This is a genomic window from Pedobacter sp. KACC 23697, from assembly GCF_045348445.1.
GTDB lineage: Bacteria > Bacteroidota > Bacteroidia > Sphingobacteriales > Sphingobacteriaceae > Pedobacter.
On the sequence record NZ_CP157485.1, the window covers coordinates 749728 to 1672473 of the forward strand.

Genomic DNA, 922746 nt, shown 5'->3' on the forward strand with positions numbered 1-922746 from the left:
TAAGGATTTTATCCAATCTTCGTGCACTTTTAACGATCGGCCGGTAAAGCCTGATTCCTTTGGGTCAATGTCATATTTTGATGCCCATTCCATAAACTCCTGATAGGCTTTGTTCCGATCCGGATTTTCGTAAATGGCTGATCCATATCTTTCAAATTCTCTCTCTTTTAATCTTTTTAGTCTTATTTCAGGTGGAAGCCATAGAAATACAATTAAATCAAACTTGGGAAACACATCGTCGCCCCAGCTTACGCTTGAACCGCCAAAAATCCAATTCTCCGTTGCTGTTAGCTCAGTTTTAATAAGTTGATTTCTTTCTTCCGGATTTCGTTTGGAAGTAAAAGGCGGATTAGTAGGCAACCAGAAATACTGGTCGCTATCAAAATAGGATATATTTAGTTTTTTTGCGAGCGCATGGCCAAGTGTCGTAACACCGGAAGAAGAAGCCCCAAATAAATGAATTTTCATTTTGTTTAATGATAAAAACGAGTCTCAAAAATCGCATTTATTTGGGATATTCGAAAAGCTATATAACTAATACTTAGTATAGGAATGTTATCTTAAAACAGATTCGATATTATCGCTTTGGTTAAAGGGGGGATCTCAGTCATTTAGCATCCTGATAAATTAATGCCTTAAACTGATTGGGCAGCTGTCCGTGAGATAATGGTGATTGCTGAACGTAAATTTGCGCTACCATTTTCTTTTTCGGGTCTACCCAATACGTTGAACCAAAAAATCCGCCCCACCCATATGAACCAGCTGTTTGTCCCAGTTTTTTACTTCCCTTATCAGAAACTACTTCAAAACCCAATCCGAAATAATTGTCTCCAAATGGAATACTGCCAATTTGATTTTTGGTCATTAAGGTTACGCTGTTTTGAGATAGAATTCTTTTGCCATTGTATTCACCGCCATTTAAAAGCATTTGTAAAAAAGCTCCATAATCTTTAGCGGTTGATACCAAACCGGCACCACCTGCAAAATACCCATTCTCATTGATGGGGTAATTAATGGATGATCCCTTAACTGTACCATCTACCCAGGGTATAACTGCTTTTGTTTTTGGATCTTCTGTATAAACGGATGATAATCTTGGCTGTTTATTTTTGGGCAAAGCAAAATAAGTGTCATTCATGCCCAGCGGAATGAAGATTCTTTCCCTGAAAAACTGGTCGAGATTTAAACCCGATGCTATCTCCACTAATCTGCCCAATACATCCATGCCCAAACTATATTGCCATTTCTGGCCCGGTTCAAAAGAGAGTGGAAGCTGACCCAGTTTATCCATATCAGTTTTTAACAGTTTTTTATGGTCTACAAAACCCGCTGAAATATCTGCCTTGGCATAAATGGCCTGCATTTCGGGCGAGCCGATTTGTGCATAGCCAAGGCCGGAAGTATGGGTAAGCAATTCGCGGATGGTGATTTCATGCCTGGCAGCTTTGGTGGTGTAGGTAGTGTCCTTTGGATTAAATTGATCTAAAATCCGAGGATTTTTAAAGGTGGGGAGGTATTTTGAAATGGGATCATCCAATGAAATTTTTCCTTCATCAACCAACATCATTACGGCAACGCTGGTGATTGCTTTGGTTTGTGAGGCAATCCGTAAAATATCATCGGTTTTGAATGGCCTTCCCACCTGATGGCCAAATGCTTTGTTGTACACTGTTTTTCCGTCAATGGCGATATTAGCTGTAATGCCTTTTATCCAGCCGCTATCCAGGTATTGTTTAAAAAGCTGGTCAATTAGACGGATTTTTTTTTCAGAAACGGTAAAGGTATTGCTGCTGGTTTGTGCGGTTGTGATCCGGCAGGTAAATAACAGGAACAGCAAGGGGAAGAAAAATAATTTTTTCATTGAGTTATTCATTTATTCGGCTGAAGCCTCCCATTTATTGGGGATAATTAATACCGGACAGGCAGATTTTCTAGCCACATGTTCAGCAACGCTTCCCATTAAGAAGTGGTATAAACCAGTTCGTCCATAAGTGCCAATCACAATTAAATCCGAACCCCATTCATCTGATTGCTGGATGATGCCATGTGCTGCGGTATCAACAATGCTCAGGTAAGTGGTGGTTATGCCTTTTCCATACCTAGTCTCGATTTCTTTTAGTAAAATGTGGCTGTTTTCTTCGCTGTTATCATAAGTTTCCAGGAAAACCGGGGCCAGCGTTAAGTCAGGATTTACATTAGCCGGAATAGGTTCAATAATGTTGACCAAGGCTACCTCGGCACCAACCTTTTCAGCCATATCATAACCGGCTTTTGCCGCTTTTTCCGAGCAGGTACTATTATCAACGGCAATCAATATTTTTTTAAAATTCATGGCAGGATTATTTAAAAATGAATAGCATAAAAATAACAAATTTGTATTCAAAATGTTAGGCAATGGATGTATTTTATTAGTTTTACAAGAGTTTAACGAGCAAGTTTAAATGGAAAATCAATACGGTATTTGTAGAGTCGCGGTAGCCCCTTTAAGAGCAGATGCATCAGATAAAGCAGAAATTGTTTCGCAACTGTTATTTGGCGATCATGTTGAAGTTATTCAGAAAGAAGAGCGTTGGTGGCTCATCCAGAATGGTTATGATGGTTATGAAGGCTGGATGGATTTCAGGCAGCTGGCACCCATTAGCCAGCATCAGTTTGCGGAAATGCACGATTGCCATTTACTGGCTCCTTTGAGCTTCAATAATGTATTAACGGCTAACGATGGCAGTTTGTATCATTTAAGTCCGGCAAGTAATCTTCCTTTTTTAAAAGATGGGTATTGTTATGCCGGAGAAGAAAAGTTTAAACTAAACTTTGAAGCGCATGACAATCGTACTGTAAATTTTACTGATAAAGTTACCGAAACAGCAAAATTTTTTCAAAATATACCTTATTTATGGGGAGGGAGGCATTTATATGGTTTAGATTGCTCGGGTTTTACGCAAACGGTATTTAAAATGCTGGGGATTAAATTAAACCGGGATGCTGCTCAGCAGGCCGAGCAAGGTGAACTGGTTGGTTTTCTGGCTGAATGCAGACCTGGCGATGTCGCTTTTTTTGATAACGATGAAGGCAGAATTACACATGTAGGTATCATGCTAAGCCCAAATGAAATCATTCATTCCTCAGCTAAAGTAAAAATCGATCCAATTGATGATCAGGGGATTTTTAATAAAGAATTGGGTAAATATTCGCATAAATTGAGAATTATTAAGCGATTTGTTTGATAATTGTCTGAAATGGACCTTAATCAAAAAAGATGAGGTTTTGCTTTAATTGCGCTGAAATCGTCATGCTGAACTTGTTTCAGCATCTCTAATTAAAGACCCTGAAATGAATTCAGGGTGACGCCTGATACTAATTAAACTAAATTATTCCATCTCCCAAACCATGACCTGTCGGTCATCACCCGTAGAGATCAAATACTTACCATCACGGCTCCAAATCATTTTATTGATGGAGTGGGTATGGCCAATGCCTGCTTTCTCTAAACTTAATATTTTATACAATTTAAAGTTTTCGGCATCCCAGAGTTTAATGCTTTTATCCTGACTGCTGGTGGCAAAATACGGAAGGGTAGGGTGGAAGATGATATTATACACGGTAAATAGGTGTGCCGGAACCGTTTCCCTAAGCTCATAATTTGGCAGATCCCATATTTTTAACTGTGCATCTCGGCTCCCCGAAATCAGGTATTTGCCTGCAGGATGATAAGCCAATGAGGTTACAGGTAATGAATGACCTTCGAGGGATTGTTTTAAACTATAATCGGCAAGGTTATAAATCCTGATCACGTGATCTTTACAGCCGAAAGCCACTTCATTTTCCTCAGGTGAAATCGCAATGGCCCTAACAGTGTCGTAAGCTACCTGAAAACGGTAAATTTCTTTAAAATCAGTTAACGACCAAACCGCAACGGTGCCATCTTCACCAGTGGTTAAAAGTTCATTTTTACCTTTTACCGTTTGTATATCGAAAATAGGTTTGGTATGCGCATTAATCCTTAATATTACCTTTTGTTCTTTTAGGTCATAAACACGGAAAGCGCCACTTCGTTCTCCAGCAAATAATCGATCATTATGGTAATGAAGGCAATAAACAGAGCTTTGTACCGGCATTTTAACCTTCACAAAAGCCATGTTAAGCAGCGACCATTCTACCACGCCCTTGTCATTTCCGGCGCTAAAAAATATGCCGTTTTCATCAGCGTTGGCTAAAGCGTAAACAGGATTTTGATGTCCGGGTAAGGTGTGTAGGTGTTTGAGCATGTGGGGAAGGTTGGAAGGAGGGAAGGATGGAAGGTTGAAGGATTTATGCAGTTGCCTTAGACCTTCACCCTCTCTACCCTCTACCTTTATTTATGTCTTTTCTCTAAATTTTTCGCTATATCCTGGATAGATAAACCTTTTTCTTTCAGTAAAAACAATAAGTGGAAAACAAGATCTGAAGCTTCTCCGATAAGTTCTTCTTCCGATTCTGCCAATGCGGCAATTACGGTTTCTACACCTTCTTCGCCAACTTTTTGGGCAATTTTATTTAAACCTTTATTGCGCATTTTGTTGATGTAAGAACCCTCAACCGGGTTTTCATATCTATCGGTGATGATATTTTCGAGTTCGAAGATGAAATTCTGGTTAAAATCGGTCTTAAAACAACTCCGGCTACCGGTATGGCAGGTAGGGCCAACCGCATCTGCTTTAATCAGGATGGTATCATGATCACAGTCAACAAAAAGTTCTTTTACGTACAAAAAGTTATTGCTGGTTTCCCCTTTAGTCCAAAGACGGTTTTTAGAGCGCGAAAAGAAAGTTACTTTGCCCTCTGCCTGCGTTTTCTCCAGTGCTTCAGCATTCATATAACCCAGCATTAAAACCTCTAAAGTTTTATAATCCTGAATAATTACTGGAAGTAAGCCAGCCGTTTTATCCCAATCAAGGGTTGATGTATCAATGTTCATTTTATTTTTTTATTTCGGAAAGACAGGCTCATGACTATGAACTGCCGACTCCGTACTTATTTATATTCTTACTGGAATATGATTTCTTTTTAATTCTTGTTTCAAATCAGGAATCAGGATTTCGCCATAATGAAACACCGAAGCTGCAAGTGCGGCATCAACGTTAGCTTTCTGGAAAACCTCCGTAAAATGCTCCATACTTCCCGCTCCACCCGATGCAATAATCGGGATATTGATCATCTGGTTTATTTTTCCCAATAATCCGCAGTCAAAACCCGCTTTGGTGCCATCATGATCCATAGAAGTTAACAAAATTTCTCCTGCACCTAAATCTTCCGCCTGTTTAATCCAGTTTTCGGTTTCCAGTTCTGTAATTAACCTTCCTCCATTTAAATGAACCATGTTTTTGCCGTCCACATGTTTGGTATCAACAGCTAGAACCACAAATTGTACACCGAAGGCTTTGGCCAAGTCTCCAATCAGTTGAGGATTGCGCACGGCCGCAGAATTGATACTGATTTTGTCTGCACCGGCATTTAAAAGTGCTTCAGCATCGGCAATTTCTGTTATTCCACCACCAATGGTAAAAGGGATATTCAATTGGCGGGCAACTGATTTAACCATTTCAATCATCGTTTTACGACGCTCGTGCGTTGCTGTGATATCCAGGAAAACCAATTCGTCGGCACCTTGTTGTGCATATTGGGCAGCCAGTTCAACCGGGTCGCCTGCATCGCGTAAATCAACAAAGTTTACACCTTTTACCGTGCGACCATCTTTAACGTCGAGACAAGGAATTATTCTTTTACTTAACATTTGTTTTATTTAGTTGTCATGCTGAGGAACGAAGCATCTTTTTCACAGGGTGCAGATCCTTCATTCTTCAGGATGACATCAATATTTATGAAATTAGATCGAACTCAATGCCTTCAAATTCCAATCTTTTATTTCTTCAATGGTGATCCGGTTTTCGTAAATGGCTTTGCCTACTACCACACTTCTGATCGGATATTTAGCCAGCTCATAAATATCCTCCATCGAACTCACACCACCGGAAGCAATTAATTTGATCATTGGTGAGTGTTCGAGCAGTTTTTGGTATAATTCAATCGCTGCGCCACCTAATTTTCCATCTTTACTGATATCGGTGCATAAGAAACGGAAAAAGCCCAGCGAAAGGCATTTATCAACGTAATCCATCAGTTTAATCGGCGAGCTTTCCATCCAGCCCGAATATTTAATTACTTCATCCAAAACGTCGATTGCGATGACAATACGGTTAGCATAATCATCTTTTTTAGCAAAGGCTTCGCTTAGTTGAGGTAAAAAATCGGGATTGGTAATGGCCTGTGTACCTACAATTACGCGGTGGATGCCAGCATCAAGCAAATTGGTCACCTGCTCAATGGTTCTGATGCCCCCGCCATACTGTACTTTCATCTCGGTTTTTTTGATGATCTCAAAAAGTGCTTTTTGATTGCTAAAATCGCCTTTAGCTCCGTTTAAGTCGATAATATGGATAAAATCTGTACCATTTGAACGGTATTTTTCTATCATTTCGGGAATGGAAACATCATATTCCGTTTTTTGGTTGTAATCGCCTTCACGGAGACGGACTACTTTTCCATCCAAAATATCAATAGCTGGTATTATGTACATTTTATAAGCTTAAGTTTGAAAAATTTTTTAATACTAGTTCGCCGGCTTTTCCCGATTTTTCGGGGTGAAATTGAACGCCGTAAAAATTATCTTTTTGTACCGCTGCCGAAAACTTTAAACCATAATCAGCAGATGCGATATCAAAAGTAGGGTTATATTCAATAAAGTACGAATGCACGAAGTAAAATTGTGTATTATCTTCAACACCTTCAAACAGTGAATTGTTTTTTGGCTTAACAGCATTCCAACCCATATGTGGGATCTTGATATTCAGTGACTTGTCGAATTTTTTGGTTTTCACCGGAACGATATTTAACAATGCGGCATCACCCTCTTCAGAATGTTCCGTAATGAGCTGCATGCCCACACAGATACCAAGTACGGGTCTGGTCAGTTTTTTAATGGCTTCAACAAGGCCTGTTCCCTTTAGTTTTTCCATGGCAGCGCCCGCATGGCCAACACCTGGGATGATGATGTGGCTATATTTTTCGAGGTCATTTTCTGTATTTACCATGCCGTAGGTCACGTTTAGGCGGTCTAGTGCTGCGGTAAGGGAGAAAATGTTGCCTGCTCCGTAATTTATAATTCCAACCATAGTTAATAGTTCAGATTTCTTTTTTTGGGTTTGAAAATGAATGTCAGTTTTTTATGGGTACTGTATTCCCGCTATTCGTTTCAAGTCCCGATGAAGAATCGGGAGCCTTCCACTGCTATCGGGTTTATTTAACAGCAGATGAGCTTTAAAACCCACCGCCTTAAGCCCTTTTACCTTACGCCTTTTTTACAACATTCCCTTTGTGCTCGGCAATACCATTTTCTCAGCATCGCGTTTTATGGCCATTTTAATGGCTTTGGCAAATGCTTTAAAAACAGCTTCAATTTTATGGTGTTCGTTATCACCCTCTGCTTTTACATTTAAATTGCATTTTGCAGCATCGCTGAACGATTTAAAAAAGTGGTAAAACATTTCCGTTGGCATATCGCCCACTTTTTCGCGTTTAAATTCAGCATCCCAAACGATCCAGTTTCTTCCCCCAAAATCAATGGCTACCTGTGCCAGGCAATCATCCATCGGTAAGCAAAAACCATACCTTTCAATGCCTAACTTATTGCCTAATCCTTTAGCAAAGGCTTCTCCAAGTGCTATACCGGTATCTTCTATGGTGTGGTGCTCGTCGATGTGTAAGTCGCCTTTTGCAATTACCTCTAAATCTACACTTCCATGTCTGGCAATCTGATCAAGCATGTGATCGAAAAAATTTAAACCGGTTTCTATTTTCGCTTTCCCTGTTCCATCCAGGTCGAGGTTAATGGTAATATCAGTTTCGTTGGTTTTGCGCTCATGGTGGATTTTTCTGCTTCCCGCTTTGAGCAAATTGTAGATATCTTCCCATTTCCTGGTCTCTAAAATGATAATGTCCAAAAGCGTTTCATGCTTATCCAACGCCTCTGTAGAACCCAATGCATCATTCTGACGAAGAAAAATTGCTTTTGCGCCCAAATTTTTGGCCAATACCACATCATTCAAACGGTCGCCAATCACAAAAGAGTTTTTCAGATCATAATCTTCGCTGAAATATTTGGTTAATAAAGCTGTACCAGGTTTACGGGTAGGGGCATTATCTTTGGCAAAAGTTCTGTCAATTACAATCTCACTAAAATGTACACCTTCTCCTGCAAAAGTATCCAGCATGAAATTATGAATCGGCCAGAAATTTTCTTCAGGATTTGACAATGTACCCAATCCATCCTGATTGGTCACCATCACCAGTTCGTAATCCAGCTCGGCTGCAATTTTCGATAAATAATACAAAGCGCGCGGATAAAATTTAAGCTTTGCGAAACTATCTACCTGCTCATCATCAGGCTCGATATTTAAGGTTCCATCCCGGTCTATAAATAATACTTTTTTCATCTTAGAAATTTTCTAGAACAGTTAATAGTTTGTCGTTTTCTTCTTTTGTACCTACCGTAATCCTTAAACAACCTTCGCATAAGGTGACCTTAGAACGGTCGCGAACGATGATCTCCTGATTAACCAGAGTGTCATAAATTTTTCCTGCATCGGTCACTTCCACGAGTATAAAATTTGCGTCGGATGGATATACTCTTTTAACTGCATTTACATTATTTAAAGCGATGGATAAACGCTGTCTTTCTGCAACAGATGCTTTGATCCAATCGTTCACCTGAGCGATATTTTTTAAGGCTTCAAATGCTAAATCCTGAGTAGCCTGATTGATGTTATAAGGTGGCTTAATTTTGTTCAAAACATCGATCACTTTTGTTGAAGAAAAAGCCATGCCTAAACGTAAAGCAGCGAGCCCCCAGGCTTTCGAAAAAGTTTGTAAAACCACCAGGTTTCCGTACTCTGTTAACTCCTGGATAAAGGTCTTCTGACGGGCATAATTTATGTATGCTTCATCCACTACGACGATGCCATTAAAGTTGGCTAAAATGGTTTCAATATCTTCACGGTTTATCGAATTTCCGGTCGGATTATTTGGCGAACAAATGAAGATTAATTTGGTGTTTTTATCAATCGTTTCTGCAATCTTTTCCATGTCTAACTGGAAGTCCGGAAGCAGGCTCACTTTACGTATTTCTACATCATTTATGTTGGCCGAAACTTCGTACATTCCATAAGTTGGAGGCAGCACAATTACATTGTCTTTTCCTGGATTACAGAAAGCGCGAAACAGTAAATCTATAGCTTCATCACTACCGTTTCCTAAAAAAGTATTTTCAATTGGTACGCCTTTTATTTTACTGATGGCATCTTTCAAATCCAGTTGTAAAGGATCTGGGTAGCGGTTGTAATTTGCCGGTAATGGAGAACCATAACTGTTCTCATTGGCATCTAAAAATACGGATGCCTGACCTTTAAATTCGTCCCTTGCGGTAGAGTAGGGGCGAAGGTTTTTTATATTTTCTCTTACTAAATCGTTAATGTCCATTGTTGTGTTTTATTCGTCACCCTGATCCGATAACCATCGGATTTATTTCAGGGTCTTTTACTGTTATAGATGCTGAAATAAATTCAGCATGACGTACAGCAAAGATGTTTATCTAATTAAATTTTTAAGTCTTATGCTCACTGCATTTTTATGCGCTTCTAAGCCCTCTGCAGCTGCAAGTATTTCAACTGTAGTGCCAATATTGTCCAAACCTTCCTGAGATAAATGCTGAAAAGTGATTTTTTTCAAAAAAGCATCTGTTGATACGCCAGAATAAGCTTTTGCAAAGCCACTGGTGGGTAAAGTATGGTTGGTTCCCGAGGCATAATCGCCAACACTTTCTGGTGTAAGGTTGCCTAAAAATACCGATCCTGCATTGATAATCAATGGAATAAGGCACTGGAACTGCGCTGTAGCCAATATTAAATGCTCAGGTGCATATTCATTAGAGAATTGCATCGCTTGCTCCAGATTTTCTGCTAAAATTGCGTAAGAATTGGCGATTGCTTTGGCTGCAATGTCTTTACGTGGAAGAATAGAAAGCTGATTTTCAACTTCTTTTAAGGTTTCAGCGATGATCTGACTAGAATTAGATACTAAAATAGCCTGACTATCAATCCCATGTTCTGCCTGTGCAAGTAGGTCGGCGGCAATAAATGACGGATTGGCAGTCTCATCAGCAATAACCAATACTTCCGATGGTCCGGCAGGCATATCTATAGCTACTTTATTTTGAACCATCGTTTTTGCCGTGGTTACATAGCGGTTGCCAGGGCCGAAGATCTTATACACCTGTGGTACGCTTTCCGTTCCGAAAGCCATCGCCGCTACAGCCTGTGCACCGCCGATCAGGAATACCTTTTCAATACCCAGCAGCACCGCACAATAAGCCAGATAACAATTGGTTTTGCCATTGCTTTGTGGGGGAGAGCATACTACAATTTCTTTACAGCCTGCTATGATTGCAGGGGTAGCCAACATTAAAAAAGTGCTTGGTAAAACGGCTGTTCCGCCTGGGATATAAAGCCCAACTTTTTCAATTGCTCTTGATTCACGCCAGCACAAAACCCCCGGCATCGTTTCTATTTTATCTTCAGTTTTTAACTGTGACTGGTGAAAAGTTTTGATGTTCTGGTAAGCTGTATCAATGGCTTTTTTTGCTTCAGCAGGAATGGTGGATGCAATTGCTTTTAATTCTTCAACATCCAAAAACAACTTCTGCAAATCAACTTTATCAAATGCTTTTGCGAAGTTGAAAAGTGCCTGGTCGCCATCTTTTTTCACCGTGCTGATGATGTCGATTACCCGTTCTTCAACCAGTTTATCGTCTTCAATCTGCCTTGAACAAATTTCTTCAATTTTTGATTTAGATAAATCTTTATAATTGTAGATTTTCAATGTTTTATAATTTAAAATTAACTAATAGTTAATGTGAATTTAAACGATTTTACCTGATTATTTTCTCGATTGGCATTACTAAAATACCTTCGGCTCCGGCAGCTTTTAAGCTGTTAATTTTATCCCAGAAATCCTCTTCAGCAATTACAGAATGAACGGCTACCCAGTTCGGTTCGAAGAGCGGAACTACCGTTGGACTTTTAACACCTGGAAGAAGATCCACAACTTTTTGAAGGTTATCTTTGGATACATTTAGCACCACGTATTTGTTAGATTTTGCGCTGAGTACAGAGCGGATGCGTTGAAGTAATTCTGCGACTTCCGGATTGTCGGCTATCGATTTATTTCCGATTAAAACTGCTTCAGATTGCATCACATCGGCGAAAGGTTTCAGGCCATTGCTCTTTAATGTTCCACCTGTTGAAACGATATCGAAAATGGCATCGCTTAAACCTAAACCCGGACCAATTTCTACCGATCCTGAAATGGTTCTGATATCAGATTTGATGCCTTTTTCCTGTAAAAATTTTTCGAGGATTACCGGATAAGAAGTTGCAATTGCCTTGCCGTTTAACTCTTCTAGTTTTTGGATATTACTGGTGGCCTGAACAGCAATTTTTAAGGTGCATTTTCCAAAGCCTAATTTTTGAAGATAGTTTACTTCAGCTTTGGTTTCTACGATTACATTTTCACCAACAATACCTAAGTCGGCAATGCCATCCTGCACGTACTCCGGAATATCATCGTCGCGAAGGAAAAGAATTTCTAAAGGAAAATTAGTAACGGTTGAGATCAGGGAACTTTTGTAGTTTTCGAAAGATAAACCACAGTTTTTGAGTATTTCTACAGATTTTTCGTTTAATCTACCCGACTTTTGGATAGCGATTTTAAGTGTTTTCAAAGTATTGAATATAGAGTGAACAAGAAATTATTTTACGGAAAAAAGTTTTGAAGTACAAAACAAACATATCATATCGCCTATCGGCGATGGTGTAAATGTAAGTGATGGTTCAAAGTTAAATTCATAAATTATTTCTGCCAGTATCAATACTTTAGCTGATAAGCGCTGGCAAATATAGTGTTTGATTTGGGAAAACAAAAAATAATGGCACTTAATTTGCCATTATGCTGTTTTTATTGTCATTAACCAGTATTTATATTAAAATTCTACGCTTTTGAAAAAGTTTCATTTTCTTATTCTTCCATTTATTTTATTTATATCTGCCTGTGGATGGTTTAAAAGCCCACCCGAAATTGGCAAAGTGCTCTCTGAGCATTTCAAAAATAAAATCTATAAAGATTTTGATACTGTAGCCTATGATAGTGTTTTTGTGAAAACAATGGACAGTCTTTCCGGTAAATTTGTTAATCCTAAAACCATAAAAGCGTTTTATAAGAATAATAATACCCAACCTAAATTGGTTACGCAATTCTTTATCAATGGCCAATTGGATACGCTAGTGAGTTATTTAGATCAAAGCCAGGCGCATGGTTTTAATCCAAAGATTTTTAAGGGCGATGAAATTAAAAGCTTGTTGGCCATGTTAAGGTCCAACAAATTTAAGAAAGTGGCGGAAAGTTATCCTGTAATAGCCAAATTAGAGCTGTTATCTGCAAATGCTTACCTAAATTACAATAATTACCTCAGGTATGGGGTGGTAAATCCACGTGCAGTCTTTTCGCGTTATTACATTAAAGTTAAACGTCCGGATAGTTTGGGGATGATTAATCTTTTAAATGGCAAAAGTCTTTCAGATACCCTAAGATCCGTTCAGCCAAAGTCTGTTCAATACAAGGCTTTACAAGCTGCTTATTTAAATACAGATTCGGAAAGTGAAAAGCGGATTTTACTATTGAATATGGAGCGTCTTCGTTGGAAAATGCCAGAGACCGGAGACAATTATGTACAGGTAAATATTCCTGATTTCAGGTTGACCTGGTTCGATAAAAAAGATACCGTGATTACCATGAAAGTTTGCGTTGGCGGGAGGCGTGAAAATGGTTACGAAGAGAAGCTTAAGGCCTTTGCAAAATCGGGTAATTTGGATGATAAACCAAAGAACCATGAAACACCTTTATTGTTCAGTAAAATCAACTCTATTCAGGCCAATCCGGTATGGAATATTCCGGTAAGTATTGCCCAGAGCGAGATCTATTGGATGGCCAGAAAAGACCCCTTTTATTTATCGAACAGTAACATCAAAGTATACTATAAAGATAAGCTGATCGGTGAGCCTGATACCATCAATTGGAATAAGTATTCGAGGGATAAATTACCATTCAAATTTAAGCAGGGATCTGGTGGTGGAAATGCCTTAGGAAAGTTCAAATTTATCTTCGATAATAGCTCGAGTATTTACCTGCACGATACCAATAACAAGAATGGATTTAACCTAACCAACCGGGCCATTAGTCATGGTTGTGTGCGGATTGAAAAACCGCTTGAATTTGCCAGACTTTTGGTAAAAGATTCTTACACTTATGACAAATTAAGAGCGGAAGTTGATTTGCCTCCGATAGATAGTACACATGTAAAATGGTATAAAAAACGCATGGCCCAAAAGGCAGATACTACGAAAGCTTTCCAGTTAAAACCAACCTGGTTCGGACCGAAAAAAGCTGTTCCGTTAATTATCACATACCTTACAGCCTGGTCGCAAAATGATCAGATTGAATATCGACCGGATGTGTACGGCATGGATGAGAAACTTTGGGCTGCGATGAAGAAGTTTAGATAAGAAATTAAGTTGTGGCATTCGGTCTTTCTTGTTAAAAGAATTAACTTTGTGTTGTTTTTACACAAATCGGGGAATGATCGATCAAAATATTAAAATTGCCGTTGATGCCATTGTTTTTGGCTACGAAAAAGGAACACTTTATGTACTGGCCGTTCAGCAGCGTTTTGGTAAACTGGCTGATCGTTGGGTGTTGCCCGGTGGTTTTATTTTGGATGATGAACCTTTAATCACCGCAGTAGAACGTGAGCTTAAAGAAGAAGCTGGCATAACCGTGAATTACCTGGAGCAATTGGCAACTTTTGGGGATGACATTGAACGCGATGAACGTTTCAGGGTAATTTCTGTGGCCTATTTTGCCCTGGTAAATCCTAAAAATTTTGTTTTAAAAGCCGACACCGATGCAAAAGATGCCAAATGGTTTCCTGTTGATGAAATTCCACGATTAGGCTACGATCACAATGAAATGGTTAGCCTCGCACATCAGCGTTTAAAAAGCAAACTTACTTACCAGCCGATCGGTTTTGATCTTCTCGGCCAGGAATTTCTCTTTTCTGATCTGGAAAATTTATATTGTTCCATTTTGGAGCGTGATATTGACAGGAGAAATTTTAGAAAAAAGATATTAAGTTTTGGAATTGTTACTGAAACGGATAAAGTTATTAAAATAGGCTCCAGTGGGCGTCCAGGCAAACTTTTTACCTTTGACAAAGCTAAATACAACCAGCTTTTAAAGGAAAATTTTCAGTTTGACATTAGGTTTGCGTAAAATAAACACAAATTATCTTTTGTGTTTTAAAATCGATTTCTATATTTGTGTAAATAATACGCAAATATATGTTGAATCTACATCCAAGTTTTACTCCGCTAGGCGAAAATAACTTAATCGAATACAAATCTTTCTTATTTGCAGGTGGCGAACCACACATTAAAATTTCAGATCATTTTGATGTCGGCCTTCCGGTTACCATTACACACCGGATAAATTCATTTAATGATTTAGGCATGATCTGCATGGCCGTTGATGCTTTGAAAAGAATGGGCGTGAAGGAAATCAATCTTTTTATTCCATATTTTCCGGCAGCAAGGCAAGATCGGGTGATGATTCCGGGCGAGCCCTTATCGGCAAAAGTCTATGCTGATATGATTAATGCAATGGCTTTGGCAAGTGTTACCATTTTCGATCCGCATAGTGAAGTAACCCCGGCATTGCTCAATAACTGTGTGACCATTTCTAATCATGAATTTATAAAACAGGTGATCGCAAAAATAGGAAATGAGGTGAAGCTCATTTCTCCTGATGGTGGGGCTTTGAAGAAAATTTATAAGGTTTCTGAGTTTTTAGGAGGTACTGAAGTAGTAGAGTGCTCCAAAAGCCGTGATGTAAAAACAGGGAAACTTTCAGGATTTAAAGTGTATAGCGATGATCTGGCTGGTGCTGATTGTTTAATTGTAGATGATATCTGCGATGGTGGTGGAACCTTTATCGGTTTGGCCGAAGCATTAAAGGATAAAAATGCAGGAAAATTATATCTGGCGATCAGTCATGGCATATTCAGCAAAGGTTTTGAGGTGTTCGATCAATATTTTGAGCAGATTTTTACTACAGATTCGATCAAAGAAGTTGATCATGCCGGTGTAACGCAGATAAAATTGATGAACATATTATAAAATAATATGAGAACGGTACTTCCTCCAGAGATTATTTTACCAAATGATGTATCGGTATTTTTGGCCGGAACCATCGATATGGGTCATTCGGTTGATTGGCAACAAAAATTTATCGATCAGGCAAATGAAGAAGAAGTGTTAGATGATGTAGTCGTTTTCAATCCACGAAGAAAAGTCTGGGATCATAACCGGACACAGTCGATTAAAAATATGTGGTTCAGCGAGCAGGTAAACTGGGAACTGGATGCGATGGAAAGTGCTGATGTGATTTTGTTATTCCTGGAAGCAAATTCCAAATCACCCATTTCGATGATGGAGTTGGGCTTATTTGCCGATTCAGGAAAGCTGATGGTTTGCTGTGAGGAAGGGTTTTGGAGAAAGGGTAATATTGATATTGTTTGTAAGCGGAAAGGAATCGATCAGTACGATACCTTCGATAAACTTAGTACTGCTGTAGTGGCAAAGCTTAAAGATTTGGTAGAAAGTAAATAAAATCGAAAGAGATGAAAAACAGGATTATCCATAGCGCAATGTTCGGACTGGTAGTTGGAGATGCTTTAGGTGTGCCGGTGGAATTTAAACCTAGGGCATATTTAAAACTAAACCCAGTTATAGGTATGATGGGCTACGGTACGCATCATCAGCCAGCAGGCACATGGAGTGATGATAGCTCGCTTGCGCTTTGCCTTGCTCAAAGTCTGTGCGGTGGTTATAACCTGGACGATATCTCACAAAAATTTCTCCAATGGTTTAATGCTGAAATTTGGACACCTCACGGAGAAGTTTTCGATATCGGAATTGCTACAAGTGAGGCTATCAAGATGATAAAACATGGACCAGATCCCGTTTTATGTGGCGGGGCATCAGAAATGGACAACGGAAATGGATCATTAATGAGGATTTTGCCTTTGTTGTTTTACCTGCGGGATGAAAAGGACCTGAAGGTCATTTTTAAATGCGTAAAAGAAGTTTCATCTATCACTCATGCACATTTCCGTTCAATTTTCGCCTGCTTGATTTACATCGTTTACGGTTTAGAGCTGTTAAAAGGGACTGATAAAAAAGAAGCTTATGTTAATATGCAGTTGAAGCTTAAAGATTTTATCACAGATCAAGATTTTGAACAAAAGGAAATTGATTTATTCAAAAGGGTTTTGGTAGGTGATATTTCAACTGTCAGGGAAAATGATATTTATTCTTCCGGTTATGTGCTGCATAGCCTGGAAGCGAGCTTATGGTGCATTCTCACTACCGGAACTTACGAGGATGCTGTGCTGAAAGCGGTTAACCTAGGTGACGATACAGATACAACAGCCGCAATTACCGGTGGTTTGGCCGGTTTAATCTACGGCTTCGAATCTATTCCTGAAAATTGGGTCAATTCAATTGTAAAGAAAACAGAAATTGATGATCTCTGTGAAGAAATGAATTCCGCATTGATGGATTAAGGGATGAGATATCAAAAAAGATCTTTAAATATCTAGAGTCGTCGGGGCTGTATCATAAATACGGAATTGTCATCCTGAACTTGTCGAAGGACCTTTGTTTAAGTGCTTTAAAGGCGTTTCTACAGGCTCAACTTGACAAATTTAAAGCAAATTATGATTTATGATACAACCCGCTATTTACAGAAAAGATGCTGACCACGTAGTAGCTACAAGGCAATTGAAAATACTAGTGCTACTTGTAAAATAAATTCAGCATGACGTTTGCATTGAAATAATCTATAAATAAAATTCAAAAAAATGATTTTAGAACTAATCAAAGCCGATATAACAACCATTAAAGCAGATGCCATCGTTAATGCGGCGAATAGTTCGTTATTAGGTGGTGGTGGAGTTGATGGTGCCATCCACAGAAAGGGTGGAAAAGCAATTTTAGATGCTTGTGTAGCCATCAGGAATAAACAGGGACAATGCAAAACCGGAAATGCGGTAATTACTACAGCTGGTAATTTACCTGCAAAATATGTGATTCATACCGTTGGGCCGGTTTGGAATGGTGAAAGTGAGAAAAATGAGAACCTGCTTGCGGCATGTTATCACAATAGTTTGATGCTTGCAGTAGAAAATGAGGTAAAGGTTATTGCTTTCCCAAACATCAGCACCGGGATTTATCATTTTCCTAAACACAAAGCAGCGGATATTGCCATTACAACGGTAAATCATTTCGCAGATAAAGAAAAGATAGAAAAAGTAATCTTCGTTTGTTTCGACGACGAGAATTACAACTTATACCTGCAAAAATTAGGTATCTAGTAAAATTAACATTATGGACAGTAAAATAACAAAAGGCATCAGTAAGTTGCTCAGTTATATTTTGAGGCATTCGCCGGAAACCATAAAGCTAAGGCTTGACGAAAATGGTTGGGCAGATGTGAACGAGCTGATTGCCAAATTCGATCTTTATGAGCTAAAATTAGATTTGGAACTGCTAGAATATGTGGTTGAAAATAATGACAAAAAAAGATTTGCATTTAACGCAGATAAAACCAAAATAAGGGCGAGTCAAGGACATTCCATTTCAATAGAACTAAACCTTGATGAGGCAGAACCGCCAGCATACCTGTATCATGGCACAATTGAGAAATTCCTGCCTGATATTAAAGCGCAGGGATTGCAAAAAATGAGCAGACAGCACGTGCATTTAAGTACCGATAAAGAAACTGCTAATAAAGTGGGCGGTAGAAGAGGGAAACCGGTTATCCTCGTCATTAATAGCGAAGCGATGCACAAAGCTGGATTTAAATTTTATTTATCGGCCAACAATGTATGGCTTACAGCTGTTGTGCCTGCTGAGTTTATAACATTTTAATATGAGCAGAACATTGGTAATAGGCGATATTCATGGCGGATTAAAAGGCCTGATCCAGTTATTCGAACGTGCAGACGTTTCTACTGAAGATAAGCTCATCTTTCTTGGAGATTATGTTGATGGCTGGAGTGAATCGGCACAGGTAATTGATTACCTCATGCGCCTGGATGAAAGTCATCAATGCGTCTTTATTAAAGGCAATCATGATGCCTGGTGTATAGATTGGCTCGAAAAAGGTATTGTAAATGACGTTTGGTTTGTACATGGAGGTAAATCAACCATGGAGAGTTATCAAAATTTATCTGATGAGGCAAAGAAAGAACACTTAAATTTCTTTAAACGAATGAAAGATTATGATGTGGACGGGCAGAACAATCTTTTTATACACGCCGGTTTTTCTTCCATGCACGGACCAGAAAAAGAACGTTATTCTTCCAATTATTCATGGGACCGCACGCTTTGGGAAATGGCCCTGACCATGGATAACCGGATTAAAAAAGATGCTGCAATTTATCCGAAACGTTTATTGTTATATCATGAAATCTATATTGGCCATACGCCAACGCTTTATTATAACACAGATTTGCCCATGCAGGGCTGTAATGTCTGGAATATCGATACAGGTGCTGCATTTACCGGGAAATTAAGCTGTTTGGATGTTGAAACTAAACAATTTTGGCAAAGTGATACCTTACAAAGCTTGTATCCAAACGAAAAAGGAAGAAATTAAATATGATAGAAATTGAATATAAAAATGGTGACGCCACTAATCCGACGAATAAAGGAAATAAAATAATCGTTCACATATGTAATGATATTGGCAGATGGGGAAAAGGTTTTGTATTGGCTATTTCTAAGAGATGGAAAGTTCCCGAAAGTAAATACAGAAGCTGGTATCAATCAAAAGACAATTTTAACCTTGGCGAGGTACAATTCGTACAGGTAGAACAAGATATATGGATAGCTAATTTAATTGGGCAGCATAAAATCAATAAAGATGAAAACGGTAATGCTCCGATAAGATATGATGCCATTGAAGAAGGCTTAAAAAAGGTTGCAGATTTTGCAATCGATATTAGTGCCTCCATACACATGCCGAGAATAGGCTGCGGTTTGGCTGGCGGAAAATGGGAAGTAATTGAACCACTTATAATAGAAACGATTTCAAAAAAAGATATTACGACAACAGTTTACGATTTTTAATAGATAGAACCTATGAATCCATTATTATTAACAGACGGTTATAAAGTTGACCACCGCAGACAGTACCCCGAAAATACCACATTGGTTTATTCGAATTGGACACCTAGAAAAAGCAGACTCGAAAATGTAAATCATGTCGTGCTTTTTGGTTTACAATATTTTATCAAAAAATACATCATTGAAGATTTTAACCAGAATTTTTTCAAACAGCCAAAAGAGGAGATTTTAAGGAAATATGCCCGAAGGATCAATAATTACCTGGGCGAAAACCTGGTAGGCACACAACACATTGCCGATTTGCACGATCTGGGTTATATCCCCATGGTTTTTAAATCACTTCCAGAAGGCGCCGAAGTGCCTTTGCGGGTACCCATGTTTACCATGTACAATACCAAACCCGAATTTTTCTGGCTGACCAACTATTTTGAAACTTTACTGTCGGCTGTGGTTTGGTTGCCATGCAATTCTGCCACTATTGCCAAACAATACCGTAGCATTTTAGATCAATATGCAGCAGAAACTTCATCTGTTCCAGAATTTGTAGATTGGCAGGGTCACGATTTTTCCATGCGTGGTATGGGTGGAATAGAAGCTGCGGTAACTTCAGCAGCTGGCCACTTATTGAGTTTTACGGGAACGGATACCATTCCGGCGATCGACTTTTTGGAAGAATATTATCGTGCTGATTCAGATAAAGAACTGGTTGGTGGCTCTGTAGCGGCTACAGAACATTCGGTAATGTGTATGGGAACCAATACCGGAGAACTCGAAACTTTTAAACGTCTCATCCTTGAGGTTTATCCAAAAGGAATAGTTTCGATCGTTTCTGATACCTGGGATTTATGGAAAGTGTTAACAGAATATCTGCCTGTTTTGAAAGATGATATTATTGTACGACCTGGCAAGGTGGTCATCAGGCCTGATTCTGGTGATCCTGTTGATATCATCTGCGGAAATCCGAACGGCAAAAATGAAAAGGAACAAAAAGGAGTGATCGAACTGCTTTGGGATGTTTTTGGCGGAAAAACTAATGATAAGGGTTTTAAAGAACTGGTGCCGCAGATTGGTGCCATTTACGGCGATAGTATTACCACTGAGCGGGCTACGCAAATCTGTGAGCGTTTAAAAGCCAAAGGTTTCGCTTCAACCAATGTCGTTTTCGGTATCGGGTCTTTCACCTACCAGTATAATACACGCGATACCTTCGGTTTTGCAATGAAAGCCACTTACGGCGAAGTGGACGGTGTTGGTCGTGAAATATTTAAGGATCCCATTACCGATGATGGTACCAAAAAATCGGCAAAAGGTTTACTGCAGATTTTTAAAAATGCGGAAGGAGAATATGAATTGAAAGATCAATGCACCTGGGAAGAAGAAGCCAGTGGCGAATTGAAGGAAGTTTTCAGAGATGGAAGCTTATTGATCGATTATTCTCTTGCCGACATTAGAGAAAGACTAAAGAATAGTTAACTTCGCCAAGTTTTTGAGACGGTATCATGATATAAAACTGTCATCCTGAGCCTGTCGAAGGACATACTTAAGCATTTCGACAGGCTCAATGTGACAGATTTAGATTTATTTATGACACACCTCATTTAATGTAAGATACCATGCAAAATAATTCCACATTTAACCATCAAGCCGATATTGTAAATAGTGCCATCAGATTTATAAATGCATGGTTTAAACAATCGAAGGCCATTACCGAAGAACTGAATGATTTTTTTATGCTTCCAGGTAATAAAATTATCCGCAAAGATGTGATCATTGGCCGGTTAAAAGGTATTTTCGGACAATCTGATGAGTATGTTGGCGGACGTTACGATATTATTGATGTCAACTTCGAATTGTTCGATGGTGGCAAAGGCATGGGCTTTGTAGAAGGCGTTGCCGGTTACCGGGATGTGATTCGAAAACAATCTAAAATTATAAGCGGACCTTTTAAATTGTATTTTGCACTAAACAATGGCAGCTGGAAAATTGTGAATATTGAATTTCCGGGGTTTAGTTATTAGGTGTCCGTTCCGCTGTGCTCCAGTCGAGATGACGCAGCTTAACATTGATAATAATTATGAAGGAATATTATCCCCAATTCCATAATTTTTCTATCTTTGGTTTTTAATGAATTTCCTTTATCCGGGCTTTCTTTTTGCACTGTTATCGGTCGCCATCCCGGTTATCATTCATTTATTTAATTTCAGAAAATTTAAAAAGGTTTATTTTTCCAATGTTCAGCTTTTAAAAGAGGTAGAACAACAAAATTCGTCAAAAGAAAAACTTAAAAACCTGCTTATTCTTGCATCGCGGATTTTGGCAATCATCTTTTTGGTGCTGGCATTTGCCCAGCCCTATATTCCGGCCCAAAACCAAAAAACTACTGCTTTAAATAATATTGTAAGCATTTATATCGATAATTCTTACAGTATGGAGGCCGTAAATAAAGATGGCAGTCTGCTTGATGAAGCCAAACGTAGGGCCAAAGAACTGGTTAAAGGTTTCGGGATGAACGACCGTTTTCAACTGTTAACGAACGATTTCGAAGGGAAACATCAGCGTTTATTAAATGAAGAAGCATTTTTAAAGGCACTTGATGAGGTAAAAATCTCGGCGGCAAACCGCAATCTCCAGCAGGTCTTAAACCGGCAGGACAATGTTTTAACCGGGACTGAAAATAAATACAGCTTTTTGATCTCTGATTTTCAAAAAAATAGCTCATCCGTCAAAAAACTCGGAACCAAAGCCGATATTCAATATTCATTTTTGAAATTAAATGCCAATACCTTGCCCAATGTTGCGGTAGATAGCGTTTGGACGCTTTCACCAAACCATCAGCCTGGTGCAAATGAACGTTTGGTGGTACAGCTAAAAAATTATTCAGGAGAGGAAGCAAAAAATATTCCCTTAAAACTCAGCATTAACAACCAGCAAAAAGGATTGGGTTCCGTAAATATTCCTGCAGGTAGAACAGTTAAGGATACGCTGAATTTCTCAGGACTTCATGCCGGTTGGCAGAAAGGGGTGGTGAGCATTAAAGATTTTCCGGTAACTTTTGATGATACCCTTTCATTCAGCTTTAAAGTTGATCATAATTTTCCGGTTTTAAGCATTAACGGGCCTAACGCTGGTCATTACATAAAGGCTTTATTTGCGGCCGACTCCTACTATCAATTAGCTGAAAATGCCGAAAGTAATGTAAATTATAGCAATTTTACCAATTATGGCTTAATTGTATTGAACGGATTGAAAAATCCTTCTACCGGATTGGCGCAACAGCTAAAAACTTATTTGAACGCAGGTGGTACGGTACTAATTTTTCCCGATTTAGACGCCGATATTCAAACTTATAATTCATTTTTAAGCGGATTATCGCTTCCAGCTATTCAGGGTTTAATCACTACCCCGGGCAAGGTTGACCAGATTGACCTGCAAAACCCGATTTTCAAAACTGTTTTTGAAGAAATTCCCAAAAATCTGGATCTACCAACGGTTTCGCGCTATTATTCTTTTGTGGAGAAAAACAGATCCAATAAAGAGGATATCATGTTGTTACCGGGCAGAAAAGCTTTTTTCGCTAAACATGGGGTAGGGAACGGTCAGGTTTATTTGTCGGCCACTGGCTTGGATGCCAATGATGGAAATCTGGCACGTCATCCGGTTTTTGTGCCATTAATTTATCGCTTAGCGCTAAGTGGTGGTAACGAAGTACCGCTATACTACTATGTTGGCAATGATCATACACTGGCCAGTAAAAAAATCTCTGTAGGTAAGAACCAGAGTTTAAAAATTACGGCCGATCATTTCGAAGCCATCCCTGAAATACGACAGGTTAATGGCAAAACATTGATATATATTGCCGATCAGATTAAAAATACTGGTTTTTATAATCTAAAACTTGCCGATTCGTTGCTTGCTATTTATAGTTTTAATAATGGCCGTACCGAATCTGACCTGCACTACTTAAGCAAAACAGAATTAGCGCAATTAGCCGATAAAAATAAACTGAAAATATTCGATACCGATAAAGATGCCGTTAAATTAATTGCCGGTGGCCATAAAATCGGGCAAACTTTATGGAAACTTTGTCTAATTTTGTCGCTGATTTTTATTGCAGCAGAAATTTTGCTCATCCGATTTTTTAACAATACAAAGAAAACAATATGAATCTCCTAGTTAAAAATGTAACCATTGCCGATCCGCAAAGTAAATTTAACAGTCAACAATGCGATGTCAGGGTAGAAAATGGTACAATTAAAAACATAGGTAAATTAACTGCCGATAAAAACGAAGCTATTTTTGATGCCCAGGGCGCTTTCTTAATGCCTGGTTTTTTCGATTTAAACTGCGTAGCCGGCGATCCGGGTTTTGAAACGAAGGAAGATATCCAAACGCTCACCCAAACCGCAAGAGCAGGTGGTTTTACAGGTTTGGCCTTATTACCGCAAACCAGTCCGGTTGTACAGTCGAAATCCCAGGTAGAGTATATTATAAATAAATCCAGAAATAATCTGGTTGATGTTTTTCCGGTTGGGGCCATTAGCCAGAACCGGGAGGCAAAAGAACTGGCTGAACTGTTCGATATGCAGCAGGCAGGTGCTGTAGCCTTCTCTGATGGCGATAAAGCCTTACAGGATGATGGTTTTATGAGCCGCGCTTTGCAGTATGCAAAAGGTTTTAATGCACTCTTAATGGTTTATCCCGAAAATAAATCAATCGCAGGTAAATCGCAGATTAATGAAAGTAAAAATTCAGTACTTCTGGGCATGAAAGGTTTGCCGGCACTGGCCGAAGAAATGCACATTGCCCGCGATATTTTTTTGGCTTCATATAACGAAACCAAAATCCACATCAGCAATATTTCAACTGCAGGGGCGGTGGCTTTGATCCGTAAGGCAAAGAAAGATGGTGTTCAGGTTTCATGCGATGTAACGGCGCATCACCTCGTGTTTACAGAAGAACTTTTAAGCGATTTTGATAGCAATTATAAGGTTAAGCCACCCTTGCGCGGAAAAACAGATGTAAAAGCATTAATCGCTGGTTTAAAAGATGGAACCATTGATGCGATTACTTCTCAGCACCGTCCAGAGGAAATCGAATTTAAAAATGTAGAGTTCGAAATTGCCCACTATGGTATTATTGCTTTGCAAACCGTATTGCCTTTGTTGTTAAAAGCCGGATTGGATATGGCTTTAATTGCTGAGAAATTAGCCCTTAATCCACGGAAATTGTTAAATTTAGCTGTTCCGGTAATTGAAGAAGGGGCAGAGGCTAATTTCACGGTAGTAAATACAGGCGAAAAATGGTTGTATCATTCGGCCAGCAATTATTCTAAATCAGCAAACAGTCCGTTATTGGGTACCGAACTTACTGGTAAAGTGAAGCTGGTGTATAATAATAATCAGTACTGGGAAAATTAAGGTTGAAGGTTAGCAGGTTGAGGGCAGAAGTTTTTAACCATCTTTCAAAAGATATAGTAAAAAAAAATATTAATAAATGAACAGGTTATAAGGACTTAAAGACTAAAGCAGAAATTATAATTTTGTTGTTCAGGTCATACAATCTTATCATCCTAAAAATCTTAATCATGGATAATAGAGTAAAACAAGCGCTTAGCGCTTCCATTAATAAATATGCCGAGGTTTCAGCGGTGAATGTTGAAGGTTTTGAAACAGCATTACTGGCTGCTTTTGAGCTTGATGTTAACTTTTTAGATAAGGCTGCTGCTTTTGATGCGGTTTTCGATTCGCATCCTAAATTTGAAGAATTGAGAGAGGTATTTTTCGATTTACTAATGGTCAATTTCTTCAGTAGCGACGTGCAAAAACTCGAAGATGATTATTTGGAGAGTGATGAATGGGCAAACATTGAAGAGGAAACCATTGATAGGGGAACCGAACTTTTAAATCTCTTACTGTATATTAAAGAGTGCAAGGATGAAGATTTAGATCCTGAATTGGGCGATTTTCTGAAGGAATTTTTGTTGGTGGAAGATGATGAGTTTCAGGATGAGTTTGAAATTTACGAAGAACTGATCAGCAACCAGCAACTGGCCGAAAGTAGTGTAGAAGAGATTTGTAAAACAGCTGCAAAATTAAATATCAGCGAAGAAATGCAGGAATTGTTCGTGCCATTTATGGTTTTCTTCCTGGATGTAGAAGGTAGTAAGGAAACCGAAAAGGAATTAATTCAGTTTAGCCGTAACAAAGCTTTCGATGCCGCATCTTATACATTGATCACAACAATCAATAACTAAAAAACAAAAAAAAATGGACAAGAGTGCTCTTATTACCAAGCTAGCTTTAAAAAATGGGTTAATGCTGGCTGCGGTTTCAGTCATTTTATCTTTAACCCTTCATTTTATCGATCCCGTATTAATTTACACCAGCTTTATGGCGCAAATATTAATATTTGTTTTATTTATCGCCTTATTGGTAGTAGTTGGGATTAACATTCGTAAAGAAATTGGTGGTTTTTGGACCTTTGGAGAAGCTTTCAAAGCTTTTTTAATTGTTTCCTTAATTTTGGCATTAACGGCTACACTTTACAACGTTGTATTAATGAAATTTATTGATCCTGATCTTCCGGCGAAGGCTGCAGATGCTATTGAAACTGCGCAAAGGGCGATGATGGAGAAATTTGGAATGGCCAGCGAACAAATTGATGAAGCGATGGCTAAAGCAGGTAATATGCAGGAGAAACTGGAGCCGACTTTTAAAAATATATTTACAAGTTTTGGTGTTTCACTTGCATTGTATGGTGTGCTATCTTTGATCCTTTCAGCAATCTTAAAGAAAAAGGAACCGGTGAGATTCGATTCGTTTCCCAAAGAAGCTTAAATTCTTTTATAAAATTTTGAACGTGCAGGTTTTATCATTTAATTTGATGAAATTTGCACGTTTTAATTTAAACAAACCTCGCAGGTTTTTAAAACCTGCGAGGTTTATGCTTAAAAAATGGATATATCAGTTGTAGTACCCTTATATAATGAAGATGAATCGCTGCCGGAATTAACGGCCTGGATTAATAAAGTGATGATCGAAAATAATTTCAGTTATGAGATTATTTTGGTTGATGATGGCAGCACCGATAGATCCTGGGTAGTAATTGAAGAATTAAGGCTTCAGAACCCAGCTATAAAAGGCATTAAATTTAGGCGAAATTATGGTAAATCTGCCGCTTTGAATGTAGGTTTCGAAGCTACGCAGGGCGATGTGGTGATTACCATGGATGCCGATCTGCAGGATAGCCCGGATGAAATTCCGGAGTTATACCGCCGTATTAAAGAAGAAAAATTAGATCTGATTTCAGGCTGGAAAAAGAAACGTTACGATCCGATTACGAAAACCATCCCTACCAAACTCTTTAACGCGGCTACCCGCAAAATGAGCGGTATCGAACTGAACGATTTTAACTGCGGCCTAAAAGCCTACCGGAGCGATGTAATCAAAACCATCGAAGTATATGGCGAAATGCACCGTTACATTCCGGTAATTGCCAAATGGGCCGGATTTAGTAAAATAGCCGAGCAAGTGGTTGAGCACCGGGCACGTAAATATGGCACCACAAAATTTGGTTTCAGCAGGTTTATAAACGGCTTTCTAGATTTACTTTCTATTTTCTTTGTCGGCAAATTTGGTAAACGCCCAATGCACTTTTTTGGCTCGTTGGGCGTTTTAAGTTTTCTTATTGGTACTTTTATGGCACTATGGATGATCGGTGAAAAACTCTATCACCTTGCTGCACATATTCCTTACAAGAGAGAAATTACTGACCAACCGTTATTTTATATTGCATTGGTGGCTATTATAGTAGGCTCGCAAATGTTCTTAACAGGTTTTGTGGCCGAATTGGTAACCCGCAATGCACCAGAAAGAAACCAGTATTTGATAGAAAAGAGGGTGTAAGGCAAAAGGTTTATGGCATAAGGTTTATACGCCTAAACCTCATTCCCTAGCATAACTATTAACGTTTTGAACGTATAAGGTTAAAGTTAAGGCGTAATGTAATTGTACGCCAAAGCCCTAAACCTTAAACCTTCTACCTTTAACCTTAAAAAAAATGTTTTTCTCCATCATCATCCCCCTCTACAATCGTCCGCAAGAAATAGACGAATTATTAAACACCCTGACTAAACAGACTTATTTACAGTTTGAGGTTTTGGTCATTGAAGATGGCTCTAAAAATGATGCGAAGGCTATTGTGGCTTCTTATGCAGATCAACTGGATATTAAATATTACTTCAAAGAAAATGCGGGACAGGGTTTTGCCCGTAATTTTGGTTTTGAAAGGGCTAAGGGAGATTATTTTGTTATTTTTGATTCAGATATTCTGGTTCCGGCCAATTACTTAGAGATTGTTAAAAATTATCTGTACGAGCATCATTTAGATACTTATGGTGGTCCGGATGCAGCCCATGATAGTTTTACGCCTGTACAAAAAGCAATCAGTTATGCCATGACTTCGCCTTTCACCACCGGTGGTATCCGTGGAAACAAAAAGCACGTAGGGCAGTTCCATCCCCGCAGCTTTAACATGGGTGTTTCACGCCAGGCCTGGGAAAAGGTAGGTGGCTTTATTTTGACCCGTTTAGGCGAAGATATCGAATATAGTATCCGCATCCATGAAAACGGTTTTAAAATTGGACTAATTCCCGATGCAAAGGTTTACCATAAACGCCGCACCAGCTTTAGCCAGTTTTATAAACAACTGCATTTTTTCGGCAGGGCGAGGATCAATATTTATAAACATTTTCCAAAAGAATTAAAGCCTGTTCATTTTTTTCCTGCCTTGTTTACCTTGGGTTTTGGTTTCACTATTTTATGTAACTTTATCTATCCTCCATTGGCATATGTTTGTAACTTCTTCTTATTGATTTACTTTATGTTGATATTTTTTCATTCATGGTCTGTAAATAAATCGTTAAAAGTTGCATTTTTGAGCATGATATCTTCATTTATCCAATTAACTGCTTATGGTTTAGGATTTATACAGGATTTATTTAAACGTGTGGTATTCAAACAACAATGATCAATTATTTAAAAGAAAGTACTTTTGCCGTTAACGATGTGATGCAAAAAGCATGGGGCATTACCAGAAAACACTATTTTTCGATTGCTACCTTATGTTTTTTAATGTTTATCACCGCAAGTGCTTCGAGCCTAATGGCCTTTTTTATTAAAGATGTGAGCAAAGCGTTAAGCGTAATCATGGTGATTATTTTTGTTTTGCTCTATTTTACCATTAATCTTTCGCTGTTTAAGTATATTTTCCATTTAATGGACGATGAAGAAAACGATGTGAAGATTGTAGATACGCTTCCAACCAGGCAACAGATTATCAGGTTCCTGGTTGCTACCCTTTATTTTGTGGGCTGTATTCTGGGTGTTTATCTGGTTGTCATTCTGGTCGCTTTTCCATTTATTTATACGGGTATTAATTTATCGATCGTTAAAAATGTAGCCATCTCGGTAGGGATTATTGCCATTTTCATCACCTGGTTAAGGATTTCATTTTTTCCGTTTTTTATTATCGATAAAGGTGCAACACCGTTTGATTCGATTAAATTGAGTTTGGCCACTACCAAGGGAAATTTCACCAAGATATTACTGTTATTGGTTGTTTTAGGTGGCGGATATTTAATTTATTTATTGCTAAACTACCTGCAATGGCCTCTAATTGCCTTTATTGTTAATATTTTAAGTTCTTTTATTATCGTTCCACTATCGAGTGTGGCATTAACCGTTGCATACCGCAAAATTTCAGGCGAGTATAAAGGCGATGAGCATCCTGATATTTTACATAATATTGTTTAGGGAGGATTTTCTCCATTCAATCATTTAATCATTCCAAATTCAATCATTAAAATGGGATTAAAAGCAGCGTTAAGTAAACCTTTTGCGGCATTTGCAGTCTGGCAGATCAACAAATGGAAATATAATGCCGTTAATGCTCAAAATAAAATATTAAAGCGGCTGGTTAAAGCAGCTGAAAATACGGCATTTGGAAAAGATCATCATTTTGTTGACATCAAAACCTATGCTGATTTTAAAAAACATGTTCCAGTTCAGGATTATGAAGGGTTAAAGCCTTATGTAGACCGTGTTGTGGCCGGAGAGGCTGATGTGCTATGGAAAGGTAAACCACTTTATTTTGCTAAAACATCAGGTACTACATCAGGTGTTAAATATATTCCGCTTTCTAAAGAATCGATGCCAGAGCATATTAAAGCTGCCCGGAATGCCATTTTAACCTATATCAATGAAACGGGAAAGGCTGATTTTGTAAATGGTAAGATGATTTTTTTACAAGGAAGTCCGGTGTTGAGTGTGAAGAATGGAATCAATGTGGGGCGTTTATCAGGTATTGTAGCGCATCATGTACCCGCATATCTGCAAAAGAACCGGTTGCCTTCTTATCAAACCAATATTATAGAAGATTGGGAGCAAAAAGTAGAGGCTATCGTGGAGGAAACCATCAATGAAAATATGACTTTGATTTCTGGTATTCCACCCTGGGTACAGATGTATTTCGATAAACTTTCAGAAAAATCAGGCGGAAAGAAAATTGCTGAAATATTCAGGAATTTCAGTCTCTTTATCTACGGTGGTGTAAATTTTGAGCCTTACCGGGCAAAAATTGAGCAGAGTATTGGCAGAAAGGTTGACGCCATTGAAACCTATCCTGCTTCAGAAGGGTTTATTGCCTATCAGGATTCGCAAAAAGATAAAGGCTTGCTATTACTGGCTGATGCAGGTATTTTTTACGAATTTGTACCAGCAGACGAATATTATAATGATCATCCAACACGGTTATCACTTGGCGAGGTAGAACTGGATACCAACTATGCACTGATTTTAAATACCAATGCAGGCTTATGGGGCTACAGTATTGGTGATACTGTTAAGTTTGTTTCGAAAAATCCTTATAAAATTGTGGTAACAGGGCGGATTAAACATTTTATTTCCGCTTTTGGCGAACATGTAATAGGTGAGGAGGTGGAGCAGGCCATTTTAAGTGTGGCGAATGAAGAGCAGGTAGAAATTACAGAATTTACGGTGGCACCGCAGGTTAATCCGGAAGCAGGTCAATTGCCTTATCACGAATGGTTTGTAGAGTTTTCATCTGCACCGAAAGATCTGGCTGCTTTCAGTAAAAAGGTGGATAAGGCCTTGCAAAAGAAAAATATTTATTACTTTGACCTGATTGAAGGAAATATCTTGCAACCGTTGGTTATACGTACTTTGCAAAAAGATGCCTTTGTAAATTATATGAAAAGTGAAGGGAAATTAGGCGGGCAGAATAAAGTGCCAAGATTGAGTAATGACCGGAAATTGGCAGATGGGTTGGAGAAATATATTGGTTAATTTATCTTCCACGGTTCGTTATATATTTTTAACGACGAGTCTTCATTTCGAGCGAAGTGTAACGCAGTCGAGAAATCTGTCTAGATAGATCTCTCCATTCCGCTGCGCTACAGTCGAGATGACGATTGCTCAACAGATGCTTTTCAGAATGACAAAAATGGTCGTGTGATGGCATGAATAAATAAAGCTTAATTGATTTGAGCAAACTGTATTAAAGAATAGTTAGCGCTTCAGTTCATGCTTTAATGAAACTAAATGCGAGAATGGTTCGTGAGGACACGTACCAGGGCGGTTATAACAATGTAAAAACGATTTGAAAAGAATAACCATATTAGGTTCTACAGGAAGTATAGGTACACAAGCACTAGAAGTGGTCAGGGATCATCCTGGGATTTTTAAAGTAGCGGTGTTATCGGCGTTAAGGAATTCAAAATTGCTTATCGAACAGGCAAAGGAATTTAAACCGGAAATTGTTGTCATCTGTGATGAAAGCAAGTATAACGAAGTGAAAGAGGCTTTGTTTGGACTTGATATCAAAGTTTTGGCTGGAGAACCCGCTTTATCAGAAGTTGCAGCCTTTAAGGACAGCGATGTGGTGCTTACCGCATTAATGGGCTCGGTAGGATTGAAACCAACCATTGCAGCCATAAAAGCAGGAAAAAATATTGCGTTGGCCAACAAAGAAACCTTGGTGGTTGCAGGCGAGCTGATTACGCAGCTGGCCACCGAACACCAGGTTAAAATTTTACCTGTTGATTCAGAACATTCGGCCATATTCCAATGTCTGGTTGGCGAAGCGCATAATGAAATTGAGAAAATTTATTTAACAGCATCCGGCGGACCATTTTTAGGCAAAACAAAAGATTTCCTATCAATCGTAAAAAAAGAGCAGGCTTTAAAACATCCCAACTGGGTAATGGGCGCCAAAATTACCATTGATTCGGCATCGTTAATGAATAAAGGTTTGGAGGTAATCGAGGCAAAATGGTTGTTTAATCTGGAGGTAGATCAGATTGATGTGATTGTTCACCCTCAATCGATCATTCATTCCATCGTTCAGTTTACCGATGGTTCTATGAAAGCACAGATGGGCGTTCCTGATATGAAACTGCCTATCCAGTATGCATTAAATTATCCCGACAGGCTAAAAAACAATTTTAAGCGTTTTAACTTCTTAGATTATCCGGCTTTCAGCTTTGAAAAGGCAGATCAGAGCACATTCAGGAATCTAGAGCTGGCATTCACCTCCTTAAGAAAGGGTGGGAATATGCCATGTATTTTAAATGCGGCGAACGAAATTGTGGTAGCGGCATTTTTGGAAGATAAAATTGGTTTCCTGCAAATGAGCGAGGTGATTGAACAGTGTATGGAAGAAATCGGTTTTATTGAAAAACCACAATTGAACGATTTTTTAGAAACTGACAAACATAGCCGTATCTTAGCCGGCAGATTAGTAACAAAAAGTAAAGTTTAACATCTAACATAAAAATTTTATAAGCGAATATGAACGGATTGATTATGGCGGGGCAACTGCTGCTCGGATTGTCTTTATTGGTAATATTACACGAATTAGGACATTTCCTGGCAGCCAGAGCATTTGGTATTAAAGTAGAAAAGTTTTATTTATTTTTTGATGCATGGGGTTTTAAACTGTTCAGTTTCAAAAAAGGCGATGTTGAATATGGGGTGGGATGGTTGCCACTTGGTGGTTATGTTAAAATTGCCGGGATGATTGATGAAAGCATGGATACGGAGCAAATGGCACAACCTGCACAACCTTGGGAATTCCGTTCTAAACCAGCCTGGCAACGTTTAATCGTTATGCTTGGGGGGATTATCGTAAACGTAATTGTAGGTATTTTCATCTTCTGGATGTTAACCTTCAACATCGGGCAAAATTATACTGTTAACAGTAAACTGAATGATGGTATTTCTGTAGGCACAATAGGTAAGGAAATTGGTTTGAAAAACGGAGATAAGATTTTAGCCATTAATGGCAATAAGTTGATCCGTTTTGAAGATGCCATATCAAGCAAAGTATTGTTCGATGGGGCGCAATTAACTATTTTAAGAGATAATAAAACCCTTTATATTTCAGTACCGGATACTATTCTTAACAAAATATCAAAAAACGACAAAGAGAATTTTATCGCTCCACGATACATCATGGAGCGTGTGGGAAAGGTAAGTGCACCCGATGAAAAAGCTGATAAACCATCATTTTTTGATAATCTGTTTGGTAGAAAGTTTGAGAAACCGGTATACCCGGCTTATTCAGCTGGGATTAAACCAGGTGATAGTATTTTATCGGTTAATGGAAAACAGATCACCTTTTTCGATCAGTTTAAGGAAGAGGTTTCTGCAAATAAGCTGAAACCCATTACCGTTAAAGCACTGCGTAAAGGAAAAGAGATTACATTTGATCTTAAAGTGAGTAAAGAGGGTACGATTGGAATTGTTCCCAACCTGAAAATGCCTGAAACTGCACATGTGGATTTTGGCTTTATAGAATCGCTTCCTGTAGGCGCTAATATGGCCTGGAGTACTTTTGTAGATAATGCCAAAGGTATCGGAAAAATGATTACCGGTAAATTGAGTGCCCGTAACATCAGCAGTCCGATTGGTATTGCAAAGGTGTATGGCAGCACTTTCGACTGGGTTAAATTCTGGACGCTGACAGGATTGATCTCCATGGCTTTGGCGTTTATGAATTTATTGCCTATCCCGGGCTTAGATGGCGGCCATGTGGTATTTCTTTTAATCGAGATGATACAACGCAAACCTGTAAGCGAAAAGGTACTGGAAAGAGCGCAGATTGTAGGTTTTGTTATCCTGATCTGTTTAATGGTGTTTGCTTTTGGTAATGATATTTTAAAATCTTTCGGTAAGTAAAACCAAATTGATATTATTGCCGCAGATGTGCAGATCGACTAATCAGATTTGTACATTTGCGGCTTTTTAATTTAATACACATCATGAGCGAAGCGACCCAACAGACAAATTATTTCGAGTTTTACGATCTTCCGATACAGTTCAATCCCGATCAAAATGTGGTGAAAGCAAAGTTTTATGCGTTAAGCAAACAGTTTCACCCCGATTTTTATGCCAACGAAAGCGAAGAGAAGCAACAAGAGGTGCTCGATCTGTCAACTTTGAACAATAAGGCCTACCAAACCCTGAGCAATGCTAAAAAACGCTTAAAATACGTGCTCGAATTAAAGGGGATTGTGGAGACAGATGAAGGATACCAGTTATCACAAAACTTTTTGTTGGAAATGATGGATATCAATGAAGCTTTGATGGACTTAGAATTTGAGCCGGATGTAGAAAAGCTAGCGCAGGTAAAACGAGATGTTGAAGTGATAGAGAAGGAATTAGCCAATGAATTAAGTGATCTGCTGAAACAGTTCGACAGTAATCCAAAAGAATCTGATGCTTTATTACCTTTTATAAAGGATAATTTTTACCGACAGAAATATATTGATAGGATTAGGGAACGGCTTTAGATGGAAAATGTGAGATGGAAAATGTGAGATGGAATGAGTCCGAACTCGGAGGTCTGAAGCCTTAAGATAATGAGGTAAAGGAGTATGCTCTCAATTTTGCATCTTCTGCACTTAGCCCTAAACCTTACACCCTCTACCTTCAACCTCTGTAAGACACTCTATTGTAAAATCATTTTTTAGTTTTTGATACACAGTTGCTTTGTTTTACTTTCGGGCAAACAATCAGATCAATGAATAGTTCCCTATCTATTTTTCGCAAAGTAGCAGTAGCAGAAGGCATATCCTACCTGCTTTTATTATTTGTAGCCATGCCGATCAAATATCTTCTTCATTATAAAGAGGTCGTTAAATATACCGGTTGGCTGCACGGTATTTTATTTATAGCCTACATTGCCTGCCTGATTATGGCCTGGCAAGAGCAAAAATGGAAATTCGGTAAAGCTGTTTTGATCTTTTTAGCATCACTCTTACCATTTATGCCCTTTGTGGTTGATCGCAAATTAAAAGACGAAAGACCAAAATAATTGCTGTTCAGTAAGTTAAAATTAAATGAAAATAATTTTGTGAATTAAGGTTTCATTATCTACATTTGCAACCCCGTCCAATACGAATGCCCAGCTGGCGGAATTGGTAGACGCGCTGGTCTCAAACACCTGTGGGAAACCGTGCCGGTTCGACTCCGGCGCTGGGTACAAAGAAGCCTCCGAGAAATCGGAGGCTTTTGTTTTTAAATCTGATTTCTGGTTTTATTTGCAAAAAAAAAGATCTATGCCAAAATTTGGGCAATTTTTCATACAATTGAGCTCATTTGTGCCAGAAAACTTTATAAATTTTACCAATCTAAACTAGAATCTAAAAGTTTTAACATTTGCATTTAATGATTAGGAAGATATTGTCGACCCGTTATCAAGATAGTTAAGAATAATCGGATGGAGAGCCTGATTTGACCTGGCAATGTAGCGCTTCTATCCATAAGCTTTGCAAAAACTTATTTTTCTGCTGATAAAAATGCCCCCAATAAAGTGTCTACTTTTTGGGGGCATTGTAATTAAGAGGTTACTTTCTTGATTTACTATGATTTGGCTTTCGCCATATCGATCATCATGCTCAGTTCATCAACAGCGGCCTCGTTGCTACCATCAAAGCCGGTTAATTTAAACCTGATGTTTCCAGCCGCATCAATTACAAATTTAGCTGGGATCCCATTAACCTTGTAGCTGCTTACCACTTTATTAACCTTTGTTTGTGCATCTTTAATATCCATCAACACTTCGAATGAATATTTCATACCTTTTATGTAATCAGCCGCATCTTTAACCGGATCAGCTACTTTTTCCCAGGTATGGATAAAAAGGAATTTCACGTTTTCATCGTCTTTATATTTATTCACTGCCATTTGCATAGCCGGAAATGAAGCCTTACATGGACCGCACCAGGTTGCCCAAAAGTCGAGAATTACAATTTTGCCTTTATAGTCGGCCAACGACACCTGTCTCCCGTTTAAATCAGTCAATGAGAAAGGTGCAGCCGGTTCGTTAACCATAGCTTTGGTGAGTTGTTTGTTCAGGTTCTCCAGATAAGCTTTTCTAATGGCAGCAGCATACGCATCAAAGCCCCCCTCATTGCCTTTTAATTTTACGTACAGCTTTTTAAAATCCGCAGCTATTTCCGGGGTCGCTTTACCGGCCTTAACCACTTCTTCGAGCTTATCGTAAGCTTCCTGGTTTCTGTTCAGGCCCATTAAAATTTTTGCATAACGATAGTTTAATCGAGGATTTAAGCTTGTAGATTTTTTATAGGCGAGTTCTGAATATTTTAGGGCCTCTGTATACTTTTTTCTGTCAAATAAAATATTAGCATAAGTAGTGGTTAAACCCGCGTAACCTGATGCTGAAAACTTGGCCCAGTTCTCATTTCCTTTTTTACCATCGGTATAGGAAAAGGCATTATCCATTGCTTTTTTTGCGAAAATCTCGGCATTGGCTAAATCACCGTTTTTATAAAACGCATCGGTCAAACCTGAATAGGCATTGCCTTTCCAAAAATCAACTTCGAGCATATTGGCATATTCGTTAGCTTTTGCTACGTTCTTTTCGGCTGCAAATTTTCCCGCAACCACTGCCCTGATATAATCATATGGTAAACGGTCATCAACCTTCGTGTTATCATACATCGTTGGCGGAAACTTTTTAACCCAGGCTTTGTAAGCGGTTTCAGCTTCTGCAGCGGTTTTAAGCAGGTAAATATTTTTCGAAGCTTCATTCCTGGCCTGTGTACCCAAGGGGAAACGGGTGGTGATCTCTCCGTAAATGGCTTCGGATTTTTTTGCATCCCCAATGCGGTAATAATAATTGGCAGCGGTTAATACTTCTTTTTCGGTTTTAGCAGCAGATAAATCAGCTAATCTGGACCTTAATACGTTTTTATCGGTCGAATCTTTAGAGTTTACCAATTTATTCAGGTATTGAACAAGCGTATCTGCTGGTTTGGTATTTTGTGCCTGTGATGCACTAATAGCAACTACCGATAATAGTAATGAGCAGGCTGTTTTAAATAATTTCATATGGCTTCTTTTTTTTGTAAATCAGAGTTTTTGTTTCTTTACCCATAAGTTGTCATCTTTGGCTTTTAAAGGTTGTTTAATTCTTTTAGTTATAACCAGGATTTTGGGTTAGTTTGTTATTTAGCAAAATCTGGTCTGCACCAATCGGCAACAACTGTGCAGTTGTTTTCCAGGTTGGTTTTAGTGCGCCTAAAACTGCGTCGGCAGTTCCGGTACGTTTTAAATCAAACCAGCGGTTGGCATATTCTCCAAACAGTTCTAATTTCCGTTCTTTGGCGATAGCCGTTAACAATGCACTTTGTGTGGCCGCAGTGGTATTGCCCAAGCCCGCTCGGGTGCGGATGACGTTGATATCACTTTGTGACCCACTAATATTCGATTGCTGTGCCCTTGCCTCTGCCCTGATCAGGTATTGTTCGCCTAAGCGCAAAAACACCGTGTACTCATTACCCAAAGTAGCCGCAGTAGCAGTTTGTACCTTGTACTTATTAATCCGGTAGTATTTAACTGCATTAAAAGTGGTCGAATCAACCCACGAAGTTTTACGGTTGTCGTTTAGTTCAAAATCTTTGGTAAAATTGTTATACAACACATAAGCGGGTGGAGCCACGTTAGCTGCCGAACTCGTTGTACGATACGTGCTAAAAGCCGATGCACCAAATAGGGTAGATAACTGTAAAATGGTTTCGCTGCTGGTATTGATAAAGGCATTTGATAAGGTAGCCATGTTGTAAGTACCCGAGCCAATTACTTTGGTTGCTTCGGCCTCAGCATTAACATAATCTTTATTGTACAGGTAAACCTTGGCCAGCAATGCGGTTGCTGCCCATTTGTTTACCCGAACTTTTAATGCGGCACTACTGCCCACATAAGTGGTAGGCAACAGGTTTTGTGCATCTTTTAAATCGTTAAGCACCTGCGCGTAAACTTCGGCAACGGTAGCCCTTGGTTTAAATGCATTATCCAATTCGTTTACTTCAGAGGTAATGGGTACACCTCCATAAAAGTTTACCAGGTTAAAGTACATTAAAGCCCTGAAAAATTTCGCTTCACCGCTTAACTGGTTTTTTACCGGTGTGGTCATTCCAGTCGAGCGACTAATACCATCCAGAATCAGGTTGCAATAGCGGATGGTTTGATAAGGATAGCTCCAGATATAACTGGTAGGATTGGTATTGGTTGGTGCCACCACATTTTGAGAGAACTGAATTAAATCAGCATTCGAGGTGGTATTTTGCAATTCATCCGCCATTAAACCGCCAAACCAGGTACTATACCTTAAGTGATCTACTGTTGAATAATAAGAATAAAGTGATAATGTGGCGCTGGTAGCAGAATTATCGCTGTTAAAAGCATCTTCTTTAGCGATAAGGTTGCTAGCCAAATCGACTTCGACAAATTTTTTGCATGATGACATTGCGATTAAAACCAGGCCCAATGCCATTATTTTTTTGAAAAATATATAGTTAATTTTCATGATTTCCTTGATTAAAATGAACAGTTTAAACCGAATACAATGGTACGCACCTGAGGGAAAGCAATGTACTGACCTGTGCCCAATCCTGGTCCTGTACCAGGTAATGTAGTTTCAGGATCGTAAGTGAATTTCTGTTTGGCCCAGGTATAAATGTTTTGTCCCTGTACGTAAACACCCAGATTAGAAAGTTTTAACTTACTGGCGATAGCTTTCGGAAAATTATAGTTTAAGCTTACTGTTTTCAGTTTTAAGTAAGAAGCATCCCCCCAGTTCACGTCTGATGAAGTTAAGTTTCCATAAGATGGATCATTAACGGTAGATGCCGCAGGAAAAAGTGCCGTATCGCCCACAGCTCCCCAGCGATCTAATAAGGCAGTACTCATGTTGGTATAATTAATACCAGCAGGACTCGAACTTAAAGTTGAATTTAATACGCCATAGCGGTGATTATACTGGAACATAAAATCTAGTGAAAAACCTTTATAGCTCAAACTGTTGTTCATGCCCGCAAAGTAAGGGTGGCCGTAATAGCCCACATACCTGTCGCCGGCAAAGCTAATGCTTCCATCGCCGTTTAAATCCTGGTAGGTTGCCAAGCCTGTAGCCGGGTTAACGCCAGTGTATTTGTAAAGTTTCCTGATATCAGTTGGCTGTCCGATAATGTAAGAATTAGCATAAAAAGTATTTTCAAGGTTATCAAACGACAATAATTTGTTGCGGCTAATGGTTAAGTTCAGGTTGGTGTTCCATTTAAAATCGCCGGCAATGACATTAATGGTATTCAGCTCAAATTCAAAACCTTTGGTTTGTACCGTTGCATTTAAATTGGCGGTATAACCGGTTGAACCTGTTTGAGCCGGAATGGTAATAAAGTTTAACGGGTTAGAAACACGATTGCGGTAATAATCTGCTTTTAGTAAAATCCTGTCATTTAAGAAACCCAATTCTACTGCCACATCCAGTTTCTTATTGGTTTCCCATTTCAAATCCGGATTTTGAATATTAGAAGGAACAAAAGTACTCATACCATCGTAGTTGTTACTTGAACCAGCTGACGAATAAAGTGAAAGGTAACCGTAATTCGGGATTTGATCATTACCCGTAATACCATAACTGGCCCTTAATTTACCAAAGCTTAAAAAGCTAAGGTTTTTCATGAAATCTTCCTGGGTAAAAATCCACGAAGCTCCTACTGCACCAAAATTGCCAAATTTGTTGTTATCGCCAAAACGTGATGAACCATCACGTCTGAAAGTTCCATCAACAATGTACTTGCCCTTCCAGTTATAGTTTAAACGGCTAAAAAAAGCAGTATAACTGTAAGTGGCATCGGCATTGTAGCTGGTTACTACAGCTGAGGCACCCGCCAATGAGTTAATTAGGTTTTCGTTGTTATAACCTGTACCAGTTAAAAAGATCCCGGTTGCTTTGGTTTGCTGAAAAGTGGTACCGATTAAAGCTTCAAGACTACCTTCACCAATTTTAGTAGTGTACACCGCCTGTGGCTCAATAATGTAATTGTTGTTATCGTTATCGGTATACCTTAGCGAGCTTACTTGTGCTGTGTTCGGATTTTGGGAACTTGCCGGATTAATCTGTTGTTGTTTTAACCGGGTTGAGGTATAACCCAAATTGGCCTTAACCACCAAACCATCGATGATTCGGTATGATAAGTTTACATTACTAAACAAATTGGTGGTTTGTGCATTGGTTGTTTTGGGGTTGTAAGAAAGCGGACTGGTAGCTGTCCAGTTTACACTACCGTTGGCATTATACAAGGGATAGTTAGGGGCCAGGTTGTAAATGGTACTCAAATCGGTAGATGGTAAAAGGTTTTTCATATAGCTATAGTTTACTGAACCATCTATATTAAAACGGCCATCGCTACTTTTGTGACCAGCGTTTAACCTGCTTGAAAAGGTGGTGGATCCAAAATCACCTCCGAAAACAGTGCTTTGCTTACGGTAAGTTGAAGAAAACAAGAAGGAATTTTGTGCATTACCTCCCGAAACTGCTCCGGTAGCGTTCGTGGTATGACCGGTGTTACCAATAAAGTATTTCTGCCAATCAGTATACGCATTTTGATCCCAAACGGTTAAGTCTAGGGCGTTGGATGCGGTTGGGGTAACACCAGAACGTGCAAAGGCAGCCTTACGGGTAGCCAGGTATTCCTGCGTATTCATCATCGGGATGTAATTGGCCACGTTGCTTACACCAGAGTTTACATTGAAATTAAACGCTGTTTTACCTTTACTTCCTTTTTTAGTGGTAATCAACACTACGCCATTCGATCCTCGCGAGCCGTAAATGGCAGTTGCATCGGCATCCTTCAAGATATCAATACGTTCAATATCTTCAGGCGCAATCATACTAAACGGACTTACACCACCGTTTGCAGCGCTTACTCCGTTCGCATTCAGGTTATCGGTAGCTGGCTGGGCACCATTAAATAAGGTAAAAGGAACTCCATCAATAACGTACAATGGAATATAACCTGCTCCAGACACGCCCGTGTATGCACCACGGATATTCATCCGGGCAGCAGCACCTGGTAAACCATTATCCTGCGTAATCTGTACACCGGCAATTCGGCCTTGCAACGCAAGCAAAGGGTTTTCTACCGTTTGTTTACCAATTTCTTCAGCAGTGATCGAACTCACGGCACCGGTATTGTTGCGTTTAGTAGTGCTGCCATAACCAATTACCTGCACCTGATCTAAAGACGACGCTGAAGGACTTAATTTAATATCAAGCAAACTAGCCACGCCACTCTGTAATAAACCGCGTGTTATTTTCAGTTCTTTGGTTTCGTAGCCGATGTAAGAAATAACCAATATATCATTTTCTTCCAGATCGAGTACGAATGCACCGGTTGATCCGCTTACCGCATACCTTTTACTGCCCTTAACTGTAATGGTTGCACCTACAAGCGGTGCATTGCTTTCGTCTACAATCCGACCGTTAAAACGCGAAGACGTAAAAACTGAAGCTATTTTATCAATAAATGAACGCTCTTCCTTCTTAATCAATACGGTATTTTGTTCGATGTTGTAGGTGAGCTGTTTATCTTTTAACAGATACTCAATTACCTCTTTAAGTGGAGTATTTTTAAAGTTAACGCTCACCTTTGCCGCATCATTAAGCGTGCTGGTGGCATATAATACCCTATGATTGGTTTGCTTTTCTATTTCTTTAAAAACCTGATCTACGGTTATGTTTTTAGCCGTATAAGTAAGTTTTTGAGAGAAACTACTGGCACTAACATGCATGAGTAAGGTGGTCATGATGATGATGGTGAGTTTCATAATTAACAGGATTTTTTTAGGAAGGCACGCCAAATGCCTTCCTTGATAAAAAGGATAAATATTCATATTTTCGTTTGTTTGGGTTAATGCGTAAATGGACCTTAGAATTCGTTTTTAAAGGATTAACTCAGATTATGGCCATGGTTGTGCTTCCAACACTTCCATGGTTTTTTCTTCTAAACCTATCGTGTTAGTAACGCTGTTCCAGTAGTGGTTTCTTCATTTTTTTTGGTTTTTAGTTGATATTGTTTGAATTTAAAACAGCATGGTTAGGGCTGTTGGTAGTGTTACTTTACGGTTACTACCTTACCGTTGATATAAAATTTTATATTTCCTGTTTCTTCCAGCATTTTAAGCACTTCCGAAATGTTATCAAAACGCGGTACCGAGCCCGAAAAAGAAGGCATTAATTCATAACGGCTTTCCACTACAAAACGAACACCGTACCATCTAGATAGCTTCTGGATGATGCTGGGTAAACTCTCGTTTTTGAACCTGAACTCACCATTTTTCCAATCGATGGCCAATGCGGGATCGACTTCAGTTATTTCAATGGTATTGCCATATATTATTGACTGCTCGCCAGGGGCAATTACTTTTTCGCCATTGGCCCCTTTTACTTTCACCGAGCCCTCTAAAAGCGTTGTTTTGGTGCCCAGGCTACTTTCGTAACTGTTAATATTGAAATGGGTACCCAAAACTTCTACCTGTTGTTTACTACTTTTAACAATAAAAGGGTGATTTTTATCTTTGCTCACTTCAAAATAAGCTTCTCCATCCAGTTCTACACATCTGTTTTTTGCATTAAAATGGTTAGGAAAACTGAATTTTGTTTCTGCGTTCAACCAGACCTGTGTGCCATCGGGCAGGTTTACCTGGTATTGCCCTCCTGACGGGGTAGTTATCGTATTGTTTTTTTGATCTTCATTCGCACTTCCATTATTGGTAATTGAAAATACGAGCAGACCGTCTGTAGCCTTTTTAACACTGAGTCCGTTTGTATTGGCCAGTTCTCCGGTTTTACTATCGGTTAAATCTATCACTCGGCCATCAGCAAGGGTTAAAATAGCGCGATTGCCACCGGGTGATACATCGTTCGCATAACGTTCAGAACGGTCATCAGCCCTATATTTTATTGCAAAAAAGCCGCCTATTATACATAAGGCCAGTAATGCTGCCGAAGCCGCGATAATCAACAGTCGCCGTGTAATGATTTTAGGTTTCACCTCCATATTTAGCCTGTTTTCATCCCCTTTTAACCTTTCTGCATCGATGCGTGCTTTTAACTTTTTACCGAAAGCTGCTTTTTGTGCCTCATCGGTGGTCCAGGTATTTTCCAATAACTGCTGCTCCACAAAAGAATCAACCAGATGCACTTCTTTCGCTGAAGCTACTCCATCTAAATAATGCTGTATTAATCGTTTTGCCTGTTCGGTTTTCATAGGATGTTGAAATGCAGTGAGCGTGCCTTACAAATAGATATTCCGAAAAAGCAGGTTTGGTGGTAGATTTATTTAAAAAAAAATAAAAAAAAAGTTTCATTACTTTAAGAGATGTAAAAATATAGCCATCATGGTAGCCGAAAGCTTGCCATTTAAGGAGTCTGCTATTATTTTTAATGCATTACTTACCTGTTTTTTAACTGTCCCTTCAGCAATGTTGAGTTTTTTTGCTATTTCGTGGTATGACAGTTGCTCATCGCGACTCAAAAGATAAACTTCGCGCATTTTTTTAGGCAATTTGGCAATCCCCAAATCAATATTTTCCTGCAATTCTTTTAACGAGATGCTTTCTTCAATGCTCAGACTATTATCAACCGCTTGTTCGGTTATTTTATCTAAAAAATCACAGGTATTAATATTTCTTTCGATATATCGTAAGCACAAATTGCGTGTGCTGCGAATGAGATAAGCTCCTAATGTACTTTTGATAACTAAGATGTTCCTTCTGTTCCAGAGTGATACAAAAATTTCCTGCACAATATCTGCAGCTTCTTCCTCTGATTTGGTTAATCTTACGGCATAAGATACCATCTTTTCCCAATAGCGGCTATAAATTTCGGTAAAAGCCTGTTCTTCTTCCTGTTTTATTAGCAAGATAAGTTCAGAATCCGGTAAGTGGTTTAGAGATGGCATTTTTATAAAACGAATATAGAAGAAAATATAAAATAATTTGCTGTAAAGATGCAATAACGTTATACCTCATATTATCCCTCTTTATTAAGCAGTACTTAGAGAAATTGGCAAAGTAAAAACCTACAAGTAAACAATGATGTGGAGGACTTCAGTCATAGCGGATTAAGGTGAATCTCCCTAACCGGAGGTATATTTTAGAACCCATAGTCCGTGAATGTAAAAAAGAAAGACACCCACCCATAGGCCATAGGACAGCTGAAGTAGAACGCAGGTGAAAACATCCAGGCATCGGACAATTAATTAAGAAACACTTTTAATGATTCTTAATATAAAAGTTATGAAAACTCAAACAATTGCATGGTAACAACGAAAAGCAAATACAACAGCAGTAACAGCAAAGCCAAAAAGAGAAAGTAATAAGACGTTGCTTTTTTTTCCAACGATATATTCATTTTTTAAATTCATAACTTTTGACTAACTATGTCATTCATTAAATCATTGATGGAAGGAGCGGAAAGTAAAGCTCATTCAGCGTACTAAAAGAAACGAACTTATTTTAGGGATTACGCCTTTTGCTGATACGCGCCGCCTGAATAAAGATGATAATTATGCTGTTACACTAAGCAAAACAGAAGCTGGACAGGCTTTAACGCTTGCCCCGAACTCCCATCTATGGACGATGCCATTTCCAATTGGTGCCTCAAAAAATCCGGGTAATGGAAGTATCAAACAGAATGTAGATAAGTAGCGTAATCAACAAGTTAAAATCAATATAACATGAACATTTTATTTAAGCGCATATTAACCCTTTTACCTGCGGCACTGATGTGTTGTGGAGGCCCGCTATTTGCCCAGAACGGGAAATATGTATTAACCGGTAAGTTGCCTGCTGTTAATGACAAGGTTTATCTTGGTCACGAAGTTGGGGATAAATATGTAGTTACAGATTCAGCAAAGGTTGTTAATGGCACTTTTATGTTTAAAGGAGCGGTAAAACAACCGGGCTTTTATAAATTAAAAAGTAAGCGCCTAAAAAATCCAATACAGTTTATATTAGAAAATGCTGCGATCAAAATTTCTAAACCTGACAGTATATCTCCGATAGTTATCAGTGGTTCTACTGCGCAGGATGTATACATGGGGTTTTACAACGGCCCATGGAAAACAATCACAGCTAAAGCCGGAAATATTTACAAAAGACTTGATGAGGCGCAGAAAGCTGGTAAAATGGATACGATTACCCGTGCAGGCTTTGACCGGGAATTCAGGGCGCTGGATACCCTGAACATTGCAGCTGTAAAGCAATATATCATCAAGAATCCAGCATCAGCCGGATCGGCAGCAATCATTTATGACCGTTTTATCAGTTATCCGAATTTTCCGGTAGCCGAAGAATTATTTGGGATGCTCACTAAAGAAGCACGGCAATCAGATATTGGTGAACAAATTAACACCGCATTAAAAACCAATGCTAAAACCGCTAAGGGGAAAGTTGCTCCGGCAATTGCAATGCCTGATAAGGATGGTAAAATCGTAAAACTATCTGACTTTAAAGGTAAATATGTACTGGTTGATTTCTGGGCAAGTTGGTGTGGCCCCTGCAGGAGGGAAAATCCAAACGTAGTTGCCGCCTACAAAAAATACCATGATAAAGGCTTTGAAATTTTGGGGGTATCCCTTGACTCCAAAAAGGACGCCTGGTTAAAAGCGATTGCAGCCGACGGCTTAACCTGGACACATGTTTCGGATTTGCAGGCCTGGTCGAACTCAGCAGTTAAAGATTATGGCGTAAAATCTGTGCCTGCAAGCTTTCTTCTTGATCCTGAAGGCAAAGTAGTAGGTAAAGATTTAAGGGGAGAGGAACTGAACAAAACCCTGGCAGGCATCTTCAAATAGTAATTATACCAATTTGATGAATAGCTGCGGCCTTTGGCTTGCAGCTATTTTTGTTTTACATAACCGTTGTGAATAGTGATAAGCAAAATCTTATAGCTTAAACATAATAGGTTAGTTCTTTGGTCAGAACCAAATATTTTGTCCTTATAAGGCAGAAGTATTTGCCTGAATTTTAAAACAATAACAATGGCTACCAAGCCTGGAATGCCTGATGTGCCGGTAATTTTAGGTGTTCATTTTTCTGTTAACAGGATTGTTGTTATCCAAATCTTCCCTGATATTGATGCTGCTTTTGCCATCCAGCTTCACCGAAGTTGTTCACAAAACATATTTTCACCTGTGCCATGCCGATAGCAGTAAAGAAAACCCAGCAGGTAGCATCCTGTTTTTCACGAGTAATGTACCAACGGGCGTCTCCATTTGCAAGGCCCCGCGAGGAAGTCCGATGTACCAGCAGGTCAGCTTGTCCACGCTCTGAAACAATCGCTACCCTGATATGTGCTTCTCCCATTGATGGGGTCTGGAATATTATTGCCATTTGTTAAGTGCTGTTTTATGATTCAACATTAATCCTTTTTGGTGATTTTAACATCAGTAAAATGACCTAATGTTCCCGGGCCGATCCATAATCCTACACTTCCGCGAATATCTTTGCCCTGCTTCAGGTCATTTACGATCAAAGTAGGTTGAACAGCACCATTTACATAGAGTTTGGCAGTTTCATCTTGTACTACAATTTTTATTTTGATCCATTCAGCGGGTAATATATCTACATAGGCCTCATACTTTCCAGGAGTTTCTTTTCTTAATTTTTCCCAGGGATATCCCGGAATAGAAATGTACTGGCTGGAATGATTTCTGCGTAACTGATCATTCGCCCGGCCGTTGGTGGGGCGTAGATAAAAAACCTCCATTTTTGAAGCGTCCGGAGCCGCCCTAAAGGCTATCCCAACAAATCCACGGGCTGTTTCGCCGGCATTCGCCAGCGTTTGGCCAGAAATTGTAGCTTCGATTATCCCATTGTGAAATTCAGTAGCCTTGAAGATCGCAAGCGTATTGTCTCCTTGGGCTTCATCTTTTATTTCGAGGGCCAAGGCCTTTTTACCTTTAAAGGTAGATTCTTTAACCGTTACCTGGAATGGAACTACATCTGACGGTTTTTTTGCGCTGCTCTGTGCCTTTAATTTCAGGCTGAATATGCAACTTAAAACCAGGATAAATAGCAGTTTTTTAATCACGAGAGTAGTTTTTTGTACTTTGATTCATCTAAAATAGGAAAAAAGTATTTTTTATTTATAATCTTTTCCCTATCGAATAATTTTATTTTGGAAGACGAAAAGTACTCAGTTGGTTATTTGGATTTCTATTGGTGAGATTTCGTTATTGATTTGCAGAATGGCGTAAAAAGGGCAAAAAAATGGAACTACCAGCAACAACCATTAATATTATACTAAAAAAGAGTGTAAATTTTAAAAGCGATTCGTCATATCGGTTTGGTTAATAACTTGCGTAAGGCGGCTTTTCTTTGAGCAAATTTTAAATCTGCACGGTGTCTTTTTCGGAAAAATATTTATAGTAATTGTACGATCTTATTTAACCAGCAATGTCAATTCTCTTAAACTTTAAATATTTGCCATCAATAACCTTAAAGCTATAAATAATATTGTATTCGCCTTCGCTTACCTCATTGCCCTCTTCATCTTTGGCGTTGTTGGTGTAGGCTAAATTTAAACTCAATACTGCGCCAGTGGCATTGTATTCGGCAATCAGTTTATATTTGGTATCCACTGTGACGATTGCCGGTGTTTCATTATAGTAGGTTTCGTATAGCTTATCAGATTTAATTTTCTGCAGCGTTTTAACAAAATCAGCATTAAAAATTCTGCTGTAGTATTGTTCCAGATCTTGCTCGTAAAACAGATCTGGATTTTTGAATTTGTTTTTTCTTGCCTTTATTTCCGATTCGGTCAAATGGCATAAGCTCCAAATAGAAGCACCATCGTCAGCAACTGGGAAATCAAAATACGTTTTCAATTTTTTGAGATTTTTTGAATAAACGGCATCTCTAAAATTTTTAAAGTCATCTGACCAGGTTTTTACTTCAACGTCATTTTTCGCCTGAGGTACAACAGTGGTATCTTTGATGGTAGTTTGCGAAGCTGATTTGTTTTCGGTTTTTTTTGGAGTGTTGTTGCAGGCTGATAATAAAATCAATGCGAGCATTAGATGTGGAGGCTTCATGGCAGCGTTTTAAATGTTGTTTTTTGATCTGGAAACTTATGTATAATTTAACGTTGAAAACCTATAATGGTTTTGATATAAATCTTTTGCGGTAGAAAAAATTGATGCCAGAACCCGGATTGAGCAGAATAGTGCCAACAATTAGAAAAATTGAGTACATTTAATGCCGAATTAGCTATGCAGGAACTTAAAAATTTGATACGTTCCAGCGTTAGGTTGGAAGAAGACGATCTTCAGAAGATTTTAGGGTATTTCACCTTTAAAACATTACAAAAGGGGCATTTGTTGCTAAAACGTGGACAGATTGCTTCACATTATTATTTTCTAAACAAAGGTGCACTTCGCTTTTTCTATAACGATGACCAGGAACTTACTGCCTGGATTGTACAGCCGGGAGAGTTTTTCGCGGAAATTTCCAGCCTGAATCCGGGATTGCCTTCACGGTTTAATATTGAGGCGATTGTAGATAGTGAACTATACTGCATCCACAAAAATGATATGGATTTGCTTTACAAACAAATTCCGGCCTGGCAGGAGTTTGGCCGAAAACTCTGGGAGGGTATGTCTGTGCGCATGATCAGTGAGATTATCAGTTTCCAGACCATGACAGTAGAGGAACGTTACCTGGCATTTCTACAAAAGCCCGGCTTCATGCAATTTATTTCCGTAAAGCAACTGGCTTCTTACCTTGGCATAACACCAAACGCCCTCAGCCGCATTCGTAAAAATCTTCGCAAATAGCATTATCTACCAAATGGTAGTTCGATTGACTTTACAGGAGCATAGCTTTGTGAACTCAATAAAAAAGAACAATGGACAATATTATTTTAGTTGCAGGTGCTACCGGCGACTTGGGAAGCAGATTATGCAGACACCTGATTAAAAATGGCGCCAGGGTACGGGCCTTGGTCAGAGCTGAAAGTAATCAGAAGAAAGTAAATGATCTGCGCGAATTAGGAGTAGAGGTGATAGGGCTTCGCTTTACAGATGAAGAGGCTTTGGTGTTGGCATGTAAAGGCGTTTCTTGTGTGGTTTCTGTACTTGCAGGCTTGCGGGAGGTGATTGTAACGGCACAAAGCCAATTGCTTAAGGCTGCGGTACAAGCGGGCGTTCCACGCTTTATTCCATCCGATTTTTGTACAGATTTTACTCAACTACAGCAGGGCAAAAACAGAAATTTTGACCTGCGTATGGAATTCCGGTCTGTCCTGGAGACCAGTAATATCCGGGCAACTTCTATATTCAACGGTGCTTTTGCCTACGTTTTGCAGTATAATATTCCGCTCTTAGATACAAAGGCAAAGACCATTACCTACTATTCAGGGAAAGCTGATTGGCGGATCGACTTCACCACGGTAGAAGATACGGCCGCTTTCACTGCCTGCGCTGCATTGGATGATACCGCGCCGCGATTTCTCCGCATTGCAGGCTTTCAGGTTAGCCCGAACGAATTGGAAGCGCTCACCGGACGTGTTTTTGGTGAACATTTCCAACTAAAAGAACAAGGTACCCTGGAGCAATTCTCGGCTTACATTCAAAAGTTACGGACAGAAAATCCTGATGGAGAACATCAGCTATACCCGCAATGGCAGCAGATGCAATATCTCTACAGCATGTTTGCGGCACATCATCATACGCTTGACAACGACCGGTATACCGGCTTAAGCTGGCAAGTGGCAGAAACAATACTTAATGAAATAAACAATAACAAAATAGCGTAATATGGAACAGGTATATAGTGATGAGCAGCTCATAAAACATTGGCCGGGTTTTACCAGTCATGTAATGGAAGTGAACGGAACACAACTGCACTTTGTAGATAGCGGTGGCGAAGGTCAGGTATTGATCTGCCTGCCTGGTTGGCCTCAAACATGGTATTCATATCGTTCTGTCGCACTGCCATTGGCTGATCACTTCAGGGTTATCGTAGTAGATATTCGTGGCATGGGCAGCTCGGCAACACCAACATCAGGTTATGACAAAAAAACAATGGCTACTGATGTGTATAAGTTGATGGCGTTATTAGGTATCAGTAAAGCGAACGTGTTAGGCCATGATATAGGCGGGATGGTGGCAGCCAGCCTGGCGCATAATTATCCGGATGTGGTAGAAAGCCTGATCCTGGCGGACGGTTTACATCCTAACGAAGGAATGATGCAAATGAAACTGATGCCGCCTCCGGAAACTTTTGGTGAAAAAATAGATCACCAACAGCCCTATACCTGGTGGATGAGTTTTAATCAGGTCAAAGAACTGCCTGAAAAATTACTTGAGGGACGTTTTCGCTATCTGCTCGACTGGCTTTTCGATTACGTGATGGTGGACAGTTCGAAGATGTCTGACTTTGAAAGGGAGGTATATGCATCTGTTTACAATCAGCCGGAGCGTATACGTGCTTCCAATGGCTGGTACCAGACTTTTAACCAGGATATCGCCGATGCCAAAAATTATTCGAAGCTAAGTATGCCTGTTTTAGGTATAGCCAGTAACGTATCTTCCGGTTTTTATCAGTATACTTTACCAACGATAGCCGAAAATTATCAACTGATTAATCTGGACAATACCGGTCACTTTATGTTTGAAGAGAATTTGGCAGGCGTTTATGAAGCAATTTTAAAGTATTTAAAAAACAGCAACCAGGGTAATGACTGAATCGTTCCGATTGTAAGTAATTAACTAATTATAAATCAGTGTTTTATAAAAAAATAAAGAGGCTGTATCATCTTTGTAATTTCATGTCTAACTTGTCACGTTGAGCCTGTCGAAACGCCTTCAGTATATTTGATGGAGATTCTTCGACAAGCTCAGAATGACAACTTTATATCTATACAGCCTCTTTTTACTCCTTCATAAATCAAACCTAAGACATTCTGAGGATTGCTTTTGATGTAATTGCCTCCTTAAATCTTAAACAGACTGGTTGGTTTCGTCCTGGTTAATTTCAGTCATTAACCAGTTACTTTCAGTGATTTAATATATCCGTCAGAAAATTGAAAATGATATTTCAAAATAACCGGACTGCCTGGAAAGTTTCCCGAAGTTTTCGCTAACAGGATGTTTGCTTCTTCGTCATATTCAACTGGTTCAATAGTAGCGTGATATTCTTTGTTCGCTTTATCAATCCAGCTTTCAATTTCTGCTTTTCCGCTATGGGTTTTGCCTTCATCAAAAACTTCTGCATTTTCAGTAAAACAATTGGCGTACGTAGCACTGTCAAATTCGTTTTGTGCTTTGACTAATTCAGAGATCATTCGTGGTAAATTCATCGTATTATATTTTTAAGAGTTTTAAATTGTTGGCACTGTACCGCCGTCTATTACAAATTCGGTTCCTGTTAAATAGCTGGCTCTTGGCGAAACTAGAAAGCCGACTAATTCAGCTACTTCTTCAGGTTCGGCAGGTCTGCCGAAAGGTATGCCACCCAAGGCATCCATTACACTTTGCTGCGCTTCTGCTATGGTACTATTTGCGTTTCTTGCAATTTCACCCAGCCATGACTCCGATGCTGCCGTATTGATCCAGCCTGGCGAAACCGTTAGCACCCGGACACCCTTAGGGGCGACTTCGTTTGATAAACTTTTACTGTAGTTTCTCAATGCTGCTTTTGCGGCGGCATAGGGCAAAGTAGAATCGTACAGAGGCAATTTACCCTGAATGGATGCAATGTGAATAATGACACCGCTTTTTCTATCGATCATTTGTGGCAAAAATCCCCTGTCGAGCCGTACTGGTGCAAGCAAATTAGCTTGTAAATTTGATTCCCAATCTTCATCAGTTAATACAGAAAACCCACCTGCCGGCGTTGATGAACTGCCAAGGTTATTTACCAAAATATCCAGTCTTCCATACTTTGAGCGTACTTCGCTGACTACTTTTTGTGTTCCTTCCGCAGTACTCAGATCGGAAGTAATAAAATGCAGATTACTGTTTTCTTTTTCAGGCGCATTTCTGGCGCTAATGATAACTGTTGCACCAGCTTGCAGCAGCCTTTCTGCAATTGCTTTTCCTGCTCCTTTTGTTCCGCCGGTTACCAAAGCCGTTTTACCCTGAAGTTCATTGTTGTAGTTAAATTGATTTTCCATTTGTAAAATTCTTTGATACAAATTTGAGAAGTATCACTCTTTCAGGCAATAACGGAAAACCGAATTGCATAGGGATAATTTTTTCCCCTATTGCACGATTTGGTACATTGGATTAAATTTGTGTATGCACGAAAGAAAAATACCTTTGAATTTAAACTGTGGCCTCGACCTGATCGGCGAAGTACTTTACGGCAAATGGAAAATCCGTTTGTTATGGTTTATCCATCAGGGACATTTGCGTCCAAGTGAATTACAGCGTAAAATTCCAGATGCTTCAAGACGTGTTTTAAACATCCAGTTGAAAGAACTGGAAGATCACGAACTTGTGAGGAAGAAAATCTATCCTCAGGTTCCACCAAAAGTTGAGTATTCCCTAACTGATTTTGGCAATACCCTAATTCCTGTAATTTCTACATTAGGATTGTGGGGCGATGAACATGAAAGCAGGCTAAGAAGAGTAATTTTAAAAAGAATGGAAACTTCACAGGACCTTGCAAGGTATACAAACGATGTGTCCACATTATAGATTTTTAAACTATATTTTCTCTAACTCAAAAGGTACATTTCCACCTTGCTTATTTACCTTCAGAATGTAGCCCAGGCCATATACATTTTCAATACTCACCTGGTCGGAAGCCCTGAAAAGCCGTCGAAGTCTTGAAATGAATACTTCCAGACTTTTTCCATTGAAATAGTCGTCGTTTCCCCATAAGGATAAGAGGAGATCCTTTTTTTTGACCACCTGATTAATATGGCCTGCCAGCTGATCTAATACTTCCGATTCTCTTACCGTGAGGGAAATTTCTTTACCATCGGGCATTAAAACAAACAGCTGATCCTTTTGGTACCTGATATCGCCCATGTTGATATAGTCAGCTTTTGCCGGAGCGGGTGTTTTTGGATCAGGTGAAAACTTATTGATGACGTTTGCGATTCTCAGTACCAGTTCTTCAATTTCAAACGGTTTGGATATATAGTCTAAGGCGCCGGTTTTAAGTCCCCTGAGCCGGTCTTGTTTTTCGTTGTGTGCCGTCAGGAAGAAAAAGGGTTGGCTGGCATTAATTTTCACCAGCTCAGCAGCAAGCTCAAAACCGTTAAGGTCGGGTAACTGCACATCAACAATTACCAGCTTATTGTTAAGCGGGTTTGCATAATAATAAGCTAACGCTTCTGTGGCCGTTTTGAACCATAGCACGCTAAAACCACGTAACTTTAGGTATGCTGTGATGACATTGCCCAAATCTGTTTCATCCTCAATTATGATGATATCATATGGCATAGGGTTGCAATTTAATTAATCAATTGTACTAATGTTAATCTGACCTATAGGTAGGTGTACCAGAAATTCGGTTCCTTGTAAAGGCGTTGTTTTTATACTGATTGCCCAACCATGAATATCGAGGCATTGTTTAACATAATACAAGCCAAGCCCCAGGCCTGAAACTGTACTGTCTTGACCTCCACGGAAAAACTTATCGAATATTTTTTCTTTCATATCCTCTTCCATTCCCTTTCCATTATCTTTAATATGCAGGGTATAGCCATCCTTGCTTTTAGTGATAAAGAGCATGGTTATTTTAACTTCGCTTCGGTTATGTTTAAAGGCATTGTCAATGATATTCTGCAGCATGGTGGTAAATACAAAAGGATCCATCATTACCAGTATTTCCGAATCGTAAGGATCAAAGGTCAGACTGTTTGGTGCCTGTATTTTTATTTTATAATCGTTTACCAGTGTCAGCACAATGTAGTTAAGATCCGTTTCTGCTAAATTGATACTGTTGTTTATTTCCGAAACCTCCAGCATTTGGTTAATGTGAGCGTGAAGCCTTCTGGCCTGTCTCTCAACAATATTTACCAGTGTGTTTACACGGTTCCGGTCGATGAGTACCTCATTTTCGTGCAGGCTTTTACTGGCCACCAGAATGGTGGTTATAGGGGTGTTAAATTCGTGTTTAATACTGTTCAGGAAATCGGATTTTACAGCTGTTTCTTTTTTCTGCCTCATCCAGCTCATGTAGGTGTAATAATTGATCCCTACGATGATTAAGATGCAAAGCGCAACCAGCAAAAACGTAGGTAACATCTGATAGGCCACTTTAAGCGTACGCCCAGGGGCATCAACAAAAAGATTAAAGGTTACCCGGTAATTATAAACCAGATTACCGCTCACTGATAGATTGGTAATTCTGTTCTGCACGGTTGGTAGATTTAATGTACCATCGATTATAATTCCAAATGGCGTTTTTTGACTGTTATGAAAAGCAGTAGGGGTATGGTTGTCAAATAGGGTAATGTCACCGATTTTAGTATCGAAGTTGATGTCTATCTGCTGGAAAGTAAGCAGGTATTGTAAGTTGCTGTCCAGTCCATTTCTTTTTACTATCGATTGGAAAACACTGTCCATAGTACTTTCCCTCCGAAGTTTCTTTAGGAGTGTGTTGCTAATGTTTTGCGAAAGTTTAATAAATTCATGCCGGTTGCTGAAGTAAGCTTTTTTAAGTGCAGGCATATTTGTGGCAAGGATCGAATCGATAATCTTACCTCCGCCCTTGTAAACTTTATCTTCAGATATACTGCGGCCGTATTCATCGTTTATCAGCGTTTTTTCTTTTAAACTATAATCCCTGTCCCTCAGTACATAAGAGTTATAGGTTAACCTGAATTGCACGAGAAGCAATATCAGAAAGCTGACCAATACGACTGATTTATATATCCGATCTTTCATTTTATCCTTTAAAAATAGACGTATTATTCCATAAATGGCATACCGTTAAGCTTTTGTTAGGCTTCTGTTACGTTTTTGTTCGGCAAATTGTTGCGGTGTGGGCTGTAGTTTTGAATAATGAACATAGATCTGCTTGCAAACGGGTTTTTATTGAATAATTTAAACTTCAGGTAAATAACTGCAGGTAAGTGTATTGTTCAGGCAATTCACGCCAATATTTTAAAAAAAGAAAGAAAAATGACCTTTAAAAGGATTTTATTAGTATTATTTATTGTTTCGGCTGTAACATTCATTTACCCGGTTCGGGCACAGCAAAAATCTGCGAATAAGCCCTTAAACGAGCTACAACAGGATTTTGTTGACCTTGGATTGGGTATGTTTATTCATTACGGTATGCCCACTTTTATGGATCAGGACTGGTCTGATCCGGATGCAGATCTTTCCCTGTTTCAGTCGCCAAAACTAGATGCCAACCAATGGGCTAAAGCCGCAAAATCGGCCAATATGACTTACGGTTGTTTAACGACCAAACACCACAGCGGTTTTCCGGTCTGGAATACCAAAACAACTGCGTATAATGTAATGAATACGCCGTTAAAGCGGGATGTGGTAAAGGAGTATGCAGATGCTTTTCGCAAAAATGGCCTAAAGGTAATGCTTTATTATTCTATACTGGATACCCACCATGGCATCCGTCCAAACCAGATTACAGCTGAAAATGTGAAAATGATAAAAGATCAGCTAACCGAACTGCTTACAAATTATGGAGAGATCACGGCCCTGATTATTGATGGCTGGGATGCACCATGGTCGAGGATTTCTTATGATCAGGTACCTTTTGAAGATATCTATTATCTGATTAAGTCTTTACAGCCAAACTGCCTGGTTATGGATCTTAATGCTGCTAAGTATCCTACACAAGCACTTTTTTATACCGATATCAAATCTTATGAGCAGGGGGCAGGTCAGTTTATTTCAAAAGAAAACAATAAACTACCGGCACTGGCCTGTCTTCCGCTGCAAGCTAACTGGTTCTGGAAAACTTCTTTTCCTGCCACCGCGGTAAAAAACGTGCCAGAACTGGTTAACAAATTTATTATTCCTTACAATGGTGCGTATTGCAATTTCATTCTGAATGTAGCACCTGGTAAAAATGGTTTGATAGACGATAATGCCTTAACGGCACTCAAAGAAATGGGACAGCTTTATAAAAAACCTGAAGGTCTCCCTCGTATTCCGCAACATGCTGCGCCGATCATCTCTGGTAACATGGCCAAACATGTGAAAAGTAATAGTAGCTGGAGTGATGATATGAATATTATGGATTTTGCCAACGATGATAATTTTGGCTCAAGCTGGTCATCCAATCACACCGTAAAATCGCCATGGTATGAGTTGAATTTTGAAAAGGCCGTGCCCTGTAATATGGTTGTACTTACCGCAGGCAATAATCAAAAGGCAACTTACCATTTACAATACTATGCAAATGGTCGGTGGAATGTATTGCCGGCAAATAATGAAGGAGAAAAGAGGGTAAATATTTTCAGGTTCGAACGGATCTGGTGTGAAAAAATAAAAGTCACCATTACGGAATTTGATAGTCCGCCAGCCATTGCTGAGCTAGGCGTATTTAACGAAAGGAAATAGGATTGTTTAGCCGGACTGATTGTGGTCCGGCACCTATTATTAATGCTTATAAACAAAATTTGGGCACTATGCGGTCCTATACTGCTTCAGATACGCTTTCAAAATCTGCCTCGCTTGATGAATATGGGTTTTGACTGTTCCTAAAGGAATGCCCCGCTCTTCAGCAATTTCTTCATATTTATATCCCTCAAAATACCGCTGAAACGGAACCCGGTATTGTTCAGGCAAACTCTGCAGGGCTTTTTGGATGTCATCCATCAAAAACTTTCCTTCAGAAGAAATTTTTGTTGAACTTTTGAGCAGATTAGGACTTGATAAATCTTCATCTCTACTGATCACGGAGTGCCTTTTCTGAGCCTTACGATAGTCATTGATAAAGGTGTTTCGCATAATTACATAAAGCCAGCCACGCAAATTGGTGCCTTTATCAAACTTTGCACAAAATCTAATTCCTTTAATCAATGTATCCTGCACAAGGTCTTTTGCATCATCTTCATCGTGGGTAAAACGCATCGCATGGGTGAGGAGGGCAATAGCATGCCCATCAGCAGCCCTGCTGAATTCATGTTGATTCATAGTTTTTCAATTAGGTAGATAGGTTTTTAAATAACAGGTTGGATTAATTTATGTTTCAGTTAATCTCACAACAGGAAATAAACACATGCTGAATCAGCGGGATGTTGAAGGCAGAAAAGTAAGCGGTTTTTGTACAGAAAAATGGCTTAACAGCGTCTGACTGTGCCATGGAATCGTTAGAAATACGAAATTAAGCAATTTTAATTTCATTTAAAGTATGTATGATTGTTACATTTAACGGTGAATTTGAAGAAAATCAATTTCCTTATATGAGAAGCAATGACCCATGTAATTTGGCTTTTTTCTTCATTACAGCCCCCAAACACCTAAAAAAAACATTTAAAATGAATTGTTGTTTAAAATATCTTCAATAGATTTGACGGGTCTTTCCAATGGATTTAATTCCTCAATCATTATGATAAAATCAGCTCATCTGCCTGATCTCTTCACGCTTCAATCCATTTTTGAAGGCATTCAGGATGCCATATATTGTCATGATCTTGAATTTAGGATAACCAATTGGAGCCCCGCTGCAGAACGTATGTTTGGCTATACCGCAACAGAGATATTGGGGCAATCTATTTTTCTGCTGATTCCGGATGATAAATATGCAGAGAAGAAAAAGCTGATGCAGGAGGTTTTGGATGATAAGCGTATCAGCCAGTTCAGAACCTTACGACTGAACCGTTCGGGCAAGACGATACCGGTTTCCTTAAGCTTTTTGCCGATCAAAGATCAGGATGGAAAAATTATTGGCACATCGCAAATTGCCCATGATATTTCTTTTGAGCACCAGGCAGAAGAAAAACAATCTATGCTTGCTGCTATTATAGAAAGCTCTGAAGATGCCATTATCAGTAAAACGCTTGATGGGATCATTACGACCTGGAATAAAGGAGCAGAGCATATTTTTGGCTATACTGAAGAAGAGGTTGTTGGCCAGCCGATCAGCATACTTCTCCCTGCTGACCGTTTTAGCGAAGAAGAAGCCATTATATCGAGCCTGCGGCGGGGTGAACGGATTGGCCACATACAGACGATCAGAAAAACAAAAGATGGGCGTTTGTTAAATATTTCACTCGCGGTATCTCCTATTAAAAATCGCGATGGAGCGGTTATTGGCGCATCTAAAGTTGCCCGTAATATTACTTCCCAAAAGGAGTCTGAAAAATTAATTGCCAAGCATATAGAGCGCCTTGAACTGTTAAATGTGGTGGGCAGAAGCATTAACGGATCGCTGGATCTTCAGCAAATCCTACAACAGGTAACTGATTCCACTACAAAACTTACCGGTGCAGCCTTTGGGGCATTTTTTTATAATCAGGTCAATCATGAAGGCGAATCTTACCGGTTGTATACCCTATCTGGCGTTCCGCGGGAGGCTTTTGCTCATTTTCCCATGCCACGTAATACCGCTTTATTTCATCCAACCTTTAGCGGAGCAAGCGTAGTGCGCTCAGATGATATCACCCAGGATTCCCGCTATGGTGAAAATGCGCCTTTTTATGGAAAACCTTCAGGACATTTGCCGGTGGTTAGTTATCTGGCTGTTCCGGTTAAAGCCAAATCAGGTGAAGTAATTGGCGGGTTATTTTTTGGTCATCAAGATAAGGCCGTTTTTAAAGAAGAACATGAGGAACTTGTGCTTACAGTAGCTTCCCAGGCGGCTATTGCCATAGAAAATTCAAGGCTTTTTAAGGAGGTACAGGAGCTAAGTGCTAAAAAAGACGAATTTATCGCCATGGCTTCGCATGAACTCAAAACACCAATGACCTCTCTTTTCGGCTTTTTGCAGTTGGCCAACCGAAGTATAGTTGAAGGTGTTTCAAAAAACCTGGTCGAGAAATCGATCAAACAATTGCAAAAAATGATCGTGCTGGTTAGTGATCTTTTTGATGTTTCTAAAATCCAGTCCGGAAAACTACAACTGAATATAGAATATTTTAACCTGGCTGTACTTGTTCAGGAAATGAAAGAATCTTTTTTACAAGCGCACCCGGAGCATATTTTAACTGTTGAGATGCCTGGTGAAAGTTTTGTTAACGCCGACCGTATGCGCCTTGAACAGGTACTTACAAATTTACTCAACAATGCCGTTAAATATGCCCCTCTACAAAAAATTATAGAACTAAAGGTGCTACATATGGATAAAGTGATATATACCTCGGTTAAAGATTTTGGTCCGGGCATTAGCGAACAAAACCAGCGTCACATATTCGGCCAGTTTTATCAGGTGAAGGGAAATAGAGATGGTTCGTCAGGATTGGGCCTGGGCCTTTTTATATCAAAAGATATCATTGAACGCCACGGTGGCCAGATTTGGGTAGAAAGCAAACCCGGTAATGGCGCTACCTTTAATTTTTCTTTGCCATTGGCGTAAAGTATTTGGACTTAAAATAATGGCCTGCCAAAGATGTCTTGTTCATTAGATATGCATTTATAAAGTAAAACCTACCGTATAAATCTGTTTCTTATAGGCACTTGGCGACATGCCCGTAAGTTTTTTAAAAGATTTTGAAAAGTAGGAGAGGTTGTCAAATCCGGTTTGTATGGCAATATCCGAATAGGCAAGCCTGCTGGTAGCAAGTAAATACTGTGCCCGCTCAATCCGTTTTTCAACAATATAATTAACAGGGCGCTGGCCGGTAAAAGTTTTGAATAAACGGGAGAAATAATCGGGATGCTGATTAACACGGGAGGCTAAACTGCCTACAGATAATTCCTGGTGTAAATTGACAAGGATATATCCAACTGTTTCTACAATTTTGGCTGGAGCATGCCCTTCTTCAGGTTTACGCTGTAACTGTGGTTGTAGCAAGCGGCCCATCAGTTGAAGCAGTATACCCTGGGTTTCCAGGTAACTGGCCAAACCCTGCATGTTGTTTAGCTCCTGATATTCTTTATAGTAAATATTTTTCTCATAAATTTTAGGGTCATCAGACCGGTTTATGCCACGGCCCGGATTTATTTCTAGCAATCGCTTAAAAAGATCAATGTCCATCTGCTTCGCTTTAACTTTTGAAACATTTCGGCTTCTGGCAAACAGAGAGTTCCCATCTACAGATTCTTCAAAAAACTGTACAAAATACTGGCTTAAATATCCATTGCAATGTAAATTACAGAGGGTAAAACTGGGTATGATATATAGGTACCCGGGCTCGAGTTTTAAAGAGCCTGATTGGTCAGATACCTCACCGCTACCTTCATCTATATAATAAATACGGTAATAAGGACTGATTACATTTAGGTAATTCCATCTTTCCGATAATTTCACATAGTCTACATTGAGTAGTGAAAAGGTATTCTGCAGTACTCTCTTAATCATTTTTAAATGTCGGATTTTTACAATAAATAGTCTAATTTATTTAAAAATAGATCGGATAACATGTTTATTTTTGAACGTAGTAACCAAATATTAAACCCTTATTACACAAATGAAAAAAAGAATATCTCTGGGCGTGATTGCAATTTCCATGTTGTTAAATGCGTATGCTCAGCAAAACACTAACCCAGAGCAGGGTAAATTCAATACTACAGATGAATCCTTAGAGCAGTATAAATATCCTGAGTGGTTCCGTGATGCCAAGTTTGGTATCTGGTCGCACTGGGGGCCCCAGGCAGTTCCCCGTCAGGGCGATTGGTATGCCCGAGGTATGTACCTGCAGGGCAATGATCAGAACAAATATCATGTGGAACATTATGGAACACCGTCCAAATTTGGTTATAAAGACATTATCCCACTTTGGAAAGCAGAGAAATGGAACCCTGAACAATTAATGGCCCTTTATAAAAAAGCGGGAGCCAAATATTTTGTGAGCATGGGCTCACACCATGACATGTTCTTTTTGTGGAACTCGAAAATTCACAGATGGAATTCGGTAAAAATGGGTCCACATAAAGACGTAGTTGGCCTTTGGCAAAAAGCTGCTAAAAAAGAAGGGCTCCGTTTCGGGATTTCTGAGCATTTGGCTGCAAGTTTCAATTGGTTCCAGCCGAGTCATGGATCAGATAAAACCGGTCAGTTTGCCGGAGTTCCGTATGATGGACACGACCCGCAGTATGCAGACCTGTATCATTTACCTGCTGATTCGAGTAATATAAAAGAATGGTTGACCAATAATCCGGCTTGGCATAAAAAATGGCTGGCATATGTAACCGAATTGATTGATAACTATCATCCTGATCTGCTTTATTCGGATAGCAAGGTTCCTTTTGAAGAATATGGGCGTAAAATGGTTGCACATTATTACAATCAGGATCTGGCTAAAAATAAAGGTAAACTTGAAGCTGTTTACACGCCCAAAGAACCTTCCGGAGGTAAATGGGCGCAGGATGTAGAGCGTGGTGTGCTTGATTCGATCAGTCCTTTTCCATGGCAGACTGATACTTCAATCGGTGATTGGTATTACAGAACAGGGCAACGTTACAAGAATGCAAATGAAATTGCCCAGCTTTTAATTGATGTAGTGAGTAAAAACGGAAACCTGCTGATCAATGTTGTGCAGACTCCTGAGGGTGATTTAGAGCCTGATGTAATTAAGATCGTAACGGAGTTAGGCGAATGGACCAATACATATGGAGAAGGAATTTATGCCACAAGACCCTGGAAAGTATATGGAGAAGGACCATCTACCATTAAATCTAACCAGAAAAAGGGCGATTTTGGCGGATTGACAGATACACGAGGATATGAGGCAACAGATATCCGTTATACCAAAAAGGGAAGTAATCTTTATGCATTTTGTATGAGTATACCCCAAACAGAGATAAAAATGGAATTATTGGGGAAAAATTCCGAATACCTGGAAAAACCGATCAGCTCGGTTACCCTTTTGGGCAGTAAAGAAAAACTGGAATGGACACAAACAGATGGTTCGCTGGTGATCAAAAAACCTAAAAATTATCCTGCCTGGGCGGTAACAGGATTTAAAATAGAATTTAAAAAATAACAAAATACTTAATCTTCTTTGATGGAAACCAAGCGCTCCACACTGGCGGTAATATTGATTACCTCACTGTTCTTTTTATGGGGATTTGCCCATAATCTCGACCCGATATTGATTCCGCATTTAAAACGGTCATTCACGCTCACCACCGTACAGGCCACGTTGGTAGATTCAGCTGTTTTTATCGCCTATTTTGTAATGGCGCTGCCGGCAGGTATCATCATGAAGAAATATGGCTATAAAAGCGGAATTATAATTGGCCTGCTGATATTTTCGGTAGGATGTTATCTGTTTTTACCTGCAGCACAGGTACAGTCTTACCATTTTTTCCTGGCTGCACTTTTTATTATTGCATGTGGACTCACGATTCTGGAAACAGCGGCTAACCCTTATATTACATTGGTAGGGAAACCGGAAACCTCTACTTTCAGGCTAAATCTTGCACAGTCTTTTAACGGACTTGCAGCTTCACTTGCCCCGATCATTGGAGGTAAACTGATCTTGGTAGAGGGCGTGTCAGACAGCGCACTTGCAAAAATGGATCTGGCTATCAGAAAAACGGTACTGGCATCAGAAGCAAGCTCTGTACAGGGACCCTATTTTGTATTGGGAACCGTATTGGTCACACTGGCTGCTGTATTTTATTTTATCAAATTACCCGATATAAGAACAAGTAATGAAGGGCGTGCTAAACAAAGTTTTTGGCAAGTTTTTAAACATAAACATTTATCTTGGGCAATCGCTGCACAGTTTTTTTATGTTGGTGCACAGGTATCAGTATTTAGCTTGTTTATTCTTTATGCAACCAAATCAGCAGGTATTACCGATAAAGAGGCTACTTATTATTTAGGTGTATGTGGTTTTGCGTTTCTGATAGGGCGCTTTTTTACCACATTCCTGATGCGCTTTTTTAAGGCCAGATATTTATTGGTTACCTATGCCTTTATCAGCGCACTGCTCTGCTTTGTTGCTATAATGGCCGCTGGCATGACAACGGTGTATGCCGTTATCGGCATCTGCTTTTTTATGTCGGTCATGTTTCCTACTATTTTCTCTCTGGGCATTAAAGACCTTAAAGAAGATACTGAACTGGGCAGTAGTTTAATTATCATGTCAATTGTGGGTGGTGCCATACTTCCACGTTTTTTTGGATATTTGAGTGATGGAACGGGCAATATCCAAAATGGATATTATGTGCCGTTGGTTTGTTTTGCTGTGATTATACTTTTTGGCTTAATGGGGCAAAAAACGACCAGAAAAGACATCATGAATCAACCTAATGAAATTTTATAATTAAAAATGAATAGATACTGTTTGGCTCTCGATCTTATTGATGATGAGAAACTTATTGCAGAATATGAAGCTTACCATGTTAATGGATGGCCTGAAATTAAACGTAGCATAATCGACTCGGGCATATTGAATATGGAAATCTATCGTATTGCTAACCGCTTGTTTATGGTGATGGAAACAGAAGACGATTTCAGTTTCGAAAAAAAGGCACTGATGGATGCTTCCAATCCAAAGGTAGAGGAATGGGAAACTTTGATGTGGAAATATCAGCAGGCACTACCCTTTGCAAAACCAGGAGAAAAGTGGGTATTAATGAAAAACATATTCCAGTTAAATGGTTAGTGACAATCAACAGCAAGGGCCGGCCCAAAGCCTGCCCCCGGTTATTTTTGGAACCAGTAGTTTGGGAAATCTCTATCAGGCGGTAGATTATGGTGTTAAAGTGGAAATTGTAAAAGCATGTGTAGCTTCATCAAAGCCGGTTGCGTTTTTTGATTCTGCCGGCAAATACGGGGCAGGCCTCGCGTTAGAATCGCTGGGGAAATGTTTGGCAGATTTAAAGGTAGATCCGCAGCAGATAGTCATCAGTAATAAACTGGGCTGGTACAGAACACCGCTTTTAACTCCCGAGCCCACATTCGAGGCAGGTATCTGGAAGGATATTGAACATGATGCGGTGCAGATGATCAGTTACGATGGGATATTAAAGTGTTTTGAACAAGGTAACGAGCTGCTGGGCAATTACCAGGCGCAGATGGTATCGGTACATGATCCTGATGAATATCTTTTTGCAAGCCATAGTGAAGAAGATTATCAGGAACGTTACCAGCAAATCCTTGATGCCTACATGGCATTGGCTGAACTAAAAGCTGCTGGTTTGGTTTCTTCTATAGGTGTTGGTGCAAAAGATTGGAAAATTATCCAGGCTATTGTAGCAGATGTAAAGCTTGATTGGGTGATGATTGCGAACAGTTTAACGATCAAATCGCATCCTCCTGATCTGATTGCATTTATAAAAGCGCTTAACCAAAAAAATATTAAAGTAATTAACTCGGCCATATTTAACGGCGGCTTTTTAACGGGTGGAGATTTTTATAATTACCAGCCGGTGGAAGCCGATAGTTTGACGGGAAAAGCACTTTTGGATTGGAGGGATAAATTTTACCAGGTTTGTAAAAGGTTTGAGATACTTCCTGCCGAGGCCTGTTTCAGTTTTTCTGCAGGTTTTCCAGGCGTAAAAAGTATTGCCTTAAATACCACCCGGCCAGAAAAAGTGGCTATTAATGCCGCACTGGCCCAAAAAGAAATTCCTGCCGGGTTTTGGCAGGAAATGAAAACACAGGGATTGATTGAATTTTTAAAATAACGATGAAAGCATTAATTTGTAATACACCAGGAGAATTTAGTTATATCAGTAAAGAAATGCCATGTGTTGAAGATGGTATGGTATTGCTCAGGATGAGAAGATTGGGGATTTGCGGTACCGATTACCACGCATTTGAAGGCACGCAGCCATTTTTCGAATATCCGAGAATCCTCGGCCACGAAATTGCTGCTGAAGTGGTAGAGGCTGGAGCTGGAGCAAACTTTAAAACTGGAGATCTGGTTACCATTAGTCCATATTTTTATTGTGGGGCCTGCATGGCATGCCGAAGCGGCAGAACGAATTGTTGTGTAAGCCTAAAAGTTTTCGGTGTTCATATTGATGGTGCCATGCAAGAGTATATCACGGTTCCTGCGTCTTCAATTGTTAGCGGTAAAGGATTAACGGTAGATGAACTGGCACTGGTAGAGCCATTGGCTATTGGTGCGCATGGCGTCGGACTGGCACAGTTGAACAAAGGAGATCATGTGGTAATACTCGGTGCCGGCCCCATTGGTTTGGGCACAATTGCTTTTGCCAAAATAAGTGGCGCTGAAGTGATTGTTATTGATGTAAATGATAACAGACTGTCTTTTTGCAGCGGGCGTTTCGGTATTAAGCACACCATAAATCCATTAAAAACAGATGCTTTAACGCAGTTATCAAAAATTACCAATGGAGAAATGGCAAAGGTGGTGATTGACTGTACCGGAAACTTAAACGCCATTAACAATGCCTTCAAATTTTTGGCACATACCGGTAAATTTATCATGATAGGCCTTCAAAAAGGCACGATTGAGGTGGTACATCCTGAGTTTCATAAGCGAGAGGCCGTACTGATGAGCAGTAGGAATGCCTTACCGAATGATTTTGCCTATGTAATTGACTGCATTAGAAAAGGACTGATTAAACCAACGGATTTTATTACCCATACTGTCCCATTTAAGGAGGTTAAAGAAAAATTTAATCATTTGCTTCAAGCTAATGAGTCGCTGATTAAAGCATTGATCGTTTTTGATGAATAATAGTTCCAGGTAATTTGGAAAACAAATTATAATAAATCAAAAAGCAGGGCTAATTTTGATTACCCTGCTTTTTTTAGGGGCACACTCTCGCCTTTGTCAGGCTATATTGCATTCTCAAATTTGATTTATTCAAGGCACTCTTCCGAATTTGATAATTCAGTGTTGTTTTGGCAATTTAAGCTTGCTTTCCGGTAAGCTGCCTTTAACCCGAACATAGCCTTGGCGGGCTCATCCAAATAAATTTATTTGGGGGGCTGTAGAAAAGATGAGTCTCGATCAGAATTAAAATTCAAAAGTTTAAAAGGAATTAAATTGGGTGGTTCCGTTATGCTCAGCTTGACTGGGCAGCTTAATGCTTTTAATCGGAGATAATAATTAATGTCATGATGAATGAAGCTAGGCAGGGGATAGGGAGTTGGAGGATTATTTTAACCCTTAATTTCAAGCCGATATCCCTTAGCGCGGATCACAACAATATTGATGTTGGGATCAAGAACTAGTTTTTTTCTGAGTTTTGATATAAACATATCCAGGCTACGCCCTACAATAACACCTTCATCTTCCCATATCTCTTTTTGCAGCCGACTTCTTTCTATGGTTTCGTTGGGAGACTTTGCGAAGATGAGCAGCAACCTGGTTTCAGTACCGGTTAATTCAATTACCTTTTGATTTATAGTGAGCTTGCGGTTTTTTGCATCAAACACAATTGCACCTAAAGTAATCAGATCTTTATGCTGATCATTATCGGGTAAAGTTCTTCGCGGTTTAACTGATCTGAAAAATATGAAACCAACAAATGCCAGAAATGGCAGGCTGCCCAGAAGATATTCGTTCTTTTTGGTGATGATGCCTGTCGGTTTCAATTTAATGTTGATCATGTAATGCGCTTGTGACTGTTTTCTGCCAACGCAAGCGATAATTTCATCCTTTTGATGTTGAGATATCGCATATCCGTAGGCAACGCTGGAATCCTTTAAATTCAATACTTTAACCACATAATCATTTGCCATAGGGTCTTTGACCAACAAACGTTTAGTTGTATTTACCAGGGAGGCTGGGTCAAAAGTAAACTCACGCGCAAAGCCAATTTGGTACTCATTTTCTGCAACCTTTTTTATCGGGAGCACTCTGGATGTACTGTCGCCCGATTGCAAAAGTAATTCATGTCCGATTTTGCGGAACAAAATTTCCCTTCTGGCCAAATCAAACTCCTCCTCGCCAGTCATACTGAAAGCTGCACAAATGAGGGCTACAAACAGGACCAGCATGAATCCAAAAAGGTATTTACCGTTTCTGGAGAAGCGATTTAGGATATCAAACATATTGTCAATGGTTTATTTACAAAGTTTACATTTTTATTTACAATTCTGCTTCTTCTGACGGAAAAATATCAAGGTAGTTTTGTTGCACCAACTTTAAAAAGATATGAGAAATAAACAAAATTCCTTAAACGAATCTGCTTTATCAGCAGATAGATCGATGTTAATCAAACCTGTAAAAAAGATGAATAAAATTATTTATGCGTTGATCTTACTGATGGTAGTGGTAAGCGGATTAGTATTTGCTAGCCAGAAGATTCAAAATGCTAAGAGGCTAAACCCAAAACTTCTTTCTGCTGAACAGAGAGATGCCATAAAGAAGAAATGGGAGGCTAGCCCTGATGGCGTGAAATTTAAAGAATGGGAAACATCTCCCGCAGGAAAAAATGTACAGGCCAGTGCTGTTAAAATAAGGGGAGATATAAGTGCTTTTACTGATATGGAAGCTGTAGTAACGGGATTATCTTTACCGCCAGGATCAAGATTAGGTTTCGGTGTAATGGCCAGGATTAACGGTGCTGATTACATTGTAAATTTTGAGGCGGAAAAATCGCAACTCGCACAATTGCATAGCATAAACGTTAACGATAAAATAGTGGTCAGAAGCCGTAACCTGTCATACGCACCTAAGTATGCCTATCCAATCATATCGGCCGAATATGTAGAACGGGATGGCAAAGTAATTTTTAAACGTTTACCCCGAAAAGAGGGGTGCTAATCAGATATTAGTGTAATCATTATTTTGTAATTGTATACAGCCTATTATATATGGAAAAATAAGATTTAGCTGTGAGAAAAAATGGAAGACAGTTTCTAAAAACTTTCTTCCATTTTTATTACTCATAAGTTTTATCGATCAGAAAACTCAGGGCATTTTCAATTTCAGATCGTCCATCGGCACTTTTAAGGTCTAATCCACAGAATGTACAATCATTCGTGGTGGCGTAAATGTCCAGGTAATAAATCCCGGAAATCAGTAGTGCAATGATGGCACGGTATCGTTTCGCATTTTCTTTAAAATGTGGATCAGTCAAACCTTCAAATAAGCGTGCGCCGTTCTCTTCACGGTCGTTTGCGAGTTTTTTTAGCGATTTTCGGTTCTCTATTAATCCCCAAAGCAGAATTTTTTGGATATTTTTATTCCTGAAAACATAATCGAACTGAGAGAGGAGCATGGTTTTAGAAAATGTTTTCCCGCCATCGTTTACCACAGTTTCAGTTGATTCGTCTTTTACATTGCTCCAGAAATCCTGCGAGCGGATATATTCATCAATGAGGCCGTCTTTTCCACCAAAATAATTATAGATTAGTTTCTTGTCCAAACCTGCAGTATGTGCAATGTCGTTAACCTTTAGTCCTACGAAACCTTTTGTATGAAGTATTTTTTCTACAGCATCTAAAAACTTCTGCTTACTTTTTTCTTTGTTCCTTAACGATTTAACCCCTGTTTCCTGTTCCATATGATCGAAAATAATCGGCACTTGAAAGTTACACAATCAAATTTAAATATTTTTATCACCAATTGGTGATATATTGTATATTTGTATTGTCGTAGAGATACATAAACAATAATTTATCTCTTCACCAGAACCAAAATATCTTAAACTAAGCAAACAATATGAGAAAGGAAGCTTCCATTACCGCAATATCTGTACAGGAATTACATAAAAAGAAAAAAGGCTTACTGGGTGCATTAATCGGACTTGGCGTGGTTTTACTCATTGCAGGTGTTATTATATTTTACCTCGCTTTTTCATCTAAAATGCCGAAAGTACTTATTATAGTTCCGATTTGCAGTTCACTAACACTTTTGCCAGCTTTCATCAGCTTGTCTCAGATTAATACTGAACTCAAAAACAGAAAGGCCAAACCATAGTTAACCATGTCAACAGTTTGTCTAAATTGTACTGCTCCGGTTACAACTAATTACTGCGCTAACTGCGTACAAAAATCTTTTACACATCGTATTCTATTAAACATTTCATCACCCACGATTTTGTTCATGTTATATGGCGTATGGATAAAGGCATATTATACCTAAAGGACTTTTTTATCCCAACGGGCCACAATTGTGCGCGGATATATCCAGTGTAAAAGGATTCCAAATTTTAATTTTATAACGCTCATCCTGCTCATTCTGACGGTATCAGGTCTCGTAGCGCCATATTCAACATGGCAATATGTCCGATCTGATGCCTAAGGATGGCAAACAATGATGAACGATTTCGCAGATTTTAAAGATCCTTCACTGCGTTCAGAATGACAGCTGCGTATATTCTTTATGGAAGGGACGCGTATGGAAATTACAGGTTATTAAACTTGGAATCCAATTATTTCTAAATTGTCATCCTGAGTGCAACGAAGAATCTTACCCTTTAAAAGATTCTTCACTGCTTTCAGAATGACAGCTGGGGTTATTCTTTATGGAAGGGATGCGTATGGAAATTACCGGTTATTAAACTTGGAATCCAATTACTTCTGAATTGTCATCCTGAGTGCAACGAAGGATCTTACCTTATAAAGATTTTTCACTGCGTTCAGATTGCAGTTGGGGTTATTCTTTATGGAAGGGACGCGTATGGAAATTACCGGTTATTAAACTTGGAATCCAATTACTTCTTAATTGTCATCCTGAGTGCAACGAAGGATCTTACCCTATAAAAGATTCTTCACTGCGTTCAGAATGACAGCTGGGGTTATTCTTTATGGAAGGGACGCGTATGGAAATTACCGGTTATTAAACTTGAAATCCAATTACTTCTGAATTGTCATCCTGAGTGCAACGAAGGATCTTACCCTATAAAAGATTTTTCACTGCGTTCAGAATGACAGCTGGGGTTATTCTTTATGGAAGGGACGCGTATGGAAATTACCGGTTATTAAACTTGAAATCCAATTACTTCTGAATTGTCATCCTGAATGCAACGAAGGATCTTACCCTATAAAAGATTCTTCACTGCGTTCAGAATGACAGCTGGGGTTATTCTTTATGGAAGGGACGCGTATGGAAATTACCGGTTATTAAACTTTAAATCCAATTACTTCTTAATTGTCATCCTGAGTGCAACGAAAGGATCTTAGCCTATAAAAGATTCTTCACTGCTTTAAGAATGACAGCTGGGGTTATTCTTTATGGAAGGGATGCGTATGGAAATTACCGGTTATTAAACTTGAAATCCAATTATTTCTGAATTGTCATCCTGAGTGCAACGAAGGATCTTACCCTATAAAAGATTTTTCACTGCTTTCAGAATGACAGCAAGGGATTTTGAATTGGTTTATAATTGAAATCTTATTTACATCTTATAAGATTTGGATTATATTTTGCTAAATTAAATTTATGATTAATGTTAGCCCGGAAGCAAAACAACAAGCGTTGTTTTTCCTCTCAAAGAACCAGAAAATAGCAGCTGTTAAAGTAATTAAAGACAATAGTAGCTGCGGTTTAAAAGAAGCCAAAGATTATGTAGATGCTTTAGAAGGAGGCGTACAGCCACCTGTAAACAATGTGGCAAATCTGGATGCAGAGCTATTGGTTATTTTGAATCAGGGCAATAAGTTAAATGCCATTAAACATTATAAGGATGCCACAGGTTTGGGGTTGGCAGAAAGTAAAGACTATATTGAAAAGTTGATGCAGTTTAAGGTTAATGGCAATATGGCACAACAAAGCAGGGATACCGATATCAAAAATATCATTTATGATTATGCCGGAAATGACCAGAATCCAATCAAAAATTTTTTGATAAAGCTGTTGATCATTATTTTGGTTGCAGCAGCTTTAACCTATGTTATGTTTAACATTTAGAAAAAATGATGCAATATTTCTGATAGAATTAAAAGGCGTGGATTGAAATTCTTAATTTTATTTCACACACAAATAAATCTTAAGAATATGAAAATTACATTGGATGCTAAATCTCTTCTATTGGGGTTTTTGGGCGCTGGCTTAATGTTTACCGCCATCAGTTTTAAAAATAGTCAGGATCAGACCGGAGGAAGGTACCACACCGAAGTAAATGCGGGAAGTATGGTTGTTATCGTTGATAGTGAAACCGGGAATTACATCATCGCGCCAGAGATAAAGGATTTTGGTAAAGTGCAATGGGTAAAGGGTGAGTTTTATAAGACTTTTAATACCGCGATAGATAATAGCAAGGAATCGAAATAAAATATCGTTGGTATTTTACACTTTATGTATCCTTTCTAAATAGTCATACTGAGTGCAATGAAGGATCTTTAACTGTAAGCAATTGCGTGATAAAAGATTCTTCACTGCGTTCAGAATGACAGCAGGGGTGCGTTTTGTAGAAAGAATGCGCAGTAGAGAAATTCTATCCCAACCTCCTGCCGGTATTAATTACATTAATGCCGTTAAAACGGGTGGTAGGGCTACCATGCGAAACGGCGCTTACCTGCCCTGGCTGACCTTTACCATCCGAAAATGTTCCGCCCAGGCGATAATCGTTTTTATCGCAGCGCTGTACGCATGAATTCCAGAATTCCTGGGTATTGGCCTGATAAGCCGCATCTTTTAACATGCCAACAATCTTGCCTTCTTTAATTTCATAAGCCAACTGTGCGCTAAATTGAAAATTGTAGCGCTGTTGATCAATAGAATAAGAATTCCGCCCGAACATATAGATGCCTTTTTCTACATTTTTAACCATATCGGCAGCACTTAAGGCATTATTTCCGGGCGCTAATGAAACATTCGGCATTCGCTGAAACTGGATACTGTCCCAGCTATCGGCATAACAACAGCCTTGCGATGCTGCCAAACCTAAAATATGGGCCTGATCACGGATGGTTTGGTAATTAACCAAAATACCATCTTTAATAATGTCCCATTTGCCACATTTTACACCTTCGTCATCATAACCCACAGCACCTAATGAACCTTTTTCCAGTTTATCGGCAATAATGTTCACTTCTTTGCTGCCGAAGTTGAATTTTTTTGATTCCCATTTATCCAGTGTCAGGAAACTGGTGCCGGCATAATTGGCTTCGTAACCTAAAACGCGGTCGAGTTCTGTTGGGTGGCCTACTGATTCGTGTATGGTTAGAAAAAGGTGTGAAGGGTCCAGTACAAGGTCGTATTTACCCGGGGCAACAGGTTTGGCTTTTAACTTTTCGTCAACATGTACCGCGGCTTCACGCACATCTTCCAGGATATCGTAGCGTTTTTTGTACATTGTAACCGGCCCGCCTTTTATTTTTTCTTCCTCTTTGGGATTCAGGTATTCAAAACCCATTCCCATTGGTGTGCTTAAAGCATTTCTGGTTTCGAATTTGCCGCTTGCAGAATCGGTTTTAGTCAGGGTAAAGGTTGGCCATATCCTGTGGATATCCTGATCGATGTAAGAACCATCGGTAGAGGCAAAATATTTTTGTTCATTGATCATAAACAAATTGGAACTGATGTATTTTGCACCGCCTTTCATGGCCTCACTATTTACCTTTAAAAGCAGGTCAACTTTGTCGGCAATGGGCACCTCAAAGGCATTGATTTCGATCGGTGTTTTCCAGTTGACCTCTCCAAAACCCTTTTGCGGAGCTAAGCGGACAGGCTCTTCCATCAACTTGGCATTTCCTTTTGCTATGGCCACGGCAGCTTCTGCAGCTTTGGCAATACTGGTATCATCCATATTATTGGTTGCAGCAAAACCCCAGCTTCCGTTGGCAATTACGCGCACACCCAACCCATAGGATTCGGAATTGGAGATGTTTTCTACCCGCGTTTCCCTGGTGGCAACAACCTGATTTAAATATCTTCCAATACGAACATCAGCATAGGTAGCACCCTTGCTTTTTGCTGCATTGAGCGCAACGTCAGCCATTTTTTTCTTTAAGGCAACATCAACAGGCGTTAAAGATTCTTCAACAGAAATTATTTTGCCAACAGCAGGGATGTTGGGCAGCATACTGGCGCCAAGGCCAACACCTGTCATATACAGGAAATCTCTTCTTCTCAATTTTTAGTGGTTTTAAATTCTTAAGTTGGTCGTCATTCCCAACTTGATTGGGAATCGTAATGCAATAGCTTTAGGATTCCCGCCTGCGCGGGAATGACGAATCGCCTATGTCTGTACTTCAGTCTAGATGAGGATATGTAGGCTGGAGCTAGTTAAACTGCATCTGATAACGAAGTGAACGTAAAATCCCTGATTTTCATTGGCGGGATCAATCCGCTTCCCGTTCTTACCGGTTTACCCAATGCTTCCACATTATTGAGCATGATTACCGGGCTTTCGTTGAACCTGAAATTTTTGATCGGGAATTTAATTTCTCCGTTTTCGATGTAAAAAGTACCATCGCGGGTTAATCCGGTAAGTAACAAGGTTTGCGGATCTACTGAACGGATATACCAGAAACGGGTAACCAAAATCCCTTTTTCGGTGCTTTTGATCAGATCTTCCAAAGACTGTGTTCCACCTTCGATGATCATGCTACGGCTAAATGGAAGTGGTTTCACATTTTTTTGTGCAGCCCAATACCTTGAGTAAGATAGATTTTTTACTACGCCTTTTTCTACCCATTGTGTTCTGGTTACCGGCAAACCTTCTCCGGTAAAGGTAGAAGATGGGATTTCAGCATTCATCGGGTCGGAATAAATGTTTACATTTTCAGAGAATAGCTGCTCTCCTAAACGTGTGCCGCCACCCTTTTTGCTCATAAAACTCCGGCCTTCATCGGCACTGCGCGCATCAAAACCCCTGAACATATTGCCAATAATATCGCTGGCCGCAAGTGGCTCTAAAATAACCGTATACTTACCCGGCTCAATGGCTTTTGCACCTGCAGAACCATTGGCTTTGCTTGCTGCAATTTTGCTAAGAGCCAGCGTATCCATTTTGTCAAGGTCATTAAAACCTTGCTCAACATAACCAGATCCTGTTCCTTGTTTGTTCCTTACCGTTACCGAAAAAGAAACATCGGTACCCTTATTGTAGGCGAATAAACCTTTAGAATTCATGATCGCGTTAAAACGGGTCGCATTTTCGAGAAAACCAGCGGCGTCTAAACCTGCAGCTTTAGACACACTTAAACTTTTACCTACCATTTCGGCCCGGGTATCGGGTGTAATGGCAGCCGTTTTGGCATTGTATGTATTCGATTCTGGAAAGGTTTGCGGACCCAGGGGCGGCATAAACTCAGGGTTTTCTGGTGCCAGCATGGCCAGTTCTTCTGCTCTTTTTACCACTTTTTGCAAAGAGGCATCATCAAATTCGTTTATTGTTGCAGAACCGGTTTTTTTACCAAAAGTGGAGCTTACCCCTAAACTCATGGTACTGATCTGTCCTGCGGTAGAAACGGCGTTACGTGCATAACGGATATTTCCGCCGTCAGACCCATTTAAGCCTACTTCACAAAAATCAGCTTTCGAATAACTGATTACTTTTTTTAATATCGCCTGGGCTTCTTCTTTACTTAATATCGCCATAATTATATTTTTCTTGCTGTATTGATAACATTAACTCCATTAAACCTGGTGGTGGCACTGCCATGCGAAACGGCACTGCTTTGAGAAGGCTGACCTTTTCCATCATTAAACGAGCCCCCTAAACGATAATCGCTTTCATCACAAATGGCATGGCAAGAGTTCCAAAACTCTTGTGTATTGGCCTGATAAGCCACATCATTAAGCATACCTGCAATTTTACCTTGCTTAATTTCGTAGAAAATCTGTCCACCAAACTGGAAATTGTAACGTTGCTGGTCAATCGAGAAACTTCCATCGCCAATGATGTAAATTCCTTTTTCAACGTTTTTGATCATATCATCCACACTTAGTTTCTCTTTGCCTGGCTGTAACGAAACATTTGGCATGCGCTGAAACTGAACATCATCCCAGCCTTGCGAGTAGCAGCAGCCATTCGATTCCGTTAAACCGATGATATGTGCCTGATCGCGTATGGCCTGGTAACTTGTCAGAATCCCGTTTTTGATCAGATCCCATTTTTTACATTTTACACCTTCATCATCGTAGCCAACAGCCCCTAAAGAGCCTACCTGGGTTTTATCGGCCACAATATTTACTTTGTCACTGCCAAATTTGAATTTTTTCGATTCCCATTTATCTAATGTAAGAAAACTGGTACCTGCATAATTCGCTTCATAGCCTAAAACACGGTCTAATTCTGTTGGGTGGCCAACCGATTCGTGAATGGTTAACCACAGGTGCGAAGGATCTAAAACCAGGTCGTATTTGCCTGGTTCAACAGATTTGGCCTTAACCTTTTCTGTAGCTACACGGGCCGCCTCCTTCACATCTTCGAGCATATCGTAACGGCCTTTGTAGCGCGTAACAATGCCGGCAACTTTATCTTCAGGTCGGGCGTGCATGTATTCATAGCCTTTGCCAGAAGGTGCACTTAATGCGTTGCGTGTTTTAAATTTGCCCGATTCGCGGTCTACCTTGGTTACGCTGAAAGTTGGGTAAATTCGGTGAACGTCCTGGTCGATGTAAGAACCGTCAGTTGAGGCAAAGTATTTCTGTTCGTTGACCGCGAAAATAACAGAATTTACAAAATTGGCCCCATTTTGCATGGCCACATCGTTTACATTCAAAAGCAGGTCTACTTTTTCTTTTACCGGAACTTCAAAGGCATTAATTTCTATGGGTGTTTTCCAGCTTACCTCGCCATAACCTTTTTGAGGTGCCAGTTGAACCGGTTCGCCCTGGATTTTGGCATTGGCTCTTGCTACCGCAACTGCCTGTTCAGCTGCTTTGGCAATGGCATCTTTCGTGACATTGTTCGTAGCGGCAAAACCCCAGCAGCCATTAACCAACACGCGGATTCCCACACCGTAAGATTCGGTATTGGCTACACCCTGGACCCGTTTTTCACGCGTGGCCACAAATTGGTTTAAATACCGCCCGATACGGATATCAGCATAACTTGCACCTTTTGATTTTGCTGCATTTAGCGCAACATCTGCCAGTTCTTTTTTAATTTTTACATCTACTCCTTCTAAGGCCTGTAAAGGGTCTATTGGAGCTCCGAATGCAGTAAGGTCGGGCAGGAGCAGCGCACCCATACCCATTCCGGACAAGTAGAGGAAGTCTTTTCTTTTCAATTGGTCTGGTTTAGTTAGTTTTCGATTTCAATATAGCCAATTATGCGGCTAAAAAGCCAAATTGATTATAACATTTTAGTTTCAAAGCTGAAAAAGGAGTTGTTTTTTCCTGTTGGGTTATTTTAACCACAGATGAGCACGGATAAACATAGGTTTTTGTGTTTTTTCTTCGTTGTCATCCTCAACGAAGCCGAAGAATAACTCAACAACATAGGGCATTTAAGTTACATGTAAGTCCAAACGATAATTCTTTAGAAACGAATGTTAGTGTGATTTCTAACACACCTCACTTCGTCATTTTGACTGAAGCTGCTGATTTTTCATCAGTTGGGGGGAATGTAGCAATCTGTTTTAGCAGGTTTTATTGTTAGATCTCTCCATTTTGTTTTGCTTCAGAAGATGACAAATCGATTTTAAAAAGCTAAAATCCTCGCTTCATACCATAAGAAGGCAGCAGCGATTAAAAATCCGGCAAAGAACCACCAGCGTGATACTTCTTCTGTTAATACGGTATCCGCTAACTGTGTTTTAGTGTCGTTCTGGCTTAAATTCTGGATAAATTGATGTGTATCGTTTAAAGTTTGTTGGTATTTCAGCGCTTGCCAGTCGTTTTTTCGATAAATATAGATCGGCTCGGTCGTTTGGTTTACTTCTAGGTTAGTCCAACCCGGTTTTTGCGGCCAATAAAGCGCATCCCATTGAAATGGAAGTGCCATATTTTGTCTCGGGCTAAGTTGAACGTTATCGACCTTCAAGACCGGTAATTTGTCCGCTGTTGATAAAGCTGTAATAATCCTCGTTTTTTGATTCACTACAGGGAATTGAGGAATGGTGTTTACAGTCAGCATATCGTTTCTTTTTCTGCCTGCATTAGCGATAAGTTTAGACCAATAGGTTGCATAATCATTTTTTTGCCCGGAGAGTAGCCAATGGTATGTGGAAGAAAGTGTAGAAATTAATACTTTGCCATAACCGTTGATGGTGCTATTGACCATCGCATTTCCATTCGAATCAAAAATAAGAGGCTGATCAGTTGGGTCAGGCTTTAAAAATAATCCTTGTTCGGTTGGTAGTGCATTAAATTTAAATTGATCTTCAGTAAGTCTCAAAATTAGCGGTTTCCCTTTCAGCGCTGGTGATTCAAATCTGCTAAACCTACCGCCAAGCGTTGTTGAAGCTTTTAAATTTGCCACCCTGATCAATAAACCCAGTCCGTTTTTAACTGCGAGATCTATCGATGACCTTTCATCAGGGCTGATGGCTGCTAATTCTTCTTCATCAATAATCAGCACGTCGAATTTTTTTAAGGATGATGTGCTGATCCTGTTAAGGCTCAGGCTATCCAGATTAAGAAAATCAAAAGCATACTTGTTTTTACTGATCTGACTTCTGAAAGCCAGTGGATATTGATTTTCGTAGAGCCAGTTTTTTAAAAATTTATATTCAAAATCTGGAAAAGAGGCCATTATCAATACTTTCATTGGTGCCTGGTCGGCAACTTGTATAGGCACTGGTTCTTTGGCCAGAGTATCGTTTTTCTGTAAACTGATTAATTCATAAACCGCTTTTCCGTTCTGTTTTGGCGTTGTTTTAAACGAAAAGGCTTTGCTCGATTTTGATCCGATTTCGATTGAATCTACTGTTTTGCCCAACCCTTTGAGCAAAAGTTTAACGGCTCTGCTTCCTGAGTTCTGGTAAGTGCCCTGAACTTGCCATGATTCGGTGGTTTTTAATCTGCCCGGCCAATCGGCAGCGATTATTCCGGTGGGATTGGCAGCAGGGTGGAAGATTACCTGGTACCCTTTGAGTTGTGCCAATTCTGCTTTATTTAATCCGTATCCGTAAACGCTCAGTTTGTGGATATTTGGATTGGATTTTAAGAAATAGGAGAGATCTTGGATATTTATAGCCTTTACATTTTTTAAATCTGCAGAAGAGTGTACGTATTTTTTTCCTTTTAGGCGGCTAATTGAATCCGGATGAGTGCCGGCAGTGAATAGAATTAATTCACCAGTATTTTGTGGAACGCGGGTTTTGTAACTGATTGGTACCATTAAAAGTACAAAGCAGCTTACCGCAATAATATTGGCCAGAATCCGCCAGATTAACCTTGCTTTATTTCCCCTACATACCTCTTTATAAAGTAGAAAAGCCAGTAAAACCAAGCCAGCCAGCATAGCGACATATTTAAATTCCATAGCTATCTTTCGGTTTTATTGAGGTTTTTAAAATAATTTTGATATAAAGCCGAGGCCTGACCGGCATTTTGTGTTTGCGGTTTTGGGACTTCGGTATTGATCATTTTTTGCATGGCCTGCTCAACCAGATCGATATCGCTGATCACCAGTTTATTGCCTGTGCTCAACTTCCTTAAACTGCTCAGGGCATTTAAATAAGTAGCAGGATGATCGGCTGCGGCACCAATCATGTATTTTTCTGTTTCGTTAAGTAAGAACAGATCCTGCTCAGTAAATTTTTGACCTGTTTTTCTGTTTTCTAACCGTGCTAGTGCTGTTTTCAGGGTGATGGTTCTCTTTTCTTTTTGCTCGGATGACATTTTTCGCACGGGCTGGGTAATTTTATCCAGCTCACCACTTAAACGTTTTTCAGGTTTTAAAGCTGCCGTTTTTATGGTTGTTTTAGCAACATAAGCGCGCGATTTCTGTTGCAGATCTTTAAGTAACCTGAGCGCCTTATATTCATAAGGCAAAGCTTCCTGCGGTTTATAAGTTCGCAAACGCAGTTCAGCATTCCACATTTCAGTTAAAACAGCTTTTAATTGTGCCTTTATTTCAGGCTCAAAAAAGGTGGCATCTTCCGCAATATCATGTTTATGGGCGTATTTGTCCATAATGTTGCTCACATCACCAAATTTTTCACCTTGAGCCTTGTGTTCCGCATGTTCATCGTGGTCTTCATGGTCACCACCAATTTCAGTTTCGTTTTCTTCTCCCAAAAACTGCCCGTAACGCAAGCGCAACAGCTTCTGGTCAATACCGATATCATTACTTCTGTTTTTAAAAGTTTGTATGGGTATGGATGATTGTTCTTTCAATAGTTTCTCTGTATCGATAATGATCTGCCTTTCGCTTCTGAAATATTCCGGAACCAGGTTAACACCACTGGTCATTCCGGCTAAACTCATCAATTCGGCAGTATCTACAATGGAAACAAAATAAACATCAGAGCGGCTTGATTGACCATGATTGTCCATCGCTTTGATGAAAAAGTAAAGTTCATCGCCAGGTTTCATGCCAAGGTTTTTTAAATCAATCAATTTTCCCAATGAAATGTTCTTCCTGTTGCCAAAATTGGCATCAAATGATAGTTTTTTTTCAGTAAAACTCACCCCCTCACCTTTGCCACTGGCCATGGTAGCCGATATAAAAGCATCGTTAATGCCATAATCATCACTAAGCGATACCTTCAGATCGAATTTTTGCGGCTGACCGATATCAATCGTGGTATGCTGTTTTGGCTGTGTAATTTTAATGGTAACCGGCAGGTCGGGAACCACTTCAATCTGGTAGAGATCTGATTTTTTGCCATCAAGATCCAGCTGGTAAAAACCAGAATTATTGATGGTTTTGCTGAAAGTCCATTGTGTATGTGCCGTGTTAAGAGATTTTAAAGGCACTATTTCGCGATTGTTAAAAATAAGGCTTAACTTTTTAATGCCAATATTCGTTTCTATTTTCCAGTTTATCCGGGCACCTGTTTCTGCAGCAATGGTAAATTGTTTTTGTTTCCGTTCTCCTTTTCCGGTATAGGCTGGCGGAATAATGGTCGCATTGAAATCGGAAATTTCTGCCGGGATATTTTCTTTGATTGTTAGGATTTGATTAGCCTTTTCGCGATCTCTTAAAGACTCACTTTTGGGAAAAGGGATCTGGGTAATGCCAAAACTGATCAGTAAGCCTGCAAACAGTATCAGTAAGCCTGAATATAATTTTCTTAAAGGCTCTTTTGGCTCCGGTAGTTTAGGAATGATGTTTTCGATCTTGCTGCGCTGCAATTGTTGTAGTAAAGTCAGGTTAGCATGATTTTCCAGCACAAGATCAGCACTTTCTTCCAGTTCGGGGTAGCGGTTATTGACAAAACGCGAGATATCCTGATCGGTCGTTTTCCAAATCGGTTTGATGTAGAATGAAATACCCAGTATAACAGGAAAAACAATAGCAAAAAACCATGGGGAATAATGCAACAGGTAAACGCCCATAACCGATAACACCAAAGCGGTGGCCAGGGCAACTGAAACAATGGCAAACAGATAAAAGCTCACCCACCTTATCCTTAAATTACGGATCCAGTTTTTACCTTCAGCTTTTAACATCATTTGGTTTTTTTATGAATGATAAAATACGCTCGGTAACAAAAATTAATAAAGCAGCGATCCAAAATAAGGGTTCAAGTGGCTTATTTAGGATGATTTTTGTTTTGGAAGCGGTTTTTTTAACCTGAAATACATCATTTTGCCTGGCGGATACACGCCGCTGATCGGCTGGGTTATTTTCAAAGCCAAAGTTTGCCATATTTTCAGCGCTGATCACTACAGGCATTAATGCTTTTACAAACAAACCATCCCAAACCAGCTCATTCCATTGTGGGTTAAACCGGCTGTAAAAGTGGAAAATATGTAAAGTGCTAGTTTTTTCATCTGTTAAAATGGCATTTCCAAAACCATCAGACCATACTTTTTCGGCACTATTTGTTGAGGCAATCCTTTTACTCAATTTAATATGGCGGTTATCCAGTTTGATAAATGAGGGTTCGGTAATTACTTTCCCATTTTCATATTGGAATAGGGTTCCGTTTGTGGTAATGGAAGATTTAAAATTTGCAGTAACTGCATCACCTGATAACCAAAAACCAATGTCAGCTTTTTCTGCGGGCGGATTGATGATGATTTTCCGGTTTGTAAAACTGCCGATTGCTTTTAAGGCCGCAATAAGATATTTGCCATCTGCAGTTCCCGGAGCCTGGTGTATGGTTATATTTATCGGTCTTTCATCTCCGGAATTTAAATACTGGTAGGTGGTATTGGACGGATTCGATTTTGCCTCATATTTCTTTCCTGCATAGTTGGCAATCCAACTGCTTAAGGTATCGGTTTGATTTAACAGGATCCAATTTAACCTGTAATGAAGGGTAGGCAGTTCATCACCAAAATGGATTAAGCGCCGATTGGCAAAAAGATAAACATTTGCACTTGGCGGGATAAAATGATTAGCTGCATTTAGTAAAGCGGTATAATTTAGGTTATTGGCTTGTTTTGTTTGGTCATCAGCTGTGTCTTTTAAAGTTAATGCTTTAAAGCCCACATTAAAATCATGGATTTCGTAACTCTTTTTTAGTAGTGAGTCAATCGTTTTTCTGTTTGAATTGAAAACCTGTCGAAAAGTGGCTTTATCCAGCAAAATCCAGCCAGTTTGCCTTCCGGCCAGTGTTACCTTTTTAAGGTAAGGGCGTGCCAGAATAAATACCAGTAGTGCCAAAAGCAAACAGCGAAGTAACAGTAATAACCAATCGTTAATTTTAAAGCTTTTAGCGCTTGCCCTCGAACTTTCACCAAGTAGTGCAATGCTGCCGATTTTAATGGTTTTACCCTGTTTAACACTCCACAGGTGGATAATAACCGGAATAATTAATCCGGCCAGTGCCAATAAACCTATGGGATATAAAAAATGCACCGTTTAAATTCTAAGTTTACTTCTTTGTTTTAAAAAATCCCTTAAAGCCTCCTCTAAAGGTTCGTCAGTACAAATGGTCCGGTAAGAAATTCTTCTGTCGAGCATGTTAACTCTTGTTTCCGCTAAATAAGCCGCGAATTTATTTTTATAATCCTTTCTCGCTTTTTCCTGGTCAATCTGGATCATTTCTCCTGTTTCTAAGTCTTCGAAGGTACTGTAACCCTTAAAATCCAATTCGAGTTCATTTCTGGCCACCACGTGGAAGACTACAATTTCGTGCCGAAGCGTATTCAAGGTATCCATCAATTTAATAATCTCCTCATCAGCTTGATAAAGATCGGTGACCAAAATGAGCAATTCACGTTTTTGGGTACCGGCAAATAATTCTTTATAATGAATGGGCTTGGTAAACCGGCCTTCAGGATTAATCTGCTCTAACTGATAAAACAACCTGGCCAAATGCTGATAATCCTGCCTGGCTGCCATAGAAAAAATACCCGCATTTTTTAGTACATATAAACCAACAGCGTCGCCCTGTAAATTGGCCAGGTAGGCTAAAGATGCTCCCAGATAGCGGGCATAATCTATTTTGGTAAAATTGCCATCGCTATGGTTCATCGAGGCGCTGGCATCTATTAATATGCGCAGGGCAATATTGGTTTCTACTTCCGATTCACGGATGTAATAGCGATCTGAACGGGCAAACATTTTCCAATCAAGTGAGCGTAGGTCATCACCAGGCTGGTAACTTCTGTATTGGCTAAATTCCAAACCCATACCTTTTACCGTACTTTTATTAATGCCACTCATAAACCCGTCTATCGTCATTTTAGCAGATAAGGAGAGGTCTTTAATGGCCATCAATATTTTCGGATCGAGCAGTTTCTGCATTAAATGTTCGCTTTTGGTTTCGAAATGGCTTTGATCAATTCGTCGGTTACTCTGTCTGATGATACGTTTTCGGCTTCTGCTTTAAAGTTCATTAATACCCTATGGCGCAACACCGGATAAGCCATGGCCTGTAGATCTTCTAAAATTACAGCGTATCTGCCTTTAAATAAAGCTCTTGCTTTGGCTGTCAAAATCAGTGCCTGTCCTGCCCGCGGGCCTGCGCCCCAACGTACCCATTCCTTTACGAAATTTACCAAAGTGGTATCGGGGCGGGTTGCGCGGATCATTTCGCTCACATAGGTAACCAGGTCATTACTAATACTTACCTCACGGCTAATGGCTTGAAGTTCCTTAATTTCTTCAGCACCGATAACCGGATTGATGACAGCCTTTTTACTGCCTGTGGTACTGCTTAAAATCTGTGTTTCTTCTGCTGCGGTAGGGTAACCGATTTTGATGTATAACAGGAAACGGTCTAACTGCGCCTCAGGAAGTGGATATGTGCCTGCCTGTTCAATAGGATTTTGGGTAGCCAGGATAAAAAACGGACGGTCTAAAGGATAGGTTTGTCCGCCATAGGTTACTTCAAATTCCTGCATGGCCTCTAACAGAGCCGATTGCGTTTTTGGAGGTGTTCTGTTTACCTCATCGGCCAGGATAATGTTGGCAAACAAAGGTCCTTTATTAAATTTAAAGAAACGTTTTCCGGTGATATGGTCTTCTTCCAGTATTTCAGTGCCCACAATATCGGTAGGCATTAAATCGGGCGTAAACTGGATTCTTCTAAAAGAAAGATCTAAAGCCTGCGACATGGTTTTTACCATCAAAGTTTTCGCTAAGCCCGGTACACCTTCCAGCAGGCAGTGTCCGCCGGCCAATAATGCAATCAGCATTTCTTCAATAATTACATCCTGACCAACAATTACCTTCTGTATTTCGCTTTTTAACAGGGAGATCTTATCGATCAATATTTTTAAGTGGCTTTCTGAACGCTCCAAAACGGTTGATTTTTTAGTATAATGATATGGTGCTTCAATATAGTGCATATTGGCAGATAGTTTTAATCCCCGGAAAAGAATATCAAAAAATTTACAAGATAATTTGGATAAAAAGTTCGAATAATAAAAAATGAAGGTAATTTTAGGCTGTGCGAAGAGCTAAATTTACATTTGCGAGGTTAAAATATAATTCGGGCGACTGGGATACCGATCAGCGCATGCCTTCTAATCTGTTAAATTCTCTGCTGGAGTATACCACCATCCCGTTAGATGAAGAAGAGAAAATTGTAGAATTGAGCAGTCGCGATTTATTTAAATATCCTTTTTGTTATTTAAGTGGACATAAACTGGTTCAGTTTACGCAGCAAGAGGCCGTGAATTTTAAAACCTATGTGCATAACGGGGGATTCGTTTTTGTTGATGATTGTAACCACGATATTGATGGCTTGTTTGCCCGCTCGTTCGAAACGCAGATGAGCAGCCTTTTTGGCCCTCAGGCGTTAAAGAAAATCCCCAATAACCACGGCATTTATAATTCTTTTTTCAAGTTCGAAAAAGGGCCGCCAACAACATCTTTCGAGCTGAACGGCTGGGGCGATGATCTGGTGCACGATTACCTGAAAGCCATTACCATTAATAATAGGATAGGGGTGCTCTACAGCAATAAAGATTATGGATGTGAGTGGGATTACGATTTCAGGAACAAACGCTTCCTGGCAGAGGATAATACCAAGTTTGGGGTAAATATTATCCTTTACGCCATGGGAATTAACAGTTAGCGGTTGACAGTTAGCAGTTGGCTGTTTTTGTGCTGTCAGATGTTCCCATCTGACAGGTTTGAAGCATTTGTTTGATGAAATTAGATCGCAGTGAGTTAAACGATCGTAAATAGCGATCAATGGAACCTATAATGCATATGCGGTTTCGGCCTTTGATTGGTTCAGCACCAAAAAGCTCTGGATATTTCCTACATAGGCCAGTGCACCTATATTGTCTCTGAGGAAATGATTATAAGAAACCATATCGGGCATGGCTACTTTAAGCATAAAATCGAAATGCCCGGTAAGATGATAACATTCCATCACCTCCGGATATTTCTCCATTTCCATTTTAAAGGCTTTTACGATATCTTCCGAATGCATGGTTAGTTGGATGTGTGGAAAAGCAATAAAATGCGACCGCAGTTTATCAATATCGACCAGGGCAACTGTTGATTTGATATAGCCATTTGTACGTAATTTTTTAATACGTTCTACAATGTGGGTCATGCTTTTTCTAAGCTTTCCCGAAACTTCTTTATAGGTTAATAATCCATCACGTTGTAAAAGGTTGAGGATATCGATATCAGTCTGGTCAACTTTTGGAGGTTGCATGTTAATGCTTAGTGTATAATTGTTTCTGTTTTGTTTGCTTTTGTAAAGCTTAAAAATAGTTAAAATAAGCTATATTAATTTAAATTGTTGCATTTTTTTAAAAACTACTTAGTGTATAATTTACAATAATGAAGAAGATTTCGGAGTGCCAATAAAAATTATATTCTGTTATCATATTCTTCTGATTGGCTAAACCAAATTTTACGATGTTAAGGGTCTGATAAAAAATAATTTTTACCAAAAAAACAGGTTGTTTCGTTATAATATGCTTAACTGCTGATCTTTACAAGATAATTGATCTAACTGAATATTATTCTTTCATGCACAAAAAACACAATTTTGGTGCCGGCCCATGTATATTGCCGCCATCTGTAATGGAACAAGCTGCCCAGGCCGTAATCAATTGGAGAGGGATGGGTTTATCTATTCTGGAAGTTTCTCACCGATCGCCGGAATTTGAAGATGTGGTGCTTAAAACCCAACTGTTGGTTCGCGAGTTATTGGCAGTCCCTGATGACTACTCCGTACTTTTTTTACAGGGTGGGGCCAGTACACAATTTGCTATGGTTCCAATGAATTTTTTGAGTGCAGGAAAAAAAGCGGCTTATCTTGATACAGGATATTTTGCAAAGAAAGCCATTAAAGAGGCCCGGTTATTTGGTGAAGTAGAGGTGGTCGCTTCATCGAAAGATAGGCATTACGCTTATATCCCGGTTTGGTTTAATCATGATAAGCAAGTGGCATATCTGCACTGTACTTCAAATAATACCATTGAGGGAACTGAAATATTTGATTTCCGTATAGCAGGTGCGCCGTTGATCTGCGATATGTCATCAGATATTTTTTCGAGGAAAATTAATGTAGCTGATTTTGATCTCATTTATGCCGGGGCGCAAAAGAATATGGGACCTGCAGGAATGACACTGGTTATAGCTAAAAATGAGTTTATTAACCAGGCAAAAAAAGAAATCCCTTCAATGATGGATTATCGCGTATTCCGGGATAACATGAGCATGTACAATACGCCACCGGTTTTTTCGATATATGTAGCCATGCTTAACTTACTGTGGCTTAAAGATCAGGGCGGTGTAAGTGGAATTGAACAGAAAAATATAGCAAAGGCAAAATTGTTATATGCCGAAATAGACCGGAATCCGCTTTTTCATGGAACTGCCGATGTTGAATATCGATCGCGGATGAACGTTACTTTTCTGGCCGTTAATAAAGAAGTAGAAATTGGGTTCTTAAAATTTGCTGCAGACCAGGGGATTGTGGGTATAAAAGGTTATAGAACCGTTGGCGGATTCAGGGCTTCGCTTTATAATGCACTTCCACTATCAAGTGTTGAAGTATTAGTGGATGCCATGGCCAGTTTTGAAAAAAAATACAGCGATAAAACAGTACCTGAACTCAAATAATCTGTTAAAGATGATAAAAATTGTTCCGTTAAAGGCCTTGCAGCCAGACAAAGATCTATTTGAACTGATGATTTCTGATCAGGTAAACGGTAAGGTACATAAAAATGAGCAACTCTCATTTGAAGACTTGATCAACCTGTTTGGATGTGCTTTAGACGATCGGCCGGCTATTTATATTTATGAGTTCGGTAGCGGGTCTGGTATAATGAGGGGAATTTGGGCGGCTATCGATCTTGCTCAAACAGCAGAAAGTGCCATTAAAAAACATGAAGAAACGGTATCATCTAAGGTAGAATCGCTTAGGGTAGAGCGGAAAAGTAAGGCCATCCAGAAATCGCCAATCTTATTGGTCTATAAAAAAGATAAAATTTTAGATAAGCTGATTGATTTTGTAGTGCGCTCGCGAAAACCTTTGGAAAATGAATGGTCGCAAATGGATCATTTTCTTTACCAGGTGCTGGAAGAGGATTTGATTGAAAAATTTGCAAAAGAATTTATGAAGGTTGATGCAGTTTACCTGGCCGATGGCCATCACCGTTTGGAAGCTGCGTATTCCCTACAAAAAAGCAAGCATCAGCAGATCAGTTCGCTATTGGTTTCTGCTGATGTAATTTCCATTGGCGCTTTTCATAGATTGGTTTGTGGTGTAACTATTTCTTACCCTTTGTTGATGGAAAAACTGAAAGTTTATTATAATATCTCCAAAATACCGAATAACAAAGCTTATAAACCTGATCGGAAGAACAGGTTAGGCCTTTGCTTTAAAGGTGAATGGTATCAATTGGATTTAAATAGCGCTTCTGCTACATTGTCTGCATTGCCAGATACGGTGCTTTTACAAAATTACATCCTTTCTGCGGTGCTGGGTATCCATAAACCTAAGGAAGATGAAAGGCTGACCTGCTTTCCGGATTGCAAATGGACCCAATTTCTTACTGAACTGGAGCATAATGAAACCTCCATTGGTTTTTCACTTTTTCCGATGACAGCCGATGCATTTATAAAAGTTGCAGAAAAGGGTGAATTTTTGCCTCCCAAATCTACCTGGATAGCGCCGAAGATTCCCCATGGATTGATGGCCAGTAACTCGGAAGCCATTTTGGTGAAAGGAGAACAAGTAAGAATAAATTAATGGTTTAAACCTATAAAATAAACGATATGTTTGATCTCGACTTAGAAAATATAGCGCAGATAGGCACCACCTTCCTGATCGTTGCGTTCTTTTTAGTGGCTTTATACAAAAAGCGGCTTAAGATAAACAAGAGAAAAAATGATGCCGAGCAGGATTATATGCATTGGCTGTAATGCTGATATATTGATTTTAACCGTAGCGGTATTTTTTGTTCTGCTCAATCTATTTAGCTTGATATACAGTAAATTTAGCCTTGATGACTTTATGGGTTGATTATAGTAATCTGGTTATAGTTAAATTTTATACTTTTGGGTGATTAACCCATTACGATATAACCCGATATGTTTATGAAAATACTTTTTAAGGCTTGTATACTTTCTGTTTTAATCTGTTCTTCAATCCTTGCAAGTGCACAAACGGTTACTTTAGATTATTTTTTTAATCGCGAAACCCGAAAAAATAAAGCAGGTGAGGTAGCGCGTTTTCATTACCTTTGGAATGAGCAGGCAATGACTGGTTTTTCTATTTTGGGTAATGTATTTAAAAAAGAAGGATTTAAATTGGATTCGCTTGAAACAGCACCAACCGTGTCCAATTTAAAAGGAAGTGCTGTTTACTTAATTGTAGATCCCGATCGTCCGAAAGAAAACCCCAGGCCGAATTACATAGAGGCAGACCACATTGCCGCAATTTCTACCTGGGTAAAGCAGGGTGGTGTATTGGTCATGTTTGCCAACGATAGCGCGAATGTAGAATTACCACATTTTAATAAACTTGCCGATGTATTCGGTATGCATTTTACCAACGAAATGCAGAACCATGTAATTGATGATGCACATTTTGAAGATGGTGGCATCTTGATCAGAAACAATCCGGTGTTTAAAACGGCTAAAAAAATATTCATGAAAGATGTATGCTCAATCGATACCAAAAACGGGGCAAAACCGGTATTGAAAAATGCATCTGGTGCAACGGTTATTGCCACTAGCAGATTTGGTAAAGGAAATGTAATTGCCATTGCCGATCCCTGGTTGTACGATGAATATGTAAATGGCCGTTTGCCAAAAGAAATGGGCTTTGAAAACGATAAAGCTGCTGTAGATCTGGTGAAGTGGTTAAAAACCCTTGCACGATAATAATTATAACTTATCCAGCTTGAAATAACCTAAATGGATCTCATCTTCAGGTAATCCCACGGATGGTTTGATCTCGATATGGTATTTCTGTTTCGATTCATCGCTTAAAATATCTTCAATCTTGTAAATATCGTCTACATCAATGCCATACTTTTCGTCGATATGCGAATTGGCACCTTTAATCGAGTTGGTTTTAAAGAATACTGTTTTCTTTGCATCCTGTATGGCTTTGGCCCTTTCATCATGTACCGATAGTACAATATGGTGCTGTTCATATAATTGATTGGTTAAATAGCCACCAAGGTTAATAAAGAACAATTTATGTAGCGAGGGTAATGTATGTTGGTCACGTAACTTAATGTTGATTTCATAATCATCAACCTTGTTTACTTCCCGCCAGCCATCAATATGCAGGCTGGTGCCTGTTCCCGGCCAGAATGCTTTAATCTCGGGAACAAGATCTTTTAGCGAATGGGCAATGCCGAAGAAATAATCGTGCTGCTCTACATTTCGTTTTGGGGCTTTTGAGCCCAGTAAAATCATATATAGTTTTAAATCGTTCATAAGTTTAATTGTTCACTGGTACATTAGTTCATTAGTCATTCGTTCATTTAACATTGGTTGATTGACTCCAAACGCTCAACTCCTAACTCACTCATCTTTTAACAGCATTAATCAAAATAGGTTCTTGGAGTTTTGAGATTTTCTTTGTTTTTTAACCAGAAGAGAGGCAGCGCGCGATATGCAGCGCGCAAAGAGTTGAAGCGTGTCTTGTTTAATATTATCCCGGAATTTTAATCTAAAAAAGATTCTTCGACTCCCCTATCATTGACAGACTCCAATAGAATGATCGTCATCTCCTTTGATTAACCAAAGGAAATGACGGTAATACGAGTGAATTTTTGCATGAAGATTAATTACTGTCATTCATATCGGTTTTTATCAAATAAATTATTCCTCAGGATGACGACCGTAAAATAGTATTCCCTAGTTCCATGCCTCCGTGATAATCAATTCCATCATCCCTCTTACATTTTCCATCATCATCGTACTTCTTCCGATTTTCTACTTTATTAAGAAACAAACAAAACAATTTCCTTTTTTAAAGATTGTATGAATTACAAATGGATACGAAAACAGCAAAAAAGAAAATTGCCATCATTGGTGGCGGCCCGAGTGGTCTGTTCATGTATAAAAGATTAGTTGAATCTAAAGCACCCAACTTCGAAATAGAGATATTCGAACGTAAAGATTATTTAGGGGCGGGCATGCCTTATAGTGCTGAAGGGGCAAATGTAGAGCACATTACCAATGTCTCTGACAATGAAATTCCAATCATATATAACTCCATTGAAGAGTGGGTGAAAATTGCACCAAAAGAGATTTTAAAAAAATTCGATATTGATGCGGATAAATTTAATGAATACAAAGTACTACCCAGATTATTTTTTGGCGAATATCTTTCTGCCCAGTTTAATTTATTAAAAGAAGTTGCAGAAAATAAAGGCATTAAAACCCATATACACTTAAATTGTGTAGTGGAGGATATTACCGATTTGCCTGCCGATAATCAGGTAGCGGTAAGTGTTAAAGGACAAGATAAAGCCCGTTTCGACCAGGTAATCATCTGTACCGGTCATAATTGGCCAAAAAAATATGAAGGCAAAATTCCCCATTATTTCGATTCGCCCTATCCACCCAAAAAAATAGCATTAGAAGTAAACCACACCGTTGGTATCATGGGTTCTTCGTTAACGGCTATTGATGCATTAAGAACCCTGGCAAGACAAAATGGAAAGTTTGCCGACAATGAAGATGGCACCTATTCTTACCAGTTAGTGAATAAAGGGTTTAAAATGGTGATGCACTCCCGAAGTGGTTTATTGCCGGCCGTCAGGTTTCATTTGGAAGATTCACACCTTGGTAAAGATGAAACATTAAGCAAAGCCGAAATTCATAAAAGTATAGCCCAAAATGGAGGTTTTTTACCCTTAGATTTCGTATTTGAAAAGAATTTTAAAGAGATGTTCATGGAAAAAGATCCTGTTTTTTATGAAGAGATCAAATACATGAATCTTGAGGAGTTTGTAGGTGCCATGATGGATTATCGCGAAAAAATGGAACCATTCGATCTTTTCAGGAAAGAATATGATGAAGCAGAAAAATCGATTGAGAAGAGGAAATCAATCTATTGGAAAGAGGCACTTGCCATTTTAAGTTTTGCCATGAATTACCCGGCAAAATACCTTTCAGCAGAGGATATGGAACGTTTGCAAAAAGTATTAATGCCACTCATTTCCATTGTAATTGCATTTGTACCCCAAAGTTCGTGCAGAGAATTGTTGGCCCTGCATGATGCTGGTGTATTAAGTATTGTAGCTGTTGGCGATGATGCCGAAGTAGAACCCTTAAAAACCGGAGGTGCAGATTACCATTACAAGGTGGATGATAAAAAGGTTACTGTGCATTTCGATACCTTTATTGATTGCATTGGCCAACCGCATCTTTCTTTTGATGATTTTCCTTTTAAAAGCTTAATTACAGATCAGACCATAAGTCCGGCAAGATTAAAATTCAAATCCGCTGAAATAGGGGAGGAAGAAATGAAGCACAATGATTTAGTAATCAAAAATGGTGATGATTATCTCCTGACTGTTCCTGGTATTACGATCAACGATCATTTTCAGGTGGTCGATGAAGCTGGCCAGGCGAATGAAAGAATTTATATCATGGCTGTTCCGTACATAGGTGGTTATAATCCCGATTATTCCGGAATCGATTTTTCTGAAGCTGCATCAGGAGCAGTGATGGACCGTATTTTGAGCTAAAAATTCCAGTTATTTTCACTTAAAGAGTATAGATAGGATCTAATTTTATGGACTATCTATGCCGGTTCCTCAATACCTTTGGTAAAGGCCGTGTTTTTTAATTTACAACTATTTGATGTGTTCCTTTATAAATACCTGAGGATTATAAAACCGTTCATTCAATTGCGTATTATTAAAAGTTAACCAGCTTGCACAGCCATAATCATCAAATTTTTTCCTGATTTCCAAATGAAGATGGTGGTAATCGCCACCATACTTTTTACTTTCCTGCGGTGTAAATAACCTGGCTAATTTCGTATTTTGATCTACCGCCTGACCGTTGCTTACATAAACTTCTTTCAGGTGTTTGTAAGAGGTAAACATCATTTGGCCGTTAGGGAGTTTATGTTTAACCACCACAGTACGTTGATTTTCACCCAAATGTACAGAGCAAACTATTCCGTTCGCCATGGCATAAACGCCAACGAGTTTGGTTTTGGGTTGAGTAGGATTGATATCTATGGCCGTATGGATATGGCCTTTAACATAACTGTCGCGGTGATCGCCAAAAATGCTGATGATCCTGATGTTATTTACTTTGTTTCGGTTAACCACATCAAAGGGTAGGAACCACTGATCGGCTGTTTTTGCCGGAGATGCATCCGTGTAATAAGGTTTCCAGCGATCGCGGTCTTTTTCAATGGTTGGCGTTTCGAATAATAAAATAGATAAAAAGAGAAATAATAATGTTTTCATGCCAGGGATTAATTTAGAGCAAGATAATGATTTTTTATAGTAAACTATTTTTATAGTTTAAAAAAAATAGGATCTTCATCTCGATTGCGTTTTACTACGCTCGAAATGAAGATCCTTATTAGATTTTCGTGGAGGCAGATGGTAACATCTGCCACTGATTCAAATAGCTTAGGCAGATCCAGTCAGATGGTAACTAACTGCACGGTAAAATAATTACACCAAAATATCCTCTTTCAAAGCTTCCGCAGCCGGATTAAGCAAAGTGCCAATTAATTCCGGAACCGGAACATCGGTACTTTCGCTGTAACCATGTGTCAACAATCTTACCCTATTAATGCAAACCCTGATAAACTCAGGTACAAAAAGGTCGAATTTTTCAAATTTTGAGGCTAATTCCGGGTTTTCCTGTTGAAATGCTAGAATTACATCTGCCACCTGTCGCCAGAATTGTTTTTCATCCATTCCAACATAACTGTGGAAAATGTTGCTGAGATATCTGAAAACGGCATCGAATACACCCGAAAGGATAAATAAAGGTGCCAATTCATCATTAATCTCCCTTAAAACATCAACAAGGTCATTTGGTAATTTCGCTTTCGATTCTTCCGTTAATACAATTTCTTCTACAAAATCTTTAATGATAATGCGCTCCGGAATGCCATTTTTCATTACCAGAATCGTGTTTTCACCATGTGGACTGAAGAAAAAGGCATGTTTATAAAAAATTCTTAATACCGGTTTCAAATAAGCCGATAAATAAGCATTTAGCCAGGTTGTAGCCTCTAATCCCGATTTTTCGATCAGGGCCTGTACCATGCTTTTACCATTGTCATCTACATAAAGCAGGCTTGCCATGGTCATGATGTTTTCATCTTCCAGCAGGTAATTTTCAGCACTTTCTCTCCAGATTGCACCTAAAAATTCCTGGTATTGATAAGGTGAACCCGGTATTTCACTGTATTGTGGATGTGTGTAAGCTACAGTAGCCACTTCGCCCAAAAGCACAACACGGGTCTGTTTTAAATACTCATCGCCTTGCAGCATGTCTTTTGCCCATTGAGTTACTTTTGGTGCAATAGCCAGTTTTTTAGGAGATAATCCCCTGAAAATTGAAGTATTTAAGATTGAAATAGCTGTTTTTACATAATGCTTTCTAGGTTCACTCACATTAAAAAAGGTACGGATACTGTTTTGACACATATATTCATCGCTCCCAATGCCTACCGGGATAATCAGCTGATGGGCAATATCGTGTGCAAGCTGCAATACAATTTTATTGTTCCACTGCCATTCGTGAACGGGGATGAAGAAATAATCTTCAGGGTTTAATTCCTGCCGGATCAGTATCTGGTTAAAATCGTAGACCTGTTTTAAACCCAGTTCTTCATTGTAAAAAGAAAACGGAGAAATGCTTTCGATGCTTTTAAACTGTGCCCTTGATTTGTGGACGGCCAGCCAGGCCAATTGCGTTTTCTGTGCAGCTTCGGGTGCATATTTGCCCTGATCGCTATGGTTAAAACCGATGCGTCCTTTGTTAATCGTTGCCCAGGGATGTCCATCCATCTGGTGTTCAATAGTCTGGTAGTCAGCATTAGCCAGTTCATCAGCCGTTAACCGGCCTTTTTCGTGGATATAGGCGTCGGCATATAAGGTATTTAGCGTTTCTTCGATGAAATGGGCAAGTGTAAAAGGTTTAATGCCAAAAGTTTGCTGTAATTCAGTATAAAAGGCTGGCGCATTGTTTACCGGCACACTTTCTCCGTTTACAAATTTTTTGATACTCTGTTTATCGATATGCAGGTAATCTAAAGCGCGCTGTTGACCAGAGAAAGTATAATAGATAGCCTCAGTATCCGTATCTAAACGGAAATTCAAAATGCCCTTCCCATTGGTATCAATAAGCGTAGGTTCTGCCAATTTCTCATGCATCAATTCTACTATCGATTTTGCAATATAATTCAGGTTTACCTTATCCCAAACTTCTTTTTTTAAAGTTTTTATATGATTGAAATTGTTGTAACTCATGGTATTAATTTTTTATTATTGAGGAGTGTTATAAATATAGATTTGTCATCCTGAGCTTGAGGACCAACCTAATGTTTAAGGCGTTTCGACAGGCTCAACGTGACAGTCCCGGATGAAACCCTGAGACTGTTCAGGAACCTCTTGTTCACCATTTACGCTAAACTGCTGGAAAGCGATCCGTTTTTCTACCGGATAGATTTCGAAACCTAAAATGGCATTGATAATGCATGCATTGCGATAAGCACCCATGCCCAGATCAGGTGTTACAAACCCATGCGTATGCAGTTCGGCATTTTGAACAAAGATTTCGTTGCCGTTTACATCAGTGGCATAATTACGGTGAACCTGAAAAAGCCCATCGGCATTGCGTGCAATGCGGTCATTAATGGCTGATAGAAAGTCCGGTTCATTATATTTATAGCCTGTAGCCAATACCACAGCATCTGTATCAACCGTAAAATCCTTTTCGCTTTCGGTGTGATAAAAATCAAGCTGATAGCTGCCATCATTATTTACCGTTAGGTTGTTCAACTGGCAGTTCGGCATCAGGTCGGCATTGATTTTCTCGCCATCAACACTCAATTCGTAAAGTTTATCGAAAATCTGGTTGATCAGTTCGAAATTGATCCCTTTAAACAACGAATTCTGTTTGCTTAAAAGTTGTTTCCGTTTGGCATCGCTTAAATTGTAAAAATGATCTACATATTCAGGCGAGGTCAGCTCTAAAGTTAATTTCGAATATTCCATGGGGAAAAATCGGTCCGGACGTGTAAACCACTTCAGGTTTAGGCCATTTTCTGTTTCAGGTAAAAGATCGTAGAAAATTTCTGCGGCACTTTGTCCTGATCCGATAATAGCTACCGTTTTTTGCGCTAATAAAGTCTGTTTAAACTTTAGATATTCTGAAGAGTGGATCGCATATTGATGAACGGTAGGATTAACAAAATCCGGTACTTTGGGGGCGGTTCCCGTTCCGAGTACGATTTTTTTAGCCAAAATGGTTTCAGTAGTGCCATTTACCTGGTCTACATTTTCGATATGATAAATGCCGTCAACGTAATTGATATGGCTTACTTTCTGCCCAAAATGACAATTTTGGAGGTGGGCGATTGCCCATCTGCAATAAGCATTATATTCTTTGCGGAGGACAAAAAAATCTTCTCTGATATAGAATTTATACAGGCGATCGGTTTGTTTAAGATAATTTAAAAAACTGTATGGACTGGTTGGATCAGCCATGGTAACCAGATCGGCCATAAAAGGGACCTGCAGAGTAGCATCGCTCAGCATCATGCCGGGATGCCAGTTAAACTCATTGGCCTGATCTAAAAACAAGGTGGATAGACTGTTGATCGGGGCACATAAAGCCGCCAGACCTAAATTGAAGGGGCCGATCCCGATCCCAACAATATCATATATTTTCTGTTCCTGCATTATATTTCCTCCGTTTCAAATTGTGCTGTTTTCAGCATGGCATAAGCTTTGGCTTCCGGGAATTTTTCCCAGTACCATTCACGGTAACAGAAAGTTAAGGTGGCCATTTTGTGTGGCATTTCAATTACTTTTTGGTACCTGTAGCCTAAACGTGTGCCAAACATGTGCATGGCTCTGCTTTCTACCGCTGCTTCGCCTATACATTTACCAACAATACTTTGGTCAAAAACAAAATCCAGCATGGCCTGTCCGGTTGGGAAACTGAATTTTTTATCTTTTTCGGTAGGCGCAATCAAAAGGTGAGAGCCATAATCAGTGCTCAGCGCTTCGTAACAAGCGCCAACACCATCCCGCATAGGCCAGTAAGGTTCGATAGTGAAATTAGGTACCCCGTTAATTTCGCCTATAAAACTATGCGAAGCGTCGCCAGGGATTAAGGTGCGGTAAAAAAGTTCCAGTGCTTTAATCGGTCCGTCCATTTTCCAGATCGGTTTCGCATGTTCCTGGTTAAACCAGTCGTGTACCAGTTCCAGATCGCGGTCTATATCGAAAGAACGGATGGTAATAGTAATGTCTTCTTTAGGAAAATACCTGCTGTACATGGCCTCCATGGTTTGCGGTTTAATCAGGTTTTCACAGAAGAAATATTTGGTTAAAGGATTCGGAAATGCACGGTAAATGGCAGGATTTTCGATTGGTGCGCTTGCTTCGTCTATATTGCATAAATTGGTAAGCAGGTTGCCCTTCACCTCCCAGTCCCGGCGATTGATGATATAATCTACCAGGCCAGTGGTATCGCTGTTTTCGAATTGTTTAAACTCCAGATAAACGAGATCAATCAAAGTTTTCTCGTCGGCAAGGTTGTTGCTGGCAATGGCATTTACCACACCCAAAATATTGTTGATGAGCAGATAATAGGTGAGTTTAGGCAGGATGTATGCGTTTGGAACAATAGAACCGCTTTCTGCAGCAATGCCCGGAGATGCCTTTTCCAATGCTTCAGCTTTGGCATCACTAAAGAAAAATCCCTGATTATCCCTGAAATAAAGCTTCGCAGGATAGTAATTTTTATCGAGTTCAACCATCACATTTTGCTGATGGAACTCAAAAGCCATCCCAAAATGGTTGTAAAGGCCAACAATTGGTGCCACACAAACATGTAGGTACTGCTTAAACCAGTTTACAGCGGTATGTGCAACCGTTCTGTTTTTGCTGATAGCGGCTTCTTCGATCAGATTTACAATTCTTGGCTTTTGGCCTAATAGTGCATCCTGACAAAGTGCTGCCAATAATGTCACATTTTTTTCGGCTCCTTCTTCTTTAAAGGGATTATGCCTGATGCTGATATTGAAGCCATCAATCGTTTCACCTTTATAATTTACAGTAATAAAAGCAGGGTCGGTAATGAATTCGATTTCCGGAAATGCTGTTTTAGCAGCCTTACCATAGGTAGTTTTTAATAATTTGCTGATGTCGTAACCGCGGTGAAGCTCCCGCACCAGGTTAACCCTTTCTGAATTGGTTATTTTTACGTGTAACGAAAATTTAAACATCCAATCACTTGAAGCATTGTAAACCGTTCTAACGGAAGATGTTGGGGTGTACAGTTCTCCGAAATGCCCCAGAAAGATCAGCACTTTTTCTTGCTGCATCGCCTTTACCTGAGGAAGGGTAAGCAGGTATTGGGCTTCCCAGGGATGCATGGGCACCACCTTGTAATTTGGATGCTGATCGAGTAAAACTATAATTTCTTTATGATTGCTTTCTAACAGGTCGATTCTGAAAAGATCGGTCATGTCGAAACCTTCAGCATTTTTCTCCACGATGTTTTCTGCTGAGATCAGGAAATAGGCTAGCTGGAAATGGCCCTGTGTTTCCGGCGAATATTTAAAAAGTTCTTCTTTACAGTTAAAACCCGATCTCCCTTTAGGGAAGGGATGCGCATTATGGCCTAAAAACAAAGATTGCTCTGCTTCGATAAAGCTCATTTTAGCGAAATTTACAGGTTTGCCATTCTGTTTAAAAAACGATAAGAATGTTTCGAGGTTTTCGATGCTGTTGGCCAGGCGTTTTTTAACCAGATCAGCATCAACAGCACCAAACTCTTGATTGCTGACTTGGATGGCCAATTCCATAAACCTGTAAATCGTGATCGGATTAATGGCATCTGTATCAACATTCCTTTCGATAATAGGGAAATTAAATACGTGGCGTCCACTATCTGCGTAAAATTTTAACGGTGCATATACTTCGAAACCAATAGCCGTAAAATCAAACCGGATATGCAGACGATCGGTAGTGGTAATTAAATAGTTTGCTAAAGGCTCATCATATTTAGGGATACCTATATAACGGCTCCAATTGCTGAATTCCCTGCAGTAACTGTTTAGAAGCGCATTAAAATTAGTTTCTTCTGAAATCTGCTGAAGCTTGGTTGAGTCTAACGTATTCGTTTCCATGTTTTTTAATGATTTTAATAATGTTTTCAATATCGCTGATGGTAGTTAGCGGGTTAAGTAGAGTAAATTTGAGGTAGAATTGCTGGTTAATTTTAGTGCCGGCAACTAAAGCTTTTCCCTGATTGAACATGGCTTTTTTGATGTATTGGTTCATCACGCATACATCTGATTGCAGGTTTTTAGGCCGGTAACGGAATACCAACGCACTGATGTCTGATTCGTTCATCAGCTCGAAATCACTGTCGGAATTTAAACGGTCGGCAATTTGGGCCGCCGTTTCAATAATGGTATCAAAATAGCCTCCCAGTTTATTTCTGCCCATCATCCTGAGTGTAAACCAAAGTTTCAAAGCATCAAATCTTCTGGTCGTTTGTATCGATTTGTTTACCTGGTTGGGCAAACCATCCTCATCATGGTCTTTAGGATTTAAATAATCAGCATGGTGTGTAATCAGGTTGAAATATTTTTTATCGTTCACCAAAAAACCACTGCTGCTTACCGGCTGGAAGAACGATTTATGATAATCAACCGTAACCGAGTGGGCCAGTTCGATCCCGTTCAGCAGGCCCCTGTATTTGTCTGTCAGCAATAACCCACAGCCATAAGCCGCATCGATGTGGAACCAGGTATTGTATTTTTTACTGATATATGCAATTTCTTTTAGCGGATCAATATTTCCAAAGTCGGTGGTGCCTGCAGTACCTACAATGGCTATGGGAATATTTCCCTGGTCGATTTCGCGTTTAATCGCATCTTCCAGTAAAACGGTATTCATCCTGAAACTGCGGTCAGTTTTAATTTTGATCACCGATTTTTCTCCAAGACCCAATAGCGATGCATTTTTCTGGATACTAAAATGCGCTTTTTCAGAAACAAATATCCGGAAACGGGAAGCTTCCAGGGGTAACCCCTCAACTTTAATATTGTGGTTTAATGCGGTAATGGAATAGTGATCGCGGGCCAGTAAAAGCCCCATTAAATTACTCTGGGTGCCACCACTGGTGAAAATACCGTCGGCTTTTTTGCTATAACCAATCTGATCGCAGGTCCATTCGATTAGCTTTTGCTCAATTAACGTACCACCCGCACTTTGGTCCCAGGTATCGATAGAGGAATTAATGGCCGAAATCATTACTTCTGCCGCTACTGCCGGAATTACGATCGGGCAGTTTAAATGGGCAATATAAGCAGGGTGGTGAAAAGCAACTGCATGGCTGGTATAAAGCTGTTCAACTTCTTTAAGTAAAGCATCATAGTTGCTGTGCGTTTTTTCAAATTCGATCGAATCAAACAGTGGCCTTAATTTCGACGGTGATACCCCGCTAAAGGGCTGCTGGTTATTGTTGAGGAACTTTTTTACCGCCTGGGTAACTTTTCCTACAGCATGCAGGTATTCTGCTTCGTTTTCGTGGTGAAAGATTTCCTTTGTCGGACTTTCCGTGAGGAAATCAATGAGTTCATGTTTTTCTAGGTCTGATGTAAACATTAGGTTTTCAATTTTTCAAAAAGTCAAGTTTAAGAGGCAATAAAATTATAGGACATAAAAAAAGCCCTGTTTTTAAAAATAAAATTTGGTTGGATCGGCTAAAACAAAGAGCGGTTTCCAATTATAATTCTAACTGCTAAGTTATATTTTTATTTAGATTGATTAAAAATAATATTCAAAATATTTTCAATTTATTTTTATAAAGGCTTTACAGATGCGCAGTTAACCATTTTACGGCAATGAAAGAGAAAAATTAAATTTTATTTGGATTTAATCTAAATAAATTATTGCTTTGCGCAAAAAAAATACCAATACACACTAAATAAATAAAAATGAAAAATCTATACTTAATTGCAATCCTGATTGGTGGATTTATCTTTACTGGTAAAGCGCAAACAGTTACCGGAAAGGTAATGGGCGAAACAGCTCCGCTTGCGGGGGCAAATATTAAAGTTGAAGGTAAAAATACTTCGGCAACAACGGCTGCTGATGGTAGCTTCGAACTAAAGTTAAGCGAAGGTGCTTATCAATTACAGGTAAGTTATGTAGGCTATACCACCGTACTGCAGAAAGTGAGTTTGGTTAAAGATCAGACCGTTAATCTGACCCTTAATTTAAGCCCTACTGCTAATATGCAGGAGGTTGTGGTGGTTTCATCTCGTAAACCAACCAAAATCAGCGAGATACCAGGTACCGTTTGGGTAGTAGATGGTGCAAAAATACAGGAGCAGGCAAGGGCAGGCATTCCTTTAAAACAAACATTGGCGCAATTGATTCCGAGTTTGGATGCCGGGCCCGAAGGACGTACCAACTATGGACAAAACCAACGCGGCAGGGATGCATTGGTGATGATTGATGGGGTATCCCTAAACAGTACGCGTGGTGTTAGCCGTCAATTCGAATCAATTGATCCATTTAATATCGAAAGAATTGAAGTTTTATCTGGTGCAAGCGCCGTTTACGGTGGTGGTGCAACAGGAGGGATCATCAACATCATCACTAAAAAAGGTCAGGACAGTCAGCCGAGTTTTACTACTCAGGTTGGTGTACGCAGTGGATTAAAGGAAAAAAGCGATCACGATGTACGCGTAGCACAGGCTATTTCTGGCGGCAGCAAAGATTGGAACGGGCGTATCGGCATGGCTTTTCAAAAAAACAATGCAGCTTATGGTGCAGATGGAAAGCAGATTTTTACTGATATTACCCAAACTGATTTACAGTATAACCAATCGTTCGATTTTTTCGGAAGCACCGAATTTAAATTAACGGATTATCAAAAATTATCGGTGAATGCCCAATATTACAATTCGGGTTACCGTGGTGATAAAGATCTTTTCCTGGGTGCAAATTATGGAGGATTATTATCCAATCCGGCGCTCTTAGAAATGAGAAATGGTTATTCATCAGATGTTGACCCAAAAACAAGCAGAGCCAATATCAATGCAAATTATCAGGCAAGCGAAATTTTAGGCGGACAAACCTTGTATGTGCAGGCAGCTGCCAGGAATGAGCAGTTCAGCTTTCACCCATTCCCTGGGCAGGCAGCTATACCACAACGACTTTACAGTGGCTCATCCATCCAAAATACCAGTTATAGTGCTTTAAAACTGGTATTGAACAAAGACTGGAACAGACTGAATCTTACCTACGGTGTAGATGCAGATCACGAGAATTTTAACGCGCAGCAAGCTTTGTTCGATAGGGCAAAAGCCTTTGCATCTGGTGGTTTAAATAATACCACTATAGCCAGTATTGCACGTTACCCAAACTTTAGGGTAAATGGTTTATCTGGTTTTTTACAGGCGCAGGTTAAAGTAACCGACTTCTTAAGCCTGTCGGGAGGTGTGCGCCAGCAACGTATGTTTGTTAAAGTTGGCGATTTTGTAGGTACCACTGCTGCTGTACCTTTGGCTTATGGCGTTGGCAGAACGGCTACGGCCATTGCTGGTGGTGAAAACCATTACGATGTAAACTTGTTAAATGGAGGTTTAGTATTTAAAATTAACACAGCGCAACAGGCATGGGTTAATTTCTCGCAAGGTTTTAACCTGGCAGATCCTGCTAAATATTACGGACAGGGTAGTTATACCTTGGTAGGTACCAACTATAATTTAGGTAACTCGATTAATGTTGGAAGTTCTCCTTTAACCGGTATCAAAACAGAACAGTATGAAGCAGGTTACCGTTACCGAACAGGTATATTTAATGCACAGGTAGCTGGTTTTTATGCCTTATCTGATAAAAACGTTAAAACCAACAGCACATTCAACATTGAAGTTTTCGATGAAAAGGTAAGAAATTTAGGTGTTGAAGGTTCATTATCATTAAACCTGAAAAATGGTTTTGAAGCTGGCGTAAACGGTTTGTATATCAAAACACAAAAACAAAATGCCGATGGTACATGGTCCTTACAGGATGTAACTGTTGCAAGTCCGTCAAAAATTGCAGGTTATCTGGGTTATAACGGAAAAGTTTTTGGTATAAAAGCTCAGGCTTTCCACTCATTTGATTCGAAAGGTTATGCTACCGTTGGAAATGTTGTGGTACAAAATGAGTTGAAAGGCTTTACCACGGTTGATTTACTGGGATCGGTGAGGTTATTTACCGGAAGTTTATCATTCGGTGTACAAAACCTGCTAAATAAAAATTATCAGACCATCTGGAGCCAGCGCTCACAGTTCTTATATCAATCGTTAGCCAAGAAAGAAACTTTTTATTATGCTGGCCGCGGCCGTACGTATAATCTAACGTATACGCTTAATTATTAAAACTACTGGTCGTCATCTCGATCCGATGACTATCGGATGTAGCGCAACGGAATGAAGAGATCTCTCTAAGCAGATTTTGCTTCGCAGAGCCTTCGGGTTCTTGGCTTCGTTGCACTTCGCTCGAAATGACGACCTTTTTTAAGGAAATGGTTAGCCATGAAGATTATCTTATTTCCTCTTCAGCTCAATTACCGTAATTTCCGGCCAGATCCCAATCCGGCCCGAAAAGCCCAGAAAACCAAAACCCCTGTTCACATTTAAATACCTGCCATTTTCGGTTTTAATGCCTGCCCAGTGTTTGTAACGGTATTTTACCGGGCTCCATTTAATCCCAAAAGCTTCGATACCGAATTGCATGCCATGAGTATGGCCGGCCAACGACAATTGGATTTTGGAAGGATAATTTTTTACCTGTGCATCCCAATGAGAAGGATCGTGTGATAACAGGATTTTAAAATCGTTCACCCCCGTATTTTGAAGTGCTTTATTAAGATCACCACGTTCCCCAAAACCGACACCCCAGTTTTCTATTCCGGCTAAAATAATCTTCTCCCCGTTTTTGTGCAGTTCTACATGTTCATCCAACAAAAGTTTAAAGCCCAATTCTTTGTGGTACGCTTTCAATTGGTTTAAATTCCGGATTTTATCTGCTTCGGCAGGCCATTTGATGTAGTCGCCATAATCGTGATTCCCCAGAACCGAAAACTGTCCGAAAGGGGCCTTGATCTGAGAGAAATGGCCGATGTAAGGCACAATTTCTGCAGCGGCATTGTTGACCAAATCACCGGTAAAAACAAATAAATCGCTTTTCTGGGCATTGATCATATCGATGCCTTTTTGAACGGCTTTTGGGTTGGTAAAACTGCCGGCATGTACATCCGAAATCTGGGTCAGCGTAAAACCATCAAAGCTTTCAGGCAGATCATCAAAATACAAAGTGTGTTTAATTACGCGGTAGGCATATTTTCCCTGGGTAATACCATAAGCAAACAGGGCAATGGTTAAGCAGAACATCACAAAGGCAAAATCGACCCAATAGTTGTTTCGGCCGGGAATATGGAATCCACCAGGCTCAAAACTAGTAGATAAGCCGGTTAATAAGCGGTAAACATCGCCAAGCAACAGAAAAAAAGCGAAGACAATTTCTGCGGCAAAAACAATCAGAAAAGCGTGACTCACGATCTGGAAAAACTTATTAATACCTTGAATCCGCATCTGCTGAATGGCGAAAAACAAGGCAAAAGTTAAACCGATCATAAATACCCAAAAAATTGGACTCAGTAAACTGGATTGATTGATGGTGCCCAGGCCCGATAATACGTAGGCGTTTAAGGCAAAAAATATAATTGCCACTATTAGGAGCGGCAATAGCTTGAGTTTTCTTTTCATTTATTAAAAATCTGTAAATCAGAATAGCGCGTAAAAATAGAATTTAAACGTCCATAATTACCTGCTGTTACGCTTAGCGGTTATTTTTACGTTCGTTTGATTAAAGTAATTATGATTATTATGCCTTATATTTATGAATATGATCGCATGATCAATTAAAATCAACTTCCTGTTGCATATTTTATAATTTACATTCTTTTATTAGCTTTGTACAAATATGCTATCCAAAAAAACAAAATATGCCATAAAAGCGCTTGTTGCGCTTGGTAAAAATTTAGATAAACCACCCATGCAGATTTCGAAAATTGCAGAGGAGGAGCATATTCCTAAAAAATTCCTGGAGCAAATTCTGCTCGATCTTCGTAATGCAGGTTTCCTGTACAGTAAAAAAGGTGCGGGAGGTGGTTATAGCCTCAACAAAAAACCGGAAGAAATTTTATTGGTACATGTAATGCGTGTAACCGATGGGCCGATTGCAATGGTTCCATGCGCAAGTTTAAATTTTTACCATAAATGTGATGAGTGTGTAGATGAGAAAACCTGCGGCATCAGAAGTGCCTTTATTGATGTAAGGGATGCTACACTTAAGGTTTTAACCGAAACCAGCATTGCCGATGTAATTGGCCGTGAAGATAACCTGAAAATCGGGATTATTAATTTATAATGTTTATTTCCTAAGGAAACCCATCAGGTTTTTAAAACCTGATAGGTTTAAGCATATTTCCGCATTAGGGATTGGAAGGGTTCAGTGCCGATTTTTCATCGGTAACGGAGCGAAGCGCAGCCCTGCAAAGCCCGACACTTGCGCAGCTTGGGGAATGCCCACATCAGTTATCAATTAGCAGTTTTCAGTTACTCTTATTTAGGAATTTAATACCCAGATTTCTCTCGCGATTAACTTCGGGACTGCGTTTCAGTTGAAATGGCGTTTCCTTGATGTAATTTTTTTCATAATAAATTACGACTATTCCTATATACTTTATATATTTGGCGTATGAACTTCAGTTTTATACCTGATCAGTTAACTGCTAAGCAAATGATGTGCTGTTGTTGTATAACGCAGTAACAGGAGCCTACAGCTAATTTTATGTATAAAATATGGAATGCTTCTCGGTAACAGGGAGGCATTTTTTGAATAAAGCTAACAACACATATGCAAAGTTTCAGAACAGAACTCGAAAACCCGATTGTCGAGCAGGACATTATCGATTTAGAGAATAAGATTAAAGCTTTTAGAGATGGAACCATCCACGACGAAAAGTTTAGAAGCCTGCGTTTGGCACGCGGTGTTTACGGACAGCGGCAGCCAGGTGTGCAGATGGTGCGTATTAAACTGCCATTTGGAAAGGTAACTTTTAAACAGTTATTGCGCATTGCCGATATTGCCGATGAATACGGAAGCGGAAACCTGCACTTAACTACCCGTCAGGATATACAGATCCACTATGTGAGTTTAGACCGCACACCAGAGCTTTGGGCCAAACTGGAGCAGGATGATATTACCCTTCGCGAGGCCTGTGGAAATACGGTACGTAATGTAACCGCTTCTCCAAATTCGGGTATTGATGCGGAAGAGCCTTTTGATGTTTCGCCTTATGCACAAGCGGTATTTGCGTACTTTTTACGTAACCCGATCTGTCAGGAAATGGGCCGTAAGATTAAAATTTCTTTTTCTTCCAGCGATAGGGATACCGCTTTCAGTTACATTCACGATTTAGGTTTTATTCCAAAAATTAACGAAAATGGCGAACGCGGATTTAAAGTATTATTTGCCGGTGGTTTAGGCGCGCAGCCATTTTTGGCGAATGCCGTTCACGAATTTTTGCATGAAGATCAGCTGATTCCATTTACTGAATCTGTTCTTCGGGTATTCGACCGTTATGGCGAACGTACCAACCGTAATAAAGCACGTTTAAAATACCTGGTTCAGAAATTAGGTTTAGAAGAGGTATTACGTTTGGTTGCCGAAGAGCGTATTGCCAATAAAGTAAAAACTTTTAAAATAGATCTGAATACTGTACCTCAACCTATTTTACCTTTAGCGCAGGAATATGAGGCGGTAGAAATATTAAACGAAGCCCATTACAAACACTGGTTAGCCACTAACGTAGTGGAGCAAAAACAAGCCGGGTTTTATGGTGTGTATGTGAAAGTTCAGGTGGGCGATATCAAAACCGATCAGGCAAGGGCTTTTGTTGATGCCATCAGGTTGTTTGTGGCTGATGAAATCAGGATTACACAAAACCAGGGACTATTATTGAAGTTTGTACGTAAGGAAGCACTACCTTCATTATATACTGCCTTAAATAAAATTGGTTTTACAACGGCGGGCTTTGATAGTTTGGCCGATATTACCACCTGTCCGGGTACCGATACCTGTAACCTGGGTATTTCGAACTCGATGACTTTAGCTGAAGTTTTGGAAGAAGTAATTTATACCGATTTCCCTGAGTTTATCTACGAGAAAAACATCAAGATCAAAATCAGTGGTTGTATGAATTCTTGCGGTCAGCACGGCTTGGCCGAAATTGGTTTCCACGGAAGCTCGGTAAAAGCAGAAGGAAAAGTGGTACCTGCTGTTCAGGTGATGTTAGGTGGCGGTACTGTTGGTAACGGCGTTGGACGGGTGGCAGAACGTGTAATTAAAGTGCCATCAAAAAGGGCTACAAGTGTTTTGCATTTCCTTTTAAATGATTTTAAAGCGAATAACCTTGCAGATGAAAACTTCCACCAATATTACGATAGAAAAGGAAAAGACCATTTTTATCAGTTGTTGAAACCATTGGCCGATTTAACCAACCTGCAAACAGAAGAATTTGTAGACTGGGGGCATGTTGAAGAATTTGTAACCGCCATTGGTGTAGGAGAATGTGCCGGTGTGGTGATTGATTTAGTGGCTACTTTATTATTAGAGGCCGACGAAAAATTTGGTTGGGCAAAGCAAAACTTAGATAAAGGTGCCTATGCAGATGCCATATACCATACCTACAGCACTTTTGTAAGTGCAGCAAAGTCTTTATTGTTGGATAAAGGCGTAAACAGCAGTACGCAGGTTGGCGTGATCCGCGAATTTGATAACCACTACGTAGAAACTGGCGAATTTAACTTGCCGACCAATTTCTCAGACCTGGTTTTACAGATCAATAAAAACGAACCAACGGCAGCATTTGCCCAAAAATATTTCGACGAAGCCCATCAATTTTTAAATCAGATTAAGGAGAAAAGGGCGGTATTAGCGAAATAGAAGGCGTGAACAATTGAGTGATAGCATTAATGAATGATTGAGTGATAGTATTAATGAATGATTATAAACACTCGCTGGTAAAACATTCTCTCATTCAAACTTCAATCATTCAAAATTAAAATACAAAGATGAGCGATCAGAAATTAAATATAGAATCAAAGATTACCCTTTTAGGTGCAGGTCCTGGAGATCCGGATTTATTAACCTTAAAAGGGGTGAAGGCTTTGCAAACTGCAGATGTGGTATTGTACGATGCTTTAACCAACGAAGCTTTATTGGAGCATGCTCCGGCAGAAGCCATTAAAGTTTATGTAGGAAAACGTTCAGGTGAACATTCTTATCCGCAGGATACCATCAATAAACTGATGATCGATTATGCTTTAAATTACGGACATGTGGTACGTTTAAAGGGCGGCGATCCGTTTGTTTTTGGCAGGGGATATGAGGAGCTGGATTATGCCGCATCTTACAGCATTCCGGTAAGTGTTATTCCGGGTATTTCGAGTTCTATCGGTGTGCCGGGTTTACAACAGATTCCGGTTACACACCGTGGCATGAGCGAAAGTTTTTGGGTAATTACCGGAACTACCACTTCGGGAGAAGTTTCTGCTGATATTTATCAGGCAGCGCAATCAAAAGCTACGGTATTGGTACTGATGGGGCTTAAAAAATTAGCTAAAATTATAGAGATTTTTAAAGCTGCAGGCAAGCACAATTTACCAGCTGCAGTGGTGCAGAACGGATCGGCAGAAGATGAAAGATTGGTTGTTGGCTTGGTTGAAACCATAGAAAGTTTGGTTCAGCAAGAAAATATTAAGGCCCCTGCTTTATTAATTTTTGGAGAAGTTGTATCATTACATCCATCATTTAAGAAATTAATTAAACAATATGCAAGTATTGCCTAACCAACCTGATAATGCGACATCTTTTTCGGAAGAAGAAAAAGGTAACCAGCTCTTTCCGGTTTTTGTAAAGCTGAACAAGCTGCGTACATTATTAATTGGTGCAGGTAATATTGGACTGGAAAAGTTAACGGCAATTGTAAATAACAGCCAGCGTGCTACCATTACCATTGTGGCAGAAACGGTATCGCCGGAGGTTGATGCACTTGTTGCAAATTATCCGCTCATAAAGGTTAAGCAAAAAACTTTTGATATAGATGATTTAAATGATATTGATATTGTTTTCGCGGCAACCAATAACAACATTTTAAATGAAGAGATCAGAAAGGTAACGCATGAGCGAGGCCTGCTGATCAATGTGGCCGATAAGCCGGAACTATGTGATTTCTACCTTGGGTCTATTGTACAGAAAGGCGATCTAAAAATTGCCATTTCTACCAATGGTAAGTCGCCAACCATTGCCAAACGTTTAAAGCAGATTTTAAATGAAGGTTTACCGGCTGAACTGGATCAAACCTTACAGAACATGAGTGCCTTGCGCCAGACCTTAAACGGCGATTTTTCGGCAAAGGTCAAAAAACTGAATAAGGTTACCCAAAGCTTGATCAATCCTAAAAAAAGCTTCGCAGAGCGGAATATTAAATGGTTGATCTGGGTGGCATCAGTTTTATTGATAGGCGCAATCGGACTTTCGCTTTGGAATACCGAACCCGAATTTCAGACGTTTTTGATCAACATCGATCCATTGTTCTATTGGTTTTTAGGTGCTGGATTTTTATTCGCCTTAATTGATGGGGCAATCGGCATGTCGTACGGCGTTACTACAGCATCATTCTCACTTGCTATGGGTTTACCGCCTGCATCGGCAAGTATGGCTATCCATATTTCTGAGGTAATGAGCAATGGTATTGCCGGTTGGATGCATTACAGGATGGGGAATGTAAACTGGAAACTATTCAGAATTTTAATTCTTCCTGCCATAATCGGTGCAGTATTAGGTGCCTACATCCTTTCTTCATTAGAACATTATAGTGCTTATGTTAAGCCTATTGTGGCGGTTTACACTTTGTTTCTAGGTGGAGTTATTTTAATGAAAGCCTTTAATATCAAGCGTAAAAAAGCAGATCAAAAAATAAAAAAAATTGGTTTATTAGGCTTTTTTGGCGGTTTTATCGACGCCGCTTTTGGTGGTGGCTGGGGATCGATCGTTTTATCGAGTTTAATTGCCGGTGGACGTCACCCTTTATTTTCACTGGGTACGGTAAAAATCAGCCGTTTTTTCATTGCTACCCTAAGTTCGCTTACCTTTTTTACCATGCTAGGCGGAAAACACTGGGAAGCTGTGTTAGGCTTGATTATCGGTAGTGCCATCGCATCACCAATTGCTGCAAAAGTATCGAACAAAATTTCGGCAAAAACCATTATGGTAGCAGTGGGGATTATTGTGATGATTGTGAGTTTGCGCAGTGTAATTATGTTTATTTTAAAATTGATTTAGTGATGGAGAACCTGGAAGAGATAAAAGCAGCACTGGAAGGTTTGAGTACAGTTGATAAACTGAAATTTTTAGCAGATCAATATGCCGGCCGTATTATATTTTCGACCAGTTTTGGTTGGGAAGATCAGGCGATTACCCATTTAATTTTTGCCAATAATATTCCGATTAAGGTTTTTACCTTAGAAACCGGACGCCTGTTTCCGGAAACATATTATGTATGGAACCGTACTTTAGAAATTTATAACAAACCGATTCATGCCTATTATCCGCAAAATGAGCTGTTGCAGAATATGGTAAATACCAAAGGCCCGAGCAGCTTTTACGAGTCGGTAGAAAATAGAAAAGAGTGCTGTTATATCCGTAAAATTGAACCCCTAAAAAGAGCATTAAAAGGGAACGAAATCTGGATAACCGGCATCAGGGCCGATCAAAGTGCCAACCGTGAGGATATGCACGATTTAGAGTGGGATGAAGGTAACCAATTGGTTAAATTTCACCCGATATTTGATTGGACTTTAGAGGATGTAAAAACTTACATTAAAGAAAATAACATTGTATACAATACCCTGCATGACAAAGGTTTCCCGAGCATAGGATGCGCTCCATGTACAAGAGCAGTACAGCCAGGTGAAGATTTTAGGGCCGGAAGGTGGTGGTGGGAAGACCAGAGCAAAAAAGAATGTGGTTTACATGCCACTTCTTAAGGGAAGAAGTAAGATGGGAGATGGAAAATAGGGTTCAAACCTCCCGCAATTTAACAACAAAGACAACACTTAATAATGAGTACATATAATTTTGATTATTTAGATGAACTGGAGGCCGAGGCCATTCATATTTTGCGTGAAGTAGCAGGTCAGTTTGAAAAACCCGCCCTGTTATTTTCGGGTGGAAAGGATTCAATCACTTTAGTTCGTTTGGCAGAAAAAGCTTTTCGTCCGGGGAAATTTCCTTTTCCTTTGGTACATATAGATACCGGCCATAATTTCGAAGAAACCATCACTTACCGTGACCAAATGGTAGAAAGAATTGGCGAAAAATTAATTATTGGTTCGGTGCAGGAATCTATCGATCAGGGTAAAGTAGTGGAGCAGACCGGTAAAAACGCCAGTAGAAATGCTTTACAAACCGTAACCTTGCTCGATACTATTGCGAAATACCAGTTTGATGCCTGCATTGGTGGTGCCCGTAGAGATGAAGAAAAAGCAAGAGCAAAAGAACGTATTTTTTCTGTCCGCGATGAATTCGGTCAGTGGGACCCAAAACGCCAGCGCCCTGAACTTTGGAATATCTACAACGGTAAAATTCATAAAGGAGAAAATATCCGCGTATTCCCAATCAGTAACTGGACAGAATTAGATGTCTGGAATTATATCCGCAGAGAAAAAATAGCGCTTCCGAGCATTTATTTTTCGCACGAACGCGATGTAATCACCAGAAATGGACAGCTAATGGCTGCGTCACCGTTTTTAAATATGGATGAGGAAGATGTGGTAGAACGTAAACAGGTTCGTTTTCGTACGGTAGGCGATATGTCGTGCACTGCTGCGGTAGAATCGGATGCATTTTTAATCGACGATATTATTTCAGAAATCAGTGCCTCAAAAATTTCAGAACGTGGTGCACGTATGGACGATAAAGTTTCGGAAGCCGCAATGGAAGACAGGAAAAAGGGAGGATATTTTTAAGAGAGACGTGTGATTTTAGATGTGAGATTTGAGAACCTTGCATCTGTCTAATCTCATATCTATTATTTTAAGGGAGACGTGAGATTTAAGAATCTTGCATCCGTCTCATATCTATTATCTCATATCTCAAATCTAAAAAAAATGAACATATTAAAATTTTTTACAGCAGGCAGCGTTGATGATGGTAAAAGTACCTTAATTGGCCGTTTGTTATACGATACCGATTCTATTTTGGCCGATCAGTTAGAAGCCTTGCAGCGTTCGAACCGCAAAAATGACGATGGAACAATAGATTTAGCCATTCTTACTGATGGTTTAAGGGCAGAGCGCGAGCAGGGTATTACCATTGATGTCGCCTACAAATACTTTCAGACAGAGAAACGTAAATTCATTATAGCCGATACCCCTGGACATATTCAGTATACCAGAAATATGGTTACAGGTGCGTCTACCGCTAACTTGGCCATTATTTTAATTGATGCCCGTAACGGTGTAGTGGAGCAGACCATCCGCCACTCCTATATTGTTTCTTTACTGGGTATTAAACATGTGGTGGTTTGTATCAATAAAATGGACATGGTTGATTATAGTGAAACCGTTTACTCTTCAATCATCGAGAAATACAAAATCCTGGCACAACAATTAAAACTGTCTGATGTAACCTATATTCCGGTGAGTGCGTTAAAAGGAGATAATGTGGTGCAGACATCTGAAAACATGGATTGGTATGGAGGCGAAAGTTTGCTGCATTTCTTAGAGAAAGTAGATACCGATAGCTTAGATAAATCACAATTGGCGCGTATGCCGGTACAATGGGTGGTTCGTCCACAAACAGCAGAACTGCACGATTACCGTGGTTATGCGGGGCGTGTATTGAGCGGAACGTTTAATTTAAATGATAAAGTTACTGTTCTTCCTTCAGGAGCAAGCTCAGTGGTGGAGAAGATTGAGTTTTTTGATGAAGTACTTGAAGCAGCACATGCTGGTCAATCGGTTATTATCCACTTAAAAGATGATGTAGACATCAGCCGTGGCGATACCATTGTAAATGCGTCGGCACTGCCACAGGAAACAAAACTGATTGAGGCAGACCTCTGCTGGATGGATACACGTGCATTGGATACCACAATGATGTACAACATTCAACATAATAGCAAAATTACTAAATGTAAAATCAGCGAAATTCTGCATAAAGTAGATATCAATACATTAGAGAAACATGCTGCTGAAGAATTTAAGCTGAATGATATTGGCCGTGTGATTGTGAAAACCGCTGATGCTTTAGCTTTTGATTTATATGATGATAACCGTGCAAATGGTTCTGCTATTTTGATCGATACCCGTACCAATTTAACTGTTGGGGCGCTAATGTTCAGGGCAGCAGTGGAATAAAATGTAAAATGTAAAATGGAATAATGTAAGATGGATGATGAAGGAATAACCAAATTTCAATGATCAATTAGCGAGTGTTTTAAGAGTTGGCTACGGGGCCTGGTAACATGGACAATCTAAAGTGGTTGGTCATCCTGAGGGTTAATTTATTGGATAAAATTCGATGTGATTGACACTAATTAATCTTCATGTAAAAATTCCCTCATGTTACCGTCATTTAGAGCTGATCCGATAGCAATCGGGTGCAACGCAGTCGAGAACCCGAAGGCTCTGCGAAGCAAAATCTAACTAAATAGATCTCTCCACTTTGCGTTCCTCCGGTCCAGATGACGACCATTCTATTGGACTCTGTCAATGTTAGCGGAGGCGAAAGATCTTGAGTATGGAAAATGGAGGATGGAATTAATCAGATTTTTATTTAACTCATTAATCCTAAAATCATACAATCCTAAAAATCTTAAATTGGAGAACCACAACCAAATATAATAATGAAAGCTTTAGTTTGTTCTAAAGTGAAAGCAATTTCAGTGGGGTGCCAAATGGTATCCCATTTTTCGTTGTAGGTTTTTTTGTATATTTAAGTTATGGAAATGGTCAAAAGTTTTCATCTCCTTATTACATTATAAAACTCAAACCCAAATTGCAAGCCACATGAAAAGAAATCTCTTGTACTTCATTTTTGCAGCTATTCCCTCTGTTTTTGCCTGTAACCAATCAGGTAAAAAGGCTGATACTGCAAAAAAAGACTCGGTGATCAATCAAACCTGTTATGCCGCTTTCTTCGAAAAAGACAGTGCTGCTATGATTGTAAAAACCATGGCATCCGGTAAAGTAACTGGTTCACTCCTGGTAAAATACGCTGACAAGCCTCAAAATAACGGGAAGATTAATGGTAAGTTTAATGGCGACACTTTGCTGGTTGATTATCGGTTCAACACGGGTAATGATACGACAAAGGCATTTACCAATCCATTGGCCTTTCTAAAGAAAGATGGTAAACTCATCATGGGCGTTGCGCAGATTGAAACCACTTTGGGCAGATCGTATTTTGTTAAAGGGAAACCCATTAATTACGAAGCCGGTAAATTTACTTTTGCGGAAGTAAATTGTAGATAAGTACTCATATATTTTTTTGCCACAGAGACACAGAAAACAAAGATTTTTTCTTCTTTGCTGTCATTCTGAGGGATAATTTATGATATAAAAATCAATATGAATGACAGTAATTAATCTTCATGTAAAAATCCCTCATGTTACCGTCATTTCGAGCGGACCCTCTGCGAAGCAAAATCTAACTAAATAGATCTCTCCACTTCGCGTTGCTCCGGTCGAGATGATGACCATTCTATTGGAGTCTGTCAATGGTAGCGCAGCGAAGAATCTTTAAAATCAGATTTTCATATCGCATTAAGAAAACCGGTCATTTCTGGCGGATCGAGGACTACGCTTAGATTGAGCTTTTTTCCTGATAAAACGCTATAGCGAGGCAAGAAAATTATTTTAAAATAAATTACTACAATTCCCATAGACTTTATATATTTGTATTGTTAACAAACGTACAACAAGCTTAAATTATCTGTTATGATTTTGAATAAAGTAGAAAAAGCGAACATTGAACCAAAAATTACTTTAATAGGTGCTGGTCCTGGCGATCCGGATTTATTTAGTTTAAAAGGGGTTAAAGCATTAAAAACAGCTGATGTTGTTTTGTATGATGCAAATGTAAACGAAGCTTTATTGTGTCATGCACCAGATGGTATACCAAAAGTTTACGTGGGTAAGCGTAGTGATGATGAATCATTCTCCCAGGATGCAGTGAACAAGCTTATTGTTGATTATGCCTTAAACTATGGCCATGTTGTACGTTTAAAAAGTGGCGATCCGTTTTTCTTTGCAAAAGGATATGAAGAAATAGATGCCGCAGAATCTTATAGTATTCCCACTGAAATCATTCCTGGTATTTCGAGTGCTACCGGTGCGCCGAGTTTGCAAAAAATTCCGATGATTTATAAAGATATGAGCGAAAGTTTCTGGGCAGTAACGGGAACAAACAGCAGGGGCGAAATCTCTGAAGATCTATACATTGCTGCAAAAACCAAAGCTACCATTGTAGTTTTGAACGGAATTGAAAAAGTAAAAGAAATTGCGGCTATTTTTCAGGCAGAGCATAAAAACCTGTTGCCGGTTGCAGTCATTCAAAATGGTTCTACACCAGAAGAAAAAATTGCAGTGGGTATAGTAGATACCATTGCCGAAATTGTTGAAGATAAAAAAATAACGGCTCCGGCTTTACTGGTTTTTGGCGATGTGGTATCATTACATCCTCAATTTCAGCCTATCCGCGATTTTTACGAAATCATTGCCGAAGAGTATTAGATATTTTTAAACCAAAGAATATATTTGTTTTGTTGTTAAAAACCGCTTATGGATTTAAGCGGTTTTTTCGTTTTTTATGCATTAAATATAATTGCTTAGCCGCAATCATTACCACAATCCGTCACCCTGAACTTGTTTCAGGGTTTTATAGTAGAATAGATGGGGCTGTCTCAGAAATGATTTTGGAGATTTTTGGCAGAATAATATTTTGAAAGGTCGTCATTCCCTTGAAAACGGTAATCTTAATACGATAGAACGGCAACTAAATAAGGCCCATCAAAGCATTTAAATGCCCAGTCAAGGGATAATTTATTGGATAAAAATCGATATGAATGATAGTAATTAATCTTCATGTAAAAATTCCCTCATGTTACCGTCATGTCGGGCAGATCCGATATCAATCGGGTGCAACGCAGTTTAGAACCCGAAGGCTCTGTGAAGCAAAATCTAACCAAATAGATCTCTCCACTTCGCGTTGCTCCGGTCGAGATGACGACCATTCTATTGGACTCTGTCAATGGTAGCTGAGCAGCAGAACTGGGAGCCGCTACGGAGAAACTAACGCTCACTTTCTAATAAAAAAACAGTTAAATTAAAAAAATCAGGTCTCTCCATTCGCTTTTCAACAGTCGATACAGCGATTTTTTTCCGGGCCTTATCAGTATAGACTGATGTTAACTTCCACTGATAAAAAGCTTTAGTTTAAACCTAAAATAATGAACTAATAATATAATTTACATTATTTGTAAAGCTCAAAACAATTAGTAACTTACTTGGGTTATCTACACCAAATAGTTGATGGAAATTATACATATAAGCGCCGAGTGTTACCCTGTTGCAAAAGTTGGCGGTTTGGCCGATGTGGTAGGGGCTTTACCAAAATACCAGAATAAACTGGGGCATATTGCCAAAGTGGTTGTGCCGGCTTACGATACCAAATTTATCCGCGAAAGCGAATTTGAAGTAACGTACGATGCCTGGGCAAACTATGGAAATAACCACTTTCAGTACCGTATTTTAAAAGAAAAATCCAATAAACTTGGCTTCGATTTATATATTGTTCATATCCAGGGTTTAACGGATCGTTCAAATGTATATGGCTATCAGGACGATACGGAAAGATTTATTGCTTTCCAGATTGCTACACTAGACTGGATTGTACAATGGGAGCATCGCCCTGATGTAATTCATTGTCACGATCACCATACCGGTTTAATTCCTTTTATGGTTTCAAATAGTGTAAAATATAAACCAATTAGTGGCGTGCCGACGGTTTTAACCATTCATAATGCGCAATATCAAGGTCAGTTCGGCTGGGATAAACTGTACTATTTACCGGCATTCGATTTATGGAAGGGTGGGTTACTAGGCTGGGATGATGCCATCAATCCTTTGGCTTCGGCTATTAAATGTGCCTGGAAAGTAACCACGGTATCGCCAACTTACCTTGAAGAGATGATGGGTAATGCGCGCGGTCTGGAAAGTTTGTTAAGGCAGGAGCGGTGGAAGTCAGTTGGCATATTAAATGGAATTGATAGCGAAGTATGGAATCCTGAAACAGACCCTATGCTAAATAAAGGTTTTACTATAAAAACAGTTGAAGCTGGGAAATTGGCAAACAAAAAAGCACTCTGTGATGTTTTTCAATTAGATTCATCTAAGCCCCTGTTTACCTTTATCGGAAGATTGGTTGATGAAAAAGGTGCCGATATTTTGCCCGACATCTTTTATACTGCTTTGCAACAGCACGGCGATAACATCAATATTTTGGTTTTAGGCTCCGGAGATAGTTGGGTGGAAGGAAGGTTAAATCAATTGAAGGATTTCTTTGGCGGCAGATACAATGCTTATATCGGTTATAACGAACAGGTTTCGCATCAGATCTATGCCGGTGCAGACTTCCTGATCATGCCATCAAGAGTTGAGCCCTGTGGCTTAAACCAGCTTTATGCCTTACGTTATGGCACAGTTCCGATTGTGCGAAGGGTAGGCGGGCTGAAAGATACCGTAATCGATATTGGCGACAATGGTTTTGGGATCTGCCACGATCAAACGAGTATTTGGGATGTTATGCATTCTATTAACCGTGCAGTTGCATTTTACAATGATAAAAAGGCATTTAAAGCTGTAAGAAAAACCATGATGAAAATCGATCATTCATGGGATAGGGCAGCCTTGAATTATATAGAATTATACCAAAATTTAAAATAAGCTTAAGCATGACTGACAAAGTTTTAGGCGTTATCCTTGGCGGTGGCCAGGGCTCTAGATTATCGCCACTAACACAAACACGTTCTAAACCGGCAGTTCCGATAGCTGGTAAATACCGTTTGGTAGATATTCCAATTTCGAACTGTCTCAATTCGGGTATCCACCGTATGTTTGTGTTAACCCAGTTTAATTCGGCATCACTTAACAAACACATCAAAAATACGTATCATTTTAGTCACTTCAGTACGGCTTTTGTTGATATTTTGGCTGCTGAACAAACGGTGCAAAACGCTGGCTGGTTCCAGGGTACGGCAGATGCGGTACGTCAGTGCATGCATCACATTGTTTCACATGAGTTTGATTATATCTTAATCCTTTCCGGAGATCAGCTCTACCAGATGGATTTTAAAGATATGATCGAGAAACATATCGAGGCCAATGCAGAAATTACCATTGCTACCATCCCGGTAACGGCTAAAGATGCAACTGATTTTGGTATTTTAAAGGCTGATGAGGAAAACATGATCACTTCTTTTATCGAAAAACCAAAAACCGGCTTGGAGGATTGGGTTTCTGATACCGGTGAAGAAATGAAAGGGGAGGGACGTAACTTTCTGGCATCAATGGGGATTTATGTTTTTAACCGCGATTACCTGATCAATATCTTAAACGATAACGAAGAGGAGAAAGATTTTGGTAAGGAAATTTTGCCAAGGGCTATTACCCAGAGTAGGGTTTTAAGCTTTCAATACGAGGGATACTGGACCGATATCGGTAACATTTCATCTTTCTTCGAAGCCAATTTAGGCTTAACAGACGAAATACCTAAATTTAATATGTTTGATAGTAACCATGCTATTTTTACAAGGGCAAGAATGTTACCGCCATCAAAAATTTCAGGTACTACTTTAGATAAAACCATTATTGCAGAAGGCTGTATTATTCAGGCCAGTAAGGTAGAACATGCTGTTTTAGGCATCAGGTCGAGAATTGGAAAAGATACGGTAATTACCAATGCCTATATTATGGGCAGCGACAGGTACCAGACATTGGAAGAGATACAGGAAGAAAACAATAAGGGCAATTCTTTGATCGGTATCGGCGACCGTTGTTTCATTAATAATGCCATCATCGATAAAAATTGTCGGATCGGAAACGATGTGAAAATTAATGGTGGCGACCATTTGGAAGATGGTGATTTTGAACTCTATGCTGTAAAAGATGGTATAGTGGTTATTAAAAAGGGAGCAGTGGTACCAAGCGGTACAGTAATTTAGATAAACTGTTATTCTAAGCGCAGCGAAAAATCTTTCCAGACCTCGCAGGATTTTAAAACCTGCGAGGTCTTTTTGTTTGTTATCAAATCTTCTTTTGTTTGTCATTCTGAACGATGTGAAGAATCTTTGAAAGCAAAATGTTTAAATAATTTTGTAAAGTCAATTGTGTGGTTCCTGGCTTGCAGATTCTTCGTTGCACTCAGAATGACAGCCTTAGTTAAAACCTGCGGGGTCTTTTCCTTAAATCTTATTTTGTTTGTCATTCTGAACGGAGTGAAGAATCTTTGAAAGCAAAATGTCTAAATAATATTGTGAGGTTAATTGTGTGGTTCCTGGCTTGCAGATTCCTCGTTGCACTCAGAATGACAGCCTTAGTTAAAACCTCGTAGGTCTTTTCCTTAAATCTTCTTTTGTTTGTCATTCTGAACGGAGTGAAGAATCTTTGAAAGCAAAATGTCTAAATAATTTTGTGAAGTCAATTGTGTGGTTCCTGGCTTGCAGATTCTTTGTTGCACTCAGAATGACAGCCTTAGTTAAAACCTGCGACGTCTTTTTATTTTTCTACCCAACATTTTCCCCATAAGCTTGTTAGTAAAATAAACAAAAATTAGCTTATGGCCGAACAGCACCTTTATCAAACTGGAATTATAGGAAATTGCGCTTTCATTGCACACGTAAATAAAAATACTGATATCTCATGGCTTTGCTGGCCACGTTTCGATAGTCCGTTTGTTTTTGGGAGTTTATTGGACAAGAAAAAAGGAGGTGAATTTTCGATTTTACCACAGGGTGAATTTACCTCTAACCAATATTATATCGAAAATACCAACGTTTTAAGGACAGAAATTACTGCTGAAGATGGAAAATACCGCATTACCGATTTTGCGCCTCGTTTTCACCTCTACGAACGCTATTTTAAGCCCTTAATGTTCATCCGAAAAATCGAACCTTTAGAGGGAAATCCACGCATTACCATCAAATGTGAGCCGGTTTGCGATTATGGGAAAGGTAAAATGAAATCGAGCAGGGGTAGTAATCACATCGATTATTTAGGCTGTGATGAAAATATCCGCTTAAGCACCAATGTATCGCTCACTTATATTATTGATGAAAAGGCTTTTGTATTAAATGAGGCGAAATACCTGATCATGACTTATGGGCAGAATCTGGAAGCGCCTGTAGTGAGTACAGCCGAAAATTTTCTTCGTGAAACGATTTCATACTGGCGGTTATGGATCAAACACTCCTCTATAGCAGGATTCTATCAACCATTTGTAATCCGGTCAGCCCTGGTTTTGAAAATCCACCAATACGAAGATACCGGAGCAATTATTGCCGCCAGTACAACAAGTTTGCCGGAATCGCCAGGTAGCACGCGAAACTGGGATTACCGCTATTGCTGGTTACGCGATTCGCATTATGTGTTAACTTCGTTAAACCATATCGGGCATTTTGAAGAAATGGAGAAATATTTCAATTACCTCTCTGACATTTCTCACGCAGAAGATAAGCGGTATCAACCGCTATATGGCATTGCCGGTGAGCGGGAAATTACGGAACGTACTTTAGACCATCTGGATGGTTATAAGGGCGAACAACCGATCAGGATTGGAAATCAGGCTTATGAGCACATCCAGAATGATATTTACGGTCAGGTTTTAATTTCGATGCTGCCTCTTTACACCGATCACCGTTTCGTGTTCTCAGAACGTAGCGATTCGGTAAAATGGATTGAAAGTGTGCTTTCTAAAATTGAACGCACTATCGATGAAAAAGATGCTGGAATCTGGGAATTCAGAAATATTGCCAATATGCACTGCTATAGTAACCTTTTTCAGTGGGCTGGCGCTCAGGCTGCTTTAAAAATGGCTAAAACAATTGGTAATGAGGATTTCGAAAAACGTGCAATGATATTAATCGATAAAGCAGCTGCACATATTGAAGCCTGCTATGACCCTGAAAGAAAAGTGTATACCAATGCCGTGGGAAGCCCACATTTAGATGCCAGCACCTTACAATTGATTATGATGAACTACCTGGATCCGGCTTCTGATCGGGCAAAGGACCATTTAATTGCATTGGAAAAAGAACTGAAAACAGAGGATGGGCTTTTCTATCGCTACTTACATGCTGATGATTTTGGTAAACCAAAAACAACATTTTTAATCTGTGCTTTTTGGTATGTGGAGGCTTTAGCCTGTGTGGGCCGTACTGACGAAGCCATTAAAGAATTCGAAAACATCATTAAATATTGTAATCACCTGTTGTTATTTAGCGAGGATGTTGATGCTAAAACTGGTAGCCAATGGGGTAATTTTCCGCAAGCTTACAGCCATGTAGGTTTAATGAATGCGGCTTACCGCATTGCAATTAAACTGGATAGGCCAATATTTTTGTAGTGATAGTGGATTACAAATCCACAGCTTAGTGGTCGAGATTACAAGTCTCGACCAGCTAAAAACACCAAAGCTTTGACAACTTTAAACACGCACTATGCCTGTTAAGCTGTCAAAGCTTTTATAATAAAAGGTCTGTGGAGGCTTTAGTGTTGGATTTCCAATTAAAAAATCGTCATCTCGACTGAAATGCAGTGGAATGGAGAGATCTTTAGTATAAATAAAGATCCTGAGACAATTTCAGGTTGACGATCTCAGATACCGACCGCATTGCACTCCGTTCGAAATGACAATTTATTGATCAACCCCGCTCTACAAATTCCTCCTTTACCAAACTCCAAAGTAGCTTTCTAACCTCTCTAAAATCATTCAGGTAATACTTTGCTTCCGAGATGTTGTTGCCAACTTTTATGGTAAAAGCATCAGCTGGCAATACTTTGAAAATGTCTTCGTCGGTATGGTCGTCGCCTAATGCCAGAATAAAATCAGGGTTTTTATCATACAACCAGTTTAGCGCAGCTTTTCCTTTATTCACTTCTATATTTTTAAACTCGATTACCTTATTGCCTGGCATTAATTGCAGGCCTTTATCGGCAGCCAGGATTTTCATATGGCTAACAATTTCATTGGCCCTCAAATCTCCTAATCCCTCTTCTGCTTTTCGGTAATGCCACACCAATGAATAACTTTTTTCTTCAATAAACGATCCTGGAGTGCGATCTGTATAGGTTTCTAATAAAATCTTTATTTCCTGTTTCCATTGGTCTGTTAACAGGGGCAGACTGTTCCATTTATCACCATACGATTTTTGCCATGCACCATGCTCAGCAATGAGGTCAACCTTTAAATGGCCAAACCATTCTTCCAGTGTTTCATGTCTCCTTCCGCTAATAATCACTACTTTGTTGGCATGATCAATGGTCAGGTTTTCTATCAAATCATAAAGTTCGTCATCAGGTGAGGCATCATCAATGTTCCCGGTAAAGTCTACCAGTGTGCCGTCATAATCTAAAAATAAAACCCTATCGGTTGTTGTTGCATATTTAGCAGCTATTACTTCATTAATCGAGTTTACTGCATGTTTGGTTAATAATGATTTTTGAGAATCTTTCACTTCGTTTAATCTTAAAATAAAATTGTTAACCCAATGTTTAACGTTAAATTTTTCTACTATCGCCCGCATGGCTGTCATGCGTTGCTGTTGCTCTTCCAAAGGCATTTTTAGTGCAGTTACAATCGCTTCCATAATGTCGCCCATATTATTGGGGTTAACAATAACGGCATCAGTTAATTCCTTCGAGGCGCCGGCCATTTCGCTTAAAATTAATACACCATCCTGGTGGTTACGGCTGGCCACATATTCTTTACTGACCAGATTCATTCCATCGCGCATAGGCGTTACCAGGCAGATATCGGCCGTAGCGTACAATGCAGAAAGTACTTCAATGGGGAATGAGCGGTAAAAATAATTTACCGGGATCCAGCTTATGGAGCGGTATCTTGCGTTTAAATTCCCAACAAACTGATCAATCTGGTCTCTCAGCTCACTATATTGTGGCACGGTATCCCTAGAGGGAACCACAATCATGAATAGTTCGATTTTGCCAATATACTCGGGATGGTGCTGCAATAGTAATTCCATTGCTTTTAACCTCTCGAGTATGCCCTTACTATAATCTAACCGATCGATAGAGAGGATTACTTTCATTTCTTCTTTCCCGGTCCTGAAATAATCAATTTCTTTTTTGACTTCTTCGGTTTCGGTTAGATTTGAAAATTTATCATAATCTATTCCCATAGGGAAAGCTTCAACTACGATTTGCCTTTCATGGCTGTTGAGTACATTTGATGAGGAATTTACAGGCAGCAAACGTGTGGCTGTGCTGATAAAATGCCTTACATCGTCGTAGGTGTGGAAACCAATCAAATCAGCACCTATTAAACCATTTAATAATTCTTCCCGCCAGGGGATTAGCCTGAAAATTTCATATGATGGAAAAGGGATATGCTGGAAAAAACCAATAGTCGCATTTGGAAGTTTTTCTCTTAAAATACCTGGTAAAAGGAGCAGTTGATAGTCTTGAATCCAGATTTTATCTCTTATGCCCAGTACCTGCATGGCACTTTTTGCGAATTTCTCATTTACGGATTGGTAGCAATCCCAATAGCTTTGATCGTAATGTGCATAGGTAACCAGATAATGAAATACAGGCCATAATACCTCATTTGAGAAGCCTTCGTAATATAAGTTAATTTCATTTTGGGTGAGGAAAACCGGATAGAGGTTTAATTCGGCGAGTTTGTGTGTAACTTCTTCTTGACGTTCTGGCGGAACCTCAATTCCCGGCCATCCGATCCAGATGGAATTGCCAGACTTATACACATCGCCAAGGCCGGTGGCAAGGCCGCCCTCGCTGGGAATAAACGTGTATTCATCGTTCTCTTCAATGATTTTAACGGGGAGTCTGTTCGATATTATAACTGTCTTCATGCTCGTATTTGATGTATCTACATCTTTAAAAGCATATCAAACTGGTTTTGTTTGCATTTTTAGGTCAAAAAAACATTCAGATGATTAAACGTAGTTAAATACCAGCGAAAAAGTTGTACCACTTTGGGGAGTAGAAATGACTTCGATATTCCCCCTGTGCATCTTCATAATGTTACGGCTGATGGTTAGTCCGATGCCCGATCCATTTTTCCTGGTGGTGTAGAACGGAACGAATATTTTTTCCAGATCTCCGGCATCGATACCTTTTCCATTATCGGTAACATCTAGATACAATTTGGTGTTTTCTAAACGGTAATTTACATTAATATAAGGCATTTCCTTATTTTCGACTGCATAAATGCTGTTGGTAATGAGGTTGATCAATACTTGTTCTATTAATTTCAGATCTAACTGGATGGTAATTTTTGATGAGGTCTGTTCTACATCCAGCACCACATTTTTAACTTTTGCAAATGGCTGCATCAGCACCTTAATGTGCTTTAATATTTCGCCAATGGTGTGCGGCTCGAGGTTTGGCGTAGGGAGTTCAGCAATTAAGCGGTAATCTTTTACGAAATCCAGTAAACCAGACGAGCGTCTTTGTATAGTGTGCAGCGCAGTTCTGAGATCGTCCATTTCATCTGCTGTTAAATTCTTTTTATCGGTTACCATTTTATTAATCGTATCCGATAATGAGCTGATGGGGGTAATGGAATTTAAAATTTCGTGCGAAATAACGCCGACTAACCTGTTCCAGGCTTCTGTTTCTTTCTGCTCGATTTCATCCTTAATATTCTGAAAACTGATGATGAAATAGTTTTTTCCGTAAAGGTTTAAGGGAATGACCTCTGTAGACAACTGGATCAGCTTATCCTGAATTTTTAGTTCCAGAAACCGCTTTCCTCCTGTTAAAATCTGTTCTATTTCTGTTCCAAATATTGGGAGATGCTGTTTTAACCGGTGCCAATACTTATAGGCGGGTACACCCAAAAGGTTAGAAGCTGCCTGGTTGAAAAAGGCAATTTCGTCATCTTTTTCTGCTGTTGTATTGCTCACTACAATTACACCGACCGGAACCTGTTCTAAAATGGTTTTGATCAGCTGAAACATGGCCTCCTGTTCCAACCTGATCTGTTTATGTACCAGTAAAATATCACTAAATGATTCATATAATTCCGGGAAACTGCCTTTAGTTACCTTATTTTTGAAGTTTAAGGTATGATCTCTTGTTTTTACGGCCAAAATGAAACGGTTAATATCCGACCGGATCTGATTGATATAGTAATAAAGTGAAATAATGGAGCCCAATAAAATCAAGGCAACTCCTATGATGGTAAACCAGAGCTCAGTGTTTTTGATGAGGTAGAATAAAAGGTAGCCCAGCAGATTAATGATCAGCAGGCGGAATATTAAACGGAAGGTAAAGCGTTGGTAGAACATGTTTATAAGGTTGAAGGTAGAGGATTAGAAGGTGGAGGGTTCAAGATTGAGAATGAAATAAAACCTTCCGCCTCCAACCTTCCTGCCTTTTACCGCTCTCAGATTCCAAATTTCTCAATTCTTCTGTAAAGTGCTGCGCGGGTTAAACCCAGTTCTGCCGCGGCTTTTGATATATTGCCTTTGTGTTTATCAATAGCTTTCTGTACCATCATTTTCTCCATATCTTCCAGTGCCATTTCATCTGGTAAGGTATTGTTCTGTGCATAGCGTTGTGGACTCAGTTGCAGATCATCTTCGGTAATATCAGCGCCATCGCTCATAATAACGGCTCTTTCTAAAACGTGTTGCAATTCGCGTACATTGCCGGGCCATTTATATTGCAACAATGCTTCCTGGGCCTTATTACTTAGTTTTTGTATGTTTTTATGGTATTTTAAACTAAAAGCCTGCATAAAGTGGTTGGCTAACAGTAAAATATCTGTTCCACGTTTGCGTAACGCTGGCAATAAAAGCTCTACGGTATTGATGCGGAACAATAAATCCTGCCTGAATGTGTTTTTTGCCACCATTTCATTCAAAGGCATATTGGTTGCCGTGATGAGGCGTACATTTACCTTACGCGCTTTACTTTCACCCAGGCGGGTAACCGTACGGTTTTGTAAAACGCTTAGTAATTTAGCCTGAAGCGGTAGTGTTAAATTTCCAATTTCATCTAAAAAAATTGTTCCGCCATCGGCTAATTCGAAGCGGCCAGGTTTATCTTCTTTGGCATCTGTAAAAGCGCCTTTGGCATAACCAAATAATTCACTTTCAAATAAATTTTCATTTAAAGCGCCTAAATCAACATGCATAAATACCTGGTTTTTCCTTTGTGAGTTTCCATGGATCTCGTAAGCGAAAACCTGTTTACCAGTTCCGTTTTCGCCAAGGATAAGTACATTGGCATCCGTAGGGGCTACTTTTAAGAGCGTATGCTGTATTTGCTTTATTTCATCTGCCTGGCCAACAATATTTTCGAAACCTCTTGTCAGATCTTTTTGGAGCGATGAATGTATTTTCTCCAGCTTTTTTACCTTTTTGGTCGATTCGCGAAGTTTAGATGCGGATGAAAGGGTAGCAAACAGTTTTTCGTTTTCCCAGGGTTTAAGAATAAAATCGGTAGCTCCTTTTTTTATGGCTTTTACTGCCAGTTCAACATTACCAAAAGCAGTCATTAATATCACCACGTAATCTTTATCGATTGATAAAATATGCTCTAACCAATAAAGGCCTTCTCTGCCATCGCTGGCACCTTTCTGGTAGTTCATATCCAGCAGGATGATATCAATTTCATTTTTGCTCAATAAAACGTTGATCTCTTTAGGCGATTTGCACGTAATGACCTGTTTTACCTGTTGTTTTAAAAACAAACGGGCACTCAGTAAGATATCGTCATCATCATCAATAATTAAAACTGTGGCGTCTAACATAAACTCTCCCTATTAATTTAATCTTTAACTTGTATCTTTTGCAAACCCCATCTTCTGAAGAGTGGATGATGGGTTGAGGCAAATTTAATAAAACTGTCCGCTCCCGCACAGGGAGTGTCCGAAAATGAACATATAAAAAATAATTACGATGTTAAAATTCTGATTTACAGTTTTTTAAATGTGTTTGGGGCTTTTGGCATAACCTTGGTTATTAGTGAAGCCAAATAGTACGAACCGAACACATGGATAAGAAAATAGAGAAAAAAAGATTTAGCACTAAAACCCTGTTAATAATAGGTGGCGCAATTGCTTTTGTAGCAGTTGTAATTTATGGCTATACTTTGTCCCTCAAAAAGGTTTATAATGCCGATGCCGATAAATTAACCATTAGTAAAGTAGAATATGGCGATTTTGAAGATGTTGTACTGTTAAATGCCAGTGTAGTTCCCTTAACCTCGGTTATTGTAAGCTCATCAGAAGGTGGAACGGTTGCTGAGATTTTTACTGAAAATGGTGCATCTGTAGTCAAAGGGACTCCACTGCTGCGGATCGCAAATTCAAATGCCATGTTGGGTTACACCTCGCAACAAACGGCTGCCACCGAACAAATTAACCAGTTGCGTAAATCGAGGTTAGATTTAGAACAGAATCAAAGAATCCTGAATCAGGATGTATTGGACGTAGAGAATAATTTGCGTACGGCAACCCGTCAGTACCGGTTAGATAGCGCGCTTTTTGCCAAAAAGGTGATTACGCTACAGGAATTTAACAAGTCTAACCAGGATTATGAATATTACCAGGGCAAATTGAAAATTGTACGTCAGGCCATAAAACAAGAGAATCAAAGCCGTAAAATGCAACTGGCACAGATCGATCAATCGATGGGGCAGATGAACGAAAGTTTGGAGATGATCCGTAAGAACATCGAAAATATGACCATCAAAGCTCCCGTTTCTGGTAAACTCTCCTCTTACGATCCGGTAATCGGTAAATCTTATAATTCCAATGAAATGATCGGAAAGATCGACGTATTGCAAGGTTATAAACTTCAGGCCGGTGTTGATGAATATTATATTAACCGGGTAAAAGAAGGACAAACGGCAAACTGTGAATTTAATGGGAAAACTTATAACTTAACCGTAAGTAAAGTAATACCTGAGGTTACAGCAGGGCAATTTCAGGTAGAAATGGTTTTTAAAGGTGCAGCACCTGAAGGTTTACGCCGAGGATTATCATTGCAAACAAAATTAACTTTGTCTGATAACAGCAAATCATTGCTTCTTGCTCAGGGACAGTTTTTCCAGAGTACAGGTGGCTCCTGGGTATTTTTGGTCAACCATGGAAAAGCAACCAAAAAAAATGTCAAAATCGGTCGGAAAAACTATCTGTATTATGAAATATTAGATGGTTTGCAGAAAGGCGACGAGGTAATTACTTCATCTTATGATCAGTTTAACCAATATGATCAGGTGGAGATTAACAAATAGGGTTGGCGTTTGGAGTTTGGCGTTTGGCGTTTGGCGTTTGGCGTTTGGAGTTTGGAGTTTGGAGTTTGGAGTTTGTTAAAAAATGGGGTTAAAGTTAACCAATAATATAATCAGGTCTCGATACTTGATACTAAATACTAAAAATACTTGATACGATGATTAAAATAGAAAATCTGGAAAAAGTTTATAAAACGGAAGAAGTAGAGACCACTGCACTTAATGGCATCAATCTCCATGTGGCAGCAGGCGAATTTGTTTCCATCATGGGCCCATCAGGCTGCGGAAAATCTACCTTGTTAAATGTGATGGGGTTATTGGATAAGCCGGAAAGTGGAAGCTACAAATTTACTGATACCGAGCTTTTAACACTGAATGACAGGGAACGTTCAAATTTCCGCAAAAGAAATATGGGATTCGTTTTTCAGAATTTCAATTTGATCGATGAATTGACCGTTTTTGAAAATATTGAACTGCCTTTAATTTACAATAAGATTCCTGCTACAGAACGTAAAAAACTGGTAAACGAAATTATTGAGAGAATGAATATTGTAAACCGAAGCGGACATTTTCCGCAACAGTTATCGGGAGGACAGCAGCAGCGGGTAGCAGTAGCCAGGGCTTTAGTTACCAAACCGAAACTGGTTTTGGCCGATGAGCCCACCGGAAACCTGGATAGCTCGCATGGGAACGAAGTAATGGAGTTATTGTGCGAGCTGAATGAAACCGGAACGACCATTGTAATGGTAACCCACTCCAGTCACGATGCCAGTTTTTCTAACCGGATCATTAACCTGAAAGACGGCCATGTGATCTCAGAAAAAATAAATAAAAGCAGAAACGAAGAGCTGATATAGAGGTTTAAGGTAAAAGGTTTAGGGTGTAAGGTTAATCTTCCTTAAACCCTCAGCCCTAAACCTTACACCTTATAAAAGAGATTTTAGTTTAGTTAATAATAGCCGCCCAATCATCTTCCCGGATGGGAAGATGGGGAAGGCAAAATAGTAATAAACACCCGGTAGGTATTTTTGAACGCCACATGCTAATCACCTATCGCCAAGCAATAAAAATATGTTCAAATTAAACCTGAAAATAGCTTTACGTAACCTTTGGAAAAACAAGGGTTTCTCTCTGATTAATATCGGTGGCTTAGCCATTGGCTTAGCCAGTTGTATGGTTTTGTTACTTTATGTGGCTTACGAGTGGAGTTATGATAAGCAATTCTCCAATCATGATAAAACTTATGTAGTTTATCAAAACATGGAGGCAAGTGGTAAAACCTTTAGCTGGGCATGGACACCAAATGTGATGGCTAAAGAAGTGCAGGAAAAAATCCCCGGCGTTAAATATGCCGCTCACACTACCTACCCTAGAAAACAACTCATTACCGTTGGCGATAATAAGATCAATAGCAGTGCGATATTTGCCGATCAGAATTTTACTAAAATACTGGATTATAAGTTTCTTAAAGGTAATGCGGCCACAGTTCTAAAAAATGTAAATACCATTATTCTGACCAAGTCTTTCGCAACAAAATTATTTGGAAATGAAGATCCGATTAATAAAATGGTAAAGCTGGAAAATCAGGACGTATTAAAGGTTGAAGCCGTAATAGAAGATGCACCAGCAAACAGCAGCTTAATTTTTGAATGTATTATGCCATGGGCTTTGTTCGAAAAACGGGAAACCTGGGCAAAAGAGGGCAATTGGGGGAATAATATGTGTTTAACCCTTGTTCAATTACAGGATAATAACTTTTTCTCTGCTGCAAATAACCTGATGCATGATATTTATAAGCGCAATCAGAAAGATAATTTGTCGGTAGCACTATTGCATCCATTAAACAAATGGCATCTGTACGACGATTTTGTAAATGGTAAATCCGTAGGTGGTAAAATAGATCAACTTAGAATATTCTTGTTGCTGGCCTTTTGCATCTTGCTGATTGCCTGTGTGAATTTTATGAACTTATCTACGGCACGGTCAGAGCGCAGGGCAAAAGAAGTTGGCGTTCGTAAAGCAATCGGCTCAACACGCAAATCTTTAATCAATCAGTTCTTTTTAGAATCCCTGCTCATCACATTCATCGCTACAGTTTTAGCTTTTATTTTAATTGAGGTGAGTTTACCCTATTTTAACAGTTTGTTAGATATTAAATTAACGATAGATTATCATAACAGCGCATTTTGGTTAACCTTATTTGGATTGATGGTTTTAACCGGCTTAATTGCCGGCAGTTATCCGGCGCTTTATCTATCTTCTTTCGAACCGATTAAAGTTTTAAAAGGTTTCACCCTGAAAACAGATTCATCCACTTCGGTGAGGAAAGTATTGGTAGTTGGCCAATTCGTTTTTGCTGCAGCCTTAATTGTTTGTACAGCAGTGATTTATCAGCAGCTCAATTACGTAAAAAATAAGCCTATTGGTTATGATAAGTCTAATTTGATTCAAATAGCCGTAGTAGGTAAAATAAATGATGCCGTTAAACTGGAATTGCTAAAAACCCAACTTTTAGCATCAGGTGCTGTAAGCAATGCTACTTCGTTTAGTACAGATTTTACGGAGGGTGGAAATAATACTACAAATGTAGAATGGGAAGGTAAAAACCCAAATGAGAATATTTCTTTCAACCATAGGTCGATAGGATATGATTTTGTTGAAACCATTGGTACAAAAATGATTAGTGGTCGGGAATTTTCATCGAAATTTCCCAATGATACAAATAGCGTGTTGTTAAATGAAGCTGCGGTGAAAATGATGGGGTTAAAAAAACCGATCGGTAAGGTGATTACCTTCTGGGGTAAAAAACTAACCACAGTTGGGGTGGTAAAAGATTTTGTAGTAGAAAGTGCTTATCAAAGAGTAGCTCCGATGATTTTCAGGACAAGTACAAATGGCGATGCCAGCGTGATGATAGCAAGGTTAAGTCCAAATCAGAACATCAGTTCATCACTGGCTAAAATTGATGAGCTGGTCAAGCAGATGGAACCAAATTATCCCGTAAACCGAAAATTTGTAAACGAATCTTTTGAAGGGAAATTTAAAAATGAAAAATTGCTAGGGGCACTTTCGAACTGGTTTGGCGGTTTTGCCATTTTCATTTCCTGTTTAGGATTGTTAGGCCTGGCGCTTTTTATGGCCGAGCAACGCAAAAAGGAAATCAGTATCCGTAAGGTTTTGGGTGCCAGCACCGGCAATATCCTCGTATTGCTGAATAAAGATTTTATAAAGCTGGTGGCCATTGCCAATATAATCGCATTTCCTCTTGCTTATATCATTATCAATAAGTGGCTCTCTGCTTTTGAGTACCGCGTGGCGATCTCATTTTTACCCTTTTTACTGGCCATTGTGGTCTCTGTTTTAATTGCAGTTTTAACGGTCAGTTTGCAATCGGTAAAAGTGGCCAAAGCTAACCCTATTGATGCTTTAAAATATGAATAAAGGAGGGAAGGCAGAAGGTTTTAAGGTAGAGGGCTAAAGTGCCCAAAACCTTCCATCCTTTAACCTTTCAACCCTCAACCTTATAATTATGTTCAAACTCAACTTAAAAATCGCGTTGCGGAACCTATGGAGAAATAAGGGGATTACTGCCATTAATATTGGCGGGTTGGCCATTGCTTTGGCTGCTTTTATTATGGTAACACTCTATTTTACTTACGAAACCAGTTTTGATAAGGAAAATCCGAATTATAAAAATATCTATGTTGTTGGAATAACATACCCGGAATTTAAGACCAATTATATTGCTGCTCCTTTTGCAGAGGCCATTAAGCGAAATTTCCCGGAAGTTGAGTTGGCAGGGGTGATAAAAGATAGCGCTTTTGAACTGACGATTAAAAACGGTAAGAATACGCTGTTTACTAAAAAAATTCTACAGGTAAGTTATAATGCCGCCAAAATTCTAAATATCAAACCCAATAATGGCCTGGTAAAGCCAGCCGGAGAAGCGGAAAGGCTAACTTATTTGAGCACTGAAAGCATGAAAACGCTTTTTCCCGATAAAAAGGATAATAAACCAGAAATGGTTGGTTTTGGGGCAAGTACTTCCGGAATAACCGGAATCGTCAATGGCACTATAAAAAATAATTTACATTCTAACTTTACTTTCGACGGTGTGAGTGTTGGTTATGAACCTGGCAAGAACGATCATTATAATATGAACGATTACACCATTTATTTACAGGTAAAACCTGAAACTGATGTAGAAAATCTTGAACAAAAAATTACCAGTTTATACCGGACAGAATTATTGAAAGATAACAGCGATACTAAATCAATAAAAGAAACAAAAGGCATCTCTACCTTTTTAGATCCATTGTCTAACCAACATTTAAAGCCAAAGGCAGGTAATGATGCTCCTTATAAAATATTAATAGCACTTTCTGTTTTAGGTGTTTTAATTTTGGTAATTGCCTGTATTAACTTTACTAATTTAAGTATAGCACAAGCGGCTAAGCGCGCTAAAGAAGTTGGTATTAAAAAAGTTATGGGAGCATATCGTTTCCAGTTAACTAAACAGTTTTTAGTGGAGATCTTGATGCAATGCCTGGTAGCCATCATTTTGGCATTGATTATAGCAGAATTAGCTTTACCTAAATTTAACAGCCTCTTTCAGGTTCACTTATCGATCTGGCATACCGGAAATGGTTTATTCTGGAAAATGCCAATTATTTTAGGATTAATTACCTTCTGTGCAGGTATTTATCCGGCAATAGTTTTATCTGGTTTTAGGCCTTCACTTGTACTTAAAGGTAATTTCTCTACCAGTAAACAAAGTTACTGGCTACGGAATGGCCTGCTGGTTTTTCAATTTAGCATAGCAGTTATTTTCATTATAGGCTTATTCATTATCAATTCGCAATTGAAATACATGCGAAGCGAAGATTTAGGCTTTAATGCCAATCAGGTTGTTTATGTAAAAAATCTGACATTGTTTAACAATCCTTCAAAATTTGGCTCCATTCATTTCGAACCTGTCAGGCAAAGATTGTTAAAGGTTCCGGGGGTTAAATCGGCAACTGTATCTACTTTTATTCCTGGTGGCCCAAATGGAATAAATAGCTATAAGGCTAACGGTATAAAAGCAAATATCGATTTTGTTAATGTAGAGTTTGACTATTTTGAAACTTTGGATATTAAGTTGAAAGAAGGACGTTTTTTCTCAGGCAAATTTAAAACCGACACGATAAATTCGGCAATAATAAATGAAAGTGCGGTTGCCAGGTATGGTATTCAACACCCTGTCGGACAAATCATCAGAGGCTGCGATATAGATTACAAAATAGTTGGGGTAATAAAGGATTTTAAAACCCAGGGTTTTGAAAATGTAATTCAACCTACAATTTATACGATTAAAGATCCCTGCGGCAGTTTTAAAACGGAAATCCTGCTTAAGATCGAACAAAATAAAATGGCAGATGCATTGGCTACCTTAAAAAAACAATGGCCTGAAATTAATAAACTTGACGGGGAAGATTTTCGCTATTCCTTTTTGGATGAACTTTATGGCAAACTCTTTAAAAAACAAGAACAGTTGCAGGCTGTATTTTTCGGTGCTGCAATACTCACCATCTTTATTGCTTTGCTGGGATTATATGCATTTGCCAAATACATTACCAATGGCCGCCTGAAAGAAATTGCCGTACGTAAAATTTTGGGTGCAACGGATGTGCAGCTGCTAAAATTAATCAACAGTTCATTTTTTTACCTGGTCATTATTGCTAATGTCATTTCCTGGCCAATTGCCTATGTGATGACCAATATGTGGCTTAAAACCTTTGCCTACCGGATCGGTTTTCCTGTGTTGCCTTTTATAACCACAACAATGATTACCATTTTATTAACCATGATAACTGTAAGCATACAAGCCAGAAAAGCAGTAAATGCCAATCCCGTTGATGCTTTGAAATACGAATAAGGCAGAAGGTTGAAAGGTCGAAGGCGTAAGGTACGCCAGACCCTAAACCCTACGCCCTAAACCCTAAACCTTATGTTCAAATTAAACCTAAAGATCGCTTTACGCAACCTCTGGAAACACAAAGGCTTTACATTAATCAATATTGGTGGCCTGGCCATTGGTATGGCCTGTTGTTTAATGTTGTTACTGTATGTAAATTACGAATGGAGTTTCGATAAGCACTATAAAAATGTAGATAAGATATATTTTGCGACATTAAACCTGAAATTTAATGGCAAACTGGCCACAACCATGGCGGTGCCGAATAAGTTGGCCAATGCTGCCGTTACAGAACTGCCTGGTATTAAAAATGCTGCACGCATCACCATGCCCGGCAACTCCAGGCTTTACAGTCATGATCAGCATCATTTTAAACTGGAAGCATTGAGCGCAGATCCCGGTTTTTTGAAAATCCTTAGTCAGAAATTTATTTATGGTAATGCAGAAACAGCATTGGCCGAACCGAATAATATATTGATCAATGCCTCTACAGCCAAAAAATTGTTTGGTAATCAAAATCCATTGGGCCAGCGCATTACTTATGATAATAAAATTGCCTTGAAAGTAAGTGCAGTAATTGAAGACTTGCCTAAAAACCAGACCATCAGGTTTGATGTGCTGCAGCCCTGGGCATTTTATGAACAGGAGAACCCGGCCGAGAAAGGATATGGATGGGGCGCTATTACCTGCTTAACTTTATTACAGCTGAAAGATCATGCTGATTTAACTGCAACTAATACAGCTATTAAAGACTTTATTGTAAATAAAGAACCTAACCTAAAAGAAATGACTTATCAGCTTTTTCTTTTTCCTTTGGCTAAATTCCATTTATATGATCATTTTGAGAATGGAAAATCGGCTGGAGGTAAAATAGATCAATTACGGTTATTTGTTTTTCTGGCTGTTTGCGTATTGCTTATTGCCTGCATCAATTACATGAACCTTTCTACGGCTAAGTCAGAAAAGCGGGCCAGGGAGGTTGGTGTGCGTAAAGCTTTGGGCGCTACACGCAATACCATTATGGGACAATTTATGATCGAATCGCTATTATTGTCAGTTACAGCTATGGCCATTGCTTTCATTACGCTCGAACTTTCCTTGCCTTATTTCAATAACCTGCTTGATATTTCCATTAAGATTGATTACGGTTCTTACCCATTTTGGGTGCTGTTGCTTTCGATGATAATGGTTACAGGCTTACTTGCCGGAAGCTACCCCGCATTTTATCTTTCGTCTTTTATTCCGGTAAAAGTGCTTAAAGGTTTTAAAGGTTCAACGGGTTCCTTATCTATCCGTAAAACATTGGTGGTATTACAATTTAGTCTTTCCATCTGCATGATTATCTCTGCCATTGTGATTTACAGCCAGATCCAGTACCTCAAAAATAAACCGCTGGGTTTCGATCAAACGGCACTCGCTCAGATCGATCTGGAAGGAGAGTGGACTAAGCCAGGGAAACTGGCACTGTTTAAAAATGAATTATTAAGAACGGATGCCATCATGGCTGCCACAGAATATGCAGGTTCTTTTACGAGTGGAGGTTCCATTACCAGTGATATTTCATGGCCAGATAAGCCAAAAAACGATGTTTCCATTATTAATTACAGAAGTACCGGTTTCGATTTTACCAAAACTACAGGAGTGAAAATTGTAGCGGGCAGAGATTTCGATCCTAAATTTTCTGCAGATACCGTTACCTCACTTTTACTCAATCAAGCTGCTGTTAAAACCATGGGACTGAAGAATCCGGTGGGTACCGTGATTCATTGGGGCGATAATCCACCGCTTAAAGTAGTAGGCGTAGTGCAGGATTATTCAAATGAGTCGCTCGCTTCGAAAATACAACCAACTGTCTACTATTACAATATCAAAACCAGCAGGGCATTATTGCTGAAGTTAAATCCGAAACAATCATTAAGTACTTCAATAGAAGCGATCAAATCAGTAAGCAGCCGCTTAAACCCTGCCTATCCGGTTGAGGTAAAAATGGTTAGTCAGGGCATGACCGAAAAGCTACGCAGCGAAAAATTACTAAGCATACTTTCTAATCTGTTTGGCGGTTTTGCGATTTTTATATCGTGCCTGGGTTTGCTTGGCCTGGCTTTATATACTGCCGAACAGCGCAGTAAAGAAATCAGCATCCGCAAAGTATTGGGCGCCAATCTTGCTGATATTTTAATTCTACTGAACAAAGATTTTATGAAGCTGGTGGTTATTGCCAACCTGATTGCCATTCCGGTGGCTTACATTCTCGTGTCTAAATGGCTCGAAAAGTATGATTATAAAATTTCGGTTAACTCATGGCCTTTTTTATTGGCACTTTTCACGTCAATACTAATTGCACTGGTTACGGTAAGTATGCAAACTTTTAAAGTTGCCAAGGCCAACGCCGTTAATGCACTTAAATATGAATAATGGCATAAAGGACGAAGGCATTAGGGTAGAAGGTTCAACCGCCTGAACCCTCAGCCTTCCAGCCTTTAGCCTTTCAATCCTCAACCTCAAAAATATGTTCAAACTTAACCTCAAAATCGCCTGGCGAAACCTCTGGAAAAACAAAGGTTATACACTGATTAATATCCTTGGCCTGTCAATAGGGATGGCAAGTTGTATTCTGATCTTTATTTTTATCCGCTTTCAAGTCAGTTTTGATGAAGGTTATAAAAATGAAGATCGGATTTACAGGGTGGTTACCGACTGGCAATACAGCGCCTACAAAGATTTTTCCTCAGGAGTACCTGTACCTTTCGCTGCGGCTGCCAGAAATGAAATTGCAGGATTTGAAAAGGTTGGTGCCATTGTTAAAAGAAGTGCATTTTTACAGATAACCGATCCTAATGGAAAAGAGAAATTGAAAAGTCAGGAAGCTGTATATTATGCACAACCCGATTTTTTTGATGTCTTAAGCGATATTAAATGGATATACAGCGCCCCAGAGCTTGCCCTGACAGAGCCCAATACCGTTGTGTTATCAGAGAAATATGCTGAAAAGTTTTTTGGTAGTGTAAAAGATGCGATTGGAAAAAACATCAGGATTGGCGAAAAAACTAATCTGAAAGTGGCTGGAATCATTCAGGATATGCCACAGAACAGCAGTTTTCCTTTAGAAATTGTAATCAGTTATGAAACCTACAAAGGTCGATTCAATAGCAATTGGGATTCAGTAAATTCTGCCTTTTGCACTTACGTGCTATTAAAAGAAGGCCTTAAAGCTAAGGATCTCAACCAATCAATAGCCAATTTTAATCAGAAATATTATCCGGCAGAAAAAATAGCGGGTAATCAGAAAAACAGCTTACAGGCATTAAGAGATATTCATTTTAGCGATAAATACGATAATTTTGCAAATACATCTATTAACCGTAGTCAGATTTACGGCCTGGCTATAATTGGTTTATTCCTCATGGTTACGGCTTGTATTAATTTCGTTAATTTAAGTACGGCACAATCGGTAACCCGATCAAAAGAAGTTGGCGTTCGTAAAGTGATGGGAAGCCAACGCAGCCAGTTGATCTGCCAGTTTTTAACCGAAACTTTTGTGGTCAGTTTAGCGGCTTTACTTATTGCATGTGTAATTACGGAACTGGCCATACCGCCCATGCAACATCTTTTTAAGGGTAAGGTCGAATTCAGTCTGTTTAGTCATCCATCGATTTTTGCATTTATGGCCATACTGGTCATGTTTATCGCATTTCTTGCCGGCTTTTATCCTGCACTAATTATTTCCGGTTTTAAACCTGTCCTGGCAATAAAAAATAAGATAGCCTTGAACAAGGGAGGGTTGAGCCTTCGTAAAATATTAGTGGTTGCGCAGTTTTCCATCACGGTGGTGCTTATTATCGGAACTTTGGTGGTGATCAGACAAATGCAGTATGTGCAGCAAAAATCGCTCGGATTTAATCCCGATGCAGTGGCTATGGTTGGTATTCCTAATGACAGTTTAAGTAAAATCAAATACAACACTTTTAAAGAAAGGATCACCAATATTCCTGGTGTTACAGAAATTAGTTTTTGCCAGTCGCCACCATTATCTGGTAACATCAATTCGAGCGATTTTACCTACAATGGCATTAGAAACGAGGATTTTGAATTAAGGAACATTCGGGCAGATGAAAATTTCTTTAAAGTTTTTGATTTGAAATTAATTGCCGGAAAACGCTATCAAAAGAGTGATACAGCAAATGCCTGTGTAGTTAACGAAACTTTTTTAAAGAAAATGTCCATTACCAACCCTCAGGATGCCATTGGAAAAGTAATTTATGCAAGTGGAAATACCGTGCCCATTACAGGTGTGGTAAAAGATTTCAACGACCAATCCTTACGTGAGCATATTTCGGCGCTGGCGATTTTCCCCGGAAAAAATGATTATTGGAATGTGGCAGTGAAAATAGACAGCAGACAAATTGCTGCTACAATGAAGAAAATTGATAAAATATGGAGCAGTACTTTTCCTAACGGGGTTTTTGATTCCGCTTTTGTAGATGAAACCATTAACAGCTATTATGAAGGTGAACAGATTATGGGGATGTTGTTTAAAATATTTGCCGGCGTGATTATTTTTATTTCATTTATTGGCCTATTCGGATTAATATCTTTTGTAGCCACCCAGAGGACAAAAGAAATTGCCATCAGGAAGGTTCTCGGTGCCTCAACACTTGAGCTGGTAAAAATGCTGAATGGTTCGTTTCTCGTTATGGTCTTTATTGCCAACCTGTTAGCATGGCCTTTAGCATATCTTTTTGTTTCGAAATGGTTAGCAGGCTTTGCCTATCGCATTGATATTAGCATCTGGCCGTTTGCCCTTGCTATGGCCCTATCAATGGCAATTACGCTGGTTACGGTTAGTATCCGCTCATATAAAGCAGCCTCAGCCAATACTATTGATGCACTTAAATACGAATAAAGACTTGCGGTAAGCGCTTGGCGTTCAGCGTAACTTTCCCGCTTACCGCTAAACACTTCCCCATAACCTTAAAAAATATGTTCAAACTCAATCTAAAAATCGCCTGGCGCAACCTCTGGAAAAACAAACTGTATGCCGCCATTAATATTGTCGGACTAGCACTTGGCTTAACTGCTTTTGTGCTCCTGATTTTATATATTAATCATGAAGAAAGTTACGATAAATGGTCGCCAGAATTAAAAAATGTTTACCAAATAAGAGAGAAGCATGATCTTTTTACGCCTGATAATAAAGAGCACTGGAATGAGGTTTCTAATAGTCGCATCGCAGATTTGATCAGGACAAAATTGCCACAGGCAGTTGCAGTAACCAAAGTAGATAACGACTGGAATTTTGGCAGTGGTTATTCGGTTAAAACGGACAATGCCGATCCGGTTATGGTTAATAAAATAAAAGATTCAGATAGCAGCTTTTTTAAGGTTTTCGACTATCAGTTTGTTCAGGGTAGTGCCGATAAAGCGCTGGAAAGTAAGAATACCATTGTTTTGAAAGAAGAACTAGCCTTAAAGCTTTTTGGCACAACAAAAGCTTTGGGTAAAACGATAAAAATGATACGCTGGCGGGATGATAAAGGCAATTTATTAACCGTTACCGGCATAGTAAGTGAACCTAAATCGCCGCAAAGTGTCGGTTTCAGTGCCATTATGCGAACCGGAAATAAAGATAAAGACCCTGATGAGCCAACGAATAACAATTACTGCCTGATATTTGCAAAACTTAATAAGGCCAGCGACACGTTGGTGTTAAGCCAGACCTTACAGAAGTTATATGTTGATTTCAGGAAAAACTTATTAAAAGGACAAGAGAAAGATTATGAAGATATCCAAAAACCTGAAAAATTGCCCGGCTTAAAAGTCATCCCGTTACAAACTGTGCATTCCAATCCGCCTTATACCCTAAGCTGGTTCGAAAAATTGAAACCCGTAATGGCCATATCGGCATTTTTACTCCTGGTTTCCATCATTAACTTCATCAACCTGGCTACAGCACAATCTGTTCAGCGGGCGAAGGAAGTAGGCGTAAAAAAAGTACTTGGTTCTTACAAAAGGCAGTTAACCGCTCAGTTTCTAATCGAATCCGGTTTGCAGAGCCTGATATCACTTTTTCTTTGTATCATTTTAATTGAAATGGTATTACCGGCTTTCAACCAACAGTTTAATTTGGCGTTAAGTTTTTGGCACAATGCCAGATTATTTGTCTTGATTGCTCAGCTGTTAGGCCTGTTTGTTTTTGTAACATTACTCGCTGGTTTATACCCGGCCTGGATTTTATCCAACTATAATCCTATAGCTGTTTTAAAAGGGAATTATGAAAACGGTTTGCGTGGTACAGCCCTTCGGAATGTATTGGTTGTCTTTCAGTTCGTCATTTCCGTCACTTTCATCATATCCATCGGCGTAATGGAAATGCAGTCGCAGTTTATGAGCAACAAGGATTTAGGCTTTGAAAAAGGAAATCTAATCAATATAAAGACCAATTATGAAGATAATTTTGCTGAACGGCTAAAGCAAATACCCGGCGTTCAATATGTTGCAACCACTACCCAGGTATTGGGAAATAGTTTTAATGTGCCTGAAGAAATTAAATACAAGGGTAAGCCCATAAAATTAAATACGGTTACCGTTACGATGGATGCATTGCCAGCGCTTGGTGTGAAAGTATTGCAGGGCAGGATTTTTTCAAGGGAATTTAAACGCGATACCGTTAATACTGTAGTCTTAAACGAAGCAGCGGCAAATTTATTTGGAAAAAATATAATCGGACAGACGTACCAAAAAACCGATTGGGAAGGCAAAAACAATGTTTTTCAGGTAGTGGGTATTATTAAAAACTATCATAATGAAGGTTTTGACAAAGCGGTCTTGCCAACGGTTTATAAGGTGACCAGACTTGGTGGAACTTCCAATACAAACAATTTACTGGTGCGTTTCAATACGGCTCAACATAAAGAAATCATCAGCAGAATCGAAAAAGAATGGAAAATTATGTATCCTAACTTCCCAATGGAGTACAATTCCCTGGACGATGCATTTTCAAAAAGCCTGGAAGAGAACAGGCGGTTTATGAACATGATTATCCTGTTCAGCCTGGTTTCTGTTTCCCTTTCATTACTTGGTTTATTTGCACTTTCTACATTTGTGGCTAAGCGGAGGAATAAGGAAATTGCGGTAAGAAAAGTGCTTGGCGCATCAAATATCCAGATTGTAAGCCTGCTAAACAAATCATTTTTGATTCTGGTTATCCTCGCAAACTTAGTGAGCTGGCCTATCGCTTACATTATTATAAAAAAATGGTTACAAGGCTTTGCTTATCGCATAGAAGTGCCTTTGATGCCTTTTGCCGCTGCAACGTTAATTTCTGTCATTATAGCCTTACTTACGGTTAGTATTCAGGCCCGAAAAGCGGCTGTAACTGACCCTGTAAATGCACTTAAATATGAATAAAACTCGCGTATAGCGTTTGGCTTTAAGGTCGATTTTTCGCTAACCGCCAAACGCATTGCGCTCAACAATAAAATATGATACAACTTACCAATATCGAAAAGTATTACGCTAATAAAGGCGTTAAAAATTATGTGTTACGCTTGGTCACCACGACCATTAACCAGGGCGAATTTGTTTCTATTATGGGGCCATCGGGTGCCGGAAAATCTACATTACTTAACATTATTGGCATGTTAGAAGAACCCACTTATGGTAATTATTATTTTATGGGCGAAGATGTAACCGGTTTAAATGAGCGTAAACGAATTGAACTGTACCGCAACCATATCGGTTTTGTGTTTCAGGCTTACCATTTAATTGATGAGATGACGGTTTACGAAAACATTGAAGCACCGCTTTTATATAAGAAAGTGGCTGGTGCCGAACGGGCCAGTAGGATAGCCGATCTGCTCGACCGGTTTAACATCGTGGCTAAAAAAGATTTATTTCCTAATCAGTTGTCAGGCGGTCAGCAGCAGTTGGTTGGCATAGCAAGAGCTTTGGCAGCACAGCCTTCCATTATTCTGGCTGATGAGCCTACGGGAAATTTGCAGTCGGCCCAGGCCGAAGAAATTATGGGTCTCTTTAAAAAGCTCAATGAAGAGGAGGGGATTACCATCATACAGGTTACCCATTCAGAAAAAAATGCACAATATGGAAAACGGATATTACATATTGCCGATGGCCTTATAAAAGAAGATGTGGCGGTTTGAGCTTAACATCATTTCCGGGAGAATTAATCCTTTTTATCTATGGTTAATTACCTTTGCGCTATGCAAAAAACATTTACAGACCAAATGGGAAGGGAGATTGTGATTAATTTCCCACCCAAGCGCATCATTTCTGTTGTTCCTTCACAAACAGAGCTGCTGTTTGATCTGGGGCTTGATGCAGAAATTATCGGTTTAACTAAGTTTTGCATTCATCCGATAGAAAAGTTTGCTGCACGCACCAAAGTAGGTGGAACAAAAAAACTGAATATTGATTTAATTAAAGATTTAAAGCCTGATCTCATTATCGGCAACAAAGAAGAAAATACGCAAAGCGATATTGAAGAATTAGCCGGATATTTTCCCGTATGGATGAGTGATATCTTTGCTTTGGATGATGCGATGAAAACCATTGGGCAGATAGGGGAGCTGGTAAACCGGCAGCCAGAAGCCAGTTATCTCAATCATCTGATATCAGCCGGATTCAATGACCTCAAAACACTTGCGCTTCAAAACAAAATAGATAAAAGGGTCGCCTATCTCATCTGGCGGAAGCCTTATATGGCCGCTGGAAAAAATACATTTATTGATGATGTTTTACTAACCAACGGTATGACTAATGTCATCAATCAGGAACGCTATCCGGAAGTAAAACTCGAGGAACTGAAAACTTTAAACTGCGAACTGATTCTGCTTTCATCAGAACCTTATCCTTTCAGCGAAAAACATATAGAAGAAATCCGGGCAGCCGTTCCAAATGCTAAAATTGTATTGGTTGACGGCGAAATGTTTAGCTGGTATGGAAGTCGTTTAGTTAAAGCTGTTCAATATTTCTTTGAGTTTCAGAAGCAAATTGTGAGCCTTTAAGGTCAAATTTTTATAATCTAATCTGTAGCATATCTTTAATTTAATTCGTTATCATACAGTAATATCATTGTTAAAAGAATCATAATGCCTCATTAATACTAAAACATAATCCGATGAAAAAAATATTAATATTAGCCTTATTCGTAACGGCAATTTCTGGTTGCAGTTCAATTAAAAATGCAGAAAAATCCGGTACGGTTACCGCAAACGGAACTATTGAAAAACTTGGAATAACCACTTTTCAATACGGTACGCATGTATTAAAAGCCGACAATAAAACATATGCCTTAAAAAGTGAAACCCTAAATCTTGATTCGTATTTAGATAAAAAGGTTACGATTAAAGGAAAAAAAGTTATCGGTTATCCTGTTGATGGTGGGCCGGAACTGGTTGAGGTAACACTTGTGAAGTTTTAAATAAAATAGAAAGCAGGCATTAAGTTGGGTTTACCAGGTACTATCTTTGGTCGGCGTTTTGATTAACTCCATGACCTGTGTCTCAAAGATCATCACTAATTAAATTTTTATCATTCAGAAAAATTTGATTTTTCGATTTAGTTTCTATCTTTGCAGTCCTTAAAACATCCTATCTGCGGAAGTGGCGTAATTGGTAGCCGCACCAGACTTAGGATCTGGCGCTTCACGGCGTGGGGGTTCGAGTCCCTTCTTCCGCACCTTATGGGACAAATCGTCAAATGAATGATTTGTCCCTTTTTTTTGCCATTTAAATTGTTAGAGAGCGAGGATAGGATGAGCAATGCTTTGTTCACTTTAGTGGTTCGATAACTCAAGCCGTGGTAAAACTAATTTTTAGGGAAAATCGAACCAACAATCTTTCTTTTTTGATTTACAGTGTCTTGCAGGTAAGCGCGTCCAATCGAGAAACATTTGCTCTTGCATTATCTAATAGATTTTCGACGTTGAGGTTAGGTTTGATATACGAAGTTTGTTTGGCTTCAAGTCGGTAAATCTTAACCCCCATATTACTTTGTACAGTATGATAATCACTTGCATCTATATCTCAGGACAATAATAAATCTCTTGCTTTTTGAAAGTTTTTGATTCAAGTGGTCAAATTGCTGTCTTGCATGCTGTATTTCTGACTCTTGGTTATTGGTTTTATGACTAAGCTTTTAACTGCAGATCAACTTTAATTAAACATTATCTTGTGAAATATACTAAAAAGTTTTTTTAATTAAACTTTTTAGTATATTTTTGTGGGGTAAAATTTATTGATATGATTACCAAAGCCGAAAGAACAAAACAATTCATTTTGGAAACAGCGGCCCCTATTTTTAATCAGAAAGGGATATCCGGGGCTAATATTGACGATGTGCTTGCTGCTACGAAACTGACTAAAGGGTGTCTTTACGGTCATTTTGAAGGTAAGGAAGATTTGGCCCGGCAGGTTGTTGATCACATGCTGAATAGTAACAGAGAAAAAATGTCGTTCACCATCAGTAAGGGTAAAACAGCAAAGGCTAAGGTATTTGCTTTTCTCGATTTTTATAAGGACCCTTTAAATACTTACCTCAAAGGCGGATGTCCTATATTTAATCTAGCAGTAGAATCAGATGATAACTTTCCGGCGATAAAGGAAAAGATTGCGGGTGTCATACGCCATGGCCAGGAATTGTTTGTCAGCATTTTGAATCAGGGTATTGAAAACGGTGAATTTTCTAGCAAACTTGATCCTGCTGTTTACGCTTTTAAGGCAGTATCTGCCGTTGAGGGTGCTGTTGTGATGTGCAGAGCCATGAATACAGCAAAACCCATGGCAAGTTTACTCAAGAGTCTTAAGTCGGAATTAGAGGGCTATGCGCTCTAATTTTTTTTAATATAAAATATACTAAAAAGTCTAAAATAAAAGATTATGAAATTAAAGAAACAAACGGTATTAGTCACCGGTGCCTCATCGGGCATCGGGCTGCTTGTCGCCGCCAAGCTCCATGAAAATGGCTACCAGGTAATCGGCACAAGCCGTAACCCGGAAAAGCACAAGTCGACAGTGCCATTTAAGTTACTGCCATTGGATCTGAATGATGACCATTCTATAGTATCCTTTAGTAAGAAACTGTTCAGCGAGATTGAAACATTGGATGTGCTGATCAATAACGCGGGCTACCTGATTAACGGACTTGCCGAAGAAACCTCTATTGAGTTAGGCAAACAGCAGTTTGAGACTAACTTTTGGGGAACCATCAAACTAACCAACGAGTTGCTGCCCTATTTCAGGAAGCAAAAACATGGAAAAATTATTACCGTCGGTTCCCTACTCGGTTTAGTGAGCCTTCCATATGTATCCTATTACGCGGCTTCCAAACATGCTCTCGAAGGCTATTTCAAGTCGCTTCGGTTTGAATTGAACCAGTTCAACATCAAAGTGGTCATGGTTGAGCCAATGAGTTTTAAAACTAATATAGGCGAAAGCGGAATGGTGGCAACAGGGAAAAATATCGCAGATTATGACCTGTTCAGAAAAAAAGTTGTTGCGTACACCCAGCAGACATTTGATCAGGCACCCGAACCTGCACCGGTTATCGATGCTTTGCTGCGGGCAGTAAGGGAAAAAAATCCAACGTTTGGCTTCCCTGTCGGAAAAGGGGCATCGATGATACTTCTGCTGCAACATTTCGCCTATAAGCTGTTCGAAAAATCCATTCTGAAGTCGGTTAACGCATCAAAATAACATTTATATTAAAAAGTATATTATGCAATTAAAAGGAAAACGGTATTGATCACGGGTGGCGCATCTGGTATCGGGCTGGAAGCAGCAAGACAATTTTTAACCAATGGTGCCAGTGTGATCATTACCGGCAGGAACCAGGAAAAATTAGATGGAGCAAAGAAGCTGTACCCGGCAATTACGGCCATTAAAAGTGATGTCTCAGATACCGGTGACACGCAAAAACTTTTTAACCAGGTACAGCAACTCGGCGGCATAGATATCTTATATAACAACGCAGGGGTGTTAACCGACCCGATCAACCTGGGAATAGCAAACGACCGGCATTTTGAGGACTCTGCTTACGAAATGAACGTAAACTACTTCGGGGTGATCCGGCTTAATAACCTGTTCATGGATATGCTGAAGTCAAGGAAGGAAAGTGCTATTATCAATACCACGTCTATACTCAGCTATGTACCCTCATTACTGGAAGCTACTTATTCAGCATCCAAAGTTGCTTTGCGGTTTTATACCGAAACGTTGAGAAAGCACCTGCAAATTTTGAATAGCTGCGTGAAAGTGTTCGAACTTTTACCACCTGTTGTAGCTACCGAAATGACGGCTGAGCGGAACGGTAAAAAAATGACTTCGGAAGATTTGGTGAAAGCACTTATTCGAGGTTTGAAGAAAGATCATTTTACGATCAGGGTTGGCGACACGAAAGCGCTTTATATCGTTAACCGGCTTTTTCCAAAGTTGGCTTTTGGCTTGGTTAACCCCAAGCAAAGTCGTGCGGTGATAGCATCATAAAATCATTACAATACTAAAAATAATTAAAAAACTAAAAATCATGCGGGCATTCATCGTAAAAAGCTACGGCAAAAAAGAAAAATTACGGCTTACCGAATTACCGGAACCAGCTTTAAAGGAAAATGAGGTATTGGTGCAAGTATACTCAGCAGGTGTAAATTTATTGGATTCGCTTATCAGAAACGGTGATTTCAAATTGTTTTTACCCTACAAGCCACCATTCATAAACGGCCATGACCTGGCAGGTGTGATAACTAAAGTTGGTTCAAAAGTCAGCCGGTTCAAAATCGGTGATGAAGTGTATTCAAGAGTGGGCGATCACCGGATCGGTACTTTTGCTGAACATATTGCGGTTCGTGAAGGCGATTTAGCCTTAAAACCTAAAAATTTGACCATGGATGAAGCCGCCTCCATTCCATTGATCGGCTTAACCGCCTGGCAGGCGCTTGTTGAGATCGGGAATGTTAAAAAAGGTCAGAAAGTTTTCATTCAGGCAGGTTCCGGTGGTGTGGGTACATTCGCCATCCAGTTGGCCAAACATTTAGGTGCATATGTTGCTACCACGACGAGTGCCGTCAATGCTGATTGGGTTAAAAAACTCGGTGCCGACCTCGTCATCGACTACAAATCACAGGATTTTGAAACCTTATTGAAAGATTATGATTTAGTTATACATAGTAATCGTGACACCAAAATCCTCGACAAATCATTCCGTATCCTGAAAGCAGGCGGGCAGCTGATATCATTGGTTGGCCCCCCAACACCCGAATTTGCAGCGGAGATTGGCTTGCCATGGTATCTGAAATTCGTGACAACGCTTCTAAGTTCTGGCGCTAAGAAAAAAGCAAAAAAAGCTAATGTAACCTTTCGCTTTCTATTGATGAGGGCAGAAGGCAGTCAACTTTCAAAAATCACATCACTAATAGAGGCGAGGGTTATTAAACCTGTGATTGATAAGTTATTTACATTTGAGAAAACTAACGATGCGTTGGCCTATGTGGAATCTGGCCGAGCGAAAGGGAAAGTGGTTATTAAAGTTAAATAATGAGTATGAGCGTGACTGTCTATGCCATCACAGTTGCAAAACAAAGTATAGGAGGTTATAAAGTAAAGGATAAATATTTGTAACGCTTTATGTTTAAACTGTCGCATTAACCGGCTTCATATTAAACTTACTGCTTTAGGTTGGTCAGAGCGCTTTGGTGGAAGCGGTTTGAACGATTGAGATAGTATTGTCAGACCGTATTGCAGCCTCACCTGCATTTTTAACTTAAAATCAAGCTATGGTAACAGTAACGAATTATGATTTATTTCAAGCTGGTTATATATCCGCCCAAAAATCCTTCTCGTTGTGCATTAACCCATTTAGGATTTTGAAAGGAATGCAATCACATCCGGCAAAAGTCTGATAAGGTTCGCTACGGGTTATTTAAATAGCTGTGAGATCATCAAATAAAAGTAAATCCTTTAGAAAATTGTTCAAATTCTTTACCGTTAGATGCACAATAGTTTAAAACCGTTCTAATGATCCAGAACGGTTTTTTTCAAAAAAATTAAATTCTGTTCCTACAAAATAAATCATCGATGAGAAATTAACATTTTCGTCTGCGTAATAATGTTTGGCATCCTAAATATTTTAAGGGCGATCGTTGCAGACACCAATGGTTAGGAAATTTCCAGACCGTCCCATCTGGACGACCCCTGGGTAGCCAATTGCAAAATTGGCGTTTTCGTTTCTTAAGGAACGTTTTGTATTCTATGCATGTGAAGGAAGATCAGTTGGAAACCAACCTTTAGGTTAATCTGCTTTCCAAAAGAGCTTTTATTTTTCGTTTTGGCTGTTGTCTTCACCTGCTGAAATATAATTAAGCAGTGGGTAAAGCCTTTTGAAGAGGATGTAAACTTTTAGAAAATGCTTCTACTTGTAAAATTTTCTCCTTAAATATTAATGAGTTAGCGTTTGTTTTGATGAATAACCTCTAAAATATCTTCAATGCCTTTTGATTATCCAATCTTGTTTCTATCTTTGCAGTCCTTACAACATCCTAACTGCGGAAGTGGCGTAATTGGTAGCCGCACCAGACTTAGGATCTGGCGCTTCACGGCGTGGGGGTTCGAGTCCCTTCTTCCGCACAACAAGATAAAGGCCGTTCCGATGTTAACATCGGAACGGTTTTGTTTTTAAAAAACATTGATTAATAAAAATTGATGTACTGTTTCGGTTCTGTCGACATATGTTTTTATCATATTTCAATGCGCCGATCTAAAGCACATCTTAATATATCTCAGAAAAAATGAATATTACACAGGAAAAAACCGGCAACTTAAATGCTGTTGTAAAAATCAAGATCGCACCTGCTGATTACACTGGAAAGGTAGAGAAAGCCATTAAAGATCAAGCTAAAAAAGCACAATTACCTGGTTTCCGTAAAGGAATGGTTCCTGCTGCCCACATTAAAAAAATGTATGGCAAAAGTATCTTAGTAGAAGAGGTGAACAATTTGTTAAACGATACCTTATCTAACTATATTGCTGAGCAAAAATTAGAAATTTTAGGTCAACCCCTTCCTAAAACGGACGATGAGCGTGAATTTAAATGGGATAATACAGATGATTTCGAGTTTGATTACGAGTTAGGTTTAGCACCGGCATTTGAAGTAAATCTTTCATCTAAAGATAAATTTACAGAATACGTGATCAAAGCTGATCAGGAAACTTTAGAAAGCCGTATCAAAAATATCCGTCGTAGCTACGGTAAAATGACCAATCCTGAAGTTTCGGCTGATGGTGATGTGCTTTATGCCGAGTTAACCCAGGTAGCTGAAGATGGTACTGCTGTTGAAGGCGGTATTACCAGTACTGCAAGTGTTCGTTTAGATCAAATTAAAGATAAAAAGATTCTTAAATCGCTCATTGGTTTAAAGAAAGATGATGAAGTAACTGTCGACATTCAAAAAGCATTTGAAGATGCCGCTGTAACTGCTAAAGCTTTAAACATTCCGGAAGAAGTAGCAGCTGAATTGAAAGCAAATTTCAAACTTCATGTTAAAAATGTTAACCGTTTAGAAGAATCAGACTTAAACCAGGAGTTTTTTGATAAATTATTTGGTGAGGGTACGGTAACTGACGAAGCAGGTTTCAGAGCTAAAATTACCGAAGAGGTAGAAAGTATGTTTAAACAAGATGCTGAGCGTAAATTATCTAACGATATTTATGAAGCACTTTTAGCTAAGCACACGTTTGAATTGCCTGATGAATTTTTACGTCGTTGGTTAAAAGCTACAAACGAGAAATTAACAGACGAAGAATTAGCTGAAGGTTATGATGATTTCGCTAAAAACCTTAAATGGACTTTAATCGAAAATAAAATCATTAAAGATAACAGTATCGAAATCAAATATGAGGATGTAGTTCAGGCGGCTAAAGTTAAATTAGATGCACAATTCAGAATGTACAGCCCAAGTCCGCTTCCTGAAGATCAATTGGCGCAGTATGCTGTTCAGTTTTTACAGGAAAAAGAAAATGCAAACCGTGTTTTCGAAGAGGTAAAAGCATTAAAAACTTTCGAACAAATCAAATCTGTCGTTACTTTAGAGCAAAAAGATATTGATTACGATAAGTTTGTGGCGCTAGTGGAGAAAAAGTAAAAGCGGCTAGCGTGTGGCGCTAAGCGTTTAGCAAAGTGCCTAAGCTGTTTTGTAAATGATTGTGCTATTGCTATATTTAGTTATGGCACAATTTAAATTTCAATCGCTCGAAGTTTGGCAGTTATCAATCGAGTTAACTGATAAATTACTAGATATAGCTGACCGATTGTCAGTTGATAAAAAATACAGATTTGCAGAGCAGCTCAATGGGGCTGCTCTTAGCATATCCAATAATATCGCCGAGGGGTCAGGTTCGGTTTCCAATAAGGAATTCGCTCATTATCTGAATATTGCACATCGTTCTACGTTTGAGAATGCAAATATTTTAGTAGTTTTAGAACGGAGAAAATATATTTCTGACACAGAGTTGAATGATTATCTGGAAGAATTAGATAAATTGGCACGGAAATTAACCAACTTCAGGAAATATTTATTAAAATAACCCGCGTATTTGGTTTAGGCTAATAAAACGCTTATCGCAAAACGCCAAACTCTATAACTCATGAACATAGACTCACAAGAATTCAGGAAATTTGCCGTTAAACATCAGGGAATTGGCGGTTTACACGTAGATAAATTTATTGCACAGGCTAATTTGAATCCTAAGAGCATGACGCCATATATTATTGAAGAACGCCAGCTGAACGTAGCACAGATGGATGTTTTTTCAAGATTGATGATGGACCGTATTATCTTTTTAGGTGATGCGATTTATGATCAGAATGCCAATATTATCCAGGCGCAGTTGTTGTTTTTACAATCAACAGATGCAGATAGAGATATTCAGATCTACATTAACTCGCCAGGTGGTTCAGTTTACGCAGGTTTAGGTATTTATGATACCATGCAATATATCCAGCCAGATGTAGCAACCATTTGTACAGGTATGGCCGCATCAATGGGGGCTGTTTTATTGGTAGCCGGTGCCAAAGGTAAACGAGCTGCTTTACCGCACTCAAGAGTAATGATCCACCAACCATCAGGAGGTGCACAGGGTGTGGCATCTGATATGGAGATCAACTTAAGAGAGATGTTGAAATTGAAAAAAGAATTATACGATATTATTTCAGAACACTCTGGTCAAACTTATGATTGGGTAGAGAAAGCTTCAGATCGCGATTACTGGATGACTGCCGATGAGGCAAAAGGTTTTGGTATGGTTGATGAAGTATTATCGAGAAACGCAAAAAAAGATGGCGAAACAAAATAAAGAATCCCGTTGCTCATTCTGCCATTCTGGCAAGCATGAAACTTTAATGCTGATTGAAGGCATGGATGCATTTATCTGTGATAAATGTGTTACCCAGGCCAATCAGTTGCTTGCCCAGGAATTAGGAACCAAAGGGACAAAAAATATTCAGGAGGCGATAAATTTATTAAAGCCTCTTGAAATTAAACAACACCTCGATCAATATGTAATTGGTCAGGATGATGCTAAAAAGGTGCTTTCTGTTGCTGTTTACAATCACTACAAACGTTTAAATCAAAAAATTGATAAAGACGAGATTGAGATCGAAAAATCGAATATCATGCTGGTGGGCGAAACCGGAACAGGTAAAACGCTTTTGGCTAAAACCATTGCGAAAATTCTGCATGTGCCATTTTGTATCTGCGATGCTACTGTTTTAACAGAAGCAGGTTATGTTGGTGAAGACGTGGAGAGTATTTTAACGAGATTGCTACAGGCTGCGGATTATGATGTAACTGCTGCAGAACGTGGTATTGTTTACATTGATGAGGTAGATAAGGTAGCGCGTAAAAGTGACAATCCTTCTATTACACGCGATGTATCGGGTGAAGGCGTTCAGCAAGCTTTATTGAAAATATTAGAAGGTACGGTGGTAAACGTTCCACCGCAGGGCGGACGTAAACACCCGGATCAGAAAATGATTCCGGTAAACACCAATAATATTCTATTCATTTGTGGTGGTGCATTTGATGGTATTGAACGTAAAATTGCCAATCGTTTACGCACACAGGCTGTAGGATATAAAGTAAAGAAAGATGAGACCGTATTGGATCTTAAAAACCTTTATAAGTATATTACACCTCAGGATTTGAAATCGTTTGGGTTAATTCCAGAATTAATTGGCCGTATACCGGTTCTTTCTCATTTAAACCCTCTCGATAAAGAATCTTTAAGAAACATTTTAACCGCACCTAAAAACTCATTGATCAAACAGTATGTGAAGCTTTTTGCTTACGAAGATGTGAAGCTGGTTTTTGAGGATGAAGTTTTAGATTTTATTGTGGATAAAGCAATGGAATACAAACTGGGTGCCCGTGGTTTAAGATCAATCTGCGAAGCGATTATGTTGGATGCGATGTTTGATACCCCAACACAGACTGATGTGAAGGAGTTGCACATCAATCTCGATTATGCGATAGAAAAATTTGAAAAGGCCGACTTTAAAAAGTTGCAGGCCGCATAAAAATTCAAATCCTCCCGCAAAAAGCGGGAGGATTTTTTGTAATATAGTATTGCTAACGCTATGCGCCGGGCGCAAGGCTCTAAACTAAAAAGTATGAACGAAGAAAAAGATATTAAAAAAGACGAAGAAATTGTAGCGAAATCGAAAAAAGTAAAAGAAGTAGAAAGTCCTGTTAAATCAGGATTAAAATCGAAAGACGAAATTGTTAAAAACTGGTTGCCACGTTATACTGGCAGACCATTAGATCAATTCGGCGATTATATCCTGTTGACCAATTTCAGTAAATATGTGAGCATGTTTTCGGAGTGGAATGATAACGCGCCGATTATGGGTTTAGATAAGCCTATGCAAAGTGTTACCGCGAACGGTATCACCATTATCAACTTTGGTATGGGAAGTCCGCTGGCAGCAACCATGATGGACTTATTAACAGCGATTAAACCTAAAGCTGTACTGTTTTTGGGTAAGTGTGGTGGTTTAAAGAAGAAAAACCAGTTGGGTGATTTAATCCTGCCAATTGCGGCAATCAGGGGCGAAGGTACCTCAAATGATTATCTGCCTGCAGAAGTGCCTGCCTTGCCGGCCTTCGCCTTGCAGAAAGCCATTTCGACTACTATCCGCGATCACGGAAGAGATTACTGGACCGGAACCTGTTATACCACCAACCGCAGGGTTTGGGAACACGACAAAGAATTTAAAAAGTACTTGAAAACTTTGAGGGCGATGGCGGTAGATATGGAAACAGCAACAATTTTTACCACTGCATTTGCGAATAAAATCCCAGCTGGTGCATTACTTTTGGTATCCGATCAACCGATGATCCCTGAAGGTGTTAAAACGGCAGAGAGTGACAGCACTGTAACCGAAAAATATGTAGAAACGCATTTGCGTATTGGTATCGATTCATTGAAACAATTAATTAATAATGGATTAACGGTTAAACACTTGTTGTTTTAAACATTAAAAAAATCGTTATCCAAAATGATTGTCACCCTGAACTTGTTTCAGGGTCTTTATTCTATTTTTAAGGATGGAAGAAACTATCTGAACAGATTGCATTGAATGGATTTTTTTATCATCCCGAACTTGTTTCAGGATCTTTTTGAGTTATTGAAAGAGAGAAACAGAAGCTGAAATCATTCAGCACGACAGAGTCTTTAAATTTAAACGGTAAAGCCTGTGAGATAACCATAAGTTACCAGGTCTTCTTCATTATTGATAGTGTAATTACATTGATTATGCAGCAGTACAATGCGATCAGAAACATCCAGGATAGATTTGTAGTAATGATCGGTAATAATAAAGCCTTTATCAGCTTTTAATTTATTAATATGCTTTTTTAACTCTTCTATCCATAATGGCGATAATTGCGAGAATGGCTCATCAAGAAGTACATATTGCACATCGCTGTAAATCAATAATAAACATTCTATAAACCTGCGTTCTCCACCGGATAGATCATAGAATTTAGCATTTAAATGATTGTCTACAAATTCAATTTGCTTTAAATCAGCTTGTTTTATTTTGCAAAAGGTATGAATGGCCTGCATAACAGTGATCTGTTTTGGAATAAAATTATCCTGGGGCAGATAGGACAGGTTCTTAGATAGATAACCTTTTTCATATACAATATTATTTATATTAAGGTACTTGAAGTTCGCTTTTAAGCTCCCGAAAATAATTTTTAATAAGGTTGATTTACCCGATCCATTTCTGCCCAATAAACCAACTACTTCGCCAATTTTACAGTTTAAGTAAACACTGCTCAGTACTTCGCGGTCTGCAAAAGATTGGTTAACACTGTCGATAGAAAGTTCCTGCATGTTGATGATACAATTAAAATTCCGATAAAAACCATTAAGTCATATAAAACCAGGTTGATCATGATTTTTCTAAATCCTATGCCCTGATTTTTGAAATAATATGCAGTAGACTGATAAAACAGGAAGTATATGGCTACAGAAAATAACCAGCCGATAAATTTGATGAGTAGGGCAGAAATGTAAATCCCTGGCTCCTTAAAACCATTTAAAATGAAAAATACCGATGTGAGTAAGCTAACCGATATATTCCATAAATATATGGATTTGTATATCGTTAAGGATTTTTTGAGTAAACCAATCGGCATGATTTAAAGATATAAAATCATAACGATAAATTTAGTTGTACGTGAACAAAAAATGATCGCACCTGAGTTCGATTAATCATTTTTTCTGAAGATATTTTATAAAGTTTTTTATGATCTGGTCGTCACCCTGAATTTATTTCAGGGTCTATTTTTTAGAAAAGATACTGAAACGATTACTCTTTATAAATGCCTGAAAATTAATTATTTATATTAGTGAGTAATGGCAATTAAGTTGGTAGGGTGTGATCATTATTTCGACCGTAGCGGAGAAATCTACTAATAAACAAAAAAAGATCGGCCATTAGCCGATCTTTTTTTGTTTATTAGTATAAATCTAATCTCTTATCCTAAATAAGATTTTAAGATTTTGCTTCTTGAAGTATGACGTAAGCGTTGTAGCGCTTTATCTTTAATCTGGCGAACGCGCTCGCGTGTTAAATTAAATTTCTCACCAATCTCCTCTAAAGAAAGAGGGTGGTTAGACCCCAGGCCAAAGAATAAAACAATAATTTCTCTTTCTCTTTCCGTTAAAGTAGATAATGAACGTTTAATCTCTTCTGATAAAGATTCGTTGATTAATGAACTGTCTGTATTTGGTTCATGGTTTTCCAATACATCCAATAATGTGTTTTCTTCACCCTGAACGAAAGGAGCATCCATGGATACGTGACGGCCAGAGTTGCTTAAAGTATCTGAGATTTTGTCTACAGTTGTTTCTAAAATATCTGCTAATTCTTCCGGAGAAGGCTCACGCTCATATTCTTGCTCTAGCTTAGAAAAAGCTTTACTGATTTTACTTAAGGAACCAACTTGATTTAAAGGCAAACGTACAATACGGCTTTGCTCGGCAATAGCCTGCAAGATAGATTGACGGATCCACCAAACAGCGTAAGAAATGAATTTGAAACCTTTAGTCTCATCAAAACGTTTAGCCGCTTTAATCAAACCTAAGTTACCCTCATTAATTAAGTCGCCTAGCGTTAAACCTTGATTCTGATATTGTTTTGCAACAGACACAACAAAACGCAGGTTGGTTTTTGTTAAGCGCTCTAATGCAGCCTGATCGCCCTCACGAATCTTCCTTGCTAAAATTACTTCCTCTTCTGCTGTTATTAAATCTACTTTACCAATTTCGTGCAGGTATTTATCTAACGACTGACTTTCACGGTTGGTAATGGATTGCGTTATCTTGAGTTGTCTCATTTATACGTTTTGTGTGCTCTTTAATTATTGAAGTGTGCAAAGTTACGAAATTGTATGGCAATCCGAAAGGATAAAATGCTGAAAATGTTACCGTTTGCACATGTTTTTTATATTTTTACTTACAACAAAAATCATTCCAATAAAGTTTTCGATCTATTTTGTTTGAAATATCCTGATATAACTGCTTTATAATATTTATTTATTGTAATTCAATAAATTTATTTTGATTTGTAATAAATATTTTTTTATGTTTGTTGAGTAATTAATTGAATAAATATGACGTTTCTTAAATTTCTTTTTTTAAAGCTAAAACTGCATCTGCCATTGACAAGCTGATTTTGAGCTTAAGAACTTTTGTCAGATGGTTAGGTATCAATGCAGTTTTCTACTTCTTGAATTTTTTTAGATGCTATGGGATTTAATATTGGAAAGACATTTCACCTCAACTATTTTATGCGCCCTCTTTGTTGTCTATGGCGGTTTTCTATGTTTTGGCAATCCTGATAAGAAATAAAAAATAAAGGAAAAACGACTCGACCATTTACAGGTCAAATCTTAACACAAACCTTTTAAAATGAAATATAACTATGGAAATTAAAATAAAAAGTAAGCTGATTTTCAAGGTGTTACAGGTGCTTTCCTGGGTAATTTTTACTGCACTATGTATTGAAGCAGGCGGAATGCTGGTAAACATGGTTACTATATTGTGTATACATGCGCATGGAGTACGCAATTTTTGGGATGGCGCAGATTATTTAGCTCGTGTCTACAAACTCGATCAGGGATATTTTCTTGTTATCTCTACAGTAGTTATTATTGTAGCTGTATTAAAAGCCATAATATTCTATTTGATTATAAAAGTTTTTACCCAGAAAAAAATCAGTATTACTCAGCCTTTCGGTATAGAATTAAGGCATTTTATTTCAAAAGAAGCTTTTCTAGCGCTAGGGATAGGGTTGTTCACCTATTCAGGCAATAAGTATATCATTTCGTTAGGGGCACACGGAATTGAGACACCCAATCTTCAATCATTAAATCTTGGCGGCGCTGATGTATGGTTTTTTATGTCCATTATACTTTTCGTTATTGTACAGCTGGTAAACAGTGGCATAGAAATTCAGGCAGAAAACGATTTAACGATTTAACCATGAGCAACACAATAAAAATTCTGAGAAACTCGGCTTACAGCCTGATTTTTTATGCCTTGGTTTCTGTCTTTGCACATTTTATTTATGCTGTTATAGATTTCAACAAAGGTAGTTTAACTATTAATGTGGTCAGGAATGCACCGGTAAGCAAACTAAATATTAAGGGGTTTAATTTTACCAATAGCGGAGTAGGAAAGATACAGTTAAGGCCCAGCCTGAAGCAATCGCTTGCCCTTGAAAATCAAATTTTTGATGATGGTGGTGCAGGAGTTGTTTTTTTTCTCATTTTAGGTAGCGCCATTTTATTGGCCATCAGGTATAGGCTGATTAATATTGATAGGCTTGAAGAACAGAATATTTATCAGTTATTGGTGATCGTGATGTTTTTATTTTTGGCTATAAGCATCGGAGGCATAACGGTGATGGATGAATATGTTGGTAATTTAACTGGTGGATCATTTAAACATGACCATACACACGGCTTTTCCAGTCTTTATTCAATGGGCTTGATTATACTGGCAAATGCAACTTACCAGTTCATTGTGTACACGAGAAAACTTAAACAAGAAAACGATTTAACCATTTAGGTTAGTTGAAAACATTTCTAACTTTACCGATTCAAAATGCCCATAATTATAAATTTAGATGTGATGCTTGCCCGGCGTAAAATGTCGCTTACCGAATTGAGTGAGCGGGTAGGGATTACGATGTCTAATTTATCTATCCTGAAAACAGGCAAGGCGAAGGCGATCCGTTTGGAGACATTAGAAGCCATCTGTGCAGTTTTGGATTGTCAGCCTGGTGATATTCTTGAATTCCGAGCCGAATGACTTCCGGAATATAATATGGCATTCATTCGTCAATATTTCGGAAGTTGATAGAATTTGCAGGTTGAATGCTGAATTTGCTTTAATCTTTTAGCGTGGATTGCAAATTCACAACTCGTTCAGACGGGATTGCAAATCCCGACTACCCATTAGCACTACTGTTTTTTGTTAAATAAACCTGATAGAACGGAAAGCCCGAAGCGAAGTATGAGTGAGGACTTGGAGGGATAGCAGGACAGGAGGCCGCCATAGCAGCAGAACCGTACATTTTCAAAAAAAACTGTTCAATTAGATCTCTCCGTTTAGTTGTGCGACGGGCGATGATGATTTTTTTTGATAAAAGATGAGAATAAAAAAACCTTCCAGCGTGCACTGAAAGGTTTTGAAATATGATATTGCTTTAAGTTTTGGCCTTTAACCTTTAATCTTAAAAATTACGCTTGCCCAGCCAACACTTTGGTTACTAAATCAGCTGCTTCTTTTAATGCGATTGCCGAGTAAACCTGTAGACCAGACTCGTCGATTAATTTTTTAGCTTCTTCAGCATTTGTACCCTGTAAACGGCAGATAATTGGCACAGGGATGTTTCCGATTTCTTTGTATGCATCGATAACACCCTGAGCAACACGGTCACAACGTACAATACCACCAAAAATGTTGATCAGGATGGCTTTAACGTTAGGATCTTTCAAAATGATATTAAACGCCGCTTTAACGGTTTGTGCATTTGCAGTTCCACCTACGTCAAGGAAGTTGGCAGGCTCACCGCCAGCTAATTTGATAATATCCATGGTAGCCATTGCTAAACCGGCTCCGTTAACCATACAACCTACGTTACCATCAAGGTTAACGAAGTTCAGGTTGCTTGCGCTTGCTTCAACTTCCATCGGATCTTCTTCCGTAACATCGCGCATGGCAGCATAATCAGGGTGGCGGAATAAACCGTTTTCATCCAGATTTACTTTAGCATCTACCGCAATTACTTTATCATCAGAAGTTTTTAATACCGGGTTAATTTCGAACATGGAAGAATCGGTTGCTTCGTAAGCTTTGTATAAGGCAGTAACGAATTTTACCATTTCTTTGAAAGCGTTGCCGCTAACACCTAAGTTGAAAGCGATTTTGCGCGCCTGGAAGCCTTGCAGACCAACTTTAGGATCGATTTCTTCTTTGAAGATTAAATGTGGGGTATGCTCAGCAACTTCTTCGATGTCCATACCGCCTTCGGTACTGTACATGATGATATTGCGGCCTTTCGCACGGTCTAACAATACAGAGATATAGAATTCTTTAGTTTCAGAAGCACCTGGATAATAAACATCCTGAGCCACTAAAACTTTGTTCACTTTTTTACCTTCTGGTCCGGTTTGAGGGGTTACCAATTGCATGCCGATAATGTCGGTAGCACGTTGTTTAACTTCTTCAAGGTTTTTGGCCAATTTAACACCACCACCTTTACCGCGACCACCAGCGTGGATTTGCGCCTTAATTACAACCCAATCAGAGTTATAATCGGTTTTCAGTTGCTTAGCGGCCTCAACAGCTTGTTCAGGAGTATCGGCAACTATTCCTTCTTGAACGTTAACACCGAAACTTTTTAATATTTGTTTACCCTGGTATTCGTGAATATTCATCTGTTTATATTTTTTCTTTATCTGTCAGATGGAGCCTCTACTATCAAAATAACTGTTTTAACAGCATCGGGTTCATTTGCTATAAAATTTGCCCAAAGCTACAATTTCAAAGCCTTTAAACAAATAGAAATTACCGATTTTTTAAGAAAATGAACGTTTTATGTTAAACGGGAAATTAGTGTTTGTTAGGTACGCTGGTTTATGGTATCCGGCTGATTGAGCAGATCTTCTTTATTTGAAAGTGATGGGGCAGTTTCTGGTGGCGGCTGGTAGCCCTGCTTTCCGCTATAAGTCCTCACTACGCTCCGGGCTTACCGCTGCAATCAGGCTTAAAAACAAAGTTGGTTCCTGCAAATGCAAAAAAAAAAACATTTCCGCTGCGTTAACCATCTTAAATCTGCGGGAACGAAATAGTTAATGGCATCGGTTTACTTCCTGCAAATGGTGTCCCGAAAATACCTACGGCCAGCTCTGCCCAAAGCAGGAATAGAGCCAATAGAATAATCAATAAAATGATTGTTCTTAAAGTCCCGGTTTTTAGGTTTCTGATCACCAGTTCTATGGCGAGGCCTGTACTTAACAATAAAGCGCCGGCTACCATAAAATCGGTTAAATCCCATTTTACCTCATTGGTAAATTGCATGGCAACAAGTGGAATGCTTAAAACTAAGGCTACAACACCGAGTATAGTGGCAATCCGTGTTCCTGGTGAGTTAAATGTCGACTGTAGATTTTTCATGATTTTAATGTTTTAATATACAACTAATTAATTTTTAATTCCCCCGATGCCATTTGCATCAGGGGTAAATTCCAACTGAGGCTGGAAGAGTGGAGCGGTTAATTATAAGTGGATTTTGGAAAAAATGTTTAGTGGTTTACGTAATAGATAATGACCATTTTTTGCTGATCTAAAAACCCTATGAAATGGTGTTGCCAGTCTTTTTTAGCATTTTTTCTTTCTTTCCAAGTAATTTGCTTGATGCCATTATCTGAATTTAGAACATCGTTAAGTGTTTCAGTATAAATAAGATCAGCCTCTCCAAAATTTTTGCTTTTGTTTATTTCGTTTCTGAGAAAAGTAAAATCTAAATCCGAAAGCTTTATTAAAGAAACTGAATTGTAGCTGCCATGAAAATCCGGATAGCTTGCCGATTTTTTAACCACATTTGCTGATGGTGGAGCAGGAGTGCCGATTACAGTTTTGTACTCTTCAATATAAAAAGAATCGGGTGGATATAAAGCAATAAAGACAGAATAAAAAATTGACACTTGTAAGCTAGTTAAAAGAATAATTAAAGCATACTTTAATTTCTTCCTCCATTTTCTTCTTATAATGATTGTAATGAGTATTAACGGAAGTAAGGAAACTGAAAAAAGTAATAAAAAAGCAACGATTAGTTTAAATGTTAAAAAGTCCATTATCTGTTTATTTTTTATTCAAATAACCTTCGAAGCATTGTTGGCCAATTGCACCACCACCAAATTCTAAAGCCACTTTTTCGTTATATAGAATATGCATGCAACCATCATTATATGCTTTTTTTAAGCTATCGGTTAGCGGTTTATCAAATAAGTTATAGAAATACATTCCCATGCCGCTTCTTTGGTAACCAATGGTAAATGGTTCACCGCTTTCAACAGATATACAATTGGCATTATCCATTTTTTCTTTTAGCTGCATTAAGGTTTGTTTCGTCCACCCAAGTTCAGTTAGTAGGGAGTCTGTTTTTTTAGCACTTATTTTAATATTCCAATTGCTTGACCTCCCTTTTTTGTCTGAAAGATGGAAAATGGCTAGCTTTTCATCATTCTCAAACTCTATCGTTAACGACTTATCATTTGGGATGATTTGTTCTGCATATTTTTTTAATTGATAAATCTCTCTTGTTTTGGAACGGTAATTTTCAATTAGATCTTTTTTTGAATAATAAGTATCCGTTGCGCCCATAAATGCCCATATTGCCCACATTACATAGGCTACATAAAGAAATATCCCTGTTCCTAAAATTGATAAGCCCCAGATTAATACCTTTTTCATCTGTTACTATTTATTCAACCCAAAATATTCTGCCGTATTCCAATCCTGTAAATTCCATGATAACCAGCTTTCCTGGTTATAACGTTCTTTAAAATAATCAATCCGTTGATCCAATTTTCTCATTAAAGCTTCTTCTGGCTGGTATACTTTGGCGATTTCCGAATTGTTATTGGTTGAAGGGTGTATTTTTGACCGGTTTTTATCTAAAATAGGTAGTGTCTTTTCTGATAGAGAAGTGAGGTAGTAAGGGTCAATAGAAACAGCATCAACGTGATTGAGGTTGTATTTTACAATCAAAACATCCCAATTCACAAGGGTAAAAGCTAATAATAGTATAAACCAGATATTTCCGTTCACTTTGAAAAGATAGAATATGGTTTTCTGTTTGGCTACTTTAAGATAAACCGTTGCCAAACCAATAATGCAAAGGATAGCAAATACCAACACGCCAATCCTTTTATGGGTTAAACCATGAAATTCGATGTAATAACCATCACGGATGAATACTGATATGATCAGGATGAAATTCTGAATCATCCAGAAATAGGCCAATGTCCTTAACGTTTTACTTTTTTGGTAAAAGTTCAAACTCCCCCTAAAATAATAAAGGATTACGGCCATCGCCATTACAATGCTGAAAATCAATGAATTTGTACCTTGGTGCAGTTCTCCCGAATAATTGCCTGAAGGTTCATACCCAAACCAAAGTGTAGTAATATCAATCGCATTTAACATCAGCAATAACAGGTTAAGTGCGGCGAAGGAGATGAGACCCACAATGTACTCGGTTTTCAACGCCATTTTCCGTGTTAGCAGGTTGCCGGTAAACGTTTGTACGATATTATACCATATTGTTTTCTGCCCGATACTTCTTCTGATCCTTTCCAGTTGTTCTTTACATTTTAGTTCTGCTTTTTCGAGGCTTTTATCAAAAAAGGCCAGCAGTAAACCTCCTGTTATGGCCAATCCAAGGCATAAATGCATGATGCGCTCAAAACTCAGGTCTTTAAAAAAGAAGTGCAGTACGTAATCTAAAAAATCGCCAATGTTGGTTAAGATGGTTCCTGCATAATGTGCAAAAACATTACTTGCAGCTGCATACAGGCATGAAAACAAGATTACAATGATGATGGGTATGAAAATGTATTTAATCAAAGTAAAAATGGGCTTAAGGCTCACATTGCCGATACTGATTTGACTTAAGTGTTTCATCGCATTAAACGGCACCGTTACCAGCTGTAGAATGGCTGCTAAAAAAGCAGTAAAAATGGTCCTGATTTGTTGTTGATGACCAAAACCGATAAATAACAGTAAGCTGATGTAATAAGTTACCAACGATAAATCGGAATTGTTAATCACCACTAGTAATGCTGCCAGCAGGTGTGCCGAACCGTAAATTTTAAGTTTGGTACTCTTAACTACCTCCGGATTAATAAAAGTGATTACCAGCAGGTATATGCTATAAATAAGCAGATTGAGTGCAAGTCTTTCTTCCCAAAAAAGGAAAGTAAACAGCAGGCCGCCCAGTAGGACAGATAGTAGCAAAAGGTTCGATTTATTTTTCATTTTGTTTAAGGTTTATAAATTGAAATAGCTTAAGATGAAAATGTAGAGCATTACCAAAGGAATATTTAAGAGCATACAGCTGATTGTTAATAAGGAGTTTCTCCAATAGGCCTTATTAGAAATAAGTTCTACTATAATTAGCGCTAACACCAGGATGTGTAAAATTGCAGCTCCAAGTATGAAAACTGCTCCTGCTATCATTAAAAAGAAAAGGTTTGAGATTAAGTAGGTGAAAAATATCAAGGTGCCAACGATGGCAGAATAGTAAGCGATTCTTTTGCCTAAGTAATTCATTTGAGGCTCAGGTATGTCTTCAGTTCCCATTTTTTAAAAGTGCTTTGAATTTCAAAGTGATTGGTAAAAAAAAATGTTTATAGTTTCCTGATCATTTTTTCTAGCGCATCTAAATGCGCCTTAAAAGCTTGCCTGCCCAATTCGGTAATGGAGTAGGTGGTGCTGGTTTTGCGACCAATAAAACCTTTGTGTACTTTAATAAATTCGGCCTGTTCCAAAGTATTCAGGTGGGAGGCCAGGTTGCCATCAGTTAATTCCAGCATTTGCTTTAAGTCGTTAAAGCCAATTTCATTATTTACCACCAGCATAGACATGACACCTAACCTGATCCGGCTATCGAATATTTTATTTAAATCTGCTATCGGGTTTTTCATTCTTACTGACCTCTCTCATATTTAAAATACATTAAAAGACCATAAACTATGTGTAGCAAGCCAAAGCCCAAAGCCCAGAAAATTAACCCATAACCCGTATAAAACATACAGATTAAGCCTAATATTACTTCGCAAAAGCCTAAATAGCGGATATCACTGTAAGTAAATTTACTGGCATTAATCAATGCTAAGCCATAAAAAATCAGGCAGCTGGGTGCGATGATACTAGAGGTATTAGGGTGGTTAGTTAATAAAGCGATAATAAATAATCCTCCGGCAAACAAAGGAATAAATAAGTTAATCAAAAGTGATTTAGAAGTTTTATCCCAGATGGGAAGATTGTTTTTCTGACTTTTTCTATAGGTAAATAAAACACCGCCAGCTAGGGCAATTACTAAAACAAAGATACCCAGTTTGATCAGGTTAAATTCCAGGTCCATTTCTCCATCTACGCCATAGCCATAACCCCTTTTACTGATGAATTTATTAATTTCATCGTTTGCAAAATAAGCACCGATTAGGGCAATTACACCAGCAAAAACACCCGATAAACCACTCAAAGAAATAAATCTTGATGACCTATCCATCATATTTCTGATATCTTTTAAGGTATTTAATTGTTCTTCCGGAGTATTCATTTTAAAAGTACTTTGTTTTTCAAAGTTAAATAGAAAATTGATATCTCCAAATCTTTTTTGTTTTTTATTGGTTAATGGTAGTTAGTAGTTGGTTAATGGACACATATTTCATGTTTGATAGTTTGAATTGAAGGAGACGAATTGGTTTATTCATTAGCCAATAATCAATTTTTATAGCTATTGAGCCATTGTCGGTTTGAGCTAATCAAAAATTAGGCAATTATTCATGAATCGATAAACGATATAACTATTAGACCAGTAATCATGAACCCATAAACCATTGGGCAATAAACTATTGAACTAACAAACCATTTTGCTAAATTTGAACCATGCTAAAAGCCACTGGAATAAGAAAATCGTACGGAAATCTGCAAATTTTAAAAGGGGTAAATTTTGAAGTACAAAAAGGGGAGATCGTAAGTATTATTGGGCCATCTGGTGCAGGTAAAAGTACTTTGTTACATATTCTAGGTACACTGGATAAGCCTGATGAAGGATCTGTAGAATTAAAAGGTACAGTTATAAATCAATTAAATGGCGACTTGTTGAGTACTTTCAGAAATCAGAATATAGGTTTTGTATTCCAGTTCCATCATTTATTGCCAGAATTTAGTGCTATAGAAAATATCTGTATCCCTGCATTTATAGCTAAAACCAGTAAAAAGCAGGCTGAAAATAGGGCGCTTGAACTGTTAGATCTGTTTGGACTTAAAGATAGGGCGCAGCATAAGCCCAATCAATTGTCTGGCGGGGAACAACAAAGGGTGGCCATTGCCAGAGCGCTGATCAATAATCCGTCAATTATATTGGCTGATGAACCTTCAGGTAATTTAGACTCTGAAAATGCAGCAGGATTGCACCAGCTGTTTGTGACTTTGCGCGATAATTTCCAGCAAACGTTTGTCATTGTTACGCACAACGAACACCTGGCGAAAACCAGCGACCGTGTAGTGAGCATGAAAGACGGTTTGATTGTATAAAGTCATGACCATTCTCTAATTCAATCACTTAAACATTCATTAATCAATAAATTATTTATTCAATTATTATATCTTGAAAATACTGATCACAGGGGGGAACAATGCCAGGGCTTTGAAGCTGATAAAAGCGTTCCCTAACCATTTTGTGCTACTGGCCGATTATGGTGATGTACCGGCGATAGTTACTGAAAACTATGCCTTTTCATCATTAGGGCTGCTCAATAAAGATAGCATTGCTCATATTCTACTAAATTTTTGCATTACAGAAGCCATAGATTGTATTATTCCTCTGCACGAGTATGAAGTTGTGCCGCTGGCTAAATCTGCTGTGCTTTTTGGGGAGTATGGAATCCAGGTGCTTTTGCCCAATGCTGATGTAATTGCCGACTACTTAACTGCAGAAAAGGTTATTCATCAAAATTTCGCGGTGTTTATTCATGGTGACCGGATTTTTTCAACCGAAGAGCATCTTTTTCCTCAAAATGGATCTTCAAATCTGAATGGCGTTTTTGGCTATAGCCATACTAATGATCTAAAACTTTTTACAATTTAATATGGATGCGTATCAATATGTTACAGACAAACAAGCTGTCATTTTTGAGTTAGACAATGTGCTTTTTCCTGAAAAAGACTATCTGTTACAGGTTTATTATCTTTTTGCACAGTTTATAGAATATACGGAACAAAAAAATGCGCAGCCCATAATCAATTTTATGCAGGCTGAATATGAAAATAACGGAGCGGATATGCTTTTTGAAAAAACAGCTAAGCAATTTGGGATTGATGAAAAATATAAATACAATTTCGATCTCCTGCATTTAAACGCCCGTTTGCCGCTTAAGCTGCTGCTTTTTAAAAATATGCTTGAGTTTATGCAGGAGCTGGTTGTAAACCGTAAACAGATCTTTATTGTAACAGCTGGTAATCCGGAGCAACAACTTAATAAAATTAAGCAAACAGAGTGGAATGGGCTGGAGCAATATCTTACCGTATATTTTGTTGATGAACTTGACCAACCTAAAGCAGAAATTTTTCAGAACATACTAAACAGCAACAATTTATCGCCTAAGCAGACGTTAGTTGTTGGTGCGAATAATTTTGATGAGCAACAATCTAAATTAATTAATTTGCCGTATATTGTGTCACTAGAAATTTACAAATAAATATGCTTAGAAAATTTATTGTGCAAAACACATTTTGGTTTGTTTTGATCATTGTAATTGGGCTTACAACATCGTGTAAAAAATCGACGAACGATACCGATGCCAATACTGTTCCGCAAGGTGCTTCAGGAACCAGGGAAGAGTTGACCAAAGATTCGATTTACCTGTATGCACAGCAAACTTACTTTTGGAATGTAGGGATGCCAAGTTACGCTTCTTTTAATCCGAGGCAATATACTTCGAATAATGCGGTTTTAAATGCCATTAAAGCTTTGCCTAGTACGGGAGGAAAGGATAAATATTCTTTCATTGATGATGGGAGCGTTGCCAGTCAACTTGGCGGGGTAGGTGGTGATTATGGTTTCTCTGCCAATTTTGAAGGCAATACGGATACACTTCGTGTTAAATATGTATATGCTGGCTCTCCGGCAGCTGCAGCAGGTTTAGCCAGAGGGAATAAAATAAAAAAGGTAAATGGAAGGGCCGTTTCGAGAGCTTCATCAGCAGAATTAGACTATTTGAACAATGCCATTTTTGGAGATAATGCCTCTGTTACCTTAACGATAGAAAAAAATAAAATTTCAAGCGATATTACTGTTACCCGTGGTACCTACAACATAAATCCAATATTATATGCCAATACTTATACGGTAAATGCGAAAAAAGTAGGGTATATTGTTTTTAACAGCTTTACCACCAATTCGGTACCTGATTTGGATGCCGCGTTTTCAAAATTCTCCACAGATGGCGTAACTGAACTTATTGTAGATTTAAGGTATAATGGCGGCGGCTCGGTAGCTACGTCCGAAACATTTACAAACCTGATTGCACCACCTTCACAAAATGGGAAAGTAATGTATACCACCTACTGGACCAAGACCATGCAGGATGGAGCCGCAACTATTTTACAGAACCAGAAGTTTTATGCCAAAGGAAGTGATGGCGTAACCAGGCTTTATTCTTACGCTGATTATTCATATAAGCCAACTCCGGCAGCGGGTAACCAGGAAAATTTTGCTAAAAGAGGTAGTTTAAATGGTTTAACGAGGGTTTACTTTTTAGTTACAGGTGGTACCGCTTCAGCCAGCGAGTTATTGATCAATAATTTAAAACCTGTTATTGATGTTAAACTAATTGGTAAAACCACCTATGGCAAACCCGTTGGCTTTTTCTCTATCAGGATTGATAAAAACGACCTGTATATTCCACAGTTCCAGACTAAGAATCAATTAGATCAGGGTGATTATTTTTCGGGTATGACTGTTGACAAAGAAGTAGCAGATGATTTATCTAAAGATTTCGGGGATCCATCTGAAAAAATGTTAGCACAGGCTTTATACTATTCTGCAAATAATAATTTTACAGCACTTGTTAACGATAATAAGCTAAGCAGCACTTCCGGAGCTGCAAGAGCCCGGTTTGATGCTGCAAATGAAAAACTCGACCACGAATTTAAAGGTATGGTTGAAACCAGAAAACTGAGATTTAAATAATGAATTGATAATTTACCAAAAGGGCCGGTTTTGTATTTCAAATCTGGCCTTTTTTATCTGCTTATGACAATATTTGAGTAAATAAGTATTGCTTTTTTTGTAAAAAATTGATAAGCTTGTTTAACATTAATCGTTAAAGAGACCCATGCCAATAGAAATTGTAGAAAAGGAACATATCAGTTATTTAAATATCATTAATGCAAAGGAAGATCACTCCCATGAGCTGCAAACCAAACTTGATGAAGCGCAAAGGTTAGGTAATGAGTTTAAATCAAAAGCCGTTATTACTTTTAATACCACCATCGGCCCAAAGCGTGTTGATACAACTGTTTGGGCAGTAACAGAGAAATACATACAGCTAAAAAACAATATTCATATTCCGTTAAAAAGTTTAATAGATATCGATTTTTAAGCTTGCTTTAAGGAAATAAATCATCCCGAATTTATTTAACCTTATTAAATTATGAGCACGCTACACAAAATTGCCTTAACTTTTATTAAGTCTATTGGTCCGGTAACGGCCAAAAACCTGCTTGCCTACTGTGGAAGTGCCGAAAATATATTTTCGGCAAATAAAAAGCAACTCTTGCAGGTTCCGGGTATCGGAGAAAAAACAATCGAAGCTATTCGTGGTACCGATGCGCTGATAAGAGCCAGGCAAGAATTGGATTTTATTGAAAAACATGGGATAGAAGTATTGTTTTTTTCAGACGAGAAATATCCTAAAAGGTTAAAGAACTGCATCGATTCGCCTATACTGCTTTATGCTAAAGGTACGGTTGATTTTAACCAGCAACGTATCATCAGCATTGTTGGAACCCGTAATGCAACAAACTATGGAAAAAACCTTTGTAAAGAATTGTGCAAAGTTTTAGCACCATACCATGTTTTGATTGTGAGCGGCCTGGCCTATGGTATTGATGTAACCACCCATAAAGAGTGTCTGGAGAATCATATCCCTACTGTTGGGGTGCTGGGGCATGGTTTAGACCGGATGTATCCAAAAATTCATAAAACGGTTGCGCAGAAAATGGTTTTAAATGGAGGCCTGCTCACCGAGTTTCCAATCCTGACTAATCCCGACCGGTCTAATTTTCCACAAAGAAACCGCATTATTGCTGGTATTGCAGATGCTACGGTAGTAGTTGAAGCCTCAATAAAAGGAGGGGCACTCATTACTGCAGAAATAGCAAATTCTTACAATAAAGATGTATATGCTTTTCCTGGTAGAACAAATGATGTTTTTTCTGAAGGCTGTAACTTCCTGATCAAGACCAATAGGGCCGGATTAATTACTAATGCCAACGACTTGATTTATTACCTGGGTTGGGATGAAGAAGTAAAGGTTAAACAAAATAGCCAGCAAACCACTTTGCAGTTAAGTCTTACCCCCAACGAGCAAAGGGTTATAGATGCCCTGCAAAACGGTCAGCTTTCTATAGATGAACTCTCACTTCAGTTGAATATGCCGCAAAGTAAACTGGCCATTGTAATCCTGACCTTAGAGATGCAGGGTTTTATTGTTTCGCTGCCAGGGAAGATTTACAGGTTGGGATGATGAGGAATGGATATTAGATTTCGCTATTCCGTTTCACCGCAGTCGAAAGGACGAATCTACTGTCGAAATTGCATTTTGCCTAATAATCAATCTATAATACCTATCATAATTATAGATTATGAAATTAAATTTTTTTAAATTTTTATTTTCGAAATTATGTTTCAAATAAAATATAGTTCGTAAAATACTTAATGCCTTTTATTAATTTTGTAGCATGTGGTACAATAATATTTTAGAAACTATCGGCAATACACCTTTGGTTAAATTAAATACGATAACAAAAGGAGTTCCGGGAACAATCCTGGCAAAAATAGAGACAACCAATCCGGGTAATTCAATTAAAGACCGTATGGCGGTTAAAATGATTGAAGACGCCGAGAAAAGCGGTAAGCTAAAACCAGGCGGAACCATTATTGAAGGAACATCAGGAAATACCGGAATGGGCCTGGCCATGGCTGCCATTATTAAAGGTTACAAATGTATTTTTACCACCACTGATAAACAATCTAAAGAGAAGGTAGATGCTTTACGTGCTTTTGGCGCCGAGGTAATCGTTTGTCCCACAAACGTTGAACCGGAAGATCCACGTTCGTATTATTCGGTTTCTTCGCGTTTAGAACGCGAGGTTCCAAATTCATGGAAACCCAATCAATATGATAATTTAGCTAACTCACAGGCGCATTATGAGCAAACTGGTCCGGAGATATGGGCACAAACAGAAGGTAAAATTACACATTTGGTGGTTGGGGTAGGTACAGGTGGAACCATTTCCGGAACGGGGAAATACCTGAAAGAAAAGAACCCGGATATTAAAATCTGGGGAATTGATACCTATGGCTCGGTTTTCAAAAAATATAAAGAGACCGGCATTTTTGATAAGGATGAGATTTATCCTTACATCACCGAAGGCATTGGCGAAGATTTTCTTCCGGCAAATGTAAATTTTGATGTGATCGATTTATTCGAAAAGGTTACCGATAAAGATGCAGCATTGATGACACGCGATATTGCCCGTAAAGAGGGTATTTTTGTGGGCAACTCTGCCGGTGCTGCCATTGGAGGTTTAATTCAGTTAAAAGATAAACTAAAGCCAGAAGATGTAGTCGTGGTTATTTTCCATGACCATGGCAGCCGTTACATGGGCAAAATGTACAATGAAGATTGGTTACGTGAACGTGGATTTTTACAAGACGAAAAACTAACCGCAAAATCAATTTTGTCTAAAAAAGAAAGCACAGAGATTGTAACCCTTGATGCACAAAAATCGGTGCTTGAAGCCATTAACACCATTAAATCGATGAATATTTCTCAGATTCCGGTAACGCAGCAAGGAATGATTGTAGGTAAAATTGCCGAAAGTGATATTTTAAGTGCTTTATTGGAAAATCCGGGATTGAAATCAGCGCCGATTTCAGAAATCATGACAGCTACTTTCCCATTTGTGGACCTGAATACTTCTATTGATAAAATTTCTTCACTGATCAATAAAGAAAATTCAGCAGTATTGGTTGAGGATGAAACCGGTAAGATTGAAATTATCACACAATACGATATTATAAACGCGATATCAGGGTAATAATGTAAGATGGATGATGTGAGATGGATGAGGTGAGGTGTCTGATGTGAGACGGAAAGTGGATTAATTCGAGCGATCGTGTCTTCCTGAACTTGTTTCAGGATCTTTATAGCAGGGAAATGCTGATCCAGATGCAGTCCCTATGGTCGTTGAAGCTGTCTTATAAATTGTAATCCACTTAAATTTGTCACATTGAGCCCGTCGAAATGCCTTGTAAGACATTTAAAAGAGTTCCTTCGACAAGCTCAGGATGACAATTCTATATTTATGAGAAAGCCTTCTTAATGTTAATAACTGATAGATGCTGAAATAAATTCAGCATGACGATTCCCCTTAAAAAGTGATCAAAATAAAAAACGCCAGTATAATTTCTATGCTGGCGTTTTTTGTATTATGCTATTTTCGCTTTAAGCTTTGGTCTTTCTGCTTATACCTTAATGACTCGGAGCATCAGCATTTACACGTTTAATCTGCGCCCCTAAGGCACGTAAACGGGTGTCGATATCCTGGTAACCACGCTCAATCTGTTCGATGTTATAGATGGTCGATTTACCTTCTGCTGATAAAGCTGCAATTAATAAGGAAACGCCGGCCCTGATGTCAGGAGAAGTCATACTAATGCCGCGAAGTTTATATTTTTTATCAATACCGTTAACCGTAGCGCGGTGCGGATCGCAAAGGATAATCTGTGCGCCCATATCAATCAGTTTATCCACGAAGAATAAGCGGCTCTCGAACATTTTCTGGTGAATGAGCACGTTTCCTTTTGCCTGTGTGGCTACAACCAACACGATACTCAACAAATCAGGCGTAAAACCTGGCCAAGGCGAATCGGCAATGGTTAAAATCGAACCATCAATAAAGGTGTCGATTTCGTAGTGTTTTTGAGAGGGTACATAAATATCGTCGCCACGGCGCTCCAGTTTAATACCCAGTTTTTTGAAAACCTCCGGTATTACGCCAAGCTCATCGTAACAAACATCTTTAATGGTAATTTCCGATTCAGTCATCGCGGCCATACCGATGAAAGAGCCAATTTCGATCATATCAGGTAGCATTCTGTGCTCCGTTCCACCCAATACTTTAACGCCTTCAATGGTAAGCAGGTTTGAGCCAATACCCGAAATTTTGGCGCCCATACGGTTAAGCATCTTACAAAGTTGTTGTAAATATGGTTCGCAGGCGGCATTGTAAATGGTAGTGGTACCTTTAGCCAAAACAGCGGCCATTACAATATTTGCTGTTCCCGTTACCGATGCTTCATCCAATAGAATATAAGCACCTTGTAAATTGGTGGCATCAACATTAAAGAAAGCCTTTTTGCTATCGTAAACGAATTTTGCACCCAATTTTTCGAAACCGATAAAGTGGGTATCCAATCTTCTACGGCCAATTTTATCGCCACCCGGTTTCGGGATAGCCGCTTTACCAAAACGTGCCAATAATGGTCCTACAATCATAATCGAACCACGTAAACCACCACCTTTGGCTTTAAAAGTATCAGATTCAAAGAAATTTAAATCGATGTTTTTGGCTTCGAAGGTATAGGTGTCTTTATTAATGCGTTCAACAATAACGCCCAAATCGCCCAATAACTCAATCAGTTTATTTACATCTTTAATATCTGGAATATTACTGATGGTTACTTTTTCTTCGGTAAGCAATACTGCAGATAAAATCTGTAATGCTTCGTTTTTGGCACCTTGGGGAGTGATTTCGCCTTTTAATTTAATTCCGCCTGTTATTTCAAATGCGTTCATATATGTTCTAGTAATTAGTATCAGTAAGCAAGTATAAAGATGAGGCAGATATTTAGCTTCACACCTTTTTACTTTCACCCTTTTACCTTTTCTTTAATATTTAGGTTTATTGTTGTTGTTGCGTTGACGGTTATTATTGTTGTTGTTGTTTTGACGGTTTTTTCCGTTGTTGTTGTTATTGTTGTTTCTTCCCCGGTTATTGTTGTTATTGCTCTGACGAGGATTTTGCGCTCTAAATTCAACTTTAGCCAGGTTAACACCTTCATCAAGTGATAACAATCCGCCGGAAAGGTATTTCAGATCTTTAATAATAGTATCATCGCTCACATTATCTTTATTCCAGGTTACATAAGCCATTTTCATAAAATTAGCAATGCTCTGCACCATTGCCTTTTTAATTTCGGCATTTTCTTCGAGCATGGCTTTTTCGATCAGATTTTCAACCGTTTTACCGTAGTGTTTGTAAGTAATTCTTTGTTGAGGATAGGCCAGGGGCGCTGGTTTAATGTAAGCATTTTCGATTAATGGCTTTGGATATGGGCTATCAACATCAATCTGGTAACCAGAAATAATATGTAGGTGATCCCAAAGTTTATGTTTAAAATCGGCAACATCACGCAAATGTGGTTGCAAAAATCCCATCAGGTCAATTACCGCCTGGGCATATTTATTACGTTCTTCAATGGTGGGTAATTCGCAGATATACTTCACCATGTTTTGTACGTTGCGGCCATATTCAGATAAAATTAAATGGCTACGCGTAGTATTATAGTCAAAATTCATGTTCAGATAATTAATTGGTAATTTTCTGGCGATACGAATTATGAAATAACCAGAGGAGTTTAGGTTATGAATTCACCGAAATGTCTATTGCCAGATTTTCGTTTTATATAGTCAAAGGTAATGAAATTATTTGATTTGTGATCTGCTTATCGAAATTGTGATAATTTAATTCAGTGATTTACTGGAAATGTTTGTTCTGTAATTCTTGGTCTTTTCATTCCCGTTATCAGCTCTAATCCCGATGAACCTTTAAAACAAGCAAGCACTTCATAAAAAAAACAAAAAATAGTGCTTAAATCGGGCGATGCCGCTATTACCGGGTATATTTAATTGTATGTTGTGTTCGTTTGAGAAACTTTGCCAGCACCAGAATATAAGTTAACCTTAATCAATAATGATAAAAGCCTTAAACTTCATCACTATTTTTCGGATAATCAAAAAATACCAGTTCTCCGGTTCCTTTACTCACCATTTGCCAGGAATCAAAAGGGAATGAAATTAATACCATGCCTGCAGTTGGAATGTTGTAAATGTCGGCATCGCATAACTGATTCGCGAAATCTGTAAAACCGGGGTTATGACCAAACATGACAACATGATCTGCACCATTATTCAGACCATTAACGACTTTAAGTAAATGGGTTGTATTCGCCTCGTAAATAGATTCTTCGAACTGAATGTGGTCTGTATTATAGGCTTCTGCAAAGTATTTGGCTGTAGATTTAGCTCTTTTTGCCGGACTGCTCACCATCAGGTCGATTTTAAAACCGCGGTTAATCAATCTTTCAGCCATTTTAGGTGCGTTTTCCTTGCCGCGTTTATTTAACGGTCGATCGAAATCTTTTAAATCTAAATTTCCCCAGTCCGATTTGCCATGGCGGACCAGAAGTAATTGCTTAGCCATTTAGTTTCTCTTTAATTTTATCTACAATTGTTTCAGGCTTAATTAAGTCTATACAGTTTTCAACACCGCAAAGGCAGGGTTTGTTTCCATAAATAGAATTTGGTCTTGCCGGATGATCGATCTGAATACAGTCGTTTTCCAATTGTCCGTATCCTAAAAAGCCGGCATAAGGATGTGTTGGCCCCCAAACAGATACCACAGGTATACCAACAAGTGATGCCATATGCATGCCAGATGAGTCCATGCTCAACATTAAATCCAAGTTCGAAATAATGGCAAGCTCTTCCGTTAAATTAAAGTTTCCGATTAAATTATGGGTGTTTTTATTCGCATTAGCCCATTTTTCGGCTATTTCCTGTTCCTTTTTGCCACCACCAAATATAAAAATTTCATAACCCAATCTGCCTAGTGAGGCCACTACTTCTTCCATTTTTTCTAAAGCATATACTTTATAAACATGCTGAGCAAAGGGGGAAATGCCTATTTTTTTTGTGGCTTTATCAGCAAATAAATCCTGAGCATTTGCTGGAATTTCCTGCTGTGATGTATTGATTTTATGACTTAGCTTAACGTTAAAGCCCAATTGGCGGAAAACATCAGCATAACGCTCTACAGTTTTTCTGAGTGGTTTAAAAATCTTATTGTGAGCACGGGTTAATGCCTTTTTCTCAGCCCTTCCCTTGTTAATCCGCCTTATTTTCGTTCCGGCTAAACGAAAAAAGGTAGAAATTGCCCTGCTCCTTAAATTATCATGTAAATCGGCTATTGCACTTGGCTTATAGCTGCGGAGTTCCTGATAAAGTTTATATAATCCATTAATGCCTTTATGAATGGTTTTTGGCTGGATAGGATGGAAGATCAGATGGGGAATATGATCGAAAAAGGGTTTAAAAGCTGGCCGGCTGACCACGATGAGTTCGGTCGATGGGTGCTGCTTAGAAAATTCTTGTAAAACAGAGGCTACCATGGCCACATCGCCCATAGCCGAAAAACGTAAAACGATGATTTTTTGAGTATATGTCATGCTTTTTTACCACAAAGACACAAAATCACCAGGTTTTTCTTCGTGTCTTTAAGCGTAATTATTCTTTACTTTTCGCTTTAGTCTTTAACCTTTTTTATACAAAACCGGATTTAAACTCGGATCGTTGTACATTTTCATCTGTTTATATACCTTCATGTATTTCTTACCAGCCTCAATATCGGCCAATAATTCATCAATGCTGGCTGAAAGATCATCGCGTTGCGATAACAATATATGGAGTTTAGTCTGGCATTGTTCACGGTGCTCGGCCGATGCACTTTCGCGTTCAGCCTCTTCCTGCATATGGTAAATTTTAAGGGCTAGTATAGAAAGCCTGTCAATTGCCCATGCCGGACTTTCTGTATTGATTTTTGCATCAGGCAGCGCCGTAATTCCCTGGTAAAGATTTAAAAAATAGCCATCTATAAACTCAACCATATCGGTACGCACCTGGTTTTGTGCGTCGATACGTCTTTTCCAGCTCAACCCTTCAACAGGATCAATCTGCGGATTGCGGACCACATCTTCCATGTGCCATTGAGCGGTATCAATCCAGTTTTTGATGTAAAAAAGATGCTCTAAACTTTCGGCATCGTAAGGGTTTTCAACCGGATGGTCAATATCATCAAACTTGTGGTAGTCTGTAATAACCTGATTAAATATGCGGTTGGCAATTTCACTGATCATGGGGCAAAGATATTAAAAGATTCCTTATGGTTATTGTCTTGCCGGGCGTAGTTGAAGCATACTTGCGGTTTGATTACACAGATTTCTTTTGTAAAACTTAAAACAAGCTAATTTAAGCGCTGTTTTACCGCTAACCGCTAACCGCTAACCGCTAACCGCTAACCGCTAACCGCTAACCGCTAACCGCTAACCGCTAACCGCTAACCGCTAACCGCTAACCGCTAACCGCTAACCGCTAACCGCTAACCGCTAACCGCTAACCGCTAACCGCTAACCGCTAACCGCTAACCGCTAACCTTTCTTATTCTCAAAGTACGCAGTAATCTCCTCTAAGGTGAAAGCATTCAAACATTTCTCAGCGCTTAAACCACCTTTGCGGGCTACTAAAATACCATAATGCATATCGTTGAAGCCTTCAGTACGGTGTGCATCAGGATTTACCGACAATAATACGCCTTTTTCAAGTGCATAACGGTGCCAGCGCCAGTCTAAATCCAAACGTAAAGGGTTTGCATTAATTTCAATCACCACTTTATTGGCCGCACAGGCATCAATAATTTTTTTATAATCGATAGGGTAGCCAGCCCTGCTCAATAATAAACGGCCTGTTGGATGGCCTAAAATAGTGGTGTAAGGGTTTTCAATTGCTTTTAATAAACGGGCGGTTGCCTTGGTTTCGTCCATGCGGAGGTTACTGTGAACAGAAGCAACCACAAAATCAAATGTTTTAAGGATCTCGTCCGGATAATCGAGTGATCCATCGCTTAAAATATCACTTTCAATTCCCTTGAAAATTTTAAATGGGCCCAGTTTTTTATTTAATTCATCAATCTCCTGATGTTGCGCAAAAACGCGTTGTTCGTTTAATCCTTTAGCATAAACTGCGGTTTTAGAGTGATCGCAAATGCCTAAATACTGAAGATTTAAGTTCTCCTTGCAATATATAGCCATCTGTTCCAGGGTATGTACGCCATCGCTCCAGGTAGAGTGGTTGTGCAAACTGCCTTTTAAATCTTCGTATTGGATCAGCGTTGGGAGTTTATTTGCTTTGGCCAGTTCAATTTCATCAAAATCTTCGCGTAGTTCAGGTTCGATAAAAGCTAATCCGGCCTTGCTGTAAATTTCTTCTTCATTTACGAAAGGCCCATCGCCAGCTAAAGCTAACACTTTTTCAACATGTTCGGTATTTCCTGTTAATTTAAACCACTGTAAATAAAAGGCTGATTTTTCTACTATATAGATTTTAATCCTAAGTCCGGCTTCAGTGGTACAAATGTAAGATTGCTCTGCTTCAATAAGCGAAAGTGGTTCGAAAGCAGGTAAATTTTGTTTAATGGCATCACTATTTTCTGTGCCGATTACAATTTCCAGTTCATCAATAATCTCACATGCGCGCCGATACTGACCTGCAAAACCTGAAATTGCAGCTTGATCAATTTTTCCGACCCAATCAGCAAGTTGTATAAATAATGTTTTGGCAAAACCCTCTACCTGTGCATATAAAAACCTTCCGTTAGCTGCCAGTTTAAACTCAATGGCATTTTTAATCTCTTCCTGCGTTTTTAAACCAAAACCTTTGGCCTCAATTAAGCGGTTTTCGTTGCAGGCGTAATATAATTCACCTATACTTTCTATTCCTAAGGTACGCCAAATAATGAAAATCTTTTTCGGTCCGATGCCTTTTATAGCCAGCATTTCCACCACGCCTTCGGGTGTTTTTTCGAGAATTTCGTTAAGTTCTTTTAATGCTCCCGTTTTTAGAAGTTCTATGATTTTGGATGCCAGTCCTTTACCTATGCCATCAATTTTATCCAGTTCATCCAGGGGTTTGTCTTTTAACGCAAAAGGCAGTTTATCCACCTTAAAATAGGCATTTGCAACTGATTTAATTTTAAAGGGGTTCTCTTCGTGCAGTTCCATAAGCTGCGATAAGAGGCGCAAGGTGCGGGCGATGGTCTTATTTTCCATAAGGGGTAAAATTAGGAAATAATGCCTCAAATATTTACCTGGCAAATAAATTAAAACACAATTTTATTAAAGGTTGTTTTACACTCATGAAAAATGTAAAATTTGCCCTTTTGGGATTAAGCATAAGTTTGGCAGCATGCCAATCTGCCAATAAAAATGGTGAGCACAAAACGGATTCGGTAAGTAACCGGAAGTCGGTCAAAACACAAGCTATAGATGAACGTTTCCTGATTGTAGCCGGTAAATCCATTGGCGAAATTTTTTTAGGAGAAAACATGGAACAGGTAGGTGAAAAACTTGGAAGACCTGATGCCGGCGATGCCGCAATGGGAAAAGCCTGGGGAATTTGGTACAGTAATGATTCGACAGGAAAGCATCCCAATGAAATTGCGGTATATTCGTCTTATCGGGATACGAGTATGCTGGTAAAGGATGTGAAACAGATCAGGATTACCTCTGATCAGTTTAAAACCCAGGATGGTTTGGCAACGGGCACTACGATGGAGGAAACAAAAAATAAATTTCCAGCTATTGAGAAACTTTCTGCCTATTTGAATGAAGATAAAGATACTATCACTGTTTATGATGCGAAAAAAGAGGGGATTGGCTTTGAGTTTTTAAAAGGGAAAAGTATTTCCATAACGGTCCATCCGGTAAATACTCCGGTTAATGCTACCTATCTTACTTTGCATCCGGAGTGGAAATTGATTAATTAGGAGGGGAGAAGTGAGAGGTAAGATGGAAGAGGTAAGATGGAGAATGTTTTTTTTAAGCTCATTGTTTAATGGTTCATGGTTAATTGTTTATGGAGAAAACCACAGGACCATTAACTATTTCACTATGAACTATTAACCCTCTTGGATGAATTTCTATCCTTCCATTATCCATTTTCCATCTTACATCATTCCCTATTTAATTACTGCTTCAAACGGCATCCTGGCCTGAATTCCGGAGCTTGCAATAACCTTTTTCATTTGCTGGTAAAGTATATAATGATCACCAAGCTCTTGTTTGGTGTAGTAGGTTTTAATCCTGTCTGTACCTTCATCCAGTAATGATTTCCATGGGTCTATTACATCCGGATATTCTACTACCTTATAATTCTTTAATTTAGCTTTTTTAGCAGCAGCCTTTATGGCGTCATTAAAGCCACCGATTCTATCCGCTAAACCAATCTGAACGGCATCTGTTCCGATCCAAACGTGGCCACCGCCAATACTATCGATATAGGCTTTGGTTTTCTTCCTGCCGTCGGCTACACGACTCACAAAACCGCTGTAAATTCTGTTTAATTCATTCTGTATGATGAATCTTTCACCAGCAGTCATAGGGCGGTTCGTAGCCATAATATCGGCATATTTACCGGTTTTAACACCGTCAAATGTAATGCCCAGTTTGTTGGTCATTAAGTTCTGGAAGTTCGGGATAATACCAAATACACCGATAGAACCCGTAATGGTATTTGGTTGTACAAAAATGCTATCGGCAGCACAACCAATATAGTAACCGCCTGATGCAGCCACATCACCAAAAGATGCAATAACCGGCTTTTCTTTCCTGGTCAGTACAACCTCTCTCCAGATCACGTCTGAAGCTAATGCGCTACCTCCGGGAGAATTTACACGAAGTACAACCGCTTTAATATCGTCATCTAAACGGGCCTTTCTGATTGCCCTGGAAATACGTTCTGATCCGATCTGGCTGTCAGAACCTTCTCCACCATTAATTTCACCATTGGCATAAATTACCGCAACTTTGTCTTTTCCTTCACCTGTATCGCTATTATTTTTGGCATAATCGTTAATCGAAACAGATCGGATATTTTCTCCCCTGGTTCTGCCAGATAGTCCTTTTAATTCCTCTAAAATCTGATCTTTGTATTTTAAAGCATCGATCATTTTAAAGTTTACAGCATCTTGTGGCTGTTGTATTTTATAGTTGTCGGCTATGTTGTAAAGGCTATCTTTTTGGATATTTCTACTCTGTGCAATATCGGTTAAAAAAGTATTGTACAATCCACCAACATAAGCGGTAACCTGTTTGCGGTTATAATCGCTCATTTTATCCAGGATAAAGGGCTCGACTGCACTTTTGTAGTTCCCTACACGGATAACCTGCATTTCTACACCAACTTTTTCTAATGTTCCTTTAAAGAAAGTTAATTCAGAGCTAAATCCTTTGAATTCTAAAGCGCCTTCTGGATTTAAATATAGTTTATCAGCTACGGAAGCTAAATAATAAGCCCCTTGAGTATACACTTCGCTATAGGCGATAATTTTTTTATGCGATTTTTTAAAATCGATCAGCGCATTCCTCACCTCGCGTAACGTGGCAAAACCCGCATTGGGGCTGCTCACATTGAGGTAGATACATTTAATATTATCATCTGTTTTGGCTTTTTGCAGCGCTTTTAAGAAGTCGTTTAAACCTATGGCTTCTTTTTCTTCTCCTCCAACAATCGGTAGGTTCCCGAATGGATTTTTAGGTGTACGCTCGGTAATGGCCTGATCTAAATTTAGGAATAGTACCGAATTGTTAGACACAGTAATGGTTTTGTCGCTATCAATCGAAGATATTAAACCCACCACCACTACGAAGCAGATAATAAATACGATGATGATCGATAAGAAAAAGCCCAACATGGAGGCAAATAAATACTTAAAGAATTCTCTCATTTAAATGTTTTAATTTTGTGCTGTAAAGATATAAAAATACATGATGCTTAATCAAGCTTTAGAGTACAGTACGGCTTATTTGTTACTGGGTGGAAATTTAGGTAACAGGGAGGCAAATTTGAAAAAAGCCATCGAACTATTGAACGATAAAATTGGCGAGGTAATAGTCGCCTCATCTCTTTACGAAACGGCAGCGTGGGGCAAAACCGATCAGCCTGCATTTTTAAATCAGGCGGTGGCTGTGCAAACCAGTTTAAGTGCTTTGGAAGTTTTAGATCTGGCATTAATTATAGAGCTAGAGCTGGGCAGGGTAAGAAAAGATAAATGGGGGGAGCGCTTAATTGATATTGATCTTGTCCTTTTTGGAGATCAGATCATCGATATTCCCGATAAACTTCAGGTGCCTCATCCGCATATGCAACACCGGAAATTTGTAATGGAACCCCTGGCCGAGATTGCCCCTGAAGTTTTACATCCCGTGCTGGGAGAAACGATTTTGTCGATCTGTCGGAATATAAACGATCCGCTTGAGGTTAAAAGACTTTAATTAGTCAATGTATGACTAAAGCATTCTGCCGGTCCTTTAGGGCAGTGAAAGGCTAAACTTGCTGACTTGGGCTTGCGCCCTTAAAATGAAGAAAAGATAACACTATATACAATACCAGAACAAAAGGTATTGCCGCAAATTGTAGAAAGGCAATTAATATGGCCGATAGGATGAGGAAAATAAACTTAATTTTGTTTTTCGCCCAGCTTAAGTTGCTGAATTTTAAGGAGAATATTTTTATTTCACTTACCAGTAAAAAGCTGGTGATTGCCGTAATGGCAATCAATAAGATACTGGATGAAATAATTTGCGGATAATCTTGCGCAATAAAAGGTAGCGAACATATAAACAAAGTATTCATGGGCGTATTCAAGCCAATAAAATCTTCCGTTTGCCTGCTGTCGTTGTTGAATTTGGCCAATCTAAGTGCCGAAAAAATGGTAATGATAAAGCCCAGATAGGGAAGATATTCAGATGAATAATCGCTTTCCTTTAGTAAGTGAAACATAATTACCCCGGGTAAAAATCCAAAACTTACCATATCTGCCAAAGAATCGAGATCTTTTCCAATGGCCGATTTCACATTTAATAAACGGGCAACCATGCCATCAAAAAAATCGAATATTCCGGATAAAATAACGAAATAAGCTGCAGTTTCTAAATGGCCTTTAAATGCAAAAACGACTCCGATACAGCCAGAAAAAAGGTTTGCACAGGTAATCGCATTAGGGAGATTTTTTTTTAGCATGGGGTTAGGCGCTAAGCGCATGGGGTTTGAAACGCATTACTCCAAACCCCAAACGCTAAACTTATTTAGCTGTTCATCGAAATTAAGAACTCTTCGTTACTTTTTGTTCCTTTTATTTGAGATTGAACAAATTCCATTGCCTCCTGGCTGTTCATATCAGCAAGGTGGTTACGTAAAATCCAAACGCGCTGTAAGGTATCTCTGTCGTGCAATAAATCGTCGCGACGGGTACTTGATGCCGTAATATCGATAGCAGGGAAAATACGTTTGTTAGATAATTTACGGTCTAACTGAAGCTCCATGTTACCTGTTCCTTTAAATTCTTCGAAAATCACCTCATCCATTTTAGAACCTGTATCGGTTAATGCAGTAGCTAAAATGGTTAATGAACCGCCGTTTTCGATGTTACGTGCCGCACCAAAGAAACGTTTTGGTTTGTGCAGTGCATTGGCATCAACACCACCTGATAATATTTTACCCGATGCAGGTGCTGTAGTATTATATGCCCTGGCTAAACGGGTAATCGAATCTAAAAGGATCACTACATCGTGTCCGCTTTCAACTAAACGTTTCGATTTCTCTAAAACAATGTTGGCAATTTTAACGTGACGTTCAGCCGGCTCATCAAAGGTTGAGGCAATTACTTCAGCTCTTACACTACGTGCCATATCGGTAACCTCTTCAGGCCGCTCATCAATTAATAAGATAATTAAATAAACTTCAGGGTGGTTTTTGGCAATGGCGTTGGCCACTTCTTTCAATAAATTGGTTTTACCTGTTTTAGGCTGCGCCACAATTAAACCACGCTGCCCTTTACCAATTGGCGTAAATAAATCCATAATACGGGTAGAATAGTTATTTGTATCCGTAAACAGGTTTAATCTTTCGGTAGGGAAAAGCGGTGTTAGATAATCAAAAGGAACGCGGTCGCGAACCTCAGCAGGGATTCGGCCGTTAATGGTTTCTACACGGACCAAAGGGAAATATTTTTCGCCTTCTTTTGGCGGACGGATGCTACCTTTTACGGTATCACCTGTTTTTAATCCAAAAAGTTTGATCTGAGACTGAGATACATAAATATCATCAGGAGAAGTCAGGTAGTTGTAATCTGCCGAGCGCAAGAAACCATAACCGTCAGGCATAATTTCCAGAACGCCTTCATTTGTAATGACATTATCGAAATCCAGGTTAGAGTAACTGTTTTCGTTTTTGTGGTGATTGCCACCACCCGGTTGCTTTTGCTGGCGGTTTTCATCACGTTGTGGTTTTTCCTGTTTTTCTTTAGTCTCTTGTTTTTGTTTTGGAGCCACGGGAAGTACTTCTGCACTTTCTTCTATTAAAGCTGAAATTGGTTTTACACTTTCTTTAGCTTCAACAGTTCTGTCGGGTTGCTTTTCGTGCTGAGGCTCGTCAAATAACGTAACCGCATCTCTTCTTTTTTCAACTGGTGCTGCAGATTCAGTTTTTGTTAACCTGGCTCGTTTTTTAACGGGCTTTTCATCTGTAGCAAGAGGCTTTTCTTCTGTAGCAACAGGTTTTTCAGCGGTTATTGCAGAAGCTGCTGCAGCTGCTGCCGCAACTTTTGGTGCTTTTGCAGCTTTGGTTTTTGGTGCACGCGTGGCTGCAACGGGTTCGGTTTCGCTATAAGGATCTGCACCGGATTTAGCGGCATTTATAATTTCTTGCTGGTGTAAGAGTACTTCAACAAGGTCGATTTTTCTTAGGGAGTCGGCACCTTCAATGCCATAGCTTTTTGCCAGCTCACGTAATTCTGTTGTGAGCTTATCATTTAATTCTGTTTTACTAAACATTCTAAATATATATGTTTCAAGAAATTTTTCATTTGTTTATAACGGATGTTTTCTGTTATAAATTTGCACGGGCTTAAAAAATATTTGTGTTAACGTAAGCCCGGCTTTTTATTGTGCATAAGTTCTTAAGGCTATAAAACTTTAAATGAGTTCATTAGGGATAATGCTCAAATTGTTTCATAATTGTTTACAAGCTGAATAAAAAGCAATATTTGCTTTTAAAAAATGGTAACAAAAAACAAGTCTTGATAAATTTTTCTGGGATATTCAGATAAACGGTTGAGAAATTATGGTGCAATTGTATGTATTTGAAACGTAATCTGCAAGCAAAAGTTTAAAATGTTTAAAAAAATAATTAATGTGAGCATTATTTTGTCGCTCAGAAAACTTAAAAATCTTCATATTTGCAGCAAATAAGCGCATATATGACCAAGCAACAACTTTTTGAGCAGATACAAAAAAAACGTTCTTTTTTATGTGTAGGATTAGATTCTTCGCTGGATAAGATCCCACAGCACCTATTGAAGCACGAAAATCCGATTCTGGAATTTAATAAACAGATTATTGATGCCACCAAAGATTTATGTGTAGCTTATAAACCCAATACTGCTTTTTATGAATGTTATGGCAAAAAAGGCTGGGAAACCTTAACTGAAACCTGGAAATATATTCCACAGGATATTTTTTCTATTGCAGATGCTAAACGCGGCGACATTGGCAATACTTCTGCCATGTATGCCGAAACATTTTTTAACGCGGCATCGTCTGAGATGAGTTTCGATTCGGTTACGGTTGCGCCATATATGGGGAGCGATTCGGTAACACCCTTTTTAAGCTTTAAAGATAAATGGGTGATTTTATTGGCTTTAACCTCGAATGCAGGTCATGCCGATTTTCAATTGCAGGAAATCGGAGCAGACAGGCTCTTTGAAAAAGTGATCAAAACCTCGCAAACCTGGGCAACAAATGAGCAGATGATGTATGTAGTCGGGGCTACACGTGGTGCAGCATTTGGCGATGTGCGTAAACTGGCGCCAGATCATTTTCTTTTGGTACCTGGAGTTGGTGCGCAGGGTGGCGATTTAAGCGAGGTGTGTAAATATGGGTTAAATTCGCAATGTGGGTTATTGATCAATTCATCAAGAGGAATTATCTATGCCAGCCAAGGCGAAGATTTTGCCGAAAAAGCGAGAGAAGAGGCTTTAAAACTGCAACAGGAAATGGAGCAGATTTTGGTTAAGGCAGGACTAATTTAATTAAACGAAACTTCGCTTCAAAACGTCATGCTGAACTTGTTCAGCATCTTTTTTGCGTGTAAGACCCTGAAATAAATTCAGGGTGACGTCGCGCGTAATTAAAAGCTAAGAATTTAAACTTATAAGTTAGTTATAGCTAAATAAATTTCTTATCTTCAAGGATGAATTTTCCGGAAGATTTTCTTCATTATGTATGGCAGTTCAGGTCGTTTGATTATAACGGACTGCAGACCTGCGATGGTGAAAACCTGGAAATCATCAATACCGGATTGCTTAACCGAAATGCAGGGCCGGATTTTAACCATGCGAAGATTAAAATAGGCGAAACTACCTGGGCAGGCAATGTAGAAATCCATTTAAAATCTTCTGACTGGCTGAAACATAACCACCAGGTTAATCCTGTATACGAGAATGTAATTTTGCATGTTGTTTACCAGCATGATGCTCAAATAACCAGAATGGATGGAACCATTTTACCGGTTTTAGAACTGAAAGACCGCATTTCTGCTGAACTGATCAAAAAGTATGAAAACCTTTTTCTCACCCTAACCGATTTTCCTTGTATGGCCCAAATTGGAAGCGTGGATGAGTTGATTATAGATTCTTTTTTATCCAGAACATTGGTTGAGCGTTTTGAACAGAAAACAACTGCGGTTACCGAAACTTTAAATAAATTAAATGGGAATTGGGATGAAACTTTCTACCGTTTTATGGCGCGTAATTTCGGCTTCAAAATAAATGCTTTGCCTTTCGATTTATTTGCTAAATCGGTTCCTCAACAAATTTATGCCCGGCATAAAAACAACCCACATCAAATAGAAGCATTGGTTTTTGGTGCGGCAGGATTTTTAAACGATCATTTTGAAGAAGAATACCCGCGAAAGTTAAAAGCAGAATTTCAGTTTCTCCAAAAGAAATACAATATTAAAGCCATTGATGTTTCGATGTGGAAGTTTATGCGCATGCGCCCTCAAAATTTTCCAACTATCCGTTTGGCACAATTTGCTGCATTAATAACCAAATCCAATCATCTTTTTTCTAAAATTATGGAAATAAAGAATGTGGCTGAACTGCGCAGCTTATTTGAAAACCTGCCTGTAAATGATTACTGGAAAACACATTATCATTTTAAGAAGGAAGCCTCTTCGGTAAATACCCAGATCGGGAAAACATCAGTAGATAATATCCTGTTAAATACTGTTGCCTTGTTTTTATTTGCTTATGGAAAACATACCGCAACACCCTATTTTATCAGTAGGGCGATAAAGTTATTAGAAAGTTTGCCTGCTGAGCAAAATGCCATTACCGGTAAATATACCGGGGCGGGAGTGAAGATAGCGAATGCCTTTGCATCACAAGGGATTTTGCAACTAAAAAAGCAATATTGTGATGAGAAAAAATGCCTGTCTTGTGGTATCGGAATCAAGATTTTGAAGCAGGCCTGAGCTGTTTATATTTGGGTAAAACTTTATACTTTATAATCTGTTTATCTATTATGGAATTTCCGCACGAACTAAAAGAACTATATCCAAATCAGATTATTGAGGTAAGGGGTAATGCCGATGCCTTAACGATTATTTTAAATAGCGATGTAGATATCCGGCAATTTAAGGCAGAACTGATCAAAAAATTTTCGGGACTGGAAGAACAACAAACGCTTTTTATTAAACACGAAGATAAACAAGATTTCGAAAAACTGATTTTGGAATAACGATGTTAAAGTATATCATTGCATTTAACCAATTAAATTTCTTAAATTAGAATCTCTAAGCAAATAATGATTCCCGTTTTGGAGCGTTCTTATTTTTGCAGAGCAGTAAGATTTTAAAATAAGCTTAAAATGTTCCAGAGAATTGTAACTTATTTTGAACAGCAGAGTTTTGGAGTGTCTACCTACTTGGCCAACAAGCTGAATATGAGTACGGCTAAAGTTCGTCTGTTTTTTATTTATTCGTCATTTTTGGCGGTGGGTTTCCCTATACTATTTTATTTTTTGGCTGCTGTTGTGCTCGATATCAGGACGTATATGAAAAAAATGCGGCTGCGGATTTGGGAATGATTTCAGTTGGCAGTTTTCAGGTGGCAATATCCAATTTGCAGTTGGCAGTTTTCAGTTGGCAGTTTTCAGTTTAAATCGACTGGAAATTGTGAACTACAAACTGTGAAATGGACTAATCATCATCTCTTAAAATCTCTGCAATTTCATTAAATCCTTTTTCTGCTGCTAAATCTGCAGGTAATTTTCCGCCTTCCATGCGTAAAGATACTTCTGCGCCATGTTCCAGCAGTAAAATAATCAGTTCAATATTTCCCAGTTGCGCGGCAGTATGTAAAGGGGCTAAGCCTGCTTTCTGACAAACATTTGGATAGGCTCCCGCATCTAACAGCATTTTAGTGATATTAAAATTATTGGCTGCAACTGCCGAATGAATGGGAAATACGTTAAAGCCATTTTTTGAAGCCAGGTTAACTTCAGCCCCTTTTAGCACTAAAAAGCGGGCTAATTCTTCGTGTCCGAAATAGCAGGCTAAGCCAAGCGGTGTAAAGCCATCATTAGAAAATTCATTGATACGTTCGGGTTTTTGGAAAATCAATAAGGTAGCGGCATCGAATTTACCTACTGCACAGGCTTCAAATAAAGTTATGTTATCTGCAAACTCAGCGATTAAATTGGCTATTTCGTGTTTTTTGTAATAACAGGCCAACAATAGTGGCGAAATTTGATGAGAGGTATCAACATTTGCCAATTTTGGGTTTTCAACCAAAATTTCTTTTACGGCTTGTAAATTTCCGGCTTCAATCTGTTCTTCGAGTTGCGCTATACCCATCATACTTTTTTAAAAATCGCTTTAAATTAACGAAAATTAAGGAATTGTAAACTTTAATGCCTAAATATATACAGTGTAAGGTAATCTATCAAGCGCTTAGTGGTTAAAAAAACTGTGATGTCTCCAAAAAGAGTCATTTGTCTAGAATTACCAACTGAAAGCTGCCAACAGATTGGGCGTTCTATAATGGCGTAAAATACGGGAAAGGGGCCGGGCTTTTACAGGGCTGTGCTGCACTCCGGTACCGATGAAGGATCGGTACTGAACCCTTACAATCCCTGGCGGTATTAATGGAAGAAGACACTGAAGTGGCTGGTCGTTTTCAGCAATCTGTTAAATCTGGTGGTAATATTATATTAACCTTTAAGAAGAGATTCTTCACTGCGTATAGAATGACATAGTTTGAGCACTAAAGGCCCAGGTTAAATAAACCTGATAGAACGGAAAGCCCGGAGTACAGCGAGGACTTGAAGGGATAGCAGGACTACCGTAAGCGAAAAGCACCGAAGCCTGCTTTACAAATGATATTGAAGAAATAAGTTAACAAGGTTCTTCGACAGGCTCAGGACGACAAAAAAAATCCCGCTTAACCCCTCCAGGATAAACGGGATAAAACCTAAAACAAAATCCGTTTCATTTAACAAAACGTTACAACTTGTGCGTTGTTAAAATAATAGACCAGAATTTCTGTTTAAGGTTTAAGGCCTGATGAATATTTTTATTTAATTTAAGGCATTATAAATAGTGTAAGCAGATATTTACTCGGGGCTTATCCGGTTTAAAAAAGAGGAGGCTTGGCAATAAGTACCTAAGAGCAATGGTTACAGCATGTGATTATTTTTTTTGCAAGGCTTTCGTTAATGCTGCGCAGTTTTATCTAAGTTTGTTCAATATTAAATTATTTAGGATAGAAAATGTCGGTAAGGGGTAACCAGTTTAAAGCCAATACATTCAGAGATAAAGGTGCAGAAAATGCGCCCGGCAGATCATTATCAGGCAGGCAGCCGAAGGGAAAAATGGATTTTTTGCCCAGTTTCGATCTGGCAGATGGCCGTGCAGTTAAAATTGTAGGGTTGTTTTTTGTGATCTTATCATTATATTTTTTAATTGCTTTCACCTCTTATCTGTTTACCTGGCAGGATGACCAGAGTTATGTAATTGATGCGAATGGCGGCTGGAGCAATCTTTTTAAAACAACGGAAGAACTAAAAGAAGCCGGCGTTTCCATCCCGGTGGTTCAAAACTGGTTGGGCAAGTTTGGTGCATTGTTATCGCACCAGTTTATTTACGAATGGTTTGGTATCGCATCCTTCCTGTTCGTTTTAGCTTTTTTTATTATCGGTTACCGTTTATTATTCAAGGTTAAAATTCTTTCTATCTCCAAAACATTAGGTTACAGTTTTTTCTTTTTACTGTTTATTTCATTAACCTTAGGTTTTGCACATGGTTTCTGGTCAGAATCACCCCATTACCTGGAAGGTGAATTTGGCTATTGGAGCAACAGATTATTAAGTGCCCAAATTGGCGCAGCTGGTGTTGCCGGATTAATTGCTTTTGCGGGATTAACTATTTTAATTATTGCCTATAACATCGATTTTAAATTTCCGGAACGTAAGGCAAAAGAAGTTTACCTGGATAATGAAACGCCTGATTATGTAAACGATATCAGGGAGCAGGCTGTAAAAAACAAAACTTTCGAAGAGCCGTCTGCGCCCATTGAATTTCCGGTGCGCGATAAACCTGTAAATAACGAACGTAAGCAGCAAAATGTAGTATTACAGCCAAATCGTTTCGAGGAAAAAGAGGAGGAAGAAATTGTAAAGCCTGTGGTATTATCTCCATTGGCGGCTAATTTGCCATTGGCCACTGCTGCAGCCTCTGCTATGCCATTGGTTGTAGAACCACCTGTTGAGGAAGAAAAGGAACCTACTTTTACCATCGAAAAAACCGAGGAAGAAAAAAAATCGGATGACCTGGTTGAACAGTTCGGCAATTATGATGAAAAACTGGATTTATCGGGTTATAAGTATCCAACTATCGATTTATTGGAAAACTATGGAACCAATAAAATTTCGGTAAATGCGGAAGAACTGGAAGCCAATAAAAATAAAATTGTAGAAACGCTTAATCATTATAATATCGAGATTGATAAGATTAAGGCCACCATTGGTCCGACGGTTACGCTATACGAAATTATTCCGGCACCGGGTGTGAGGATTTCGAAAATTAAAAACCTGGAGGATGATATTGCACTTTCATTAGCGGCTTTAGGTATCCGTATTATCGCGCCAATGCCGGGTAAAGGTACTATTGGTATCGAGGTGCCGAATCAGCACCCGGAAATGGTACCCATGCGCAGCATTTTGAATACCGAAAAATGGACTCAAAACACGATGGATCTGCCTATTGCTTTAGGTAAGACGATCAGTAACGAGGTGTTTATCGCCGACCTGGCCAAAATGCCGCACTTATTGGTGGCGGGGGCAACCGGTCAGGGTAAATCGGTAGGGATCAACTCCATTCTGGTTTCGCTGCTCTTTAAAAAACATCCTGCACAATTGAAATTTGTACTGGTAGATCCTAAAAAAGTAGAATTAACCCTGTTTAACAGGATAGAGCGCCACTTTTTGGCTAAATTGCCCGGAGAGGCCGATGCCATTATTACCGATACCAAAAAAGTGGTAAATACGCTAAACTCACTTTGTATCGAAATGGATCAGCGTTATGATTTATTGAAAGATGCGCAGGTTAGAAATTTAAAGGAATACAACGATAAGTTTATTAAACGTAAGCTTAATCCGAATAACGGTCACCGCTTTTTACCTTTCATTGTTTTAGTGGTAGATGAGTTTGCCGATTTAATGATGACGGCTGGTAAAGAGGTGGAGGCACCAATTGCCCGTTTGGCCCAACTGGCCCGTGCCATCGGGATCCACCTGGTGCTGGCCACCCAAAGGCCTTCGGTAAATATTATTACGGGAACCATTAAAGCCAACTTCCCGGCCAGGCTGGCTTTCAGGGTATTATCGAAAATCGATTCGCGGACCATTTTAGATAGTGGTGGTGCCGATCAGTTAATTGGCCGTGGTGATATGCTCTTATCTACCGGCAGCGACTTAATCAGGCTACAGTGTGCTTTCGTTGATACACCGGAGGTAGACCGTATTTCGGAATATATCGGTAACCAGCGCGGTTATGCTGATGCTTATCAACTACCAGAGTATATAGATGAAGCAGGAGAGGGAAGCAAAGCTGATTTTGATCCTAACGAGCGTGATAAATTCTTTGAAGATGCAGCAAGGCTGATTGTGATGCATCAGCAGGGCTCAACCTCCTTAATTCAGCGCAAACTGAAACTGGGTTACAACCGTGCCGGCCGGATTATTGACCAGCTGGAGGCTGCCGGAATTGTTGGGCCTTTCGAAGGGAGTAAGGCACGTGAAGTTTTATATCCTGACGAATACTCTTTGGAACAGTTCTTGAATAGTATGGATGACAAAGACTAGATTAAACCAATTGGCATTAATCTACTCTAACGTTTCAAAGGAAAAATTTAAAAAAGAAAAGATGAAGAAATTAATTTCAGCATTAATGGTTGTAGTTGCTTTTACGACTTCAACTTATGCGCAGACTGATGCGAAAGCTAAAGCCATTTTAGCTGAGGTAAGTAAAAAATACAAATCTTATAACGTAGTTAAAACAGATTTTACCTTTACCTTGGATAATCCGAAAGCTAAAGTAAAGGAAACCCAGCAAGGTACTTTGTATGTTAAAGCCAATTCTAACAAGTACAAAGTAGCGATGACCAACCAGGAATTGTTTAGCGATGGTAAAAGCCAGTGGACTTATCTGAAAAAAGACAAAGAAGTGCAGGTGAGCAATGTAGATAACAGTGGTGATGCCATTAATCCGGCGAAGATTTTCACCGTTTACGAAAAAGGATTTAAATACGTTTATACCGGTGAAGAAAAAGCTGGTGCTAAAACCTATCAAATGATCGATTTAACACCGGTTGATGCTAAAAAATCGATTTTTAAAGTACGTTTAAGTATCGATAAGGCTGCTAAACAAATTGCAAACGTGGTGTTGTTTGATAAAAACGGAAACAAATACACCTACAATGTGAAAACTTTTTCGCCTAATGTAAACATACCGGAAACTACTTTTGCTTTCGATGCCAAAAAATATCCTGGTGTTGAAGTGGTAGATTTAAGATAACAGATATAGCAGGCAGCGCAAATTTTAGCGCTATGCATAAAAAAAGCGGTTAATCAGGTAATCTGGTTAATCGCTTTTTCTTTTATATACCTCTTTGTTTACTTTTTTCGATTTACAAACTTGAGTTCAATTAATAATGTGGCTTTTAGCGCTATTCTTTAGGTATTTTAGTATTAGTATCGTCACCCTGAATTCATTTCAGGGTCTTAATTGCAGGAAAGATGCTGAAATGAATTCAGCATTACGATCGCGCGCGGTAAAGCGGCTGTACACTTTTTTAGTCACGGGAACGATTGCACAGATATATATGATTTATCATACATAATTGTATTTTAGTTGTTAATTTCATGCTTAGTATTAACCAAATATAATTCTACAAACATGAAAAAAAAATCAGGTATTCTCGTACTCGGGATGGCTATTGCATTGTTCGGATGCAAGAAAGACAACACAACAGCGGCTGATCTTGCAGATGGTCAGTCTACCGTACGGCCAAACAAAATTGAACTTGCTACAGCGGCAGTAAGTGCTACAGTAAGCACAGAAGCTGCTTTAAAAACGGCCATAGCAAATGCACAACCAGGCGATGTGATTACCGTAAGCGGTACCATTTACCTCACCAGCACCCTTCAGTTACTTAAAAGTGGTACATCCGGTTCTAAAATTAATTTTACCGGTGGTATACTGGATTGTTCGGGTATTTCTGGTGCCAACTGGGGGGTAAAAGTAAATGGAAGTTACTGGAATATTACCAATATGACCATCAGAAATGCTCCTGACTGCGGGATTGTTTTCCAGACAGGTGGCTACAATTATGTCAATAAAGTAACTACTCATGGAAATAAGGACTCCGGACTTCAGATTTATAACGGCGGTCACCACAACAGCATCAATAATTCTACTTCTTATGATAATTACGACGTGGCCAACGGTGGTGAAAATGCAGATGGTTATGCCTGCAAATTATCTGCCGGTGCAGGTAATCAGTTTAACTCCTGTAATGCCTACCACAATTCTGATGATGGCTGGGATTTATACGGACAGCCTTATACTGTTGTCATCAATAATTGTACTGCCACTAATAATGGTTATGGTACCAACGGTGATGGAAATGGCTTTAAGCTGGGTAGTGCCGGACAAAACGTGCCCCATACGGTGACCAATTGCACTGCCAGCAATAACAAAGGAAGCGGTTACGACGGAAATGGAAACGCCGGCCACATCACTACCACAGGCAGCGGTGGCTCTGGTAATGTAAAAGGGCTTTTTAACCGGATTAATTAAGGTTGCTCTCCCCGTAAAATGGTTCAGCTGGAAACAGCTGAACCTTTTTTGTTTTATTGAAGTCAAATTTCTAGGTATAGCATAGGGTATATGTTGCCTTATTTTGAAAAGCAATTGCAGCAATTCTTAGGTTGTTGCAGTCCCACCATTCGCTATAGGCCCGATGAAGAATCGGGCGCTGCCGCTGCTGTCGGGTTTAAGTGGCTTGGTCGTGTTAAGAAACAATGGTTTTTAGCCAACACTTAAAATCGAAATTCTTCGGGATGTGTTAGCGTATTTCAATAAAAATAGGTAGGAGAGAAAATGGTTCCCGATATTTATCTTTCGTATGGAAATATTTATACTAGTGATTATTTTTTTAGCACAGATTCTTATAGGGATCGTCATTCCCAACTTGATCCGATTGCTATCGGATGGGAATCGTAATGCAAGTGCTTTAAGATTCCCGCATTCGCGAGAATGACGACCCGCACTAATGGATCCTGTCAACAATGGTATATCTATGAAAAAAAACCACTACGCTTAGGTTTGGCAGTACTATTTGTTCTTTCCTACAACTGTTTTTTTGATTTCTCTGGCTCTTGGGATCGACGGCGTTCTTTGGTGAAACTCGTGGTTTATTAACGTGAGCTAGCAGAGCTGCTAACCCAGGTGCAACATGTTTTAGAAAAGAACATCGTAGTTGATAAATTTTTTCACCGCTGTATTTATGAATGCTGCGCAGATTTATCTAAGTTTGTTTCCAATGTCATTGCCGCTAACAAACCATACTTTAGAGAAATTAGAAGCCCTGCTTTTGGCGATGGGTTATAAGGTGCGTTATGAGAAAGGGAACTTTAAAACAGGTTCCTGTCTGCTCGAACACAATAAGGTTGTTGTGGTCAATAAGTTTTCCAATCTGGAAGGAAAAATTGCCGCGTTAGTTACGCTGGTAAAACAGACCAACGCCGAGGAAAATCTATTGGATGAAAAGCAACGCCAGTTTTATCAATCTTTACAACAAACCGAATTATTTTAATGAAGATACCAGGCAGGGATTACTTATTTAGAAAGGAAAGTTTAAGCAGATGAAAGTTACTTTTTTAGGTACCGGTACATCACAAGGCGTTCCTGTAATTGCTTGCACTTGTGAGGTTTGCAGATCTGCTGATAAAAGAGATAACCGTTTAAGGACTTCTATCCTAGTGGAAACGGCTGATAAAACCCTAGTGGTAGATAGCGGGCCTGATTTCCGTTACCAGCTTCTGCGCGAAAAGGTAAAAGACCTCGATGCAGTGCTGTTTACACACGAACATAAGGACCATATTGCAGGTTTAGATGATATCAGGCCTTTTAATTATTTATTACATAAGGTAATAGATGTATACGCTACCGAAAGGGTGCAAACTTCGTTAAAAAGGGAATTTTATTACATTTTTGCCGAAACCAAATACCATGGTTTACCACAGATTAACCTCCACACGGTAACCAATGGCGAAGATTTTAAGATTGGCGAAACAACCATCATTCCATTTGAAGTGATGCACCATTTACTGCCCATTACCGGCTACCGGATGGGCGATTTTACCTACATCACCGATGCCAAAACCATATCAGCCCAGAGTTTTGAGAAAATCAAGGGAACAAAAATATTGGTGCTCAATGCTTTGCAGAAAGAACCACATATTTCTCATTTTACCCTGGGCGAAGCCATTGCTTTTGCAGAACGGGTAGGGGCAGAAACCACTTACCTGACGCACATCAGCCATAATCTGGGTAAACATGCCGACGTGGAAAAAGACTTGCCTTCGAACATCAGGCTGGCTTATGATGGGCTTAGTATTGAGTGTTAATTAGATAGAGCCTGTTTAAAATTAAGTAAAATTATTTCGTATGTCAGTCTGAGCGTAGTCGAAGACAATTTTTTACAGTTAAGAGAAGTACTTCGAGTTCGCTACCATTGACGTTATTTTATAATTACTTATGAATGAGTGGATTGATGCATCATGCATTTCCGTATAGCTTGGCCATAGCACCTTATCTCCGTTCTACTTAAAACCGGCCTAATAAATTTTTCGGTCTGCACTGTTCTAGCCATAACAGTGGCTTTAAAAGAAAACGGCGAAGCCCTCATGAATGCAGCTGAAAAATATAATAACAAATGAATAAATTTTCAGCCGGCATTTTATTAATGGTTTTCTATTGTTTTCATTTGTATTAATGAGCTCGGCAGAGCCTCGGTTTTGTTAATTTTGATGCCAAAAAGTAAGAGCCCTTCGGCGGCGGAGGACCTGTACCGATTTTTCATCGGTAGCCGAGGCAAGACTGAGCTGTATGGCATGAGAAATCAGTTACGTCATCTATATTGGTTTTTATAAAATAAATTATTTCTCAGTGTGACAAACTATTAGAAGTAATGTAATTTAATAAAATTTTAACAGGCTCTAAATTATTACCATTATTAAAAAATGAAACTGCCGCAATACGTACTTGCAGATATTCCCATTCTGTCGTCTGCAATGAAAGCCATCCAGGTATGAAATGTTCTGCCTTTATAAGCGGCAGGAATCTCCAGACTTTCCCTTTCTTTAAACCGCCTGGCACCACTGGTTTCATAGAAAGCCAATTTGTTGTCCACATCATAGGCCATCAGCATGACCTGATCATATTTCCTGGCATTATCGCCTTTAGAATTATCCCTCCAGCTGAAATGTACACCCGAATCGTCATGTTCCAGCTTAACCCCTTCCGCACCGGTGAGGTTTCCAAAGCTTAAACGCACAGCAGCATAGTCGATTTCGCCGGAGGCATTTTGGGCATTCAGCATGTTATAGGATTTCGCCACATTATGGGCAGTCATCATCCGTTTTTTCGACTCCAGGTTAAAACCAATCCTGATAAAAGCAACAATAGGACTTAAGAAGGTCTGCATGATGGTAAAACGCGATCTGCAGGCTTTTTGATCAGCACTACCGGTTTTGTTTTTAATCGATTTTCTGCGTTTGCTCCTGATCACCCATTTTCCATTGAGATAATAACCCGTTACGGCGCCCACCGAGCCGGTGAAGCCACCGTTAATTCCGTTTTCGATTTTTCCCATGATTGCATTAGTTAATGTAATACAATATAGCAAATTGCTGATTAATAAACAAATAACTGATATTTACTCTTGATTTTCGTCGGACTTTGATCGGGTAGAATTGTCATAAGTCCGACGAAAGTCCGGCTTAAGTACGATAAAAGTCCGTTGAAAAAGTTAGCTATTATGTATGTTTAATGCATTGTTCCATACTGGGATAAGTTTACCATTTGCCGATACGGGAATAAGTTTCAGATGTCAAAAATTTGATCTCTTTAATTTAGTTCAAAAAATATTTTATGAATGTTGCAGCGCACTATGGTTAATTTATATATTTGCAAACTTCAAACCCAGGTGGGCGATCCCGATAGCAATCGGGATGTTAGACGAGCCATCAAATTGGGAGTGACAGTATGATAAAATAAACCCAGGTGGCGAAATTGGTAGACGCACCATCTTGAGGGGGTGGCGCTGGCAACGGCGTGGCAGTTCGAATCTGCTTCTGGGTACAAAGAGTTTGGTTTTTACCAAACTCTTTTTCGTTGTATGTCATCAGTTTATATTCTTTTTCTCCAAAAAATTGAACTGTTATTATACTGGTAGTTGTCTGGATTTATCCAAACGATTAGACGAGCATTTACAAGGCATTTATACAGGTAGTTTTACCAGTAAAGCTACCGACCGGGAACTTTTTCTTCATATCAATGATTTGCATACCAACAATCTCGATCGATCGAATCACATATCAAAAAAATGAAAGTGTCATTTATATCAAAAACTTAAAGCAATATCCTGAAATGGTAGCTAAACTTATTGATCGATATCGTTAGAGGCGACCCCGATTGCTATCGGGGTGGTAGACGCACCAGCTTGAGGGGCTGGCGCCTGTATGGGTGTGGGAGTTCGATCCGATAGCTATCGGATCTCCTATTAGGTGCCGAAAATATAAATAACCTATTGGAAATGAGTGTTTTGAAATAGGTTATTTTTTGTTATAGACATTAGGATATATACTGACTCTTCAAGTATCTTTTGAATTTATTGGGGTTTCCATTTACATATGGCTTGTGTATTATTAAAAAGAATTTCGGTAAAAGAACATAGATAATCATCTATAATACCCATAATCTGAATCTATTAAAATTTTTCTATCGAGATATAAATTCGATAATTCACAAGTTGTTTCAGGTGTCAATGTACAAGAATGACAAGCTGCTAAGTTAAGTTGTCCAACACCTTGTCCTCCAGATTCAATACAGATAGGGTCAGAAGAACAATCAGTCGCTCTTGAAATGGCACTATTAATAATGTTATTTAGGTTTTCCAAATCATTACACAAGTTGGAAAGTCCTCCTAAATAGCCGTCTGTTCCGTCAAATGCAGAAATTAAAAAGCCGTTCATTGTTTCGCTTACATAAAGTCTCTCGGACAAAGAAGATGCTGGATAGCCACAAACATATTCTAATTCTCGTATCAACAAATGAGATAGGGTATGTATTAATACCTTTCTTGGTGTTAGTGTTTTTGCTATTATTTGGTGCGATTTCCAATCAGCGTTTTGGGCATTCGTTTTTATTTTCTCTATTCGTTCAATTATTACTTGTTGTTGTTCCCATCGTTCTAATTCTTTCCTATTTAATACAAACAAAATCCCTTCTCCATAACTTTCTAATGAAGGTAAAGTTTTCGTTTCAAAATTGTTTCTAGATACCGATTGTCTTTGTACAGTATACTCATATTCCTTTTGATCTTGTAAAATTGAATCTATGTCTATGGGTTCATTTCGTGTAAATGATGTTTGGACAGTTGTACGTTTTAGCTTATCAATTTTTACCAATTTTGCAAACCCGTTTATCTGTTCAACGCAATCAATTACTTGAAATTTAATTTGATTGTTTTCAGGTTGATCTTTTTCTAAAAAATAATTATATTCTGCTTGACGGTAAACGTTGTCGGGGATGTATTTAATATCTCCATTTTCCAAATATTGTTCAACGAGTTCTCTTTGTACGCCTTTTAAATCACAAATCAATTCCACAATTTGTTCCGTAGAATACTTTTGCTTTAAGACCATATTGTCAATATCAATCCTTATTTCAGAAGAAAGTGGGTTTTGCATTTCTGGAATATACAAACTGCTTAACGTATTGGCGTAATAAACGCTATTACTCGTTTTTAGCTTTACACTTGTGATTTCTCTACAATCCTCATCGTGAAACTTACCATTAGTTTGACCTAACCAATATTTTTTACCAGGACAAATCTGTTCATAATTGAATATACCTTTTAGATTGGCTTTCTTTTTACAATTTTTACATTCAACCCAAATTCCTGAAAGCTCTGTATTTTCCCTACTGATTTTATAAATTAAATCCTGCTGTTCACAACATTTTTTTGAAAAATCAATTTGTGGACCTGTAGGCTTCTCATTTTTATTATCGTCTTCTTTTTCTTCCTCATTGGTTCGGTCTGTTGCCAAACGATTGTTCCAAAATTCCCATGGCAAATCGTGAACATGTCCATTTTTGCATGTCATAACAAAGCGTATTTGCTCTAAATGATTTTCTTTACAGTCTTTATTACTACATTTTGGTGGACTGAAAAAATCAAGACTTTTCCCTATGCTTCTCCAACGGCTTTTCCATTCAAAATAAGTAGCAAAACGATTACAGTGAGTGCAATAAAGCCATTTTGGGAAGTAGCTTGCTTTTGGTCTGACCTGATGTAAAAAAGAATCTCTATCCGTTGGAATAGCGACCAAGTGCTTTAGATTTTTAAATCTGTTTTTCAGACGTTGTAAGAGACGGTCGTCCTTAATGATATAATGGGCTAATTTTTCATTCAAATCAGCATAACCCCAATTGTCAAATGTTTCTATAATTATAGAACTGTCTGTGGTTTCAATTAAGGAACCAACACCTCCATAATTAGAAATATGCTTGCTTCTCCCGTGTTTTATTTTATCAAATGCCATATTTCTAATATTTGTTGATTAATATTTCCGCAGTAGGTTCTACGCTTCTCATTGATTGCATAGCGGTTAATGTTTGATCGTCATTTTTTTTCTCTTGTAAAGGCACAATTAACGATTGATGATCTTTCCAATAGTAATGCTTTAAACCTTTATTGTCTTCAATTTTTGTTCTCCAGTCTCTTAAAATATCGTCGATCTTTTCTGTGATGAGTTGCAAGTCATTTTGAGCAAACTGATGATTTTGGAAGAGAGTAACTAAATTATTTCGTAACTCATTTTTTACTTTATTATCAATCACAGCATTTGCCGTATCATTAGCTGTATATGGTGTTGTATGTCTGAAATATGCAAGGATGAGTGTAAACAGCATTTTATCTAAAGCGTTTTCAGCAAAAGGCGTAACGCTTAATGGTTCAACTTGCTTATAAAATGTTTTGTGGAACTGAATAAAATCTTCGTAATAGGATAAATCCCGACTATTGAAAGGGTCATAAAGCGTAATTACTAAGCCCTCATTTTTCCTTGCTACACGGCTGCTTGACTGAATATACTCGGCTGTGTTAGGCGGCATTCCATTAATTACCATTACACCTAAGCGTCCAACATCAAGCCCAACGCTAATCATATTAGTTGCCAAGACTAAATCATAAGCCTTATGTTCTTTTATATTGCCTTCAAATTGAACATCTAATTTGTCTAAATTCTTTTTAATTTTTTCATTGGGAATACGACTTGTTAATTCAATATTTCGGTATGAAAGCTTGTTGTAATTGTTTGCTGTAATGAAATCATCATTTAAGTAGCGAACTTGTAATTGTTTGATAATTGGTTTTAATTCTGAATTTATTTTATTGGAAAACCTACCAATTTCTTTTAAACTTTTGAAATAAGAAAGAATTGTCCAAAAATTGTCGGCATCTGTTTTGTCTGTCGAGTTTTTCCATATCTCCAATCTTGCATAAAGTAAGGAAGCCAATAGTTGTAGATTGGTAACAACCGTTGTTTTTCCTGTTGGCAAAATCCCAATATATTTTCTTTTACTTTCTTCAATAACCTTTGAGAAAAAAGTATCGTCTGCATTGGTAGCGTATTGCGGAAATATTCTTGCTTCCCTACCATATAAACCTTGAATTTGCTTATCTACATTTTTTACGGTTGCTGTTGACGCGATAATTTTTGGATTATCACATAGTTGTAAAAGCGCGTTTTCAAATAGACCTACTAAACTACCCAAAGTGCCATTTAGCAAATGTAATTCGTCTTGAATAATCAATTCAGGCTTTCTGTTTGAGCCGTTATTGAAAAATGTTGTTGCTTCGCCTTTCCAAGCTAATGTTGCAAATTTATCAACTGTAGCAAAAAGAATAGTTGGTGGTTTTGAGTAAATGTCATCATCAATTAAAACAATTGGCAAACCCCCATTTTGTTCAGAAAAATGGCAGGCATCATTTAAGCAATAGCTATGTAACTGTTTATTGGTTCTATGTCCAATTTGATAGGTTGTGTCTTGTTCTGATAATCGGGAAATAATTTTCGTGTTGCACCATTGGCAATTCGACAACTGAAATGGATTTACTACATAAGCATCGCCTTTATTGAGCTTTTTTTGTACAGCTTCCAATTTCTTCTTTGCATCATCCAAATAGTTAGGAATAGTTTGCTTTCCAACCCAAAAACCGATAGAAATACAATTACTTCCTAAATCTTTATAGTGCTTTCTTATAAAATCACAAGCCAAAATCATTTTTGAGGCACGTTCAAACTGCTGTGCAGAAAGTAAACGTAAGGTGTAACGAATAATAATATTCACTCCGTCATAAGCATCAGGATATTGTATTCTTCTCCAAAATATCAGAAATGCCGAAACGGCTAAGTAAGCCTCTGTTTTACCACCACCCGTCGGGAAATAAAGCAAATCTATCAATTCTTTTTCTGTAGTCTTTTCATCTACAAACGATGCTAGACATTGTAATATAAATGCTAATTGAAATGGTCTCCATTGGGGTATTCTGTCTGATGGAAAAATTAAAGTTGCATAATCTTCAAATTCGTGCTGTAAAACTTCGTTTCTTTCCCAAACTTCGAAACCTTCTTTCTTTGCACTGAAATGTTGTGCCGTTTGAAGCATTTGCAAATAGATTGCTGTGTTCGCTAACTGAAACGCTCGAAGTACTTTTTCGTTTTCTAAAAGTAAGTTTATTCCGTTACTAATACGGTTGCAAATCTGCTCACACTTTACAATGTTTTTTAAGCCCAATTCATCTCCATTGACAGATTTTCGTTCATCTTCAATCCAAAGTTTGTAAGCATCGGCAACTTCTCGAAGGTTTGAAATGATGCTTTTTTTATCTATATTGTAAACGGACAAGTTTTTAATATTCAGAATATCTACTTTTATTTTATCAGTTTCTGAACTTTGGCTTTTTACATCATAATCAGGAAGAAATGTTGATTTTATCCATTTTGGTGTGTTTGGCGATTGTGCATTTTCCCAAGTGCATGCTGTGTTGTGCCCAATTCCAAATGCCAATTTTCCCCGATAAAGATAATCCAACATTTTATCTTCATCGGTTTTGTACAAATGGTTTTTATAATCTCTAAAAGGCAATAACTTTTCACTCTCGATTTCTATTTGTGTTTGAAAGCAACTTACTTGATTTACTTTTTCTTTAGAAAGAGAAAACTTATCTTTAGGTATTTGAACTTTATTTTCAATTACTGCTTTTATGTAATATTTATTAGAATAATTAGTGTATACCTTCAAGTGAAAATGCAAATTTTCAATCAATTCTTTGTTCCAATTTTCAGTATCTACATTTGGTTGTTCCGATAACTTTAATTCAAGATGTTCATCATTAGCATTTAGAATATCCGCAATACTTATTTCAAGTTCTATACGATTATTGTTTCGCTTGTATTTGTCTTTGAAAAATAGTTTTGAAATGACTTTATATATAGGAAAATCATTTGAAGTATTTTGTCTTAGTGATTTAAGACTGTCTTGAAAACTAAGATATTCTAGTGTCAGACTTCCGTTTTTAGTACGTTGGATTTTATGTGTTTGTACGAGATATTTATTTTGCGCTTCGTAATTGACATATTGGCTTAGACCGTGCTCTGCTAAAAGATGTACGTCTTCTCCGTTGTACGGAATTTTTATTTCTGTATGATTTGCCTTTTTATAGTTCCCAAAATTGATGACGGCTTTAAATTTCTTGCAAGACTTATCTACAGAAAATGTTATTCCAAAGTGTGAAGGAAAGAAAGTATTAGCTGTATATTTTGGTTGAGTTCCTATTTTGTCGGCTTCGTCCTCCTCCTCCTCAAAGATTTCTTTTTCTTTATTTTCAGGTTCGACAAAATCCGAAGATAAATCAATAGTATCTTCTGCATCTTCATCTTTCATTTCTTGCTCCCCATTATCACTTGCATTTGGTTGCAATTGTTTTGGAAACAAAATGCCTGATAAATAGCGTTGCAAGGGCTTTCCTTCAATGATTTCATTACTAAAATCATCTTTACATTGAAAAATATCTGAACCTGGACCGATTATTTCTTTTCGGACACGTTCGATAACTATATTCCTGTTTTCTGCTACACTCATAATTCAATTAATTCTAATGCCAAATACTCTAAATGTTCTATTTCCATTTGTAGAGCTTCTTTGTTTGTGATGGTATGTATGGGCATATTTTCCTGAATGAAGGTTTGCAAAGTTGTTGCGTTCAGATTTCTCTTTTGAAGAATTTTACCAACTTTGTTTTCTTTCAAAAACAATCTTAATTCTTCTTTCAAGCCACGACCAAGTACAATCATTGTACTGTTATAAGTGGCTTTTGATTTTAGAATAGGTTTTAAAATTGTATCAATTTCGGTTTCGTTTTTGTCATTATAACACAATCGGAAAATTGCCCTTATGTCATTGTTGAACATTGGGAATTTACGTAAGCTTCTTTCTCCATCATAAGTATCAAGTGTGTTTTGTAAAACCCTTAATCCTTTTTCTTTCAATTTCTTATAAAGCAAATCATTACCGAATTTCCTTCTCAATTCTCTAATAATTTGTTTCCAAAACTTTGAGTGCTCTTCTACCTTTCCGAAAATTTCGGGTTCAGTTTCAACTGCGACTTGATATAAATTTTCTGCTAATTCCTCTTTTGGATAAATCCTGATTTTATCTCCTGCTTTCATTTTATAGCATTTTATCAATTCTCCTGTGTCTGTAAAAAGTGTATCGTTACTTTCTAGAATGAAAGTTGTTCTATCGGATGTGATTTTGTATAGTAATTTTTCTTCAATCTCACTCAGTAGCAAATCGCATTCGTTTTTGTAGCCTTCATAAGCCTTGTTGTTCATTTCGTCCAAACGGGAAACAATTCCATTAATAGTGGTACTTATATCTGTAACATTATCCCTCACTTCTCTGTACTCAATGCCAGAAATTGAAAATCTATCTGTTGATTTAATTTCTTGTTCTATAAGTTTTTTTCTTTGGTCAAGGTACTTATGGTATAAGTTTTTCTCTTGCTTGTAAACTACAAGCCGTATTTCATTATCCAAATTGTACAGATAATCAAAATCTTTTTGTCCATTAAACGTATGCAGAACCAAAGTTTTATTTTGAAGGTCGGTTCGCTTCAAATCCGAATATGAGACAATCTCAATTTTTCGGTTTATAATTTTCGGTTTTACGAAGTCAAAATCATTGTTGTCAAATACCGCAACTACACGTTTTTCCGTTTCATTGAGATATTTTAAAATTGTTTTTTGTTTTGGAGAATTTTCTTTCAAATAATTAAGAATGCTTATCAAATTTTCTTTTGGGTTATTACCTTCAAGAAAATCAACAGTATAACCTCCGGCATTATCAAGCCCTCTTTCTAATTCTCTATTTATAGATACTCTTTCAATAAGATTTTCTATAGTTTCATTTTGAATGGCATTAATGGCAATCCTTAAAATGTTTCCATACGACTTGAGTTCGATTCCAAATTCAGATTTGACATAGGTAATTTTTTCATCAAGTTTTCTGATTAGTTCGTCCAATTCATTGCTCGGTATGTTTCTGAAATTAATCATAAAGTTTTTAGAATTTCTGTTTCTTCCCTAAACCAATTCCAACAAGAAATTCCTTCATTTTTCAAAGGTGTAACACTGTTTGAAAGTACAATAAGATTAAAACCAAACTTTACTTTATCCTGTAGAATTTGTTGTATTTTATCTGCTTCTGTATCGAAAACAATTATTGTTTTTATTTTTTCTCCTTTCAGAAGTATGTTTTGATAGCAAACTTCATATTTAGGCGTAAAATATGTTAGACAGTCAGATAACGCTGGAATTGATTTTATTTCAGATATTCCATTTTCTTCTCTTGGATTAGGTAAATATATTGAAGGTATTTTCGATTTTTCTGGTAGTTCATCCCATAATGTTTTTTTTGTGATAAAAACAGATTTTTTCTCAAAATGAGTTCTGGGAAACTCGCTTTTTTCATTATTGAGTTTTTCAAAAAAATCGAAGTAGTTCTTAATAGTTTTTTCACTAACACCCGCACTTACTTTCAGATATTTCAATGCTAATTTATCGTATCTAATTTCAGGAATATTAGCTGGGAAACTATCTTTTTTTGTTTTTCTTGGGATATGGTTTAACCTGAAAGTAATACTTTCTGTTTTTATAACTTTGTAATATTCTCCATCAGACCTTCTCTTTACTAAATCTCCATCTTTGATAGCCGGCAAATCATAGTGATTTAAATAAATATCATTTGAAAATTCTATAAATAAACTTCTAGCGAGGTCGCTAAGTTCAGATTTTAAACCTTGAAAATTCCAATGTATTGGTGTTGAATTTCTCTGACAGTGCAATAGTACTTTTAACGAAAATTCTGTCAATTTCGATTTTAGATGATGGTTTAAAATTGGAACATCATCAAATTTATCCAATAGAGACTTATAGTAATTTTTATTTATGATCATGATCAAATAAACCTACTCAGATATCTCCTCAGTCGAATCAAAATCTATAAGACCTGTTTTGTTAATGAAGTTAAAAGAATGAGGACGTTAATAATTAAAATTAAAATTAAAGTTAATAAATTGTTGCTAGAATTATACATAGAAATATAAACTTTTAATATCAAATTAAATCATAACTAAAATTATCACGGTAATATTCAAAATCTCCTTAAAAAAAATATGTGGATGTGTTTTTTTGTATCATTTTTAGTGTGCCAGTAGAACTATTATACTAAAATCAAATACAATCCTAAGTTTTTCTATCCTATACACAGTAATATTCAATTTAAACACATTCAAGCCCTCACCATCTGCAAGGGCTCAAATTTATTTAACTAACCCATTCATCACTCAAAACTTCCTTTCCCAACAACATAACTATAAATCACCAGATATTCCATTCCATCCTTCTCAAAATATCCGATAGGAATATCGCCTTTTTCAAAGTAAGCCGATTGACTTTCTATTGGAATGCCGCAAAGAATAGTATTAGGCTCTTCTTGATGATAAACCACGTCATTTCTAATGCCTGCAATAGCCATCAATGCGGATAAACTTTTGCCTGATCCTTTTTGGTTGTACTTTGGGTGCTGCGGGTGCTGATCGGCTCTTACCCAGGCACCGGATACCATCGGTTTATAAAATTTCCCTAATGGAATATCAAACCGGCGGGGTAAAAAACAAGAAGCTATGGTACCGTTGGGGTTGAGGGTTCCGGTTTCGATAAAGAAATGGCTAATCTGTATCCAATGCCGGGTGAGCTGGTATACATATTCCCTAACGGCGTTTTGCCCATCTTCTAAAAATTCTGCCCAACCGCTGTAACGTGGCAAAGTCATCGTGATTTCTGAAACATGCCCATCAATGTGATGTAGGGTTCCTTTTACCGCGCAAATGGCAGGCAATACATTCATTTTGTTGGCTACAGCTGCAACCTGAGCAGGGAGCTGTGTGTTTGGGTTTTTACTTTTGGCAGTTTGCATAACCTAAAAATTAAAAAGTATCCTGGTCGCTGCAAACTGCCAAATAACTCTTTTCAGAGATATAGGAAATGTGGGGCTACCACTCGACCAGGAATATTGTTAAAAATTAATTGTTGTTTTTGGATCTCTGAGATTAAGTGAAAAAATATATTATTTAACAGTTTGCATTACTAATTTAGAAATAATATCTCAATCTCAAAGAAAAATCTTCATTATTAATTAAATCCCCCTTACTGCAAACGGAAAGTTAAATGATTAAAAATTAACTGGTGCACAAGCAGGATTACCAATAGGATAAATTGCTCCCATTTCAACAACATATCTTCACGAATAAAATAATTGTCGTTATGACGTTTATTTCTTATTTTTGGTTAAACCAAACCTTCAATCAGCTATGCTCAGGCTCACCAAACTGCTATCTCTTTATACTTTATTTTTATTTGGCATTTCCTTAAATATTCAGGCACAGGAGCGTCAGCAGCTTTTTGATTTTGACTGGAAATTTAAATTGGGTGATGCTCCGGAAGCCAGTGCAAAAGATTTTAATGATCGGGATTGGAGAACATTAGATCTTCCGCACGATTGGAGTATTGAAGGCAAGATCGATCCTAAAAACCCAATGGGGGGAGATGGGGGATTTTTCCCTTCCGGAATGGCCTGGTACCGCAAAACATTTACTGTACCAGCTAAGTGGAAAGGTAAATTGGTCTCCATCCATTTTGAAGGGGTATATATGAATTCGGAGGTTTTTATTAATGGCAAGTCTTTAGGTGTATATCCTTACGGATACTCTGCATTTACATACGATCTTACGCCTTATCTTCACTTTGGTCAGGAAAACGTAGTTGCTGTCCGCGTAGATAATGCCAAACAGAAAAATAGCAGGTGGTACAGCGGTTCGGGTATTTACAGGCATGTTTGGATCAAAATTACAAATCCCATTCATGTTCCGGATTATGGTGTAGGCATTACTACCCCACAAGTTTCTCCTGCTAAAGCATTGGTTCAGGTAAAAACAAAGGTAAAGAACGATGCTTCGGTGATGCAGACAGTGGTTGTTCGTACCCATATTATGGGGCCAGATAGCAAAGAAGCTGCTGCTCATCAGGTTTCCGTTAAATTAGCGCCGCATAGCGAACAGGAACTCCTTCAGCAAATAGCGGTGCTGAAACCTAAATTATGGTCGATAGCGCAACCACATTTGTATCAGGCTAAAACAGAAATATGGTCTGATCAGAAGCGCATGGATTCGAACAGCGAAAATTTTGGAATTCGCGATATCAAATTTTCTACCACAAATGGTTTCCAGCTGAATGGCAAAACCATAAAATTAAATGGCGGTTGCGTACATCATGATAATGGCTGTTTAGGGGCAGCTGCATTCGACAGGGCAGAAGTGCGACGCGTAGAACTGTTAAAGGCAGCCGGTTTTAATGCGGTAAGAACAGCTCATAATCCGCCATCAGCAGCATTTTTGTCCGCATGCGACCGTTTAGGTATGCTGGTGATTGATGAGGCTTTTGATGGCTGGAAAACAGCCAAAAACAAATATGATTATGCCATGTATTTCGATAAATGGTGGGAAAAAGATGTAGCGGCCATGGTACTGAGAGACAGAAATCATCCTTCGGTTATCATGTGGAGCATCGGAAATGAAATTATTGAGCGAAAAGAAGCGCAGGCCGTGCAAACGGCAAAAATGCTGGCTGGCAAGGTACGTCAGCTCGACCCTACACGTCCGGTTACTTCAGCCATGACCACCTGGGATAAAGATTGGGAGATTTTTGATCCTTTAATGGCCGAGCATGATATCGCGGGTTATAATTATCAATTGCACAGGGCGATAGATGATCATAAAAGGGTACCATCGAGGATTATTGTTCAAACAGAATCCTATCCCAGAGATGCTTTTGCAAACTGGAAACTGGTTAATGATAACAATTATATTCTTGGTGATTTTGTGTGGACGGCAATGGATTACTTAGGCGAATCTGGTATTGGCAGGTGGTATTATGCTGGCGAAGCAGCAAATTTTCATTCGTCTGCAGAATTATTTCCCTGGCATGGCGCTTATTGCGGCGATATTGATTTGCTTGGGCACCGCAAACCGATTTCTCATTACCGGAGTATGTTATATAACGATACCGAAAAGCTTTATATAGCGGTTAAAGAGCCGAACCTGGCGCCCCTGGAAATTAAAGAAACGGATTGGTCTGTATGGCCAACATGGGAGAGCTGGACCTGGCCAGGTTACGAAGGGAAGAATATACAGGTTGAGGTGTACTCGAAATACCCTAAAGTGAGGTTGTATCTTAATAAAAAACTGATTGGTGAGAAAGAAACCTCAGAAAGACAGGAGTTTAAAGCCATTTTTACCCTGCCTTACGCTACCGGAGAATTAAGCGTTGCGGGTGTACAGGATGGTAAAGAAGTTGAGCATAAAATTTTAAAAACGGCTGGAAAAGCCAGTACTGTCAAAGTATTTTCAGATCGGAATAGGGTTACAGCCAATGGGCAGGACCTTGCTTTTGTAACGGTTGAGGTTACCGATAGCAACGGGGTGTTACAACCCCATGCGGAAAATAGATTGCACTTTGTAGTAGAAGGCCCCGGAACAATTGTGGGGGTAGATAATGCCAACCTAAAGGATACAGATCCGTATACAGGCAATTCCCGCAAGGCCTGGAAAGGCCGGGCCTTAGTCGTAATCAGAACAACAAATAAAGCGGGTAATATCAAACTTAAGGTAAGTTCAGCAGATTTAGCGGGTGGGGAAATCATTTTGAAATCAGGGAAATAGTTTAGCTTTATCCGGATCCGTTGGGCAGGTGCTCTTAAATGACCTTGATTTTATGTTCTTAAATGATTTTTAGCTCTCCAAAACCACCATTACGGGCTTGTTGAATGGAAAAAAAGCATTTAAAATGTTCAATATATCCCTGCGTAATCGGTGCTAACAAGGTTTTGGTTCAAATTTTTTAAGGGTTGCCCTTATCAGTAGCCCTTTCTTGTTGATTTGGTCAGCTTAAACAGCAAAAAGATCGGAAAGGGTTATTTCAGTGTTCATAACAAATCAGGTATTTCCATTTGAGCAGGCTGGTAGGGCATTGCAATATGGTGGAAAAGGGGCATACGAAAGGACGATTGGTTTTTAAAAATAAGGTAAATGAACTGTATATTTAATTGATGGAAAATTTAAACCAGTTCGAAGCCCTTAGTTCTTCACCTCACCTGGTGGCCAAACTCTACGAGCACAGTATCCTGAAAAAATATAGCGCTGGTAGCGTTATTCTGAACGAGCATGCACATATCAGGTCTATACCCATCGTCATCAGGGGAAGTATGAAGGTAATGCGTACCGAAGATGATGGCCGCGAAATCTTATTGTACTACATTAAAGCTGGTGAAAGTTGTATCATGTCGTTTCTGGGCGGGATGCATAACGAAACAAGTAAGGTAAAGGCAGAAGTAGAGGAAGATGCCGAAATTTTGTTTCTTCCGGTCGATAAAGTTTCGCTTTTTATTAAGGAATATCCACAGTGGCTTGATTATATTTTCCGTTTATATCACAAACGTTTCGAAGAACTACTGGAAATTGTTAACGCTATTGCTTTTAAAAAAGTAGATGAACGTTTGCTGAGCCTACTCCATAAAAAGGTAGGGCTCACCGATAATAAAACCATTGTGATTACCCACGAACAACTGGCTAATGAATTGGGCACTGCTCGTGTAGTTGTTTCGCGGCTGCTTAAACAACTGGAAGAGCAACGAATGGTAAAGCTGGGCAGAAACAAAATTATCCTTATGTAACTAAAGTAACGGTAAGCCATTTTCATTTGTAATAGCTTTGAACTTCAAAGGTAAATAAATGGAAATTGCAGGATATATAGCTTCAGTTCTGATTGGAATATCATTGGGTTTAATTGGCGGGGGCGGTAGTGTTTTAACGTTGCCGGTACTGGTTTACCTCTTTGGTATAGATACCATAACGGCTACAACCTACTCTCTTTTTGTGGTGGGCGCTTCCAGTTTGGTGGGTTCCGTTTCATATTTCAAAAAAGGATTGATCAATGTAAACACTGCAACATCTTTTGGCATACCATCTATCATGGCTGTATTGTTGGCCCGCCATTATCTGCTTCCGGCCATTCCTGAACAGCTGATAAATGTGGGCAGCTTTATACTGACCAAATCTATTGTATTGATGCTTCTTTTTGCCGTTTTGATGGTGTTTGCGGCTTACAGCATGATTACAAAAGAAACAGAAGAGCAGCCTGCAAATCAACAGTCTGCCAGCAAAGCCTGGGTAATGGTACAAGGCTTTATGGTAGGCATCATAACCGGCTTAATTGGTGCCGGTGGAGGATTTTTAATTATTCCAGCCTTGGTTAACCTGTTAAAATTGCCCGTCAAAACAGCCATTGGCACTTCATTGATCATTATTGCGCTCAATTCATTAACAGGCTTTGGATTTTCTTTAGGCAAAAACCATATCAACTGGTCGTTTTTGCTTACGGTTACCCTCATTGCCATGACGGGTATTTTTATAGGCAGTTATCTCTCAACTAAAATAGATAGCAGGAGACTAAAACCTGCTTTTGGCTGGTTTGTGCTGGTAATGGGCATGTACATTTTGCTTAGAGAAACCTTATTAAAATAAATTCAGTTCTGTAACCAAAGTAACTTTAAGGCAAAATTAATAGTTGCAATTTTGCCTTTACATTTAAAACAAACAGCTTATGTTTTTTCAACACATCTATGAAAAAAGTTTAGCCCAATCGAGCTATCTGATTGGCTGCCAGTCCAGAGGCGAAGCGATCGTAATTGATGCACAACGTGATATTGATGTGTATTTAGCAATTGCTGCACAGCACAACCTGAAAATTAAACACCTTGCAGAAACGCACATACATGCCGATTTTTTAGCCGGATCAAGAGAACTCGAAGCAGTAACCGGAGCTAAATTGTACCTGTCAGACGAAGGTGGCGCAGATTGGCAATACGAATTCGACCACATTGGTTTAAAACATGGAGACGTAATTAGCGTTGGAAATCTCACTTTAAAAGTGTTGCATACACCTGGTCATACGCCAGAGAGCATCAGCTTTTTGCTTACCGATCATCCTGCAACCCATCAACCTGTAATGGTTTTTACCGGAGACTTTGTTTTTGTAGGCGATGTTGGCCGACCGGATTTATTGGAAAAAACAATTGGTTTAGCCGGTAGTCAGGAAAAAGGTGCCAGGCAGATGTACCACTCTGTTCAATGTTTTGCTGAGCTTGATTCTTTTATACAGGTTTGGCCGGGCCATGGTGCAGGTTCGGCATGCGGTAAAGCGCTCGGAGCCGTGCCAAGCTCAACGGTAGGCTACGAGAAAATCAGAAATTGGGCCTTCCAATACGGAAATGATGAAAAAGGTTTTGTTGATTATTTGCTGGCCGGGCAACCGGAACCACCAAAATATTTTGCCATGATGAAGCACCTGAACAAGGTGGACAGGCCATTGCTCATTGAAGTGCCTCAACATACAGAATTAGCACCTGAAACATTTAAAAAAGCCCTGGATGACGGTATTAAAGTGATAGATACCCGCAATAAGGCAGATTTTGCCAGGGGCTTTATTCCGGGCAGCATCAATATCCAGCACAATAACAGTTTATCTACCTGGGCAGGCTGGTTTTTAAACTACCGGGAACAGTTTATTCTCGTTGCCCGATCCAATGAGATGGAAGAAATTACCCGTAAACTCATGCGGATAGGCTTAGACAATATTTTTGGTTTTATCAGCAATGTGAATGACTTAGGTATTGCGCTGCAAGCTGCCGATATAATTGATCTTGATACATTTAAAACTTATGTAGGAAAGGACGGTGTGCAGATTATAGATGTTCGTGCTTTAACCGAATATAACGATGGGCATATAGATGGTGCAGCACATATTTTTGCTGGTAGTTTGCCCGATAAGCTGAACATGGTTAGCAATGATAAACAGGTGGTGATCTATTGTCAGAGTGGCGATCGTGCTGCCATTGCTTATTCTATTCTGAGAAAAAATGGTTTCGATCATGTGAAAAGCTTTGCCGGAGGCATAAAACAGTGGTTGGAAAGCGGAGGAATAACAGTCTAGTTGTATTTTTGTAGTGGCCTTGCGCAACAGGCAATACAAAATTGATTGGAAGCAATTAAATAATTAAATTAATATGTTAGCATTTTTAAAGCAACCCTGGCCCTGGTACATAGCCGGCCCCCTGATTGGATTAACCGTACCGGCATTGTTGATACTTGGCAACAAGTCGTTTGGAATCAGCTCATCCTTAAGGCATATTTGTGCGGCCTGTTTGCCTGCAAACATCCCGTTTTTTAAGTACGATTGGAAAAAAGAAGCATGGAATCTGTTCTTTGTATTTGGAATCTTTATAGGAGGTGCCATTGCCACCGGCCTTTTTGCTAATCCCGATCCTATTGCAGTAAACCCAAAACTTGCCACAGAACTTGCCCGTTATGGCATTACCGATTACCATAGCCTCATACCACAGGACATCATGAACTGGCAAACGCTAGGCACTTTAAAAGGCTTTTTGCTCCTGGTGGTTGGCGGATTTTTAGTGGGTTTTGGTACCCGGTATGCTGGCGGCTGTACCAGCGGACATGCCATTATGGGACTGTCTAACTTGCAGTGGCCATCGCTAATCGCTACCATCTGTTTTATGGTTGGCGGTTTCATTATGGCCAATTTAATTTTACCTTATATTTTATCTCTTTAAAAAAAAACATGTTAAAACATACAGATACAGAATTTGAAATCCGCTCCTTAGATGCAGTTTGCGTAAACGAAAGTAGCCTGACACACAAATGGTATCACAATTTCAAGTACCTGATTGTTGGGGTACTGTTCGGTATCGTTTTCGTTAAATCGGAAGTGGTGAGCTGGTTTCGTATCCAGGAGATGTTTCGGTTACAATCGTTTCACATGTATGGTATTATTGGTAGTGCGGTGGTGGTAGGAATGATCTCGGTTTGGTTAATCAAGAAATTCAATATTAAAACCATTTACGGCGAAACCATTAAATTTCATCCTAAAACTTTCAATAAGGGTCAAATATATGGCGGCCTGCTTTTTGGCTTTGGCTGGGCCATTACAGGTGCTTGTCCGGGGCCGCTTTTTGCACAAATTGGTGCAGGTGCCACCATAACTGCCGTTACGCTTTTCAGTGCTATTGCCGGAACTTGGGTATACGGCTTATTAAGAAATAAAATTCCACATTGATTAACTGCCCTGTTTTGCACCAGGATACTTTGGTTGGAGGAACTGAAAAGCATGTGATAAAACTGCCATATCAGGCCAAAAACTGACAAAATTTTATATCTTATGGAATTGTGAAACAATAGCTATAACTATGTGTTGCAAATGCATAAGGTATGAAGGGGGACATGCCTGTTTATCATGCAGAAGATGTAAAATGAGCGATCAATACGTTAATAGCCAAGCTGACCTCGAATATTATTTTGAACAATATCCAAACCTGCTTTGCATTGTGGGCGAAGACGGGTTTCTGAAGAAAATCAATCCGGCAGTTCAAAATCTGTTGGGTTACTCGGATGAAGAACTGTTTAATTCCAATATAGATGATTTTATTCATCCTGATGACCGGGAGGTAACTTATGACAGGAGAATTGCTCAGGTAAAAGGCGATCATTTTGCGGAGTACGATAACCGCTTGCTCACCAAAGATGGTAAAATTGTATGGCTTTCCTGGGCCTCTGTTTTTATAGAAAGGGACCAGGTTTTTTTTTCCATTGCGAAAGATATTACAAGCAAAAAAAGGGAAGAAGATCAAAGTCACATCATTTCTATTCTAAACCGTCTTGGCGACGAGCAGAAGGCCAGGTTTTCTCAGGAAATTGCCTTCATCAATCCCGAAATTCATAGTGAAGTTTCTGACTTCAAATGGTTGGGCCTTAATAAGGCATTGGCGGTTGCAGACCAGAAGTGGATGGAAAAATTCGAATTACTGGTTCGTAAGCATGCAGGCAAAGCAAGCCTGAACCTGAAACTTTTAAGCGCAGAGATGGCAATGAGCGAGCGTCAGGTTTACCGCTACATTAACAGGATTGTTCTGATGACGCCGAAAAAACTAATTAATATGGTACAGTTGCATATGGTGTGGGAGATGATTGCGAAAGGAAAAGAACACAGTCCGGCTGCTTTAGCCCGGCAGGCAGGCTTTTCCTCAACCAGCCGGTTCAAAAAATTGTTCTATAAGGTATATGGAATTGATGTTGCAACATTGTTGTAATTAAATGTTTAATCCGGTGATATGAATAAGAAAGTATTAGTTATTGATGACGATAAAGAATTGTTGTGGCTTTTTGAAACGATCCTGAACCAGGAGCAAATTCAGACCGTTACTTATCATTCCGGAATTCCATTAGCAGAAATTATTGCTGAAGAACCCGATCTGGTATTACTGGATGTTAACATTATCGGTTATGAAAAAAATGGCGTTGATATCTGCACAGAAATCAAAGCCAGTGAGAATCATTCCAGTCTTCCGGTTTTACTGGTATCTGGAGAGTCGGATTTACATGCGCTTGCCCGCTGCTGCGGTGCAGATGATTTTATTGCAAAACCTTTTAATATTGATTACCTGATGGATAAAGTAAAGAAACTGCTAACTTAGGGCAATTTAAAATACTATGTCCGAACAAACCAATCCACCAAATGCCTGGGAAAGGATCAACCTTGGTTCTGAAAGATTAATGCTTTTCTTTATTAAGCACCTCGATCGTATTTATACAGCTAAATTACACCTTATACATAAATTACCTTTACTGGCTGATGAGGCCCGTTTCAAAGACCTGAGAAATGCCATTTTGGATACGGTTGGAAATGTTGAAAAACAACTTGCCCGGATGCAGCTGATTTATACCCTGCTGGATAGTGCCCCTTCAATGGGCAGTATTTATGGCCTGTCTGGATTAATTGATGATGCCTTTGAAGCTATAGACGAACAAAAGGGAGAAGCTGAACTTCAAGACCTCTCGATTATATTCTATCTTCAGAATATAGAAAGTGTGGAAATGGCTTCTTTTCAGATTTTACAGATGGCCGCAATCAGACTCCATAATCCGCATATCAATCAACTACTGAAAGAAAACTACGAAGAAGCAAAGTCTGACAGGACATTGCTCTTGTTAATTTCTTCTAAATACATTGTGAGCTAAGCCAAAGTTTACGCTTGGATATACGTTGCCTTGGGTAGATTAATACAATATTTTGGAGATGATAACAAGCATTATAGCAATAGCTTTACCCGAAAGTAGACGACTGGAATTGAAGGGTGCATTTTTTTTAAATTTTCAAAAACCAAATGCTTAAGATTTCGTTTCTTCGACATGGAAACTTTTAAGAGGCTACTTTCAATCATTTTACATGCATTTTTCATCTGTTTATTCATCAGCGCGATTCTTGGGATGACCTTGGCCAAGCTGTCTTAGCCAGTTGCCTGATCTTTACAAAATCATTAAGTTCATCCTTCGTTTATTTTTCAATGGAAAGTTTAGATTCATTTGAAAGGTTGCTGGCCATATTTCTTGCCACCATCTTATTGCTTGGTTTCCTTACCGGTGCAGCCATTTACTTATTTGTATAATTCAATAACTTTCGGGGATATTTTTACCTGATGCGTAAGATTGGGCGATTTAACGATCAGTCTGTTCTTAATGATGATACTTGTAGTTAAGGGAAAGGTTTAATGGGAAAAAACGCATCTGTTCTGCTTCGCAGCAAGAAAAACCCGCTCAGTTTTGGATTTTGCTGGTCAAACAGCAGGGCAATACCATTCATATAACAGCATTTCGGGAAAATAATCCGGTAAAAACCAAAACGAAAATCAGTGTTCTTAATCCTGAAAATTTGGAAAAAGGGCTTTTACCGGGTGAAAATGGTGAGGTGGTTTTTTAGGCGAGCACTAAAGGCATGTATAATCGCAGGTTCGATTGGTCTGAGCATAAACCTGTAGTTATAATGGAGTGGGTTACACGGGGCATCCGTCACAGATGCCATTATTGCCGCTTTATGTGGTTGTAAATGGTATGTTTTAATGTTTATAATTTATTTAGACTGGTTATAAATAATAGTTTTATATTTGCCGCCATTTAAAACATTATAAACCAACATTTGATGAGATATTTATACGTACTGCTGACCGCTTGCTTACTCCTGGCGGGCATTACTACTTTTGCACAGGGACCAGGAAAAATATCCGGAAGAGTTACCCTGATAGATGGACAACCCTATGCTTCAGCTTCGGTTTCTCTGTTAGAAACAGGAAAATCTACCCTTACCGATGAGGAGGGGAACTATATTTTCAGTAATGTTGCACCAGGGAATTATACGGTGCGTTTTCAATTGCTCGGTAACCCGCAGAAAGATCTTCGTGTAAGTGTGGTACAAGGTGAAACAGCCAAATTGGACTATCAGCTTGAACGGGAGAATGTACAGGCACTTCAGGAAGTAACTGTTGCCGGAGCTACCAATAAGTTTACGCAGAAAGAAAGTATTTACATTGCCAGGCTGCCACTTAAAAACCTGGAAAATCCCCAGGTTTACAATTCGGTTCCAAAGGCTTTATTTCAGGAGCAGATGGCCGTTGATCTTGGCAGTATTGCCAAGAATGTACCGGGCGCGGGGATCCCGATGATTGCAAATCAAGGTCGCGTCACCTTTCGTTCCCGTGGATTTGATACGGAGCCAAATGCAAGGAATGGTGTTGCAGGTGCTGCGTTCTCATTTATCGATCCGGCAAACCTGAATAGAATTGAAGCCATTAAAGGGCCATCGGCTACGCTTTTCGGAAATAGTATTGCCAGCAGTTATGGCGGATTATATAACCGGGTAACCAAAAAACCATATAATGGCTTTGGTGGAGAAGTGGGCTATACAACCGGAAGCTGGAACTTTAACCGCCTTACTGTTGATGTTAATACACCAATTAATGAAGATAGAACAGCATTGTTCCGCTTAAATGGAGCAACAACCTGGGAGCATAGTTTTCAGGATCTTGGCTATACCAATAGCGTAAGTGTTGCGCCGAGTTTTTCTTACCAGATTACAGATCGGTTATCGATCTTGCTGGACGTAGAATTCGGGCAGGCGAAGGGTACCTCGGTTGTCAGACTTAATCCATATGTGGCTGTACCAGCAGGACAAACCAGTATAGAACGCTCTATTGCAGATATTGGTTTTCCGTACAACAAAACATTTTTAAGTAATGATCTGACCTATAAGACACAGATGATGAACATTTTTGGACAGATTAACTATAAAATCTCAGATGAGTGGACTTCCCAGACCATACTTTCCAGAGCCAGATCTTCCATCAGCGGCGATATTACCGCCTTAAATGGAAGAACGGAAACAACCATCCGCCCTAACGTAATTGTGGGTTATACTCAATTTATTGCAACTGATCTTCAGCAGAACTTTATCGGCGACTTTAAGATCGCCGGACATCGAAACAGACTGGTTGTTGGTTTGGATTATTATAACAATTTCAATGACTTCGACAGGGTAACGGTAAACCTCCCGGATGTAGATTTTATCAATACCCCGGCAAGTTATAGGGTAAGCCAGTTTAAAGTAGATTCACTCACCTCCAGAGGAAGCTTACGTAAGGAAACCAACAGGGACAATACGTATGCAGCCTATGCATCAAATGTATTTAACATCACCGATCAGCTAACTGCGATGGCAAGCCTTAGGGTAAACAGATACCAATATAAAGGGGTTTACAACATTTCAACCGGATTAACATCAGGAGGCTTGGGTGCTGGCGGCGTTCAGGCCGGTCCTTATAACCAGACCAGTCTTTCTCCAAAATTTGGTTTGGTTTATGAAGTTTTGAAAGATCGTGTTTCGCTTTTTGGAAATTACATGAATGGTTTTTTCAATAAGAGTGGCATTGCCCGAGACGGAAGTGGATTCAAGGCAGAATATGCCGATCAGCTGGAGTTTGGTGTAAAGGCCGATATCTTCGATCATAAGCTGGTTGGTACGGTAAGTTATTATGATATTAAGGTCAAAAATATATTGCGTCCGGATCCGATTGATGTAAACTATAGTGTTCAGGACGGATCGCAGCTAAGCCGTGGTTTGGAAGTGGAATTAACAGCCAACCCAGTTGCTGGTTTAAATATTGTAGCAGGGTATGCTTATAACGACAGTAAAGTTACCGATGCAAGCGACATTAGGAACAATGGTCTTCGCCCGGGGCAGTCTGGGCCACCAAATACCATTAACTTTTGGGTAAGTTACCGTTTTCCTCAAGGGATATTACGCGGACTGGGAGCTGGTTTTGGAGGTAATATTGGAGACAAATCTTACCATACCAATACCTATAATTCGAAATTCATTATACCATCTTATCAGCTCTTTGATGCCAGCGTTTTCTATGACCATGCCAAGTTTAGGGTGGGTTTCAAAGTTGATAACTTAACCAGCGAAAAGGCCTGGTCGGTGCGTTTAACACCACAGGCACCAGCAAGATTTACCGGAAACTTGATCTTAAAGTTCTAAAATTTCTAATCATAAAAAAGGGTGAACCGTTCGTTTTTTGCGGGATGCCCTTTTTTATTGATAATCAGCTGAACACATATTACAACATTTTTTTACGCTGCCAAAATAAATCAATTGACCTGTTACAGGCATCGAAGCACCAGCAATTGTTATGATAAACAAGTTAGGTGGTTCACTCGTCAGTAATGCTTATCAAACTGAAGTCCTGTAATGTTGTTGATTAGCGTTTTCTGAGTTTCTTTAGAAAAATTCTTTCCTGATCATGCTCAGCAGCTCATTGTTGTTTGATTTTTTAAAAATCACATCATTACACTTATTAAATAAGATAAACTCCTGTAAATTATGGACAAACTTGGTAATGGTTTTTTCATCGATTTGAATGGGTTCAAAATGGAGATTGTGTACGATCAGGGTTTTCTTTTTCCGGTCGGCTTTAGCATCCATTCTGGCAATAAATCTTTCGCCCGATATAATCGGTAAGGAGAAATAGCCAAATTTTCGTTTAGGAGCTGGTACAAAACATTCAATTTGGTAATCGAAGTCGAAAAAATCTTTCAAACGGGAGCGAAATACATTCAAGATATCAAAAGGCGACAGAATGAAAACTTCTTCTTGTATATTTACATTAACATCGGTTTCCGGAAGCATGTATAGCGGTCCTTTTACGCCATCTATCATCACCTTTTTAACTTCTTCTACCTGAAGCATCTTTTCCAGTTCTCTTTTTACCAGGTTGCCCTTTACGCGGCGGGCACGCCAGGCCATTTCTTTTACCGATGAAATGCCCAATGCGCCCAGGGTACGTTTGATTACATAACGGGCATAATCTTCATCGGTAGGCATGGTTTGGTCGGTATCTGGTGGCACCACTTCCAGTGGCAGGTGGTAAACTTTTTGGAAAGCACTATTTCGGCTGATCATCAGTTTCCCTTCCAGGTAAAGTTTTTCCAGCGCAACCTTCGCCGGTCGCCAATCCCACCAGCCCGAACTCGCTTCTAAGCGGTCGTTCTCAAAATCGCCCACCATCACTGCTCCATCCCGTTCAACCTGATCTAAAATCTGCTTCATTAAATCCGATTCGCTTTTTGTAAATGTGCTACCTTGCGTTGCAAATGCCTGTTTTACAGGAAGTGAAAAGCGGAAATCGTGCATGGGCAGAAATCCGGCATCGGAGGTAAAATATTCGAAAACATCACCATCATCACACAGTGCGGCAAGCCATTCTGTTTGATAATCATGAACTCTTGCAAACAGGACATGATGGTGGGCACGTTCTACAACATAGTTGGTATCTAACTGTATGTAGCCTAAATGATCAATCACCCGGTAAACGGCCTCTATTCCGGTTCCAAACTGTGCTTTTTGTGAGAGTCCTGCCGCATGTAAAATGATTTTTCTTGCCTGTGATCTGTTAAGTACAATAGCTTCCATCGTACTAATATATCGATCATTTATCGGGTGTTAAGAATTGAACTTAACACTTTTTTTGTTTTGATATGCTTGGCATGGCCATTTGGCCAGGCATTCGCCATTTCAGTTCCGAAATCAGCGTGGCGGCAAAAATAAGTCCTCCACCTATTAAAAGCCGCGAGGTAATGGCTTCACCCAGTATGAAATGCGCTGCAAAGGCGCCAAAAACCGGTTCGAAAAGATAAATGATCGATACCCTTTCGGCGCTAATGTACCTTTGAGCGATATTTGATATTGTATACATGTAAGCAGTTGAAAATAAGGCACAGAAAATGATGCCTAACCAAAAGGTTGTTGCTTGAGGAATCCAGACCGTATCGTTTTGAAACGAGGCCAGTAAAAAAGTGAATACCGCGCAGGTGGCAAACATGGGTACGATGGTTGGTATAATATCACGTACTTTCGATACTTTCTCCACCTGTATTAAATATATGGCGAAACAAAAGGCACCGATTATGGTATATAAATCGCCTAGTCCAATACTCAGTTTGTTGGTAACCGATATGACAAAAAGACCAGTAAGCGCTGTAACTGCGGCAATCCATATTTTCAGGGCTGCAGCTTTTCGATAAATAATCAGTTTAATTACGGGAATCATCACCACGGTTATCCCGGCTACAAATGAGCATTGTGATGCTGAAGTATGTGTAATGCCCAGTGTTTGCAGGTAAATGCCCAGTACAAGTGATACTGCCAGGCTAGCACCGGTTTTTATTGTGGTTGCATTAAGTTTTTTTACATGTTTCCAGAAAATAACCGATAAAACCATGGTGGCTAAGAGGAAGCGATAGCATAAAAATAAAAGTGGCTGACCCTGGCCTATGGCAAGTTTGGTAACCGAAAAAGAAATGCCCCAGAAAGCGGTACCTAAAATCAGTAAGAGTAGAAAAAGTGTTCTTTTTTCCATTACGATGCTTTTAGTTTGATGGTATCAGCCAATTCTTTTTTCATCAACAGATCCGTTTGCTCATCATTACCGAGCCGGAATGCATGTTTTCCAAATGTTTTGAAACCATTTTTTTCGTAAAATCGTAAAGCTCTGTAATTTTCTTCCCATACCCCAAGCCACACCCATTTTGCCCCTTGTTCGTAGGCAATATCAATGGCTTTTTGATAAAGTGTTTGCGCTACTTTTTTACCATGGAATGCCTGTAGTACGTAAATACGTTCAATTTCTATGGCATCGTCTATTTTCTCGTTTTGCGCTTCACCAAAATTGATTTTCAAATAGGCCACAACATTCCCATCTACCAGCGCAAAATAAAATTGCGCATTCTGATTATTTAATTCTGTTTTCAATTTCTCTTCCGAAAAGCTGTCTTTTAAATAATCCATCATGTTTTCGGCTGTATTTACATGGGCAAAAGTTTCAAAAAATGTGCTTTTTCCAATTTCCTGTAATTTTTGGATATCGTTTGTGGTTACCCTTTCAATGATGATCTGCTTCATGGCACGAATGTAATCAGTTATTAAATGATTAAAAATGTTATTATTTCATTTATTAATGCATATTTTGCATTAATGGATCTTCAACGAATCAAATATTTTTTGGCGCTGTCAGAGCAGCTTCATTATTGGAAAACCGCAGAGAAGGTGAACATCACACAATCGGCACTAAGCCGTCAGATCCAATCGCTGGAAAATGAACTGGGTTTACAGCTTTTCGAACGTAATAAACGGAATGTGAAGCTTACCCCGGCAGGCAAATTCTTAAAAGATAAGTGGGAAGTCGAGCTAAATGAACTCGGATATATCCATCAGTTTGCTAAACAGATTCATTTAGGTGAGCGTGGAACCATTACCATTGCGCATCCCGATTCAATCTCAGCCTCCATCATGCCCGATATGCTGGCTAAAATTACGGAGGCATTTCCTCAGCTTCAAATCAAGTTAGTGCAGGTTTTATATGAAAATCAACTGGATTTTCTGAAAAATTATAAGATTGACCTGGTCATTACCAGAGATATGAACAGCGTACCGGGGATCAGGGCAAAAAAAATCTATTCCGATCACCTTGCATTGGTGGTTCCAATAGAACATCCTTTTAAAGTGTTTGAAGACCTATCGACCGAAAGCCTAAAAAAACAGAAATTTATACTGCCCACAAAAGAGGAGGGAAGTAGTTATAGTGAAATCATCCAGGCACTATTCAAATCTTATGATCTTGTGCCAGATGTATTTCTACACTCCGAATTTGGTTCTACAATTATTGCATTGGTGAGGAAAGGTTTGGGAATAGCCATTTTGCCCGACTCTTATATGCACCATCAAAGCCCTGGTTTGCGGTTTATACCACTGCCTTTTAAAACTGATTTATTGATCAATTGGCGAACCGATGATCACAACCCTGTACTGGCAAATATTTTAAAACTTGTATTTGAGGAATAAAAAATTAATCAAAAAAATATTTTATTGCAGTATATAATTTACATTTTATAAGCAAAAAAAGCATTCAGTTTAAATAACTTTGTTTTTTAATGAAAAATCGGAGAATCGATTAATTTATTTTAAACCAAACAACTAAAATGCCTTTACTTATTCTCAACATTATTTTCTGTATTTCTTTTTTGGGCTTTGCTTATGTAAACCTTAATGATAACGATGCTTTCTTATGGGTGTCTATTTATTTAAGTGCTGCAATATGCTGTGGATTAGCTGCGGCCGGTAAATATTATCCTTTTGCTTATCTGTTTTTAACTGCCTTTTATTTAATTTATGCTGTTATCCTGTTCTTTGCAAAAGATGGTGTTCGCGATTGGATTACCAAATACAGGCGCGAGAGCCTGGTGCAGAGTATGCAGGCTACCAAACCCTATATAGAACAAACACGGGAATTTTTTGGTCTTCTGATTATCGCAGGAGCACTGTTGATCAATTATTTTGTTTCTGCGGGTATTACTGCATAAGTACCTTTCGGTTTTTATTTATGAGAGATGATTACATGAATGCGGTGAAAGAAATAATAGGTGCTGTTGTTAAAAAGAATATCAGTTTAGAAGCCGAAAAGTGGCTCGAAGATTTTACCCTGGCTGCAGACCAATCGGCGCAGTTAGCCAAAGTATTTGTAATGCTGCCCCGTAAAACAGGCAAATTACAGCTTGCAATTACCGATAACGAGCAAGAGGCGCTCCATGCAGCAGGGTTTGGCTACATCCAAAACTGGACCATTGATAGGCTGAGTCGCGTCTGGTTACTGGCAGGTTTGGATCTGAAAGATCAGGAACTTTTATTTTCAGCTATTGACCGGTTGTTTCTGGCGGCAGAGGTGAACGAAGCTGTAGCTTTATATTCGGCGCTTCCATTTTTACCATATCCCGAAATTTGGGTAAAGCGCTGTTCCGAAGGGATCAGAAGCAATATTGGTTCTGTACTCGAAGCCATTATGGAAAACAATCCTTATCCGGCAGCAAACCTGGACGAAGCCGCGTGGAACCAGCTGGTGCTAAAAGCTTTTTTTACAGAGAAAAATATCAGCCTGATTGTAGGTTTAGATGAACGTGCCAATCTGCAGCTTGCCTTAACCCTGGTAGATTATGCTAAAGAACGCTGGGCTGCGGGCAGGGAAGTGCATCCACAGCTATGGCGCCTGGTGGGCAGATTTATTAATGCCGAAATTTTTGAAACCCTTACAACCGGTTTACAGCATTATAACCAGATGGAACAACGCGCCATTGCACTGGCCATTTCGCAGTCTGGTTACCAGCCGGCAAAAGATTATGTTAATACTTATCCGGAACTGAAATTGGCCCTGGCCGATGGAAGCTTAAACTGGAATTCATTTTAACCAAATAAAAAATTAAGATAAAGAGATGTGTTGTAGCAGTTCAATAGAAAGAGATAAAGCCATGATGGGAGCGCCTGAGGCTTTCGATATTAATGTGGTAAAAGGAATGAAGTTCTTTGATCCGCATGTGCACATGACTTCGAGAACAACCGACGATTACCAGGCAATGGCTGATGCAGGCGTTGTTGCTTTGATAGAACCCGCATTCTGGCTGGGGCAGCCACGTACCGGATTAGATAGTTTTAATGATTACTACAGTAGCCTGATTGGTTGGGAGCGTTTCCGTTCATCTCAATTTGGCATTAAACATTATTGCACCATTGGCCTTAACTCCAGAGAAGCCAATAACGAAAGTCTGGCCGAACAGGTAATGGAAATTTTACCTTCTTTTATTTACAAAGAAGGGGTGGTTGGTGTTGGTGAGATCGGTTTCGACGACCAGACCGCTGCAGAAGAAAAATACTACCGGTTACAGCTGGAACTGGCTAAGGAAGCAGGTTTGCCGGTACAGGTGCATACACCACACCGGGATAAGAAAAAAGGTACCCAGCGCAGTATGGATATTGCTTTGGAACATGGCCTTGATCCTTACAGTATCATCATTGATCACAATAATGAGGAAACGGTAAAAGAGGTATTAGACAGAGGCTTTTGGGCGGCTTTTACCATTTATCCGTTTACCAAAATGGGCAATGAGCGTATGGTAGAAATTGTAAAACAATACGGCCCGGAGCGTATTATGGTAAATTCTGCTGCCGATTGGGGCATTAGCGATCCGTTAGCGGTACCAAAAACTGCGGCGCTGATGAAAATGCGTGGTTTAAGTGATCAGGATATCGAGTTGGTTACTTATCGAAATGCAATTACAGCCTTTGCGCAGAGCGGACAGCTGGATGAAGCCGATTTTAACGCTCAGATAGACCTTACCGAGAAATTTGAAGGAAATACGATCTTGCGGGGCGGACAACAACCAAGAACGGATAAATCATCCATCATCATTAGTTAAAGTATTGAAAAAGATAATCATCTATCTGCGCATGATGCGCCCTGCTAACATTGTTACTTCGGTAGCCGATATTCTGGCAGGGATTGCCATTTCTGGGGTTTTAAGCAGCGGCTCTTCCATTCCATGGTTGTCTATGCTGTTATTGGCCACATCAACAGCCTGCTTATATGGCGGAGGAATCGTTTTTAACGATGTTTTTGATGCTGACCTGGATAAAATCGAACGTCCGGAACGGGCTATCCCCAGCGGGATAATCAGTTTACAACATGCAACCATATTGGGAAGTATATTGCTCTTTGCCGGAATTGCTTTGGCTGCTTTTAATAGTTTAACTTCCGGATTATTGGCCCTGCTGGTGGCTGTTTTTGCTTTGCTTTATAATAAAATTGGCAAACATCATTCTTTTTTCGGACCCTTGAATATGGGCCTGTGCCGCGGGTTTAACCTGTTGCTGGGTTTGAGTATTTTGCCTGAAATGCTATCCAATCATTATCTGGCTGTTGTTCCGGTTATTTATATTTTCTCCATCACCATGACCAGCCGTGGTGAAGTTCACGGAGGCCGCACTAAAAACTTATATCTGGCCGCCTTTCTGTATGCTGTAGTGATCTGTGCCATTGCTTATTTTGCTTTTGTAAATGAAAGGTTGCTGTTGTCAATGCTGTTTTTGGTTCCTTTTATTATTATGATTTTTAGGCCTCTTTTAAAAGCCATTAAAGAGCCCGTTGGTAAAAATATTGGCGGGGCAGTAAAAGCCGGCGTAATTTCACTTATTTTGATGGATGCCGCCTGGGCGGTAACGTTCGATGCCTTGATTCTGGCTTTTATTATTGCCGCTTTATTACCATTATCCATGTGGCTCTCTAAATTATTCGCGGTGACTTAACCGCCAAACACACCTTACCAATTGTTATGGAACATTTACATCAATCCTTTACTGTACAATATCATTATAACGTTTTCTTTACCTCTTCCCTTTTTTTACCTGAAAACGAATTGTTGAACAGTTTTCTGGTTAATCTAAATCCTGCTGTTGCGGTAAAGAAAATTTTATTTGTGATTGATGAAGGCGTGGCTGATGCACACAAGGGGCTTATTGATCAGATTAAAGCCTATTTTTCAAAACACAATAAAACGCAGCTGGTTCATGATCTTCTCGTTATCCCGGGAGGTGAACAGGTAAAAAACGATACGAAATATTTTGATCAGGTATTAGAAGCCATTCATATTTATGGTATAGACAGGCATTCTTTTGTGGCTGCGATTGGTGGTGGTGCAGTACTCGATATGGTGGGTTATGCGGCAACCGTTGCACACCGCGGCATTAAACACATCAGGATTCCAAGTACGGTGCTTTCGCAGAACGACTCGGGCGTTGGGGTTAAAAACGGGATTAATTATTTTAATAAAAAAAATTTTTTGGGCACTTTTTCGCCACCTGTTGCTGTTTTTAACGATGAAATATTTTTAAGCACCTTATCTGATCGCGATTGGCGTTCAGGTATTGCTGAAGCAATTAAAGTGGCGCTGATTAAGGATGCTGAATTTTTTGAATGGCTGGAAGAGCATGCTATTGCACTTGCCAATCGGGATACCATAGCCATGAACTACCAGATCTGGAAATGTGCCAAGCTCCATATGGAGCATATCCGCAGTGCCGACCCTTTTGAGAACGGTTCTGCCCGGCCATTGGATTTTGGCCATTGGAGCGCGCATAAATTAGAATACCTCACCAATTTCGAGGTGAGGCATGGGGAAGCGGTTGCCATGGGCATTGCCTTAGATACGGTATATTCCAGTTTATCAGGCAGGATCAGTACCGAAGATGCCCGGAGGGTAATTACCCTGATCCAACAGCTTGGTTTCGAACTTACGCACCCTTTGTTGAAGGTTACCGAAGGCAATAGTCCGATTTTGGATGGACTGGAAGAATTCCGCGAGCATCTTGGTGGCCAACTCACAATTACCTTGCTTACCGGCCTGGGGAGTGGTGAGGAAGTTCATGAAATTGATGCTGACATCTTAAAACAGGCTGCAGAAATTTTAAATAAGCAAGCGGCTATTATTCAACATTAAGCTATGAAATCAACTTCGGGACATTTAACCTTCTGTACCAATATTTATGCGGGTGAAAACTGGATGGCACATTTTGGGGTGTTAAAGTCAAGTTTTCCAATATTAAAGGCACATTTATCGCCAGATGCACCAATGGGGATTGGCCTACGTCTTTCCAATCTGGCCAGCATCGAACTGTTGCAGGATAATCATCTTGAAACATTTAAACAGTGGCTTAAACAGGAAGGTGGCTATGTTTTTACCATGAACGGATTTCCATATGGCGGTTTTCACCATACCCACGTAAAAGATCAGGTACATGCACCCGACTGGACAACGGTTGAACGCGTTGAATATACCTTGCGTTTGGCCGAAATCCTTTCACAATTATTGCCTGATGATCTGGATGGTGGCATTTCAACCTCGCCACTGAGTTATAAGCCGTGGTTTAAAGACGCTGAAGCCAGAATAGATGCTACAACTAATGCAACGATCAATATTATAAAAGTAGCCGAAGGCTTACGTCAGATACAGATTCGAAGTGGTAAGTTGATCCATTTGGATATTGAACCAGAACCGGATGGTTTTCTTGAATCTGGCCCTGAATTTATAGATTGGTACGAAAATGTACTTTTACCTGCCGGAAATGATGAAGATCTGATCAAAAACCACATTTGTTTATGTTATGATGTTTGTCATTTCGCCATTGGTTATGAGCCACATACAGCCATCATCCAGGCATTGCTGCAGAAAGGTATCCAAATCGGGAAAATCCAGATCAGTGCAGCGCTAAAAGCTAAATTGCCGGCAGCTGTTTCCGAAAGAAGCGTAGTTTTGAAGCAGCTGGGGAGTTTTGATGAACCGACTTATCTTCATCAGGTCATCGCCAGGAAAAATGATGGCAGTTTAATCCGTTATCCTGATCTTAAAGAAGCACTGGCAGAAGGTGAAAATCCGGCGGTAGAAGAATGGAGGGCACATTTTCATGTGCCTATTTTTGTAGAAGATATGGGTTTGATCCAGTCTACTCAATCGGATATTATGGAAGTGTTAAAACTGCAAAAAAATAATCCTTTTACCGCTCATTTAGAAGTAGAAACCTATACGTGGGAGGTTTTACCAACTGCTTTAAAAGCACCCCTGAATGATTCTATTATCAGAGAATTAGCCTGGGTTAAAAACTTATTATAAAAAGAATATGCACAAAACTGTTGTTATCGATATCGTAGCCCTATCTGCTTCCGTAATTGGGGTGCATACGCCTTTTCTTCAGAAATATATTGCCGAGCATCATCTCACCGGCATCGAACCATTGTTACCTGCAGTTACTACGGCTGTACAATCTAGCTATCTGACCGGTAAATATCCTTCAGAAAACGGCATTGTGGGAAATGGCTGGTACGATCATGAAGACGCGGAAATCAAATTCTGGAAACAGTCTAACCAACTGGTCAATGCTGAAAAAATCTGGGATCGGGCTAAAAAGGAAGATCCTGATTTTACCTGTGCCAATATGTTCTGGTGGTATAATATGTATTCTACAGCCGATTTTTCGGTAACGCCACGCCCAAACTACCTTGCAGATGGCCGCAAACTGCCGGATTGTTATTCGCAGCCAGCTGAACTGCGCGACCATTTGCAGGCTAAACTGGGACAATTTCCCTTATTTCAGTTTTGGGGACCTGGTGCAAATATCAAATCAACAAGATGGATTGCAGATGCTTCGATGGAAACCGAGAAGCTCCACAATCCAACGCTTACCTTAATTTATTTGCCCCATTTAGATTATTGTTTACAGAAGTTTGGTCCTGATCTGGATAAAATCAGCACAGAATTAAAGGAAATTGACCAGGTGGTTGAAGAGTTGGTGCGTTTTTACGAAAAGAGGGGCGCGCGTATCATTTTGCTTTCTGAATATGGCATTGCACCGGTAAATAACCCCATCCACCTGAATCGCTTGTTCAGAAAGAATGGCTTGATTCAGATCCGTGAAGAAAGAGGGTTAGAGTTGCTTGATGCAGGTGCTTCTAAAGCATTTGTAGTGGCCGATCATCAGGTTGCACATGTATATATTAACGATAAAAGAGTCACTGAACAGGTAAAAGCGCTGTTGAAAAATGTACCAGGAATTGATTTGATACTTGATAAAGCAGAACAGGAGCAATACCACATTAACCATAAACGTTCAGGCGATTTGGTACTGGTTGCCAAAGAAAACAGCTGGTTTACTTATTATTTTTGGTTGGATGATGTAAAAGCTCCGGATTACGCCAGGGTAGTTGATATCCACAAAAAACCTGGTTACGATCCTGTAGAAATGTTCATGACCTCTAAATGGAGGGCTGGATATAAACTTTTAAGAAAAAAGGCAGGTTTCCGTTATGTGATGGATGTAATTCCACTTGATGCTACGCTGGTTAAAGGATCACATGGTGGCATCAATGTAGCTGATCAATATAAACCTGTTCTCATTACTTCAAAAAAAATGGATAAAACCTTGCAGGCACCAGATGTTTATCAGGTGATCTGGGACAGTTTGACTGTTTAAGTATTTTGATTCTTAATTCCGTTATAGCGAACCGAAGAGGGATACCTGCGTAAAGGGTGAAGCACCTGCGAAGCAAGCTTGAATGCAGTTAAAACATTAAACTACAAATGAAAAATCTTTTAGTCATAATTACAGTATAGATTGCTTCGGCTCGTTCAGATCAGTTTTATAATGAGATTTTTGTAAAAAGCTGACATCCAATGTTTTTTTACCATATAAGACATTTAAGTGCCATATAGGTTTAAAGGTCTTTTATTTTTTAAATGTAGGATATCATTGCTGTTTTTTTCAGATCACATGTCTGATGTGCTTTCGCGATGACGAGATATTCCATCCTATTCTTCTAATTTTCCTCACTAAATAGGTTAAAATAGCAGGAACTATTTCTACTGTTCCCTTACGAAACGGTATCCACAGCCCTCAATACAAGGTGGATTAATCTCCAGTGAGTTTGCAGAAACCTGGTATCGGAAAACTACTGGCATTTGATAGGTTTTGGCATAAACCTCCATTCTTACACTGTCCAAAATTTTAAATGAAATTAAATTTGGAATAGCATCTCCTTTAAATTTCCCGGCTTGGTTTCCTGATTTTTCTACCTGAAGATATTTGGCTTCGCCCGTAACTTTTGTGTACTTACCCTGTCCATTACCGATATCAAACAACGTTTCGGTCAATTTCCATTTGCCGTAAACTTCGCCGGGTCTGTCGTTATTGTTATCCGATTTTTTGCAGCATACATCGATAATGCCTCCAACTGCTAAAAGCAGTATCAATATTTTTTTCATCAAGCTTTAATTTACAGCTTAAACGTTACTGAGTATTAAAACGCTACTGAAACCTCCGTTTAATTTTATTTTTATGGATAATTGACTATTGTAAGCATATAAATGCCCGATCGCTCTCGGATAACTTACAAATAAACATGGGTTTTTCCAATTGCCTGCTATCGGATTGGTAAAGCAGGTCTGGTCATGTTTATAAAAGGGCACAAAATAAGGGCATTTGACTGTATCAATGATGTATCGCACTTTCCTTTAGTTTACCATCATCCCATCTAAATACAGTTTTAAATCTTACTTCCAAATGAGGATATAATGGTCAGCGTATCAAAGCTGCTTGCCTCCGGTTTTAATGGCGTATAGGGTGTAAATGGGCGATATGATCATCGCTGGAAGATATTATTCCAGTCCGGCACTAAAGTCTATTCCATAGTCAAAATCAAGAAGCGCTGTTGGATGGATTTTTAAACCAATGGCTAATCTCATTATGGTAATAAAATTCGGACTGGTTTCTCCATTTTCATATTTAATGATATCTCCTGTATTAACACCACTTCTTTTATAAAATTCACGATAAGAAAGTTCCTGTTCCTCTTTTAAGGATTTTAAGTGCTCACCAAAGCTTTTCAGAATTATTTTTTCTTTCTCACTGATCATTTCATTGCTAATAAAAATACAATTGGCAATGTCTTTTATATTTTATTTAAAAACGTCATGTAATTACTTGACATTTGTATTTTTTCTGTTTACATTTACGTAATAAAAAAATAAAACCAGTAAAAGGTAAAATTAAGAGTCTTGCAACCTCAAATCTCACGCCGTTGGAGCAAGACAGCAGATTTTATCCCATTTCTTATAGCGGAATTGCTATCTTTAGCTTTCCAAAATAAGAGTGGGCTTCTGCTGTAATTCCATTTCAACGTAAGGCGTGAGCAATAGCTATTTTACTGTTTTAGAAAACCGCAAAACTTCAAAAGACACAGGAAAAAATAGATGGTTGCCTACGCTATGCGTGGGTGCCTGTTTATCTTGTGTCTGGGCATTTTGCGGTGCCTCTAAAGCGGATATCAGGTCAACCCACGCTTTTTATGGACAGCCCTTCCCAGTCAAATTATTTTCTTCTCAACCTGCCAATCGCAGAACTTCCACTATCCGAAAATTTTAAACTTAGAAGTAAATTAATGGGTTTTTTCACTCTTCAGGATATTATTGGAGTCAAACAAAAAAAGTTATCTATGCTTGAGGATTATTCAGAACACTGGTATCTTGAATTTGTAGATTTCTTATATAGAAAAGAATTATTGAATCTGCTTGGTTAGCATTTTTCCTGGGCAATGGCTAACATGGTGACGATTTTGTCAATCACTTTTTGAACATCTTTTTCCACATTTCCGTAGTACGCATTTTTAAAGCTTTTTGCTGATATGATAGCTTTCTCTGCAGTACTATAATGTTTAGTAACATATTGGTGTAACGCTTTGGGACTATTTGTTGAGATAATGCCAGCTTCAACCTGTAGGTTAATAAATATGGCAAGCTGTCTAACTGTAAAGGTTACTTTAAAATTACTCTCTAAAATACCACCACGACTGAGGTCTTCGGCTATGGTATCTATTGATTTGAGATAGCTGATTTCACTTTCAATATATCTTAATATAGATTCATCAATGTTGGGCAAATTTCTATTGTATGGTATGTTTATGGTTTTAAAAACCTGCCCAATGAGTTTTTTAAAGAAATGAATTAATCTATATTGCTCGCTAATGTTCTCGCATTTCTGAAGTTCATGGTTAAGATGGCTGCAGCAGAAATGATAAAAACAGGGATGATTAAAATTTAAAGAAACGAGCAACAGCATAATTTCAGATAGCTCTAAAGGAGACCCGGATTTGTTTAATGCAAGTTTAATTGACTCCAAGAAATCTTTCAGATACCCAGCCTGTTCAAAAGTGAAACGGCTTGAGCTGCTATTTATATGTTCGAAGATATGCTTAAATAGGGTTATGGTTTCATGATCTGCATGTAGCTCCTCGATATTTTTTAGCATCTGGCTGGCATTTTCTGTAATGTTTGATAAGAGTTGTTTCTGGCTGACTGCCGGAATAGGACAATCATAGTCAAAATAATAAGGAAACAACTGCTGGAGATCCAAAACCATCTGGTTGATCAGGTTTGCTATGTTACTAATCTCGTCATTTCCGTTTTTTCGATTGTTGTTTGGGGCATCCTCATTCATCGAAGCTCCTAACTCATCCATTAATTGCAGCAATCCTCTTTGATGTTGCCTGGTGTAAGCCTTAGCTCTATCAGGCTCCGCCTGTGCAACATGATGTAGAATGGAACTGATTACCCGTTTACTTTCCTTTAAAATTGCGTCTTGTAGTTTTTTATAAGGGCACTGAAGTGTGGCTCCAACTTTAATGGTATCCAAAATTAATTCCCTGAAACCGATAAGTTCGTATATCATTTGCTTGATAGCCAATTGCCTAATTCTAGGATTTTTATTTTAATTTCTCGAACTAACGTGGTAAAACGCAGCATTAACGCGGTAAAACTAAATTTTAACAATTGTTGGCTGGTATAAGCAGGTTATTGGTGCTAAAAGGCTAGATATGGATTATACATCATGATGGGAATGGAAAAATAGATGGTATACCAGGTTTATGGTGGACATTTACGCTGATGTGATATAATTTATTCTTCTAGATGGCTCTCTATTGGGCGAGAGATCTGGTTGATCTCGTCCACGGCCAATGAAAGATGATTATTGTTTCCGGTCAATTTTATCATCAGCCGCCAGTTCCTCAAGATTGATCTTTTCAGCTTTTAATGAGATCCGGTCAGCTTACTGTTTTTGATTACGCCCAATATATCACCTAAATAAACAATCTTAAAATAACCATCTTTTGGAGTAATGGTCAGTATTACTGTCTAATCGTTCTGGTTACTATCAATATTAAATGCAGGAATGATCTCAAAACCACTGCATGCTGCTTATTTTTTTTGGTAAAAATGGAATAGGTTGTCAGATTAGCCAAACCACGATCTTCGATATGTTGGAAGGAATGTATTAAGACCGGCTTTCCGGGGGGGTAGATGTTGTCATACATATTTAGACACTTTCTCAAATGTTTAAACCGATTAATTGTTTAACTCTACTGCTGAACAACTAATCGGCCTAAACAACAATGGCATTAATCCACTCTTCCCGGATATTGCTTTAATGCAATTTCCAGACAGTCCATAGCTGCATTTAAATCGTCGGTGTTTAATACATATGCCATACGGACCTCATTTTTACCAGAACCAGGGGTAGAGTAGAAGCCAGTGGCAGGTGCCATCATTACCGTTTGGTTATTATGATTAAAATCCTCTAAAATCCACTGACAGAATTTATCGGCATCATCGATCGGAAATTTAGCTACTACATAAAATGCACCACCTGGATTAGGACAAAAAACGCCATCTATGTTATTTAACCGATTGACCAAGGTATCTCTGCGTAATGTATATTCGGTATTTACTTTTTCAAAATAACTGTCTGGTGTATCTACAGCCGCTGCACCAGCAATCTGTTCTACCATGCCAGGGCTTAATCTTGCCTGTGCAAATTTTAATCCTGATGCAATAACTTCTTTATTTTTGGTAATTAAACAGCCTAAGCGCGCACCGCAAGCACTATAACGTTTAGAAACCGTATCCATAACCACCACATTTTCATCTAAACCATCTAAATGCATCGGCGAAATAAATTCCCTTCCATCGTAGCAAAATTCGCGATAAGCTTCATCAGAGAATAAAAACAGATCGTATTTAATGCAAAGTGTTTTTAATGCTTCTAATTCTTCTTTAGAATATAAATAACCCGTAGGGTTATTCGGGTTACAGATGATAATCGCTTTGGTTTTTTCCGTAATCAATTTTTCGAATTCAGCAATCGGTGGTAAGGCAAAACCATTTTCAATATAAGAAAGGATCGGTTTTACGACAACATTGCTCATGCAGGCAAAGCCGTTGTAATTGGCATAAAAAGGCTCTGGAATGATGATTTCATCACCTTCGTTTACACAGGCTTGCATGGCAATGGTAATGGCCTCAGAGCCACCAACGGTGACCAGGATATTTTCTGGTGTAATATTGTAACCCAGTTTATTATAGTATTCGGTCAGTTTTAAACGGTAGGCAAGTGTACCTTCAGACGGTGTATAGGCCCAAACATTAAAATCAATGTTTTTGATGGCGTTTAACATTCCTTCCGGTGTTTCTATATCTGGTTGACCAATATTTAAGTGGAAAACTTTTTTACCATCTTTTTTAGCTTGATCCGCAAATGGGGTTAACTTTCTGATTGGTGATGCAGGCATCTGCACACCTTTTTGTGAAATTTTTGGCATGGCACAAAAATAAAAAAGTCCGGATGAAAATCCGGACTTTTTAAATATTATCGTTTAAAAAATTATTTTGAAGATGCGGCAACTGTTTCACCTTTAATGTAAAGCACTTTAATTGGTGTTTTAGCATTTGAGGTAATGGTTACAGCTTTAGAAAAAGTTGATGGACCGGCAGCAGCATTAAATGTTACTGAAATTACACCTGTTTCACCTTTCTTTAGTGGAGTAGAAGTATATTTAGGTACTGTACATCCACAGCTAGCCTCCGCTTTGGTGATAATTAAAGGCGCTTCACCAACGTTAGTATATTTAAAGTCGAAAGTTACTGGTTTGTTTAAAACGATTTTACCAAAATCGTGTGTTTCTGATTCAAATTTAAATTCTGCAGGCTTGGTTTGTGCATTTACTGCAAGTCCCAAACCTAAAACAAAAGCGAATAATACTAAGATCTTTTTCATATTATGTGATTGTAATTTATTTTTTAAAATTCTAAAACAAATTTAATGTTTTATTGATAAAACAAAAACTATTCCAAATATATTTTGCAATTCCATATATAATTTTACAATGTAGGATAAAGGCAAACTTTTAATTTTGCATATATTTGCCGCAACCAATCTTTGATTACTATGCCGAATGAAAAATTGATGACCAAAACTAATGATGCTTCCGAACTCAGTTTTAACGATTTTAAATCTATCGTTATAAACGACTATAAAATAGCCTTCGAAAGTAGGCAGGCCAGCATTTTAGGCCGTAGGGAAGTATTAACGGGTAAGGCTAAATTTGGTATTTTCGGTGATGGTAAAGAAGTTCCGCAATTGGCCATGGCGAAAGCGTTTAAAAATGGCGATTGGCGTTCCGGTTATTATCGCGATCAGACTTTTGCTTTTGCAACAGGGATTTCTACCATTAAAGAGTTTTTTGCACAGCTTTATGCCAATCCAGCTGATGGGGCTGATCCATTTTCGGGGGGAAGACAGATGAACTGTCATTTTGCCACCAAATCTGTAAATGAGGATGGCAGCTGGAACGATTTAACACAGATTAAGAACTGCTCATCAGATATTTCGCCAACAGGTGGCCAGATGGCCCGTTTGGTAGGTTTAGCTTATGCCTCTAAATTATTCAGGCAAAATAAAGAACTCGATTACTTAAAACACTTTTCTGTAAACGGTAATGAAGTTGCGTTTGGTACCATCGGTAACGCATCAACTTCTGAAGGGGTGTTTTTTGAAGCCATTAATGCTGCAGGTGTTTTACAGGTACCCATGGCCATTTCTGTTTGGGATGATAACTATGGCATTTCGGTTCCGGCAAAATATCAAACTACTAAAGAAGATATTTCAGAGGTTTTAAAGGGCTTTCAGCGTAATGCTGATCAACCAGGTTACGAAATTTATAAGGTAAAAGGCTGGGATTATCCGGCTTTATGTGAGGTTTATGAAAAAGCAATACATGTTTGCAGAGATGAACATGTACCTGTTTTAATTCATGTTACCGAACTTACTCAGCCTCAGGGGCATTCTACCTCTGGTTCGCACGAACGGTACAAATCAAAAGACCGTTTATCTTGGGAAACTGAATACGATTGTATCCAAAAAATGCGCGCCTGGATGCTCGATTCTGCAGTTGCAACTGAAGAGGAAATTGCGGAGGTAGAGAAAAATGCAAAGGTTTTGGTGCGCAATGCACAGAAAGAGGCCTGGAATGAGTTTTTAGATAGCATTAAACCTGAACAAAAACAAGTAGTTGATTTAATCGGAGGTATAGCTAAACATCAACCCGAACTGGCCAAAATTGCGGCAAATTTAGCTTCAACAGCCGATGCACAGCGCAGGGAGGTTTTTGCTGCTGCGCGCAAAGCCATACGTTTATCTGCTGGTTTCAACACCCCTGAACGTCATGAACTGCTGGTATGGTATAAACAACAGGCTCATTTAAATTACGACCGTTACAATTCCAAACTGCATACAAACGGCAAAGAAAGTCCGGATACGATTGCAGTGGTTGAACCGATATACGATGATCAACCGAAAATGGTTGATGGCAGGGAAGTGCTCAATGCCTGCTTTAATGAAAATTTTGCACGCGATCCACGATTAGTTGCTTTTGGGGAAGATTTGGGGAATATTGGAGATGTAAATCAAGGTTTTGCAGGATTACAGGCCAAATATGGTGAATTAAGGATTACCGATACCGGAATCAGGGAAATGACCATAATGGGGCAGGGTATTGGATTGGCCATGAGAGGCTTAAAGCCAATTGCCGAAATACAGTACCTTGATTATCTAATTTTTGCATTAAATGTACTTAGCGACGATTTGGCATCGCTCTCTTACCGTACGAAAGGGATTCAAAAAGCGCCGGTTATTGTGCGTACGCGCGGTCATCGGTTGGAAGGAATCTGGCATTCGGGTTCGCCAATCAGCATGATTTTAGGCAGTTTAAGAGGGATGCATTTATGTGTACCAAGAAATATGACACAAGCCGCCGGCATGTACAACACGCTTTTCAGGGCTGATGAACCAGCAATTGTAATTGAATGTTTAAATGGTTACCGGCTTAAAGAAAAACTACCGGGTAATCCGGGCAATTTTACGGTACCATTGGGCAGGGCAGAGGTTTTAGAAGAAGGAACTGATATTACAGTTATCTCTTACGGTTCTTCCTTAAGAATTGTTCAGGAAGCAGCAGAAGAGCTGAGTTTATTAGGGATTTCTGTTGAAATTATAGATCCGCAAACGCTCTTACCTTTCGATACCACGCAGGTTTGTGTAAACTCGCTTACCAAAACCAATAAATTGCTGATCGTAGATGAGGATGTTCCGGGAGGTGCATCAGCATATATCCTGCAAAAGGTTCTGGAAGAACAAAAAGGCTATTTCCATTTAGATGGCCAGCCGAAAACATTATCGGCTAAAGCACACCGCCCACCTTTTGGATCAGACGGTGATTATTTCAGCAAGCCATCTGTTGATGATGTAATTGAAACCGTTTACCAGATGATGCACGATGCAAATCCAACTAAATATCCCTCACTATTTTAATCAATAGTTGTTTATCCTGGATTATTTGTGGTTTATAATCGGCTTCCTGGCTGATTTATCTGATAAGTGATTGAAATTTCGATGAAACGGTGAAAAAACTTGTGACCTCTGGATCATTTGTTTATTTTTAAACCAACCTTATTATTGTTGTCTCATCATGTTTTGTCTCATCCCGAATATAAATGCTGTGATTTTCAAGATTTTTCGTGGAATTTTCCAATCAGGTTATTAATGATTTTGATTCGAAAATGAAGCCCAATCTTATAGATATCCAGTTAGTTAATAAAGCATGTTTTTTAAAAAAGGGCATGCTGTTTCTTCTTTTTTTATTGCTATGCACAGCTGGCTTTAGTCAGGTAGGCGCACCACAGAAAAAACTCGATAGCCTTTTAAATTTAAATCAAAAGAATCTAAAATCAGATTCTACCAAAATCAAAATATTGACGGAGGTTTACCGCCAATACATGAGGATGAAAAACGTAGAAAAGGCGGAGGAATATATAGATAAAACCATTCGGCTTTCCCATGAAAAAAATCTGAAAAAATTTTCTGCAATTGCTTATTACCGAAGGGGCTTAATGTATCATGGAAGATCTGAATATCAAAAAGCAGAAGAAAACTATCAAAATGCCGTAAATGAGTATGCTTCGGTAGGGAATTTGGATATGGTAGCTGGTACTTACCTTAATCTGGGTGCCTTGTATGGCAGTATTCCTGATTATGTTAAATCGTTAGAAGTAAACCAGAAGGCGATAGCCATTTATGAAAAAATGGGCAATGAAGTTGACATGGCAAGTTGTTATACCAATATTTCTACTATTTATCAGCGTTTAGGCAATCAAAGTCAGGCCTTGGTTTACATGAACATGGCGTTAAAAATATTTACTAAAGATGGTGAAAATTCGAGAGGGGCGGCAGTTGTTTATGGCTTAATCGGAAGCAATTATTTCGAGGCTTCTGATCGTGAATTGGTGGAGATGAATGTAATGCCCAGCCAAAAAATAAAACTGGCATTAACCTATTACAACAAATCATTAAAGGTATCAGAGAGTATTGGAGATTTAGGATTAATCGCTACGGTTAAAAGAGATCTTGGCGACTTATACAGTTCAACAGGCCAAAAGGATGTGGCATTAAAATCATATCAAAAATCGGTCGAGTTAAATAAATCAGGAGAAGATAAAGAAGCCTATGCTGCAAGTTTATATGCTTTGGGTAATTTTTACCAAAAAGAAAATGATTTAGAAAATGCCATCACGTTACTCAATAGTAGTTTGAAAATTGCAGAAGACAATAAACTGCTGGATATCGAAAAACAATCTGCCTTAGGCCTGAGTGCTGTATATGAAAAACTAAAAGATTATAACAAATCGTTAGCTTACTACAGGCAGTATATTGCCGTTAGAGATAAAATTTTTGATGAGGAGAAGGAAAAGGAAATAACCAGAAGGCAACTGCAACTCGATTTTGGTATTAAAGAGCGCGATTATTTATTGAAACAAAAACTTACAGAAGGCGAGTTAAAAAGACAGCAGCAGGAACTTGAGCTTAAAAGACAACAGTTAGTTTTGAGTGATAAGGAAAAAGCTTTGGATCTGTTAACTTTTCAAAAAGCAAAAGCTGACCTCGATATCCAGCGCCTGGCCCAGGATAATAAATTTGCAAAAGCCAGGTTTGAGGCCCAGTTAGCCAGCGGTGTAAAGGATAAGCAGATTAGTAAGCAGGTACAACAGATTAAATTTGATAGTCGCATTAAATTATTCCTTACCATAGCGACCATACTGATTCTGATTATTGCCCTTGTTATATTTTACAATCAGCGGAAAACGAAGCGGCTGAATATTATTATCAATAACCAAAAACGAGAGTTAGAGCAGTTAAGTAAAGTTAAAGATCGAATCTTCAGCGTAGTCAGTCATGATATGCGTACCCCTGTAAATTCGTTAATTTCCTTTATGCAGCTGCTGGAAGGTGGTAATATTGAGCAAGAAAAGTTAAAGAGGTATGCGGTTTCGTTAAAAAATAACCTTACCTATACCTCCACAATGATGGAAAACCTCCTGAATTGGGCAGCCAGTCAGATGCAGGGTTTTAACCCATATTTACAATCGTTGGATATTTGTGAACTGATTAATGAAGTTATTCTTTCTCTGCAACATCATGCCAATGAAAAAAGTCTGGCTATTGAAAATTTAGTGCCAGCCAAAACATTTTGCAAGGTAGATTCGAATATGTTTATGCTGGTTATTCGAAATATCGTGAGCAATGCCATTAAATTTACACCAAATGGTGGTGTCATTACCATTGGAGCGATTCCTACTGAAAACACGCTTGAAATTAAAATCTCTGATACGGGCATCGGTTTAAAATCTGCACAAATCGAGCATTTTAATCAGCATGGTTATTCAGGCGTAGGGATGAGCACTTTGGGCACCAATAAAGAAAAAGGCACTGGCTTAGGCTTATTGCTCTCCAGAACCTTTATTAGCTTAATGGATGGTGAAATCAGTGCAGGCATTAATCTCACAGGTGGGAGTTATTTTAAAATAACCCTGAAAAAATAACTTATTTTAAAAATCTCGACAGAATTTTCTTATCGATTGATTTTTCCAGTAATTCCTGTCGGTTAGAAGCACTTATAGGAACTAAAAAGTTATGTTCTAAATGGACCTCATGATTAGTTAAGGTTACAATATGGTTCACATTAATGATATATTGTTTATGTACCCTGGAGAAAATTTTAGCAGGCAATTGTTTTTCTAAATTTTTTAAGCTTACTAAAATAATATGTTTATCCGTACGGGTAAACAGTTTTGAAAAATCGCCCATACTTTCGATATAAATCACATCATTGTATTTAAGCTTCGTTATGCCCTTAGTCTCTCTAAAAAAGAAATAGTCGTCATCCGTTTTATCATCAATGTTTAAGTTTTCTACAGGAAGTTTATTTACCTGTTTCCTTAATTCAATATATTCTATTGCTTTGTTGGTGGCCTTTAAGATACGTTCGAAAGTTGCGGGCTTAACAATAAAATCCAGGGCATCCAGGTTAAAACCTTCTGCTGCGTACTCGCTAAATGAAGTAATAAAAATAAATAAGGGCTGCTTTTTTAAACTTTTTAATAAATCCATACCAGAAAGTTCTGGCATATCAATATCAGAATAAACAATATCTATGGATGTAGTTGATAAAATTTGTGAGGCCGCTATGCCATTACTACAAACAGCAATAATATTTAATGATGGAATTTTTTTTAGATGCATTTCTACGGCATCTCTTTCAATTTCGTTATCATCAACAATTAAACAGTTGTACGTCATTTAGATATAAGGATATAATTAGTTAGAAAACAAGTATTTTATTTGAATCTTTAATTTGCAATAAATGTAGATTACAAGTCAATTTAGATGTTAAAAACTACGATATACAAAGGTAAACTTTATTTTTGGTGTTTTTTTTCTCCGGTATATAATTTCTCGCCAGCTTTTATGTCCAATGGTAAGTCGTTTTCTGCTGGTGGTACAGGGCAGCGGTAGCCTTCACTGTAGGCGCAGTAAGGGTTATAAGCTTTATTAAAGTCGATTTCGATATGATTATTCACAATTTCTTTAGCATCCAGATCAATGTACCTGCCACCGCCATAAGTTTCCTTATTGTTGGTTTCATCTGTAAAGGGTAAAAAGAGGTGATCTTTATAAATGGGGTTATTAGATAAAGAAACACTTCTATACAAGGTCATTTGGATTTTCTCTTTATGGAGAACGAAGTTTACATGGGCATATTTATAGTAATCACCGCCAGAACCATTAAAAGTAGGCATTTTAAAAACTTTTTCGTTCTTTAACAATTCTACATCTGCCACAATTTTGTAAGTACCATCTGCATCATAAAAGTGCAGGTTTTGCAGATCGTTTTGATTAAGCGGCGATCGCTCGTCTTTAATGAAATCCTGTTTATAAGCTTCACGGTGTTTTGCGATCTGTTCAGCGTAACTTTGCGCAAGGCTATTCATGCTGATCAATAGGAATAAGAAGGTGATGATTCTCATGGGTAGAAACTAGATCATACTGGCTTTGTTCCTTAAAAACTGATCGGCTAAAACCAGTGCAGCCATGGCTTCAACGATAACTACTGCTCTGGGGACCACACAGGGGTCGTGCCGGCCTTTGCCTTTAATCTCCGAAGCTTCCCCAGCTGCATTGATGGTTTGTTGGTTATGCATAATGGTTGCTACGGGTTTAAATGCTACTTTAAAGGTAATGTCCATTCCATTAGAAATTCCCCCTAAAATACCCCCGGCATAATTGGTTGTCGTTTTAAATACTTTCGAATCTGCAGCTTTTGGTTGAGGGATATCATTGTGTTGCGATCCGCGTAATTCGCTTCCCGCAAAACCAGAGCCATATTCGAAACCATGAACGGCATTAATACTCAGCATGGCTTTGCCTAAATCTGCATGCAATTTATCGAAAACAGGTTCGCCTAAACCCGCAGGACAGCCTTTTATTATGCAGCCTATTTTTCCGCCAACGGTATCGCCATCTTTTCTAACCGAATCTATAAATTCGATCATTTCATGTGCGGTAGCGGGATCGGCACAGCGTACAATATTTTCCTCTCTGATTTGCAATAAAGCAGCTAAATCATTGCTTTCTAAATTAGGGGCTTCTATTGTACCTACTGACGTTACATGGGCAAAAATTTCAATGCCCTGTTGTTTTAGGAATAGTTTTGCAATGGCACCTGCTGCTACACGGGCTGCAGTCTCGCGTGCAGAAGAACGCCCCCCGCCCCGGTGATCGCGAATCCCATACTTCGCATCATAAACATAATCGGCGTGGCTGGGACGGTAAACATCAACATTATGCCCGTAATCTTTTGAACGCTGATCTTCATTCGGGATTAAAAGCGCAATTGGTGTGCCGGTACTTTTTCCTTCAAATACACCCGATAAAATCTGAACGGTATCGCTTTCTTTTCTTTGCGTGGTGATTTTAGATTGACCTGGTTTACGTTTGTCCAGTTCTGACTGGATAAAATCCAGATCAATATCCAATTGTGCCGGACAGCCATCGATAATTACACCAATGGCCACACCATGAGATTCGCCAAAGGTTGTGATGCGAAAAAGTTGTCCGAATGAGTTGCCTGCCATATTTGATTTTAGATGTGAGAAGCCAGATATGAGATTTGAGCAGTACCCATTCTATCTAAACTTCAGATTTTAATTTTAATTATTTTACGTTAAGAGGTTATCATTGAGCTACGTGATTTGAGAATTTCAGCTGTCTCACATCTAGTGTCTCAAATCTCACTCACCTCAAACCCCGCTTTTTTCAAATCTTCCCAGTAGTATGGATAAGATTTTTCTACTACCTGCATTTCTTCAATTTCAACTTCTTTGATCAACAATGCAAGTGGTGCAAAAGCCATGGCCATACGGTGGTCCTCGTAGGTTGCAATGGTAATTTTATCCGGGAAATGAAGATTATCGGTGTTAAGCGTATAAACCAGGTTGTTTTCAGTTAGTGTAACGCCTATTTTTGCCAATTCATTCTGAAGGGCCGCGATACGGTCTGTTTCTTTGATTTTTAAGGTTTCTAAACCTGTAAAAGCCATATTTTTACCCAAAGCTGCGGCAATAACTATGATGGTTTGTGCTAAATCCGGGCAGGTTTTTAGGTCTAAAACTTGCTTGGTATCTAAAGAAAGGCCTAAGTTGCTAATCGCAATTCCGTTATCGGTTTTACTGGTAGCAATGCCAAAAATCTTCATGATATTTTTGATCTGGCTATCGCCCTGTAAGCTTTTTTCTTTTAAAGCAGGTAAACTAATTTCAGCTTCATCTGCCAGAGCTGCAATGCTGTACCAGTATGATGCTGCACTCCAGTCGGGCTCTACAACTAAAGTCCCTGGTTTAAAAGCCTGTGGTTTAATGGAAATTGAATTTGCATCCCAGTGATGTTCTATACCAACTTCAGCAAGCATATCTAAAGTCATGTCTACATAAGGTTTAGAAGTAAGCTCACCTTCAATTTCTAAAGTTAAGCCCTGAGGTAGGATAGGAGCAATCATCAGCAAAGCCGAAATATATTGACTGCTGATATCGCCTTTAATCTTTACCTGGGCAGTTTTTTGATCCAATGGACCAACAATACTCAATGGCGGAAAACCTTCAGCTTCTGCATAAGAAATATCAGCTCCGATAGTTTTTAAGGCTTCAGCCAAAATGCCAATCGGACGTTGTTTCATTCGCTCAGTTCCTGTTAAAAGGAAATTACCATTTTTGGCAGAAAGATACGCCGATAAGAAACGCATAGCAGTACCTGCAGGTCCAACATCAACCAGTTCTGAGTTTGCCGTTTTCAGTTTGGAGTCTGCTCCCAACTCACTGCCCTCAACTCCCAACTTATTTAGGATGCCATTTAAGGTTACCGTATCGGCAGCATTGGAAAGATTTTCAACTTTAACCAGTTTTTTGCTTAGTGCGCTAATAATCAGGGCTCTGTTGCATTCGCTTTTTGAGCCTGTTAATTGGATTTCCGTATTAATATTCCTGGTTCCTTTAAAAGAAACTAAGGCATTTTTAGACATTTTTATTCTGTTTTATGCTTAAATGTAGTGTCAGGGGTTACCATCTGACACTACATCTTAAATCGTTTCGTGAATGGCAATGAAGTATTGCTACTTGAGGCTTTTATTTTTAAGATTTAGACTTTAAACCCTCCACCTTAAACCTTTCAACCCTTTACCTTATTTACTAACTTCAGTATGTTGTTCTGCAGCAATGCCTTTTTCAGCTTTACCAGCATTCATAATTTCAGTTTGCTTACGGATAGATTCACCGTGCATTAATTCTAAGAATTTCTCTGTAAAGTTTAAGTCTAATTTTAAAGCTTTTGCAAAAGCATGCCCTTTTTTAATGATGGCATCCCAACGGTTAACCTGTAAAATTGTTACCTGGTTATCACGCTTAAATTCACCGATTTTCTCTACAATAGCCATACGCTCACCCAATTTCTGTAATAAGATATCATCAATTTTATCAATTGATTTACGCAGTTCAGCTAATTTGTCAGCAGATGCTTCGTTTGGTGCTTCAGGCTCACGTACGGTTAAACGATCTACTAATTCTGCTAAAGCAGCCGGTGTAACTTGTTGTTTGGCATCTGTCCAGGCAACTGAAGGATCTACGTGAGATTCGATCATTAAACCCTGCATATCTAAATCCAAAGCTTTTTGAGAAATATAAGGGATGAGCTCACGGTTACCACAGATATGGCTTGGATCGTTGATGATCGGAAGTTCAGGACATAAAGTTTTTAACTGGATAGCCATTTCCCACATTGGTTCGTTACGGAAAGAACTTTTTTCGAACGAGGAGAAACCGCGGTGAATAGCACCGATTTTAGTAATTCCTGCACCATTGATACGCTCAATCGCACCGATCCATAACTGTAAATCTGGGTTAACCGGGTTTTTGATCAATACCGGAACATCATGGCCTTTTAAAGCATCAGCAATTTCCTGAACCGTGAAAGGATTTACCGTAGAACGTGCACCGATCCAAAGGATATCTACACCAGCAGCCAAAGCCTCTTCAACGTGTTTTGCGTTTGCAACTTCTACAGCTGTTGGCAGGCCGGTTTCTGCTTTGGCACGTTTTAACCATTCTAATCCAATACTTCCGATTCCTTCAAATTCTCCCGGGCGGGTACGTGGTTTCCAGATACCTGCTCTCAATACAGATACTTTACCGGTAGCGGCTAATAAATGTGCTGTAGTTAATAATTGTTCTTCAGTTTCTGCACTGCAGGGACCAGAAATGATTAATGGTTCGTTGTTTACGTTTAACCAGGTGTTTAAAGGCTGAATGTTTAAATTAAGTTTCATGATGACGGGTTTGTTTAATGTCCAGAGTCCGAAGTCGGATGTCCGGTTTATATTTTAATTATTTTATTATTATAAGTATTAATCTGCTATTTTGTCTATGGGCTTCTAACTCTCTTACACTTTATCGTTCTTTTGGTATTCGCCCAGGATATTAAAGTTTGATGTATATTTTAATGCCTTTCTAATGGCCTTATCATACTTTTCGGTACTAGGCCATTCTAAATCGACGTAAAAGTAATATTCGTTTCTTTTACCTAAAACCGGCATAGATTGTATTTTTGTTAAGCTTACCTCTTGTTCGGCAAAAATATTTAACACAGTGGCCAATGAGCCGGCCTTGTGTCCAACCTGAAAACAGATGGAGGCTTTGTTTATTTTTTTCCCTTCGTCTGTTTTGTCTTTTTTCAGGATCAGGAAACGGGTATAGTTTTTCTTATTTGATTCTACACGGCGTTCTAAAATGTTTAAGCCGTAAAGTTCAGCAGCCAAGCTGTTTGCAATGGCCATGGTATCTGTTAATTGCTCTTCCTGGATCCGTTTTGCACAGGCAGCGGTATCGTTGCTCTCTACAATTTTAATCTGTGGATAATCGTAAAAGAAATCAATACACTGTCGGATAGCGATAGGGTGTGAGGTAACCACTTTAATATCCTCAAACTTTACGCCCGGTAGCGCCATTAAGTGCAACTGAATAGGTAAGTAAACCTCGCCAACAACTGAAAAACCAAAATCTCTGATCAGTGTATAGTTTGGCAATAAACTGCCGGCGATAGAGTTTTCGATCGCCATTACTACGAAATCAGCCTCGTTTTTCTCTAGCTTGTCGCAAGTCTCTTTAAAAGAATTACACTCAACAGTTTCAATGTCTTTACCGAAGAATTTGTAAGCGGCTTCTTCGTGGAAAGATGCTTTAATACCCTGAATTGCTACACGTTTTGTCGTTTCCATTTTTGTGTTAAAACAAAAAAGTCCCGGCTGTTTGCCGGGACTTTTTTATACATTTTAATATTGTGATATATCTTTTTGCATATTAGCCCCGGCTCTTACTAAAATAGTAAAAGTAACCAAAGTAATATGTGTTTGTATTTTGCATTTCTTTTTTTGTTGAGCCAAATGTAACAACAAAATTTAATTTGTCAATACGAAATTGAAAATATTTTTAATAAAATTTAATTTTGTTAAAAACTGGCTAGTATGTCTATTGGTCTTCTTGTGGCTTAAAATGCTATAAAAGCAGATTTTTATTTGGTTAGAGGCAGGCGTTATTATCGAAAGCGTTCAATAAAGTCGTTGTCATCTCGACTGAAGCGTAGCGAAAAGAAGAGATCTGCTTGGATAGATCTCTCAACTACGTTGCACTTCGCTCGAGATGGCGGTAGCTAGTAAATAAATGTCTTATTTGAATTATTTTTATGAAATCATTGATCCACTGGATATCCGTCTTTTCGAATGCGAAAACATCATATGTGTTTATCTGTGAGCATCTGTGACTAAAAAGATAGCTAAGTTGTATAGTAAAAAAGGTCTGAGGAAACACAGACTTTCAGTGCATAACTATTTTTTTACCCTGTAGAACTTAACTCTCCCCGATCGTTAAGACCTTTTACTTTTTGGTATTGCAGTTCTTCGTATTTTCTTTTTTCCTCGTCACGTAACTCCTGCTGCATAATTTTTGCAATCTTAGTGCTTCCATCATGGCTCCATCCCGGCGGATTGAAAATGTATTTTACTTTATCCATGAATGTTGGTGCCTTTTTAACGTCGGCTGTTAAAGCAATAAACTCATGGAAAATGATATTTACAGGGCCGGTATCCTTCGGTTGTGTGGTTAAGCCGTATTTCACTACATCCTCAGGCAATTCGGCCTGGAAGGTTCCGAACCACCTGTCCCAAAGAATTAATACCATACCCATATTTTTATCAAGATAGCGCACATTGCTGGCATGGTGTACCCGGTGATGAGATGGGGTTACAAATATATACTCGTACCATTTCGGGAATTTGATGTTGTATTGGGTGTGAACCAGGTTGCCATAAATTTGGGTAACCAGGTAAGCAAAAAGAATATCAACCGCCGTAAAGCCCATAAAAGCCAGTGGCAGGTAAAAGAAAACCCTGTACAAAGGCTCAAAAACCGTTGAACGGAAACCAGTGGTTAAGTTAAAGTGTTCAGATGAATGATGCGTAACATGCATGGCCCAGAAAAAGCGGACGTAATGGCCCACGGTATGCAAAAACCAGTATAAAAAATCCTGTGCTAAAATCAGCACAATCCAATAGGCCCAAACATTATTAATCTGGAATAAGCGGAACTGGTAACAATAGGCCAGTAAGAAAAAAGTAAATGTTTTGGTACCTAAATTAATGAAAACGGCTGCCGTCATCAAATAAATGTTCGTCCAGGTATCGCGTTTCGTATATAATTTTCTGTCGTGCTGGTAGCTAAAATACATTTCAACCAGGGTTAAAACGATTACGAAGCTAAACAGCCCGATCACAGAAATATCACTTCCGGTATATTTCATTTTATAAACTGTTATAATAATCTAAACTGCTTAAAATATCGGTTGTACTTACACGGCAGTTAAACGTGCATTTACCTATGTTTTCCAAAAGTGAAAAGAGGATGTTTCCATCTTCGTTCTTTTTATCACTTTTCATTAAATCCAAAAGTGTATGATAACTTTCTTTTTTAATGTGATATTTAGGGTATAACGATAAAATATACCTGCTGATATCCTCCAATTCTTCAGTGCTTAGTGTACTGTTGTTGATTGAAAGTGCTGCCTCGCACACAAAACCAATGGCAATGGCTTCACCATGTGTTAACGGATTTTCGTCGTTTGCCAAAGAATAACCTTCAATGGCATGACCGATGGTATGTCCGAAGTTTAAAATCTTACGCAGGTTTTTCTCATGCGGATCAATGGTGACCACCTCATTTTTAATTTCTACCGAACGGTAAATGTCTTCTGCCGCCGGCGTTAAATAGTGGCTTGCCTTTAATTTCTCGTAATAAGGTTTGTCATAAATTAAACCATGTTTAATCATTTCGGCAAAACCCGACAAAAGTTCGCGCGCTGGCAGTGTTTTTAAAAAAGCAGTTTCAATAAAAACCATTTGTGGCAGGGTAAAGGTACCCACCATGTTTTTGACGTTGTCGATATCAATTCCCGTTTTACCGCCAACTGAAGCATCAACCTGCGAAAGAAGGGTGGTAGGGATATTAATGAAATCGATTCCGCGCTTATAGGTTGAGGCGATAAAACCACCCATATCGGTAATTACACCTCCGCCGAGGTTAATCATCACGCTTTTACGGTCGGCTTCAAAATCCAGTAAGGTCTTCCAGATGCCAATGCAGAAATCTATATTTTTATTTTCTTCGCCTGCCGAAGTTTCGATCAGGTCAAATTCAGAAAAATCTAAGATGGATTGAAAAAGGGGTAAGCATATTTCACTCGTATGTTCATCAGCCAGTACAAAAACCTTGCTGTATTTGTTGCTTGCTAAAAGTGTTTTTAAAGCAGCTAAATTGCTTTCGAAATAAAGTGTGTGACCTGCGCTGGTAAGTGGTTCCATTAAATAATTTCTATTTTATTTTCGCCAAAAGTAATAATATCGCCAACTCTAACCTTATAACGTTTGCGGAATTCGACCTCGCCGTTGGTTTTTACCAAACCATCTTCAACAACGGTCTGGGCGTCACCGCCACTGCCAACCAACCCGCTTGCTTTTAACAGCTGGATCAACGGAATAAATTCTCCCTCTAATTTGAATTGTATCATTTTCTGCAAAAATACGATTATTTGGAGGTTTTTAGTTTTAACAACCAATGCTTTTTATAATTTTGCACCAATCTGACTTATTATATTGTAAAAAATGGATTTATCCAATAAGAAACTGCCCAATTTCGATAATACCGAAATTGCTTTCCGTCAAAAATCTAACCATGAACTAAAAAAGGCATACTGGCTTTTTAAAATGATTGGAAATAATTTCCTCACCAAAGTTGGTCCGGCCATTACAAACTTCTTTTTAAATATCGGTTTACCAATTCAAGGGGCCATTAAAGCAACTATTTTTCAGCAGTTTTGCGGTGGCGAAACCATTGCTGAGTGTAACAAAGCCATTGAGCAATTGGCTAAAGGCGGGGTTGGAACGATTTTAGATTATTCGGTGGAGGGAGAAGAAGAAGAAGAGGTTTTTGACGAAACCTGTGCCGAAATTATCCGTACCATTGTGCGTGCCGATGGCGATACCAACATTCCGATTACGGTTTTTAAAATTACAGGTATCGGCCGTTTTGCGCTATTGCAGAAACTGGATGCCAAAGAAACTTTAACTGCTGCAGAACAGTCGGAATATGAAAAAGTGAAACTGCGTTGCGAAATGATCTGTAAAACCGCTTATGACAGAGGTGTGCCAATCATGATTGATGCAGAAGAAACCTGGATACAAGATACTATTGATGAATTGGCGCTGGATATGATGCGTAGATTTAACCGTGAACGGATTATTGTGTATAATACTTACCAGATGTACCGTCATGATAAGCTGGCCGACATGAAAGCCGACCACTTAATTGCCAAAGCGGATGGTTTTATTCTGGGCGTGAAAATGGTGCGTGGCGCTTACATGGAAAAGGAGCGTAAACGTGCTGCAGAAATGGGATATCCGTCACCGATACAGCCTGATAAAGCAGCATCCGACCGCGATTATAATGAATCTTTGCGTTATTGCGTTGATCATATTGAAGACATTGCCATTGTTGCAGGAACGCATAATGAAGATAGCAGCCGTTTGTTGACTTACCTTTTGGAGGAAAAAAATATCACGCACAACCATCCACATGTATATTTTGCCCAATTATTGGGCATGAGTGATAACTTAAGTTTTAATCTTGCTGATTCGAATTATAATGTGGCAAAATATGTCCCTTATGGACCGATTAAAGCGGTAATGCCTTATTTGTTCAGAAGAGCACAGGAAAATACGTCAGTAGCGGGGCAAACTGGCCGTGAACTTGGTTTGATTGAAAGAGAATTAAAAAGGAGAAAACTGTAGTTCAGTTTTCAGTTGACAATTAGCAGTTTTCAGTTAAGCAAGATCGTCATTTCGAGCGGAGTGCAACGCAGTCGAGAACCCGAAGGCTCAGCGAAGCTAAATCTATCTCGAGATAGGATCTCTCCATTCCGCGGTGCTTCAGTCGAGAAGACGATTTTTCTTTTTGATATGTTGACAGAAATCAATTCAGCATCTCTCATGCCTTATAATTGACCCATTATTTTTTTGAAAACAACATGCAGTAATGCTTGGGGTCATGCAGCTTCGCTTTGCGCTGTATCTTTTTGGCTGCCCTTCGACTTCGCTCAGGGTGACAGCCAAAAAGGATGCCGCTTCAATCGAGTTTAAGTTGAAAGGCTTTCTAGAACCAAATTACTTCCTTACTACAAAAGATTGTTTGCCCGTTAGCAAGTCATAAAAAAGGATAAAATCGCTGGCCAAACTATAAAGCGGGTATTGAAAAGTAGCAGGTTTATTTTTCTCAAAAAAGAAATGTCCAACCCATGCAAATCCATAACCCAGTACAGGTATAGCCAAAAAGAAATGCCAGTTATGAAAAAGAAATCCGGTAAAGAAAGCCAGGCAAACTAATCCGGTACCAATAAAATGTAAAATACGCGATGTGGTATTGCGATGTTCCGATAAATAAAATGGGTAGAACTCTTTAAGCGACTTAAACTTTTTTTCTGACATCTGTTAATTTACAAAATTCCGTTCGCTTTTAAAAAGGCACCCAATTGTGCCGGCTTTTCGGTCATTAATAATGCGTTTAGTCCTACCTTTTTAGCACCTTCTATATGCTGTGGACTATCGTCGATAAACAGGGTTTCGGCAGGGTCGAGGTTATTTTCCCTTAACACCTGCTCAAAAATATTGGTATCGGGTTTACGCAGTTTCATGTGTTGCGAAAAATAAGCTTTCTCGAAATAAGCATCGTAATTATTGATCTGGAAAGTTGTTTTCAGGTAGTTAATAATCCAATCGTAGTGGATTTCGTTGTTGTTGCTCAACAAAAAAGTACGGTATTTTTCTTTTACTTCCAGTAGTAAATCGTGGTTTTCTTGTATGGTTCCGATTAACAGGCTGTTCCATGCCTCATCAATCTGCTGGTCGGTTAATTCCGGATGATCTGCGGCATTTCTTATTCCTGCCCTAAATTCTGCCGGAGAAATAGCTCCAGTTTCAAAATCATCAAATAATTGGTTGTGCGCTTTGTGCGCAAAGAAATTTTCGATATCGGTAATACCTAATTTTTGAAAGGAGGCCTGGGCAATTCTGAAATCGATATCAAATATTACGTTTCCGTAATCAAAAATAATGTTTTTAATGTTTTGCATAGCAATCATCGGGATTTTCTGCAAAGATATTATTGCCGGATTAATGAAAGGTATTAAATCAGCAATTTTTATAATAAAAAACCCGCAGTGCCTAATTGGTGGTTAATACGTTGTAGATGCGTCATTCCAGCCTTTGCAAGAATGACGCAACATCAAAATAAATTTATCTTAGATTTATTTAGGCGCTACCGTAATCGATTGGATAATAGTTCGTTTCTTTTTATCGACTGTTTTTACCGCTTTAAATACGAAATAAATATCATGAGTTTTTCCGTCCGGAATCATTTGGATCGGCACACTTTTTCTAAAGTTAGATTTCCCGATCATCATGCCTTTACTATCATCCAATCTGATTTCGATTTCTCCATCCGATGCAGGATCAAGGTTCAGGAAAGAAAATCCGAATCCAGAAATACCGGTTAAATCAACATTTTTAATGGTTATCCAGCCATTATCGCCGGTAAGAACAAGTTTTTCGCCACCATAAATATCTCTAAGCTCAAAGCCTTCAAAATCCTTAATGTCTTCTGCATCAATTACATTACTTCTCAGGTTGATCACTTGTGTGGTGGTTAACGGTTTTTTTAGTGCTGTACCTCCTGCATCTGTATAAGTTGCCTTTAAAGTTAAAACTGATTTCTTCTTATCAGTTGCCGCTGTTGGAATGATTTTGCCTGCAGTTGGCAGTGAAGCTTTAACCGCCTCTTTGTTACCTAAAGTCATAATCCATTCGGTAATTTTTTTTACCTCTGCCTCTTTCATCGCAGGATGTGCCGGCATTGGTACTTCTCCCCACACGCCATGGCTACCGCCAATTACTTTTGAAGCCAGGTAATCAACCGCTTTAGGGTCGTTTTTATATTTTGCCGCAATTTTATCAAAAGCCGGGCCAATAGAAACAGCCGATTCTTTGTGGCAGGTACTACAATCTGATTTTAACATCAATGCTTTACCCATCATGGTTTGTGCTGCCTGCTGGTGCCCCAATTGAGCGCCGGCTAAATCGGTGCCTTCTGTATATGTATTTGAAATATATAAGCGGTTATTGTTCACTTTAGCACCTTTATCGCTTACTAAAACTTTATAATCCACTGGTTTATCGGGAAAGTAAAAACTCTTGTTTCCAGCTAGGTCTATAGTTACAGTTGGGTGTTCGTTACCTGCATATGCCGGTATCACCTGACTTTTTGCAGAAGCTTTACTGTTGTCTGTTACGGTAACACTTACCTGATATTCGCCTGCTTTAGCGAAAGTATACTGTAGCGTTGGCCTGGTGGTGGTTTTGGTAATGCCTTTTCCCAGGTTCCATACATAAGTTAAAGGATCTCCGTCAGGATCTTTAGCGGTAACTGTTGCCGTCATTTTATAAGGCAATAAACCACTGGTTTTTGTAATGTTCAGGCTTTCAATAGCTGGTGGACGGTTGCCTTTCAGGTAATCAATTCTGGTAATTGCCGCATCAGGATTTTTGGTGAACCAGCCTTTACCGTACTCCAGGATATACAATTTTCCATCGGGCCCCAATTCCATGTCAATAGGTGCAGCTAAAGAAACATTAGACATAAAGGGTTCCATGCTTACATAATCACCTTGTGCATTCATGGTTACCGCTTTAACCCATCCCCGTACCCATTCATAAATGATTAGCTTCCCGTTGTAATAAGCGGGGTAAGGTGAGTTTGCTGTGGCATAATATACCGGACCGGCCATCGCTGTACGGCCACCAGCGCCCACTTGTGGAAACTCTTTGGATTCGCCGTAAGGATACCAGATATAAGCCGGCTGTGCGGGTGGCAATTTTTCCAAGCCGGTATTATTTGGGGAGTTATTTATCGGCGATTCAGGATCAAATGCATTTCCGTTTTCGCCATTGGTATAATCATAAGCCTTGTATGGATAGTTATTGCCTATAAATAGGGGCCAGCCAAAATTACCCGCTTTACGCGCCTGGTTTACCTCATCGTAACCTCGGGGGCCCCGCAGTGGATCATCGTTGGTGGCATCGGGGCCAACTTCGCCCCAGTATAAAAAGTTGGTTTTCTGATCAACAGAAATGCGATAAGGATTTCTGTTGCCCATTACATAAATTTCAGGTCTGGTTTTCGGATTTTCTTTTGGGAAGAGGTTGCCATCAGGTATGCTGTAGGTGCCATCTTCATTTACTTTGATCCTAAGTATCTTTCCCCTCAAATCGTTGGTGTTACCAGCTGATCTTCTGGAGTCATATTGTTCAAATCCCTTCCTGTTATCAAGCGGGGCATAGCCTTTGTTCACATATTGTTGTTTTGGTGCATCAAATGGGGTAGAGTTATCGCCTGTTGATACATAAAGCAGGTTATCTGATCCGAAAGCAATAGAGCCACCGGTATGGCAGCATATTTCGCGTTGAGAATAGAATTCGAGCACAATTTTTTCTGATTCCTTAACAATCTGATCGTTAACCAACTTAAATCTCGAAAGTCGGTTTACAGATTTGTCAAATGGGCTATAAAAAAGATAGATGTATTTATTTACAGCAAATTTTGGGTCTGCGGCCATGCCCAATAAACCTTCTTCTGCATTTACATTCGGGGTATTGGTTTTGAAATAAACATCCAGTTTACCCGCTTCTTTAATTTTTTTAGTCTGGTTTTTATAAATTAATACCTCACCCCGGCGCTGGGCAACCAGAATATCCAGGTTTGGGAGTATCGTCATTTCTGTAGGTTCTGTAAATTCTCCCTGCGCAAGGGTAACTTTAACAAAGCGGTCCTGGTCTGGCGTATCTATTTTATGTTTGGGAAAGAAATCGAAAGCTTTGCCTTCGTAAACTTTTTTGTTTTGTGTAGTTGCCGATATCAATATAAGTGCAATGACAGATAGCAATAGGGTAAATGTTGTTTTCATTTATTTGGTCGAAAGATTTTCAATAAATATAGGCTATACTTTTGTAGCCTGTGGTATTGTATCAAAATTTATGCGAAGAACATTAGATCAAATATGAATGAAATGTTGGGAAGGTGCATGATGTTATTACTGTTTAAATTTATAATCAATTAATATTCAGTTGTTTATTTTAATTATTTATTTGTCATCTTCAGAAAGATATAATTACGTTTAACAATCGCACACCAGGAAGTTGTTTTTTAAGATTATTTTATGTCAGCTTATTGTCATCGTGATTTTAATCTGTATATTACGACATGAACGATAAAGTAAATTTGATTCTTGGAATAGTTTTCCTTTTAGGTGGTTTTAGTGTTTTTTTTGTGATTTTTAGCGGGAAAAAGGGTTAGTCAGTTTTGAAAAACATCATTCTCCTTTTATAAGTCGTCAAATCTGGTTCCCCAATAAAATTGGATTCATTTTCTGGCAGTACAGTATTCTATAAAATGTAGGATTACTGAATTATGCCTTATGAATGCCCACAGTCTTCCATATGCCAATTATTGGCGCTGGCTTTGTAAAGCTTGCCGCTAAATCATCATCATTTATCGCTTTGATCTATTGATCTGGTGCGAAAATCTATTTAATGGCTAAACCTTTTTTGCTTTTTGTATGTTTATGGATTAAATTCTAAATAAAAATGCAGGGAACAGTAAAATTTTATAATGAATCTAAGGGATTTGGTTTCATCATAACAGAAAACGGAGAAGAAATTTTTGTTCACGTTACTGGCTTGGCTGGTAAAATAAATCAGAATGATCGGGTAGAATTTGAGGTGGCACAAGGGAAAAAGGGACCTAATGCGGTTAATGTTAAAAAGATTCAGTAATTCTATGAGATTAGGTACAGTAAAGTTTTACAATCAGGAAGAAGGTATTGGAAGTATCATACCATCAAATGGAGGGAGAGAAGTAAGTGTTTTTGCCCATGGTGTGGTTGACCCTATAAAAACCAGTAACATTGTTCAGTTTGATATTGAATTCACACCACAGGGAATTGAAGCCACTAAGGTGATCGTGCTCTCGGCTTAGATCGTATTTGAGGAATATCTTCGCTATATTTTATTGGTAAGATATCATTATATAGAGATAAGCAGCTTCAACGGCCCGCAAGTGATGATGACTTAAAAGTGGTTTTAAGAACTAAGGAGTGACCTTGATAAAGAAGTTCTGTCTGTATAAACCGCTTAATTAATCGGACATGATTTAAACGTCACGGCTAAAGATTGATGGCTTGTTGTAATAATTTATTTTAGCAACATGTAACCAAATCGCATAAATTTGGTCTTACGGTTGTTTACCCTTAAATTTTTATGATACAGCTAGAGCCAATTAAAGGTTTTTTTTACAAAGAGCGTGCTTTACAGGCAATGTACCCCATGTGCATGCTGATTGTATGTGAGGGAAGTGGCTTTTTGTGTATGAATTCCGGCGATTATGCCCTGCTTAAAGGTCGGATTTTTTTTATTCCGGAAGAAGGTTTGGTTAGGTTGGATGGCGAAATCACTTCAGGTTATTGGCTGAGTTTTAGTAGTTTGTTGTATGCTGAATTTTTATTGCAGCATCTGGATCCGCAAGCTAAAAATCTCTTTTTAAATTTATCTTTCAGGGATCTCGATCCGCAAAAATCAACTAAAACTTATAGTTTACTCGAGCAGCTAAAAAAAGAAATTGATCATAAAAGAGATATGCCCTTTTTAGCACAATATTTATCATTGTTTTTGGGTTTTACAGCTGGCTTAGATGGCTATCTTGCTGCATTAACTTTGGATGATTTACAACAGGTAATGAGATTTCGGGCAATTTTAGAACAATTTTATAAGCAGGAGAGATCCATTCAGTTTTATGCCGAAGGTATGGGCATGAGTCCGGGCAAATTAAATAAATTTTTAGATCGGGTGCTTGGAAAAAGTTTCGCGGTGCTCATCAAAGATCGCATCATGCGCGAAGCAGAAGAATTGTTGCTTCATAGCGATTACACGATTGATGAAATAGCTGCACTTTTGGGTTTTGAACAAACCACCAATTTTAGCACCAGCTTTAAGCGGCATAAAGGCATTTCAGTATTGCAATTTAGCCGTCTAAGCTAAAATTGGAAGAAAAAATTGGTGCGTCTGCCAAAGAAATGTTCATCAGCTTGATTTCATCCCTTCTAGAAAACAGGTATTCCAGACCTCACCACATTAATTGTTTCTCGCCTAACGCGTAAAGCTTTGCTTACTGTTTCTATTTTCTCAGCCGCACCAATTTTATGTGTGCTAAATTATAAAATCTTCTCCTAAAGAAAAAGAAATATTCCTATATATATTACGTATTTGTATTTTAGTATTTACAATTGAGGGTATAGCTATTTTACAAGGGTAAAACAGTGCAATTAGTTAATTGCAAGCTGTTAAAAAGGTAGCGTTTGCTTTGAGCCGGTAGAATATTCAGGAGAGTTGCAACAATTGCTATTCTGAGAGATTTAAAATAACCATTCCATTTCAGGTACGAATAAGAGTGAAATTTGTTTTATTAAATAGTATAAATAATTGTAAATTAAATATATATGGATTTATTCTCCTGCTATACTAATTCAGATTACAGGACAGCGATGTAAAGATAAAAAGAACGGAATGCTTTGTGTTCTCTTTAATAAATATTTTTCAGTAAATGAGCATTCAGTTGTTCCCGGTTGCTTATTAACTGCAGCAATGATGTGCAAGGCAACGAAGCGCATAACCGAAAAACGAAAAAAAACCTGATATTTTGTACAGACTTTGCGCTCTAAATCAGTATGTCTACTCACCAGTCTCCTAAAGAATAAATGGTAATGCTGTAGAGCAGATTTTCCGCAAAAACTTAGCACGAAAGTTAGCTGATTAATTTTCAAACAGATAGCCGCTGTAAGCCAGTCCTTTAGCAACGCTTTTAAAATTATCGCCAGAGTTTAAAGGAATATGCGGAAATTTCGATTTAAACAAATGTTGCACCGCCGATACCATTGATGTTCCTCCGGTTAAAAACAAACAGTCAATATCTGAAGGGTTGATTTTGTATGTTTCCATAAACTGATCCAGATAGGCATCTATTCTATTGATGTCTTTTTCGATGATGGAATTGTACTGCTGAAGCGAAACGTGTTCATCAATCTCAATTTCCATATTGCTGTAGGCAAAGGTAGCATCAGGTTTTTCAGAAAGTTCAATCTTGGTTTTCTCTATCGATCTAAACAGGGAATAACCCAGGTTATTTTCGATCAGGGTAATCAGGTTTTTAAATTTAGGATCGTTTCCTGAGTAATAGTAATACTCCTCAATTTCTTTCTGGATTTTTAAACCGTTAAAGAAATTCATTTTATCCCAGGTACAGATATTTGCAAAAAGCGATTTGGGCACATTTAAAACTTTGCCGGGTGTGGCCTCATATAAGGTGTTTTTTCCAAAATATGGTGTTCCTCTGTCCCACATAAAAGCCGAATCCAGACTATCGCCGCCAATATAGATGCCGCCAGAGGCAATCATATCGTTTTTACGGTCTTTGCTGCCAACCTTATCCGGATCGAGAATGAGGTAAGTAAAATCTGTTGTTCCTCCACCCAGATCGGCTACCAAAACACGTTCTTTTTGGGTAATAGTTTTTTCGTAAGCAAAAGCAGCCCCAATAGGTTCAAACTGAAAGCGTACATCGGTAAAACCTGCACTTTCTGCTGCCTTTTTTAACCTGGTTTGTGCCAGGGTATCTTTCATGGTATTATCATCATCAAAAAAAACCGGGCGACCTATAATGGCCTTGTGGCAGTCTTCTCCAATAATCTGATCCGCCTTAGCTTTTAAATCTTTAAGAATTAAAGTAACCAGATCAGAAGCGGTATACCTTTTATTATGAATTCTTGTTTCGGTAAAAGTAGTTCTGGAAAGGATCTGTTTGATGGATTTGATAAACCGGCCTTTCATCCCGTCGCTTAAATAAGCAGCTATTGCTTTTTCGCCAACGATATGGCTTTCGCCATCAACAAGACTTTTTACTTCTGTAAAATAAATTAATGAAGGAATAGAAATGGTATCTACAATTTCTTTCTTTTCTTCATCATAAATAGACAGGGCCGAATTGGTTGTTCCAAAATCGATTCCATATAAAAACTTACTCATGGTTTGTTATGATGTGGTTGGCGGGCTAAAATGGGGTTGCGAAAGTATTAAAAAAATTGATAAGAACTAAATTTTTTTAAAATAACTCACTGGTGCCCAAATGGGCATTTACTATGCGTGTAATCTGCTGGCCAAGCTCTTTGGCATTGCCAATGCCTACGCTTTTTAGTGCTGCCAGCTGATCGGTCGTTCTGGGTAATTTTTCGGCAATGGAAAGTAAGGCTAAATCAGAAAGCACAGCATAATCCTGTGTTCCACGTTGCTGCGCAATGGTTTTGCGCCATTCGACCAGGTTTTTATATACCTGTGGATTGGAAATTTCTTTTGGTTTAATACTCGGTTTAACTGGTTTTTTCTCTGCCTGTTTATTGCCTGCGGCGTGTAAGGTGTTGATATAATCTTTAATGGAAAATGGATTCCACGAAATTTTAAATAAGGCCAGCTTGATCTGGAGTGCATCTTTGCAGTCAGTTAATACCGTAAGCAGCTTATCAGAGTGCATGTCATTATAAAAGTTGATGGCCACAATTTTTGCTGTTAAGGCAATGAGCTGTTGCAGTTTTGGAACAAAATAGGCTGATGCTTTTTGCAAACGTTCCATAAAAGCACTTTCATCTGCCGGATTTTTAGCCGTATCCATTTTTGAAAATTCCTTTGTAATGAAATTTCTGGCTACTTTAAAAACCTCGTGCTGAAAAATCTGGTTTCCCTGTTCGTAAATAGATAAAAAGGCATTTTGCTCGTCTTTGTCGATTAGTCTGGAGCGGCCGAGTTTATCCCAGTCTTTGGCTATCAGCGAAAAATCCAACAGCTCATGGATCAATCCCCAGGTGTATTGCTGTGTATAACGGGCTAACAGTTCGGGGGTAGGTTTATCCTGGTGAGCAGCCTTTGTAAAACTGATCACCTTTGCATCGGTAATGATATTTTCTGCAACCACGGGCGATTTTAAGATCAGTCCTTCCAAGCTTCTGCAACGGCTTAGTGCCACGTAGGCCTGTCCGTGGGTAAATGCTGTGCTCACATCCACTATTGCCTGATCAAAAGTTAAGCCCTGGCTTTTGTGTACGGTGATGGCCCAGGCCAGTTTAAAGGGATATTGTGAAAAGGATCCGGTACTGGTTTCGTCTATTTTATTTTCCTCATCGCTAAGGCTATATTTAACATTCTGCCAGATTTCTTTTTCTACTTCGATTTCACGGTCACCATTGGTGAAGGTTACCTTTACCGAATCTTGACTGATTGCGGTAATTTTTGCCGCTTTTCCGTTGTAGAATTGTTTTTTACCTGAAGAATCATTTTTAATAAAGATAACCTGCGCACCCAATTTTAACTGAAGTTTTTCGTCTGTAGGATAGGCGTCTTTAGGAAAATCGCCATTTACTTCGGCATTGAATTCGAAAATTTCACCGGGCAATTTTGCTAAACAGCCATCGTTAATTTCGTTAACCAATTGGTTGTGCGTGGTCAGGGTGATATAATCCTCTTTCCATTCCTGATCTAAAGATGGGTCGTAACGTTCATTCAGTTTGGCAAGAAGGCCAGCATCAAGACTATTTTCGCGCATCCCGTTCAAAATATCAAGAAATACAGGGTCTGATTGACGGTAAACCTTATCTAAAGTAAATGTAAGCATTGGTGTAGACCTGAAAATCAGGCTATCGAAAAAGTATGGGCTGGAATAATAACTGCCCAGGATATGCCAGGCATCGTGAAAAATAGGGGAGAGCTGGTACAGATCGCCGATCATCAACACCTGAACGCCGCCAAAGGGGCGATTAGAACCTTTAACACGTTTCAAGGTACGGTCTATAAAATCGATCAGATCAACCCTAACCATACTAATTTCATCAATAATCAATAAATCAAGGCAACGTAATAACCTTGTTTTTTCATCTGAATATTTAAAATTAGTTTCTGCATTTTCATCAACAACCGGAACCAAAGGACCAAATGGAATCTGAAAAAAGGAGTGGAGTGTTACACCACCAGCATTGATGGCTGCAACAGCGGTAGGTGCAACAATGGCGAAATTCTTTTTTGTGGTATCCCTGATCTTGCGTAGCAGGGTAGTTTTGCCCGTTCCAGCTTTACCGGTTAAAAAAACAGGCTGATTGGTGGTGGCTAAAAAATCTAAAAGAAGTTGGTTGTCCGGGTCGGGCGTATTCATATCAATTACAAAATTAACCTATTCGAAATTGATTTGAGGGTAGGTGGGCGGGTGTTTTATCCACATTTTTTAATGGGAAACGAGGCACGACAAAATGAAAATTAAAATTAAGCGATTGAAAATGAGTTTATATCTGTTCTTTTTCTGAAAAAATGCCGAAAACATTTTCCTAATTTCAATTCAAATTTGTAACATTGCACTCGCAAAAAAGGAATAACCTTTTTTCCGGGCCTATAGCTCAGCTGGTTAGAGTAGAAGACTCATAATCTTTTGGTCCCTGGTTCGAGCCCAGGTGGGCCCACTGCTTTAAACCCCTTTAAGGATAACTTGAAGGGGTTTTTTGTTGGGTTGATCACAATGTTATAGATGGTTTAGGATCAAGCGGAAAAGTTGGGTGAGAATTAAATTTCCGATTGATCCCCCATTTAGCCCCATTAGTTTTTCAGTTATTAAATAGACCCCAACAGCTGTTAGATGAGAATTTCCTTGAGGTCCCGATACAGTAGTGTTAAGCGTCGCTTTTTCGCCAGACAATAAGTTTCCCTCGATATGAATATATAAATCATGGGAAGCAGTCATGCCGCTCTTACTGCCTAAGCATTATCCTGTCACAAAATCAAACCGGATATTTTTAGTGTTGGTAAAGGCAGCTATACTCGGTACATCCAGCGTACTAATTGGATAACCTATCGTTGAAGATCCTTCGCGCAAATTAATCGTCCTTGGATTTTCTTTGGCTGGAACATAAAGCCAATTTCCGTGTTGGCGAATGAGCGCCTCACGGACAAAACTCTTGACCTTGTTTGCAACCAGGGGGCCTACGGTATCTTTGGGGTCATATAATCCCGCAAGTTCGATGGTTTCTATGTGGCTAAATCTATTTGCAAAATGTTTCACCACCAAGCTTAATAAGCCAGCTTGCCAATGACCCGCAAAAACTATCGGTGCGGCAATCGTTTTATGTAAACCTAAAAAAGCGGTTGGAGAAATCTGGTGAGCCAATTCACTTACCGCTATACAGGGAATGCCCTTTGAGATAGCAGTCTCCCTTAATACGTTACTATGATCGTCTACGGCAGATATAATCAGGTCGATTTGTTTAAAAGAACTCAGGTCAAAGCCCGCTTCGAGATCAATAAATGCCGCCTCAGAACATTTTAGTTCCTTTGCCAGCGATATGCCCTTTTCTGGATTTCTACCTGCAGAATCGCCGCTGAGAATGATGTTATTTGATATGACATGGTTTCAGGCTGTTTTTTATAGTCCCAAATCCCTCGAATTAACCTATCCTTTGCTTTAAGCTAATAAGAACGGTCAATATGTGATAAGTTTAGATGGTATTTTCATACAATTCTGTAAGCTGGGATTGCCAGGATACTGACCAGTTTAATAAGGCCATTAATGGGTCTGCAGTGCTCATGCCAAATTCTGTCAATCGGTATTCTACCCTGGGTGGGATTTCAGGAAATGCTTCCCGAACGACCATATCATAACTTATTAAAATTTCGAGGGTCTGAGTGAGCATTTTCGGAGATATACCGTTGATTTGACGTAATAATTCGCTGCTGCGTTTATTGCCTTGCATCAGGGCTACGAGGATCAGTAAAGTCCACTTATTGGCGATGAGCGTTAACGATTGATTAAGGATGCAGCTTTCATCTAAATTCGATTTTAAAAGCAAGGATTCTTTTAATTTCAAATAATTTTCGTTCATAATGCTTATGCTTTCGTTAATCGGTCTAATTGTTACTGCAAAGTGCCCATGCCACTTCTTGGTGCGTTATTGCAAATATATGATGTGCATTTTACTTTTGTGCTTAAACTTATGAATTATGTCAGCAGAAAATAAGAATGGACACCAAGTTTTGAGCCTTTTGCTAGAGGCTTTTAACAAGGATTCGAACAGCGTTTTATCCGTGTTTACGCCAGAGGCTATTGTAGAATACCCTTATGCAAAATCAATAGGCGCAGCTCCGCGCTTAACAATGGATGAGTATCGGGTATATTTGGATAATATTCTTGGAAGTATGCCAAATATTGTATTTACCGGCTTATCCGTTTATCCATTGCAGGAAAAAGATTCTTATTGGGCTGAATTTCATGGAGAAACTGTTATTCCTGCAACTGGTGCCTTAAATCAGCAGGATTATGTGGTCAACTTCAGCGTGGAGAATGGAAAGATCAGCTACTATAAAGAATATTGGAACGTGCTGCCTGCCTTGCAGTTATTAATGGATAGAGAAGAAGCTTATCGATTGATCGACAAACGTTAATTGGATATGAAAAGAATTGCAATTGCGGCAGCTACCGGCAATATTGGTAGCCAGGTGGCAAAACAAATTGGTTCACGTGGAGTGATGCCATTGTTGTTGGGACAAAATTTAAACAGACTGAATGACCTGAATATCCCTGGCGGTTTTCCGGTAGTGGCCGACATCGGGAATATGGAACAGGTGATTGATGCTACAAAAGGTGCGGAAGCGCTGCTTTGGCTAGTACCGCCAGCGCTTAATAAGCCTAGTTTGAAAGAGTGGTATCAAAATGTAATTGATGCGGGTATCGCCGCTGTACAACAAAATAAAATTAGCAGGGTTGTACTGGTTTCTGCGCTAGGGGCTAGTGAGACCAAAAATCTCGGTACGGTAAGTTACTGTGGTGAGATGGAAGCGGCTTTTGATAAATTGGATACCAACGTATTGGCCTTGAGACCAGGTTATTTTATGGAAAATTTCATTTTACAGGTGAAGGAGATTCAAGACGAAGGAACTTTTAGCTTTCCTTTCGATAAAGAACATAACATCCCATTCATCAGTACGGATGATATTGCAGATGTAGCTGCACGCTATTTGCTCAGTGAAAACTGGTCTGGATATCTAAAACTAAATTTGATGGGGCCAGAAAATATGACCTTAACTGAAGCAGCTAAGCGGTTGTCATCTTTTCTTGGTAAGCCAATCACTTACGTGCAGCAATCTATGGAAGAGGCAAAATTACAGTTAAATAGCTACGGACTGACTCAAACTGTTCAACGCGAATTAATGGATTTATTTCGGGCGTTGGGTGACCCAAATGGTGTATATGCAATTCCCAGAACGGAAGAGGCAAATACAGCTACAACCTTCAGGCAGTTTTTAGAGAGGAAGATAAGACCTTTGTTGTAGGCTACGTGGCAAAACCAGTGTACTGTCAATCAGAACACAATTTTATTTTGAACATCTATTTTGATCATCAAAATTAAAATAGATTTCTTAAAGCACAGAGTACCTGTTTTAGTCCATTGATAAAAAAACACGGCGCCTGATAAGCAACTATGAGACGGTTTTTATGTCTGGTTTCAGGCGCTCAATTCTATTTTATTTGGCATCTGGCCGCATAGGACTTAAGTCAGAAATTTTTTCCAAGTTATGCCAGTTTTGAAAGAAAAGCTTTTACATATCTTTTTCTTAATTGGTGTAAAGTTATGATATTCGATATGCTGAAGTAATTTGTAAAAGGAGGAAGATAGTGCTTATTTTGCTATGAATAGCTGCCGGTCCATGGTATATTGATGTTTAAATGCCTTGCTGAGGTTGGATAGGCGATAAATATATAGTCTGTTAATGTGTGAATTGTTTGAATGTATGGTATCAATAAGCGTCACTATACCGGCAACATCTTGAATGGCCGCTTTGGTTGATTTAGTGAGGTAGATGATCGTGTGCTGATCCAGACCTTTTGGCGATTGGTTGAGAAAGCTGTTTTTTACCGATATTACAAAGGGCAGTTCTGCACTGCCATAGTGTTTTAAGGCTCCGGCGATGGCGTAATCGTCTGTTAAAATCACCTTGGCTTTACCCAATCTGCCTGGTTGCCTGCTGGCGTGTTCTACTTTCGCAGTAAAATATTCCCAGTCTGTCATGTCCGCGAAAAACTGTGGCATTTTACCATAAGAGCCATCCTCATAGCGAAGCGGTCGGGAAAAACCGGTTAGCCTTACCATTTCAGAAAGATAAAATTTGTTATTGGTAATGGAAAATATAGGAATCACCACAGGAAGACTGAGGAGTGCAAAAGCATAGAGCATACCGATGAAAATGACTCTGTAAGCAGTTTTAAAGTGATTTAACATAAGCTCCCAGCAATATCCACCGTTAGCAAATAGCAGGGGAAAGAGGCCTAGTCCGTAATACAGCTTACCTTTTAACACGGATAATACCGCAAGCACCATTAAAGATGCTATGCTCAAAAAAAAGAATTCTTTACTTTGCCGGTTCGTCATCAGGAAAATCAGTCCTGCGGACCAAACAGCTACCGATGCTCCATGAAAGAAAAATAGTTGCAAGAAGTAATCGCCTGGATCAATATCCAAATTCGTTTTTACCACCTGGGTAGTGAATTTATAAATGGGAAAGCCTTGTTCGATTTGCCACGCGAGATGTGGTGCCAAAATGAGCAGGAAAACCAGGGTAGGAAGTAATAGCTTCTTCCAGTGGGGTGCAGTTGTTCTCCATCCAAAGATTAGCCAGGCGGCGAATACGGTAAGGAAGAATAACAGTATGCTGTATTTGTTCAGTATGCCAAATGCCAGGGCTACTGCCATGAGCCATAAGAAAGCGGTTTTACGGCTTTTATGGTAGGCTATTAAGGCTAAGGAAAGTAGGGTCCAGAAGAATTCATCAAACACGGCAGGTTGCAACAGGTAGGAAGTTGCTAAAAATGCAGGCGAACAAATCATGGCTGAGCAGGCGATCGTAATGGCTAAACGTCTTCCGCCTAAAAAGTGAGTGATATAACCGGTCATCACGACTGATGCCGCAGAGAAAAGGCAGGGCAGGATTCGGTACCCGATTAAAGAGGAACCAAAAATCAGCTTTGAAATATGTGCCATCCAGGTTACAAATGGTGAGATATCGGCGAAACCCCAGTGCCATTCCTTTCCAAGTTCAACGTAATAAATCTCATCAGCATGATAGCCATAGTCATTTAATGCAATTAAATGGATCAAAAATTTTAAGATTCCGAAGCATATAATGAAGAGATGGGGTCGCCGAATGCTGCCTGATAAATCTTGCTTACAGGGAATATTATCCATTGATAAAGGAAAATTGGGTAGCGTGGTGATTTCGGTGCTGCAGGTTCATAGTTATTATAACATCGAAGTAATCAATTAGTTTACTTTCTAAGCTATCCTTGGCCTGTCATCTGCTTTTACCCATTCATCGCGTTTACAATTGGTGCAGCCGGTTTTTTGTCCTTTACTGACGTGTTGAACTTTTCCGCAGAAGCTACAGGCATAAAGTCCGTCATGATCTACTATTTTTGCGGCGAGGGCGAATTCTTTGGGCATAATCGGCAGGCCTGGCTGCACCTCTTCATCTGAAAAAAAGAAGATGCTCACACAGCCTGATGTTTCCAGTATGGCCGTTTTAACCTGGCCCAGATGAGACACACCCTGTTGCCGAAGTTCTGAAAAGAATTCATCCTGGGCAAGGGCTTCCTTCCGGAATTCCTGAACAGAGAACATGCCTTCTTCAATGATGTAGGTAGCTTTGCCTTCAACGAGGTCATCAAATCGTTTGCTTTTAGCCATTAAGTAGGTAGTTAGCCTGTAGGCTCCTACAATGATCGCGAAAATAGCTAACGGTACCATGAGCCCGATTTCTTTATAGAACATCGGATCTCCGGCTGCAGAGCCCAGGCTGATGATGACTACCATCTCAAATACCGATAACTGTCCTACACCGCGCTTGCCAAGAAGCCTTAGCCCAATCAGTATGATAAAGTACATCAATATGGTACGTATGGCAATCTCGATCAGAAATCCCCACTCTTCTTCACCTACCATTATTTTGGTCCAGTCTATATCCTGCATATCGAGATTTAATTTTTGTTATGAGTCAGTTCAACGAAACACCTGGAGCCCGCTTTCAGCTGAAGTAATTAACGATTGGCAACGTTGGGGGAATACTAGGAGATACGGCTATTTTCTCCTAACAGCTATACTCCGTGGCCTTTAGATCTGGTCATTGAAATATTTGATTGGGACAGAAATACCGCTACTCTTCTTTTTCATTGTTAGAAGTTTCGCTGCTACCTTCTTCATACTTTTTTTCTCCGTTTTCATCTTCGTGTACAATGAGCGAATGCGGTGCCGCAGACGATGGATTGCTTCCGGTGCCGGAGATCTCGGGTATGCTCAGTATATCGGTGTTGTTGTCTGTAGAGGACTGAATGGCTTCGGTGTTTCCCAAGGCGGCCTGGGCAAGTTGCTCCTGATCAGTTAGGCTTTCTTCTTGCTGCTCTTTTTTATTTTTGTCGTTTTCCATAATTTCTCTATTGTAGGTTAACATCAAAACCAGTTCGATAGTTTGTTTTTTTAAGAAAAGTTAAGTTAGCAGATGTTGGTGGGTTAAGAAATTCAGTTTACTTAAAACGCTGTCCTGGCAATCGTACTTTAAATAACACTTTTGGCAATTATATAAATAAGAAAGCAGTCAGCTGATTGTTTTAGCACCTGGCTATCCATAAACAATGATGAAAGGTTCTTTAAAAACTATCGTATCTCATGAAAAAATTAGGGCAAGAAACAATTTTTCATACATTCCTTAAAACTATATATTTGCTGTTATATTAATTGTATCCTTGCAAAACCTCAACTCTCTTTTCAGCCGTTATTATCGTACTGCATTTGCTATTATTTGCCTGATGCTGGTTTTTGTTTATAGCAAAAGGTACGGTTACATACTTTTCCATACTTTGGTTGAACTTTTTTCCATTGTAATCGCTTTCGCAGTGTTTATTGTGGCCTGGAATTCCAGGAAAATGCAGGATAACAAATACCTGCATGTTGTTGGTATTTCCTATTTGTTCATCGGTGCGCTGGATTTGTTACATACATTGAGCTTTAAAGGGATGAATATCATTCCGTTACCCGGATATCCGGCCAACCAGTTCTGGGTGGCAACACGTGGTATGGAAGCGGTGATCTTTCTTGGTGGTTTTCTAATGATCGGGCGCAAACGAAAAATTAATACCGAGTTGCTTTTTCTCTTATATCTCGGGGTGTCTTCACTCATTGCTGCAAGCATTTTGTTATGGAAAGTATTCCCGGTTTGTTTTGTACCTGGAGCTGGTCAAACCCTTTTCAAGATTGTAACCGAGTACATCATTATTTTACTACTCTTAATCAGCTTATTCTTGCTTTACAGCAGAAGGGCTAATTTCGATCGGAAAACCTACCAGCTTCTTTCAGGTTCACTTATAGTTGCTGTCCTAAGTGAGTGCTGCTTTGCTACTTACACATCAAATTACGGCCAGTTAAATGAATGGGGTCACTATGGCAAACTGATTTCTTTTTTTCTTATTTACAAGGCCAATGTGAAAATGGCTTTTGAGAAACCCATGGCCAGTATTTTTCGTGAGCTTAAAGCCAGCGAAACAGAATACAAGACTTTGGCCGAGAATCTTCCAGATGTGATCATGCGTTTTGATGAAAACCTGGATTGCATTTATATCAATCAGGATATCAGTAAGCTTCCGCAGTTCGCTGATTCTAATGTTCAATCGTTGAGCAAAAGAATATGGGGCGAATTGAAACAGGCACTCCTGATCAGAAAAAATATCGCTGGAGAATTGGAAGTGGGCATGCAGGATAGCCGCCATTATTACTCATTTCAGGTCATTCCCGAAATCTTCGATAATGTTGCTGAGGTCAGGCTTTTGGTTATTTTTAGGGATATTACGATCGTCAGGAAGGAGAAACTCCATCTATCAAAGCTTCTTGATACCCTTCCACAACAGGTATGGACAGCCAGGGCTGACGGTAAAATTGATTATATCAACGGCGTAATCATACGGGATTTTGCACTTGATCCGGATTCCCCTTTTGGTATTGGCTGGCAACACTACGTCCATCCTGATGACTTGCAGGAATGTAACCGGGTGTGGACGCTTTCGCTCAGGAATGGTACAGAATACCAGGTTCAGTTTAGATTGAAAATGGCAGATGGTCAGTATCTCTGGCATTTGGGACGGGCTGTGCCTATTCTTGAAAATGGTGAGGTCATGTTGTGGATTGGCTCGAATACCAACATAGACCTGCAAAAGAAGGGACAGGAGCAGCGTGATGAATTTATTTCCATCGCTTCGCATGAATTAAAAACCCCGTTAACCAGTATTAAGGCATTTAATCAACTGCTTGCCAGGACCAACGATCTCGATAGAGTAAAATCTTATCTGCAAAAAGTAGATATGAGTACCACGAAACTGGAAAGGCTGATTAATGATTTGCTGGATGTGAGCAAGATCAATGCAGGTAAACTCCAGTTTAACAAATCCGTTTTCAACCTTAATGAGCTGTTGCAGGAATGCTGCGAAAACCTTCAGCTAAGCGTTACTACCCACCAGATCATCTTCAATGAAACTGAACATATTAATATTTATGCGGATCGTTTCAGGATGGAACAGGTAATCGATAATTTACTCAGTAACGCGGTTAAATACTCCCCTAATGCGAATGTGGTGGATGTTACGTTCAAAATTGAACAGGAATCGATTATTATTGCTGTCGAAGATCATGGTATAGGTATTGATAGCCGGGAGCTTGAAAAACTTTTCGACCGTTATTACCGATCAGATAATGCTGCGGAGCGCTTTGGCGGACTTGGCTTAGGGCTTTTTATTTCCTCCGAAATTATTAAAGCGCATCAGGGTACATTCTGGATTGAAAGTGCGCTGGGAGTAGGAACCACAGTTTATATTCGAATTCCATTGAGTGAAACATCGGTTATAAAAGGTTCAATTGTTAAAGGACTGAACTATAGCAATGAATACCTCACTATTAATTGTAATGACCAGCAAAAATGGATGGAAGCGAACTGGACCGGACATCAGAATTTTAGAAGTGTGCAAAACGGGGGGCTTCAGATGATCGCTTTGCTGAAGTCATCGGGACTTAAAAAGGTACTCAATGATAACCGGGAAGTACTTGGTAACTGGTCGGAGGCATCAGACTGGGCAGGAAAGGTTTGGTTTCCGATGATGATTGAAGCCGGTCTTCAGGATTTTGCCTGGATCTTTTCTCCAAGTATTTTTTCCCAACTTGCTGCGCAGAAAAGTTTCGACGTATCAGACGGTAAAGCCAACGTTCGCTTTTTTTATGATATGGAGGAGGCCAAACGTTGGTTGCAGGAAACCAATAATGATTAAGCCTGTAATCAATACTTCAACTGACTAATTTTTTTACCAGGCTTAGCTTACATCAGTTTTCGGTTCGCTGATGTGAAAAACAAGCTATGCATATATTTTTCTATCACACAGTTTAAAGGAATAATCAAAAAGTTAAAACAGCCGTTTTGCCGAAAACTGCCTGGAAAAGTTATCGAATGCCTCCCGGAAGCTTCTACCCACCGGAATGGATGTTTTACCGACTAGTACTTCATGATTGCTAATGGCCTTTACCCGGTTCTGATTGATCATAAATGAGCGGTGAATCCTTAAAAATCCTTTGTGCTGAAGATGAGTTGCAAGTTCGGAAACCGACATTTTAGGAACCATAATAAGTTCATCCTGAAGTACGACCTGGATATCGTTTCCGATGCTTTCAAAATACATAATATCTTTCAGCAAAAGCTTCCGGCTGAATCCGGCTGACTTAAAAATTACAAAATCATCTTCGCTTTCCTTTTTTACATTTCTCAGTATCCTGTCTACAGATTTAAAAAAGCGTTCGAAAGTGATGGGTTTAAGCAGGTAGTCTACTGCTTCAAGTTCAAAGCCTTCAATGGCAAATTCGCGGTAAGCGGTGGTGAAAATCGTAGCTGGTTTTTTATTCAGCGACCTCAAAAATTCTATGCCGTTCAGATCCGGCATCTGGATGTCCAGAAACAGCAGATCCACTTCCTGTGTTTGTAAAATTCGATGAGCTTCCAAAGCATTTGTTGCTGTAGCCACCAGCTTTATTTCCGCTATCTTTGCGATATGATTTTCCAAAAGCCTGATGGCCAAGGGTTCATCGTCTATCACTATACAGTTAATTGTCATGTTATCGGGGTTATTAATGCTACCTTAAACCAGTTATTTTCCTGTCTTATTTCCAATGAATATTGATTCGGGTAATAGAGATCAAGTTGCCTACTGATGTTTTCTAATCCTATTCCGTGCCCTGCTTCCTGGCATTTCCCGGAAAACTGATTTTCTACCTTAAAATGCACATTATTTGCATCGGTTTCAATCGAAATTCTGATGGTGACGGTGCCGCTTGTTTTTTCGGCACCATGTTTAAAAGCATTTTCCACAAAAGAAAGATATAGCAAAGGCGGAATGAGACCTGGAAATTCTACTTTTTCCTTCATTTCAAGTGTAAGGCGTTCGTCATAGCGCAGCATTTCAAGGGCGATGTAATCCTTAACAATTTTGAGTTCTGTTGAAACGGAGACCATTTCTTTTTGTCCGTGGTAAAGAATGTAATCCAGGATATCAGAAAGCCGGCTGATGGATTGGGATACGGCAGCCGAACCGGTGATGGATAAAGCATATATATTGTTCAGCGTGTTAAACAGGAAATGTGGATTCAGCTGTGCCTTCAGGGCCTTCAATTCAAGCTCCGATTTCTCTTTCTGAAGCTGCAGGGCATACTGCTTTTCATCTCTGTACCGAAGCATAAACATCATCGAAACAAAAATGAAAGATCCGGAAATGATAGGTAGAATATAGTAAAATATAAGGTGTTTAACATCAGTTAGGATATCGAAAATGCTTTCCTGAGGATAGTTTGCAAATAAAGGTTCGGTAGCATACACAATGAAAATACGGTTTAGGGTGCCTAAAATGTACATGCCGGCAATAAAATACAGGGTAAAATGAAAATACTTTTTAGCTTCAAAAAATCTGCGGATCAGAAAGAAGTAAATCCAGTTGGCACCGATAATCTGGAAGATCCAGTGGCATATATCATAGTAAAATATTTCCCGGAAATCAGGCTGTTCAAGCTCACCGTAATTACGGAATATTCCAAACACAAATAAGGCGACCCAGAGTCCGGTTTGGTAGCTGATTTCCCTTCTTAGTTTTTGTTTTGATATTTTACGCACAGTATGTAAAGGTATTACTAAAAAGCTTTGCGTGCGCAGGTTGGATTCAGAAGTAACTATTTTGGTGATGAATCGCAGCAACCGGCATTCGAACAGCAAGTTGTGTGATAGGCAGGCTAAATTAATCTTTCTGCATTCTTGGGTTTATATTCCTGATAAATAGATTGATTATTGCAGAAAAAAGAATGGAAAAAGAAAAATTCGTAGGCTTAGATCATTTGCGGGCGGTTGCAATCCTGCTGGTATTCCTGTATCATTACCGTATGTTTGAACATCCGGAGTGGGTAGATGCTATCGGGTGGATCGGATGGACCGGGGTTGATTTGTTTTTTGTACTGAGTGGTTTTTTAATTTCTAATCAGCTCTTCCGCGAAATCAGTTTACACGGAGACATCAGGTTGAAAACCTTCTTTACCAAACGGTTTCTCAGGATCATTCCCCCGTATTTGTTCACACTGTTACTATATTTTTGTTTTCCAATATTTAGAGAGCGGGAGGCTTTACCACCCCTGTGGAAATTTCTTTCCTTTACGCAGAATTTTGGTTTGGATGTGATTAACCAGGGCACCTTTTCTCACGCCTGGTCATTATGCATCGAAGAACAATTTTACCTGGCGTTGCCGGTTTTGCTGCTATTTTTAATCAGGATAAAGCAAATAAAACACCTGAAAATCATTTTCGTTCTGGTGATGATTTTTACCTTTTTATTGCGTGTTTTTTCCTGGAATATGTACGTTCTTCCCAACCTGGCCATGCCTGATTTCTGGAAAGAATGGTATAGGAATATCTATTACCCCACATACACCAGGTTAGATGGTCTGGCGATAGGGGCGCTGATTGGTGTGCTGTTTCAGTCATCAACATTCAAAACGATGATCAGTCGAAATGGAAACCTGTTGGTTTTTACCGGTATAGCAGCCATTGCATTTTCACTGTGGTTCTGCAAAGACCCTTATTCGCAGCAGGCTTCTCTATTCGGGTTTAGCATGGTAGCCTTAAGCTACGGAATATTGGTTGCAGGAGCCATTTCGGGTACCGCTTTCCTGAGCAGGAAAGCCAACTTGATTACCACTCAATTGGCGGCCCTTTCTTATTCCATTTATTTATCGCATAAAGGAGTTATCCATCTCGTACAGTTGTTTCTCGGAAAAATTAAAATTCCCGTATCCAATACGCCTGGATTGCTGATCTGTTTTTCCTTTTGTGTCCTGGCTGGCCTGTTTTACCGTTACTGTATAGAAAAACCAGCTGTAACCTTCAAAAATAAAATCCTTAATAAATTAAATCGCGACTCATGAAACCATACCTATTTAACTTATGAAAACACTTAGTTTAAGTATCTTTATCCTAATGTCTCATGTTGCTGTTGCCCAGCACTTCACTAAGGAGAAAACAGAAGTCAAACGCGTGATCCGGCAATTTAAAGAAAGCATCATCCAAAAAGACTCGGCCAGTTTTAAGAGCCTCTTCCATGAAAATCCTGTGGTCTGGATCGGAGTTGTTAAAAACAGATCACAGCAAAAACGTCTGGAAATTAATCCGGCGAACCGTAAAAATTATTTCAAAGACACGTATGAAAACTTTTTCCGCTACATTATGGAGAAGGGCGATAAGGAAGAAAAATTCGAGAAGATCAGGATCATCAATGATGATGTGATTGCCAGTGTGAGTTTTAACTATTCATTTCTGGAAGAAAATGCCGTAACAAATTGGGGAAGCGAATACTGGCAACTCATCAAAGCGGAGGGGAAATGGAAAATTGTAAGCATTATTTATTCTTACGAAAATACAAAATTTTTTCCTCAGTAATAGCGTTAGGAAGTATAATATTCTGAGGAGATAAACTCAGTCATACATTTTTTATACTTTGGTTTATCGGATGGCATATCATCCCGCTTATCATATAAATAGCCATTTTGTAAACATAAAACAATCATCAATAAAATACCAAATGAAGAATTTCTGCAAGCTTAGCATTTTTCTGCTATTTACCACCTGCTCCCAGGTTTTTGCGCAAACCCATATCCTTAATACCAGGATAAAAGAAATCATCTCTTCAAAGCATGCGAAAGTAGGGCTTGCCATAAAAGGGCCAGGTATAAAGGATACTTTATTCGTAAACGGAGACCAGCAATTTCCTTTACAAAGCGTATTTAAATTCCATATTGCATTGGCAGTACTATCTCAGGTTGATCAAGGAAAATTCAGTTTGAATCAAGAAATTAAAATTACTAAGAAAGATTTATTACCAGATTTATACAGCCCCATCCGCGATAGATATCCAAACGGTGTAACCCTACCATTATCCGAAATTTTAGCATATACTGTCTCACAAAGTGATAATGTAGGCTGTGACGTCTTACTTAGAATGATTGGAGGTCCGGGAGCTGTTGAAAGGTATTACAATCGCATTGGCATCCAGGATATATCCATTAAAATAAATGAAGAGGAACAACAAAGCAACTGGAATTTACAGTTTAAAAACTGGACCACACCTAAAGCAGCTAATGAAATCCTGGAACTATTTCACGTGAATAAAAATAATCTGCTTTCAAAGAAAAGCTATCACTTCATTTGGAAAGTGATGCGTGAAACTAAAACAGGAGAACATAGATTGAGAGGATTGCTCCCTAAAAATACCTTTATAGAACATAAAACAGGATCATCGGGCACAAATAAGCAAGGTATAACTGCAGCAGTAAATGATATCGGGATCGTATTTCTGCCAAATGGATCACATTATTTTATAAGTGTCTTTGTTACCGAATCAACAGAAAATGAAGTAACAAATGAAAAAATAATTGCCGATATTAACAAAGCAGCCTGGGATTATTTTACCGGAAAATAGATCTTTGCAGGCTGTGTTTTATTTAATTTAGTATCTCAAAGGTGAATGAGAATATTGTGCTGACTGCAGCTTAAAACACGCTACAATAACATGATCATGAAGAAAAATATCAATGAACACTTAAACAAATTTGTAAATATTCCGGTCTGATTATGGCGGTAGCTATAAATCATATTCACAACACTTAATAAAAAGAAATATATCATATAGCCGAATTGCGTAAATAAATTAAGCCTCACTATACTGTAATATAAATCGATCCATAGATCATGTCCGTTATAAGCGAAATATAAAATTTTGTTGTTCGTTTTTATCGCTGCAAGATCCTCTTTCCTGATCTTAAAAGTTACAGGCTGTTTGGTATCAGTAATCCTTGTTTTAAATAGCGACAGCGAACCATTGCCTGGGTTAGAAAAAGTACAGGGTTCTTCATCAATTTGAAAAGAGAAGTATGGTATTCTGGTTTTCGAAGCACTAACCTGGGTTATTCTTCCATTGAGCGTTACCAGCTGTTGCGATCGAACAAACATACGTAAGGGGATATAACAGAATCCTATTAAAGATAATAAAATAGTTATTTTTTGTAAATTGGTTTTCATCGGCATCCAATAATTAAATTTTGTTTTTACTCATACTAAATGATGGCTATTATCGCTTCATTAACCAACTACTGCACACTAAAAAGTTTAGCAGTTGCTAAAGTGGTAAATAATTCAATATTTTAATTGCAAATTATGCGTCTTTATTTTTATGTGAGAGATCAGGTTTAGCTTGATCGGCTTTGATGCGATACTTTTTGCAGGCTTGCCGGATATTTTTAATTTAGCATTGCTCAACAGCATTTTTTCTATTTACATGAGTACAATTGATACCTTACAAAAATTGTTGTTTGATTTAGCGGGCGTATTGCCTGCCGATACGGGACCCTTATTTGCAATGACAACTCCGGTATCGCTGGAGACCAATGAAGCGTACATCCGCGAAGGCGAAAGCAGCCGTCGACTGGCTTTTATTGAACACGGCATCATTCGCGCATATACCATTAAGGAAAATGGAGATGAAGCTACACTGCTGCTGCGCTGGGAGGGGCAGTTTATTGCATCACATGATACCATTATCAATCGCCAGCCTTCACGGTTTATTTACCGTGCACTTGAACCTGTGAAATTGTTGCAGATCGATTATGGTGTTTTAGAGGAGATTCTGAAAACCCATCCGGAATATGAACCGCTGCGTAACTTTTTTCTGATGAAAATGCTGGCAGAATCCCTGAAAATGCTGGAATCTTTTGTTACGCAATCGCCGGAAGAGCGTTACCGGGAACTCCTGTCTGAGCGTTTTGATCTCGTAAACCGTGTGCCGGATAAATATATCGCGTCCATGCTCGGCATCACCCCTGTGTCTTTAAGCAGGATTCGAAAAAGGATGTATATAAAAGGAAAAAAATAACCTAAATTATCCTTTGTTAATTCCCGAAATTATCTTTTGTTAACGTTGCAACCTGCCTGTGCATCATACTTTTGGAGTATCAATAATAAAAGATATGGAAAAGATAATAGAAGCTATCATCAGTGTTTTTAGTATTTCAGTTGTCCGGTATTTTACACTCGCCGGAATTCCTTTTGCGCTGTTTTACCTGCTGATGCCTGATAAGCTGGGGAAGTTTAAAATTCAGCAAAAACTGGCCACAAAAAAAGACTTTATCCGTGAGGTATGGCACTCCCTGCAGAGCACTCTGGTATTTTCAATGATTGCAGTTGGCCTGGTTTTTACGCCTCTTCAGCAATATACGCGAATTTATACACATATTAACGATTTTCCCCTATGGTATGTGGCTGTTGCGCTGTTATTGAGCCTGATTATACACGATACCTATTTTTATTGGATGCACCGGTTGTTGCATCACAAAAAATTGTTTAAGCTTGCCCATTTGGTCCATCACAAGAGCACCAATCCTTCACCATGGACATCCTATAGTTTTCATATACTGGAAGCCATTACCGAGGGGCTTGTTTTGGTGCCAATCGTGATCCTGATACCAATGCATCCCCTAACGATATTACTATTTACCATAACTGGCTTCATCATTAACGTATATGGCCATTTGGGTTATGAAATTATGCCTCAATCGTTCCGCTCCACCTGGGCATTCGAAATCCTGAATAGTTCGGTACATCATAACATGCATCATAGCAAATTTAAGGGAAATTATGGCTTGTATTTCCGGATCTGGGATAGGGTGATGGGCACGGAACATCCTGATTATGTGAAGGAGTATGATCGCTTGCAGGCGCAGCGCTTTAATCAGATCCCTCATGAAGGTATAAAAGCTTAATCTACAGGAGTATAAGCGCGACGATTGCGCCAGAAGACAAATTACGACTGTACAAATTTTTGAAGTAATTTCATAATTCTCAGATGGCAGCGGGAATGAAGGAAAGATGTACTATCGTTGGCAAAGCGGAAAGTTATTATTAGAAAAGGCTGAACGTGTTTATGAAGACGACCCTTATGTTTATTATGAAGAATATAAAATTGAAAATGGAAGGGCAGTGAAAGTTAGAAGTTATAAGAAAAAGGGATAGGTATGGAGCGTCAGGCAAAATATATAGCCGAATGGTTATATGGATAAAAACGTAGCTTAAAGTTATCGATAGGCCCATTCTTTTTATTGATTATAAACGGTTTGTGCAGAATAAAATAAACCTGGTAATAAATGCGGAAGTTTAAACTTTTTAGCTTAGCTGATGGTTATAAACAAATGGAAAAGGTATCAAAAATCGTAGTAACTGGTTTTGCAGGCACAACTTTCATGACTGCCGCCAGTGAGCTAATGTCGCTACTGGGAAAAGAAGAATTCAGGGAACCCAGGTTGCTCCGGAAAATCACCGGTCGTCTGGCTCCGTTTTTATCCAAAAACTGGCAGTTGCTAATGGGGTGGGGCGCCCATTACTGTATGGGTTTTATTTTTGCCGCAATTTATGTACAGCTATGGGAAAGCGGGAAGATCAAACATAACCTTAGAAATGGATTTATTCTTGGCATCGCGAGCGGTATTTTAGGGCTTTTGATCTGGCGGGCAACGTTTAGTTGGCATCCCTTGCCGCCGTCGGTAAACCGTTTGAATTTCTATTTACAGCGTATCCCGGCGCATGTGGTGTTTGCAGTCTTTGGCACTGTCGCATACCAAATTATCACAGATCGGCAGGATGTAAGGCATCACGAAAAATAAGGTTACTCAACACAAAAAAGCCTCTTAAGGCAATTACATGTAAAGATGAACTTTTGGTCAGGCCATTTCCAGGCCGTTGAAGCGTGGGTAAACCAGTAGGATAACATTATGATTTAATAACCCGGCTCAACATCTCTTTTCCGATAGTGCTGGATAATGAGTTAAAGGGTTTTTTCGGATGTTTCCAAGACGTTTCTATACTTAGTCAAGCTGAGTACAGGCTGTACCCAACTTGACAAATTAGAAGTGAAATTGCAAATATGATACCGCCTGCTTGCGTGAAGCGGGAATCGCTTTGAGTTTAGCTCACCACTGGCAGTGATCCGCCATCTATGGCGTAGATCGTTCCGGTAAGGTAAGCTGCGGATGGTGACACCAAAAAGTGCACAAGCTGGGCAACTTCTTCAGGTTCTGCCATACGGCCCATCGGAATGCCACCGGTTTGTGCCATCAATTGTTTCATGCCTTCTTCCGGGCTGATGCCTGCAGCGGCAGCATAGTCTTCCAGAAATTTCACCATGGGTGCAGTTTTGGTAGCGCCAGGAGCGACTGTTAATACCCGTACGCCCTGACCGGCAAGTTCAGTAGCCAACGCTTTACTGTAACTATTCAGTGCCGCTTTGGATACAGCGTAGGCCAAATTTAGACTCCATAGTGCTTGTTTTCCGGCTACTGAAGAAATGTGTATAATTACACCATTTTGCTTTTCGATCATTTTTGGCAGTAAAACCCTGTCCAAACGGATAGCCGAAATGAGGTTCAGGTCTAGCTCCTGTTGCCAGTGCGCATCAGTCAATGTACTGTGTCCACCGCCTGGCGTAGTCAGTCCGCCTACATTATTAATCAGGATATCAATACCTCCAAAGGTATCTTCAACTTCTTTAGCAAGCTGGCTAACATCATCGGCATTGGTGAGATCAGCTGCAATAAAATGATGTGGTGTTTTTTCCGGTTTGGTTCTTGCGCTAACGATAACCTGTGCACCTGCTTTGGCCAGTTCATCAGCTATAGCTTGTCCAATTCCTTTTGTTCCGCCGGTTACTAATGCCTTTTTGCCTTTTAAATCTGATATTTCCATGTTTTAAAATAATTATTCTGAAATGATTGTTTCAGAAAAGTTGAAAAAAATTTATTTTGATAATTGTTTAATAAAAAATGCTGCCATGCGCTTGATTTTCAAAGGGTCTTTATGAAGGATATAACTCTCGTACCAGCCGGTCCAGGTGCTATTAAAATAATCAGCTAATAAAGAGGGGTCTTCATCTGCCCGTATCTCGCCCTGTTCCATTGCCTTACTGATGAGGTCATTAAGAAATTGGTATGAACGTTGATCATCAGCCGCCAATATCTGTTTTATACGTTGGTCGTTCGTAGCCACCTCAAATGCGCTTTTCACCGCCATACAGCTGTCTTCGCCATTTATAATAATATTTACCGCTTCGTGGATATAATCTACCAAGGTGGCAAAGGGTGATTTTTCACTATTTAGGCGTTTTTCCCAATCAAGCTTTCGCAGGTCGGTATAATGCCGTACGCAACGTACAAACAGTTCCTGTTTATCACCGATGGTATTGTACAGGCTGCTGCTGTTGATTTGCATGGCATCGGTTAAATCACGGAGCGAAGTACCATTATAGCCTTTTTTCCAAAAAACTTCCATCGCTTTTTGAATAGCAAGTGCTTCATTAAATTCTACATTTCTGGCCATGATGGAACAAAGGTATATAAATCTGAAACAATTGTTTCAGATTTAGTAAAAAAATATTTTATATATGCAGTGCGTCGCTTTTCGTGAGCAAAGACCGAATCAATTTATTCTTGATGTTTCAAGGACATTGTTTATCTGCTATCCTAGTTTTTATCTGGTAGAGCAAAGGTATATTCTTCATCAACGGACTGAAAATTTTTAATCAAACGCTCTTACAGGATAACAAACGATCAGTAAATGATCTCATTGGTCCGTTGTTCCAATTGCGGATCTTCCGGAAACTGCCGCAAATAAAATTCTTCATAATATGCTTTGATAATGGCTGCCAGTGGTGTAGATAACAGTGCTCCCGTTAAACCAAATGCTGTTCCCATGGCCAATAACAGAAACAATGACGACATCGGGTGGATGTTCATGGTAGAGGACCGAAGTTTGGGCATCAAAAAATCAGAAATCAGCTCATTTAATAATAAAAAGAATACCAGGCACCAAAGCGCTGTTGCAGGGCTTACTGAGAGTGCAACCAAAGTAGGGGGGATCGCCATAATGTAGAACCCGATTTTGGGAATAAGCTCGGAAAAGAAGGCCAATGCCGCCCAGACCAACGCCCCGGGAACATTCATCAGGGTAAGAAAACCATATACCAATACTGCTTCGATAGCGCCGCCAATAAGATTGGATTTCATCCAGCCAACAAGCATAACCGATGTATGTTTCATCGCATTTTCTGCTTTTTCCCGTTGTTTTAAGGGGAATACGGTGAGATAAAGCTCAATAATCGGTTTTGGGTTTCCTACGAAAAATACAACCATGCAAATAAATACGATGAACACGAAAATACCGCCTAAAATTGAAAACGAAAAATTTCCAATCCCCATCACTGTATTGCCTATAGAAGGAATGGCAGACGAAATAGACGATCCTCCCTCACTCATTTCTTTCCTTAGTTCTGGAAATTTCCGCAATAACGAATCCAGATAACCCGATACGCTGGCATAATACTTTGGCAGGTTTCCGATCAATACATCCAGCTGGTTGCTCATGTGTGGAACCACCATCCAGCCAAGCAGTGCCGTAATCCCAAAAATAATAAAAAATACAATCAGGCAGGCCAGCCAGCGCTTCATTCCTTTCCTTTCAAGACGGCTTACCGGAGCGTTAATAATTAGTCCTAAAACGATAGCAAAAATACCTAAGAGCACAATGCTTAGAATTTTCAATAGAAACCAGAGCAGAATAATAAGTCCGGCTGTATAAAGGATAATCGAGGTAACCGTCCTAAAGATCCCGTTATTTGATTTAATGTTCATGTATTAAACTAACCATGTTTATTCCAAAAATGTTTGACTATAATACTAAAGTATTACACAGTGCAACGAAATGTTCCTTTGGCAAATCAATTGCTATCCTGCATTCGCGTATGCGCTGGTAATTCCTTGTATTATTGTGTAGATTTAACATTATTGTAGGTTAACCATACAAGTGTACCCTGCTGTTATACCTTGACCGGCTAAATTTGTTGCAGAGATATTTAGGTTTTACTAACTGTATTTTAACTAACGGTTAAACCAACTATCGATTAGACAAAAAAACAGACGTATTCCGAAAAATATGAAATTAATAAAGTATCTAATACCAAGTATCAGCCTGGTAATGTTAAGTTTTTGGGCAATGGCTCAATCTGCACAAACTGTTTGGTTGGATGAACTAGATTTAAGCAGTGCTACCCAGGGGTATGGAACCCCCAGGAAAAACAAAACAGTTGATGGAAAAACGATGACGATAGCCGGCAAAACTTTCGAAAGAGGTTTCGGCAGTCACGCAACCAGCCTCTTAACCGTTATTTTAGACGGAAAAGCAAAATCTTTTTCTGCTATGGTAGGCATTGACGATGAAGTGAAAGGACAAAAACCAGCAGCCGAATTTGTGGTTATGGGCGATGGCAAGCAACTTTGGAGCAGTGGCGTAATGCAATTGGGAGAGGAAGCCAAATCTTGCAAAGTTAACCTGGATGGGGTAAACAGATTAGAACTTATGGTTACAGATGGCGGTAATGGCGATTACTACGATCATGTAAACTGGGCAAATGCCAGATTTGAAGCGATAGGCGTAAATACCTTTAAAACATATAACCCAATTTCTTCTACTCCTTATATATTAACGCCAAAACCAGCAGCTTTTCCAAAATTTACAGGTGCGAAAGTATTTGGTGTCAGACCGGGGTCTCCGTTTCAGCATCTGGTTACCGCAACAGGTGAAAGACCTCTTGTTTTTACCGCTTTGAATTTGCCCAAAGGCCTAAAAATGGACGTTAAAACCGGTTTGATTACCGGGAAAATTACACAAAAGGGAGCTTATCTGGTTACCTTAAAGGCCAAAAATGCACAGGGTGCTGCCGAAAGAAAGTTTAAAATAGTATGTGGCGATCGCATTGCGCTTACACCTCCAATGGGTTGGAACAGCTGGAACTGCTTTGCGCATGAGGTATCTGCAGACAAAATAAAACGTGCTGCTGATGCCATGGTGAGGAGCGGGTTGATTAATCATGGTTGGACTTACATCAATATCGACGACTTTTGGGAAAACCACCGTGATTCAAAAGATCCTGACTTACAAGGTAAATTCCGCGATGATGCTGGAAATATTATTGCCAACAAAAGATTTCCTGACATGAAAGGTCTTGCTGATGATGTGCACAAGCTGGGGTTGAAAATTGGTTTGTATTCTAGTCCCGGGCCATGGACCTGTGGAGGCAGTGCAGGTAGTTATGGTTACGAAAAAAACGACGCCGAAAGTTACGCCAGATGGGGCTTTGATTACTTAAAATACGATTGGTGCAGTTATGGTAATGTTATTGATGGTTTGCCGGATAATGATCCTTATAAAGTTTCATCACTATCTTACAAAGGTGGCGAAAAACTAAATACGGCTATTAAACCATTTCAGATCATGGGAGACTATTTGCATGCACAGCCACGGGATATTGTTTTCAGTTTATGCCAGTACGGAATGTCTGATGTTTGGAAATGGGGTGACACTGTGCATGGAAGCGCCTGGAGAACAACTAATGATATTACCGACACCTGGTCTAGCGTGAAAAGTATTGCACTGGCACAAGATAAAGCTGCGTCTTACGCCAAACCAGGCAACTGGAACGATCCCGACATGCTGGTAGTTGGGCAGGTTGGATGGGGAAATCCTCATCCGAGTAAGCTAAAACCAGATGAGCAATATTTGCACATTAGCTTATGGAGCATGTTTGCAGCTCCATTATTGATAGGATGTGATATGGAAAAGCTGGATGATTTTACCTTAAACCTGCTTACTAATGATGAAGTGATCGACATTAATCAAGACCCTCTAGGGAAGCAGGGCGTCTGTTTACAAACCGTTGGCGATTTAAGGATTTACGTTAAAGAACTTGAAGATGGAGGAAAGGCCATCGGTTTCTGCAATTTCGGGACCGAGCCTGTAGATATGAATTATGCAGACTTCGGAAAATTGGGATTAAAAGGCCATTTTACCGTAAGAGATCTGTGGAGACAGAAACAAGTGGCTACAGTAGAGGCTAAAACTTCAAAATTAAAAGTAAAAGTGCCGGCACATGGCGTATTATTGTATAAATTCTCGAACATAAAATAAGCAAAAGATAAAGCTCAAATGCCTGGCAAAAATTAGGAATCGGTTCTAATATGCCGGCATTTTTATATTACAGGCAATGGAAAATCACCATTATAAAATATAGAAAGATATTTTCTATCTCTTTACACTCAACTTTTTAAAGATCCGGTTTATGCAAGGGTTTTTTGACAGTTATTGGTTTAAGACATTGGGCATACGTAAACCGAACTACATTACCTGTTATCGTTAAAGCAATCTGATTAATAGTCATAATGGCCGGGGAAAGGGAGTTGATTAAATGAGTTTTTTTATCTCAATATCTATCGTATCCGATCAATCAAGGAAGTGGGGAAACCATTTGGCTGGCAGCCCCTCTTCAGACTTAGATTTTACATCAAAATCAGGATTTCAAACTTAATAATCAAGGAGAGTTATTGGTATATCTATCCAAAATGATACCTTTACCGATAAACCAGATAGCTGTCCTTCATGCATTTAAAATTTGAAAATTTCTTTTTAATTTTTCTGATTTGTTGTCTCTTCCAAAGCAAATTACCTGCCACCACAATTCCACCTAAGGTTAGGACATTAGGCATAGAAAATGGACTCTCTAATAATTCGGTAAGAACAATTATAAAAGATTCTAAAGGGTTAATGTGGTTTGGTACCAGAGATGGGTTAAACAGGTACGATGGTTACGAATTTAAGGTATACCGAAATAATCTCCTGGATTCCTTTTCCCTCCCTCATAATTTTATCTATGCTTTGGAGGAAGATGGAAAACATAACATATGGGTAGGAACCGGACAAGGTATTGGTGTATTTAATGTTTTGTCTTCGAAATTTCTTCCGGTCTGTTATTTTAATACAAAAACCGGAAAAAAACAAAAAATTAAAGCGCAAATAAATGTGATCCGAAAGGTGGGCAATGGCGATATGCTTATTGGGACCAACTCTTTGGGGTTATTTGTGAAAGGTGCCGGCGAAAATTTTGCAAGGCAGATTAAATTAGATTCAAAAAATAATAAGGTCAGCCATTTTACCGTCACAACCATAAAAAACCTAAATAACAGGCAGGTTTTATTATTTATAGAGCCTGTAGGATTATGCTTATATGATGTTAAAACCCGAAGGGTTAAAATACTGAATTCGCAGCTGGACAATGCCTATTGTATGGAAACCGACAAAATAAACAATGTTTGGTTGGGTAATAAAACTGGCTTATACCATTATCAACTAGATAATAGTGTGCTTAAGGCGATTAATACCCATCGTCCATCAAATTCTCCTTATCTACTGGATCTGTTCTATAATAACCACAACAAACAATTATGGACGGGTACTAAAGCAGATGGAATTCAGGTAATTGATGCCTTTAATGGTACAAGGCTTAATGTTCTTGCGAAAGGTCAGTCCGTATATGATATTTTTGAGGATGAAGCGGGAAGAAAATGGATTGCTACATCCAGAAATGGAATCTATATCATAGAACCTAAATCATCAATATTCTTCACTGTTTCTCAGGATCTTACTGCAAAATCTACTTTAAGCAATAATTATGTATCAACTTTTTTAGAACTGCCGCAGGGGAGGTTGATGATTGGTACAGATGATGGTGGAATTAGTGTGTGGGACAGAAAGAACAATAGCTTCTTCAATATAAAAGCAAATGTTTCAGACCCGGCCTCGTTAGGTGGTAATTCGGTAACCGATATCAAACGAGATTTCAATGGCGATATCTGGGTGGGGACTTTCGGCGGGGGGTTAAATAAACTCATACCCGGCACCTGGAATTTTGACCACTATAAGCTTTTTAATTATAATAATAGTGAAAGTGACAACATTTGGCAAATTTTAGAAAGTAAAGATAAAACCTTATGGGTAACCACTTTTGCTCAGGGATCACTTTACTTTTTCGACAGGAAGAACAACAAGTTTGAAATTTTTGATCGAAAATTTCATGAAAACTTATTCGCCATTGCCGAAGACAGGAATGCGGTGCTTTGGGCTGGAAATGCCAATTCTTTGATAAAAATTGATAGAAAGAACTTTAAATATCTTTATACTGAAATTGGTAAACCTGTACGGGTAATTTATGAGGATGCACGTGGTAATTTTTGGGTCGGGACCGAAGGAGGAGGTCTGATCTTATTTGACAGGAAGAAAAATAAAATTGTTAAACGTTTTTCAACTGATAACGGACTTCCAAGCAATTCAATACTAAGCATCAGGGAAAACAAAAGAAACGGAGACTTATGGATTTCTACCCCTAACGGTTTATCAAAATTTGACGTTAACAAGCGGGTGTTTTATAACTTTTACGCCGATGATGGACTGCAAAGCAATCAATTTTTAGATAATTCATCATTAACCCTTCACTCCGGCGAATTTGTTTTTGGTGGTGTAAAAGGGTTTAGTCTCTTTCATCCTGACAGCGTTTCGGCAGTTGGAGTTGTACCACCAATTGTTGTAAATGACATCAGAATAAATAATAGTTCTGTATCTGACGATGATCGATACGTTGTTCAGAAAAATCTTGATCAAATTACAAAACTGGAAGTTCCTTATACTGATGCAGCTATTGAGATTGATTTTGCTGCACTTGAATACAGTTTGCCTGGAAAAATTTTATTTTCCTACTATATGGAGGGCTGGGATAAATCATGGAATGCATTAACAAAGCATAGAACCGCAACTTATACCAAATTAGACGAGGGCCATTACAAACTCAGGATAAGGTCGACCGATACGCAGGGTGCAATAGCCAATAATGAGAAAATAATTTACATAAATGTACTACCGCCCTGGTACAGGACATGGTGGGCTTATGGATTTTACCTGCTTTTTGGATTCTGTTTAATATATTTTTTTCAAAACTATCGTAACAAACAGCGCCAGCTAAAGCATGAGGTTGAAATTGCGAATCTCAAGATGGAGCGAGAAAAAGATTTAAATGAAAAGAAACTAAATTTCTTTACCAATATTTCTCACGAACTGCGCACTCCTCTAACCATGATTGTAAATCCAATTAAGGATATTATCAGTAAAACAAATGAGGGTAGTGAGCGAACTGATTTAAATGTGGTATATCGAAATGCCAAAAGGTTGCTTAGCCTGGTCGATCAGCTTTTACTATTCAGAAAAACGGAGAGTGAAAATGACCGGTTAAACATAAAAAAAATTGATTTAAATACTTTCTCGAAAGAAATTTTCTTGTGTTTTAACTATCTGGCCAACAAAAATCAAATTGATTTTCATTTTGAATGTGAAGAAGGCCCCTTGTTTATTGATGCTGATCCTGGTAAGATTGAAATTATTCTTTTCAATTTAATTTCGAATGCGCTCAAATTTACACCTTTTGGCGGGGCTGTGAAATTAAGCATCAGCGCAGCACAGGATCAGGTAATCATTCAAGTGAGTGACAGTGGTCCTGGAATTCCTGTGGAGGTTGGGGACAGAATATTTGATAAATTTTTTAATGGTGCAAGCAGGGAGTCGTTGAAAATGGGCTTTGGAATAGGACTCTATTTGGCCAAAAACTTTGTAGAGTTGCATCAGGGAACCTTAACATTTAACTCTATCCCGGGGCAGGGTACAATTTTCTCGATTAATTTGCCCGCAAATATTATCCATAATGAGCAAGAAGATCACAACAGTAAAAATGAATTAATGTTCATTAATGAACTTATGGTACAGGAGCCTGAAGCAGCGCTTGAAGATAGTGAGGGCTCGGGTAATCTGGAGTTGCTTATTTCTGACCTGAATTCTATACTGGTTGTTGATGATAACCCTGAGATTACAGACTATATCAACCAGATTCTTAAGGAACGGTTTAAAATATATGTGTCATCAGACGGCGCAACTGGCCTAAAGTTGTGTAAAGAGTTTTTACCCGATATCGTGATTTCAGATGTGCATATGCAGGGCTTGAATGGGCTGGAACTTTGTAGCGCCATCAAGGAAGACCCTTTAATCAGTCATATACCAGTGATCCTGCTTACAGGAGACCCAAGTTCAGATCTTAAACTTAAGGGTATCGAAACAGGTGCTTATGATTTTATCAGCAAACCTTTCGATAAAGATATTTTTGTTGCTAAAATCAATGGTATTATTAAGAACAGATCAAATCTCCAATCCTACTTTTTTAACGAAATTACATTAAAGTCTGATCCACAAAAGGTTAATGAGGAAGATAAACAATTTATACAGGACTGTATTTCAATAATTGAAGATAACCTGTTAGAAGACAATTTTAACGTGAAAGTATTATCGGTATATATGTCTATGAGTCACTCTAAGCTTTATAAAAAGATAAAATCAATATCCGGCCAGTCTGCAAACGCTTTTATTCGGTTTGTCAGGCTTCGCAAGGCGGCCGAGTTGCTGATCAACTCAAATCACAATGTAAATCAAACTGCTTTAAGGGTCGGGATAAATGATACCAAATATTTCAGGGAGCATTTCCTTGAGCTTTTCAAACTTACCCCAACCGCTTTCAGGAAAAAACATCAAAAGAATTTTTACAATCGCTATAGAATTGACAATTAACTGTTATGGAATTATTATCTAACCGGTAAGCATTTATCTAACCAATTCTTCTACTCATCTTATAAAAACAATTAATATTTTCAGAAAAATAAAGGATTCTTTTTCTCCTGTCTATTCTAATTGAATAGTTGTAAGAAAATTTAAGTCTGTAGGATATTTTTGTGGATAAACAAATTCCATTCCAAACGGCCATTGGCATTTCTGGATGATTATTGAAACTTAATTAACGCATCATAAAGTAAACGTTATGATAACTTTAAAATTATCCAAAATCTCTTCAAAGCGCTAAGAAATGTTTAAAATCACGTTTTAACCCCCATAAAATACCGTATTACCCGTCATTTTAATCGTGGTATTAACATTTATTTGTCCAAACCAAACTGAGGGCTAGTTCTCCATATGCAATTTCGCTGCTGATCCAATTTGGAAGGGCAGTATTGCGGGCGGAATTTTAGCTATTACAAAACACAAACCAAAATTATGAACAAACGAATTACAGTCTTTTGGAAAGATTAATCTTTCTAGCCAATCAAGTGATTTCTGATCACAACAGTTAAAAATTCACAACAATAACAACAACTAACCGAATAACGATGAAAGAAATTTTACGAATACTTTTGTGGGTCTGTATTTTTAGTCTTGGACTTGTTTACAAGGCAAGCGCTGCGAAAACCAAATTCGCGTTTCAGCAGGATACGACCAAATTTACCGCTACACTTTTTGACGAAAATCAGGTGCCTTTGAGGGGGGTGACCGTTAAAGTCAAACGTACCGGATCAACTTCAGTTTCTGATAGAGATGGCATTTTTTCCATTTCTGCCCAAAAAGACGATTTATTATTGCTTAGCCTAAATGCTAAGGAATTTTTCCAGTATGAAATTTTAAACTTGGCAGAGAACACCATTGTCATTAATTCTAAAAATGTAGTTTTAAAACAGGAACGGGAAACCAGGTTGCTTTTTGGCGTGGTTACCAATCCGCTTCATACCGCAACATCAACAGATGCGGTGTATACATCTGATCTCAATAAGATGCCTGTTACCTCGCTCAGTACTGCGCTAACGGGTAGGTTATCAGGTTTATATGCATTGCAAAGTTCTGGTCAACCTGGGGCAGACGGGTCATCGCTATCGTTAAGAGGTCGGGGACCTTTGTTGATTATTGATGGAATCCCAAGAGGTTTTTCAATTATCAACTTAGATGAAATAGAATCTGTAACCGTTTTAAAAGATGCCCTTTCTACTGCAATGTTGGGCGTTAAGGGATTTAACGGGGCTTTACTGATCACCACCAAGAGAGGTTCTAAGGGAAAACAGACCATTTCATTCAAAGCGCAGACTGCATTTCAAAATCCATTGAAACAGCCTGTGGCATTAAATTCCTTTAATTATGCCACACTTTACAACGAGGCAGCCAAAAATGATGGCCTAACGCAGCCTTATACACCAAGTGATTTAACTGCTTATGCTACAGGATCTGATCCTTTTGGTCATCCTGATGTAGATTGGAGAAGCCAGATACTGAAAAAAAATACACGCTTTGATCAGTATTCGCTGGATATTTCAGGGGGCAATAATTGGGGTAGATATTTTGTTGCTTTAGAACACATCAACCAGAGCGGATTTTTTCAAACCTCTGCCGATAACAAATATGATACGAATAATAAATTTTTAAGTTATGTTATCCGTTCTAACATTGATCTGCAGATCAATTCAAAACTGTCAGCCGGCGTAAATCTATTAGGGCGGATACTAAACGGAAATGGTCCGGGTTTTAGTATATCCAACCTTGGTAGCAGTACACAGGCCATTATAAATAGCCTGTTGCTTACTCCGAATAATGCTTATCCGGTTTACAATCCTAATGGTAGTTATGGTACGTCGGCCAATTTCCAGACCAACATTTACGGACAAACCGTAAATTCTGGTTATACTGCAAACTATAAGCGCGATGTTCTTGCTGATTTTTTTATCAAAAGAACACTGGATGAGATCACCAAAGGTTTGTGGATCAGGGCTTCGGTTTCCTTATATTCAACATTGTCCGAAGATATTCTTCGTGGCAAATCATTTGCTTCATTTGCATACAATCCAACCACCAATGTTTACACCCAATACGGAAACAATGGAACACAGGCTAACGGTAACGCCCTTAATTACCAGGCCAGAGCAGATTACCTGGAGTTTAAGATGGGATATGACCGCACATTCGGGAAAAATGAGATCAGTGCAGTAGCCTTTGCCAATCGTGATAATTCTGTAACTGATTCTGATCTGCCTTATACCATAAAAGGAATTGCAGGTAGGGCAGCTTATACTTATGACAACAGGTATACCTTTGAAATGGCCTTTGCTTACAACGGTTCTAATTATTATCCTCCGGCAGGTGATTTTAAATATGGTTTCTTTCCGGCCGTAGGGCTGTCATGGAATATTACCAGTGAAAAATTTCTTGCCAATAAAAAATGGCTGAATGGTTTGAAATTATATGCATCTTATGGTAAGAACGGTAATGATAATCCAGGTTATTTCAGCTATATACAACGTTATTTTGACGGCCCTGCAGCTTATTTCGGATCCAGCCCTGGTTCACAAACCAGTATTTTCGAACAGCCTCTGGCTAATCCTTTCATCACATTTGAACAGGCAAAAAAATTAAATCTCGGTATTCAAGGTACCCTGTTAAGTAATAAACTTGGTTTCAGAGCCGAATATTATGATAACAGGTATTCCGATTTGTTGATGCAGCGTGGAAAGAATTCAGCCATTTTAGGACAAACATTTCCTAATGAGAATATTGGCAGGTACCAGTACAATGGCTGGGACTTTAACCTGAACTGGCAACAGCAGGTAGGTAAAGATTTTAGCTATTTTCTAGCCGGTAACTTTAATATTCAAGACTCGAAAGTGGTGGATATAGATGAAGTAAATCAACCTTTTCCATGGATGAGAAGAACAGGGCAAATGGTTGGTCAGAATTTCGGTTATATTGCTGACGGTTTATTTCAATCCCAAGCAGAAATTAACGCAAGTGCAAAATTGGAAGGGTATAATGCGCAGCCCGGCGACATCAAGTACAGGGACCTCAACGGAGACGGGTTAATCAATCAGTTTGATCAAACCCCGATTGGCCAGTTAAAACCCCTTATGTTTTTTGGTACCACCCTTGGCTTTCAGTTTAAATCACTTGACTTCAGTGCTTTGGTTCAAGGCGCATTTAACAGAACAATTTACGTGGCAGGGAACAGTGAATGGGCATTCCAGAATAATGGGCTGGGGCAAGCCTGGGATAATAATCTCGACAGGTGGACGCCTTCTAATCCAAATGCAACCTACCCACGCTTAAGTATTGGAGCCAATATCAATAACCAGGCATTTTCAAGCTATTGGATGCGATCAGGAAATTATATTCGGTTGAAAAATATTGAGTTAGGATACACTTTACCCAATAAGTTGATTCAAAGAATTGGTTTGCAATCCACAAGGATATTTGCAAGTGCCACCAATTTATTAACCTTATCTGCTTATGATCGTGTTGATCCGGAAGTGTATAACGGCGCCTATCCAATTCAGCGATTAATAAACCTAGGTATTAACATTAAGCTTTAAAAACATGAAAATAACTTATTATAACAGATTTATCCTTTTGTTTTCTTTATTTGGGCTACTTGTTCTGGGTGCTTGCAAGAAAGTTGAAACTGAGCCCCGTGATTGGATCAGAGAAGACCTGGTATGGGATGATCAGGATAAAAATGCTACAGTAGCTGGTTTTTTCCTCAATAGCGTTTATACTTACATTCCTACAGGATTTAACCGCATAGACGGTGATTATCTTGATGCTGCTTCAGGCGATGCGATCCCTTCAAGAAACAATACCCAGGTAGAATTTTATACAAATGGAAGAATCAGTGTAGTCAATAATCCTGATCCATACTGGGGAAACAGTTACGCAGGAATCAGAGCGGCCAATATCTTTCTCAGCAATATTGATAAAGTACCGATGGCAGCGATCACCAAGCAATACTGGAAAGCTGAAGCCAGATTTATCAGGGCACTGATGTATTTCGAACTGGTGAAAAGGTACGGAGGGGTACCACTCGTTGGAAATAAAATTTTTACGGTAGAAGATGACCTTGAAATACCCAGGAATAACTATGCTGACTGTGTGAATTATATTGTTTCTGAATGTGATGCCATAAAAGATAGCTTAAGATTGGAAAAGGGGGCGAATTACGGTACATCCGATTGGGGAAGAATATCGAAGGGCGCAGCTATTGCCTTAAAATGCCGTACTTATCTTTATGCAGCAAGTCCGCTTTTTAATGGCGGCGGTTTTGAATCTAATTCGAATACAAAGGCATTAACAGGTTATCCGAGCTACGATGCATCCCGCTGGCAAAAAGTAATTGATGCCTCAGAAGAATTGATTGGTATCGGTTATTATGCACTTCAGTCGTCTTTTAACAATGTGTTTGTGGTAAACAGAAATACAGAAGTGATATTGAGTAAACAGGGTGCAACCAATGCTAACATAGAATCCATCAATGCACCATCCGGATATGCAACACCCGCCTTAAGTTTAGGAAGAACAAGTGCCACTTCAGAACTGGTCAATGCGTTTCCTATGAATAATGGCCTAGCCATAAACAGTACTTCGCCCGCGTCAGGATATAATCCGGCTAATCCTTATCTTAATAGAGATCCCAGGTTTTACTCAACCATATTTTATAATGGTGCAACCTGGCTAAGAAGAGGGGTGCAGACTTTCGAAGGTGGATTAGATAAACCTGGTGGTACCACCATTCAGACAAAAACTGGCTTTTATGTCCGTAAGTTTATGGCTGATTTTTCCAATAATACAACCTACACCAATCAATCGCATAATTTTATACTTTTCAGGTATGCTGAAATCCTTCTCAATTATGCTGAGGCCTTAAATGAAATGGGAAGGACTGAAGATGCAGTTACCCAATTAAAGTTAATCAGGGCTAGAGCAGGTATAACTGCAAGCACGAACGCCAGATACGGTATTCCTTCAGGCGTTTCTCAAAGTGATTTGCGCACGCTGATATTTAACGAACGGCGAATTGAACTTGCATTTGAAGAACATCGTTTTTGGGATGTGAGAAGATGGAAAATTGCCCCTGCTGTGTTGAACACAAATGTTAACGGTGTTAAAATTACTAAAAATGCCGATAACACTTTCACCTATCAGACACAACCGGCGGCTAACCTGCTGTTTACCAATAAACTTTATCATATGCCGCTACCGTATTCAGAGATTGTGAAAAATAGTAAACTGATTCAAAATGAAGGCTGGTAAAAAACAACAAAATATGAAGATTTACATACATAAAATATTGCTGTTTTTGTTTTTAACAGCAAGCATAAATTTCGCTAAAGCACAAACAATAACCGTAGAAGGTACGGTAAGAGATAATGTGGGCGTTTTAGTCGGTGTATCTGTTAAAGAGAAAGATGTTGCCAATGCTGTTCTCACTAATAGTGATGGAAAATATAGAATAACACTTAAAGGAAAAAGTGGTGTTTTACAGTTCAGCTATATTGGTTTCGTTACACAAACGGTTAATATTGATCGGCGCAGTACTTTAAATGTACGGTTGGAAATTGATAATAATAATCTTGAAGACGTAGTTGTACTGGGATATGGAAAGCAAAAAAAAATTACCACTACAGGGTCTATCAGTACAATTTCTGGTGAAACAATCAGGCAAAACCCATCAGCAAGTTTACAGAATACGCTGGTTGGCCGTTTGCCGGGATATTTCTCTCAGCAACGTTCGGGCAGACCGGGTGCCGACGGAGCAGAATTTTTTATCAGGGGTGTCAGCTCTTATAATTCGGGCTCAAACCAGGCATTGATCATGGTAGATGACATTGAATATTCAGCTGCCCAGTTTTCATTGCTTGATCCAAATGAGATCGAAGATGTAAGTATTTTAAAAGATGCGGCTACAACAGCGATATATGGGGTGAAAGGGGCAAATGGGGTTGTGGTGGTTACCACAAGAAGAGGAAAAATCGGTAAGCCTAAAATTTCATTGAGAAATGAGTTCAGCGTCATGCAGCCAACCATAATGCCTGATTTTTTAGGTTCTTATGAAACTGCCCTATTGTATAACCAGGCCAGGGCAAACGACGGTTTGGCACCCAGATGGACAGCAGATGACCTTCAAAAATTTAAAGATGGGTCTGACCCCTATGGCCATCCGGATAACGACTGGAAAAAGATACTTTTTAAAGACTTCAGCACACAAGCAAAAGGGAACTTTGATATTAACGGCGGAACAGAAAAAGTAAAATACTTTGTTTCAGGTGGCTACCTGGTTCAGGATGGTTTGTTGAAGAATTACAGTGCTGATAATGGCGTAAATTCAAATTTTTATTACAACCGGTATAATTATAGGTCAAACCTGGATATTAAAGCAACCAAAACGCTCGATCTCAGGTTGGATCTTTATGGCAACATTTCCATCACCAATAACAACAACATTGCCAGTGCGTTTGGTTATAACGATTTATTTTATGATTATGTAAGTTTCGCCTCACTGGCACCCTGGGCCTATCCGATATACAATCCGGATGGCAGTTATGGCTACAGCACCTGGCAAAGAGATGAAAATCCAAATTATAACCAGAACAATATTGTAGGCCGGATTGCACATTATGGCTATAGCAGGAGTTTTGAAAATAACATGAACCTGGTAGCCAATGCAGTTCAAAAACTGGATTTTATCACCAAAGGCTTATCCATTAAGGGTGTGCTTTCTTATGCAAGTACGCATAATTATACCCGCAGTATGACCAGGGATCAGTTTCCTTCCTTTATTTACGACCCGGTAAATAATACTTATGCACCAAGAGATCCTAATATTTACAGAGTTAGAAGGTACTTTATTGGTTACAGTCCGGGGAGTACGGTTAGAAATTTAACTACTCAGATCCACCTGAATTATGACCGCAGTTTTGGCAAGCACCATGTTTATGCATTGGCATTAATGAACACCAACTCGGTTATCAAATATAATCCAAATCCGGTTTATAACTTTGTCCCCAACAATTTTAAAGGCTATTCAGGCCGGGTGGGTTATGATTATGATGATAAATATTTGTTCCAGTTCAACAATGCGTATAATGGATCTGACCTTTTTGTGGGATCTAAAAAATATGGTTTTTTCCCGGCAGCATCAGTAGGATGGAATATCTCGTCAGAAAACTTCTTTAAAGACAATATTAAATTTATCAACTTCTTAAAACTTAAAGGTTCATATGGTCTGGTTGGTAACGACCGGATAGGCGACAATTTTGCTTATTATTATCAACAAAATTATTATCGTGGCGGGGATGCTAACTTCGGAACGGGAAGCAACAACTATGCTGGCTTTTATGAAGGTAGCCTTGGCAACGATAATGTGACCTGGGAAAAAGAAAAGAAACTCAACCTGGCTTTGGAGTTCTCTTTATTCAAAAGCAAGTTAGCAGGCTCTGTAGAGTTTTTCAAAAACGAGCGTTATGATATTTTAACCAGCAGGGGAACCGTTTCCTCCGTTTTTGGTGTGGGGCTGCCACCTGTAAACTTAGGCAGGGTTCAGAACCAGGGCGGTGAGATTGAATTATCTTACCGTGATAATATCGGAGAATTTGGTTACTCTGTAAGAGCAAACTATTCTTATGCTAAAAACAAAATTTTATTCAGAGATGAGCCTAAACAGGCATTTGCTTACCAGCAGGCTACCGGAAATAGTATTGGCGCGGGTTTCCTTTATCAGTGGATAGGATTTTATACTTCTGCAGCAGATATTGCTGCCAGCCCGGTACCAATTGTTACACCAAGGGTAGGCGATTTAAAATATGCAGATTTGAATGGTGATGGCAAGATAGATTCTTATGACCAGGCTTATATTGGCCAGCCAAACCTTCCCAATACCAATTATGGATTAGATCTTGGTTTTAATTATAAAAACTTTGGACTAACCCTGCTTTTCCAGGCGGCGACAAATTTCCAGGTAAGGGGTGTTGCCGAGGCCATACAGGCTTTCTCTTCTAAGCTAACATCTGTACACCAAAACAGCTGGACGCCCGAACTCGGTGATAATGCACAATATCCGTTGCTAAGTTTAAATCCCGGGATCAGCAGCCCTTCTACCTTTCCTTCTACTTTCTGGGCGGTATCAGGTAATTACCTTCGTTTAAAAAATGCAGAATTTAGTTACACCTTGCCGCAAAGTTTTCTGGATAAAATCAAGGTTCAATCGATACGCACATACGTAAATGGTTATAACCTGTTAACTTTTTCCAACCTGGGAAAAAGATATCAGTTTGACCCCGAATCAAATTCCGGTCAGGACAGGATTAAATATCCGCCTCAGCGTATGCTAAATTTTGGTTTAAGTGTTACATTTTAGTGAAAACAGATATGAAAAAGATTTTTATAATACTGGCATTTGTAATCGTATACACATCTTGTAAAAAATCAACTGATTTTTTAGATGGTCAGGCCAGTACAGGCGAAACTGAAGAATCAATTTTTACCGATAGCGTAAAAACAATAGGCTTTTTAACGAACATCTATAGTGGAATAGGATACAGTTTTAACAAAGGCAGGTTCAGCTCGCACGGAAATACGGAAATGGCTACAGATGATGCAGAATATGCCTATTCAGGAGTTGGCCAATCGGCAGTAATTATGTATAATGGTACCATTTCACCTAACAATTTTTTTAGCCAGGGTGCTGTTCCCGATTTCTGGTCTACGCCGTATGCCAATATCCGGAAAGTTAACCTGTTTTTAGCTAAGCTTCCGGGTACGCCCTTAAGTGCTCCTTTAAAAACAAGGATGGCTGCTGAAGCCCGCTACCTAAGGGCATGGTACTACCATTTTCTGCTCATTAATTTTGGTGGTGTGCCATTGATTGGAAACAACGTTTATGGCATTAATGATGTGATCGATCTCCCGAGATCAAGTTTTCAGGCATCTGTAGATTATGTTGTAGGGGAACTGGATGCTGTAGCAGCCGTACTTCCTGCACCAACTGAATATGCAGAACAGGATTTTGGCAGAGCAACCCGCGGTGCCTGCCTGGCTTTAAAATCAAGAGTATTGTTATACGCCGCAAGCCCGTTATTTAACGGAGGATCTATCGCTACGGGAGCCCTGGCTGCCACAGTAAGTTACCCGTCCTATAATGTTTCCTACTGGCAAAAAGCTGCTGCGGCAGCAGAAGCTGTAATTAATACCAATTATTATTCCCTGATGGAAGATAATGTAACGGCACCCGGATATGGATTCTATAATACATTTTTGAAAAGGTACCCCAATACCGAACAGATTTTCGCCATGCAAAGGCCAACCAACAGAGATTTTGAAGGGTACTATAATCCGCCATCAAGAGGAGGTGCCAAAAATTCTCAGCCGACAGAGCAACTGGCCAGGTCGTTTCCAATGAAAAATGGAAAATCAACTTACGATCCGACATCAGGCTTTGTTGCCAGTAATCCTTATGTTAACCGTGATCCGCGTTTTGGATATTCCATTATCTATAACGGCTCACTGTATTATAGCACAACTACAGGTACAAAGATCGCTGTAAATACCTTCGATGGTGCCGCTTCTGATGGATACGTTTCATCTACCAAGACCGGTCCTACCACTACAGGATATTACAGCCGCAAAATGTGCGATGAAAATATTTCAGCCAACAGTTCATTCGTAACCGAAAGGGCCTGGCCATTGATGAGATATGCTGAAATTTTACTCAACTATGCAGAGGCCATCAATGAAACCGGCCAAACTGCTCTGGCTTATCCTAAACTCATTGCAATTCGAAAAAGAGCCGGGATTGATGCCGGGGCCGATGGTATGTATGGTATCAAAGCCAATATGAGCGTTGAGGAGATGAGGGCGTTTATCCAAAATGAAAGAAGGATAGAACTGATGAATGAAGATCATCGCTGGAATGACATCAGGAGATGGAAAATAGCTGAAGCTGTAAACAATGGTTACAATAGCGCGATGATTATTACCAAAACAGGCAATAATTTCACTTATAAAGTTGATAACACCATTCGCTTACATGTTTTTAAGCCACAAAATTACTTGATGCCTATTCCTCAGGTAGAGATATCGAAAATGCCTTCTATGGTACAGAACCCGGGATATTAATTAAATAAATCGTACCGGATTGATCAGGAGTTTTTCCGGCACCTGCTTGCAGAAGCAGGTGCCACTCTTTTTTAATATGAGATTATGTTGAACATGCATACAAATGCACCTATCACAGGTGTTATGCTGATTTTAAAGAAAAAATGAAAAACCTGGCTAAAAAGCATCAAGGCTAAATTAATCAGTATCCTGAAATAACTTTTATATACGGCCGTGATTTCTTAAAAGATGAATTTGATGGGTTAACAAGATCAGACAAAAATTACAAGGCTGATCAGCTTAATCGTAGTATCTGCTATTGCAAATTATTTTGCCCGATCTTATACCCCAGGAAGCTACCTGAAGTACCCTGAAACTTCAGAAAGACTCTACAATATTTTACGCACAGTGATCAGGTATTGAATGCCATGCAAAAGGCATGACGATTGGATAATTGGAGTAACCGCATGAATAATGGAGATGAATTTCCCTCTGCAATATGTAGAAAATGGAATAAAAGCCACTTGAACATTTTGTAAGGAAAGCGGAATGGGATTGGCCAGTTTAACTTCAAATGGACAATAATTAACAGAACTTTTCAATTTACTAATGACATTCTAAATCAGTTTTTTAAAAATCGCTTCGGTTTAGATGAAAATAACAATGTGCTTAATAATTTAATCGAAAGCAATGGTTCCATCGCCGGGCGCAACCAGATAAAATTTATAATGACTTGGCTTAATATTCGAAAACAAATGCTAAAGCCCGTTTTTCATAGAAACAACAAGATTAAAAGGTAATTCAGGTGCAGTAAATCCGGCAGAAAGATATACCTTTAGGTATTGATCAGCTCAGGTTTTAAAATAATTAATGCTTCTCTCAGATGAACTATACCCTTGATGCCAGTACTTTATTATTAATTCCATCAGGTTGACAACCGCAGGGGTTCACTATTGAAAAATTTATCTCCCATAATTTTGTAATTACTTTTATCACCAATGCATACTGATATATAAATCGATCATTAAAAATAAAGTTTATGAATTTATCTAATATTCACACTCCCGGAGTTTACATAAATGAGCTTAATGCTTTTCCTAATTCTGTAGTACCTGTTGCAACTGCTGTACCGGCTTTTATTGGTTACACGCCACAAGCCATGTACCAAGGAAAATCCTATGCCAATGTAGCGCAGAAAATTACCTCCTTTTCCGATTTTCAGGCGATTTATTGCTATCCAAATCCGCCGGCACCTGCCAGTCCGGCAAAACAGTACAGCCCCGAATATTACCTGGTGCAACAGCAATCGAAACCAAATGAACCTGATTACCTGATCATTGATGGCAATTATTATTCTGTACTTCCTGATCCTAATACTGTTTACTACCTCTATAACAGTGTAAAGATGTTCTACGATAATGGCGGTGGCGATGCCTATATTGTTTCTGTAGGTACCTATGGTGCTCCATCTAAAAGTCCTATGGCATTGGGAACACAACTAATTAACCCCAATGTGAAACTGGACGATTTAACAGCAGGCCTGGCTTTGCTGTTGAATGAAGAGGAACCTACCATGTATATCTGTCCCGAAGCAACCTTGCTTTCAGTAGCGGATAACGGTGCATTAATGCAAGCCATGTTATTGCAATGCACGGAAACACAAACAGCCATTTCTATATTTGATGTGATTGGTGGCAGAAACCCTGATCCCATTTTGTATACGCAGGATATCAAGACGTTTAGGGATAATACGGGGGCGGCAGGTCTCGATTACGGCGCAGCATATTATCCGTTTATTGGCACAACCACGATGCAAACTTCAGATATCGATTATACCAATCTGTTTGGTGGTGATACCGAAAAGCTGGCTCCACTTTTAAATCCGGCCGATGATCCAAATCCTGCTGCGGCTCAGATTTTAACCAATATTGCGAACCTTTCTGTTTCCCAATTAACAGTAGCACAGTACCACAATGCTTTACAAAATGCCAGCAAAACCTACACTAACATCATTAACCAGGTATTGGCTGTTGCCAATGTTTTGCCTCCAAGTGGTGCTATGGCAGGCATAATTACCAATACCGATAACCAGTTTGGGCCTTGGCAGGCACCAGCTAATGTGAGTATTGTTGGTGCATCATCGCTTCCGATCAGTTTATCAGAAAGTCAGCAAAGCAACTTAAATATAGATGCCGTTTCGGGGAAATCAATCAATGCCATCCGCTTTTTTAATGGCATAGGTATTTTAGTTTGGGGCGCACGTACCTTAGATGGCAACAGTCAGGACTGGAAGTATATCCAAGTGCGCAGAACCATGATTTTTTTAGAGCAATCGTGTAAACTGGCTTCTCATCCTTATGTTTTCCAACCTAACGATAAAAATACATGGGAAGCGGTAAAGTCAATGATCAGTAGTTTTTTAACATCAGTTTGGAAAGCAGGCGGGTTAATGGGGGCTAGTCCTGCCGATGCTTTTTCGGTTGACTGTGGTTTAGGTACCACTATGACGGGTGATGATGTATTGAATGGTATCATGACGGTGGTGGTAAAAGTGGCACTAATCCGCCCTGCAGAATTTATTGAATTAACCTTCCAGCAGCAGATGCAGGCACAGGGTTAATCATGATCCAATAACAATATTTAATAAGGCAAATATAAGATAATGATAGATGACGGCATCAAAACAGGCTCAACTTGGCCAATGCCCAAGTTTAGGTTCGAAGTAGATCTGGGAACAGAACTAAAAGGTGTGGCTTTCCAGGAAGTTTCCGGACTGGATGTAGAAGCACAGGTGATAGAATACCGTAAAAGTAATAGTCCGCTTTTTTCGACAGAAAAAATGCCTGGCATTATTAAATATGGTAACATTACCATGAAAAGGGGTATTTTTATAAATGATAATACCTTTTGGAACTGGCATGCAGAAATTGGTATGAATACCATCAAAAGAAAAACTATCTTAATTAAACTCTTGGATGAATCGGGCAAAGTAACCATGCAGTGGTCTTTACATAATGCCTGGCCAACTAAAATTACGAGTACTGATCTAAAATCAGATGGTAACGAGGTAGCGGTTGATACGATTGAAATTGTATATGAACAACTAACCATTACGAGTGGCAGATAAAGCGTAAATGATATCTTTTCTTTCGAATTTCTTTTAAAGGAGAAGATCTCACTTCTAAGAAACCAACAGGCATTTATATAAAAAGCAGCAAGTAAAGGCTATAAAAAAGGATCATTTATCACTCATTTTCTAGTTAAAATCTCCAAAATAAAGTAAACAATACCCTGGTTTTCGATGAGTAACGTAGCAGAAATAGTAAAAGAAGGCATTTATGTTCAAAATGGGGGATTGGTTTTAATTAACAATTTCATCCCAATGCTTTTTGAGCGCTTAGGCCTGTTAGATGGCCATAAAGCATACCTGCCAAACAAACAACAAGATGCCATTCATTACCTTCAATATGTAGCCACAGGCTTAGCGGAGACTGATGAACATTACCTGGCATTGAATAAGATTTTATGTGGAATTCCACTACAAGAGTCTGTTAAAAACAACATAGTGATCAGCTCTGCAGAGATTGAACTGCTTGAAGAACTTTTACAGGCCATGATTGGGCATTGGAAAGCAATAGGATCTTCATCCATAGCAGGGTTAAGGGGCAATTGGATAATCAGAGACGGACTGCTGATCGAACATGATGATCACTGGGAACTAATCATAGCAGAAAGAGCTTATGATTTACTCATCCATCAGTTACCCTTTACCTTCTCCGTAATCAACTATCCATGGATGGGTAAACCACTATATGTTCAATGGCAGACTTCTTAAAAAGAAATTCCCTCTTGAATTCCTTTTTTGCAAAGGAGTTGTATCTTTGGTTATCAACAGTCAAACTTGAACCCTGAACTTTCGGATACTGCCCTTTGGTCCCGCTTGCTTAATGGCGAGGAAGATGCACTGGATCAAATCTATAAGGTGCATTTTCAGTCATTATACCAATATGGAATGCGCATGCTTCACCAGGAAGATGAGGTAAAAGATTGCCTGCAAAATCTTTTCGTCAAACTTTGGGAAAACCGCAAAAACCTCAGTCCAACAAAACAGATTCGTTATTATCTGCTTGCTGCCCTGCGCAATACCATCGTGAACTATCGTACAAAGGAATTGAAGTACGAGAAAGTGGAAGCAAACGACGATCACCTGTTCGATTTAAGTTTCACGCTCGAATCTGCCTACATCCGCAAAGAAGAAGTACATGAAAAGGCTGCACAACTGGCCGAGGCCATGAATCAGCTAACACCCAGACAAAAGGAAATCATCTACCTCAAATATTTTGAAGAACTGGATTATAGCCAGATTGCAGAAATTATGGACCTGACCACTAAAGGTACCTATAAGCTTAGCGCCAGGGCACTGGATGCCTTAAGGGAGATTATGAAAGTGGATAAAACCTTATTGGTATTACTTTTACTGGAATTAAACAAACTCAATAAATGGTATACCTGAATGAGGTAAACCAAACCGATGTTCATTGTATGTAGATTAAAGTATAACTACTCCTTATTTTGCTATTCTTTATTTAACAAAAATATTTTTTAAAATAATTTAAGTTCCCTGGGGTAATTTCCTTTTTTTTCTTGTTTGTATAATCGGATGGCCACCATCGGCCGCACCGCTTCATGACCAAACACGACTATACTACCTTTACGATAACCGATTTTTTAGAAGATCCCGGGTTTGTGCGCTATGTGAAATATCAGCTGCCGGAAGACAGGCTTTTCTGGCTAAACTGGCAGGAGGCAAAACCAGGGAATCTGGATGCATTTTTATCCGCGGAATTACAACTTCAGTTGATGCTTAGTCCGAAACCTTTTAAAACTTCGCCCCATTTAGAAGAAAACCTGTTGAATGCCATTCATCAATCTATAGCCAATGGCCGTCAACAATTAAAAATCAACAGGCAAAAATACTTTTGGGCAGGTGGTATCGCGGCCAGTTTGCTGATCGCACTATGCATCAGCTGGTTTTTCCATTCTACAGTGCGCATTCATACAGCCTATGGCGAACAGAAAAAAATTGTGCTGCCAGATGGTTCGGAGGTGATTTTAAATGCCAACTCAACTTTAAGTTATCCAAGAGCTTATGCCTGGAAAGAAAACAGGGCAGTTAAGTTGGATGGCGAAGCTTATTTCAAAGTCAAACACCTCAATCATGATGCCGCTCAGATTAAACCAGGCGAATTGTTTAAGGCACAAACCGGAACGATAGAGGTGCAGGTGCTGGGCACCACTTTTAATATCAGAGAAAGACGTGGCATGGCGCATGTTGCCCTGGTAGAAGGAAGTGTACAGGTCCGGTCAGTTAAAAGCGGGCAGCATTACCAGATGAAACCGGGTAATGTGGTACAGGTAAATAGCCGCAATGGTTTACTAACAGTTGAAAAACAAGGCTCGCTACAACAATCAGCCTGGACAGACGGCCGCTTGATCGTTAACCAAACCACGGTGAATGAAATCTTAAGTAATTTCGAAGATGTTTACGGCTATCAGGTGATCCTGGATGATCCTTCACTTGGGGAGAAAAAGATTGATGGCAGCATTTCGATCAAAAGTGAAGAAGGCTTGCTCTTTACCCTGAGCAATATTTTAAATGTAAATATCAAAAAACAAGGCAAGGTTATCTACTTGAAACGCAGATAAATGCATTATCCTATATTATCAACAAACAACCAAACAAACTAATCAACATGAACAAAAACTTTACCAGACCCCTTTATTTTCTGCTGGTGGTATTGCTGGCTTTTGGTGCTGTATTTCAGGCCGCTGCACAGAATAAGCAAATCAGCCTGGAACAAGCACTTGATGCCATTTCGAAAAAATACAAAACCAAATTTGCCTATGAACATAGCATTGTACAGGGTAAAACAGCTTCTTCAGCGAGTTTAAAAGCAAAATCGGTAGATGAAGCGCTAAAAAATGTATTGTATCCTAACAATTTACTTTTTCTGTATGTGAGCGAAGGAAATTATACCATCGTGAGCAGAGACGGAAAAACCCTGGATGTGAATGCCCAGGCTAACCTACCGACATTGAGCGGCACTAGCAACAGCAGTAACAATGAATTTTACCTCTCCGGACAGGTAACAGATGAAGGCAGTATTCCATTGCCTGGCGTTACCATCAAATCTAACGGATCCAACCGCGTAGTGACAACCGATGGAAACGGAAAGTACTCGATCTTTGTACCGAATACCACTACATCCATCAGTTTTTCTTACCTGGGTTACCAAACCAGTAATTTACCTGTAACAGCCAATACCAGCAGCCTGAACGTATCTTTAACCCCTGCGGCCGGCAATCAGCTGCAGGATGTGAATATTGTTTCCAATGGTTACCAGGTATTACCCAAAGAGCGTTCAACCGGAGCTGCATTTGGCGTAACAGCAAAGGATCTTCAGAAAATCCCGACCCCGAACGTAGTACAAAGATTAGAATCATTGATTCCAGGGGTAAAGGTGACTTTAAACTCTGATAATATGTTTACTTATGGAAACACCCAGCAAGGTATTAATTCTGGAACCCGCTCATTAGGCAGGTCTGATTACAATATGGAAGTCAGGGGCAGTAATACCTTGAGGGGAGAAACCTTTCCACTGGTTGTGGTAGATGGTGCTATTATGGAACTCGATTTATCTACCCTTAACCCAAACGATATTGCCAATATTACCTTTCTGAAAGATGCAGCAGCGGCATCCATCTGGGGTACACGTGCAGCCAATGGTGTAGTGGTGATCACGACAAAAAAAGGACAAAGCGGTCAGGCACCTCAGGTCAGCTTTTCGATGACTGCCGCCGTGGCTAACCGTCCTGATCTCGGTTATCTGAACATGATGAACTCGGCACAGGTAATTGCCTATGAACAGGATCTTGTAGCCAAAAACCTGATTTTTGCACCAAGCGCAACCACAGCCTTTAGCGGAACGGTAGCAGATGCCACAGACCTGACTTTTAAGTTAAAGGCCGGCACAATTACGCAGGCAGCTTATGATGCCGAAATCAGTCGCCTGAGCGCGTTGGACAACCGTTCGCAAATCAACGATTACCTGCTGCGCCCTTCCAGTAACCAGCAGTATAACCTCTCTGTAACAGGTGGTGGAAAAAGCAGTGATTATTTTTATTCCGCTTCTTACAGCAAAGAAAATCCTTATACAAGAGGTACCGAAGGCCAGCGGTTAACCCTTACCATGAACAATAACTTTAAATTGTTTAAGATCGCTACTTTATCGGCTAACTTCAGGGCTTCTTTTTTTAAATATAAAACCGGTGCAGTAAGCCTGAGTAGCCTGTTTTCGCCTACTGCAAGTACATTTATGCCTTACAACCAGCTGGTGGATGCATCTGGTAACCACAAAGCTTATTCAACCGTTTATTATTCGGGCTGGGTGGATAACCTGCAAAACCAGGGCTATCTGAACTGGAAATACAGTGTGCTGGATGAGATGGACAATGTAGACAATTCACAAAATGAAAACAACTATAATTTCAACCTGAATCTGAATGTTCCTGTTTTTAAGGGTTTATCTGCCAATGCTTTTTTTGCCAATGAAAGAAACTTTGGCAATACCCGTAACTATTATAGTGAGGCCACTTTTTTCTACCGTAACCTGGTGAATACCTTTACCCCGATTCCAACTTCGGGAAGAGCCGTTAATTCCATCGGACTTTCTCCGGGAAGTGGCATTTTGAACAATCTGAGCGGATACAATAACAATTACACCTTACGTGGACAACTGAACTACGATCATATTTTAGGTACTGAGCATCAGTTAACAGCCATCGTCGGTTCAGAAATCCGTCAAACCAAAGTAGGGCAGGGAACCAGCGTATTGTATGGTTACAATACCGGAAATGGTATTTCAAGGCCGGTGAATTTCTTTACTCCCTATGCCACTATCCAGGGTTCTACCCAGGGGATAGCAGGCAGTCCGTCACAGCAGGATAAAGTCAGAAGATACCTGTCTTATTACAGTAATGTTGCCTATACCTACAAGGGGAAATATACTTTATCGGGAAGTGCGCGTTACGATGACTACAATAACTTTGGGGTTGACCGTAAATTCAGGGCAACACCGCTATGGTCTTCCGGTTTAAAATGGGATGTTAAAAAGGAATCTTTCCTGAATACACAAAACTGGCTTAACAGCCTGAGCATACGGGCTACTTACGGTGTGAATGGAAACATTTCTACCAATACTTTTCCATTTACCTACATTAGCCTGGGGACGGGAGACAGTGCAACTGGTTTACCTAATGCCAGTATCATCGCACCGGCTAATCCGGAGTTGAGATGGGAAAAAACCTATGTGGCCAACCTGGGTGTAGATTTTGCCCTGCTGGATAACCGTTTATCGGGTTCGGTAGATGTGTACAGCAAACGAGGTAAGGATCTGTTTTATGAATTTCCAATCAATGGTACTTATGGATTTACTTCCATCAACAGAAACGTAGCTTCCATGTCGGGCAATGGTGTAGAATTTAACCTGAATGGTACTGTGATCCGCGAAAAGGATTATGAATGGAATGCCGGATTGAATTTTGCTTACAATACCAATAAAATTACCGATACCCGTTTTATTGTGAACTCGACTTTCCTGTCGAACCCTGCTTTCGGTAGCGTACCGCTGGATGGTTATCCAAACGACAAAATATTTGTATTCCGCAATGCGGGTTTAGATGCCAACGGATTAACACAGGTATTTGACCAGAACGGCAATAAAGTAGGTTCGGGCCAAAATGTAACTTCTGTTGATGCCCTGGTATATGCAGGTCGCAGAACACCACCATATTTTGGCAGTTTCAACACCTCATTCCGATACAAAGCCTTTACCTTGATGGCGGTGGCCACCTATCAGTTCGGAAACGTATTTATGCGCCCGACCATTTCGGCATATTCTTCTTCCCGTCAGGGCGTAAAATATGACCTGCATGAAGACATCACCAAACGCTGGATTAAAGCGGGAGATGAAGCTTTTACCAATGTACCGGGTGCGGCCGGCGCCTTAGCGCCAACCAGCTTGCTCCGCTATCAGCAATCTGATATCAATGTATTAAAAGGCGATTATATCCGCCTGCGGGAACTGGCCTTAACCTACCAGGTTCCGGTAGAACAACTGAAGTTCATCAGGTCTGCTAACGTGGGCTTCTCGGTGAGAAACCTGGGTTTGTTGTGGAGGGCTAACAAAGAAGGGCTGGATCCGGATTTTGTAGGTGGTTTAAGCGCCTCTACATTGGGACTGCCTTCGCCGGTATCCTATAATTTCTCCCTTAATGTTAACTTTTAATTTAAATGATGATGAATCCAAAATATAGAATCTTTACTTTTCTTTTAGCCGCTGCCACACTGGCCGGATGTAAGAAATTTGTCGATATCAAAACCCAGGGGCAGCTGGTACCCAACCAAACCTTCAATTACCGTTACCTGCTAAACAATACCGCCAATTTTGAAACCGTAGCCAACCTGTCCGATTTTGCCTCGTCGGATATCAACCTGAATGATGCGGCACAGCAAACAGCACTCTCAGGATCGCTAAATTATAACTACCTGGTTGGAAGTTATACCTGGCAGCCGGTAATTTATCCATTAGGGTCAAATATAGAACAGGACCAGAACTGGAACCGTTTATACAATAACATCCTGAACTGCAATACCATCATTAATGAATTGCCAGGAAGTGACGGTACTCAGGCAGATAAAGATGCTTTAACTGCTGAAGCCCTGGTACACCGCGCAGATAGTTATTTAAACCTGGTAAATACCTATGCCAAACCCTACAATGCTACAACAGCAGGAACTGATTTGGGTGTGCCATTAATTTTGGTGCAAACCTTAAGTCAGAAACTCAACCGTGCATCTGTTCAGGAAGTCTATAACCAGATCATCAATGATCTGACAAAAGCACTTCCGTCGCTGCCACAAACACAAGCCTATAACACCTTGCCTTCAAAAGCTTCGGCCTATGGCGAATTGGCCCGTTGTTACCTGCTCATGAAAGATTATTTAAATGCCGGCAAATATGCAGATGAAGCCCTGAAATTAAGAAGTACGCTAAACGATCTATCAACGATTACAACTGTTAGCAGTGCAAATTATCCGAGAAGAATCACAGATCCTGAAATTTTGCTCTCTAAATTACCTCTTAACGGAAATTTAAATTTTTTTCCAACGGTATTTAAACCCAGTGATGAGTGGTTTAACTTGTTGGGTACTAAGGATCAACGGTATAACTTGTTTACAGTAGCAGCATCAAGCGTATCAACTAGCTTAACCGGCAGGGTGTATTCCAAAGAACGCGCTATCGGCGAAACCCGTAATGAAGGTCCTTCTGTGCCTGAAATGATGTTAATCCGTGCCGAAGTTTACGCACGTGCAAATGACGCCACCAATGCCATGATCTGGGTAAACAACCTCCGTATAAAAAGATTTAGAGCTGCAGATTATACTCCTTTGACCGCCACTGATGGCAATGATGCGCTAAGCAAGGTAGTTGATGAGCGCCGCCGTGAATTTTTTGGTATCTCGCTTCGCTGGTGGGATATGCGCCGGTTAAATAACGAAACCAACTTTCAGCGCACCTATACGCGGGTATTTAATGGTACCACCTATACGCTGGCGCCAAACAGTAACCGTTATGTGTTTCCGATTGCCGAATACTTCCGTTCATTAAACCCTGAGCTGGAACCAAACCCATAATTTATTCCTTATACCATGGCACAGTTTTTAACTGTGCCACTAATTAAAAACGATGTTAAAAAAAATCCTGTTCCTGCACATTTTATTGGCGTTCTCCTTTGCTGTTTGTGCACAATCACCGGCAGCGTTTAAGGTAGCGCCTGAAAGACCTGAAAGTGGTAAGCCCTTAACCATTACTTATGATGCTTCCCAAACAGGACTTTCGGGTAAAAAACAAATAAATGCGGTTGTTTATCAGTATATTAATTACAAATGGAAAGCGGCAGATCTAAAACTGGATGGTGTGCAAAACCATTGGAAAGCAACCTTTAATGTACCTGCAGATTGTGGTTTTCTGGGTTTTAAATTTACTTCAGGAGAGCAGACCGATAACAATCAGGACCAGGGCTATTTTGTGATGATGTCTGATCCCCAGCGCAAAGGGCTGAATGCACCCGGAGGCTACGCAGGATGGGGCATGGCCCGTTCACCAAAATATGGCATGGATATCCCTAATTATATCAAGTTTGAAGGGATCAGCGATTCGGCCACCTACCACTGGCTTAACCAGGAAATCAGCTTTAACCAGCCTTCAAAATCTATATTGGCTTATCCCTATGCAACAGCATTAAATGCTACATTTAAAGACGATGCAGCTCCGCGTTTACAACGCGTTATGGCTTATCTGAAAAGGCCTGAAGCTAGTGAACTGGACTTGTTTAATGGCCGCAGAATAGCGCAATATCTTTTAAATGATAAAAAATTGGCCGATTCTATCGAAAAAGTATGGGCGCAACGTTTTCCAAACGGAAGCCTTGCCCGCTTAGCTGCCTATAAAAATATTAGCCAAAGCCGTGATATACCCACCATCCTCGCTGCTTCAGAAAAGTTTCTGAAAGACTTCCCCGAATATCAGCATAACCAAGTAATTGACGAGCAGAATCGCATCAATTATGGCATGGTGTATCAAAATATCATGGTTTTTGGTGCCATGCAACATCCGGATGGAGATGAAGTGGCGAGATACGTAGATTCTTTATCTTTCGAAGCCCTGCCTAATGTTTTTTATAAGCTGATCCAGATTCCTTATGATAAAGGTAACCTGAACCGCCTAAAGGAATATTCAGATCTGCTGGTGAAAAGATTTGAATATTTCAGGACACATCAACCCGAAAGTATGGCTTACCTTTCGCCAACAGAATGGCAGAAAGAATATAAGAGGCTTTTTGTGCTCAATGTCTCCAGGGTATACTCGGGTTTGCTCAATAAAGCTGGTCTTTATGCTCAGGCACTGCGCGTAACAGAAGAAGCGCAAAAAATACAGCATTACAAGCAGGCAGCCATCAATCATGAACAGGCTACTGCCCTTCAAAAGCTGGGTAAAAATGCTGAACTGGAAAAACTGCTGATCAAAAGCATGTTCGAAAATCAAAGTTCAACCGGAATGACGGCTATGCTTGAGGCTTTGTACATCAAAAGAAAAAAATCAGCTGCCGGTTTTGAAGCTTACCTGGAGTCGCTAAAGAATCCGGCAAACCTGAAAAAAAATCAAGAAGAATTAAAGGGCCGCATGATCAAAAAGGAAATGCCGGATTGGAGCATGAAAGATCTGAAAGGCAATACGGTTACCCTGGCCGGACTTAAGGGAAAAACTATTGTAATGGATTTTTGGGCCACCTGGTGTGTGCCTTGCAAAGCGTCTTTCCCTGGCATGAAACTGGCCGTAGAGAAATATAAAAACGATCCGGATGTTGTTTTTCTCTTTATTGATACGGAAGAATATAAAGCGGGCTTTCGGGCAGAAGTAGCCCAATATATCAAAGACAATCAATATCCCTTTCAGGTTTTGTTTGATAACCAGACCGAAGGAGCCAAAACCAATGATGAAGTGTTCAGCCGTGTAGCCAAAACCTTTACTATTTCGGGGATTCCGCAAAAGCTGATCATTGATCGAAATGGCTTTTTAAGGTTTATTTCCATTGGTTACGGCGGAAGTGCAACTGCCCTGGCGGATGAAATTTCGAGCCTGATTGAACTGACTAAAAGCGCAAACTAATGAAAAGAAAAATCGCATCCCTGTGGGTTTTGTTGCTTTTCGTCAATTTGGCTTATGCGCAAAGCTATCGCTCGGAAGAAGTAATGTTTCGTTCGGCAAAAGACAGTATCACTTACGGCGGTACCTTAACCATTCCAAAAGGCAGGGGGCCATTTACGGCCATTGTAATTATTTCTGGTACGGGAAAACAAGACCGTGATGGCACCATGGGCGGTCATAAGATATTTCTGGATATGGCAGATGGATTATCCACAAACGGTTATGCCGTGCTCCGGCTGGATGATCGGGGCGTTGGTAAAACTACTGGTGTGTATGAACAGGCCACTACACTCGATTTTGCCAATGATGCCTTGGCTGCGGTAGCCTATTTACGGGGCCTCAAGGAGATCAATGCTAAAAAGATCGGTCTGTTGGGGCATAGCGAGGGGGGAATGGCCATCAGTATCGCTGCCGCAAACAATAAGCAGGTTGCTTTCCTGATCAGTATTGCCGGACTGGCTTCAAACGGACTGGATGCCCTGATTCGCCAAAACCGCGATTTGGTTGCAAACTCCCAGTTGCCCGGTTACGACAAAGCCCGTTCTAACGAGATCAACGAGTTGATGTTTCATACTGCCTATCAATATGCAGACTCGGCTAATATGGAGGCTAAATTAAATGAAACCTATAACCTGTGGAAGGTAAAAGATGATGCCTATTTCAAAACGTTAAATAAACCTTTTGACCATTTCCGCTTTCCGGTATATAGCTACGTTAAAATGGCCACCAGTTCCTGGTACCGATATTTTATCAGGTACAATGCGGTGAAAACCCTGGCACAGATCAAGGTACCTATACTGGCTTTAAATGGCGATCGCGACCTCATGGTGGCCGGGCAGGAAAACCTGCAGCATTGGAAAGCATATGTAAGGCAGGGGGGAAACAGCCAGGTAGAAACGGTATTGATCCCAAATTTAAATCATTTGTTTCTACCCTGTGTAACCTGCAACCAGGCAGAAATTCCAACCATTAAAGCTGGTTTTTCAGATGTGGCAATGAAATTCATGATCAATTGGTTACAGAAAAAATTTTAGATTAGTTAATGATGATAGGTCGGTGAGCAGGATAGCGCCGACCTTATCTTTTAAAAAATCGAATGGAAGGCAACGACTAAATGTATACTGATCGCAGATCTGTTCTATCCCTAAAAACATCTCAAAAATAGCTATCAATGTAGAAAGAGCCCATATATCTTATCGATGCCATTTTTCAGAAACTGATCATATACGGGCTTGCAAACTGCTCAATCTGCAAACAGAACAATGTTTCTCTTTCCAGTCTTGGCCTTCAGCCAATTCCCCAGCTTCACTTTATCGCTAGCCAGGATTTTCCCTTCAGCTCTTCCGGTAAACTGCATTACGGTATCTCTCTTAACCGAATCAGTCATGTGGAAAACAGCTTCTTCAATGCTATAACTTTTAATATTGGGGAAAAGTGCATGTATTTCTTCACGCATATCTGCTGACAGATCAGGCCGTGCAGATTTTATACTCTTCACTTTTCTTTGGGTAGAGTCTCTGGCAAAAACGTCTTCCATGATACTTGCTTTGATCTGGGAAAAATCTATTTTCGATCGTGCATCAAGTCCTTGCCTCACCAATAGCTTGGTACCTGCTAATTTATAGGTGGATAGTTTAGCCCTAATGCTGTCAATTCTGGGAGCAGGTATTTCCTCACCGATGAGCAACAGGTCTATTTCCCTGGAATGATTTGAATATTTAAAATTTTTATTAACCACCTGCGTTTTTTGGGAGTTGAATACTTCCCGGACAAACCGCTGCGCGTTGTTTTCAAATATGCTTTTCTGCACAATGCCATATGCCAGGTAGATGCTGGGAATAATGGTTACCAGTACACTGACGAGTATATATCTGGAGACTCTTTTTTCTGTAAGGCGGTCTTCGAAATGTTTCTTGCTGAACTTTAGAAACCGGACAATGAGGTAAGTAGAAATACAGATGAAAAGGCTGTTAATGAAAAAGAGGTACAGTGCCCCTGCAAAGAAAAGTAGATTGCCGGAAGCCAGGCCAAATCCTGCTGTACAGAGTGGTGGCATGAGTGCCGTTGCAATGGCCACCCCGGGAATAACATTGGTCTTTTCTTTTCTTGTTACGGCAATGGCCCCGGCCAGGCCACCAAGAAATGCAATGAAAACATCCCAAATGGTAGGGGTGGTACGGGCCAATAGTTCACTCTGTGCATCGTGTAACGGGGTAATGTAGAAATACAGTGTAGAGGTAGCGATACTGATCAGTGCTGCAATCAGAAGATTTCTGCCACCCTGTCTTACAAGTGCGAAATCATTGGTTCCTATACCCAAACCGATGCCAATAATCGGTCCCATGAGCGGAGAGATCAGCATGGCGCCTATAATTACTGCGGTTGAGTTTACATTAAGTCCAATGGAGGCAATAAATATCGCAAATATGAGGATCCATAGACTGGATCCGACAAAAACTGTATTGGATCTGATCGATGCTACAACTTCTTCCTCATTTGCCTTATCGAGATGAAGGTTAAACCTCCTTTCGAGGAAAAGCCTGATGTAGCCGCTAAGGCCCTTATCTTTTTTTTGCTCCATGTAATTAATCTTTTAATTTAATTTTCGGCCCGACCTTAATACGAGCATTCCTAAAATGCCGGAGATAATGGAAGCAATGAGTATACCATACTTTGCCTGCGTAATATAAAGTTCATTTGAGAATGCAAGTCCACTGATGAACAGTGACATTGTAAAGCCGATCCCTGCCAGAAACGCTACCCCTATCATATGTCTCCAGGTTCCACCTTCAGGTAAGCGGGCTATACCGGTTTTAACCATCAGCAGGCAAAACAGGAGTATGCCTGTAAATTTTCCTATAACCAAACCTGCGGTAACGCCAAGTGATACGGGGTTGATTATTGCAGAAAAGAAATCACTGCCAATCAGGATGCCTGAATTTGCCAGCGCAAAAACGGGCATGATCAGAAAAGCAACATAGGGATGTAAAGCATGTTCAATTTTCTGCAGAGGCGTTTCTGCTGCAAGACTGAGGTTTTTCACCTGTTGAATGGTCTGATGTTGTCCCGATGTTGTTAATGTACTATTACTGGGGATTTCCCTGTCAAAATCATCGGTAAGCTTTCGAAGCGTTTTGGAATAAACCTGCTCATCAATACGTGTCCTCGCCGGAATGGTGAAAGCCACCAATACACCCGCAAGTGTAGCATGTACACCAGAAAGCAGGAAACTGATCCATACGGCAATACCGAGGATAAGGTAAAATGCACTATTCCTGATTCCTATCGCATTGCCAATAACCAGGCATAACAGCAAAATACCGGCTATGCCCAATGCCATAAAATTGACCTGTCCGGTGTAAAAGAAAGCGATTACCAAAACTGCACCAAGATCATCCGCTACAGCCAATGCCGAGAGAAAGACTTTTATAGAACCTGGTATATGTTTTCCGGCCATAGAAAGAAGCGCCAGTGCAAAAGCGATATCTGTAGCCATAGGAATTCCCCATCCGTGTTCGGTATCGGTATGGTGGTTGAGGAGGTAATAAATTCCCGCAGGAACAATCATGCCGCCAAGCGCAGCAGTCATGGGTAAAATAGCCTTTGAAAAAGTAGAGAGTTCCCCTTCCATGAATTCTCTTTTCAATTCCAGGCCAATGATAAAGAAGAATAATGCCATCAGCCCGTCATTGATCCAGACATGTAGAGGCTTGTTCAAAGTATGTTCAGCTATCCCGACCATAAAATGTGTTTCCCATAAATGATGGTAGCTTTCCGAAAATGGTGAATTTGCCCAAATGATCGCAAGTACAACCCCGATCAGCAATACAATTCCACTCGTATATTCCAGGTGTACAAAACGGCTCACGGGCGCGATTATTTTCTCAATAGGTGTCTTTGGCAGATTTTTAATCATATCGGAAGCTTAATTTTACTGGTTTAACTGAATTTTATGGTTGCATGATAGTTACTCCAAAGTTAATGTTAAAACAGGTGAAATTGTTTGACCGGGTACTGCTGTTTAAGAAATATGGTCATAAATGAAGCTGGCCAACTTAAATACCTTTCTGGCTACTATATTTAACCCTTTAATTTTAATCGGATTTGGTGTCCTGATTTAAACGGCTCACCATTTAATGATTTAATAGTGCCGCCAAGCAACTTTTCACCTTTCCATTTAAGTGATACTTCAAAACTACCTCTGGCTTTTAAGCCGGTAATAAATCCATCGGGCCAGGCAGATGGTAGCGCGGGTAACAAATCAAGGATGTAAGCATCCTGGCCATCTCCACTGGTATAAGATTCCATGCTTTGTAACAGCATCTCGGTCATGCCAGATACGGCTCCAAAATTTCCGTCAATCTGAAATGGGGGATGAGCATCAAAAAGATTGGCGTATGTACCACGTGCATCAGCCATTACGGTTTCTGTTTGGCTGGTGAGGCGAAGTTGATAGGATAATAATTTATGCGCATGATCGCCTGCTCTTAACCTGGCCAAGAAGTTCTCTTTCCATGCTATAGACCATCCGGTTCCGTCATCTCCCCTTAACTCAAGCGTTTTTCTGGCGGCGTTCGCCAGTTCAGGTGTACCTAATGCCGTAATCTGCCTTCCGGGGTGTAAGGCAAATAAATGCGGAACATGACGGTGGTGAGGATCATTAGAGTTCAGGTCCTTATATGCAACCGACATTTTTTATCACTATTCCGATATTAATCGTTTTTCCTTTGATGCGAGTGGATTTAACCTTTATTACTGCGAAATAACACATTTTAGAAATGCCTGTAAACAACAAAAGCCCAATGAATGGAGGCTTTCGCATGTATTGATGATATGAATTTAGCACGTTCACATTTTTAGTGATGAGCTAAAATGTGTTTAGCTTTTTGTTGAATCCAACATCTTTACGATTGACTTTTTAATCATATCCAGGGGTAAAATGATGGTAGCTGTCCGGCTGTGCCTGGCAATGTTAATGCCCATAAAGTTTCCATCGCTATCGAAAACCGGTCCTCCGCACTCATCCGATCGGATAGCAGCATCCTGTACAAATACTTTTTGAAACCCGTCTGAGCGTAAACTTCTTTTCCCTTTATAGTTTAGGGTGATGTCGCGAGTGGTTCTTTCCTTAAAATCAAGATCAACTGTTGAGGTTTTATGGTTTCTGATGACTCCCAAAGTAAGATGATCGCCCATAAGCAGACGGCTCATTTCTTGTTGGTAAACCTTTTCGTTGGGTATCGCTTTTCCGTTTATGGATATGATCTGATCACCAATTTTTAGCAGCTGATCAGCAGGGTAGGTACGCGCAATATCTTTCACCATCATTTTACCAGCTTCTTCAAACACCAATGCTCCCAGTTGCGCACGGCTAAAAAGCAGCGGTAGCTGAATTTCTATGGTGCTGACAATGCCTAATTTACAGTCCTCAGAATCTACCGGTGAGTATAAAAACTTTCCCAGGTTATTGGTAATTATTGGTTTGTACTTAATTTTACCGGTTTTTATACCCTTAAAATTGTTCACGCGATCAGCTGGACTTAAAAGTACCAGGTCGTTTTCAGGATCTCGGCTTATTACATTTAATTGGATTTTTACACCATTGTATATCATCCAGGGCTGTTCGCCAAGCATGGAACTTTTACTGAGCCATAGTACGGATGTCCGATCTTTTTGATCGAGGTTTATTGCGGTGGCCAGAATTTGCTGTTGCACATTGCCCTTTAGACTGTGCAGGGTAATAACCTGGTCTGGAAATTTAAGTCCCAGCTGTGAAAAATGAGCAGGCGGAGTTACCGTAAAACGTTTGCTTGCCGGTACGGGGGTAAGTGTGTCTGCTATTGGTAACCGGCGGTAATTGATTGGTTTTTGCAACGCACTCCAATACCGGCGGAACAGATTAACCGGGATATCGAAATTTTCATCCTCACTGAGCTGAACTTTATCACGGATACCAATCAATTTGCCTTGCAGGTCAAAAAGACCACCTCCTGAATCTCCGGGTTCCATTTTACAGGTTGATTCCAAAAAGCCATCGCCAGCATCCAATTGGGTAATGCGCCCGAAACGCAAGTTCGGCTTGGTTTGAAAAAAACTTCCAGGGTAGGAGATGGCCAGGCAGCCTTCTCCTACAACCAGGTTTCTACTGTCAGCCATTTTTACGAAAGGCCATGGGCCTTTGCCTTCCATTTTAAGCATTGCCAGATCGAACTGTTGCTTTTCATCGCTCAAGGCAATTTTTCCTGAAGCAACTGCGACCCCTTTCTGCCCGTTTGGAAATTCTACCCGGTATCGATGGTTAGGGTTAACGGAATGTGCAGCAGTCAAAATTGTGCCATTTGAAGATACAATAACCGCGCTAAAGCCGCCAAAATCCCGATCGGCCAAGGTATCCCTGATCACCAATTTAATACAGGCATCCACCACTTCCGAATTGGTTTTACGCAATAAACTTTCTATTTTTTTCGGAGATCTGATCTCTTCCTGTGCCTGCGTTTCTGCTGCCAGGTTAGAAAATATAACCAGACAAATTATTTTTAAAAGATCGCTCATTTTTTAGAAAAGATTTGATCTAGCTTTTGCGTGAGTTCTTCACCTCGAAGATTTATGGCCATTATGTCGCCATTACCATCCAAAAGGAAATTGGAAGGTATGGATTGTAAACCATAGTATTTTAAGATTTCCCAATCTCTAACTTGTTTCCAGGGAAGGCGATCTTCATTTACCGCTTTTTTCCATTTAGCCTCGTCCGTATCACATGAGATGCCCAAAATATCAAAACCTTTTGAATGGTATTTGTTGTAGTTTTCTAACAAATTAGGATTCTCCTGTCTGCAAGGTACACACCAGCTTGCCCAGAAATCTACCAGTACAATTTTACCCTTATAATCTGTCAATGTAACCGTTCTACCAGCTATATCAGGAATGCTAAATGCTTTTAATGGTTTCCCCGTAGCTGAGAGTTGTAAAACAGAGAGTGCTTTTTTTACTGATGAAGCTGCTGAAGACGCGCGTAAGGATTGATCGATGGCCTGGAAAAGCGCGTTTGCCCTGTTATAATCTATTCTGGAACCGATCAGTAAATTCAGCAGATGCAGGCTTACATAGTTTTTCGGATTATTTTTGATGTACTGTTCAGCCAGGCCACTCGAGATCATTTGTCCGATTTTAAACAGCTGGGGTTTCACTACAGTGGAATCTGCACGGCCACTGGCCATTAGCGCATCCAGGCTATCGGCTTGTTTAATCAGTGACATCCTCGCTCGAATGTAAGAATTAAACGCATTTTGAGTCGGGGCACCTGTAATGCTAATTTTCATAATGGAATCCAGGTTCTCTACACTTCCGCGCAGCAGGAGGTTACCACGTTCTGCAAAAAAAGGATAATCAAAACTTTGCCCTTGAAAGGGAAGTTTCAAATTTGCCATAGCCGGTGTATCACTTGGTACCGTTATGGTGAATACCCCGTTTTTGACAGGTATCCGTTTTTCATTTGTTTTACCATTAAGTTTATAGGTCAAAGATATGCTATCCGCATTGGTGCCACCCAACTTGCCGCTTAACCTCATTTGTGCTTGCAACTGGCTGTTCATTATAAATAGCAGAAACATCAAAAGAAAATAAATTTTGTTCTTCACTGTTTGTTCTTAATTAGTTTGATTTTTTAGCTTTTCAATAACTGCGCTCATTTCTGCTACGAGGTCAGGAGTTGAACCGTTAAATCCTACACTGTTTAAACGGATAAAACCATTACGATCAATAAGCACTTTATGAGGTATTCCGGTCACCTTAAATTGCTCGGCGACTTTATTGGTTTTAGTATCCTTATCCTTTAAATCTACATAAAGTGGAAGCGTAAAATCGTGTGCTTTAAAATAAGACAGTGATTGGTCTCTTACCTTATTAAAAGATTCGCCGGTGATCTCTTTCGTATGGATAAAGAGAAATTTTACCTCCGGATCGTTTTTGTATTTGTCTACCAATAGCTGCATCCCGGGCAGCGCAGCTTTGCAAGGCATACACCAGGTTGCCCAAAAATCGATCACCATGATTTTATCTTTAAAATCTTTCATTGATACGGTTTTGCTGTTGGCATCCAGCAGTTCGAATTCCGGTGCTTTTTCTTTGATCAGGTTTTCACCATTGTAATTCTTGTATTTGGCTTCATATTGTTCTACCCTGACATTCTGGATCGAATCAAGATGCGCTTTTACATCCCTGTTCGGATACATGAATTGGTAAGCCTTTTTATATTCAGTCTTGATTTCTTCGTCCTCTATCTCTTTGTTGATCATTTTTTCCAGGGCTGGAAACGCAGCCTGATAGTTACCACTTTTGCTTAATAAAATATGATAGTGATCAATCTCATTTTGGGTAGGATTTTGATTCAGATCCAATATTTTTTTCGCAATAACGGCTGCATTTTTATAATCCTGTTTTTGTTCCAAAAGATATCGCTTCATATTCAGAAGCGTAAGTCGCTCTTCGGCAGGCAAGTTTTTTTGCAATAAGGTTTGGTTTACTTGTAGGGTAACCTGTTTTGATATTTTAGGATCATTTACCAAAGCCAGTTGAGACCAGGCCATTAAGCGATCCTGGTCTTTTGTTTTTTGTAAATAGGCCATGGCCTGATTAAAGTTGCCAGCTCTGGCATAATCTCCAGCCAATAAGGCATAGTTATAGCCGTATTTCTGATTCGGGAACTGTTTTTGGATGGAAGACAATATGGCGAGTTTTTTATTCAGGTCCTTTTCTGCAAAAAACTTTTCTTGTGCTTTATTAAATGCAAATTGCTCTTTGGGCATGCGTTTCGCCGCGAATTCATCCCATTGACTACGGGACCAGCCTTTCTCAAGCCCATATTGAGCAAGTAGCGTTAGGTCTTCTTCAGATCCGGTTGCGAGCGCTGAAAGCTTTTGATGGAGTACCACAGTATCCTGAATACTTTTTATCCCTTCCAGCTCTTTTTTAAAATCACGGGTACTTTGCGCAAAGAGCTGGATAAAACAGCTTACCCCGAGGCTTAAACAAATGATGGTTTTACGAAACATATGCGTTTTCTTTTTTAGTAGATTAATTTATTTAATTGGCTCTTCGATAGCTTATGGTGGAAATCTCGCCGAAGCCATCTATTCGCTGATCGTAGCTTCCGGTAACAAGCGTACCCAGATTGCTGATCTTGAAGAAGTAAACTGATCCCCCGGTGGCCTGGTTGGCGGCAACCACCAGGGTTTTGCTATCCGTCTGATCCAGCTGGATTTGTTTGATTTGGGTACCGGATGGGAATGTGTAAAACAGTTTTGCTGAATTTGCCAGGATATCATACAGGTAAATACTGTTATCTGTAGCGTAATATATCTGCCTCAATGTAAGGGAAGCAGCAAATGATTTAGCAGAGGCAATCTCCGGGCTGTTCAATATTTTTTGATTGAGGCGTGGCGATGCACCCGATAATGAATACAGAAAGCGATCGCCATTGGTATCCTGCATGATGAAGAAAAAATCTTCTGATGAGTTTGTTTTGACACCATCCATAGCGCCTACCATCAACATACGCGTATCTCCAATATTAAAAGCAGCAGAAGAAGAGCCAAAAGTTGGTATTATACTAAAGCTTCCAAATGGAACATACATAAAGCGTTTGTACTTGTTATCATAAAAATAGGTAGAAAATAAAGCGCTGGTGATTACTTTGGGAAAGAGGTTATAATCTCCTTCTAACCTTGCAGAATAGGTGACATTTGCAGGGTCGTTAAGCATGGAGGCTGCGTAAAGGCTTCCATCATTAATCAAATATTCTTCGGTTGTAAACTTTGATACACTAAATGCAAATTTGTCTTTCACCGGTGTAAAACTGATGATCGATTTTCCCGATATCAGAAAATCGTTTGCACCAAAGCGGTAACTTCCCTTATCGGTAAAAAAACTTAGCCCAAAGCGGCTCCCGTCACTATTATAGAAAAGATTAGCAGCAACAGCATTTCCCGGAAACGTGGTTTGATTTACAGCGCCGGCCGGGTTATAAAATACTTTGTAGTCTGTACGGATAAAGCCTAATTGTGCATTACCTGAAGTCGTGTTGCTAACCAGCCATCCTTTGCCAAATGCACTAGCTACGCGTATATTATAAACCTTAAAGGTAGATACACCCGTAGCCGAATTCGTAACTTTATATTCCAGGTTATAACCATCCTTTAACGGTGGATAACTGATCACAGCATTTAATGCCTTTGACGTCGCCAGAACTTTTGCATCAATCCCGTCAACAGGAGCGTAAGGATAAATTTTCCATTGATAGGTAAATCCTTCGCCAGCAGGTTTACTTTGGGTAATCTGCGGATCAATTTTAAGTGTATCAAACTGAACGATAGACAGGGTTGCATTGTCTTTAATTTCCAGTTCGTTTAGTTCTTTATAATTGAAGTCCTGACTTTTTTTGCAAGACCATAACGTGGCACAGCATATCAATAATAAGCAAATGCAATATTTTATTTTTAACATGACTTAGAATGTAATTTGGTTACCGAATTCATCAATAAGAGGACCGTTCAACTGAACATAATCCGAAAGTGCTTTTTTCAGATTTACCTGGATCAGGAATATGTCACTAAAACCAACTACCTGAGGGTCGAAATTGGTAAGTCCGGTTACTTTGATCATAAACTTGAATTTTACCACACTAAAATTTCCGAAAAAGAAGCTCAAATTTTGCCAATAATCAGGCTCTATCAGTTGATTAGTGATGTTGACTTTCATTTTCGAGAGATTTTTGGAAAGGTCTACCGCTATTCCCGGCGCACCAGGAACCAGTTCACTCCCAGGATCAACACCAAGTACCAGTTGAAAATTTTGCGTCAGCATTTCTGGTGTATTGAAAATGACCAGCGGATAGTTTACAAAAAGTGCATTGGCCGGCAACTTAACTTCAGGCAAAATGTAATCGATATTAGGCCGGGCAGTTGATCCTGGCAATGCCTTTAATTTAATGCCACGCGCCACACTGGAAGGTTTCCCTACCAAACGCATTTTGATGAATATGGTATCTTTTGTTTTAGCTGTTGGCTGTAAGGCGAATGAATAATTGGTGCTATCGGGGTTCTCGTAATAATCAATAAAAAAGCTAATACCATCACGGCCTTCAAATGTGGGTATATCGTCTTTTTTGCATCCTATTGCAAAAACCAGCAAAAATAATATCGTTAAGTATTTCATTTGTTTAGTTGTAATTTGGATTAAACTCTAATTCTTGATCAGGAATAGGCAATACATAATTAGATAGCGGAATATCTGAGGTCATGAACTGCATCCGTGTGATACTTTTTCGTTTATAATAATAGAATAGTTGCCCTTCTGCATGAAATTCCTTTTGGTATTCTTTGGTAATCTCATTGTTTAAATTGGTCTGGCTAAGATTGATGGGCAATGGTGTGATGTTCCTGTTTTCACGTACCATGTTCAAGTAATTGATGCCATCTGCCGTAGAAGAAGCACATTCGGCCAGAATGAAATACATTTCTGCCAGCCTGATCATAGGCACTAATTGATCCAGACGATCCTCAGAAGGGGCCGTGCCAGGATAAGTTTGCCAGAATTTAGAAGGAAATACAAAACCTACACTATTACTGTTATCTACTTCAATTCTAGCTAAATAGCGGATATCTGTACTGCCACCAGACCTTGTTTCATAAAGTGTTTGGTAATCACTAGATGAACGGCGCATATTGGAAGCACCGCGAAAATAGCCAGGATCTGCCCAGCCTCTGAGATTAGCTACCCTCAGCCCAAAAATTTGTTCGGTAATGTAGATCCGGTCTCTGGCTTCGGCAGCAGCAGTGGCATTACTAAAGGTTACAAAGGGGAATTTATTGGCATCAACCACAAACTTCGCCGCTGCAAAGGCTTTGCTTTTATCACCAGAAAAAAGATAGACCCTAGCCTGCAAGGCTTTAACCGCATAATAATTCATCTTGATGCTGCGGTTGGCCTGGCCGCTCAAGATCGGGTCAGATGTTGCCAAAAGCTGTTCGGCCTCATTCAGGTCGGCAAGTATAGCTAACACCGTATTTTGTGTGGTTGAAGGCATCACGGTATATTGGTTCACCTCTTTTTTATAAGGAATGGCTTTTTTTGTAAGCCCACTTACATATTCGGGTCCAAATAGCCGAAGGAGTTCGAAGTGCATATAAGCACGCAGGGCCACTGCCTCACCACGAATCCGGCTGTAAGCGGAAGTACTTAATACATCCCGTCGCTTTTCCGTATTTTGGATCACCTTGTTGGCACCGGCAATTGCATTATATCCATTGCTCCAGATCGAATTGCCAAATTCAGTCACTTCCTGTGAGTTGAAGTTGAATTTAGCAGTATCGTAAAATCTGGAGTTAACCGGGATATTGTAATTCTGTGCCAGGGCTGATGTAAAACCCATAGTCAGGTTGTCGCCAAACAGGTTTTGAGAAGCAAATAGTGAATATACACCTTCTAAAGCCTGTTGAAAGCCTAATTCGGAATTAAATAGCTGGTTTTCAGAAATGGATGATTTTGGATTTACGTCAAGATATTTTTTGCATGACGTTAGCATAGCGGTTAAACAAACCAATATGGCTAAGAATTTTTTATAGTTCATGTCGCTTAATTAAAAACCTGCTCTTAATGTTAAGGAATATGTTCTGGCAAATGGGTTGCTGGTACCACGTTCTACCTGTATAGAACTTACCCTAAAAAGGTCGTTGGTAATGGCCGTGACCTGCAAACTGCGCAAGCCAATTTTTTCCAAAAACTGTTTTTTGTAAAAAGTATAACCTAATGATGCAGCGCTCAAAATCAGGTTGTTGTCATCTTGTACAAATCTCGACGTAAGCTTGGTTTGAGTTGGATTGGCCGTAATCCTTCTGAATTGACTGACATCGCCCGGTTTTGCCCAACCCAGGTCATAAGCTCTCTGGTCTACATTAAATTTTGGATTAACTGATTCTACACGTTCTACTAAAGTTTGGTTGTACATTTGTCCTCCGAATTGGTAGTTGAAGATCAGATTCAGCTCAAAACCCATGTGCGAAAAGCCTGTGCCAAAGTTGCCGTTCCAGAGTGGCTGACTGATTCCTACAGGTACTTTATCTGCTACATTCCAATCCAGGGTGGTTTCTCCCGATTTCGTTAGAAATACCTCTGAACCAGTAGTTGCATCTATGCCCAATGAACGTACAGCAAAAATGGTATTAATCGACTGTCCTTCTACCAGTTGAAGATTTGGTTTCACCTGATTTGGATTTCCATTATTCAATAAATTGTTTGATGACTGTAACGCGTTTGAAATTTTTCTAAGCGAGTTTCTATTGGTAAATCCGTTTACGTTAACTGTCCATAACGTACGTGTAAATGGATTTTGCAGAATAGTATATCTGGCGTAAAATTCTAAACCTTTATTGAGTAATTCTCCATAGTTTTCGGTATAAGAATTAAATCCGGCTGAAGGGGCAAGGGTAATTTGTGTGACCGCATTTTTTGTATTCTCCCTGTAAAATTCAAACCTCAGGTTTAAACGGTTTTGAAACAAATCAGCATCAAGCCCGATGTTGGCTTTCAGCACATCCTGCCAGCTTAGAAATTCGTTCCCCATGCCAGCAAGCGTAGCGCCCACGTTACCATAGTAAGCAGTTCCTGCATTTACATTATACCTGAATTGAGAGGCATAAGACGGGACATTGAGCGAACCGGTAGAACCGTAACTTCCTCTAATTTTCAATCGGTTAACGAGGTCGCTTTTTTGAAAGAAAGATTCATTATGGATATTCCAGCCTGCACCTACAGACCAAAATGTACCAAAACGTTTTTCATTACCGTATTGGGAAGAACCATCCCTTCTGTAGGAAACACTCGCCAGAAAGCGATCGTCATAGATATAATTTCCGCTGTAGAGCAAACCTACACGGCTGATCGTATTTTCATCACCCACCGGCCGGCCACTATACTGTGTGGCATAAAGTATGTCATCTAACTGATCTGTCAATAAGCCAGTTGCAGAAAAGGTGTTATAAGATGACGTGTTGCGAGATAAATTTAAACCTACGTTGGAGAAAAGCTGGTGTTTACCAAATATGGCATTCCAGTTTGCAGTAGTTAAACTTTCATAGCCCATACTGTTATTGGTACCAAGATCATAACTTCCTTTCAGGTTCAGATCAGCCACATTATTAAACCTTGGACTCTGTGCAGAGTAAAATAAATCGCTTCCACCGCTTTGTTTGTTGATGCTTAAACTGCTCTCAATATATATCGACTGTGTTGGCTTATAACGGGCGCTAAAATTATTGGAAATTCCAAAATAATTGGCACTGTTAATAGAATGCAGGGTAGCATCGTAAAGCGGACTTGCTGTTTGATAGTTGAATCCAACAAAATTCAGGTCTTCTAGCATTTTCTTTGCGTTACCATTGTTGTCATAAGGTGCCCAATAAGGGTTCATCCCTACATAATCAGCAAAATTGCCATATGGGGATTCATTAGATTTATTTTGGAAAACACGGAGGGAATTCCTGAACTCAAATTTCTTTTTAAAATAGTTTAAATCAAATTGACCTGAATAGTTTGTACGGTCCTGACCTTTCATTACACCCGATTGAAAATCACCTGATACCTGGAGCGCATAGCGGATAACGGTATCACCGCCCTGAGCATAAACAGAAGTCCGGTTACTATATCCATTTTGGGTGGGGATAGACAACCAATCTGTATTTACACCTTTGGTATAGGCTTTATAACGTTCGTTGTAAAGCATATCTAAACTGGTTTGCAAAAGGTTTGATGAGGAGGTATATAGGCCTACCCGTTTTTCAAAATCAAGCTTTTGCTCGGAATTAAGCAGATGATATACCGAAAGATCTGGTGTTGTGAGTCGAAAATCGTGGGTCACATTCACCTGCAGTTTACCGGCAGCAGGGGTAATGGTTGTGATTACAATAACGCCATTAGCACCTCTTGATCCATAAAGTGCTGTAGCAGAGGCGTCTTTAAGTAGTGTCACACTCCTGATCAAATTTATGTCAAGGTCTGTAATCCGTTGCAGGTTTACTTCAAAACCATCTAAAATCAAGAGTGGAAGTGTAGGAATAGATGACAATTGCCCGGAAAGGTTAGGAAAAGAATTTTCACCACGGAGTTGAATATTGGGCAACTGGTTAATGTTACCACCGGTAACATTGTTAGGTACTATTCTGAACGATGGATCAAGGGCCCCAATAGCCGCAAATACGCTGTTGGCACTTACCCTTTTAAGTTCTGCACCCGTTAGGGTATTTGCTGCACCGGTAAAATTCTCTTTGCGTTGCGTAAATATACCGTTAACCACAGTTTCATCTAAGCTTACGGCCTGTTCTTCCAAAAAAGTGATAAAATGTCGTTCATTCCTGATTTCAACTTCGGCTATTTTATAACCTATATACCGAAACTCCAGAGCTTTCGCATTTGCGGGCATGTTGAGTTTGAAACGGCCATTGTTATCTGTCTGGGTCTGGAATTTAGTACCCTTTATAGAAACAACTACACCTGGTAATGGATTGCCTGTTTTACGGTCTCTAACTACGCCGTCGATTTCATCGTTCTGCTGTACTTTACTGGTGAGTATAACGGTTTTATCCTGAATGGTATAGGTAATGCCTTGTGGACCTAAAATAGATTTCAGTGTGACGTCAATGGATTGGTCTTTCAGATTTACACTGATCTGTTTAGCATCTGAGATGATTTTATCAGAATAAACAAAGTTGTAGCCAGTCTGGCTTTTAATCATCCGGAAAACTTCCGAAAGCGGTTGGTTTGAAACGCTTAGTGTAATCCGTTGTGCAAAGGTGTAAGCGCTAACCTGCAAAAAAGACAGGATGAGCAGGAAATGGAATAAGGTAGATACCCGCATAATTCTGGGACATGCAACACGATGCACGGCCATTTTATTGGTCTTCATTAAGTTAGTTTTGGTTTGTTAGTTGAATGGGTTGATTCGTAGTTTGATCCTATAAATTTTTACAGTTTACAAAAAATAGGATTCTTGGTCTTTTGGTTAGCTTTTTATCATATGTTGTATATTTATATTCTTTATTCTCATGAGTTAAATTAATTTTATTACAAAGCCGATACCACTACGCGGCTACCTGCGGTTTTGATTTTAACGGTTCCGGTAGCCTGAAGGATGTTGAGTACACTATGGATGTCTGCAAATCTTGATATGCTGCCACTGATTTTCTCTGAAGGTATTTCACCTTCGTAAATAATGTTTACATCATACCATCGCGCGATAAGTTTCATAATGGACCTGATATCCTGACTGGCAAATACGAATTCGTTATTTTTCCAACCGGTTGCGGCCTCAATATTGGCAGTGGCCTTTTCAATGCTTCCATTGCGCACGGTTCCTTTTTCGCCTGGTGTCAGGATCACCTTATCTCTGTAAGTATTCATGCTAATTTTTCCTTGTACCAAGGTGGTTATTTCCGCATCGTCATTTTCATAAGAACTCACATTGAATTCAGTTCCCAATACCTTAATATCATGCCCCAGGGTAGTGACGATGAAGGGATGTTCCTGATCATGAGCCACTTTAAAATAAGCTTCTCCGCTGAGTTTAACCTTTCTGATTGCTGCACTAGCCAGGTTGGTGGTATAAGTAAGGCTGGAAGCTGCATTTAGCCATACAGAAGATCCATCAGGAAGTTCAACCTTAAAGGTTTCTCCCTTTGCCGTAGTCAGGGTATTTGTTTGTAACGCATTTGAAGTTTCATCTTTAACCTGGTAAACCAGCTCTCCTTTGGCTGTCTTCGTAATTTTTACACCGGCTTCTTCGGCAAAAACACCGTTTTTTAATTGGCTTAACCGGATTTGCTTTCCATTGGCCAGCGTTAAAGTAGCGCCAAAAGTACCTGGCGCAATTTGTTCTTTTTTGTTTTGCACCAATTGCAGCTCCTGATTTGAGTTGCGTTCATAAAGCTTAAAAAAACCTATTAACACCAGAATTACTGCCGCAGCTGCCGCAAATCTTGGCCATAGCTTCCGCTTTATTGAAACATGGGTTGCCGGAAGTTTCGCCCAGATTTCCTGTCCGATAAGTTCCATATCTTCCTGTTGCTCAACATTATCGATGGTATTAGCATAGGCATTAAACCAGGTTTCTATCAGGATTTCCTCTTCTGCTGTACAGTTACCCGCATTATAACGGTTAAGCAGCTCCTGAGTATATTTAGTTTGGTCTTCAGTCATTTTTGGTCAGTAGATACTGGCTTAACGACTAAGTAGGACGAAAGTCCCAGGCGGAATGAAAAAAAATTAAAAAAAGATAAGGTAGGTGTTCAAAGTATCGCCCAGCTTGTTTCTGAGGGTTTTTAAAGCAGTGCTCAGCTGATTTTTAACTGTTTTATTTGAAATCTGCAGTTCATCTGCAATCTCCTGGTTGGATTTATATTCTTTGCGACTCATTTCAAATACCCGCCGCATTTTTTCCGGCAAGTGCTGAATTTCGCGCTCAATCTGGTCATATAGTTCTTTTTCAATATATAAACGATCAGGTGTAGCATGGTTAAGCTGTATAAAGCTGGTTAACGATTCCAGGTATCTATTTTCTACCTTTGTGCGTTTAACAAGATCAAGAATCCGGTTTCGGGTGAGCGTGTATAGATAGGCTGCAAGTGGTACAGCCGTATTCTGACTTTCTCTTTTGGCCCATAAAATGGTGAAAACCTCCTGTACCACATCTTTCGCTACATTTTCATCTTGTAACATTTTCCGCGAGAAGCGGTATAGTACCTGCCAGTAACGATCATAAATTTCTTTATACGCATTGCTTCTTCCAGCTTTTAAAGCCGTTAGCAGATCATGGTCACTGGCGAATAGAGGTGTTGACATTTTTGGTTAGCATTCAATGGCTCAATTAAAAGAGCAATCCAAATATTTATCTGTTTCAAATGTGGCTGACAAGGCTATACCTTTAAATTTATTGAGCAATTATACAGATTTAACTGTATAAATACATTTTAATTTTACGGATTTGGCGCTACTATACCATTTATAGTATCAGGTTTTCGAAACATAGCGTATATTGATCATGTGCTTTTACATTTGTTAGGTGCATTTATTCGCAAGTTAAAGATTATCAAAAGTATAAGATAAAGAATTGATAAGTAGGCTATAGAATACGAGGCTGTATTTTAAATGCTTTTCATGATGAAATGTAATCTGATTTTCTGGATCTGATTACATCCGAAGTAATGTGAAAAGTTTAAAATGTCGGATTTGTACAAAAAAAAGTCTTATTTATTTAATTTTTTTAGTTTAAAGTCAACTAATTTTGGTTGGTATACAGGTATCTTATGATACCTTATTTTTTAACCAGATATATCGAGCCAATTAGCAGAACCTTATGGTTGCTGAATAGGGCTATTCAAAAAAGCCAACACAACACAACACAATATGAAAAGAAGAACCTTAATTAAAGGCATGGCTTTGAGCTTATCATCGCTATACTTGTCTAAAAGTTATGCAGGGCAACTGCTTAACGCACCTTATGCAGCTGGCCCGTTTAAACCTACCTGGGATTCACTTGCACAATATAAAACACCTGAATGGTTTCGCGATGCCAAATTTGGCATGTGGGCACATTGGGGGCCTCAATGCCAGCCGGAATTTGGCGATTGGTATGCCCGTGAAATGTATATGGAAGGTGGGCATAAATATAAATATCATTTAGAAAAATATGGTCATCCCTCTAAATTCGGTTTTAAAGACGTGATTAATGAGTGGAAGGCTGATCAATGGGATCCCGAAGAATTGGTGGGGCTTTACAAAAAGGCTGGCGCCAAATATTTTATGGCCATGGCCAACCACCACGATAACCTGGATCTGTATGATAGTACACACCAGAAATGGAATTCTGTTCGCATGGGCCCTAAAAAGGATATCATAGGTGGCTGGGCGAAGGCCGCAAAAAATCATGACCTGCGCTTCGGGGTAAGTGTGCATGCGGCGCACGCCTGGAGCTGGATGGAGACCGCCCAGCGCGCTGATAAACATGGCTCAATGGCCGGTATTCCTTACGATGGAAAATTAACAAAAGCTGATGGTAAAGGAACGTGGTGGGAAGGAGAAGACCCTCAGGAGCTATATGCGCAAAATCATCCGCTTAGTAAAAATAGTGAAGATAACGGGATGATCCACAGTCAATGGGCTTGGGTAAATGGTGTTTCATTACCTTCTAAAGCCTATTGTGAAAAATTCTACAAACGCACTATTGAACTGTTAGACAAGTATGGACCGGACGTCATCTACTTTGATGATACGATTTTACCGCTATATCCGGTTAGCGATGCCGGACTAAGGATTGCCGCACACATGTATAATGCCAGTATCAAAAAATATGGTAAACTGGAAGCGGTATTATTCGGGAAAGTGCTTAATGAGCAACAGCGTAAGTGTATGGTGTGGGATATCGAGCGTGGGCAAACCAATGAAATTGCTAAAGAGCCTTTCCAGACAGATACTTGTATTGGCTCCTGGCATTATGACCGTCCGGTTTATGATAACAACTGGTATAAAGATCCCAAAACCGTTATTCATATGTTGTTGGATGTGGTCAGTAAAAATGGTAACCTGATGCTGAATATTCCAGTAAGGGGAAATGGAACCATTGATGAAAAAGAACGCGCCATAGTGGAAGGAATAACCGATTGGATGCAACGAAATAGCGAATGTATTTATAGTACGCGACCATGGAAAATCTTCGGAGAAGGACCGGCAATTGCAAACGCAAAGCCACTAAGTGTACAGGGCTTTAACGAAGGTAGTGCAAAATTTGGGGCAAAGGATTTCCGCTTCACCACCAAAGGGAAAGATTTGTTTGCAGCCATGCTTGACTGGCCTTCTGATAGAACAGCACTCATAGAGAGCCTCGCATCAAATAAAGTCAATAAAATACAAAAGGTAAGTTTATTGGGTTATCCCGGATCAATTGAATTTGAACAAACCGCTGAGGGATTAAAAATTAAGCTTCCTGAACAGGCACCAGGCGCTATTGCCTATGTATTTAAAATTCATGGAGCTATTGTATAAATAATATTAGGCTCTCGAAGTGAATTGGCAGCTCTCATGCTGAAATGAAGGGAGCCTGACCACATTCTTACTCATTAAATTGTTAAAACACATCATTCATATACCGTTTTGGTGCAGGAATGACTAATTCAAGTCGTTATATGGTTGCTAATGGAGTGATCCCAAAGCATGTGATTACGCTGCTTTTTGTTACGCTATGTTTATATACTTTTACTTTTGCACAATCTCGGGTTGCTGTACCCGCCTGGGGCAACTGGACACATTGGGGAGATCAGGGCAATGGCACCTACCGCAATCCAATTTTACCTGGCGATTACAGCGATGTAGATTGCATCCGTGTTGGCGGCTACTATTATGCGGTATCCTCCACCTTTCAATATTCACCGGGGTTTGTTATCCTGAAATCGAAAGATCTGGTAAACTGGCAGATACTGGGGCATGCTGTTAAAGATATCAGTACAATTTCGCCTGCGATGAATTATACCCAGATGAACCGTTATGGGAAAGGAATCTGGGCAGGTGCCATCCGTTATCACAACAAACGTTTCTGGATTTATTTTGGCGATCCGGATGAAGGTTATTTTATGAGTTCTGCAGCTAAACCAGAGGGCCCATGGGAACCTTTACACCGGGTATGGGCCGAAAAAGGTTGGGATGATTGCTGCCCTTTCTGGGATGAAGATGGCCAGGGTTATCTGATCGGAACCCACTTTGCTGATGGCTATAAAATTCATCTTTTTAAAATGACGGCCGATGGCAAATCGCTGATCAAAGATTCAGATAAAGTAATTTACCAATCTAATGGGAGTGAAGCCAATAAGCTGTACAAAATCAACGGCTATTATTATCACCTTTTTAGTGAGGTACGCAATAACGTTCGCGTTTTAATGATGGAACGGTCTAAAAACATCTGGGGACCTTATGAAGCGCCTCGGCAGCTGAGCGAAGGGCAACCTGAGTTTAACGAACCCAATCAGGGCGGATTGGTACAAACCCAAACCGGAGGCTGGTACTTCTTAACCCATCATGGTTCGGGCGATTGGTCCGGAAGGATTCTAAGTCTGCTTCCTGTAACCTGGATGGAAGGATGGCCGGTAATCGGAAAGCCTAATGCTAATGGTATCGGAGAAATGGTATGGTCGGCGCCTATGCCGGTAAAATCAACCCGCAAAACACATCCGCAAAGTAGTGATGATTTTGATGCCAAAACCATTCAGCCGCAATGGGAATGGAACTATCAGTCCAAAAAAGATCAATGGTCTTTATCCGAAAGAAAAGGCTGGTTGCGCCTGCATGCCTTTAAACCGTTAAAAGATCATATTCTTTTTGCTGGCAATACCTTAACCCAAAGGGTTTACCGCACATCTAAAAATACCGTCACCGTAAAGTTTGATTTGCGTGGAATGGCTGATGGCCAAAAAGCCGGTTTGTCGCATTTTGGTGCCCCTCGATATGCAACGCTCGGTTTCGAGTGTGCTGGTCAGGTAAAAAAGCTGGTATTCGGAACTAAAAATCAAGCTATGCCTGGCCCTGAAATTAAAGGTAATGATATTTGGTTGCGATCGGTTTGGGGCCTGGATGGTAAAAGTACATTTAGTTACAGTTCGGATGGTAAAGTATTCAAAACTTTTGGTGAGCCTTATCAACTACAGTGGGGATCTTACCGCGGCGACCGGATAGCCATTTATAATTACAATCCCTCAGCTAGAAAAGGATATATTGATATAGATTATCTTCATTATGATTATGGCCAATAGCAAACCAATGTATTTAAATCCAAAGGCTGTGTTACATTGGCTTATTGGTTTCGGAACGCAACATTTGTTACGAATTTATATCTCAACATTCTTCGGTTTGTTTTGGTCGCTAACGCTGAATGCACAATCATGGACGGCAGATAATGGAAATGGGACCTACACTAATCCGCTTTTTTATGATGAATTCTCCGATCCCGATCTCATTCGCGTAGGGGATGATTTTTACCTCACGGGTACCACCATGCACAGTGTACCCGGATTACCGGTGCTGCACTCTAAAGATCTGGTCAACTGGAAGGTGATCAGTTATGCAATGGACCGTTTTCAACAGGGAGCGGAATTTAATCTTCAAGATGGTAAAGAAGCCTATGGACAAGGCATATGGGCGCCCTGTATCCGGTACCATGATGGTGTTTTCTATATCTTTTCCAATATTAACAAACATGGTCTGCAGATTTTTACAGCCTCTAATCCCGCCGGGCCGTGGAAACAGCATCAGCTGAAAGCCCATATTTATGATTTGTCGGTATTGTTTGAGAATGGAAAAATCTATATTGTTTATGGTGTCGGAGAAATCAAACTGATTGAATTAAAAGCTGACCTCAGCGGTTTTGTTGAAGGTAGCGACCGCGTGATCATACCCAGGGGAAATGCCATGGGCGAAGGGAATCACCTTTACAAAATCAACGGGAAATATTACATTACCAATGCCGATAACGGTCGGCTGCAGTGTGCCCGGGCCACTAATATTAAAGGACCTTACGAAACAACAGTAGTAAGTGCCAAAGAAACGATGGGTACAACCCTGGGTTGGTTTACTCAAGATATGTGGCAGGATTCTGCCTTACCTGCTGCGGATGCCAGATTATCGATGATCAGGCAAAGCGATCAGTTGTTAGGCTCAGTTCCCATGCACCAGGGTGGTATTGTAGACCTGCCTAACGGAGAATGGTGGGGCTTTTCGATGATGGATTTCAGGGCAGTAGGCAGAACAACCTTTTTATCACCCGTTACCTGGAAAGAAGGCTGGCCTTTCTTCGGTATTGAAGGTAACCTCGGTAGGTCGCCAAGAACCTGGTTTAAACCCAATGTGGCCCAACCCGATCGTCAGGCACCCTACCAACGCAATGACAACTTTAATGCGACACAGTTAGCTCCGGCATGGCAATGGAACCACAATCCTGTTGATGGCAAATGGCAATTGAAGGGAGGAAGCCTACGCCTGCATACCTTACCTGCAAAAGATTTCCTTTGGGCAAGAAATACCCTCACCCAACGCGGTGTTGGGCCTGAATCTGAGGCTACGGTGGAATTAAACAGTCAACAACTGAAAGATGGTGATATTGCAGGTTTGGGTTTGATGAATATCCCTTACGCCTGGATCGGTATCTTGCGCGAGGGCAATCGTTATCTGTTCAGGATGTTCGACCAGTATCAGCAAAAAAAAATTGATAAACCTTTAACATCTCCAAGGATTTTCCTGCGTGCTTTCGGTAATTTCGACGATGATATCGCACAACTGAGCTATAGCCTGGATGGCAAAAACTTTGAAAAGGTTGGCGACAGCATCCGTTTGCCTTACCAACTCAAAACCTTTCAGGGTACCCGATATGCGCTATTTGCCTACAATACCAAAGGCACAGAAGGTGGCTATGCCCAATTTAAAAATTTTACGCTGATAGAACCTCTGGCCGACCGCACGAAAAATCTGCCACTTGGGAAAGTAATTACCTTAACCAACCTGGCTGATCGCCGTCAGGCCTGGGCTAATCCACACGGCATGCTTTGTCCAGGCCGAAGTTTTTCTCAAGAAAATGATGTCAACTACCAGTTCAGGGTATTGGATCGCGGACAGGGAAAAGTGGCCTTGAAGGCTTTAAACGGAACAGGTTATCTGACGATTACCAGCATGGGGTTATCTGCCGATGTGCGGCTCAATAGAGAAGAATCACCGGGTAGCCTGTTCGTATGGCAGGATATGTTGAGGGGGCAATGTATGCTGCTATCGTTAAAAACAAACCGTTTTGTAGGGCTCGATCCCAAAACAGGAGAATTATACGGAGCAGACTGGCCAGGTACCTTGCCCGATAGAAAGGACGGGACCGTTTTCAGTTGGCAACTGGTCGAAAAATAAGCCCGAAAAATACAACTAAACCAATTTAAACGATGAACACTTTAATTTTTAGAAAATCTTTTATTTTCTTTAACCTACTCACCTTTCTTTGCTTTGCCGTAACTTATGGGCAGCAGAAACAATACCCGGTTATTTCTCCAAATGGAAAAATTAAACTGGTTCTCCATTATCAGGCTTCGGTAGCTGATGATACGACCGCTTCTGCAAAATTCCATATTTACTATCAAACAAATGGTAAGTGGACTGCTGTCTTAACGGGCAACTCGCTGGGGCTTTCTACAGATCAGGAGCAATTTAAAAAGCTGCTACTTAAAAGTGCCGGTACAGTAAAGCGTACCGATACCCGTTATGAAATGCTGAGCGGAAAACGCAAACTTTGTATAAATGATGCCAATGAGGTTACGTTTGCTTTCTCAAATGCCAATGGTAAGCCATTAAACATCGTTTTCAGGGTTTACAACGATGGTATTGCATTCAGGTACGCTTTGCCTAAATGGTCTGATCAACAGGTTAATATTAAAGATGAATATACCACCTTTAATATTCCCGCTCAAACAGAACGTTGGGCACAGGCTTACGATCCTGGATATGAAGATTTCTATCCTTACAGCACCAGTGGAAAAGGTGAAAAGGGCCAGGAGTGGTCATACCCGGCATTGTTTAGATCGAAACAGGCACCGGTGTGGTACTTAATTTCTGAAGCCGGAAACAGCGAGTTTAACGCAGCATCTAAATTGAGTAATAAAGCCGATTTAAATCAATATAAAGTAAGTTATGCAGCCGGTCGAAAGGGCTTTGCACAACAGGGCAATGTGAGTAAACTGCCTTGGCAATCGCAATGGCATACATTAATGATTGGTTCTCTGGAAACAGTGGTGCAATCTACCTTAATTACAGATGTGAGCGAGCCAAGCCGTATTGCACAAAAAGACTGGATCAAACCGGGAGCTGTTGCCTGGATTTACTGGGCTTACAACCACGGCTCTAAAGATTATCAAAAGGCAGTAGAATATACTGATCTGGCTAAAACCATGAACTGGCCTTACGTACTCATCGATTGGGAATGGGATACGATGGGCAATGGCGGAAAACTGGAAGATGCCGTTAACTATGCCAAATCTAAAGGGATTAAACCCATGATCTGGTACAATTCTGGTACTACAGATTGGTGTACTGCTACACCGATTGATAGAATGCGTACACGCGATAAACGCTTGAAAGAATTTGAGTGGTTAAATAAAATAGGGGTTTATGGCATCAAAGTAGATTTTTTTGCGGGTGATCAGCAAGACATGATGAAGTTGTATCTTGATATTTTGAAAGATGCCGCAGACCACCACCTGATGGTCAATTTCCACGGTGCAACCATACCACGCGGTTGGTCTAGAACCTATCCGAATCTGATGAGCGTGGAGGCAGTTTTTGGCGCTGAATGGTACAATAACGGAGATGTGATGACCAACAAAGCTGCAGTACACAACGCTACTTTGCCTTTTACCAGAAACGTAATTGGCCCGATGGATTATACGCCGGTTACTTTTTCTAACAGTCAGCATCCACATATTACATCTTACGGTCATGAATTGGCCCTTTCGGTTGTCTTTGAATCGGCTTTACAGCATTTTGCAGACCGTCCTGAAGCTTACTATGCACTGCCGGAAGCCCCGAAAAACTTTTTAAAGACCGTGCCTACCGCCTGGGATAAAACCCGTTTATTAAGTGGTTTCCCCGGAAAACATGTGGTGATGGCGAGAAAACGCGGCACCAAATGGTACATCGGCGGATTAAACGGAGAGGAAGATGCCAAAGTATTGCAGTTTAGTTTAGATTTTTTAAATAAGAAACAGGCAAATATCACCATTATCCAGGATGGTGAAAATGATAAATCTTTTAACACACAAACACATTTATGGCATAAAGGACAGGTGCTTAAAATTAATTGTTTGCCACGTGGTGGTTTTGTAGCGGTGGTAGAATAAAATATTGAGCCACTATTGACAGAGTCCCTAAAAAAGTCGTCATTGCGGGAAGGAACGACGAAGCAATCTTTCAAGCTAATAATCCTGGCTATAAAGATTGCTTCGGCGGCTGAAAAAGCCACCTCACAATGACGATCCCCGTAGAGGTTTATTCCCATTAATGCTACTATCACTCATATTGATTCGTATATAATAAATTATCCCCGGGGATAACAATTTTATGCTGATGATACAACTTTGACGGCGAACCTTTCTGAATATTTAAGAATCGAACCGCGTTTAATAAGAAACATAATTTTAATTGCTGATGGTATCTCTAAAAAAAAGGTTTGTAAAAAAAATACGTTCCGGAATAATCATCTCTTCGATGGCCTGTTTATTTCAGTCGCAATATATCCGCGCACAAACGACCTATCATGCGCCAGGCGTATCTGTATTTCAGGCTAATGATGTTCGATTAGACCCTTCATGGATAAAAAGCCGTGAAGAACTGAATACCCGCTATCTTTTAACGCTTGATCCCGACCGCCTTTTGCATAATTTTAAAATCAATGCGGGGCTAACTTCACAGTCAAAGCCTTTAGGTGGATGGGAGGCACCAGACATCGGTCTTCGCGGGCATTTTACCGGCCATTACCTTTCTGCAGTTGCACTTTTGGTAGAACAGCATAAAAACCCTTTATTGCGCCAAAGGCTAATTTATATAGTTGATGAATTATATAAATGCCAGCAGGCTTTAGGTAAAGGTTACCTGAGTGCTTTTCCGGAACGTGATTTTGATACCCTCGAAAAAACATTTGGTAATGTATGGGCTCCGTATTATACCTACCATAAAATTATGCAGGGGCTTTTAGATGTTTACACGCACACCGGAAACGAAAAGGCTTACGATATGGTTAATCAAATGGCCAGTTATGTGCAAAATCGAATGGCACGGCTGGATCAACAAAGCATTGAAAAGATCTTATACACGGTTGGTGCTAATCCGGCCAATGAAGTAGGTCCGATGAATGAGGTGATGTATAACCTGTATCACGTCTCTCATAAGCCTGAACACCTCGTACTGGCAAAACTATTTGATAGGGACTGGTTTTTCCGTCCGCTGGCCGAAAATCAGGATATCCTTTCGGGGCTGCACTCCAATACCCATCTGGTACTGGTAAACGGTTTTGCACAACGTGCAGTTACTACGGGCGAAAGTGTGTATCTGGATGCGGCGAAAAACTTCTGGAATATGATGATGCACCATCATGCCTATGCCAATGGCTCCAGCAGCGGTCCGCGGCCAAATGTAACCAGCCCAACATCACTTACGGCAGAACATTGGGGCGTTCCAGATCATTTAAGCAATACCATGACTAAAGAGATTGCAGAATCATGTGTATCGCATAATAGTCAAAAACTAACCAGTTACCTGTTTTGCCAGGATCAGCAACCTGCTTACGCCGAAACTTATATGAATACGTTTTATAATGCCGTAATGGCCCTGCAAAATGGAAATACAGGCGCGGTAGTGTACCACTTGCCGCTTGGTTCGCCAAGAGAAAAGAAATTTTTAAAAGATGACGATTTCAGGTGCTGTAACGGAACTTCCATTGAAGCTTTTGCATCGCTAAATAAGGGGATTTATTACCGTGATGTTGCTGCAGTATGGATCAACTTATACGTGCCTTCTACTTTAAATTGGAAGGAGCATAAATTTATACTTCAGCAGGAAGGTAACTTCCCTGCCGATTCTACGGTTACATTCACCATTAAATCTGCTAAAGCCAAGGCCTTAAAATTAAATTTTCTTATCCCGGGCTGGGCTGAAGGAACAGCGGTTTATATCAATGGAAAACTTGAAGCTGACAGCCCAAGTGCGGGTACTTATTTATCCATAAACCGCAACTGGAAAGCCGGCGACCAAATTAAGCTGGTTTTTCACTACCGTTTTTACCTTAAAACCATGCCTGATGATGAAAATGTATTTGCTATATTTTATGGACCAACACTTTTGGCAGCAGAAACGGATACAGAATTTATTTTAAAAGGAACTAAGCAGGAAATCCTAAAAAATTTGATCCCTGAGGGGAGTGATGTTTTTAAACTTCGTAACGCTGATAACACCTTTACTTTGCGCCCACTTTATGAGATCAGTAACCAGACATATGGAGTATACGCAACTTTAAGGAATTATTGATGTGAATGTCTAAATTTAATCTGGTCGTTTCACCAGGCCTAAAGCAAATTTAGCATATCATTGATATGTAATTCTAGGCTGTGGAAAATACAAAATGAATCCTGTTTCAAACCTATAGATATGAAGTTTTTATCATAAATCCGGTTTTCTTCTGCCATTACTATACTTTTACCGAAATAATGGTGCTGTATGTTGGTTTTTGATGTTTTATAAGTTAATTTGCTTAAACTTTCCCTAAGGTTATGAATAGCTATGAATCTTTTTCGGATACCCAGCTAATTTCCCATTTGCAGCATGGCGATCAAGGTGCATTTACGGAAATATACCGCAGGTTTTGGGATAAAGTATTTGCGGTAGCCTATCATCGCCTGGCTAATCAGGCCGAGGCCGAAGAAGTGGTACAGGAAGTATTTTTAAGTCTCTGGAAACGGCGTGCCAATCTGCAGATCAGGTATAGCCTGCATACTTATTTAAGTACAGCCACTAAATACCAGGTCATTAACAAGCAAAGCAGGGGATATTTTAATGAGGGCAGAAAAAATTCACTTGATGAAATTGCAGAGCAGGGTGTAGATACTACGGAATTATGGTTTTCAGAAAGGGAACTCAGGCAGGAATTGGATAGGCACATTAATGAGCTTCCACTCAAATGCCGTTTAATTTTTAAAATGAGCAGGGAAGACTATAAGTCTAACGCCGCAATAGCTGAAGAATTACATGTATCTGAAAAAACTGTCGAAGCCCACATCACCAGGGCACTAAAAATTTTAAGGGGTAAATTAGGTACCGGGCTACCCTTTATCTTGTATCTGCTATCAAAATAAAATTTATTTTAAATTTAATGTAGGGTTAGGCCTTGTTGATGTGACTATATGTTAAATCAACAAACCATTGGATCAACGCGACAAAAACTACTCCATACCAGAAATTGCCTATAAATGGCAACAAGGAACTGCTACGCCAGAAGAAAAAGCCTTCTACGAGCAGTGGTATGCTTCTTTTAACGATGAAGAACTCGATCTTCGGGAAACCAGCTACACCGGATTTGATGAGCTGGAAAAGAGTATTTATTCCAAAATAGGTATTGGGATTAAAGAAGAAATAAAACCTTTAAAATCTAAATTTTTCCCCATCTGGTTTACAAGTGCGGCAGCCATACTGGTCTTCGCTTTTGGCTTTCTGGCTTACCAATCGGGTTGGCTGAGCTTTCTCAGATCTGCTGATCCAGCCAAGATGGAGATTGTACCCGGAACAAATACAGCTACGTTAAAACTGTCAAGCGGTAAAATTTTGCAGTTAAGCAGCAGTAAGCTCGGTTTAAAAATTGATTCCGCTGATCTGGAATATATGGATGGAAGTGGAATTGTTTTAGATAAAACGAGTGCTGTGACCAAAGCGATGGAGATTAAAACACCAAATGGCGGTACTTATCAGGTAGAACTGCCAGATGGTACAAAAGTTTGGCTTAATGCTTCAAGTAGTGTTGTGCTGCCTGCAAACTTCTCATCCAGCTTTGAGCGGCATTTAAAGTTACAGGGCGAGGCTTATTTTGAAGTGGCAAAAGTAAACACTTCTGTTAATGGTGTTCTAAAAAGAAAGCCTTTTATCGTTACGGTTAACGATAAAGCGATCGAGGTATTGGGTACACATTTTAACGTCAGGGCCTACAGTAGCGAACCATCACTTAAAACAACATTGCTGGAGGGCAGCGTAAAAGTGGTAGATGGTAATACTGCTAAAAAAATAGTTCCCGGCGAGCAGGCAACTGCTGTTAATGGACTTATTCATATCAATAAAGTGGATGTTGAAGAGGCCATTGCCTGGAAGAACGGAAATTTTCAGTTTAGCAATGAGGGGATTGAACGGATTATGCAGGATATTGCCCGCTGGTATAATATAGAAGTAGTTTATGATGGGCCGGTTACTAAGGAAAATTTCGGCGGGGCCATTTCCAGAAATAAATCCTTGCAGGATGTGCTTTCATCACTGGAAGAAACAGGCGGAGTACATTTTAAAATAGAAGGAAGGAGGGTAATTGTAATGCCATAAAATTTTACATCGCTACGTTCTAAATAAGAACCGGAGGTGAGATGAAGCACCCCCGGCAGTAAATTTGGAGCGGTATAAATGAAGAATGATTTTCAACTAAACCAAAACAACCAAACAAACCAGGATACCATTGCTCCCGCATGTGGTATCTAATTCAAATGTATGAAAAAATCCATTTCCATGGGCAATAAGCTACGTGCTTGTTGTTCCGGGCAAAATATGGGCTTTATAACGAAGGTAGTCGTACTTTTGTTCGCCATTTTTGTCTTTCAGTCAGGTAAGAGCCAGGCGCAAACGGTTACCCTTTCAAAAAATAATGCCAAAATTGTCGATGTTTTCAAAGAGATCAGAAAACAGACAGGTTACGATTTCGTATACACCTCCAGTCATATCAGCGAATCAACACCGGTAAGCATAAATGTAAAAAATGCACCACTGGAAAGCGCACTGGCAGCGTGTTTTAAAGATCAGCCGCTAAGTTATTCCATTAAAAATAAAACCATTGTCGTTAAATCAAAGGCCACCACGCAGGAAACGGGACCGCCGGTATCGCGACCCGCGGGTAAATATCGTTTAGTTACGGGCAGGGTAACTGATACCGAAAATCGCTCCCTTCCAGGCGTAACCGTATTTTCAAAAGAATTAAATGTAAAAACAGCTACAGATAGGGAGGGAAGGTATAGGATCGATGTAATCGGTCAGGAATCAGCCACCTTGGTCTTCTCATTTGTCGGCATGGAAAGCAAACAGGTTATGGTCGGTAATCGATCGGTAATAGATGTAGCGCTGTCCCTGGCCGCTAAAGAAATGGAAGAGATGGTGATTACCGGGTATCAGATTCTGAAGCGTAGTGATGTGGTAGGTTCTACTGCCAGCATTCAGGCCAAAGACCTGAACTTAAATGGTATCAATACACTTGAGCAGGCCTTACAAGGTAAACTGGCTGGTTTGGTGGTCACCAATACCAGTGGGATGGTGGGGACCAAACAAAATGTGCGTGTACGCGGTACCTCTACGCTGGTCGGCAACCAGGAGCCAATCTGGGTAGTTGATGGCATTATACAGGAAGATCCCCTGCCTTTTAAAGCACAGGAGCTTAATACGGCAGGAAACATCAACGCTGATAACTTCGATTACCTAAGAACATTCGTTGGTAATTCTATCCGTTGGTTAAACCCAAATGATATTCAGGATATTACGGTATTAAAAGATGCATCTGCTACGGCCATTTATGGTGTTAGGGCAGCTAATGGTGTAATTGTAATTACCACTAAAAAAGGGCAGGTAGGACCGCCATCCATTAATTATTCTACCAATTTTAGCATTACTGAAAAGGTAAACTACGATAAACTGAACCTGATGAATTCAAAAGAGCGGGTTGCTGTTTCCAGAGAAATCTTTGAGCGGGGCCTAACTTCACCTTTCGTAAACAATAATATTGGTTACGCCGGTGCTTTGAATGAATATTTGTATTTAAAAACAATTAATGAAGCCGATTTTAACGCAAAGGTGGCCGCACTCGAAACGGCAAATACCGATTGGTTTAATATTCTTTTCCGTAGTCCCATAAGTAACAATCATAATTTAGGTATTTCGGGCGGCAATTCAAATACCAGGTATTATTCCTCCTTTGGCTACAATACAACTAACGGTACCGCCATTGGTAACGATACCAGGGCAATTACAGGAAACCTGGCCATGACTTCTCAGGTATTTAAAAACCTCACCTTGGGCATCCGCTTGTCTGCCTCTAAAAACACCACTAACGGATTTTACCAGGTAAGTCCTTATGATTATGCCACTAAAGTAAATAGAGCTATATCAGCCTACGGTGCTGATGGTGAACTCAGCTTTTACCGCAATGCATCCGGTTACCTGTTCAATATCATTAATGAACGCGACGAAACAGGTAACGTGAACAATGTATTAACTACTAATGGTAGCATGGATATAAACTATCGGATATCAGATAATTTCCGTTTCCAAACGCTTTTCAGCTACAATGCATCTGCCACTAATGGTTTAACTTATGCTACGGAGAAAACAGAATATGTATCCAGAACATTAAGGTTTGCAGAATATGGAATCAGCCCGGCCGATCCGGCTTATATCAATTCTAGGTTACCTGTTGGCGGCGAATTTAATGAGGTAAACAGTACAAATAGAACTTTAGGCTGGCGTAATAGTTTATCGTATAACAAAACATTTGCTCAAAAGCATACGGTTGCAGTAATGATAGGTGCTGAAACCAATAGTTCACAATATGATGGCTTCCAGGCTACCTCTTACGGTTACCTGCGCGATAGGGGAAAGTCTTTTGCCGCTCTGCCGCTCACCGTTACTTCACAAAAAACAGTAAACTCCTTACTGGTCTCTATTCCACGGATAACTGATAGAAAGATTAATACAATGGGTGTTTACCTCACGTCATCTTATTCTTATGCCAACAGATATGTGTTTAACTTTAGCGTAAGAAATGACAGATCTAACCGTTTCGGCCAGTTTACCAACGAGAAGTTCAATCCGGTTTGGGCTGGTGGTCTGCGCTGGAATATTGCCAACGAAAAATGGTTCGCTGCTTCGAACTGGATAAGCGGACTGGCTTTACGAAGCTCCTTTGGCTACCAGCGTAACATCGCTTCCAATATCAGTCCGGATTTGATTATCAAACTGCCAACAGGTGCTGCTGCAAACTCTACCGATCCTTTAACCGGAGAAGCTTTACTTACCGTTAGTAATTTACCGTACGGCGATTTGAGATGGGAACAAACCACCAGTTTAAATCTTGGATTGGATTGGAACCTCTTCCAGAATAAAGTAAGTGGCAGCATAGAATATTATACCAAAAGGGGTAGAGATCTGATTACCACACTGCCTGTACCGTTGGAATACGGTGTAAGCAATATGTTTGTAAACGGCGGTTCTATCAATAACGAAGGTTATGAAGTTTCGGCCAGTTTTGTCCCGGTTCGTACCCGGAACTTTACCTGGTCGGTTAACCTGAATACCTCAAAAAACAGGAATTTAATAACCAAAACAGGTGCTCAGGTAGTAAGCTGGCGTACAGCAGCTTCCGGGCAATTAAATATAGAAGGACAGCCGGTTTCGGCATTTTATGCATTTAAATATACAGGCATTAACCCAGCCACTGGTGAACCAATGCTTGATTTAAGTGTGGCACCTGGTGCTGATCCAAAAAATCCAACCTCATTTATGCAATATATGGGTAAACTAGACCCTGATTTTACATCGGGTTTAGGGATGAGCTTTAGGTATAAGATGTTTAGCGTAAGCAGCTCTTTTTACCTGCAGGTAGGTGGAAAAAGATTTCTGGCACCATTATATAATTATGCGGCTACCAACAGCGGTTTGCCAACAGAATATGAAAATCTTTCAAGGTTGATATTGGACAGATGGACACCAAGCAATCCAAATGCAACAGTTCCGGCCTTGCCTAACGGTAGCTTACCGAGTATAGCTTTGCCCAACAACGACCAAACCTACAAAAATACGTACTTGCTCTATAACTATAGTACCGATAGGGTGGTCAGTGCCTCAAGTTTGCGCTGTAACAATATTAACTTAAGCTACACACTTCCAGAGGCGTTGGTAAAAAAAATAAAGTGCAAAAACATCTTCCTGGGCGGTGGGGTATCCAATCCATTCGCATTTAACAGCCACGATTTTAAAGGTATAGATCCTGAAGTGGCCACAGGTGGACAACCACGTACCAGAACGTACACATTAAACCTAAACCTAAGCTTTTAAGAGATGAAAAAAATATTTTTATACAGCCTGGTGCTGGTCATGACACTATCTGTCTCCTGCAAAAAGTTTCTGGAAGAATATAGTCAGGACGAAATGCGCCCGGGTTCTACAGCCGATTTAGTTTCCCTGATGAATGGAGATGCATACCCCAACGGGATGTCGATAGAAACTTTTGATGTATTAACAGACGATATACAGAATAATCCGCTGGTACCCGTAAATGGTGCGCCTATTGCAACTTATTTGTCTACTTTACAGGCCGCTACACCCATGTTTACCTTTAATCCAAACATGTTTGATCAGAACACCACCGTAGGCGGATCGGCCAGTGTATATACTAAACTTTACGCAAAGGTAAAGGGATGTAATGTCATTATAGATTACCTTAACAATGTATCAGGTACACAGAAAGAAAAAAATGCTGTTTTAGGTCAATGCTTATTTTTAAGGTCCTATTATTACTTAAAGCTGGTAACTACCTATGCCCAAATGTATAATGGCCCTGGCGTAAACCCTGAAACTGCGCTAGGTGTGCCTCTAGTGTTAAATAGCCAGGTTAAAGATGGTGGTTTGCCACGTAATTCGCTAAAAGAAGTATATGATCAGATCGAAAAAGATTTATTACAGGCCGAATCCTTGCTGCGCTCCAGCTTTACGCCAACTACTGCCTTTAGGGTAAGTGCTGATCTGTGCAATGCCTTATTATCTCGTTTTTACTTATACAAAGGCAGAAATGAAGATATGGAGAAAGTGATCCAATACGCAGGGGCAACCTTGCAAAACAGGTTTATCTTAACAGCTTTATCCAGCTTTGTGGGTTCGAATAATAGTATAAGCGCTAATGGAATTTATAATGCATCAAGCCCTGAAGTGCTATGGGTGTATTCGGGTTCTTATTCTGATATCAATACGGTTAATTTTGATTCAAGGTCACTACCGCCTTTTACCGTATCTGCCGAGCTGAGTAACCAATACGATAAGGGAACAGGGGCATCCAACTACGGTGATTTGCGTTTTCAGTATTATTTCCAGTCATTTACAACTAGTGGAGGTACAAAATTTCCTTATCGCACAGGTAAAAATACCGTAAATGCCACTTATGGTACCAAAGGGTTTAGGGTTGCAGAACTTTATTTAAACCGTGCCGAGGCATATGCACGCCGTTTTCTGGTAAGTGGCAACGCTGCAGACAGAACAGCAGCGCTAGCTGATCTGAATACATTGAGGCAGAGCCGGTACGATAACAGAAATACCGTGTATACACCGGTAAACATTACCGATGCTCAGGCACTTTATGCGTTTTGTAAAGAAGAGCGCAGAAGAGAGCTTGCTCTGGAAGACGGGCATCGTTTTATCGATCTGAAAAGATGGGGTTTAGGTGTTACACACGTATACACCGGCGCTGATAATGTAACCACTACATTTACGCTACCTGCCAATAGCCCTTTGTATGCATTGCCTATTCCGTATGATGCCATCTTGGCCAATACCGGACTTATTCAAAATCCAGGATAAATTACTCGTATAAATTACTGAATCATGAAAATTTATTTTAACCTAATAATATTATTGGCCGTTGTTACAATGGTTAGTTCCTGCACAAAAGAAGAAGCAGCACTTACACCATCAGCTATTGATGTAACTTATCATGTGCCGCAGGGCAGTAACGCCTTTGACCAAACGATAGTAAATTATTACAATACCTACGGCAGCTATTTGCTATATAAATTTACAGAGCGCGATGCCTATTGGACCCCAACCGGCTGGAGAAGACCTGTACTGAATGATGCTGCAGGCAATTGGTCAGGGATAGATGTGGTGAGTGCAGATCCGACTGCAGTTGCAGCTCAGCTGGATCTTATTGATAAAAGCTTGTTCAGCCTTTATCCGAAACCTTTTTTGAAACAATTTTTGCCGGTAAAGTTATTGTTGTGCAGCAAAGTAGATTCCATTTACACCACTGGTGTATTTAATCCAACGTATGTTACCACTAAAAACATCAAAAAAATCCCTGCCTTTTATAGTTACGATAATATTTACATCAACTATGGCGACGCTACGGTGAACCAGATGACTGCCAGCGAGAAACTGGCCTTTCTTGCCCGTATCAATCAGGTGTTTTTACAGAGCATTAACGAACGGGGGTTAATACCACCAAGTACGGAATTTATCAATAGCGCCGATTATGTTTCCTCAAACGCCACACAAGCGGTAGCTTATGGCAAGGGATTAATTGCAAACACCAACAATACCATTACGCCAACCAGCGATTGGAATGCCTATGTACTGGCCATGGTAACCTTATCAGAAAATGATCTTAAACGTTCAGTTGCGAATTCGGATAAAAGTGCTGTTGGGATTTTAAACGCCACTAAAGATAGCAATGGCCTAATCAAAAAACGCTATAGCATCATACGTAATTATTTCATCAACAATTTTCAGGTAGATCTTCAAGCTATAGGCAACAAAGCCAGGGGCCTCTAGGCCAACCAATTCTATTATCAACTAAGCACTGTTTGTAAAAAATAACAGGCAGTGCTTTTAACAAAAATGAATGAAACTATTAAAAAAGTTGTTGCTAATCGGACAGCTCTTTGTAAGTGCATCGATAATAGCACAAACAACGTCAGAGCTTCCGTCAATTCAAAAGTTTGTCAAATCCAATGCGTCTAAATATACAGGTGTATTTAACGTGTACCTGCAAGACGACAAATATTACCTGGAAGTTCCGGATTCTCTGCTTAACAGAGATATCCTGACCATGATTGTTATTAATAAAGGCTCTGCGCAGGTATCGCGAGATCCCTCAAAGCGCTTTGGCTTTGCCGGCGACGTTGTACATGAAGCGGTTTTCAAATTTAACAAAGGATTTAAAGAAACCCTGAACATGGAGCAAGCACAGTTCTATATTGAGCCAACAAAGCAGAGTGCCTATGAAGCTAGCTTGAAAAACAAGGTGGCGTCAATTATCGTAGCTTTTAATCCAGTGGCGAAGGATGCCAAAGCTGTACTGATCGATATTACAAACACACTGAATAGTGATATGCCATTCTTATCGCTCAGCGGTGCAAAAGATGAATTATCATTAGGGCCATACCAAAGTAACCTATCTCGTCCTATAGGCGTAGCTGGTTTTGCTAACAGTTTAGTTTTTCGTTCTGTTAGGGCGTATGGTGCTGGTGCGGTGACGCCTAAACCAAATGCAATGGGCTCCCCGGAACAAGGTTCAGATCAAGGTAACACCCAACAAATGACCGGACCTACATCTTGGGAAGTAGGAGCCAGTTGGTATTTGCTGCCGGCAAAGCCTATGCGGTTACGTTTTGCAGATAAGCGTGTTGGTTATTTTGCACGTGCTATCAGAGATTATGCACAAAATCCTAATAATATTGAGGACAGAAATTATGCTACGCGATGGAAAATTGAGCCAAAGCCACAAGATATCGATAAATTTAATCGGGGTGAACTGGTAGAGCCGGCATCTCCAATCGTTTATTATATTGATAAAAATACCCCAGCTTATTTACGCCCCTATTTTATTGCAGGGGTAAATGCCTGGCAGAAAACTTTTGAACGGATAGGTTTTAAAAATGCCATTATGGCTAAAATGGAGCCAACTGCGGAAGAAAATCCCGATTTTTCTATAGATAACCCTGCCTATTCGGTCATTTCTTATAAACCCTCTACTACAGCTAATGCTTACGGACCGATGGTGATTGATCCACGTTCTGGACAGATTCTCAGCTCACATGTGGCCGTTTTTCATAATATAACCGATTTATTGCAACGATGGTACTTCGTTAATTGTGCAGCAAATGATCCTGCAGCCCGAAAACTACCGCTGTCAGAAGAGATTATGGGCAGAATGGCACAAATGGTAATTACCCATGAAGTGGGGCATACACTTGGCCTTCGACATGACTTTGCAGGTAGCCACAGCTATGATGTAGACAGTGTGCGTAAACATTCATTCGTTGCTAAAAATGGTTTTGGTGCGTCGATTATGGATTACCTAAGGTTTAACTATGTAGCGCAGCCAGAAGATGGTTTCAAAGCAGAAGAACTATTGCCAAAGATTGGCGTTTATGACGATTTTGCTATTGAGTGGGGCTATAAAATTTTTCCTAAACATCAAAATGCAGAACAGGATGCAGAAGTGCTGAAACGTTGGGTGAGCAAAATGCGTAAAGATCCCCGATTCCTATACTTCCCGGAAGGAGACTTTTTTGATCCAAGAATTCAATCTGAAGACATGGGCAGCAACGCGATGAAAGCGGGAACCTTAGCCATCAAGAACTTAAAGGTAATGATGCAAAACTTAGCGGTATGGCTTGAAGATAATGATGACGACAATTATACCATGATGAAGCGCATGCACAGCGCCGTAGCCAGTAGATATAATGAATATTTAGCTCATGTACTAAAAAATATTGGTGGAAGATATGCTGATAATGCACTAACAGAAGAGGGAAGATCAAATTATGTTCCTGTAAGCAGAGATTTACAGAAAGAAGCAATGGCCTTTATTAACGATTATTATTTCAATGAGCCTCAATGGCTTTTCCCGAAAGAAATCACAGATAAAACGAGGTTTACTTTTTCGGGCGAAGTAGCAGCAGATTACGGGGCTTTTATGGGCAGGGTTTTTTACAAATTTTCGGCCATCGGCAGAAACCAACGTATGGTAGGAGAACAACGTTATACTGTTGCAGAATTTTTCGATGACATGTATAAAGGTCTTTTTTCAGATTTAAATAGTTCTGAAGCTATTTCTGCATACCGAAGGATGTTACAACAACGCTATGTGAGCCTGCTTTTAACGGCGGTTTATAACCCGGCAAGTTATGAAAATGATGTAGCGGTTTTGATTAAGCAACAAATTGATAAAGTTGCAGCAGCTTGTGAGATATCCCTTAAAGTTAAAACAGATAAAAACTCCAGAGAACACCTCAATGCTATTGCAGACATGATCTCACAATGGAAGGGAAAAAAATAACAAAATAATCTTCGGTCATTATCAGTAAAATGATCAATACCGTCAGTTGATAAGAAGATGAGCAGTAAGTTATTGTGATTTAACTTAGTGAGATTAGACATTAAACGAAGAGCCTTGGCGGCTTTAAAGCCTAAACAAAAAAAGAAATAGATGAAAAAAATATTCGCAATAGCCGTATGGGGTTGGCTTTTTAGTATACAGCTGATGGCTCAAACCAATAAACCAGGCAGCCCGTTAAGCTTTGATAAATTCTTTAAAGAAAAGATGAAAGTTATTCCGGGATCCTTCCCAATTTATCAGCTTGACGATAAGTACTATCTACAAATTAACACGCAGCAATTTAATAAAGATATCCTAGTAGTGGGCGACATCCGATATGGTGGGGCAAACCTTGCCAAATCATCAGGAATACTGCAGTTTAGGAAGGGCAATGCCGATAATTTATTTGTAACTAAAAGCGATTATAGTGAACAAGCAGTGGCTAACGAATCTATGGCGAATCTATTAACTGGTTCTACCTTACAGCCAATTAGCTCTACATTTAAAATAGAAGCACTAGGCAAAGACTCTGGATCTTACATCATTGATATTACGAGGCAGTTGATTGAGGGCGGAGAGCTGTTTTCGTTTAAAAATTATAATTTAATCGCCAATCCAGATCCTTCAAGATCGGCCGTAGAAGAAGTAGTGCCCATTAGTAAAGGTGTACTGTTTAACGTTTACAGGTCTCAAAACGCATCTTCCAGAGATTACAATGGCAAGCCTATTGATCAGGCTTTTACCTTTCAGATCTCTTTGGTATTTCAAGAGCTTTCGGCGCAGAATATGCCTATCCGCATCAGCGACCGTAGAATTGGGTTCAGCACCAAATCTTTTACCGATTTTGGATTAACCGGTTATGCGGCTAAAAAGGTGAACATCATTAGAAAATGGAATGTGCAAGTTGCTGCTGGTGACTTAGCTAAGTATCAGTCTAGTCGGTTGGTGGCACCCGAAAGACCTATAATCGTTTATATCCACCCATCTGTTCCTAAGTTTTTGATCAATTCATTTAAGGAAGGTGCATTGGCTTGGAATAAATGCTTCGAAACCGCCGGATTCAAAGAGGTCATCAAAGTCGTACTTCCAGAGCAGGCCAGGCAGCAGGTAATGGAAGAAGGAACCATCATGATCGCCTGGGGTGGCGTTGCTGCTAAGCCAGAGGTAGAAACGGTCGAAGATCCACGCACCGGTGAGATTAAAACGGCAAAGATTACTTTTTCTGACCGGGTAGTTGACAACTTACTACAAAAATATTTTGTACAATGTGGTAAATATGATCTACGTATACAAAAAGATGCCAATTCACCAGCAGTAAGGGCTGATATCCTAAAATTTAAGCTGGGTCAGGCGATGGCCGAGGCACTAGGTATGTTGCCTAATTACGCAGGTAGCACTGCTTATAACATAGCGCAGATCAGTAGTCCAGAATGGGTGTTGACCCATGGTTTCACTTCTTCAATCACTGATGAATTGAACTTTAATTTCTTGATGGTGCCTACAAAGGGTTTTAACAGTAAGTTGTTTATCCCTGGTATTGGCGCCTACGATCATTTTGCGATCAATTGGGCCTATAGGCAATACCCTAATGCACCGATCAAACCTAATTTTCTGAAAGACGGCAAGATTGACCCTGCGCTCTTCTACGCTGCAGAAGATAAAAGCAACCCTCTTGCACAGGCTGAAGACCTATCTTCTCAAAATATCGAGGCCGCACAAAAAGGTATTGCTAAATTGATGGCTTTTTATCCTGAATTAGATGGCATTGCTGCAAAGATGAATGACGATACACCAGATACTTATATGTTATTGGCTGCGAATTTTATTATGGCATACGATCAATATGTGACCAGTGTGTTGCCTAATATTGGCGGTAGAGAACGTTATACCGTAATGAAGGGGTATAATGATGTGCCTGTTCGTTATGTGTCCAAAGCAAGGCAGCAAGCCACGTTTGAGTTTTTATATCAAAACGTATTGAAAGCAGTACCCAGTTGGACCCGCAACGACAGAGCACAGTTTACCGATGGTTCCAACACAGAAACTTTAGTGACAAAAACTGCAGTTAAGGTAGTTAATTACTTAACCAATGTCGATTTAATTAAAAATTTAATTGAAGCAGAAAATTCTGGGCAAAAAGGCATTTTCGGAACGAAGGATCTCTTTGATAATATAGACCGTTATCTATTCATGAATTTCGATTCGAAAATAGCATTAAGTAGCTATCAGCGTAATATACAGGCCACATTCATCAGAAGCTTACTGGCATTGAACGGCAAAAATAAAGTAAGTGCCGGACTTAATGAAGTTAGCGTGGTATTGAATAGTTATATGGCTTCATTAAGCAAACACATCGACGCTATTGCCAAATCTCATACCAACCAATTAAGCAAAGATCATTTTCAATTGATGAAGATGTTAATGGATAACGACCTAAACGCAAAATAATGAAAAATTTAATTATAGGTTTATTACTGCTTTCATTAAGCATAACAACGAAAGCTCAAACTAAAAAAATCATTTTCGAACATTTAACCTTTCAGGAAGCTTTGGCTAAAGCTAAAGTTGAAAACAAATTGGTTTTTGTAGATTGTTTTACTACCTGGTGCATTCCTTGCAAACACATGGAAGCCGATGTGTTTACACAAGATAGTGTTGCTGATTTTTACAATAAAAATTTCATCAACATTAAAGTTGATATGGAAAAAGCGGAAGGCCCTGCACTAAAAAAAATGTTTACGATAGAAGCCTATCCGTCCTATCTGGTATTAGATGTGGAAGGAAAAATCAAAAACAAATTTGTGGGCGGCATGCCGGCGAAAGATTTTATAGCTAACGCCAGAAAAGGACTGGGAACAAGTGAAGAGGCAAGGTTAAATGCAATGTATGAAAGTGGAGATCGTTCGCCCGAATTCATGAGAAATTACATCAGGCATAAGATTAAAGTGATGGAAATTTCGAAGGCCAAACAGCTGAATGCCGAATTCATGGCCACACTCACGCCCGAACAAAAAGCCAGTCCGGAGAATTGGTTCTTATTCGGACAAAATAGATATACCATGTATCTCTCTGATTTATTTAGTCCTAATTTTAAATACCTGGCGGATAACTGGAGAGATTTTGCCGCAAAGAATACCAAAGATACGGTAGATAAAAAGCTGTCATCAGTTTACAGGCAGATCGTTTCCTGGACACTTAATGGATTTTATGTAAAGGTGAAACTTTATGATAAAGCAACATACGAAGTGTACAAATCGCAGCTTAAAAAAATGGAGATGCCAGATAAAAAGCAATTGTTAGTGATGATGGACATTGCTATGGCAGCAGGAGAGAAAGACATTAATAAGGTTACAGATTTATTTATCAAACACCTCGCTTCTTTCTCTGAAGATAACCGTCATATCCTTTTCGATTATTATACTTTCGCCAGAACAATCAAGGGTTACGATTTTCCGGAAATTGAAGTACTTTCTGACGAAATCTCGAAAAGTTCAAGCAATCCTTACTTAGTTAAACAGTTTCAGTCTTTAAAAGAAAGATATGCGCCTAAAGCAAATTAGTTTATGGTGTGCTTGCTTGTTTTGCTGTGCAGCGGCTTTTGCACAGCAAGCCAACTATAAAGCTGCGCAAAAATTTGATGCCCCCAATCTGGCTAAGCTTATTGGCACAACCAAGGTGATTCCTTTTTTTATTAAAAACAGTAATTATTTTTGGTTTATAGCTGATGAACCCGGTTCAACTACAGCACAGATAAGTTTTTCAGGCGATTCAGTTATAACCGCCAGCAAGAAAAGTACGCATTACATCGTGAATATGTTGACGGGTAAAAAACAAGCACTTTTTGATAAATCTGAAATTATCAGGCAGTTGAAAGTACTTAGCAAGGAAGCGGTTGACGAGAAGAAAATCTTGTATTGGGCCGATTTTTCGGACAATGGAAAAAGCGTGTTGGTAAAATACGGTACAAAAACTTACAATTATAACTATGAAACGAAGAAGCTTACTTTACAGTTAGTTAAAAGTACGGTAAAAAAAACAGCTGGTTTTGGTGTTTCTGCTGATGGTAACTGGGAACTTTACGCCAGAGCGCATAACTTGTACATCGCCCCAACTGCAAATAAGCAAAAAGAACGTCAGTTAAGCTTTGATGCGGAACCTTATTTCTCATTTTGTGTAGATGAAAAGGGTACATACACTACAGATAAAACTTATCCTTCTAATGCAAAATGGTTAGGCACTAAATATTTTTATGCATTACGGGTAGATACCAGGAAAGTAGCTACCCTGTCTGTAATCAGTTCGGCGGTAACGCCAAGACCGCGGGTATCTACCTATAAATATGAATTACCGGGCGATAAGGACGTAGCACAATATGAACTTTATATTGGCAATGCCGAGAGCGGTTCTTTCAAAAAGGTAGACCTCAAACGCTGGCCTGATCAGCAGGTGGAAACTTTAGAGGCTCAGGGAAATACGAAAGAGATTTACGTAATCAGGCGTAAGCGTAGCAGGGATGAAATGGAACTCTGTGCCGTTAGCCTGGCTAACGGAAACGTACGTTCTATCATCCACGAAACCAGTAAACCTTTTATAAATGAAGATTTTTTCAATGTTTCCATCATCAAAGGTGGAAAAGAAATTATTTGGTGGAGTGACAGGACCGGTTGGGGCCAGTATTACCGTTACGATGGCGACGGACATTTACTTAACCCCATTACCAAAGGAAATTTTACGGCCGGAAAAATCGCTGCCATCGATACCGCCAAGGGAGATATTTATCTATATGGTTATGGTAAGGAACGAAATATTAATCCTTACTATGCTATGCTATATAAAGTGGCTTTAAGTGGCAAAAATGAACGTTTGCTAACACCTGAAAATGCCACCCACAAGGTATACATTTCGCCAGATAGAAAATATTTTGTCGATAATTATTCTCGTATAGACATGGCTCCCGTAACTACATTGCGTAAAATTGACGGGAAACAGATAGCCGAAGTATTAAAGCCAAATGTAAGCAATCTATATGCTTATGGATGGAAAAATGCAGAGCCCTTTACCGTAAAAGCTAAAGATGGCATAACCGACCTGTATGGATTGATCTGGAAACCTTTTGATTTTGATCCGGCTAAAAAATATCCGGTTATCTCGCAGGTTTACCCGGGCCCGCAGATCGAAACCGTTTGGAACGATTTTACCGTTCTCGATAAATATAATAATGCCGCTTTGGCACAAATGGGATTTATTGTGATGGCGGTTGGCCATAGGGGAGGATCGCCCATACGCAATGCCGAATATTACAAATTTGGCTATGGTAACCTTCGGGATAACGGAATAGAAGATGATAAGTATGCCATTGAGCAGCTGGCAAAGCGGTTTTCCTATATCGACCTGAACAAGGTAGGCATTTTTGGCCATTCGGGTGGGGGCATGATGACGGTGGCTGCCATGTGTAAATATCCTGACTTTTATAAAGTTGGCGTAGCCTCATCAGGAAACCACGATAATAGAATATATAACCGCACGTGGGGCGAAACTTACCAGGGGCTGGAAAAGAAAATGCCGATCAATGAAGATCTGGCCAAAAATCTGAAAGGCCATTTAATGCTGGTCACCGGCGAAGTGGACGAAAATGTAAATCCTGCCAATACTTACCGGATGGTCGATGCGCTCATCAAGGCCGATAAAGATTTTGATCTCATGGTATTGCCGGGACAGGATCACCATTACGAAGGGCCGTCAAAACTTTATTTCGAGAAACGCATGAGGGCATATTTCGCAAAATATTTTATCGAACAAGACATTGTGCATGATAGAAAGTAAACATAGCAATAGGTTGCTAATTTTTAGTTAATGATGATCGGAGCTGGTTGGATGACCGCTCCGTTTCTTTTACCTGTTAAGGTTGCGGGAGAGGAACAGCTCCTTGTTCATAAACCAGATCCGATAGGCATCTGATGTAATGTAAAACCCACAGCTTAGTGCGGACTTGGAATGTAAAGCGGGACTGCAAACCTCCAAGAACCATAGGTCGCTCATTTCCTCATTCTATAAATTCATTCATTTCAGTCAGTGTGATACCAACCTGTAGGATAAACTGAGCTTCTCTGAAAATAAATTTCTAATGACGAAACTATAAACACTTTTGGTTGTTGAATCTCCAAATAAAACCAATATATGAGGCAGCATTTACGAATAGCTTTACTGTTTTTAATCACATTCAGCATAACATTACCTGCATGTAAGAAGAGAACAATAGATGAACCCGTTTCGCCTGAGCCGGAACCGTTTGATATCTATGCAGCTGGCAGGGAAGGTTATGTAGCCAAATACTGGAAAAACGGGAAAGCTGTAAATCTAGGTCGTGGTGGCGTATCTTCTGATGCAAATGCAATGGTGATAGCAGGAAACGATGTTCATATTGCAGGTTACGAAGTGAATGCTTCAGGTAAGTATGTGGCCAAATACTGGAAAAACGGTGTTTCTACTTCGCTAACCGATGGTAGCCATGATGCTTTTGCAAATGATATATTTATACAGGGAAATGATATATACATTGCCGGACAGGAAATGGTACCAGGAAAATCGATCTACCAGGCAAAGTATTGGAAGAACGGAACCTCTGTGGTATTAACAGATGGTACGCAACAGGCTATTGCCACAGGGATAGCCTTAATCGGAAATGATGTTTATGTAATTGGTGAACGGAGAAATCCGGACTGGCTTAGTTCCATTACGGTTTATTGGAAGAACGGGCAGCTTTTTGACCTTTCAGACCAAACTAGAACTGCGGATAGTCAGGCTATAACCGTATCAGGAACAGATTTATATTTACTCTGGTCTGAAATCTACAATAGCGCCGGGCAGTCACAAACCAGGTATAGCAAAAACCTTGGCAGTCCGGTACTTATTAACGATGGTACAGCTGATGTGAGGGGTTCTTCAATATTTGTAAACGGGAGTGATGTGTATGTAGCCGGATCGGGTATTGTTAATGGAAATAATGCAATTATAGCAAAATATTGGAAAAATGGGTCACCCGTCATTTTATCCGGTGGCACCGAAAGTGCATTTGGTTTATCAATAGCTGTTTCAGGAACTGATGTTTTTGTAGGCGGTTACAGCGATGGGCGTAACGGAAGATATGGACCGGCCCAATACTGGAAAAATGGGAGCGTGCTACAACTTACCGATGGATCGGAACCGGCATTGGTACGCAAAATTATCGTAGTCAGAAAGTAAGTTTTTAACAAATGTCGGATGATAAATGAGGACCCATTTGTACTGGCAAAAAGCCATCGAAATGACATCCAGAAATCTGCGGCTCATTGAGTAGCGGTTGGTTAAAATGAGCTGAAAGTATTTATATAACTTTAAATGCTTTATCGGACCACCACAACTGGTACCTAACTGGAATAAGAAGCGGGTTTTCAATCATTATATTAACAAATTTACAGTGCCTGTATTTTTAAAACCACGCTGGTCCTTTGAGTATTAGCTTCCGGATTAAAGCCTACTTTCATTAAAAAGTCTCCAGAATAAACTTTAGTGCCGTCAATTGGTGAATTAACACCAGGGTATAGATTAATTTCTTCTATTTTATACTTTTTAGCGGCATCTAAACCTTTCAATTTAACGGGTAATATCACACCGTTGGTAAACAGTGTAGCCACATAATAATTAAAAACAATAGCCTGATCTTTTGACTCATTAACATAGGCAATTGAAGCTATTTTATTTTCATACGGATCCTGCAGGCGGTATTGCTGGCCATGCCAGATAATATCTTTAAAGCTATTATAGGTTTTAACGGCATTCTGACTAAAAAGCAAATCATTTTTACTTAACTCGTTTACGCGTACATCATAACCGAGTTTCCCCATCATCGCCACATCAGTTTTAAATTTAATTGGCTGTTTACCCATATCGGTAATGTGGTTATCTACTGAAATAGCGGGGAAATAATACGAGTATTCCCATTGAATAAAAATCCGGTCATATGGATTGGTATTATCGCTGGGCCAAAATTCGGTGAAATATTGTAGCGCAGCATAATCTACTCTTGAACCTCCACCTGCGCAGAGCATCATGGGTGTTTTAGGATATTTTTTTCTGATGCGTTCCAGTATGCGGTTTAATCCCCTGACGTATTCAAGATAAAAATGATCCTGGTTTTTTAAGGTAGGAGAATTGGCGTTATATATTAAAGAGTTGCAGTCCCATTTAATGAAAGCAATTTCTGGTACTTCCTTAAAAATATCATCAACTGTTTTGTAAATGAAATCCTGAACCCTGGGGTTGGTTAAGTCCAGTACCAACTGGTTACGCATATAATATTCTTTTCTTTCAGGCTGTCTGATCACCCAATCAGGATGGTTTTCGTAAAGTTCACTTTTAGGGTTTACCATTTCCGGTTCAATCCAGATCCCAAATTTTACACCATTTGCTGTGGCCTCTTTACCCAAGGCACTAATACCGTTCTTTAATTTTTGTCTGTTATACTGCCAATCGCCCAAACCAGCAGTAGAGCCATTACGCGGATATTTATTGCCAAACCAGCCATCATCCAATAAAAAAACATCAACACCTAATTTTTTAGTATCCTTTGTCAATTCATTTAGTTTTTCATCATTAAAGTCGAAATAAGTAGTTTCCCAGTTGTTCAGGATGGTGGATCTATTATCCTTGCCATCCAATAGCTGATAGTTTCTGGCCCAATTGTGCAAATTCCTGCTCGCTAAACCCTTTCCTGCCGATGAGTAAGTATAAATAAAGCGAGGGGTAACGAAATTTTCGCCGGCTTTTAAAGTATAATTTGCCGAAAAATTATTGATCCCGGCAGTTATCCTTAGATAGTACTCGTCAAAAGTTTCAAAATCCAGCTTAAAGTTTCCGGTCCATGCCAACGATCCGGCAATTACTTCACCCATGTCTTCGGTAGCAGGCTGATCTATCGAAACCATAAAAGATGAAGAATGAAGCAGGTTCGTCCGGGTCCCCAATTTCGAATCGATGGTTTTTATGCCATGCAGTAACTGTTGCTCTTCCGATCGCATTTCGCGAGTAGCACCGCTATACTGGTTTTTAAGAAAGAATTTTTTCCCGCTTAAGGTAAGATTTGCCGAGGCATATTTGTTCAGTACTACTGTGCCTTTCTCCTGGTGTTTGATTTCAGCCCACTGTTCAACAACGTTTTCATTAAAATAAGACAGGTATTTTAGGGTAATCTGAAAGTTGTATTTTAAATCTTTAAGGATAATGCTGGTCAATTTTCTGTTCTGATCCAGCTGTTCGGTTTTTACCTCCGAAAATGTTAATACAGTTGATTTATTTCCATCGAAATGGGTTACAGTTAGTGCCGGTTCCAGTAAATTGAGCGAGCCGGATGCAATGTAGGCTTCGCGTTTGTTTAAAAGATCGTCAGAGCCGGGCTTATATTTATCTAGTGCCTGTATGCTTGGGTATTCGCCCGCATTGTCTAATTTTTTGCCAAGGTAGGTTGATAATAAAGTATTGTCGCGGTCCGTTTCTAAAATCAGTACATTGTCTTTTGTATCAATTACGATTGTTTTTTGTGCAAAACCGTTCATACCTATTGCCATTGACAGTAAAAAGAAAGTGGTTCTTATGTTCATGATTGATTAGGTAAAAGCTTGGGTGCTATATCGTGTATAATATCTTTTAAATTTAGTTTGTATTTAGTAAGTAGCCCGTTTCGGGAATAAGCAGGCCAGCCCTTAAGCACTTGAAATGAAATGACTTTTTAATGCGATAATGATTGTTATTCAGTTAATTATGCCAGTTTAAAATACAATTGGTTATCCATACGGATTAATATGTGCAAATTAGAATTTTATAGCGTTTATGAATGTGCTGTTTATACCAGATTCTTATCTTTTTTTAACAAGAATGAAGTTAATTACAGGGAATTGTGATGCTAAATCAAACCTTTCTAAATCTGATTGTAAAATAAACAAGGCATTATTATTGTTAAGGGAGATGGGCGTTGTTTTTAAAAAATTAGCTTAATTTTATGATCATAAAAATATTTCAGGTTTCATCTAAAAAATTTCAAGAAAATGCATTTCCTACATCATATTAAATCATCACAATCGCAATACGCTCATGAACTATAAAAAACTGCAGGAAGATGTAGAAAAGCATATTGTTCATTACTTCCATACCCATAGCGATCCACGCCTGGTTTATCACAATCTGGAACACACGCAGGAAGTGGTAAATGCCGCGCAGCAAATAGCCAATCATTACCAGTTAAACGAACAGGATTTTTTTGCTGTAATGGTGGCCGCCTATTTTCACGATACCGGATATTTTGAAGATGCATTAAACCACGAAGCAGCAGGAGCAGCACTGGCTGATGATTTTTTAGCCAAACATCAGGTAAACCAGGAAATCCGCGATCAGGTTAAAAGTGCTATTTTGGCCACTAAAATTCCCCAGAAGCCTAAAAATGAAATTGATAAAATACTGTGTGATGCAGATCTGTTCCATTTAGGTCAGGCCGATTTCCGTGCAAAAGGAAAGTTGATGCATAAAGAAAATGAACTCATTTATAAAAAAGACATCAGCAAATCAGATTGGCGCAAAAAAGATATCCAGTTTATGGAATCGCACCATTACCATACCGATTATGCCAGCCTGTTATTGAGCGATCAGAAACAAAAGAATATCGAAAAACTTAAAAGTAAACTGAGCCCACAGGAAGTAATCAGTGCCGAACTCGAAGAACCTAAAAACTTTGCGCCTGCAATTGTAACCAATAAAAAGAAAAAAGATAAAGGCGATAGACCGGATAAGGGGATTGAAACGATGTTCAGGATTACCTCCGCCAATAACCAAAGATTGAGCGATATGGCTGATAATAAAGCGCACATCCTCATTACCGTAAATTCTATTATGCTGTCTCTGATTGTGAGTTTATTGTTAAGGCGGTTGGAAGATCATGGCAACCTGATTATCCCGACATTTATTTTATTATTGGTCAGTTTAACCTGCGTGGTCGTTTCCATTTTATCAACCCGTCCGTCCATTCCAAAAGGAGAATTTACACAGGAAGATATGGATAAGAAAAAGGTAAACCTGTTATTTTTCGGCAATTTTTACAAAATGAGCCTGCCCAGTTATACCGATGGGATGATTAAGGTGATGAACGATAAGGATTTTTTATACGGCACATTAATTACCGATGTGTACTCACAAGGCGTGGTGTTGGGCAGAAAATATAAACTCATCCGCCTGGCCTATAATATTTTTATGTTTGGTTTAATTGCAGCCGTATTGGCATTTGTAATTGCTTACGCAGCTTACGGTAAACTTTAATGGAACAGTTAATAGAAACCTCTTTTTTTAATAGGGATTTAAGCTGGTTAAAGTTTAACGAACGGATCTTAATGGAAGCAGAGCGAAGTACCGTTCCGCTTCTGGAGCGGATTAAATTCTTATCCATATTCTCTTCCAACCTCGATGAATTTTATCGTGTAAGGATGCCCGTATTACTCGCTTTGGAGAAATTGAGCAACAAAGAAGATAACGATATCAAGATTGATGATAATTTGTTGAATACAGCCAATCAGCTTATTTCCGATCAGCAACAGCGATATGGTAAAGTGCTTCAATCAGCGCTTATTCCCATGCTCAAACAAAATAAGATAAATTTAATTTACGGGGAGCCGTTTCCGGCAGAAATTCAGAAAAGTATTACCCGCTATTTTTTAAGCCAGGTAATGGCTTTCTTGCAGCCGGTATACCTGAATGCCGACTCCGATTTTTTTCCTTCCAATAATGAGCTGTATTTTTTGATCACGTTAAAAAAGAAAAAAGATGCAGAAGTGGTGATTTTGAATATCCCCTCCAGCCAGTTGCCCCGTTTTTACAAGGTAGAATCAGGAGATGAAACCTTTGTGGTGTTTCTGGATGATATTGTGCGTTTTCATTTAGAACGTGTTTTTCCACGCGATGAAGTAACCGGATGTTATAGCTTTAAAATTACCAGAGATGCAGAATTAGATCTCAAAGATGAATATGGAGGTAGTTTATCCGAACAGCTCGAAAAACAATTGTTGAAACGCGATTTAGGTTTGGCCACACGTTTTCTCCATCAACCCGGTATACCGGCTAATGTATTTGAACTGCTAAAAAAATTGTTTAACCTTAAAAAGGCGAACAGGATGGAAGGTGGGCGGTACCACAACCTGAAAGATTTTATGGGCTTTCCGGTCAGTTCACAAAAGTTATCCAACCAGAATTGGCCAAAACTTTGTAATACCGACCTGATTGACGGATCGTTGACCGAGGCTATTTATAAAAACGATATTATTGTACATACACCTTACCAGAGTTATGATAGTGTATTGCGCTTTTTTAATGAAGCCGCCATTGATGCCGAAGTGAAGGAAATCTACGTTACACTTTATCGGGTAGCCAGCGATTCTAAAATTGTCAATGCTTTAATTAGTGCAGCAAAAAACGGCAAAAAAGTGACCGTTCTGGTTGAGCTTAAAGCCCGCTTTGATGAAGCCAATAACATTAAGTGGGCAAAAAAAATGAAGGATGTAGGCGTTGATATTATTTATAGTGTTACCGCGCTAAAAGTTCATGCTAAAGTAGCCCTGGTAAAACGCCAGATGGGGAACAGAATGCGTTATGTGGGTTTGTTTGCTACCGGAAACTTTAATGAAAGCACCGCTGCCTTTTATACCGATCATATTTTAATGACGGCCAATAAAGAGATGTTGCGGGAAGTAGAGTTGCTTTTTATTTTTCTGGCCAAACGGGTGAAGCCAACGTCTTCAGATCAGGTTAAATTTAATCATCTGTTGGTGGCTCAGTTTAATTTACAGCAGGTTTTTCTTAACCTGATTGATCGGGAAATTGAACATGCCAAACAAGGTAAATCATCAGGTATTACCATTAAAATGAATAACCTCGAAGAGAAAGTATTGATCAATAAACTTTACGAAGCCTCACAGGCAGGCGTAAAAATCGATATGATTGTACGGAGCATTTGCCGTTTAATTCCGGGTGTAGCAGGGATGAGTGAAAATATTAAAGTCATCCGTATTGTAGATCGTTATCTCGAACATGGACGTGTTTTTATTTTTAATAACCTCGGTAAGTATGATGTTTATTTAGGCTCTGCCGATTGGATGAACCGGAATATTTACAGAAGAATTGAAGTTTGTTTCCCGGTATATGATGAGCAGATTAAAAAGGAAATTATAGAAATGATCGAAATCCAAAAACAAGATAACATACAGGCGGTTTGTATAGATGAAAACATGGATAATATTCCTGTTGAAGCCGGCCAAAAGCTGGTTTCTTCTCAGCATGCCATTTACGAATTATTGAAAAAAGATTAAATACAGCTTGGTAAGGTCGTCATTCCCAACTTGATTGGGAATCTTAAACCTATTGCATTACGATTCCCGCCTGCGCGGGAATGACGACCGATAAATAAAAACAGTTAAAGATTAAATTTTACCCTTATGAAATACAATAAAACTTTTCTAGCTTCAGGTCTTTTACTCGCTTCAGCTTTTTTTAGCGTATCGTGCGTTAACGGCAACCGTGATGATCAGAAAAACGATGCTGCAGCAACCGCTTCTACACATGAAGCAGAAAAAACGGACCTGCCTTACGATCTGGCCAATCCGGTAAAATATAATATGCCGCAAAATCTTTTTGAAATTTCAGGTATTGTATTCCACAACGGCGATCCTAAAGAGGTGTTTGCCATTCAGGATGAGGATGGCGACCTCTTCCATTTAGGTTTGGGTGATAAAGAATCGAAATTTACAAAATTTGGAAGCAAAGGCGATTATGAAGATGTAACCATCATCAAAAATTATTTCATTGTATTAAAAAGCAATGGAGAACTACATACTTTTCCAATTACTGAATTAGGCAAGCCTAAAGCAAATAACGTAGCCAAAACCAAAGATCTTGTACCAAAAGCTGAATATGAAGGATTGGCAGCAGATGAAAAAAACAATATGATCTATGTGCTAACCAAAGATAGTAAACCCGATTCTAAAGCAAAAGCATCCAGTATTTATGGGTTTAAAGTTGCAGATGATGCTTCGTTAACAGCAGCCGGAGAATTTAGCCTCTCTCATAAAGCAATCGAAAAAGCATCCGGAAGTTCAAAATCCAGGTTCCGTCCGTCTGCTCTGGCTAAAAATGTAAAAACTAATGAGTGGTACGTTCTTTCATCAGTAAATAAACTGTTGGTGATTACAGACCCTGATTTTAAAGTTAAAGCAACATATCCCTTAGATGAGCAGTTATTTAACCAGCCGGAAGGCATCGCCTTTGATCGTGATAATAACCTTTATATTTCTAATGAGGGGGGAACCCTTGCCGCTGGAAATATTTTAATGTTTAAATTGAAAAAGTAAGTATTTCTTTCCTGAAAAAATCGTCATGCTGAACTTGTTTCAGCATCTTTCCCTATAAATAGAGCCTGAAATAAATCCGATAGCGATTAGATCAGCATGACGACACACTTATGAGTAGTAATGAAATATTTTAAAATAACTACCTTTATACAAATGCTGAGTCTATGATTAAAAATTTTACCCTTTTTACCATCTTATTTTTAATCAACTTCGTTGTCTTGGCGCAGGATGATGTAAAGTACCGTGTAATTCTTTTTGGCGATGCAGGCGAGATGAACCCTGCACAAATGCAGGATTTAAAAAATGCAGCCAAGCAGATCCTTCCCAAAAAAACCACTGTTTTGTATCTGGGGGATAATATTTATCCCACCGGAATGGGTTTGCCCGGTAGTGTAGAAGAAGAGGAAACCAAAAAAATTCTGCGTTCGCAGTTCGAACCTATGCGTAAAATGGGTGCTGCGGTTTATTTTATTCCGGGCAACCACGATTGGGATAAATCAGGACCCAAAGGTCTGGCCAAAATAAAAGCACAGGGCGATTATTTAAGGGAACAGAACGATCCTCTGCTTAAACTCATTCCCGATAACGGCTGCCCCGATCCCATAGCCATTAAATTAACAGATAAACTCACCATCATTGCCTATGATAGCGAATGGTGGTTATTTCCATACAATAAATCTAACCCCAATGACGATTGTGAGTGCCACACTAAAGATGAGGTGCTCGTCAAAATGGAAGAGTTATTAGCTGAAAATAAAGATAAGGTAATTCTTCTGGCGTCACACCATCCCTTTCAGAGTTATGGCCCTCATGGTGGTTATTTTAACTTAAGAAACCATCTTTTTCCATTAACGTCTTTAAATAAAAATCTATACATCCCTTTGCCGGGCTTAGGCTCTGTTTATCCATTATTACGTTCTACTTTGTTAAGTCCCGAAGATTTAAACCATCCGGCTTATAAGGATATGATCAAATCCGTTACGGGTGTGTTTGGCGATTATCCAAATGTAACGTATGTTGCAGGGCACGAGCATGGCCTTCAGTTAATTAAAGGGAAACAACTGCAGGTTATCAGCGGTTCGGGGTCAAAAGTATCACCAAATAAAGAAGGTAAAACATCGTTGTTTCATGAGATGCAACAGGGGTATGTTGTGGCAGATCAACTAAAAAACAACGATATGCGCTACGAATATTATATCTATTCAGATACGAGCGTTAAAAAAGTTTACAGTTACACCAAAAAGTTCGAAACCATCCAACAAAAGTTAAGAAACAGAGATAAGCCCATTACAGCTGACAGTGTATTTGTACGCGTAAAGCCGGAGTATGATAGCGTTGGTCGTTTTCACCGCATCATCTTTGGCGAAAATTACCGCAAAGAATATGCTGCAAAAACAAAGGTACCTGTACTGCGCATTTCTCAGATGATGGGTGGCTTAAAAGCAACAAAACGTGGAGGAGGTAATCAATCGCGGTCGTTACGTTTAGAAGATAAAAATGGTAAAGAATATGTACTGCGGAGCGTAGAAAAATTTCCGGAAGTATTGTTACCTGCAGCATTGCGCGAAACTTTTGCCAGAGATATTTTAAAGGATAATATGTCGGCGCAACATCCGTTTTCGGCACTCGTAGTTCCCGAACTGGCTAAAGCTGCTGGCATTGCACACAGTAACCCGGTTATTGGCTGGGTTTCTCCGGATGATAACCTGGGCGAATTTGAACCCGCATTTGCCAATACTTTGTGCTTGTTCGAAGAAAGGGAACCAACGGGAGAATCAGACAGTTCTCCGAAAATGGATAAAAAGCTAACGGAAGATAACGATAACAGATTAGACGGACCAGCCTGGGTAAGGGCAAGGGCATTTGATGTGTTATTGGGCGATTGGGACAGGCACGAAGACCAGTGGCGCTGGAGAGAAACCAAGACCAAAGATGGCGCTGTATATTCGCCGGTGCCGAGAGATCGCGATCAGGTATTTTTCAGATCAGACGGCCTTTTACAACGTTACACACAATCTTCTTCGTTATTGCCAATGATGCAGGGTTATGAGCGTGGAATAAAAGATATCAATTGGTTTTTATGGGAGGGAAGAGAAATCAGCAGCCGCTGGACTGCAGATATTGAAGAGCAGGAATTTGATAAAATTGTGAAAGATTTTTGTGCAAATTATAATGACGCCATTTTCGAAAAAGCATTGAAAAAACTTCCTGAGCCGAGTTATTCATTACATCACGATGCCTTTATGGCACAGCTGCGTAACCGGATTGCTACGCTGCCAAAATTAATGAACCAGTATTATCATTTCTTTAACCGCATTGTAGACATAGAGGTAACCAATAAGAATGAACTGATTCAGATCACAGATGCGGCTGATAATGGGCTACGTGTAAAAATCAATAAAATCTCTAAAGAAGGTAATATCAAAGACAAACTTTTTGATCGGAAATTTGATCCGAAAGTAACCAAAGAGATCAGGGTATATATGCACAATGGCAATGATAGCCTGATTTTGGATAATAAAAATTCGAAGATTAAACTGCGGATTATCGGGGGAAAAGGTAATAAAGTTTACGATTTTGCAAACAGCAACGGAACCGTAAGGTTATACGGTAGAACCGATAAGGCCACTTATTTAGGTAACGACCAGGATAAAATCAGGAAAATTATCTCCAACGATACTTCAAATTTTAGCTACATCCCTAAAGATATGTACCGACGGAATTCTGTAGTCTTAAATGCTGGTTATAATCAGGATGATGGAGTTTTATTGGGCTTGGTCTATAAACAAACTAATCCCGGTTTCAGAAAAAAACCTTACGGCAACTCGCAAACAGTTTCGTTTTTGCATTCTTTTTCTACCAAAGCTTTTAGGTTTAATTATAAAGGGGAGTGGTTAAAAGCTTTGGGTAAAGGCGATTTTGTACTGAAGGCCGATGCCTTCGCCCCAAACAATACACAGAATTTCTTTGGTTTTGGTAACGAAACCCATTTTGATGAGCACCGTGATGATGATGATGATATCAGGTACTACCGTGCGCGTTTTAACCTGTATCAGGTAGATGCTGCCATCCGCTGGCGCCGCCCTAAATCTACTTTTAGTGTTGGGCCTTCATATCAATATTATAAATATAATCAGGAAGATAACAATGGCCGTTTTATCGAAAATCCATCACTATTGCATTCTTCCGATTCACTTACCGTTAGCAATGAAAAGATGTTTGCCGGTGCATTTGTTAGCTTTACCAATAATACCCGCGATAATGACCTTTTGCCAACCCTGGGCAGCTTTGTAGATTTTAAACTTCTGGGCTACAAAGGCGTAAATAAGTATTCTAACTCTTATGGGCAGTTTACGGCGAGTATAGCATTATATAAAAATCTGGATGGCAGGAAAAACTTCATTCTGGCCGATCGTTTCGGTGGCGGGGTAACCGTGGGTAAGCCTGCATTTTACCAGGCTTTATTTTTAGGCGGCCAGGGGAATCTTTTAGGCTATCGGCAATTTAGGTTTGCTGGCGAACATATGTTTTACAACAACTTAGAACTCAGGGCGAAGCTTGGCGATTTAGTCAGCTATGTTTTACCCGGACAAGTTGGCTTGCTCGGTTTTTATGATGTGGGCAGGGTTTGGAAACGTGACGAAAAATCAACAATATGGCATCATGGTGTAGGAGGAGGGGTTTATTTTGCGCCCGCATCACTCACAGTTGTACGATTTGTGATGGGACATTCAACAGATGGCTGGTATCCGTACGTATCACTCAATTTTAGGTACTAAATTTGTGTAACATTATGATGGATGTTTTACTGAAGTATTTACGTTCAGCAGACTAACAACATATGGGTAGTAGCTATCTTTGCAGTTGATTAGTAACACATTAGATAAATATAATTTTTACCCTATAGCAGAACTTATACAATGAATACCAATGTCATACAAATACATAAAAACGAATGTATACATTGCCAGGTAGAATCATCTCTGTCTTTCCGCCCCCTTGTGGAGTATTTAAAAGGTAGGCTGAAAACAGAAAAATCGGTAAAATCTGAATTTTACAGGTTTTTACTTCAAAAAATCGAAAAAGACGATGTGCTGCTTGGCAACATCAGCCCTGAAGATTTATCCCAATATAAAGATACTTTAGAATTGATTTTTACTATTCTAACACCTTTAATGGATAACGAAAATGATTTGTTCTGGGCATTAAGTACACCCATTCCAGATCAGATTTTCTTTAGCACCAATGCATTTTATAAATTTTTTAAGGATCATGATCCTAAAAATAAGGTAACCAAGGATAATGAGCCTGTGGAGAAAAAACAGCTTAAGTTTATCTACAATATTATTCTGGGTCGTTTCTATAATTTTACTTCGGTACTAAAAGATGATATTATTTATGCTCATATCAACGAGGAAACGAAGCTTACGCAATACTATAACATCCAAACGGATACCAAATTTGTAGAAATTATGCACAAGGGCGATTTGCCTGAACTTAATTTTGAAGCTTTAAGTAAACATTTTCAGGAAGAAACAGAATTAGAATATCTGATAGAACACCTGCCTTTGTCAAATTTTCATTTTGAAGGCTTTAGCATCATTTCCATAACCGATGTTACTTTACAACATTCTATTGAAGGCATTCGTGGAGCACTGGTTGATCATAATTACCAGACCGAAGCGTATAGCCATGTGATACATGCATTAAAAACACTGAGCGGTAACAGCAGGTTAGAATTTGGCTTAATGCCTTTTTTAACGGTTAACAATAAGCTGGTATTCGATAATCAGGAGTTTTCGCAAAGTATGCTGATCAATTCTGCAAAAGCTTCTAATCTGGAAGAAGAAGTTTTTTATGCTCTGGTTGATAAGTACAAAGAAAACCCGCGTTCTATCTTTGTAAGTACCATAAAAGAAGATCAACTGGATAAAGATCCTTTTCTAAAGGTTTTAAAAGCTGCCGGTGTTAGTTCTTATTCAGTTCTGCCTATTTATTACAACAAGGAGTTGGCAGGTGTATTGGAAGTATATTCTACAGATGAAGTAGCAGTTGATGATAAGTTGTTATCAAGGTTACGTCCGGCAATGCCGTTGATCGGTCAGCTTTTTCAATATAGTATTGAAGAATTTAATGCCAGAATGGACGAAATTCTGATGGATAAATTTACGGCCCTGCAACCTTCTGTTCAATGGAAATTTAACGAGGCTGTTTGGCATTTCCTGCAGCAGAATAATGGTTATCACAAATTAAAAGAAATTGAAACCATTACCTTTAAGCATTTATATCCGCTTTTTGGTGCTATAGATATCCGCAACTCTACTACTGAGCGTAACAGAGCGTTGAAAAATGATATGGAAGTTCAGTTGAATGCCTTAATTGATACCCTAAAATGTATCCGCAAAAATGTTTCTTTAGAACTTATCGATAAGCTGATTTTTAACTGTAAAGACTGGATTAAAAGAATAGGCGATTTTGCTTCGTCCAATGAAGAAAGCCAGCTGAACGAATTTTTGGAAGTTGAGGTTTATCCCTTCCTGTCGATCATTAAAGGAAACCATCCAAAAACAGCTGAGGTAATCGATCAGTATTTTGAAGTGGTGGTGCCAGAAACCGGTGCCGCATTCGAAAACCGCAGGCAGCTTGAAGTTTCTATGCAGCTGATCAATACCGAAGTAAGCCAGTACCTGGAAAAATCGCAATCGAAGCTGCAGGCTTCTTATCCTTGCTATTTTGCCAAATTCAGGACAGACGGTGTAGAATACGATATTTACATCGGTCAGGACATTGCGCCGGAGAAACCGTTTGATTTACTTTACCTAAAGAATATCCGTTTATGGCAGCTTACCTCAATGGTTGATATTGCCCGGTTATCTAAAAGTTTAATTGCAGAAATGCCATGTGCACTCGAAACTACGCAATTGATTTTTATTCATTCGAATGCTATTGACATTAGTTTCAGGAACGATGAGCGCCGGTTTGATGTAGAAGGCGCTTATAACATCCGTTACGAAGTAGTTAAAAAGCGGATTGATAAAGTGCTGATAAAGGGTACTACAGAGCGCTTAACACAGCCGCATAAAATTTCTATGGTTTACTTTAATCCGGAAGAAGCCAAGGAATATATTGAGTACATTAAATACATGCAGGTTCAAGGTTATTTAAATGATGATTTGGAACAGCTCGAATTGGATGAACTTCAAGGTGTATCAGGTTTAAAAGCCTTAAGGGTAGGTGTAAAATACACCGAAAATAAAGTAGTAACCAAAACAAATGCTGCTAAAAAACTTAAACCTAAAGAGATTAAATCTATCGAAAAGGAAATTGCTAAAGTATTACAGCATTAGCCCGCTTTTAACCAAATATAAATCCTCCAAATTAATTGGGGGATTTTTTGTTTTTACGCTAAAATACATTGGTGATAAATGTATCAATTTGTAGAATTATTACACATTTGTTGTATATTTTTAATTAATTTTTTTGTCTGATCGGGACAGGTTTAAAATTTTTCAACATTTTTATTTTCTGTAAAATACCTTTTCTAATTCCCAATAAAGCTTTCTGAACCTTTTTTGAATTTTGTTACCCCTTCATTATTAGTGTGATATAAATAATTGGCTTGATCTTTGGTCAAGTGGTTGTAGTAGCGGAGGCTACTGATAATCAAATTTTTAACCTTTAAATTTTAAAACTATGGCTTTCAAAGCTAGATTAAATTTTTCGGGCAAGGAGTACGATGTGCTCAACTGTGCCTATGCGTTAAACCGCGATGTAGATGCAAAAGGAAGACCCTCTTCCGGAGTTTACGGCGGTACCATCGACATTGAGATCGAATCAACAGAAGACACCTCAATTATCGAGGCGATGGTAAACAACCAGTACAAACCTATTACAGGAACTCTTCTGATCAAGAAAACAGAGGAAGATGCCAAAATGAAAGAAGTTCATTTCGAAGATGGCTACATTGTTAAATATTCCGAAGGAATCAACATTGTGGGCGATCACCCGATGACGCTTAAATTCCAGATTTCAGCCCGCAAGCTAAAATTAGGAAACGCAGAGCACCTTAACGACTGGCCGAAGGCCTAATTGAGTTTGAGGGTAGGAAGGTATAAGGTGTAAGGTTTAAACGCCTAACGCCACGCGCGAAACGCTAAACAGTTTAACTAAAAGGTTTCAAACGCTTAACGCGATACGCCGAACCCCATGCTCTTAAGAATTCATTCATTTTAAAATATTTAAATTTTACTACAATGGCATTCAAAACCCGTTTAAACTTAGGATCAAAAGAATTTGATGTACTACAGTGCAGCTTTTCATTAAATAGAGATGTGGACGCAAAAGGCCGTCCATCTTCAGGCGTTTATGGTGGTACCATCCACATCGAGATCGAATCTACAGAAGATACTTCGGTGATCGAATCAATGGTTAACAACCAGTACAAGCCGCTTTCAGGCAACATCATTTTCAAAAAAGGCGAAGAAGATGCAAAAATGAAGGAACTGTCTTTTGAAGATGGTTACATCATTCAATATAATGAAGGCATTGCGGTAAACGACAATACACCGATGACTTTAAGTTTTGTGGTATCGGCACGTAAGCTAAAACTAGGCAATGCCGAACACGAAAACGACTGGCCTAAAGCATAATTAGATCTGAAATCGTTATCAGTTTCCGGCCAGGTGCTGGTACTGATAACGATTTTTTGTTTTTGGGACGTGATCAAAAAAGCTACCTATGGCTACTGACTTGGAATATATAAACCTGTTTAATCGTTGTACAATTTCTCCTTTAAAATCTGCAGAGATCAACCGGATTGTTGACAATAAAATATTAAGCAATAAATCACGATATCAGGCGATTAGGAATAAATTGCTTAATTTAACAGAATATACTTATCGTAATGCCTGCTTTTTTACCGAGCCTGAGGACAGGCTTCTCGAGAAGAATCCAAAAATAGCAAATGGTTTTTTTAGCAGATCATTTTCAGATACAGGTCTTTTTTCTGAAACCAGTGGTATACCATGGTATTTTATTGCCTGTGTGCATTACCGGGAAAGTAATTCCGATTTTACCAAACACCTGCACAATGGCGATCCATTAAGTGGCTTTACCAGGCAGCATCCTGCAAATAGGCCAAAAATTGGCCATGGGCCGCCATTTACCTTTGAAGAAAGTGCCGTAGATGCCCTGAAGTTGCGTGGTCTGGATAAAGAGACTGTTTGGTCATTACCTAAAGTTCTACTGCGTTTAGAACAATACAATGGTATAGCCAAAGCTTACCAAAATAATAACATCAATTCTCCATACTTGTGGGGTGGCTCTAACCTGTACACTAAAGGAGGTTTCCCAAGAGATCATGTTTTTAGTCTCGATTATGTAAATAAGCAGATCGGAACCGCTGTTATTTTAAAGGCAATGGAAAACAGAGGAATAATCAATATACCAAGGCAATGATATGAAAACAACCGGCATTTTATTTTCTTTTTTAGCTTTTTTACTGTTTTCTTGTGGGGCAAAGCATGATGGTCAGCAGCTTGAAAAAGTTAATGATACAGCTACTGTTACACGTCAAAAATCAGATTCAGTTCCTGCCAGAACAGATACGCTGGAAAAACTGGCGATCCGAATGCTGGCATCAGTAGAAAGTTATAGAAATGACGGCAATACGGAGCCTGAGCAGATGTTTATAAATGCGTTTGTTGAAGCCTTAAAAAAGCCAAAGACATTTGAAACCAACTTCACCAATTTGAAGAAATACGATATTCAAATGTTGACAGCAGATGATGGTAAACTCAGGGTGTTTTATTGGCTTTCGCCTTATTCCGGCTCTATGTGGCATGTGCAGAATATTATTCAATATAAGGATGAAAATAATGAAGTAACAGCCCTTTTGTTTAACAGTCTTTATCAGGATAAAGATGATGAGGGCAGCCCTACGCCATTTTTTGATCACATTTATGCCTTAAACACAACGCCTCAAAAAAAATATCTCTTTATCGGGTATGGACAAATGAGTGGAACTGAACCTTATACAGTAAGCCATACGCTGGTGATCGATCATGCAAAATTTAGTATAGATAAAGCATTGTTCAAAATAGGTAAAGCGGTTAAAACACAGTTATTCGCCTCTGCAGAACTTAAGGAAGACCAGGATAAAGAAAAAATACTGGCACAGCTGGCCATAACCTATAATGCTAAAAATAAAACTATTAGCTATCCAGTGGTAAATGAGACAAAAAACGGTTCTGCACTTACGGGGAAGAGAAGCGTTTTAACCTTTCGGGATGGAATGTTCAAATAGGCACAAACGATTATAAGTTGATATGGAAAAGAAATTAATCACCGAAATAAACATAGAAGATAAGGCCATTACCCATTTTGCTTCTTTCAGTTTAAAGCAGGCCTTTAATGCCCATCATTATTTTGAGCTGCGGTTTAACCATGATCAGATGGGTTTACCCGGAATGATCAGCTTAGACGATAGTCGGGATTTTGTAGGAAAAACCCTCACCGCTTCTTTCGGTTACGACCCGGACAGTTTACAGGAATTTGCAGGCATGGTAACAAAAGTCGAACTGGCGCAGAGCCATGGTTATCATGGTATACTGATCGTAAGCGGTTACAGCCCAACCATTTTGATTGACCGAGGACCAGATTTGGGTTCTTATCTTGATAAAGACTTAAATACAATTGTAAATCTTGCCACCTCTGATGTGCCGTCAAACGATATTAAAATCGTAGCCAATGCGGCGAGAAAAGAACCTATTGATTATCTGATCCAATACCGTGAAAGTGATTTCGATTTCCTGAACAGGCTTTCGGGCGAATACCATGAATGGTTTTATTATGATGGTAAGCAACTGAATTTTGGTAAACCAGATGATCAAAAAGAAATTGCCTTAATTTATGGCCGCGACGTACAGAATCTGCAGTACGCGATGGAAATTGCGCCGATCAAAAACAAACGTTTTGCCTATAACCCCAAGAAGGATGAAATGCTACAGGGCGAAAGCAGTGGCATTAGTGATGGATCACCAGATTTGGCACATGCCATACAGGTATCAAACACAATGTACAGCAAAACTTTTAACCAACCCGCGCTTATCCGCGTTGATAACAGCAACGATATTAAAAGTCATGTGCAGAATGAAGAAAAAGCACACATTAGCAATCTGTTAAAAGTTAATGCAAGCGGCGATAATGCTGCGCTGAGTATTGGTAGTATTGCAGAAATTACAATGAGTATCAGAAAAGAACTTTCATTTTCTACTGAGAGTCTGGGTAAATTTTTGATCACTACTATTAATCACGATATTGATGGTACGGGTAAATACTACAATACTTTTCAAGGGGTAGTAGCCACAACAGAACGGCTTTCAGTTAAAAACTATACTAAACCAAGTCCCGATATGCAATTGGCAGATGTTGTTGATAATGCAGATCCGCAAGGTCAGGGCCGCATTAAGGTAAAATTAAAATGGGAATGTAAAACCAATGATGTTACGGAGTGGCTGCGGGTTATAACTCCAGACGCCGGAAGTAGCGATAAAGTGAGCAAAAACAGGGGGTTTGTATTTATCCCTGAAATCGGCGATCAGGTAGCCTTAACTTTTGAAGAAGGAAACATTGCACGGCCAATTGTTTTGGGTTCTGTATTTCATGGCAAAAGTGGAAGTGGTGGAAGCGCCAGTAATAATAGCAAAAGTTTAACCTCGAAAAGTGGACATACTGTTCAGTTGAACGATGGCGGTGGTATTACGATTAAAGATAAAACAGGCGGCAACCATATTATAGTGGATGGCAATAACAAAGTAACAGTAACGTCTACCCAAACCGTAGTGCTTACCAATGGCTCTTCTTCTATCACGCTCGAGAAAGACCAGATTTTAATCCATGCTGATAAGATCGAGATTTCACAAAAGGATGGGGCTAAATCAAGTAAGATCGATATCAATGGTAAAGAGACCAATGTAAATACACAGGATATGAAGATTACATCTACAACCAATACCATTACGGGATCTAAAAATACAATAACAGGAACCAATCATGTTACTGGTGGTGCAACTACAATCGATGGCGGGGATGTCTTCATCAACTAAACTTGGAAAATATGTTTTGGAATTCAGCTGAAAACACGCATAAAAAAATTCAAATCAGCAGATGTTTTAATGAAAGATATCTGGTAACACAAACTTCGGAGATCGTAATGAGCAGCCTTGTCGTTAAAACCATTACGGAATTTAGGTGGGATGTTCGTGTTTTAAAAATAACAGATGAAGGCTATCAGATTGAATTGCTGAGTTTGGATAACGTTTTGAAAGAAAGTAATAACCCTAACATGCGCGATTTAAATGCATTTAATAATGCCTTTAAAAGGATGTATAGTGAGTTAAATATGCTGGTTGGTAAAGATGGTCAACTGATTGAAGTTAAAAACATATCAGAAATACAGCGCAAATGGTCACAGGTAAAGTCTGAAATGGAAGCCATTCAAACCAGGCACGATAATATGAAAGGCATAATCGCTTTAAATGATGAGCTTTTTAACAATCCCGATAATATTAAGGCCGCAGTAAAAGGAAATGAGTTTTTTGAGGTTTTTTTTAATGCTTATTTAGGCTTAAGTCTGCCTGGGGGTAAAAATATCAGGAAAAAAAGCCTTTTTGCACAGGAAAACATTAGTTGGAGTTATGCAGTAACTACCGAAAACCCGTTGTCACCAATGGGAGGAAAAGCCAATATCAGTATCGTTGGCCATGCTACTGAAAATTTTGATCAAGCCTGGATCAAAAACGCCTACGGCAGCTTTCCGATAACGGAAATTGCAGGACACAAACCCCAGGTTAGAGATGAAGCGAGCTACCAGATCGATTATAGGAGCGGAAGGGTTTTAAATGGTCTGGTAACGAAAGAAGAAGTTGTGCACCCTGAGTTTTTAAAGGCAAAAATGATTTATGAGATTATGGCCGATAACCAGGAAGTTGAACAGGAGCCAAATCCTGTAAAAGATACAGAAAGAACACCTGAAGAAACGCATGAAAAAGGAAGGTTTAGCCTGTTAGATTAATTTGTCATGGGAAATAAAATTGCCACAGAAGAGGATTACTGGATGTGCACCGGCGGTATCATGCCAGCCCAGATGCAGAGTATACAACGGATTGCTGAACAGAAAGACAGTAAAAAATACCTGATTAAAAGCGATACAGCAACTGCCTCAATGGGCGATTTTGTGTGCAAATGGATTATGCTTATTATGGCGCTGATTGCAGCTGTAGTTGCAGTATTAATTGTTGCTACTGGTGGTGCAGCGCTAGGTGTTTTGGTTGCAGTTGGTGCAGCTGCAGGCGCAGCTGGTGCGGCTTTTGGGAGTATTGTTGGCGGTTTGGTTTGTGGACAGAAAGCTGCAATTGCACGGACCTGGCTGGGCGATAAAAGTAATTTGATGATTGGTGGGCAAAAAACACTCACTACCGGAAGTACGATGGAATGCCCCGTATTTGGCTCAAAAATTGTGCATGCCCCCAATGTTAAAAACTGGTGGGATGCCTTGCGTGTAGGAATTGGCAATTTTGGCGAAACCGTAATTTTAGGTGCACTTGGAGGTGCATTAATAGGTTTGGGTGGTGCAGTATTATCGGGCTCGGCTGCATTGGCTTTACCCACTTTAGCTAGTGTGGGCACAAATATTTTGGGTTCGATAACTGGATGGGGGATGGCTGCCCGTTTGTACTTTGGCGCAAATGCCGTATCCAACCAGCAAGCACTTGGGCAGATCGATATCAACAATGTAGAGGAACGCGATGCAGCTTTTGGTAATGCGGCTTTTCCCGAATATGGAAGTATAAAAAGAATAGCCAGCGGAAGTGCCGAACCCATGGATGCCATGTTGTTACTTTATTTCTTAAATTTACGGGTGCCTGGTGCGAAACCCGATACACCACCAAAAGAAGAACCTGCCGGGGGTAATAAAGAAGAACCTGTAGCGCCTAAAGAAGAACAGGCAAAACCAAAAGAAGAAGAAGTTAAACCAGTAGAGAATGGACAGCCGATAGAAGAGGCTCTTGCTAAAGGCAAAGACGGGAAAGCTTATGAGGCTAAAAAACCTTCATTTAAAAATGGGCAATCAGATGGTGGACCAGGAACATGGGAAACCCGTCCGACACCTCAAAAAGGCGCTGCATATCAAGAAAAGGTTACCGGAGCACCAAAAGACACGGAATATGTAGTGAAGACTGATAAGATGAAGAGTGGAGAGAAAAAATTTGATGGATATGATCCTGAAACCAATACGCTGAAAGATGCGAAGGACTGGAATAAATGGCCGCCTTCAGGGAATAAACCATGGGAAAAAGCAGCAAGGCAGTCAGAAATTAATCATGCAAAGATAGATGCTGATATTGCAAATGAAGTAGGAAGTAAATTAGAATACCATGTTCCTACAGAAGAAAAAGCATCGCAGTTAAGAGAAATTTTTGCTGAAGAAGGAATAAACATAGACGTGATTGTAACACCTAAATAAAAGACTTACGCTACATGAAAGAAAAAGTTATGCTGAGATTAAGATTTGATAAGGCAGATCTAACAGCAGATCAATACATCAATTTTTGTGAAAAAATCTTAAAATCTCTAATGAATTTTGATAGTTATTTTTCTGATTTTGGCAGTTGGAATCTACGGACAAATTCAGCTGTGCATTTTAGAAATGATTACGAAGATTTCTATGATAAAGTATTTCAGCAGATACAAGATGAAGAAATAGCTTACATAAATCCAAATCCTGAGGATAAGGAGCTACACCATAATTCAATCAGTCCTTTTGGTTTTAGAACATCTTATACACCAAATAGCTCGGTAGATTCTAATGCTAATATTTCTATTGATGTCTCACCTACATCAAGTTCAAGATATTCATTTTTTATATTTGAGTTTCCATCTGAACAAATAGAAAAATTTATAAATATCCAATTTGCTGTAGCATTGCTAAAAAAATTGCAAATAATTCTACAACCTATTGACGGTACTATATTAACAAAACCCTTTTTTCACAAAGTAAATAAAAAAGATCTTGATCCTCCTATTGGATGGATCACCTATATTAAGGATAGTCTCAAAATAAAAGAGGTTTCAGTAAATGTTGTAAAGGAGTTTACCTCAAATGGAGTTATATTAATATTAAAAGAAAACTGTCCTGATTCAAATGACATTGAATATGTTAATAAAGCAATAGAAATTAGAGACTTTTTGGAACTAAAATAAATTTGAAGCAAAAATCATATTTCTAATCAAGAAGGTTAAGGATAAATGATCAAAATTGATATTGAAAAGAAAATAATATTGAACTTTTCAATCGCTAAAGAAGAAATTAATGCAGAAGAATTCATTGCTTTCTGCAAGAAAATTATTTTTTGTTTAAAAGCGTACGATGACATATTTAATTTGGTAACTGTTATTGATGTGAATACATGCATAAGTTACTTTTTTGAAAATGATCTGTCAGATTTTGATGCAAAGCAGTTAAAATTAATCATTATGAACAAAAGGATATTGTATATGACAATTCTGGAAGAGGTAATCAATCCTTAACTGAACAGTCTAAATCTTGGATTGGCTTTTCATCTGTAATTTTCTTTGGTGGGGGGAAGATGTAAAAAGTACTCCTGAAGTTAGTTTAACAATTTCGCAGGGAGCAACAGGAAGTATTACCGCAACAATTAAGATTGCAGATAAAAACCAAAAAAAGCTGACTACAGCTTACACATTTGGATTGATAGAAGAAATATCGAAAGTAGTAAAAGTGCTAGATGCAAGCGCGATATCGGGTAAATTTTTTGTGAAGGTCAGACGGAAAGCTAAGCCTTCCGTTGGATGGATAAATTATACGAGAAATAAAAATCTTCTAACATTTTTAAAAGCTGAAGAAGAAATGAAGGAATTAAGTGATGGTGTAATTTTTTCAATTGCAGACCGCAAGATTTTTGATACACTAGATCAATCAGTCATTAACCGCTCCATAGAAATCAGCGATTTTTTAGACATGAAATCTTAGCTTAAGTATAATTTATTTCTATTTAAAACCTGGGATAGTAATTCTTAGATTACTGCCTGCACTCAAAAGTGCAGGCAAAGTACTTAACCAAACAAGGAGCAAAGGCGCTTGCAAAGGGCTTAGCTAAACATGCAGATGATATTGCAAAGGCGACGGGTAAAATATGCGTGTTTGCCTGTTTCCCGGCAGGTGAAAATGGAAAGATGGAAACGGGGAGAATTGGATGAATTATTTAAATGGAATAGCTCAGAAATTAATGATCCACCAGGAAAGCCCTTTAGCCCTTGGCTTACACCTGATTGGGAAAAGAACTGATTTTAGAATTTGATTGTTGGTAAACATTAGTTTAAGTAAATAATATGACATTTGATCATAGATTTTATAATGATGTCCGTTATTTAATAATGGATGAAGAGTAAAGCTTAAATAGCATCAAAACAAGGGTTGAGGGAGATGTCTCTAAAGTAATTTGGAAAGAATATGGCAAAACAACTAAAGATTGGGTAAAATATGCATATGAGCATAACCTTTGGTATCCTACAACAGTATATAAAGACAATGAGCCATTTGCCTATATTGTTAATACTGAAAAAACTGTCATATTAAATTTCTCAATGAAAAACTGTTTTGGACTGTGGGCATGGTTTTTAAAAAAGAAAACAGCGATAAAATGTTTTGAAGTGAGATATGGATTAGAAGTTATGCCGGTTAAAATGATGAGATGTTAAAAGATCTTTTACAGGACCAACATTTAGTTTTCACTCCTAAAGGAAATCTAACGCTACAACAGAAACTATTGTTCGTGAACCATCTGTCAAGATTGAACGGGAAGAAAAGGAAGCTGCACATCCTGTAAATGTTTCGCAGAATTGGAAAAATATACCGAAATACGGCGAATATGATGAACTTTTGGATTATGAATCGATTATCAAGCCTGGCGATCTTTTAAAGGGAATAGATAACAGTGTAGAACCTCCTGCTGATAATCAGGCTAACGAGGGTAATAGGAAAGATGATCATCCATGGCTGCCAAAGGATTGGAATAGGAATTATCTTGAAATGGGGCCGGTTGAAGGTGGCTTATTTTAACCTGAGTATTTAGCAAAAAAAAGGCTCCCTGATCAAATCAGAAAGCCTTGGTTTCATTTGCGTGTTTGTATATTATTTGATTGAAGCTAACTCTTTTTCAACAGCAACAGTTTCTATCGAACTGATGTTGGTTTTTAATGCTGCAAATTTATCTATGGTCAACTTTGGTGATTTACCCATTACTAAAGTATGGTTGTCAGTAGAACCACTTAATTTTAAATCAGCATGATCTGAAATCACAGTATATAAACCTTCAGAACTGGTGTTGATTTCTGCATAGGCATTTCCTGTTAAAAAGATTTGAAGATATTTAGTGATCAGTTTCCCTTCGGTTTTAACAATAGCATTTTCTGAACCTTCAATTCTGTAAAAATCTTTTACGTAAACGGTTAATTTTGCTTTTTCGGTACTGGTTGAAATGATTTTTAAATGATCACCGTTTTGCGTTACTTTCACCGTTCCAGTATTATCATCACCATAGGAGATACCAGCATGATCGCACTGAATAATGGTTACTTCTACATTTCCTTTTACAGAAATTGTTTTAAATGCCGGTATTTTGATCGTGGCAACCGGATTTTTTTCTATTGCAGAAACGTTTGTAATAGATAAAACTGATAATAAGGCAAAAACGATTAGTGAAGTAGTAATTAGGGTTTTCATATATCTTTATTTAAAAATTAAATTTTAATAAATTGTTTGTTAGTTGTTTATGTTTATTTCTTTGTTTGTGTTTGATGATAAGACGCCATGAAATAAAAAACGTTGCAGGCCACATTGCGCTTTTATACAATCAATAGCTAATACTCGACGAACAGGCATTAATTAAAGACGAAAGCCTGAAACTTTTACCAAGCATTTGTAAAATATTTTAAGATCTATTTTTGGATTGCGCTTTTTTTTTATCTTTAATGAGAATTTAGGCTTGTTTATTTATGAAAAAAAAGGTTGTACTTGTTCAGGATAATAAAGATATCCTCGATATAATGGACGAGGTATTGGAAGAGGAGGGATTTGATGTTACCGCATCATTAACAACCGAGCCTATAGAAAAGATAGATGAAATTGAGCCTGATGTGGTGATTGTGGATGATCACATCAAAGGCAAAAAGAAAGGATCTCAGGTGATTAAAGAACTAAAATCTGACCCTGAAACGCAAGATGTATCGGCAGTACTTACCTCAACATCAAATAACTTACCGCAACAGGCAGAAGATTGTAAAGCCGACGATTATATCGAAAAACCATTTGATATCGATCACCTGGTAAATGTAGTAAAGAAAAACGCTTAGCGTTTATTTAATAGCACAATAGTCATTTCAACTGGAGTGCAACGGAATGGAGAAATCTACAAAAGTATTTTGTGGGATTTAATTTATTGATTTCTAGACCGCGCCCGAAACGACGGATCTATATAAAAGTGTCCTGCAGTTATGAACTATAATCACATGCACATTAGGTTGTAAAATACCACAATAATAAACCGAATGGCAGATAAATTGTTAATCCTCATACCTTGTTCACTTAACAATTAATATAGCTATGGCCTCTTGCAAAACTGTTGTGCTATTTATGCTGTTTTTTATTTTAACAAATGGGGTGTTTGCCCAAATAACGAAACCTGCGTCATCAAAACAAAATTTAACATCGAATAAACAAATGGCCGATCAGGCAATTTTAACGATTCGACAGGATGTGCATAAAATCAATTCAAAGCCGCTAAAAAAGGAACACTACACATATGAATCTGATGGTTGTACGGAGGATGGGGTAGTAGATTACTATTTTGACGGAAAAGCCATCGTTAAAATCGTAGAATCAGGTTCAATAGGTGATGGGAGTTGGGTAAATGAATACTATTACCGATCGGGTAAAGTAATTTTTTGTTTTGAGACAATTGTTGGCGGACCTGCAATCGGTAAGGTTACCAAAACAGCATATCGGTTTTACGTTAAGGATGGCAGTCTTATAAAAGCAATGGAAGGAACGAAGACTATTACAGCGGGCTCGAAATCGGGTGAGTCTGTTGGAACTGCAAACAGGATATTTAAAGCTTATACCTCAAAAGATTTTTCCGGAGCTTTGTGTAATTAATTCTTAATACAGCTTGGTGTCTGTTTTGTGAAAAAGATATGGAACCAACTGCCAAAGCAGCTAAAAAGCTGTATAAAACATTGTTTCTATTTGAAAAATAAATCAGAAGTTATCACTAACAGAGCCTACAGTATAATAATTTTCCATATCGTTACCTTTCTAAAGTTGGTTTGTAGGTGTCCGTATGTACAGTTGCCTTTAACTCGTGCAAAATCTGGTACAATCCAAAATTAGTCCGGTTAACATAAATAAAATGTTTTACGCCGCGGGCCTGTTTAAATTCTGGCATTTTAGAAATCTTTTCACCATATGCGTACAGCTGCTCAAAAAAATCAGGTTTACTAAAATCAAAAGATGTACCGATATAAGGTTTGGCAAAGAGACTGATCATTTCCGTGTATGATTTATAATAAAACTCAACCTGCTCAGGAGAGTCATCTTTATGGATCATTTCCAGTTTTCTGAAGGCATCGATCGTTTTATTTTTATCATTGATCACATCAGTAGAAATTAAGGAAAAGAAAGGATAATAAAAATCATCTGGCATCTCTTTAATACAGCCAAAATCTATTACGCCGAGATTTTCATCGGGAGTGATCATGAAATTCCCAGGATGCGGATCTGCATGAACAGCCCTGAGTTCATGTTGCTGAAAGTTATAGAAATCCCATAAAGCCTGACCGATTTTATTCCGGAGTTCCTGAGGAGGATTGGTCTGCAAAAATTCTTTTAAGTGCTGGCCATCAATCCAATCCATAGTGATGATACGCTTGCCGGAAAATTCGGGATAATATTTGGGAAAAACCACATGATCAAGATTTTTACAAGCTTCAGAAAATTCGATAGAACGCTTAACTTCCAGTTCATAATCTGTTTCTTCAAGCAAACGCTCTTCCACTTCTTTGATGTAGATATTCAATTCTCTTTCAGACATTCCTAGTAAACGGAATGCAAAAGGTTTTACCAGTTTTAAATCAGATGAAATACTGTCGCCCACACCTGGATACTGAATTTTTATGGCTAATTTTTTACCATTAAGCGTGGCCTGGTGCACTTGCCCGATGGAAGCTGCATTACTGGAGTTTAGATTAAAACTATCGAAAATGTTTTCGGGAGTTTTACCGAAATTTTTAGTAAAAGTGCGCACAATTAACGGACCCGAAAGCGGAGGTGCATTGTATTGCGATTGGCTAAACTTATCTACGTAAGATTTTGGCAGGATATTTTTATCCATGCTCAGCATTTGTGCTATTTTTAAGGCACTTCCTTTTAGTTCGCTCAGCGATTTATATATATCAGTTGCATTATCCTCATTAAGCTGTTCACGGTCCATATCCGGGTTGAACAGTTTTTTTGAATAATGTTTAATATAATTACCGCCGATCTGAATGCCTGTTTTAACGAATTTTGCCGAACGCTCTACTTTAGTAGTTGGAATACTTTTTTGTGTCTTCATCTGGTATTTAAAACCTCATCTTTTCTGCAAACTTTCCGTTTCTCGATAAAAATTTCCCATATTCCAATAAATTATCAATTGGCGAATGCTGGAAAAGATCAAAAGTAACATTAATGCCCTTTTCTATGGCTTCGTCGCTTTTTTCGAAACCTTCACTATCATCGTTGATCCAGAAATTAAGAATAAAGGCAAACTGGATCCACAAGGCATCCTTGTACCTTTTGCTTAAAAAACGGCGTTCAGCAAGTTCACCGCTATCTAAACCCTCTTCAATAATTTCTTGTGCAAAGTTTTCAAAAATCGGTTTAACTCCAGCCAGTACGTCGGGTGTAGAAAATTTACCTTTATGATGCTTTAAGCTATAAATTACAAAACTACGCTCATTCTTCAGGTTTTCCAGATAACTATAAAAGAAAGAAAGCATTTTTTCTCTGGCCGTGTACTGAAGCCAGACTTCCTGATCTTTGATTTTACTAATGGTTTCGAATGTGAATTCAAACCAGATTGTTTTTTCTATGCTTTCGAAAGAAGAAAAAAACTGATAAAAATCGGCCTCGGTAATTTTTAGTTTTTTCACAAAAATATAAACCGATTTAGGTTTTTCATCGTTCGTTAAAACATAATCTAAATACCCTTTTCTAATTTGTTGAGCAGTTGCCATATAGCTGTTTTTTACAAGTATAACGTTTAATTAAATCGCTTGTTTTTCTTACCGGATTTTTGTTGATCATGAAATTGTAATAATAGCTTTCAAAATAATTGAAAGTTGGTTTTTAGCTAATTGTTTTAGTTTTTAAAATTTTTATTTGTCGCAACTATTTCGATTTTAACTAAATAATTTAGTATTTTTGTTTTCTTTATTCCTTAAATTAAATCACGGTTATATGATCCAGGTGAACGATTTTTTATATGGCAAAATGGAGCTGCCCATGGTGTTTTCCGATCTCTTGAATACTGATGCTTTAAAAAGGTTGGGTGGGATCCATCAAAGTGGTGCCATATTTTTGGTTAATCCAGATATCTGCCATTCACGGCTGGAGCATGCTATCGGTGTGACCATGTTGATCAGGATGCTTGGTGGTTCAGAACTGGAGCAAATTGCAGGCCTGCTACACGATATTTCGCATACCGCTTTTTCCCACGTGGGCGATTATGTTTTCAACAATACCGATGAGGATTATCATGAAAAGGTTTTTGCCGAAATTTTATGCAAATCGGAAGTGCCGGGTGTATTGTCGAAGTATGGATATAATGTTAGCCAGATTTTGCATGGTACCTTTGATATTTTAGAACAGCCTTTGCCAGCGCTCTGCGCCGATCGTTTAGATTATACTTTACGTGATGGTATTCATGGTGGAGTAATTTCCCGCCAGCGTGCCCGCGAATTTTTAAATGCTGTTGTGCTGAAAGATGGTAAAATAGCAGTGAATGCTGAAGCTGAAGTGGCTTGGATTAATGAAGCTTTTGAGAAACTGAACAATGATGTGTTTAGGTTGCCCCTTCATTTATATGCCAATGGCAAAATGGCCGAACTGATTAAGAAATTTTTAGATAAAGGTTTATTGGTTGAAAGCGACCTGTTTAAAACAGACACCATGCTGTTGAACAAGATTCGAACATCATACGAAGGTTATGAAGCGATTAAGTCGATTAAACAGTTAAAAGGTTTGGCCGAATTTATGCGGCATGGCGCAGTACCAAAGATTAAAAAACGGACGCTAAATGCTTTATTGGTTTAATAAGCTTGGCATGGATTGCTTAAAAAGAAGAATGATCATTTAATTGACTTAAGGATAGTTTATGTAATGTATTTGCCATCGTTCCTCACCCTTAAATTGTCTAAAAATCTTTTTGTTTTAGCGGCAACTTAAACAAGTTTTAGGTTCTTCAACTTATTCTATCAATGCTGTAAATAAGTGTTGAATTGTCTTACGAAAGGATAATTTACTGTGTACATTTCATCATGCTGAACTTTTTAAGGATGTTGCCATAAATCAATATTCAGGAATCCAATTCAATAGAATTCACGTATATTGTAAAAAAAATATAACGATATGTCTGCAATAGAAATTATTTTAATCGGCGTGGTTATCCTGCTTATTTTTGGTGGTAAAAAACTTCCCGAATTAATGAAGGGTATAGGGAAGAGTGTAAAAGAATTTAAGGATGCTAAAAATGAGCCGCCGGTTAAATAATTTTTGTAAATGAAACATTCCTTTACAGGTACTGTTTATCATTAATAAATAGCTCAAAATGGAAAATCAAAAGCAAGACCTGAATAAAGCGACTTTCACTGAAGAAAACATAAAACATCCCGATCAGGGACTTGACAATTGGAACGACCGTTTAGACGAAAACCTGGAACCTGAGGCAGGTAATGATACAGATGCAGATCAAAAAGCTAAAGATTTTTCTGAAAAGTTCGGAAGTGGCGATCAGTCCGACCAGGGTAATAATGATTGACTATTTATCATGTAGGCAATTTATATAAAATGGCTTTTTCTTCATTGCCTATATACCCAATACTTTCTTTTATTTAAATGTGCAATTCATTTATATCCGAAATTTTTTACACTAACCTTTCATTTTATTACACCAATGCGAATTTTTCTATTTAAAAATAGTTAAAATTACATAATTGTTTTTCATGTAATTTGATTAATAGTATATTGCGTAGCTAATCAAACAAACATGTATAACGTTTTCAAACTAGACTGATAAGTGATGAATAAGCATTGGTTATTGGTCTTGTTTTTCTTGCTTTCTGTTGGTTTTTCTTCTTTTGCGCAAAATACATCGAACAAAGGAAAAGATTTTTATGTTCCTTATGCAGGGCATATTGATGGTAATAATTCCAGATTAACCTTGTTTCTGTCTGCAGATCAAGCTACTGATTATAAAGTTTATATTGGAGGGGTTTTGGTATCTCCGGTCGGAGCCACGATCCCGGCCAATACCTGTTTGCCAGTCGTAATTGATCCGAATGCATATAATGTGCTAATGAGTAGTTCGAATGCAATCGAACAGAATAAAGCCATCAATGTGGTTACCACCAAAGCAATATCGTTGTACAGTATCATTTCCAATAATGCCCGTACAGGTGGTACTTTGGTATTGCCAACCAATACACTTGGGCAAGAATATTATGCTTTTAGCTATGAAAATCACGGGAATCAACAAGGGTTTTCACAATTTACAATTGTAGCAACAGCAAATAATACAGATATAGAAATCACACCCAAACAAAATGATAGAACTGGTGTAAGAACTGCCAATACCACTTTTACAATTAAATTAAATAAAGGTGATATCTATCAATATCAATCCATCGGTGATTTGACAGGAAGTCATATTAAAGCGCTAAATTGTAGTCCTATAGCTGTATTTTCGGGTAATACCTGGGCAGCATTTTGTAATGAGGGCAACAATCGTGTTCCAAGCGGAGGCGACAACCTCTATCAGCAGGTTTTTCCGGTTGCTGCGTGGGGGAAAAATTTTGTGACAGCGCCTTTTTACAATACCCTTAATGGTAATACCGATATTATGAGGATAATTGTTGCTGATGATAATACTGTATTAACGGTTAATGGAAGTACCATCAGTGCCAACGGAACCCCGCTTTCTAATCCTTACAGTAAGGGCGCGGTGGTTACATTTTTTTCAACTACGGCAAATGTAATTTCAGGTTCAAAACCTATTGCTGTTGCACAATACCAGACTTCGCAAACCTGCAATCCAAGCAATGCACCAGATACGAGGCAGGGCGGCTCATTTTTGGGAGATCCTGAAATAACGGTGCTTAATCCCGTAGAGCAAACATTAAATAATATTACCGTTTTTTCAGATCTGAAGTCGGTAAGAGTACCCACTCAGATTTCCAAGTACTATCTAAATGTTATTATTAAAACCGCAGATATTTCCTCGTTCAGACTTGATGGTAATCCGGTGGGTAATTTTACTGGTATTGATAATGTATTTAGTTATGCCATCATTGATGTGACCAATACTCAACCCCAGCACCGATTATCTTCAGCAGGTGGTTTTTCTGCCATTTCGTATGGTTATGGTGCGGTAGAATCGTATGCTTATCTCGCAGGTGCAAACATTCAGAATTTTACCTTTCAGCCTACCAGTACCGTTACCGGACAATCCATAACCAGTGGGTGTTTAGGTGAACCCATCAGCTTAACCATTAATTTACCCTATCGGGCCACTAAGTTGGACTGGGAAATTCAGGGCGCACCGAGTTTTACTGATGTAAATCCTACTCCTGTTAATACTTTTACCAGACCGAATGATAACAACACTTATTATACGTATAAATATCCTAATCAGCTAAATTATCCAAACCCCGGCGATTATCAGTTTAAAGTAATCGCCACCAAGCCAAGTGTGGATAATTGTGGTAGTATTGAAGAATTGATTATTGATTTTTCGGTTGATAATCAGCCTACTGCCGCATTTGACTTGCCGGCTGCCGGTTGTCAATCAGGTGGCATTCAATTTACCGATAAGAGTAAGTCCAATTCAAACTCAAGGAGCATTACGCAATGGTTATGGGATTTTGGTGATGGAAGCACCCCTTCAACTGAACAAAATCCTGTTCACATTTATGAGCGACCAGGAAATTTCAACGTGGTTTTAACGGCCACTACAGATTCGAAGTGTTCTGAAACATCTGCTGCATTTCCAATCTTAATCAATCCTAAACCTGTATCCGATTTTGAGGTAAAAAGTTTATGTGTGGGCAAACCGATTATTTTAACCGAAAAATCGACAATTGAAAACCCGGGGAGCATTGTAAAGTGGACCTGGGATTTTGGCGATGGAAGTGCAACTTCAACTGAGCAGCATCCCATCCATCAATATAATGCAATTGGTTCTTATATCATTACCCTGACTACCGAAAGTGATAAAGGGTGTGTGAGTGAAACCAAAAGCAAAAATATAACGGTAATTAACCCACAATCTGCTGATTTTGAATTGCCGGATTTCTGTTTGGATGATGGCGTAGCCAGATTTAAAAATACATCCAAAAATGCTGATGGAAGTACAACGGGTTTAACAGCACAATGGACCTTTTCCTATAATGGAAGTACTGTAGCGACGTCAGGTGATTTCGACGGCTCTTTTTCTCCTACGGTTACCGGCGATTATGGTGTAGCTTTGGTTGTAAAAAATGGAGATGGCTGTGAAATGTCAAAAATACTCAGTTTTACGGTTAATGGTGCAGTTAAAGCTGCCGATTTTGATATGGTAAAGAATAATGTTTGTGTGAGTGATCAGATCATCATCAGAAATACGTCAACTACCTTTGCAGGCAGGATTACGAAAATTGAAATTTACAGGGATACAGAAAGTGAAACTAGTATTTATAAAACCATTCCTTATCCTGATAATAGTGATATAGAGATTCAGTACAATACTTTCGGCGGTGCTACAGACCGCAACTTTAATATTAGGCTGGTCGCTTATTCTGGAGAAAATTGTTTTAAATCAGTAGAAAAACAGGTTACAGTAAAACCAGTTCCGCAATTGGTTTTTGATGAGATGCCTGCTGTTTGCGAGGCTGATGGAACGGTACTTATTACACAAGGAAAGCAGAAAGAGGAGGAAGAAGTGGCCGGTGGTAGCGGTGAATATACTGGAGATGGGATAAAGGCGGATGGCACCTTTAATCCCAGAATAGCAGGAGTAGGATCACATATCATCACTTATACTTTTAAAGGCGCTAACGATTGTTCTGCTTCAATAAGTAAAGCCATCGAAGTGTATGCATCGCCTGTGGCCAACGCAGGTACATTGATTTACATATTGGCCGGTGGGCAGATTGAAATTCCGGCAACTGCTGAAGGCACCGATTTGAAATATAAATGGTCGCCGGCAACTGGATTAAATAAAACAGATGTATTGAATCCGGTTGCATCGCCAGATAACGACACAGAGTATACCCTAACAGCAACCACACAGCCCGATGGTTGTTCAACTACCTCAAAAGTATTGGTAAAAGTTTTACAGGTCTTAACTCCACCTAATACCTTTACGCCAAACGGCGATAATGTAAATGATACCTGGATTATTAAATATTTGGAGTCTTACCCTAATGCTACCGTAGATATATTTAACAGAAATGGCCTTAAGGTATTTTCCAGTAAAGGGTATAAGGTTCCGTTTGATGGTACTTACCAGAACGAACCATTACCAGTTGGTGTTTATTATTACATGATTAATCCACAGAATGGCCGTAAAACCATAACAGGACCGCTCACTATAATCAGATAAATTGAAGAAGCTCATTATCACATTTTCACTTTTTGCATCCCTAAACGTTTTTGCGCAACAAAAGCCACAGTATACGCAATACATTTTTAATCAGTACCTGCTCAATCCAGCGCTTTCCGGAATTGAAAATTACCTTGATTTTAAAGCCGGTTACCGTAAACAATGGTCTGGTATTACTGATGCGCCACAAACTTCTTTTGTGTCAGCACACTGGGCACTGGGCGATAACCAATTGTGGAGTAATGCACTAACCGCTTTCCCCGAGCAAACAGGGAACCCGATGGACAGGAACTATACGCAAAATTACCTGTCGTCTCCGGCGCACCATGGAATGGGGGTAACTGCTGTTTTAGATAAAACTGGTCCGATAAAAAGGTTGGATGCAAATGTTACCTATGCCTATCATTTACAGCTGAGTAATAATTTTAATCTTTCGGCAGGCGTGGCAGCAGGTATTTCGAGTATTGCCTTAGATGTGAATGCGCTTACTTTCGATACACCAATAGATCCGATTATGAACAGGGCATTGATTAATCAGGTAAAACCCGATTTAAGCATCGGTTTATGGTTATATGGCGCCAGGATGTTTGCAGGTGTTTCTGTACAGCAAATTTTACCTCAAAAATTAAGTTTTACAGGTGATAACAGTTATAACCTGGGTAAAGAAGTACCACATTATTTTGCTACTGCAGGATATAAATTTTTTGTTGATGATGAAATTTCAGCAATCCCGTCGGTAATGGTCAAATACGTATCGCCAGCACCTGTATCTGCTGATGTAAACCTGAAATTGGCCTTTAAGGATAAAATCTGGCTCGGTGGAAGTTATCGTAAAGACGATTCTTTTGCTGCAATGGCTGGTTTCAATATTGGGAAGATGGTTAACCTTACTTATTCATACGATTTTACCACTTCGCAGTTAAACCAGGTAAGCAACGGTAGCCACGAGATCGTATTGGGCTTGATGCTGAATAACATTTATAAAGTACCTTCTTACATTAAGATGTGGTAATGGTGTTCAGATTTCTATAATAATCAGCTTTTTGATTGGAGCGCAAAACCTGTATAAAACAGGAAGTATCTTCCCGTCTTTCGCTTTTACGCTTCGCTTCCTCGTACCTCGTTGCTGCAGGGTAATGCTGCAGCCGGGGCTAGATGGCCTGGGGCAGTCGTTATCTTTTGGAGTTGCAGAACGCAGAAACTTTGTGCCTAAACCCGATTGCAATGTAAAGCCCGTAAGCGAGGGACGAGTGCGGACTTGGAATGGAAAGCGGGACCGAAGCTGCCAAACACACAGGACCGTTCATTTCCAAATCAACAATGATAAGTTTTTCTTTTGTAGTGCGATTTGGCGGGCAAGTTTAAATTTAATCGGTAATCTACTGTCAACTGAAAACCGGAAACTGCCAAACTGTACTAAAGTTCTTTCCTCAGCCTGGCTACCGGAATATTCATTTGTTCGCGATACTTTGCAACGGTTCTTCTGGCAATGTTATAACCTCTTTCTTTTAAAATTTCCGTTAATTTTTCATCCGCCAAAGGTTTGCGTTTATCTTCGTTACCGATGCAGTCTTCCAGTATCTTTTTAACCTCTTTATTCGAAACTTCTTCGCCGTTTTCGGTTTGTATAGCCTCTGAGAAGAATGATTTTAACAGAAAAGTACCAAATTCGGTTTGTACGTATTTAGAGTTTGCCACCCTTGATACGGTGGAAATATCCATATCTATTTTATCTGCAATATCTTTTAAGATCATCGGGCGCATCTTACGCTCATCAGCTGTTAAAAAATATTCATATTGATAGTGCATAATGGCATTCATCGTTTTTAACAAAGTTTGTTGTCTTTGTTTAATCGCATCGATAAACCACCGTGCAGAATCTAATTTTTGTTTCACAAACTGAACAGCTTCTTTCAGCTTTTTATCTTTGGATGCAGCTTTGTCATAATGCTCAAACATTTCCTGATAAGACCTGCTCACCTTTAGTTCTGGGGCATTTTTCGAATTTAATGTCAAAATCAATACACCATCATTGTTGCTGATGTGGAAATCAGGAATGATCTGCATTTGTTTTGTCGTCACCTGGTTGGCATCACCAGGTTTAGGGTTTAGACGTAAAATTTCGTTTACAACCTCTTTAAGTTCTTCGCTATCTAATCCTAAACTTTTTTCTAATTTATCGTAATGTTTACGGGTAAACTCATCCAGATAGTTTTCTACAACATTCATTGCTTTGACTATAATCGGATTGTTGGTATCTTTTCTTTTTAACTGGATCAGTAAACATTCTTTTAGGTCTCTGGCGCCAATACCCGGAGGATCAAAGCTTTGGATCAGTTTTAACATTTCCAATACATCCTCTTCCTCAACCATTACATTCTGGGAAAAAGCAAGATCGTCGATCATAGAACCCAACGGACGGCGTAAATAACCATCATCATCTAAACTGCCAATAATCTGTTTGCCGATAATAAAATCCTGATCCGATAAGGGAATGAGGTCTAATTGCTCTTGTAAACTTTCAAAAAATGTACTTTCAATAGCAATTGGCGTCTCTTTTTTCTCCTCATCGTCGTCGCCATTATTATAATTGGTGCTGTAATCGTTGGCCGAATCATCCTGCAGATAATCGTCTACATTGAATTCGTCCATGCTGGTATCTTCTGATGGTTGTTCGTAATCTTCAGGTCCGTCATTTAAATCATCATATTCACTCTTTGGCTCATCCTGAGTCATTAAGCTTGGATCTTCAAGTGCCGGATTGTCTTCGAGCTCCTCTTTTACACGTGTATCTAAAGCAACGGTTGGCACCTGCAACAATTTAATAAACTGTATCTGTTGTGGTGATAACTTTTGTAATAATTTTTGTTGTAAATGTTGTTTTAGCATAGTAAATAAAAAAGAATAGCGCAAAAATAAACAATAGATTTCAGATATTATGCTGATTGTACCTAAATGCTACCGATATGTTCGGTTTTAAAATTATTTCCTAAACGTTTGTATTGAGTTTAATGTTTGCTACTTTAGTAAATAAATAAATAAAACTAAACTAATAAAGTATGGGCTTTGTAAAAGAATTTAAAGAGTTTGCCGTTAAGGGCAATGCTTTCGATTTAGCAGTCGGTGTAATTATTGGTGGCGCTTTCGGTAAGATTGTAACCAGTATAATTGAAGATTTGATCATGCCTGTGGTAGCTGCTATGGTGGGTAAACCAGATTTCAGTAGCATTTATTTTGCAATGGGTAAAGGATCAGAACTTATTCCAAAGGGAGCATCACTGGCTGATGCCAAAAAAGCTGCCCCGGATGCGGCCATATTTGCTTACGGTAATTTTATTACGGTTGCCATAAACTTCTTACTATTGGCATTAATTGTTTTTATTATGGTTAAAACAATTAATAAAATGAAAAAGAAAGAAGAAGCCGTAGCAGTTGCTGCACCACCTGTGCCTACAAAAGAAGAAGTGCTTTTAACTGAAATCAGAGATCTGCTAAAAGCAAAAGCATAAAACCTGAGCTCCGCAACCATCACAGCTGCGGAGCTTTTCATTTTAGTAACTTCTTTTTACTTCTGGGTCGGTGATGATGATGTAATCACCGAGTTGACTAAACTTTTCCCAACTGGGATTGGTGAAGCTTTCATCAGAAAACGACGAAATATTCAGGACTTTTAATTTTGGATCAAGTTGTTTGAGCTTGGCCGGTATTCCCAGTTTTTCATCGCTATGGAAACGGCCGTTGAGCTGTAAAACCTTAATTGCTTTGTTTGCTTTAATAAATTTATTTATAGACCAGGCCATAGTTGCATCCCATAAATTTTGGGTCTGGTAAATTTTCATCGTGCCCATACTATGCCCGCCCAAAGTTTCTGTAAATTTCTCATAATACCTGCCCCGGGCCGTATCAATAGGCAGGGGAGGTAAAAAATTGAATGATGTTTTGGGGAAATTCTCTAAAACCTTCAGTCCGCCAGTTGTAACAGCGTTGCTGTAACGTGTTGCCGCATTTGCAGCGATAACTTTTAACCCATTCTGTTTGGCATATTCGATTAAAGGTCTGTAATCTTTATAATTTCCCCAGGCCCTGCTTTCTTTAACAAAGTTTTTTTCTGAAATCAATCCTGCCAGGTATTCATCTATTTCAGGCTGTACATCGGTATAGAACATTTCTAAAGATAGCACCACTTTTAACAGATATTTTGAATGGAGTTTTTTGAGGAGTTCTGCTTCCAGGTAGTGGCCTACAGAATCATTATGGTCTTCGCCAAAAAATAAAACATCCGCATGATCCATGTCGGCAACAATGTCTTCTATTGATATCGATTTTTGTTTTTTTACATCAAAGATCTTATAATGGCTGCTTATTTCCTGTGCGTACAAGCCAGAAGAAATAGCAAAAACAAATAATAGAAGGATAAATTTCATGCCTTCAAAATAACAAAATAATTTTCACCGATAAAAGAAGGTCATTTACCGCCTTTTACCGGGTTCTTACATATGGCGTATATGATGATCAGATAGCGATCAATACTTTTGGATTATTAAATACGAGCACAAATGGAAAACATTAATCATCACAATAATAACCAGCTTAAAAACTCAGGAAGGGTTTGGAGCGGTTTCATCATCATCATCATTGGGTTTGCATTTCTGCTGAACAATATTGGATTAGATATTCCGGGATGGATCTTTAGCTGGTCTAATTTTTTAATTTTACTAGGCGTGTTTCTTGGCGTTCGCCGTAACTTTAAAGGGGTAGGCTGGCTGATCTTAGTTTTGATCGGTGCCTACAATACCTTAATTCATATACCCGGACTGGATTTCGACCTATCTAAATATGCTTTAGGTTTTGGTTTGGTAATCGTTGGCTGTTTTTTAATCTTCAGGCCAAAACAAGGTTCATTTTCTAAGAAAAAGAATAAGTATAAAGCCGATTTTGATTTTGAAGGCGCTGCAGCTAAAGAAACGGTAAATAATAATGACGTGATTGATGTAATGGCTGTTTTTGGCGGGAGTCATCAAACGGTATATACTAAAAACTTTCAGGGTGGCGATATTACTGCCGTTTTCGGCGGTGCCGATATTGTAATGACACAGGCTGATTTTCCTGAAACAGTATCGCTCGATGTAACGGCCGTTTTTGGAGGAATAAAATTGATTGTACCGCAAAACTGGGCAATAAAATCGAATGTGACAGCATTATTTGGGAGCGTTGAAGATAAAAGATCCCATGTAATGCCGGTAGCAGAGCTCAAAAAGACATTGGTTTTAGATGGGACCGCTTTATTTGGCGGGATTGAAATTAAAAGTTTCTAAACATTTATTATAAATATCGCCCATGAAATGGTTTGCTGTAAATTGTATCTATCAGGTGATTTGTGGTGAAGGAAAGCATACGCCCCAGTTTAACGAACAAACGCGTTTGATCCGGGCAAAAGGTATCAGGCATGCCTTAAACAAAGCTAATTTGAATGCCGTACATTTTAATCCTTCCCTTAACAATTGCCAGGGAGATAAAATAGTATGGAAGTTTTTAGGTGTAGGTGGAATAACTGAAGTTGTAGAACTTACAGATGGTGCAGAAGTAAGTTCGAAGATGGTTGAGCCCAAATCGGTTTCATTATATCTGGAAAAGCTGGCGCACCGCAATAAATCATTAACTAATCAGAATCGTTTTGACAACTAGACCTTTATCTGTTCCGCAAATACAGAAAATATCAATCACCATTGCAATCGTGTGGACGGTAATGTGTGCTGCCGGATTGCATTATGTAGTTAATTTTTCCTGGTGGATAGCGATAGCCGATAGCTTAACCAATAATTTCCTGTTGGCATTGGCCTGCATAGGGATAAGCAACATGTTGGGGTATTATCAGCCCAAAAACGAAAGGATGCTCTATGTATTGATTATTGCACTGGCCCTTACATTTGTAATTATTTATGCTGCCAAATATAGCATGCTCTACATTTTTGCTGATTATAAAGAATATAAAGATTTTTATAATTTTTCTTTCGCCTTTAGAGGCTTAATTTCTTTGATGTGTTTGGCCTGGTGTGCCTTGGCCAATATATTATGGTATAGGTTAGAAGAACAGTCAGAAACACATGAAAGACTGTCAGCAGCAAAGAGTTTGGCTAAAGAAGCAGAGTTAAATAAGTTAAGGCACCAATTGCAGCCCCATTTTCTTTTTAACAGTCTGAATTCAGTATTTGCACTGACCATGGTTAACCCAAAAGAAGCTGGGGTAATGATTACAAAATTAGCTTCTTTTTTACGTGGTACCTTAAAGCGCGACGATGAATTATGGGTTTCGGTTGAGGAGGAGATGGAGTACATCCAATTGTATCTGGATATCGAAAAAGTAAGGTTTAGCCATAGATTGAATATTGAAGTGAATGTTGCCGAAGATACCTTAAACCTTTGCCTGCCAGGTACATTGTTGCAGCCCATTGTAGAAAATGCTATTAAATTTGGTCTTTATAATACGTCTGCCGGTATTACCATCAAAATTGATGTGACGGTTGAATATAATATTTTACAATTACGCGTTCAAAACCCTTTCGATCCGGAAATGAAAGCTGCTGGAGGAACAGGATTTGGTTTAAGTGCCATTAAACGCAGGTTATATCTGTTATTTGCAAATACCCATTTGTTACAAACCGATATTGAGGCAAATAATTTATATATTACCACCCTAAAAATTCCACAAAAAAATGATCAGGACGATACTAATTGATGATGAGCCTTTAGCGAGAGATATTGTAAAATATTATCTTTCAGATCATGCAGAAATAGAGATTGTAGCCGAATGTGGTGATGGGTTTGAAGGTTTAAAAGCCATTACCTTACATAAGCCTGACCTCATTTTTCTCGACATACAGATGCCTAAAATCAGCGGTTTCGAAATGCTTGAACTGGTTGACGATAAACCTGCAGTCATTTTTACCACCGCTTTTGATGAGTATGCCATCAAGGCTTTTGAGGTTAATGCAGTGGATTATCTCCTCAAGCCGATTGATAAATCGCGCTTTGATGCCGCCATCAAAAAAATACCGGGTAAATTAAACCATACCGAAAACACAGAAGCTGTTCTGGATGCTGCAGCTTTAAACCCTGCCCAAAACAGTAGGGTAGTGGTAAAAAAAGACGGCGTAATTAAGATTATTCCTGTTGCCGATATCAACTATTTAGAGGCTGATGATGATTATGTGAAATTAAGTACCGTTGATGGTGCTTTCTATAAAAACAAAACCATGGCTTATTTCGAACAAACACTTGATGTAAACCAGTTTATCCGCATACATCGATCATACATCATCAACCTGGCCCAGGTAACTAAAATAGAGCTAAAAGAGAAGGATAGTTATGTGGTGTTGCTGAAATCTGATATCTGGCTTCCGGTAAGCAAAACGGGCTATGTGAAATTGAAGGCGGCATTGGGTCTGTAGAAGACATTCCAGTGTCTTGAGTGTGCAAACCGTTCCTTCGGCACGCATCATCGGTAGAAAAAATGCAGAATGCATATTTTCGTTCCGTTAGAAACGTTTGATTGAAGAAATAAACAACGCAATCAATCATTTATCATTTTAACATTAACCCGTTTTTCAAAAGATTTTTTACATTTGCATTTAAATAGAAAAAATAATAATTAATCACGCTTGCATTTGTAGAGAAATCGCTTTATATTTGCACCTCTTAATTTTACAATAGATAATATACAGTCATGAAAAGAACATACCAACCTTCGCAAAGAAAGAGAAGAAACAAACACGGCTTCCGCGAAAGAATGGCAACAGCTAACGGCAGACGAGTATTAGCATCACGTCGTGCTAAAGGAAGAAAAAGATTAACAGTTTCTGACGAACGCAAGCATAAAGCATAATTTTTGATTGCTTTTCCGTTAATTCGGGATCGGCAGATCAAAATCTGCAATGATCAATCAAAAATATATGTACACATTCAGGAAAGAAGAACGGTTATGCAGCAGGAAATATTTAGACCTGTTGTTTAAAAACGGTTCTTCTTTTTTATTATACCCCTTTCGGGTTTCTTATCTTTTTGTTGATGTTACTGCTGATGTGCAAGCACAAGTGGTGATCAATGTACCTAAAAAAAGATATAAACGGGCAGTAGACCGCAATCTGCTCAAGCGTCGCATCCGCGAAGCTTACCGCCTAAACAAACAAAATCAATTATACATGCCTTTACCCACAGATAGGGGACTGCTGTTGTTTTCCATCCAGTTTGTGGGGAAGAATAAGTATGAGTTTGCTTTTATCGAGAAAAAACTGAACGCTACCTTTAAGCGTTTCCAAAATTTAATCCAGCCGAATGAAATTCATCAATAAAATTTTTGGATGGCTTTTTTTAGGTTTGATCAAAATTTATCAATATGCCATTTCGCCTATGCTGGGCGCAAACTGCCGCTTTACACCAACCTGCTCTCAATATGGGATAGAAGCCATTAAAAAGCATGGTCCCTTTAAAGGTGGCTGGCTGGCATTGAAACGTATTGGCCGTTGTCATCCCTGGGGTAAACATGGGCACGATCCGGTTCCTTAACGGTTTATTGGTTCATTGGCCATTGGTTTATTGGTAAATTGCAAACTGTATTATTGGCTATTTTTGGTTAATCGGTTAACTGTTTCAATTGGTTAATTGCAGGGCTGTTAACTGTGAATTGCTAACTGTAAATTGCCAACTGTGAATTGCCAACTGTAAATTGCCAACTGTAAATTGTTTTACTCAATAGCCACAGTTCTTTTGACTGTAACTTAGTCCCTAATATTCGGGAGAGAAATTTACTTAAAAGATCTTTCGACTACGCTCAGTATGACATGATGGAGGGCAAACTCAAGACTTCGGACTAAAGACTGCGGGCCGTCTAAGCCATCATTCATTTACGATCTTCCATCCTTAAAGATCCTTCGTTTCACTACCATTGACATTAATTCATAATTACTTATTAATGAATGCATTGTGGTATCATGCATTTCCGTATAGCCAGGCCATAGCACCTTATCACCGGTCTACTTCAATCCGGCCTAATAAATTTTTCGGATTGCACTGTTCCAGCCATACTACTGCCTTCAAAAGAAAACGGCGCAGCCCTCATGAATACCGTTGAAAACTATATCAATTAATGAATAAATTTTCAGCCGGCATTTTATTAATGGTTGTCTATTGTTTTTTATCTGTATTAATGAGCTCGGCAATGCCTCGGTTTTGTTACTTTTTGATGCCAAAAAGTAAGAGCCCTTCGGCGGCGGTGGACCTGTACCGATTTTTAATCGGTAGCCGAGGCAAGACTTGTGCGAAGGAAAAAACGTCACTCATATTGATTTTTATACCATAAATTATTCCTCAGGATTGACAAAGAAAAGGAGATTAGAATGGAGAGTTAAGGCTACAGACTCATCTTAACCATCTTCCTAATCCCTCTTCCATCTTCCATTTTATTAATATCTTTGTCCCATGGCTAAAATACTTCAGATAGAAACCGCTACGGCAATCTGTTCGGTCGCAGTTTCTGTTAATGGCGAAACAATTTCATTTAAAGAGGAGCAAGGACAAAACCTGCATGCAGCAAATTTGACATTATTTATTGATGAGGCCGTAAAAGCTGCTGGCTTAAATTATCAGGAGCTGGATGCCATCGCTGTAAGCAAAGGCCCGGGATCTTATACCGGCTTGCGTATTGGCGTTTCTACAGCAAAAGGACTTTGTTATGCCCTGGATAAACCCTTAATTGCCATTGAAACATTAGAAATGATGGCTGCTGGTTTTTTGTCAGAAAGCCCAGGTTATTCAGGTTTAATCTGCCCCATGATTGATGCCAGAAGGATGGAAGTATATACTGCAGTTTTTGATTCATCATTAAACCTGCTATTACTAACCGAAGCTAAAATTATCGACGAAACAAGTTTTAATGCGCTCCTTTCACAGCAAACTATTATCTTTTTGGGTGATGGGGCAGCCAAATGTGCTGAAGTTTTAACACACCCAAATGCACAATTCGATGCAGCTAATTTCAATTCGGCCACCTATATGTCACGGCTGGCTAACGAAGCTTTCAGTAACCGTAATTTTGAAGATGTAGCCTATTTTGAGCCTTTTTACCTGAAAGATTTTGTGGTTACGCAACCTAAGAAGCAACAGGCACAACGTTAAACCTATTTTCTTTTAAAAATCGAAAACAAGCTTTTAAAGAAACTGCCATCATCACTTTTATCATTAATACCTGGTATTACATCCGCAAACTGGGGATGGTTAACCACGTTTCCAAATTTAATGCCTACGCCCATATAAAATGAAGTGCCGTTAGGTCCGCTGCCTACAGTAGCATCATTTCTAATGGTGCCTATGGTTTGGAAACTTGTTGCCACTAAATTATCGGTCCCTAAAAATAGTTCGAAATTGGGCGTTTGGTATTTACCTTGCACACCAACCATAAAAACACCGTTTAAATTACACAAAGGTGTTACGCTGCCTGAAAAATCGTTGGCCATAAAAGTATTTACAAAGGCAATATCGCCACCTTTGTAAAACAGGTTTTTGGAAACCGCTAATGCCGGTTTGTAAAAACCATATCGTTTAGACATATAAAAATCAAGCTTAGCATTGGTTGGAGCCAAAAACTTTTTAGGCTGCTCTGACAGCAGGAAAATGTCTTTTATTTCCTGATTGGTATTCGATCGGTTGTTCTCAATATTCTCAATAATTTTAGATTGATTTACAGTAGTACGCTGGGTATTGCTGCGCCACCAGATAAATCCCAAATCTTTAATGTTGGCCATTAAAAATAAACCTTTTTTAGTGGTGTAGTTGGTGCCAAAACCGAACGATAAACCAGGGTTTTTAAAATTTGGGATGAAGTTTTTCTTATTTACCTCATTAAAATCAGAGAAGTTGGCCGAATAAGTTCCGTTTAAGCCAATTAACAATGCATCAGATTCAGGATCAATGTATAGCTGAGAATTATAAACATCTAATTTATTATAAAGTATCCCGCTCAATACACTGGCCTTTAAACCAAATGCAAGTCTTTTGTTCCAGTTTTCGCGATAGGTAAAGCTAAACTGATGGTAGCTTTGTTGGTAACCCTTGGTGTCGAAAATTCCCGTATACAGCTGGTTGCTGTTAAACCGCTCGAACGAATCAAAAATAGCCAAAGTTTCATTGGTATAATCGATATGGGCATCAGATCTGATCTGCCATGAAAAGCCCATTTCTTTCTGATATTTATAAGATTTGAAAAGCCTGAATGTGGCCACATAGATATTGCTGTTTTCAAAAAAATGATTCACCTCACCGGTGCCGATGGGTAAACTTCTGGTGTCAAAAACCCCTTCCTGTGTTAATTTTCTGATGGCAAACTTGGAATTGCCCTTATTAATGGCATTTGCACCAAAATAAGGTAAAAAGAAATTAGAAGAAAATTTTCTTGATGAATCTAAAGTAAAAGATTTTTGAGATGGGTTTTCGAATGCATCAAACATGGTTTTAGTGCCAAAAAGCGCATATTGTTGTGCATTTGCAACCCCGAAGCTGGCCATGGCCAGTAACGCGAGTAAAAGTTTCTTCATGTAAAATAGTTTATTGGGATGGTTTCCTTATTAACGGTTACTTACTGAATCTGGTATTTTTGGTTGTACATATTTGTTTAAAAGCAAGTTAGTAATGAATTTGTTTTTATCTGCACTCATCTGATAACAAAAAGTATCGAAACTTTTCAAACCACTGTCAGCACGTAAATGTCTGTAGAAATTCAGTTGAATATTGTGCCTGAAAATATCTGCCGAATTTTTGGTGTTGATATAATAACTTACATTGGAAGTGGTAGAAATTTCGTTTACGGCATCTAAATATTGCGGCGTTTGTATTAAAAGCCTGTTATTTTTATAATTAGTTAAAAATGATTGTACCGTGCTCGCATTATTGGCAACAACCAAATTATTATCAATAATGGCATAATAAGGCCGCGTAAATTTTTTAAAGGGCTCACCAAAATAACTGTATAAAATATCGGCCGATTTAAAGAGCTTGATGTCTTCATTATAATCTGTACTGACATCAAGCAGCAACTGTTTTGTTTTTTCGCCATTCGATAAAGAAATGGCGCCTAATTTTTCGCTGGTGCTCAACTGGAAAAGAATAAACTGATTCTTCGTATAATTGGTAAATATCAAGTTTAAATCCGTTCTGTAATCATCCTTTACTCTTTTGATTACCGCAGTGGCTTTTGATAGTATTTTCGTTTGTTCCTGCCAGGTATTCAGCTTCTTGAGCCATTTGCCATAATCATCATAAGCGTAAAGTGCATAATTTGCGGTATTTTCGGGCAGGATATTTTGGATAGATGTATTTTGTGCAGCGGTGTTTTCAAATAGTTTAAGGTAATTGTGCTGATCTTTTATTTCGGTACTCCCGTTAAAAAGAATTTTTTCCTTACTAAAATTGTAATTGAGGACCGCAAAACTGTTCTGTTGGTTAAATAGGGAAATTTCTCCATTAATGTTCCCCGCAATAATATTTTTGAGCAACGGTGGGGCCTGGTTAAAATTAATGTAAATATTAGCCAGTACATTTTTGATCTGGCGATTATTCTCTTTAATAAACTCAGTAAAAGGATTTTCCGTTAAACGCACATTGGCATCATTAATCAGTTTGAGCGATGTGGAGGCCGTTAATACCTGGTCATGAATGCCTAAATAAACAGATAAACTGTCATTGAGCTTCAGCGTGTAGAGGTCTTTGGCATTTTTGCTGATCGCTTTTTTTAATTTTAACTGTTCATAGAATTTTTTAATGTCATTATCACGTTGTATCTGCACGGTGATTAAGAAGTTCAGCGTTTTATTCGAATCAGGCAGTACACTAATATAAACCTGCTGATCTTTCAGGTAGCTGTTTATCAGATTGTCGTCAATGATACTTGTTTTGAGCTGTTTTAACAGGTTCATTTTATCGTTCCCCAAAACCTGCTGGATCAGTTGTTGCCCTTCAATGATATCATAAAAACCTTTATCGTTTTGAAAAGAAAACACCAGAGCGGCATTATTGGTTGCCGATTGCAGCGCCAGGTCTTTTGCATCATTATCAGTTCCCAATTTCGAAAAATAAAGGTAGGCCATAAAGGCTACACCTAAAAATAGTGCACTTGTTAGAATTATGATTTTTTTCATCTGCTGTGCAACAAATTTAATTTATTACATTGATTAGTGAGAAGTTCTTTGTCAATTTATTAATTTAGCAACTTGCTACTTGCAAATAACTATGAATAAACGAATAATCCTTACTGCTTCTTTTTTTGGTGCTGTTGCCGTTTTACTGGGCGCATTTGGTGCCCATGGACTAAAAGCTTTAATTGATGGTCCATCATTGGAAATTTGGCAGAAAGGGGTTGATTATCAGTTCTATCATACGTTTGCTTTATTGTACCTTTCTACCTTTGCCCGTTATCGGAACAAGCTTATTAATATTGCTTATTTCTGTTTCACATTTGGAATCATCCTTTTTTCAGGATCATTATATTTATTAGCTACCCGAAGCATATCGCATTTAGGTTTTACCGAATTTATTGGTCCGGTAACGCCAATTGGAGGACTTTTATTTGTATTAGGATGGATAATGCTCTTTTTTGCGGCATTTAAAGATAAATAATGAATACTTTCGAAAACGATATTTTTTCAGAAAGAGAGACACTTTTTGTGGAAGTTATTTTGCCATTATCCTTGGCGAAAAACTATACTTATCGGGTACCTTTTGATTTAAACGATCAGATTGCCATTGGGAAACGGGTGGTGGTACAATTTGGAAAGCATAGAATTTATACAGCTTTAATTAGTGCAGTCAGCACCGTGCCACCTACGGTTTACGAAGCCAAATACATTATCGATGTGGTAGATGCCGAGCCGGTAATTACACCCATGCAGCTTAAATTCTGGACATGGATGACCAATTACTACATGTGTAATGAGGGTGATGTCATGGCAGCGGCCTTGCCTGCCAGTTTAAAACTGGCCAGCGAAACCATTCTTATTCTTCGCGAAGATTATCATGAAGATACCGAACTTAGCGATAAGGAAGAAATTATTATCAACGCACTCAAACAGCAAAAGAAACTTACCGTTAATGATGTTTCTAAGCTGCTGGGGCAGAAAACAGTATATCCGATCATCAACCAGCTATTGGATAAAGAACTGGTGCTGGTGGCAGAAGAGGTGGTACAGAAGTATAAACCTTTGCTCAAATCGTTCATTGTTTTAAATGATTTTTATAGCGATGAAGAAAATCTGAAACAGCTTTTTAATATTTTAGATAAGGCCCCCAAACAGTTGGATGCTTTATTGGCTTACCTGAAATTACAAAAATCAAATCTGCCGGTTGCTAAAGAGCAGCTTTTAGCCGAAAGCAATTGCGGACCGGCGGCATTGAAAGCTTTGACAGAGAAAGATATTTTTGTGGTGATGAAAAGGCCGGTTAGTCGCCTGGCCGCTCACGATGAAGAATTCAGTGTGAATTTTGAACTGAACGAAGGTCAGCAAAAAGCATTAGACCAGATTAACCGGCATTTTGAAGAGAAAGAGGTGGTTTTGCTGCATGGCGTAACCGCATCAGGAAAAACGCAGGTTTATATTAAACTGATTGAAAAAATTATCCGGAATACGGATGGGCAGGTATTGTTCCTGCTGCCGGAAATTGCCTTAACCACACAGATTGTAGAACGGATTAAACGTTATTTCGGTAATTCGATCGGGGTATACCATTCTAAGTTTAACAATAGCGAAAGGGTAGAAATCTGGAATAAGGTAAGAACAGGTGCATATAAAGTAATTCTTGGTGCACGTTCGGCTGTTTTTCTTCCTTTTGAAAACTTAAAACTGATTGTGGTTGATGAAGAACATGAACCTTCCTATAAACAATACGATCCGGCACCACGCTACCAGGCCAGAGACGCAGCCATTTATTTAGGTTACCTGCATCAGGCCAAAGTGGTTTTAGGTTCAGCCACTCCATCTTTAGAGAGTTATTACAATGCATTACAGGGCAAATATGGCCTTGTAGAAATGAAAGAACGTTTTGGCGGCGTTCAGCTTCCGAATCAGCAGGTGGTGAGTATTGCGGAGGAAACCAAGAAAAAAACGATGAGTTCTTATTTTTCAAGTGTATTGATCAAAGATATTGATCTGGCGCTTGCTAAAAAAGAACAGATTGTATTGTTTCAGAACCGGCGGGGCTATGCCACCATTCTCATTTGCGCAACCTGTGGTTATACCCCAAAATGCGTAAACTGCGATGTAAGTTTAACTTATCATAAAAGCAGTGGTAAATTGCATTGCCATTATTGCGGGTATCAGCAAAGCAGCATCAACATCTGTCCGGCCTGTGGTTCGGTACATGTAGAGCAAAAAGGTTTTGGTACCGAGCGTATTGAAGAAGAACTCAGATTGCTCTATCCTGAAGTATCCATTGCACGGTTGGATATGGATAGCACACGCACCAAAAATGGTTTGCAACAAATTCTGAATGATTTTCAGGAAAAGAAAACCGATATCTTAATCGGTACACAGATGGTGGCCAAAGGACTGGATTTCGATAACCTGAACCTGATCGGTGTAATCAATGCTGATACACTTTTAGGTTACCCCGATTTCCGTGCTTACGAAAGAAGTTTTCAACTGCTGGCGCAGGTTGCAGGTAGGGCAGGTAGAAGAGCCGATCAGGGGAATGTTTGTATCCAGACTTACGACGCAGAAAACCGGATCATCAAACAAGTGGTGAACAACGATTATGAAGGGATGTATCAAGATGAAATTGTGGAGCGGGAGAAATTTCTTTATCCGCCGTTTTCCAGGATGATATTTTTGTACATCAAACATAAAGATTCGCATATTCTCGATCATGCTGCACTAACTTTGGCCAATATTTTAAAAGGAAAATTCGGTAAGCGTGTTTTAGGACCCGAACAACCGCTGGTAAGCCGTGTACGAAATCTTTATATCAAACAGATTATTATTAAAGCAGATAAACACACGGCCATTCAAAAAGTTAAGGATGCGTTAAGGGAAACCCTGACCGAATTTAACGCGACAAAGGAATTTAAAGGCGTTTTTACACAGATTGATGTAGATCCTTATTAGAAATGAATGAATAATTCAATTTTGAATGATTGAATGGGTTTATTTCTTGCGCTCATGCTCTCCTTCTTTCATTCTCTCAATCGCTCATTCAATCCTTCATCTATGTGGATAATGTATCATTCTCTAACTCAGGTAATCCATTCACCAATTCAATCATTCTCTCATTTTATCCTTGTATCACGGTTAAAAAAAGCTAATTTTGAAGCTCATGGCGTATAAATTTGTTGATAATTACCGGGAACGTGGAGCGAGAAAAAAACTGGTTGAGTTATTAAAATCACGTGGAATTGAAGATGAAAATGTATTAGCGGCCATTGGTAAAGTTCCACGGCACTTCTTTTTTGACGAAACTTTCTGGAACCAGGCCTATAAAGACATTGCGTTCCCCATAGGTGATGGGCAAACCATATCTCAGCCTTACACGGTTGCGTATCAAAGTGAATTGCTCCACATTAAAAAAGGAGATCAAGTGCTGGAGATCGGAACCGGATCAGGCTATCAAACCTGTATTTTAATGGAATTGGGTGCTACTGTTTTTACGATAGAAAGACAGGAGAATATTTATAACAGAACCATCCAGGTTTTACCTGGGATGGGTTACAGACCCACATTTTATTGTGGTGATGGCTCTAAAGGAATTGCTGCCCATGCGCCATACGATAAAATCATCGTTACCGCTGGTGCACCATTGGTTCCCGAAATTTTATTAAAACAATTAAAAATTGGTGGTATTCTCGTGATCCCGGTAGGCGATGAGAAAACCCAGAAAATGGTTACGGTGATCCGTGTAAGTGAAACAGACTACGACAAAATTGTGCTAGATACCTTTAGGTTTGTACCCTTGGTTGGCGATCAGGCATGGTGAGATCAGTTGGGAGTTTGGAGATAGGAGCTTGGAGTCAATTTAACTCCAACTCTAAACTCCCAACTCCAAACTACCTTTTCATCGCTCTGTCCAATTCACGCTTGGTATCTCTATCTTTAATGCTGTCGCGTTTGTCGAATTCTTTTTTACCTTGTGCCAGTGCAATTTCCATTTTAGCGAAGCCTCTTTCATTGATAAAAATCCGTAAAGGAACAATGGTGTAGCCCTTTTCTTCGCCTTTAAGCTTCAATTTTCTGATTTCTTTCTTTTGAAGGAGTAGGGCACGGTCGCGTTTAATATCGTGGTGATAGAAAGAACTGTGGCTATATTCAGAAATATGAAGGTTGCGGACATAGAGATTACCGCCGATAAACATGCAAAATGCATCTGTCATGTTGGCTTTACCTTGTCTTATTGCTTTTATTTCAGTTCCTAAAAGCGCAATCCCAGCTACGTATTTATCCAAAAGGTTATAGTCGAAATATGCTCTTTTATTCTTGATGTTAATGTCGTTTTTCAAAATTTTAATAAGTGTGTTATTTGTATTATATACAACGGTGTGTAAAACAAAATGTTTGGACTACAAATGCAATCCGTCATGCTGAACCCGTTTCAGCACCTTTCGGAAAAATGCTGAAATAAATTTGATCGTTATCTGTTCATTGAAGGCAGTTGATGCAATTTTTGCCAACAGGTTGCAAATATCTTAAAAATTGATGTGATAATGTAGTTTTAATTTATTTCGTGCCTAATGCGTTCATCTTTTATTTAAAAAACGACTCCAGGCATGTATATTAAACTTTAATCTCTGGCTCAGTGGGTTTTATTTAGGAAATGTACAGACAGTGCTTTTGGCCGCTTCCGTCCCGCTTTTTGTTGCAACAAAAGCAGAAAAAGCTTTTGGTTTCCACGTCAATCGGGTTTAATTAACACCGGCAGGTGCAGGGAAACAAGCCTTCCCCTCCGCCAACTGGATTCTTGTTTCATGGCTGCGAACGGTAAGAGGTCGTTTCGAGCGAAGTGCAACGCAGCCGAGAACCCGAAGGCTCTGCGAAGCAAAATCTGTTTTTGATAGATCTCTCCATTTCGCTGCGCTTCAGTCGAGATGACGGCTATTTTTAAATTTAAATTTCTGAGTAATGAATCAATAAAAATATTCATCTCTTTGTAAAAGCTAAGGGATATATTATTATGTTCGTATATATTGGTTTAAGTTTGAAATTAAAATATCTAAAATGAAATTCAGGAACTTACTTTTGATCTTATTGTTAGCCGTAACTTTTCAGGTAAATGCCCAGCAACCCACACTATTGCCGCAGTTTACTTTTTACAAACTGGATGGAAAACCCTTTTCAAACAACGATATAAAACAAGGAAAAAAGAATCTCTTCATATTGTTTGATTGTACTTGTGAGCACTGCCAGCGGGAGAGCAAAAACCTGAATGCAAATTACGCCAGGTTTAAGGATGTGAATATTTATATGATCACCATGGATGAGGCTTATATCATTCCACAATTTTTTAATTCATATGCCAAAGGCTTAAATGCAAAACCTAATGTGTGGGTACTGCAGGATAAAAAACGAATATTTATCCCAACATTTTTGCCAAAACAATATCCGGCCATGTATCTATATTCGCCCGCCGGGAAATTATTAATGTACCAGTCTGGAGATGGTGGCATCAAAAAAATGATGACGGTAGTGGGTAAATAATCATTTTAGCCACAGATCAACAAGCGTTATAGCTGTGACTAATTGATATCATAAGGCTCAACAACTACCTGATAATCAATACGGGGATATTCACTTTGTGTCGCACAGAATCTACTGTGGTGCCGAAAATAAGGTCTTTTAGTCCCTTATGCCCGTGTGCACCCATTACCAAAAGTTCCATTTCGTTCCGGTTACTGATCTCGGCTATGGCCTTACCTGTATTTCCAAAACCAATAAATGGTGTAGCATCATATCCAAGGTCTTCCAGGTTAGTTCTGTAGCGCTCCAGGTTAGTCGCATCGCTCTGCGTTTCATGGTCCATTACTTCCTTACCCAGATAGCGTGCGGCAGCAGTTTCTACAATATGGATGAGGTAATAGTGCGCGTCTTTACCACCCTGAATTAAAGCATGCCTGATGGTGTTTCGGTCATTTTTAGAGAAATCTACAGCAATCCCAATTTTTTTATAGGTGATTTTTTCAATTTTGCCAATATCCAAAGCATCTCCGTGGGGCACAATCTGTCTGGAGGCATTTTTCTGTTCTAATAAAGGGTGGAAGAAAACATAGAGCAACAGTAATACGATGAGGATTAATGCAGGTATAACAATGGCATAAATCCACCAGTTATTGGCTTCTTTTGCCCAACCGCTTATTTCTTCCATCACCAGTTTCACATTCAGCGCGATGATCACAATGGCGCTTGCCCAGGCTAAAACCTTTACCCATGGTTTGATGGCAAAATCTTTCATCAGTTTTTTATCTGATGTAAAATGGATCAATGGAATAATGGCGAAACCCAACTGCAAACTTAATACCACCTGGCTCAGCACCAGTAAGCCGCCAAGGGCATCGTCGCCATAGTGCAAGATGGTAAAAAATGCAGGGATGATGGCCAATAAACGGGTAATCAGTCTGCGTAGCCAGGGTTGGATCCGCAAATTGATGTGTCCTTCCATAATGATCTGTCCGGCTAAAGTTCCCGTAACGGTAGAGCTTTGCCCTGCAGCGATTAGCGCGATAGCAAAAAGGGTGGGGGCTACATGGCCAAAAATATTCGAAAGTAATTTATGTGCATCCTGAATTTCTGCCACCTCGTGTAAACCATTTTTGTAAAAAGCTGCGGCAGCAAGAATCAAAATGGCCGCATTAACAAAAAAAGCGAGGTTTAACGCAACGGTGGTATCAATGAGGTTAAACTTTAAAGCTTCTTTAATCCCTTTGTTGCTCCGTTCAATTTTCCTGGTTTGTACCAAAGAGGAATGGAGGTAGAGGTTATGTGGCATTACCGTTGCACCGATAATCCCGATGGCAATATAAAGCGCATCGCCGTTCAGTATAGAGGGCTCAAAACCTTTGGCTACTTCTTTGAGTGAAGGTTCTACAATAAACATCTCTACCAGAAAGGAAATTCCTACGATAAAGACCATCGAAACGATAAAACCTTCCATAGCCCTCATGCCCTTGTTGAGTAAAAAAAGCAATAAAATGGTATCAAAAATGGTAATGGAAATGCCCCAGATGAGCGGTAAACCAAAAAGTAACTGTAAACCAATGGCCATCCCGATAATTTCAGCAAGATCGCAGGCAATAATTGCGGTTTGTGCCAAGGCAAATAATGGAATGTTGGCCCAGCGGGGATACGCTTGTTTAGAGGCTTGAGCCAAATCCAATCCCCTCACGATGCCTAAACGGGCGCTGAGTGATTGTAAAAGTAAAGCAATGAGGTTCGACATCAGTAAAACCCAGATCAACTGGTAACCGAATTTACTTCCGCCGGCCAAATCTGTTGCCCAGTTGCCCGGATCCATATAGCCCACACTGATTAAATAAGCCGGACCAATGAAAGCCAGAATTCTACGCCAGCCTTTTCTTTTATCGGTATTTACACTTTGATGTACTTCACTTAACGATTCAGTTTTTGCCATTACTACTGATTAAAATATGTTTTGCTACTTCTCTGCTAATATTAACTTGTTTATCGGATAGCTGGATCTCAACCGAACCATCGAAATCGGTAACATCACTAACCTGAATTTGTTTGCCCAGGGTAAGGCCTAATTTTTCTAAATGTTTTAAAAACGGAGAACTGTGCTGACTCACGCCCGTAATGGTACCCGAATCTCCAACCTTTAACTCAATGAGTTTAATAAACTGGGTTTTGGCAAATCTTCCGTTTTTATCAGGAATGGGATCGCCATGGGGGTCTGCTTTCGGAAAACCTAAAAACTCATCCAATCTTTCAATCAGCTCAATAGATTTGATGTGTTCTAATTCTTCGGCCACATCATGTACCTCATCCCACTTAAAATTTAATTTGTCTACCAAAAAAACTTCCCATAACCGATGTTTGCGTACAATATCGATCGCTGTGTTTTTTCCGGTTTCGGTTAAGGTAACGCCTTGGTATTTAACATAATCAATCAGACCCTTATCGGCTAACTTTTTGATCATGTCGGTAACCGATGCGGGTTTGGTTTGCATTTGCTCTGCAATAGCATTGGTTTGCACATTGATGGTTTTCTCTGCCAGGTGATAAATAGTCTTTAGATAGTTCTCTTCGGTATAACTTTGCATTTATATTTATCTAATTTTATTTTTAGGTAAATCTAAAAATTATTACTTAAAATATATATGATAAATTATGTTAAAATTTAGAATATAATTTGGTTATGTTTGTCTTCTGAAATACCTTTAACACCATATGGCATCTGAATTAGATAAAATAGACTTTAAAATTTTAAGAATTCTCCAGGAGAACGGAAGAATTACCAATTTGCTTTTATCACAGGAAATTGGTTTATCACCTGCACCAACCTTAGAGCGTGTGCGTAAGCTTGAAATGGCAGGATATATTAAAAGTTACCATGCCTTGGTAGATGAAGAAAAACTGGGTTTAGGTATCAAAACGTTTATTCAGATTCAACTCGATTTTCATAAAAACAATACCATCCAGATCTTTTTGGATGAAGTAAATCAAATCAAAGAAATCACAGAGTGCCATCACGTTACCGGTCAGGCCGATTTTTTGTTAAAGGTTTATGTGAAAGATATTAAAGCTTACGAACGTTTAATTATGGATAAAATCAGTAAGATTTCTGTAGTGAAAACCTTCCAAACGATGATGATTATGTCTACTACCAAGAAAGAACCTATTGTGCCTTTAGAGTATTAGACTCTTTCTGTCCGTCAACCTGAACTTGTTTTATTAGCTGTTATTATTATTTTTAATGGTCTAATAGCTACTTCGTGGTCAGGTTCTTAATGGTTAAAACTTTTATTATAGCTTTTCACCATATAAGACATGTAAGAACATATTAGGTATTGCGCTTCTATGTAACTTATATGCCTTATATGGTTCAGTTTTTTTCGACTATTACTAAGCCACAATACTTTGTGTTCTTTGTAGCTTGGTAGTTAATCTTTTCTCCGCTGTATCGTCATTCCCAACTTGATTGGGAATCTTAATGCCATGTTAAGGGTTTGTAGTTTTCATTAAGATTCTCGCCTGCGCAGGAAAGACAACCGTCTTTGCCTTCAAATTCTGGACGAAGGAATAATGCCCAGATGTTATGCGCTTTTAAATCTGAGATAGAAAACCCAAATACATCTCCATCTACTTCACAAACCAAGCCTTTACCGCGTTGGCCAATAAATTTTTCGCAATCTTTGTCAGTAACCAAAGCCGGATCAGACAAAATGTTCTCTTTTACGGTATGTCTGACAATTTGTATCCCAGGGATGTAAGTTGTTTTTGCTTCGCGGAAAATCATTTTTTATAAGTTCTGGAGAAAATTAATTTATTTGAAAAAACCTTTTAAAGGCGCTAATCATTGATTATCAGTTATGAAAATAACTCATAAATTGTTTATGACAAATGAATGATGGTCAATTCCCAAATTGGTTCTACATTTGCTTAACGGTGTTAGATTATTTACACCTAATATTCCAGTCATGGGAAGTAAAGAAAGAATTCTACGTTTAAAAGATGAAACCAGGACCAAAATTCTGGATGCTGCCTTGAACATTGTTCAAACAGAAGGCTGGCAGGCATTGAGTATGCGTAAAATTGCCGACCAGATTGAATATACTGCACCCATTATTTACGAATACTTTTCCAACAAAGACGGCATCTTACTGGAACTTACCAGGAGAGGGTATTTAATGTTGGCCAAAGATATCCGCGAAGCCAGGGATCAGCACGAATCTCCGGAAGATAAAATGGAAGCCATGTGGATTGCCTACTGGAACTTTGCCTTTGCCCACAAAGAATTTTATCAGTTGATGTACGGTGTGGATATGGTTTGTTGCAATGTCAAAAATTCGATGCCCGAAGCCGAAACGGTAGGCGGTATGTTAGCCGATGTGATTGAATCGTTGTTTGAGAAAAAACCGGTATCCGATGATGATATCTGTATGAAGTATTATACCTACTGGTCCATCATCCACGGTTTGATTTCGATTAACCTGGTTCGTCCTTACGGCAGAACAACCGATGAATTAAACCATCAGATTTTGAAAGATGCCATCAAAGGCATAACCTTATCTATCAACAATTAGCATTTTTTTTTAACAGTTACTTAACACTGTTAAATTATTTATACACTATAATCCAATTAAAATTAGTCATATGAAATCTCTACATCGCTTGTACCCGTCACTTAACACCGTTAAATGGTTTAATGGTATTAATTCAATGTTAACTATTTCTCTTTTATCCATAGTTTTAGTGAGCTGTAAGTCTGCTCCCGATCAGTCAGCGGCAGCACCACCACCTCCCGCTTTGCCGGTAAGCGCCGTTAACGCCAGTACAGAAACCACCTATATCGAATATCCGGCTTCTATCCAGGGCGCAGTTGATATCGATGTGCGTCCGCAGGTAAGTGGTTATTTACAAAGTGTGCTGGTGAACGAAGGTGCTTATGTAACTGCCGGACAAACCCTTTTCAAAATTAACGAAAACCCTTACCGAGAGGCTTTAAACAATGCCAAAGCAAGCTTACATGCCGCAGAAGCGGCTATTTTGAACGCCCAATTGGAAGTTGATAAATTAACACCACTTGTTCAGAATAAGGTAGTTTCTGATTTTCAGCTAAAAACAGCTAAAACGGCTTACAAAATCGCCCAGGCAAATGCCGAACAAGCTAAAGCCAGCGTGGCTTCGGCACAGATTAACTTAGGTTATACCAATGTTAAGGCTACTGTTAGTGGTTACATCGGCCGTATTCCTAAAAAACAGGGAAGTTTAGTTTCTCCGACAGATCAGGTGCCTTTAACCCAGTTATCGGATATCCACGAAGTACATGTTTATTTCTCCCTTGCGGAAAACGACTTCAACAACTTTAATGCAAACTATCCGGGTAAAACTCCTGCCGACAGGATTAAACATTTACCAGCCGTAGAACTTTTATTGTCTGATAATTCAGCTTACCCGATTAAAGGGAAGATCGATATGATTGATGGTCAGTTTGATAAAAACACTGGTGCCATTACTTTAAGGGCCAGTTTCCCTAATGCCAGCGGAACCCTTCGCTCGGGTAATACCGGTAAGATCCGTTTAGGTTTACAGCACGATAATGCCATTCTGGTACCGCAGTCCTCAACAGTAGAAATGCAGGATAAAGTATTTGTATTTACGGTTGGCGATAGCAGTAAGGTGAAAAAACAGGCCATAAGCATTGTAGGTAAAGCCGGCGAAAATTACCTGGTTAAAGACGGGGTGAAGGTTGGTGACCAGATTGTGTTAAGCGGGGTTGATAAGTTACAGGAGGGCATGGTAATCCAGCCTCAAAAAGCAGGAGATAAAGTGGCTGCGGCAAAAACAAAGAAATAATCAAAATTAAAGTAAAGCAATCATGTTTCAGAAATTTATAGACAGGCCTGTACTTTCAACTGTTATCTCCATCTTATTGGTAATAGTGGGAATACTGGGCTTAACCAAGTTGCCCTTAGAGCGCTTTCCAAATATCGCACCTCCGTCGGTATTGGTAACTGCGGTGTATCCCGGGGCCAATGCCGAAACCATTTTACGTTCGGTAACCCCATCACTGGAGGAAGCCATTAACGGTGTGGAGAACATGACTTACATGACCTCCAGTGCCAGTAACGACGGTACCCTGGCCATTACGGTTTATTTTCAGCAAGGTACCAACCCCGATCAGGCAGCGGTGAACGTACAAAACCGGGTTTCGCAGGCCACCAGTCAATTGCCTGCAGAGGTTGTACAATATGGTATCACCACTACCAAACAGCAAAACAGTTTTATTGGCGCCATCGGTGTGTATTCCGAAGATCCCAAAAAATACGATGCCGTTTTTGTGAATAACTATGCACAGATCAATATCATTCCCGAACTTAAGCGTATCCCGGGTGTAGGTTCGGCCAGTGTATTTGGTGGTATTAAAGATTATTCGATGCGGATCTGGTTAAATCCAAGTCAGCTGGCTACCTACAAAATTACGCCAAATGAAGTGATTACCGCCATTCAGGACAAAAACCTGGAAGCGGCTCCTGGTCGGTTTGGGGAAAGAAGTAGTGAGGCTTTTGAATATATTGTTAAATATAAAGGTAAACTCACCAAGCCAGAGGAATATCAGAATATTGCGATCCGTTCCAATTCTGATGGTTCGATATTACGTTTAAAAGATGTGGCCCGTGTTGAACTGGGTGCTTACAGTTATGGTAGTGTTAACCGTTTAAACGGACACGATGGTATTACCATTGGGGTAATCCAGTTATCAGGCTCTAATGCCAATGAAATCCAGATTGCCATTGATAAACTGCTGGCCAAATTATCGAAAGATTTCCCGGCGGGTATTAAATACAACCAGTTTTACCGCACTAAAACCGATCTTGATGAATCCATCAACCAGGTAGAACACACCCTGATCGAAGCCTTTTTACTGGTATTTATTGTGGTGTTCATTTTCCTTCAGGATTTCAGGTCTACTTTAATTCCGGCTATTGCCGTGCCGGTGGCCATTATTGGTACCTTCTTTTTCATGCAGCTGTTCGGTTTCTCTATTAACCTGTTAACGCTGTTCGCGCTTGTACTGGCCATTGGTATTGTGGTAGATGATGCCATTGTGGTGGTAGAGGCGGTACATGCCAAAATGGAAGAAAACCCTTCGCTTACTCCGAAGGCGGCCACTACCGAGGCCATGAATGAAATTACCGGGGCCATTATATCCATTACCCTGGTGATGGCGGCCGTATTTTTACCGGTAGGTTTCATGACCGGCTCAACCGGGATATTTTACAAACAGTTTGCCTTAACCATGGCTATTGCCATTATCATATCGGCGGTAAATGCGTTAACGCTGAGTCCGGCGCTGGCAGCTTTATTTTTAAAGAATAAACATGCCGAAGGCGATCATAAAGCACCTAAAAAAGGTTTTGTCGAAAAATTTTATGCAGGCTTTAACGGTGGTTTTAATTATATGACCAACAGATACGTTGGCGGCTTAAAAGTGTTGATCCGTCATAAATGGCTCAGCATGGCTGGTCTGGCCTTGGTTGTGCTGATTACTATTTTTCTGGTAGGCAGAACTAAAACAGGTTTTATCCCGACAGAAGATCAAGGTTTTGTGGCCATCGCTGTGGCCAGTCCATCCGGAACATCCTTAGCCAATACCAATAAAATGTTAAAACAGGCTGAAGCCGAGTTGAGGGCGATGCCGTCGGCAAGGTTTGTGATGTCGCTGGCGGGATATAACTTCTTGACCGCATCAAACAGCCCGTCAGCCGGTCAGATTTTCTTATTGTTAAAACCAAATGACGAAAGAGGGGAAGTTAAAAACATCGATGAGATACAAAATATTGTAAGGGCTAAAATGGCAGCCATATCTGCCGGTACCTTCTTTGTATTCAGTTTTCCTACGGTTCCGGGTTTTAGTAACGTGGAGGCCATGAACGTGATGTTACAGGATAAAACGAATGGCAGACTGGATAAATTTAGTGGTGTAGCGAATAACTTCATCGCGAAATTGATGGCGAAACCCGCAATTGCCTATGCCTTTACTTCTTACAAAACAGATTATCCACAATTGCAGTTGGATGTGAACGATGAAAAAGCCGATCAGTTGGGTGTGAGCAAAAAAGACATCTTACAAACCATGCAGACTTATTTTGGTACGGCACAGGCCTCTGATTTTAACCGCTTTGGTAAATACTATCGTGTAGTGGTACAAGCGGATGTTGCCGACAGAACCGATCCGGCGAGTATTGACCGCGTGTTTGTGAAAAACAAAAACGGAGAAAGTGTGCCGATCAGTACCTTAGTAAAATTAACCCGTGTATATGGTTCTGAAACGGCTTCGCGTTATAACCTGTTTAACTCTATCGAGGTAAATGCCATCCCGAAACCAGGTTTCAGTTCTGGTGATGCCATCAAAGCGATAGAAGAAACGGCCAGAGAACAATTGCCAACGGGTTATGCTTACGAATTCTCGGGACAAACCCGTGAGGAGATTTCATCAGGCGGACAATCGACCGTAATCTTCCTGCTTTGTTTAGTGTTTGTTTACTTCCTGTTATCAGCACAGTACGAAAGTTACATCTTACCATTGGCGGTAATCCTTTCTATCCCTACAGGTGTATTTGGTGTGTTTGTGGTATTGGGTTTAACGGGTATCGAAAACAACATTTATGTACAGGTAGCGCTGATTATGCTGATCGGTTTGCTGGCTAAAAATGCCATCCTGATTGTGGAGTTTGCCGTGCAGCGACGAAAGGCGGGATTGAGTTTGGTTGATGCCGCTATAGAAGCAGCAAGATTGAGGATCAGACCGATCATCATGACTTCACTGGCCTTTGTGTTCGGTTTATTCCCGATGAGTATTGCAACAGGTCCATCGGCACAGGGTAACCACTCCATCAGTATTGGTGCCGCAGGGGGTATGGTATCAGGCGTAATATTAGGTTTATTTATCATCCCGGTACTTTTTGTAATCTTCCAGGCTTTACAGGAGAAACTATCAAAAAAATCAAAAAATGAGGTTGTTCGCCACCATGAAGAACCTATAAATCATACAGTTTATGAAACGGTTTAACATCATTACCATCCTGCTCCTGGCTTTAATCTGGAGCGGATGTTCGGTTTCGAAAAATACAGCGCTGCCTAATATTGCACCTGGCTTATTCAGAAACAGCTCATCAACAGACTCTTCAAGCATAGGCACCATGCCGCTGAAAAGTTTTATCAGCGACCTTACGGTCCAAAATTTAATTGATACGGCTTTGGTTAAAAATTACGATATGCAGATTGCGCTGAAAAATATCGATGCAGCCGAAGTATTGTTCAAACAATCGAAATTGGGTTACTTACCCGAACTGAAACTGCAGGTGTCGGCAAATTCGAGCCGCCCGAGCGATAACAGTTTAAACGGTTTAAGCCTGAACCAGTTTACCGGTTCTACCCATATCGAAGATTATAATGCAAACCTCGGTGTGGTTTGGGAAGCCGATATCTGGGGAAAAATCCGCAATCAGAAAGCCGGTGCTTTAGCCAGTTTTTTGCAGACAGAGGAAGCACGTAAAGCGGTTCAAACCCGTTTGGTGGCCAATGTGGCGCAAGGTTATTATAATCTGTTGATGCTGGATGCTCAACTGGAAATTGCTAAAAAGAACTTAAAGCTGAACGATAGCACGCTAAGAATTATCAATTTACAGTTTGATGCCGGTCAGGTTACTTCGCTGGCCATACAGCAAGCCCAGGCACAACAATTGGTTGCCGCACAATTGATTCCCCGTTTGGAGCAGAACGTAACCCTACAGGAGAATGCTTTAAGTGTACTGATCGGAACCTTGCCGAAAGCGATCAGCCGCCAGAGCCGTTTAGATCAGATGAATATCCCGCAAAACCTGAATGCGGGTTTCCCCTCGGCCATGTTGAGCCGCAGGCCTGACATTAAAAGTGCCGAACTGGCCTTAACCGTTGCCAATGCAAGGGTAGGGGTGGCGAAAGCAAGTTTATACCCTTCGTTGGTGATTACCGCCAGCGGTGGCATCAACTCGTTTAAAGCCAGCAACTGGTTTAATGTACCTGCATCGCTGTTCGGACTGGTCGGAGCAGGGATTACCCAGCCGATTTTTCAGCGCGGGCAGTTAAAAAGCAATTTAGAATTGGCTAAAATAGACCGCGAGAAAACGGTGATCCAGTTCCGTCAGTCGGTATTGAATGCAGTTGGAGAAGTATCGGATGAATTAACGAAAGTAGAGAAGTTAAAAACACAATACAGCATTGCTGAAAAACGGACACAAACCTTGCAACAGGCCTCACGTAATGCCAATTTATTGTTTAAAAGCGGCATGGCCAACTACCTGGAGGTGATTACGGCGCAAGGCAATTTATTGCAAAGCGAGCTGGAGTTAACCACTATTAAAACAGAACAGCTTAATGCGGTGGTAGGTTTGTACCGTTCTTTAGGTGGCGGCTGGAATTAATTGAAATATCTAAACCTATAAGGTCTAAAAGAGCTTTATAGGTTTGTGTATAAATTTAGGCACTAAGAGCGCGATGTTCTTGGTGCTTTTTTGTTTAATGCTGTCATCCTGAGCGCAGCGAAGGATCTTTTGATCGAAGATTTGCTTCGCAGAGCCTTCGGGTTCTTCACTTCGTTCAGAATGACAATTAAAAGGTTTTCCCCCTTCGCTCTGCCTTGCCTCGGCTCACCGCCACCGAGAGGCTCTTACCTTTTTCTTGATAAAAAGGTAACCAAAAATCAAGGCTTGCATCCTTCCTTGTAAAAAGCTACGGAAATCTTATTTGCGGCAGCATCGAGGCTCTTACCCTTGCTTATCCCACCGCGCTCGCTTTGATTCTGCCTTGGGTTGTGGGGGTATGAGGGGGAACTGCAAAGATTTCCGTGCTTTTTCCGGCGGAAATCTGCGAGGCCGGGTAGCAGGGTGCAGATAGCATAGGGCATATTGAAGGCTAAGGCGCTCGCTATAATACGGTCGTCATTCCCGCGCAGGCGGGAACCTTAAAGCACTCGCTATTATTTATCCTTCGCGCAGTCTTGCCTCGGCTACCGATGAAAAATCGGTACAGGTCCACCGTCACCGAGAGGCTCTTACTTTTTTCAGTGTTTGTATATGGTTTTATTGGTCTTCAAGCTTGCTTCGCAGGTTGGCTTGGCCCAAAAGAAACAAACTTGAGCGCAGCGAAAGCATGCCTGCCTTAAACAACAACAACAAAAAGGCATAACTGAAAGGCTAGCATCGTTTTTTATCTGATAATGTTGTTTTTATCGGTATAAAAGATTGCTGCGCAATTCCTTGTAAAAAGCTACGGAAATCTTGATTGCGGCAGCATCGAGGCTCTTAGCCCTTGCTTTGTTCCACAGCGCTCGCTTTGGTCCTGCCTTGGGCTGTGGAGTAACGAGGGGGAACTGCAAAGATTTCCGTGCTTTTTCCGGCGGAAATCTGCGAGGCCGGTAGCAGGGTGCAGATAGCGTGATGTCTGGTGATAGTTTCTAATGGTCGATGTTCCATCAACAAATCCGTCATTTCGACCGTAGTGCCTGCCCGTACAGGCGGGGAGAAATCTTTTAAGTTAGGTTAATAGCGTGCATTCTTTGCCCATCGCCCGGGCTTGCCTCGGTTAGCCACCGAAGGGCTTTTACCTTTTTTCAGTGGTTGTTTAAGTTTTTATTGGTCCTCAAGCTTGCTTCGCAGGTTTCTTGATAAAAAGGTAACCAAAAATCAAGGCTTGGATCTGATGTGGGATAAATTCGTCAAAGCTTTTAGGTCGTCAGCACAAGCCCCGATGAAAAATCGGGGAGGGCGTGCTGCCTCTGGGCTGTGGTAGGTTGAAAGGAGGTGCAAAAGCTTTAACGTCCTGAGCGTAGTCGAAGGATCTCCTTCCATCATATCCCAGGCCGATTAGCAGGGTGCAGATCGCGTGGTGCAGATAGCATGATGTGTAAGGATAGCTTTTAGTATGGTGATTCTTCAACCAATAAATCCGTCATTCCCGCGCAGGCGGGAACCTTAAAGCACTCGCTATTATTTATCCTTCGCGCAGTCTTGCCTCGGCTCACCGCCGCCGAGGGGCTCTTTCTTTTGGCTTGGCCCAAAAGAAACAAAAACCCAAGGCTTGCATCCTTCCTTGTAAAAAGCTACGGAAATCTTTATTGCGGCAGCATCGAGGCTCTTAGCCCTTGCTTTGTTCCACAGCGCTCGCTTTGATCCTGCCTTGGGTTGTGGGGGTATGAGGGGAACTGCAAAGATTTCCGTGCTTTTTCCGGCGGAAATCTGCTAGGCCAGATAGCAGGGTGCTTATAGCGTGACGCATCAGGATAGTTTCTAATACGATCGTCATTCCCGCGCAGGCGGAAACCTTAATGCGTAGCTCAGAGTTGCGGTGGGTAGTTCAGATGTTGTGGTCGATAGTTCAGATGTTGTGGTCGATAGTTCAGATGTTGTGGTCGGTAGTTCAGCCGTTGCGGTCGATAGTTCAGACGTTGCGGTCGTTAGTTCAGAAGTTGCGGTCGATAGTTCAGACGTTGCGGTCGTTAGTTCAGAAGTTGCGGTCGACAGTTCAGGTGTTGCGGTCGATAGTTCAGCCGTTGCGGTCGATAGTTCAGCCGTTGCGGTCGACAGTTCAGCCGTTGCGGTCGATAGTTCAGCCGTTGCGGTCGACAGTTCAGAAGTTGCGGTCGATAGTTCAGAGTGTGCGGTCGATAGTTCAGAGGTTGCGGTCGATAGTTCAGAGGTTGCGGTCGATAGTTCAGACGTTGCGGTCGATAGTTTAGGGGTTATAGCAGATCGTTTAGGGGTATAGTTGGTTGTCTTGGGGATATAGGAAGATCGTTGAGGAGATGCAATGAGCCGTTTATAGCTAAACATTGCATTAAGAGGGAAACAGCAAGCCGTTTAGGTGACTGTTATTGGAATGGGGAAATAAATTAGGGATGATTTTTTTAGGGTATTATGGGTGTTTTAGTTCAGGTTTCGCACCGGAATACCCGAAATCTGTTTGTATTGGGGGCTGGTTGAGCCGAAAACAGATTTTACGTAGTTTTTCACATCCTGCGCCAAGGCAACAATACCGGTTTCTGCATCGTACAGCGCATTATTGCGGTTAATGCGGAGGGTGCTCAACTGCGAGGTGTTGGCTACCACATCGCGGTTTTTCTGCAATAAATCGTTATATAAACTGGTGAGGCTGGCCAGCTGCAAATCTACCTCGTTAGGTGCATACTGGGGTATGGTGGCTAAGAGTTTAATCTGCTTATCCAACGTATCGAGCAGGTTATCGTAACTCTGTTGCGAGGCCGAAACCTGGTTAACCACCGTACCGCTGGCGGCCAGGTTATTTTTTTCTTCGGCGGTGAGTTTGGCTGTTGCCCTTTGCCCCTGTATTTTGCGGTGGTGGCTTACGGCATTATCCAATACCTGTGGGGCTACACTGTTGGCCTTAACGGCGCTCAGCACACGGGTACTCAACTTTTTTAATGGGGTAAAAGCAAGATCGCGCAGGGCTATGGCATTGCTGTTTTTAGTAGCAGCATCATGCACTTGCTCGTTAATGGTTTTGGCTGCGGTGGCTTTCTCGGTTAAACTGCTCAACTGGATGTTGGCATTGCTGGGGTTATACACGGCGCCATAACCGGTTACATAACTCAAAAGGGTTTCGAAATTGGCTACGTTTTTTGCGTGGCCGGTCTCATTCGTTTTCGACATCACTTGTAGTTTTAAAAAGTAAATAAATTAGATTAATTGGCATTAAGTTAATATTATTTTCTTTACAACTAAAAGGAGTGGAGATTTTTTTTTTGAGAGGAACTGGCAGAAATAGCAAAGATTGATTGATTTTCTTTGTGTAAATAGATTATTATACTTCTAATTAAGTATGTAAACTTTTATGAAAGGAAGCTTGAAAAGTGAGACATTTATTGATACTTTTACTGATCTGGTTAATATCTTATGAGTAAATTAAAAGTTGCTGAGAGTCTGATAGATGAAGCCTCGTCTGTTTATTTAGAAGAAATAATTAGAAAAGTTGAAAGGCGATTAAAATCGGCTCCTAAAGGTTTAATGCGATCAGACTTGGGGTTACTAAATGTATGGGAAGAGTTTTGTTATCAGTTGCAAACAGAAAGGTTTGATTCTTTCAATATATTAGAAAGTTTTATATACCAAGAAATTTCTAAAATGTTAGATGAACAGGAGGAGTATCGTTTAAAGGTGCTTAGCTATCAGTTTTTGGAAAATGGTACAAGTGTGCCAATTTACATGGAAGGCTTATCTGAGCTTATTTATGAACAGTTGCTCAAAAAAGGAACAGATTATTTTAATAAAAGATTAGAAAAAGTAATTTATTAATCGAATTATTTTAATAAAAATAAGGAGCTCTTATCTTGACTGAAAAATATACTCGTAAAGAAATTATCGACAGCCAGCTGCTAAAAGCAGGTTGGAATGTTCATGATCGCACTCAAGTTATAGAAGAATTTTTAATTTCTACATCTACAGAGGATCTCCGTATCATTAATGAACCAATAATTAAATATCGGTCCGAATTTAGTGATTATGTTTTACTTGGAAAGGATGGTAAACCATTAGCGGTAATAGAAGCTAAGAAATCTATTGTGGATGCCGCTATTGGTAGAGAGCAAGCAAAGCAGTATTGTTATAATATACAAAAACAGTCTGGAGGTGAATTGCCATTTTGTTTTTATACGAATGGTCATGAAATATACTTTTGGGATTTAGACAACTATCCTCCAAAAAGAGTTTATGGTTTTCCGACTCGTGATGATCTAGAGCGTTATGCTTATCTAAGAAGATATCGTAAAAATTTATCACAAGAATTTATCAATACTAAAATTGCAGGAAGAGAGTATCAGATTCGTGCCATACGGTCTGTAATGGAATCTTTAGAGAAAAAACGTTCTAAGTTTCTTCTTGTTATGGCGACAGGTACTGGTAAAACCAGAACTGTGATTGCTCTTATTGACGCGTTAATGCGAGGCGGTTGGATAGAAAAGGCTTTGTTTTTGGTAGATAGAATCGCTTTACAAGGACAGGCTTTAGATGATTTTAAAGAGCATCTGCCTAATGAACCGCGTTGGCCTCAATATCAAGAAACTACCTTTGCGAAGGATAGGAGGATATATGTTTCTACTTATCCCACGATGTTAAATGTTATACGGAACGAAAACACCAAAATAAGTCCACATTTTTTTGATTTAATCGTAGTTGACGAGAGCCATAGAAGCATTTACAACACCTATCAAGAAATATTGCAATATTTCAATACCATTACTTTGGGCTTGACTGCCACACCAACCGATGTGATTGACCACAATACGTTTGAGATTTTTGATTGTGAAGATGGCTTACCTACGTTTGCTTATTCTTATGAAGAAGCTGTGAATCACATACCTCCTTATCTCTGCGATTTTCAGGTAATGAAAATTAAAACCAAGTTTCAAGTAGAAGGAATTAATAAGAGAACCATTTCTCTAGAAGACCAAAAGAAGTTGATTTTGGAAGGAAAGGAAGTAGCAGAAATCAATTATGAAGGAACGGAATTAGAAAAAAGAGTAATCAATAAAGGTACCAATACACTGATTGTTCGTGAATTTATGGAGGAATCTATTAAAGACCACAATGGTGTATTGCCTGGCAAAACTATTTTCTTTTGTATCAGCAAAGCACATGCAAGGCGTATCGAAGAAATATTTAACTCGCTTTATCCTGAATATACTGGAGAGTTGGCAAAGGTTATTGTTTCGGATGACCCTCGTGTGTATGGTAAAGGTGGATTGCTTGACCAGTTCAAAAACAAAGATTTACCCAGAATTGCCATTAGTGTAGATATGTTGGATACAGGTATTGATGTAAGAGAAATTACAAATTTGGTATTCGCAAAACCAGTATACTCCTACACCAAGTTTTGGCAAATGATAGGACGAGGCACTCGTTTGCTAGAGCCGACCAAAATAAAGTCTTGGTGTACCGAAAAAGACAGCTTTTTAATTCTAGATTGTTGGGATAATTTTGAGTATTTCAAACTCAATCCTAAAGGGAAAAATCTCAATAGTCAAATTCCTTTACCTGTCCGGTTGTTTGGTTTGTATGTAGATAAGTTAGCGATAGGCTTAGCATTAGCTGATGCAGAAATATTAGAGCCGACATTAGATAAAGTCAAAAAAGCGATTGCTGATTTACCCTTGCAATCTATCGTAATAAGAGATGCTATTACTTTAGTAGAGCAAGTAAAAGCGGTTTCCTTTTTTAAAGAATTGACCTCCGACAAATTACACTTTTTGCGAGAACAGATCCGTCCTTTGTTTCGCACAATTAGTGGAGTAGATTTTAAAGCCATGCGTTTTGAAAAAGACATCGTGGAAATTTCTATTGCACATTTGCAAGAAGATAAAAAGAAGTTTGAAGCCTTGAAAAATGCCATCATCGAAGAGATCTCAGAATTGCCTTTAAGTGTCAATACGGTTGCCAAACATAAAGACTTGATACAACAAGCACAAACAGATTATTACTGGAATACCATCACAGAAAAGAAATTATCTAATTTGGTGGAGCAATTAGCTCCTTTAATGATTTATCGTGAAGGTACAATGAGGATGCTTCTTGCTAAATACAATTTTGTAGATGTACTTTTAGAAAAAGAAAGAGTAGTTTTTGGCCCACAACAAGAAGCCGTAAGCATAGAACGCTATAAGGAAATGGTAGAAGAGAAGATAAAAATACTTCTTAGTAATTTGCCAGTTCTGCAAAAAATAAAAAACAATGAGCCTATCTCCGAAATAGAAATCGAAGAAGTGACTTGGCTGCTATCGCACGAAAGTCCGCACATTACAGTAGATTTGCTAAGAAAAGTATACAATAATAGAAATGCTGCTTTGGTGCAGTTTATTAAACACATTTTGGGAATCGAGATTTTAGAAGATTTCCCCACGACCATCACCAAAGCTTTTGATACTTTCATTGCCAATCAATCGGATTTAAGTGTAAAACAGTTGGATTTTTTAAGACTTTTGCAAACTTTTCTGATAGAAAAGGGAAGTGTAGAACGCAAAGATTTAATCTCTGCGCCCTTTACCCGAATTCATCCCAATGGAATCCGTGGGGTTTTTGACGGAAAAAGGATGGAAGAGATATTACAATTTATAAATGCTTTAGCGGCATAATTTTTAAAAATGGATAATCAAGAAATTAAAAGTAAAGTAAACGAACTCTGGGATAAATTTTGGTCAGGTGGATTGAGTAATCCAATCGACGCCATACAACAAATCACGTATTTGTTGTTTATGAAGCAACTTGACGAGAATGACCAAAAACGAGAAGGAGATGCCACATTTTTAGAAAAAGAATACAAGTCAATATTTGAGGGTAAATTTTTCTTGCCTGGTGAGGAAGAAGACAAAGGCATTGCAAAAGAAGATCTGCGTTGGAAAAACTTTTCCCGCAAACCTTCAGATGAAATGTATCAATTAATGCAAACCCGTATCTTTCCTTTTATCAAAACATTGGGCGAAAATGCTTCTCCTTTTGCCAAACACATGGACAATGCGGTCTTCATTATACCCAAGCCTAGTTTGCTTACAGAGGCGGTAAAAAAGATAAATGAAATCTATGAAGTTTTACATGCTCAAGACCGCTTTGTGGATGCTCAGGGAGATATTTATGAATACCTGTTACAGCAACTAAGTACTGCAGGTAAAAATGGACAATTCCGTACGCCTACTCACATTATAGAAATGCTGGTAGAATTGGTAAGACCGCAGTTGGGCAATAAAATAGCTGATCCAGCTTGTGGCACGGCCGGTTTTTTATTAGCAGCTTACCAATATATCTTAACACAGTTTACATCTCCAGAACACCAAGTATTGGACAACTATGGCTTCACTCGCGGTACATTAGCCGATCGATTGGTAGATGATGCTTCGAAAGAAGTGTTGAACAATAAGACTTTTTATGGGTTTGACATAGACCAAAATATGATACGTATAGGTTTAATGAACCTAATGATGCACGGTATCGAACACCCAAATATTGATTATACCGATACGTTAAGCAAGTTTTATAATGAAGATAACGAATATCATGTAGTACTAGCCAATCCGCCATTTACAGGAAGTTTAGATAAAGCCGAAATCAATGAAAGCTTTACAACTGATACCAGAAAAACCGAACTCTTGTTCTTGGAACGTATCTACAAAATGCTTCGCATGGGTGGTACGGCAGGTGTAATTATCCCGCAGGGTGTACTTTTTGGCTCAGGAAAAGCTTTTCAAAATGTGCGTAGTATTTTGATGGACAAATGTGAACTTAAAGCAGTGGTCAATCTGCCATCAGGCGTGTTCAAGCCTTATGCAGGAGTTGCTACGGCTATTTTGATTTTCACCAAAGGTGGCGAAACAGAGCGTGTATGGTTTTATGATATGGGGCATGATGGCAAGACTTTAGACGATAAACGCCATGATCGGTTAGATAGCGAAGGCAATCGTGATTTTGGCGATATTCATAAGATTATACAACATTTTCACCAACGGGAACAAGAAAACCCAACCGACCGTACCAAAAGGTATTTCTATGTGCCCAAGCAAGAGCTGGTAGACAGAGGATACGATTTGAGCTTTAACCGCTACCGGGAAGAGGTGCGTGAGGACATTATACATCGTCCTACGACTGAAATTCTATCCGATCTAAAAACAAAGCAAAATACCATTGCAACATTGATTGATGAACTTGAAAATATGTTGTAATGGAATATCATAAATTAGAAAGACTAGTTAGTATTACCACTGGAAAATATGATGCTAATCACGCTACTACAGATGGTGATTTTCTGTTTTACACTTGTGCTTTAGGACAATTTAAATCTCCAACTTACTCTTTTGATGGGGAAGCAATTTTATTACCTGGTAATGGAGCTAATGTCGGGGAAGTATTTTATAATTCAGGTGCAAAATTCGAGGTATACCAAAGGACTTATGTTTTACAAGGTTTTAATGGTTTTTATAAATATTTATATTTTTATCTTAAATCATTTTGGAAAAAATCACTTATAAATTCGCAATATGGGTCGGCAACAAATTATATTAGATTATCAAATATTCAAGGATTTGAAATCCCGATTCCAACCTATGAAAATCAAATTCGTATAGCTAATCTATTAGAAAAAATAGAAAACACCATTACTGAACGAAAAAATACTATTGATTTATTAGGAGAATTGGTAAAAGCTACATTTTACCAGATGTTTGGAGATCCAGCGAAAATCCCGTCTCCTTCATTAATTTCATTGGACGAAGTTTCAACACAAATTACAGATGGTGAGCATACTACACCAAAGAGAACTAACCAAGGAATAAAACTTCTATCTGCAAGAAATATTCAAAATGGTTATTTAAATTTTTCAAAAGGTGTTGATTACATAGGACAGAATGAATATGAAAGAATCTCTAGAAGATGTAGTCCTGAGTATAATGATATATTACTGTCCTGTTCTGGTACAGTTGGAAGAGTTGCTGTTATTAATATTCATGAACCCTTTGCATTAGTTAGAAGTGTAGCTTTAATCAAGCCGAAACATAATATTGTTAATAGCTATTATTTAATGTATTGGTTGCAATCAACCTTTCTTCAAAATGAGATAACTAGAAATTCAAAAAAATCAAGTCAAGCAAACATATTTACGGGAGCAATAAAACAACTTCCAATTTTTCTTCCTCCAATTGCATTTCAAAACCAATTTGCAGACATTGCTCAAAAAATAGAAAATATAAAAGTAAAGCAAGAAGCACAGTTAACTGATTTGAAAGAATTGTATGCCACCGTAAGTAATAAGGTTTTTACGGGAGATATAGATCTTTCCAAATTACCTGTTGATGCAAGTTTGCTGCCCAATTATGTTGAGGTTCCTACTAATAAAGAACCCAAAGACAGACATGATATTTTTGAACAAAAAGAAGTATCTAAAGAAGAGGTTGAAAAAGTAAAAACTAAAAACATCAAAGGATTGGAATTTGGTTTCCAAGCTGTAAGACATTTAGAAAGCTGGGAACACTACAGCTTTAAAGAGATTGCAGACAGGATGATTAAACATTTTAGTACGCATTATTTTAATGCAGAAATGATATTAAATTATCTGGACAAAGAATTAGATATACAAGTAAATTATTACAGTTCTGCGGAGCAAAAGAAAAATCCACAGTACGAAAATGCCGATGATTTTTACCGCTTTATGGCGACAGCCCTTACTGGAGAAAACCATTTTTTGACATTAGAACAAGTATTTTATAACGCCGAAACAGAGAATATTCCAAATATTAGTTTTACTGAATTAGATGTAGAAAGCCTCAGTAAAAAAGATAAAAGCGAACGCTCTGGCATATATTTCTATATAAAAGATGAAATTACTACGCCTTAAAATATTAGGGGAAGACTTTCGCAGTCTGCCAGCAAATGTTGATTATCAATTTAATGTTACTTCGGAAGGAAGTAGGCTATCTACAAAAGTATTAGCAGGCTTAAACGGTAGTGGGAAATCCAATTTTTTAGAACTTTTGGCAGAGATTTTTTATTATTTGGAAAGGTATCATATAGAAACTACTCCTAAAGACTATATGAGAAGTGCTAACTTTGGTTTTGAAATAGAATATTTATTACCAATAAAGAATCTATCTAATGGAATTTCCAGGTACAAATTTAAGCAGGATTGCCATGTAAGAATAATAAAAAGAATACCGGAAAAAGATGATAAATCTACTATTGTAGAATTTTCATACTGTGAATATGGAGACAAGGATTTCATACGAAGGGATTTTCACACCATTGATTTATTACCAAACAAAATAATCGCCTATACATCTGGTCAAAACGAGTTATTAAGTAATCCGTTTATTCGTTTGCGATATCATTACTTTACCGAGATGGTCAATAGTGAAAACGAGCGCGCTAATAGTCGTATGTATTTTTTAGATACTGAAAGTAATTACAGTATTTTCGTTGCCAATATGCTATTGGGTAAAACCTCACCTCTACAGTATCTGAAAGATATTTTTTGCATAGAAGATTTGTATTCGTTTCGCATCACATTCAATTACAAACACAATACCCAAGAAGCCTTAACAATCTTAAAAGAAAAACAAATTTTATGGAATCCGCTAAAAGCATGTGCTACCACTTGGCGAGATGATACCATAGCGAAATGTTTGGTATTGGACTTTGTAGTTAATGAAGCTACTCATCAAGCATTTCAGTATCATTACAAAACAGCCTTTCAATTATTTCAGGCCTTTTACGAATTGCAAAGTTTGAATTTGCTCATAGAAAAACAAGCCACTCGAAAATTCGTAACCAATGCCCACAAAACCATCAACATCACCGATGAATTATCCAAATCTGACCCGTCAGAATTAATTTTTAGGATTGAAAAAATTAGGATAAAAAGGCAAAAGTCCGAGGATGATAAAACAGATATTCTTTACTATAAATCCCTTTCAGATGGAGAGCATCAGTTAAACGAAGTCATCGGCTCTGTGATGATGATGGAGGAGGATGGTTGTTTGTTTTTGATGGACGAACCCGACACCCATTTTAATCCAAAATGGCGTGCCAAAATGGTGACCGTGCTTAATAAGGTTTCAGGCAAAGAATATGATGCTGAAGGAAATCCTGAAAACATCCACCAACAAGAATTGATTATGACTACGCATTCACCATTTATCATCAGCGATAATCATAAAGAAAATGTATACAAGTTTGTAAGAGACGGCAAGAAATTGAAGTTGGAGAATCCAGAATTTGAAACTTTTGGAGCATCAGTGAGCTTTATCTTGGAAACAATATTTGATCGAGATATTACAATCTCAGATTATTCCAACAAGAAATTAAATAATTTAAAAAAGAGCATTAATACTTTAGATGACATAAAAAGAGTCAAAAAAGAGTTGCTTTCATTTGGTGAATCTATCGAAAAATTTGATGCTTATAGTTATGTTAGAGCTAAGGAAAATGAACTAAAATCAGATAGACATGTTGACTAGTTTTAAAGAGATAGATCATCCTATTTATCTGTTCCATGAGCATGTATATCACATATTCAAGAATATTTTTCACTACGATTTAGAAGAATATGAGGAAAAAAAAATAGTTCATCCAGATTTCAGAACCATTATTAATGCTTCTGAAACTAGGTTGTTGAATCCACTAAAAGAAATCGTGAAAATCTACCATAAATTACCTTATGGAGAAAAAATAACAGTTCAAGAAGCATTAGTACAAAATAATTGTATTTCGGTATTTGATAATATTTCCCATAATCTAATTACTTATGAACAACTGCATTCTAGTATTTCTGACAAATTAAAAAAATACTTTGAGGATTTGTGGAATGATTATCCGCAAACCGTGCTAATGGAGAATCAATGGAATACAGTAAAGCATCATTACGATTCGTTGACTCATGAGACTAATTGTGATTTTATTATTTGTCCTTTTTGTGGTATACATCCATTTAATCCTCCAGATGGAAAATATAGGGAAGAATACGATCATATTATTGCTAAAGCCACTTATCCTTTTGTTTCAATAAATTTTAAATTACTTTTTCCTTGTTGTCAATATTGTAATAAACAAGAGAAACGTACTAAAGAATTATTGTATAGCGCTGGTTTAACTCGAAGGCTTTCATTTTACCCTTATGATAGAAATATAAAACTAGACGGTCTTTCTATTAATATATCTTTAAATGAAGCGTATAAAGATCAAAGTTTAACAACCCTCTTGAAAAGTGTTGACTGGGAATTTGAAATATTAAGAAACGGAGTGTCTGATATTCGAGATCAATCTTGGGATGAAGTTTATGGTATAAAACGTAGATTTACCGAAAATATTAAGCGATTAGAAGCAGAATGGTTTAGAGAGTTAATTAGACAATTCAAGCGTAATATAAAGCCCTTTGCCGATTTTGTAGATGAGATGATTGATGAACTAAAATATCAAATACCAATAGCACCAATGGGTATCATTAAGTATGTTTATTTCTCTTTCATCTTTTCAATTCCAGATATTGAAAATAAACTGCTACAAGTAGGTGCTTAAGAGAGGCAGGATCGAAATGGTACTTTCTTATCTGAACTAATTGAATAGTTTTATATTTTTCCACTATTTCAGAAATCTAACAGTTCAGATACTGATATTTTTAAATTGTCAGCAATCAATTTAAGGCTGCTGATAGAAACGTTAGTTTCAGCTCTTTCAATACGACCTATTTGTCTGGTATCAATTCCGGTTAATTCTGCAAGCTTCTCCTGTGTAACTTTTCGAAGATCACGAATTTCCACAATGCGTTTTCCAATTTTAACTAAATACTCTTGATCGCGATATTGTTTTCCCACCATGCAAAGTCCAAATATTATTGAAAAAATATTAGGACTTATTTGTCCTTTTATTGTTGATTTGTTATATTTGATTAATTAATAAAGAGTTATAAATAAGAGTTTTGCAGCTCCACATCTCAGGCCGTTGATGCAAAACAGTAGATTTATAGCCCATTCTTGTGTAGTTTATGCTATTTTAGCATTTCTAAATGAGAGTGGGTTTCTGCTGTAATTCCATATCAACGTAAGGCCTGAGAAACTTTAAGGAGCTATGGTAGGTAGAAGCCCACTTTTATATTTTACCCCAACAAGACTCGTAAAACCATACGAGTATGAAAACTAAACCCATTACCATTGCAGGGAAACCGCTTTCGCGGTTTTATCAACTACCTTTTGAAAAGGGGAGCAGGATGTTAAGTTTGGTGGTGCTTGAATCACATACCACATGTAGCACAGGTAAAAAGCCTGATCTGCCAGTGATACAATCGCGTTCTTTTGACCAGGGTTTGGTAACTGTTCAGGTTAAATTGGATGGGGAAGAGGCGTTAAGGGTTTACCTTGCGGTAGAATACGATCATCTGCTGGTGAGCTGTAGTGTGGATACTGATGAAAGCTACCTTGGGCGTTACGCTTACCTTACGTTGCGGGCCATGATGCGAGGCGGTTACTGCGATTTTCAGGAATATTACTGGCCTGCATGTTTTGCTTTGGGTAACAAGCGATCAAGCTATGTAGATGTGGTTAAAAAAACTGGCGGTTTTATCATTACCTTGAAGAAAAAGTTTAGCGGTTTATTCAGACCTGGTGATGATTTGCCTGATGTTACCGAACGCGTGGTGGTACCGCGTGAAAGGCTGTCGGGTAAACACGACACGGCACGGCTGGCCCCGGTTAGCATTGGTTATTGTTTCGCCAATACCGATCTGCAGCATTTCCATAGCAACCATTATCCTTTTTTAATTCCTTATGTTTTTGCGGCCACGGCTTACCTTAAAACGGTTAAATCTTTTAAACGTTTTGTGTTAAATCCGCACGATGTGGAGGGCATCAGTCTCTCGCCACAACAGGAGGAACTGAACAGTATTTGTTTCGCCATGAAAGAGCTAGCGGCCATACGCTTTAGCGCCAATAGTAACCAGCCCGAAACTGCGGCTAAAGTTAAAGCGGTTAACGATGCCAACCAACTCGCCCTGTTTAAGTTATGGCACAAGGCTTTACCGCTTTTGATGCAACAACGTTTTACTCATTATTTCTATAGTTATGGCCTGCGCAATGTTACGGGCAAACCGGTAATGCGTGATATGAAACTGGTTGATTTTACAATGGAGGTGCCTGTTTTAAGCTTTGTGTTAAAGGATGAGGGCGATTATTACGAACTGCAGCTTAAACTTAAGGTAAAAGGGAAAAGCCTGCACCTGAATACGGATCAACCTGGGCTGTTTTTAGTTTGCGACAGGGCTAAACCGTATTTATGGTATTTGCTTGAGGCTGAAATGGATTATAAACTGATTTGGTTTTTCAGCCGGGTAAATTTTAGGGTGCAGGTACCGAAAGGGTATTATAGCGAGTTTTTTGAGGGGTTTGTAGAGGGAGTGGAGAAGTGGTATGAAGTGAAGAGGGGGTAAACGCAGGGAGTTTTATTATCACCAATCGTCATTGCGAGGCACGAAGCAATCATAATGCGCTTGCTATTTTTGCATTCCGCTCGGGCTTGGCTCGGCTCACCGCCGCCGAAGGGCTCTTTCTTTTGGCTTGGCCCAAAAGAAACAAAAACCCAAGGCTTGCATCCTTTCTTGTAAAAAGCTACGAAAATCTTAATTGCGGCAGCATCGAGGCTCTTAGCCCTTGCTCTACTCCACCGCTCCCGCTTTGATCCTGCCTTGGGCTGTTGGGTTATGAGGGGTAGGTGCAAAGATTTCCGTGCTTTTTCCTGCGAAAATCTGCGAGGCCAGTAGCAGGGTGCAGATGGCATGGAGTAGAGGACATTCTTACTAGCTGTCATCCTGAGGTACGAAGGATCTTTTGATTGAAAGATTTGCTTCGCAGAGCCTACGGGTTCTTCACTGCGTTCAGCATGACAAAAAAAGCAGCCGTCGTTTTATTATAAATCTGAACTTATTTCAGGGACTATAAAATGATGCATTAAGATAAGCGCCTGCGCGAGGATTACGGATTTTCTTTCTTTAAATCATTTCGAAACGATGAGGGGAATTCTCCTAATGATTAGGAGGGGCGGTGCTAATAGGAGTATTATAAAGATTCTTCACTGCGTTCAGAATGACAAAAAAAGCAGCCGTCGTTTTATTATAAATCTGAACTTATTTCAAGGACTATAAAATGATGCATTAAGATCCCCGCCCGCGCGAGGATGACGGATTTTCTTTCTTTAAATCATTTCGAAACGATGAGGGGAATTCTCCTAATGATTAGGAGGGGCGGTGCTAATAGGAGTATTATAAAGATTCTTCACTGCGTTCAGAATGACAAAAAAAGCAGCTTTTGTTTTATTATAAATCTGAACTTATTTCAGGGACTATAAAATGATGCATTAAGATCCCCGCCTGCGCGAGGATGACGGATTTTCTTTCTTTTAAATCATTTCGAAACGATGAGGGGAATTCTCCTAATGATTAGGAGGGGCCGTGCTAATGGAGTTATTATAAAGATTCTTCACTACGTTCAGAATGACAAAAAAAGCAGCCGTCGTTTTATTATAAATCTGAACTTATTCCAGGGACTATAAAATGCTGCATTAAGATCCCCGCCTGCGCGAGGATGACGGATTTTCTTTCTTTTAAATCATTTCGAAACGATGAGGGGAATTCTCCTAATGATTAGGAGGGGCCGTGCTAATGGAGTTATTATAAAGATTCTTCACTACGTTCAGAATGACAAAAAAAGCAGCCGTCGTTTTATTATAAATCTGAACTTATTTCAGGGACTATAAAATGATGCATTAAGATCCCCGCCTGCGCGAGGATGACGGATTTTCTTTCTTTAAATCATTTCGAAACGATGAGGGGAATTCTCCTAAAGATTAGTAGGGCAGGCGGATGAAAGGCCTACGTGCCCTCTGTGAAATTCTCAGTGTCCTCTGTGGTAAAATTCGCAGTAAACAAAAAAAGCCACAGACCTTTCGATCTGCGGCTTTTCTTTTTAACATCAATCTAAATTTGTTTTAAAATCTGTTAAACGTTGCATTAAGATCCCCGCCTGCGCGAGGATGACGACTTTTTCTTTAAAATAAAATTACGGCTTCTTACCAATGTTCACTCTGATGTTCACTTCGAAATCTCCATCAGTATAACCACTAATGGCTGAAGTGGCGGTATTGTAATAGGCCATGAAATACAGGGTGGATTTGTAGTTCATCCCGAAACCAACGGTAGCATTCTGCGTATTGTGGTACATGGCCATTACGTATAACTTATCGTTGGCGAAGTTTGCGTTTAAACCGGCATCCCATAAATTTTCGTAATTCTTGATGCCCCTGAACACCCCTTTAGGTTCCAGGCTGATGCCGTTAATACCCGATCCCAGCATGAACTTATAACTTACTGCCGAATAAAACGTAGGTTTATCGGCATAGTTTAAATCATCTTTCCTGAAAACGGAACGCATATTGGGCACAGCACCTTCAACCGTTAATCCTTTTGAGGTATAAGAAATCCCGAAATCGCCATCCAGGTAATAACCTCTATCGTTAAAACGGGCGATGGACGGATCGTTAACATCGCTGTTTCTTACGCTGCTTAAATCGAGTTTATCCTGACTGGCACCGAAAGAAATCCCAAAATTTAGTTTCTGGTCGTCGCTGTTTAAGGGCAGGTGATAGGCAAAGGTACCTACGGCCTTGGTGCGCTGGATGCCGCCCGATTTCTCGTTGTAGATATTTACGCCCCAACCCACTTTGTTTGCCTGCTGATCTAGGGTTACACTCTGGGTAATGGGTGCGCCCGGAATGTTTGACCATTGTTTGCGGAAACTGCCGTTAATGTTAAAACCTTCGGTAATACCGGCCATTGATGGGTTTACCAGGTAGCGGTTCTGGAAATATTGTGCGTTGAGTGGAAGGATCTGTGCTTGTACAGATCCTAAAAATAATGTGCCTGCAGCAAATAGAAACGTTACGCGACGCATTTGCTTTATGTTTTTTGTAATTGCTCTCATGTCTGTAATTAGTCTCTAATGATGTTGATGTAACCTTTAAATGTACCGATACCATTACCCAAATCGATGATGTAATAATAGGTTCCTTCGCTCAACGGGCTGCCGTTTATGGTTCCGTCCCAATCATTGGCATAGGTATGTTTGGTGTATAATATCCTTCCGGCCTTATCAAAAATCTTTAAGGTATTGTTTGGATAGTAATCGATGTTTTTAACGATAAATTTATCATTGTAACCATCGCCATTAGGGGTAATCACCGTACCGGCTTCGAGTTTATAATCTTCTATTACAGTAATGGCAATATTTTGATCGCTTACGCAACCGCTCGCATTGGTTACGGTAACGCGGTAATTACCGCTCTGTTTCGGGCGGATGGTGAGGGCAGCGGTGTTCTGTCCGCTAACGATGTCGGCGCCAGTCCAGCTAAATTGCGTACCACCGGTAGCGGTTAACACGATGGCATCACCTTTAGAAATGGATAAACCTTTATTGCTGCTGATGGAAACCACCGGTAAAGCATTTACGGTTACCGTAGCCGATCCGGTTTGGAGCTGGCTGGCATAGGCGTCGGCCACGCTCACCAATGTATAGGTAAATGTACCTGTAGAATTGGTTGGTACACTCACCGTAGCAATGGTGGTGTTGCTGGTTACCGTGCGGTTGCTACCTCCATTTATGGTATAAGTAAAGGTGTAAGGCGCTGTACCTGCCGAGCCGGTAAAGGTAAGGTTTGGCGATGAGGCAAAATTACATACCGAAGTTGTGCCTGCAATAGTTGCTACCGGCAACGGACGGATCACTACGGTTGCAGAGCCGGTTTGAGGCTGACCGCAATTTACATCGGCCACACTAACCAGATTATAAACAAATGTACCTATGGTAGTGGTAGGTGCAGCAACCGTTGCGGTGTTCCCGGTTGAGGTAACGGTTCTGTTAGCGCCGCCATTTATGTTGTAGGTAAAGGTATAAGGCGCTGTTCCGTTTGCAGCGGTAAAGGTAATATTGGGGGCAGCAGCTAAGTTTGGTACTGCTGTTGAGCCCGAAATACTTGCGGTTGCCAATGTTCTAACCGTTATGGTAGCGGTTCCGGTTTGTGGCTGGCCGCAGTTGGCATCTTTTACATTGACTAAATTATAGGCAAAAGTACCGGCTACATTACTTGGTGCCGAAACGGTTGCCGATGTGCTTGCTGCGGTAGTGCTGATGGTTTGGCTTGCCCCGCCGTTAATGTTGTAGGTAAACGTATAAGGAGCAGTTCCGTTTGCGCCGGTAAAGGTGATGGTTTGGGGCGCACCATTTAAACAAACGGCAGCTGTACCTGTAACGATTGCCGTAGCGGTTGAAGTTACCGTTAACTTAAAAGTTTTGGTGGTTTTATCTACTCCTCCAAAGTCTGTTCCGCCATTATCCGTTACGGTAACCGTGATGTTGGCCACACCACTCACATTGTTTTTTAAGTGGTAAGTAATGGTTCCTTTATCGGCACCGTTTGCTGCTACGGTTAATACATCAAACAGGTTGGCATTATCTGAAGCAACAGCAAGTGTGGTGTTTTGCGTAGTTTCCGGACCGGCAGAAATCCCGGTTAAGGCAATAGTTTGGTTAGCTGGGCTATAACAAACGGCCTGATCGGCCACCGCATCGATAGTTGGGGCACCATTGCCAAATAAATACCTGGTTTTAATCGGGTAGTGATCGGTTGTGGTAGAACTGTAGTTGGTTACCAGGTTTTTAACAGCATCTAAAACCTCAGCCGAGGCCGGAATGTAGTTGAGGTTTAGGTTTTTGGTGATGATCACGTTGTCAATTACGGTATTAAAACCAGCTGTAGATTGTTTTCCGGCTAAACTTAAAGGTAGCGTAACAGGGAAATAATTGGCTGCATCTTGTGTAAAATCGGAATACGATGTGCCTGTGCCTGCAGGCATTGGGGCAATGGTTTTATTGGCATCGAGCACATCGTTAAAATCGCCAAGGATGATTATCTTTTTGCCTGGCAGGTTCAGGTCTAACCAATCTTTTAATTGTTTATTTCCGCTTTTTCTACGGTTGTAGGAATCAATCTGATCGGCTGTGGTGCCGGTGTTGGCTTTGGCATGAATCTCCACAAAATAAACCGTATCCAGTTTATTGTTGATCTTCACCTGCGCTTGCATCAAGTAAGGGAAGCGACCCGACGACCAGTTTTTGTAAGGGGTACCATCTGCACTGGTTGCCGGTACAGCAGGATTATAAGTTTCTCTTAAAATGCCTAAAGTAGAAATGGGTTTAATCAGATCGGTGCGGTACATAAAAGCCAGTTTTTGTGCTAACGGATAATCGGCATCGGCTTTATTATCGGCGTATGATCCGAACTCGCTGAACACCACATTGTATCCTGCCGGTAAAACTGTGTTCCGGAACAAAGTGGTATCTACCACCTCTGCGAAACCATAAATATCTGCATTAATATTGTTGACAATGGTTTTAACGTTTGCAGCTTGTAATACATCGTTTGATGGATCCTGAGCCGGGCTGCCGAACCATTCGATATTCCAGTTCACTACTTCCAGCGTATTGGCAATATCGAAAGTGTTTCCGCTTAAGGCAACAGTTTTGTTTGCCGAACCAGCAGTAGCAATGGTTACATTACCGGTATAACTGGTATTAACTACCGTTGGCGAGAATTTGGCATAAACGGTTGGTGAAGTATTGTTGATATCGGCTTTTGGATAGGTAATGGTGCTGCTGTACGCTCCGGTGCTGGTTTTAGACAGCGTAAAGTTGGCCGGAGCGGTAACGGTAACATCGCCGGTTAGGTTTCCGGCAGAAAAACCAAAGCTACTGGCTGCAGAAGTGGTGTTGGTTGCCTGAAAACCGAAATTGATGCTTGATGGCGAAGTGGTAATATCAACCGCTGGTGGCGTGTTCGAATTGGTTACGGCAAAATCATCAACGGTCCAGCGGCTGGCCGATGAAGTGGTAGAATTGTATACAATAGCGACATAAAATGGTGTGGCCTTGTAGGCTGATAAATCGATATTATCTGATTTGGTCCATTTATCGGAACCTGTTTCAGGGAATTTACCATCTAAACTGGTCCAGGTGGCGAGTGCAGGATTACCTGAACCTGTATAATTGGTCGAGATTTTTAACTGCAGTTTATCTCCTGCGAAGGCAGATCTGGTCCAGAATGATAAAATGGCGTAATTGAATGATGAAATATTTAAGGCCGGAGAAATTAACCAGTCCTCGTTAAGGATGTTTCCGCCTGAGTAACCATTAATCTGCAAGGCGTTACCCGCACTGCCCGCACCGGTTGGATCGGAAGCATCGTGACCAAAAGTAGTGGTACAGCCCCAGGTTTGCGGACCGGTTACGCTATATTGATAAAAACCATCTGATAAGGCTGCACTGCCTACCGTGGTGCAGTTTTCGAAATTGAAAGCGGTTTGGTTAGGATCAATAGCCGGACCGCTTAAAGCCAGTGAAACTGATGTAGCACCGGCACTTGCATGTACAATGACTCCATTTGCATTGCCCACTGCTGTTGGACTAAATTTAACATAAACCGTTTGGTTGGTGGCTAAATCTGCAGTGGTGTAGCTGATGGTGTTAGCAAAGGTGATATTATCTTTCGAAATGGAAAATGGACCGGTTACGGTAAGCGTAGTATTGTTGGTTAAATTACCTGCCGATAATACATAAGTTTTGGCTGCAGATGTAGTATTGATGGCCTGGTTGCTAAAGGCCAGTGAAGTTGGTGTAGCTTTAAGGTATGGCCCTGAGGTTGATGCCGGCTCGGTTACGGTTGAGTTTTGAGGGTTTATGGCACTGGTTACAAAATCGGCAGCATTATCATCACTGTCGTAACCATTGCCCATAAATTCTTCTGCGCCTCCTGTAGCCAATGTAGCCGGGGTTGAGGTAGCACTGGCTTTACGCTCAATTGAAGTGGTGTTTGATGGGGCAACAGCCGCCGCTGTACCTTCGAAACCATTTGCGGTAGCACCAAAGCCTACTAAATCAATAACCGTTGCACCGGTTGGTAAAGTGCCCGTTTGTGCCGTACTACTATTACTTAATAATACTTTACCAGCTGTACCGCTCATGTTAATGGTACCGATTTTATCAGGCGTTGGCAGGTTGGTGGTGCCTCCTGAACCTGCTGCTTGCTGGATAAGGTAAAAACCTTTTGCGGCAATGCTTCCAGATAGGGTAGTGGTTTGCCATGAAGTTCCGGTTGCACTGGCGTACTGTACGCTCCAGCCGGTTAAATCAACCGCACTAAGCGTTGGGTTGTACAACTCGATAAAGTCGTTTTTATAAACCGCACCCGAGTTGCCACCACCACCATAAACTTCAGAAATAACCACATGGTTAGCTCCTGTTGGCTCTTTTGCCGCTGAGTTTTGTGGGTTTGGAGCCGTAATTACAAAATCGTTACTGTTGTTGTCGGTATCGTAACCATTACCGTTAAATTCTTCGGTACCGCCAACCGCTAAAGTAGCTGCTGTTGAAGCGGCACTTGCTTTACGCTCGGCAGAAGTGCTATTGCTTAACACTGCCGTGGCTGCGGTTTCGAAACCGGAAGCGGTTGGGCCTACACCTATTTTATCCACTACGGCAGCACCTGTTGGGTTTGCACCGGTAAGGGCGGTGGTAGCATTGCTTAGCACAATTTTAAAGGCCGTACCCGACATATTGATGGTGCCTGTAACATCGGGGGTAGGTAAATTAACCGTACCTCCTGTGCCTGCAGCTTCCTGCACCAGGTAAAAACTTTTGGCAGGGATACTGCCCGTAAGCGGAGTAACCTGCCAAGATGTTCCGGCCGCTGCTGCATATTGCACGCTCCAGCCGGTTAAATCAACCGCGGTATTGCCCGGGTTGTATAATTCGATAAAGTCGTTTTTGTAAGTTGCGCCGGTGTTGCCACCACCACCATACACTTCGGAGATTACGATATGGGTTGGTGCTACCGGCGGTGTGGTACCCACACCTGTTGTAGTAATGTTTTGTGTGGTTGCGCCAGTGCTCGCAATACTGATATTGCCTGATGCTGTGGATGCCGCTGTGGGACTAAAACGTACAGAAACCGTTTTGCTTGTAGCCAGCTCTGCCACGGTATATACTAAAGAAGTGCTGTAAGTAACATTATCTTTCGAGAGATAAAAAGGTGCAGTAGTGCTTACATTCACCACGTCAGTTAAGCCTGTAGCATTGAGGGTAAAAGTTTGGGCTGCAGAATTTGTGCCTGTATTTTGAGAACCAAAATCGAAAGCGGTTTGGTTTACCGTTAAAATGGTTGATAATCCGTTTCCGCTTACCGCAACGTTAACCGGGCTTGCGCCGGTGCTGGTATGGGTAATATTGCCACTGGCACTGCCTGCGGTTGTTGGGCTAAAACGAACGTATACCAATGGCGATGCCGCAACTTCGGCTGTAGTATAACTGATGGCATTGCTAAACGTAATATTATCTTTAGAAACAGAAAAAGGTGCCGTAGCATTTACAGAAACGTTTGCGGTAAGATTGGCACCACCTAAGGTATAACTTTGTGCGGTAGAACTTGAATTGATATTCTGATCGCCAAAAACCAATGCCGTATTTGATGCGGATAAAACCGGGGTGGTGGTAACGCTGCCATTTGGTTTGATGCTAAAATCGTCGATCGCGTAAATGCCGTCGCTTCCTAAATCGTCGGTGTCTGTCCAGCGGATATAAAGTGTGGCACCATTTACCCAGGTAATGGCAGTGATGCTTCCTGAAATAGCGGTTTGGTTGGCTGGCTGGTTTCCGTCAACACCAGCTGCGGCAGTAGTGGTGGTTAACTTTTCGTTAAGGTCCATGCCGGTAAGTGGCAACCAGGTGGCCGATGCATCGGCAATGCCTGTAGCATTAAAACTATATTCGAAATTCAGTTTTTCGTTTACAGTGGCGTTTGAACCGGTTCTCCACTGTTCCATCACACCCGATAAATCGATTGAGGTTACCGTTGAGCCTGTATTATTCTGAAAGCCGGCACCAAATCTGGGTACCAATGCACCAGAGGCCAGACTTCCCAACGAGCGGTCGGCCGCTCCGGCTGTACCCGCATTGTAAGCCGCGCCACTGTTTGATGAAGTGGTGTAAACCGTTAATGTTAAGGCCGAACCTACGGCTGCGGTACTTGTGCCGCTGGCTTTAACAGCACTCCATCCGGCAACTGTTGAAGTCCCGGTGGCCGTCATGCCATCAAAATTTTCTGATTTAGCTGTATTTAGTGCCGTTAATGAAACCTGGGCAGATAAATAATTTATGAAAACCAGAAGGAATAAAATGAGAAGTAAAGGTCTTTTCATATAGTTAGTTTGTTTATTAGAGCAAATGTATATGCAATTGCCTTATTATCAGATTAACTTAATGTTAATTCGGACGAATGTGGAAAAATAAATCTAATACGGGGTAATTTTTTGTTTTTGCAGACGTTTATGTGCTGTTTCACATATTTCACGACAATAAATCCGTCATTGCGATGAGGCTTTTTCAGCCGAGGAAGCAATCTTACAACTATGGGTTATCTGCGATTGATATGTTGATCAACCCATCATTTTTGCTTCCAACAGTTTTCTGTGATATTGAGGCATGAAGATATTTTAAATATCGTTATTGCGAATAATCCGTCATTTCGACCGTAGTGGAGAAATCTTTTACGTTAGTTTATTGGTTACAGTTTTACTTCAAGCTCAGGCTTTCCTAGGCTCACCGCCGCCGAGGGGCTCTTACCTTTTTCTTGATAAAAAGGTAACCAAAAATCAAGGCTTGCATCCTTTCTTGTAAAAACCTATGGAAATCTTAATAGCGGCAGTATCGAGGCTCTTAGCTTAGCTGATCCCACCGCTCTCGCTTTGATCCTGCCTTGGGCTGTGGGATAATGATGGGCTAGTGTACAGATTTCCGTGCTTTTTCCTGCGAAAATCTGCCAGGCCGGATAGCTGGGCGCAGATAGCATGGAGTAGAGGGAATTCTTCTCTAGCTGTCATCCTGAGGTACGAAGGATCTTTTGATTTAAAGATTTGCTTCGCAGAGCCTTCGGGTTTTTTACTGCGTTCAGAATGACAATGTAGTTTTTGTCCTGGGGCTCAGGCTTTCCTCGGCTACCTATGAAAAATCGGTACAGTTCCACCGCCGCCGAAGGTCTCTTTCTTTTCTCTTGATAGAGAAGAAACAAACCTGAGCGCAGCGAAAGCATGCCTGCCATTAAAAACAATAAACACCAAGGCATAACTGAAAGGCTTGTATCTTTTCTTGAACTAAGCTATCGAAATTCTAAGTGCGGCAATATGGAGGCCCCGATGAAAAATCGGGACTGTATATTGCCTTGGGCAGTAGGGTGTTGAAAGGTACTTCAAGAATTTCAATGCTTATTTCGGCGAAATCTGCGAGGCCAGGTAGCGTGGTGCAGATCACAGAGCTTATCATAAAAGTTTGGTCTTTTGGTTACAGACTTTCGTTATTAAGCCTGATCCGATATTTATCGGATGGAACGGAAAGCCCGCAATCTGATCCTTCATCGGATGAGGACTTGAAGTATAAAGCAGGGCAGGAGGCAGCCATGGAACCGGACCGTTCACTTCCAAAAAAAACAATACCATTTATCTGATCACCCAAATTCGATTAACCAGTTGTTTTAAAGGTGGTTGATGAACGCTTTACTTTCTGGTCGTCACCCTGATTCGATAGTTGTCGGATTTATTTAAGGGGCTTACTGATCTCTAAGGTGCTGAAACACTCACCGACGGTTATTATGCAGTTGGATGGACTATTTTGATTGGTGTAAGATCAACAGGAGATGAGGATTATAAATACTCCTCAATATTTCCTTTGCCCTCACGAATCACTTCGAATTCGCCGGTAGTACAGTCAATTACGGTAGAGGCTTCGTTGTCGCCATAACCGCCGTCAATAACAATGTCTACCAGATTTTCATATTTCTCATGGATCAATTCCGGATCGGTAGAATACTCAATTACGTCATCATCATCTTTGATGGAAGTAGAGAGGATGGGGTTGCCTAGTTCTTTTACAATGCAACGGGCGATATTATTATCAGGTACCCGTATACCCACCGTTTTTTTGTTGGAACTTAATAATTTGGGTACGTTATTATTGGCATTAAAAATAAAGGTAAAAGGTCCCGGGAGTGCCTTCTTTAACACCCTGAAAGTGGTATTGTCAATGGGTTTAATGTAATCGGCAATGTGTTTTAAATCGTGGCAGATGAAAGAGAAATTGGCTTTCTCAGGTTTTATCCCACGGATCCTGCAGATTTTCTCGATCGCTTTCGGATTGGTGATATCGCAGCCCAAACCATATATCGTATCGGTTGGATAAATGATCAGGCCACCTTTTTTCAGTACTTCAACAACCTGTTCTATAGCCCTTTCGTTAGGGTTTTCTGGATAAATCTTAATAAGCATAGCGTAAAAATAACAATTTAGTGGTGTCAGTTGTTTAATAATCCTAATCTTTGTATTTAAAAAACATACGCTAATCTGATTTTATGAGAAAAGCTTTCGTCGCAATCGCCGCATTTTTAATCGCCCTAACCATTATGCTGGGCCTTTACCATCCTTTTTTGTGGTGGACATTCATTTTTACAGGTCCTTTTGTACTGCTCGGTATTTACGATTTATACCAGCCTAAACATAGTATTGTTAGGAACTACCCTGTATTTGGCCGTTTAAGGTATTTTATGGAAGAGTTGCGGCCTAAAGTGTATCAGTATTTTGTAGAAAGCGATACGAATGGTACGCCTTATAACAGGTTAAACCGTTCGCTGATTTACCAGCGTGCCAAAACCGATAACGATACGATTCCATTCGGGACACAGCTAAATGTATATGAAAATGGTTATGAGTGGTTAAGCCATAGTATTGCAGCCATTTCGCACCATGAATTGAATTTAGATCCGCGTGTTACGGTTGGCGGACCGGATTGCAAGAAACCTTACTCTGCCAGTATTTATAATATTTCGGCCATGAGCTTTGGTTCATTAAGTCAGAATGCCATTCTGGCTTTAAATGGCGGTGCCAAAATGGGTAATTTTGCCCACAATACCGGTGAAGGAGGTATTAGCGATTACCACCGTCAGCCGGGTGGCGATTTAATCTGGCAGATTGGTACGGGTTATTTTGGTTGCCGTAATGCGGATGGTACTTTTAACTACGATGCTTACGCCGAGCGGGCGCAAACTGATCAGGTGAAGATGATCGAGATTAAACTTTCGCAGGGCGCAAAACCGGGGCATGGTGGTATGCTGCCGGCTAAAAAAGTAACACCGGAAGTGGCCAGGATCCGTTTAGTGCCCGAGGGTAAAGATGTATTGTCGCCACCAGCACACTCGGCCTTTAACACGCCTATCGGTTTATTGGAGTTTGTGAAAAAACTGCGTGATTTATCTGGTGGTAAACCCGTAGGGTTTAAACTCTGCATTGGTCGTAAAAGTGAATTTTATGCCATTTGTAAGGCCATGATAGAAACCGGAATTTATCCGGATTTTATCACCGTTGATGGCGGTGAAGGCGGAACAGGTGCCGCACCACAGGAGTTTTCGAATTCGGTGGGTATGCCATTGCGCGAAGGGGTGGCTTTTGTGTATGATGTTTTAAATGGTTTTGACCTGAAAAAACACATCAAAATCATTGCTTCGGGTAAAGTGGCCACCGGTTTCGATCTGGTTAAAAATATAGCCCTGGGTGCTGATATGTGCAATGCTGCGCGCGGAATGATGTTTGCACTGGGCTGTATCCAAGCTTTAGAGTGTAACAGCAATACCTGCCCTACGGGAGTAGCTACACAAGACCCGAGCCTGATGAAAGGTTTGGTAGTAGAAGATAAAACTGTTCGGGTTAAAAACTTTCATAACCTAACCGTAGCCAGTGCGGTGGAGTTGTTAGGGGCGGCAGGTTTAAGAGAAACACATCAGTTAAGCCGGGCGTATATCAACAGAAGGGTGAGTCCGAGTGTGATGCAGAGTTATCTGGAGACTTTCCCGTATATTCCGGCAGGGAGTCTGTTAAAAACACCTTATCCAACACGTTACGAATTGGGGATGGCCCTGAGTACTTCGCAGAGTTTTGCGCCAACCGATTATAAGGTTTCAGCGGTAGATTACGCGCATGCCAATCCGTACGGAGATACCATGCATGAGGAAGGGAGATAAGTTTGGCTGGAAGAAAACATGTTTTTTTAGAGCAAGTGCAGTTGTGGGCAGACTTCCGAAGTCTGAAATGGCATGAGTACGGATAGAACTTCGGAAGTGTAGCTTATGGTACAACTCTTTAGTTTTTTTTGGAAAGTAGGGGCAGCAGTACTGAGGTTTGTTCATTTCCTGCTTTTCATTACAAGTCCGCTCCCGATGAAAAAATCGGGATTGCGGGCTTTTCATTTCAATCAGGTTTAGGTGGGCAAAACAGAAGAAAAATCAATGTTTAAATCACCAAACGTTCCTACGGAACGAAAACGCCAATTTTACAATTGGCTACCGATGAGGCGTCCCGAGGGGACGATTTTTCAACATCATCGATTGGTATATGATTATATTAACCCGGTCGTCACCTTGAGTTTATTTCAGGGTCTTAATGAAAAAAAAAGAAGTCAAGTTTTAAAAACTTGACTTCTTTGGTTTATGGGGTTGTTTTCCTAAACCCTAAACCCTAAACCCTAAACCCAAAGGCTAAAACTCTGCGTTTTTCGGGAATCTTGGGAAAGCAATTACATCGCGGATGTTGGTCATCCCGGTTACGAACAATACTAAGCGCTCAAAACCCAAACCGAAACCAGCGTGTGGCGCTGTACCAAAACGACGGGTATCTAAATACCACCACAATTCATCCTGCGGAATGTTTAGTGCTTCCATGCGTTGGGTTAAGCGGTCTAAACGTTCTTCGCGTTGCGATCCACCAATCATTTCGCCAATACCAGGGAATAAGATGTCCATCGCCGCAACGGTTTGTCTGCCTTCAGCATCCGGTTCATTCTGGCGCATGTAAAAAGATTTGATATCAGCAGGATAATCGGTTAAGATTACCGGTTTTTTAAAGTGTTTTTCGACCAGGTAACGCTCATGCTCGCTTTGTAAGTCTGCACCCCATTCATCAATCAGGTATTTAAACTGTTTCTTCTGGTTCGGTTTAGAAGATTTTAAAATCCTGATCGCTTCTGTATAAGTTAAACGTTCAAAATCATTAGCCAGGCAAAAATCCAGTTTCTCTAATAAGCTGAATTCGCTGCGTTCGTTTTGTGGTTTCTGTTTATCTTCTTCCGCCAGGCGACTGTTTAAGAATTCTAATTCATCCTTGCAATTGTCTAAAGCATATTTTATGACATACTTCATCATATCCTCTGCAAGCTGCATATTGTCTTCCAGGTCGGCGAAAGCAAACTCAGGCTCAATCATCCAGAATTCGGCCAAATGGCGAGTGGTATTTGAGTTTTCAGCCCTGAATGTTGGTCCGAAAGTATAAATTTTACCGAAAGCCATTGCTGCCAGTTCGCCTTCTAACTGGCCGGATACGGTTAAGTTGGTGGCGCGGGCAAAGAAATCCTGAGAGAAATCTACTTTACCATCTTCAGTACGTGGCGGGTTGTCGAAATCCAACGTGGTTACTTTAAACATTTCGCCTGCACCTTCCGCATCACTGGCTGTAATAACTGGGGTATGCATATATACAAAACCACGTTCGTTGTAAAACTGGTGAATAGCAAAAGCCAGGGCGTGGCGTACCTTAAAAACAGCATTAAAAGTATTGGTACGGAAACGCAGGTGTGCAATTTCGCGTAAAAACTCAAGACTGTGTTTTTTAGGCTGTAAAGGGAATTTCTCCGGATCGCTGTCGCCTAAAATTTCCACGCTTGTTGCTTTAATCTCTACGGTTTGACCTTTGCCCAACGATTCGATCAGTTTACCTGTTGCAGAAATGGCTGCGCCGGTTGTGATTCTTTTCAACAGCTCATCAGGTAAATTATTAAAATCGATCACCACCTGGATATTACTCATGCAAGATCCGTCATTTAAGGCAATAAACTGATTATTTCGGAAAGTTCTTACCCATCCCATAACCGTTACGTCTGTGTCAAATGCTGTCGACTTTAATAAATCTTTAATTTGCTGTCTCTTAATCATATTGTTATTTGTAAAAAGCGCAAATTTAGAAAAAAAAACGTATCAGTTAGCAGTTTTCAGTATACAGTTTTCAGTTTTTTAGCATGAGGTTAAATCAAACTGTTAACTGTTCATTGCGAACTGAAAACTGACTACTGTTGCTGTTGTTGTTGCTGTTGAATCGCCTCCATATACTGTTGGTAGCTATTTTTGGTCCTTGTAGTTGGCGCTGCTCCTGTGGGTTTGTTGTAATTCACTTCTTTAGGCTGGAAGTATGCGTCATTATCTTCGAAATCTTCGTCATTATAACCAACAGATACATTAACTTCCATAATGTGTTCAAAACCGCCTTTGTAAACACCTTTTACTGGTGAGCAATCGGCAAAGTTTCGGCCTACAGCGAGGCGAACATGGTTTTCATTAGCAATACAATTGTTGGTAGGATCCAGGCCTAGCCAACCATATTCAGGTAAGTAAGCTTCGGCCCAGGCATGGGTAGCGCCTTCACCGCGCATTCCATCTCTGTTAGGACAGATATAACCACTCACATACCGTGCGGGGATTCCGGTTAAACGCAGCATGGCAGTTAATACATGGGCAAAATCCTGACAAACCCCTGCTTTAAGCTTTAAAATCTCATGCATAGTGGTGTCAACTGCGGTTATTCCTTTAATGTAATCAAAGTTGTTAAAAACATGGGCACAGTATTTTACTGCTGTTTGATAAGGTGTATCATCGATCTCATTAATACCCAGAGCGGTTTCTTTTAACTTGCTTATTCCATCAAAACTTTCCTGCCGTAAATAATCGATATAGGGTACTTCAAATTGTAAAGCATTTAAGCTTTTCCACTGCTCGCTGCTGAACATATCATCTTGTGGCAAGGGCTTGGCAAAGGTTTCTACACTGACCTTTGAGTAGATTTTAAGTTGGGTGTGTGGTTCGTTTTGGGTGAAGGTACCTACCTCATTGCCATAATAATCGATAAAAAGTTCAATTTCAGGGCTTCCAGAGATATTCAAATCATGTTTAATCACTTTCTGAAAATCGTCTTTAATTGGAAATAAAATGATTTGGTTTGCGCTATCTCTGACAGGGGATTCGTATTTGTAATTGGTAATATGTTTGATTTTGAAAATTGGCATATTCGTTATTGTTATGGTACTACAGATAAAATGATCAGCACAGGCATGAAATTGGCAAACATAGCAGGGTGTTAATCTGTGGCTAATACTTAGGTTATTTATGAGTTTGCGAAATAATATTCATTTAAAAGGTTTCCGATACCAAAGAGTTCAGCCCTGATCTCTGTGAGGTAATGATGTAATTGCTCTTCGTTCATGGTGTTTACTGAACTATAGGTAATCATACTTTTTAAACGGCCTATTTTAAACGACAGGTTATTGTAATGTTCGATATTGCTTTCGCTCTTAAGCCGGCTAAAATATCTTTCAATATTATTCATGGCATATAATGCCGAACGTGGGAAATCGTTATTGAGCATCACCAGTTCGATAATATTTTTCGCATCAAATCCTTGCCGGTAGGTTTTAAGGTATAATTCGTAACCACCCAATGATAATAATAAATGTTTCCAATAGGCAATATCTGTTAACAGATCGGGGTTGGTGCTTACTGAACTGAACTTAATATCAAGAATATCTATAGACTGGATACTTCTTTCCAGATGTTTGCCAATTTTCATAAAACTTCTTCTTTCTCCTCGTTCCATTACACTATCTGCCGTGCCATGGTATAGCATAACCTGTTTGATCAGCACATCTAATGCTGTAATGGGGTCGTCTTTTTGTACATACCACAATAATTTTTCGTCTTTAACCGCATGGTAGTATTCGTTTAAGCATTGCCATAAATCTTTCGGGATGTGTTCCTGTACACTCCTTGCATTTTCACGCGCAAGTGTTACAATGTTTAAAATCGAATTGGGGTTCTCTCGGTTTAACAAGAGGTATTCGATCACCGCACGGCTATCATGCTGAATATTCAGGAGTTCCTTTTCGTCATCCGATGAAAAAATCCGGATTACAGGTTTCCAGGTAAATTCCTGGATCGTATCTTGTGAGGAAGCGTAATTTATTTTTAACATGCGCAACATCCCGTCGCTGCGTTCAACATATCTGCTTAACCAGTATAAGCTTGATGCTACTCTACTTAACATATTCTGTATTCTAAGAAGTTAAAACCCAGGTATCTTTACTGCCACCGCCCTGCGAGCTGTTTACCACCAGCGAACCTTCTTTTAAAGCTACCCTTGTTAAGCCTCCTGGCACAATGGAGATGCCATCTGGTCCGTTTAAGGCAAATGGACGGAGGTCTATTCTGCGCGGAGCCAGTTTACCATTGATAAAGCACGGCGCAGAAGACAGACTGATGGTAGGTTGTGCGATAAAGTTGCGTGGATCTTTCAAAACCTCAATTTTGTATTCCTCGGTTTCCTGTTCGCTTGCTGCATGCCCCATTAACATGCCATAACCACCACTTCCATTGGTTTTTTTGATCACCATGGTGTTGATGTTAGCAAAAACATGGTCAAGCTCATCTTTATTGCTGAGCTGATAGGTGGGTACATTCTTTAAAATAGGTTCTTCATTCAGATAATACCTGATCATATCCGGTACATAGGTATAAACCGCTTTATCGTCGGCAACTCCGTTGCCCACTGCATTGATAATGGCTACGTTACCTTTGCGGTAAGCAGCCATCAGTCCCGCTACCCCCAGAACGCTGTTCGGGTTAAAAACCAGTGGGTCAAGATAGTCGTCATCTACACGGCGGTAAATTACATCTACCTGTTGCAGGCCTGTGGTGGTTTTCATAAATACCTTTTGGTTTTTAACCACCAAATCGCGCCCCTCTACCAATTCTACCCCCATTAAGCGGGCCAAGGTAGTATGTTCGTAATAGGCAGAATTATACATTCCCGGACTTAACAGTACAATAGTTGGATTGGAAACTGCTCTTGGTGAAAGGGCCATTAAATTTTTATATAGTATAGCCGGGTATTCGGTTACGCTTCTTACCCCGCACTGGGGGATAAGATCTGGAAATAGCCGTTTGGTGATTTCCCTGTTTTCTAGCATGTAGCTTACGCCTGAAGGGGTGCGGAGGTTGTCTTCCAATACGTAGAAAGTGCCATCGTGATCTCTGATTAAATCAATACCTGCAATATGGATATAGATATCGTGCAACACGTTTACATTATGCATCTCTCTTAAAAAATGCGGGCAAGAATAAATTACATTTATAGGTATAATCTGATCTTTTAAAATAAACTGATTGCTATAAATGTCTTTTAAGAAAAGATTTAATGCCTTTAGTCTCTGTTTTATGCCGCTTTCTATGAAAGCCCATTCGGAGAAAGTGATTATTCTTGGAATAATATCAAAGGGGAAGATTTTTTCTATGCCTTCACCACTGTCGTATACTGTAAAGGTAATCCCCTGACTCATGAATAGCTTTTTAGCAAGTTCTTCCTTTTTATTTAGGTTTTCGATAGACTCTTTTGAGAAATTATTAATGAAGTTTGCATAGTGATTTCTGTAATTACCGCTGATTGAGAACATTTCATCGTAAGTTTTAGGGTGTTTATCGTAGTTTTTTAGAAAATCCTCTGTCATTTTACGTAAATATTTCCTTAAAATATAATTTTTAGTGTAAAATAGGTAAATTTTTGCTGCAATATTTATTTTTTATATGCTTTCGTTTGTATTTTATGTATTTGTATTACTTTTTTAACTATTTTTTATCTAAAAAAGTTATTTTTTTTAATAAAATACTTGACGGAATGAATAAAATTTGTACTTTTGTAATGCTCGTTAATTATTATTATATATTTGGTTTAAAAAAAGCGCTGGCAACGGCGCTTTTTTTATAAAAACTTTAAGACTTATTCATAATCAACATAAACCAAACAACCTAAACCAAGAAAGCTCCGGAAAACCGGGGCTTTTCTTTTTTAAGAAATTTATAGCTGAAAAACAGATGAGGTTGAAGGGAGCACTATCATCATTTCGGTATTAGGATATTCATCATCCCCCCGCACGCGGGGATATAGATGAAATAAGCTGGTCATCACTTTTAAACATTTCTCCATTGCGGTCGAAATGACGAAACTTCGAAATTCCGGTAATCATCATCCTCGCATATTCAGTGGTTTTTAATGCTTTAGCACTAGTGTTATGGAGAAAAAATATGACATAAAAAAAAAAGCTACCCAATTCGGATAGCTCTTCAATATATGTTTTGTTGTTATTATTCTTCTGAATAAGAAATTTTATTCACATGTTTATCAATTTCCCATCTTCCGGTACCTTCTTCGCCAATTACCTCGAACAACTCTAAAGCCCTGCGTGCTTTATATTCTTCTTCGCGTTGTTCTTTCAGGAACCAGTTCAAAAATTCCATGGTTACGAAATCCTGTTCTTTGTGACATCTGGCTGCCAAGTTTTTGAAACTTTGGGTAATGGCGATTTCTGCCTCCAAAGCATCTTCGAAAACTTCCCTGAAACTGGCGAAGTCTGTTTTAATTCCACTAACTTCAGGAGAGATTGCATTTCCACCCATATCCAATACATATTTGAATAATTTAAGCTGGTGTACTCTTTCTTCTTCAGATTGCTTTAAGAAATAATCTGCCGAAAAGTCAAAGCCATTTTGATCGCACCAGGACGACATGGATAAATATAATGATGAAGAGTGAGCCTCTTTTTTAATTTGCTGATTTAATAATGTTTCGATATCCTGAGATATTAAACATTTGATACGCATTAGATCTTTCATATTTCTGTACTTTATTAACAATACAAATGTAAGCTGAATTTGTTCTGAATGGTAATTTATTTGCTATATGAAATTAGTCTAAATTGCTGATAATTAGTTATTTGTAATCAGTTTAAATAAGATGGGGTAGATGAGGTGAGATGTGGAATGGATGACGGAAAAGGAATGGATAACGCCATACGGATAGTGGCTGAGGATCAGAAGGATGATGGCATTTGACGGTTTCCAGCTTGCGGTTTTCGGTTTTCAATTTTCAGTTGGCAGTTTTCAGTTTCCCTTGAGATCGTCATCCTGAGTTTATCTCAGGATCTTTTTAAATAGATACTGAGACAAGTTCAGTATGACGTATGAAATGAAAAGCAGTTTTCAATTTCCAGTTTTCAGTTGGCAATTTTCAGCTGGCAGTTTTCAATTTCTATGAAGGTCGTCGTCCTGAATTTATCTCAGGATCTTTTCAGACAAATACCGAAATAAGTTCTGTATGGCATATCAGATGAATAGCAGTTTTCAGTTTTCAATTGGCGGTTTTCAATTCGCTCAAGCTGGTCATCCTGAGTTTATCTCAGGATCTTTTGAGACAGATACTGAAACAAGTTCAGTATGACATATCAAATGAAAAGCAGTTTTCAGTTTTCAGTTGGCAGTTTTCAATTTCGCTCAAGGTCGTCATCATGAATTTATCTCAGGATCTTTCCAGATAGATCCTGAATCAAGTTCAGGAGAACAAATAGGTAGGGCAATTCATTAATTAATTTGATCGCCCAATGAACAAATGGCTAATAAACCAATAAACTAGTATACCAATCTATAAAGACAATCGCTAATGATATGGTTAAGCTTAAACATGGTAAAAGTACCGTGCAGTAAATCTTTTAAAGCAATGATTTCGAGTGCACTCAATAAATAGATGTGTTCGCAACCATTAAAGGTAACCAATTCGAAATCTGCTTTATGGGTATTTAAAAGAAGTGCTTCAATATCAATCTGTTCTACAACAGTTTTTAGTTTTTGAAGGGAAAGGCAGTTGTAGCGTGCAAACTTACCGCCAAAATCTACGTAAAAGCAATTTAATTTATCTGATTGATAAATTGAACCATGGGTATTTGAGAATACGTTAACGAGTTGGTTAATATCTATACACGCTTTTTCCATCGGTTACAAAAATTGGCATTATTTAGATTAAATACAAATAAAATTGTAAAAAAAATAGTGAGCGCCATGCGCGTAGCGTTTAGCGGCGGAAGAAATAGGTGTATGAATGGATAAAAGTGATCGTCGTTCAGGTAAAAGTTCGGGTAATCAGGTGTAGAAGCCTGTCTGGACAGAGGCTATCAAACTTATCTTAATTAATCAAGATGCTGCGTACATTTACCAAAAGCGTTTGTTTCTTGAATTTTCAGGCAAAGATTCAGATTATTTACTTGCTTGGGCACCAAATACCATATGATGGTACAACCCGTTCATAAATTCCTTTTCATTTTGGATCTTAAAGCCCATCTGCAGGTAAAGCTTTAAGGCGCCCACATTGTTTTGTTCGACTAATAAACCAATGTTTTGATGTCCTAATTGCCAACCCATGGCAATTCCTGCCTTAATGAGTTGTTTGCCTATGCCTTTGCCCTGGGCACTGGCATGTACACTAATACTATCAAGATAAAACTCGCCACTTTGAGTCTCAGCATCCATATGCTTATTATCCGGATCAGGTAGGTTTAAGTAGGCTAAAAAAGGTTTTCTGAGTTCAATCAGCAATGCTCCGTCATAAGCCGTTAAAGAGCCGAGTACTTTTTCCGCTTCTTCAAAGACTAAGGTATTTTCATAGCTGTATTGATTACCCTGTTCCTGAAAAAAATGTTCAAAGATGCGGTTAATGGTTTCCTGATCATTGGTGTGGGTTAACTTCGCGGCAAGTTCTCCCATGGCCTGAAGTAGCAGGGGGACAACTTGCGCTGCATCTTCCGGTTTGGCAGGCCTGATCATTAAATCTCACTTAGCTTAAAGGTTTCCGCTACGCGTATTCCTTTTTCGGTACGTTGTAAGGTGCAGCACTCGTTAATGGGATCGTGCTCCAGAAATAGGATATAATTGTTTTCTACCGCTTCTTCCAAAAAAGCCTGTTTTTCGGTTAATGTTTTTAAAGGAAACATATCGTATGCCATTACATAGGGCAGAGGCAAGTGACCTACTGAAGGTAACAGATCAGCCATATACACCATGGTTTTACCTTTGTAACTGACTTTTGGCAACATCATGGCATCAGTATGCCCATAAGCAAAACTGATGTTGACATTCTTTTGCCATTCTATATTTTCTTGTTCAGGCACAAAATTAAGCTGTCCGCTTTCCTGAATAGGTAAGATGTTTTCTTTTAAAAACGAAGCTTTTTCTCTTGCGTTGGGTTTAACTGCCCATTCCCAATGTTTTTCATTACTCCAATATTTAGCATTTTTAAAAGCGGGCAACAGTTTTTCGCCTACTCTTACAATTGCACCGCCAACATGGTCAAAATGAAGGTGTGTCAGGAAAACATCTGTGATATCTGCCATTTTGAAACCCAATTGCGTCAACGATTTTTCTATAGAATCGTTGCCATGAAGATAGTAATGACTGAAAAATTTCTCATCCTGTTTATTTCCGATTCCGGTATCTACTAAAATCAACTGATTGCCTTGTTCTATCAATAAGCAGCGCATGGCCCATGTGCAAAGATTGTTGGCATCAGCAGGATTGGTTTTTTGCCAGATGGCTTTGGGTACAACACCAAACATGGCACCGCCATCTAATTTAAATAAACCGGTATTTATAGTATGTAATGTCATCGCCTTTTAATAATGGTAAGCGCTAAATTTAAGATGTTTTATGCGATGAGCAAAATTGTGGATTATGATGATTTATCTGGCGTAACCAATTTTAAACCTACAATCGATAAAATTAACAGGCCGATGAAGAAAATCCGCCAGAAATTAGCATCTTCTTTAAAGTACAATATCCCTACCAAAACTGTTCCAACGGCACCAATTCCTGACCATATTGCATAGGCTGTGCCCAACGGGATTTGTTCAATTGCTTTAGTCAGAAAAACAAAACTGATGATTACACATACTACGAATCCTGCAGCCCATTTCCAATTTGTAAAACCTTCTGATAATTTTAGTGATGTGGTGAAACCAACCTCGAAAAGTCCGGCAATGATTAGTAAAATCCAATGCATAATATACTCCTTATTTGATGATCATTTATTTGTTAATTATCGAACAGATAAGGGTGGTAAATGTTTTAGGAATACAGAAGAAAGTGTTGAGGTTGTTCGCAGGAACGCTGCGGCAGCTTAGGTTTCGCCACGAAAATTATTAATCATTTTAACGAAAAAAGCCCCGAAATCTTCGGGGCTTTTCAAAATTTTGTTTAATATAAGTTACAAGTGGATCACTTCTCCGTAGGCATCAGCGGCAGCTTCCATAATGGCTTCGCTCATGGTTGGGTGCGGGTGAACAGATTTGATCATTTCATGGCCGGTAGTTTCTAATTTACGGGCCACTACAATTTCGGCAATCATTTCGGTAACGTTGGCACCGATCATGTGTGCGCCCAATAATTCTCCGTATTTGGCATCAAAAATCAGTTTAATGAAACCATCTTTGGCACCGGCAGCACTAGCCTTACCTGATGCAGAGAATGGGAATTTGCCGATTTTTAATTCGTAACCCGCTGCTTTCGCTGCTTTCTCAGTATAACCCACCGAAGCAATTTCAGGAGTACAATAGGTACATCCGGGGATATTATTGTAATCTAAAGGCTCAGCATGCTGACCGGCAATTTTTTCTACACAGATAATTCCTTCTGCAGAAGCTACGTGAGCCAATGCCTGGCCACCTACCACATCGCCAATGGCATAATAACCTTTAACTGAAGTGTTGTAGAACTCATCCGTAACAATTTTGCCTTTTTCGGTTTTGATGCCCACTTCTTCTAAACCGATGTTTTCGATGTTGGCTACAATACCAGCTGCTGAAAGTACGATATCGGCTTCGATGGTTTGCATGCCGGATGCTGTTTTAACAGAAACTTTACAGCCTGCGCCACTGGTATCAACAGATTCAACACTTGCAGAGGTCATTACATCGATACCGGTTTTCTTTAAACTGCGTAACAATTGTTTTGAAACGTCTTCATCTTCAACCGGAACAACATTTTCCATAAACTCTACAATGGTTACTTTGGTGCCCATAGTAGCATAGAAATAAGCAAACTCTACACCGATAGCACCAGAGCCTACAACTACCATGCTTTTTGGTAACTCAGGGAGTACCATGGCCTGGCGGTAGCCGATAATCTTTTTGCCATCCTGTTTCAGGTTAGGCAGTTCTCTTGAACGGGCACCTGTAGCAATGATGATATTTTTGGCAGTCAGTTCTTTTTGAGAACCATCAGCACCTTTAACTTCCAATTTGTTTCCTGGTTTTACTTTACCAGTTCCCATAATCACGTCAATTTTATTTTTTTTCATTAAAAATTGAACGCCTTTACTCATGCCATCGGCTACACCACGACTGCGTTTTACCACAGCAGCAAAATCTGCAGTTGCACCGGATGTAGTAATTCCGTAATCAGCAGCATGATTAATATATTCGAAAACCTGAGCGCTTTTTAAAAGCGCTTTAGTAGGGATACAGCCCCAGTTTAAACAAATACCACCTAATGATTCACGCTCAACAATGGCCACTTTCAGTCCCAATTGAGAAGCTCTGATTGCAGCTACATAACCACCAGGGCCGCTGCCTAAAACAATAACGTCGTAATTCATCTGTTTTTTTTAAATTTGTTATTTATCTTTCAGATGGACTTTTCCATAATAAAAATGATTTTAATTACGGACGGTTATTCCTATCTGATTAAAGATCTTTATTTCTTAATTGTTACTGTATTTACAGGTAAAGTGTTGATTTCGCTCTTGGTTTGGGGCTTAAACTTTACATTACCAAAAATTAAAGGAGATTGCTCCGTTAACCATCGTCCAAAACTAAAAAAAAAAAGTCAATTGGCTAAGCCAATATGCAGATACCTGTTAAAATTTACAATGGTTGAATCTTGTTAAGATTATTCTCGTCAAAAAACAAAAGCTTAATTATCAGTTTTTGCAGAATTATATATGGATAATCGATTAAAAAATTGAATAACAGGGCTGTTTATGCTTCGAAAAATGTTGCTGATAGGTGTTATTGGGAAAATACCAATTTTAGTTAAAGTTTTATGCTTAAATTATAAACAACTGTAGGTTTTATTGTTAAAAATTTAGATTTATAACCAATGTATTGATAAACTGAAAGTTGTAATTGATAATGTATGTGTTAAATGTTGAAAAATTATGACCGACTTAATAATTATTTAACATTGAATGTTAAAATGTGTTAAATTTTATTAGGACATTTGCAGTTACAAAATCCCTTTTGATTATCATTAACAACAAAAAACATTTAAAAATCAAAGTATGAAGAAATCTTTACTTTTAAGATTAGTACTGGTTATTGTTGCATTTGTAGGTATTACTTTTAGTGCGAATGCACAGGTAACCACATCCTCAATGACAGGAACAATTAAGGATGCCAAAGGCGCCTTACCTGGTGCAAGTGTTAAAGCCACGCACACACCTACCGGGACTGTTTATACTGTATCTACAAACAACGATGGTAGATTCAGTATGGCAAACATGAGAGTTGGCGGACCTTACACGGTAGAAATTAGTTTTGTGGGTTACAATCCGGAGAAAATTACCGGAATTCAATTAAAGCTGGGCGAACCATTTGCTTTAAATTTAATATTGAGCGACAATAGTAATGTTCTGCAGGAAGTTAATGTATCTGGTAAAAAAGATCCTCTTTTAAATAGTAAAAGAACTGGTGCTGCTACGACTGTATCAAAAGAGCAAATCCAAAATTTACCAAGTTTAAGCAGAAGCATTAATGATTTTACTAGACTTACTCCGCAAGCAAATGGAAACTCTTTTGCTGGGTCTAATAGTAAATATAATAGCTTAACTATTGATGGTGCTGTTAACAACGACGTTTTTGGATTAACTAGCTCTGGTTTACCAGGTGGACAGGCTAATACTCAGCCAATCTCACTGGATGCGATTCAAGAGATTCAAGTTGTATTAGCTCCATACGATATTACTTATGGTAATTTTACAGGTGGAGGTATTAATGCGGTTACCAGATCAGGCTCTAATACTGTAGAAGGTTCTGCATGGTTTTACGGTAGAAATGAAAAGTTAGTCGGTAAAAGTTTCTTAGGTGAAAAAGCGACAAGTTTTTACAACACAAATTATGGTTTAAGAATAGGTGCGCCAATTGTTAAAGATAAGTTGTTTTTATTTGTAACAGGTGAGCAGACAAGAATTAAAACGCCAACATTGAATAATGCTGGTGATGCTGTATCCGTAATTAGCACAGCAGATGCGCAAAGCTTGGCTAACTATGTTAATTCTAAGTACGGTTATGATATCGGAACCGGTGCTGAAGTTCCGGCTAAGACTCAAAGTGATAAAATCTTTGCACGTTTAGATTGGAATATCAGTAGTAAGCATCAATTAACATTGCGCCATAATTACATCAAAGCATTTGATGATAATATTAGCAGAAGTTCTACCGCATTTCGTTTCGAAAATAATGCCTATAAATTTAATAACAACCAAAATGTTAGTGTGCTTGAGTTGAGGTCTCAGTTCAATTCAAATCTTTCTAATAATTTAATTATCGGTTATTCAAGAGTTAGAGATAGCCGTCAAACTGCTGGATCATTATTCCCTCAGGTGGAGATTCAGAACTGGGGAGGGATTTCAGGCAGAACTGTTACATTCGGATCTGAAAGAAGTTCAACTAAAAATGAATTAGACCAAGATATCGTTGAATTTACGGACAATTTGAAGTTGCTGGTTGGAAATCACACTTTCACATTGGGAACACACAATGAGTTTTTTAAATTCAGAAACCTGTTTGTAAGTAATTACAACGGAAGATATCGTTTTACCTCTTTACAGAATTTCAATGATAATAAACCTAATAATATTGACATTACTTATCCTGCTGTAGCTGGTACTTTACCTGCGGCTCAATTTAAGGCAGCTCAATTAGGTTTTTATTTTCAAGATGAGATTCAGGTTGATCAAAGTTTTAGAATGACAGCAGGGTTACGTGTTGATGTACCTATCTTTAATGATAAGCCTGCAAATAATGCGGCGGTTGCTGCATCTTTCCCTGGTTATGGAACGAGTAATATTCCTAGTGGTCAGGTATTGGTTTCACCACGTATTGGATTTAATTGGGATCTAACAGGAAACCGTTCCATTCAGTTAAGAGGTGGTTCCGGATTATTTACAGGTAGGGTACCATTTGTATGGATGTCTAACCAGTATGGAAATACAGGATTGGATTATAAAACAATTTCGTTAACAGGTACTACCGCAAATAACACTGGATTCCAACCTGACGTTACAAAACAATCAACAGTAGGAACAGCGGGAAATACCTACGCGGTTAACTTAATGAGTCCTAACTTTAAATTACCTCAAGTATTTAGGAGTAATTTAGCTTTAGATATGAAATTGCCTGCAGGTATAGTGGCAACTTTAGAAGGAATTTATAGTAAAACTGTAAATAACATATTATATAGAGATATAAATGTTAAACCTTCTACAGCTTCATTAAATCCAATAATTTCCGGTGGTGCTGATACACGTCCTTTCTATGGTTCAAAGGTTAGTACTACTTACACCGGAGCATACTTACTTGATAACACCAGTAAAGGAGACTCTTATAGCTTGACAGCTCAATTGCAAAAATCTTTTGATAATGGATTATTCGCAAGTACTGCTTATACATATGGTAAATCTAAAGATGTTAACTCAGGCGCCAGCAGTGTGGCACTATCAAACTGGGAATTTGTTCAGGTTGTTCGCAATGCAAATGATCCAGAATTAGTGTATTCAAATTTTGATATTCGTCATAGAATCATTGGTACTTTAGGATATACTTTAAATTACGGCAAAAACAAAGCAAGTGGAACAACAGTATCTTTGTTTTATGTAGGTAATTCAGGGTCACCTTTTACATATCTTTATAACGGAGATTTAAATGGTGATGGTGCATTTTCAAATGATTTATTGTATGTTCCCCGTAATCAGTCTGAAATAAGAATAATAAATAATCTAACGGTTGGTACAGGAACAGCTGCAAGAGTTTATACTCCGGCTCAGCAGTGGGCTGCTTTAGACGCATTTATTAATAATGATCCTTATTTAAGTAAATTGAGAGGTCAATATACACAAAGAAATGGTGCGAGATTACCATGGCAACATCAGTTTGATTTCAGAATCATGCAGGATATAGGTACAATGATCGGTACAAGTAAAAACCGTCTGCAATTATCTTTCGATATCATTAACGTTGGTAATTTATTAAATAAAAATTGGGGCAGACAATACTTTATCACTAACCAAGCATATCAGCTAATTAGCTATAGTAGCTCAAATAGTGGTAGCTTTACTTTCTCTCCTGAAACTCCTTCAAATATTTTGTCAGAGTCATTTTCTTCAAGATGGCAAGGACAAGTTGGGGTTAGATATTTATTTAACTAATATTAAAAAATAGAATATTAATATTGAGCCCCGATCAAACGATCGGGGCTTTTTTTATAAAATAAAAACCAATTTCCACCAGAATTTGATTTTATCTTTAGTCTATTTTATTTAAAAATAAATTATAAAACAGTGAGTGGGTCAAAAACACCCCGAGGCCTAAGCAACCATTAAAGCATGGGCGGAAGAATACGATTATGTACCTGCTGTAGTTGCAGATACAGCCAAAAATAGCGGAGAAGATGTTTTAAGGATACATTTTCCTAAGCATAGTGATAACGCATCCGATTTAAAAGAAACAGATTGGAAAACTTTCTTTAAAACCTTTGATAAGCATGAACTTGATTTCCTTTATCAGGAAAAGAAAGTTGACGGAGAGGAAAGTACTTTTCATAAATTCGCAGCAAGAGACTAAAGGCAAAAAGCCTGATCAATAAATCAGGCTTCTTGCTTTAAGGAAAAAAATTTTTAACAGGCCAGAATTTATTTAGCCGGTTCGGTTTTGCCATTGTGGCAGGTTATGCAGGCAATCTGGGTAATGGTTTTTCCTTCCTGTAGAGCGTTGTGGAAATATTTCTTATTAATTTTAGCGGTCATACGCATCATCTGGCGTGCGGTTTCTTTTTCTGGTTTTTCATCACTGGCAAAATCCATCTTTCGCGGGTTATCTTTCATTGAGACATGGCAATGACTGCAGCGTACTCCTAATGCAAGCTTAAAGTCGTCCATTACTTTATCTAGCTCTTCCTTGCTGATGTTTTTAGGTAATACCTTTAAATTTTTTGCTTTTGGTGCTGGTTCAGGTTTTGGCATAAAGGCACTCAGGCTGAATGCAAAGCAAGCCAGCAGGGCCATTACCATGGTCTTTTTATAATTCATGTTCTGTTAGTTTGTATAACTAATATAATCTTTTTCCGCTTGTCGAAAATAACTTTAACAGATTGTAATGAATTTATTTCAGTAGCTGAGGTAAGCAGGAAGGTTCCGTTTAAAAAAAGAAAGGCTTCGGAGTTTATCCGAAGCCTTTATATTAAATGCAAAGCGGGAGTTTAGTTGTAAACAAAAGTTCCTTTTTCGCTTTCGATGGTTACCTGTTTTTGTTCGCCTTTTTCTACGCGGCCAATAATTTTGGCTTCGATATTAAAACTTTTGGAAATTTCGATTAGGCTATCTGCAATTTCCTGTGGTACGTATAGTTCCATTCTGTGTCCCATATTAAACACTTTATACATTTCCTTCCAATCGGTGCCCGATTGCTCCTGGATCAGCTTAAATAACGGTGGAACAGGGAATAAATTGTCTTTTATCACATGGATATCATCGTTGATGAAATGTAATACTTTGGTTTGGGCGCCACCGCTGCAATGTACAATACCATTAATCTGACTGCGGTGTTTCTCTAAAATCTGCTTAATCACCGGTGCATAGGTACGTGTAGGGGATAGTACCAGTTTACCTACGGTTATTTTGCCATGGCCTTCAATTTCAATCTCGTCGGTTAGTTTTTTACCACCGGAGAAAACCAGGTCAAATGGTACTGCCGGATCGAAGCTTTCAGGGTAGGTATTGGCTACAGATTTTTCGAAAACATCATGTCGTGCAGAAGTTAAACCATTTGAGCCCATACCGCCATTGTATTCGGTTTCGTAAGTCGCTTGTCCGGATGAGGCTAAGGCCACAATTACATCGCCAGGTTTAATGTTATCGTTGCTGATGATGTCTTCGCGCTTTAAGCGACAAGTCACCGTAGAATCGACGATAATAGTTCTCACCAAATCGCCCACATCGGCAGTTTCACCACCTGTTGAGTAAATGGTAATGCCTTGCTCACGTAAATCGGCCAGGATTTCTTCTGTCCCATTAATCACAGCCGCAATTACTTCGCCCGGAATCAGGTTTTTATTGCGACCGATGGTTGATGACAAGAGGATATTATCGGTAGCACCTACACAGATCAGGTCATCAATATTCATGATAATGGCATCCTGCGCAATACCTTTCCAAACCGAAATATCGCCGGTTTCTTTCCAGTATACATAGGCTAAAGATGATTTGGTGCCGGCACCGTCAGCATGCATAATGTTACAATATGCCTCATCGCCTCCTAAAATATCGGGAATGATTTTGCAGAATGCTTTTGGGAAAATTCCTTTATCGATGTTTTTGATGGCATTGTGCACATCTTCTTTTGAGGCAGAAACGCCACGTTGATTGTACCTGTTATCACTCATGTTGCCGCAAAGATAGTTGTTTAAGGTGGAAGGTAAAAGGGAAGAAGATAGAAAGTCTGAAGTCGGGGTCAGAAGTCAGATGTCGGGAGTCAGAAGTCCGGAGTCGAAAGTCTAAAGTCGGGAGTCGATTATGCAAAGTAAATAATCAGATATGGTTTTGGAAGTGAACGTTCGTTTTCCATGGCGGTTTGCTGTCCCGCTTTTCCTGCTGCCGTTTTAAAACTGTGAAATAAAAAAAATAACGGATAAAACGGCATTCGTACAATCGGGCTTAGGGCATTGAGTTTGGTTCGTTGTGGCGGTTTTCTCTTGCCTTGCACAGGCTTATCTAAAATAAACCTGATTGCATGGATGCTGTAAACGATGAATTAAAGACATAGAAAAAATTTACAGCAGGAAGGAAAGCAGGACTGTCTTAACCGATGCGCAGGGGTATTGCTTTCCAGAAAAGATCTATTGGTTATTGATAATTGTAAATAGTAAGATCCTGAAACAAGTTCAGGATGATGATGATACGATCAAAGTTTACAGTTTTCAATTTTCAGTGGTCAGTTTTCAGTAGCCCATTTAAATACTACTGACCAATAAACTAATAAAAAAGGGCGTAAAGTTAAACCTTACGCCCTATACCTTAAACCTTACGGCTTAAAATCTATTTCATAAATAATAATTCTCTGAATTTTGGTAAAGGCCAAACGCTGTCGTCAACAATTTGTTCCAGTTTATCAGCATGGTAACGGATGGTATCGAAGTAAGATTTAACTTTCTCATCGTAGGCAATCGCTTTTTCGCGGGTATCTTCGATTTTGTTGGTTACTTTACGTTCTTCTAACATCGCATCGATATTGGTTTTAACGATATCCAGGTGTTCAGATAGTTTTTTAACGATATCGATAGAAACTTTACTGCTTACACCAATTTCTTTTAATCCTTTTACGTTTTCGATTAAAGAGTTTTGGTAAGCAATTGCAGCAGGAATAATCGCCGTGTTGGCTACTTCACCCATTACGCGTGCTTCGATCTGTAATTTTTTGTAGAAGTTTTCTAACATGATTTCATGACGGGCATGAATTTCACGTGAGCTGTAAATACCTGTTGTTGCAAATAATTCAGCTGATTTTTCCGTTAAGTAAGCATCTAAAGCTTTAGGCGTGGTTTTGATGTTCGATAAACCGCGTGCAGCAGCTTCATCTTCCCATTCCTGGCTGTAACCATTACCTTCGAAACGGATTGATTTAGATTCTTTGATGTATTTTTTGATCACCGTTAATAAAGCGATGTCTTTTTTATCTCCTTTCTTGATCAACTTATCCACTTCAGCTTTGAATTTAATCAATTGCTCAGCCATAATCGCGTTTAAGATCGTCATCGGAGCAGAAGAGTTTGCAGAAGAACCTACAGCTCTTAACTCAAATTTATTACCTGTAAAAGCGAAAGGAGAAGTACGGTTACGATCGGTATTATCCAGTAAAATCTGAGGGATTTTAGGAATACCTAACCAAAGGGCGTTATCTTCTTTGATTTTTTTGCTGATACGTGAGTGCTCAATTTCATCTAATACATCGTTCAATTGTGAACCCAGGAAGATAGAGATGATTGCCGGTGGCGCCTCGTTAGCACCTAAACGGTGATCGTTGCTTACCGATGCAATACTTGCACGTAATAAATCTGCATGCTCGCTAACTGCTTTAATGGTATTCACGAAGAAAGCAAGGAACATTAAATTGTTTTTAGGCGTTTTACCTGGTGCCAATAAGTTTTTACCGGTATCGGTAATTAACGACCAGTTGTTGTGTTTACCTGATCCGTTGATGCCTGCGTATGGTTTTTCGTGTAATAAAACACGGAAGTGGTGACGACGGGCAACTTTTTCCATCAAATCCATCAACAATTGGTTGTGATCGATAGCTAAGTTGATTTCCTCATAAATTGGCGCGCATTCGAATTGAGAAGGTGCAACCTCATTGTGACGGGTTTTTAAAGGAATACCTAGTTTTAATGCTTCGTTTTCGAAATCTACCATGTAGCTGAATACGCGCTCAGGAATAGAACCGAAATAGTGATCTTCTAACTGCTGACCTTTAGCAGACATGTGTCCGAATAAAGCACGGCCGGTTAACAATAAATCCGGGCGGGCGTTAAATAACGACTCATCAACCAGGAAATATTCTTGCTCAATACCTAAAGAAGCATTTACTTTAGTAATGCTTTTATCGAAATACTGGCAAACATCAACAGCCGCTTTATCTAATGCAGCCAGTGCTTTTAATAAAGGTGCTTTATAATCTAATGCTTCTCCTGTATAAGATACGAAAACGGTTGGGATACAAAGGGTTTTACCCGCTTTGCTTTCCATAATGAAAGCTGGAGATGAAGGATCCCAGGCAGTATAACCACGCGCTTCGAAAGTGTTACGGATACCGCCGTTAGGGAAACTCGATGCATCTGGTTCTTGCTGAACCAAGGCGCTACCTGAAAATTTTTCGATTGCACCTTCACCGCTAGGCTCAAAAAACGAATCGTGTTTTTCGGCTGTAGTACCGGTTAAAGGCTGGAACCAGTGTGTATAGTGGGTTGCTCCAGCAGCCATTGCCCATGATTTCATGGCCGTAGCAATCTGGTTTGCGTCGTCTGCGTTAATTAACTCACCTTGGTTGATAGATGAAATTAATTTCTCATACACGTCTTTAGATAAGAAATCTCTCATTTTTTTCTTATCAAATACATTAGCGCCAAAAAAGTCAGAAATTTTTGCAGAAGGAGATTTAACTTCAGGCGAAATTCTGTTTTGAGCCTCTTTTAATGCGATGGTTCTTAAGCTTTTCATTAATTCGTTATGTTTTTTGTCAAAAATAGTATATTTTATCAATTCAAATAAAATAATCGCAAAAAATATATCAATTTTATTGAAAATGAAATAAAAAAATGTTTTTCAGGTGAGAAATTTCATTTTTTGTAACGAAAATAGATTTTTCGGATGTTTTATGGAATGGTAGATTCTTTTGCATCATGCTATAAAAATAAAAGCTATGTTCAACTCTTCCATTAACGTATACAAGACTGAGTGGCTCGATCTTGTATTTGCAGGCCGCAACAAAAACTATGGTGCTTATGATTTAAGGTCCAAATCATCGTCGATTATGACCAGGGTACTTTTGGTTTCAGGTAGTATATTCATCATTGCCTGTTTCTCCCCCTTAATCTATAACAAGTTGGTTCCCAGGGAAAATGTGGTTGTAGAAAAAGCAAAGGTTATTGATTTAACGCAAGTGATTCACCAAATGAAACCGAAAACACCGGAACCGGAGAAGAAGATTGAACCGGCAAAGGCTGAAGCGGTTAAGGTGAAAACCATTGCGCTTCCCTCACAGGTAGTTGTGGTAAATAAAGTAGACCTTCCGGATCCGCCAACCATTAAAGAAATCGAGCAAGCAGTAATCAGTGATAAAACGCAAGATGGAATTATAGCGCCTAATGCAACGATTTCGGATAATAAAGGTACTGGTGATGGGACTGGAACAGCTAAAGAAGGTACTGGAACAGCGGAAGATAAAGAGATTTATTTAGGTGCTGATGAATACCCGGAGTTTAATGGTGGTGCCAAAGCATGGTCTAAATATATGGAGCGTAACTTAAGGTACCCGTATCAGGCGCAGGAAGATGGTATTCAAGGTAAGGTATTTGTAAGTTTTGTGGTAGAAAAAGACGGTTCGATTACAGATGTGTCTGTAATAAAAGGGATTGGTTTTGGTTGTGATGAAGAAGCAATGAAAGTAATTAAAAAATCGCCGCTATGGAAACCTGGTAAAAACAAAGGTATCCCTGTGCGGGTAAGGTATAATATGGCCATTAATTTTCAGATATCTAATTAAAATTTAAAAGCTGACCCCATGAAAAAGTACACACTAATTTGCCTGATTCTATGTTTGATTTCTGTACACTTCAGTGCCAAAGCTTTGTTGATTGCAGATGGTATTAAAACAGAAAGTATTAAACAAGCCAATGCCGATATTAAAAAAGGCAGGCTTAAATTCCTGATTCAGGGTGGAATTGTATCCACACGTGTTAAAGGACAGGAACGATTTGAGCAGAAATATGGTGTGGTGTATTTTGATTTTGGATGTGTTGGGCCTTCAACTATCAGGATTGAAGATTATAATAAGGTAATTGCCTCTTTTATGGACAAAAAATATGGGAAATCCTGGAGAAGAGAAGTGAGGAAGGATGTGCAGGGGATTTAGAGGATGGTAAATGGACGATGTAAGATGGATAATGTGGCATGGATGATGTTTAATTAAATTGATCGGATTGAAAGTAAGTGAAAGTGATACTTACATTTTATCTATACCATTTCACCTTTGCCATTTGACTCATGCCATCTTACTTATTCTATCTTACATGTTAAAATTGCTACCATTCTTGTTGTTATTTTGAGGTAGATGTAGCGTTAGGTGAACGGTTTGGGCGGTGCCCAGGCCGTTTTTTTTAAGACTCATCACCCTGAACTTGTTTCGGGTGATGGATGCTGAAATAAATTGACAGTGGCAGTGTTCCCTTGTTTGTCATTCTGAACGAAGTGAAGAATCTTTTAGCGATGAAGTAGTGCTTATTGTCAATTTAACCATTTCAGGCCCGTGAAAAATTAGAACATATAACTATTTTTTAAAGATTCTTCTTGCCTCAGCATGACAGATTCGGTAGAGAAGTGTGCCTATATAGATTTCTCTATTTCGCTGCGCTTCAGTCGAAATGACGCGATTCTTAAAAGCAAAAAATGGATGGTTGTTTTTAATTTCTTCATCCATTTAATTTAGTTATGGAGAGTTGTCAGCTTTCTTGCCAACATGCTTGTAAAGTTGACAACTCTATTCCTGATGACATAAAAAAATGGATGATGGTTTTTAATTCCATCATCCATTTTACATCTTCCATCCAACTATTACCCTTGGTTTTCAATCCATTTACGGGCATTTACAAAGGCTTCCATCCATGGCGAAACTTCGTCTTTACGGCCTGCCGGATAATTTGCCCAGTGCCATTGGAACAATGAACGTTCAATGTGTGGCATCATCACCAGGTGACGGCCGGTTTCATCGCATAACATGGCGGTGTTGTAATCAGAACCGTTCGGACTGGCCGGATAGGTTTCGTAAGCATATTTGGCTACAATTTTGTACTGATCTTCTGCGTATGGTAAAGAAAATCTTCCTTCGCCATGCGATACCCAAACACCTAAAGTGCTGCCGGCAAGGCTGGATAACATCACTGAATTGTTTTCCTGTAAGGTTAGTGAAGTGAAAATACTTTCGTGTTTGCCACTTTTGTTATGCAACATTTTTGGTTTATCGGCATGGTCTTTATTAATTAAGCCCAGCTCAATAAATAACTGACAGCCGTTACAGATCCCCACTGATAAGGTATCAGGACGGGCAAAGAATTTCTCTAAAGCAATTCTCGCTTTCTCGTTATATAAAAATGCACCTGCCCAGCCTTTTGCCGATCCTAAAACATCAGAGTTAGAGAAACCGCCCACCGCACCGATAAACTGGATATCTTCCAAAGTTTCCCGGCCGGTAATTAAATCGGTCATGTGTACATCTTTTACATCAAAACCTGCCAAATACATGGCGTTTGCCAGTTCACGCTCAGAATTACTTCCTTTTTCGCGGATAATGGCTGCTTTTGGTCTGGGTTTAGTTTCGTCGATTACCGGTTTTTTACCATCAAAAGTAAGTGGGAAACTGTAATTTAAAACGTGGTTTTTATAATTATCGTAGCGCGCTTTGGCTAAGCCGTTTCCGGTTTGTCTGCTATCTAACAAGTATGAAGTTTTAAACCAAACATCGCGTAAATGGTCGATATCAAAACTAAAGCTGTCGTCAGCATTTTTAACTTCCAATTTAGCCGAAGTGTTTACTGTACCTATTTTGTGGAAAGCAACGCCATTTTCGGTTAATGTAGCTTCTGCAGCAGCATCAGCCTGGAAAACAACGGCAATATTCTCGGCAAAAAGCAATTTTAGGCTATCCTGCTCTGCTAAAGCCGATAAATCTATTTGGGCGCCTAAATCGCGGTCGGCAAAACACATTTCCAGCAGCGTTGTAATTAAACCACCGCTGCCAATATCGTGTCCGGCCTGGATCTGACCAGCTTTAATTAATTGTTGAAGGGTATTGAAAGCTGTTTTAAATTGACCGGCATCTTTAATATCAGGCGTTTCGGTACCTACCTTGTTTAAAACCTGTGCGAAAGATGAACCGCCCAGTTTATAGCTATCGTTAGATAGGTTGATGTAGTAAATGGCGCCACCATCTTTTTGCAATACCGGTTCAACCACTTTAGTGATATCATCGCAGTTGGCACCAGCCGAAATAATTACCGTTCCTGGCGCAATCACATCTCCATTGGCATATTTCTGTTTCATCGATAAGGAATCTTTCCCGGTTGGGATATTGATGCCTAAATCGATTGCAAAATCAGAACAAGCTTTTACGGCTGAATATAATCTGGCATCTTCGCCTTCATTTTTACAGGCCCACATCCAGTTGGCAGAAAGTGAAACACTTTTTAAGCCATCTTTTAAAGGTGCCCAAACGATGTTCGAAAGTGATTCGGCGATGGCATTGCGGCTACCGGCAGCCGGATCAATCAGCGCCGAAACAGGTGAGTGACCAACTGAAGTGGCAATACCTTCTTTTCCCTGAAAATCTAAAGCCATTACGCCGCAGTTATTTAACGGCAATTGCAGCGGACCAGCACATTGTTGTTTCGCTACGCGGCCACCCACACACCTGTCAACCTTGTTGGTTAACCAGTCTTTGGAAGCAACTGCTTCTAATTGAAGTACTTGTTCCAGGTAAGTGTTTAATTGGCCGGCATCGTAGTGAAGTGCGCTATATTTACGATCTACCGTGCTGTCTTCCATTACCACTTTGGGCGAGCTGCCGAACATGTCAGCCAATTCAAAATCCATTGGTTTTAAACCGGTAGTGGCCGATTTAAAGGTGAAACGGTGATCGCCGGTCACTTTACCCACGGTATACATCGGTGAACGCTCGCGGTCGGCAATTTTTTGTAAGGTTTCGATATGCTCGTTGCCGATGACCAGTCCCATTCTTTCCTGCGATTCGTTACCGATAATTTCTTTTGCCGAAAGGGTAGGGTCACCTACCGGAAGTTTGTCCAGGTCGATTAACCCACCGGTTTCTTCAACGAGTTCTGATAAACAGTTTAAGTGACCACCTGCACCGTGATCGTGGATGGAGATGATCGGATTGTGATCGCTTTCCACCATGCCACGGACAGCATTAGCTGCACGTTTTTGCATTTCCGGGTTCGATCGCTGGATGGCATTTAATTCAATGCCACTTCCGTGCTGACCTGTATCAGCAGATGAAACTGCTGCACCACCCATGCCGATCCTGTAATTTTCGCCACCCAGAATGACAATATTATCGCCTTCCTGTGGTTTAAGTTTTTGCGCCTGGCTGGCTTTACCGTAACCAATACCGCCGGCCAGCATAATTACTTTATCAAAACCCAGGGTACGGTTATCTTCTTCATGTTCGAAAGTTAAAACCGACCCGGTAATGAGTGGCTGGCCGAATTTATTTCCGAAATCTGTAGCACCGTTCGATGCCTTGATCAGGATATCCATTGGCGTTTGGTACAGCCACTGCCTTTCTTCTACACCCTGTTCCCATGGGCGGTTATCTTCTAAGCGGGAAAGTGCGGTCATGTATACTGCCGTTCCGGCTAAAGGTAAAGAACCCTGGCCACCAGCTAAACGATCTCTGATTTCGCCGCCAGAACCTGTTGCAGCACCATTAAAAGGCTCAACAGTAGTTGGGAAATTATGTGTTTCTGCTTTTAAGGAGATTACAGATTCGAAATCGCTCAGGGCGTAAAAATCAGGCTGATCGGCACGTTTAGGTGCAAATTGCTGCACTTTAGGTCCTTTAATAAAAGCAACGTTATCTTTATAGGCCGAAACAATATCGTTAGGATGTGCTTCAGAAGTTTTGCGGATCAGTTTAAACAAAGATGTAGGCTGCTCTACACCATCGATTACAAATTTTCCGTTAAAGATTTTATGGCGGCAGTGTTCTGAGTTGACCTGCGAAAAGCCAAAAACTTCTGAATCGGTTAATGGTCGTTCTAATTTTTGCGCCAGCGTATTTAAATAGTCAACTTCCTCATCACTTAAAGAAAGTCCTTCCTGTTTATTATATGCAGCAATATCGGTAATTTCTAAAATAGGCTCAGGTTTAATGTTGATGGTATAAACGTTCTGATCAAGCTTGCCATATTTTTGAGAAAGCATCGGATCAAAATCAGCAAAATTTTCATCAACCTGCTTAAATTCTTCGATCCTGATCATGCCCTGCATATCCATATTCTGCGTAATTTCTACTGCGTTGGTACTCCATGGCGTGATCATAGCTGCCCGTGGACCTACAAAAAAGCCTTCTAAAGCCGTTTCTTGTGAGATTTTGGCGCCGCCAAATAACCATTCGAGTTTCGTAATATCAGTTGTAGAAAGCGTTTTGTCTGTTTGTAGAACAAAAACCGTTTGCGATTGCCCTTCGACAGGCTCAGGATGACTAGAGAAGAAATGAATCATGCTTTTTTTTTGAAGTCGCAAATTTAGCGTTTTTAAATTTAATGAGTGAAGGAATGAGGGATTGAATGATAGAATTTTGAACGATTTTAAAATAATGGACGAATGATTGAGTTTTGAATTCGAGAATGCAGAACTTTGCAAATCATTCAATCATACACTCATTCTTAAATTCAATCATTATTTATGCTACGAATCCACCACATTGCCATCATCTGCTCGGATTATCAAAAATCAAAAGATTTTTATGTGAATAAATTGGGCTTTACGATGCTTGCTGAAGTGTACAGGGCAGAGCGGAAATCGTATAAGCTGGACCTGGCTGTGAATGGCATTTATCAGATCGAACTTTTTTCTTTTGAAAATCCACCGCCAAGACCATCACGCCCTGAGGCACAGGGTTTACGTCATCTGGCCTTCGAAGTATCGGATATTGAACAGGAGATTAAGCGGTTGAATGAACAGGGAATTGTGACCGAACCGATTCGTATTGACGAATTTACGGATAAACGTTTTACTTTTTTCGCTGATCCGGATGGTTTGCCATTAGAATTGTACGAGATTTAGGATGAGTGTCTTTAAATTTAAGCAGTTCGAAGTCGATCAAACGGGTTGCGCCATGAAGATTAATACCGATGGGGTTTTGATAGGGGCTATGGCCAATCACCACGCGCCCAGGCGCATATTGGATATAGGAACGGGTACCGGTGTAATTGCCCTGATGTTGGCACAACGCTTTCCTGATGCACGTATTCATGCTGTAGAGATAGACGGGGAGGCAGCCGAAACAGCCGGGAAGAATTTTCAGTTTTCAGTTTTTAGTGGGCGGTTAACGATTAATCATATCGCAATTGAAAAATATCACTCTGCTGAACAATTTGACCTGATTGTTTCCAATCCGCCCTTTTTCGTCAATGACCTTAAGAATGAAGAGGCACGGAAAGGGATTGCCAGGCACGCAGGTGAGGATTTTTTTAGGATATTAATTGAAAAATCAAATTCACTTTTGGCCGATGATGGAGAAATATGGCTTGTTTTGCCAGTTAAACAGGCCAATGATGTGATTGCAATCGCATCTCAATATGATTTATCGATTACGGAGCGGATCAATTTACATTCCGATAAAAATAAGCCAGCGTTCAGGCAGATTATCTCTCTGAAAAAAGGCGAAACAATTTTAAAAGAAAGTGATTTTAATATTTACCAATCTTTAAAGCAACATACACAAGAATACAAGCTTTTACTGAAAGATTTTTTTCTGGCTTATTAAGCCTGGTTTTATGCCTTATCTGATATAATTTCCAATAATTTCATTATCATTTGTAATTTAGGAGGCATAATCTCACCTGAATTAAAATGAAACGTATTCTAAATGTGTTCTTGCTGTGCTTAATAGCACTACCTTCTTTTGCTCAATCCAAAAAACAAAAAACTGGTGATCCTCTGGCCGGGATTGATACTTTGCTAAACAGGATCTTAAAAGATCAGCAGGTGGCTGGTTTTGCGGTAGCTGTGGTAAAAGGCGATCAGGTTATTTACAGTAAAGGTTTTGGCTATCGCGATCTCGAAAATAAAAAGCCGGTTACACCCAATACACTTTTTGCAATTGGTTCGAGCAGTAAAGCTTTCACGGGTTCTTTGTTGGGTTTACTCAGAAAAGAAGGAAAGCTGACTTTTGAAGATAAGGCTGTTAGTTTGTTGCCGCAACTACATTTTTATAATGAAGAAATGAACAGCCAGATTATCCTGCGCGACCTCATGGCACATAGAACTGGATTGTCGAGATACGATTTTTCATGGCTTTTATTTAATACTTCCAATAGAGATAGCATCATTGCGCGTGTAAAATATATGAAGCCAAGTGCTGCTGTACGCGAAAAATGGTTCTATAATAATTTTATGTACCTGGCACAGGGGATGATTGTGGAGCGGTTGACCGGCAAAACATGGGAACAGAATATAAAGGAGAAATTTTTTATTCCATTAGAAATGAACCGCTCAAATACTGATATTAAAGTTTTTAAACAAGATAGTGATGCTTCTTTGCCTTATACGGTTGCTAAAGGAAGTGAAATCAAAAAGGTTGATTACTACAATATTAACGGGATGGGGCCAGCGGGTAGCATTAACAGTAGTGCAAACGATATGGCTAACTGGTTAAAGGTGTGGGTGAGTGGTGGTTTTTTTAAGAAAAAGGAAATACTGTCCACTGATTATGTTCGTGAGGCTGCCAGTTCTCAGATGGTAATGTCAGCTGATTTGCCTGCTGCGCACGACGACGTTTTTTTAGCCAATTATGGTTTAGGTTGGATGATAGGTTCGTACCGGGGACATTATATGGTAGAGCATGGTGGAAACATTAATGGTTTTTCAGCCAATGTTGCTTTTCTTCCTTCCGATCAATTGGGGATAGTGGTGTTAAGTAACCAAAATGGTTCACAGGTTCCGACAGTGGTACGCAATTCTATTGTGGATAGATTGCTTAACCTTAAAACAATTGACTGGAATGGTGAGGCAATAGCAAAGACCAGAGCTGGCATGCAGGTTAACAATGGTGCTAAAAGTGCTCCCGTTTTAAATACAAAACCTTCACATCCACTAAAAGACTACGTCGGTTCATTTGAAAACCCTGCTTATGGCATTATCAAGATTACGTTTGAGAAAAATGACTTATATACCGTACTGAGTGACGAAAAAGTGGTGCTTAAACACATGCATTACGATGTTTTTGATCCAAAATCTATTGATAAAAATGGAGTAGTTGATACGGCACAGAGTAACCTGATGTTTAATTTTTCGAGTGGGATAGATGGTAAAATACAAGGCGTAGGCATTTTTTTAGATGGCAGTGATAAACCGGTGATGTTTGATTTTAAGCCCGAAACCAAAATATTATCACTTAAAGAACTTCAAAAATATGCCGGTGAATATGCTTTAGGTCAGGCCATGGTTAAAATCTATATAAAAGGAAATACTTTGATGGTATATGTGCCCGGACAGCCCGAATATGAAACAATAGTCACCGAACCGGATACATTTAGCCTAAAAGCGCTGAAAGGATATAGTGTTAAATTTAATGTTGATGCGGGCAAGCGGGTAAATTCGGTCTCTTTTATACAGCCGAATGGTGTATTTAAGGCGGTGAAGCAAAAATAATCATGGTATAGGCTGCTCAAAAATTAAAAATAAAAACAATTTGAAAAAAATAGGATTAATTTCTGATACCCATGGTTTTTTAGATGATGCGGTTTTTAAACACTTCGATGGGGTGGATGAAATATGGCATGCCGGAGATTTTGGTCCCAATGTTGCCGAACCTTTAGCAGCGTTTAAGCCTTTGCGTGGGGTATTCGGAAACATTGATGATGCAGCGATCAGAAATGAGTTTCCGGAGAAAAATCGATTTAGCTGCGAAGGAGTAGACGTTTGGATGACCCATATCGGTGGGTATCCGGGTAGGTATTCATCTTTTGTGAAACCAGAAATATACACTAACCCTCCTAAATTATTCATTACCGGGCATTCGCATATTTTGAAAGTAATGTTCGATGAAAAAATTAAATGTTTGCATATAAACCCCGGTGCAGCCGGAAAACATGGCTGGCACCAGGTGAGAACCCTGATTAGATTTTGCATTACTGAAGAAAATATTCATACCTTAGAGGTTATAGAATTATCGGGTAGATAATGTAAAATATACACTAAGTATGGTTTGTGGCGTTAAAACACTAGGACAATTTATTATAGAAAAACAGGCCGATTTTCCCTATGCCAAAGGCGAACTCTCCAGGCTGCTGCGTGATATTGGTATTGCTGCCAAAATCGTTAACCGCGAAATTAACAAGGCCGGTTTGGTTGACATCCTCGGTGATATGGGAACCACGAATATTCAGGGCGAAGAGCAGAAAAAGCTGGATGTTTATGCTGATGAACAGTTTATTGCAGCCTTGACCAGTGGTGGCGAATGTTGCATCGTAGCTACCGAGGAGGAAGATGAGATTATCCATATTGATTCGCCTGTTTCGCAGAATGCCAAATATATAGTTTGTATCGATCCTTTGGATGGCTCATCGAATACGGATGTGAATGTGGCAGTTGGGACTATTTTTTCGATTTACAGAAGGAAATCGCTTGAGGGCAGGGCCAGTTTAACGGATGTATTGCAAAAAGGCACTGAACAGGTCGCTGCGGGCTATGTTATTTATGGTTCTTCTACCATGCTGGTTTACACAACCGGAAAAGGGGTTAATGGTTTTACGCTCGATCCATCTATCGGTGAGTTTTGCCTTTCGCATCCACAGATGAAAATACCGGAAAATGGATATATGTACTCCCTGAATGAGGGTAACTATGTACATTTCCCGGATGGCGTGAAAAAATATATCAAATATTGCCAGGTAGAAGATGAGGCGACCAAGCGGCCATACACCTCGCGTTATATCGGTTCTATGGTAGGCGATATCCATCGCAATTTAATTAAAGGAGGTATCTATATTTATCCCACCACTTCACGTTCACCAAACGGGAAATTAAGGTTGTTGTACGAATGTAATCCAATGGCCTTTATTATTGAGCAGGCCGGAGGTAAGGCCAGTACCGGTTTCGAACGGATACTGGAGATTAATCCAACAGAATTGCATCAACGCGTTCCTATTTTTATCGGATCAAAAAATATGGTACAAAAAGCGGAAGATATGATGTTGTTGTACACGGAAAAATCAATCGCTATTGAAAATGATGTAGAAGCTAAACTAGAGGGTCTGAATGTAATTGGTGGCCTAGATTAAAGCAAGGTTGCCTTATTTCTTTCTGCTTCGAAAACACTGTCTATTGCTAAGTTGGCCTTGTCTTGTGAAGCAAATACAGCCAAACGGTCGCAACGTTCATTCTCCGGATGAGCGTTGTGGCCTTTGATCCATATGAATTTTACTTTATGCAGTTTATATAATTCAAGGAACCTTAACCACAGGTCTTTGTTTTTTTTATCCTTGAAACCCTTGCTCACCCAGCCGAAAACCCATTTCTTCTCTACTGCATCTACCACATATTTTGAATCGGAATAAACCGTTACCTGTTGGTTTAAGCTTTTTAATGCCTCTAATCCCTTTATCACAGCCAATAGTTCCATACGGTTATTGGTGGTCATCCTGAAGCCACCACTTAATTCCTTATAGTGCTGCCCTGCTCTTAAAATGGTGCCCCAACCGCCTGGTCCGGGGTTTCCGCTAGCTGCTCCGTCTGTGTAAATTTCGATCATAAACGGTGTAAAGTTATGTTTTTAGGTTTAGAATCGCCTATTTTATCTGTGTCTGAAATTTTTTTTCAATTTCAAATAATTGAATGTTAAGGAATTAAAAATTTGTTGTAAAAACATTGAAAAAAATATTTGCAGGGAATGTTAAAAGTCGTACTTTTGTGACATCAAAAAACACGGTGGCTGTAGCTCAGTTGGTTAGAGTATTGGTTTGTGGTGCCGAGGGTCGTGGGTTCGAGCCCCATCAGCCACCCCCGAATTTTTAAAGCAGTTCTGAAAGGAGCTGCTTTTTTTTTAAGCCATTTATCTTCAATAAGTTATAAAATATTTAATCATAGAAAAAGTGGTTCGATGTTTTGATGTCAAAAATAAGATATTTTTAAAAATACCTTTTTGAGTATATAGAGCTTGATTTTTTGGTTCGAGCTCCGTTATGGAGCTGATCGTTGTAAAGGATGCATAAAATAGGCGCTTTGCCTATCCTTCGGATATTCGTAAATGGGTTCGTGTGCTGGTTACCAAATACAAGGACTAAAACGCCTAGGCTTTTTTTGGAGAGGTTCAATACAGCACTTGCTGCATTTGGGCAACGATTCCCCAGACTAACTAGGATCAGAAATTCAAAGATGACCTGACCAACGATTACTCTTTTTTTCATCAAGGATCGAAGATTCAAAGCTGAAATACGGTGATACCATCCGTTTTCTCAATAACGAGTATGTTAACAAAGAGAAATTGTCCAGTTTTCTTCAATTGGAGGATCACAGGAAAATACTGGCTAATATGGTCGAGCGGTACAATGAGTTCAATTTGTCTGAAGAGCTAATCAAAGATATTCATCGAGATCTTATGGGAAGTGACTTGTCATGGAATGGCGATTACTATCCACATCAAGTTTTTTATTATTTTGATTACAAGTGTCGCCTGAAGAACGGTAAAACTCCGGAATCCGACGCTGCAAATTATCATTTTTTTAACTCAATGAATAACAAAAGCACATTTCAGTAATGATTTTACCGCCAACAGTTGACCTGTGTATATTTTAATATCAACTGCCCCCTCACCCGATAGATTGCTGATTGAGTGTTTGATAATCGTAGCCTGAAATGAAGCATAAATTGAATTATCGAAATGCATTCGAACTACGTGCCCTTCCGACGATTTGGATAGGTTAAAGGCTGTTCTGAAAGATGAAAACGATACCCTGGTTCTTGTATAAACACTCAGCTAACTAAAACAATTTATTCAGATCAGCTTAAAGCCTTAAAGGCTAAAAAGCAGCACCAGGCAGCTCTATGGAGAACGTTGTACCCTTATCAGGAATACTGGTTACCGCTATTTCTCCACCGTGTAATGTGATGATCTCCTTGCACAGGTAAAGTCCGATACCAAATCCCGCAATTGAACCGACGGTAGCATGTTTCACGCGATAATAACGCTCAAATATCTTTTCCTGGTCTTCCGGCGTAATACCGATTCCCTCGTCAGAAACGGTAATCCTTATCCGATGGTCTTCAAGTTCGTAACATGCTATTTGAATGGAACCTCCCATACGCGAATATTTAACTGCATTACCGATTAAGTTGTGAAGCACCTGCAAAATCTTTTCCCGATCGGCAAACAGGCTTATGTTTGCTGGTACTGGTTTAAAAGAGATATGATGGGTATGAATAGTGGAAACTGTTTCTTCTTCCACGTCCTTGATCAGCAAGTTTAAATCAAACTCGGTTTTTTCGATATGCATCCTACCTGAATCCAGTCTGGAAACATTCAGAAATCCATTGATCATGGAGTTCATGGTCTGCACCTGCCGAAGTGATTTATCAAGCATGTTCTGTTGAGCAATATCCTCTTTCATGATCGCCGTGCGCTGCATTAGCTGAAGATAAACCTGAAGCGAAGTAATCGGTGTTTTGAGTTCATGGCTCACCATACTCATGAAATCATCTTTCCGCTGCTCCTCCTTTTTCTGCTCAGTAATGTCCCTTAAGGTGCCATTCAGACTTTGGGCTTTTCCATTTAAATCATACAACACTTTTCCCATGGCCTGAAGTAATCTTGGGCTATCACTCAAACCATTGCTGATGCTATACTCTATTGCATAATGGCCATTCGATTCTTCGCTAAGGGCGTGTGCAATCGCCGATTCTACTCTTTCACGGTCTTCCGGAACAATGGCATTGAGTGCCACAGTCAGCTCAATCAGATCATCTGACGATAAGCCAAACCAGGATTTTAATAGTGCATTGCCTGAGAATAAGTTAGTTGCCGGTTCATAGTAAAATGTAGCAAGTTCGCCGGCATCAATGGCCAATGCCAACATATGTTGATCTTTTTCATTTTTCTTTCTTTCAATAACCTGGGCTGTAATATCTTCTAAAATCACCAGCACCCCTGTTACCTCACCAGTGCCTGAAAATATCGGTTGGTAAATGGAATTGACAATAGCCTCACGAAGGCCACCATTATCGAATAATTTTACCGAAAACTCATTATTTATTTTAGACTCACCGGTAACAAACACTTGCTCCAGCCAATCATTCACCGGCTGACCCTTAAGTTCCTGGCGCGCCTGTAGGTGTGGCAAACCGACCACATCGGCTTCATTGCGGCCCCAAATGTTGAGAATAGCCGGGTTTGCAATTTCTATAATGTGCTCGGGTCCCTGGAGCATAGCAATGCCTACGGGTGCCTGTTCAATGATGGTGCGAATGTGTTCACGGCTTTCTGCCAAAAGTTTAAGGGAATGATTCAACTCTTCATTGGTAGAAGTCAGTTCCTCCAACGTTGCAGCCATTTCTTCATTAAGTGCCTGCTCTTTCTCTTCCTTCTGCTTTATTCTGATTAAGAAATCTCTTCTGGCAGTCACTTCGAGGGCGGTATTTAAAATGCACCAGGTTTGTCCGGATGCATCCAGCAGCGCCCTGTATTCGTAATCAAAATAATCGGTTACCTCAATGCCATTTTTAATCAAGCTGGCCGGTGCATCAGATACCGAAAAGGTTTTTCCTGTTTCCCAAACCTGTTGTAGTAAAGACAGAAACGGCTGACCTTCAAGTTCGGGAATAGCTTCCATTAGCGGTTTCCCAATCACTGAAGCATCTTTTCCCCATAATTCGAGCATACCTTTGTTGGCAAACTGAATGACCATATTTTTGCCTGCATAAATTGCGGTAGGCGCAGGGGAGCTTGCAAGTGCATTGTTGATTTGTGTTGAATCAAATATTTCGGGAGCAGAAAAGTCACGCTTGTCCATAGCTTTCAAATATACGATTAACCCGACAAAAAAGTTTTAGTAATACAGCTAAAAGCAGAAACACAGATCACATATTTTTCCATGGGCAGGACTAATAAAAAATGTTGCCAAAGGGGTTTATTACGTTGAAGAGCCATGTAGGCGTTTCGTCGGTGAAGCTATCTGATCCCTTTGCTATCCTTTACAGTTAGATCTTGGCTTAAATACCAATTTGCGCATTCAGGTACATTTTTAGGCTACTCTGAACGTAATATGATCGGGTTGTCTCCTGGCTTAGGGATATCATCTTCATGATTATGCTCGTCCAATGCTATGGCGGCTTCCAATTCTGCCGAAATTTTAATAAACCTAGGGTTAGTTCTGAGAAACACGATAAGCGCACTCAAATCATCTTTACTGGCATCTATTTGTACTTTCATACCGGTACTTTTACAAAATGCAGGCCAAAGCGGTGAACTTTCCAAAAAAAAACCGCACTTCGGTTGCAACTGCATAAAGAAGCATTCATAGAAGCTGATGTGATTATTCTTTTAAGAATGTTAGGGGACATTTCGTGGTTACGTCAATACGTAACTGATCAATACAGGTTAATAAGTAGTGACGCAATAAGATAAATCCTTTTTTCCAGTTCACAAAAACAAACATTGGCTTATTTAAGGTGCTTACTGAGCGGATTAAAAATGAGATCATGACGAATAACGAATAAAATAAAATGTCTGAAAGTGAACAAGGTTCAAACGAATCTCCGAAAGGGATAGTGGGCGACAATACCATTAAGAACCCAGATGACTGGACTACGGGAGATGAACCCATAACAGGCGTACAGGCTTCTTATCTAAAAACCCTTTAAGATGAAGCCGGTGAGGAATTTAATGAAAACCTGACAAAACCTGAAGCATCGAAGCATATAGATCAGCTTCAGCACAAAACCGGGCGCAGTTTAAATACCAATAAATAACTTTAGCATGAGGCTTTGCAACATTGCTTACAGCAATCGGGCCGGGGTTTTGGTTTCATCGGACTAAAGGTTTGCGGTCTTAAAACTTTCAGCCAGTTTCGTTGGTTGTAACACCATGCAGATTTTATCCCCTACGGCTGCGCAGGAGTCAGCGAAAAAATTATATCCCTATCAGCAGTATGCGATAGAAACCCTGTTCGAAAAAATGCAGGCCGGCAGTGAGCAGCTGCGTTTGCTCTTCCAGTTGCCTACGGGCGGGGGTAAAACGGTTATCTTTTCTGAAATTGCCAATCGTTTTATAAAGCAATTTGGAGAAAAAGTCATCGTGCTCACACACAGGCAAGAGTTATGCAAACAAACTTCGTTTGCCATGAAAAATGCCGGTGTTTTTAATAAAGTGGTAGACAGGAAAGTTAAACGGATACCTAAAAAAGATTATTACCACTGCTATGTAGCCATGGTGGAAACCCTGAAACACAGAATAGATGATGGTCTGATCGATACTAACGGGGTAGGCCTCGTCATTGTAGATGAGGCCCATCACAATTCCTTCCATAAACTGCTTAAAAAATTTCCGTTTGCCAGGATAATAGGGGTTACAGCCACACCCTTTTCGGCAGATGCAGCGCTGCCGATGAAGAGTTTTTATACTGAGCTGGTGCTTGGAGAGCAGGTCAACTCACTGATCGAAAAGGGTTTTCTGGCAAAACCAAAGAGTTTTGCTTATGAGGTAGAACTCAACACGCTGAACAGGGGCATACATGGCGATTATACGGTGAGCAGCTCAGACGAGCTATATTCGTCGAAAGTAATGCTCGATCTTTTGGTTCATGCCTACAAGGAACATGCCATAGGGAAAAAGACGTTGATTTTCAATAACGGCATATTTACCTCCCGAAAGGTATTGGAAGTTTTTGAGCAGGCAGGTTATCCCATCCGACATCTGGATAACCATACAGAAAATGCCGAAAGGATTGAAATATTAAAATGGTTTAAAAAAACAAAGGGTGCGATATTAACATCAGTATCGATATTAACTACCGGTTTTGATGAACCGTCTGTGCAGTCGGTTATCCTCAACCGTGCCACTACCTCACTTACACTTTATCACCAGATGATCGGCAGGGGAGCAAGGCGTTTGTCTGGTAAAAAGACTTTTAATATTATAGACCTGGGCAATAACGCAGAAAGGTTTGGAGAATGGGATACTCCGGTGGATTGGCAGCATGTATTCGAAAACCCTGAAATCTATCACCAGATCCTGGCAAAGGCCAGCGAGGATATCCATCAGATGCCTGCCGAAATGAGAAACAGCTTTCCCAATAGCACGGAGATCGCATTCGATGTGCTTGCCGCTTACCAAACAGCCATGGATAAAGGGGAAAAAGCAAAAACAGTGCTCCGCGATTCTATCAGGCAACATGCCATGATGTGCATTGACAATGCTGATACGGTGAGTAACGCATTAGCATTGGTAACTGAACTTGATAAGGAAATCGACTGGAGGATAAAACAATACGCTAAATGCCTGGGTTCTGTAACCAAAAACTATATTAAGTGGTTGGGAAGCGACTACAGGAGCCGTTTGCATGGCCTGATCGAAAAAATAATGTCGAGACGGGCGGCAATGCGCACAGCGGTTTAGTCTGTACATGATAAAATGTTTTAAACGATGAAAATCATCATTACTTTTTTAATTTTGAGTCTACCTGGCCTAACATTTGGCCAAACAGGCAAATTATTTAAGGGCACTATCAATCATAAAATAAAAATCGCCTTTTATCTCGAAGGATTAAATGAAGGAACAAACGCCGATCCCATTATCGGAAGTTATCAGTATGACAAGGGTAAGGGATACATTTTGTTGAACGGACATAAAAATAATGATGGTGATATCAGTTTGATTGAATGGTCATCCGTAAATTTCACGGGAACTTTTTTGGGTACATTTAAAAAAAATAAAATCACTGGAAGATGGATCAGTGCAAATCAAAAAGAAGATTACCCTTTTGACTTAACTGAAGTTGTTGCAGATCACGCACAGTTAAATGATTTTAAAAAAGCAATATCAATTAAAGCCTCAGAATTTAGAAATTATTAATGGTTTCATTTTTTGTTATTCAATTTTGAGTTGCATTGCCTTGGCTCAGTGAGGGAAACTTTTGTCATTGTAAACATTTGAAAAGCTTTTCAGCTCCGCTTATGGGGCAAATGGAACGGCTGGATTTGGTTACCTATTCTTTACCTGTTGTTTACCTTTTCTTGGTACCAGGCTTACTCCAGGGATACCCTATGGTTACCTGTTCTTTACCTATCCTTTACCTATTCATTACCTAAAAGGTAAACAATGTGTTTTATTATGGTAAATATTTACTGTATGCCCTGTCATGTTCACCTGGGGCAGGCTGCTTCAATATAGCTGCTTGTTGGTCTCGGCACCGCTATTTGACAGGCAGCACTTTGGCTCAATATCTTTTATAATTGGCTCCACATGGGCAAATTCGTTCATTCAGATTTTGAAAATGGAAGCCCCGGCTTTTTACGTCCGGGGCTTCCATTTTTATATTTTCACGAGTAATTTTTCCGCTGGTTCCGCACGGATAGCGTTGGGCTGCTTCGCCAAAACTTTACCCGGTTTCTTTTTCTTAAATTTTCTTCCATACCATACCAGAAATCCGGTAATCGGTAAGCTGGCACCAATAAGTGAAGCCAAAAAGGCGAGTACCTTACCAGGAAAGCCTAAAATACTACCTACGTGAATATCGTAATTCATCTTCCGCAATTTCTCCCCAAAAGAAGCTTGCGCATACGCTACTGAATAGGCATCTTGCCGCTTTAGTTCCTTTAAGCTATGCTGGTCAAACGTGTAGCCCTGGCTATTGTAAAACTGCCCTTTATTTGGATATACCGTAATGTTAATGGCGGCCTTTGCATCTGCCGTATCCGCAAAACTATAATAAAAGCCCATTGATTTAGGGTGGCGCGTGATGACCTGGTTCCAGGCCATATCCATCGCTTTTTCCGGTGCGTAACCTTTTCCTTTTAGTGTGGAATCTGAATCCAGGCGTTTGTATTCTGCCAGCTTATCGCCACCCGATGTAACCCAATATACACCCTCACTATACCATTTAATACCATATACCATTCCGGTAAGGGCTATTGCCAGCAGGAACAATAAAGCATAAAAGCCCAGTACGTTGTGCAGGTCGAGATTTACCCGTTTAAAAGAGGCACCCCATTTAATCTTAAAACTCTTATCACGCGTGGATTGATTCCATTTCTTCGGGTACCACCAGATCAGCCCGGTAATCAGTAAAACAACAAAAATAAGCGTACCATAATTCACAATGGCTCTTCCTATTTTAGCCGGCATCCAGAGAAAGCGGTGTCCGTTTAAAATAAATCTGAAGAAATCCGATTCGCCAGGTTTATGCACTTCGGTACTAATCACTTCGCCCGTATAAGGGTTTACTTTCAGGATGGCATTGCCCGTACGGCGATCTTTCGGACCAGCATTGGCGGCCCTCAAATTTAAGTTAATGGCCCTTCCTTGCTGGTAATTGGCGTACGACGGTACTTTTTCAGGGTAAAGTTTTGATGCAATCTGCATCAGTTCAGAGGGTTTAACCACGGGCTTATCCTGCCAGGTTACTTTTGTTTCCGGTTCCAGCAGCCCGGTAATTTCTTCATTAAATACCCAGATACAACCGGTGAGGCACACGATGAGTACAATGACGCCGGATATCAAACCCAGCCACAAGTGCAGCCAATTGTTGATGCGCTTTAAAAGCGTGTCTTTTTGCTTTTTCTTTCCTTGATTTCGGGTCTTGGTCATGGTGCCTGTTTTATTGATCGGAAATAGATTATTTAAACCGGTAAGTAATGCTCAATCTTGCATTGCGTGGAACCTCATAAATATAGGTGTAGTACGAAACAGATGTTGCCGTTTCTGTAGCCAGTTTGGTATATGATCCCTGCGTCAGCAGCCTGCGGTCCAACAGGTTATTTACTAACGCGGCAATCGTTATTTTACCTTTTTCGTATGAAACGCCTGCATCAAAACGATAATAGGCTGGTAACATTAATGGAACCGAAGTAGATCCGGCATAACGATCCAATTGGATCTGGTAGCCTGCACTCAATCCAAAACCGTTCAGTAAGGCGCCTTGCTTCTGGTAGCGGTAAGACAACCAGCCATTGGTAATGTGTTTCGCCGAGTTAGGCGTATGCTTGCCTACCAGTTCCGGTTTAGCATCTTCACTTACCGTGGCATCCGTTAGCGCATAGTTTAACACAACGTTTAATCCAGGGGTAATTTCGCCATTGATATCCAGTTCAATACCTTTGGAGATGATACCACCCAATTGGATCTGGGCATTTGGATTCAGCGCAAGGTGTGCCGGATCCAGGTCGGCAGTTAATACATTCTTCTTTTTGATGCGGAAGGCAGCAGCAGTGACGTTCCATTTGCCATCGAAGAAATCTTTTTTAAGACCCAGTTCGATATTATTGCCACGGATCGGCTTGAAAGGGTTCCCAGCATAATCCTGGCCGGCAACAGGCAGGAAGCTCTGGTCGTAAAGGGTATAGGCACTAAAATCTTTTGCCAGGGTTACGCTCAAGCCGGCCCTTGGGCTAAACACATTATCAGATAGTTGCGTCAGGTTTGTTTTTCCCACGGTTACGGCATGTGTAAATCGGCCGGCCAGGGTTAAACGAACACGTCCATCCAGCATGCGAAGCTCATCCTGCAGGTAGGCGCCGGTGTAGGTCAGGTTGGTGGCATATACATTTGATCCCGAACGGTTCTGAATGCTGCGCGAACGATCGAAGATTGGAATACTCGAGATAGGAAGGCCGTAAACAGGGTTATAAATATTAAACGGCGCATCATTTGCCAATGGAATATCGGACTTTGTTACACTCGAAAAATCGCCCCAGGTTTTCAGGTTGCCCATATCAAGTCCGGCCAAAATACGGTGTACAACAGGTCCTGTAGTCAGGTCGCCCATCAGGCTTACCTGGATATTTTTATTAATGGCCAGTTCTTCACTGATGTTCAGGTAGCGGCGCATATCGCCATTGGCTGCTATTTTAGATGGCCACGGTGTACCGCCATCTAAACCATAACGCAGATAGGCTGCCTGGCCGTTAATTTTCCAATTATTATTTAAACGGTGGGTTATATAAACAGTGGCATTGTGGTCATAAAGTTTTGCAGGATCAAGCGCCGGATCGCCCAGAAAGAAACTAGGGTCTGTATCACCAAATCCTTTTGGCGAAAAACCGTAAGAACCTAATGCCTGCGCTTCCACATGCTGCGTAGTATATTCAGCAGTGATCAAGGTATTGCTATCTACCTGGTAGCTAACCACGGGAGCAATAATGTATTTATCAGTGTAGTTGTATTTGTTGTAACTATCTTTGGTTTGTGCGGCCACATTCAGGCGGAACAGTAAACGGCCATCGCGGCTTAACTTACCGTCTAAATCGGCAGCTACACGTCCGAGGTTGTAACCTCCGCCAGCCACGCTTACCGAACTGCGGTTTTGACCGGTAGGCTTCTTGGTTACCACATTATAAATACCACCGGGTTCGCCGTTAGCCATCATAAAGCCGGAGGGACCTTTTACAAATTCGATGCGATCGATAGTTGCAGCGTCATCAGCTAATGGCCCCCATGGCATTTTTTGGTTCATACCATTCCGGAAAGCCGGAATGCTGGTGCCGCGCATAAAAATATTGGCGTATTGTGCATCCCAATGGCCTACCCGTAAGGTACCGCTCACATTTCTGGTTACACCATCAACAATATCAAATACCTGTTGGTCTGCCAGTATTTTGCTGGTGACTACCTGGATATTCTGTGGTACCTCGATCAAGGGGGATTGTAAGCGCAGTGAAGGGGATACTTTATCGACTTTATATCTTTTTTTGTTTGTACTGATTTGTACCTCGTCTAATTCAGAACGGTTTTCTTTCAAAGAGAAATCAGCAATCACGGTACCACGAGATGAAATCTGTATTTGCTTTTCTTTTGGATAAAGGCCAACTGCCGAAACCACTAGTGTATAATTACCTACCGGCACACGCCTGATCTGGTAAAATCCATCTTCGTCAGTAACCGAGCCATAACGGGTGCCTTTCAACACCACGCTTACACCCGCCGCTACACTACCATCGGCAGTAGTAATTCTTCCTCTCACTACACCGGTTTGCTCATCATTTCGGTATTGAACGAGACTATCAGTAGGATTAACATCACTTCCTGCCAGTGGATTACCATAACTGGCCTGAGCTGCAAATATTCCAGTGCAGCATACACCTAAGCGTAAAATTGTCTTAAATTGCATTTACTTTTAATTAGACATTAAAGGGATCCGGGTTTAAATCGGGTAATGCTACATGGAGTTCGGATCCGCTGCAGCATTTTTTTTGCAAAGGTATCTTTATTAAGAATAAATCCAAATAGATTTTTGAATTTGAACCTAAATCGCTTTAGCCATTTTATAATAGCTACCGTCTATTACCTACCATACGTATAGAGTCTCATCAGATTGATGTTAGCTACGTTTACCAAATTCTTCAGTTTGGCCTGTTCACTTCGAAGAATCATCTTAAAATTTAATTTACCAATAGTTGATTAGCTTCCTTAAGAATACAGATGTATGTAAGAAACCCTGGCCTTAAAAAAGATTCATGATGCTTAATTTGTACAAAACTGAACCATTTCCGTACAAAACTGAACCCCACCTTAAGCACAAGTCGCTAGTTTTGGAATCTCCAAATATGACAGTTATAAATGATGAGATCTTCAGGCGGGGTTTTCCGCAGCGTTTCGTTAATCTTCGATCGCAGGTGATACTGGTGCCAGTTTTTGCAAAGATTAAAAGCAATTTAACGGTAGGACTTTGTATTTTTTTACTGTTGCTTTCGCTTTTGGTGGGTTGTTTTCCTTGCGCTGCCCAGGATGCTTGCTACAGTCGCCTGGATCAAGATACCCTGACGATAGGCAATCAATTTATCGAGCGCAAGTTTATATGGAACAAGGGAAATGTAATTACCTATAGCCTAAGTGATAAGAAAGGCGGAAAAGTTTGGTTTAACAAGCTGAGAAACCCCGATTTTTACATTCAAGCTGGCGCCGGAACTCAGAATGGAAAGTATGAAGTATTAGTAAAGAAAGACGATGGCATTCACATCGCGGCACAAGAAACCATTGTTTCTTTTTCTACAGACGCGCTTGATGTAAAGCGGGTTTACCGGATCAATGCGCAAAGCGCTTCAATCGCCTGCGAAACCTATCTGAAAGGCCATCTATCGGGTATATCTGGAGGACAACAGTCCAATGCCGCCGATCTGAAAAACATTGAAATTGCTGATGATATGAAGGTAAACAGTTCTACTGCAGCTTTAGATCAGTTAAAGCTGGACGGTTTCCATTGGCAGGTTAAAGCGGTCGAATTTTTTGACATAACCGACTGGAACAACAACCTGGTACTGGAAAATAAGTTTATTCCCTATAGAAAAAAAGGTTACCGGGGCAACCTGCTTTTTGTACACAACCAGGAAAAAGAGGCCGGCTTTTTTTTCTTAAAGGAAGCGCCAGCTTCCAGTGTACAGCTGGCCTATGGCGGTCAGGATTTTACGACTGAGTTTGGGCATTTTGCGGTAAACGGATTGGGGCTAAGCGCCAAAGATATCCGTGCAGATGAGTGGAGCAAAGCTTATACAGTGGTATTGGGCGTTTATAGTGGAAAAGAGTTTAATCAGTTACAAGCATTACGTGGCTATCAGAAAACCATCCGTAAAAATGAGCCGGGGCGGGACGAAATGGTAATGATGAATACCTGGGGCGATCGGAGCCAGGATGCCAAGGTGAATGAACGGTTTAGCCTTTTGGAATTGGAAGCTGCATCCAAACTTGGCATTACCCATTTTCAGATTGATGATGGATGGCAGCAGGGTAAAAGTCCAAATTCTGCCCTGGCCAAAGGATCGTTTACAAACATTTGGAGTAACCCAAATTATTGGAAACCCGATACGGTAAAATATCCTAACGGACTCGGTCCGATTGTAAAAAGAGGTAAAGCTTTGGGTATTGAAATTTGCCTGTGGTTTAATCCCAGTATTCAGCATGATTATGCAGACTGGGAGAAAGATGCTTCAGCAATGGCCGAATTGTATCGGATGTACGGAATCAGGACATTTAAAATTGACGGGCTCTCCATTCCCAACAAACAATCGGAAATTAATCTAACCAAAATGTTTAATCAGGTGTTGAGCGAAACAGAAAATCAGGCTGTTTTCAATCTCGATGCTACTGCGGGCCGCAGGGGCGGTTATCATCTTTTTAACGAATACGGCAATATTTTTTTGGAGAACCGTTATACCGACTGGCAAAACTACTATCCTTACTGGACACTCCGCAACTTATGGCAACTTTCTAAATATGTACCACCAGAGAAGTTGCAGATCGAATTTTTAAACAAATGGAGAAATGCAGATAAGTATGGCAGCGATCCATTCGCGCCATCCAGCTATACTTTCGAATATATTTTTGCCATTACCATGGCGGCCCAGCCACTGGCCTGGTTTGAAGGCACGGGTTTGCCTAAAGAAGCCCTGCAACTGGGGGAATCGGTTGCGAAATATAAAAAGGTGCAGCACGATTTTCATCAGGGAACCATTTTACCGATTGGTGAGGAACCTTCGGGCAAATCATGGACAGGTTTTCAATCGATTCATAAAGACAGGGGCTATTTTATCGTGTTCAGGGAAAATACACCTGATGGAACGGGCATACTGGAAACCTGGTTACCCGAAAAAGTTAAAATACAATTAAAACCGCTACTTGGACGGGGGAGGGCGATGATTCAAACCACTGGTAGAAAAGGTGCCTTGAAAGTCGCTTTGCCGGCTATAAATGATTTCGTGATGTACAGCTATACCATTTTAAAATAAACCAATGAAAAACATATTAAACCTTTTCCTTTTAACGTTTCTCAGCATCCCCGCAATCGCTCAAAAGAGGCTTAGTCTGAATTCTCCCGACGGGCGATTGCAGGTGGATGTAAGCATTGCCGATAGTATTCGCTTTCAGCTGGCAAATGATGGGGAAAGGGTGCTGAATTCTGGTGCGATAGCGATGAAACTAGGGAATGGAAAAACCTTTGGGATCAAATCTCATTTGAAACAAAGCAAAACCATTAGGATTATACAAAATATTCCTGCTCATTTTTACAAAAGAAACCATATAAACGATGAATATGCCGAATTGATACTTGAATTCAGGGAAGATTTTAAGCTCATTTTTCGAATCTATAATGAAGGCATGGCTTACCGCTTTGTATCTGTGGCTAAACAGGATTTTATTGTGAATGAAGAGCTCGCTTCTTTCCATTTTGCAAAAGATTACAAGGCTTACATTCCCTACGTAAAAACCAAAGCGAAAACCATTGAAGGCCAATATTTCAATTCGTTTGAAAATACCTACACTTATGGCCCTTTAACTAAAATGGATAAGCAGAAGCTTGCATTTTCTCCTTTGGTGGTAGAATTGGATAAGGGTAAAAAAGTATGTCTGGCCGAAGCTGATTTGCAAAGCTATCCAGGGATGTTTCTGTTTAATCCTGCCGGAAGAACTAGTCTGCAAGCCAGCTTTGCTGGCTATCCAAAAGCTACCGGTCAGGGCGGACATAACCAGTTGCAGCAAATCGTTACCTCGCGCCAGCCTTATCTTGCTAAAAGTAAGGCAAAAACAAAATTTCCCTGGCGTATCGCCATTGTAAGCACCAGCGATAAAGCCCTGGCAGATAATGATATGGTTTACAAATTAGCCGAGCCCAACCGGTTAAAGGATATTTCATGGATAAAACCAGGCAAAGTAGCCTGGGAATGGTGGAATAACTGGGGACTGAGCAAGGTAGATTTTGTTTCTGGCGTGAATACGGAAACCTATAAAGCTTACATAGACTTTGCCGCTCAAAATAAAATTGAATATGTGATCCTGGATGAGGGCTGGGCGGTAAACCTTAAGGCAAGTTTGTTTGAGGTTGTGCCGGAAATTAATCTGAAAGAACTGGTCGCTTATGGCAGATCCAAAAATGTAGATATTATTCTTTGGGCAGGGTATTATGCCTTTGCGCGCGATCTGGAGCGGGCTTGTAAGCATTATTCCCAGCTGGGCATAAAAGGTTTTAAAATCGATTTCATGGACCGCGATGATCAGGAAATGGTTGATTTTCATTACCGGGCGGCAGAAACGGCCGCAAAATATAAGTTGATGGTTGATTTTCATGGAACGTATAAACCCACTGGGCTAAACCGGACTTTTCCGAATGTAATTAACTATGAAGCTGTAAATGGTCTGGAGCAGATGAAATGGACCGGGCCGGAGATGGATATGGTTACCTATGATGTAACGATGCCCTTTATCAGGATGATTGCCGGCCCGGTAGATTACACGCAGGGTGCCATGCGTAATGCTACTAAAAGTAGCCATAGGGGAATAAATGATGAACCCATGAGTCAGGGAACCCGATGCAGGCAACTGGCAGAATATGTGGTTTTTGAATCGCCCTTAAATATGCTTTGTGATAGCCCTGACAATTATGCGAAGGAGCAGGAATGTACCGATTTCATCCGCGCTATCCCTACGGTTTGGGACCGTACCATTGTACTTAATGGTGAGATCGGGCAATACATTACCACTGTCCGCCAAAAGGGCGACACCTGGTACCTGGGCGCTTTAACCAATTGGGAGGCACGCAAACTTGATCTTGACCTCAGCTTTCTCGGTAGCGGGGATTATGCTGCAGAGATTTATCAGGATGGTATTAATGCCAATAAAATCGCTGCCGACTACAAAAAGCAGCGGATAGAAATCCCTTCCGATCGAAAATTATCCATTCAAATGGCTCCGGGTGGTGGTTTTGCAATGAAGATTTTTAAAAAATAAAGACCGTTTTTATGACACCCACCAGAACCATTTTTAATTTACTTTTACTATTGCCCTGTTTTTTGTCGAAGCTTTCGGCGCAGGAAACCCTGGTTAACGTATACGGCAGAACAACACAAACCCTTAACGGGAAATGGGAAGCAATTATAGACCAGTACGATCAGGGAAGGAAAAACAAAATTTACCTCAATAAAAAACCAGCCGGAAAGACAGATTTTTATGAATATGCCTTTGATGGTGGTTTAAAACTGAATGTGCCTTCAGACTGGAACAGCCAATTGCCCGAACTCAAATACTATGAAGGCACGGTTTGGTATGCCAGGCATTTTGATGCACCCAAAATACATCAGGAACGGTTATTTATTTACTTTGCTGCGGTAAGTTATCGTTGTAAGGTTTATCTGAACGGAAAGGAAATTGCCCAACATGAAGGTGGTTTCACACCTTTTCAGGTGGAGATCACAGATCTGGTGAAACAATCAGACAACTTTTTAGCACTGGAGGTAAACAATACCCGCACTGCTGATGCGATTCCTGCGAAATCATTCGATTGGTGGAACTATGGTGGTATTACACGCGATGTGATGCTGGTATCAACGCCAAAAATATTTATTCAGGATTATTTTATTCAATTAGATAAAAATCATCCGGGTCAGATTAATGCCAAGGTTAAAGTTGTTGATAAACAAAAAAATGTAGCGGTAACAGTTGAGATTCCTGAACTGAATATCAAACAAAAGCTGGTTACCGATCAATACGGGACTGCTAACGTGTCAATCACTGATGTAAAAAAAATACAGCGCTGGTCGCCGGCATCACCCAAACTGTACCAGGTGTTGGTATCTACCAAAGAAGATCAGGTAGCAGAATGGATTGGTTTTAGAAACCTGGCGGTAAAAGGAACACAGATATACCTGAATGAGAAGCCGATCTTTCTAAAATCAATCAGTTTTCATGAGGAAATTCCACAACGTAAAGGTAGAGCTTTCTCTCAGGCAGATGCCGTGATGCTTTTGTCTGAAGCGAAAGCTTTGGGCTGCAATATGATCCGTTTGGCACATTATCCTCAAAATGAATATACCATACGTGCAGCTGAAAAAATGGGTTTTTTGTTGTGGGAGGAGACACCAATCTGGCAAGGGATTGATTTTGAAAACCAGGAAACCAAAAAGAAAGCCGGAAAGATGATCAGCGAAATGGTGATGCGGGATAAAAACCGATGCGCCATCTCTTTCTGGGGTATGGCCAATGAAACCCAGCCGTCTGCTGCGCGGAATGAATTCCTGAAATACCTGATTAAATGCACGAAAGATATCGATAGCACCCGTTTGATAACGGCAGCATTTGATCTGGTTCGATTTAATGCAGATAAACAACGCTTTGTAATGGACGACCCATTTATTAACGAATTAGATGTGGTGGCCATCAATAAATATATGGGCTGGTACCATCCCTGGCCGGTTGCGCCAAAAAAAGCGATTTGGGAAGTGGCCAGCAATAAACCTCTGATTATTTCAGAATTTGGTGCTGAGGCACTGTACGGTAAAACCGGTGATGCGGATGTCGCAAGTTCATGGAGCGAAGACTACCAGGCCCGGCTTTATCAGGATAACCTGGAAATGTTTAAAAATATTCCAAATCTCAATGGAATATCGCCCTGGGTATTGTTTGATTTCCGGTCGCCGTTTCGCTTTCACCCCACTTATCAGGATGGCTGGAACAGAAAAGGACTGGTTTCTGATCAGGGGTTTCGTAAAAAAGCCTGGTATGTTGTTGCAGATTATTATAAAAACATCAAATAAAATTTATGAGGAGCTATTTTTTAGCGCTGTTGTTAACAGGGTTGTTATGGAACAACCTTGCACATGCGCAAAATTTGAAAACCATTGTTGATCAAGCCCTGGCTTTTGCTGAACAGCAAAGCCTGTTAATGGCCAGGAAATATGAGCATCAACCAGGCGTATTACCGCGTTCGTTTGAAGCGGGGGAAGGCACCATATCTGATTCACGCTGGTGGTGTAGCGGATTTTTTCCGGGGTCGCTATGGTATGTTTATGAGCATAGCAAAAATCCGGAACTTTTAACGTTCGCCAAATTGTATACGGCCAGGGTAGAACGTGAAAAATTCACTACCGATAACCACGATGTCGGTTTTATGCTGTACTGCAGTTTTGGCAATGGCTTACGTTTAACCGGCGATACAGCTTATCGGTCTGTTTTGCTCAGGGGCGCACAATCGCTGGCTACACGCTATGATCCTGGAGTTGGTCTCATCAGGTCGTGGGACCATAATAAGACCATTTGGCAATATCCGGTCATTATCGATAATATCATGAATCTGGAATTGTTGTTGTGGGCCAGCAAGCAATCAGCAAATGAGCAACTGAAAAAAATGGCAATTTCGCACGCTGATAAAACCATGGCGCATCATTTTAGGATCGATTTCAGCTCTTACCATGTCGTTTCATATAACCGGCAGACTGGTCTTCCGCATAAAAAGCAAACCCATCAGGGTTATGCTGATGATTCTGCATGGAGTCGTGGACAGGCCTGGGGCCTTTACGGTTATACTTATCTCTATCGTGAAACCAGAGAAAAACGCTATCTGGATCAGGCCATGCATATCGCTGATTTTCTGATCAACCATCCTAAAATGCCCAAAGATTTTATTCCTTACTGGGATTATGATGTTCTGGTGCGGGCTGATACGCCGAGAGATGCTTCAGCTGCCTGCGTTATGGCTTCTGCATTAACCGAATTGAGTGATTTTGTAAATGCCGACACTAGAAAGAAATATATGGAAGTGGTAGAAAAGCAAATCCGGACACTGGCTTCTGATGAGTACACGGCAAAGTTGGGCGAGAACGGAAATTTTATCCTGATGCATAGCACGGGAGCATTTCCCTTTAAATCAGAAGTAAATGTCCCCTTAACCTATGCAGATTATTATTATGTGGAGGCGCTGAGTCGTTTGAAGAAAAGATTGTAGGATATTATAAATTATCGAGTGGGAATATTGAGGGATAGTTTATGGCATAAATATCAACCGGGATGACGGATCAATTTTAAGGAATAATATCCCTGAGAGATCGTCATTCCCAACTTGATTGGGAATCTTAATGCAAACGTCTTAAGATTCCCGCATGCGCGAGAATGACGTCAGCACTAGCGGATCTCTCGATGTTAGTTGTAGCTAAGCTCAACGTAACAAATCCGAAAGGAATTGCAATTTATGATATACACAGCTAACCATGGCGATCATAACACTTATTTTAGCTGCATCCCTTCGCTATTGATATCAGTCAGCTAAAAATGGAAAGAAATTGATAGATGGGAAATTTAAACAATCATTAGAAAACCAAAAAGAATACCTGCGTATGCATTTTGATCTTAAGGATATCCGGAAAATCTTCTGTTTGCTGCTTTTTTTTTCAGCCTTTTTGCTGAAAAGTGCTGTTGCAATTGATATTTCCAGGTATCGTTTCCATGTCATGCCCGAAACATCGTATTACAGTGGTATTCAGAGCATCACTAAGGATAGTTTAGGGCGCATGTGGTATACTGGTCCGGATGCTGTTTTTATGTATGACGGAAACAGTTTTTATCAGCTAAATGACCTGGCCTCGAAGAGCAATCCAAAGGTAAAATGGGCTTACGGTTCTTTAGTGACCGATAAAAAGGGCGGATTATTTTTGGGCACTAATCATGGTTTATTGAAGTTTAACTATGGACAATTTAATTTTGAACTGGTTCTCCCTGGAAAAATCCGCTCTGTATGTCTCCATAATGATGGCCATTTATACATGCTCTCCGGCGACAGTTTATATATATCTGGCCGGGAGAAAAAGGTTTTTAAGAAAATCAAACTTCCTACCAACAGGTATTTTGACAGTGTGATCAGCCTGAAAGGAAATATTTATCTCTCTCAGGAGAATTTACTTTACAGGTTCGATACCAGAACGGCGCACTTTTCAGTTTTTACCAATCTGGGTCAAACCTCCTTTGTGGTGAACGATGCTGTGGCCTATGGGGGCGACTATTATTTTCTTACCCAGCGGGGTGGTATTTTCGTGACCGACGCCAAAGGTGTAATCAAAAAAAACATTCCGGTTACAGGACCGGGTTTCCAGACCACGATGGCCAAAAAAATCTTTATCGATCAGGTGGGAATCATGTGGGTAGCCACACAAGCCGGATTGCTGCTCTATGATCCGCAAACGCAGATCAGCAAGCTCCTCAAAATGAACCCGAACGATGCTTTTTCATTACCCAATAATTCCATTTGGACCATTTATGGCGATCCTGATCAGGGAGCATGGATTGGCACTTATGGTGGCAAAATTGCTTATTGTTCACTTTATGATGCTTATGTCCGCTATTTCACCACCAGCCCGGGCGGGCTCAACCATCCCATTGTAAGTGGTTTCCAGGAAGACGATATGGGCAATGTCTGGATTGCTACAGAGGGCGGTGGACTCAACTATTGGAACCGGAAGGATGACAGCTTCTGCCATTTTACTAAGGCCGAAGCCAATTCCATCAACTCCAACATGGTGAAGCGCTTAAAATTTGATTCCGATCGGAAAAAACTGTTTATTTCTTCCTTTAACGGAGGCATTTCTGCCTATGAAATAGCGACAAAGCGTTTTACCAACCTCAACATCCTGTTGCCCGGCAGCCGGCAGCCTCTAACCGTGTATGATTTTGTACGCGATGGCGGGGGGACCTGGTGGATGACCGATCCTGATAAAAACTTTCTCCACCGCAAGCGGAACCCGGCAGCAGAAACCGAAATGGTTAAACTGATTGCTGCAAACGGACAGGCGCTTGATGTAGAAATTGAATCCATTTCGCTTGATCAGCAGCAGCATCTTCGGCTGGTTACTCATCAGGGGCTGTATATTGCAGACCCGCAAACACTTAAAGTATTAAGTCACTATGTAATCAAGGATGGTCCTTACGCGGTTAATCACCTGGGTTGCTACTATGAAGCATTAAATGGAGACCTCTGGCTCGGTACTTCGGGAAGAGGTGTAAATCTTTTAAAGAAAGACGGACGCTACCTGAACTTTAACAGTAGCAATGGTTTTCCTCCTAAAATCGTTTTTGGTATTCTGGAAGACGATATTTCCGGAAATATCTGGTTTAGCACCAACAATGGGCTGTACTTCTTTGATCAGAAGGCCCAAAAATTCGAGAGAGCCAGATTTTATAAAGCAAACAGTTGTGGTTCTTTTTATTTAAGGTCGGCCTATAAAACTAAAAAAGGAGAGCTACTGTTTGGGGGGACCAATGGTTTTGTACTTTTTGATCCGCAATACCTCAATAAAAATATTCAAAAACCGAAGGTATTTTTTACGAACTTATTAATTAACAACCAACTGGTAAGCAATGTAACGCAAGATTCACCTTTAAGCAAAGATATTTCCACATTAAGCAATCATGATGGGGGGAAGATCAAACTTTCCAGTCGCCAGTCGAATATCGAAATCCGTTTTTCGTCAAATAGCTATTTATCGGCAGATAAAAATCAGTTTTCTTATCGCATGCTTGGCTTAAACGATAAATGGATGAAAATGAATCCTAATCAACACGCTGTACAGTTCTTTAATTTACCAGGTGGCGATTATGTTTTTGAGATCAGGGCCTCCAACAATGACGGGCTTTGGAGCGACGAAATTTCAAGGCTTTACTTTCACGTTAATCCACCATTTTTCCTCTCCTGGTGGGCTTACTCCATTTATACTTTAATTGTACTGGGGCTTTTGTTTTTTATCATGCGGTATTATACCAATAAAAAAGTTTTTAAAGAACGACTGGCCTTAGAAGCACTCAAAGAACAGAATATGCGTGATCTGAACCAGGCGAGGACAGATTTTTTTACCAATATTTCCCACGATCTTAAAACTCCGCTTACCCTGGTGCTTGAACCACTGAAGCAGTTAAAAGAAACTGTTCAGAAAAATGACCATGCGGCGGGCTATATGCAGTTAATTGAGAAAAATGTGGCGCGCATCCAGCGTTCAATTAGTCAGTTACTCCGTTTCCGGGAGATAGAAAGCCAGAAAATAACCCTCAATCCGCAGCTTGGCGATTTCATCAGTTTTGTGCATGATGTTTTTGGGCTTTTTGAACTTTATGCAAACAAAAAAGAAATAGAAACCAATTTTACTGCGCATGCAGACCATTTGTTTGTGGCTTTCGATTATGATATTATTGAAAAAATCCTGACCAATCTTTTCTCCAATGCCTTAAAGTACACCCCTAATAAAGGCTATGTAGGCGTAAGGATTTATCAATCTACAGCCGGGGAACAATCGAGGTTAGCTATTGAGCCGGATCTCGCTGAAAGGGAATACATTTCTGTTGAAGTGTTAAATACCAGTATAGGTTTTTCGGAAGAGCAGATTGCCACACTATTTACCTCCTTTAACCGCTTATCATCTTATCGCCCTACTTTTGAAGAAAGTTCGGGTCTTGGTCTTGCCATTGTAAAGGAACTGGTTGACGCCATTGGGGGAAAAATCTGGATGGTAAATAAAACCAATAAAGTTTCATTTACGATGATGCTCCCGCTTAGAAAAGAAGCAGGTTCTGGCGATATGCAATCGAACGTGTACGATTATACCATCTCCGAAATTGATGAAATCCTTCTGGAAGCCGAAGAACCGGAGCTAGCACCAAAAAATACCAGGAAATCGACCAGCATTTTACTAATCGACGACGATCCTAACCTGCGGAACTACCTGGAGCGACGCTTGTCTGAAAAGTACAATGTCTATCTGGCCAGCGATGGTCAGGAGGGTATTATTAAAGCTGAAAAAATATATCCGCAACTGATTATTACCGACTTGATGATGCCCAACACCAATGGGTTTGAGGTATGTAACCACTTGCGGCAGAACTTTAAAACCAGCCACATTCCCATCATCATGATTTCGGGTATGGGTGATGTAAACCAGAATAAAACCAAAGCGCTGGAACATGGTGCAACCGTTTTTATTGATAAGCCTTTTGAAGTGGAATACCTGATACAGCAGATAGATACCATTTTAAAAAACCAGCAGGAAATGAGGGAAATGTACAGCAAGCGGCTGGTGGTAGATCCTGCTAAGGTAACCATTACTTCGATGGATGAGGAATTGCTGGTTAAGGCGATGAAGTTTATTGAGCAGCATATGGCCAATCCCAATTACTCGGTAGACGATTTTGTGTCTGACATGAATACGGGAAGAACCATTCTGTACCAGAAGATCAATGATATTGTGGGTATGTCTATCAAAGAATTTATTCTAAATATCCGGCTTAAAAGAAGTGCTTACTTATTGGAACATGCAGATTTAACAGTGGCAGAGGTGGCTTATCAAACCGGATTTAATAACGCCAAATATTTTAGTGTATGCTTTAAGAAACAATTTGAAACGAGCCCGTCTGAATATAAAAAACGCTTTAATACAGAGAATGACCACGTTTAAGAAGTATTGACGAGCATGTAGACAATTACACCATTAAAGCACTCCTTATTAACCAAATAAAACCTATGAAGCAATTGAAATTTTTTCTCCTTATTTTATCTACAACCACGCTGTTATGCACACTGCCGGGGCAGCAAGTTTTTGCGCAACATCGGCTAAAGGGGATGCATCCGCAACAGCAGATTGATTTTGTTAAGAAACAGCTCAAAGCCAAAAAAGAACCTTATTTATCAGCCTATAAGGCCTTGCTGGTTAAAGCAGATTCGGCTTTGCTGGTCACGCAACATGCGGTAGAAGATTTCAGTATTCCGGGTTTTTATGTTGACAAGGAAACCCACCGCCGAACTTCACGGGCGCTACAGGTGGATGGTTTTTCGGCATACAGTTGTGCCCTGGCTTATCAGCTAAGTGGTAAAACAAAATATGCCGATAAAGCCGTTTATTTTCTCAATGCCTGGGCATCGGTTAATAAAAAATATTCGCAACTGGATGGTTCACTGGTGATGTCGTATTCCGGTACCGCCTTAATGATCAGTGCCGATTTGCTAAAAGGTTATAAAAGGTGGAAGCCAAAAGAAGTTAACCAGTTTAAATGGTGGACAAAAAACGTATTTCGTGCTGCAGCAAACAGTATCCGGTACCGGAACAACAACTCCGGCGATTGGTCTCGCTTGGCTTCTTTACTTGCTGACACCTATCTGGAAGATGAGGAAGATATGCGGCAAAACATAACCTTGATCAAGAAAGATCTTTTTGATAAGATTGCTGCAGATGGCCATATGGTTGAAGAAGTTAAGCGCGAGAAAAAGGGCATCTGGTACACCTATTTTTCTTTAGCACCACTTACCGCATCCAGCTGGATTATCTATAACCAGGCAGGAGAAAACCTTTTTACTGCATCCCGGGATGGGGCATCATTCAAAAAAGCGCTTGATTATTTGTTTTACTTTAATCAACATCCCAAAGAGTGGAAATTTTTTAAAGACCCGGATACTGGGAGTGTACATACGGCAACAGGTTTCTGGCCGGCCAACTTACTGGAGGCGATGAACGGCATTTATCCTTCGCCACAATTTGATAATTACCTGGCACCATATCGTCCCGTCATGTATACCACGCACGATTATGCCTGGACATTTCCAACCCTCATGCCCTTACGATTAAATGGATACCAATAAATTATTTACCATGAAAAAATATGTATTCCAATTATTATCGCCGGCCTGTCCTTTATGCACCAGCTTAAGGGTTTATCAAAAATAATCAATTAAGAAATGAAAGATATGAATTTAAAACGACTGCTTTTGGTTTTACTATGGAGCTGCTATACTGGATTAAGTGCCTTTTCAGCTCAAAAACCTGTAAAAAGAGATTCCACTTTGTCAACTGCAAACATTTTTAAAACGATGCAACGGGTTGCAGACTGGCAATTGAATACCTGGAAGAACAAAGGCTTTAATCATCGGAAAGCGGACTGGACCAATGGTGCCTGCTATACCGGTATTTTTGCTTTTGGCAACCTGCGGGGCAATGAACGGTATCTGCAAACGCTGGTTGATATTGGAAATGATTTGGGCTGGAATACCGGGCATTTGCGCTTTTATGCAGATGACTATTGTGTAGGACAAACTTATGCGCAGCTTTATAGCAAATTTAAGCAGAAAAAGATGATTGCGCCTTTTGTGCTGCAGGCTGATAGCATTATTAGTCAGCCACATGACGAACCTTTGAACTGGAAAAACAATATCCAGAAAAGAGAGTGGGCCTGGTGTGATGCCCTTTTTATGGGGCCTCCATCCCTGGCTTATCTGAGCACGGCTACCCGAGATGAAAAGTATCTGAATAAAGCCGTTAAATTGTGGTGGAAGACCACCGAATTTTTATATGACCCTTCTGAGAAGCTATTTTTTAGAGATGAGAGTTTCTTTAATAAAAGAGAGAGAAACGGACAAAAAATATTCTGGTCAAGAGGCAATGGATGGGTGTTGGCCGGCCTGGTAAGGGTGCTGGAGAATATGCCGAAAAATCACCCGGACAGAAATAAACTGATTTTGCTTTATCAGGATATGGTATCCAGGGTGGCAGGATTACAGCAGCAAGATGGCAGCTGGCATGCTTCGCTATTAGATCCTGCAAGTTTTCCGGTTAAGGAAATGAGCGGTACCGGCTTTTTTAGCTATGCCATTGCCTGGGGCTTAAATCACGGTATTTTAGAAAAGAAACAATACCTTCCTGTGGTAGAAAAATCATGGAAAGCCATGGTTTCTGCCGTGCATGAAGATGGGATGCTAGGTTATGTACAACCTATTGGCGCAAGTCCGGATGCCGTAAATGCCAGTAGTACCGAGGTATATGGCGTGGGTGCATTTTTGCTGGCGGGAACACAATTGTATGAATACCTTAAGAAACTAAAATAGACGATTATGAAGATTAATATGAAACTACAGTTCTCGACTTTAATTAGGTTGAGCATATATTCCCTTTTGCTGGTTTGCCTGGCCGCAAATGTTTTTGCTCAAAGCCGGCAAGATACCTTACGTTTATTTATTATAGGGAACAGTTTTTCTCAAAACGCATCCGCCTTTTTGCCACAGCTGGCAAAAGAAAGAGGGAAAACGCTCATTATTGGACGTGCTGAACTTGGTGGACATTCTCTTGAGCAGCATTGGGGTTATGTGGAAAAAGCAGAAGCCAATGCTGATGATCCCAAGGGAAAACCTTACGGCGGAAAATCATTAAAAATGTTGTTGGGGCAAGGGAAATGGGATATGGTTACCATTCAACAGTATTCTTACCTTTCAGCAGATTCTTCAAGCTACTATCCATACGCCAGCAAACTAGTTGACTATGTTAAAGCATTGCAACCCCACGCGCGTTTGGTGGTTCATCAAACCTGGGCATACCGTACCGATGCAAAGAAGTTTGGACGTATAGCAGAAGGTAAAGTTGCAGCGAGTCAGCAGGAAATGTGGCAGAAATCACGTGCGGCTTACCATCTTCTGGCAAAGCGGATTAATGCCCTGATTTTACCAGTTGGTGATGCTTTCGAAGTTGTAGCCGAAGACAGGAAATATGGTTTTAAGCCTGATTTTTCATTTAATTATGAGCATCCCACAGCCCCAAATTTGCCAGATCAGACCCATTCGATCAATGTGGGGTACTATTGGAATAAAAAAGAACTGGTATTCGATCCTAACCATGCCAATGATGCCGGGAAATACCTGGGTGGACTTATCTGGTATGGGATTTTGTTTAATGACTCAGTTAAAAATATCAGATTCAAGCCTGAAAATGTCTCCGAAGAGTTTGCCCAATACCTTCGTAAAGTGGCGGCCAACACCATATTGAAAAAGAACCATTAAAATATGCAGATACTAAACTTTAATCCTCTTGAAGGATAAGTTATGGTATGAAAATTACTGTGAATGACAGATGAATTTATTTGGTAATATCACTCGGGAGCTCGTGATTCCCAGCTCTATTGGGAATCACGAAGTGCTCATGAACGCCACTGAATAAAAAAACACACATCAATAATTGTAGTTCAAGCGCTCTAAGATTCCCGCATGCGCGAGAATGACGACCGGACTATTTATGAGAACCTTTCAATGGCAGCCATTTGACTTAGAAAACACAAACTTTCTAGAAATAAACTGAAAATATCAGCCATCCGTACAAAAACAAACCATTTCCGTACAAAAGTGAACCCTCTGAACTAGCTAAGCATATAGATTTGTGGTAACCAAATAAAAACCAAAATATTATGACAAGCTATTTCTTAACCATCCCCATCACTATAAATGAGGAAAACACCAAACCGGAATTACGAGCTTTAACGTTGGACATTCCTTTTTACCTGATAGGCATTTCTCGGAATCAGGTTTAGCTCAAAATCCCGGATCACGACGCTTTTCGATGCTTTCACATCTCTATTTTTAATTTGGCGAGAAGCCTGCACCCTTTTGGGAATTAATGAATACGCATCCGCGTGTCTTGGAGATTTGTATTGCGCAAAAAGCAGAAATATTTGAAAATTAATTCTAACCATATTCCCCGATAGATGATAAAAAACATAACCCTAAGGTCTAAAGGCTGGCTTCTTTTGTTTGCGGCATTTTGGTGTAAGGCACAGGCGTTGCCGGCCAGGCCCATAAAAATTGCCGTCAGCTTCGTTGCCAAACGCCCTGCAATGTGGTTTCAGGAAATAACCGGAACCGTTAAAGATGAAAAAAACCAACCCATTCCAGGTGCAACCATCAGAATAAAAGGTACCACTACGGGCGTTCAGACCGATCTGGATGGAAAATATAAAATCAATGTTAATCCTGGGCAGGTACTTGTGTTTTCAACTATTGGGTTCGAAAGCAAAGAAGTTACCATAGGGGATGCTGGTGTAATCAACATCACGCTGATCTCCGCAAGCAGTTCGCTCAGTGAAGTAGTGGTAAACGGTTATTCAACACAAAGAAGATCAGCCGTTACCGCTGCCATCAGTACCGTTTCGGGCCAGGATTTATTGAAAGCACCGGTAACCAATGTAAACAACGCTTTGGCCGGTCGCGTGCCGGGTCTTGTGGTGCAGCAAACTTCCGGACGCCCGGGGATTAACGGTGCAGCTTTGTATATCCGTGGACAGGTTTCGCCCTCCGCCACAGCCCTTATTATCGTAGACGGTGTGGAACGGACATCTTTCGGTGATATTGACCCCAATGAAATTGAAAGTATTAACATATTGAAAGATGCTTCGTCTACCGCGTTATATGGTTTGAAAGGTGCGAACGGCGTATTTGTAATTACCACCAAGAGAGGAGTAGAGGGGCCTGCACGGGTAACATTTTCCGGTAATCTGGGCATCATCAGTGCCACTTCCCGTCCTGAAATTCTGGGCGCCTATGAAAGTGCCATGTTGTTAAGCGAAGGGCAGCGAAACGTAGGTGAGCCCCGAACCTTTACTGATGAGGATCTAGCGATTTTTAAAGCCGGAAATGGCAATCCATTACTTTACCCTGATGTGATGTGGTACGATGAACTGGTTAAAGACCATTGGATGCAGAACCAGCAAAACCTGACCATATCAGGCGGCAGTGATAAGGTAAAATACTTTACCTCGTTTAGCCATATGCGCGAGGAAGGAAATTTTAAGGAATTTAAAACACCATTGGATTATTCGACCTCCCCAAGCTACAGCCGTTACAATTTCAGGGCCAGGGTAGGCATAGACCTGACCAAAACCACTAATTTTGAGGTGAACCTTGCCGGCAGGAACGAACACCGTTACAGTCCGGCGGGAATGAGCGAATATAATGATCCTGCAGGGGTGGTCAGCAATGGCATTGAAGGGCTGGTGGGCCGCGCATTGAAAATGCCCTCATGGGCAGCGCCGTTTTTTAAAGAATACATCAATTCTGATGATCCCAGAATTATTGCCCTGGATGGAAACTATAACCATATCGTAAACTATGGTCTGGGCGGGGTAAATGCTTTCAATCCTTATGCGTTACTCACCTATGGTGGATATGCCTTTACCGATAACAATATTGCCGAATCGATTTTCACCGTAAGGCAAAAACTTGATTTCTTAACCCAGGGACTGAGTTTTAAGGCCCAGTTTGGCTACGATGCCACACAATTATCAGGAAAGTTGCAGCGTGGAAGCATAGGTTATCTTGAACTTGACAGGTCCAGCCTGGCACTAACACCCGTGGGTGGTACCTATAATGATTTTTTTGGGGCGCCTGCCTATTCCAGAAGTGGTTTTACCAAAACGAATCTGCAGTTGTTTTTAACCTATGGCAGATCGTTTGGCAAGCATAACATCAGTGCCAATCTAATCGGTCAGCGCGAACTGCAGGGCTCAGCTGCGGCTGCCGCTCCATATGCCAACCAGGGAATCATTTCGGAGGCTACCTATAATTATGGAAATAAATACTTTCTAACAGCCAGTGCAACCTACAATGGTTCAGAGAATTATGCTAAGGGTTATCGCTACGGATTTTTTCCGGCAGCAACCTTGGGTTATAATCTGGCCAATGAGGAATGGATGAAAAAATTTACCTGGATCAGCATGTTTAAAATCAGAGGTTCGATTGGAAGGGTAGGGATTCCAAGTCCCGGTACAAGCCGTTTCTATTACCAGAACAGGTTCGGTGCCGGATCAAATGTAGTGTTTGGAAACCCGAACAGCAATTTTAGTGCGCCAACTTATACGCAGTTACAATATGGCAATCCGTTTATCACTTTTGAGGTGTCTTTAAAACGCAATATCGGACTTGATCTTTCTTTATTCAAAGATAAGCTGAATATCACTGCTGACCTTTTTGATGATGAGCGTTCGGATATTTTAACTACCCGTTCGGCAACCAGTTTTGCAACATATGGCGCCACCGTGCCAAGTACCAATTATGGCGTCAATTACAACCACGGATATGAACTTTCCTTAACTTACCGCGATAAGATCAAAGATTTTACCTATTCCTTTACGGGCAACCTGAGTTATGCCAGAAACGAGCGCAGGGTACTGGACGAAGCGCCTGGTCTTGCTGGAAATCTGCGGGTAACCGGCAAGCCGATCGGTACCTATTTTGGATACCATGTACTCGGTTTTTATACAGATCAACAGGATATTGATAGCAGTCCGTTGAATAAAATTACAGCTTATCCATCTATACCCGGCGATTTTAAATATCAGGATGTTAACGGCGACGGCATAATTAATAACCAGGATGTGATCGCTATTGGGCATCCAAATATTCCGGAATATAATGCAAGTCTGAATATGCAATTTGGGTACAAAGGATTTCAGTTATCGGCACTTTTTAATGCGGTAACAAATGTGAGTTCGAACGTGGTGTTTCAAAGCGGCGGCCTTAACCAGTATTATGCACCGATGTTAAACAGATGGACGCCTGGTAATACCAATGCCAGCTGGCCGGTAATCCGTCCGGGCCTGAATGCAAATCCTAACGAAAGCCTAAACGACTTCACATTGCAAGATGCTTCTTACATCAAATTACGAAACGTGCAGTTTAGTTATAGTCTGCCTAAAAAATTGGTCAATAGAATTCGCCTAAATGGCCTTACCGTATTCGTTAGCGGTCAGAACTTAATCACCTGGACAAATTTTTATGGCATCGATCCTGAAAACAGCTTATCGGGGAACGCTTATGCCTCTTCAATAGCTACTATTCCGACTACTAAAGTTTTCAATTTTGGCCTCAATTTATCACTCTAATTAAAGGTTAGCATCATGAAAAAAATCATATATCTTTTGTTTTTATTTATTGTCTGTATTGGTTATTCCTGCAAAAAGGATTTTTTACAGCGTGATGTGGGCATACAAAGCGATCTTGAGGAAGTTTTTAAAGACCCCTTAACGGCTTCCCGTTTTGGCGACTTTACCTATACTTTTTCTATCTCAGATTATGGTCGCCTGAGCGGCTACAAAGGAATGACCTCACAATTTACAGATGAATCTATTGCAAATAATGGCCAGATCGAAGTGGCGGCCATGAACAGCGGTCAGTTTTTAGATCCGGGGGCTTCTGACGTAGCCGGGATTTACACCCAAATGTACAGGGGTATCAGAAATGCAAACCTGATGCTGGCTAATATGGATGAGGTACCCTGGACTGATCTTTACAATCCTAATTATATTAAAGGTGAGCAACTTTATCTACGTGCTTACTTCTATTTCGAACTGTTGAGGCGCTTTGGAGGGGTTGTGATATTAACCCAGCCACAAGACTTTACAGAAGCCTCTACAGATCTTCCACGCAGCAGTTATGCAGAAACTTTTAAGTTGATTTTAGGTGATCTCGAACAGGCCCTCGCGCTGTTGCCATTAACCAATGCCGATTGGCCAAACCCGGCAGCACAATCCAACCGGGCTACGGGGGCTGCGGTAATGGCACTTAAAGCCAGGGTCCTGCTCTTCGATGCCAGCCCCTTAAATAACCCGGAAAATGATCTGGCAAAATGGAAAAAAGCCGCAGAGGCCTCAAAGGCAATTATGGACCTGAATAAATTTTCACTGGAACCCAACTACGCCAATGTACTCACGGTAGCCAACTCCAACGAATATATCCGGATCTGGCCCCGTGGTGGCCGTGGATTTATAGGTACCTACCTAAGCGACTTTTTAATTCCTACCAGCTATGGCGGGGCACAATCTAACCTTTCGCCTGTTCAGAATCACGTTGATCTCTATGAAATGGCGAACGGGAAACCCATTACCGATGCCACTTCAGGATACAATCCGCAAAATCCTTATCTCAACAGAGATCCACGCTTTTATATTAACATTCTGTATAATAATGCCACCTGGCAGGGGCGGGCGGTGCAAACCTGGCAGTCTGAACCTAATGCCCAGGGTATTATTACTTACGGAACCGATATCAGTACCGCCACTTCCATAACCAAAACCAGTTATTACCTGAAAAGACTCTGGCCGGAGGCTTCACGTTCCGGCTCAACCGCATCAGCCTTACTGAATTATGTTTTTTACCGATATGCAGAAGTGCTGATCAATTATGCCGAAGCTTTAAATGAAGAAACAGGGCCAGGCGCTGAAGTGTATAATGCGGTAAATGCCATTCGCCTGCGCGCTAAGATGCCGGTTTTACCGGCTGGTCTCAGTCAATCTGAAATGCGCGAACGCATCAGAAACGAAAGAGCCATTGAGTTTGCTTTCGAAGACATGCGCTGGTGGGATATCCTTCGCTGGAAAAAAGGTGCTGAAATTGTGGCCCAGCCAATGAAGGCCATGAAGGTGATTAAAAATGCCAACGGCACTTTCAGCTATAATGTGATCGAATTGCCTGCATTTAAAAAAGTATTCAATAACAACATGTATTTGTACCCTATTCCCCGCGCAGAAATGAACAAGACCAGTGGCGCATTGAAACAGAATCCGGGTTGGTAGTTTTTGGATTATACATCAATTTAAAAGATAAGAAATGACAAGATATATTAAATGTTCGGGCGTTATGGCGTGCATTATCAGCTATCTGTTCACCTGCACGGCCTTCGCACAAACCAGTGGTACGCAGGATACCGTTAGGATTGTGAAAGCTAACCGCGCAGACTCGACGGATAAATTAATAGAAATTCCTTTTGCTACGCGCAGCAGAGCAGAACTGAATTATGCCCAAAGCTCGCTTCGCTACCATCAGCTTACGCAAGTACCCATCAGTAATCTTTCTGGTTTACTGGCGGGGAGGTTAAGTGGCTTTTTATTCAGGTGGACAGGTAATCAGCCGGGCGGTGGAAACGTGTCCTATCAAATCCGTGGAAAATCATCCTATGCGCAAGGCGCTACGCCAGCTTTTCTGGTTGATGGAATTGAACGTGATTTCGAAGATATGGATATCAGCGAAATTGAAAGTGTAACCGTATTAAAAGATGCTGCTGCTTTAAACTGGTATGGCCTGAATGGAGGCAATGGCGCAATTCTGGTCACCACCAAAAGAGGTAAGATAGGGCAGAACCTCATTTCCTTTGATGCGCAGGGCGGTTTCCAATCTGCCAGCAACCTGATCAAGCCCTTAAATTCATTTGATTTTGCTACTTTATATAATCAGGGCTTAACCAATGTAGGCCAGGCACCTGCTTACAATGATGCAGCACTTGAAAATTATAAAAACCAAACCAACCCTTACCTTTATCCGGATAATAACTATTTAGACCGCTTTTTGAGCAAAAGGGCAGCTACGCAAAGATATGCACTCACGTTTAGCGGAGGGAGCAACAGGGTGCGTTATTTCAGCTCCGTGAGCTATTTTAATCAGCAAGGTCTTTTTAGGGAAACAGAAACACCCAACTACGATTCTAACTATGGCTACAAACGTTATAACTTTCGCATCAATTTAGATTATGATGTGACCAAAACACTTACGCTGACCTTGTTGGCAGGCGTGAGGAGCGAAGTACGCAATGATGTTGGTGATGGCACCAGCACGGTTTTGAGTAACCTGTACAACTTACCACCAAATGCCTTTCCGATTTTAAATGCAAATGGATCTTACGGCGGAACTTCACTCTTTCAAAGTAATCCCCTGGGCCAGTTACAGTCTACAGGATTTTCCAGAACCACCACCAATATATTGCTGGCCAGTATCATGGCCGATCAGAAAATGGATTTTATTACCAAAGGCCTTTCGGCTAACTTATTCTTTTCTTATGATGGTTATGGTAATTATGGTGATGGATTGTCTCAGAACTATGCAGTTTTTAATCAAACCGTAACACCTGTACAAACTTATCGCACGCCGGCGGTTATTGCCTACCGTACTGCAGCTTTCCAAACCAATACCAAAAATAATGAGCTCTGGTTTGGCCTGGATTACAACAGAACTTTTGCTACAGATCACCAGGTAAAGGCAAACGTAAGGGCGCAGCAATATGTAAGTGCGGCGGTAGACCGTTTGGATTACCGTTCACGGATGATTGTAGGGCGGGCAGATTACAGTTTTAAGCAACGTTACCAGTTGGGATTTACGGGGAGTTACTCCGGATCTGAAAACTATGCGCCTGGAAGACGTTTTGGTTTTTTTCCGGCGGTATCGGCAGGGTGGTTAATATCTAAAGAAGATTTTCTGAAAGATGCTTCAGTGATCAGTTATCTGAAACTGCGCGGATCTTATGGTCGCTCAGGTAATATTGGCCCAACTTACGATGCCAATGGTAATGTGGTCAGACTGCCATACCGCACGCTGTTTACCAGAGACGCGGGACCATTCTTAGGGTCAACTTTTTCTACGTCTACCACAGCCAGACTGGTAAGTCCTGCTGGTAATCCCTTAACCACCTGGGAAAAAATAGACCGGTTGAACCTGGGTACAGATGTAGATTTTTTTAAAGGCGCACTTTCCTTCTCTGTTGATTATTTTGATGAAAAAAGAACGGATATCCTTGGGCCCGCGAACTTACCTGGGATCCTTGGGATAGCGATTGCGCAGGTAAATTCTGGCAAGGTAAGCAGCAAAGGATTCGATGCCAGTGGAACTTTCCATAAAAAAATTGGTGAAGTGCTGATCAGTACCAACGCGAACTTTACCTATGCTAAAAATATTATTTTGGAAAGAACGGAGAATGTATTGCCTAACCAGTCTACCATAGGCCGGTATGTGAATGGCGGAAATTATTACATCGCTGAAGGTATTTTTCAGAGCCAGGCAGAAATTAATGCCAGTCCGAAGCAAACCCTTTCGAGCCTGGTTGTGCCGGGCGATCTGAAATACAGGGATGTTAACCATGATAACATCATCGATGCCAACGATGCCATTTCCAGCGACTATACCGATATCCCGAAAATATATTATGGCTTCGGTTTTAATATCCGATACAAACAGTTTGATTTAGGCGCACAGTTCCAGGGCCTTGCTGGCAGAACTGTAGATATTTCTGATATTTTTTACGCAGGTCCGAATGGCTTAAATCAGCTCAGTTTAGATACCTGGACCCCGGCCACAGCAGCCACTGCAAAATATCCCCGTATCGGAATATCAGACAATGGAAACAACACGGCCAATTCCACCTTTTGGTTGTATTCAGGAGATTTTTTAAAACTCAGGTCTGCTGAAATCGGATACAGTACGCCACAAAGCTTTAACCAACGCTTACGTTTTAAAGGCGCCAGGATTTTTGTGAGTGGTAATAACATCTTCTCGATTTCCAAACTCGGAGAACTGGGCATTGATCCCGAAACCCCCAATGCAGGTCGTTTTTCCTCTTACCCTTACGTAAAAACCTTTGCAATAGGCTTAAATGTTAAATTTTAATTCAAAATGAGTATGAAAAAGAATTTATATGGTATATACATCGTTCTGGCAGTTTTGCTCATGGGCATTAGTGGTTGTAAGGATGAATTTTTTGAACCCTCGTACAGTGAAGGTCCTGTTAACGAAGAAGCGATCTGGAATACGGACAGGCGGGTGCGCGAGTATTTAAATAACGGATATAATTACATGCTGGCCAGGTATAATGTTGATGGCTCGGGTGCATTAATGGCCAGTGGAAGTGACGAAGCCGTAAATTCAAACTTAAACAGCAATGTAAACATCTTTAATAATGGCAACTGGAGCAGTTTAAGGACTTTTGATGAACAGTATACCAACCTTTACAATGGCTTATGGGTGGTCAATACTTTTCTGGAACGATCGCCCACGGCGGTGATTTTTCCGGCAAGTGATCTTCGCGGATTAAGGGGAGAAGCATTTTTTCTACGGGCTTTGTTACACTATGAGTTGTTCAAAAGATATGGAGGGATTGTTCTTGCCACCCGTTCCTTTTCGCCGGTGGAAGACCTGAATATTCCCCGCAATTCTGCTGATGAGGTTGTAAAACAAATTGTTAAAGATTGCGACTCGGCCATCAGTCAGATTCCGGCAGCCTCCACAAAAGATTGGGATGCCGCAAATTACGGACGTGCAACAAAGGCTGCGGGAATGGCACTTAAAGCAAAAACGCTGCTGGTTTACGCAAGTCCTTTATACAATACGGGCAACGATCTGCAACGCTGGCAAAATGCTGCCAATGCAGCAAAAGATTTAATCGACTTAAATAAACACAGCTTATTAAGTACCGCCTTATTTCCAAACTTATGGGATTACACGACCACTGCAACCTCTTATAACAACGAGGTAATTTTTGCTACGCCGGCAAGCAACACCAATGCTATCGAAGCCAATAATGCGCCCATTAGTTTCACCGGTGGGTTGGGCAGAACAAACCCGACGCAGAATTTGGTTGACGCATTTGAAATGACCAATGGCAAGGCCATAACCGACCCTACATCAGGCTATGACCCACAAAATCCTTATGCGAACAGAGATCCGCGTTTAAACCAGTTTATTGTAGTTAACGGCGCAAATTTTAAAACAGGAAGCTTAACACGAGCTGTAGAGACCTATGAAGGTGGACGTGATAATGTGCCTTCCAATGTAAACAGTACAAAATCTGGTTATTACCTGCGGAAATTTTTAAGCGGTAACGCTACTTACAACATTACCGGTACCACGAGCGTAAGAAGGCCTTGGGTATTGTTTCGTTATGCAGAAATTTTACTGATCTATGCAGAGGCCCTGAACGAATCTGGAGGTCCGAATGCGGAGGTTTACAATGCGATAAATGCGGTACGTAACCGCGCCGGAATGCCTGCACTGGCCGGGTTAACACAATCGCAAATGCGCGACAGGATTAAAAATGAACGCCGGGTAGAATTGTGTTTCGAAGAACAACGGTTTTTTGATGTCCGCCGCTGGAAGGACGGGGAAAGTAATTTTAACGGAGCAGTTAGGGGGATGAAAATCACGAAGGTGGGTACTGCGCTAACTTATAGCCCATTTGTAATTGAAAACCGAACCTTTACCAGTAAAAATTATTGGTATCCGTTTCAACAATCAGAAATCAATAAGGCCAGTAAACTTATTCAAAACCCAGGGTATTGAGTATGATGAACAGACTAAAATCCTTTGCCCGTCAAGGCAGTTGGCACGTCAACATTTGGAAGAAAAAAGCATTGGCCTGCGTGATTGGTCCGGTGTTTTTATCGGCTGGAGCGTATGCGCAGAAAACAGACCGCTTTATGGGAGAAATCGTTAACTATGATGAAAGTGCCGTGCCTGCCTATACTTTACCCGATATACTGGTTACTGCAAGGGGCAAAAAGATTAAAAACGTCTCCATGTGGGAAAAGCAGCGCAGACCCGAACTTTTAGCCCTGTTTGAAGAACACATTTACGGAAAAACACCAGAAGGTTTTGATAGTTTAAAATTTGCGGTGACCAACGAAAATGCAACTGCCATGGCTGGAAAAGCCCATTTGAAAGAGATAGTAATTACGGCATGGAATAATGGTCATTCAGTATCTTTTCCCGTCGTGCTCTTCACCCCCAATAAGCGGACAAAACCTGTTCCGGTGTTTTTACTGATTAACAACCGCAGTAGCAGGAATACAGATCCGACGAGATTGGAAAAAAGTACTTTCTGGCCAGCCGAAATGGTCATAGACAGCGGTTACGCCATAGCGGCCTTTCATCATTCGGATGTAGCGCCTGATCGGAAGGATAGTTATCAGAACGGTGTATTAAATCAGTTGTTTCCTGCAGAACTGGAAAAAAATAATGGCATGAAAGCCATTGGCGTGTGGGCCTGGGCGGCAAGCAGGGTAATGGATTATTTTAAAACGGATAAAGAAATCGACTTTAACAAGGTTGCGCTGGTAGGGCATTCAAGGGGTGGTAAAACTGCCTTATGGTCTGCAGCCCAGGATCAACGCTTCGCCATGGTATTCAGCAGTTGCTCAGGCAGTACGGGTGCAGCACTGGCCAGGCGTAAATATGGAGAAACCATAAGCCTGATCAATAAACAGTTTGGTTACTGGTTCAATAATAATTACAAGAAATATAGCAATGATGTAAATAGCTTGCCTGTAGATCAGCATATGCTCATCGGTTTGATTGCGCCAAGGCCGGTTTATACAACGAACGCTACTGAAGATCGCTGGGCAGACCCTTACGGCTCATTTCTTTCATTGGTACATGCGGAGCCTGTTTATGATCTCTATGGTAAGAAGGTTAGTCTGCCGAAGGAGATGCCTGCGGTGAACAGTCCAATTATTAATTCGGCTATAGGTTACCATTTCAGGGAAGGAAAACACGACCTCAATGTTTATGACTGGGCAAATTTTATCCGCTTCGCCAATTACCATTTTAATCTTTAAGGTTTAAGGTTAAGTCCTTTTAAAAATTGATAGATATTTTTCTTCAGTTTCCTGTAGTTAAAAAAGTTTAATGTAAAGAAAATTTAGTCTCAGGTTCAAAATAGGTGCCGTATTAATAGCAAAACCTCTAATCTAAAATTTAATATTTATTACTATGAAAAAACTCATTTTCGGCTGGACAGGAAAGGTAACGCTGCTTGCTCTTCTGGGGCTGCATTCGCTTTCCTGTTCCAAAATGGTGGAAGAAAATCTTTCACAAACCTTTGATAAGGGACCACAAAAATTGGCTGTTATTGCCAATAACGTACTGATTAACCCCGTTTACAATAGCACATCGGTGTTACGGAATCCATTAAACGGTTGGGTTATGTATGGCAAACGTGATGCCACCGAAACGTATTGGGACAGTCAGTTTTTCGTACCCGAACTGGGTGCCAATGTAAAGGCGATAGATTACGCCTCAGCCTGTTATATCCGCACCAGCTGGCGATCACTTAATCCAAGCCCCGGTGTTTACGCCTGGAGAGACCCCAACTCACAGATCGGTAAACTCATCAACGGCGTTAAAACCAGAGGCTTGCCTATCGCATTCCGGATCGTGGTCGATGGGCGCGACCAGGGGGAAAATACTCCTGCCTTTGTATTCACCGCGGGTGCTCAATATTGGTTATCAAACCCTGCAGTACCAGCGCAGAAAACCCCTTTTCCCCAGGATCCGGTTTTCAGGCAATATTATACCACATTCATCGAAGAACTTGCCAAAGATTTTAATGATCCTGTTCGCACCTCTTTTATTGATGCCTATGGTTTAGGCAAATGGGGAGAAGCGCATAATACGGTATATGCTGCTCCGGGGGTATTAACAGCTGCGCAAACAGAAACTATAAAGGAAGAGGTACTGGATTGGATCATGGCACTTTATAACAGGACTTTCACCAAAGTGCCGCTGGTGATCAACTATCACCGGTTAATTGGTCATCCAACAAGCTGGGGCGCAGCAAACCCTAACAGCAACCAGTTACTGGTGAAAGCGATCAATCAAGGGTATAGCCTGAGGCATGATGCTTTTGCCATGACTGATTATTACCAGAGTTGGGAGAAAAACTTTGCAGCCACCTGGAAACATAAGCGGCCGATTATTATGGAGGGGGGATGGATTGTAACCGGCACACACCGCTATTGGATCGATTCAAGCGGACAATATCGCGAAGGGCATCCTGAAGATGTGAGAAAAGCTGAATTTGACAGGTCGGCAGAAGCTGCCGTAAATATGATGGATTTTAGGGTTGGCGAAGTGGCTTCCTGGTTTCAAACCAGTTTTCCTTTGGTACAGCGCTTCAATGCAGAAGGAGGCTACCGCCTTTATCCTGATCAGGTATCATTACCCAATGAGATTGCCAATGGAGCCACCGCTACACTGAGCCATCGCTGGAAAAACATGGGCTGGGGTTACTGTCCAAATAACATTCCGCAGTGGAACTATAAGTATAAAGTAGCTTTTGCTATTCTGGATACGGCTGGTGTGGTTAAAAAACTTTTTATTGATGAAAATGGAGAGCCTTCTAAATGGTTAAAAGATAACCCTATGAGTTACAACTTTACCACAACGGCAATTAACCTACCGGTTGGAAGTTATAAATGGGCGGTGGCCATCATCGATAAAACAAACGCCAACAAACCCGGCATTGCACTTGCCGTAACCGGAACTTTTAAAAACGGTTGGCTGGAATTGGGTAATCTGCAAATACAGGCCGAACCTCCAATTGGTCAGGCAATTAAATTAAAAGGTTCTAACAACCTGTTTGTATCGGGCGAAAACGGTGAAGTAGCCATGAGATGTAACCGTGCGGGTGCCTCCGACTGGGAAACCTTTACCATTGTTGATGCAGGTGGGGGGAAAATCGCGTTGAAAAGTAAGGATAAATATGTATCGTCAGAAAATGGCGCTGCAACCGGAATTACCTGCGACCGTACGAGCATTAGCGATTGGGAAAAATTTGACTGGGTGGTAAATGCTAACGGTAAAATTTCCCTCAAAGGAAATAATGGCAAATACATTTCTTCAGAAAACGGGCAATCAGCAATGAAGTGCAACCGGGCTACTATTTCTGGCTGGGAAACTTTTTCACTGGAATAATTCCTTAGGGAATGCTTTCAGGCAGCTGAAAGTTTTAAGATAATGGGTTGCTCTTGCGAGGGCAACCCCTTATCAGATTTTATTAGGAATTAGAAAAAACTGCAATTTCAATCAAAATAAAACATATATAATAAGGCTTAGATAATGATCTGAAAGCAAGTCAGACCAGGATTAATTATATTGATAGGGTAGGTAGTCAAATGGTATTTGGGAGAGGTCATACATTTGATGCACTCGTCGTTTTTAGTGATGTTGAGCCGTTTACGTTCAGGTAAGGAAATAAAAGCCCTGGAAATCTTCCATGTCATTTTGTTTGATTCAATATTTTAGGTGTTTTAAAAAAGATAGATTATACAACTTTTTCGATTTAATCCCAAATTATGGGTAAAGCTGAATATGTTTCAGGTAACCCCTAAGGATTCTATTAAAAAAAATCAAATGTTAGACGATCATGATCATTTTAGGTATTATTTGTGAATACATTAATTAAAGGAATTCTTAACCTAGCTGGCAATAAATACTTAAAAGTACATAAAATGCTAACGAAACTGTACGGTTAAGGCTTGCTTATTGATTTATTCTTTCAAAATTTTCGAAAACCCCCTATTTCAATCAATTCGTCTACAAAATGGTTTCGAATTACGCACCGCTACCGACCCAAAACCGCCCTTATGTATATTTGAAGGCGGTTTTTTATTGTTTGAGGTAATTGTTGCATCAGTTGGTTACAGGTGTAAGCTAATTGTGGACTAAAGCTAATGCCAGAAATTCCCTGTAAACGGATCATGTACAGAAGCTGGGGAGATAAATAATTCTCATACATATATTTTAGCTAACCTGAACATAAAAAAACCAACATTTTTACATACCTGAACTGAATTCAGAGTACCTTAATTTTAGCGTCCAAAAATTCAGTATATGCATTTGGATTTATTTATTTAACATGAAAATTTTATCATAAAAGCCTTTATACACCCTGCCTATAGGTAACTTTAAATTATTGGTAAGCAGAACATACTTTCTTTCGATTCCTTTAATGTGATTTTGAGATATTATAAATGATTTATGTATCTGTATGAAATTATCATCATGTTCAAGTAATTTAAGCATGCCTGATAAAGAGTTACATACGAAAATCACTTCACTAGAGGTGTAAATCTTGATTTCTTTATTTTGAGATTCTACAGCGATAATTTCTTTTAGGTTTACTTTTATAAATTTTGTTTTTTGATCCCTGCTTTTTAAAAGTATAAAGTGCATGTTAATATTCTGGGAAGGATGTTCCTTGTTTTCATATAAAACGGTATTTAAGGTTTGTAAAAATTTTTTGATCGAAAAAGGTTTTAATAAATATGCGTCAGCCTTTAGTTCGTAAGAATCAAAGGCATATTTAGTGTGTGCAGTGGTAAAAATCAGCTTCTTCACTTTGTGTTTGATCAGCTTAGCCAGTTCAATGCCATTTAATTCTGGCATTTCGATATCTATAAAAAGTACATCTACAGGTAAGGTTAATTTTTCAATGGTTGCTAATGCGCGTACGGAGTCGCTAAACGTGTTAATGAGTTTGATGTTGGGTTGGGTGCTGATGTATTCAGAAATGATTTCTAATGAAGAAAAATCATCATCCACGACAATACTTGTAAACATTCTATGTTATTATGGTTATTAATTAATAATACAAATAGTGACTTATGACAAGGTATGTATAGTATTTCTATTTATCAAATTAAAATCCTTAAAAATATGTCGTTCGCGCATAAAATCTTACGGTTCAATCTTATTTTTTGGCTGTTGACACTTAAATTTCTTTGTCAATTTTATAGCCTATATCTTTAGTTTTAGATATCGTTAATTGATATTGATCATGCATTTTTAGAATTCTTTTTGCTGTTTGAATAAATAAAATATAGCCTTAAGATCTGCAATATTTAATCTAATAATTCTATGAGCTCATTTGAAATAGGATGGTACATCATTTATACAAAGCCAAGACAAGAAAAGAAATTATTTACTGATCTGGAACACATGGGAATTGAAACTTATCTGCCTGTAATAAATGAAAAGAGAAAATGGCAGGACAGAATAAAGATAATTACTTCTCCATTATTTCCATCTTATGTATTTGTGAAATTGAAAAACCATATCCAGTTTTTTAGTTCCTCAAAAGCACGTGGATTCGTAAGTTATGTTAAAATCGGTAAGAAACTTGCATCTGTGAGGGATTGCGTCATCGAAAATATTGAATTAGCCATCAGTGATGCCAATAATTTTGAGGTTTCGAATGAGCTTTTTCCATTAGGTAAAAAAATGATTATCCCCAACGGAGCGTTTAGTGGTTTGGGGTGTGAAATTGTAAATCACCGTGGCAAAAACAAAGTTTTGATTAGGATTGATTTATTAAACAGGTGCATTTTGGTAAGTCTCTCCAGAGATATGTTATCCGCTTAATTAAATATGAAATATTAATGCATTTCAAGGCATTCACTTCTCGCCTAAAGTGGCTATCCCGAATAATATAATGGCTGATTTAAAATTGTATCTAAACCGTTACTTGAATAAGTATTTAAATTATCAAAAGTAGGCCATAATTTAGTGGTTAGAGTCTAATGATGTTGATTTATTGACATAAAATTAATTTGAACTCTATATAATAATTATTACATTTGAGTATACTTACTATGTAATAGTATTTTTATTAATATCTCTTTTCCTGGTAGATGTATTTACCTTAGCGATAGCTATATAATTTACCGTATTTTATCTTAAAAATTTATTCTTATAATCTGTATATAAAATCATGTTAAATGTTATATACGGTAGTATATATAATATATAGTTGCTATCCATTCCTTTAGAGTACATAGATTTTGGTGAATAATTATGACCAGATCATAAAATAATTCCTTACCTACCAATTCGGATATCAATAACATTACATTCCTTTAATTCTCACTTCTGGTTATACAGGAGAAACAACTGATAGGTTGTATACGCTAATACGGCAGCATAATTTTAATTTTATGAAACAGATATCGGCAATACAGGAAACAATTTGGTTAACACAAAGTATTTATAAACATTCCACTCTTTATAATGTGGGTGGTTATGCTTTATTAACCGGAAACGTTAATGCATGTAATTTAGTTGAAGCAATTAAAGAGGTATTATCGAAGGTTGACGCTGTAAAGATCGGGTATTCTGCTTTTAATGATCAGCCTTATGACCATAATCCCAAATTTAATGATTTAGATATTGCAATAACGGATTTTTCTGATCAGGATGATGCTGATGGGTGTTGTGTGGATTGGATGAATAAAGATATGGGTGTTGCCTTTGATCCTGCCAGGAATATGTTGAAAGTGAGGGTGCTTAAATCGGCAGAGAATAGATTTTTCTGGTATGTAAAGGTTCATCATCTAATTTTTGATGGATTTTCAATGGCCTTATTCTTCAATCATGTACTAAACATTTATAAGGCGGGTATCAGCACTAATCAGCCAGCAGGTCAGCAGGAATTATACTTATACGCTGAATATATAAAGGATGAAAAATCCTACAAATTATCAGATGAGTATTTAAAGGATCGTGACTTTTGGAAAAATCGGTTAAAGTCAATTTCTTTCGAAAAAGCTTTTAACTCCTGCCAAATAACCAGTAGTAAAGATTCTTTAAATGCTAAACGAAATGACCTGATCATTCCAAGAAGCCTATACAACAGGATAAATGATTTTTGCAAAGAAGAAAATTGCACTGTATTCCATTATTTTGTTGCAGTTCTTTTTATTCTGAATAAATGTTATAGTAATGAAACCCCGGTAATTGGTATTCCCGTTTTTAACAGAAGATCAAAAAAATTTAAAAATACGCTTGGAACATTCGTTAATGTTCTACCATTTTCTATCGAAATTAATTATAAGTCTACATTCCTTGAGGTGGTTCACCAAGTTAAAAATGAGCTAAAAGAATGCTATAAACATCAACGTTATCCACTGATTGATATTTTAAAAGATCTTGATAAATCCGGTAATGCTTATCATGTATATTTTTCTTATCAGAAAAATGATTATGTAAATCATACAGATCCATTTGAATCAACCATTACATTCATGAATAATGGGGAGCAGCAGGAAGATCTTGTTTTTCACCTTTTGGAATATTCCGATACTGAAGACTTGATTTTATCAGTTGATTATAAAGAAGATGTCTTTCATGCGAATGTAATCAACGGACTGATTATACATTTCAATAATCTCTTAAATTTTTGCTGTAATGCATCAACTTTACTTATTTCAGAATTACCTTACCTGAGTGCTTCAGAGCGTGAGCGGTTGATTTTCGGCTTTAATCCTTCCTTTGCTGAGCGTGCACCAGGCGGTACGGTAGTTGAACTTTTATCCTCTCAGGCATTGTTGACCCCTGATGCTGTTGCATTACAGTTTTCCGGTGTGGAGCTGAGCTATGCTGAACTTCATGGCTGGTCTAACCGTCTGGGGCACTATCTGCGTGCAGTGCACGGGATAGGCCCCGGGGAGCTGGTTGGTCTGAAGCTTGAGCGGAGCGAATGGCTTGTGATCGGCCTTTTGGGGATCCTGAAATCAGCGGGTGCCTATGTTCCGCTTGATCCTGCTTATCCCGGTGACCGGATTGCCTACATGGTCAGCGACAGCAACTGCAGGCTGGTGCTGGATGCTGATGAGCTTGAGCGGTTCATTTCGGTTTCGGACGTTTACAGTACCGAATCGCCGGAAATACTGAACAGTCCATCAGACCTGGCCTATGTGATCTACACTTCTGGCTCAACGGGCAGGCCTAAGGGCGTGATGATCGAACACGGGAACGTGAGTGCCTTTATGCACTGGTGCGGGGAAGAGTTTTCGGGTTCCTCGTACGATGTTGTTTTCGGGGCTACCTCTATCTGTTTCGACCTGTCTGTTTTTGAGATCCTGTATACCCTTGTCAGCGGCAAGCGTCTTCGCTTACTTCGTGATGGTCTTTCGATTGCGGAATATGTTACGGGGGAAGATCATATTTTATTGAATACGGTACCGAGCGTTGTAGGCAGCCTGCTGAACGAAGGGGTTGACCTGAGCAGGGTTACGGTACTGAATATGGCTGGGGAACCCGTTCCCTTAAGTTATCTCTCCCGCCTGGATTACCGGGGTACAGAGATCAGGAACCTTTATGGTCCTACCGAGGATACCACCTACAGTACGGTTTACCGGATCAGCTCGGATGAAGAGATACTGATCGGGCGTCCCATTACGGGCACTCAGGTTTACATCCTTGGTGATCATGGCCAGCTGCAGCCTGTTGGGGTTAGGGGAGAGATCTGTATCGGAGGTGCGGGTCTTTCGCGGGGCTACCTGAACAATGCTGCGCTCAGCTCGGAACGTTTTGTTGCCCATCCCTTTTTTGAGAATGAGCGGATCTACCTGACTGGTGATCTGGGCCGCTGGCGTGCAGATGGGGAGCTGGAGTACCTTGGCCGGAAGGACGACCAGGTAAAGATCCGTGGTTTCCGGATCGAGCCTGGTGAGATCTCAGCGGCACTGGAGGGTTATGAAGGGGTGCTGTCTGCGGTTGTTGTGGCACGTACGGTACGGACTTCAGAAAAGGAACTGGTGGCCTATGTTAGCGGTACCCGGATTTTTGAGGTTCCTGAACTTCGCAGCTACCTGAGCGGATTGCTTCCCTCGCACCAGGTTCCGGCGTACTATGTACAGCTGGAATCTCTTCCGCTGACCAGCAACGGCAAGATCGACAAGCTATCGCTGCCGCTGCCTTCGGAAGGTGAGCTGGGGTCGGGTAACGGATACGTTTCCCCGCGTACTTTAACGGAGGCACAGCTGGTGGGGATCTGGGAAGAGGTCCTGGGGCGGGAGCACATCGGTGTTAGGGACAGTTTCTTCGATCTTGGGGGGCATAGCTTGAAGGCCGTGCGTTTGATCGGCCGTGTTCATAAGGTTTTCTGTGTTCGGATAGCCTTAAAAGATATATTTTCAAGGCCTCTGCTGGAATCTATGGCCTCATTGATAGATGGTTCGGCAAGTTCGGGCTACCTGGGCATCCCGCCTGCGGGTTACCGTTCCCGTTACCCGCTTTCCTCTTCCCAGCGCCGGATGTGGGTGCTTGGCCAGATGGAACCAGGCCTTACGGCCTACAACATCCCCGGTGTATTTGTTGTCGAAGGGGTGCTGGACCCTGCTGTTCTGGAACATTCCTTCGGTTTGCTGATCAAAAGGCACGAGAGTCTGAGGACTGTATTTATCGTTGATGAATCAGGTATTCCCTTCCAGGAAATCCTTTCCCCTGATGCTGTTTCTTTCGTGATGTCCCATCATGACCTCCGGGGTGAGGAAGACCAGGATGGAAAGGCTTCAGCGCTGGTCAGGGAATCTTCGTTGTTCCGGTTCGATCTTTCCTCGGGTCCTTTGCTCACCTGTGGTTTGATCCGTTTGCAGGATGAGGAATGGATACTGACCTTTACGATCCACCACATCATCAGCGATGGCTGGTCTATGGATGTGCTGGTGAGGGAGCTGCTGATGTTTTACAACGAGGGAGGCATAGATACGCTTCCTGCGCTGGAGATCCAGTATAAGGATTATGCGGTCTGGCAGCAGGAGCAGCTGGAGCTATCTTCCGGCGGGGTGATGCGGTCTTCGGGGGATTACTGGCTGGAACAGCTGTCTGGGGTTTTACCTGTGCTGGACCTTCCATCGGACAAGGTACGCCCGTTGGTAAAGACTTATAACGGTTCAGTATTGGATCATCTGATCGGTAGTGAGCTTACTGGAAGTTTCAAGGCGCTGCTCTCGGGTCACGGGGCGAGCCTTTTTGTTGGGCTGCTCTCCTCTGTGGCAGCCATACTTCACCGTTACAGCGGGCAGGAGGACATGATCATCGGGAGCCCTGTTGCAGGGCGTGAGCATAGCGATTTTGAGGGCCAGATCGGGCTTTATGTCAATACGCTTGCACTGAGAGTTCGTCCAAGCGGTTCATGGGGTTATGATGCGCTGCTGGATCATGTTAAAACGCAGGTGCTGGATGCCTATCCTCACCAGTCTTACCCCTTTGATGCTCTGGTTGATGCACTGGAACTGCCTTTGGACCTGGGCCGGAGTGCTCTTTTTGATGTGATGGTGCTTCTTGAAGAACAGGAAAGCCGTGTTTCCGGACTGGCTCTGGGCGGTGCTGTTCTGCGGGATTACCCCGGAGAGCGGGCAAGACAGAGCAAGTTTGACCTGACTTTTAGCTTTTTAGACCAGGGGGATCACCTCAGGTTATCGATTGAATATAATACGGATATCTATAGCAGGGCCGGCATTGTACAACTGGCGGACCATTTTGAGCGGCTGCTGGGGGCAATGGTCGGCGATGAGGGTGCACCTCTGGGTTTACTGGACTACCTGAGTGCTCCGGAGCGTGAGCGGTTGATTTTCGGTTTTAATCCTTCCTTTGCTGAGCGTGCACCAGGCGGTACGGTAGTTGAACTTTTATCCTCTCAGGCATTGTTGACCCCTGATGCTGTTGCATTACAGTTTTCCGGTGTGGAGCTGAGCTATGCTGAACTTCATGGCTGGTCTAACCGTCTGGGGCACTATCTGCGTGCAGTGCACGGGATAGGTCCCGGGGAGCTGGTGGGTCTGAAGCTTGAGCGGAGCGAATGGCTTGTGATCGGCCTTTTGGGGATCCTGAAATCAGCGGGTGCCTATGTTCCGCTTGATCCTGCTTATCCCGGTGACCGGATTGCCTACATGGTCAGCGACAGCAACTGCAGGCTGGTGCTGGATGCTGATGAGCTTGAGCGGTTCATTTCAGTTTCGGACGTTTACAGTACCGAATCGCCGGAAATACTGAACAGTCCATCAGACCTGGCCTATGTGATCTACACTTCTGGCTCAACGGGCAGGCCTAAGGGCGTGATGATCGAACACGGGAATTTATTCAATTATATTAAATGGGCAGATAATTATTATTTTAAGGATAAAACAAGAGGCAATTTTGGTTTATACACTTCTCTATCATTCGATTTAACCGTAACAAGCATTTTTTGTCCGCTAACTTTAGGTAAAAAAATATTTATATATAGCCAGCAAGACGATGTGATAGCGATACTATTGCATAGTTTCAAAGAATGTAGCATAGATTGTATCAAAATTACGCCAGCTCATATCACGATACTTGAATATTTAAATATATCGTCTGCCAGTATTACCTGTGCAATTGTTGGTGGTGAAGAATTAACACAAAAGCATATTAATATTTTAAAGAAAATAAATCCTGAAATTGAAATATATAATGAATACGGACCAACCGAAGCAACTGTTGGTTGTGTAATAGAAAAAATAGAACAAAATAAACCGATCTTGATCGGGCGTCCCATTACGGGCACTCAGGTTTACATCCTTGGTGATCATGGCCAGCTGCAGCCTGTGGGGGTTAGGGGAGAGATCTGTATCGGAGGTGCGGGTCTTTCGCGGGGTTACCTGAACAATGCTGCGCTCAGCTCGGAACGTTTTGTTGCCCATCCCTTTTTTGAGGGTGAACGGATCTACCTGACTGGTGATCTGGGGCGCTGGCGTGGAGATGGGGAGCTGGAGTACCTTGGCCGGAAGGACGACCAGGTGAAGATCCGTGGTTTCCGGATCGAGCCTGGTGAGATCTCAGCGGCACTGGAGGGTTATGAAGGGGTGCTGTCTGCAGTTGTTGTGGCACGTACGGTACGGACTTCAGAAAAGGAACTGGTGGCCTATGTTAGTGGTACCCGGAATTTTGAGGTTCCTGAACTTCGCAGCTACCTGAACGGATTGCTTCCCTCGCACCAGGTTCCGGCGTATTATGTACAGCTGGAATCTCTTCCGCTGACCAGCAACGGCAAGATCGACAAGCTATCGCTGCCGCTGCCTTCGGAAGGTGAGCTGGGGTCGGGTAACGGATACGTTTCCCCGCGTACTTTAACGGAGGCACAGCTGGTGGGGATCTGGGAAGAGGTCCTGGGGCGGGAGCACATCGGTGTTAGGGACAGTTTCTTCGATCTTGGGGGGCATAGCTTGAAGGCCGTGCGTTTGATCGGCCGTGTTCATAAGGTTTTCGGTGTTCGGATAGCCTTAAAAGATATATTTTCAAGGCCTCTGCTGGAATCTATGGCCTCATTGATAGATGGTTCGGCAAGTTCGGGCTACCTGGGCATCCCGCCTGCGGGTTACCGTTCCCGTTACCCGCTTTCCTCTTCCCAGCGCCGGATGTGGGTGCTTGGCCAGATGGAACCAGGCCTTACGGCCTACAACATCCCCGGTGTATTTGTTGTCGAAGGGGTGCTGGACCCTGCTGTTCTGGAACATTCCTTCGGTTTGCTGATCAAAAGGCACGAGAGTCTGAGGACTGTATTTATCGTTGATGAATCAGGTATTCCCTTCCAGGAAATCCTTTCCCCTGATGCTGTTTCTTTCGTGATGTCCCATCATGACCTCCGGGGTGAGGAAGACCAGGATGGAAAGGCTTCAGCGCTGGTCAGGGAATCTTCGTTGTTCCGGTTCGATCTTTCCTCGGGTCCTTTGCTCACCTGTGGTTTGATCCGTTTGCAGGATGAGGAATGGATACTGACCTTTACGATCCACCACATCATCAGCGATGGCTGGTCTATGGATGTGCTGGTGAGGGAGCTGCTGATGTTTTACAACGAGGGAGGCATAGATACGCTTCCTGCGCTGGAGATCCAGTATAAGGATTATGCGGTCTGGCAGCAGGAGCAGCTGGAGCTATCTTCCGGCGGGGTGATGCGGTCTTCGGGGGATTACTGGCTGGAACAGCTGTCTGGGGTTTTACCTGTGCTGGACCTTCCATCGGACAAGGTACGCCCGTTGGTAAAGACTTATAACGGTTCAGTATTGGATCATCTGATCGGTAGTGAGCTTACTGGAAGTTTCAAGGCGCTGCTCTCGGGTCACGGGGCGAGCCTTTTTGTTGGGCTGCTCTCCTCTGTGGCAGCCATACTTCACCGTTACAGCGGGCAGGAGGACATGATCATCGGGAGCCCTGTTGCAGGGCGTGAGCATAGCGATTTTGAGGGCCAGATCGGGCTTTATGTCAATACGCTTGCACTGAGAGTTCGTCCAAGCGGTTCATGGGGTTATGATGCGCTGCTGGATCATGTTAAAACGCAGGTGCTGGATGCCTATCCTCACCAGTCTTACCCCTTTGATGCTCTGGTTGATGCACTGGAACTGCCTTTGGACCTGGGCCGGAGTGCTCTTTTTGATGTGATGGTGCTTCTTGAAGAACAGGAAAGCCGTGTTTCCGGACTGGCTCTGGGCGGTGCTGTTCTGCGGGATTACCCCGGAGAGCGGGCAAGACAGAGCAAGTTTGACCTGACTTTTAGCTTTTTAGACCAGGGGGATCACCTCAGGTTATCGATTGAATATAATACGGATATCTATAGCAGGGCCGGCATTGTACAACTGGCGGACCATTTTGAGCGGCTGCTGGGGGCAATGGTCGGCGATGAGGGTGCACCTCTGGGTTTACTGGACTACCTGAGTGCTCCAGAGCGTGAGCGGTTGATTTTCGGTTTTAATCCTTCCTTTGCTGAGCGTGCACCAGGCGGTACGGTAGTTGAACTTTTATCCTCTCAGGCATTGTTGACCCCTGATGCTGTTGCATTACAGTTTTCCGGTGTGGAGCTGAGCTATGCTGAACTTCATGGCTGGTCTAACCGTCTGGGGCACTATCTGCGTGCAGTGCACGGGATAGGTCCCGGGGAGCTGGTGGGTCTGAAGCTTGAGCGGAGCGAATGGCTTGTGATCGGCCTTTTGGGGATCCTGAAATCAGCGGGTGCCTATGTTCCGCTTGATCCTGCTTATCCCGGTGACCGGATTGCCTACATGGTCAGCGACAGCAACTGCAGGCTGGTGCTGGATGCTGATGAGCTTGAGCGGTTCATTTCGGTTTCGGACGTTTACAGTACCGAATCGCCGGAAATACTGAACAGTCCATCAGACCTGGCCTATGTGATCTACACTTCTGGCTCAACGGGCAGGCCTAAGGGCGTGATGATCGAACACGGGAACGTGAGTGCCTTTATGCACTGGTGCGGGGAAGAGTTTTCGGGTTCCTCGTACGATGTTGTTTTCGGGGCTACCTCTATCTGTTTCGACCTGTCTGTTTTTGAGATCCTGTATACCCTTGTCAGCGGCAAGCGTCTTCGCTTACTTCGTGATGGTCTTTCGATTGCGGAATATGTTACGGGGGAAGATCATATTTTATTGAATACGGTACCGAGCGTTGTAGGCAGCCTGCTGAACGAAGGGGTTGACCTGAGCAGGGTTACGGTACTGAATATGGCTGGGGAACCCGTTCCCTTAAGTTATCTCTCCCGCCTGGATTACCGGGGTACAGAGATCAGGAACCTTTATGGTCCTACCGAGGATACCACCTACAGTACGGTTTACCGGATCAGCTCGGATGAAGAGATACTGATCGGGCGTCCCATTACGGGCACTCAGGTTTACATCCTTGGTGATCATGGCCAGCTGCAGCCTGTTGGGGTTAGGGGAGAGATCTGTATCGGAGGTGCGGGTCTTTCGCGGGGCTACCTGAACAATGCTGCGCTCAGCTCGGAACGTTTTGTTGCCCATCCCTTTTTTGAGAATGAGCGGATCTACCTGACTGGTGATCTGGGCCGCTGGCGTGCAGATGGGGAGCTGGAGTACCTTGGCCGGAAGGACGACCAGGTAAAGATCCGTGGTTTCCGGATCGAGCCTGGTGAGATCTCAGCGGCACTGGAGGGTTATGAAGGGGTGCTGTCTGCGGTTGTTGTGGCACGTACGGTACGGACTTCAGAAAAGGAACTGGTGGCCTATGTTAGCGGTACCCGGATTTTTGAGGTTCCTGAACTTCGCAGCTACCTGAGCGGATTGCTTCCCTCGCACCAGGTTCCGGCGTACTATGTACAGCTGGAATCTCTTCCGCTGACCAGCAACGGCAAGATCGACAAGCTATCGCTGCCGCTGCCTTCGGAAGGTGAGCTGGGGTCGGGTAACGGATACGTTTCCCCGCGTACTTTAACGGAGGCACAGCTGGTGGGGATCTGGGAAGAGGTCCTGGGGCGGGAGCACATCGGTGTTAGGGACAGTTTCTTCGATCTTGGGGGGCATAGCTTGAAGGCCGTGCGTTTGATCGGCCGTGTTCATAAGGTTTTCTGTGTTCGGATAGCCTTAAAAGATATATTTTCAAGGCCTCTGCTGGAATCTATGGCCTCATTGATAGATGGTTCGGCAAGTTCGGGCTACCTGGGCATCCCGCCTGCGGGTTACCGTTCCCGTTACCCGCTTTCCTCTTCCCAGCGCCGGATGTGGGTGCTTGGCCAGATGGAACCAGGCCTTACGGCCTACAACATCCCCGGTGTATTTGTTGTCGAAGGGGTGCTGGACCCTGCTGTTCTGGAACATTCCTTCGGTTTGCTGATCAAAAGGCACGAGAGTCTGAGGACTGTATTTATCGTTGATGAATCAGGTATTCCCTTCCAGGAAATCCTTTCCCCTGATGCTGTTTCTTTCGTGATGTCCCATCATGACCTCCGGGGTGAGGAAGACCAGGATGGAAAGGCTTCAGCGCTGGTCAGGGAATCTTCGTTGTTCCGGTTCGATCTTTCCTCGGGTCCTTTGCTCACCTGTGGTTTGATCCGTTTGCAGGATGAGGAATGGATACTGACCTTTACGATCCACCACATCATCAGCGATGGCTGGTCTATGGATGTGCTGGTGAGGGAGCTGCTGATGTTTTACAACGAGGGAGGCATAGATACGCTTCCTGCGCTGGAGATCCAGTATAAGGATTATGCGGTCTGGCAGCAGGAGCAGCTGGAGCTATCTTCCGGCGGGGTGATGCGGTCTTCGGGGGATTACTGGCTGGAACAGCTGTCTGGGGTTTTACCTGTGCTGGACCTTCCATCGGACAAGGTACGCCCGTTGGTAAAGACTTATAACGGTTCAGTATTGGATCATCTGATCGGTAGTGAGCTTACTGGAAGTTTCAAGGCGCTGCTCTCGGGTCACGGGGCGAGCCTTTTTGTTGGGCTGCTCTCCTCTGTGGCAGCCATACTTCACCGTTACAGCGGGCAGGAGGACATGATCATCGGGAGCCCTGTTGCAGGGCGTGAGCATAGCGATTTTGAGGGCCAGATCGGGCTTTATGTCAATACGCTTGCACTGAGAGTTCGTCCAAGCGGTTCATGGGGTTATGATGCGCTGCTGGATCATGTTAAAACGCAGGTGCTGGATGCCTATCCTCACCAGTCTTACCCCTTTGATGCTCTGGTTGATGCACTGGAACTGCCTTTGGACCTGGGCCGGAGTGCTCTTTTTGATGTGATGGTGCTTCTTGAAGAACAGGAAAGCCGTGTTTCCGGACTGGCTCTGGGCGGTGCTGTTCTGCGGGATTACCCCGGAGAGCGGGCAAGACAGAGCAAGTTTGACCTGACTTTTAGCTTTTTAGACCAGGGGGATCACCTCAGGTTATCGATTGAATATAATACGGATATCTATAGCAGGGCCGGCATTGTACAACTGGCGGACCATTTTGAGCGGCTGCTGGGGGCAATGGTCGGCGATGAGGGTGCACCTCTGGGTTTACTGGACTACCTGAGTGCTCCGGAGCGTGAGCGGTTGATTTTCGGTTTTAATCCTTCCTTTGCTGAGCGTGCACCAGGCGGTACGGTAGTTGAACTTTTATCCTCTCAGGCATTGTTGACCCCTGATGCTGTTGCATTACAGTTTTCCGGTGTGGAGCTGAGCTATGCTGAACTTCATGGCTGGTCTAACCGTCTGGGGCACTATCTGCGTGCAGTGCACGGGATAGGTCCCGGGGAGCTGGTGGGTCTGAAGCTTGAGCGGAGCGAATGGCTTGTGATCGGCCTTTTGGGGATCCTGAAATCAGCGGGTGCCTATGTTCCGCTTGATCCTGCTTATCCCGGTGACCGGATTGCCTACATGGTCAGCGACAGCAACTGCAGGCTGGTGCTGGATGCTGATGAGCTTGAGCGGTTCATTTCAGTTTCGGACGTTTACAGTACCGAATCGCCGGAAATACTGAACAGTCCATCAGACCTGGCCTATGTGATCTACACTTCTGGCTCAACGGGCAGGCCTAAGGGCGTGATGATCGAACACGGGAATGTGAGTGCCTTTATGCACTGGTGCGGGGAAGAGTTTTCGGGTTCCTCGTACGATGTTGTTTTCGGGGCTACCTCTATCTGTTTCGACCTGTCTGTTTTTGAGATCCTGTATACCCTTGTCAGCGGCAAGCGTCTTCGCTTACTTCGTGATGGTCTTTCGATTGCGGAATATGTTACGGGGGAAGATCATATTTTATTGAATACGGTACCGAGCGTTGTAGGCAGCCTGCTGAACGAAGGGGTTGACCTGAGCAGGGTTACGGTACTGAATATGGCTGGGGAACCCGTTCCCTTAAGTTATCTCTCCCGCCTGGATTACCGGGGTACAGAGATCAGGAACCTTTATGGTCCTACCGAGGATACCACCTACAGTACGGTTTACCGGATCAGCTCGGATGAAGAGATACTGATCGGGCGTCCTATTACGGGCACTCAGGTTTACATCCTTGGTGATCATGGCCAGCTGCAGCCTGTGGGGGTTAGGGGAGAGATCTGTATCGGAGGTGCGGGTCTTTCGCGTGGCTACCTGAACAATGCTGCGCTCAGCTCGGAACGTTTTGTTGCCCATCCCTTTTTTGAAGGTGAGCGGATCTACCTGACTGGTGATCTGGGCCGCTGGCGTGCAGATGGGGAGCTGGAGTATCTTGGCCGGAAGGACGACCAGGTAAAGATCCGTGGTTTCCGGATCGAGCCTGGTGAGATCTCAGCGGCACTGGAGGGTTATGAAGGGGTGTTGTCTGCGGTTGTTGTGGCACGTACGGTACGGACTTCAGAAAAGGAACTGGTGGCCTATGTTAGCGGTACCCGGAATTTTGAGGTTCCGGAACTTCGCAGCTACCTGAGCGGATTGCTTCCCTCGCACCAGGTTCCGGCGTATTATGTACAGCTGGAATCTCTTCCGCTGACCAGCAACGGCAAGATCGACAAGCTATCGCTGCCGCTGCCTTCGGAAGGTGAGCTGGGGGCGGGTAACGGATACGTTTCCCCGCGTACTTTAACGGAGGCACAGCTGGTGGGGATCTGGGAAGAGGTTCTGGGGCGGGAGCACATCGGTGTTAGGGACAGTTTCTTCGATCTTGGGGGGCATAGCTTGAAGGCCGTTCAGCTTATTTCAAGAATAAACAACACATTCTTAGTTCATTTTAATATACAAAGCATATTTCAGGAGCCAACTATAGAGCACATTGCCGAACGCATCGTTTTCATTCTTGATCAACAAAAGCAGAAAGAAAACAAGGGAAATCTGATCAAGATTGAAATGTAATATAAGAACGCATATCTCTATTACCGAAACCCGATTTAAGTGAACTTAAAAATTAGCATTCAAAATTCGGAGTAAAACATATCATTATTCATTATAAATATGAAAATAGTTCAAAGTTTATGGTCTAAGCCAGGGCAGAAAAATGAGGCCACTAAATTTTCAGACATGAACAAATGCGGTTGGCTTGATAAGAAATATAACTATTACAGCTGGGCATTGAGTGCATTACAGTTCAAAAAGTTTTATGAAAAAGTTGAGCTGGTTACCGATAAGGATGGATACGACCTGCTGATTAATAGAATGAAATTGCCTTATACTGATGTAAAAGTAGTGCTTGATGATTTAAACGATTATCATCCGGATTTATTTGCGTTAGGGAAGGTATATGCCTATGGAATGCAGGATGAACCCTTTATCCATGTTGATGCAGATATTTATATATGGGACAAATTTAGCGAACAACTGGAAAAATCATCATTGGTATGCCAGCATAAAGAACATGGGAAGTTCCACAGTGACTTTTACACCGGGATATTTATGGAGATGGCTTCTTGCTTCGATTTTTATCCTGAGGTATTGGATAAATCCATCAACAAGTATGGTAACATCATTTCCGTTAATGCTGGCATTATAGGCGGACAGAACCACGAATTTTTTAAAGGATACACGGAAAAAGTATTTGAATTTGTAAATCGGAATATTAAGCACCTGAATAAAATCGATGTCAGGTTATCGAATACTGTTTTTGAGCAGTTTTTTTTTCACGCATTAGCCGAGGAACAAGGAGAAACCATCAATTATTTTTTTGAAGAATTTGTTTTTTTCTGGAATGCCATTGCAGATTTTACCGGAGTTCCAGATAAGATAAAATACATTCATACCTGTGGTGCCCTAAAGCATGACAAACATATTGTAGATGCACTTGAATATCGGTTACAGGCAGACTATCCGGAAGTTTATTATAACATTAACAACCTTATCAGAACAAATCAAATTTAAATCATCGGGATGAATATTTTAGAGAAAACTAGACATACATTTGAATTGGTTGATCAATATGCCAGCCATCTTGCTGAACATTATCTAAATCAGACAGCAATTAACGTTGAGCTTTCCGGCTTCAGATTTGAGAATACGTTGAAATGGGAAAATCGTGAAAACCTGGATTCGGGTACAAGCGGGGTGATTTTATTTCTGATAGAATACTACAAAAAGACTAAAAATGCACAATATCTAATCGTTATCGATCAATATATAGCAGATCTTCTAAAATACTGCAACAATCATTCAACCCATAATTATTCGTTGTATACCGGACGTGGGAGCGTAATCTATATTCTGATACAGCGTTACCAGATCGATGAAAATAAAAGTTTTTTAAATGATGCATTAAACCTGATTGTTCCTGCCAAAAATGAATTTTTAAATTCTGAATATACCTCTGACTATTTATACGATGGAAGGGCCGGTACTTTACTGTTGATTTGCGAGTTATACCGGGTAACACAGTCTGCATTTCTTTTAGATTATATCAATCAATTTCTCTTCAGGATACTATCCAATATGAAATTTTCTGTTCATGGAGCTTTTTGGAGTAGTGAAGAAGAAATTAACCTTAATCCATCATGTGGATTTGCTTACGGAGCAGCTGGAATACGTTATGTTCTTCATCATCTCAACCAGCACACGAAACTGCCAATACTTAAATCCGTTATTGATCGGATTGATGAATTTATCAACTTCTGCTGGACGGAAGAAATCGGGAACTGGGCTGATTTTAGAAAGGATATTTTAGATGAAAAAACACTTACCCAATATAAAGCTTCTTATTTAAATGATGATCCGGATTTGTTTTTACCAAAAGATGATTGTTCGTGGGCAAATGGTACCATAGGTATCTTATTTTCCTTTTTTGATGAAACATTTGAATACAGCACCTTAATTAAGGAGAAGTTAAGAAAGGCTGTGTTGCTGGGAAATGTTAAATCTGATTACCTTAAAGATGGCCTTGCGGGGTTGGGTATATATTTTTTACAGGAAATTAATGCTATTAACCCGGATTTAAAAGAAGAAATTATAAATGAACTAACAAACAAATTATCATCTAAACCTTTCGAAATTCAGCTTAAAGGAGGCCTTTTAAATGGAAATTTGGGAGCAGTATATTTTCTCTTAAAAGCAGTTGATGACACAGCCGGATCAGAAAATATATTGAGGCCATTTTATGGTCATGATCTGAAAGTTGATTTTACCCTGGAATTTTCTGATTTAAGAAGAAATATTCTGCAAAAATATTATCCAAGAACAATCTCTTTACTGGAAACAACGGAGCCAATGGTATTTTTTGAATATCTGGAAGCTTTGGGGCAGGAAGATTTGACCGGTGAGCTCAAAAGTTTTAAAGATTTTATGAAATCTATCCATCAGTTAGAAATGGAAGCGCTTACAAAAGCACTTTTATCAGATATTTTTAAACTCGAAACTCAAAGAATAGATTTTTTTGAACAAAACAAAGATTCTTGCTTTAAAATGTACATCGAAGATTTTCTACATCATGAACATGCATTGAGATATTTTAAAGAACCAAAAGAATGGTTAATGAATCAAGTACTGGTTATTTCAGATAAAATCAAAATTCTGAATACGGAATGGAGCTGGCGTTTCGATAGTAATCCGCAAAGAATGAAAAAAGAGCACATGCTTAATTTTGGCCTGTCTACGGGAAAATTCGAATATATTATCCAGCTGGCGGGTAAGCTTGAAATAAAAGAATTTCTGCAGTCTGAGGATAAGGTGATCCTATTGCACCAGTTTGATCATCCCAAACCTGTGAGAGAAGCTATTGCAGCAACCAAAACCTATATGGAAACACCTGAAGGAAAATTAATGGTTGAATTTCTGTTTAAAACATTTGATGATCAGGAAACAAATGACTTCTTTGATAATTTCGATGATATTATTTTATATAAGATCAGGGAATGGATCTATAACGGTGTCCTGATAATAAAAGATTAGTTTAATTAAAGTTATCTCCTTTACAAGTGTCATCCACTACCGGTGAAAAGACACTCCTCCTTACTCCTGCATTAAATAAATAAGTTTCGTGATGAAAAAACTATTAAAAGATATAAAAGATAATCATATCTTATTGGAAGTAATAGATGGTAAGCTACAGGTTTTTACAGATAATGCCGATCTAGATACAACATTAATTGATAGAATCAGAGCTCATAAGGAGGAATTGATCCGTTTTTTGATGCTGCACGATCAATCCGGATTTGATCAGTCATTTACAACCGAAATCCCATCTGTTCAGCTGCAGGAAAACTATCCCGTGTCTTCGGCTCAGCGCCGTTTATGGATAGTAAGTCAATCCGAACAAGGAAATGTTGCCTACAATATTCCTGCTGTATGTGTATTTGAAGGCAAATTAAATCTGGTTGCTTTAGAAGAATCATTTGATAAACTCATCAGGCGTCACGAAATATTAAGAACGGTTTTCAAAGAAGATGAGGAGGGTGAAATAAGGCAGCTTATACTTGAGCCGGAAAGCCTGGATTTTCAGTTGCGCAAATATGACCTCCGGCAGGTTGAAAATAATGACTTACAGGTTATTCAACTGCTTAAAGAAGAGTACCGGATTCCTTTTGATTTATCCAATGGTCCATTGCTGAGAGCTAAACTGATACAAAAATCAACACATCAGTGGGTGTTCATATATACGATGCATCATATTGTGAGCGACGGGTGGTCTATGAACGTACTCATCAGAGAATTATTGCAATTTTACAATGCTTACATCAAAGGAATTTCAAATCCTTTAGCCGAGCTCAGCATCCAGTATAAAGACTATACGGCCTGGCAGCATAATCAGCTTAACGGAATTACTTACCAGGGATTAAAATCTTATTGGTTAAAGCAGTTCGAGGGAGATTTACCGGTATTGGATTTGCCTGCCGACCGCATCAGGCCAAATGTAAGATCTTATCAGGGAAGTGTTGTGCATCATGTAATTAAACCTGATTTAATACAAAACTTAAAGCATATTGTACAAGCTCAGGATAGCACCCTTTTTATGGGCCTGTTGGCTATTGTAAACTTACTGATTTATAAATACACCAATGGGCTGGACCTGATTATCGGTAGCCCCATGGCCGGCCGCGGACACCTGGCATTAGAAGATCAGATTGGGTTTTATATTAATATGGTTGCCTTAAGAACAAGTTTTAAAGAGACAGATAATTATAAGGAACTGTTGCTTCATGTAAAAAAAGCTACGTTAGCGGCCCAGCAAAATCAGCTATATCCTTTTGATGAATTGATAGAAGAACTTGCACTTGACAGAGACATGAGCAGAAATGCGCTGTTTGATATAGTGGTTGTTTTGCAGGAGGCTGAAATAGATTTCGAAGAGGAAGGAAAGCACCTCGATCAATTGAAAATAAGTAAGTATGAATATGCTGAGGAAAATAACACCAGTAAATACGACCTTGTTTTTAATTTCACGCAGGAGGGCGCAGAAGTACATCTGAGAGTAGAGTATAACAGCGATATTTTTGAAAAGAGCAGAATGGTCCGGTTGTGCAAGCATTTCGATGGCTTATTTGAAAGTGTTATTAATAAACCCGATCAACCCATAAATCAACTCACATATTTAAACGCTGAAGAGAAGCAGATCTTACTGGAAAACTTTAACCATACAGTATCGGAATATCCGTGTAATAAAACAATAACCGATCTGTTTGAAGAGCAGGTTTCCAGAACACCTCTTGCTAGCGCCTTTGTACACGACCAGCAGATTTTTACTTATCAAACTTTAAATGAAATTGCCAATCAATTTGCCGGATATCTCCGGCATAATTATAAAATAGAACCAGACGATCTGATCGGAATAAAACTCGAACGTACTGGCTGGATGGCGATTGCTATTTTGGGCATATTAAAATCTGGAGCTGCCTATATACCGATTGATCCGGAATACCCACAGGATAGGATTGATTTTATGCTGGCCGATAGCAGATGCAAAGTCCTGATTGATGAAACCGCACTGAACACTTTTACTGCCGAACAAAACCAATATACTCAGGATAACCTGCCCTCCATTAATGGGGCTTCCGATCTGGCTTATGTCATCTATACTTCAGGATCTACCGGCCAGCCAAAAGGTGTATTGGTTGAGCATAAATCGTTGGTTAATCTGTGTTACTGGCATATCGACGCATTTTCTGTTATGGCAACTGACCGGGCAACATTATATGCTGGGGTTGCATTTGATGCCGCTGTATGGGAATTTTTTCCTTATATCATCTCCGGAGCAAGTGTGTATGTGGTTCCTGCGCAAAAGCGTTTAAATGTCAATGATATAGCAGATTATTATAATGAAAACAAAATAACAATCAGTTTTTTACCTACGCAGGTTGCAGAGCAATTTATGTTCTCTAAAAATCAATCATTGCGTATATTGCTTACGGGTGGAGAAAAATTAAACTCTTTTAAGGAGTGCTCCTATCAGCTCTTCAATAATTACGGCCCAACGGAGAATACCGTAGTGACAACCAGTTACAACGTTACCGCTTCTTCAGCAAATATTCCTATTGGCCGGCCAATAGCTAATACTCAAATCTTTATCCTGGACAGTCAGCTAAATCTGATGCCAGTGGGAGCAATCGGTGAAATTTGTATCAGTGGCGATAGTTTAGCAAGAGGTTATTTAAATAATCCCGGATTAACGGCTGAAAAATTTGTGCTTAATCCACATAAAAATAATGAAAGAATGTATTTGACCGGTGATCTGGGCAGATGGACGGCAGATGGAAATATTGAATTTTTAGGTAGAAAGGATGATCAGGTTAAGATTCGTGGCTATCGGATAGAACTTGGTGAGATAGAAAGCTGTTTGCAAAGTTATGCTGATGTCAGTTCGAGTATTGTTATCGCCGGTGAGACTGAAAGTGGGGAAAGTGAATTAATCGCCTATTTTACCAGCAATGAAACGATTGATTTATCAGTATTGAAATCATATTTAAGCAGGTTTTTGCCAGTTTATATGTTACCCCATCATTTTATTCAATTGGAATCGCTACCCTTAAATCATAATGGTAAAATAAATAAGCGATTGTTGCCCCGTCCAGATAATAGAGTAACGTATGCTGGTATCGAATACCTGGCCCCGCGTTATCCTACCGAGGAAAAACTGGTTAGTATATGGGAAAATATTCTCAATAAAGGAAAAATCGGGGTAAAGGATAATTTCTTTGATTTGGGTGGACACAGCTTAAAAATAACACGATTGTCCAGCCTGATCTATAAAGAATTTGGCATCAAAATCCCTGTAAACGAGCTGTTCGGTAAAGTGGTATTAGAGGAGCAAGCCTCATTGATAAACGAATGGCAAAAAACTTCTTTCAAAGGTATTAAGCCTGTACCGCTACAAAATAGTTACCCACTATCCTCTGCCCAGCAGCGGCTATGGACCTCCAGTCAGCTAGAAGAAGGAAACATTACTTTTAATATGCAGGGGCTAGCCACATTTGAAGGTGATTTAAATATAGCGGCGTTAGATGCTGCCTTTAACCTGCTGGTTGAAAGGCATGAAGTCTTACGTACAGTTTTTAAAGAAGATGAAAACGGAGAAATTAAACAATTTGTTAATCCAAAAGCGATCTTCAAAACGGTTGTTGAGGATCTGCGCAAAGCAGCCGATCCTAACGATTTATTAAGAACTTTAATTATAGATGATCTTAATAAGACATTTAATTTATCAACAGGGCCGCTAATCAGGGCCAGTTTATTTCAGCTCGAAACAGATAAATGGATATTTGTATATACTATCCATCATATTGTTAGTGATGGTTGGTCAATGCAGATACTAATCAAGGAGTTATTGTTACTGTACAAGGCTTCAGTAAACAACCGATCTAATCCATTAACCCCGCTAAAAATACAATATAAAGATTATGCAGTTTGGCAGCAGGCACAGAAGGATGATGAATCATTTCTGGCAGATAAAAACTACTGGTTAACTCAATTCAGGGGGATATTACCGGTACTCCAATTTCCAGGTGATAAAATACGCCCTGCCGTAAAAAGATACCGTGGAGCAATGGTAAATAAAACTATTGGCCCTGATGTGACTTCTGGTTTAAAGACCCTTGGTAAAGAAAATGGAGCCACTTTATTTATGAGTTTATTTACGGCAGTTAATATACTGTTGTACCGTTACACAAACCAAACTGATCTGATTTTGGGAAGTCCGGTTGCTGGCAGAACGCATATTGATCTCGAAGATCAGATTGGGTTCTACATCAATACCCTTGCATTAAGGACAAAATTCAGTTCAGGAGATAGTTACCTTGAATTACTATCCAATGTAAAACAGGTGTGCATTGATGCTTATGAACATCAAAGCTACCCTTTTGATGAGTTGGTAAATCAATTGCATGTAAAAAGTGATATGAGCAGGAATGCGGTGTTTGATGTAATGATATTACTTCAGAACATGGATACTTTTCATATTTCCCGGTTTAAGGAATATTTAAATGATGATCTTAAGATTGAAGCTTATAGGGATGGCGAACATATTGTCAGTAAATACGACATCACTTTTTATTTTACAGAAGTAGGCGACGAGATCGTTACGAATATTGAATATAATCTCGATATTTTTAATAGAGAAACTATTATCCGACTGGGAGAATATCTTGAAAGATTACTTCTGTCAATTATCACTTCTCCTGTCTCAACCATTGATGCGATTGTTGTATCCGGTTTAAAAGACCAATATCTGCCGGTTACAACCGCAAAGTCTTTAACCGGACAGCTGTACCCTTCAGAACACCAGAAAAGGTTATGGTTTATTGATCAGTTTGAAAAGGATTATTTGTATGAGGGTAGCCCTGTTTACCATAATCTGCCCCTCATTGAGAAAGTGGCCAGGGAAACAGATTTAGCCTTATTAGAATATAAAATACAGGAAACGGCAAACAAACACGCCATATTGAGGACCAGGATTTCTACTGTGCAAAGTGAACCTTTTCAGGTAATGGATTATGATGGCTTTAAAGGGCTGTCTTTGCATGAATTTAATCATAATGTAGAAGAACCTGACCTGATTTCTAAATGTGTAGAAATTATAAACCGGCCGTTTGATATTGCGCATGAACAATTGATTCGTTTTGATCTGATCCGTCCCCATTCCGGCGAGTATATATTTATCATTACAGCCCACCATCTTATTGCTGACCGACGGTCAATTCAGCTATTGTTTAATGAAATAATGAACCATGGGGATGTTGCTGAAAAACAACCTCTTAGCTATGCAGATTATTCGGTATGGCAGAACAATCTTTCTGTCCGTGATCTAGAATCAACAGTTTATTATTGGAATAAGAAATTGACTAATGCTTCTATATTATATTTTGATCCTGATATCCTGAGACCACATATTCATATTTACCAGTCAGCGCTCGAAGTACAGGAATTGTCTGCCGGTTTATTGACCAAACTTAACCGTTTCTGTACTGAAAACGGAACTTCTCCTTTTCTGTTTTTGCTAACAGCCTTTAACACATTATTATATAGGTATACCGGAAGTAATGAACTTGTAATTGGTACACTTTACGAAAACAGAGCAGAAGAATTATTCACTGATATTATAGGACCTGTAGCAAACTTGCTCACATTGAAAACCAACATTTCTGCTGATATGTGTTTTATGGATGTACTAGAGGTAGTTACCAGTGATTATCAAAAATCTGTTGAGGCAGCCATACTCCCATTTGAAAAAGTAGTGGAAGAAGTTAAACCGGGTAAAGACATGAGTCGGACGGCACTTTTTGATATCATGATTCATTATGAAGAAAGTAGGCTGGGGTTAGAAAATGACAATGGCATACAGCGGATAGAATTGAACCAGGGTTTAGGAAAATATGACCTGAATCTGCTCTTGAAAAAGGGAGATAAAATGGAGTTCTTTTTAACTTATAATGTTGAATATTTCAATTCTTCCAGGATCCGGAAATTATTGACCCATTATATCCATATTATCGAAAGTGCACTTACTGTACCAGAAATTGCAATAGCAGATATAAATTATCTGAGTAAAGCAGAAGAGTTAGAATGGCTTGAAAGCTTTAACAACCAAAAGGTTGATTATCCTAAAGATAAGACAATAGTAGATCTGTTTGAAGAGCAGGTAAAACTTTCACCAGACCGGATTGCTGTAGTATGCAATGATATTGAACTCACTTATCGGGAGCTGAATGAAAGATCAAATGTGTTGGGGCATTATCTCCGTGAACATTACCATGTTAAACCTGATGATTTAATTGCAATTAAGCTGGAGCGCAGTGAGTTGATGATTGTTGCTATTCTTGGTGTATTAAAATCAGGGGGAGCCTATGTGCCCATCGATCCTGATTATCCTGAAGAACGTATCAGTTTTATGCTCTCGGATAGTGCCTGTAAAGTTGTACTTGATGAGTATACGCTAAAGGAATTTAATGAAAAATCGATCCTTTATAACAAAGATAATTTACAAAGGGTTAATCAACCTCATGATTTGGCTTATGTAATTTATACTTCCGGAACAACCGGCAGGCCGAAGGGAGCCTTGATAGAACACAATAATCTGGTCAGGCTATTTAAAAACGAAGGGAGATTATTCGATTTCGGTGTGGATGATACCTGGACAATGTTCCATTCTTATTGTTTTGATTTTTCAGTATGGGAAATGTATGGGGCTTTATTGTTCGGCGGAAAACTGGTAATCGTTCCTGCGTTGATTGCCAAAGATCCTGTCGCCTATCTGGAACTATTAAAGCACCAGGAAGTTACTGTGCTGAATCAAACACCATCCTCTTTCTATAATCTCATTAAACAAGAGTTTGAAAATCCTGTGGCAACCCTAAAGCTGAGGTACATTATATTTGGAGGTGAAGCATTAAGCCCTGGGAAATTAAGTGCCTGGAAAGAACGATATCCAGCCACCCGCCTGATCAACATGTATGGGATTACGGAAACTACGGTACATGTTACTTATAAAGAGATCGGAGTACAGGAGATTATGGAGAATATCAGTAATATTGGTAAGCCCATTCCTACTTTAAACGGTTATATATTAGATCAGCATCAAAAGCTGATGCCTGTTGGGTACTGGGGAGAATTATACGTAGGAGGAGAGGGCGTTTGCCGGGGATATCTGAACCGAGAGGCATTAACCTCAGAAAGATTTATATCTGGTATATTTAAATCCTCCGAGAGACTTTATCGTACGGGGGATAAAGTGCGGATGCTGGCAAATGGTGAAATGGAATATGGGGGTCGTATTGATGACCAGGTAAAGATCCGTGGATACCGTATCGAGGTTGGCGAGATCGAGCAGGCGCTTGAGGGCCATCCTCAGATCGATTCATCAGTTGTTGTTGCCATTGATGGTGTTTCAGGGGATAAAGAACTAGCGGCCTACCTGGTAAGTTCTGTTGCGCTGCAGCTGGTGGATATACGTTCCTACCTTTCCGATCTTCTTCCGGCCTACATGCTTCCGGGTTATTTTATCCCGCTTGCTGTTTTACCGCTGACCGCTAACGGGAAAGTGGACAAGAAAAGGCTTCCCCCGGTTGATGGGGCGGGCCTATCTTCAGGAAGGGTTTATGTTGCCCCTCGCAACCATACCGAGGAGAAACTGGCGGCGATATGGTCGGGTGTTTTATCCCGGGATGAGATCGGTGTGCTGGACAGTTTTTTCGAACTGGGCGGACATAGCCTTAAGGCAACGCGTCTGGCCAGCCAGATCTATAAGGAGTTTGGTGTTAAGCTGGGCCTGAAGGATCTTTTTGCAAAACCTGTACTGGAAGAGCAGGCGCTGCTGATCAGTGAATCGCAGGCCATATCTTTTTTACCACTGGTCCCGGTTGAAGTTCAGGCCAGCTACGCTTTATCCTCAGCGCAGCGCCGTTTGTGGGTGCTGAGCCAGTTTTCTGAAGGGAGCGTTGCTTACAATATGCCTGCGGTTTATGTTTTTGAAGGTTTTCTGGATGTTGACGGTCTGTCTTATGCTTTTGGGGAACTGATCGGGCGTCACGAGGTACTCCGGACCGTTTTCCGTGAGGAAGCCTCGGGAGAGGTCCGCCAGGTGGTGCTGAGCCCTTCTGAACTGGGCTTTAGGATCAGCCTTGCAGACCTGTCTGCTGCCGTACCATCGGAAAGTGCGGTAGCATCAGCTTTACGTTCAGAACAGGCGCTTGCCTTTGACCTTTCCACCGGTCCGCTGCTCCGTGCCTCTTTATATGATCTTGGTGGAGGACGTTACGTTTTCACCTATACGCTTCACCACATCATCAGCGATGGCTGGTCGATGGACATTTTGCTCCGGGAGCTGCTGGGCCATTACGATGGTTATGTGAAGGGTACCCGTTTGAGCCTTCCGCCTTTGCGGATCCAGTATAAGGATTATGCCTCATGGCAGCAGGGGCAGCTATCCGGCGGTTCCCTGGATGGTCACAGGTCGTACTGGCTGGACGTTTTTTCGGGCGATCTGCCTGTGCTGGAACTTCCCTCTGACCGTCCCCGCCCTGTGGTGAAGACCTATAACGGTGGGTTTGTCCGCCGGCATATCGGTGCATCTACGCTGAGGGGTCTGAAAGGCCTTTTGCTGGATGAGGGCAGTACGTTGTTCATGGGTCTTCTGGCTGCGCTCAATGTGCTGTTCTACCGTTACAGCGGGCAGGATGATATGGTTATCGGGAGCCCTATCGCGGGCCGTGAACATGTCGATCTGGAGGACCAGCTGGGCTTCTATGTGAACACGCTGGCCTTGCGGAGCCGTTTCAAGGGCAGCGACAGTTATCTTTCGGTACTGTCCATGGTGAGGTCTGTCACGCTTGGTGCTTACGATCACCAGTCCTATCCCTTTGATGAGCTGATCGATTCGCTTTCGCTGGAACGGGATATGGGTCGCAGCCCGCTGTTTGATGTGCTGTTGGTTTTACAGAATACGGATGGCCTCGCTGGGATTGAAGCTGTTGAAGGTGGGGATTTACAGGTTCGTGCCTATTCCGGAGGCGAGCATTTGATCAGTAAGTTCGACCTGAGCTTTTACTTTACGGAAAACGGTTCCGGGCTTGATCTGGGCATCGAATATAACAGTGACCTTTACGACCGTTCTACGGTTTGCCGGTTGGGCGCTCACCTGGAACAGCTGCTCTGTTCTGTTGTGGCTGCTCCTATGGAATCGGTTTGCAAGCTTGTGTACCTGCCCGAATTGGAGCGGGAGAAGCTGTTGTTTGATTTCAATGCCACCGCATTTGATGTTCCCTTATCCGGGAGCGTGGTTGACCTGTTCATTACCCAGGCTGAAAAAACGCCTGATTCCCCGGCCCTTGTTTTTGGGGGCGTGGCGTTGAGCTACGGTGAACTGGACGGGCTTTCCAACCGTCTTGGGCACTACCTTCGTGACGTGCACGGTCTTTCAAGGGGCGTTTTTGCGGGCGTTTGCCTGGAGCGGAACGAATGGCTGGTCATCGCAACACTTGCGGTATTGAAGATCGGATGCTGCTGTGTTCCCATCGATGTGGATTATCCTGCCGACCGGATCTCCTATATCCTTGAGGATAGCGGTTGCAGCCTGAAGATAGACGGTGGATTGGTGGATGCTTTTATAGCGGTATCGGATACTTTTTCAGTTGGCGCGCTTGGCGGTCAAACCGAAGCGGAAGCCCCGGCCTACGTGATCTATACCTCTGGATCCAGCGGCCGTCCCAAGGGCTGCGTGCTCCTTCACGGCGGTGTGCTGAACCATCTGTACAGCAAGGATGATCTTCTCTGCGGGCTTGGAGGGGGAGCACTGTGCCACAACTCTGCGCTTCATTTTGTTGGGGGGCTGTGGCAGTTTTGGTATCCGCTGGTGCATGGTGGTCTTTTGGTCCTGTGCAGCAATGAGGAACTTCGTGACATTTACCAGCTGCTGGCGAAGGTTTCAGTTTATGGCTGCCGTGTCTTGGAGGTTATCCCCTCTCAGCTTCAGGAATACCTGCTTCACGAGGAATACCTTCCGCTGCCGGGTGTGGATTACCTGATTTTGACCGGGGAGCCGCTGAGCGCGCAGCTGGTGGGGCGCTGTTATGCAGGCAACCCCGGGCTTAAGGTTGTAAATACTTATGGTCAGACGGAGAGTTCGGACGTTACGGTTTCTTACCAGGTACCGGTTCCCGGTGAAGGCTGTTCTTACCGGATCCCTGCGGGTTACCCTATACGTAACACGCAGGTTTACATTTTGTCTGGGGAGGACCAGTTGTGCGCCTATGGTGTGATCGGTGAGGTTTGCAGCAGCGGTGCCGGGCTTTGCGGCGGTTATATCAACGATCCTTTGCAGCAAGCGTCGAGGTTTGTTCCGCACCCGTTTATGGAAGGCCGGCTGATGTACCGTACGGGAGACCTTGGCTACCGTGATGTTGATGGTCTGATCTGGATCGTAGGCCGTAAGGATGAGCAGGTGAAGATCCGGGGTTACCGGATTGAGACGTTGGAGATAGAGCAGGCGCTGCTCGGTTATGCAGGTATTGAGGATGCGGTAGTGCTTTACAGTGATGAGGGTGGCGAAGGTAAGCTGTGTGCCTATCTGGCAAGTTCGTGTCCTTTGGATGGTTCTGGACTGCACAGCCACCTGCTGGGGTTACTTCCGGTATACATGCTGCCTTCCCGTTATGTTGTGCTGGAACGATTTCCGTTGCTGCCAAACGGGAAGACCGATAAGAAATCGCTGAAGGGGCTTGGGGTGGAGCTTGTTTCGGGTTCAGTTTATGTGGCCCCGCGCAACCCAACCGAGTCGGGGTTGGTGGAGATCTGGCAGATGGTACTGGGAAGGGAAGGGATCGGTGTGAAAGACAACTTCTTTGAACTGGGCGGGCATAGCTTGAAAGCAACAACTATGGTAAATAAAATAAAGCAGGATTTTAACGTTAGCATTACCTTAAAAGATGTTTTTCAATATCCTGATATACATAGTCTTAGTGAGCTGATCAGGAAAATAGCATGGGTTCAGAAATCAAGAGCATTCAATCACGATGCAGAAGCGTCAAGAGAAATTATAAAATTATAAATACTCCTTTTTAACCAATTATTCACAAATAATTTATCGCCAAATGATCAGCAACCTTATTTTAACCCTGGAAGAAAAAGAAATCTTGATTGACGTACTTAATGGAGAATTAATTATTAATGCTCCAAACGGGGTACTAACAGAAGACCTTATCTCTACCATAAAAGCACATAAAGAAGAAATTGTTGCGTATTTATCTGGAATTACGATCAATAATCCGGTACAATATAACATTAGGCCCACCTCAAAAAAAGATCACTATCCATTGTCATCATCTCAGCGAAGTTTATGGATTTTAAGTCAATTTACAGGCAGCGTAGCTTACAATATGCCGGCCGTTTATCTTTTTGAAGGAAATCTTAATACAACTGTATTTGAACATAGTTTTCATATTTTACTGGAAAGACATGAGATTTTAAGGACTGTATTCAAGGATGATGCCAAGGGAGAAGTCAGGCAGTTTATTAAGGAAGCAGATGCCTGTGGCTTTAAAATTAATTATGCTGATCTCAGACAAGACCGAGAACAGGAGGAGAATATACAGCAGATTGTAGCACAAGAAGCTATTCAATCTTTCGACTTAATTTCCGGACCCCTACTCAGGGCAAGCCTTTATCAGCTTGAAGATAACAAATGGATCTTCTGCTGTACAATGCATCACATTATCAATGATGCCTGGTCAATGAAAGTATTAATCAAAGAATTGCTACAAGTTTATAATGCAGGTATTCGCCACGAAATAAGCCCTTTAACACCGTTGCCGATCCAGTACAAAGACTATGCAGCCTGGCAACGGGAACAATTGAATAATGGTGCATTTGATGAGCACAAAAGCTATTGGATGAAACAATTTGAGGGTGATCTGCCTAGTTTAAAGTTACCGATAGATCGGCCACGTAATGCCATTAAAACGTATAACGGGGCTGTAAGCAGTTTGCTGTTAAATCAGGATGCAGTTGGTAAACTACAGCAACTTTGTCACGATCAGGCAGGAACAATGTTTATGGGGTTAATGGCCATTCTAAATACGTTATTGTTCAGGTATACTGCACAGGAAGACATTATTGTTGGCAGGGTTGTAGCGGGTAGGGAAGATATTGTTTTAGAAGATCAGATCGGTTTCTATGTAAATACTTTGGCACTGAGAACAAAGTTTAAGGGAACAGATCATTTCAAAGATCTGCTTGCCAGGATTAAACAAGTGGTGCTGGAAGCTAACGAACATAAAATTTATCCATTTGATGAAGTGGTGGGCGCACTAGAAACACAGTGGGATCAAAACAGAAACCCACTGTTTGATGTGATGATAGAGATGAAAGGTAACGATATTATTGATACTGCTACTTTCGGTAATTTAAAGGATATTAAAGTCTCCAATTATGAAGCCAGTGTTAATGTAACCAGCAAATTTGATCTTACCTTCTTTTTTACTGCACTCCCTGACGGATTAAAACTGGACCTGGAATATAACAGCGATCTGTTTGACCGTGAAACCATGGCCCGTATGGCCGTTAATTTTAATACCCTATTATCAGCTATTGTAACCAACCCGCTGTTACCCATTAATAAACTGAACTATATAGCTGAAGATGAACAATATCATTTGCTCGAAATTTTTAATCCTGTTCCTACTGATAACAATCCAGTAAAATCAATATTAGAGCTGTTTGAAGTACAGGTTAAAAAGAATCCGGAAAATACCGCCCTGACATTTGAAGGAGAATCATTAAGTTATGCAGCGCTTAACAAAAGGTCGGATGATCTGGCCAATTACCTGAAAACAAATTCCGGGATTGCTGCAAATGATTTGGTAGGGGTTATGTTGGACAGGTCTGAAAAGATGATTGTTTCTATATTAGGTATTCTGAAGTCGGGAGCAGCCTATGTTCCGATAGATCCTGAATATCCTTTAGCAAGGAAGAAGTATATTCTTCAGGATACTGGTTTAAGGGTATTGGTTACTACTTCTGATTATATTTTTGATCTTCCTGCCTACGATTATGAAGGAGAAGTTTTTGCAATAGATATCCAGCTCGATATCATTAAAGATTTTCCGGTAGCTGTAAAAGTACCGGCTGAACCTGGTGACCTGGCCTATGTGATCTATACCTCGGGATCTACAGGAAACCCTAAAGGCTGTGCGATTACTTACAATAATCTTTCAAATTATGTACAGGGAGCAAATGGTTATTACTTCGATGCGATTGATGATCCTAGTTTTGGATTATATACCTCATTATCGTTCGACCTCACTGTAACCAGTATATTCTGTACTTTGAGTCAGGGAGGCCGTTTACACATTTATAGTCACTACCAGGATATTACAGCAGTTTTAAAAGACCAGTTTAGTGATAATAATACGATTAATAGTATAAAGCTTACGCCTTCGCATATCCTTTTGTTAAAGGATCTGGACATTCATTCTTCAACCCTGTTATGTGCAATCGTTGGAGGAGAGGCCATTAGGAATGAACACCTTGCAATTTTAAAGAGTATTAATCCGGATATTAAGATATACAACGAGTATGGCCCAACAGAAGCAACTGTTGGCTGTGTAGTTGCACAATTGGAACCTGACAACAGGATCCTGATTGGAAAACCGGCATTTAATGCTAGAATATATATATTGGACAATAATCTGACTATAGTGCCTGTTGGTGTGCACGGAGAGTTATGTATCGCAGGTCCGGGGCTGGCAAAGGAATACCTGAATCAGCCTGATTTGACCGCCGAAAAATTTACTTTTAGTCCATATCATCCAGGAGAACGCATATATAAAACCGGAGATATTGGATGCTGGCTCCCTGACGGGAACATCGAGTTTACAGGAAGAAAAGATGACCAGGTTAAAATCAGAGGTTACCGTGTAGAACCTAGAGAAGTAGAGCAGATACTACTTACGCATGCCGGAGTTAAACAAGCTGTTGTATTGGCTAAAGATGACTGGCAAGGGAATAAAAACCTGGTTGCCTATTATATACCAAAAAAAGAATTTGGATATAAAACAGATAAAGTCCTTGAAAACAGTAAAAAGGGATTGCCTGCAGGTGCAAAACTTTATGGATTATCTACAGATCTTGATCTTTATGCCTATAACAAAACTGAATTGCAGTTTCTGTACGAGGAGGTTTTTGTGGAGCAGTGTTATCTGAAATATGGAATCACCATTCCTGATAATGCCTGTATTGTTGATATTGGAGCCAATATTGGTATGTTCTCAGTATTTGCAGGTATGCAGGCTAAAAATGTAAAAGTTTTTTCTTTCGAGCCCTTGCCACCTACGTTCGAATTATTGCGTTTAAATACATCGCTATACCCTTATGATTATAATGTGTTCAATATCGGGATCTCTGATCGGGAAGAAACGGCAGTTTTTAGTTATTTTCCTAATGCCACTGTTCTTTCCAGCCGTTATTCGGAAGGAGAAGATATTACAGAAACCGTAAAACAAACCATACTGAATAAGGAAGGCGACAGCCAAACTGATTTAACAGATGGAGAAGTAAATGAGTTGTTAAAAGACAGGTTGATAACGGAAAAATTTGAATGTAAATTAAAATCCCTTTCACAAATAATTGCTGAACATGGGATTACACAAATCGATTACCTAAAGATAGATGTAGAGAAGAGCGAACTGGACGTATTGAATGGTATTTTAGCAGAAGACTGGAAGAAAATTAAACAGATTGTTCTCGAAATTCACGATATAGATGGAAGACTGGAATTAATTAAAACACTGTTAACCTCGCACGGATTCAATATCCAGATTAATCAAAATGCGTACTTAAACGGGACAGCACTATATGATGTATACGCCATAGCCGGCAACATGGTCAGATATTTTAATTCAGAACCTAAAGAAGTTCATCAGTCGGTTAAACAATGGAGTGTAGAAGGAAACTTAAGGAATGAAATCAGAACCTTTATGAAAGATTCACTACCAGGATATATGGTTCCTGCTTATTTTGTTGAGTTAAGTGAATTTCCTTTTACCATAAATGGCAAATTGGATAAAAGACAACTACCTAATCCAGAAGAACTGGGCTTACAATCGCAAACAGAATATATTGCCCCCCGCAATGAAACTGAAAAGAAACTGGTAAAAATATGGGAAGAAGTACTTGGTCGTGAAAATATCGGTGTAAAAGATAATTTCTTTGATCTGGGCGGACATAGTTTAAAAGCCACACGCTTATCCAGCCAGCTCCATAAGGTTTTTAATGTTAAACTTGATCTTAAGGAATTGTTTGATGTAACCGTGCTGGAAGAACAGGCGGTTCTAATACAGCAATCCAAAAAAACATCTTTTGAGGCATTAAAACCTGTGGCTTTGCAAGCGCACTATGCCTTATCATCTGCACAGCGCCGTTTATGGGTTTTAAATCAATTTTCTGAAGGCAGTGCTGCTTATCATTTACCAGCAGTATATGTTTTTGAAGGTTTTTTAGACCAAAAAGCACTCCAATATGCATTTGAACAATTAATTTCACGTCATGAAATACTGAGAACAATATTCCGCGCAGATGAATATGGAGAGGTACATCAGTTTGTTCTTCCCCCAGAATCATCTGGCTTTGAAATTAAATTACATAACTTATCTCATTCAGAGTCTCCTGCTGAAGAATTACCAATTATTATACAGTCAGCATCTAACACACCTTTTGATTTGTCAGTGGGTCCTCTGCTCAGGGCAGGTTTATACCGGCTGGCAAATAATAAATGGGTTTTTACCTATGTGATGCACCATATTATCAGCGATGGCTGGTCGATGGGTGTACTGATCCGGGAGCTTTTAACTTATTACAGTGCGTATATAAAAGGCATGCCTTTAACGCTTCCTCCGTTGCGGATCCAGTACAAGGATTATGCCGCCTGGCAGCAGGAACAGCTGAGCGGTGAATCGCTGGATTATCATAAGAATTACTGGTTGCAACAATTTGAAGGCGATCTGCCGGTATCCCAGTTCCCTACAGATAAACCACGCCCGGCTGTAAAAACATACAACGGAGGTTTTGTTCATCAAAAGATAGGCAGTTCGGTACTGAAAGGATTACAGGACCTGCTTCAGGAAGAGGGCAGCACTTTGTTTATGGGACTGCTGGCCACAGTGAATGTACTATTGCACCGTTACAGCAATCAGGAAGATATGATTATTGGTAGCCCTATAGCAGGCAGGGAACATGCCGATCTGGAAAACCAGCTGGGTTTTTATGTGAATACACTTGCCCTCCGGAGCCGTTTTAAGGGAACAGAGAGTTACCGTTGTGTACTGGCGGGGGTAAAATCACTAACTCTTGGGGCGTACGAGCATCAGGCTTATCCATTTGATGAACTGGTGGATGAACTGTCTTTACAGCGTGATATGAGCCGGAATGCATTGTTTGATATCATGGTGGTATTGCAGGACACTGATGTCCCGGTACAGGGAGATGATTTAATTTCGGGCTTAAAGGTGAGCGCTTATGAAGGCGGTAGCCATGAAATCAGCAAGTTCGACCTGACCTTTTATTTTGCAGCAACAGATATCGGGCTGGGCCTGACACTGGAATACAACAGCGATCTGTATGAAATAGCTACCGCCGAGCGCATAGGCAGGCACCTGGTGCAGTTACTGGAATCGATAATCGCTTCGCCTGATCTACCGGTTGAAGATCTGATCTTCCTGAATAAATCAGAAGAAGAGGAATTACTGCTGGAGTTTAATATGACCGCTGCAGATTATCCGCGTGATAAGACCCTGATCGGTCTGTTTGAGTTGCAGGTGATGAAGGATGCCCAGCGTACTGCCCTGGTTTTCGAAGACCGGGAGATGAGTTATGGGGAGTTGAACAGCTTGTCCAATCAGTTGGCCAGCTACCTGCGCAACCGGTATTCGATCGAGCCCGACGACCTGATCGGTATTCACCTTGAAAGGAGCGAATGGATGGTGATATCGATATTGGCAGCATTAAAATCCGGCGGGGCATATGTTCCTATAGATCCTGACTATCCTGAAGAGCGTGTTGCTTATATGCGATCAGATAGTGGCTGCAAGGTGTTGATCAACATTTCAGAACTGGAACTTTTTAAATCGCAGGCCGCAGAATACAGTTCAGAAAACCAGGCTGTTGCAACCGGTTCAGAACACCTTGCCTATGTGATTTATACCTCTGGATCTACGGGAAAGCCAAAGGGTTGTATGTTAACAAATAAAGGGATCGTAAATAGGCTCGAATGGATGTGGAAACAATATGGTTTCGGAGAGGAGGATATTATCCTGCAAAAAACCACTTTTACATTTGATGTTTCAGTATGGGAATTGTTTCTGCCACTATGCTGGGGAACTAAAATGGTGTTATGTAAAAAAGAAGACATCGGATCACCTGAACGCATTTTGTCTCTTATAGAACAGCAACAGGTTTCTTGTTTACACTTCGTACCAGGAATGTTGAATGCATTTATTTCTGCATTATTTCATCAGCAGGATATTGTACGTAGACTTAAAAGTCTGAAAAACGTGATCACCAGCGGGGAAGCGTTGCCGATAGAAACCATTCGTAGCTGGTATTCGGTAATGACTGTGCCCATTCATAACCTTTATGGCCCAACAGAAGCCTCAATTGATGTTACTGCATTTACTACATCTGATCAGGATACGCAAAGCCTTATCGGGCAGCCGATATGGAACACCCAGATTTATATCACAGGAGAGAATTATCAGTTACAACCGATAGGAGTGCCAGGAGAAATCTGTATTAGTGGAGATGGATTGGCAAGAGGTTATCTGAACCAACCCATATTAACTGCTGAAAAATTTGTATCCCATCCTTTCAGCATTGGAAAGAAAATGTACAGAACGGGTGATTTAGGTAAATGGCTGCCTGATGGTAACATTGTGTATCTGGGACGTAAGGATAACCAGGTTAAGATAAGAGGGTATCGGATTGAACCAGGAGAAATTGAAAGTGCATTACAAAGTTATGCCGGTATAAATGCTGCTGTTGTATTAACTAAGCATAATGGTCAGGGAGAACAAGAACTTGTAGCCTATTTTATTGCAGATACAAATGTTAATGCCTTGCAGTTAAGAACTCATCTAAGCAGCATATTACCTTTTTATATGCTTCCGATACATTATATACAACTGGAAGAATTCCCTTTAACAGCAAACGGCAAGATCGATAGAAAAAAATTGCCTGCCCCTGCAGAAGAATTAGAAATATCATCTGGCATAACCTACGTGGCTCCCAGAAATGAAATGGAGACAAAAATGGTTCAGGTGTGGGAAGAAATACTGAAACGAGAAAAAATAGGTGTTAAAGATGATTTTTTTGCCCTAGGAGGGCATAGCTTAAAGGCAGCACAGTTACTGGCCAGAATAACTAATGTTTTTCTGGTTCGCATTAATATTCAGAGCCTTTTTAAAGAGCCAACAGTTGAAGCTATCTGCGAACAAATTGTGTTTCTTCTTGATCAGCAAAAACAGGAAGAAAATAAAGAACAAATGCTACAGATTGAAATATGAGGAAACTATTAAAGCAGATAAGTGATCATCAGATTTTGCTGAAAGTAGTTGATGGTAAATTGACCGTCTTTTCTAATCACGCAAACCCTGACCCTGAAATAATTGCTGCAATAAAGGAGAAAAAAGAGGAACTTATCCGCTTTTTATCCGATAATGATCAAGGCGGTTTTAATCAATTATTAAAATCAGAAATTCCTGCAATTTCTTTACAACCCAGCTACGCTTTATCCTCAGCGCAGCGCCGTTTGTGGGTGCTGAGCCAGTTTTCTGAAGGGAGCGTTGCTTACAATATGCCTGCGGTTTATGTTTTTGAAGGTTTTCTGGATGTTGACGGTCTGTCTTATGCTTTTGGGGAACTGATCGGGCGTCACGAGGTACTCCGGACCGTTTTCCGTGAGGAAGCCTCGGGAGAGGTCCGCCAGGTGGTGCTGAGCCCTTCTGAACTGGGCTTTAGGATCAGCCTTGCAGACCTGTCTGCTGCCGTACCATCGGAAAGTGCGGTAGCATCAGCTTTACGTTCAGAACAGGCGCTTGCCTTTGACCTTTCCACCGGTCCGCTGCTCCGTGCCTCTTTATATGATCTTGGTGGAGGACGTTACGTTTTCACCTATACGCTTCACCACATCATCAGCGATGGCTGGTCGATGGACATTTTGCTCCGGGAGCTGCTGGGCCATTACGATGGTTATGTGAAGGGTACCCGTTTGAGCCTTCCGCCTTTGCGGATCCAGTATAAGGATTATGCCTCATGGCAGCAGGGGCAGCTATCCGGCGGTTCCCTGGATGGTCACAGGTCGTACTGGCTGGACGTTTTTTCGGGCGATCTGCCTGTGCTGGAACTTCCCTCTGACCGTCCCCGCCCTGTGGTGAAGACCTATAACGGCGGGTTTGTCCGCCGGCATATCGGTGCATCTACGCTGAGGGGTCTGAAAGGCCTTTTGCTGGATGAGGGCAGTACGTTGTTCATGGGTCTTCTGGCTGCGCTCAATGTGCTGTTCTACCGTTACAGCGGGCAGGATGATATGGTTATCGGGAGCCCTATCGCGGGCCGTGAACATGTCGATCTGGAGGACCAGCTGGGCTTCTATGTGAACACGCTGGCCTTGCGGAGCCGTTTCAAGGGCAGCGACAGTTACCTTTCGGTACTGTCCATGGTGAGGTCTGTCACGCTTGGTGCTTACGATCACCAGTCCTATCCCTTTGATGAGCTGATTGATTCGCTTTCGCTGGAACGGGATATGGGTCGCAGCCCGCTGTTTGATGTGCTGTTGGTTTTACAGAATACGGATGGCCTCGCTGGGATTGAAGCTGTTGAAGGTGGGGATTTACAGGTTCGTGCCTATTCCGGAGGCGAGCATTTGATCAGCAAGTTCGACCTGAGCTTTTACTTTACGGAAAGCGGTTCCGGGCTTGATCTGGGCATCGAATATAACAGTGACCTTTACGACCGTTCTACGGTTTGCCGGTTGGGCGCTCACCTGGAACAGCTGCTCTGTTCTGTTGTGGCTGCTCCTATGGAATCGGTTTGCAAGCTTGTGTACCTGCCCGAATTGGAGCGGGAGAAGCTGCTGTTTGATTTCAATGCCACCGCATTTGATGTTCCCGTATCCGGGAGCGTGGTTGACCTGTTCATTACCCAGGCTGAAAAAACGCCTGATTCCCCGGCCCTTGTTTTTGGGGGCGTGGCGTTGAGCTACGGTGAACTGGACGGGCTTTCCAACCGTCTCGGGCACTACCTTCGTGACGTGCACGGTCTTTCAAGGGGCGTTTTTGCGGGCGTTTGCCTGGAGCGGAACGAATGGCTGGTCATCGCAACACTTGCGGTATTGAAGATCGGATGCTGCTGTGTTCCCATCGATGTGGATTATCCTGCCGACCGGATCTCCTATATCCTTGAGGATAGCGGTTGCAGCCTGAAGATAGACGGTGGATTGGTGGATGCTTTTATAGCGGTATCGGATACTTTTTCAGTTGGCGCGCTTGGCGGTCAAACTGAAGCGGAAGCCCCGGCCTACGTGATCTATACCTCTGGATCCAGCGGCCGTCCCAAGGGCTGCGTGCTCCTTCACGGCGGTGTGCTGAACCATCTGTACAGCAAGGATGATCTTCTCTGCGGGCTTGGAGGGGGAGCACTGTGCCACAACTCTGCGCTTCATTTTGTTGGGGGGCTGTGGCAGTTTTGGTATCCGCTGGTGCATGGTGGTCTTTTGGTCCTGTGCAGCAATGAGGAACTTCGTGACATTTACCAGCTGCTGGCGAAGGTTTCAGTTTATGGCTGCCGTGTCTTGGAGGTTATCCCCTCTCAGCTTCAGGAATACCTGCTTCACGAGGAATACCTTCCGCTGCCGGGTGTGGATTACCTGATTTTGACCGGGGAGCCGCTGAGCGCGCAGCTGGTGGGGCGCTGTTATGCGGGCAACCCCGGGCTTAAGGTTGTAAATACTTATGGTCAGACGGAGAGTTCGGACGTTACGGTTTCTTACCAGGTACCGGTTCCCGGTGAAGGCTGTTCTTACCGGATCCCTGCGGGTTACCCTATACGTAACACGCAGGTTTACATTTTGTCTGGGGAGGACCAGTTGTGCGCCTATGGTGTGATCGGTGAGGTTTGCAGCAGCGGTGCCGGGCTTTGCGGCGGTTATATCAACGATCCCTTGCAGCAAGCGTCGAGGTTTGTTCCGCACCCTTTTATGGAAGGCCGGCTGATGTACCGTACGGGAGACCTTGGCTACCGTGATGTTGATGGTCTGATCTGGATCGTAGGCCGTAAGGATGAGCAGGTGAAGATCCGGGGTTACCGGATTGAGACGTTGGAGATAGAGCAGGCGCTGCTCGGTTATGCAGGTATTGAGGATGCGGTAGTGCTTTACAGTGATGAGGGTGGCGAAGGTAAGCTGTGTGCCTATCTGGCAAGTTCGTGTCCTTTGGATGGTTCTGGACTGCACAGCCACCTGCTGGGGTTACTTCCGGTATACATGCTGCCTTCCCGTTATGTTGTGCTGGAACGATTTCCGCTGCTGCCAAACGGGAAGACCGATAAGAAATCGCTGAAGGGGCTTGGGGTGGAGCTTGTTTCGGGTTCAGTTTATGTGGCCCCGCGCAACCCAACCGAGTCGGGGTTGGTGGAGATCTGGCAGATGGTACTGGGAAGGGAAGGGATCGGTGTGAAAGACAACTTCTTTGAACTGGGCGGACATAGCTTAAAGGCCACCCGTTTATCCAGCCAGGTGCATAAAGTTTTCCATGTAAAGCTTGGCTTAAAGGAACTGTTCGCGGTAAGGGTATTGGAAGATCAGGCCAGACTGATCGCGCAATCCCGGAAAACATCTTTTACCGCACTGCAACCTGTAGCTTTACAACCAAATTATAAACTGTCGTCAGCACAACGCCGCCTATGGGTTTTAAGCCAGTTTGAGGAAAGTAATATCGCTTATAATATGTCTGGTACCTTTGTGTTCGAAGGTGCACTGGACGAACAGGTACTATTTCACTCCTTTCAACAGTTGATTTCCCGTCATGAGAGTTTACGTACGGTTTTCCGGGAAGATGAAAAAGGAGACTTACGGCAATATATCCATGATGCAGAAGCATCCGCGTTCAGGATCAGCAATGAAGACCTGAGGAACAGCCCGGATCAGGATGAAAAAGCGAGGCTGCTGATACAGGATGCGATCATGACACCTTTTGATTTGTCAGTGGGTCCTCTGCTCAGGGCAGGTTTATACCGGCTGGCAGATAATAAATGGGTTTTTACCTATGTGATGCACCATATTATCAGCGATGGCTGGTCGATGGGTGTACTGATCCGGGAGCTTTTAACTTATTACAGTGCGTATATAAAAGGCATGCCTTTAACGCTTCCTCCGTTGCGGATCCAGTACAAGGATTATGCCGCCTGGCAGCAGGAACAGCTGAGCGGTGAATCGCTGGATTATCATAAGAATTACTGGTTGCAACAATTTGAAGGCGATCTGCCAGTATCCCAGTTCCCTACAGATAAACCACGCCCGGCTGTAAAAACATACAACGGAGGTTTTGTTCATCAAAAGATAGGCAGTTCGGTACTGAAAGGATTACATGACCTGCTTCAGGAAGAGGGCAGCACTTTGTTTATGGGACTGCTGGCCACAGTGAATGTACTATTGCACCGTTACAGCAATCAGGAAGATATGATTATTGGTAGCCCTATAGCAGGCAGGGAACATGCCGATCTGGAAAACCAGCTGGGTTTTTATGTGAATACACTTGCCCTCCGAAGCCGTTTTAAGGGAACAGAGAGTTACCGTTGTGTACTGGCGGGGGTAAAATCATTAACCCTTGGGGCGTACGAGCATCAGGCTTATCCATTTGATGAACTGGTGGATGAACTGTCTTTACAGCGTGATATGAGCCGGAATGCATTGTTTGATATCATGGTGGTATTGCAGGACACTGATGTCCAGGTACAGGGAGATGATTTAATTTCGGGCTTAAAGGTGAGCGCTTATGAAGGCGGTAGCCATGAAATCAGCAAGTTCGACCTGACCTTTTATTTTGCAGCAACAGATATCGGGCTGGGCCTGACACTGGAATACAACAGCGATCTGTATGAAATAGCTACCGCCGAGCGCATAGGCAGGCACCTGGTGCAGTTACTGGAATCGATAATCGCTTCGCCTGATCTACCGGTTGAAGATCTGATCTTCCTGAATAAATCAGAAGAAGAGGAATTACTGCTGGAGTTTAATATGACCGCTGCAGATTATCCGCGTGATAAGACCCTGATCGGTCTGTTTGAGTTGCAGGTGATGAAGGATGCCCAGCGTACTGCCCTGGTTTTCGAAGACCGGGAGATGAGTTATGGGGAATTGAACAGCTTGTCCAATCAGTTGGCCAGCTACCTGCGCAACCGGTATTCGATCGAGCCCGACGACCTGATCGGTATTCACCTTGAAAGGAGCGAATGGATGGTGATATCGATATTGGCAGCATTAAAATCCGGCGGGGCATATGTTCCTATAGATCCTGACTATCCTGAAGAGCGTGTTGCTTATATGCGATCAGATAGTGGCTGCAAGGTGTTGATCAACATTGCAGAACTGGAACTTTTTAAATCGCAGGCTGCAGAATACAGTTCAAAAAACCGGGCTGTTGCAACCGGTTCAGAACACCTTGCCTATGTGATTTATACTTCTGGATCTACAGGAAAGCCAAAAGGTTGTACAATTACTAATGGTAATGTTTGTAGTTACATACAGTGGGCAAATGATTATTATCCGGGTTCAGGTAATTTTGGACTGTACACTTCTTTTTCATTTGACCTTACAGTAACCTCTATATTCTGCCCGTTAACAATAGGCGGAAAGCTGCTGATTTATAACCAGAGAGAGGAGCTTACTATAGTATTGACTCATAGTTTTAGTGAAGAAAGTGGTATAGATTGTATTAAGCTTACGCCATCACATATTTACCTGCTAAAACATCTTAATCTCTCTTCATCCTCTATGCAATGTGCCATAGTTGGAGGGGAACAGGTAACAACAGAACAAATAAAAATTTTAAAAGCAATTAATCCAGAAATAAAAATCTATAACGAATATGGTCCTACAGAAGCTACAGTAGGATGTATTGTTAAGGAACTGGATGAAAATATGCCTGTTTTAATAGGTAAGCCTATTACAGGAACGGATATATATATTCTGGGAGAAAAAAATACACTTTGCCCTATTGGGGTTGCAGGTGAAATATATATAGGAGGGGCTGGTGTTTCGCCGGGTTATTTGAATCAACCGGCATTAACTGCGTCTAAATTTGTAAACAATCCTTATAAGCAAGGACAACGTATTTACAGAACGGGCGATCTGGCGAGGTGGTTACCCGATGGCGATATTGATTTTATGGGTCGTATTGATGACCAGGTAAAGATCCGTGGATACCGTATCGAGGTTGGCGAGATCGAGCAGGCGCTTGAGGGCCATCCTCAGATCGATTCATCAGTTGTTGTTGCCATTGATGGTGTTTCAGGGGATAAAGAACTAGCGGCCTACCTGGTAAGTTCTGTTGCGCTGCAGCTGGTGGATATACGTTCCTACCTTTCCGATCTTCTTCCGGCCTACATGCTTCCGGGTTATTTTATCCCGCTTGCTGTTTTACCGCTGACCGCTAACGGGAAAGTGGACAAGAAAAGGCTTCCCCCGGTTGATGGGGCGGGCCTATCTTCAGGAAGGGTTTATGTTGCCCCTCGCAACCATACCGAGGAGAAACTGGCGGCGATATGGTCGGGTGTTTTATCCCGGGATGAGATCGGTGTGCTGGACAGTTTTTTCGAACTGGGCGGACATAGCCTTAAGGCAACGCGTCTGGCCAGCCAGATCTATAAGGAGTTTGGTGTTAAGCTGGGCCTGAAGGATCTTTTTGCAAAACCTGTACTGGAAGAGCAGGCGCTGCTGATCAGTGAATCGCAGGCCATATCTTTTTTACCACTGGTCCCGGTTGAAGTTCAGGCCAGCTACGCTTTATCCTCAGCGCAGCGCCGTTTGTGGGTGCTGAGCCAGTTTTCTGAAGGGAGCGTTGCTTACAATATGCCTGCGGTTTATGTTTTTGAAGGTTTTCTGGATGTTGACGGTCTGTCTTATGCTTTTGGGGAACTGATCGGGCGTCACGAGGTACTCCGGACCGTTTTCCGTGAGGAAGCCTCGGGAGAGGTCCGCCAGGTGGTGCTGAGCCCTTCTGAACTGGGCTTTAGGATCAGCCTTGCAGACCTGTCTGCTGCCGTACCATCGGAAAGTGCGGTAGCATCAGCTTTACGTTCAGAACAGGCGCTTGCCTTTGACCTTTCCACCGGTCCGCTGCTCCGTGCCTCTTTATATGATCTTGGTGGAGGACGTTACGTTTTCACCTATACGCTTCACCACATCATCAGCGATGGCTGGTCGATGGACATTTTGCTCCGGGAGCTGCTAGGCCATTACGATGGTTATGTGAAGGGTACCCGTTTGAGCCTTCCGCCTTTGCGGATCCAGTATAAGGATTATGCCTCATGGCAGCAGGGGCAGCTATCCGGCGGTTCCCTGGATGGTCACAGGTCTTACTGGCTGGACGTTTTTTCGGGCGATCTGCCTGTGCTGGAACTTCCCTCTGACCGTCCCCGCCCTGTGGTGAAGACCTATAACGGCGGGTTTGTCCGCCGGCATATCGGTGCATCTACGCTGAGGGGTCTGAAAGGGCTTTTGCTGGATGAGGGCAGTACGTTGTTCATGGGTCTTCTGGCTGCGCTCAATGTGCTGTTCTACCGTTACAGCGGGCAGGATGATATGGTTATCGGGAGCCCTATCGCGGGCCGTGAACATGTCGATCTGGAGGACCAGCTGGGCTTCTATGTGAACACGCTGGCCTTGCGGAGCCGTTTCAAGGGCAGCGACAGTTACCTTTCGGTACTGTCCATGGTGAGGTCTGTCACGCTTGGTGCTTACGATCACCAGTCCTATCCCTTTGATGAGCTGATTGATTCGCTTTCGCTGGAACGGGATATGGGTCGCAGCCCGCTGTTTGATGTGCTGTTGGTTTTACAGAATACGGATGGCCTCGCTGGGATTGAAGCTGTTGAAGGTGGGGATTTACAGGTTCGTGCCTATTCCGGAGGCGAGCATTTGATCAGCAAGTTCGACCTGAGCTTTTACTTTACGGAAAGCGGTTCCGGGCTTGATCTGGGCATCGAATATAACAGTGACCTTTACGACCGTTCTACGGTTTGCCGGTTGGGCGCTCACCTGGAACAGCTGCTCTGTTCTGTTGTGGCTGCTCCTATGGAATCGGTTTGCAAGCTTGTGTACCTGCCCGAATTGGAGCGGGAGAAGCTGCTGTTTGATTTCAATGCCACCGCATTTGATGTTCCCGTATCCGGGAGCGTGGTTGACCTGTTCATTACCCAGGCTGAAAAAACGCCTGATTCCCCGGCCCTTGTTTTTGGGGGCGTGGCGTTGAGCTACGGTGAACTGGACGGGCTTTCCAACCGTCTCGGGCACTACCTTCGTGACGTGCACGGTCTTTCAAGGGGCGTTTTTGCGGGCGTTTGCCTGGAGCGGAACGAATGGCTGGTCATCGCAACACTTGCGGTATTGAAGATCGGATGCTGCTGTGTTCCCATCGATGTGGATTATCCTGCCGACCGGATCTCCTATATCCTTGAGGATAGCGGTTGCAGCCTGAAGATAGACGGTGGATTGGTGGATGCTTTTATAGCGGTATCGGATACTTTTTCAGTTGGCGCGCTTGGCGGTCAAACCGAAGCGGAAGCCCCGGCCTACGTGATCTATACCTCTGGATCCAGCGGCCGTCCCAAGGGCTGCGTGCTCCTTCACGGCGGTGTGCTGAACCATCTGTACAGCAAGGATGATCTTCTCTGCGGGCTTGGAGGGGGAGCACTGTGCCACAACTCTGCGCTTCATTTTGTTGGGGGGCTGTGGCAGTTTTGGTATCCGCTGGTGCATGGTGGTCTTTTGGTCCTGTGCAGCAATGAGGAACTTCGTGACATTTACCAGCTGCTGGCGAAGGTTTCAGTTTATGGCTGCCGTGTCTTGGAGGTTATCCCCTCTCAGCTTCAGGAATACCTGCTTCACGAGGAATACCTTCCGCTGCCGGGTGTGGATTACCTGATTTTGACCGGGGAGCCGCTGAGCGCGCAGCTGGTGGGGCGCTGTTATGCGGGCAACCCCGGGCTTAAGGTTGTAAATACTTATGGTCAGACGGAGAGTTCGGACGTTACGGTTTCTTACCAGGTACCGGTTCCCGGTGAAGGCTGTTCTTACCGGATCCCTGCGGGTTACCCTATACGTAACACGCAGGTTTACATTTTGTCTGGGGAGGACCAGTTGTGCGCCTATGGTGTGATCGGTGAGGTTTGCAGCAGCGGTGCCGGGCTTTGCGGCGGTTATATCAACGATCCCTTGCAGCAAGCGTCGAGGTTTGTTCCGCACCCTTTTATGGAAGGCCGGCTGATGTACCGTACGGGAGACCTTGGCTACCGTGATGTTGATGGTCTGATCTGGATCGTAGGCCGTAAGGATGAGCAGGTGAAGATCCGGGGTTACCGGATTGAGACGTTGGAGATAGAGCAGGCGCTGCTCGGTTATGCAGGTATTGAGGATGCGGTAGTGCTTTACAGTGATGAGGGTGGCGAAGGTAAGCTGTGTGCCTATCTGGCAAGTTCGTGTCCTTTGGATGGTTCTGGACTGCACAGCCACCTGCTGGGGTTACTTCCGGTATACATGCTGCCTTCCCGTTATGTTGTGCTGGAACGATTTCCGCTGCTGCCAAACGGGAAGACCGATAAGAAATCGCTGAAGGGGCTTGGGGTGGAGCTTGTTTCGGGTTCAGTTTATGTGGCCCCGCGCAACCCAACCGAGTCGGGGTTGGTGGAGATCTGGCAGATGGTACTGGGAAGGGAAGGGATCGGTGTGAAAGACAACTTCTTTGAACTGGGCGGACATAGCTTAAAGGCCACCCGTTTATCCAGCCAGGTGCATAAAGTTTTCCATGTAAAGCTTGGCTTAAAGGAACTGTTCGCGGTAAGGGTATTGGAAGATCAGGCCAGACTGATCGCGCAATCCCGGAAAACATCTTTTACCGCACTGCAACCTGTAGCTTTACAACCAAATTATAAACTGTCGTCAGCACAATATTTATTTTGGATGGCATGCCAATTTGAAGAAGCAAATATCGCTTATAATATACCACGCGCCTATATATTCGAAGGTGCACTGGACGAACAGGCACTATTTCACTCTTTCCAACAGTTGATTTCCCGTCATGAGAGTTTACGTACGGTTTTCCGGGAAGATGAAAAAGGAGACTTACGGCAATATATCCATGATGCAGAAGCATCCGCGTTCAGGATCAGCAATGAAGACCTGAGGAACAGCCCGGATCAGGATGAAAAAGCGAGGCTGCTGATACAGGATGCGATCATGACACCTTTTAATTTGTCAGTGGGTCCTCTGCTCAGGGCAGGTTTATACCGGCTGGCAGATAATAAATGGGTTTTTACCTATGTGATGCACCATATTATCAGCGATGGCTGGTCGATGGGTGTACTGATCCGGGAGCTTTTAACTTATTACAATGCGTATATAAAAGGCATGCCTTTAACGCTTCCTCCGTTGCGGATCCAGTACAAGGATTATGCCGCCTGGCAGCAGGAACAGCTGAGCGGTGAATCGCTGGATTATCATAAGAATTACTGGTTGCAACAATTTGAAGGCGATCTGCCGGTATCCCAGTTCCCTACAGATAAACCACGCCCGGCTATAAAAACATACAACGGAGGGTCAGTTAACAGAAGGATCAAGGCCGGATTAATTAAAGAATTCAGGACATTATTAGAAGGCGAGGGCAGTACCTTGTTTATGGGGCTACTGGCTACAGTGAATATTCTGATCTATAGATATACCCATCAGGAAGATATAATTACCGGAACCTCAGTTGCCGGAAGAGAACATGCAGATTTGGAAGGACAGATCGGCTACTATTTGAATACACTTGCTTTAAGAATTAAACTAAAAGGAACAGAAAGTTATAAAGAAGTACTTGAACATGTAAAAGAAATAACATTCGGAGCATACGAACATCAGGTTTACCCTTTTGACGAACTGATGAATGCATTGAACAAACAAGGAAATATCAGCAATAACCATCTCTTCAATCTTTTTATTGTTCTCCAGAATGCAGATCTTAATGAATCAACAACTGGACAAATAGCTGATGATATTAGCGTAACTGAATACGGAGAGGCAGAGCACATGGCCAGTAAATTCGACCTGACATTTGGCTTTATTGAAATCGGGGAAGAGTTGCAAATGAATATAGAGTATAATAGTGATCTGTTTTATAAAGAAACGGCAAACAAGATAGGTCTTCATCTTGAAAATCTTTTGACTGCCTTGCTTAAGCAGCCGGCAACGCCAATCGAAATACTGGATTATATGGATGAAAAGGAAAAATTGGAATACCTGCTGTTATATAATCAGGAAGTTGAAGATTGCCCAGGTGATAAAACCATAGTTGAACTGTTTGAAGAACAGGTAAAAAATACTCCGGATGATATTGCCGTGGTTTTCGAAAGAAATGTACTCAGTTATCAACAACTGAACAGATTATCAAATCAGTTTAGTGATTATCTACGAAAAAAACATATTATAAACAAGAATGAGATCATCGGAATAAACCTCGATCATAATGAATGGCGCATCATTGTTCTGTTGGGAATCCTTAAAGCCGCTGCCGCTTACCTGCCATTAAGCCCCGAACTTTCAACAGAGCAGGTAGAAAATATGATGAAAGCGACAGGTTGCAAGTTGATTATCGATCACCATGAACTAGGAAAGTTTGAACATGAATGTGAGTGCTGTATAGCAGAAAACCAGCAGCTACCCGGCAAAGATGGAAACTCATTTGTATTGTATACCGCCTGTGAACAGCAGCTACCGGAATTTATTTTAATCAAAAATAATTCTTTGATCAATTATATTGCATGGGGTGCACAGCGGTATGAAAATGAAGAACGGAACTTCTTTACTGATTCTTTACAGACCATATTTGACGAATCAATAGACGAGCTTTACCAGAAAGTGAGTGCATATCATGCCACTCCAAGGATTTCAGGCAGTGATATCAAACAATTGTTCAGTGCTGACATCAGTGATGAGTTTTAATCTTCCAGCTGATACCAGCTTATTAAACCATAACCTATTATGTACCTATCAGAAAAAATAGCATACAGGACTGCTCTTGTAACAAAAGCGGCTACCCTGTCTGTCGAGTTACTTAAATCACAGATAGCTGCCATTTGTTATGGCCTGGAGAAAAAAAACATCAGGTATAATGATACTGTATTCGTGATGATCTCGGATGAAATGCAATTGCTTCCGCTCGCCTGGGCATTAATCAGATCGGGGCTTAAGAGCATATTTTATGATCCAATTAACGGATCTGATATCAGCAGTCTGGTGAGTAGCTTAAAAGCCAGGTGTATCATTGCTGCACGTTGCCACACTATTGATATCATTAATTATGAGGTAATTGCTATAGAGGATCTTATTTCATCAGAAATACTTTCGGATAAAGATCCAGAAACAATTGAACAACCATTTTCTTGGTCATTTTATAATAGTGACACGCAAAAAATATATGCATTAAGCAGTAAAGAAATAAGCGGTTTTTACAGCAAACTGGATGTAGCGGTTAACATTGAAACCGGAGATAATATACTATTATCTGAATGTTTGCCTTTTCAAAGACGTTTGCTTGAAATGATCTGGGCATCAATAAATGGATTAACAATAATAGCTGAACGCCTTGATGAGAATATACCAATAAACCGCTATAAGCAGGATAGGGAAATACTGGATATGAATTTTGGGTTATTTTATTTTGGTAGTTATGTAGAGGAAGCGGAAAAAGAACGGTATAAATTACTTTTTGATACTGCAAAATATGCTGATGATCATGGTTTTACGTCAGTTTGGACACCGGAAAGACATTTTAATGAATTTGGAGGTTTATATCCCAATCCTTCAGTAATCAGCGCTGCTCTTGCTGTAAGTACCTCAAAAGTACAAATCCGGTCGGGCAGTTTAGTGGCCCCATTGCATCATGCTGCAAGAATTGCAGAAGATTGGAGCGTGGTCGATAATTTATCTGGTGGGCGGGCTGCCATATCTTTTGCGTCAGGATGGCAATGCGACGATTTTATTTTTTTTCCGGAAAATTATAGTGTACGGCATGAGCATATGATGCTGCAATTAGATGAAGTAAGGCGCTTATGGGAAGGACAAAAAGTTACTTTTAAAAACGGACTCGGTAACGATATTCAGGTGGCCATTTATCCTAAGCCGGTTCAGAAAAAGTTACCTGTATGGATTACCGTTGCCGGAAAAGTGGAAACATTTATCGATGCAGGAAAAATCGGTGCGAACATCCTTACCCACCTGCTCTGGCAAAATACGGATGAATTGATCGAAAAAATTGCTGCATACCGTAAATCGCTTAAAGAAAATGGTTTCGATCCCAGATCCGGAATCGTTTCGGTAATGGCGCATACTTATCTTGGTGAAGACAATGAAACGGTTAAAGAAAAGGTACGCCAACCACTTAAAAATTACATCAGGTCTTCTACACAATTGATCCAGGCAATGGTAAAAAGCAATGATCAGGCAATAGCATTCAAAGATAAGGGCCGTTACGGAAGTGTAAACGGTGAAATTCCGGAACATTTGTTAGATGAACTTACCGAAATTGCATTTCAACGTTTTTTTGAACATGCCGGATTGCTGGGTACAATTGAAAAGGTAAAAGAAATGATCAGGAAATTAAAAAGCTATGATGTTGATGAGGTTGCATGTTTAACAGATTTTGGCCTGGGTAGGCAAGACATTTTACAAGGATTAACCTATTTGAATGAATTAAGAAGTTTTTATGATAAAACCACCCGCAATTCTTATCCCGTATCAATTGTTCATTGTACGCAACAATCGCTGCTGGATGCCGCTGCGAATCCTGAACTTACCGGTTTTCTATCTGCTCAGCAACAAATTATAGTAGAAGCACAGGATTTTCAAGAAATACCCAAATCATTATTATCAAAGGTGCTTATTATAAATGATGCAGACGGTGCGGGGATTGAGCAAATGGCAATTAAATCTTTTAGCTTTTCAGAAGCAGAACTGAAAACCTCATTCAATGCACTCATCAACGATGAGTTTTAAGAAAAAGATTTTTCATTTATGTATTGATTCAAAGAAAATATTTTATGTGTGGAATTGCAGGCATCTATGATGCTAAACGAAATCAGCCTATTGAACAATCCTTATTGGAAGCTATGGCCAATGAACTGATACATCGGGGACCAGACGAATTAACCTGCTTTGTTCACGATAATATAGGATTTGGTTTCAGGAGATTAAGCATTGTAGACGTTCAAAACGGACATCAGCCATTTTACAATGAAGATCAATCTGTGGTGGTTATCTGTAATGGAGAAATTTATAACTACAGAGAACTAAGGGCTGAAATGGAACAGAAGGGACACCGCTTTAAAACCAATTGCGATGTTGAAGTGATCGTTTATTTATATGCAGAATATGGCACCGGCTTTGTGAACAGGCTTAACGGGCAATTTGCTTTTTCAATATTAGATAAAAGTGATAACAGCTTGTTTCTGGCCAGAGATCATTTTGGTATATGTCCGCTTTTTTATACTCATTTTAATGGCCTTTTTATTTTTGGTTCAGAGATAAAAGCGATCATCAAACACCCTTCAGTAAAAAGAGTGGTAAATCTTGAAGGGCTCGATCAGATATTTACTTTTCCAGGGCCGGTTAGTCCGGTTACCCTATTCAAAGGTGTCCATAGTCTGGCCCCGGGGCATTGTATAAAGGTAAAGGGAGATCAGGTAGAAATTTCGGAATACTGGGACCTCGATTATCCTGAAGCGCAGGGCATGAGTGTAAAAACAGAATCTTTTTATATAGAAAAGCTGGAAGACCTTTTGCTGAAATCGGTAAAATACAGGCTTAACGCTGATGTACCCATAGGCTATTACCTGAGCGGAGGACTGGACTCTTCACTCATTGGTGCAATGATGAAAGCGATTACACCTGGGGTAGATTATCCTTCTTTTTCTATCGGTTTCCCTTCTGATGCAGAGATGAATGAAAGAAAATATCAACAGATTATGGTTGATCACCTGAAGGGAACACATACCGATATAATGTTTGATAGTGCCGAAGTGGAAAAGAGATTAAAACAAGCCGTATGGGCATCGGAGGGCGCACTTAAAGAATCTTATAATACCTGTTCGCTGGCTTTATCCCAGGCCGTAAGCAACCGTGGAATTAAGGTTATATTATCAGGAGAAGGCGCAGATGAATTTTTTGGCGGTTATATTGGCTATCGTTTCGACAAGCAGCGTAATAAACACAACGAAATAAAAGATCTGGAAGAACTACTGGAAGATGAGTATAGAAATAAACTCTGGGGCGACAGCGATTTCTTTTACGAGAAAAATTATTATGAATTTTCTACATTGAAGGCCGGACTATATTCCGGCAGACTTCGTGGAAGGCTAAAAGAGTTTGATGCCGTTGAATATCTCCTATTTAATAAGGAACGAATCCGTAACAGGCATACGTTACATAAAAGATCTTATATAGATCTCAAACTTCGCCTGTCTGATCACCTGATCTCAGACCATTGCGACCGGGTAACCAATGCAAATTCGGTAGAAGGAAGGTTTCCCTTTCTGGATATAAATCTGGTCGAGTTTGTGAAAACAATCCCGCCTGACATGAAGTTGAACGGCCTTATCGAAAAATATATTTTAAAAAAAGTCGCGTCAAAATATATACCTGAATCTATTATAAACCGGCAAAAGTTCGGCTTTATTGCACCAGGCAGCCCTTCATTATTGAGCCAGAATGTAGAGTGGATCAACGATCTGTTATCTTATGACAAAATTAAAAAACAGGGTTATTTTGACCCTGATGTAGTAGAAGTACTCAAAAAACAGTATAGCGCAAAAGGGTTCAGATTAAATTTACCCTACGACAGCGATTTTCTGATCGTGGTGTTAACATTCAATATTTTTCTGGAGCTTTTTAATATGCCCGATCTCAGTTAATAATCTTCTTATGACGGTAAAAAAGAAACTTGGTATTATTGGTGGAATGGGTTCAAGAGCTGGTGCTTGTTTTCTCCAGAAAATCATTGATTATTCACCTGCAACATCTGATCAGGAATTCCTCGAAATTATCTATCATAATAATGCGGCTATTCCTGACAGAACCAGGGCAATTGTTTATAATGAACCTTCACCTATTGACGCAATTTTAAGATCAGTAGATCTGTTTAACCGAAATGGAATAGAGGTTATTACATTGGGTTGTATTACTTCTTATTACTATTACCGGCAGATTACTGAGCATACCAGTGCCTATGTCATCAATCCGCTGCACCTCATTTTTGAATCTATTAAAGAGGATTATGCGGGGGCCTTAAGGATAGGCATACTGGCTACAACAGGTACCATCAATTCTGGATTGTTTCACCAAGAGCTGGGAAGCAACGGGCTGGATATAATTACCCTAAGCCATCATGATCAGGAGAATTTATTTATGCGCTCGGTCTACATGAAAAATGGTTTTAAATCTGCCCATATCTCTCAAGAGGCCAGAGATCTGATGAAGAGATCAATAGATAAACTTAGCGAGCAGCAGGTTGACCTCATTATTGGTGGTTGTACAGAAGTATCAGTAGCCATATCACCCGATGTGGTCGATTTTCCTTATATAGATACATTGGATCTGTTGGCCAAACGGACAGTTGATTACTGCTATAATTTAGAAAAAATTAATTATTTAAAGGAATGGATAAGAAAGTAATTCACAGCGTATTTGAAGAAGTTGTAAAAAGAAATCCTTCGCATCTTGCCATCAAAACCGAGGATATTGCGATTACTTATAATAGCCTGAATGTTTACGCGAACAGGCTGTCATCATTACTCAGATCAATCGGGTACAGCGATGGTAAAATTGTTAATGTAGTTGCACCTTCCTCCATCGCGTTGGTTGCTGCTATGCTGGGTATATTCAAGGCCGGCAATATCTACCTGCCTGTAGATTTCAGTTCTTCAGAAAAACGGCTAAAACAGATTTTTACTGATACGTTTGAAGGGATTGCAATTGTTACTTCAGCATACAAAGTACCATTATCCAGGTTCTTGATCGATCAGGAGATTGATTTAGATTACCTGATTGTTGTTGGTGAAGATGATCAGATTGAACTGTACCAGTTGCTTAACGGAGAACTTTCGACGAGGTTATTTGAAGAAACTGAAGAGTGGGAGCATAATCCTGCGCTAGCAGTAACAGGTGATAACAGCAATTATATCTTTTATACCTCGGGTTCAACAGGCGAAGCAAAAGCAATTGAAGGGCTTCATGTAAGCCTAAGTCATTTTATCCATTGGGAAATCAGGGAATTTCAGATCGACGAATCATTCCGGGTTAGCCAGCTTACCCAGGTAACCTTTGACGCTTCATTACGAGATATTTTCACAGCGCTCATTGGTGGAGGAACGCTTTGTATCCCGTCGCAAGCTACCAAAACCAATCCCGCACTACTGCTTAGCTGGTTACAAACAGAAAAAATAAACCTTGTACATTGTGTTCCTTCGCTTTTTCGCCTGCTTATCAAAGAATTGCAGGCACAGGAAAACGTCTATGATAGTGGGCATCTAACATATCTTTTAATGGCCGGTGAACTATTATATACTAAGGATATACTAAACTGGCGTAAGGTAGCAGGTACGAAAACCAAACTGGTCAACCTGTATGGCGCAACAGAAACCACAATGATCAAAACATTTTACAGAATTGAACAGATAGAGGAAATTGCTTCGTTGCCGATACCTGTTGGTGTGCCAATCAGCAATACCATTGTCGCCATTGTTAAAAATAACAATATCTGTAAGGCTGGGGAAATTGGAGAGATTTATATCAAAACCCCATTTGCCACAAAGGGATATTATAAAAATGAATTACTTACACAGGCTGTATTTGTGCCCAACCCGCTAACCAATGATGTTAAAGATATTGTTTACAAAACCGGCGATCTTGGCCGCTATCTGGCCGATGGCAATATAGAAGTACTTGGAAGGTTAGATAGCCAGGTTAAAATAAACGGTATAAGGGTAGAGTTAAATGAAATAGAAACAGCCATCATGGAACTTGATGGAATTAGCGGTGTAGTGGCGAAATCACATCGTACCGATGACAATTTCACCAGTCTTATTGCATATTATACCGGGCAGGAAAGAGATGCTGAAGCGTTCAGAAATTCGCTTAACAAAGTGCTGAACCAGCAAGTCATCCCATCTTATTTTATTTATATGGAAGAATTTCCACTAAATATGAACGGTAAAGTTGATAGAAAAGCCTTGCCAATACCGGAAAATATTGTGATGGGTGGGATTACTTTTGAAGCCCCCGTTGGAGAACTTGAAGTTACACTGGCTAAGTTCTGGAAAGAAATTCTGGGGCTGGATAAAATTGGACGAAATGTATCATTTTTCAGTATTGGCGGACATTCCCTGCGTGCCATACAACTGGCAGCCAGAATTCAGCGTGAGTTTGGGGTAAGCATAAAAATAGCTGATATCTTTTTAAATAAAACCATTAAGGAATTAGCGGCTTTTATTGCGCTGAGTACACCTGTTGGATATAAACACCTTCATGCAGCACCAACGGCACTTTCATATCCTTTATCTTCTGCCCAGCGCAGATTATGGGTATTAAGTCAGTTTGAAGGCGCCAGTCAGGCCTATAATATGCCAGGTGCATACCTGTTTGAAGGAGATTTAAGCCGGCAGGCCCTGGTGTTTGCCTTTCAACAACTAGTAGAACGTCATGAAATTCTGCGTACGGTTTTCAGGGAGGATGATCATGGTAACGTTACCCAATATATCCAAGCCAGTGATGTGGCCGGATTTAAGATCGGTTATCTCGACCTGAGAGATGAAAACGAAGCAGCAGATCGATTGGCAAGGCTTGTGCAAAGTACATTGTCAAAAACTTTTAACCTGGCGGAAGGACCGCTGATCAGGGCTAATTTATTCCAACTGGAGGATAAAAAATGGGTATTTACTTGCGTTATGCACCATATTATTAGCGATGGATGGTCAATGGGGATCTTTATCAATGAGTTGTTGCTCTATTATAATAACCATGTAAATGGATTGGAATTTTCATTGGTGCCATTACGAATACAATATAAAGATTATGCCGTATGGCAGCAGGAACAGCTCGGCGGTGCATCGTTAAACCTGCACAAAGAATACTGGCTCAACCAGTTCAAGGGAAATTTGCCGGTAATTGAACTGATGACGGATAGGCCACGACCGGCTGTAAAAACATATAATGGGCACATCGTTACCAGCAAAATGGATCAAACGGCGGTGAAAAAATTCAGGCAATTGTTAGACCGGGAAGACACTACCTTGTTTATGGGATTGGTTTCGGTATTGAATACATTGTTTTATCGTTATACCGGCCAGGAAGATATCATTATCGGAACTCCTACAGCCGGCAGAGCGCATGTTGATCTGGAAGATCAGATTGGTTTCTACTTAAATATGCTGGCACTCAGATTCCGTTTTCAAGCTGCAGATTCTTTTCTGGAACTATTGAAAGAGGTTAAACAGGTTACCCTCAGCGCTTATGAACATCAAATTTATCCTTTTGATGAGTTGGTGGATGAACTGCAGCTTCAGCGTGATATGAGCCGCAGTGCACTTTTCGATGTCATGATCATCTTGCAAAATATGAATCATGATCGCTCCGTCGCTACAGATCAGCAAAACGATCTTACCGTTAATATTTATGGCGAACAAAATCATGTGGTGAGTAAATATGATCTAACCTTCAATTTTTCGGGAGAAAATGACGCCTTGCTATTAAATGTGGAATACAATACTGATCTTTTTGATGCAGATACCATTGTTAGAATGGTGGATCATTTTAACCGTTTGCTCGAAGCGGTAAGCTTAAGCCCCGATGAATCCATTTCGAATATCAATTATTTGTCTGAACATGAGCAGTTACAGTTGCTGGAGACATTCAATGATACCGCAACTGATTACCAAGAAGAAGATACCATTGTTGATTTATTCAGAAGACAGGCTGCCTCGACTCCGGATGCCATTGCTATTGTATTCGAAGGCAATAGTTTTACCTATAAATTCCTGGATGAGCGTTCTGATCAATTATGCAGTTACCTGTTAGCAACCCACCAGATAGAAACTGATGATTTGATCGGGGTTCAACTGGACAGGAGCGAATGGCTTGTTATCTCCATATTGGGTATAATGAAAAGTGGAGCAGCTTATATTCCCATAGATCCAGAATATCCGGCAGAAAGAATAGCCTATATTGTTTCTGATAGCAGATGTAAAGCAGTATTTGATGAGACGGAATTATCTCATTTTAAAAAAGCGGCTGGCGATTGGCCTACAGGTGTTTATAAAGCGGTAAAAGCAACATCCCTGGTCTATTGCATTTATACCTCTGGTACCACAGGAAATCCAAAAGGATGTTTATTGTCGCATAAAAATGTATTGAATTTTTTTACCGGGATGAATGGTGTTTTTGGAAAGAAACCAGGCACGATGTTATCCCTTACTAATTTTACTTTCGATATTTCAGTACTGGAGTTGATCTGGACACTTACCCTGGGTTATCAGGTGATCATTCAGAAAGATGTAAGAGAACTTTTTAATGAAGAGGAAAAAGAGGAACAACCCCTTGCATTCAGTCTATTCTATTTCGGCAATGCAGGGCAGGGTGATGAAAATGATAAATATAAATTATTACTTGAAGGTGCCAAGTTCGCAGATCAACATGATTTCGTCGCAGTATGGACCCCTGAACGTCATTTCCATGAATTTGGTGGTCTCTATCCTAACCCTTCCGTATTAGGCGCCGCCCTATCTACAATCACTAATAATATCAGTATCAGGGCAGGAAGTGTAGTTTTCCCTTTGCATCATCCGTTGCGCATCGCAGAAGAATGGTCTGTTGTTGATAATCTATCTTCCGGTAGAGTTGAAATTGCTTGTGCTTCAGGATGGAATGCCAATGATTTCGTATTTGCCCCGGAAAACTTCAAAAAATCGCATGAAGTGATGTATAAGGCAATTGGTACCGTGCAGTCGTTGTGGAGGGGAGAAACCGTAGCATATGAAGACGGTAACGGAATTTCAAAAGATGTCCGGATATTTCCAAGGCCGGTACGGAAAGAACTGCCCCTTTGGATCACCGCTGCAAACAGCATCGATACTTTTATTTCTGCAGGTAAAATGGGCTTTAATGTACTTACACATTTACTTGGAGAAACCGTAGAGGGCCTAGCCCTTAAAATTGCAGCTTACCGCAAAGCTTATGAAGAATGCGGACATGATCCGAAACTGTCTAAGGTGGCGGTAATGTTACATACCTACATTGGCGAAGATCTCGAATCAACCTACGCAGCGGCTAAAATACCATTTATCAATTACCTCCGCACCTCTGCCAGCCTGTTAAAAAACCTGGCGGCTGATTTAAATATTGACATTAATGCAGAAGGTTTTTCTGAAGAAGACATGGATGCATTACTCGAACATTCTTTTAACAGGTATGTTTCTTCTGCAAGTTTGATCGGAACAAAATCTTCCTGTATGCAGATGCTGAAAAAACTCAGCCTCATTGGTGTGGATGAGATCGCCTGTTTTATTGACTTTGGAGTTGATTTTAATACTACGATTGAGGGGCTTGCAACACTTAACGAGATTAAAGCGGCCTATCATGAAATGGTTGTTGGTAAAAAGATGCGAACCTCTGCCAAACGCCAGCTCGAACAATATGAAATTACCCACCTGCAAGCCACACCTTCAATGGCAACCTTGTTACAGCCTTATCTGAGTAAGTTAAAATCAATCAGAACAATCCTTCTTGGAGGAGAAAGGCTTCCGCTATCATTGCTAAAAAAACTCTACAGGGATTTACCCGATATAGCCATTTATAATATGTACGGACCAACTGAAACAGCAATATGGTCAACTTGCTGTAAAGTAGAACAGGATGTAGATAAGATACTCATAGGTAAACCGATTGCCAATACCCAAATTTACATACTTGATAAACAGCTTAATTTATTGCCAATAGGTACCGCAGGTGAGATTTATATTGGTGGAAAGGGGGTGGCAAAAGGATATATCAATAATCCGGAACTTACAGCAGAACGTTTTATTAAAAATCCCTTTGCCCCGGGAGAACACTTTTACAGAACAGGCGATTTCGGCAAGTGGTTATCAGATGGTAATATAGACTATATCGGTCGTAAAGATGATCAGGTTAAAGTGCATGGTCATAGGATCGAACTTGGTGAGATAGAAACCGTATTGCAGCAGAATGGCCTTGTTACAGCGGCCTCCGTAATCATTACTGCGGAAAAAGAGCTCGTGGCATATGTTACCGGAACAGAGGCATTGAATGTGACTGATCTAAGGGCCGGCCTCAACAGGAAATTGCCCTCGTATATGGTACCGGGCCACTACATACAAGTAGATTATCTTCCCTTGACAGCGAGTGGAAAAGTAGACAAAAGAAAACTACAGGAAATGCAGGGCCGGCGCGTAGAAACGGCTACAACTTACATTGCACCTGGAAATGAAATAGAAAAAAGCCTGGAATTAATCTGGAAAGAAGTGCTGGGCAGAGATCGTATTGGTATAAGCGATAATTTCTTTGATATAGGTGGCAACTCAATCAAAATTGTCAGGATGATTGCCATGGTAAATAAAAAATTTGATAAAAGACTATCAGTAGCCATGGCTTTTAAAACGGGCAACATTGCCGCACTTGCAGCTTATTTGCTGGCAGGTGATGATACGCCAGATACGATAGCTGCTGAAGAAGAATTAACCATGTCTTTAAATGTAATGGAAGAAACATTCAGTTTATTAAACTACGATACAGATGAAGAATAATCAAAAATATACGGGTTTAGAAATCGCCATAACCGGAATGTCCTGTCGTTTCCCAGGGGCAGACAATTGGCGTACCTATTGGGATAACCTTATTAACGGTGTGGAGTCTATCGATTTTTTGCCGCACGATGAGCGGAAAATCCATGATGAACATTTTGTAAGGGCAGTTACACATCTGGAAAGCAAACACCATTTTGACAGTGCCTTCTTTGATTACCGTCCGGATGAAGCCAGATTAATGAATCCTCTACACCGTATTTTTCATGAATGTATCTGGGAGGCACTTGAAGATGCTGGAATAGATCCTGGCAGAAGCAAAGGCCCCATTGGCTTATATGTAGGCGGCGGAGATGATTTGCATTGGCGGCTCTATTCAAAATTGAAAAATATTAATCAGGAAATAGACGACTTTAGTCTTTACACGCTGAACAGCAGAGATTTTTTAGCCTCAACTTTATCTTATAAGCTTAATCTGAAAGGTCCTTCGTTTACCATAAATACAACTTGTTCAACCTCCCTTGTTGCGGTACATCTGGCGTGTAAAAGCCTGTTGTTAGGGGAAACCAGGGTCGCGCTTGCCGGAGGGGTAACCTTAAAAACTCATAAACAGGATGGTTATACCTATCAGGAAGGGATGATTTTTTCTAATGACGGGCATTGTAGGGCATTTGATCAGGATGCCAGTGGCACCATGATCAGTGAGGGAGCTGGTGTAGTGGTGCTCAAAAGACTAAACGATGCCCTGGAGGATGGTGATGAGATCTATTCTATTATTAAAGGCAGTGCAATCAATAACGATGGAAATAGGAAAGTTGGCTTTACGGCCGCAAGTGTAGAAGGTCAGTCAGAATGTATTAAAAAAGCACACCGGTTTTCAAAAGTAGAACCAGAATCGATCACTTACGTAGAAACACATGGAACAGGTACCCGTTTAGGAGATCCCATAGAGGTTGAAGCATTAAACCTTGCTTTTGGTAAAAAAGAAGGCCACAAGTGCGCAATAGGGTCTGTTAAAACGAATATTGGCCATACCGATACCGCTGCCGGAGTAGCAGGATTAATCAAAACTGCCCTCAGTTTGAAATATAAGTTATTGCCACCAAGTCTGAATTTTAAAGTATCTAATCCGGAAATTAATTTTTCGGACGGACCTTTTTACGTTAATACAGTATTAAAAAAATGGGAACCCTTGAATGATCTGCCGCTTCGTGCAGGTGTGAGTTCGTTTGGAATAGGAGGTACCAATGCACACCTGATACTGGAAGAACCTCCAGTTTTGGAAGATCGTGTTCAGGAAGAGACATTTCATCTGCTTACGGTTTCGGCTAAATCTGAAAATGCCCTCGCCAGGTATCTTGATAAACTGGGCACTTTTTTATCTGCAACACCAGAAATAAACCTTGCCAGCCTATCCCATACCTTTCAACAAGGCAGAAAACACTTTACTTTTCGTAAACCAATCGTTTATGAAGACCTGAATGATCTGATAGCAATCCTTCATCATAAAAAAACACCAGAGATTTTCAGGAGTGAAGATAGAAAAGGTTTGATTGTGTTTATGTTTTCGGGGCAAGGCTCTCAGTATGCAGAGATGGGAAAGGATTTGTATGTCAGCGAAGCGCTGTTCCGTGAAGAAATGGACAAAGGTTTTGACGTTATCAGGGAACTTACTGGTGAAGATTTTAAAGCGATCTGGTTTCCAGGGAATGCTGATCCTAAAAAAATCAATGAAACACGTTATGCCCAGCCACTGATCTTCCTGCTAGAATATGCACTAAGCAGCTTACTAAAATCATGGGGTATTTTGCCACAGTATATGATCGGCCATAGCATTGGCGAATATGTCGCTGCCACTTTAGCAGGTGTATTTACGCTCGAAGATGCTTTAAAAATAGTGGTCAAACGTGGTGAAATCATTAATGCCCTGCCAGGGGGTGCCATGTTAAGCATTGCCGCATCACCCAGCGAGGTTGGCCGGTACCTAAATGATCACATTTCCCTTGCAGCTATAAATGGTCCGGATCAAGTCGTTTTATCAGGAACTTTTGAAGCAATTGATGAGTTAAAAAGATTACTGGATAACGCCGGGATTTCTTTTGTAACCCTGCATACTTCACATGCTTTTCATTCTGCCATGCTCAATCCTGTATTGGATGAATTTAAAAAAACATTGCTTGAAATAGCTTTTAAAAAACCTGCGGTTCATTTTGTTTCAAATGTTACGGGTGAGTTTATTAAAGATGAAGAAGCAACCTCGGCAGATTACTGGTGTAAGCATATGCGTGAAACGGTCCGGTTTTCTGACGGGATTAAAAAAATATTGCGTCAGGACCGGCATTTGGTATTTGTAGAAATCGGAGCGGGTGCTTCATTAACTGCATTGCTTAAACAGCACGATACAGAAAATCGCAGGTTACCTGCCGTGAATATTATAAGGCCTTTTAAAGAAGCAATTAATGATGTTAAATATGCAACCAGATCACTCGGGCAATTATGGGCTTTTGGCGTTAATATGGATTGGAACTCGTATCATAAAAATGAAAAAAGAAGGAAAATCTCTGTTCCAACCTATTCGTTCGAAGCACTTTCTTACCCGGCTGAAGTTGATCCATACGATCAAAAGCTAATCGGATCTCTTGGAATTGCAACGGTAGCACAAAATTCGGAATTGAAAGACTGGATTTATTTTCCTTTATGGAAACAATCTTTATTGCCTCCAGCTTTAGAAACGCCATCCCGAAAAATATACCTGTTTTTTTCTTCGGGCGCCGATTTTACAGTGGCATTAAAAAAAGAACTGTTAAATCAGGGCCATCATGTGCTAGAAGTGAGGTTGGGCGCCGCTTTCTCAAAAAAAGAAGATGGCAGTTATACCATTTCAGCTTTGGGACCATCAGATTTTAACTTGTTGATCAGGGATATAAAACAAGAAGGTATTGAAGTAACAGATGTAATTTATTCGCTCACAACGGCTTTAGCTACTTCCTCATATTTATTGGAAGCAGAAGACGTTAACCTTAACCTCACTTATTTCTGTATCATCAGGTTGATGCAGGCCTTGCAGCAGCATGACGAGTTAAACCATAAAAATATCATCGTTTTAACCGATTCCCTGTATCAGGTCACCGGTATAGAAGATGGCATACCTCTGCAATCCTTATTGCTTGGTCCGGTAAATGTAATTCCACAGGAATATGGTATCTCCTGCCGGAATATAGATATTAACCTGAAAGAAGATGCCGAAAAACTAGCGGCTAAGCTGGTTAAGGAATTAGTTTCAACTACCGAAATGCCCCGGATTGTTGCAATTAGAAACGGATTGAGGTGGTTACCTGACTATCAGAAAAATGTACAGCCATTAAATTCCGTAACAGGAAAAATTAAACAGGGGGGGATCTATCTGATTACAGGTGGCTTAGGAAATGTAGGTTTTATACTGGCCAGACACCTGATTGAAAAATATCGGGCTAAAATCATCCTCACAGGAAGAACAACATTTTCCGGAGCATCAGCGAAGCAAGAAATAGCGCAGAAGCGTTTTGAGCTTTTAAAAGGGTTAGGTGAAGATCTCATCTATTTAAGTGTTAATGTTGCCGATAACCTTGCTTTTGAAAAGGCTGTCGAAAATGTTGAGGAAACTTTTGGCACAATTAACGGTGTAATACATGCGGCCGGAGTACTTGATAATAACCAATTTGAACTGATAGAAGACGCAACCGTAACCCAGGCTTTAACCACGTTTGCCCCTAAATTAAAGGGGATTGAAAATATTTATAATGTGTTCAAAAATAGGCAGCCGGATTTTGTGTGGATAACTTCCAGTATCTCCACTTTATTGGGGGGACTTGCATTCAGTGCATATTCTGCAGCTAATGTATATATGGATCATTTTGTCTCATCAAAGTTTGCAGAACTTCAGAACTGGAAATGTATGGGGCTGGCCGAAATGATTTTTGATGATGCCGAAAAATCCGGAGTGCACCAGGCTTTGATCCCCGCAGAAATTACAGATCTGTTCGAATGGAGTTTAAAACAGACTGATAGCCCTGTGATATTAGAAACAGCTCGCGATCTTTTTACCAGGATACGTGAAGTTTATGACATGGAAAAAGAAATGTACGCTGACCATGAACCTGAAAACCAGAATGCCTTTGGTATACTGGAACGTAATCATCTTTCCTCGGGGTACCTGGAACCTGAAACCGATACCGAAAAAAAATTAAAAGCAGTTTTCGAAAGTTTCTTTGGATTGGATATGATCGGGGTGGAGGATGATTTTTTTGAACTGGGTGGAGATTCTTTAAAAGGCATGGTGTTGTTAAAAAGAATAAAAAAAGAATTTAATATCAACCTTACCCTAAGAGATTTTATGCTGAATGTAACGATAAGAGCAATAGCAGCTAGGATCGACGAAATGGAATGGTTTAAGACCACCGTTAAAATGGATAACGAAATTACCATTTAAAGATATAAAAACCTCAACTAATTTTTAATAAACAATACGATCCTATGCAAAGCCTACTACAAAAACTTAAGGAAAATAATATTGCAATTGCACTTGATGAATCTGATCTGAAAGTGAGATTTAACGGGACTAATCTTCCTATCGAACTGATTAGGGAATTGAAAGAAAAAAAAGGTGAGTTGATTGAGTATCTGACCAATCTAAATAAAGAGGAAGAAGGGATACAGATCATTACACCAAATCCCAATGGGTATTATCCTGTTACTTCTGCGCAGCGGAGACTGTGGGTGCTGAGCCAGTTTGAAGAAGGAGGCATTGCCTATAATATGCGCGGAGGATATGTGCTTGAGGGTGAACTGGATAAACAGGCCATTTCCTTTGCTTTTGACAAATTGATTGAACGGCACGAAATACTGAGAACAGTTTTTAAGGAAAATGAGGATGGAGATATTGTTCAGGTGGTTCTTCCGACCGAAAAATCTGCTGCTGAAGTTCGTTATCACGATCTGCGTGAGAATGAACAACAACAAACTATACTAAAAAAATTGGTGCAGGATGAATTAATAACTCCTTTTGATCTGGCCAAAGGACCACTCATCAGGGCAAGCCTGAGCCAGCTCACGGATAAAAAATGGGTATTTACCTATGTAATGCACCATATTATCAGCGATGGATGGTCGATGGGCATTTTGATCAATGAACTGATGTTGATTTACAATGCTGCAGTGAAAGGAGAGAAAGAGGTATTGACTCCGCTGCGTATCCAATATAAAGATTATGCTTCATGGTTGCAGAAACAATTGAATGAGCTATCTGCTGTACATCAGAACTACTGGTTGGATCAGTTTAGTGGTGAAATTCCTATCCTCGAACTGCCGGGAGATAAATTGCGTCCTTTAATCAGAACCTATAACGGAGGAGTGGTTTATAAGGTGTTGGATGAACGGTTAACCGCAAGACTTAAAGAATACCTTAACCAGGAAAGTGCTACCCTCTTTATGGGATTACTTGCAGCTGTAAATGCACTATTGTATCGCTATACAGCCCAGGAAGATATCATTATTGGCAGTCCGGTTGCCGGCCGCGATCATGAAGATTTGGAGTCACAAATAGGATTTTATTTAAATACATTGGCTTTAAGAACCCGTTTCCGGGGTAACGAGGGCTATGCAGCATTAGTTAAAAATGTTAAGCAGGTAACGTTAAACGCTTACGAACATCAGGTATATCCATTCGAAGAGTTAGTTGATGCGTTGCAACTGGAAAGGAACATGAGCAGAAATGCCCTGTTTGATGTTTTAATCATACTACAGAATACCGATGTATGGCAACAAAATCAGCAACAAAAATTGGGAGGGATTGAGATTAGCACCTTTGAAGGAGGTGATCATGTAATCAGTAAAGCAGACCTCACCTTTGATTTTATGGAAACCAGGGCAGGACTACAATTGACAATAGAGTATAACAGTGATATTTATCATCGTGAAAGCATTGGCAGGTTGAGTGATCATTTTGAACAACTGCTGGAAAAAATGCTTTCTTCGCCAGAAGCCCCAATCAGCGAATTGATTTTCCTTACCCCTTCAGAAAAGCAAAAGCTGATGGAAGATAGTGAAGGTTTACCTGTAGCTTACACCGCAGAACAGACCTTTATTGATTGTTTTGAAAAGCAGGTGTCTTTGCATCCTGATCAGGTTGCCCTATATTACGAAAGAAATGAATACAGTTATGCAGAACTGAATCAACTGGCTAACAACCTCTCTGATTATCTTCATTCGCACGTTGATATTAAGGCTGATGACCGGATTGGTATTCTTCTTCCCAGAACAGAATGGATGCTGATCGCCATGCTTGCCGTATTAAAATCAGGCGCGGCCTATGTTCCTGTTGATCCGGATTATCCGGCAGAAAGAATTGCCTATATCCGGGAAGACAGCCAGTGCAAAGTAATGATAGATACAGATTATGTGGCTTCTTTTTTAGAAAAAGCAGGAGAATTTAATGCTCAGAATCCATCTTACCGGCCATTGCCCCAAAATCTGGCTTACGTAACCTACACTTCAGGCTCTACGGGGAAACCCAAAGGAGTAATGGTTGAACACCAAAACCTCAATGCTTTTTTTGCTAATTTTGATGCTGTATTCGGCATTAAACCAGGAATGGTTCTGGCGGCAGGTACCAGTATCACCTTTGATATTTCCGTTCTGGAACTGTTGGGCTCCCTGTCCAAAGGACTAAGTATCCGTTTGATGAATGATATTGACAACCTGGAAATTCTGGTTCAAAACAGTCCGGTAACCAACGTACTACAGATTACGCCATCTAAATTGAATCAGTTGATAGAATTAGATCCGCAAGGCTCAGGGCATCTGAACAGACTTGATGTATTGCTGATCGGTGGAGAAGCATGGACAAACAGAGATTACGACCGTTTAAAGGTAATATCCGGGCCAAAAATAATCAATGTTTACGGGCCTACTGAAACAACAATATGGAGCAGTAGCCTTGAAATCCATCAGAGTGAATCTTTATCTATCGGCTTTCCATTATCAAATGAACGCATTTACATCCTCGATCCGCAGGGTGCAATCGTACCTTATGGGGTAGCCGGTGAAATTTGTATTGCCGGTACGGGGGTAGCCCGTGGCTATATCAACCAGCCCGAACTTACTCAGACGAAATTTGTAAAAGATCCTTTTGTGTTGGATGCAAGGATGTATAAAACCGGCGATCTTGGCAGGAGAAGGGGGGATGGTTCGATTGAATTTATCGGCAGGCTTGATGACCAGGTGAAGATTCGCGGTTACCGCATTGAACCGGAAGAAATAAGAATGGCTATACAGCAGTATCCCGATATCAACTCTGTAGTTATTATGGATCAGGCAAATGCTTATGGAGAAAAAGAACTGATTGCCTTCCTGGTAAGTAAAACAACCATTGATGTAGCTGATTTGAGGGGGCATTTAAGAAAAAAGCTGCCAGAATATATGTTGCCAGGATATTTTGTGCAGCTGGACCAGTTGCCATTGACTTTAAACGGTAAAATCGACCGGAAAAAATTGGCTGAATCCATCAATGGATCACTTAAAAGAGAAGTAACTTACGTTGCACCAGGCAATTATACAGAAGAAAAGCTCGTCGAAATCTGGCAAAATATATTAGGTAGAACACAGATTGGTGTAAATGATAATTTCTTCGATTTGGGTGGACACAGCCTTAAAGCCACACGTTTATCATCTCAGCTTTATAAGCATTTTGACGTTAAGATTACGCTGAAAGAGCTCTTTGTGAGCGCTATATTGAAAGAACAGGCAGAACTGATTAAGAAAAGCCCAAAGATTTCGTTTGCGGAGATTCCGATAGCCGCATCACAGCCCTACTATCCTATTTCAGCCTTTCAGCGCAGATTATGGGTGATGAGCCAGTTTGAGGAAGGCAATGGGGCCTATAATATTCCAAGCATAAATTTTTTGGAAGGACAGCTTGATTTTTCTGCCCTCACTTATGCTTTTGATACTCTGCTGGCCAGACATGAAACTTTAAGAACTGTGTTCAAGGAAGTTGATCAGGGGATTGTAGGGCAATTTATACTTGCTCCTGAAGATATCGGATTCCATATTAACCAAATTGATTTAAGTGCTAAGCCATCACAGGAGAGTTTATTACAGGAACAGATCCGGAAAGATTTTACCCTTCCATTTGATTTTGACAAAGGGCCATTGCTACGCGTAGGTTTATATCAGCTAAACACGCAGAAATGGGCAATTACACTGGTAATGCACCATATTATCAGTGATGCCTGGTCTATGAAAGTGCTAACTGACGAACTGTTTGTTTTGTACAATGCCTACACTAACAAAAAGGATAATCCTTTGCCACCACTGCGCATCCAATACAAAGACTATACCTTATGGCAGCAAAACCGCCTTACCGCAGAATATATTGACAGTGAACGTTCCTATTGGATAAACCAGTTTTCTGGAAATTTGCCTGTATTAGAACTGCCTGGATTTCAGTCCCGTCCAATGGTTAAAACTTATAACTGCGGTACTTTAAATAAAGTTATTCCTCCGGTAATCAGTCAAGGGCTTAAAAAATTAGCCGAAGGCAATGATGTAACCTTATTTATGGCATTGTTAGGAGCCGTTAATGTATTATTGTACCGTTATACCGGTCAGGAAGATATTACCATCGGAAGTCCAATTGCCGGCCGTGAACATATAGACCTGGAAGATCAGATCGGCTTTTATGTAAATACCCTGGCGCTGCGCACAAAATTTAGCGGGGTAAATAATTTTAAAGAAATCCTTCAAGCAGTTAAAGAAGTAACATTAGGTGCCTACGAGCATCAGTTATATCCATTTGATGAACTGGTAAATGAGTTGAAACTTAGTCGGGATGCTAGTCGAAATCCTTTGTTCGATATCCAGGTAATCTTGCAGAACGTCGATCTTAACCTGCAAACCGGAACAGAGCCTGCAGCACTTGAGGTGCATCCATATGATAAAATGGAAAACCAGCGCAGCGTTTTCGATATCGTTTTTAACTTCACAGTGGTTGAAGAATCATTGGAAATGAGTATTGTGTACAATTCGGACATATATAATCAGGCTTATATTATCCAGTTGAGTACACATTTTGAACAATTATTAGAGGTGCTCATGGATGAGCAACTTAAACCGGTTAAACAATTAGATTATTTAAATGAATCAGATAAACAACAACTGATTTCCTTTTTTAATGATCAGCCTGTGCCTTACGATCAGCAGAAAACACTGGTAGATCTTTTCAGAGAGCAGGTGGCTAAAACTCCTGAAGCAACAGCGGTTGTAGCACAGGATAATTGCCTTACCTATGCAGAACTTGATCAGAAATCAGAACAGCTGGCAGCTTATCTGTTGGAAAAATACCAGCTAAAAGCTGATGATATGGTGGGTATTATGCTCAACCGATCAGAAGCATTATTGATCGGAATCCTTGGAGTATTAAAATCGGGTGCAGCTTACGTACCCATAGATGCGGCTTATCCCAAAACCCGTAAGGAATTTATTATGAAAGATACCGGGGTGAAATTACTGATCAGCCAGACCGATTATATTTTTGACCTGGACTATTACGGGGGTGATGTTTTTGCTATTGATGTGCAACTAAATGGCATCGGAATTTCAGACAAATATATTCCTGTGGTGCCTCAGCCAGCAAACCTGGCCTATGTGATATACACCTCAGGCTCTACTGGTACCCCTAAAGGTATTCTAATTGATCATGCTGCGGTTTCCAATTCTATACAGGCACAGCAATGTATTTTTAATTTGAAACCGGACGACAGAAGTCTTCAGTTTTTCTCACCTTCTTTTGATGTTTCTGTATTTGAAATCTTTATCGCATTGCTTCAGGGGGCAACGCTATACCTTACACCAGACGAGATACGGGAAGACACCATGCTGCTGGAACAATACATGAACGATCATGAGATCACGGTAGCAACTTTGCCGGCAGCCTATCTGCCATTGCTGAAAGCAGATAAATTAACTTCCTTGAAAAAATTGATCTCTGGAGGGGAGCAACCAACTCAGGATCATGTGGCGAAAATTACAGCTCATATGGATTATTTTAATGCATATGGCCCTACCGAATCCAGTATTTGCGCCACGGTACATCATATGGCAAAAGGAACGAAGAAAACCTTGAATAAAATTCCGATAGGAAAACCGATTCCTGGTGTAACACTTTATGTGCTTGATGCCGGATTAAGCCTGTTGCCATTGGGGCAAATCGGCGAACTTTATATCGGTGGTGACGGACTTGCAAAAGGTTACCTCAATAATCCGGAATTAACGGAAGATAAATTCATAGCTGATCCTTTTCATCCCGGAAAGCGGCTTTACAGAACAGGCGATCTTGCCCGTTGGCTCCCAAATGGAGAAATGGAGTTCTGCGGACGCGAAGATGAGCAGCTTAAATTAAGGGGATACCGTATAGAGGCAGGCGAAATTCAAAAAGCATTGCTCGAGTATGTTGGAATAACTGCTGCTGCGGTGTTACTTAAACCAAATAGAAATGAAGAACAGGAACTGGTCGCTTATCTTGTAGGAGAAGAAATACTAAAAACTTATGAGATCAAAAATTACCTGAGTACATTGTTACCGGCCTATATGGTTCCTGCTTACCTGGTTCAGATCGAACAGATACCGTTAACAGGAAATGGCAAGGTAGATGCCACTCAGTTACCCTCATTGGAAGATTTAGCCTTAGAAAATCCAGAAATGTATGTGGAAGCAAGTAATGAGACAGAATCGGCTTTAGTTAAGATCTGGCAACAGGTATTGGAACGTAATCAGATCGGGATCAGAGATAACTTCTTCGACCTGGGCGGAAACAGCCTTAAGGCCATCCGGATTCTTTCCAGAATCAGAGAAGACTTTAAGGTTAACTTCAAAATTGATGAACTTTTTAATAACCTCACTATTGAGTTGATCGGCAGGGAAATTATAAGGAAGAAATGGGCCGCTGATCAGACAGATTCTGTAACAGATGAAAAATCAGTCGTATTATAAACCGAATTCAGGCGCTAAGGTATTTAAACATGGAAGTAAGTACAATCATTGATGAACTCATCCGGCTTGGCATCAGCATCCGGGTATCAGAAGGTAATCTAGTTATTAAAGGTGGTGCCCGAGAAATCCCCGGCCATATACTCAGCCTACTTAAAGAACGTAAACCTGCAATTATTGCTTATTTGTTAGCTGAGAATACAGAGGGACATCAGTCCCGGTTTATTCCTGTAGCAATGGAAGAAGATGGCTACCCCTTGTCTTCATCCCAAAGCAGGTTATGGATTTTAAGCCAGATGGAAGAAGCCAGTATTGCTTACAATACGCCAGGGACTTACATCTTTGAGGGCGATCTGGATATTGTTGCGCTTCAATCTTCTTTTAAAATACTCATTGCACGTCATGAAAGTTTAAGGACCATATTTCGTGAAAACAGCAAACAACAGCTCAGACAATTTATTCTGCCTGCCGAAACGGATCAGTTTACGTTGGGTTATGTAAACCTCAGTATGGAAAAAAATGCAGATGAGCAACTAATGAAAATACTTCAGATGCAGCAGGAAGGGGTTTTTGATCTCGAAAATGGCCCTTTAATCAGGGCAACGCTGATCTGTATGGCAGATGGACGTTTTGTTTTTAATTATGTGTTGCACCATATTATTGCAGATGGCTGGTCGATGGATATCCTCATCAGGGAGTTGATCAGCTGTTATAATGCTAAGCTTAAGGGGCAGGATATCCAATTCGATACGCTTCGGATACAATATAAGGATTATGCCAGCTGGCAACAAAAAGAACTGGCTGCAGGAAACCAGCAGCACCACAAGGCCTATTGGCTTGAACAATTTAATGGTGATCTCCCCGTTCTGGAACTCATGGGCGATAAATTGCGCCCGCTAACGAAAACCTATCATGGCGCAACAAAAGGCAGGTATTTTGATGAAGCATTGATGGATAAGTTCAGAATGTTATTGCCCGGACAAAATGCTACGTTATTTATGGGGCTTTTGGCAGTTGTAAATGCACTGTTATACCGTTACTCAGCTCAAACAGATCTTATATTAGGCACTCAGATTGCGGGGCGTGAACATCCGGATCTTGAAGGCCAAATCGGTTGTTACCTGAATACACTGGCATTAAGAACCAGATTTTCAGAAAAAGATAGCTTTAACGTGTTGCTGGGTAAGGTAAAAAAAATCACATTGGAAGCCTATGAACATCAAAGTTATCCGTTTGATGATCTGGTGGATAGTCTGAATATAATTTTTAACCCAAGCCGTAATCCTCTGTTTGATGTTAGTGTGGTTTTACAGCATACAGGCAGCCCGGGTAGTACTGAAAAGCAGGAGACAGCGCATCTTGGCGAATTAGCTGTTACCAACTACAGGGAAGTGGAGAATGTAATCAGTAAATTTGATCTTGCTTTTGATTTTACGGAACTTGGCAAAGGCCTATTGGTTAATATTGTGTATAACACAGATATTTTTAACGCAGATACAATAGGGCAATTACTCCAGCACCTGGAACAGCTGATGACGGCAGTAGCCATAGATCCCGGAATTACGCTTGCTAAGCTCTCGTATCTCAGCCCGGAAGAACAAGTACATATTTTAGCGCATTTTAATGCAACTAAACTGGCCTATCCTAATGATAAAACCATTGCATCTTTATTTGATGAACAGGTAAAGCTCTATCCAGATCATATCGCTCTGATTTTCGAGGAACATACTTTAACTTACAGCGAATTGGATAAGCAATCGGCAAGCCTGGCAGCTTATTTACAAGATACCTGTATGGTAGGGATTGGTCAGTCTGTTGGCATTATGTTAGACAGGTCGGAGAAATATATCGTTGCCATTTTGGGTATACTTCGTTCAGGCGGAGCGTATGTTCCGGTAGATCCTGATTATCCGGTATCCAGAAAGGAATTCATCTTTCAGGATGCGGAAATTCAGGTTTTGATTACACAGACCGAGTACATTTTTGACCTTGATTACTATTCGGGCCATGTTTTTGCTATTGATGTACAGTTACAATCACTGGAACCTGCAAGCTCAGTTCCCTTAAAAAATACAGTAAACGACCTGGCCTATATTATGTATACTTCCGGGTCTACAGGAATGCCTAAAGGGGTAATGGTCGAACAACGTGGTGTGATCAGATTGGTAAAATCCATGAATTATGTTCATGTAGCGGTGGGTGATCGTATCCTGAGCATGTCAAACTTTTCATTTGACGGCTCAGTATTTGATATCTTTGCCAGCCTGTTAAATGGGGCTGCATTGGTTATTACCCGCAAAGAGCAGTTACTGGATTTTATGCAGCTGTCTGCCATCATTACCGGACAACAGATTTCCGTATTCTTTATCACCACGGCATTATTTAATGCACTTGCAGACAGCTCTTTTCTAACAGAACATCACTTAAAGTATATTCTTTTCGGAGGAGAGCGGGTATCTGTAGGGCATGTCAAACGTTTTAAAAACAAACATCCGCTGGTAAATTTGGTACATGTATATGGGCCTACGGAAAATACAACCTTTTCTACTTATTATCCGATTAAAAAAGTTGATGAACACCTGGGAACCATCCCAATTGGTAAACCCATTTCAAACGCGACCTGCTTTATTTTTAACGGAGAAGAAGATACCTTAACATTAGTGCCAATAGGGGTTATTGGAGAAATTTGTGTAGGTGGGGATGGGTTAGCCAGGGGTTACCTAAACAGACCTGAACTAACAATGGAAAAGTTTGTTAACAATCCTTTTTCCCCCGGAGAACGCATTTACCGTACAGGTGATCTGGGGCGCTGGCTCGCAGATGGCAGTATAGAATTTATTGGTCGCAGAGATAAACAAGTGAAAATCCGTGGACACAGAATAGAACTTGGTGAGATTGAAAGCGCCTTGCTTGAGCATCCGGATATTGAAGCTGCGGTAGTAACAGATAAAACGACTGATACCGGCCTGAAAGAACTGGTGGCCTATGTGGTATCGAGCTCAATATTAAATGTAACTGATATCCGGTCATTTTTGGGTGGGCAGTTACCCGCTTATATGTTACCCGCACAGTATGCGCGCCTTGCTGCCTTTCCGCTTAATTCAAACGGAAAAGTTGATAAGCAAAAATTGGAATTGCTTGGTAAAGAGCTGCTCGCTGCCGGAGCAACCTATATTCCGCCGGTAACCGCTACCGAACGTAAGCTGGTAAAAATTTGGGAGGAAATATTGGGCAAAAGTAATATCGGATTAAAGGATGATTACTTCGAACTTGGTGGTAGTTCGCTGATGGCTATTATCATGATCAAAAAGATAGCGGATGAATTTGGAGTTACCATCCCCGTAAAAGTTTTGTTTACCGGAAAAAATGTTGAAAGTATAATCACATTTATGGAAAGTATGGAACTGGTGAGAACACATTCGCCAGAACCGATACCTGCTGCCAACACAGATTTACAGGAAATATCTCATACTCAGGAAAATTACTTCTGCGATTGGCAGTTTGGCTCCGATCTGGTAGTGAAAGCATATTTTTATGAAAATCTTGATTTAGAATGTTTTGAGAAGGCGGTAAATCAACTGCTGGAAAGGCATGAGGTATTAAGAACACGTTTTAAATTAATTGATGGCAAATTATTTCAACAAGTATTGTCGCTGGCAGCTTTTAATTTTAAGCTGGATCGGATCATTGCCGGAAATGCTTTTAATCTTGATGATGCCATTGCTCAGGAGAGCCAGCGTATTATCAATCCTCTCGATCAGAAGCTCATTTTTGTAAAAGTATATCAGCTTAAGGATGATTCTTGCTATGTCATCGTCACTTTACACCACATCCTCACAGACGGTTATTCTACCGGCATTTTCCAAAGCGAACTTAGCAGCTTATATACCGGGGCCGCTAACGGTTTACCCGTAGTGCTAAAAGATATGCCTCATCAGTATAGCGATTTTAGCCGTTGGCAGCGTGCTTTTGTAAATTCTGTTGTAGGGTTGGAGCACCGTTCGTATTGGCTGAAGCGTTTAAAAGGCTTTGATCCAGGTCTGCAAATCCCTGTATCGGGCGTAGCTACAGGCTCACACAGCATTCAGGTAGCGATTGAAGGAGCTTTGGAAACAGAGATAACAACATTTTTAAAGCGCAATGCCCTTACGATGCCAATTTTGCTGATGGGTATATTGAGATTATTGCTATGGAGGAGCTATAAACAGCAAGATCTAACAATATTTACTACTGTTTCAGGCCGCAATTCAAAGCACTATGGTACCCTGGATGTGTCCAATATGATTGGTCTGTTTGCAGCACCATTAATGACCAGGTTTCAATTGGATAACCATAAGCCCTTATCTGTTTTTTTTGAGGAGATACGGGACAACTTTATGGAAGACCTGAGCTTTGATACTTATCCGGTAATGAAACTGATAGATGAACTACCTGACATTAACAAGGCAAACTTACTTAACACAGCTGTTTTTTTTAATTATCATAATTATGCCTACCTGAAAGAAACAGCAGATTATTCGGTTATAGAAACCGGTATAAGGGAACTGCCACAGCTTAAAGGTGCGCTCGGGATTATTGCAGAAGATTATGCTAACCGCTTGAAAATGGAGTTTATTTTTAATGCCTCCTTTTTTAACCGTGATCAGGTAACGGAGTTGAAGACACAATATTTTATGATTCTTAAACAAGTGCTCCAATTTCCAGAAATAACAGTTCATATGCTTGATGAAAACTTGAAGCATGAAATAATCAGTGACTTAAATACTTGAATAGTACGGTAAATAAAAAATTAAATTATGAGACGAGTGTTGAAAATTGTATTGCCTCTGATCGGAAAGAGCGGCTTCTTAAAATATGTGATTTTAGGGATCCTTTCAGGTCTTTTCAGTTTCTTGTTTATCAATGCTGTAAACAGGGTGATTGGGTTGTTAATTGCCGGTAGATTTACATCTATCCAAAAGGAATACATTATTGCATTTGCTTCAATCATCCTGCTTTTTATCTGGATCAGGAGAACATTGGCTGTGGCAATTATTAACTTATCCCAGAAACTTTTCTGGACATTACGTAAAGAAATCCTATCTACCGTTCTTAAAGCCAGTTTCCAGCAATTGTCTGCCAAACGCGTAAAAATTCACTCGGCAATCCTGAGTGATGTGCATATCCTTACAGATGCTTCCATGAACATCATTACCTTTGCCACCTCTCTTGTTCTGGCTATAGCCTGCCTGGGTTACCTGGCTTCTTTATCCATGGTATTGTTCGTGATTACGCTGGCTATCTCATTAATGGGAGTGAGTATCTATCATTTCAGTACCCGTAAAAACAATCAGCAGTTTGAGGCTTCACGGAGTTTGGAAAATGAGTTTATCGATAATTTTAATGCCATTCTCGATGGATTTAAAGAGATTTATATGGAGCCTAAAAAAGGACGTTACATCTATGATAAGAAAATTGATGCCATTTCGAAAGAGGCTTACTACAACAATACAACTGCCTTTACCGGTTTTTTGAACAATCAGATCACAGGGCAGGTACTTTTTTATGTGCTAATATCTTCAGTACTGTTATTTTTCAGCATTATACTCAAAATTCCGGTTAACAATACCGTAAGTTTTATTTTTACACTGCTTTATCTTTTGGGTTCAATTGAAACTGTGATGGTGTTGTTGCCGAGCCTGATGCGTGCACGCATTGCTTCTAATCATTTGATGGATCTCCAGAAAGAACTTGCTGAAGAAGAGTATGAAGTACAGGGGCTATCGCAGCAGGTTAAAAGAGATGCTTTTGAGTCCATTGCCATCAAAGATCTCGAATATCATTACAGTGCCACAAAAACATCCTTTGGAATCGGACCTGTTAATTTTCAAGTGAATAAAGGCGATACCGTTTTTATTTATGGCGGAAACGGAAGTGGTAAAACAACATTTATACACAACATGCTGGGCTTAATAACACCATCAGACGGCCAGATCCTCCTTAATAATGTTCCTGTTACTTCCGAAAGATATGCGTCTTACCGCGCTGTTTTTTCTGTAGTCTTCAGTGATTTTTACCTTTTTAACGAACTTATAGGTATAGATCATTTCAATGAAGATAGGTGGGCATATTACCTGAACCTGTTTGAAATGGAACATAAAGTAAAAATTGAAAATAAATGCTTTTCTACTACTGACCTGTCAACCGGACAGCGGAAGCGCCTCGCACTTATTGCAGCCCTGATGGAGGAAAAACCAGTATTGGTTATAGATGAGTGGGCAGCGGATCAGGATCCTTACTTCCGTGAAAAGTTCTACACAAAAATCATCCCTTTATTAAAAGCTGAAGGTCTGACCATTATTGCCATTACACACGACGATAAATATTACTACTGCGCAGATAAACTATATAAAATGGATTATGGGAAACTGATTAAAGAAGAAGTTGATATTGAAGAAGTTAAAGTTGTTTCCCGAAATTCTGATCTAATCTAAAAAGTACTGTTCATCTTCTACATAAATGATTATGCCAAAACCACAATTATTTTTCTTGCATTTTGCGGGTGGTAACTGTTATTCCTATCAACAGATTACACCATTATTAAAAGATTTTGACATTGTCCCGCTTGAGTTGCCTGGACGGGGCCGGAGAATGGACGAAGATTTATTAAAAGACTATGAAATGGCAGCCCAGGATTTTTATCAGCAGATCGTTAGAAAACTCTGCTGTGAAAATTTCGCTGTGTATGGGCATAGCATGGGTGCAACCCTGGCGATAAGGGTGGTGGAGCTGTTGGAAAGTGATGGTAAAAAACCTATCATCCTTTTTGTTAGTGGAAATCCAGGGCCAGGAGCAAATGAAAACCGCCATAGATACCTGATGCCTACTGAAGATTTTAGAGAAGAATTGAAACTGTTGGGCGGAGTGCCCGATGCATTTTTGGAAAATAAAGAACTTTTCGATTTTTTTGAACCCATCCTGCGTGCAGATTTCGAAATAGCGGAAGGAAACAATAGTGAAAAAGTGCTGCCTGTAAATACACCTATATATGCCATGATGGGGAGCCTTGAAGAAAAAATAGATCGTATAAATACCTGGAGCCGTTTCACACAGAAACAATTCAGGTATGAAATTTTGGAAGGTGATCACTTTTTTATCATGAAACATCCCTCAAGAATTGCAGAGATCATACGGTATAATTTCAGTATCCAAAATTTCAGCGAAAGTAGCAGATAAGCCTCTAAGCCAAGGCGCGGCTACAATTCAAAAAAAAATCATTTCAGACCAGCTGAAAGGAATTATCAATGCAAAACCAGTTTTATTGTTGTATATAGCCTACCTCAATAGATAGGTCTCTTTAAATACTTGAGTTCAGCATTTTTCCTGCAAAAAATGCCCGATTAATAATTGCAGAATACCTTCCAGAATATATTATTATTCAAACAGAGGTTTTAAAATCTCTAACCTAAACACTTCATTGATGACTAAAATCAGAATTGGATTTTTATTTCCGCTATTGGCACTGGCCATTTTAATTTTCTCTTTATCCACTCAGTTATTTAATGTTCCACCATTAGGAAAACTGTTAAACCCCTTTTCAGGTGCCGTTCAAAACGACCACGATCCTAAACTGGAAGCTTTGCAAACGGGCATCAGCAAACTGGGACTTAAAAATCCGGCTAAGATCTATTTCGATGAGAGAAAGGTGCCCCATATTTTTGCAGCAAATACAGAAGACCTTTATTTTACACAGGGCTATGTAACAGCAAGCCTTCGGCTGTGGCAGATGGATTTTATCACTTATGTGGCTGCAGGCAGGCTCTCAGAACTTTTTGATCAGGCCGATTACCTGGATTTTGACCGAAACCAAAGACGCATTGGCCTTCTCGAATCTGCTAAAACTACCTTGAAACTGATTGAACAGAATCCCGAAACTGACCAGATCCTTACAGCTTATGCCAAAGGAGTAAATGCATACATCAATAGCTTGGATTATAAGCAATTACCACTGGAATATAAAATAATGGATTACCGGCCCGAAGCCTGGACAAAACTGAAGAGTGTGCTGATCCTGAAAGCATTAGGTAATACCTTATCTGGCTATGAAGAGGATGTATTCATGTCTAAAATGATGTTGGCACTGGGGGAGAAAGATTTCAACCGGCTGTTTCCTGATTATGATCAGAATGGGTACCCGGTTATGAATAAACCTCAAAACCAATCGCTGCTTGCTACATCAATTAAAAGACCGGATTACCTGGATTTTTCCTTTCTAACCGGCAACAGCGAATTAGCTAAAAGCAATTATAACCCTAAGCTGGGGAGTAACAGCTGGGTAGTTTCAGGAAAAAAAACAAGATCTGGTTTCCCTATTCTGGCCAGTGATCCGCATCTCAACCTGAACCTTCCCTGCTTCTGGGTAGAAATGCAGTTAAGTGCCCCTAAAGTAAATGTTTATGGCGTTTCTATTCCAGGCACTCCTGCTGTAATTATTGGCTTCAATCAGGACATAGCCTGGGGCATTACCAACGGTGCAGATGATGTAAAAGACTGGTATAAACTAAAAATTTCTGCAGATTACAAGAAATACGAACTAGATGGTAAATGGATTGATCTTAAATACCGGGTAGAGGAAATCAAAAGAAAAGGCCAGCGTGTTTTTTACGATACGGTATATCACACTGTACACGGGCCAGTGATAAATACACCATCTTTCCCCGGAAAAAATCCGGAATTAAAGAACTATGCCCTCCGCTGGACACTACACAATCCATCCAACGAGTTTTATTCTTTTATTAAATTAAACATGGCGAAAAACTATCAGGAATATAAAGAAGCTATTCGTAATTTTTCCTGTCCGGTGTTAAACTTTACCTTCGCAGGGAAAGATAATACGATCGCTATTGATCACCGGGGCGCCATGCCGCTAAAAACTGCCGGACAAGGTAAATTTCTGATGGATGGTACCAAAAGCGACGAGGTTTACACGCAGTACATCCCAATAGATAGTTTACCGGCAATGGTTAATCCGGCGAGTAACTACCTGCTTACCGCCAATCAACATCCAACCAATCCAGGCTATTCTTATTACTACAACGGTTATTATACCGAAAGCAGGGCCAGCAGGATCAATCAGTTGCTAAAGGCAAAGGGAAATATGGATGTAGCAGATATGGAACAGATGCAACTGGATAATGTTAATACTTTAGCAACATTTGCGCTGCCGATCTTATTGGCACAGGTAGATAAGGGCAAACTTTCTACACACCAAAAAGAACAGATGGATGCCATCAGTAAATGGCCGGGTAGTTATAACCTGGGTGATACACAAGCGATATTTTTTGATCAGTGGCTGCAATACGTCAGGAAATATACCTGGGATGAATTACGCCAGTATGATTACGCCATTAAAGCACCATCCGACTATTTACTGATTGATCTGATCCGTGAACATCCGGATGATATTTATTTTGATAAACTGGGAACAACGGAAAGGGAAAATGCAAAAGATATAATTACTGCTGCCTTCGTAACAGCATATAATGATTCTAACAAATTAAAAAAAGACGGTTTGCAGAACTGGGGCGATTTCAATAAAGTAAACATTACACACATGACAGCGATTCCGGCTTTTGGAATGATGAACTTACGAATGCCTGGCAATCCGGATGCTATAAATGCTGTTTCTTCAAACTGGGGCCCTTCATGGAGAATGATCGTAGCGCTTGGCAACCGGCCGCGTGCTTATGGCATTTATCCAGGTGGCCAATCCGGTAATATTGGAAGCCTTTATTACAGCAATTTTATCGGTGACTGGAAAAATGGAAAATATTACGAATTGCATTTCTTTATCAACGAAGCAGAAGCTAAAAAGCAGGCCACAGCTACCTGGCTGATTCATTAATTCAATTCTTTTTTAAAATACAGACAATGAAAAATATAAAATCTCAGAAAATTATTATCTGGTTGGTCACGGTTGCCATCATCTTCCTGTTTTCGTTTGCAGATGCACTACCCTGGTGGAGTTTTGCCATTCCGGTAGCAACAATCGGTGCCCTCAGCAATTTAAAAAAGTGGAATATCAATGCTTTTGGTATTGGTTTTACTGCAGGTTTTTTTGTTTGGTTTGTGGCTAACCTGTACTTCCACCTCAGCTACAACGGTATCATTCTTAAGAAGATGGGATTATTGTTATCTGTACCTACTGTACTGGTGTTACTTATTGCCGGGCTCATTGGAGGCCTGGTAACCGGACTGGCTTTATATACCGGACGTTATGCATTTTCAACGGCTAACGCTGATCAAAAATTAATCAATGAATAATTTTTAACATAAAATATCGACTTATGGAAAAGAATCTTTTTTTTCTCAAACCTAATGTAATCATAGAACCATTGATCGAAAGATGGTATGCCTGGTCACACCTGATTTCGCCCGCTACGGCAGCCATGAATGTTGTTGGCAGGCATTTAAAGATTATGAACTCTTATATTCAGTCTTCTCAGATACACGCCGCAGCGGTGCTCAATCCTAAAATGCTCGGTGGGCCATTCATGGACTACAAAACCTCAAGGGTAGATGATATTAAAAAACTGAAAGAAGATACGCAGGAAAACCAGCAGGAACTGATCAGTCTTTGTGCGGCTATTAAAGAATTGGATGAACTGTTGAAAGCACAGGCAAAAGGATTCTCGCTGGAACCTTTATATGAGAAAGTGCCCGAGTTGTTGAAGGGTTATGTAGAATTGGTTTACGACCTTAATAATCATCCCTCTTTTCGGATTTTTGAAGCATTACTATACAAAAGTAGATTTTACCGTAAGGCCTCACAAAGCATTGCCCTTTGGGTAACCAATAACGATGAACGTCCTTTTTGCCTGAGCACACCGAGGCTTAATGATGATGGAGTTTTGCATCTTGATATTCCATTTGATCATAAAGGCATAGATGCCTTGAGTAAGATGAAAAGAACAGGTCGCCCGATTGAAGAAATCGCTGAGTTATTAAATGTGAAAGCAGAAGACAGACCACTTTTTGATACTTTTTTTACCCAGCAGGAGCATCCCGTATATGCCAAATATGAAGGGGAATATGTGAGGATGAGGTATTTTGGTCATGCCTGTATATTGATCGAAACCAAAGAGGTGAGTATCCTGGTTGATCCGCTGATCAGCTACTATGGCTACGAATCGAGTATTTCGCATTATTCAGATATTGATCTCCCCGATGTAATTGATTATGTATTGATTACCCATAATCACCAGGACCATATTCTTTTTGAAACCTTACTGCCTTTAAGGCATAAGATCAAAAATATCATACTGCCCAGAAGTAGTTCAGGTGCATTACAGGATCCTAACCTTAAGCTCGCCTTTAACCATATCGGTTTCAAAAATGTAATTGAGATTGATGAAATGGAAGAAATTAAATTGGAAAATGTGATACTTACGGGCATCCCATTTACAGGAGAACATAGTGATTTGAATGTAAAAGCGAAAATTTGTTTTCATATTAGAGTAGATCAATTTACATTCTTATTTGTTGCAGACTCCCGGGTACTGGAAGCACGTTTGTATGAGCATGTTCACCGCTTTACAGGTGATGTAGATGTGATCTTTCTGGGTATGGAATGCGATGGTGCGCCATTATCATGGTTGTATGGTCCGCTGCTTACAGAAGAATTGCCGAGGGATAAAGACCAATCCAGAAGGCTTTCCGGATCAGATTTTGCAAAAGGAATGCACCTGGTAAATATTTTTAATCCTAAAGAAACCTATGTATATGCCATGGGGCAGGAGCCCTGGCTGGAGTTTATCAGCACGATCCGTTATACTGATGAATCTAATCCTATTGTTCAATCCGATCAGCTTATTAAAGCGTGTAACAATCGCGGCATCATTGCAGAACGGTTATTCGGAGAAAAAGAAATCTTATATAAATACGCAGATAAAGAAGCCTCTTTAAATATATAATTGTAAGCCAAAACTGACCATTTACCACGGTCACCTTTACTATTTTCTAAATAAAATCCTCATTTAACTGTAAAACGGGTCTATCATAATTCGTTGCTTACAGTCTTTAAATAATATTGTCAATAAATTCTTACTATGAAAAATCGAATTGCCATCATAACCGGGGCAAGTTCCGGAATAGGCCGGGCCACAGCCATCAGATTAGCTAAAAAAGGAATAAAACTGGTATTGAATGCCCGCAACGAGCAAAAATTAAATGCGTTAAAGGAAGAGATAAACCAGGTGATCGGTGCAAATATCTGCGAGCTGGTTTGCGGAGATGTAGCCGATAGCCAGATTACCGGTTTATGCATCACAGCGGCTTTAAACAGGTGGCAAAAGCATCCCGATATTTTTGTGGCTTCAGCCGGACGTGGGCTTCCGGGAACAGTGCTCACTTCTGAAGCATCCCAATGGGACGAATTGATAGATACCAATGTTAAAGGTACCATGTATCAATTAAGAAATATTGGAAAAATAATGCTTGATGAAAGAATAGCAGGTGGAGATTTTGTAGATCAGCCCTTTGATATCATTGTGATCGGTTCCTCAATCGGCAGAAATGTTTCTCCGTTTAATTCTGTATACGGTGCTACAAAATTTGCAACACACGGTGTAACAGAAGCACTGCGAAGGGAATTAGGACCACATGGTATCCGTGTTACACTCATTGAGCCGGGATTGGTGAGTACCAATTTTCAAGATACTGCCGGGTACGACGGTGTGTGGTTTGAACAGTATTCGAAAGATGTGGGGCCAGTTCTGGTGGGCGACGATGTGGCAAAAGTAATTGATTTTATTGTAGATCTTCCAGGAAATGTACACCTGGACAATATTTCTATCCGTCCAACCAGGCAAGCTTACCCTTAGTGCAAATATTTTTGAAACGGGTAAAATTGTTATTGACCATTTAAAACGAATCGGATGTTAGTTAATCATAAAAATTTAATCGAACTGTTTGATAGTATAGTTAGTAAATATCCAAACAGACCAGCCATAAAAGATTGTAAAAGTGTTTTTACCTACCAGGAACTATATCAACTCGCGGCAGGTGTTGCCGGTATCTTGCAGCAACATAATGTAATCTCAGGCGAAAGAATAGCTTGTATCAGTAAAAAAGATACTGAAAGCATAATATGTTTCTGGGGGATATTGCTTAGTGGGGCAATACCGGTTATGCTGGATCATGATGATGGGGTATGCGCCAATGAGGCCAAATTAAAAACTGTTTCCCCGAGAATATTGATCATGGATAAATCAGATCAGTTAACTTCTCCTGTATTCAGCTCCGGAATGATAGTTGATTTTGATGAGCTGATCCGATCTGATGAAACTCCACCTAACAATTTTTTTGTTGATCAGTCTGTTGTTCCCGATAGCTGTTATATCCTGTTAACAAGCGGCACTTCAGGTATACCTAAAGCTGTACAGATTTCTCACCAAAATGTGCTGCATTATACTTATGCCATATATCACCGCATCGGGAAACCTCAGCAGGTAATTGCTGCTCATGTAACTACATTTTCTGCTGATCTTGGCTTAACCAACTTATTGGTTGCGCTGGTATCTGGGGGAATGTTAAGAATATTCAATAAAGAAGAATCTACAGATCCGGCTATTTTCAACAGCATCTTAAAAAAAGAACAGGTTTCCCTACTCAAAATGACACCATCTCATTTATTATCCATTTTATCAGGAAAAAATGAAGCTTATGAGATGCCTGTAGAAAATCTGATACTTGGTGGAGAGAAACTAAGTTGGAATATCGTAGAAAGATTATTCTCACTGAATACCTGTAAACACCTTTATAACCATTATGGTCCAACAGAAACTACCGTTGGTGTGATGGTTTATAAAGTAGAAAAAGAATCCGTACATCTTCATCAAACGGCATCTGTTCCGATCGGTACCCCGCTGGGTAACACGGAGATTTTTCTGGAAAACGAAGTGGATGCGATAGGGGAATTGTTTATTGCGGGTCCGGGGGTAAGTAAAGGATATTTGGAAAATGATCAGGAGAATGAAAAAAGGTTTGTAGATAAGAAGATTAACGGTAGGCTGCAAAGGTGTTTCAGAACAGGAGATTTATGCAGAAAACTGGAAAGTGGCGAACTCGAATTTTTATACCGTACAGACAGGCAGGTAAAAGTGAGGGGATATCGGATAGAACTTGGTGAAATTGAGGTGGTACTGATATCACATCCCGAAATAGAGAATGTGGTGCTTGCCCTTTCTGATAATGCAGAGCATGCAGCTATTGAAGCCTTTATTAAAATTGTGCACGGCGGAAAATTGCGTCAGGATACCTTAAGAGAATGGCTTAATACCCGGTTACCAGGCTACAAAGTTCCCTCAGTAATCTATTTTTATGAAGAAACACCATATAATGCTAACGGCAAAATAGATTTAAAAGCTTTAAGAAAACGTTTTGCAAAGAATGGGGCGCAAGCAATTACAAAAATCGAAAAAGAAGTACAGCATCATTGGGCTACAGACGTGGGGGTGGTGTGGGCTAGCTTATTGGGACTGGAACAGGTATCGGGTACCGATAATTTTTTTGAAACAGGAGGTGATTCATTGCTGGCGATACAGATGATCGGTCGCTTACAACGTTATGGCTATGTTGTACATATCAGCCATTTAAACAAATATCCTGTTTTTAATGAGTTCATTGCCTTTGAACCAGAACTTTTAAAGGAAGAAAACTGTAAACCTTTAAGTACGGAAAATAATCATACCTATTCACAAAATAGTTTTCTGTCGCAGGAGAAATTTAACCTTGATCATTATTGCCAAAGTATTTTATTTGAAACAGAAGATCAGATCGACATCAGGCAGTTGTCTACCGCGTTAGATTACGTAATTAAAAATCATTCGCAAATAACAGCTCCGGTTTTTAACATGAGCACAGAAAATAAGGAAATTTCTGGTGCTGTTAAAACAGATGTAGGGATCACTGTACTGGCGCAATCAGAATCGAAAGCAGTTCAGATCCAAAAAAAATCTGTACTGCTCCAGCGTCAGATTTCCTTATCACGCGCAGAACTATTTAAAGCACACCTGTTTATAGATCAATCCGGAAAAGATTATTTACTCCTGATATGTCACCACCTCGTAATTGACGTAATCTCCTGGAATATTATTCTCGATGAATTATTAGAATACTATAATAGTTTACTAAGTAAAAGCAGGCCAATTGTAATTCCTGAAAATGCAGTTAATGTATTCTATAACAAGCTGATAGAAAGTAATTTTAGCCGGAGTGAACAAAATGATACTTTCGGGGAGGTGTTGTATAAATTACCTGATCACGGTAAGGATTATGCCTGTCAGGAACAGCCAAAGGTTTATCATCTGGTTATACCATCTGAAATGGCAGAAGTACTAAAATACATGGACGATCATAAGGATGCATCTATGCTGAGTAGTTTTCTGCTAAGTGCTTTCGGATCGGCATTATTAACAGAGTTTGGCCTGCCGGCCCTCTCTGTGGATATTGAATTTCATGGACGTCCGCAATATCAGGAATTACCAGATCTCAGCAGGTCGGTAGCCTGGTGGGCAACCACGTTGCCCGTTAACCTGCACATCAATAATTGTGAGCCTTTGGATTGCCTTGATTTACTTAAAACCAAAACTGACGAGGCCAGCACAGTCAATCTATCCAATAAAGAAAGGCTCGATAGATTTAGCAATTATCCTGATGTAAGATTCAATTATCTTGGCCATTTTCCAGAACAGTTTGGTAATGGGCAAATTCGTTTAAAACCATCATCTTTTAACTCAGGGCCAACAAGAGGGCAAGATGCGCAGCAGGAATATCAGTTGTTTTTTACCGCTAGATTTATCGGAACTGTTTTATCTGTAGATCTGCAATACCAGCCTGGAAGATTTGATAGAGAAGCGATTGATCGCATTGTTTCGCTATTTTTTAACAATCTTAAAAAGGATTTAATAAAAGAAGGTTTTAATGTCGGATCATCCAGACTAAAAACGTTGTTAAGTAATCTGCCATCTGTAGGACAACCGCTTTATCACCTTAATTTTTATCAGCAACAGACAATCGTTCCCATAAAACAAAAAAACGTGTTTTTAACGGGAGCCACGGGTTTTCTGGGTACACATATATTAGCAGAATTATTAAGAGATGATCAGGTAACCATTTATTGTCTTGTAAGAAGCAACGCACTGGAAAGTGCAGAAAACCGGCTTAAAGATGGTTACAGGTATTATTTCAATATGCTTCCAGATCGCTGGCAAGATCGCGTAAAAGTTATTGAAGGTGATCTTAAATTTATCAATTTTGGTATTTCTGTCGCAGATTTCGATATGCTTACCCAAGAAATTGATGTTGTTATTCACGCTGCGGCCGATATCAATCTTTTAAAGGATTACGCTGAACTGATAGATATCAATGTCAATACGACCAGGCAGATCATCACATTTGTAGGTACCGGCAAATCGAAGGAATTACATTTTGTATCAACATTGGCCGTAAGTGGTTATTTGAGAAATAACGGGATCAGGGATTTTGCGGAAGATGATTTTAATTATGGACAGGGCTTTATCTCTGATTATGAAAAAACAAAATTTGAAGCAGAGCATCTTGTGCGCGAATTTTTTAAAAGTGGTGGAAGCGGAAAGATCTATAGATCGGGTCATATTGCAGCCGATTCGGTAAAAGGTAGATTTCAGAAAAATGCCGGTCAGAACAGGATTTTTCAGATTATCAAGGGAATGATGTTATTAAAATCAATACCTGAAATTTATGCAGAAAGCGTTTCTTTTTCCTATGTGGATGTAGTTGCTGCGGCTATCGTAAATTTCTCCCTGAATAAAGCCGGTTCTGATATGCAATGTTTGCATTTGGAAAATACACAACAGGTATCTTTTAAAAATATAGCAGGAATGCTGAATGATATGGGCAATAATATTAAGTTTGTAGACATGGATGTCTTTAGAATTGCTATTGCTGATTTTGATGGATCAACAAAAGATAAGGAAGCCGTTAATTTAATGGCCACCTGGATTCAGCGATCTATAGACTTTCCGAGAAACATAAATTACGTTCAGGCAGATTCATTAGATGCCATTGCCAGGAACGGATTATATTTTCCCGACACCACTTACAACTGGTTTGTTAAATTGATAAATGAAGAAATTAACGATGGCTATTTTAACTTAAATAAGAAAATTAAACAAACAGCTGTTCTAATTCCGTAATACTTTACCTATCTACTATGAAAATTTTTAATCTATCTGTTTGCGGTTTTTTTTGTATGATGTTGTCTGTTTATACTGCCTACGGATTAACAAAAACTGATACCTTATCAACCGGCAAAATTACAGGTGTTGTGCTCGATGATCACCAAAAAGCCTTAGCGTATGCAACACTCACCCTGATAAAAGCCAGTGATTCGGTTTTTGTCATCAATGCATTGAGCGATACGGCAGGGAAATATCAGTTTACTGCAATTAAAGCCGGCACTTACAGGATTAAAGTAACCGCTATGGGCTATCAGTCGTTCATTACCAATCCGATCAGTTTAAATGCAGATGAGATATTGCCAATGAAAGCGATTATTTTGGCACCATTGGCCAATACACTTAACGAGGTGCGGATCACTGCCAGTCGACCCGCAATTGAAACCAAACGCGATCGGTTGGTTATGAATGTGGAAAATAGTCCCCTGGCTTCGGGAAACTCTCTCCAATTACTAAAATCAGCTCCTTTTGTTCAGGTTTCATCTGGTAATGTAGTTTCTTTGCAGGGCAAGCGAACAATGATTTTAATTGATAATAAGCCTGTACCGGACGCAGCTTTAGAAGATATTCTATTAGCGCTCCCATCCGGCAATATTCTCAAAGTAGAACTGATTACTAATCCATCAGCAAAGTACGATGCGGCTTATGGTGCAGTGATTAATATTACAACCAAAAAAAGCTTAATAGAGGGAATAACAGGTAATGTAAGAGCAGAAGGTTCAGTTGGACTTTATGGAAGAGGCGATTTAAATAGCCAGGTCACCTATAAGCACCTGGGATTAACATTGTACGGCGGCGGAGGTTTAAACATTGGTGATAATCTTTTTGAAGCAAATTCCGAAAGGATTTTGGGGGCAGGAAATAGCATTGATATCCTGATGAATAAATCAAGAAGGCTGGCGCACAACAAGTCTTATAATTTTAAAGCAGGAGCGGATTTTACATTAGATAAAAATCAAACCTTGGGTGTGCAGGTAAATGGTAATATCGTACGTCCTGATGGTCCATGGCCAACTATCACTTCATTCCGCAAACAGGGAAGTGGGATTGATTCGGTGCTCCATACCAATTCAAATTTTGATCTGAAACTGTCAACCTTTACCTATAGCGCCAATTATCATCTCGTTTCGGATTCAGGAAAAAATGATCTTACAATTTTGGCTGCCGTAACTCCATTTAAGCGCAACCTGTTTCAATATTTTCCGTCCGAACTCTTAAACGCTTCTGGAGGAACATTGAAAATACCAAGTATATATCAGACTATTAATACTTCTGATATAAAAGTATATTCTACCCAGTTGGATTATATACATACGTTTGATAAAAAATGGACACTGGAAAGTGGTTTAAAATATCAGTACACAGATTCTAAAAGTGCCGTAAATTACCAGGCAAACAGAAATGGGAGTTTTGAAACAGATCCCAGATTTTCTAATGATAACACCTTAACAGAATCAATAGCAGGCGCTTATGCCATCCTGTCTAAAGATTGGAAAAAAGATAAAATACAAGCTGGAATGCGGATGGAAAATACCAGAGCTGATTATACGGGAAACCGTTCTCAGGATTACTTTAATGTATTCCCTACATTTATATACCAGCACATTTTCAGTGATGACTATAACTTATCACTTTCTTACAAAAGAAGTATTGCCAGGGCACCCTATGCCGAACTTGTTCCCTACACCGTTTTTATAAACCAATACAATATAGAACAGGGTAATCCAGATTTAAAGCCTCAGTATGATCACATTTATACTATAGGTGCCAATATCAAAAAAATAAACCTTTCGCTAAGTTATACAGATGCTCAGGGGATGTTTGCCCTGTTTCCGCGAACTCAGGATCCCATTACAAAAGTTACTGCCTTTTCCAGACAGAACATTAATAAATTCTCAGATTTTTCGCTGTATTTATTCTTTCCGCTTAAACTTACTTCCTGGTGGGAAACTCAAAATAGCGGGACAGTGCTAGGCTATAACAAAGCAGAAGGAAATATTCTGGGATCGCCATATGAGTTGTCTGCTTTCCGTTCTGATTTCAGATCAGCACATATATTTACGATATCTAAAAACATTAAACTGCAGGTAGATGCCTACTACTGGACACGCTATGTGCAGGATCTATCGCGCTATAGCGGTAATAAAAATATTGACGCCTCATTACTTGTTAATATCATGGCCGGAAAGGGGCAGATCAGACTGAGTGGGAGTGAAATTGTTTTTAAAAGAAATGACTACCGCCTTGAGCAATATTTTAATGGATATAGCTCAAGGGAATCTTTCATAACCGACAGCAAAAGGGTAAGTTTGGGATTTACCTATAAATTTGGTAAAACTACCGTCAAGTCAACAGACAAACAGTCGGGCAATGAAGATGCGGTTAAAAGATTATAGATGAATATAGAAAATAACACGTAGCTATAATAGCCCATATTATGATAATTGTTAAATATTGTAATATTGATATAATCGATGATAATGATATTCCTTATTACTTAGGTAAATTACCGGTTTTTATGCAGAATGAAATTTTACGGTATAAATATGTTCGGGATCAAAAATCCCGATTGCTATCCCGATTAATGCTGCAGGAAAGTTTGGAGGATACAGGATCTCATACTGCTCTGTTGAACTGGAAAAGAAATGCAAACCATAAACCTGTTATCGATAACTGGAATGCCTTTAATATTTCTCATGACTCAGATCTTGCTGTTTTTGCTTATACCACCGGTAATACTGTTGGAATTGATATAGAAAAAAGAGAAAATATCAGCTATCAGGAAATTATAGATCATTTTCATCCTGAAGAACAAGAGTTTATTAAGACTGCAACAGACCCTGAAAATAGTTTTTACAGGATATGGGTTAAAAAAGAGGCATTACTTAAAGCACTTGGTACAGGCATTGTTAATGGCTTAAATGATTTTAGCTGTGTTAGAAACGTTGAAGAGTATCAAGGAAACCATTGGCATTTAAAGGAATTGAAAATTCATTCTGATTACGTTTGTTATTTATGTCATTCAGATTATGATGAGAAAATTATAATTCAGGAATTTAAATGCCCTGATATTTAATTCGTTAAAGTGGGGATTTATCAGTCATTCCAGACTTGTTAGTGCTTTACATGATCAGTTAATGGAATCAATGTTTTATGATCAACTCAATGGGCGCTTTTCAATATGGAAGGATTGACAAAAAATGATAGCGGAACTACGGGGACAGGCCAACTGGATTCTGGAAAAGTTTTCAATAAATTTTAGAAAATCACCGAATTTCAATCAATTCGTTCACAAAATAGTTCGAATTATGTATCGCCACTGACGTAAAACCGAGCCTGTCTCAAAATAATAGATTCAGTAATAACAAGAGAATTAAATTTGGCGATGTCGTCATTGCTCAGCTTGATCCAATAACTATCGGATGGGCATCTTAATGCTTTGGTATGGACTTATTTAGTTGCCGTTCTATTGCATTAAGATTAGCTTCGCTGAGCACTTCGTGGTTCCCGTTTTCACGGAAATAACACCCATTAAAAATATTATTCTGCCAAAAATCTTCAAAATCATTTCTGAGACAGCCTCGGTTTTTTTTATTATTTGCGGCAATCGTTGCGTCAGTAAAAGGGGGGTAAGCAAAAAAATTAATACATGTTGATGAATGGAGGGATCATTTCACTTTTTGTGGAACAGCCAGGCAAGATGTTAACCCTATTTTTCTCAGGAACATTTAAATATTAAAATTAGGATAATGTCTAACCCATACGCAGAGCTGCCGGTGAATGATTTTATACGTTAATGAAATTAGTTAACTCTTATCTTAGCCAATCGGAGGTATTTGATAAGTGCTTCAGGATGATCAGTCTGCAGTCCCTGCACACCGTACTTTATTACCTTTTTCCAATCTTTTACAGTTTCACTGGCTTTTTGAACATCAGGAAAAATACTGATGCCCATTTTTCTTAAAACTGGCAGCAGCGTTTCATTGGGCGCATTGTCAATCGCCTCCAACGGAACTTTGGCCATTGCCTCCATTAAGGCTTCTTTGGTGGTAATGGTATGATCCAAATGCGACATTAAGGGCATTTCAGGCGCTGTTTTCCGCCACGAAAGGTAATCGCTGTGGTCACCAACGTAAACCAATACCTGATGCTCCATTCCCTCTTTTTTAATTGCTTGATATGCTTTTTCTACTTCGGCAGCTTTAAAATCCAAATAAATATTTATTTTTCCTTTACAGGCTTTTAGCGCCTCTTCAAAACTGGCAATATGGTGCAAACTGCTATCCCTGCCTATAAGAATAAGCTTTTTAACTGCTTCAAAATTGAGGTTTTTTATCAGTCCTTTTCCATTGCTTAACCCGTCTACATGGTCGTTATGCAAAAGTACCAGGTACCCGTCTTTTGTAGTACGCAGATCAAGTTCCACATAATCTGCACCCAAAGCAATAGCCTCCATAATGGAAGCTATTGTATTTTCGGGTTTAATTAAATGACTACCACGGTGTGCAATCACGATAAAAGCATTTCGTGATTTTGGCAAAGGCCTGGTTACCTGTTGCGAAAATGCCGAGGTGTATAAACTACTGATTAAGATGCCTGGTATAAATAGTTTTATCTTTATTTTCATGGCTAAGGCTTTTGTGCAGGGTTCATATCTGTAAAAGCTGCGGCGCTGTTTCTGTCTGCTTTTTTTAAGGAGAAAGCATCGAAAAGTTCGCCAGAGGTTTTGTAGGCCTCAAATTTAAGTTTTGCTCCATCAACATGGATAACCTGGAAAAGCTGGGTGTTTTCTAACGATATATCCATCCATTTTGCTCCATCTACTTGGTACATTTTAGGGCCTGCAACTGAAACCAGATAAACCGGACCGCTTACTTCCCTTCCCGATAGTCCTCTTGGCAGGTTTTGGCCACGGCTGTACGTGTGGTCATGGCCCTGCAGTACAAGATCAATATGGTATTTATCAAATAAGGGTTTAAACCGATCTCTGAATTCCTTATTGTCCCTGCTTTTTGCCGTAGAGAAAATAGGATGATGAAAGGTGATTACTGTCCATAGTTTTTTATTTTCTTTCAATACTTTTTCGAGCCACTCATATTCAGCTTTGGCCGAAGCTTCGTCCAATATAATCATCTGCGAATCCAGGGAAATGATCCGCATATCCTGATAATCGACATAATAAACGGATTCTTCCAGCCCTTTTGGGCCGTTGCCTGCAAAAGTGTACTGTACGCCCCAATGAGGATCGAGTACCAGTTTTCTTTTATCATCGCGTACATATTCATGGTTTCCGGGGGAGGGGATGCTGGGAATCATACCATTGATGAAACCACCTCCGTAATGCCATTCGCCCCATTCCTGGTCGTTGTTGGAACGATTGATCAGGTCGCCGGCATGGATGATAAATCTGGCGTCGGGCTGATGCGAAAATGCCTTACGGATTACTCTCGACCATTTTGAACGGATGTCATTCTGTGCATCACCCAGGTAAATAAAAGAAAATGGCTTATTTTTAACCGATGCAGTAGTAAACTGGAACCACTCGCTCCAATGCTCGCCTGATCCAACCCGGTAGGCATAAACGGTTTCCGGTTTAAGGTTGGTAAAAGTAACGTGATGGTAGCTCGCAATTTCGTAATTATTCCCGCTGCCAAGTAAGGTAGAAGCAGCATCGTAATTCGTAATTGACTGTTCAAGCGCCGGATTGGAATCTTCAGCTTTGATCTGGGCTTTTGAGATCTTAATCGTGGTGTCGGTACGCCAGTTAACAGTCTGACTGGTGGCGGGGTCTGCAGCCCAGGTTAAAATCACGCGGTCGGGAAAATGCCCGGGTTTAAAATCCTGGGCATATGTTTTAACGCCAATGGCTAAAACAGAGAGTGTAAATAAAAAAGAGAAAGCTTTGATATATAATTTCATGTTATTTTATTTAGTAGTAAAGGAATTCATTTATTTCAGGTACCACATTAAGGTATACTGATTGTCTGCCCCAAACACGGAAACAGCTTTTTGATAGTTGACACGGTTTTTTGCGCTTTCCGAATCGGGGTAGGTATAACGTTTTGGAATGCCTCTTCCGGCTGCAAGCGGACCGGTGATAAAAGCAGGATAGCCGGTACGGCGCTGATCAAACCATCCCTCCGAACCTTTAAACAACATGGCCAGCCATTTTTGGGTGATCAATTGTTCAAGTGTGCCGTCGTATTTGACCAAAGGTTGATCGTAATAGGTTTGTGTTGCATTTAAGGCATAACTGCTCATCGATTCTTTGATGCCTTTATAATACAGCGATTCTGCCGTTTCGCCAGGTACGGTTAGCTTTCCTTTTTGTACGGCCTCTGCTAAAATAAAACACTGCTCCGTATAAGTGATCAGGCTGGCTTTTAGCAATGCGTTAGAAGCGCCTCCGTTTTTTCTGAAAAAAGTAGAAGAGAAAACCGAAACATGATCTTCTCCACCGTTGTAGGCAGATGGTGCATTGATGGCATTGGGCACTCCCACATAGCGGTTCAGATCAACGGTAGATCCGCTGGTGCTTTTTACCGGTTCTACCCAAACGCCAAGCCTCGGGTCGTTCCTTTGGATCAGCCTATCCACCAGTTCCTTACTTACTTTTGTTTTCTGGTAATCGAAATCGATCATGGCCAAAGGGCCACCCGGCCAGCTATAGGCCGCAATATTGCCCAAATAGGCTATCTCTGCATTATCAGCACTGCTTTCGAAAATAGGGAAGGCAGTTTTATCGTTCAGAATTTCCTGCATCTCGGTAAAGGCCGGTGCATAGTTTTTCGAGATCCGCAACAACATCCGCAAACGCAGTGAGTTGGCAAACTTGCGCCAGGCCAGTGCTTTTCCTTTAAACATGACATCGCCTTTGGCATTTATTTCCTGACTATTGCCTTTTAATATATCGTTTGCTTCCCTCAATTCTTTCAACAGATCAGGATAAATGGCCTGTTGCTGATCGTATTCAGGGTAGATGAGGTTGGCCTCTTTTGATTTTAATGACTGCGAATAAGGGATATCGCCATACAGATCGGTCAAATAGCCAAAGTTAAAAGCCTTCATGATTTTGCCGATGGCAACATATTGGTTTTCTGAACGTTTTTGTGCAGTTTCGATAAAGGTTTTATTTACGGCTAAGCGAGCGTAAATATCGTCCCAATCAACCGGACCCCAATCTAACAGGTCGTATCCGGTATTTCGAACCAGGGTAAGATAGCGCGCTGCAGAGGCGGGTCTTCGGTTCACCGCATTTTCCTGGTAGGCATAAGCGGTAGAAACCAATACGTCAGACATTAAAAACTCGGTATTGGTGGTTTCAGGAGCATTGGGGTTGGTGTTTATCTTTTCAAAATCTTTTGTACAGCTTGTAATCAAAGCCAGTATAGCGAGAAGTAGCGTTGTATATTTCAATTTCATTTTTGCACAGGTTAAAAGTTACAACTTAATTTAAAACCGAATGAGCGTATTCCCGGAAGTGTCCAGTGGCCTACGCCCAGTTTAAACCCTTCGGTAACACTCATGGTGGTTTCCGGATCATAGCCCAATCCATTGGCAGTCCAGGTGTACAGGTTTCTGCCGATAAGTGATAGCGACAGGTTGCTGATGGGCAGTTTACGCGTTAGTTTCTTATCGAACACATAGGTTAACGAAGCTTCCCTGATTTTCAGGAACGAAGCCGAATAGGTTAACCTTTCGTAGTATTTGTTGTAAGTATTATTGTAAAAATCAGCAGCGGCAATAATTACCGTGTTTTGGGTAAGGTTACCGTTTGCATCCGCAATATAACCCGGAATGATCATTCCGTCGTTCCGTTTTCTGCCCTGCGAATCCGTCCACGGTAAACCGCCGGTTTCTGCATCTCTGCCCACCAATGTGTTATCGGTTAAGCCTGCGTTGATAAGTGATTTGACTACGTAAGAGTAAAAATTACCGCCCTTACGCCAGTCTAAAAGTACATTCAGGGTAAAGTTTTTATAACTGAAAGTATTGTTGAAACCCATGGTAAAATCGGGATTATAGTTTCCTACCTTAAGGTATTCACTATTGTTGCGGATGTAGTGCCCGGTTTTGTCCAGTAATGCTGCTCCGGCATTTGGCCCGCTGCTTACCTTGGTATAGCTTGGCGTATAAAAATCGCCGATTTTGGTGCCTTCTTTAATCAGGTAACGGATATTATCCCCGTCGGCACTGCCCATCGAATATTCTTTTAAACCTTCTGATAACGCAATGACCTTATTTTCATTTTTCGTGAAATTGACATTGGTTTCCCATTTAAAAGCACCATCAAAAGGTATTGCATTAAGACCGATTTCCCAGCCGCTGTTCTGGATGTTTCCGGCATTGATTAAGCGGTTGGATGAACCTGATGCAATAGTGGTTGGGATGTTAATGATCTGGTTCCTTTTGTTTGTTTTATACCAGGTTACATCGATGCCCATACGGCTTTTGAAAAAGCGCAGGTCGCCACCAAACTCGTAAGACGTGGCAATTTCAGGCTTCAGGAAGTTGTTTTTAAGGTTAAATTCAATAGTAGCTCTTTTTACATCTCCCCAATCTTGGTTAAAAGGAATGGTATTATACAGCTGGTAAGGATCGGTATCACTACCCACCTGTGCCCAGTTGGCCCTCAGTTTAACGAAAGAAAGCACATCTGATTTGATCTTGAACACATCCGTTACAATGGTGCTTAAAGATGCGGAAGGATAAAAGTAAGAATTGTTGCCGGCTGGAAGTGTGCTCGACCAATCGTTTCTGCCCGTTACATCAAGAAAAACCATATCCCTGAACGATACCTGACCAAGACCATAGATACTATTGATGCGTTTGCGGGAATTATATTGCGAATTTACAATGGTACCGGCCTGCGCATTGGCAATATTGTATACACCCGGGATACTCAGACTTTCTGTTTTCTGCGCGGTAAACCGGTTGGTCTGATCCATCTGGTTTCCTCCGGCAGAAAGACTCAAAGACCATTCCTGATTCAGTAATTTTTTATAGCTCAGTAAAAAATCTGTATTCTGTTCTTTAAAGAAGGAATTATCGACCCCGTATCCACCGAATTTAAACCTTTTAGAACTGAAAGGACGTTTGGTTTCGTGCTGTTCATTGTACATGTCAAGTCCGGTACGAACCATTAAGCTCAGGTTTTTGGTAATATCGTAAACCGCCTGTACATTTCCGGTTAATCGGTTCCTGTCGTAGCCATTGGTATGTTGGTAGGCTACGAAATAGGGGTTGTCAGAATCATCTGCCGAAAACTGTTCGATGTTTTCCCTTCCCGGTTTCCAGTAGTTTTTCAGGTCGTTGATGTCCATATTCGGTGGGAGTGAATACAGCATCTGTGTTACACTTTCCCGGTAAGCCGATGGTCTGTTGTCGCTTTTATTGTTTACATAACCAATATTGGTACTAATTTTCAATTTAGGGTGCAGCACATAGGTGGCCGAAAAGTTAAGTGTATTCCGTTTAAGGTCGGTATTGGGTACAATCCCCTTATTGGCCAGATTGGTGTAGGATAAGCGGTAATTACCATCCGCATTTTTTCCACTGATGGAAATGTTGTTGGTGTAGGTAGAGCCGGTTTCATAAAAGTCCTGCGGATTGTTAGGATGCGATACCCAATCGGTGGCAATTGGTTTTCCGCTGGCATCCAGGGGACTGTTCCATTGCAGGTGTTTGGTACCTACATCAAGCCTTGGTCCCCATGCAGAAGTGGTAGAAGATGCCGGATCGTCGGTGTATTCGCCGCCACCAAAGGTATGCTGAAAATGCGGGAACATCCAGGCCTGATCGTACATGGCGTTTGAGTTAAAGTTTATCCCTAAACCCTTTTTGTTTACCGGGCCACTTTTTGTGGTAATCAAAACCACACCACTTCCGGCCCTGCTGCCATATAATGCGGCGGCACTTGCTCCTTTTAATATGGTGATACTTTCTACATCATCCGGACTGATATCTGCAATAGGGCTACCGTAATCAACCGATGAGCGGCCAACTTCTGATGTTGCACGTAGCGAATGTGCCACCGGAACACCATCTACTACAAATAAAGGCTGGTTGTCGGTCGCGATTGATGATTGCCCCCGGATAGTGATAAATGAACTTGAGCCGGGATCAGCACCCGTACTGACCACATTTACGCCGGCTACTTTTCCGGCCAGTGAGTTTATTACATTTACTTCCTTTACTGTGTTTACATCACTGCCTTTTACCGTGGCAATGGAATAGCCAAGGGCTTTTTCTGCACGTTTAATACCTAATGCAGTAACCACCACATCAGAAAGTGCGGTTTCATCAGGAGAGAGGTTGATGTTTAGTTCAGTTTCGCCCTTCAGGGCAATCTCCCTGCTTTGATAACCAATCATTTTAAAGATCAGCAGGGCCTGATTGTTTAATACATTCAGGTTAAATTCTCCGTTTAAGTTGGTGCTGGTAGCGTTGTTACTGCCTTTTTCGATTACGTTTACCCCCGGCAGTGGCAGCCCTTTTTCGTCAGTTACCTTACCTCTAATTCGTATTGATTTTTTGATAATGATCTGGTTTTTCTCGATCAGGTAGGTGAGTTGAAAAGGAGGTAATATCCGGTCGAGCAAAGCGCTTACCGCTTCGTTGTCTGCCTTAAAACCAATTAGGTTTTGTTTCTCTATGGCATCTTTGTTGGTATATACAAAATAAAGGCCGGTTTTATTTTCAATGGTTGTGAAAAGTTCCGTTAAAGATCCCTTTTTGATATGGATACTTACTTTAACGTTTAATTGCTGTGCATTTACCGGCGATGCCTGCCCTACAAAGAGCATCGTGGAGAGCATGATGTAAATAAGGGTAAAAAAACGCATTGCGCTAAAAATTAATTGACTAGTCACTGCGGACTTTTTCATAACTTTGTTTGTTTTAATCTTGATGGGTTAAAATAAAATTTAAAATTTCTTAGCTGTGGCATGCGCCAACATGCTGCAGCTATCTTTTACTCGTTGTTTAATGACATCTACCTCCTTTTATATAAATAATCTGTTTGTTTAGGGTATAATGGATATCAAATGTAAGCTCCAGTGTGCGCAGCACCTCTTTTACGCTTACATTATCAAATTTTGCCGTCAGTTCACAATTGTCAAATGATCTGTCTGAAACTACTTTAACGGCATATTTGCGTGATATGGTCTGGAATACCTCTTCCATCGGCGTTTTATTGAAATACATTTTTCCGATCCGCCAGTCAGTTGATGTTTTGGCATCTTCTACATTTTCGCTTACCAGGAGCGCCAATTTCGTATTATAAACTACTTTTTGATTTGGAAGAAGGTGGACAGGTACTGATTGTGTGCCTGCAGAATCTCTCGAAACGGCTACCTTTCCGGTGAGCACAGTTACTTCTGACCTGTGATTTTTCCATGCCCGGATGTTAAAACTGGTTCCCAATACCCTGGTTTGGATATTCTGGCTTTTTACGATAAAAGGATGAGCAGGATCTCTTTTTACTTTAAAAAAAGCCTCGCCATTGAGTTTAACCGTTCTGATGCCGGCATGTTTCAGGTTTTGCGGAAAGCTGATGCTGCTCCCTGAGTTTAACCAGATCTCAGAACTATCCGGAAGCAGTACATTAATGATTTTACCGGGCGCTGCAGTTTTGGTTGTCCATACAACCTGATTTTGGTTAAAAGGCATTAGCTTTTTATCTCCGGCAATAAAAAAGATCAGTGCTCCTATCATGGCAGCAGCAGTTGCCGCTGGCCACCATTTTAATATTTTGAATTTTCTGACCGGGGCCTGATCGATTTGTTCTCTGATGCTGGCAAAACTTTCCTTCCACAATCCGTCATCCGGTAGTTGCGCCGTGTCCTGCCATAGCAATAACACCTCTTCTAACTGCTCTTCGCGATCACCATCGTTACCCAACCAATCCCTGAGCCTTTTTTCCAGCAATGCAATTTCAGCTTTGCTGCTGCGCAGATTTTCCTTTACAGCCAAATATTCGAGTACTAATTTCCAGGTTTCCTGATCCATTCAAATGCTTTTATGCTTACAAGACAAGAATAAGAGAAGCGCTACGGGCCCAAAAACGTTAAGTTTGCGTTAAGAAATTATTAAGTGGTATTTTTATCTGAATTCGGATCTGTTTTCTAAAACTTTTTGTTGAAGAAATTGAAACCCTTTTACCAGGTGGTCTTCAACTGTACGTACCGATATATCCAGTAAAACCGCAATTTCTCTGTAGCTGAAGCCATCAATCCGGTACATATAGAAAATAAGCCTTCGCCTTTCGGGCATTTGGTCAATAAGCGCATATAACATGCGATTCCGGTCTTTATTCTGGACAGCCTGTGATGGCGTTTCTTTAAGATCGATAATCTCCGGGGCTTCTTCTTCGTTATCTATACTCAGGAGATTTGCTTTTGGCGATTTATGATAATTTGTTGCAGCATTTTTTATGGCACGGAAGAGATAGGCTTTTTCGTTGGAAAGGACGGTTCCATTTTTCCAGATGGATATGAATACATCATTTAAAATAAGCTGCGCATCTTCTATATCCTTTACCAGGTAAATGGCGTACTTTTTCAGCGTGGGGTACGCGCGGCGATAAAGATCTTCAAAAGATTTTTCATCAAACTTTTTATTATCATTAAAACCGGCAGTATTGTTTTCGCCCATAAAATTATCGCGTCAAAATTAAAATTCAGAAACGATACGCATATTAACTGAATATTAAATACACTTCTTTTGTAACCACACTGTTATTTATATTCTGGCTGTGGAAAGTTATTTCCGTGAATCTGTCAGTTGATTTTGCCGACTACAAACCATCCGGATTGCAAGCGGATAATAATCTTCAGAAAGCAGCGGGTATACCAAGATTAGAGTATCATCATAAATGGCATTGTAATAAACTTTTATATGGTTTAAAAGAATCATATTCTTTCCGGTATAAAATTCATCGTCATTAATCAAATCGAATGTAATGTTCTACCGTTTTTAAATCTGTATGTAGTAAATATCGCCGACATTTCTTAGAAAGATCAGTATCAAGCAGTTTTAATTTTAATGAAATAGACTCTTTCTGCCCTTTATATCATAAAAAAGCACCTTTTGAAACGCTGAAAGCCAAAAGTAAATGCTATAGTTTTGACCGTGCCGGCCGATCTGAATTTCATCTGTGCAGATGTTAAAAATGATATTAGAAATGCAATAGCAGCAAATACTTTAAATATGACCTTTTGTCGTATTGGTTATTCCTGAATTATGATTGTATTATTGATGATCTAACCAGTTTGTTTATTCTTTAGCTATTTTCAACCCTTTTTCTACAATGGCTTTTTTGATCTGATGGTAAAGGTAAATGCGCTGCCCGTGCCTGGGGTAGACTGCACGCTGATCTGCCCACCAAGTTTATCTGCCAAAAGTTTTACCGTTGCAAGGCCTATTCCGGTCCCGCTCTGGGCGAAACGGTCTGAAGTATTTAGGGTAACATTTCTTTGAAAAATACGCTCCAGCTCTTCTTTTCTAATGCCTATTCCATTATCACTAACGGTGATGTGGGCCAGGTCATCGATAATTACACAATCGATGTGAATCAGGCAAGTCTGTTTGTCATTGTACCGCACAGCGTTGGTCAATAGGTTGATCATGATCTGCTGCAGTGCAATTGCTGAAGTGCTGATTTCGATTTTTGCTTCCGGATAACTGATCTTTACATTTTCAGGAATACTGAGCATAGATACCGTTTTACGCAAAAAGCCGCCAAGTTCAATCAGTTCGTGTTGAACTGTCAGATTTTCTGGTCTAATGGAATAGTCGAGCATGTCGTTAATGAGTTTCCTAAGGGCTTTTATACCGTTAAGGCTGATCAATGCCAATTTATGCCCTTTTTTATCACCGCTATTATCAAGGTGTTTGGTTAACAATTCGGTACTCATGGAAATGGTCGCTAATGGATTTTTGATATCGTGGGCAGCCGTTGTGGCAAACTGTTGCATAAACTGATTGGTCTCCGCAAGACGTTTGTTTGTTTCACAGATCAACAGCAGTTTTTTTCTCAGCTCCATCTGGGCGATCACCTGTTTACCCAATACCTTGAGCGACCATAGCTGCTGATCGTCCAGTGTTCTTGGAACGGTATCTATCACACACAGCGAACCGAGAGGCATCCCTTCCGGCGTCTGTAATGAAATTCCAGCATAGAATGCAATATTGGGATCTCCTGTAACCAAAGGGTTTTTGGCAAATCTCTCATCTTCCTTGGCATTACTAACCACCATTATCCCATTTGGATCAGTGATGGTATGTGCGCAGAAAGCATGCGCTCTGGGTGTCTGCTCAACATCGATGCCCAGTTTGCTCTTAAACCATTGGCGCGAGCTGTCTACCAAAGTAATGAGCGCAATTGGTGTTCCACAAATCTGTGAAGCCATTTTGGTCAGCTCATCGAAGTCCTCTTCAGGCAGGCTATCCATAATCTGGTACGATTCAAGAGCCTGTAGCCGCTGCTTTTCGTTATCGGGTATGTTGGGTATATGATTCAAATCGTGTTAAATGTAGCGTTAATTCTTTCCTTTATGGTTAACTTCTTGTTGTTTTGAGCTTCCCGCTCTTTTGATACTGTTGGGTTTTGATGTTTTCCCACATAATCAGCCTATCTTCGATTCTGGAAAATACACGGATATCGCCATCTTGCGAAATAACAATACCCAGGCTGCCGGGGTGTGCCCAGCAATAAGCAATCATAGAACGGTGCCGGGTACCAAAATGTTTGGGATCTGTGGGGACCAATGATTTTGGGGTTGCAGTGGCCGTAGAAGAAATATATATTTTTCCTGGCATCTTTTTCGTGCGGATAACGCCTCCAAATCCCCGTGCCACCATATCCTGGCTAAATAATACCACGCCATCTACACAGCTTTGAGAGGCGATGAAACTCACCGAACCTTTAATTTCGTTGGCTACCTCTGTTTTTGCATGCAAGGCGATGGTTTCCTGCTCATAAAGCAATTTCGTTACGGTTTGCTTGCCTGAGGCCAGTCGCTGTTCGATCCTGTTTTCTGTAATATAGCTATTGATGGCCTGCTTCAGATAGCTGCTAATCGCCAACAACAATCTTTTGTAGTTTACTGCATATTTGATGTCGACATCGCTGCTATCTTCTGAAATTAGCACGGCCCCGCCATGATGGTAGTTTTGAATTTTTAGCAACAGCCTCGACAGTGTCTGGGTCCATATACTGTCTACAAATTCTTCCCAGTCGGCAAAATCTTCTCCTGGATGCGATGCAGATAGAAAATTCTTGATCTCTGCCCTGATCGCACCTGCATTTTTCCTGATGATTTTAGATACTGGCCCTATCGTAAATACATCCAGGTAGCGGGTAACCAGTATGTTTTGTTTTAGGGTGGCCAGCAGTTCGTAATCGAACATTACCTTCAGCGTGGCAATATCATCTATAAACACCTGAAACAGCCCGGGTTGTTCCGAACCAGATTCTGATTCGTAATTCAGAAAGCTCTGATAATGCATAGCCTGGTCGATCATTCCCCAGATGAAGAGCTTTCCATCCTGATCATAATAAACGGCAAGCGAGGTGCCGGACGGGTCGGCTGCTTTAGAAAGCTTAACCAGCGACCTGATATCAAGCGGAATATGCTGGGCAAATTCTACGCAGCTCCATCTTTCAGAAACAATCTTTCTTGGCGGAGTGGGATCAGGATTGGCAGGATCAATAAGCGTAACGGCTACCTTGGTTAGCTCGCCCTCTTCCGTTCTCATCGAGGTGTAAAAAAGACACTCGAAAAGTTCTTCGAGAACGATTAATGGGGGAGAAGCCAGCGCCAGCCGGCTATGGTTCAGCTTGGCATGTATATGCGCTGCAAGGTCCGTTGTTTTTGATTTTTCCTCAATCATTGCCTGATAGCGCTTGTTATTCGGTTTGATATACGCTATACAACAGCAGATAGATGTAATGTGTTTTTGTACGGGTGCTTTTTTTTATTTTGAAGGTTCATATGCCTTATTTTATTGAAAATTCTCGTTCAGTTTGTGGAAGATATCGTATAAATTGTTCCTTTTACACCAAAGTAAATAAAATAGGGATTTTTATTTTACCACAAAGCAAGCACTGTTAGAAAGCTTAATATACAGTTAACACGGACGCAGTATTTTTGCATAAATATTTTTGGTCAATCTAATTCTTCATGGTGAAGCATCAATTTCAAAACGATCCGTTACATAATAGGGATGTTTTCGATCAAATCTACAAAGAGTGCCACAAGGCTGTATATGCCAATATTTTTAAGCTGATCAAAGATTCTTCCATCGCTGAGGATATTCTTCAGGATGTATTTTTTGCACTTTGGGAAAATAAGGCCAGGCTAGATCCTCATCAACCGGTATCGGCCTGGTTATTTGTGGTGAGTTATAACAGATCAATATCTTACCTCAGAAAGAAAATAAAAAAAAATATCTGCTATGTAGATAGTTATGATCCTTTTCATACTGTTGCTGAAGAAATATTTCCTGATCAATACCTGATTGAGGCAGAACTTAATATGCTTGAAGAAGCTATAAATGCACTTTCGCCCCAAAAACAAAAAGTATTCAGGCTATGCAGGTTTGAGGGTAAATCGCAAAAAGAAACCGCTCAGCTCCTGGGATTATCTACCGAATCGGTAAAAGACTACCTCAAACAATCCAAATATTTTATCAAGGAGTATATTCTTTCCAGAAATCCAACGGGTAGAATAATCAGCGTGTCGGTTCTGGTGATGTTAGCTAACCTATAGGTTTTCTTAACAGTAAATTAATGTTTTAGTAACATTTTTAGTCACCCCCATTTCACCTCTTCAGCGTATTTATAAACAGATGAATGAAATAAAGGAACGCATAGATAAACTATGGTCAAACGAGATTAGTGTAGAAGAGCAGCATAAACTCCTTGAATCTTTAGGAAAAGATTCAGCGGGATTAAAATCTGACTTAAAAACCAGCTATGATCTGGAACTATCGACGGGTGGAAAAGAAATTACCGAAAAGCGATTCGAGCATATTTTAGCCCGGTTACACGCCCGTATGGACGACCAGGAGATAAAACCCATTGCAAAAATATTTCCACTCTACCATTGGTTAAAAATGGTTGCTGCTTTATTAATTGTCGCTTTAATTACCGTGTTATATTTTAGCCGTAATCATGCGCCACAGCAAAAACAATTGGCCGATACTGATGTGGAGATAGAAAAAGTAATTCTCAGGCAGCCATACAATTCTGGCCAAAATGCCATGATTATAAATCTTTCTGATGGTTCGCAGGTTACCTTGCAGCCCCAGAGTTCATTGAGTTATTATGAACCCTTTGATCGCAGAAGTAGAAATATCAGCATGAAGGGTGAGGCTACTTTCAAAGTTGCTAAAGATAAGCACCATCCTTTTATTGTGAGCGCAAACGGATTTACCACAACCGCACTAGGCACAGAATTTACCATCAATACCCATAAAAAGGATCGGGTTAATGTAAAACTGATAGAAGGAAAGGTGGTTGTTAAAGCCGGCGCTGAAAGCAGTATGAAAATGAGCGATGTTTATTTAATTGCAGGAGAGCAGTTATCCATTAACACCAGATTAAAGGTGCATAGCCTTATCAGTTTTAAAGATTCTGATCATGCAGATAAGCCGAAACCGATATTATTGAAGATAGCTGCAAAGGATACGCTGCTGTTTAATGAAACGCCTTTGAGTGTGGTGTTTAGTCGTTTAGCTAAACGCTATGATACTGATCTTGCTTACGAGGGCATTGAAGAAACCGAACTGCAGAAATTATACTTTACCGGTAGTGTTGGGGCTGCCGAAAAATTAAATACCATACTGCCTGTTATCTGTAACATGAACGGGTTAACCTTTAAACTTACTGCCAAAAGCATCATCATCAGCAAACAAAAATAATTTTTAAACCCTTGGTTTTAACCAAAATGAATGTCCCCAAAAAGGGATAAAGGGACGCTATTGCCTAATTTTTAATCATATCATGCAAACAAACAAACTAAAAAAGACAATCAGAAAATTCAAATGTTTTGCAGCATTTGTACTACTGGCTATGATTACCCATGCCGTTTATGCGCAGCAGAATACTTCCGTTAAAGGAACCGTAGTGGATGAAAAAGGTGCTACACTCCCCGGAGTATCGGTGATGATGGTAGACCCAACAACCAAAAAACAGGAGAGTACCATTACCGATTTAAAAGGAATATTTGTTTTTAACAATGTTAAAATAGGAAACAGGTACGATTTTTCTTTTAATTATGTAGGTTACGAAAAGAAGACCTCAGCAGCTTTTCTAATCAATCCGGGTACCAACAACTCTATCCTCGTTCGTATGGAAACCAGTTCTTCAGGTTTGAACGATGTGGTGGTGGTAGGTTATGGGGCTCAGAAGAAAACCAAGATTACCGGTGCCATTTCTCAGGTAAAATCAGAGGAATTGAATAAATATTCTGGTAGTAACTTTGCCCAGCAACTTGCCGGTAAAGCAGCGGGTGTGGTGATTAATGATGCTTCTGCACAACCAGGTACCGACCCACAAATTGTGATACGTGGTATCGGTACGCTTACAGCAGGGGTAAGTCCCTTGGTCGTTGTCGATGGTTTCCCGCTTTCTGAGGGAAGTTCGCTGAATACCGTGAATCCACAGGATATTGAAACCATTGATATCTTAAAAGATCCGGCATCAGCAGCTATTTATGGCTCAAGGGCCGCCAATGGGGTCATTTTGATCACCACTAAAAACGGCCGTTCAGATAAAAATACCGTTTCTTTCGACTTCTATACTGGTGCGCAGGTGCGTGCAGATCAAGTTGATCTTGTAGATGGTTATCAGTTTGCTCAGCTGAATACCGAAGCAAGGGATTGGGGATATGTTTCAAGAAACCCTGCAAACAGAAGTATTACCGATGATTATGCCACCAGGGTAGCTAAAGGGGCAAATAAAAGAGATTTAAGATTAAACTACATTCAGCCCTATTTAAATAACCAGCCAGGTTTAACCAATACAGATTGGCTGGATGAGATTTTTCGCACGGCGCCAATCAGCAGTTACAATGTTGCCGTTTCAGGTGGAAATGAGCGATCTAAATACTATTTCTCCGGCAATTATTTTGATCAGGAAGGGATTGTGGTTGAAACCGGACTGAAACGTTACAGCATGTCGTTTAAGTTTGATTCCAAACTTTCCAAATCATTTGATATGGGCTTGAGCATTAATCCAAGCTACAACCGTCAGAATTTTTTCCAGAACGATGCCAGCAGGAGCAGTGACGCCATTGGTGCTGCACTGATTATGTATCCATTTTTTCCTGCAAGAAATAACGATGGATCTTTGGCTATAAGTCAGCAGATTATAGCGAATACCCCAGAAGATGGTGCTCTGGGTGAAAATCCTGTTGCCATAATGGAAAAAACGAAATACAATAAAAACCTCTTCCGCACCTTCGGTAATGCCTATGTTAATTTTAAACCCGTGGCAGGGCTTACCTTTAAATCGCTTTTGGGTGGAGATTACAGCAATGGTTTTATCGACTTTTTTACCCCAACTGATGTGGGAGAATACCGTACAGCTGCACCAAAACCTGCCCGGGCGACTGAAACCAAGGGTTCGGTGATCAACTATCTCTGGGAGAATACGCTTACTTTCGAAAAGACCTTTGGAAAACATGATATCAATATCCTGGCCGGAACCACTTTTCAGAAAGAGTCTGGAAACAGCACGGTGGTATCAGGCACTGGAATTCCAGATAATAACATAGATAACATTGCCGGCGCATCATCATTTGCTGTGGTTCCGCAAAGGTATATCTGGACACAGCTTTCTTACCTGGCGCGATTGCAGTATGCTTATGCAAGCAAATACCTGTTTTCGGCAGCCATCAGAAGGGATGGTTCTTCAAGGTTTGGCCAGGACGCCAAATGGGGTAATTTCCCGTCGGTAACCGGGGGATGGATCTTGAGCAGGGAAGATTTTTTTCCAAAGGTAAACTGGATCGATTTATTAAAGTTTAGGGCTACCTACGGCAAGGCCGGCAATAATCAGATTGGCAACTATAGCTCTTATGCGCTTGCAAATCCCATCAGTTATGTAAGCGGATCAACACTTCTTCCTGGCTTTGCTGCTGTTAACCCGGCAAACAGTTCACTTTCCTGGGAAACCAAAACCTCTTATAATTTTGGAATGGACTTAGGGCTTTTCAAGGTACTAAATCTTTCTGCCAACTATTATTCTATGGTAACTTCTGATCTTTTATTACAGGTTCCCGTACCCTCACAATCAGGTTATGATAGTGCATTGCAAAATGTGGGCAGGGCCAGCAACAAAGGCCTGGAACTCGAACTCTCTGGCACAAATATTAAACTCGGTACTTTAAGCTGGAATTTCGGGGCGAACATCGCCACCAATAAAAATAAGGTATTGGAGCTGGGGCCGGGGCAGAACCAGATTGTTACAGGTACCAATAGCGCATTCAGAACCAAAGTTGGTGGTCCCATCGCAGAGCTTTATGGCTATAACGTAACAGGTGTATATAAAAACCAAAGTGAAATAGACAATAGTCCGCATGTTGCCGGAACCCTGCTTGGCGATTATATTGTGCAGGATGTAAACGGCGATGGAAAAATAACGCCAGACGACAGGATGGGGTTTGGTACTTATGCTCCAAAAATTACCTATGGTTTTAACAGTAGTCTGGCTTATAAAAACTTCGAATTGAGTTTTTCCATCAACGGAATATGGGGAAGGAAAATTTATGATAATGGATTAGTCAATATGGAATCCGGAGAAGGTTTCTCGATGGCTGATACTTATTATTACGAGAACAGATACCATCCTGTTAATAATCCAAATGGTTTCCTGGCTCAGCCCAATACCAATTACTCTGCCAACAGGCTCAATACCAATGCCTCTGGTATTTTCTTTCAAAAGGCCGATTATATCCGACTGCGTAATGTTCAGCTCACTTATAACCTGTCTTCAAAATTACTTTCTAAACTAAAAGTATCCAGGGCAAGCGTATATGTAACCGGAAATAATTTGCTTACCATAACCAATTTCCGGGGATTCAATCCTGATGCCACCAGCGACAATGTACTTACTTCAGGCTATTCTTATTCCAACTATCCTGTAGCCAGATCTTTTGTAGCAGGTTTTAATTTAACCTTTTAATATACCGTCAAATATTATTCAAATGAAACATATAATCAATAAGTTACTTTTTACCGGGGGGCTTTTATTTCTTTTTTTCGTTACTTCCTGTACGAAAGAACTTAATCAACAGCCCATCACTTCTAAATCACTGGCTAATTTTCTCACTACAGAAACCGAAGTTGAGGAGTATGTAAACGCAGTTTACGGCACCTTACAATTAAATGGTTTATATGGTCTTTACCTGCCGGCCATCGGAGAAATTCCGTCAGATAATACATTCGATGAGGTACCTGCAAACGACAGTGGGATGTATGGCCAGCTGGATCAGTTTACCACTGTTGCCTCGAATGGCATGCTTTCAGATTTATGGAAGAATTCATATCAGGGCATTCAGCGTGCCAATACCGTATTGAACAGGATTGATGGTATTTCGTATGCCAGTGTTGCAGTAAAGCAGGCCAGAAAAGGGGAAATGCATTTTATACGTGCGCTGCTTTACTTTAATATGGTTCGTGTATTCGGCGATGTGCCTTTAGTGACCATAGAAACCACTAATCCTAATGCGTTTTTTGGGCAGGGACGCACAGCTAAAGATGTTGTATACACACAGATCATATCAGATCTGAACAACGCCATACAAGAATTGCCTGCAAATACCAATACACCCGGAAAAGTTGTTAAAACAGCTGCTCAATCCTTAATGGGGAAAGTATATTTAACACTGGGCAAATTTGCAGAAAGTAAAACCGTACTTACTGATGTTGTTGCCTCCGGGAAACATACATTACTCGCCGACCCTGCAGATATTTTTGCGTTGAACAATAAAAACAACAGTGAAGTTATTTTTGCTGTGCAGTTTGCATCTGGCCTGAATGGAAATAGCGAAGGCAGTTCAGCTTATCAGCAATTCAGCCCATCGGGTACCATTAGCGGCGCTAAAGGCCATAACCTGCCAACCAAAAGTTTTTATCAGCTGTATACTACTTCTGATAAGCGCAAAACAGCTTATGTTGGTCTAACCAGTGCCGGAACTCCTTTTTCCACCAAACTAAAAGCTTCAACAACAACACCGGCAGATGGGGGTAGCAATTTTGTGGTATTGCGTTATGCAGACGTGTTGCTGATGCTAGCCGAAGACGAAAATGAACTGGGAAATGCAGAATCAGCAAAAACATATCTGAATTTAGTGCGAAAAAGAGCTGGCCTGGCCGATGCCACACAGCAAGGGCAGGTAGATGTCAGGGCTGCCATTACATTGGAAAGAAGATTGGAATTGATAGGGGAAGGCCACCGCTGGTTCGATCTGCTTAGAACAGGTACCGCTGTTTCAGTCATGAATGCCTGGTTTGCCTCACAAAATATAACCACCAGAATTACAGACCACGATCTGCTGCAACCTATTCCGCAAGACCAGATTGATACAGATCCGGCCATTAAACAAAATCCATAAATAGCATCCAATTTAAATAAAAACAAAATGAAAAGAGTTATTCTGCAGTTATCCATAGCATTTATTGCTTGTAGCAGCTTTGCACAATCAGCACCAGAAGCCAGCTTAAAAGAAGTATTTAATCCTGAAAGTAAAAGGGTATTGGTTACCGCCCATCGCGGCGATTGGCGCAATACACCTGAAAATTCAATTCAGGCCCTTAAAAACTGTATAGCTATGGGTGTGGATATTATGGAACTGGATCTGAAAAAAACAAAGGATGGGCATCTGGTAATCATGCACGACCAAACCATTGACAGGACCACAACAGGAAAAGGTAACGTTTCTGACTATACCCTGGCCGAAATAAAAACATTTTTCCTGCGCTCAGGTTCAGGCCATCCAACCAAACACCGTGTGCCAACCTTTATGGAGATACTGGCTATTGCAAAAAATAAGATCATTATTGATGTAGATAAGGGATATGATTATTATCCGCAGGTAATTAAGGCGTTACGTGAGCAAGGGATGATCGGGCAGGCTATTGTGAACGTAAAAGGAAGTACACCGTTGTCCAAGATAGAGCAGGAGGTAGGTAAAATTGAGGAAGACATTACCATTATGCCTATAGTGGATATGAAAAGAGCTGATGCTTCAGAAATTATTGCCAGTTATAAACCCCATCAAAAAACCATAATCCAGGCCAATTTCAGTACCGATACCTTAGCGGTTTTAAAAAGTATGGCCAGCCTGAGAGCAAATTATGGATTATGGATCAACAGCTTATGGCCGGAACAGAACGGTGGGCATGACGATGACCTGGCCGTTGAAGAAAATAAAAAGGAAGAAAGCTGGGGCTGGCTGATTAACCATAAAGCCAACCTGATCCAAACCGACCGGACAAAAGAACTGATTGAATATTTAAGAGCGAAAAAACTTCATTATTAGTTTATCTGGTTTAATGTTTACCGCATTTACCCTATTGTTCAGCAAGAGGCGGAATTTCTGCCTCTTGTTAACCTATAGCGTTCGATAAGAAGTGTTGTTATCTCGAGTGGAACATAATAGATGGAGAGATCTATCTGACATGAAGGACCCTGAAACGAGTTCAGGGTGACGACATTGAGTTGAAATTATCTACGAATACTTTTAAGGTATGTTTAATCCATTTCGAATTATTAGGTCAGGGCCTGCGGTTTCCTATTGCTGAGAAAAAGCAGATTTGCTATTCTAAATACCATTTGTTTTTACCTATTTATTGGAAGTTGATTCGGAGATACGCCGTATTTCTTTTTAAAGATAAATGAAAAGTGGGAGAGGTCTTCAAAACCGACTTCGAGGTAAATCTCAGTGGGTTTTTTCTTTTTTTCTGCTAAATGATAATAAGCCAGTTCCAACCTTTTATCCGTTAACCATTTTTGAGGTGTGGTATGAAACAGCTTTTTAAAATCTCTGTTAAATGTTGATAAACTTCGGCCGGATAGGTAGCCAAGTTTCTCCAATGGCATATTGAACATGAAATTGCGTTGCATAAAATCGATCAGGTCAATTTTACCTGGAACATCAAAATTGGCCAGTACACTGTCTATATTGGGGTCTATCAACCGCAGGATATTAATGGCCTCTTCAATTTTAAGGGTAGCTAAACTTTCCGGAAATTCAACCTCCATATCAAAATAGGGAATCATTGAAGCCAGGCAGCTTTCCAAAAATGGGTGATTGTTAAAGCAATAAATTTTCTGCTGTGGCTCTACATTCTTTTTATGCTCTGTTTTTTCATAGAACTTTTTCAATCGCTCGGTCGATAGATGCATTACCACAGTTTTATGCGGTAGACCATTTTTAGGGTAGTTGATAATTGTGGCCAATTCGTTTCTTGGGATCAGGAAAATATCACCCGTTTTAAAAATGAAAGTAGACTCCGCCTGAATGATTTTAGTTTCTCCTGAAATGAACCATACAAGCATATGGTCATCAAACATCAGGTCTGATTTAAATAGTTTATCTTCATAGCTGGAAAGTTTAATTTCTTTGGTGAGATATTTAGATATATGTTCCATTGTGATAAAGTTATGGTTTTTATGTTATTTCCGTTACAGGTGCTGGCCGCTACCAGATAGCTGTTAAACTTAATTGGTCTGCAAGAAAACCGGTAACACTAAGTTCTGATTCCGATGCATCATCCTTTCTTCTTCCCTTGATGATTACCTGTATGCCGTTTCCTTTGAGCTGTTTGGCTGCGGAATAGCCGATAACACTATTCGCAACCTGTAATCAATCAGGGCGAATTTTCATCTAAGTTTTTCATGGGCTTATAATTTAAATTTAATACCTGTCATTTTTTCGGTTAATGCCCATAGCTTTTTAGCATTACTTTCATCCAGAGAATAATCCATTACACCACTTTGATGTAATTTAGCAGAGGTTTGAATGGAAGGATCGTCCGATAGCAGTTCCGCAATATCAGCATCTTCACAGTAAACACCTCCAATCTGATCAAGCAATGGGCTGGTAGCCACCCATACCGAAGTTGCTGCACCCTGTGGGATGGTTTTAAGACTGGCTAATATTTTCGGACGTATGTTCCCGCTTTCATCGAAAAAGCCCATCTGCTTAAACAATTCTATGTCAGCATCTCTTGCCAGTTCTGTTCCGGCAATTGATCCGGGGTGTAGCGAATAAGCCCTTACCTGGTGTGCTTTTGCACGTTGATCCAATTCCAGCGAGAAAAGGTTACTGGCTGTTTTCGACTGCCCATAGCCAAGCAGTGTTTGGTATTCCCGGTGTTCGAAATTGGGATCATCGAAATTAAAAGCTGCTATATGATGCCCGAGTGAGGAAACATTTACAACCCGAGCACCATTGGCATTCTTAAGTGCTGGCCATAGTATGGCTACCAGTTGGAATTGTCCGAAGTAATTTGTTGACAGCTGAGATTCAAATCCGCGGTTATCCCGCTGCAAAGGTACCCACATCATTCCCGCATTGTTGATTAAAATATGCAGCGGTCTGCCCGTTGCCAGGAATTTTTCTGCAAATGCATCAATGGTTTCTGGTTTTGCAAGGTCCATCGCCTCTATTTCTACGTTTGAAACACCTTCCAGATTTTTTCTTGCTTTTTCAATATTCCTGGCCGGTACAATTACGGTTGCGCCCGCTGCGGCCAGTATTTTTGTAGTTTCCAGACCAATACCAGCGTTACCACCGGTTACAATTGCAGTTTTTCCTTTAAGGTCAATCCCTGCTATAACTTCTGTTGCTGTTGAGCTTGCACTAAAACCTGAACCCAGTGGCTGCTGTAGTGCACCTTGATAATTATTCCTTTCCATTATTGATTTATTTAAATGTATAGGACAAATTTAGGCGAATAACTATAGGAGGATTTTGTTTAGCGTGTCAATCTGTTTTGTTGAGCAGGTCATTTTTTTGTTTTGAATGTCAAATCAAAAATGAGGTGTGAGGTGCAGCTATTCTTTATGTAATTTATTCTGACTGAAATTTACACGCTTTTCCTTTATCTTTGCCACCAACTTAATATTCCCATTTCGTGATCAATGTAAATAATATCTCCGTTTCATTTGGCGGAACGACGCTTTTTAGCGATGTAACCTTTTCGATAAACGAGAACGATAAAATTGCCCTTATGGGTAAAAACGGCGCAGGCAAGTCGACCATACTCAAAATAATTGCTGATGTAGCCAAGCCAACATCCGGTAACGTAACGGGTCCGAAAGAAGCTGTAATTGCCTATCTGCCACAGCATTTACTCACTCAGGATCATGTTACCGTTTTTGAGGAAACCATGAAAGCCTTTGCAGCCGTAAACCAGATGCAAAAAGAGCTTGATGAGTTAAATGAGCAGCTTACTATCCGTACCGATTACGAAAGTGATGATTACATGAAGCTTATTGAGCGCGTATCGGAACTGAGTGAGAAATTTTATTCGATTGAAGAAATCAATTACGATGCAGAAGTAGAAAAAGTATTAAAAGGTTTGGGCTTCGAGCGCAAAGACTTTACCCGGCAAACATCGGAGTTTTCGGGTGGATGGCGTATGCGTATTGAGCTGGCCAAAATTCTGTTAAAGAAACCTGATCTGATTTTACTGGATGAGCCTACTAACCACATGGATATTGAAAGTATTCAATGGCTGGAAGATTTTTTAATCAATTCGGCAAAGGCCGTAATGGTCATCTCACACGATCGTACTTTTGTAGATAATATCACCAACCGTACCATTGAGGTAACCATGGGTAGGATTTACGATTATAAAGCTAAATATACCCATTATCTTCAGCTGCGTGCTGATCGTCGTATCCACCAATTAAAGGCTTACGAAGAACAACAACGTTTTATTGCCGATAACCAGGAATTTATTGACCGTTTTAGGGGAACTTATTCCAAAACTTTACAGGTGCAATCGCGTGTAAAAATGCTGGAGAAGTTAGAAATCATCGAAATTGATGAAGTGGATACATCGGCATTAAGGTTAAAGTTTCCGCCTTCACCACGTTCAGGTCAGTATCCGGTAATGGTAGAAGAGCTTACTAAAACTTATGGCGATCATGTTGTTTTCGAAAAAGCATCCATGGTCATCGAACGGGGAGAAAAAGTGGCATTCGTTGGTAAAAACGGCGAAGGTAAATCGACAATGATTAAAGCCATTATGGGTGAGATTGATTTTGAAGGCAGTTTAAAGGTAGGTCATAATGCTAAAATCGGGTATTTTGCACAAAATCAGGCTGCATTACTTGATGAGAACCTGACGGTATTCGAAACCATTGATCAGATTCCGTTAAGTGACGGCTCCATAAAAATCAAAGACCTTTTAGGTGCCTTTATGTTTAGTGGCGATGATACCTCTAAAAAGGTTAAAGTACTTTCTGGTGGCGAGAAAACCCGTTTGGCCATGATTAAACTGTTGTTAGAGCCTGTAAACGTGTTAATCCTCGATGAGCCTACCAACCATTTGGATATGAAAACCAAAGATATTATCAAAGATGCTTTAAAAGATTTTGATGGTACCTTGATTTTGGTATCGCACGATCGCGATTTCTTAGATGGATTGGTACAAAAAGTATTCGAATTTGGCAATAAACGGGTTCGTGAACACTTTGAGGATATTAAAGGATTCCTGGCTTATAAAAAAATGAATAGTCTGAAGGAAATTGAACAGGGCTAACTAGGATTTCCCCGTATTAAAACTGAAAAGCAGTTCTGAAAAGAGCTGCTTTTTTTAAAAAGCTAGCACCGCGAGTGGTTTCCACGCATCGTCATTTAGACCGCAGTGGAGAAATCTTTTAAGATACTTTAAAGATCTCTCCATTTCGCTGCGCGACAGTCGAGAGGACAGCCATTCTATCGGAATCCGTCAATGGTAGAGGTTTGTTTTTTTTTAAAGAACGAGCGCAGCGGTTTCCTCTTCTGATATTTCTACAAGTCTAACATCTGTTTGAGTTGAGGCAAAACCCTCAATGGTTAAATTGGGCGCTTTCCCTATAACCAAAGCATGATGATTGGTATTACCTTTTAGTTTCAGCGTGCTGCTACCAAGAATTTTAGTATATAATCCCTCGCTACTGGTATCAATATCTGCAAAGGCATGCCCTTTAAGAATGATCTGGAGAAATTTCGTATTGAGCTTCGCTTCTGTTTTCACCACAGCATTTTCATCGGCCTCAATGCGGTAGATATCGTTTACATAAATAATAAGTTTACACTTTTCTTTATCGGTGTTGGTAATACGTATTACCTCGCCCCGCTGTGTAACTTTCGCCTTTCCTGTGTTATCATCCGCATAAGATAAACCAATGGTTGGTTGTTGAACCAACATCACTTCTACATTGCCTTTGATCACTATCTTTCTAAAGTTTTGAATGTGATAAGGGATCGTTTTGTTTTTTTCTGCAGCTTTTAAATTGTTTGGTAGGCTAGCCGTTAAATTTATTAGGGCAGATACCATAATTAGCATTTTAATGGAGGTTTTCATTTTCTGTTTTTATTAAATTAAATGTCAAATTTCTTAGGTCAGGGTGTTTTACTAATGGGAATCAGTTAACACCAATGTTTTGCTGTTGCATGCTTAACCAAGCAGATGCCAAAATGAAAATGTACCCTTAATGACTTTTTAAAAGGAATTTCAGCTTATTTTTCATGTAAATATGTTCATTTTCGAACAGCGGATGTGCGGTGGCGAACAGTTTTAGCAATAGTGGAGATTTTAAGAAATTTGGTAACCGGTCATAACTTAAATATTAGCGGTAATTAAACCGCTTGGATAGAGTAGAAGTGCAGCCTGTTGGCAGATATAATGAGCGATCTCCACGGATAATCAGCAGGCTACCCGATAGGTTTGATTATTATCAATAGGATAATAACTTGAAATGACTTAAAGTAAGCAGATAGTATTATTTTTGAGCAGCATGAATTAACCGTCTGTCCATGCCTATTTGTAGGATTTGTTTAACTTTTGTATGACTTTAAACAAAGGAGAGGGTGAGCATAAATAATGTTTGCCCTTTTTTTGCCCTTCATTAAACCTGCCTGTTTGCTGTATACATCAACTTATAGAGGATCCGTACAGCTCTGTTTCTATGTATCGTTTTTTATATGAAGCATTTAGCCTTAAAAAACACGGGCCAATACATTGCAGAAAGGGTTCATAACATAAGGTTTAAAAAAGCAAAAGAGCCAGCATCGCGCTGGCGCTCTTATTATTATTAACTAAACTAAATCGACGTACTGCTTTAGGCAGTTCTTTCATTCGTTTAAACAAATATATGTCGCATTGACAATTAAAAGGAAGACAGGTGTTAAATACGGAAAATGTCCTGTTGAATAGGTTTTTGCGAAATTAAATTCTGTTTGTAATTTTAATCATACTTTTAACAAAATTTTATTCTTTTTTTATTCCTTGCTGATGATTTTGAGCAGGAGTATTCATATATTTGGTTATTCATTATAAACTAAGCCTATAAAAAATAAATAGACTAACCACTATAATGGAATTATACAGCCCTGACCAAACAGATAGAGATATTTTAACACTATTACAAAAAGATGCCAGGCTAACCTACAAAGAACTTGCGGCCATACTGCATCTTTCAAAATCTCCGATTCAGGAACGTGTAAAACGCTTGGAAAGGTTAGGGCTTATTTCTGCTATAGTGGCATTAATTGATCCCAACAAATTCGATCACTGTATGATCTGCTATTTGCAGGTTCAGCTCACGAACCATTCAGTACACACCTTTAAGTTATTTCAGCAGGAGGTAAGTAAATTCCAGGAAGTACTGGAATGCTATCATACAACAGGAGGATTTGATTTCATGCTAAAAGTTGTTACCAGAAACATGATCGCCTACAATGATTTTTTAATCAACAAATTTGGGCAGTTAGAAAACATAGGTACACTTAACAGTTCGCTGGTTATTACGCAGGTAAAACGCGAAACTGCGCTCCCTCTTTAGGCGTAAAATATAATTTATGCCGATGATCTTGCCCCATCAAACGATCTTCTTTAGCGATGACTTAAAGTAAAACCGTACTATTTATTTGTTAGCCATCGTATCCTTTATTATTGGAGGCAATAAAAGCGTGTCTTATTTTGGATTGGAGTATGTGGTATTTGCATTGCTTGCAGGTATCGCTTTAGGTAATCTGATCAGGTTGCCCTACTGGCTAAAAGAAGCGGTGCGTTCTGAGTTTTATATTAAAACAGGGTTAGTTATATTGGGAACAACTATTTTGTCGGCGGATTTAATTAAGGCCGGCTTACCCGGTATTATACAAGCGGTTATTGTTGTTACCGTAGTTTGTTTTTTTTCAATGTGGTTAAGCCGAAAGTTAAAAGTTGATGATGAATTTGGTGTCATATTAGCATCTGCTGTATCCATCTGTGGGGTTTCTGCAGCAATTGTTGCCGCTGGAGCCATTAATGGCGATAAACGTAAATTATCTTACGTAACTATTTTGGTATTGATTATGGCTATCCCGATGATGATCATTTTACCTTGGGCCGTAAAATATTTTCATATACCTGAAGTAATCGGAGGCGCATGGCTGGGCGGTACACTGGATACAACAGCAACCGTAACTGCTGCAGGAGATTTGGTTGGACCCATAGCTGTTAAGGCAGGGGTGATTGCTAAGTTTTCCCAAAATGTTTTTATTGGTGTTGCTGCTTTTTTTATTGCAATATGGTGGGCTTATAAAAAACCTAAAGGTAACGATGTTGCAACGCTTAGAGCTGAACGTCCGGGATTAAAAATGATATGGTAGCGATTTCCGAAATTTGTATTGGGTTTTATTGCCGCTTCTTTAGTATTCTCTTTTCTGTTGTCGCCTACAACTGCAAAAAGTGGTGGGCCGACTTTAAATGGTTTACGTACCGTGTGGTTCGCCATCGCGTTCATTTCGATCGGCATGGAAGCTAAATTTTAGTCATTGGTTAAACTTCAGGGTGGTAAACCCGCTTTTACTTTCGTTACAGCACAAATATTCAATATATTTTGGACCCTTTTATGGTCATATATTTTATTTGGCGGATCTCTGTTTCCTGTGCCTGATTTTAAATAAGGAAACTGATTTTTAGAAAATCCTTCAATATGCAGATCAGTGTGGTGAAGCGTTTTAACCAAAGATGTACACCGATAATACGGATTTTATATGTAAAGTTAAATTATGCCTGTTTGCGCTGAAAAAATAAATTAGGTTGAAATGAAGGCCAATTTCGAAAGCTAAATTATTGGCAGGCAGAAGTTAAAAATGGCCAAATTTATTTTGTATTAATTGATGTAATCTGCTATAAGCATAACTTCCGCTCAATCTTAGATGCTATTCATATAAAACTTATGGTGGTTTATATTATCTTTAAGCAGGAATTTTCAAAAACCTGCTTTAATTAATAATTAAAATAGGAGCAGGTGCGGAGATTTTGTGATCTAATTTTTTTGACAAATCTGGTAAATAATATATGAGAATTAAGAAATCCGGCTATACAGCTTTTTTTATTTGTCTAATCTATATCATCGTTTGTGGTTTTATTTCAGATAAACAGGTTTATCCACGTTTAGGTATTGTGTCTGGTTTAGCGCAGGATAGTTTAGCTTATGCTTCAGGTTTTAAGATGATTGGAGAATCTGTTCCAAAGCTGCTCTCACCGGCATTAACAGATGAGCAGTTCAATGCCAATTTGAAAAAGATCAAAGCCGCAAAATGTAAAGTGTTGAGCTGTAATCTTTTCTTTCCATCAAATATGAAAATAGCAGGACCTGATGTAGATGAAGCAAAAGTTTTAGCCTATGCCGAAACTGTTCTTTCAAGAGCTGGGCAAGCAGGGGTTAAATTTATTGTATTGGGCAGCTCTGGTGCCAGGAGTATTCCTGTAGATTACGATATGGTTAAGGCAAAAGCTGACTTTGCTGGTTTATGTAAAAAACTAGCTCAGATTGCCGGTAAATATAAGGTTATCATTTTGTTGGAAAACCTTGAAACCACCGAAACGAACTTCATCACCTCTTTAAAGTCGGCAGCCGAGATAGTAAGAGAGGTTAATCACCCGAATTTCAGACTTAATGCTGATATATTCCATATGATGCGTGAAGGAGAATCGCCAAATGAAATTATTGAGGCCGGTGCCTTAATTGCATTTTCAGAAGTTGCCGAAAAACAAAACCGATCATTGCCGGGCGTGATGGGCGATGATTTTAAACCTTATTTACGGGCACTGCACAAAATAAATTATAAGGGTTTCATTTTTATAGAGGGCAACATCAAAAACGCGCCTACTGAAATGCCATTTGCTTTTCAATATCTTTCTGCTCAGGTAGCAGCAGTATATTCGGAAAAGAAAACAGATTAATGAGGTATCCCTTCTTTAGATATTAGTACCGGCCTTATTTCGATAACGATAGGAGCGATTGCATATTTGATTTTTTTGCAGCTTTATCAATATTTGGTAAGCGCATTTTGGCCACGTTTGTTTCAACGGTTAAAGATGGGTTTTCATTTTTAGTAAGTGCAGCGATGTCTCTCACCGTACTGGATAATATTTTAAGTGTTAGCATAAATTGACGGTCCATATACCAGATCTTTTGAAGATTACTGTTCGGATTAACATGTTCGTTATTTAAAAGCTCACTTTGCTCGTATTGGATGCCGTCTAAAAGAATCAGTTTCGCTGTAATCTGGTTCATAACCGAATCTGAAAGATTTAATCCTTTGATACCAGTTAACCTGTTGTTTTTTACATAATAATCTAAACCATTAAAATTAATGATGGTTAAGTTGCTTCTATTGATGATGTATTCTGCCTTTGGAAGATTATGGTTTGAACGGTTTTTATTGAAAGCAATACGCTGATCAGCCAGGCGCTTAATCATTTCATTGCCGTTTACTTTTTCTAATTCCGCGCAAATATCCGCTTGTTTAATTTGTTTGTTTTGAGCGAGGATGTAGGAAGTGGTTGAAGATGAGATGATTATAAGTAATATAAGCGCGATAGATTTGGCAGTTTTCATGCCGCAAAGATAAGAAAATATTCCGTAAATTATTTTTTTTGTATGTTTAATATGACGTTTTAAAAATGTTTTTTAATATTTATTAATTGATAAATATCAATTGTCCTGCTACAGTTACTTAACATTTCAAAATGATGCCGTAATATGGTTTACCAGTTTGAAATTTTGCGAATGAAATGTCGTATTAATTTAAACGGAGATTACACATTTTTTGCGCCTTGGAAATCGTTAGATAGGTTTGATTTTGCGATATTTGTTATCGCCCGATAATAATGATTTAACTCGACTTTTTCTTTAATTTGCCTAATGGCGATATGATGCAAATTCAGCTTAAACAGCTTAAGAAGACTGAACCCTGGACTGTATTATTACATGATCAGGAACTGGGAAGCATAGCAAAGGATAAGGAAGGGTGGAAGCAGCTGTCAGGTAATATGTTGCCTGAAGAACTTATGCATCATATGGGGCTGTTTATCGATGGACAGCAGCATCTGTATCTGCCAGAAGAAATCAAATTGAGATGGCCAGCGCTCATTGAAGAAATTATCGTCAACTCAGATGCTGAATATATGGTCATCTGCAAAGCTTTTGTAGATTTCAGATCGTTCGAAAAAATGTTTGAAGAATTTGTACCAGGTATGATCAAAGAAGAATGGGCAATCAATTTTAAAGTTTACAGTCACAATTTTGACGAGGATTTTGTAAAGCAACTGTACCGCAAGAATGAAAAGTCCAATTATCATCCTATTCATAAATGGTAATTAATAATATGGCATTTAAATATGTTTAAATCGAATTTCTATCTCAAATAAATTAAATTGTTAAGCATGGATCTTGTGCTCAGCTTTTTTAGTTAGCGGCGTTATGCTTAATGCATGTAAAGCAATACTGATATTTAACGTATAAAAACCTTCTTCATCAATTCCAGCAGTCATTTCGGCATTTTGATGGTAAGCATATTTTAACCGGTTACTGATATTGTCCATTCCTGAGCCAAAACCTACCTTACTTTTTATCAATCTCGGTAAGTTGCGGCTTTCGATATGCAGCTTGCCATCAAAAGTATAAACAGCAATGGTAGCTTTATTCTCTACATCATGAAGATTTCCGTGTTTAAACATATTTTCTAAAATAGTAAGCAAAACAAGTGGAATGAGTTTAATTTCATCAAGGTCTGGTCCGCTGGCCAGTTCAATATAAATGGCGCCTTGTGTAATGTGGTGCAAAGCAATCAGGTTTTCGCATTGCGAAATTTCCTCACTCAGGTATACAAAGCCCTCATTATGTTGCGTATTGGCTGCAAAACGCATCATATCCGAAAGGTAAAGCATTACTTTGGCATCGTCTGGAGAATGGACGCTTAGTTTTTGGTGTACAAATTCAAATGTATTAAAAAGCAGGTGAGGATTAATCTGTGCTTTCATAAAAGCATTTTTAGACATGGCAAGTTCCTTTTCCATTTTTTCCTTTTCCAGAAGCATTTGAAAACGTTGTTTCTCAATTCTCGATCTTTCTGTCTTTTCACTGATAAACTGCTTTAAAAAATAGTAACCTGTAGAAAAAAGCAGAAAAAAAGAAGATCTCCATAATAAAGTAAGTAATCGTGTTTCTATTGGTGGTGGTGCAATGGAGATGAAATTGGTGTATTTTCTTAAAAAGACATCCAGATAAAAAACAAAACCAACATATAAAGCGAGTTCGAAAATAACAAACAAAGGGATTTTATATATCGCATGCCTTGGTGAACTGGTTGCTTTTTCGAGTAACCAAACATGAAAGTAAAACAGGCAGATGTTTACGATATAATGGATTACATAATTACCCAGTTTTCCAAAAATCCCTGATATCAATCCGACAATAATGGATTCCCAAAAGATAAAAGAGGCCCAGGCGATCAAATGCACCCGATACCGATAAACCCAATTATAGAATATATTGGGATTCTGTTTTAATCTATCCATAAAGAGATTTTTACCATTCATGTAACAACTAAAGTTATAGGGTGCCGCCGCCGCTAGTTTTCGAAAAAAAAACAATATGAAAACTAAAAAGCTTAACAAACGGACCCTGTTTGTATTCAAAAAAAACAATATTAATAACACTCAAGCAGGTACCACCCATTCTGAGCCAACAACAACTTCAGTTACCAGTACCATTAGCTCAGGTGTCTTCTATTAGCAAAAACAATCTCAGTAGCCGTTACTTTTTGCGGCTACTGATGATTAACCTTTCGGAGATAAAACTTTTAAATTCATGATGATAAATATCGCCAACGGTAAAGCTAATGTGGTTGTTCATGGTGATCCTGTTGCCATCTATGTGCAAAATTTTGTCAATGGCCACAATATAACCACGGTGTAATTGTATAAAACCTTTTTTAATACTAAGCTGTTCACGAACGTCTTTCAAACTCAAATAAGCAATAATTACTTTATTTACCGTATGTAATTTAATGTAATTATGAAAACTTTCAAAGGCAATAATATCCTCATATTTAACCATTACCGCACGGTGTTCCTCTTCCTTATTTTTAACCAGGAAATAATCTTCGTTGGCACCGCCCGTCATTTCATGCCCAAAAAGCCGGGTAATGGTAGTGGCAAATTTAGCATAGCTATATGGTTTAAGCAAATAGGCATCTCCTGCGGCTTCAAAAGCATCAAAAGCATACTGTTCATGCGAGGTAGTAAAAATGAGTTTTCTGGTTCTAAACCGGATGGCTTTGGCCAGTTCGAGCCCGGAAATTTGGGGCATTTCTACATCCATAAAAATTACATCAACCGTTTCTGAGCTGGCCAGCTCTCTTAAGGCGGTAATTGGATCAGTAAATTGCTGTACTAGCCGCATATTTGGTGTATCTTCTATATATTTTTGTAGCCCGGCTAAGGAACTATATTGGTCGTCTATGGCTATGCACTTAATCATCTTCAAATATCTGGTTCTCTTGTAACGAAATTACGCCTTTTTGTAACGAAAAAGGTACTATCTGTACGCAATAATTTTAAGTTTTTCCTTATTCGTTAATTTAAAGTAAAATATGTGTCAAATAAGTTCACTTGATGCAGACAATAGCTATAATCCATAAATATTCAAGAATAAGGGTATTTGCGACATATAATTGATTTGCTAATCAATATAATAAGTTTAATCAAATTAAGAGCGTATGCCCATCTGTTTTGTTACCAGAATATACAAATTCCTACATCGTTGTAATCGGTAATGTCTGATTATACGCTTTAATTATTGAACAAAACCTTTTGCCCTGCATTATGCCGTATATGTTGGCTAAACGTCATATGTAGTTCATTTAAGCCAGACTTGGTTTTATTAACGATATTTTTGCAATACAGATTTATCCTTTAATTTATGGCTGATCACTTATTGAAAAATATACCTTATTCCGTTCTCGATCTTGCAACCGTTTTAGATGGTTTTACTGCTGCAGATACCTTTAAAACCAGTCTTGACTTGGCTAAACAGTCCGAAACTTTAGGTTACACACGTTACTGGTTTGCCGAACACCATAACATGGCCGGTGTAGCCAGTTCGGCACCGGCAGTACTTATTGGCTATATTGCTGGTAATACCACTAGCATACGCGTAGGCTCTGGTGGCATTATGCTGCCCAATCATGCCCCCTTAATTGTGGCAGAACAGTTCGGAACATTGGCTTCGCTTTATCCCAACCGGATCGATCTGGGTTTGGGCAGGGCGCCTGGAACCGATCAGGTTACAGCAATGGCTATTCGTGGCGAAAACTTTAATGCTGTTCATAGTTTCCCGAGAGATATTGAGAAACTACAACAATTTTTCTCTGCCGGTAATAACCGGGCAAGTGTAAGGGCCATGCCGGGAGAGGGCCTGGATATTCCGATCTGGATTTTAGGTTCAAGTACGGACAGCGCACGCTTGGCAGCAGAAAAAGGACTCCCTTATGCTTTTGCCAGTCATTTTGCACCAACCTATTTTGAACAGGCTGTTTCGATTTATAAAAATAACTTTAAACCATCTCAATTTTTGCGCGAGCCTTACGTAATGGCTTGTGTAAATGTAGTTGCTGCAGATACCGATGAGGAAGCAGAACGTTTATCAGGTTCGGTAAAACGTATGTTTTTAGGTGTAATTACAGGCAAAAGAGAATTGTTAAAACCACCGGTTGATGATATTAACGCTTATTGGGATCGGTTGGAAAAAGAAGCAGTAGAGCAGATGTTATACTATTCTTTTATTGGTAGTGCCAAAACCATTAAAGAAAATTTAGCCGCTTTCGTTGCAAAATATGGCGTAAATGAGATAATGAGTACCTCTCATATTTACGATCATCAGGCAAAATTGTACTCGAATAAAATTTTTGCAGGTTTGTTTAGATAGAAGATAGGTTGTCATTTCGAGCAGACCCGATAGCAATCGGGTGTAACGCAGTCGGGAACCCGAAGGCTCAGAGAAGCTAAGTCTATTGAGTCAGATATCTCCATTCCACTGCGTTTCAGTCGAGATGACGACCGTTTTATTGAAAATATCTAACATGCGCAAAATCCCGTCCATTTTACATCTTACATATTCCATCATCACTAACACTTTAAGATTTGTTAATAATTAGGGAATATTGAGCTTGTAGCTTTGCTGCGAAAAAAAGCAGCATCCCTTGAGCGAAACTTTACTTTCATCTTTACAGCGCGGCAGCCACCAGGCCATGGAGCAAATTTACCAGGTATACTGGGCAGATATTTTTGATGCCGCGTTAAAAAAAACCGGTGATGAAGCAATTGCCCAGGATATTACACAGGAAATTTTTATTTCACTTTGGGAGAACTGTAAAACGATTAACCTGTCTGGAACCCTCGGTGCCTATTTATATGGTGCCGTAAAATATAAAGTAATTAATTATTTCAGGTCGGGCAGTATAAAAGAACAGCATCAAACTGCGCTTACAGCCCTGATGGATGAGCAGCATACTGCTGCGGCTGATGATAAACTCATTTTAAGAGAGCTTCACCTGGAGGTAGATGCCGCCATTGCGCTATTGCCCGAAAAAATGCAAATGGTATTCACCATGAGCAGAAAACAGGAGAAATCCATGAAAGAAATCGCTGCCGAACTCGATGTTTCTGTACAGACCGTAAAAAATCAGATCTCTGCTGCGTTGAAACTGCTTAAAAAAAGCCTTTCCTATATCCTGTTAATGGCTGTTTTGATCGGCTTAACATAAAGTTAATCTATAGATAACATTTTTGGTTAGTACCCATCTGCTTTTCAACTGACATGTATTTAAATGACAGAAGAACAGGCAAAGGAACTGCTGCAGAAATATCTCGATCAGCAGGCAAGTCCAAATGAGCAAAAAAAGGTTGAAGAGTGGTATGCTACACTGCACGTAAAAGATGTGGCTATACCTGCTGACCGAAAGGCAGCAATAGGCGCGCAAATGTTTGCTCAACTTCAGATTGCTATGCGCAAGCAGTCGAAATCTGGCAAAGTATTCAAACTCCAATCCTTTATCAGGATCGCAGCCGCCGTATTTCTAATCCTTACAATTGGAATAAGCTTTTGGAAACTCAATACAAAAGTGGCGTCTGAAAATCAGTTAACCGTAGTTAACGGAAGTAAGCAACAGAAGCGAATTACTTTATCAGATGGCTCGGTGGTGTTATTAGGCCCTTCAGCAAAACTCTGTTATTCTAAAGTGTTTGCTTCAAACAGCCGCCAGATTGAACTAAAAGAAGGAGAAGCCTTTTTTGATATCGCCCATCAGGAAAAAAGACCATTCACCGTACATACAGATGCCGGGGTAGATATCAAAGTTTTGGGAACTTCTTTCAAAGTTAAATCTTATCAGGCCCATAAACAGCTTGAGGTTGCCGTAGTTACGGGTAAAGTTGCTGTTAGTAATCGGAAAGGCAATCTGGGTACGCTGGTTAAAGATGAGTTTTTAACTTATAATAAAAATAACGGTCGTACTGCCATTAGTAAGATCAAAGCGCTTGCTTTTATCGAATTCGCTTTTGATGGTGCAAGTCTTGACCAAGTGATCGCCAAGCTTCAATATGTTTACAGCATCAAAATTTTGCTGAAAGATAATGCTTTGGGCAAACTTAAAACAACTGCTTCTTTCAGTAGTAAACAATTGCCTGAAGAAATTTTGGATATCATCTGCAGTCTGCATCACCTCAGGTTCAGCGAATCAAAAAATCATAAAACATTTAATATATACAAATGAGACAGGATATGATCTAGAACTATGCACGGCTATCGGTCAGACCGTGTACCGCAATCTTTCTTCCTGGCAAAAAAAAGCCAGTATAAATAAAGCTTTACAAAAATAAAATCAAACAAATTAAGCAATGAAAACAACTTCCGCTAAGCGGACACCAGCTCTTTACAAGATCATGAAATACTCATGTTTAACATTTACAATCCTCTGCATTTTTTGCAGCTCTATTCTCGCTTCAGCAGGTATGGCACAAAAATTAGAGAAAACTACGGTTAGCCTCACCATAAGTAAAGGCCGTAAGATGACCGAGATCATCAAAGAAATCGAATCCCGTACCGGACTCAGTTTTGTATATAATCCGGATCAGCTGCAACAAAAAAATATGTTGGTGAGCGGCGATTTTACTACCGAGCCTGTAAGATCACTTTTAGATCGGCTTGGATTACAGGTTTTGGAAAAAGGCGCATATGTGATTTTAAACAACGCAGTAATGAACAAACCAGACCGTATCGTTACCGGTATAGTACGCGATACTACTGGTTTAGCGCTTCCAGGCGTTTCTGTAAAAGTATTGGGCACTCAGAGTGGTACCATGACCGATGGAAACGGTGCTTATCGCATTGCAGTTGGCGCTGATGCCGTATTATCATTCTCGATGATCGGTTACCAGACCAGGGAAGCAAAAGTAGGCGGAGATCTGGTAATTAACATGGTGTTGAAAGAAGAACGCTCCACACTTGCAGATGTGGTGGTTGTGGGCTATGGTACACAGAAAAAAGAAACCTTAACCGGGGCAATCAGTATTGTTGGGCTGGATAAACTTTCTTCACGCTCATTAAACAGTGTTGGCGAGGTATTGGCCGGGAAATCACCAGGTGTGATTGTAACCAATGAGGGTGGCGATCCAACTTCTGCACCACGTATCAATATCCGAGGTGCGGGCGGTATTAATGGAGAAAATGTGCTGTATGTAATTGATGGATCTATATTCTCGGGTACACCACAGCTAAACCCCAACGATATTGAATCGATATCGGTACTAAAAGATGCATCTGCTGCCATTTATGGCGCGAGGGCTTCGGGCGGTGTGGTATTAATTACCACTAAAAAAGGTAAAAACGGCAAAATGCAGATCAGTTTTGATGCCAAAGTAGGCCAACAAAGTGCCTGGAAAAAACTGGAGCCTTTAAATGCACAACAACGTGCGCAGGTGGCAGCAACGGCCGCAAAAAATGGGGGTACCACGCTATTGCCAGCCTTCGATCCGGCAAAATATCCAGACGGACAGATTACCCGTACCAACTGGATGGATGAGGTTTTTAGAAATGGATTGTTGCAGGATTACAACGCAGCGATAAACGGCGGTAGCGAAAAATCTAACTATTATCTGAGTTTTAATTACCGTAACGCAGAAGGTATTGTTTTAAATACCAAAACCAAACGGTACAATTTCAGGATCAATACCGAGCATGACGTAACCAATTGGTTAAAAGTAGGCGAAAACCTTTCATATAGCAGTACCAACGGAAACGGTGCCAATACCAGCAGCGATTACACAGGTGCTTTACTTTCTGCCATTTATTATCCAACCAATGGCACACCTTATAATGCAGATGGCAGTTTTGCAGGTTTGCCGGGACCTTATGCAGGAGATTACGGAGATATTGTAAACCCGGTGGCCGATTTAATGCGCATCGATATCAATAACCCGGTAAATGTTTTAGTGATCAATCCTTATGCTAACCTTAAACTGGCCAAAGGTTTAACTGTTAGGTCCAATTTAAGCGTTACCAAATCAGATGCTGCTTTTAAAAGCTTTACACCTAAAAGATTAGAGGTAGGAAAACCTGTTGCCAGCAATAGTTTGGTAGAAAGAAGCGATAAAGCAACAGACTTTTTAGCAGAACAGGTTTTAAATTATAAAACATCATTCGCACAGCATCAGTTAGAATTTACCGGTGGTTATACTTTTCAGAAAACCAAAAGCAGTGGCTTGTACGCATCGGCTTCAGGTTTTGACGATGAATCGAAACAGTACAGGTACCTGGCCAACGGAACAATACCACAACCTTCTTCCAGTTATTTTGATGCAAAAGCACTTTCTTCGCTGTTTTTCAGGGCAAATTATAACTATGGCGAAAAGTATCTTTTATCGTTGATTGGTCGCCGTGATGGTTCGTCCATGTTGGCCAAAGAAAACCGGTTCAGAAATTATGGATCAGTTTCTGCAGGCTGGGTAGTGAGTAAGGAAGATTTCCTAAAAGAAACGCGCTGGTTAAATGAGCTTAAGTTAAGAGGCAGCTATGGTATCTTAGGAAACCTGGGCAGTCTTTCATCATCAGCCGTAAATCCGTTATTAAATCCTACGCAGAGTTATTTCGGACAATCGCCAACTTTACAGAATGGTTATATACAGACTGTTCTGGCCAATAAAAACCTAACCTGGGCAGAATCTAAACAAACCAACATCGGGCTTGATCTAACAGTTTTAAACCGCTTGAGTTTAGTAGCTGATTATTTTATCAAAGAAACCGATAAGATGATCTTAAACAGAACATTGCCGGGAACCGCTGGGCTGAACGTCCAAACCATCAATGCCGGTATAGTAAAAGATAAGGGTATTGAGTTAGGCCTAACTTACAACAGCGATAAAAATGCAGCTTTCACCTACTCCGTAAATGCTACTTTAACAAAAGTAAACAACAAAATAGAAGAACTTATTCCGGGTATAGAAAACCAGGTTGTATCTACCAATTTCAGGAATGAGGTTGCTCCGCTTACCAATAGGGTAGGACAGCCATTGTATAGTTATTATGTCTTAAAAACAGATGGTATTTTCCAGAGCCAGGCAGAGGCCGATAACTATAAAAATGCCAAAGGACAAAAGATACAGCCAAATGCAAAAGCCGGTGATTTTAGATTTGTCGATATCAACGGAGATGGATCCATTGATAGCAAAGACCGTTATTTTGCAGGTAGTGCCTATCCTGATTTCTCTTATGGATTAAGTTTCAATGCAAGTTATAAAAACTTCGATTTCAATATTTTTGCACAAGGTGTACAGGGCAACAAGTTGTTTAATGCCGTAAAACGTACTACTTATAGTGCGGCCGGCCCTTCTTATAATAAATTGGCAGGCATTTTAGATGCCTGGTCGCCGGAGAATCCAGGTGGCAAAGTGCCGATTATTTCAACAAGCGATGCCAACGGAAACTTTGCAGCCTCTGATTTTTATATAGAAGATGGCTCTTACCTGCGTATCCGCAACGTAACCTTGGGTTACAGCTTGCCAAAATCAATCGCTAATAAATTAAAAACAGGCGGTGTAAGAATTTATGCTACGGCAAATAATCTTTTCACCATTACTAAATATTCAGGCTTTGATCCCGAAATCGGAATGGACAACAACGGAGTGGATGTTGGTCGTTATCCTCAGGCCAGAAGTTTTATCCTCGGGTTAAGCGTAAATTTATAATCACAACAACAATGAAAAAGAATTTAAAATATATGGCATTTGCCGCTCTTGCTGTTTTCTCTTCATGCACAAAACAGCTTGATATTGCACCAGAAGGTTCTCCGTCTGCACAGAATTTCTGGAAAACTAAAGAAGACGCGTTGAAAGCCGAAGGCGGAATGTACGAACTCTATAATGCTGAAGATTTTTACGGTCGCGGGATGTTCTGGTTTATCAATGCCAGTGATGATATGGTTACCGGCCGTAATAAGCCAGAGGCCGATAACATTAAAAACTTTAACCGTACCTATATAGGTGGTGGTTATACCGAAACACAGTGGAGTATGCGTTATGCCATCATCAAACGGGCCAACGATATCATTACCAATGTACCTAACATCAGTATGGATGAAAGTTTAAAGAAACAGATTATTGGCGATGCTTATTTTAATGCAGGTTTGGTTTACTTTCAGCTGGCTGCAAATTATGGAAACGACAAAGCAGGTGTACCAATTGTTAAGCCCGAAACAGATGCCTCACAGCCCATTCCCCGCGCTAACAATGTAAATGAAAACTATGATTATATTATTTCACTTCTTTTAAAAGCTGCCGATAACCTTCCGTTTTTTTCGGCAATGAAACCTGCCGATTATGGTAAAGCACATAAAACAGCCGCGTGGGCTTACCTATCTAAGGTATACTTATTTAAAAAAGATTATGCCAATGCTGCTAAATACGCTGATATGGTTATTACTTCAGGTCAGCATGATTTAATTAATACAGGTTTTGCCGATGTTTTTAAAGCTGCGAACAACTGGTCTAAAGAGTATATCTGGTCTGTAGTTTGTACACCAAGCGGTGGCGGTACCGGCTGGGGCAGCAAGCTCCCTGGTGTAATGTTAACCAACAAAGCATGGGGTATTTATAACGGATGGGGCTATTACCTGCCAACCAAAGAACTTTACGATTCTTATGAAGCCGGCGATCAGCGCAGGGAAGCCACCATTTTAAAACCTGGCGATAAATTTATGTTTTTTGGCGCCGAGCGCAGCTTTACAAAAGATGGTGGTGCCACTTCAAATTACCAGTTTAAAAAATACATGGAGCCGTTTTCTTACGCCAACCCGATTCCGGCACATGTTAACCCTAATGGTGATAATGGAACAACTGATTTAAATATACCTTTAATGCGTTATGCAGAGGTATTGCTGATCAAAGCAGAAGCTGCCATTAACCTGAACGGTGCAGGCGCAGGCGATACCGAACTGAATAAAATCAGGCTAAGAGCAGGTTTAGGTGCTAAATCGGGAATGACTATAGATGACCTTAAACGCGAACGTAGGAATGAGCTTGCCGGCGAATGGGCAGACCGTCACCGCGATTTGGTAAGATGGGGTGATGCGCAGGCTACATATGCTAAACCACTACACGATTTTGATGGAAGCGTAATCTGGCCGGCAAGAAGTTTCAATCCGCAGGTGCACGATGTTTGGGCGGTGCCACAAAGAGAAATTGATAACAGCGCAGGTGTAATTAAACAAAACCCAGGATGGTAAGAAAAATAGGGATCAACTTTGCAGCACTGGCCTTTGTGCTGGGGCTGCAAGGTGCATCTGCCCAGGTAAAGCTAAATGCAAACCACGGACATAGCCACAATGATTATAAGCAGGAAATCCCGCTTCTAACGGCCTATTATGCCGAAATGGGATCTATCGAGGCAGATGTGTTTTTAAAAGATGGTGAATTATATGTAGCACATGAGGCTTCAGAAATTAAACCGGGTTTTACACTTAAAAAAATATATCTCGATCCACTGGCCCGGTTTTTTGCAGCAAAAGGAAATCATCCTTACACCGATGCAGCCTTAAAACTGCAATTAGTGGTTGATGTAAAAGAAGATTACCAGCATGTACTCCCCATACTGCTAAAAGAGCTCGAAGGTTATGATGAGGTTTTCGATGCAAAAAAAAATGCCAATGCAATTAAAGTAGTGGTTAGTGGTGATATGCCTGCTCCAGCTGATTTTAAAAATTATGATGAGAAATTATTTTTTGATGGCAGGCCTGCAACCACTTATACCGATGCGCAATTGACAAGGGTTGCCATGATCAGTGATGATTTGAAAAATCATACCGTATGGAATGGAAAGGGCAACCCAACCAAAACCGATGAAGCCAGGATGAGAACCATGATCACACAGGCGCATCAAAAGGGCAAGCCTTTCCGCTTCTGGGCTTCACAGGATAGTCCGAATACCTGGATTGTGCTCGAAAGACTTGGTGCAGACTGGATTAATACGGATAAACCCACCAAACTGAAAGATTTTTATCTTCATCAGGATAAATTGACTTATACCAATCCCAAGCCGTATACACCTTATACGCCAACTTATAAAACCGACGGGCAAAACAAAGCACCCAGAAAAGTCATTTTGTTAATCGGCGATGGGATGGGGCTAGCTGCCATCCACGCAGGTTTGATTGCCAATCATGGCGATCTGAACATGGCCAGGTTCCATTATATCGGCTTTTCTGAAACCGCTGCTGCGGATGCCGGAAACACCGATTCGGCTGCGGGTGGAAGTGCCATGGCCATTGGTTATAAAACCAATAACCGTTATATCGGTATGGGGCCTGATGACCAGAAAAAAACCAATCTGGTTGATACTTTATCCATTTTTGGCATCAAAAGTGGCATCATCACCGCAGGCGATCTCACAGATGCTACACCAGCCGTATTTTACGCCCATCAGCTCGATCGCGCTTACAATGGAGCCATCGCTAATGATCTGTTAAGCAGCAGGGCAGAAGTTCTGGTTGGTTCTAACCGCAAAGCTTTCGAGCAGAATAAAAACAGCAGGCTCTTGGCTGATCTGAAAACTAGAGGTTTTCAGTTAACCAATAGCTTAACTGATTTTGAAAAGCAGCATGAAGGTAAACAACTGGTTTTGCTGGATGATTCGGCTACCAGGCCGATGATAAAGGGCCGGGGCGATATGCTTAAAAAATCCTTATCACATACCATGCAGATTTTATCGAAAAATAAACCCGGTTTCTTTATCATGGCTGAAGGCGCGCAGATCGATTACGGCGGGCATACCAATGATCTGCCTTACCTCATTACCGAATTGCACGATTTCGACCGGACCATTGCCGAAGCACTCCGCTTTGCTGATCAGGATGGGGAAACTTTGGTTATTGTAACTGCCGATCATGAAACAGGTGGATTAACCCTTTTAGATGGTGCTGCAGAAAAAGGAATGGTAAGGGGCGAATTTAGTACCAACGATCATACAGGGATTATGGTTCCGGTTTTCGCCTATGGCCCAGGTTCACAAAATTTCAGCGGTGTATATCCCAATAATCAAATTTTTCATAAAATCATTAAAGCTTTTCACTTGTCAAAAGTTAAATAAGTAAATAAAGCGAATATCCCTATAGCGGTGTCTGTACCCACTACAGCGCCGCTTTTTCTTGATGTTACCGCAAAGGTGCGATGAGAGATTAAATTAAAGAAAAACTGATGGAAAGAAGATCTGCACTCAAGAATATCGGTGGCCTTTTTTTGCTGCCAACATTATCAAAAGTTTCGCTACCTATGGAGAAAAAGCCTGTTTTAAGGGTAGCACACATGACTGATATACACCTGAAAAACCAGTTTAATGCACCAGCGCGATTTGCCAGATGTCTGCACCACTTACAGGCACAATTGCCAAAAGTAGATCTGATTTTAAATGGCGGCGATATTGTTTTCGATATGAACAAAGAAAACATAGGTACCATTAACGGTCAATGGAAACTGGTACACGAAACCATGAAAAACGAATGTAGCATCCCTGTAAATTATTGTTTGGGAAACCACGATGTCTGGTGGAATGAGGCCAGTAAGGGTGATGTATTTTATGGAAAAAAATACGCTATGGATAAATTGGGCCTGATTAAACCTTATTACAGCCTGATACAGAATGGCTGGAAAATCATTGTGCTGGATAGTACCCATTTGGATATAGATAATACCTGGTACATTGGCAAATTGGGCGATGAGCAATTCAACTGGCTAGAAAACGAACTGGAAAACACCAGTAAAACGATGCCGGTAATGGTGATGTCTCACATTCCGATCCTTACTGCATTATTGATGATAGAAGATGATATTGTAAATAAATGGACCATGTTGGGTGGTGATATGCATACCGACACGGCAAAGATTATCAATCTTTTTTACAACTATCCCAATGTAAAACTGTGTTTAAGTGGTCATTTGCATATGCGCGATAAGGTGGTGTACAACCATGTGACCTATCTTTGCAATGGCGCGGTATCTGGTGCTTGGTGGGAAGGTAACAGAAGAGAAACTGCACCGGGCTACGGAATAGTTGATTTATATGATGACGGTAGTTTTGAAGAGCAATATGTGAATTATTGAGGATAGCTTGTTAGAACCATCATTTTGAGCGGCGTGAACGAATTCTGGAAATCTATCTAGACAGATCTCTCCATTCCATTGCGTTCCAGTAGAGATGACTACTGGTGTTAGAAAGACAGCTGCATTTAAGCCCTTTACCCCCTGCTTATAAATAAAAAAATGATTATTCAAGATGAAGCCTTAAAACTATTCTTGTTATTCCCTTAACATTGCTTTCATATTCAGATCCTTGCTTTGTTCAAAAAAGAATAAATGAAAAGAGATCTACTCACCCTAATTGTAGCCATATCTGTCGGTATGGTATCGTGTAAAAAGAATCATAACGAAACACCAGCAGAATTTACTTACCCCACCGTGGCCGAAGTTTCCGATCCGTCGGTACTTTTCACCACTGCAGGAGGTGTAAAAGTATATAACGGAGGTTTTGGATCAGCAGTTGCCGCCGACCCTAACTCGCCGGATGTTTTTTATATGCTAACCGACAGGGGGGCAAACGTTACCGGACAGCTTGCAAACGCTATTATTATTGGAAAACCTGATTTTGATCCACAGATTGGAAAATTCAGGCTGAAAGATGGGAAATTGGTACTCGAACAAACCATCGAACTTAAAAATGCATCCGGTAATAAGTTAAACGGACTTCCAAATCCCGCTGGAATGGGAGCTTCTGGAGAAACTGCTTACGACTTAAATGGACAGGTAATTGCGCCAAGTGCCGATGGGATCGATTCAGAAGGCTTGGTCAGGGCAGCTGACGGATCATTTTGGGTCAGCGATGAATATGGTCCACATATCGTACACTTCGATGCAACTGGTAAAACATTAGAACGCATTAACCCGTTTGGCACAGGAACCGGTGGGCGTACCATTCCGGCCGTATTTGCCAATAGAAGAGCAAACCGTGGCATGGAAGGTTTGGCCATTACCCCAGATGGAAAAACTTTGGTTGGCATAATGCAATCGCCAATGTATAACCCGTCTAAAGCTGCAGTAGCTAATTCGGTAGTATTAAGAATTTTGACTTTTGATATCGCAAGCGGAGCAACCAGGCAATACGTTTACCTGATGGATAATACTACTTTAACAGGCGTGAGTGATATTGTTGCCGTTAACAGCACTACTTTCCTAACCATTGAGCGTGATGGATTATATGGCGGGGCAGCAAGCAATCCGGCCACATTTAAAAAAGTTTTCAAAATAGACCTGAGCGGTGCTACCGATATTTCTGATGCTGATAATGGTGCAAAAGGAAAACTTTTTGGCGGCAAAACCGTGGAAGAACTGAATAATGCAGCAGGTTTAAGTACAGCGGGAATTACCCCGGTAAGCAAGGCCATTGTTTTAGACCTGTTGAAAGATCTACCTTCCGTTTATCCGCACGATAAAGCAGAAGGTTTAGCTTTATTGCCTGGTAATATCCTTGTAATTTCCAATGATGATGATTTTGGTGTGGTGGATAATGGCGCAAGTGGCTTTGCTCAAAAAATATTGCCTTTAACTAATTCGGTTGATAGAAACCGTTTATATTTTGTTAAAGTAAAACTTTAAAGCGTTTAGCCATGTGTTTAATTGACACATGGCTGAATTATTTCATAAATTAAGGCATAAGTGAGAAATACTGTCTGATTAGTATGTTGGTTATTACCGTAATTTTACCCTTTTTTTTGTCTTTCTATATAGATTAGGGTTAAGATGTGTTAAGTTTGATGTAACCTATCTAAACCGCTATGTATTACAGTTGTGCAATTGTTGATGATGAACAGCACGCCATTGATGTACTTCATGATTATATTGAAGACAATCGTTTTTTAAAACTATCTAACACCTTCAATAATCCCATTGATGCATTAAAAACAATTAGTGCCGGCGATAAAATCGATTTTCTTTTTTTAGATATTGATATGGATGGAATGAAGGGCACCGAATTATCTGAGCATCTCCGTTCCAAAGCCAGGTTCATAATCTACGCATCTTCTCATCTTGAGAATGAGGTTAGAAAAATAGATACAAGTTTTGAGTGTTATCTGGGTAAACCGATTTCAATGAAACGTTTTACCGGTACCATCGATAAACTGATACAACTGAATAATGCCGATAAACAACTGAATAACATATGATCGAACTTAATTACCTTTTTAAACAGGAATTCTTGGAAGACATATCCTATCAGTTGATGCGTGCAGGTATGCAAGACCCATGGTTGGTATTATCTGGATGTAAGGTGTTGGGTATTATAGACGAAGTTGAAGGTTCCTGGATTCAAATTGTTGGGGAAGATATTCCACTTATGGTTATTGAAGGCATGGGCAATTTAATTAATAAGCAGCAGTTTAGCTGGTTACCAGATCTAATTAAAAAACAATGGCCAAAGTATGTGCTTGATGTGATAGTAGAAAATTTGCAGCATTACGAAATAATTTGCCATAAAGAAGCTTGTACCAAACGTTTTAGGCAACGCTTTACGTTGGGGGTTCATGCATTAGCTGAGCGGGAATCGGCTCTGGTTTTCAAAGTAAGGTGTTTTCAAAAATCAGATTCATACGAGATCATCAAAGCTCCGGCAATTGACCGTTATGTTTAACATTTAATTGCATTTTTATCCAGGGGAAAAAAAAATTCTAAAGAAGAAACCGCTTCGATACTGCAATTCTTTTACCCCACCTGGTTTCAAGAATAAAATAATCTGAACAGGAGTTGTATTAATCCTGATTTGTTTTAAGATGTCAATGTATTATTTAAATTTGGCCCGATAAAACAATCCTCCATATGACCTTTGCAGAAAAATTGCAGGCCCTACGCCAATTAATGCTTGTTGAACAGGTAGATGCTTATCTGATTACTGCCGCAGATCCTCACATCAGCGAGTATTTGCCTGAGCATTACAAGGCCATTCCGTTCGCCTGCGGATTTACAGGTTCAGCGGGTACGCTCGTTATTACCCGGGATTTTGCAGGTTTGTGGACAGATTCGCGATATTTTACACAGGCTGAAGCACAATTGATCGGTACCGGTTACGAATTGGTAAAGCTGAAAGTACCGCATACACCAGAGTATATCAGTTGGTTATCTGAAATACTGCCGAAGGGAGCAAAGGTTGGTTTTAACCACAAACTCATTACAGTGGCATTGGCCGATGAAATGCAGCATCGTTTAGCGCAGTGTGAAATAGAAATAACTGATGTTGATTTTATTAGCAGCATCTGGCTGGATAGGGTAGGGCTGCCTGTAGAAAATGCTTTTTTAATAGATGAAGAAGCTGCGGGGCTTAGCATTTCGGCTAAGATAAATGAGGTAAGAACAGCATTGAAAATAAGCAAAGCTGATTATCATTTTATTTCTTCTCTTGATGACATTGCCTGGCTGTTTAACCTAAGGGGAAAAGATGTAGATTATAATCCGGTAACTTTAAGTTTTGCATTAATAACACCTAATGAGGTAAAACTCTTTATCGAACAACAAAAGCTTTCGCATGATGATATTAGTGCTTTAAATGCACAGGGTGTAACATTGCATTCTTATGATGAAGTGGCTTCAATACTAAAAAATCTGCCAAAAGATATACATATGTTTATCGATCCAAAACGCACCTGTTTTGGCTTGTTTGAATGTATTCCAAAAAGTTCAACAATAATTTTTGGTATTAATCCAAGTACCCATTTAAAAAGTTTAAAGAACAATACTGAAATTAATCATATCCGCAAAGCCATGCAGCAAGATGGGATAGCTTTAACTAGGTTCTTTAAATGGATGGAAGAACACTTGGGCAAAGAAAAGATTACAGAATGGTCTGCAGCAGAGAAATTGGCCACTTTTAGAGCAGAACAAGCATCTTTCGCAGGCTTAAGTTTTAATACCATAGCGGGTTATAATGCAAATGGTGCATTGCCACATTATAGCGTAACCGCAGAAAGCAATCAGGAAATTTTAGGTAATGGGTTGTTTCTTGTCGATTCAGGAGGTCAGTATTTGTATGGTACAACCGATGTTACCAGGGTAATGCCTGTCGGTAATTGCTCAGCAACTCAGGCCGATGATTATACTTTGGTGTTAAAAGGATTAATTGAAGGTTCCAAACTGATTTTTCCGGAAGGTACCAAGGGTTATCAGATCGATTCCATTTGTAGAAAACCACTATGGGAACACACCATAAATTTTGGTCATGGAACGGGGCACGGTATAGGCTTTTTTCTTAATGTACACGAAGGCCCTCAGAATATTAGTCCGGCTAATGTTGATGTAGTCTTTAAAACAGGTATGGTAACTTCCATTGAACCTGGAATTTATCGTCCAGGCAAACATGGCGTGCGTATTGAAAACCTGGTTTTATGTGTGCCTAAAGGAAATAGTGAATTTGGCGATTTCCTCACTTTCGAAACCTTGACTTTATGTTTTATTGATACCACCATCATCAACAAAACACTTTTAGCGTCAGATCAGATCGACTGGTTAAACCAATACAATCAAATGGTGTTGGAGCAGCTTCAACCCATGTTAACTGAAGAAGAATCCGAATGGTTAAAAGTGAAATGTCAGCCTGTTTAAAATTAGGCTGAATAAATACGCTTGTTAAAAGTAGCAATTCCAATAAATTTCTTAAATTATCGTCATTGCGAGGAGGCTTTTTCTGCCGCCGAAGCAATCTTTATAGTAAGAATCGTTAGCATGAAAGATTGCTTCGTCGTTCCTCCTCGCAATGACGACCAATTTATGGAATGTGCATTAATCATCCCAATGCTATGCTAATAACCTGAGTTCGGTTATTAATATCTGTTTGAAAGATGTTCTGCTGATATTTTTAATTCAAAGTCGTCACCCTGAATTTATTTCAGGGTCTTAATAGCAGGAAGGATGCTGACCACGAAGTAGCTACAAGGCAATTGAAAACACCGTCTCTACTTGTAAAATAAATTCAGCATGACGATAGCTTTAGAAAAAGGAGGTTAAAACTAATCAAAATGCATAAATATTAATCGAACTCAGGTTAATATGTTAGCTTTTCCCTCATGTATGATAATCTGCATTTTTTGCGTAATCTACGGGATTACCGCATAGGCCAAGGCCTAACTTCCCATAAATACACCAATTCTTTACCGATTTTGCGCTATTTTAAACTTCCATGCCCGCTTTGCTTTTTAAATTTTATTTTTGGTTTAACTAACATTCCTAAATCTGCTTCATCGTTATGATTATCGAACCAAATAAAAAAAGATTTTTTTCCATAATAATCTTTAAAGCAATAATTTGCTGTATTTTAATGCTATTAAATGTTGAAGTGATTCAGGCCCAATCTCCCTGGATTGCTTTAGGTAAAAAGCCATCCACTTTGGGTTTGGAAAATGGTTTTTCGACCTATAATGCCGGTGCATTTAATCTAAAGCTCGTTAAGTCATCACAAACTGTGGCAGGTCTCCAGCCTAAATTGGTTAAAGATTTCGATTTTGTACCCAGCGATAGTTTAAAAGTGCGTAGTTCTGATGGTTTGTACCACCTGGGCGATATCAATTTAAAATTACGTTATAGCGGAGAAGAAGCCTGGAAAAGTTACAGTACAGCAACAAAGCGAAGTCCTGTAAAGAATATCCCGGTAGGTAAAAAAGAACTTTCCGCTGCCGATCTTGCAGCTACACTTCCGGCTGATATTCCGCTGCAGGTAAAACGGAGCTGGGAGATGTTTAACGGAAAACTCGTACTGCGATTTGAACTGAAAAACAAAACGAATAAAAACGTAGAAATTGGTGCGTTGGGCATCCCAATGATTTTCGATAATATTTTAGAAGGCCGTACACTGGAGCAAACGCATGCCAGGAATGTATTTTACGATCCATACATCGGGAAAGATGCCGGTTATTTACAGGTTACCCGGTTAAGCGGACATGCACCTTCATTGCTGGTTGCACCATTGGGGTATACACCATTTGAAGCCTATAATCCGCTTAATGATGATCGCACGCCAAGAGGAATTGCTTTTGAAGGTTTTTACGAATGGATGGTGTACAGTAAAGCCTATGCTGAAAACGAATGGAAAAATGCAGCGCAATGGAATACGCCTACTTCAACCATTTTAAAACCTGGCGAAAATCGGAGTTATGCCCTTCAGTTTATCCTTTCAGGCACAGCAAAAGATACAGAAAGTAAACTGATCGAAAATAAAAGGCCGGTGGCCATATCCGTTCCGGGTTATGTATTGCCCAAAGATGTAGAAGGGAAATTGTTCATTAATTACCCTAAAAAGATTAAATCTATTGAGGTTCAGCCAGAAAATGCCTTAAAAATAGCCGCATCAGGCTTAACCAAAAATGGTTGGAAAAGTTATACGATAAAAGGAAATACATGGGGTAGGGCAAGATTATCCATTACTTATGAAGATGGTTTGGAGCAAACTATCAACTATAAAGTTATCGAATCCGAACGTGATGTGATTGCAAGTTATGGTCATTTTTTAACCACCAAACAATGGTTTGATCAGGCCGATCCTATTTTTAACAGAAATCCTTCTGCGATTACCTACGACAATGAAAAACAGCAACAGGTAATTCAGGATAACCGCGCCTGGATTTCGGGTTTGAGTGACGAAGGTGGTGCAGGTTCATGGCTAGGTGCGATAATGAAGCAGTTGGTGCAGCCCAAAAAAGAAGAAGTAGATAAGCTGAAACAATTTGTAGATAGTGTTATGTTTGGGAAGATACAGCTTAAAAGCGGACCACAGAAGTACGGTGTAAAAAAGAGTCTGTTTTATTATGCGCCGGATTCGCTCCCTAAAGGTACTTACGATGCTAATATCAATTTTAAAGTATGGTCTGCATGGCCAAAAAAGGAGGCTGATAACCTGGGCCGATCCTATAACTACCCCCATGTTGCTGCAGCGCACTGGGTAATGTACCGTTTGGCACGTAATTACAGTGGACTTGTAGCGGAGCAAAGTTGGAAACAACACCTTATTGATGCTGCTGAAACGGGCATGGCTATGGTCAATATTGCACCTTACTATTCTGAATTTGGACAAATGGAGGGTACAGTATTCTATCTCATCTTAAATGATCTTAAAAATGAAGGCTTAACGGCAGAAGCCACCCGGTTAGAAAACGAAATGAAAAAGCGGGCTAACCACTGGCGCTCTTTACAATATCCATTTGGTAGTGAGATGCCTTGGGACTCTACAGGTCAGGAAGAAGTTTATGTCTGGTCGAACTATTTTGGTTACCAGGATAAAGCGAATGTAACACTTGATGCGATATTAGCCTATATGCCGGTAATACCACATTGGGCCTACAATGGTAATGCCCGCAGGTACTGGGATTTTCTTTATGGAGGTAAACTTTCGCGTATCGAACGGATGATCCATCATTACGGTTCGGCACTTAATGCCATTCCGGTGTTAATGGATTACCGTAAAAATCCTGGCGATTTCTATCTTTTACGTGCTGGTTACGGTGGCTTATTGGGTGGAATCTCTAATATCACTCAGGAAGGTTTTGCCCCTGCAGCATTTCATGCTTATCCTTCAACCTTAAAAAATGACGGCATTAGCGGTGATTATGGATCTGGCTTTTTCGGCTATGCAGTTAATACTGCCACTTACATTTTGCAACATCCTGAATTTGGTTGGTTAGCTTTTGGTGGCAATCTGAATAAAAATGGCAATGTGATCAATGTTGAATTAACTACGGCAGCAAAATCATCAGTTTATATTGCACCCGCAGGGCTTTGGATTAGTCTTGATGCCGGAACCATTGATGAAGTAAGTTATAATACGGTAAATGGTGAAATCCGCCTGAAACTGGCTGTTGCAAATGCATATACTCGTCATGCCTTAGTAAGGTTATCGCAGCCTGCAAAAGTTAATGGAGCAGGTATTTATTCAGTAAAAAGCAAAGGTCTTGAGAAAAGGGGAGGATACGAATTTTCACTTTCAAAAGCTGATACCACTGAAATCATTCTTCAAAAGTAAATATAAAGCTGAATCTGTCCGTATCGTTCTACGGATAATGGAATGGAAAAAGAGTCTCTGACTCTTTTTTCATTCCTGTAAGACTCAACCTGCTCTCTGTAGCGTTATTAATGTCCTCTAACCTTAATGTTTTTGGTTCGTATCAATCCGAAGGAGTATATGGGTAATGGAATGGAAAAAGGAGCTCTGACTCTTTCTCCGTTATTGTAAGACTCAACCTGCTCTCTGTAGCGTTATTAATGTCCTCTAACTTTAATGTTTTTGGTTCATATAACGCTGCGCTTAACACTATGAACAGGATGAGAACAGGTTTGGCCGGAGCCAGGATTGGCAAACATTTAAAAATCGTTATTTCGACCGTAGCGGAAAGATTTTCAGTTCTTCATTTTTGTAGCTCTAATTTCAAAATCAAATAAGAAAATCTAATTTTCATTTATTAACCACACATTAACAATATATTATGAGTTTTACTGTATAAAATAATTTATAAATTAAATTAAAAGTAAGTGATAATCATTTTATTAACTTTTTAAAATATTTATTTTAAAACAAATTTATGGTGAATCAATTTATCTTTTATATAAATAAATACTTTATAATAAGAATATTAAATATATTAATATCAGTATATTAAATGAATTAATGTAAAATATTTACAATAAATTTCGATTGCACATTGGTTTAAACCGATTTTATATTTCTTTTTCGTTAAAATGAAATTTATTGTGACTTTTACGCCAGATTAGTAGCTTATAATTTGCAGATACCCCTCATATTTTAGCCATTGTATTTAATTATTATTGAATAAAATTAGCTTTTGGGATATTTGCTTAACCACTAAAAATATGTTTGAAAAGAAAGTTTACCTCAATAGAAGAGCCGCATTAAAATCAAAGATAAAATCGGGGATATTACTCTTTTTGGGTAATGAAGAAAGCCCGATGAATTACAAGGATAATACCTACCATTTTAGACAGGATAGTACCTTTTTGTATTATTTTGGTATCAGTGAACCATCTTTAGGCGCTATTATTGATCTGGATGAAGATCAGGTAATTCTTTTCGGTGACGAAATGGGAATTGACGATATTGTATGGATGGGCAGGCAGAAAACACTTGAAGAAAAAAGTCTGGATGCTGGCCTAACCAAAGTTATGCCTTATGCGCAACTAAGCAATTATCTTAAACAATACCAGGACAAAAAGCGTGAAGTTCATTTCTTACCACCTTATCGTGCTGAAAATAAAATTAAACTGGCCAACTGGCTCAACCTGCCCATCGATCAGCTTAAAGAAAAAGCATCAGTCAGCTTTGTGAAGGCAGTAGTGGCCCAGCGCTCTGTTAAATCGGTTGAAGAAATAGAAGAGTTGGATCTTGCTGCAGCAAGATCGGCCGATATTCATTTAATGGTTATGCAGCAGGCAAAACCAGGTATGTATGAACGCGAACTTGCCGCTAAAATTCAAGGTGCCGCACTGGCTTCGGGAGGTAATCTGGCCTATCCGGTGATTTTAACCGTTCGTGGCGAAATTTTGCATAACCACTACCATGGTAATCAGCTCCGGGAAGGGCAATTGGTTTTAAACGATTCTGGTGTAGAAACCGCTCTAGGTTACGCCGGCGATCTTACACGTACTTTTCCGGTAGGCAGGAAATTTAGTGCCGAACAAAAAGATGTTTATGATATTGTATTAAATGCCTACACGCATGGCAAAAACATGTTGGCGCCGGGTGTAAGGTATTTAGATGTGCATTTGGCTTCGTGTAAAATGCTGGCACAGGGTTTAAAAGATATTGGCCTGATGAAAGGTAATGTAGACGATGCCGTGCAGGCAGGTGCACATGCCATGTTCTTTCAATGTGGAACAGGGCACATGATGGGCTTAGACGTACACGATATGGAAGATTTAGGGGAGCAATATGTGGGTTATACAGATGAACTGACTAAAAACACCACCCAATTTGGATTGAAATCGTTAAGGTTGGGCAAAGCGCTTGAAGCAGGATATGTATTAACCGTAGAGCCGGGTATTTATATCATCCCGGAACTGATCGACCGCTGGAAAGCGACCAACCAGTTTACCGAATTTATTAACTACGATAAATTGGAGCAGTTTAGAAACTTTACCGGCATCAGGGTAGAAGACGATTTTCTGGTTACCGAAAACGGAAGCCGGATGTTGGGAAAACATTTGGCCATCACTACTGAGGAAATAGAATCGGTTAGAAGCGAAGCGTATTAGGGAAAAGGTTATTTATTGGAAATCGTCATTGCGAGAAGGCTTTTTCAGCCGACGAAGCAATCTTCATAGCAAGGGGCGTTTGCAAGAAAGATTGCTTCGTCGTCCCTCCTCGCAATGACGACATTTTTTAGGTATCAATGATAACGGAGTTGAGAGGGTATTTATTTGTGGATTTATCAATCTTAAAAGTATTCAACTAACACCAAGATTGACCATCGCAATGCTTAGCTTAATGATATTGTGCCCAATCCCCTTAGGCTAGGAACAGTAGGATGATGCACGGAATAGAAACTTGATGTTCAGCACAGCACCCCGGTTAAATAAACCTGATAGAACGGATGCGCCCGATTCTTCATCGGAGCAGGAGGGATAGCAGGGCTGCCCTAACCTATAAAAAACTGAAACTGCTTTTCAAATTAACGATACGCTATTGCAACATGATAACCAGCAAAAAGATATGAAAAAAATAACCTCCTTAACCCTATTCTTCTTAACATTTAGTGCGCTGCTTTTTGCACAGTCACCAAAAAAGGTTTATACCCTAGCCGATACCTTAAGGGGAAGCTTAAATGCCGAACGGACCTGGTGGGACGTACAGCGTTACGAACTTTCGGTTAAGCCGGATTACAACGGTAAGAGCATAACAGGCTCCAATAAAATCGTTTACAAAGTGATGCAGTCCAATAATGGGAACACCCGTATGCAGATCGATTTGCAGGAGCCCCTGATTATTGATAGTGTTTTATACAATGGCAGTTTAAAGTTAAAATTCGAGCATGTGGGCAGTGTCTGGTATTTACATGTGCCGGCACAAAAGTTATCGGCGTTAAACAATGTTCATATATTTTACCATGGCCAGGTACATCAGGCTAAAAGAGCTCCCTGGGATGGAGGTTTTATTTTTACTACCGACTCGCTTTCGCGTCCATGGATGACAGTGGCCTGTCAGGGCCTGGGTGCTTCGGTTTGGTATCCCAATAAAGATCATCAAAGCGACGAGCCTGATCTGGGCGCGTCTTTAACCATGACCGTTCCTGATACATTGGTAGCCGTGGGTAATGGCCGCCTGGTATTTAAAAAGGATAACCATGATGGTACCACAACCTATCAGTACAATGTTAAAAATCCGATCAGTAATTATTGCATTATCCCATATATCGGCAAATATGTTAATTTTAAGGAGAAATATGCTGGCGAAAAAGGTGCCCTTGATGTGAATTACTGGGTGCTTGATTACAATTACCCAAAGGCGAAAACCTACATGCCGGATCAGGTACATAAAATGATGAAAAGTATGGAGTATTGGTTTGGTCCCTATCCTTTTTATGAAGATGGTTATCAGCTAATAGATGCTTCGCATACGGGGATGGAACATCAATCGGCAGTTTCTTATGGCAATGGTTATAAGTTTGGCTACAGAGGCAGAGACATGTCTGGCAATGGCTGGGGGTTGAAGTGGGATTTTATCATTATCCACGAAAGCGGGCATGAATGGTTTGGCAATAATATCACCACTAATGATCTGGCAGATATGTGGGTGCATGAAGGATTTACAAATTATAGCGAAACTCTTTTTGTTGATTATATTTTTGGTGCTCAAGCCGGTAATGAATACAATTTTGGCATTAGAAAAGGTATTAAAAATGATATCCCGATTATTCCCGCTTATGGCGTAAATGCGCAGGGCAGTGGCGATATGTATCCAAAAGGAGGCAATATGCTGCATGCCATCAGACATAGTTTAAATAACGATCAACTTTTTAGGGCGATATTGCGTGGGCTTAACCAAACTTTTTACCATCAAACGGTTACCACTGCACAGATTGAAAATTATATCTCGAAAAAAGCGGGTTACAATTTTTCAAAGGTTTTTGATCAGTATCTACGTACGGTGCAGGTCCCGGTATTTGAATATTACCTTAAAGAGGGTAAAGCTTTTTACCGGTATAGTAACTGTGTTAAAGGATTCAACCTGCCCTTAAGCTTAAAAAAAGAAAGTGTTAAAACGCTGAAAATTATTCCTTCTCAAAACTGGCAGCAGGTTCAGTTGGCCAAAGGTCAGGATAAACTTTTTACAGAAGCAGGTATTGAATTTATGTATTACCTACAGGTGAAAAACACAAAATAGGTTATTATCAAAAAGAATATTAGAGGTGTTTTTCTATCTCTTTGATTTTTAAGGTATTCTTATTTAGAGAATGCCTTTTTTTGGTGAAGGCTAATTTCTTTTACAATGGCTAAAGGCTTTTTCTAATCAAATCTGTCTGATTGATTGGCGTATTTACGACTAATATCGGTTAAAATACAACAATACCGCTGCGGGGCAATTTCCTAACTTTGAATATCGTTTAAATGATTTAGCTTGCTAATCTGGTTAAATGAAACTTGCCCGTTGGCTTTTCGGTGAAGGACAGGTTAATTTTTGAAAATATTTTATAAAAACATAACATTACAATGAGTATCAAATGGACTGGGGTTTTCCCTGCTGTAACGACTAAATTTACAGCAAATGATGAGTTAGATTTTCCGGCTTTCGATTTAAATATCGAAGCACAATTAGAAGCAGGTGCGGAAGGGATTATATTAGGTGGATCGCTTGGTGAAGCCAGTGTATTAACGGATGAAGAAAAATTTGGTTTGCTATCACATACTTTAACCGTGGTAAATGGTCGTGTTCCGGTTTTATTGAACATTGCAGAATCGACTACAAAAAAAGCAATCGAAGTAGCTAAAAAAGCAGAATCACTTGGTGCACAGGGTTTGATGTTATTGCCTCCAATGCGTTACAATGCTGCTCCAGACGAAACTTTAGCCTTTTTTGGCGCTATTGCTGAAAGCACAAGTCTACCCATTATGATTTACAACAATCCTGTTGATTATAAAATTGAGGTAACCTTGGATATGTTTGAGGTTTTAACCAAATATGATAACATCCAGGCCATTAAAGAATCTACAAGAGATGTATCAAATGTAACCCGATTAATCAACCGTTTTGGCGACCGTTTTAAAATCTTTACCGGAGTAGATCCATTGGCGATGGAAAGTATTGTAATGGGTGCACATGGATGGGTTGCAGGTTTGGTTGATGCTTTTCCAAGAGAAACTGTTGCCATTTTCAGATTGGTTAAAGAAAACCGTATTGCTGAAGCATTAAAAATTTACCGTTGGTTTTTGCCGGTGCTTGAGCTGGATATTCATGCAAAATTGGTACAATACATTAAATTGGCAGAGGTTGCAACAGGATTGGGAACTGAAGCTGTTCGTGCCCCGCGTTTACCATTAAGTGGCGCAGAAAGAGAGAAAGTATTGAAAATTATTAACGATGCATTAGCTGTTCGCCCGGAATTACCTGCAGGTAGCTGGGGCAAATAGTTTAAAAACCAAATATGAACGGAAAAAATATTGTAGCCAGCACTTATATTGAAGTTAATGAAAGAAGCCTTAAAGCTGTTAATCCCGCAACGGGATTAACACTTGACGGTGAATTTTTTAAAGCGAACGAAAAACTGGTTGATGATGCTTTAACAGCAGCAACATCGGCTTTTCAAAGCTATAGAAACTTAAACAAAGATCTTAAAGCCGCTTTTTTAAATGCCATTGCAGATGAAATTGCTCATCTTGGCGAAGAACTGGTAAACAGGGCTTCGGCAGAAAGTGGTTTACCTTTAGCCCGTTTACAGGGCGAGTTGGGCAGAACCACCGGGCAATTAAGGTTATTTGCCAATCTGGTTGCAGAAGGTTCCTGGGTTGATGCCATTATTGATACGGCATTGCCTGAAAGACAGCCTTTACCCCGACCAGATATCAGGCGGATGTTAATCCCAATCGGACCGGTGGTGGTTTTCGGGGCAAGTAATTTTCCGCTTGCTTTTTCTGTTGCAGGTGGCGATACCGCATCTGCACTAGCCTCTGGTTGTCCGGTGGTGGTTAAAGCACATCCTGCACATTACGGAACCAGTGCTTTGGTAGGTGGTGCCATTATGAAGGCCGCAGAAAAAACGGGCATGCCCAAAGGTGTTTTCTCTTTGTTGTATGATGATGGTTATACCATTGGCGCTGGCCTGGTTCAGCACCCTTTAACCAAAGCGGTAACTTTTACCGGTTCTTTTAAAGGTGGCATGGCTTTAATTGATCTTGCTCAACAGCGCGAACAACCAATTCCGGTTTTTGCCGAAATGGGTAGTATTAACCCGGTCATTTTTCTTCCTTTAGCGATAGAAAACCAGGCAGAAGAACTGGCTAAAAAATATGCTGCATCTATTACCCTGGGCGCTGGTCAGTTTTGTACCAATCCAGGTTTATTGTTAGCGGTACAATCGCCTGCATTAGAAAATTTTAAAGACGCTTTAAAAGAGTCCATCTCAACTATTCCATCAGCAACCATGCTTACCGAAGGCATTGCCAATAATTATGGTAAACTTTCTGCAGAGGTTGTAAATGAAGATGGTGTTGCACTTTTATCGGCATCAACGGTGAAAAATACGGAGCTTCAAAATCAATCAGAGGCGAAGGTTGCCCAGGTAAGTGCTGCCGATTTTATTAAAAATCCAAAACTCCGTGAAGAAATCTTCGGACCATATTCTTTATTGGTGGTTGCCCGCGATAGTGCTGAACTGGAACAGGCTATTGAAGTGTTGGAAGGCCAGCTTACCGTTACCTTAATGGCCGAAAAGCAGGAACTTAAGCAATATCAGGCCTTGGTTCACAAGCTGACAGATAAAACCGGAAGAATTATACTGAATGGTGTGCCTACTGGTGTAGAAGTTTGTGCAGCCATGCAACATGGCGGGCCATTCCCGGCTACCAACGATAGTCGTTTCACTTCTGTTGGTTCTACAGCAATCAATCGTTTTGTGAGGCCGTTGGCTTACCAGGACTGGGAGCAGGAATTATTGCCAGATGAATTGAAAGATGGTAATCCATTGGGTATTTTCAGAATGGTCAATCAAAAATTAACAAAAGCTCATGAGTAAAACTTTCTTTTGTGTAGACGCACATACCTGCGGCAATCCGGTGAGGTTAGTTGCAGGTGGTGGACCTCAGCTTACCGGCTCGAACATGAGTGAAAAGCGCCAGCACTTTCTGAAGGAATTTGACTGGATCAGAAAGGGGTTAATGTTCGAACCACGTGGCCATGATATGATGTCGGGGAGCATTCTTTATCCACCGCACGATCCGGCCAATGATGTAGCCGTACTTTTTATTGAGACGAGCGGTTGCCTTCCAATGTGTGGACACGGTACCATCGGCACCATTACCATTGCTATCGAGGAAGGACTTATCCAACCGAAAATACCAGGGCTGATCAGAATGGAAGCACCGGCCGGACTGGTATTAATTGAATATAAGCAGGAAGGAAAAAAAGTAAAGTCTGTTAAGCTTAGAAATGTAGCCTCATACCTGGCAGCTGAAAATCTGAAGGTTGAATGCCCTGATTTAGGCACGCTGACTTTTGACGTTGCCTATGGTGGAAATTTCTATGCCATTGTAGATCCGCAGGAGAATTTCCCGGGATTGGAAAACTACAGTGCTTCGCAGTTGATTAGCTGGAGCCAGGTGATTAGAAAACGTATCAATGAACTTTACAGTTTTGTTCATCCACAAGATCCAACGATAAATGGCTGTAGCCATGTCTTATGGACAGGAAAAACAATAGATCCTACATCAACTGCCAGGAATGCGGTTTTTTATGGTGACAAAGCCATTGATCGTTCACCATGCGGTACCGGTACTTCAGCCCGTTTAGCGCAGTGGTTTGCTAAAGGAAAACTAAAACAGGGAGAGGATTTTATCCATGAAAGTTTTATTGGCAGCAAGTTTATTGGTAAAGTAGAAGAAGTGGTAGAGCTGAATGGAATTAAGGCCATTATACCGAGTGTAGAAGGCTGGGCAAAAGTTTACGGTTACAATACCATAAAAATCGATCCTGAAGATGATCCATATGCATATGGTTTCCAGGTAATTTAGGTAGTTTTTTTAAAGAATATCAGCAGTATAAATTAAAAGTATGTCGAAAGTATTAATTATAGGTGGTGGAATAGTAGGGCTAACTTCAGCATATTATTTGCAGAAAAGGGGCTACGAAGTAACAATTTTGGATAAGGGAGATATGGCCGACAACTGCTCATTTGGTAATGCAGGGATGATTGTGCCCAGCCATTTCGTTCCTTTGGCCGCGCCAGGAATGATCAAGCAGGGAATCCGTTGGATGTTCGATAGTAAAAGCCCTTTTTATGTTCGCCCTTCTTTAAATGCAAACCTCGTTAGTTGGGGATTGAAATTTATGAAACATGCCACTGCAAAACACGTAAGCCAGGCGGCAGTGCCATTACGCGATTTGTCTTTACTGAGCAAAAAACTATACGAAGGCCTGGCCAAAGAGCCTGATTTCGAATTCGAATTAACCAAAAACGGTATCCTGGCATTTTATAAAACGGAAAAGGCAGCGGAAGAAGAAGCGCATTTAGCCGCAAGGGCAATAGAACTTGGCCTAGATATGGCTGTATTAACTGCCGATGAATGCCGCGCTTTGCAGCCAGATTTAAAATTGGATGTTTTAGGAGCAGTGCACTATCGTTGCGATGCGCACCTTTATCCAACAAAATTGATGAATGCCTTACTCAAGTATTTATTAAACAATGGCGTTACTATCGTGCGTAACAAAGAGGTTGATAAAATAGAGACTTCGGGTAATCGCATTACAAAGGTTTTTACAGGTAGTACTGCCTGGGAAGCAGATGAGTATATTTTGGCAGCTGGTTCCTGGTCGCCTGCGGTAGCTAAAATGGCCGATGTTAAAATATCGCTTATGCCTGGCAAAGGTTATTCTTTTATGGAACCCGAACCTCAGCAACGTGTAACCATCCCGGCATTATTATGTGAAGCCAGGGTGGCGATAACACCAATGAACGGTCAGCTTAGATACGGTGGTACAATGGAGTTGGATAAGATTAATACCCGCATTAATATGCAAAGGGTTAAAGGAATTGTAGAATCGGTTCCGGCATATTTCCCCGATTTAAAACCTGCAGTTCCTGCAGAAAAAGATATCTGGTATGGTTTCCGTCCATCATCACCTGATGGTTTGCCATATATTGGCAGATGCAAAAAAAGAGAAAACCTGATCATTGCGACTGGTCACGGTATGATGGGATTAAGTTTAGGGCCAGCTACAGGTTTGTTGGTTAGCCAGATTGTTTCTGGTATAGCTACTGATATAAAAATGGAACCATACGCATTGGTTCGGTAATGTTAGATTTACGTTAGTCGGGATTTATAATCCCGACTTCAACTTTTCAATCCTTTAACAGTCGATTATAAAGCCAGAGTTAATCTTGTTGTTATTCAGGATTTGTAATCCCGACAGTATTTCAACCTTCTATTGATTAAGGATCCAGAACAAGGTAGGTTTGCATTAATTCCAGACCAACCCTTACCTTAAACGATTTCATTTATTTTCAGGTCTACGCCAAATACGGTTGTAATATGCTTTTAACTAGGTTTATAGTGATCGCCTGATAGCTTGATTTTAATTGAAATCCGTCATATTTTATCAAATTGTAGTATTATTTTAACCTTATTTAGGTTTTATTGGTTTATTTGAGTTAATATTTATATATTCAATTCATAATCAGCAACCAAACCTAACTAACTGGATAATGAAAGTATTACCATTTACCATGCTTGTTCCCGACGACAAGAGTGTGATATCGGAACATATTGAATCGCCCTATTTTTATCAGTATCTGCATCGTCACGATGAATGGCAGATTACATATATAGAAAAAGGAGAGGGGACATTAATTGCAGGCAATGATATGCATGCTTTCCGATCGGGTGATATTTTTTTAATCGGGGCAAAACTTCCACACCTGTTTAAAAGCAATCCCGAATATTTTTCTGCCGATAGCCATAAAACAATTAAAGCATGTTCCATTTACTTTAATCCGAACGGTATTTTAGCTGCGCTGTTCAATCTTCCCGAAATGAAGCTGGCCAGTGCATTTTTAGCTAAAAACAAACATGGTTTCAAAGTCCCGGCTGCGTTTACTAAAAATATGGTAAGCAAAATGCTCAATGTGCACCAGGCGGCAGGAGTTGACGTATTGTTTAACTTTCTAAAATTGGTTAACAGTCTTCAGGATTTAAATGAAAATGTAGAGCCATTATGCTCTGATATGTATTCTTCTAACGTAACCGAAAATGAAGGTATGCGTTTGAGCAAGATCATTAACTTCATCACGGAGAACTACAATAGTCAGATTTCATTAGAAGATGTGGCCAACGCTGCGTTTATGACGCCACAGGCTTTTTGCAGATATTTCAAAAAACATACCGGTCATACTTTTGTATCATTTTTAAATGAAGTAAGAATTAACGATGCCTGTAAAAGTCTGATATCAGGAGAAAAAGCCGATTGTATTTCGGGGGTGGCTTATAAGGCTGGCTTTAATAGTATTACCAACTTTAACAGGGTGTTTAAAAGTATTATCGGGCAATCGCCAAGAGCATATATCGATACTTATAATAGTGTAAGCAGGGTAAGCTATATAGGCGCTTAATCAACAAAACATATTTATATCAATTAAGTTAACCATTTTTTCAAATGGAGGCAAATGCTATTGCCTGTTTTAACCAAACCACATGCAGAATAAAATAATCTTTTTTGCCCTTTTTTTAATGCTGGGCATACTGTCTGGCCCTTTTGCATCAGCTCAAACTTCAAAAGAAAGTTTATACGAACAAACCAGCGAAATGGGTACGCTGATTGTAGGTTACCAAAGGGATGTTGATGCCATTAACGATTTCTACTATCCTTATTCCTCAGGGGGCACTTATTCTTATCCGAAGGAAACCTTTAAAAGTCCAAAACAAAGAAAACGCCTGCAGGATATCAATAATGATTACTTAAGCAGGTTAAAAACGGCCAACTTTGAAAGCTTTAGCATTTATGGCAAGGTAGATTATATCCTCCTTAAAAAACAGATCGAATCGTCAGTTTGGCTTTTAGATAAAGAAGAAGCAGATTATAGGGCCCTATCTAAATATTTTACCTTTGCCGATGCGATTTATGCACTCGAAAATTTAAGAAGAAGGGGTACCTATAAAGATGGTGCTTTGTTGGCTGCCCAGCTAGATGAAATTGTAAAGCAGGTTGATACCCTGAATCTAAATTTCAAAAAAGGAACGCTAAAACCCGATCAGCTTAAAATGGCAAAGGCCATTAACTGGAGTTTGAAAGACCGTTTAAAGGGCTTCTACCAATTTTACATGGATTATGAGCCTGGTTTTACCTGGTGGGTACCTAAACCTTACGAAAAGTTAGATCTTGCCTTAACCAATTATACTAAACTTTTTAACGATAATGATGATAAACTTATCGTAAAATCAAATAAACCAGAAATTACAGGAACCCCCATTGGAAGGGAAGAACTCATCAGGCAGCTCAATGCTGAACTTATACCTTATACTCCAGAAGAACTGATCAAACTTGCCGAAAAAGAATTTAAGTTTTGCGATGAAGAGCTATTAAGGTCATCAGCTGCGATGGGTTTTGGCCATGATTGGAAAAAAGCGCAGGAAAAAATCAAGAACAGTTATGTGCCTTTAGGTAAACAGCCAGAGTTGATCGTAAAATTACAGGATGATGCCTTAAGTTTTATCAAAGCCAACGATCTGATCAGTATTCCGGCACTTGCCGAAGAAACTTGGGGCATGGTGATGATGTCGGCCGAACGGCAATTGGTGAATCCGTTTTTTACAGGCGGGCGCGAAATCAGTATTTCTTATCCTACCAATACGATGGAGGAAGACGATAAGTTAATGAGCATGCGGGGTAACAATCCCTATTTTTCAAGAGGAACCGTACAGCACGAACTCTTGCCCGGCCACCATTATCAATATTTTATGAACAGCCGTTATAAAAGCTATCGCGATCCTTTTAAAACGCCTTTCAGTGTAGAAGGCTGGCCCTTATATTGGGAGCTTTTGCTTTACGATAAAGGTTTCGCCAAAACGCCCGAAGAAAAGATGGGCATGCTCTTCTGGCGGATGCACCGTTGCGCCAGGATTCTTTTTTCACTTAACTTTCACCTGGGTAAATGGACCCCTCAGCAGTGTGTCGATTTCTTAGTAGACCGTGTAGGGCACGAACGTGCCAATGCAGAAGGCGAAGTACGTAGGTCTTTCAAAGGAGATTATAGTCCTCTTTACCAGGTAGCTTATCTTACCGGCGGTCTTCAGCTCTTTGCGCTCAAAAAAGAACTGGTTGATGGTGGTAAAATGAGCTTTAAGGATTTTCATGATGCCGTGATCAAACAAAACTTAATCCCGGTAGAAATGATCAGGGCTACTTTAACCAATCAGCCTTTAACCCGCGATTTCAAAACCTCGTGGCATTTTTACGATCAGCTTAAATAAACAAAACAACCAACCTTCGAACCACCAAGCAAATAACACATGACTGAAAAAGAAACCACACAATTTAAACCCTCACTTAAACTGATGGATGCAACCATGCTTGTAGCCGGAAGTATGATCGGCTCGGGTATTTTTATTGTCAGTGCAGATATTACCCGAAATGTAGGCAGCTCGGGCTGGCTATTAGTGGTTTGGCTGATTACAGGCTTTATGACGCTAACGGCTGCATTGAGTTATGGTGAATTAAGCGCCATGTTCCCAAAAGCGGGCGGACAGTATATTTATTTAAAGGAAGCATACAACCCGTTGATTAGTTTCCTGTATGGCTGGAGTTTTTTCACGGTTATCCAAACCGCAACCATTGCGGCAGTAGGTGTCGCATTTGCCAAGTTTACTGCTTATCTCATACCTGCGTTAAGTGAAGATCTGGTTGCCATTGATTTGGGCTTTTTTACCATCTCACCCGCACAACTGTTGGCCATTGGGGTAATCATATTACTCACCTACATTAACAATAGGGGAGTAAATGGAGGTAAAGTAATCCAAACTACCTTTACTGTGGCCAAATTATTAAGTCTGTTTGGACTGATCGCTTTCGGACTTTTCTTCCTCGATAAAGGAATCTGGAAAACCAATTGGGAGAACATGTGGGTTTTAGGACCACTATCTGCCGATGGAAGTATTGGTTCTTATACCACTTTGGCTGCTTTTGGAGCCATTGCTGCAGCGATGGTAGGGTCAATATTCAGTAGCGACTCCTGGCACAATGTTACCTTTATTGCCGGCGAAATTAAAAACCCAGCACGCAATATTGGTTTAAGTTTAGCCTTAGGAACCATTATTGTAACCGTACTCTACCTTTTAACCAATGTGATGTATACAGGCGTACTTTCTTTACAAGATATTGCCCATGCAGATAAGGATCGGGTGGCTGTTTCAGCTGCCAACCATATTTTCGGTACAGCCGGTACTATTATTATTGCTTTAATGATTATGGTTTCAACCTTCGGTTGTAATAATGGTTTAATTATGGCTGGTGCCAGGGTTTATTACTCCATGGCCAAAGATGGACTTTTCTTTAAAAAAGTAGGTATACTCAACAAAAATGCAGTCCCTGGATTTGGATTATGGATACAATGCATTTTTGCCTGTTTATGGTGTATTAGCGGAAAATATAGCGATTTGCTGGATATGATTTCTTTTGTGGTGGTAATGTTTTACATGCTTACCATTTTCGGAATTTTTATCCTCCGAAAAAAACGCCCTGAGGCAAACAGGCCCTACAAAGCCTTTGGTTACCCGGTGCTGCCAATCATTTATATCCTCATGGGACTTGCCTTTTGCATACTACTGATCGTTTTTAAACCCAGATTTACCTGGCCAGGATTAATCATCACATTAATCGGGATTCCCGTTTATTACCTGATTAGAGGAAGTATAAGCCGCCAGGAACTGAAACTAAAAGATTCAGGTGATATAAAGGGTTAAAATATTAATGATATTCATCAAAATTCAAAAAAGACCTGCAAAACAGCAATACTATATTTACCACAAAAAATCTGTAATGAGCATTTACACGACCGTTAAAAAATCAATAGTCTTTATTTTATTAAGTTTTGTTTCCGTTCAGTTGCTGGCACAGCAAACAAAGTTGCAACCATATCAGCCAAAGCCTGCTGAAGTGGCCGATGCCTACCAGTTATCTTTAAGAATGGATACTACCTTACGTAATATTCCAACCAATAATGATATTATTCCTTTCTGGAAAAAAGAGGGCACCGCATTTTGGTATAAAAAGAATCTCCCTAACAAAACATGGGAATACTATTATGTAGACGCGGCCACAGGTAAACGCCAGGTTGCATTTGATCATAGCAGACTTGCGCAAAATATAGAAAAGGTTACCGGTAAAAAACAGCATCCGCAAAAAATTCAGCTTGGAGAGTTATATTTTGCCGATCAGGGTACAGCAAAATTAAAAATATCGGATAAATGGTACCAGTTGAACCTGAGTGATTATAAGCTAACCAATACAACCGACAGCAATATTTATCGGTACAATGCCAGGCGGCCTTTACAACAACGCCGATCGCGCTGGCAGGGAAACCGCGAAATCAAAAAATCGCCCGATGGCAAAAGTGAAATCCTGATCCGCGGAGGCAACCTGTTTGTCATTGATCTGGCTACAAAGGCAGAAACCCAGTTAAGCACTGATGGTAGTGCTGATAAACCTTACGGTGAATATGCCTGGTCACCTGATAGCAAAAACATAGTAGCCTATAAAATCGATCCGAAAGAAATCAAAAATGTATATTATGTATTAAGTTCTGTTCCCGGAACTACACGTGGCGAATTAAAAACTAGGGAATATGCGCAACCTGGTGATGACTTTACGGCTTATCAGCCCTATGTTTTTAATGTAGCAAAGAAAACGGCCATTAAAGTAGATGCAGATCCGGTTGATTTCTTTGGTGCACCCGAACTGCATTGGCGCGGCAATAACAGCAGGTATTATACTTATGAGAAAGTAGACCGCGGTCACCAGCGTTTCAGGGTAATCGAAGTGGATGTTTTAACCGGGAAAACCAAAAACATCATAGACGAAAAAACCAAGACCTTCATTTATGAAAGTCGGATTTATACCAGGTACTTACCTAAAACCAATGAAATATTGTGGACGAGTGAGCAAGATGGCTGGCAACATCTTTATCTGGTAAACGCCTTAACCGGAAAGCAGCAGTTAATTACAAAGGGAAATTACGTGGTGAGGGATATTGATAGTGTGGATATTGTAAAACGCCAGGTATGGTTCAGGGCAAATGGCATGCATGCTGGTGAAGATCCTTACTTTATCCATTACTACAGGATCGGCTTTGATGGAAAAGGTTTGGTAAACCTGACGCCAGAAAATGGTAACCATAACCTCAGCTTTTCTCCTGACCGTAAATATTATATCGATACCTACTCTCAGGTAAATGTACCGCCAGTGAGCGAGTTAAGGCTTACAGAAAATGCAAAAAAAATAAGCGAAATAGAGCATGGAAAAACAGACGCCTATTTAGCTACAGGAGTTAAACTGCCTGAAGTATTCGTAGCTAAAGGAAGAGATGGTAAAACCGATATCTGGGGCATTGTTTGCCTGCCTTCAAAATTGGATCCGAACAAAACATACCCTGTTATCGAAAATATTTATGCAGGTCCTCATGATAGTTTTGTGCCTAAAAGTTTCCTGCCTGCCAGTGAAATGCAGAGCATTGCCGAACTGGGTTTTATCGTGGTACAAATTGATGGAATGGGCACAGCCAACCGCTCTAAAGCTTTTCATGACGTTTGTTGGAAAAACATAGCCGATTCCGGATTTCCTGACCGCATTTTATGGATGAAAGCCATGGCCGTTAAATACCCAAATGCGGATATTTCCAAAGTAGGGATTTATGGCACTTCTGCAGGTGGACAAAGCTCTACAGGTGCATTGTTATCCCATCCTGAGTTTTATAAAGCAGCAGTTTCGGCCTGTGGATGTCACGATAACCGCATCGATAAACAATGGTGGAACGAACAGTGGATGGGCTATCCGGTAGGACCACATTATGGAGAGCAATCTAACATTACAAATGCGGGTAAATTACAGGGAGATCTGTTTTTGATAGTTGGTGAAGCCGATGAAAATGTACCACCAGAATCGACATACAGATTGGCCGATGCATTGATCAAAGCAAATAAAAATTTTGATATTTTAAGCATTCCGGGCATGGGTCATAGCGATGGAGGCGTTTATGGACGTAGACGTAAACGCGATTTCTTTGTGAAACATTTACTAAATGCCGAAGCGCCCAATCCAAATCTTTCAAAATAGGCAGATCAACATCGTTCATTTCGTTACCTGGGTTTATAGCGCATTCAAAAATAAATTGCTACTTTGCTGCATTGCACCAATTAGCCTATAGCCATGTTGCCAAAAATTAAAATAGCTGCCCTGTTTTTGCTTGTGTTATTATCTTACGCATTTACCGCCGATGCATCAATAGATTTCTATCAGATTAAAATTTACCATCTGAAAACTGATTTTCAGGAAAAAACAGTAGATGATTTTTTGCAAAAAGCCTACCTGCCGGCATTACATCGGAGTGGGATATCAAAAGTTGGGGTATTTAAACCAATAGTTAGTGATCAGACTGGAGTTAACGAGAAATTGATTTATGTATTTATTCCTTTAAAATCATTTAATGGGGTTTTGGAACTGGATAAAAAGCTTGCAAAAGATAAGCACTATGCGGTTGATGGTAAAGCCTATCTGGATGCCGTTTATACCGATGCTCCTTTCGAGCGGCTGGAATCTATTGTATTAAAAGCTTTTGAAAATGCGCCCCATTTTATGCTGCCCAATCTAAAATCACCGATGAAAGAACGGGTGTATGAATTAAGAAGCTACGAAGCACCCACGGAGAAATATTTTCAGAACAAAGTTCAGATGTTCAATAAAGGCGATGAGATCGGTTTATTTAAAAGATTAAATTTTAATGCCGTATTTTATGGAGAAGTACTGGCCGGAAGCCGTATGCCTAACCTCATGTACTTAACCACTTTCGAAAATAAAACCGACAGAGATGCACATTGGAAAGCTTTTTCGGCTGATGAATATTGGAAAAAACTGTCGGCTATGCCGGAATATCAGCACAATGTTTCCAAAAACGATACTAAATTTGTTTACCCAACAGACTATTCTGATTTTTAATGAAGGCAAAAGCTTAAAGACTAAAGCTTAAAGCAAAAAGGTAAATTAAAGTCTGTGTAAATCTATGTTTTCCCGCCTGAGTGGTCGGGCAGGCGGGGCAAAAGTAATGCAACAGTTAAAATCCCAAAACAAGTCCTAACTTTCTGAAAATGCTTCTTTAGGTCATTTGTTTAAGTCGTTCGTCACCCTGAATTTATTTCAGGGTCTTACATGCCAAAAGATGCTGAGATGAATTCTGCGTAAATCTATGTTTTCCCGCCTGAGTGGTCGGGCAGGCGGGGCAAAAGTAATGCAACAGTTAAAATCCCAAAACAAGTCCTAACTTTCTGAAAATGCTTCTTTAGGTCATTTGTTTAAGTCGTTCGTCACCCTGAATTTATTTCAGGGTCTTACATGCCAAAAGATGCTGAGATGAATTCTGCGTAAATCTATGCTTCCCGCCTGAGTGATCGGGCAGGCGTGGCAAAAATAATGGCAACTGGAAAGATGCTGAAACGAGTTCAGGATGACGATAAATCGTATCTTTACCTCCGCAAACTGATTTTTTAGCTATCCTGTCGGTTTGCCTTATTAATGATGAAATTGATTAAAGCATTTGGTTTTATTGTGCAATGCTTGCTGCTTGTTAACGGCGTTAATGCACAGGTAATGGATCAATCTGCTATTCCAGAGCATTATGTGCTTAAAACATATGGTACTAACGATGGTCTCCCGTCTAAAAATACCACCGTTGCTTTAAAAGATAAAAGAGGTTTTGTATGGATAGGTACAGAAAACGGGCTTTGTAAATTTGATGGTTATTCTTTTAAAGTTTATGTGAATATTGCCGGCGACAGTACTTCCCTAACCAATAACTACATTAATGCCATGGTAGAGGATAGCAAAGGGATTTTTTGGGTAGGTACCATGAATGGACTAAACAGGTTTGACCCGGTTACCGAGAAATTTGAACGTTTTTCCCATAAAGAAAATGATAAAAATTCGCTTAGTAATAATAAGGTTTGGTCTCTACTGATCGATAAAACAAATAAATTATGGGTAGGTACAGATGATGGATTTAACCTGTATAACAAAAAATCAAAAACATTTACGGTTTATCAGCCTGATCCTAAAAATGCTTATGCCATTAAAGGAAAATCAGTTAATGCCATTGCAGAAGATGCCTCTGGCAATTTATGGCTGGGCAACTGGAGCAATGGGCTAAACAAATTCGATCAAAAAACAAAGCGGTTTACCAATTATATGCAAAAGGAAATCGCCAATCAAAAAAATCCAAACGATATCTGGACCCTCTGCCTTGATCATGAGGGCATGATCTGGATCGGATGTTACTGGAAAGGCGATCTTTTCCGGTTTGATCCCAAAAAGGAAGTGTTTACCACTTTTGCCAGCACGGCAACAGGTAATGCTGCTGTATTTAACGTTTTGAGTTTAGGAGCCGGAAAATTACTGGTAGGCGGAAGTGCGGGAATATTCTGGGTAAACACAAAACGCAATAAGTGGGAGAAAATAGATAAACTCGAATTTTTCGCCGACGGCAGCTTTTACCGTGATAAAACCGGAATGATATGGCTCTGTCGTAAAAATGGTCTTAGTAAGATTGATTTTAATCAGTATAAATTTAATTTTATTTCACTTCCTTTCGGACAGGCTGAAGTGAAATCGATGATAAGCGATGGCGGCAGTTTTTGGCTCGGCACCAACAAAGGCCTTTATCAATATCATCCGGATAACCGTTCCCTTACCAGACTTTCGCACAGTAATAGCCCAAATAGCTTATCCAGTAATGATATTATTAACCTGTCTGTTGATTTAAAAGGTGATTTATGGGTGATGAGCGAGAACGGATTTGATCGTTACAATAAGAAAGAGAATAAGTTTTTACACCATCACCATCATTCTGCACTGGGTAGTTTTTTTAATGAAGATGTGTTTAGGGATCTGATCGAAGTAAATGATGGCGAATACTATTTAGCGACGGATGCAGGCCTGAAAATTTTTGACGGCAAAACCAATACCTATACGCATTACTTTAACGATCCAAAAAATCTGGGCTCATTGAGTAATAACCATTTGAACTGCCTTTTAAAAGATGCGCAGGGAAATATCTGGATAGGAACCTATGGAAGTGGCTTGAGCCGTTTCAACCCCAAAACCAAAAAGTTTACGAATTACAAGATCGATAATTCAAAAAAGGGTGGCATTAGCAATAATATCGTCATTAGCCTCTATCTGGATTCACATCAAAATATTTGGATCTGTACCCGCGATGGATTGAACAAATATGTAGCCAAAACGAATACTTTCGAGGTATATTCAAAACAAAATGGTTTTGCCAGCAATGTTTTTACCGATCTGGTAGAAGATAATAATGGCAAACTATGGGTAACTACCGAGCAAGGTATTTCGCTGTTCGATCCGGTATCCGGAACAGTTAAAAATTATGATGAAAAGGACGGTGTTTATGCCAATGAGGCCATTTGCAAAAATGCCAAAGGAGAAATTTATGTGGCAGGTAATAAAGGCATCATTTATTTTAATCCGCAACACCTTAAATACAATAAAGAAGCACCTGCAGTTTACTTTTCTGATTTTTCTATTTTTAATAAACTGATTCTCCCTGGCCAGGACTCCCCTTTAAAATCGCCTGTTTATATGACCAAAAGTATCACCCTGCCTTATGATCAGAGTGTGCTTTCTTTCGGTTTTGTGGCCCTGAACTATACGCTTTCAGAAAAAAACCAGTACGCTTATTTTCTCGAAGGATTTGATAAAAAATGGAATTATAGTGGTAGCGAACACAAAGTAACCTACACCAACTTAAATCCCGGTAAATATACCTTAAGGATCAGGGCATCAAATAACGATGGTATTTGGAATATGACCGGAAATTCGCTCCAGATCATCATTACGCCACCCTGGTATCGTACCTGGTGGTCTTTCGGTTTTTACGGTCTGGCTTTCTTTGGTATGGTATATGCCTACCTTAAGTATCGCGAGCGCCAATCTAACTTAAAATTCCAGATTAAACTTGCCCACATCGAAAGTGAGAAAGAAAAGGAGCTGAGCGAAAAGAAGCTATCTTTTTTTACCAACGTATCGCACGAATTCCGCACGCCACTTACCTTGATTATCAATCCGGTTAAAGAACTGTTGTATAAGAACGATAATAATGTTGACACTACTGATCTAAATATTGTGTACCGCAATGCCAAGCGGCTTTTAAGTTTGGTAGACCAGCTGTTGCTGTTTAGAAAAGCAGATACTTATGGCGAAAAGTTAAAAGTGGCACCTATAAATCTGGTAAATCTGTGTAAAGAGGTATTTCTTTGTTTTATACACCAGGCCCGCTCAAAAAATATCACGCTTGAATTTAGCTGTGCCGATGAGCTGATTGCCTTTTATGCTGACCGGGAAAAAATGGAGATCGTGTTTTTTAACCTGCTTTCCAATGCGATTAAATTTACGCCAGAGGGTGGTCACGTTAATATGACCGTTGATAATAGCAAGGAAAATGTAATCATTAGTGTGGAAGATTCCGGCTGTGGTATTGTAGAGGTAGCAGGAGAAAAGTTATATGAAAAGTTTTATCAGGATCCCGGCAATAAATCAGCTAAAGGTGGCTTTGGCATTGGTTTATACCTGGCCAAAACTTTTATTGAAATGCATGGTGGCACCATAAATTATACCAGTGTAGAAAATAAGGGTACTACCTTTAACATTGCCTTGTTACGGGGTATCAGTCATTTTAAAGATGCCGTGATCTTGCAGGAAGCATTAGTAGACACCGAATCATCATTGTTTAAAGAGTTGATAGAAGATGAAATCAGCGCCAACAAAGTTGTAGAAGCTGCCGAGGGGCAGGTAGTAGATCACCAGCTCACCATCGAATCAAAAAGCATGCTTATTATTGATGATAATGTAGAGATCAGAGAATACCTTAAACAGGTTTTTAGAATGGATTATCACCTTTATGAGGCCAGTAACGGCGAAAAAGGATATGAAATGACGAAAGAGTTATTACCCGATATCGTCATCTGTGATGTGATGATGGATGGTATAACCGGGATAGAACTATGCAGTAAAATAAAAGAAGATGTTTCCATTTCTCACATTCCGATTATTCTACTTACGGCCATTTCTGCACCAGAGGTTAAGCTTAAAGGAATAGAAGGTGGAGCCGACGATTATATTAGTAAACCTTTTGATAAGGATTTTTTAAAAGCAAGGGTGGCCAGTATATTAAAAAGTAAAAATGCGCTGCAAAAGTATTTTTATAATGAAATTACACTCAACTCGAATCATACCAAAATCTCTGCAGAATATAAAGAGTTTTTGGATAACTGTATCCGCATTGTAGAAGAACATCTTACCGATCCTGATTTTAATATTGATACCCTTTCAACCGTATTGGGAATGTCGAGATCTAATTTATACCGTAAAATAAAATCCATTTCAGGCCAGTCTGCCAATGGGTTTATCCGTTTCATCAGGTTAAGGAAAGCGGCCGAAATTTTTATCAGTACAGATAAAACCATCCAGGAAACTTCTTACCTGGTAGGCATTACCGATCCTAAATATTTTAGGGAGCAGTTTTATAAATTATTTAATATAAATCCATCGCAATACATCAAAAAATTCAGGAAGCCATTTTCCAATCATATCCAGATAAATTCAACCGGCAAAAAAGGTAAAGCATAATACACTCCATTTGTGTGTTTTTCAAAATATGCGCTTAAACCTCATTTAGCGCATAATCCGGTCTGTTTACCCCTTAAATTTGGATTGTTTGTACCCTTTTAATATGGTTTGTTAGCGCTACTTTAGCCACCTACAAAGCGGTTCTATAACTATAAAATCTGATAACAAAAGCTGTTATCTACACTATAGATCTGATCTGCTAACCAAATATTAATGTGCAACCAAAATGAGAAAAAAAAATCTGAAGGAATTTTCGCCTTTAAAATTCTTTAAAATTAAAGCATTGGCTTTTCTATTTATCTTATCTATTAGTTTACCTGTAACCGCCTCTTCTTTTTCTGTACGGACAGAAAAAATGAAACTGGCACGCGAGATTGTGGTGACGGGTACAGTAACAAACGAAACCGGTGCTACATTTCCGGGCGTAGCGGTTAAGATTAAAGGAACTGAAAAAACAGTGCAAACCGATGCAAAAGGTAAATTTAGCATTAGTGTGGCAGCCACAACAGACGTACTTGTTTTTTCTTACGTAGGCTACACCAGTCAGGAGCAAACCGTTGGCAATAGAACAACCATTAATGTTCAGCTTGGTGCCGATACCAAAACACTGAACGAATTAGTGGTGGTTGGTTACGGAACGCAAAAGAAAGCAACCCTTACCGGATCCATATCCCAGGTAAAAGGGGCCGACTTAGTGAAAAGTCCGCAACCTAACTTATCCAATTCATTAGCTGGCCGTTTTTCTGGTGTAGTGATCAACAATAGAAGTGGAGAGCCTGGTTATGATGGTTCGAACATTACCATCAGGGGGCTGGCTACTACAGGAAGCAATAACGTATTAATTGTTGTAGATGGAATTCCCGGACAGATTGGTGGACTGGAACGTTTAGATCCTAATGATATTGAAAGTGTTTCTGTATTAAAAGATGCCTCTGCAGCTATTTACGGTAACCGTGCAGCCAACGGGGTTATTTTGGTCACCACTAAAAAAGGTAAAACTGGTAAACCAACTATCAATTATAGTTTTAACCAGGGTTTTAGCTCGCCAACCAGATTGCCTAAAATGGCAGATGCTGCAACTTATGCGCAGATCATGAACGAAATCAATTTCGATTCTAATCCTTCAGGAGGGCTTAATCAGTCTTACACGGCAGATCAGATCGAAAAATTCCGTAACGGTTCCGATCCCTTGCTGTATCCTAACACCGATTGGATCGATCAGGCCTTAAAGAAAACAGCTTTGCAAAGTCAGCACAGCCTTTCTGTTAATGGCGGTAGCGAAGATGTTAAATACTATGTTTCATTAGGTACAATTAGCCAGGATGGTATTTATAAAAATGGTGCAACCAAGTACAATCAGTATAATTTTCGTACAAATGTAGATGCTAATATTTCCAAATACCTTAAAGTAGGCTTATCGGTATCCGGCAGACAAGAAAATCGTTTGTTTCCTCAAGTAGGAGCTGGTGATCTTTTCAGATCGATTTATAGGTCCAAACCTATTGCTGCAGCTTACTATCCCAATGGGCTACCAACTAAAGGGGTAGATGGTCAAAACCCAGTTGTACAGGCTACTGATATTGGTGGAACCAGTAAAAATCCTAATCAGATTTTAAATGGTATTTTAAGAGCAACATTTATTATTCCAGGTGTAGAAGGACTTTCTGTAGATGGTTTCTTTTCTGCTGATAAATCTAACTCGTTTACAAAAAGCTTTAGTAAACCTTATCTTTTGTACGAATATGATCCTAACTCTAAAACTTACAACAGTATAATAACAGGTGGCAATAACCAAAAAGCTACCCTTACTGAGAGTAATAGAAATGAGTCTTTGCTTACTTCAAACATTAAGCTGAATTACGCACGTCGCTTTAACCTGCACGATATCAATGCATTTGTAGGGTATGAGCAAAGTGAAAACCATTTAGAATATTTCGATGCACAACGTTTTAACTTCCTGTCTACTTCGCTGCCTGAACTTTCACAGGGTGGTACTGCCGCTACCGATTTTTTAAACTCGGGTTACAGTTCAAACTATAACCGCCGAAGCATCATCAGTCGCCTGGCTTATAGTTATGATGATAAATACCTCTTTGAAGGCCAGTTGCGTGTGGATGGATCATCCATTTTTCCTCAAGGCAAACAATATGGTTATTTCCCTTCTGCATCTGTGGGATGGGTCATGTCAAAAGAAAAATGGTTTAGTGAAAGTGTTAAGTTTGTAGATAATCTAAAAATACGTGCTTCATACGGTGCATTGGGTAATGATAACGTAAACGGTTTCCAGTATTTTGATAATTATGTATTGGTTGGAAATGGCTTTGTGGCCAGAGATGCGAGTAATACACTAACCATACAGCCTGGTGTAAACCTGGTTAAACTGGCAAATCCAAACATTACCTGGGAGGTAGCCAAAAAGCTTGATATTGGTATTAACGCCACTGTATTTAAAAACTTCAGTATTGAAGCCATTTATTTCCAGCAAAAAAGATCTGATATTTTAACCACACGTAATGCCTCATTGCCAGGTTCTTCAGGTATTGTAAATCCATATGGATCTGATCCGCTGGTACCTTCAGAAAATATCGGTAAAGTAAATAATGCTGGTTTTGAAGCGACTTTGGGTTATAACCATAATGGCGAAAATTTCAGATGGAACGCATCAGGTAACTTCACATATGCTAAAAGTAAAGTGGTCTTTATTGATGAAGCCAGTGGAACACTGGATTATCAACGTAAAACCGGCAGACCGTTAAATGTCGACCTGCTTTACAATGCCATTGGTATATTTAGAACACAGCAGGAGTTAGATGCTTACCCGCATGTGAGCGGTGCTAAAGTTGGTGATCTTAAATACCTGGATTACAATAACGATGGTAAAATAACTGCCGATGACCAAACCAGAACGCCATATAGTAATGTTCCTCAAATTACTTACGGATTTACCCTTGGTGCTTCTTACAAAAACTTTGATTTATCGATGGTATTAGCCGGACAAACCCAGGTTAGCCAGTACGTTTTACCAGAGTCGGGCAGTATAGGTAACTTTTACAGCAGTTGGGCCGATAACAGGTTTAGTGCAGCAAACCCGAACGGAACTTATCCGAGAGTAACTGACCGTGCTTCTAATGCCATTAGCGGTGGACAGTTTAATAATACTTTCTGGTTAAATGATGCCTCATTCTTAAGGCTTAAAAACGTAGAACTTGCCTATAACCTAAAGGCCGGTTTCTTAGAGCGCATTAATGTTTCGGGAGTAAGGATTTATGCAAGTGCCTTTAACTTGTTCACCATCTCTAAAGTAAAAGATTACGATCCGGAAGGAACCAGTGGCAGCGGACAGTTTTACCCGCAACAACGCATTATTAACCTGGGCGCCAATATTAAATTTTAAACATCATGAAAATCAAATCACTATATATAACACTTTTAGGCCTATCCCTTGTTTCAGGGACCATGGTGGGCTGTAAAAAAGAATTTTTAAATGTAGAACCAACAGACCGGATCTCTACAAGTGCCATAGAAACCGATACGGCCGTTCTCGAGGCTTATGTAACCAATCGTTATATCGGAACCAGATTACAGGATAAAGAAGCTGATGGATCTGCTCCGGGTTTTGGCAGAGGTTTTGAATACAGCATGTGGAGTTCTTTTACCGATGAATCTGTTTATAACAATGATGACGCTACCTGGCTGATTCAAAGAGGTCAGCTGGCACCTGAAAATTTAGGAAGCGCAGGTGTATATTGGGGTAGGAGTTACAAAAGCATCAGAGAGTGTAATTATGCTTTGGGCGTGCTTGGTAAAATCAGTATGAGTGCAACACATAAAAAACAATTGGTTGCTGAACTTAAGTTTATCAGGGCTTTCCGCTATCAGGATTTGATCCGGAACTATGGTGGCATCGTTTTAATGGGCGATAAGGTAACCAACCTGACTGATGATTTGCAGGATCCGGCATTGTTTCAACGTGCCTCAATTAAAGAATCTATAGATTATGTAGCTGCTCAGCTAGATCAGGCTGCTGCAGATTTACCTTTGGATAATAGCGGCAGCTGGTTAGCCGGTAGGGCTACCAAAGGGGCGGCATTAGCACTTAAATCTCGTTTACTCTTGTATGCCGCAAGTCCGTTATATAATGCGGGCACCTGGCAGGCAGCGGTTACCGCAGCTCAGGCCGTTATTTCTTTAAATAAATATGGAATATATACCGGTGGATATGCAAACTTGTTTTTAACTGACCAGACCAATGAAGTTATTTTTGCGAGGTTATTTACCAAAAATGCCAACCACACCCATTTGGAAATTGCAAACGGACCAAACGGTTATGGCGGCTGGGGTGGAAATTTACCAATGCAGAACCTGGTAGATGATTACGAAATGGCCAACGGGAAACCGATTACCGATCCTACTTCCGGTTATGACAGTAATGAACCTTACAAAGGCCGTGATCCTCGTTTTGCAGCAACCATTTTATACAATGGCGCAGCATACCGCGAGCGTAATGTGGAAACTTTTGTTCCCGGAGGAAAAGACAGTAAAGATGGAATTGATAACTGGAATACCAGTAAAACCGGCTATTACCTTAAAAAATATATGAATGATGCCTATCCATTGCAAAACCCCTGGGGCAATGCAGGTTTCCAACCATGGATTTATTTTAGATATGCAGAAATTTTGCTTAACTATGCTGAAGCTGCTAACGAAGCTTACGGACCTGACGCTGTTCCATCCGGATCTTCAATGTCGGCCAGACAAGCCATCAATATGGTAAGGGCAAGACCAGGTGTGAATATGCCGGAATTGGCTGTTGGACTTACGCAGACACAAATGCGCGATGCCGTTCGCTATGAACGTAGGGTTGAGCTTGCTTTTGAAGAACATCGTTTTTATGATGTGAGAAGATGGAAAATTGCAGAGGTAACCGAAAACAAACCGGCTGGCGGAATGATTATCACTAAAACAGCTACTGGTTTTACGTATACGCCTAAAGTGGCTTTAGATGGACGTAAGTTTGAAACCAAACACTATTGGTTACCTATACCGAGAGCAGAAATTTTAGCATCAGGTGGTAAATTGCAGCAAAACCCGGGTTATTAATCAATAAAAATTAATTGTTTACATGTTAAAGTCATCCCCAAATCTTAATCGTCTTTTGATCTGTCTGGCATTGTTTTCATATGCTAAAACAACGCTTGCTCAACAAACTGTTTTAAAAGTAGAAATAGATCCTGCCATCACATTCCAGACCATAGAAGGTTTTGGCGCTTCTGATGCATGGACTTGCCAGTTTGCAGGCTTGTGGCCGGCAGAAAAAAAGGATAAGATGGCCGATTTGCTTTTTAGTACCCAAACTACAAAAGCAGGGCAGCCCCTGGGCATTGGGCTTAATATGTGGCGTTTCAGCATTGGCGGTGGTAGTGCCGCCCAAGGTAAGGCAAGCGATATTGGCGACGAATGGCGTCGTCAATACGCTTTTTTACAGCCAGATGGTACTTACGACTGGAATGCCATGCCCGGACAAATCTGGTTTTTAAAAGCAGCCAAAAACCGTGGGATAAATCAGTTTATTGGTTTCGTGAATAGTCCGCATGTTCTATTTACCAAAAATGGAAAAGCCTATTCTACAGATGGAAATTGTAACCTGAATTTTGATAAACTTCCTCAGTTTGCCGATTACCTGGCTAATACCATTAAAGGAATAAAAAAAACAACCGGAATTGAATTAAATTACCTTAGCCCGGCAAACGAGCCACAGTGGAAATGGAATGAACACAACCAGGAAGGCTGTCCGTATAATAATACCGAACTGGCTCAACTTTTCAGGGGTGTTAATGATGCTTTAGTTAAAAACCAGGTTAAAACCAAAATACAGATAGGGGAGGCTGGTCAGCTCGATTATTTATACGATAATGGCAACAGTGCAAAGGGAAATCAGGTATATCAGTTTTTTAATGCGGCATCACCCAACTATGTCGGCAACCTGTCTAATATAGATCAATCTATTTCCGGCCATAGTTATTTTACCACCAGTCCGGAAGAAAAATTTATTGCTGTCCGTAAAAAAACAGCCGAAGCAGTAGCGCAAATAAAAGGTTTAAGATATTGGATGTCTGAATATTGTGTGCTGGGTGATGAGGTGCTTAAAGGCGAAAAACGCGATCTGGGCATGGTAACCGCTCTTTTTATTGCGAGGTTGATCCACCATGATCTGGCGATATCCAATGCCACCTCATGGCAGTGGTGGCTGGCCGTGTCAGCCGGCGACTATAAAGATGGTTTGGTTTATATCGACAAAAATAAAGCTGATGGACAGGTTTATGATAGTAAACTGTTGTGGGCCCTGGGTAACTACAGCCGTTTTGTTAGTCCTGGCAGTAAGCGGCTTCAGGTTAAAACCCCGGAGACAGCTGTACCCCAGGTTGATGTATCATCCTACATGCAAAATAAAAAGATCGTCACCGTAGTGGTTAATCCTACCGAAAACGAGCTGGATCTGAATATGGAGATAAAGGGAAATAAACAAAGTGCTGTACAAACCTACGTTACTTCAGATCAATACAATTTATCACCCTACAAACAATATCAGGATACCAAACAGGTACGTATTCCTGCCAAATCTGTAACCACCGTAATTAGTAATTAAGTCTGATTGATTTGAAATGATAACGTTCCTCATTTTTTAAATCCATAACATTTGTTTTGTGCTGCAAAGCATTTTATAAGATGATATGGAAAAACTATGCTTTTGATTTTTTAAATAATAATACCTCTTTAATGAAACCTACCTTAAAACACGTACTGATTAAAGTAATTTTAATTACTTGTTTTGCCAGCTTTGGTGCATTTGCACAAGTTAAGCATACTTTTAAACTGGCAGACTCTGTTTTTCTGCTCGATGACAAACCCTTTCAGATCATTTCCGGAGAAATGCATTATCCCCGGATACCGAGAGCGGCCTGGCGCGATAGAATGAAAATGGCTAAAGCCATGGGCTTAAACACCATTGGTACCTATGTGTTTTGGAATGTGCACGAGCCGCAGAAAGATCAGTTCGATTTTTCCGGTAATAATGATATTGCCGAATTTGTACGTATTGCAAAAGAAGAAGGTTTATGGGTATTGCTTCGCCCGAGTCCATATGTTTGTGCAGAATGGGAATTTGGCGGTTATCCGTTTTGGTTGCAGAACATTAAAGGTTTGCAGGTGAGGAGTAAAGAAGCACAATATTTAAAAGAATATAAGGAATATATCACAGAGATTGGTAAACGTTTAGCACCCTTGCAGATTAATCATGGCGGCAATATTTTAATGGTGCAGGTAGAAAATGAATATGGTTCTTATGGAAACGACAAAGAATACCTGAAAATTAATGAACAGCTGTTTAAAGATGCCGGTTTTGATGGTGTACTATCTACCTGCGATCCGGTTCCCGCGTTAGCAGGTGGACACCTGGCAGGTTTGCTTCCAGGCGTTAACGGAATTGATAATCCAACTCAGATCAGAGCATTGATCAACAAGTATAACAATGGCAAAGGCCCTTACTTTGTGCCGGAATGGTATCCGGCCTGGTTCGATTGGTGGGGTACAAAACACCATGAGGTAGATCCAAAAACATATGCCAATAAACTCGATACTGCACTTAAAGGTGGCATTTCCATCAACATGTATATGTTTCATGGCGGTACAACCCGGGGTTTCATGAATGGTGCAAACTATAACGATTCTACCGCTTATGAACCACAGATTAGTAGTTATGATTATGATGCACCTTTAGATGAAGCCGGTAATGCGACACCAAAATTTATGCTTTTTCGCGAAGCGATTAAAAAGAATTTACCGGCTAACCAGTTACTTCCTGAGGTGCCCGCTGCTAAACCCGCTGCGGCATTGCCAGCCATCACCTTAACCAAAGCTACTGATATCTTTAGCCTGATCGGAAAACCAAAATTAAGCGAAAGGCCACTAACTTTCGAAGCCCTTAACCAGCCTTATGGTTTTGTATTGTATAGCAGCACCTTAAAAGGTGGACGTAAAGGGGTAATTAAAATTAACGAACTGCGCGATTATGGATTGGTATATATCAATAAAAAACTGGTTGGTGTTTTAGACCGGAGGCTTTACCAGGATAGTTTAGTGCTTAATCTTCCAGCTGGCCATGTACAACTGGATATTTTGGTAGAAAACCTGGGGCGGATCAATTTTGGACCTTATCTGCTTAAAAACAACAAGGGAATTACCAAAAATGTAACTTTTAATGGCCAGGAAATTAAATCTTGGAAAATGTACCCTTTACCATTTGATCAGATCGATACCCAAAAAATACAGGCTAAAGTAAACAGCCAATCTGCAGCGGTGCTTAAATCGGGTTCCTTTAATTTAACCAAGGTTGCCGATACGTATTTAGATATGCGCCAATGGGGCAAGGGACTGGTTTGGGTTAACGGACATAATTTAGGTAAGTATTGGGGTATTGGCCCACAGCAAACCATCTATCTGCCAGCAGAATGGTTGAAAAAAGGAAAGAATGAAATTGCAGTTTTTGAATTGCTTAAACCAAAGCAAAATACATTAACCAGCCTGGATAAACCCATTTTAAATGAGTTGAAAAGTAAATAATATTTTAGTTTAAAGGATCACAACAGCCATTACGTTAAACGCTAACGTAATGGCTTTTTTTTGGTGTAACGCTGAGGAATAATTTAGGATATAAAATATCCGCTGAGAGATCGTCATTCCCAACTTGATTGGGAATCTCTTAATGCAGGCGTTTTAAGATTAGCTACGCTGAGCACTTCGTGGTTCCCGCCTGCGCGGGATCCGATAGCGGATTTTTCAGTGGATTCTCACAAAGGTAGGTATGAAGGATCTTTTTAAATGAAAGATTCTTCACGGCGTTCAGAATGACATTTAAAAGTTATCCTGGCCCGGAGAATTAAGCCCTGTTCCTGATTCTGCTCAATGTTTCTAACCTCATGCCTACAAATGAAGCCACATACTTCAATGGCACACGGTTAATCAGGTGTGGATAAGTAAATAAAAATCTTTGGTAGCGTTTTAATGCAGTAGGAAGTCTGCAGATAAAAGCCCTTTCAGATGCCCCCTGGAAATAAGATTCGGTCATCTTTCTACCGATGTAGTTGGCTATGGGGAAGTTTTCGTAAAGCATTTTCGACATTTCATGCGGAATGGCAATCGCAAATACCGGATCTATCGTTTCGATATATTCGTCAGAGCTTTCATTCTCCCATAAATTTCTGATGGTGCCTGCCAATTCGTTTTCTGCAGCAATCCACGTGGTAATTTTTTTATTTCCCATTTTTAGATAGCCATGTACTGCCCCTTCCAAAATTAGAAAAATGTAACGGTTGCGTTTTAGTGGCGAGGCAATATGTTTGTTTTTGGCAAAATGGACAGGAAATGTATCCCGGTTAATAATGTCTTCCATTTCTGGAGTGAGTGCATGGTAAGCCCTAAAGACTGAGATAATTGGCGAGAAACCACCAAGTGCAGTCCATTTATCTTCACCATAAATGTTTTCAATATTCATTAGAGAAAAGCGAGTTTGTATTTAAAAGTGAAAATAAGTATGAAATTAAAAATATCAATAATTTATTTACACCCAATAGGAATGTTTAGTGCCGACCATTACAAATTTATAAAAAGATATAGCATAATGGGTAGGGGAGATGGTTTCACTTTCAAGCTGTTTTTATAGTTTATAGATGGTGTTTATAAAAGATTTTAGGTTCAAAAATCAGGTTTATTGATTTATGATGGAATTTCTTGCTAAAAACGGATTTTTTTTGTTCTCATTTAAACAAGTGATTCCTAAATATTTAACCTCGTTTTATGATATTAACGTTAACTTTCTATTAAATATTTTGCATTTGCCTTTTGCAAGATTGAATTTAATTCCTAACTTCGCAGCCTCGAAAGGGAGAAAATGATTCCGTAGCTCAGCTGGTAGAGCATTACACTTTTAATGTAGTGGTCCTGGGTTCGAATCCCAGCGGGATCACAAAAAGCCTCAACGAAAGTTGGGGCTTTTTTGTTTTCATCCCGCTGGGGTTCGAACAGAAGGGCAGGCCGGGTTCGATTCTGGAAGGCTCAAGCATTGCGTCCGGGCCTAGAGCGACTGAGCCAATCCCATCGGGATCACGAAAGGCGCAAGAAATTGCGCCTTTTCTGTTTAAAAGACTTTTTAAACGACGATTCGCAAATCATAAAAATATCAGAACGAGCCAGAGATATGCAACGATAAAGAAAAGTCGGAGTGGAAAAAGGATGAGCGAAACAAAAAGTATAATATTTTACGAACGAGGTGAACTAATGCGATTTGATTATTGAAATTTTCAAAATCTACTTTTTTAATATTCTTTAACTATATCTGTCATTTATAGCCCCTCGTGTTGAAGTTATCTGGTGAAAAAACATTATTTAAGGTTGAATAGGTGACAATATTATATTAACGCCTCACCATTGCAAAGACAAACTAACTATATTCTGGCAAATCACAATATGAAATAAGATAATAAACTAGGAATATCTTTTCTAGCATTAAATGATAACACTGCCTTGGTTGGAACCTTGATAAATCGATCAATGCCAAGAAAAACTACGGAAGCATTCTGTGGTACCAAACCCTTTTCATAATGAAAATGATCGTCATTTCATTCTGGATTTTCAATGTCCCACATTTTTACGTGTTCCAATTCTTTTTTCGTATCAGGAATAATCTCAACAATAGCAGAGGTGTTGGTTAATGCTGAATAATGGTATTTAATATTTAGTCTTGGATTATCGTGTATTATATCTAACGCCAAATTATACTTCTGAACCGATTATAGATATCAATTTGTTAAATCTCAAATAAACCCAGTCATATAGTCAGAAATCATCTATTATATGACCAGGACTGCCATATTCTATTTCTTTATGAACCAAAAACAACCGCATGCATAATACTGTCTATTCAAAAGCTCGACATCTGGGTCGATAACTAAACCACCGTCCAGTCCGTTTTCTGGAATTAAAGCGAATTCCTGGAGATGGAGTTCTGAAAATAGATTTAAGACATGAGATTTTGAATAAATTCGATGAGCATTAAAAAAAATGCTGTCTTCTGCACCTAAAGGCACAACAAATAATAACGTTCCTCCATAAGCCAAAACACGTATCAACTCATTAACTGCCTTAATATCTCCATCATAATCTACAGGATCTCCATACCTCCCTAAGCCAACATGCTCAACAGTATGCATGCAAGAAAGCGATAGAATTGAATCGTTAGGAAAAGGTAAGTTCATCAAATCTGCTCTAAATGATCCTAAATTTTCTAGACAGATATTTGCAGGTCGATAATCGTAAAAATCTACTGGTATAAAAGCTGAAAGCATCGAACAAAAATGTAACGAAGAAGATATGTCAATATGTTTATCTGGAGCGTTGGCTTTTAAAATTCTGGCGGCCCACGCAGGATGATAAATGTAATGCCGATCAAAGTTGGTATTGCCGATATTGTCGAAGAAACATGGCTGTATATTCTTCTTATCAAGCGAAAAACGCTTGAGAGTGTTTCTTTCTGAAACAAGTAACTGATGATACTGATCAATAAATCTATCTAAAGTTTGGTCAGTATTAGAATTATGCTGGTTTTGTTTCATAGTATTTTGGTTGGTTGAAAATTTGGGCAATAATAAAATCGACTGTTCAACTTGGTTCGGATAATTAGATAATTTATTTAATATTTCTTTATCCTTTTTAATATCAAACTTTCTGGCAAATATTTTTTGAGATGAAATAATGTTTTCATAATCGTTGATCCGCAAAATCTTCGGGAATTCAGATGGATGTGTCCAGTCAATAAACCTTAAATTATTATTCACTAACTTCTTTTTAAGAGGAGAGTTTAACAATATGGTCTGAAAAAAAAGCTCATCAGGAATAAGCGTATATTTAAAGAAATTAACGTATTGAGGGTTTTTTAAACAATAATCAAGTATGTATTGAGCGGCGATGAAGGTCATATTCCACCATTGTGAACCACCGTAAAAATCCATGCTTAATTTTGTAAGTCTACTCTGTGACTCTTCTTTCTGGATACTATAAAGCCGTTCGCTTTTCGTCAAACCAAGCTCATCTACGAACCAGTAAAAATTAACTCTATCTCTACCTCCGTCTAACGACCAAAATTGCGTAGGGAGCGAGCAATAATCTAAGAATATTTTTCCTTTAGCATTTTTAAAAAAATTGAAAATAATTTCGTTATTTACAACGGGAAAATCATGGGCACTTAATAAAATTAGATAGTCATTTTCGTTTCCTTTGGATTTGAGAACCAAATTCATCAAAGCTAAAGTAGCTTTTACCATATTGAATCCTCCCCATGTTATATTCTCTCTCTTATTCAATATGGAGACCCCTAATCTTTTGAGTTTTATAATCTCACTAGAAAATAGAGGATACTTACGATCAACATGAATATAGACGCGAGTATTTTCAGAATTTAGCCTATTAATCAAAAATAATAATTGGTTAAAATCTGTATGAAATAAGATGAGATAGTTAATATACATATTGTATTCCCAAACAAAACCACTTGTGCATTTAGCCTAAATTTTCGTCAGTTTAGGCTTAAAATAAATGATAACCGATACATTTTAATAAATATTTGCATTCACAAGTTTAATTTTTTCTTTTGAGATTTTCCAGTAAATAAATTTTACACTATCAGTTATTTTTTATATAATTGATTAATAAACGTTTCTTACATGGAATATCTAAATTTAATACATCTCGCTTCTTGTAAACCTGCTATTTCCTGTTCAACTATCATTTCAATGATAGTTGCTAAACAGATGGTTTCAACCTAATTTCAGAAAAAAGCGGAATGCTTATCTAAGCATGCATATTTTTCCGATCTACAATTTGAACTTAAGATTACACATGATTGATATTTGTCAAATTCATTATATTTTTGGATTCGAAGGAAGTTTGCAACTTAAGTTTTTTAGAAAAAAAAATAATGGACTTCAGTTTATGAAGGATAATTTAAATCTTTTGATGATTTAAAACTTTTGTTACCTGCGAATTTTAACTAATAGGTGTGAATATGCCAAACACTAAAGTCGCTATTAGCTTTACTTTCAGTCTAGTGTCCTTGATATATTTACCTAATATCTTTCCAGCCATAAAACAATAAGCGACATGAGAAAAAAGGGAAACAATGTATTTAATTCTGCTCTTTATGCACTGGGCATAAGTCACACCCAGAAATTCTCAAACAAATATTATAGTGAACATCCACACAAATATAATTTATTTGGAATATCTCAGATGCTGTCTGACTATGGTATAAATAATGCCGGAATAAGGATTGCAAATAAGTCTGATGATATTGCTGAGATTGAGTGTCCTTTTATAGCTCAAGTGGGGGGGAGTTTTGCAGTGGTTTATGGAGTAGATCATAAGCTGGTGGAATACAGAGTTGGAGATTTGAATTTTAAGATAGATAGAGAGGATTTTTGTGAAGCTTGGTCAGGGGTGGCTTTGTTGCTTGAAAGTAATCCCGGCTCTATAGAACCTGGTTATAGGGATAATCATCGAGATGAGACTATAAATTTCTGTCTTAAAGCCGTTTTATCACTTTTTGTTGCTATATTTCTATTTCTTTTGATTGTACGTGATTATCAAAACTTTGATTTCGGCACATCCCTCTCTCTTTTTATAAATATCCTCGGTCTTTCAGTTGGATGGATGCTTATACAAAAGCAATTGGAAATTCATAGCAGTTATACCGACAGGATCTGCTCAATACTTAAACAGGCTGATTGCAATGATATTCTCAAATCAGATGAGGCAAAGATTTTGGGTGTTGTAAGTTGGAGTGAAGTTGGCTTTTCTTACTTTTTGTCAAATTTAATTGTCATCGTCTTTTTTAAACATTTATTGTTTTTTTATGCAATAGTGAATCTTTGCGTTCTTCCTTTTACACTATGGAGTATCTGGTTCCAAAAATTTAAGATCAAGCAATGGTGCGTACTATGTCTTTTGGTACAGGTCTTACTTTGGTCAGTTTTTATAACAAATCTCATGTTTGAACATTTTTATCTTACGGATTTTAAAGTGACCGATGTAATTATTCTATTTTGCGTTTATTTGATTCCGATACCCGCACTCACCCTTTTTCTACAGTTTATATCAAAACTATCCAAAATAGAGAATATTATACAGGAAATAAACAGTCTGAAATCCAATGAAGGTTTGTTGGCTTCTATGTTGAAAGAGCAGCCACACTACCCTTCAGAAATTAAAAATTCTGAAATCCTTTTTGGGAATAAGAAAGCAAAAGTGCTAATAACGATACTTACCAATCCTCATTGCCCTCCATGTGCTTACATGCATTCTAGAGTGGAAAGTTTATTAAAATCCAATCCAAATGGTATTTGTATTCAATATATATTTTCATCGTTTGGTCCGGGCTTGGATATTTCGAATAAGTTTTTAATAGCGATTTATCAAAATAACAATGAATTGGAAACGGCTAAAATATATCAAGAGTGGTTTGAAACGGGTAAGCTGGATAAAGAAAGCTTTTTTGAAAAATTCCAAATTGATGTTAACAGTAAGGAAGTCACACACGAATTTGAGAAGCATAAGAATTGGATTACTGAGACTCAATTACAGATAACCCCCACGATTATGGTTAATGGCTACAAACTGCCACTAAATTATCAAATAGAAGATTTAAGATATTTAACTGAACTAAATATCTGAAGTTAACAAACGTAAAACTGTAGGACGTATGCTAAACTCTACGGTAAATCTAATTTTAAAACAATGAAAAAAATCAGTTTGAAAGACATCCCGGAAGATGAAATCCTTAGTGCAAAGGATTTAAGATCTATCTTAGGAGATGAGAGTGGTTCTGGATCAAGGAGAGGTTCTGGATCAAGAGGCTCTGGATCAAAAGGCTCTGGTATGCTTCCAGGTTCAGGGCCAAGTAATTGTGCACCTTCCCCACCTTTGTATATATGTGGTGATAATTGTAGAACAGCCACTGGAGCTGCGAGCAAGTGTGCTATCAATAGTAAAAATCAATGTACTTGTGGTGGTCTATAACAAATGAACCAGTCAGACTGAAGTAAATAGTTTTGCTTATAGGCATAATTTAGATTTACTGATCGTTATAAGATCAATTTTAATTTTACATGATGCAGTAAGTGGAATTGTTTACTTCTTAAAAATCTACGATGAACCAAATTAAAATATTGGGATTATTGTTTTTGAGTATAATTTATTCTCAAAAGACGTATTCCCAAACATTGCCAGTTAAAAACTTTAACCTATTTGTATATCTGGAGAATGCTCCATTTGATTCGCTATACATCCATGACTATACTGAGGGTAGGCATGTATTTATAAGTGGAAAAAAAATCAGGAATTTTACCTGGAAGATCACTATTCCCGAAAATGTTATATCGGATTCTGAGAATATGGAGTTATTGTCCTCAAAATATGACTCTACCAAAAATTCTATGACTAGTATACGTTTTATTGGCAAACATAACAATGAGGAAATCGTCGTTGCAAATGTAGGAGTAGATGACAGTAATAGTTATATTTATGGAAAGTATCTTCACAAAACTGTATTTTCTAATCAACCCATCTCGATAGTAAAAAATGATAAGGTTACAACCGTTATTGGCAATAATGAATGTGAAAATTTTGAAGTAATTACAAAGGATCCCCACGCTGATATTGCTGTGCGGTCAGAGGATCCATTTTTCAGTTGGTTTATGGATTCCAATGGCAATAGAGGGGATTATGAGGGCTTTTTAACATCTTATATTTCGCTTTCCAAAAAGCATCCTGATTCCAGATACCTGCTTACCTATCTTTCTAGCAATCTCCTGAAGTATAGGACAAAAGACGATATAAGAAAGGTTTACGAAAATCTTTCCGATAGGCATAAATCCACGATATGGGCACGAAAAATTGAAAACTTTCTAAATGAAAGAAATTTCCCTAACGCTAAGTTACCGGTTCTGTCTAAAGGTGTTGCGGAAAAAATTGTTCAAGATAGTTCTAAGTATAATTTAGTGGTTTTTACAGCATCCTGGTGCGTACCTTGTAGGGAAGAAATTCCATTACTTAAAAAGATTTACGCCGACCTCGGGAAATCATTAGTTTTAACATACATTTCAATTGATAATGCAAAAGACTTATCATCATTTAGCAAATTAGTCTATGACGAAAAAATACCTTGGCGTTCTTTACTGGCTTACAAAGATATAAGCGGGATTAAGCGTAAATATTTCATTGAGTCAATTCCGCACATCATCTTAGTTTATCCAAATCAATTTATGGAGATTTTGGAAATTAGAAAGGACAATGATCTTGAAAGGTTGTATAGTCTTGTAGCTCAAACTGCCCATATCAAATAATATTTAAAACTGTGATAAATAAGCAAGCCCAAAAGATTCCAACTTATGTAATAAACTTGGAGCGCCGCAGTGACCGAAAAGCTCACATTTTAAATGAATTTGCTGGTCGTGATGAATTTGATGTTGAAATTATTAAAGCCCATGAAAATCCGGTAGGGTCTCTGGGCTTGTGGTATACGATTAAACAGATTGTAGAAATAGCTGAACAAAGGGAGCAAGATTTTATCCTTATTTGTGAAGACGATCATCAATTTACTGACAGCTATTCTGCTCAACTTCTTTTTGAGTGTTTAACAGAAGCCAAAGATATAAATGCAGATGTAATACTCGGAGGAGTTAGTACGGTCCAAAGTGCGGCAACAGTTAGTAAAAATCTTTCTTGGATAGAAAATTTTAATGGAACCCAATTTTTAATCATCTATCGTCATTTCTTTGAAACCCTATTGAAGGCCGCTTTTTATGAATACGACATTGCAGATGACAAAATTGTCAGGCTCACCAAAAAGAGATTTTTGATTTTCCCTTTTATATCTGTTCAAAAAGAATTCGGATATTCAGATGCGACCGATTGGAACAACGAAGTTGGCAGGGTTACCAGGTTATTTGATGGGGCATCAAAAACCGTTCAGACATTAAAAAATGTTGAGAAATTTTACGGAAATCTAAGAAAAAACAATGGAATAATTGACGAAGAAAAATTTAGTGATATATCAATACCAACCTATGCAATAAATCTACCTGAAAGAACAGAAAGGCGGAAACATATTTTACAACAATTTAAAGGGAGAAAAGAGTTTGATCTGCAAATAATCGATGCCTGTAAACATAAAGTTGGAGCTATTGGCCTTTGGCAAAGCATATGTAAGATAGTGCAATTAGCTATAGATAACGAGGATGATGTCATTATCATATGTGAAGACGATCATCAATTTACCAATTGCTACAATAGGGATTTATTGCTTAGAAATATATTTGAAGCTCATGAACAGAAGGCCGGTATCTTATCCGGTGGAATTGGCGGATATACCCATGCAAGTTTATTAAGCGAAGAAAGATTATGGGTTAGTTTCTTCTTATCTGCACAGTTCATTGTAGTATATAAAAAAATGTTCAAAAAGATTTTAAAATACAAATTTCAAGAGTATGATGTTGCTGATATCGTACTTTCATATCTTACAAGTAATAAAATGGTTCTACATCCGTTTATCTCGCATCAAAAGGATTTTGGGCACTCTGACGTAACGCCTATTCACAATGAATTCCCTGGATTGGTTCAGGATATGTTTCAAAGAACCGAAAGTGGTCTTACAGACTTAAAAGAATCCATCAACTTGCTTAAGAGCTAGCTACGTTCACAACTATTTATGGTTACTCCTTTTCATTTTAAAGCGTTAAAAAAAAAACTTTCTCGAAAGAAGGATAATTAAATAAAAAATTACAAAAGCCCGTTAATCATTGATTTTATCTCTTCAATCTCAGGGAGTGCTGAAAATTTATTCACCAATTCGCCTCGTTTGTTATACAATAAATAAGAAGGGATATAATTGAACTCAAACTGGGTCATAACGTATTCCCATTGCTTATCATTCAGGTAATAATGTTCGTTACCTATCCCTTTAATTTTTTCCTCCCAAAGTTTAAGAGGTGATGAACCGTTGGTTAGGTATACAAATACAACCTCTTTATCATGAAATTCAGCTTTTGTTGGCCGAAATCGTTGCATTGCTTCCAGGCATGGACTACACCATGTTGCCCACATATCAATGAGAATAACCTTGCCTTTGTGCTTAGATACAATGGTTTCAATAACTTTATCTGCTGCAATTTTAGATACATCATTAACAACTACTGGTGACTTGTACTTGTCCAATTCAGCAACCTCTTTGTTTTTTTTAAATAATACTTTTGCGATTTCTCCATTTCCCCAATAGTTTAGAATATTATCTTTTTGCTTTTTACTTAATGGACTTAATTGTTCAGTCATCTGAAGGCTGTACGCATTCGCTACGAGAATATCGTAATATTGGCCGCCCTTAAATCCAAGAAGGTTTGATAATATAGTTTTCGTACTTTCCAGCCACGAAGGTATATCCGTGTCACCAATCCGAGGTATTGCCAGTATTTCATTTTGAAGGATTTTTTTTTGAAATTCAATAAATGCAGCAGAATAGAGGTATTGTGGATCATCTAGCTGAAGATCTTTCAAAAATCGATAATAAGATCGATCAATTTTTTGGATTGAAGGCATCTTGTTTTTATCGCTATTTGTTCTAAAGTAATTAGCACTCATTGCTTTGTCGTAATCAAATACGGCTCCTTGATATAAGAACAAACGAAAGTCGTTATACAGTACATTTTTTAAATCTTTTGATATTAACGTATTATTTTTTACCGGCAAATAAATTTCTGACAAGAGGGATTTAGCATAATTTAAAAAATAATCAGGACTCTTGTCATACAGTGGTTGAGCTTTTAGTGCAATTGGAGATTGGATCATTTCACCCATAAGATCAAAGTACAGCGTGATGTCATTTTCATTCATATCAGGCACAACTTTAATATTTTTGATGTCAGCATTTGAATTATAGACAATATCAATCCGGTTATCCGTGCCACTTTTCAATTTAAAAACGAGGAATTTTGTTGGATTTAAACTTGTAGAAAAAACAATCCGCGATATATCTGTCTCTACGTCAACATCAATTGAGAATTTTCCTGATTGATCGGCAACTGCCTTATATTTTACAAACTCTCCTGAAATAAGATGTGGAACAGTAACGTTTATAGATATTTTATCATTATTCTCATCATTTAGATTTGTTATTTTTCCTATTAGTTTAGCCTTTCCTTCCAAGATATTCGGAATATCCTTCCCAGATCCTAAAATGGGGTTAATCACTAAAGATAAAAAAGGAATGAATAAGTAAATGATGTATAATTTTGTTTTTCTGATCATAAGTATTGTTATTTTGATCCAAGCAGGCCTCTTTTCAAGATCTGCTTGAAAGATAGTCATCTAAAAACTGCTAGCACAGATAGCTTTAATTGGCTGGAATATTTCCGTTCCAACAACTGGTATCAAGTGTTGAACAAAATAACGGAGAAGCTTGGAATGATTGACAACATCCATATTGCGTTTTACCGGTATTATCTACATATGAACACCTGGAATGAGGTGGTAAATCCCAGCAGGCATCTCTTTTGGGAGGTAAGCTTCCTGGTTTTGAACCCGAACCTTTTCGCGAACCCGAACCGCTGCGAGAGCCAGACCCCTTATGAGAGCCCGAGCCGGATTCGCTATCAAGAATGTTTTTCAATTCTTCACGACTTAAAACTTCACTTTTGTAAATATCTGATAATTTTATCTTTTTCATTTTCGTTAATTTAAAGTAATTTAAAACTTTTTGCCTATTAAGGGGACAAGGGCCTTGTTAACCAGTTTTCCTTGAAATGTAGTCAACAATATTCATCGAGCGTTTTTCAGTTAGCGTTTTATACAATATTCTATTCTGGTTAAATCATTATTATTGGGTGAAAACTAAAAATTTAAAAACAAGACTTTTGCAAATTAGAATTCATCTTTTTACACCATTCATATATTATAAGGCTTTGTTTGTACTTTCTCCAACATAACCTGTTGTCTGTCCTTAAAGAGAAAAAATCATAAATTTCTTTCTGAAGTGGAATATTAGGAATAGAGGCGCTCTTTCTTCAATATTCTACTACCAGCTTCAAATACTTTTACCAAGCAACTATTCTGTTCTCTGAACCAAAGTGCTGATTCAATTTACCTCGTGATAATGTCAGGTTAATTTTAATCCTAAAGCAGTAAGAAATTAATAAGTCATTATTGAAATATTTTGCCGTGGCCAAATGAGATTTTTGTAGAACTTGAGCATTTTTTTTGGTTTTTAATTTTTAATTTGCTTATTTGTTTACAGATAAGCATGTAAATTTTTATCAGTCAAATAGTTTGTTATGCGCAGGTCTAATATTAATTTTAGATCTGTTACAAGTAATCTCGAATTTTATTAGCATAAACTATTTAATGCATTTAATTGAAAGCAAACTAATGCTAACTAACAGACGTAAAAGTTATTATCCATAGAAAGCATCAATGCTTCACCTGATTAAAGCTAACAAAAATTATTGATTAGTCTTTCAAGAGAAATCAAATTTGTTTTTTAGATTTAGGATATTACTTTAATAAACATATATGAATTTAACATACGTGATATTAGCACATGATGATCCTAAAAATCTTGAAAGGCTGGTCAGTTGCTTATCTGCCGAGAATGTAAAGTTTGTTGTTCATATTGACATCAGAGCAGAGCTTTCAACTTTCACAAATAGATTTACTGCTCTTGATCTGGTAAATATTACGTTTATAAAAAAAAGATGCGAAAGCTATTGGGGTAGTTTTGCAATTGTTCAGGCTACTTTAAATTGCCTCAAGGCTGTATGCGATAAACTACCTTTCACTGATCGTATAGTGGTTATGAGCGGGCATGATTATCCCATCAAAAATAACCGATACATCTATGAATATTTAAAATCCAATCCATTATCTATTTATTTGACTTTCAATAAAATACCTTACCGTATATGGTGGAAAGGAGGTAAAGAAAGATTTCCATCCTATGAAAAAATTAATGAGGTGTTAAAAATATATGCCGGTTCTCAGTGGTTCTCATTACCAAAATATGCATTGAAGATTATTTTTGATTTTATAAAACTCAATCCAGATTTTGTACGATATTTCCAAACCGTCGATATTCCTGATGAAAGTTTCTTCCAGACCCTATTTTTAAATTGCGGTGAAAAAATTATTGAGGACAATCTTATTAATCAAGGTCTTCATCTCATCAAATGGGATTCTCCATATACCCATCCCAGATATCTCAATGAGCAACATTTTGCATTGATTAAACGAAGCAGTTTTCTATTCGCCAGAAAATTCAATGCTGAATCGCCTTCTAAAATACTTGACAAGATAGACATTAACTTACTATATCAGAAAGGTAAGTGCTACAAAAATATTGAGAATAAGTTGGTGGTAAATGAAGCTCAACAAAAGTGTGCTGTGCTTTTCCTTACTAATAAAAGTGATAGAACAACATTGAGCGTGTATCAAAAGCTCAAAAGAGAAGCCCCAGATCGCCACGAAGTTTTTCTTATGTATCATCAGACCAGAAAGGTAATTTCAAAATCCATTTCCATTCAAAATCCGATTCCTTTCACGGATAATATCTTGAGGTCAACTGGGTTCAATGCTATAAATAATAAATTAACACCTGGGAGTAATCACTTTCCACTTTTTGATTATTATCAGCAGAACCAGGGTTACGATTATTACTGGTATATCGAGGATGATGTTAGATTTAACGGAGACTGGAGTGTTTTTTTTGATTCTTTTAAACAGGATAGCACTGATTTCTTAACCTGCCATGTTCGAAGATACCAAGACGAACCCAATTGGTTTTGGTGGGAAACGCTAAAGCATAATTCAGGGATAAGAATTCCGCTAAATTTCAGACTTAGATCATTTAATCCTATATTTCGCATTTCCAAAAGAGCACTAGCTTTTCTCAATAATGCCTTCAAGACAGGCTGGAGTGGACACCATGAAGTAACAATGGTTAGCTTATTATTTTCTGCAGGATTTTCAATTGCCGATTTAGGTGATAGAGGTGAATTCGTTTCATCAATGGTTACAAAAACACATTACAAATCTGCTCTGCCTGATCTGCACGGTAACGTCAGTACAGGTAGTATGCGTTTTCGTCCAACAATAGAAGCTATCGAAATGACAGATGAAATTCTATACCATCCTGTTAAAACAGTCAACAGCAAAAAAACAGATTGGCAGAATTCCTATCATAAATAAAACAAAATTTTGAGACCAATTGATTATAGTTACAGTTTTCTTTTGAAGTTATTCTATATGATAAAAAAGCCTGTTTGATAATTGATTAATTGGCAAATATTTTATTTCCTTCCGGAAAGGGAAACTTCTGTCGTTAATTAAAATTCATATGAACTTGCCAATCAATTAAATTGATAAAACTGATTTACAATTTAATACTGACACTTGGTAAAATGTGTACTTGATTTTCCATATTGTTCAATATATTAAAAGCTCAACCAATCTGGAGGAGTTAGATCGTTGATAACTAGATGTTCTGCTGCAAACCACTTCCGGGGATAGATGATGATGCTGTTTTTAGATCTCCCTAGCCATGCAGCCCACCAGCTATAACTACTGTTTGCCATAATAAAATGTTTACATTGACACATCAATTGCAAATACGGCAAATTATTTTCCCCATAAAAACGCTCATCCATAAATCTTATATTTTCATAACGAGACAGTTTTTCGCGGCACCAGGGAATATCGTCTGAAAATACATAAAACCTGGCTGCTGCTAAATTATTTTTACAGTAATTAATTCCATCATCGATATAATTTTCAGATACTACTCCATGATAGTCCAACTTTTGAAGATAATCGCCTCGCCTTATGTGAATCATTACGGAATTGCTATTAACGATCTCGGAAGCCGCATTTTTCCAAATGCTAGAAAGCCCTTTTTTAAAAATAAACTGCTTTTTGATCAGATCATCTATTGGTGCAAAATACTTATAAGACTGCCAGTAGCCCTTGACAAAAACAAGTTTTTTATAAATCTCATCTGATTCCAAGTGCTGATGATTAGTTGCATCAAAACAGTAGCTATTTTCTGAAATGAATGTAATCTCGTCACGCCGCCATTGATGATTAAATATAACATCTTCTGCGTTCATGTATTCCTCTATCCTGAATATCTCTAAGTCGAAGGTTCTGTCAGATCGCCCAGATGTATAAAAACTGGTATTAAGTAATAGCGGCCTATTGTACTTCAAAGACAAAAATTTACCAAATGCGTATTGAAACATCTGGTTTCCAATGCCCCCCTTTAATTCGATTACTATCATATATAAGTCTTCTACTACATCTCTCAGGAAAAATAAGTTATTAACTTTGATAAAAATTGTATACCTGCCAAACTTTTCTCAGGTTCTTACTTGCGATTTCAAATCGATTTCTCGCCCACTCAGGATCGTCCTGGTTATGGGAGCTGACATCAGAATAGCCAAAATACTTTTGAATAGAAATGAAAGGAAAAATTGTCATTTTATTCATCGTTAATGCGGAAAGGGTTTGGTCTACCTTTTTCGTTTCATCGAATTCGGTGTTCAGTATTAGGTTGTAAATACTTTTGAAGATAACAATAAATTGGTTGCAGTAATAGTTATCTAGCCATATACGATTTTTAGACACTGGGACAGCGATCTGGAAACCACCGCTAATACCACCGCATAGTATTTCGACCCCCTGTGCATGTGCTTCTATGATATTTTTAAATAGAAGTTCCTTACTATAATGCTCTGTAAATACATGGTCATCCTCACAAATAATAATAACATCCTCATTATTTTCCTTTGCAATAGTTATTGCTAGTTGTATGCTCTTAAATAGACCTACCGCCCCGATTTTATGCTTTACTGCATTTACAACATTAATTTTAAACTCATTCTTGCCTTCAAATTCTTTCAATACATTTTTCAATCTTTCATTCCTGTTTTCCAAGTTAATGATGAAAGTTGAAATATAAGTATCCATTTGTTGGAATTCTATTTCTAACATCGATTGATACATTAGTGTAAAACGTCATATAATTTACGGATTTTATATATAGAATTTTACATAATAATTGTAAGCACCAAAGAAAGTTCCCTTTGTGGTATCGAACTGTTGTATCGGGCTGGTCTCGGCATACTCCAAAACCTTGTCTACCATATTGGTAAACAAAGTTGAAAACTTACTTTTCTTAGGTTTTCCAAAGTTTGCTTGTTTGGTGCCATTGCCATTTACACCAGTTTTTTTACCTGCTTATCCGTAATCCTGACCTTTGCCCATTGGTTAAAAATATGCTCCATTTCTCCACCTAATTGGTTGGCGATGGCTAATAGTTGGTGTGCCTTCTTCAATCGTTCGTTTGCGCTTGTGGTATGCCGTATTTTTATTGTCCCTTTTTGGTTTCGTAATGCGGTATTCAACGTATTTTGGCAACAAATGCGAATGGGTGTGAATGATGCGGTAATGCTACCAAAACCATCGTGTGAAGTGGTCAGAAACAGATACTGCTCAATCAAATCTGATTTACCAACCTTAATAAACTCGGGCAGTTTTGCAGTTATAAAAATTCCTCCCCTTACTATGTAAAAAAGATTATGTAAAGCTTTGATAAGTAAAAGCAGTGAAGGGTTCATGAATTGGAATTTATCAGTGTTCTGCTTACATAATTTTTATGTGATACTAAGTATTAAAATTTGTGTCCAATCGAAAAGCTCGTGTGCTAGGAAAGCAAACGGGCTCTTGAATGAAAGTAAATTATATCTAAAAAAGTTTATTATGGCTTGTCAGTCGCTACTTTATAGTTTGGGTCCTCCAAAATGTTGACTTCAATAACCGACTCAGCGTTTTTAAGTAAAGTTAGGCAATCTGCACTCAGGTGACGCAGATGAAGTTTTTTCCCTGCACTATGGTAACGTTCTGTTAGTTTTCCCAATGCTTCGATAGCACTCATGTCGCTAACCCTACTTTCCCTGAAGTCGATGACAACCTCCTGCGGATCGTTCTGTATGTCAAACTTCTCAAGGAATGCTGTTGTTGAGGCGAAGAACAGAGGACCAAATATCTCATAATGCTTGATGCCCTGATCGTCCACATACTTTCTTGCACGTATACGCTTGGCGCTTTCCCATGCAAATACCAGCGCCGAAATGATAACTCCTATCAGCACTGCAAGTGCCAGGTTGTGTAGCCAAATGGTAATGACAGCGACCAATATCCCCACAGCAATATCATGCTTTGGCATCTTGTTTACAATCCTCAGGCTGATCCACTCGAACGTACCGATAGCCACCATAATCATGACCCCGGTCAGTGCTGCCATTGGTACAAGTTCAATGATAGGAGCTCCGAAAAGGATAATTAACAAAATGGTAAGTGCGGCCACTATTCCCGAAAGCCTCGCCCTTGATCCCGCGGAAAGGTTAACGAATGATTGTGCGATCATTGCACAACCGCCCATGCCGGTGAAGAAGCCATTGGCTATATTTGCAGTACCTTGAGCTACCGCTTCCTTGTTGCCGCGTCCCTTTGTTCCCGTGATTTCATCTACTACATTCAAGGTTAATAAGCTTTCAATCAGGCCAACACCAGCCATAACAAGTGAATATGGAAAGATGATCTTCAGCATTTCCAGATTTAAAGGTACTTCAGGAATATGAAATGGAGGGAAACCTCCGCTTATGGATGCAATATCCTTAACTGTTTTGGTGTCAATATTAAAGCCGATAACAACGAGAAATACCACGATAATGGCAACGAGGGATGCAGGAACTGCTTTGGTGATTTTTGGAAACAGCACAACAATCGCAATTGTAAGAAGTACCAGGCCGAGCATAATCCATAGTGGAGTACCCGTTAGCCAGGCATTACCGCTCGATGTAGTTGCCTTAAATTGTTCTACCTGAGCCATAAATATGATTACGGCTAATCCGTTAACAAATCCGTACATTACAGGCTGAGGTACCAACCGTATGAATTTTCCAAGTTTGAAAAGACCTACAAATAATTGGATAATACCAGCAAGGATTACGGCAGCAAATACATATTCGATCCCATGCGAATGCATGAGTGCGATGAGTACAACTACTGTTGCGCCCGCACCGCCCGAAACCATTCCGGGACGGCCACCCAGTATAGCCGTGATCAATCCCATCAGGAATGCGGCATATAGCCCTGTAAGTGGTGAGAAACCAGCTAATATAGCAAAAGAGAGCGATTCGGGTATCATGGTCATAGCTACGGTAAGACCTGCCAATACCTCGGTCTTGTAGTTGACCTTTTGTGAAAAGTCGAACAAATTAAAGTATGCCTTCATGTTTATGAAAGTTTAATAATTAAGAGAATATTTGAAAAAAGACAAAAATAGAACAGTAAGCAGGGAAGGATATGCTGCGCTTTACTGCCAGTGTAGGACTAAACTATCAAGGCGGTGTAACCGGAGAAGATGTAGTTTTTCTATTCATTGAGGCCAATGTACAAAAGATTTATGGATTTCCTTACATACTAACACATTTTAAATAGAAAAGATCCGACCATATGACTTTCAGTTTGTGAGCGTCTAATTCCAATAGCAGGCGATCGGAAATAAAGTTTTTGAAATCTTGCACTTTCCTGATCCCTCAATGTTACTTCTGAGTCTTTAAAATCTACTCGTTGGTGCCGACGAAATGTATTCCTCCGAAGATTTGATAACCTTGCCTGCATCCACTAAGCTGTTGAAAATTGCTAAAAACTCATCTTTATAAGGTTCGAATTCATAAAGCCTTTGAATAACATTACATAAGGTGTCTCGTTGAACACTGCCGATTCATAGAGGCTAGTTAATTATAATTGATTTTATCGTATCCTCCCGTGTATCAGAAACAGCCAAACTTAATATTGTGAGAACTTTAATATACTCCTTTTTTGCGATCATACTGGCATAATTTGATTATTAATTAAGATATAGCAGAATATCATTTATCATGATAACTAAATTCTTCACTTATTGGTTTTTTAAAAGAAATGTCTTGTAAAAGTTAGATTTAAGAGCTTTTAATTGTATCTCTTTAACAAATCCCAAGATACACTGCTTTTCCACACTATTAAAAAATATGTGAAATAATCCAACAATAGTTTAACAAAAGAATTCAGGTTACTTCTTTCCTAAACCAGGAGATCTAACCGAAAAAAACTTTGTTTTGAAAGTGAATGGCTAGTTTTTCAACAGACAACCCCTCTTACTGTATAAAAAGAGGTTGTACCAAGAAGTGGAGTCAAACCGAAAATAGAAGCTTAAACTAATTTCCTTTGATTCGTTTCTAAAAGTTTATTATTTTTATATATAGCAATTGCAGCTAAAACGTATTAAAAAAATAGTGAGTAATTCAATGAGTAGAATTACAAAACAGCCATAATACTATTTAAACGCTGATTTTAGCACTAGGTGCAAATCCCAGCGGGATCACGAAAAGCCTCAACGAAAGTTGGGGCTTTTTTGTTTTTATCCCGCTGGGGTTCGAACAGAAGGGCAGGCCGGGTGTTCGGGCTTTAGAGCGACTCAGCCACTCCCAGCGGGATCACTATCTAAAATTTTAAATGAATAAACAATCCTGGTATCCCTTAAAAAAAGCATACATATTTTTTAAATTAATTATATAATATCGCTCTTACTTTTTGCAAAAATGAATTTATTTTGGCTTCTGAACGGTTTTGTAGGATGATGATCGTTTTGTCATTGTCCAAATGCCTTTCTATATAAGTGGAATACCCTGGCCAGCCACCAGAATGATACACGATTTTGCCATATTTTTTCGAATTCCCTACGAACCACCCAAATCCATAATGAGTTTCTTTTCCATTGTTCGTTTTTACAGAATTAAATATAAGTCCTTTATCTTTTGCATCTACCAATTTGTCAGTATAAAGTGCGCTGTCCCATTTTAACAGGTCCTCTATTGTAGAATTTACTGTCCCATCGCCCACAATTCCATCCAGATAATAAGTATAAAATTCTTTTCCAAAACTATCGGGAAGCACCTGGTGGCCTAAACTATCTGTAACATAGCCAAGCGCATAATTTTTTACTTCTTTTGGTTCAAATCTGCTCCTGTAGATAAACGTATTTTTCATTTTTAAAGGTTGAAAGATATTTTCACTCAAAAATTTTCCAAAATTCTTATCTGATATTCTTTCTATAATCAAAGCTAATAAAGTATAACCTGTATCGCTGTATTCGTATTTTTCGCCTGGTTCAAAAATAACTTTTGGTCTGTATTTAGCGAAGACATTAATAATATCCTGATTGGTCGCAATTTTTGTTTTATCCCATTTTTCTTCAAAAATCTCCATATAGTCTGGAAGGCCGCCAGTATGATTTAGTAAATTTCTGATGCTGATATTTCCGTAAAAAGCTAATTCAGGTATATATTTTGAGATTTTATCATCATAGTTAAGTTTCCCTTGTTTTGCTAACAAAACAATTGCCATGGCAGTAAATTGTTTGGAAACAGATGCCAGCTCAAATATGGTTTGGTTATTAATTTTTTGCCCGGTTTGCTCATTAGCAAAGCCATAACTCTTTTCGAATAAGATTTTCCCTTTATCTGCAATCAGCACATTTCCATTAAACATTTTCTGCTTAAAAAGAGTATTGAATAAGCTGTCAAACTGTTTGTATTGTACAGATTGACCAAATGTGAGGTTACATAACAACAGTCCAATGGTTGTCAGTAAAAATGTTCTTCTCATAGCATCTTCTTTAAAATTGCCTTTAACGGGGCAGTTATTGCTGAATGGCGGGATTTGATGTTTACTAGCCTCGTAAATATACAAATTTTGATAAAAGCACATTCGCAACAAATAACTGACATGATAAACTTTGTTCTTTTGAAGTTGATTTCACCACAAATGTTATTCACCCATCTCAACCTGTTTCGCAACTAATTTCAAATCTTTTATTTCTAAAATACTTTTGTGGTATCCCCGTATCAGTATTCGAATTAATGCAGTTAACATTTCTTCGTAAGTCAAGGTTTTATTTGGAAAAATAATAGGGTAGATCAACCTGAGTCCCTTATAAATCAACCTTACGTTTTTTTGTGTTTTCAACGGCATAATAAAACCTGGCCTGAAGCTATAAACAGCTTTAAAAGGTAAGTTATTTAATGCGTTTTCTGTTTTGCCTTTTATTCTTGCCCACATTATTTTTCCCTTTTCCGAGCTATCTGCATAAACTCCGGATAAATAAAAGAAAACCATATCAGGGTTAACACGGGCAAGTTCCTTTGCAAACATGATTGTGGTGTAAAAAGTGATGTGGTTGTATTGCTGTTCGCCCATACCAAACGAACTTATTCCTGCACAATAAAAACAGCCATCGTAGCCAGCCAGTTGAGCGCTATGTGTGGTTAACTGGGTAAAGTCTTTTACAATCAGTTCTGAAAGTTTGGGATGTTTTAATGGAGAAACCCTTCTATTCACCATCAATACCCCGGTAATATTGGGATGATCAAGAGCAGCCATCAAAATGCCTTCGCCAATCATTCCTGTGGCGCCTGTTACTATTATTTTCATCTCTATTGCTTTTCTAATCAGTCTTCAATCATTTTCCAAAACATCAAAAAAGTATCCTCAATGATGTGATGTTGTTCATCTTTGGTAAATTTATTTGAAGACAGGTATTGGTTTACACCAAATACCTGATTACTGATCAACGCATATAATAACTTTACATCAATATCAACCACCAGCTGCTCCTCAATAGCCTCTTCAAAAAGTTGCAATACGGGTGCTATCTGTGCCGAAATTTCATCCGTACCAATTCTTTTCAGATAGGGAGAATTGGAGAACTGTGCCAAAAATGAAAATTCGGTGGGATTGCGTATCGACCATTTAAGCGATTCTTGATAATAAGCTTTGATGGCTTCCTTTGTTGATTTAACATCTACCAATGCAGCATTTATACTTTCTGCTGCCTGTCCTTTTAATTTTAAATAAAGTGAAATGATCAACTCATCTTTGGTCGGGAAAAAGTAAAACAAAGTCCCGGTGGCAACACCTGCCTCTTTTGCAATTTTACTGGTTGGTGTATCATTAAATCCTTGTGATACAAATAATTCCAATGCAGTTTGAAGTAGTTTTTCTCTTTTATCCATGCTCAGGTAATTTCGGAAGGCAATCGGGGAGTATCATCTCCCAATCACACGCTTCGTGTTATCCACTAATTAATTATATCATCCATCGGGCCACAGAATAATTCATTGACCATAATGGTGTCCAGATATTCATAAAGCCCGCTGATTAAACCATCCTTAAAGGTTAAAAGCAACATTACATCGTTTTCGTAAATACGCTCATCCTTTCGCTTTCCCCTGATATGAACATGAAGTGCCGCCCGCTCATTGTCTGCCGTTATAGATTGGAGCGTCATTTTCATACCCTCCGGAAATCGTTCTGCAACGATGCCCCATAATTTCGCCTGATTTTCTATGGATTGTAAACCTCCAAAAGGCCAGGATCCCTCACCACTAAGCCAATAAACACAATGAGGTGTTTTTAATTTGTTCATTTCAGCTAAGTTTCCTGCCACCATTGCATTAAAATATTGTTCTGCTATTTCCTTTGTTATCATATTCTATTTTAGTGACTGTTTAGTCAGTCAATACAAATGTACGATAATTTATTTGTTGGCAAAATTTCTAGGTAACTTACTGATAAAAACCGAAAGCGATTCCCGTAAATATGATGCTTAGCAAGATTACTTTTAAAATACGTGCATAAATTAAGTAGCCACTGAAACACAGAAATCATGGAAGAAATTAAAGTTTTTCTGTGTTTTTCGTGCTTTCGTGGCAAACATGATGCTTAGAACTAATGCATAAAGAAAACGAACAATCAGAGAAAAGTTAAAACTATTTCCGTGAGATTATACCCTACAAAATAGGGGCGGGCATTGTAAAAGGCAATTTTTGCGTTAATTTGTTAAAAATCTTCAAACATGGAATTTAGTCCCAACCATCCTCTCATCAAGCTTTTAATGAAAGGTATGCACCTGAATGAAACAGGGAATGTAGAAGAAGCCGCTAAAACATTCCTCCAGGCCTGGAATGAAGCCGCAGACGATTTTGAAAAGGCTATCTCAGCCTGGTACATCGCGAGGCTGAAAACAACTATTCCTGGTAAAATTGATTGGTATGAAACTGCATTGAAGCATGCCTTGAATGCACATCCCAGCGGGATCACGAAAAGCCTCACAGAAATGTGAGGTTTTTTGTTTTGGATTGGTTAAAATTTGAATAAAAATCTTTAACACGCGGCCGAATCTTATTTTCCTGTCAAGAAGAAGTCATCTGGCTTGATCTGCAACTTCAAGTTAATTGCCTCTTTATCAATTCCAAAAGCAAATCTACTCCTTGTCTGCTTATATTGCCCCTAATAGATTATACATTCTGGCGCTAACAAGCAATAATATCAAAAGCAGTTCAACCTTCATCATAACTACTGCATTAGCGTAAATAAAATTAAAAATACCGACATGTAGGTATTCTCAATCGAAATAACATATTGTAAATTAGAAAACTAAGAATTAACAGATTAATTTTAAGTAATTTACAATAAAATACTACCCCGCCTCGGTCGGAAATTTTTAAAGGGGATTACCATATTTAAAATACATTGTGAGCTGTAAAAAATTAATGCCTGGCTTCTTTAAGTTATCTTAAAAATAAATTGCAATTACTTAATAAACACCTTATGCCTAAATAGTTAACTTTATTTAATCATTCTAAACAACCCTCAAAATGTCAAATACTTACAACATTGGTACAAGTAATGGCCAAGTCAGTCTATCAGTAGACATCACAACTGTTGGCCTTGCCGCTAGCAGAGCAAGCGTTTTAATAGTGTCTGATAATAGTCCCGGAGTTCCCGTGGCCCATTCAGTAGATGCAACTGGCGATATTGCCAATCAAGCCATAGGTAAAGGTACTTTCTTGAAAGGAAAACGACTTACCGTATTTACCTTGGTAAATCTGACCGGTACCGACCCCGAAAGTCGAGCAACCGAAGCAGCAGCAATAAGAGGCAGCTACACACTTTCAGGAGGTAATGATGGTACCAAAACCTTTAATAGCCCGTTAAAATCCTATCAAGATCCTAGCTGTTATGTTATTTTTATTATCGACCTTGTATGAAAAAGTTCGTGTTCACTCTGGCATTAGCAGCGGTATGCTGTAATGCCATCGCGCAAAGTTCTTCAGAAACTTCAAGCAAATCCAGTACGCTTAAAAGTTTAAGTGTACCGGTTTCGCCGGCATTTTCACTTACCGATATCACACCTACCTTGGTCCAAAACCCAACCACCCCTAAATCGTTTGCATTAGGTGTAGTGCAATCTGTTGCAAACGGTGGCTCATACTTTCCTGATAATTTTTCAGCGCAATTTGCGCCTGTTTGGTGGGTTGATCCCGAAGGGATTAGCATATATTCTTATTTAGGTTTAACGCGGCCAGAATCCGGCAAAGTTTTAGACGATACCAGGCAGAATATCTTCTCCGGATTGAAGTTCACTTCCCTTTCGGTTGGTTTTATAAATAAAGACCTTATCCCTGACAATATAGAAAAATCACAAAAAGTTTTCTCAATAGGTGCCCATACGACCTTATTGAGGGCATATCATAAAGATCACACCAAAGCACTTAACAGCGCAATTAACAGCTGGCATGAGCATGCGCTGGAAGACATCTCAAGCAATCAGGATCTAATTGATGCTATATCCAGGCTCAATGCCAGCGATAAAAACTACCAGGATCAGATAAATGCATTAACGGAGAAAATGAGGATCAAGCTTTCAGCTCCCGATCTTAAGACAATAAATGATCTTATTATACAAAAACCTGTATTTGCCTGGGACGTTTCTGTTGCTACTGCCGGATATGGTATCAGCAGTGATGCGACAAAAATAGGCCGTTCGGGTGTATGGACTGGTTTATCGCTTAATTTGAAACTGGATAAAAAAGCAACTAACTATTTTTCTATAAATGCATTGGGCCGCTATCTTTACGATCGTTATCAGGTAAATGACGAAAATGTAATCGGGAAAGCCCATAATCTTGATGCAGGGGGCAATTTAGGGTTTGAACTCAACCGATTAAATATTGCTGTTGAATCGTTATACAGATTTACAAATGGCGTTTCTGATTCAAAAAACAGGACTGTAGGTATGATTAGTGTGAAGGTATCGGATAATATATTTATCAATGGAACTTTCGGAAAAGATTTTTCAGGGCCGAATAAGCTTATTTCCCTTTTTGGAATTAACTGGGGCTTTGGCAAAGAGAAAGTTGCCTTACCCGAATAGATAAACGGGCGGGTATCAAATGCCCGCTCGTTTATTGATTAAATTTAAAATTCAGCTATATCCTTGTCTATCTGTAGAATTCCGCGGGGCGCTACGGATTAGCAAATAGAAAAGAGTGTGTGACTCGCTTTTATTTGAGTTTATAAGTTCAATTTTATTCTAATATCCTTAGAGACGCTATGCTTAACTCTACGGACAGAGGGGTACGATAATTTATTTGTTGGCAAAATTTCTAGGTAACTTACTGATCAAAACCGAAATCGATTCCCGTAAATATGGTGCTTAGCAAGATTACTTTTAAAATACGTGCATAAATTAAGTAGCCACTAAAACACAGAAATCATGGAAGAAATTAAAGTTTTTCTGTGTTTTTCCTGCTTTCGTGGCAAACATGATGCTTAGAACTACGCATAAAGAAAATGAACAATCAGAGAAAGTTAAAACTTATTTCCCTGAGATTATATCCTACAAAATAGGGGCGGGCATTGTAAAAGGCAATTTTTGCGTTATTTTGTTAAAAATATTCAAATATGGAGTTCAGTCCCAACCATCCTCTCATCATGCTTTTAATGAAAGGTATGCACCTGAATCAAACAGGGAATGCAGAAGAAGCCGCTAAAACATTTCTCCAGGCCTGGAATGAAGCCGCAGACGATTTTGAAAAGTCTATCTCAGCCTGGTACATGGCCAGCCTGCAAACCGCTATTCCCGGTAAAATTGATTGGTATAAAACGGCATTGGAGCATGCCTTGAATGCCGGTAATGAATCACTAAAAGGATCTTTTCTAACGCACATATATTCGTCCCTCGCTGATCATTATCAATTGCTCGGCGATGTAGAAAATGCAGAAAGGTATGATGGTTTAGCTTTAGCATCCATAAGCCAACCCATCGATAAAGGACCTTTTTATCATGGAACAAGGGCAAATCTCCAAATTGGAGATCTTTTAACCCCAGGCCGCACTTCCAACTATCAGTCAGCACTGGTGATGAATCATATTTACTTTACGGCCTTGGTTAACAGCGCCGGACTTGCAGCTGCGCTGGCGCTTGGCGAAGGTGCTGAACGGGTTTATATCGTTGAACCCACAGACAGTTTTGAGGATGATCCGAATGTGACCAACAAAAAGTTTCCCGGAAATTTAACCCGTTCTTACCGTACCCGGGCACCGTTAAAAATTATTGGTGAGGTAACAGATTGGTTAAAACAAACACCTGAGCAAATACAGCAATGGCGCGGGAAGTTGGCCGATAATAAAGGAGAAATTATTAATTGATTACTCGTGCATCAGTATCATTACTACCCAGCATTTCGATAAGATTTTAGATATCAAGGTAAGCGAAGATGACGAATTTAAAAACTTGATGTTCCAAAATGGAACATCAAGTTAGGGCGGAATACGAAAAGGCCCCAAAGTATTTGCCGAACAAGGTGTAGCTATGCTTTCAGGCATACTTAACAGTGACAGGGCGATAGCGGTTAACATTCAGATCATGCGCATATTTACCCGTATCCGTCACATGTTTATGGATAATACAGAAATCCGTTTGGAGATTGAAAAAATCAAGAACGAGCTAGACAATCAGGATAAAAAATATGGAGATCATATTTCGTTATCTTGATCAACTCCTTGAAAAACAGGAGCAGCCTAATCCTACATGGAAAAGGATTGGATATAAACCCGATGATCTTTAAGCATTCGCGTTAAGTTTTAAGGAAATAGAAAAGAGTCTGTAACTCACTTTTATTTGAGTTTATAAGTTCAATTTTATTCTAATATCCGTAGATACGCTATGCTTAACTCTACGGAGAGAGGGGGTTATTATCCTTGTTATAACAGCAGCCGTATTCAAAAAATAATGTTACTAGTTATTATTTTTCTATATGTCCAACAATAACATTTGCTGGAATTTCCCACTTAAATTCGTTTCGCAAATAATATACCTCTGAATGTCTGTACTTGTCTAGGTTAAGTTGATCAAATTCATTTTGGAGACCGTTAGAGTTAACTCCCAATTCTTTTAATACTAAATTGATTCCTCCTTCAACTATTTGAATAGCATTATTGTAAAGAACCCCATAGAACCCAGAAGATAAATATGCGATTACATAATTTTTCAGTCCAATTTCCTGAGCAAAGAAATGAACTAATTCGTTGCCAAAACATAAATACTCATTATCAGCGTAATATCTCAAATCTAATATATAACTCCAATGAAAAAGATGGTCGTCGTCTAAAAAGACGATGGCATAATTACTTTCAACAGCAACTGCTAATCCATATTTTTCTACTTTGTCGATATTTATTGGCAAACGTCCAATCAAAGTATTGATATTATGTCCCATATTTATTTAAGGCTTTTGAGTTGTGTTGTTATGTTAAATTGATGCCAACATTCCGCGGATTGGCGAAGGTGGTAGTTAAGCTAAAAAATCTTTAAGATATCGATATGCAAGCATCTTGCTTGTCAAATCACTTGTGTGCATTGGTAGTTGACATTATAGTTGAGCATTCTGTTTTAATGAATTGTAGATTCGTTCTACGACCCAATTAAGTTCAGCTTGTTCTGATGCATATTCGCTAATCTGTCCATAAACTGCATATGACGAAATATTAAACCCATCTTCTATATCATTATAAAAAATTACTGTATTTCCGAAAACAGCAACTGCCCAAAATCCTCCGCCATCGTTTCCATATTCTTTTTCCTTCCATTTCTGGGGGGGAATTTTTATAAGGTTCCAGAAATTCAGCGACTCACCATCAAGTTTTAATTCAGCATGTGAAATGCATTCTTTTAATTCTGTTAACGAAATCGGTATCCACATGATTGTTTTACCTAGCCTGCTTAGCTCTATTTAAGCTGATCTTGCTTATAATCTTCTTTTCTGTTTCTGCCTGTATCACATTAACGATCAGATTTGGGTCAATATTTAGTATGTATGCTAAACGTAGTATTTCAGAAACGGTGAACTTTTCAGGATCAGCCAACTTCACAGAATACCGTTCCGAATTGATGCCTAACAATTTAATAATCTTAGTCGGATACAACTCAGAAATATCATACATCTTTTTGATCTTGTTGATTTCAAACATTGCACCTATTGACGAAAGATCTTTTTCGGGATTATTATTATTGTTCTTCCAATTAGCCATATTATTACGTTTATAACTAAAGTCGTCAATAAGTTACTATTCATTTATAAAAAAGAACTATTAGTAAATTAAAAAATACTAATAGTTTGTTTTTGTCAAGAATTTTCACTACGTTTGGGTATGAAATAATAAAGAATTATTTTTAGCGATTACTTCACAAAATATTGAAGCATTCGCACTTCGAGTCTCGTCTTAGAAACCTGAGAAATTTCAAACGGATACGAGAGGTAAGTGTAGTGCTCACGTCATAGGCGTGGGCCTGCTTTTCCGTATCCATGGCTTCTCAGGGCCACTAAGACGGGAAGTGGGTTTCACGCCTTATTTTGCCGACCACTTCCAGGACTCATTTGAAAGAAATTTAAATGAGATCAATATGGAACCAAAATTATCACCAGAAGCCGAACACGCTGTCCATTTCAGGGCGTTCATCCATCGGCTCGCCCGGAAGTTCGAACCGCTCCAGATCTTCAGCTTTTCGCAGAACAGCTACACGCAGATGTCCCGGGGCTGCTTCAATGACAATCAAGATTTTTTTAAATGAGACTATTGCCTGTTGGCAATTACCGAAACGGCAACCCGGATAGATTACGAAATGCAGGATTTTGCCAATGCCGATTATCAGCATGGAACAATTACGATTATCGGCCACGGCAGGCAATCGGTTATCGAGGCAGTACAGCAAAACAGCCGCTTTTTTATCAGCGTGCTGAGCCGTGGAAAACTGCGCTACAGTAAAGATGGTCTAACAGACCATGATCCGATACCTGCATTTATCCCCACAAAGGGCGCAATCAAAGCAATAAGGCATTATGAACACCGCATACCACTGGCTGATGGTTTTTTGATGTGCGCATCCGAATGTCTGGAGAAGGAACAGTTCAGTATTTGTGCCTTTATGCTCCATCAGGCCGTAGAACAAACTTGTATCTGTTTGTTGAGGGTTCATATTGCTTACCGTTCGGAGTTCCATAACCTTTACCGCCTGCTCCGTTTGTGTACCTGCTTTTCTGAAAAGCCTTTGCAACTTTTCCTGTCCACTGCCGAAGATGAGCGGCTATTTAAACTCATGGCAAAGAGCTATTCTGGTTCACGCTATAAAGATGATTTTACGGTTTCGCGGCAAGATGCGGAGCGTCTTTATCAAAAGGTGGCTTCTTTTGTATCGTTGGCCAAAGGGATGTGCAAGGAGAAAATAGAATTGCTTGCTCAATCTGCAGCTGATGATGCCGCCTTGAAAAACACCAACCAGATACAGATCGAAGAAGTTTTACAGATCAATAGGTAAGGCGATGAAGAAGCAGGCAAAAAAGACAACAGATAACAGGATCGTTTATCTCAACAAGGATGAAATAACAGATCCGATAAAAGTGGTACACGAGTTTTTTAGTCACGCATGGTTGCCCGATCATTTGAAGATGCTGAAACGCTGGCGAAACGATGCCGCGTTCGAATCCGAAAAACCAAAAAAATGTAGCCCAGCCTTCCTGGTGTACAATTACGAACTGACCATAAAGCTGATCGAGGCGGCCTGGCTCTTAAAAAACCAAAAGCCTGGCAAACTTGACTTCGATCACAAACAGGAAAGTGAAATTGCAAAATGCTACATCAAAACAGAAAAGAAAAAGCTACGTAACTATCCTGAAAACCTGAGCATTCGGGAAATCGTAAAGCCTTCATCTGTACTCCAGAAAATGTTCAGGATCTATCAGCTGGACGGGTACAAAAAAATCCTGCACACCTGGCTCCACGATGCGCTGAACACCTGCTTCATGGAAGAAAGGCTGAGCAAATTTGAAGTCATTATCGTTTACGAGCAATTGTTGAAATTGTTTGAGGCTACCTGGCTGATCAGGGAGCGGGTAAAGGATTCTAATTAAAAACTTATAAATTGCATAATACAGATATTAGTATATGTGTATTGGTTTGGTTTTGGAAGGCCCAGGCGATGTTTGTGGGTAAAGCTACTGAGGTAATTGCGGCTGGATAATGAAAGCGTGTTGTAAAGGTGAATAAATTACTTATAACTTTCAACAAATTTTTAGCTAAAAATAACTCAAGCAATAAATCCTCTGAGTTAGTACAGAATATATTTTGCATAATAAATAATCAAAAGCTAATGAACTAAAAAGCATATTTCTGTGAAATAAATTGCTAAAAATTTTAGTAATTTAAAAGGCAGATTTGTATCTTTGCGTTAACGGTTTATCTTACCATAAGCATAAATGCTGATGGTAAATTCGAGTACTATTAAAAACTTTGCGCTAAATTAACTATGATCATGGAAAATATTCATCTAAACTGTCCTATCAAATCAAGTCCCTATTTCAAGACTAAAGAAACTAAGTCTTTAAAAGTAATTCGATCTGAAGTTATTTCTGGGCTCACTTACTATCCTGATTTTATCTCTGAAGACGATGAGAATGAACTTTTGGCAATGATCAACGCTGAGGAATGGCTTGTAGAACTTAAAAGAAGGGTACAGCATTATGGATGGAAATACAACTATCGGGAGAGATCGATCGATAAATCTATGTGCCTTGGCCCTTTGCCACACTGGGTAAAAAAAATTGCCATAAGTCTGAAAGAATGTGGTATAGCTGACGAAATCCCGGACCAGGTTATTGTAAACGAATATAGACCAGGTCAAGGAATTAGTAATCACATAGACTGTGAACCCTGCTTTGCTGATACAATTATATCAATCAGTCTTTCTTCAACTAGTATAATGAATTTTATCAATCTGGAATCAAAATTGAAAATTGATGCTATCCTAGAGGCACGCAGTGCGATTTGTTTGAAAGGTGACGCCAGATACAAATGGTCGCATGGGATTCCTGGGCGTTTAGCTGACGATATTTTTGGCGTCAGGATAAATAGAGGTCTGAGGATTTCAATGACATTTCGAAAGGTAATCATCTAATAGCTGGCTATTTCATGAAAATTCAGTGGCGCTACATACGCTTTACCGATATATTTTACAATAAACAGTTAGAAGAGACTTATCAGATCAAAGAGTGACTATCTCAACACCACTTTTCTAAAAGTCATGGACAAGCGTAAAGATCTTCTTACATATTGATTGTTGATGGTGTCGGCAAGCCTGGAAGGAATACCATGCGACCACTTATAGCGAGATTCATCCTTAATGACTACTGCACTTCTGGGTTCCAGCACAATTTCAATCTTTTGTTTGCTTTCCAAGTTGACTAGGTTCATAATGCAGGCTGATCCAAGGCTCAAGGAAACTATTGAATTTCCAAAGCAGGGCTCACAATCCACATGGTTGGCTATGCCTTGTCCTGGCTTATACTCATTGATAATTACTTGGTCGGCTAAATCTGTCGTGAGTTTACGGTCATAGAGACGCGCTGCAATGTTTAATGCCCATGACGGAAGCTGTCCGAGATACATAGAATAATCAATATTGCGCGCCCTATAATCATATTTCCATCCTAGGTGCTGTACTCTCCGCTTTAGGTCACTCAGCCACTCATTCTGGTTGATATTCAAAAGAAGTTCGTTTTCTTCTTCTTGACTGATGAAATCCGGAATATAGGTAAGTCCAGGAACTGCTTTTGTAGGATCAGGATTACCCTGTCCAAAATTATCCGGAGCCGGATTAAACAAATCAAATAAATGTGTCATATCTCTACTACCATTTCACTATCGCAATTATACGGCCGAAAATAGACATTATATAGAATTATTATCTCATTATCTCCAATATTTCGTAATAGACTTTCTCATTTGACTCTGATGACACTGTTTTATACCTGATCGTCTCCGTGTTCTCCGTCAGTCTGTGATGCTGGACAAGTGATTTAAACTCAAGATATTTCGTGTTACGTATATCATTGTCCGGATTCTGAAACACAAAATAAACATGATCCCAAAATTTCGTAATGTCAGCCACAAATATTGCCAGATCAGCAGGCAAAAGTGAATCGCTTGCAAAAAGATAAGAGGCATTGATAAGAACAGGATTATTTTTTCCAGCGACTGCATACAGCACCCCAAAGTCAATATCGTTCCAGTTCTCGTGGTAATAAAAGGTGCTTTCAGAAAATATATCCGACACTTCGAACGTTTTTGCCCGTCTTAGCATTGCCGGAGCGATATCCACTCCAATATAAGTAAACGACAATGCATTTCCCGTAGTAGTTTTAATAAGATCCGCTAGTGCAAGCCCTGAAGTCATGGGGCCACAACCAAGATCGATCATAATAGGTTTGTAATCAGTGTTGTTGAAGAAAGTCTTTAAGGATGGGAGGATTAGTTCGAATACTGCATATGATGTGTAAAAATGCTTTTTCATATTGAAAAAACAATATAGTAAAACCTTATCATCTGTAGTTATCTCCCCATATGATTTTCTAAAATCTGTTCTTCCCCTGCGCAAAACTTCACCCAATATAGTTCTGTTGTCATATCCCCACCAGTTTCCTGCTGGATGATTAATCTCTCTATGAGCGTAATATTCGCTATTTAGTTGATGAAAAATTATCTTAATGGACTCAGAAGGCTCCAGCCTGTCCCGCAAAACAGTAACCGTCTCTACAGAAAACAACTCTTCACCTGTTATCATTGCCCTAATCACTGGGTGTTCAAGTATTGGATAGGCAGCAATTAATTCTGGATCTGAGCAGCGCTCATTTAAGCACGTGATATATCCACTTTTGCCTAATTTATTAAAAGCCTTTCTTGCTTTTTCAATAAAAAATACAAGAATATCGATCAACGACCTATAATTTGCCTCTTCTCCGATCAACTGGGCTTTTGCCAACAAGGCCAGCACTACCGGTAGCTTGGTGAAATAATCTTTTGAAACATCTTCTACCTGCGAAAATTCACTAAGTGCTTCCAACCGGTAACGAGCTGCGTTTTCTGGCACATGAGCCAAGAGTGTAAGCAACATCGAATCTATTTGGATAAGGGCTAGCCGCTCAGCAGCAACCGAAACCATTTCCACGAAAAAGATAAATGGCTCAGCAGTAGAACCACTTGCTTTAAAACTATTATAAGCTGCTGACTTGGCGATCGAGCTGAAAAAAATCCTATCAAAATCCATTCCATGCAGATCAGGACCTGAAAGTCTATAAAGGAAGTTTGATAATTCCTTTTCGTGTTTAATCAGCCAAACATCGAATTCGGCAGCAGATTTGGTTTCAAGAGCAGTGAGGAGAACGTTAATATCCATTATTTTCTGGTCTTCGGTCGCTTATCAAACTCCATTAATTGATTGATATCATCCAAATCGATCTTAGAAGCATTTTCCTTGATGAGTTCGAATAACTGCATCTTAGTCATGCCAAAATTTGATATCATATGGTGAACGAGAACCGAACTGGCCGGTACATTATATGAATAAGCTTTATCCAACAATTCAAACAGGATATCTATTTTGTTTATTCTACGGAAGACCGTTATAGGCACACCTAATACTGAATACGAAAAATTCTGATATTCATAAGCACCCGCCCTAACTGTACTTGCATCCTTAAATTCTGGCCGTTGGTAATCAAGGAATGAAAATTTTTTATTGATGTTCAGTCCATTAATTGCAAACCAATAAGCACTTTCCATTACGAACCTGTCGATAAAGGAAGTTAACCTAAATTTGATAGACTGGTATTTTTGACTGACAGACGCAAAAAACGGGTCAACCAGATTAATATTTGTATCTTCCTTTATCATGGTTTTATATCCATAGTAAAGCCCCAGTACAGACAGTAAGAATTCAGAAACACTTTTGCTCAATGGAGAGTTATTATCAAGGAAATTGTTTCTTACTGCTTGTTTATCAGTGTGTTGTCTACTTTTATTTGGAAACCTAGAGAGAAATAGCAATGCCAGTACGGGATAATTTTTGCTGATCGCTCCATGGAAGGCAACATCTTTATAGGAGATCTGCTTTTCCTGTAACCTTTCAAAGAGTTCAATGATTATTCCCAATTCCTTTTGCTCTTCTATGGTAGAAAGCTCACTTGCCAAGGCGGCATTTAAAATGGTTATTGCAAAATCGATATCCAAATCCACATTTTCATAAATGGCTTTAAGTATTCGTTGAAACAATAGGCGCTGAACAGTAGTTAATTCAATTTCGCCGGGAAAAATGATGTATTTATATAGACCAATATCCCGTGTAGATTTCGGAACCACCGCAGCATTGACCACACTAAGTGCCGCGAGGTAATTATGTGTATATTCTTCAAATATACTTTCGCGATCGGAAAAAAACACCCCAGAATTTTTCATGAACGCAAACATCCCTAGTAGTTTATCATATCTGTCCATAATATCATGCCACTGATCAATTTTGGCATTTTCACCTATTTTAACATTATCCATATCAATTGTTATGGATGCAAGTCTGGTAGAAACGAAGCATATTTTTTCCTCTACAAAAAAGTCGGGAAAGGTTTTGGCGGAGGAAATAAACGTAGATCTCGCCGCTGCTGAATTAAACACAATCCCTTTTATTCTGGACAGCGGAATTGGGGTTTCGCTACGAAGCAGTGGAGTACCTGGAATTTCTATTAGTTCGATTTCGTCTGAGAGAATATCGAGTAATGCGTCATCATCTAAGAATGAATTAACTGGACCTGGGCTAAGCAAAATATTATTAGGGAATAAGGTGAAAATATCCTTTTTCCTGTTTTCTTTAATATAAATTTCACTTTCTTCCAGAACAAGCGGATAGATTATGCCTGCGTTAAAGTAGTGAGATATGTTCGACGCTTTTAAATGGATAAAGAGCGTACAACGTTTGGATCCGGTATTTGATTGCGGTTTGGATTCGCCTACATCGACAAGTGCTAATTGTTTATCTTGAGGCTCTTTTTGTAAGTCCCATCCCTTAAGTCTTCTTATCAATACCTCCTTATTCCCCTTATCATCCAAATTTTTTTCCTTACAAAGCGCTCTCAAACGTGTCGTTTCCAGTTTTTTATATTCCATGTCTAGTATACTTAAAATGGTAGATCATCATCTTCTAGTTTTTTAGGTGCCGCAATAGTTGGCTTGGTTAATTTTCCAGTTTTTGTCAGTTGATAACTTCCGACATCAAATTTATTAAAATATCCAGGCACATTTTCTCCTTGAGCTAGCAGATATAGATTTTCTTTTGCACGTGTCGATCCAATATAATAATGCTGGTCAGTTTGGTAATATTTTGACCCAACAGTTTCCATATTTGGCATAATAACCGTTTGGAATTCTAATCCCTGCGAGGATTTATATGTAGTAACTAATACGTTCTCCAATTCATGAACATGATCTTTGTTATGGTGTCTAGAGCAACCTATTCCTAAAGCGGCGATCGCATCATAATAATATGTAACCTCGTGCACATGATAAACGATTATGGCCACGTTACGGTCGCCTGCATCTTTTAACAGGGTATAAAGTTGAGCAAGTTCGCTATCTTTATCAGGAACTATAAAAAATGTGGGCTTCGCACTTCGTCCCTTTGGGATTTTATCAATTGCGCGCTCATTGTTAACACGCTCATTTAAGGGCAGAAAATATCGGGCAAAATTATATATCTCAAAGGTGTTTCTATAGTTATATTGTAATTGGACGAAATTTACCTCTCCTTTCAACTTCATTTTTGCTGTGATCTGTTCCGTAGTTAATCCATTATGAACTTTTTGAGCATTGTCCGCACCGATTGCTATTACCTTACATTTTTCCATTAGTATCTTATGGAATGCTTCAGAAAAATTCTGTCCCTCATCAATGATAAATTCGTCTATTGAACCATAATTTTTGAGTTCCTCAGCCATTTCTTCGTAAGTCATATCCTCTACTTTCTTCCTTTCCACTCCGTCCACCTCATTATACTCGCTTTCCCGGTAATACCAACCATGATACTTCAAAATATTTGGTGCAAGTTCTTTAGTGGCACTATTTTTCAGATTGGTCACCAGGAGATCATGAAAGGTGATGATGTGAACATTTTTTTCAAGATTAATTAAACGTTCAGCGCGCATGAGACTAACAGTTGTTTTTCCACTTCCAGCACAGCCCGTAACCAAGAGGTTTTCTGGCCCGTCATAATCGATGGCGTAGATCATTTGGGCACCACCGAGACTATTTTCAATATCGGTCCTGGAGATGATGTTAAATTTAAATTGAGGCATAATTAAGATAGTATATAAATGCTAAATATAGTGTGCAAAATATCAAAAATGCAAATTCAAACTAGTCAAATAAAAAAATACTCATAAATAAGAAAGATTGAGAGGCGAAGATTCTTAAAGTAAAATGTCATATTGTAAATGTATCTTATTCAATATTAAGATGTGCTATATAAGTACATTTCCTGAAAATGCCGATTGAGAAATCATGGATTTATTAGGGCCATTTTAATGTAGCATTTACAGCTATTCTCTAGAAACATAGCAAGTTCAAGTCCTACTTCACCTGATCCAAAATCAATATCCCAATAATCCCAATTACGGAAACCAATGTTTCCATCAGCGACCAGGACAAAAATGTTTGTTTGATGGTTAATCCCAAATACTCTTTAAACAGCCAAAAAGAGGAGTCGTTTACGTGAGAGCAGAACAGGCTGCCTGAGCCAACGGCGAGCACCATTAAATTGGGGTCGGCACCATGAGGGCCAATAAGTGGGTAAACAATACCAGCAGCCGTGAGGCCGGCAACGGTAGCCGAACCCAGGCAAAGCCTTAACACCGCGGTGATTAACCAGGCCAATAACAAAGGCGGCAGCGTTAATCCTTTCAAAATTACAGCAAGGCTGTTGCTTACGCCAGTTTCTACAAATACCTGTTTCAAAATGCCTGCGCTCCCGATGATGAAGAGAATCATGGCGATGTCTTTTGCTGCCTCAACATAAATGGCCATAATATCGGTCAGCTTTTTACCTAACCTCATCCCGAGGGTATAGGTTGCAATACAAATGGTGAGTATCATGGCCATGGTTGGGTCGCCGATAAACCTGGCAAAATTTACCACAGTTGTGTTGTCGCTACATAGCCTGCTGATTAAGGTGGTGCCTAAAATAATTAGTACTGGTAACAATGCAGAAATTATGCTATTGGTGATCCCCGGCAATTCATAATCGGGTAAGTCATCGGCCTTTAGGCTAATTGTTGGTTTAGATCGCATATTAATTAATGCTTTTGCAAAAACAGGACCGGCAATAATGATAGCCGGTATAGCCACGATTAAACCATAAATGAAGGTCTTCACCAGATCTGCATGAAATTGGGTGACTAAAGCCATGGGCGAGGGATGCGGTGGCAAAAAACCATGCATCACAGATAGCGAGGCCAGCATGGGCAAACCCACATACACCAGCGGTAACTTATAGTTGTAGGCTACCGAAAAAATAATGGGGATGAGCAATACAAAGCCAACGTTGTAAAATAAGGGGATGCCTACTATAAAACCGGTTAAAGACATGGCCCAGGTAATGTATTTATGACCGAAGGTGTTTTTTAATACCGTGGCTATTTTTTGCGCAGCACCGCTAAAGGCCACGAGTTTGCCGAGCATGGCCCCTAAAACGATGATGATGGACAGCGACCCTAAGGTGTCTCCCAATCCCTTATTAACCGTTTGCGGAATACGGGTGGCGGGCATACCTAACAATAAAGCCGCCGTTACCGATACGATTAAAAATGCCAGGAAAGTATTCACTTTTGCCCAGGCAATTAATAGTACCAGCATCAGGATACAGCCGGAAAGAATCAGTACATCCATGTTTTTATTAATGGGAGTCTCTGGTTACGGTTGGGCCCGAGCCACCTATTAAAAAGTCCAGATCGGCACCTTTATCTGCCTGCTGCACATGTTTAATGTATAAGTTTGCATAGCCACGTGTGGCCAGGGGAGGGGGCTGTACCCAATTACTCCGCCTGATGGCCAGTTCTTCATCACTTACTTCCAGGTGGATGCGTTTGTTGGCTACATCCAGCTCTATAATGTCTCCGTCTTCTACCAATGCTAAATTGCCCCCAATGGCCGACTCTGGCGATACGTGCAGCACAACCGTACCATAAGCTGTACCACTCATTCTGCCGTCAGAGATCCTGACCATATCGGTAATGCCTTTATCCAGTAATTTTTTAGGTAAGGTCATGTTGCCCACTTCGGGCATACCCGGATAGCCAACCGGACCAACTGTTTGCAAAACCATTACACACGTTTCATCGATATCCAGATCAGGGTCATCTACCCGCGCATGGTAATCTTCAATATCTTTAAACACAACAGCGCGACCACGATGCTGCATTAAAGCGGGCGTTGCTGCAGATGGTTTTATTACGGCTCCGTTGATGGCAAGATTACCTTTCAATACGGTGATTCCGGCTTCGGGAATAATGGGCTGCTCAAATTCATAAATCACTTCCTTATTGTAGTTGATTCCGCCGCCAGCAATGTTTTCGGTATGGGTTTTTCCGGTTACGGTCAGGGTATCCATTTTTAACACCGGTTGCATTTGTTTTAAAACGGCAGGTATACCGCCGGCATAGTAAAAATCCTCCATCAAAAATTTGCCTGAGGGCATCAGGTTAACCAGCAGTGGCATTTTACTGCCGATATCATCAAAATCTTCTAAGTTGAGCGGTACCCCCATACGCCCGGCAATAGCGGTAAGGTGAATAATAAAGTTAGAGGAACCGCCCACTCCGGCATTTACCTTAATGGCATTTTCAAAAGCATCGCGGGTGAGTATTTTGGAAATTTTCAGGTCTTCTTTAACCATTTCAACTATTCGCCTCCCGGATAGCTGGGCAAGCCTTTTCCTGCGCGAATCAACGGCGGGTATAGACGCACCACCCGAAAGGCTCATGCCTAAGGCTTCTACCATGCAGGCCATCGTGGAAGCTGTTCCCATCGTCATACAGTGACCCGGACTACGCGACATGCAACTTTCTACTTCTGCGTATTCATCATAAGTTATTTCACCTCTCTTTAAGTCTTCCGTCAGTTTCCATACACTGGTTCCGGAGCCGATGTCCTCGCCACGGTATTTTCCGTTTAACATGGGCCCGCCGGGCACCACAATAGTAGGCAGATCTACACTGGCCGCGCCCATTAGCGTAGAAGGGGTAGTTTTATCGCAGCCCGTTAATAGTACCACACCATCAATAGGGTTGCCCCTGATCGATTCTTCCGCATCCATACTGGCAAGGTTACGGAACAACATAGCAGTAGGTTTTAAGAGCGTTTCGCCTAACGACATGATGGGGAATTCGAGCGGAAAGCCTCCGGCCTCCAAAACCCCGCGGCGAACACTTTCAGCAATATCACGCAAGTGGGCATTGCAGGGCGTTAATTCCGACCAGGTATTACAGATCCCGATCACCGGCCTGCCGTCAAACATGTCTTCGGGCATGCCCTGGTTTTTCATCCAGCTGCGGTAGATGAGGCCCATTTTATCTTTTTTTCCAAACCAGGTTGAACTTCTATATGGTTTCATATCCAGAATATACTAATTGTGCTATTTTTAATTTCTTTTTTAGTTGGTGAGTGCATTGGTTAACCAATCTTTTCATCCGAGCCGGGGGAGGTGGGGAGCCTAGCCTTGGTTTGCCCGTGTTGATCAGGCAACTACATTGATCAGTGAGCCAATCTCCGAAATGCTTATTTTTACCGTATCTCCGCTTTGTAAAGTGAAATCATCAGCGGGGATGATTCCTGTACCGGTCATTAAATAAGTTCCATGAGGGAAATCTAATTCCAGAAACAGGTAATCTACCAATTCCTTATGCTTACGTTTCATCTGATTAATGGATATTTCCTCCTGAAAAATAACCGCTTCAGTTCTGGTTATTTCGATACTAATACGGGTGTCCGGATCTATCGGTTTTTCTGGCACCAGAAGGCAGGGACCTAAAGCGGCTGCTCCATTGTAAGATTTTGCCTGCGGCAGGTAAAGCGGATTTTCGCCCTCAATGTCTCTCGAAGAAACATCATTACCTATGGTATAACCTTCTATAGTGCCTGAGGAGCAAATAAATAGGGTCAGTTCCGGTTCAGGCACATTCCATTTAGAATCTGCCCTGATGCGGATGTTTTCTCCCGGACCTACCGTACGGTAAGCGGGTGATTTAAAAAAAAGCTCGGGCCGGTCTGCATCATACACCCTGGCATAAAAATCGCCACCTTTTGCATCTTTTGACTCTTCTATTCTGGCTTCCCTGCTCCGGAAATAAGTAACACCAGATGCCCATACTTCCTGGCTGCCGATGGGTGTTAAAACAGCGGAATGGGTGAGTGCCTGTAAATCTTCGTTAGGTTTAAGATTTTGCAACTCGTTACTTACTACTTTAAAGAGATTACTCCTGTTAACGAATGTATCCCAGTTTTTTTCTTCGCTTAAGAAATATTGGTTATGGTGATTGATAATAATCCCGCTCGAGGTATTATAGATTCTCATAATGATTTGGTTTAGATTTTTTGGATAGAAAATGAGCTTTAAACTTACTTTACATATCCAGGCGGTAAAATTGAAAGGCAAATAAATGCTTTTAAAGGATATTTACACCATCATGTCAATATAATACAATAAAATGCTGCGATACTAAAATTACGGGTTTGTACGGGCTGATTGATTACTTTGTAGCTTTTCACTTTGCTACGAATATCAATGACAGACTCCAATAGAGTGGTCGTCATCCGATAACTATCGGATCCCGCTTAGGCCTATCGTTTGGACACATCTTTTTGAGTTTAATTTTTTAGGCGTTTTGCTAGCTTCCTCAAATAACACATTGTTTTAACCGAAGAACGCCGTCAATCCCAAGGGCCTGAAAAATCAAAAAACAGATGCCGAATAGAACAAATAGCATTGCCAAACCTAAAACGCAGTAGTTTTGTGTTCATAAACGCTAATTTAAAGTTTTAAAGAAGTATTGAACACAAACCCCGTAGGGCTCAATCAGACCAAAGAAAATATAAACAATACCTGATTAAACAAAGTGCCGCTGTTTTTTTGATGTGTATAGGATTGTGTAAAAGGCCCATTGCTGGATTGACAGAGCGCTTTGGGTACTTTGGCGCTCCAAAATGCGCAGCATTCTTGAGCTCCATTAGAAACAACTAACAACCGCGAAAAACTACCATGCCACAGCGGCATAGAGCGAAAAAAAAATCAACATTGATCTTCAAAGTATAGTTTTTAAGATCAAAGTTTGTTATTTGCAAGAAAGATGCTGAAATAAATTCAGCATGACGATCGCCAAGGAATATGTGCTAAAACTAATACTAGTTTAATAACCGAACTGAGGCTACTCAGCAAATTTCTTCTCTTCAGTTTTAATATAATTGGACCTGTAATCCATCGGATTTTTTTTCGTAAGTGCTTTAAACTGATGATAAAAATGAGAAATATTGTTGTAGCCGCAGGCGTAGCCCACCTCCGTCATGTTAAATTCCTCTTCTACCAGCAATCTGCAGGCATTTCCAATCCTTACTTCCATTAAAAACTGGATATAGGTTTTTTTGGTCTTAGATTTAAAGTACCTGCAAAACGAGTGTTTTCCCATGTTAATCAGGGCAGCCACGTCCTCAATTGCTACTTTTTGGTGATAATGATTAAAAGTATATTCAAAAATAGTGTTGATGCGACTCTGGTCGATGCTGTTCACTTCCAGGTTAAAGCCATTTTTTGATATAATTTCGTATTCTTTCGTGGCCGCTACGATTTCTAAGGCAGACAATAAACTGATTAATTTACGTGAAGGCGATTCGTTCAGCATTTCTTCTGCTATTTTCCCAACCTTTCGTTTAGTTGCGCCTTTTAAACGTAAACCCAGTTTGCTGGTATGGAGCAATTTAACAATCGGACTGATTTCGGGAAGACTTAAAAATGTATCGCCCCATACGGTGTTTTGAAAAAGAATCACGATGGTTTCGCCAACTTTTTCGATATCGTTTTCCAGATATTCCTGTTCGCACCGGAAAGTATGTGGCAGGTTTGATCCAAATAAAAATACGTCACCATTTTTAAAAGGACCCACATAGTCGCCGATCAGGCAGGTGCCGTAGGTTCTTTTAACCACCAATAGTTCGCATTCGGGATGATAATGCCAGGCGCTTAATATCGCATGTCCGATATCTTTACGGATATTAAAAGAATGCTCCGGGTTCGGAGTAGCCTTTTTTAAAGTAGCCTTCATGTTTATAATTGGTTAACGATAACATGAAATTAAAAATTATGTACAATATAAATGCATATCATGAGCAATTGTTGCTTAGGTATGTTAACAACGCCAGGTTTTATTATTTGTACGATAGATTGGTTTTATGCTGAAGAATTTTTATAAGTGATTGATATACAAGTATGTTTTTGATACTTTATTAAATCGGAAGAAAATTCGGAAAGATCCATCTATGTTAATATGTTACAATTTTTTGCGGTAATACTGAAATTGCTTTTCGTTAAAGTTGTCTTTATTTGCTTAAGTAACATAACTGTTTCGAAACCAAATAGTAAAGAAAATAATGCTCCTACGCTTACACCTGTTTTCTGCAGAGCAGGTGTTTGCCTAGACAGGTTAGCCTGATAGGATTAGAAACAGCGATTAATGAACTAACCAACATGTTGATATGAGATAGATTTACTTAAGGTCCCAACCGCGGCACCTTGCTGCTCACACTGCTTATGTTCTAAACGGATTTCAGATCGTCTTCAAAGGAACTATAAGTAGCTTATTAAAAAACCAATTCTAACCAAACTATAATGATGAAAAAAAAATTACTTCCACTGGTATTGACGTATACCGTGTTAACGTTATTCCTGCTTTTCGAGTCCATAATGGCATCAGCTGGTGGGCTAAGCAATGCAGTTTTGAATAAATCTGTAACAAGCAAAAAATTAACAGTTGCTTTTATCGGGATTACAGGTAAAGTTACCGATGAAAAGGGTGTGGCTTTGCCTGGCGTAAGCGTAGCTGAAAAGGGAACGCGGAACGCTGTTATAACCAATACATCAGGTGGTTATACCATAAATGTGGCCAATAACAACGCGGTATTGGTGTTCACATCTGTTGGTTATAAACCCGTAGAAATAACCGTAAATGCAAAAACTGTAGTTAATGTAGCTATGGAAGCAGTTACAAATGCTTTGAACGAGGTGATCGTAACCGCGCTCGGTATAAAGCGGGAAGCGAAAAGCTTGGGTTATGCAGCTCAAAAAGCCGATGTACAGGCATTACAAACCAACCGTACCACCAACCTGGCCAATGCACTTGAGGGCCAGGTGGCCGGATTGGACGTATCTCCACCCGCTGCAGGACCAGGTGGAAGTACCAAGATCCGTTTGCGTGGACAATCTTCTTTCACCGCAGATAATTCGCCGCTCATTGTCATCAATGGTTTGCCCATGTCGCAGGGCGCGAGCAGTAGCAATGGTTATACACAAAATGTAGACCAGGGCGATAATTTACAAGGAATCAATCAGGATGACATCGAATCGATGACTGTGCTGAAAGGATCTACTGCTGCGGCTTTGTATGGTTCGCGTGCGGTTAACGGCGCGATTATTATCACCACAAAATCGGGATCTAAAAATACTGGAATTGGGATTGATTTCAATTCTAATTTTACCATCAACCAGGCACTGGATTTTACAGATTTTCAATATGAATACGGACAAGGTGAGAACAATATTCGTCCGTCATCACAAGGTACGGCGCAAAGTTCTGGTGCCTGGAGTTTTGGAGTACCATTTGATAATGTACCAACCTATCAATTCGACGGCGTTCAGCGTCCGTATGCGCCAGTTAAAGATCGCATAAAAACGTTTTTTAGGCTTGCACCATCATGGAGTAATACCGTGGCCATTTCTGGTGGTAATGATAAAGGAAGTTTCCGCGTGTCGCTTGCTAATCAGGATGCGCAGGGTATTGTGCCAAATAACGATTTCCACAAAAAGATTTTTAACGTGGGCATTAACTATAAACTTACTGAAAAATTATCTGCACAGTTTTACGTGAACTATGATCACCAGTTTAATAATAATCCACCATTGGTAGGCGTACAGGGCAACTCCATTCCAACATCAATTTACAGGTTGGCTAATTCCATCTCTTTTGACGTACTTAAAGCAGGCGCAATAGATGCCAACGGAAATGAAACACCTACTTCGAGATTTGCTACCATTACCAACCCATACTGGATCTTGGCCAACCAGTTTCAACGACAAACCAAAGATCATTTGTTGGGTACAGCTGTGGTGCGCTATCAGTTTTTCGATTGGTTGTATTTGCAGGGCAGGGCCAATATGGATCTTTTGCAAAGCACCTATGAATCGAACACGCCAACTGGTACGCTGGCCGTATCTGCCGCGCCGGCAGGACTGTATAACGGTAGCTACGGAATAAACACCGCAAGTACACGCCAGAATAATTTTGACTTTTTGCTGGGTGGCGGGCATAAATGGAAAGACTTTTCATTTAATGCAACCGTAGGTGGCAATAACTTTCCTTTAACTACGTCTACATTTAGCGAGTCGGTGACTAACTTTTACATCAGGGGGTTATATACCATTGGTAACGGAGTTACAGCAAATTCGACTTACAATTTGACCAAACAAACCGTTAATTCATTGTATGGTACTGCAGAATTTTCTTATAAAGACTTATTCTTCTTAAATATTACCGGCCGTTCAGACTGGTATTCGGTACTAGCTAGAGATATAGATCATTATTTCTATCCTTCCATTAGTGGAAGTTTCGTTTTTTCGGAATTACTTCCAAAAGCAAAATGGTTAAATTTTGGAAAGTTGAGGCTTGCTGTCGCAGAAACAGGAAGTGCCCAGGGTGTTGGTCCTTATAATGCCTTAACATTTGCGCTTGCTCAAAATTCATTTAACGGGCTTCCGCTAGGCAGTATAAACGGTACAGCCTCCCCAAATACTCAAATTAAGCCCTTTGGCGTAAATGAAAAAGAAATAGGCATCGAGTTACGCATGTTCAACAACAGGGTAAACCTGGATGTAGCTGCCTACAATAAAAAAACAACCAATCAGGCCGTGCCAATCAGCCTGTCTGCAGCAACCGGATACAGCACCACACTGGTTAACTTAGGTGGTTTAGAGAACAAAGGATTAGAATTTAACCTCGAATTAATACCGGTCCAAAACAACAAATTTACCTGGAAAACGGCTTTTAACTCTGCTTTCAACTCTTCAAAAGTATTATCCTTAGCGAACAACCAATCTCAACTGGTAGTGGGCAGTCCTGAGTTTTTTGGCTCTATTGTAGACGTAGTAGGATTACCGCTTAACCAGATCAGAGGGGCAACCTATAAACGGGATGCTGCGGGAAATATCGTATTATCAGGAGGCAAGCCGGTAGCAAGTGCTACACCGGTTAATTTTGGCAGCGGCCTGCCTACAGCAACAGGAGGCTGGTTAAATACATTGAATTACAAAGGTTTTACTTTTGTTGCCCATGTAGATTATAAGGCAGGAGGTAAAGTGCTCTCCAGTACCAGTTTAAATTTATTAAGAGAAGGTTTATCAAAAGAGTCTTTACCTGGCCGGCAGGGTGGCGTAATTTTTCCCGGTGTAAATGCTACCGATGGATTACCCAATACCACTGCCGTAAATGCAGAAGATTTTTACGCCAGTTATCGTTCAACGAATATTTTAGACCCATTTATTTACAGCTCAAGCTTTGTGAAGTTAAGAAACCTTTCTTTAGGGTATGACTTATCCAGATTTATCAATAAAAAATATGTGAAAAGCATGGTGCTTTCTGCGGTATGCCACAATGTACTGATCATCAAGAAATATACACCTAACATTGATCCGGAAGCAATAGCGTCAAGCGGCGATAACCTAACCGGGTATGAGCAGGCATCGTTACCCACAACACGTACCTACGGATTTAACTTAAATATAAAATTCTAATCCTATATAAAATATGAAAAATTTAATTAGAATTATAGCCATTATCATCTGCTTTCCAGTAATTTACAGTTGTAACAAAGGCTTCGATAAACTGAATATTAATCCAAATAATCCAACGGAGCTCGACGCATCATTTTTATTTACGAGTGCACAATTCGGAACCCACGGCGCCACGCTGGAAACTGAGCCCACCATTGTGCAGCAATTTGTAAATCCGTTTTCGGGCGTTACCTCAGCATTTAATTTTAACCAGGTAAACCAAACTTACACGGTGCAAAAGTGGAATGCAGAATATACCGGTACCAATACCGGCGCAACAAGTTCTTCAGGCCCGGTTCAATTACTGGTACAGATCCTAAGCCAGCTTAAAGGCAATGCTGCAAGAACAAATTTATATAACGAAGCCAGAATCTGGAAAGCATACCAGTTTATGATGCTGGTAGACACTTACGGAAACGTACCGTACAGTGAAGCCGGACAAGCCTATTTATCAAATGTGCTTACCCCTAAATATGATAATCAGGCAGTGATTTACACCGACCTCATTAAAGAAGTTACGGAGGCCACGGCAGCGCTCGATCCATCAAAGGATATCGTAAAAGCTGATGTATTTTACGGTGGAAACATCGCGCAATGGAAAAAACTGGGTTACTCTTTGTTACTTCGATTGGGCATGCGGTATAGTAAAATAGATCCGGGAAAAGCGCAAACGATTGTGCAGGCTGCGGTAGCTGGTGGTGTAATGACCTCAAATGCCGACAACTGTTATCTGAAATACAATACCACTTATGTGAATCCGGTGAGCCAGAGCATTACAGCTATAGCAAATACCTATTATTTGGCGGCTCCATTTGTAGATCAACTCAAAAACAGCGGCGATCCCAGGTTGAAGTTTATAGCCGGTAAATATGCAAATCCATTGGCTGCACCTACAACCGTGCCAGATACCACATCGGCCAATCAGTTCGGACTTCCGATAGGATATAGCAGTGCTACTTTGCCAACTGCACCCGGATTTAGAGGTGCTAACGGTTCAGGCTTTAATTATTCGCAGGTGAATTATAGTATTTTTGGTAGTTTAACCGCTCCGCAATTTTTTATTACCTACGCGCAAACGCAATTCCTTTTGGCAGAGGCTGCTTTTAGAGGCTGGATAACCGGTGGCAGTACAGCCGATGTGTATTATGCGAATGGCATACGTGGTGCAATGGACCAATGGACAACCTACAACGCGGCGGCAATTATTCCTTTAGCTACGCAAAATGCATTTATTAACAATCCCGTTAATGCTTATAATTCGGCAAATGCACTCAACCTTATCAACACACAATATTGGGTAGCTTCATGGGGCAATGGTGCCGAAGCATTTGCTAACTTCAGGAGAAGTGGTTTCCCGGCTTTATCGCCCAATACGATCCCAGGACAAAGTATAACCGGAGGTTTTGTTCGCCGGTTTGTTTATCCAACGCTTGAGCTTTCTGCAAATTTAACCAATTACCAGGCAGCCGTTGCAGACAATGGCGGGCCAGATAACATGGATACCCGCATTTTTTGGGATAAATAGAAATGCAAGAGCCTGTATCATAACTGATCAGGCTCTTTTTTGATGAAAGCGTTAGTAAGAAACTAATGTCGTTACGCTGGAAGGAGCTAAATTAATTCCGAAGTTACTGCCGGTTACTGCAAAACTGTTTGTACTAAGGTTGGCTGAGCTGGTTGTAAAATATCGGTTGAAACCAGAAACGCTGATGCCACTCAAATTAAAGCTTTGATAAGTGGTTGCTGCATTTTGGTTGATGATCACAACAACTAATTTTGTTCCGCTTTTATAGGCTGTAGCATATACACCTGTTGAAGGATTTTCTGAACAAGCTATTTTATTAAAACCCGGGCGTACATATCTGGCATATTGAGCCATTACGTAACCAACTTTTTGAATATTGCCGCTTTCACTCATTGGGCCGTAACTTCTTCTGATGTACCACCATACATAGGCACTCCATCCGGAATTCATACAGTCATGTATTTCTTTGGCAGCAGTCATGGCATTTGACCAGTCGTCTCCACTGATATTTGAATTTGTATAATGCTCTGTCATCCATACGGGTTTACCAATGCTACCTAAGTTGTACGGGGTCTTACCATAGATATGTCCGCAAACGAAGCTGGTTTTAGATTTTGCTGTGGCGTTGCTGAGGTAAGTGTTGATGTAGGTTTGGTTCATCTGGAAAGGTTCGGGTGCCATAATTGGGGCACCACAATTGCTGCCCTGGGCAGCAACAAAGTCTGCTACTTCAGGAGCGGTGAGTTCCATAGATTCATAATTAACTTTATAATCTGGTTCATTTGTTGGACTAATCGCAGCAAGCCCGCCGACTGCGGTATTAAATGCACTTAAATGTGCAGCATAATCTCCGTAAGATGTCGTTTTTATTTTGCCACCTACAATACTCCCATTCGTCTTCATCGATGCAGGTGCAGACCAGGCGGAGGCAATTGCCGATCCACCGAACGACTTGCAGGCATCTATAGTCGCTTTTTCAGCAGCAAATTCTGAACTGGAATTAGGAACCCGAACCCGGACAATGCTAAGTCCGATGCCGCTTGTAGGCGAGAACGCGGTATTTCTTTGGGTGCTTGTCAGGTCGCCGGTCCAGGCCACGATATTTGCTCCGCCAAAACCCTTGATCGTTTGTTGAACAGTACCCGCATCAATTGTTGCTGTGCCCTGAACGGCCAAAGCAGCTGTGGCCCCACCCAGGGAGTCAGATTTCATGACGGACAATGCCTGTTGAGTTAATTTTAGATCTGAACTGTTGATCTCGTTTTTAGAACAGCCCGCAAACAATAGCGCTGATGCGAGCGCACACCATAATGTTTTTTTCATAATTATTCGGTTAGATGTTTAATGATCAATTTTAACCAATCTGACGATTTTTAAATGCGTCAAATAGTTTTTTTTCAGGAAGAGATGTTTAAGAAAGCAATGCCAGACACATCATTGCTGATTTTGTAGAAAACTATCCTGTCATGTATCTTAATATCGCCTAATTAGCAAAAAAAAATGGAGCGCACAAGTCTGATAAGCTGCAGTCAGTTGGTTTTAATAAACGGGCTGCAGCTGATATTATGCTATTGGTTAAATTTATTGGGGGTTCTTGTTAGACTCAAAACCATATAATCCATTTTGGTAGAGGTACGAAGCCATTTGGTAATTGGATATCGCCTCATCTATCAATGTCTGGTTTGCTGGTATGGCTACAGCGCCTCCGGTGGTAAAATCGGGCATATACGTCGCCGCTTTTTTATTCGGATTCAAGATCACCAGGGTTTTGTTTTTAATATAGCCCAAACTTTGGTAAGTGCTAATGAAAGCCCTTTCATCACTATCTTTCATTTTAAACACATCCTGACCAAAAAACTTGCTGTCATAACTGAAATTCAGGTAACCCAGGATAGTCGGACCAATATCAATCTGTGCGGTGAGTTTTTCGAATTTACCTGGCGTAATGTGCCCCGGGCTGTAAAAAATCATTGGAATATGGTATTTATCAACCGGTAATTCTACTTTACCCGCGCTTGAAGCACAATGATCGGCAACGATAACAAATAAGGTATTGGAAAACCAGGGTTTTTGCTTCGCCTCGCGTATAAACTTACCAATGGCGTAATCAGTATATTTAACTGCACCTTCTCTGCCTGTATGCGAGGGAATATCAATTCTGCCTTCAGGATAAGTGTAAGGACGGTGGTTTGAAACCGTCATAATCTGCGCGAAAAAAGGTTTTTTGTTCTGATAGTCTTTATCCAGCTCGCGTAATGAAAGCGTAAATAAGTCTTCATCTGCCACACCCCAGATATTCGAATAATGGATTTCTGAATCCTGAAGTGCACTTCTATCCGTTACCTGATAACCATTATTAGAAAAAAACTCGTTCATGTTATCAAAATATCCATAACCCCCGTAAATAAACCTGCTGTTGTAGCCTTTTGAACGAAATATGCTGCCTAAAGTAAACAGGTTTTTATTGTCAGGTCGTTTTACAATGGACTGGCCGGGTGTTGGCGGAATACAAAGCGACAACGCCTCTAAACCCCGTACGGTACGCGTTCCGGATGCATATAAATTATCGAAGAGCAAACCTTCTTTGGCAAGCGAATCGAGTTGTGGCGTAATATGTTGCGTATTGCCAAATGCACCTAAAAATTCAGCGCTTAAACTTTCTACACTAATCAGTACCACATTCATCTTGTTTGCTGTCCCCGTGCTGCTGATGTTTCTGGAGGTATTTTTAAATACACCTCTTGCAGCTGAATCTTGTTGCAGCAAATTACTCAGAATGCTTTCCGCTTTTTTGATCGGTAATGTTTTATAGAAAGTGTTGTAGTCCAGCTGATTATTCCAAAAAGCAAATCCAAAATCATACATTCCATTGCCCGAAAGTTCATTTACATATTGGTTTTTGCTCAGGTACTTTAGTTTGTGGCTCACACCAAAATAGGTAAGTACAGGCAGGCATAAAAGAGCAAGGGCAGTTTTACTCCGTTTACCAAAACCTGTTGTATTGGTGGTAGAGAGGGTAATCGGTTTTCGTAACAAATAAACAATTAACAAAGTCACGATAACCAGACCTGCCATAATACTGTTGATCGGGTACGATTGGCGGATATTTCCAATAACTTCTGTGGTGTAAACCAGGTAATCGACCGCTATAAAATTATAACGGACCGAAAATTCTTCCCAAAAGAACCATTCTGAAATGGCATTGAAAATAAGCGTAAAAACAACAAAGAAAAAGTAAATGAACAATAATACCCTGTTAAATTTGCTGGCATACCATTTGGAAGGCAGCAGCCATAGGTAAATTACAATCGGAATGATGGCGAAAGATGCCGCTGCAAGATCATAAAATAGGCCAATAAAGAGAATTTTAACGAGATTAAGTATCGACCAATCAATAGCAGATGCACTATAAATTAAGAGGGCCACTCTGGTGATCAGCGAAATACTGCACAATAGTACGGTAACTAAAAAAACTGGTCCAAATCTGTGGTTTAGTAACTTATTGGTTTTTTCTTTAATGCTCATAGTTAATGATGGATCCAAAATTTGAATTTTACTTGCCAGTTGTTAAGCAATGGGCGAAGGTAGTTTTCAATTCTGAAGAAATCCTGAAGGTTTGGTTAGGCTTAAAGATATTATTAAAGCCATATACTTTAATAGTTTTTTAATCTCATTTTAATCTAAAATGTGATAAGTCGCTGTTTGAAGATTATCTTTTCCTGTTACCTAATTAAATAAAACTGATTTATATTAACCTGATTTCTGGATATTTTTATTTGTATATCAGGTATTTGCATGTTGTTTTAATGAAAAAATATATTACGGAATGCTTAAAATCAAGCGATGAAGTAAATGCAGCATGATCAACTGTTCAGTTGGCGTCACCCGGAATTTATTTCGGGCCTATCTGGCTAAATGATGCATCCATAATTTACTATATATTAGGGCCAAAAAAGTGTTTTATACTACAGTTTTCCTTCAGGATTAGCAGATAATATGGCGTATTTACCGGGAAGCAGATACATTAATTTTCCAGAATTTTAATGGTATTTTTAATTTTCAGGTTTAAATGATTACTTTATGTATAACGAAATAATTAACCAATGAAAATTTTAGTCATTGAAGATGAACCCGCTTTATTAGAGAGTATTTTGGCTTATTTTACGGGCGAAGGGAATATTTGCGAGTATGCTTCAGATTTTGCCGCTGCCAATGAAAAAATATCACTTTATAGTTATGATTGTATTCTATTGGATTTAGGCCTGCCCGGTGGGGAAGGGCTGGAGCTTTTAACCAGGCTTAAACAGCTAAAAAAAAGAGATGGGGTATTAATTATTTCTGCGCGTCACTCTTTAGACGATAAACTAACAGGATTAGACCTTGGTGCAGATGACTATCTGGTTAAACCTTTTCATCTGTCAGAGCTTAAAGCACGCGTAAGTGCTATTATACGCCGGAAGAATTTTGATGGCAATGATGAGATTCTTTTTAACGAGATCACTGTCGATGTTTCGGCAATGAAAATTACCGTTAAAGGCAATCAGGTTATACTCACCAAAAAAGAATTCGATCTGTTGGTGTATTTTCTTTCTAACCGTAATAAAGTGGTGACTAAAAATGCGATGGCAGAGCATTTATGGGGCGATGAAATGGACCTCTCAGATGATTTCGACTTTATTTATACACACGTTAAAAATCTCCGTAAAAAATTGGTTGAAGCAGGCGCTGCAGATTATCTTCGTTCTGTTTATGGAATTGGCTATAAATTTGGCGATGTATGAAACTTTCCAACCGTTACAACCGGGCTAATATTTTAACCTCTATTGTGGTGCTTATCATCACTGGGTTTGTTTACTATGTTGTCATCCATTTTATCCTGACCGAAAAATTAGACCGGGATTTAGTCGTGGAAGAGAATGAAATTAATCAATACATCAATACCTATCATAAACTCCCTTTACCGGCAAGCTATCTCGATCAGCAGATATCATATCAAACCCTAAACGGGATTAATTCAGAGAGAAAGTTTCTGAATACGATTTACTTTAACCCAAAGGAGCGCGAAAATGAGCCTGCACGAAGCCTCGTTACCGTTGTACATGTAAATGGTAAAGCCATAGCAGTAACCATAACCAAATCGAGGGTAGAATCCGAAAACCTGATCAGGATCATTCTCTTGATAACACTTGCAATTACAGTTGTTTTGCTGGTATCCTTATTGCTGATTAACCGATTTGTATTGAACAGACTCTGGCGACCTTTTTATGCTATTCTAAATGGGATGAAAGCTTTCGAAGTGGCGCGAATGGATGCCATTGAGCAGGAACCAACCAAAATTGATGAGTTTAACGAGCTAAATAAATCTGTAAACGCCATGGCCGAAAAGGTGAGGCAGGATTATAAGGAACTTAAAAGTTTTACCGATAATGCCTCGCACGAAATGATGACCCCACTAGCCGTAATTAATTCTAAACTGGACTCTTTACTGCAAACAGAATCGTTTACCGCGCAACAGGGCGCATTATTAGAAGACATTTATCACGCCACAGGCAAATTATCAAGATTACATCAGTCATTACTATTGTTGGCCAAAATTGAAAACAACCTGATTCCCGATCTTCAGCAGCTCGAACTTAAAGAAATGGTAGAAGTTAAAGCCCGTCAGTTCCAGGAATTATTGGATAAAAGTAGCCTGATCCTGACCGCAGATCTTTCCCCAGTTGAGGTTACCATGAGCCGCTATCTGGCAGACATGCTGTTGAACAATCTTTTCAGCAATGCAGTACGGCATAATGTAACCGGTGGGTACATTTTTATCAAACTAGATCAACGCAGCTTAAGTATTTCCAATTCAGGAAAACCTCATCAGGTTCAAACAAAAATTTTCGATCGCTTTTCTAAAGCTAAGGATTCTGATGGCATGGGACTAGGTTTGGCCATAACTAAACAGATCTGTAATCTCTATAATTTTCGCATTGATTATCAGGAAGAAAACGGCGGGCATACTTTTAAAGTCTGTTTTAATGTAGAATTTTCTTCCTGAGGCATAATTTATTTGATAAAATCAATATGAATGACAGAGCCGCTGTCAAATTACCTGTTGCAAATCTGATTTAGAAGCCAGCGTTCGACTAATACTTAAAAATTAATATACTTTATTAGGACAAATTGCTAGCCGTTTCGTCATGCTGAATTTATTTCAGCATCTTTCTTGTTAAACCGCCTTGCTATAAAGACCCTGAAACAAGTTCAGGGTGAGGGCCGTTCATGCAAAATTACCAAAGAACCCAAATTAAAGCACATTATTAATCGAACCCAGATTAGAAAATAGTTTGCCTCCACCCATATCTTCAGAATTTCTCCATAATTCGATCATAGTTTTGATTAAAATTTATACGATGAAAAGGTTTTTAGGAATGCTGTTGATAATGGTAATTTATACCGGTCAAACTTATGCCATTACCATTATTCAGTCGATCCAAGGTGCAGATTCGCTTAAAAATGTTCCTGCAGATTCGTTGGGGAGACGGTATGCGGGTAATCCGATTCCGAAAAAAAGATTTCAGGCAACCGCATTTATTGCGCCTGTTTTACTTGCCGGCTATGGTTTTGCAGCGGTTTACGATCATAGCGCATTAAAACAGCTGGATGTGAGTACCCGGGCAGAATTACAGGAAGATCATCCTTTATTTGCAGCTCATGTTGATGATTACATGCAGTTTGCGCCTGCTGCAGCGGTTTATGCGCTTAATTTATCGGGCATAAAAGGTAAACACAATTTGTTTGATGCTTCCATGTTATATGCTACATCAGCTGCCATTATGGGTGTTTCTACCCATTTTGTGAAACAGGGCGTGGGTAGAGAACGGCCTGATGGGTCGGGGACAAATTCTTTTCCTTCAGGACACACCGCCTCTGCATTTATGGCCGCAGAATTTCTGCACCAGGAGTACAAAGATGTTAACCCGTGGATAGGTTATGCTGGTTATTTTGTGGCCACGGCCACCGGAACATTGCGGATGTATAACAATAAACATTGGTTTAGCGATGTGGTGGCAGGTGCCGGATTCGGGATTGCTGCTACAAAAATATCTTATCTGGTGTATCCCTACATCAAAAGCCTTTTTACCACCAAAAAAGAAGGAAATTTTACTTTCATGCCCTTTCATCAGCAAGGGAATACGGGGTTAATGCTTTCGGGCAGATTTTAATATTTTCTATATTTTTTGAATTGAAGTCACACCATGAATGTAAGGATTAAATACCTGGTTTTAGGCTTGATCACTTTTTGTGTAACGGGCGCTTCTGCGCAAACAGCCTCTAAAAATCTCGATTATTATCTGAAACAGGCTGAATCGGTTAGTCCGCTGCTTAAAGATTATCAAAACCAGCAGCGTGCTGTTGGCATAGATAGTCTGATTATCCGTGCTACGGCAGGGGCACAGCTTACGGCCAGTTCTACGGGCATGTACGCACCCACTGTTCGTGGTTACGGTTATGATGAGGTGCTTACCAACGGACAGGCGCTGGAAGCTTTACTTAATGTAAATTATGATCTGCTAAATAAAAAGCGGATCAACAATCAGCTCCAAAGTATTAAAATTCAGAGCGATTCCATCAAATATGCAAGCCAGCTATCCTTATACGATTTGCAAAGAGCCGTAATCGATCAATATATTTCAGCTTATGCCAGCCAGGAACAGGTTGGTTTTAACCTCGAAGTGGTTAAACTGCTAGAAACGGAAGAAGTATTACTTAAAAAACTAACCCGGAGCAACATTTACAGGCAATCTGAATATTTAACCTTTCTGGTGACGCTGCAACAGCAGCAATTGGTGCTTAAACAAGCTGAATTGCAATTCAAAAATGATTTTGCCACTTTAAACTATCTGGCTGGCCTTGCAGATACGATCCCGGTTAAGTTAGCCGATCCAAAATTACAGGCTGACTTTAATATTACTGATCAGGTTTTTTTTAATAAACGTTTCGATATTGACAGTTTAAAAAACATCAATCAAAGAAACGCAGTACAGTTTAATTACCATCCCAAATTAAGCGTGTATGCAAACGGTGGTTATAATTCTTCATTTGCGCTTCAGCCCTACAAAAATTTTGGCACCAGTGTAGGTTTCACTTTCTCTGTTCCCATTTACGATGGACATCAGAAAAAGAAGCAGTACGAAAAGCTCAGTTTAGCCGCTAAAACAACCTCAGGATACCGTGACTTTTTTACCCGGCAACAGCAGCAACAATTGCAGCTTATTCGTCAACAGATTAACCAGACTGATGCACTTTTTCCGAAAATTGAAGAGCAGATCCGTTTAAGTAAAGGTTTGATAGAGGTAGATAGCAAACTGATGCATACCGGTGACCTGAAGGTTGCTGATTTTGTAATTGCAATCAATAACTACATGGCAGCTCAGAACCTGTTGAGGCAAACCAATATTAACCGATTAAAACTAATCAATCAATTAAATTACTGGAACCGATAACCATGAAAAAAATAATAAAATTGTGTTGTGGACCTATCGCCATATGGTTTGTTTTTACGGGGTGTAACCATTCAGCCCCTGCAGATAATCAGGATGAGCCTTCGCCAATTACTCCCGTTCAGGTAACTACTATACGCGATAGTGCACTGGCAGAATATGTGGAGCTTTCGGCAGTGTCAGCCTATCTGGAGAAAAGTTTTGTAAAGGCAAACATCAATGGTTATGTAGAAAATACCCGGGCCGTATTGGGTAAGCAGGTAAGCAGCCATCAGCTATTATTTAGTTTAATTACCAAGGAGGCAAAATCGATTGGCAATAGCGTGAATAAGCTCGATGCCGGCTTTAAATTTTCAGGTATCTCCAGTATTAGAGCCGATCAGGCCGGGACAATTATCCAGGTAAACCATCAAAAAGGAGATTATGTGCAGGATGGAGAAGCTTTGGCCACCATTAGCAACAGAAATAGTCTTGTTTTTCTCCTCGATTTACCTTACGAATATCATCACCTGATCAATCAGAACAACAATGTGGATATTTTTTTACCAGATGGAACCAAAATGACCGGAACAGTTTCAGGCACGATGGCTGCGGTAGATTCGTCGGCACAGACCCAACGTTACATTCTTAAAGTGGGTTCAGCTCAAGATATTCCGGAAGGTTTGATTGCAAAGGTGAGGTTAACCAAAATGAAGCATGCACAGGCCCAGGTATTGCCAAAATCGGCCATATTGGCTAACGAAACTGAAGATGAGTTTTGGGTAATGAAACTCATTAATGATTCAACAGCCGTAAAAATCAATGTGAAAAAAGGCATCGAAAACCAGAATACCATTGAAGTGCTTGATCCGAAATTTTCGAAGACCGACCGGATCATTATAACCGGAAATTATGGAATTGCTGATACGGCTAAAGTCAAAATCCAGAAATAGCCATGAATAAGTTTTTCATTTCCCATAAAAACCCTATCCTGGCCGTGTTGCTCATGATCCTGGTGGGCGGCATATATTCCTTTAACCAGCTAAAAACAGGGCTTTTTCCTGAAATTACATTTCCAAAGATTAAAATCATTGCCGATGCAGAATTACAGCCGGTTGATAAGATGGTGGTTACCGTAACCCGTCCTTTAGAAAATGCGGTAAAACAAGTGCCCGATCTTCAGTTGGTAAGGAGTACCACCAGCAGGGGCAGTTGCGAGCTTTCTGCATTTATGAATCCCGGCGCCGATATCGATCTCAGTCAGCAGCGCATAGAATCGCAGATTGCTAAAATTAGTGCTTCATTGCCGGCAGGGGTTAATATCTCGGTAGAAAAAATGAATCCTTCTATCCTTCCGGTAAGTGGATATAGTTTAGAAAGCCATAATTACTCATCAGTTGAACTGAAAAAAATCGCCACTTATACCGTAAAACCTTTTCTTTCGCAGGTTGATGGAGTTTCCGAAATCCGCGTAATAGGTGGTAAGAGCAAGGAATACTGGCTGGAACTTGATGTACAAAAAATGCAGACGCTGGCTATCACTCCAGATCAGATCAGCACTGCACTCAGCCAAACCAATTTTATAAAATCCAATGGCTACCTGGCCGATCATAACTACCTCTACCTGTCTGTCACTGATGCCACGGTAAAAAACAAAAGCGATCTGGAAAATCTGGTATTGATTAGAAAAAGTAACCGGATAATCAGGGTAATGGATGTGGCAAAAGTCAATATTCAGCAAAGCGTAGAATATACCCGCATCAATGCCAATGGTAAAGACGGTATCCTGATTGCAGTAATTAAACAGCCTAATGCCAACCTGGTCGATCTTTCTAACGAAATGTTTACCAAAGTGGAGCAACTGAAACATATCCTGCCTGCCGGCGTAAGTATAAAACCATATTATATACAAGCCGATTTTGTTAACGAATCGGTAAAAAGTGTACGCGATAGTTTATTAATTGGTTTGGCATTGGCTATTCTGGTCGCCATTATTTTTCTTCGATCGCTCAAGGCAAGTATTACCATTTTAATTACCATACCCATCACACTTTGTTTAACCGTAATCGTCCTTTATTTTATTGGTTATTCGCTAAATATCATGACACTCGGTGCTATTGCCGCTGCTATCGGTTTAATTATCGACGACGCCATCGTCGTGGTCGAGCAAATTCACCGTGCACACGAAGAGCATCCGGAAGAACTGACTATGCGGTTGTTGAGTAAAGCCGTTGGCTATCTTTTTCCGGCTATGCTTGGTTCATCAATTAGTACGATAGTGATTTTTATTCCATTTGTATTGATGACCGGTGTTGCGGGTGCTTATTTCCAGGTAATGACCAATACCATGATTATTACACTGGTTTGTTCTTTCTTTGTGACCTGGATCGGTTTACCCGTAATTTATCTTTTACTTACCCGAAAAGGGGGCAGCCACGCGGCCTCCGGTAAAAAGCTAACCGTACACGAGGTCAAATCGCAAAATTGGGTCCCTTACTTTATTCAACGACCTTATATAACCATTGCATTTATACTGATACTGATCACATCGGTTATATTGATTTTCCCAAGATTAGAAACCGGATTTCTCCCTGAAATGGACGAGGGGAGTATTGTGTTGGATTATGCTTCGCCTCCAGGGACTTCGCTCGAGGAAACCGATAGAATGCTAAAAGAAGTAGAAAAGGAAATCGTTAAAATCCCCGAGGTTGAAGCTTATTCGCGAAGAACGGGAACGCAGATGGGGTTTTTTATCACCGAACCCAATACCGGCGATTATCTGATTCAACTGAAACATAACCGTACCAAAAGTACAGATGAGGTGATTTCGGAGATCCGTAAGCACATCGAAAATACACAACCCGCCTTAACCATTGATTTCGGGCAGGTAATTGGTGATATGTTGGGCGATTTAATGAGCACGACCAAACCCATAGAGGTGAAAATTTTTGGCAACGACCAGGAAAAACTGCAGGTTTTGGCTAAAAAGATAGCCGATCTGGTTGCACATGTTGGTGGTACCGCCGATGTGTTTGATGGCATTGTACATTCAGGGCCAACTGTAAATATTCAGCCTGATTTTAACATGCTGGCACAGTACGGTGTGAGTCCCGCATCCTTTCAATCGCAGCTCCAAACCGCCATGCAGGGAACTTTAATTGGCGATTTATATGATAAGCAACAACTTTCACCCATCCGCATGGTTTATCCCGGAAGCAGGACCTTTAGCGTGGCCGATATCAACAAGCTTAAAATTTTCTTACCCAGTGGAACTGCAGTGCCTATACAGCAGATGGCCAGGGTTGATCTTAAAGCAGGGAATGCCGAAGTAGAAAGAGAAAATTTGCAGACCATTGGTGTAGTTACGGCAAGATTGGATAACCGCGATCTGGGCAGTGTAATGAAGGATTTAAAGAAAACCATAAATGCCAGTATAAACCTGCCATCGGGTTATCATATCGAATATGGTGGCGCATATAAAGAACAGCAGCAATCTTTTTCTGAACTGCTTACCATTCTGATCGCCTCAGGTTTATTGGTGTTTAGTGTAATTTTGTTTCTTTTTAAGGATTTTAAAATTGCCTTCCTCATTTTATTAATCTCTGTTCTGGGTATTTCCGGAAGTTATTTAGCCTTGTTTTTAACCCATACACCACTCAATTTAGGCAGTTATACCGGATTGATTATGATTGTAGGCATTATCGGCGAGAATGCCATATTTACCTTTTTACAGTTTAAAGAATCGCTTGTGGAACAAAATGTTGATGATGCGATAACCTTCGCCATCTCTACACGGTTAAGGCCGAAGTTAATGACAGCCCTTGGGGCGATTATTGCCTTAATGCCCCTGGCTTTAGGTATTGGCGCAGGTGCACAATTGCATCAGCCACTGGCTATAGCGGTAATTGGAGGCTTTATAGTAGCATTGCCTTTATTACTCATTGCTTTACCAGGTTTGATCAGGAAAATTTATATATAAAGGCACAAACCTGGATTATAGATGGTGCCTTTTGCGGAAAAATAAGATTTATTCCCAAAATTTTCCCTAATCCATTCTGCTAAGGAAGGTGAATGGAAAGGGCATTTTTACAAAAATTGTAAAATGCTGTCGCTGATAAAATGGCTTATAACAGGTTAGTCAATCGTTTGCGCGGTAATTGATCTTGTAATCCCCAATAGCTTGTGTTACTTTTAAAAATACAAATCAACAAAACCAAAAAACACCAATGGAACGTAGAGAATTTATCAAAAATGGCACATTTACGGCTGCGGGTTTAACCATCCTGCCAACCGGAAGTTTATTTGCATCATCAGACAGTGGAAAAGTAAGACTAGGTTATATCGGGGTAGGCGCACGTGGAATGAGTCATATTTCTGAAGGGGCCTTGAGAGATGATGTAGAAATTGTTGCCATTTGCGATACCCAGGAAAGCTCACTTAAAATTTGTCGTAATTTTATCGCTAAAAAGGGCAGGCCTGCGGCAACAGAATATACCGGAGGCTTAGATGCTTATAAAAAACTTTTAAACCGTAAAGATATTGACGCCGTAATTATTGCAACACCATGGCAGTTTCACCGCGACCAGGCTGTTGATGCCATGAAAGCGGGTAAATATGTTGGCTGCGAAGTCATTGCAGGTTTAACTGTAGAAGATCACTGGGATATTGTAAATACCTCTGAAAAAACAGGTATGCCTTACATGACTTTAGAAAACGTTTGTTACCGTAGAGATGTAATGGCGGCTTTAAATATGGTTAGGCAGGGACTTTTTGGCGAATTGTTACACCTTGAGGGCGGCTACCAACATAACTTAAGAAACGTACTGTTCAACAATGGTAAAGATTATTATGGTGGTGGGGTAGAGTTTGGACCTAAAGCCTTGAGCGAGGCGCAATGGCGTACCCAATTTAATATCGATCAGGATGGTGATTTATATCCAACGCATGGAGCTGGTCCGATCATGCAATATGCCAATATCAATAGGGGGAATCGTTTTACCAGTCTGGTATCGTTCAGTTCTAAAGCCAAAGGTTTGGCCGCTTATGTAGAAGAAATGTCGCCGGGCCACCCCAATGCCAAAATCAATTATAAAAATGGCGATGTGACTACTACCATGATCAATTGTGCAAATGGCGAAACCGTTTTGTTAAGTCATGATACGCATTTGCCACGTCCGTATTCACTCGGTTTCAGGGTGCAGGGAACAAAAGGACTCTGGATGGATGTAAACAAATCGGTTTATATCGATCACCAATCAAAGAAAGATGATGTATGGGATCCTGCTCAGGAATGGTTTGCCAAATATGATCATCCGCTTTGGAAAAAATATGAAGCAGAAGCAGTAGGCGCAGGTCACGGCGGTATGGACTGGTTTGTATTTAATGGATTTATCCAGGCAGTAAAACAGAAAAGACAAACACCAATCGATGTGTACGACTCGGTAACCATGAGTGTGATTAGCCCACTTTCTACAAAATCTTTAAAAGAGGGGAATATGCCACAGAAATTCCCGGATTTTACCAAAGGAAAATGGAAAGACCGAAAAAATACTTTCGCTTTAGACGATAGCGGTTTTTAGTCTCGGTTGCGGGTATTGCTTATGGCTTACCCGCATATTTTAATACGCAGATTTATTCAGGTTGATCAGATGGTTTGCCTGGAATAATTTTTATTCAAATATATAATACCATCTTATGTTTCAGGCAGTTTTAGGTACTTACGGACTTCGCGCAGAAAAGTGTAAAATTGAACCCTTTGGCTCAGGTTTAATTAACCATACCTGGAAAGTTTGCCATGAAGGCTCAGCCTATATCTTGCAGGAGGTAAATAAAGCAGTTTTCCATCATCCTCAACATATTGCTCAAAATATCAGGGCAATAAAAGCATATCTGGATCAAACTGCTGCCGGATATTTGTTTATTGCACCCATTAAGGCCTTAAATGGAGATGATTTTGTAGTAGTCAACAATCATTTTTACAGGATTTTTCCATTCGTAGCGCATTCTTGCTCAGTTGATTTTGTACAACAGCCTGAACAGGCCTATCAGGCAGCCAAACAGTTTGGTCAATTCACCAGGATGCTCCGCGCCTTCGATGTACAAAAATTAAAACCCACCATTGAAGATTTTCATAACCTGCCCTTACGTGTAGTGCAGTTTAAAAAAGCATTAGCAAAAGCTGGTAACGAAAAGATTAAAGAGGCAAAGTTTGCGATAGAGGAGATCATCAGGCATGATAATATAGAAGCACAGTATGCGCAGCTGGTGAGTAGCGGCGCACTTTATTTGCGGGTGGTGCATCACGATACCAAAATAAGCAATGTTTTGTTACAGGCCGAAACCGGCGTAGGTTTATGCGTAATCGATTTGGATACGGTAATGCCCGGATACTTTATCAGTGATGTGGGCGATATGATGCGAACCTATCTCTCCGCAGCCAATGAAGAAGAAAGTGACTTGAATAAAATCGTCATTAGAGAGGATGTTTTTGCTGCAATATATAAAGGCTACATGGAAGAAATGGACCAGGTTTTGACCTTCACTGAAAAACAGTTCTTTATCTATTCGGGTAAATTTATGATTTACATGCAGGCGGTAAGGTTTATTAGCGATTTCTTAAATGGAGATATCTATTATAAAACGAATTATCCTAAACACAACCTGGTGAGGGGCTTAAATCAGATCGATTTACTAAATAAGTACACGGCAAAACAATCGGAATTTGAAGAGATTATTAAGAAAATTAATGAAAATAGAGTGAACGAAGCTAAAACAATATGGAGCTAAAGCGCAAACGTTTGTTAATGTATTTTGATAGAAGAAATTATATTTCACCATATACCGTCAGGATAGAAGAAAGCCCCTAAACCCTTTGTTCTTCGCCAATTGTTTCAAAGTAATCTTCTTCATCAGCTTCATCATTACGAAGACTATTAATTTTAAATACCCAATATTTCATTAGCGGATAATTAAAGCCGTAAGAAACGATACTATCAATTAAAAGTCTGCCGATTTTATAATCTACGTTTAAGCTTTGATGCAATAAATAGGTACCTGATGATTTTAATGAAATACTGCCCAGAACTACCGTGAAAAAACGAATGAGTTGGCCACTGGTAGAGCTGTGATACCCGTCAATGCTTTTAAAAGCCCAAAAACGGTTAATGCAAAAATTAACAATGCCACCCAGGGTTCCGGAAATTAAAATAGAAATGGTAAAGTGAATGTGAAACCACTCAGTGAGCAGTACCATTAATCCATAATCGGTAACACCGCCAGAAAAAGCCGATACCTGAGCTTTGAGAAAAAGCTTAACAGATGCCCAATTGATCATTCTTTTTCCTCCCGGTCTTTAGCATCACCTGCCTTTAAAAGCTTTAAAGTGTCTATACTATTGATTATCAATAACAAAAGGATTGTGGCAATGGCAAAATAGGTGATGCTACCTATAATAAACGTTTCAGTAATAAGAATAATTGAAATAATTACCCGTAACTCTGTTGGTCCCAAATGCCCTGAATCGATTTGATAAAAACCGGTTATTTTATAGCGGAGTTGACTAATAATCATCGACCAGCCATATAACACCACGAATAAAAAAGCAAAAACCTGTGTTGTTCCGCTGGCGTAAAAATAATAGCCAAACCCGATGAGAATAATACTCAGCCAGTCCATCACAATATCCAATGCAAATCCATACCATTTTCGGGCTATCTTCCGGTAGTAAGCTAATCTGCCATCAAGTGAATCGCCAAGCCAGTTGGTAAAAAGGCCTGGAATACCGATCAGTAAATAGTTCCGCGAATAGAAATGAGCTAAAATAAACGCCGAAAACACGATTGATGATCCTAATAGGCCGATGCCTGTCATGATATTTGGCGTAGCCCAGCGGGGTACTCTTTTGAGCAAAAATAAAATTAACCATTGTTCGCCCTTGCGCAGAATATTGGTTCGTTCCCGGTCAGAAAATATACTTTTATCATCTGTTACGTCTTTGTGCTTTCTAATATGATCTCTCAATTTAATAACCTGCTAATAAAAAGCCCAATAACACCACCGTTCCCGGCCGATAAGATTTTACACCAATTCTCTTTTGAATGCCTTTTGAAAAGGCACTCAGCCTTTTTAGCTTCCCTGATCTGACCAGGTAGCTAATCACCAACACCAATAACATACGCTATTTAACAATGCCTGCAAAGCGCTGGTAGAAAACGGTTGGACTATTTTCATCTTTGGGTGCATATTTACCCGCAATAATCGGAATATAGATTACACGTCTCCTGCTTTCCTCGCCACGAACCGACGATTCTGCCACCCGGTGCCAAAGCCTTCCGTCATGAATGGTTAAATCACCAGCCTCAGGCAATATCGATACCTCTTCTGCATCGGGTTTATTATCGAGAAAATATTTTTTGCGGAAAAGCATCTGGTATATACTTTGTTTATGGGTACCCGGGATAATTTTCAACCCGCCATTTTCAGGCTTTAAGGTACTCAGGTGGATCCCTACGTTCAACATCGGATTGAGTTTTGTTCCGTAGAAAATATCCCTTAAACCATCTGTATGCCAGCCCATTTTGCTGAATTTGCTTTCAGGACCATTGATGTAATGGTTAAATACCATGCCGTCTTTTTCTTCTGTGCCCAGGCGTGCACCATCACCGGCCAATTGCAGCAGGGCATTAAAACGTGGGTCTAATAACAGTCCGCTTAAAGTTTGGTGCTGTTGGTTTATAAAAGCAAATCGTTGTACTATTGCCGAACCATCAAGATCTTTTCCATATTTGATAGGTACGCCATTTATTTTTTTGATACTTTGTTCTATCCATTTTTTTTCAACCTGTTTTGATGCCTCAATAATAGAAGAAACTGTTTCGGATTTGATAAAATTCTTGAAATGGATAAAGCCATGGGTGTTAAAAAAATCAAGCTGTTCTGGTGTTAATTGTTCAGATAAGATAAAGGTTGGATACGATGCGGCCATGTGTAAAAATTTAAAAGATTTAGGAAAAGGATAAATTTGGAGATAGAGTTATGCGCAGCAACAGTACATTCGCATTCGCGAGTGGTTCAGTACTGAAAAAAAATAAAACAAAACTGTTTTATTATACATAATCTATAGATTTAGTAGTATTTAATACAAACCTAACATATTTTTAATATTTCAAAGAAATTTATTTGAAATATATTTTTGGAAGCAGCTGTGGTAGGATAGAGATGTGAGAATAATGGCTACTGGAGCCGTATTTATTGTAATTCTGCTAATCAGTCAGATGGAAATATCTGACTGCAATCTCGGGGGGGGTCGGATGTTTCTATCCGGTACGTTACAGATTCATTTTTAATTGAATTGATCTTTTATTATTTGGAGCGCAATTGTAGACGTAATAGGGTACTTTATTCCCGTGTTTCGCTTTACGCTTCGCTTCGTCGTGCCTCCTTGCTGCAGGGTATCGCTACACCCGGGGCTAAATGGCCTAAACAATATTTCATTTTTAGGGTTGCATAGTGCACGAACCTTTGTTCTTAAACCCGAATGTAATGAAAAGCCCGTAAACGAGGAACGAGTGCGGACTTGTAATGGAATGCGGGACTAAAAATGCCAAGCACACGGAACTGTTCATTTCCAAATCAATTTTGATATCATACCCGTGGTGTTGGATGTTTCCATCCGACATTCATACATCAAACAGGATAATTTAGGGAATGAGGTATACGATTAATCAGATGGAAACATCTGACTATACATGGAACTAAGTTTTATAAATCCCTGCGGCCATTTTTTCGATAAATCCCTTTGGCAGAATCCTGTTGGCATATACACTGATGATATTGGTAAAGCCTGGAATAATTTCAGATTTCCCCGCGAACAATCCTTTAATAGCAATTTCGGCCACGTCATCGGGTTTCATGTTAAATTTCTCGGCCATTTTGTTAAAAGCGTCCAGTCCGGCGCGGTGTGCAAAACCTGTATCAACAGGTCCAGGGCTCAGGCAGCTTACTGAAACCGGACCATCTTTAAGTTCGAATCTTAATGCCCTGGTAAAAGATAAAATGAAGGCTTTAGTTGCCGAATAAATGGCTAAAGTTGGTACCGCCTGATAGGCTGCAGTGCTGCCTACATTCAGAATATATGCTTTTTTTTGTGTGGACAGAACCGGAACGAATAAATGGCACAATGCAGTTACTGTGGCCATATTTAACTGACACATTTCTAACTGGGCACTTAAGTCCAGTTCTGCAAATTTTCCCCACAATCCATATCCGGCATTGTTAATCAGAATTTGGACGGCATAATTTTTTGCTTTTACCCAGTTATGCACGGCTTTAGCGGCTTGAGACTGGCTAAGATCAATTGCCAGGATATGTACTTCAACTCCATATTCGTTTTTAATGGCAATTTGTAAAACAGCTAACTCATCAGCCGAGCGGGAAATCAGCAAAAGATTTATTTTTCTTTTGGCCAGTGCAATGGCCATCGATTTGCCAATACCTTTGCTGGCTCCGGTAATCAGTGCATAGGTAATCTTTGTTTCAGACATGTTTATTTATCAAAACGTTTTTTCACAAATATCAAATAAATTAACGCTTATGCCTTATTTGTTTTAAAAAGATGCATGATTAAACGCCAATTAGCGATGTTTTTTGAATTATTATTTTTAACGAGTCTAAATAATGTTAGCTTTGCCGAAATTTTCAGATCAGCATGAGACATTTTTATCAAAGATTTTTAGCCACAGCGCTTTTGGTGCTGTCTGCAATTACTTTATTTGCACAAGCAGACAAAGGAACCATTAGTGGAAAAATTGTAGACTCACTGGGTAACGGTATCCCTTTCGCCAATATACAGGTTAAAAAACAGAACCTTAAAACCACTTCTGACAAAACAGGTGCGTTTAAGTTAAATGCTGTTCCTGTTGGAAATCAGCAGATTAAAGTTTCGGTTACGGGTTACGATCTGCTTGAACAGGCGGTGTCGGTTGTGGCAAATGATACAATCTCGGTCACATTTGTTTTAAAAGAACAGGCTGAAGGATTAAATGATGTAATTGTTTCGGCAAGCAGAAGGCCTGAATCGTTATCTCAAACACCCTCATCGGTTACGGTGCTTACCGCTAAAGAATTAAATACCCAATCAACCATTAGTCCGAATTTGGCTAATATACTTTCGTATAGTGTACCTGGATTAGGTTTTTCAACCAATCAGACCGGTAATTCTGGTCAGACTTTGCGTGGGAGAAGTGTTTTGGTATTAATTGATGGTATTCCGCAATCAACGCCATTACGCGCAGGAGGAAGGGATATCCGCAGTATAGATCCCTCTGTTATCGAACGTGTTGAAGTAATTAAAGGTGCCACTGCCATTTATGGTAATGGTGCAGAAGGTGGTTTAATCAACTACATTACAAAAAAGGCCGACCAGGGGAAACCATTTGGCGGTTATACTCAAGCCGGGATTACAGGGAACTTAAAAGGGGATAGTACCATTGGTTACCGTTTTTCGCAGCAGCTTTATGGTAAAACAGGTAAGTTAGATTACCTGGTGAGTGGAATGTTCGAAAAAACCGGTGTTTTCCGCGATGCTGAAGGTTTGGTTATTTCACCTGAATATGGTTTGGGTGAAACCAGATCTTACAATGGTTTTGTAAAATTAGGGTATAACTTTACGCCAAAACAGCGTTTGCAGGTGATGTATAATTATTTCAGCTCCAGACAACACTCTAAATATATCACCAAAGAAGGTGTTTACGGTCAATCGCCGGCTATTGGTGTTTATGGTAAGAGATTGGGTGAAGAGGAAGGAACAAGGTTTAACCATAATGCCAATTTACAATATACCAATCAGCAGATTTTTGGTAAAACCGATTTAACAGCCAACATCTATTATCAGGATTTTTATACCATTTATTCCAATTCAGCATCATTTTTCGGTGGCGGACAGTCGGCTATTACCTCTACCAAAAAGGGGGCAAGGGTAAGCCTGAACACACCCTTTAATTTAACCGCTCAGGTACCGATGCAATTGAACTATGGTTTGGATTTAATGAACGATAAAACGGCTCAAAGCTTAACTGATGGGCGTTTATGGGTGCCAGATATGAATATGGTAAACTTTGCACCTTATTTACAGGCCTCAGCAACTTTAATTAATGATTTAACCATAAAAGGGGGGCTAAGGGTAGAAAACATTAACATCGATGTAGACGATTTTAATACCCTGGCTACCGGTGCAAACGGTGCGGGAAGTATAGCGGTACAGGGCGGCAAATTAAACTATAACGCTTTAGTATTTAATGCAGGTGTACGTTATTCAAAATTCAAATTTTTCAATCCTTTTATCAGTTACGCACAGTCTTTTTCGGTATTTGAGTTAGGAAGGGTGTTAAGAGCGGCAAAAAGCAATACTTTATCGCAACTGGAAACCAAACCCATCATCGTCAATAATTATGAGGCCGGTTTTAGCAGTAGTATAGATAAACTGAATTTTAGTGCAGCTTATTACTACAGTACTTCTAAACTGGGTGCCAATCTGTTAGAAGTAAATGGTACTTATATTTCTCAACGGATCCCTGAGCGTGTATATGGCTTTGAAATTCAGGCTGATTATCAATTACTAAAAGAGTTGAGCATTGGTGGTAACTATGCGCAGGTAGAAGGAAAAGGAGATGTAGATAATGACGGTAATTTTAATGGAGAAAAAGATGTGTATTTGAACACCACGCGTATCCCGCCATCAAAAACTACTGTTTATTTGAAATATTCAGGCATTAAAAACTTAAGTTTGGATGTGAACTGGATGCGCGTAGGAAACCGCGACCGTTTTAAAACCAACGCTGCGGGTAAATATTTAATTGGCGAGGGACCGGTAAAAGCGTTCAACTTATTTAACGTTGCAGCAGTATACCAGGTTACACTGCCGCTAAAATTATCATTGGGAATAGAAAATTTGCTAAATAAAGTTTATTATCCGGCTATTTCTCAGTTTTATGGCAGCAATGTAAATTATGTGCGTGGTAACGGGCGCCGGTTTAACTTATCGCTGGGTTACGCTTTTTAAGCAATGAAAAACAGGAAATTTAAAAATACCATCAGGAATATCCACCTCTGGCTCGGCCTGGCAACCGGCCTGGTGGTATTTATCATTAGTATTACCGGTGCACTGTATATTTTTGAAGAAGAGATCAGGGATTTTACTCAAAAAGATTTCCGCTACGTAAGTCTTCAAAAGAAGGTTTTTGTAGGTTTAGATAAAGTGATTTCGGGATTTGAAAAGCTTTCGCCTAAAGATGAGTTAAGGCTGATCAGGGTTGAAGATGCCAAGCCAAATGCAACGGTAGAACTGACCAGTAAAAAGGGGAAAGTCTACTATTTTAACCCTTATAATGCTACATTAGTAAAAAAAGGTGGTGAAGACTGGCTACAGGTGGTAGAGCATATTCATATTTCGCTGTTGTTGGGTAAAACAGGGAAGTTGATCATCCAGTGGTCGGTAGTTATTTTTGTGCTGATGCTCATCACCGGACTGATCCTCTGGTTTCCGGGCCAAATGCGGCTGTTAAAACAATCGCTCACCATTAAAAGAAAAGCCTCATTTAAACGGCTGAATTATGATTTGCATAATGTATTGGGTTTTTACGCATCTTTTGTGCTCTTGATTACCGCTTTAAGTGGTTTGTACTTCGCCTTCAAAGAAGTAAAAAATGCGGCCAGCTTTTTCACCGGGAGTAAGTTGGGGCAGGGCAAAGCGATCGTTTCGGCCAAACCGACCCATATCGATCCCTTGCCTTTACGTTATGATAAAATTTATACCGAAGCCAAAATCAAATATCCTGGTGCGATTTCCACTAGTCTTTCACTTCGGGGCAAAGGCGAATTAAGGTTGAGGATGATTTATCCGTACCGTTGGGCACGCAAACAGAATACTTTTTTTTATGAGGAAGCTACCGGGAGCCTGATCAGGACCAAACTGTACAAAGATTATAACGGAGCCGATTTGATAGAGGCCACCAATTATGATCTGCACACCGGTAGGCTATTTGGTCTTCCAAATAAAATTCTTTCACTTTTAGCGGCATTGGTTGCAGCGAGTTTGCCTGTAACAGGTTTTATAATCTGGTGGCAAAAAAGAAAAAAGCGCAAAGGGAAATAAACACAGCTACAATACTGCTTCAACTCCGGTTAAACTCAAAATTTTAGGTCGGTATTTTTTGATCAAGATCACAGAAACGTGTCTTTTATTGAGCTGATTAGTGGTGGTTTATCTTAGTATCGCAAGATGGTAAAACGGGATGTATTTAATCTTTTCATTCTGATATTAAGCACGATAATTTCAACGTACATCATCTTCCTTATTACAGGAATAATCCATCTCTTGTTTTTTACCAGAACTATTTGATCCGGATGGTGTTACTTTAGCATGGATGATAGAGCGAATTTGATTTTAGGCATAGTTTTTTTGTTGGCAGGAATTTTCGTTTTTTATATCATTTTCAGGCCTGACAGGCAAAAGAAAAGATAAGTTTATCGATTTCATACGACCTCAAAGTACCCTCGCTGGCGGACGCGTGCCGCGTGTGAGAATAAAAGCTGCAAAATTTTAAAATACCGCCATTTTCGCGGTCTTTTTAATTTTAAGATATTTTTACGGATACCAGGTGGCTAAATCTCATATTAAAACATTCTATTTCATATATTTAATCGATGATATTATTGAACATAGCTAAAGTCTATCCCTGTATGTTGAATGATATCTAGCAACGAGTAAATATGATATAGAGAAATAAGTTTTTATTGTTGACAATATTCTATAGAATAAATGTGCCTTAAATATAAATTCTACAATAAAGAAGGTTTGTATTTTGTAAGTTTTGCAGCGGTATATTGGATTGATAGAATTGCAAGAGTTGGGGTAAGGTAAAATGCACACGCGGCACGCGTGCGCCAGCAAGGGGGGCAATGCCGATTATGCACTGGCCGACAATCAAAAAATTATTTTCTCATTCGGCCGGAACTTTGATGGTACCGTAACTAAATATGGAAACTTGATTGCACTAAACTTGCTCTTTGGTTTTGGAACCAGCAGATATGGAGATGGGTGAATTGGTAATTTGTTCGTTTTTATTGCAAACTGAATGAAAAATGCTTACTGGTTATGATAATTGATAATTTATTTATCGGTTAGATTAATATAAAGACATTTTAATCTTTAAAACAGATTAACGACATATGAAAAGTTACATTAATGCCATTTTAGGAAGTTTCGTTCCCGCCTTTGAAAAAGGAATATTTGAAATCCGTTTCAGCTTTAAACGTTTAACGGTAAGAACATTGTTTCACGATTTTATTTCGGTAGCCTCCAGCATTGGTTTTGTTATTTTGCCCGCATTTTTAATTGGATTTATCTTTCTGTTATTGCCTCAGGGCAGGGATACACTTTTACTCGTAGTAGAAAACTTATCTGCCTTTAACTTTTGGCCAATCTTTTTTTTACTATTGGGTATTGCAGCCTGGAGCATGGTATCGGAAATTAGTGTACGTTATGCGATTTATATCTCTGATAATTCGGGTAAAAACCTGAGTGATGATCGGGTGGCCTGGCGAAAAACCGTTCAAAAATTACTGGCTGCAGCTTTTTTGTTGTGGCCATCATTTATTGTTTTTGTGAGCATGTTTTGGTGCATGCTCAGCGCCACTTATATGGAGAAAGTACCACGGTTTTTATGTTTTGGTACCTGCTTTATCCTGATTTATTGGTTAATGTCTTTTTTGTCCAATTTATACTTCCGCAAATCGGGTAAAGCAAGCGCCGGGGTTTATTTAAAAACAAAACTGGGAGAACGATCCTTACCCGACCGCGAACAACAATACCTAAGGAAGTTATATGGTATCTATCAGGATTTCATTTATACGCTACCAAAGGCATCTAGTTTTCAAAAAGGCTATAAAGAAGAATTGCAGCATTTTTCAGATTATTTTACAAAATCGACTATGGATTTTACAGCGAGTTTTCCTCAAAATCCAAAAGTACTGATCGAAACACGTATTGTACCTGCTGAATTTAAGCTCATTGACAGCGAGAAATTATTAAAAGGAAGAGGTGAACTTTATAAGTGGACTTATCAGATTCCTGCATCATTTTATAACGGCTTACATCGCCAGATTAAACTATTTGCCGGAGTTTCATTTCTATTATTCCTGTTAATAGCATTTATTCCTGGATGGTGGCCTGTGTTTTCATGGATTGGAGCTCCAGCATTAATCTGTTTTGCCTTTGCGTGTTATACTGGTATTTACGCCGGACTGCTTTATTTAGATAAATCTTTGCTCAGAAACTGGAAAATTTCTGTCCGTTTTCTATTGGTCATTATTTTGATCATCTGCTCTTTCTATAATCAGGATCATCCTGTACGAATGACAGCGCATAAAACTAAAACACGCGAAACTGTTGTCGATCATTTTAACAGGTGGTTTATGAATTATAAAGCGGATATTGACAAGCAGAAAGATAAGGAAGACCAGCAAAAAAAATACCCTGTTGTTTTTATTTGTGCCGAAGGTGGCGCATTACGCACCGGGGCTTATACCAGTTTATTCTTATCCAGTTTAAGTGCAAAACTGGAAAAAGAACAAAATATTGATTTTAAAAGATCAATATTCGCCATTTCAGGCGTATCAGGCGGTGCCGTTGGTTTAGGCCTTTATAATGCGTTAACTTTCGAAAATAATGTACAGGTCTCATCTAAAACATCAGTTGAGTTATCTAAACAATTTTTCCAGCATGATACACTATCACCCATAATTGGTAAAATGCTTTTCGGTGATTTTCTGAACTTGTTTTTACCCATACATATTAAGTTATTCGATAGATCAATTGCCCTTGAGAAATCCTGGGAACAATCCTATCAATCATTAATCAATCACAACCAAGAGAATGTATTTTCCAGCAGTTTTGCTTCTGGAAAGATAAAGCCAAATCAACCATTGTTCATCATTAATACCACAGAAGTTGAAACAGGATTGCAATGTTGGGTGAGCAATCTTGTACCCGATAGCCTCGCATTAAAAAATCAACGGGATTTACTGGCAGAAAAGGTAAATGATCTAAATTATAGTACAGCAATAAATTTTAGTACCCGTTTTCCTTTGTTTTCTCCGGCTGCAAAAGTTGGTGGTTTAAATGGCAATCCACGTTTGCATTATCTGGATGGAGGTTATGTTGAAAATACAGGCAGTGCTTCCATGTTAGAAGTGCTTCAACTATTAAAAAGTAGATCACCATACTTTAATCAGATTACTCCAATAGTGATTACACTGCTTTTTAGCGAAGAAGATAAAACCACACCCAATATCAGGTTTGGTAATGAGTTTATCGAAATTTTAAATGCATTAACCCACACCAGATCCGGAAATAGTAAGATAAGCAGATTTCAATTGAAGCAGTTTTTAAATAGAGATAGTATTGGTTTGCCTATCGATGAACCGCTAACCCCTGAAGAAAAAAAAGTACCGATGAACTGGGTTTTATCAGCGCAGAGTATGAACAATATTACACGCGATATAGAGGATAAGTTAAACAATACATCAGAAACGGGTATTATTAACAAATTACGCATACATCATTTAAATTTCCCTCAAAATAAAGTAGTTGAATAATTATTCAGTTATTGTTCTGTTTTTGTACCCTTGTAAAAAAAATAGAAATGGAAAAACCGCTTGTTAATATCACGTATTGCCCTAAATGTGGCTGGATGTTACGTTCGGCCTACATGGCACAAGAAATTTTAACCACTTTTATAGATGAGGTAAAGGGCGTAACGTTAATACCAAGTGAAACTTCAGGCGCTTTTACTGTTCACGTTGGTGCCAAGCTAATTTTCGACCGAAAACTGATGCAACGTTTTCCTGAAATCAAAGAGTTAAAGCAACTTATTCGTGATGAAGTTAATCCTGCAAAAAATCTTGGTCATTCTGATGTGAAGAAATTTTAAATCTACAGATCTTTGAAAAGTACTTTTATTATTTGATTATCGAAAAACAAAACCATCAGGTAACCTAAATACACCTGTATTAATGTAGTAGAAATCTTGCGCTTTTAGCTGTATAATCCTAAATCATGGCTGTTAATAGAGTGTTAAGAAATATGTATATTCGTTCCATACCAAATAATAGCACAGTACTGTTTTCTCTATGTTTCTTCTACAAAAAAAAGCTACCTGCTTTATCCTTATTTTATGGATGGCTGCAGGTATTTGTTTTGCACAACCTTCGGCTATTCCACTTACCTACCTGGGGGTAGAAAACGGCCTGTCTAACAATGTGGTAAATTCTTTGTATTTAGATCATTATGGTTTTATGTGGATGGGTACCTATGATGGATTAAACCGCTATGATGGCTATCACTTTAAAGTTTTTAGAAATGGATGGGGCGATGAACATTCATTGATAAATAACCATATTACTGTACTAACCGGAGATAAGAAAAACAAGGTATGGGTGGGTACGCAAAAGGGAGTTTCATATTATGATTATGCCGATTCAAAATTTCATCACCTGCTGTACCTGGATAAGGGCAGGAAAAATGAGATCAGTTATGCCGTTAACTCCATTGCTGTCAGTCAAACTTCAGTAGTTTATGTAGCCACTGAAGAAAAAGGCTTGTTCATGCTTGAAAAGGATAGTAGTGCAGCAAAACGGATTCCTTTTGGCAAAAATTTCGATTTTACGGTAAAAGCCTTGTATCTCGATAAAGATCAAATCCTTTGGCTTTTTATAAAAGATATTGGCCTTTGCCGGTATGATCATGATAAAAATATTCTCCGTTTGGTAACCAATGCAATACGCTCCGTAACCTGTATTTCAAAGGGTACAGATCAGATGCTTTGGGTGGGTACAGAACGAGGCCTGTTTCAGTTGGATAAAGTAAAAGGTAGCCTCATCAAGTTTAACCAGCATTTAAGTGATGAAAATATTATGAGTTTGTTGCTGGATAGAAAACAAAAACTCTGGATTTCGACTGATGGCGGAGGAATTACTATTTACGACACAAAAAATAATAAAACAGATTATCTCTCTGCGGGAAAAGAAAAACGCTTGCTCAGCAGTAATTCTGTTGCGCAGGTTTACGAAGATGGTGAATCCAGAAAGTGGATTGCAACTTTACGCGGTGGAGTTAATATCATTGATCCGGAAAATGAACAATTTACCACGATTAAAAATGATCCTTTAAATAAGAATTCATTAATTAACAACTTTGTGCTTTCCTTTAGTGAAGATGAGAATAAAAACATATGGATCGGTACTGATGGAGGTGGCTTAAGTGTTTGGAACCGAAAGCAAGATATATTTACTAATTATACTAAAACCAGCGATCCACACTCCTTAACGAGTAATTTTGTTACGAGTATTTTAAATGATGCAGACCACAATGTTTGGGTGGCCAGTTTTAGCGGAGGGATAGACCGTTTTAATAAAGCAACAGGTAAATTTGTTCATTATAACTGTTATAATACCTTTACCGGGGTTGATGACATTAACATCTGGAAGCTTTATCAAGATAAACAGCAAAATATATGGGTAGGCACCACAAAAGGCGGTGCGTTATACCGTTACAATAAAAGCATTGATAAGTTCGAGCTTTTTGACCCTAAACTAAAGGATATTCATACTTTGTTCCAGGATTCGAAAGGCAGGCATTGGGCAGGAAATTACACAGAACTGATCGAAATTGATCCAATCCATAAAAAACACCGGTATACTAAGATCAACTTTGCCATCAGGGCCATCCAGGAAGGATCGGATCATCAGATCTGGATCGGCACAGAAGGTGGAGGCTTATTGCTTTTTGATCCGGAAACCAAAAAGATAAAACGATACATCCAGCGTGATGGATTACCAGGCAATTCAATACTCAATATTCTTCAGGATAATCAAGGCAATTTGTGGTGTAGTACTTACAATGGCCTGTCTAAATTTGATGTTAAACAGCATAACTTTAAAAACTACTATGCTACTGATGGGTTACAAAGCAATCAATTCAACTATAATGCAGCATTAAAGCTTACCAATGGAGATTTATTATTTGGTGGGATTGGTGGTTTTAACCTGTTTTCTCCCGAAAATATAAAGAAAAAAAGAAGGATACCTAAAATAGTGCTGACAGATTTTAGAATCAATAATATTTCCCTTGATCAGGATTCGACTTATAACGATATCTCTATCGTTAATTTAACCGATATAGAAATTCCATTTAGTGCTGCAGTAATTTCTGTTGACTACGCAGCCATAGAATTCTCTTTTCAGGACCAGATTTCGTATGCCTATTATATGGAGGGCTGGGATAAAGACTGGAATTTTGTCAATAAATTAAGTACGGCTTATTATTCAAGGTTAAGTGAAGGCGAATATAAACTGCATATTAAAAGTACCGATACCGAGGGCGCCTGGAGCAACAACGAAAAAATCGTATTAATTAAAATTTTACCGCCCTGGTACCGTACGTGGTGGGCCTACACGCTTTACCTCATTACAGGCTCTTCCCTGTTTTATCTTTTTCAAACTTATCGTAACCGGCAGAGAAGGTTAAAACACGAAGTAGAGCTTACCAACTTTAAAATGGAGCGTGAAAAAGATCTGAATGAGAAAAAGCTGAATTTCTTTACCAATATTTCTCACGAGCTAAGAACACCCCTAACCTTAATCGTTAATCCGATTAAAGATATTATCAACAAAAAAGAACCAGGACAAGAAAAGAACGATTTAAGCGTAGTCTACCGCAATTCAAGGCGTTTACTAAGCCTGGTAGATCAGTTATTGCTGTTTAGAAAAACTGAAAGTGAGAATGATACTTTAAAAATTGTAAAGATCAACCTGTGCAAATTTGCAAAAGAGATTTTCCTGTGCTTTAATTATCTGGCCAAGCAGAACCATATCGAATATAGTTTTGAATGCGAAGAAGAAGAACTTGATATTTACGCAGATAAAGATAAACTTGAAATAGTTTTTTTTAACCTGCTCTCTAACGCCCTTAAATTTACCCCAAAAGGCGGTTTTGTAAAATTTAGTGTTAAAACAATAGGCATGCGGGTGCATGTCGAAGTGAGCGATAGTGGCCCTGGCATACCTAAACATGTGGGTGAAAAATTGTTCGACAAATTTTATAAGGTCATGTCTAACGAATCACTAAAAATGGGTTTCGGTATCGGTCTTTACCTGGCCAAAAACTTTGTAGAATTGCATCAAGGTAAAATTTCGTTTCGTTCCAACCAGGGTTCGGGAACCATATTTTTAATCGATATTCCGGTTGGAGAGCCAACTTTGCAACACAGCGGTGTTTTGCAAAACGAATTAACTTATGTAAATGAGCTGATTGCTCAAGAGGAAGAAGCAGAAAATAATGATACCGATAACGTAGGTAACCTCGAATTGCTCATTTCAGATCTGCACTCTATTTTGGTTGTTGACGATAATCCTGAAATTATAGATTACATCAAGCAGATTTTTCAGGATAACTTTAAAATTTATAAGGCCGAAAACGGCGTGGAAGGATTAAAAATTTGTAAAGAATATTTGCCAGACATTGTGATATCTGATGTAAATATGCATGGTCTTAACGGTATTGAGCTTTGTAAGGCAATAAAAGACGATTCGGCCCTAAACCATATTCCGGTAATTTTGCTCACTGGTGATCCTAGTGCTGAAGTAAAACTGAAAGGAATTGAAGTTGGTGCCTACGATTTTATCGGTAAACCATTCGATAAAGAACTTTTTACAGCCAAAATTAAAGGCATCATTAAAAACAGGACCAATCTTCAGTCTTATTTTTACAATGAAATAACGTTAAAAAGTGATGCCCATAAAGTATCACAAGAAGATAAGGGCTTTCTTCAAAAATGCATCACAATTATCGAAGAAAATTTAATGGAAGATAGTTTCAATGTAAAAACCCTCGCATCTGATCTTGGAATGAGTCATTCTAATCTCTACAAAAAGATCAAAGCAACCTCAGGCCAATCCATAAATGGTTTTATCCGTTTTATCAGGTTAAGAAAGGCTGCTGAATTATTAATTAATACCAATTTAAATATTAACGAAGCTGCCTTTAGAGTGGGCATAAATGATAGTAAATATTTTAGAGAGCAGTTTCAAAAGCTGTTTAAATTAACGCCGTCAGAGTTTATAAAGAAACACCGCAAAAGTTTTCATAAATATTATAATATCAATGGAACAACATAAAAGTTACGCTATTTTATACTTTAAAGGGTGTTTAGCTTAAAACGCCCCCTGCAAAGTATGATTTAGCCCCCCGTTTAAAAATTAAAAATTTCGGTACTTCGGGCTTTTACCAAACGATAAGAGCAGTGTAATTTATAATGTATCAGTCCCTAATTAAAAGTATGTTTCTAACCTATGCGTTCATCAGCATCAGTATGTTGGGCGCTGCGCAAGAAATACGATTGAGTACTATTGCCAGTAATGGCTGGGCAAACAACTCGGTAAATACAGTTATTTTTCGTAAAAATGCTTTAGTTAGCTTTAGGGATAGCCAGTATGCGGCTTATTACGATTACGAACAAAATATAGTATTGGCTAAGCGCAAAATTGGCTCCACTCAATGGAAAGTGGTGACCACACCTTATAAAGGCGATGCTACCGACGCACATAAATCGATTAGTATTATGGTAGATGGCGATGGTTTCCTGCACATGGCTTGGGGACAACACAATAATAAGTTAAACTACGCCAAATCTACTTCGGCAGGTTCGCTGGCGTTGGGGAGTAAGGAAGATATGCTTTCTGTAAAGGAAAATAAAGTGAGTTATCCGGAGTTTTACAAATTAGCTAATGGCGATCTTTTGTTTTTTTACCGTGACGGAGGTTCTGGAAACGGAAATTTGATGATTAATCGTTATCGCTTGAAAACCAAGAAATGGACGCGTATACAGGATGGGATGATTGATGGTGAAGGACAACGAAATGCCTATTGGCAGGTAGCTGTCGATCAAGCCGGAACCATTCACTTATCATGGGTTTGGCGCGAAAGTCCGGACGTGGCCAGTAACCACGATTTATGTTATGCCAAATCAACCGATGGCGGTGTCACCTGGTTAAAATCTACAGGCGAAAAATATACGCTTCCCATTACGGCAACAAATGCAGAATATACCGTAAAAATTCCGCAGAAAAGCGAGCTGATTAATCAAACATCCATGTTTGCCGATGCAAAGGGTAAGGTATTTATTGCTGGTTACTGGCGCGGAGTGAATGAAACAGGACCTCAGTATCACCTCGTTTTTAAAACCGATGCCAACTGGAGGGTAAGTAATCTGAATTTTAGAAAAACATCGTTTAGCCTGAGCGGCACCGGTACCAAGCAGATTCCGATTTCGAGACCACAGATTATTGTTTGGTCAAATGGTAAACATGACGCCGCAGGTTTATTGTTTAGAGATGCCGAACGCCATAATAAGGCATCAATTGCTATAAATAATTCCCTTGGGTCAGAAAAATGGACAATTAAGGATCTTACCCAAACCGGCATGGGCGATTGGGAGCCGACTTATGATACCGAACTTTGGAAAACAAAAAATATATTGAGCCTATTTCTGCAAAATGTTACCCAGATAGATGGCGAAGGAAAAGCTGATCATTTGCCAACCCAGGTACAGGTACTGGATTGGAAACCCGGAAAGTAAAATAATAACACAAAAAATGAAATATTCGAAAACAAAATACAGTATTCTTTTATTGCTGATGTTTTTATCAGTAAAAATCATTGCACAACCTAAAAAGACTGATAATAAAGCCGGATCAAAAGGAAATATAGCTTATTTGTTTACCTATTTTACCGGAAATTCAAAAGCAGAAGAAGCCATTCGTTTTGCAGTAAGTACTGATGGTTATCATTATAAAGCTTTAAATAACAATAATCCAGTTATTTCTTCAGAAAAGATCAGCAGCACCGAAGGCGTTCGCGATCCACATATTTTGCGCGGTGAAGATGGCAAAACCTTTTACATGGTAGCTACTGATATGGTTTCTGCCAATGGCTGGGATTCGAACAGGGCAATGGTATTGCTGAAATCAAATGATCTGATCCACTGGACATCTGCAATTGTTAATATTCAAAAACGTTTTCCAAATAACGAAAATCTGCTCCGTGTTTGGGCACCGCAAACCATCTACGATAAAACGGCCAAAAAATATATGGTGTACTGGTCGATGAAACATGGCAATGAACCTGATAAAATTTATTATGCTTATGCCAATGCTGATTTTACCGATCTGGAGACTGCTCCAAAGCAGCTATTTTTTAGTCCTACCAATGGCTCTTGTATTGATGGAGATATTATTTATAATAAAGGAAAATACAACTTGTTTTTTAAAACGGAAGGGAACGGCAATGGCATTAAAAAAGCTGTTTCCAATAAATTAACAGAAGGTTATGTGTTACAGGATAAATACCTGCAACAAACTAAAGAAGCAGTAGAGGGTGCCGGTGTTTTTAAGCTGAACCATAGTGATGAATACATCCTGATGTACGATGTGTATATGAAAGGCCGTTACCAGTTTACCAAAAGTAAAGATTTGTCCAGTTTTACCATAGTAGACCAGGAGGTAACAATGGATTTTCATCCTCGGCACGGAACTGTTTTACCAATTAATCAACCAGAGTTAAACCGGTTGCTTAAACAGTGGTATACTGTAGAGTCTGTTTTGCAAACCACAAAAAATAAGGCAATCAATCAAAACAACATCGTTCTTGATAGTGTAAACCAAAAACTTTATCTGCCTGTAAATGAAGGCACAGATCTAAAGGCCTTTGATCCGCAGTTTAATACCTTTAACCAGATCATTACGATGCCGGGAGGCAAACTGGATTTTTCTAAAGGGCCTGTAAAAATTAAGGTAAGCATTCCCGGTCAAGGGGCTAAAACCTATGCGGTAAGTGTTGCTATCGCAAATAATCCTGTATTAAAAGGTTATTATGCCGATCCAGAAATTTTATATTCAAATAAAACGTCTAAGTATTACCTCTATCCAACCAGTGATGGCTTCAATAATTGGAGCGGCACTTATTTTAAATGTTTCTCCTCAACCGATCTGGTTAACTGGAAAGATGAAGGTAAAATATTAGACCTCGAAAAAGATGTATCTTGGGCTAAAAAGAATGCCTGGGCACCTACCATCATCGAAAAGAAAGTAAATGGAGCGTACAAGTATTTTTATTATTTCTCAGCTGCGCAGAAGATTGGTGTTGCGGTTGCTGATCATCCGGCCGGACCATTCAGGGATAGCGGAAAGGCTTTAATTGCTAGCAGACCGAAGGCGGTTAAAGGCGGTCAGGAGATTGATCCGGATGTATTTAACGATCCTAAAACAAACAAAAGTTACTTGTATTGGGGGAATGGCTACATGGCTGTTGCGCCATTAAATGATGATATGATTTCAATTGATACCAGTGCAATTAAAATTATAACACCAGATAATAGTTTCAGAGAAGGTACAGAAGTATTTTATCGCAATGGGAAATACTACTTTTTATGGTCTGAAGATGATACCCGAAGCGAAAACTACAGGGTAAGATATGGTTTTTCTGACTCACCTACCGGAAAAATAACTATTCCTGAAAACAATCTTATTTTGGCTAAAGATGTTGCTCAAAAAATTTATGGAACAGGACACAACAGTGTAATCAAGGTAAATGGCAAAGACGAATGGTATATGGTTTACCACCGTTTTACCCGTCCAAAAGGAATTTCAATGGGAGACGCCGCGGGTTACAACCGCGAAGTTTGTATCGACAAAATGGAATTTAATGCTGACGGAACCATTAAACCCGTGAAACCAACTTTAATCGGAATTAAACCAATACATTAATGAATCTGAAGTCCCTTATAGCATTTTTTTTGCTCTTTTTCTCTATTAGTGGGCTCGTAAATGCCCAAAACCAGCTGTCAAAAGAGGAAACGCTGGAAATGATTAACCGTGCAAATACTTATTGGCAACAAAATAATAAACCCGAAGTAGTAGCCTTTTGGGATCATGCAGCTTATCATACAGGAAACATGGAAGCCTACGAGGTGACTAAAAATGAAGCCTACCGAAAATATTCAGAAGATTGGGCCGGATACAATAAATGGATGGGCGCTAAATCGACAGATAAATCGAAGTGGAAATATCAATACGGAGAAACAGATGAACATGTGTTATTTGGCGACTGGCAGATCTGTTTTCAAACCTATATCGATTTATACCACTTAAAACCCGAAGAATATAAAATTGCCAGGGCAAAAGAGGTCATGCAATACGAAATGAGTACACCAAATAACGATTACTGGTGGTGGGCCGATGGCTTGTATATGGTAATGCCGGTGATGACCAAACTGTATAAAGTAACTGGTAATCAGCAGTATCTGGATAAACTTTACGAATATTTTATGTATGCCAATAGCATCATGTATGATAAAAAAGATAAGCTTTACTACCGCGATGCTAAATATGTTTATCCCAAACACAAAACTGTTAATGGTAAAAAAGACTTTTGGGCAAGAGGAGATGGTTGGGTATTTGCAGGTTTGGCAAAAGTGCTAAAAGATCTGCCCCTTACAGATCCACACCGGAACGAATACCTGACTAAGTACCGTAATATGGCCAAAGCAATTGTTAAAAGCCAGCAAAAGGACGGTTATTGGACAAGAAGTATCCTCGATGCGCAACACGCGCCGGGACCTGAAACCAGTGGCACGGCATTTTTTACCTATGGATTGTTGTGGGGCATCAATAATGGTTATTTAAAAGAAAAAAACTATTTGCCAGCAGCACAAAAAGCATGGACATATTTAACTAAAACCGCACTACAGCCTGACGGAAAGCTGGGTTATGTGCAGCCGATAGGAGAAAAGGCCATTCCAGGTCAGGTGGTTGATGTAAATGCTACAGCCAATTTCGGTGTAGGCGCATTTTTGTTGGCAGGAAGTGAAATGTACCGCTATTTATCAAAAAAGGACTAAATTTTTATGGAGAAAATGAGACTTAAAAATATTTTGATTACAGGCTTAATGATCATCCTGGCTGGTGGATCTGTTTTTGCACAAAAGAAAGCCAGAAATACCAAAGGTGTGGCGCTAACTGACAGGCAGTTTTGGTTGCAGCAAATGGATAAAATGGTGAAGCCTGTTTTATACAATCTGGCTAATGATAGTTTGAGGATGGCCATGCCCAAGATAACCTCTATCCACATCGATAATAAGGAACACCGTATTAAAGTACAGTATGTGGAGGTATTGGGTAGGGTTTTAAGTGGTATTGCACCATGGTTACAGTTAGAAGGAGGTTCGGTAGAAGAGGTGGCTTTAAGAAAACAGTACCGCGAGTGGGCTATTCAGGGGTTAAAAAATGCACTAGATTCTAATGCTAAAGATTTTATGAACTTCGATATTGGCGGCCAACAACTCGTAGATGCTTCTTATGTAGCCCTTGCTTTGGTTCGTGCACCATGGCTATGGGAAAACCTGGATAAGAAAAACCAGGAACTGATGATGAAATCTATTGTAACAACCAGAAGATTTAAACCCGTTTTTTCTAACTGGTTATTATTCTCGGCAATGAACGAAGCTTTTCTAGCCAGATTTGGTTACAATTGGGACCCTATGCGTGTGGATTACGCCCTGCAACAAATGGAACAATGGTACACCGGTGACGGAATGTACACCGATGGTACATCATTCGCCTTCGATTATTACAATAGTTATGTAATCCATCCTTATCTGGCTGCTCTGGCCAATATCATTGGTGCTAAAACGAACAGTTATAAAGACATGTTCGAGAAGATTAAAAAACGTAATGAGCGTTATGCCGTTATTCAGGAAAGATTGATTAATGCCGATGGTACTTATCCGGCTACCGGCCGCTCTATCATTTATCGGGGTGCCGCATTTCATCACCTGGCTGATATGGCCCTCAGGAAAGCACTGCCCAAACAGTTAAGTCCGGCACAGGTACGTTGTGCTTTAACAGCGGTAATCAGAAAAACTTTAGAGAGCCCTTCAACCTATAAAAATGGATGGTTAACCATAGGTTTATATGGCGATCAACCCAATCTTGGCGATTTCTATAACAATCAGGGCAGCCCATATATTGCATCAAATATATTTTTGCCTCTGGGTTTACCAGCATCAGATCCTTTTTGGGCTAACCCTGCCGAGAAATGGAGTGCACAAAAGATTTGGAGCGGTGAGAATTTTGAGAACGATCATAGTGCCAGTTTAAAATAAACAGCGTTTGATATACCACTAAAATTGATGATGGTAAACACCTTCTATATAATGTTAAAAATTAGTTGATTAAAATAATGAATAAGAGAATCAGTTTTGTAATAGGATTTATCGCCCTAGGTTTGGGCTTAGGCAGTGATGTTGCTGCACAGCAAACCCATACTACTTTTACCCCTGGTAAAATTTGGAAAGATGACAAAGGCGTACACATCAATGCCCATGGCGGTGGCATTGTAGAATATAAAGGTGTTTACTATTGGTTTGGGGAGCATAAAATCGAAGGGGAAATTGGAAATACGGCACAGGTTGGTGTACATTGCTATTCCTCAAAAGATTTGTACAACTGGAAAGATGAAGGTATAGCACTGCCGGTTTCTAACGATTTAACGAGTGATATTGCCAAAGGCTGTATTCTCGAAAGACCGAAAGTAGTGTACAACAAGAAAACTAAAAAGTTTGTGATGTGGTTTCACCTTGAACTTTTGGGTAAAGGTTATGCAGCAGCAAGATCAGGAGTGGCTGTAGCAGATCGTCCCACCGGGCCATATACTTTTATCAGGAGCTATCGGCCAAATCCGGGCAAAATGCCTTTTTATGCAGCAGGAACACCCGAAAAGGATATGGTAAATTGCCAGCAACCAGCCAGTGAAACCGATGGCTTTTTCTGCCGGGATTTACCTGGAGGGCAAATGGCCAGGGATATGACCGTTTTCATAGATGATGATGGTAAAGCTTATCATGTATTTTCTTCTGAAGAAAATTTAACATTGCAGCTAGCCGAGCTAACGCCTGATTATTTGGGACATACCGGAAAATTTATCAGAATTTATGTAGGCCAGCAAACCGAAGCACCAGCTTTATTCAAGAAAAATGGAACTTATTACATGATTGGTTCAGGCTGTACGGGCTGGGCACCAAATGCCGCAAGATGGTTCAAAGCAAGTAATATCTGGGGGCCGTGGACCTACATGGGAAACCCTTGCCAGGGCGAGGGTGCAAAGATCACCTTTGGCGGACAGAGTACGCATGTACTGCCGGTACCGGGAAAAAAAGGAGAATTTATTTTTATGGCAGATAAATGGGCACCCAAAAATGCAATTGACGGGCGTTATTTGTGGTTGCCGATTAAATTTGAAAAGGATAAAATTTCGATAAACTGGGCAGATGAATGGGATCTGAGCGTGTTTAAAAAGTAAAGAAAAAACAAATTATTTATATAACCTGGATGATTGGATTGCAAAGAGATGCGCAAAGAGGAACTTTTTTGCCTAAAATTCTGATCATCTCTAAACAAACTTTAACAAAAATGAAAGCAAAATTACTATGGCTGATGGTGCTGTGCTTCTCCTTATCGGCATTTGCCCAGCAAGCTAAACATACATTTAAGCTAGGAGAAAAAGACTTTTTATTGGATGGAAAACCTTTTCAGATTATCTCTGGTGAGATGCACTATCCACGTGTACCAAAAGAAGCTTGGCGCTCACGTATGAAAATGGCCAAAGCCATGGGGTTAAATACCATTGGTACCTATGTATTCTGGAATTTGCACGAACCACAAAAAGGCAAATTCGATTTTTCGGGCAATAACAACATTGCAGAGTTTGTAAAAATTGCCAAAGAAGAAGGTTTATGGGTTATTTTGAGACCCAGTCCTTATGTTTGCGCGGAGTGGGAGTTTGGTGGTTATCCTTACTGGTTGCAAACGGAAAAAGGTCTTGTGGTACGTGGTACCGAAAAGCAATATTTAGATGAGTATAAAAAGTATATTATCGAAGTAGGTAAACAGCTGGCTCCCTTGCAGGTTAACCATGGAGGTAACATCATCATGGTACAGGTAGAGAACGAATACGGTTCTTACGCTGCTGATAAAAACTATTTAGATATCAACAGGAAAATGTTTATAGAAGCAGGTTTTGATGGTTTACTTTATACCTGCGATCCTGCAGCGGATGTAAAGGATGGGCATTTAGATGGATTACTACCAGCCCTAAACGGGATTGATAATCCGGCAAAAATCAGGCAGTTGGTTAATGAAAATCATGGCGGCAAAGGCCCATATTTTATTGCTGAATGGTATCCTGCCTGGTTCGATTGGTGGGGAACCCCTCATCATACCGTTCCAGCTGAGCAATACACCCAAAAGTTAGATTCTGTTTTAGCGTCAGGTATTTCGATTAACATGTACATGTTCCATGGCGGCACTACCCGCGATTTTATGAATGGAGCTAACTATAAGGATACTTCGCCTTACGAGCCACAAACGAGTAGCTATGATTATGATGCACCATTAAACGAAGCCGGAAATGTAACCGAAAAATTCAAGGCATTTAGAAGTGTAATCGAAAAACACCTTCCTGCAGGACAAAGCTTACCACCAGTTCCGGCTGCAAAACCTAGCATGGCTATTGCACCTTTTAAATTGGATACTAAAGTAGCCTTATTCAACGCCCTGCCTAAAGCTGTGAAAAACACTAAACCTTTAACTTTCGAAGACCTCAGTCAGGATTATGGTTACGTATTGTACCGTACCACCATTAAGGGAGGTAGAAAAGGTGAATTGCAGCTTAAACAATTGCGAGATTACGCCCTCGTTTTTATCAATCAAAAAAGAGTAGGTATTGTAGACCGTAGGCTAAACCAGAATACCTTATCATTAGATCTTCCGGCAGGAGAAGTACAACTTGATATTTTTGTGGAGAATATGGGCCGCATAAATTTTGGGAAGTATCTGTTGGAAAACAAAAAAGGAATTACCGAACAAGTTACTTTCGATGGCGCAGAAATTAAAAACTGGTCAATGTATGGTTTTCCTTTCAGCAACGATCGGGTTAGCACCACTGGTCAATCAAAAGCAAGTGGAAACGGCCCAACATTACAGAAAGGATCTTTTCAGATTTCTACAGTGGCTGATACTTATTTAGACATGACCGATTGGGGAAAAGGAGTAGTTTGGATTAACGGACACAACTTAGGAAAGTACTGGGCAATTGGTCCTCAGCAAACACTTTATATCCCTCAAGAGTGGTTAAAAAAAGGCAAAAATGAAATTTCTGTTTTAGAACTGCTTAAACCAGATCAAAATTCGTTAAAGGCGATTGATCAACCCATCCTGAACACACTTAAAAAACTAAACTTAGATTAAAAGCTCAGAAAATTCCCAGTCCGTAGTGTTTCAAAGAGCACTACGGATTGCAGTATAAAAAAAGAGTCTGCGATTCACTTGATCATCCAGTTATAAGAATCTAGGTGTTTAGTAATCTGTGGAGATACCATGCTTAACTTTACGGATAGTTTTGGCAGCGAGCTAAACCTTTATCGAACAATCATCACCCTGAACTCGTTTCAGGGGTACCTAAATTTTATTATTTATTGCCTTATTAATTTTTACTAATCTAGGTATATTTAAATTAAGATAAACTACACCACTCATGCAACAGAAGGTCAAATTAGGTTTTATTTTATTGTTATCTATTTTTATTTCATCCTGCGCATTAAAAAAATCACAACGAAACTACGATAAGTACTCATCAGAAGGTTATAAATTGGTTTGGAGCGATGAATTTAATAAGGATGGAGCACCGGATCCTGCAAACTGGGATTACGAGAAAGGCTTTGTCCGTAATATGGAGCTGCAATGGTACCAGCCTGAAAATGCATTTTGTAAAGATGGCAAGTTGATTATTGAAGCCCGAAAAGAACTAAAACCAAATCCTTTGTATGTAGAAGGAAGTAACGACTGGCGCAAAAAGCCAAAAAATATAACGTATACCTCAGCCTGTATCATTACGAAAGGTTTGCAAAGCTGGCAATATGGCCGTTTCGAAATGAGGGGCAAAATTAACATTTCGGATGGTCTTTGGCCGGCATTTTGGACGTTGGGCTTAAAAGGTCGCTGGCCTGCTAACGGAGAAATCGATATTATGGAATACTACCAGGGAAATTTACTGGCCAATATTGCAAGTTTGGGTGCTGATAAAAAAACAAAATGGTTTAGCCACACAAAAAGTATAACTGAATTAGGCGGGAAAAAATGGGCAGCAGCATTTCACATCTGGCGCATGGATTGGGACAGTGAAACCATTAGTTTATTTGTTGATGGTATACTTTTAAACAAAACGCCGTTAAGCGATCTTAAAAATGATGATGGCTCAGACTTTCATCCATTTAAACAAGAGCATTATATTTTGTTCGATCTGGCAATGGGGGGCATGAATGGAGGATCGTTAAATGATACAAAATTCCCCAATAGGATGGAAGTCGATTACGTTAGGGTATATCAGAAATAGATAATCTTACCCTCAACTCGTTTCAGGGGCTTTCATGTAATATCTCTGTCAGTAGTGTTCCGCAGGGCACTACGGATGGAAGAATAGAAAAGAGTCTCCGACTCGTTTTGATAATCGATTAATATAACTTATCAGCTTAGAAATCCGTAGAGACGCTACACTTAACTCAACGGACAGTAATGAGAAAAAAGTTCGTGGAAATGGAAGCAGGTTAAAACAGAAAAAGGCCATGGAAATTAAACCATAGCCCTTTCTGATGAGGTGTAATGATTAATGCTGAACTTTAATTTCAGTTCTTCGGTTCAGTATTCTACCTTCTTCGCTGTTATTGCTGCTAACAGGATTTTTATCTCCATGCCCAACAACAGTAAAGTTATTTCCATTTAATCCAGCGTTTATAAAGTACGATTTTACCGCATTTGCACGGTCTACAGAAAGTTGCATATTGTGTTCGGGTGTGCCTTCAGCTGATGAATAGCCGTTAAGAACGAATTTTGTATCCGGCGATTTTTTCATTTCAGCCACAGCCTTATCCAAAATAGCAAATGATGATGTTTTAAGTACAAATGAATTAAACTCAAATTGGATGTTATCTAAGTTAAAATTGGGCTTTTCAACCGGGGCTGGAGCTTCTTCTTTCTCAGGCACCGGCGCTGGTTTTTTCTCTTCTACCGGTGGCGCTGGTTTTTCAACAGGTGCCGGAGCAGGTTTTGCCGCTAGTTTTTTTGTTTTACAAGAATACAGGGTTAGCGTAAACAAAGCTAGGAACGTGGTTAATAAAAGGTTTTTGGTAATGTTCATGTTTTAAGATTAATTTAAGTTTATTGTGTGTTTGTTCCCCAAACATACTAATAAATGATTACAGCTATAACGATGTTTTTTTTAAGAACTTACATTTATTGCACTAATCCTTTTAATTTACTTCAATTTTACGCAAACATATTCACATCAATTTCCTTTATGTAGTATAAAACTTTAGTATGGACCGTTTTAAAAACAAAATTGCTTTAATTACTGGAAGCAGTCAGGGAATTGGCGCTGCATGTGCCTTAAGGTTGGCCAAAGACGGCTGTGATATTGTCCTAAATGGTCATAAATTTGACGAGCGGGGCGAAAAACTTATCGCTGAAATAAAGGACATGGGCAGAAAGGCAGTTTTTTTGGAAGCCGATTTAAGTAAAGCCGATGCTGCCATCAAATTGATAACCGATGCCGTAGCAGTATTTGGACATTTAGATATTTTGATAAATAATGCAGGCGTTGAAAAAAAGGCCACTTTTTGGGAAGTTACAGAAGAAGATTACGACCTGATTATGAACACAAATTTAAAAGGTGTTTTTTTTGGCATTCAGTCATTTGTAAATTACTGCAGAAACAACAAAGTAGCGGGAACGGTAATCAATATGAGTTCTGTGCACGAAGAAATCGCATTTCCTAATTTTGCTGCCTACTGTGCAAGTAAAGGTGGCTTAATGATGTTAACCAGAAATCTGGCTTCAGAATTGGCCCAGTTTAATATCAGGATAAACAACGTAGCGCCAGGGGCTGTTTCAACACCGATTAATCAAGATTTATTAAACAATAAGGAACAACTGGAAAAAGTACTTCAGAATATTCCATTAAAACGAATGGGTAAGCCAGAAGATGTGGCCGCGGTGGTCGCTTTCCTTGCTTCTGATGATGCCGCTTATGTAACCGGATCAACTTATTATGTTGATGGGGGATTAACCTATCATTATGAAGAACAATAGGCTATCCGGTTTCCCGGCTTAGTTGTTTGTCAAGCTCTACAGCAGCACTGATTAAAGCCAGGTGAGTAAAAGCCTGGGGAAAATTACCTAAGTGTTCACCTTTTTGCCCTAGTTCTTCGCTAAAGAGTAAAAGATGGTTGGAATAACCGATCATCTTCTCAAAATTTTCAACCGCACGTTCCAGTTCTCCACTTTTGGCCAATGCTTCAATAAACCAGAACGAACACATGTTAAAAGTGCCCTCTTCGCCCTCTAATCCGTCTATTTTAGTCATGCCGTTTTTATAACGGTAAACCAATACATCCAGCAGTAATTCTTCATCAATTGCTTTCATGGTCGAAAGCCACCGGGGTTCCAGCGGTGAGATAAAGTGTGTTAACGGCATCAGCAAGGCACTGGCATCTACCTGTGTAGCACCTTTATACTGAACCCACGCACCTAATTTTTCATTCCAGAAATGATGATAAATATCTTTGTAAATTTCGCTGCGGATACGGTGCCACTCCTGCTCCGGGTAAGGGAATGATCGGTTTTCGGCAATTTTAATTGCCCTATCCATCGCTACCCAGCACATTAAACGTGTGTGCAGGAACTCCTTTTTCTCATTCCTGATTTCCCAGATGCCGTGATCGGGTTTTTTCCATTGTTTGATTACACATTGGACCTGTTTTTCGATCAATGTCCAGAACTCGTAGGTAATTGGTTTGTGCGATTTGTTATAAATGTAAATCGTATCAATCAATTCTCCATAAATATCAATCTGTAGCTGACCGGCTGCTTCATTACCAATGCGTACGGGCTTCGAAGAAAGGTAACCTTCAAACTGATCAGCTTCTATTTCCTTTATTTTCGTATTACCATCAATCTGATACACCAGTTGCAAGTCTATTTTCTGGCAAAGGTTAAATATCCAGTCCATAAACGCAGTAGCCTCTTCAAAAAAGCCAAGCCTTAAAAATGCGTACATGGTAAAAGCCGCATCCCTGATCCAGGTAAAACGGTAATCCCAGTTACGGTTTCCGCCGATCGTTTCAGGCAATCCAAAAGTAGGCGCGGCCACTACCGAACCAAATTCTGCTGAAGTAAGTAACTTTAGTGTAATTGCCGATCTCCTGATAATTTCGTCATAACGGCCTCTATAAGTGGTTTGGTTGATCCATTCCCGCCAATAATCTACGGTTTTGCGGTAACCATTTTCTTTGTAATGGGCTAAATCAGCTGCAGCTTCATCATTTTCAATAATTTCCATAATGATGTGCACTGTTTCCGATTCCTTTAGCGTAAATTCGGCATAGCCGGTACCTTTTTCGATATGTAAAGGCACGTCCGCTTTTAGTTTTAAGGTAAGTTTTTCAGTTTTGGAAAAAAATACCAGTTCATCATTTTCATGCTGAACCGTGTGTTTACTTTTGGTATAGCCAAAAGCAGGTACACAGAAAACCTTAAAAGTAATATCGCTCCTGATGGATTTGATCTGCCGTACAATAGCACTAGGGAAGTTAGTTTCCTTCGATAATGGCATGTAATCGCTAAGCTCTGCAATACCATGTTCGGCAAAAAACCGGGTAAGCAGAACTGCCGTTCCAGGTAAATAGAGTTGCTTGCTGGTAAAGTTTTCAAGCTGTGGTTCAACGGAGAAATAACCTCCCTTTTCCGAATCGAGCAAGGAGGCAAAAACCGTGGGCGAGTCGAATTTTGGTACGCATAAAAAATCTATCGAGCCTTTTAGCGAAACCAATGCTACAGTTTTCAGGTTGCCGATAACGCCATAGTTTTCTATTGGCTGGAAAGGTCTTTTTTTGTGCTTTGCCATATTGAAGTATAATCTACGTAAGCAAAGGAATAAGGCTCCGCTTTTGTTTTATCTTTATAGCAATAGCGATGTAAAAGCCGAAAATATGCTACACTTTTAGGTTGGGCACCAGGTTTAAGAAGGCCTGTGCATTGGCTGCATATTTCTTTTTATCGAGTTTAAAATAAAATGCACCTTTTTTAGAACCGGTTTTGTCTTTTTCGGCAAGCTTAATCAATAAGCCTGTCGATGTAATTTTACGGCTGAAATTTCGGGTATCTATTTTAGTATCGTTTACCTCCTCAAAAAGGATATGCAGTTGCGGAATGGTGAATTTTTTAGGCAGCATTTCGAACAGTATCGGATGAAGTGCCGCTTTATACCTTAATTTTTTTCGTGCATCAGCTACCATCTGGTTGTGGTCGAAAATAAGTTTAGGCCTATCATTGATTAAAAACCATTCAGCTTCATAATCATCGTTTAACTGTGTCTCATATTTGTGAATGTCAATAAGGGCAAAATAACCAACAGAAAGCGTTCTTTCAATGGGATCGCGACCAGGTTCTCCGTAAATCTGCATCTGCTCCAGGTATACACCTTCCAAACCCGTCATTTTTTTGAGTACCCTGTTTGCTGCATCATCCGGACTTTCGTCAGGACCTACGAAACCTCCCATTAAACTCCATTTGTTTATTTCTGGTTCTAAGCCCCGCTTCACCAACAGAATTTTAAGGTGTTCTCCATCAAATCCAAACACGATGCAATCAACAGCAACAAGATAATGCGGCTGCCTGGAATATTCAATCATTTTAATTAGGGTTTTAAAGGGCTTAATATGTTCAAATTTTCACGAAAATAAAAATTATTATTAATTGTCGTTTTGACAATTAATAATAATTTTATAATTTGGCGCATTAGATAGGAGGGCTATGTGGCTTTCTTTTTTCTAACCAGTTGAAAAAAATAAAATGAACCAAACATTCGAACTTGACAGTAATCCGCATACCCGGCTCAATATATTAACCGGCGAATGGGTTTTAGTATCACCACACCGCACCAAGAGGCCATGGCAGGGTAAAGTTGAAGACATTACCCCGGATAACCGGCCCGAATATGATCCAAAATGCTATTTATGCCCGGGAAACGGTAGAGCGGACGGCGATAGCAATCCAGCTTATACAGAGAGCTTTGTTTTTAACAATGATTTTGCCGCTTTGCTGCAGGATACACCAGCTGGCGAAATGAATGAAGGTGATTTATTGGTAGCCAATAACCAGCGTGGACTTTGTAGAGTAATCAGCTTTAGCCCCAAGCATAATCTAACCCTTCCCGAAATGAGTGTAGAAGCCATCACAGCTGTAGTGAACGTTTGGCAGAACGAATTTAACAGCCTGGCTGAGAACGACTGGATTAAATACATTCAGATTTTCGAAAATAAAGGCGAAATAATGGGTTGTAGCAACCCACATCCACATGGTCAGATCTGGTCGCAGGGCGATATACCATTAGAAATTACCAAAGAAACCGAGCGGCAGAAAACTTACTTTGCCATTCATAGAAGAAGTTTGCTCGCTGATTATTTGAAGCTGGAACAAAAGAAAAACGAGCGCATCGTATTTGAAAATGATCATTTTGCAGTACTGGTGCCTTTCTGGGCAGTTTGGCCTTACGAAACCATGATCATCAGCAAACGACATGTCAATAGCATCAAATTGTTTAGCGAAGCGGAAAAGAAATCGTTGGCCGAAGCGATTAAAGTATTAACAACTAAATACGATAACCTGTTCGAAACATCATTCCCTTACTCGGCAGGCATGCACCAGACTCCGGTGAACAATGGTTATTACCCTGAATGGCATTGGCATATGCATTTTTATCCACCATTATTACGCTCAGCGTCTGTTAAAAAATTTATGGTAGGTTATGAGATGCTGGCCAACCCTCAGCGCGATATTACGCCTGAATTTGCGGCAAACCGATTGAAAGAAATGTCTACCACTCACTATAAAACCAGCAAGGTTGAAGACTAAAATTATTAGATAATGAATGCAGAAGATTTAAAAAGTACATTTAAAAAACTTTTCAATGCCGAACCCATTTTGGTTCGTTCGCCGGGAAGAATTAACATTATCGGCGAACATACCGATTACAATGGTGGCTTCGTAATGCCAGCCGCTATCGATAAGGCCATCTATGTAGCCATTTCAAAAAGAGAAGATGATGAAATTCATTTATTTTCAGAGAGTTACCAGCAGTTTGATATTTCTTCGATTAAAAACTTAAATAAATCAGAAAATAGCTGGGCAAACTACATTTTAGGCGTAGCAGATCAGCTAAAGGAAAGAGGTTACCAACTGGGTGGTTTTAATTTCTATATTGATGGCGACGTGCCGTTGGGCGCTGGTTTATCTTCATCTGCAGCAGTAGAATGTGCTACGGGCTTTGCGCTCGATCAGCTTTTTTCGCTTGATGTTCCAAAAATGGATATCGCTTTAATTGCACAAAAGGCCGAACAGACTTTTGCTGGTGTTAACTGTGGTATCATGGATCAGTTTGCCTCCGTATTTGGCAAAAAAGACCAGGCCATTATGCTCGATTGCCGATCGATGAAACACATTTATATTCCATTAAAATTGGATGGGTATAAGCTTTTACTTTTAAATACCAATGTAAAACATGCCCTTGCCGATTCGGCTTATAATAAAAGAAGAGCCCAATGCGAGCAGGGGGTAGCCTGGGTAAAAGAGCATTATCCTAACGTAAATACCTTGCGCGATGTCGATCTCAGTATGTTGGAAGCGCATGTTAAGCCAAAAGATGAAGAAGTATTTACAAAATGCAGTTTTGTGATCAAAGAAATCGGACGTTTACTAACAGCTGCAGAACAACTTGAAAACGGTAATCTGCAGGGTTTAGGAAACCTGATGTTCGAAACTCATGAAGGTTTAAGCAAAGATTATGAAGTAAGCTGTAAGGAACTGGATTTTTTGGTTGAAGCTGTCAAACCACTGGATTACGTACTTGGAGCCAGAATGATGGGCGGTGGCTTTGGTGGTTGCACCATCAATATTGTTAAGGAAGAAAAAATTGCCGATTTGATCGAAGAGCTGTCTTCTAAATATTTATTGCAATTTGGCCTCAAGTTAGATTCTTATACTGTTCAAACCGATAACGGAACCAGTTTATTCCATTAAAATCAAAACCATCCAAGGTATACTAACCAAAATAAAGAAATGAAAAACAATTTATTAGACACGAAGGATTACATTGTATTTGCAATTTACTTCGTTATTGTAGCCGCTTACGGGCTCTACATTTACAACAAGAAAAAATCAGAATCTACCGGTTCTAAGGATTATTTTCTGGCCGAGGGGTCTTTAACCTGGTGGGCCATTGGTGCTTCATTGATTGCATCGAACATTTCTGCAGAACAGTTTATTGGGATGAGCGGTTCAGGCTTTAAAATGGGATTGGCCATTGCAACCTATGAATGGATGGGGGCACTTACATTGGTAGTGGTAGCCGTATTTTTCATTCCGGTTTATCTGAAGAACAAAATAGCCACCATGCCTCAGTTTTTGCATCAGCGTTATAATGGAACAGTAGCCATGATTATGGCTGTCTTCTGGTTATTGCTGTATGTTGTGGTAAACTTAACTTCTATTCTTTACCTGGGTGCTTTAGCCGTAAGTAGTATTTCTGGTTTCGATTTAAGATTCTGTATGTACGCTATTGCAGTTTTTGCCATCATCATTACCCTTGGGGGGATGAAAGTAATTGGCTATACGGATGTTATCCAGGTATTTTTCTTGATTTTAGGAGGGCTGGCTACAACTTATCTGGCTCTAAACCTCGTTTCTACACATTATGGAACAAGTGGTATTTTTGAAGGTTATAGTTTGATGACTTCTAAAGCATCGGAGCATTTTCACATGATCTTAAAGCCTGATAATGAAAATTACATCGATTTGCCGGGTTTAAGTGTGCTGATTGGCGGTATGTGGATTGTAAACCTTAACTATTGGGGCTGTAACCAGTACATCACACAACGTGCGCTGGGGGCCAATTTAGAAACTGCCCGTGGCGGTATCCTTTTTGCCGCTTTCTTAAAACTGTTAATGCCTATCATTGTGGTATTGCCCGGTATTGCTGCTTACGTATTGTATAAAGATGGTGCCTTCCAAACAGAAATGCTGCAGGATGGTTCCGTAAATCCAGATCGTGCTTACCCCGTATTGTTAAACTTGCTTCCTGCAGGATTAAAAGGTCTTTCATTCGCGGCATTAACTGCTGCAGTTGTAGCCTCTTTAGCAGGTAAAGCCAATAGTATTGCTACTATTTTTACTTTAGATATTTATAAAAAAGTATTAAAAACAGATGCTACAGAGAATAATCTGGTAGCAACAGGTAAGTTAGCTGTCGTTGTAGCCATGATTCTCGGTGTATTGATTGCTCCGCATTTAGGGATAGATAAAAAAGGTGGATTTCAATATATACAGGAATATACCGGTTTTGTATCTCCAGGTATTTTCGCCATGTTTATTTTAGGTTTCTTTTGGAAAAGAACAACTTCAGGTGCCGCACTATTTGCAACCATCGGAGGTTTCGGTTTGTCTATTTTTCTGAAATTCTTACCTACAATAACCGATCTTTCGTGGTTATCGGGGATGGGTTTCTCTGTTAAAAATACTGCTGGAGTGTATGAAATTCCATTCTTAGATCGGATGGGATTTGTATTCGTATTCTGTATGCTGGGTATGGTCGTTATCAGTTTGGCCAGTAACAAAGCGAAGGCCGAAGCTAAAGGATTGGCCATTGATGCTAAAATGTTTAAAACGACTACGAGTTTTGCCGTTGGCGCTTTAATCATCATCGGCTTGTTGGTAGCACTTTATAGCGTATATTGGTAAGCTAGAATTGATAACAATGAAAAGGGATAAAATCAACAGATTTTATCCCTTTTTTTAAATGAGATTGCTTTATACGTTTATCTTGATTCTTAATGCTAAAACCTGCCCGTTAAAGATCCTGAAACAAGTTCAGAAATAAGCTTCTCTTTCTTGTAACCTTCAAACTAAATTTAGTAAAAGCCCGGCTAAAAGATTAGCGCTGTAACCTGGGCCTTTTACTTTTAAAAGTTTGGTTGGCATTAGGGGTAGGTTTTGGCTTTGCAGCTTTTGCACCACTTTCCTCTTCAGATATTTTAACTGTAATTACATTACCTCTAAAAGTTTCACCATTTAAAGTAGATACGATGTTTTTAGCATCGGGAAGACTGTAAATTTCCAGAAATGCGTAGCCTTTACATTTGCCTGTAGCCCTGTCGCGGACTACTTTAATTGTTTCAACCCTGCCATGAAGGCTAACCAATATTGCCAAATCCATTTCTTGGATATTGTCAGGAAGGCCACCTATGAAAATCTTAACCATTAATTTTTTATTTGAGAGAACACTGAGGGCCATAATACAAAAGCGGCATTGTTCTTTAGGCTTGCAAAATAAGTAAAATGATGTTCTTACCCAAAATAATTGTATGAATTTTATCCCTTTTTCTAATAAAATTCAGCGGGGGCAGGCCTGCATATTGATGTTGACCGCTATAAAAGGTACATTCGCTTTCTAATCATCTAAAACAGGTTAAAATATGAGCACCCATAGGTTAAATACCCTACTTCTCATTGTGGCATTACTTTTCATATCACCATTTACACAGGCTAAAATTTTGTTGCCTTCAGTTTTTGGCAATAATATGGTTTTACAGCAGAAAACAAAAGCCGCAATTTGGGGCAAAGCAGATGCAGGTAAAGCCGTTAAAGTGATGGTTTCCTGGAATAAAATTAATTATGGTACAATTGCCGATGCCAATGGTAATTGGAAACTTAAGGTGGCAACACCAGGTTACGGAGGTCCGTATACCATCACCATATCAGATGGAGAACCGTTAATACTCAATAACGTATTAATTGGCGATGTGTGGATCTGCTCCGGGCAGTCGAACATGGAAATGCCACTGGCAGGCTGGGGCAAAATCCTCAATAGTGAAAAAGAAATTGCAGCAGCCAATTATCCCAATATCCGTTTATTGCAGGCAGAACATGTTACCAGTAATTTTCCACTTAACGATGCCAAAGTAGCCAATGGCGGTTGGCAGGAGTGTAGCCCCCAATATATTGCTGGATTTTCTTCTGCCGCATACTTTTTTGCCCGCGAAGTGTATGAAAAAACCAAAATTCCAATCGGCCTGATCCACACTTCGTGGGGAGGAACAGTTGCAGAGGCCTGGACGAGTGCCGAATCACTAAAAAAGATGGCAGATTTTTCTGCAGCAGTTGATCAGATACAGAAAATGGCTAAGAATCCATCTGCAATTTCTTATGAGGAGAAATTGTTAAATTGGGTTAAAATCACTACAGATAAAGATTCAGGGAATCAGAATGGAACCATGAAATGGGCATTACCTGAAAGTGGTAATTGGAAAAATATGACTTTGCCAACCTTATGGGAAAATGATGCACTTAAAGATTTCGACGGTGTAGTATGGTTTACAAAAAAGGTTACCATCCCGGAAAACTGGAAAACTGAAGGAACAAAACTTAATTTGGGTACTATTGACGATAACGACATTACTTTTGTTAATGGTGTAAAAGTTGGGAAAACAACAGGTTATAATTTAGAAAGAAAATATACCTTATCTTCCAGTGTGCTAAAAACAGGCGAAAATGTGATTAGTGTCAGGGTTTTTGATAGTGGCGGAGGCGGAGGATTGTATGGTAACGGAAACGATTTAAATTTGACAAATGGCACTGAAAAAATTTCTTTAGCCGGCGAATGGAAATATAAAATAGGTTTAGATTTCAAAAATATTGCGCAAAAGCCATACGAAGAAAATGGCCCCAACAGACCAACAGTTTTGTATAATGCCATGATCCATCCTTATCATCAATTCTCTATAAAGGGGGGTATATGGTATCAGGGAGAATCTAATGCCGATAGGGCTTATCAATATCGCATGTTGTTTCCAACCATGATAAAAGACTGGCGACAGAAATGGGGGCAGGGCGATTTTCCTTTCTATTTTGTACAATTGGCTAATTATATGCAGATTGATCATACGCCATCAGCGTCTGCATGGGCAGAGCTAAGAGAGGCACAGCAAAAAACACTTGCTTTACCAAATACAGGAATGGCAACCATTATTGATATTGGTGATGCTAAAGATATCCATCCTAAAAATAAACAGGAGGTAGGTAGAAGATTGGCATTAATTGCTTTAGCTAAAACATATGGCCAAAAAATAAATTATTCCGGACCCGTTTATCAATCAAATAAAATTGAAGGTAAACAGATAATTTTAACGTTTGGTAATAGCGAAAATGGAATAAAAACCGCAGATGGTGCAGCGCCTGCAGGTTTTGCAATTGCTGGTGCAGATAAGAAATTTTATTGGGCAAAAGCAAGTATAAAGGGAAACCAGATTATCGTTAGTAGTGATCAGGTAGCCAATCCTGTAGCTGTTCGTTATGCATGGGGAAACAATCCGGTCTGTAACCTCGTGAGTAATGATGGCCTGCCAGCTTCACCATTTAGAACAGATAGCTGGCAGGGGATTACCTTTGGCAAAAAATAGATTTTAAACAAACCTTTTAAACAACTCCAATAACCTATAAGGTATGATTTGTTGGGGTTTGTATTTGGTTATTGGTGACTTAATGGGTTAGAATTATTTTACTAAATCGTTTTATCATTCGGTTATATTTGTTAGTTTTACTTTAATAAGTAGCTAACCAATAAACCTTTTATGAAAAGAATAATAACCCTTTTATGTACCCTGCTGCCAGGTTTATCCATCCAATACTTACAGGCCCAAAGTCTAACCGGGTTTAATAAGGCACCCTTAAAAGAGCACGTTTATGTGCAACTGCCCATAGGCAGTATTAAAGCCAGAGGGTGGTTGTTAAAGCAACTGGAACAACAAAGAGATGGGGCAACAGGTATGGCCGAAGAGTTGTACCCGGAAAAAGATAACCTGGGTAAAAATACCGATTGGCTCGGCGGTGATGGGAATAGCTGGGAGCGCGTACCCTATTATGTTAAAGGTTTGATTGCATTGGCCTATACTTTAGATGACCCTGTGCTAAAAGCTAAAGCGCAAAAATATATCGATTGGACTTTAAACAATCAACAAGCTAACGGATTATTTGGCCCACCGAATATGAAAGACTGGTGGCCGCGCATGCCAATGATGTATGCTTTGCAAAGCTACTATGAGGCCACCAATGATAAAAGGGTTATCCCATTCCTCTCAAAATATTTTAAATACGAACTTGATAACCTTGATGCAAATCCTTTAAGCGAATGGGCCAAAGCCAGAGCCGGCGATAACATGGAAATTGCCATTTGGCTCTACAATAAAACCGGCGAAAAGGATTTATTAAAACTGGTAGAAAAGTTAAAACAACAGGCCTACCCATGGATTGATATTTATACCAACAACGGATTTTACTTTTTCGGAGACGATTTTCAACCAAAACATATGGTTAATGTAGCTCAGGCACTAAAATTCCCCGTAGTTTATGCACAGATTCAGGATCTTCCTGTTAACCTTCAAGCTTTTTCTAAGGGCATTGCCCATATCATGCACGACCATGGTCAGCCAGAGGGTTTAGGTTCCGGAACTGAATTTCTGGCAGGTACCAGCAGCATAGAAGGCGTAGAAACCTGTACCGTGGTAGAATGGATGCAGAGTTTAGAAACAGCAGCCAAGGTTATTCACGAGGTAAAAATTGGCGATCAGTTGGAAAAAGTGGCTTTTAATGCGTTGCCTGCTCAGTTTAGCCGAGATTTTAAAAACCATTCTTATTATACTTTACCCAACCAGGTGCAGAGTATTCATGGCGAGCATGGATTTAATCAGGATTATAGTACAGGTATTGTTTCCAGTCCTTACTCAGGCTTTGGCTGCTGCCGCTATAACATGCACATGGGCTGGCCTTATTTTGTAAAAAATAGTGTGGTGGCTACACCAGAGAAAGGTTTGGCAGTAATTACCTATGGCCCAATGGAAATTGAGACTATAGTTGCTGAAAACAAAAAAGTTAAAATTACTGAAGAAACCGATTATCCTTTCGGAGAACAGATCAGGCTAAACGTAGAACTTGCTGCTCCTGTATCTTTTCCGTTGATTTTAAGGATTCCAGCCTGGAGCGTAAAACCCAGCATTAAGTTAAATGGCGTTATTTTAAAAGGTGTAAAAGCCGGGGAAATGTTTACCATAACCCGCAAATGGGAGAACAAGGATCAATTAGAACTTAACTTTCCGATGCAGGTTACCACCAATACACAGGTCAACAATTCTGTAAGTGTAGAACGTGGTCCTATTGTTTATGCATTAGAAATTAAGGCAGTAAATAAGCTAACGAAAACGCATGCTGTTGCAGGCTTTACAGATTATGAAATCCATCCACAGTCGGCATGGAATTATGGCTTAATGATCGATAAGACTGATTTAAGAAAGGTTGATTTGCTTAAATCGAAGATGCCGGAGAATCCTTTTATAGCGGCAGATGCGCCGCTTAAAATAAAGTTGCCGGCAAAAAAGATTCCATCGTGGGGCTTGGATTATAACAAGATTGCAGCTTTTGATGTGCCATATGGCCCAGTTGCCTCAACAGAAAAGCCTGAAGAAATTATCCTGGTTCCATACGGATCGGAAAATATCCGTTTAAGTTGCTTTCCAGTTATCGGTGAGCCTAAAATGGTCAATAAAACTTTGGTCGAAAACTTTGATCGTGGAATGGCCGGCAACTGGGTTTTTTATGGTGGAGGCTGGTTTTGGAAAGATGGCCGGATGAACGTCTCTTCAAATCCTGGATCTGGTGGTTATGGTATTAATGGATCTAAATATGTGGCTAATGGTACAGAATTTAAAGACTTTATTTACCAGGCTGATGTTAAAATCAATACCAAAGGAGATGCCGGTTTAATGTTCAGGGTGGCCAAACCTGCCATAGGGCCTGATGCCTACCAAGGTTATTACGTAGGTTTGGATCAACTCCATGGAGCCATCGTGTTTGGAAAAGCCAACGGGCAGAAATGGACGGAAATAAGTTCAGAAAAATATCCTGTTGAAATGGATAAAACATACACTTTAAAGATAGCAGCCAGAGGTACTGAATTTGATGTTTTTATAAACGGATCTGCTAAACCTGTGCTTTCAGCATCAGATAATCAATATCAATCTGGTAGTATAGGATTAAGAACATATAAAGCCATGGCGAGCTTCGATTCGGTAAAAATTAACAGCTTTTAACATCCGTTCATCGCCATCTAAAACTTTGCGGCAAGAAATTTGCTGATGCAGTAATAACAAATAAAGTAATATTATGAAATTATACAAATCAATTCCCATAATGCTCTTTACCCTGGCACTTGCTGCAGGATGTGTAAGCAATAAAAAATATGCCGAACTTCAGGATACTTATTCGAAGTTAAGAGAGAGAAATCAGGAACTCAGCAATAAATACCAGGATAGTCAGCGTGAACTAAGCGGAAGTACCAGCAGGGTTAAAAGTTTAGAAGAACAGATTGCATCTGAAAAAGCCAATGTAACAGCATTACAAGATGCGTTAAACAAATGTTTAAATTCCAGTAGCCAGGGAAATGTTAATATTTCAAAACTGGTTGATGAAATTAACAGCTCGAATAAATACATCAAACAACTGGTTAACGCAAAAAATAAAAGCGATTCGCTTAATATGGTGTTAACGAATAACCTAACACGTTCATTAAGCCGCGAAGAATTGGGTGATGTTGACGTACAGGTACTTAAAGGTGTGGTATATATCTCTTTAGCCGATAATATGTTATATAAATCTGGCAGTTATGAAGTATCGGATAAAGCTGGCGAAACCTTGAGCAAGATTGCCAAGATCATTAAAGATTACGATACTTATGATGTATTGATAGAAGGTAATACGGATAACGTGCCTATTTCGCAACCCAATATCCGCAACAACTGGGATCTAAGTGCCCTGCGGGCTTCATCTGTAGTGCAGGTGTTGCAGAACAAGTATGCTGTAGATCCTAAACGTTTAACCGCTGGTGGACGTGGGGAGTTTAACCCGATTGCTGATAATGCAACCGCAGGTGGAAAAGCAAAAAACAGGCGTACACAGATTATCATCACCCCTAAATTAGACCAATTCATGGATCTGATTGGGAAAGCACCTGAACAATCTCAAAAATAGCGATTAAATAATAGCATGTAAAGGGTTGGAATTAATTTTTCGACCCTTTTTTATTGGCAATACATTTCTTTTGATAATTAAATAAAAAATATATCCTGATAACCAGACTTCTATGACTGTTCTAAACATTTAATAAATGTATATTTGTTTATATCGGTAATACAATTACTTCTTTTCTCTCGCTGATGTACCATTATAGTATCCGCTAATTTTATTGGATGAGTACTTCTTATTCCAACCACCGAATTGTTTAAGCAATGATGATTGGTCTTAGCTAACAGTAAACATTTATTTTATGAGTAGAGACAAAAAGAAAGAGGCCAGTGTAAGTAAAAAGGCACCCTCAGATTATCAATCGGGAAAAGGCAAAACGGCAAAAGCAGAAATTGATCCCTTAGCCAAAAAAACAGGTAAAAATGGCAAATAACGATCAGAAAGTTCAGGCAAAAGTTTTTTTATACGAATTGAATAACACCAGGCACGAATATGGTTTTTCGGCAAAAGAAGAATGGACATTGGATTTAGCGACAAATACGCAGAGAAAAGATCTTGAGAACAGATATTATCCTATTTTATCATTAACTGTAGCGCCTGAAAATATTATGGCTATGCTCGATCTTTTAGAAGAAAAGCTTGAATGTGCGGTTAACAATATTAAAGATCGTCTAGGTCAAAAGAAAATTTCAAAAGAATCAACCCATTTATTGGCTTATTGCGCTGCCAGGTTAAAATATTAAAACTTGGCCAATATTAGAATTGCTTCATGTATTGGGGGATCTTAGTGCCTATGATATTAAGATCCCCATATGCTTGGGAAAGATGATTTTCCTGTTAAATTAAGTGGACAATTCATGCAAAATTAGGAAATACTCATCATTTGCATTGTTCACTCAAGCAAGCAGTAATCTGGTTCAGTGTCGTACATCCAGTGGAGCTCACAGTTGACTTTAGTACCTCATCATTTACACTTAATTTGTTGCCAGATAACTTCGGTAGGTTTCTTCAGATCATCAGACAATTTTTTCTGTGTTGCTCGGAGTTGGCGTGAGGTTTTTCATAGTAGGGATAATTAATGCAGTGCATAAGATCGGCTTATTTTTATCAAAACATATTTTTTATTGTAGTGACAGGTTGTAGAACAGTTTTTTGTGGAAAAAATATAGTTAAATATTTTTATTCATGTGGAGTTGCTTATTTGCTTGCATTAATTCGTTTTAGTAACAAAAACTGTATCACACGTAAATTAAAATTACGCAAAAAACAGATTTGTGTATTTTTAATTATACGTAAATTAATTATAATTGTCCGTTATTTATAAAAAATGAATTCTGCAATGGTAGCGAATAGGAAAGGAGATGTTATCCAGATTGACTTTGAAAATGGGCAGGGGATCATTGTTGATGAAAACGAACAGGATATTCATTTTCAATTAGATAATGTATCTGATCAAATTACTTTAAATTCGAAAATAGTTTTTGAAATCGAGTTGCAAGCTCACGGTTTGATGGCTGTTAATGTTCAGTTAGCAAACGGAATAAATGAAGGTTAGTTCATTTGTCTGGTAATCAGCATGTTGCGTTATTGTGGCTCATTGGAAAAAGGTAGGCTGAAATAAAATGTAGATCCTTTTCCTAATTTACTTTCTACCCATATTTTTCCCTTATGCCTTTCAATTACTTCGGCGCAAATATATAGCCCGACTCCAAATCCTGCAATTGTTTTGGTATCAGGGCTCTCTACCCGATAAAAACGGTCAAAAAGTCGGGGTATATCATTTTCTCTGATGCCCATACCTTCATCTTCTACACTTACAACCAGATCATCCTTTTGTATTTCGCATTTTATGGCAATTAGAGATTCTTTTTTAGAGTATTTCGCTGCGTTTCCAATCAGGTTACTTATAACATTGCCAATTTTTTCCATATCTGCGTACACGTATAATTCTTCCGGACCAATTACCTGGATAAAATGGCTTGGCGAAACCATTCTGCTTTCCTCCGTAATGGTTTTAACCAATTCGATAAAATTAAAATTGGTCTTGTTCAATAATATTTTGCCGGATTCCAGTAGGGAAATATTTAAAAAACCATCTATCATTAACGACATTTTCTTTAATTGAACATTTATCTTATCAAGTATCTGAGCATGAAGGCTATTATCTGTTTCTTTAAGTTTATGTTGTAAAAGCTGTACATATGCACTTAAAGAGGTTAAAGGAGTTTTAAGCTCATGACTTACCATACCAATAAAATCATTTTTTCTTATTTCATCCTGTTTGTGCTCAGTAATATCCAAAACAGCTCCTGCTATATAAATAGCTTTTCCATCTTCGTTGTAATAAGCCTTTCCTGCAGTTCTTATCCACTTGCGCTTTGCAGTTATACCCTTCAAATTAATCTGATATTCGATATTAAAGGCATTCCGGTGGTGTAAAGCACGTATTATACCTCTGGTAAGATGCCCGATATCTTCGGGATAGATCATAGATTTGGCTTCCTCAATATCCAATCGGTTATTTTCAAGTTCGTAGATCTGTTGTGCCCTTTCTGATAGCAGTATTTGTTTGTGCGCCAAGTCGATATTCCATGAGCCCATTTCTGAAGCATCCATAGCTATCTTCAAAATATCTTTAGCTTTAAGTAATTCCTTTTTAAAGTTTACCTGCTCGGTAATATCCTTTATCATCACTAAAATTCTGGTTACTTCGTTTTTATCATTTTTTAAAGGTTCGTAAAGGGCGATAAAATAACCATCTGAAACTGCTGTAGAGAGTTTTAACTCATTGATCGTTAAAGGCTGTTTACTTTTAAAAATATCCTTTATACGTTTTACATGTGATTGTTGTATTTCAAACTCCGGTCGTACCTCTTCTAAAGGTATTCCGATAACTTCTTTTCTACTTTTGCCCCAGATTTTTAATATGTTATCATTAGCATACTCTGTAATCAGTTCTGTACCTTTTAACACACACATGCCTAAAGGTGCCTGTTCAAAAAATCCCCTAAAACGGGTTTCACTTTCTGAAAGTTCAAATAAAATATGCTCCAGGTCATTCTCGTCCATTGGAATTTCCCTTAACGAGCAAATGAGGTATTCAACCGGGCGATCGCTTTGTAATACCGGAGAAAATTCCAATTCCCATTTTACCTTTGGTGAATTTGAATAAATAGGATGAATGACCAGTTGCTGCTTGTCTTTAAGTTGACTCACTTTTTGAACTGTTTTAATCAAAATAGCTTTTTCAGTATCAGATAAGAGGTTAGGGATAATGTCGATATCATTGAATTTTGATTTTCCGCCCACACGCGTTATTAAAGCCTGGTAAGCATCATTATGTTCTACGACCACTAGTATTGGCTTTATTTTAAAAATGACTACCGGGCTTGTAGAATGTTTTAGTAATGCCTTTAAAAATGGTGAAGCTAAATCTATCATAAAATCAAAGATGACACTTTCCCAAATATAACCGTTAAACAATTAATTCCAACTGATTGATAAGGAATTTATAATATTTATCATACATTATGGTATAGATTATAAGATGATTGATTTTTTTTGAAAGCTGATATTTCATTTTCAATTAGAAATACTGCACGGGTTCTTAACAAAACATTTTCAAGAAACGGATGTTTAAAAAATGATAGTAAATATTTCGCTTGTTCTTCTTTAGAACTTTAGTAGCAGTTGCACAACAGATCAGATCATGAATCCCGAATATAACTATAATACCCAAGAAAAATGGTTGCCCTTTGATGGTTTTTCGCCGCTAATTACCCTTTTTAAATCTTTTCATGATTTAAGTCCGGAGATGGAATCTATCATCAATAAGGAAACTTTTCCTGTTAAATTTAAAAAGAATAAATTTATTTCATCGCCATTACATCTCAATCAGTATGTATATCTTATTATTAAGGGCATAACAAGGGGATATATTAAAGATGATAGTAAAGAGATTACCATCTGGATTGCGAAAGAAAACGAGTTTATAGGAAATGTGAGTAACATTTGGAACACAAACTACTTTTTAGAAGAGTATATACAAGCCTTAGAAGATGTGGTGGCTATTGCTGTTCCACACGCCATGTCAAAACGCTTATATTTAAATTATCATATTGCCAATTACATCGGCAGGGAAGTGGCTCAGCTTCACTACTTAAAAGCTTGTGAGGGAGCATTTATTTCGAGGTTACAATCAGCAGAAAAAAGATATATCCGCTTTATTAAGTCTTACCCTAAATTAATTGAAAGGGTTCCATTAAAATATATTGCTTCGTTTTTGTGTATGCGGCTGGAAACATTAAGCCGAATCAGATCGAAACTGGCCACCTCATGAGATAACCTATAGCTGTAAGTTTTAAAAATATACTTATAAGTTAAAAAAAGATGGATATGATGTTAGGCCAATATCAAAAAAATGTAAATTTAAGTGTGTAGTGGGTGAACAAAAGTCAGGAGTTAACGCATTCTTTGTCAATATAGACTGATTTGTAATACAAAATTCTTCTTGTTTTTACTTAAAAAAGCATCTTTTTATGTGGTAAAAAAGTTTTTGGTTATTTTTATTGAAAATTATTAATCTGATAATCAGTTCCTTGTGGTTAATTTTAGCGCTAATGACCTGTTTTGAGAGATTTAACGTTTCTCGTTTATATTTTTTTAAAAAATTATATATATTTGTTCTTACCCTTTCGAGGGTATGTTTTTCATAGGTAGATGTAGGGTCAGAACATTGTTCTGGCCCTTTTTTGTTTTAATGGATTTAGATAAACTATTTTTGTGGTTATGATGAAAAAGAAAGTAATTGTTGCGGTTACAGGTGCCAGTGGTTCTATATATGCGAAGGTTTTGTTTGATCAGTTGTTAAAATTAAAAGACCAGACTGAGGCCGTTGGTGTAGTAATGAGCGATAATGCAAAAGCAGTTTGGCAGTTTGAGCTGGGAAACCAGGATTATGACCATTTTAAAGAATTTACTTTTTATAATAAAAATGATTTTAATGCGCCATTTGCGTCAGGATCAGCAAAATACGATACGATGATTATTATCCCCTGCTCCATGGGAACTTTGGGTAGGGTAGCGCATGGAATATCTAATGATTTGATTTCAAGAGCGGCAGATGTGGTGTTAAAAGAACGTAGAAAATTAATCGCTGTGGTAAGAGATACCCCATTTAGTCTGATTCACATTAACAATATGAAAACGGTTACTGAAGCCGGAGGGATCATTTGTCCAGCTAATCCATCTTTTTACAGTTTGCCTCAAACCATAGAAGAAATTGCCGGAACAGTAGTGAGTAGGGTCTTGGACTTGGCTGGTTTCGAGCAGGAAAGTTACCGGTGGCAGGAGAAATAGTTTTCAGTTTGTAATTCGCAGTTTGTGGTCAGCTGAAAACTTAAAATTGGCAACTGCTTTGTTAATAGACTGTAATTTACCTTTAATCTCGAACCTCATATCTCAATACTCAAATCTATTTTCATATCTTTGCAGCTTCCATGAAAAAGGTCGCATTTTATACATTAGGTTGTAAACTCAATTTCTCTGAAACTTCAACCATCGGTCGTTTATTTACCGATGCTGGCTATGCCGTTGTAGAATTTCAGGACCAGGCTGATGTTTACGTAATCAATACCTGCTCTGTTACGGAGCATGCTGATAAAAAATGCCGTAAAGTTGTTAAAGAAGCTTTAAAGTATTCACCAAATGCCTTTGTAACTATTGTTGGTTGTTATGCCCAGTTAAAACCACAGGAAATTGCCGAAATAGAAGGCGTTGACATGGTTTTAGGTGCAGCAGAAAAATTCAGAATTGTTGAATATATCACTGATTTAACCAAACAGCCAAAAGCACTTGTTCATCAACAAAATATAGAAAAAGTTAACCACAACTTCATTGCTTCCTATTCTATTGGCGATAGAACGCGTACTTTTTTAAAAGTACAGGATGGTTGCGATTATCCCTGCACTTATTGTACCATTCCGCTGGCGCGCGGTGCAAGCCGTAGCGATACCATCGAAAATGTAGTAAACCGTGCAAAAATGATTGCAGAAAGCGGTGTGAAAGAAATTGTATTAACCGGTGTAAATCTTGGTGATTTCGGAATCAGAAATGGGCAGCGGGAAGACAAATTTTTTGATTTGGTTAAAGCTTTGGATGAAGTAGCAGGAATTGAAAGAATCCGGATATCGTCTATCGAACCTAATTTGTTAAGCAACGAAATTATAGAATTTGTATCAACTTCAAAAAGGTTTGTTCCACATTTTCATATTCCTTTACAATCTGGCTCTGATAAAATTTTAGGCTTAATGCGCCGTCGTTACCGCAGTGATTTATATGTGGAGCGTGTAGCTAAAATCAAAGAAGTCATGCCAAACTGCTGTATTGGTGTCGATGTAATTGTAGGTTTTCCTGGCGAAACGAAAGAGGATTTCCTGGATACTTATCAGTTTTTAAACCAGCTTGATATTTCTTATCTACATGTATTTACTTACTCTGAGCGCGAATTAACTGCTGCTGCTGAAATGAAAGGTGTTGTGGCCGGCAGTGAACGGAATGAGCGTAGTAAAATGCTTCATATCTTATCTGATAAAAAACGGAGGGCTTTCTACGAATCACAAATTGGTGCTGAAGGCGAAGTACTTTTCGAAGCAGATCAGAAATCAGGTTACATGCACGGTTTTACCAAAAACTATGTAAAAGTACGCGCCAAATACGATCCGGTTATGGTAAATGAATTAAAGGCGGTTAAGCTTTTAGCAATCACTGCCGATGGAGAAGTAGAAGTGGCCGAACTGGAAAACACTTACGCGCACCATTAGTTTAGTCCTTAGTCTTGAGTCCTTAGTCCTAAGTCCTGAGTCCTGAGTCTGAAATTTTCAGTCAAATATCTTTTACTGTCATTCTGAACGCAGTGAAGAATCTTTTAAATGGACGATGTAAAAGATAAGATTTATGAATCCTTAATCTCTTAGCTTCGGTCTTCGGACATCTGATTTTCTGACTTCGGTCTTTCCGCTTTAGTCTTTCAGCTTCGGTCGTTCCGCTTTGGTCTTTCCGCTTTCGTCTTCGGACATCTGACTTTCTGACTTCGGACTTTCCGCTTTAATCTTTCAGCTTTGGTCTTTCTTTCCTATCTTCGCAACAAAATATTTGTATGTTTCCTACCGTTTCACATTTTTTAGAATACCTGTTCGGCATTAATTTACCGCTTCCATTTAATACATTTGGTGTTTTTGTCGCACTTGCATTTGTTGCGGGTTACTGGGCATTTACCAAAGAGCTTAAACGTAAAGAGGCATTGGGCATACTCCATCCGGTTAAAAAAACGATTGTAATTGGCAAGCCTGCTACGACATCAGAACTGATTATGAACGGGCTTTTCGGCTTTGTTATCGGTTATAAACTCATTTATGCTTTATTAAACTATCAGCTTTTCGTAAGTGATGCACAATCGGTTTTAATGTCGGCCAAAGGAAATATCATTGGTGGTTTGTTTTTTGCCGGTTTATTTGCTTATTGGGATTATACCGAAAAAAATAAGCACAAATTAGATAAACCAAAAGAAACGCAGGTAACCATTCACCCCTACCAAACCATGAGTAACCTGATTGTGTGGGCGGCTATCTGGGGCTTTTTAGGAGCTAAATTTTTTGATAATCTAGAGTATTGGGATGATTTTGTTCAACATCCTATAGAGCGTTTATTATCCTTTAGCGGTTTAACTTTTTACGGGGGCTTAATCTGCGGCGGTGCAGCTGTACTAATTATTGCGAAGAGAAACGGCATTAAGCCTTTACATATGCTTGATGTAGGCGGACCAGGTATGATGCTGGCGTATGCTGTTGGGCGTATTGGCTGTCATATGGCAGGTGATGGCGATTGGGGCATTGTGAACTCCAACCCAAAGCCGTTCTCCTGGCTGCCAGATTGGTTGTGGTCTTACAAATATCCCAACAATGTGGTAGGTGAGGGGATTCCAATTCCGGGCTGTACTGGAAAGTTTTGTAACGAATTGGCACAAGGTGTATACCCAACACCACTTTACGAAGTCATTATCTGTCTCATACTTTTTGCCTTTCTATGGCGCATCAGGGATAAAATAAAAGCACCCGGTTTAATGTTTGGTATTTACATGATCTTAAATGGCGTTGAACGTTTCTGTATCGAGTTAATCCGTGTAAATTCCAAATACCATGTTTTTGGTTTATCTTTTACGCAGGCAGAAATGATTTCAACGTTCCTTGTTGTAGGTGGAATTGCATTAAGTGCTTATGCGCTAAGGAATAAGAACCAACTGGCCCGTTAAATACCCTAAAAATTCATTTAAAACCCAACAACAGCCTTACGTTATTGTTAAATAGTTATGAATTACGAATTATTATGCAATAAAGTGATCTCGATTGTTAAGCTAACCGGAAATTTTATCCGTAAAGAAGCTATGCAGTTTGATGTTCAGAAAATAGAATACAAAGGATTAAATGATATGGTTTCTTATGTTGATAAAACAGCAGAGCAGAAGCTTGTTCAAAATCTGGAAAAATTAATTCCCGATGCAGGTTTTATCACTGAAGAAAAAACCATTAACCGCACCGGGAAAACCTATACCTGGATCATTGATCCCTTAGATGGTACAACCAACTTTATCCATGGCATTCCGGCCTATGGCATTAGTGTAGCGCTTTATGAAGATGGAATACCTGTAATAGGTGTGGTTTATGAATTAAATAGGGGAGAAATGTTTTATTCGTATAAAGGCGGACCGGCCCTGATGAATAAAAAAGAAATTAAAGTTTCCGTTAATCCTGATTTAAAATCAAGCCTTTTGGCTACAGGTTTCCCATATTATCAGTTTGATAAACAGGAGAAATACTTGAAATTACTGGCCGAAATGATGCAGAAAAGCCACGGAGTACGTAGAATTGGTGCAGCGGCAATAGATTTGGTATATACGGCTTGTGGACGTTTTGACGCCTTTTTTGAATATAACCTGCAACAATGGGATTTTGCAGCCGGATGTTTTATCGTTCAGCAGGCAGGAGGAGAGGTGTATGATTTCGCTGGAGGCAAGGATTACTTTGAGAAAAGAGAAATATTGGCTACCAATGGAAAACTTACCGCTGAGATGTTGACTGCGATTAGGCAGTATTTTTAGTAGAAGTATCATGCTGAACTTATTTCAGCATCCTTCTGTATTAAGCCCTGAAATAAATTCAGGGTTACGTCTGGTTTATAATAAAAAAGGTCGCGATTCTCATCGCGACCTTTTACTATATATACTTACTATGAAAAATGCACAATTTTAAAGTGCTTCAGAAACTACGTCTGTAACCTCTGGCACCATTCTTTGTAACAGGTTTTGAATTCCTGATTTAAGCGTAATGGTAGAAGACGGGCAACCACTGCATGAGCCACGTAACTCTACAGTAACTACACCTTCATCAAAAGATTTGTATGTAATTGCACCACCATCCTGTTCAACGGCTGGACGAACATAATCGTGCAAAATCTGTTGAATTTTAATTTCAGTTTCCGTACCTTCAAATGTAGGCGCTTCTTCAGCAGCAGCTTCTTTAATCTTTAATTCAGATTCTACCGCACCCTTCACAAATTCTTTCAGAATGGCTTCAATGTCTCCCCAGTCTGCATCATCTGTTTTGGTAATGGTAACAAAATTACTGGCGAAAAAAACGCCGGAAACAAAGTTGAACTTAAATAACTCTTTAGCAAAAGGCGAATGTTCAGCACTCTCTTTAGTCGCAAAATCCTCACTACCGTTTATTAACAGTTTGTTTACCATGAATTTCATGGTAGCTGGATTTGGAGTCTGTTCTGTATATACGTTAATCGTCATGTCTTAATCAATTTGAATAAACAAAATTAACAATTACTCATTAATAAAAGCTTTGCCGGCTGTCTGCTTAACGTCAATTTAATTTAACTAAAAAACGCCGGTGTAATTAAATGGTGTAATGGTTCTTAATTGTACTTTTATCGTTTCCGAAACTGCTAAACCTTCAATAAATTCAGCAATACTAGCTGCATTGATTTTAGTATTTGTTCTGGTTAATTCTTTCAGGGCTTCGTAAGGGTTAGGATAGTTCTCTCTTCTTAAAACAGTTTGAATAGCTTCAGCAACCACGGCCCAGTTCTCATCTAAATCTGCATGTAATGCAGCTTCATTTAATAAAATCTTGTTTAAACCACGCAAGGTAGCATTTATGGCAATTAATGTATGCCCAAAAGGAACACCAACATTTCTCAAAACGGTAGAATCTGTTAAATCTCTCTGTAAACGCGAAATGGGTAATTTAGCAGCAAAGAACTCGAAAAGGGCATTTGCAATGCCTGCGTTTCCTTCAGCATTTTCAAAATCGATCGGGTTAACCTTATGTGGCATTGCTGATGAACCGATCTCTCCGGCTTTGATCTTCTGTTTGAAATAGTTTTTTGAAATATAAGTCCAGATATCTCTATCCAAATCGATAATGATATTGTTGATTCGTTTTAATGCATCACACTGTGCTGCAAACTGATCATAATGTTCAATCTGCGTAGTATGTTGTGCACGTGATAAACCTAATGTTTCATTTACAAACTGATTCGAAAAATTAACCCAGTTTACCTGAGGGTAAGCAATGTGGTGCGCGTTGAAATTGCCGGTTGCACCACCGAATTTGGCACTGTTTGGGATATTCTTTAAACTTTTTACCTGAATGGACAAACGCTCAGCGAAAACCAAGAACTCTTTACCTAACTTGGTAGGAGAGGCCGGCTGTCCGTGCGTATGTGCCAACATCGGAATATCTTTCCATTCTGTTGCCAAAGCATTAATTTTTTCGATTAAGGAATCAATAGCCGGATAATAACTTTCATTTAATGCCAGTTTAATGGAATAGGGAATAGCCGTATTATTGATGTCCTGAGAGGTTAAACCAAAATGGATAAACTCTTTATAGTCCTGAAGAGATAAGGCATCGAATTTATTTTTGATAAAATATTCTACTGCTTTAACATCATGATTAGTTACTTTTTCAGTTTCTTTAATTTCTAAAGCATCAGTCTCTGAGAAATTTTCATGGATTTTGCGTAATTCAGCATAAAGATTTCGATCAAAATTTGCTAAGCCTGGCAAGTTGATTTCGCAAAGCGCTATAAAATATTCGATTTCTACAAAAACACGATATTTGATTAAGGCTTCTTCAGAAAAGTAAGCGGCTAAACCTTCTGTAGTTTTTCTGTAACGGCCATCAACAGGTGAAATAGCTTGTAGTGATGTTAAATTCATTATGCGGATTATATTTTTGCCGCAAATTTACTACAATTGATGGATTTTATGGCCTTGATGCCTAAAATAAAAACAGGCTGTAACCATATTTGTAATTTCACCACCAATTTTCCGATTTAAAGCCAGCCTGTACTGAACTTCACGAAGTATCGAAACACCTTTAATATTTTAAGAGATCTTTCGGTTATTTGTTCCGAAAATTTGAGAAGCTCACGATAACTATTTAATATTGATGATCAAGCTTCTTTTCAAATGGTTTGTTATTTAATTACTTATTGTAAAAAAAATAACTTTATTTTTTAAGTAAAAAAGGTCGCGATTACAAATCACGACCTTTTTGCTATAATTAATTAATCTAACTAGTGTTTAATTTCGGTTTTTTCTGTTGTAGCTTTAACAGAAGTGTCTTTTAAAGTAGAATCTTTTACTACTGTATCAACTTTGGTGGTATCGGTAATAATGGTAGAAGAATCTGTAACTGTTGTGTCGGTGCCATCAGCTTTTTTATTTGACTCGCCGCAAGCAGCCACTGTTAGAGATAAAGCAAGGGCTAAAAAGCCGAATTTGAATGCATTTTTCATCTTGGATATGTTTTAGGTTAAATTATACTATTAATACCAAAAATTTAAAAAGGTAACCTCTTTTTTTGCAAATAAAAAAGCCTTTGAAAAATGAATTTCAAAGGCTTTTCTTATAAGTAAGTTAGACTAGTGTTTAACTTCAGTTTTTTCTGTAGTAGTTTTTACTGATGTATCTTTTACTGTAGAATCTTTAACTACTGTATCTTTTTTAGTAGTATCAGTAATTACAGTTGAAGAATCAGTAGCTGTAGTATCAGCACCTTCTGCTTTTTTTTCTGAGTTACAAGCAACCACTGATAAAGATAAAGCTAAAGCTAAGAAGCCTAATTTGAATGCATTTTTCATTTTGAATATTTTTTTAAGTAATTAATTAATTTACTTGTTAATACTCTTTATTAAAAAAGGTAACCCTAAAAAGTAAAAAAAAGTAAAAAAAAATAAAAAAGGCTCCTGATGTGTAATCAGAAGCCTTTTTTATATGGTAAAGTTAGACTAGTGTTTAACTTCAGTTGTAGTAGTAGTAGCTTTTACAGTAGTATCTTTAACTGTAGAATCTTTTACTGTAGTATCTTTCGCAGTAGTATCAGTAACGATAGTAGAAGAATCTGTTAAAGTAGTATCAGCACCTTCAGCTTTTTTTTCTGAGTTACAAGCAACAACTGATAAAGATAAAGCTAAAGCTAAAAAGCCTAATTTGAATGCATTTTTCATTTTTGAATTTTTTTTAGTAATTAATTTCTTATTAATGCCGCAAAGGTAAAAAGGTAACCCGAAAATTTACAAAAAAGTTAAAATATTTTTTTAGGGGATTTGGGTTACCGTTTGATTTTAGTTTGTATTAAGCAATTATAATAGCAATAAATATTTTTTTGTCTAATATTGGGTTACTATTTAACGAAAAATGTATTAACTAGTGAATAACAGTTTAAAGAGTTCAGTTCCAACAGATAGAGAGGTTATTTTAGGTGTTCTAAATAACTCAGAAGATACACTTAACAAGTTATACAAAGCTTATTATGCGATGGTTTTGCAGTTTATCCTGAACAATAACGGTGATGAAGATGACGCAAAAGATGTTTATCAGGAAGGTATAATAATTTTATATAACAAAATTAAGGCAGGTAATTTTGAGCTCAGCAGCAAGCTGAAAACCTATATTTATTCGGTTTGCAGACGTATTTGGCTAAAAAAACTTAGTCTTAACAGTAAAAAAGCCGGTAATATTACCGATTATGAAGATGTATTTGCTGTTGAGGAAGATGTAGAACACCACGAAGAGAAAGATGCTTCTTTTGCAAAAATGCAATCGGCACTTGATCACTTGGGTGAACCTTGTAAAACCATTATTCAGGATTTTTATATCCATAATTTATCCATGCAGGATATCTGCGAAAAGTTCGGTTATACCAACGCCGATAATGCAAAAACGCAGAAATATAAATGCCTGCAGAGGCTAAAGAAAATATTTTTTCAACCATAATTTGAAATGAGAAACGATTTGGAGTTAGATGCAATTATTGAAGATTATCTTTTAGGTAAACTTATTGCACAGGAAATGGAAGCTTTTGAACAGTTACGTCTTAATGATGCCACTGTAGATCACAAAGTAGTTTCGCATAAGTTCTTTTTAGCATCTATAGATACATTTGCAGAGCAGTTGCGCTTAAAAGAGCAGTTAAATCATATTCATTCAGAAATTGATGTGGAAGGTCTGGCTTCTACACTTAGGCCGCATCCTTCACGTGTGGTGCAATTGTGGCGTAAACATAAATCTGCCATTGCAGTTGCCGCATCTTTTGTTGTACTTTCTTTGGTTTCTATCTATTCTATTCAGCACAGCACCCAACAGGCAGAACGTTACAGACAGTTGAGTAACAAGGTAAATAATGCCATTAAAACGCAAAATAGCCTAATCAGAAATATAAAGCATAATAATGCTACTTCTGATAAACCAAATAATCAGAATAGTTTTGGGGGCACCGGTTTTGCTATTTCTACAAATGGTTACATCTTAACCAATCTGCATATTATTAATGGAGCAGATTCTTTATATGTGCAAAATAGTAAAGGAGAATCGTTCAAAGTAAAATCGGTTTATACAGATCCTCAAAATGATATTGCCATTCTTAAAATAAGCGATAAACATTTCAGTAATCTATCTTCTATTCCTTATACTATTAAAAGAAATACCAGTAACATTGGTGAAATTGTATATACTTTAGGTTATCCGAAAGATGATGCAGTACTTGGAGAAGGTTACGTAAGTTCTAAAAATGGTTTTGTTGGGGATACCACCCAATATCAGGTTGCCATTTCGGTTAATCCAGGTAATAGCGGCGGTCCGGTTTTAGATAATAACGGGAATTTAGTCGGTATTATTAGCGGTAAGCCAGATCAGACTGAAGGTGCAGCCTTTGCTATCAAATCAAAATATATTTTAGAGGCCATGAGAGCCATCCCTCAGGATTCGCTGGGTGCAAATAAACTTTCTGCCAACAAAAAAAGCTTGCTGTCTGGCTTAAAACGAACCAAACAGATTGAAAAAATACAGGATTATGTATTTATGATCAAAGCATATTAATAATAATACCCCAAACAAATTAATAGTTTAAGCCCTGTAGATTGATTCTTCAGGGTTTTTTATTGGAATTGTAATTTGGAGGTCTTAAATTAATATAAAATCTATGTATTTACTATAGTATTGTTTAGATTTGTTATAGTCAAAATTAAATTAATAATATCATGAGTATAAGATTAGGCGATACCGCACCGAATTTCAAAGCCGATACCTCCATTGGCGAAATAGATTTTTACGATTATTTAGGCGATAGCTGGGGCGTGCTGTTTTCCCACCCAGCTGATTATACACCCGTTTGTACAACAGAACTGGGCAGAACTGCTGCATTGAAAGACGAGTTTGAAAAAAGAAACGTTAAAGTTTTAGCCCTGAGTGTTGATTCTGCTGATTCGCATAAAGGATGGATAAATGACATTAATGAAACTCAAAATACCAGTGTCGAATTTCCGATCATTGCCGATCCGGATAAAACAGTAGCTAATCTGTATGACATGATCCATCCGAATGCTTCAGAAACCTTAACGGTTAGGTCATTGTTCGTGATCAGTCCAGATAAAAAAGTAAAATTGATTATTACTTACCCAGCATCTACAGGACGGAACTTTAATGAAGTGTTGCGGGTGATTGATTCTTTGCAGCTTACTGCAAATTATAGCGTAGCCACTCCTGCCGATTGGAAAGATGGAGAGGACGTAATTGTTGTAAACAGTATTAAAACTGAAGATATTCCTGCTAAATTTCCGAAAGGACACCAGGTAATAAAACCTTATTTGCGTACAACACCTCAGCCAAATAAATAATCCGATTTTCAGTAACGCAACATTCTTGTTGAATAGGTCAAAATGACTTGCGTTAAATGCCTAAATTATTATATTTGGTAGTTTTGTTTCAATATTAACGCTTAAACTGGTTGTTTTATTCAAATTAATACGCAATTGTTTAAATCAAATGCTGAGCAAGGCGTAAAGGGTTTATTTATTTATACAATTTTTATTTTTTTTATGGCAACCGGAAAAGTTAAATGGTTTAATACACAAAAAGGCTTTGGATTTATTGTGCAAGAAAACAATAAAGACATTTTTGTGCATTTTAAAGATGTTTTAGGTGGAATTGAAAGTTTGAAAGAAAATGACACGGTAGAATTTGAGGTAGCTGAAGGCAGAAAAGGTTTACAGGCAGTAAACGTTAAAAAAGTTTAAGCCATAATTATCATATTTCTCCAAACTACAAAAAGCCTTTCATTAGGAGGGCTTTTTGCATTAGTTATATCGTCACCCTGAACTCGTTTTAGGGTCTGTTACGTAAGGTTCTTCACTACGGATTAAGATGAAAGGCTACTATTATGATGTGAGGATCCTCACATATTTTTTTGAAAAGCAGTAGCAGTAATACTTGGGTTTCGATAGTCCCGCCATTTGCTTAATCCCGATTGAAATCCGCTAAAGATAAAATAATACTCAAATCGGGATAACGCTGTCTGTCGGGTTTATTTTACAAACAATAGCTGTACTATCCAAGCCAGCTAACCCCGATCTTAGATACTGATATGTCATCAAAAGCTGGGCTGTGTGATCCTAAAGCTTCTGGACCTGCTTTCCAAAAGAAATATTGATTGGCTAAAGATTCTTCACTGCGTTCAGAATGACAGTGATTAATTCAGAATGACGATTAATAATATTGTATAATCGATGCTTTCAAAATCACATTCTCTCCATTTGCTGTCTTTGTAAAAATTAAAAACTGCTCCTGGGCCGACTTGATTTTATACTTCTTTACTAAATCTTCAGGCTTTGAAGGGTAATTGCGTACAATTACATTGCCCTCTAAATTTGTCTCCTTTTTCAGTTCTCCCGTATTTAGTATGTCCTCAATTTTAAATATACGGCCGGGAAAATCTGTTTTAACAAAATCAGCAGTATAGAGCTGCGTTTGAGGATGCAATTTGATCAGTTGATATGTGGAACCGATTAAATTAAAAGCTCCGGATTTTAATAGTGCAGCATCCGGCTCGTACAGATAATTATGGATACTTAAACTTTCGGCAAATTGTATGGCTCCATTGGTTGCTGACCTATAAAAAGAAAAGTCTTTTTCAACTTCATTGTTGAGCGTTACCGCGGTTACTTTAGTGTCTTTATCAAACCCCTTGTCAATTACCCATAAAAGTTCTTTGCATTCGTTTTTAACGCTTATGATATGTATTTCACTCACCTGGTTTAATTCGGCTAATCCAGCTGATATATCAAGCAATGGAGCAGTTTTAATGATAATCCTTGACGATTTCTTTAGTAATGCATCTAAGTGTGTTACGATATCGGGTGTACAGTCTTTCAGCATAAAAACCTTGCCCTTCTCAGCTCTGCGGGCCGGATCTACATAAATGGTATCGAAAATATCATTGGTATTTTGAAGATAGGCAATGCCATCCTCTGCCTTGAATTCGATATTTTTTGCATTTAATAGCAGCGCGTTATGTTGTGCTATTTCCGATAATTCGGGATTGATTTCACAATGGGTAACTTCTTTTACTTTTTTAGCAAAATAATAACTGTCTATGCCAAAACCTCCTGTAATGTCGATTAAAGTATCTCCTGTGGCCAATTTTGATTTATATTTTGCCGTGACCTCGGAAGAAGTTTGTTCGATGGATAAAACAGGGGGATAATAAATATTTTCGGTATGGAACCAGATGGGTAATTTCTTTTCCGATTTCTTTTTTGCGGTAATCTGCGTGGCTAATTCTGCTGAAGTAATACTTTCGAAAGGACTTTTGGCTAAAGCAATCTGATTCACATCCGCATTTAAGTTTGCATTGATATAATCTTGTACGGCTTTAGCTAAAAGTTTATTGTTCATTTTTGGGTTTTGAGTAGGAGGTATTAGGTAGCAGATATTAAGTATCAGGTATCAAGCATCAAGTATTAAGTATCAGGTAGCGAGTAGCAAGGGCAGTATCCAATCTAGATTCTTGACACTAATTACTTGCTACTACTTTTATTTTTCATCACCATCTGGCAGGTATGGCGGCTTTTCACTTCCAGTAAAATATCTTTTTCTATTGTTACCCGATCAATCGTTTGCTGGTTGTAATAGCGGATGGTTACCAATTCAAGTCCTTTGTTATATTTTACCGTAAATTCATCTGATAGGTCTTTGATCAGTTTTTCAATCTGAACAGGATGATCATCAACACTTACCGAAAAGCTGATTGCAGAGTTAAGCATGGTATTGATTTTGATTTTGTGCCTATGGAATAGCTCGAAAATATTGCTCAGGTTTTCTTCAATAATAAAAGAATAGTCTTTTGGAAAAATAGAAATCAGGGCCTGGTTAATCTTAAAAATAAAAGATGGGACAGGCAAAGGATTATTATCTTTTGTTATTGCTGTGCCTGAGCTGCCTGGTTGGATAAATGACCTTACAAAAAGTGGAATGCTCTTGTTTTGAAGTGGTTTTATGGTTTTTGGATGTATTACCGTTGCACCATAATAAGTGAGTTCAATAGCATCATGATAAGAAAGCTGAGCAATCAACTCTGTCTCATCAAACCATTTCGGATCTGCATTTAGTACCCCCGGAACATCCTTCCAGATGGTTAAAGCAGCGGCATCTAAACAGGAAGCAAATATGGCCGCCGAATAATCAGAACCTTCACGCCCCAATGTTGTGGTATAATTTTCACTTGTTCCGCCAATAAAGCCTTGGGTTACAATGATATTTTCGTTTAAAAGTGGTGCTAAGTCTTTCTGTATGATCTGATTGGTTTTTACCCAGTCTACTTTCCCTTCCTTGTAAGTATTATCAGTTTGAATGTAATTACGTGCATCTGCCCAAAGGGTTTTATTACCCGTTTCATTTAACCAGGCAGCCACAATTTTTGTAGAAACGATCTCACCAATGGATACAATCTGATCATAAATATAGTCATGATTGTGATCTGGTTCATCCTCAATTAACCAATCGATTTCTACAAAGGTATTGGCTACATCATCATAAACGGGATGTTGTTTGCCCTGAAAGAGTTCATCTATAATGCCGAAATGGAAATGTTTAATTTCTTCAAAAATGGCATGTGCCTCATCATTTTGCGAAAGGAAAGCGTGAGTTAGGTCTTCCAGTCTATTGGTAATTTTACCCATGGCAGAAATGACGATCAGTAGTTTCCCTTTTTTATAATCGTGTACTATATTGGCCAGATTTTTTACTCCATCTGCATCTTTTACCGAGGCACCACCAAATTTAAAAATATCCATATTAAAATGCCTTGATCTGTTCTGTAGATAGCGCTGCATTTAACCAGCCACTTTCTAAATGTGCTTTATATTTATTGTAGAAGTTGATTGCCGGTTCGTTCCAATCTAACACTTGCCAAACCATGCCAGCATAATTACCATTTTTAGCTTCCTGTATTACGCTTTCGAATAATATTTTGCCCAGGCCTTTTCCCCTGAATTCTGCTGTTACAATAAAATCTTCGAGGTATAACCTGCAGCCTTTCCAGGTGGAGTAGCGGGTATAATATAGGGCAAAACCTACAATTTTATTGTCTACTTCTGCTACGTAAGCTTTCCATACGGGGTTTTTGCCAAAGCCTGCATCAACGAAGTGATCTAAAGTAACGGTAACTTCCTCAGGAGCGCGTTCATAAACGGCCAGTTCATTAATTAATTCCAATAATCTTGGACAATCTTCTGCAGTTGCAAATCTGATGTTGAAATCCATATTAGTTAGCAGAAATATCGTTTTTGAAATGTTTGATTATCCTTTTTCCGAAAATACTACTACCTATTCGTACCATGGTACTTCCCTCTTCAATTGCAATTTTATAATCGGCACTCATTCCGGTTGATATTTCTTTAAAAGCATCATCTTTACCGAAAAAGCTCGCTTTAATTCCATCAAAAAACACTTTTAATTCATTAAACTCCGTTGTAATCTGTTTTTCGTTTTTGGTATTGGTTGCAATTCCCATTAAACCTACAATACGGATGTTTTTCAATTCGGCTAACTCTTCAGCCCGTAACAGTTCGATTACTTCATCAAAACCAAGTCCGAATTTTGTGTCTTCATCAGCAATATAAACCTGTAATAAACAATCAATTACGCGTTTATTTTTAGCAGCCTGTTTGTTGATTTCCAGCAGCAATTTCAGGCTGTCTACACCATGGATAAGTTTAACAAAAGAGGCAATATATTTTACCTTGTTGCTCTGCAAATGGCCAATTAAATGCCATTCGATATCTTTTGGAAGTTGCGCCTCTTTATCAACCATTTCCTGCACATGGTTTTCTCCAAAAATGCGCTGTCCGGCGTTGTATGCTTCTAAAATTGATTCAATTGGCTGTGTTTTTGAAACTGCAATCAGTTTTACCCCATCTGATTCAACTTCGCTTTTATATTGTTTAAGATTATCAGCTATGCTCATTTATAACTATTTTTGGTAAAATTAATAACCTTGCCGCAATTTGGGCAAAAAATAATATTTAAATTAAACATGAAGAGATTAATATGGGTTTTAATGACAGCTATATTATGGTTCGGCTGCAAGCCGGGCGTACCTGATGACGTTATTAAACCTGATAAGATGGAAAAGATTTTATACGATATGCATATTGTAGACGGCTATCTTTCCAGCATTTATGTGGTAGACTCGGCAAAGAAGGTGGCTGCAGCATACTACAAGGGCATTTACAAAAAGTTTGGGACAGATTCTGCCCAATACAATAAAAGTTTGCTTTGGTATAATACCAATCCTGTAGCGCTGGAAGCCATGTACAAAAACATACAGAAAATGCTGGCTAAACAAAAAAAAGGAACGGAGTTAGCCGATTTAATGATTAAGAAGAAACAGTTTAAAAAGGATTCGTTGGTAATAGCAAAGAAATTTAAGGCCGATTCTCTAGCCATTAGAAAAAAAATGAAACCCGATTCTGTATCAAAGGTTAAAGCTATGGCAACAATTGCCAAAAAGAAAAAACAGGCCGATTCACTCATCAATATAAAAAAAGCCGGAGTAGTAAGCGCAATGCCCACCCCGGCTGTAGTACAATAATATGTTATATCCCGATAATTGTTTAGAACGTTTAGGTTTTGTAGAAATCAGGCAGCTGATCAGCAAACATTGTTTGAGCCCTATGGGCCAGGCCATGGTGGAAAAGATGCAGGTGATGAACCGTTTTGATCAAATTGATAAATTTTTACGTCAAACCAACGAGTTTAAGAGCATCCTGCAAAATCAGGAACCCTTACAAATCAATACTTTTTTTGATATTAAATCACTCGTTGAAAAAATCAGGGTAGAAGGAACTTATCTTTTAGAAGAGGAATGGTTTCAGGTATACACTTCCTTACAGACCGTTTTTTCGGTGCTTCGCTTTTTTGAAGAAAGGGCGGAGGTTTATCCAACGCTCGAAGCTTTGTTTGAGCATTTGCCAATCGAAAAAAATATCCTGCGTAAGATAGAAACCGTAATTGATGCCAAAGGAAAGATTAAACCCAATGCATCGAAAGAATTGCAGGAAATTACGGCTGCAATTTCGAAAGCAGAGCAAGATGTGCGTAAGCGTATGGATGCCATATACAAGCAAGCTATAGCTCATAATTGGGTGGCCGATGGGAGCTTAACCATTCGGGATGGGAGGATGTGTATTCCGGTTCTGGCTGAAAATAAGCGCAAATTAAAAGGCTTTGTGCATGATGAATCGGCAACCGGGCAAACCGTTTATATTGAGCCGGAAGAAGTTTTTACGTTAAACAATAAGTTACGCGATTTAGAATTTGACAAACGCCGTGAGATTATTAAAATTTTAATTACTCTAACGGATGATCTGCGACCTTATTCGCCATTATTGCTTTCCTACCATGGCTTCTTAACCAAACTGGATTTTGTACGGGCTAAAGCATTGTTTGCCATGGATATTGAAGCTGAAATGCCCGGTTTGTTAAAGGAACCGAAAACCAGACTGATCAATGCCAGGCATCCCTTATTATCAATCTCTTTTGCCGCAGAAAAGAAAAGCGTTACACCCTTAAATATTCATATCGATGCCGAAACACGTGTGGTGCTGGTTTCAGGACCGAATGCAGGAGGTAAATCGGTTTGTATGAAAACAGTTGGTTTACTGCAGATTATGCTGCAAACCGGCCTGTTAATTCCGGTTGATGCCAATAGTGAAGTGGGTATTTTTGAGAATATTTTTGCCGATATCGGCGACGATCAATCGATAGAAAGTGATTTAAGTACTTACAGTGCACACCTGAAGAAGATGCGTTATTTTGTAGAACATGCTTCGCCGAAAACGATGGTGCTGATTGATGAGTTTGGTACAGGTACCGATCCGCAGTTTGGCGGACCAATGGCGGAGGCTGTTTTAGAGGTGTTGAACAATAAAAAAGTGAGAGGTGTAATTACCACGCATTATTCTAACTTAAAGCTGTTTGCAGGGAATACGCCTGGTTTGGAAAATGCATCAATGCTTTTTGATAATGCCAAAATGAAACCGCTTTATATTTTAGAAATGGGCAAACCCGGAAGTTCTTATGCATTTGAGATTGCACAAAATATTGGTTTGCCTAAGGAGGTTATTCAGCTTGCGAGAGAAAAAACGGGTTCAAACCAAAATCGGGTAGATACGATGCTGGTTGATCTGGAACGTGAAAAGAAAAATGTTTATGATGCGAAAGTAAGTTTGGCCAATCAGCAGAATAAGGCCAAAAACCTGGTTGCCGAAAATGAAAAGTTAAAAACATTTTTAGAAGAGAATAAAAAAATCCTGATTAGGGAAGCGAAGCAGGAAGCGCAGAACATCATTAAAAATGCCAATAAACTGGTAGAAAATACCATTGCCGAGATTAAGGAAAAACAGGCCGATAAGGAATTTACTAAAGAGCTCCGCCAGAATTTGCAGCGCGAACTGGTTAAAAATACGTTACCAAAAGAGCGTCCGAAACCGGCACCGATATTAGTTGGCGGTGAAATTGAAATAGGTGATTTAGTGAAGTTTACAGACAGTGAAACCATTGGTCAGGTTTTAGAAATTAACCGCAATGAACTGGTTTTGGCTATTGGCGATTTACGATCGACCGTTAAAAAGAACCGTGTGCAAAAAGTGAGTAATCGTGAAGCTAAAAAAGTAATTCAAAGCAGCGCCAATTCTTTTGCGGGGCGAATGAATGATGCTGTTTCTGGCTTTAGGGCAGAACTTGATCTAAGGGGCAAACGCACAGAAGATGCGCTTTTCGAAGTGGAGAAATATTTAGATAAAGCCATTATGCTCGGTTTCCCATCTATTAAATTAATTCATGGCAAAGGTGATGGGATTTTGAGAAAGATGATCAGGGAATATTTACGCAAGTATAGCCAGGTAAACAGGATGGAGGATGAACATGCTGATAGGGGTGGAGATGGGATTACGTATGTGTATTTGAATTGATTCGGATGGGTAATGTAAGATGCAAAATGGATGATGGAGATTTTGAATTTCCATTTTAGTGGTGTTGGATGTTACCATCCGGCACCAAGTATTTTTTTTAAATCTGTCAGATGGTAACATTTGACAGCACTTGCAGAAAAACTAAAACTTTTATAGCCGTAACTGTGTTATTTTTAAAACGTTACGGTAATGAAAAAAATATTACTCTGCCTTTTTGTGGTATTATTCATCACAAATTGCAAAAAGACTGACAATGGTAATGAAGATCCGGGTAACTTGCCAGATGTTGAATTAAAATCTAAAGTAATTGTATCAGGACTGAGCTTGCCATGGGAAATGGTGTATGGTTCGGATAATTTTATCTGGTTTACGGAAAAGGCTGGTAAAATCAGTCGGTTAAATCCTGCTACAGGTCAGATTACAGCCTTGCTAACCATAACTGAAGTACGTACAAACGGAGAGGGTGGCTTGCTCGGGATGACGCTACATCCCGATTTTGCCAGCAATCCCTATGTTTATGTGGTGTATGATTACGGAAGTAATTATAAAGCTAAAGTGGTCCGCTATACTTACGCTGGAGGAAATTTAACCAGTCCGCTGGTTTTATTGGATCAGATTCCGGCCGCATCCATACATAATGGTTCACGCTTGTTAATCAGCGGAGGTAAATTATTCATCAGTACAGGCGATGCATCTGATACTAACTTTCCTCAAAATATTAATTCTTTGGCTGGTAAAATTTTAAGAATCAATTTAGACGGTACTATCCCTGCTGATAATCCTTATCAGAATAATCCGGTTTGGTCTTTAGGGCATCGGAATCCACAAGGATTGACTCAGGTTGGTAATAAAATTTTCTCCTCAGAACATGGACCAGATTCTGATGATGAGATTAATATCATAGAAAAAGGAAGAAACTATGGCTGGCCAAATATTAAAGGTTTTTGCAATGAAACTGGAGAGCAATCTTTTTGCAATTTGAACAATGTAGCCGAACCGCTAATCAACTGGACACCGACTATTGCACCAAGTGGCTTAACTTACTATAATAACAACTATATCCCTCAGTTTAAAAACTCTTTGTTGTTGGCGGTGCTGAAAGGAACTAAACTGATGCAGTTGAAATTAGACGATACGCAAACCAAAATCACGGCGACAAAAGATTTTTACGTGAATACTTATGGCCGGATCAGGGCTGTTTGCCAGTCGCCCGAAGGAAAAATTTACATCTGTACCAGTAACGGGAGTGATGATAAGATTGTAGAAATAGCGAAATAGGCGGTTATTTTTTCTGCCCCGGACACTTTTTACAGCGTTTGCCTTTTTTAAATTTCTCGCAACATTTTTTGTGTTCTGCCGTACAGCTGAAAATAAAACCCATACCCTTCTGAAATTCAGGGTCGGTGGGCAATATGAATATGTTTTCTTCTCTCTCGTAAATCATTGCAATACAAAGGTAGTGGTTATTTAGATTAATTCCAATCAAATAATATTCCCAATAGATTTAAAAATTTAAATGCTGCATTTTTGTGGGCAATTTGTAATTTAGCGAACTAACCAAAAAATTCATAAAATGATAAATAAAGTGGTATCTGGGGCCGAAGAGGCCATCAAAGATATATCAGATGGTGCAACACTTATGCTTGGTGGTTTCGGGCTTTGTGGTATTCCGGAGAATTGCATAAATGCCCTGGTAACCAAGCAGGTTAAAGAGCTGACCTGTATTTCTAACAATGCAGGTGTTGATGATTTTGGTATTGGCTTAATGCTAAAGCAGCGTCAGGTTAAAAAAATGATTTCCTCATATGTGGGTGAAAATGCTGAATTTGAGCGGCAGTTGCTGAGTGGTGAACTTGAGGTAGATCTTATCCCACAGGGTACTTTAGCCACCCGCTGCCTGGCTGCAGGATACGGTATGCCTGCAATTTTTACACCGGCAGGAGTGGGGACTGAAGTAGCAGAAGGCAAAGAAGTACGTAATTTTAACGGCAAGGATTATTTAATGGAATATGCATTTGATGCGGATTTTGCCATTGTTAAGGCCTGGAAAGGTGATACTGCAGGAAATTTAATTTTCAGGTCTACAAGCCGGAATTTTAATCCGGTAATGGCTATGGCCGGTAAAATTACTATTGCGGAGGTAGAAGAATTGGTAGAGGCTGGCGAGTTAGATCCGGATTATATTCATACACCCGGCATTTATGTGCACCGTATTTTTCAGGGTAGAAACTATGAGAAAAGAATTGAACAACTGACGGTAAGAAAAAAATCGTAATGAAGAAAATAATTGCAATCGAAGAAATGGCCATGTTTATATTGGCAATATTTGCCTTTTCTAAATTGTCATTTCATTGGTGGGTATTTGCGGTACTGTTGCTTGTTCCAGATTTAAGCATGTTAGCATATCTTGCAGGCCCGAAAGTTGGTGCATGGTTTTACAATATAGTTCACCATAAATCGATAGCAATATTAATTTTCCTGATCGGTTTTTATCAGCAGTTACCCTTATTGCAGCTATCTGGTATCATCCTATTTGCGCATTCCTGTATGGATAGGGCATTAGGTTATGGTTTGAAATATGGCGATGCATTTAATCACACACATTTAGGCTTAATTGGAAAAAATAAATAAATGGCATTTTCAAAAGAAGAGATCGCACAGCGCATCGCTAAAGAAATAAAAGATGGATACTATGTTAACCTTGGTATCGGTATACCAACGCTGGTAGCTAATTATATTCCTAAGGGAATTCACGTAGTATTGCAATCTGAAAACGGATTATTGGGCATGGGGCCATTTCCTTTCGATGGAGAGGAAGATGCCGATTTAATTAATGCAGGAAAACAAACCATTACTACTTTGCCCGGATCCTCTATCTTTGATTCGGCGATGAGTTTTGGGATGATCCGTGCACAAAAAGTAGATTTAACCATTCTGGGTGCCATGGAGGTATCAGAAAACGGGGATATAGCCAATTGGAAAATTCCGGGTAAAATGGTAAAAGGAATGGGCGGAGCCATGGATTTAGTGGCATCAGCTAAAAATATTATTGTGGCTATGCAGCACATTAATAAAGCTGGAGAAAGTAAATTGTTACCAAAATGTACCCTTCCTTTGACGGGAGTAAAATGCATAAAAAAAATTGTAACTGAACTGGCTGTACTGGATATTTTACCTGAAGGCGGTTTTAAACTTTTAGAGCGGGCACCAGGTGTAAGTATCGAATTTATACAGCAATCTACCGCCGGAAGATTAATTATAGAGGGCGAAATTCCTGAAATGAGACTGGATTAAAGGGGTTTCGTGGATAATAAACCATGGCGACCAGGTGAAATTTCTTAAATAAGACTGGGGGGAATTGATGGTTTGTGAGGACAGAAATTACGGCCTTATAAATCTCGGCGATTAGGGTTTCAACTCCGCTCAGCTTGGCACTTTGTAATAAAAGAAGAAGTCAGGTTTTTAAAAAACCTGACTTCTTCTTTTATTGTATATCTACCAAAATACTATTCCTCAAGTCATTCGAAATATCTTCTGTGATGGCAATAATTTCGTCAGGTTCATTGGTATTATTCATCACTACCTTGTTGCATTGTTCGCGATATGGTAATAAATATTCTTTATAGGCAGGAACAACGTGGTTGTGCCATTTGTACAATACATCGTCTTCAGGATAGCCCCGTTCTAAACCATCGCGTTTAATGCGTCGGTCTAAAGCCACCTGTTCATCAGCATCTACGAAAATACTATGATCTAATAGGGCTGCAATTTCTTTAAAATGAAGAATGAAAAGCCCTTCAACAATAATGATAGGGGCTGATTTAATCTCCAGAATTTTTACAACTGCCAGTGGATTGTTAAAGTTGTATTCCTTTTTATAAACCACTTCACCATTGATAAGCTGTTTAATATCTCGTAAAAACTGTTCGCTATCAATGGTTGAGGGGAGGTCAAAATTATATAGTTTGTTTTCCTCCTGCGTCATATCTCCGGCCGGAATATAATAATCATCTTGTGATACGAGTGTTACTTCATCCTGTTTAAAATGATGAAGAAAGCAGTTTAAGAAAAATGTTTTACCCGATCCACTACCGCCGGCAATCCCAATTATAAATGGTTTTTTGTTTACACTCATTGAGCACTATAGGTTAAATTGCAGAAAAAACGTTTGTCTAAAGCACCCAATGAATCGGCTACAGCTTTAGTCATGACAAGGATAACATCTTTTGTAGATTCGTTCTCTGTAAATTTACCAACAACTTTGGCAAAGGTAGTACGGTTGGTCATCGGGTTGGTAATTTTGATTACCCTGCCAACAGGTGCTGTACGGTGTAAAACCAACATTTTTGTGCCATCAAGGTCCTGATCAGCAATCCAAACGGCTGTGCCCTTTTCTTCGATCTGGCTTAAGCCGTATACGCTCGGATCCCGGCGAAGTTTAGGATCTTTAACCATGGTACTGTCTGGCTCATTTTCCTGTTCTTCTTTCGATAGATCATTTACCGATCTGGGCTGAGGCGGTTTAGGAATAACCAGTTTCTGATCAACTTTAATATTATTATCCTCAAGTTTATTTGCTGTTCTGATCTGATATGCTGTTAAATTGTATTTTTTAGCAATCGAAAAAATGTTTTCTCCTGTAGCAACGGTATGGATAAAACTCTCTTCTTTTGCAGCAGGTGTTTCTTTTACCTTTGTTTCTGCCTGCTTTTCTTTTGGAACCTGAACTTCAGTAACAATACCTCCAGGTACCTTCAAAACCTGCCCGATGGTGATGGCATTATCAGGAAGATTATTCAAGGTCCTGATCTGGTAAGCCGTAACGCCATATTGTTTGGCAATGGTAAAGATCGTTTCGTTCCTTAAAACGGTATGTGTGCCTGCCGCATCTGTAGATTTGCTTTCCTGTGCCGGTTTTTCTTCAACAGCAGCTACTACTTTATTTTCATCAATATTTTTAGTTGCCGGGATTTTAAGCTTCTGCCCAATCCGAAGATTATTGCCTGAAAGATTGTTGGCTTTTTTTACTTCTTCAACTGTAGTACCGTATTTTTCTGCAATTTTTCCTAAAAATTCTTTTGCCGCTACGGTATGTTCGATCATGGTTTGATCTGACGGAGACGTATTGCTTACAGTTGATACTGTATTGATTTTTGCAGGAGCAGTAACTGGCAGTTCAGCTGCTGTAGCCTGTGTTCCGTTTTTTGCCGGTATTTTTAAAACCTGACCGATGCTTAGACTATTGTTTTTTAACTGATTTAATGCCTTAATTTCATTTATGGTGGTGCCATATTTTTCAGCCAGCATATTTAAGTTTTCTTTTGCCTTAACGGTATGCTCAATCACATTGGCAGTAGCAGGAATTGTTTCCGTATTCGATGATCCGATAGCCGTAAAAGGAACATTTGTAGGGACTTTGATGATTACCCCAACCTGTAGATATTTATTGTTGTTAAAAGCCATAATATCCTTTGGAGAAACATTGTATCTTCTCCCGATCGAATAATAAGTGTCTTTTGCTACAGTTTGGTGAACGATGAGTTTTTTGCCATTATTATTTTCTACACCGATAGAGTCTCTTGCTGTGTTGGCTTTTGCACCGGCCATATTTAAGGCAAATAACACAACAGCAGATAAATATATTTTATGCATTTATTTTTATATAAATTTCTAAATCAAGGAGCGCAATTATACGAATAATATTGTTAACCATCTTAAGCTGAACTGTCGGCTTTTAAGTAAAAACAAGATGGTTTTAATCTTATTGTATTGATATGCTATTCATTCACAAATATTTATGTTAACCTCCCTTTGTTTATTTTCAGCTATTAAACGATTTAATAAATAACCTATTGTTCAAAAGACAAAATTGAGCAAACTTTTATAGATGTTGTTTGTTACGTTCTCATCAAAAACATTATAAATCATAATAAAATGGACGCGAAAGAAATAAGTTTGAATGAAAAAGAAGTTAAGCCGGTTGTAGATCTGTTAAACGATTACTTAGCTAATTATCATATTCATTATCAAAAATTAAGAGGTTGCCACTGGAACATTAAAGGACAGAATTTTTTTACGCTTCATGTAAAGTTTGAAGAATTATATACTAATGCGCAGCTGACCATTGATGAGATTGCAGAGCGTGTGTTAACTTTAGGTAAACCGCCACACAGCCGTTTTGCCGATTACATTAAAGAATCGAAAATTAAGGAGGTGGATACCATTGGGATGAGAGATTTAGATATGGTTGAAGCCATTTTGGAAGATATGGCTACGCTGATCGAGCTGGAGCGTGAAGTAATGGAAGCATCCGAGCAGGCCGGTGATGACGGAACTAATGATATGGTGAACAAGTTTATGCAGTTTAAAGAGAAAAATACCTGGATGTTGCGTTCTTTTGCTGGTAAGAAATAATATCATTATTGGTAGGTTGTTGGCCTTGTATAAGTAGATTTATTGTAAAATCTGCTTATACGAGGCTTTTTTGTTTCATAGAAAGTCTAATTATTTATCTTTGGACATGGCATATAAAAGTTTAGCAGCATGTGTTTCCGACCTAGAACAGCACGGTCATCTGATCAGGATAAAAGAAGAAGTAGATCCTTATTTAGAAATGGCAGCCATCCATTTACGGGTTTATGAAAGTAAAGGACCAGCTATTCTGTTTGAGAAGGTTAAAGGAAGTCCGTTTCCTGCAGTTTCTAATTTATTTGGGACTTTAGAAAGGTCAAAGTTCATTTTCAGGGATACCTTACCTAAAGTGCAGCAGTTGGTTTCGTTGAGGAACGATCCCATGAAAGCATTAAAAAATCCTTTCAAATACGTTGGCTCGGCCATGTCGGCTTTATCTGCGCTGCCGCTAAAAACACCTTCTGCTAAAAGTAAGTTTTTGAAAACGAGCATTAGCCAGTTACCGCAGATTGTGAACTGGCCTATGGATGGCGGACCTTTTGTTACCATGCCACAGGTGTATACGGAAGATATAGAAAAGCCTGGTGTTATGCATGCAAACCTTGGAATGTATCGCATTCAATTAAGCGGAAACGATTATATCCAAGATAAAGAAATTGGCTTGCATTATCAGATTCACAGGGGAATAGGCGTACATCAATCGAAAGCCAATGCCTTGGGGCAGCCTTTAAAGGTGAGTGTTTTTGTTGGTGGGCCACCTTCACATCCATTGGCTGCCGTAATGCCTTTACCAGAGGGCTTGTCGGAAATGACTTTTGCAGGTGCGCTGGGTGACAGACGCTTCCGCTATTTTTATGATGATGAAGGATTTTGCATTTCAGCAGATGCTGATTTTATCATTACAGGAACCGTTTATCCAAATGAAAATAAGCCTGAAGGTCCTTTTGGTGATCATTTAGGCTATTACAGTTTAACACATCCATTTCCTTTAATGAAAGTGCACAATGTGTATCATAAAAAGGATGCCATATGGTCATTTACGGTAGTCGGTCGCCCTCCACAAGAGGATACCAGTTTTGGTGCATTGATTCATGAAATTACAGGTTCTGCCATTCCGCAGGAGATACATGGATTAAAAGAGGTGCATGCAGTAGACGCAGCTGGTGTTCATCCCCTGCTTTTTGCGATAGGCAGCGAACGTTATACACCTTATTTAAAAGAAAGAAGACCACAGGAGATTTTAACGATTGCCAATCACATTTTAGGTAAAAACCAATTGAGCTTGGCTAAATATCTTTTTATAGCGGCTAAAGAAGATGATCAGCAATTGAGCACCCATCATATTGAAGATTTTATCAGGCATATATTAGAACGCGTAGATTTAACCAGAGATGTTCATTTTTATACCAATACCACCATTGATACGTTGGATTACAGTGGAGATGGCTTAAACAGCGGATCAAAAGTGGTCATTGCAGCGGCAGGGGATAAGCGAAGGGAATTATGGGATAAGATTCCTGAAGGGTTGAAACTGAGCGATGACTTTTACCAACCTAAAATGGCCATGCCAGGGGTTTTGGTTCTGGAAAGCAATAAGTATTTAAACCCCGATAAAACGGCCGCAGAAATTGCGCTGCTAAATATGGTATTAATGGATCAGGATTTATCCGGTTTACCCTTAATTATACTGGCAGATGACTCTATATTCACTGCTGCAACAATTGATAACCTGGTGTGGGTAACTTTTACAAGAAGCAATCCGGCTGCAGATATTTACGGCATCAACGATTTTAGCATTAATAAACACTGGGGCTGTAAAGGCCCGATGATTATCGATGCAAGAAAAAAGCCCCACCATGCGCCCGAATTGATTAAGGATGGAGCTATAGAGGCTAAACTAGAGGAAATGGCTCAGGAAGGCGGAGCACTTTATGGGCTTTTTAATCGCTAGTTTTTGTAGTTAGAAACCGAGATCATTCTTTAGCTGGCAGAAATTGCAATACCTGCCAGTGGGTAAGTCAAATAAGGTATAGTGGATTCTCCAAGTAAACCGGGTGAGAAAGTATTTTGTATTGTGCAATCTATAGTAGCATCTTGAATTTAGTCACAGACATCTTGAGATCACTAAATCGCAAACAGATATTATTTGGCAAAGCTGCCATTTACCGCATCCACTAACTGGGTAGTCATTCTCCCATGCGGCAATCTTTAAGCATTACTAAAATATTATTCATAAGTTTTCTCTTTTCACTGGCATTCATAAGCAATTTTTGATTCCCCTCCGTTAGCTATCTGATCAAGTTGAATAACCCGCTTAGCCTGTAATTCTAAAAAAAAAAAGTCAGTTATGTTAGTTTTGTGCTACAAATGATCTTTTAGGGTGATATTTTTTTGAGTTGGGTGTCCCTGACTTTATAATTTTAGGTGGTGATGGTAGATCATATTGGTATATACTTAGAATACATGAATTAAATCCTTAAAACCAGTAGTTTTTGAAATAAATACAATTAAAATGATTGGAATTTTCAAAATGAACCAGACGTTTGTGTTAATTTATGATTAGTACGGGTTAAAATTATCATTTAATCTGGCTTTTTATAAGCCTAATTTTGGTCATACAACTAACTAAACCGAAAACAATGACCAAACTAAAGATTACCTTCTTCACATTGGCCATGCTCTGTTTTGTACAGATTTATGGTCAAACGTCGCTTATTAGTGGCAAAATTACTGACGTAAAGGGACAGCCAATTCCAGGTATCTCAGTAAAAGTTAAAGGAACAACCGGCGGTACTTCTTCTGATGCGAAGGGGATATTTTCCATTAATAGTACAAATCCTGCTACACTTATTTTTAGTGGAATTGGCTACATTAACAAAGAATTTGCATATAACGGACAAAGCAACATTACTATTGTTTTAAGTGAAGACCAGCAAAACCTAAATGAGATTGTGGTAACTGCCTTGGGTGTAAAACGCGAAAAGCGAAATTTAACCTATAGTTCGCAAGAAGTAAAAGGCGATCAGATTACCCAATCTAAAGAACCTAACCTGGTAAATGCATTGGCGGGTAAAGTTTCGGGGGTACAGATAACCAGCTCTTCTGGCACGCCAGGAAGTTCATCCCGCATAGTAATCAGGGGTGCAAATTCCCTCTATGGTAATAATGAGGCCTTAATGGTAATTGATGGTATTCCGGTCAATAATGACGAAACGGGTAACCTAAACTCCGGGCCTGGTACCAATCGTATTGCCGATCTTGATCCCAATATTATTGAAAGCATCAATGTATTAAAAGGCGGTGCCGCAACGGCATTGTACGGATCGGATGGGGCAAAAGGGGTAATCATTATCACCACCAAGAATGGTGGACTTAATAAAAAGCCCAGTATCAGCTTTTCTTCTTCCTTTTCGATGGAGAAACCGCTGTTACCAGAAATCCAGAATAAATATTCCTTAGGTTCTAACGGTGTGTACTTTGATGGTGTAAACCAAAAAACCAGCACCTCCTGGGGTGCAAGAATGGATACCTTAAAAATCAACGGCCAGCCAGCACCGTTGTATAATCAGTCTGATTTGTTTTTTAAAACAGGCAAAACATACTCAAATACAGTAGCTATTACCGGTGGCAGTGCTTATAATTCTTATTTTTTATCCTATACCAATTTTGCTCAGGACGGAACAGTACCAACCACATCATTCGATCGTAATACGCTTTTTGGAAAATTTACTACGCAGATTGTAAAAGATTTGAATGTTACTTTTTCCTTAAATTATGCCAATACCAAAAACCGCCGTTTACCAGAAGGTTATGCTTTAGAAAGCCCGGTATGGACTATTTTTTCGGCACCGGTATCTTATAATTTGCAACCTTCTACAAATCCCGATGGGAGCCAGCGTTTATATCGTTTCTCCCGTAATAATCCTTACTGGGTGTTAGATAATATTAGTAATACTTCAATAGTTAACCGTTTTCTGCCCACATTTACTGCCGATTATAAGCCACTAAACTGGTTAACCATTACAGAACGTTTTGGTGCTGATGTATATGTAGAGCAGGGCAAATACACGGAATCTTTGCTTTCAGTTTCTAATCCCAATGGAAGGATTGTAAATAATAATACCAATTTCAGACAATACAATAACGATTTGATGCTGAATGCGAATAAAAGTTTTGGAGATTTTAACATCGAAGCTTTACTCGGAAACAACATCATCTCTACTTATTCACAAAATGGTTATGCCAATGGTTTGGGTATTACCATTCCCGGGTTTAATAACATTGGTTCCACTTCTACAGTTAAGTTTACCGAAACCAGTTACCTCACACGCAAAGTAGGTTTTTATCTGCAATCTAATATTGATTACAAGAAGTTCATTATCCTATCTCTAACTGGTAGGTATGATGGGGCTTCAGTGCTGGCTAAAGACAATACTTTTTACCCATATGGTTCGGCTGCCACGAGTTTTATTTTCTCTAATTTCTTTTCGCCAGGCCTTTCCAATGTGATGAACTTTGGTAAACTTCGCGTATCATACAGTACTGTGGGTAATGCAAGTATTGGTGCCTATAGCTTACTCACACCATACGAGTCGCAAACGATAAGAAACACCACTTTCCCTTACCAGGGACAATCAGGTTTCTTAATCAGCCAGACCCTTAACAATCCCAATCTTAAAAACGAACGTATAAACGAGGTTGAAATTGGCTTGGAAACCGGTTTCTTTAAAAGCCGTATAGGTTTAGAAGTTACCTATTTTGATAAGAAAACCAAAAACGGGATTATCCCAACGGTTGCTTTGGCGCCCTCAACCGGTTTTAATGCTACAAGTGTAAATTCTGCATCGATGCGCAACCGTGGTATTGAAGTGCTGTTAAATGCCAAACCCATTACCACGAAAGATTTTAGCTGGGATTTGACTATTAATTACAGCCGCATCAGAAACAAAGTGCTTTCTATTTATAAAGACCTGAACCAGGTTGGCAATGGCTTCACCTTTATTTTTGTTAATCAGCCTTATGGTGTTATTTATGGCACCCGTTATGCCCGTAATGCGTCCGGACAATTATTGACAGATGATACCGGTCTTCCTTTTGCTGCCGATACTCAGGGGATTATTGGTGACATTAATCCGGATTGGATGGGGGGCATTGTAAATAATTTCAAGTATAAGCAATTTACTTTCAGTTTCTCTTTTGACATGAAAAAGGGGGGAGACATTCAAAATAATGTAGATGGTTATGGCTATTTTTATGGTACACCAAAGGTTACAGAAGATCGCGGTCCGAGGGTAGTGGAGGGTATTAATGCTACAACCGGTTTGCCAAATACGGTTTCGGTGTCGGGACAGGCCTATTATCAGCGTGTAAATAGTGTTTTAGAATCTGTAATTCAGGATGGAACTTATGTGAAATTACGTAATGTAAGCCTCGGTTATAATTTAAAACCAGAGTGGCTGCAAAAATCACCTTTTAAAACCATTGGTTTTCAGGTAACGGGCCGCAACCTTTGGATTTATGCTCCACACTTTACAGGTGGTGATCCGGAGGTTAGCTCATTTGGCTCATCAAATGGTTCGCAAGGGATTTATTCGTTCTCCACGCCAACCTCACGATCTGTTGACTTTAGTTTGAAATTGACCTTATAGACCTTAACAACTAGCAATAATAACATGAAAAAGATATATTTTATTTTAGTATTTGCCCTAATGGTAGCATTGGCGGGATGCAAAAAATACCTTGATGTAAACGATGATCCCAACAGACCAATTGATGTTAAAGAGTCGTTGATGTTGCCACCAATACAAATGCTGATCTCTCAAAATATCAATGCATCTGGTGATGGAAATTTAAGTGTAGTGCTGCAACAATATATGCAGGTAATGGCACTTAACCAGGTGGCGCCAAATTTTGGAACTTATTTGATGTACAATATTGATATGGATGGCGACTGGAACAATGTATATGTTAGAACCCTGAATAACCTAAACCTTTTAAAAATGAAGGCTGCAGCTGGTGGTAATTTTAAGTATACCGCAATTGCTAAAATTCTTACAGCTTATACACTCGGGTATGCAACAGATGCATGGGGCGACATTCCCTATAGTCAGGCATTTCTGGGAATAAACCAGGCGACTCCGGTTTACGATAGTCAGCAGCAAATTTATGCTCAGATTCAAACCTTATTGGATGAGGGCATTGCTGATATTGGCAAGAATGCCGGGCTTACACCCGGAAGTGACGATTACATCTATGCCGGTGACATGGCGAAGTGGAAAAAACTGGCCTATACTTTAAAAGCACGTTATTATATGCATTTAAGTAAAGCACCGGGAAACACGGCAACAGCACAGGCGCAACTGGCTTTAAATGCTATAAACAATGGCATGCAAAGTAATGATGATGATGCAAAAATTGCTTTTAGTGGTGCTGCCGGTGCGGAAAATCCATGGCAGCAGAATTTTTTACCAGCTAGCACATTTGTCCTGGCCAATACTTTTGTTGATGCTTTTACAACACGTAATGACCCTCGGCTAAGCAAAATGGTTAAACCAGCAAAACAAACTGGTTTATATACTGGCAGAGAAATCGGCCTGCCCGAAATCGGAAGTCTGGAGTCTTATTCCATTCCTGCCGATTTTTATGCCGGTGCGAATGCGAATAACTACCTCGTAAATTATACCGAAGCCTTGTTTATTAAAGCTGAAGCTACTTTGGTCGCATCAGGTTTTGCAGCTGCACAACCTTTTTACCAGGAGGGGATAAAGCAGCACATGACTAAAGTTGGAGTCAGTACTGCCGATATAAATACATATATTGCTTCAAGGGGAACACTTACCGCTGCAAATGCACTCCGTTTAATTATGGAAGAGAAATCTATCTCTAATTTCCTAAATGCAGAGAATTATACCGATTGGCGCCGTACCGGATTCCCGGTTTTAACGAAAGTGAAAAATGCGCTTTCAGAGATTCCTAGACGGGTACTCTATCCCAATACAGAAATTGTCGCCAATCCACAACCGCAGCAAAAGGCCAAACTTACAGACAGGTTGTGGTGGGATGTGAATTAAATAAATTAGTTTAGTAAATAGTGATAAGGGTATCCAGGATTGGGTATCCTTTTTTGTTTAGATTAAATATTTGATTTATTTTTTTGCAAATTTAGGATGGCCCAGATTAACAGGATTGGGCCATCCGATATTAAGCTATTTTAACAGTTCATGTTCAAATAACTATCTGATTTTTTTGGGTTCAACTGAGATAAGCATTGAACCAGTTGATACATCGTTGGTTACGTATCTATCTTTATAGTATGGTGGTTGACTACCATCACGAGGTGGTCTTGAAGGTGTGTATTCTACTCTTTCTTTCCTTAAGATAATTGGAGTTGAAAATTCTAATATACCTTCTCCAAGATCATCAGAGCCAACAGTAGTTTTAACTTGAAAAGAGTTAGTATTGCTTTCTGTCAGAGTAGCTCCAAATTTTGCTCCTACTTTTACCTTTTCCCCAAAACCTACGTCATATTGAAAATTTGTTGCGTAAGTAGTAGTGTTTGTGTATGATAATGTAATATCTTGAGAGAGATCAAACTCTTTTGCAATAAATTTCCACTGTGAGCCATAATTTTCTAGATCCCATGCAGCTATGGGTTCATTTAAAAAGCATTCCTTAGGTGTTATACTTACTCTGTAATGTCGTAAAGAATTGCCATCTCTTTGATAAACTACATCAAACAAATCTGATCCTTTTAACGAAAAAGCTTTTTCAATTTGAGAACTTCCACCATTTTTGGAATTTATTAAAATGCTTATCCTAATATCAAAATATCCGTCAGTCCAGAGTACCGGAAGAGGGCGATCGCCTGGACGATATGAATATTCGTCAACTGATTTGGGATCGCTATCGCTATCGCTTATTTTTCCGTAATTATTATCTTTTAATTTTATTGATACTATATGCTCCTGGTAGGAGTTGTTAAATTTTCCTCTGGTAACATTTTGAGCAGGATTTAGCCCATAATATATATAATCTCTATGCCAGTCTAGCCCTAAATCAAAAGCTTCAATTACTCTTTCGTCAATTGTTCTTTCAGGTATGTTTGTTACAAGCGGAAGATCGACATATCTTGATGTTTTTTCAGGATGTAGAGCACTTTGTAGTAGATTTTTTGCAGATGGGTTTGCTATAGATCTATTGAAGGCTTTATTAACAAAGGATAAGCTAACAAATGAGTTTTTTAATGAGATTTTATTGCCAGGTGAATTCTTTAATGTTACTCTTTCATTTTCTTTAACAACCACCACCGGGTATCCAGGAACAAGACCGAATGGAACTTCAGTTTTTTCTCCTTTAGCATTATATAGTGTCACTTTATCATAAATTTTAGTTGCTGGAGACACAGCTACTAAAGGTAATTCAGTATTTGTATCCCAGCTTTGCGGTGTAAAATTTGGTATCTCTGGAACCATTATGGTTAAGGTGGGAAGATTTTCTATTGCTTTATCAAAATCTAATTTAGACGGAGCATATTGAGCTATTATTTGGTAAAATGTTTTTCCTCCATGTATTTGTTCATCTTTTACCATTTGAAAAAGGACATCGTTGTCCATGTCGAATTGTTTAAGTGCTTCATTTTTGATAAACAATCTTAAATCGGGTTCCTTTTCTAGAGCAGCGGCCAAGACTTTAGAAAATGCAGCTTTTGAATCCTGTTTTTCCGTTGTTGTTAGTTCTGGCATTTGGTCTGTCTTCCTGTTTTCTTTCTTACATGAAAATAACACAGTAATAACTAAAATGCAATAAATTTTATTTTTCATAATTAGGTTTTTATTTAACTGTAATATTAGTTAAAATATCTAACTTGTATGTTTAATATTTTATTTATATATAATTAATTATATATTTTATTTTAATAGGATATTACACATATGTATTTAATATTTGTTTTTTAATTATTAGGGATGTAAAAAATTATGTTTCCAAAAAAAAGCCATAGCCTCATCGAGGCTATGGCTTTCAATAATTTATTATTTTTTTAAAATCTTACCCCAAAAGTTAGGAAAACATTATTTCTATTATTTTTAACCTGTGCAACAGGTTCAGAAAAATTGTAAAGCTCGTATGGGGAAGAGTTAAAGTTGGTTTGTAGGTTTTGATAGGCTACGTCGAAATAGTAATTATCTATACGATAACCAATGCCTCCGGTGTAATATTGTGATTGAAAAAATGACTTGTCTCCGCCTTTAATTCCATTACCATTTAACCCGTAGCCACCCCTCAAACTAACCTGAGGACTCACCTTAATTTCAGCTCCAATACGGTAATTAATGGCTTCTTTATAAAAATCCTTTACATCTTGATTATTTACTCGTATGGTGGTTAAATCAGAACCATTATCTGCCGAGAAGCGTATAGAAGAATAATCAATATAATCTACGTCTGCTGAAATTAAGGCCATATTTCCAATTATGTAACTTAATCCTGCTGATGCTTTTAAAGGCGTGCGCAGATTATAAGTGAATGTGTAATATTTAGGGCTATTGCTAAAACTGTCAGGGCCATTATTACTATTTCCACCTAGGTTAGCTTGTAAAGTCTCAGAAACGTTATCTTGGATATTCATCCAAGTAGGGGTTTGAAAATTAACGCCTATCCTTAATTCATTAACAGGCCTAAAGATCATTCCTAATTTTAGATTAAAACCTCCTCCTTTAGTCTCCTGATTTCTAAAATGGTTTAAGCTGTAGTTTTCATTACCCGAAAAACTATTCTGTTTTTCATTATACCAATTTGAAATGCCAGATTCTGTAAAAGCCGCATCGCTAATGTATTTAACATTAACAAAACTTGCGGTAGCCCCCAGATACAGTTTATTGGCAAAATTTAATGCCCCAGCTACATTGAATTCAGATGTAGAACCCAATCTGTTTTCTATCCAAGTCTGATTGAAGCTGTTGTTGCCAAAAGGAGCTGCTGAATAACTGTTTGTAAAACCTGGTGCTCCGTAATTGATTAATGTGCTCCGATAAGCATCACCAGCAACGGTTCCGTCAATACCAATATCATTTGCTTGGTCAACATATGCATTTCTTATCGAATTTGCACTATTGATACCATTGTAGCTTATATTATTTAAAAAATCATTATTTCTTGAGTAACTTAATCCGAATACTGTGCTTACTAAACCTTTGCTAACATCAGATCCTTTCATTTTAGCTGCGGGGCTATAAAATACTACACCAATATTGTTCAGGTTAATCTGGCTTTTATTAGCCTCAGTGTTATTTCCTAAATACGCACTGTTATTAGATACAGAATTAAATTCAGGGGTTATGCTAAATTCTGATTTGGTAAACAATCCTAGCCCGGCAGGATTTGCGCTAATGGAGCCGATGTCTCCACCAACGCCAATTTGCGCACCAGCCATTCCTTTAAAACGGGCAGAGCTACCATAATTGGTTTGAGAAAAACGGAATGCATCAGGTGCATAACTTTGGGCATATGTTGTCCCCATAGCAGCTACTGTAGCTACTAGGGAAGCTAGAATGATTTTTTTCATTTGTGTGTTTAGTATCTTAATTAACCTCTCCCTGCTCTTGATGGACGGGAACCGCCTCCGGTAGAACCACCACCTCCATATGATCCGCCACCACTACTGCCTCTGCTCGTTGGAGGAGGGGAATAAGTAGGTCTGCTTTCTGTTCTTTGTGGTTGGGGTGAATAATTTTCATTTCTGCCGGGTCTCGAGCCACTTACATCAGGTCTTGAATAGCCATTATTTCCATTCGCCTGGCTTCTGGTAGGTCTGCCGGCATTGTTGTTTGGTGCATATGAAACACCATTTTGATTTACCATACCAGACCGGCTAGGTCTGCCAGCATTATTTCCGCTATTATTTCCATAACCTCTGCTCGTCATCGTATTTCCGGGTCTTGGTCTGTAATTTGAATTGCTATAAACGCCACCGCCATAGTATCCGCCGCCGATACCCCAGCCTCCGCCGTAATATCCACCACCCCAACCAAAACGGTCGTAGTATGAGTAAGGCCCCCAGGCATTCCATGCCCAGGGATTATTCCAGCCGAAGCCATAGTTGCCATAGTAAAATGGATTATTCCAGATGCTGCCGAAGCCCCATCCTCCGCCATAACCGAAGCCGCCGCCCCAGCCACCTAAACCATAGCCACTATTCCAGCCTAAACCAATACCTAAATAGTTGGATGGCCCATAACTGCTGCCGTAATAATAATTATCGAAATAGGGATCATAATAACCCTGAAAGCTATATCCGTTATGAAAGCGGTTTATCCTGGAGGAATAATCCATGTCATAATATGGATTGCTTGTTCCATAATACTCATCATATTCTTCCTGACCGTTATTTTGATACTGTGCCTGTTGATTTTGAGAAGGGAGAACAACCTCCACCTCTCTGGCTTTCGCAACAGAATTATACACATCATCAACTGGCTTAGTTTGAGCCAATTTTGATGTTGAGCACGAGGCCGCCAGCCCTGCAGCGGCAATCATGACAATGGGTAAGAATTGAATTGGTTTCATTGTGTTTATATTTAGTTGTGTGTGTTTACTTATTTAATAAACAAATCAAAAGTAACTAATTATTGCCTATTTTTTTACTCCAAAAACGGCCGCAAAATAATTGGGGTTATTGTTAATCGTTTGTAGGCATAAATTTATAAATTTGCCATCTAATTTTAAACTTTTTAACGTACAAATTACGTTCCAAATACATAAGATGAGCAAAGAAATTACAAGTAGGGAAGCAGATTATTCCCAGTGGTATAACGATATCGTATTAAAAGCAGATTTGGCAGAGCACTCTGCTGTGCGCGGTTGCATGGTGATAAAGCCAAATGGCTATGCTATATGGGAAAAAATGCAGGCGATACTCGATAAAATGTTTAAAGATACCGGACATCAAAATGCTTATTTTCCATTATTCATTCCAAAGTCATTTTTTTCAAAGGAAGCTTCTCACGTTGAGGGCTTTGCGACAGAATGTGCTGTTGTAACACATTATCGACTTAAAAATGATGGTAATGGCAACATCGTCGTTGATGAAACTGCCAAATTGGAAGAGGAACTAATTGTTCGGCCAACTTCAGAAACCATTATTTGGAATACCTATAAGGGATGGATCCAGTCCTACCGTGATTTACCAATACTCATCAACCAATGGGCGAACGTGGTAAGATGGGAAATGCGTACCCGGTTATTTTTACGTACAGCAGAGTTTTTATGGCAGGAAGGGCACACCGCACACGCAACAGCAGAAGAGGCCATTGAAGAAACAGAACGCATGTTGCATATTTATGCCGATTTTGCAGAAAATTGGTTGGCAGTTCCGGTAATCAGAGGACGTAAATCGCCGAATGAGCGTTTTGCAGGTGCTTTAGATACCTATTGCATTGAAGCTTTAATGCAGGATGGTAAAGCTTTACAGGCTGGTACATCGCACTTTTTGGGTCAGAATTTTGCAAAAGCTTTTGATGTTAAATTTACGGGCAAAGATGGAAAATTAGATCATGTCTGGGCTACTTCGTGGGGTGTTTCTACACGCTTAATGGGGGCATTAATTATGGCGCACAGTGATGATTCCGGATTGATTATTCCACCTAAACTGGCACCGATCCAGGTGGTTATTGTTCCGATTTATAAAAGTGATGAGGATCTTTCTAAAATCTCCGCATACGTGAACGAACTAAGCTTACGTTTAAAAGGTATGGGAATTTCGGTTAAATATGATGATCGTGATACGCAACGCCCGGGCTTTAAATTTGCAGATTACGAAATGAAAGGTGTGCCGGTACGTATTGCAATCGGTGGCCGCGACCTGGAGAATAAAACCGTAGAAATTGCCCGCAGGGATACCAAAGTTAAACAAACGGTACCACAGGAAGGCCTGGATATTTACGTAGCCAAATTATTGGAAGATATTCAGCAAAGCATGTTCAACAAGGCATTGGCGTATCGCGATGAGCACATTACTGAAGCCAACAGTTATCAGGAGTTTCAGGAATTGTTAGATACCAAAGCTGGTTTTATTTCCGCACATTGGGATGGAACGCCAGAAACAGAGCAAAAAATAAAAGAAGAAACGAAAGCAACAATCCGTTGTATTCCGTTAGATAATAAACTGGAGGATGGGGTTTGTATTTATTCAGGTAAACCATCTATTCAGAGAGTGCTTTTTGCACGGGCATATTAGGTCAGTCGTGGGTTTGGAGTCGTGAGTCTCCTTGCACATGTTTTTAAAATAAGTTTAGAGTTGTTGGTCACAAGAATTTTTTGACTAATGATCTTAATATACGAGTTAGATGTGAGTGGGGAGGTATGGGGATAAGATGTAATCTCAAATCTCCTGTCTCAAATCTAGTTTCTAACATCAAAAACCTTAAAGAAAATGAAATTTGCAACAAAAGCCATACACGCAGGCCAGGAGCCTGATCCAACTACTGGTGCAGTAATGACACCGATATATCAAACCTCTACCTATTGGCAAAAATCTCCCGGAGATAATAAGGGCTATGAGTATTCCAGAGGAACAAACCCTACACGTAAAGCTTTGGAAGATTGTTTAGCTGCTTTAGAGAATGCCCGGTACGGCCTGGCCTTTTCAAGCGGAATGGGTGCTACTGATGCCGTATTAAAATTATTGCAACCGGGTGATGAAGTGATCACAGGAAATGATCTTTATGGTGGCTCATATCGTATTTTTACTAAAATTTTCACCAAATACGGAATCAAATTTCATTTTCTGGATCTTTCCAAGCCGGAAAATATGTTGCCGTACATCAATGATAAGACAAAATTAGTTTGGATAGAAACACCTACCAATCCAACCATGCAGATTATTGATATTGAAGGCGTAGCGAAAATCACCAGGGAGAAAAATTTAATCTTGACTGTTGACAATACTTTTGCATCGCCATACCTGCAAAATCCTATTGATTTAGGTGCTGATATTGTGATGCATTCGGTAACCAAATATATTGGCGGCCACTCTGATGTAGTAATGGGCGCTTTGGTAACCAATAATGAGCAATTGTATAAAGATCTTTGGTTTATTTACAATGCATGTGGTGCAACACCTGGTCCGCAGGATGCTTTTTTGGTTTTGAGGGGGATTAAAACACTTCATCTCCGAATGAAAGCACATTGTGAAAATGGGGAGCGTATTGCGCATTATTTGAAAACACATCCAAAAGTTGACAAAATTTATTGGCCGGGTTTTGAAGATCATCCAAACCATGATGTGGCTAAAAAACAGATGCGCGGTTTTGGAGGCATGATTTCGATTACACTGAAAGGTGCTGATTTAGAAGAAACCTTTAGGATTTCATCTAACTTTAAAGTATTTACCCTTGCCGAATCTTTAGGTGGGGTAGAATCCTTAATAAATCACCCGGCTACCATGACGCATGGCTCTATTCCGAAAGAGGAGCGGGAAAAGGTTGGTGTAACTGATAACCTGCTCCGTTTAAGTGTTGGGGTGGAAGATATCGACGATCTTTTAGAAGACCTGGAAAGGGCATTGGCCTAAAATTTCAATCGGGCATGATGGTTAACATTTGCCCGATTTTTTTGTTTTTTGGAAAGCAGGTGCCGTTCTAAGTTAATGATCGTCCGGCTTTACACTATATCTTTTTTGTTGAAGTGCTGGCTTCATTAAAATCCCGAAAACAAAAAAGGATACCGTTTCAATCCGGTTTAAGTGGCCACTGCAGTTCAGCTATTTTCGTTTAAATAATTACTTATATGCAATTTCTGGAACTGAAAAATTTTCTTGACCGTAAAGTTGATCAGTATAACCGGCCTGATTTTATCGCAAACGACCCGGTTTGTATTCCGCATCTTTTTGATAAAAAGCAGGACATCGAAATTTCAGGTTTTTTTGCTGCGGTTTTGGCCTGGGGGCAACGTAAAACGATTATCAGTAAATGCCGCGAGCTGCTCAACCGGATGGATAATGCTCCTTATGATTTTGTGCTTCACCACAGTGATGACGATTTGAGGCGTTTGCTGAATTTTAAGCACCGCACCTTTAATGATACAGATCTTCTTTATTTTATTTCTTTCTTCAAAATGCATTACGGCCGTTTTGATAGTTTAGAGCTGGCCTTTGTACCTAAGCCGGAGCTGTTTCCTGATGCCTGTCTGGAGATTGCTGATGGAGAAGCGAAATATCCTGCTTCAGAGGTTTGTATGGCCGGACAGCTCCAGGTTTCGATAGAGGAGTGTCTCAATTATTTCAGGCAGTATTTTTTTTCATTGGATGACTTCCCGCACCGGACCAAAAAACACATTTCTTCACCACAACAAAAATCGACCTGCAAGCGTTTGAACATGTTTTTACGGTGGATGGTGAGAGCTGATGACGGAGGTGTTGATTTCGGAATCTGGAATACGCTAAAGCCTAAAGATTTGATTTGTCCATGCGATGTGCATGTAGATAGGGTAGGGCGTTTGTTAGGCCTCATCGACCGAAAGCAAACAGATTGGTTAACCGCTGTAGAATTAACTACCCGGTTAAAGGAATTTAACCCATTGGATCCGGTTAAGTACGACTTTGCTTTGTTTGGCCTAGGTGTTGAGAAAGAATTTTAACGTCATTTTCAATTATAAGTGAATAAAAACTTCTTTTTTAAAATCTATGTTATTATTATTACGGTGTAATTCTCTTATTTAAGGGTGTCATCTATCCAAACCGTAATTTCTATGATCGCAGTTAATTTATCTGATAAAGACAGGTGGAAGAAATATAATAATTTATCGCCGCTAATCGCTTTTTTTAAAAATTTTCATCCGTTAAATGAAGAGATAGAAAAACGCATTAATCAACATACATTTCCGGTTAGTTATAAAAAGAATAAATATCTGATTTCACCAGGTGATCCGAATAAATTCCTGTTTTTAATTGTAAAAGGAATAGTTAGGGGATTTATAAAAGATGGCGATGCCGAAATTACCACCTGGATTTCAAAAGAAGATGAAGTGGTAGGAACAATACGCAATTTATGGGTAGAAAGTCATTCAGAGGAGCATCTGCAGGCATTGGAAGATGTAGACTTAATTGCCATTCCGCATGTTTTATCTAATTATCTGTTTGAAAACTTTACAGAAGCGAACATTGTGGGTAGAAAGATGATGGAGTTATATTACCGTTCGGCAGAGGAACGTGCCTATATTTGCAGAATTTCTTCTGCAGAAAAAAGATATAAACGATTTCTGGTTTCTTTTCCAGATCTGATTAACCGGGTATCTTTAAAATATATTGCTTCTTTCCTTGCCATCAGATTGGAGACATTGAGCCGTATCCGGACCAGGATCTAATCCAATTTTAGTTCAAATCATTCTCTAGAAATTTCCGTAGTTATTTAATGTTAACGTAGGAAAACCTGTGCTCTATCGATGATCATTTTTTGATTTTAGGAGATTAATTCAGGGTTTAAGTGTATTATTAATAATACAGGTTTAAAATTGCTGTTGATTTTTGTCAAAAAAACAGCTTTTTAAGCATTCGTAACCATTAAAGAGCAGAATCATCTTATCTTTTTTCCTTTACTTTGTAGTATTGAAAAGACAGTTTTTGGTTTTTTACGTTGCAATTAGCTTTGTTTTTAATCTTCAAAACTGGTTTTTAAAACGTTGTCTGTCTCCTATAAAGTATGTTCATTTTCAGTAAAAAAATCCTCACCTGATATACTAACAGCTAAGCAGAGGATTTGTTTTAAGAACCCTAACATTTTCTAGGACATAGTGCTCATCGAATGAGAAAATTTTAAGCAAAAAAAGCAATAATTACCAAAATATCCCACAGTGGAAAATGAATAAATTGATACAGCTCATCTCTTCAAGTTACCTCAAAGAAAACTATTTTAAACTAATAATCTTTTCATTGTTTTGGATGTTTTCTGCCTCTTCAGTTAGCGCACAAACTTACAAGAAACATTATATTGCTCCTGCTCCATGGCAGTACTTTACGGTGGCGAATGAATTAATCGTTTCTACAGTGAGTACAACACCAATTTCTGTTACCGTAAAAAAAAGTGATGGAACTTTAATTACCACGTTGAATAATGTGGTGGCAGGTACGCCGGCTAAATACAGATTTTCTGGTGCAGTTACCAGTTTTCCTTATTTTAATTTAAATACAAATATCAATGCTGCCGGACTTATCGTTGAGGCTGCTTCAGCAATCAGCGTTAATATCAGGAACGTGGCATCCGATCAAAGTAACGATGATTATATCAAAGGTAATTCTTCCCTTTTCAGTTTTGGCGACGCGGCGATAGGAAATAAATTCAGGGTAGGTTATTACCGTGATGGTGAAATTTATACCAGCAGCTATCCAAACTATGCCACAAGGCAGCATAAGCCGGTTTATAGCGTTATGGCGATTGAAAATAGCACGGTTGTAAGTATAAACGGCGTGGCAACCACAACGTTAAATGCCGGGCAGAGTTACTTGTTTACAGCGGCTATGGGATCACTGGTTGAAACATCTGGACCAGCAGTGATGAATACCAGTGCGCAATTTGATGCACCAACCTATACCACAGAGTGTTATGATGGTGCGAGTAATCCGGTACCGCCGATAACAGCGTTAGGGAACGAGTATGTAGTAGTCAGGGGTGCGGGAAATAACATTGCAGAACAAACTACGGTAATTGCGTCGGAAGCCAACACATCCATCACCGTTTACAATTTTAATACAGCAGGTATTTTACAGAGTACAAATACCTATAATTTGATTGCAGCAGGAAGTTTTGTAACCTTTCCAAATGGAATTGCAGGGGCAGGAAACAATAATCATCAGGACGGACAGATTTATTCTTCCAGCCGTATCGTTTCGAACAAAAATATAGTGGCGTATTCGGGTACCGCACAGGATTGTGAAGTGGATGTGGCCACGCTTGCGCCGATTTCTTCTTGTGGAGGATCAAAAAGAGTAGAGACGGTTAAATTCCGCGACTTAAACGAGAGTAGAGATCTGCCTTACTTCTCCTATATTATTTTACAGGATCCCACTGCTATTGTGTGGTTATCAACAGATAATGGCTATACCAATAAAAATATAGAAACCATTTCAGGGGTTGGGGTAAGAAGGCAGATGGGATCTACCGGACAGTATATCATTGACTTTGATAATACTGAAATTGGAAATCCAAATGTCATAACCCTTAGCAGTACTTCCAGGTTAACTGTTAATATGGTTCAGCAGGGCGGAGGATTTTCGATGTCGAATTTTCTTTCGCCTTTTCCGGAAAAGGCATTGAAACCAACTTTCACACAAACTGATTGTGCTTCGGCCCTGTTAACCGCCGATCCTTCAAGTATTGCCCCTTTTCAGTGGTATTTAGATGGAGTTGCTATTCCTGGCGCCGTCAATAATACGTATGTGGCACCGGTTTCAGGAACATATACGGTAACTTCAAAATTAGATTGTGGAATGAGTGCACAATCTTTACCGATTACTGTTGCTTTATGTAACGTCGACCTGATAGGAGGTAAAACGGTTAGCGATCCTTCTCCGGGACTTGGAACAACTGTCACTTTTACAGTAACAATTAAAAACTCAAATGTTGCTTCAGGTACGGTTACCGGAACTGGAAATGCGATTGGGGTTTCTGCTACGGATTTATTGCCTGCAGGATATACTTATGTTTCAAGCACAGCCAGTACTGGTACTTCATACAATCCATCTACGGGTTTATGGTCGATAGGAGCAATGTCGGCAGGTGAAACTAAAACATTAACCATTAACGCAAAGGTGGTTTCATCAAGTGTTACCGATGCCTATAAAAATACAGTAACCGTTACGGGTCCACAGAACGACCCTATTTTAAGTAACAATACCGCATCAGCTACAGTTACTCCTGCCAATATTTCGCTGTACAGTGGAAATGACGCACAAGTAATCTGTAAAGGGAGTGCCATTACCAATGTGGTATATCAGTTAACCGGAAATCCGGTTTCGGCTGTAGTGACTAACCTGCCTGCAGGTACAAACGGTAATTATGATGCTGCTACAAAAAGAATTACTATAACGGGGACACCAACAGTTCCTGTAACGGGATCTCAAACCTACACCTATACTGTTACTGCCAATTATGGTGTATCATCAATTACGACAAATGGGAAAATTACTGTTGTCGGAACACTTGGTACACCAGTATTTGCAAGAGGGGCAACATCTACCAGATGTCAGGGATCAGGAGTAGAAAGTTATGTGGCAGCTGCTGCAAATAGTAATTCAATCAGTTATAGTATATCTCCCTCTGGTGCGGGGGTAATTAATTCGGCAACAGGCGAGGTAACCTGGTCTGCCAATTATAGTGGCACTGCAACCATTACCGCATCAGCAACCAACACCTGCGGAACGCAAACGGCGAATCATACAGTAACCGTTACCTCAACAGGAATAATAACAGGTTCTGCAACGCAATGTTCTGGATCAAACGGAACCTTAACTTTAACCGGTGCACCTACAACTGTTGTGCGTTGGGAATCATCAACTGATAATGGCATCAGCTGGACACCAATTTCAAATACGACGACGACGTTAAACTATACCAACATTCAGGCTACCACAATTTACCATGCAATTGTTTCTGGTAACGGTTGTACCAATGCCATTTCTGGGGCAGCAACGGTAACCGTAACGCCGCGTCCGGTAATTACAAATCAAACTTATTACATCTGCAAAACCGGTAGCTTTAGTTTTAGTCCGGTTTATGCGCCAAACGGAACAACTTATACCTGGTCGGCTCCCATACTTTCATCATCAAACCTTACTGGCGGAACAGCTGGTACAGGTCAGTCTTCTGTAAATCAAACCTTAACCAATTCAGGTACAACATTGCAGACGGCAACCTATACGGTTACACCAACTTACTCGGGGTGTGCAGGTAATACTTTTACTATAACGGTGTATGTAGTACCTACACTTACCGCTTCGGCAACCGGAACAACCATTTGTTCATCATCTGCCTTTAATGTTACGCCGATTAGTAATGTAAATGGAACAACTTATGCCTGGACAGCGGCTTTAACTAATGGAACTGCCACCGGGTTTTCGAACCAATCAACAGATGCTGCCGGACCAATTTCGCAAACCTTATTAAATACCTCTGGAGCTGATGCTACTGTACGTTATACAGTAACGCCATTTTACAATGGCTGTAGTGGAGCAACTTTTACTTTTGATGTGATCGTAAAAACGGCTACACCTGCACCAACAGCGGGCAATCAAACTTTCTGCGAGATTGCGAATGCAACGGTTGCCAACCTGGTAACTACTTCAGGAACCAATATAAAATGGTACAGTACTTCGACCGGCGGAACTGCATTAGCTCCGACTACTGCTTTGACCAACGGCACGTACTATGCGAGTCAAACGGCTAATAATTGCGAAAGTGCGGGCCGTGCCCAGATCACGGTAAGTATTACTGCTACACCTGCACCAACAGCGGGCAATCAAACTTTCTGCGAGATTGCGAATGCAACGGTTGCCAACCTGGTAACTACTTCAGGAACCAATATAAAATGGTACAGTACTTCGACCGGCGGAACAGCATTAGCTCCGACTACTGCTTTGACCAACGGCACGTACTATGCGAGTCAAACGGCTAATAATTGCGAAAGTGCAAGCCGTGCCCAGATCACGGTAAGTATTACTGCTACGCCTGCACCAACAGCGGGCAACCAGACTTTCTGCGAGATTGCGAATGCAACGGTTGCCAACCTGGTAACTACTTCAGGAACCAATATAAAATGGTACAGTACTTCGACCGGCGGAACAGCATTAGCTCCAACTACTGCTTTGACCAACGGCACGTACTATGCGAGTCAAACGGCTAATAATTGCGAAAGTGCGGGCCGTGCCCAGATCACGGTAAGTATTACTGCTACACCTGCACCAACAGCGGGCAATCAAACTTTCTGCGAGATTGCGAATGCAACAGTTGCCAACCTGGTAACTACTTCAGGAACCAATATAAAATGGTACAGTACTTCGACCGGCGGAACGGCATTAGCTCCGACTACTGCTTTGACCAACGGCACGTACTATGCGAGTCAAACGGCTAATAATTGCGAAAGTGCGGGCCGTGCCCAGATCACGGTAAGTATTACTGCTGCGCCTGCACCAACAGCGGGCAATCAAACTTTCTGCGAAATTGCGAATGCAACGGTTGCCAACCTGGTAACTACTTCAGGAACTAATATAAAATGGTACAGTACTTCGACCGGCGGAACGGCATTAGCTCCGACTACTGCTTTGACCAACGGCACGTACTATGCGAGCCAAACGACTAATAATTGCGAAAGTGCGGGCCGTACAGCGATTACAGTAACTATTTATTCAACTCCAAAAGGATTTAACGACACCAAAACGTTAGATTGTACTGGCAATTTCAATTATAATCTTCAAACCGAAAATATCAGTAACACAGCCAAGGGTGGAAATGCTGTGCCCGCTTCATTTACCTGGACAGTCAATTCCAACAGCAATGTAACTGGTGCAGCAAGCGGTATGGGTAATGCCATTAATCAGACCTTAATTAATAACAGTAATGCAGCACAAACCATAACTTATACGGTAATACCGAGAGCGACGGGTGCAGGTACCTGCGCAGGCAATCCATTTACCATTATTGTAAATGTTCCTGTTTGTTCGTCGATCTCTATCACAAAGTTAGCTGATGTGGCAACTGTTAATCAGCTTGGAAATACCATTAACTATACTGTAACTGTAGCCAATACCGGAAATGCCAGCCAAACCAATGTGGTGGTTAATGATCCGTTATTAGGTGGAACTTTAAGCAATCCGGTAAAAATTGGAAATACCGACAATATTTTAGAAAAGGGGGAGACCTGGACTTATAGCGGATCTTATACCGTTGCTCAGGTAGATTTAAACAACAATGGTAAACCTGTGAATAACTCGGGTAAAATTACCAATACGGCCAGTGTTCAGACTACAGAGTTGCCAATAGCAAAAACAGCAACTGCTGATGTTAATATTATCCTTTCGCCGGCTATTACTTTAGTTAAAACCAGTGCGCTTAACCTGAATGGCAATACCATTAACTATGTATTTACGGTAAAAAATACAGGTAACGTAACCCTTAATAACCTGGTGGTATCGGATAGTAAAATTACAGGAGCAATTACGTTGGGAGCTACAACGCTAGCTCCAGGCACCAGCACTACGGCTACCGCAACTTACACGATTTCTGCGGCAGAAAAAGCATTGGGTTCTGTGAGTAATACAGCAATCGTAACCGGTAAAAATCCTTTGAATGGAAACGTAACCGATGTTTCGGGTACCACGGCTACCAATGATATGCCTACTGTAACACCTATAGGTGTTTATGCAGTTGATGACACCGGGACGTTAAATGCAGTAATTGGTGGCATTGCAGTCGGAAATGTTTTGGTTAACGATAAAGTGAATGGAAATCAAGCCACTTTAAGCAATGTAACCATCACGCAGATATCAAGCAGTAATCCTAATGTTTCCATCAATCCTGCTACTGGTGAGGTAAAGGTACTTCCATATACGCCCGTAGGCGACTATACGTTAGTTTACCAGATAGAGGATAAAGCAAATCCTGGAAATGTAAAACAGGCGAATGTTACGGTACATCTGATAAGCGGAGCTTTATTGGCTAAAGATGATGCGGGAACAGCGAACTCGGTAACCGGTAGAACTGCTCTTACGAATGTTTTGGCTAATGATAACTACAATGGCACTACTACGGCTCCAACGCTGAATGATGTAACCATTACCAATGGCACTAACGACAGCAATGGAAAAGTAACGCTTGATCCGGCAACTGGCGAGGTTAAAGTTGCGGCCAATACCCCGGCCGGTATTTATACCTTAACTTATACCATCACCGATAAACTGGATGCTTCAAAAACTTCTACTGCAACGGTAAAAGTAACGGTGTCTTCTGGTGCGATCTTGGCTAAAGATGATGCGGGCTCAGCTAATTCAGTAACAGGCGGAACAGCAGTTGCGAATGTTTTGGCCAATGATACTTATAACGGCACTACTACGGCTCCAACCTTAAATGATGTGACCATCACCAATGGTTCCAATGATAGCAATGGAAAAGTAACGCTTGATCCGGCAACTGGCGAGGTTAAAGTTGCGGCCAATACCCCGGCTGGTGTTTATACTTTGACTTACACGATCACCGATAAACTGGATGCTTCAAAAACTTCTACCGCAACGGTAAAAGTAACGGTAGCTTCTGGTGCGATCTTGGCTAAAGATGATGCGGGAACAGCTAACTCGGTAACTGGTGGAACTGCTCTTACGAATGTTTTAACCAACGATGCTTATAACGGCACTACTACGGCTCCAACCTTAAATGATGTAACGATTACCAATGGCACCAACGACAGCAATGGCAAGGTAACCCTTGATCCAACCACAGGATCGGTAAGTGTTGCTGCGAATACCCCGGCGGGTGTTTATACTTTGACTTATACCATCACTGATAAACTGGATGCAAGCAAAACTTCAACCGCAACGATAAAAGTAACGGTAGCTTCCGGTGCGATCTTGGCTAAAGATGATGCTGGCTCTGCTAATTCAGTAACAGGCGGAACTGCTCTTACGAATGTTTTGGCCAATGATACTTATAACGGCACTACTGCAGCTGCAACCTTAAATGATGTAACGATTACTAATGGCACCAATGATAGCAATGGAAAAGTAACGCTTGATCCGGCAACTGGCGAGGTTAAAGTTGCGGCCAATACCCCGGCTGGTGTTTATACTTTGACTTACACGATCACCGATAAACTGGATGCTTCAAAAACTTCAACCGCAACGGTAAAAGTAACCGTGTCTTCTGGTGCGATCTTGGCTAAAGATGATACGGGTTCAGCAAACTCGGTAACCGGTGGCACAGCGGTAGCCAATGTTTTAACCAACGATGCTTATAACGGCACTACTACGGCTCCAACCTTAAATGATGTAACGATTACCAATGGTACCAATGATAGCAATGGAAAAGTAACGCTTGATCCAACCACAGGATCGGTAAGTGTTGCTGCGAATACCCCGGCCGGTATTTATACCTTGACCTATACCATCACCGATAAACTGGATGCAAGCAAAACTTCTACTGCAACGGTAAAAGTAACGGTGGCTTCTGGTGCGATCTTGGCTAAAGACGATGCGGGTTCAGCAAACTCGGTAACCGGTGGCACAGCGGTAGCCAATGTTTTAACCAATGATGCTTATAACGGCACTACTACGGCTCCAACCTTAAATGATGTAACGATTACCAATGGCACCAATGATAGCAATGGAAAAGTAACGCTTGATCCAACCACAGGATCGGTAAGTGTTGCTGCGAATACCCCGGCTGGTGTTTATACCTTGACCTATACCATCACCGATAAACTGGATGCTTCAAAAACTTCTACTGCAACGGTAAAAGTAACGGTGGCTTCTGGTGCGATCTTGGCTAAAGATGATGCGGGAACAGCGAACTCGGTAACCGGTGGCACAGCGGTAGCCAGTGTTTTAACCAACGATGCTTATAACGGCACTACTACGGCTCCAACCTTAAATGATGTAACGATTACCAATGGCACCAATGATAGCAATGGAAAAGTAACGCTTGATCCAACCACAGGATCGGTAAGTGTTGCTGCGAATACCCCGGCTGGTGTTTATACCTTGACCTATACCATCACCGATAAACTGGATGCAAGTAAAACTTCAACCGCAACGGTAAAAGTAACGGTGGCTTCCGGAGCTTTATTGGCTAAAGACGATGCGGGTTCAGCAAACTCGGTAACCGGTGGCACAGCGGTAGCCAATGTTTTAACCAATGATGCTTATAACGGCACTACTACGGCTCCAACCTTAAATGATGTAACGATTACTAATGGTACCAATGATAGCAATGGAAAAGTAACGCTTGATCCAACCACAGGATCGGTAAGTGTTGCTGCGAATACCCCGGCCGGTATTTATACCTTGACCTATACCATCACCGATAAACTGGATGCAAGCAAAACTTCTACTGCAACGGTAAAAGTAACGGTGGCTTCCGGTGCGATCTTGGCTAAAGATGATTCAGGCTCAGCGAACTCGGTAACGGGTGGAACTGCTCTTACTAATGTTTTGGCCAATGATACTTATAACGGCACTACTACGGCTCCAACCTTAAATGATGTAACCATCACCAATGGCACCAATGATAGCAACGGAAAAGTAACGCTTGATCCAACCACAGGATCGGTAAGTGTTGCTGCGAATACCCCGGCCGGTATTTATACCTTGACCTATACCATTACCGATAAACTGGATGCAAGCAAAACTTCTACCGCAACGGTAAAAGTAACGGTGGCTTCTGGTGTGATCTTGGCTAAAGATGATGCGGGCTCAGCGAACTCGGTAACGGGTGGAACTGCTATTACGAATGTTTTGGCCAATGATACTTATAACGGCACTACTGCAGCTGCAACCTTAAATGATGTAACCATCACCAATGGCACCAATGATAGCAACGGTAAAGTAACGCTTGATCCAACCACAGGATCGGTAAGTGTTGCGGCCAATACCTCGGCTGGTATTTATACCTTGACCTATACCATCACCGATAAACTGGATGCTTCTAAAACTTCAACCGCAACGGTAAAAGTAACGGTGGCTTCTGGTGTGATCTTGGCTAAAGATGATGCGGGCTCAGCGAACTCGGTAACCGGTGGCACAGCGGTAGCCAATGTTTTAACCAATGATGCTTATAACGGCACTACTACGGCTCCAACCTTAAATGATGTAACGATTACCAATGGCACCAACGATAGCAACGGCAAGGTAACCCTTGATCCAACCACAGGATCGGTAAGTGTCGCTGCGAATACCCCGGCCGGTATTTATATCTTGACCTATACCATCACCGATAAACTGGATGCAAGCAAAACTTCTACTGCAACGGTAAAAGTAACGGTGGCTTCTGGTGCGATCTTGGCTAAAGATGATTCAGGCTCAGCGAACTCGGTAACGGGTGGAACTGCTCTTACTAATGTTTTGGCCAATGATACTTATAACGGCACTACTGCAGCTGCAACCTTAAATGATGTAACCATTACCAATGGCACCAACGATAGCAATGGAAAAGTAACGCTTGATCCGGCAACTGGCGAGGTTAAAGTTGCTGCCAATACCCCGGCCGGTATTTATACCTTAACTTATACCATCACCGATAAACTGGATGCTTCAAAAACTTCTACTGCAACGGTAAAAGTAACGGTGGCTTCTGGTGCGATCTTGGCTAAAGACGATGCGGGAACAGCAAACTCGGTAACCGGTGGCACAGCGGTAGCCAATGTTTTAACCAACGATGCTTATAACGGCACTACTACGGCTCCAACCTTAAATGATGTAACCATCACCAATGGTACCAATGATAGCAATGGAAAAGTAACGCTTGATCCGGCAACTGGCGAGGTTAAAGTTGCGGCCAATACCCCGGCTGGTGTTTATACTTTGACTTACACGATCACCGATAAACTGGATGCTTCAAAAACTTCTACCGCAACGGTAAAAGTAACGGTAGCTTCCGGTGCGATCTTGGCTAAAGATGATGCGGGAACAGCGAACTCGGTAACCGGTGGCACAGCGGTAGCCAATGTTTTAACCAACGATGCTTATAACGGCACTACTACGGCTCCAACCTTAAATGATGTAACGATTACCAATGGTACCAATGATAGCAATGGCAAGGTAACGCTTGATCCAACCACAGGATCGGTAAGTGTTGCTGCGACTACCCCGGCCGGTATTTATACCTTGACCTATACCATCACCGATAAACTGGATGCAAGTAAAACTTCAACCGCAACGGTAAAAGTAACAGTGGCTTCCGGAGCTTTATTGGCTAAAGACGATGCGGGTTCAGCAAACTCGGTAACCGGTGGCACAGCGGTAGCCAATGTTTTAACCAATGATGCTTATAACGGCACTACTACGGCTCCAACCTTAAATGATGTAACGATTACCAATGGCACCAACGACAGCAATGGAAAAGTAACGCTTGATCCGGCAACTGGCGAGGTTAAAGTTCCGACCAATACCCCGGCTGGTGTTTATACTTTGACTTACACGATCACCGATAAACTGGATGCTTCTAAAACTTCAACCGCAACGGTAAAAGTAACGGTGGCTTCTGGTGCGATCTTAGCTAAAGACGATGCAGGCTCAGCGAACTCGGTAACCGGTGGCATAGCGGTAGCCAATGTTTTAACCAACGATGCTTATAACGGCACTACTACGGCTCCAACCTTAAATGATGTAACGATTAACAATGGCACCAACGACAGCAATGGAAAAGTAACGCTTGATCCAACCACAGGATCGGTAAGTGTTGCTGCGAATACCCCGGCTGGTATTTATACTTTGACTTACACCATCACCGATAAACTGGATGCTTCTAAAACTTCTACCGCAACGGTAAAAGTAACGGTAGCTTCCGGTGCGATCTTGGCTAAAGATGATGCGGGAACAGCGAACTCGGTAACCGGTGGCACAGCGGTAGCCAATGTTTTAACCAACGATGCTTATAACGGCACTACTACGGTACCAACCTTAAATGATGTAACGATTACTAATGGTACCAATGATAGCAATGGAAAAGTAACGCTTGATCCAACCACAGGATCGGTAAGTGTTGCTGCGAATACCCCGGCCGGTATTTATACCTTGACCTATACCATCACCGATAAACTGGATGCAAGCAAAACTTCTACTGCAACGGTAAAAGTAACGGTGGCTTCTGGTGCGATCTTGGCTAAAGATGATGCGGGAACAGCGAACTCGGTAACCGGTGGCACAGCGGTAGCCAATGTTTTAACCAACGATGCTTATAACGGCACTACTACGGCACCAACGCTGAATGATGTAACCATCACCAATGGCACCAACGACAGCAATGGAAAAGTAACGCTTGATCCAACCACAGGATCGGTAAGTGTTGCTGCGAATATCCCGGCCGGTATTTATACCTTGACCTATACCATCACCGATAAACTGGATGCAAGCAAAACTTCTACTGCAACGGTAAAAGTAACGGTAGCTTCTGGTGCGATCTTGGCTAAAGATGATGCTGGATCTGCTAATTCAGTAACAGGCGGAACAGCAGTTGCGAATGTTTTGGCCAATGATACTTATAATGGCACTACTGCAGCTGCAACCTTGAGTGATGTAACCATTACCAATGGCACCAACGACAGCAATGGCAATGTAACCCTTGATCCGGCAACTGGCGAGGTTAAAGTTGCGGCCAATACCCCGGCTGGTGTTTATACCTTGACCTATACCATCACCGATAAACTGGATGCAAGCAAAACTTCAACCGCAACGGTAAAAGTAACGGTGGCTTCCGGTGCGATCTTGGCTAAAGATGATGCGGGAACAGCGAACTCGGTAACCGGTGGCACAGCGGTAGCCAATGTTTTAACCAACGATGCTTATAACGGCACTACTACGGCTCCAACCTTAAATGATGTAACGATTACCAATGGCACCAACGACAGCAATGGAAAAGTAACCCTTGATCCGGCAACTGGCGAGGTTAAAGTTCCGACCAATACCCCGGCTGGTGTTTATACTTTGACTTACACGATCACCGATAAACTGGATGCTTCTAAAACTTCAACCGCAACGGTAAAAGTAACGGTGGCTTCTGGTGCGATCTTAGCTAAAGACGATGCAGGCTCAGCGAACTCGGTAACCGGTGGCATAGCGGTAGCCAATGTTTTAACCAACGATGCTTATAACGGCACTACTACGGCTCCAACCTTAAATGATGTAACGATTAACAATGGCACCAACGACAGCAATGGAAAAGTAACGCTTGATCCAACCACAGGATCGGTAAGTGTTGCTGCGAATACCCCGGCTGGTATTTATACTTTGACTTACACCATCACCGATAAACTGGATGCTTCTAAAACTTCTACCGCAACGGTAAAAGTAACGGTAGCTTCCGGTGCGATCTTGGCTAAAGATGATGCGGGAACAGCGAACTCGGTAACCGGTGGCACAGCGGTAGCCAATGTTTTAACCAACGATGCTTATAACGGCACTACTACGGTACCAACCTTAAATGATGTAACGATTACTAATGGTACCAATGATAGCAATGGAAAAGTAACGCTTGATCCAACCACAGGATCGGTAAGTGTTGCTGCGAATACCCCGGCCGGTATTTATACCTTGACCTATACCATCACCGATAAACTGGATGCAAGCAAAACTTCTACTGCAACGGTAAAAGTAACGGTGGCTTCTGGTGCGATCTTGGCTAAAGATGATGCGGGAACAGCGAACTCGGTAACCGGTGGCACAGCGGTAGCCAATGTTTTAACCAACGATGCTTATAACGGCACTACTACGGCACCAACGCTGAATGATGTAACCATCACCAATGGCACCAACGACAGCAATGGAAAAGTAACGCTTGATCCAACCACAGGATCGGTAAGTGTTGCTGCGAATATCCCGGCCGGTATTTATACCTTGACCTATACCATCACCGATAAACTGGATGCAAGCAAAACTTCTACTGCAACGGTAAAAGTAACGGTAGCTTCTGGTGCGATCTTGGCTAAAGATGATGCTGGATCTGCTAATTCAGTAACAGGCGGAACAGCAGTTGCGAATGTTTTGGCCAATGATACTTATAATGGCACTACTGCAGCTGCAACCTTGAGTGATGTAACCATTACCAATGGCACCAACGACAGCAATGGCAATGTAACCCTTGATCCGGCAACTGGCGAGGTTAAAGTTGCGGCCAATACCCCGGCTGGTGTTTATACCTTGACCTATACCATCACCGATAAACTGGATGCAAGCAAAACTTCAACCGCAACGGTAAAAGTAACGGTGGCTTCCGGTGCGATCTTGGCTAAAGATGATGCGGGAACAGCGAACTCGGTAACCGGTGGCACAGCGGTAGCCAATGTTTTAACCAACGATGCTTATAACGGCACTACTACGGCTCCAACCTTAAATGATGTAACGATTACCAATGGCACCAACGACAGCAATGGAAAAGTAACCCTTGATCCGGCAACTGGCGAGGTTAAAGTTGCGGCCAATACCCCGGCCGGTATTTACACTTTGACTTACACGATCACCGATAAACTGGATGCTTCTAAAACTTCTACCGCTTCGATTAAGGTAACCATTGCTACAGGAATATTATTAGCTAATGATGATGCAGGAACTGTAAATGGTTTGATAGGAGGCGTAGCTGTAAATAATATTCTTTCGAATGATGGTTATAATGGAACATCAACGGCTCCAACTTTAAATGATGTGAAATTAAGCCAGGTTTCAACAAGCAATCCTAATGTTAGCCTGGATGTAACCACCGGAAAGGTTAACGTTGCACCGAACACGCCTGCGGGTACTTACACGCTGGTTTACCAGATTGAAGATAAACTGAACCCTGGTCAGACCAAAACGGCTACAGTAACCATCACGGTTGGTGCACCTGTATTGGCTGCTACAAATGATTCAGGAAATGCAAATGGCTTTACCGGTGGAACCGCAGTTACAAATGTACTGGACAATGATACCTACAACGGAACCCCTGTTACGCTGAACGAGGTGAAATTAAGCCAGGTTTCAACAAGCAATCCTGATGTTACCCTGGATGTAACCACCGGAAAGGTTAACGTTGCACCGAACACGCCTGCTGGAACTTACACGCTGGTTTACCAGATTGAAGATAAACTGAACCCTGGTCAGACCAAAACGGCTACAGTAACCATCACGGTTGGTGCACCTGTATTGGCTGCTACAAATGATTCAGGAAATGCAAATGGCTTTACCGGTGGAACCGCAGTTACAAATGTACTGGACAATGATACCTACAACGGAACCCCTGTTACGCTGAACGAGGTGAAATTAAGCCAGGTTTCAACAAGCAATCCTAATGTTAGCCTGGATGTAACCACCGGAAGGGTTAACGTTGCACCGAACACGCCTGCGGGTACTTACACACTGGTCTACCAGATTGAAGATAAGCTGAATCCTGGTCAGACCAAAACGGCTACAGTAACCATCACGGTTGGTGCACCTGTGTTGGCTGCTACAAATGATTCAGGAAATGCAAATGGCTTTACCGGTGGAACCGCAGTTACAAATGTACTGGACAATGATACCTACAACGGAACCCCTGTTACGCTGAACGAGGTGAAATTAAGCCAGGTTTCAACAAGCAATCCTAATGTTACCCTGGATGTAACCACCGGAAAGGTTAACGTTGCACCGAACACTTCTGCTGGAACTTACACGCTGGTTTACCAGATTGAAGATAAACTGAATCCTGGTCAGACCAAAACGGCTACAGTAACCATCACGGTTGGTGTACCTGTATTGGCTGCTACAAATGATTCAGGAAATGCAAACGGCTTTACCGGTGGAACCGCAGTTACAAATGTACTGGACAATGATACCTACAACGGAACCCCTGTTACGCTGAACGAGGTGAAATTAAGCCAGGTTTCAACAACCGATCCTAATGTTACCCTGGATTTAACCACCGGAAAGGTTAACGTTGCACCGAACACGCCTGCGGGTACTTACACACTGGTTTACCAGATTGAAGATAAGCTGAATCCTGGTCAGACCAAAACGGCTACAGTAACCATCACGGTTGGTGCACCTATATTGGCTGCTACAAATGATTCAGGAAATGTAAATGGCTTTACCGGTGGAACCGCAGTTACAAATGTACTGGACAATGATACCTACAACGGAACCCCTGTTACGCTGAACGAGGTGAAATTAAGCCAGGTTTCAACAAGCAATCCTAATGTTAGCCTGGATGTAACCACCGGAAAGGTTAACGTTGCACCGAACACGCCTGCGGGTACTTACACGCTGGTTTACCAGATTGAAGATAAACTGAATCCTGGTCAGACCAAAACGGCTACAGTAACCATCACGGTTGGTGCACCTATATTGGCTGCTACAAATGATTCAGGAAATGCAAACGGCTTTACTGGTGGAACCGCAGTTACAAATGTACTGGACAATGATACCTACAACGGAACCCCTGTTACGCTGAACGAGGTGAAATTAAGCCAGGTTTCAACAACCGATCCTAATGTTACCCTGGATGTAACCACCGGAAAGGTTAACGTTGCACCGAACACGCCTGCTGGAACTTACACACTGGTCTACCAGATTGAAGATAAACTGAATCCTGGTCAGACCAAAACGGCTACGGTAACCATCACGGTTGGTGCACCTGTATTGGCTGCTACAAATGATTCAGGAAATGCAAATGGCTTTACTGGTGGAACCGCAGTTACAAATGTACTGGACAATGATACCTACAACGGAAACCCTGTTACGCTGAACGAGGTGAAATTAAGCCAGGTTTCAACAAGCAATCCTAATGTTACCCTGGATGTAACCACCGGAAAGGTTAACGTTGCACCGAACACGCCTGCTGGAACTTACACACTGGTTTACCAGATTGAAGATAAACTGAATCCTGGTCAGACCAAAACGGCTACAGTAACCATCACGGTTGGTACAAATACAATTTTGGCTAAAGATGATACGGGAACAGCAAATGGTTTTACTGGCGGCGTGGCTGTTGAAAATATCCTGATTAATGATCAGTATAACGATATATCAACTGCAACAATAGCTACTGTAATAATCAATCAGATTTCAACTTCAAATCCGAAAATCAACATTGATGCAGCAACTGGAAAGGTAAATGTTGCGGCCGGTACGCTTCCGGGAGTTTATACGTTGACTTATCAAATTACGGATAAATTGAATGTAACGAAAACTTCAACAGCAGTGGTAACGGTAAACATCCCGAACTGGATAACAGATCTGCTGGTAAGCAAAACAGCCAACGTAACAGGTGTTGAAACCAATGGCGATATCAGCTATACGATCACAATTAAAAACAACGGACCTGCGACGGTATTAAGTGGTGAATCTATAGGACTGATAGAAAATCTTCCGGCAGGATTGGAAAATATAAGTTACAATGCAATTGGCGGAACCTATAGTTCAACAGGAAAAAACTTTACTCTGGCAGCAGATCTATTGGCTGGACAACAGGTGAGCTTAATGATTAATGCTCGTGTAGCGGCAACATTTACAGGGGCAAGTCTTGTAAATAGTGTATCATTAAGTCCAACCGCTACATCAACAGATCCAGATCAGGCAAACAATCAATCAACCGTTACCACCTCATTGTTAAAAGGAAAGATCGCGCTGATTAAAACAGGTATTTTAAGTGCTGATGGTAATAACATCACTTACTCTTTCAAGATTACAAATGTTGGTGATGTAGCATTAAGTGGTATTGTATTGACGGATGCCAAATTAGGTTTAAATAAAACTTTCCCTAACGTATTGGCAGTAGGGGCAAACTTTACCTATAGCCAGGTTTATATTTTAAGCCAAAGCGATAAAGATGCAGGTATAGTGACCAATACCGCTGCTGTAAGTGCAAAAACACCTGTTGGAAATGCCATTACAGATGTTTCCGGAACCGATTATTCGAATGATAATCCTACTGAAACCCCTATTTCAGGTAGTCCGAAATTTACTTTTACTAAAATTGCGAGTGCTGCAGGGACGAAAATCGGCGAATCAATCAATTATACTTTTACCGTTACCAATACAGGAAGCGTAACATTAAGTAACTTAACCGTAACTGATGCCGCTGTAGATGCTGGTTCGATCAATCCTGCCAATATTTCTACTTTAGCACCTGGTGCCAGCGTAACGGTTACTGCTAAACATACGTTAACACAAGATGATATCAACCTCGGTTCATTTACCAACCAGGCATTGATAAAATTAACTGACAATAAAGGTATTGTGGTTAACCAGTTGTCTGATGACCCATCTACACCTGCACCTAATGATGCTACTGTAACTCAATTAATTCCAACACCTGGTTTTACATTGACTAAATCTGCTGCAAACAGTGCAACTAAAGCTGGCGATGTGATCAATTACAACATTGCATTCAAAAATACCGGAAATGTAACTTTAACCAATATCGTGTTGGTTGATGCAAATGCCGATACTGGTAGTTTAATACCTTCAAATATTGCTTCCATATTGCCAGGTGCTACGGTGAACATTACAGCTAAGCATACGGTAAAACAAAGTGATGTAAATGCTGGTGGCTTCAGTAATCAGGTCAATGCAAGCGCAAAAGATCCGAAAGGGAATACGATTGCGAAAGTATCAGACGATCCATCGACTCCTGCAACAGATGATGCAACTTTTAGTCCTATCGTGCCTAATCCATCACTTAAGTTTACCAAGGTATTTGCTAATGCAGCAGGTATAGTTAAAGTAATTGAGTACAACATTCAGGTCACCAATACCGGTAATGTAACGCTAACCGATATTGTGGTAACCGACGAAGGTGCAGACGCGGGTAGTATTAAACCTGCAATGATCAGTAAATTGGAACCTTCCGAAACTGCGCTGATTTTAGCCAGACACACCTTAACACAACCAGAAATTGATAATGGCAGGTTTGTGAATCAGGCTAATCTGGTGGCCAGATACTCCGGCGCAAATAAATTAAGTAAACTTTCTGATGATCCAAGAACTTTGGCTCCTGATGATCCTACCATATTCCTGATTAAAGAGGCACCAGGTCTTGCTTTGGTTAAAACAGGTGTTTTAAGTGCAGATGGAAATTCAGTTACCTATACTTTTACGGCAAAAAATACCGGTAACGTTACGTTAAACAATTTTAGTTTGCTTGATCCGAAAATTTCATCAGCGCTTACTTTCTCACCTGCAAGTATTGCACCTGATGAAACCGCGGTAGCCACAGCTGTTTACACCATTACGCAGGCAGAGAAAAATGCAGGTTCGGTGAGAAACACAGCCACACTTACGGCTAAAACACCAGGTGGAACGCCAATTTCGGATATTTCCGGAACTGATGAGGACAACGATTATCCTACTATTTTAGAACTGCCAAAAATTGTAAGTTCAAAAACTGTTGCTGATGCCAATAATGATGGAAAAGCCGAAGCAAATGAGGTTTTGACCTATACCATAACCGTTAAAAATAATGGAAATGTGGCCAGAACCGGTGTGAAAATTACCGATCCAATTCCGGCTAATACGACTTACCTGGTTGGAAGTGCAGATAATGGAGCGGCTTTGGTTGGCAGTATATTAAACTGGAACAATTTAAGCATTCCAGCCAACGGACAGGTACAGGTGAGTTTTAAAGTCACTGTAAATGCGGTTATTCCTTCAGGCGTATTAGGCGTGAATAACACCGCTACTGTAACCGATCCTGCAAATGCGCTAACGCCATTGAATCCGTCTGTATCCATTCCAACTGATGGAATGTTGGAGGGTAGCAAATCAGTTACGGATAACAAAGGCAATAAAGATGGCAAAGCACAGGCCAACGAAATTTTGACTTATTCGCTTCAGGTAAAAAATACAGGTGGTTCTGCACTGAACGGAGTAACTATTACCGATGAACTTCCTGCAGGTTTAACTTATGTTCCTAACTCGGTTTCCGGTTATGGTACCGTGACGGGCAATACCCTGAAATGGAAAATTAACATGCAGGCCAATTCGAGCACAGTATTAACTTTTGATGCGAAAGTTGCACCGGATGTAAACAGCTACAATACGATAAAAAATGTGGTTGTAATGACGAGCGCAGCCGGGACAACAATTAGACCAGAGGTACTGATGGATGTAGATCAATCGGCTGATTTGGTTATTACAAAAGAACTGTTAACCAAAAGCGATATCAAAACAGGCGATGATGTGACCTATAAAATTACGGTAACCAACAAAGGCCCGAACAGGGCAACAGGAGTTACCGTTACGGATAAACTGTCGACCATTATTGATGCACCTAAAGAAATCACGGTTACTGTTGGTACAACAAGTTATACGACTACCAGCAGAGATTTAGTGTGGCTGGTTGGAAGTTTAGATCTAAATCAGAGCGCAACGCTAACCTTTAAAGCAAGAACGCTGGCTTCAGGTGAATTGAATAATTCTGCAAGCGTAAAAGCAGATCAGCCTGATCCGATATCAAATAATAACCTGGTGAAAGCAGATGCGGCCATTATAACCGGTAGTGATTTATTGATTCCAAATCTGTTTACACCAAATGGCGATGGTATTAATGATACATTCGAGATTAATGGCCTTGCCGAATTTGCTGAAAACGACCTTACCATTGTCAACAGATGGGGTAACGAAGTGTTCCGCGCCAAAGGTTACCAGAATAATTGGACAGGTGAGGGTTTAAATGAAGGAACTTATTATTACCTGTTACGCGCCAGAAAAGGCGGAAGTAGCGAATGGAAAGTATTTAAAGGTTATATCACCCTAATCAGGGCATTTAAAAATTAATGGTGAAGAAAGATATGATGAAGAAACTAATCGTATTATTAGCAGGTTCGTTTTTGCTGTTTTCGCGGCCCGTATCTGCACAACAGGATGCACAGTATAGCCAATATATGTTCAACGGGATCTATATCAACCCGGCTTATGCGGGTTATAAAGAAGTGCTGAATGTGCACAGTTTTTACCGGAGCCAGTGGACAGGCATTACCGGAGCACCGAGAAGCATGTCGCTGGCAGTAGATGCCATTGCCAACAGCGGCAACGTGGGCTTGGCCCTTCAGGTGGCCAGTGATAAACTGGGTGCACAAACGAACCTGAGCATTTATGGTAACTATGCTTACCGTATCCGGATGAACGATGATGGGAGTTCAAGACTGGCATTAGGCCTTGGTGTGGGCATGGTGCAGTTGGGCATAGATGGCTCGCTGTTAAATCCGAACAACCCTGAACCCAACCAGCCTGTAGGTATGCAGAGTACCATTGTGCCGGATGCCAGGGCAGGGGTTTATTTTGCAAACGATAAATATTATGCTGGTTTCTCGGCCGATAACCTGATCGCCACCTATATCAATATCGACCGTTATGCTTTTATTCCACAGCCCAAACCCCATTATTACCTAACCGCAGGTGCCTTGTTTCCGCTCTCTGAAGATTTTCAGGTAAAACCATCGTTCCTTTTGAAAGACGACCGTGGCGGACCGACGAGTTTGGATCTGAATGCCTTTCTGATGATCAAAGATTTTATCTGGGTTGGCGGTTCGTACCGCACTGGTGTAAAACTGTATGATAAAAGCTACCTTCAGCGCGATCTGACACCTCGGAACTCTGCTGTAGCAGCGATACAGATTTTTCCATCTGAAAAGCTAAGGATTGGGTATGGTTATGATTTTTCAATTGGCCCTTTACAGGGTTACAGCAGCGGCACACATGAGATTTCCATCGCTTACTCGTTCATCAAACAAAATATAAGATTGGCAACGCCAAGGGTGTTTTAACAAAATTTTTAAAATATGTATAATAATATTTACACATTTTAAAGAAAAATTCACTACAATTGCGTAGAAAAAATAACTTTTTATTAACTTGCATGATATCCTTAATATAATGAAAACAAAAAATGCCGTAAGCACTTTTACAGTGCTCATCGCCGATGATCACGAGATCATTCGCCGTGGTTTAAAAGGTTTAATATCAGACTTCTGGCCTGGTGTTGAAATCATTCACGCGTCAACCCTTGAACAGGCTCTTGTCGAAGTAGAAAAATCACCTAGCTTAATCATCATTGATGTAAACTTGCCTGGAGGTAACAACCTTAAGGTAATAGATCAGATTAAATTGGTTCAGCCCAATGCTAAAATTCTTGTATTTTCTTCTCTGAATGAGAATATTTATGCTGTACCATATTTAAAATCAGGTGCTTCTGGTTACTTAACCAAAAATGCCGAGGAATCAGAAATCGTCACTGCAATTACTACCATTCTTGCTGGTAGCCGCTATTCGAGCAGAAATGTTAAAGAAAATATGTTCAACAGCATATTGGGTAACGATGCCGATAATCCTTTTACTAAGCTTTCGGGCAGAGAACTTGAAGTGGCTGAACTTTTAACAAAAGGTATCGGTGTATTGGAAATTTCCAATCAGTTAAATCTTCAGATGGGTACAGTAAGTACATATAAGCTTAGACTTTTTCAAAAACTCAAAATAAAAAGTATTATAGAACTGGCTGAAAAGATGAGTATCTATGAAAGATAAAAAGAGTGTAATACTCTTTTTATCTTTTCTAAGCTTTTTTGTTTTTATTTACAGTGCCAGGTCCACTTTCTCCTGATTCATTAGGGGTAGAGCCGGCCTGGCCAAATTGATCTGAAGCACCATCCCCATTCTGATCAAAGGAAGCCTTTTCTTTTGAGCTTCCTTTACTTTTGTGCGTTTTCTCAGCTGTATTTTTATTATCTTTCGTTTTCATATTAATCATGTTTATTATTTAATCAACATGATTAAGCAGCCAAAGTTTTATTTAATTGCCCGGAAAAAAAATAAAGACACTGACTTAATAAATTCGGTTTGCTTAAAATGCATCAATCAGTTGCACTAAATATTTCTTATATACTGTTTCTGTATACCAACTGTATGATAAAAGCTATGTGCAGCGCGATCTTACTCCGCGTAATTCTGCTGTGGCAGCGATGCCGGTTTTTCCATCTGAAAAGCTTAGGATTGGTTATGATTACGATTTCTAAATTGGTCCTTTACAGGGCTGCAGCAGCGGAAATTAGAAGATTTCCATTGCTGATTTATTTATTAAACAAAATACAAAATTGCTGCGCCCAGGGTATTTTAAATTAACTATATTTTGTATTTTTGACCAACTATCCAAACAACGCGATGAATAAAATTTTAACAGGTATTTGCCTGTCTGCATTCGGTTTATGTGCAGTCAGTTTTTCGGCAAATGCCCAGTATGTACTAAAAGATGCTGATAAGGAATACGAACTATTTAATTACAGCAAGGCAATAGATTTATACGAACAAGCCTATAAAAAGAAAGAAACTTTACATGCCGCAGAACGTTTAGCAAATGCTTACGCGTTAGTGTATAATTATAAACAGGCAGAAAGCTGGTATGCCATTACCACTAAAATGCCTGGCAGCAGCACGGATAATATCTTACGTTATGCCAAAGCTTTACAACAAAATTCCAAATATAGCGAAGCAAAGGTTCAATACTTAAATTACATTGATAAAAAGAAGGATGTATCAGAAAAGCAGCAGGCCATTTGGATTGCATCTTGTGATTCTGCTTTAAAATGGATTAAAAATCCAAAGAAAATTGAACTCTTCAACCAAAAAACTTTAAATAGCCCGCAATCCGATTGGGGTGCCGTTAAATATGAAAAAGGAGTTGTCTTTACCTCAGACAGATCAAATAGTAAACTACACGTTTCAGAAAACAGACCTTTTTTAAAATTCGACGGATCCAGGGAACCCGATAAAAAAGTATACGGCTGGACCGGTAACGGATACCTTAAACTGTACTTCAAGTCATCATCAAACGATAGTCTTCAGCTATTTCCCATAAAAGCAGGTACCAGGTACCACGTTGGTTCGGCAAGCTTTACAGCCGATGGTAATACCATGTATTTTACGTTAACCCGTATTACCGACGAACTGGAGCGATTAAAAAAACGGCCAACAACTGTTAATGTAGAGATTTTTAGCAGTACAAAAGGTAGCGATGGTGTTTGGGGCGAACCGGTTTCATTTGCTTATAATAATGTAAATGCTTATTCTGTAGGTGATCCTTTTATTACTACCGATGGAAATAGCCTTTATTTTGCTTCGAACATGCCAGGTGGGTTAGGTGGAACCGATATTTATGTTTGCCTGAAAACAGATGCGGGTGATTGGGGCAAACCCATTAACCTGAAAGAAGTAAATACCGAAGGCAATGAACGCAGTCCGGTTTTTGACGAAAAGGACAATTTCTACTTTTCGAGCGATGGCAGGGTTGGCATGGGAGGATTGGATGTATACCAGGCTTTAAGAGAAAGTGGCAGCATTGGCCAGATCGAAAATATGGGCTATCCTTTCAACTCTCCACAGGATGATTTTGGCTTTAGTTTAAATGAAAAAGGTGGTATTGTTTATCTTTCTTCTAACCGCGAGGGTGGTTTGGGTAGCGATGATATCTATACCATCGATCAGAAAATGATCCTGTCTTTCAAACTAGAAGGCAGGGTGTTTGATAAAGGCAACAACCAGCCCATTACAGGGGCATTAGTAACCCTGGCAAAAGTAAACGGTACTATTTTAAAAACTGAAACTGATGAAAATGGCGCGTATCGATTTAATTTATCAAAAGAATCTGAATACAACGTATCAGCAGAAAAAACAAATTACAGATCCGATGTAGAAAACCTGGCCACTATTGGCTTAACAACTTCAGGTGTACTAACGCAAAACCTGTATTTAGAGCCTATTGTGATAAATAAAGCAATAAAGCTCGAAAATATTTATTACGATTTCGATAAATGGAACATCCGTGCAGATGCTGCGATAGAATTAGATAAACTGGTTAAAATCATGACTGATAACCCGACCATCTGGATTGAATTAGGATCGCATACAGATAGCAGGGGTAAGGATGCTTACAACCTGAACCTCTCACAAAAAAGAGCCGAATCAGCTGTAGCCTATATCATTTCGAGGGGTATTGATAAAAACCGCATTACGGCTAAAGGTTATGGCGAAACCCGGCTATTAAACAAATGCGGCAATGGAGTAGCCTGTAGCGAGGAAGAACATCAGCTAAACAGAAGAACAGAATTCAAAATTGTAAAGCAGTAAGCAAAATTTAAGATTTACCATATAGCTAATTTTTTAATATTTGCCTCCGATGAAAATCGGAGGCATTTTTTTTAGGATTGCGCAACACCCACTTTCTGTCATTCTGAACGCATTAAAGAATCTTCCAAATGATTACGATAAGTTTGCCAGTCCAGGCGAAGTTTACTTCTATTTCCGTGGTTCGTTCCCTCAAGCACCACCGCTATCGGTTATTCGATTACCGTAATGTTTAAATAGATGCTTTATGTATCAATCATTTTAATGTGTTTAGCTAAAATAATTAGTATTAATTAACAACCGGCATCTCTAATATTTTTATTAAAACTAAAAATATTAGTATTTTTGATTTTCAATCATCCTTATAAAAAAGAAAATGGATAAAGACAGGCAGATTATTCATATGGATCAGGATGCATTTTTTGTATCTGTAGAAATCAGAAAAAATCCTAAGCTATCGGGTAAACCGGTAATTATTGGTGGTGGTGGAGATAGAGGTGTAGTGGCTTCCTGTAGTTACGAAGCACGTCAGTACGGTATACACTCTGCAATGCCCGGCAGAACGGCAAAATTACTATGCCCCCAGGCTATATTTTTAAAAGGCGATATGGAAGAATATTCCAAAGCATCGCATGATATTACCGAAATTATTGCGGATAAAGTCCCGCTTTTTGAAAAAGCCAGTATTGACGAACATTATATTGATATGACGGGTATGGATCGCTTTTTTGGCTGCATGAAATTCGCTTCAGAACTGAGGCAAACCATTATGAAAGAGATGCAGCTGCCTATTTCTTTCGGCTTATCGATCAATAAAACCGTAGCCAAAATAGCCACGAATGAGTCTAAGCCTGATGGCGAACGGCAGGTTACCTTTCCGGAGTTGCGGCCTTTTCTCGATCCTTTGGCCATCCATAAAATTCCGGGTATTGGCCATGCTACCTATAAAAAATTAAGCGAAATGGGGGTACGTAATATCCTTACGCTTACGCAGATCCCTCAACAGCTGATGTTTAAGATTTTGGGACAGCATGGCTTAAGTTTGTGGCAAAAAGCAAACGGAATTGATCTTTCGCCCGTGGTGCCGTACCGCGAGCGAAAATCAATTGGTACACAGGCCACTTTCGAAAGTGATACCATGGATATGGCAAAATTAAAGGCCATTATAACCGGAATGGTTAGCGGATTAACCTTTCAGTTGCGTAATCAGAAAAAACTTACGGCCTGTATTACTGTAACTGTGCGTTACACCAATTTCGAAACCGTTACCCAGCAGGAGCGGATTCCGTATACCTCGCTCGATTCATTTCTGATCAGCAAAGCACATAGCCTGTTCGAAAAAGTATATTCAAAACGGATGCTGTTGCGGTTGGTAGGCGTAAAACTTTCGCATCTGGTGAGTGGTTACGAACAGATTGGCCTTTATAATATCGCTGAAGAAGAGTATAGTCTTTGCCAGGCTATGGATAAGGTGCGTAACAGCTATGGTGCCGAAGCAGTGGTAAAAGCCTGCATTGTTACCCAGCCACCCCGTGATGAAAAAGGAAAAGTGATCAAATACAATCCCCGTAAAAAGAAAATACTGATCGAAAATACCGAAGAAGCAGGAAAAGATCCTGACGTGAGAAAACGCTCCAAAATCAGGAGTTTTATGAGCGAAAAAGGAACAACTGGAACCAAATCTTACGAATAAGTTATGTTTTTGAATGTGCATTCTTCTTACAGCTTAAAATATGGTACGCAAAGCATTAACCAGCTTATTGCTACTGCAAGGCGTTTGGGTATCCATCAAATGGTGCTTACCGATATCAATAACTCAACCGGTGCAATAGAGTTTATTCGCGAATGTTATAGACAAGGTGTTGCCAAAGAAGCCGACGAGATACACAAGGGCAATATTCCCTATCAAATTAAGCCTGCAGCGGGTATCGAATTCCGGATTGGCAATAGGTTACTATATGTAGGCATTGCCAAAAACAGGGAAGGCATGCGAGAGCTCAATACGTTTTTAAGTTACCATAATATCGGTAACATTCCACTGCCGGAAATTCCGCCAGTGATGGAAAACGTATATATCATTTATCCCTTTCAAAAGTCTTTTAATCCAGTATTAAAGGCAAATGAATATATAGGGATCCGTGGAAAACAGCTAAATCTCTTGTATAAACATCCACTTTTAAATCAAAAAGAAAAGCTGCTGGTGTGGCACCCCGTTACGGTAGCCGACAAAATTACTTATCGCCTGCACGAATATTTAAGGGCTATCGAACTTAATACCCTTTTAAGTAAAGTAGCTGACGAGCATAAATGCGATCCCGATGAATTTCTGATTCCCGAGGCTGAACTTACGCAGCAGTTTGAACAATACCCTTTTATTGTTCAAAATACCCAAAAGCTTATAAACAGTTGCGATTTAAGTGCCTATTTTGAAGATAGCGCGATACCCAGCTCAAAAAACAAGTTTCATTACACCAAAACAGGTGTAGAAGGCGATAAAAAAATGCTCCGCAGGTTGGCCATACTAGGACTGAAATATCGCTATGGCGAAAACAATGAAGAGGCCCTTAAACGGTTAGAAAAAGAACTTCGTATTATCGAACTAAAAAACTTCTGCGCTTATTTCCTTATCACATTCGATATTGTTAGGTATGCCATGAATAAATGTGGTTTTTACCACGTTGGCCGTGGTTCGGGCGCCAATAGTATTGTAGCCTATTGCTTGCGCATTACTGATGTAGATCCGATTGATCTCGATCTGTATTTCGAACGTTTTCTACACGAAAAACGGACCAGTCCACCTGATTTTGATATCGATTTTTCTTGGGATGAAAGAGAAATCATACAAACGTACATTTTTAAGCGCTATCCCAAATGGCATGTTGCTTTTTTGGGTACCATGAGCACCTTTAAAGATCGGGCAATTATCAGGGAAATTGGTAAGGTTTTAGGTTTGCCAAAAGGCGAAATAGACAGTTTTACCGACCCTGCAAAGGAGCGCGAAAATTTACTTAATGCCACTTACCAAAAGTTATTGGCGGTGCACCAATACGTGAAAAGTATGCCCAATCAACGTTCTATTCATGCTGGTGGGATTTTGATTTCTCAAGATCCGATCACTTATTACACTGCTTTGGATATGCCGCCAAAGGGCTTTCCAACAGTACAATGGGATATGTATGAAGCAGAAGCCATAGGTTACGAAAAGTTTGATATTTTAAGTCAGCGGGGCATTGGGCATATCCGCGAGGCGGTGCAGCTGATTAAAAAAAACAAGGGTAAAGATATCGACATTCATGATTTTAAAAGTTTTAAAAAGGATTATAAACTGAACGGTATGCTCAAAGAAGGACAACCCATCGGGTGTTTTTACATCGAATCGCCGGCTATGCGGCAATTGCTTAAAAAGCTGAAATGTGATAATTACCTTACCCTGGTGGCTGCGAGTTCTATTATCCGCCCCGGCGTGGCCAGTTCAGGCATGATGAAATCGTACATTGAGCGTTACCATGCGCCCGATAAGGTGGTGTACCTCTGTGAAGTGATGAAAGAGCGGCTCAGCGAAACTTATGGAGTAATGGTTTACCAGGAAGATGTGATCAAAGTATGTCATTATTTTGCAGGTTTGGATCTGGCTGATGCCGATATTCTGCGTAAAGCCATGAGCGGAAAATACCGTTCAAAACTGGCTTTTGATGAGCTGGTGAATAAATTTTTTGCCTCAGCCAGAAAAGAAGGACACTCAGAGGAGCTTATTACCGAAGTTTGGCGGCAGATTTCCTCTTTTGCCGGTTACAGTTTTTCCAAAGCACATTCCGCTTCATTTGCCGTTGAAAGTTACCAGAGCCTTTACCTTAAAACCTATTACCCCATGGAGTTTATGGTGGCCGTATTAAATAACTATGGCGGTTTTTACAGTCGCTGGGTTTACGTGCATGAATTGCAGAAAACAGGAGCAAGGGTGCATTTACCCTGTGTTAACCAAAGTGATGAAGTGGTGAATATAAAAGGTGAAGATGCCTATCTCGGCTTTATTGCCATTCAGGGCCTGGAAGAAAAAATCATTAAAATGATTCCACAGGAACGTGCGGCAAATGGTTTTTATCTTAATCTCGAAGATTTCGTGAAACGGACCTGCATATCATTAGAGCAAGCCATTATTTTGATCCGGCTTGGTGCACTACGGTTTACTGGCAAAGATCGTAAAACCCTGCTGTGGGATGTGCACAATTACCTGGGTTTTAAACAGAAAAAAATAAACCATGCCGAACTTTTTAAATTAAGTTATAAAACCTATCAGCTCCCTGCTCTGGCAGATTCTGAATTGGAAAATGCTTACACGGAGTTGGAGTTACTGGGGTACCCGCTCAATTATAAAATGTTCGATTTTCTGAAAACCCCTTATCGCGGCGATATTATGGCAGCCGATATGCACAAATATTTAGGTAAAACAGTAAGAATGGTCGGTAATTATGTATGCGAAAAAACGGTACATACCATTAAACAGACCAAAATGTGGTTCGGCACTTTTTTAGATGCCAAAGGCGATTTTTTTGATACCACCCATTTCCCGAATACGACTCCCATGTATCCTTTTAAAGGAAAAGGCTGTTACCTGATTTTGGGTAAGGTAGTAGAAGATTTTGGTTTCCAGAGCATTGAGGTGTTAAAGTTCGCCAAATTAGATATTCAGATGAATCCAGTAGCAATGAACTAAAAATTAAATGACGATATGAGTTTGAGGTTGGCGAAAGATTGGTATTCAGTAGTGATTTACCCCGAGGCAAAAATGATTGATCAGGTTGCTGACTTGAAAACGCAACTGGCCAACAGGATTGGCTGGTATCCCAGCAGGAATTCGATAGCACATATTACGGTTACTGCGTTTACGGCAGACCAATATGAACTGACTTTTTACATCAAACAGATTGAAAAATTTTGTTATACCCAAAAACAGCAGAAAGTTGGTTTTGATCAGCTAAGTTTCTCGAAATTTAGCCAGGCTGCTGTTTTGCTGCCAGATGAATCGTCCAAACCTTATTTAAAAGATCTTTTGCGAAGGCTGAGGAAGCAGCTCAAAACAAGCTATACCATACATGGCAGTAGTGCACATATCTCAATTGGCCGCAAACTAAGTTCAATGCAGATAGACCAGGCTGAAAATCTTTTCGGCAGTATTAATTTAAGGTTTAATTGCGACACGGTTGCCCTTCGTAAATTCATTGAAACTAAAGGACAGTTTGAAGTAATTAAGACCTTTAGGTTTTTAGAAAATCCTTTAAATAATGCTCAATATTTACCATTTTAATTGATTTTTTTAAAATCATGAGCCGAATAAGTTTGCTAATCGGCTCATGATTTGGCTTTTTTTTGAGCCGAATAAAATTTTGTAACTGTTGACATGATGTTTTCTACCCAGGTTTGAAAGTAGAAATAATTATTTTTTATCTGTCTTGTATTTCCGCTTGCGCGCATTTCTAACGCGTGCATAAATAGCTTAACAATTACATCGTTTAACAGCATTTCTTCAACATAATTTCTATATTTAAACTCATGATCCACTTCAAAGCAGAAATAGAACGTTTCGAAACTATGGGCGAAAAAACCGGCTGGAGTTATGTGTTTATTCCGGCTGCTTTAGCCAATGAAATTAAGCCCGATTGTAAAAAAAGTTTCCGCGTAAAAGGAAAGATAGATCAGTTGGATATTAACGGCATGGCAGTTATGCCAATGGGAGCGGGCGATTTTATTATTGCCTTAAAGGGCGAAGTGCGTAAAAAATTAAAAAAAGAAGCCGGAGCAAGGGTTGAACTTTATTTAGAAGAAGATCAGGATTTTAAAATTGAAATGCCCGAAGATCTTGAAATCTGCCTGTCAGAAGAAGCACATTTAATCCAAAATTTTTTAAAACAGCCTAAATCGCACCAAAACTATTATATCAACTGGATTAACCAGGCTAAAACTGAATCTACCCGTACCAAAAGAATCGTAATGACGGTTAAAGCAATGGATAAGGGGCAGGATTTTGGAACGATGATCAGAGAATCTCAAGGGAAGTCCTAATTATTAGTCTTAAGTCCTTAGTCCTTAGTCGGAAGTGGAATACAACTAGGCAATGTGAATTTAAGACTTTGGATTCTGGACTCCCGACTTCCGACTCCCGACTACTGACTCCTTTTTATAACTCCTAAACCAACTCGAAACTTTCATCTGGATTACACCTAAAAAAGCTTCTCTGAAGATGCGGGTGCTCATTTTTGATGTTCCTTCGGTACGATCGGTGAAGATGATGGGAACTTCCGCAACCTTAAAACCAAATTTAATGGCAGTAAATTTCATTTCGATCTGAAATGCGTAACCAACAAACTTAATTTTGTTTAGTGGGATGGTTTCAAGCACAATTCTTCGGTAACATTTAAAGCCTGCTGTAGCATCCTGGATATTGATCCGGGTAATGATGCGTACGTACATTGATGCGAAATACGACATTAAAACCCTGCCCATTGGCCAGTTTACTACATTTACGCCTTTAACATATCTGGAACCAATGGCTACATCTGCACCATTTACACAGGCTTCACGTAATCGTGGTAAATCCTCCGGGTTATGGGAAAAATCGGCATCCATCTCAAAAATATAAGCATAACTGTGCCGTAATGCCCAATTAAAACCATAAATGTATGCTGTACCCAGGCCTTGTTTACCTGCACGCTCTTCAATAAATAAATGCCCCTCGTATTCTTTTTGTAATGATTTTACAATTTCAGCAGTTCCATCAGGTGAGCCATCATCAATAATTAAAACATGAAAAGGCTGGGTTAAAGAAAAAACCTTTCTAATGATTTTTTCGATGTTTTCCTTCTCGTTGTAGGTGGGAATGATGACTAAACTATCTGACACGTGTAATATAATTATTTTTGTAGGTGTATGCTGTACTTATTTATGCCGGGTAACTGCTTTAATGTGCGAAAGTAAATATTTAATATGAAACCTTTATGAATTTTCATTGAATTACACGTGATTTGCACCCGCGGTTGTCATCCTGAATTTGTTTCATCATCTATTTTAGTGCCGTTATTCCTCAATCTATACAAACTTTATTGTTTCCCGCTGATTTCGGAGAGCTGGCACAGCATTAGATTTCAAGTCACTAAACCATTGTTTCTAAACCCGGTCGGCTTGTAAAGCCCGGAGCGCGAAGCATAAGGGCTGGGATTTGAAACAGAGAGCGGGAGAGCAGACCGCCAGGAACAGATGTCTTTTCATTTCCAGATCTTAAAGTACATTTTACTTTCTTATTAAAGTATCTGTAGGCAGTCTGCATATAACCGAAAGACTATTCGTTTTATATCTTTATGATAAAAAGATTCCTCACTGCGTTCAGAATGACAAAGTGCTTTTATCTCACTTCCTGCATTAACCTCTTAACCAGCTGCGAAAAAACAATCAATGCCAAACCTGCAATTAAAGAATATAAAGCCAATGCTTTATAGCCTTCTGTATAAGCCATTAATTTAGTTGGCAGCGAAGCATTATCTATACTCGACATTTCTGCGCCTAGTTTTCCGGCAGCCAATTGCCCAAAAGCACTTGATAAAAACCAAAGGCCCATCATCATGCCGAACATTTTCTTGGGTGATAGTTTTGTAATGATCGACATCCCTATCGGGCCTAAACAGAGTTCGCCTAGCGTCAATAACAAATAGGCTAATGTAAATACATTTAGGGAGCTAATGCCCTGCGCATTGGCAAAGAACCTGGTAGCATAAAATACGTAAAAACTTAAAGCCAGCAAAATGAAACCAATTCCAAATTTTACCACGGTATTCGGTTCAATTTTACGCTTATATAGACCTAGCCATAAAATGCCCACAATCGGGCTAAAAACAATAACAAAAAACGAGTTTACGCTATTGTTCACCACATTCGGGTCGATATTGAAAAATAGGATTTTATGATCCAGGTTATCTTTTGCAAATAATGATAGCGAACCGCCACTCTGCTCGGATATGGCCATAAAAATGAAGTAGCAGAAGATAAAAACAAAAGCGGCCAATAATTTATACTGTGCTTTTTTATCGTTTATGTTAAAGGTCTCGTACAAGAAATAAACCAAGGCAATAATGCCGATGGTATACATAAAATAGTCAGTAAAATCGGTGTTTTTGACCATGATATAAATCAGCGGAATACACAATACCGAACCTGCATAAACGGCCATTTCCCATAGCTGCTGTTTTGATTTTTTAAGGTGCAGCAATGGAGAACTGCCAATCGGGCCAAGGTGTTTTTTAGTGAAAATGAACGTACCCAAACCGAACATCATCACTAATGCGGCCGATAAGAAACACAAATGCCAGTTGTAATATTTTCCGAGGTAGATACACATCGCACCACCCAATAAGCCACCAACATTAATACCCGCATAAAAAAGCCCATATCCTGCATCTCTGCGGTTGTCTGTCTCATGGTATAATTCGCCAACCATTGATGAAACATTGGGTTTGAAGAAACCGGTTCCTATAATAGATAAGGTAATGCCTATATAAAATAAATCATGCGGTGAGAACGCCAGAATAAGGTTTCCGATAATCATTAAAGTTCCACCCCAAAATAAAGACTTTCTGAAGCCTAAAATTTTATCGGCAAAAATGCCACCTATAAAGGTAAAAGCATAAACAAAAGCCTGTATAGCGCCATACTGCAGGTTCGATTTTTGGTCGCTTAAACCTAGTTGTTCTACCATAAAGAAAGCCAGCACACCGCGCATGCCGTAAAAGCAGAAACGCTCCCACATTTCTACCAGTGATAAATGCCAGAGCTGTTTCGGGTATTTGCCTTCAAAATTCTGAATTTCCGCTATTGAAACTGTTTTTTCCATTAAATAGGTTTAAAAATGAAAAGCCCGACAAATATCGGGCTTTTGGGTAAAAGTATTTTTGTGATTAGTGAACACCGTGCATCCATTTGCGCAGAATCGGACTTATGGCGAACATAATGAAACCAGCAACAATTGGTATGATGGTAAATATTAAGAAGAACGTGGAGATGGAATAAGCCGAACTGATTTTATCGATCATTGATCCGGTAGCTCCTGCAAGATAATTACCGATAGCGGTACAAGTGAAAAATACACCAAACATTAAACCAACCAAATTAGCTGGTGCCAGTTTACTTACATATGATAAACCAACCGGAGAAATGCATAATTCGCCAACAGTATGAAAGAAATAAGCGAAAACAAGCCAGAATAAACTTACTTCTGCTGAAGTAGCTCCTCGCGGAATTGCAGAACCTCCATAAGCCAGTCCCGCAAAACCAATACCTACGAAAATAAGTCCAAATCCGAACTTTACCGGACCACTTGGGTTAAATTTGGTTTCCCATATTTTTGAAACAATTGGAGCTAATGATACGATAAAAAATGAATTAAGTACACTGAACCATGAGGCAGGCACTTCGGTGCTTACAGAGCCCAGTTCGCGGTCTACTTTCCAGATGGCTAATACCCAAATAATAGCAAAACTTAGTAGGGTGAATAAAATGGTTGCCGGATATTTCTTGAATATTTTTCTGGCTAATGAGAACAATACGAAAGTTACGGCTACCAGTGGAAATATTGTAAGAATACTGTCTACCCATTTAAAAGTGGTTGCCGCACCGCCGGTTAAATTTCTTAGCGTATAATCTTTGGCAAAGATAGTCATCGAGCCACCTGCCTGTTCAAACACCATCCAGAAGAAAATAGTGAAAATAGATAAGATGGCAATAACCCATAAACGCTGGTTTCTCACTTTTCTAGGAATTTCTTCTACTGTTGGGTCTGCTTTTTCAACTTCTTTGGTTTTATCAACAGATGCACCAATTACACCAAAAATTTTCTGACCGAAATAAAATTGCAACATACCGAAGAGCATAAAAATACCAGCCAGACCGAAACCGTAGTGCCAGCCTACTTTTTCGCCAATATAACCGCACATTAACATCCCAATAAAGGCACCAGAGTTAATACCCATGTAGAAAATAGCATAAGCACTGTCTTTTTTATCGCTGATAGGCGGGTAAAGTTTACCTACAATGGAAGAAATGTTCGGTTTAAAAAATCCGTTACCTACAATCAATAATAGTAAACCTACATAGAAAAAGTTATTGCTAAAGCCCTCAAGTGCCATGGCAGCGTGGCCAAGGGTCATAATAAAAGCACCGATGATTACCGCTTTTCGATAACCTGTAAATTTATCGGCAATTAAACCACCAAGTATTGGTGTAAAATATACCAAACCGGTATAAATGGCATAAAGCTGTAAGGCTTCAGGCCGTGGCCAACCCCAGCCGTTTTTGCTCAGGTCACTTATCAGGAAAAGAACCAGAATGGCACGCATGCCATAGTAACTGAATCTTTCCCACATTTCGGTAAAAAAGAGCACAAAAAGGCCAACGGGATGGCTAAATAATTTCTCAGGAGAAACCCCTTGACTGGCTAAGTGGAGGTTTAGTTCCTTATCATGGTCAATACTAATGGTTTCATTAGATGTTTGCATAAAACATTTGTTGGTTTTAGTTTATGAATTCAGAATTTGTGTGTTGTTTAAGCTAGTTAGCAGGGCGCAATATAGTGAGCGATTGGCAAACTCACAAATTTTTAAGTGAGGAGTAAGGTAAATGATTTGTTAAAATCAAAACTTCCGGATGGGTTTAACATTTTTCTTGGGGTCTGCATAAAGCGCATCATTTGAGTCTGCATCATTGTTAAGGATGATATCTTCCTGCAGTTTTAATCTTCCGCTTATAATTTTGAAACCATCAAAGGTACCGTCCGACCCATAATATTCAAATTTATCTTTTATTTCCGGATCAAAAGAGGCCAGATGATCAAATACGATCATACCTGCTTTCAGATCGGTTTTTAAAGTCATGGCATTCGATTTGGCATACTCAAATATGATCCTGTTTTTCCCTTTTAATTCTTTGCCGTCAAAAACAGGTGCACCAAAGGTGAGCTTGTCCTGATCAAAAGCAAGAATGTCAATTACCTTTTTAGTGGTTACCTGTGTATTGCCTTTCCAGCCCAAAAGTATATAATAAGGCAATCGGCTTCCGCTGGTAACCGGAACAATTTCATAATACCTGGCACCAAACCATTTCTGATTATTGGTAATGCCATTTGGGTCGCTAATATTATCGGTCTGATCGATTAAAGGGTACAGTTTCAACGGACCGTTTTTGGTATTCATCTGGATGGCACCATAATAGCGATATGTACCGTTTTCGAGCAGTACATACCAGCTCAGGATCCTAAAAGCCTGATCGGGTGATTTAATTACCGATATATTTTTAAGCGAATCGAAAGGATAAGAAAAAGAGTTGGAGACTTTTAAGGCCTCCACCAGTGTTTTTACAAAACTGCCGTTTAACGCTATTTTTTGTGCATCGCCCTGCGCAGCAATAACCCTTGATGATATTTTAATCAGTGTATCCTGAAAAACATTTAAGGCATTTGCGGCTTGCTGCGCCCTTAAGCTAAAGCTTAGCGTGGTTAAGATGAAAAGAATGGAATATCTGATAATTTTCATATGATTAAATGCACAAAAAAAATGCGGGCAAGTTGAAGTTATATTTTCTCGATAACGATTGCACTTGCACCACCGCCACCGTTACAGATGCCGGCCACACCGATTTTTCCATCATGCTGTGCCAATACCGAAAGCAAGGTGACTACAATCCGCGCACCTGATGCACCAAGCGGGTGACCTAATGAAACGGCGCCACCATTCACATTAACCTGGCTATCGTTTAATTTTAAAAGTTGGTTGTTGGCAATGGAAACTACCGAGAAAGCTTCGTTGATTTCAAAATAATCTACGTCTGTTATATTTACATTGGCTTTGTGTAAAGCCAAGGGAATGGCTTTTGAAGGTGCCGTGGTAAACCATTCTGGCGCTTGTTGTGCATCAGCATAGCCCAAAATTTTGGCTAAAGGCTTTAAGCCTAGCGCTGTTGCTTTAGCTGCGCTCATTAAAACCAATGCTGCTGCACCATCGTTTAAGGTAGATGCGTTTGCCGCGGTTATTGTTCCGTCTTTTTTGAAAACAGGTTTTAATGAAGGTATTTTATCAAATTTTACTGCTGTGGGTTCATCATCTGTATCAACCAAAGTAATCTCTCCCTTACGGTCTTTCACCTCGATGGCAACAATTTCATTCGCAAATTTACCTGAAGTTTGTGCAGCTTGCGCTCTTTTGTAAGATTCGATGGCAAAATGATCCTGTGCCTCGCGACTGATGTGGCATTCGGTAGCGCAAAGTTCGGCTGCAGAACCCATATGATAATCGTTGTAAACATCCCAAAGTCCATCCTTTACTAAACCGTCTGTAATTTGTCCGTGGCCCAGGCGATAACCGTTTCTTGCCTTGTCCAGGTAATAGGGAACATTGCTCATGCTTTCCATGCCACCGGCTACAATAATTTCATTATCGCCATTTGCAATACTTTGTGCAGCAAGCATAATTGCTTTGGTACCCGAAGCACATACCTTATTGATGGTTGTGGCAGGTAAATCTGGTAAACCGGCAAATTTTGCAGCTTGTGTAGCTGGTGCCTGTCCAAGGTTTGCCGATAAAACATTGCCCATGTATATTTCCTGGATCTGTTCTGGTTTTAAACCGGCTTTTTCAATGGCGGCTTTAATGGCAAAACCACCGAGCTGGGTAGCAGAAAATTGAGCCAATGAACCTCCAAAACTGCCAATAGGCGTTCGCACAGCTGATACAATTACAACTTCTTTCATGTATATTAAATTTTATGAATTTTTGGTTAGGCCGCTAAGTTAGTTAAACCTTACAGGTTTCCAAAGCTTGGACACTTTAAAATAACGTTTGAAAGGTTGTTTTAGCGCTTTAGGGTTTAATAAGATTTAGTGGTTTAGTGATGTTGGTTTACTCCCCTCATTGTGAGGGAGGTTGGGCGTAGGGCGGGGTGGTTGATTCGTTTTGACAAAGATTTGAAGTTAGCTTGTGTTGTGATTTTTGGTTTGATCAGTTAAGGTTTTTTGGAAATGAATGGTTCAGCACTTTTCGCTTGCTGTAGTCCTGCTGTTTGCTATAGCCCTCATACTTCGGGGCTGCCGCTGCCATCAGGTTTAATTACCAGGGCTGGTGCTGCTTGGGGTAGTTGGTTTTTCTTGGGCCGGTTTACTCCCATCCTTATTAAGGAGGGGGTGCCCATAGGGTGGGGTAGTTGATAAGTTTTTATAAAAAGGTTGAGTTAATGATTAGGTGTTGTGATCTTAGTTTAGTCAATTAAGGTTTTTTGGAAATGAACGTTTAGTGCGTTTCGCTTGCTGTAGTCCTGCTGTACGCTGTAGCCCTCATACTTCGGGGCTGCCGCTGCCATCAGGTTTAATTAACTTTGGGTTGGTGGTTCTTTGGAAAGGTTGTAGTTAACAGAAAGCTAAATCCTAAACCTGTCAGATTTAATTTAAGGCGGTGGGTTTTGCGTTAGGGATTGTAAGGGTTCAGTACCGGTTTTCATCGGTACCGGAGCGAAGCGAAGCCCTGAAAAGCCCAACCCTTTCCCGATTTTTTCATTGGGAAAGGGTAACGCCCAAATCAGTTTAGCAGTTTTCAGATGGCAGTTTTCAGTTGGCAGTTAACAATTTACAGTTATTCCTCTTTCCCCTTTCCCTTCTTTCTTGATTTTAAAGCCTGGGTAAGTAGAAACTCAATCTGCCCGTTTGTACTTCTAAACTCATCGGCAGCCCAGGTTTCTACTTCTTTTAATAAAGCTGGACTAATTCTTAATACAAAAGCTTTTTTATCTTTCTCCGCCATTCTTATTGTATTGCTTGTATATTATACCTTGTTTTTAAGTTGATCAGGAACAATTCCATTTCGTCGATTTTATTTGAGCTGAACAGCAGCTTCCTGCCATTTTTAAATTTCAGCTGCAAGCCTCTGTCTTTATCGTTTAATAGATATGCCTTATCACTAAATTTAAACCAAAGCCTGCTTTTAACGCCATAACCACCATAATCGCCAAAAGCATCATATTTGGTCGTATAAGCTTTATCGATTTCATCCCACGGAAGATGTTTTAATTTTGCTTTGAATGGAAAGTAACGATAAAAAATACCTTCGTGATTGATCCGTAACGTTAAAACATGTTGCTGAATGAGGTAAATAATGATAAAAGGTAACAGTACTGCCCAGAGCGGTGCGAAATAAACATCTTTTAAATCTGTAAAGCTCATGCCCCCTTTATCAAAAAGCACAATACTCAATACAATGATGGCATCAACACCTATTAGTAGATATAGCCACCATAGTTTTAAATGCTGTTTCTCCTCAAATTGCATTGTACCTAATTATATAGGGTGCCGGTATTTACCACTGGCTGCACATGGCGGTCGCCACAAAGTACAACCAGTAAATTACTTACCATAGCTGCCTTGCGCTCTTCATCCAGTTCTACAATTCCTTTTTGCGATAATTTTTCCAATGCCATTTCTACCATACCCACGGCACCTTCAACAATTAATTTACGGGCTGCAATAACCGCTGTAGCCTGTTGGCGCTGTAACATGGCGCTTGCAATTTCCGGTGCATAAGCCAGATGCGAAATCCTGGCCTCTAAAACTTCAATACCTGCGCGTGATAAACGTTCATTCAGCTCATTCTCCAAAAGTTCACTTACTTTTTCGGCACCATCTTTTAACGTAATGCTGGTTTCTTCTCCCTCAGCATGGTCATACGGGAAGATGTTGGCCAAATGCCTGACGGCAGCCTCACTCTGGATGTTTACATATTGCATATAATTTTCTACGGAGAAAACGGCTTTGGCTGTTTCGTTTACTTTCCAAACCACAACGGCTGCAATTTCGATCGGGTTGCCCAGTTTGTCGTTCACTTTTAATTGCTGTCCATTTAAATTGTTCGCTTTCAATGATATACGTCTTTTTGCCGTTAAAGGGTTTACCCAGAAAAAGCCGTCAGCTTTTACCGTGCCAATATATTTTCCGAACAGTGTGAGTACCATCGATTGGTTGGGGTTGATGATTAAGAAGCCTGGAAACAATAAAAATACATCTATCGCTAATAAAACGCCTCCCCAAAGAAAAATTTCTGAAACAAAACAGAAAATGGAAGCGCCCAGCAATGCCAGGCTCAAAGCGAAAGTTAAATAGCCGGATGGCGGATTGATAATTTTTTCTTGATACATAATTGATATTAATTTGATATCATAAAATAAAATATAAAATCTGGTATTTGCAAACAAAACGTGCAAAATTTATATTAGATAAAAATGTTATTTTTGACAATACAATAAATACATTCGTTTTGGCCAAGATCAAGAGAAATTCACATAAGATCCTTTACCGGAAGTATTCATCAAACCTGAAATATGTGATGATGATATTTACCGTTTTCATTATAACGCTATTTTTACCCAAACAGCCCCGGTTTAGATATGAGTTTGAAAAAAATGCGGTGTGGAAAAACAAGGATCTGATTTCGCCTTTCAGTTTTGCTATTTTAAAAACCAACCCGCAGGTTAAGGCTGATAAAAAGAATGCCTTAAAAGATATTTTGCCCGTTTACCAATTGGATAGGGGCATTACGGCCAATGCATTGGATGAGTTTGCCAATGAATTTGATGTGAAATGGAAATCGAAACAGCTCAGCGAAAAAGACAGGGATGTATATAAAAGTGCTGCCTATAAATTGTTGCAGAGCATTTATCAGAAAGGCATTATTGGCCTGAATGTGAAACACCAGGCCGGTGGTAAAAACTACGATTTTTCGCTGCTCGAAAATAACGTGGCACAGGAGAAAAACACGCAAGATGTTTTTACTGCAGAATCGGCACTGAAGTTTTTTAGAGATAATTTCAAGGCCCCCAACCAGGTAATGGGCGATCTGATTGCAAACCTGGCGATTGATCACATTACCCCAAATATCGTATTTGATGAACGCCTGACGCAAACCATACAGGATAATACGGTGAACAACATCTCCACAACCAAAGGCATGGTGCAAAAGGGGGAGCTTATTGTGGCCAAGAATGATGTTATTGATGAAGAAATTTATCAGAAACTGGAATCTTATAAAGCTACCTACGATGCACAAACTAAAACCATTGGCAGCCGGGCACTGGTTTACCTGGGGCAGGTAGTGTTGGTTGGCTTTATTATCACAATATTAATGTCGTTCCTTTTTCTTTTCCGGAAGGATATTTTTGCCGATAACCGTCAACTTTCCTTAATTCTGATTGTAACCACCGGGATGCTGCTCGCCTTAACCTGGGCCATTAAAATGGAGATTCCCAGCTTGTATTACATCCCTTTTTGTGTGGTGCCTATCATCATCAGGATTTTGTTTGATACCCGTTTGGCACTTTACCTCCATATGCTGGTGATTTTAATTGCCGGATTTTTTGTAGCCAATAGTTTCGAATTTGTTTTTTATCAGGTTACAGCGGGTATGGTTGCTATATTCAGTATCAAGAACTTTGTTAAGCGGGAAAGGTTCCTGATTTCAGCCTTATTTATTCTGTTAGCGTATTTTGTTTCTTTTGTGGGCATTGCCTTGCTCCGCGAAGGTTCTTTCCGCGAAATTGAATGGCTGAATTTTATTCCTTTTGTGTTTAGCGTCCTGTTATCGCTTCTGGCTTACCCTTTAATTTACCTGTTCGAGCGTATTTTTGGTATCACTTCAGATGTGGCCCTGATCGAGTTGACCAACACCAATAATAAACTGTTAAGGGAACTTGCCTTTAAAGCGCCTGGAACGTTTCAGCACTCCTTACAGGTAGCTAACCTTGCCGAAGCTGCCATATTTAAAATTGGCGGTAATTCTGTATTGGTTAGGGCAGGGGCTTTGTATCATGATATCGGTAAGGTAGACAATCCACAGTATTTTATTGAGAACCAAAATACGGCAGTGAGTCCGCATGATAAGCTACCTTATGAGCAAAGTGCACAGATTATCATCCAGCATGTACATAAAGGCATTGAGATTTTAAGAAAGAATCAGATTCCTGAAGCCATAATCGATTTTATCAGAACACACCACGGAAATACCCGGGTGGATTATTTTTATCAGTCGTTCTTGAAAAATACACCTGAAAAATTTGTCGATGAAAACATTTTTCGTTACCCCGGCCCCATACCTTTTAGTAAAGAAACCGGAGTATTAATGCTCGCCGATTCTGTTGAAGCGGCCTCAAGAAGTCTGAAAAATCCCGATGCGCAGAACATCAATGACATCGTTGAACGTATAATTAACTACAAATTGGAGCAAAATCAGTTAGATGACTGCGATTTAACGTTAAAAGATATTGAGACTATCAAATTGATATTCAAGACAATGCTGATGAGCATCTACCATGTGCGCATAGATTATCAACAAATTTTGTAATTTTTTTTTGTTGGATAACTTGTTTTACTATATTTGCAGACCTCAAAACAACGCCGGTAGGGCAGAAAAATGAGGCTTGAAAGGAGAGGTGCCTGAGTGGCCGAAAGGAACAGTTTGCTAAACTGTCGTACTGGTAACGGTACCGCGGGTTCGAATCCCGCCCTCTCCGCTGAAAAAAAAAGTTGGTAAAATAAATGGAAAACCCAATAAAATCCATATCTTTGCCATCCCTTAGAAATAAGGTTAAAAAAAAGATCGATACCAAAGTTCGGGATGTAGCGTAGCCCGGTATCGCGCCACATTTGGGATGTGGAGGTCGTAGGTTCGAATCCTGCCATCCCGACTAAAAGTTCAATCCACTTTACAACAGGATTAAAAAAAGATCGATACCAAAGTTCGGGATGTAGCGTAGCCCGGTATCGCGCCACATTTGGGATGTGGAGGTCGTAGGTTCGAATCCTGCCATCCCGACACAAAGCAATAAGCCTTTAAATCATTAGATTTAGAGGCTTTTTTGTTTATCCCCTCTATTCTTCCAAAAAACGACAAAATTTTAATCAGAATTTCTCCATAAATTCCTTTCGTAGCTTAATTTTACTAAGTTAGTAAAACGAATTATCCCTATGCCGTTAAAAAAGGTTCAATTTCATGAAACCAGTGCACCCGAATGGAATTCCTTTAAAGGAGGGGATTGGAATGCCTACAGGAAATTGTACAATATTCATTTCAAGGCGCTTAATAATTACGGGTATAAATTTACCAGGGATGTGAGCCTGATCGAGGATGCGGTGCACGATTTATTTGTGAATTTATGGGCCAAACGCGAACAATTGGGTAACCCCGTTTCGGTAAAAAACTATCTCTATAAATCGCTAAGAAACCTTTTGTTTAGAAAAATGGAATCTCAGCAACGTTTTGTAAATGTAGACTCTCCTGACGATTATCCCTTTAACTTCGAAGTATCATTTGATACCATTTTTATGGAAGATGAGTCGAAAAAAGAACTTCAGCGTAAGTTAAAAGAGGCCATCCAAACCCTTTCTGCACGGCAACAGGAAATTATTTACCTTAGATTTTATGAAGGTTTAAGCTACGAAGAAGCCGCAGATATTATGAATCTGAATGTTACCTCCACTTATAAACTGCTGTATAAAGCTATAGGCAAACTTCAGGAACGGGTAAAGCTCGTTGATTTAATGATGATGTTGGCTATTATAGAGTCAAAAAGAGCACTTTTGGAAATAAATTAATTTTTTTCGAAAATGTAGGGATAATTTAGGTAGGTACATGTATATAGGGAATATATAAATGCTGATATGGATTTTTCTAAATATACACATTACACTTTTGAGGATTTTTTGAACGATGATGCTTTTTTATCGTTTGTTGTCGAGCAAAACGTTTCTGATGTATTGGCCTGGGAAAAATTTAAAGCAGCCCATCCACATAAAAGCAAAATTGCGCTTGCTGCTTTTGATACCATTTCGACTTACCGCCAACAAAAAGTTTTCAGTAATGAGCAGGCACAGCAATCGCTTTTCGAAAAAATTTCGGGCAGTATAACAGCAGGGGAGCCAAAAATCAAAAAACTTTCTTTTTCACCTTTCTTTAGGGTAGCGGCGGTTTTTGCAGTAGTCCTTCTATCGGCTGTACTCTATTTCACACTGTTGAGTAAAGATGCGGTTAAAACCGACTACGGCATGATCAAAACCATTGTCCTGCCGGATGGATCGGAAGTTACGCTGAATGGAAATTCAAAAATCAGTTATGCTGCCAATTTTGATGACGGGCCAAGGGAAGTGTGGATTGATGGTGAAGCTTTGTTTAGGGTGAAGCATATCAACATCGATACGAATCACATCCGGCCAGCTGAAAAATTTATAGTGCACTGCGGAGACCTAAACATTGAAGTATTAGGAACCACCTTTAACGTAAAAAGCAGGCATGAAAAAACCAGTGTAGGCTTATTAACCGGAAAGATCAGGGTAGATTATGACGATGTAAATAAAAGGCGGATGCAGTTTGTGATGAAGCCTGGTGATCTGGTAAAACATACAGAAGAAAGTAACCTGGTTCATCAGAAGATCGTTAATCCGCAACGTTTAACCGCCTGGATCAAACGCCAACTCGTATTTCAAAATGCCAGTCTGGAAGAGATGATTGGTGTATTACAGGATGATCTGGGCTATGAGGTCGTGTTGAGTGATAAGAAGCTTGGCGAACTGACGGTTGAAGGCGAAATTAATGTAGTCAGCGTTAAAGATTTACTCCAGATTTTATCTGCCACCTTACACCTCAACATTAAAACATATAATAAGAAAATAACCATAACCAAATAGTTTGGAAAAGATTTAAGCGCTTGAATCTAACCTAAACTATAATTAACCACAACAATTAACCAACAACAACTAAACTAAACAGGATTATGAGATTACTCTACCTTAGGAGGGTGGCTGGACACAGCTGTCTTACTTTGATGTTCTGTGCGTGTACATTATTTTGTTCCGCTCAGCTCCTGGCCCGCAATGTGGCACATGTAAATGGCGTAAAAGCGCAAAGCCTTAACGATAATAAAATATCGCTTAAAATAGCCTTACAACTAATTAAAACCAGGTTTGATATTAAAATAGCTTACAAAGCAGGCATTCTGGAAAATAAAGACAGTAACCTGACTGAAACACAGCTGATGGCCATTGGCGATCCCAAAACGGCTTTAACTTTTGCTTTAGAAGGTTCGACACTGGATTTTAATAAGATCAGCGAGTCGCAGTATGTTATTATTAATGCCAGGCCCGTAACTGCTGCTGATATAATTAAAGGAACCATTTTTTCAGCAAGCGATAACCTGCCATTAATAGGGGCTACCGTATATATCAAAGGGACCAAAACCGGTGCTTCGACCGATGCGCAGGGACAGTTCAGTATCACTATTCCGAGTGAACTGGCAGGAAAACCGATCATTTTAAGCATTGCGTCTGTAGGCTACGAAACACTTGAACTTCCGGTCAGTGATTTTAAAACAGCGATAAGTGTAAAATTAAAAGAAAGCGCCAGCAGCTTAAACGATGTGGTGGTAACTGCCCTGGGTATAAAACGCGATAGTAAAGCTTTAGGTTATGCGGTTACAGAAGTAAAGGGATCTGAATTTACGCAGGCCCGAGAAAATAATGTAGCTAACGCTTTAACAGGTAAAATTGCAGGAGTTAATGCTACGGGTTTATCTACTGGTCCTGGTGGCTCCAGCCGGGTAATTATCCGGGGGAATGGTTCATTTAATGGTAATAACCAGCCACTTTATGTGGTTAACGGAATGCCGATTGATAACAGTGTTCCGGGTGGTGCAGCAACTACGAATGGATTAGCTACTAATGTGGATAGAGGAGATGGGATTTCGAGTATCAATCCGGATGATATAGAGAGTATTACCGTATTAAAGGGGGGTACTGCCGCCGCACTATATGGTTCGCGTGCCAGTAATGGGGTAATTTTAATCACGACTAAGAAAGGAGTTAAACAAAAAGGTATCGGAGTTGAATACAATTCGACATTTACGATTGAGAATGCCATTAATGATAATGATTACCAGTATGAATACGGACAAGGGCTGGGCGGGGTTAAGCCTATGACGAAGAACGATGCGATTGCCACTGGTCGTTTATCGTTTGGAGCGAAGATAGATGGCTCTGATTATGTAGCTGCAGATGGATTAACCCATCCATACAGCGCGGTGAAAGATAATATCAAAAATTTCTATTCTACAGGAACAAACTTTACCAATACGATTGCATTTTCTGGTGGAACCGATGGTATTATTTACCGTTTATCTTTGTCAGATCTGGACAGTAAAGGGATTATTTCCAGTACCAGATTTAAAAGACAAACCGCTAACCTAAACATTAACGCCAGGATTAATGATAAGATAAAGGTTGAAGGTTTAGCGCAGTATAACCTGGAAAAAGGTTTTGGCAGAACGCTGGCTGGTGATGCATTGGGCAATCCTAACTGGACACCTTACGAAGTTGCCAATACGGTAGATGTACGCTGGCTTGCTCCGGGTTACGATGCCGCTGGGAATCAAACGCCCTGGAACGATGCAGGTATTGCCACAAACGGTTATTTTGTAATCAATAAATACCAGCAAAATGATGTAAAAAACAGGTTCATAGGTCAGGGATCTATTACCTATGATATGGTGAAGAATTTCCAGTTAAAAGGGGTAATCAGTCGCGACTTTTACAATTATAACTACGTTAATATTTTGCCAACAGGTGATATCTACATTCCAAAAGGACAGTATTCGGGTATTAAATCGGATGTTTCCGAAACAAACTCGCTGATTACCGGAAATTACAAAAACCGCATCGCTGATAAAATAGGAATTTCCATATTGGGCGGAGCCAACAGCCGCCGGTTCGAAAATAAACAGTTAAATATGGATGGAAATACCTTTACCATTCCATTTTTTTACAGCTATAAAAACCTGGCCACTTCGAGTACTATTCCTACCTATCAAAGAATCAGGACGAATTCGGTATTCGGATCTGCCGATGTTGATTATAAAAGCATCCTGTTTTTAACCTATACCGCACGTAACGATTGGTTTTCTACTTTAAGTCCAGATAACAACAGTATCCTGTACCAAAGTTTAGGCGGTAGTTTTGTCGCATCTGATGCTTTCAAGCTTCCGTCATCAATTGATATTTTAAGAGTCCGCGCATCCTGGGCTGAAGTAGGCGGAGGTGCTGCTGATCCATACAGAATTAATTTAAGTTATAGTAACGTTCCAAGTGCAGGTCAACCGCTTCAAAATGTGACCACGAACGATATTACCAACCCAAATCTGAAACCTTATACTTCCACTACTTATGAGGCTGGTGTGGAATTAAAAATGTTTAAAGGACGTTTAGGATTAGATTTTACTGCATATAGCCGCAAAACAACCAACGATATTCTCAACGCAGCCATTTCATCCACTTCAGGCTACAATAATGCCGTATTAAATGTCGGTGAACTGAGTAATAAAGGGATTGAGTTTCTGTTGACGGGGGCACCCGTTCAAGGCAATAAATTTGGCTGGAATATCAGTTATAATGTGGCCTATAATAAAAGTGAGGTATTGAAGCTGGTAGAAGGAACCACAACTTTTGAGATGGCACGTACGGTGGGCAACTGGGGTTACATCAACCAAACGGTGGGCAGTGCTTACGGAACTATTGTTGGCACGCGTATGTTAAGAAATGAGGCAGGTCAGATTGTATATAATTCAGCTACAAAACGTCCGGTTGCTACCGGTTTGCAAGAGCTGGGTAACGGGGTAGCGCCGCTGACGATGGGCTTAACTCAGGATTTTAGATTTGGTAATTTCAACCTGAATTTTTTGATCGATGGTAAATTCGGAAATAAGGTGTTTTCTGTCAAAGAAGTTTATGCTACCCGTTTAGGATTATTAAAAAGTACCTTACCCGGACGCGAAAACGGATTGACCATTTCGGGTGTCGATCAGGCAGGAAATCCATATTCAGCTTTAATTCCGGTTAGCGATCTGCGTGCTTATTATAACGACCTGCGTAATTACTCAGAATTATTTGTACATGATGGTGGCTTTATCAAACTTCGCCAGGCCATTTTATCGTACAATATTCCGGTTAAAAAGCTTGATTTTCTTAAGATACAGTCAGCCAGTATCTCATTTGTTGCCCGTAACATCCTTACCTTTTATAAAAAGACCGATAATTTTGATCCGGAATCGAGTTATACAAACGGTAATGCTCAGGGTTTTGAATCAATCGGATTGCCACGTACACGTACTTTCGGTTTAAACCTTATGGTCAAATTTTAATGCTTGAAAGATGAAAAAGTTAATGAAAAAATATCAATCAGCTGTTTGCGTCTTGTTAGTTAGCACGCTTTTAGCTTCTTGTACAAAAGATTTTCAGGAGATTAATACCGATCCTGAATCCTCCACCACCATTCAGCCTGCTTATGTTTTTACCAAAGCACAATATGATGGTGCCAAGAATAATCTTATTCTGCTGCTGGGTACCATGCAGTACACCACCAGTTTTAATGATGTGGCTGGTTTCGGATCGAAATATGTGTCCAGTCAAAACCAACAGTCTATGGCTCAATTCAGCAATGCCTACTATCAGGAAATTAATGAGCTGGCACTGGTGATCAATGCGGTGAAAAATGATCCTGAACAGGTGAATTTATTAGCCGCGGCAAGAATCTGGAGAGCTTATTGCTTTAGTCGCATTACCGATTTATATGGTGATGTACCCTATACTGAAGCGGCCCAGGGGTACACCAATTCGAACTATAAACCTGCTTACGATCCGCAAAGAAGTATCTATTTAGACATGCTGAAGGAACTGGACGAATCTGCATCAGGTTTAAATGCTGCTAAAGCTACCTTTGGTCAGGCTGATTTGATTTATGCCGGTAATACCGTTAAGTGGAAAAAATTTGCTTACTCCTTAATGCTTCGTTTGGGCATGCGTTTAACTAAGGTTGATGCCGCATTGGCCGAAACCTGGGTGAAAAGAGCAATAGCCGGAGGTGTGATTACCGATGATGCCGATATCGCTAAAATCACTTACATGAGTGCCGGCCAGGATATCAATAAAAATCCCATTGCCTTTAGTTTGTATAACAGTGATTATATCAAAGCTGACGGCAACAGCAATCCAGAAGGCGGAAAATATCAGAATACCTTCATCACTTACATGAAAACCAATAAAGATCCGCGTTTAGGGATTCTTTCTGTGGTGTATATAAATGGAGTTGCCGATACTTCTATGGCGATACAAAAAGGTATGCCTGCCACTTTAAGCGCAAAACCGGCTGATTTTGTAACCTATTCAGAGCCCAATCAGAAAACGGTGCTGGCCCAGGGAGGGGCAAAGCTCATTTATACAACAGCTGAAACCAATTTCCTTTTGGCAGAAGCCGTTTTGCGTGGATGGTATACGGGTAGTACTGCTGGTACACTTTACGAATCGGGGATCCGCGCGGCCATGAAACAATGGGCAATTATTGCTCCGTCAGATGGGATCATCAGCGATTTGCAGATCAATACCTATATCAAATACCACCCGTTTAATACCACTGGAACTTTTGATGCACAAATGCAGCAGATTTATACAGAATATTGGCTGGCGGCATTCCCTGATGCACAGGAAGCATTTGCCAGTTACAGAAGAACAGGTTATCCGGCATTGGTGCCCGTAAATTATGTAGGAAATGCTACCGGAGGCCGGATTTTCAGGAGAATGTTATATCCACTTTCCGAGCAGAACTTAAACCGTGCATCGCTTGATGCGGCTATTGCCCGTCAGGGAGCCGATGATTTCATGACCCGCATCTGGTGGGACAAACTATAATGTGCTGATAATCATCCGGCAGGGCAGCCAAAGCTTTGCCGGATGAATTAAATGATCCGAAGAATGATATATCGAATACTATTAGTCTGTTTATTTTTTACGGGTACGGTTTCTGCCCAACGCAATGATGTGGTAGAAGATGAAACTTCCAGTAATTATAACTTAAACAAACCTGAACGTGAGGAATGGCTGCGTAACACCGGAGCGGGTTTATTTATCCATTTCAATGTGGATGCCCAACTGGGTGTAGTGATCAGTCACTCTTTGGTTGGCGCTTCTGATGATTACACGGAGCGTTATTTTAGGGAACTCCCTAAAACATTTGATCCATCATCTTTTAATCCGAAAGAAATTGCCGAACTGGCCAAACTGGCTGGTATGAAATACATTGTGTTTACCACTAAACACCATGCTGGTTTTTGTTTCTGGGATACCAAAACTACAGACTTTAAAATTACCAATACACCCTATAAAAAAGACCTGCTGAAAGAATTTGTAAAAGCTACTCGTGAAGCCGGGCTCGATGTTGGTTTTTACTTTTCGCCGGAAGATTTTAATTTCCTGTATAAACATAAAATTCCCATCAGCAGAAATATTACCAATCTGGATGAGTCGACCAAAAAGGAATATGCAGCATATAACCGTAAACAAACGGAAGAACTGATGCAGAATTATGGTAAGATTGATGTCTTGTTTATTGATGGCGACCCGAAAGAAGCCGTTAAAGAAACCGCCTGGAAAATGCAGCCTGATATTCTGATTACCCGTGGTGCAATTTTAACGCCAGAGCAAACATTGCCGGGGGCTAAAATTACGCAGCCTTGGTTATCTCCGATTACCATAGGCACGGCCTGGCAGTACCAACCTACCAATGAGCGATATAAATCGGGTTCGCAATTAATCGAGTTATTGATCGAGGCCCGTGCTAAAGGCGGTTCATTGCTGCTCAATGTGGGGCCGAAGGCAAATGGCGCGCTGCCCAACGAGCAGGGGGATCGTTTACGTGAAATGGGAGGGTGGTACTTTATCAACCATGAAGCTATGGACAATGTGCGCAGCTGGGTGGTGAGTAAAGAGCAAAATATTTACTTCACCCAAAAAGCACCGGGAAATTTGTTTGCCATTGTGATGGATGCTAAAAACTGGAAAGAAGGCGAACGTAAAACTTTTATTTTAAAATCTGCCAAGGCTACTGCAAATACAAAAATCAACGTATTGGGGCAAAACAGCCAGATTATGGAATACAAACCTGATCTGGATGTATCATCGAAATTTAAACAGACTGCAAATGGTCTGGAGCTTTCTGTGGTGAAGGCACAGCGTATTTACGACGATCACCGCTGGCCAAATCCTGTGGTAATTAAGCTGGAAAATGTTGAACCGGTATTTACTGAAGCGGCAATGGTGCAAAGTGGCGACTTTAAAGTAGCTGCAGCTGTTACCACACTAAATGGCAAGGTACTTAACTATGCTAAAATTATACCTCAACGGGCAAGATTCTACTATCGCCCATACCTGGGGCAGGTAGAAACTTTATATGCAGGCGCGTGGAAAATGAGTCCTTGGGTAAATATCAGGGCTGATGGAACTTTTAGCGGAACGGTAAAATTACCTAAAGGTGCTTACGAATATAAAGCCATTGTAGAACAGCAAAGTGTAATAATAGAAGGAGAAAATAAAGTTTTAAACTTACCTTAGGGAATGCTAAAAGGTTTTATGATGACGTGTTTCCTGAATCGAGCGCTTTCAGATCGGGTAAAATGGCTCGCCTTGCTTTTTGCATTGGGCGTTCAGTTTTTTTCGGGTAACATATTGGCGCAGGGGTATAGCGGATCAGGGATTATTCCTAAGCCTGCTGTTGAAATGAAACATTCGGGAAGTTTTGCGATACAAAAAACAACCAGGTTGCATATTTCCGGCTCCACTCCTCTAAGCACAGCATTTTTTGATCAGTATCTTAAAGATGTATCTGGTTTTACACTATCAAGAAGCCGTGAACCAGTGCCCAAAGGAATCAACCTGATGGTAGATACCCGCCTGAAGTTAAAATCTGAACGTTATTTACTTGATGTTTCCAGACAAGGCATTACCATTAAAGCCATTGATGAAAAAGGGTTGTTTTATGGCTTACAGTCGCTGGTTCAATTGATCAGGAAGAAAGGAAAGATAATTACTGTTCCAGCTTATCATATTCAGGATGAACCACGCTTTGCTTACCGGGGGATGCATCTGGATGTGGCCCGACATTTATTTAGTGTTCAATCGATCAAAAAGTGGCTCGATGTTCTGGCTTTTTACAAAATCAACACTTTTCACTGGCATTTAACCGACGATCAGGGTTGGCGGATAGAAATCAAAAAATATCCCTTGCTGCAAAGTGTTTCCGCTTATCGGGATGAGACACTGATCGGCCATAAAAGGGCTAATCCGCACCGTTTTGATGGTAAAAGATATGGTGGTTATTATACGCAGGAAGAAGTAAAGGAAATTGTTGCCTATGCCAGTGCACGCCAGATTACCACGATCCCAGAGATTGAAATGCCAGGACATGCGCAGGCTGTACTGGCGGCTTATCCTAACCTGGGTTGTACCGGCGGACCTTACCAAACGGCGACCTATTGGGGCGTTTTTGATGATGTTTTCTGTGCCGGAAATGAAGAAACCTTTCAATTTCTTGAAGGTGTGCTGGATGAGGTAATTCCTTTGTTTCCCTCAGCCTATATCCACATTGGGGGCGATGAATGTCCGAAAAACCGCTGGCACAACTGTCCCAAATGCCAAAAAAGAATTAAAGCAGGGCACCTGAAAGATGAGCACGAACTGCAATCATATTTTATTGCGCGTATGGAGCGATACCTGAACGCTAAAGGTAAAAAGATTATTGGCTGGGATGAGATTTTAGAAGGTGGCCTGGCACCCGATGCTACCGTTATGAGCTGGCGGGGTTTGGAAGGTGGAATTGCTGCGGCCAAACAGCAACATGAGGTAATCATGACACCTGAAAAGTTTCTCTATCTGGATTATTATCAATCGCTAAATAAAACGGAACAAGTTGCAGCCGGTGGCTATTTGCCACTAAAAAAAGTGTACGAGTATGAACCCATGCCGGCTGAACTAAATGCAGCCGAACAACAATATATTAAAGGCGTTCAGGCCAACGTTTGGAGCGAATACCTGAGCGATGCATCCAAAGCGGAGTACATGATCTTTCCGCGGGTGATTGCTCTTGCAGAAATAGCATGGTCTGCAAAAGCAAGTAAGAACTATCCTGATTTCCTGGCCCGTCTTCAGGCAAATGGGCGGTTTTTGAAACACCTGAATTATTCAACTGCCTTTTATGACATTACGGGCGAAAGTGTAAATGAGGCAAAGGCCTTTGCATTAAGTACTGATTTGCCAAATGCTGAAATCCGTTATACTTTAAATGACAAAAAACCTGGTTTAAGCAGCATAAAATACTCTGTTCCGATCCCCATTACGAAATCTTCAACCGTAAAAGCTCAGCTTTTTATAGCGGGCAAGCCGGTCGGGAAAATGTTTGAACAGGTTATCGTTAAAAGTATGGCAACAGGTAAAAAAGTGACACTTACCCATAGCGGAGAGGGCAATTATAATATCGGTGCCCAACGTTTAACCAATGGTATTCAGGGATCATATGTATACAATAATGGAGAGTGGTTGGGGCTTAGCGGAGGAGATTTTGAAGCCATGGTTGATTTAGGTGAAGAAAAAACGATACATGAAGTGGGCATCAATACCTTAAACTATCAGTGGCAAAAAATGCATCCGCCTAAACTACTTTTGGTAGAAGTTTCAACTGATCAGCAGGTTTACAAAGAAGTATCAAGGCAAACCGTTTTCAGTGTGGAAGGCATCAACGCGGCCTTGCATAAAATTACGCCTGCAAAAGCCCGGTACGTAAGGATTAAAGCCAGTAATATTGAGATCATTCCCAATGGTTTTTATGGCGCAGGAACAAAAGCCTGGCTAATGTTGGATGAAATTATCGTAAATTAAATGACTATTCTAATCGTTCTGCTCTGCATCGCACTATTAATTATACTGATCTCGGTTTTTAAGATCAATGCTTTCATCTCTTTTTTATTGGTGTCATTCATTGCCGGTTTAACGTTGGGTTTACCTCCGGCGAAAATCCCGGCCAGTATAGAAAAGGGGATAGGTGATGTACTGGGTTCGTTGGCGATCATCATCACTACGGGTGCGATGTTGGGTAAACTGGTAGCCGAAAGCGGTGCTGCACAAAAAATTGCCCAGGTAAGTATGCAGGTGTTCGGACGAAAGTATATTCAATGGGCCATGGTGCTAACAGGATTTCTGATTGGTATTCCGCTTTACTACGGCATTGGTTTCGTATTGATGGTCCCCCTGATTTTCTCGGTGGTTTATCGTTACAAATTACCAGCTTTATATATCGGCTTGCCCATGCTTGCTGCACTTTCAGTTACCCATGGTTTTTTACCTCCACATCCGTCGCCGGCAGCTTTGGTTGTGCAATTTAAGGCTGATATGGGCTTAACTTTATTATATGGTCTGGCCGTTTCTATCCCCGCAATCGTGATCGGCGGTCCCATTTTTTCGCGGACTTTAAAAAGTATTATCGCAGTACCCATCGCTTCTTTCAGTGCTGTCGAACGCGCTGATCAGGATCTGCCCAGCGGTTTCAAAAGTTTTTTCACCGCTTTACTTCCGGTTATATTATTGGCTGCTGCCTCTTTCCTTCCGCTTTTACTGAGTCCGAATTCAGCCATTTTACCTTACATTTTATTTGCCGGTCAGCCTTCTGTGGTGATGCTGATCGTATTGATTGCGGCTACCTGGTTATTGGGTTTATCTGAGGGTAGAAAAATAACTGCAATTATGAGGATTTATGGCGATGCGGTAAAAGATATTGCCCTGATTTTACTGATTATTGCCGGATCTGGTGCTTTGAAGCAGATTTTAACCGAGAGCGGTGTGAGTAACCAAATTGCGGCTTATCTCCGGCATGTTGAGCTGGAGCCATTATTTCTGGCCTGGCTGATCGCGGCTGTGATCCGCTTTTGTGTAGGGTCTGCAACGGTTGCAGGTTTAACCACTGCCGGTATCATTGTACCCTTAATGGAGCAGACACATACCAATCCAAACCTGATGGTGCTGGCGGTAGGTGCCGGGAGCCTCATGTTCTCGCACGTTAACGATGCCGGATTCTGGATGTTTAAAGAATACTTTGGCTTAAGCTTGAAAGATACTTTTAAATCATGGGCATTAATGGAATCAATTGTTGGCATTGTTGGTCTGCTTGCCATACTTTTGCTTCACCTGATTATCGCTTAATTATAACACATATATAAAATGGAAAATTTAACTCCCGACGAACGCTTCGAACAATTAAAACTGAACCTTCCACCTGCGCCTGCGCCGCTGGGGGTATATAAGCCTTGCCTGGTTGATGGGAAATATCTTTATCTGAGCGGTCACGGACCAGTGCAGGATGATAAATCACTTATTATCGGTCGTATCGGATCAGATTTAAATCAGGAAGATGGTAAACTTGCTGCTTTGCAGGTAGGTTTAACCATGTTATCCACAATTAAAGCCAATTTAGGCAGTTTGAATAAAGTTAAACGCGTAATTAAAGTATTGGGCATGGTAAACTGTACGCCGGAATTTGAAAAACACCCTTTCATTATCAACGGATGTAGTGAGCTTTTCGCAAAAGTATGGGGCGAAGAAAACGGGATTGGCGTACGCAGCGCAGTTGGTTTCGGCTCATTGCCCGATAATATTCCCGTAGAAATTGAGGCATTATTCGAATTATTTTAAAATGAAGCAAGAACAAGCCTGGTATCTGCTGCCTGATGAAGCACATATAGAAACACCATCACTTATCTTTTATGAGGAGCGTTTGAAAGCTAATATCAGTCTGTTAAAAAGCATGATTAATCGCATAGACCGGTTACGGCCCCATGTGAAAACCTACAAGTGCAGGGAAATTACCAGGCTGCTGTTATCGGAAGGCATCAACAAATTTAAATGTGCTACCATTGCAGAGGCAGAAATGCTGGCGATGGATCAGGCACCTGATGTTTTGCTGGCTTATCAACCGGTGGCCGAAAATATCAGCCGCTTTTTTAAACTCAACAGTCAGTACCCTGATACGGCTTTCAGCTGTCTGGTAGATCACCCGATCATAGCCAAACAGCTATCTGCAAAGGCGATTGAAGAGGATGTAAAAGTGGATGTTTACATCGATTTGAATGTAGGTATGAACAGAACCGGTATATTGCCAGATCAGGCCTTTGCATTAGCGGAAAGCTTGCAGCACTTAAACGGTTTAAAAATTAAAGGTTTGCATGCCTATGATGGCCACCTTCATGATGCCGCTATGGAAATCAGGATGGAGAAATCCGCACCTGTGATTAAACAATTGTCTGATCTGCGTGAAAAGCTTGAATCACATTTAGGGTATGACCTTACCATTATAGCAGGTGGTACCCCTACATTTCCAATCTACGCGTCAAAAACCGATTTTGAATGTAGTCCAGGTACTTTTATCCTATGGGATAAGGGTTATCAGGATGCTTATCCGGAGCAACCGTTTTACACGGCTGCGTTGGTAGCAAGCAGGGTAGTTTCCCTTCCGGATAAAGAATTGGTATGTGCTGACCTTGGTCACAAAGCGGTGGCAGCCGAAAAGGAGCTTAAAAACCGGGTGTATTTTATCAATGCCCCGTTTCTCGAAGTTCAAAGCCAGAGTGAAGAACACCTTGTATTATGCAACCCTGCACCTGAAGCCTATTTGCCGGGCGATATGCTGTATGGATTACCTTATCATATTTGCCCAACTGTTGCCCTCCATGAGCAGGCCATTTGCCTGAAGGCAGATCAATCCATGGAGCATTGGGATATGATTTCCCGAAAAAGAAAATTGACCATTTAAAAAATAAGCATGTTTACAATAGACGCCCATTTGGATTTAAGCATGAATGCTTTGGAATGGAACCGTGATTTAACACAGGAGGTTTCAGCCATCAACCATCGCGAAGCGGGTTTGACCGATAAACCGGATCGGACCCTGGCAACCGTATCTTTGCCAGAGTTGCGCAGAGGAAATATTGGTCTGGTGGTGGCCACACAAATTGCAAGATATGTGGCGCCTGATAACCGGTTGCCTGGCTGGCATTCTCCTGAACAAGCCTGGGCGCAAACCCAGGGACAGCTGGCCTGGTACAAGGCCATGGAAGATGCCGGTGAAATGTTTCAGGTTTATAACCTCGAAACACTGGAAAAACACATCACCTTATGGCAAAATGATCAGCCGGCAAGTGAAAAACCTGTAGGCTACATCCTTAGTCTGGAAGGTGCAGATTCATTTGTTACGCCACAACACCTGGAACGGGCATGGCAGAACGGTTTACGTGCGGTTGGTCCTGCACATTATGGCCCCGGCCGGTATGCACAGGGAACGGATGCCACAGGCTATATGACGGCATTAGGACGTGAGCTGTTAAAAGAAATGGAACGGTTGAATGTTATTTTAGACGCCACGCATTTATGTGATGATAGTTTTTGGGATGCGCTGGATAGATTTAACGGACACGTTTGGGCTTCGCATAACAATTGCCGCAGTTTGGTAAACCATAACCGCCAGTACAGCGATGAGCAGATTAAAGCGCTCATTGATCGCGGAGCGGTAATTGGTGCCGCACTTGATGCCTGGATGATGGTGCCTAACTGGCAACGTGGTATTTCAAAACCTAAGGTGATGAACTGTAACCTCGAGGTAATGATCGATCATATCGACCATATTTGTCAGCTTGCAGGCAATGCAATTCATGTAGGCATTGGTTCAGATCTGGATGGTGCCTTTGGCAAAGAGCAGTGTCCTTACGACCTGGAAACCATTGCCGATTTACAGAAGGTGCCTGATTTATTTAAAAAAAGAGGGTATACCGATGCGGATGTTGAAAACCTGATGCACGGAAATTGGTTGCGTTTCCTGAAGAAGGCCTGGGCATAATTTTAACCAATATGAATAAAAAAATACAAATTGCCTTATGTCTGGGGCTGGCGTTTTCAACATACCTCCCGGGTTTCGCACAAAATAAAAGTGCACTTCCTTTATACAAAAATGCAAAAGCACCTGTAGAAAGCCGTATTAAAGATTTGCTTTCACGAATGACTGTCGAAGAAAAAGTTGGACAGATTTCTATGCCATTAGGCTGGCCTATGTACAATAGAAAAGGTGATGAAGTTGAGGTAAGTGAAGCCTTTAAAAAATCACTGAAGGAGTCTTATACCGGAATGTTGTGGGCTACGCTACGGGCAGATCCCTGGACCAAAAAGACACTGGCAAATGGGTTAAATCCTGAACTGGCCGCAAAAGCGACGAATGCCATTCAGAAATATGCGGTTGAAAATACCCGTTTGGGTATCCCTGTGTTACTTTCTGAGGAAGCACCACACGGCCACATGGCTATTGGTACTACCGTTTTTCCGACTTCAATAGGGCAGAGCAGTACTTTTGATCCGGAATTGATTGAGAAAATGGCCAGGGCAATTGCTGAAGAAACCCGCGTGCAGGGCGGGCATGTTGGTTATGGACCAGTGCTTGACCTCGCACGCGAACCAAGATGGTCCAGGGTAGAGGAAACCTATGGAGAAGACCATGTTTTGATCAGCAGAATGGGCGAGGCCATGGTGAGCGGGATGCAGGGGAAATCGATTAATAGCGGAGTGAATGTTGTGGCTACCTTGAAACACCTGGCTGCCTACGGTGCACCGGAGGGCGGACATAACGGAAGCAGTATTAACTTAGGCCTGCGCACTTTGCATCAGTTTTACCTGCCACAGTTTAAAGCCGCAGTTAAAGCAGGGGTTTTGTCGGTAATGACTTCATACAATTCTATTGATGGCATTCCCTGCTCCTCAAATGAAATGCTGCTTAAAGATGTACTGATTAAAGATTGGGGTTTTAAGGGCTTTGTGGTTTCTGATCTGAACAGTATCTCGGGTTTAAAATCGAATCACCATGTTGCCGAAACAGCGGCCGATGCGGCTTCGCTGGCTATTAATGCTGGTTTAGATGCCGATTTAAGCGGAATAGGGTATGGTAAAGCTTTACTTGATGCCATCAGGCAGGGTAAAGTTTCCATAAAGGTATTGGATACCGCTGTAAGTAAGGTACTGCGGATAAAATTCCGGATGCGTTTATTTGAAAACCCTTATGTTAACCCACAAGTGGCTAGGCAAAAAGTGAGAAATGCCGAAAAAGTTAACCTGGCACGCGAGGTTGCCCGGGAATCGATTATCTTGTTAAAAAATCAGAACCAGCTGCTTCCACTGAGTAAAAAATTAAAAAGTATTGCCGTTATAGGCCCAAATGCCGACAATGTTTACAACCAGTTAGGCGATTACACTGCTCCACAGGCAGCAGGTAATGTAGTCACGGTTTTACAGGGGATTAAAAACAAACTGGGCGAAACAACCAAGATCAATTATGTAAAAGGTTGCGCCATCCGCGATACGCTTTCGAGCGAGATTGATGATGCAGTTACGGCAGCTAGAAACTCTGATGCGGTGGTAATGGTGTTGGGTGGCTCCAGCGCCCGGGATTTTAAAACGAAATACATTGAAACCGGTGCGGCAAAAGTAAGTGCAAAAACAGAAACCCTTAGCGATATGGAAAGTGGTGAAGGATATGACCGGGCTACGCTTGATTTAATGGGCGACCAGATGAAGTTACTGAAAGCAGTAATGAAAACAGGGAAACCAGTAGTACTGGTATTGATAAAGGGAAGACCTTTGAACTTAAACTGGGCTGCCGAAAATGTTCCCGCCATTCTGGATGCCTGGTACCCGGGACAGGAAGGCGGTCATGCGATTGCCGATGTACTTTTCGGTGATTACAATCCTGCAGGAAGATTAACAATTTCGGTTCCCAAATCTGTCGGACAGTTACCGGTTTATTACAATGCACGCTATCCGGAGAAACATGATTATATAGAAATGGATGCTAAACCTTTATATGCTTTTGGATATGGATTAAGCTATACTTCCTTTGCCTATCAGAATCTTAAGATTGAGCATCTTCCGGCGCAAAAAATGGTGAATGTTAAATTTGATTTGAAAAACACAGGATCAACAGATGGAGAGGAAGTGGTGCAACTTTATCTGCAACATAAAAATTCTTCAGTGGTGATGCCTGTTAAACAACTCATCAAGTTTAAAAGGATGGCTTTGAAGAGCGGGGAACAAAAGACCATCAATTTCAATATAAACGCAACAGATCTTGAAATTTATAACCAGAAGATGCAATGGGAAGTAGAAGCTGGAACTTATCATCTAATGTTGGGTGGTTCATCAGATGATATTAAGTTAGAAAAGGATTTTTTGGTTCATTAACCGGCCATGCTTCATGAATAGATTTCAAAAAAATACTGGGGCAAATACTTGAAACCAACGGGATACGTAATCAAAAAAATGAGTGGATAAAAGGCGGTTGAAATACCTTGAAACGGGTTTAGGATGACGATATGATGAGAAGATTCGAGCTGCTGTTAGCATGACGAACTATAATTATACCGCGCTTTTCTTAATTTCGCGTTAACGATGAAATTTTACGATACTACCAGAATATCGAGATTAACAGCAATATTGACAAGCTTACAAGGAAAAAAACTGGTAACAGCGAGTGAACTGGCTAAGAAATTTTCAGTAAGTGTACGCACCATTTACAGGGATTTGAAAACATTGGAGCTTGCCGGCATCCCTGTTTATACGGATGAAGGAAAGGGATACAGCCTGATGGATGGTTACAGACTGCCACCAGTGATGTTTACCGAGCATGAAGCAAATACCTTCATTACCATTGCGCATCTTATTCATAAAACAAGAGATACCTCTTTAATCGAAGAATACAGTACCGCCCTTGATAAGATCAAAGCGGTTCTACGTTCAGGTACAAAGGAAAAAGCAGCTCTCCTGTCTCAGCGTATTGCAATAAGCCCGGCATTTGCGACAAAAAATGCTAGCCACTCACTCACCCAAATACAGGCAGCACTAACGGATTTTAAAGTTTTGAAGATCAGGTATGAGCGTGGCAATCACAAAAAAATAACGGAAAGAGAAATAGAACCATTCGCCTTTTATTACAGTTTGGAAGAAAGTTGGTTGGTGATTGCCTTTTGCCGGTTAAGGAAGGATTTTAGAATGTTCAGGCTCGATCGCATCCAGTCACTGGCGACTACTGAAAAAACATTTTCTCCACATGAAATAACACTTGCCTCTTATCTTGAACAAAAAAATAAAAATTATACCCCTGACAAATAGTTGTCATAGTACCTTCTGAAATTTGTCTAAAATAAATTAGAAGACAAATTATGAATCTCGTTTCAATCAGAATCATCACCAATGATGTAAGTAAATTATTGGAATTTTATGAGCAGATCACTCAACTGAAAGGTATTCGTTACACTGAAGACTTTGCAGAGCTCCAAACGGAAAATGCAACACTTGCCATTGGAAGTACCAGAACATTGCAGTTTTTTGGAGGAGCAGAAGTCGCCATAGCGGCTCAAAACCATACCGCAATTATTGAATTTATTACAGATGATGTGGACAGGATTTACCAGGAACAATCTGATTTTTTGGCCAGCTTTTTAGTTCAACAGCCAGAAACAATGCCTTGGGGGAACCGTTCCCTGTTGTTCCGTGATCCTGATGGGAACCTGGTCAATTTTTTTACCCCGGTTAGCATGGATGCAATTAGCAGATTTGAAAGTAAAATTTAAGATCAATCATAAAGATCGCATCCACCAGTACATTCGTCATTCTCGCGTATGCAGGAATCTTAAAACGTTTGCATTAAGATTCCCAATCAAGTTGGGAATGACGATTTCTCGAAAGATATTAACCATAAAATTTATCTTTCAATCATATTTAATTTTTATACCGTAAATTATCCCTTAGGAAAATATCTCAAAATTATATTACAGCCTCATTTTTGTAAACTGTCAATTATTCAGTATCAATATTCCCATTCTCTAAATGAGCAATACGGAATATTTCTTTTGAAATAATGGATATGTTTTCTTTTAACTCATCCAGGTTACAATTTTTAGTGCCAATAAGAATGGGCAGTTCCATTATTTCTTCCATAAATTCTATTTTTAATGAACATCCTGTTGCATCTGCCGTGCTACCCCATAGCTGGGAGAAAATTTCGCTGGCTTCTTTTTTATCCCTGCCAAGAGAAAATTTACCGTATGTGATTTTTCCGGCTGGCCCCTGAAGGCTGATGCTGATGGTAAAACGGGTTTCCATAGCTAAATTTTTGTATCTTTTTTAAAACGGATTGAAAAAACATGATCAAATAAAAAGTGCCGCTAAAAGCGGCACTTAGAAATTATTGTATTTCGATTTGTCTGGAGACTGCCTTTGCTTCTTCCTTTTTCGGAATATTAAGATGGAGTATGCCATCTGTGTAAGTAGCCTGGATCCGTTCAGCATCAGCACTCTCCGGAAGGGTAAATGCCCTGGTAAATGCCGAGTAGCTATATTCCCTTCTGTTATAGGTTTTGCCTTCATTGTTGTTTTCAGCATGCTGAGCGGTAGAAATGGTCAGCATATCCTTTTCAATGGATACCTTGAAATCGTCTTTTTTTAATCCGGGCGCTGCCAGTTCGATGTGGTACGCTTCGTTCGTTTCAGAAATGTTAACTGCTGGTACGCTGCTTAAGCGACGATCGGTAAAAAAAGTATCACCTAGTACGGATTCAAAGATGTCATTAAAGCCTGGCAATAATGAACTGTTCTTTTTTTCTGGATTGAATTTAACTAATGTCATAGTTTTTTCTCCTTTTAATGTTTTAATAATAAATGGACTATAAATCAATTAATTTAACGCTTCAACCTTTTTCCAAAGGTTACGCTTGCGATATATCAAGTGCTGTGCCAAGGGCATTCAGGGTTAACTGAAAACAGTTTTTCTGAAAAAAATTCATTTTTATGAAATTTTTTCAGTGACATTGCTGAAATTTTTTCAGTTTTAACTTTCTGTACCCAGCGTGTCCGAAATGAGTGAGAAAAGATATTGCAATGATCCTGGCGCAAATATAGCCCGACTAAAACCGGAGGTGCTATGCATATGGATATCTTTTGCGAAAACCTTCCAAACTAAGCAACTGGCTGGTGCATTGTAAATCAACTTTACTGGATACGTTCAAAATAAATGATGTTATGATCGAAGATACCCTGATAAGGATTTCCCTTTGCCTGGAAACCATTTGCTTTCAGAAATCGCTGACTGCTAGCAGTAGCAGTGGTAGCAAACAGCATACCATGGTGATCACTGATTTTTTTAAGCAATAGCCTTTTTAATGTACTACTGATTCCTTTTTTACGAACTGATTCCTGGGTGAATGAATAGCCAATCTCTAAAAATGGTTGATCTATTGCTGTTATTATTCCGGCTTTATGATATACTTGTTGAAGGTAAGCAAGTGTTGGCCTTTTAATGGCCGAAATACCGACAGGTTTTTTATCATGGTAGCAGAAAGCAAGAAAAGCTGCATTGAAAATTTTTAAGGGCAGATCAACCGGTGAAACTTTATTTCCCTTTCTCAGTAATAAATAGAAGTGATGAAGCTGGATCATCGTACAATCGCAGGGCCTCTTAATTTCGAAATGGCAATTAGCAAGAAAATTTGGCTGATCATAATGATCCTGATGGAATGCCAGGCCGGTAGATGTAACTAGGGTCATCAGCGAAAGTTTTAGTTAGGAATTAAAATACCGCTTTCTTGCAATTTATTTGCTTTTGGCACTTAACGATGTACGTAAAGGGCCTGATAAGGCAAGCATTTCGCATACTTTATCGTTCCAGTCTATCAAGGCATCTTCAGGTGAGGTACCGAGGCCAGAAACATCCTGTTCCTCTTCAAAAGATAAAACGGCATAAAAGCAGTCACCATCCTGATATACGGAAGGTTTAAACTGCATCACAAAAGTGGGTAACCTGTATCTGTTATAATCAAAATCTACCAGTTTTCCTGGAATCGTTCGAACCTGCTGTTTCATAGCCTGATGTTTTACTAAAACATTGTTGTATAACGGTTTACTTATGGCAAGCAAACGTATTTGTAAGTTAGGTAAGCAATGTTTCCTTAAGGTTAGCAGGTTGTTGTTTGTTTGTTAAGTATTGGCAGATGTAGCAATTAGAAAAGATAAATTTTATGCTGCATTAATCTTTTCGGCATATCTACAGTCGAATACATTACTATGGCACTAACAATGAACCTTGGAAAGAAAAAATCAGATTTACCAGATAAAACCCGCGATGAGCCGGATAAAAGTAACTTTCCGGTAAGCATGATCATTTTTATCCTGGTACTCAGTGCGCTCCTGATGATCCTGATCTTATTTAAACGTTAATATATATAGATGTTGATTAGCGTACAAGTTGAATTGATTTCCTATTAAGATCAATTTTTGCTTGTCTACGGTTTATTCGGTTCATCTTGAAGGTAAAAGATCAGTTCTCCGCCATGAACCAAAGATTGATGTGTAATTTGGTTTTTGGTTAAACTTTTCCCATTTAAAGTGATTTTAGAACTATAAATAGACTTTTTACTTTTTCTGATGGTTTTGATCGCTAATTTTTTTCCATTGTTAAAAGATATTACGGCTTGTTTAAATAGGGGACTGGTCAGTTGGTAATTTTCTGAAACAGGATCTACCGGATAAAAACCCAGCGCAGCAAATACATACCATGCCGACATTTGTCCGGCATCATCATTACCACTTAAACCGCCGGCACCTTCACTGTATTCCTCTGCTAAAATACGCGATACCTCCAATTGGGTCTTCCATGGCGAATCGGTATAATTATAGAGAAAAGGAATCTGATGACCAGGCTCATTGCCATGCCAGTATTCTTTTTTAGCAAATAGCGAATCGAGTTCGTTTTCGAGAATTTTCTCTCCACCCATTAGTTTAATCAGTCCGGGTATATCGTGTGGAACGTAGAAGGTATATTGCCTTGGGGTTCCTTCCGTAATATAGGGTTCGCGGTGATCAGGATAAAAAGGTTTGTACCAGCTGCCATTGGCAAACCTGCCCTTCACCATTCCTTCCTGTTGATCGAATACATTTTTGTAATTTGAAGCCCTTTTCATCAGTTGTTTATAATCCGATGTTTTACCCAGATCTTTTGCTACAGTAGCCAAAGCATAATCATCATAGGCATACTCAAGGGTTCTGCTCACTTGTTCTCTTTTATGAAAAGCGTCGGGAATACTATCCTCCATCGGGATATAGCCATATTTAAGGTAACTGTTGATGCCCCGGCGACCCTTACCGTTGAGGTACTGAGCTGAATCTGGCATTTGAAATGCATTTTGGCGCATTAATCGATAGGCTTCTTTTACATCGTAACCGCGAATGCCCTTATTATACGCCGATGCGATAAAAGCCGTAGCATGATCGCCAATCATGGCAGCAGTATAATTATTCCAGCAGGGGAAAATAGGAAGCCAACCGCCTTGTTGTCCTTTTAGCACCAGGGAATTTGCAAAATCGTTGGCCAGATTGGGTTTTAAAAGTTCTACAAGTGGTAATTGGGCACGGTAAGTGTCCCACATCGAAAAATCATCGTAATAGTTGCCCTTTTTTAAGGTTTTCCTGGTGTAGTCACCTGCAAATTGCGGATATCCGCCATCTACATCATTAAATAAGCGTGGATGCTGTTGTGCATGGTAAAGTGCGGTGTAGAAAATCCGCTTGTTTTTTTCATTGGGATCATTCACCTTGATCTGACCAAGTGACCGCTCCCAAACCTGATTTGTTCTGTCCACAATCGTTGCTAATGCAGCGTTATTGATTTCGGTTTCGAGGTTAAGTTTTGCTGCCGCGATACTGGTAAAGGAAGTACCGGCATAAATACGAATTGTTTCTCCTTTTTGTAGTTTAAAGCCTAGGTAAGCACCTAAATCTTTTTGATTTTTGATGGACTGATTTGCCGAAACACGGGCACCATTAAATACACCACTTGTTGTAAAAACTTTGCTTACGCGGATAAAAAAATAGCCACTAAAGCCGGCTGGCTGTCCCCATCCCTGATAAATACGATGAACAGGATTGTAACCCGAAATTTCACCTTTTTGGCGATCAATTTTGATATAGCCTTTAGCCTGGTCGCTATTTGGCGTAATTAACAGATAAACACTATCTGCCTTTAACGCGGTAACTTTGATCAGGCCACAACGCAGGCTAGCGGTAGCTTCAGTAAGCAGGTTATAGCGTGGTAAACTGGTTTTATAATAAGCTGGGGTAGCAACCTCACCAGCATGAGTATAATCTGCAGCATAATCTGCTGCGCTGGTTTTCAGCTTTCCGGAAATGGGCATGATGGTGAAGCTGCCATAATCCTGCGTACACGATCCACTAATCCAGTGACTGGCCCTGATGCCATAAAATTTTTTGTTGTTATAATAATACGGCGCCAGGCATTTTTTTTCCGAAAGCTGGGTTTGCGGGGTCCACTGCGTCATGCTAAAAGGCGGCGCTACTGCAGGTATGGTATTGGCCAGCCTTTCCGTTTTATCTTCTATATGCTGACTGGCCAGTGTGGTGCTGGCCGAGGTGCCCGAAAAGGGCTGCACGTATTTGATAAAAGACTTGCTTTGTGCATGTCCCTGAATGATTAATCCGTTATAAAAACAAAATACCAATAATAAACCCTTATTAAACAGGTTGTTGTTTGCTTTTTTACGCATTTTGTTTTTATGTGGTTGAATTTATCTGGTGAATTTAAATATGGTTATTATAGCTTCCTTAATGGATGGTTAAAGCTGATGGGCTTGACCAATAATTTTACGATATTTTTTGTGTAAATCAGTTGCAGTATTAACTGGATTTCCTACTGGAGTTAAGGTATAGTCTTTTCTTTGATTTACCCATTTCCATTCCCATTTGCTTACTTCATCGTTAAATTTAGTGATGTTGAGCTCAGTTTTATTTGAAATAGACTGTTCCAGCCGGCTAAAAAACATTTCCCATCTTGGTTTATAAAAATCATTCATCAGTCCGCTCCATTGCCTGCATGCATACTCATTTAAAGGATTTTTGGCATCACCCCACAAAGTGATCAAATCCTTTGCATTCATTTCATATAAGGCTTTTTCCTGCTCATTGGTTCCCTGTTTGCGTGCATCATTTACCCAGGGGCCAAGCATAAAATCTTTTCTCGTAGCCAGCAATTTATCCATGTCTTCAATCAAAGTGATAAACTTTTTGCTTTCTGTTTGGAAAGCTTTCAGGTTTTTATTTCTGTAGGCTTCCACTACCTTTCTTTGTAACGGAAGCGCATAATTGGCTAGTACCTGTCTGGTTACATCAATAAGATCATACTGAAAACCATCACTTTGCCTGCAATCTGCTGCTGCATTAATGAGTTCATCCCAGGCGGGTAATAAATCGCGTTCATGGTAATTTAATGTAGTTCTGGCCCAGCGAGTCATAGAATCTAATGTTGGTCGGCCTTGTATAATAGACTCGGCACCATCTCTAACATACTGATCTGCAGGAACGCTGTAAACAGTTTTTCTAAGTGTTTTCCAGGCTTTTAACGCCTTTGCATTGTTTTTTCCGTACCGGTTAAAAACATATTGAGGTAACCATGTTTCAAGGTCGATCGGTGTGGAGCGCCAAACATTTTCCATCATCAACTCATACATGACCGGATTTTGTTCAATACCTTCCATGGTCAAACCAATACCATGCATTTTGCCGCTTTTCGGATCTTTTAAAGCTTGCGCAGGTGCTGTAGCTACTACGTCCATTCTTCCAAACAAATTGGTGTTCCCGCCAAAGTTGTTCAGCATGTTCCAAATCCATGGCTTTCCATAAAAACCTTCAGTACGTTTCCAAACCGGTTCAATTTCTGTAGCTAAATCCAATAAAATCATCTTATCATTTGGAACAGCCTTTAATAAAGCTTCCGTTTGTGCCTCTTTCCAGAATTTTCTATCGCTGTAAAACAACCAGCCCTGCATCACCCAAACCGCTTTAGGATCCGCTTGCGACATGCCATCATAAATCCTGGCGCTTAACTTACTCAAAAATTCCGGCTCGGAAGATGGTGGTTCGTTCTCGTTAAATGTATCGGCAGAATACAAGTGGTCTGTCCCAAGCATTTCGGTTTGCTTTTGTAAAAACTTTTTTCCGATCTCGGCAAACATTGGATCTTCCGAATCCAGTATATAAGTATCTGCAAAACCGTTGGTCCAGTTTGTGGCTTTCAGTTTAGCATTCGGAAATTTCGTTTTAAATGCCGCAGGTACGTGGCCGGTAAACGCCGGAAGTACGGGTTTCATGCCTAGTGCTCTTTCACGGTTCAAAATTTTCTTTTGCAATTCGAAGTGGCTTTTCATCCAGCTTACCGGAAGCGGGCCACCCCAGCCATCAATATTGCCCATCCAAAACCACGAGAAATATGCCGGTCCGGTAAAAAAACCTTTAAGTTCATCATCCGAAAACCCCATTTCTTTATACAAAAGGTACCAGGTATATTCTTCGCCGGTAATGGCAAGGGGCATATTAATGCCATGTAATGCCATCCAGTCGATCTCTTTTTCCCAACGTGCCCAATCCCACCAGCTCATGCTGTAATTAAACGTACAATAATTAAGATAGTACCGGTATTCATACGGAGTTTCTTTCCTAACTTTTTTTCCCAGCTTGGGTAAAGTTTGCGGAACATTCAGGTTCGTGCCATTCCAGGTAATTTGGCAATGCGCATACTCAGTTAAGTAGTGATAAAAAGCAGATGCCAAAGCGACACCATTGTTTCCGCGAAGAATGATTTTGTTGTTTTTGGATGCTATCTCGAAGACATCTTTTCCTTTAACATCAGGAAGGTTTTCTGTTAAGAATGACTTGGCGTGTTTTGGTAATACCCGTTCTATAAGTTGGTTTGAAGTATTTAAAAAATCCTGAGCAAGTGCCTTATTAACGAACAAGGAAACGAGTGCAACTGAAAAGTATAATTTTAATTTCATATCAAATTTTTAAGAACCACTTTTTATCGTAAAAGAACTTTAATAAAAACAGTTGAATCAATAGTACGCCCGTCCACAAAGTGGCTTCGTGCCATAGCGGAGGGATCAGGTTTATTAAACCACCAAATAAAAAAGTAGATGATGATTCGAAGTTGAAAAGTCCGTGTGCACAAACGTAAATCAGAATACTGTTTGTACCCATCCATACAAAGGGCATACTCCATCTGGAATAGGAGCTGATGTCAATAATGTAATAAAAGAGGGTAAACAAGAGTATACTCCAGCCGCCGGCAAATAAAACGAATGAGCTGCTCCACATGGTTTTATTAATCGGGAAGATGAAGCTCCATAACAAACCAAGTCCGATGCTGAGTAATCCGCTGCTGATTAAAGCCGCTACCTTCTGATTTGGTGTATAGTTAAATTTAGTCGATTTAATAAAAGCCCCCGTAAAAATGCCAAGCATTGCTGAACAAATGGCGGGTATTGTGCTTAATAGTCCTTCCGGATCGTAAATGGTTCGGTGAAGCTTGCCAGGTAGAAACAGTCTGTCAAAATAAGCCGACAGATTTCCTTCTGGCGTAAAAACTCCAGAACCGAAATGAGGAACAGGCACAAATGCCATCAACAAATAATAGCCGGTAAGGATGGCTACAAACGAGAAAATCATTCCCCGAAAAGAACAATTTAAATAAATGATCGCCGCAAAAAAAGTGGCTAAAGCAATTCGACCCAGTACGCTGGCAAAACGGGTATTTTCGTATCCGTTCCATTTTAACAGTCCGTTGACGATGAAGCCTAAAATGATGAGTATAACGGTTCTCTTGATTAGCGAAAAATATATTTTTCGTGATGAATGGCCGCTTTTCTCTCTTTCAGCAAAATATTTCTGATAGGAGTAGGGCATAGATACTCCGGAGATAAATATGAACAAAGGAAAGATCAGATCATAAAAAGTAAAGCCATTCCAGGGGGAATGATGTAGTTGATTGCTTATTCCAACGAAAAATTTTTCAAAGAAAGATAAGCTATCATTTGTAGAAATGGTCCAGTCAATCGGGTTTCTTTTTAAATTATGCTCGGTCATAATTCCGGTGGCAAGGCCGTGGAATATTCCTTCTCCACTTACGATCCAAAACATGTCGAAACCCCGCAAAGCGTCCAGGGAAATTAATCTTTTAGGCTTTTCTGCCTTTTCGTCAGTATTTTTTGTTTCGATAGCTATCATGGCGGGATTACTTCTTGATTAAGGTGTTATAAATAACATCACCTTCATCGTTAATTACCTGTACGCGCAACTGGTCTTTACTTAACGAAAATAACATAAACCCATATTCTGATGCCACCATCTGTGCTTCTGGTATCAGCTTAACAGGTGTTTTCTCTGATGCACCTCCGGAAATGAAATGATGGGTTTTACCTGCTGGCTTAAGGTATTGTAAACTGTGTTCGTGACCCGTTAAATAAACATCAACACCATATTGATCAAGTATGGGTTTTAACGTGCTTCTGATCGCTTTGGTATCATAACCATCTGTCCGGCTACCGCCTGTAAACATGGGGTGGTGACCAACAACAATTTTCCATTTAATTGATGGATCTTGATCAGCAAGGGTTTTAACCAACCATTTTTTCTGGCCTGTGGTGTCTTGTCCTTTAACATTTGGTCCGTATTCTGCGTTTTTATAAAACTCGGGGATCAGTGGGTTGGTATCAATAAATGCGATTAATACCTGATTGTTTACATCGCCGTTAATGGCAAACTTTTTTGAAAAATAACGGGCAGGCATTTTCCATCTTCTGCTTATTTTAGAATAGCCTACCTGCGCATCAGGATTGGATTTATAATCATGGTTTCCTAAAACTACATACCAATCCCATTGTAAAGAAAAGTCGGTGTATATATCTTCAAAAGAGTATTTAAATGAAGGATCTTGCGGACTAATTACACCGCTAGGATAGAAATTATCGCCTGTAGAAATGATAAACTGTGCTTTAACATTAGCGGCGGTAATGCCCATTTGTTTGGCAACTGTTTTCTGGTGGTCAGCGCCATTCCGGCCCCAATCGCCCAACGCAAGAAACTGCAATGCACCAGGATCTTTCACTAAAGTCTTACTGGCAGCAACCGTTTCGGTTTGGTTTTTAGTAATGATCTGGGCATAAAGCGTACTGATAGAGAGAAGCGGAATAAGGAAAAGTAGTCGTTTGATCATAGTTTTGAATAGAGTTGCAAAGAAAGACAATGATGTGTTAAAATAAAAATTTCTCCAGACCGATAGCCTGGAGAAACTGTACACTTAAAGCTAAATTTAGTTGTAGCCTGGGTTCTGTTTCAATTTTGGATTGAGAATCAGCGCCGAGGCCGGAATAGGCATTAACCGATGGAATAATTGTGCATCTGTTTTAAAGCCCCATGTTCCTTCATACTTGCCAAAGCGGATCATATCATTACGGTGCCAGCATTCCCATGCCATTTCTCTGCAACGCTCTTTGTATAAATCTTCAAGCGTAACGGAGGTCCATGCCGGTGAAGTAGTACGGACCGCTCTCAATTGATTCACCAATGATAAAGCTGTTTGGCCTTGAGTAGGCGTAGCTCCACGAAGGATCGCTTCAGCTTTCATTAACAGAATGTCAGAATATCTGAAAACCGGCACATCATTGTTTTGGTTTCTGCTGGACGAGGTACTATCGCAGTAAAATTTATTGTTTCTGTAACCCATGTTCCAGGCAATTTCATCATTTCCGGCGTCAAAAGGTCTGGATGCATCTCTGAGGGTAACATTTGGCGTAATATCTACCTGGTAAGTGAGTGCAGCTGAACCATCAGAGCCTGCATAAAACTGATCGTATCCTTTTTTTGTCGTGGCTACAGTAACTGGTCTGCCATCGTAATAAGTCTGTAATCCTTTAATCCATTGTGCATTTCTTTTGTCATTAGGATCATTAAAATTGGCATAGTACTCTGGCAAAGTGCTCATTGGTGCACTTGGCGTAAACTTTAAGCTATATTTTTGCTGTAATGAACGAGGTAACGAGTAACGGGAATAAATCATGGTACCGTTGCTGAAACCCGGATCGAAAGGAATAGCGAAAATGAATTCCTTGATTTGTGGTCCGTTGTCAATGAAGAACATTTTTCTATAATCGCTTTCTAAGCTATAAGGAGAACCTGAGGCACCAATAATGGCATCGCACATGGCAACAGCATCGTTGTAACGTTGCGTTCCGGTATAAACTTCTGCATTCAGATACATTTTAGCCAGAATAGCGTATGCTGTATATTTATTCGGGCGGCCGTAAGTTGCCGTTCCTGTCGCGCTGCTTAAGTTTGGCAATACTTCTTTAAGTTCTGATTCGATAAAATTGAAAACTTCCAGACGCGATTTGGTTTCAGGCGGAGTAGTCTGTCCGAAAGTGGTAACCACTGGAATGTTTCCCCATAAATCCATCATCATGAAAAATGCCAGGGCCCTTGTTGCCCTTACTTCTGCTACGGCTACAGTTTTTCCTGAAGATTCTGGTGCATCTTTTAATAAGAACAAACTTTGGTTGGCTTTACTAATGGTTGCAGACAGCCATCCCCAGCCACTATTCACATGACCATTATCCTTATTCCAGGTATGTTTATGATGGTTTTCAAATACACCTCCATCGTACCAGTTACCACCCCTGGCCGGCATAATAGCCTCATCAGTACTTAACGACTGCATGAAGAAATAATCAGTACTCCAGTTTTGACGGAGCTGTACGTAAACCTGACCGGTTAGTTGTATAAAGTGTTGATCTGTTTGCGGAAATGTTTCAGGAGTAAGCTGTGTTTCCACTTTCAAATCCAGTTTATGGCAGGAAGTTAACATGCTTAATGATAACACAGTTCCTGCAAGGTATTTGATAAGATTTTTCATCTTTTTAAATTTTAGTTGAATGATACGTTTAACCCGAATAAAAATGTTCTGGTTTTAGGGTAAAAGTTATTGGTATCTACACCTGGCGCAGTACCGCCCTGGTTAATCTCCGGGTCTATTCCTTTATAACCGGTAATAACAAACAGGTTATTCGCCGTGGTGTATAAACGAAGAGAATTTACACCAGGAATAAGTCCCTTTTTGAAAGTATATCCAAGTGTAGCGTTATCTAAACGCAGGTAACTGGCATTCTCCAAGAATCTGCTCGAATATTTATAAGAGTTAAAATCAGCTGCTGATTCATTTTCAACCTCTACCGGGATATTGGTGAATTGTGCTGTACTTGGACGGAATAAATCAGCACGGGTAACGTTCATAATTTTAACACCCAGTACCGCTCTCATAAATACACTTAAATCAAAATTCTTGTACCTGATATTGTTTGTCCAGCCTAACAACGCTTTCGGTTGTGCATTTCCGAGAATATAATAATCTGTTTTATTAAGCAGGTTCTGTGTTTTAACGTTTCCGGCAGCATCATAATATTGTGATACACCATTGGCATCTTTACCTGCATATTTAAAGGTGAAAAATGTTCCAATTGGCTCACCTGGTTTAAGAATCTGTAGTGTTGCACCACTTTGTCCGGCACCGTCAGGAGAAACCGTCAGGCGGTCCTCGATATTGAATCTGCTATCGTCTGATAAGCTGATCACTTTATTGCGGTTATGTGCCAAATTGAACCCGGTAGTCCAGGTAAAATTATCGGTAGTTACCGGTGTGCCGTTTAAAACCAGTTCGATACCCTTGTTACTCAAACTACCCACGTTCGCCGTATAAGAACCTGCAGGGTATAAGTTATTATCTACAGGGAATGACAAAATCAGATCTGTTGTTTTTTTATCATATAGGTCTACGGAACCGGTTAATCTACCATTAAATAATCCAAAATCTAAACCAATATTGGTTGTGGCGGTTTTCTCCCATCTTAAATCAGGATTTTCGTTTTGAATGGCACCATAGGCACCTTCTCTTGGCGAACCGTTATAATAAAACTGTCCAACCTGTCCATAAATAAGCTTAGTGGTTAACGGGGCAAAGCCAAGCGAGTTACCTGCAATACCATAACTACCTCTTAATTTAAGGGTTTTAAGCACACCTGAATTTTTAAAGAAATTTTCCTGATCGATGTTCCATGCTGCACCTACAGATGGGAAATAACCCCATTTTTCATTAGCACCGAATACATTGGATCCATCTTTTCTGATCGATCCCTGGATCAGGTATTTGTTTTTATAATTATAGTTTACCCTTGCAAAATCAGAGATCATCAAAATTTCCTGATAGGTTACACCAGGATTAAAATCAACCCTGAAGTCTGTTACCGCATATGGGTTTCCTAAACTTAAGTTATTATAACTTACCTGATTGATCGGGAAATTGGTAGAAGTAGCCTGAAATCCATCATTGTTTAGCGATTGCTGATAAGAATAACCTACTACCGCATTGATATCGTGATCGCCAAATTTTTTATTCCAGGTTAAATAAGTCTCAATAATTTTATTGGTGTTCTGGTAGGCATTTCTTACCGCCAAACCATCTTTACCCACCAAGGTTACGAAACTAGGCGTTGCAGGTGGTTCTGGCGTATTCCGCACATTGTTGTACCGTAAAGTATAAATGCTGTTGTAAAATGCGCCGTAAACATTTTGGCTATTCTGGTAAGATGCAGAAACATCGTAAGAGAAACCGAATGGTAATTTAAGGTTAACGGTTAAATTACCTAAGATGTTTTTATTCTTCAGGTTTTCTGTACCGTTTTCAAGCATGGAAACCGGATTATAGTAGCTGGTTTGAATTAAGTTATCAAAATAAGAACCATCAGGGTTTTTAACCGGAGCAGTTGGTAAATAGGTAAGCATTTGCGACAATACCGTATTGCGGTAAGGAACCAGATTCGCATTACTTACCGAGTTGCTGATGTTTAATCCAATCTTCAACTTATCATTTAATGCTTTTTGTTCAATACCAATACGACCGATAAATCTACTTAAATCACTTGTTTTGATGATACCATCTTGCTTAAAATAGTTTAAGCTTGCATTATAAGTCGTTTTTTCAGTTCCTCCGCTCAGTGATACGTTATGGTTATACGATAAGGCATTGCTGCGTTGTACCTCATTTTGCCAATTGGTATCAGCACCTTTATCATTGGCCGGCGTAAGTGCAGAATTTGTTTTTGCTAAAAAGGCTCGCAACTGATCAGCATTCATCATGTCATAACGGTTAGATACATTTTCTACACCAAAGTAACCATTATAGGTAATTTGTGTTGCTCCTGCTACACCTCTTTTGGTAGTGACCATAATTACCCCATTGGCAGCCCTGTTACCATAAATAGCGGCGGCAGCTGCATCTTTTAACACATCAATTGAGGCAATATCATCCGGTGCAAGGATAGAAATGTCTGCACCAACCACACCGTCGATTACAAATAACGGCGATTGTGCACCTTCACGAAGGGTAGATGCTCCACGCATAATGATGGCTGCATTTCTATTCGGATCACCACTTCTGGTGATGTTTAGTCCCGGTACTTTACCTTGTAACATCTGGCCAACATCACTAATAGCACCTTTGTTCAAATCATCCCCTTTAACGGTAGAGATAGAACTGGTTAATGCCTTTCTTGAGCTTTTACCATAACCCACTACAACCACATCATTAAGGGCAGCTGCAGATTCTAAGATGGTTACTTTATAGGTAGACCCTGTACCCACGGTAAGTTCCTTAGTCTGGTAGCCCAGGAAACTGAAAAGAATTTTGTCGCCCGTTTTTGCTGAAATGCTGAATGATCCATCTGTACCTGTGGAAGTTACTTTCGAGGTACCTTTTACTGAAACAGACGCGCCGATTACAGGCTGGTTTGTATTATCTAATAAATTTCCAGTAATTTTTCGTTCAGTTTGCGCGTAGGCAATGTTGAACACCTGGCTAATGAGTAAAAGCAGCATAAATAAGCCACTATACTTTAAGCGTGTACAGTTAAATCTCATGATTTTTGTAAAATTAGATTCATAAATTGTTTATTTGGTTATTAATGTTTGGAGATAGAATTTAAAATTTAATGTTAGCCGGTAAATATTTAGCCACCAGTGCCTTGTAATATGGCTCTAGTTCTGCCCAGCTTTTCTGATTGGGGTTTTTGGAATATAAATCATAAGGATTAAACAGGTTAACCCATTTAAACATTTCATGATCCTTTTCATTCATCAGGTGATCGTATGCATTTTCCCTGTGCTGCGAATAAAAAGAATGGTAACGGAGCATATACAAACCCGGTTCTGGCAGGTATGGTTTCATCATGTGGTACACATATTCGTCGTGTCCCCAAGACATATCTACTTTGTCCAAACCGCAATTTTGAGTATAAACACCTAATTTGGTTTGATAAATTTCATTGTTGTAGTCAGGATTCTGACTAAAAAACTCCGGATAAACAATTTTATCAGAATAAGCACAACCTACGGGGAAAGTATCGCCCACTACTGCCCATTGCGGCTCTCCGAATAAACAAAGCACTTTACCCATATCGTGGATTAAACCAACCAACACCATCCAATCAGGGTGTCCGTCGTTTCTGATGGCCTCAGATGTTTGCAACAGGTGCTGCATCTGGTCTAAATCGGTATCGGGATCAGAATCATCCACTAACTTATTCAGGAAATCAAATGCACTCCAGATGGGCATCTCTTGCTTGTCGAACTTTAAGTAATCTGCTTTTTTCTGCTTTACGAAATCGTATGTTTGATGGGTATGATTTAGCCTGTAAAATTCTTTTACACTGTCCTTTTCCGTTTCTTCGTAATTTCTGAACTGCTCTTCTTTTTTATCAGCATTGATGCTGTTGGGATCCGGATAGCGGGTTAAGATATCTTCTTCCCATTGATCAAGATTTTGCAAAGGATTTTGATTATCATTTAAAGGTTGACTCGTTGTTTTCATAAGGTTAGAAATTGATTTGTATGAAAATTTTTGCTGGTTGTTGGGTTAAAGTTGAGTTTTTGAAAGCTTAAAATTTTATTTTTTACCAATTTTATTTACTTAAACGATTACGTAAAATCTTATTTTAATTTAAAAAATAAGAATTAAAGTGTTTAAATTGAGATAGTTAAGATTTTTTAATATTTTTGATGATCGTGCTATGTACGCATGTACGTTAAATAAACTGGCAAAAGAAAAATAATGAAGGGTGATGTTACGATTATTTTATATTTTCGTTCGCTGCCAGATATTATTCCAACAGGAAAAGATATTTGGTGTCCTATCGGCTAACTTATTCAGAACATCCATTTTAATGGTTATATCGTATAACCATTGGATCTGCTGTTTTTGAAAGCGCTGCTGATGAAGAAAAGGAAAGGGTTCTCCTATCGCAATTTTAGCGATAGTCGCTGCTCAGACCTTAAAAACTAACAAAACAAATAAATAACATGGGGGAAGCAGTTAATATTAAACGGTTGGCTCAGGAATTGAATATTTCTATCGCAACCGTTTCTAAGGCGCTCAACGACAGCTATGAAATCAGTTTAAAAACCAAAAACAGGGTATGGACCCTGGCCAAGGAACTGAATTATACCCCAAATCCGGCGGCGAGTAACCTACGCAGCAACAAAACCAAGACAATAGCCGTAGTTATACCCTGCGTAGCGAATAATTTTTTCTCCCTATCTATAATGGGAATTGAAGAAATTGCCCGGCAGTATGGTTATCATGTGCTCATATATCAAACCCATGAAAATATAGAAGCAGAAAAAGCATTTACAAACAGTTTGTTAAACGGACGGGTAGATGGTATTCTTACTTCAGTATCAAGCAGTGAATACAATAGTGAATATTATGCCAATCTGGTGAAGAAAATTCCTTTGGTTTTTTTCGATCGGGTTTATGAAGACCTCGATGCGGTTAAAGTAACTACTGATGATTATGAAATTGCTTTTCAGGCCACTGAACATTTAATTGAGTGTGGCTGTACCAAAATTGCCTATTTATTTGGGCTCGAAAACCTTCCGGCAGGCAAGTCGAGGTTTGCCGGTTATCTCGATGCATTAAAAGCGCATGGAATAGCGGCTTCCGAGCAACTTATTGTTAAATATCAGGATGACGAAGAATTTAACATGCAGCAGATTAAAGAATTACTTGAGAAGTATAAGCCTGATGCACTTTTTTCTTCTATTGAAGAGTTTATCATCCCCGCTTATTGTGCCTGTAGGGAAATGAATTTACGCATTCCGGATGATGTTAAAATGCTCAGTTTTTCTAATTTGAGCACAGCCAAACTCCTAAATCCTTCGCTTACCACAATTTCACAGCCTGCCTTCGAAATTGGGCGCGAAGCGGCAAAATGCCTGTTCAAAATCCTTAACAATAAACAACTGGATGATGAACAGAATATCATCCTGAAATCGGTACTCACCAAACGTCAATCTACAGGCTGTTAAAGCTGAAAATTTGTGTTTTTACCTCCTGTTCCGCGAAAACGTTTACGTAATTAAATAATTGAATTAAACGTTCATCGTTGGGATTTTTTCTGACTTTTAAAAAAACCAAATGTATAAGTCTCATGAATCATTTGTCTGCATTCGACTATGTTATTTTTTTAATATATTTTGTAATTGTCTCGGCATATGGCTATTGGGTTTACCGGAGCAAGAAAAAAAAACGTACCGATACCAAAGATTATTTCCTGGCAGAAGGTTCGCTCACCTGGTGGGCAATTGGTGCTTCAATTATTGCTTCTAATATTTCTGCAGAACATTTTATCGGCATGTCGGGTTCGGGTTTTGCCATGGGGCTTGCCATTGCCAGTTACGAATGGATGGCTGCTGCCACGCTTATTATTGTAGCCATATTCTTTTTGCCCATTTACATTAAGAATAAAATTTACACCATGCCACAGTTTTTGTCTAACCGATACAATAATACGGTAAGTACATTAATGGCGGTTTTTTGGTTGCTCGTTTATGTATTTGTTAATTTAACTTCTATTTTCTTTCTTGGTGCCATCGCGATTGAAACGATTACAGGCATTCCATTTAATATCTGCATCATTTTTCTGGCTATTTTTTCTGCCATTATTACCCTGGGCGGAATGAAAGTAATTGGTTATACCGATGTCATACAGGTTTTTGTGTTAGTAGCCGGTGGATTGATAACCTGTTATATGGCGCTTAAACTTGTGGCAGACAAATTGGATGCTCCAAGTGTTTTAGCCTCGCTTCCTTTGTTACGCAGCGAAGCATCTGATCATTTTCATATGATTTTTGCTAAAGGTGATAAATTTTACAACGAATTGCCCGGTATTGCCGTATTGGTAGGTGGCTTGTGGATCAATAATTTAAATTACTGGGGCTGTAACCAGTATATTGTACAAAGGGCGCTGGGTGCAGATTTGAAAACCGGACGTAGTGGATTAATATTTGCCGCGTTTTTAAAATTACTTATTCCGGTAATTGTTGTCATCCCAGGTATTGCCGCCTATGTATTGTATCAAAGGGGATATTTTCACTCCGAAATGCTTGATGCAGCCGGAACGGTTAAACCCGATCATGCCTATCCTGTACTCATGAGTTTATTGCCGGCGGGAATAAAAGGACTGGCTTTTGCTGCGCTTACGGCTGCTATCGTAGCCTCACTAGCCGGGAAATGCAATAGCATTGCCACCATCTTTACGCTGGATATTTATAAGAAATTTATCAAACCGGAAGCTTCTGAAACGCGATTGGTTTCAGTTGGTCGCTGGTCGGTAGTTGTTGCCTCATTAATCGCTATCGTTATTGCGCCAGCATTGCGGAGTTTTGATCAGGTTTATCAGTTTATTCAGGAATATGTTGGTTTTATCTCGCCCGGTGTTTTTGCCATCTTTTTACTCGGCTTTTTCTGGAAGAGAACCACCTCCCGCGCAGCGCTTACCGCCTCATTATTAACCATTCCATTATCTACTCTTTTTAAATTCCTGCCAACCTTAACCAGTGGCGCAATAGAACCGATTCCTTTCTTAAACAGGATGTCGTGGGTATTTATGATTATAATGGGATTGATGGTTCTGGTCACATTAACCGATCCGAAAAGTAAAGATAACCCACAGGGGCTTGAAATTGATAGCAGCATGTTTAAGGTTACACCTGCATTTACCATTGCTTCGGTGATGATCTGTGGTATTCTTGCAGCACTTTATACTGTTTTTTGGTAAATGAGACTGCTTAAAATAACTAAATATATTTTTTTATAACGATTTGAAAATGAAGATTAGAATTTTACTTTTTTTTGCACTGCTGATTTCTTTCAGCGGGATGGCCCAAAATAAATTATATAATATTAAAAACTATGGTGCGGTTGGCGACGGCAAAACAAACGATGCTGTTGCCATTCAGAAAGCCATTAATGCCTGTTCAGCTGCAGGGGGCGGACAGGTAATTGTTCCCGCCGGGCACATATTTTTGACCGGTCCTTTTAACTTAAAATCTTTTGTTGATTTAAGGGTAGAAGGTGGTGCAAAACTCCTGGCCAGCCCTGATGAAAAACTATATACGCAAAGTGCTTTTAGAGAAAATAAGGGCGAAGGTACCATCTGGATTGGAGGAGAGAAGCTTGAGCAGGTAAGTATTACGGGGGCAGGGGTAATAGATGGAAATGGGATTTCGTTCATGGGTGAGGAGTTGAACGACTCCTATGTTTTAAAACCCTTTAACGTGGTAGATCCAAGGCCGCATCTGCTTACGCTAATCGGTTGTAATAAACTGAATATAGATGGGGTCACGTTTCAGAATTCGGCTTACTGGACGGTTCATTTGGTAGGCTGTAACGATGTTTCAATATCGAATATCACGTTGCTGAACAGTATAAAAATCCGTAATAGTGACGGCATTGACCTGGATCATAGTAAAAATGTACGGATTACCAATTGTTTTATTGAATCTGGTGATGACTGTATCTGCTTAAAAAACAGGCGTGAATTTGAAGAATATGGCGCCTGCGAAAATATTGTAATCAGTAACTGTACGATGACGTCTAGCTCATGTGCCATTAAAATAGGTTCTGAAAATATGGACCGGATCAGTAATGTACTGATCAATAATTGCAATATCAGAAAGAGCAACCGCGGTATCGGAATTCAAAACCGTGATGAGGGGACCGTAGATAACGTAATTTTCTCTAACCTGTTTATCGAATCGAAGCTCTTCTCTGATGTATGGTGGGGCAAGGCAGAGCCGATTTATATTACCGCTTATCCACGGGCAACCAGCAATAATAAAGACGCGGGCTGGCGTTTACCAAAGGGACAAACCAAGGGTAAGGTGGGTGAGGTAAAAAATATTTATTTTAGTAATATCAGGTGTACCGGAGAAAGCGGAGTTTATGTTAGTGGAGAAAGTCCGGATAAAATTTCCGAAATCTACTTTGACCAGGTGAGTGTTCATCTCGATAAAACAACAAAAGAAACAGGTGGAGTATATGACCGCAGGCCTAGCCATGTTGAAGGGCTTGTTAAAAGTGATATTGCGGGATTTTATTTTGAAAATACCGGTTATATCAGCTTACAGAACAGCAATGTAATATGGGGTACCAATAAACCCAATTATGCTGGAAAGGCCTTGGAGAAAAAAAATGTGAGTAAAATTAAAATGGTCAACTTCAGCGAAACTACAGCAGAGAAGTAAAGAAATTTTAATGTTGGTCTTGCACTTTACCTTAGCCGGCAATGCTACGTTTAAGGAACGGGTTGGCCTGTTACTGAGTATTCAAGGCAATTTCAGTCAGTGCTGTATTGATTTCGTTAATGGTTTTAATACTGAAAACGTGCCTGCCGTTTAACCACCTTTTAATTTCATCCGGATTAATATCCAAAATGGAAGCAAGGTCGTTTTCCGTCGAACCATTTACCGCAAGTAGTGCTGTGGTTTTGTGGGCAACATCAAGGTTTAGCTGTGCTAGTTTCTCAATTGCAGGATTTCCGGTTTCTTCCAGCCAGATGGAAACAAAATCGTTCTCTTCCATTTTATTCTTTTTAAATGTTAACACACATTACTTTAAAAAGCAACTGTCTGTTTGGGCCGCAAATTTAGGGATTAAACGTATTATTGCAAATCATAATGGAAATAAACCTGATAGCCGGGTTTGGCAATATCATGGATATTTAATATTAGCTTTAATCATAATCAGGTTCAAATTAAAACAATTCAAAAAATGGCATCAGATCAGAAATTCGTAGATTTTATAATCGATCAGTTTAATTATTCCGGTCGTGTAACCTTTAAAAAGATGTTTGGTGAATACGGATTATATTTTGATGATAAATTATTTGCATTGGTATGCGACAATAAATTGTTTGTAAAGCCCACTTCATCCGGAAGAGCATATATCATAGATGTGGTAGAAGCACCGCCTTATCCTGGCTCAAAAAATCAATTTCTAATTGAAGAGCAGCTGGAAGACCAAGACTGGTTAAAAAAGCTATTGGATATCACAGTTGCCGAACTTCCAGATCCCAAACCCAAAAAAAAGAAATAAGGGTATTAAACTGACGTTACATACTGGAAGATATAAATGCTGCTATACTTTACTTTTAGGTAAGTAACAATCATCCGAA

General features: G+C 39.8%; 628 protein-coding genes, 10 tRNA genes and 2 pseudogenes (1 of these 640 only partly in view). 402 read left to right on the plus strand and 238 right to left on the minus strand.

The features are described 5' to 3' along the window. The 3 genes from ABEG20_RS03140 to ABEG20_RS03150 all read right to left on the minus strand — a co-directional run. Positions 1–468, minus strand: partial view of an adenylate kinase gene (locus ABEG20_RS03140; protein ID WP_406825938.1) — the 5' portion only. 75 nt of this gene lie to the left of the window's left edge; only the first 468 of its 543 coding nucleotides appear in the window; the start codon lies at positions 466–468; its stop codon lies off the left edge, out of view. Positions 469–607: 139 nt separating this feature from the next. After that, entirely contained in the window at positions 608–1861 is a 1254-nt protein-coding gene (locus ABEG20_RS03145) for a serine hydrolase domain-containing protein (protein WP_406825939.1), read from the minus strand. 12 nt (positions 1862–1873) lie between these two features. Beyond that, positions 1874–2332, minus strand: a complete 459-nt coding sequence (locus tag ABEG20_RS03150) for a universal stress protein (RefSeq protein WP_406825940.1) — start codon at positions 2330–2332, stop codon at positions 1874–1876. 109 nt (positions 2333–2441) lie between these two features. On the opposite strand from ABEG20_RS03150, the gene ABEG20_RS03155 reads away from it, so the two are divergent. Then, entirely contained in the window at positions 2442–3224 is a 783-nt protein-coding gene (locus ABEG20_RS03155) for an NlpC/P60 family protein (protein WP_406825941.1), read from the plus strand. A 144-nt stretch (positions 3225–3368) separates the two neighbouring features. On the opposite strand, the gene ABEG20_RS03160 is transcribed toward ABEG20_RS03155, so the two are convergent. The 9 genes from ABEG20_RS03160 to hisG form a co-directional block, all read right to left on the minus strand. Further along, on the minus strand, positions 3369–4265 hold the full coding sequence (locus tag ABEG20_RS03160; RefSeq protein WP_406825942.1) for a WD40 repeat domain-containing protein: 897 nt from the start codon (positions 4263–4265) through the stop codon (positions 3369–3371). A gap of 86 nt (positions 4266–4351) precedes the next feature. Beyond that, entirely contained in the window at positions 4352–4954 is a 603-nt protein-coding gene (gene hisIE, locus ABEG20_RS03165) for a bifunctional phosphoribosyl-AMP cyclohydrolase/phosphoribosyl-ATP diphosphatase HisIE (protein ID WP_406825943.1), read from the minus strand. Positions 4955–5014: 60 nt separating this feature from the next. Further along, positions 5015–5770: an imidazole glycerol phosphate synthase subunit HisF gene (gene hisF / locus ABEG20_RS03170; RefSeq protein WP_406825944.1), complete on the minus strand. Its 756-nt coding sequence runs from the start codon at positions 5768–5770 to the stop codon at positions 5015–5017. A gap of 93 nt (positions 5771–5863) precedes the next feature. Continuing rightward, positions 5864–6613, minus strand: a complete 750-nt coding sequence (hisA, locus tag ABEG20_RS03175) for a 1-(5-phosphoribosyl)-5-[(5-phosphoribosylamino)methylideneamino]imidazole-4-carboxamide isomerase (RefSeq protein WP_406825945.1) — start codon at positions 6611–6613, stop codon at positions 5864–5866. 1 nt (position 6614) lies between these two features. Next, positions 6615–7208: an imidazole glycerol phosphate synthase subunit HisH gene (gene hisH / locus ABEG20_RS03180; protein WP_406825946.1), complete on the minus strand. Its 594-nt coding sequence runs from the start codon at positions 7206–7208 to the stop codon at positions 6615–6617. Positions 7209–7394: 186 nt separating this feature from the next. Next, a complete protein-coding gene (gene hisB, locus ABEG20_RS03185; protein WP_406825947.1) occupies positions 7395–8528 on the minus strand; it encodes a bifunctional histidinol-phosphatase/imidazoleglycerol-phosphate dehydratase HisB in 1134 nt (377 codons plus the stop codon). Between the two features lies 1 nt (position 8529). Next, entirely contained in the window at positions 8530–9570 is a 1041-nt protein-coding gene (hisC, locus tag ABEG20_RS03190) for a histidinol-phosphate transaminase (RefSeq protein WP_406825948.1), read from the minus strand. 108 nt (positions 9571–9678) lie between these two features. Continuing rightward, entirely contained in the window at positions 9679–10968 is a 1290-nt protein-coding gene (gene hisD, locus ABEG20_RS03195) for a histidinol dehydrogenase (RefSeq protein ID WP_406825949.1), read from the minus strand. A gap of 49 nt (positions 10969–11017) precedes the next feature. Then, positions 11018–11869: an ATP phosphoribosyltransferase gene (gene hisG, locus ABEG20_RS03200; RefSeq protein WP_406825950.1), complete on the minus strand. Its 852-nt coding sequence runs from the start codon at positions 11867–11869 to the stop codon at positions 11018–11020. Between the two features lie 274 nt (positions 11870–12143). Between hisG and ABEG20_RS03205 the strand changes: the two genes are divergently transcribed. From ABEG20_RS03205 to ABEG20_RS03320, 24 genes are all read left to right on the plus strand, one after another. Next, positions 12144–13706 carry a L,D-transpeptidase family protein gene (locus tag ABEG20_RS03205; protein ID WP_406825951.1) on the plus strand — a complete coding sequence of 521 codons (1563 nt, stop codon included), beginning with the start codon at positions 12144–12146 and terminating at the stop codon, positions 13704–13706. A gap of 73 nt (positions 13707–13779) precedes the next feature. Next, the gene (locus ABEG20_RS03210; protein ID WP_406825952.1) at positions 13780–14472 is read left to right on the plus strand and encodes an NUDIX hydrolase; all 693 of its coding nucleotides are present in this window, start codon (positions 13780–13782) and stop codon (positions 14470–14472) included. A 68-nt stretch (positions 14473–14540) separates the two neighbouring features. Continuing rightward, entirely contained in the window at positions 14541–15374 is an 834-nt protein-coding gene (gene prs, locus ABEG20_RS03215) for a ribose-phosphate diphosphokinase (RefSeq protein WP_406825953.1), read from the plus strand. A gap of 6 nt (positions 15375–15380) precedes the next feature. Next, positions 15381–15866 carry a nucleoside 2-deoxyribosyltransferase domain-containing protein gene (locus ABEG20_RS03220; RefSeq protein WP_406825954.1) on the plus strand — a complete coding sequence of 162 codons (486 nt, stop codon included), beginning with the start codon at positions 15381–15383 and terminating at the stop codon, positions 15864–15866. 11 nt (positions 15867–15877) lie between these two features. Beyond that, positions 15878–16822: an ADP-ribosylglycohydrolase family protein gene (locus tag ABEG20_RS03225; RefSeq protein WP_406825955.1), complete on the plus strand. Its 945-nt coding sequence runs from the start codon at positions 15878–15880 to the stop codon at positions 16820–16822. Between the two features lie 297 nt (positions 16823–17119). Then, positions 17120–17632, plus strand: coding sequence for an O-acetyl-ADP-ribose deacetylase (locus ABEG20_RS03230; protein ID WP_406825956.1), 513 nt, complete (start codon positions 17120–17122; stop codon positions 17630–17632). A 13-nt stretch (positions 17633–17645) separates the two neighbouring features. Continuing rightward, positions 17646–18188 (plus strand): RNA 2'-phosphotransferase, encoded by a 543-nt coding sequence (locus ABEG20_RS03235; RefSeq protein ID WP_406825957.1) that lies wholly within the window; start codon positions 17646–17648, stop codon positions 18186–18188. Position 18189: 1 nt separating this feature from the next. After that, on the plus strand, positions 18190–18918 hold the full coding sequence (locus ABEG20_RS03240) for a metallophosphoesterase family protein (RefSeq protein WP_406825958.1): 729 nt from the start codon (positions 18190–18192) through the stop codon (positions 18916–18918). A gap of 2 nt (positions 18919–18920) precedes the next feature. Beyond that, positions 18921–19391, plus strand: coding sequence for a macro domain-containing protein (locus ABEG20_RS03245; protein WP_406825959.1), 471 nt, complete (start codon positions 18921–18923; stop codon positions 19389–19391). 12 nt (positions 19392–19403) lie between these two features. Next, positions 19404–20861, plus strand: a complete 1458-nt coding sequence (locus ABEG20_RS03250) for a nicotinate phosphoribosyltransferase (RefSeq protein ID WP_406825960.1) — start codon at positions 19404–19406, stop codon at positions 20859–20861. Positions 20862–21001: 140 nt separating this feature from the next. After that, on the plus strand, positions 21002–21406 hold the full coding sequence (locus tag ABEG20_RS03255) for a hypothetical protein (RefSeq protein WP_406825961.1): 405 nt from the start codon (positions 21002–21004) through the stop codon (positions 21404–21406). A 106-nt stretch (positions 21407–21512) separates the two neighbouring features. Continuing rightward, positions 21513–23552, plus strand: a complete 2040-nt coding sequence (locus ABEG20_RS03260) for a BatA domain-containing protein (protein WP_406825962.1) — start codon at positions 21513–21515, stop codon at positions 23550–23552. Further along, the gene (locus ABEG20_RS03265) at positions 23549–24805 is read left to right on the plus strand and encodes a dihydroorotase (RefSeq protein ID WP_406825963.1); all 1257 of its coding nucleotides are present in this window, start codon (positions 23549–23551) and stop codon (positions 24803–24805) included. Before ABEG20_RS03260 ends, ABEG20_RS03265 begins: the two co-directional genes overlap by 4 nt. A gap of 167 nt (positions 24806–24972) precedes the next feature. Further along, entirely contained in the window at positions 24973–25641 is a 669-nt protein-coding gene (locus ABEG20_RS03270; RefSeq protein ID WP_406825964.1) for a hypothetical protein, read from the plus strand. A gap of 13 nt (positions 25642–25654) precedes the next feature. Beyond that, entirely contained in the window at positions 25655–26224 is a 570-nt protein-coding gene (locus ABEG20_RS03275; protein WP_406825965.1) for a DUF4199 domain-containing protein, read from the plus strand. Between the two features lie 117 nt (positions 26225–26341). After that, positions 26342–27292, plus strand: coding sequence for a glycosyltransferase family 2 protein (locus ABEG20_RS03280; protein ID WP_406825966.1), 951 nt, complete (start codon positions 26342–26344; stop codon positions 27290–27292). Positions 27293–27446: 154 nt separating this feature from the next. Beyond that, positions 27447–28415 (plus strand): glycosyltransferase, encoded by a 969-nt coding sequence (locus tag ABEG20_RS03285; protein WP_406825967.1) that lies wholly within the window; start codon positions 27447–27449, stop codon positions 28413–28415. Further along, positions 28412–29200: a hypothetical protein gene (locus ABEG20_RS03290; protein ID WP_406825968.1), complete on the plus strand. Its 789-nt coding sequence runs from the start codon at positions 28412–28414 to the stop codon at positions 29198–29200. The genes ABEG20_RS03285 and ABEG20_RS03290 overlap by 4 nt, the downstream gene beginning before the upstream one ends. A 51-nt stretch (positions 29201–29251) precedes the next feature. Further along, the gene (locus ABEG20_RS03295) at positions 29252–30751 is read left to right on the plus strand and encodes a GH3 auxin-responsive promoter family protein (protein ID WP_406825969.1); all 1500 of its coding nucleotides are present in this window, start codon (positions 29252–29254) and stop codon (positions 30749–30751) included. Positions 30752–31064: 313 nt separating this feature from the next. Continuing rightward, on the plus strand, positions 31065–32225 hold the full coding sequence (locus tag ABEG20_RS03300; RefSeq protein ID WP_406825970.1) for a 1-deoxy-D-xylulose-5-phosphate reductoisomerase: 1161 nt from the start codon (positions 31065–31067) through the stop codon (positions 32223–32225). 29 nt (positions 32226–32254) lie between these two features. Further along, entirely contained in the window at positions 32255–33643 is a 1389-nt protein-coding gene (locus ABEG20_RS03305; protein WP_406825971.1) for a site-2 protease family protein, read from the plus strand. An 83-nt stretch (positions 33644–33726) separates the two neighbouring features. Beyond that, positions 33727–34257 (plus strand): Fe-S protein assembly co-chaperone HscB, encoded by a 531-nt coding sequence (gene hscB, locus ABEG20_RS03310; RefSeq protein ID WP_406825972.1) that lies wholly within the window; start codon positions 33727–33729, stop codon positions 34255–34257. A gap of 230 nt (positions 34258–34487) precedes the next feature. Beyond that, positions 34488–34781, plus strand: coding sequence for a DUF3817 domain-containing protein (locus ABEG20_RS03315; RefSeq protein ID WP_205058387.1), 294 nt, complete (start codon positions 34488–34490; stop codon positions 34779–34781). 88 nt (positions 34782–34869) lie between these two features. Beyond that, positions 34870–34949 (plus strand) — tRNA-Leu (locus tag ABEG20_RS03320). Positions 34950–35329: 380 nt separating this feature from the next. On the opposite strand, the gene ABEG20_RS03325 is transcribed toward ABEG20_RS03320, so the two are convergent. From ABEG20_RS03325 to ABEG20_RS03345, 5 genes are all read right to left on the minus strand, one after another. Beyond that, positions 35330–36820: a redoxin domain-containing protein gene (locus ABEG20_RS03325; RefSeq protein WP_406825973.1), complete on the minus strand. Its 1491-nt coding sequence runs from the start codon at positions 36818–36820 to the stop codon at positions 35330–35332. Between the two features lie 85 nt (positions 36821–36905). Next, positions 36906–38297 (minus strand): RagB/SusD family nutrient uptake outer membrane protein, encoded by a 1392-nt coding sequence (locus ABEG20_RS03330; RefSeq protein WP_406825974.1) that lies wholly within the window; start codon positions 38295–38297, stop codon positions 36906–36908. A gap of 11 nt (positions 38298–38308) precedes the next feature. Further along, positions 38309–41602, minus strand: a complete 3294-nt coding sequence (locus tag ABEG20_RS03335; RefSeq protein WP_406825975.1) for a SusC/RagA family TonB-linked outer membrane protein — start codon at positions 41600–41602, stop codon at positions 38309–38311. A gap of 287 nt (positions 41603–41889) precedes the next feature. After that, positions 41890–43044 (minus strand): FecR family protein, encoded by a 1155-nt coding sequence (locus ABEG20_RS03340; protein WP_406825976.1) that lies wholly within the window; start codon positions 43042–43044, stop codon positions 41890–41892. 99 nt (positions 43045–43143) lie between these two features. After that, on the minus strand, positions 43144–43737 hold the full coding sequence (locus ABEG20_RS03345; RefSeq protein ID WP_406825977.1) for an RNA polymerase sigma factor: 594 nt from the start codon (positions 43735–43737) through the stop codon (positions 43144–43146). A 777-nt stretch (positions 43738–44514) separates the two neighbouring features. On the opposite strand from ABEG20_RS03345, the gene ABEG20_RS03350 reads away from it, so the two are divergent. Continuing rightward, on the plus strand, positions 44515–45633 hold the full coding sequence (locus tag ABEG20_RS03350) for a redoxin domain-containing protein (RefSeq protein ID WP_406825978.1): 1119 nt from the start codon (positions 44515–44517) through the stop codon (positions 45631–45633). A gap of 259 nt (positions 45634–45892) precedes the next feature. Here ABEG20_RS03350 and ABEG20_RS03355 read toward each other — a convergent pair whose 3' ends face one another. From ABEG20_RS03355 to ABEG20_RS03365, 3 genes are all read right to left on the minus strand, one after another. Further along, a complete protein-coding gene (locus tag ABEG20_RS03355; RefSeq protein ID WP_406825979.1) occupies positions 45893–46171 on the minus strand; it encodes a DUF6150 family protein in 279 nt (92 codons plus the stop codon). Positions 46172–46199: 28 nt separating this feature from the next. Continuing rightward, complete coding sequence (locus ABEG20_RS03360) at positions 46200–46871, minus strand: hypothetical protein (RefSeq protein WP_406825980.1); 672 nt, start codon at positions 46869–46871, stop codon at positions 46200–46202. 355 nt (positions 46872–47226) lie between these two features. Next, a complete protein-coding gene (locus ABEG20_RS03365) occupies positions 47227–47874 on the minus strand; it encodes a hypothetical protein (protein ID WP_406825981.1) in 648 nt (215 codons plus the stop codon). A gap of 150 nt (positions 47875–48024) precedes the next feature. Between ABEG20_RS03365 and ABEG20_RS03370 the strand changes: the two genes are divergently transcribed. The 3 genes from ABEG20_RS03370 to ABEG20_RS03380 all read left to right on the plus strand — a co-directional run bounded on the left by ABEG20_RS03370 (position 48025) and on the right by ABEG20_RS03380 (position 50526). After that, positions 48025–48615, plus strand: coding sequence for a Crp/Fnr family transcriptional regulator (locus tag ABEG20_RS03370; protein WP_406825982.1), 591 nt, complete (start codon positions 48025–48027; stop codon positions 48613–48615). 71 nt (positions 48616–48686) lie between these two features. After that, positions 48687–49595 carry an NmrA family NAD(P)-binding protein gene (locus tag ABEG20_RS03375; protein ID WP_406825983.1) on the plus strand — a complete coding sequence of 303 codons (909 nt, stop codon included), beginning with the start codon at positions 48687–48689 and terminating at the stop codon, positions 49593–49595. A 1-nt stretch (position 49596) separates the two neighbouring features. Continuing rightward, a complete protein-coding gene (locus tag ABEG20_RS03380) occupies positions 49597–50526 on the plus strand; it encodes an alpha/beta fold hydrolase (RefSeq protein WP_406825984.1) in 930 nt (309 codons plus the stop codon). Between the two features lie 296 nt (positions 50527–50822). Here the strand turns inward: ABEG20_RS03380 and ABEG20_RS03385 are convergent, their stop codons facing one another. Together ABEG20_RS03385 and ABEG20_RS03390 are read right to left on the minus strand one after the other, a co-directional pair. After that, positions 50823–51140, minus strand: a complete 318-nt coding sequence (locus ABEG20_RS03385; RefSeq protein WP_406825985.1) for a nuclear transport factor 2 family protein — start codon at positions 51138–51140, stop codon at positions 50823–50825. A 21-nt stretch (positions 51141–51161) separates the two neighbouring features. Beyond that, positions 51162–51956, minus strand: coding sequence for an SDR family oxidoreductase (locus tag ABEG20_RS03390; RefSeq protein WP_406825986.1), 795 nt, complete (start codon positions 51954–51956; stop codon positions 51162–51164). A 124-nt stretch (positions 51957–52080) separates the two neighbouring features. Between ABEG20_RS03390 and ABEG20_RS03395 the strand changes: the two genes are divergently transcribed. After that, the gene (locus tag ABEG20_RS03395) at positions 52081–52482 is read left to right on the plus strand and encodes a winged helix-turn-helix transcriptional regulator (protein WP_406825987.1); all 402 of its coding nucleotides are present in this window, start codon (positions 52081–52083) and stop codon (positions 52480–52482) included. A 9-nt stretch (positions 52483–52491) separates the two neighbouring features. Here ABEG20_RS03395 and ABEG20_RS03400 read toward each other — a convergent pair whose 3' ends face one another. After that, the gene (locus tag ABEG20_RS03400; protein ID WP_406825988.1) at positions 52492–53235 is read right to left on the minus strand and encodes a response regulator transcription factor; all 744 of its coding nucleotides are present in this window, start codon (positions 53233–53235) and stop codon (positions 52492–52494) included. Between the two features lie 15 nt (positions 53236–53250). After that, complete coding sequence (locus tag ABEG20_RS03405; RefSeq protein WP_406825989.1) at positions 53251–54684, minus strand: ATP-binding protein; 1434 nt, start codon at positions 54682–54684, stop codon at positions 53251–53253. A 237-nt stretch (positions 54685–54921) separates the two neighbouring features. Here ABEG20_RS03405 and ABEG20_RS03410 point away from each other — a divergent pair, with 237 nt between their 5' ends. Then, the gene (locus ABEG20_RS03410) at positions 54922–56331 is read left to right on the plus strand and encodes an alpha-L-fucosidase (RefSeq protein WP_406825990.1); all 1410 of its coding nucleotides are present in this window, start codon (positions 54922–54924) and stop codon (positions 56329–56331) included. A 66-nt stretch (positions 56332–56397) separates the two neighbouring features. Here the strand turns inward: ABEG20_RS03410 and ABEG20_RS03415 are convergent, their stop codons facing one another. After that, positions 56398–56907, minus strand: coding sequence for an RNA polymerase sigma factor (locus ABEG20_RS03415; RefSeq protein ID WP_406825991.1), 510 nt, complete (start codon positions 56905–56907; stop codon positions 56398–56400). Between the two features lie 415 nt (positions 56908–57322). Here ABEG20_RS03415 and ABEG20_RS03420 point away from each other — a divergent pair, with 415 nt between their 5' ends. Then, positions 57323–59287 (plus strand): PAS domain S-box protein, encoded by a 1965-nt coding sequence (locus ABEG20_RS03420; RefSeq protein ID WP_406825992.1) that lies wholly within the window; start codon positions 57323–57325, stop codon positions 59285–59287. A gap of 57 nt (positions 59288–59344) precedes the next feature. Here ABEG20_RS03420 and ABEG20_RS03425 read toward each other — a convergent pair whose 3' ends face one another. After that, the gene (locus ABEG20_RS03425) at positions 59345–60232 is read right to left on the minus strand and encodes a helix-turn-helix domain-containing protein (RefSeq protein WP_406825993.1); all 888 of its coding nucleotides are present in this window, start codon (positions 60230–60232) and stop codon (positions 59345–59347) included. Positions 60233–60341: 109 nt separating this feature from the next. On the opposite strand from ABEG20_RS03425, the gene ABEG20_RS03430 reads away from it, so the two are divergent. Genes ABEG20_RS03430 through ABEG20_RS03450 form a run of 5 tightly spaced genes read left to right on the plus strand, consistent with a single transcriptional unit; the run spans position 60342 to position 65534 of the window. After that, positions 60342–61856 carry an alpha-L-fucosidase gene (locus tag ABEG20_RS03430; RefSeq protein WP_406825994.1) on the plus strand — a complete coding sequence of 505 codons (1515 nt, stop codon included), beginning with the start codon at positions 60342–60344 and terminating at the stop codon, positions 61854–61856. Positions 61857–61877: 21 nt separating this feature from the next. Further along, positions 61878–63146: an L-fucose:H+ symporter permease gene (gene fucP / locus ABEG20_RS03435; RefSeq protein WP_406825995.1), complete on the plus strand. Its 1269-nt coding sequence runs from the start codon at positions 61878–61880 to the stop codon at positions 63144–63146. Between the two features lie 6 nt (positions 63147–63152). Beyond that, the gene (locus ABEG20_RS03440) at positions 63153–63488 is read left to right on the plus strand and encodes an L-rhamnose mutarotase (RefSeq protein WP_406825996.1); all 336 of its coding nucleotides are present in this window, start codon (positions 63153–63155) and stop codon (positions 63486–63488) included. Further along, positions 63481–64512, plus strand: a complete 1032-nt coding sequence (locus ABEG20_RS03445) for an aldo/keto reductase (RefSeq protein WP_406825997.1) — start codon at positions 63481–63483, stop codon at positions 64510–64512. Before ABEG20_RS03440 ends, ABEG20_RS03445 begins: the two co-directional genes overlap by 8 nt. A gap of 2 nt (positions 64513–64514) precedes the next feature. Further along, a complete protein-coding gene (locus tag ABEG20_RS03450) occupies positions 64515–65534 on the plus strand; it encodes a zinc-binding alcohol dehydrogenase family protein (protein WP_406825998.1) in 1020 nt (339 codons plus the stop codon). A 428-nt stretch (positions 65535–65962) separates the two neighbouring features. Here ABEG20_RS03450 and ABEG20_RS03455 read toward each other — a convergent pair whose 3' ends face one another. Further along, complete coding sequence (locus tag ABEG20_RS03455; RefSeq protein WP_406825999.1) at positions 65963–66856, minus strand: winged helix-turn-helix domain-containing protein; 894 nt, start codon at positions 66854–66856, stop codon at positions 65963–65965. Positions 66857–66959: 103 nt separating this feature from the next. On the opposite strand from ABEG20_RS03455, the gene ABEG20_RS03460 reads away from it, so the two are divergent. Then, positions 66960–67571: a hypothetical protein gene (locus tag ABEG20_RS03460; protein WP_406826000.1), complete on the plus strand. Its 612-nt coding sequence runs from the start codon at positions 66960–66962 to the stop codon at positions 67569–67571. A gap of 118 nt (positions 67572–67689) precedes the next feature. On the opposite strand, the gene ABEG20_RS03465 is transcribed toward ABEG20_RS03460, so the two are convergent. Then, positions 67690–68313 (minus strand): TetR/AcrR family transcriptional regulator, encoded by a 624-nt coding sequence (locus tag ABEG20_RS03465; protein ID WP_406826001.1) that lies wholly within the window; start codon positions 68311–68313, stop codon positions 67690–67692. Between the two features lie 158 nt (positions 68314–68471). Between ABEG20_RS03465 and ABEG20_RS03470 the strand changes: the two genes are divergently transcribed. From ABEG20_RS03470 to ABEG20_RS03480, 3 genes are all read left to right on the plus strand, one after another. Further along, on the plus strand, positions 68472–68729 hold the full coding sequence (locus ABEG20_RS03470) for a hypothetical protein (protein WP_406826002.1): 258 nt from the start codon (positions 68472–68474) through the stop codon (positions 68727–68729). 1464 nt (positions 68730–70193) lie between these two features. Beyond that, positions 70194–70661 carry a hypothetical protein gene (locus ABEG20_RS03475; protein WP_406826003.1) on the plus strand — a complete coding sequence of 156 codons (468 nt, stop codon included), beginning with the start codon at positions 70194–70196 and terminating at the stop codon, positions 70659–70661. An 87-nt stretch (positions 70662–70748) separates the two neighbouring features. Next, positions 70749–71024, plus strand: coding sequence for a hypothetical protein (locus ABEG20_RS03480; protein WP_406826004.1), 276 nt, complete (start codon positions 70749–70751; stop codon positions 71022–71024). Positions 71025–71187: 163 nt separating this feature from the next. Here ABEG20_RS03480 and ABEG20_RS03485 read toward each other — a convergent pair whose 3' ends face one another. The 8 genes from ABEG20_RS03485 to ABEG20_RS03520 all read right to left on the minus strand — a co-directional run bounded on the left by ABEG20_RS03485 (position 71188) and on the right by ABEG20_RS03520 (position 83561). After that, the gene (locus ABEG20_RS03485; RefSeq protein WP_406826005.1) at positions 71188–72828 is read right to left on the minus strand and encodes a TldD/PmbA family protein; all 1641 of its coding nucleotides are present in this window, start codon (positions 72826–72828) and stop codon (positions 71188–71190) included. Positions 72829–72980: 152 nt separating this feature from the next. Beyond that, a complete protein-coding gene (locus ABEG20_RS03490; protein WP_406826006.1) occupies positions 72981–74297 on the minus strand; it encodes a TldD/PmbA family protein in 1317 nt (438 codons plus the stop codon). A 2-nt stretch (positions 74298–74299) separates the two neighbouring features. Then, the gene (locus ABEG20_RS03495; protein ID WP_406826007.1) at positions 74300–75934 is read right to left on the minus strand and encodes a TldD/PmbA family protein; all 1635 of its coding nucleotides are present in this window, start codon (positions 75932–75934) and stop codon (positions 74300–74302) included. Between the two features lie 413 nt (positions 75935–76347). Further along, positions 76348–78132, minus strand: coding sequence for a hypothetical protein (locus tag ABEG20_RS03500; protein WP_406826008.1), 1785 nt, complete (start codon positions 78130–78132; stop codon positions 76348–76350). A gap of 2 nt (positions 78133–78134) precedes the next feature. After that, positions 78135–80270, minus strand: coding sequence for a DUF4175 family protein (locus tag ABEG20_RS03505; protein ID WP_406826009.1), 2136 nt, complete (start codon positions 80268–80270; stop codon positions 78135–78137). Continuing rightward, positions 80254–81624, minus strand: coding sequence for a BatA domain-containing protein (locus tag ABEG20_RS03510; protein ID WP_406826010.1), 1371 nt, complete (start codon positions 81622–81624; stop codon positions 80254–80256). The genes ABEG20_RS03505 and ABEG20_RS03510 overlap by 17 nt, the downstream gene beginning before the upstream one ends. Positions 81625–81627: 3 nt before the next feature. Next, a complete protein-coding gene (locus ABEG20_RS03515; protein WP_406826011.1) occupies positions 81628–82515 on the minus strand; it encodes a DUF58 domain-containing protein in 888 nt (295 codons plus the stop codon). After that, positions 82515–83561, minus strand: coding sequence for an AAA family ATPase (locus ABEG20_RS03520; protein ID WP_406826012.1), 1047 nt, complete (start codon positions 83559–83561; stop codon positions 82515–82517). The genes ABEG20_RS03515 and ABEG20_RS03520 overlap by 1 nt, the downstream gene beginning before the upstream one ends. 101 nt (positions 83562–83662) lie before the next feature. On the opposite strand from ABEG20_RS03520, the gene ABEG20_RS03525 reads away from it, so the two are divergent. Beyond that, positions 83663–84292 (plus strand): DUF4159 domain-containing protein, encoded by a 630-nt coding sequence (locus tag ABEG20_RS03525; RefSeq protein ID WP_406826013.1) that lies wholly within the window; start codon positions 83663–83665, stop codon positions 84290–84292. Between the two features lie 126 nt (positions 84293–84418). Here the strand turns inward: ABEG20_RS03525 and ABEG20_RS03530 are convergent, their stop codons facing one another. Beyond that, on the minus strand, positions 84419–84886 hold the full coding sequence (locus tag ABEG20_RS03530) for an Lrp/AsnC family transcriptional regulator (protein WP_406826014.1): 468 nt from the start codon (positions 84884–84886) through the stop codon (positions 84419–84421). 320 nt (positions 84887–85206) lie between these two features. On the opposite strand from ABEG20_RS03530, the gene serC reads away from it, so the two are divergent. The 4 genes from serC to ABEG20_RS03550 all read left to right on the plus strand — a co-directional run bounded on the left by serC (position 85207) and on the right by ABEG20_RS03550 (position 88572). Then, positions 85207–86304 carry a 3-phosphoserine/phosphohydroxythreonine transaminase gene (gene serC, locus ABEG20_RS03535; protein WP_406826015.1) on the plus strand — a complete coding sequence of 366 codons (1098 nt, stop codon included), beginning with the start codon at positions 85207–85209 and terminating at the stop codon, positions 86302–86304. 10 nt (positions 86305–86314) lie between these two features. Further along, positions 86315–87436: a DUF1015 family protein gene (locus ABEG20_RS03540; protein ID WP_406826016.1), complete on the plus strand. Its 1122-nt coding sequence runs from the start codon at positions 86315–86317 to the stop codon at positions 87434–87436. A gap of 26 nt (positions 87437–87462) precedes the next feature. Further along, a complete protein-coding gene (locus ABEG20_RS03545; RefSeq protein WP_406826017.1) occupies positions 87463–87609 on the plus strand; it encodes a hypothetical protein in 147 nt (48 codons plus the stop codon). A gap of 174 nt (positions 87610–87783) precedes the next feature. Then, entirely contained in the window at positions 87784–88572 is a 789-nt protein-coding gene (locus tag ABEG20_RS03550; RefSeq protein WP_406826018.1) for a lacto-N-biose phosphorylase central domain-containing protein, read from the plus strand. 3 nt (positions 88573–88575) lie between these two features. On the opposite strand, the gene ABEG20_RS03555 is transcribed toward ABEG20_RS03550, so the two are convergent. Continuing rightward, the gene (locus tag ABEG20_RS03555) at positions 88576–89136 is read right to left on the minus strand and encodes a DUF1543 domain-containing protein (RefSeq protein WP_406826019.1); all 561 of its coding nucleotides are present in this window, start codon (positions 89134–89136) and stop codon (positions 88576–88578) included. Between the two features lie 560 nt (positions 89137–89696). Between ABEG20_RS03555 and ABEG20_RS03560 the strand changes: the two genes are divergently transcribed. Further along, positions 89697–91400 (plus strand): FAD/NAD(P)-binding protein, encoded by a 1704-nt coding sequence (locus tag ABEG20_RS03560; RefSeq protein ID WP_406826020.1) that lies wholly within the window; start codon positions 89697–89699, stop codon positions 91398–91400. A 108-nt stretch (positions 91401–91508) separates the two neighbouring features. Here ABEG20_RS03560 and ABEG20_RS03565 read toward each other — a convergent pair whose 3' ends face one another. From ABEG20_RS03565 to ABEG20_RS03585, 5 genes are all read right to left on the minus strand, one after another. Continuing rightward, positions 91509–92135: a M23 family metallopeptidase gene (locus ABEG20_RS03565; protein ID WP_406826021.1), complete on the minus strand. Its 627-nt coding sequence runs from the start codon at positions 92133–92135 to the stop codon at positions 91509–91511. A gap of 213 nt (positions 92136–92348) precedes the next feature. Next, positions 92349–94160 (minus strand): IucA/IucC family protein, encoded by a 1812-nt coding sequence (locus ABEG20_RS03570; protein ID WP_406826022.1) that lies wholly within the window; start codon positions 94158–94160, stop codon positions 92349–92351. A 75-nt stretch (positions 94161–94235) separates the two neighbouring features. Then, on the minus strand, positions 94236–95594 hold the full coding sequence (locus tag ABEG20_RS03575; RefSeq protein WP_406826023.1) for a lysine N(6)-hydroxylase/L-ornithine N(5)-oxygenase family protein: 1359 nt from the start codon (positions 95592–95594) through the stop codon (positions 94236–94238). After that, the gene (locus tag ABEG20_RS03580) at positions 95594–98053 is read right to left on the minus strand and encodes a GNAT family N-acetyltransferase (RefSeq protein ID WP_406826024.1); all 2460 of its coding nucleotides are present in this window, start codon (positions 98051–98053) and stop codon (positions 95594–95596) included. The genes ABEG20_RS03575 and ABEG20_RS03580 overlap by 1 nt, the downstream gene beginning before the upstream one ends. After that, positions 97998–99539: a pyridoxal phosphate-dependent decarboxylase family protein gene (locus ABEG20_RS03585; protein WP_406826025.1), complete on the minus strand. Its 1542-nt coding sequence runs from the start codon at positions 99537–99539 to the stop codon at positions 97998–98000. The genes ABEG20_RS03580 and ABEG20_RS03585 overlap by 56 nt, the downstream gene beginning before the upstream one ends. Positions 99540–99871: 332 nt before the next feature. Between ABEG20_RS03585 and ABEG20_RS03590 the strand changes: the two genes are divergently transcribed. Next, positions 99872–102307, plus strand: a complete 2436-nt coding sequence (locus tag ABEG20_RS03590; protein ID WP_406826026.1) for a TonB-dependent receptor — start codon at positions 99872–99874, stop codon at positions 102305–102307. A gap of 168 nt (positions 102308–102475) precedes the next feature. On the opposite strand, the gene ABEG20_RS03595 is transcribed toward ABEG20_RS03590, so the two are convergent. Beyond that, complete coding sequence (locus tag ABEG20_RS03595) at positions 102476–103696, minus strand: metallophosphoesterase (RefSeq protein ID WP_406826027.1); 1221 nt, start codon at positions 103694–103696, stop codon at positions 102476–102478. Between the two features lie 217 nt (positions 103697–103913). Here ABEG20_RS03595 and ABEG20_RS03600 point away from each other — a divergent pair, with 217 nt between their 5' ends. The 12 genes from ABEG20_RS03600 (at position 103914) to ABEG20_RS03655 (ending at position 120680) form a co-directional block, all read left to right on the plus strand. Next, positions 103914–104360, plus strand: a complete 447-nt coding sequence (locus ABEG20_RS03600) for an Rrf2 family transcriptional regulator (protein WP_055903643.1) — start codon at positions 103914–103916, stop codon at positions 104358–104360. 489 nt (positions 104361–104849) lie between these two features. Beyond that, positions 104850–106940 carry a nitrite reductase gene (locus ABEG20_RS03605; RefSeq protein ID WP_406826028.1) on the plus strand — a complete coding sequence of 697 codons (2091 nt, stop codon included), beginning with the start codon at positions 104850–104852 and terminating at the stop codon, positions 106938–106940. 128 nt (positions 106941–107068) lie between these two features. Further along, positions 107069–107845 carry a uroporphyrinogen-III C-methyltransferase gene (gene cobA, locus ABEG20_RS03610; RefSeq protein ID WP_406826029.1) on the plus strand — a complete coding sequence of 259 codons (777 nt, stop codon included), beginning with the start codon at positions 107069–107071 and terminating at the stop codon, positions 107843–107845. Next, positions 107829–109340, plus strand: a complete 1512-nt coding sequence (locus ABEG20_RS03615) for a TSUP family transporter (protein WP_406826030.1) — start codon at positions 107829–107831, stop codon at positions 109338–109340. Before cobA (ABEG20_RS03610) ends, ABEG20_RS03615 begins: the two co-directional genes overlap by 17 nt. Positions 109341–109342: 2 nt before the next feature. Next, entirely contained in the window at positions 109343–110044 is a 702-nt protein-coding gene (locus ABEG20_RS03620) for a phosphoadenylyl-sulfate reductase (RefSeq protein ID WP_406826031.1), read from the plus strand. A 75-nt stretch (positions 110045–110119) separates the two neighbouring features. Next, the gene (gene cysD, locus ABEG20_RS03625) at positions 110120–111025 is read left to right on the plus strand and encodes a sulfate adenylyltransferase subunit CysD (protein ID WP_406826032.1); all 906 of its coding nucleotides are present in this window, start codon (positions 110120–110122) and stop codon (positions 111023–111025) included. Between the two features lie 141 nt (positions 111026–111166). Further along, positions 111167–112417, plus strand: a complete 1251-nt coding sequence (locus ABEG20_RS03630; RefSeq protein ID WP_406826033.1) for a sulfate adenylyltransferase subunit 1 — start codon at positions 111167–111169, stop codon at positions 112415–112417. 651 nt (positions 112418–113068) lie between these two features. Then, entirely contained in the window at positions 113069–113533 is a 465-nt protein-coding gene (locus ABEG20_RS03635; RefSeq protein ID WP_406826034.1) for a hypothetical protein, read from the plus strand. A gap of 465 nt (positions 113534–113998) precedes the next feature. Then, entirely contained in the window at positions 113999–114793 is a 795-nt protein-coding gene (gene cobA, locus ABEG20_RS03640; RefSeq protein WP_406826035.1) for a uroporphyrinogen-III C-methyltransferase, read from the plus strand. A gap of 798 nt (positions 114794–115591) precedes the next feature. Then, positions 115592–117004, plus strand: coding sequence for a glycogen synthase (locus ABEG20_RS03645; protein ID WP_406826036.1), 1413 nt, complete (start codon positions 115592–115594; stop codon positions 117002–117004). Between the two features lie 8 nt (positions 117005–117012). Then, positions 117013–118281, plus strand: a complete 1269-nt coding sequence (locus ABEG20_RS03650; RefSeq protein ID WP_406826037.1) for a glucose-1-phosphate adenylyltransferase — start codon at positions 117013–117015, stop codon at positions 118279–118281. A gap of 614 nt (positions 118282–118895) precedes the next feature. Next, positions 118896–120680 (plus strand): glycoside hydrolase family 15 protein, encoded by a 1785-nt coding sequence (locus ABEG20_RS03655; RefSeq protein WP_406826038.1) that lies wholly within the window; start codon positions 118896–118898, stop codon positions 120678–120680. Between the two features lie 298 nt (positions 120681–120978). On the opposite strand, the gene ABEG20_RS03660 is transcribed toward ABEG20_RS03655, so the two are convergent. The 3 genes from ABEG20_RS03660 to ABEG20_RS03670 form a co-directional block, all read right to left on the minus strand. Next, entirely contained in the window at positions 120979–123168 is a 2190-nt protein-coding gene (locus ABEG20_RS03660; RefSeq protein ID WP_406826039.1) for a bifunctional alpha,alpha-trehalose-phosphate synthase (UDP-forming)/trehalose-phosphatase, read from the minus strand. Between the two features lie 84 nt (positions 123169–123252). Continuing rightward, entirely contained in the window at positions 123253–124608 is a 1356-nt protein-coding gene (locus ABEG20_RS03665) for a sensor histidine kinase (RefSeq protein ID WP_406826040.1), read from the minus strand. Positions 124609–124706: 98 nt separating this feature from the next. After that, positions 124707–126077 (minus strand): sigma-54-dependent transcriptional regulator, encoded by a 1371-nt coding sequence (locus tag ABEG20_RS03670; protein ID WP_406826041.1) that lies wholly within the window; start codon positions 126075–126077, stop codon positions 124707–124709. 242 nt (positions 126078–126319) lie between these two features. On the opposite strand from ABEG20_RS03670, the gene ABEG20_RS03675 reads away from it, so the two are divergent. The 21 genes from ABEG20_RS03675 to ABEG20_RS03775 all read left to right on the plus strand — a co-directional run bounded on the left by ABEG20_RS03675 (position 126320) and on the right by ABEG20_RS03775 (position 153053). Continuing rightward, positions 126320–127564: an efflux RND transporter periplasmic adaptor subunit gene (locus ABEG20_RS03675; protein WP_406826042.1), complete on the plus strand. Its 1245-nt coding sequence runs from the start codon at positions 126320–126322 to the stop codon at positions 127562–127564. 155 nt (positions 127565–127719) lie between these two features. After that, positions 127720–128418 (plus strand): ABC transporter ATP-binding protein, encoded by a 699-nt coding sequence (locus ABEG20_RS03680; protein WP_406826043.1) that lies wholly within the window; start codon positions 127720–127722, stop codon positions 128416–128418. 214 nt (positions 128419–128632) lie between these two features. After that, positions 128633–131002: an ABC transporter permease gene (locus tag ABEG20_RS03685; protein WP_406826044.1), complete on the plus strand. Its 2370-nt coding sequence runs from the start codon at positions 128633–128635 to the stop codon at positions 131000–131002. Between the two features lie 88 nt (positions 131003–131090). After that, positions 131091–133478 carry an FtsX-like permease family protein gene (locus ABEG20_RS03690; protein ID WP_406826045.1) on the plus strand — a complete coding sequence of 796 codons (2388 nt, stop codon included), beginning with the start codon at positions 131091–131093 and terminating at the stop codon, positions 133476–133478. A gap of 72 nt (positions 133479–133550) precedes the next feature. Then, a complete protein-coding gene (locus ABEG20_RS03695) occupies positions 133551–135932 on the plus strand; it encodes an ABC transporter permease (RefSeq protein ID WP_406826046.1) in 2382 nt (793 codons plus the stop codon). A gap of 94 nt (positions 135933–136026) precedes the next feature. After that, on the plus strand, positions 136027–138420 hold the full coding sequence (locus ABEG20_RS03700) for an ABC transporter permease (protein WP_406826047.1): 2394 nt from the start codon (positions 136027–136029) through the stop codon (positions 138418–138420). 77 nt (positions 138421–138497) lie between these two features. After that, positions 138498–140924 (plus strand): ABC transporter permease, encoded by a 2427-nt coding sequence (locus ABEG20_RS03705; protein WP_406826048.1) that lies wholly within the window; start codon positions 138498–138500, stop codon positions 140922–140924. 74 nt (positions 140925–140998) lie between these two features. Then, positions 140999–141676: an ABC transporter ATP-binding protein gene (locus tag ABEG20_RS03710; RefSeq protein ID WP_406826049.1), complete on the plus strand. Its 678-nt coding sequence runs from the start codon at positions 140999–141001 to the stop codon at positions 141674–141676. A 60-nt stretch (positions 141677–141736) separates the two neighbouring features. After that, a complete protein-coding gene (locus ABEG20_RS03715) occupies positions 141737–142540 on the plus strand; it encodes a helical backbone metal receptor (RefSeq protein ID WP_406826050.1) in 804 nt (267 codons plus the stop codon). Positions 142541–142653: 113 nt separating this feature from the next. Further along, positions 142654–142956, plus strand: a complete 303-nt coding sequence (locus ABEG20_RS03720; RefSeq protein WP_406826051.1) for a hypothetical protein — start codon at positions 142654–142656, stop codon at positions 142954–142956. A 175-nt stretch (positions 142957–143131) separates the two neighbouring features. Then, positions 143132–143213 (plus strand) — tRNA-Leu (locus ABEG20_RS03725). A gap of 563 nt (positions 143214–143776) precedes the next feature. Continuing rightward, positions 143777–144367 carry a TetR/AcrR family transcriptional regulator gene (locus tag ABEG20_RS03730; RefSeq protein ID WP_406826052.1) on the plus strand — a complete coding sequence of 197 codons (591 nt, stop codon included), beginning with the start codon at positions 143777–143779 and terminating at the stop codon, positions 144365–144367. Positions 144368–144412: 45 nt separating this feature from the next. Beyond that, positions 144413–145228: an SDR family NAD(P)-dependent oxidoreductase gene (locus tag ABEG20_RS03735; protein WP_406826053.1), complete on the plus strand. Its 816-nt coding sequence runs from the start codon at positions 144413–144415 to the stop codon at positions 145226–145228. A gap of 45 nt (positions 145229–145273) precedes the next feature. Beyond that, entirely contained in the window at positions 145274–146017 is a 744-nt protein-coding gene (locus ABEG20_RS03740; protein WP_406826054.1) for an SDR family oxidoreductase, read from the plus strand. A gap of 40 nt (positions 146018–146057) precedes the next feature. Then, complete coding sequence (locus ABEG20_RS03745; RefSeq protein ID WP_406826055.1) at positions 146058–147062, plus strand: NADP-dependent oxidoreductase; 1005 nt, start codon at positions 146058–146060, stop codon at positions 147060–147062. A gap of 1006 nt (positions 147063–148068) precedes the next feature. Continuing rightward, positions 148069–148150: transfer RNA gene (locus ABEG20_RS03750), tRNA-Leu, on the plus strand. A gap of 161 nt (positions 148151–148311) precedes the next feature. Further along, a complete protein-coding gene (gene tig, locus ABEG20_RS03755; protein ID WP_406826056.1) occupies positions 148312–149664 on the plus strand; it encodes a trigger factor in 1353 nt (450 codons plus the stop codon). A gap of 82 nt (positions 149665–149746) precedes the next feature. Next, positions 149747–150106 carry a four helix bundle protein gene (locus ABEG20_RS03760; RefSeq protein ID WP_406826057.1) on the plus strand — a complete coding sequence of 120 codons (360 nt, stop codon included), beginning with the start codon at positions 149747–149749 and terminating at the stop codon, positions 150104–150106. A gap of 60 nt (positions 150107–150166) precedes the next feature. Further along, complete coding sequence (gene clpP, locus ABEG20_RS03765) at positions 150167–150874, plus strand: ATP-dependent Clp endopeptidase proteolytic subunit ClpP (protein WP_057932889.1); 708 nt, start codon at positions 150167–150169, stop codon at positions 150872–150874. Beyond that, positions 150828–152096 carry an ATP-dependent Clp protease ATP-binding subunit ClpX gene (gene clpX / locus ABEG20_RS03770; RefSeq protein ID WP_406826058.1) on the plus strand — a complete coding sequence of 423 codons (1269 nt, stop codon included), beginning with the start codon at positions 150828–150830 and terminating at the stop codon, positions 152094–152096. Before clpP ends, clpX begins: the two co-directional genes overlap by 47 nt. A gap of 93 nt (positions 152097–152189) precedes the next feature. Continuing rightward, positions 152190–153053 (plus strand): AMP nucleosidase, encoded by an 864-nt coding sequence (locus ABEG20_RS03775; protein WP_406826059.1) that lies wholly within the window; start codon positions 152190–152192, stop codon positions 153051–153053. 206 nt (positions 153054–153259) lie between these two features. Here ABEG20_RS03775 and ABEG20_RS03780 read toward each other — a convergent pair whose 3' ends face one another. Then, on the minus strand, positions 153260–153919 hold the full coding sequence (locus tag ABEG20_RS03780) for an ATP-binding cassette domain-containing protein (RefSeq protein ID WP_406826060.1): 660 nt from the start codon (positions 153917–153919) through the stop codon (positions 153260–153262). A gap of 647 nt (positions 153920–154566) precedes the next feature. Continuing rightward, a complete protein-coding gene (locus ABEG20_RS03785; protein WP_010601359.1) occupies positions 154567–155427 on the minus strand; it encodes an RNA polymerase sigma factor RpoD/SigA in 861 nt (286 codons plus the stop codon). 587 nt (positions 155428–156014) lie between these two features. On the opposite strand from ABEG20_RS03785, the gene ABEG20_RS03790 reads away from it, so the two are divergent. The 3 genes from ABEG20_RS03790 to ABEG20_RS03800 are packed head-to-tail and all read left to right on the plus strand — an operon-like array spanning position 156015 to position 157405. Then, entirely contained in the window at positions 156015–156572 is a 558-nt protein-coding gene (locus ABEG20_RS03790) for a hypothetical protein (protein WP_406826061.1), read from the plus strand. A gap of 2 nt (positions 156573–156574) precedes the next feature. Beyond that, entirely contained in the window at positions 156575–157162 is a 588-nt protein-coding gene (locus tag ABEG20_RS03795; RefSeq protein ID WP_406826062.1) for a hypothetical protein, read from the plus strand. A 36-nt stretch (positions 157163–157198) separates the two neighbouring features. Continuing rightward, positions 157199–157405 (plus strand): helix-turn-helix transcriptional regulator, encoded by a 207-nt coding sequence (locus ABEG20_RS03800; RefSeq protein ID WP_090982160.1) that lies wholly within the window; start codon positions 157199–157201, stop codon positions 157403–157405. Positions 157406–157836: 431 nt separating this feature from the next. On the opposite strand, the gene sucC is transcribed toward ABEG20_RS03800, so the two are convergent. The 8 genes from sucC to ABEG20_RS03840 all read right to left on the minus strand — a co-directional run bounded on the left by sucC (position 157837) and on the right by ABEG20_RS03840 (position 163946). After that, the gene (gene sucC / locus ABEG20_RS03805; RefSeq protein WP_406826063.1) at positions 157837–159036 is read right to left on the minus strand and encodes an ADP-forming succinate--CoA ligase subunit beta; all 1200 of its coding nucleotides are present in this window, start codon (positions 159034–159036) and stop codon (positions 157837–157839) included. A 391-nt stretch (positions 159037–159427) separates the two neighbouring features. Next, positions 159428–159775 (minus strand): hypothetical protein, encoded by a 348-nt coding sequence (locus ABEG20_RS03810; RefSeq protein ID WP_406826064.1) that lies wholly within the window; start codon positions 159773–159775, stop codon positions 159428–159430. A 128-nt stretch (positions 159776–159903) separates the two neighbouring features. Continuing rightward, positions 159904–160455 (minus strand): hypothetical protein, encoded by a 552-nt coding sequence (locus ABEG20_RS03815; RefSeq protein WP_406826065.1) that lies wholly within the window; start codon positions 160453–160455, stop codon positions 159904–159906. Between the two features lie 7 nt (positions 160456–160462). Further along, positions 160463–161074, minus strand: coding sequence for a hypothetical protein (locus ABEG20_RS03820; RefSeq protein WP_406826066.1), 612 nt, complete (start codon positions 161072–161074; stop codon positions 160463–160465). A gap of 6 nt (positions 161075–161080) precedes the next feature. After that, on the minus strand, positions 161081–162640 hold the full coding sequence (locus tag ABEG20_RS03825; protein ID WP_406826067.1) for a DUF4173 domain-containing protein: 1560 nt from the start codon (positions 162638–162640) through the stop codon (positions 161081–161083). A 12-nt stretch (positions 162641–162652) separates the two neighbouring features. Then, positions 162653–162964: a hypothetical protein gene (locus ABEG20_RS03830; RefSeq protein ID WP_406826068.1), complete on the minus strand. Its 312-nt coding sequence runs from the start codon at positions 162962–162964 to the stop codon at positions 162653–162655. 47 nt (positions 162965–163011) lie between these two features. After that, on the minus strand, positions 163012–163308 hold the full coding sequence (locus ABEG20_RS03835) for a transcriptional regulator (protein WP_090982174.1): 297 nt from the start codon (positions 163306–163308) through the stop codon (positions 163012–163014). A gap of 2 nt (positions 163309–163310) precedes the next feature. Continuing rightward, complete coding sequence (locus tag ABEG20_RS03840; RefSeq protein ID WP_406826069.1) at positions 163311–163946, minus strand: hypothetical protein; 636 nt, start codon at positions 163944–163946, stop codon at positions 163311–163313. 329 nt (positions 163947–164275) lie between these two features. On the opposite strand from ABEG20_RS03840, the gene ABEG20_RS03845 reads away from it, so the two are divergent. The 7 genes from ABEG20_RS03845 to ABEG20_RS03875 all read left to right on the plus strand — a co-directional run bounded on the left by ABEG20_RS03845 (position 164276) and on the right by ABEG20_RS03875 (position 170716). Further along, positions 164276–164926 (plus strand): ABC transporter ATP-binding protein, encoded by a 651-nt coding sequence (locus ABEG20_RS03845; protein WP_406826070.1) that lies wholly within the window; start codon positions 164276–164278, stop codon positions 164924–164926. 73 nt (positions 164927–164999) lie between these two features. Then, positions 165000–165479: a hypothetical protein gene (locus ABEG20_RS03850; protein ID WP_406826071.1), complete on the plus strand. Its 480-nt coding sequence runs from the start codon at positions 165000–165002 to the stop codon at positions 165477–165479. Position 165480: 1 nt separating this feature from the next. Further along, positions 165481–166089, plus strand: coding sequence for an HAD family hydrolase (locus ABEG20_RS03855; RefSeq protein ID WP_406826072.1), 609 nt, complete (start codon positions 165481–165483; stop codon positions 166087–166089). A gap of 2 nt (positions 166090–166091) precedes the next feature. Further along, positions 166092–167582, plus strand: a complete 1491-nt coding sequence (locus ABEG20_RS03860) for a S41 family peptidase (RefSeq protein ID WP_406826073.1) — start codon at positions 166092–166094, stop codon at positions 167580–167582. Positions 167583–167727: 145 nt separating this feature from the next. Next, positions 167728–167994, plus strand: coding sequence for a hypothetical protein (locus ABEG20_RS03865; RefSeq protein WP_132401083.1), 267 nt, complete (start codon positions 167728–167730; stop codon positions 167992–167994). 51 nt (positions 167995–168045) lie between these two features. Next, positions 168046–169140 carry a DNA-processing protein DprA gene (dprA, locus tag ABEG20_RS03870; RefSeq protein WP_406826074.1) on the plus strand — a complete coding sequence of 365 codons (1095 nt, stop codon included), beginning with the start codon at positions 168046–168048 and terminating at the stop codon, positions 169138–169140. A gap of 214 nt (positions 169141–169354) precedes the next feature. Further along, positions 169355–170716 (plus strand): pyridoxal-phosphate dependent enzyme, encoded by a 1362-nt coding sequence (locus ABEG20_RS03875; protein ID WP_406826075.1) that lies wholly within the window; start codon positions 169355–169357, stop codon positions 170714–170716. Between the two features lie 434 nt (positions 170717–171150). Here the strand turns inward: ABEG20_RS03875 and murA are convergent, their stop codons facing one another. The 6 genes from murA to ABEG20_RS03905 all read right to left on the minus strand — a co-directional run bounded on the left by murA (position 171151) and on the right by ABEG20_RS03905 (position 177842). Beyond that, positions 171151–172476: a UDP-N-acetylglucosamine 1-carboxyvinyltransferase gene (gene murA, locus ABEG20_RS03880; RefSeq protein WP_406826076.1), complete on the minus strand. Its 1326-nt coding sequence runs from the start codon at positions 172474–172476 to the stop codon at positions 171151–171153. Positions 172477–172569: 93 nt separating this feature from the next. Next, complete coding sequence (locus ABEG20_RS03885) at positions 172570–173259, minus strand: DUF4290 domain-containing protein (RefSeq protein WP_406826077.1); 690 nt, start codon at positions 173257–173259, stop codon at positions 172570–172572. A 406-nt stretch (positions 173260–173665) separates the two neighbouring features. Continuing rightward, the gene (locus tag ABEG20_RS03890) at positions 173666–174163 is read right to left on the minus strand and encodes a SixA phosphatase family protein (RefSeq protein ID WP_406826078.1); all 498 of its coding nucleotides are present in this window, start codon (positions 174161–174163) and stop codon (positions 173666–173668) included. Continuing rightward, positions 174156–175187, minus strand: coding sequence for a glycosyltransferase family 9 protein (locus ABEG20_RS03895; RefSeq protein WP_406826079.1), 1032 nt, complete (start codon positions 175185–175187; stop codon positions 174156–174158). Before ABEG20_RS03895 ends, ABEG20_RS03890 begins: the two co-directional genes overlap by 8 nt. A gap of 84 nt (positions 175188–175271) precedes the next feature. Next, positions 175272–175874, minus strand: coding sequence for a DUF4254 domain-containing protein (locus tag ABEG20_RS03900; RefSeq protein WP_406826080.1), 603 nt, complete (start codon positions 175872–175874; stop codon positions 175272–175274). A gap of 291 nt (positions 175875–176165) precedes the next feature. Next, positions 176166–177842: a helix-hairpin-helix domain-containing protein gene (locus tag ABEG20_RS03905; protein WP_406826081.1), complete on the minus strand. Its 1677-nt coding sequence runs from the start codon at positions 177840–177842 to the stop codon at positions 176166–176168. An 86-nt stretch (positions 177843–177928) separates the two neighbouring features. Here ABEG20_RS03905 and ABEG20_RS03910 point away from each other — a divergent pair, with 86 nt between their 5' ends. Further along, entirely contained in the window at positions 177929–178558 is a 630-nt protein-coding gene (locus ABEG20_RS03910; protein ID WP_406826082.1) for a hypothetical protein, read from the plus strand. A gap of 192 nt (positions 178559–178750) precedes the next feature. Here the strand turns inward: ABEG20_RS03910 and sppA are convergent, their stop codons facing one another. Beyond that, positions 178751–180517: a signal peptide peptidase SppA gene (sppA, locus tag ABEG20_RS03915; protein ID WP_406826083.1), complete on the minus strand. Its 1767-nt coding sequence runs from the start codon at positions 180515–180517 to the stop codon at positions 178751–178753. A 40-nt stretch (positions 180518–180557) separates the two neighbouring features. Between sppA and folK the strand changes: the two genes are divergently transcribed. After that, entirely contained in the window at positions 180558–181064 is a 507-nt protein-coding gene (gene folK, locus ABEG20_RS03920) for a 2-amino-4-hydroxy-6-hydroxymethyldihydropteridine diphosphokinase (protein WP_406826084.1), read from the plus strand. Between the two features lie 52 nt (positions 181065–181116). Here the strand turns inward: folK and pssA are convergent, their stop codons facing one another. Beyond that, complete coding sequence (gene pssA, locus ABEG20_RS03925; protein WP_406826085.1) at positions 181117–181812, minus strand: CDP-diacylglycerol--serine O-phosphatidyltransferase; 696 nt, start codon at positions 181810–181812, stop codon at positions 181117–181119. Between the two features lie 65 nt (positions 181813–181877). Then, entirely contained in the window at positions 181878–183623 is a 1746-nt protein-coding gene (rho, locus tag ABEG20_RS03930) for a transcription termination factor Rho (protein WP_406826086.1), read from the minus strand. Positions 183624–184048: 425 nt separating this feature from the next. Here rho and pyrF point away from each other — a divergent pair, with 425 nt between their 5' ends. From pyrF to ABEG20_RS03950, 4 genes are all read left to right on the plus strand, one after another. Next, entirely contained in the window at positions 184049–184879 is an 831-nt protein-coding gene (pyrF, locus tag ABEG20_RS03935; protein WP_406826087.1) for an orotidine-5'-phosphate decarboxylase, read from the plus strand. Between the two features lie 161 nt (positions 184880–185040). Continuing rightward, on the plus strand, positions 185041–186324 hold the full coding sequence (locus ABEG20_RS03940; protein WP_406826088.1) for a DUF2851 family protein: 1284 nt from the start codon (positions 185041–185043) through the stop codon (positions 186322–186324). Between the two features lie 50 nt (positions 186325–186374). After that, positions 186375–186590, plus strand: coding sequence for a hypothetical protein (locus ABEG20_RS03945; RefSeq protein WP_406826089.1), 216 nt, complete (start codon positions 186375–186377; stop codon positions 186588–186590). 129 nt (positions 186591–186719) lie between these two features. Next, the gene (locus ABEG20_RS03950; RefSeq protein WP_406826090.1) at positions 186720–186938 is read left to right on the plus strand and encodes a PspC domain-containing protein; all 219 of its coding nucleotides are present in this window, start codon (positions 186720–186722) and stop codon (positions 186936–186938) included. A gap of 112 nt (positions 186939–187050) precedes the next feature. On the opposite strand, the gene ABEG20_RS03955 is transcribed toward ABEG20_RS03950, so the two are convergent. After that, positions 187051–187710, minus strand: a complete 660-nt coding sequence (locus tag ABEG20_RS03955) for an ankyrin repeat domain-containing protein (RefSeq protein WP_406826091.1) — start codon at positions 187708–187710, stop codon at positions 187051–187053. 911 nt (positions 187711–188621) lie between these two features. Between ABEG20_RS03955 and ABEG20_RS03960 the strand changes: the two genes are divergently transcribed. From ABEG20_RS03960 to ABEG20_RS03980, 5 genes are all read left to right on the plus strand, one after another. Then, positions 188622–191213, plus strand: a complete 2592-nt coding sequence (locus ABEG20_RS03960) for a DNA translocase FtsK 4TM domain-containing protein (protein WP_406826092.1) — start codon at positions 188622–188624, stop codon at positions 191211–191213. A 61-nt stretch (positions 191214–191274) separates the two neighbouring features. Next, positions 191275–191925: an outer membrane lipoprotein carrier protein LolA gene (locus ABEG20_RS03965; protein ID WP_138822909.1), complete on the plus strand. Its 651-nt coding sequence runs from the start codon at positions 191275–191277 to the stop codon at positions 191923–191925. A gap of 381 nt (positions 191926–192306) precedes the next feature. After that, complete coding sequence (locus ABEG20_RS03970; protein WP_406826093.1) at positions 192307–193209, plus strand: right-handed parallel beta-helix repeat-containing protein; 903 nt, start codon at positions 192307–192309, stop codon at positions 193207–193209. A 745-nt stretch (positions 193210–193954) separates the two neighbouring features. Then, the gene (locus tag ABEG20_RS03975) at positions 193955–194227 is read left to right on the plus strand and encodes a hypothetical protein (RefSeq protein ID WP_205058072.1); all 273 of its coding nucleotides are present in this window, start codon (positions 193955–193957) and stop codon (positions 194225–194227) included. A 49-nt stretch (positions 194228–194276) separates the two neighbouring features. Then, positions 194277–195041 carry an MBL fold metallo-hydrolase gene (locus tag ABEG20_RS03980; protein ID WP_406826094.1) on the plus strand — a complete coding sequence of 255 codons (765 nt, stop codon included), beginning with the start codon at positions 194277–194279 and terminating at the stop codon, positions 195039–195041. Positions 195042–195649: 608 nt separating this feature from the next. Here the strand turns inward: ABEG20_RS03980 and ABEG20_RS03985 are convergent. After that, positions 195650–196288, minus strand: coding sequence for a DUF6266 family protein (locus tag ABEG20_RS03985; protein ID WP_406826095.1), 639 nt, complete (start codon positions 196286–196288; stop codon positions 195650–195652). Between the two features lie 404 nt (positions 196289–196692). Here ABEG20_RS03985 and ABEG20_RS03990 point away from each other — a divergent pair. After that, positions 196693–196776: transfer RNA gene (locus ABEG20_RS03990), tRNA-Leu, on the plus strand. Positions 196777–197375: 599 nt separating this feature from the next. Here ABEG20_RS03990 and drmB read toward each other — a convergent pair. The 5 genes from drmB to ABEG20_RS04015 form a co-directional block, all read right to left on the minus strand. Beyond that, positions 197376–199241 (minus strand): DrmB family protein, encoded by a 1866-nt coding sequence (gene drmB, locus ABEG20_RS03995; protein WP_406826096.1) that lies wholly within the window; start codon positions 199239–199241, stop codon positions 197376–197378. Between the two features lie 4 nt (positions 199242–199245). Beyond that, the gene (locus ABEG20_RS04000) at positions 199246–202845 is read right to left on the minus strand and encodes a helicase-related protein (RefSeq protein WP_406826097.1); all 3600 of its coding nucleotides are present in this window, start codon (positions 202843–202845) and stop codon (positions 199246–199248) included. Continuing rightward, complete coding sequence (locus ABEG20_RS04005; RefSeq protein WP_406826098.1) at positions 202842–204320, minus strand: hypothetical protein; 1479 nt, start codon at positions 204318–204320, stop codon at positions 202842–202844. Before ABEG20_RS04005 ends, ABEG20_RS04000 begins: the two co-directional genes overlap by 4 nt. Further along, a complete protein-coding gene (locus tag ABEG20_RS04010) occupies positions 204317–205186 on the minus strand; it encodes a hypothetical protein (protein ID WP_406826099.1) in 870 nt (289 codons plus the stop codon). The genes ABEG20_RS04005 and ABEG20_RS04010 overlap by 4 nt, the downstream gene beginning before the upstream one ends. A gap of 419 nt (positions 205187–205605) precedes the next feature. Further along, positions 205606–206241 (minus strand): hypothetical protein, encoded by a 636-nt coding sequence (locus ABEG20_RS04015; RefSeq protein WP_406826100.1) that lies wholly within the window; start codon positions 206239–206241, stop codon positions 205606–205608. Positions 206242–206635: 394 nt separating this feature from the next. Here ABEG20_RS04015 and ABEG20_RS04020 point away from each other — a divergent pair, with 394 nt between their 5' ends. The 10 genes from ABEG20_RS04020 to ABEG20_RS04065 all read left to right on the plus strand — a co-directional run bounded on the left by ABEG20_RS04020 (position 206636) and on the right by ABEG20_RS04065 (position 218819). After that, positions 206636–209041, plus strand: a complete 2406-nt coding sequence (locus ABEG20_RS04020; RefSeq protein ID WP_406826101.1) for a sugar-binding domain-containing protein — start codon at positions 206636–206638, stop codon at positions 209039–209041. 386 nt (positions 209042–209427) lie between these two features. After that, positions 209428–210051: a Crp/Fnr family transcriptional regulator gene (locus ABEG20_RS04025; protein WP_406826102.1), complete on the plus strand. Its 624-nt coding sequence runs from the start codon at positions 209428–209430 to the stop codon at positions 210049–210051. Between the two features lie 58 nt (positions 210052–210109). Then, on the plus strand, positions 210110–210901 hold the full coding sequence (locus tag ABEG20_RS04030) for a sulfite exporter TauE/SafE family protein (protein WP_406826103.1): 792 nt from the start codon (positions 210110–210112) through the stop codon (positions 210899–210901). A gap of 79 nt (positions 210902–210980) precedes the next feature. After that, on the plus strand, positions 210981–212369 hold the full coding sequence (locus tag ABEG20_RS04035) for a rhodanese-like domain-containing protein (RefSeq protein WP_406826104.1): 1389 nt from the start codon (positions 210981–210983) through the stop codon (positions 212367–212369). Between the two features lie 73 nt (positions 212370–212442). Then, on the plus strand, positions 212443–213006 hold the full coding sequence (locus ABEG20_RS04040) for a YeeE/YedE family protein (RefSeq protein WP_406826105.1): 564 nt from the start codon (positions 212443–212445) through the stop codon (positions 213004–213006). An 8-nt stretch (positions 213007–213014) separates the two neighbouring features. Beyond that, positions 213015–213509, plus strand: coding sequence for a DUF6691 family protein (locus tag ABEG20_RS04045; protein ID WP_406826106.1), 495 nt, complete (start codon positions 213015–213017; stop codon positions 213507–213509). A 193-nt stretch (positions 213510–213702) separates the two neighbouring features. Next, complete coding sequence (locus ABEG20_RS04050) at positions 213703–214539, plus strand: PAS domain S-box protein (protein WP_406826107.1); 837 nt, start codon at positions 213703–213705, stop codon at positions 214537–214539. A gap of 21 nt (positions 214540–214560) precedes the next feature. After that, the gene (locus ABEG20_RS04055) at positions 214561–214923 is read left to right on the plus strand and encodes a PleD family two-component system response regulator (RefSeq protein ID WP_406826108.1); all 363 of its coding nucleotides are present in this window, start codon (positions 214561–214563) and stop codon (positions 214921–214923) included. A 16-nt stretch (positions 214924–214939) separates the two neighbouring features. Continuing rightward, the gene (locus tag ABEG20_RS04060) at positions 214940–215467 is read left to right on the plus strand and encodes a DUF892 family protein (protein ID WP_406826109.1); all 528 of its coding nucleotides are present in this window, start codon (positions 214940–214942) and stop codon (positions 215465–215467) included. Between the two features lie 958 nt (positions 215468–216425). Continuing rightward, the gene (locus ABEG20_RS04065) at positions 216426–218819 is read left to right on the plus strand and encodes a TonB-dependent receptor domain-containing protein (RefSeq protein ID WP_406826110.1); all 2394 of its coding nucleotides are present in this window, start codon (positions 216426–216428) and stop codon (positions 218817–218819) included. A 240-nt stretch (positions 218820–219059) separates the two neighbouring features. On the opposite strand, the gene ABEG20_RS04070 is transcribed toward ABEG20_RS04065, so the two are convergent. From ABEG20_RS04070 to ABEG20_RS04080, 3 genes are read right to left on the minus strand one after another with little or no spacing between them, the layout of a single operon-like run. Continuing rightward, the gene (locus ABEG20_RS04070; RefSeq protein ID WP_406826111.1) at positions 219060–220250 is read right to left on the minus strand and encodes a winged helix-turn-helix domain-containing protein; all 1191 of its coding nucleotides are present in this window, start codon (positions 220248–220250) and stop codon (positions 219060–219062) included. 43 nt (positions 220251–220293) lie between these two features. Next, complete coding sequence (locus ABEG20_RS04075; protein WP_406826112.1) at positions 220294–221196, minus strand: DMT family transporter; 903 nt, start codon at positions 221194–221196, stop codon at positions 220294–220296. Beyond that, on the minus strand, positions 221196–221738 hold the full coding sequence (locus tag ABEG20_RS04080; protein WP_406826113.1) for a GNAT family N-acetyltransferase: 543 nt from the start codon (positions 221736–221738) through the stop codon (positions 221196–221198). Before ABEG20_RS04080 ends, ABEG20_RS04075 begins: the two co-directional genes overlap by 1 nt. Positions 221739–221762: 24 nt before the next feature. Here ABEG20_RS04080 and ABEG20_RS04085 point away from each other — a divergent pair, with 24 nt between their 5' ends. From ABEG20_RS04085 to ABEG20_RS04120, 8 genes are all read left to right on the plus strand, one after another. Continuing rightward, on the plus strand, positions 221763–222677 hold the full coding sequence (locus tag ABEG20_RS04085; protein ID WP_406826114.1) for a LysR family transcriptional regulator: 915 nt from the start codon (positions 221763–221765) through the stop codon (positions 222675–222677). Between the two features lie 137 nt (positions 222678–222814). Further along, a complete protein-coding gene (locus tag ABEG20_RS04090) occupies positions 222815–223195 on the plus strand; it encodes a transmembrane 220 family protein (RefSeq protein ID WP_406826115.1) in 381 nt (126 codons plus the stop codon). A 20-nt stretch (positions 223196–223215) separates the two neighbouring features. Further along, the gene (locus ABEG20_RS04095) at positions 223216–224073 is read left to right on the plus strand and encodes an EboA domain-containing protein (protein ID WP_406826116.1); all 858 of its coding nucleotides are present in this window, start codon (positions 223216–223218) and stop codon (positions 224071–224073) included. A gap of 25 nt (positions 224074–224098) precedes the next feature. Further along, on the plus strand, positions 224099–225079 hold the full coding sequence (locus ABEG20_RS04100; protein ID WP_406826117.1) for a TatD family hydrolase: 981 nt from the start codon (positions 224099–224101) through the stop codon (positions 225077–225079). 4 nt (positions 225080–225083) lie between these two features. Next, positions 225084–225965 carry a UbiA-like protein EboC gene (gene eboC, locus ABEG20_RS04105; protein ID WP_406826118.1) on the plus strand — a complete coding sequence of 294 codons (882 nt, stop codon included), beginning with the start codon at positions 225084–225086 and terminating at the stop codon, positions 225963–225965. Between the two features lie 26 nt (positions 225966–225991). Continuing rightward, entirely contained in the window at positions 225992–227155 is a 1164-nt protein-coding gene (locus tag ABEG20_RS04110) for a 3-dehydroquinate synthase (protein ID WP_406826119.1), read from the plus strand. Between the two features lie 3 nt (positions 227156–227158). Continuing rightward, positions 227159–228325 carry a metabolite traffic protein EboE gene (gene eboE, locus ABEG20_RS04115; protein WP_406826120.1) on the plus strand — a complete coding sequence of 389 codons (1167 nt, stop codon included), beginning with the start codon at positions 227159–227161 and terminating at the stop codon, positions 228323–228325. 7 nt (positions 228326–228332) lie between these two features. Then, the gene (locus ABEG20_RS04120) at positions 228333–229682 is read left to right on the plus strand and encodes an alkaline phosphatase family protein (protein ID WP_406826121.1); all 1350 of its coding nucleotides are present in this window, start codon (positions 228333–228335) and stop codon (positions 229680–229682) included. 386 nt (positions 229683–230068) lie between these two features. On the opposite strand, the gene ABEG20_RS04125 is transcribed toward ABEG20_RS04120, so the two are convergent. After that, positions 230069–230470, minus strand: a complete 402-nt coding sequence (locus tag ABEG20_RS04125) for a hypothetical protein (protein ID WP_406826122.1) — start codon at positions 230468–230470, stop codon at positions 230069–230071. A 393-nt stretch (positions 230471–230863) separates the two neighbouring features. After that, positions 230864–231121 carry a helix-turn-helix domain-containing protein gene (locus ABEG20_RS04130; RefSeq protein ID WP_406826123.1) on the minus strand — a complete coding sequence of 86 codons (258 nt, stop codon included), beginning with the start codon at positions 231119–231121 and terminating at the stop codon, positions 230864–230866. A 431-nt stretch (positions 231122–231552) separates the two neighbouring features. Between ABEG20_RS04130 and ABEG20_RS04135 the strand changes: the two genes are divergently transcribed. Beyond that, on the plus strand, positions 231553–231783 hold the full coding sequence (locus ABEG20_RS04135) for a hypothetical protein (protein WP_406826124.1): 231 nt from the start codon (positions 231553–231555) through the stop codon (positions 231781–231783). Here the strand turns inward: ABEG20_RS04135 and ABEG20_RS04140 are convergent. The 3 genes from ABEG20_RS04140 to ABEG20_RS04150 all read right to left on the minus strand — a co-directional run bounded on the left by ABEG20_RS04140 (position 231780) and on the right by ABEG20_RS04150 (position 235313). After that, positions 231780–232895, minus strand: a complete 1116-nt coding sequence (locus ABEG20_RS04140; RefSeq protein WP_406826125.1) for a hypothetical protein — start codon at positions 232893–232895, stop codon at positions 231780–231782. The genes ABEG20_RS04135 and ABEG20_RS04140 overlap by 4 nt on opposite strands. A 763-nt stretch (positions 232896–233658) precedes the next feature. Beyond that, complete coding sequence (locus ABEG20_RS04145) at positions 233659–234858, minus strand: pyridoxal phosphate-dependent aminotransferase (RefSeq protein WP_406826126.1); 1200 nt, start codon at positions 234856–234858, stop codon at positions 233659–233661. Between the two features lie 62 nt (positions 234859–234920). Further along, positions 234921–235313: a DUF1573 domain-containing protein gene (locus tag ABEG20_RS04150; RefSeq protein WP_406826127.1), complete on the minus strand. Its 393-nt coding sequence runs from the start codon at positions 235311–235313 to the stop codon at positions 234921–234923. A 171-nt stretch (positions 235314–235484) separates the two neighbouring features. On the opposite strand from ABEG20_RS04150, the gene ABEG20_RS04155 reads away from it, so the two are divergent. Next, positions 235485–237905: a thiamine pyrophosphate-dependent enzyme gene (locus tag ABEG20_RS04155; protein WP_406826128.1), complete on the plus strand. Its 2421-nt coding sequence runs from the start codon at positions 235485–235487 to the stop codon at positions 237903–237905. Between the two features lie 308 nt (positions 237906–238213). Further along, positions 238214–240469, plus strand: coding sequence for a tetratricopeptide repeat protein (locus tag ABEG20_RS04160; protein WP_406826129.1), 2256 nt, complete (start codon positions 238214–238216; stop codon positions 240467–240469). Position 240470: 1 nt separating this feature from the next. Here ABEG20_RS04160 and ABEG20_RS04165 read toward each other — a convergent pair whose 3' ends face one another. From ABEG20_RS04165 to ABEG20_RS04205, 9 genes are all read right to left on the minus strand, one after another. Then, complete coding sequence (locus ABEG20_RS04165; RefSeq protein ID WP_406826130.1) at positions 240471–241226, minus strand: LytR/AlgR family response regulator transcription factor; 756 nt, start codon at positions 241224–241226, stop codon at positions 240471–240473. Between the two features lie 119 nt (positions 241227–241345). Further along, positions 241346–241954, minus strand: coding sequence for a DUF1684 domain-containing protein (locus tag ABEG20_RS04170; protein ID WP_406826131.1), 609 nt, complete (start codon positions 241952–241954; stop codon positions 241346–241348). A gap of 9 nt (positions 241955–241963) precedes the next feature. Beyond that, complete coding sequence (aroC, locus tag ABEG20_RS04175) at positions 241964–243061, minus strand: chorismate synthase (protein WP_406826132.1); 1098 nt, start codon at positions 243059–243061, stop codon at positions 241964–241966. 149 nt (positions 243062–243210) lie between these two features. Beyond that, positions 243211–244500: a 3-phosphoshikimate 1-carboxyvinyltransferase gene (gene aroA / locus ABEG20_RS04180; protein WP_406826133.1), complete on the minus strand. Its 1290-nt coding sequence runs from the start codon at positions 244498–244500 to the stop codon at positions 243211–243213. 159 nt (positions 244501–244659) lie between these two features. Continuing rightward, on the minus strand, positions 244660–245799 hold the full coding sequence (locus tag ABEG20_RS04185) for a chorismate mutase (protein ID WP_406826134.1): 1140 nt from the start codon (positions 245797–245799) through the stop codon (positions 244660–244662). A 114-nt stretch (positions 245800–245913) separates the two neighbouring features. Further along, the gene (locus tag ABEG20_RS04190) at positions 245914–246747 is read right to left on the minus strand and encodes a prephenate dehydratase (protein ID WP_406826135.1); all 834 of its coding nucleotides are present in this window, start codon (positions 246745–246747) and stop codon (positions 245914–245916) included. A 614-nt stretch (positions 246748–247361) separates the two neighbouring features. Beyond that, positions 247362–248324, minus strand: coding sequence for a sterol desaturase family protein (locus tag ABEG20_RS04195; protein WP_406826136.1), 963 nt, complete (start codon positions 248322–248324; stop codon positions 247362–247364). A gap of 1 nt (position 248325) precedes the next feature. Continuing rightward, positions 248326–249381, minus strand: coding sequence for a 3-dehydroquinate synthase (gene aroB / locus ABEG20_RS04200; protein ID WP_406826137.1), 1056 nt, complete (start codon positions 249379–249381; stop codon positions 248326–248328). Next, positions 249381–249587: an RNA-binding S4 domain-containing protein gene (locus ABEG20_RS04205; RefSeq protein WP_090497219.1), complete on the minus strand. Its 207-nt coding sequence runs from the start codon at positions 249585–249587 to the stop codon at positions 249381–249383. The genes aroB and ABEG20_RS04205 overlap by 1 nt, the downstream gene beginning before the upstream one ends. A 94-nt stretch (positions 249588–249681) precedes the next feature. Between ABEG20_RS04205 and ABEG20_RS04210 the strand changes: the two genes are divergently transcribed. After that, a complete protein-coding gene (locus ABEG20_RS04210) occupies positions 249682–250866 on the plus strand; it encodes a proline dehydrogenase family protein (protein ID WP_406826138.1) in 1185 nt (394 codons plus the stop codon). A gap of 372 nt (positions 250867–251238) precedes the next feature. Here the strand turns inward: ABEG20_RS04210 and ABEG20_RS04215 are convergent, their stop codons facing one another. From ABEG20_RS04215 to ABEG20_RS04225, 3 genes are all read right to left on the minus strand, one after another. Further along, a complete protein-coding gene (locus ABEG20_RS04215; RefSeq protein ID WP_406826139.1) occupies positions 251239–251559 on the minus strand; it encodes an Mpo1-like protein in 321 nt (106 codons plus the stop codon). 8 nt (positions 251560–251567) lie between these two features. After that, complete coding sequence (locus tag ABEG20_RS04220; protein ID WP_406826140.1) at positions 251568–252203, minus strand: HAD family hydrolase; 636 nt, start codon at positions 252201–252203, stop codon at positions 251568–251570. Positions 252204–252377: 174 nt separating this feature from the next. Beyond that, the gene (locus tag ABEG20_RS04225) at positions 252378–255089 is read right to left on the minus strand and encodes a PQQ-dependent sugar dehydrogenase (RefSeq protein WP_406826141.1); all 2712 of its coding nucleotides are present in this window, start codon (positions 255087–255089) and stop codon (positions 252378–252380) included. A 679-nt stretch (positions 255090–255768) separates the two neighbouring features. Here ABEG20_RS04225 and ABEG20_RS04230 point away from each other — a divergent pair. The 3 genes from ABEG20_RS04230 to ABEG20_RS04240 all read left to right on the plus strand — a co-directional run bounded on the left by ABEG20_RS04230 (position 255769) and on the right by ABEG20_RS04240 (position 257217). Further along, complete coding sequence (locus ABEG20_RS04230; RefSeq protein WP_406826142.1) at positions 255769–255957, plus strand: cold-shock protein; 189 nt, start codon at positions 255769–255771, stop codon at positions 255955–255957. A gap of 4 nt (positions 255958–255961) precedes the next feature. Then, complete coding sequence (locus ABEG20_RS04235) at positions 255962–256159, plus strand: cold-shock protein (protein ID WP_406826143.1); 198 nt, start codon at positions 255962–255964, stop codon at positions 256157–256159. A gap of 281 nt (positions 256160–256440) precedes the next feature. Next, entirely contained in the window at positions 256441–257217 is a 777-nt protein-coding gene (locus ABEG20_RS04240; RefSeq protein ID WP_406826144.1) for a helix-turn-helix domain-containing protein, read from the plus strand. A 771-nt stretch (positions 257218–257988) separates the two neighbouring features. Here ABEG20_RS04240 and ABEG20_RS04245 read toward each other — a convergent pair. Both ABEG20_RS04245 and ABEG20_RS04250 read right to left on the minus strand, forming a co-directional pair. Further along, positions 257989–259257 carry an Hsp70 family protein gene (locus ABEG20_RS04245; protein WP_406826145.1) on the minus strand — a complete coding sequence of 423 codons (1269 nt, stop codon included), beginning with the start codon at positions 259255–259257 and terminating at the stop codon, positions 257989–257991. A 76-nt stretch (positions 259258–259333) separates the two neighbouring features. Next, positions 259334–261427: an HRDC domain-containing protein gene (locus ABEG20_RS04250; protein WP_406826146.1), complete on the minus strand. Its 2094-nt coding sequence runs from the start codon at positions 261425–261427 to the stop codon at positions 259334–259336. 227 nt (positions 261428–261654) lie between these two features. Here ABEG20_RS04250 and ABEG20_RS04255 point away from each other — a divergent pair. Further along, positions 261655–261728 (plus strand) — tRNA-Ile (locus tag ABEG20_RS04255). A 299-nt stretch (positions 261729–262027) separates the two neighbouring features. Here ABEG20_RS04255 and ABEG20_RS04260 read toward each other — a convergent pair. Together ABEG20_RS04260 and ABEG20_RS04265 are read right to left on the minus strand one after the other, a co-directional pair. Next, positions 262028–262429: a hypothetical protein gene (locus ABEG20_RS04260; protein ID WP_406826147.1), complete on the minus strand. Its 402-nt coding sequence runs from the start codon at positions 262427–262429 to the stop codon at positions 262028–262030. 328 nt (positions 262430–262757) lie between these two features. After that, entirely contained in the window at positions 262758–263141 is a 384-nt protein-coding gene (locus tag ABEG20_RS04265; protein WP_406826148.1) for a winged helix-turn-helix transcriptional regulator, read from the minus strand. A 118-nt stretch (positions 263142–263259) separates the two neighbouring features. Here ABEG20_RS04265 and ABEG20_RS04270 point away from each other — a divergent pair, with 118 nt between their 5' ends. Continuing rightward, positions 263260–263700 (plus strand): nuclear transport factor 2 family protein, encoded by a 441-nt coding sequence (locus tag ABEG20_RS04270; RefSeq protein WP_406826149.1) that lies wholly within the window; start codon positions 263260–263262, stop codon positions 263698–263700. 6 nt (positions 263701–263706) lie between these two features. Then, complete coding sequence (locus ABEG20_RS04275) at positions 263707–264588, plus strand: NAD(P)H-binding protein (RefSeq protein ID WP_406826150.1); 882 nt, start codon at positions 263707–263709, stop codon at positions 264586–264588. A gap of 347 nt (positions 264589–264935) precedes the next feature. Here ABEG20_RS04275 and ABEG20_RS04280 read toward each other — a convergent pair whose 3' ends face one another. The 3 genes from ABEG20_RS04280 to ABEG20_RS04290 form a co-directional block, all read right to left on the minus strand. Beyond that, a complete protein-coding gene (locus ABEG20_RS04280; RefSeq protein ID WP_406826151.1) occupies positions 264936–266411 on the minus strand; it encodes an ArnT family glycosyltransferase in 1476 nt (491 codons plus the stop codon). Positions 266412–266585: 174 nt separating this feature from the next. Next, a complete protein-coding gene (locus ABEG20_RS04285) occupies positions 266586–267278 on the minus strand; it encodes a DUF421 domain-containing protein (protein ID WP_406826152.1) in 693 nt (230 codons plus the stop codon). 184 nt (positions 267279–267462) lie between these two features. Next, complete coding sequence (locus ABEG20_RS04290) at positions 267463–267756, minus strand: hypothetical protein (protein WP_406826153.1); 294 nt, start codon at positions 267754–267756, stop codon at positions 267463–267465. A gap of 292 nt (positions 267757–268048) precedes the next feature. Between ABEG20_RS04290 and ABEG20_RS04295 the strand changes: the two genes are divergently transcribed. Next, on the plus strand, positions 268049–270613 hold the full coding sequence (locus ABEG20_RS04295) for an MASE3 domain-containing protein (protein WP_406826154.1): 2565 nt from the start codon (positions 268049–268051) through the stop codon (positions 270611–270613). 132 nt (positions 270614–270745) lie between these two features. On the opposite strand, the gene ABEG20_RS04300 is transcribed toward ABEG20_RS04295, so the two are convergent. Together ABEG20_RS04300 and ABEG20_RS04305 are read right to left on the minus strand one after the other, a co-directional pair. After that, positions 270746–271447: a LytR/AlgR family response regulator transcription factor gene (locus ABEG20_RS04300; RefSeq protein ID WP_406826155.1), complete on the minus strand. Its 702-nt coding sequence runs from the start codon at positions 271445–271447 to the stop codon at positions 270746–270748. Continuing rightward, on the minus strand, positions 271444–272496 hold the full coding sequence (locus tag ABEG20_RS04305; protein ID WP_406826156.1) for a sensor histidine kinase: 1053 nt from the start codon (positions 272494–272496) through the stop codon (positions 271444–271446). The genes ABEG20_RS04300 and ABEG20_RS04305 overlap by 4 nt, the downstream gene beginning before the upstream one ends. A 185-nt stretch (positions 272497–272681) precedes the next feature. Between ABEG20_RS04305 and ABEG20_RS04310 the strand changes: the two genes are divergently transcribed. The 3 genes from ABEG20_RS04310 to bla all read left to right on the plus strand — a co-directional run bounded on the left by ABEG20_RS04310 (position 272682) and on the right by bla (position 275344). Further along, complete coding sequence (locus ABEG20_RS04310) at positions 272682–273794, plus strand: acyltransferase family protein (RefSeq protein ID WP_406826157.1); 1113 nt, start codon at positions 272682–272684, stop codon at positions 273792–273794. A gap of 19 nt (positions 273795–273813) precedes the next feature. After that, entirely contained in the window at positions 273814–274305 is a 492-nt protein-coding gene (locus tag ABEG20_RS04315) for a hypothetical protein (protein WP_406826158.1), read from the plus strand. Positions 274306–274447: 142 nt separating this feature from the next. Beyond that, positions 274448–275344 carry a class A beta-lactamase, subclass A2 gene (gene bla / locus ABEG20_RS04320; protein WP_406826159.1) on the plus strand — a complete coding sequence of 299 codons (897 nt, stop codon included), beginning with the start codon at positions 274448–274450 and terminating at the stop codon, positions 275342–275344. Positions 275345–275424: 80 nt separating this feature from the next. On the opposite strand, the gene ABEG20_RS04325 is transcribed toward bla, so the two are convergent. Continuing rightward, a complete protein-coding gene (locus ABEG20_RS04325) occupies positions 275425–275943 on the minus strand; it encodes a hypothetical protein (protein WP_406826160.1) in 519 nt (172 codons plus the stop codon). Between the two features lie 172 nt (positions 275944–276115). Here ABEG20_RS04325 and ABEG20_RS04330 point away from each other — a divergent pair, with 172 nt between their 5' ends. The 3 genes from ABEG20_RS04330 (at position 276116) to ABEG20_RS04340 (ending at position 278576) form a co-directional block, all read left to right on the plus strand. Continuing rightward, positions 276116–276793, plus strand: a complete 678-nt coding sequence (locus tag ABEG20_RS04330) for a Crp/Fnr family transcriptional regulator (protein WP_406826161.1) — start codon at positions 276116–276118, stop codon at positions 276791–276793. A 94-nt stretch (positions 276794–276887) separates the two neighbouring features. Beyond that, entirely contained in the window at positions 276888–277679 is a 792-nt protein-coding gene (locus ABEG20_RS04335; protein ID WP_406826162.1) for a sterol desaturase family protein, read from the plus strand. Between the two features lie 381 nt (positions 277680–278060). Continuing rightward, the gene (locus ABEG20_RS04340) at positions 278061–278576 is read left to right on the plus strand and encodes a hypothetical protein (RefSeq protein ID WP_406826163.1); all 516 of its coding nucleotides are present in this window, start codon (positions 278061–278063) and stop codon (positions 278574–278576) included. A 301-nt stretch (positions 278577–278877) separates the two neighbouring features. Here ABEG20_RS04340 and ABEG20_RS04345 read toward each other — a convergent pair whose 3' ends face one another. The 3 genes from ABEG20_RS04345 to ABEG20_RS04355 form a co-directional block, all read right to left on the minus strand. After that, positions 278878–279654 (minus strand): SDR family oxidoreductase, encoded by a 777-nt coding sequence (locus tag ABEG20_RS04345; RefSeq protein ID WP_406826164.1) that lies wholly within the window; start codon positions 279652–279654, stop codon positions 278878–278880. 51 nt (positions 279655–279705) lie between these two features. Continuing rightward, on the minus strand, positions 279706–280284 hold the full coding sequence (locus tag ABEG20_RS04350; protein WP_406826165.1) for a TetR/AcrR family transcriptional regulator: 579 nt from the start codon (positions 280282–280284) through the stop codon (positions 279706–279708). Positions 280285–280514: 230 nt separating this feature from the next. Continuing rightward, positions 280515–281594 carry an AI-2E family transporter gene (locus tag ABEG20_RS04355; protein WP_406826166.1) on the minus strand — a complete coding sequence of 360 codons (1080 nt, stop codon included), beginning with the start codon at positions 281592–281594 and terminating at the stop codon, positions 280515–280517. Between the two features lie 301 nt (positions 281595–281895). Here ABEG20_RS04355 and ABEG20_RS04360 point away from each other — a divergent pair, with 301 nt between their 5' ends. The 15 genes from ABEG20_RS04360 (at position 281896) to ABEG20_RS04430 (ending at position 312478) form a co-directional block, all read left to right on the plus strand. Further along, on the plus strand, positions 281896–283926 hold the full coding sequence (locus tag ABEG20_RS04360) for an NPCBM/NEW2 domain-containing protein (RefSeq protein WP_406826167.1): 2031 nt from the start codon (positions 281896–281898) through the stop codon (positions 283924–283926). Positions 283927–284394: 468 nt separating this feature from the next. Continuing rightward, a complete protein-coding gene (locus tag ABEG20_RS04365) occupies positions 284395–288453 on the plus strand; it encodes a two-component regulator propeller domain-containing protein (RefSeq protein WP_406826168.1) in 4059 nt (1352 codons plus the stop codon). 593 nt (positions 288454–289046) lie between these two features. Further along, the gene (locus tag ABEG20_RS04370) at positions 289047–292061 is read left to right on the plus strand and encodes a SusC/RagA family TonB-linked outer membrane protein (protein WP_406826169.1); all 3015 of its coding nucleotides are present in this window, start codon (positions 289047–289049) and stop codon (positions 292059–292061) included. Positions 292062–292065: 4 nt separating this feature from the next. Continuing rightward, on the plus strand, positions 292066–293775 hold the full coding sequence (locus ABEG20_RS04375; protein ID WP_406826170.1) for a RagB/SusD family nutrient uptake outer membrane protein: 1710 nt from the start codon (positions 292066–292068) through the stop codon (positions 293773–293775). Between the two features lie 13 nt (positions 293776–293788). Beyond that, positions 293789–296878 carry a SusC/RagA family TonB-linked outer membrane protein gene (locus ABEG20_RS04380; RefSeq protein WP_406826171.1) on the plus strand — a complete coding sequence of 1030 codons (3090 nt, stop codon included), beginning with the start codon at positions 293789–293791 and terminating at the stop codon, positions 296876–296878. An 11-nt stretch (positions 296879–296889) separates the two neighbouring features. Then, positions 296890–298635, plus strand: coding sequence for a RagB/SusD family nutrient uptake outer membrane protein (locus tag ABEG20_RS04385; protein ID WP_406826172.1), 1746 nt, complete (start codon positions 296890–296892; stop codon positions 298633–298635). Positions 298636–299653: 1018 nt separating this feature from the next. Continuing rightward, positions 299654–301234: a phage tail sheath family protein gene (locus ABEG20_RS04390; protein WP_406826173.1), complete on the plus strand. Its 1581-nt coding sequence runs from the start codon at positions 299654–299656 to the stop codon at positions 301232–301234. Between the two features lie 81 nt (positions 301235–301315). After that, positions 301316–301741, plus strand: coding sequence for a phage tail protein (locus ABEG20_RS04395; protein WP_406826174.1), 426 nt, complete (start codon positions 301316–301318; stop codon positions 301739–301741). A 174-nt stretch (positions 301742–301915) separates the two neighbouring features. Then, positions 301916–302449 carry a contractile injection system tape measure protein gene (locus ABEG20_RS04400; RefSeq protein ID WP_406826175.1) on the plus strand — a complete coding sequence of 178 codons (534 nt, stop codon included), beginning with the start codon at positions 301916–301918 and terminating at the stop codon, positions 302447–302449. 66 nt (positions 302450–302515) lie between these two features. Then, positions 302516–303127, plus strand: coding sequence for an RNA polymerase sigma factor (locus ABEG20_RS04405; RefSeq protein WP_406826176.1), 612 nt, complete (start codon positions 302516–302518; stop codon positions 303125–303127). Between the two features lie 173 nt (positions 303128–303300). Further along, positions 303301–304320 carry a FecR family protein gene (locus ABEG20_RS04410; protein ID WP_406826177.1) on the plus strand — a complete coding sequence of 340 codons (1020 nt, stop codon included), beginning with the start codon at positions 303301–303303 and terminating at the stop codon, positions 304318–304320. Between the two features lie 47 nt (positions 304321–304367). Further along, positions 304368–307961 carry a SusC/RagA family TonB-linked outer membrane protein gene (locus ABEG20_RS04415; protein ID WP_406826178.1) on the plus strand — a complete coding sequence of 1198 codons (3594 nt, stop codon included), beginning with the start codon at positions 304368–304370 and terminating at the stop codon, positions 307959–307961. Between the two features lie 5 nt (positions 307962–307966). Further along, positions 307967–309370 (plus strand): RagB/SusD family nutrient uptake outer membrane protein, encoded by a 1404-nt coding sequence (locus ABEG20_RS04420; protein WP_406826179.1) that lies wholly within the window; start codon positions 307967–307969, stop codon positions 309368–309370. Positions 309371–309422: 52 nt separating this feature from the next. Next, complete coding sequence (locus ABEG20_RS04425; RefSeq protein ID WP_406826180.1) at positions 309423–311405, plus strand: TlpA family protein disulfide reductase; 1983 nt, start codon at positions 309423–309425, stop codon at positions 311403–311405. After that, on the plus strand, positions 311405–312478 hold the full coding sequence (locus tag ABEG20_RS04430) for an alpha/beta hydrolase family protein (RefSeq protein ID WP_406826181.1): 1074 nt from the start codon (positions 311405–311407) through the stop codon (positions 312476–312478). Before ABEG20_RS04425 ends, ABEG20_RS04430 begins: the two co-directional genes overlap by 1 nt. 209 nt (positions 312479–312687) lie before the next feature. Here the strand turns inward: ABEG20_RS04430 and ABEG20_RS04435 are convergent, their stop codons facing one another. The 12 genes from ABEG20_RS04435 to ABEG20_RS04490 all read right to left on the minus strand — a co-directional run bounded on the left by ABEG20_RS04435 (position 312688) and on the right by ABEG20_RS04490 (position 329330). Beyond that, positions 312688–314025 carry a DUF389 domain-containing protein gene (locus ABEG20_RS04435; RefSeq protein WP_406826182.1) on the minus strand — a complete coding sequence of 446 codons (1338 nt, stop codon included), beginning with the start codon at positions 314023–314025 and terminating at the stop codon, positions 312688–312690. A 12-nt stretch (positions 314026–314037) separates the two neighbouring features. Next, complete coding sequence (gene nhaA / locus ABEG20_RS04440; protein WP_406826183.1) at positions 314038–315360, minus strand: Na+/H+ antiporter NhaA; 1323 nt, start codon at positions 315358–315360, stop codon at positions 314038–314040. Between the two features lie 164 nt (positions 315361–315524). Further along, positions 315525–316136, minus strand: a complete 612-nt coding sequence (locus tag ABEG20_RS04445) for a glycosyl hydrolase family 95 catalytic domain-containing protein (RefSeq protein ID WP_406826184.1) — start codon at positions 316134–316136, stop codon at positions 315525–315527. 186 nt (positions 316137–316322) lie between these two features. After that, on the minus strand, positions 316323–317996 hold the full coding sequence (locus ABEG20_RS04450; RefSeq protein ID WP_406826185.1) for a trypsin-like peptidase domain-containing protein: 1674 nt from the start codon (positions 317994–317996) through the stop codon (positions 316323–316325). Beyond that, positions 317993–319081: a redoxin domain-containing protein gene (locus ABEG20_RS04455; RefSeq protein WP_406826186.1), complete on the minus strand. Its 1089-nt coding sequence runs from the start codon at positions 319079–319081 to the stop codon at positions 317993–317995. The genes ABEG20_RS04450 and ABEG20_RS04455 overlap by 4 nt, the downstream gene beginning before the upstream one ends. 9 nt (positions 319082–319090) lie before the next feature. Next, positions 319091–320494, minus strand: a complete 1404-nt coding sequence (locus ABEG20_RS04460; protein WP_406826187.1) for a redoxin domain-containing protein — start codon at positions 320492–320494, stop codon at positions 319091–319093. 31 nt (positions 320495–320525) lie between these two features. Then, positions 320526–321944 carry a PKD-like family lipoprotein gene (locus ABEG20_RS04465; RefSeq protein ID WP_406826188.1) on the minus strand — a complete coding sequence of 473 codons (1419 nt, stop codon included), beginning with the start codon at positions 321942–321944 and terminating at the stop codon, positions 320526–320528. Positions 321945–321947: 3 nt separating this feature from the next. Then, complete coding sequence (locus tag ABEG20_RS04470; RefSeq protein WP_406826189.1) at positions 321948–322655, minus strand: DUF4843 domain-containing protein; 708 nt, start codon at positions 322653–322655, stop codon at positions 321948–321950. Positions 322656–322659: 4 nt separating this feature from the next. Next, positions 322660–324069, minus strand: coding sequence for a RagB/SusD family nutrient uptake outer membrane protein (locus ABEG20_RS04475; protein ID WP_406826190.1), 1410 nt, complete (start codon positions 324067–324069; stop codon positions 322660–322662). Positions 324070–324078: 9 nt separating this feature from the next. Continuing rightward, positions 324079–327399, minus strand: a complete 3321-nt coding sequence (locus tag ABEG20_RS04480) for a SusC/RagA family TonB-linked outer membrane protein (protein WP_406826191.1) — start codon at positions 327397–327399, stop codon at positions 324079–324081. Positions 327400–327557: 158 nt separating this feature from the next. After that, positions 327558–328688, minus strand: coding sequence for a FecR family protein (locus ABEG20_RS04485; RefSeq protein ID WP_406826192.1), 1131 nt, complete (start codon positions 328686–328688; stop codon positions 327558–327560). A gap of 66 nt (positions 328689–328754) precedes the next feature. Next, the gene (locus ABEG20_RS04490) at positions 328755–329330 is read right to left on the minus strand and encodes an RNA polymerase sigma factor (protein WP_406826193.1); all 576 of its coding nucleotides are present in this window, start codon (positions 329328–329330) and stop codon (positions 328755–328757) included. A 564-nt stretch (positions 329331–329894) separates the two neighbouring features. Between ABEG20_RS04490 and ABEG20_RS04495 the strand changes: the two genes are divergently transcribed. The 15 genes from ABEG20_RS04495 to ABEG20_RS04565 all read left to right on the plus strand — a co-directional run bounded on the left by ABEG20_RS04495 (position 329895) and on the right by ABEG20_RS04565 (position 357675). Next, positions 329895–331529, plus strand: a complete 1635-nt coding sequence (locus ABEG20_RS04495; RefSeq protein ID WP_406826194.1) for an alpha-L-fucosidase — start codon at positions 329895–329897, stop codon at positions 331527–331529. A gap of 119 nt (positions 331530–331648) precedes the next feature. Continuing rightward, positions 331649–333286, plus strand: coding sequence for a glycoside hydrolase 43 family protein (locus tag ABEG20_RS04500; protein ID WP_406826195.1), 1638 nt, complete (start codon positions 331649–331651; stop codon positions 333284–333286). Beyond that, positions 333276–335420, plus strand: a complete 2145-nt coding sequence (locus tag ABEG20_RS04505; protein ID WP_406826196.1) for a family 43 glycosylhydrolase — start codon at positions 333276–333278, stop codon at positions 335418–335420. Before ABEG20_RS04500 ends, ABEG20_RS04505 begins: the two co-directional genes overlap by 11 nt. Before the next feature lie 32 nt (positions 335421–335452). Continuing rightward, positions 335453–337399, plus strand: a complete 1947-nt coding sequence (locus ABEG20_RS04510) for a glycoside hydrolase family 97 catalytic domain-containing protein (protein ID WP_406826197.1) — start codon at positions 335453–335455, stop codon at positions 337397–337399. 367 nt (positions 337400–337766) lie between these two features. Next, positions 337767–339581: a beta-L-arabinofuranosidase domain-containing protein gene (locus ABEG20_RS04515; protein WP_406826198.1), complete on the plus strand. Its 1815-nt coding sequence runs from the start codon at positions 337767–337769 to the stop codon at positions 339579–339581. Between the two features lie 242 nt (positions 339582–339823). Next, entirely contained in the window at positions 339824–340405 is a 582-nt protein-coding gene (locus tag ABEG20_RS04520; RefSeq protein WP_406826199.1) for an RNA polymerase sigma factor, read from the plus strand. A gap of 67 nt (positions 340406–340472) precedes the next feature. Further along, entirely contained in the window at positions 340473–341630 is a 1158-nt protein-coding gene (locus ABEG20_RS04525) for a FecR family protein (RefSeq protein ID WP_406826200.1), read from the plus strand. A gap of 162 nt (positions 341631–341792) precedes the next feature. Beyond that, entirely contained in the window at positions 341793–345398 is a 3606-nt protein-coding gene (locus ABEG20_RS04530) for a SusC/RagA family TonB-linked outer membrane protein (RefSeq protein WP_406826201.1), read from the plus strand. Positions 345399–345401: 3 nt separating this feature from the next. Beyond that, complete coding sequence (locus ABEG20_RS04535) at positions 345402–346913, plus strand: RagB/SusD family nutrient uptake outer membrane protein (protein ID WP_406826202.1); 1512 nt, start codon at positions 345402–345404, stop codon at positions 346911–346913. Positions 346914–346937: 24 nt separating this feature from the next. Then, complete coding sequence (locus tag ABEG20_RS04540) at positions 346938–347882, plus strand: hypothetical protein (protein WP_406826203.1); 945 nt, start codon at positions 346938–346940, stop codon at positions 347880–347882. 70 nt (positions 347883–347952) lie between these two features. Next, complete coding sequence (locus tag ABEG20_RS04545) at positions 347953–350394, plus strand: zinc-dependent metalloprotease (RefSeq protein ID WP_406826204.1); 2442 nt, start codon at positions 347953–347955, stop codon at positions 350392–350394. A 150-nt stretch (positions 350395–350544) separates the two neighbouring features. Further along, on the plus strand, positions 350545–352881 hold the full coding sequence (locus tag ABEG20_RS04550) for a zinc-dependent metalloprotease (protein WP_406826205.1): 2337 nt from the start codon (positions 350545–350547) through the stop codon (positions 352879–352881). Further along, on the plus strand, positions 352881–353993 hold the full coding sequence (locus ABEG20_RS04555; protein ID WP_406826206.1) for a thioredoxin family protein: 1113 nt from the start codon (positions 352881–352883) through the stop codon (positions 353991–353993). The genes ABEG20_RS04550 and ABEG20_RS04555 overlap by 1 nt, the downstream gene beginning before the upstream one ends. Then, complete coding sequence (locus tag ABEG20_RS04560; protein WP_406826207.1) at positions 353974–356256, plus strand: prolyl oligopeptidase family serine peptidase; 2283 nt, start codon at positions 353974–353976, stop codon at positions 356254–356256. The genes ABEG20_RS04555 and ABEG20_RS04560 overlap by 20 nt, the downstream gene beginning before the upstream one ends. Before the next feature lie 354 nt (positions 356257–356610). Continuing rightward, positions 356611–357675 carry a hypothetical protein gene (locus ABEG20_RS04565; protein WP_406826208.1) on the plus strand — a complete coding sequence of 355 codons (1065 nt, stop codon included), beginning with the start codon at positions 356611–356613 and terminating at the stop codon, positions 357673–357675. Positions 357676–357884: 209 nt separating this feature from the next. Here ABEG20_RS04565 and ABEG20_RS04570 read toward each other — a convergent pair whose 3' ends face one another. Continuing rightward, positions 357885–360068, minus strand: coding sequence for an alpha-galactosidase (locus ABEG20_RS04570; protein WP_406826209.1), 2184 nt, complete (start codon positions 360066–360068; stop codon positions 357885–357887). 490 nt (positions 360069–360558) lie between these two features. On the opposite strand from ABEG20_RS04570, the gene ABEG20_RS04575 reads away from it, so the two are divergent. The 16 genes from ABEG20_RS04575 (at position 360559) to ABEG20_RS04650 (ending at position 380991) form a co-directional block, all read left to right on the plus strand. Then, the gene (locus ABEG20_RS04575) at positions 360559–361773 is read left to right on the plus strand and encodes a Pycsar system effector family protein (RefSeq protein WP_406826210.1); all 1215 of its coding nucleotides are present in this window, start codon (positions 360559–360561) and stop codon (positions 361771–361773) included. After that, complete coding sequence (gene ppk1 / locus ABEG20_RS04580; RefSeq protein ID WP_406826211.1) at positions 361773–363812, plus strand: polyphosphate kinase 1; 2040 nt, start codon at positions 361773–361775, stop codon at positions 363810–363812. The genes ABEG20_RS04575 and ppk1 overlap by 1 nt, the downstream gene beginning before the upstream one ends. Positions 363813–363938: 126 nt before the next feature. Next, positions 363939–364850 carry an SdiA-regulated domain-containing protein gene (locus tag ABEG20_RS04585; RefSeq protein WP_406826212.1) on the plus strand — a complete coding sequence of 304 codons (912 nt, stop codon included), beginning with the start codon at positions 363939–363941 and terminating at the stop codon, positions 364848–364850. 164 nt (positions 364851–365014) lie between these two features. Next, the gene (locus tag ABEG20_RS04590; RefSeq protein WP_406826213.1) at positions 365015–368629 is read left to right on the plus strand and encodes a BamA/TamA family outer membrane protein; all 3615 of its coding nucleotides are present in this window, start codon (positions 365015–365017) and stop codon (positions 368627–368629) included. Between the two features lie 141 nt (positions 368630–368770). After that, a complete protein-coding gene (locus ABEG20_RS04595) occupies positions 368771–371197 on the plus strand; it encodes a GAF domain-containing protein (RefSeq protein ID WP_406826214.1) in 2427 nt (808 codons plus the stop codon). A gap of 346 nt (positions 371198–371543) precedes the next feature. Continuing rightward, positions 371544–371939: a type VI secretion system tube protein TssD gene (gene tssD / locus ABEG20_RS04600; protein WP_335321757.1), complete on the plus strand. Its 396-nt coding sequence runs from the start codon at positions 371544–371546 to the stop codon at positions 371937–371939. Positions 371940–372103: 164 nt separating this feature from the next. Continuing rightward, entirely contained in the window at positions 372104–372499 is a 396-nt protein-coding gene (gene tssD, locus ABEG20_RS04605; RefSeq protein WP_090983662.1) for a type VI secretion system tube protein TssD, read from the plus strand. Between the two features lie 88 nt (positions 372500–372587). Beyond that, positions 372588–373307, plus strand: a complete 720-nt coding sequence (locus ABEG20_RS04610) for a hypothetical protein (RefSeq protein ID WP_406826215.1) — start codon at positions 372588–372590, stop codon at positions 373305–373307. Position 373308: 1 nt separating this feature from the next. Next, on the plus strand, positions 373309–374154 hold the full coding sequence (locus tag ABEG20_RS04615) for a hypothetical protein (RefSeq protein ID WP_406826216.1): 846 nt from the start codon (positions 373309–373311) through the stop codon (positions 374152–374154). 22 nt (positions 374155–374176) lie between these two features. Continuing rightward, positions 374177–375955, plus strand: a complete 1779-nt coding sequence (locus tag ABEG20_RS04620) for a type VI secretion system Vgr family protein (protein WP_406826217.1) — start codon at positions 374177–374179, stop codon at positions 375953–375955. Between the two features lie 11 nt (positions 375956–375966). Next, on the plus strand, positions 375967–376923 hold the full coding sequence (locus ABEG20_RS04625; RefSeq protein ID WP_406826218.1) for a hypothetical protein: 957 nt from the start codon (positions 375967–375969) through the stop codon (positions 376921–376923). Between the two features lie 6 nt (positions 376924–376929). Next, a complete protein-coding gene (locus tag ABEG20_RS04630; protein ID WP_406826219.1) occupies positions 376930–378375 on the plus strand; it encodes a Tox-REase-5 domain-containing protein in 1446 nt (481 codons plus the stop codon). Positions 378376–378389: 14 nt separating this feature from the next. Further along, positions 378390–379112: a hypothetical protein gene (locus tag ABEG20_RS04635; RefSeq protein ID WP_406826220.1), complete on the plus strand. Its 723-nt coding sequence runs from the start codon at positions 378390–378392 to the stop codon at positions 379110–379112. A gap of 343 nt (positions 379113–379455) precedes the next feature. After that, positions 379456–379902: a hypothetical protein gene (locus ABEG20_RS04640; protein ID WP_406826221.1), complete on the plus strand. Its 447-nt coding sequence runs from the start codon at positions 379456–379458 to the stop codon at positions 379900–379902. Between the two features lie 68 nt (positions 379903–379970). Then, positions 379971–380129, plus strand: a complete 159-nt coding sequence (locus ABEG20_RS04645; protein ID WP_406826222.1) for a hypothetical protein — start codon at positions 379971–379973, stop codon at positions 380127–380129. Positions 380130–380811: 682 nt separating this feature from the next. Next, positions 380812–380991, plus strand: coding sequence for a hypothetical protein (locus ABEG20_RS04650; protein ID WP_406826223.1), 180 nt, complete (start codon positions 380812–380814; stop codon positions 380989–380991). 72 nt (positions 380992–381063) lie between these two features. On the opposite strand, the gene ABEG20_RS04655 is transcribed toward ABEG20_RS04650, so the two are convergent. Next, on the minus strand, positions 381064–381654 hold the full coding sequence (locus ABEG20_RS04655; protein WP_406826224.1) for a GIN domain-containing protein: 591 nt from the start codon (positions 381652–381654) through the stop codon (positions 381064–381066). Positions 381655–381926: 272 nt separating this feature from the next. On the opposite strand from ABEG20_RS04655, the gene ABEG20_RS04660 reads away from it, so the two are divergent. Further along, entirely contained in the window at positions 381927–382283 is a 357-nt protein-coding gene (locus ABEG20_RS04660) for a two-component system response regulator (protein WP_406826225.1), read from the plus strand. A 367-nt stretch (positions 382284–382650) separates the two neighbouring features. Further along, a complete protein-coding gene (locus ABEG20_RS04665; protein WP_406826226.1) occupies positions 382651–383085 on the plus strand; it encodes a hypothetical protein in 435 nt (144 codons plus the stop codon). A gap of 151 nt (positions 383086–383236) precedes the next feature. Here ABEG20_RS04665 and ABEG20_RS04670 read toward each other — a convergent pair whose 3' ends face one another. Then, positions 383237–384541: an ABC1 kinase family protein gene (locus tag ABEG20_RS04670; RefSeq protein ID WP_406826227.1), complete on the minus strand. Its 1305-nt coding sequence runs from the start codon at positions 384539–384541 to the stop codon at positions 383237–383239. A gap of 7 nt (positions 384542–384548) precedes the next feature. Further along, positions 384549–385202: a TetR family transcriptional regulator C-terminal domain-containing protein gene (locus tag ABEG20_RS04675; protein WP_406826228.1), complete on the minus strand. Its 654-nt coding sequence runs from the start codon at positions 385200–385202 to the stop codon at positions 384549–384551. Between the two features lie 223 nt (positions 385203–385425). Here ABEG20_RS04675 and ABEG20_RS04680 point away from each other — a divergent pair, with 223 nt between their 5' ends. The 5 genes from ABEG20_RS04680 (at position 385426) to ABEG20_RS04700 (ending at position 391835) form a co-directional block, all read left to right on the plus strand. Beyond that, complete coding sequence (locus ABEG20_RS04680; protein WP_406826229.1) at positions 385426–386280, plus strand: HD domain-containing protein; 855 nt, start codon at positions 385426–385428, stop codon at positions 386278–386280. 315 nt (positions 386281–386595) lie between these two features. Continuing rightward, positions 386596–386736, plus strand: a complete 141-nt coding sequence (locus ABEG20_RS04685; protein WP_090496822.1) for a twin-arginine translocase TatA/TatE family subunit — start codon at positions 386596–386598, stop codon at positions 386734–386736. A gap of 58 nt (positions 386737–386794) precedes the next feature. Then, complete coding sequence (locus ABEG20_RS04690; protein ID WP_406826230.1) at positions 386795–387004, plus strand: hypothetical protein; 210 nt, start codon at positions 386795–386797, stop codon at positions 387002–387004. Positions 387005–387265: 261 nt separating this feature from the next. Continuing rightward, positions 387266–390823 (plus strand): PKD domain-containing protein, encoded by a 3558-nt coding sequence (locus ABEG20_RS04695; protein WP_406826231.1) that lies wholly within the window; start codon positions 387266–387268, stop codon positions 390821–390823. A gap of 1 nt (position 390824) precedes the next feature. Continuing rightward, entirely contained in the window at positions 390825–391835 is a 1011-nt protein-coding gene (locus tag ABEG20_RS04700; RefSeq protein ID WP_406826232.1) for a type IX secretion system membrane protein PorP/SprF, read from the plus strand. 404 nt (positions 391836–392239) lie between these two features. Here the strand turns inward: ABEG20_RS04700 and rpoN are convergent, their stop codons facing one another. Beyond that, complete coding sequence (gene rpoN / locus ABEG20_RS04705) at positions 392240–393712, minus strand: RNA polymerase factor sigma-54 (protein ID WP_406826233.1); 1473 nt, start codon at positions 393710–393712, stop codon at positions 392240–392242. A 170-nt stretch (positions 393713–393882) separates the two neighbouring features. Between rpoN and mscL the strand changes: the two genes are divergently transcribed. Beyond that, positions 393883–394332 (plus strand): large conductance mechanosensitive channel protein MscL, encoded by a 450-nt coding sequence (gene mscL, locus ABEG20_RS04710; protein ID WP_406826234.1) that lies wholly within the window; start codon positions 393883–393885, stop codon positions 394330–394332. A gap of 42 nt (positions 394333–394374) precedes the next feature. On the opposite strand, the gene ABEG20_RS04715 is transcribed toward mscL, so the two are convergent. Continuing rightward, positions 394375–395247: a ChaN family lipoprotein gene (locus tag ABEG20_RS04715; protein WP_406826235.1), complete on the minus strand. Its 873-nt coding sequence runs from the start codon at positions 395245–395247 to the stop codon at positions 394375–394377. A gap of 132 nt (positions 395248–395379) precedes the next feature. Here ABEG20_RS04715 and ABEG20_RS04720 point away from each other — a divergent pair, with 132 nt between their 5' ends. From ABEG20_RS04720 to tsaB, 8 genes are all read left to right on the plus strand, one after another. Beyond that, on the plus strand, positions 395380–396138 hold the full coding sequence (locus tag ABEG20_RS04720) for a LiaF transmembrane domain-containing protein (protein WP_406826236.1): 759 nt from the start codon (positions 395380–395382) through the stop codon (positions 396136–396138). A gap of 22 nt (positions 396139–396160) precedes the next feature. Further along, positions 396161–396508, plus strand: coding sequence for a DUF4288 domain-containing protein (locus tag ABEG20_RS04725; RefSeq protein ID WP_406826237.1), 348 nt, complete (start codon positions 396161–396163; stop codon positions 396506–396508). Continuing rightward, on the plus strand, positions 396498–397559 hold the full coding sequence (locus ABEG20_RS04730; protein ID WP_406826238.1) for a sensor histidine kinase: 1062 nt from the start codon (positions 396498–396500) through the stop codon (positions 397557–397559). Before ABEG20_RS04725 ends, ABEG20_RS04730 begins: the two co-directional genes overlap by 11 nt. Then, positions 397537–398271 (plus strand): LytR/AlgR family response regulator transcription factor, encoded by a 735-nt coding sequence (locus tag ABEG20_RS04735; RefSeq protein WP_406826239.1) that lies wholly within the window; start codon positions 397537–397539, stop codon positions 398269–398271. Before ABEG20_RS04730 ends, ABEG20_RS04735 begins: the two co-directional genes overlap by 23 nt. Before the next feature lie 275 nt (positions 398272–398546). Continuing rightward, on the plus strand, positions 398547–398705 hold the full coding sequence (gene rpmH / locus ABEG20_RS04740; protein ID WP_010601723.1) for a 50S ribosomal protein L34: 159 nt from the start codon (positions 398547–398549) through the stop codon (positions 398703–398705). A 67-nt stretch (positions 398706–398772) separates the two neighbouring features. Further along, positions 398773–399171 carry a ribonuclease P protein component gene (locus ABEG20_RS04745; protein ID WP_406826240.1) on the plus strand — a complete coding sequence of 133 codons (399 nt, stop codon included), beginning with the start codon at positions 398773–398775 and terminating at the stop codon, positions 399169–399171. After that, the gene (gene yidD / locus ABEG20_RS04750; RefSeq protein ID WP_090496806.1) at positions 399155–399385 is read left to right on the plus strand and encodes a membrane protein insertion efficiency factor YidD; all 231 of its coding nucleotides are present in this window, start codon (positions 399155–399157) and stop codon (positions 399383–399385) included. The genes ABEG20_RS04745 and yidD overlap by 17 nt, the downstream gene beginning before the upstream one ends. A 912-nt stretch (positions 399386–400297) precedes the next feature. After that, entirely contained in the window at positions 400298–400993 is a 696-nt protein-coding gene (gene tsaB / locus ABEG20_RS04755; protein WP_406826241.1) for a tRNA (adenosine(37)-N6)-threonylcarbamoyltransferase complex dimerization subunit type 1 TsaB, read from the plus strand. A 2-nt stretch (positions 400994–400995) separates the two neighbouring features. On the opposite strand, the gene ABEG20_RS04760 is transcribed toward tsaB, so the two are convergent. Together ABEG20_RS04760 and ABEG20_RS04765 are read right to left on the minus strand one after the other, a co-directional pair. After that, positions 400996–402408, minus strand: coding sequence for a DUF5723 family protein (locus ABEG20_RS04760; RefSeq protein ID WP_406826242.1), 1413 nt, complete (start codon positions 402406–402408; stop codon positions 400996–400998). A gap of 30 nt (positions 402409–402438) precedes the next feature. After that, entirely contained in the window at positions 402439–404007 is a 1569-nt protein-coding gene (locus ABEG20_RS04765) for a hypothetical protein (protein WP_406826243.1), read from the minus strand. Positions 404008–404098: 91 nt separating this feature from the next. On the opposite strand from ABEG20_RS04765, the gene ABEG20_RS04770 reads away from it, so the two are divergent. The 3 genes from ABEG20_RS04770 (at position 404099) to ABEG20_RS04780 (ending at position 407830) form a co-directional block, all read left to right on the plus strand. Continuing rightward, entirely contained in the window at positions 404099–404485 is a 387-nt protein-coding gene (locus tag ABEG20_RS04770; protein WP_406826244.1) for a DUF423 domain-containing protein, read from the plus strand. After that, positions 404485–406965, plus strand: coding sequence for a primosomal protein N' (priA, locus tag ABEG20_RS04775; RefSeq protein ID WP_406826245.1), 2481 nt, complete (start codon positions 404485–404487; stop codon positions 406963–406965). The genes ABEG20_RS04770 and priA overlap by 1 nt, the downstream gene beginning before the upstream one ends. Before the next feature lie 208 nt (positions 406966–407173). Further along, positions 407174–407830, plus strand: a complete 657-nt coding sequence (locus ABEG20_RS04780) for a protein-L-isoaspartate(D-aspartate) O-methyltransferase (protein WP_406826246.1) — start codon at positions 407174–407176, stop codon at positions 407828–407830. A gap of 70 nt (positions 407831–407900) precedes the next feature. On the opposite strand, the gene smpB is transcribed toward ABEG20_RS04780, so the two are convergent. Next, complete coding sequence (smpB, locus tag ABEG20_RS04785) at positions 407901–408350, minus strand: SsrA-binding protein (RefSeq protein WP_047797377.1); 450 nt, start codon at positions 408348–408350, stop codon at positions 407901–407903. A gap of 715 nt (positions 408351–409065) precedes the next feature. On the opposite strand from smpB, the gene ABEG20_RS04790 reads away from it, so the two are divergent. Then, positions 409066–409545 carry a TlpA family protein disulfide reductase gene (locus ABEG20_RS04790; RefSeq protein ID WP_406826247.1) on the plus strand — a complete coding sequence of 160 codons (480 nt, stop codon included), beginning with the start codon at positions 409066–409068 and terminating at the stop codon, positions 409543–409545. A gap of 64 nt (positions 409546–409609) precedes the next feature. Here the strand turns inward: ABEG20_RS04790 and ABEG20_RS04795 are convergent, their stop codons facing one another. Continuing rightward, positions 409610–411472, minus strand: coding sequence for an Nramp family divalent metal transporter (locus ABEG20_RS04795; RefSeq protein ID WP_406826248.1), 1863 nt, complete (start codon positions 411470–411472; stop codon positions 409610–409612). Next, the gene (locus ABEG20_RS04800; protein WP_406826249.1) at positions 411459–412121 is read right to left on the minus strand and encodes a metal-dependent transcriptional regulator; all 663 of its coding nucleotides are present in this window, start codon (positions 412119–412121) and stop codon (positions 411459–411461) included. The genes ABEG20_RS04795 and ABEG20_RS04800 overlap by 14 nt, the downstream gene beginning before the upstream one ends. A 127-nt stretch (positions 412122–412248) precedes the next feature. Between ABEG20_RS04800 and ABEG20_RS04805 the strand changes: the two genes are divergently transcribed. Next, positions 412249–412719 (plus strand): Lrp/AsnC family transcriptional regulator, encoded by a 471-nt coding sequence (locus ABEG20_RS04805; RefSeq protein WP_025142637.1) that lies wholly within the window; start codon positions 412249–412251, stop codon positions 412717–412719. 289 nt (positions 412720–413008) lie between these two features. On the opposite strand, the gene ABEG20_RS04810 is transcribed toward ABEG20_RS04805, so the two are convergent. Continuing rightward, a complete protein-coding gene (locus tag ABEG20_RS04810; RefSeq protein ID WP_406826250.1) occupies positions 413009–413317 on the minus strand; it encodes a hypothetical protein in 309 nt (102 codons plus the stop codon). Between the two features lie 181 nt (positions 413318–413498). Between ABEG20_RS04810 and ABEG20_RS04815 the strand changes: the two genes are divergently transcribed. From ABEG20_RS04815 to ABEG20_RS04830, 4 genes are all read left to right on the plus strand, one after another. Further along, positions 413499–414104 (plus strand): TetR/AcrR family transcriptional regulator, encoded by a 606-nt coding sequence (locus ABEG20_RS04815; protein ID WP_406826251.1) that lies wholly within the window; start codon positions 413499–413501, stop codon positions 414102–414104. 70 nt (positions 414105–414174) lie between these two features. Then, on the plus strand, positions 414175–415377 hold the full coding sequence (locus ABEG20_RS04820; RefSeq protein WP_406826252.1) for an efflux RND transporter periplasmic adaptor subunit: 1203 nt from the start codon (positions 414175–414177) through the stop codon (positions 415375–415377). A gap of 22 nt (positions 415378–415399) precedes the next feature. Continuing rightward, the gene (locus ABEG20_RS04825; RefSeq protein WP_406826253.1) at positions 415400–418594 is read left to right on the plus strand and encodes an efflux RND transporter permease subunit; all 3195 of its coding nucleotides are present in this window, start codon (positions 415400–415402) and stop codon (positions 418592–418594) included. Next, the gene (locus ABEG20_RS04830) at positions 418581–419987 is read left to right on the plus strand and encodes a TolC family protein (protein ID WP_406826254.1); all 1407 of its coding nucleotides are present in this window, start codon (positions 418581–418583) and stop codon (positions 419985–419987) included. Before ABEG20_RS04825 ends, ABEG20_RS04830 begins: the two co-directional genes overlap by 14 nt. A 2499-nt stretch (positions 419988–422486) precedes the next feature. On the opposite strand, the gene ABEG20_RS04835 is transcribed toward ABEG20_RS04830, so the two are convergent. Then, positions 422487–423230: a hypothetical protein gene (locus tag ABEG20_RS04835; RefSeq protein WP_406826255.1), complete on the minus strand. Its 744-nt coding sequence runs from the start codon at positions 423228–423230 to the stop codon at positions 422487–422489. A gap of 243 nt (positions 423231–423473) precedes the next feature. Here ABEG20_RS04835 and ABEG20_RS04840 point away from each other — a divergent pair, with 243 nt between their 5' ends. From ABEG20_RS04840 to ABEG20_RS04865, 6 genes are read left to right on the plus strand one after another with little or no spacing between them, the layout of a single operon-like run. Then, positions 423474–423872: a hypothetical protein gene (locus ABEG20_RS04840; RefSeq protein ID WP_406826256.1), complete on the plus strand. Its 399-nt coding sequence runs from the start codon at positions 423474–423476 to the stop codon at positions 423870–423872. A gap of 35 nt (positions 423873–423907) precedes the next feature. Then, positions 423908–426703 carry a DEAD/DEAH box helicase family protein gene (locus ABEG20_RS04845; RefSeq protein ID WP_406826257.1) on the plus strand — a complete coding sequence of 932 codons (2796 nt, stop codon included), beginning with the start codon at positions 423908–423910 and terminating at the stop codon, positions 426701–426703. Positions 426704–426712: 9 nt separating this feature from the next. Continuing rightward, positions 426713–428281 (plus strand): N-6 DNA methylase, encoded by a 1569-nt coding sequence (locus tag ABEG20_RS04850; protein WP_406826258.1) that lies wholly within the window; start codon positions 426713–426715, stop codon positions 428279–428281. Next, entirely contained in the window at positions 428281–429948 is a 1668-nt protein-coding gene (locus tag ABEG20_RS04855; RefSeq protein ID WP_406826259.1) for a restriction endonuclease subunit S, read from the plus strand. The genes ABEG20_RS04850 and ABEG20_RS04855 overlap by 1 nt, the downstream gene beginning before the upstream one ends. Further along, positions 429929–431566 (plus strand): restriction system-associated AAA family ATPase, encoded by a 1638-nt coding sequence (locus ABEG20_RS04860; protein WP_406826260.1) that lies wholly within the window; start codon positions 429929–429931, stop codon positions 431564–431566. Before ABEG20_RS04855 ends, ABEG20_RS04860 begins: the two co-directional genes overlap by 20 nt. Continuing rightward, positions 431556–432623 carry a hypothetical protein gene (locus ABEG20_RS04865; protein ID WP_406826261.1) on the plus strand — a complete coding sequence of 356 codons (1068 nt, stop codon included), beginning with the start codon at positions 431556–431558 and terminating at the stop codon, positions 432621–432623. The genes ABEG20_RS04860 and ABEG20_RS04865 overlap by 11 nt, the downstream gene beginning before the upstream one ends. 68 nt (positions 432624–432691) lie before the next feature. On the opposite strand, the gene ABEG20_RS04870 is transcribed toward ABEG20_RS04865, so the two are convergent. Continuing rightward, positions 432692–432922: a helix-turn-helix domain-containing protein gene (locus tag ABEG20_RS04870; RefSeq protein WP_406826262.1), complete on the minus strand. Its 231-nt coding sequence runs from the start codon at positions 432920–432922 to the stop codon at positions 432692–432694. Positions 432923–433233: 311 nt separating this feature from the next. Here ABEG20_RS04870 and ABEG20_RS04875 point away from each other — a divergent pair, with 311 nt between their 5' ends. Continuing rightward, positions 433234–434526, plus strand: a complete 1293-nt coding sequence (locus tag ABEG20_RS04875; protein WP_406826263.1) for a hypothetical protein — start codon at positions 433234–433236, stop codon at positions 434524–434526. Between the two features lie 1624 nt (positions 434527–436150). On the opposite strand, the gene ABEG20_RS04880 is transcribed toward ABEG20_RS04875, so the two are convergent. The 3 genes from ABEG20_RS04880 to ABEG20_RS04890 form a co-directional block, all read right to left on the minus strand. Continuing rightward, entirely contained in the window at positions 436151–437041 is an 891-nt protein-coding gene (locus ABEG20_RS04880; RefSeq protein ID WP_406826264.1) for a type IX secretion system membrane protein PorP/SprF, read from the minus strand. A 38-nt stretch (positions 437042–437079) separates the two neighbouring features. Next, the gene (locus ABEG20_RS04885; protein ID WP_406826265.1) at positions 437080–443394 is read right to left on the minus strand and encodes a lamin tail domain-containing protein; all 6315 of its coding nucleotides are present in this window, start codon (positions 443392–443394) and stop codon (positions 437080–437082) included. Between the two features lie 1497 nt (positions 443395–444891). Next, positions 444892–445512: an L-threonylcarbamoyladenylate synthase gene (locus tag ABEG20_RS04890; protein WP_406826266.1), complete on the minus strand. Its 621-nt coding sequence runs from the start codon at positions 445510–445512 to the stop codon at positions 444892–444894. Between the two features lie 83 nt (positions 445513–445595). Here ABEG20_RS04890 and ABEG20_RS04895 point away from each other — a divergent pair, with 83 nt between their 5' ends. Further along, positions 445596–447257 (plus strand): FMN-binding glutamate synthase family protein, encoded by a 1662-nt coding sequence (locus ABEG20_RS04895; RefSeq protein ID WP_406826267.1) that lies wholly within the window; start codon positions 445596–445598, stop codon positions 447255–447257. Between the two features lie 513 nt (positions 447258–447770). Here the strand turns inward: ABEG20_RS04895 and asnS are convergent. From asnS to lpdA, 10 genes are all read right to left on the minus strand, one after another. After that, positions 447771–449219, minus strand: coding sequence for an asparagine--tRNA ligase (asnS, locus tag ABEG20_RS04900; RefSeq protein ID WP_406826268.1), 1449 nt, complete (start codon positions 449217–449219; stop codon positions 447771–447773). 131 nt (positions 449220–449350) lie between these two features. Next, positions 449351–450343 carry a transglutaminase domain-containing protein gene (locus tag ABEG20_RS04905; RefSeq protein WP_406826269.1) on the minus strand — a complete coding sequence of 331 codons (993 nt, stop codon included), beginning with the start codon at positions 450341–450343 and terminating at the stop codon, positions 449351–449353. Between the two features lie 98 nt (positions 450344–450441). Continuing rightward, entirely contained in the window at positions 450442–451377 is a 936-nt protein-coding gene (locus tag ABEG20_RS04910) for an alpha-E domain-containing protein (RefSeq protein WP_406826270.1), read from the minus strand. 10 nt (positions 451378–451387) lie between these two features. Beyond that, entirely contained in the window at positions 451388–452836 is a 1449-nt protein-coding gene (locus ABEG20_RS04915; protein WP_406826271.1) for a circularly permuted type 2 ATP-grasp protein, read from the minus strand. Between the two features lie 634 nt (positions 452837–453470). Continuing rightward, on the minus strand, positions 453471–453998 hold the full coding sequence (locus ABEG20_RS04920; RefSeq protein ID WP_406826272.1) for a ferritin: 528 nt from the start codon (positions 453996–453998) through the stop codon (positions 453471–453473). A gap of 792 nt (positions 453999–454790) precedes the next feature. Continuing rightward, positions 454791–455150, minus strand: coding sequence for a hypothetical protein (locus ABEG20_RS04925; RefSeq protein WP_406826273.1), 360 nt, complete (start codon positions 455148–455150; stop codon positions 454791–454793). A 261-nt stretch (positions 455151–455411) separates the two neighbouring features. Continuing rightward, a complete protein-coding gene (locus ABEG20_RS04930) occupies positions 455412–455978 on the minus strand; it encodes an N-acetyltransferase family protein (RefSeq protein WP_406826274.1) in 567 nt (188 codons plus the stop codon). After that, entirely contained in the window at positions 455978–456817 is an 840-nt protein-coding gene (locus tag ABEG20_RS04935) for an MBL fold metallo-hydrolase (RefSeq protein ID WP_406826275.1), read from the minus strand. The genes ABEG20_RS04930 and ABEG20_RS04935 overlap by 1 nt, the downstream gene beginning before the upstream one ends. Positions 456818–456879: 62 nt before the next feature. Beyond that, positions 456880–457209: a DMT family transporter gene (locus ABEG20_RS04940; RefSeq protein ID WP_406826276.1), complete on the minus strand. Its 330-nt coding sequence runs from the start codon at positions 457207–457209 to the stop codon at positions 456880–456882. 204 nt (positions 457210–457413) lie between these two features. Next, complete coding sequence (gene lpdA / locus ABEG20_RS04945) at positions 457414–458802, minus strand: dihydrolipoyl dehydrogenase (protein ID WP_205057418.1); 1389 nt, start codon at positions 458800–458802, stop codon at positions 457414–457416. 684 nt (positions 458803–459486) lie between these two features. On the opposite strand from lpdA, the gene ABEG20_RS04950 reads away from it, so the two are divergent. Next, a complete protein-coding gene (locus ABEG20_RS04950) occupies positions 459487–462630 on the plus strand; it encodes a TonB-dependent receptor domain-containing protein (RefSeq protein ID WP_406826277.1) in 3144 nt (1047 codons plus the stop codon). Positions 462631–463113: 483 nt separating this feature from the next. Here ABEG20_RS04950 and ABEG20_RS04955 read toward each other — a convergent pair whose 3' ends face one another. The 3 genes from ABEG20_RS04955 to ABEG20_RS04965 form a co-directional block, all read right to left on the minus strand. Further along, positions 463114–463509 (minus strand): c-type cytochrome, encoded by a 396-nt coding sequence (locus tag ABEG20_RS04955; protein ID WP_406826278.1) that lies wholly within the window; start codon positions 463507–463509, stop codon positions 463114–463116. A 170-nt stretch (positions 463510–463679) separates the two neighbouring features. Further along, the gene (locus ABEG20_RS04960) at positions 463680–464861 is read right to left on the minus strand and encodes an AIR synthase related protein (protein WP_406826279.1); all 1182 of its coding nucleotides are present in this window, start codon (positions 464859–464861) and stop codon (positions 463680–463682) included. Between the two features lie 652 nt (positions 464862–465513). Continuing rightward, positions 465514–467688, minus strand: a complete 2175-nt coding sequence (locus tag ABEG20_RS04965) for a glutamine synthetase III (RefSeq protein WP_406826280.1) — start codon at positions 467686–467688, stop codon at positions 465514–465516. A gap of 202 nt (positions 467689–467890) precedes the next feature. Here ABEG20_RS04965 and ABEG20_RS04970 point away from each other — a divergent pair, with 202 nt between their 5' ends. Together ABEG20_RS04970 and ABEG20_RS04975 are read left to right on the plus strand one after the other, a co-directional pair. Further along, positions 467891–468733 (plus strand): energy transducer TonB, encoded by an 843-nt coding sequence (locus tag ABEG20_RS04970; RefSeq protein WP_406826281.1) that lies wholly within the window; start codon positions 467891–467893, stop codon positions 468731–468733. A gap of 18 nt (positions 468734–468751) precedes the next feature. Then, complete coding sequence (locus ABEG20_RS04975) at positions 468752–469102, plus strand: hypothetical protein (RefSeq protein ID WP_406826282.1); 351 nt, start codon at positions 468752–468754, stop codon at positions 469100–469102. Positions 469103–469800: 698 nt separating this feature from the next. On the opposite strand, the gene purL is transcribed toward ABEG20_RS04975, so the two are convergent. Next, positions 469801–473484 (minus strand): phosphoribosylformylglycinamidine synthase, encoded by a 3684-nt coding sequence (gene purL / locus ABEG20_RS04980; RefSeq protein WP_406826283.1) that lies wholly within the window; start codon positions 473482–473484, stop codon positions 469801–469803. A gap of 183 nt (positions 473485–473667) precedes the next feature. Here purL and ABEG20_RS04985 point away from each other — a divergent pair, with 183 nt between their 5' ends. From ABEG20_RS04985 to fbp, 5 genes are all read left to right on the plus strand, one after another. After that, positions 473668–474048, plus strand: coding sequence for a VOC family protein (locus ABEG20_RS04985; protein WP_406826284.1), 381 nt, complete (start codon positions 473668–473670; stop codon positions 474046–474048). Between the two features lies 1 nt (position 474049). Next, complete coding sequence (locus ABEG20_RS04990) at positions 474050–474751, plus strand: tRNA1(Val) (adenine(37)-N6)-methyltransferase (protein WP_406826285.1); 702 nt, start codon at positions 474050–474052, stop codon at positions 474749–474751. An 86-nt stretch (positions 474752–474837) separates the two neighbouring features. Next, positions 474838–476637, plus strand: coding sequence for a serine hydrolase (locus ABEG20_RS04995; protein WP_406826286.1), 1800 nt, complete (start codon positions 474838–474840; stop codon positions 476635–476637). Between the two features lie 40 nt (positions 476638–476677). Next, positions 476678–477169 carry a metallophosphoesterase family protein gene (locus tag ABEG20_RS05000; protein WP_406826287.1) on the plus strand — a complete coding sequence of 164 codons (492 nt, stop codon included), beginning with the start codon at positions 476678–476680 and terminating at the stop codon, positions 477167–477169. Positions 477170–477188: 19 nt separating this feature from the next. Next, positions 477189–478268 (plus strand): class 1 fructose-bisphosphatase, encoded by a 1080-nt coding sequence (fbp, locus tag ABEG20_RS05005; protein WP_406826288.1) that lies wholly within the window; start codon positions 477189–477191, stop codon positions 478266–478268. Here fbp and rnhA read toward each other — a convergent pair. Next, positions 478265–478738 carry a ribonuclease HI gene (gene rnhA / locus ABEG20_RS05010; RefSeq protein WP_406826289.1) on the minus strand — a complete coding sequence of 158 codons (474 nt, stop codon included), beginning with the start codon at positions 478736–478738 and terminating at the stop codon, positions 478265–478267. The two genes, fbp and rnhA, sit on opposite strands and share 4 nt — an antisense overlap. Positions 478739–478914: 176 nt before the next feature. Between rnhA and ABEG20_RS05015 the strand changes: the two genes are divergently transcribed. Then, a tRNA-His gene (locus ABEG20_RS05015) sits at positions 478915–478988 on the plus strand. Between the two features lie 1017 nt (positions 478989–480005). Here ABEG20_RS05015 and ABEG20_RS05020 read toward each other — a convergent pair. Together ABEG20_RS05020 and ABEG20_RS05025 are read right to left on the minus strand one after the other, a co-directional pair. Beyond that, on the minus strand, positions 480006–481991 hold the full coding sequence (locus ABEG20_RS05020; RefSeq protein WP_406826290.1) for an ATP-binding protein: 1986 nt from the start codon (positions 481989–481991) through the stop codon (positions 480006–480008). 236 nt (positions 481992–482227) lie between these two features. After that, complete coding sequence (locus tag ABEG20_RS05025) at positions 482228–482410, minus strand: hypothetical protein (RefSeq protein WP_406826291.1); 183 nt, start codon at positions 482408–482410, stop codon at positions 482228–482230. Between the two features lie 293 nt (positions 482411–482703). Here ABEG20_RS05025 and ABEG20_RS05030 point away from each other — a divergent pair. The 3 genes and pseudogenes from ABEG20_RS05030 (at position 482704) to ABEG20_RS05040 (ending at position 485050) form a co-directional block, all read left to right on the plus strand. After that, a pseudogene (locus ABEG20_RS05030) lies at positions 482704–482949 on the plus strand (DUF3072 domain-containing protein). 115 nt (positions 482950–483064) lie between these two features. Further along, positions 483065–484594: a DEAD/DEAH box helicase gene (locus tag ABEG20_RS05035; RefSeq protein WP_406826292.1), complete on the plus strand. Its 1530-nt coding sequence runs from the start codon at positions 483065–483067 to the stop codon at positions 484592–484594. A 27-nt stretch (positions 484595–484621) separates the two neighbouring features. After that, positions 484622–485050: a hypothetical protein gene (locus ABEG20_RS05040; RefSeq protein ID WP_406826293.1), complete on the plus strand. Its 429-nt coding sequence runs from the start codon at positions 484622–484624 to the stop codon at positions 485048–485050. 459 nt (positions 485051–485509) lie between these two features. Here ABEG20_RS05040 and ABEG20_RS05045 read toward each other — a convergent pair whose 3' ends face one another. Then, positions 485510–486784 carry a PepSY-associated TM helix domain-containing protein gene (locus tag ABEG20_RS05045; protein ID WP_406826294.1) on the minus strand — a complete coding sequence of 425 codons (1275 nt, stop codon included), beginning with the start codon at positions 486782–486784 and terminating at the stop codon, positions 485510–485512. A 28-nt stretch (positions 486785–486812) separates the two neighbouring features. Beyond that, positions 486813–489302, minus strand: a complete 2490-nt coding sequence (locus tag ABEG20_RS05050) for a TonB-dependent siderophore receptor (RefSeq protein WP_406826295.1) — start codon at positions 489300–489302, stop codon at positions 486813–486815. A gap of 436 nt (positions 489303–489738) precedes the next feature. Between ABEG20_RS05050 and ABEG20_RS05055 the strand changes: the two genes are divergently transcribed. The 14 genes from ABEG20_RS05055 (at position 489739) to ABEG20_RS05120 (ending at position 518240) form a co-directional block, all read left to right on the plus strand. Further along, on the plus strand, positions 489739–491913 hold the full coding sequence (locus tag ABEG20_RS05055; RefSeq protein WP_406826296.1) for an alpha-galactosidase: 2175 nt from the start codon (positions 489739–489741) through the stop codon (positions 491911–491913). Between the two features lie 4 nt (positions 491914–491917). Beyond that, complete coding sequence (locus ABEG20_RS05060) at positions 491918–493909, plus strand: glycoside hydrolase family 97 protein (protein ID WP_406826297.1); 1992 nt, start codon at positions 491918–491920, stop codon at positions 493907–493909. Positions 493910–493920: 11 nt separating this feature from the next. Then, complete coding sequence (locus tag ABEG20_RS05065) at positions 493921–495711, plus strand: glycoside hydrolase family 2 protein (RefSeq protein WP_406826298.1); 1791 nt, start codon at positions 493921–493923, stop codon at positions 495709–495711. Positions 495712–495716: 5 nt separating this feature from the next. Continuing rightward, positions 495717–496898 carry a glycoside hydrolase family 88 protein gene (locus tag ABEG20_RS05070; RefSeq protein WP_406826299.1) on the plus strand — a complete coding sequence of 394 codons (1182 nt, stop codon included), beginning with the start codon at positions 495717–495719 and terminating at the stop codon, positions 496896–496898. A 334-nt stretch (positions 496899–497232) separates the two neighbouring features. Next, positions 497233–501384, plus strand: a complete 4152-nt coding sequence (locus tag ABEG20_RS05075) for a response regulator (RefSeq protein ID WP_406826300.1) — start codon at positions 497233–497235, stop codon at positions 501382–501384. Positions 501385–501449: 65 nt separating this feature from the next. Next, complete coding sequence (locus tag ABEG20_RS05080) at positions 501450–502562, plus strand: alginate lyase family protein (RefSeq protein ID WP_406826301.1); 1113 nt, start codon at positions 501450–501452, stop codon at positions 502560–502562. Positions 502563–502667: 105 nt separating this feature from the next. Further along, complete coding sequence (locus ABEG20_RS05085; protein WP_406826302.1) at positions 502668–503801, plus strand: glycoside hydrolase family 105 protein; 1134 nt, start codon at positions 502668–502670, stop codon at positions 503799–503801. Positions 503802–503807: 6 nt separating this feature from the next. Then, complete coding sequence (locus ABEG20_RS05090) at positions 503808–504746, plus strand: DUF4886 domain-containing protein (RefSeq protein WP_406826303.1); 939 nt, start codon at positions 503808–503810, stop codon at positions 504744–504746. Between the two features lie 698 nt (positions 504747–505444). Further along, positions 505445–508615: a SusC/RagA family TonB-linked outer membrane protein gene (locus ABEG20_RS05095; protein WP_406826304.1), complete on the plus strand. Its 3171-nt coding sequence runs from the start codon at positions 505445–505447 to the stop codon at positions 508613–508615. A 15-nt stretch (positions 508616–508630) separates the two neighbouring features. Beyond that, positions 508631–510304 carry a RagB/SusD family nutrient uptake outer membrane protein gene (locus tag ABEG20_RS05100; protein WP_406826305.1) on the plus strand — a complete coding sequence of 558 codons (1674 nt, stop codon included), beginning with the start codon at positions 508631–508633 and terminating at the stop codon, positions 510302–510304. Positions 510305–510338: 34 nt separating this feature from the next. After that, positions 510339–513161 carry a SusC/RagA family TonB-linked outer membrane protein gene (locus ABEG20_RS05105; protein ID WP_406826306.1) on the plus strand — a complete coding sequence of 941 codons (2823 nt, stop codon included), beginning with the start codon at positions 510339–510341 and terminating at the stop codon, positions 513159–513161. A gap of 12 nt (positions 513162–513173) precedes the next feature. Next, on the plus strand, positions 513174–514829 hold the full coding sequence (locus ABEG20_RS05110) for a RagB/SusD family nutrient uptake outer membrane protein (RefSeq protein ID WP_406826307.1): 1656 nt from the start codon (positions 513174–513176) through the stop codon (positions 514827–514829). Between the two features lie 2 nt (positions 514830–514831). Further along, positions 514832–516103, plus strand: coding sequence for an acetylxylan esterase (locus tag ABEG20_RS05115; protein WP_406826308.1), 1272 nt, complete (start codon positions 514832–514834; stop codon positions 516101–516103). 154 nt (positions 516104–516257) lie between these two features. Continuing rightward, a complete protein-coding gene (locus tag ABEG20_RS05120) occupies positions 516258–518240 on the plus strand; it encodes a DUF4832 domain-containing protein (protein ID WP_406826309.1) in 1983 nt (660 codons plus the stop codon). Positions 518241–519170: 930 nt separating this feature from the next. Here the strand turns inward: ABEG20_RS05120 and ABEG20_RS05125 are convergent. Then, a complete protein-coding gene (locus ABEG20_RS05125) occupies positions 519171–519887 on the minus strand; it encodes a LytR/AlgR family response regulator transcription factor (RefSeq protein WP_406826310.1) in 717 nt (238 codons plus the stop codon). A 297-nt stretch (positions 519888–520184) separates the two neighbouring features. Here ABEG20_RS05125 and ABEG20_RS05130 point away from each other — a divergent pair, with 297 nt between their 5' ends. The 23 genes from ABEG20_RS05130 (at position 520185) to ABEG20_RS05240 (ending at position 609178) form a co-directional block, all read left to right on the plus strand. Beyond that, positions 520185–520688: a UpxY family transcription antiterminator gene (locus ABEG20_RS05130; protein ID WP_406826311.1), complete on the plus strand. Its 504-nt coding sequence runs from the start codon at positions 520185–520187 to the stop codon at positions 520686–520688. 572 nt (positions 520689–521260) lie between these two features. Next, a complete protein-coding gene (locus ABEG20_RS05135) occupies positions 521261–533677 on the plus strand; it encodes an amino acid adenylation domain-containing protein (protein WP_406826312.1) in 12417 nt (4138 codons plus the stop codon). Positions 533678–533776: 99 nt separating this feature from the next. Continuing rightward, positions 533777–534676 (plus strand): DUF6734 family protein, encoded by a 900-nt coding sequence (locus ABEG20_RS05140; RefSeq protein WP_406826313.1) that lies wholly within the window; start codon positions 533777–533779, stop codon positions 534674–534676. Between the two features lie 9 nt (positions 534677–534685). Continuing rightward, positions 534686–536692, plus strand: coding sequence for a lanthionine synthetase LanC family protein (locus ABEG20_RS05145; protein ID WP_406826314.1), 2007 nt, complete (start codon positions 534686–534688; stop codon positions 536690–536692). A gap of 91 nt (positions 536693–536783) precedes the next feature. After that, positions 536784–547772: an amino acid adenylation domain-containing protein gene (locus tag ABEG20_RS05150; protein ID WP_406826315.1), complete on the plus strand. Its 10989-nt coding sequence runs from the start codon at positions 536784–536786 to the stop codon at positions 547770–547772. Positions 547773–547815: 43 nt separating this feature from the next. Further along, the gene (locus tag ABEG20_RS05155; protein ID WP_406826316.1) at positions 547816–555276 is read left to right on the plus strand and encodes an amino acid adenylation domain-containing protein; all 7461 of its coding nucleotides are present in this window, start codon (positions 547816–547818) and stop codon (positions 555274–555276) included. Continuing rightward, positions 555273–566963, plus strand: a complete 11691-nt coding sequence (locus ABEG20_RS05160; RefSeq protein ID WP_406826317.1) for an amino acid adenylation domain-containing protein — start codon at positions 555273–555275, stop codon at positions 566961–566963. The genes ABEG20_RS05155 and ABEG20_RS05160 overlap by 4 nt, the downstream gene beginning before the upstream one ends. 39 nt (positions 566964–567002) lie before the next feature. Further along, the gene (locus ABEG20_RS05165) at positions 567003–569015 is read left to right on the plus strand and encodes a MupA/Atu3671 family FMN-dependent luciferase-like monooxygenase (RefSeq protein ID WP_406826318.1); all 2013 of its coding nucleotides are present in this window, start codon (positions 567003–567005) and stop codon (positions 569013–569015) included. 44 nt (positions 569016–569059) lie between these two features. After that, complete coding sequence (asnB, locus tag ABEG20_RS05170; RefSeq protein ID WP_406826319.1) at positions 569060–570928, plus strand: asparagine synthase (glutamine-hydrolyzing); 1869 nt, start codon at positions 569060–569062, stop codon at positions 570926–570928. A 10-nt stretch (positions 570929–570938) separates the two neighbouring features. Next, on the plus strand, positions 570939–571688 hold the full coding sequence (locus tag ABEG20_RS05175; RefSeq protein WP_406826320.1) for an aspartate/glutamate racemase family protein: 750 nt from the start codon (positions 570939–570941) through the stop codon (positions 571686–571688). Continuing rightward, on the plus strand, positions 571673–577828 hold the full coding sequence (gene dltA, locus ABEG20_RS05180) for a D-alanine--poly(phosphoribitol) ligase subunit DltA (RefSeq protein ID WP_406826321.1): 6156 nt from the start codon (positions 571673–571675) through the stop codon (positions 577826–577828). The genes ABEG20_RS05175 and dltA overlap by 16 nt, the downstream gene beginning before the upstream one ends. Next, positions 577818–582293 (plus strand): SDR family NAD(P)-dependent oxidoreductase, encoded by a 4476-nt coding sequence (locus tag ABEG20_RS05185; protein ID WP_406826322.1) that lies wholly within the window; start codon positions 577818–577820, stop codon positions 582291–582293. The genes dltA and ABEG20_RS05185 overlap by 11 nt, the downstream gene beginning before the upstream one ends. A 44-nt stretch (positions 582294–582337) precedes the next feature. Beyond that, positions 582338–588850 carry an amino acid adenylation domain-containing protein gene (locus ABEG20_RS05190; protein ID WP_406826323.1) on the plus strand — a complete coding sequence of 2171 codons (6513 nt, stop codon included), beginning with the start codon at positions 582338–582340 and terminating at the stop codon, positions 588848–588850. A gap of 29 nt (positions 588851–588879) precedes the next feature. Next, positions 588880–593616 carry an amino acid adenylation domain-containing protein gene (locus ABEG20_RS05195; protein WP_406826324.1) on the plus strand — a complete coding sequence of 1579 codons (4737 nt, stop codon included), beginning with the start codon at positions 588880–588882 and terminating at the stop codon, positions 593614–593616. Positions 593617–593643: 27 nt separating this feature from the next. Continuing rightward, positions 593644–595320: a cyclic peptide export ABC transporter gene (locus ABEG20_RS05200; protein WP_406826325.1), complete on the plus strand. Its 1677-nt coding sequence runs from the start codon at positions 593644–593646 to the stop codon at positions 595318–595320. Positions 595321–595351: 31 nt separating this feature from the next. Then, the gene (locus ABEG20_RS05205; protein WP_406826326.1) at positions 595352–596062 is read left to right on the plus strand and encodes a thioesterase II family protein; all 711 of its coding nucleotides are present in this window, start codon (positions 595352–595354) and stop codon (positions 596060–596062) included. Positions 596063–596306: 244 nt separating this feature from the next. Beyond that, positions 596307–598730, plus strand: a complete 2424-nt coding sequence (locus tag ABEG20_RS05210; RefSeq protein WP_406826327.1) for a penicillin acylase family protein — start codon at positions 596307–596309, stop codon at positions 598728–598730. Positions 598731–598756: 26 nt separating this feature from the next. Beyond that, a complete protein-coding gene (locus ABEG20_RS05215; RefSeq protein ID WP_406826329.1) occupies positions 598757–599149 on the plus strand; it encodes a hypothetical protein in 393 nt (130 codons plus the stop codon). A gap of 23 nt (positions 599150–599172) precedes the next feature. After that, a complete protein-coding gene (locus tag ABEG20_RS05220) occupies positions 599173–600798 on the plus strand; it encodes an MBL fold metallo-hydrolase (RefSeq protein WP_406826330.1) in 1626 nt (541 codons plus the stop codon). 135 nt (positions 600799–600933) lie between these two features. Next, complete coding sequence (locus tag ABEG20_RS05225) at positions 600934–601707, plus strand: SDR family oxidoreductase (RefSeq protein ID WP_406826331.1); 774 nt, start codon at positions 600934–600936, stop codon at positions 601705–601707. Between the two features lie 54 nt (positions 601708–601761). After that, positions 601762–606060: a thioester reductase domain-containing protein gene (locus tag ABEG20_RS05230; RefSeq protein ID WP_406826332.1), complete on the plus strand. Its 4299-nt coding sequence runs from the start codon at positions 601762–601764 to the stop codon at positions 606058–606060. 17 nt (positions 606061–606077) lie between these two features. Continuing rightward, positions 606078–608498 carry an outer membrane beta-barrel protein gene (locus ABEG20_RS05235; protein WP_406826333.1) on the plus strand — a complete coding sequence of 807 codons (2421 nt, stop codon included), beginning with the start codon at positions 606078–606080 and terminating at the stop codon, positions 608496–608498. A 41-nt stretch (positions 608499–608539) separates the two neighbouring features. Then, positions 608540–609178, plus strand: coding sequence for a 4'-phosphopantetheinyl transferase family protein (locus ABEG20_RS05240; protein WP_406826334.1), 639 nt, complete (start codon positions 608540–608542; stop codon positions 609176–609178). A 726-nt stretch (positions 609179–609904) separates the two neighbouring features. On the opposite strand, the gene ABEG20_RS05245 is transcribed toward ABEG20_RS05240, so the two are convergent. From ABEG20_RS05245 to ABEG20_RS05280, 8 genes are all read right to left on the minus strand, one after another. Continuing rightward, positions 609905–610729 carry a glycerophosphodiester phosphodiesterase gene (locus tag ABEG20_RS05245; protein WP_406826335.1) on the minus strand — a complete coding sequence of 275 codons (825 nt, stop codon included), beginning with the start codon at positions 610727–610729 and terminating at the stop codon, positions 609905–609907. A 2-nt stretch (positions 610730–610731) separates the two neighbouring features. Beyond that, positions 610732–612021 carry a fibronectin type III domain-containing protein gene (locus ABEG20_RS05250; protein WP_406826336.1) on the minus strand — a complete coding sequence of 430 codons (1290 nt, stop codon included), beginning with the start codon at positions 612019–612021 and terminating at the stop codon, positions 610732–610734. A gap of 30 nt (positions 612022–612051) precedes the next feature. After that, entirely contained in the window at positions 612052–613524 is a 1473-nt protein-coding gene (locus ABEG20_RS05255) for a SusD/RagB family nutrient-binding outer membrane lipoprotein (protein ID WP_406826337.1), read from the minus strand. Between the two features lie 11 nt (positions 613525–613535). Continuing rightward, positions 613536–616988 (minus strand): SusC/RagA family TonB-linked outer membrane protein, encoded by a 3453-nt coding sequence (locus ABEG20_RS05260; protein ID WP_406826338.1) that lies wholly within the window; start codon positions 616986–616988, stop codon positions 613536–613538. 97 nt (positions 616989–617085) lie between these two features. Continuing rightward, complete coding sequence (locus ABEG20_RS05265; protein ID WP_406826339.1) at positions 617086–618111, minus strand: FecR family protein; 1026 nt, start codon at positions 618109–618111, stop codon at positions 617086–617088. 93 nt (positions 618112–618204) lie between these two features. Beyond that, positions 618205–618756, minus strand: coding sequence for an RNA polymerase sigma-70 factor (locus tag ABEG20_RS05270; protein ID WP_406826340.1), 552 nt, complete (start codon positions 618754–618756; stop codon positions 618205–618207). 650 nt (positions 618757–619406) lie between these two features. Next, positions 619407–620624 carry an ATP-binding protein gene (locus tag ABEG20_RS05275; RefSeq protein WP_406826341.1) on the minus strand — a complete coding sequence of 406 codons (1218 nt, stop codon included), beginning with the start codon at positions 620622–620624 and terminating at the stop codon, positions 619407–619409. 37 nt (positions 620625–620661) lie between these two features. Further along, entirely contained in the window at positions 620662–621996 is a 1335-nt protein-coding gene (locus tag ABEG20_RS05280) for a putative sensor domain DACNV-containing protein (protein ID WP_406826342.1), read from the minus strand. Positions 621997–622286: 290 nt separating this feature from the next. Between ABEG20_RS05280 and ABEG20_RS05285 the strand changes: the two genes are divergently transcribed. The 5 genes from ABEG20_RS05285 to ABEG20_RS05305 all read left to right on the plus strand — a co-directional run bounded on the left by ABEG20_RS05285 (position 622287) and on the right by ABEG20_RS05305 (position 629651). Continuing rightward, positions 622287–622874 (plus strand): sigma-70 family RNA polymerase sigma factor, encoded by a 588-nt coding sequence (locus ABEG20_RS05285; RefSeq protein WP_406826343.1) that lies wholly within the window; start codon positions 622287–622289, stop codon positions 622872–622874. 79 nt (positions 622875–622953) lie between these two features. Next, a complete protein-coding gene (locus ABEG20_RS05290; protein WP_406826344.1) occupies positions 622954–624027 on the plus strand; it encodes a FecR family protein in 1074 nt (357 codons plus the stop codon). Positions 624028–624109: 82 nt separating this feature from the next. Beyond that, positions 624110–627292: a SusC/RagA family TonB-linked outer membrane protein gene (locus tag ABEG20_RS05295; RefSeq protein ID WP_406826345.1), complete on the plus strand. Its 3183-nt coding sequence runs from the start codon at positions 624110–624112 to the stop codon at positions 627290–627292. 22 nt (positions 627293–627314) lie between these two features. Further along, the gene (locus tag ABEG20_RS05300; RefSeq protein WP_406826346.1) at positions 627315–628724 is read left to right on the plus strand and encodes a RagB/SusD family nutrient uptake outer membrane protein; all 1410 of its coding nucleotides are present in this window, start codon (positions 627315–627317) and stop codon (positions 628722–628724) included. Between the two features lie 27 nt (positions 628725–628751). Beyond that, positions 628752–629651, plus strand: a complete 900-nt coding sequence (locus ABEG20_RS05305) for a glycerophosphodiester phosphodiesterase family protein (RefSeq protein WP_406826347.1) — start codon at positions 628752–628754, stop codon at positions 629649–629651. 299 nt (positions 629652–629950) lie between these two features. Here the strand turns inward: ABEG20_RS05305 and ABEG20_RS05310 are convergent, their stop codons facing one another. Continuing rightward, positions 629951–630763, minus strand: a complete 813-nt coding sequence (locus tag ABEG20_RS05310) for a helix-turn-helix domain-containing protein (RefSeq protein ID WP_406826348.1) — start codon at positions 630761–630763, stop codon at positions 629951–629953. 252 nt (positions 630764–631015) lie between these two features. Continuing rightward, positions 631016–632032, minus strand: a complete 1017-nt coding sequence (locus tag ABEG20_RS05315; RefSeq protein WP_406826349.1) for an SDR family NAD(P)-dependent oxidoreductase — start codon at positions 632030–632032, stop codon at positions 631016–631018. Between the two features lie 218 nt (positions 632033–632250). Here ABEG20_RS05315 and ABEG20_RS05320 point away from each other — a divergent pair, with 218 nt between their 5' ends. Further along, on the plus strand, positions 632251–633885 hold the full coding sequence (locus ABEG20_RS05320; RefSeq protein ID WP_406826350.1) for an ABC-F family ATP-binding cassette domain-containing protein: 1635 nt from the start codon (positions 632251–632253) through the stop codon (positions 633883–633885). Positions 633886–634098: 213 nt separating this feature from the next. Here the strand turns inward: ABEG20_RS05320 and ABEG20_RS05325 are convergent, their stop codons facing one another. Further along, positions 634099–634665, minus strand: coding sequence for a GIN domain-containing protein (locus tag ABEG20_RS05325; protein ID WP_406826351.1), 567 nt, complete (start codon positions 634663–634665; stop codon positions 634099–634101). A 1039-nt stretch (positions 634666–635704) separates the two neighbouring features. On the opposite strand from ABEG20_RS05325, the gene ABEG20_RS05330 reads away from it, so the two are divergent. The 3 genes from ABEG20_RS05330 to ABEG20_RS05340 all read left to right on the plus strand — a co-directional run bounded on the left by ABEG20_RS05330 (position 635705) and on the right by ABEG20_RS05340 (position 638565). After that, positions 635705–636172 (plus strand): Lrp/AsnC family transcriptional regulator, encoded by a 468-nt coding sequence (locus ABEG20_RS05330; RefSeq protein WP_406826352.1) that lies wholly within the window; start codon positions 635705–635707, stop codon positions 636170–636172. 85 nt (positions 636173–636257) lie between these two features. Continuing rightward, entirely contained in the window at positions 636258–636983 is a 726-nt protein-coding gene (locus tag ABEG20_RS05335; protein ID WP_406826353.1) for a YeiH family protein, read from the plus strand. Positions 636984–637677: 694 nt separating this feature from the next. Further along, positions 637678–638565, plus strand: coding sequence for a sugar phosphate isomerase/epimerase family protein (locus tag ABEG20_RS05340; protein ID WP_406826354.1), 888 nt, complete (start codon positions 637678–637680; stop codon positions 638563–638565). 34 nt (positions 638566–638599) lie between these two features. Here ABEG20_RS05340 and ABEG20_RS05345 read toward each other — a convergent pair whose 3' ends face one another. After that, positions 638600–639223 (minus strand): hypothetical protein, encoded by a 624-nt coding sequence (locus ABEG20_RS05345; protein ID WP_406826355.1) that lies wholly within the window; start codon positions 639221–639223, stop codon positions 638600–638602. 314 nt (positions 639224–639537) lie between these two features. Here ABEG20_RS05345 and ABEG20_RS05350 point away from each other — a divergent pair, with 314 nt between their 5' ends. Beyond that, a complete protein-coding gene (locus tag ABEG20_RS05350; RefSeq protein WP_406826356.1) occupies positions 639538–639984 on the plus strand; it encodes a hypothetical protein in 447 nt (148 codons plus the stop codon). Between the two features lie 60 nt (positions 639985–640044). Here ABEG20_RS05350 and ABEG20_RS05355 read toward each other — a convergent pair whose 3' ends face one another. Continuing rightward, positions 640045–641184: a sensor histidine kinase gene (locus tag ABEG20_RS05355; protein ID WP_406826357.1), complete on the minus strand. Its 1140-nt coding sequence runs from the start codon at positions 641182–641184 to the stop codon at positions 640045–640047. 238 nt (positions 641185–641422) lie between these two features. After that, entirely contained in the window at positions 641423–642148 is a 726-nt protein-coding gene (locus ABEG20_RS05360) for a LytR/AlgR family response regulator transcription factor (protein ID WP_406826358.1), read from the minus strand. A 441-nt stretch (positions 642149–642589) separates the two neighbouring features. Here ABEG20_RS05360 and ABEG20_RS05365 point away from each other — a divergent pair, with 441 nt between their 5' ends. From ABEG20_RS05365 to ABEG20_RS05500, 28 genes are all read left to right on the plus strand, one after another. After that, entirely contained in the window at positions 642590–643594 is a 1005-nt protein-coding gene (locus ABEG20_RS05365) for an LLM class flavin-dependent oxidoreductase (protein ID WP_406826359.1), read from the plus strand. 274 nt (positions 643595–643868) lie between these two features. After that, positions 643869–644432, plus strand: a complete 564-nt coding sequence (locus ABEG20_RS05370) for an RNA polymerase sigma-70 factor (protein WP_406826360.1) — start codon at positions 643869–643871, stop codon at positions 644430–644432. Between the two features lie 63 nt (positions 644433–644495). Then, complete coding sequence (locus ABEG20_RS05375) at positions 644496–645440, plus strand: FecR family protein (RefSeq protein WP_406826361.1); 945 nt, start codon at positions 644496–644498, stop codon at positions 645438–645440. Positions 645441–645678: 238 nt separating this feature from the next. Beyond that, positions 645679–648909 carry a SusC/RagA family TonB-linked outer membrane protein gene (locus ABEG20_RS05380; RefSeq protein ID WP_406826362.1) on the plus strand — a complete coding sequence of 1077 codons (3231 nt, stop codon included), beginning with the start codon at positions 645679–645681 and terminating at the stop codon, positions 648907–648909. Positions 648910–648920: 11 nt separating this feature from the next. Next, positions 648921–650444 carry a RagB/SusD family nutrient uptake outer membrane protein gene (locus tag ABEG20_RS05385; protein WP_406826363.1) on the plus strand — a complete coding sequence of 508 codons (1524 nt, stop codon included), beginning with the start codon at positions 648921–648923 and terminating at the stop codon, positions 650442–650444. Further along, positions 650438–652303 carry an alkaline phosphatase gene (locus ABEG20_RS05390; RefSeq protein ID WP_406826364.1) on the plus strand — a complete coding sequence of 622 codons (1866 nt, stop codon included), beginning with the start codon at positions 650438–650440 and terminating at the stop codon, positions 652301–652303. Before ABEG20_RS05385 ends, ABEG20_RS05390 begins: the two co-directional genes overlap by 7 nt. 107 nt (positions 652304–652410) lie before the next feature. Then, entirely contained in the window at positions 652411–653313 is a 903-nt protein-coding gene (locus ABEG20_RS05395; protein WP_406826365.1) for a metallophosphoesterase family protein, read from the plus strand. Positions 653314–653565: 252 nt separating this feature from the next. Further along, positions 653566–654861 (plus strand): esterase-like activity of phytase family protein, encoded by a 1296-nt coding sequence (locus tag ABEG20_RS05400; protein WP_406826366.1) that lies wholly within the window; start codon positions 653566–653568, stop codon positions 654859–654861. Positions 654862–655040: 179 nt separating this feature from the next. Then, on the plus strand, positions 655041–655430 hold the full coding sequence (locus ABEG20_RS05405; protein ID WP_406826367.1) for a LytR/AlgR family response regulator transcription factor: 390 nt from the start codon (positions 655041–655043) through the stop codon (positions 655428–655430). A gap of 32 nt (positions 655431–655462) precedes the next feature. Beyond that, positions 655463–655894: a hypothetical protein gene (locus ABEG20_RS05410; protein ID WP_406826368.1), complete on the plus strand. Its 432-nt coding sequence runs from the start codon at positions 655463–655465 to the stop codon at positions 655892–655894. Between the two features lie 185 nt (positions 655895–656079). Continuing rightward, on the plus strand, positions 656080–657855 hold the full coding sequence (locus tag ABEG20_RS05415) for an aminopeptidase P family protein (protein WP_406826369.1): 1776 nt from the start codon (positions 656080–656082) through the stop codon (positions 657853–657855). Positions 657856–658567: 712 nt separating this feature from the next. Further along, positions 658568–661261, plus strand: a complete 2694-nt coding sequence (locus ABEG20_RS05420) for a DUF5695 domain-containing protein (RefSeq protein WP_406826370.1) — start codon at positions 658568–658570, stop codon at positions 661259–661261. Positions 661262–662106: 845 nt separating this feature from the next. Then, positions 662107–663504: an aminopeptidase P family protein gene (locus ABEG20_RS05425; protein WP_406826371.1), complete on the plus strand. Its 1398-nt coding sequence runs from the start codon at positions 662107–662109 to the stop codon at positions 663502–663504. A gap of 457 nt (positions 663505–663961) precedes the next feature. Then, positions 663962–665632, plus strand: a complete 1671-nt coding sequence (locus tag ABEG20_RS05430; protein ID WP_406826372.1) for a M1 family metallopeptidase — start codon at positions 663962–663964, stop codon at positions 665630–665632. Positions 665633–665958: 326 nt separating this feature from the next. Further along, positions 665959–666876: a dihydrodipicolinate synthase family protein gene (locus tag ABEG20_RS05435; RefSeq protein ID WP_293782754.1), complete on the plus strand. Its 918-nt coding sequence runs from the start codon at positions 665959–665961 to the stop codon at positions 666874–666876. 14 nt (positions 666877–666890) lie between these two features. Beyond that, entirely contained in the window at positions 666891–668477 is a 1587-nt protein-coding gene (locus tag ABEG20_RS05440) for an aldehyde dehydrogenase (NADP(+)) (protein WP_406826373.1), read from the plus strand. Further along, the gene (locus ABEG20_RS05445) at positions 668470–669471 is read left to right on the plus strand and encodes a 4-hydroxyproline epimerase (RefSeq protein ID WP_406826374.1); all 1002 of its coding nucleotides are present in this window, start codon (positions 668470–668472) and stop codon (positions 669469–669471) included. The genes ABEG20_RS05440 and ABEG20_RS05445 overlap by 8 nt, the downstream gene beginning before the upstream one ends. Before the next feature lie 40 nt (positions 669472–669511). Next, a complete protein-coding gene (locus ABEG20_RS05450; RefSeq protein WP_406826375.1) occupies positions 669512–670753 on the plus strand; it encodes an NAD(P)/FAD-dependent oxidoreductase in 1242 nt (413 codons plus the stop codon). A gap of 409 nt (positions 670754–671162) precedes the next feature. Next, the gene (locus tag ABEG20_RS05455; RefSeq protein ID WP_406826376.1) at positions 671163–672065 is read left to right on the plus strand and encodes an AraC family transcriptional regulator; all 903 of its coding nucleotides are present in this window, start codon (positions 671163–671165) and stop codon (positions 672063–672065) included. Between the two features lie 82 nt (positions 672066–672147). Next, positions 672148–673923, plus strand: coding sequence for a DUF885 family protein (locus ABEG20_RS05460; protein ID WP_406826377.1), 1776 nt, complete (start codon positions 672148–672150; stop codon positions 673921–673923). Positions 673924–673962: 39 nt separating this feature from the next. Continuing rightward, positions 673963–675411: an APC family permease gene (locus tag ABEG20_RS05465; protein WP_406826378.1), complete on the plus strand. Its 1449-nt coding sequence runs from the start codon at positions 673963–673965 to the stop codon at positions 675409–675411. 7 nt (positions 675412–675418) lie between these two features. Continuing rightward, a complete protein-coding gene (locus tag ABEG20_RS05470; RefSeq protein ID WP_406826379.1) occupies positions 675419–677779 on the plus strand; it encodes a DPP IV N-terminal domain-containing protein in 2361 nt (786 codons plus the stop codon). Positions 677780–677872: 93 nt separating this feature from the next. Then, complete coding sequence (locus tag ABEG20_RS05475; RefSeq protein WP_406826380.1) at positions 677873–678658, plus strand: NIPSNAP family protein; 786 nt, start codon at positions 677873–677875, stop codon at positions 678656–678658. 573 nt (positions 678659–679231) lie between these two features. Beyond that, complete coding sequence (locus tag ABEG20_RS05480; protein WP_406826381.1) at positions 679232–683359, plus strand: two-component regulator propeller domain-containing protein; 4128 nt, start codon at positions 679232–679234, stop codon at positions 683357–683359. Between the two features lie 226 nt (positions 683360–683585). Beyond that, positions 683586–686753 (plus strand): SusC/RagA family TonB-linked outer membrane protein, encoded by a 3168-nt coding sequence (locus ABEG20_RS05485; RefSeq protein ID WP_406826382.1) that lies wholly within the window; start codon positions 683586–683588, stop codon positions 686751–686753. A gap of 5 nt (positions 686754–686758) precedes the next feature. After that, entirely contained in the window at positions 686759–688459 is a 1701-nt protein-coding gene (locus ABEG20_RS05490) for a RagB/SusD family nutrient uptake outer membrane protein (RefSeq protein ID WP_406826383.1), read from the plus strand. Between the two features lie 22 nt (positions 688460–688481). Further along, complete coding sequence (locus ABEG20_RS05495; protein WP_406826384.1) at positions 688482–690005, plus strand: glycoside hydrolase; 1524 nt, start codon at positions 688482–688484, stop codon at positions 690003–690005. Between the two features lie 131 nt (positions 690006–690136). Further along, positions 690137–691978, plus strand: coding sequence for a beta-galactosidase (locus ABEG20_RS05500; protein ID WP_406826385.1), 1842 nt, complete (start codon positions 690137–690139; stop codon positions 691976–691978). 316 nt (positions 691979–692294) lie between these two features. Here the strand turns inward: ABEG20_RS05500 and ABEG20_RS05505 are convergent, their stop codons facing one another. Next, a complete protein-coding gene (locus ABEG20_RS05505; protein WP_406826386.1) occupies positions 692295–692909 on the minus strand; it encodes a Crp/Fnr family transcriptional regulator in 615 nt (204 codons plus the stop codon). Between the two features lie 398 nt (positions 692910–693307). Between ABEG20_RS05505 and ABEG20_RS05510 the strand changes: the two genes are divergently transcribed. Further along, positions 693308–693380: transfer RNA gene (locus tag ABEG20_RS05510), tRNA-Lys, on the plus strand. Positions 693381–694287: 907 nt separating this feature from the next. Here the strand turns inward: ABEG20_RS05510 and ABEG20_RS05515 are convergent. Then, entirely contained in the window at positions 694288–695937 is a 1650-nt protein-coding gene (locus tag ABEG20_RS05515; protein WP_406826387.1) for a beta-1,6-N-acetylglucosaminyltransferase, read from the minus strand. A gap of 631 nt (positions 695938–696568) precedes the next feature. Between ABEG20_RS05515 and ABEG20_RS05520 the strand changes: the two genes are divergently transcribed. From ABEG20_RS05520 to ABEG20_RS05530, 3 genes are all read left to right on the plus strand, one after another. Further along, positions 696569–698137 carry a vitamin K epoxide reductase family protein gene (locus ABEG20_RS05520; protein WP_406826388.1) on the plus strand — a complete coding sequence of 523 codons (1569 nt, stop codon included), beginning with the start codon at positions 696569–696571 and terminating at the stop codon, positions 698135–698137. Positions 698138–698613: 476 nt separating this feature from the next. Next, positions 698614–699807 carry a TlpA family protein disulfide reductase gene (locus ABEG20_RS05525; protein WP_406826389.1) on the plus strand — a complete coding sequence of 398 codons (1194 nt, stop codon included), beginning with the start codon at positions 698614–698616 and terminating at the stop codon, positions 699805–699807. An 11-nt stretch (positions 699808–699818) separates the two neighbouring features. Further along, positions 699819–701153 carry a hypothetical protein gene (locus ABEG20_RS05530; protein ID WP_406826390.1) on the plus strand — a complete coding sequence of 445 codons (1335 nt, stop codon included), beginning with the start codon at positions 699819–699821 and terminating at the stop codon, positions 701151–701153. Positions 701154–701242: 89 nt separating this feature from the next. Here ABEG20_RS05530 and ABEG20_RS05535 read toward each other — a convergent pair whose 3' ends face one another. Both ABEG20_RS05535 and ABEG20_RS05540 read right to left on the minus strand, forming a co-directional pair. Next, the gene (locus tag ABEG20_RS05535) at positions 701243–702763 is read right to left on the minus strand and encodes a TlpA family protein disulfide reductase (protein ID WP_406826391.1); all 1521 of its coding nucleotides are present in this window, start codon (positions 702761–702763) and stop codon (positions 701243–701245) included. An 85-nt stretch (positions 702764–702848) separates the two neighbouring features. Next, positions 702849–703181 (minus strand): hypothetical protein, encoded by a 333-nt coding sequence (locus ABEG20_RS05540; protein WP_406826392.1) that lies wholly within the window; start codon positions 703179–703181, stop codon positions 702849–702851. A gap of 842 nt (positions 703182–704023) precedes the next feature. On the opposite strand from ABEG20_RS05540, the gene ABEG20_RS05545 reads away from it, so the two are divergent. Beyond that, the gene (locus tag ABEG20_RS05545) at positions 704024–705694 is read left to right on the plus strand and encodes a beta-1,6-N-acetylglucosaminyltransferase (RefSeq protein ID WP_406826393.1); all 1671 of its coding nucleotides are present in this window, start codon (positions 704024–704026) and stop codon (positions 705692–705694) included. A gap of 245 nt (positions 705695–705939) precedes the next feature. Here ABEG20_RS05545 and ABEG20_RS05550 read toward each other — a convergent pair whose 3' ends face one another. The 8 genes from ABEG20_RS05550 to ABEG20_RS05585 all read right to left on the minus strand — a co-directional run bounded on the left by ABEG20_RS05550 (position 705940) and on the right by ABEG20_RS05585 (position 714095). After that, entirely contained in the window at positions 705940–706782 is an 843-nt protein-coding gene (locus ABEG20_RS05550) for an alpha-1,2-fucosyltransferase (protein WP_406826394.1), read from the minus strand. A gap of 40 nt (positions 706783–706822) precedes the next feature. Next, the gene (locus tag ABEG20_RS05555; protein WP_406826395.1) at positions 706823–707494 is read right to left on the minus strand and encodes a hypothetical protein; all 672 of its coding nucleotides are present in this window, start codon (positions 707492–707494) and stop codon (positions 706823–706825) included. 224 nt (positions 707495–707718) lie between these two features. Further along, entirely contained in the window at positions 707719–708120 is a 402-nt protein-coding gene (locus tag ABEG20_RS05560; RefSeq protein ID WP_406826396.1) for a DUF932 domain-containing protein, read from the minus strand. A 140-nt stretch (positions 708121–708260) separates the two neighbouring features. Then, a complete protein-coding gene (locus ABEG20_RS05565) occupies positions 708261–709799 on the minus strand; it encodes a SulP family inorganic anion transporter (RefSeq protein ID WP_406826397.1) in 1539 nt (512 codons plus the stop codon). 1313 nt (positions 709800–711112) lie between these two features. Next, entirely contained in the window at positions 711113–712213 is a 1101-nt protein-coding gene (locus tag ABEG20_RS05570) for a serine hydrolase domain-containing protein (protein WP_406826398.1), read from the minus strand. 162 nt (positions 712214–712375) lie between these two features. After that, complete coding sequence (locus ABEG20_RS05575; RefSeq protein ID WP_406826399.1) at positions 712376–713038, minus strand: NAD-dependent epimerase/dehydratase family protein; 663 nt, start codon at positions 713036–713038, stop codon at positions 712376–712378. Between the two features lie 17 nt (positions 713039–713055). After that, entirely contained in the window at positions 713056–713619 is a 564-nt protein-coding gene (locus tag ABEG20_RS05580; protein WP_406826400.1) for a TetR/AcrR family transcriptional regulator, read from the minus strand. Positions 713620–713684: 65 nt separating this feature from the next. Further along, the gene (locus tag ABEG20_RS05585) at positions 713685–714095 is read right to left on the minus strand and encodes a nuclear transport factor 2 family protein (RefSeq protein ID WP_406826401.1); all 411 of its coding nucleotides are present in this window, start codon (positions 714093–714095) and stop codon (positions 713685–713687) included. Positions 714096–714461: 366 nt separating this feature from the next. Here ABEG20_RS05585 and ABEG20_RS05590 point away from each other — a divergent pair, with 366 nt between their 5' ends. The 5 genes from ABEG20_RS05590 (at position 714462) to ABEG20_RS05610 (ending at position 718445) form a co-directional block, all read left to right on the plus strand. Then, a complete protein-coding gene (locus ABEG20_RS05590; protein ID WP_406826402.1) occupies positions 714462–714728 on the plus strand; it encodes a hypothetical protein in 267 nt (88 codons plus the stop codon). Positions 714729–715263: 535 nt separating this feature from the next. Further along, positions 715264–715656: a hypothetical protein gene (locus ABEG20_RS05595; RefSeq protein WP_387504378.1), complete on the plus strand. Its 393-nt coding sequence runs from the start codon at positions 715264–715266 to the stop codon at positions 715654–715656. Then, positions 715653–716822 (plus strand): hypothetical protein, encoded by a 1170-nt coding sequence (locus tag ABEG20_RS05600; RefSeq protein WP_406826403.1) that lies wholly within the window; start codon positions 715653–715655, stop codon positions 716820–716822. Before ABEG20_RS05595 ends, ABEG20_RS05600 begins: the two co-directional genes overlap by 4 nt. A gap of 878 nt (positions 716823–717700) precedes the next feature. Next, positions 717701–718099 carry an NAD(+)--rifampin ADP-ribosyltransferase gene (gene arr, locus ABEG20_RS05605; RefSeq protein ID WP_406827380.1) on the plus strand — a complete coding sequence of 133 codons (399 nt, stop codon included), beginning with the start codon at positions 717701–717703 and terminating at the stop codon, positions 718097–718099. Positions 718100–718316: 217 nt separating this feature from the next. Further along, a complete protein-coding gene (locus ABEG20_RS05610; protein ID WP_406826404.1) occupies positions 718317–718445 on the plus strand; it encodes a hypothetical protein in 129 nt (42 codons plus the stop codon). Positions 718446–718695: 250 nt separating this feature from the next. Here the strand turns inward: ABEG20_RS05610 and ABEG20_RS05615 are convergent, their stop codons facing one another. From ABEG20_RS05615 to ABEG20_RS05625, 3 genes are all read right to left on the minus strand, one after another. Continuing rightward, complete coding sequence (locus ABEG20_RS05615; RefSeq protein WP_406826405.1) at positions 718696–719169, minus strand: hypothetical protein; 474 nt, start codon at positions 719167–719169, stop codon at positions 718696–718698. A 153-nt stretch (positions 719170–719322) separates the two neighbouring features. Further along, a complete protein-coding gene (locus ABEG20_RS05620) occupies positions 719323–719652 on the minus strand; it encodes a hypothetical protein (protein ID WP_406826406.1) in 330 nt (109 codons plus the stop codon). Between the two features lie 7 nt (positions 719653–719659). Further along, on the minus strand, positions 719660–719980 hold the full coding sequence (locus ABEG20_RS05625) for a hypothetical protein (protein ID WP_406826407.1): 321 nt from the start codon (positions 719978–719980) through the stop codon (positions 719660–719662). Positions 719981–720533: 553 nt separating this feature from the next. On the opposite strand from ABEG20_RS05625, the gene ABEG20_RS05630 reads away from it, so the two are divergent. From ABEG20_RS05630 to ABEG20_RS05640, 3 genes are all read left to right on the plus strand, one after another. Then, on the plus strand, positions 720534–721265 hold the full coding sequence (locus tag ABEG20_RS05630) for a HEPN domain-containing protein (protein WP_406826408.1): 732 nt from the start codon (positions 720534–720536) through the stop codon (positions 721263–721265). 4 nt (positions 721266–721269) lie between these two features. Continuing rightward, positions 721270–721857 carry a hypothetical protein gene (locus ABEG20_RS05635; RefSeq protein WP_406826409.1) on the plus strand — a complete coding sequence of 196 codons (588 nt, stop codon included), beginning with the start codon at positions 721270–721272 and terminating at the stop codon, positions 721855–721857. 401 nt (positions 721858–722258) lie between these two features. Next, a complete protein-coding gene (locus ABEG20_RS05640; protein ID WP_406826410.1) occupies positions 722259–722900 on the plus strand; it encodes an alpha-ketoglutarate-dependent dioxygenase AlkB in 642 nt (213 codons plus the stop codon). Between the two features lie 98 nt (positions 722901–722998). On the opposite strand, the gene ABEG20_RS05645 is transcribed toward ABEG20_RS05640, so the two are convergent. The 8 genes from ABEG20_RS05645 to ABEG20_RS05680 all read right to left on the minus strand — a co-directional run bounded on the left by ABEG20_RS05645 (position 722999) and on the right by ABEG20_RS05680 (position 734133). Next, entirely contained in the window at positions 722999–723625 is a 627-nt protein-coding gene (locus tag ABEG20_RS05645; RefSeq protein ID WP_406826411.1) for an alpha-ketoglutarate-dependent dioxygenase AlkB, read from the minus strand. A gap of 61 nt (positions 723626–723686) precedes the next feature. Further along, positions 723687–725177, minus strand: coding sequence for a hypothetical protein (locus tag ABEG20_RS05650; protein WP_406826412.1), 1491 nt, complete (start codon positions 725175–725177; stop codon positions 723687–723689). Further along, the gene (locus tag ABEG20_RS05655; RefSeq protein WP_406826413.1) at positions 725177–726937 is read right to left on the minus strand and encodes an SAP domain-containing protein; all 1761 of its coding nucleotides are present in this window, start codon (positions 726935–726937) and stop codon (positions 725177–725179) included. The genes ABEG20_RS05650 and ABEG20_RS05655 overlap by 1 nt, the downstream gene beginning before the upstream one ends. Positions 726938–726948: 11 nt before the next feature. Then, complete coding sequence (locus tag ABEG20_RS05660; protein ID WP_406826414.1) at positions 726949–728121, minus strand: ATP-binding domain-containing protein; 1173 nt, start codon at positions 728119–728121, stop codon at positions 726949–726951. A gap of 274 nt (positions 728122–728395) precedes the next feature. After that, positions 728396–729709 (minus strand): gluconate:H+ symporter, encoded by a 1314-nt coding sequence (locus tag ABEG20_RS05665; protein ID WP_406826415.1) that lies wholly within the window; start codon positions 729707–729709, stop codon positions 728396–728398. Between the two features lie 7 nt (positions 729710–729716). Beyond that, on the minus strand, positions 729717–731432 hold the full coding sequence (locus ABEG20_RS05670; RefSeq protein ID WP_406826416.1) for an IlvD/Edd family dehydratase: 1716 nt from the start codon (positions 731430–731432) through the stop codon (positions 729717–729719). Positions 731433–731555: 123 nt separating this feature from the next. Then, positions 731556–732392 (minus strand): fumarylacetoacetate hydrolase family protein, encoded by an 837-nt coding sequence (locus ABEG20_RS05675; protein WP_406826417.1) that lies wholly within the window; start codon positions 732390–732392, stop codon positions 731556–731558. Positions 732393–733242: 850 nt separating this feature from the next. After that, entirely contained in the window at positions 733243–734133 is an 891-nt protein-coding gene (locus ABEG20_RS05680) for an AraC family transcriptional regulator (protein ID WP_406826418.1), read from the minus strand. 563 nt (positions 734134–734696) lie between these two features. Between ABEG20_RS05680 and ABEG20_RS05685 the strand changes: the two genes are divergently transcribed. After that, entirely contained in the window at positions 734697–737870 is a 3174-nt protein-coding gene (locus ABEG20_RS05685; RefSeq protein WP_406826419.1) for a SusC/RagA family TonB-linked outer membrane protein, read from the plus strand. Between the two features lie 13 nt (positions 737871–737883). Then, on the plus strand, positions 737884–739434 hold the full coding sequence (locus ABEG20_RS05690; RefSeq protein WP_406826420.1) for a SusD/RagB family nutrient-binding outer membrane lipoprotein: 1551 nt from the start codon (positions 737884–737886) through the stop codon (positions 739432–739434). Positions 739435–739485: 51 nt separating this feature from the next. On the opposite strand, the gene ABEG20_RS05695 is transcribed toward ABEG20_RS05690, so the two are convergent. Together ABEG20_RS05695 and ABEG20_RS05700 are read right to left on the minus strand one after the other, a co-directional pair. After that, positions 739486–740757 (minus strand): hypothetical protein, encoded by a 1272-nt coding sequence (locus ABEG20_RS05695; RefSeq protein ID WP_406826421.1) that lies wholly within the window; start codon positions 740755–740757, stop codon positions 739486–739488. A gap of 258 nt (positions 740758–741015) precedes the next feature. Further along, positions 741016–742959, minus strand: coding sequence for an LTA synthase family protein (locus tag ABEG20_RS05700; protein ID WP_406826422.1), 1944 nt, complete (start codon positions 742957–742959; stop codon positions 741016–741018). A gap of 578 nt (positions 742960–743537) precedes the next feature. Here ABEG20_RS05700 and ABEG20_RS05705 point away from each other — a divergent pair. The 8 genes from ABEG20_RS05705 to ABEG20_RS05740 all read left to right on the plus strand — a co-directional run bounded on the left by ABEG20_RS05705 (position 743538) and on the right by ABEG20_RS05740 (position 754688). Next, positions 743538–744215, plus strand: a complete 678-nt coding sequence (locus ABEG20_RS05705) for a response regulator transcription factor (protein ID WP_406826423.1) — start codon at positions 743538–743540, stop codon at positions 744213–744215. Further along, the gene (locus ABEG20_RS05710; protein ID WP_406826424.1) at positions 744212–745477 is read left to right on the plus strand and encodes a sensor histidine kinase; all 1266 of its coding nucleotides are present in this window, start codon (positions 744212–744214) and stop codon (positions 745475–745477) included. Before ABEG20_RS05705 ends, ABEG20_RS05710 begins: the two co-directional genes overlap by 4 nt. Before the next feature lie 355 nt (positions 745478–745832). Further along, positions 745833–746645, plus strand: coding sequence for a phosphatase PAP2 family protein (locus ABEG20_RS05715; RefSeq protein WP_406826425.1), 813 nt, complete (start codon positions 745833–745835; stop codon positions 746643–746645). 33 nt (positions 746646–746678) lie between these two features. After that, positions 746679–747926 carry a TolC family protein gene (locus tag ABEG20_RS05720; protein ID WP_406826426.1) on the plus strand — a complete coding sequence of 416 codons (1248 nt, stop codon included), beginning with the start codon at positions 746679–746681 and terminating at the stop codon, positions 747924–747926. A gap of 2 nt (positions 747927–747928) precedes the next feature. Beyond that, complete coding sequence (locus ABEG20_RS05725) at positions 747929–748855, plus strand: efflux RND transporter periplasmic adaptor subunit (RefSeq protein ID WP_406826427.1); 927 nt, start codon at positions 747929–747931, stop codon at positions 748853–748855. Between the two features lie 2 nt (positions 748856–748857). Beyond that, positions 748858–751881, plus strand: a complete 3024-nt coding sequence (locus tag ABEG20_RS05730) for an efflux RND transporter permease subunit (protein WP_406826428.1) — start codon at positions 748858–748860, stop codon at positions 751879–751881. Positions 751882–752128: 247 nt separating this feature from the next. Next, positions 752129–753481: a Gfo/Idh/MocA family protein gene (locus tag ABEG20_RS05735; RefSeq protein WP_406826429.1), complete on the plus strand. Its 1353-nt coding sequence runs from the start codon at positions 752129–752131 to the stop codon at positions 753479–753481. Between the two features lie 115 nt (positions 753482–753596). Beyond that, positions 753597–754688 (plus strand): phosphotransferase enzyme family protein, encoded by a 1092-nt coding sequence (locus ABEG20_RS05740; RefSeq protein WP_406826430.1) that lies wholly within the window; start codon positions 753597–753599, stop codon positions 754686–754688. A gap of 76 nt (positions 754689–754764) precedes the next feature. On the opposite strand, the gene ABEG20_RS05745 is transcribed toward ABEG20_RS05740, so the two are convergent. The 4 genes from ABEG20_RS05745 to ABEG20_RS05760 form a co-directional block, all read right to left on the minus strand. Next, positions 754765–755235: a GtrA family protein gene (locus ABEG20_RS05745; RefSeq protein WP_406826431.1), complete on the minus strand. Its 471-nt coding sequence runs from the start codon at positions 755233–755235 to the stop codon at positions 754765–754767. Continuing rightward, positions 755232–755921, minus strand: a complete 690-nt coding sequence (locus ABEG20_RS05750) for a CDP-alcohol phosphatidyltransferase (protein WP_406826432.1) — start codon at positions 755919–755921, stop codon at positions 755232–755234. Before ABEG20_RS05750 ends, ABEG20_RS05745 begins: the two co-directional genes overlap by 4 nt. A 157-nt stretch (positions 755922–756078) precedes the next feature. Further along, positions 756079–756885: a phytanoyl-CoA dioxygenase family protein gene (locus ABEG20_RS05755; RefSeq protein WP_406826433.1), complete on the minus strand. Its 807-nt coding sequence runs from the start codon at positions 756883–756885 to the stop codon at positions 756079–756081. Between the two features lie 769 nt (positions 756886–757654). Next, on the minus strand, positions 757655–758443 hold the full coding sequence (locus tag ABEG20_RS05760; protein WP_406826434.1) for an SDR family NAD(P)-dependent oxidoreductase: 789 nt from the start codon (positions 758441–758443) through the stop codon (positions 757655–757657). 164 nt (positions 758444–758607) lie between these two features. On the opposite strand from ABEG20_RS05760, the gene ABEG20_RS05765 reads away from it, so the two are divergent. The 12 genes from ABEG20_RS05765 to ABEG20_RS05820 all read left to right on the plus strand — a co-directional run bounded on the left by ABEG20_RS05765 (position 758608) and on the right by ABEG20_RS05820 (position 780459). Beyond that, positions 758608–760959 (plus strand): TonB-dependent receptor, encoded by a 2352-nt coding sequence (locus ABEG20_RS05765; RefSeq protein ID WP_406826435.1) that lies wholly within the window; start codon positions 758608–758610, stop codon positions 760957–760959. Positions 760960–760962: 3 nt separating this feature from the next. Beyond that, positions 760963–762051, plus strand: a complete 1089-nt coding sequence (locus tag ABEG20_RS05770) for a PepSY-associated TM helix domain-containing protein (RefSeq protein WP_406826436.1) — start codon at positions 760963–760965, stop codon at positions 762049–762051. Positions 762052–763127: 1076 nt separating this feature from the next. Then, entirely contained in the window at positions 763128–765554 is a 2427-nt protein-coding gene (locus tag ABEG20_RS05775) for a hypothetical protein (protein WP_406826437.1), read from the plus strand. A 47-nt stretch (positions 765555–765601) separates the two neighbouring features. Then, positions 765602–765889 carry a SelT/SelW/SelH family protein gene (locus ABEG20_RS05780; RefSeq protein WP_406826438.1) on the plus strand — a complete coding sequence of 96 codons (288 nt, stop codon included), beginning with the start codon at positions 765602–765604 and terminating at the stop codon, positions 765887–765889. 199 nt (positions 765890–766088) lie between these two features. Further along, positions 766089–770132: a two-component regulator propeller domain-containing protein gene (locus tag ABEG20_RS05785; protein WP_406826439.1), complete on the plus strand. Its 4044-nt coding sequence runs from the start codon at positions 766089–766091 to the stop codon at positions 770130–770132. 161 nt (positions 770133–770293) lie between these two features. Further along, positions 770294–771592, plus strand: coding sequence for a BNR repeat-containing protein (locus tag ABEG20_RS05790; RefSeq protein WP_406826440.1), 1299 nt, complete (start codon positions 770294–770296; stop codon positions 771590–771592). Between the two features lie 16 nt (positions 771593–771608). Next, complete coding sequence (locus tag ABEG20_RS05795; RefSeq protein ID WP_406826441.1) at positions 771609–773777, plus strand: family 43 glycosylhydrolase; 2169 nt, start codon at positions 771609–771611, stop codon at positions 773775–773777. Further along, positions 773777–774910, plus strand: a complete 1134-nt coding sequence (locus ABEG20_RS05800) for a glycoside hydrolase family 88 protein (protein ID WP_406826442.1) — start codon at positions 773777–773779, stop codon at positions 774908–774910. Before ABEG20_RS05795 ends, ABEG20_RS05800 begins: the two co-directional genes overlap by 1 nt. A 15-nt stretch (positions 774911–774925) precedes the next feature. Next, positions 774926–776173, plus strand: a complete 1248-nt coding sequence (locus ABEG20_RS05805; protein WP_406826443.1) for a DUF2264 domain-containing protein — start codon at positions 774926–774928, stop codon at positions 776171–776173. 77 nt (positions 776174–776250) lie between these two features. Further along, the gene (locus tag ABEG20_RS05810) at positions 776251–777369 is read left to right on the plus strand and encodes a glycoside hydrolase family 43 protein (RefSeq protein ID WP_406826444.1); all 1119 of its coding nucleotides are present in this window, start codon (positions 776251–776253) and stop codon (positions 777367–777369) included. 110 nt (positions 777370–777479) lie between these two features. Beyond that, positions 777480–779315, plus strand: a complete 1836-nt coding sequence (locus ABEG20_RS05815) for a glycoside hydrolase family 35 protein (RefSeq protein ID WP_406826445.1) — start codon at positions 777480–777482, stop codon at positions 779313–779315. Between the two features lie 286 nt (positions 779316–779601). Then, a complete protein-coding gene (locus tag ABEG20_RS05820; RefSeq protein ID WP_406826446.1) occupies positions 779602–780459 on the plus strand; it encodes a family 16 glycosylhydrolase in 858 nt (285 codons plus the stop codon). Positions 780460–780729: 270 nt separating this feature from the next. Here the strand turns inward: ABEG20_RS05820 and ABEG20_RS05825 are convergent, their stop codons facing one another. After that, on the minus strand, positions 780730–781260 hold the full coding sequence (locus tag ABEG20_RS05825) for an OmpA family protein (protein ID WP_406826447.1): 531 nt from the start codon (positions 781258–781260) through the stop codon (positions 780730–780732). 179 nt (positions 781261–781439) lie between these two features. On the opposite strand from ABEG20_RS05825, the gene ABEG20_RS05830 reads away from it, so the two are divergent. Then, a complete protein-coding gene (locus ABEG20_RS05830) occupies positions 781440–782210 on the plus strand; it encodes an SDR family NAD(P)-dependent oxidoreductase (protein WP_406826448.1) in 771 nt (256 codons plus the stop codon). A gap of 1 nt (position 782211) precedes the next feature. Here the strand turns inward: ABEG20_RS05830 and ABEG20_RS05835 are convergent, their stop codons facing one another. Beyond that, positions 782212–784023, minus strand: coding sequence for a glycoside hydrolase family 15 protein (locus ABEG20_RS05835; RefSeq protein WP_406826449.1), 1812 nt, complete (start codon positions 784021–784023; stop codon positions 782212–782214). 88 nt (positions 784024–784111) lie between these two features. Next, complete coding sequence (locus ABEG20_RS05840; RefSeq protein ID WP_406826450.1) at positions 784112–784810, minus strand: NUDIX hydrolase; 699 nt, start codon at positions 784808–784810, stop codon at positions 784112–784114. A 160-nt stretch (positions 784811–784970) separates the two neighbouring features. Between ABEG20_RS05840 and ABEG20_RS05845 the strand changes: the two genes are divergently transcribed. The 3 genes from ABEG20_RS05845 to ABEG20_RS05855 are packed head-to-tail and all read left to right on the plus strand — an operon-like array spanning position 784971 to position 788912. Then, entirely contained in the window at positions 784971–786032 is a 1062-nt protein-coding gene (locus tag ABEG20_RS05845; protein ID WP_406826451.1) for a UDP-glucose--hexose-1-phosphate uridylyltransferase, read from the plus strand. 12 nt (positions 786033–786044) lie between these two features. Continuing rightward, a complete protein-coding gene (locus ABEG20_RS05850) occupies positions 786045–787196 on the plus strand; it encodes a galactokinase (protein WP_406826452.1) in 1152 nt (383 codons plus the stop codon). Positions 787197–787235: 39 nt separating this feature from the next. Next, positions 787236–788912 carry a sodium/sugar symporter gene (locus tag ABEG20_RS05855; RefSeq protein WP_406826453.1) on the plus strand — a complete coding sequence of 559 codons (1677 nt, stop codon included), beginning with the start codon at positions 787236–787238 and terminating at the stop codon, positions 788910–788912. Between the two features lie 193 nt (positions 788913–789105). On the opposite strand, the gene ABEG20_RS05860 is transcribed toward ABEG20_RS05855, so the two are convergent. After that, positions 789106–789432 (minus strand): RNA recognition motif domain-containing protein, encoded by a 327-nt coding sequence (locus ABEG20_RS05860; RefSeq protein ID WP_406826454.1) that lies wholly within the window; start codon positions 789430–789432, stop codon positions 789106–789108. A 214-nt stretch (positions 789433–789646) separates the two neighbouring features. Here ABEG20_RS05860 and ABEG20_RS05865 point away from each other — a divergent pair, with 214 nt between their 5' ends. From ABEG20_RS05865 to ABEG20_RS05890, 6 genes are all read left to right on the plus strand, one after another. Continuing rightward, positions 789647–791629: a sialate O-acetylesterase gene (locus ABEG20_RS05865; RefSeq protein WP_406826455.1), complete on the plus strand. Its 1983-nt coding sequence runs from the start codon at positions 789647–789649 to the stop codon at positions 791627–791629. A gap of 171 nt (positions 791630–791800) precedes the next feature. Continuing rightward, on the plus strand, positions 791801–794311 hold the full coding sequence (locus ABEG20_RS05870) for a beta-L-arabinofuranosidase domain-containing protein (protein WP_406826456.1): 2511 nt from the start codon (positions 791801–791803) through the stop codon (positions 794309–794311). 73 nt (positions 794312–794384) lie between these two features. Beyond that, complete coding sequence (locus ABEG20_RS05875; protein ID WP_406826457.1) at positions 794385–795248, plus strand: OmpA family protein; 864 nt, start codon at positions 794385–794387, stop codon at positions 795246–795248. Positions 795249–795543: 295 nt separating this feature from the next. Continuing rightward, positions 795544–795675, plus strand: a complete 132-nt coding sequence (locus ABEG20_RS05880; protein WP_406826458.1) for a hypothetical protein — start codon at positions 795544–795546, stop codon at positions 795673–795675. After that, positions 795665–795985, plus strand: coding sequence for a hypothetical protein (locus ABEG20_RS05885; RefSeq protein ID WP_406826459.1), 321 nt, complete (start codon positions 795665–795667; stop codon positions 795983–795985). The genes ABEG20_RS05880 and ABEG20_RS05885 overlap by 11 nt, the downstream gene beginning before the upstream one ends. A 584-nt stretch (positions 795986–796569) precedes the next feature. Next, on the plus strand, positions 796570–796797 hold the full coding sequence (locus ABEG20_RS05890) for a hypothetical protein (protein ID WP_406826460.1): 228 nt from the start codon (positions 796570–796572) through the stop codon (positions 796795–796797). Between the two features lie 29 nt (positions 796798–796826). Here the strand turns inward: ABEG20_RS05890 and ABEG20_RS05895 are convergent, their stop codons facing one another. Next, entirely contained in the window at positions 796827–798596 is a 1770-nt protein-coding gene (locus tag ABEG20_RS05895) for an ATP-binding protein (protein ID WP_406826461.1), read from the minus strand. A 355-nt stretch (positions 798597–798951) separates the two neighbouring features. On the opposite strand from ABEG20_RS05895, the gene ABEG20_RS05900 reads away from it, so the two are divergent. The 5 genes from ABEG20_RS05900 (at position 798952) to ABEG20_RS05920 (ending at position 804396) form a co-directional block, all read left to right on the plus strand. Further along, complete coding sequence (locus ABEG20_RS05900) at positions 798952–799581, plus strand: Crp/Fnr family transcriptional regulator (RefSeq protein ID WP_406826462.1); 630 nt, start codon at positions 798952–798954, stop codon at positions 799579–799581. A 449-nt stretch (positions 799582–800030) separates the two neighbouring features. Next, the gene (locus ABEG20_RS05905) at positions 800031–800600 is read left to right on the plus strand and encodes a UbiX family flavin prenyltransferase (protein WP_406826463.1); all 570 of its coding nucleotides are present in this window, start codon (positions 800031–800033) and stop codon (positions 800598–800600) included. Positions 800601–800740: 140 nt separating this feature from the next. After that, complete coding sequence (mtaB, locus tag ABEG20_RS05910) at positions 800741–802063, plus strand: tRNA (N(6)-L-threonylcarbamoyladenosine(37)-C(2))-methylthiotransferase MtaB (RefSeq protein WP_406826464.1); 1323 nt, start codon at positions 800741–800743, stop codon at positions 802061–802063. Positions 802064–802398: 335 nt separating this feature from the next. After that, positions 802399–803550 carry a prolipoprotein diacylglyceryl transferase gene (locus tag ABEG20_RS05915; protein WP_406826465.1) on the plus strand — a complete coding sequence of 384 codons (1152 nt, stop codon included), beginning with the start codon at positions 802399–802401 and terminating at the stop codon, positions 803548–803550. A 57-nt stretch (positions 803551–803607) separates the two neighbouring features. Further along, positions 803608–804396, plus strand: coding sequence for an inositol monophosphatase family protein (locus ABEG20_RS05920; RefSeq protein ID WP_406826466.1), 789 nt, complete (start codon positions 803608–803610; stop codon positions 804394–804396). A gap of 147 nt (positions 804397–804543) precedes the next feature. Here the strand turns inward: ABEG20_RS05920 and ABEG20_RS05925 are convergent, their stop codons facing one another. From ABEG20_RS05925 to ABEG20_RS05945, 5 genes are all read right to left on the minus strand, one after another. Then, positions 804544–805095, minus strand: coding sequence for a NifU family protein (locus ABEG20_RS05925; protein WP_406826467.1), 552 nt, complete (start codon positions 805093–805095; stop codon positions 804544–804546). Between the two features lie 87 nt (positions 805096–805182). Continuing rightward, a complete protein-coding gene (gene purB / locus ABEG20_RS05930; protein ID WP_406826468.1) occupies positions 805183–806529 on the minus strand; it encodes an adenylosuccinate lyase in 1347 nt (448 codons plus the stop codon). Positions 806530–806888: 359 nt separating this feature from the next. Further along, positions 806889–807110 (minus strand): hypothetical protein, encoded by a 222-nt coding sequence (locus ABEG20_RS05935; RefSeq protein ID WP_406826469.1) that lies wholly within the window; start codon positions 807108–807110, stop codon positions 806889–806891. Positions 807111–807236: 126 nt separating this feature from the next. Beyond that, complete coding sequence (locus ABEG20_RS05940; protein ID WP_025142864.1) at positions 807237–807455, minus strand: hypothetical protein; 219 nt, start codon at positions 807453–807455, stop codon at positions 807237–807239. A 147-nt stretch (positions 807456–807602) separates the two neighbouring features. Further along, positions 807603–807821 (minus strand): hypothetical protein, encoded by a 219-nt coding sequence (locus tag ABEG20_RS05945; protein WP_025142863.1) that lies wholly within the window; start codon positions 807819–807821, stop codon positions 807603–807605. A 202-nt stretch (positions 807822–808023) separates the two neighbouring features. Here ABEG20_RS05945 and ABEG20_RS05950 point away from each other — a divergent pair, with 202 nt between their 5' ends. The 4 genes from ABEG20_RS05950 to ABEG20_RS05965 all read left to right on the plus strand — a co-directional run bounded on the left by ABEG20_RS05950 (position 808024) and on the right by ABEG20_RS05965 (position 810887). Continuing rightward, a complete protein-coding gene (locus tag ABEG20_RS05950; RefSeq protein ID WP_406826470.1) occupies positions 808024–808590 on the plus strand; it encodes an RNA polymerase sigma factor in 567 nt (188 codons plus the stop codon). Positions 808591–808596: 6 nt separating this feature from the next. Continuing rightward, positions 808597–809691 (plus strand): S1C family serine protease, encoded by a 1095-nt coding sequence (locus tag ABEG20_RS05955; RefSeq protein WP_406826471.1) that lies wholly within the window; start codon positions 808597–808599, stop codon positions 809689–809691. Between the two features lie 161 nt (positions 809692–809852). Further along, positions 809853–810488 (plus strand): peroxiredoxin, encoded by a 636-nt coding sequence (locus ABEG20_RS05960; protein WP_205058861.1) that lies wholly within the window; start codon positions 809853–809855, stop codon positions 810486–810488. A gap of 201 nt (positions 810489–810689) precedes the next feature. Further along, entirely contained in the window at positions 810690–810887 is a 198-nt protein-coding gene (locus ABEG20_RS05965) for a cold-shock protein (RefSeq protein WP_406826472.1), read from the plus strand. A gap of 469 nt (positions 810888–811356) precedes the next feature. Here ABEG20_RS05965 and ABEG20_RS05970 read toward each other — a convergent pair whose 3' ends face one another. The 4 genes from ABEG20_RS05970 to ABEG20_RS05985 all read right to left on the minus strand — a co-directional run bounded on the left by ABEG20_RS05970 (position 811357) and on the right by ABEG20_RS05985 (position 815113). After that, positions 811357–812544, minus strand: a complete 1188-nt coding sequence (locus tag ABEG20_RS05970; RefSeq protein WP_406826473.1) for a class I SAM-dependent methyltransferase — start codon at positions 812542–812544, stop codon at positions 811357–811359. Between the two features lie 122 nt (positions 812545–812666). Then, the gene (locus ABEG20_RS05975; protein ID WP_406826474.1) at positions 812667–813941 is read right to left on the minus strand and encodes an aspartate kinase; all 1275 of its coding nucleotides are present in this window, start codon (positions 813939–813941) and stop codon (positions 812667–812669) included. 1 nt (position 813942) lies between these two features. After that, positions 813943–814410, minus strand: coding sequence for an N-acetyltransferase family protein (locus ABEG20_RS05980; protein WP_406826475.1), 468 nt, complete (start codon positions 814408–814410; stop codon positions 813943–813945). Between the two features lies 1 nt (position 814411). Then, positions 814412–815113, minus strand: coding sequence for a YggS family pyridoxal phosphate-dependent enzyme (locus ABEG20_RS05985; RefSeq protein WP_406826476.1), 702 nt, complete (start codon positions 815111–815113; stop codon positions 814412–814414). A gap of 69 nt (positions 815114–815182) precedes the next feature. Here ABEG20_RS05985 and ABEG20_RS05990 point away from each other — a divergent pair, with 69 nt between their 5' ends. The 6 genes from ABEG20_RS05990 (at position 815183) to ABEG20_RS06015 (ending at position 821414) form a co-directional block, all read left to right on the plus strand. After that, positions 815183–815740 (plus strand): DUF4296 domain-containing protein, encoded by a 558-nt coding sequence (locus ABEG20_RS05990; RefSeq protein ID WP_406826477.1) that lies wholly within the window; start codon positions 815183–815185, stop codon positions 815738–815740. A 1-nt stretch (position 815741) separates the two neighbouring features. After that, positions 815742–818120, plus strand: coding sequence for an endonuclease MutS2 (locus ABEG20_RS05995; protein ID WP_406826478.1), 2379 nt, complete (start codon positions 815742–815744; stop codon positions 818118–818120). A gap of 189 nt (positions 818121–818309) precedes the next feature. Beyond that, on the plus strand, positions 818310–819398 hold the full coding sequence (locus ABEG20_RS06000) for a PQQ-dependent sugar dehydrogenase (RefSeq protein ID WP_406826479.1): 1089 nt from the start codon (positions 818310–818312) through the stop codon (positions 819396–819398). Positions 819399–819693: 295 nt separating this feature from the next. Beyond that, positions 819694–820395 (plus strand): CoA transferase subunit A, encoded by a 702-nt coding sequence (locus ABEG20_RS06005; RefSeq protein ID WP_406826480.1) that lies wholly within the window; start codon positions 819694–819696, stop codon positions 820393–820395. Beyond that, positions 820395–820751: a DUF4260 domain-containing protein gene (locus ABEG20_RS06010; RefSeq protein ID WP_406826481.1), complete on the plus strand. Its 357-nt coding sequence runs from the start codon at positions 820395–820397 to the stop codon at positions 820749–820751. The genes ABEG20_RS06005 and ABEG20_RS06010 overlap by 1 nt, the downstream gene beginning before the upstream one ends. After that, on the plus strand, positions 820752–821414 hold the full coding sequence (locus tag ABEG20_RS06015) for a CoA transferase subunit B (protein ID WP_406826482.1): 663 nt from the start codon (positions 820752–820754) through the stop codon (positions 821412–821414). 190 nt (positions 821415–821604) lie between these two features. On the opposite strand, the gene ABEG20_RS06020 is transcribed toward ABEG20_RS06015, so the two are convergent. After that, positions 821605–822255, minus strand: coding sequence for a uridine kinase (locus tag ABEG20_RS06020; RefSeq protein ID WP_406826483.1), 651 nt, complete (start codon positions 822253–822255; stop codon positions 821605–821607). Beyond that, the gene (locus ABEG20_RS06025; protein ID WP_406826484.1) at positions 822252–823772 is read right to left on the minus strand and encodes a LysM peptidoglycan-binding domain-containing protein; all 1521 of its coding nucleotides are present in this window, start codon (positions 823770–823772) and stop codon (positions 822252–822254) included. Before ABEG20_RS06025 ends, ABEG20_RS06020 begins: the two co-directional genes overlap by 4 nt. Positions 823773–824054: 282 nt before the next feature. Here ABEG20_RS06025 and ABEG20_RS06030 point away from each other — a divergent pair, with 282 nt between their 5' ends. From ABEG20_RS06030 to ABEG20_RS06045, 4 genes are all read left to right on the plus strand, one after another. Continuing rightward, positions 824055–824534 (plus strand): Dps family protein, encoded by a 480-nt coding sequence (locus ABEG20_RS06030; protein ID WP_406826485.1) that lies wholly within the window; start codon positions 824055–824057, stop codon positions 824532–824534. A 106-nt stretch (positions 824535–824640) separates the two neighbouring features. Next, positions 824641–826482, plus strand: a complete 1842-nt coding sequence (locus tag ABEG20_RS06035; protein ID WP_406826486.1) for a UbiD family decarboxylase — start codon at positions 824641–824643, stop codon at positions 826480–826482. Between the two features lie 688 nt (positions 826483–827170). Then, positions 827171–830179, plus strand: a complete 3009-nt coding sequence (locus ABEG20_RS06040; RefSeq protein ID WP_406826487.1) for a SusC/RagA family TonB-linked outer membrane protein — start codon at positions 827171–827173, stop codon at positions 830177–830179. Positions 830180–830203: 24 nt separating this feature from the next. After that, a complete protein-coding gene (locus ABEG20_RS06045) occupies positions 830204–831601 on the plus strand; it encodes a SusD/RagB family nutrient-binding outer membrane lipoprotein (RefSeq protein WP_406826488.1) in 1398 nt (465 codons plus the stop codon). 162 nt (positions 831602–831763) lie between these two features. Here ABEG20_RS06045 and ABEG20_RS06050 read toward each other — a convergent pair whose 3' ends face one another. The 3 genes from ABEG20_RS06050 to ABEG20_RS06060 all read right to left on the minus strand — a co-directional run bounded on the left by ABEG20_RS06050 (position 831764) and on the right by ABEG20_RS06060 (position 836093). Beyond that, a complete protein-coding gene (locus tag ABEG20_RS06050) occupies positions 831764–833350 on the minus strand; it encodes a hypothetical protein (protein ID WP_406826489.1) in 1587 nt (528 codons plus the stop codon). 218 nt (positions 833351–833568) lie between these two features. Continuing rightward, complete coding sequence (locus tag ABEG20_RS06055; RefSeq protein WP_406826490.1) at positions 833569–835092, minus strand: OmpP1/FadL family transporter; 1524 nt, start codon at positions 835090–835092, stop codon at positions 833569–833571. Positions 835093–835112: 20 nt separating this feature from the next. After that, entirely contained in the window at positions 835113–836093 is a 981-nt protein-coding gene (locus tag ABEG20_RS06060; protein WP_406826491.1) for a hypothetical protein, read from the minus strand. Between the two features lie 196 nt (positions 836094–836289). On the opposite strand from ABEG20_RS06060, the gene proS reads away from it, so the two are divergent. The 7 genes and pseudogenes from proS (at position 836290) to ABEG20_RS06095 (ending at position 862743) form a co-directional block, all read left to right on the plus strand. Then, positions 836290–837762: a proline--tRNA ligase gene (gene proS, locus ABEG20_RS06065; protein ID WP_406826492.1), complete on the plus strand. Its 1473-nt coding sequence runs from the start codon at positions 836290–836292 to the stop codon at positions 837760–837762. Between the two features lie 192 nt (positions 837763–837954). Beyond that, positions 837955–839097 (plus strand): annotated as a pseudogene (locus ABEG20_RS06070) (cystathionine gamma-synthase); the annotation flags it as partial. A gap of 215 nt (positions 839098–839312) precedes the next feature. Beyond that, positions 839313–840161: a TIGR02757 family protein gene (locus tag ABEG20_RS06075; RefSeq protein WP_406826493.1), complete on the plus strand. Its 849-nt coding sequence runs from the start codon at positions 839313–839315 to the stop codon at positions 840159–840161. Positions 840162–840272: 111 nt separating this feature from the next. Further along, positions 840273–840887, plus strand: coding sequence for a Crp/Fnr family transcriptional regulator (locus ABEG20_RS06080; RefSeq protein ID WP_406826494.1), 615 nt, complete (start codon positions 840273–840275; stop codon positions 840885–840887). 493 nt (positions 840888–841380) lie between these two features. Beyond that, the gene (locus ABEG20_RS06085) at positions 841381–860997 is read left to right on the plus strand and encodes a PKD-like domain-containing protein (RefSeq protein ID WP_406826495.1); all 19617 of its coding nucleotides are present in this window, start codon (positions 841381–841383) and stop codon (positions 860995–860997) included. A 14-nt stretch (positions 860998–861011) separates the two neighbouring features. Next, positions 861012–861986: a type IX secretion system membrane protein PorP/SprF gene (locus ABEG20_RS06090; RefSeq protein ID WP_406826496.1), complete on the plus strand. Its 975-nt coding sequence runs from the start codon at positions 861012–861014 to the stop codon at positions 861984–861986. Positions 861987–862095: 109 nt separating this feature from the next. Next, positions 862096–862743, plus strand: coding sequence for a response regulator transcription factor (locus ABEG20_RS06095; protein WP_265853082.1), 648 nt, complete (start codon positions 862096–862098; stop codon positions 862741–862743). A 28-nt stretch (positions 862744–862771) separates the two neighbouring features. Here ABEG20_RS06095 and ABEG20_RS06100 read toward each other — a convergent pair whose 3' ends face one another. Then, positions 862772–862957 (minus strand): hypothetical protein, encoded by a 186-nt coding sequence (locus tag ABEG20_RS06100; protein WP_406826497.1) that lies wholly within the window; start codon positions 862955–862957, stop codon positions 862772–862774. A 419-nt stretch (positions 862958–863376) separates the two neighbouring features. Between ABEG20_RS06100 and ABEG20_RS06105 the strand changes: the two genes are divergently transcribed. The 5 genes from ABEG20_RS06105 to ABEG20_RS06125 all read left to right on the plus strand — a co-directional run bounded on the left by ABEG20_RS06105 (position 863377) and on the right by ABEG20_RS06125 (position 871395). Next, on the plus strand, positions 863377–865338 hold the full coding sequence (locus tag ABEG20_RS06105) for an OmpA family protein (RefSeq protein WP_406826498.1): 1962 nt from the start codon (positions 863377–863379) through the stop codon (positions 865336–865338). 373 nt (positions 865339–865711) lie between these two features. Then, on the plus strand, positions 865712–867028 hold the full coding sequence (gene dinB / locus ABEG20_RS06110; RefSeq protein WP_406826499.1) for a DNA polymerase IV: 1317 nt from the start codon (positions 865712–865714) through the stop codon (positions 867026–867028). A gap of 3 nt (positions 867029–867031) precedes the next feature. Further along, positions 867032–870049 (plus strand): DNA polymerase III subunit alpha, encoded by a 3018-nt coding sequence (dnaE, locus tag ABEG20_RS06115; protein WP_406826500.1) that lies wholly within the window; start codon positions 867032–867034, stop codon positions 870047–870049. Positions 870050–870064: 15 nt separating this feature from the next. Then, on the plus strand, positions 870065–870640 hold the full coding sequence (locus ABEG20_RS06120) for a hypothetical protein (protein ID WP_406826501.1): 576 nt from the start codon (positions 870065–870067) through the stop codon (positions 870638–870640). A 245-nt stretch (positions 870641–870885) separates the two neighbouring features. Then, a complete protein-coding gene (locus ABEG20_RS06125; protein WP_406826502.1) occupies positions 870886–871395 on the plus strand; it encodes a YdeI/OmpD-associated family protein in 510 nt (169 codons plus the stop codon). Positions 871396–871455: 60 nt separating this feature from the next. Here the strand turns inward: ABEG20_RS06125 and ABEG20_RS06130 are convergent, their stop codons facing one another. The 8 genes from ABEG20_RS06130 to ABEG20_RS06165 all read right to left on the minus strand — a co-directional run bounded on the left by ABEG20_RS06130 (position 871456) and on the right by ABEG20_RS06165 (position 880548). Continuing rightward, the gene (locus ABEG20_RS06130; protein ID WP_406826503.1) at positions 871456–872232 is read right to left on the minus strand and encodes a polyprenol monophosphomannose synthase; all 777 of its coding nucleotides are present in this window, start codon (positions 872230–872232) and stop codon (positions 871456–871458) included. 499 nt (positions 872233–872731) lie between these two features. Beyond that, a complete protein-coding gene (locus ABEG20_RS06135) occupies positions 872732–874213 on the minus strand; it encodes a peptide MFS transporter (RefSeq protein ID WP_406826504.1) in 1482 nt (493 codons plus the stop codon). Positions 874214–874277: 64 nt separating this feature from the next. After that, on the minus strand, positions 874278–875873 hold the full coding sequence (locus ABEG20_RS06140) for a peptide MFS transporter (RefSeq protein WP_406826505.1): 1596 nt from the start codon (positions 875871–875873) through the stop codon (positions 874278–874280). Positions 875874–876008: 135 nt separating this feature from the next. Next, entirely contained in the window at positions 876009–876905 is an 897-nt protein-coding gene (locus ABEG20_RS06145) for a hypothetical protein (RefSeq protein ID WP_406826506.1), read from the minus strand. 38 nt (positions 876906–876943) lie between these two features. Beyond that, positions 876944–878119, minus strand: a complete 1176-nt coding sequence (locus tag ABEG20_RS06150; RefSeq protein WP_406826507.1) for an acetyl-CoA C-acyltransferase — start codon at positions 878117–878119, stop codon at positions 876944–876946. Between the two features lie 874 nt (positions 878120–878993). Next, a complete protein-coding gene (locus tag ABEG20_RS06155; protein ID WP_406826508.1) occupies positions 878994–879161 on the minus strand; it encodes an Arc family DNA binding domain-containing protein in 168 nt (55 codons plus the stop codon). A 2-nt stretch (positions 879162–879163) separates the two neighbouring features. Beyond that, a complete protein-coding gene (locus ABEG20_RS06160; protein WP_406826509.1) occupies positions 879164–879685 on the minus strand; it encodes a hypothetical protein in 522 nt (173 codons plus the stop codon). A 5-nt stretch (positions 879686–879690) separates the two neighbouring features. Continuing rightward, complete coding sequence (locus ABEG20_RS06165; RefSeq protein ID WP_406826510.1) at positions 879691–880548, minus strand: SPFH domain-containing protein; 858 nt, start codon at positions 880546–880548, stop codon at positions 879691–879693. 119 nt (positions 880549–880667) lie between these two features. Here ABEG20_RS06165 and ABEG20_RS06170 point away from each other — a divergent pair, with 119 nt between their 5' ends. The 17 genes from ABEG20_RS06170 to ABEG20_RS06250 all read left to right on the plus strand — a co-directional run bounded on the left by ABEG20_RS06170 (position 880668) and on the right by ABEG20_RS06250 (position 901920). Continuing rightward, complete coding sequence (locus ABEG20_RS06170) at positions 880668–882746, plus strand: HD family phosphohydrolase (RefSeq protein WP_406826511.1); 2079 nt, start codon at positions 880668–880670, stop codon at positions 882744–882746. 82 nt (positions 882747–882828) lie between these two features. Then, positions 882829–882915, plus strand: a tRNA-Ser gene (locus ABEG20_RS06175). 100 nt (positions 882916–883015) lie between these two features. Beyond that, positions 883016–883089, plus strand: a tRNA-Pro gene (locus ABEG20_RS06180). A 54-nt stretch (positions 883090–883143) separates the two neighbouring features. Further along, positions 883144–883217 (plus strand) — tRNA-Pro (locus ABEG20_RS06185). Between the two features lie 152 nt (positions 883218–883369). Next, positions 883370–883996 (plus strand): RNA polymerase sigma factor, encoded by a 627-nt coding sequence (locus ABEG20_RS06190; protein WP_406826512.1) that lies wholly within the window; start codon positions 883370–883372, stop codon positions 883994–883996. Positions 883997–884062: 66 nt separating this feature from the next. Next, positions 884063–885085, plus strand: a complete 1023-nt coding sequence (locus tag ABEG20_RS06195) for a FecR family protein (RefSeq protein ID WP_406826513.1) — start codon at positions 884063–884065, stop codon at positions 885083–885085. A gap of 86 nt (positions 885086–885171) precedes the next feature. Next, on the plus strand, positions 885172–888585 hold the full coding sequence (locus tag ABEG20_RS06200; RefSeq protein WP_406826514.1) for a SusC/RagA family TonB-linked outer membrane protein: 3414 nt from the start codon (positions 885172–885174) through the stop codon (positions 888583–888585). Positions 888586–888595: 10 nt separating this feature from the next. Then, positions 888596–890128, plus strand: a complete 1533-nt coding sequence (locus tag ABEG20_RS06205; RefSeq protein WP_406826515.1) for a SusD/RagB family nutrient-binding outer membrane lipoprotein — start codon at positions 888596–888598, stop codon at positions 890126–890128. Positions 890129–890191: 63 nt separating this feature from the next. Then, entirely contained in the window at positions 890192–891826 is a 1635-nt protein-coding gene (locus tag ABEG20_RS06210) for an alpha-L-fucosidase (protein ID WP_406826516.1), read from the plus strand. 18 nt (positions 891827–891844) lie between these two features. Further along, entirely contained in the window at positions 891845–894145 is a 2301-nt protein-coding gene (locus ABEG20_RS06215) for a family 20 glycosylhydrolase (protein WP_406826517.1), read from the plus strand. Then, on the plus strand, positions 894146–895462 hold the full coding sequence (locus tag ABEG20_RS06220; RefSeq protein ID WP_406826518.1) for a gluconate:H+ symporter: 1317 nt from the start codon (positions 894146–894148) through the stop codon (positions 895460–895462). It begins immediately after the preceding gene. 18 nt (positions 895463–895480) lie between these two features. Further along, complete coding sequence (locus ABEG20_RS06225) at positions 895481–895951, plus strand: RidA family protein (protein ID WP_406826519.1); 471 nt, start codon at positions 895481–895483, stop codon at positions 895949–895951. A 1-nt stretch (position 895952) separates the two neighbouring features. Further along, on the plus strand, positions 895953–897068 hold the full coding sequence (locus ABEG20_RS06230; protein WP_406826520.1) for a D-TA family PLP-dependent enzyme: 1116 nt from the start codon (positions 895953–895955) through the stop codon (positions 897066–897068). Positions 897069–897077: 9 nt separating this feature from the next. Then, on the plus strand, positions 897078–898148 hold the full coding sequence (locus tag ABEG20_RS06235; protein ID WP_406826521.1) for a dipeptidase: 1071 nt from the start codon (positions 897078–897080) through the stop codon (positions 898146–898148). Between the two features lie 11 nt (positions 898149–898159). After that, positions 898160–900532, plus strand: a complete 2373-nt coding sequence (locus ABEG20_RS06240; protein ID WP_406826522.1) for a glycoside hydrolase family 3 N-terminal domain-containing protein — start codon at positions 898160–898162, stop codon at positions 900530–900532. A 207-nt stretch (positions 900533–900739) separates the two neighbouring features. After that, positions 900740–901459, plus strand: a complete 720-nt coding sequence (locus ABEG20_RS06245; protein WP_406826523.1) for a helix-turn-helix transcriptional regulator — start codon at positions 900740–900742, stop codon at positions 901457–901459. A 50-nt stretch (positions 901460–901509) separates the two neighbouring features. Then, the gene (locus ABEG20_RS06250; protein ID WP_406826524.1) at positions 901510–901920 is read left to right on the plus strand and encodes a VOC family protein; all 411 of its coding nucleotides are present in this window, start codon (positions 901510–901512) and stop codon (positions 901918–901920) included. Between the two features lie 226 nt (positions 901921–902146). Here ABEG20_RS06250 and ABEG20_RS06255 read toward each other — a convergent pair whose 3' ends face one another. The 4 genes from ABEG20_RS06255 to ABEG20_RS06270 form a co-directional block, all read right to left on the minus strand. Continuing rightward, complete coding sequence (locus tag ABEG20_RS06255; RefSeq protein WP_406826525.1) at positions 902147–902452, minus strand: hypothetical protein; 306 nt, start codon at positions 902450–902452, stop codon at positions 902147–902149. Between the two features lie 82 nt (positions 902453–902534). Then, on the minus strand, positions 902535–902975 hold the full coding sequence (locus tag ABEG20_RS06260; RefSeq protein WP_406826526.1) for an Hsp20/alpha crystallin family protein: 441 nt from the start codon (positions 902973–902975) through the stop codon (positions 902535–902537). 362 nt (positions 902976–903337) lie between these two features. Then, positions 903338–903892, minus strand: a complete 555-nt coding sequence (locus ABEG20_RS06265; protein WP_406826527.1) for a hypothetical protein — start codon at positions 903890–903892, stop codon at positions 903338–903340. Positions 903893–903937: 45 nt separating this feature from the next. Beyond that, on the minus strand, positions 903938–904207 hold the full coding sequence (locus ABEG20_RS06270) for a hypothetical protein (RefSeq protein ID WP_406826528.1): 270 nt from the start codon (positions 904205–904207) through the stop codon (positions 903938–903940). A gap of 201 nt (positions 904208–904408) precedes the next feature. Between ABEG20_RS06270 and ABEG20_RS06275 the strand changes: the two genes are divergently transcribed. Then, a complete protein-coding gene (locus ABEG20_RS06275; protein ID WP_406826529.1) occupies positions 904409–904561 on the plus strand; it encodes a hypothetical protein in 153 nt (50 codons plus the stop codon). A 65-nt stretch (positions 904562–904626) separates the two neighbouring features. On the opposite strand, the gene ABEG20_RS06280 is transcribed toward ABEG20_RS06275, so the two are convergent. From ABEG20_RS06280 to ABEG20_RS06310, 7 genes are all read right to left on the minus strand, one after another. Continuing rightward, on the minus strand, positions 904627–906903 hold the full coding sequence (locus ABEG20_RS06280; RefSeq protein WP_406826530.1) for a GH92 family glycosyl hydrolase: 2277 nt from the start codon (positions 906901–906903) through the stop codon (positions 904627–904629). A gap of 69 nt (positions 906904–906972) precedes the next feature. Then, entirely contained in the window at positions 906973–909186 is a 2214-nt protein-coding gene (locus ABEG20_RS06285; protein WP_406826531.1) for an alpha-N-acetylglucosaminidase, read from the minus strand. Position 909187: 1 nt separating this feature from the next. After that, complete coding sequence (locus ABEG20_RS06290) at positions 909188–910414, minus strand: acyltransferase family protein (protein ID WP_406826532.1); 1227 nt, start codon at positions 910412–910414, stop codon at positions 909188–909190. Positions 910415–910421: 7 nt separating this feature from the next. Further along, positions 910422–911402, minus strand: coding sequence for a purple acid phosphatase family protein (locus ABEG20_RS06295; protein WP_406826533.1), 981 nt, complete (start codon positions 911400–911402; stop codon positions 910422–910424). Between the two features lie 96 nt (positions 911403–911498). Beyond that, positions 911499–913097: a RagB/SusD family nutrient uptake outer membrane protein gene (locus ABEG20_RS06300; protein WP_406826534.1), complete on the minus strand. Its 1599-nt coding sequence runs from the start codon at positions 913095–913097 to the stop codon at positions 911499–911501. A gap of 11 nt (positions 913098–913108) precedes the next feature. Next, on the minus strand, positions 913109–916153 hold the full coding sequence (locus tag ABEG20_RS06305) for a SusC/RagA family TonB-linked outer membrane protein (protein ID WP_406826535.1): 3045 nt from the start codon (positions 916151–916153) through the stop codon (positions 913109–913111). Between the two features lie 61 nt (positions 916154–916214). Further along, positions 916215–917102, minus strand: coding sequence for an inositol oxygenase family protein (locus ABEG20_RS06310; RefSeq protein WP_406826536.1), 888 nt, complete (start codon positions 917100–917102; stop codon positions 916215–916217). 488 nt (positions 917103–917590) lie between these two features. On the opposite strand from ABEG20_RS06310, the gene ABEG20_RS06315 reads away from it, so the two are divergent. The 3 genes from ABEG20_RS06315 to ABEG20_RS06325 all read left to right on the plus strand — a co-directional run bounded on the left by ABEG20_RS06315 (position 917591) and on the right by ABEG20_RS06325 (position 921817). After that, the gene (locus ABEG20_RS06315) at positions 917591–918598 is read left to right on the plus strand and encodes a LacI family DNA-binding transcriptional regulator (RefSeq protein ID WP_406826537.1); all 1008 of its coding nucleotides are present in this window, start codon (positions 917591–917593) and stop codon (positions 918596–918598) included. A gap of 122 nt (positions 918599–918720) precedes the next feature. After that, a complete protein-coding gene (locus ABEG20_RS06320; RefSeq protein WP_406826538.1) occupies positions 918721–920349 on the plus strand; it encodes a sodium/sugar symporter in 1629 nt (542 codons plus the stop codon). 49 nt (positions 920350–920398) lie between these two features. Then, a complete protein-coding gene (locus ABEG20_RS06325) occupies positions 920399–921817 on the plus strand; it encodes a glycoside hydrolase family 28 protein (protein ID WP_406826539.1) in 1419 nt (472 codons plus the stop codon). Positions 921818–921887: 70 nt separating this feature from the next. Here the strand turns inward: ABEG20_RS06325 and ABEG20_RS06330 are convergent, their stop codons facing one another. Continuing rightward, positions 921888–922154, minus strand: coding sequence for a hypothetical protein (locus tag ABEG20_RS06330; RefSeq protein ID WP_406826540.1), 267 nt, complete (start codon positions 922152–922154; stop codon positions 921888–921890). Positions 922155–922343: 189 nt separating this feature from the next. On the opposite strand from ABEG20_RS06330, the gene ABEG20_RS06335 reads away from it, so the two are divergent. Then, positions 922344–922667 (plus strand): TfoX/Sxy family protein, encoded by a 324-nt coding sequence (locus ABEG20_RS06335; protein ID WP_406826541.1) that lies wholly within the window; start codon positions 922344–922346, stop codon positions 922665–922667. The last annotated feature ends 79 nt before the right edge of the window (positions 922668–922746 follow it).

Excerpts from the sequence above, each read along its gene's own strand:
- ABEG20_RS04860 (WP_406826260.1), top strand. The coding sequence starts at position 429,929 with ATGAAATTACTACGCCTTAAAATATTAGGGGAAGACTTTCGCAGTCTG.
- ABEG20_RS03690 (WP_406826045.1), top strand. The coding sequence starts at position 131,091 with ATGTTCAAACTCAACTTAAAAATCGCGTTGCGGAACCTATGGAGAAAT.
- ABEG20_RS04465 (WP_406826188.1), bottom strand. The coding sequence starts at position 321,944 with ATGTTAAAAATAAAATATTGCATTTGCTTATTATTGATATGCTGTGCC.
- ABEG20_RS05825 (WP_406826447.1), bottom strand. The coding sequence starts at position 781,260 with ATGAACATTACCAAAAACCTTTTATTAACCACGTTCCTAGCTTTGTTT.
- ABEG20_RS04480 (WP_406826191.1), bottom strand. The coding sequence starts at position 327,399 with ATGAAGACCAATAAAATGGCCGTGCATCGTGTTGCATGTCCCAGAATT.
- fbp (WP_406826288.1), top strand. The coding sequence starts at position 477,189 with ATGGTTTGTGGCGTTAAAACACTAGGACAATTTATTATAGAAAAACAG.
- ABEG20_RS04385 (WP_406826172.1), top strand. The coding sequence starts at position 296,890 with ATGAAAAAGATTTTTATAATACTGGCATTTGTAATCGTATACACATCT.
- ABEG20_RS05850 (WP_406826452.1), top strand. The coding sequence starts at position 786,045 with ATGAATGCAGAAGATTTAAAAAGTACATTTAAAAAACTTTTCAATGCC.
- ABEG20_RS03680 (WP_406826043.1), top strand. The coding sequence starts at position 127,720 with ATGATTAAAATAGAAAATCTGGAAAAAGTTTATAAAACGGAAGAAGTA.
- ABEG20_RS06200 (WP_406826514.1), top strand. The coding sequence starts at position 885,172 with ATGAGATTACTCTACCTTAGGAGGGTGGCTGGACACAGCTGTCTTACT.
- ABEG20_RS06315 (WP_406826537.1), top strand. The coding sequence starts at position 917,591 with ATGGGGGAAGCAGTTAATATTAAACGGTTGGCTCAGGAATTGAATATT.
- ABEG20_RS04360 (WP_406826167.1), top strand. The coding sequence starts at position 281,896 with ATGAAATTAATAAAGTATCTAATACCAAGTATCAGCCTGGTAATGTTA.
- ABEG20_RS04085 (WP_406826114.1), top strand. The coding sequence starts at position 221,763 with ATGATTAAAAATGTTATTATTTCATTTATTAATGCATATTTTGCATTA.
- ABEG20_RS03440 (WP_406825996.1), top strand. The coding sequence starts at position 63,153 with ATGAATAGATACTGTTTGGCTCTCGATCTTATTGATGATGAGAAACTT.
- ABEG20_RS06305 (WP_406826535.1), bottom strand. The coding sequence starts at position 916,153 with ATGAGATTTAACTGTACACGCTTAAAGTATAGTGGCTTATTTATGCTG.
- ABEG20_RS06100 (WP_406826497.1), bottom strand. The coding sequence starts at position 862,957 with ATGAAAACGAAAGATAATAAAAATACAGCTGAGAAAACGCACAAAAGT.
- ABEG20_RS06260 (WP_406826526.1), bottom strand. The coding sequence starts at position 902,975 with ATGACATTAGTTAAATTCAATCCAGAAAAAAAGAACAGTTCATTATTG.
- ABEG20_RS05785 (WP_406826439.1), top strand. The coding sequence starts at position 766,089 with ATGTTTCTTCTACAAAAAAAAGCTACCTGCTTTATCCTTATTTTATGG.
- ABEG20_RS03465 (WP_406826001.1), bottom strand. The coding sequence starts at position 68,313 with ATGGAACAGGAAACAGGGGTTAAATCGTTAAGGAACAAAGAAAAAAGT.
- ppk1 (WP_406826211.1), top strand. The coding sequence starts at position 361,773 with ATGGAACAGTTAATAGAAACCTCTTTTTTTAATAGGGATTTAAGCTGG.
- aroC (WP_406826132.1), bottom strand. The coding sequence starts at position 243,061 with ATGGCAGGCAACTCATTCGGACAACTTTTTCGCATCACAACCTTTGGC.
- ABEG20_RS04470 (WP_406826189.1), bottom strand. The coding sequence starts at position 322,655 with ATGAAATACTTAACGATATTATTTTTGCTGGTTTTTGCAATAGGATGC.
- pssA (WP_406826085.1), bottom strand. The coding sequence starts at position 181,812 with ATGCTAAAAAAAAATCTCCCTAATGCGATTACCTGTGCAAACCTTTTT.
- ABEG20_RS06080 (WP_406826494.1), top strand. The coding sequence starts at position 840,273 with ATGATCGCAGTTAATTTATCTGATAAAGACAGGTGGAAGAAATATAAT.
- mscL (WP_406826234.1), top strand. The coding sequence starts at position 393,883 with ATGGGCTTTGTAAAAGAATTTAAAGAGTTTGCCGTTAAGGGCAATGCT.
- ABEG20_RS05615 (WP_406826405.1), bottom strand. The coding sequence starts at position 719,169 with ATGGGACATAATATCAATACTTTGATTGGACGTTTGCCAATAAATATC.
- ABEG20_RS05575 (WP_406826399.1), bottom strand. The coding sequence starts at position 713,038 with ATGAAAATAATAGTAACAGGCGCCACAGGAATGATTGGCGAAGGCATT.
- ABEG20_RS04575 (WP_406826210.1), top strand. The coding sequence starts at position 360,559 with ATGAACTATAAAAAACTGCAGGAAGATGTAGAAAAGCATATTGTTCAT.
- ABEG20_RS04055 (WP_406826108.1), top strand. The coding sequence starts at position 214,561 with ATGAATAAGAAAGTATTAGTTATTGATGACGATAAAGAATTGTTGTGG.
- ABEG20_RS04190 (WP_406826135.1), bottom strand. The coding sequence starts at position 246,747 with ATGGAAACGACAAAACGTGTAGCAATTCAGGGTATTAAAGCATCTTTC.
- ABEG20_RS04250 (WP_406826146.1), bottom strand. The coding sequence starts at position 261,427 with ATGAATACGCCCGACCCGGACAACCAACTTCTTTTAGATTTTTTAGCC.
- ABEG20_RS05625 (WP_406826407.1), bottom strand. The coding sequence starts at position 719,980 with ATGGCTAATTGGAAGAACAATAATAATAATCCCGAAAAAGATCTTTCG.
- ABEG20_RS05845 (WP_406826451.1), top strand. The coding sequence starts at position 784,971 with ATGAACCAAACATTCGAACTTGACAGTAATCCGCATACCCGGCTCAAT.
- ABEG20_RS04800 (WP_406826249.1), bottom strand. The coding sequence starts at position 412,121 with ATGCAAAGTTATACCGAAGAGAACTATCTAAAGACTATTTATCACCTG.
- ABEG20_RS03410 (WP_406825990.1), top strand. The coding sequence starts at position 54,922 with ATGACCTTTAAAAGGATTTTATTAGTATTATTTATTGTTTCGGCTGTA.
- ABEG20_RS03235 (WP_406825957.1), top strand. The coding sequence starts at position 17,646 with ATGGACAGTAAAATAACAAAAGGCATCAGTAAGTTGCTCAGTTATATT.
- ABEG20_RS04135 (WP_406826124.1), top strand. The coding sequence starts at position 231,553 with ATGGACAGCCCTTCCCAGTCAAATTATTTTCTTCTCAACCTGCCAATC.
- ABEG20_RS06320 (WP_406826538.1), top strand. The coding sequence starts at position 918,721 with ATGAATCATTTGTCTGCATTCGACTATGTTATTTTTTTAATATATTTT.
- ABEG20_RS04395 (WP_406826174.1), top strand. The coding sequence starts at position 301,316 with ATGCCCAAGTTTAGGTTCGAAGTAGATCTGGGAACAGAACTAAAAGGT.
- ABEG20_RS03960 (WP_406826092.1), top strand. The coding sequence starts at position 188,622 with ATGTCGGTAAGGGGTAACCAGTTTAAAGCCAATACATTCAGAGATAAA.
- ABEG20_RS04215 (WP_406826139.1), bottom strand. The coding sequence starts at position 251,559 with ATGTCAGAAAAAAAGTTTAAGTCGCTTAAAGAGTTCTACCCATTTTAT.
- ABEG20_RS03950 (WP_406826090.1), top strand. The coding sequence starts at position 186,720 with ATGTTCCAGAGAATTGTAACTTATTTTGAACAGCAGAGTTTTGGAGTG.
- ABEG20_RS03550 (WP_406826018.1), top strand. The coding sequence starts at position 87,784 with ATGAAAATACTTTTTAAGGCTTGTATACTTTCTGTTTTAATCTGTTCT.
- ABEG20_RS05915 (WP_406826465.1), top strand. The coding sequence starts at position 802,399 with ATGTTTCCTACCGTTTCACATTTTTTAGAATACCTGTTCGGCATTAAT.
- ABEG20_RS05325 (WP_406826351.1), bottom strand. The coding sequence starts at position 634,665 with ATGGTATCTGCCCTAATAAATTTAACGGCTAGCCTACCAAACAATTTA.
- ABEG20_RS05795 (WP_406826441.1), top strand. The coding sequence starts at position 771,609 with ATGAAATATTCGAAAACAAAATACAGTATTCTTTTATTGCTGATGTTT.
- ABEG20_RS03815 (WP_406826065.1), bottom strand. The coding sequence starts at position 160,455 with ATGGACTTTTTAACATTTAAACTAATCGTTGCTTTTTTATTACTTTTT.
- ABEG20_RS05070 (WP_406826299.1), top strand. The coding sequence starts at position 495,717 with ATGAGGAGCTATTTTTTAGCGCTGTTGTTAACAGGGTTGTTATGGAAC.
- ABEG20_RS04940 (WP_406826276.1), bottom strand. The coding sequence starts at position 457,209 with ATGCATTGGATTTTACTAATCATTGCCGGACTTTTCGAGGTTGGTTTC.
- ABEG20_RS03685 (WP_406826044.1), top strand. The coding sequence starts at position 128,633 with ATGTTCAAATTAAACCTGAAAATAGCTTTACGTAACCTTTGGAAAAAC.
- ABEG20_RS06205 (WP_406826515.1), top strand. The coding sequence starts at position 888,596 with ATGAAAAAGTTAATGAAAAAATATCAATCAGCTGTTTGCGTCTTGTTA.
- bla (WP_406826159.1), top strand. The coding sequence starts at position 274,448 with ATGAAGAATTTCTGCAAGCTTAGCATTTTTCTGCTATTTACCACCTGC.
- ABEG20_RS03675 (WP_406826042.1), top strand. The coding sequence starts at position 126,320 with ATGGATAAGAAAATAGAGAAAAAAAGATTTAGCACTAAAACCCTGTTA.
- ABEG20_RS05640 (WP_406826410.1), top strand. The coding sequence starts at position 722,259 with ATGGAAAATATTCATCTAAACTGTCCTATCAAATCAAGTCCCTATTTC.
- ABEG20_RS04015 (WP_406826100.1), bottom strand. The coding sequence starts at position 206,241 with ATGCAAACTGCCAAAAGTAAAAACCCAAACACACAGCTCCCTGCTCAG.
- ABEG20_RS04100 (WP_406826117.1), top strand. The coding sequence starts at position 224,099 with ATGTGTTGTAGCAGTTCAATAGAAAGAGATAAAGCCATGATGGGAGCG.
- ABEG20_RS05165 (WP_406826318.1), top strand. The coding sequence starts at position 567,003 with ATGTACCTATCAGAAAAAATAGCATACAGGACTGCTCTTGTAACAAAA.
- ABEG20_RS04820 (WP_406826252.1), top strand. The coding sequence starts at position 414,175 with ATGAAATCTCTACATCGCTTGTACCCGTCACTTAACACCGTTAAATGG.
- ABEG20_RS03505 (WP_406826009.1), bottom strand. The coding sequence starts at position 80,270 with ATGATGTTAAAAGCTGAAGGTAAAAACTGGATCCGTAATTTAAGGATA.
- ABEG20_RS04545 (WP_406826204.1), top strand. The coding sequence starts at position 347,953 with ATGAAACTATTAAAAAAGTTGTTGCTAATCGGACAGCTCTTTGTAAGT.
- ABEG20_RS05550 (WP_406826394.1), bottom strand. The coding sequence starts at position 706,782 with ATGATAGTAATCGAATTAAAGGGGGGCATTGGAAACCAGATGTTTCAA.
- ABEG20_RS04565 (WP_406826208.1), top strand. The coding sequence starts at position 356,611 with ATGAGGCAGCATTTACGAATAGCTTTACTGTTTTTAATCACATTCAGC.
- ABEG20_RS04370 (WP_406826169.1), top strand. The coding sequence starts at position 289,047 with ATGAAAGAAATTTTACGAATACTTTTGTGGGTCTGTATTTTTAGTCTT.
- ABEG20_RS03830 (WP_406826068.1), bottom strand. The coding sequence starts at position 162,964 with ATGGGAACTGAAGACATACCTGAGCCTCAAATGAATTACTTAGGCAAA.
- ABEG20_RS05120 (WP_406826309.1), top strand. The coding sequence starts at position 516,258 with ATGAAAAAACTCATTTTCGGCTGGACAGGAAAGGTAACGCTGCTTGCT.
- ABEG20_RS06310 (WP_406826536.1), bottom strand. The coding sequence starts at position 917,102 with ATGAAAACAACGAGTCAACCTTTAAATGATAATCAAAATCCTTTGCAA.
- ABEG20_RS03845 (WP_406826070.1), top strand. The coding sequence starts at position 164,276 with ATGCTAAAAGCCACTGGAATAAGAAAATCGTACGGAAATCTGCAAATT.
- ABEG20_RS04020 (WP_406826101.1), top strand. The coding sequence starts at position 206,636 with ATGCTCAGGCTCACCAAACTGCTATCTCTTTATACTTTATTTTTATTT.
- ABEG20_RS04090 (WP_406826115.1), top strand. The coding sequence starts at position 222,815 with ATGCCTTTACTTATTCTCAACATTATTTTCTGTATTTCTTTTTTGGGC.
- ABEG20_RS03280 (WP_406825966.1), top strand. The coding sequence starts at position 26,342 with ATGGATATATCAGTTGTAGTACCCTTATATAATGAAGATGAATCGCTG.
- ABEG20_RS05720 (WP_406826426.1), top strand. The coding sequence starts at position 746,679 with ATGAATGTAAGGATTAAATACCTGGTTTTAGGCTTGATCACTTTTTGT.
- ABEG20_RS04350 (WP_406826165.1), bottom strand. The coding sequence starts at position 280,284 with ATGGCCAGAAATGTAGAATTTAATGAAGCACTTGCTATTCAAAAAGCG.
- clpP (WP_057932889.1), top strand. The coding sequence starts at position 150,167 with ATGAACATAGACTCACAAGAATTCAGGAAATTTGCCGTTAAACATCAG.
- ABEG20_RS03445 (WP_406825997.1), top strand. The coding sequence starts at position 63,481 with ATGGTTAGTGACAATCAACAGCAAGGGCCGGCCCAAAGCCTGCCCCCG.
- ABEG20_RS06250 (WP_406826524.1), top strand. The coding sequence starts at position 901,510 with ATGAATCTCGTTTCAATCAGAATCATCACCAATGATGTAAGTAAATTA.
- yidD (WP_090496806.1), top strand. The coding sequence starts at position 399,155 with ATGAAATTCATCAATAAAATTTTTGGATGGCTTTTTTTAGGTTTGATC.
- ABEG20_RS05620 (WP_406826406.1), bottom strand. The coding sequence starts at position 719,652 with ATGTGGATACCGATTTCGTTAACAGAATTAAAAGAATGCATTTCACAT.
- ABEG20_RS06245 (WP_406826523.1), top strand. The coding sequence starts at position 900,740 with ATGAAATTTTACGATACTACCAGAATATCGAGATTAACAGCAATATTG.
- ABEG20_RS05745 (WP_406826431.1), bottom strand. The coding sequence starts at position 755,235 with ATGATCAATTGGGCATCTGTTAAGCTTTTTCTCAAAGCTCAGGTATCG.
- ABEG20_RS06025 (WP_406826484.1), bottom strand. The coding sequence starts at position 823,772 with ATGCATAAAATATATTTATCTGCTGTTGTGTTATTTGCCTTAAATATG.
- ABEG20_RS04850 (WP_406826258.1), top strand. The coding sequence starts at position 426,713 with ATGGATAATCAAGAAATTAAAAGTAAAGTAAACGAACTCTGGGATAAA.
- ABEG20_RS04765 (WP_406826243.1), bottom strand. The coding sequence starts at position 404,007 with ATGAAAAAAATCATAATTCTAACAAGTGCACTATTTTTAGGTGTAGCC.
- ABEG20_RS03590 (WP_406826026.1), top strand. The coding sequence starts at position 99,872 with ATGAAAAATCTATACTTAATTGCAATCCTGATTGGTGGATTTATCTTT.
- ABEG20_RS04585 (WP_406826212.1), top strand. The coding sequence starts at position 363,939 with ATGAAATACAATAAAACTTTTCTAGCTTCAGGTCTTTTACTCGCTTCA.
- ABEG20_RS06000 (WP_406826479.1), top strand. The coding sequence starts at position 818,310 with ATGAAAAAAATATTACTCTGCCTTTTTGTGGTATTATTCATCACAAAT.
- ABEG20_RS05025 (WP_406826291.1), bottom strand. The coding sequence starts at position 482,410 with ATGAAAGTACAAATAGATGCCAGTAAAGATGATTTGAGTGCGCTTATC.
- ABEG20_RS05210 (WP_406826327.1), top strand. The coding sequence starts at position 596,307 with ATGACTAAAATCAGAATTGGATTTTTATTTCCGCTATTGGCACTGGCC.
- ABEG20_RS04445 (WP_406826184.1), bottom strand. The coding sequence starts at position 316,136 with ATGTCGGTTGCATATAAGGACCTGAACTCTAATGATCCTCACCACCGT.
- ABEG20_RS04170 (WP_406826131.1), bottom strand. The coding sequence starts at position 241,954 with ATGAGAATCATCACCTTCTTATTCCTATTGATCAGCATGAATAGCCTT.
- ABEG20_RS06160 (WP_406826509.1), bottom strand. The coding sequence starts at position 879,685 with ATGCAATTTGAGGAGAAACAGCATTTAAAACTATGGTGGCTATATCTA.
- ABEG20_RS03620 (WP_406826031.1), top strand. The coding sequence starts at position 109,343 with ATGGAGAACCTGGAAGAGATAAAAGCAGCACTGGAAGGTTTGAGTACA.
- ABEG20_RS05105 (WP_406826306.1), top strand. The coding sequence starts at position 510,339 with ATGACAAGATATATTAAATGTTCGGGCGTTATGGCGTGCATTATCAGC.
- ABEG20_RS04435 (WP_406826182.1), bottom strand. The coding sequence starts at position 314,025 with ATGGAGCAAAAAAAAGATAAGGGCCTTAGCGGCTACATCAGGCTTTTC.
- ABEG20_RS04120 (WP_406826121.1), top strand. The coding sequence starts at position 228,333 with ATGCACAAAACTGTTGTTATCGATATCGTAGCCCTATCTGCTTCCGTA.
- tssD (WP_335321757.1), top strand. The coding sequence starts at position 371,544 with ATGGCTTTCAAAGCTAGATTAAATTTTTCGGGCAAGGAGTACGATGTG.
- ABEG20_RS05880 (WP_406826458.1), top strand. The coding sequence starts at position 795,544 with ATGAGTAGAGACAAAAAGAAAGAGGCCAGTGTAAGTAAAAAGGCACCC.
- ABEG20_RS05990 (WP_406826477.1), top strand. The coding sequence starts at position 815,183 with ATGAAGAGATTAATATGGGTTTTAATGACAGCTATATTATGGTTCGGC.
- ABEG20_RS04355 (WP_406826166.1), bottom strand. The coding sequence starts at position 281,594 with ATGAACATTAAATCAAATAACGGGATCTTTAGGACGGTTACCTCGATT.
- ABEG20_RS04515 (WP_406826198.1), top strand. The coding sequence starts at position 337,767 with ATGGCCTGTTTATTTCAGTCGCAATATATCCGCGCACAAACGACCTAT.
- ABEG20_RS05035 (WP_406826292.1), top strand. The coding sequence starts at position 483,065 with ATGCAGATTTTATCCCCTACGGCTGCGCAGGAGTCAGCGAAAAAATTA.
- dprA (WP_406826074.1), top strand. The coding sequence starts at position 168,046 with ATGAGCACGCTACACAAAATTGCCTTAACTTTTATTAAGTCTATTGGT.
- ABEG20_RS05815 (WP_406826445.1), top strand. The coding sequence starts at position 777,480 with ATGAAAGCAAAATTACTATGGCTGATGGTGCTGTGCTTCTCCTTATCG.
- ABEG20_RS03385 (WP_406825985.1), bottom strand. The coding sequence starts at position 51,140 with ATGAATTTACCACGAATGATCTCTGAATTAGTCAAAGCACAAAACGAA.
- ABEG20_RS05340 (WP_406826354.1), top strand. The coding sequence starts at position 637,678 with ATGAGAATTAAGAAATCCGGCTATACAGCTTTTTTTATTTGTCTAATC.
- sucC (WP_406826063.1), bottom strand. The coding sequence starts at position 159,036 with ATGAATATTCACGAATACCAGGGTAAACAAATATTAAAAAGTTTCGGT.
- ABEG20_RS03760 (WP_406826057.1), top strand. The coding sequence starts at position 149,747 with ATGGCACAATTTAAATTTCAATCGCTCGAAGTTTGGCAGTTATCAATC.
- ABEG20_RS05675 (WP_406826417.1), bottom strand. The coding sequence starts at position 732,392 with ATGAGAATCTATAATACCTCGAGCGGGATTATTATCAATCACCATAAC.
- ABEG20_RS05730 (WP_406826428.1), top strand. The coding sequence starts at position 748,858 with ATGAATAAGTTTTTCATTTCCCATAAAAACCCTATCCTGGCCGTGTTG.
- ABEG20_RS04035 (WP_406826104.1), top strand. The coding sequence starts at position 210,981 with ATGTTTTTTCAACACATCTATGAAAAAAGTTTAGCCCAATCGAGCTAT.
- ABEG20_RS05140 (WP_406826313.1), top strand. The coding sequence starts at position 533,777 with ATGAAAATAGTTCAAAGTTTATGGTCTAAGCCAGGGCAGAAAAATGAG.
- ABEG20_RS05440 (WP_406826373.1), top strand. The coding sequence starts at position 666,891 with ATGAACGGAAAAAATATTGTAGCCAGCACTTATATTGAAGTTAATGAA.
- ABEG20_RS04095 (WP_406826116.1), top strand. The coding sequence starts at position 223,216 with ATGAGAGATGATTACATGAATGCGGTGAAAGAAATAATAGGTGCTGTT.
- ABEG20_RS05540 (WP_406826392.1), bottom strand. The coding sequence starts at position 703,181 with ATGAAAAAGATAAAATTATCAGATATTTACAAAAGTGAAGTTTTAAGT.
- ABEG20_RS03365 (WP_406825981.1), bottom strand. The coding sequence starts at position 47,874 with ATGAAGCCTCCACATCTAATGCTCGCATTGATTTTATTATCAGCCTGC.
- ABEG20_RS05515 (WP_406826387.1), bottom strand. The coding sequence starts at position 695,937 with ATGTATATTAACTATCTCATCTTATTTCATACAGATTTTAACCAATTA.
- ABEG20_RS05495 (WP_406826384.1), top strand. The coding sequence starts at position 688,482 with ATGTTAAAGTCATCCCCAAATCTTAATCGTCTTTTGATCTGTCTGGCA.
- aroA (WP_406826133.1), bottom strand. The coding sequence starts at position 244,500 with ATGTCTAAAAATGCCTTAGTTTCTTTTAAAGGAACCAGGAATATTAAT.
- ABEG20_RS04060 (WP_406826109.1), top strand. The coding sequence starts at position 214,940 with ATGTCCGAACAAACCAATCCACCAAATGCCTGGGAAAGGATCAACCTT.
- ABEG20_RS05790 (WP_406826440.1), top strand. The coding sequence starts at position 770,294 with ATGTTTCTAACCTATGCGTTCATCAGCATCAGTATGTTGGGCGCTGCG.
- ABEG20_RS03460 (WP_406826000.1), top strand. The coding sequence starts at position 66,960 with ATGAGAAATAAACAAAATTCCTTAAACGAATCTGCTTTATCAGCAGAT.
- ABEG20_RS03555 (WP_406826019.1), bottom strand. The coding sequence starts at position 89,136 with ATGAACGATTTAAAACTATATATGATTTTACTGGGCTCAAAAGCCCCA.
- ABEG20_RS06030 (WP_406826485.1), top strand. The coding sequence starts at position 824,055 with ATGGACGCGAAAGAAATAAGTTTGAATGAAAAAGAAGTTAAGCCGGTT.
- ABEG20_RS05920 (WP_406826466.1), top strand. The coding sequence starts at position 803,608 with ATGAATTACGAATTATTATGCAATAAAGTGATCTCGATTGTTAAGCTA.
- ABEG20_RS06095 (WP_265853082.1), top strand. The coding sequence starts at position 862,096 with ATGAAAACAAAAAATGCCGTAAGCACTTTTACAGTGCTCATCGCCGAT.
- ABEG20_RS04760 (WP_406826242.1), bottom strand. The coding sequence starts at position 402,408 with ATGAAGAAACTTTTACTCGCGTTACTGGCCATGGCCAGCTTCGGGGTT.
- ABEG20_RS03285 (WP_406825967.1), top strand. The coding sequence starts at position 27,447 with ATGTTTTTCTCCATCATCATCCCCCTCTACAATCGTCCGCAAGAAATA.
- ABEG20_RS04660 (WP_406826225.1), top strand. The coding sequence starts at position 381,927 with ATGAAAAAAAAGGTTGTACTTGTTCAGGATAATAAAGATATCCTCGAT.
- ABEG20_RS05310 (WP_406826348.1), bottom strand. The coding sequence starts at position 630,763 with ATGGAACATATATCTAAATATCTCACCAAAGAAATTAAACTTTCCAGC.
- rnhA (WP_406826289.1), bottom strand. The coding sequence starts at position 478,738 with ATGATCGAAATTTACACAGACGGAGCAGCTAGCGGAAACCCCGGACCA.
- ABEG20_RS03665 (WP_406826040.1), bottom strand. The coding sequence starts at position 124,608 with ATGTTCTACCAACGCTTTACCTTCCGTTTAATATTCCGCCTGCTGATC.
- ABEG20_RS05900 (WP_406826462.1), top strand. The coding sequence starts at position 798,952 with ATGAATCCCGAATATAACTATAATACCCAAGAAAAATGGTTGCCCTTT.
- ABEG20_RS04970 (WP_406826281.1), top strand. The coding sequence starts at position 467,891 with ATGTTCAACTCTTCCATTAACGTATACAAGACTGAGTGGCTCGATCTT.
- ABEG20_RS05245 (WP_406826335.1), bottom strand. The coding sequence starts at position 610,729 with ATGAAAATAAAGATAAAACTATTTATACCAGGCATCTTAATCAGTAGT.
- ABEG20_RS04895 (WP_406826267.1), top strand. The coding sequence starts at position 445,596 with ATGAGAAAAGCTTTCGTCGCAATCGCCGCATTTTTAATCGCCCTAACC.
- ABEG20_RS05865 (WP_406826455.1), top strand. The coding sequence starts at position 789,647 with ATGAGCACCCATAGGTTAAATACCCTACTTCTCATTGTGGCATTACTT.
- ABEG20_RS03860 (WP_406826073.1), top strand. The coding sequence starts at position 166,092 with ATGCTTAGAAAATTTATTGTGCAAAACACATTTTGGTTTGTTTTGATC.
- ABEG20_RS05565 (WP_406826397.1), bottom strand. The coding sequence starts at position 709,799 with ATGAAGGCATACTTTAATTTGTTCGACTTTTCACAAAAGGTCAACTAC.
- asnS (WP_406826268.1), bottom strand. The coding sequence starts at position 449,219 with ATGATTAAGAGACAGCAAATTAAAGATTTATTAAAGTCGACAGCATTT.
- ABEG20_RS04420 (WP_406826179.1), top strand. The coding sequence starts at position 307,967 with ATGATGATGAATCCAAAATATAGAATCTTTACTTTTCTTTTAGCCGCT.
- ABEG20_RS05740 (WP_406826430.1), top strand. The coding sequence starts at position 753,597 with ATGTTTCAGGCAGTTTTAGGTACTTACGGACTTCGCGCAGAAAAGTGT.
- ABEG20_RS03335 (WP_406825975.1), bottom strand. The coding sequence starts at position 41,602 with ATGAAACTCACCATCATCATCATGACCACCTTACTCATGCATGTTAGT.
- tssD (WP_090983662.1), top strand. The coding sequence starts at position 372,104 with ATGGCATTCAAAACCCGTTTAAACTTAGGATCAAAAGAATTTGATGTA.
- ABEG20_RS04875 (WP_406826263.1), top strand. The coding sequence starts at position 433,234 with ATGAAAACTAAACCCATTACCATTGCAGGGAAACCGCTTTCGCGGTTT.
- ABEG20_RS05645 (WP_406826411.1), bottom strand. The coding sequence starts at position 723,625 with ATGACACATTTATTTGATTTGTTTAATCCGGCTCCGGATAATTTTGGA.
- ABEG20_RS04400 (WP_406826175.1), top strand. The coding sequence starts at position 301,916 with ATGAGTAACGTAGCAGAAATAGTAAAAGAAGGCATTTATGTTCAAAAT.
- ABEG20_RS05195 (WP_406826324.1), top strand. The coding sequence starts at position 588,880 with ATGGAAGTAAGTACAATCATTGATGAACTCATCCGGCTTGGCATCAGC.
- ABEG20_RS04950 (WP_406826277.1), top strand. The coding sequence starts at position 459,487 with ATGAAGAAATCTTTACTTTTAAGATTAGTACTGGTTATTGTTGCATTT.
- ABEG20_RS04655 (WP_406826224.1), bottom strand. The coding sequence starts at position 381,654 with ATGAAAACCCTAATTACTACTTCACTAATCGTTTTTGCCTTATTATCA.
- ABEG20_RS04805 (WP_025142637.1), top strand. The coding sequence starts at position 412,249 with ATGGCATCTGAATTAGATAAAATAGACTTTAAAATTTTAAGAATTCTC.
- ABEG20_RS05295 (WP_406826345.1), top strand. The coding sequence starts at position 624,110 with ATGCAAACAAACAAACTAAAAAAGACAATCAGAAAATTCAAATGTTTT.
- ABEG20_RS03240 (WP_406825958.1), top strand. The coding sequence starts at position 18,190 with ATGAGCAGAACATTGGTAATAGGCGATATTCATGGCGGATTAAAAGGC.
- ABEG20_RS05415 (WP_406826369.1), top strand. The coding sequence starts at position 656,080 with ATGACCTTTGCAGAAAAATTGCAGGCCCTACGCCAATTAATGCTTGTT.
- ABEG20_RS06005 (WP_406826480.1), top strand. The coding sequence starts at position 819,694 with ATGATAAATAAAGTGGTATCTGGGGCCGAAGAGGCCATCAAAGATATA.
- cobA (WP_406826035.1), top strand. The coding sequence starts at position 113,999 with ATGATTTTGAATAAAGTAGAAAAAGCGAACATTGAACCAAAAATTACT.
- ABEG20_RS04695 (WP_406826231.1), top strand. The coding sequence starts at position 387,266 with ATGAATAAGCATTGGTTATTGGTCTTGTTTTTCTTGCTTTCTGTTGGT.
- ABEG20_RS05315 (WP_406826349.1), bottom strand. The coding sequence starts at position 632,032 with ATGGAAAGGAATAATTATCAAGGTGCACTACAGCAGCCACTGGGTTCA.
- ABEG20_RS04935 (WP_406826275.1), bottom strand. The coding sequence starts at position 456,817 with ATGACATTACATACTATAAATACCGGTTTATTTAAATTAGATGGCGGT.
- ABEG20_RS04885 (WP_406826265.1), bottom strand. The coding sequence starts at position 443,394 with ATGAAAAGACCTTTACTTCTCATTTTATTCCTTCTGGTTTTCATAAAT.
- ABEG20_RS04005 (WP_406826098.1), bottom strand. The coding sequence starts at position 204,320 with ATGATTAATTTCAGAAACATACCGAGCAATGAATTGGACGAACTAATC.
- ABEG20_RS05755 (WP_406826433.1), bottom strand. The coding sequence starts at position 756,885 with ATGGCCGCATCGTATCCAACCTTTATCTTATCTGAACAATTAACACCA.
- ABEG20_RS05695 (WP_406826421.1), bottom strand. The coding sequence starts at position 740,757 with ATGAAAAAAACATTATGGTGTGCGCTCGCATCAGCGCTATTGTTTGCG.
- ABEG20_RS06190 (WP_406826512.1), top strand. The coding sequence starts at position 883,370 with ATGCCGTTAAAAAAGGTTCAATTTCATGAAACCAGTGCACCCGAATGG.
- ABEG20_RS05280 (WP_406826342.1), bottom strand. The coding sequence starts at position 621,996 with ATGATTGAGGAAAAATCAAAAACAACGGACCTTGCAGCGCATATACAT.
- ABEG20_RS04030 (WP_406826103.1), top strand. The coding sequence starts at position 210,110 with ATGGAAATTGCAGGATATATAGCTTCAGTTCTGATTGGAATATCATTG.
- ABEG20_RS05060 (WP_406826297.1), top strand. The coding sequence starts at position 491,918 with ATGAAAAACATATTAAACCTTTTCCTTTTAACGTTTCTCAGCATCCCC.
- ABEG20_RS05985 (WP_406826476.1), bottom strand. The coding sequence starts at position 815,113 with ATGAGCATAGCTGATAATCTTAAACAATATAAAAGCGAAGTTGAATCA.
- ABEG20_RS04990 (WP_406826285.1), top strand. The coding sequence starts at position 474,050 with ATGAGTGTCTTTAAATTTAAGCAGTTCGAAGTCGATCAAACGGGTTGC.
- ABEG20_RS05945 (WP_025142863.1), bottom strand. The coding sequence starts at position 807,821 with ATGAAAAATGCATTCAAATTAGGCTTTTTAGCTTTAGCTTTATCTTTA.
- ABEG20_RS05610 (WP_406826404.1), top strand. The coding sequence starts at position 718,317 with ATGCGCATATTTACCCGTATCCGTCACATGTTTATGGATAATACAGAA.
- ABEG20_RS04725 (WP_406826237.1), top strand. The coding sequence starts at position 396,161 with ATGAAATGGTTTGCTGTAAATTGTATCTATCAGGTGATTTGTGGTGAA.
- ABEG20_RS03780 (WP_406826060.1), bottom strand. The coding sequence starts at position 153,919 with ATGCAGGAACTTTCTATCGACAGTGTTAACCAATCTTTTGCAGACCGC.
- ABEG20_RS05725 (WP_406826427.1), top strand. The coding sequence starts at position 747,929 with ATGAAAAAAATAATAAAATTGTGTTGTGGACCTATCGCCATATGGTTT.
- ABEG20_RS04910 (WP_406826270.1), bottom strand. The coding sequence starts at position 451,377 with ATGTTAAGTAGAGTAGCATCAAGCTTATACTGGTTAAGCAGATATGTT.
- ABEG20_RS03305 (WP_406825971.1), top strand. The coding sequence starts at position 32,255 with ATGAACGGATTGATTATGGCGGGGCAACTGCTGCTCGGATTGTCTTTA.
- ABEG20_RS05470 (WP_406826379.1), top strand. The coding sequence starts at position 675,419 with ATGATATTCATCAAAATTCAAAAAAGACCTGCAAAACAGCAATACTAT.
- ABEG20_RS05445 (WP_406826374.1), top strand. The coding sequence starts at position 668,470 with ATGAGTAAAACTTTCTTTTGTGTAGACGCACATACCTGCGGCAATCCG.
- ABEG20_RS04675 (WP_406826228.1), bottom strand. The coding sequence starts at position 385,202 with ATGGCAACTGCTCAACAAATTAGAAAAGGGTATTTAGATTATGTTTTA.
- ABEG20_RS04625 (WP_406826218.1), top strand. The coding sequence starts at position 375,967 with ATGTTTTGGAATTCAGCTGAAAACACGCATAAAAAAATTCAAATCAGC.
- purL (WP_406826283.1), bottom strand. The coding sequence starts at position 473,484 with ATGATTCATTTCTTCTCTAGTCATCCTGAGCCTGTCGAAGGGCAATCG.
- ABEG20_RS03340 (WP_406825976.1), bottom strand. The coding sequence starts at position 43,044 with ATGAAAACCGAACAGGCAAAACGATTAATACAGCATTATTTAGATGGA.
- ABEG20_RS03160 (WP_406825942.1), bottom strand. The coding sequence starts at position 4,265 with ATGCTCAAACACCTACACACCTTACCCGGACATCAAAATCCTGTTTAC.
- ABEG20_RS06150 (WP_406826507.1), bottom strand. The coding sequence starts at position 878,119 with ATGAAAGAAGTTGTAATTGTATCAGCTGTGCGAACGCCTATTGGCAGT.
- ABEG20_RS03940 (WP_406826088.1), top strand. The coding sequence starts at position 185,041 with ATGAATTTTCCGGAAGATTTTCTTCATTATGTATGGCAGTTCAGGTCG.
- hisB (WP_406825947.1), bottom strand. The coding sequence starts at position 8,528 with ATGAAAAAAGTATTATTTATAGACCGGGATGGAACCTTAAATATCGAG.
- ABEG20_RS04075 (WP_406826112.1), bottom strand. The coding sequence starts at position 221,196 with ATGGAAAAAAGAACACTTTTTCTACTCTTACTGATTTTAGGTACCGCT.
- ABEG20_RS06135 (WP_406826504.1), bottom strand. The coding sequence starts at position 874,213 with ATGGAAAAAACAGTTTCAATAGCGGAAATTCAGAATTTTGAAGGCAAA.
- ABEG20_RS04415 (WP_406826178.1), top strand. The coding sequence starts at position 304,368 with ATGAACAAAAACTTTACCAGACCCCTTTATTTTCTGCTGGTGGTATTG.
- ABEG20_RS04235 (WP_406826143.1), top strand. The coding sequence starts at position 255,962 with ATGAGATTAGGTACAGTAAAGTTTTACAATCAGGAAGAAGGTATTGGA.
- ABEG20_RS06275 (WP_406826529.1), top strand. The coding sequence starts at position 904,409 with ATGGCACTAACAATGAACCTTGGAAAGAAAAAATCAGATTTACCAGAT.
- ABEG20_RS05690 (WP_406826420.1), top strand. The coding sequence starts at position 737,884 with ATGAAAAATTTAATTAGAATTATAGCCATTATCATCTGCTTTCCAGTA.
- ABEG20_RS05995 (WP_406826478.1), top strand. The coding sequence starts at position 815,742 with ATGTTATATCCCGATAATTGTTTAGAACGTTTAGGTTTTGTAGAAATC.
- ABEG20_RS03290 (WP_406825968.1), top strand. The coding sequence starts at position 28,412 with ATGATCAATTATTTAAAAGAAAGTACTTTTGCCGTTAACGATGTGATG.
- ABEG20_RS06060 (WP_406826491.1), bottom strand. The coding sequence starts at position 836,093 with ATGAAACCAATTCAATTCTTACCCATTGTCATGATTGCCGCTGCAGGG.
- ABEG20_RS04205 (WP_090497219.1), bottom strand. The coding sequence starts at position 249,587 with ATGATACAATTCAAATTAGAGGGAGAATTTATTCCGTTGATCCAGCTG.
- ABEG20_RS05380 (WP_406826362.1), top strand. The coding sequence starts at position 645,679 with ATGGCACAAAAATTAGAGAAAACTACGGTTAGCCTCACCATAAGTAAA.
- ABEG20_RS04110 (WP_406826119.1), top strand. The coding sequence starts at position 225,992 with ATGGAACATTTACATCAATCCTTTACTGTACAATATCATTATAACGTT.
- ABEG20_RS03695 (WP_406826046.1), top strand. The coding sequence starts at position 133,551 with ATGTTCAAATTAAACCTAAAGATCGCTTTACGCAACCTCTGGAAACAC.
- ABEG20_RS05390 (WP_406826364.1), top strand. The coding sequence starts at position 650,438 with ATGGTAAGAAAAATAGGGATCAACTTTGCAGCACTGGCCTTTGTGCTG.
- ABEG20_RS05970 (WP_406826473.1), bottom strand. The coding sequence starts at position 812,544 with ATGAACAATAAACTTTTAGCTAAAGCCGTACAAGATTATATCAATGCA.
- ABEG20_RS04720 (WP_406826236.1), top strand. The coding sequence starts at position 395,380 with ATGGAAAACATTAATCATCACAATAATAACCAGCTTAAAAACTCAGGA.
- ABEG20_RS05305 (WP_406826347.1), top strand. The coding sequence starts at position 628,752 with ATGAAAAGAGTTATTCTGCAGTTATCCATAGCATTTATTGCTTGTAGC.
- ABEG20_RS03295 (WP_406825969.1), top strand. The coding sequence starts at position 29,252 with ATGGGATTAAAAGCAGCGTTAAGTAAACCTTTTGCGGCATTTGCAGTC.
- eboE (WP_406826120.1), top strand. The coding sequence starts at position 227,159 with ATGAAATCAACTTCGGGACATTTAACCTTCTGTACCAATATTTATGCG.
- ABEG20_RS05350 (WP_406826356.1), top strand. The coding sequence starts at position 639,538 with ATGATGCAAATTCAGCTTAAACAGCTTAAGAAGACTGAACCCTGGACT.
- ABEG20_RS03645 (WP_406826036.1), top strand. The coding sequence starts at position 115,592 with ATGGAAATTATACATATAAGCGCCGAGTGTTACCCTGTTGCAAAAGTT.
- ABEG20_RS05240 (WP_406826334.1), top strand. The coding sequence starts at position 608,540 with ATGATAATTGTTAAATATTGTAATATTGATATAATCGATGATAATGAT.
- ABEG20_RS04025 (WP_406826102.1), top strand. The coding sequence starts at position 209,428 with ATGGAAAATTTAAACCAGTTCGAAGCCCTTAGTTCTTCACCTCACCTG.
- ABEG20_RS05665 (WP_406826415.1), bottom strand. The coding sequence starts at position 729,709 with ATGGATGTACTGATTCTTTCCGGCTGTATCCTGATGCTGGTACTATTA.
- ABEG20_RS06145 (WP_406826506.1), bottom strand. The coding sequence starts at position 876,905 with ATGAAAATTATCAGATATTCCATTCTTTTCATCTTAACCACGCTAAGC.
- ABEG20_RS05955 (WP_406826471.1), top strand. The coding sequence starts at position 808,597 with ATGAGAAACGATTTGGAGTTAGATGCAATTATTGAAGATTATCTTTTA.
- ABEG20_RS04810 (WP_406826250.1), bottom strand. The coding sequence starts at position 413,317 with ATGATTTTCCGCGAAGCAAAAACAACTTACATCCCTGGGATACAAATT.
- ABEG20_RS05805 (WP_406826443.1), top strand. The coding sequence starts at position 774,926 with ATGAGACTTAAAAATATTTTGATTACAGGCTTAATGATCATCCTGGCT.
- ABEG20_RS04495 (WP_406826194.1), top strand. The coding sequence starts at position 329,895 with ATGAAAAGAAGAACCTTAATTAAAGGCATGGCTTTGAGCTTATCATCG.
- ABEG20_RS03315 (WP_205058387.1), top strand. The coding sequence starts at position 34,488 with ATGAATAGTTCCCTATCTATTTTTCGCAAAGTAGCAGTAGCAGAAGGC.
- ABEG20_RS05110 (WP_406826307.1), top strand. The coding sequence starts at position 513,174 with ATGAAAAAGAATTTATATGGTATATACATCGTTCTGGCAGTTTTGCTC.
- ABEG20_RS05300 (WP_406826346.1), top strand. The coding sequence starts at position 627,315 with ATGAAACATATAATCAATAAGTTACTTTTTACCGGGGGGCTTTTATTT.
- ABEG20_RS03425 (WP_406825993.1), bottom strand. The coding sequence starts at position 60,232 with ATGATTAAGAGAGTACTGCAGAATACCTTTTCACTACTCAATGTAGAC.
- ABEG20_RS04825 (WP_406826253.1), top strand. The coding sequence starts at position 415,400 with ATGTTTCAGAAATTTATAGACAGGCCTGTACTTTCAACTGTTATCTCC.
- ABEG20_RS03490 (WP_406826006.1), bottom strand. The coding sequence starts at position 74,297 with ATGGCGATATTAAGTAAAGAAGAAGCCCAGGCGATATTAAAAAAAGTA.
- cobA (WP_406826029.1), top strand. The coding sequence starts at position 107,069 with ATGAGCGATCAGAAATTAAATATAGAATCAAAGATTACCCTTTTAGGT.
- ABEG20_RS05200 (WP_406826325.1), top strand. The coding sequence starts at position 593,644 with ATGAGACGAGTGTTGAAAATTGTATTGCCTCTGATCGGAAAGAGCGGC.
- ABEG20_RS03250 (WP_406825960.1), top strand. The coding sequence starts at position 19,404 with ATGAATCCATTATTATTAACAGACGGTTATAAAGTTGACCACCGCAGA.
- ABEG20_RS03660 (WP_406826039.1), bottom strand. The coding sequence starts at position 123,168 with ATGAAGACAGTTATAATATCGAACAGACTCCCCGTTAAAATCATTGAA.
- ABEG20_RS05770 (WP_406826436.1), top strand. The coding sequence starts at position 760,963 with ATGAAAAACAGGAAATTTAAAAATACCATCAGGAATATCCACCTCTGG.
- dnaE (WP_406826500.1), top strand. The coding sequence starts at position 867,032 with ATGTTTTTGAATGTGCATTCTTCTTACAGCTTAAAATATGGTACGCAA.
- ABEG20_RS04905 (WP_406826269.1), bottom strand. The coding sequence starts at position 450,343 with ATGCCAATTTTCAAAATCAAACATATTACCAATTACAAATACGAATCC.
- ABEG20_RS05450 (WP_406826375.1), top strand. The coding sequence starts at position 669,512 with ATGTCGAAAGTATTAATTATAGGTGGTGGAATAGTAGGGCTAACTTCA.
- ABEG20_RS03570 (WP_406826022.1), bottom strand. The coding sequence starts at position 94,160 with ATGAGTTACAACAATTTCAATCATATAAAAACTTTAAAAAAAGAAGTT.
- ABEG20_RS03325 (WP_406825973.1), bottom strand. The coding sequence starts at position 36,820 with ATGAAATTATTTAAAACAGCCTGCTCATTACTATTATCGGTAGTTGCT.
- ABEG20_RS03455 (WP_406825999.1), bottom strand. The coding sequence starts at position 66,856 with ATGTTTGATATCCTAAATCGCTTCTCCAGAAACGGTAAATACCTTTTT.
- ABEG20_RS05655 (WP_406826413.1), bottom strand. The coding sequence starts at position 726,937 with ATGGAATATAAAAAACTGGAAACGACACGTTTGAGAGCGCTTTGTAAG.
- ABEG20_RS03145 (WP_406825939.1), bottom strand. The coding sequence starts at position 1,861 with ATGAAAAAATTATTTTTCTTCCCCTTGCTGTTCCTGTTATTTACCTGC.
- ABEG20_RS05595 (WP_387504378.1), top strand. The coding sequence starts at position 715,264 with ATGTCAAATACTTACAACATTGGTACAAGTAATGGCCAAGTCAGTCTA.
- ABEG20_RS04590 (WP_406826213.1), top strand. The coding sequence starts at position 365,015 with ATGATTAAAAATTTTACCCTTTTTACCATCTTATTTTTAATCAACTTC.
- ABEG20_RS04165 (WP_406826130.1), bottom strand. The coding sequence starts at position 241,226 with ATGACGTACAACTGTTTAATTGTTGATGATAACGAAATTGAAAGAGAT.
- ABEG20_RS05680 (WP_406826418.1), bottom strand. The coding sequence starts at position 734,133 with ATGAAGGCTACTTTAAAAAAGGCTACTCCGAACCCGGAGCATTCTTTT.
- ABEG20_RS06215 (WP_406826517.1), top strand. The coding sequence starts at position 891,845 with ATGATGACGTGTTTCCTGAATCGAGCGCTTTCAGATCGGGTAAAATGG.
- ABEG20_RS05150 (WP_406826315.1), top strand. The coding sequence starts at position 536,784 with ATGAAAAAACTATTAAAAGATATAAAAGATAATCATATCTTATTGGAA.
- ABEG20_RS05405 (WP_406826367.1), top strand. The coding sequence starts at position 655,041 with ATGTATTACAGTTGTGCAATTGTTGATGATGAACAGCACGCCATTGAT.
- ABEG20_RS04510 (WP_406826197.1), top strand. The coding sequence starts at position 335,453 with ATGAACACTTTAATTTTTAGAAAATCTTTTATTTTCTTTAACCTACTC.
- ABEG20_RS04285 (WP_406826152.1), bottom strand. The coding sequence starts at position 267,278 with ATGCAGGATATAGACTGGACCAAAATAATGGTAGGTGAAGAAGAGTGG.
- ABEG20_RS04665 (WP_406826226.1), top strand. The coding sequence starts at position 382,651 with ATGGCCGATCAGGCAATTTTAACGATTCGACAGGATGTGCATAAAATC.
- ABEG20_RS05700 (WP_406826422.1), bottom strand. The coding sequence starts at position 742,959 with ATGAGCATTAAAGAAAAAACCAATAAGTTACTAAACCACAGATTTGGA.
- ABEG20_RS03230 (WP_406825956.1), top strand. The coding sequence starts at position 17,120 with ATGATTTTAGAACTAATCAAAGCCGATATAACAACCATTAAAGCAGAT.
- ABEG20_RS05960 (WP_205058861.1), top strand. The coding sequence starts at position 809,853 with ATGAGTATAAGATTAGGCGATACCGCACCGAATTTCAAAGCCGATACC.
- ABEG20_RS05650 (WP_406826412.1), bottom strand. The coding sequence starts at position 725,177 with ATGGATATTAACGTTCTCCTCACTGCTCTTGAAACCAAATCTGCTGCC.
- nhaA (WP_406826183.1), bottom strand. The coding sequence starts at position 315,360 with ATGATTAAAAATCTGCCAAAGACACCTATTGAGAAAATAATCGCGCCC.
- ABEG20_RS05290 (WP_406826344.1), top strand. The coding sequence starts at position 622,954 with ATGAATGAAATAAAGGAACGCATAGATAAACTATGGTCAAACGAGATT.
- ABEG20_RS05215 (WP_406826329.1), top strand. The coding sequence starts at position 598,757 with ATGAAAAATATAAAATCTCAGAAAATTATTATCTGGTTGGTCACGGTT.
- ABEG20_RS06050 (WP_406826489.1), bottom strand. The coding sequence starts at position 833,350 with ATGAAAAATAAAATTTATTGCATTTTAGTTATTACTGTGTTATTTTCA.
- tig (WP_406826056.1), top strand. The coding sequence starts at position 148,312 with ATGAATATTACACAGGAAAAAACCGGCAACTTAAATGCTGTTGTAAAA.
- tsaB (WP_406826241.1), top strand. The coding sequence starts at position 400,298 with ATGGCTAAAATACTTCAGATAGAAACCGCTACGGCAATCTGTTCGGTC.
- hscB (WP_406825972.1), top strand. The coding sequence starts at position 33,727 with ATGAGCGAAGCGACCCAACAGACAAATTATTTCGAGTTTTACGATCTT.
- ABEG20_RS03895 (WP_406826079.1), bottom strand. The coding sequence starts at position 175,187 with ATGACATATACTCAAAAAATCATCGTTTTACGTTTTTCGGCTATGGGC.
- ABEG20_RS04450 (WP_406826185.1), bottom strand. The coding sequence starts at position 317,996 with ATGAGCGATCTTTTAAAAATAATTTGTCTGGTTATATTTTCTAACCTG.
- ABEG20_RS04080 (WP_406826113.1), bottom strand. The coding sequence starts at position 221,738 with ATGAAGCAGATCATCATTGAAAGGGTAACCACAAACGATATCCAAAAA.
- ABEG20_RS05810 (WP_406826444.1), top strand. The coding sequence starts at position 776,251 with ATGAATAAGAGAATCAGTTTTGTAATAGGATTTATCGCCCTAGGTTTG.
- ABEG20_RS03980 (WP_406826094.1), top strand. The coding sequence starts at position 194,277 with ATGAAAGTTACTTTTTTAGGTACCGGTACATCACAAGGCGTTCCTGTA.
- ABEG20_RS03965 (WP_138822909.1), top strand. The coding sequence starts at position 191,275 with ATGAAGAAATTAATTTCAGCATTAATGGTTGTAGTTGCTTTTACGACT.
- ABEG20_RS03790 (WP_406826061.1), top strand. The coding sequence starts at position 156,015 with ATGGAAATTAAAATAAAAAGTAAGCTGATTTTCAAGGTGTTACAGGTG.
- ABEG20_RS05485 (WP_406826382.1), top strand. The coding sequence starts at position 683,586 with ATGAGAAAAAAAAATCTGAAGGAATTTTCGCCTTTAAAATTCTTTAAA.
- ABEG20_RS04130 (WP_406826123.1), bottom strand. The coding sequence starts at position 231,121 with ATGATCAGTGAGAAAGAAAAAATAATTCTGAAAAGCTTTGGTGAGCAC.
- ABEG20_RS04045 (WP_406826106.1), top strand. The coding sequence starts at position 213,015 with ATGTTAAAACATACAGATACAGAATTTGAAATCCGCTCCTTAGATGCA.
- ABEG20_RS04985 (WP_406826284.1), top strand. The coding sequence starts at position 473,668 with ATGCTACGAATCCACCACATTGCCATCATCTGCTCGGATTATCAAAAA.
- ABEG20_RS04050 (WP_406826107.1), top strand. The coding sequence starts at position 213,703 with ATGAGCGATCAATACGTTAATAGCCAAGCTGACCTCGAATATTATTTT.
- ABEG20_RS03210 (WP_406825952.1), top strand. The coding sequence starts at position 13,780 with ATGATCGATCAAAATATTAAAATTGCCGTTGATGCCATTGTTTTTGGC.
- ABEG20_RS06255 (WP_406826525.1), bottom strand. The coding sequence starts at position 902,452 with ATGGAAACCCGTTTTACCATCAGCATCAGCCTTCAGGGGCCAGCCGGA.
- ABEG20_RS06195 (WP_406826513.1), top strand. The coding sequence starts at position 884,063 with ATGGATTTTTCTAAATATACACATTACACTTTTGAGGATTTTTTGAAC.
- ABEG20_RS04620 (WP_406826217.1), top strand. The coding sequence starts at position 374,177 with ATGGAAAAGAAATTAATCACCGAAATAAACATAGAAGATAAGGCCATT.
- ABEG20_RS03955 (WP_406826091.1), bottom strand. The coding sequence starts at position 187,710 with ATGATGGGTATAGCGCAACTCGAAGAACAGATTGAAGCCGGAAATTTA.
- ABEG20_RS05685 (WP_406826419.1), top strand. The coding sequence starts at position 734,697 with ATGATGAAAAAAAAATTACTTCCACTGGTATTGACGTATACCGTGTTA.
- dltA (WP_406826321.1), top strand. The coding sequence starts at position 571,673 with ATGGATAAGAAAGTAATTCACAGCGTATTTGAAGAAGTTGTAAAAAGA.
- ABEG20_RS04530 (WP_406826201.1), top strand. The coding sequence starts at position 341,793 with ATGAAAAAATCCATTTCCATGGGCAATAAGCTACGTGCTTGTTGTTCC.
- ABEG20_RS04790 (WP_406826247.1), top strand. The coding sequence starts at position 409,066 with ATGAAATTCAGGAACTTACTTTTGATCTTATTGTTAGCCGTAACTTTT.
- ABEG20_RS05875 (WP_406826457.1), top strand. The coding sequence starts at position 794,385 with ATGAAATTATACAAATCAATTCCCATAATGCTCTTTACCCTGGCACTT.
- ABEG20_RS06010 (WP_406826481.1), top strand. The coding sequence starts at position 820,395 with ATGAAGAAAATAATTGCAATCGAAGAAATGGCCATGTTTATATTGGCA.
- dinB (WP_406826499.1), top strand. The coding sequence starts at position 865,712 with ATGGATAAAGACAGGCAGATTATTCATATGGATCAGGATGCATTTTTT.
- ABEG20_RS05285 (WP_406826343.1), top strand. The coding sequence starts at position 622,287 with ATGGTGAAGCATCAATTTCAAAACGATCCGTTACATAATAGGGATGTT.
- ABEG20_RS04535 (WP_406826202.1), top strand. The coding sequence starts at position 345,402 with ATGAAAAAAATATTTTTATACAGCCTGGTGCTGGTCATGACACTATCT.
- ABEG20_RS03220 (WP_406825954.1), top strand. The coding sequence starts at position 15,381 with ATGAGAACGGTACTTCCTCCAGAGATTATTTTACCAAATGATGTATCG.
- ABEG20_RS05980 (WP_406826475.1), bottom strand. The coding sequence starts at position 814,410 with ATGGATTTCAACATCAGATTTGCAACTGCAGAAGATTGTCCAAGATTA.
- ABEG20_RS05130 (WP_406826311.1), top strand. The coding sequence starts at position 520,185 with ATGAGCTCATTTGAAATAGGATGGTACATCATTTATACAAAGCCAAGA.
- ABEG20_RS04245 (WP_406826145.1), bottom strand. The coding sequence starts at position 259,257 with ATGAGTAAGTTTTTATATGGAATCGATTTTGGAACAACCAATTCGGCC.
- ABEG20_RS03375 (WP_406825983.1), top strand. The coding sequence starts at position 48,687 with ATGGACAATATTATTTTAGTTGCAGGTGCTACCGGCGACTTGGGAAGC.
- ABEG20_RS03705 (WP_406826048.1), top strand. The coding sequence starts at position 138,498 with ATGTTCAAACTCAATCTAAAAATCGCCTGGCGCAACCTCTGGAAAAAC.
- ABEG20_RS03700 (WP_406826047.1), top strand. The coding sequence starts at position 136,027 with ATGTTCAAACTTAACCTCAAAATCGCCTGGCGAAACCTCTGGAAAAAC.
- ABEG20_RS04300 (WP_406826155.1), bottom strand. The coding sequence starts at position 271,447 with ATGACAATTAACTGTATAGTGATAGACGATGAACCCTTGGCCATCAGG.
- ABEG20_RS05560 (WP_406826396.1), bottom strand. The coding sequence starts at position 708,120 with ATGAACCCTTCACTGCTTTTACTTATCAAAGCTTTACATAATCTTTTT.
- ABEG20_RS03585 (WP_406826025.1), bottom strand. The coding sequence starts at position 99,539 with ATGTTTACATCAGACCTAGAAAAACATGAACTCATTGATTTCCTCACG.
- ABEG20_RS04890 (WP_406826266.1), bottom strand. The coding sequence starts at position 445,512 with ATGCTTATTAAGATTTATCCAGAAAACCCTAACGAAAGGGCTATAGAA.
- ABEG20_RS03855 (WP_406826072.1), top strand. The coding sequence starts at position 165,481 with ATGGATGCGTATCAATATGTTACAGACAAACAAGCTGTCATTTTTGAG.
- ABEG20_RS04230 (WP_406826142.1), top strand. The coding sequence starts at position 255,769 with ATGCAGGGAACAGTAAAATTTTATAATGAATCTAAGGGATTTGGTTTC.
- ABEG20_RS03405 (WP_406825989.1), bottom strand. The coding sequence starts at position 54,684 with ATGAAAGATCGGATATATAAATCAGTCGTATTGGTCAGCTTTCTGATA.
- ABEG20_RS03560 (WP_406826020.1), top strand. The coding sequence starts at position 89,697 with ATGGATACGAAAACAGCAAAAAAGAAAATTGCCATCATTGGTGGCGGC.
- ABEG20_RS04830 (WP_406826254.1), top strand. The coding sequence starts at position 418,581 with ATGAAACGGTTTAACATCATTACCATCCTGCTCCTGGCTTTAATCTGG.
- ABEG20_RS04325 (WP_406826160.1), bottom strand. The coding sequence starts at position 275,943 with ATGAAAACCAATTTACAAAAAATAACTATTTTATTATCTTTAATAGGA.
- ABEG20_RS05135 (WP_406826312.1), top strand. The coding sequence starts at position 521,261 with ATGAAACAGATATCGGCAATACAGGAAACAATTTGGTTAACACAAAGT.
- ABEG20_RS03655 (WP_406826038.1), top strand. The coding sequence starts at position 118,896 with ATGGCCGAACAGCACCTTTATCAAACTGGAATTATAGGAAATTGCGCT.
- ABEG20_RS06020 (WP_406826483.1), bottom strand. The coding sequence starts at position 822,255 with ATGAGTGTAAACAAAAAACCATTTATAATTGGGATTGCCGGCGGTAGT.
- ABEG20_RS05590 (WP_406826402.1), top strand. The coding sequence starts at position 714,462 with ATGGAATTTAGTCCCAACCATCCTCTCATCAAGCTTTTAATGAAAGGT.
- ABEG20_RS06140 (WP_406826505.1), bottom strand. The coding sequence starts at position 875,873 with ATGCAAACATCTAATGAAACCATTAGTATTGACCATGATAAGGAACTA.
- ABEG20_RS04715 (WP_406826235.1), bottom strand. The coding sequence starts at position 395,247 with ATGAAATTTATCCTTCTATTATTTGTTTTTGCTATTTCTTCTGGCTTG.
- ABEG20_RS04780 (WP_406826246.1), top strand. The coding sequence starts at position 407,174 with ATGGCGTATAAATTTGTTGATAATTACCGGGAACGTGGAGCGAGAAAA.
- ABEG20_RS05490 (WP_406826383.1), top strand. The coding sequence starts at position 686,759 with ATGAAAATCAAATCACTATATATAACACTTTTAGGCCTATCCCTTGTT.
- ABEG20_RS04865 (WP_406826261.1), top strand. The coding sequence starts at position 431,556 with ATGTTGACTAGTTTTAAAGAGATAGATCATCCTATTTATCTGTTCCAT.
- ABEG20_RS05870 (WP_406826456.1), top strand. The coding sequence starts at position 791,801 with ATGAAAAGAATAATAACCCTTTTATGTACCCTGCTGCCAGGTTTATCC.
- ABEG20_RS05435 (WP_293782754.1), top strand. The coding sequence starts at position 665,959 with ATGAGTATCAAATGGACTGGGGTTTTCCCTGCTGTAACGACTAAATTT.
- ABEG20_RS05040 (WP_406826293.1), top strand. The coding sequence starts at position 484,622 with ATGAAAATCATCATTACTTTTTTAATTTTGAGTCTACCTGGCCTAACA.
- ABEG20_RS05855 (WP_406826453.1), top strand. The coding sequence starts at position 787,236 with ATGAAAAACAATTTATTAGACACGAAGGATTACATTGTATTTGCAATT.
- ABEG20_RS06300 (WP_406826534.1), bottom strand. The coding sequence starts at position 913,097 with ATGAAAAATCTTATCAAATACCTTGCAGGAACTGTGTTATCATTAAGC.
- ABEG20_RS04500 (WP_406826195.1), top strand. The coding sequence starts at position 331,649 with ATGACTAATTCAAGTCGTTATATGGTTGCTAATGGAGTGATCCCAAAG.
- ABEG20_RS05890 (WP_406826460.1), top strand. The coding sequence starts at position 796,570 with ATGAATTCTGCAATGGTAGCGAATAGGAAAGGAGATGTTATCCAGATT.
- ABEG20_RS05820 (WP_406826446.1), top strand. The coding sequence starts at position 779,602 with ATGCAACAGAAGGTCAAATTAGGTTTTATTTTATTGTTATCTATTTTT.
- ABEG20_RS03515 (WP_406826011.1), bottom strand. The coding sequence starts at position 82,515 with ATGCAGAAACTGCTCGATCCGAAAATATTGATGGCCATTAAAGACCTC.
- ABEG20_RS05735 (WP_406826429.1), top strand. The coding sequence starts at position 752,129 with ATGGAACGTAGAGAATTTATCAAAAATGGCACATTTACGGCTGCGGGT.
- ABEG20_RS06290 (WP_406826532.1), bottom strand. The coding sequence starts at position 910,414 with ATGATAGCTATCGAAACAAAAAATACTGACGAAAAGGCAGAAAAGCCT.
- ABEG20_RS05760 (WP_406826434.1), bottom strand. The coding sequence starts at position 758,443 with ATGTCTGAAACAAAGATTACCTATGCACTGATTACCGGAGCCAGCAAA.
- ABEG20_RS05255 (WP_406826337.1), bottom strand. The coding sequence starts at position 613,524 with ATGAAATTGAAATATACAACGCTACTTCTCGCTATACTGGCTTTGATT.
- ABEG20_RS05085 (WP_406826302.1), top strand. The coding sequence starts at position 502,668 with ATGAATTTAAAACGACTGCTTTTGGTTTTACTATGGAGCTGCTATACT.
- ABEG20_RS04540 (WP_406826203.1), top strand. The coding sequence starts at position 346,938 with ATGAAAATTTATTTTAACCTAATAATATTATTGGCCGTTGTTACAATG.
- ABEG20_RS04955 (WP_406826278.1), bottom strand. The coding sequence starts at position 463,509 with ATGAATTATAAAAAGACCATGGTAATGGCCCTGCTGGCTTGCTTTGCA.
- ABEG20_RS06075 (WP_406826493.1), top strand. The coding sequence starts at position 839,313 with ATGCAATTTCTGGAACTGAAAAATTTTCTTGACCGTAAAGTTGATCAG.
- murA (WP_406826076.1), bottom strand. The coding sequence starts at position 172,476 with ATGAACGCATTTGAAATAACAGGCGGAATTAAATTAAAAGGCGAAATC.
- ABEG20_RS03865 (WP_132401083.1), top strand. The coding sequence starts at position 167,728 with ATGCCAATAGAAATTGTAGAAAAGGAACATATCAGTTATTTAAATATC.
- ABEG20_RS04460 (WP_406826187.1), bottom strand. The coding sequence starts at position 320,494 with ATGTTTCGTAAAACCATCATTTGTTTAAGCCTCGGGGTAAGCTGTTTT.
- fucP (WP_406825995.1), top strand. The coding sequence starts at position 61,878 with ATGGAAACCAAGCGCTCCACACTGGCGGTAATATTGATTACCTCACTG.
- ABEG20_RS05975 (WP_406826474.1), bottom strand. The coding sequence starts at position 813,941 with ATGGATATTTTTAAATTTGGTGGTGCCTCGGTAAAAGATGCAGATGGA.
- ABEG20_RS04380 (WP_406826171.1), top strand. The coding sequence starts at position 293,789 with ATGAAGATTTACATACATAAAATATTGCTGTTTTTGTTTTTAACAGCA.
- priA (WP_406826245.1), top strand. The coding sequence starts at position 404,485 with ATGAATACTTTCGAAAACGATATTTTTTCAGAAAGAGAGACACTTTTT.
- ABEG20_RS05940 (WP_025142864.1), bottom strand. The coding sequence starts at position 807,455 with ATGAAAAATGCATTCAAATTAGGCTTCTTAGCTTTAGCTTTATCTTTA.
- ABEG20_RS06265 (WP_406826527.1), bottom strand. The coding sequence starts at position 903,892 with ATGACCCTAGTTACATCTACCGGCCTGGCATTCCATCAGGATCATTAT.
- ABEG20_RS04000 (WP_406826097.1), bottom strand. The coding sequence starts at position 202,845 with ATGAGTGTAGCAGAAAACAGGAATATAGTTATCGAACGTGTCCGAAAA.
- ABEG20_RS05765 (WP_406826435.1), top strand. The coding sequence starts at position 758,608 with ATGAGACATTTTTATCAAAGATTTTTAGCCACAGCGCTTTTGGTGCTG.
- ABEG20_RS06230 (WP_406826520.1), top strand. The coding sequence starts at position 895,953 with ATGAAGCAAGAACAAGCCTGGTATCTGCTGCCTGATGAAGCACATATA.
- rpoN (WP_406826233.1), bottom strand. The coding sequence starts at position 393,712 with ATGCTAAAACAACATTTACAACAAAAATTATTACAAAAGTTATCACCA.
- ABEG20_RS03245 (WP_406825959.1), top strand. The coding sequence starts at position 18,921 with ATGATAGAAATTGAATATAAAAATGGTGACGCCACTAATCCGACGAAT.
- ABEG20_RS03635 (WP_406826034.1), top strand. The coding sequence starts at position 113,069 with ATGAAAAGAAATCTCTTGTACTTCATTTTTGCAGCTATTCCCTCTGTT.
- ABEG20_RS03225 (WP_406825955.1), top strand. The coding sequence starts at position 15,878 with ATGAAAAACAGGATTATCCATAGCGCAATGTTCGGACTGGTAGTTGGA.
- serC (WP_406826015.1), top strand. The coding sequence starts at position 85,207 with ATGCACAAAAAACACAATTTTGGTGCCGGCCCATGTATATTGCCGCCA.
- ABEG20_RS05830 (WP_406826448.1), top strand. The coding sequence starts at position 781,440 with ATGGACCGTTTTAAAAACAAAATTGCTTTAATTACTGGAAGCAGTCAG.
- ABEG20_RS06330 (WP_406826540.1), bottom strand. The coding sequence starts at position 922,154 with ATGGAAGAGAACGATTTTGTTTCCATCTGGCTGGAAGAAACCGGAAAT.
- ABEG20_RS03710 (WP_406826049.1), top strand. The coding sequence starts at position 140,999 with ATGATACAACTTACCAATATCGAAAAGTATTACGCTAATAAAGGCGTT.
- ABEG20_RS03155 (WP_406825941.1), top strand. The coding sequence starts at position 2,442 with ATGGAAAATCAATACGGTATTTGTAGAGTCGCGGTAGCCCCTTTAAGA.
- ABEG20_RS05375 (WP_406826361.1), top strand. The coding sequence starts at position 644,496 with ATGACAGAAGAACAGGCAAAGGAACTGCTGCAGAAATATCTCGATCAG.
- ABEG20_RS06225 (WP_406826519.1), top strand. The coding sequence starts at position 895,481 with ATGGAAAATTTAACTCCCGACGAACGCTTCGAACAATTAAAACTGAAC.
- sppA (WP_406826083.1), bottom strand. The coding sequence starts at position 180,517 with ATGAGAGAATTCTTTAAGTATTTATTTGCCTCCATGTTGGGCTTTTTC.
- ABEG20_RS05205 (WP_406826326.1), top strand. The coding sequence starts at position 595,352 with ATGCCAAAACCACAATTATTTTTCTTGCATTTTGCGGGTGGTAACTGT.
- rho (WP_406826086.1), bottom strand. The coding sequence starts at position 183,623 with ATGTTTAGTAAAACAGAATTAAATGATAAGCTCACAACAGAATTACGT.
- ABEG20_RS03945 (WP_406826089.1), top strand. The coding sequence starts at position 186,375 with ATGGAATTTCCGCACGAACTAAAAGAACTATATCCAAATCAGATTATT.
- ABEG20_RS05525 (WP_406826389.1), top strand. The coding sequence starts at position 698,614 with ATGAACCAAATTAAAATATTGGGATTATTGTTTTTGAGTATAATTTAT.
- ABEG20_RS03330 (WP_406825974.1), bottom strand. The coding sequence starts at position 38,297 with ATGAAAATTAACTATATATTTTTCAAAAAAATAATGGCATTGGGCCTG.
- hisH (WP_406825946.1), bottom strand. The coding sequence starts at position 7,208 with ATGGTTGGAATTATAAATTACGGAGCAGGCAACATTTTCTCCCTTACC.
- ABEG20_RS04555 (WP_406826206.1), top strand. The coding sequence starts at position 352,881 with ATGAAAAATTTAATTATAGGTTTATTACTGCTTTCATTAAGCATAACA.
- mtaB (WP_406826464.1), top strand. The coding sequence starts at position 800,741 with ATGAAAAAGGTCGCATTTTATACATTAGGTTGTAAACTCAATTTCTCT.
- ABEG20_RS03605 (WP_406826028.1), top strand. The coding sequence starts at position 104,850 with ATGCAAAGTTTCAGAACAGAACTCGAAAACCCGATTGTCGAGCAGGAC.
- ABEG20_RS04685 (WP_090496822.1), top strand. The coding sequence starts at position 386,596 with ATGTCTGCAATAGAAATTATTTTAATCGGCGTGGTTATCCTGCTTATT.
- ABEG20_RS06280 (WP_406826530.1), bottom strand. The coding sequence starts at position 906,903 with ATGCGTAAAAAAGCAAACAACAACCTGTTTAATAAGGGTTTATTATTG.
- ABEG20_RS04315 (WP_406826158.1), top strand. The coding sequence starts at position 273,814 with ATGAAAACACTTAGTTTAAGTATCTTTATCCTAATGTCTCATGTTGCT.
- ABEG20_RS05835 (WP_406826449.1), bottom strand. The coding sequence starts at position 784,023 with ATGGCAAAGCACAAAAAAAGACCTTTCCAGCCAATAGAAAACTATGGC.
- ABEG20_RS05475 (WP_406826380.1), top strand. The coding sequence starts at position 677,873 with ATGTTGCCAAAAATTAAAATAGCTGCCCTGTTTTTGCTTGTGTTATTA.
- ABEG20_RS03470 (WP_406826002.1), top strand. The coding sequence starts at position 68,472 with ATGAGAAAGGAAGCTTCCATTACCGCAATATCTGTACAGGAATTACAT.
- ABEG20_RS04670 (WP_406826227.1), bottom strand. The coding sequence starts at position 384,541 with ATGAAGACACAAAAAAGTATTCCAACTACTAAAGTAGAGCGTTCGGCA.
- ABEG20_RS05635 (WP_406826409.1), top strand. The coding sequence starts at position 721,270 with ATGAAGAAGCAGGCAAAAAAGACAACAGATAACAGGATCGTTTATCTC.
- ABEG20_RS03800 (WP_090982160.1), top strand. The coding sequence starts at position 157,199 with ATGCCCATAATTATAAATTTAGATGTGATGCTTGCCCGGCGTAAAATG.
- ABEG20_RS05710 (WP_406826424.1), top strand. The coding sequence starts at position 744,212 with ATGAAACTTTCCAACCGTTACAACCGGGCTAATATTTTAACCTCTATT.
- ABEG20_RS05100 (WP_406826305.1), top strand. The coding sequence starts at position 508,631 with ATGAAAAAAATCATATATCTTTTGTTTTTATTTATTGTCTGTATTGGT.
- ABEG20_RS03595 (WP_406826027.1), bottom strand. The coding sequence starts at position 103,696 with ATGAAAAGAAAACTCAAGCTATTGCCGCTCCTAATAGTGGCAATTATA.
- ABEG20_RS05175 (WP_406826320.1), top strand. The coding sequence starts at position 570,939 with ATGACGGTAAAAAAGAAACTTGGTATTATTGGTGGAATGGGTTCAAGA.
- ABEG20_RS05465 (WP_406826378.1), top strand. The coding sequence starts at position 673,963 with ATGACTGAAAAAGAAACCACACAATTTAAACCCTCACTTAAACTGATG.
- ABEG20_RS04240 (WP_406826144.1), top strand. The coding sequence starts at position 256,441 with ATGATACAGCTAGAGCCAATTAAAGGTTTTTTTTACAAAGAGCGTGCT.
- ABEG20_RS04375 (WP_406826170.1), top strand. The coding sequence starts at position 292,066 with ATGAAAATAACTTATTATAACAGATTTATCCTTTTGTTTTCTTTATTT.
- ABEG20_RS05080 (WP_406826301.1), top strand. The coding sequence starts at position 501,450 with ATGAAGCAATTGAAATTTTTTCTCCTTATTTTATCTACAACCACGCTG.
- ABEG20_RS05045 (WP_406826294.1), bottom strand. The coding sequence starts at position 486,784 with ATGACCAAGACCCGAAATCAAGGAAAGAAAAAGCAAAAAGACACGCTT.
- purB (WP_406826468.1), bottom strand. The coding sequence starts at position 806,529 with ATGAATTTAACATCACTACAAGCTATTTCACCTGTTGATGGCCGTTAC.
- ABEG20_RS05715 (WP_406826425.1), top strand. The coding sequence starts at position 745,833 with ATGAAAAGGTTTTTAGGAATGCTGTTGATAATGGTAATTTATACCGGT.
- ABEG20_RS04430 (WP_406826181.1), top strand. The coding sequence starts at position 311,405 with ATGAAAAGAAAAATCGCATCCCTGTGGGTTTTGTTGCTTTTCGTCAAT.
- ABEG20_RS04795 (WP_406826248.1), bottom strand. The coding sequence starts at position 411,472 with ATGGCAAAAACTGAATCGTTAAGTGAAGTACATCAAAGTGTAAATACC.
- hisA (WP_406825945.1), bottom strand. The coding sequence starts at position 6,613 with ATGTACATAATACCAGCTATTGATATTTTGGATGGAAAAGTAGTCCGT.
- ABEG20_RS03355 (WP_406825979.1), bottom strand. The coding sequence starts at position 46,171 with ATGGCAATAATATTCCAGACCCCATCAATGGGAGAAGCACATATCAGG.
- ABEG20_RS03540 (WP_406826016.1), top strand. The coding sequence starts at position 86,315 with ATGATAAAAATTGTTCCGTTAAAGGCCTTGCAGCCAGACAAAGATCTA.
- ABEG20_RS04210 (WP_406826138.1), top strand. The coding sequence starts at position 249,682 with ATGGATTTATCCAATAAGAAACTGCCCAATTTCGATAATACCGAAATT.
- ABEG20_RS04220 (WP_406826140.1), bottom strand. The coding sequence starts at position 252,203 with ATGCAAAACATTAAAAACATTATTTTTGATTACGGAAACGTAATATTT.
- ABEG20_RS03630 (WP_406826033.1), top strand. The coding sequence starts at position 111,167 with ATGAACATATTAAAATTTTTTACAGCAGGCAGCGTTGATGATGGTAAA.
- ABEG20_RS04505 (WP_406826196.1), top strand. The coding sequence starts at position 333,276 with ATGGCCAATAGCAAACCAATGTATTTAAATCCAAAGGCTGTGTTACAT.
- ABEG20_RS05115 (WP_406826308.1), top strand. The coding sequence starts at position 514,832 with ATGATGAACAGACTAAAATCCTTTGCCCGTCAAGGCAGTTGGCACGTC.
- ABEG20_RS06235 (WP_406826521.1), top strand. The coding sequence starts at position 897,078 with ATGTTTACAATAGACGCCCATTTGGATTTAAGCATGAATGCTTTGGAA.
- ABEG20_RS04195 (WP_406826136.1), bottom strand. The coding sequence starts at position 248,324 with ATGAAATATACCGGAAGTGATATTTCTGTGATCGGGCTGTTTAGCTTC.
- ABEG20_RS04550 (WP_406826205.1), top strand. The coding sequence starts at position 350,545 with ATGAAAAAAATATTCGCAATAGCCGTATGGGGTTGGCTTTTTAGTATA.
- ABEG20_RS05220 (WP_406826330.1), top strand. The coding sequence starts at position 599,173 with ATGGAAAAGAATCTTTTTTTTCTCAAACCTAATGTAATCATAGAACCA.
- ABEG20_RS03450 (WP_406825998.1), top strand. The coding sequence starts at position 64,515 with ATGAAAGCATTAATTTGTAATACACCAGGAGAATTTAGTTATATCAGT.
- ABEG20_RS04770 (WP_406826244.1), top strand. The coding sequence starts at position 404,099 with ATGAATAAACGAATAATCCTTACTGCTTCTTTTTTTGGTGCTGTTGCC.
- ABEG20_RS03430 (WP_406825994.1), top strand. The coding sequence starts at position 60,342 with ATGAAAAAAAGAATATCTCTGGGCGTGATTGCAATTTCCATGTTGTTA.
- ABEG20_RS05090 (WP_406826303.1), top strand. The coding sequence starts at position 503,808 with ATGAAGATTAATATGAAACTACAGTTCTCGACTTTAATTAGGTTGAGC.
- ABEG20_RS03720 (WP_406826051.1), top strand. The coding sequence starts at position 142,654 with ATGAAAAAAATATTAATATTAGCCTTATTCGTAACGGCAATTTCTGGT.
- ABEG20_RS05585 (WP_406826401.1), bottom strand. The coding sequence starts at position 714,095 with ATGATAACAAAGGAAATAGCAGAACAATATTTTAATGCAATGGTGGCA.
- ABEG20_RS04185 (WP_406826134.1), bottom strand. The coding sequence starts at position 245,799 with ATGAAACTTAATTTAAACATTCAGCCTTTAAACACCTGGTTAAACGTA.
- hisC (WP_406825948.1), bottom strand. The coding sequence starts at position 9,570 with ATGGACATTAACGATTTAGTAAGAGAAAATATAAAAAACCTTCGCCCC.
- ABEG20_RS03400 (WP_406825988.1), bottom strand. The coding sequence starts at position 53,235 with ATGCCATATGATATCATCATAATTGAGGATGAAACAGATTTGGGCAAT.
- ABEG20_RS04735 (WP_406826239.1), top strand. The coding sequence starts at position 397,537 with ATGATCAGGACGATACTAATTGATGATGAGCCTTTAGCGAGAGATATT.
- ABEG20_RS05860 (WP_406826454.1), bottom strand. The coding sequence starts at position 789,432 with ATGGTTAAGATTTTCATAGGTGGCCTTCCTGACAATATCCAAGAAATG.
- ABEG20_RS05185 (WP_406826322.1), top strand. The coding sequence starts at position 577,818 with ATGAAGAATAATCAAAAATATACGGGTTTAGAAATCGCCATAACCGGA.
- ABEG20_RS05190 (WP_406826323.1), top strand. The coding sequence starts at position 582,338 with ATGCAAAGCCTACTACAAAAACTTAAGGAAAATAATATTGCAATTGCA.
- ABEG20_RS05800 (WP_406826442.1), top strand. The coding sequence starts at position 773,777 with ATGAATCTGAAGTCCCTTATAGCATTTTTTTTGCTCTTTTTCTCTATT.
- hisIE (WP_406825943.1), bottom strand. The coding sequence starts at position 4,954 with ATGAACATTGATACATCAACCCTTGATTGGGATAAAACGGCTGGCTTA.
- ABEG20_RS03530 (WP_406826014.1), bottom strand. The coding sequence starts at position 84,886 with ATGCAACCTCCAAAAGTTGACCAGACTGATATCGATATCCTCAACCTT.
- ABEG20_RS04290 (WP_406826153.1), bottom strand. The coding sequence starts at position 267,756 with ATGTTAACCTACAATAGAGAAATTATGGAAAACGACAAAAATAAAAAA.
- ABEG20_RS03670 (WP_406826041.1), bottom strand. The coding sequence starts at position 126,077 with ATGTTAGACGCCACAGTTTTAATTATTGATGATGATGACGATATCTTA.
- ABEG20_RS04680 (WP_406826229.1), top strand. The coding sequence starts at position 385,426 with ATGATCCAGGTGAACGATTTTTTATATGGCAAAATGGAGCTGCCCATG.
- ABEG20_RS05420 (WP_406826370.1), top strand. The coding sequence starts at position 658,568 with ATGCTATTAAATGTTGAAGTGATTCAGGCCCAATCTCCCTGGATTGCT.
- ABEG20_RS03745 (WP_406826055.1), top strand. The coding sequence starts at position 146,058 with ATGCGGGCATTCATCGTAAAAAGCTACGGCAAAAAAGAAAAATTACGG.
- ABEG20_RS04960 (WP_406826279.1), bottom strand. The coding sequence starts at position 464,861 with ATGAGTGATAACAGGTACAATCAACGTGGCGTTTCTGCCTCAAAAGAA.
- ABEG20_RS03985 (WP_406826095.1), bottom strand. The coding sequence starts at position 196,288 with ATGGGAAAAATCGAAAACGGAATTAACGGTGGCTTCACCGGCTCGGTG.
- ABEG20_RS03890 (WP_406826078.1), bottom strand. The coding sequence starts at position 174,163 with ATGGCTAAGCAATTACTTCTGGTCCGCCATGGCAAATCGGACTGGGGA.
- ABEG20_RS04345 (WP_406826164.1), bottom strand. The coding sequence starts at position 279,654 with ATGGAAATATCAGATTTAAAAGGCAAAAAGGCATTAGTAACCGGCGGA.
- prs (WP_406825953.1), top strand. The coding sequence starts at position 14,541 with ATGTTGAATCTACATCCAAGTTTTACTCCGCTAGGCGAAAATAACTTA.
- proS (WP_406826492.1), top strand. The coding sequence starts at position 836,290 with ATGAGCAAAGAAATTACAAGTAGGGAAGCAGATTATTCCCAGTGGTAT.
- ABEG20_RS03520 (WP_406826012.1), bottom strand. The coding sequence starts at position 83,561 with ATGCACTATATTGAAGCACCATATCATTATACTAAAAAATCAACCGTT.
- ABEG20_RS04965 (WP_406826280.1), bottom strand. The coding sequence starts at position 467,688 with ATGAAAAGCTTAAGAACCATCGCATTAAAAGAGGCTCAAAACAGAATT.
- ABEG20_RS04880 (WP_406826264.1), bottom strand. The coding sequence starts at position 437,041 with ATGCGTCGCGTAACGTTTCTATTTGCTGCAGGCACATTATTTTTAGGA.
- ABEG20_RS06155 (WP_406826508.1), bottom strand. The coding sequence starts at position 879,161 with ATGGCGGAGAAAGATAAAAAAGCTTTTGTATTAAGAATTAGTCCAGCT.
- lpdA (WP_205057418.1), bottom strand. The coding sequence starts at position 458,802 with ATGAATTACGACGTTATTGTTTTAGGCAGCGGCCCTGGTGGTTATGTA.
- rpmH (WP_010601723.1), top strand. The coding sequence starts at position 398,547 with ATGAAAAGAACATACCAACCTTCGCAAAGAAAGAGAAGAAACAAACAC.
- ABEG20_RS05345 (WP_406826355.1), bottom strand. The coding sequence starts at position 639,223 with ATGAAAACTGCCAAATCTATCGCGCTTATATTACTTATAATCATCTCA.
- ABEG20_RS04610 (WP_406826215.1), top strand. The coding sequence starts at position 372,588 with ATGGCTACTGACTTGGAATATATAAACCTGTTTAATCGTTGTACAATT.
- ABEG20_RS04410 (WP_406826177.1), top strand. The coding sequence starts at position 303,301 with ATGACCAAACACGACTATACTACCTTTACGATAACCGATTTTTTAGAA.
- ABEG20_RS03350 (WP_406825978.1), top strand. The coding sequence starts at position 44,515 with ATGAACATTTTATTTAAGCGCATATTAACCCTTTTACCTGCGGCACTG.
- ABEG20_RS03715 (WP_406826050.1), top strand. The coding sequence starts at position 141,737 with ATGCAAAAAACATTTACAGACCAAATGGGAAGGGAGATTGTGATTAAT.
- ABEG20_RS05095 (WP_406826304.1), top strand. The coding sequence starts at position 505,445 with ATGATAAAAAACATAACCCTAAGGTCTAAAGGCTGGCTTCTTTTGTTT.
- ABEG20_RS06285 (WP_406826531.1), bottom strand. The coding sequence starts at position 909,186 with ATGAAATTAAAATTATACTTTTCAGTTGCACTCGTTTCCTTGTTCGTT.
- ABEG20_RS05155 (WP_406826316.1), top strand. The coding sequence starts at position 547,816 with ATGATCAGCAACCTTATTTTAACCCTGGAAGAAAAAGAAATCTTGATT.
- ABEG20_RS03270 (WP_406825964.1), top strand. The coding sequence starts at position 24,973 with ATGGATAATAGAGTAAAACAAGCGCTTAGCGCTTCCATTAATAAATAT.
- ABEG20_RS05545 (WP_406826393.1), top strand. The coding sequence starts at position 704,024 with ATGAATTTAACATACGTGATATTAGCACATGATGATCCTAAAAATCTT.
- ABEG20_RS05660 (WP_406826414.1), bottom strand. The coding sequence starts at position 728,121 with ATGCCTCAATTTAAATTTAACATCATCTCCAGGACCGATATTGAAAAT.
- ABEG20_RS05125 (WP_406826310.1), bottom strand. The coding sequence starts at position 519,887 with ATGTTTACAAGTATTGTCGTGGATGATGATTTTTCTTCATTAGAAATC.
- ABEG20_RS04040 (WP_406826105.1), top strand. The coding sequence starts at position 212,443 with ATGTTAGCATTTTTAAAGCAACCCTGGCCCTGGTACATAGCCGGCCCC.
- ABEG20_RS03420 (WP_406825992.1), top strand. The coding sequence starts at position 57,323 with ATGATAAAATCAGCTCATCTGCCTGATCTCTTCACGCTTCAATCCATT.
- ABEG20_RS03910 (WP_406826082.1), top strand. The coding sequence starts at position 177,929 with ATGAAAAATGTAAAATTTGCCCTTTTGGGATTAAGCATAAGTTTGGCA.
- ABEG20_RS05500 (WP_406826385.1), top strand. The coding sequence starts at position 690,137 with ATGAAACCTACCTTAAAACACGTACTGATTAAAGTAATTTTAATTACT.
- ABEG20_RS03835 (WP_090982174.1), bottom strand. The coding sequence starts at position 163,308 with ATGAAAAACCCGATAGCAGATTTAAATAAAATATTCGATAGCCGGATC.
- ABEG20_RS04975 (WP_406826282.1), top strand. The coding sequence starts at position 468,752 with ATGAAAAAGTACACACTAATTTGCCTGATTCTATGTTTGATTTCTGTA.
- ABEG20_RS05460 (WP_406826377.1), top strand. The coding sequence starts at position 672,148 with ATGCAGAATAAAATAATCTTTTTTGCCCTTTTTTTAATGCTGGGCATA.
- pyrF (WP_406826087.1), top strand. The coding sequence starts at position 184,049 with ATGACCAAGCAACAACTTTTTGAGCAGATACAAAAAAAACGTTCTTTT.
- ABEG20_RS04915 (WP_406826271.1), bottom strand. The coding sequence starts at position 452,836 with ATGACAGAGGATTTTCTAAAAAACTACGATAAACACCCTAAAACTTAC.
- ABEG20_RS04570 (WP_406826209.1), bottom strand. The coding sequence starts at position 360,068 with ATGAACATAAGAACCACTTTCTTTTTACTGTCAATGGCAATAGGTATG.
- ABEG20_RS03825 (WP_406826067.1), bottom strand. The coding sequence starts at position 162,640 with ATGAAAAATAAATCGAACCTTTTGCTACTATCTGTCCTACTGGGCGGC.
- ABEG20_RS06105 (WP_406826498.1), top strand. The coding sequence starts at position 863,377 with ATGAATAAAATTTTAACAGGTATTTGCCTGTCTGCATTCGGTTTATGT.
- ABEG20_RS05265 (WP_406826339.1), bottom strand. The coding sequence starts at position 618,111 with ATGGATCAGGAAACCTGGAAATTAGTACTCGAATATTTGGCTGTAAAG.
- ABEG20_RS05050 (WP_406826295.1), bottom strand. The coding sequence starts at position 489,302 with ATGCAATTTAAGACAATTTTACGCTTAGGTGTATGCTGCACTGGAATA.
- ABEG20_RS03905 (WP_406826081.1), bottom strand. The coding sequence starts at position 177,842 with ATGGAAAATAAGACCATCGCCCGCACCTTGCGCCTCTTATCGCAGCTT.
- ABEG20_RS03840 (WP_406826069.1), bottom strand. The coding sequence starts at position 163,946 with ATGAATACTCCGGAAGAACAATTAAATACCTTAAAAGATATCAGAAAT.
- ABEG20_RS05400 (WP_406826366.1), top strand. The coding sequence starts at position 653,566 with ATGAAAAGAGATCTACTCACCCTAATTGTAGCCATATCTGTCGGTATG.
- ABEG20_RS05425 (WP_406826371.1), top strand. The coding sequence starts at position 662,107 with ATGTTTGAAAAGAAAGTTTACCTCAATAGAAGAGCCGCATTAAAATCA.
- ABEG20_RS06210 (WP_406826516.1), top strand. The coding sequence starts at position 890,192 with ATGATATATCGAATACTATTAGTCTGTTTATTTTTTACGGGTACGGTT.
- ABEG20_RS05570 (WP_406826398.1), bottom strand. The coding sequence starts at position 712,213 with ATGAGAAGAACATTTTTACTGACAACCATTGGACTGTTGTTATGTAAC.
- ABEG20_RS05330 (WP_406826352.1), top strand. The coding sequence starts at position 635,705 with ATGGAATTATACAGCCCTGACCAAACAGATAGAGATATTTTAACACTA.
- ABEG20_RS03260 (WP_406825962.1), top strand. The coding sequence starts at position 21,513 with ATGAATTTCCTTTATCCGGGCTTTCTTTTTGCACTGTTATCGGTCGCC.
- ABEG20_RS04930 (WP_406826274.1), bottom strand. The coding sequence starts at position 455,978 with ATGATCAGGCCTGCCAAACCGGAAGATGCAGCGCAAGTTGTCCCCCTG.
- ABEG20_RS05925 (WP_406826467.1), bottom strand. The coding sequence starts at position 805,095 with ATGACGATTAACGTATATACAGAACAGACTCCAAATCCAGCTACCATG.
- ABEG20_RS03600 (WP_055903643.1), top strand. The coding sequence starts at position 103,914 with ATGCTATCCAAAAAAACAAAATATGCCATAAAAGCGCTTGTTGCGCTT.
- ABEG20_RS03820 (WP_406826066.1), bottom strand. The coding sequence starts at position 161,074 with ATGAAAAAGGTATTAATCTGGGGCTTATCAATTTTAGGAACAGGGATA.
- ABEG20_RS05580 (WP_406826400.1), bottom strand. The coding sequence starts at position 713,619 with ATGGATAAAAGAGAAAAACTACTTCAAACTGCATTGGAATTATTTGTA.
- ABEG20_RS05505 (WP_406826386.1), bottom strand. The coding sequence starts at position 692,909 with ATGAATATTGAAAACATTTATGGTGAAGATAAATGGACTGCACTTGGT.
- ABEG20_RS03395 (WP_406825987.1), top strand. The coding sequence starts at position 52,081 with ATGCACGAAAGAAAAATACCTTTGAATTTAAACTGTGGCCTCGACCTG.
- ABEG20_RS05235 (WP_406826333.1), top strand. The coding sequence starts at position 606,078 with ATGAAAATTTTTAATCTATCTGTTTGCGGTTTTTTTTGTATGATGTTG.
- ABEG20_RS03150 (WP_406825940.1), bottom strand. The coding sequence starts at position 2,332 with ATGAATTTTAAAAAAATATTGATTGCCGTTGATAATAGTACCTGCTCG.
- ABEG20_RS03875 (WP_406826075.1), top strand. The coding sequence starts at position 169,355 with ATGTGGTACAATAATATTTTAGAAACTATCGGCAATACACCTTTGGTT.
- ABEG20_RS04855 (WP_406826259.1), top strand. The coding sequence starts at position 428,281 with ATGGAATATCATAAATTAGAAAGACTAGTTAGTATTACCACTGGAAAA.
- ABEG20_RS06295 (WP_406826533.1), bottom strand. The coding sequence starts at position 911,402 with ATGATCAAACGACTACTTTTCCTTATTCCGCTTCTCTCTATCAGTACG.
- ABEG20_RS05480 (WP_406826381.1), top strand. The coding sequence starts at position 679,232 with ATGATGAAATTGATTAAAGCATTTGGTTTTATTGTGCAATGCTTGCTG.
- ABEG20_RS05705 (WP_406826423.1), top strand. The coding sequence starts at position 743,538 with ATGAAAATTTTAGTCATTGAAGATGAACCCGCTTTATTAGAGAGTATT.
- ABEG20_RS04840 (WP_406826256.1), top strand. The coding sequence starts at position 423,474 with ATGAGTAAATTAAAAGTTGCTGAGAGTCTGATAGATGAAGCCTCGTCT.
- ABEG20_RS06035 (WP_406826486.1), top strand. The coding sequence starts at position 824,641 with ATGGCATATAAAAGTTTAGCAGCATGTGTTTCCGACCTAGAACAGCAC.
- ABEG20_RS06055 (WP_406826490.1), bottom strand. The coding sequence starts at position 835,092 with ATGAAAAAAATCATTCTAGCTTCCCTAGTAGCTACAGTAGCTGCTATG.
- ABEG20_RS03255 (WP_406825961.1), top strand. The coding sequence starts at position 21,002 with ATGCAAAATAATTCCACATTTAACCATCAAGCCGATATTGTAAATAGT.
- ABEG20_RS04490 (WP_406826193.1), bottom strand. The coding sequence starts at position 329,330 with ATGTCAACACCTCTATTCGCCAGTGACCATGATCTGCTAACGGCTTTA.
- ABEG20_RS04920 (WP_406826272.1), bottom strand. The coding sequence starts at position 453,998 with ATGAAAGATCTAATGCGTATCAAATGTTTAATATCTCAGGATATCGAA.
- ABEG20_RS04995 (WP_406826286.1), top strand. The coding sequence starts at position 474,838 with ATGAAACGTATTCTAAATGTGTTCTTGCTGTGCTTAATAGCACTACCT.
- ABEG20_RS04690 (WP_406826230.1), top strand. The coding sequence starts at position 386,795 with ATGGAAAATCAAAAGCAAGACCTGAATAAAGCGACTTTCACTGAAGAA.
- ABEG20_RS05065 (WP_406826298.1), top strand. The coding sequence starts at position 493,921 with ATGACACCCACCAGAACCATTTTTAATTTACTTTTACTATTGCCCTGT.
- ABEG20_RS06015 (WP_406826482.1), top strand. The coding sequence starts at position 820,752 with ATGGCATTTTCAAAAGAAGAGATCGCACAGCGCATCGCTAAAGAAATA.
- ABEG20_RS04155 (WP_406826128.1), top strand. The coding sequence starts at position 235,485 with ATGCCGAATGAAAAATTGATGACCAAAACTAATGATGCTTCCGAACTC.
- ABEG20_RS03480 (WP_406826004.1), top strand. The coding sequence starts at position 70,749 with ATGAAAATTACATTGGATGCTAAATCTCTTCTATTGGGGTTTTTGGGC.
- ABEG20_RS05780 (WP_406826438.1), top strand. The coding sequence starts at position 765,602 with ATGGAAAAACCGCTTGTTAATATCACGTATTGCCCTAAATGTGGCTGG.
- ABEG20_RS03475 (WP_406826003.1), top strand. The coding sequence starts at position 70,194 with ATGATTAATGTTAGCCCGGAAGCAAAACAACAAGCGTTGTTTTTCCTC.
- ABEG20_RS05670 (WP_406826416.1), bottom strand. The coding sequence starts at position 731,432 with ATGAAACCATATAGAAGTTCAACCTGGTTTGGAAAAAAAGATAAAATG.
- ABEG20_RS03975 (WP_205058072.1), top strand. The coding sequence starts at position 193,955 with ATGTCATTGCCGCTAACAAACCATACTTTAGAGAAATTAGAAGCCCTG.
- ABEG20_RS04125 (WP_406826122.1), bottom strand. The coding sequence starts at position 230,470 with ATGAAAAAAATATTGATACTGCTTTTAGCAGTTGGAGGCATTATCGAT.
- ABEG20_RS04745 (WP_406826240.1), top strand. The coding sequence starts at position 398,773 with ATGTACACATTCAGGAAAGAAGAACGGTTATGCAGCAGGAAATATTTA.
- ABEG20_RS03795 (WP_406826062.1), top strand. The coding sequence starts at position 156,575 with ATGAGCAACACAATAAAAATTCTGAGAAACTCGGCTTACAGCCTGATT.
- ABEG20_RS04335 (WP_406826162.1), top strand. The coding sequence starts at position 276,888 with ATGGAAAAGATAATAGAAGCTATCATCAGTGTTTTTAGTATTTCAGTT.
- ABEG20_RS05385 (WP_406826363.1), top strand. The coding sequence starts at position 648,921 with ATGAAAAAGAATTTAAAATATATGGCATTTGCCGCTCTTGCTGTTTTC.
- ABEG20_RS04630 (WP_406826219.1), top strand. The coding sequence starts at position 376,930 with ATGGGAAATAAAATTGCCACAGAAGAGGATTACTGGATGTGCACCGGC.
- ABEG20_RS06090 (WP_406826496.1), top strand. The coding sequence starts at position 861,012 with ATGATGAAGAAACTAATCGTATTATTAGCAGGTTCGTTTTTGCTGTTT.
- ABEG20_RS05775 (WP_406826437.1), top strand. The coding sequence starts at position 763,128 with ATGAAAAGTTACATTAATGCCATTTTAGGAAGTTTCGTTCCCGCCTTT.
- ABEG20_RS06270 (WP_406826528.1), bottom strand. The coding sequence starts at position 904,207 with ATGAAACAGCAGGTTCGAACGATTCCAGGAAAACTGGTAGATTTTGAT.
- ABEG20_RS03415 (WP_406825991.1), bottom strand. The coding sequence starts at position 56,907 with ATGAATCAACATGAATTCAGCAGGGCTGCTGATGGGCATGCTATTGCC.
- ABEG20_RS03575 (WP_406826023.1), bottom strand. The coding sequence starts at position 95,594 with ATGCAGGAACAGAAAATATATGATATTGTTGGGATCGGGATCGGCCCC.
- ABEG20_RS05020 (WP_406826290.1), bottom strand. The coding sequence starts at position 481,991 with ATGGACAAGCGTGACTTTTCTGCTCCCGAAATATTTGATTCAACACAA.
- ABEG20_RS06040 (WP_406826487.1), top strand. The coding sequence starts at position 827,171 with ATGACCAAACTAAAGATTACCTTCTTCACATTGGCCATGCTCTGTTTT.
- ABEG20_RS05600 (WP_406826403.1), top strand. The coding sequence starts at position 715,653 with ATGAAAAAGTTCGTGTTCACTCTGGCATTAGCAGCGGTATGCTGTAAT.
- ABEG20_RS05555 (WP_406826395.1), bottom strand. The coding sequence starts at position 707,494 with ATGTTAGAAATAGAATTCCAACAAATGGATACTTATATTTCAACTTTC.
- ABEG20_RS05355 (WP_406826357.1), bottom strand. The coding sequence starts at position 641,184 with ATGGATAGATTAAAACAGAATCCCAATATATTCTATAATTGGGTTTAT.
- ABEG20_RS04615 (WP_406826216.1), top strand. The coding sequence starts at position 373,309 with ATGAAAACAACCGGCATTTTATTTTCTTTTTTAGCTTTTTTACTGTTT.
- ABEG20_RS03615 (WP_406826030.1), top strand. The coding sequence starts at position 107,829 with ATGCAAGTATTGCCTAACCAACCTGATAATGCGACATCTTTTTCGGAA.
- ABEG20_RS03970 (WP_406826093.1), top strand. The coding sequence starts at position 192,307 with ATGAAAAAAAAATCAGGTATTCTCGTACTCGGGATGGCTATTGCATTG.
- ABEG20_RS04475 (WP_406826190.1), bottom strand. The coding sequence starts at position 324,069 with ATGAACTATAAAAAATTCTTAGCCATATTGGTTTGTTTAACCGCTATG.
- ABEG20_RS06045 (WP_406826488.1), top strand. The coding sequence starts at position 830,204 with ATGAAAAAGATATATTTTATTTTAGTATTTGCCCTAATGGTAGCATTG.
- ABEG20_RS05840 (WP_406826450.1), bottom strand. The coding sequence starts at position 784,810 with ATGATTGAATATTCCAGGCAGCCGCATTATCTTGTTGCTGTTGATTGC.
- ABEG20_RS05270 (WP_406826340.1), bottom strand. The coding sequence starts at position 618,756 with ATGGGCGAAAACAATACTGCCGGTTTTAATGATAATAAAAAGTTTGAT.
- ABEG20_RS03265 (WP_406825963.1), top strand. The coding sequence starts at position 23,549 with ATGAATCTCCTAGTTAAAAATGTAACCATTGCCGATCCGCAAAGTAAA.
- ABEG20_RS06335 (WP_406826541.1), top strand. The coding sequence starts at position 922,344 with ATGGCATCAGATCAGAAATTCGTAGATTTTATAATCGATCAGTTTAAT.
- ABEG20_RS06085 (WP_406826495.1), top strand. The coding sequence starts at position 841,381 with ATGAATAAATTGATACAGCTCATCTCTTCAAGTTACCTCAAAGAAAAC.
- ABEG20_RS04835 (WP_406826255.1), bottom strand. The coding sequence starts at position 423,230 with ATGTCGAAAACGAATGAGACCGGCCACGCAAAAAACGTAGCCAATTTC.
- ABEG20_RS04275 (WP_406826150.1), top strand. The coding sequence starts at position 263,707 with ATGAAAAGAATTGCAATTGCGGCAGCTACCGGCAATATTGGTAGCCAG.
- ABEG20_RS05225 (WP_406826331.1), top strand. The coding sequence starts at position 600,934 with ATGAAAAATCGAATTGCCATCATAACCGGGGCAAGTTCCGGAATAGGC.
- ABEG20_RS05145 (WP_406826314.1), top strand. The coding sequence starts at position 534,686 with ATGAATATTTTAGAGAAAACTAGACATACATTTGAATTGGTTGATCAA.
- ABEG20_RS03730 (WP_406826052.1), top strand. The coding sequence starts at position 143,777 with ATGATTACCAAAGCCGAAAGAACAAAACAATTCATTTTGGAAACAGCG.
- ABEG20_RS05520 (WP_406826388.1), top strand. The coding sequence starts at position 696,569 with ATGAGAAAAAAGGGAAACAATGTATTTAATTCTGCTCTTTATGCACTG.
- aroB (WP_406826137.1), bottom strand. The coding sequence starts at position 249,381 with ATGGAACCACTTACCAGCGCAGGTCACACACTTTATTTCGAAAGCAAT.
- ABEG20_RS06240 (WP_406826522.1), top strand. The coding sequence starts at position 898,160 with ATGAATAAAAAAATACAAATTGCCTTATGTCTGGGGCTGGCGTTTTCA.
- ABEG20_RS04425 (WP_406826180.1), top strand. The coding sequence starts at position 309,423 with ATGTTAAAAAAAATCCTGTTCCTGCACATTTTATTGGCGTTCTCCTTT.
- ABEG20_RS05965 (WP_406826472.1), top strand. The coding sequence starts at position 810,690 with ATGGCAACCGGAAAAGTTAAATGGTTTAATACACAAAAAGGCTTTGGA.
- ABEG20_RS04225 (WP_406826141.1), bottom strand. The coding sequence starts at position 255,089 with ATGAAAACAACATTTACCCTATTGCTATCTGTCATTGCACTTATATTG.
- cysD (WP_406826032.1), top strand. The coding sequence starts at position 110,120 with ATGAGTACATATAATTTTGATTATTTAGATGAACTGGAGGCCGAGGCC.
- ABEG20_RS03810 (WP_406826064.1), bottom strand. The coding sequence starts at position 159,775 with ATGAAAAATCTACAGTCGACATTTAACTCACCAGGAACACGGATTGCC.
- ABEG20_RS04270 (WP_406826149.1), top strand. The coding sequence starts at position 263,260 with ATGTCAGCAGAAAATAAGAATGGACACCAAGTTTTGAGCCTTTTGCTA.
- hisF (WP_406825944.1), bottom strand. The coding sequence starts at position 5,770 with ATGTTAAGTAAAAGAATAATTCCTTGTCTCGACGTTAAAGATGGTCGC.
- ABEG20_RS05905 (WP_406826463.1), top strand. The coding sequence starts at position 800,031 with ATGATGAAAAAGAAAGTAATTGTTGCGGTTACAGGTGCCAGTGGTTCT.
- ABEG20_RS04340 (WP_406826163.1), top strand. The coding sequence starts at position 278,061 with ATGCGGAAGTTTAAACTTTTTAGCTTAGCTGATGGTTATAAACAAATG.
- ABEG20_RS05430 (WP_406826372.1), top strand. The coding sequence starts at position 663,962 with ATGAAAAAAATAACCTCCTTAACCCTATTCTTCTTAACATTTAGTGCG.
- ABEG20_RS05455 (WP_406826376.1), top strand. The coding sequence starts at position 671,163 with ATGAAAGTATTACCATTTACCATGCTTGTTCCCGACGACAAGAGTGTG.
- ABEG20_RS05055 (WP_406826296.1), top strand. The coding sequence starts at position 489,739 with ATGACAGTTATAAATGATGAGATCTTCAGGCGGGGTTTTCCGCAGCGT.
- ABEG20_RS05250 (WP_406826336.1), bottom strand. The coding sequence starts at position 612,021 with ATGAAATTATATATCAAAGCTTTCTCTTTTTTATTTACACTCTCTGTT.
- ABEG20_RS04595 (WP_406826214.1), top strand. The coding sequence starts at position 368,771 with ATGAATACCAATGTCATACAAATACATAAAAACGAATGTATACATTGC.
- ABEG20_RS06120 (WP_406826501.1), top strand. The coding sequence starts at position 870,065 with ATGAGTTTGAGGTTGGCGAAAGATTGGTATTCAGTAGTGATTTACCCC.
- ABEG20_RS04925 (WP_406826273.1), bottom strand. The coding sequence starts at position 455,150 with ATGGAAAAAGCGTGTATAGATATTAACCAACTCGTTAACGTATTCTCA.
- ABEG20_RS04560 (WP_406826207.1), top strand. The coding sequence starts at position 353,974 with ATGCGCCTAAAGCAAATTAGTTTATGGTGTGCTTGCTTGTTTTGCTGT.
- folK (WP_406826084.1), top strand. The coding sequence starts at position 180,558 with ATGATGCTTAATCAAGCTTTAGAGTACAGTACGGCTTATTTGTTACTG.
- ABEG20_RS03900 (WP_406826080.1), bottom strand. The coding sequence starts at position 175,874 with ATGATCAGTGAAATTGCCAACCGCATATTTAATCAGGTTATTACAGAC.
- ABEG20_RS03380 (WP_406825984.1), top strand. The coding sequence starts at position 49,597 with ATGGAACAGGTATATAGTGATGAGCAGCTCATAAAACATTGGCCGGGT.
- ABEG20_RS03565 (WP_406826021.1), bottom strand. The coding sequence starts at position 92,135 with ATGAAAACATTATTATTTCTCTTTTTATCTATTTTATTATTCGAAACG.
- ABEG20_RS04310 (WP_406826157.1), top strand. The coding sequence starts at position 272,682 with ATGGAAAAAGAAAAATTCGTAGGCTTAGATCATTTGCGGGCGGTTGCA.
- ABEG20_RS05360 (WP_406826358.1), bottom strand. The coding sequence starts at position 642,148 with ATGATTAAGTGCATAGCCATAGACGACCAATATAGTTCCTTAGCCGGG.
- ABEG20_RS04070 (WP_406826111.1), bottom strand. The coding sequence starts at position 220,250 with ATGGAAGCTATTGTACTTAACAGATCACAGGCAAGAAAAATCATTTTA.
- ABEG20_RS05160 (WP_406826317.1), top strand. The coding sequence starts at position 555,273 with ATGAGGAAACTATTAAAGCAGATAAGTGATCATCAGATTTTGCTGAAA.
- drmB (WP_406826096.1), bottom strand. The coding sequence starts at position 199,241 with ATGGCATTTGATAAAATAAAACACGGGAGAAGCAAGCATATTTCTAAT.
- ABEG20_RS04145 (WP_406826126.1), bottom strand. The coding sequence starts at position 234,858 with ATGCCAAAAATTTCACAAAAAGGTGTGCAGATGCCTGCATCACCAATC.
- ABEG20_RS05935 (WP_406826469.1), bottom strand. The coding sequence starts at position 807,110 with ATGAAAAATGCATTCAAATTCGGCTTTTTAGCCCTTGCTTTATCTCTA.
- ABEG20_RS05535 (WP_406826391.1), bottom strand. The coding sequence starts at position 702,763 with ATGATCAGAAAAACAAAATTATACATCATTTACTTATTCATTCCTTTT.
- ABEG20_RS06325 (WP_406826539.1), top strand. The coding sequence starts at position 920,399 with ATGAAGATTAGAATTTTACTTTTTTTTGCACTGCTGATTTCTTTCAGC.
- ABEG20_RS04520 (WP_406826199.1), top strand. The coding sequence starts at position 339,824 with ATGAATAGCTATGAATCTTTTTCGGATACCCAGCTAATTTCCCATTTG.
- ABEG20_RS03735 (WP_406826053.1), top strand. The coding sequence starts at position 144,413 with ATGAAATTAAAGAAACAAACGGTATTAGTCACCGGTGCCTCATCGGGC.
- ABEG20_RS04365 (WP_406826168.1), top strand. The coding sequence starts at position 284,395 with ATGCATTTAAAATTTGAAAATTTCTTTTTAATTTTTCTGATTTGTTGT.
- ABEG20_RS05885 (WP_406826459.1), top strand. The coding sequence starts at position 795,665 with ATGGCAAATAACGATCAGAAAGTTCAGGCAAAAGTTTTTTTATACGAA.
- ABEG20_RS04485 (WP_406826192.1), bottom strand. The coding sequence starts at position 328,688 with ATGACTGAAGACCAAACTAAATATACTCAGGAGCTGCTTAACCGTTAT.
- ABEG20_RS06220 (WP_406826518.1), top strand. The coding sequence starts at position 894,146 with ATGACTATTCTAATCGTTCTGCTCTGCATCGCACTATTAATTATACTG.
- ABEG20_RS04815 (WP_406826251.1), top strand. The coding sequence starts at position 413,499 with ATGGGAAGTAAAGAAAGAATTCTACGTTTAAAAGATGAAACCAGGACC.
- ABEG20_RS05260 (WP_406826338.1), bottom strand. The coding sequence starts at position 616,988 with ATGAAAAAGTCCGCAGTGACTAGTCAATTAATTTTTAGCGCAATGCGT.
- ABEG20_RS03275 (WP_406825965.1), top strand. The coding sequence starts at position 25,655 with ATGGACAAGAGTGCTCTTATTACCAAGCTAGCTTTAAAAAATGGGTTA.
- ABEG20_RS04265 (WP_406826148.1), bottom strand. The coding sequence starts at position 263,141 with ATGAACGAAAATTATTTGAAATTAAAAGAATCCTTGCTTTTAAAATCG.
- ABEG20_RS03885 (WP_406826077.1), bottom strand. The coding sequence starts at position 173,259 with ATGAATTTTGACTATAATACTACGCGTAGCCATTTAATTTTATCTGAA.
- ABEG20_RS04870 (WP_406826262.1), bottom strand. The coding sequence starts at position 432,922 with ATGGTGGGAAAACAATATCGCGATCAAGAGTATTTAGTTAAAATTGGA.
- ABEG20_RS03775 (WP_406826059.1), top strand. The coding sequence starts at position 152,190 with ATGAACGAAGAAAAAGATATTAAAAAAGACGAAGAAATTGTAGCGAAA.
- ABEG20_RS03785 (WP_010601359.1), bottom strand. The coding sequence starts at position 155,427 with ATGAGACAACTCAAGATAACGCAATCCATTACCAACCGTGAAAGTCAG.
- ABEG20_RS03650 (WP_406826037.1), top strand. The coding sequence starts at position 117,013 with ATGACTGACAAAGTTTTAGGCGTTATCCTTGGCGGTGGCCAGGGCTCT.
- ABEG20_RS03345 (WP_406825977.1), bottom strand. The coding sequence starts at position 43,737 with ATGCCATCTCTAAACCACTTACCGGATTCTGAACTTATCTTGCTAATA.
- ABEG20_RS04390 (WP_406826173.1), top strand. The coding sequence starts at position 299,654 with ATGAATTTATCTAATATTCACACTCCCGGAGTTTACATAAATGAGCTT.
- asnB (WP_406826319.1), top strand. The coding sequence starts at position 569,060 with ATGTGTGGAATTGCAGGCATCTATGATGCTAAACGAAATCAGCCTATT.
- ABEG20_RS05230 (WP_406826332.1), top strand. The coding sequence starts at position 601,762 with ATGTTAGTTAATCATAAAAATTTAATCGAACTGTTTGATAGTATAGTT.
- ABEG20_RS03545 (WP_406826017.1), top strand. The coding sequence starts at position 87,463 with ATGTTTGATCTCGACTTAGAAAATATAGCGCAGATAGGCACCACCTTC.
- ABEG20_RS03390 (WP_406825986.1), bottom strand. The coding sequence starts at position 51,956 with ATGGAAAATCAATTTAACTACAACAATGAACTTCAGGGTAAAACGGCT.
- ABEG20_RS03580 (WP_406826024.1), bottom strand. The coding sequence starts at position 98,053 with ATGGAAACGAATACGTTAGACTCAACCAAGCTTCAGCAGATTTCAGAA.
- ABEG20_RS04065 (WP_406826110.1), top strand. The coding sequence starts at position 216,426 with ATGAGATATTTATACGTACTGCTGACCGCTTGCTTACTCCTGGCGGGC.
- ABEG20_RS04160 (WP_406826129.1), top strand. The coding sequence starts at position 238,214 with ATGCTGTTTCTTCTTTTTTTATTGCTATGCACAGCTGGCTTTAGTCAG.
- ABEG20_RS06165 (WP_406826510.1), bottom strand. The coding sequence starts at position 880,548 with ATGTATCAAGAAAAAATTATCAATCCGCCATCCGGCTATTTAACTTTC.
- clpX (WP_406826058.1), top strand. The coding sequence starts at position 150,828 with ATGAAGTATTATCGAGAAACGCAAAAAAAGATGGCGAAACAAAATAAA.
- ABEG20_RS04150 (WP_406826127.1), bottom strand. The coding sequence starts at position 235,313 with ATGAAAAAGATCTTAGTATTATTCGCTTTTGTTTTAGGTTTGGGACTT.
- ABEG20_RS04635 (WP_406826220.1), top strand. The coding sequence starts at position 378,390 with ATGAAAGAAAAAGTTATGCTGAGATTAAGATTTGATAAGGCAGATCTA.
- ABEG20_RS03500 (WP_406826008.1), bottom strand. The coding sequence starts at position 78,132 with ATGGAATTTAAATATGTCGCTATGCTGGCTGGCTTGGTTTTACTGGCT.
- ABEG20_RS05365 (WP_406826359.1), top strand. The coding sequence starts at position 642,590 with ATGGCTGATCACTTATTGAAAAATATACCTTATTCCGTTCTCGATCTT.
- ABEG20_RS06125 (WP_406826502.1), top strand. The coding sequence starts at position 870,886 with ATGATCCACTTCAAAGCAGAAATAGAACGTTTCGAAACTATGGGCGAA.
- ABEG20_RS05395 (WP_406826365.1), top strand. The coding sequence starts at position 652,411 with ATGGAAAGAAGATCTGCACTCAAGAATATCGGTGGCCTTTTTTTGCTG.